Here is an 868566-nt window from a genome sequence, read left to right on the forward strand (position 1 = left end):
CTATTTCATAAACAGCGCCAAAGCCGACATTGGGCTGGAAAATCTGCGAGGAATGTGCGGCATTTCCGGTGGCGGTCAGAAACCACTCGGACAGGCCGCGTCTGGAGACGACCAGTTCATCGGGGGCAAGTGCAAATTCAAACCCCAGCGCGATATCGCTTTGTTTCGCGGCGTCCATCAGAACTTTCCGGGAGAGGCTCGTCGGTCGCGCCGCCAGTTCCTCGTCGCCGGTCATGACGATTGTGATATTCGCATTTTTGAGCGCATCGGCGTTTTTAAGCGCCTTCATCGTATAGAGAATGGTGACCAGCCCGCCCTTGTCATCGATGACGCCGGGGCCGCTTGCCTGTTTTCCGTCATGAGAAAGGGTGAAGTGCTGGAACTTGCTTGTTGGCGGAAACACCGTATCCAGATGCGCGATCAGGAGAATGCGCGTCTTCGCGTTTCCGGTATGTCGGGCGACCAGTGTGCCCGCATGTTTCAAGTCTGCCGGAAGATCATGCCATCGAACATCAAAGCCAAGCGCTTCGAATTCCGGTTTCAGAAGATTCCCGATCTGTTTCACGCCGTCGGCGTTTGCGGTTCCACTGTTGATATTGACCAGTTTTTCAAGGAGCAACAGCTGCTCATTTTTATGATCTTGAATATAACCCGCAATATCTTTCTGCGAAATGTCCGCTGATGCCGAATAGGCATGAGCTGGATAAAGAAAAATATGCAATGCAGTGATAATAGATAAGGATCGAAACATAATAAAACCTGTCGTAAAATTGGAAGTAGATTTCAAATTTTTATCAAATAGGCGTTATATGCGTGAAGAAATTTTTATACCGAGATTATGTTAAGTTAGATTTTGTTCTTTGCAGGGCAAAAGCTCATTCTCATGGGTTGTTTCTCATAATTGCCGTTGACAGCTTGCTCTCACTGGTCAATCTTGGTCGCATATATATTGGAAAGGCTGGAGTTTTCTTCCGGTCTATCCGGAATTGCGGTTTAGACTGGGCGGTGTGCCCCACTGAAGGAGAGCCGATATATGAGTGAATACCTCGCAGATGTCCGTCGCTACGATGCCGCCGCCGATGAAGCGGTTGTCGAGAAGATCGTCAAGCATCTGGGCATTGCGCTACGCAATCGCGACTCCTCGCTCGTTTCGGCGACCGATCCGGAAGAACTGAAGCGTGTGCGCGACAGCTGGGTTGGCAAGAAGCTCGGCGTGACCGATGCCGCCAAGGCAGAAGAAGTGGTGAACCACGTCGCCGAAGTCATGAAGGGCGACCGCAACAAGCACCGCGTGACCTTCTATTATCTGGTGGCAAAGCAGCTCGGCAAACTCGGCGATCTCTGATCGGTGCATATTGCCTGTGGAATTCGAACCCCGGTGCCCCGCGCCGGGGTTTTTCCTTATAGTAGGGTCGAAACGAATCGATCTCGAAAAACCCTATCCGGGAACATCCCATGCGCACCTATCTCGATCTTCTCCAGCATGTGCTCGACAACGGCACCGATCGCGGCGACCGCACGGGAACGGGCACGCGCTCGGTTTTCGGCTATCAGATGCGCTTCAATCTGGAGGAGGGCTTTCCGGTCCTGACCACCAAGAAGCTGCATCTGCGCTCGATCATCTATGAGCTGTTGTGGTTTCTGAAGGGCGATACCAATATTGCCTATCTCAAGGAAAACGGCGTTTCGATCTGGGATGAATGGGCGGATGATAAGGGCGATCTCGGCCCAGTTTACGGCTATCAGTGGCGCTCCTGGCCAGCGCCGGATGGTCGCCATATCGACCAGATCGCCAATCTCATGAAGATGTTGCATGGCAATCCGAATTCCCGCCGCCTGATCGTATCAGCCTGGAACCCGGCGCTGGTCGATGAAATGGCGCTGCCGCCATGCCATTGCCTGTTCCAGTTCTATGTCGCAGACGGAAAACTGTCCTGCCAGCTCTATCAGCGCTCGGCGGATATTTTCCTTGGCGTGCCGTTCAACATCGCTTCCTACGCGCTTTTGACCATGATGATCGCGCAGGTGGCGGGCCTCAAGCCCGGCGAATTCATCCATACGCTGGGTGACGCGCATATTTATTCCAACCATTTCGAGCAGGCGCGGCTGCAATTGACGCGCACGCCGAAAAAGCTGCCGGTCATGCGCATCAATCCGGATGTGAAGGACCTGTTTGCCTTCCGTTACGAGGATTTTGCGCTGGAAGGCTATGAAGCCGATCCGACGATCAAGGCGCCGATTGCGGTATGAGTGAGAGCGTGAACACGGATAAGCCGGTCGTTTCGATTATCGTGGCTGCAGCCGAGAATGGCGTGATCGGGCGCGACAACGATATGCCATGGCGGCTTTCGACGGATTTGAAGCGCTTCAAGGCGCTGACGCTCGGCAAGCCGGTCATCATGGGGCGTCGCACATGGGAGTCGATCGGGCGACCCTTGCCGGGACGACCGAACATCGTCGTGACCCGCGATGCGAATTTTCAGGCTAAAGGCGTACATATCGTCGGCTCGCTGGAAGAGGGCATTGCGCTTGGGCGCAAGCTTGCCGAAGAGCTCGGCGCTGGCGAGGTCTGCATCATTGGCGGCGGCAAGATTTATGCGCAGGCTTTGCCACTGGCGGACCGCGTGCATCTGACGCGGGTTCTGGCGGCAATCGATGGGGACACACATTTCCCGGAGATTAAGTCTGATGGGTGGCGTCTGGTCTCGTCGGAAGACGTGCCAGCCGGCGATAAAGACAGCCATCCGACCCGCTATATGGTTTACGAAAAGCGTGTTGCGTAAAGCATAACATAGGAATTTTATTGCGCTTCCGTTGAAAGCGCGCCTCCCGATGCCTATAAAACGGTAACATTAGTTGATGACGGGGGTTTGCGCCTTGCTTTCCCGTCTTCCGGGAGCATCTCCGTTAAAAGCGCTGAGGCGTTTTTTGCCGGAGATGCGGGAAACAGAAGCTTAGAGGTGAGGATGCCCTGGAGCAATCAGAATGGCGGCGGCGGCCCATGGGGTGGCGGCGGCGGTGACAACAATAATAACAACAATAATAATGGCCCCTGGGGACAGGGCCCGAAGGGCCCGCGCGGGGGCGGCCAGAATACGCCACCTGATCTCGAGGATATTTTGCGCAAAGGCCAGGATCGCCTGAAGCAGGTGTTCCCCGGCGGCGGTGGTCGCAGCGGCGGCAATCGCCCGATCTATTTCCTGATCGGCGCGGCCTTGCTCGGCTTCTGGGTTTTCCAGTCCGTCTATACAGTACAGCCGGATGAACTGGCGGTTGAACTTCGTTTCGGCAAGCCGAAGGCTGAAGTTTCCGAACCTGGCTTGCATTTCCATTGGTGGCCGATTGAAACCTATGAAAAGGCGCAAATCGTCGAAAAGCAGATCAATATCGGCGCTCAGGGTTCCCGTACTGCGACGCAGGGTCTGATGCTGACCGGCGACCAGAACATCGTGAATGTCCAGTTCTCGGTTCTCTATCGCGTTTCTGATCCGCGCGCTTACCTGTTCAATGTCGACAGCCCGGATGCGATGGTGCAGCAGGTTTCGGAAAGCGCGATGCGTGAAATCGTCGGTCGCCGCCCGGCGCAGGACGTTTTCCGCGACAATCGTGCCGAGATTGCGCAAAGCGTGCGCGCTATCGTGCAGCAGACACTCGACACCTACCAGGCCGGTATTCAGGTCAATGCCGTGTCGATTGAAGACGCATCGCCGCCGCGTGAAGTGGCCGACGCCTTCGACGAAGTGCAGCGCGCCGAACAGGACGAGGATCGATTCATCGAGGAATCGAACCAGTATTCCAACCAGAAACTCGGTCAGGCCCGCGGTGAAGCCGCTCAGCTTCGCGAAGAAGCGGCAGCCTATAAGAACCGCGTCGTTCAGGACGCCGAAGGTGAAGCGCAGCGTTTCAGCTCGGTTCTCGGCCAGTATGAAAAAGCCCCGGAAGTGACCCGTAACCGTCTCTTCCTCGAAACCATGGAACAGGTGCTTAAAAGCACCAAGAAAGTCATTGTGGAACCAGGAAAGGACGTCGTGCCCTATCTGCCGCTGAACGAATTGATGCGCCAGCAACCGCGCGCAGGCGCAACTCCGGGTGCAACCGTGACCACGACCCCCTCGACCGGCGGAGGTGCACAGTAATGGCTCAGAACAGACTTCCGATCATTGCCGGCATTATCGCTGTCCTCGCCTTCCTGCTTTATTCCGCGACGTTCATCGTTTCGGAGCGCCAGCAGGCAATCGTTCTTCGTTTCGGTCAGATCGTCAGCGTGAAGACCGAGCCTGGCATCTACTTCAAGTTGCCATTCGGCTTCCTTGACGCCGATACGGTGCAGATGATCGATGACCGTTTGCTGCGTTTCGATCTGGACGACATCCGCGTTCAGGTTTCGGGCGGCAAGTTCTATGACGTCGATGCGTTCCTCGTCTATCGCATCACCGATGCCCGCAAGTTCCGTGAAACGGTTTCGGGCAGCACGCTCCTTGCCGAACAGCGCTTGCGCACCCGTCTCGATGCATCGCTGCGTGGTGTCTATGGTCAGCGTGGTTTTGAAGCCGCTCTTTCTGAAGAGCGCGGCGACATGATGCGTGAAGTGCGCGATCAGCTTCGTCCTGATGCGACTTCGCTCGGCCTGACCATCCAGGACGTGCGTATCCGCCGTACCGATCTGACGGCAGAAGTCTCGCAGCAGACCTATGAGCGCATGAAGGCGGAACGTCTGGCGGAAGCCGAGCGTCTGCGTGCCCGTGGCCGTGAAGCCGCCCAGCGTATCCGCGCCGTGGCCGACCGTCAGGTTGTGGAAACGATTGCCGAAGCGCGCAAGGAATCGGAAATCCTTCGCGGTGAGGGCGATGCGCAGCGCAGTGAAATCTACGCAGCCTCCGCATCGAAGGATCCGGGCTTCTTCGCCTTCTATCGTTCGATGGCCGCTTATCGCGAAGCGCTCGAAACGCCGGATACGACGCTGGTTCTCTCGCCGGATTCGGAGTTCTTCAAGTTCTTCCGTGATGCTGGCGGCAAGCTGGCAACGCCTTCGCAGTAAAGTGCGGGAACAGCTCTCATGAGCGATTTTCTAGCCGCCGTAGGACTTCTCTTCGTTATCGAGGGGCTGCTCTACGGCGGCTTTCCTTTTTTCGCCAAGAAGCTCGCCCGGGAGGCGAGCGAAGCACCGGAAGGCATGTTGCGCATTGCCGGTATAGCGGCGCTTGCCATCGGCGTCGGCATCGTCTGGCTTGTCAGGGGATAAGCACCTCTGGTTCCGTTATTTATGGCCCTCTGCCTATACGGGGCCGTAAACAGGCCTTAATTTGCGGCGATCTAACCTTTAGGTTATTTGCGTAGATATTCAGGATCGGAGCAGAGCTTTATGGCAATCGTACCGAAGGCGGGATTCGCTCGCACCCTATTCGCAACCGTGGCAATGGGCGCGCTGGCTGTCACCGGAACGCTGACGGTCGCAACGCCGCCTGCCTTTGCTCAGGACGCTCCCGTGAAAGGCATTCAGGGGCCGGGTTCTGTCGCTGATCTCGCAGAAGGGCTGCTGGATGCGGTGGTGAATATCTCCACCTCGCAGACCGTGAAAGACGATGGCGGCGAGGGCGATGGCCCCGTTCCGATGCCGAAAGTGCCGGAAGGCTCACCGTTTCAGGAATATTTCAAAGACTTCTTCAACAACAAGGACGGCGAACAGAGCGACGAGTCGCGCAAGGTGCAGTCGCTTGGATCGGGCTTCGTCATCGATGCCGAAAAGGGCTTCATCGTCACCAACAATCACGTCATTGCGGATGCCGACGAGATTGAAGTCAATTTCAACGACGGCACCAAGCTGAAAGCCGAGCTGGTCGGCAAGGATATCAAGACCGATCTGGCTGTCCTGAAAGTCGATCCGGCCAAGCACAAGCTCAAGGCCGTGCAGTTTGGCAATTCCGACAAGGCGCGTATTGGCGACTGGGTTCTGGCCATCGGCAATCCGTTCGGGCTTGGCGGAACCGTGACCGCCGGGATCATTTCGGCGCGCAAGCGCGATATCAATTCCGGCCCCTATGACGATTTCATCCAGACGGATGCTGCCATCAATCGCGGCAATTCGGGCGGCCCGCTATTCGACATGAGCGGCCAGGTGATCGGCATCAACACGGCGATTATTTCGCCGTCCGGCGGCTCCATCGGCATCGGCTTTGCCATTCCGGCTGAAATGGCAGTCGGCGTGATCAACCAGCTGAAGGAATTCGGCGAGGTCAAGCGCGGCTGGCTCGGCGTTCGCATCCAGCCGGTGACGCAGGATATTGCCGACAGTCTTGGTTTGAAAGAACCGAAGGGCGCGCTGATTGCCGGGCTGATCGAGAATTCCGGCGTGGACAATACGGCGCTGAAGGCTGGCGATGTGGTTATCCGCTATGAAGGCAAGCCAGTGGATACCGCCCGCGATCTGCCCCGCCTCGTGGCCGAAAGCGCGGTCGGCAAGGATGTGGAAATCGTCGTTGTCCGTGACGGTGCGGAACAGACCGTCAAGGTGAAGCTCGGTCGTCTTGTTGAAGACGACAAGAGCACTGAAGCTGCTACCGAAGATCAGGCGCCGGTTCCGGATGGAGCGGAGGGTGAGGATGGTGAGGAAGCGCCAGCTACCCCGAAGCAGGAGCAGAAGAGCGAAGCCACCGGCCCGTCCGTGCTCGGCATGAGGCTTTCTGCGCTCAACGACGATGTGCGTGGCGAGTTCGGGATTGCCGAAGACGTGCAGGGCGTGGCGATCCTCTATGTCGCTCCGGGTTCGGCTGCGGGCGACAAGCGCGTTGAAACCGGCGATGTCATCGTCGATATCAACCAGGTCACGGTCAAGGCGCCCGAAGACGTAAAGAAGCGCATTGATGCGCTGCGACGGGAAGGGCGCAAGAATGCGCTGTTCATGCTGGCGTCGCGCTCTGGCGAACTGCGTTTTGTGACGGTTCGGATCGACTGAACGCCTGTGCGAAATGAACCTGGAACGGCGCTGCGGATCATCCCGCAGTGCCGTTTTCATTTGCGATTTGAATCAAATAGCGGCAAGTGCTGAGAACGAGATTCAATGCCCGATTGGGTGGTGGAGTGGTGCGGGTTTGGAAACTGTCGATATTGTCGTGATAGGCGCGGGCGCAGCCGGGATGATGTGCGCCATCGAAGCAGCCAAGCGCGGTCGTTCCGTGCTGGTTGTCGATCATGCCAGGACGGCAGGTGAGAAAATCCGTATCTCCGGGGGCGGGCGGTGCAACTTCACCAATATCCACGCCAGCCCGAAAAACTATCTGTCGCGCAATCCGCATTTCTGCATCTCCGCTTTGAGCCGCTATACGCAGCGCGATTTCATCGCATTGGTCGAGAGGCATCGCATTGCCTATCATGAAAAGACGCTTGGCCAGCTTTTCTGCGATGGGTCGGCAACGCAGATCATCGACATGCTGCTTGGCGAGATGAAGCGCCACGGCGCGCGGTTGAAAACCTCCTGCGGTGTCGAGAGTATAGCCAGAATACTAGGAGAAGGGTTTGAGCTGCGGCTGATGGAAGGCGGCATCCGCACGACAGTCAGATGCCGTTCCGTGGTGGTCGCCTGCGGTGGCAAATCTATCCCCAAGATGGGCGCAACCGGCTTCGGCTACGACATCGCCGAGCAGTTCGGCTTGCGGCTGGTCGAGACACGCCCGGCGCTGGTCCCGCTGACTTTTGAACCGAATACGCTGGAACGGTTGAAGCCGCTGGCCGGTATCGCCGTCGATGCGGTGGTGGCCTGCGGCAAGACGAGTTTTGCCGAGGCCATGCTGTTCACGCATCGCGGCATCAGTGGTCCATCGATTTTGCAGATATCGTCCTACTGGAAAGAGGGCGATGAAATCCGCATCAGCATGTTGCCCGGTACGGATCTGTTCGAAGCCTTGCGTGCGCAGCGCACGACAAATGGAAAGCAGGCCCTGCAGACAGCACTCGGCCTGTACCTTCCGAAGAAACTTGCACAGACAATCGCCGAGGAAAACGGTGCCAGCGGGCATCTCGCCGATATGTCCGACAAGCTTTTTCGGCGTGTGGAAGCTGCCGTCAACGACTGGCGCATCAAGCCCGCCGGATCGGAAGGCTATCGCACGGCGGAAGTGACGCTGGGCGGTGTCGATACACGCGATCTCGATTCGCGCACCATGGAGGCCAAGTCGGTGCCCGGCCTCTATTTCATTGGCGAAGTGGTCGATGTCACCGGCTGGCTCGGTGGCTATAATTTCCAGTGGGCATGGTCTTCTGGCTGGTGCGCCGGTCAGGTCGCATGAGCGCGATAAACGACGTGGCGTTTCAGTTGGGGCGTTTCGTCCGGTACGCGCGGATGATCGAAATCACTTGAAGGATCGCGCACCATGCCAATGCGCTGCATGACGTTCGTGGAGCGATCATTGTTGTGTACGGCGAAAGAAACCACCTCAGACAGGCCCAGAGAACCGAAGGCGTAGTCAAGAAGAGCTTTGGCGGCTTCGGTCACAAAGCCCTTTCCCCAGAAAGGGCGGGCTAGTCGCCAGCCGATTTCCACTGTTCCATCCGGCAAATGCGGCTCAAGATTGGTGCGGGCAAGACCGGCAAAGCCGATGCATTCACCGCTTGTCTTTTCTTCGAGAGCATAGAAACCAAGGCCGGTTTTCGAAATCATGGTGCGCAGCCGGGTGAAAAGTTCGTCCGACTGTTGCCGGTCGTGCCGGAACGGGAAGAAATGCATGACATCTTCGTCGGAATTGATCGTGTGAAAGAGGTCGCGGTCGCGATCCTCCCAATTTCGAATGATGAGCCTTGGCGTTTCCAGAATGATCATTCGACGAAATCCGTTATCCTGTAACCCTGAATGTAGAGAAGTGCAGTCAGGTCGCCATGGTCGATGCGAACCTTGGCTTGCGCTGCCACCGCCGGTTTGGCGTGCAGGGCAACGCCGGTTCCCGCCAGCTGGATCATGCCGAGATCGTTGGCGCCGTCGCCGACCGCAATCGCATCCTCGGGCGTCAGCCCAAGACGGTCTGCAATTTCTTCCAGCCGTTCCACCTTGGCTTCGCGACCAAGAATCGGTTCCGCGACAACGCCGGTCAGCTTGGCGCCATCATCCAGAAGGAGATTGGCGCGGTCTTCATTGAAGCCGATCATTTCGGCAATACGGTGGGTGAAAGACGTGAAACCGCCCGAGACGAGCGCGGTATAGGCGCCATGCTTGCGCATGGTGCGCACCAGTTCCGGCCCGCCGGGGGTGAGTGTGATGCGGGTGGCGATCACCTTGTCGATAACCTGAAGCGGCAAGCCTTTCAGAAGGGCAACGCGCTCGCGCAAGGCTGGTTCAAAGGCGATTTCACCATTCATAGCTCGGGCGGTGATAGCGGCCACATGGTCGCGCAAGCCTGCCTCTTCGGCCAGTTCATCAATGCATTCCTGCTGGATCATGGTGGAATCCATGTCGGCGATCAGGATTTTCTTGCGGCGACGATCCTGCTCCTGCACAACCACGTCGACGGGTGCGCCATCCAGCGTAGCGCGCAGCGCAGCGTCAGCTTCTTCGGCGCTCAAGCCGATTGGCAGGGGGATATCGCAGGCAATACCATCTGCAAGCCAGTAAAGTCCTGTTGCATTCACTGCCGCTGACGCTTTAATCCCGAGCGACGGAACAAGAGCGGCCTTGGCCGGGTTGGCGATCAAAGTGGCAATGAGCGAAGCGGATGCGGACATGAGGGAGCGATTCCTGCGATGAGTGAGGAGGCGATCAAGAATGCCATCCTGATAGCTGGCCCGACGGCCAGCGGCAAGTCGGCACTTGCTGTTCATATGGCAAGGGAGACTGGCGGCTTTATCGTAAACACCGATTCCATGCAGGTTTATGACGTGCTCGATCTGCTGACGGCGCGTCCCGGCGCAGACGATCTGGCTTCCGCCGAGCATCATCTCTACGGTCATGTTTCGCCGTCTGTGTCCTATTCCACCGGCAAATGGTTTGCCGATGTGGCATCCCTTCTGGCGCAGCCCAAGCTTGAAGGACGGACGCCGATTTTCGTCGGCGGAACCGGGCTTTATTTTCGCGCTCTGCTGGGCGGCTTGTCACAAATGCCGGAAGTTGCGCCCGATGTGCGCAATCATTGGCGCGCCCGCATGGAAACAGAAGGTGCTGAAACCCTGCATCGGGCGCTGTCGGAACGCGATCCGCAAATGGCCGCGACGCTTCAGGCGACCGATAGCCAGCGCATCGTACGGGCGCTGGAGGTGATCGAAAGCACCGGAAAATCCTTGAGCGAGTGGCAGCAAAACAAGGGCCATGTGCTGGTGGATGACCAGTCGGCTCGGAAAATTGTGCTTTTGCCGGAACGGGGCTGGCTTTCCGAACGTATCGCGCGGCGCTTCGCACTGATGTGGAACAATGGCGCAATTGACGAAGTGAAGGCGCTGCTGTCTTTGCAGCTTGATCCGGCGCTGCCCGCGATGAAGGCCATCGGCGTTCGGGAAATCACCGCTTTTCTTGATGGCGCCATGACCGAAGACGAGGCCATTGAACGATCCGTCATTGCAACGCGGCAATATGCCAAGCGCCAGTCGACCTGGTTTCGCAATCAGCTGGATGCAAGCTGGAATTTTTTAAGTAATTCTGATGAAGCACTACTTCAATTAACGTCACCGAAATAACTAGCAGGCTATCTTCTGACAGGAGAGGAGGGCGCGAAACATGCGGTTTCATAAATCGGAGCGGGCATTTTTCATTCTGATTATTTTAATGTGCGGGATAGGCATTTTGCTTTATCGCGTGCATGTCGATTTGGGCTTGCTTGAAGCGACCTCTCTTGATGCCTCCGCTGCCGAAATCGCAACTTCTCTCGGGCGGCTCAATCATGCGGCGATCTGGGTTCTCATTGCCTCCATCGTCTGCGGGCTTTTGCTGATCTATCCGCAAATCCGCACCGAGGCGCTGGATCGCGGCAAATTGCAGATCATCACGCAGGATTTGTCCGAACGGTCGCAGACGCTCGAACATGCCGCGCTCACCGACAGCCTCACCGGCATGCAGAACCGTCGTTATTTCGACGAAGCGTTGAAGGAATATCTAGTCCAGTTCGACCGTATCCAGCGGCCCGTCGGCCTGATGATTATCGATCTGGATCACTTCAAGGCGGTCAACGACAACCACGGACACGATATTGGCGACGTGGTGTTGCAGGAAGTCGCGCGCTGCCTGCGTGATTATACGCGATATCACGATGTGGTTGCGCGGCTTGGCGGCGAAGAATTTGCAGTACTCGCTCCCAATATGGATGCAGAGTTGATGATCAAGCTCGCCAATCGTATCCGAAAGGCCATTGCCGGGCTGGAAATCGATCTCGGCGATGTGAAGCTGACGGTCACCGTCAGTATCGGGCTTGCGGTCTGGGACCGGCGCGAAACGTCAAAGGACCTTTATCGTCGCGCTGACAAGATGCTCTATGCCGCCAAGAATATGGGGCGCAATCGCGTCTGCGCCTGATGCCGGGTGGTTAAAGGCGTCCCGTCAGCTCTCATAATCCTTGCGGAAATTGCGCACCAGATCGCCTAGCTTCTTCATGCTTTGGGCTGTCTCGCTGTTATGCGAGACGATGGGAGCAGGTCTTTCCGTTGCAAGTGGCGCTGCCGCGACGGTTGTAAGCCTGCTGATCGTCGAAGGCTTTTTCAATAGATCGCTGTCGTCGGTCGGCTTTTCCGGCGCGCCGGGATGCGCGTTGTTTTCGAACGAACGCAGCCGGTCCACGATACGATCCAGCGCGATTCTGTCATCGACCTGCAAGGATGATGTCAAGCTTTCGGCTTTGCGCCGCCCGGGCAGCTGATGCGCTGGAACCGTTTCGAAGGTCAGCCGCATCGGTGTCGAAAACGCTTCGCCGAAGGCAATGGCTTCGCGATTGGCAATCGACGAGAGGAAACCGGCCATGCTGCGCGCACCGCCGCGCAGCGCGCCCTTGATGATTTCCTGATCGCGCTCATTGCCGAGACGCATCGCGAAGATCGAATTGCACTGCGAAAGAATGGTGGCGTCCAGCTCGCCGGGGCGCTGGCTGATCACGCCGAGATAAGAGCCGTATTTGCGCCCTTCCTTGGCGATGCGGGCAATCGCCTGCCGCGTCGGCCAGAAGCCAGCATCCTTGTCGGCTGGAATATAACGGTGCGCTTCCTCGCAGATGACGAGGGTTTGCAGGCTGCCTTCGCTCGACATGGCGATGTCGAAGGAGAGGCGGCACAGAACCGAAGCAACGGCATTCACCACTTCGGACGGGAGGCCCGCAAGCTGGAAGGTGCAGATCGGCTTGCCATTATGCGGAATGCGGAAAATGCGCGCGATAGCCTGACGCATGGTTTCCGGCCCGCCGGTGACGGCAAACATGAAGCGGAAACGCGGATCGCTGGCGATCGACTCCAGTCTTGCTTTCAGGTTGCGCAGATAGGGGCGCTCCGCCTTGCTGTCGAGAAGGCCGATCCTGTCATCGATCAGCGTCAGGAGATCACGCAGGCGATAGGCAATCGGCGTATCGACGCTGACCGTCCTGTCCGAAAGCTTGCGCCGCAGGCTGTGGCGTCCGCCGGTTTCGCTGTCACTGGTTTTTTCGCGCGCAAGCTGCACGAGGTCGCGCAATATGTCGTATTCCGTCGGCTCCGGCGTGCGGCCGCGAAAAATAACATCGGCAAATTCGTCCAGTCGCAGCATCCAGAACGGCAATTCGATATTGGTCTGGTCCACTGCAATGGCGAGGTCTGGAAACGCGCCCGCAAATTCATTGTGCGGGTCGAGGATCAGGATGCGCAAATCGGGCCGTTGCAAGACGATGCGGCGCAAGAGCAGCATGACGGCGCTGGATTTGCCCACGCCCGTGGTGCCGACAACGGCAAAGTGGCGCGAGATGAGGTCTTCAACCGAAACATAGGCCGGGACGGAGGCGTCCTGGGTCAGCGCGCCGATGGGTACGCTTGTCTGGCCCATCTGGGCATAGACTGCGGAAAGGTCGGAGGCGCGGATACGGTGGGCGATGGCGCCGGGATAGGGATATCTGGAAATGCCGCCGCTGAACGACATATGGCCATCGGGTTCGCCGCGCACTTCGCCCAAAAATTCGACATGGACATGGACGATGTTGTCGCCGCCGCGCGTCCAGGCATTATCGGGCACGGTGACATTGTGGACGAGGCCAACCAGGCGGTTGCCGCCCGACTGGATGGAGATCAACTGACCGACGGTCCAGTAGTCATCGGACGCAGTGGAGGAGGGGCCGGACAAAGCCGCAATGATGGCGCGCTCGCCGTCGCACTGGATGACATGACCTTCCGTGCGGTTGCGCTGTACAAAGCCGCGGCCCTTCATCTCGGCACTGCCGTCAATATCCCCGCCCGTGTTCATTTCGCCAACTTTCATAAGAGCTATCTGATGAAGCTAGCAAATCCGGGTTGAAATAAAGTTATCGAGAGGGTGGGGTGAATCTTAAGAAAATATCACAGGGCTCGTATTTATGCGTTGACGGCTTCTTTTCAGGCGATTAGTGTCCCGCCCCATGAACACGTTTATTATTCTTGTGGTACGGGCGCGCATGGGCAGGATGGTGTAACCATCCGGCGAAAGCTCCCATGCGCGAAAGACAGGCTCCCTCGGGGGCCTTTTTTATTATCCAAAAAAGCCCGATGCGGCTAAATCTGACACCGAAATACAGACTAGACGGGAAGAGAACGATGACTGCAGGTAAACAAGAGGCGGAAGCGACCGCCGCAGGATCTCAGGAAACAAGCCATCCACGCGAGATGACCGGCGCGGAAATGGTTATTCAGGCCATGATCGATCAGGGCGTGGAGAGCATTTTCGGTTATCCGGGCGGCGCAGTGCTTCCGATCTATGACGAACTGTTCCAGCAGGACAAGATTCAGCACATTCTCGTGCGTCACGAACAGGGCGCAGGCCATGCCGCCGAAGGCTATGCCCGCTCCACCGGCAAGGTCGGTGTGCTGCTGGTGACATCCGGCCCCGGCGCAACCAATGCGGTCACCCCGCTTCAGGATGCGCTGATGGATTCCATCCCGCTCGTCTGCATTTCTGGTCAGGTCCCGACCTCGTTGATCGGTTCCGATGCCTTTCAGGAAGCCGATACGGTTGGCATCACACGCCCCTGCACCAAGCACAACTGGCTGGTGAAGGACGTCAACGACCTGTCGCGCATTCTGCATGAAGCCTTCCATGTTGCATCCACGGGCCGTCCGGGTCCGGTTCTGGTCGATATTCCGAAGGATATCCAGTTTGCCAAGGGCATATACACGCCGCCGCAGACCACGCCGCGCACCACCTACCGTCCGGTTCTCGACGGCAATGCGCAGGCAATCTCCGACGCCGTCCGTCTGCTCGCCACGGCCAAGAAGCCCGTCATCTATTCCGGCGGTGGCGTGATCAATTCCGGCCCGGCAGCTTCCCGTCTGCTGCGCGAGCTGGTTGAACTCGGCAACTTCCCGATCACCTCGACCCTGATGGGCCTCGGCGCCTATCCGGCATCGGGCAAGAACTGGCTCGGCATGCTGGGCATGCACGGCACTTACGAAGCGAACATGACCATGCATGATTGCGATGTCATGCTGTGCGTTGGCGCGCGCTTCGACGACCGTATCACCGGTCGCCTCAATGCCTTCTCGCCGAATTCGAAGAAGATTCATATCGATATCGATCCGTCTTCGATCAACAAGAATGTCCGCGTGGATGTGCCGATCATCGGCGATGTTGCGCATGTTCTGGAAGATATGGTTCGCCAGTTCCGCGCTTCCGAAAAGAAGCCGGAAAAGAAGGCCATCGCCGCCTGGTGGGAGCAGATCGACCGCTGGCGCGCCCGCAATTCGCTGGCCTATACGCCGAACAAGGACGTCATCATGCCGCAATATGCCATTGAGCGGCTGTATGAACTGACCAAGGATCGCAAAACCTACATCACCACCGAAGTCGGCCAGCACCAGATGTGGGCGGCACAGTTCTATGGCTTCGAAGAACCGAACCGCTGGCTGACCTCGGGTGGCCTCGGCACGATGGGCTATGGCCTGCCTGCCGCGCTCGGTGTGCAGATTGCGCATCCGGATGCGCTGGTTATAGACATTGCCGGGGACGCATCGATCCAGATGTGCATTCAGGAAATGTCGGCAGCGATCCAGCACAATGCGCCGATCAAGATCTTCATCCTGAACAACCAGTATATGGGCATGGTGCGCCAGTGGCAGCAATTGCTGCATGGCAACCGCCTGTCGCATTCCTATACGGAGGCGATGCCGGATTTCGTCAAGCTGGCAGAAGCCTATGGCGCGCACGGCATTCGCTGCGAAAAGCCGGGCGATCTCGACGCCGCCATTCAGGAAATGATCGACATCGACAAGCCGGTCATCTTCGACTGCCGCGTTGCCAATCTGGCGAACTGCTTCCCGATGATTCCGTCCGGCAAGGCGCATAATGAAATGCTGTTGCCCGACGAAGCCACCGACGAAGCCGTCGCCAATGCCATCGACGCCAAGGGCCGCGCGCTCGTCTGATCCGGAGGATTTGAAATCATGAATGCACAGAACCTAGCTTCCGGATCGGCCTACTTCATCGCAGCCGAAACCCAGACCCCGGAAACCCATACGCTTGCCGTCCTCGTCGATAACGAGCCAGGTGTCCTTGCCCGCGTGATCGGATTGTTTTCCGGTCGCGGCTATAACATTGAAAGCCTGACGGTTTCGGAAACCGAGCACGAAAAGCACCTTTCGCGTATTACCATTGTGACGCGTGGTACACCGCACGTGCTTGACCAGATCCGCCACCAGCTGGCGCGCATCGTTCCGGTTCACCGCGTGGTTGATCTCAGCCACCGTGCGAGCGAACTCGGGCATGATCGCCCGATCGAGCGCGAGCTGGCGCTGGTGAAAGTGGCTGGCAAGGGTGAAGCCCGCGCCGAAACGCTGCGTCTCGCCGATGCGTTCAAGGCCAAGGTGGTCGATGCGACGACCGATCACTTCATTCTGGAAATCACCGGCAAGACCGCGAAGATCGACCAGTTCATCTCGATTATGAAGCCGCTTGGCCTCGTGGAAATCTGCCGCACCGGCGTGGCGGCGATGAACCGGGGTCCTGAAGGCATGTAAGTCGTGTTTCTCTGCCAAGAGCAGGGATCGATACAATAAGGCTCCAAACCGGCACAATGTTTCGATTGTGCCGGTTTTTTATTGAGCTAATTTGTGCGGGTAAGAGCCTCACTCAAAAAGCGGCATGTGGGGGCGAAAATGGCGATTTTCGAGTACCGGAGCGGAGCGTACTTTTGGGTACGTGAGCACCGGAATGGAGAAAATTGCCATTTGCAGCCACACAGGGCGACTTTTGGAGCAGGCTCTAAATCGGGTTCATCACATGTCTGTCGAAGTATTTTTGGCGCTGATCGCCTTCGCTTTTGTGTCTTCCATCACACCGGGGCCGAACAATCTAATGCTGCTGGCATCGGGGGTTAATTTTGGCTTTCGGCGCACGATCCCGCATATGCTGGGTATCGGTGTCGGGTTTTTCGGCCTGCTTCTGGCAGTTGGCTTCGGTCTTGGCGTGCTGCTTGAAACGGTGCCTGCCTTCTACACCAGCCTGAAATTCGCGGGCGGCGCTTACATGCTCTATCTGGCATGGAAAATCGCAATGTCGCGTTCGATCGGTGAAGCGAAGGGTACTGGTGATGGCAAGCCGATGACGTTCATGCAGGCGGCAGCCTTCCAGTGGGTCAATCCCAAGGCGTGGGTGATGGCCGTCACCGGCATTGCCACCTATGCCACGCATGACAATTACTATCTGGCCGTTTCGCTGGTGAGCGTTGCCTTCGCGCTGGTCAACCTGCCGAGCGTTTCGGTCTGGGCAGGCTTTGGCATGTTGCTGCGCAACTGGCTGGATGATCCGGTGCATCTCAAATGGTTCAATATCTTTATGGCCTTGCTGCTGATCGCGAGCCTCTGGCCGATGCTGAAGTAGCTCAATCGGAGCATCAAAATGCGTGCACTTCCTACCTATGACGATGTGGTTTCCGCCGCCGGACAGATCGAGGGCCATGCGCTTCGCACGCCGGTTCTGACCTCTGCGGCGCTCGATGCCGAGACCGGCGCACAATTCTTTTTCAAGGCCGAAAATCTTCAGCGCATCGGTGCGTTCAAGTTTCGCGGCGCGTTCAATGCGCTTACCCGTTTCAGCGATGAGCAAAAGAAGCGCGGCGTGATTGCATTTTCATCGGGCAATCATGCGCAGGCGGTGGCCTTGTCGGCAAAGCTGCTTGGCATTTCCGCCACCATATTGATGCCGGAAGATGCGCCGCAGTCGAAGCTGGAAGCAACGCGCGGCTATGGCGCCAATGTCATCACCTTCAATCGGTATAAGGATGACCGTGACGCCCTGACGAACCGTCTGGCGGAGGAGGGCGGTCTCACCCTGATTCCACCCTATAACCACCCGCATATCATTGCCGGGCAGGGCACGGCGACCAAGGAGTTGATCGAGGAAGTGGGGCCGCTTGACGCGCTGTTCGTCTGCGTCGGCGGCGGCGGGTTGATTGCCGGATCGGCGCTGGCCGCCAAGGCGCTTTCGCCCGATTGCGCCGTTTATGGCGTCGAGCCGGAAGCAGGGAATGATGTCCAGCAATCCTTGCGGGCGGGCAAAATTGTGCGCATCGACACGCCGCAGACGCTGGCCGATGGCGCGCAGACGCAGGCGCCGGGCGACCTGACCTTTGCCATCATCCGCGAGAAGGTCACGGATGTTCTGGCCGTTAGCGATCAGGCCCTTGTCGACGGCATGAAGTTCTTTGCTCGTCAGATGAAATTGGTGGTCGAGCCGACGGGTTGTCTGGCTTTCGCCGGTGCCCGCCAGATGGCGGATCAACTGCGCGGAAAGCGCGTCGGTGTCATCGTCAGCGGCGGCAATGTCGACCTCTCCCGCTATACGGCTCTGCTTAATACGGCTGTTTGATCACGGTTTGATCTTGTTTTCAGGTCGCGAATCCTGTCTGAAAGAGCCATGCAGTTTTCACCGGAACAGGATCAGGCGCTCAAGGCCGTCGGACAATGGCTGAAAGAGGGGCGTAGTCCCATTTTCAGGCTGTTCGGTTATGCCGGAACGGGCAAGACGACACTGGCGCGCTATTTCGCGGAACATGTCGATGGCGATGTGCAGTTTGCCGCCTTTACCGGCAAGGCCGCGCAGGTTTTGCGGTCCAAGGGCGCCAGCAATGCGCGCACGCTGCATTCGCTGATCTATCGTCCGCGTGGCGAGGAAGCCGTTGAGGACGAGACGACAGGCAAGACGTCCATCGCGCCGACATTCTCGCTCAATCGGCAAAGCCCGGTCGCCAAGGCGGCGATGATCGTGGTGGATGAGTGTTCGATGGTGGACGAGGCGCTTGGGCGCGATCTCATGAGCTTCGGAACGCCAATCCTCGTGTTGGGCGATCCGGGCCAGTTGCCGCCGATTTCCGGCGGTGGGTTCTTTACCGAGCATGAGCCGAACTATCTGCTCACCGAAATTCACCGTCAGGCGCAGGACAATCCGATTATCCGCATGGCGCTTGACGTGCGCGAAGGGCGCGAGCTGCCCTATGGTGATCACGGTGCGGCAAAGGTCATCAGCAAGAACGAAGTCAATCAGGACATGGTTCTGAAGGCCGATCAGGTGCTTGTCGGCACCAATCGCACGCGGCGGCGTTATAACCAGCGCCTGCGCGAGCTGAAGGGCTTTACGGCGGATTATCCGCAGGCGGGTGACAAGCTGGTCTGCCTGCGCAACGATCCGGCCAAGGGCCTGCTCAACGGGTCGCTTTGGAAGGTCATGACCTCCTCCAAGGAAACCGTGAAGCCCGGGATCAATCTGCTGGTTGCGCCGGAAGACGATGATCGCGGCGTTGCCAAGATCAAGCTTTTGAAGGCGCAGTTCGAGGACCCGGATAGCGAAATTCCGTGGCAGACCAAGAAGCGTTACGACGACTTCGACTATGGCTATGCCCTGACGGTGCACAAGGCTCAAGGTTCGCAGTGGGATGATGTGGTATTGTTCGATGAAAGCTATGCTTTTCGCGATACGCGCGAGCGCTGGCTCTATACGGCCATTACCCGTGCAGCAGAACGCCTGACGATTGTAAAATAATCAGCTTTCAATTGGTTTGGCGCTCAGCCACTCCCATGCGTCCTGTTCTTCGTCGGCTTCGAAGGAGCGCATTTCTATCGAGAGGAAGGGCTGCATCAGGGTGATGCTGGCCTGTATCCATAATGGACCGCCTACAATCGCATAGCGGCGCAGATGCTTGAGCGATTTTGAGCGCATTGAAAGCATGCTTTCGGAAAAAGCCGCGGTCCAGTCCACGCCCTCATAGCCGGTCAGGCGGATCAGCAGATCAATCTCGTCATATTGCTCATAGGCTGCGTCGAGCAGCCCATAAAGGTTCTCCAGCGATGAATCGTCCAAATGCCCTTCAATGGCAAAGGCGAATACATCATTCCGGTCCGTGGGAATGCGGCGGACGACGGGGATGTCCTCATTGCGCATCATCGGTCTCCAAGCGTCTTCTATGACCAATCGTCAATTCGTGCCCCTGTCAGGACAGGATTCAAACGTCCAAACCGGGCGAAAGGTTGCGGATTGTTGTTCCAAATTCGGCAAGGAATAGCTTGGCCTATGCTCCAAAGACGGGAAACGGCAACATTTGGGGATGGGTCATCAGGTGCGACGGGAAAACACTCACACTTTCCTGCGGCGGGCGATATAAGAGCCTGACTCAAAAAGCGGCATGTGTGTGCGAAAATGGAGAAAATCGGCATTTGCGGCCACACAGGACGGCTTTTGGAACAGGCTCTAAAGCGAAAACCGATCATGGGAGAAATGCCTCCATGCCTGCGAAATTATCTGTCAATCTCAATGCCATCGCCATGCTACGTAACCGTCGCGATCTGCCCTGGCCGAGCGTCACCGGTCTCGGGCGAATTGCACTCGCGGCGGGGGCGGCAGGATTGACGGTGCATCCGCGCCCGGACCAGCGCCACATCCGCTTTTCCGATCTTGGCGATATTCGTGCATTGATCGATGATGAATTTCCGCAGGCCGAATTCAATATTGAAGGCTTTCCAAGCGAGGCCTTCCTCGATCTGGTAGAAAAGCACCAGCCGGAACAGGTGACGCTGGTGCCGGATGATCCGACACAGGCCACTTCCGACCACGGCTGGGATTTCCTGTCCAAGGCCGATTATCTGGCGCCCATCGTGGCGCGGTTGAAGAAGGGCGGCATGCGCGTTTCGCTGTTCGCCGATCCCGATCCGCTGGGTTATGAAAAGGCCAAGGCCATCGGCGCTGACCGGTTGGAATTCTATACCGGTCCTTATGGCGCGACCTATGACGATCCGGCAGCGGCAGCGCGCGAGCTGGACCGTGTTGGCAAGGCCTCGGATGCCGCAACGGCGCTCGGTCTTGAAATCAATGCCGGTCACGATCTGACGGTCGAAAATCTCCCGGCACTGGTCAAACGCATTCCACAATTGAAAGAAGTTTCCATCGGACATGGATTGACGGCGGACGCTTTGACGTATGGTATGGCGGCGACAGTGGGACGTTTTAACGCTGCTTTGGCTGGGTAATTGGCACGTTCAATGCGCAAAATGCATAGCTTTGACCTGAGCTTTGCGAAAAGCGCATTTGTGCCAAAGCTCAACAAGCTATAGGCGTCCGCGGCTGGTTCATCCGCGTCAGGAGCGCGCAGGGACGTATGAGGGAAGCATTGATACGGTTTTCCGAAATCCGCATTCCACATCGAAGTGCCCCGGCGTGCTTTGCCTTCGGGGCATCATCGGAGCAGCGCGTATGCACCGCTCGGTTCGGTGATGATGTTTGAACCGGATTGGGGCAAAGATGCGGCACGGTTGTTGCAATCCGCAATCTTTTGCGGGTGTACCTGTGAGTGGACTCCACACAATATGATTTCCAGCCAGAATGATTTCAGGATGTTGCGAGGTGTCGGCAAATGAGCGACGAGCTGAACGGCCAGAACGCGCAATCGCAATCCTCCGCGCCGGATGCGGCGGTCACGCCGCTTGTTGGCAGTGTTGGCGCTGAAACCGGATATATCGGCGAAGAAAACGATCATCATAGCGACAGCATGAAGACGCTGGTCTTGGGCGCGCTCGGTGTGGTCTATGGCGATATCGGCACCAGCCCGATCTACGCTTTTCGTGAGGCGCTGCACACGGCTGCCTCTGACGGCGTCCTGTCGCGCCCGGACATTCTTGGCGTCGTCTCGCTGATATTCTGGGCGCTGACGCTGGTTGTCACGATCAAATATGTTCTGTTCGTGCTGCGGGCCGATAATAACGGCGAAGGCGGCATCCTATCGCTGATGGCGCTGGTGCGCGGCGCTCTGAAAGGACGTCCCAATCTCATTCTGGCCGTCGGTATATGCGGCGCAGCGCTGTTCTTTGGCGATGCCGTGATTACGCCTGCCATTTCCGTGCTTTCCGCGATGGAAGGCCTGGAAATCGTCGCGCCCAGCCTCACGCCTTTCGTGGTGCCCATTACGGTCGTCATCCTTGTGACGCTGTTTTCGGTACAAAAGCTCGGCACCGGCAAGGTTGCCATCGTATTCGGGCCGATCATGGCGATCTGGTTTCTGGCGCTGGGCGCGTCGGGCCTCTGGCACATATTCGACGATCCAACCGTCATTTATGCGCTCAATCCCTATTATGCAGTGCGCTTTCTGGCCATTAGCCCCGGTATTGCCTTCATCACCGTTGGCGCGGTTTTCCTCGCCATGACGGGTGCCGAAGCGCTCTATGCCGATCTTGGCCATTTCGGGCGCAAGCCCATCGTGCGCGCCTGGCTGTGGATCGTGTTTCCATGTCTGGTGCTGAATTATTTTGGACAGGCCGCCTTCATCCTGTCGCATGGCGAAGCAGCGGCATTGCCGTTCTTCCAGATGCTGCCGAATTTCGCGCTGCTGCCGATGGTGCTGCTGGCGACGGCAGCAACAGTGATCGCCAGTCAGGCCGTTATCACCGGTGCCTTTTCCGTGGCGCGGCAGGCGGTGCAGCTCAACATTCTGCCACGCCTTGAAATTCAGCACACGTCGGAGAAGCTGCACGGGCAGATCTATATCCCGCGTGTCAATCTGCTGCTCGGCCTGACCGTGGTCATTCTGGTGCTGGGCTTTGAGAAGTCGACCAATCTGGCCGCAGCCTATGGTATCGCAGTGACCGGCAACATGCTGGTGACGACCGTGCTGCTCTATATTGTCATGACGCGGATCTGGAATTGGCAGGTCAGTCGTGCGCTGCCTTTGATGCTCGGTTTCCTGCTGATCGACATCATGTTCTTCAGCGCCAACATCATCAAGGTGCATGAAGGCGGTTGGGCTTCTATCGGCATTGCCGCAGTGCTTGTGCTCATCATGTGGACATGGGTGCGCGGCACCCGGCACCTGTTCCTCAAGACACGCAAGGGCGAAGTGCCGCTCGATCTCATCGTCGAGCAGATGGCCAAGCGCCCGCCAACGATTGTGCCGGGAACGGCTGTCTTCCTGACGGGCGACCCGAAAAGTGCGCCAACCGCGCTGATGCACAGTCTGAAGCATTATAAGGTGCTCCATCAGAACAATGTCATCCTGACCGTCGTGACCGCTTCGAAGCCGTGGGTCTCCAGCGCAGACCGCGCGCGTGTCTCGCAATATAACGAGCGCTTTATGCAGGTGACGCTGAAGTTCGGCTATATGCAGCAGCCGAATATTCCGCGCGCGCTTGGCCTTTGCCGCAAGCTTGGCTGGAAGTTCGACATCATGACGACCTCGTTCTTCCTGTCGCGCCGTTCGCTCAAGGCTTCGGTGCATTCCGGCATGCCTCTGTGGCAGGACAAGCTGTTTATCCTGTTGGCGCGCACGGCGTCGGACGCGACCGAATATTTCCAGATCCCAACCGGACGCGTGGTAGAAATCGGTACGCAGGTGAATATCTGATCGGGAATTCGCTTTAACAGACCGTGTTTTATCAGGGCGTTATCTGAGAATTTGATTCCGGATGGCGCCCTAATTGTTTGTTTTTCCTACTATTTTTGCGCAAGTACATAGTTCAATCGCGCTATCGGCAAAGGCATCTTTAGTACACGCCTTACCATCCGAATTTTTCAAAAATCTCGCTTGACCGCCTATGCGGCAAGGGCTAATAGAATGGGAACCGTACCGTACGGTACAAGAGGAGGAAGTGCCCCGTGACTGATGGTAGCGACGAATTGCAGGCTCAAAAGCAGCAGGCTCTTTCGCCGCGTCAGAACGATGTTCTGGAGCAGGCGTTGCGCCTTCTTGTCGAAGGCGGAGACCGCGCTTTGACGACGGCGAGCATTGCGCGTGCCGCCAATTGCTCCAAGGAAAGCCTCTATAAATGGTTTGGCGACCGTGACGGTCTTCTGACGGCGATGGTTCGCTGGCAGGCCTCCAAGGTTCGCGTTGTGCCGCTGGCGCGCGAGAAGCTTGACGCGGAATCGCTGTTTTCAAGCCTGGAACACTTTGCCCGCGACTGGCTGCTGGTGCTTTCGGGCCGCACGTCGATCGCGCTTAACCGTCTGGCTGTCAGCCATGCGGCATCGGGCAAGTCGGCGCTGGGCGATATCGTTCTCTCCAACGGGCCGGTGGCCATGGCCAAGCGCCTGAAGCCGATCCTTGAAATGGGGATGGAAGCCAAGCTGCTGGCTTTCGACGATATCGATGAAGCATTTCGCACGTTCTTCGGGCTCGTCGTCCGGGACATGCAAATCCGGTTGCTGTTGGGCGACCGGCTGGAACTGACTGACGACGTGGTCATCCGGGACGCCCGGCGCGCCACAAAGCAGTTTTTCGCTCTGTACGGGGCTTAGTCACATCGGCTGACGCAAGAAGGCCAGAGAATAAACTGAAACGAAGGGAATAGGAAATGCGCGTTTATTACGACCGGGATGCAGACGTTAACCTGATCAAGTCGAAGAATGTGGTTATCGTCGGCTACGGCAGCCAGGGCCGAGCCCATGCGCTGAACCTGAAGGATTCCGGTGCTGCCAATGTGCGCGTCGCCCTTCGAGAAGGTTCCGCAACCGTCAAGAAGGCGGAAGCAGACGGCTTTCAGGTGATGAACGTTGCTGATGCCGCCAAGTGGGCCGACCTCATGATGATGGCGACTCCGGATGAACTCCAGGCCGACATCTACCGCGACCACATCCACAGCAACCTGCGCGACGGCGCTGCGATTGCTTTCGCACACGGCCTCAATGTTCATTTCGGCCTCATCGAGCCGAAGAAGTCGGTCGACGTCGTCATGATCGCACCGAAGGGCCCAGGCCACACGGTTCGCGGCGAATACCAGAAGGGCGGCGGCGTGCCTTGCCTGATCGCCATCCATCAGGATGCATCGGGCAATGCCCATGACCTCGCTCTGTCCTACGCTTCGGGCGTTGGCGGCGGCCGTTCGGGCGTCATCGAAACCACCTTCAAGGAAGAGTGCGAAACCGATCTGTTCGGTGAGCAGGCTGTTCTCTGCGGCGGCGTGGTTGAGCTGATCCGCACCGGTTTCGAAGTTCTGGTTGAAGCCGGTTATGCGCCGGAAATGGCCTATTTCGAATGCCTGCACGAAATGAAGCTCATCGTGGATCTGATCTACGAAGGCGGCATCGCCAACATGAACTACTCGATCTCGAACACCGCTGAATGGGGCGAATACGTCACCGGTCCGCGCATCATCACTGCCGAAACCAAGGAAGAAATGAAGCGCGTTCTGAAAGACATTCAGACCGGCAAGTTCACTTCCGATTGGATGCAAGAATATCGTGCAGGCGCTGCTCGCTTCAAGGGCATCCGCCGCAACAACGATGCGCACCAGATCGAAGAAGTTGGCGAAAAGCTCCGCGCCATGATGCCATGGATTGCCGCCAACAAGCTGGTGGATAAGGCTCGCAACTAAAAATCAGCGATATTTAGGTTCTGGCTGTCTGCAAATGGCACTTCCTTCCGCTTCCGGTGCTCATGTACCTTTAAGTACATTCCGCTCCGGTTCTCAGAAAGCACCAGTTTCGACGGACCAGAACCAAAATCTCATCTGATTTTGGGAGCTTCCACGACGAGCAAAAAAGGGGGCGTTTCATACGCCCCCTTCATTACTTGGCGCTGGATGGTGGGATTGATCGCGATTAAGCCGCGAACGAAAAGAACCAAAACTCTGCGTCAGCTTTCCGTTTCATGCACTTCGACGGCCAAAAGAATTTCGAATAGCTTTATTCCATAGAAGCATGGGAAAAGCTGTTCTCGTTGGTCTAAAATTGCGCTAGAGCTTCGCCCTATTAGCTGGGGTTTGAGGAGATCTGGCTAATACGAATTCCATCAGATGGATGGTTAAGTCTAATTGAGGAGATTTCCCGTGTTGGACTGGGAAAATGTTTTTGCAACGCGCTCCAAACGCATGCGCGCATCGGAAATCCGCGAACTTTTGAAGCTTCTGGAACGTCCGGACATCATTTCATTTGCCGGTGGCATTCCCGATCCGGCGCTGTTTCCGCATGACGCCTTTCAGGCTGCCTACAAGGAAACCCTGACGGGTGCGGAAGCCAATGCCGCGCTGCAATATTCGGTATCGGAAGGCTATAAGCCGCTGCGCACCTGGCTTGTCGGCGAACTGGCCAAGATCGGCATTCCCTGCACCGAGGACAATGTTTTCATCACCTCCGGTTCGCAGCAGGCGCTCGATTATCTCGGCAAGCTGTTCATTTCGCCCAATGATACCGCGCTGGTGACTGCGCCGACCTATCTCGGCGCCTTGCAGGCATTCAATGCCTATGAGCCGACCTATGACACGCTGGCGATCAAGGGCAACCGCACGCCTGAATCCTATGTGCAGGCCGCTGAAAAGGCTGGCGGCAAGGTGAAGTTCAGCTATCTTTCTGCCGATTTCGCCAATCCGACCGGCGAGACCGTCGATCTGGCTGGCCGTCAAAAGCTTCTGGCAGAAGCCGATGAGCTGAATATCCCGATCATTGAAGACGCAGCCTATCAGTATCTGCGCTACAATGGCGAAGCCATCCCGCCGATCCTTTCGCTCGACATCGCCCGCAATGGCGGCGACATCGAAAAGACCCGCACCATCTATTGCGGCTCGTTCTCGAAGACCCTCGCACCGGGGCTGCGCGTCGGCTACGTGGTTGCCTCGAAGGATGTTATCCGCAAGCTCGTTCTCATGAAGCAGGCGGCGGACCTTCATTCCTCGACCATCAACCAGATCGCGATCTATCATGTCGCGACGCATGGCTTCGATGCACAGGTCGCCAAGGTCGCCAAGGTCTACAAGCATCGCCGTGACCGCATGCTGGAAGCCCTTGCCAAATATATGCCGGAAGGCACCAGCTGGACCAAGCCTGAAGGCGGCATGTTCATCTGGGTCACGGTGCCGGAAGGCATGGATGGCGCGCAGCTGCTTGCATCGTCCATTGAGACTGAAAAGGTCGCTTTCGTTCCCGGCAAGGCGTTCTTTGCCGATGCCACCGGCGCGAACACGCTGCGCCTTAGCTATTCTTGCGCCAATGACGAAATGATCGATGAAGGCATCATGCGGCTTGGCCGCCTGATCCGCACGCACAGCAAGTCTGCTGCTGCATAAGAACTGGGAACAAAAAGCAAAGGCCGGGAAATTTCCCGGCCTTTCTTTATTGAAATGGCGAGTTGCAGCTGGTGCGCGGCCCGGCGAGGGGCTGATAGGTATCATCGGAGCTGCGATAGCTGCGATAGCGGTTTGAGCACCACTGCATGTGATTGACGCTCGGCCCGAAGCGCTTAACCTGCGGGCGGGTGGATGGGCGCACGTCCAACGGCTCGCCGTTCTTGTAACGCAACACACCCTGACCGGAGATATAGTTTTCGCTGTTGCGGCAGGTGACGGAGCCGTAGCATCCCGGCGAATTCGGGCCGGGTCGATTGGTATTCGAATTGGGATTGACGACTGGCGGTCTGGTCGGCTGCAACGATGGCAGATAGGGCGTTTTGCGCAGTTCGACCGCCACGGCGGGCGCAGCGAAGCCAACGGCAAACAGACTGGAAATCATCGCTGCGCACAGGGTTTTCTTGAGCATTACGACTATTGCCTTTCATGTATGGGAGGCGGGCATTCGCTGTCGTCATACACTTAATATGGGTGTTTCATCTTCCAAAATCATCCGTTCGGGGAAAATTCCCGGCGCGGCCAAGAAGTCCTTGCCAATCGCGATGCAACTGGCGAGATTGCTCGCACATGTTTACGATAGCCACATTCAATGTCGAGAATCTGATGCGCCGGTTCGATTTTTCGGGCTTCCGCAATGAATTGCATCAGGACCGCAGCCTGCAATTGTTCGAAATCGGTGACGAGGCGCAATACCGTCTGCTGGAGCAGGCGCGTGCTGTCGCCCATGCCGACGACACAAGGCAGATGACGGCGCTCGCAATCGCCGAAACGCGCGCCGACATACTGTGCCTGCAGGAAGTCGATAATCTGGCCGCGCTCAACGCCTTCGAATATGGCTATCTTTTCAAGATGATCGGCCATGGCTACCGGCACAAACATCTGATCGACGGCAATGACAGCCGGGGCATCGACGTGGCCGTCATGATCCGGGACACGACCCGCGACGGCCAGCCTATAGAGGTGGACGAGGTCACGAGCCACGCGCATCTGACCTATAATGATTTCGGCCTGTACGAGCCTGTTCTGGCAGAACTTGGCATTGAGCCGCATGACCGCATTTTCAAGCGGGATTGTTTGAATGTGGATTTGCGTATTGCGGGCAAGCCGCTCTCGCTTTTCGTGACGCATCTCAAATCCATGACCGGCGCGCGCAACGGCTTTGACGGGCGCACCGCTTCATCCCCGGTTCGCAAAGCCGAGGCGAAGGCGATCCGCCGCATCATCGAAGACAAGTTCGGACCGGCCAAGGCTGCCAATCGGCGCTGGCTGATCTGTGGCGATTTCAACGATTATCGCGAGCGCATCGTCATTGGTGGCGATGAATGGAACGGCTATGACTTCACGCCCGTTCAGGAAGAGGACAGCGCGCTCGATGTGCTGCTTGGCGATGGTTTTGCCGTCAATCTCGTGGAGCGCCGCCCGATCATGGATCGCTGGACGTTGTATCATACGCGCGGACCACAGGAGCGACATCTTTGTCAGCTTGATTACATCCTGGCGTCACCATCATTTGCTTTGAAAAACGAAAGCGCGGTGCCGCAGATTGTCCGGCGCGGCCAGCCATGGCGCACGGTGTTTCCACGGGATCAGCAGGTGGAGCGCTATCCGCGCACGGGCTGGGATCGGCCCAAGGCCAGTGATCATTGCCCGGTCGCCGTGACGCTGAATATTGTCTGAGAGGCAGGATAGAACCACGATGGATCATGTGCGGGAAAATACGGTTCATGTCATCGATGATGCCGATGTCCGTGTCGTTCCAGGGCCGCTTGAATATACGCAGCAGCATCAGCAGATAATTGCGCTGAACTGGAAGCGTGAGCAGGCCGCAAAGCCAGCTTTGTTCGATGGCGAAATCTTTTTGGCGCCGGAAGCGCGGCTGGCCGATGGTGTCTTGAAGGCGGGTTTCAAGCGCAGCAGCTTTGCGACGCTGATGCATTGGCGCAACGACCCGGAGCCAGTTCGTCCATGGCATATCTTCGGCGTGGGCGTCATTGTTTCATGCGAGGGACATCTGATTGCGGCCCGTATGGGCATGCAGAATGCCGGTGGGGGGCGCATCTATTTTCCGGCAGGCTCAATCGACGATAACGACATTGTAGACGGGCGGGTGGACTACGTCGCCAATATGCAGCGCGAGGTGCGTGAAGAAACCGGTCTCAATCTGGCCGACGCTGAGGGCGAGGTGCAGCTCAATCTGGTGACTGGCAATCGCAGCATCGCGCTGTTCCGCCGCTATCGCTTCGATGCGCCGTCGCGGGAGCTGGTTTCCGGCATCGAAAATTTCGTATCTGCGCAGGCTGAGCCGGAACTGGCCGAGATTATCCCGATCAAGGCAGCGGGCATGAGGGGCGATGCCACACCGTCTTATGTTCGTGCTTTTGCCGACTGGCATTTCAGACAGTGAACAAATAAGCCAGACTGGCAGTGACAGGGCCGATAAATTGGCTATGCTCGCACAGAATTCTATTAAGATGATGGTTGAATATAAAGACACTGATCATAGTTTCCAGAAAAGTGTCGAGGGGAGATTGAGGGATGAGCGAAGCCGCTGTTTCCGGCCGTTTCTATGAGGTTTTCGACGTTTTTGCCGAGAAAGCTCTGGCCGGAAATCCTTTGGCCGTCGTCCATGACTGCGAAGGGCTGAACGATGCCCGCATGCAGGCCATCGCCCGCGAGTTCAATCTTTCCGAGACGGTTTTCATTTTTCCGCCTTCCAATCCCGCCCATGAGGCTGCGGTTCGGATTTTCACGCCCGATTACGAATTGCCTTTTGCCGGTCATCCGACGGTGGGCGCCGCCGTTTCGCTGGCGCGCCGTCGCAACACCGGCGATGAGGCCGACCGGCTTGTCGCGCTGGAAGAAAAGGTGGGCATTGTGCGCTGTGGCGTCATTCTGGGTGACAACAGCGCCTTTGCCGAATTCGATCTTCCGCGCTTGCCGGAAAAGATCGACATACGCATCGAGAAAGAAGAAGCAGCCGCCGCCATCGGGCTTGGAACGCATGAGATAGGCTTCGAGAATCATGTGCCCGGCATCTGGAGCGCGGGAACGCCTTATCTTCTCGTGCCGGTTCACAATCTCATCGCTGCGGCCAAGGTGTCGATCGATCCGGTCTATGTCACGGAGAACCTGCCACATGTCGATGGGCGTCCGCTGCCGATCTATGTCTATTGCCGCGAGACGATTCTGTTCAACAGCAATTATCATGCCCGTATGTTCGTGACCGGGGCGAATGTCTATGAAGACCCGGCGACGGGTTCGGCGGCTGCAGCCTTTGCCGGAATGATCCAGCAGAACGATAAGCCGATGGACGGCAGTTCGCAATGGTGGATCGAGCAGGGCATGGAAATGGGGCGTCCGTCGCTCATCCGTCTTGAACTCGACGTCAACGGGCAGAAGCTGACCGGCGCGCGCATTGGTGGAACGGCGGTCAAGATCGCCGAGGGGCGGCTTTTCATCTGACGCAAATCCTTTCGTCTCCTTGATCTCTGTCAAGGCAAGCTCACCGCCCTATGTATTAGGAGTATGGGGAAGCTTTTTCAGGAGACGATACGCCATGTTGATCAAGGAAATGTCGGACTACGATCTTCGGGACATGATTCAGAATTCGCATATGGGGCGGCTGGCTTATATTCTGGATGACCGCCCGGTTATTGTGCCGATGAGTTTCCGCTTCAATGGCGGGTCGCTTTATTCCTTCACGACCGATGGGCAGAAGACCGAAGCGATGCGCAAGAACAATGCTGTCTGCATCCTCTTCGACCACATTCTATCCCGCACCGAATGGAAAACCGTGGTGCTGCACGGTCGCTATCGTGAGATCGCGCGGGAAGACGAGAAGGCGGCCATCGTCAGTATCATGTCTGCTGAGCCGACTTGGTGGGAACCGGCCTATACCAAGACCATCACCAAGGAAGGCGACACCCGCAAGCTGGAGCCGGTTTTCTTCCGGGTGGATATTGAGAGCGCCAGCGGTCATCAAACAAGCTGATCGCCGCGACTTCGATCATCCTTCACTTATCGAACGACAAGCACCGGAATCGTGCTGCGGGTAACGACTTCATAGGTCTGGCTGCCGAGCAGCAGGCCCTTGAAACCGCGCCGTCCGTTGGATGCCATGACGATCAAATCGCTGCCCAGTTCGGTCGCGGATTCGATGATGGCTGTTGCCGGGTGCTGCTCGACCACATGCAGCGTGTGGACTTCGCAGCCAGCCTCGACTGCCAGTTCGCGCGCGCGTATCAGTGTCGTATCGGCGAAATCCTTCCATTCCTGTTCGAAACGTTCGATGAAAGCCGGACTGTCGGTCCAACCGCCGGGCAGGCCGGACACGGAATAAGGTGCGGTGACCGTCACAACCGTAACCTTGGCCCCAACGGCCTTGGCCAGCTGGAATGCATGCACGAGACCACGCTCGGCGAATTCCGATCCATCGGTCGTGGCGATAATATTCTTGTACATGTTTCCTCGCTTCTCCAGATTCTGCTTTAAGCTAACGCCTATAAGAACCATATCCAAGCCTTGGCCGCATTGTTTGCGGCTGGAAATGCAAAATCAAAAGCGGAATGCCCATGCCTCTCGACATATCGCCGCCCATATCACCCCATTGCGATGCGTTTCAGGCAAGCTGGATCGCCACGGTTCTCAATCTCGACTGGCCATCGCGGGCGTCAACGAAAATCGAAAATGACGATGAACGCATCCGGCGGCAAAAACAGGAGCTGGCGAACCTCTTCAACGAGGCGTCGGAACACGGAATCAATGCGGTGGTGTTTCAGGTGTCGCCAGCAGCGGATGCATTCTATGCGTCATCCTATCTGCCGTGGTCGTCCTATCTGACCGGGACGCTCGGCAAAAACCCCGGCTTTGATCCGTTGCAGTTTGCCATTGAGCAGGCGCACAAGCGCGGCATCGAACTGCATGCCTGGCTCAATCCCTATCGGGTTTCGATGGACGTCAAGGCATCCACGCGCAAGGAATTGAAGAACTCGTCCAAGGATTCGCCGCCGAGCGTCTACAAGACGCATCCAAGCTGGGTCGGCGTGTCGGCGGATCGCTATGTTCTCGATCCCGGCATTCCCGCCGTTCGCCAATGGGTGACGAACATCACCGCCGAGGTCGTGCAGAAATACAATGTCGATGGAATCCAGTTCGACGATTATTTCTATTATGAAACCGCGTCCTCGCCTCTCGATGACGACAAGACCTATGCGCGTTTCGGTACACGCTTTGCCAGCAAATATGACTGGCGACGTTACAATACCTATACTTTGGTTCAGGAAATTTCCGACAAGATCAAGTCGATCAAGCCGAATGTGCGCTTTGGCATCAGCCCCGGTGGGGTCTGGCGCAACAAGGCCGACGATCCGCTAGGGTCTGCCACGCGCGCGGGCAAGACGAATTATGACGGCGATTTCGCCGATACGAGACGCTGGGTCAAGGACGGCCTGATCGATTATATCGCGCCGCAGGTTTACTGGTCGTTCGGACGCAAGGCCGTGTCCTACGACACGATCGTCAAATGGTGGGCGGATACGGTGCGCGGCACCAAGACTGATCTTTACATCGGCATGGCGCTTTATCGCGCCGGAACCGCAACCGCGTCGGAGCCGGGCTGGCAGGCAGGTGGCGGCTTAAGCGAGATCAAGCGCCAGCTGGAACTGAACCAGTGGCTGCCGGAAGTGAAGGGCAGCATCCTGTTTCGACAGGGATTTCTGTCCGACCCAAAACTGAAGAACGTATCGGATTATTTGAAGAAGACGTGGGGCAAGTGCGGCCAGAAATAGCGCGTTTCACCGCGCATCTTTGATCCTGATCAAAGTGCGCTTCCCGCAGAGTTGCTAATGCTTCTGCCGTTGCTGGTTTCCACCAGAATCGGCGACCGGGATGTCCGGCCCTAAATGGCATCCCGGCCTTCATCAAATCTGTCGAGCGCATACCAGCGCGATCTTTCGTAACGCCGTTTTCGACAGCCAGCGGGTGCTGTCGGCGTTGCCCCTCTATTTCACCAAATCGGCACCCGCGCTTCTCGTCGGTCGAGTATTTTGAAGAAATTGCCAGTATTTTAGCGTCTATTGATCAAGGTCAAAGCGATTGAAATTCGCGGCCTATAAGCAGGGCCGCAACGGCATTTACTTTATCCCGCGTTTATTAGCATTCGCTGGTTGTCAACCTGTGCAGTTGTTCCATATCCTCAACCATATGGTTCTCCGATGACTATCGAGCGGGGCGGTGGGATTGCGAACAGCCCGACAATGGGGATCGCCTGCCAATGCCTTGAACTAACTCGGGAATAATGCCGGCATTGTCGTAGATATTGCAAAAAGGGTGTTTCGCATGAGTTCCAACCGCAAGCAATGGATTGTGGCTGCAGTGGTGGTGGCGCTGGCTGCTGGTGGTTACTATGCCTGGAAGGCGCTGAACGGCAGCGGATTGCCCGATGGGATTGCCTCGGGCAATGGCCGTATCGAAGCAACCGAGATCGATATTTCGACCAAGAGCCCCGGTCGTATCCGCGAAATACTTGCCAATGAGGGTTCATTCGTCAAACAGGGCGATATCCTTGCGCGCATGGATACCGATCAGCTGGAAAGCCAGCGCGCACAGGCGGAAGCGCAATTGCGCCGGGCGCAGATCGGCATCGAGACGGCGCAGAGCCTCGTCATACAGCGACAGGCGGAATTTGCCGCCAATCAGGCGACGGTCGCCCAGCGCAATGCGCAACTCGATGCGGCACAGCGGCGTCTGGCACGTTCGCAGGCGTTGACCCAATCGCGAACCGTCTCCGAACAGGTTCTCGATGATGACCGCGCCAGTGCGCAAGGCGCGCAGGCAGCGGTCGAGGCTGCCAAGGCGCAGCTTGCGGCAAGCGACGCGGCCATCAATGCCGCCAAGGCGCAGGTTGTCGATGCCGAGGCATCGGTGGAAGCCGCCAAGGCGGCGATTGCCAGCATCATGGCGGATATCAACGACGCAACGCTGGTCGCGCCAACGGCGGGGCGGGTGCAATATCGTGTTGCCCAGCCCGGCGAAGTCCTTTCGGCTGGCGGTCGCGTTCTCAACCTCGTTGACCTTGGCGATGTCTATATGACGTTTTTCCTGCCGACCGCGCAGGCCGGTCGTGTCGCAATCGGCGCCGAAGCCCGCATCGTGCTGGATGCTGCGCCGCAATATGTCATTCCAGCCACGATTTCCTTCGTGGCCGATGTGGCGCAGTTCACGCCGAAGACGGTTGAAACCGAGGAGGAACGCCAGAAGCTGATGTTCCGCGTCAAGGCAAAGATTTCGCCGGAACTGCTTCAGAAATATATCCAGCAGGTGAAGACCGGGCTACCGGGCATGGCCTATGTGAAGCTTGACCCCGCTGCTGAATGGCCGAAGAACCTCGCGGAAACCGTAAAATGAGTGACGCTTCGGTCCAGTCTGAGGCGGGAGGCGACAGTTTTGTCGTTCGCGCAAAGGGCGTAAAATTGTCCTATGGCGCTGCGCAGGCGCTGCGCGATGTTGATCTCGATATCCCCGCAGGGCGCATGATCGGCCTGATCGGTCCCGACGGCGTCGGCAAATCGAGCCTGCTGTCGCTGGTTTCAGGCGCGCGCAGCATGCAGGAAGGCCACATTGAGGTGCTGGGCGGCGATATTGCCGATCGGAAGCATCGCGAATCTGCCTATCCGCGCATCGCCTATATGCCGCAAGGTCTTGGCAAGAACCTTTATCCGACGCTCTCGGTTTTCGAGAATATTGATTTTTTCGGACGGTTGTTCGGCCATGACAGGCAGGAGCGGGAGCGACGCATTGCCGATCTTCTGGCGCGCACTGGCATGTCACCCTTTGCGGATCGCCCGGCAGGCAAGCTCTCGGGCGGCATGAAACAGAAGACGAGCCTCTGCTGTTCGCTGATCCACGATCCTGATCTGCTGATCCTCGATGAACCGACCACTGGCGTCGATCCCCTGTCGCGCCGGCAGTTCTGGGAACTGATCGACGATATCCGCAAGGACCGTCCGGGGATGAGTGTCATCGTCGCGACCGCCTATATGGAGGAAGCGGAGCGTTTTGACTGGCTTGTCGCGATGAATGACGGGCAGATATTGGCAACGGGCACGCCGCGGGAGCTTCTCGAACGCACTAAAACGCCCAATCTCGATGCGGCCTTCATCGCTTTGCTGCCGGAGGAATTGCGGCAGGGGCACAAGGAAATCGTCATTCCGCCGCGCGCGCCGGGTGCCGATGCCGAGATCGCCATTGAAGCCGAACATGTCACGGTTCGGTTCGGCAATTTCACGGCGGTCGATAATGTGAGCTTCCGCATTCCACGCGGCGAAATTTTCGGGTTCCTCGGTTCGAATGGCTGCGGCAAATCCACCACCATGAAGGTGCTGACCGGCCTTCTGCCCGCCAGCGACGGCATTGCACGGTTGTTCGGGCGCGAGGTCGATCCGAAGGATATCGATATCAGGCGGCGCGTCGGCTACATGTCGCAGGCCTTTTCGCTTTATTCCGAGCTGACGGTTCTCCAGAATCTGGAACTGCATGCCAAGCTTTTCGGCATGGAGCCGGAACTGACCGCGCGGCGCATCAAGGAACTTTCCGAGCGTTTCGATCTGTCCGGAGTGATGGACGAATTGCCGGATTCCATGCCGCTTGGTATTCGCCAGCGCCTGTCTTTGGCGGTGGCGCTGATTCATTCGCCGGATATTCTCATTCTCGATGAGCCGACTTCCGGTGTGGACCCGGTGGCGCGTGATGCTTTCTGGGAAATTCTGGCCGACCTGTCGCGCAAGGATAATGTGACGATTTTCGTCTCGACCCACTTCATGAATGAAGCGGAGTTGTGCGACCGCATTTCATTGATGCATGCGGGCAAGGTGCTGATCAGCGACACGCCGAAAGCGATCACGGCAAGCCGCAATGCGGCGACCTTGGAAGAAGCCTTTATCGCCTATCTGACCGAAGCCATCGGCGAGACGCCGCAACCGGCAGCACCTGTTACGGAAGAGGCACCAGCGCCGGTTCAGGCTGCCGTCAGTCCTCCCAAGCCTCAACCGAGTTGGCTTCCCAATCCGCGCCGCATGCTGGCTTATACACGGCGCGAGGCGCTGGAATTGAAGCGCGATCCAATCCGCGCGACACTCGCCATTCTTGGTACGGTGATTTTGATGTTTGTGATCGGTTACGGCATCAATCTCAATGTCGAAAACCTGACATTTGCGGTTCTGGACCGCGACGATACGACGGTCAGCCGCGATTATACGCAGCAGATTGCCGGGTCGCGCTATTTCACTGAAATGCCGCCGATTACCGATTATGACGATCTCGACCGGCGGATGCGCAACGGCGAGATTAGCCTTGCCATCGAGATACCGCCACGTTTCGGCGCAAATATCGCGCATGGGCGGCCTGTCGAGGTGGCGGCCTGGATCGACGGTGCCATGCCCACCCGCGCTGAAACGGTGCGCGGCTATGTGCAAGGCATGCATGCCAACTGGCTGACGCAAAAGGCGCGCGAGCTTTATGGCAATGCGGCGACGGTCGGCAATTTCAATCTGGAAATTCGCTATCGCTACAATCCCGATGTCCAGAGTCTGGTGGCGATGGTTCCAGCAGTCATTCCAATGCTGCTTTTGATGATCCCGGCCATGCTCGCGGTTTTGAGCGTGGTGCGCGAAAAGGAGCTGGGCTCTATCATCAATTTCTATGTGACGCCGGTGACCAAATTCGAGTTCCTGTTCGGCAAGCAATTGCCCTATATCGCACTCGCCTTCCTCAACTTCCTGATGCTGACAGCCTTTGCTGTCTTCATCTTCCGGGTGCCGTTTACCGGCAGTTTCCTCACCTATGCAGCGGCGGCGCTGCTCTATGTCATCATCGCGACCGGCATGGGTCTGGTGCTTTCCACCTTCATGAGCAGCCAGATTGCCGCCATTTTCGGGACGGCCTTGCTGACACTCATTCCGGCGGTGCAATATTCCGGCATCATCGATCCGGTTTCGTCATTGCAGGGTGCGGGCGCATTCATCGGCAAGATTTACCCGACGACCTATTTCGTGACCATCTCGCGCGGGGTTTTCTCCAAGGCGCTTGATTTTGGCGATCTTGCCGGGTCGTTCATACCCTTGCTGATCGCCATTCCGGTGCTGATGGTGCTGGCCATTCTCCTTCTCAAGAAACAGGCGGGCTGAGATGCGGATAGCCAATATATTCCAGCTCGGTATCAAGGAATTGCGCGGTCTCGCCCGCGATCCTATGCTTCTGCTGCTGATCGTCTATGCGTTTACGCTTGCGGTCTATACCTCTGCCCGGGCCCAGCCCGAAAATCTCAGCAATGCGGCTATCGCGATTGTCGATGAAGACCAATCGCCGGTCTCAAACCGTATCACCTCGGCTTTCTACCCGCCTTATTTCGTGCCGCCCAAACTCATTTCTTCCTACGAGATGGACAGCCGCATGGATGAAGGGCTCGACACTTTCGCGCTGAACATTCCGCCGAATTTTCAGCGCGATCTGCTGGCCGGGCGCTCGCCGACCATCCAGCTCAATGTGGATGCAACTCGCATGAGTCAGGCCTTTACGGGCGGTGGCTATGTTCAGTCCATCGTCTCCAGTGAGGTGAACGAGTTCCTGAACCGTTATCGCGGCACGGCGGATACGAAGGTCGATCTCAATTTGCGATCCCGCTTCAATCAGGATCTGAACAAGAGCTGGTTTGGCGCGATCAACAATGTCATTTCGTCGGTCACCATGCTGTCGATCATCCTGACGGGTGCTGCGCTGATCCGCGAGCGCGAGCATGGCACCATCGAGCATTTGCTCGTCATGCCGGTGACGCCGGTTGAAATCATGGTCAGCAAGGTCTGGTCCATGGGGCTGGTCGTGCTGGTCGCTTCGGCCTTTGCGCTGATCTTTGTAGTGCAAGGTCTGCTAGCGGTGCCGATTTATGGATCGGTTCTGCTGTTTCTGGCTGGCGCCGCATTGCAGCTTTTCGCAACCACCAGCCTCGGCATTTTTCTGGCAACGGTTGCAGGCTCCATGCCGCAGTTCGGCATGTTGCTGATGCTGGTGCTAATGCCGTTGCAGGTGCTTTCCGGCGGCATGACGCCACGGGAAAGCATGCCGGACATCATCCAGAACATCATGCTGGTAGCTCCAAACACGCATTTCGTCATATTGGCGCAGGCGATCCTGTTCCGAGGGGCAGGGATCGGCGTGGTATGGCCGCAATTTCTGGCCCTGATCGTCATCGGTTCGGTGCTGTTTTACTTCGCGCTGCAACGCTTCCGGGCATTCCTGCGATAGAGCGGTGGGAACCGCTCTATCCATTCGTTTTGACGCATTATCCTGCGCATCGGAGCGGGATCAGAAATCAGTCCATTGAACCGATTTCCCCGCGTAGGCGCTGCGCACTTTGGCTGGAAATGCTCTAACCAAAGATGTTTGAAAACAATGCCCTGAATCGCTTCGTTGAGAATGCGATTCAGGGGAGCGCGCTTTTTGGCGCATTGCGAATCCGCCTCGGCCTTGCTAGGGCTCGTTTCAGGAAACGGTTTCGCTGTAAAAGGCGGATGAAAAGGGAACGCGGTGAGGCCATCTGGCCAATTCTGCGACTGCCCCCGCAACTGTAACCGGAGAGCTATCTTCCACAATCGCTCAGGCGATCAAGCCACTGAGAGCAGTTTTTGCACTCGGGAAGGCGGAAGAACAGCGGCGACCCGGAAGTCAGGAGACCTGCCGCATCCGGTCACCTAGTTTCGACGCGGGGCGTGTCGGGGCGCGGCTTTCCGTAGCGGTGACATTGGACAAATGTTGCCGCCGGAACGGGAAAAGGGTATCCCCCATTTCTTCGACCTGCGGTCAGGCGATATCGCCTTGCAGGAGACGATACAGGTGCATATTCCAAAATTATCCATTTTGCTGACGGCTGCTTTTGCGGCTGCAAATCCGCTTGCCGCATCGGCCCAAACCGCCAGCGGCGCGGGCGATGCCAATGCAAGCGTGGTTCTCGATACGATTGTTGTCACGCCGCTTCGTCGCGCAACGTCGTTGCAGCGATCCACCTCGTCGGTAACGGTCATCGACACGGCTGAAATCGAGCGTTCGGCGGCCCCCGATCTGCAATCACTGCTGAAATCCTATAGCGGGGTTTCGATCAAGGCGAATGGCGGGCAGGGGTCGAAGTCGGACATCTATATGCGCGGCATGTCGTCCAAGCAGACGGTCGTACTAGTCAATGGCGTCCGCACGGCATCGGCTACGGACGGAACCACGGCGCTGGCCAATATACCGCTGACGTCCATCGAGCGCATCGAGATCGCCAAGGGCGGCCATTCGGCCCAATATGGTGCGGATGCGATGGGCGGCGTCATCAACATCATCACCAAGCAGGGCGGGGCTTGTGGCGAGCGCTCATGGTGCGGCAGCCTGTCCACGGGCGTCACCCATCCCTGGGGCGGCTATGCTTCCGGTTCGGTGCAAGGGCAGAGCGCTGCGGGTGTCGATTATGCCTTTGGTGCGGCGATCACCGGCACCGAGGGCTATGATTTCACCAGCCCCGATGCGTGGGGACACGAACCGGACCGGGATGGTTTCCTGCAAGGCTCGCTCAACTTCTCGCTCGGAAAAGATTTTGACTGGGGCAGGATCTATGCGGACGGGCTTTTGAGCCGGGGCCGCAATCAGTATGATTCCGAATATCCGTCCGCCGATCAGGGCTACAGCACAGCCTTTTCTGGCAAGATCGGCACGCGGATCGATCACGCGGATGACTGGTCTTCGACAGTCGAGTTCAGCTCGGGCATCGATAGCAGCCGTGATTTCCGCAAGGGCGTCTCCGGCTCCGACCGTTATGAAACCAAGCGCTACGGCGTTTTCGCGTCCACCGAGAAAAGTTTCGAAACGGGCAAGGCAAAGCATGTCGTGACCGGCGGTGTCGAAGCCTATCGCGAGACGATCGATTCCACCGTCGCCTATGACGAGACGGGGCGCAATCTGGCGGCGGTGTTCGGGCAGTATTCGCTGGAATATGAAGCGCTGCGCGTCGATGGCGGTGTGCGTTACGACCACAACCAGCAATTCGGCGACGTGACGACATACAATATTGGTGCGAGCTATGAGATTGTACCCGACCTCGTTGTGCGGTCGTCCTATGCGACCGGATTTCGTGCGCCGACATTCAACGAGCTTTATTATCCCGGTTTCGCCAATCCCGATCTGCAGCCGGAAAAGTCACGCTCCTATGAAGTGGGGCTGAACTGGCAGATTTCGGCGGCGACCAGCCTTGATCTTGCGCTTTATCGCAATGAATTGCGCGATGCGATCATGAGTACCGCGCCTTCTTATCTGCCCTATAATGTGGCGCGCGCTCAGGTGACAGGTTTCGAGGCGACGCTGGCGCATCGCTTCGATGACCAATGGGGCGTGAAGGGGGTGCTGGACTTCAAGCGACCCATCGATGAAGAAAACGACACCGATCTTGCCTATCGCGAACGTTTCAAGGCGACCGCCGAAGTGAACTATACGCCGTTCGAAGGTCTCGACCTGACGGGCCGCGTCTTCTATGGCGGTTCGCGCTATGCCGATGCCGCAAATACGCGGAAGCTCGGCAGCTATGTGACCGCCGATTTCGTGGCGCTTTATGCCGTCGACAAGCAGTCAAAGCTGAAGTTCTCGGTCGAGAACATCTTTGACAAGGACTACCAGACGACCTCCGGTTATATTGCGCCGGGCCGTACCTTCAACATCGGTCTGACGCGGAATTTCTGAGGGTTTATCGACGGATGACGAGAGCGACGATCCTTGGCGCAAACTGGCTTATGGCGCTGGCAGCCATGGTTTCGGTCGCTCTTTCTTCTGCCAAGGCTGCACCGCCACAGCGCGTGGTGTCGATCAATGTCTGCACCGATCAACTGGCCATGCTTCTGGCCGCGCCGGGACAGTTGCGGTCGGTTTCCCGTCTGTCGCGCGATCCGCAGCTTTCCGTGCTGGCTGTGCAGGCGGCGACAATACCGGTTAATCGGGCTGAAGCAGAGGAGATTTTCCTCATGAAGCCCGATCTGGTGCTGGCGGGCACATTTTCATCGCAGGTGACGGTCGATCTTCTGCGCAGGCTTGGCCTGCATGTGGAACAGTTCACGCCTGCGCGCTCGTTTGACGATATCGAAGCGCATCTAAGGCGGATGGGCGCGTTGCTTGGACGCGAAGAACAGGCGGAAGCGCTGGTCGCCTCCATGCGATCTAGACTTGCGGCAATAGAAAAGCCGCAGCAACGCAAGACCGTCGCGCTTTATTTCGCCAATAGTTACACATCCGGGCGCGGCACATTGATTGACGAGGCGGTCAAGCGGGCAGGGCTGGACAATATCGCCGACCGCGCTGGCGTGAACGGACCTGCGGCGCTACCTCTCGAAATGCTGGTGATGGAAAAGCCAGATATGCTGGTCCTCAGTGCAAGCGAGCGCGCACCGGGGCTGGCTTTCCAGAATTTCCGGCATCCGGCTTTGCAGGCGCTGGAGCGCGAGGCGAAAGCAATGACGCTTCCCGATAATCTGACCGTTTGCGGCGGGCCGTTCAGTGTTGAGGCGGTGGAAAAACTTGGCGAGGCGGCGCGTGACTGAAAACACTCGTTTCGTGCTTTTGCTCGTCAGCCTTACCGTGCTTGTGGCGGTCCTTTTCGCGTGGTCGCTGCTGACCGGGCCAGCCAATATTGCGGTGAGCGACAGTCTCCGGGCGCTGTTCAGCGGCGAGGGCGATGCCATCGTGCTGGTGATGCGTGAGATCCGCCTGCCGCGCGCCTTGCTGGCTTTGCTGATCGGCGCGTCGCTGGGGCTTTCTGGGGCGGCCCTGCAAGGCTATCTGCGAAACCCGCTGGCAGAACCCGGATTGCTCGGCGTCAGCGCTTCGGCTTCGCTTGGCGCAGTCATCGCCATTTATACCGGGCTGTCGCTGCTGTTTCCCTTGGCCCTGCCTTTGCTGGCGCTGGCCGGTGCATTCGCATCGGTCTTTCTCGTCAAGCTTCTGGCCGGGCGCAATGCCGGAACATTGGCGGTCATTCTGGCCGGTGTCGCGGTGACCAGCCTAGCCGGAGCGCTGACTGCTCTGGCGCTCAACCTTTCGCCCAACCCCTTCGCAGCGATGGAAATCGTGTTCTGGATGCTCGGCTCGCTGGCAGACCGCTCGATGACCCATGTGATGCTGGTGGTTCCGTTCATCATCATTGGCTGGATCATGCTTCTGTCGCTGGGGCGGGCGCTCGACAGCCTGACGCTCGGTGCCGATGCAGCGGCCAGCATGGGTGTCAGTCTGGCCCGCGCGCAGCTTCTGGCCGTGTTGGGCACAGCGCTTTGTGTCGGTGCTTCGACGGCAGTGGCGGGCGCTATCGGATTTGTCGGTCTTGTGGTGCCGCATCTGCTGCGACCGCTGGTCGGGGCGCGACCATCGCGGCTGCTTGTCGCGAGTAGCTTGGGCGGTGCGGCTTTGCTGCTTGCTGCCGATATAGTGGTGCGGGTCGCCATGCCGGGACGGGAACTGAAGCTCGGCGTCGTCACGGCCCTGATCGGCGCGCCATTCTTCCTGTGGCTGGTGTTCAAATATCGCAGGCAACTCGTATGACGGTGCTCTCGGTTCAAAATATCAGCGTGTCGCTGGGCGGGAAAACCGTGCTGGATCGCGTCAGCTTCGATGCAGGCCCCGGCGAGTTCATCGGCCTGATCGGACCCAATGGCGCAGGCAAAACCACGCTTTTGAAAGCAATGCTCGGCCTTGTTCGGGCAGATGGCGCGGTTTCACTCGATGGACGAGGAATAGCCAATTTCAACGCCCGCGACAAAGCTGGTGCGGTTGCCTATCTGCCGCAGGAGCGCGATGTCGCCTGGCCGGTTTCCGCGCATATGCTGGTGTCATTGGGACGGTCGGCGCTGAAGCCAAGCTTTGCTTCGCTGGACGCTGGCGATGAAGCGCTGATCCGTTCGGCGATGCAGCGCATGGATGTGGAAGCCTTTGCCGAGCGGCCAGCCAACGCGCTTTCCGGCGGTGAACTGGCGCGGGTGCTGATCGCCCGCGTTCTGGCGCAGGATACGCCTGTGATCCTCGCCGACGAGCCGGTCGCCGGGCTTGATCCGTCGCATCAACTGGCCTTGATGGAAAACTTTGCCGCAATTGCGCAGGAAGGCCGAACGGTGATCGCCTCGCTGCATGAGCTTGGCCTTGCGGCACAATATTGCACGCGGCTGATCATTCTCGAGAACGGGCGTCTTGCGGCGGATGGCCCGCCGCAGGACGTGCTGACGCCGGAGCGGCTGCGGCAGGTTTACGGGATCGAGGCGCATATCCTGCATATCGACGGGCAGTTCATCGTGCAGCCGAAGTCCCGCGCTTAAACTCTGCGCCACTGGCGTTCCCGCGCCGAACCGTAGATCGTTTCCAGCGTCTTTTGCACTTCATAACCTTCACGGAAATCGGCATGTCCGGTTTTATGGCCAGCAATAGCCAGCAGGAAGTCGCGCACTTCGATGGTCTTGAGGTCGTTGAAACCGATCTGGTGTCCCGCCGCCACGCAGAACGAACCATAGGGTTCGTGGTCGGGACCGGCAAAAATCTTGCGAAAACCCTGCTGGCCTTTTTTGTCGGCATGAAGAAACAGGTCCAACTCGTTGAACCGCTCCTGCGTGAAAAAGATCGCGCCTTTCGAGCCGGAGATTTCGAAGTCATGCTGCATTTTGCGCCCGCTGGCGATCCAGCTTGCTTCCAGCGTCCCGGTCGCCCCATTGGAAAAACTGATCATGGCATGGCAGACATCGTCCACTTCAACCGGCTTGCTTTGTGAAGGATCGGCGCTGTCCGGGCGCTCGCGAATGGCGGTGACGGTCTTGCCCATGACTTCGGCAATCGGGCCGACCAGATAGCGCGCGGCAGCGATGATGTGGCTACCTATATCGGCAAGGGCACCGCCGCCGCCAGCCGGGTCCAGTCGCCATGTCCATGGAATGCGCGCATCGGCCATGAAATCTTCCGCATGGATGCCGCGAAAGTTCCGGACCTCTCCAATTTCACCGCTGTCTATAATGTCTTTCGCCAGCCGGATCATCGGGTTCTTGAGATAGTTGAAACCAACGGCTGTCTGGACACCTTTCTTCTCCGCCGCGAGCGTCATTTCCAGACAATTGGCTGCGCTGGGGGCAAGTGGCTTTTCGCAATAAACATGCTTGCCTGCTTCAATCGCCGCCAGCGCCATTTCCTTGTGAAATCGGTTGGGCGTGGTGATATCGATAAGGTTGATTGTCGGATCGGCAATCAGGTCGCACCAGTTGCCGGTCGCATGGGCAAAGCCCAGTTGTCTTGCGGCTTTCTCAGCGGTTGTTTCATCGATATCGGCCAGCGTGTGCAACTCGACCTGCAAAGGCAGGTCGAAGATGCGATTGACGTTGGCAAGCGCCAGCGCATGGGTCTTGCCCATAAAGCCGGACCCGATCAGACCTGTAACGACTGCCATGCCTTCCTCCCAAGCGCTGACACCATACATGCTGGCAAAGTTCTGCCCGCAATACGCATCATCCAGTCGGAAAATATGCGTTTCGGGGAGAGCTTATCCGATTGACATGGGCTAGCAGAAATGGAATTATAATTCCACAAGAATTTTCTAATGATTGTTTCATTCTATTGAATAGCCGAAGTCGCTTTATTTGCGGGTCATGACTTGGAGGAAGTCACCGTGATGATACCGACAAGGCTGAAAATCGAGAAAACCGGCGGGGAGCGTCGGACAATGGGAGGAGTGAACATGAAATCTCTTTTGAAATCGGCAGTCGCTGGCGCGGCCCTCATGGCTGCGTCATTCGCTGCACATGCGGCTGACATCAATATCGTTGTCGTCAGCCATGGTCAGGCATCGGACCCGTTCTGGTCCGTGGTGAAGAATGGTGTGGCGGAAGCTGCCAAGGATACGGGTGCCAAGGTTGACTATCGCGCGCCGGAAACCTTCGACATGGTGCAAATGGGCCAGCTTATCGATGCGGCCATCAACCAGAAGCCGCAAGGTATCGTCGTATCGATCCCGGATGCCGATGCGCTCGGGCCGTCGATCCAGCGCGCCGTCGCCGCTGGTATTCCGGTCATATCGATGAACTCCGGTTCCGATGCTTCCAAGAAACTCGGCGCGCTGCTGCATGTCGGTCAGGATGAATTCGATGCGGGCAAGGTCGCCGGCGAAGCCTTGAAAGAGGCCGGCGGCAAGAAAGGTATCTGTGTCAATCAGGAAGTGGGCAATGTCTCGCTTGACCAGCGTTGCGCCGGTTTCAAGGAAGGCTTCGGTGACGTGACCGTTCTGCCGACCTCCACTGATCCGGCGGAAAATGAAGCCAAGGTGCGCGCGGCGCTCGCCTCCGACACAGCGGTCGATACGATCCTGACCCTTAACGCGACGCTTGCCGGTGAGCCTGCCGTGAAGGCGGCAGCAGAAAGTGGCCGCAGCGGCATTCATGTTGCAACCTTCGATATGTCGGCAGGCTTCCTTGAAGCCGTCGAGAAGGGGCAGGCAGACTTCGCCATCGACCAGCAGCAGTTCCTGCAAGGTTATCTGCCGGTTTCGTTCCTGGCGCTCAATGCGAAATATGGCCTGATGCCCGGCGGCAATGTGCCTTCCGGCCCGAACCTGATCACCAAGGACAAGGCTGCCCAAGTAGTCGAGCTTTCCGCCAAGGGCATCCGTTAGAACCGGCAATATTTCGGCTCTGGCGGCCTGCAAATGGCACTGTTTTGCGCTTCCGGTGCTCATGTACCCAAAAGTACACTGCGCTCCGGTTCTCAAACCGCACCATTTTCGGCTCGTCAGAGCCAAAATTTCCTCCGGTTCTAAAAACACTTTCCATGACCCGCCCATAGCGATGGGCGGGAACGGGTGGTTGCACCCGAAGCTCGACAGCTGGGCATGAAGCAGCTGCGATGAGGCCTCAGGAGAAAATCATGAGCGAACCCATGTCCGAACCGAAGCCCGCGACGATTGCGGAGCAGCGAGACGAACGGCTGAAAACGGCAAGTCCGATCCAGCGGCTGCTCAGTCGCCCCGAACTTGGTGCGGTTTCCGGGCTCATTCTCATCACGGCTTTCTTCCTGACTACGGCCAACCCGGCAATGTTCACGGCGGCGGGCATCATGAATTTCATGGCGCCTGCATCGCAACTTGGTATTCTCGCGGTCGCCGCCGCGTTGCTGATGATCGGCGGTGAATTCGACCTTTCCATCGGCTCGATGGTGGCGTTTGCCGGTCTGATTTTTGCTGCGGCGCTTGTCGTCTGGCAATTGCCGCTTGGAGTGGCGATCATTATCACGCTTGTCTTTGCGGCGCTCGTCGGAACGGTCAATGCGCAGATCGTGATCAGGAGCGGCTTGCCGTCCTTCATCGTGACGCTGGCTTTTCTGTTTATCCTGCGTGGCCTGTCGCTTGTCGGCCTCAAATGGGCAACCGGCGGCGCGACGCAGCTTCGCGGCGTCAAGGAAGCAGTCGGCAACAGCGCGCTTGCGGGCTTGTTTTCAGGCGATGCGTTTCAGGGGCTGTTCGCCTGGATGGCCGAGCGCGACCTGATTGCCAAGTTCCCGAATGGCGAACCGACCGTAAAAGGCGTTCCCGTCGAGGTGCTATGGTTTGTCGGTGTGGCGCTGATCGCCACCTATGTTCTGGTGCGCACCCGCTTCGGCAACTGGATTTTCGCAGCGGGCGGCGATGCGCTGGCGGCGCGAAATTCCGGCGTTCCCGTGCGCCGCGTCAAGACCACACTCTTCATATGCACGGCCATGGCCGCAGCGCTGGTCGCCATTCTCACCGTGCTCGATGCCGGATCGACCGATGCGCGGCGCGGTTTCCAGAAGGAGTTTGAAGCGATCATCGCGGCTGTCATCGGCGGGTGCCTGCTGACAGGCGGTTATGGTTCGGCCATTGGTGCTTTCTTTGGCGCAATCATTTTCGGCATGGTGCTGATCGGCCTGACCTACACGCAGATCGATCAGGACTGGTATCTCGTCTTCCTCGGCGGAATGCTGCTGATCGCCGTTCTCTTCAATAATTTCATTCGCAAGCGCGCCACGGGCGAGCGCTGAGCCGGGAGGTTGCCATGACAATGACAACGACGATGCCGACGATTGAAATCCGTAATCTTGTCAAACATTTCGGGCCGGTTATTGCACTGAATGGCGTTTCGTTGAGCGTCGAGCCGGGGCAGGTTCATTGCCTGCTGGGCGACAATGGCGCGGGCAAATCAACGCTGATCAAGACGCTGTCCGGCGTGCACAAGCCGACGAGCGGTGACTTCCTTGTTGAAGGCAAACAGGTTGCGTTCAATAGCCCGCGCGATGCACTCGACCACGGGATCGCGACCGTCTATCAGGATCTGGCGATGATCCCGCTCATGTCGGTGATGCGGAACTTCTTTCTGGGTCGCGAGCCGACCAAGGGGGTTGGCCCGCTGCGCTGGTTCGACACGCAGTTTGCTGAAGACGTGACCCGTGAGGAAATGCGCCGGATCGGCATCGATGTGCGCGATCCACAGCAGGCCGTGGGCACGCTGTCCGGTGGCGAACGACAATGTGTGGCCATTGCCCGCGCTGTTTATTTCGGGGCGAAGATATTGATCCTCGATGAGCCGACCTCCGCGCTCGGTGTTCGCCAGACCGCGATGGTTCTCAAATATATCAATCAGGTGCGCGCGCGGGGTCTGGGTGTGATCTTCATCACGCACAATGTTCGCCATGCCCATGCGGTGGGCGACAAATTCACCGTGCTTAATCGCGGTGTGACGCTTGGCACCCGCACCAAGAGCGAAGTCGATATGGATGAATTGCAGAGCCTGATGGCTGGCGGTCAGGAATTGTCCGACCTGTCAGCCGAATTGGGCGGCAGGGTTTGATCGGGTCTCGGAGTTTGCGATGAGCGAGCAATTGAAAGGCAAGGTTGCTGTCATTACCGGCAGTACACAAGGGCTGGGTGCGGCCACGGCAAAGCTGTTTGCAGAACGTGGCGCCGCCGGTCTGGTTATCTGCGGACGGTCCGTGGAAAAGGGACGGGCGCAGGTCGATCTGCTGGAGAAGATCGACGCGCGCGCGGTCTTCGTTCAGGCCGATCTGGAAAATGTCGAGGATTGCAGAAAGATTTTAGCCGAGGCTGACCGGGCTTTCGGACGTCTCGATATTCTGGTCAATGCGGCGGGACTAACCGACCGCGGAACTATACTGGATACCTCGCCGGAGCTTTTCGATCGGCTGTTTGCTGTCAATACCAGAGCGCCTTTCTTTCTTATTCAGGAGGCCATCAAGCTTTTCCGGCGCGATGGCGTGGAGGGCGCGATTGTCAACATTTCCTCTATGTCGTCGATGGGGGGGCAACCATTCATCGCCGCTTATTGCGCCTCCAAGGGCGCGCTCGACACGTTGACCCGCAATGTTGCCTATTCGGTGCTGCGCAACCGTATCCGCGTCAACTGCCTGAATATCGGCTGGATGGCGACGGACGGTGAAGATCGCATCCAGCGCGAATTTCATGGTGCGCCTGCCAACTGGCTCGATGACGCCGCCAGAGCGCAACCCTTTGGGCGCTTGATCGATCCTGCGGAAGTTGCGCGCGCAATTGCGTTCCTGGCTTCGGAAGAATCGGGGCTGATGACCGGAGCAATCGTCAATTTCGATCAGTCGATCTGGGGCGCCTACGATGGTTCTCCGCACCCACAAGCACCGCTCTGAGTTGCATTACTGTGGCGTTTCTAACGCGATCTACTGAAAAACCACCTGTTTTATTGGGAGTATGCCGAAAAATCAGGCAGCAATCGCCATTCCTGCTTGCGCGCACAATTACAGGTAGTTAGAGCACCTTATTGCCTGTTTGATTCAGGCAGGGTGCTCTAAGCTGTTGTTTTAGCCGTGTTTCTGTAGACCATGATTTTCCGTTTGGTTGCATGATCCTTAGGCTGCGACGGCGGGCACCGACAACCGTTTCAATTGCGCTGAAAGGACGAATATCGTGGAGCAGGCAAAGAACGGGACCGGCAAGGGTGGACGCAAGGCGCTTTGGGCCGCCGTTGCGGTCATCGCGATAGCTGCCGCTGGTCTGACCGGATACAAGATCACGCTTCAGAACACCATCACGTCACAACTGGAAAAGCGTGGCGGCAAGGCTGCTTCCGTCGAAGCCGATTTCCTTGGGCGCATTCATCTGCGCGACGTGACGCTGCCGCTCAAGAACGGTTCTGATGTGCGCATAGGCTCGATCGAAGGCCGTCCGAAATTCCTGTTTCTGACCGGTATGCTAGATGCATCCGACATCAACACGCAGGTCGCCAATTACAAGATCTCCATTCCCCATGTGAAGATCGACGATGCGAGCTTTGATATTTCCACATTGCGCGAAACCTTTGGCAACAGCCAGCTGACCTTGCCGGAGCGCGTCGGTCGCTTCTCGGCCAAGAGCGTCGTCGCACCGGAAATCAATCTGGTTCAGACCATTGCGGGCAACGAGCAGAAAATCGTCTACAAGGACGTGAAGCTCAATGACATCCAGCAAGGCCACGTCGCCAGTTTTTCCGCCGCAAATACGACCTTTGAGTTTGCGTTCGACGCGCCCAAAGAGGACGGCGAAACAGTCCGCGACCAGATGCAGGGCTCAATCGGCCAGACGGAAGGCAAGGACATTGACGGTGTTTATCTGACGCGCCTTTATACGGAAAAGGCCGGACCGGACGACAAGGACGCCAAGCCGGTTTATGGCCCGTTCTCTGCCAAGAATATCGTCATGAAAAGCAGCGAAGCGAGCTTCGGCTACGACGAAATTCGCAGCAATGGTTTCAGCATGCGCATGCCTGCCGAACCGCTTCTGGAAACGGTTCAGAAACTCGAGGCGGTGAAGAACCCCGACGACCTGACGCCCGCAGAACAGCGCGAATTCTTCCTGCGCGTGCTGTCGATCGTCGATATGATTGGCAAGGGCGACATGGAGATGCTCGGCCTCAAGATCGAGCCCGCCGACGGCACCAAGGGCAAGGGCGACATTGCTCAGATTTCGATTGCGTTCGACACCAGCAAGGTGGACGCCACCGTGAAGGGCGTCAATATCGGCAACGGCACCGACTATATGAAAGTCGATGAAGTTTCCATGCAGGGCTTTTCCTGGGCACCGACTATGGAAGCCTTGAAGAAGTTCGCCGCGCTTAGCGATGAAGAGGCCGAAAACTTCCCCTTTACAACGCTTTTGCCTGAATTCGGCACCACGCGCGTTTCCGGTGTCGATGCTGATCTGCCTTATGAACCGGAAGCGGTTGATGATGTGACCGGCGCTGACGAAACCACAGACGATGCGACCGATCAGGAAACCGTCGATGCGGCGGGCGATGATGCAGCCGCCGCGACGGACGATCAGGGTGTCGATATCGCGGGTCCGGCACAGGATTCCACGGAAGAGCCTGCGACCGAAGGCGAAGAGGCGCAGCCGGAAGCTGCTGAAGAAGCAACGGTTCCAGCAGTTCCAGAGCGCATAAAATTCTCCATGAAGAATTACGAAGTCGCGCTCACCAAGCCGCAGAACGGTATCCCGTCCGATATTCGCGTAAGCTATGAGGATATGACGCTTCCGGTTCCGCATGGCAGTGACCAGATTTACGATCACCTGCGCAAGCTTGGCTATGACACGGTGACGATCTCCTCCAACATGGCGATGAACTGGGATGAAGCGAACCAGAATCTCGTCATTTCGGATATTTCCGTCAGCGGCAAGGACATGGGCCGCGTTTCGGTCAATGGCCTGATGGGCGGCTTCACCAAGGAGTTCTTCTCGGGCGACAAGGTGATGACGCAGGTTGCCGCTCTTGGCCTCAAGGCGCGTGAAGTGAAGGTGAAGGTTGAGGAAAAGGGCCTGCTCGCCAAGGCGCTCAAGCTTTATGGGGAAGAAAACGGCATGACGGAGGACGAAGTACGCAGCAACTTCTCCCTGATCGCCGCCGCCTTCCTGCAGGAACTGGCGACTGATCAGCCGAAGCTACAGGACGCGGTTACCGCATTCTCAAACTTCCTCGCCAAGCCGAATATTTTCGAGCTGACGGTCACGTCGAAGGCGGAGAAGGGCATTGGCGCGCTGGATATGATCGCGGCGTCGCAGGACCCGCTGTCGCTGCTCGACAAGGTGAATATCGAAGCCAAGGCCGAGTAAGCCATCTCTCCGGAACCATCGAGAAAAACGCCGGCTGCATCGCAGCCGGCGTTTGCATATGGACCGCCGTTTGAATAGATTTTCGCATCGAAAACGCCTCCAATCTGGAATCAGACACTATGCTGAAAAATATCAATCCGTTGCTGACCGGCTCGCTCCTCTCCATTCTCGCAGATATGGGGCATGGAGACGATCTCGTCATCGTGGACGCAAACTACCCGGCGCAGGCTTCCGGCGTGCCCGTGCTGGATTTTCCGGGCATCAGCGCCACGGCCATGGCCGAAGCCGTGTTGTCGGTTCTGCCGCTCGATGATTTTGTCGACATGCCAGCGGCTGTCATGCAGGCGCCGAACGAGACGCCAGCCATCTATGGCGAGTTTGAAGAGGTCATCGCTGTGGCCGAGGGGCGCAAGATCGCCGTCGATCCGGTGGAACGCTTTGCGTTCTACGCCCGCGCCACCGAAGCTTTCGCTGTGATCCGCACCGGCGAGCGCCGGCTTTACGGCAATATCATTTTCAAGAAGGGCGTTATCCGCTCCTGATCGTCGAAGACGAACCAATAAAAAGCCCGGGCCGTTGCGCCCGGGCTTTTGTTTCAGGAATTATTCCTGCGGCTTTTCATTCTGGCCCTTCATTGGACCGTGGGAGCCTTTTTCGCCGCCCTTATGGTGCTGTCCCATGCCGTGACGGCCTCCATGTGGACCTTTGCCACGGCGGTCCATATGGGCAGCGCGCATTTCGCTGCGGTCGAGCTTGCCGTCTTCGTTACGATCCAGCGCGGCGAATTCCTTCTTGCGCTGGTTTTCGATGGCCGTCAGGGTGATGTTACCGTCGCCCTTGACGTCGAGACGACGTTCCAGGCGGTCGGCTTCGCGCTTCACGAAACGCTTGAGCGCCAGCGCTTCAATTTCATCGCGAGACAGGGTGCCGTCGCCATTGGTGTCGGCGGCCTTGAGCTCTTCCATGCGGGAAAACTTTTCCAGATCGATTGGCCCGCGCTTGGTCTTGACGTCCTTATCCTGTGTAGCAGCCGCTTCCGTTGCTGGCTTTGGTGTATTCGCGTTGCTGCTTTCTTGTGCCAGTACAGGACCAGCAAGCATAGTCGATGCGATTACAGCGAGAAGTGCGGTTCTATATTTCATGGTTGCTTGACTCCATTACTCTTTACAGGGCGCCGTCAATTGGCGTGTGAGTAATGTGTGTCTTTTTAGATGAACCGCATATGAATGGGCCAATTAATTATATTTAATGAAACTGTAATGTACTCGCGACACGGTGTACGAGGTTGCAGCGAATGCGGACATATCCAGATGAACGATGAGGTTTATGAGGGGAAGATAATCGAAATTTTGATGCGATCGCAGGATCACTTCGTCGCCGTTCGTTACGGTGTCAATCAGCGGAAGCGTTTGTTTTCAAAAGAGAAAATGGTGGGTGATGTAGGGATCGAACCTACGACCCGCTGATTAAGAGTCAGCTGCTCTACCAACTGAGCTAATCACCCACTCGCTTTGCCGAGGCAGCGGCCCCGGTGAAGTGAGCGGGTGTATACCGGTCGATTTTCCAGCTGTCTACCCTCCAATAGAAAAATTTCGAAAAAAACTTGCGTCTTTGTGCAAAAGCCCGGAAATGCGGTGTTTTGGAAAATCCGGCTTTGCACCTTTTCCGGGAATATCGATCATTCATCCGCCAAAGTTGCGATTGCTTGAGCGAATCCCGAAGAATCGAATGCAAAAAGAATCTTGTTTTGATTCATTTTTTTGCTCTTCCAGCGTTGTAAGCGCGCCTGGCCGACTCCATATTCGCGAAATACTGGATTCGTGCTTGCGGATGTGTCCGCGCGGGAGGCGAAACAGGTTACGGCATCGGGGCGTATGCAAACGCTTCAAATGTCGCAGCCATGTCATCATTTTTTGATGCTTGTCTGAGAAGTTAGAGCATATAAATGTCTTGATCAGCGGATATTAAGTCCTCGATCAAAAATCTTCGCTGATCGATCAGCAAAACAAGCTCGAGCAAGGCGCGTCATGCACCGGATAGCCTTTGCGGAGAAAACCGAGGCGGGTAAACCGCTTCAAGATCCGGTTCGCGGCATTTGAGGAAAGCATGGAAAGCATTATCAGCGATCTCGGGCAGTTCATTTCCGATCATCGGGCATGGGCCGGACCTATTGTTGGTATCATTGCCTTCGGCGAATCTCTCGCGATCATTGGAATGTTCATTCCCGCCACCCCGATAATGATTGCCATTGGCGGCCTTGTCGGCGCTGGAATCATCGAGCCGCTGCCGGTTATTATCGGCGCCATCATCGGCGCGGTAATCGGCGATATCATCTCCTATTTCCTCGGCTGGTGGCTGGGCCGTAACATCATTCACAAATGGCCTCTCAATAAACATCGCAGCGGTGTGGCGCGTGCGCGCCTGCTGTTCCGCCGCTATGGCTTTTCTGCCGTCTTCCTCGGTCGTTTTTTCGGGCCGGTTCGCTGCACGGTGCCAATGGTCGCGGGCATGATGTCGATGGACCAGACGCGCTTCCAGACTGCAAACGTGCTGTCGGCACTGGTTTGGGCGCCGCTGATGTTCCTGCCCGGCTGGCTGGCTGGACGTGGCGCGGGCATCTTCGCCAAGATGGATGGCGACCATATGTTCTGGTTCGCCATCGGAATCACCGTGCTGACTCTGATCGTCACGGTCATCGGTGTGCGTTTCTTCAAGGCGCGTCCGCGCCGCGAGCGCAAATCGCGTCGGGTGCAAGTGTCGCCCGCCGAATAGGAATGAGGCAGACGCACTTGCCTGACCGGCGATCGTCTGCATAATAAGAGTGAAGCTGGCAGCGGATCGAAGCTTTTGCCTGCCAGCCTTTTGAATATATTGCGAACAACAACCGTATGTTTCGTATGCCAATTGGTGCCCGAGGTCGGCGAGAAAGCCGATACAGCGCCCTATAAAAGGTTCATCGCGCTTAATGCCCGACGACAGTTCTGACGATTCGTCTTACCGAAGTACCGGTTCCCTCGCGGGAACCTTTCACTTCATAGGCCTGAAGCCTCTCTCCGCCGCTTGTGGATTTTTTCGGCTGGATCGCGATTTTGCGTTCCGGCCCGAAAGCGTTTGCGCCGGTATCTCTGAATTCCGCTTTTTCTGACCCGTTTGGACGCTGTCTTTTTGATTCAGGTCAGCGATCTAAACATTTGTTTGTACTCACATATTGCCCGAAAATAGTCTTCGGGTTGTGTTCTAAAGGAGCCGACATATCATGGACTGGTCCATGGACTGGATTGCCGACCCCAATGCCTGGATAGGTTTGGTGACATTGGTGGTGCTTGAGATCGTTCTCGGCATCGACAATCTCGTCTTTATCGCCATTCTGGCCGATAAATTGCCCCCGCATCAGCGCAATCGCGCCCGCGTCATCGGTCTCGCTCTGGCGCTTCTCATGCGCCTTGTCCTGCTTGCATCGATTTCGTGGATTGTGACGCTGCGCGAACCGCTGATCGAAGTGATGGATATGTCGTTCTCCGGACGTGACATCATCATGTTGATCGGTGGTCTGTTCCTGCTGGCCAAGGGCACGATGGAACTGCACGAACGCCTGGAAGGCGCGCATGGTGCGAAAACCTCCCGTGTCGTCCATGCCGTGTTCTGGCAGGTCATTGTCCAGATTGTCGTCCTCGATGCGGTGTTCTCGCTGGATAGCGTGATTACGGCTGTCGGCATGGTGCAGCATCTGCCGGTGATGATGATCGCCGTCATTATCGCAATCGGCGTCATGATGCTGGCTTCCAAGCCGCTGATGGACTTCGTCAACAAGCATCCGACGGTGGTTATCCTCTGCCTTGGCTTCCTGATGATGATCGGTTTCAGCCTCGTGGTGGAAGGCTTTGGTTTTCACATTCCGAAGGGCTATCTCTATGCGGCCATCGGCTTCTCGGTGTTGATCGAAGCGGCCAATCAGGTCTCGCGCCGCAATCGTGAAAAGCTGGTGACGACCAACGATCTGCGTGAGCGGACGGCGGGCGCGGTTCTGCGCCTGCTCGGCGGCGGGCGCGGCGAGAATCCGCTTTCCGATACTGTTGACGTGATCGCCCAGCAGACAGCTGCCAATGACGTCTTCCTTCCGGAAGAAAAGGAAATGATCCGTGGCGTTCTGGATCTGGCGGATCGCCCGGTGCGTTCGATCATGTCACCGCGCAATGAAATCGAATGGCTCGACATCGATGAAAGCGAAGAGGATTTGCATGAAGCGATTCGCAAGCTTTCGCACTCGCGCGTTGTTGTTGCCCGCCGTCAGGTCGATGAATTTGTCGGCGTCGCTTCGGTTCGCGATCTGCTGCTCGACATGACGGACAAAAAGTCCATCGATTGGGATCAGGTCGTCAAGCAGCCGCTTGTCGTACACGAAAGCGCCAATGTGTTGCGTGTGATGGAGCAGCTGCGTGTCTCACCGGTGCAGCTTGCCGTCGTGGTCGATGAGCATGGCTCATTCGAAGGCGTCGTTACGCCGACCGACGTGCTGGAAGCGATTGCCGGGGAATTTCCCGATGAAGACGAGGAAGCATCTGTTGCCGAATCGGACGGGCAGGGCGGTTATATCGTCGACGGCTTTGTTGATATTCGCCGCCTGAGTGGTCTTCTGGAGCGCGATCTGGTGGATGACAGCGACCGCTATACGACGCTGGCTGGCTACGTGCTCTGGCACCTTGGCCACCTGCCGCTGGGCGGTGAAAGCTTCGTCGCGGATGGCTTCGAATTCAGGATCGACGCCATGAAGGGGCGCAATGTGGACAAGGTCCATATCAAGCCCGTCAATGACTACGAGGTGTAAGCTGGTATGATTTTGCGGGCGGCGGCTTGTCGCTCGCAAAATATTTCACTCTGTTAACTCCGATAAAATAAGTCGGTTATTGACATCTGCGCGGAAGCCTTCAAAATTAACCCATCGTTCATTGTTACGGCGAAAGCGTGTCTGGATTGAAGACGTGCTTTAAGGTCGGAAGCTTTGAGATGGGGACGCGACAACGCGGATAGGAGGCCTGGTTTAATGCAGAACTTGCAGGTGCTGACCACCGGAGTGAAAAACGCCTTCTTGGGCATTCCTGCGTTTTTGGCGCAGCCATGGCGGGAAATGAAATTGAGCGCTGAAGAAATCGCAGCGCGTCGGCGCAGCCGGTTGGAGCGCAGTGAGCATAATTTTCTGTGGTGCTGGCAGCATCGCGGTTTCTGGTAAGATTTTACGCAGAATAAAATATGGGCCGGGGGCGAAAGTCTCCGGCTTTTTTGTTGTGCTGTTTCTGATTTTTGACGCTTGAAGGAATAATTTTCTAACGCGCTTAGGCCGCTTGGGCGCATGTTCCAAGGACTCCGCAGAAAGTAGTTTATTGATTTAAATCAATGATTTAGGTTGATTTTGAATCACCTTTCGGTAGATTTTCTTTCCAAGTTCAATCGTCTGTATGAACGCTTTGCAGGTGCAGGGCGGTGGGGATGGGTCTAATGCGAAAAATTTTTCTCTATGCGGCTGTCGCGCTCGGTCTGGGCGCAGCGCCGGTCAAGGCTGAAGAGCCGAAGGAAATCCTGAACGTTTCCTACGATATCGCCCGCGAGCTTTATGAGCAGGTCAACAAGGCGTTCATCGCCGACTGGAAGACGAAGACCGGTGATGAGCTGACCGTCAACCAGTCGCATGCCGGTTCGTCCAAGCAGGCCCGCTCCATTCTGGAAGGCCTTGAAGCCGATGTGGTGACTTTCAATCAGGTGACCGATGTGCAGGTTCTGCACGACAAGGGCGATCTGATTCCGGCGGACTGGCAGAAGCGCCTGCCGAACAATTCGTCGCCTTATTACTCGTTTCCGGCGTTTCTGGTGCGTGCGGGCAACCCGAAAAACATCAAGAACTGGGATGATCTGGCCCGCGACGATGTGAAGGTGGTTTTCCCGAATCCGAAGACCTCGGGCAATGCGCGCTATACCTATCTGGCGGCGACCGCCTATGCGAAGGAAGCCTTCAACAACGATGACGCCAAGGTGCGTGAATTCGTCGGCAAGATCTTCAAGAATGTACCGGTTTTCGACACGGGCGGTCGTGGCGCGACGACGACCTTTGCCGAGCGCGGTATCGGCGATGTGCTTGTTACATTTGAAGCGGAAACCCGTGGCACGCAAAAGCAGCTCGGTGCGGATAAATACGACGTTGTCGTTCCGCAAGTCAGCCTTTTGGCCGAATTCCCGGTCACGGTCGTAGACAAGGTGGTGGACAAGCGCGGCTCGCGCAAGATCGCGCAAGCCTATCTGAACTATCTCTATGCGCCGGAAGGTCAGGAGATTCTCGCGCAGAACTTCAACCGCGTGCATGACAAGGCGGTCATCGAAAAGCATAAGGATATCTATCCCGATGTGCGTCTCGTGACGGTCGAGGATGTCTTCGGCGGCTGGGACAAGTTGCAGAAAGAGCATTTTGCCGAAGGCGGCGTGCTTGATCAGCTCTTCACCAAGAAGTAAGCGGTTATTTAGCTCATATGCAGGAGCGTGCGGCGACGTGCGCTCCTGCCGTCATATGGAATGATTCAGTGTCGCTTCTCAGCATGAAACGCAATTCGGTGTTGCCGGGGTTCGGTCTGACCCTCGGCTGCACTTTGTTTTATCTGACGGTTATCGTGGCTCTGCCATTGCTTGCCATGATCATGAAGACTGCGAGCCTCGGCTGGAGCGATTTCTGGTCCATCGTCACCTCCGACCGCGCGCTGGCCACCTATCGCATCACGCTCGGCACTGCGGCACTGGCAACCGTGTTCAATGGTCTGTTCGGGCTGCTGCTGGCATGGGTTCTGACGCGATATGAGTTTCCCGGCAAGCGTCTGATGGATGCGGCCGTCGATCTGCCTTTTGCGCTGCCCACGGCAATTGCGGGTCTGGCACTGGTGACGGTCTTTGCACAGAACGGCTGGTTCGGCCAGTTTCTGGAACCGCTCGGCATCAAGGTCGCCTATGCGCCGCTCGGTATTTCCATCGCCATGGCGTTCACCAGCATTCCCTTTGTCATCCGCACGGTGCAGCCGGTGCTGGAAGATATGAGCGCCGATGTCGAGGAAGCCGCGCGCAGCCTCGGCGCAAAGCCATGGCAGATTTTCGCCCATATCATCTGGCCGACGATCTTCCCGGCCTTTCTAGCGGGCGCATCGCTGTCGTTTGCGCGCAGCCTCGGCGAGTTCGGTTCCATTGTTTTCATTTCCGGCAATCTGCCATTCGAAACGGAAGTGACATCGCTTCTGATCTTCATCCGGCTCGACGAATATGATTATCCAGCAGCGGCAGCGCTGGCCTTCGTCATGCTGGTTACAGCATTCCTGATGCTGCTCATCACCAATCTCATTCAGGCAAGGCAGCTTCGTTATGCAGAGCGCTAGTGTGGCGCGCAACGCGCCGGGGGCCGTTCGCAGCCTGTTGATCTGGCTGGCCAGCATTCTGTCCATCCTGTGCATCGGCGCGCCGCTGGCGGTCATTTTCGCTTATGCGTTCAGCAAGGGCGCGGGCGCGTTCTTTGGCGAAATCCTGAAGCCCGATACGCTGCATGCGATCTGGCTGACTGTGCTGGTCGCCATCGTGGTCGTGCCGATCAATATGGCGTTCGGCGTCTGTGTCGCCTGGCTGGTGACGAAGTTTCGTTTTCCGGGACGCAGGCTGCTGATTACCTTTGTCGAGATTCCCTTCTCCGTCTCGCCGATTGTGGCGGGCGTGACCTATCTCTTCCTCTATGGCTCGCAGGGCCTGCTCGGACCTTTGCTTGAAAGCTATGATCTGAAGATCATGTTCACGGTCCCGGCGATCTTTCTGGTTAGTCTGTTCGTGACCTCGCCCTTCGTGGCGCGGGAATTGATACCGCTGATGGAAGTGCAAGGCAGCGACGAGGAAGAAGCGGCGATGACGCTCGGCGCCAATGGCTGGCAGACATTCTTCTATGTCACGCTTCCCAATATCAAATGGGCGCTGCTCTATGGTGCGGTGTTGTGCAATGCGCGTGTGATGGGCGAATTTGGCGCGACCTCGGTGGTTTCCGGCGCTATTCGCGGCAAGACGAACACTTTGCCGTTGCAGGTGGAGCTACTGTTCAATGACTATAATGTCGCCGGCGCCTTTGCTGCGGCTTCCACACTCGCATTGATTGCCGTTCTGACGCTGGTTTTGAAATTCCTGCTGGAGCGCAAGCAACACGCTTGATGCCGTGCGTCCGAAAGGACGCACGGCGCGCGAGCGGTCAGGCGGCCAGTTGGGCAGCTTGGGAGGATGCTGCTGTTTGTGGCTCCCTTTGCAGGGAAGAGGCGAGAATGACGCCTTCCGGCCAGCGGCTGAACCCGCTCGCGACATTGATGTGACCGGCATGGCCAAGGTCGACGAAGCCCGAACCCCAGACATTCGCCAATGCCTCTGCCTTGGCAAAGCGCATATAATCGTCATTGCGGCTGGCGACGACGATGGACGGGAAACCCAGCTCATGGCGCGGCAACGGCGCGAAGCTCTGGAAGCGGTTGTCCCTGGAGGCCATGGTTTCCGCATCAGCCGGGGCGACCAGAAGTGCGCCTGCTACGTGGGCAGCAGCCGGACGGCTTGCCAGATGGGCAACCAGCACACAGCCGAGGCTATGGGCAACCAGAACCGCGCCGGGATTTTCGGCCAGTTTTGCTTCGAGCGCATGCATCCAGTCGGATAGCACTGGATAATGCCAGTCGTCCTGTTCAACCAGTAATGCTGACGGATCGTTATGCAACCATTGGCGCTGCCAGTGGCCTGCTTCCGATCCCTTGTAGCCGGGGATGATAAGTGTCGCAGGCATGCGTTGTTTCCTTTTCAAGCAATTGCAGCAAAAGTGCAAAGCGGTTTTGCGTTCGCAATTGCGATAGAGATCAGAGCCTTGGGAGGGCTTTTCTGTTTCGCTTTTCGTCCCGATATCGAGGCGACTTGCGAAGCAGTTTCCAAAATAGACCCTGAAACCCGCAACTTTAAGGAAAAGGAATTCAAATTCAGGCGGATAAGTGAAAATTATTCTCCGCCTGAATGGGGTCTCACTTATTATGCTTTTCGTTCCAGCGCAGCAGGAACTGCGATTTCTCGAAAACCAGCACCACCACCAGCGACATGGCGAAGGGGATCAGGAGATAGAGCAGGCGGAACACAATCAGTGCTGCCAGCACATCCGCCTGATGCATATCCGGCAGGCCGGTCAGGAAAACCAGTTCAAGCACGCCAAGGCCGCCCGGCGCGTGCGAGATAAGCGCTGCCGAGAAGGAGACGAGGAAAATGCCGAGCACGATCAGGAAGCCCGGATTGCCCGCTTCCGGCAGCGCGAAATAGATGATGCCCGCAGCGCCGATCAGCTCCAGCGGGGCCACGATCAATTGCTGCACGACAACCGACATGCGCGGATATTCCAGTCGGAACTTGCCGATCTGTAGCGGACGCAGCTGCATCCAGCTGCCGAAGACATAGAGCAGCACGAAGGCCAGCATGATCACGGCAATGACCATGGCCACGGTGGGTGTCAGATCTTCGTTGAAGCGCATGAGGACATGCGGCTCAAGCAGCAGCACGACACTTGATGTGATGATGACACCGAGAATGAATGTGAATGAGCAAAACGCGATGAGAACAGCAATCTCGCTGCCGGGCATGCCTTGCGAGGAATAGGCGCGGTAGCGAACAACAGCGCCGGAGACGACCGATGCGCCGATATTGTGCGACAGGGCATAGGTGGTGAAGGAGCAGAGCGCGATGAAAAGCCAGGAAATCTTGCGTCGCAAATGGAGAAGCGCGATACGGTCGTAACCGGCAAGCGAGCTATAGGCGAGAAGGGCTGCCGCCGCTGCCAGTACCCAGTGATGTGCGCGAATGGCGTAGAGGCTGTCCAGAACATCGTCGAGCGATATGCTGCGAAGTTCCCGATAGAGAAGCCAGACTGAAACGCCCACAGCACAGACACCGATGACTGGCCAGATATAATCCTTTGCTTTCATTAACCGATTACCGCCCCTTCAATTTTCATCTGTGTTCCCCCTTATATAGCCTGTGCTTCGCCATCAGCGGCAGTCACAGAACTGTCGTCCTGTGCCTGAATATGCCGCTGTGGCTGCCGGGCAGAAGCATTGCCGCCCGTATTCGAAACGTCTGCGCCGATTGCCTTGGCCATTGCCTTTGCAATTTCCTCTTCGCCAAGAATGACGGCGGTTGCACCAAGATCGGTCAGATATTGTGCTTCGGCCTGCGAACTGGCCTGCGCGACGATGTGAATATCCGAGTTGGCCGCATGGGCCAGAGCGGTTGCGCGTCCTGCCTCGAAGGCATTCGGAATCGCAATGACCAGATTTTTGGCAAGCCCCGGATTCGCCGCATTCAATATTTCGGTATCGGAGGCATTGCCCGCAATAGCTTCGATGCCTTTTTCCCGCAAAGCGGTGCAGATTTTCGGCGAGTCATCGATGACGAGGAACGGCATCGCATGTTCCTGCAAACTGGTGGCCAGCCTGCTGCCGATATGTCCGTAGCCAGCAATGATCGTGTGGCCGGTCAGAAGCGTGTGAGGCAATGGTTCCGGTTCGGAAACATCGATGGCTGCGCTGCCCGTTGGTTCGTTTGCTGCTTCGCTTGCGCTGCGCTTTTCGATCCAGGGCCGCATCCGTTCCGCGACGATGAACATCACCGGATTGAGGAAGATGGAAAGGATTGCGCCAGCGAGAATCAGATCGCGTCCGGCGGGTGGCAATAGATTGAGGCTGACGCCAAGCCCGGCGAGAATGAACGAGAATTCGCCGATCTGCGCCAGACTTGCCGAAATCGTTAGCGCCGTGCTGACCGGGCGGCGGAAGGCCCGGACGATAAAGAAGGCCGCTACGGATTTGCCGATCAGGATGATCGCAAGCGTGGCCAGAAGGGGCAAGGGGTCTTTCAAAAGGCTCATCGGGTCGAACAACATGCCGACCGAAATGAAGAACAGCACTGCGAAGGCGTCGCGCAAGGGCAGGGATTCTTCAGCTGCGCGGTGACTAAGCTCGGATTCGCTCATCACCATACCGGCGAAGAATGCGCCGAGTGCGAAGGACACGCCGAAGAGATGCGCCGCGCCGAAAGCCACACCGAGCGCAATGGCCAGAACGCCAAGACGAAACAATTCGCGCGAGCCGGTCTGTGCGACGACGTTGAGAAGCCAGGGAATGACCTTGCGCCCGACCACCAGCATCAGGGCGACGAACAGAACCACCTTGGCGATGGTCAGGAGAATGATGCCGCCAATGCCGAGGCCAAGCCAGGCCGCAAGCGGGTCGCTTGCTGCGGCACTGGTCGCGCGTCCCGTGACACTGGCGACGGCGGGCAGCAGGACCAGCGCCATCACCATGGCGAGATCTTCAACGATCAGCCAGCCGACGGCAATGCGGCCGCGTTCGGTGTCGATCAGGCGGCGCTCCTGCATGGCACGCAACAGAACGACGGTACTGGCGGTGGATAGCGCAAGGCCGAAGACCATGCCTGCTTCAACGTCCCAACCGAGCGCAAGGCCAAGGCCGGTGCCAAGGGCGGCCGCGGTGGCGATTTGCGCCAACGCGCCCGGAACGGCGATGGCTTTAACGGATAGCAGGTCTTTCAGGGAAAAATGCAGACCGACGCCGAACATCAGCAGGATGACGCCGATTTCGGCGAGCTGCAAAATGAGGTCCTGATCGGCAACGAAACCGGGTGTGTGCGGACCGGCAATAACGCCAGCCAGAAGATAGCCAACCAGTGGAGAGATTTTGAGGCGGGTGGCTACAGCACCGAAGATGAAGGCAAGGCATAACCCGATGACGATTGTCGCTATCAAAGGCGTGTCATGGGGCATAGGGTGCCGTTTCCCTCTGTTTTAGCATGTCCTTGTCCCAAAATCGGTTTCCACTTTCGGGGAACATGCTTCTGTCAATTCATTGTGGGAGCCGGGCAAGACGGAAATCCTGCCCGGCGATTGGATTACTTCTGCGCGATGGCCTTTTCTTCAGCAGGCTTGTGAGCCTCCTTGTGGTGCTGCCACCAGTCGCCCAGCAGAAGCAGGATCGGCGCTGCGATGAAGATCGACGACGACGTCGCAATGACGATACCGAACAGCATCGGCACGGCGAAATTATGGACGGCGCTGCCGCCCCAGATCGCCATCGGGAACATACAGAGGAATGTCACCAGCGATGTGTAGATACAGCGCACGAGCACCTGATTGATACTCATGTCGATGATCTCGCGCAGCGGCTTCGACTTGTAGAGGCGCATGTTTTCACGCATGCGGTCATAGACAACCACCTTGTCGTTCACCGAATAGCCGATGATCGTCAGGAGAGCAGCGATTGCCGTCAGGTTGAAATCGAGCTGCATCAGCGCGAAGAAGCCGACGATCTTGGTCGTATCCAGCACAAGGGTTATGATCGCGCCGAGCGCGAAGAACCACTCGAACCGCCACCAGAGATAGACCAGCATGCCGAGTGCGGAGAGCACGACCGCTATGAAGCCGGAACGCGCCAGTTCGCCGGAGACTTTCGGTCCCACGACTTCTGTTCGTTCGATCTTCACGCCCGGATCAAGCTCGGTAACGGCTTCGCGCATCTTGTTGACAGCAACCGTCTGCGCTTCCTCGCCACCATCCTGACGCTGGATGCGGATGAGCACTTCATTCGGGCTGCCTGCGCTCTGGAGCGCCACTTCACCCAGTTCCAGCGAACCGAGCTTGGCGCGAAGCTGCGCAAGGTCGGCGGGCTGCGACGTGGTGATTTCGGCCTGGATACCGCCCTTGAAGTCGATGCCGTAATTGAGGCCCGGCTTGAAGAACAGCACAATCGAGGCAATCGACAGCACGATGGACACGCCGATACCGGCGAAGCGCGCGTTCATGAAGCGGTAGTTGGTGCCTTCCGGCGCAAACTTCAGGATCGGCTCGATATGCAGAACCTTCAGCTTGCGACGACGCACGAACCAGCCCATCGCCATGCGCACGAGCGTCACGTCGGTGAACATCGAAATCGCGATGCCGAGCATCATGGTGATGGCGAAGCCGCGAACCGGGCCTGTGCCGAACATGAACAGAAGCAGCGTCGAGATCAGCGAGGTGACGTTAGAGTCGACGATGGTTGCAAAGGCGCTGTGGAAGCCCTTGTCGAGCGCCGCCATCGCGCCGAGGCCTTTACGCGTTTCTTCGCGGATACGTTCGTTGATGAGAATATTCGCATCGACCGCGATACCGATACCTAGAATAATACCGGCGATACCGGGCAGGGTCAGCGTGGCCCCGATGAGGCTCAACGCGGAGAAGGTCAGCAATGTGTGCAGAAGAAGCGCCACATTGGCGATCATGCCCCAGAGGCCGTAAAGCAGAACGATGAACACGGCCACCAGCGCGAAGCCGATGATGCCGGTGACAAGGCCCATCTTGATGGCGTCGCCGCCAAGGTCGGGACCGACGGTGCGTTCTTCAATGACAGTCAGCGGCGCGGGCAGGGCGCCTGCGCGCAGCAGGGCGGACAGAACGACAGTGTCCTGAACGGTGAAGCTGCCGCTGATCTGGCCCGAACCGCCGGTGATCGGCTCACGAATAACCGGTGCGCTCAAGACCTTGCCGTCGAGAACGATGGCGAAAGGACGGTTCACGTTCTTCGTGGTGATATCGGCGAACTGACGTGCGCCAAGGCTGTCGAAACGGAAGGAAACGATCGGCTCATTGGTGCGCTGGTCGAAACCGGCGCGGGCATCGGTCAGGCGTTCACCCGAGAGCGCGATCTGGTCTTCGATCGGATATTTGATATTCGCATCCTTGGAATCCGGCATGATCGTCACGCCCGGAGGCGGCGTATCGTTCGGATTGACATCGGCGACCATGTGGAAGCTCATCTTCGCCGTGCTTCCGAGAAGCTGGCGAAGCTGAGCCGGGTCCTGGAGGCCCGGAAGCTGAACCACGATACGGTCGGAACCGACGCGCTGGATCGACGGTTCGGCAACGCCGACCTGGTCAACGCGCTGGCGGATGATTTCGAGGCTCTGCTGCAGTGCTGCGTCGAGGCGGTAATTGAAGCCCGCTTCGGTCAGCGTCAGGCGGACCTGATTATCGGTCGAGTTGACGTCGATATCATTGATCGCCGTGCCGAAACCGCTGGTGTTGACCTGCGAGATGAGCGTGCGAAGCGCCGTTTCCGCCTTGGCGCGCTGGTCGGCATCGGGAATTGCCACGATGACGGCATCGCCCACGGCGCGGATCGACTGCGGCTGGATGCGCTCAGCGCGCAGCTTGCTGCGGGCATCGTCCAGCAGCGCACGCAGGCGGTCCTTTTTAAGGCCGGCTGCGTCCACTTCCAGCACGAGATAGGAGCCGCCGCGCAGGTCGAGACCGAGCGTCACCTGACGCTTCGGGAACCAGGATGGCATCGCATCCAGCTGTTTTTGTGTGAAGAAGTTGGGCAAGGCGATGATAAGCCCGATCACGACGATCAGGCTGTACAGCGCTACGACCCATTTCGAAGTACGCATGGATTGTGGTTCCGAGTCTGCGCGTCATCTCAAAATCCCGACAGGCTGACCGGAATGGAAAGCCACAATCTGTGTGGGGGCGGATGACGCTGTTTTACGTAAAAGTGTTGGGGACTGGAGAAAGCCAGTCTTCCGATGGTGCCTATTATGCGCTTACAGGAGGTGCGCGGGCAAAACCAAAATATTGCTGGGCAGCCGTAAAATGCTGAAAATCGCGCCCGGCCTCTGCAGATTTCGCATTGGCAAAGGGATGACCGGCTCGGGCAACGGCGAGTGCCGTGTCACCACCCAGCGGAAAAGCTGCTTTGATTTTCGCGGCCATGGCTTCGACGAGAATGGCGCGCATGGGCTGCGGTGCGGGTGCCGATTGCTGCCGGACAGGAGCTGTCGGCGTGCTTTCAGCCTGTCTGGCGGCAAGCATTTTATGAAGGCTGCGAGATGTATCGCCGCCAGTCTTGTCGTTCAGTGCAGAGAAGTCCACGGCGAACAATAGTGCTGCAAAAGACAGCACGCATGCCATCAACAGCATGAAACCATGCTGTCTATGCTGCCCTGTGCTGTTCATGCCTATCATAAAACTGCCCAGACTTTCGTTAGAGTCTCGCTCAGGATTCGAGCCAGTTTCTGCACTGTTCACGAATCCTCATTAGCCATTTGTGCCGGTGCGAACAAGGAAATACTGGCGTTTTGCCGTGGTTTCATTGTCGCCTCGCAACAAGTGGCGGGCGAAAAGCACCGTTCATGCCATTGGGGAGCACGTGGGATTCTCTCTTGCAACCTGCCTTGCTTCCGTTCTACGGCGCTTTATGTTGAAACAGTGATCTTCATAACGGCAGATTTGAAATTGGCCCATTTATCGACGTTTCGGTTCGTTGCATTTTCTCTTTTGATTGGCGCGCTTTCGTTGGGCAGCATAGCGCCCGCCAGCGCACAGGATAACAAGCCGCAAGCGCAGCAGGCTCCTGCCAGTCAAGCGCCTGCCAGCCAGTCGAACGATGGTGCTCAGGCAGCGCCGGAAGATGGCGACCAATCTCAGCCGCCGGTATCGGCCATCGTGCAGCAGCAAAAGCCGATCATTGACGATCTGAAGCAGCAGGCCGACAAGCTCAAAGAACAGCTGCAGAAAGCTGAAAACAGCGACGAAGCGCTGGCAAACCTGAAGCTTCAGTTCGACGCACTGTCCAAAAAGCTTCTTGATGCGGGTGTCGCCTTTCGTCCACGACTGACCGAGATCAATACGCGTCTGGAGCAGCTTGGCCCCGCGCCATCGGGCGATGCGACAGAGCCGGGTATCGTGACGGATGAGCGCAAGCGCCTCACCGCCGAAAAGGCGCTGATTAACGCGATGATCGGCGACACGGAAGATACCTCGCTCAGCGTCAACCAGATGTCGGCGAAGATCGGCGATCTGCGTCGCGACCTTTTTGGGAAGACGCTGTCGCAACGCGTCAATCTCGATACCGCGCTCGGCACGGAGGTCGCTTCAGCGGCGAATAATCAGGTCATATCGCTGTGGCGCATCATCCAGTCCTGGTGGCGCTTCGTCGTCACCTTCAAGCTAAACTCGTTCCTGGCAGCAGCATTTTTCGCATTCGTCGGTGCGCTGGTGATCCAGCTCGGTGCGCGGCGTTTGCTTGGTACGCTATATCAACGAGACCCGACCATCGAGTCGCCGTCCTACCTTAGCCGCCTTCTGGTCGCCTTCTGGTCCACGGTCATTCCGTCTGCAGCACTCGGCGTCTTTCTGGCGACGACCTATTTTTTCCTGAACTATTTCAATGTTCTAAGAACGGACGTTGCGTCGATATTGGAATCGCTGTTCATCGTCCTCGGTCTCGTCTTCTTCATTCATCGTCTGGCCGCTGCCTGTATCAGTCCCGACATGCCGCAATGGCGCCTCGTACCGGTCGCGCCGCGTCCGGGGCGGATTCTGGGCTTGCTGATAACCGCGACAGCGCTGACGACGGGCGTCGATTCTTTTATCGGTACCGTCAACAAGCTACTGTCGTCGCCCTTGTCGCTCACCATGGCCCAAAGCCTGCTGGCGACTGTCATGGTGGGCATTCTCATTCTGGCAATCGCCTTCCTGAAACCCGTAGTGCGGCGGGATGACGAGCGCGTGCGGTCATGGCCGCGTCTCTTCAAGATATTTCTGATCATATTGGGATTGCTGCCCATTCTGGCCGCCCTCTTCGGCTATATCGGCATGGCGCGCTTTCTGTCACAGCAGATCGTCGTGACCGGCGCTTTTCTGGTGACGATGTATCTGGGCTTCCTGACGGGGCGCGCCATTTCCGAAGAACAGGCATTTGCGTCAAGCAAGGTCGGCGCGAGCTTGCGCGAGCGTTTCCACTTTGACGATGCGACGCTCGACCAGCTGGGGCTTGTCGCAGGCATTCTCATCAATCTAGTCGTAGCACTGATCGGCATTCCGCTGGTGCTGATGCAGCTCGGCTTCCAGTGGGCCGAGCTGAAAAATGCATTCTTCAAACTGATGACCGGCTTTGAAATCGGCAATATGTCGGTTTCGCTGATGGGGCTGCTCACCGGCATTTTGCTGTTCGTCATCGGCTATCTGCTGACGCGCTGGTTCCAGAACTGGCTCGACAACAGCGTCATGGCGAGGGGCCGCGTCGATTCCGGCGTGCGCAATTCCATCCGCACGGTGATCGGTTATGTCGGTCTCTGTCTCGCCGCCCTGATGGGCGTCTCGGCGGCCGGGTTCAATATGTCCAATCTGGCGCTGATCGCCGGTGGTCTTTCACTTGGTATCGGTTTTGGTCTCCAGAACATCGTCCAGAATTTCGTTTCCGGTCTCATTCTTCTGGCGGAACGCCCGTTCAAGGTCGGTGACTGGGTGGAAGCAGGCACGGTCAGCGGCATCGTCAAGAAGATCAGTGTGCGCGCAACGGAAGTGGAAACCTTCCAAAAGCAATCGATCATTGTGCCGAATTCGACGCTCATCAACGGCAATGTCGGCAACTGGACGCATCGCAACAAGCTTGGCCGCATCGATATCAATGTTCAGGCTTCCTATACGGAAGACCCGCGCCGTGTGCACACGCTGTTGCTGGATATCGTGCGCGGCCATCCGTCCATTCTCAAGAATCCAGAACCGTTCGTCGCTTTCCAGAGCATGACCGATTCACTGATGGTGTTCGACATCTATGCGCATGTCGCAGACATCACTGCGACCGGCGGCATCAAGAACGAGTTGCGGTTCCAGATCGTGGAGCGCTTCCACGAAGAGGGGCTGCATCTGTCGTCGTCTTCGACCGATCTCGTGCTGGGGCTGCCGGAAATCGAAAAACTTTCCGAGATCATGCAAAAGGCGCCGACAGCGTCGCCAAAGAAGAAGGTGCGCGAAGAGAAGGCAAAGGCAACGGACGACAACGACGATAAAGCGTGATCACGCCTCGTTCAGTTGCAGTTCAGTTTTGTCCTTTTATAAAAGAGCTACGAACGGCGGGTCGTTCATCGAGGATGGAAGCAAGGCTTGCTTCCATCAGGGTTGTAGAAGCGGGAGCGGTGGAAACACCGAAACGATATGAACGTAATTCAGATCAACAAGTTTGCTACGATCGGTCTTGGCGCAGTCGTCATGCTTGCCGCTTCCATGGGCGGTTCTTACGCCGCCAAGATTTCCAACAAGGACAGCGCCGCGCAGACAATCGTGGTCACCGAAGGTGCTTCAAAGCGCGAGATGGTTGTGGCGCCGGGCGACACTGTCGATTTCTGCGCCGCAGGCTGCTTCGTCACTTTTCCGAACGGCGACCGCGAAGCGCTGACCGGTGATGAGACGATCACCATCACCGGCGGCAAGGCGACGCTGAAATAAGTCTGCCGCATTATTGAATTGAAAAAGCCGGGCGTTGTGCCCGGCTTTTTGTTGGCCTCACCGCTGGCTCAACTGCGCGGCTTGAGGTTTTCCGGGTCGTAAAGCGGCTTATAGCCAACAGACGCTACCTCGACCGGATAGGTTTCGCCGAAATATTCGACGGTCAGCTTGCGGCCTTCCTGACAATGGCTCCATGGCAGATAAGCAAGCGCGATATTCTTGCCGATGGTCGGGCCGAAAGCGACCGACGAGGTGAACGAGCGGCGGCCCAGTTCATCGACCAGCGTTTCGCCGGTTTCCGGCTCCATGACCGGCATGATGCCGACCGGGAAACGGGCGACGCCCTTCGAATCGATATTGTCGGTCATGACCAGCGTGCAGAGCATAGCGGGCTGATGTTCCCGGGCGCGATATTCGACATGTTTGGCCTTGCCCCGGAAATCGGCCTCCTTGACCTTCGGGCGCGCCAGATCTGCTTCAAGGAGATTATACTCGGTCAGCAGGTCGGCGTTCTGAAGGCGCAGGCTTTTCTCCATGCGGCGGGTATTGGCATAGGTTTCGACACCCACGGCAATCGTGCCGGTGGAGCGCAGCGCATCCCAGACGGCGAGGCCATCTTCATAGCGCATATGCAATTCCCAGCCCTGTTCACCAACATAGGAAATGCGGAAGGCGGTCACGTCCTTGCCCGCAATCCTGATCGGCTTGATCGCCGCAAACGGGAAGTTTTCGGCATTGAGACCGTCAGGATTCTCAACGACTTTCTTGAGATTTTCGCGGGCATTCGGGCCCCAGATGCCGATGGTGACATATTTCTCCGTCACATCGGTGATGGTGACGTCAAAGCCCTTATCCTCGGCCACGCGGCGCATGTAATGGAAATCGCGGGGGCCAGCATCGGCACCGTTGATCATGCGGATGCGGTCCGCCATGCGTATTGCCGTGAAATCGGCGCGCACCATGCCTTCATCGTCGAGGAAATGCGTATAGATGCCCTTGCCGATATTGGCGTCGCCGCCGATCTTGGCCGCACAAAGCCATTCCATCAGCTCGACATGGTCCGGGCCTTCAATGTCAACAATCGCGAAATGTGAAAGATTGATGATGCCGCAATTTTCGGTCAGTTCGAGATGCTCGGCATTGGAAACGCGCCAGAAATGGCGGTTGTCCCATTCATTTTCACGCACGGGTACGCGGTCGCCGTATTTTTCCAGCAGGTGTTCATTGGCGGCATAGCCATGCGCACGCTCCCAGCCGCCGAGTTCCATGAAATAGCCGCCAAGCTCCACTTCGCGTTCATAGAAGGGTGAACGGCGGATATTGCGGCCCTTGGAGAAAGGCTCACGGGGATGCACCGCCGGGTTATAAACCTTCATTGCCGTTTCGGTGCAGCGATCCCAGATGAACTGTTCGGTCATCTGGTGCGGATAGAAACGGGAATAGTCGATGGCGTGATGGTCGATGGATGTGCGGCCATCGGTCATCCAGTCGGCAATAAGCTTGCCCATGCCGGGGCCGTCCTTGACCCAGATGGCCACCGCATACCAGAGGCCGCGCACCTTCTGGCTTTCACCCATGGATGGGCCGCCATCGGTGGTGACTTGCAGGAAACCGTTGAAGGAATGGCTTTCATTATAGCCAAGCTCGCCGAGGATCGGGGTCAACTCGATGGCGCGTTCGAGCGGTTCCAGAACCTGTTCCATATCGAGGTCGCGCTGCGATGGCGAAAGGCGCGCTTCGTGCTTTTCCAGAAGATCACGCGGGTGGCAGAGGCGCGGATTGGTCTCTTCGTAATAGCCCCATTCGATCTGGCCACCTTCGGCGGTCTTCGGATCGCCGGTGTCGCGCATATAGGCCGAATTGCCCTGATCGCGCATCAACGGCCAGCCGATTTCCTTGCCGGTGCCTTCGAATTCATTATAAGGACCAAAGAATGTCAGCGGATGGTCAATCGGCATGACAGGCAGATCTTCACCGACCATTTCGGCAATCAAACGTCCCCAGAGGCCAGCGCAGATCACCACATAATCGGCTTCAATCGTGCCGCGATGGGTGACAACACCCTTGATGCGACCGTTTTCGACCAGCAGCGACTGGGCGGGTGTATTGGCAAAGCTCTTCAACTTGCCAGCGGCTTCCGCCTGATCGATCAGTTTGCCAGCAACCGTCTGCGAACGTGGGATGACCAGACCGGCATCCGGGTCCCACAGGCCGCCCTGAACCATGCTTTCTTCGATCAGCGGAAATTTTTCCTTGATCTCTGCCGGTTCCATCAGGCGGGCGCGGGTGCCAAACGCCTTGCCCGATGCGACCTTGCGCTTGATTTCATCCATGCGGCCATCGTCGCCCACACGCGCAACTTCAATTCCGCCGACGCGGGCGTAGTGCCCCATCTTCTCGTAGAAATCGATGGAATAAAGCGTGGTCCAGCAGGAGAGGAAATCGTGGCTGGTTGCATAGCAGAAATCCGACGCGTGGGCTGTCGAGCCGATATCGGTCGGAATGCCCGACTTGTCGATGCCGACGATGTCGTCCCAGCCCCGTTCGATCAGGTGGTGCACGACGGATGCCCCGACGATGCCGCCGAGCCCGACGATTACGACCTTCGCCTTCTTAGGAAACTCTGCCATTTTATGTGACCCTGGTTGGTATTTGACAGAACCATAATCGCTGACGGGGCAGGATATTTGCCTTTATACGACATATTCGCTGCCTGACACGACTGCGTCTGCCACCGGGCAAAGCCGGGGTTATTCGCAACAAGCCTGTTCTGCAAGCGACATGCCGGTACGAGCGTCACCCGATCTTGCGAAACTGATTCCGAAAGACGCTTTACGATACTGATTTTCTTAGTCTTTTACACGAGGATCGGACTGCTTCATCCAGCGGGCATTCGATCTGTCGCAATGATCCAGCCTATGCTGCGATGAGCATTTTGCGATCTGCGCGTTCCTGCTGCGGCGAGCGTCCATAGAGTTCGCGATAGCATTTGGAAAAATGCGACGCGGAAACGAAGCCACAGGCCACCGCCACTTCCACCACCGGCATGGACGATTGCAAAAGCAGGTGCCGTGCTCGGTCGAGGCGGATTTCCAGATAATAGCGGGCGGGAGAGCGCCCCATTTCCTGCCGGAACAGACGCTCGACCTGACGGCGCGACAGGCCGATGGTATGGGCGACATTGATCAGCGCCTGCGGCTCGGAGAGGTTGGCCTCCATCATCTCGATGATCGTTAGAACTTTCGAGTTCTGGATGCCAAGGCGCGCGCGCAGCGGCAGACGCTGCCGGTCTTGCGGGCTGCGGACGCGGTCGGTCAGCGCCTGCTCGCAGATTTTGTTGACCAGATTGGCGTCGAAATCATCGCCGATGAGCTTCAGCATCATGTCGAGCGAGGCTGTTCCGCCTGCGCAGGTGTAGATATTGCTGTCGAACTCGAACAGGTCGGCATAGACTTCCGCCTTCGGAAACGCCTCGGCAAAGCCCGGCAGGTTTTCCCAATGAATGGCGCAACGCTTGCCGGAAAGGAGGCCGGCTGCCGCAAGGATATGCGCGCCGGTGCACAGGCCGCCGACCGCGACGCCGCGGTTATATTCTTCGCGCAGCCAGGCGAAGACCGACTTGTTGCGGAATTCCTCGACATAGACGCCGGAACAGACGAACACCATGGACGGGCGCTGCTCGCGTTGCAGATAGCGTCGTTCGTCTTCCAGCGAGGCATTGGCGGCGCAAACCACGCCGTTCGATGCCGTTACTGGCTGGCCATCCGCCGACGTCAGACGCCAGCGATAGGCTTCGTAACCGAGCATGCGATTGGCGATGCGTAACGGCTCGATGGCGGTCGCAAACGCGATCATCGAGAAGTTCGGCACCAGAAAAAAGACAATAGACCGCTTAACCGATGAAGCCTGGTTCATAACCGGACCGTTCCCACTTTATGAAGCACGCGCTGCGGTTCCCGACGCGGCGATGCTTCCGTCTCCGTCACGACTGCGGGGCCTGTTTTTGCCCCGCTTTTTGCCGGTCGCTATCAGACCGGCGATCCCGGCATCATTGCCCGCAAACACTAGGGGAGAGCAATGACGCAAACGGGACAGTGCTTTATTGAGACACAGAACGGTTAGGTTGCAAAGTGCGGCTAAATGCCTGCCGCGAGAAGGTATTTTCATGTCGTGAAAATGAGGGCGAGACAGGCTCGCCCTCATTGGAAAAGAGATGTTTGTCGCAAATCAACCGTTGTGGAGCGTGTTGGCACGCGTGGGTTGGCTCGGTCGGGTCATCGGAAGGCGGTCATCGATTGCGGGCCAGCCGATGTCCTGCCGAATATGTTCCGGCAAATTCTGGATCGAGAGGCGCGTGCGTGCAATTTTGCGGTCGAGCATCCACTGTTCGATCTGGCTTCTTATTTCAGAGTGGGCCTGACGCAGCCATGTAAAGATCGAAGGCGATTCCGACGTCGCTGAACGACGGTCGCGGGCTGCTGTCTGGCTTAGGGCTTGGCCCATAGTTTGGCATTGTGCGGTCATTTTCGGTCTCCTCGGGGCGAGAATGGATTGGTTTGAATGCCTGCTGCAGCGGGATGGGTGTTTTCGATGTGCTTAATGTGCGCTGTGCTTGACGTTCAATCAAACGAAATATAAAAAGGCTTAAGATCAGAAAATTTGATTTATCATCACCGGAGTTCCGTCATGACAGCGCCCGTCCAGCATCCTTTGCCAATGCTCGATATCGATGTCCTTCGCACCTTTGTGGCGATTGCGGACACCGGCAGTTTTTCATCCGCAGCCAATGCGGTGTTTCGCACGCCATCGGCCGTATCGATGCAGATCAAGAAACTTGAAGAGCAGATCGGCGTCGCCGTGTTTGACCGCGATGCCCGTTCGGTGACACTCACCAGCGATGGCGAAGTTCTGCTCGGTTTTGCGCGTCGCCTTCTGGCGCTCAACCGTGAAGCGGTTTCGAAATTTGTCGCGCCGACTGTCACCGGCGTGGTGCGGCTGGGCTCGCCCGACGATATCGGCGAATGTGTTTTGCCGCTCGTCTTGAAGCGTTTTGCCGAAACCCATCCCGGTGTGACCGTCGATGTGGTGATCGATCAGAGCAGCAATCTGCGCAAGCGCCTGGATGAACGGCGTCTCGATGTAACGCTGGTGAACATGTCGCATACGGTGCCCGGCAAGGGGGACACGGAAGTTCTGCTCGATGAGGAACTCGTCTGGGCCGGGGCGAAATGTGGAACGGCTTATCGTCGCGATCCGCTGCCGCTTTCCATCTGGGAAGAGGGCTGCGCCTGGCGCGGCAATGCTCTGGAAGCGCTTGAAAGCTCGGGGCGTCCCTATCGCATCGCTTATATGAGTTCGCATTCTACCGGGCAGCGCGCCGCCATCATGGCCGATCTCGCCATCGCGCCTTTCGCGAAGACCTTGCTTGGCGAAGGCATTGTCGCGCTGGGTTCGGAACATGGCCTGCCGGAACTGGGGCGCTATCAGCTTGGCATGATCATAAAGCCGGAAGCCGGACCACATATCCATGCAGTGGCGGAGAACTTGCGCAATGTGTTCGAAGCTTATCGTCGGACGGGCCGCTTCGAGACTTTTCGTTCTTGCTGATACATCTCACAAGAACTTGTGGGTCTAAGTAATCCCGTCTCTTGTCAGGCCGAAATGTTGCGCTAGATTTCCTCTATGACAGCCGGATGAAACGGCTTCATCGCCAGCTGACAGAGGCGGGGTCCGGGGTGGGCCGATGGAATGCTGGCACGATACAAGCATGTGTGCCCATTGGTTTGGGCTGTAACGACATCCTTATTCGGAGAGACCGCTATGAAACTGACCCGCCTTGTCCCGGTTGCTATTGTTCTCTGTGCCTTCACACTGGCTTCTTGCGCCAATACGGTTCGCGGCGTCGGACGCGATGTAAAAGGCACTGCAAATGCCGTTCAGGAAACGGTTGAATAAGGTTTTAAGCAAAAGGCCCGGGATATGCTCCCGGGCCTTTTTCGCGACGCGCATTATTGCGCGTTGACCAGAAAATAACCCACCTGCATCTGCATATCCGGGCGTGTTTTATAAGCGATGCTCGTCGTGAAGATGCCCGTCGTCGGCAGCGCGATATCGGCATTCGCCAGAAGATTCGCAATGTGGGCGTTGGGCGTAGCGTCGCCAAACCACATGACCAGAATTGGCGCTGTGATTTGCTTGGCCCCATCGGGCGTTTCCGGGTGGACAACTTTCAGCGACGGATCGAAGAGCCGGAAATTGCCCGGTATCTGCGCATTATCGGCCACGATGGTCCTGAAATGTCCGTGGCTGCTGATTTCCGTATAAAGCTGACGATAATCCAGCTGACCGTAGGGCGGCATGCTGGAGCCGTAGACCAGATAATAGGACAGGACCGGCGGAACCAGCAGCGCAACCAGCGCGCCCATTGCTGCATATTCGATGACTGGGCGCTTGCCGATACGGAAGCGCTCCAGACGAAATGCCAGCACAGCCGGCAACAGAAACAGCACTGGCTGAAGCCAGCGGTCCTTGACGTCATTGGCGCCGGTAGCAACGACGCCGACGAAAACCACGAGCAAGCCGACAAGCACGAGGCGACGCATGAATGTCTCGCCGGGCGTGTAGGGCGTGGTTGGCTTTGTGCGCTTTTTGTAATGGATCAGCGCGATGATAGCCGCGATTGCCAGGGCGAGCACAGAGAACAGGAAGGCCGCTTCCACGAAGCTTTCAATGCCGTTCAGCCGGTCGAAGATCGGATTGCCCGATGCGCCCATCTGCAACTTGCCGGAACGGGCGATGACGCTCGATTTGTGCGCGAACATCCATGTTGCCGTCGGGCCGACACAGATCGCGAAGGCAAGCAGGGTGACAGCCGAAAGTTTCGACAGCAGCACAGTTCGATATTCGGGCACTGAAAGCCCAGTTATGATCACCATGATGAGGAAGAACGACGCGTTGAACTTGCCCAGAAGTGCAGCGGTCATGGCAACGCCAAGAAGGGCAGCCGAAATAACGCTGCGCTTGCGCATATGCCAGGCAAAGGCAAGGAAGGTCCATCCGCAACCCGCCGTGCCAGCCACCGAATGGGTCAAGGCGCGCTGCGATTCCCAGCCGATTTGCGGAATGAGAAACAGGCCGAGCATGCTGGCCGAGGCCACGGCGCGCGAAAACCCTAAAAGCCGCATCGCGCCAAAGACGCTGAGGAACAGGCTTGCCAGCATGCCGAACTTCACGATTTGAAGCGTCAGCATCGACGTGCCCAGCACGGAGGCGGCAAGATTGGTCGTCCAGGTATAGAGTGGTGGCTGCGAACCGCCATAACCCCAGTCGAGATAGCCTATATTGGCGAGCTGTTCCGCGTCATCGAGCCCGGCACCGTTGGAGATATAAGTCACCAGAACGGCCTGAAGCACGAAATAGCACACTATAAAAAGAACGGCCCAAGGCAGTCCCAATATTTCTTTGTCTGCGGTAGACGCGGTTTGTCTTAATGCGGTCAAGCTTGAAGTCCCGATGCTGAACGAAATGCCCGGATGGGCGCAAACAGGCTGCTACATGTCACAGGATTATGTTCGGATTTCAATCCGGGTAGCGCCAATCAATCGAAATATGAGGACAATATTTGATAAAATTTTCGTTTACGGCAAAAACCGCGCTGCCTTTCGGCGCACGGTTTTGCCAACTACGCATGGCAATCTCACCGGACTAAACGCTGGTGAGAGATACATAAAGCTCCGGTACGCAATACCAGATCCGGAGCATCGAGAGAGGCTCAGCCTGTCTCGAGCTCCTTTTTATCCGAACATCGTTACCGTACGGTTAGCAGACGATTAAGCAAATCTAAACATTGCCTTTTTTGGGCAAGTTTTTCACGGATGTGATGTTTTTTTACTTGGCGTCGGATTTTGCCCGCAAATGATTGATGATGCCGGAGAAATCTTCGCCACCATGACCTTCACCGTCGAAAAGCGCGTAAATCGCTTCGGCATGGGCACCAAGCGGCGTTTCCGCGCCCGCACTTTTCGCCGCTTCCTGCGATAGCTTGAGGTCTTTCAACATGAGTGCTGCGGCAAAGCCCGGTTTGTAGTCGCGATTGGCGGGGGAGGTCGGCACCGGCCCCGGGACAGGGCAATAAGTGGTGAGCGACCAGCATTGGCCCGACGAGGTTGAGGCCACGTCGAAAAGCGCCTGATGCGAAAGGCCGAGCTTTTCGGCCAGCACGAAGGCCTCGCTGACGCCGATCATCGAAATGCCGAGAATCATATTGTTGCAGATCTTGGCGGCCTGTCCGGCTCCATCGCCGCCGCAATGCACAATCTTGCCAGCCATTGGCTTGAGGATCGGTTCGCCACGCTCGAAGGCCTTGTCGCTGCCGCCCGCCATGAAAGTGAGTGTGCCTGCGGCTGCACCGCCGGTGCCGCCCGAAACCGGCGCATCGATGGAGAGGTGACCGTGGCTGGCAGCGAGAGCATGCGCCTTGCGTGCTGAATCGACGTCAATCGTGGAGCAATCAATGAAAAGCGAGTCTTTACGGGCCGTAGGCGCGATTTCCTCATAAACGGCGAGAACATGCTTGCCTGCGGGCAGCATGGTTATAACTGCGTCTACGTCGGCCACGGCTTCCACCGCGCTCGCGGCGATCTGCAATCCATTGGCGCGGGCTTCTTCAAGATGCTGCGGCAACAGATCGAAGCCGCGCACCGTATGTCCGGCCTTGACCAGATTTGCCGCCATCGGGCCGCCCATATTGCCGAGGCCGATGAATGCGATAGTGGCCATGATAAACTCCTCCGTATAAGTGCTGTTCAGCGCCCGATCATATGCCTTGCAATGATCACGCGCATGATTTCGTTGGTGCCTTCCAGAATCTGGTGCACGCGCAGGTCGCGAACCAGCTTTTCGATCCCATAATCGTGAAGGTAACCATAACCGCCAAAAAGCTGCAGCGCTTCATTGGCGACATTGAAGCCCGTGTCGGTCACAAACCGCTTGGCCATCGCCGACCATTTGCCAGCATCGTGGGTTTTGCGGTCGAGCTTGCTGGCGGCGGCATAAAGCAGCAGGCGCGCTGCCGAAAGTTCCGTCTCCATGTCCGCAAGGCGAAACTGCAGGGCCTGAAAACGGTCGATCGTTTGTCCGAAGGCTCTGCGTTCACCGCAATATTCCAGCGCCTTGTCGAGCGCGGATTGCGCGCCACCAAGCGAACAGGCACCTATATTCAGACGCCCGCCGTCAAGACCCGCCATGGCGATCTTGAAGCCGGTGCCTTCATTGCCAAGCCGATTTTCCACCGGCACGCGGCAGTTGTCGAAAATGACGGTTCGCGTCGGCTGACAGTTCCAGCCCATCTTGTATTCATTGGCGCCAAACGACAGGCCGGGTGCATCTTTCGGCACAATGAGGGTGGAAATACCCTTCGGACCGTCCTCGCCGGTACGCACCATGGTGACGTAGATGTCAGTCTCTCCGGCGCCGGAAATAAACTGCTTGGCGCCGTTGATGACATATTGATCGCCGTCCCGCGTCGCACGGGTGCGAAGGGCGGCGGCGTCCGAGCCGGACCCCGGTTCGGTCAGGCAGTAGCTGGCAAGCCAGTCCATCGCTGTCAGCTTGGGCAGAAACTGCTGTCGTTGCGCTTCGTTGCCGAATGTGTCGATCATCCACGCAGCCATGTTGTGGATTGAAACAAAGGCCGAGAATGACGGGCAGGCCGCTGCGAGCGCTTCGAAAATAAGCACTGCATCCATGCGTTTCAGCGCTGATCCGCCAACATCTTCGCGGACGTAAATGCCGCCCATGCCGAGCGATCCGGTCTCGCGGAGTGCATCAACCGGGAAATGCTTGTCGCGGTCCCATTGCAGCGCGTGGGGTGCAATCCGGTCGCTGGCGAAGCCGCGCGCCATTTCCTGAATGGCAAGCTGTTCTTCATTCAGCTCGAACTGGTTTTGTTCGGCAGCATCCATGGTTTCCTCCCTCAGCTTTGAAAGTTGAGTACCGCTCCTCTGTTGTGGACTAGAGCATAAGACCGGATGGCTGCCAACGCTCTATTGGAATAATCTTGCTCACATTTGTAATAAACTGATGCGCATTTTTGCATAGAAGGTGTGTCGTTGAACGCTTCGGATGTGCTGTAAAGCATAGGCTGCGACCCAGATTGCCATGGCTTGCCGTTTCGGCTACGCAGGTCCTATGGTACGGGCAATTATGTTTCAGGGAACGGGGTCTGATGTCGGCAAGAGCGTGCTTGTCGCTGGGCTCTGTCGTGTGGCGCGCAATCGCGGATTGAAGGTCCGCCCGTTCAAGCCTCAGAACATGTCGAACAACGCTGCTGTCAGTGACGACGGCGGCGAAATCGGTCGTGCCCAATGGTTGCAGGCACTGGCGTCGGGCGTGCCATCCTCGGTGCATATGAACCCGGTTTTGCTTAAACCTCAGACAGATATGGGCAGCCAGATCGTGGTGCAGGGTCAGGTGCGTGGCGAGGCACGCGGGCGCTATTATCAGGAATTGAAGCCGCAGTTGATGGCGTCGGTGATGGAGTCCTTTTCCATCGTCAGTGAAGGCGCTGATCTCGTGCTGATCGAAGGTGCGGGGTCGCCCGCGGAAATCAACCTTCGGGCGGGCGACATTGCGAATATGGGTTTCGCAACGCAGGCAGATGTGCCGGTGGTGCTGGTCGGCGACATTGATCGGGGCGGGGTGATCGCCTCTCTGGTCGGAACCCATACAATTTTGTCGGACGAAGACCGCGCCATGGTGCGCGGTTTCATCATCAACAAGTTTCGTGGTGATATTTCTCTGTTCGATGACGGGCTGGAAGCAATCGAACGCTTCACCGGCTGGCGCTCGTTCGGTGTGGTTCCGTGGCTAAAGGCGGTTTCCAGATTGCCTGCCGAGGATTCGGTGGTTCTGGAGCGCGCCGTGCGCAGTGCTGACAAGGCGCTAAAAGTTGCGGTGCCGATGTTGCCGCGCATCGCCAATTTTGACGATCTGGACCCGCTGAAAGCCGAGCCTGCGGTGGAGGTGGTCATGGTGCCGCCCGGTACGTCTCTTCCGCCCGATGCCGGGCTGGTTGTACTGCCGGGAACGAAATCCACGATCACCGATCTGCTGGCTTTCCGTGAAAACGGTTGGGATCGCGATCTGGTACAGCACGTGAAGCGGGGCGGACATGTGCTGGGTATCTGCGGCGGGTTTCAGATGCTGGGGCGCAGCATCCATGACCCGCACGGTATCGAAGGGCAGGTGCGCGAAGCAGAAGGGCTGGGGCTGCTCGACATCGAGACGGTCATGGAGCCGGAAAAAGTCGTCCGCAATGTGAAGGCGACTTCGCTGCTCTATGATGCGCCGCTCGAGGGATATGAAATTCATGTTGGCCGCACGACAGGTGCGGATATGTTCAGGCCTTTCGCGCGCATCGAAAATCATGATGACGGTGCGATATCTGCCGATGGCCGCATCATGGGCACTTATTTACATGGTGTTTTCGGTGCGGATCGTTTTCGGCAGCAATTTCTCGCAGCGCTAGGTGTTGAGGGCGGAATAGGCAATTACCGCCTGAGCGTCGAAGCGGCGCTGGATGAACTGGCGGAAGGGCTGGAAGCCTGTCTCGATATCGATGCGTTGTTTTCGCTGATCTGACACAACTGTACTCGTTCAGTCTCGATAGTTTCACGTATCAGGGCTATTTTTTGGTCTGATATGACAATAAATCTTAATTATATATAAATTTCAGATAATTCTAATATACTGTATCGTATAAAAATTTATACTGGCATTTTTACCATCTCGTTTCATTCAAAATATATTTAAAATTATAATGAGGCTATTTTGATATTGAGGTTTTTATATCAAAATCCTCATATTGTTTTTCGCCGTCATCTCTACGTATATTCACTCTTGGCGGTCAATGCATTGTTCATTGTTTCGCCTCAGGTCGATTTGATTACCAGCCGATATTTTTTCAAACACGGGGATTTTTCCGCGTCGAATTCACCGGCTTGGGTCGCCCTTAGGGATTTCCACCGTGTCAGTCAGTGTTGGTTGCTGGCTGCAATGCTGGTTTTGATCGGTTTCTACGCGTTGTGGCGGCGCCCCATCCTTTCTATCGCCCCTCACAAGGTGCTTTATGTGCTTCTGACCTTTGCGCTTGGCCCAGGCATCGTAACGCAAAGCCTGAAGTTGCTGATCGGAAGAGCGCGGCCACGACATCTGCTGGAATTTGGCGGCTCAATGAATTTTACACCGGCCTGGCAGATGGCTGCGACATGTAGCAAAAACTGCTCATTTCCGTCGGGAGAGGGCGCTGCTGCGGCTGCGATGCTGTCGCTTTTAATATTCGTTCCTGAACGCTGGCGCGTTATGTCCGCCGCGATTTTCATTCCAATCCTCATGCTGATTTCCATGAACCGTGTTTTCATGGGCGCGCATTTTCTATCGGATGTGGTGATCGCATGGAGTTTGGTGGTGGGCGTGATGTTGTGGCTCTGGCCCAGGATCAATGCCAAGGCGGAGACCATCGACCGCTGGGTTCGGCGCAAGGGGCAATTTCTGCGCCCTCGCGCTGATTGACGGCCTATCAGCAAAGGCTTAATGTCCGCGCATGTGACAGGTTTTCGCCGGACGAATCTGGTGAAACCAAGAGGGAATGCGAAGGACGGACCCAATCAGGGCGTTTCTATCGCAGCCGACCCCGCGACTGTAGAGCGGAGAGGAATGAAGCCAAGCCGGGCAACCGGCAGCCACTGGAACATCACGTTCCGGGAAGGCGGTGACATTACCGACGACCCGCGAGCCAGGAGACCTGCCTGTTGCAGAAGGGTATTTTACCCGCGCCCCATGGGAGGTTTTTCCCTGCTGCCTGCACGGAGGTTGTCATGGCTGCACGTATGAATAATTCTGTCTCCGCTACTATTCCCCTGCCTTTGGCTGCGCGCCTCGGTACGGCGGTGGTCTCCCTGCTTCTCGGCGCGTTTCTTATCTATGGCGTTGGCATTGCGCATTCGGATGCGCTGCACGATTCAGCGCATGATACCCGCCATTCTTACGGTTTTCCCTGCCATTGATGCTTTGCATCGACATTGTGAGCCGCGCCCTTGGCCGGTTTGCATGGGGAAATGACCATATGTCTGTTTTTCTAGGAAGCTGACATTGCAGAGCGTCGGATAGCGTTTGCTACCGACGGGCTTTGCAGCTGGGGAATTGAAATGTTGATCCGTTATCTCTTGGCCACGCTTGCTGCGGGCCTTCTGGCAGGGCTTCTGGTGACGCCTGCCATGTATCTCAAAACCGTGCCGCTGATCATTCAGGCGGAAGTTTACGAAGAGGCGGGCGGCGGCCATAGCCACGGACCGGCGGAAGCCGCGCCGCATGAACACGCCGCTGAGACGCCTGCCCATGACCATGCGACAACTGCCGCGCCGGAGGAAGAAGGAGCCGGAGCAGAACTGCCTTTCGGTCGCCTTGGCAATACAATCCTCGCCAATCTTGTTGCGGGTGCCGGTTTTGCACTGCTGCTTGGCGGTATCGCGCTGCTGATTGGTCGCCCGATCACCGTGCAGAACGGGCTTTACTGGGGCATGGCCGGTTTCTTTGCGGTGGCATTCTTGCCTGCGCTCGGTCTGTCGCCGGAACTGCCAGCCATGCCTGCCGACGATCTTGCAGAGCGCCAGCTTTGGTGGATTTCGACGGTTGTTCTCAGCGGCGTCGGCCTTTATCTCATCGTGCTGCGCGGAGAAATCTGGGCAAAACTGCTCGGCCTCATCGCCATTATTGCGCCGCATCTCTATGGCGCGCCGCATCCTGAGGATATTGCGTCGCCTATTCCGTCGCTGCTTGCGTCGCAATATGCGGTCGCCTCGCTGGCGACGAACCTGTTCATGTGGGCGGTGATTGGTCTGGCGCTTGGCTGGTTCATCCAGCATTACGCCTCATCGGAACTGGAAGGCTGAAAGCATGGCTCTGCCCGGAAAAATAACCTTTGTTCTTGGCGGAGCCCGTTCAGGCAAATCGTCCTATGCCGAAAAACTGGTTGAAGCCTCCGGGCTTCAGCCGGTCTATCTGGCGACTGGTCGGGCCTTCGACGGAGAAATGGAAAGTCGCATCGCGGTGCATCGCGACCGGCGCGGCACGCAATGGCAAACAGTCGAAGAGCCGTTCGAGCTGAAGGGCGCGCTTTTGCAACAGGCACAATCGTCCAGATTTGTGCTGGTTGACTGCCTGACCTTGTGGGTCACCAATCTCATGATGGCCGAACGCGACATTGCTGCGGAAGGGCGTGATCTGGTGACCGCGCTTTCTGAGCTGGGCGGGCCGGTTGTTTTCGTCTCCAACGAGGTGGGTCTTGGCATCGTGCCGGAAAACCGCATGGCGCGGGAATTTCGCGATCATGCAGGCTTTTTGCATCAGGCCATCGCTGCGGCGGCAGACGAAGTTTATTTCATGGCGGCGGGCTTGCCGCTCAAGATGAAGGGATAATTTTATGCAGGGCCAAAAGATACCGGCGACCGTGATTACCGGGTTTCTCGGATCGGGGAAGACCACGATGATCCGCAATCTGCTTGAAAACGCCAATGGCAAGCGCATTGCGCTGATCATCAATGAATTTGGCGATCTTGGTGTCGATGGCGGTATTCTGAAAGGTTGCGGCATCGAAACCTGCCGCGAGGAAGATGTGATCGAACTCAACAATGGCTGCATTTGCTGCACCGTTGCGGACGATTTCATCCCGACCATGACCAAGCTGCTCGACCGCGCGGATCGCCCGGATCACATCGTCATCGAGACCTCCGGCCTCGCTTTGCCACAGCCGCTTGTGGCTGCCTTCAACTGGCCGGAAATCAAGACGCAGGTGACTGTGGATGGTGTGGTCACGGTGATCGATGCCGCCGCTGTCGCCGAAGGCCGCTTCGCTGATGATCATGACAAGGTGGATGCGCAGCGCGCCGCCGATGAATCACTGGACCATGAAAGCCCGCTGGAAGAGCTGTTTGAAGATCAGATTCATGCGGCCGACTTGATCGTGCTCAACAAGGCCGACCTGATCGATGCCTCAAGCCTCGATAGCGTGAAGGCGGATGTTGCCGAGCGCTCGTCGCGCCGCGTCAACATGGTGCCTGCAAGCTTCGGCAAGCTTGGCGCTGATGTGCTGCTTGGTCTTGGCGTTGGTACGGAAGACGATATCGCCAACCGCAAGTCGCATCATGAAATTCATCATGCCGATGGTCACGAGCATGATCATGATGAATTCGAGAGCTTTGTGGTCGAGGCCGGTTCCGTGTCGGACCCGAAGGCTTTTGCCGAAGAGCTGAAGACCATCATCGCCGACCATGATGTTCTGCGCCTCAAGGGCTTTGTCGATGTGCCCGGCAAGCCGATGCGTCTAGTGGTGCAGGCTGTCGGCCCGCGTATCGAGCATTACTTCGACCGCCCATGGGGCAAGGATGAAGCCCGTTCGACGCGTCTCGTTGTCATCGGCCTGCATGAGATCGATGAAACCGCCATTACCAAGGCCGTGAAAGACGCAGTTTTGTAATGCATCTTCTGCTTGCCCAGAAAGGAACGATCAGCGACGGCAATGAGGCCGTCGATCTCGGCCAGACGCCCGGTGACATTCTGTTCCTTTCCGCCGCCGACACGGAGCTGGCCAGTCTTGCGCAGGCGCACCGCGCTGAGCCAAACGGGCCAAGCCTGCGGCTCGCCAGTTTTCTGAGCCTGACGCATCCTATGTCCGTCGATGCTTATGTCGAGCGGACGGTGCGTCATGCAAAGCTGATTGTCGTGCGCATTATCGGCGGTGAAACCTACTGGCCCTATGGGCTGGAAGCACTTCATGCCTGCGCTGTGAACAACGGCGTCAAGATCGCGGTGCTTCCGGGCGACGACAAGCCGGATCATGGGTTGGATCGCTTTTCGACGGTTGCAAACGCTGACCGTGACGCGTTGTGGCGCTATCTGATTGAGGGCGGCGCTTCCAACATGCGCGCTTTCCTCGATTATTGCGCCGCGCTGATCCACGGCGGCGAAAAGCCAGCCGAAGCCGCGCCACTGCTCAAGGCGGGGCTTTGGTGGCCGGGCGAGGCGGTGGTTTCGCTCGATCTCATCAGCAGTCGTTGGATCGAGAATGCACCCGTTGCGGCAATCGTCTTCTATCGCGCGCTGGTGCAAAGCGGCCAGACTCAGCCGGTTGAAGCACTAATTACGGGTTTGCAGGCGGAAGGCATCAACCCGCTGCCTCTGTTCGTCTCCAGCCTCAAGGACCGGCTGTCCGCTGCCGTGGTGGACGGTGTTTTCGAAGATTGCGCGCCGGATATCGTGCTGAACGCGACCGGCTTTGCCATTTCGTCGCCAGGTGCTGAGCGCAAGCCGACGGTACTCGACAAGCGCGGCAACATGGTTTTGCAGGTGATTTTTTCGGGCACGCCAAAGGCGGTCTGGCAGGCATCGCAGCAGGGACTGCTGGCCCGCGATCTCGCCATGAATGTTGCCTTGCCGGAAGTGGACGGGCGCGTCCTGTCGCGTGCGGTTTCGTTCAAATCGGCGCGGCAGTTCGATGCGGCGGTGGAGGCGAATATCGTCACCCATGAGCCCGATGAAAACCGCGTGACTTTTGTTGCGAAACTCGCGGCGAACTGGGTCCGACTGAAGCGGAAGAAGGCCGGGGAACGCCGTGTGGCGTTAATCCTCGCCAACTATCCCAACCGTGACGGGCGGCTTGGCAACGGTGTCGGTCTGGATACGCCTGCCGGAACGGTTGAGACGCTCAGGGCCATGGCCGATGCGGGCTATCAGACTGGCGAAGTGCCTGCTGATGGCGATGCGCTGATGCAGCTTTTGATGGCAGGGCCGACCAATGCCGCGCGCGATGGGCGCGAGATTCGCGAAACCATTTCGCTCAATCAATACAACGACTTTTTCAAAAAGCTTCCCAATGCGATTCAGGCGGAAATCACCGCCCGCTGGGGCGAGCCGGAAAGCGATCCATTCTACGACCGGGAACGCATTGCTTTTGCGCTGCCGCTGATGCGGCTTGGCGAAACGCTGACCGGCATTCAGCCCGCCCGCGGCTACAATATCGATCCGAAGGAAAGCTATCATTCGCCGGATCTGGTGCCGCCACATGGCTATATCGCATTCTATGCTTATTTGCGCGCCGTGGCGAATGTCGATGCCATTGTTCATATGGGCAAGCACGGCAATCTCGAATGGCTTCCGGGCAAGGCGCTGGCGCTGTCGGAACACTGCTATCCGGAAGCTGTGTTCGGGCCCACGCCGCATATCTATCCGTTTATCGTCAACGATCCGGGCGAGGGCACACAAGCGAAGCGCCGTGCGGGTGCGGTGATTATCGATCACCTGACGCCGCCTTTGACCCGCGCCGAAAGCTACGGCCCGCTGAAAGATCTCGAAGCGCTGGTCGATGAATATTACGAAGCCTCGGGCGTCGATCCACGCCGTTTGTTGCGGCTCAAGGGGCAGATTCTCGATCTGGTGCGCGATATCGGCCTCGACCGCGATGCGGGCATTCACGACCATGACGATGAAGATATGGCGCTGCAAAAGCTCGACGCCTATCTCTGCGATTTGAAGGAAATGCAGATCCGCGACGGGCTGCATATTTTCGGGCAAGCGCCTCAAGCGCGGCTTTTGACCGATCTTCTGGTGGCGCTGGCCCGTGTTCCGCGTGGTGTGCCGGTTTCGCTTGGCGGGAGTGCCGGTGACCAGAGCTTGCAGCGCGCCATTGCGGCTGATGCGGGGCTGGATGAAGGTTTCGATCCGCTGGATTGCAACATGGCCGATCCGTGGACAGGGCCGAAGCCGGAATTGCTGGCCGAGGTTAGTCCGGCGACTTGGCGCATCACGGGCGATACGGTGGAACGTATTGAACTTCTGGCAGCAAAGCTTGTCTCGGGCGAGCAGGCTTGTCCGCAAGACTGGCAACAGACGGGTGCCGTGTTGCAAGCGATCGTCGATCATCTGCGCCCCAGCGTTCTTGCCTGTGGCCCCGCAGAAATCGAAGGACTGTTGGCTGCGCTCGATGGGTGCTTCGTGCCGCCGGGACCATCCGGCGCGCCAACGCGCGGACGGCCCGATGTCTTGCCAACAGGGCGTAATTTCTTCTCGACTGACAGTCGTGCGGTGCCAACACCTGCCGCGTGGGAACTCGGACGCAAATCGGCGGAACTGTTGGTTACCCGCTATACGCAAGACCATGGCGAATGGCCGACCTCCTTCGGTCTCACGGCTTGGGGCACATCCAATATGCGCACTGGCGGCGACGACATTGCGCAGGCGCTGGCGCTGATCGGCGTCAAGCCGGTCTGGGATATGGCCTCGCGGCGCGTCACCGGCTACGAAATCGTGCCGCCCGCTATGCTTGGGCGTCCGCGTGTGGACGTGACCTTGCGCATATCGGGCTTTTTCCGTGATGCGTTTCCCGAACAGATCGCCTTGTTCGACAAGGCCGTGCGTGCGGTGGGAGCGCTCGCCGAAGACGCGGAAGACAATCCGATTGCGGCGCGCATGGCGGCAGAGCAGGTGCGTCTTGTGGCCAGTGGAGTCGATGAAAAGACGGCGCAACGCCGTGCAGGCTATCGCGTGTTCGGCTCGAAGCCCGGTGCCTATGGCGCTGGATTGCAGGCGCTGATCGACGAAAACGGTTGGGTTGGGCGCAACGATCTGGCGGAAGCCTGGCTTGTCTGGGGCGGCTATGCCTATGGCGCGGGCGAGGAGGGGCAGGCAGAGCGTGGCCTTCTCGAAGAGCGCCTGCGTTCGGTGCAGGCCGTCGTGCAGAATCAGGACAATCGCGAGCATGATCTTCTCGACAGCGACGACTATTACCAGTTCGAAGGCGGTATGGCCGCGACGGTGGAAAACCTGACCGGTGCCATGCCAACGGTTTATCACAACGATCATTCGCGACCGGAAAAGCCGGTGATCCGCACGCTTGAGGAAGAGCTTTCGCGGGTGGTGCGCGGACGCGCCTCAAACCCGAAATGGATCGCGGGCGTGATGCGCCACGGCTATAAGGGGGCGGCGGAAATCGCAGCGACGGTCGATTATCTGTTCGCCTTTGCGGCGACCACCGGAAAAGTCGGGAACCATCATTTCGAGGCGGTCTATCAGGCCTATATCGCCGACAAGGCGGTGCATGATTTCATGGCTGAAAAGAACCCGGCAGCGCTGGCGGAAACCGCCGCGAAGCTGAACGATGCCATCGAGCGCGGTTTCTGGACGCCGCGTTCGAATTCAGCGCGGTTCATATTGGAAAATCTTCAGAAGTTGAATCCGGAAAGGGCGACAAATGGCTGAGAAATCTGAAAAACTTCTGTCGATGACGGAAGAAGAGCTGAATGCGCGCCATGCCGACAAGATGCGCAAGAAGAAGGCCGCGCGCGACAAGATACAAGCCACCAAGACCGAGGAAAAGGGTCTTGTGATTGTCCATACCGGCAAGGGCAAGGGCAAATCCACTGCCGGTTTTGGCATGGTGTTCCGCGCGCTCGGTCACGGTATGAAGATCGGCGTTGTGCAGTTCGTCAAAGGATCGTGGGACACCGGCGAACGCTGGGTTCTGGAAAAATTTCCCGATCAGGTGACGATTTCGGCACTGGGCGAAGGCTTTACCTGGGAGACGCAGGATCGCAGCCGCGATATTGCCATGGCGCGTGGCGCATGGGAGCAGGCCAAGGCCATGATCATGGACGAAGAGATCGACATGGTGCTTTGCGACGAACTGAATATTGTTCTGCGCTATGATTATCTGCCCGTGGAAGAGATCATCGAAGTGCTGAAAGCCAAGCCGGAAATGAAGCACGTCATCGTGACTGGTCGGAACGCAAAAGATGAGCTGATAGAGGTGGCCGACCTTGTCACGGAGATGGAAATGATCAAGCATCCGTTCCGTTCGGGCGTGAAAGCCCAGAAGGGGATAGAGTTCTGATCATGTTAGCAAGCTGGCAGTTCTGGGCGTTGATGTCGGCGGTATTCGCCGCGCTGACCGCGATTTTCGCAAAGGTCGGCATTCAGGGCATCAATTCGGACTTTGCAACACTGGTCCGCACCTTTGTTATTATCGGCGCGCTGTGCCTGTTTCTGACGATCACCGGCCAATGGCAAAGGCCGGGTGAGATTTCTGCCAGGTCGTGGCTGTTTCTCGTCCTGTCCGGTCTGGCGACTGGCGCGTCCTGGCTTGCCTATTTCCGCGCCTTGCAAATTGGCGATGCGGCGCGCGTCGCGCCGGTCGACAAGCTTTCGGTGGTGCTTGTTGCGCTGTTCGGCGCTGTGTTTCTCGGTGAGCGCATGTCGACTATCAACTGGTTCGGCATCGTGCTGATCGGCTGTGGCGTGGTGCTGGTGGCGCTACGGGTTTAGAACCCAACCCATTGCCGGAGCGGATTGGTCGGGTCCATCAGAAGGCGCACAGCCAGAGCGAGGCTGACCACGATCAACAGCGGCTTGATCATGCGCGATCCAACCTTCATCGCCAGACTTGCGCCAATCTGCGCGCCGATGAACTGCGCAATGCCCATGCAGATACCGATTTTCCAGTTGATGACGCCGACAGCCGCAAAAGTCGCAAAGCCGCCGACATTGGAGGCGCAGTTCAAAAGCTTCGTATGGGCTGTCGCTTTCAGCACGCCGTAGCCCGCCAGCGCCACGAAAGCCAGCATGAAAAACGATCCGGTGCCCGGACCGAACACGCCGTCATAAAAGCCGATCAGCGGCACGATGGTCATGCCGAACAGGAACGGGCCGATGCGGCGGGAACGGTCGATATCGCCGATATTTGGTTTCAGCGCGAAATAAAGGGCGATTGCCATCAACAGCAGCGGCAGCGCGGCGCGCATGATTGCGACCGGCAGAACTGTTGCGAGCAGTGCGCCGAAAACCGAACCGACGAGTGAAGCAAGCGCTTCCTGCCATTGCTCGCGAATGTTCACGTAACCCTTGCGGGCATAGGCGATTGTCGCCGAAGACGAGCCGAACAGGCCCTGCAACTTGTTGGTGCCAAGCGCTTCCACCGGAGGAATGCCCGCAAGCAGCAAGGCGGGAATGGTAATCATGCCGCCACCGCCGGCAATGGAATCGATGATGCCAGCGATGAACGCGGCAGCCGTCAGGAGCAGGGTGAGTGTATCGAAGAATTCTAGCATGGAGAGGGTCCGGGAACTGATGTCGCAACATAACGTTGTTTTCCCGATCCGCCAGCATTAATGATGTGCTTCTAACCACGAACCCGGAGGGGCGCCTATGAGCGAAAGCATCTTCGACCGCATTAGCGCATTTTTGAACAAGAAGAGTGCCGTGCAGCGTGTTGCCGATGATCCGGCGCTGGCTTCCGAATTGCTCCTGCTTCTGCACGTTGTGTTCGCCGATGGCGACCAGCATCCGGCGGAAATTGCTGCCTTCAAGGAAATCGCCTTCAAGAATTTCGGCATCGCGGCGGAAGATATTCCGGAAGTGGCCGAATATCTGAAGGATTTCGCTTACGAAACCACCACCAAGCAGGCCGCCAACATGCTGGCCGAAATGGCGCCCGAACGGCGTCTGTCGTTGTTGCGCGATCTGATGACGATTGCCTGCGCCGATAATCGCATCGATAAATCGGAAACGGTGCTGATCCAGCGTGTTGCCGATGTGCTGGGCATCAAGCGCGAGGAATTGCAGCAGGCGCAACGGGGCTCGCCCTGTGGGGCGTGAGGCGCGGCTTGCCGTTCTGGGGATGGGCAGTTCTTCAGGGGCGACGCTTGGCGAACTGATGGCGCTTGCGGGCACTGTCCTATCCCAGTGTGGTCTGCGCAAACCCGATATGATCGCGACACTGGCATCGAAAGCCGGTGATTCCGTTTGGGCGGAACTTGCCGCTCATTACGATTGTGCTTTGCGCTTCTTCGAGGCGGGGCGTCTGGAAGAAGAAACGCCGCGTCTCGTCAATCCTTCCGAAGCAGTGTTCCGGACTGTCGGATGCCATGGCGTGGCGGAAGCTGCCGCGCTTGCCGGGGCGGGGCCGACGGCAAAGCTCGTCGTTCACAAGACCGGCCTGCTGCACGCCACCGCTGCGCTGGCTGTGGCGGGACAAGAAAACAGGTAAGACAAGTGACCGTTCATTTCATTGGCGCCGGTCCGGGCGCGGCAGATCTCATCACTGTGCGCGGCCTGCGGCTGATCGAAAAATGCCCTGTGTGTATTTATGCAGGATCGCTGGTGCCAAAAGATGTGGTTGCTTCCGCTCCCGCCGATGCGCGCCTCGTCGACAGCTCATCCATGACGCTCGATGAAATCATCGCGGAAATGGCGGCAGCCCACGCGAAGGGGCAGGATGTCGCCCGCGTTCATTCCGGTGATCCGTCAATTTACGGCGCGGTCGCCGAACAGATGCGCAGGCTCGACGCGCTGGGCATTCCATATGATGTGACACCGGGCGTTCCCGCTTTTGTCGCCGCCGCCGCCGCGATGAAACAAGAACTGACGATCCCGGAAGTCAACCAGACGATCATTCTCACCCGCACGTCGATGAAATCCTCGGCGATGCCGGAGGGGGAAGACCTCGCCACGCTTGGTCGTTCCGGGGCCACCTTGGTCATTCATCTGTCGATCCGCAATCTTGGCAAGATCGAACGCGAACTGACGCCGCTTTATGGTGCGGATTGCCCGGTTGTGGTGGCTTATCGCGTCGGTTGGCCGGATGAACTCATCCTGCGCGGCACGCTGTCGGATATTGCCGGAAAGATCGAAGCAGCCGATTTGAAGCGGACCGCGATGATTTTTGTCGGGCGCGGGCTCGATCCGAAGAATTTTCGGGATTCGGCGCTCTATCACGAAGCGCACAGCCATGCGGCGCGCTCAAAATCCGAAGTGTAAGCGAATAAGCCGGATTGTTTCTTCCACTGTCTCCGTGACATGTTCAGCCATGACCGGAGGGCGGGCGATCATCATGACGGGCAAAGCGAGATCGCGCGCGGCCCTGATCTTGGCATAAGATGTGTCGCCACCGGAATTGCGACAGACAATCAGCCCGATGCGCTTTTCCGTCAGAAATTGCGTTTCCTGCGCGTGAGTGCCCGGTCTGGCCAGAACAATTTCACACGTCTTTGGTAAGGGCGCGTCGGTCGGGTCGATCATGCGCATGATGAAATGCGCGTCGGCACGGGTTGCGAAAGGCGCGATATGCTGACGCCCGAGCGCGAGGAACACGCGTTCGCCCGCCGGGATCAGTCTTGCAGCTTCTTCTTCATTGGCCACAGTGATCCACTGGTCGCCATTCTGCTGCACCCATTGCGAGCGCTCAAGCCGGAGCAGGGACGTGCCGGTCAATGCGGTTGCCGTCACCGCATTTTGAGAAATGCGCGCGGCATAGGGATGCGTGGCATCAATGACGTAGTCGATTTTCTCAGCCGTGATATAGGCGGCAAGACCGTCAGCGCCGCCGAAACCGCCGCTGCGCACCGGACCGGGCAGAGGTGCCGGATTGGCGGTGCGCCCCGCAAGAGAGGTCATGACTGCAACCGGCCAGGTCGAAAGCTCCTGCGCCAGCTGTGCAGCTTCCGTTGTGCCGCCCAGAATGAGAACCTTGGGTTTAGACACGGGCAAGGATTGTTCCCGCCCGGTCAGTCACGATGATTTCCACATCGACAGGTGCGCCACGGAGAGTCGCGAGCGCGGTTTCCTTCGCCTTGACGGCAATCGGCGTGGCGATATCGATGCCGATTGCCTTTGTCATATCAAGCACTTCCTTGGCGGTGTTCGCAAAGAGAATCCGGTCCTTGAGGTTTCCCGGTGCGCCAGCCTGTTCGGCGATCTCTGCCAGAAAGCTCATGTCCACCTGACTGCGTGCCGAATGCAGGTCGAGCGCACCCTGCGCCAGCTTGGTGAGCTTGGCGAAGCCGCCTGCGATCGTCAGCCTGTCGATCGGGTGATCGCGCAGATATTTAAGCACGCCGCCTGCAAAATCTCCCATATCGAGAATGGCGAAATCCGGCAGATCGTAGATCGCCTGCGCGGCATCTTCCGATGTCGATCCCGTCGCGCCAAGCACATGCCTTTGGCCTGCCGCCCGCGCCACATCGATACCGCGATGAATGGAGTGAATCCAGGCAGAGCATGAGAAGGGATGCACGACGCCGGTGGTGCCGAGGATGGAAATGCCGCCGACAATGCCAAGACGCGGGTTCCACGTCTTCTTGGCGATTTCCTCGCCGTCGGGCACAGAAATGGTGATGACGAGATCGGCAGGGAGGCCGTATTCGGCGCAGATTTCCTCGCAGATTTCGGTCATCATGCGGCGCGGAACGGGGTTGATCGCGGCTTCGCCCGGTGGAATGGGCAGTCCGGCCCGCGTCACGGTGCCAACACCTTCGCCAGCGCGAAAGACCACGCCGGTTCCGGGTGGAGCGGGAAAGACGGTGGAAATGATCGTCGCGCCATGGGTGACATCGGGGTCGTCGCCCGCATCCTTGACGATACCCGCCATGGCGTAACCTTCGCCAAGTCCTTCATAGGCCAGCTGGAAATAGGGCACTTCCCCCTTCGGCAGGATGATTCCAACCGGGTCGGGAAATTCGCCGGTAATAAGCGCCGTCAGCGCCGCCTTGGTGGCAGCGGTTGCGCACGCGCCCGTGGTCCAGCCACGTCTAAGCTCGCTTTTTCCAAGCTTTTTATTGGGGTCTGCGGTTTCGTCACTCATGGATGCCTTATAAAGTATCTGATAGCAGTGCCGCCAGATTTATTAATGGTTGAAGCGAATGAGCGGAATCGGATCGACGACAGAACGGGGCATTGCCCTGCCAGCGATGGAGCCGGGCCATGTCTGGCTGGTTGGCGCCGGGCCGGGCGACCCGGGTTTGCTGACGCTCCATGCCGTCAATGCGCTGCAACAGGCGGATGTCATCGTCTATGACGCGCTGGTGGACGAAGCCTGTTTGTCTCTGAAAAACGAACAGGCGGTGCTGGAATATGCGGGCAAGCGGGGCGGCAAGCCGTCGCCCAAGCAGCGCGATATTTCACTTCGGCTTGTGGAACTGGCGCGGCAGGGCAAGAAAGTCCTGCGCCTCAAGGGCGGCGATCCTTTTGTTTTCGGTCGTGGAGCGGAAGAAGCGCTGACGCTGGTGGAACATGGCGTGCCGTTTCGCATCGTTCCCGGTATCACGGCGGGGATCGGCGGACTGGCCTATGCGGGCATTGCCGCCACGCATCGCGATATCAACCAGTCGGTGACGTTCCTGACCGGACACGATGCGACGGGATTGCTGCCCGACCGCATTAATTGGAATGGCATCGCAAAATCGTCACCGGTTATTGTCATGTATATGGCGATGAAACATATCGATCTCATCACGGCGCGGCTGATCGCTGCCGGACGTTCGCCAGACGAACCGGTCGCTTTTGTCTGCAATGCCAGCCTGCCAGAACAGACCGTTCTCGAAACGACGCTGGCGCGCGCGGCCAGCGATGTTGAGGCTGCGGGGCTCAAGCCGCCTGCCATCGTGGTGGTGGGAGAGGTGGTCCGGTTGCGCGGTGGTCTCGATTGGATCGCCGCCGCACAAGGCCGCCAGCTCGTCAGCGATCCCTTGGATATCAGACGCGGAGGCGAAAGCGCATGAAGGGTTTTATGATCGCCGCGCCCTCGTCCGGTTCGGGCAAGACGACGGTAACGCTTGGTTTGTTGCGCGCCCTGAAGCGGGCCGATGTGGCGCTTGCGCCAGTCAAGACGGGACCAGATTATATCGATCCCGCCTATCACAAGGCGGCAAGTGGCGTGGAATGCTTCAATCTCGATCCATGGGCGATGCGCATGGAACTGATCAGCGCCCTGTCGGCACGGATGACCGAAGGTGGAAAGGTGCTGATCGCCGAGGGCATGATGGGTCTCTTCGATGGCGCGCTGGACGGGCAGGGCTCTTCCGCCGATCTGGCAAGGCTGCTCGATTTGCCGGTGGTGCTGGTGGTGGATTGCGCGAAACAGTCCCATTCCATCGCAGCTTTGGTTTCCGGTTTCAGCCGGTTCCGCAAGGATGTTTTCGTTGCGGGAGTTCTGCTTAATCGTGTCGGCAGTGCGCGCCATGAGGCCATGTTGCGTGATGCCCTGAAGCCGCTCGGCATTCCCGTTTTGGGTGCATTGCCGCGCGATGCAGCGCTGGCTTTGCCGGAACGCCATCTGGGGCTTGTGCAGGCGGGCGAACATGCCGATCTCGAACGCTTTCTCGATCACGCCGCCGATAGGATTGAGGCGCATGTCGATCTTGCTGCTCTGCAGCGCATCTGGTCGGCACCGAAACGCTTCGATCCGATGGCCAACGTGCCGCGTCTTCTGCCGCTCGGCAGTCGCATTGCGGTTGCGTGTGATGATGCTTTCGCCTTTGCCTATACGCATCTTTTCGAGGGCTGGCGCAGGCGCGGGGCGGAAATTTCCTTCTTCTCGCCTCTGGCTGATGAAACCCCGTCGCCAGACGCCGATGCGGTCTATCTGCCGGGCGGCTATCCTGAACTCCATGCGGAACGGCTTGTCGCCGCGCAGAATTTCCAGAACGGTATCAGGGCTGCGGCAGCGCGCGGCGTGACGATCTATGGCGAGTGCGGCGGCTATATGGTGCTGGGCGAGACGCTGGAAGATGCCAGCGGCAAACAGCATCCAATGCTGGGTCTTTTGCCGCTGGAAACCAGTTTTTCCAAACGCAAGCTGCATCTGGGCTATCGCGTTCTGGAGCCATTGAGCGGGTCGCCCTGGCAGGTGCCGCTGAAAGGCCACGAATTTCATTATGCCAGCACCACGCACGAAGGCGCGGCGGACAGGCTGTTTAAAGTCCGCGATGCAGCGGGGGTTGATGTGGGCGATGCCGGGCTGCGGGTCGGATCGGTCGCTGGTTCCTTCATGCATGTCATCGATTTTTCCGGAGACCGTGCGTGACATCCAGCATTGAACATGGCGGCGCGCTCGACAAGGCGATTGCGCGTTTTGGCGGCACATCGGGCGATTGGCTCGACCTTTCGACCGGGATCAATCCCGAGCACTATCCCTTGCCGTTCATTTCAGCCGAGGTCTGGAACCGCTTGCCGGATGAAGGTCTGCTGCGCCAGACGCTTGAACTTGCACGAAACTATTATCGCATACCGGCAGGCGCACCTATCGTTGCCGCACCCGGCACGCAAGCGCTGATCCAGATTATTCCGACTCTGGCGCAACCTGCGACGGTCGCCGTTTTGACGCCGACTTATCAGGAACATGCGGCTTCATTCGCCGCCTCTGGCTGGCAGGTCGCGGAATGTGCTGGCATTGCCGATATTCCCGACAGTGCGACGGTTGCGGTCATCGTCAATCCCAACAATCCCGACGGAAGGGTAATTGCTGCAGATGAGCTGCGCGCTCTGGCCCGGACTTTGGGCGCGAGAGGTGGTTTTCTGGTGGTGGATGAGGCTTTTGCCGATCCGCATCCCGAAGTCAGCGTCGCGGCGCTGGCCTCCGACGAGCCTCTGATCGTACTGAAATCCTTCGGCAAGTTTTTCGGCCTGGCTGGCGTGCGTCTGGGGTTTGCCGTCGCGCAGGCTCGAATCGTCGACACGATCACGCGGCGCTTGGGTCCTTGGGCCGTGCCGGGACCGGCGCTTGTCATCGCTTCCGACGCTTTCGCGGGTGGCGAGACATTGCAGGCGTTTCGCAGGCGGATAGACATTCGGCGTCGGGAACTTTCCGATGTGCTTGCGCGATGCGGATTGTGGGAAGTCGGCGGCACCGCGCTGTTCTCGTTGGTCGCGCACGACAATGCGCACGGATTGCACGGGGCATTGTGCGAAAACCATATTCTCGTCCGCAAATTCGCCTATGCTCCGCATTGGTTGCGCATCGGCCTTGCCAATGACGATGAAGATCTTGCGCGTCTGGAACATGCGCTCATTCAATGTCTCGGAAAAGCAGCTTGAAAAAGTGATTCATGAATCTCGGTTAAATCCATGGAAATAAAGCTGATTATCCTGTCGCTGGCGCTCATCCTCGACCGCGTCGTCGGTGATCCGCCGCAGCTGTGGCACAGGCTGCCGCATCCGGTGGTGCTGTTCGGCAAGGCAATTTCCTGGGGTGAGAAGCGTTTCAACGACCGCACGCTGCCGGACGCGGTCCTGCGCCGGAACGGTATGTGGCTGACCATCGCGCTGGTCGCGGCCTGTATTCTGCTGGGGCTGGCGATCGAAAGCCTGCTGCCCTTTGCGGGCTCTGCCGGGGCCGTGGCGGAAATTCTCATCGTGGCGGTGCTTCTGGCGCAAAAGAGCCTCGCCGATCATGTCGGGGCGGTTGCGCGCGGGCTGCGCGACGCGGGCATCGACGGCGGGCGCAAGGCGGTTTCGATGATCGTCGGGCGCAATCCCGAGCAGCTGAGCGAAGGCGGTGTCAGTCGAGCGGCCATTGAAAGTCTGGCGGAAAACGCCTCGGACGGCATTGTTGCTCCGGCATTCTGGTTTCTTGTTGGCGGTCTGCCGGGACTGTTCGCCTACAAGATGATCAATACCGCCGATTCGATGATCGGCCATCTCAATGATCGCTATCGACACTTCGGGCGTTTCGCTGCAAAGCTGGACGATGTTGCCAATTATATTCCGGCGCGCTTGACTGGCCTTCTGGCCGCGCTTGCAACTGCACCGACCCGGAGCAGGGGAGCAGCAAAGGCAGCGTTTTCGGTCATGCGCAGCGATGCGCGCCTGCATCGTTCGCCCAATGCGGGCTGGCCGGAATCCGCTTTTGCCGGTGCGCTTGATCTGGCGCTCGCCGGTCCGCGTCAATATGGCGAAGAGAAAGTGGAAGGGCCGATGCTCAATGCATCGGGCAAGCGCGAAGCCAACGCGGCCGATATCGACGCGGCGCTGGACCTTTTCTGGGCGACGATGAGCCTGCTGACTAGCCTCGTTATCGTCGCAAGCCTCGCCGGACTTATCTATCGGCTGGTATGAAGCGCGAACCCTCGTAGCGCTGCAAGCGGTTCGGATTGTCTGTCCGCATGCCGTTGCCGTCGAACTTGATCGTGCCAAGCACCGTTTCGAAGGATGTATGGCGCAGCGTGTCGAGCACTGGCTGCTTTTGCTCATCGGCTTTGCTGACGGCATCGGCGGCGATCTGCACCGTTGCATAGCCGGTGATCGCATAGGCTTCGACAAAACGACCCGCCTGATGAAGCGCGTCGATTGCCGGTTTCGCGGTTGGCAAATCCTGCGGCTTCAGCGGCGCGGTCATCAATGTGCCTTCGCTCAAGCGTTGTGCGCCGGGTGCGGCGTCCAGCAGGCTGCTGCCTGCAATGACCAGCGGATAATTGAGCGAAGCAGCACTTGCGCCAATCGCGGCAATGTCGTCGCGTTCGCCGCCGACGTAGACATGGGTGGCGCCAGCGCGCTTAAGGCGGGCAACCAGCGCGTTTTGGTTTTCCAACCCGGGGCGATAGGTATCGGTGAAAACCGGCTGTAGCTGCTGCTCTTTCAAGCTGGCAAGAACCCGGCTTGCGCGCTCACGGCCTTCAATGGTGCCATCATCGATCACCGCGAAGGGCTGGGCGCGCCACAGACTGCCGAGAAAACTCGCCGTCGCCTGCGTTTCCTTTTCCAGTCCCGTGCTCAGGCGGAACACCGGCAGGGGCGTTGCGGCGCGGCGCTCGACAAGGGTTTGTTCGCTGACGCCGGATATGATCACCGGAATGTTGCGTTCGGCCAGAAGCGGGGCTGCGGCTTCGAGAGATTCGGCGCAGAGAAAGCCCGATGCGATGCGGACATTTTGCGCAATGAAGCGTTCTGCCGCCTCCTTGCCACCTTCCGCGTCGCAACGGTCATCGAAAATGACCAAGTCTGTGCTTCGTGTTTCGGCAGCCGCACGCGCGCCCTGCGCAAGCTGGTTGCCCAAGGGGGCGAAAGTGCCCGTCAAAGGTGCCGCCAGACCGATCCGGATGTTATCCGCATACGCCAATCCCGATCCTGCCAGCAACAGCATGGCAAGGCTTGTCAGAGTGGCAATGGGAAGCTTCCCAGACTCAATCACGTTATCGGTCTTCTTTATACAATTCGTGGCAATGTGATCGAAAAGTGGGTAGCGGTTTCCGCGCCTTTGTGCAATGCCCGTAATCTATGCCAGTATTTCGGCTAAATATTACGGTCGGCAACGGATCGATTCTGACGTGCAAACGATAAATAACATCATCTCCAGTGCGGCATCTGTGGAGCCCAAGGCTTACCGCGATGCCATGAGCCACTATGCAGGCGCGGTGCAAATCGTGACGACCGATGGCCCGGCAGGACGGCGCGGCCTGACATTGACGGCGGCCTGTTCGGTATCCGACGCTCCCGCGACAGTTCTGATCTGCCTTCAGAAGGTTCATGAAGACAATCGCCTGTTCATCGAAAACGGTGTCTTCGCAATCAACACGCTGGCTGGAACACATCAGCAACTGGCCGATGCCTTTTCCGGGCGCATCGGGTTGACACAGGATGAGCGCTTCGAACTGGCGACGTGGGACAGGCTTGCCACCGGCGCGCCGGTGCTGAGCGATGCGCTGGCGGCTTTCGACTGCCGGGTTGTCAGCATTCAGGATCATTCGACGCATCATGTGCTGTTTGGCGAAGTGATCGGCCTGCGGTCCAATGCCGATGCATCTGCGCTCATCTATCTGAACCGGCGCTATCACACGCTCGAATTGTGATCGGCTGACTGGAGGGGAGGAGGCAGAATGAAAATGCGATTGAACGCAACAGCGCAGGCTGGACTTGGGGGCATGGCAGCGCTGCTGTTGTCGGTGTCCGTAGCTTGGGCACAAGGGCCACTGCCGCCTTTCAAGGATGATGCCTTCGCCTATCCCGGCGTGTTGAGCAGCGCCGATGGCGGCGACTATAAAATCATTGATTACAACGAGATGCGCGACATCAATGGTCGCGATAGCGTGCCGGAAAAGCGCGTCAAGGACAGCTATGTCTCGCTGAAAGCGCGCGCCTATCAAAAGGATGTCACCTTTCAGACCGCGGCGGGGCCTGTGAAGGCCATGGTCGCTGGCAAGCAGCAGGGGGCATCCTTCATCGTAATCTATCTGCACGGTCGCGGCGGTAATCGCTTGCAGGGGATGAATGATTTCACCTTTGGCGGCAATTTCAACCGCGTCAAGAATTTGGCCGCGCTGAATGGCGGTCTCTATGTCACGCCGGATTTCAAGGATTTCGCGACTACGGGCGAAGCGCAGATTGCGGGGCTGATCGAGGCCTTGAAGGCGTCGTCGCCTTCCGCACCGCTGATCCTGTCCTGCGGTTCGCAGGGTGGTTCGCTTTGCTGGCGCATCGCGTCCAATGAAAAGGCTGGCGGAGAGCTTGCCGGGCTCATTCTGTTGGGTTCGCTGTGGGACGACGGTTTCTTCACATCGGCGACATTCAAGCGGCGTGTGCCGGTCTTCTTCGGACATGGCAGCCGCGATCCGGTTTTCGCTATTGACCGGCAGGAAGCTTTCTATGGGGAAATTCGCAAACGCGCGCCGGGCTATCCGGTACAGTTCCGGCGGTTCGAGTCCGGCAATCACGGTACGCCCATCCGCATGACCGACTGGCGGGAGATGGTAAACTGGATTCTCGCAAAACAGTGACGACAGTTTTGTGGATGCGAATCGAAATTCCGGCTCTGTGGCGTTCCTGCCACTCGACAATCGGCTAAAACCGAATAGTTATCGAAATTAAAATTTTACCTATCCAGCAGACCTAATGAGGAAGACCATTATGTACGGACGAGTCCGCACCGGAGCCCGTTTCCTTGCAATCGCCATGTTGGCCCCGCTTGCTGCCGCCTGTACGACGACCGCGCCGGTTGCCATCACCCCCGGCAAGACCGATTCCCCGGTGCCAGCGGCCAGCTCCTCGCTGCCAAGCTTCATTCCGACTCCGGTTAAGACGGTCGACTATTCCCTGGCGCAGCCTTGCATCACTGCCGCCGCCAACAAGTATTTCCTGCCGGAACGCGTGATCAGCGCTGTCGATTCCCGTCCGGGCGCCAATGGCGGTACGGATGTGGACCTGAAGGTCGATCTGCGCACCGCAGTCTGCCAGCTGACCGCCAAGGGCGGCGTGCGCGCGGTTATCGACACTTCGCCGAAGAGCGCCGATCAGGTTGCCGCTGAAGCTGCTGCCGCCAAGGCCGACGCAGCCGCAGCTGTCGCGCCGAAGAAGGCCAAGGCAAAGAAGAACTGATTCATTAAACTTAAATAAGTTACGAAAAAGGCAGGGATTTCCCTGCCTTTTTGTTTGATCATTTGTCCGGCTTTACGCCGTACCAGCGTGGCGTATAGACCCATTCGCCGCCTGTTGCGCGGTCAAACCGTTGCGTATGAGACGAGCCGACGATCACCACCGTGCGCATATCCACATCGTCGGGCGTCAATTGCCCAAGCGTGGTGACGCGCATTGTCTCCGCCGGTCTGCCGATATCGCGGCCTAGCACAACCGGCGTTTGCGGTGCGCGATGCTGGCGCAGAATTTCCAGCGCACGGCCCAGCTGATGCGGGCGGGCTTTGGAAATAGGATTGTAAAAAGCCATGGCGAGATCAGCTTCTGCGGCCAGCGCCAGCCGCTTTTCGATCACGTCCCATGGTTTCAGATTATCGGACAGCGAGAGAATGCAGAAATCATGGCCGAGCGGTGCACCGCTGCGGGACGCTGCTGCCATCGCAGCCGAGATGCCCGGCTGAATGACCAGTTCCACACCATGCCATGCAGGGTTGTCGGTTTCGTGCAGCGCCTCGACCACGGCAGCCGCCATGGCGAAAACGCCGGGATCGCCAGACGAAACCATCGCCACCGTGCGGCCTGAGGCGGCCAGTTCGAAGGCATGGCGCGCGCGCTGCATTTCCTCGCGATTATCGGTCATATGCACGGTCTGACCGGCATGAAACGGCCCGGCCATGTGCACATAAGTCTCGTAGCCGAGAATATCTTCGGCCTGTTCGAGTTCGCGCTGCACGGCGGGCGTCATCAGATCCCGTGATCCGGGGCCAAGCCCGACCACGACCAGCTTTCCGCGTTTGCGCCCAATCCGCAGCACGTCAGCAGGGGCAGGAGCGACGGCCAGCACGAGGCCGCCCGCTTCGATCAACCGCAGCGGCTGCTCGACTGAAAGATGAGCAAGTGAAAGCGCAGTGTCAGCCGACGGCACAAAGCGTAGCTCTGCGCCGAGTGCGCCTGCCGCTTCATGGATTTGCTGCACAGCGCAGTGACGTTCATGGGCCAGCAGCAGCGCGAGCGATGATCGTGCGAGGCCCGTTTCGTCGAACGCCCGTGTCATTGCTTCCGCAAGATCGTCGGTCGGCTGGTCGATGGCGACGGCCACGACCTGCGGATGATAGATGAGTTCATCCGGCAGCGGCGTGCGCTTTTCTGGCGTGATGCTGACGGTGAGCCTGCCATCGTCGGCGAAAGGCAGCTTCGACGTCTGTAGCCAGCGGGAACGTCCGTTGAGGCGCAGTTTCGCACCTGCCAGAAGATCGGACGTGAAGGCTTTCGCCGCATCCGGATTGGCGAGCGTCAGTTCCGCTGGCGGGTGCAGGAGATTGATTCCGAAGCGCAATTCGCCGGAGGTAGTGATCGCCGGGGCGATTTCAAGTGCGGCGGCGATGGTTCGCGCCATGTCATTGACGCCGGACAGCCCGCCAAGAAGCGGCACTACGGCGCTGCCGTCTTCGGCAATCACCAGAACGGGCGGCTCTATGCGCTTGTTCTGCAAAAGAGGCGCCAGTGCGCGGATGACAATACCGGCGGCGCAGAGCGCTACGACCGGTCGGCCTTCTTCATAGAGGGCGCGTATGGTGTCGCCGAAATGGGCAAATGTCCTGTCGGCACCCGTGACGCGATCCTGAAGTCCAAGCACCTCGGCCTGATCGAGCACGGCGGCAATGCGGCGTGCTGTTACGGTCGCCGCTTCCGCCAACACAACGATAGCCGGCTTCATGCGCCGTTCCATTTCTGGCCGGGAACAAGGATGATCGAGAAATAGGGGCAATCGCTGCCGCTGACGTCCGACAGCGGCACGATGCGCTGATTGGCCATGGTGGCGCGCTCGACATAAAGCGCGCGGTCCATCAGGCTAAGATCGGTCAGCACATCGCGAACCTTGTCGAGATTCTTGCCGAGTTTCATGATGGCGGCGGCACCAGTATCGGCCAGCCTGCGCTTCAATTCGCCGGCTTCCATGACGCCGGAAAGGATCGACAATGTCTGGTTGCGATAGACAAGCGGCGCGCCAAGCACAGCCGAAGCGCCGAGCACCGAACAGACGCCCGGAACCACTGTGGTTTCATAGCTTTCAGCCAACCGGTCATGAATATACATGAACGAGCCATAGAAGAACGGGTCGCCTTCCGCGATCACGGCCACATCCTGTCCCTGATCGAGATATCCGGCGATTGTCGTGGTGATCTCGCCGTAAAAATCGCTGACGATCTGCTCATAATCCATGTGCGCGGGCAGTTTTTCCGTAGTCACCGGATAGATGAGCGGCACCAGAACCTGTTCCGGCGAGAGATAGTCCTCAACAATGGTAAGGGCATTGCCCTTCTTGCCCTTGGCAGCGTGATAGGCCACCACCGGCGCTGATTTTAGCAGCCGAAGCGCCTTCAGTGTGATGAGTTCAGGATCGCCGGGGCCGACACCCAGACCGAAAAGCTTGCCTTTTGTCGTCATTATTCGCGCTCCGAAGCCAGAGCATTGACCGCCGCCGCGGTCATGGCACTGCCGCCGCGTCGTCCGCGCACGATGACATAGGGCACGCCGCGACTATTGGCGGCGAGTTCGTCCTTCGATTCCGCCGCACCGACAAAGCCGACCGGCATGCCGATGATAAGCGCTGGCTTTGGCGCACCGGCATCCAGCATTTCGAAAAGCCGGAAGAGGGCGGTTGGGGCATTGCCGATGGCGACGATGCTTCCTTCGAGATGCGGCAACCACAAATCGAGCGCGGCGGCAGAACGGGTGTTGCCGATTTTCTTCGCCAGTTCAGGAACGGAAGGGTCGTTCAGCGTGCAGATGACCGGGTTGTCGGCAGGCAGGCGCGAGCGGGTGATACCTTCGGCAACCATGCGTGCATCGCAGAGAATCGGTGCGCCTTTGGCAAGCGCCTGTTTGCCAGCCAGACCTGCACCTTCCGAAAAAGCGATGTCGCTCACTACATCCACCATGCCTGAAGCATGGATGACGCGCACGGCGAGTTTTTCGAGATCGGCAGGGATGCGGCTCAGATCCGCCTCGGCGCGGATGATGGCGAAGGAGCGGTCATAGATGGCCTGCCCGTCGCGAATGTAATCAATCATGGTTTCCGCTCTGGTGAGTTGAGAAGGCGCGCGGCAGCGTCAATAGTCACGTCAGTCGCCAATAGCCGCCCGAAACGGGATGGTCCAGCCTTGTCTGCAAAAAAGACATCGTAGCGGCCCGGAGCGCGCGCCAGAAGCGTGTGCGGAAGCGGCGCAAGCGCGGCGCAGGACTTGGCGCAGCCAGTGAGATGGACCGCGTCCGGGCTATCGACGTCAAGGAGCGAGGCCAGTTCTCTCGCGTCGGTCTGTGTGTCGGAGAGGGCAGAGGCGCAACCCTTTGACCCGGTACAACTGCGCAGTCGTGATTGCGGTGCCTGCGCATCGGTCGCAAGGCCGAGCGTATGCAATTGCCGGAGAACTTTGTCGCAATGTGCTGCATCGACATTTGGCAGGATCACGCCCAGCCAAGGCGTCAGGCGGATTTCCCCGCCGCTGACCTTTTGTGAAAGGGCACCGAGTGCCCGCAGTTGCGTCGTATCGAGCCGCCCCAGAAGCGGCATGGCGCCGATGTAGAGCCGTCCGTCAACCTGAACGTGGGCTCCCAGATGGGCGCATGGGCGGGGTTGCCGCCGTTGCCAATTGGCAGCGGAAACGACCGGAAACGGAAGGCTGGCAATCAGTTCTTTCAAAAACTCTTCGACAGCAAGGGTTTCGAAGAGTTGCTTCATTCGCGCCGCGCCTTTGGAGTGGGCAAGAAATAATCGCAGCGCTGCTTCTATAAAGGGCAGCGCATCATCGATTTCCACGCTTCCCAATGCGGTTCCATCGGGCGACGAAGCAAAGCCGAAAGCAAAAATACGACCGTCATCTGTTGCGGATAGCCAAATGTCACCCGGATGAGCAATCATGGCGCAAGCTTCGCCGCCATCGATCTGGAACGAGAATTTTGGCGACAGCGCATGATGGTCGGCGTTGTTCTCAAGCGCTGCCAGCAATTGCCGCGCTAGCGGCGTGACATCGCAAGCTTGATCGCGGTCTATACCGGATGTGGGGCTGACCATGACGTTGCGAATGTCATCCGCAGCGGGGTTATCGGCACCAAAACCTGCTTGATAAAGTGCTGTGACTGCTTGTTCCCAGTTCTCAGGCGCGATGGCGCGCAGCTGGATATTGGAGCGAATCGAAAGTTCCACAGCGCCGGGACCGAATTTTTCGGCAATCTCGGCCAGCGCAAAAGCCTGATCGGCGGTGAGCCGTCCGAGCGGCAGTTTGATGCGCGCAATGGCACCGTCGAGCGCCATAACCATGCGCGACAGGCCCGGACAGGCATTTCGCCTGTCAAACGGTTCGATCTTTGTCGCGGTGGTCTGCTGGTTCAACATGATTGCCTTATACGCCGCCCGTGCCGGGCCGGAAAGTAGGAACCGCCTTTGGGACTTGCGCTTGTCACCGTCGCACCCTACGAACGAAGAAAACGGAGCAAAGAGCATGGCTTGCTGGCTGACGGTCATCGGCATCGGCGAAGACGGTTTGAATGGGCTTGGCGAGACTGCGCGGCAGGCCCTTGCTTCGGCTGATTTGATTTTTGGTGGCAAGCGGCATTTGGGGCTCATCGGTGAAACACCCGGTGCCCGGCAGATTGCATGGCCTTCGCCCTTCGATGATGCTTTTCCGATGATTGCTGCCGAGCGCGGCAAGTCAGTCGTGGTTCTGGCCAGCGGCGATCCGATGCATTACGGCATGGGCGCTTCGCTGACCCGGCATTTTTCTCCGGATGAAATGCTTGTCTTGCCTTATCCGTCGTCATTTTCGCTGGCTGCGGCGCGTATGGGCTGGTCGCTGCAGGACGTGTGTTGCCTCAGCGTGCACGGGCGTCCGCTGGACGTGCTGGCAAAGCATATTCTGCCCGGCATCAAATTGCTGATCCTCAGCAATGACGGCACCACGCCTGAAAAAATCGCAACGATGCTGGCGGCACGCGGTTTTGGATCAAGCCGCATCGATGTGCTGGAACATCTGGGTGGCCCCAAAGAAACGCATAAGCGCGGTATTGCAGGTGCATGGACAGTTCCCGCCGGTGCCGATCTGAATGTCGTCGCCGTGGAATGCATTGCAGAGCCGGATGCGAAAATTCTTCCCAGCGTGATAGGCCTGCCTGATGAAGCCTTCGAAAATGATGGTCAACTGACGAAGCGCGATATTCGCGCCGTGACACTGTCGCGGCTGGCGCCGCTGCCTGGCGAAATTCTGTGGGATGTCGGCGCGGGGTGCGGCTCCATCGGTATCGAGTGGATGCGCACCCATGCTTCCTGTCGTGCCATCGCCATCGAGGCGCATGAAGAGCGGCAAGGCATGATCGCCCGCAATCGCGATGCGCTGGGCGTACCCGGTTTGCAGATCGTTTCCGGTGAAGCGCCGGGCGCTCTCGCAGGACTGGAAACGCCGGACGCGATTTTCATCGGTGGCGGCGTCACGGATGAAGGCGTGTTGCAAGCCTGTTGGGATGCACTGAAACCCGGCGGACGGCTGGTTGCGAATGCCGTGACCTTGCAAAGCGAAATGCAGCTTTTCGGCTGGCGGCAGCGCTTTGGCGGAGAACTCGTGCGGCTTTCCGTGGCACAAGCCGGTGCGCTTGGCTCGTTCGATGTATGGCGGCAGGCACTGCCTGTCACGCTATATTGCGCGATCAAAGACAAATGATGACTTGAATTGTCATCTTATATTCGGGTAAGGCTGACGCATCATTTCATCCGATGGAGGATGGGTCGTGTCCGAACTCAACGCCAATACCCGTTTCACGCTGACCAATGCTGGTCACATCGTCAATCAACTGCTCGATCATTTCGTCGAACATGCTGATGTGCAGCGTGACGAGACGCATGCGAAACTCGTTTTGAGCTTCGGTCAGGCCGATGTTCAATGGGATAACGAGACGGTCAGCGTCGATGTCAAAAGCGATGATGAGACCGGCCTTGCCTATATGAAATATTCCATCGCTGAGCATGTGCTGGAATTTCTGGAGAAGGGCAGCCCCACGCCGAAAATCATCTGGCAGGGCGATGGCGCGGCGGGACTGCCGCTGCCTTACTTCCGCGAAATGCAGGTGGTGGCGGTGTCCAATGTCACGCCGCATATGCGTCGCGTGCGCCTGAAAGGCGACAACCTCCAGCGGTTTTCGCATACCGGGCTGCATATCCGCCTTCTGTTCCCGCCAAAGGGGCTGGCAAAGCCACAATGGCCGGTGACGGGTGAGGACGGGCGTCCGGCATGGCCGGAAGGCGATGCCAAGCTTGCAACCCGTGTCTATACCATCCGCAATATCGATCCTGAAGCGGGCTGGGTCGATATCGACATGGTTGTGCATGGTGATGATTGCGACGCTCCGGGTTCGGGTTGGGCGCTTAACGCCAAGCCGGGCGATATTGTCGGCATGACTGGTCCGGGCGGTGGCGATGCAGGCGATGCCAAATGGTATCTGCTCGCAGGCGACGAAACCGCGCTGCCCGCCATCGGGCGCATTCTCGAACGACTGCCTGAAGATGCAAAGGCCGTTGTGCGCATTGAAATCGGCGATCAGGCCGAGGAACAGAAGCTTGTCTCGCGTGCGAATCTCGATGTGCAATGGCTGAACCGCAATGGCGCCGAAGCTGGCACCACCACGCTGTTGCAGGATGCGGTGCGCGCGGTCGAACTGCCGGAAGGCGAGGAAGACATTTATGTCTGGGCGGGTTGCGAGTTCAATGCCTTCCGCAATATTCGCAGCTATATGCGCAAGGAGCGTAACGTTCCGAAGAATCGCCAGCTGATTGTCGCCTATTGGCGGCGCGGCCAGGACGGGGACAATGCCCGCAAAGCTTCTGAGGAATAAAAAAGGGGACCGAAAGGTCCCCTTTTTGTTGTGTCATGCGGCTGGTTTCAGCGCCGGAAACCTTCACTCGCGCGCATCAGGTTTTTGGTATAGTCGGCGTGAATATTGCCGGTGACGAGATCGCCAGCCTGTAATTGTTCAACCACTTCGCCGTTGCGCATCACTGCAAGGCGGTCGCACATATGGGTGACGACACCAAGATCGTGGCTCACCATGATGAAGGTGAGGTTGCGGTCACGGCGAACCTGTTCAAGCAGGTTCAGCACTTCCGCCTGTACCGATGCGTCGAGCGCCGAAGTTGGTTCGTCGAGCAGCAGAATGCTCGGTTCCACGATCAATGCGCGGGCAATGGCGATGCGCTGGCGCTGACCGCCCGAAAGCTGGTGCGGATAGCGGAAGCGGAAGCCCGAGCCGAGCCCCACTTCATCCAATGCGCGCACGATGCGCTGTTCGGCATCGCCGACACCATGAATGGCGAGCGGTTCCAGCAAAAGCCGGTCCACCGTCTGGCGCGGATGCAGGGAGCCATAAGGGTCCTGAAACACCATCTGCACCTTGCGATAGAAGGCCTTGTCGCGTGGTGTCTTGAGAGGTGCGCCGTCGATACGGATTTCGCCATCGTCAATCGGCGCAAGCCCCGCGACTGCGCGCAGAAGTGTGGACTTGCCCGAACCGGATTCGCCGACGAGACCATAGGATTCGCCCTGCGCCACATGGACGCTGACCGACTTCAACGCATGGAAATGGTCGAAATAGACATCAATATTGTCGACGCTCAGTGCTGGTGCCGTACTCATAGCTTCCAGGCCTCCTCACGCTGCAAGGTGGGCAGAGGATGGCGGTCGGCTCCGATTTTCGGCATGCAGTTCAGCAATCCTTGCGTATAGGGATGTTTCGCATTGGCAAGATCCTTGGCCGCGATCTCTTCGACGATGCGGCCCGCATACATCACGATGACGCGGTCGCAGAAGGACGAAACAAGGCGCAGGTCATGGCTGACGAAGATCAGCCCCATGCCGCGTTCGGCCACCAGCTTGTCGAGAATGCCCAGCACTTCGAGCTGCACCGTCACGTCGAGCGCCGAAGTCGGTTCGTCGGCAATCAGCAGTTCCGGCTCGGCCACGAGCATCATGGCGATCATCACGCGCTGGCCCATCCCGCCCGAAACCTCGTGCGGATAGAGTTTCATGACGCGTTCCGGATCGCGAATCTGCACCGCTTCCAGCATGGCCATCGAGCGCGTGCGAATTTCTCCGCTGCTGTATTTGCCGTGCGCTTTCAGCGTTTCGGCAATCTGCTTGCCGATGGTCATCACAGGATTGAGCGAATATTTCGGGTCCTGCAACACCATGGCGATGCGGCCGCCGCGTAAGGAGCGGCGTTCACGGGCCGAAATGTTGAGGAGATCGATGCCGTCGAAATTAAGCGTCTTGGCCGTAATCTGCGCGTGGAGTGGCGTCAGACCCATGATGGCGCGCCCGGTCTGGGACTTGCCTGAACCGGATTCGCCAACGATGCCAAGGCGTTCGCGGCCCAGCTCAAAGCTGACACCACGGACAGCCTCGATGGCCCCCGTGCGCGTCGGGAAGGTGACGCGCAGGTCTTCTACTGTCAGAAGCGGCTTCATTGGTTGTTACCCCGCGGATCAAGCGCATCGCGCAGACCATCGCCCAGCAGGTTGAAGCCGAGGCTGACGATCAGGATCGCAATGCCGGGCATGGCGGCAACCCACCATTGGTCGAGGATGAAACGGCGACCCGATGCGATCATCGCGCCCCATTCCGGCAGTGGCGGCTGTGCGCCGAGGCCGAGGAAGCCCAGGCCCGCTGCCGTTAGAATGATGCCCGCCATGTCGAGTGTCACACGGACGATCAGCGACGAGGTGCAAAGCGGCATGATGTGGCGCACGACAATGCGGATCGGCGAAGCACCCATCAGGCGGACCGCCGAAATATAGTCGGAATTGCGCACCGTCAGCGTTTCGGCGCGCGCGATGCGCGCATAAGGCGGCCATGAGGTGATCGCGATGGCGATGATGGCGTTTTCGATGCCCGGTCCCAGCGCCGCCACGAAGGCAAGCGCCAGAATGAGTTTCGGGAAGGCCAGGAAGATGTCGGTGATGCGCATCAGCACGGCATCGACCCAGCCGCCCGCATAACCGGCCACTGTGCCGACCAGCAGGCCGATTGGGGCCGCAATGATCGCAACCAGCAGCACGACATAGAGCGTCAGGCGGGAACCGTGAATGAGGCGCGAAAGAATATCGCGACCCTGATCGTCGGTGCCGAGCAGATAGCCGGGGCTTCCCGGCGGCAGCAGGCGGGCATTGGCCAGATCGCCGACAACCGGCGAATGCGGCGCCAGCACATCGGCGAGCGCTGCAACGACCAGCAGTCCGATGATGATCAGGAGGCCGAGAACGGCCAGCTTGTTGGCGGTGAACCGCCGCCAGACCATATAGGCGCGACCGAGGCGGGCCTGCGTACGTGACTGGGGCCGCTCGGTAAGCAGCCATTCACGCCAAGAGAGGTTGGAATTATCTGTCATTTGGCTCATCGTGCGCGCGTCCTTGGATCGAGAAGCCGATAGAGAAGATCGGACACGAGGTTGAGCGCGATAAAGACCGACCCGATAACAATGGTGCCACCGAGAACGGCATTCATATCAGCGTTTTGTAGCGAATTGGTGATGTAGAGACCAAGGCCCGGCCAGGAGAAGATGGTTTCGGTCAGAACCGAACCTTCCAGAAGCCCGGCATAGGAAAGCGCAATCACGGTCACCAGCGGCACGGCGGCATTGCGCAAAGCGTGGCCCCAGATGATGCGGGTTTCCGAAATGCCCTTGGCGCGCGCCGCGACGATATATTCCTGATCAAGCTCGTTGAGCATGAAGGAACGCGTCATGCGGCTGATATAGGCAAGCGAGAAATAGCCAAGCAGTGCCGATGGCAGGATAAGGTGGGAGACAATATCCTTGAGGGCTGGCCAGTCGCGCTGAAGGATCGCGTCGATCAGGTAGAAGCCGGTGATCGGCGTGAACGTGTATTCGAATGTAATGTCGATGCGTCCGGGACCGGAGGTCCAGCCGAGACGGGCATAGAAGATCAGCAGCGCAAGCATGCCGAGCCAGAAGATCGGCACGGAGTAACCGACAAGGCCGATAACGCGCACGATCTGGTCAATGATGCTGCCGCGTTTGACGGCTGCGAGCACGCCGAGCGGAATGCCGAACACGGCGCCGATGATCGTGCCGAGTGTGGCCAGTTCCATCGTGGCCGGGAATACGCGGCGAATGTCGGTCATGACCGGATTGGTCGTGAGCACCGAAGTGCCGAAATCGCCTTGCAGCACGCCTTTCACGTAAAGAAAGAACTGCTGGTAATAGGGCAAATTGAAGCCCATTTCCTCGCGCACGCGGGCGACGACATGCGCAGGCGCGCGGTCGCCGACGATGGCCAGCACAGGGTCAATCGGCACGACGCGACCGATGAAGAATGTTACGGCCAAAAGGCCCAGATAGGTCGTGACGACGATGACCAGAAAACTGGCTATCGACGCGGCAAGGGCCGATGAACGCCGCGGCGCTCGCCTAACCTTTTTGGTGGTTTCAGTGTTACTCAATGTTTTGACCGCTTCCGATGATGAGTGCGTTCAGAACAGGGTCCGGTCTGACGCTCGATCATCTTTGCTTGAAAAAAGCTCTGGAGCGGCTTTCCTTTTTGATTCAGAAAACCGCTCCATCTCCTTGTTTTAAAGCCGGTTAGGCACATTCATGCGCCGAGGCTTGGCCGACTATTCCTTGGTGATGTTTACCAGCGGATTGGAGTCGAAGGTCGGGCCGAGCTTGTAACCCTTCACATTGCCCGCGATACCGGCTGTTTCGATCTGCTGGAACAGCATCACGAACGGGCTCTGGTCGAGCGCTTCCTGCTGAAGCTTCTTGTAGATCTCGGCGCGCTTTTCGTTGTCGCGTTCCAGAAGAGCAGACTGCGTCTGCTTGGTCAGCTCAGGAATGTCCCAGGCGTTGCGCCACGCAAGCGTCTTGTTGGCGGCGTCGTCCTTATTATCCGGATTGCTCGTGAAAGCTTCGGCATTGGAATTCGGATCCCAATAGTCCATGCCCCACTGGCCGATATACATGTCGTGGTTACGCGCACGATATTTGGTCAGGGTCTGCTTGCCATCGCCCGGGATGATTTCGATCTTCACGCCAGCCTGAGCAGCGCTCTGCTGGAAGGATTCGGCAATGCCGGTCACCGGCTGCGTGTTGCGCACGTCGAAGGTCACGGAAAGACCGTCCTTCAGACCTGCCTTGGCGAGAAGTTCCTTCGCCTTTGCAACGTCGTATTTGTAGGGTGCAGCATCGAGCGCGCCCAGAACGCCCTTAGCCTGATAGGTCTGGCGGATTTCGCCAATGCCTTTGATGAGGGTCGAACCGATTGCATCATAATCGACCAGATATTTGAACGCTTCGCGAACTTCCGGCTTGGCTAGGTTCTCGTTCTTCTGGTTGAGGCTGATATAGTAGACCGTACCCTTCGCGGCGCTGGTCGTCGTCAGCTTGTCGTTTTTCTGAACGGCTTCGTAGTCGCCGGGTTCCAGATTACGCGCCACATCGACGTCACCCGATTCAAGCATCAGGCGCTGTGTCGCGCTTTCCTTGACGTGACGATAGAAAACGCGCTTCAGCTTGGCCTTTTCGCCGTAATAATTGTCGTTGCGTTCCAGAATGACGACTTCATTGGCGCGCCATTCACGGATCGCGAACGGACCGGAGCCTGCCGACTTGGTCTTCAGCCATGCATTGGCATAGTCGGTGTCGTATTTGTAGTCGTCGGTCGGTGTGACCTTTGCGGCATGCTCTTCGAGAAGCTTCTTGTCGACGACTGCGGCGACGGTCGCGGTCAGGCAGTTCAGCACGAAGCTTGGTGCGTATGGCTTGTCCACGGTGAAGACGAAAGTCGTGTCGTCTACGGCTTTCGCCTTTTCGTTGACATTATCCTTGGTCAGGCCGAACTGGGTCAGGATGAAGGCCGGGCTCTTGTCCAGACGCACGGCGCGTTCGAAGGAATAAGCCACGTCAGCAGAGGTAATCGGGTTGCCGGAAGCGAACTTGATGTCCTTTTTCAGCTTGAACGTGTAGGTCAGGCCGTCGTCGGAAACGGTCCAGCTTTCCGCCACGCCCGGCACGACTTTCGACGTGTCGTTGATGTCGAGGCGAACGAGCATGTCATAGGCATTACCGATGAATTCAGCCGGGCTGAGTTCGAAGGATTCTGCCGGGTCGAGCGTGATGGTGTCATCAATCGCCCATGCCTGGACGAGCGTGTCGGCTGGCGTGGCCGACAGGGCCGGATTGGCAGCCATAACGGCAGCAAGTGCTGCACCAGCGGCGAGGATGCGAAAACGTCCGAAATGCATCATGATTGAGTTCCCTTTCTGTATTTTTGTTGGGATTTTGTTGAATTGTATTTGTATCTCAGGCTTCGTGCCATGCCTGTTTCAGAACCCTGATCCAGTTGTCCCGGCAAAGCTTCGCCAGTTCCTCATCGTTATATCCGGCCTCTCGCAAGGCCGTGACGAGGTTCTGCGTTCCGGCGGCATCGGAGATTTCGGCTGGGATGGTCGCGCCGTCATAATCGGAACCGAGCGCCACGCAGTCGATCCCCATGCGGTCAACCATGTAATCGATGTGGCGAACCATATCGGACATCGGCGTGTTGGCATCTTCCTTGCCATCGGCGCGCAGCATGGTGGTGGCGTAGTTGAGACCCGCAAGCCCCTTGCTTTCGCGGATGGCATCCAGCTGCTTGTCCGTCAGATTCCGGGCCACGGGCGTCAGGGCATGGGCATTGGAGTGGCTGGCGATCAGCGGCTGGTCGCTGAGTTCAGCCACATCCCAGAAGCCTTGCTCGGTGATATGGGCGAGATCGATCAGAATACCCTTGCGGTTGCACGCCTTGACGAGACGCTTGCCCGCTTCCGTGAGACCGGGACCGGTATCCGGGTTCATCGGGTAAGAGAAGGGCACGCCGTGACCGAAAATATTGTTGCGGCTCCACACAGGGCCAAGCGAACGCAGGCCAAGCGCGTAGAAGACATCGAGCGCGGCAAGATCGGCGTCAATCGCCTCGCAGCCTTCCATGTGCAGAACGGCGGCAAAGGTGTCGCTGTTCAGCGTTTCATCGAGCTCGCGGCCATTGCGGCACAGTTTCCACGCGCCAGCTTCTTCAAGGCGGAGTGCGATGGATGCGATTTCGATGGCGATGTCGAGGGAAGGAGGGCGCTTGAGCGGCGGAGAAAGCGGCGTGTCGTAATGGCCATTGGCGTCGGGTTTGCCAAGTTCGATATGATGGCCGGACGGCACATAGATGGCGCAAATGCCGCCAGCGAGACCGCCTTTGCGGGAGCGCGGCGCATCAATGTGGCCGGTTTGCGTTCCGTCGATGAATTCCCGGATGGGATCGTCGCCGTTTCTGGAGTTTTCCCAGAGCCTCAGAAGGACATCGTTATGCCCATCGAAAACACGCTGCATGCTATCTTCCTGGCTGAGTGATAAAGCGTTGTTTTAGCACTCGATTAAATAAAATCACGCAACGGGAAGAATTTGTATCGGCATATTTGCATAAAATTTAAACACAATAGCCACGCGCCTAATCCCCAATCGCACATCCCTATAAGATAGGAGCCGGTGCCGGAGTCAAGAGATACGAAAGCGGACGAACTCTTTTGAAAGCAAAGAAATCGGTGCAAAAAGAAAGGGCTACGGTTGACCCGCAGCCCTTGTGCAAAAATGGAATTGCCTTATGCAGAAACGGTATAGGGCTTATATCGCTTTAGAAGCGATAGTTCAGACCGGCCTTGATGGCGTGGTTCTTGAGGTTGTTGCGCTGCGAAACGCCGTTGACCTCAGACTTCACGTCGCCGAAACGCTGGAAGTCGTATTCAGCCTTCACCGAAAGCGGGCCGGTCAGGGCCTGTTCGACGCCAGCACCAACCAGCGCGCCGCCTTCCCAGCCTGGACCTGACGTGGTGTTGTCCTTCGCCTTGAAGCGCGTTGCGCCATAGCCGAGAGTGCCATAAACCAGCGTCTTGTCGAAGGCGTAACCGGCTTTGACCTTGGCATTGGTGTTCCAAGACTGCTGGAGGCTGCCGCCATTACCGATGCGGTGTTCGGCTTCCGCGAAATTGGCTTCGACTTCACCGCCAACGACGAAATTGCCGCTCTGGATGTTCTTACCGGCGACAACGCCACCGAGCACACCAGCGCGATTCGTAAACGGGCCGGGGATCTTCGAGGACGATGCACCGACCTGTGCGCCGACATAATTGCCGGACCAGTCGTGCGGGCCTTCGGCAACCGGCTCGTTGTAGGAATAATCGTTCGAACCCATCATATCGGCAGCGAATGCCGGGGCTGCGATGGCCATGATGCTGGCGCTGAGCGCCACTGCGGTAAAGGTACGCTTCAACATTTTATACTCCGTTTTCCCATCCGGAACGCTGATGGAAAATATGCAAGATCTGTTTGGCAAAGACGGGCCTTCCCGTCTTCGGTTCGGTTGCCTTCTGTTGGGTGATTGTGACTAAATTTAAGAAAATTCGAGCGAATTCCACCCGTCGCACAGCCATTCTTCGCACTATGCTTAACAAGTGGTAACGATCTCCAACAGGCCAGCCCTGACGGCTTCACATCAGGTTCTGCTTTCTGAAGCTGATGCATTTTTCCTTGCCGACAATGATGTGGTCGTGCACCGCGATTTTCAAAGGTTTGGCAGCCGCAATCAACGCATGTGTCATCTCGATGTCGGGTCGCGACGGCGATGGATCGCCTGAAGGGTGATTGTGGACGAGAATGATCGCCGTTGCCGCAAGCTCCAGCGCCCGGTGAACCACTTCCCGTATATAGACCGGCGTATGGTCGACCGTGCCTCGCTGCTGTACCTCATCGGCAATGAGCCGATTCTTCTTGTCCAGAAACAGAATGCGGAATTGTTCGCGTGTCTCATGCGCCATGGCGGCAGCGCAGTAGTCGATCACCTTTTCCCAGACTGTGAAAACCTCGCGCTTCATAACCTTGCTGCGCGCACTGCGTTTGTAAACGGCTTCTATGATCTTGAGGTCGCGCGCCACGGAGGGGCCCGCGCCCGGTACTTCGGCGATGAGCGTTTCGGAAGCGCCGAGCACTTCCGCAAGCGTGCCGAAGCGGGTCAGCAAGGCCTTTGCGATGGGTTTGGTATCCGCACGCGGGATAACGCGAAAGAGCAGGAGTTCAAGCAGTTCATAATCGGCAAGCGCATCGGGCGCGGTCTGAAAGCGTTGCTTCAGGCGATCCCGGTGGCCGACGTGATGCGGCTGCTTCGCCACTTTCGGCGTCAGCTGGAGCGTGTCGCTGAAACCGGGAATGTTGTAGCTCCCCGGTCTATCCGTCTTCCTTGTCATTCTGTTTAAACCCCCGCAAAAACAGATGAGACTATAGTTTCAGTTTTATCGCATTGATGCCGGGCCAAACATATTGGCCGGTGACAATGTGAATATTTCGCAGCCGTCCTTGGTAACGCCAACCGTATGTTCATACTGGGCGGTCAGCGAGCGGTCACGCGTCACGGCAGTCCAGCCGTCCGCCAGCACTTTTACATGCGGCTTGCCGAGATTGATCATCGGCTCAATGGTGAAGATCATGCCTTCCTTGATTTCCACGCCTTCGTTCGGCGTGCCGTAATGAAGGATATTCGGCGCGTCGTGGAAAAGCTGACCAACGCCATGGCCGCAGAAATCACGCACCACGGAGCAGCGCTCGCCTTCGGCATAGGTCTGGATTGCAGCGCCGATAGCGCCGGTCTTCACGCCCGGCTTGACGACCGCAATGCCGCGCAACAGGCTTTCATAGGTGACTTCCAACAGACGTTCGGCAGCGCGCTTGATCTCGCCCACCGCATACATACGGCTGGAATCGCCATGCCAGCCGTCGAGCAGATAGGTCACGTCGATATTGACGATATCGCCTTCGCGCAGTGGCTTGTCGTTCGGGATGCCATGGCAGACAACGTGGTTGATCGACGTGCAGGTCGATTTGGTATAGCCACGATAGTTGAGCGTCGCCGGGAAGGCGCCTTGATCCATGCCGAATTCGAAAACGAAGCGGTCGATTTCATTGGTGGTCACGCCGGGCTTCACGATGTCGTTCAGCGCATCGAGGCAGCGTGCGGTCAGGTTGCACACCTTGCGCATCGCCTCGAAGGCGTCCGGGCCATAAAGCCTGATCTGGCCGGTATATTTCATGGGGGCGCTTGTCGCTTCGATATAAGTTACCATTACTAGATCCGTCTTTGTCTATTCAATTGGCACCAGCTCGGTGGCGACAATGCTTTTGTCCGTTATGTGGCATCGAACGGCCCATGCCTCAACCCCGGATGCGACGGCGCGCTCAAAAGCGCGTGCATATACAGGGTCGAGATCGCCGGAAATGCTGAATTTGCTGCAATCGCTTCGCTGGATAATAAACAACATCACACCACGATGACCAGCGGCAACACTGTCGGCCAGCTCATTGAGATGTTTTGTCCCGCGCGCGGTCACCGTATCGGGAAATTCCGCAAGGCCAGCCGTGCGGGTGAAGTGCACGTTTTTGACTTCCACGTAGGCGCGGGGCAGGGCACCTTCGTCGAGCAGAATGTCGATGCGGGAATTCTGTCCGTATTTCTGCTCACGCTTGAGGCTGGCATAGCCGCCGAGGCTCGGAATGAGACCGGCGAGTATCGCCTCTTCGGCGATTCTGTTCGGCAACCCGGTGTTGACGCCGACCAAAGTGCCGTCAGCTTCGATGATCTGCAGCGTGTGGGCATATTTGCGGTGGGGCGCATCGGAAACGCTGAGCCAGGCGCGAGAGCCGGGCGTCGTCAGGCCGAGCATGGAGCCGGTATTGGGCACTGCCGCCGTAATGAAGCGGCCATCGTCGAGCGTTACGTCTGCGAGAAATCTTTTATAGCGGCGTTCGAGCCTGCCGGAGACAAGGGGTGTTGGGAATAACATAAAGCTTTCTGAACAGTTTGGACGGAATGGCGAAATGTTTGTCCGCCTAACGCCGCAAAAAGTCAAAAGCACAATCGTTGCTTGTTATCGCTCGTTTCAGAAAAGAGCCTTGATAACATCTGCCCAGCTCAGATCCGCACCAAGCGCCATTGCTGCGGCGACAAAGCCTGCACCGAGAAAGGTGAGGGTGGTTCTGGTTTCGCTGGTCATCATATCTTTCCCCATCAAATCGGTCGCTTGAAGTTGTGAGGAATGTCGCGGGTGAATGAGCCCGGAATGTGATGCGATAATGGCTATTCCGGGCATTTTGCAGGCAATTTGCGGATAAGGTAAATGGCGGCTCTTAGGCCTGCGTCTGCTGCCAGTTGAACACCAGTTCCTCGCGGAAGGCAAAGCGGACGATGTGATTGACCACGACGTCCTGAAGCCGGTCGAGATTTTCGGCTGAGGTCTTCACGGTGGTGGTCAGTTTTTCCGCATCGGCGTCGAGAATCACCAGCCGGTCGTCGCCGAGATCGATCTGGCCGTGTTCGGGTGTGAATTCGACGGCAAACTTATGCGCCCAGTGTTTGCAGAGCTGCTGCAGATAACGGCTGGCATGGGCGGTGGGAACGATGGCTGTAGCTTGCGACATACGCAGTAATTTCCCTTTGAATTGCGAAATGGGTGCAGCTGCGCGTAGCAACATACTGGGAGAACGACCAGTATTAATTCCATCAATTTTTCGGGAAAAGAAAACCCAGCAAGTGGTACGCCCAAGGGGAATCGAACCCCTGTCTGCGCCGTGAAAGGGCGCTGTCCTAACCGCTAGACGATGGGCGCCTGCTGGTGTGGGGCGCTTATAGTCAGGATAATTCAGACATGCAAGCCCCTTTTTTCAGCATCTGTGAAATAAATTCAGATGGTGCAAAACGGCGCGCGAAGGACCGCTCTCGGAGCGCTAAAGCTTTGATATGTCGGGAAAAAGAAAAACCAGCAAGTGGTACGCCCAAGGGGAATCGAACCCCTGTCTGCGCCGTGAAAGGGCGCTGTCCTAACCGCTAGACGATGGGCGCCTGTTGCTGGTGTGAGTGGGCTTATATTCAGGTCGATGCTGACTCGCAACCCCCTAAAATCAGTTTTCTGAAAAAAGTCGCATAAGCACCTATTCCGTAGGACGCAGCCTGTGGATTTCCAGGCTATGGCTTTGAAATCGATGACAAAAAGAAAGGCTGGCTCCAATGGGGCCAGCCTGTTCATTCAAGAGAATTGGGGCGCAGAGGTTCAGATCAGCCCTTGCATTTCCAGTTCCAGTCGCGTTCCGGCCCGATATCCACATGGACGGATGACGTATGGCAATAGGTGCCGACGCCGCCGCGTCCCGGCATTGATCGCGCAAAGCGGGCCATTTCCCACTTGGAAACACCATCGATCTGAATATCGGCTGCGGCACAGATCATATGGAGCGATTTGCGTGCGCCGTTGACCTTGCGGTTATAGGACGGGCTGCGATAGCCAGACGTCACCATGACCGGGCGGCGGAAGTGCCGTTCCATGGTCTTCAGCATGGCGACGAGCTGTGGCTTGAGGCAGGCAACATCCACGGTCTGGCGCTGCACCTTCAGGCCGTTCGGCGCGAGCCGGGCGAGGCCGGGCGCCGAAGCAAGCGTGACATTGGGAGAATCATCATATTCGTTCGCATCAATGTCGGTGTCGTCATAGAGACTATTGCGATGCTTGATCTCGATGCCGCCATTCGCGCGCACACCTGGCAATGTATAATTATACTCATGCTTCACGGCAGGCGAGACAGGCTTTGCCATCGCCAGCTTCTTGTTCTCGGTACGGTCGGAACGTGAATTGGCCGATTCGTCGGAGAAAAGCCGCGAGATGCTGCCCTGCGATGCGGTCGGGCGCTGAGGTGTCGCATAGGCATTGGCATTCTTCGGTGTGCCGAAAAGCGAAGCGACCTGAACCGGCTTTTCCGGCTGGGCCGGTTTGGCGGCTTCCGGCTCGTTCGCCTTCGCGACTTCAACGGCAGGCGCTTCGGCCTCGGTTGCAGGCTTTGCTTCAGCGGTCTCAGCCTTGGGCTTCTCGGCGCTGGCCGTTGCGGCTGGCTGTTCGGTCGCTTCGGCTGGCTTCGATTCGCTGGAACCACTTCCGCCAAACAAGCCGAACAGCGAATTGCTCTTCTTTTCCGGTGCCGCCGCTGCCACTTGGGTTGGCTGCGCTTCGGTTGCCGCGTTTTCCGCAGTTGCGGTCGCGGCTGCATTTTTCGCATTCTCTTTGGCCGGGGAGGCGGCAGATGTAGCGCTAGGATTGGCCGCCGTTGCAGCGGCTGCGACCTGTTTGGCCTCGCCGGGCTTTTCTTCCGTCTTTGTCTCTGCGGTCTTTGCTTCTGCGCCAGCTTCGGCGGCGACAGTCTGGTCGGCAGCACTTTGCAGCGTCTCGGTCAGCATCGAGCCATTGGCCGTCATCTGCAGTGGCTTGCCGTCAGGACCGGTCCCCGTCGATGTACAGGACGACACCAGAAGCGCGAGCAAAGCCACGCTGCCTGAAAGTAGTCGGCCGGTTGTCCGGTGCGCAGAAGGTACAAATTTCAATAGTCCGCTCCAGCTCGATTTCCCTGACCAGTTTGGCGAACCGGACGTGTCCGAACCCACCTGGTTTCGGGAGATCGGCTCTCCCGTGTGGGTGGAACCAATCACAAAAGTGATTTCTCCCACAGTCCCCTGTCAAAGCCCAATAGAAGCTTAGGGAAACAAACTCCATTATATCAATGCGTTAAAGTGGCTTTCCCAGTTTCTCAGTGAGCCAATTTTAGCAGTGTGCAAATCACCTGATCTGCAATTGTTGCCAATTTTTAAGTTTTTTATGCCGTGAAGGCAACTATCGAAGTGCATTTTATACGACAGGCACTATGCATTATTCCGTGGGGTTAAGGATTAACCCGTTAGTAACGAAATATTACTTTGTGTAATCTTTTGAGGATCAGAGCGCTGCTCCTATCGAAATAAGCGGCTTCGGCAGGCCAAATGTCGGAATTGGGCCAATCGCTTGTTGACATAATGCATCGACTTGGTGCTATCCCTTCGGAAGTATATTCTGTCGCGACTTGTGCGGCAGCCTCAACGGCAGAACCGGGATCAGACATATGACCAAGAGCACGCGGCAGATCGCCCATCTCATGCTGGCATTAACCGCCGCAGCGATGCTCACTGCCTGTGCCGGTGGGAAGGAATTTCAGGGCGTTCCGCAGGAAGGCGCATTGCGCACCGGCGTCTATCCGACATTCGGTCGTATGCCGAAGGCTGCAACCGAGCAGATCACACCGGAAGAAAAGCAGCAGATGACTGCAAAACTCGATTCCGATCGCACGCGTCTTGCGGCATCGAGAACGTCTGGCGGCGGTTTTACCCCCGCACAGGCTGAGGCCATGCGCAAGCAAGCGCAGGCTGAATCGGAAGCTACCCTGAAGCAGATCGAATCCGGGGAAGAATAAGCCCTTCATCGGCACGGAAGGCCACGTTCGAAACGGCGCGGCAAGAAGTCTCGACCCGATTCGATAACAGGTGTATAGCTCCACCCACGGCGCAATAATGCGTCCTATCGTTAACTCTCCTTTTGGAACAGGATCATGTCGGAAGAATTCCATAAAGTCCGTCGCTTGCCCCCTTATGTCTTTGAACAGGTCAATCGCCTGAAGGCATCGGCGCGAGCGGGCGGGGCCGACATCATCGATCTTGGGATGGGAAATCCCGATCTGCCGACGCCGCAGAATATCGTCGACAAGCTGTGCGAGGCTGTTCAGGACCCGCGCGCGCATCGTTATTCCTCGTCGAAGGGCATTCCGGGGCTGCGCCGTGCGCAGGCGCAATATTATGCCCGCCGTTTCGGCGTGAAGCTCAACCCGGACACGCAGGTTGTCGCCACGCTTGGCTCCAAGGAAGGCTTCGCCAACATGGCGCAGGCCATCACGGCGCCGGGCGATGTGGTGCTTTGCCCGGACCCGACCTATCCGATCCATTCCTTCGGCTTCATCATGTCGGGCGGCGTGATCCGTTCAATTCAGGCCAAGCCGGATGACAACTTCATCCCGGCACTGGAGCGGGGCGTGAAGCACTCGATTCCAAAGCCGATTGCGCTGATCCTCAATTTCCCGTCCAATCCGACGGCTTATGTGGCAACGCTCGACTTCTATAAGGATGTCGTGGCCTTTGCGCGCAAGCATGACATCGTCATCCTGTCGGATCTGGCCTATTCGGAAATCTATTTTGACGGCAATCCGCCCCCGTCCGTACTCGAAGTGCCGGGCGCCATGGATGTTGCGGTCGAGTTCACCTCCATGTCGAAGACATTCTCGATGCCGGGCTGGCGCATGGGCTTTGCGGTCGGCAATGAACGCCTGATTGCTGCTCTGACGCGTGTGAAATCCTACCTCGATTACGGCGCATTCACGCCGATCCAGGTGGCGGCAACCGCTGCGCTTAACGGCGACGGTTCCGACATTGCCTATGTTCGCGATGTGTATAAGCAGCGCCGCGATGTGCTGGTTGAAAGCTTCAGCCGTGCAGGCTGGGATGTTCCGCCACCAGCAGCGACGATGTTCGCCTGGGTGCCGATCCCGGAACGCTTCCGCGCTCTTGGCTCGCTCGAATTCTCCAAGCTACTGGTGGAAATGGCCGATGTGGCCGTTGCTCCGGGCATTGGCTTTGGCGAGCACGGCGATGATTATGTGCGTATCGCTCTGGTCGAAAACGAACATCGCATTCGTCAGGCAGCGCGCAACATCAAGCGTTTCCTCGCCACCAAGGACGAAAACCTGCACAATGTGATCCCGCTGGAAGGCCGCCGCTAAGCGCCATTCCGGGTTCTTCCTTTCTGGCCGTGACAAGCGCGCGGCCAGAACTCCCACCTACCAAAAATCCACTACATCCACACAATCAGAGTCAGAAGGTCGATATAATGAGTGATGCATTGCGGATCGGCGTTGCGGGGCTTGGCACCGTTGGCGCTTCAGTGTTGCGTATCCTGCGTGACAAGTCCGAAATGCTCACCCGCCAATGCGGTAAGCCGGTGACTATTACCGCCGTCAGCGCCCGAGATCGCTCGCGTGACCGTGGCGTTGACCTGAACGGTATCGACTGGTTCGACGATCCAGTTGAACTGGCCAAGTCTGCCGATATCGACGTTTATGTCGAGCTTATCGGTGGTGATGATGGCCCGGCCAAGGCTTCTGTTGAAGCCGCTTTGCGCGCTGGTCGTCATGTCGTGACCGCCAACAAGGCGCTTCTGGCACGCCATGGCGTCGCTCTGGCGAAAATCGCCGAAGACAAGGGCGTTCTTCTCAACTTCGAAGCGGCGGTCGCCGGTGGCATTCCGGTCATCAAGGCGATGCGTGAGTCGCTGACCGGTAATACGGTTTCGCGCGTCTATGGCATCATGAACGGCACTTGCAACTACATCCTGACCCGGATGTGGGAAGAGGGCATTTCGTTCGAGGCCTGCCTGAAAGACGCGCAGCGTTTGGGCTATGCCGAAGCCGACCCGACTTTCGATATCGAAGGCAACGACACGGCGCACAAGCTTGCGCTGTTGACCAGCCTTGCCTTTGGTACGCAGATTGCTGCCGACGATATTTATCTTGAAGGCATCAGCAATATTTCGCTCGCCGATATTCGCGCCGCCGATGAACTGGGTTACCGCATCAAGCTTCTGGGGGTGGCGCAGAAGACCGATACCGGCATTGAGCAGCGCGTGCATCCGACCATGGTTCCAACCTCGTCGGTGATTGCGCAGGTGCATGGCGTGACCAATGCGGTTGCCATCGAGACCGATCTTCTGGGCGAGCTTCTTCTGTCTGGTCCGGGTGCGGGCGGCAATGCGACGGCGTCCGCAGTCATCGGCGATATCGCGGATATCGCCAAGAGCCGTCCGGGCTTCCAGCATGGTCCTGTTTTCGGCACGCCTGCCAAGGCCTTGCAGCCTTATAAGCGCGCCAAGATGCGCAAGCATGCGGGCGGTTATTTTATTCGTCTGACGGTTCTTGACCGCATCGGCGCCTTTGCCGGTATCGCCAAGCGCATGGCCGAAAACGACATTTCGCTTGAGTCGATCGTGCAGCGTCCGCCGATGGGCGACATGCAGCAGGAAGGCATCAAGACTGTCATCCTCGTCACGCATGAGACGACGGAAGCAGCCGTCAAGAAAGCGCTGGAAGCGATCCTCAAGGACGACCATCTGGTGGATAAGCCGCAGATGATACGTATCGAGCGCGCAGGCTAAATCGAGTGTCGCGCTGTGCGATCTGCCATGATTATTCGTGGCCGATTGCACCATGATGTTGCGCAGGCCAGTTCACGCCCGGCCATGACATGCAACGAAGCGTGTAGTCCTTAAATCGATTAAGCAATTGAGCGCACATAGTTTTTAGCTTTCGGGCTCTTGCAGGGCACCGGGGACTTTGACAAAAGGTTCGCATACTGTCGCTATAAACGCGGCACGGCGCCCCTTGTGGCGCATCAACGCAATTCGAATTCAGGACTTGTTCAAATGGCCAACACCGCAGAGCAGCACCCCCACGGACTGGATCGCATTCTCACACTGGAACTGGTCCGTGTAGCCGAACGCGCAGCAGTGGCAGCAGCGCGGCTGCGGGGGCGTGGTGACGAGATGGCTGCCGATCAGGCTGCTGTTGACGCCATGCGTCAGGAACTGAACCGTCTGCCGATTTCCGGCACTGTGGTGATCGGCGAAGGCGAGCGCGACGAAGCGCCAATGCTCTATATCGGTGAAGAAGTCGGCACCAAGCAGGGGCCGGATGTCGATATCGCGCTCGATCCGCTGGAAGGCACGACGATCTGCGCGAAGAACCTGCCGAACTCGCTGGCGGTCATCGCCATCGCCGAGAAGGGCAATCTGCTTTATGCGCCCGACGTCTACATGGAAAAGATCGCCGTTGGCCCGGGCTATCCGAAGGGCGTTGTCGATCTCGACGCCAGCGCAACGGAAAACATCAACTCCATCGCCAAGGCGAAGGGTGTAAAGCCGCATGAAATCACGGCTTGCATCATGGACCGCCCGCGCCACGCACGCCTGATCGAAGAAGTGCGCGCGACAGGCGCTGCAATCCGCCTGATTGGCGACGGCGACGTTGCAGGCGTGATGCACACGACCAATCCGGATGAAACCGGCATCGACATTTATATCGGCATCGGCGGCGCACCGGAAGGCGTGCTGGCTGCGGCAGCTCTGCGCTGCATCGGCGGCCAGATGCAGGGCCGTCTCCAGTTGAACACGGACGAGAAAGTCGCCCGTGCGCTGAAGATGGGCATCTCGGATCCCAAAAAGGTCTACACGATGGAAGAAATGGCCAAAGGCGACGTGCTCTTCGCCGCCACCGGCGTGACGGACGGCAACATGCTTTCTGGCGTGAAATTCGCCCGTGATTACATCCAAACGCATACTATCGTGATGCGCTCGAGCTCGCAGACCGTGCGCGAAATCAAGGCTCGCCATCAGGATCTGTCGAAGTTCTAGAGCATTTCCAGCAAAAGTGCGAAGCGGTTTTGCGTCGGATAATGCGATAAAATAAAGAACCCAATCGCGTCGAACATCACGACGAACCGGCAAATCCCGAAAAGCCCCGCGCTTTTCGGGATTTCTGTTTATGGAGCCTTGCGCAGATGCTTTGGCCAAAGATTTGTCATTTTGATCGCGACTGTGTTCAATCACCTTTGATGAAAAAATGGAGTGGGCATGACCGAAACGCCGAACAAGCTACGGATCGCGGTACTCTTTGGCGGGCGTTCCGCCGAGCATGAGGTGTCGGTTCTTTCCGCAACAAATGTCATGACTGCGTTGGATCCCGCGAAATATGAAGCCATTCCGATCTATGTCACCCATGAGGGGCAATGGCTTTTGGCGAGTTTTGCAGGCGGCAAGCTGGAACGGCCCGAACACGGTACTGAAGTGTCATTGCTGCCGGGCGGCAAGGGACGCGCTGTTGCGCTGCCCGAAAACGGTTTGCCTTATGAACTGGCGCGGATCGATATCGTCTTCCCGGTCTTACACGGGCTTCACGGCGAGGATGGCAGCGTGCAGGGGCTGACCGAAGTGGCGCGTGTGCCGATGGCGGGTTGCGGTATCTGTGGTTCAGCCAATGCGCTCGACAAGGATATTGCCAAGCGCCTGCTGTCCGAAGCGGGCATCCCGGTGGCGCGCCCCATGACGATTACGCGCGACACGGTTCCATCCTTCGATGTGCTGATCGAAGCACTCGGCCTGCCGATCTTCATCAAGCCCGCGCGCCAGGGGTCATCTGTCGGTGTCAGTAAGGTTCAGACAGAAGCCGATTATCAAAAGGCGCTGGCGGAAGGTTTCAGGCACGACGCCAAGCTTCTGGCGGAAGAGTTCATACAAGGCCGCGAAATCGAATGCGCAGTGCTGGAGGACGAGAATCACGGCCTGTTCGTGTCGCGAACGGGCGAGATAGTCCCGGCAGAAAGCCACGGTTTTTATAGCTATGATGCCAAATATATTGATGAAGACGGTGCGGCGCTGAAAGTCCCGGCAGAGTTGCCGGCGGATATCGAGACCGAACTTCAGGCGGTCGCGGCGCGGGCGTTTCGAGCGCTCGGTTGTGACAGCATGGCGCGTGTCGATTTCTTCGTGACGCCGGACATGCGGTATTTGATCAATGAGCTGAATACCATACCGGGCTTCACCAATATCAGCATGTATTCGAAAGTCATGGCGGTGAGTGGCGTCAGCTATCCCGAGGTCATTGACCGGCTCGTGGCGCACGGACTGGCCCGGGCAGCGCGCGACAATTAAGGTTGGGCACGGCTGATAAATTGCGGGCGGCATTGCAAAGATGCCGCCTTTTGTGTCTTTAAGAGTTTATGACGACAGAGCGCCTTTTCCTTGGAATAAAACAATCTGCAACCGGCCAGAAATGGGTGGATCGACTGGGCTTGCGCGAATCCAACACCGCGCTTGCCATTGCCCAGCATCACGGCATTTCCGATCTGGTGGCGCGGGTTCTGGCGGGGCGGGGCGTAACGGTGGAAGGCGCGCCGGAATTCGTTGATCCCACACTGCGCAATCTCATGCCCGACCCGGCCACGTTGACCGATATGGAGAGCGCGGCAGGCCGCATTGCCGATGCCATCGAGCGCCGCGAGACCGTTGCGATCTTCGGCGACTATGACGTGGATGGTGCCTGTTCATCGGCGCTGATGGCGCGTTTTCTGAAGCATTACGGCATCCAGCATTCGATCTATATTCCTGACCGGATTTTCGAGGGTTACGGCCCAAATCCCGATGCCATGCGCGAGTTGGTTTCCAAAGGCGCGAGCCTGATCGTCACCGTGGACTGCGGCACGAACAGCGCGCCCTCAATCAGTGCAGCCAAACAGGCTGGGGCGGATGTGGTCGTGCTCGATCACCATCAGGTGGGCGGCGATCTGCCGGAAGATGCGGTGGCCATCGTCAACCCGAACCGCGAAGACGATATTTCGCAACAGGGCCATCTTTGCGCTGCGGGCGTTGTGTTCCTGACGCTGGTACAGGTCACCAAGATATTGCGCGAGCGCGGCAAAGGTGCTGCACCTGATCTGTTGTCGCTGCTTGATCTCGTCGCGCTGGCAACGATCTGCGATGTGGTGCCGCTGCAAGGCGTCAATCGCGCCTTCGTCGTCAAAGGTTTGCTGGTTGCGCGAGCGCAGAGCAATGCCGGATTGGCGGCGCTTGCGCGGGTGTCCCGTATCGGCGAGCCGATCAATGTCTTCCATCTTGGCTATCTCATCGGTCCGCGCATCAATGCGGGCGGTCGCATTGGCGATGCCGGACTGGGCGCAAGGCTGTTGACGCTCGACGATCCATCGATGGCAGATCGCATCGCCATCGAACTCGACCGGCTCAATCAGGAACGTCAGGCGATGGAAGCGGAAATGCTTCTGGAAGCCGAAGCGGAAGCATCGCTTGAGATTTCCGGCGGTGCAGGCGCTTCGGTGATCGTGACGGCCAGTGAACGCTGGCACCCGGGCATCGTTGGCCTGCTGGCATCGCGATTGAAGGAAAAGGCACGGCGACCTGCCTTCGCTATCGCTTTCAATGCCAATGGCGTCGGCTCCGGTTCGGGGCGCTCGATCAGCGGTCTGGACCTTGGCAGACTGGTGCGCGGCGCGATGGAGCGCGGGCTGCTTGTCAAGGGCGGTGGCCACGCCATGGCGGCCGGCATCACCATTGAACGGGCCAAGCTTGGCGCGCTTCGTGCCTATCTGGAAGACGAATCCGCCCATATCGTTGCGCGTCTCCGTGAAAATCAGAGCCTTTCCATCGATGGCGCGCTTGCCGCTTCCGGCGCGACTGTTTCGCTTTATGAAGCCTTGCAGAAGGCCGGACCTTACGGTTCCGCCCATCCGCAGCCAACTTTGGCCCTACCGCATCATGTGCTGGCCGATGTGCGTGGTGTCGGTCGCGACCATGTGCGCGTCGTCTTACGCGGCGCCGATGGCAAGCGGGTCAATGCCATTGCGTTTCGTGTGGCGGAAGGCGATCTCGGGCGCTTTCTGTTCAACAATATCGGGCAGAGCGTTCATGTGGTCGGCAACCTGTCGCTCAACCATTGGAACGGTTCGGTCTCGCCGCAAATCCAGATTCTGGATGCGGCAAAGCCGCTTTGACCGCATTTGAAATTTCTCGATTTTTTTGAGTTCACGCCCTTGTGAAGAACGGGGGGCAATTCCCATATGTGCAATGATTTAAACATTCAGTCATGTCTCTAAATGGGAGTAAACAATGCCGGGTTTCGGAAACCGCCTGACAAAACTGACCGCCGCGATGGTTCTGGGCCTGATCGCCTCATTCGCCGCTGTCGATTTCGCCGAGGCTCGCCGTGCAGGCGGAGGCGGTTTTGGCAGCCGTGGGGCGCGTACCTATCAGGCGCCTGCGCCGACGCGCACCGCACCGAATAATGCAGCACCAATTGAACGTTCAATGACGCCGAATACCGGCGCAACGCAGACGACCCGTCCTGCCGCCGCTGGCGCGCAGAATGCGGCTCCGGCACGTGCGGGTGGCATGTTTGGCAATTTCGGTCGCTCCATGTTGGGCGGCCTGCTCGTTGGCGGTCTGATCGGTATGATGCTCGGTAACGGCCTCGGTGGTCTCGCTGGCATGTTCGGTCTTCTGTTGCAGGTGGGCGTGATTGCGCTGATCGCAATGTTCGTCATGCGCATGTTTGCCAATCGTCGTCAGGGCGCGACCGCAACGGCAGGCGCTGGCAATGCCAACGCTCAGCCTTTTGGTTCAGCGCAGCCTTTCGGCGCAGCCAAGAGCGCCGCGCCACAGCAGGCTGGCAACTTCGGCGGTCGCACGCCTTCGGTCAATCCATTCGGCGCGGGCGCCAAGCAGGCTGAAGAGCCGGTGGCTCAGGCTGTTGAAGATGAACCGATGGATGTCGGACAGGAAGAGCTTGATCGTTTCGAGCAGATGCTTTCGGAAATCCAGAGTGCCTATGGCCGCGAGGATTACGCAGCGCTCCGCAAGCTGACCACGCCGGAAGCCATGTCCTATCTGGCGGAAGAACTGGGTGAAATTGCTTCCAGCGGTATGCGCAACGAAGTGAAGGACGTGAAGCTGCTTCAGGGCGATGTTTCGGAAGCCTGGCGTGAAGGCAATGTCGAATATGCCACCGTGGCGATCCGCTACTCCGCAATCGACCTCATGCTTGACCGCAACACGGGCGCGGTTGTCGAAGGCAACCCGAACGAGCCGGTCGAAAGCACCGAAATCTGGACCTTCACCCGCGTTGACGGCGGAGATTGGCTGCTCGCAGCCATTCAGGGAACGGAATAAGCGTTCTAATCAAAAAAAAGCCCGGTCGCGAGACCGGGCTTTTTTCGTTTAAGCATTTCTCGCGAAACTGCGAAGCGGTTTTCGCGCAGGATAATGCGTGCAAGCAGAGTGTTTTACCAGCTGCCGACATTCTCGGCGGAAGCCCATGGCTCCTGCGGTGCGAGGCGCTCGCCCTTCTGGATCAGTTCGATGGATATGCCATCCGGCGACTTGATGAAAGCCATGTGGCCGTCGCGTGGTGGGCGGTTGATGGTGATTCCGGCATCCTGCAGCTTCTGACAGGTGGCGTAGATATCGTCCACTTCATAGGCGAGGTGGCCGAAATTGCGCCCGCCCGTATAGGCTTCCTGATCCCAGTTATAGGTCAGTTCGATGGTCGGTGCGCGCTCTGACTTGGCGCGTTCAGCATCGCCCGGAGCGGCAAGAAAGATCAGCGTGTAGCGCCCTTTTTCGTTTTCGATGCGACGGGTTTCTTCAAGGCCGAATTTATTCACGTAGAAATCGAGTGATTCGTCGATGTCGCGGATTCGAACCATCGTGTGCAAATAGCGCATTTTATTCTCCTGAAGCATTTCCAGCATGTGGCGAAGCGTTTGGGGCTCGCGAAGGGATATAGCAAATAGCGGGCGCTTTTCCACTTTCCTCTTTGGGTTTTGATTTCTGGTAAGGTGCAGTCACGCGCAATGTCGGCAAAAAACATCAATTGGGGAATTGCCCTCGAGCGTCGTTGCCATATGTCCCGAAATGAAGCCGGTTTCGAGGCTTTGCGGCAGGTGCGCTAACCATGGAAACACAAAGTCTGTGATGATCTCGGGGGAGAACAAAAGTTTAGGCTTGCCGCCTCCGGTTAAGGAAGTGTTATTCTTTGGACAAGAATCAGCTTTGAATCGCAACGGAAGAATAGAGGAGGGGCGAACGCATGGCGGACAAGTCTGTGTCGAATGACCAGTTTCACAGCCAGCACGCCTCGGAAGAGCTGGGCGATATCATTGAAATATCGGGCCATATCAAATGGTTCGACGTGGCCAAGGGCTACGGTTTCATTGTGCCGGATCAGCCGGGCCTGAACGATATCCTGCTTCATGTGACGTCGCTTCGTCGCGATGGCTTCCAGACGGCGCTGGAAGGCGCACGTATCGTCTGCGAAGTTCGCAATGGCGATCGCGGCCTGCAATGTTTCCGTGTTCTCTCGATGGACACATCCACAGCGGTTCATCCGGCGCAGATGCCGCCGCAGCGCACCCATGTGACGGTTACCCCGTCGAGCGGCCTTGAGCGTGTCATCGTCAAGTGGTTCAACCGTACCAAGGGCTTCGGCTTTCTCACCCGCGGTGAGGGCACCGAGGATATTTTCATCCATATGGAAACGCTGCGCCGTTTCGGCATGATGGAACTGCGCCCGGGTCAGGTTGTGCTTATTCGCTTCGGCACGGGCGACAAGGGCCTGATGGCTGCTGAAATTCACCCAGATATCGGCACGGCTATCCCGGTTTCGCACTGATTTACATCAAATTGAGCATGTCATCCCACAGTGAAATCCTTTGGGAGCGGCTATGTGTGGAGACAATCCACATCGCCCTGTGAACTGCCCTTGACGTTCTCGGTCAAAAGGCGGTGAGGGGTGGGTCTTCGTCTCTTGTCCCCATTATACCGCGTTGATAATCTCCCCGCCCGAATTGCAGGTTTTTGGCGTGGGTTGAGTATGGCTCGATTATTTTTTGTTATCGCATTTTTATTTGGAGCTTTTGGCGCGCAGGCGCAGGAAAAGCAGCCGATGCGGCTGCCGGTGGATGCCGCGCCGCTGACCTTCATTACGGCCAAGGGCAATAAACTCCCCTTCGCACTGGAAGTGGCGGATTCTGACGATGCGCGTGTGCGCGGGCTGATGTGGCGCACCGATTTTCCCAAGGACCGCGCGATGATCTTCATCTTCGGTGAGATGCGCCGCGTCATGATGTGGATGCAGAACACCCCGCTGCCGCTCGACATGGTTTTCCTTGACGAGAAGGGCCGTGTCACGGCAATCCATGAAAATGCGGTGCCCTATTCGGAAGATATCATTTCATCCGAGGTTCCCGCAGCCTTTGTTGTCGAGCTTCTGGCCGGTACGGTAAAGCGCACGGGCATCAAGAAGGGCGACAGAGCTGTCCATCGCGTGATATGCGGCGCGTGTCGATCCTGAAATCGCGCCGAACACCGCCGACGGAACAATCATAAGGAATAAACAGTTGAGTGCCCTCGATATCGAATATTTCGACCATGACGGCTTGCGTCTTGCATATCGTCAGGATGGAGAAGGCGATCCGATCCTGCTGATCCACGGCTTTGCGTCGTCGAGCCTTGTCAATTGGGTTTCGCCCGGCTGGTTCCGGACTCTGACCGAGGCAGGCTATCGCGTTATCGCCATCGACGATCGCGGACATGGGTTTTCGGCCAAAAGCCACAACGCGGATGATTATACGCCGACCAAGATGGCAGGCGATGCAGCAGCGCTGCTCGATCATCTGGGCATCGAAAAGGCGCATGTGATGGGCTATTCGATGGGCGCGCGGATCACCGCTTTTCTGGCTATCGAGCATCCCGAGCGGGTTCACAGCGCAATCTTTGGCGGATTGGGCATCGGCATGGTCACCGGCGCTGGCGACTGGGAGCCGATCGGCGAGGCGCTTCTGGCCGAAGATCCGACGACGATCACCCATCCGCGCGGGCAGATGTTCCGCAAATTCGCCGACCAGACCAAGAGCGACCGCATCGCGCTGGCCGCCTGTGTGATCACCTCGAAGGAACTGGTTCCGGCGGAAGCCATTGCGCGCATCATGCAGCCGGTGCTGGTTGCCGTCGGCACGACCGACGACATTGCCGGTAATCCGCAGGAACTGGCGGATTTGCTGCCGAACGGTCAGGCGCTCGATATTCCGGGGCGCGACCACATGCTGGCTGTCGGCGACAAGGTCTACAAGAAGGCGGTTCTGGAGTTTCTCGCGGAAAATCCGCTCTGATCTTCCTTTGAGGCCTGTGTCAATTTCTGCGGTGTCAAGGCAAAGCATTTTCAGTTATGCTGCGCGCCGAACTCGTATTGCGGCGCGGAGCCATGCCGGAAATTCGGCTTTCGTCTGGCCTGCGCGGTGCAAAACCGGAGTATATCTATGTCTATTCGCTCAACTGCTAAAGTGAATGCCAGCCTTGGGCAAGTTGATCCAATCTGGCACTCGGTCCGCGCTGAAGCGGAGGAAGCCGCCAAGTCCGATCCCGTGCTTGGAGCCTTTCTTTACGCGACTATCCTTAATCAGCCGAGCCTTGAAGATGCGGTCATGCACCGCATCGCGGAACGCCTCGGTCATGCCGATTTGAGCGCCGATATTCTGCGCCAGACATTCGATGTGATGCTGGACGCCAATCCGGAATGGTCGCAGACTGTTCGCGTGGATATTCAGGCCGTTTACGACCGCGACCCGGCCTATAGCCGTTTCATGGACCCGATCCTCTACCTGAAAGGCTTTCATGCAATCCAGACGCACCGTCTGGCGCATTGGCTCTATCATCAGGGCCGCCGGGATTTTGCCTTTTATCTCCAGAGCCGTTCGTCTTCGATCTTCCAGACCGACATTCACCCGGCAGCGCAATTGGGCAGCGGGCTTTTCCTCGATCACGCGACCGGGCTGGTCGTCGGCGAGACCGCGGTGATCGAAGACAATGTGTCGATCCTGCATGGCGTCACGCTCGGCGGCACCGGCAAGTCGAGCGGTGATCGTCATCCCAAGATTCGCCATGGCGTTCTAATCGGCGCGGGCGCGAAGATTCTCGGCAATATCGAAGTGGGGCATTGCTCGAAGGTCGCGGCGGGTTCTGTCGTCGTCAAGCCTGTACCGAATAATGTCACGGTTGCCGGTGTTCCTGCCAAGATCATCGGTGATACGGGCTGCGCTGAACCGTCCCGCGTCATGGACCAGTTGCTGGGCGACGGCGTGCTGGGTGACGGCATTTAATCGCGCAAACGCCGAATGCACAGAATCCGGGCCGCTTGCTGGTTTTTCTCCGCGAGCGGCCTATATTTTGTCGAAAGCGGTGGTTAGGCGCTAAAACCCCGAGGGACTACTCCCCCAGGGGTTTACATCACAAAAGCCCGGGTGCAATAAACCGGCTTGAATTCAATATCAGGAGAAGCCGGTTGAAACCCGAAGAACTAAAAAAACTGGACGCCTATTTCAAACGGACCTTCAACAATCAGGGCCTTCAGGTGAAGGCGCGCCCGCGCAAGAACGACTCGGCCGAGCTTTATATTGACGACGAGTTTTTGGGCCTGATCTACAAGGATGAGGACGAAGGCGAACTGTCCTACAATTTCTCGATGGCTATTCTCGACGTCGATCTCTAAGGCGCGGCTTGGGAAAAATCGCGAGATTTTTCGAGAGTTGTCCATGATGATCCGTCACAGCCCGACGATCTGACGCCCTTTCCGCTTTGCGGAGAGGGCGTTTTGTTTAGTCATTCCCCAACAAGTGCCCGGTTGCGAACTGTCGCATGGCTTCATCGAGTGTTTTCCACTCGGCCAGCATATCGCGGGGAAAACGATAGAGAATCTGCAGCCCTTTTCCAAACTGGATATCGCGCTCGCAGGCGTTGAAATTTTCCGCTGATGCATCGCTCATGCAACGGGCGACGAAGGCCGGATTACCGCTTGCGATATCGGAGAGGACCAGTTCTTCTCCGGTATAACCACTGCCTTCCAGAAACCGGTGGACCATCAGTCCTCCCGGGAGAGATTCACCCTCCGGATCGATCAGCGCAGCATAGATCGGCAGATAGCGTCCGCTCATGTCGCGGGACATGGTGCGCTCTTCAATCGACATGAATAGCAATTGGCGCTTCGGCGTGAGCAGATTGAAGATTGCCCGGTCTGCTTCCGTATAGCCGGTCAGTCCGGGCCAGCGCGCGTAGAGATCGAGGCGCGTTGTCAGACCGTCCCGCCGCTGATTGGAAAAGCGGATCATATTGGCTGGCATTGACAGGACATTGTTGCCGATCAGCACTTTATAGAGATGCGTGCTGTCGGAATGGCCGCCGCGCGCGATCATTGGGCCAAGCAGGCGACCACCAATATTGATCGCAACGGAAGCCACAACAAGCACGACAACAACCAGCAAGATGCGGACGAAGAGCCGATTGCCATCTTTTGTCGTGGTAGTTTCGATTGCGCTGTCCATTGGCGGGAAGGCCATGCTGATGATATTGCAGCGATTATTGGTCTTTTATGGTTAACGGAGGGTGAAGCCGCGCTTGTCCCTCATCCAAAAAAAGCTTAGCTCTTTTCATGAAGACATTCTGATGGAGGAGCCCACATGCCGATATATGCTTATAACGGACACAAGCCGCAATTCGCAGACCGCGCCAGCAACTGGATTGCACCGGATGCGACACTGATCGGCAAGGTCGTCGTGGGCGAAAATGTGGGCTTCTGGTTCGGCGCCGTCCTGCGCGGCGATAATGAGGTGATTGCCATCGGCGACGACACCAATGTGCAGGAACTTTGCGTCATGCATACCGATATCGGCTATCCGCTGACGATTGGCGCGGGCTGCACCATCGGCCATCGGGCGATCCTGCATGGCTGCACCATCGGTGAGAACACCCTGATCGGCATGGGAGCCATTGTGCTCAATGGCGCGAAGATCGGCAAGAACTGCCTTATCGGAGCCGGGGCTCTGGTGACGGAGGGCAAGGAAATTCCGGACAACTCGCTGGTTGTCGGCTCGCCAGCGCGCGTTTTGCGTGGACTGGACGAGGTTGCGGTGGAAAAGCTGAAGCAATCCGCCAAGCATTATGTGGAGAAGGGGCATTCCTTCATGCGCGGCATGGAACCGGCCTGACGGTTTGATATTTAAAAAGGACGGGGCCAGAGGGAGACTGGCGACCCGTCCTTTGAACTTCATCGGTGTCTGATCAGTTTTTGATGCTGCCGACGAGAATGTCGCGGTCATCCTTGATCGAAACCCAACTGCCGCTGTTCGCGGTCGACTGACGCTTCAGGTAGGTGTAGTCGGTCTTGTTCCAGGCCAGAACGCGCTCATCGAGATTGTCGAGAATGAAATCGCCGCGGTCGGTGCGAAGCGTCAGGACGGCGTGGCCATCGCCATTCGGCTGGCGAACGACGGTGAACAGAAGCGTGTTGGCAGGAATGCCAAGCGCCATCAGTTCGCGCTGCTTTTCCAGCATGTAGTCGTCGCAGTCGCCGGCGGTTACCGGATATTCCCAATATTCTTCGCGACCCCAGACTTCCATGTCGGTGGCTGGCTTGATTCGCGTGTTCACGCTGTCATTGACGGCAATGATCTGCTGCCAGAGCTTCGGCGTCAGCTTGAGAGCATTGGTGTTGCGGCTGACGATCTTGCACTCAGCCGGGTAGCGCTCGCAAAATTCATAATGCCCGATTGGCTGCGAGGTGCGTTCGCCGGTGCTCATCCATGGCGATTTTGATGCCGGGTTCGCTGCTTGCGCCAGTCCGACGCCGAGCAGCAGAAGGATCGCTGCGATGATGGTTTGCTTGGTCATTCTTTTATCTCCCTGTTGGAGATCAAAATGACCGGGACAATTTGAAGGCGCGCAAATTTGAGCGCGAAAATGCGAGTCAAATTCGATTAAAACTGCGCGGAATATTGAAAGTTTTTGTAAAGAAAGCGGCCAATTCAGCCCGAAAACGCGGGTTTTCGCGATATTTTACTGTTTATACCCGCGCGGGCGGTTTGCCAATCCGTAACCTTGACGCGCGTTCATCTTTTCAGCCGTACAAAGTTTAGCTGAAAAGACTGTCGAGCGTCGTGCTGGTCTGGATTGTGGCGAACTCGATGGCGAAACCGTCTGCGAAATGGCGCACGACCCGTCCGCGGATCGGCCCAAGCAGGACGCCGCTCTTGATCGCCGGTTTGACATCGCATTCGATAGCCGCGCCCGAAAGCGACAAGTCGGCGATGCGGCAGAGCAATTGGGTGCCATCCGGGAAGGTGACATTCTGATGCGACTTGCGCGGAACGACACGCTCATGGCGGCGATCTTCCGGCAGCGAGAGTTCATGCCGATTGGCAAGCCATGTCAGCTGCGCCGAAAGCTTGTCCTTCTTGGTCGCGGTATTGGTGAGGAGAAGATGAAAGCCTTCCGCCGAAATCTGGTAGGCCGTACCTTCGATGCGCCCGACATGATCGATATAGGCAATGATACGCTCGCCATTACGCGGCGTGGCGATACCGGTCATCAAGGCAGTGCCGGGCGACATGCGCTTCAGGACACAAGGATACTCGTTGCGATTTTCGAGCATATAGCGACCGTTGAGATCAACGTTCACGGCATTGAAATTATCCTGCCGCCCGCTGTTTGCAGGTGATGCCGCCGCGAATCCCCTCATTGAAGCTGGCCCATCTCAGTCTTTCGCCAATAAGCTGTTATTTATATTATACTTAAAGCAGTTCGGCGCAAAAGAGAAACGCGATTTCAAGCTTTGCCGCCATTGATGACGCGCAGATGCGGCGCCTTGCGCATGGGTGGTGTTGCCAATCGGGTTTCCGTCCACTGACGGGTGCGATTCGATGCATTGACCGTAAAGATCGCCGCCTTTACCGCTTCGTCGGCAAGCGCCACATCCGGTGCAATCGGCTCGATGTGATTGAGATGGCCGAGCACCAGAGGGTCGGCACCCGCCCAGGTCACATTGTCCAGAACGGCGATGCTGCCCATCAGGCCCAAGCGACCGTTGCTCGCTTCTAAGGGCGCGAGCAGCATTTCAAAGCTGAGACTGCGGCCCGAAAGGCTGATTCCATCATGCAGGCTAAGTGCGGGGATCTGCATTGCGCTGACATTCTGCGCCAGTTCGCTGAGGGCAGGGCGGTCGCGCTCCGGCCACAGGGATAAAAGGCGCACACCTTTCAACTCGCGACCGAACAGGGTGCAGATTCGTGTACCGCCAAGACGAAAGACAAGTTCGCCATTTTCATCGGCTTCTACGAAAAAAAGATCGGACAAATGCCGTCCAAGCCGACGCGGTTCGATATCGGTCCGCTGCGGCGCTTGAAAGCCGTGCTCCAGATCGTCATTGCGATCAAAGGCCAGTCGCTGCCATTCGCTGAATATCGCGATCGTGCTGCGGTGTTTCATCGTGCGCCGTTCGTTTGATTCTGGGTGAATTGGGACTGTTGATCGATTTCGAAGCGCCGTGGCTCCGTCTCACGACCATTAAAATAGTATTAACGGCGCGGATGCCAGCTTAACCCTTTCTTCATCCACGGCGCTCAGCTGTTAAGGTTAACGGCAAGTAACTGTTGCAATGGCAAGAGCACAGGCGTTTGATGAACACATCAGATGAAGCCGTTGTCTTGATTTGTGTTTTTCTGAGATCCAGTCGTTAATTTTGCGAATCTCGCTGGTTCGCATCAGGGCCGGTGGTTGACCTCCACTGGCCTTTATTTTTAACGATTTCTATCTTATCAAATGCTGGTTTCGCCACGCGAACGGTCCGACCGGGCCGATTTTCGTTTCCGGGCCTCATTGGCCCCATCGCGGTTTCGCAATCTGGAAAGCAGTGTTCATGGTCCTTCCGCAACCGGAAATGCAGGATAATCGCGGTCGTTCCGGCGGAAGTGAGCCGATCTTCAATATTCCAGGCGTGGTGATCGCGCTGATCGGCATCTGCGTGGCGGTCTATGTTTATGAGAACTACCTGATCAGCGAGCAGCAGAACTATGAGTTCATGCTGAACTTCTCACTGATCCCGGCGCGGTTCTCAATGGCTGGCGGTTTTTCTGACCCGGCAGGCCTGTTCACTTTGATCAGCTATTCCTTCATGCATGGCGGTATCGAGCATATCGTGGTCAATATGATCTGGCTCGCCGCCTTCGGCTCTCCGCTCGCCGGGCGAATCGGAACCGCGCGCATGATCATTTTCTGGATTTTCACGGCGATCATCGCCGGATTGACCCATTACGCGATTTATCCGGATAGCGTGACGCCGCTGGTTGGAGCATCGGGCGCGATTTCCGGCATGATGGGTGCTTCGGCGCGCTATGGGTTCAGGCGCGTGAATGCTGGACGACGCGCGGAATTTGCCGGTCCTGTGCTGCCGGTCGGCTTAACGCTGACGCTGAAACCGGTCATCACCTTCGTTGGCGTCTGGTTCGTGATCAATATCATCACCGGCATTTACACGACCGGCGGGGCTGATCTGTCGGGCATCGCCTGGGAAGCACATATTGGCGGTTTTATCGCCGGTTTCTTCGGGATTTCGCTGCTGGATCGTCCGCGCAGCTATGACGCGGTTCTAAGGCGTTAGAAGAGTTACCTCCCAGTTTTATGGTACTTGCTAATCGGGCAATCAAAGCGCACCATCATGGAACGCGGCGGGAGGAGCTGCGTTCTGTTTTCAGGTGTTTGAGCGCCTGAAACAGCGAATGCTAAATCTTTGGAGGGACTTGGCATGACAGTAAGATCGATTCTCGAACATAAGGGCAGAGACGTTGTCGTCATCGCACCTGCCGACACGCTTTCCCACGCCGTCGCCATGTTGAACCAACACAAGATCGGCGCTCTGGTGGTTTGCGACGAGGCCGGTCATATCAAAGGCATTCTTTCCGAACGCGACGTGGTCCGGGCGCTGTCCCTCAAGGAAAGCGGCGCGATGGCCATGCCGGTTGCCGAGGTCATGACCGCAAAAGTGCAGGTCTGCCGGGAACATCACACGATCAATCAGGTCATGGAAATCATGACGCGTAGCCGTTTCAGACATATGCCGGTTGAAGAACACGGCAAGCTTGTCGGAATCATCTCCATCGGTGACGTCGTGAAACGGCGAATCGAAGATGTGGAACGCGAAGCCGAAGAAATTCGCACCTATATTGCGACCGCTTGAATCAGTTCGTTCGCAAACTCCATGCGCCGGTCGGGATTGCCGATACGGCGCATGAAAACCGAATCAACGATTGCGCAGATAACGCTCCGCCGCATAAAGCGAAATCGCTGCGGCGTTTGAGACGTTCAGCGATTTGATTTCGCCGGGCATGTCGAGGCGGGCAAGCGCGGTCACTGTTTCCCGCGTCTTCTGGCGCAGGCCTTTGCCTTCCGCGCCGAGAACCAGTGCGATTCGTCCACCGGCAAGCGCTGCTTCCATTTCCTGCGGGCCTTCCGAATCAAGGCCGATGGTCTGGAAACCCAGAGCGTGTAGCTCTTCAATCGCTTCGGCGAGGTTTCTGACCTCAATATGTGGAATCATTTCCAGCGCGCCGGAGGCAGCCTTGGCCAGAACGCCAGTTTCCTGCGGACTGTGGCGGCTGGTTGTGATCAGCGCACCCGCGCCAAAAGCCACAGCAGAGCGCATGATGGCGCCGACATTATGCGGATCGGTTACCTGATCGAGCACCAGCAAAAGCGGGCTTTCCCGCAATTCAGAGAGTTTCTTGGCGCGCAGCGGCTCGGCTTCGATCATCACGCCCTGATGCACGGCGTCGGAACCGGTTTCCTTGTCGATATCCTTCGGGTCGACAATCTCGACCGGGAAGGGGAGCGAATCGGCTTCTCCGATTTCAAGCCGCGCAAAACCATTGCGCGTCGCGCGCATACGCAGAATCCTGCGGGCAGGGTTTTCAACGGCTGCGCGCACCGTATGCAGCCCGTAAAGGCGCACGGTGCCATCCGCGACGGCGCTGGCTGAAATAGACGGGCGCTGTGGTCTGTGCGGTGCCTTGCCTTCTGCGAGGGCCTTCTGGTCGCGATGCTGGCGGCGCAGGCGCGCATAATGTGTATCTTTAGGGGTGCGGGGCGTGTTTTGATCGGTCATGGCGCGCTTATAACTCTTATAGGAGAGGGAAGATAGCTGTTTGCCCTGTAAATGCTATCAGGCTGTTATGGCTGCCTATTAAGAGGCGAAAGCCCGCATATCCCGATTTTTCCGCATGTCGGAATGCATGGGCGAGCCCGGTCTTCCGGAATGCTTTGGCCAAACTGTGGATAGGCATGCATTCTTTTCGCTTTTACCCTGTTGACAGGGGAAGCGCTTATCGTCATAAGGCCCCCCGTGGAGCGACGGCGCGGCCAACAGCCAACCGACTGCTTCACGAAAATGCCTAGTTACTCGACTCTGCTGATAGTGATATTAGGAGGAATGCCCGAGCGGTTAAAGGGGACGGACTGTAAATCCGTTGGCTAAGCCTACGTTGGTTCAAATCCAACTTCCTCCACCACTGTCGGATCAGAGTTTAGAGTATGCGGGTATAGCTCAATGGTAGAGCAGCAGCCTTCCAAGCTGAATACACGGGTTCGATTCCCGTTACCCGCTCCAGTTTTCAAGAGCGGATAGGCGTGTAAGGAATCATCGACGGGCGGTTCGCCGTTCCGTTTTGGCATAAATGCTGGCCCCGAAGCCGATCGGCTTTTGCGCTGGCGCTTGAGCGGTTCTAGAACGAAGAGAACAACGGCGATGGCTAAGAGCAAATTCGAACGTACGAAGCCCCACGTTAACATCGGCACCATCGGTCACGTTGACCATGGCAAGACCTCGCTGACTGCAGCGATCACGAAGTTCTTCGGTGAATTCAAGGCGTATGACCAGATCGACGCTGCACCGGAAGAACGCGCCCGCGGTATCACGATCTCGACGGCTCACGTTGAGTACGAAACTGCCAACCGTCACTACGCACACGTCGATTGCCCAGGCCACGCTGACTATGTGAAGAACATGATCACCGGCGCTGCACAGATGGACGGCGCGATCCTGGTTGTTTCGGCAGCTGACGGCCCGATGCCGCAGACCCGTGAGCACATCCTGCTCGCTCGTCAGGTTGGCGTTCCGGCAATCGTTGTGTTCCTGAACAAGTGCGACCAGGTTGACGACGCAGAACTGCTCGAACTGGTTGAACTGGAAGTGCGCGAACTTCTCTCGAAGTACGACTTCCCGGGCGACGAAGTTCCGATCATCAAGGGCTCGGCTCTTGCAGCTCTCGAAGATTCCTCGAAGGAACTCGGCGAAGACGCAATCCGCAACCTGATGGACGCTGTCGACAACTACATCCCGACCCCGGAACGTCCGGTTGACCAGCCGTTCCTGATGCCGATCGAAGACGTGTTCTCGATCTCGGGTCGCGGTACGGTTGTGACGGGTCGCGTTGAGCGCGGTATCGTCAAGGTCGGCGAAGAAGTTGAAATCGTCGGCATTAAGGCAACCTCGAAGACGACGGTTACCGGCGTTGAAATGTTCCGCAAGCTGCTCGATCAGGGCCAGGCTGGCGACAACATCGGTGCACTGGTTCGCGGCGTTGGCCGTGACGACGTTGAACGCGGTCAGGTTCTCTGCAAGCCGGGTTCGGTCAAGCCGCACACCAAGTTCAAGGCAGAAGCTTACATTCTGACCAAGGACGAAGGTGGTCGTCATACGCCGTTCTTCACCAACTACCGCCCGCAGTTCTACTTCCGTACGACTGACGTGACCGGTATTGTGACCCTGCCGGAAGGCACGGAAATGGTTATGCCTGGCGACAACGTTACCGTTGACGTTTCGCTGATCGTCCCGATCGCCATGGAAGAGAAGCTCCGCTTCGCTATCCGTGAAGGTGGCCGCACCGTCGGTGCAGGCATCGTCGCTTCGATCATCGAGTAATGAATTATCATTGATCGGCGGTTCGCCGCCGGTCATTATGACGCCTAGCGTCATATAGGGGTATAGCTCAGTTGGTAGAGCGACGGTCTCCAAAACCGTAGGTCGCGGGTTCGAGCCCTGCTGCCCCTGCCATTTTTGATACGGGTGTATGCGGCTTGACTGCATGCGCCCGTTTTCTATATAAAGAAAAGTCTGGCGGCGTTTGCGCTGCCTTAACTTTTTCAGTTTTGTTCGTGTCGAGCGCTTTATGAGCGGTCCATGACATTGCTGGAAAACGATAATTCCCTGGCGGATATGTTGGCCGGGCAGGGAAGGCCGTAATCACACGATTGAATGGTGTGATAGAGCGGTGTGTGCAAGGGTCGGGTTTCCGACAAGCCTGTATGGTATTCTTTTAACCTTTGGGCTTGTGTTTTGTGGGAATCGATTCTATGTAACGTCAACAGACACGCGGTGCGTGGGGCTGATAATTCAGCTTTGCGCGCCGTATACGCGTGGGTTCCGGCTTCTGATTCGCTGATTGATATGATTGGCAGTTCAAAGTTTGGAGGTCGCGCTCGATCAATGACAGAGCGGCAGATGGCATCCAAAACGAATCCGATCACCTTTCTTCAGCAGGTCCGCGCCGAAACGGCAAAGGTAACCTGGCCGACCCGGCGTGAAACGGTCATCTCCACTATTATGGTGGTGATTATGGCGTTTCTGGCTGCTGCGTTCTTTTTCCTTGCCGACCAGCTTATGGCCTATGGCGTAGAATTTATTCTCGGCCTTGGTCGATAAGTCAGGATTGGGGAGTTTTTAGATGACGGCGCGCTGGTACATCGTTCACGCCTATTCAAATTTCGAAAAGAAGGTAGCTGAGGATATCGAAGCCAAAGCTGCGCAGAAGGGTCTGTCCAATCTGATTGAACAGATCGTTGTGCCGACCGAAAAGATCGTTGAAGTGCGCCGCGGCCGCAAGGTCGATGCCGAGCGCAAGTTTTTCCCGGGTTACGTGCTCGTGCGTGCCACGCTGACCGACGCTGTCTTTTCGCTGATCAAGAATACGCCGCGCGTCACCGGTTTCCTCGGTGACTCCAAACCGGTCCCGGTTTCCCAGAAGGAAGTCGATCAGATTCTGAACCAGGTTCAGGATGGCGTTGATCGTCCGAAGACTTCGGTCTCCTTCGAAATCGGTGAGCAGGTTCGCGTTTCCGATGGTCCGTTTGCATCGTTCAACGGTATCGTTCAGGAAGTCGACGAAGAGCGCGCGCGTCTCAAGGTCGAAGTTTCCATCTTTGGGCGCGCGACGCCTGTGGATCTGGAATACGGTCAGGTCGATAAGCTCTGATCGTTTGCCCATAAGGGCATTTCACTCCGGAGCGAGATCCTGAATTGAGCCTGAGGGCATAAGCGGGATCAAAATTCCAACCGGAGTGGAAGTGGTGGAAGGGAAGGTGGCTTAGCCGGTCGTCGATCTCCGCACCACCGAACTGCCCGCCAGTCCGACATTTGTCTGGTTGGCGTCAGTCGAAAGCCGGGTTTCCCGGCGTCAATCGAGAAGCCGGTTTTCCGGCATTGTAAAAAAGGCAGAAAGTAATGGCTAAGAAAATTGCAGGCCAGCTCAAGCTGCAGGTAGCAGCCGGTGCGGCCAATCCGTCGCCTCCGATCGGCCCGGCTCTGGGTCAGCGCGGCATCAACATCATGGAATTCTGCAAGGCGTTCAACGCTGCCTCGCAGGAAATGGAAAAGGGTTCGCCGATTCCAGTCGTGATTACCTATTACCAGGACAAGTCTTTCACTTTTGTGATGAAGACCCCTCCGGTGACCTACTTCCTCAAGAAGGCCGCTAACCTGAAGTCCGGTTCGAAGACCCCGGGCAAGGCAAGCGCCGGCACGATCTCCCGCGACAAGGTTCGCACGATCGCTGAAGCGAAGATGAAAGATCTGAACGCCGCTGACATTGAAGCAGCGATGCGCATGATCGAAGGTTCTGCCCGTTCGATGGGCCTGGAAGTGGTGGGCTGAGACGATGGCGAAGATTTCCAAGCGCATTAACAAGATCCGCGAAGGCGTTGATCGTAACAAGCTGTACGATCTGTCGGCTGCTATCGGTCTCGTCAAGGAACGTGCTGTCGCAAAGTTCGATGAAACCATCGAAATCGCGATGAACCTCGGCGTTGATCCGCGTCACGCTGACCAGATGGTTCGCGGCGTTGTCAACCTGCCGAACGGCACTGGCCGTACGGTTCGCGTTGCTGTTTTCGCACGTGGCGACAAGGCTGAAGAAGCCAAGAAGGCTGGCGCCGACATCGTCGGTGCGGAAGAACTGTTCGAAATCGTCAATGGCGGCAAGATCGATTTCGATCGCTGCATTGCAACCCCGGACATGATGCCGCTCGTCGGTCGTCTCGGTAAGGTGCTCGGCCCGCGTGGCATGATGCCGAACCCGAAGGTTGGCACCGTCACCACTGACGTTGCTGCTGCTGTTGCTGCTTCCAAGGGCGGTGCAGTCGAATTCCGCGTCGAAAAGGCTGGTATCATCCATGCCGGTATCGGCAAGGTTTCGTTCGACTCGCAGAAGCTCGAAGAAAACATCAAGGCTTTCGCTGACGCCGTCATCAAGGCAAAGCCGTCGGCTGCCAAGGGCGAATACGTCAAGCGCGTTTCGCTTTCCTCGACCATGGGCGTTGGCGTCAAGGTCGATCCGGCAACCGTCAAGGTCGTCGCTTAATTTATCTGGGCTCCGGTTCGCCGGAGCCTAAGCCTTTCCTTCGGGGGAGGTGAAACGGTGGCACGCCGGGGATGCGAAGGCAGACCGAAGTGCAAGAATTCCGGATCGCAAGATCCGGATAGCCGGACGAAAGTCCGGTTATCCTGTCCGAGATTGCAGGCGGATCATCATCTTCGGGTGATAATCCTTAAACATACGGCCTGCATGAGACGTGGAATAACCCTGTTTCGCACGAATGTGCATGCAAGGTTTGAACCGTAGTTGCCTTTGAGTGATGCCTGGTTTCCAGGATAGCTGAAGGGGACAGGATCCTCGAGCGCCGGACCAACTGTGAAGTTTGTTCGGCAAAGGCAACCGGCAGGGCCATGTGGTCCTGCCTACTGGAGAGAGACAGTGGATAGAGCGGAAAAACGCGAATTTGTCTCGTGGCTGAACGGCGCTTTTAAAGAGTCCGGTTCGGTCGTCGTGGCCCACTATACCGGTCTCACCGTTGCGCAGATGAGCGATCTTCGCTCGAAGATGCGTGATGCAGGTGGGTCCGTTAAAGTCGCGAAAAACCGCCTTGCCAAAATCGCTCTTCAGGGCACGGAATCGGAAGGCATTTCTGATCTGTTTACAGGTCAGACGGTTGTTGCTTATGCAAACGACCCGATTGCTGCTCCGAAAGTAGCCGTCGAATTCGCCAAGGCTAACGACAAGCTCGTTATCCTCGGTGGTGCAATGGGTGCAACGACGCTTAACGCCGATGGCGTCAAGTCGCTTGCTTCGCTCCCATCGCTCGACGAACTGCGCGCAAAGCTGGTTGGAATGATCCAGACCCCGGCTCAGCGTCTCGCAGTACTTACCAGCGCACCAGCGGGCCAGATCGCTCGCGTTATTGGCGCGCACGCCCGGAAGAACGAGGCGGCGTAAGGCCGTTTTTCGCTGTCAATTGTTCAAACCTTGAAACTAAGGAAATACCAAAATGGCTGATCTCGCAAAGATCGTTGACGACCTGTCGGCACTGACCGTTCTCGAAGCTGCTGAGCTTTCGAAGCTTCTCGAAGAGAAGTGGGGCGTTTCGGCTGCTGCTCCTGTAGCAGTTGCTGCTGCTGGTGGCGCTGCTCCGGCTGCTGCTGCTGAAGAAAAGACCGAATTCGACGTCGTTCTCGCTGACGGCGGCGCTAACAAGATCAACGTGATCAAGGAAGTGCGCGCAATCACCGGTCTCGGCCTCAAGGAAGCCAAGGACCTGGTCGAAGGCGCTCCGAAGGCTGTCAAGGAAGGCGCTTCGAAGGACGAAGCTGAGAAGATCAAGGCACAGCTCGAAGCTGCTGGCGCCAAGGTCGAACTCAAGTAAGTTCGGACTATTCTGGCGGATGGTTTCCATCCGCCAGTTTCCGCCCGTGAAACGGTGGATCGACTGACTGGAAACCCTTTTTCTGAACGCCAGAACGGCTTTCAGAAAACGGGTTTTAGCCCATTAGAGCGCCACGCGTCGGTACGACGCGTAAAGGCCGCTCTAATTTGAGAGTTTGCGCATGATCCTTTCTTCAAATCTATCCGATTTGAAGGGTTATGCGCTTGAAGGACCGCCGAAAGGCGGCGCACGATAAAGGCCGCAAGGCGTGAGCAAGCCGCAAGGCTATAGAACGAGGAGCGACGATGGCTCAGACCCATTCATTCAATGGTCGCAAGCGCGTACGCAAATTTTTCGGCAAGATCCCAGAGGTCGCCGAGATGCCGAACCTTATCGAGGTTCAGAAGGCATCTTACGACCAGTTCCTAATGGTTGAAGAACCATCCGGTGGGCGTCCTGACGAGGGTTTGCAGGCGGTTTTCAAGTCTGTTTTCCCTATCCAGGATTTCTCCGGCGCTTCCATGCTCGAATTCGTCCGTTACGAATTCGATCCACCGAAGTTCGACGTTGACGAATGCCGTCAGCGCGACCTGACCTATTCCGCGCCGCTCAAGGTGACGCTGCGTCTTATCGTATTCGATATTGACGAAGATACCGGCGCGAAGTCCATCAAGGACATCAAGGAGCAGGACGTGTACATGGGCGATATGCCGCTCATGACCGACAACGGCACCTTCATCGTCAACGGTACGGAGCGCGTGATCGTTTCGCAGATGCACCGTTCGCCGGGCGTCTTCTTCGATCATGACAAGGGCAAGACCCATTCTTCGGGCAAGCTCCTGTTCGCTGCTCGCGTCATTCCTTACCGTGGTTCCTGGCTCGACATCGAGTTCGATTCCAAGGACATCGTCTACGCGCGTATCGACCGTCGCCGCAAGCTGCCGGCAACGACGCTGCTCATGGCGCTCGGCATGGACGGCGAAGAGATTCTGTCGACCTTCTACAAGACCGTCACCTATTCGCGTGATGGCGACAACTGGCGCATTCCGTATTCGGCCGAACGCTTCAAGGGCATGAAGATCATTTCTGATCTCATCGACGCGGATACGGGCGAAGTTGTTCTGGAAGCCGGCAAGAAGCTCACGGCCCGTTCGGCCAAGCAGCTCGCTGAAAAGGGTCTGAAGGCCATCAAGGCCACTGAAGACGACCTGTTCGGCGCTTATCTGGCGGAAGACGTCGTCAATTACGCAACCGGCGAGATCTATCTCGAAGCTGGCGACGAAATCGACGAGAAGGTCCTCAAGACGCTGCTCGACACCGGTGAAACCGAGATCAACATCCTGGACATCGATCATATCAACATCGGCGGTTACATCCGTAACACGCTGGCTGTCGATAAGAACGAAAGCCGTCAGGATGCACTGTTCGACATCTATCGCGTGATGCGTCCGGGCGAACCGCCTACGATGGATTCCGCCGAAGCGATGTTCAACTCGCTGTTCTTCGATGCAGAACGTTACGACCTTTCGGCCGTCGGTCGCGTCAAGATGAACATGCGTCTGGACCTTGATGCGGAAGACACCGTGCGCGTGCTGCGCAAGGAAGACATCCTGGCCGTGGTCAAGATGCTGGTCGAACTGCGTGACGGTCGTGGCGAAATCGACGACATCGACAATCTCGGCAACCGCCGCGTGCGTTCGGTCGGCGAGCTGATGGAAAATCAGTACCGCGTCGGTCTGCTCCGCATGGAGCGCGCGATCAAGGAACGTATGTCCTCGATCGAAATCGACACGGTCATGCCGCAGGATCTCATCAACGCGAAGCCCGCAGCGGCTGCCGTTCGTGAATTCTTCGGTTCGTCGCAGCTGTCGCAGTTCATGGATCAGACCAATCCGCTTTCGGAAATCACCCACAAGCGCCGTCTTTCGGCTCTTGGACCGGGCGGTTTGACCCGTGAGCGCGCTGGCTTCGAAGTCCGCGACGTGCATCCGACCCACTATGGCCGTATCTGCCCGATTGAAACGCCGGAAGGCCCGAATATTGGTCTGATCAACTCGCTTGCAACCTTTGCCCGCGTCAACAAGTACGGTTTCATCGAGAGCCCGTACCGTAAGGTGATCGACGGCAAGGTAACGAACGACGTTGTCTATCTGTCGGCCATGGAAGAAGCCAAGCACTCGGTTGCCCAGGCAAACGTGGAGCTGGACGAGCAGGGCGGTTTTGTTGACGAATTCGTCATCTGCCGTCATGCCGGCGAAGTGATGATGGCCCCACGTGAAAACGTGGACCTGATGGACGTTTCGCCGAAGCAGCTCGTTTCGGTTGCAGCAGCGCTCATTCCGTTCCTTGAAAACGACGACGCCAACCGTGCTCTCATGGGCTCGAACATGCAGCGTCAGGCTGTGCCGCTCGTTCGCGCTGAAGCGCCGTTCGTCGGTACGGGTATGGAACCGATTGTGGCTCGCGACTCTGGTGCAGCAATTGCAGCGCGTCGTGGCGGTATTGTCGATCAGGTCGATGCGACCCGTATCGTTATCCGCGCTACGGAAGATCTCGATCCGTCCAAGTCGGGCGTCGATATCTATCGTCTGCAGAAGTTCCAGCGTTCGAACCAGTCGACCTGTATCAACCAGCGTCCGCTCGTTCGCGTCGGCGATCCGATCGGCAAGGGCGACATCATCGCTGACGGTCCGTCGACCGATCTCGGCGATCTGGCTCTCGGCCGTAACGTGCTCGTCGCGTTCATGCCGTGGAATGGTTACAACTACGAAGATTCGATCCTTCTCTCGGAAAAGATCGTTTCGGACGACGTGTTCACCTCGATCCATATCGAGGAATTCGAAGTTGCCGCCCGTGACACCAAGCTTGGACCTGAGGAAATCACCCGCGATATTCCGAACGTTTCGGAAGAAGCGCTGAAGAACCTCGACGAAGCCGGTATCGTCTACATCGGTGCTGAAGTGCATCCTGGCGACATTCTTGTCGGCAAGATCACGCCGAAGGGCGAAAGCCCGATGACGCCGGAAGAAAAGCTTCTGCGCGCCATCTTCGGTGAAAAGGCGTCCGACGTTCGTGACACCTCCATGCGTATGCCGCCCGGAACCTACGGTACGGTTGTGGAAGTTCGCGTTTTCAATCGCCACGGCGTTGAAAAGGACGAACGCGCCATGGCTATCGAGCGCGAGGAAATCGAGCGTCTCGCCAAGGACCGTGACGACGAACAGGCTATCCTGGACCGTAACGTCTATGGCCGTCTGGCCGACATGATCGATGGCAAGGTTGCCGCTGCCGGCCCGAAGGGCTTCAAGAAGGGCACGACGATCAGCCGCGAGCTCATGACCGAGTATCCGCGTTCGCAGTGGTGGCAGTTTGCCGTTGAAGACGAAAAGCTTCAGGGCGAGTTGGAAGCGCTGCGTGGCCAGTACGACGAATCCAAGAAGCTGCTCGAAGCACGCTTCATGGACAAGGTCGAAAAGGTACAGCGCGGCGACGAGATGCCTCCAGGCGTCATGAAGATGGTCAAGGTCTTTGTCGCTGTGAAGCGCAAGATCCAGCCAGGCGACAAGATGGCTGGCCGTCACGGCAACAAGGGCGTGGTTTCGCGCATTCTGCCAGTCGAGGACATGCCGTTCCTCGAAGATGGTACGCATGCCGACATCGTGTTGAACCCGCTTGGCGTTCCGAGCCGTATGAATGTGGGCCAGATTCTGGAAACCCACCTCGGCTGGGCATGCGCTGGCATGGGCAAGAAGATCGGTGAGCTTCTCGACGTTTACCGCAAGACGGCCAATATTGAGCCGCTGCGCGAGACGCTGGAGCACATCTATCCGGACAACGACCGCAACGAACCGATCCGGTCTTATGACAACGATTCCGTTGTCATGCTGGCTAATCAGGTGAAGCGCGGCGTGTCGATCGCAACCCCGGTCTTCGACGGTGCCGTCGAAGCCGACATCAATGCGATGCTGACGGATGCCGGTCTTGCGACCTCGGGTCAGTCGACGCTTTACGATGGACGTACGGGTGAGCCGTTCGACCGTCAGGTGACCATGGGCTACATCTATATGTTGAAGCTCCACCACCTGGTCGACGACAAGATCCACGCACGTTCGATCGGACCTTACTCGCTCGTTACGCAGCAGCCTCTGGGCGGCAAGGCCCAGTTCGGTGGCCAGCGCTTCGGCGAAATGGAGGTCTGGGCACTGGAAGCATATGGTGCGGCTTACACGCTGCAGGAAATGCTTACGGTCAAGTCGGACGACGTGGCAGGCCGTACCAAGGTCTACGAAGCCATCGTGCGCGGAGACGACACGTTCGAAGCGGGCATTCCAGAGAGCTTCAACGTTCTCGTCAAGGAAATGCGCTCGCTCGGCCTCAATGTCGAACTCGACGACACGCGTGATGCTGAACAGCCGGCCCTGCCGGACGCTGCAGAGTAAAAATATCGAGGCGCGCCATGGTCTTGCCGTGGCGCGCTCGTATATTCGTTTCATCAGAGTGGTTTTCTGAGCCGCTGGAGGGAACGAGACTACGGCAAGCCAGTTCAAAAACTGAGTAGTACCGCGATTTCTTTTCCAGATGGCAGGGATTTTCAGCCTGTCATCGACGACACACAGGGCGGCGGATCGCCCTTAAGGAGAACGGCATGAACCAAGAGGTCATGAATCTTTTCAATCCTCAGGCTCCAGCGCAAACGTTCGATTCCATCAGAATCTCGATCGCCAGCCCTGAGAAGATTCTGTCCTGGTCATACGGCGAGATCAAGAAGCCGGAGACGATCAACTACCGCACGTTCAAGCCAGAACGCGATGGTCTCTTCTGCGCGCGCATCTTCGGCCCGATCAAGGACTATGAATGCTTGTGCGGCAAGTACAAGCGTATGAAATACAAAGGCATCATCTGCGAAAAATGCGGTGTGGAAGTCACGCTCTCTCGCGTTCGTCGCGAGCGTATGGGCCATATCGAACTCGCAGCTCCGGTTGCTCACATCTGGTTTTTGAAGTCGCTGCCGAGCCGTATCGGCACGCTGCTGGACATGACGCTCAAGGATATCGAGCGCGTCCTGTATTTCGAAAACTACATCGTGACCGAACCGGGCCTGACCTCGCTGAAGGAGCATCAGCTTCTTTCGGAAGAGGAATACATGATCGCCGTCGATGAATTCGGCGAAGATCAGTTCACGGCTCTTATTGGTGCAGAAGCTATCTACGAGCTTCTGGCTTCGATGGAACTCGAAAAGATTGCCGCCGATCTGCGCGTCGATCTGGCCGAGACCACCTCGGACCTGAAGCAGAAGAAGCTGATGAAGCGTCTGAAGATCGTCGAAAACTTTCTGGAGTCGGGAAACCGTCCGGAATGGATGATCATGAAGATCGTGCCGGTCATCCCGCCGGATCTGCGTCCGCTCGTGCCGCTGGACGGCGGTCGTTTCGCGACGTCGGATCTGAACGATCTGTACCGCCGCGTCATCAACCGTAACAACCGTCTGAAGCGTCTGATCGAACTGCGCGCACCGGGCATCATCATCCGTAACGAAAAGCGCATGCTGCAGGAAGCTGTGGACGCGCTGTTCGACAACGGTCGTCGTGGCCGCGTGATTACGGGCGCCAATAAGCGTCCGCTGAAGTCGCTGTCCGACATGCTCAAGGGCAAGCAGGGTCGCTTCCGTCAGAACCTGCTCGGCAAGCGCGTCGACTATTCTGGCCGTTCGGTTATCGTGACCGGTCCAGAACTGAAGCTGCACCAGTGCGGTCTGCCGAAGAAGATGGCGCTCGAACTGTTCAAGCCGTTCATCTACGCTCGCCTTGACGCCAAGGGCTATTCGTCCACCGTCAAGCAGGCGAAGAAGCTGGTTGAAAAGGAACGTCCGGAAGTCTGGGATATCCTTGACGAAGTGATCCGTGAGCATCCGGTTCTTTTGAACCGCGCTCCGACGCTGCACCGTCTCGGCATCCAGGCCTTCGAACCCACTCTGATCGAAGGCAAGGCAATCCAGCTGCATCCGCTCGTTTGTACGGCTTTCAACGCCGACTTCGACGGTGACCAGATGGCTGTTCACGTGCCGCTGTCGCTTGAAGCCCAGCTTGAAGCACGCGTGCTGATGATGTCGACCAACAACATCCTGCACCCGGCCAACGGCGCGCCGATCATCGTTCCTTCGCAGGACATGGTTCTCGGCCTCTATTATCTGTCCATCGTGGCAGACAAGGAGCCGGGCGAGGGCATGATGTTTGCCGATATGGGCGAACTTCAGCACGCTCTGGAAACCAAGGTCGTCACGCTGCACACCAAGATCAAGGGTCGTTTCAAGACGGTCGATGCCGAAGGCAAGCCTGTGTCGAAGATTTACGACACGACGCCTGGCCGCATGATCACGGGTGAACTGCTGCCGAAGAACGCCAATGTGCCGTTCGATATCTGCAATCAGGAGATGACCAAGAAGAACATCTCCAAGATGATCGACCACGTCTACCGCCATTGCGGTCAGAAAGAGACGGTTATCTTCTGCGATCGCATCATGCAGCTCGGCTTTGCCCATGCCTGCCGTGCGGGTATCTCGTTCGGTAAGGATGACATGGTCATTCCGGACACCAAGGCGAAGATCGTTGCGGACACCGAAGCGCTCACGACCGAATACGAACAGCAGTACAATGACGGCCTGATCACTCAGGGCGAAAAGTACAACAAGGTCGTCGACGCCTGGGGCAAGGCAACCGATAAGATCACCGAAGAGATGATGGCGCGCCTGAAGGCCGTCGAATTCGATCCGGTGACCGGTCGCCAGAAGCAGATGAACTCGGTCTACATGATGTCGCATTCGGGTGCCCGTGGTTCGGTCAACCAGATGCGTCAGCTTGGCGGTATGCGCGGCCTGATGGCCAAGCCGTCAGGTGAAATCATCGAAACCCCGATCATCTCGAACTTCAAGGAAGGCCTTACCGTTAACGAGTACTTCAACTCGACCCACGGTGCCCGTAAGGGTCTGGCAGACACCGCCTTGAAGACGGCTAACTCGGGCTACCTGACCCGTCGTCTCGTTGACGTTGCACAGGATGCGATCATTTCGGAAGTCGATTGCGGCGCCGAAATCGGTCTCACCATGCAGCCGATCGTCGATGCCGGCCAGATCGTGGCTTCGATTGGTCAGCGCGTTCTGGGCCGAACGGCTCTTGATCCGATCCTGCATCCGGCAACCGGCGAAGTCATCGTCGAAGCTGGCCGCATGATCGAGGAAAAGGACGTCGAGATCATCGAGAAGGCTGGTATCCAGTCGATCCGCATCCGTTCGGCACTGACCTGCGAAACCCGTAACGGCGTTTGCGCCAAGTGCTACGGTCGCGACCTCGCACGCGGTACTCCGGTCAACCAGGGCGAAGCTGTCGGCGTTATCGCCGCTCAGTCGATTGGCGAGCCGGGCACCCAGCTCACCATGCGTACCTTCCACTTGGGCGGCACGGCACAGGTTGTCGACTCGTCCTATCTGGAAGCTTCGTATGAAGGCACCGTCAAGCTGCGCAACCGCAATGTGGTTCGCAACTCCGATGGCAACCTCGTAGTGATGGGCCGTAACATGGCTGTGCTGATCCTCGACAACACGGGCAAGGAACGTGCGGTCCATCGCGTGACCTACGGTTCGCGTCTGTTCGTTGACGAGGCCGACACGGTCAAGCGCGGTCAGCGTATTGCCGAGTGGGATCCGTATACCCGTCCGATCATGACCGAAGTTGAAGGCTACGTTGAGTTCGAAGATCTCGTCGATGGTCTTTCGGTTTCGGAATCGGCTGACGAGTCGACCGGTATCACCAAGCGCGTCGTTATCGACTGGCGTTCGACCCCGCGCGGTTCGGATCTCAAGCCTGCCATGGTCATCAAGGACAAGGCCGGCAAGATCCTCAAGCTGTCGAAGGGTGGTGATGCCCGCTTCATGCTCTCGGTGGAATCGATCCTTTCGGTCGAACCGGGCGCGCATGTGAAGGCTGGTGACGTTATCGCCCGTCTGCCGATGGAAAGCGCCAAGACCAAGGACATCACCGGTGGTCTGCCGCGCGTTGCCGAACTGTTCGAAGCACGTCGTCCGAAGGACCATGCCGTCATCGCAGAGATCGATGGTACTGTTCGTTTCGGTCGCGACTACAAGAACAAGCGTCGCATCATCATCGAGCCGAACGACGACACGGTCGAGCCGGTCGAGTACCTCATTCCGAAGGGCAAGCCGTTCCATCTTCAGGACGGTGACGTCATCGAAAAGGGTGAGTACATCCTCGACGGCAACCCGGCACCGCATGACATTCTGGCGATCAAGGGCGTCGAAGCTCTGGCTTCGTACCTCGTGAACGAAATCCAGGAAGTCTATCGTTTGCAGGGCGTTTTGATCAACGACAAGCACATCGAAGTGATTGTCCGTCAGATGCTGCAGAAGGTCGAGATCACCGAATCCGGCGATACCGGTTACATCACCGGCGATCACGTGGATCGTATCGAACTCGACGAGATCAACGAACGTCTGGTCGAAGAAGGCAAGAAGCCGGGTTACGGCAATCCTGTCCTCCTCGGCATCACCAAGGCTTCGTTGCAGACTCCGTCCTTCATCTCGGCTGCGTCGTTCCAGGAAACGACCCGCGTGCTTACCGAAGCTGCGGTTGCCGGCAAGATGGACACGCTGCAGGGGCTCAAGGAAAACGTCATCGTCGGCCGTCTTATCCCGGCCGGTACTGGCGGCATGACCAACCAGATCCGTCGTATCGCGACAGCTCGCGACGAGCTGATCATCGACGAGCGCCGCAAGTCTTCCGGTTCGTCGGAAGCCAATGCGATGCTGGTGGACATGACCAACAACGCTGCCGAGTAATCGGTAGATACAAAACTGAAAAGGCCGCCCTTCGAGGCGGCCTTTTTGTTTGTCCCTTTGAGCAGGAGATGGGGCGCTATGAAAGCAAAAGAAAAAGGCGCATCCGGTTTTCGGAATGCGCCTTGTTCACGGAAGCATTTTCCGCGGAGTGCTTCGCACCCGTACCGGAAACGCTTTCGCTAAATCTTACTCTTCTTCTTCGTCGTCGCCGTCAAATTCGATCAGCGCGACTTCACCGCTCAGAGCGGTTGCCCATGCACTTTTGTGCGGCTCTTCAGCAGGCTCTTCGGTGAGGGTGCCCATCTCAAGAAGTTCGGCTTCATGATAACCTTCCTCAGCGAGAATGCCGAGAACGGTCTGAACCAGATCTTCGTCTTCGTCCGCCTTCAAGAGCAGATGCACTTCGACGGGGGATTCTTCACCCTCGTTCCAGACGTCGGCGATGACCAGGTGGACGGTTGGCGAATCGTCGCCGGTGGATGCAGTGGTGGAAGACATTGAGAATCTCTTAATATTGGGTTGCGTTTCGACTCGGATGTGTTTCAATAACGGCTCACGGGCGCCAACACCATGGTGCCACGTGAAAATGACGGTTTTGATCGCGAAATAAGTGCGATTTCGCGCCGATTACAGCGCAATAACCTGTCCGGCGAAGGCCGAAACGCCGGTTTCCTGCCCTTTGGCGAAGAAACTTGGCCCAACTCCCTTGACGAAACGTCGCTAAAGACGTATCAGCAGCCCATCTGAGCCGATGTGAGGCAGGCTTGTTCGGGACGACGCGTCCTGAAGTTCGTCTCAAACAGGGTTCGTTTTACGATCGAAATGCAATTTGCCGTTCGCATGAAGCGTCAGCTTCCTCTGCTTTTGTTCGGGGTGGTCACCGGTTGTCGTGACTTGTCCCGAATTCGTGCATCAGCATGGCGGTGAAACGGCCCATATGGGCGTGGATACGAGATTTTTTATAGAGGAAGGTTGTATGCCAACCGTAAACCAGCTTATCCGCAAGCCGCGCATTGCGCCGGTAAAGCGCAATAAGGTTCCTGCACTGCAGGCAAACCCTCAAAAGCGCGGCGTTTGCACCCGCGTGTATACGACGACCCCGAAGAAGCCGAACTCGGCTCTCCGTAAGGTTGCCAAGGTTCGTCTGACGAACGGCTTCGAAGTTATCGGTTATATCCCTGGTGAAGGGCATAACCTGCAGGAGCACTCGGTCGTCATGATCCGCGGCGGTCGTGTAAAGGACTTGCCGGGTGTGCGTTACCACATCATCCGCGGCGTTCTCGATACCCAGGGTGTCAAGAACCGCAAGCAGCGCCGTTCGAAGTACGGTGCAAAGCGTCCGAAGTAAGATTTTCCGGGGATACCGGCCGCCAGAAGGCGAGCTGAGCCCGATGTAATTGAAAGAAGAGACGAAATGTCCAGACGCCATAAGGCTGAGAAGCGTGAGATTAATCCGGATCCAAAGTTCGGCGATCTCGTTATCACGAAGTTTATGAATGCAGTCATGCTGCATGGCAAGAAGTCGGTTGCTGAAAGCATCGTTTACGGTGCGCTCGATTCAATCGAAGCCAAGGCGAAGTCCGAGCCGGTCGCGCTGTTCCATCAGGCGCTCGACAACGTAGCTCCGCACATCGAAGTCCGTTCGCGCCGCGTTGGTGGTGCAACCTATCAGGTTCCGGTCGATGTGCGTCCAGAACGCCGCCAGGCGCTTGCCATCCGTTGGCTCATTAATGCTGCTCGTGGCCGTAACGAGACGACAATGATTGATCGTCTGTCCGGTGAGCTGCTTGATGCTGCTAACAACCGTGGTTCTGCTGTGAAGAAGCGTGAAGACACGCATCGCATGGCTGAAGCCAACCGCGCCTTCTCGCATTACCGCTGGTAATCGTCGAAACCTATTCAAAGAGCGACTATCATGGCCCGCGAATACAAAATCGAAGACTACCGCAATTTCGGTATCATGGCTCACATCGACGCCGGTAAGACGACGATGACCGAGCGCATCCTGTTCTATACCGGTAAGAACCATAAGATCGGCGAAACCCACGATGGTGCGTCGACCATGGACTGGATGGAGCAGGAACAGGAACGCGGTATCACCATCACGTCCGCTGCTACGACCACGTTCTGGCAGGGCCGGGATGGCAAGAAGCGCCGCTTCAACATCATCGACACTCCGGGCCACGTCGACTTCACGATTGAAGTTGAACGTTCGCTCCGCGTTCTCGACGGCGCGATCGCGCTGCTCGACGCCAACGCTGGCGTTGAGCCTCAGACGGAAACCGTGTGGCGTCAGGCTGAAAAGTACCACGTCCCCCGTATGGTCTTCGTCAACAAGATGGACAAGATCGGTGCTGACTTCTACCGTTGCGTAGAAATGGTTGGCTCGCGTCTTGGCGCTGTTGCACTTCCGGTTCAGCTGCCGATCGGCGCTGAAAACGAGTTCACCGGCGTTATCGACCTGATCGAAATGAAGGCCCTGACCTGGGATGGCACCATCGGCGCAGCTGCCGAAGTTGGCGAAATTCCTGCAGACCTCAAGGACAAGGCTGAAGAATACCGCGAAAAGCTCATCGAGCTGGCCGTGGAAATCGACGAAGCCGCGATGGAAGCATATCTGGAAGGCACCATGCCGACCAATGATGAGCTGCGCGCGCTGATCCGCAAGGGCACGATCGACGTCAAGTTCCATCCGATCCTCTGCGGTACCGCATTCAAGAACCGTGGCGTTCAGCCGCTTCTTGACGCTGTTGTCGAGTTCCTGCCGGCTCCGACCGACGTTCCTGCCATCAAGGGCATTGACGTCAAGACGGAAACCGAAACGACCCGCGAATCTTCGGATGAAGCTCCGCTGTCGATGCTTGCGTTCAAGATCATGAACGACCCGTTCGTCGGTTCGCTCACCTTTGCTCGTATCTACTCTGGCAAGCTGACCAAGGGCGTTTCGCTGGAAAACACCGTCAAGGGCAAGCGTGAGCGTATCGGCCGTATGCTGCAGATGCACTCGAACAGCCGTGAAGACATCGAAGAAGCCTTTGCTGGCGACATCGTTGCTCTGGCTGGCCTCAAGGAAACCACCACTGGCGATACGCTCTGCGATCCGCTGAAGCCGGTTATCCTTGAACGCATGGAATTCCCGGATCCGGTTATCGAAATCGCGATCGAGCCGAAGACCAAGGCCGACCAGGAAAAGATGGGCATCGCGCTCAATCGTCTGGCAGCTGAAGATCCTTCGTTCCGCGTAAAGTCGGATGAAGAATCCGGTCAGACCATCATCGCCGGCATGGGCGAACTTCACCTCGACATTCTCGTCGATCGCATGAAGCGCGAATTCAAGGTTGAAGCCAACGTCGGTGCTCCGCAGGTTGCTTACCGTGAATCGATCACCCGTCAGGCTGAAATCGATTACACCCACAAGAAGCAGTCGGGTGGTTCGGGTCAGTTCGCTCGCGTGAAGATCATCTTCGAACCGCATGATGGCGACGATTTCATCTTCGAATCGAAGATCGTCGGCGGATCGGTTCCGAAGGAATACATTCCGGGTGTCCAGAAGGGTATCGAAAGCGTCATGGGTGCGGGTCCGCTCGCCGGCTTCCCGATGCTCGGCGTGAAGGCCACCCTGATCGACGGCGCGTACCATGACGTTGACTCGTCTGTTCTCGCCTTCGAAATCGCGTCCCGTGCAGCGTTCCGTGAAGGTGCGCAGAAGGCTGGCGCTCAACTCCTCGAGCCGATCATGAAGGTCGAGGTTGTTACGCCGGAAGATTACGTTGGTGACGTTATCGGCGATCTGAACTCGCGTCGCGGTCAGATTTCCGGCACCGAAGCCCGCGGCATCGCCACGGTCGTCAATGCAAACGTTCCGCTGGCCAACATGTTTGGCTACGTGAATTCGCTGCGTTCGATGTCCCAGGGCCGTGCACAGTACACGATGCAGTTCGACCATTATGAGCCGGTTCCGACGGCGGTCGCACAGGAAATCCAAAAGAAGTTTGCGTAATCGGAGCGCATGTCTCCCGGAAGTGGATACCGGTTCCGGGAGAAAGACATGCGTAATCTGAAGGTTACGCTCCCAATCAAAAGAATGCCTGAGCAGGCTAAATTTACGGAGAGCTCAAATGGCAAAGAGTAAGTTTGAACGTACGAAGCCCCACGTTAACATCGGCACCATCGGTCACGTTGACCATGGCAAGACCTCGCTGACTGCAGCGATCACGAAGTTCTTCGGTGAATTCAAGGCGTATGACCAGATCGACGCTGCACCGGAAGAACGCGCCCGCGGTATCACGATCTCGACGGCTCACGTTGAGTACGAAACTGCCAACCGTCACTACGCACACGTCGATTGCCCAGGCCACGCTGACTATGTGAAGAACATGATCACCGGCGCTGCACAGATGGACGGCGCGATCCTGGTTGTTTCGGCAGCTGACGGCCCGATGCCGCAGACCCGTGAGCACATCCTGCTCGCTCGTCAGGTTGGCGTTCCGGCAATCGTTGTGTTCCTGAACAAGTGCGACCAGGTTGACGACGCAGAACTGCTCGAACTGGTTGAACTGGAAGTGCGCGAACTTCTCTCGAAGTACGACTTCCCGGGCGACGAAGTTCCGATCATCAAGGGCTCGGCTCTTGCAGCTCTCGAAGATTCCTCGAAGGAACTCGGCGAAGACGCAATCCGCAACCTGATGGACGCTGTCGACAACTACATCCCGACCCCGGAACGTCCGGTTGACCAGCCGTTCCTGATGCCGATCGAAGACGTGTTCTCGATCTCGGGTCGCGGTACGGTTGTGACGGGTCGCGTTGAGCGCGGTATCGTCAAGGTCGGCGAAGAAGTTGAAATCGTCGGCATTAAGGCAACCTCGAAGACGACGGTTACCGGCGTTGAAATGTTCCGCAAGCTGCTCGATCAGGGCCAGGCTGGCGACAACATCGGTGCACTGGTTCGCGGCGTTGGCCGTGACGACGTTGAACGCGGTCAGGTTCTCTGCAAGCCGGGTTCGGTCAAGCCGCACACCAAGTTCAAGGCAGAAGCTTACATTCTGACCAAGGACGAAGGTGGTCGTCATACGCCGTTCTTCACCAACTACCGCCCGCAGTTCTACTTCCGTACGACTGACGTGACCGGTATTGTGACCCTGCCGGAAGGCACGGAAATGGTTATGCCTGGCGACAACGTTACCGTTGACGTTTCGCTGATCGTCCCGATCGCCATGGAAGAGAAGCTCCGCTTCGCTATCCGTGAAGGTGGCCGCACCGTCGGTGCAGGCATCGTCGCTTCGATCATCGAGTAATTAAGGTTTGTGCAGGAGCGTCTCTCCGGAGACGCTCCGCGTAACAAGGAACAGATGAAATGAACGGTCAAAATATCCGCATTCGCCTTAAGGCGTTTGATCATCGGATCCTTGACGCTTCGACGCGGGAAATCGTGTCGACTGCCAAGCGTACCGGTGCAAATGTGCGCGGACCGATCCCGCTTCCAACACGGATCGAGAAGTTCACGGTAAACCGGTCGCCGCACATCGACAAGAAGAGCCGCGAGCAGTTCGAGATGCGCACGCACAAGCGTCTTCTCGATATCGTTGACCCGACCCCGCAGACTGTTGACGCGCTGATGAAGCTCGATCTGTCCGCCGGTGTCGATGTCGAGATCAAGCTTTAATCGGCTTGAGGACGGAAGGAACGAACCCGATGCGTTCAGGTGTTATTGCACAGAAGCTGGGCATGACCCGCGTCTATAACGACGCCGGCGAGCATGTGCCGGTGACGGTTCTCCGCATGGAGAATTGCCACGTGGTAGCTCAGCGTACAGTTGAAAAGAATGGTTACACGGCTGTTCAGCTTGGCGTTGGTATCGCCAAGGTAAAGAACACGTCCAAGGCTATGCGCGGTCATTTCGCGAAGGCCGAGGTCGAGCCCAAGGCGAAGCTTGCGGAATTCCGCGTTTCTCCGGACAACCTCCTCGAAGTCGGCGCGGAAATCACCGCCGAACACTTCGTCGCCGGCCAGAAGGTCGACGTGACGGGTACTTCGATCGGTAAAGGTTTTGCCGGTGTTATGAAGCGTCACAATTTTGCTGGTCATCGCGCCTCCCACGGTAACTCCATTACCCACCGCGCTCACGGCTCGACCGGTCAGCGTCAAGACCCGGGTAAGGTGTTCAAGGGCAAGAAGATGGCTGGTCATATGGGCCAGACCCGCGTGACCACGCAGAATATTGAAGTTGTCTCGACGGACACTGATCGTGGCCTCATTCTGGTCCGCGGTGCGGTTCCGGGCTCCAAGGGCGCCTGGATCATCGTCCGCGACGCAGTCAAGGTCTCGCTGCCTGAGAACGCGCCGAAGCCGGCCGCTCTGCGTGCAGGTGCCGCCAAGGCTGAAGCCGCCGCGACTGAGGGAGCCGAATAATGGATCTCACGATTACAACTCTTGAAGGCAAGGATGCCGGCAAGGTCAAGCTGAACGAAGATATCTTCGGCCTCGACCCGCGTGACGACATTCTTCAGCGCGTTGTGCGCTGGCAGCTGGCTCGCCGCCAGCAGGGCTCCCATCAGGCTCAGGGCCGTGGCGACGTAAGCCGCACCGGCGCGAAGATGTACAAGCAGAAGGGTACGGGTCGCGCTCGTCACCATTCGGCTCGTGCTCCGCAGTTCCGCGGTGGTGGTCAGGCTCACGGACCAGTTGTCCGTAGCCATGAACACGACCTGCCGAAGAAGGTTCGCGCTCTTGGCCTGCGTCATGCTCTTTCCGCCAAGGCAAAGGCATCCGACCTGATCATCATCGATGATCTGGCGGCTTCCGAAGCCAAGACGAAGCAGCTTGTTTCTCAGTTCGCCAAGCTCGGTCTTGAAAATGCACTGCTCATCGGCGGCGCAGAGATCGACGTGAACTTCCAGCGTGCGGCTTCGAACATCCCGAACATCGACGTTCTGCCAGTGCAGGGCATCAATGTTTACGACATTCTTCGCCGTGGCAAGCTCGTGCTTTCCAAGGCGGCTGTCGAAGCCCTCGAGGAGCGTTTCAAATGACTGATCTTCGCCATTACGACGTGATCGTCAGCCCGGTTATCACCGAGAAGTCTACTCTGGTTTCTGAACACAACCAGGTCGTCTTCAACGTAGCCCGCAAGGCAACGAAGCCGGAAATCAAGGCTGCAGTCGAAGCGCTGTTCGGCGTCAAGGTTACCGCAGTCAACACTGCAGTGCGCAAGGGTAAGGTCAAGCGGTTCCGCGGCATTATCGGGCGCCAGAGCGACGTCAAGAAAGCGATCGTTACTTTGGCTGAAGGCCAGAGCATCGACGTTTCGACCGGTCTCTGAGAGGCCTTGGAGTAAGAAACAATGGCACTCAAGCATTTTAATCCGACCACGCCGAGCCAGCGTCAGCTGGTCATCGTGGATCGCTCGGAACTCTACAAGGGCAAGCCGGTCAAGTCCCTGACCGAAGGTCTGTCCAAGAAGGGTGGCCGTAACAACACCGGTCGTATCACTGTTCGCTTTCAGGGCGGTGGTCACAAGCGTTCGTACCGCTTCATCGATTTCAAGCGTCGCAAGCTTGACGTCGTGGGCACCGTCGAACGCCTGGAATACGATCCGAACCGCACCGCGTTCATCGCGCTGATCCGTTACGAAGACGGCGAACTCGCATACATCCTGGCTCCGCAGCGTCTTGCTGTCGGCGACAAGGTGATTGCTGGTAATTCCGTCGACGTTAAGCCGGGCAACGCAATGCCGCTTGCTTCGATGCCAGTTGGCACGATCGTCCACAACGTCGAACTGAAGCCTGGTAAGGGCGGTCAGATCGCACGTTCGGCTGGCACCTACGCCCAGCTCGTCGGTCGCGACCAGGGCATGGCGATCCTGCGCCTCAACTCTGGTGAACAGCGTCTGGTTTCCGGCGCCTGCTTCGCTTCGGTTGGTGCAGTTTCGAACCCGGATCACGGCAATATCAACGACGGCAAGGCCGGTCGTTCGGTATGGCGTGGCAAGCGTCCGCACGTTCGCGGTGTTGCAATGAACCCGGTCGATCACCCGCATGGTGGTGGTGAAGGTCGTACCTCGGGTGGTCGTCACCCTGTCACTCCGTGGGGCAAGCCTACGAAGGGCAAGAAGACGCGCTCGAACAAGGCGACTGACAAGTTCATCATGCGTTCGCGCCATCAGCGCAAGAAGTAAGAGAGGTAGTCTAAAGTGGCTCGTTCAGTTTGGAAAGGTCCGTTTGTCGACGGCTATCTTCTCAACAAGGCTGAGAAGGTACGCGAAGGCGGTCGTAACGAAGTTATCAAGATGTGGAGCCGCCGCTCCACCATCCTGCCGCAGTTTGTCGGTCTGACTTTCGGCGTCTACAACGGCAACAAGCATGTGCCGGTGTCGATTTCGGAAGAAATGGTCGGACACAAGTTCGGTGAATTCGCGCCTACGCGTACCTACTACGGTCACGGCGCGGACAAGAAGGCAAAGAGGAAGTAACGATGGGCAAGGCCAAGGCTCCCCGCCAGCTTAAGGATAACGAGGCGAAAGCCGTCGCCCGTACGCTCCGCGTCAGCCCGCAGAAGCTTAACCTTGTCGCGAGCATGATTCGCGGCAAGAAAGTGAATGCGGCACTTGCCGATCTGACGTTCTCGCGCAAGCGGATCGCCGATACGGTTAAGAAGACGCTAGAGTCGGCGATTGCAAACGCTGAAAATAATCACGACCTCGACGTCGATGCTTTGATCGTCGCCGAAGCCTATGTGGGCAAGTCGATCGTCATGAAGCGCTTCCACGTCCGTGGCCGTGGCCGCGCGAGCCGTATCGAGAAGCCGTTTTCGCATCTCACCATTGTTGTCCGCGAAGTCGCGGAAAAAGGGGAGGCCGCATAATGGGTCAGAAGATTAATCCGATCGGTCTTCGTCTCGGCATCAACCGCACCTGGGATTCGCGTTGGTACGCAAATACCGGTGAGTACGGCAAGCTGCTGCATGAAGATGTGAAGATCCGCGAGTTCCTCACCGAGGAACTCAAGCAGGCTGCGATTTCGAAGATCGTAATTGAGCGTCCGCACAAGAAGTGCCGCGTGACGATCCACTCGGCTCGTCCGGGCATCATCATCGGCAAGAAGGGTGCAGACATCGAAAAGCTCCGCAAGAAGCTTTCCGAGATGACCAATGCCGATACTTCGCTCAACATCGTTGAAGTTCGCAAGCCGGAAATCGACGCTACGCTGATCGCTCAGTCGATCGCTCAGCAGCTCGAACGCCGTGTGGCATTCCGTCGCGCCATGAAGCGTGCCGTTCAGTCGGCAATGCGTCTTGGAGCCGAAGGTATCCGTATCAACTGCTCGGGTCGTCTGGGTGGTGCGGAAATCGCTCGCATGGAATGGTACCGTGAAGGTCGCGTTCCGCTTCATACTCTGCGCGCCGATATTGACTACGGTACAGCAGAAGCGAAGACCGCTTATGGTATCTGCGGCGTGAAGGTCTGGGTCTTCAAGGGCGAGATCCTTGAACACGATCCGATGGCTTCCGAACGTCGTGCGGTCGAGGGTGACAATCAGGGTTCCTCGTCGAACCGCCGCCGCGAAAACGCTTAAAAAGCGGGCCGCGGGCGAGAAATTTGGAGTAGAGAACAATGATGCAGCCTAAGCGCACCAAGTTCCGCAAGCAGTTCAAGGGCCGTATCCACGGCAACTCGAAAGGCGGCACGGATCTGAATTTCGGTGCTTTCGGTCTGAAGGCTCTCGAGCCGGAACGCGTCACCGCACGTCAGATCGAAGCGGCTCGCCGCGCGATCACCCGTCACATGAAACGTGCCGGTCGCGTGTGGATCCGCATCTTCCCTGACCTGCCGGTAACTTCGAAGCCTACCGAAGTCCGTATGGGTAAAGGTAAGGGTTCGGTTGACTTCTGGGCATGCCGTGTGGCACCAGGTCGCGTGATGTTTGAGCTTGACGGCGTACCCGAAGATGTGGCACGCGAAGCCCTCAGACTCGGCGCAGCAAAGTTGCCGATCAAGACGCGCTTTATCCAGCGCATTGCTGAATAAGGAGAGGCAACGATGAAAGCCGCAGACGTTCGGGCGAAAAGCACCGATCAGATGAACGACGAGTTGGCCGCACTGAAGAAAGAACAGTTCAATCTGCGCTTTCAGAAGGCTACCGGCCAGCTCGAAAAGACCGCGCGCGTGAAGCAGGTTCGCCGCGACATCGCGCGTATTAAGACTATTGCCCGCCAGAAGGCGGCCGAAAGCAAGGCATAAGGAAAAAATATCATGCCTAAACGCGTTCTGCAGGGCGTTGTCGTCAGCGATAAGAACGACAAGACTGTTGTGGTTAAGGTTGAGCGTCGCTATTCGCATCCGCTCCTCCAGAAGACCGTGCGTCAGTCGAAGAAGTACAAGGCGCATGACGAAAACAACCAGTTCAAGGTTGGTGATTCCGTTTCCATTCAGGAATCGGCTCCGATCTCGAAGGACAAACGCTGGGTCGTTCTGACGAACGAAGCAGCGGGCTAAATTACAAACACGCAGCTTAGGTAGGGCAGGAGCCCTTAACCAGCTGAAGGAAAAGAAGGCGGCCAGTCATGATTCAGATGCAAACAAACCTCGACGTGGCGGATAACTCCGGCGCACGTCGTGTCATGTGCATCAAGGTGCTGGGCGGCTCGAAGCGGCGTTATGCTTCCGTTGGCGACATCATTGTGGTGTCGATCAAGGAAGCTATTCCGCGCGGCCGCGTCAAGAAGGGTGACGTGATGAAGGCGGTTGTTGTACGCACCGCCAAGGACATCCGTCGTCCGGACGGCAGCGTAATTCGTTTTGATAACAACGCAGCTGTTCTCATCGATAACAAGAAAGAGCCTATCGGCACGCGTATCTTCGGACCGGTTCCGCGCGAACTTCGCGCAAAGAACCACATGAAGATCATCTCGCTGGCTCCGGAAGTTCTGTAAGGAAGCACAACGATGCAAAAGATTCGCAAAGGCGACAGCGTTGTCGTGCTGTCCGGTAAGGACAAGGGCCGTAAGGGCGAGGTTCTTAAGGTTATGCCTAAGGACGAGCAGGCGCTCGTTCGTGGCATTAATATTGTGAAGCGTCATCAGCGCCAGACCCAGACCCAGGAAGCCGGCATTATCTCCAAGGAAGCGCCGATCCACCTGTCCAACCTGGCAATTGCTGATCCCAAGGATGGCAAGCCGACCCGCGTCGGTTTCCGCGTTGAGGACGGCAAGAAGGTTCGTGTCGCAAAACGTTCTGGAGCGCTGATCGATGGCTGAAGCTAAGGCACTTCCACGCTTCAAGAAGCTTTATCAGGATAATATCCGTAAAGCGCTCCTTGAAGAGTTCAAATACGACAACGAGATGCAGATTCCACGCATCACGAAGGTTGTCCTCAATATGGGCGTTGGCGAAGCCACCGGCGATTCGAAGAAGCCTTCGGTTGCCGCTGAAGACCTCAGCCAGATTGCCGGCCAGAAGGCCGTCATCACACGCGCCCGTAACTCGATCGCAACCTTCAAGTTGCGTGAAGGCATGCCGATTGGCACGAAGGTTACCCTTCGCCAGGACCGCATGTATGAATTCCTTGATCGTCTGGTGACGATCGCTCTTCCTCGCGTTCGCGACTTCCGCGGCCTGAACCCGAAGAGCTTCGACGGACGTGGCAACTACGCCATGGGCATCAAGGAGCACATCGTGTTCCCCGAAATCAACTACGATAAGGTTGATCAGATCTGGGGCATGGACATCATCGTTTGCACGACCGCCAAGACGGATGATGAAGCGCGCTCTCTTCTGCGTGCATTCAACTTCCCGTTTCGGCAGTAACGGCAAGCGTAGCGAGGTATAGATAACATGGCCAAGACTAGCGCAGTCGAAAAAAACAAGCGCCGCGAAAAGTTGGTTAAGCGTCATGCTGAAAAGCGTGCACGTCTGAAGGCGATCGTAATGGATCAGGGCCTTCCGCTGGAGGAGCGCTTCCGCGCCACTATCCGGCTTGCCGAACTGCCGCGCAATTCGTCGAAGGTTCGTATTCGCAATCGTTGCGAAGTATCGGGCCGTCCGCGTGGTTATTACCGTAAACTGAAGATGTCGCGTATTGCGCTGCGTCAGTTGGGTTCGCTCGGACAGATTCCGGGCGTCGTCAAGTCGAGCTGGTAAGGAGTAGCATATGTCTGTGTCAGATCCTCTCGGCGATATGCTGACCCGTATCCGCAACGCAGTAGGCCGCAAGAAGACCAAGGTTACGACCCCGGCTTCGAAGCTGCGCGCTCGCGTTCTCGATGTTCTTCAGTCTGAAGGTTACATCCGCGGATACTCGCAGAGCGAATTCGTGAACGGCAAGGCCGAGATCGAAATCGAGCTGAAGTATTATGAAGGTGTTCCGGTTATCCGTGAGATCAGCCGCGTATCGAAGCCTGGCCGTCGCGTTTATGTGTCGGTCAAGTCGATCCCGCAGGTTGCAAACGGCCTCGGCATCTCGATCCTCTCCACGCCGAAGGGCGTAATGGCGGATCATGAAGCCCGTGAACAAAACGTTGGTGGTGAGCTGCTCTGCCGCATCTTCTGATGCGGTTGACAGCGAACAGATAAAAGACAGGTATTAAAATGTCTCGTATCGGTAAAAAACCCGTGCCGGTCCCGGCAGGCGTGACCGCCAGTGTTGATGGGCAGATCGTCAAGGCCAAGGGCGCGAAGGGTGAACTCTCCTTCGTCGTGCACGATGAAGTTCTGGTCAAGATGGAAGACGGCGCTATCAGCGTCGATCCGCGCGACCAGTCGAAGGAAGCTCGTTCGAAGTGGGGCATGTCCCGCACGATGATCTCCAACATTTTTGTTGGCGTGAAGGACGGCTTCGAGAAGAAGCTCGAAATCAGCGGCGTCGGTTACCGCGCTGCCATGCAGGGCAAGAACCTGCAGCTCTCTCTCGGCTTCAGCCATGAAGTGGTCTATGACGTGCCTGCTGGCATCACTGTTGCCGTGCCGAAGCCGACGGAAATCGTCGTCACCGGTATCGACAAGCAGCAGGTCGGTCAGGTCGCGGCTGAGATCCGCGAATATCGCGGCCCCGAGCCTTACAAGGGCAAGGGCGTCAAGTATGCTGGCGAGAAGATCGTCCGCAAAGAAGGCAAGAAGAAGTAAGGGAAGCGCGTCATGGCATCGCCAAAAGAAACTTTGCAGCGTCGCGCTGCTCGCGTGCGCCGTCAGCTCAAGTCTGCCGCCAACGGCCGACCACGCCTCAGCGTACACCGCTCTTCGAAGAACATCTACGCCCAGATCATCGACGACGTCCGCGGCGTTACGCTTGCGGCCGCTTCGACCCTCGATGGCGACCTCAAGGGCAAGCTCAAGACCGGCGCAGACCAGGCAGCAGCAGCTGCCGTTGGCAAGCTGGTTGCTGAGCGCGCCGTCAAGGCTGGCGTTAAGGACGTAGTGTTCGACCGTGGTGCATTTATTTTCCACGGCCGCGTGAAGGCTCTCGCCGAAGCTGCCCGCGAAAGCGGCCTCAGCTTCTAATAGAAGTTTGTGCTTCCGGAAAAGAAAAAAGGAAATCAGGATATGGCACAGAGAGAACGTAACCGCGAAGACCGCGGTCGCGAGGAGCGCGACAGCGAGTTCGTTGACAAGCTCGTTCACATCAATCGCGTAGCCAAGGTCGTCAAGGGCGGCCGTCGCTTCGGTTTTGCTGCTCTCGTCGTCGTTGGCGATCAGAAGGGCCGCGTAGGCTTCGGTCATGGCAAGGCACGTGAAGTGCCGGAAGCTATCCGTAAGGCTACCGAAGCTGCCAAGCGCGACATGATCTTCGTTCCGCTGCGTTCGGGTCGTACTCTGCATCATGACGTCGAAGGCCGTCACGGTGCTGGCAAGGTTCTGCTCCGTGCAGCTCCTGCCGGTAAGGGTATCATCGCCGGTGGTCCGATGCGTGCAGTGTTCGAAACGCTCGGCGTTCAGGACGTTGTCGCCAAGTCGCTCGGTTCGTCGAACCCATACAACATGGTTCGCGCGACGTTTGATGCTCTCAAGCATCAGATGCATCCGAAGGATATCGCGGCACAGCGCGGCATCAAGTACTCGACCCTTCAGGCTCGCCGCCATGATGTGGTCGGTTCGGAAGAATAGCCGATAGTTTGTGTTAGTCCGGGGTCTGACAGTTTCTGCAAGAATTTGCATTCGACACTGAAACAGGCCACCGGATACGCCATAGACAAAGGATTTGAGTGATGGCTGAGAAGAAGGGTAAGACGGTTACGGTCGAACAGATCGGAAGCCCTATCCGTCGTCCAGCCGAACAGCGTGCAACGCTGATCGGCCTCGGACTTAATAAAATGCACCGCCGCCGCACGCTGGAGGATACTCCTTCGGTTCGTGGCATGATCGCCAAGGTTCAGCATCTCGTCCGCATCGTGGACGAGGCCTGATAACGCAGGGGATAGAGACATGAAACTCAACGATCTGCGTGACAAGCCAGGTTCCGTCAAGGCGCGCAAGCGCGTTGGCCGTGGTATCGGCTCGGGCACAGGTAAAACCGCTGGCCGCGGCGTCAAGGGTCAGAAGTCCCGTTCGGGCGTCTCGATCAATGGCTTCGAAGGCGGCCAGATGCCAATCTACCGTCGTCTGCCGAAGCGCGGCTTCACCAACATCTTTGCAAAGAGCTTCAACGTTGTGTCGCTCGGCCGTGTTCAGGCCGCTATCGACGCCGGCAAGCTGGACGCCAAGGCTGTTGTGAACCTCGAAGCGCTGAAGGCTGCTGGTGTGATTCGTCGCGCCAAGGACGGCGTTCGCATTCTTTCGGATGGCGAACTGAAGGCAAAGGTAACCTTTGAGGTTGCTGGCGCTTCCAAGTCGGCAGTCGAGAAGATCGAAAAGGCTGGCGGTAGCATTAAGCTTCCTGAAGTAGCAGCTGCCGAATAAGGCTTCTGCATCAAAATTATAAGCGGCGGCCCAGGGCAATTCCGGGAAAGATGCAGTGCATTTTTCCATTTGGAACTGCGATAAAAACTGGGCCGCCGCTTGCACATTTATGCCAATGCGCATATCTGGGTTGGGTCTTCTTGTCCGGAAGGACGCGGGTTGATTAAACGCGTGTCGATGGGAGTAGGGGACCGGAGACTTTTCACCGGAGAAATTTAATGGCATCGGCTGCTGAACAGCTAGTTTCCAATCTCAATTTCTCGGCTTTCTCGAAAGCTGATGAACTCAAGAAGCGCATCTGGTTCACACTGGGCGCTTTGCTCGTATATCGGTTCGGCACCTATATTCCGCTTCCGGGAATCAATCCTGACGCTCTTGCGCAGGCTTTCCAGCAGCATAGTCAGGGTGTACTCGGACTTTTCAACATGTTCGCCGGTGGCGCCGTTGGTCGTATGGCCATTTTCGCGCTCGGCATCATGCCTTACATCTCGGCTTCCATCATCGTGCAGCTCATGACGTCGGTTGTTCCGTCGCTTGAAGCGCTGAAGAAGGAAGGCGAGGCGGGTCGCAAGATCATCAATCAGTATACGCGTTACGGCACCGTGCTTCTGGCGCTTGTGCAGGCCTATGCCATTTCGGTGGGCTTGCAGTCGGGTAACGGCATTGTCATGAATCCGGGGCCGTTCTTCATCGTTTCATCGGTGATTACGCTCGTTGGCGGCACCATGTTCCTGATGTGGCTCGGTGAGCAGATCACGGCACGCGGTATCGGCAACGGTATCTCGCTCATCATCTTCTCCGGTATCGTCGCGAACCTTCCGCATGCCATTTCCGGCACGCTGGAACTGGGCCGTACCGGCGCTCTGTCGACGGGCCTCATTCTGGGCGTCATCGTGCTCGCAATCGCCTTGATTGCGGTCATCGTGTTCGTCGAGCGCGCTCAGCGCCGTCTTCTGATCCAGTATCCGAAGCGTCAGGTTGGCAACCGTATGTTCCAGGGCGACACGTCGCATCTGCCGCTGAAGCTCAATACTGCAGGCGTCATTCCGCCGATCTTCGCATCGTCGCTGTTGCTTCTGCCCGCGACCGTTGCTGGCTTTGCCAACACGACGGAAATGCCTGCCTGGGCTACCACGGTTCTCAACGCATTGGGCCATGGACAGCCGCTTTACATGCTGTTCTACGCTGGCTTGATGGCGTTCTTCTGCTTCTTCTACACGGCCATCGTGTTCAATCCCAAGGACACGGCTGACCAGCTCAAGAAGCATTCCGGCTTCATCCCGGGCATTCGCCCCGGTGAGCGGACTGCGGAATATATAGACTATGTGTTGACCCGCATCACGGTTGTCGGCGCCATCTATATTATGCTTGTCTGTCTTCTGCCGGAATTCCTGATTTCCGCGACCGGCGTGCCGTTCTATCTTGGCGGTACATCGCTGCTAATTGTCGTGAGCGTTACGCTCGATACGGTTGCGCAAGTTCAGGGACATCTTATCGCCCATCAGTATGAAGGGCTGATCAAGAAGTCCAAACTCAGAGGTGGGAAACGCAATAAATGAGACTGATACTTCTTGGGCCGCCCGGAGCAGGTAAGGGGACGCAGGCTGGACTTCTTACCAAGAAGCATGGAATTCCGCAGCTTTCGACTGGCGATATGCTGCGTTCGGCAGTCGCTCAGCAGAGCGAAGTCGGAAAGCGCGCCAAGGCGGTCATGGATGCCGGTCAGCTGGTTTCCGACGAGATCGTCAACCAGATCGTGTCGGAGCGCATCGACGCTCCGGATTGCGCGAACGGTTTCATTCTCGACGGCTACCCGCGTACGGTTCCGCAAGCTGAAGCTCTCGGCGGAATGCTCGCAAACAAAGGCCTGAAGCTCGATGCAGTCATCGAGTTGAAGGTTGATGAGAATGCCCTGGTCAAGCGGATGGAGAGCCGCGTGGCCGAAACGATCGCCAAGGGCGGTCAGGTGCGTTCGGACGACAATCCGGAAGCTTTCCGCAAGCGTCTGATCGAGTATCGCGAAAAGACCGCGCCGCTTTCGAGCTATTACGCCGGAACCGGTGAACTGCGTGTCCTCAACGGCATGGCGCCGGTTGAAGAAGTGACTGCCGAAATCGAGAGAATTCTCGTTCCGGCGTGAAGGCTTGGACGAACGCATCGGCCCAAAAATCGGGATCGTTTTTTGGAAAGCACGATGCGCAGATTCAAACACGGGCAGAAAAGCGGTTAGCGTTTTCTGCCCGTTTATTGCTTCCAGAAGTCGATTCGATTGTCTGTAAGGCCGGTTTAACGGCTTTACGAACGTTTAAGAGTTGACTTTTTCGGGCGATTCCGTCAAAGACTGCGCCACTTCATTTGGTTTTGAATGGCAGGTAGCGGCGGAAATCGAAAAGAGGCCGATACCGGTCATTTTATGCTGTCTGGGGGATTAGTCTTTCAGGCGGAAGTGATTAACATTAAGGAGAACAGACGTGGCACGTATCGCTGGCGTCAACATCCCGACGAACAAGCGCGTTGTTATTGCGCTTCAGTACATCCACGGGATTGGACCGAAATTTGCTCGGGAAATCGTAACGAAGGTTGGCATTGCCGACGAACGTCGCGTTAACCAGCTGACGGATGCTGAAGTCCTTCAGATCCGCGAAGCAATCGATGCTGACTACCAGGTCGAAGGTGACCTGCGTCGTGAAGTTTCGATGAACATCAAGCGCCTGATGGACCTGGGTTGCTACCGCGGCCTGCGTCATCGTCGTTCGCTGCCGGTTCGCGGCCAGCGCACGCATACCAACGCACGCACCCGTAAGGGTCCGGCGAAGGCTATCGCAGGCAAGAAGAAGTAATTTCGACGGAACGTTTCGTTCCGTCGGGCCTTTCCGGTGCGCCGGTTGGGTTTGATACTGGTCCTTTCGTGAGGACCGGTGTAGCCGCTGGAATTACGGCGGTGTAGAGATCGATTGAAAGGACTATCATGGCCAAGGAAGCCACGCGCGTTCGCCGTCGCGAGCGTAAAAACATCTCGTCGGGCGTTGCCCACGTAAATTCGACGTTCAACAACACCATGATCACCATCACGGACGCTCAGGGCAATGCGATTGCCTGGTCTTCCGCAGGTGCTCAGGGTTTCAAGGGTTCGCGTAAGTCGACCCCGTTTGCCGCACAGATCGCTGCCGAAGATTGCGCCAAGAAGGCTCAGGAACACGGCATGCGCTCCCTCGAAGTCGAGGTTTGCGGACCGGGTTCTGGCCGTGAATCCGCGCTGCGCGCCCTTCAGGCTGCCGGCTTTGTGATCACGTCGATCCGCGATGTTACGCCGATCCCGCACAACGGTTGCCGTCCGCGCAAGAAGCGCCGGGTCTAATCCTCGTTCACATGCCGCACGAACCCTGGAGCAATTCAGGGTTCCTCTGCGGTTTCTACACTTGATCGCTACGATAGGATGGTAGCGACGATTGATAGAGGGATACTTACATGATCCAGAAGAACTGGCAGGAACTGATCAAGCCGAACAAGGTGGAATTTATCACCCACGGCTCCCGCACGCATGCAACCGTCGTTGCTGAACCGCTAGAACGCGGTTTCGGTCTGACGCTCGGCAATGCTCTGCGTCGCGTGCTTCTGTCGTCGCTGCGCGGCGCTGCCGTGACCGCCGTACAGATCGACGGCGTTCTGCATGAATTCTCTTCTATTCCGGGCGTCCGCGAAGACGTTACGGATATCGTTCTGAACGTCAAGGAAATCGCCATCCGTATGGAAGGTGAGGGCCCGAAGCGCATGGTCGTCCGCAAGGAAGGCCCAGGCGTCGTTACGGCTGGCGACATTCAGACTGTCGGCGATGTCGAAATCCTGAACCCGGATCACGTCATCTGCACGCTGGATGAAGGCGCTGAAATCCGCATGGAATTCACTGTCAACACCGGCAAGGGCTATGTGCCTGCCGACCGCAACCGTGCGGAAGATGCTCCGATTGGGCTTATCCCGGTCGACAGCCTGTATTCCCCGGTTCGCAAGGTGTCGTACAAGATCGAGAACACCCGTGAAGGCCAGGTTCTCGATTATGACAAGCTGACGCTGAACATCGAGACCAACGGTTCGGTCACGGGTGAAGACGCAGTGGCTTATGCTGCTCGTATTCTCCAGGACCAGCTGGCGATCTTCGTCAACTTCGAAGAGCCTCAGAAGGAAGCTCCGCAGGAACAGGTTGCGGAACTCGCTTTCAACCCGGCTCTGCTCAAGAAGGTGGACGAGCTCGAGCTGTCTGTCCGTTCGGCAAACTGCCTGAAGAACGACAACATCGTCTACATCGGCGATCTGATCCAGAAGACGGAAGCCGAGATGCTGCGGACTCCGAATTTCGGCCGCAAGTCGCTCAACGAGATCAAGGAAGTTCTCGCGTCGATGGGTCTCCATCTTGGTATGGAAATCCCGTCCTGGCCGCCTGAAAATATCGAAGATCTCGCAAAGCGCTACGAAGACCAATACTAAGCATTTCCAGCGAAAGTGCGAAGCGGTTTCGCGCGGGATAATGCTTGAATTAAAGACCAGCATTTCCAGCGAAAGTGCGAAGCGGTTTCGCGTCGGACAATGCGTTAATCGAAAATAAGACCGGCATATCCCGGTACGTTACGAATTAAAGGAGAAGGCCATGCGCCACGGTAATGGACAGCGTAAGCTGAACCGCACTGCCTCGCATCGCAAGGCAATGTTCGCCAACATGGCGGCTTCGCTCATCGAGCACGAACAGATTGTGACCACGCTTCCGAAAGCCAAGGAAATCCGTCCAATCGTTGAAAAGCTTGTCACGCTCGGCAAGCGCGGCGATCTGCATGCACGCCGTCAGGCTATCTCGGCTATCCGCGACGTTAAGGTCGTGGCTAAGCTGTTCGATACGCTGGCTACGCGCTATGCAACCCGCAACGGCGGCTACATCCGCATCATGAAGGCTGGCTTCCGCGCTGGCGACAACGCGCCTCTGGCCGTTGTTGAATTCGTGGAACGCGATGTCGATGCAAAGGGCAAGGCTGACCGCGCCCGCGTCGAAGCTCAAGCTGCTGCTGAAGCCGACGCTGCGTAATTCACGCTGATAAAGATTTAAAAAGGGCCGCCTTGTGCGGCCCTTTTTATTTGCGCTGCTGCTTGCATATGCGGCCACACGTTGATGTGACGGAAAATTGCACCGGCTTTTTGCATGTGGTCACAATGTGGCCCTTTATCCTTGGCCTCACTTCATTACATATGGACAACGAGCCCCGTATTCCTCCATTGGGAGTTGAACGGGAAGGCTGGGAAAGCGCGGAGTTTGTGCATGAATTGGCGACGTTTCGGAATCACGGGCATCATTCTGGCATCGATTGGCATGGCAGGACTGCCAGCCATAGCGCAGGATGCGCCAGCACCGGCAAAGCAGATACCGCTCAGCCGGGCTGATATGCAGCTTTCCTTCGCCCCTTTGGTCAAGGAAACCACACCCGCCGTTGTCAATGTCTACGCTGCGCGACAGGTGCAGGCTCAGGCGCAGTCGCCATTTGCGGGCGATCCCTTCTTTGAGCAGTTCTTCGGCAGGCAGTTTCGCGACACCAAGCCCCGCATCCAGCAGTCACTCGGCTCCGGCGTTATTGTCGATGCGTCGGGCATCGTCGTGACCAATAATCACGTCATCAAGGACGCGGACGAAATCAAGGTCGCGCTGTCCGATGGCCGGGAATTCGAAAGCAAGCTTCTGCTGCGCGATGAGACCACAGATCTGGCCGTCTTGAAAATCGAATCCAAGGAGAAATTTCCGGTCCTGTCGTTGGGTAATTCCGACGAAGTGGAAGTGGGCGATCTTGTGCTTGCTGTCGGCAACCCGTTTGGCGTCGGTCAGACCGTGACGAGCGGCATCGTCTCGGCGCAATCGCGCACGCAGGTCGGTATTTCCGACTTCGATTTCTTTATTCAGACAGATGCTGCGATCAATCCCGGCAATTCCGGCGGTGCTCTGGTGGATATGCGCGGGCGGCTGATCGGGATCAATACGGCGATCTATTCGCGTTCCGGCGGTTCTGTCGGCATTGGCTTCGCCATTCCGTCTAATATGGTGCGCGCTGTGATTCAGGCCGCGCAAAGCGGCAGCAGCAGCTTCGAACGCCCTTATATCGGTGCGACCTTTCAGGGCGTGACGGCGGATATAGCCGAAGGCCTCGGCATGGAGAAGCCTTATGGCGCCCTGATTACGGCGGTTGCCAAAGGCGGACCGGCTGAAGCCGCAGGCTTGAAGGTTGGCGATGTGGTGCTTTCCGTGCAGGGTACGCGCATCGATAATCAGGATGTGCTCGGCTATCGTCTTTCGACCGCCGGCATCGACAGCACGGTGTCCATTGCGATCCTGCGTGGTGGCGAAAATCTGACCCTGCCGGTCAAGCTGACCAAAGCACCCGAGGTGAAGCAAACCGCGCCTTTGGTTATTGAGGGTGATAACCCATTTGCCGGTGCCGCTGTGCAGGAGCTGACGCCGTCCACTGCCGCAAAATTGCGCCTGAAGCGCGATGCAAACGGCGTGGCGGTGATGGATGTTTATTCCGGCTCGCCAGCCGCACGGCTGGGCTTACGCCCCGGCGATATCATTCGCAACCTGAATGGCAATGTGATCCGCAGCGTAACCGATCTTTCTTCGGTCCTGAATGCGGGCCGCGGTCTGGCATGGCGTATGGAAATCGAACGCAACGGCACGCTCCTGCGCCAGTTCGTTCGATAAACCGGCTACAGAAAGTTGCATGCCGCTTCAGGTAAGCTTATGCCTTCATGTCTGATCCAAAAGTCGCCATGCCGGGCTGCAAATGGCAATTTCTGCGCTTACCTAGGCTCACGTACCCTAATGTACGCTGCGCTCCGGTTCTCGAAATCACCATTTTCCCCACGGCCTGCCGCTTTTTGATTTAGACACTGAAGCGGCATTTATTTTTCGACAGAGTCATCGAATGAGCGATCTTTTTTCATCGGCGTCAGACCCGAATGCGGACCGTAATCGTCCGCTGGCCGACCGTCTGCGTCCGAAGCATCTGTCTGAGGTCACCGGTCAGGAACATCTGACCGGGCCGGAAGGCGTGTTGACGCGCATGATCGCATCCGGTTCGCTCGGTTCGATGATTTTCTGGGGGCCGCCCGGAACCGGTAAAACCACCGTTGCCCGACTGCTGGCTGGCGAAACCGATCTTGCCTTCGAGCAGATTTCTGCAATCTTTTCCGGTGTTGCCGATCTCAAGAAAGTTTTTGAGACGGCCCGCGCGCGGCGCATGTCCGGGCGGCAGACCTTGCTGTTTGTCGACGAAATTCATCGCTTCAATCGTGCGCAGCAAGATTCCTTCCTGCCGGTGATGGAAGACGGCACCGTCATCCTGATTGGCGCGACCACCGAAAATCCATCATTCGAACTCAATGCCGCTCTTTTGTCGCGCGCGCGGGTGCTGACCTTTCATCCGCATGACGCGGAGAGTATTGCGACGCTGCTGATCCGCGCCGAAGAGCAGGAAGGCCGTCCGCTGCCGCTGGATGAGGAGGCGAGGGCGAGCCTTATCCGTATGGCCGACGGGGATGGCCGTGCTGCATTGACGCTGGCCGAGGAAATCTGGCGTGCCGCAAGGCCAGACGAGGTCTTTACGGTAGAAAAACTTCAGGACGTGGTGCAGCGTCGTGCGCCGGTCTACGACAAGAGCCAGGACGGGCATTTCAATCTGATCTCGGCGCTGCATAAATCGGTGCGCGGGTCTGATCCCGACGCGGCGCTTTATTATCTGTCGCGCATGTTCGATGCAGGGGAAGACCCGCTTTATCTCGGGCGGCGCCTGGTGCGTATGGCGGTTGAAGATATCGGGCTGGCAGATCCGCAGGCGCTCGTCATCTGCAACGCGGCCAAGGATGCCTATGACTATCTGGGTTCGCCGGAAGGTGAACTGGCGCTGGCGCAGGCCTGCGTTTATCTGGCAACCGCACCAAAGTCGAATGCCGTTTACTTGGCTTATAAAGCTGCGATGCGCGCAGCCAAGGAAAATGGCTCTCTGGTGCCGCCAAAGCATATTTTGAACGCTCCTACCAAGCTGATGAAGAACGAGGGCTATGGCGACGGTTACGCCTATGACCACGATCAGCCTGATGCTTTTTCGGGTCAGGATTATTTCCCCGAAAGTCTCGGACGGCAGAAATTCTATGATCCGCCGGAGCGCGGCTTTGAACGCGATATCCGCAAACGGCTCGACTATTGGGCACGTCTGCGCCAGGAGCGTCAGGGCAGGAACCGATAGGCCTGCCCGCTTGTCGCTCAATGCAATAGTGCAGCATGCCGTACAGGATTGCCGTGATCGTAATCGCAAAGGCTGGGTGCCAGCCCCGATAGTACGAATAGGCAAGCAGGCGCCCCTGATCATGCCGCGAAACAACACTTCTCCCGCAAAGGCGACGAAGACGAGATTGTTGACGGCCCAGATCCCCAAATAGGGCATGATCTTCGGGTCGAACTTCATATAGCCGATCGCCAAGGCGAGAGGAATCACGGTTATAAGGCAACCACTCAACATCATTCCGATGATGTTGAGTGTTCTGGCCGTTCCCGCCGCGCAGTCCGGTTAATAGGACGTTTACTTTTACATTTTATCAATCTTTATAATTTGACGAGGTTTCCCATGATGCGCGTTTTGTGTCTCGTAGCGCTCGTGATCCTTGGAGGCTGTGCGACCGCCCCGCGGCAGGTCAGCAATGTATGCGCAGTCTTCGATCAGCGTGACGGTTGGTTTAACAATTGGCAGAGTGCCGCCACGCGCGTTTCGCGTGAATTCGGCGTGCCGGTTCCGGTTTTGATGGCGACGATCTATACGGAATCGGGCTTCCAGCCCTATGCACGACCGCCCCGCACGAAGATTCTCTGGATCATTCCATGGAAGCGCGCATCCAGCGCCTATGGCTATTCGCAAGCGCTCGACGGGACCTGGGATCGCTACAAGCGGGAGACTGGGCGCTGGACCGCTTCGCGCACCAATTTTGCCGACGCTATCCATTTCATCGGCTGGTATCACTATCAAAGCTATCAGAAGAACGGCATCAACCGCGCGGATGCGTATAGCCTCTATCTGGCTTATTACAGCGGCCATGGCGGCTATGCGCGTGGGGCCTGGCGTGGGAATGCGACGGCGCTCAATGGCGCGAAGAGGGCCCAGGCCATGGCCAATCGTTATGCGGCACAGTTGCGTTCCTGTGGCGGGATTAGCTAAAAGGTGAGGACGGGGGATTCAAATACGAAATTTGGAACACCGTCCGGCCTTAATCGCAACTATCATGCGCGCGGAATCGCAAATTGAGGATGACCTTTGCATGTTGAAAAAAATCGGTATCGGCCTGATTGGAGCCACCTTGCTGGCGGGCTGCACCACTGACCCTTATACGGGCGAACAGAAGATGTCGAACACGGCGGGCGGTGCTGCTATCGGCGCTGCCGTCGGCGCTTTGGGTGGCCTCATGGTTGGCGGTTCCAGCCGTGCACAGCGCAACGCCGTGCTGATCGGCGCAGGTATTGGCGCGCTCGGTGGCGGCGCTATCGGCAACTATATGGATCGCCAGGAAAATGAGCTGCGCGCGCAGCTTCAGGGCACCGGCGTATCCGTGACGCGTAACGGCGATCAGATCATCCTGAACATGCCGTCGAGCATCACCTTCGATACGGATCAGGATCAGGTGAAGAGCCAGTTCTATCCGACGCTGAACTCGGTGGCCATCGTGCTGCGCAAGTTCAACCAGACCCTGGTTGACGTCCTGGGTCACACCGACTCGACGGGTAGCGCCAGCCATAATCAGGATTTGTCGCAGCGTCGTGCCGGATCGGTGGCAAGCTATCTCGGTTCGCAGGGCATCGACCCACGCCGCTTTGCGATCATCGGTTATGGCGCAAGCCAGCCGGTCGCGACCAATGCGACGCCTGAAGGTCGTGCTCAGAACCGTCGCGTTGAAATTCAAATTTCACCGCTGCGGGGCGCAAGCTAACCCTTGGGCAGACAGAATCGGGCCGCTGTGGTCCCATCTAACGAACGCAGTTCCTCGCGAGAGGGCTGCGTTTTTCTATGTTCGGGCCGAATCGTTGCTCCGCCGAAAGTGGCGGAGCTGCTTAAAGCGTGGATAGGCTTTTTATTTTACGTCTCTCTAATTATAGAGAACAATAATGGAACAAAATAGTAATATTGTTTTATTTCAGACTGTTAGCCTTATTGCCAAACGAGAACAAAACAGATACAAATAGATATTGGCGATGAGCCTGCCGGGCTTCTAGCGGGACAAGAGGATGGTGTAAGATGTCTCAGAATTCATTGCGACTTGTTGAGGATAATTCAGTGGACAAGACTAAGGCACTTGATGCGGCGCTGTCACAGATCGAAAGAGCGTTCGGCAAAGGCTCGATCATGCGCCTGGGTCAGAACGACAAGGTGGTCGAGATCGAAACCGTATCGACCGGCTCGCTCTCTCTGGACATCGCGCTGGGTGTAGGCGGCTTGCCCAAGGGCCGCATCGTCGAAATTTACGGGCCGGAAAGCTCCGGTAAGACCACGCTCGCGCTACACACCATTGCTGAAGCGCAGAAGAAGGGCGGCATCTGCGCATTCGTTGACGCTGAACATGCGCTCGACCCTGTCTATGCACGTAAGCTTGGCGTGGATTTGGAAAACCTGCTGATCTCGCAGCCGGACACCGGCGAGCAGGCGCTTGAAATTACCGACACGCTCGTGCGTTCCGGTGCCATTGATGTTCTCGTCGTGGACTCCGTTGCAGCGCTGACGCCGCGTGCGGAAATCGAAGGCGAGATGGGCGATTCGCTCCCCGGTCTCCAGGCCCGTCTGATGAGCCAGGCGCTGCGCAAGCTCACCGCTTCGATCTCGCGTTCGAATTGCATGGTCATCTTCATCAACCAGATCCGTATGAAGATCGGCGTCATGTTCGGTTCGCCTGAAACGACTACCGGCGGTAATGCACTGAAGTTCTACGCTTCGGTTCGTCTCGATATCCGTCGCATCGGTTCCATCAAGGAGCGCGATGAGGTTGTCGGCAACCAGACCCGCGTGAAGGTTGTGAAGAACAAGCTTGCTCCTCCCTTCAAGCAGGTTGAGTTCGACATCATGTATGGCGCCGGTGTTTCCAAGACGGGCGAACTGGTCGATCTTGGCGTGAAAGCCGGTGTGGTCGAAAAGTCCGGCGCTTGGTTCTCCTATAATTCGCAGCGTCTCGGTCAGGGCCGTGAAAACGCGAAGCTTTACCTCAAGGAGAATCCTGAAGTAGCGCGCGAAATCGAAACGACGCTTCGCCAGAATGCCGGTTTGATCGCGGAACAGTTCCTTGAAGATGGCGGCCCGGAAGAAGATAGCGGGTCCGACGCTGCGGAGATGTAATCTCCGCTGTTGGTTCGGTTCGAACCTCAAGTTCCGCTTGAAAGTTGGAGGCCCTGTGCTGTTGCGCAGGGCTTCACTTTTTTCAGTCGCAGCTTGATAGGGATTCAACCGCACCGGCAAAAGCTGGTTTCAGGTGCTGAATTTGCCTTTATGGCGCACGCTGCTTATCTGGACAGAAAAGCAGCACATCGTTAAAAGCGGTCAACCGAAGAACTCCACTTCACGTCTTTGTAACGCGGGGAGGGAGTAATGCCTGCGGTTTCCGTTATTTAATGCGGTTTGCAGGTGCAAAAGACAATCGATGCTGCCTGTTAACAGGCTGCATCAATGCAGGGCAGGAAAAGCCCAAGGGTGAATTATGGCTGGCGTCAACGAGATTAGGTCCACATTCCTCGATTACTTCCGCAAGAACGGACATGAAATCGTTCCGTCGAGTCCGCTCGTGCCGCGCAACGATCCGACGCTCATGTTCACCAATGCGGGCATGGTGCAGTTCAAGAACGTTTTTACCGGGCTGGAACATCGCGCCTATAATCGCGCAACCACCTCGCAGAAATGCGTGCGCGCCGGCGGCAAGCATAACGATCTCGACAATGTCGGCTACACTGCGCGTCACCACACTTTCTTTGAAATGCTGGGCAATTTCTCGTTCGGCGATTATTTCAAGGAAGACGCTATCAGCTTCGCCTGGAACCTGATCACCAAGGAATTCGGTCTGCCGAAGGACAAGCTCCTCGTCACCGTCTATCATACGGATGAGGATGCGGCGAATTACTGGAAGAAGATCGCCGGCCTGAGCGATGACCGTATCATCCGTATTGCCACCAGCGACAATTTCTGGGCGATGGGCGATACCGGCCCGTGTGGCCCTTGCTCGGAAATCTTCTTTGATCACGGCGATCATATCTGGGGTGGACCTCCCGGATCGCCAGACGAAGACGGCGACCGTTTCATCGAAATCTGGAATCTCGTTTTCATGCAGTTCGAGCAGGTGACGCCCGAGCAGCGCATCGATTTGCCGCGTCCTTCGATCGATACCGGCATGGGTCTGGAACGCGTAGCCGCCGTGCTACAGGGCGTGCATGACAATTACGACATCGACCTGTTCAAGGCGCTGATCCGCGCATCGGAAGAAGCGACAGGCGTCAAGGCTGAGGGGGATTTCCGTGCCAGCCATCGCGTTATTGCTGACCATCTGCGCGCTTCGAGCTTCCTGATTGCCGATGGTGTTTTGCCGTCGAATGAAGGTCGCGGCTACGTGCTGCGCCGCATCATGCGCCGCGCCATGCGTCATGCCCAGCTTCTGGGTGCCAAGGAACCGTTGATGTGGCGTCTGCTGCCTGCGCTCATTCGGGAAATGGGTCAGGCCTATCCGGAACTGATCCGCGCCGAAGCGCTTATTTCCGAAACATTGAAGCTGGAAGAAACCCGTTTCCGCAAGACACTGGAACGCGGTCTCGGCCTCTTGTCCGACGCCTCCGAAAAGCTGGTCGAAGGCGACCGCCTCGACGGTGAAACGGCTTTCAAGCTTTACGACACTTATGGCTTTCCGCTCGATCTGACACAGGATGCACTGCGCCAGCGTGGTATTACTGTCGATACCGACGGCTTCTCCACTGCCATGGAACGCCAGAAGGCAGAAGCGCGCGCCAATTGGGCCGGTTCGGGCGAAGCCGCAACCGAAACGATCTGGTTCGGTATCAAGGACAAGGTCGGCGCGACAGAGTTCCTGGGTTATGAAACCGAAAGCGCTGAGGGCGTTATCGCCGCCCTGGTGCGCGACGGCTCGGAAGTGCAGTCGGCGTCCGAAGGCGAGACCGTATCGGTCGTGGTCAACCAGACGCCGTTCTATGGTGAATCCGGCGGCCAGCAGGGCGATACCGGAACGATTTCCGGCGAAGGTTTTGTCATTACCATCAAGGACACGCAGAAAAAGGGCGAAGGCGTCTTCGTTCATATCGGCGAAGTGACCAAGGGCACTGCGAAAACCGGCGAAGCCGTCGAATTGAAGGTCGATTCGGATCGTCGCACGCGCATTCGCTCTAATCACTCGGCAACCCATCTTCTGCATGAAGCGCTGCGCGAAACGCTGGGCAGCCATGTGGCGCAGAAGGGTTCGCTCGTTGCGCCTGATCGCCTGCGCTTTGACTTCTCGCATCCGAAGCCGATTTCGGCTGAGGAGCTGGCCAAGGTTGAAAACATGGCCAATGAGATCATTCTCCAGAACGCGCCGGTTTCCACCCGCCTGATGGCTGTGGACGATGCAATTGCTGAGGGCGCGATGGCGCTGTTCGGTGAAAAATATGGTGATGAAGTGCGCGTCGTGTCGATGGGCATGGCCAAGCATGGTCCGAAGGCTGGCAAGTCCTATTCGGTCGAACTTTGCGGCGGCACGCATGTGCGCCAGACAGGCGATATCGGTCTGGTCCGCATCGTTTCGGAAGGTGCGGTTGCAGCCGGTGTTCGTCGTATGGAAGCGCTGACGGGCGAGGCTGCGCGCCTTTATCTCGAAGAGCAGGACGAACGCGTGAAAGCAATCGCCAGCGCGCTGAAGACCACGCCTGCCGAAGCGCTTGAACGCGTCAACGCCCTGATGGACGAGCGCAAGAAGCTTGAGCGCGAATTGTCGGATGCACGCAAGAAGCTCGCGCTCGGCGGCGGTTCATCGGAGGGCGGCAGCGCGGTTGAAGCTGTGAATGGCGTCAACTTCCTCGGCAAGGTTGTGACTGGTGTATCGCCGCGCGATCTGAAGCCATTGGCCGACGAAGGCAAGAAGCAGGTTGGTTCCGGCGTGGTGCTGTTCATCGGCGTCGGGGAAGATGGCAAGGCCAGTGCCGTTGCTGCCGTGACGGAAGATCTGGTCGGTCGTTTCAGTGCCGTGGATCTGGTGCGCGCTGCTTCGGCAGCACTTGGCGGCGCCGGTGGCGGCGGCCGCCCGGACATGGCGCAGGCCGGCGGGCCGGATGGCGACAAGGCGGATGCTGCGATTGCAGCGGTCAAGGCGCTGATCGCCTGATTTAATAGCAATAAGGCCGGGGAAACCCGGCCTCAGCCTGCTGACAAACCCCTGGCTATGCCGGGGGGGTGTGATTCTCTGGGTCATGTTGAAGAAACCAGCCGCAGAACAGACCGCGCTCGAGATGGTGACGCTCGATCAACTGGTCCCGAAAGATCATCTGCTTCGCAAGATCGATGCGGTGATCGACTTCTCTTTCATCCATGACCGGGTTGCCGGGCTTTATTGCCCCGACAACGGCCGTCCTCCGCTCGATCCGACCTTGATGTTCAAGGCGCTGTTCATCGACTACCTGTTCGGCGTGCGCTCGGAGCGTCAGCTGGTGCGCGAGATCGAGGTCAATGTCGCCTATCGCTGGTTCCTGCGCCTGAAGCTGAGCGATGCGGTGTTCGACGCCTCGACACTGAGCCAGAACCGGCGGCGGCGCTTTAACGACACCTCGGTCGCCCAGGACATTTTCGACCATATCGTCGAACAGGCGATCCGGCACGGACTGGTCGATGGGACAGTGCTTTATACCGACAGCACACATCTGAAAGCCAATGCCAACAAGGGCAAATACGACCTTGAGATGATCGCCAGATCCCGGGCCGACTATTGGGCTGATCTTGATCGGGCCATTGATGCGGAACGGGCACTGCACGGCCAGAAGCCGATGAGGGACAAGCCGCGTGAGCGGGAGGTGAAGGAAACCAAGGTCAGCCGCACCGATCCGGAAAGCGGCTATATGGTGCGCGACGGCAAGCCGAAGGGCTTCTACTATCTCGACCACCGCACGGTGGATGGAAAGCTGGCCATCATCACCGATATCCACGTCACGCCGGCCAATGTGCATGACAGTCGCGTCTATCTCGACCGTCTGGATCGGCAACGCCGGCGCTTTGACTTCGAGGTTGGCGCGGTCGGGCTGGATGCTGGCTATGCGACAGCGGCCATTGCCCGGGGTTTGGAAGATCGCCATATCCTCGGCGTTACCAGCTACCGCACTCCAACGCCGCCCAGGGACGGCATGATGCGCAAGTCGAAGTTCGCATTCGAAGCGGATGCCGATGGCTATCGCTGCCCTGAGGGCCAATTGCTCCCCTATGCCACGACCGACCGCAACGGTTACAAGCATTATGTATCTGATCCGGCCATCTGCCGGACCTGCCCGCTGCTCGCATCCTGCACGGCCAACGCCAAGTCCATCCGTACCATCACCCGCCATGTCTGGCAGGACGCCCGCGAACGCACTGACGACCACCGGCTCACAGCTTGGGGAAAAGCGATCTACAAGCGGCGCAAGGAAACGGTGGAATGCTCCTTTGCCGACGCCAAGCAGCTGCACGGCCACCGCTACGCCCGCTTTCGAGGCCTTGTCCGCGTCGCCTGCCAATGCCTGCTGCAAGCCGCCGCACAGAACATCAAGAAGATCGCCATGGTCCTGACAAAGACCCCAAAGGCAGCCAGCGTATGAGCGGCTGCAGCCGCTTGCAACTCCTTACTAATGCAGTCACAAAACGCGCCCCTCTCAAAAACAAAACCCGCCGAAAAATATCGGCGGGTTTGTCAGCAGCCTGAGGCCGGGGAAACCCGGCCTTATCATTTTAAGCGGCGTGTGCTTTGCGGCTGTCATCGGGCGCTTCGGCCCGTTCATCAAGACCGTAGTCGCGAACCACGCTGGCGACCCGCAAGCGGTAGTTTTCAAAGACACCGCCACGACCCTGTGCCTGTGCAATGCGATGCGAGGGCAGGTTGCGCCATGCGCGGACGGCGTCTTCATCGCGCCAAAATGAGAGCGACAGCAGCTTGTCCGGCTCCACGAGGCTCTGGAAACGCTCGATTGAGATGAATCCATCGATGCGGCTGAGATCGTCCCGTAGGCCCGCCGCTATATCGAGATATTGTCCGCGCCGCTCATCATCGGCGGGCCAGACTTCAAAGATCACCGCGATCATGGTTTTACCAGCTCCGCATGAGGTCCCGATTGCGGCTTGAGGAACATGCGATCCTCAGATCGAATGAATTGCTCTCGGCGCGCAAATTCATAATTCTCGCGTCCGAGCGGATCGGCGGCAAGTCGCGCGCGATAGGCTTCATATGCGGCGAGGTTTTCCAGCGAATAAACGCCATAGGCCGTGGTAGCAGAGCCTTCATGCGGGCCGAAATAGCCGATCAGTTGCGCGCCGCAACGCGGAATGGCTTGGCCCCAATTGCGCGCATATTCGGCAAAAGCATCCGCTTTGAACGGGTCGATCTGGTAGCGGATGAAACAGGTGATCATGCGGGGTCTCCTTGATATGTATGCTTTCGATGGAAACACTGTAGCGGTTGAAATGCAGGCATAGTTCGGTTAGCATCGAAGTATGAAAGATGGACCGATCATAGCATCCGTCGCTGCTCTTCTCGGCGATCCGGCACGTGCAAACATGTTGACGGCGCTGATGGATGGACGCGCCTTGACCGTCAGCGAGCTGGCGTCTGCGGCGGGCGTCACCTTGCAGACTGCCAGCGGGCATCTGGCCAAGCTCGATGCGGCCAATCTGTTGATTGCTGAAAAGCAGGGGCGTCACCGTTATTTCCGCCTATCGGGCGCGGATGTGGCGCAGGTGCTGGAAGGGCTGATGGGCCTTGCCCAGCGAACGGGAGCGGTGCGCGTGCGCACGGGGCCGAAGGAGGAGGCATTGCGCAAGGCGCGCATCTGCTACGATCATCTGGCGGGCGAGCGCGGTGTTGAGATGCTCGATGCCGCGCACAGGCTTCGCCTCATCGATAATGCCGAAGAACCCGTGCTGACGGATGAGGGCAAATCGTTTTTCACCTGCCTGGGTGTGGACGTGGCAGGACTCGAACACGGCAAGAGACCGGTGTGCCGCCATTGTCTCGACTGGAGCGAACGGCGCAATCATCTGGGTGGTGCGCTTGGCGCGGCGCTTCTGAAGAATTTTATCGCGCGTGGTTGGGCCAGACGCGCCGAGGGGCGGGTGATCGCCTTTTCACCCACCGGCGCGCAAGCCTTCAAAAACGCGTTCTCAATTGAAGCGCAGCCGACTTGAAGTCGACACCTTAGCTCGCGGCCTTGACGGCAGCGTCATCCAGTTCAGCTGCACGTTTTGCGGCAGGACGGGCTTGCAGCCGTTCCCAATAGGCATCAAATGCCGGGCGGTGCGGCAAGCTTCCGAACATCATGCCCCAGCCTATATGAGAACCGACATAGACATCGGCTGCCGTGAAGCGATTGCCGGTAATATAGGGATGGCGCGATACCGCCTTTTCCAGCGTGGCGACGACGCTGTCGTAATTGCCATAGCCCATCATGCGCTCGCGCTCTGGCGGCACTTCAAAGCCCATGGAGCGATTTGATAGCGCCGCTTCCAGCGGCCCTGCGGCAAAAAACATCCAGCGATAGAAATCGGCGCGCTCGTCGGGATGGGGCGCAAGTCCTGCTTCCGGAAAGGTGACAGCCAGATAAGCGCAGACAGCTGCGGCTTCGGTGACGATAGCTTCGCCGTGGCGCAATGCGGGCACTTTGCCCATGGGGTTGACGGCACAAAATTCAGGGCCTTTCATCGGAGGGCCAAAATCGAGAATTTGAACGTCGTAGGGCTTGCCCGTCTCCTCCAGCATCCAGCGGGCGATACGTCCACGCGACATGGGATTGGTGAAAAGCGTCAGGTCAGCCATTTTATCCTCCTTGAATGGATGGATGCAGAATGCGCGTTTTCCCATATGAAGCAAATCAAAAAGAAAACGGCGGGAAAACCCGCCGTTTCGCATTCTTATGAAAGCTGCTGCTGATTAAGCAGCCATTGCCTTCTTGAGGTTTTCGTCGATCTTGTCGAGGAAGCCGGTGGTGGAGAGCCACGGCTGATCCGGACCGATCAGCAGCGCCAGATCCTTCGTCATGAAGCCGCTTTCCACGGTGTCCACGCAGACCTTTTCCAGCGTATCGGCAAAGCGCTTCAGCTCGGCATTGTCGTCGAGCTTGGCGCGATGTGCGAGACCACGGGTCCATGCGAAGATCGAAGCGATCGAGTTGGTCGAGGTTTCCTCGCCCTTCTGATGCTGGCGATAGTGACGGGTCACGGTGCCGTGTGCAGCTTCAGCTTCGACGGTCTTGCCATCCGGCGTCATCAGAACCGAGGTCATCAGGCCGAGCGAGCCAAAACCCTGAGCCACGATATCCGACTGAACGTCGCCGTCGTAGTTCTTACAAGCCCAGACATAACCGCCCGACCATTTGAGCGCCGAAGCGACCATGTCGTCGATAAGGCGATGTTCGTACCAGATCTTCGCTTCCTTGAACTTTTCGGCGAATTCGGTCTGGTAGACTTCTTCGAAGATGTCCTTGAAGCGACCGTCATAGGCCTTGAGAATGGTGTTCTTGGTCGAGAGATAGACCGGGTAGTTGCGCTGCAAGCCGTAGTTCAGCGAGGCGCGTGCGAATTCGCGGATCGATTCGTCGAGGTTGTACATGGCCATTGCCACGCCAGCCGCCGGAGCCTGATAGACTTCGTGTTCGATGGTTTCGCCGTCTTCACCGACGAACTTGATCGAAAGCGTGCCCTTGCCCGGGAACTTGAAATCGGTCGCGCGGTACTGGTCGCCGAATGCATGACGGCCAACAATGATCGGCTGGGTCCAGCCCGGCACGAGGCGCGGAACGTTCTTGCAGATGATCGGCTCGCGGAAGATCACGCCGCCGAGAATGTTGCGGATGGTGCCGTTTGGCGACTTCCACATCTTCTTGAGCTTGAATTCTTCAACGCGCGCTTCATCGGGGGTGATGGTTGCGCACTTTACGCCGACGCCGTGTTCCTTGATGGCGTTTGCTGCATCGATGGTGACCTGGTCATTGGTCGCATCGCGGTTTTCAACCGACAGATCGTAATATTTCAGATCGACGTCGAGATAGGGATGGATCAGCTTGTCCTTGATGAACTGCCAGATGATGCGGGTCATCTCGTCGCCGTCGAGTTCAACGACTGGGTTCGCAACCTTGATTTTTGCCATGGATGAAGCCTCTTTTTAAATGCGTCTTGAATGCGTTGGGCCCCTATAGCACCCGCAGGGAATAAGGCAAAGCTCTCAGGCCTCATTCTTTGGCCTATAGGTGAAATTGGCAGTCAAAAAATCGCGAAGGGCGGGGTCAGGCTGCGTGGTGCGTTGCCGGCTCGCTGTTGCGTGGCTTCTTCCAGCTCTCCTGCTGCTGGCGGTAATTTTCCTGTTCGCGCGCCAGAATGGCATCGGCGTCGAGCGCGGAAATGGCGGCTGCCTTGTCGGTCGGCACGAGGCCGTTCAGTTGCAGGGAAAGATAGCGCCCGCAGCAGACGCGCAGGAAAGAGGCGAAATTGTCGAGGTCGTGGCCTTCTTCGCGGGATTCGCCATAAAGCTTGCTGATCAGTCGGCTCACGCTGAGACCGTCGCGGGAAGCAACATCTTCCAGTGTCCACCAGAAGAAGTTTTCAAGCCTAACGCTGGTGACGACGCCATCAATGCGCAGTGAGCGTGTTACGCTCTGCCAGAGTTCTGGATTGGCACCGATGAACAATCTGCACATGATTTTCTCCCGGATAAAGCTCCGTGGATAGTGTTGCGCAATATGAAGCTGCCTGCAACCGGATGATGATTGCAGGCAATATCCATTATGCTCAAGCGTGCGTGATCTTGGTGCCGAGCACGGCGAGGAACTGCGATAGCCATGCCGGATGAGCGGGCCATGCGGGCGCGGTGACGAGGTTTCCGTCTGTTACGGCTTTATCGACGGGAATATCGGCATAGGTGCCACCGGCGAGTTCGACTTCCGGGCGGCAAGCCGGATAGGCTGAACAGGTGCGGCCTTCCAGCACGCGGGCGGCTGCAAGCAGCTGGGCGCCGTGGCAGACGGCGGCGACGGGTTTGTTTGCTTCGAAGAAGTGTTTTACGATCGCAATCACCTTGTCATCGAGCCGCAAATATTCCGGCCCGCGACCACCAGGAATGACCAGCGCGTCATAATTTTCAGCCTTCACATCGGCGAAACTGGCATTCAGCGTGAAATTATGGCCGGGCTTTTCCGAATAGGTCTGGTGACCTTCGAAATCGTGGATGGCGGTCGCGACCTGATCTCCCGCTTTCTTGCCGGGGCAAACCGCGTGAACCGTGTGGCCGACCGCAAGCAAGGTCTGGAACGGGACCATGGTTTCATAGTCTTCGCCGAAATCACCGCACAGCATGAGAATTTTTTTACCGGACATGGCTTCCTCCCTGAATCCTGATTTTCCGTACGGTTAATCTGGCATGGATGCGGCGAGGGCAGGTGTTATTCAGATACTACACCTGTTTTTTGCGGACGAACGTAAGGGGAATCTTTGCGAATTTACCTCAATTATGTCAGGGAAACGCCACGATTATATATATGACGGAAAGCATCATGGCAGGAACAGACAAGCAGCGCCCCTTTATCGCGGAAGGACCGGCAATCGTGCTGGTGGAGCCGCAATTGCCGGAGAACATCGGCATGGTGGCGCGTGCCATGGCGAATTTCGGTCTGGCTGAATTGCGGCTCGTCAATCCGCGTGAGGAGTTTCCCAGCGAAAAGGCGAGGGCCGCCGCCAGCAAGGCCGATCATGTCATCGACAATGCGGTGGTTTATGACGACCTGCCGTCGGCGATTGCCGATCTCAATTTCGTCTATGCCACCACGGCGCGTGAACGCGATGGCTTCAAGCAGGTGCGCAGCGCCGTCGAGGCCGGTAATGAATTGCGCACGCGTTTTCGAAGCGGCGAAAAGACGGGCATCCTCTTCGGTCGTGAACGCTTTGGTCTCAGCAATGAAGAGGTCGGGCTTGCCGATGAGTTGGTGACTTTTCCGGTCAATCCGGCCTTCGCCTCGCTCAATATCGCACAGGCCGTGCTGCTCATGTCCTATGAGTGGATGAAGTCCGGTCTCGAGACCGAGACGGAAACGGTTTTCCGTGGACCAGAGATGGAGCTTGCGCCGAAGCACGAATTGCAGGGCCTGTTCAACCATCTGGAAGAAGCCCTTGATGTCAGAGGCTATTTCCGGCCCGAAGCGCGCAAGGAAATTATGGTCAATAATCTGCGCGCCGTGCTGACGCGGGCCGGTTTCGCCTCAGCGGAATTGAAGCTCCTGCGCGGGGTTGTCACCTCGCTTGATGTGTTTACGCCCAAGAAGCCGCGTGGCTCCGGCGCGCCGGAAGGTCGCGCCCGCAAGCCCGCTCCAGAGGATAAGGCAGAATGAAAGACGCGCCCGTCGCCAGCTTTTCCGCTTCCGCAACAACCGACAACGAAAGACCTATATTGGTCTTCGACAGCGGTATCGGCGGTTTGACGGTGTTGCGCGAGGCGCGGGTGCTGATGCCGGACCGGCGTTTCGTCTATATCGCCGACGATGCCGGTTTTCCCTATGGCGGCTGGGAAGAAGAGGCGCTTCGGGCGCGTATCGTTGAACTGTTCGGCGGTTTCATCGCAACGCACAATCCTGAAATCGCGGTCATCGCCTGCAATACGGCCTCGACATTGGTGCTGGACGATTTGCGCCGCGCCTATCCATCGGTGCCTTTTGTGGGGACCGTGCCTGCGATCAAGCCCGCCGCCGAGCGCACATCGTCCGGGCTGGTTTCCGTGCTGGCGACGCCCGGCACGGTGAAGCGCGCTTATACCCGCGATCTCATCCAGTCTTTCGCCTCGCAATGCCATGTGCGGCTGGTCGGCGCTGATCGGCTGGCGAGCATTGCCGAGTCGCATATTCGCGGCGAGGAGATCGATGAAGCGCTGGTCGTGGAACAGATCGCGCCGTGCTTTATCGAGAAGGATGGCAACCGCACGGATATCGTGGTGCTTGCCTGCACCCACTATCCGTTTCTCGCCAATGTGTTCCGCCGTCTGGCACCATGGCCGGTGGATTGGCTCGATCCGGCGGAAGCGATTGCGCGCCGCACCGTATCGCTGCTGACGCCGCGCAAGGGCGATGTTGAATTGCATCACCACGACGATCTTGCGGTCTTCACCTCACAGAAGCCGGATTATGCCATCCGCAGGCTGATGCAGGGATTTGGGCTGCAATTCGCATAAGATATCATGCTTAAGGCCTTGTATTTTCCTGATCTTACGTGATCATGCTTGTGATCCGTCGATAAGGAAAAAGAGATGACCGGCACGATACCGCAGATCAAGCTTCCGTCAGGTCAGAACGTTCCAGCGCTGGGACAAGGCACCTGGTATATGGGTGAGAACGCCGGAGAGCGTCACCATGAGGTTGAGGCGCTTCGATACGGTATCGAGCTTGGCATGACGCTGATCGACACGGCGGAAATGTATGCCGATGGCGAAGCTGAGGAAGTTGTCGGCGAAGCCATAACAGGTCGCCGCGACGACGTGTTTCTGGTGAGCAAGGTTCTGCCCTATAACGCATCTCGGACTGGCACGATCGAGGCTTGCGAGCGCAGTCTGGAACGTTTCGGTACGGATCGCATCGATCTTTATCTCCTGCACTGGCGCGGGCGTCATCCGCTGGCTGAAACAATTGCTGCTTTCGAGGAATTGCAGCAGGCAGGCAAGATCGTCGCTTGGGGTGTCAGCAATTTTGATGCAGGCGATATGCAAGAGCTGTTCAGCGTCACGGGCGGTCAGGCTGTCGCGAGCAATCAGATTCTCTATAATCTCACACGGCGCGGGCCAGAATTCGACCTCATGCCCTGGTGCGGTCAGCATGGCATTCCGCTGATGGCCTATTCGCCTATCGAACAGGGCCGTTTGCTCGGCAATCGCGCTTTGGCGGAGATCGCTGCGGAATATAGCGTGACGCCTGCGGCGGTGGCGCTGGCATGGATCATGCGCAAGGGCAACGTGGTTGCTATTCCAAAATCATCGAACCTGCATCATGTTCGCGACAACAGAAAAGCCGCAGATTTGCGGCTTTCCGAAGAGCAATTGGCGCGTCTTGACCGCGCCTTTGCGCCGCCTTCGCGAAAAGTGGCGCTGGAGATGCTTTGAAATGGCTCTGTGATTGAATCAAAGAGCCGTTTTAAGCTGTTGTTTATAATCAATTTTCACAGGGTGTGGCTAGCGGGCGTCTTTCTTCGCCTGTTTGACACTTGCGGTCTTGCGGTTACGCCCGCGATCGGCAAGCCGCGTGAAAGTGCTGTACTTTTCATTTGGAACATTTCGCATACCGAAATGGGCATGACGCGTATTGAAGGTTTTGGCAGCCTTTTCGCTGGCGAGCTTTGCTGCAAGCGCTTTCTGGGCGTTGGCGATCAGATCGCTGGCAGCTGCCATCTGTTCACGGCGCTCGACTTCGCCATTGATGCGCGCCACGGCAGTCGCGAGAACGGCAACCTTCAGGTGAGAGCCTTCATCGGCCTTTGAAGCCGTCGCGCCACGGGCCGCCGATTTGCCGCGCATTTCACGGCGGCGCTGGTTGGCTTGATCGCGCGCCTTCTTGCGGCGCTCGCGGATCAGCTTTGCCAGTTGGGTGAGTTCCTCGTCGGACACTTCCTGCAAATGCGGATGCTGGGTCTTTTCCACCAGCTCCTTCTCTTCTGCATTAAGCGCGCGCGCCTGGTCCTTTCTGCTGACGGCCATGGGACATCCTTTCCTTGAAAAGCAATTTCCGCAAAAATCCCTATAGGGATATAGGCTCGGCTTTTGTCCGGGGAAGAGCGTAGTTGAAGTTTTCGTGTCACGCTTTTTATAGCGGTGTTCCTGCGGGCCGGCATGGAACTATTACGACCGATTTCCGTTATCCCGCAGTCGGAAAAAGCGCGGAGATCAGCATATGGAAATCGTCGAAACCCGCATCGGCTCGATAGGCGGCTTCAAGCTCTATACGGTCGAGTTTATTGCCGAGGGTGATGAAAAGGTATCCGTGATTTTTGAAAACGAAACCGGGGTGGAGTTGAATCGCGACGATGCCATTCGGCGTGCAGCAGCCAAGCTTGGTGCGGCGCTCGGCGTTGCGTCCATGGAATGTGGAATTGAACCCGACACCTTGCTGACGCGCCCCAGCGCAAGGCGGGCAGGTGACCGGGCCGAACTGGAACGTCAGCTGGAGGAAGGGCTGGAAGATACCTTTCCCGCGAGCGATCCGGTTTCGGTGACGAGTTCCGCGATACCGGCATCCGCGGACCCGAAGTCGTAAGGCGATACAAAGAGAAAAGCCGAAGCGTATGCTCCGGCTTTTCATGTTCATAAAATGAATCGCTTTTTTGATTTAACCCTTTGATAAATCAAAGATTGCGGCGTTTCCCTTCCAGAATGTCCAGAACGGCGCGTGCACAATCCAACACATTCGAGCCGGGGCCGAATACCGCTGCGACGCCGTGGTCGAACAGATATTGATAGTCCTGACGCGGCACCACTCCACCGCAAACCACGACGATGTTTTCCGCGCCTTTTGCTTTCAGCGTATCAACGAGCTGCGGCAGCAGGGTCTTGTGACCGGCAGCCAGCGACGACACCCCAATGACGTGCACTTTCGACTTGATGGCCATATCAGCCGCTTCGTCGGGTGTCTGGAATAATGGTCCGGCCAGAACTTCGAACCCGATATCGCCGAAAGCTGACGCGATGATCTTGGCGCCGCGGTCATGCCCGTCCTGTCCAAGCTTGGCGACCATTACCTTTGGCGTTTCGCCGCTCTGCTTGGAAAACTCCTCCAGCCGCGACACCAGCGTCTGATATTCAGGCTCGTGATGATAGGCATCGCCATAGACCTTGCGGATGACTTTCGGTTCTGCGGCGTGGTCGCCAAAAGCGCGGCGCATGGCGTCGGAAATTTCGCCGACCGTGGCGCGAGCGCGGGATGCCTCGACGGCTGCGGCAAGAAGATTGCCTTCCCCGCTGGTCGCCACTTCTTCGAGAGCGGCGAGGGCGGCTTCGACCTTTGCCTTGTCGCGGGTCTGGCGAATGCGCTCGATGCGCGCGATCTGCGACTGACGCACGGCGGTATTGTCGATTTCGAGAATGTCGATCTCGTCTTCCTGTTCCAGCCGGAACTTGTTGACGCCGACAATGACTTCCTCGCCCTTGTCGATGGCAGCCTGACGCTTGGTGGCGGCTTCCTCGATCAGCCGCTTCGGCAGGCCGCTTTCGACGGCCTTGGTCATGCCGCCCAGTTCTTCCACTTCCTCGATCAACGCCCAGGCCTTCTCGGCCAGTTCGTTGGTCAGGCTTTCGATGTAATAGGAGCCGGCCAGCGGATCGACCACCTTGGTCACGCCGGTCTCGTTCTGGAGAATGAGCTGCGTGTTGCGGGCGATGCGAGCGGAAAATTCCGTCGGCAAAGCAATGGCTTCGTCGAAAGCGTTCGTGTGCAGCGATTGCGTGCCGCCAAGGGCGGCCGACATGGCCTCGAATGCCGTGCGCACGACATTGTTGTAGGGGTCCTGTTCCTGCAAAGACACGCCAGAGGTCTGGCAGTGGGTGCGCAGCATCAGGGAACCCGGCTTTTTCGGCTCGAATTCCTTCATGATGCGCGTCCAGAGAAGACGGGCTGCGCGCAGCTTGGCGATTTCCATGAAGAAATTCATGCCGATGGCGAAGAAGAACGATAGGCGACCGGCAAAGTCATCGACATTGAGGCCTTTTTGCAGGGCCGCACGCACATATTCGCGCCCGTCGGCCAGCGTGAAGGCCAGTTCCTGCACCAGCGTCGCGCCAGCTTCCTGCATGTGATAGCCGGAAATGGAAATCGAGTTGAACTTCGGCATTTCCGTCGCCGTATAGGCGATGATATCCGCAATGATCCGCATGGAGGGTTCGGGCGGATAAATATAGGTGTTGCGGACCATGAACTCCTTGAGAATGTCGTTCTGGATGGTGCCGGAAAGCAGGTCGCGAGAGACACCTTGTTCTTCGCCTGCAACGATGAAATTGGCGAGGATCGGGATCACCGCGCCATTCATGGTCATCGACACGGAAACCTTCTCAAGCGGGATACCATCGAAGAGGATTTTCATGTCTTCGACGGAGTCGATGGCCACGCCCGCCTTGCCGACATCGCCGACGACACGCGGATGGTCGCTGTCATAGCCGCGATGGGTGGCAAGGTCGAAGGCGACGGACACGCCCTGCTGTCCGGCGGCCAGCGCCTTGCGGTAGAAGGCGTTGGATGCCTCGGCGGTGGAGAAACCAGCATATTGGCGGATGGTCCACGGACGTCCGGCATACATGGTCGCGCGCGGGCCGCGCACGAACGGTTCGAAACCCGGCAGGCTGTCGAGATGGCCGACATTTTGCAGGTCGTCCGCCGTATAAAGCGGCTTCACGTCGATGCCTTCCGGCGTATGCCAGACAAGGCTATCCGCAGGGCGCTTCAGTTCCTTTTCGGCCAACGCTTCCCAATCCGCGCGGGTTTTCTGCGTCATTGGCTTATTCTCCATCCCATATCGTCCTCATGCCCAGCTTCCCCGTCCTTCGAGACGCACCCTGCGGGCGCTCCTCAGGATGAGGAAAGCTTGCACCTGCACCTTGAGCCGGTGCAAAGCACCGCGTTGCAGGCTTATTCGAATTCCATAATCAGTTCGTCGACGGCAAGGCTTTCTCCGGCCTTGACGGCAACGCGCTTGACGGTGGCGCGACGTTCGGCGCGCAGCACGTTTTCCATCTTCATGGCCTCGACCGTCGCAAGTGGTTGTCCGGCTTCCACCGTAACGCCTTCCTCTGCCAGAATCGAGGTGATGACGCCCGGCATCGGGCAGAGCAACATTTTCGATGTATCCGGCGGCAGCTTGACCGGCATCAGCTTTGCCAGTTCCGCGATGCGGGGTTTTCGCACATGCACGGTCAGGTCCATGCCGCGCCAGCGCAGACGCCAGCCGGAGCCCGCGCGGGCGACCTTCACGCTCAGCGGCTTGCCGCCGACGGTGAATGTGGCGAGTTCGCGTCCTGGATGCCAGTCGCTGGCAATGGTGAGGCTGCCGCCATCGACGAAATTCACCGTTGCGCCGCCTTCGCCGTCGGCAAGGCGAACCGGCAGAAGATGGTCGCCGATCTTGACCACCCAGTCGTTGCCGGGCTTGAGGTCCTGCCCGGAAAGACGACCGGAAATTTGTCCGTCGCGGGTGACAACGGTGAGATTGATATGGGCAGCGACTGCAGCCAGAAGGCGCGCATCATCTTCCGATGGCGCAACACCCGAGAAACCATCCGGATATTCCTCTGCGATGAAGGCCGTGGTCAATGCACCGGCTCTGAAGCGCTGGTGGTCCATGACGGCGGACAGGAATGGCAGATTGTGGCCGATGCCTTCCACTTCGAAGGCGTCGAGCGCGTTGCCCATCGCGTCGATTGCGGCAAGGCGATCCGGCCCCCAGGAGCAAAGCTTGGCGATCATCGGATCGTAATACATCGAGATTTCGCCGCCCTCGAACACGCCGGTATCGTTGCGGATGACCGTTCCGTCGTCGCGACGACCTTCCACCGGAGGCCGGTAGCGGGTCAGGCGACCAATGGAGGGCAGGAAGTTGCGATAAGGGTCTTCGGCATAGAGACGGCTTTCCATGGCCCAGCCATTGAGCTTCACATCGGCCTGACCAAAGCGCAGCTTTTCACCGGCGGCAACGCGGATCATTTCTTCCACCAGATCGATCCCGGTGATGAGTTCCGTCACCGGATGCTCCACCTGCAAGCGCGTATTCATTTCGAGGAAATAGAAATTGCGGCTGCCATCGACGATGAACTCAACCGTACCGGCGGAAAAATACCCAACCGCCCTGGCAAGTGCGACGGCCTGTTCGCCCATGGCCTTGCGGGTCGCTTCGTCGAGGAAGGGTGAGGGCGCTTCCTCGATCACCTTCTGGTTTCGGCGCTGGATGGAACATTCGCGTTCGCCGAGATAGACGACATTGCCATGCTGGTCGCCAAGCACCTGAATTTCGATATGGCGCGGCTGCGTGACGAATTTTTCAATGAAAATGCGGTCGTCGCCGAAGGAGGATTTTGCCTCGTTGCGCGACAGTTGAAAGCCTTCGCGGGCTTCGTCGTCGTTCCACGCAATACGCATGCCCTTGCCGCCACCACCGGCAGACGCCTTGATCATCACCGGATAGCCGATGGAACCAGCGATCTTCACCGCTTCGTCAGCGTCTTCGATCAGGCCCATATGGCCGGGCACGGTGGAAACGCACGCTTCCGCCGCCAGCTTCTTGGAGGTGATCTTGTCGCCCATCGCATCAATGGCGTTCACCGGCGGTCCGATGAAAGTGACATTGGCCGCCTTCAGCGCTTCGGCGAAACGGGCATTCTCCGACAGGAAGCCATAGCCCGGATGCACGGCGTCCGCCCCGGTCTGCCTGATGGCATCCAGAATCTTGTCGATGACGATGTAGGACTGGTTGGAAGGTGCAGGCCCGATATGCACGGCCTCGTCGGCCATTTTCACATGCAGCGCATTGCGGTCGGCATCGGAATAAACCGCAACCGTGGCAATGCCCATCTTCTTTGCGGTCTTGATCACACGGCAGGCGATTTCGCCGCGATTGGCAATGAGGATTTTCTTGATCATCTTTATCTACTCAACTGAACCGGATCACAGCGGAATGGTGTCGTGCTTTTTCCAGGGCGCGCTTTGTTGCTTGTTGCGCAGGCTGGCAAAAGCGCGCGCAATGCGGCGGCGCGAGGAATGCGGCATGATCACCTCGTCGATGAAGCCACGCTCGGCGGCGACGAACGGATTGGCGAAGCGTTCTTCATATTCGCTCTGGCGGGCGGCAATCTTTTCGGGGTCGCCCAGTTCCGAGCGATAGAGGATTTCCGTTGCGCCCTTGGCACCCATCACGGCGATTTCCGCCGTTGGCCAGGCATAGTTGATGTCCGCGCCGATATGCTTGGAGGCCATCACGTCATAAGCGCCGCCATAGGCCTTGCGCGTGATGAGCGTGACCATAGGCACTGTCGCCTGACTATAGGCGAACAGCAGCTTTGCGCCGTGCTTGATGACGCCGCCATATTCCTGCGCCGTGCCCGGCAGAAAGCCCGGTACGTCCACAAGGGTCAGAAGCGGGATCGAAAAAGCATCGCAGAAGCGTACGAAACGTGCGGCCTTGCGCGAGGAATCGATATCGAGGCAGCCTGCAAGCACCATGGGCTGGTTAGCGACGACGCCGACTGTCTGGCCTTCGATACGAAGGAATCCGGTAATGATGTTCTTGGCGAAGGCTTCCTGAATTTCGAAGAACTCGCCTTCGTCTGCCAGCGCGTGGATCAGTTCCTTCATGTCGTAGGGCTTGGTTGCGCTGTCGGGGATCAGCGTATCGAGCCGCATTTCCAGCCGGGACGGGTCGTCATGCACCGGACGGACCGGTGGCTTGTCGCGATTGTTGAGTGGTAGGAAATCGAACAGAATGCGCACCTGTTCCAGCGCTTCGATGTCGTTTTCGTAAGCGCCATCAGCGACCGACGACTTGGCGGTATGCGTGCGTGCGCCGCCCAGTTCTTCCGCCGTGACGATCTCATTCGTCACGGTCTTCACCACATCCGGGCCGGTAACGAACATGTAAGAACTGTCGCGCACCATGAAGATGAAGTCGGTCATCGCCGGGGAATAGACCGCGCCGCCCGCGCAGGGGCCCATGATGACGGAAATCTGCGGAATGACGCCGGAGGCATCGGCATTGCGCTTGAACACGTCGGCATAACCCGCCAGCGAGGCGACGCCTTCCTGAATGCGCGCGCCGCCCGAATCGTTGAGGCCAATGACGGGCGCGCCGTTCTTCATCGCCATATCCATGATCTTGCAGATCTTCTGGGCATGGGTTTCCGACAGCGAGCCGCCGAGCACAGTGAAATCCTGACTGAACACATAGACCTGACGGCCATTGATCGTGCCCCAGCCGGTGACGACGCCATCGCCTGCCACTTTCTGCTCCGCCATGCCGAAATCGGTGCAGCGATGCGTGACATACATATCGAACTCCTCGAACGATCCTTCGTCGAGAAGCACTTCGATACGTTCGCGGGCGGTCAGTTTGCCTTTGGCGTGCTGGGCATCGATACGGCGTTGGCCACCGCCGATACGCGCTTCGGCGCGGCGGGCTTCGAGCTGTTCTAGGAGTTCCTGCATTATTGCGGCCTTCGAAAGTCGGTTATGAAACTGAAATGATAGGCATTTTTAGATGCGTTTTCTAAAATGCTTAAAGCGCTTGTGAGCCGTGTAGAAAAGCTTGAAAAGGTGCGATTGTGTAAGTTATAAATTTGCAAATAGCAAAATGCGAAATTGCGAAAATGGCACCTAAAAAACTCTATGTCGGCAGGAAGATACGTCAAATCCGCGAGCAGCATAAGGCCACGCAGTCGGCCTTTGCTGAACGTCTCGGTATTTCAACGAGTTATCTGAACCAGATCGAGAACAACCAGCGCCCCGTTTCGGCAGCCGTCCTGTTGGCGCTGGCCGAGAATTACCAGATCGATATTGGCGCGATCTCGCTCGGGGATGATGACCGGTTGTTATCGGCGGTTTCCGAGGCGCTGGCCGATCCTGTATTCGACAATTACAAGCCGAACCTCCAGGAGTTGAAACTCATCACCCAGAATGCGCCGGGACTGGCGCATGCCCTGATCGCCTGCCATCAGGCTTATCGGCGCAACAGCGAGCAGCTTGCCAGTCTCGATAACCAGCTGGGGCGCGCGCCTTCGATAGCCGAGCCTGCGCCTTATGAGGAAGTTCGCGACTTCTTTCATTTTATCGACAATTATGTGCATGAGATTGATGTTGCAGCAGAAAAGCTTGCCGAGAAGCTGGATATTCCCGGTCGGGATATCGGTGTCGCCCTGCCGCAATATATGGAAGACCGCCACCGCGTGCGGCTGGCAAGGTCCGGTTCAGACGAGGCGGTTCTGCGTCGCTTCGATGCGCAAGCACGGGTTCTCTATCTCAATCCCTATTCGCCTGCTTCGACGCGCCATTTCCAGATCGCATTTCAAATCGCCGAACTTGAAATGGAAGAACTGGTCAATGCGATAGCAAGGCGGGCCGATTTCAGGTCGGTCGAAGCAGTCGAGATTTGCAAGATCGGCCTGCGCAATTATTTTGCCGGCGCGCTGGTCATGCCGTACCAGACTTTTCTGTCGGCGGCGAAAGAACTGCGCCATGATCTTGAACTTTTGGCTTCGCGGTTCGGGGCCAGTCTGGAACAGGTTGCGCATCGTCTCAGCACTTTGCAGCGTTCGGGCCAGCGCGGCATCCCGGTTTTTTTCGCGCGTATCGACCGGGCAGGCAATATCACCAAGCGACACAGTGCCGCCAAGCTGCAATTTGCGCGTTATGGCGCCGCCTGTCCGCTCTGGAATGTGCATCAGGCTTTCGAAATGCCAGGAAGGATTATCCGTCAGTTGGCAGAAACGCCTGACGGTGCCCGCTATCTCTGTGTGGCCACGGAACTGACGAAAAGCGAGGGTGGTTTCAACGCCCCGCAGCGGCGCTATGCCATCGCCCTTGGCTGTGAAGTGGGCTACGCCCATGATTTCGTCTATGCGGATGGTCTCGATATCACGGCGCGGTCAGCCTTCGATCCCATTGGCGTTTCATGCCGGATTTGCGACCGTGCGGAATGTGTGCAGCGTGCCGTGCCGCCGCTCAAAAGCAGGCTGGCGGTCGATCACGACCGCCGTGGCATCCTGCCTTACAGGTTGATGTAGTCAGAAACCTGCATGTTCCTTGAGGAAGTCGGCTTCGTCTTCCGTGGTTGCGCGGCCCAGCACCTTGTTGCGATGCGGGAAACGGCCGAACTGCTCGATGATGTTGTGGTGCTCGCGGGCAAAGCCGAGCGAATATGGGTCGCCGAGCCTTTCATAAAGCTCGACGCAGCGGCGCTGGTGGTCCAGATTTTCGCTGTGCATGAAGGGCAGGTAGAAGAACTGCCGCTCATCGGCGGAAAGCTGCCGGTCGAAATCGTGGTCGAGCGCCTGCATGGCCACATCCAGTGCCAGGCCGTCGCTCTCGAAGGAACGCGGCGAGCCGCGGAACATATTGCGCGGGAACTGATCGAACAGGATCGTTAAGGCCAGCGCGCTTTCCGGCTGTTGCTTCCACGATTCCAGCTTGCCGGCGCGTGCATCGGCATAGGCGACAGCGAATTTCTCGCGAATCTCATTGTCGATATCGTCGCTTTTCGTGAACCAGTTTTCACGCATCTTGGGCGAAAACCAGAATTTGAGCACATCTTGCGGTTCGATAGCCATCTGGGGCCTCCCTTTATCGTTTCAGGCTCAACACCTATTGGGTCTTGGGTGGAGCCTGATCCGGCTGCGGGCAGGGCGGCTCTCCCTTGAAGTTGCGGGACATACAGCCGAATCGGTCAAAACTCTTGCCTGTATCCATGGCAGCCTTTCCCGCGCCACCGCAGCCTGTGAGGATGATGCCGGATAACAGGGCGAGCGAGACAAATATACCGCGTCGTTTCATGATGTTTTTCCCGAAAATGGACAGGCGCTGTCGGTTGAACAGATAATAGGGACGGGGTGAAGGCAGGACAATAGAGGTGCTGGATTTGCCGTGTGTTCACAAAGTTTCACATTCTTGCCCGATACTTGTGGTTCAGTTGAGGCCATTAACCGGTCAGCAAGTTCTGCGATCTAGGAACGATCGGCAATGGCCTCGTGGCGGAATGCAACGCAGGGAGCCTGCAAACTCCCCTGTCCTTGGTTCAAACCCAGGGCGAGGCCTCCATCATCCTCTTCCGCGATAATTCTGCACGCCCTGTTCAGGAATCCAGACATCCTGCGGCGCTGCACCGGTCTGGTAAAAAACGTCGATCGGGATGCCTCCACGCGGATACCAGTAACCGCCGATGCGCAGCCATTCCGGTTGCAGCAGATCGACCAGACGCTTGCCGATAGTCACAGTACAATCTTCGTGGAAAGCGCCGTGATTGCGGAATGAAAACAGGAAAAGCTTGAGCGATTTGCTTTCCACCAGCCAGCGGTCCGGAACATAGTCAATCACCAGATGCGCGAAATCCGGCTGCCCGGTCATGGGGCAGAGCGATGTAAATTCCGGTGCCGTAAAGCGCACGCAATAGCGCGTGCCATGCTGCGGATTGGCGACCTTTTCGAGAACGGCTTCTTCCGGCGAGGTGGGAACACCTGTGGTCGATCCCAGTTGGGTAAGGCCGGAATATATTGTATTTTCTGACATTTAAGCGCCTTTCGTCAAGTTACGGCGCAGCCAGTTTCGCGCTTATGCGCGCAGCACAAGCATTGCTGCTTGGCTCTTGTCCTTGTTTTGACCGGGTAGGCTGCGACCGGTGGCAAAATTGCCGATGCAGCTGCACTATCAGGCAGCTGAGCAGGCGTAAAGGGAAATAGATACAGGAAGGCCCGCGCGAGGGGGCGACGCGGGCCTTCCTTAAACCGGCTTCAATCGGCTTGCTACAAAGCAAATCCCGAAAACCGTACCAGACGTTTCAGGATGTACTCTAGCGGCGATCCGAAATCGCGCATCCGATGGCAACGCCGATCAGAATGCCGAGAATGCCGGCGGTCCCGAACAGCGTGGTCGCCGTTCCGGGATTTTCACGTATCGTCTCCGCCACCACTTGTCCGCGATCGCGCACAGCCTGTGCCGTGTGCCGCAGCCGACCCGATACGTCATCCATTGCGTCTTCCGCACGCTCCCGGAATTCTCCAGACTGGGAGGCAAGCGAGCGGGAAAGACGTTTCAGCTCACCGCGCATATCGGCGATCTGCTTTTCCAAAGCCTGCTGGATATCGTTGGTGGTCTTGTCTTCGGCCATTTGTCGTCTCCGTTGATTGATGCAAGGAAAACGTGCGGAACGCCGTTCGGTTCCATTCGATTTCAGAGCCGGGTGGAGCTTATGGTAAACGGATCATAAACCATTTTAATTTACCAATTTTGAATACAAAGAACTGTCTGGAGCGGGGCCAGAATGTATATCGAAAATGGTGCGCCAATCAGCCGAACCGAACCGGTTTCGGCCCGTATCGTCAAAGCCGCAGCGCTTGCGCAATGCTGCATTGACCAGCAGGAGCCGCAGCAATCTCGTGCCTTCGCTGAAGCAAGCCTGACACTGATGCTCGACGATCCGTCGCCCAAAGTGCGCATTGCCATGGCCGATGTTTTGTCCACCAGCGCGCATTCTCCCTTGCATATCGTTACGGCGCTTGCAGCCGATCAGCCGGAAGTGGCTGGCTATATCATCGCGCGCTCGCCGCTGTTGAGCGAGGCGGACCTTATCGACCGCGTTTCCTTCGGCGCGCCGTTGATCCAGTTGCTGGTCGCGGCCCGTCCGCATGTTTCCATCGCATTGGCCGCTGCCATTGCAGAAGTCGGCTCATTCGAATCGGTGGCCGAACTTCTCCGCAACAGTTGCGCGCGGATTGCGCCGCTGTCATTCCGCCGGATTGCAGAGCGTTGTGGACATGAGCCACAAGTGCGTGAGGCACTGTTGGCGCATCCGCAACTGCCTGCCGATTGCCGTCATTTGCTTGTGGTGAAGGTCGGCGACGCCCTGCGCCAAATGCCGCTGGTCAATCGTCTCCTTGGCGAGAGACGCGCCGCGAAGCTCGTCGGCGATGCGTTCGTGCGGGCGTCCATCGACATAGCCGAAGCTTGCACGCAGCAGGAATTGCCCGCAGTAGTCGAACATCTGCGACTGCGCGGGGAGGTGACGACCGCTTTCATCATCCGTGTTGTCGCGGGCGGTCGCATTGATCTGTTCGCGGCCCTGATGGCGTCGCTGTCCGATCTCGATGAAGAACGCATTTGCTCGATCATTTCGCACGGACGCCCGGCGGCAATGGTCGCTTTGCTGCGATCCGCCGGATTGAGTGATGCTACCCACGCCGCATTGATTGCGGCCATCGAGGCATGGCGCGCTGTTGCCAACGGACGCAGCAAGTTCGGCCCGGTCGAAGTCTCCGCTCTGATGCTTGAAACCACTGGCAAAAGCAGACAACTGGCTGCAAACGACGATCTCTTCGCGTTGCTGCGTTCAATCCATCAGGAATTCATGCGACAGACCGCCCGCGACAGGCTGAGCCTGATGTCGGTGGCCTGATTTGATTTAGGACTGCCGAAAGATGGGCAGTCTGCTCAAAAGATAGCCCGCGGTCGTTCCACAGACAGCACCCACGGCCTTGAAAAGAAAATCCGCCATTTCCCCGTGACGTCCGGGCGCAAGACGCTGCAACAACTCGAATGCACCCGCGCAGCCGACTGTCAGCAGCAAAACAGATAGCCAGTGGCGGGGATAAGCGAGGGCAAACAGCGTGCCCACCAGAAAGAACGCGCCGAAGCGCTCCACATCCGCAGGTTCGCCGCTGATCGGGCGCAGGCTGATCGGGCCGACTGTGACGATGAGAATGGAGGCGAGGACCAGCCACGCAAAAATGCGTAAAAAACGCTTCATGGAAGTATGTCCTCTGTTCGGCTCTATTCTTCGCTGTGATCGCCCTCAGCTTCGTCCTGCCGGGGATCTCCGCATCGCGCATACATACGGTCTGTGACGGATTTTTTCAGATTATTGCCGAACGGCAATTCGTAATGCGAGATGACATCGACGCCCATACACCATTTAACATCGTGCGGCGAGAGGCCGTAATTGGTTTCCAGAAAAGCAGTCACATATTCAACGCCGTCCTCGCAGGTGTCCGTTTTGCAGAACTTGCCGTCGCGCGCGAGCTGGCGAATCGATCCTTCGCCGAGCTTGACCACGAGTGGCTCGATTGCAAATGGAAGCGCACCGCCGATTGCGATGACGATAAGGCCTGCCAATGTGTATTTTATCGAGCGCCGCATAAATTGCCATCATGCTGGTTTCAGGATGGGCTATAACGCACGATCGGCAATATCATGGCAAGAGAGCGCAGCCGCTAATAACTCTATATCGCTGTTTTAATGCGCTTTTCCCATAACGTATCGTACATTTTTCGTGTTCTTCGACTGTTATAAGCCCAAGTTTGCGGCTCCTAAAAGAGTGTCAATATTTTAGGATGTGACGGATTGATATTGACTTTTACGTAAATGCGGTTGCACAATATTCAATCACTCAAGGTGAGGTGCAATGCCGTGGTGCGCGAATATTATACGATTACGGAACTGACGCGGGAATTCGGGATATCAACCCGTACCTTGCGTTTTTACGAGGATGAAGGACTGATCGCGCCTGTGCGGCGTGGCCGGACCCGCTTGTTCCGCCCGTCGGACCGCCACCTTCTCAAGCAGATTCTGCGCGGCAAGCGACTGGGCTTTTCCATCGCCGAGATTCACGAGATCATCCAGATGTATCGCGAGCCGCCCGGCGAGACCGGTCAGCTCAAGCTTTTGATGAAGCGCGTCGAAGAAAAACGTGACGATCTGCGCCAGAAGCGCCGCGATATCGATGAAACCGTCGGCGAACTGGATCAGATCGAAGAAGCTTGCATTGAGCGGTTGGCGGAGCTTGGCGTCAGCACCTGACGCCATCTATTCCGGTTGTGTATCGGGAACAGGCGAACACATATTCGCGATTTCCCGCACCGTACTGTTGTTCTGTTGATCAGCCTTGCCGGTAAAGACGTCATCGAACAGTTGCGCCTTGTCGAGCTCGGTCACGACACAGCCGCAGAACGCCTTGCAAAGCGCTTCGCTGCCGGTTTGCGAACAGGCGGCCACGCAGGACTGCGTGAAGGCTTCTCTTGGCGCTGGTCGCGCAGGCGGCGCGATTTGCGCGAAGACATACACCAGAGAAATAAGTACCGGCTGGTGAATGAGGTAGAAGGCAAGGCTGTGCCTGCCGATAAAAGTGAGCGGCTTTTGCAGAAAGCGGGGCTTGATGCCTCCGGAAAGCAGCGGGAGCAAATTGTAGCGCTCGGCGATGCGCGACGCGGCAATTCCCAACAGAACAGCGCCAAACCATGGAAATAGCGGCACAAAGTCGTTGGACCGTATTGTGACGGTCGAAAGACCGAGGAAAGCCAGTGCCGGATGGTTGAAAATATCGGCTCTGGCAAAATGGGGCGCAGCAATGACCAGGATGGCCGCGCAAAGGGTCACGATCCATGGCAGTCGCAAGAAAAGCAGGCCCAGAACGCTTGCGAGCGCAATTTGATGCAGGATGCCGAAAAAGATGAAGCTTTCCGGTGACATCAAATAGGTGACGCCGGTGATGGCCGCAGCCGCAACGACGATCTGGACAAGACGTATGCCCATTGAACGCCAGCGTATGCCGCGACCATGGGCTAGAACCAGGCTGAACCCAACGAGAAACAGGAAGCTGGAAGCAATGCAGCGCGCGAACAGTTTCCAGCCGCCTTGTGCCGTCGTTGCCGGGGCCATATAGCCGAAAAACTCCAGATCCCAGCCAAAATGATAGATCGCCATGGCGATTAGCGCGATTCCGCGCGCAATATCGATGCGTCCGAGACGAGGACGCGAGGCAGCGGGTGACAGTTCCGTTTCAGCGGTGTTCTGCATGATGCTTTCCGGTTTCGATTCCCCGCAAATCTCTAACACAGGCTGATCCAAGGCTATAGTATCGAGATGCGTGGGATTCGGCCCCGTGTGGATCGGTTCGCTAGGGGTTTCAGAGTGTTCTACAGTTTTTCAAAGCTTTTCTGGCTGTTCTTTCAGCCGCTTACGATCATTTTCCTGTTCGTTTTGCTCGGAATTGTGGCCATATGGGCCGGTTTTCGCAAAACAGGCCTGTCGGTATTGGGACTGGCCGCGCTTATCGTTTTCGTCAGCGCTTTCACAACGCTCGGCGCTCTGTTTCTGGCCCCACTGGAAGACCGCTTTCCGAGAGCTGCTTTGCCGGATAAGGTCGACGGCATTGTCGTTCTGGGCGGTTACATGAATGGCGACATCAATGCGGGACGGCCCGGTTTTGAATTGAACAGCGCGGCTGACCGCATTGTCGAGACGATGCGGCTTGCGCGGCTTTATCCCAATGCGAAGATTATCGTTTCCGGCGGCGAGGGTGCTTTTTTCGAGCAATCCACCAGCGAAGCCGACACAACGCGCGCGCTTCTGGACGATCTCGGCTTTTCCGGAGACCGCTATATCTACGAGAACAAGTCGCGCAATACGGTTGAGAATGCGGTTTTCTCGAAGGAACTGGCTCAGCCCAAAGCGGGAGAAAAGTGGCTGTTGGTGACCTCCGCCTATCACATGCCACGCGCGGTCGGCTGTTTTCGCAAGGCGGGTTTCGACGTGATCGCCTGGCCAGTCGATTACAAGACGCGATTGAACGAAGAATTCTCCATCTATCTGGAGTCGCCCAACGATGCCCTTTCGCGCTTCAGCGTCGCCATGCGCGAGTGGGTGGGACTTGCGGCTTACCGGATTACCGGCAAGACAGATATGTTCCTCCCACAACCCTGATGCCGCATTTTCGCCGCCACTGTAAAGCTTTTGTTAATGAAAAAATTTTGTAAGCTTTTGATACGGAATGGATTTTTAAAGTGCGGTGCTTGCAGTTTTGACAGGTTGCCGCATTTCAGCCGCTTTTCACCGTTGCATTTCGCACTTCACGGGGCTATATGAGCGGTAACAGTGACGTGATCAAAACCACTGTTTGTCAGACCGATACACAATAGGGTTATGAAAAGTTCCATGGACGAAACAGTTCAAAAATCCTGCTGGGGCGTTACGCTCTGGGCAGTCATTGGGCTCGCCGCTATTATTCTCATGGCCTACCTCTTCTCTGTTTGATCGATCAGGCGCTGGGGTCTGAACGATCCGGCAGCAGCGCAGAAACAGAGCTACGCATTCCGGAAAATTGATGCCGCATTTCGGCAATCCGTTTGCGTTATTCCTTTCTTACACTATCTGATATGAATGTACCGCAACGCGTGTTGTATTCGCTCGCGTATACAACCGTCTGGATAGGACGGGCGTTAGGTCAAAGCTTGGTCAGCTCCGTTTAGTCGAAGCTGCAGAAGGTGTGGAATGTTTCTGTCGGTTTTCGATCTCTTCAAGATTGGTATTGGGCCCTCCAGCTCCCATACGATGGGTCCCATGACGGCTGCGCGGATGTTTCTCAATGAGATCATCAGCGGCAACTGGCCACGGCCTGCGCATTCCAAAATCGTTCGCCTGAAGGCGAGCCTGCATGGCTCGCTGGCTTATACCGGCGTCGGTCATGCGACGGACCGCGCCGTCATTCTCGGCCTTTGCGGTTTTCTGCCCGACACGATCGATCCCGATATCATGGATTCGGAAGTAGAAAAGGTTCTGGCGGCCAAGAAAGTGCAGCCGGGAGGCCATCCCGCCTATCAGTTTGATCCGGCGGTCGATCTTGTTCTCGACCGCAAGACGCCGCTCCCCGGCCATGCCAACGGTATGGCGTTTTCCGCTTACGATCACGACGACAATCTTTTGTTGCGTCGTGCTTATTTTTCCATTGGCGGCGGTTTCGTCGTCACAGAGGAAGAATTGAGCCGCGTCCAGCGCAGCGGTGCGAAGCCGGATGACAAGGCCGACGTGCCTTATCCTTTCCGCAATGCCGCTGAAATGCTGGTCATGGCCCATGATAGCGGGCTGTCGATTGCCGAAATGAAGCGCGCCAATGAAGAAGTGCATATGTCGCGTGAGGAACTCGACGCGGGGCTGGATCGCGTCTGGGGCGCCATGCGCGGCTGCATCGAACGCGGATTGAGCCGCGAGGGCATCATGCCCGGCGGGCTGGGCGTTCGTCGTCGGGCACGGCACATTCACGACAAGCTTCAGGATGACTGGCGCAACAATCGCAGCAATCCGTTGCTCGCCAATGACTGGCTGTCGGTCTATGCCATGGCGGTCAACGAGGAAAACGCTTCGGGCGGCAGGGTGGTTACCGCGCCGACCAATGGCGCCGCGGGCGTGGTGCCTGCGGTGCTACGCTATTATCTGCATTTCCACGATGATGCCGACCAGAAGGGCATTCGCGATTTTCTGCTGACGTCGGCAGCCATTGGTGGCGTCATCAAGCACAATGCGTCGATTTCCGGCGCAGAGGTTGGCTGTCAGGGCGAGGTGGGTTCCGCTTCGGCAATGGCGGCAGCGGGGCTTGCCGCTGTTCTCGGCGGTTCGCCGGAGCAGATCGAAAATGCCGCTGAAATCGCGCTCGAGCATCATTTGGGCATGACGTGCGACCCTGTTGCCGGATTGGTTCAGGTGCCTTGCATCGAACGCAATGCGCTGGGTGCGGTGAAGGCGGTGACAGCTGCATCGCTGGCCGTGAAGGGCGATGGCAAACATTTCGTGCCGCTCGATGCCTGTATCGAAACCATGCGTCAGACTGGCCACGATATGAGCGAACGCTACAAGGAAACCAGTCAGGGCGGTCTTGCGGTGAATGTCGTAGCCTGCTGAGTTCTCAACTTTAGGAGAACGCGATTCTTCTTGCTTGAAGCGGTCGCATCCCTTGGTTAAACCGCTTCCATGGCTCTCAATCTCGTCAAGCTTTGTGTCGGTTGCGATAGTATCGAAGATCTCGCAGCCTGGATCGATTTCCGCCTCGCTGAACAGCGGGGCGCGGGGCTTGTGCCCGAACAAACCCACACGACGCGGATGGTGCCGAAACGCATCGACGAGCTTCTGGAGGGCGGTTCGCTCTACTGGGTCATCAAGGGCAATATCCAGTGCCGCCAGCGTTTGCTTGATGTGCGGCCCTTTACGGATGAAGTCGGCATCAGCCGTTGCCATTTCGTGCTGGAACCGAAGATCGTTCCGACGGAATGGCAGCCGCGCCGCGCTTTTCAGGGATGGCGTTATCTGAGCGAGAACGAAGTGCCGCGTGATGAAGCGGCTGGAAAGTCGGGCAGGGCAGCGCTCCCTGCGGAACTGCGTCAGGAGTTGGCAGCACTCGGCCTGCTCTGAGCAATTTTCCCGGAATCAAAAAGGCCCACCAAAAATCGGCGGGCCTTTATTTTATTCAGCTAATTGCCGCTCAGTTTTCAATCGTCACACGAACGGTGATCGTGTTGGAATTGACTGGCAGCGTCATGCGCATCCGGGCACGTGGCTGGGCGATGCGTTTGTTACGAGCGGCATGGCTGACCAGCAGGCCGACGAGATCACGGGTTTGAAACCCCGTGCCGCGACGCACATCGGCAATCCGCAATGCAGCCTGCTTGAGCGTCTGTACCGAGAACAGACCGCCCAGCGAAGGCACACGGTTTTCTTCATGAGACCAAATGGTGGTCTTCAGCGGCGGTACGAATGTGTCTTTCATATTGGACATCTCGAAACCCTCTACGCTTTACAAAATTCGGGTTTGAAGCTGTTGCGAGGAGAAAAAATCCCCTCGCGATTGATCAGTTGGCGACGGCATAGCAGCCGAAGCTCTTCTTCTTGAGAGAAGCACAAGCATCCCATGCAGCCTGCTTCGAGGTGAAGCCGACGAAGCGGGCGCGGTAGAATGTGGCGTTACCCTTGTTGAAGGTTTCCGTGTAGGGCGATGCGCTGCGCAGCGCGCCACCGACAGACGAGGACGCCTTGGCAAGCATGTCGCGGGCCTGACCTTCGCTCGGCAGAGAACCGATCTGGATCGCCCAGCCGCCAGCAGACGGGGCCGATGCGGTGGTGACCGGGTCTACCTCCTGTGCCTGCGCTTGGGCCTGAGCCTGCAGGGTGCCGGATGGGATTTTGGCCTTCGGTGTCGGGCGAATGGCGGCCTGTGCAGCGAGCGCAGCCGGACGGGCTGTTGGAGCGGCCAGTGCAAGCACCTGCGGCTGTTCCGCGTCACCTTCACCGGATTCGTTGTTGATGACTTCGTTGACCGATTCGACACGGGCAACCGGCACAGGCGCTTGTCTCGCCTTCGGCAGATCGACGGCGGCGACAGTCTGCGGAACGTCATTGGTTGCGGCAATGAGAGCGTCGGTACTGCGACCGCGCTTGGCCTGCGGGAGATATTTGTTGATCAGCTGCGCCATATGGGCGTCGCGGCTTGCGCCTGTATTGCCGCCCATGACCACGGCAACGATGCGGCGGCCATCGAGATTGACCGACGAAACGAGGTTGTAGCCGGAAGCATTGGTATAGCCGGTCTTGATGCCGTCGACGCCTTCGATGCGGCCCAGCAGGCGGTTGTGACCGTTGATGGTCTGACCACGATAAACAAAGCTGCGGCGCGAGAAATAGGAGAATTCACGCGGGAAATGCTGACGAAGCGCCATGCCGAGGATAGCCATGTCGCGCGCGGTGGAATGCTGCGCCATGTTCGGCAGGCCTGATGCGTTGCGGAACGTGGTGTTGCGCATGCCGAGACGGCGCGCCTTGGCGGTCATCATCTGGGCAAAGCGCTCTTCCGAACCGCCGATATATTCGCCGACCGCCGCCGCAACGTCATTGGCGGACTTGGTGATCATGGCGAGCGCCGCATCTTCGGCGCGGATGGTCTGGCCCGGGCGGAAGCCGATCTTTGTCGGTGGACGCGAACGGGCATAGGCTGACACGGGGATGGGCGTATCCCTGCTGATCCGTCCGGCCTGCATGGCTTCGAAGAGCATATAGAGCGTCATCATCTTGGTCAGCGAAGCGGGATAGCGCTGCGCGTCGGCGTTTGAAGCAAAAAGCGTCTTGCCCGTATTCGCATCGACCACGATCGCAGCATATCTGTCGCTGGCGGCAATCGCCGGTATCGTGGTGGATGCTGTCGAACAGCCTGTAACGGTCGCGAGAAGAAGTGTAGCTTGCGCCGCTTTTTTCAGGGCATATGCGACTTTACTGAATGCCATACGCACGATGATGACCCTACCTGTATTCCGGAATTTTTAAGCTGCGGCGCAAAAGGCACACAGCAATCTAATTCCACCACCCTAATGTCATCAGCGTTACCAATCCGTTTATGGTAAGCGCGTCGTTCATAATTTTCTGAAAATTTTTGCGGTCACTCGGCCTTGGTCGCAGCTTTGATCACGCATTTATGAAGTTTTTTCGCAGCTGCGCGATGCCCGTTCCGTCAAAAAACAAACGCCACTTTTGGCAGAAAGCTTTAGCAAACGGGGGCTTGACCTATATTAGTTGTGTCAAGGGGCTCGCTGGTAATAAGTCTCGGTTGCAAGTGCCACTGAAGGGCTTAAAATCAGAACGAAAAGACCTACATATTGAGGCAGGGCGGGGTCGGCAGATGGGCATTTGGGTACAGGTTTCATGAGGCATTTCAATACAGTCATGCAAAGCAAGACCGATGGCGGGAACGGGCCGGAAAACGGCACCGTTGTGGTCACGCGCACGCAGCCCAAAACCAAGAAGCCCAGCCTCTACCGTGTCCTGCTACTAAACGACGACTACACCCCCATGGAGTTCGTCGTACATGTCCTGCAGCGTTTTTTCCAAAAAAGCCTTGATGATGCCACGCGCATCATGCTGCATGTTCACAATCACGGTGTCGGTGAATGCGGAGTATTTACATACGAAGTCGCCGAGACCAAAGTGAGCCAGGTCATGGATTTTGCCCGCCAGAATCAGCATCCGCTGCAATGCGTGATGGAGAAAAAGTGAGGTCTTATGCCATCGTTCTCTCCCAGCCTTGAAAGGGCACTGCATCAAGCCCTGACCATCGCAAACGAGCGGCATCACGAATATGCTACGCTCGAACATCTTTTGCTTGCCCTGATCGACGATCAGGATGCCGGCGCAGTGATGCGCGCCTGCAACGTCGATCTGGAGCACCTCAAGCGCGTCGTTACCGATTATATCGACCGCGAACTGGACAATCTCGTCACCGGCTATGACGAGGATTCCAAACCGACGGCCGCTTTCCAACGTGTGATCCAGCGCGCCGTCATTCACGTTCAATCTTCGAATCGCGAGGAAGTTACGGGTGCCAATGTGCTCGTCGCCATCTTTGCGGAACGGGAAAGCCATGCTGCCTATTTCCTTCAGGAGCAGCAGATGACCCGTTACGATGCCGTGAACTATATTTCACACGGCATTTCCAAGCGTCCTCAAAGCGGCGAAACCCGTTCGCCGCGCGGTGCCGAAAGCCCGAGCGAGGAGCAGCGCCCCGGTGGGGAGCAGGAAGAGGGACCGAAGAAGAAGCAGGACGCCCTGTCTGCTTACTGCGTCAACCTCAATGACAAAGCCAAAGCCGGTCGTATCGATCCACTGATTGGTCGCGACAGCGAAATCAGCCGGACGATTCAGGTTCTGTGCCGCCGCTCCAAGAACAACCCGCTTTATGTGGGTGATCCCGGCGTCGGCAAGACGGCCATTGCCGAGGGTCTCGCGAAACGCATTGTGGAAGGACAGGTTCCTGAAGCGCTTGCCGACGCGACGATCTTCTCGCTCGACATGGGCACACTTCTGGCGGGAACGCGCTATCGCGGTGACTTTGAAGAGCGTCTGAAGCAGGTCGTGAAGGAACTCGAAGAGTTTCCGGGTGCGGTTCTGTTCATCGACGAAATCCACACGGTCATCGGTGCCGGTGCGACTTCGGGCGGTGCGATGGATGCATCGAACCTGCTCAAGCCAGCACTGTCGTCCGGCGCAATCCGTTGCATCGGATCGACGACCTATAAGGAATATCGCCAGTTCTTCGAGAAGGACCGCGCGCTTGTGCGTCGTTTCCAGAAGATCGACGTCAATGAGCCGTCGATCCCGGATGCGATTGAAATCATGAAGGGGCTGAAGCCTTACTTCGAGGATTTCCACAAGGTCAAATACACGGTCGACGCCATCAAGTCGGCGGTGGAGCTATCCGCGCGCTATATTTCCGACCGAAAGCTGCCCGATAAGGCGATCGACGTGATCGACGAAACCGGCGCCAGCCAGATGCTGCTGCCGGAAAACAAGCGCAAGAAGACCATCGGCGTGAAGGAAATCGAAGCGACCATCGCGACGATGGCCCGTATCCCGCCGAAGTCCGTCTCGAAGGATGATGAACTCGTCCTGTCGCATCTCGATGCGGAACTGAAGCGTGTCGTCTATGGCCAGGATCTGGCTATCGAAGCGCTGTCGGCCTCGATCAAGCTGGCCCGTGCGGGTCTGCGTGAACCGGACAAGCCAATCGGCTCCTATCTGTTCTCCGGCCCAACCGGCGTCGGCAAGACGGAAGTTGCCAAGCAGCTTGCCGCCTCGCTTGGTGTGGAACTCCTGCGTTTCGACATGTCGGAATATATGGAGCGCCATACGGTTTCGCGGCTTATCGGCGCGCCTCCCGGCTATGTCGGCTTCGATCAGGGCGGTCTTTTGACCGATGGCGTGGACCAGCATCCGCATTGCGTGCTGCTGCTCGACGAAATCGAGAAAGCCCATCCGGACCTTTACAACATTCTGTTGCAGGTCATGGATCATGGCTCGCTGACCGACCATAACGGCAAGAAGATCGATTTCCGCAATGTGATCCTGATCATGACCACCAATGCCGGTGCGTCGGATATGGCCAGAGCGGCAATCGGCTTCGGTTCCACGCGGCGTGAAGGCGACGATATGGAAGCGATCAACCGGCTATTCACGCCGGAGTTCCGCAACCGTCTCGATGCGATCATTCCGTTCGGTCCTCTGCCGGTTCCGGTTATTCATCAGGTTGTGCAGAAGTTCGTTCTTCAACTCGAAGCCCAGCTTGCCGAACGCGGCGTTACCTTCGAACTGACCGAAGGCGCAATCGCATGGCTGGCCGACAAGGGCTATGATGAGCGCATGGGCGCGCGTCCGCTCGGACGTGTCATTCAGGAACACATCAAGAAGCCGCTGGCCGATGAAGTGCTGTTCGGAAAGCTCAAGCATGGCGGTACGGTACGCGTCGATGTGATCACCAAGGCAGACGGCAAGACCGATCTGTCGCTGGAATCCGTCGCCGAGCAGCCGGTGAAGCCGAAGAAGGATATTCCGGCCGAGAAGAAGATTTCTCCGCGCCGGAAGGCCGCGCCGAAGAAGGCTGAAAAGGAAAAGGTTCTGGCCGGTAAGGACGAACCAGCTCCGAAGCCAGCTGCAAAAGCGGCGCCGAAAGCTTCAAGCGCCAAATCGTCGGTGCCGAAAGTGCCGCGCAAGAAATAAATGCATGAACAGACGGCCCCTCTTCGGAGGGGCCGTTTTCGTTTGAAGTTTAAACTTATCGATCCTCGGTCAATTCTATTCTAACGTGGCTTCATGCCAGCGACTCATCTTCCAGATAAGCCTCCACATCAGGACATTGCGCCAGCGCAAAGCGGCCAGCATTTTCGCTGGTTTCTGCGTGGTTGCAGCCGCATTTTCAGCATTCCGGCCATCTTGCTGATGAGTTCGTTTGTCGGCTTTGCCGGGCTTGCGATTGAAAGCGGCATTTCGGTCGGGCAGGCGGTGTTCATGACGCTGACCATCTGGGCACTGCCCGCCAAGGTCGTGCTGATCGGTGCCGTCAGTGCAGGCGCAACACTGCCTGCCGCTGCGCTCGCTGTCGGACTGTCCTCGGTGCGCCTCATGCCGATGGTAGTGGCGCTTCTGCCGGAACTCAAAGGGCCAAAAACGCGTAAGCTGACGCTAGCGGTGCTCTGCCATTTCGTGGCGGTGACGGCCTGGGTCATGGCGATGGAGGAGTTGCGCAATATTCCGCGTGACATGCGCACCAGCTATTTTGCCGGGATCGGCTCGGTTCTGGTTGGAACCAATGCGCTGGTGGTGGCGATTGTCTATATGCTGTCGTCTTCGTTCCCGCCGGTTGTGTTTGCAGCCCTTTTCCTGCTGACGCCAATGTATTTTCTGACCTCGCTCTGGCGGTCGGCGCGCGAACTGGCAGGGCAGGTCGCGATGGCGTCCGGCTTGCTGTTGTTTCCGCTCTTTCACCAGTTCATGCCGGGATATGACCTGCTCTGCACGGGCATTGTGGGTGGCCTGATCGCCTTTGGATTCCACAGAAAGCGCAGCATGACGAAGGAGAAGGCGCTATGAACTGGGACAGTTTTGACAGCCAGTGGTGGCCGTTCGTCTTCATCATTCTGGCGGGATCGCTGCCGACCTATATTTTTCGCGTCATGGGCGTAATCGTCGGCGGGCGAGTCCGCGAGGATTCCGAGTTTCTTGTGCTGGTGCGCTGTGTGGCAACCGCGCTGGTCGCGGGCGTGATTGCACAGCTTATTCTTTATCCGAACGGCGCACTTGCCGATTCGCCGATATGGCTTCGGGTCGGAGCCGCCGGTGCAGGATTTGCCGCCTATCTGATGGCTGGCAAGCGTTTGCTTGTCGGTATCGCGGTTGCGGAAATCCTGCTGATTGCCGGTCTGTTGACGCTCTAAGAGTGAGTCTTATCAGAGCGCTGCGCGGATTTTTTCAGCATTTGCTGAAAGAACGGCTGCGTCTTCCATCTGGCCAGTATGCGGCTTGAGAGCGACGCCTTCAAAACGCGGAATGACGTGGAAATGCAGATGATAGACGGTCTGGCCGGAAGCCGGTTCGTTGAACTGCATGACGGTGACGCCATCGGCATTGAAAGCCTTCTTCACGGCCTGCGCGATTTTCTGCACGGCGGCGATGACGACGGCCAGCTTTTCCGGCTTGGCGTCGAGCAGATTGCGCGACGGCGCCTTCGGCACAACCAGCGTGTGGCCGGTGCCCTGCGGCATGACATCCATGAAAGCGACGACATCGTCGGTTTCGTAGACGCGGGTGGACGGAATTTCACCCCGCAGGATTTTCGCGAAGATGTTGTTGTCGTCATAGGTGGCAGACATGCGATTCTCTCCAATGCTGGACTTTGCCAAATTTGACCGCATAGAGAAGCGTTAGGCAAGCTTCGTGGGGGCAGCTTCGTGGCGGTAGGGTGTGTGTTCCTCCAGTGCCTCATGAATTTGCTCGACCTCGCGCCGTTCCTGAACGAGATAGTCGCTCACCGCATTTCGGAAACTTTCATTGACGATGTAATGCGCGGAATGGGTCGTTACTGGCACATAACCGCGTGCAAGCTTATGTTCGCCCTGCGCGCCTGCCTCCACCACGCGCAGCTTGCGCTCGATGGCGAAGTCGATGGCCTGATGGTAGCAGACCTCGAAATGCAGATAGGGGTGGTCCTCGATGCAACCCCAGTGTCTGCCGAACAGCCTGTCCCCACCGATGAAATTGATGGCACCGGCAATATAGCGTCCGGCGCGTTTTGCCATGACCAGCAGAATATCCTCGGCCATGGTCTGGCCGATCAGCGAATAGAACTTGCGGTTGAGATAAGGGCGGCCCCATTTGCGGCTGCCCGTATCCATATAGAAAGCAAAGAAATCGTCCCAGACCGCTTCCGTCAGGTCGCTGCCGGTCAGCCAGACGATTTCAATGCCATCGGACAGCGCTTCGCGGCGTTCCTTTTTGAGCGCCTTGCGTTTGCGCGAAACAAGTTCACTCAGAAAGTCATCATAATTGGAAAAGCCGTTGTTTATAAAATGAAACTGCTGGTCCGTCCGGTGCAGAAAGCCCGCGCGTTCCAGCGCATTTATTTCGTCGGGCAGGGCAAATGTCACATGCGCCGAGGATACGCCTGCCTGATCGGTTAGCTCGCGCAAACCGCCTGCCAGTGCCAGCCGCACGGCTTCGCCATCATAGGCAATATGGTTGAGAAGGCGCGGCCCGGTTGCGGGCGTGAAGGGAATAGCCGCCTGAAATTTCGGGTAGTAACGCCCGCCAGCCCGCTCGAAAGCATCGGCCCAACCGTGGTCGAACACATATTCGCCCTGGCTGTGTCCTTTCAGATAGTTCGGTACAACGCCGAGCAATTCGCCACGATTGTTTTCAAGACGCAGATGGCGCGGCAACCAACCTGCTTTTCGGGAAACGGAACCCGATTCCTCCAGCGCGGACAGGAAAGCGCGGGTCGTGAAAGGATTATAGTTCGCGTCCTGCCGGGAGGCCCCGGCAAGACTGCCCCATTCGTCTTCCGTAAACTCGCTGATATTTTCAACGATGCGAAGAACGAATCTTTCTTCACTGTGCGGATCTTCGTCGTTCACCGCAAATCCTTTGCTCTCAGGCGACCAGTGAGCGAGGGTCGAACCCTTCGAACGTGATCTGTTCGACATTGAGTTCGCTGTGCTTCTGCATTTCCCGGTCGCGCACTGTCCAGCTGATGACCGGCATATGCAGCTTTTCCCGCACGAAGGTGACGAACGGGTTCGGCAGATGATGCACATTATAGGATACGAAGGAAATGCCATGCGCGAGCATGGAGAAATGCGCTTCGAAATCCTGCGTGCGGGTGCCTTCCGCCGTCAGCCCGCCCGGAATGCCAGGCGCGTCGCTTGCAAAGCGGCGGATCAGGTGATGATCGAACGACATGATGGCCGCTTCGCCCTTATATTCGCCAAGCTCGCGGGCAACGGCTGCGACCAGCCCGTCATCGCGACCTTCGATGCCCTTGAGTTCGATCACCAGCGGAACTCGTCCATCGACCAGATCAAGCATCTGGCGAAGCGTCGGGACGCGCTCGGCAGTGCCGCCGACGTTAAGCGCGGTTGCTTCGGAGAGCGTGAGGTCGCTGATGCGACCCTCGCGACCGGCAAGACGTTGCAGGTCGTCATCATGGAAAACGACCACGCCGCCGTCTTTCGTCAGATGCACGTCGCACTCGATAGCAAAGCCCGCCTTGGCGGCTGCCTCAAACGCAGCGAGCGTGTTTTCCCAGCGGGTTTTGTTCAGATCGTGCAATCCGCGATGCGCCACCGGGCGCTTTGCGAGCCAGTCGATGGAGGACATTATGCAACCTCGATAATCGCTTCGACTTCAACCGGCGCGTTGAGCGGCAGGCTGGCGACGCCGACGGCGGAACGCGCATGTTTGCCAGCATCGCCCAAAACGGCGACGAGCAGATCGGACGCGCCATTGGCAACGAGATGCTGTTCAACGAAATCAGCGGTCGAGGACACAAAAACGGTGATCTTCACGATGCGCTTGATTTTTTCAAGATCGCCGAGCGCAGCCTTGGCCTGTGCCAGAATGTTCACGGCGCAGGCGCGCGCCGCAACCTGGCCATGGGCAACCGTCAATTTGTCGCCAACCTGGCCAGTGTGCACAAGTTTGCCATTTTCCAGCGGCAGCTGGCCCGAAGTGAGCAAAAGCGAGCCTGTTTCAGCAAAGGGGACATAGTTTGCAGCCGGTGCCGCGGCTACGGGCAGGGATATACCCAGGTTTTTCAAGCGGCTTTCGATCGTGTCGGTCATTGCATTAATCCTTGCTTGCAAAGGGACTTCTCCGTCACCCTATAGGCAGAATCGGTGAAGCTTTTTGGGAAGGGTGCGTTTTTTGCCTCGCTTCCGCCACGAGTTTTTTTATCATGCTTGTCAACTCATCGGGAGATTCATGTATGCGTTTTTTGAAGCCGGGTTTTAAAGTGGTTGTTGCTGCAAGTGGAACCGCCGCCTGTGTGTGGGCAGGACTTGCGAGCGTGGCCCAAGCGGCTTCGACGGTAACGCTGGTGCCGCATCGCGCCGTTTACGATTTGACGCTGGACCGCGCCGATGAAAAGTCAGGCATCAGCGGTCTGACTGGGCGCATGGTCTATGAGTTCAACGGATCTGCCTGCGAAGGCTATACGACGAACTTCCGTTTCGTGACCCGCATCGACATGGAAGAGCAGCCGCAGCGCGTCACCGATCAGCAGACGACGACCTTCGAAGGCAGCGACGGCAAGAGCTTCCGCTTCGTCAACAAGACCTTTGTCGACAAGGAACTTGTCAAGGAAGTGCGCGGCGATGCCAAACTTGAAGGTGGCAAGACGGTGGTGGAACTGTCGAAGCCGAAGGAAAACAAGATTGATCTGCGCGGGACGCAATTTCCGACCCAGCATATGGAAGAGCTGATCGGCAAGGCTGAAGCGGGTCAGAAGTTCTATCAGACGTCGCTGTTCGATGCGTCGGAAGACGCCGACCGCGTGGTCGCCACCACAGTCGTTGTCGGCAAGGGGCAGACCCCGTCGGATGATGAAACCAAGTTCATGGGCCCTTTTTCCAAAGACCCGGTCTGGCCGGTGACGATTGCTTATTTCGATGACAAGGAAAAGCAGGACGGGCTGCCGATCTATCGCATCAACTTCAAACTTTACCGCAATGGTATCACGCGCGATCTCACCATGGACTATGGTGACTTCGCCATGCGTGGCAAGCTCGTGAAGCTGGACGTATTCGATGCGGCCAAGGAAAAGGCCAAATCCTGCAATTGAGGATGCCCAGATACGCCGTTTGGCGTTATATTGGCTGGATGACTTGCAATTCATGGCGCGATCGGTTAACAGCGCGCCTATTCCACACACGGGATTGGGCTTTTGCCGGGAGAAATCCGGCAAGAACCTCCGGTGGCGAGCAATCGCCTCAGCCCGTGGAGGTTAAACCGGAAAAGGAAAATAAAGATGGCATTGCCTGATTTCAGCATGCGCCAGCTTCTGGAAGCTGGTGTTCACTTCGGCCACCAGACCCACCGCTGGAACCCGAAGATGGCGCCTTTCATCTATGGCGCTCGTAACAACATCCACATCATGGACCTGTCCCAGACCGTTCCTCTGCTGCACAACGCGCTGAAGATCGTTTCGGACACCGTTGCTCGCGGCGGTCGCGTCCTGTTCGTCGGCACGAAGCGTCAGGCTTCGGACATCATTGCCGATGCAGCAAACCGTTCGGCTCAGTACTACGTCAACGCCCGCTGGCTCGGCGGCATGATGACCAACTGGAAGACGATCTCCAACTCGATCCAGCGTCTGCGCAAGCTCGACGAACTTCTGGCTGGCGAAGGCCAAGGCTTCACCAAGAAGGAACTTCTGAACCTTCAGCGTGAGCGTGAAAAGCTTGACCGCGCACTCGGTGGCATCAAGGACATGGGTTCGGTTCCTGACCTGATCTTCATCATCGACACCAACAAGGAAGCAATTGCTATCCAGGAAGCCAAGCGTCTTGGCATTCCGGTTGTTGCCGTGATCGATTCGAACTGCAATCCGGACCAGATCGACTACCCGATCCCGGGCAACGACGACGCTGCACGCGCTATCTCGCTCTATTGCGATCTGGTTGCACGCGCTGCTCTCGACGGTATTGCTCGCCAGCAGGGCGCAATGGGCATCGACATCGGTGCGCAGGCTGAAGCTCCGGTTGAGCCAGCTCTCGAAGCTCCGGCTGAAGGCGCTTAATCAGCGTTTGATTTCATCCATCCGTCATATCTCTGATAGAGGCGGATGGATAATCTCGTTTCATTCCGGCGCGGACGCGTGATTCCGAAGCACGTTTGACGGTTTTCGGGCAAATTCACGCTTCGTCAAAATGGCGCCGGTTCAAAGTTGGCACACCCATTCGGTGTGCCTTCGCTTTCGTGAAAGGCGACACAATGAGCATTTCCGCATCTCAGGTTAAAGAACTCCGCGAACTGACCGGCGCTGGCATGATGGACTGCAAGGCTGCTCTTGCAGAAACCAACGGCGACATCGAAGCTGCTGTCGATTGGCTGCGCGCCAAGGGCATTGCAAAGGCTGACAAGAAGGCTGGCCGCACGGCTGCTGAAGGTCTGGTTGGCGTTGCATCTTCCGGCAACAAGGCTGTTGTCGTTGAAGTCAACTCCGAAACCGACTTCGTTGCCCGCAACGACGCTTTCCAGGATCTGGTCCGCAAGATCGCTCAGGCTGCCCTGACCACCGACGGTTCGGCTGAAGCTGTGGCCAACGCCAACATCGACGGCAAGACCGTTACCGAAACTGCGAAGGACGCAGTTGCAACCATTGGCGAAAACATTGGTTTCCGTCGTTCGGCTGCTCTGTCCGTTCCGCAGGGTGCAGTTGCAACCTACATCCACAACGGCGTTGCTGACGGTCTCGGCAAGCTCGGCGTTCTGGTTGCTATCGAAACCGCAGGTGACGCAGAAGCTGCAAACGCATTCGGCCGTCAGGTCGCCATGCACGTTGCCGCTATCAACCCGCTCGCTCTGACCGCTGAAGAACTCGACCCGGCTGCTGCCGAGCGCGAAAAGGCGATCTTCATTGAGCAGGCTCGCGAATCCGGCAAGCCGGACAACATCATCGAAAAGATGATCGAAGGCCGTATGCGCAAGTTCTACGAAGAAGTTGTTCTTCTTTCGCAGGCTTTCGTCATCAATCCTGACCTGACGGTTGCAGCTGCCCTCAAGGAAGCTGAAAAGGCCATCGGCGCTCCGGCTAAGATCACCGGCTTTGCCCGTATCGCACTTGGTGAAGGCATCGAAAAGGAAGAAAGCGATTTCGCTGCTGAAGTCGCTGCTGCAGCCAAGGGTTAATCGGCTCTGGTCTTCCTCTGAAAGCGTATTTGCGCTTTCAGAACATGCTTTAGCCTGAAAAGGCTTTTGATTATGAAGGGCATCGCGTGACAACGCGGTGCCCTTCGTGTATCGGAACGCAACACAATCACTTTATTACGATCAGTGGAGAGCATTCCATGTCCGGCAAGCCCGCCTATAAACGCGTCCTTTTGAAAGCCTCGGGCGAGGCATTGATGGGCAGTCAGGGTTTCGGCATCGATGTCTCCGTTGCAGATCGTATCGCCAACGATATCAAACAGGCCCGGCTGCTCGGCGTCGAAGTCGGCGTGGTGATCGGCGGCGGCAATATTTTCCGTGGTGTCGCGGTGGCGTCCAAGGGCGGCGACCGCGTGACGGGTGACCATATGGGTATGCTGGCGACGGTGATCAATTCGCTGGCGCTGCGCACCTCGCTGCACAAGATCGGCGTGGACGCCGTTGTTCTCTCCGCCATAGCAATGCCGGAAATCTGCGAGAGTTTCTCGCAGCGTCAGGCGACGGCCTATATGGACGAGGGCAAAGTGGTGATTTTTGCAGGCGGTACGGGCAATCCGTTCTTCACGACCGATTCAGCGGCAGCGTTGCGCGCCGCAGAAATCGGCGCGGATGCGCTTTTGAAGGGCACGCAGGTGGACGGCATCTATTCGGCTGATCCCAAGAAAGACCCGACCGCGACCCGGTTCGACACGCTCACCCACAAGGAAGTTCTCGATCGCGGACTGGCTGTCATGGATACGGCAGCTGTTGCCCTTGCGCGTGAGAACAACATTCCGATAATAGTCTATTCCATCCATGAAAACGGCGGCTTGGCCGAAATTCTGCAAGGCAAGGGACGTTGCACGATCGTTTCCGATAATTGATCGACACTGATCGTTCACATGCCTTGCTGCGTATCGAAGGAGAATATGCATGAGTGATGCTTTTGACATCAACGACCTGAAACGCCGCATGGAAGGCGCAGTCAATTCTTTGAAGCACGATCTGAACGGTCTTCGTACCGGTCGCGCTTCCGCCAGCCTGCTTGAGCCAATCACCATCGAAGCCTATGGCGCGACGATGCCGATCAATCAGGTTGCCAATATCACGGTTCCGGAATCGCGCATGCTTTCGGTTTCCGTTTGGGACAAGAGCATGGTTGGCGCCGTCGAGCGCGCTATCCGTGATTCCGGTCTGGGCCTCAACCCGATCACCGACGGCATGACACTGCGTATTCCGCTGCCGGAACTGAACGAACAGCGCCGCAAGGAACTGGTCAAGATTGCGCATCAATATGCGGAGCAGGGCCGTATTGCCGCTCGCCATGTGCGTCGCGACGGTATGGATACGCTGAAAAAGCTGGAGAAGGACGGCGACATCAGTCAGGATGACAGCCGCGTTCTGTCCGAAAAGGTGCAGAAGCTGACCGACGACACCATCGCCGAGATGGACAAGGTCGTTGCTGTCAAGGAAGGCGAAATCATGCAGGTCTAGGACCTGTATGACGTTCGTAAAAGGAGAGCCAGGAATGTCCGATCCGCGCCACATCGCCATTATTATGGATGGCAATGGCCGTTGGGCGAAGGCGCGCGGCTTGCCGCGTAGCGCCGGGCATCGTGCTGGCGTGGAAGCGCTGCGCGAAACGGTGCGGGCGGCGGGTGATCGCGGTCTTGGCTTTCTCACGCTTTTTGCGTTTTCTTCCGAAAACTGGTCGCGACCGAGCGGTGAGGTCAATGACCTGCTCGGTCTGCTCAAACTGTTTATCCGTCGCGATCTTGCCGATCTTCATCGTAACAATGTGAAGGTCAGCATCATCGGCGAGCGCGAAGGGCTGACCGACGATATTCGTGGGCTGCTCACCGAAGCAGAAGCGCTGACCCGCCGCAATACCGGTCTCAATCTGGTGATTGCCTTCAATTACGGGTCTCGCGACGAGATCGTCCGTGCAGTCAAGAGCCTGGCGCGCGACGTCGCTGCCGGTCGTCTCGACCCGTCGTCAATTTCCGCCGAGCTGCTCTCGGCAAATCTCGATACCGCTTCCATGCCCGACCCGGACCTCATCATCCGCACCAGTGGCGAGATGCGTCTGTCGAATTTTCTGCTTTGGCAGGCCGCTTATGCGGAATTTCTGTTTCTGCCCGGTCACTGGCCGGATTTCCGTCCGGCCGATCTCGATGCTGCCTATGAAGTGTTCCGTCAGCGTGAGCGCCGCTTTGGTGGTGTGGAGGCGCGGAGCAGTCTTGAAGACGGCCTCGTCGAATGCGAAGAGGGCAGCCGGGCAATGGGGCAATAGGTGCGGCATGACAGATCGTTTCGCAGCCGTGCTTCGTCATTGCTCTGTTCCATCGCATCGCATGCTCTGACGTAGTGCAAGCCGAAAGGTGTCAATGTCCAATCTGCAAACCCGTATTCTCACCGCCATCGTGCTCGGCGCATTGGCCTTGTGGCTGACCTGGGTAGGCGGGTTGGGTTTCACGCTTTTCGCTATCGCTATCGGTCTGGCGATGTTCTACGAATGGACGGCGCTGAGCGCTCCACGTCAAACATCGTTTTCGCGGGTTTTCGGCTGGCTCTGGCTGGTCCTGACAGCCATCCTTCTTATTCTGGACCGCAGCGCGTTGCTGACCATCGGCACGCTTTTGCTGGGAACGCTGATTCTTCTCGCCACGCAGTGGAAAACCGGGCGTGGCTGGCCTGCCGCCGGACTTTTCTATGCCGGGTTCTCGGCGATATCGCTTTCGCTCCTGCGCGGTGACGAGCCCTTCGGCTTTACGGCCATCGTTTTTCTGTTCGCCGTCGTCTGGTCCACTGACATCGCAGCCTATTTCAATGGTCGCGCTTTGGGCGGGCCAAAGCTTGCGCCGCGTTTTTCGCCCAACAAGACATGGTCTGGCGCTATTGGCGGTGCTGCGGCGGCGGTCGCTGGCGGCATTCTGGTCGCTTCGCTGGTGGCGACACCGGGTAGCCTGATCGTGCCGTTGCTGGCGCTTCTGCTCTCTATCGTTTCGCAGATCGGCGATCTGGCGGAATCCTGGGTGAAGCGCCAGTTCGGCGCCAAGGATTCTGGCCGTCTTCTGCCGGGGCATGGTGGCGTGCTGGACCGTGTGGATGGGCTTGTCGCCGCCGCTGCACTTCTATACCTCTTTGGTGCCGTGATTGCGGAGCCGGATGTGCCATCTGCTATCTTTTTCAGTTTCTAAGCGGCAGACGATTCGTAGAGTACGAGGGTCGATGCCGTGCTGTGGCCGCTGTCGATCACTGGGTGATTTGTAAGGAGTAGTCATTTGCAGGAGGCTCTGGCCTTTTTCTTCGGCGGTGAAAGCCTGCTTGTCGGGACAATCGTACCGTTCCTTTTCGTTCTCACAATCGTCGTATTCGTGCATGAGATGGGGCATTATCTGGTGGCGCGATGGTGCGGCATCGGTGCGCAGGCATTTTCAATTGGCTTCGGCCCCGAACTTCTCGGCTTCACCGACCGTCGTGGAACCCGCTGGAAGCTCTCTGCAATCCCGCTTGGCGGCTATGTGAAGTTCATTGGCGATGAAAGCGAAACCAGTTCGCCCGTCGGTGTGGCTAACAATGCACTGAGCGAGGAGGATCGCAAGCGCGCGTTCCACACTCAGCCGGTCTGGAAACGTGCGGCAACGGTTTTTGCCGGTCCTGCTTTCAATATCATCCTGACCATCGTGATTTTCAGCGTCTTCTTTGCGCTTTATGGGCGGCAGATCGCCGATCCCCTGATTGCGGGCGTTCAGCCGAACAGCCCGGCTGCGGCTGCCGGTTTTGAACCCGGTGATCGCTTTATCAGCGTTGAGGGCGAGAAGATCACCACTTTTGCCGATGTACAGCGCATCGTTTCGGGCCGTGCAGGCGATACGCTCGACTTCACGGTGGAGCGCGGCGGCAAGATGGTTGATCTCAAGGCGACGCCCGCAACCGTCGAGAGAACCGATCCGCTCGGCAACAAGGTGAAGCTTGGCGCCATCGGTGTCGAGACCACGGAAGCGGTCGGCAATTTCCGCCGTATTGAATATGGTCCGCTCGAATCAGTCGGGCAGGCGGTGATGGAAACGGGCTTCATCATCAGCCGCACAGGTGAGTTTTTCACACGTTTCGCCTTTGGCCGTGAGGACAAGTGTCAGCTCGGTGGGCCGGTCAAGATCGCCAATATGGCGAGCAAGGCGGCGAGCGCCGGCTTTGACTGGTTGATACAATTGACGGCTATGCTCTCCATCGGGATCGGGCTTTTGAACCTGTTTCCCCTGCCGCCGCTGGATGGCGGGCATCTGGTTTTCTACGCGGTCGAAGCGGTCAAGGGCAGCCCGGTTTCACCGGCGGCGCAGGAAATTTTCTACCGCATCGGATTCCTTCTTGTGATGGGATTTATGGGGTTCGTACTTTTCAACGACCTCTTTGCCTGCTAGATCAAATGCCGACTGTCTCAGGCAGCGGTCCTAGGAATTGAAATCTTGGGGGATGACGATCTTGGGGATTATTGGCCAGACCGGCTTGTCCGGTTAAGCTGACTGCAGTGAGGCGACGCTTTGACCGACGGAGGCCGGGCAAGGTGTTAAACAGAAGTGAACATTGGGAGCGACGACCAGAAAAGCTAAGCAATCTGTTTACCATAACTCACAATTCGCGTGGCATGGATGCCACGCTTGTTGCCTAAGTAAACAGAATTTAACCGCAACGCTTGCTTGTATGGAAAAACCGGCTAATACGGTTGTATCTGTACGCATTTTTCTGGGTTAATCGTCCCGGGGACAGAAACGAAGGTTCGGAAAGCCTATGACGGCAAGTTCTAAATTCTTTGGCGCCGCGTCCGCGCTCGCCATGTCGGTGGCTCTAGTGGCTTCGGGTACTGCTGCGCTCTCGCTCGCATCCGTGAATGTCGCGGAAGCTGCCGTTGTGAGCCGTATCGATGTTCGCGGTAATACGCGCGTTGATGCTCAGACCATTCGCGACAATATCGACATTCGTCCGGGTAAAGCCTTCACCAGCGCCGATATCGATGCCGCTGTGAAGCGTCTTTTCGGCATGGGCCTGTTTTCCGATGTTCGCATCAACCAGTCTGGCAGCACGCTTGTCGTGACCGTCAGTGAGCGTTCCGTGGTCAACAACGTCCTGTTCCAGGGTAATAAGAAGATCAAGGATCCTGACCTGACGCGCGCCGTGCAGCTGAAGCCGCGTTCGCCTTTCGATGCGGCGACGATGGAATCGGACAAGGAAACGATCAAGGCTGCCTATGCACGTATCGGACGCAGCGATGCGACGGTTAATGCGCGCACTGTCGATCTCGGTCAGGGTCGCGTCAACGTTGTCTATGAAGTCAATGAAGGCTCGCGCACCAAGATCGAAAATATCGAATTCGTCGGCAATCAGGCCTATAGCGGTCGCCGTCTGCGCGACGTCATCTCCACCAAGCGTTCGAACCCGCTGTCGTGGCTGACCCGTAATGACGTTTATGACGAAGGCCGTTTGCAGGCTGATGAAGAAACGCTGCGTCGCTTCTATTACAATCGTGGTTATGCCGATTTCCGCGTTGTTTCGTCGAATGCGGTTCTCGATCCGGCTACCAATGAATACACGATTACGATCACCGTCGATGAAGGTCAGCGTTACACCTTCGGCGATGTGAGTGTTGAAAGCACCGTTGATGGCGTCAATACAGACGCTTTGTCCGGTCTCGTGAAGACCCGTTCGGGTCGCGCCTATAGCGCCAAGGAAGTTGAAGATTCCGTTCTGGCTGTAACTGAAAGTGTTGCCGGCAGCGGTTATGCCTTCGCCAAGGTTGAGCCACGCGGTGACCGCAACTTCGAGAATCGCACGATCTCGGTTGTCTATAGCGTTGATCAGGGTCCGCGCGCTTATATCCAGCGCATCGAAATCCGCGGCAACGACAAGACGCGCGATTACGTGATTCGTCGTGAGTTCGACATGAACGAAGGCGATGCCTTCAATCAGGTCATGGTGCAGCGCGCCAAGCGTCGCCTTGAGGCTCTGGACTTCTTCCAGACCGTCAACATCTCGACCGCTCCGGGTTCCGAGCCGGACCAGGTGATTCTGGTTGTGGATGTTGTCGAAAAGTCGACGGGTGAATTCTCCATCGGTGGCGGTTACACCACCGGCGGCGAAACGCCGGGTGCGTCTGTCGAAGGTGCAATCACTGAGCGTAACTTCCTCGGTCGCGGCCAGTATATCCGTCTCAGCGCCGGTGCCGGTCAGGACGATATGCGCAATTACGGCCTGTCCTTCACGGAACCGTATTTCCTTGGCTATCGCATTTCGGCTGGCTTCGACGTATTCCGTCGCAGCTATCGCGTGAACGATGACTACGACGTCGAGCAGACTGGCGGTACGATTCGCTTCGGTCTTCCGGTCACGGAAAACTTCTCGGTCGGTCTCGCTTACAACCTGGTTCAGGAAAAGTATGACCTGTTCCGCGACAATATTGCTGATTACTATGCGCCTGCTCTGCAGGAAGCTGCAGAAAACAGCCCATGGCTTCGCTCGTCGGTCAGCTATTCGCTGACGTATAACACCATCGATGACATGAAGAATCCGCATGAAGGCCTCTTTGGCAAGTTCACGCAGGAATTTGCAGGTCTTGGTGGCGATGCGAAGTTCCTGAAGACGACTTTCAAGGGTAACTACTATAAGACGCTGGCGCAGGAAGCCGACATTGTCGGTATGCTGGGTGTCGGTGGTGGTTACATCCACGAATTCGGCGACGACGGCGTTCGTATCTTCGACTTGTTCAAGAACAATTCGGATATCATTCGCGGCTTCAAGTTCAACGGCATTGGTCGTTACCAGGATTCTGCCAGCGGCCAGCGTTACTGGATGGGCGGCACGACCTACATCAACGGTACGGCTGAAGTGCAGTTCCCGATGCCTGTCGTACCGGAAAGCCTCGGTATCCGTGGGGCATTCTTCGCTGATGCGGCCATGCTCTATGGCGGTGACGACGTGTTGGGTAATCAGCCGGTTCTCGGCGACGACAAGAAGCTTCGCGCTTCGGTCGGTCTCAGCCTGATGTGGGCTTCGCCGTTCGGTCCGTTGCGCTTCGACTACGCATTCCCGGTCGCGAAGGCTGATACTGATAAGGTTCAGAACTTCAACTTCGGTGTTTCGACCAAGTTCTAACCGATTTGCCTTTCCCCGGGGCGGCTACGCCCCGGGAGAGAAAGTGTACTGATGGCAGATCCCGTCTTTTTCTCGCCTTCTCGTGAACTCACGATTGGCGATGTTGCTGATTTCACCGGTGCAAGACTTCGTGACCCGAAGCTTGCACCGCGTTCTGTTGAGCGTCTGGCTTCCATGAAGGATGCCGGAGAGGGTTCGCTTATCTTCGTGGAAGGTAAGAAAAATGCCGAAGCGCTGGCCGGTATCAAAGCCGCTGGCGTTCTCTGCAAGGAAGATGTCGCTCCAAGCGTTCCTTCGCATATGGCAGCCCTGATTACCCGCAATCCGCATCGCGATTTTTCCGCCGTTGGGCGCATGCTGTTTCCGACCTCGGCCAAGATGGAAAGCTGGCTTGGCGAAACCGGCATTTCCCCGCAGGCTTTTATCCACCCTTCAGCGCATGTCGAAGATGGCGCGACCGTTGAAGCGGGCGCGGTGATCGGCAAGGGCGTCACCATCGGTTCAGGCACGTTGATTGCTGCAACGGCGGTGATCGGCGAGAATTGCCAGATTGGACGCGACAGCTATGTCGGGCCTGGTGTGACGATCCAGTGCGCTTTTATCGGCAATCGTGTTTTGTTGCATCCCGGCGTGCGTATCGGTCAGGACGGTTTCGGCTATGTCCCCGGCGCTGCAGGACTTGATAAAGTTCCACAGATCGGTCGGGTTGTTATTCAGGACAATGTCGAGATCGGAGCCAATACGACGGTTGATCGCGGGTCGCTGAGCGACACGGTGATCGGTGAGGGCTCCAAAATCGATAATCTCGTCCAGATTGCGCATAATGTGCGCATCGGTCGTTTTTGTCTCATTGCCGCGCATTGCGGTATTTCCGGAAGTTGCGTGATCGGCGACGGGACCATGCTTGGCGGTCGCGTCGGTCTTGCGGATCACCTGATTATCGGCTCGGGCGTGCAGATTGCCGCTGCGAGCGGTGTTATGAACGATATACCCGATGGAGAACGTTGGGGAGGTCTTCCCGCACGTCCTATCAAGCAATGGTTCCGCGATATCGCGAACATTCGCAGCATCGGGCAATCAAGAAAGGAGCAATCCTCAGATGAGTGATACGGAACAGACGAAACTCGAAGCGGCGGATATTCAGGATCTTCTGGCAGTGTTGCCGCACCGATATCCCTTTCTGCTGATTGACCGGATCGTGGATATTGATGGCGATCGTTCGGCAACCGGCATAAAGAATGTCACGATCAATGAGCCGCATTTTACCGGGCATTTCCCGGAAAAGCCGATCATGCCGGGTGTTCTGATTATCGAAGCCATGGCGCAGACCGCTGGTGCCATCTCGCTGCTGCAGCGCAAGACCGGTCGCCCGGGCGTGGTCTATTTTATGACGATCGACAATGCGAAGTTCCGCCGTCCGGTTGTTCCGGGCGATCGCCTGCTTCTGCATGTCAAGAAAACCAAACAGCGCGCCAATATTTCCAAATATGAGTGCGTGGCTGAGGTTGATGGTGTGAAAGTTGCTGAAGCGGAAGTCGCGGCGATGATCAACGCCGGTGAAGAAAGCCAGTGAGCATTATAATGAACGAAACAATCATTCACCCCACCGCTCTTGTCGAGCCGGGTGTGGAACTGGGCCAGGGTGTGTCTGTAGGCCCCTTCTGTCATATTCAATCGGGCGCTGTCATCGGCGACAATTCCGTCCTGATGAGCCATGTGGTGATCACAGACGCGACCACGCTTGGCGCGGGCGCGAAGGTCTATCCGCATGCCGTTCTCGGCTGCGATCCGCAGAACAACAAGCATAAAGGCGGCCCGACCACGCTGAAGATCGGCGCGAATTGCATGATCCGCGAAGGCGTCACCATGCACCGTGGCTCCGACAGTGCGCGCGGCTATACTTCGGTCGGCGACGACTGCTCCTTCCTCGCTTATGCCCATGTGGCGCATGATTGCGATATCGGCGATCATGTCACTTTCTCGAACAATGTGATGATCGGCGGTCATACGACCATCGAACACCATGCCATTTTGGGCGGCGGTGCGGCTGTGCACCAGTTCGTGCGCGTCGGACACCATGCGTTCATCGGCGGCATGGCTGCCGTGGTAGGCGATGTCATCCCTTATGGCATGGCCATCGGCAATCATGCGCATCTGGGCGGGCTCAACATCGTCGGCATGAAGCGTTCCGGCATGGAGCGCAAGGAAATTCACAATCTGCGCCATGCCGTGCGTATGCTGTTCGACCGTACCAAGCCGGTGCGCGACCGTACCATCGACGTACTCGCAGCTTTCCCGGATTCTCAGGCGGTCGCCGATATGATTGCCTTTATCAGTGCCGATACGAAACGCGCCTATACCACGCCACCGCTCGATGCGGCTCATGGTGGACTCGGGCATGACAGCGACGAAAGCTGAAAACTTGGCGCGTCAGTCCGTCGATGGCGGGCGTGTCGGTATTATTGCGGGCAACGGCCTGTTGCCCATTGCCGTGGCTGAGGCGCTTCAAAACGCTGACACACCGCCCTTTCTCGTTCCCTTGCGTGAAGAAGCCGACCGGGTGCTCTATAATTATGAGCATCAGGAAGTATCGGTTGTCGAATTTGCAAAGCTTGTTCGCTCCATGAAAGCGGCTGGCGTTTCGCGAGTTGTCCTGGCAGGAGGCGTGCGCAGCAGGCCGCATCTCAGTGACCTCAAGCTCGACTGGCCGACGTTGCGGGCTGTGCCGCATGTGTTTCGCGCGCTTGGGCAAGGCGACGACGCTTTGCTGCGGGCCTTTATCGGCCTGTTGGAATCATTCGGCTTCAAGGTGGTTGGTGCCCATGAAGTCGTGCCCGATCTTCTGTCTCCGTCGCCCGCTCGCATTCTTACCAAGGTTGCGCCGGATGCGCGTGAAGCGGGAAATATTAAGCTGGCTATGGAATCGGCTTTGCGGCTCGGCGATCTCGATGTCGGGCAGGGCGCTGTCGCTGTCGGCGGACGGGTGGTGGCGCTGGAAGGCGCGGAGGGCACCGATCTAATGATTGAGCGCGTCCGTGAACTGCGTGAAGCCGGGCGTATTCCCAAGCGCGGAGGAGTGCTTGTGAAAATGGCCAAACCCCGTCAGGATGAACGCGCGGATTTGCCTGCCATTGGTATTTCCACTGTGCTTAATGCTAAACGCGCCGGTCTCGCCGGGATTGCAGTTGAGGCCCGGCGTACATTTATTCTAGGCTTCGGCGACACCATTGCGGCGGCCAATGAAGGCGGCCTCTTCATAGAGACGATCAGTCGACACGAGAAGGACAGTTAAGGGTGAGCAACACCAGCCGGCCATTGAAAATAGCAATCGTGGCCGGTGAAGAATCCGGCGATCTTCTTGGTGCTGACCTGATTGACGCCTTGCGTCTTCAGACCGACAGGCTAGTGGATCTGGTCGGTGTCGGTGGCGATCATCTGGCCGCGCGGGGTCTGAAAACCTTTTTCGACCCGCATGAAATCGCTTTGATGGGGCTTGGTGCCATCATCAAAAACTTGCCGGGACTGGTGTTGCGCATTCGGCAGACTGCACGGCAGATCGTGGCGGAAAAGCCGGATTGTGTTCTGCTGATCGATAGTCCGGATTTTACGCATCGCGTCGCAAAAAAGATCAGAGCCGCCGATCCCTCCATTCCAATCGTCAAGTATATCGCGCCCAGTGTCTGGGCGTGGCGTCCGCAGCGCGCACGTGCGATGCGCGCCTATATCGATCATGTGCTGACGGTTTTGCCGTTCGAGGTCGATGTGATGGAGCGGCTGAATGGACCGCAGGCAACCTATGTCGGGCATCGCCTGTCGAGTTATGCGCCGATCATTGAGACGCGCGCGGCGCAGCTTGCGCTGGAGCCGCAACGATCGGAAGCCGGCAAACATACGCTATTGCTTCTGCCCGGTTCTCGCCGCACGGAAATCCAGATGTTGATGGAGCCTTTCGGCAGAGCGGTCGAAGAGCTGTCGCAGCGCGTGGAAAAACTCGAAGTCATTCTGCCTACCTTGCCGCGCATCGAAGCGATGGTGCGCGATCTGTCGCGGGACTGGGCGGTGAAGCCGCTGATCGTCGTGGGTGACGAGGAGAAGTGGAAGGCTTTTGCGCGGGCCGATGCAGCACTTGCCGCGTCAGGCACCGTATCGCTGGAACTGGCGCTGTCGCGCATTCCGAGCGTGCTTTCCTACAAGGCAGACTGGTTTGCGCGCAAATTCCTGATGCCGAAGATCACAATCTGGAGCGCGGCATTGCCCAATATCATTGCCGATGAACCGGTGGTGCCGGAGTTTTTCAATGAATTTGTGCGTCCGGGCATGCTGGCGCGCAATCTGGAGCGCCTCATGCGGCCCGGTTCAGCGCGTCAGGCGCAGCTGGATGGCTTCGACGCGGTCGCTTCGGTCATGGCGACGGAGCGGCCTTCTGGGGAAATCGGGGCGCGGGTTCTGCTGGACGCGATCGAAAAAGGTCGCAAGGGTTGAACAACTCAAATTTGGATCAAAAAGAAACCCCGGTTGCCATTGGCAGCCGGGGTTTTGTTTTCAGCGTTTGCCGCGCTTATTTGCGCTTTGCAACCGGCACGTAGTCGCGTTCCGTTGCGCCCGTGTAGAGCTGACGAGGGCGACCGATCTTCTGCTGCGGGTCTTCGATCATTTCCTTCCACTGAGCGACCCAGCCGACGGTGCGGGCGAGTGCAAAGAGAACCGTGAACATTTCGGTCGGGAAGCCGAGAGCCTTCAGCGTAATGCCGGAATAGAAGTCGATATTCGGATAGAGCTTCTTCTCGATGAAGTATTCATCCGTCAGAGCGATCTTTTCCAGTTCCATTGCAACGTCGAGCAACGGATCGTCCTTGATGCCCAGTTCGCCCAGAACTTCATGGCAGGTCTTCTGCATGATCTTGGCGCGCGGATCGTAGTTCTTGTAGACGCGGTGACCGAAGCCCATCAGACGGAACGGATCGTTCTTGTCCTTGGCGCGGGCGACGAATTCCGGAATGCGATCCACCGAGCCGATTTCGGCCAGCATGTTGAGCGCTGCTTCGTTTGCGCCGCCATGGGCAGGGCCCCAGAGGCATGCAACGCCAGCTGCGATGCAGGCGAACGGGTTGGCGCCCGACGAACCGGCAAGGCGCACGGTCGAGGTCGAAGCATTCTGTTCGTGATCGGCATGCAGGATGAAGATGCGGTCCATGGCGCGGGCCAGAACCGGATTGACCTTGTAATCCTCGCAAGGAACGCCAAAGCACATGTGCAGGAAGTTCGAAGCGAAATCGAGGTCGTTCTTCGGATACATGAACGGCTGGCCGATATGGTACTTATAGGCCATTGCGGCGAGCGTCGGCACCTTAGCGATCAGGCGGATGGAAGCGACCATGCGCTGATGCGGATCGGTGATGTCGGTCGAGTCGTGGTAGAAGGCGGACATGGCGCCCACACAACCGACCATCACGGCCATCGGATGCGCATCGCGGCGGAAGCCGGTGAAGAAGCGCGTCATCTGTTCATGGATCATCGTGTGACGGGTCACGCGATAATCGAAATCCGCCTTCTGGGTTGCCGTCGGCAGTTCACCGTAAAGCAGCAGGTAGCAGGTTTCGAGGAAGTCGCCATGTTCGGCGAGCTGGTCGATCGGATAGCCGCGATAGAGCAGGGTGCCTTCGTCGCCATCGATATAGGTGATCTTGGATTCGCAGGAAGCGGTCGAGGTGAAACCCGGATCGTAGGTAAAGGCATGCGAATTCTTGTAAAGTGGACCGATGTCGACGACGTCCGGCCCGACAGTGCCTTGTCGCACAGGCAGATCGAACGTATTGCCGTCGAGAGTAAAGCTGGCTGTCTTAGCTGACATCATGTTTCCTTTCATGTCCACTTTGCCGCCGCAGGCGGCAGTATTGCATTCGCTGCTATAACTTGTCTCGTATCTCTTGGCGGGCCCCGAAAGACTGCGGGATGCCCGATTTTTAACGCATTACGGCTACGATTTTGACCGCCAAACTATCCCAAACCGTCCGCGATGCAATGCGAAATTTGAACTATTTATATGCCGTTCGTCACGTCAGCGTGAATGATAGCACCTTAACCGATTTGATCGCGAATACGGCCCAAGGACTCGTCGCGACCCAGCACGAAAAGCACATCGAACACACCCGGTGAAGTAGCGCGCCCGGTAAGGGCGGCACGCAACGGTTGCGCAATCTTGCCGAGTTTCAGTCCGGTTTTTTCTGCATGGGCGCGAACCACAGCGTCCAGTGATTCAATGGTCCACTCGCCGGCAACTTCCAGATCCGGCAGCACCGATTTCAGAACGGCGCGACCTTCTTCATTGAGAAGTGAGGCGGCCTTTTCATCGAGATCGAGCGGGCGCGCTGCGAAAATGAATTTTGCACCGTCGGCAAGTTCAACGAGCGTCTTGGCGCGGTCCTTCAGGCCGGACATGGCCGTGAGCAGCTGCGCGCTGCGCTTGTCATCGAGCGCTGCGGCCAGCTCTTTACCACCTTCGATTTCCGGCAGAACGGCAACAAGGGCATCAAACAGCGCCTTGTCGTCGCTGCCGCGCATATAAAGACCGTTGATCGCTTCGAGCTTCTGGAAGTCGAAACGGGCAGCGCCCTTGTTGATGTCCTTCACGTCGAACCATTCGATCATCTGTTCGGTCGACATGATTTCGTCATCGCCGTGGCTCCAGCCGAGACGGACGAGATAATTGCGCAATGCTGCGGGCAGATAGCCCATGGCGCGATAAGCATCGACGCCAAGAGCGCCATGACGCTTGGAAAGCTTTGCACCGTCCGCACCGTGGATCAGCGGAATATGCGACATTTGCGGCACGTCCCAGCCCATGGCGTCATAGATGACAGTCTGGCGGGCTGCATTGGTCAAATGATCGTCGCCGCGAATGATATGGGTGACGCCCATGTCGTGGTCGTCAACGACAACCGCGTGCATATAGGTCGGTGTGCCATCGGAACGCAGAATGATGAAATCATCGAGATCCTTGTTGGGGAAGCGAATATCGCCCTGCACGGCGTCGCGCACGAGCGTTTCGCCTTCCTGCGGCGCCTTAATGCGAATGACAGGCTTTACACCTGCAGGCGCTTCGGACGGGTCGCGGTCACGCCAGCGGCCATCATAACGCGGCGGGCGGCCTTCGGCACGCGCTTTTTCGCGCATTTCTTCCAGCTCTTCCGGCGTCGTGTAGCAGTAATAGGCTTTGCCGAGAGCAACCAGTTCCTCGGCGACTTCGCGGTGGCGCGGCGCGCGCTCGAACTGCGAGATCGCGTCACCTTCCCAGTCGAGGCCGAGCCAGGTCAGGCCGTCGAGAATGGCGGCGGTGGCGGCATCAGTGGAACGTTCACGGTCGGTGTCTTCGATACGCAGCAGCATCTTGCCGCCGGTATGCTTGGCATAGAGCCAGTTGAACAGGGCCGTGCGGGCACCGCCGATATGAAGATAACCCGTGGGCGAAGGGGCAAAACGGGTGACGACCGGTTTCGACATGGTAGCTCCACTTTATCGCGCGCCCGTCAAGACAGCGGCAATTGCCGGGGCAGGGGCGCAAACTGAATTCTGATGCTCGCCGCCAAAGAGCGAGGGCGAGGATTTCTATAACGAAACCCTCTCGATTTCGACTGGCGTTCATGTAGCATAGGCAGCATTGTGCGCAAGGGCTTCGCGTTTGTTTCGGCTCCTTGCGACATTGTTCTTTTGGGGTATTTCGACAAAAAGACCTTTTTTTGCAGTCAGGCGGGGGCATGACGCGCATAGGTGATATGGCGGAAGCAAATGAGCGGGCGCTTGTCAAAAGCCTGCCTGACGGCTTGACGCGCTCATATCTTCCCGAGCCGTGGCCTGACCCTGCAATTGCGCCTGCCGAACGCCGCGACCGCGATCCGTCGCAAATCCCGACGCCGGATGATGGCCGCAGCGCCGTCAAAAGCCTTGCGCGCAGGGCTCCCGCCGCCTTTGCGGAAGCTGTCAGTCTGGAAGCGGCGCGCGGGATTTTCTTTCTGCTGATTCCGATTTTCAGCGGCCTTGGCGCGATTGCCTATTTCACCGTGTCATTTGAACCGGATTGGACGCCGGTGCTGGCGCTTCTCACCGGACTGGCTGTCATCCGGCTCCTCGCGCGGAAGCATTTCCTTGTTGCGCAGATACTGACGCTGGCGCTGGCTTTCCAGCTGGGTCTTGTCAGCGGAAAATGGGAAACCGAACGCAGGGCGACGCCGATGCTCGGTTCCGATGTTTCAACACGCATAACAGGCCGTGTCGTTGCGCTGGAAGCGCAGGATAATGGCAGCTGGCGTATTACCCTTGATTTGCTGGCAACAGAACGCCCGAAACTGCGCTTTGCACCGGAACGTATCCGTATCAATGCGCGCGATATACCTGCTGAAACAACGATTGGCGGCGGCTTGACCGGTTTTGCGCGGCTGCGGGTGCCGTCAGGCCCGGTCCGCCCCGGCAATTATGATTTTTCTTTTCACGCCTATTTCAACGGTATTGGTGCAAACGGCTTCTTTCTGGGGAACCCAAAGACGGCGCATGTCCCGCCGCAAACAAGCCTGATCGCTGCGATCAGTGAGTGGGTCGCCTTGCTGCGCGTGCGCGTTTCGGAGCGGGTGGAGGAGGTGATTGGCGGCGAGGACGGCAATGTCACAGCCGCATTGATCGCTGGAACGCGCGGCGGCATCAGTGAGGAAACCAACGAAAATCTGCGCAAGGCGGGTCTCGCGCATATTCTTTCCATATCGGGGCTGCACATGGCACTGGCGGCGGGGGTCGTCATGTTTGTCCTCCGGTCTGGTTTTGCGCTCTTTCCCGCGTTCAGTGTGCGCCATCCGGTCAAAAAATACGCGGCATTCCTGTCCCTGCTGAGCTGTACGTTCTATCTCGCCATGTCTGGAGCGGATGTGGCCGCACAGCGCAGCTATGTGATGATCGCCGTGATGCTCAGCGCGTTATTGTTCGACCGGGCTGCGATCAGCATGCGCAATCTGGCAATCGCCGGAATGGTGACCATCGCGATTTCACCGCATGAAATATTGGGGCCTAGTTTTCAAATGTCCTATTCGGCGACAGCTGCCCTGATCGCCGGTTATGCCTGGTGGAGCGCGCGCAAGGCCAAGAAGCTGCAGGATATGGAAAGGCGCGTTGCAGCGCCAGTCGGCGGATTGGCAGCCAAGGCGTTGAATTTTGTCTTTGCCGCTGCAGGAACGTCGTTATTGGCTGGGCTTGCAAGCGGTATTTTCGCTGCCTACCACTTCAACAATACCGCACCGTTGGGGCTGATTGGCAATGTGCTGGCTGATCCGGTGATTGCCGTTCTGGTCATGCCCTTTGCTGTTTTCGGTTTGGTGTTGATGCCGCTCGGTCTCGACTGGATACCATTGTCCCTTGCTGGTTCCGGTGTGTGGATCGTGCGCGAGATTGCAAGTTTCGTGGCGTCCTGGTCCCCGGAAGGCAATCCGGGCGCGATGCCGCTCACAGCGCTTGCTTTCTGGACCATAGCGCTTGTGATTGCGGTCCTGTTCACAACCAGATTCAAGATTCTCGCTTTACCATTTGTTTTATTGGGATTTATCGCCTTTGTACGCGAGCCGTTTCCAGATGTCGTGATCTCGGAAGATGCTAAGCTGGTTGGGGTTCGACTGTCCGATGGGCGTTTTGCCGTGAACCGCGACAGACCATCCAAGTTCACGGTCGATAATTGGCAAACTGCCTATCTCGCATCGCAATTTCTGATACCGCAACACGCAAAGGACCGGCTCAGAGGAATCCCGACGGACGGCTTTATCTGCGAGGATGGATTGTGCACGATCACGCTGCGCGACGGGCGCGTGCTTGTATATACGGCTGATCCGACAGTTCAGGATATCGCCTGTGACATTGGCGATGTGATTATTCTGGCTGTAGCTGGCGAAATGCCAGGATGCACGCGCACGAATAAGCTCGTTCTCAACCGGCGTGATCTGGCCTTGCGCGGGACGGTTGAAATCAAATTGGGTGACAAGAAAGACGCCGCCAATGTTCCCACCGTGAAGCTTTCAAGCACCTCGCCCGACGAAAGCGGCGCTCCACCGCAACAGCCCAGATTTGCTGATCCGCGTTACGACGACACGCTGGCCTTCGCCATCGATGAGCCACGGCGTCCGTGGCATCTATTTCGGCTCTATTCCCGCGCAGCGCGGGGACTGCCAGATTGGGAATATAAAAAGAAAAGGACTGCGCAGGTGGTGGTGTCAAATTGTCCGGCTGATGACAATCAGGAGCCGGGCAAATGTGAATGACCGCATGGCGGCTATGAGATCAGTTATTCCGGCAGTCCGGTAAACTACCATTGCGACCCAAATCGCCCAAAACGGACAACCTCTGATCAATACCGGCGGATCAGACCGACCAGCTTGCCCTGTACGCGCACGCGGTCGGGACCGAAGATGCGCGTTTCGTAAGCGGGGTTTGCCGCTTCAAGCGCAATCGACGCACCCTTGCGGCGGAAGCGCTTCAAGGTCGCTTCTTCATCATCGACCAGAGCCACGACAATCTCGCCCGGATTGGCCATGTCACCGCGCTTGATGATCACCGTGTCACCGTCGAAAATTCCGGCATCGATCATCGAGTCACCTTTGACCTCCAGCGCATAATGTTCGCCCGCGCCGATCATTTCCGGCGGAAGGCTGAGCGAATGCGTCTGGTTCTGAATGGCGGAGATCGGCACACCGGCAGCGATGCGTCCCATGACAGGCACCGACACGGTTGCCGACACATCGTCATTGATCGCAACCGGGGCAGGGCGCAATGGTTGCGCGGGCGCAGGCGGCGCCTTGCCCAGACTGCCTTCAATGACGCTCGGTGCGAATTTCTTCTGCGCGTTCAGCCCCGGTGCAATCGAATCCGGTAGCCGCAGCACCTCAAGGGCACGCGCTCGGTTCGGCAGTCTGCGAATAAAACCGCGTTCTTCCAGAGCGGTGATCAGCCGATGTATGCCCGACTTGGAAGCAAGATCGAGCGCCTCCTTCATTTCGTCAAAAGATGGCGGAATGCCCGTTTCTTTCAGACGGTCATGAATGAACAGCAGAAGCTCGTGCTGCTTACGGGTCAACATGCGCGACACCCTCCGGCCAGATAAGAATCGAGAAAAACAAAACCAGAACGAACACTATATGTTCCAGTCTTGTTCTGCAATGGTTTTAAAATGATTAACGGGTGCGCGCCTTGTTGCGGTTCTGTTCACGGAAGGGTGTGAGGTGGGGCTCGGTGTTTGATGAAACGGTTTGTTTTCAAACAATTACGTTTGTTACTTCGTGTTCATTCGAGGTTGTGAAAGCGCGGCTTTTCACACCTATCAGCGCAACATCAGAACACGGCACGGTGTGCCCGCAGCGGCTGCCGGGGCATTTTCATCACGAATGAGCAGTGCATTGCAACCGACAAGGGCCGTCAGCATGGACGAGTCCTGTACTGGAAACGGTGTCACCAGCAGTGTTCCATCGCTTTGTGATTCGACCGTTGCGCGCACAAAATCGCGGCGATGGTCATTGGCGGGCATCGCCTGACCGAGTTTCGCCGGGCGGATATCCGCCGTCAAATCGGTGCCTGCAAGTTTCGCGATAAGCGGACGGAGAAAAACCAGACTGCAAACAAGACTTGAAACCGGATTGCCTGGCAGGCCGATTATGTGAACGGTTTTGCCATTGACGGTCTTGCGTCCATACATCAGCGGCTTTCCGGGGCGCATGGCGATTTTCCAGAAGTCCAGTTCGACACCGCAATTGCGTAATGCGCCATGGACGTAATCGCGGTCACCGACCGAGGCGCCGCCGATGGTCACCAGTACGTCGATGCCGCTGTCGAGAGCGGAGGCGATAGCCGCTTCGATCTGAGCCGGATCGTCCGGAATGATTCCCATATCTTCAGGCTTGCCACCGGCGCGGCGCACGATTTCGGCAATGCCGACGCTGTTTGACGCGACAATCTGGTCCGGGCCGGGGTCGGCTCCCGGCGGCACAAGTTCGTCGCCGGTGGCCAAAATAGAAATGCGAGGTTTGCGAAACACATCAAGCGTTGGATTGCCGCTGGCCGCAGCCAGTGACAAAGCGGGTGCGTCCAGTTCGCGGCCAACGGACAGAACAGTCTTGCCCGGCGCAAAATCGAGACCAGCCCGGCGGATATGACGCCCCGTGGCTATGCCTTCGAGTATGGTTAGCTGATCGCCAGATCGCTCGGTATGTTCCTGGATGACAATCGTATCGGCAGCTTCCGGCATCGGTGCGCCAGTGAAAATACGCACAGCCTGTCCGGGGAGGAGTGAACCGTCGAAGCGCTTGCCAGCAGCGGATTCGCCGATAACCTTCAGTTGAAGCGGATAGGTGGTATCTGCTGGCGCAATCAAAGCATAGCCGTCCATGGCTGAGCAGTCGAAAGGCGGTTGCAGGAAATGCGCCTCAACGGCGCGGGCAACAACGCGCCCGCCCGCTTCGTTCAACGCAACGGTTTCGAGGCCATGCGGTTCTGCGGAGGAGAGTATACGCGCCAGAGCATCTTCGACCGGGAGAAGGGACATCGTATTTCCTCTCGAACTCAAACTTGTCGGAACGTTTCACGCCTTCCAGTCGCCGGACTTGCCACCAGACTTTTCCACAACGCGGATATTGCCGATTTCCATATGGCGATCGACAGCCTTGGCCATGTCATAGATCGTCAGGCACGTCACGGATACAGCGGTCAGAGCTTCCATTTCCACGCCGGTGCGGCCCTTGAGCTTTGCAAGTGCGCGAACGCGCAAGCCCGGCAGCGCATGGTCCGGTACAATATCCACCGCGACCTTGGTCAGCATCAGCGGGTGGCAAAGCGGAATGAGGTCGGCGGTCTTTTTCGCGGCCATGATGCCCGCAAGCCGCGCGGTTCCGATCACATCGCCCTTGGCTGCGTCGCCCGCCAATATGAGCGCCAGCGTTTCCGGCTTCATGGTCACGCTGCCTTCGGCGACGGCCTGACGCTCGGTCTCGTCCTTGGAGCCGACATCCACCATATTGGCGGCGCCTTTCTGGTCGAGATGCGTGAGCCTGGCCGTGTCCGAGGTCATGACATCAGGCCTTGCCGGTCAGGAGTTCGCGTGTGGCGGCGGCAACATCGTCCTTGCGCATCAGGCTTTCGCCGATGAGGAACGTGCCGATGCCGGATTTTTCCAATCGCAGGCAATCGTCATGGGTGAAAATGCCGCTTTCGCCAACCAGCAGGCGGTCGGCAGGAGCCATTTTCGACAGCCGTTCCGAAACGGTCAGGCTTACTTCGAATGTACGCAGGTTGCGATTGTTGACGCCCAGAAGGCGCGAGGAAAGCTTGAGGGCGCGTTCCATTTCGGCTTCGTCGTGCACTTCGATGAGCGCATCCATGCCGAGTTCGAAAGCGGTTTCTTCCAGCGCCTTGGCCAGATCGTCATCGACGCTCGCGAGAATGATCAGGATGCAATCCGCACCCCAGCTGCGCGCCTCATAGACCTGATAGGTGTCGAACAGGAAATCCTTGCGCAGGGCAGGCAGGTTGCACGCGGCGCGCGCTGCCATCAGGAATTCCGGCGCTCCCTGAAAGGACGGCGTATCGGTCAGAACCGAAAGGCAGGCAGCGCCGCCATCTTCATAGGCCTTTGCCAATGCTGGCGGATCGAAATCCGGACGGATCAAACCTTTGGAAGGGCTGGCCTTCTTGATTTCCGCGATCAGGGCGAATTTATCGGCTGCGCGCTTGGCTTCGAGCGCCTTGAGAAAGCCGCGTGGTGCGGCCTGATCCTGTGCACGGGCCTTCAGGTCTTCAATCGTATGACGCGCCTTGGCAGCCGCGATTTCCTCGCGCTTGTAGACTTCGATCTTACGGAGAATGTCGGTAGACATGGTGCGCTTCCTCTCGTCAGACTGTCTTGTCGTTGGAGACAGCGATTACCTTTTGCAGAACGGCCAAAGCCGCGCCGCTGTCGATGGAATGGGCAGCCTGTGCTATGCCATCCTTCAAATCCGTGGCCGTACCCGCGATCACGAGGGCGGCAGCCGAGTTGAGCAGAACAATGTCGCGATAAGCGTTCTTCGCGCCTTCCAGAACGGCGAGCAGAGCCTTGGCATTCTCGGCAGCGTCGCCGCCTTTCAGTTCTTCCGGCTTGCAACGGCGCAAACCGACGTCTTCAGGCGTAATCTCGAATGTGCGGACGGTACCGTTTTCCAGCGCCGCGACCTGGGTCGTGCCAGCGGTGGTCATCTCATCCAGACCGTCGCCATAGACGACCCAAACGGCTTCCATGCCGAGTTCATTCAGCACATGCGCCAGAGGCTCAACCCATTGTGCCGCGAAAACGCCCAGGAGCTGGCGCTTCACGCTGGCCGGATTGGCGAGCGGACCCAGTATGTTGAAGATCGTGCGGGTTCCAAGCTCGACGCGAGAAGGGCCGACATGGCGCATAGCGGAATGGTGCATCGGCGCGAACATGAAGCCGAGACCGGCTTCCCGGGCGCTGCGGCCAATGGTTTCCGCGTCGGCTTCAATATTGACGCCCAGTGCTGCAAGCGTGTCTGCCGCGCCTGAGCGGGACGACAGGGCACGGTTGCCGTGCTTGGCGACGGGAACGCCAGCGCCCGCCACGACAAAGGCCGAGCAGGACGACACATTATACGAACCGGACTGATCGCCGCCGGTGCCGACAATGTCGATGGCGTTTGAAGGGGCGACGACCGGCAGCATGCGTGACCGCATGGAAGCGACCGCGCCGACGATTTCCGGCACGGTTTCGCCACGCACGCGCAAAGCCATCAGAAAACCGCCGATCTGCGAAGGCGTTGCCTGACCGGACATCATGATATCGAACGCGGCCTTGGAATCCTCTTGGCTCAGTGGTTCGCCGGAGGCCGCTTTCGCGATGTATGGTTTCAGATCAGCCATTGTCTTTCTGCCGTTTGTTTCTGTGAATTCTCGCGTTCGGCTGCTCAGCAGAACCTAGAATGCGAGAGCATTATTGATGACAGTCTGGTTGATCTTCACCGGATACTGCTTCTGCAATTCGCCAACCATCTGTTCCAGCACATCGTCGGAAAGGGCGGTTGCGAGATAGTTGCGCTGTTGTTCAGGAATGGTGTCCGGGCCAGCACTTGCAGGCTCGGTCACTTCCGTCACCTTGAAGAGAATCTGCGCGTCGTCGGAAGGCGCTGCCGCCGTGCCGGTGAAACCGTCCGGGCCACGGAAAATCTGCGCTGCCGCAGCCGAGCCGATATCGGCATCGTTCGTGGAGCGGGTGATGCCGCGCTTGGTCTGCTTTTCAAGGCCAAGTTCCGAAGCAATCGCATCGAGCGTCGCGCCGCCATCGAGGCGCTTCTTCAGGTCTTCCAGACGCTGATTGAGACGCTTGACGGCTTCCTCACCCTTCCATGCCGCCACAACCTTGTCCTTGACTTCATCAAGGGTGCGGTCGCGGGCAGGGGTGACGCCATCGATCTGATACCAGAGATAGCCGACATTGCCCATGGTCAGCGCGTCATTGTCAAAGCCCTGTTCGGCCTGGAAAGCAGCGGCCAGAAGCGCCTGTCCGTTCGGAAGTTCAACCGGCTTGCCGGACGGGTCGTTGCCCTCGGCATCGACCGCATCGACGGTGACGGTCTTGAGGCTCAGGCTCTTGGCGACATCGGCCATCGATGCGCCATCGGAGCGCTGCTGCTCATAGGAATCATGAATGCCGCTGATGCTGCTCGCCGCAATGTTGTTGGCGAGCGTCGTGCGGATTTCGGCTTCGACTTCCGAGAGTGGCTTGACATGCGCCGGGTCGATCTTGGTAACGCGCAGAATGGCCGGGCCGAAACCGCCCTTGACGACAGGGCTTACGCCGTTTTCAGCGAGTGCAAAGGCTGCATCGGCGATGGTCTGGTCAGGAATAGCGCTTTTCTCGAAGGTGCCGAGCTTGAGATCGTCTTCGGTCTTGCCCTGTTCCTTGCCTATGTCGAGGAAGCTGGCGCCAGCGGCAATCTTTTCCTGCGCGGCGTTGGCCGCAGCTTCGTCGGTAAAGCTCAGCTGTTCGATGGTACGCTGTTCGACAGTGCCGTAGCGCGACTTGTTCTTTTCGTAATATTCGTTGATTTCGTCCTGCGTCACCGCAGAAGGGTCTGCGATGTCTGCTGGCTCCAGCTTGACATAGGTTACCTTGCGGTATTCAGGCGCCTTGTACTCATCCTTCTGCGCATCGAAATAGGTCTTGAGGACCTCATCCGACGGGGCAGGGATCGCGTCTGCTTTTTCCACAGGAATGGTGATGTAGTCCGCGCTGCGGCTTTCGCCCTGATAAAGCGCCAGAGCTTTCAGCATGGCGTCGGGCATCTTGATGCCGTCGGTCGCCGCTTCGACCATCTGCTGGCGACGGGCAACCTTGGCGCGATTATCAAGATAATCCTGCGCGCGAATGCCGGACTGGCGCAAAACCGCATCGAACTGCGCGCGGTTGAAGTTACCGCTGGCGTCCTGGAAGGCCGGATCTTCCGCCGTCAGGCGGGCAATGCCGTCCTTCGAAAGACCAAGCTGCATGTTGCGCGCGCCTTCGTCGAGAACCACACCGGCTGCAAGCTGCGCCAGAACCTGATTTTCAACGCCGATCGATTTTGCCTGTTCGCGCGTCAGACGCTGGCGGAACTGCTGCGACAGGCGCATCACCTGCTGTTCATAAGCGAAGCGGTAGTCAGTCGCGCTGACTTCGGAGTCGCCCGCAGTCAGCGCGGCATTGCCGGTTATGCCACCGCGGAAAACATCCGCAATACCCCAAACGCCGAAGCTCAGGACGAGCACACCAAGCAGAAGCTTGGAGATCCAGGAGCGAGAGGCAGAGCGCAGGCTGTCGAGCATGGGAAACCCTTCGATTATGAAATAAAGCTCGGCTTTGGTTGATTTGAGCCAGTCATTGAATTGATCCGTTCAGGGGATAACCCCAAGCAAGCCCCATATGCAAGGTCTCATTGAGGCTCTGCAACCAAGAACATTTGCATTGCGACACGAATATGCTTAGTCAGTGGCAAAATTCGGCGCGGTCATGCGTTATTCGCAGGAGGCGCCTGCCGTTTAGAGCGTGTTTCGATCCGAATGAATCGGATCGACGCTCTGAATGTTCAGTTCGACGCATAATCTTATCGATCCTCGTTTCACTCCGGTCGGATTATGCTCTTGAAAGGCGAGGAGAACACAATGACTCCGGGTATCCGTCCGTTGGTCGCTGGCAACTGGAAGATGAATGGTACGGGAGAATCTCTCACCGAACTGCGCGCGATTGCAGCCGGTCTGAGCTCCGATTTCGGTAGAAAATTGGATGCAGTGATCTGCGTACCGGCCACGCTGCTTTCACGCGCTGCCGAAACGCTCTCTGGCGAAACGACGGTCGGCCTTGGCGGGCAGGACAGCCATTTCAAGACTTCCGGCGCGCATACCGGCGATATTTCGGCTGAAATGCTGAAAGAAGCAGGCGCAAGCCACGTCATCATTGGACATTCAGAGCGCCGCACTGATCACCACGAAACCAACGATACGGTGAAGGCAAAGACCGAAGCCGCCTGGGCCTCTGGTCTTGTTGCCATCGTTTGCGTGGGTGAAACGGCTGATGAGCGTCAGGCAGAACGCACGCTGGACGTCATCGGCTCGCAGCTTGCGGGCTCCCTGCCGGATGGCGTGAATGCCGAAAACACCATCATCGCCTATGAGCCTGTCTGGGCCATTGGAACGGGTCTGACGCCGACGGTGCAGGATGTTCGTGCGGCGCACGCCTTCATGCGTGAGCAGCTGACCGAGCGCTTTGGAGCCAAGGGCGCGCATCTGCGTCTTCTCTATGGCGGTTCGGTCAAGCCGTCCAACTCTACCGAACTGCTCGGCATCGCCGATGTCGATGGTGCGCTTGTTGGTGGTGCGAGCTTGAAGGCGACAGACTTCCTCGCCATATGCGAGACCTATCGCAACCTTTGAGCGGCGCCTTGCCTCGCCATGCTCTAACTTGGGCGGCGGGGCTTGGATTATCACGCAATAGCGTGTAAAGAGCCGCATCTATTCTATCGTGCAGTCTGGACATGGTCATGTGATGTGTCCTGGAACTGCTTTAGTTCAGGGACGTAAAGACCGTTACCCATGCAAACCGTACTCATTGTCATTCATTTGTTGATCGTGCTGGCGCTTGTCGGCGTTGTGCTTATCCAGCGCTCTGAAGGCGGCGGCCTTGGCATTGGCGGCGGTTCTGGCTTCATGACGGCGCGGGGTGCCGCCAATGCGCTCACCCGTACGACTGCCATTCTGGCTATCGGCTTTTTCGCGACGTCGCTGGTTCTCGGCATCATGGCGCGTTATGGCGAACGCCCGACCGATATTCTGAACCGTATCCCGGCAGCATCCGGCAGTCAGACGGCTCCGGCAGGCGGCAACGGCGCTGGTGGTGGCATCCTCAATCAGCTCGGCGGCGAGTCTTCGCGCACCGACACGAATGGGACCGCACCGGCTGCACCGGGCGCCGCTCCGACGGGAACGACTGCACCGCAGGCGCCGGCGACGCCGGAAGCTCCGGCCAATCCGGTTCCAAGCTCACAGTAAAAAGAGCTTTCCATTCAAGCGATTGTGAAGCCGGCCCAATGGGCCGGTTTTCTTTTTGTTAACCACCGAATTGCAAAGTGTTGCAAGCAGGCAATAGGCTTTTACGAATCGCATTGCACAACTGTTGCAACGAATTGAGTCGTTCCTGCGTTTACAGTAAGGAAAGCGAAAGCTTGGCCGTAAAGTTGCGGCAGCTATTTTCCGCTTGTGCTTGGATTTCGGGAACTGATCATGTTTTCACGTCGTATTCTTATGGCTGGCATTGCGAGCCTTTGCGTTGGAGTTTCCGCGCCGGCTTTTGCCGCATCGCCGGTCAGTGCTGAAGCGCAGCTGAACGAAGCCGCTGCCGCTAACGTGCAAAAGGTTGCGCTTTCGAGCGACGCCAAGGCCAATCCGGACAAGCCGAAGAAGAAGAAAAAGAGCGCTTCCAACGGCAATGCCGGTGTGAAGGCCAACAAGTACAATATCGATCCCAAGTTCCGCGCACAGGAAGTTGCCTTTACGGGCTACAAGCCGGGCACGATCGTGATCGATCCGAAGCAGCGCTTCCTCTATCTGGTTGAAACCTCGACCACGGCGCGCCGCTATGGCATCGCAGTGGGCAAGCAGGGTCTGGAATTCAAGGGTTCTGCGACCGTCAATGCCAAGCGCGAATGGCCTCGCTGGATCCCGACCAAGGAAATGGTCGAGCGTGATCCCGGCCATTATGGTCGCTTCAAGAACGGCATGGATGGCGGTCCGGGCAACCCGCTCGGTTCGCGCGCCATGTATCTGTTCCAGGGCAACAAGGATACCTATATCCGTATTCACGGTACGGTTCAGCCATGGACCATCGGCAGCTCCGCTTCGAACGGCTGCTTCCGCATGATCAATGAAGATGTGATGGATCTCTACGAGCGCGTCGGTCTCGGCACCGAAGTCATCGTTCTTTGATCACAAATGACGATCTGAAAATGGCCGGGCTTTCGGGCCCGGCTTTTCTTTTGGCCGATTTTACGAATGCGTGAAGCTAAGCTGTGGATTGCGGGCTTCGGCATGGAAAAGTCGGGCAGGGGCCGTTAAGACGGTTCCATGTATTCGTCCGGAGATCATGCTTCCGTCATCTTCAGACGTATAGCGTTCGCATTCGTGCAATAGGGTTTCAGGGGTGCGTGTCACTCACCAAACGGTCCGTTTTGGGGTGACGTGTCTGTGTTCAACAACGATTACCGCATCGCTTCGGTGAAAAATCACTCCGAAGCGCATTTTTTTGTGGCGGAATCAATTAAGAAAGTCTAACGAGATAAGCCCATGGCGCGATATGTTTTCATCACTGGCGGCGTGGTTTCTTCCCTTGGAAAAGGCATAGCTGCTGCAGCACTGGCTGCACTCCTTCAGGCACGCGGTTACCGCGTGCGTATCCGTAAACTCGACCCTTATCTGAACGTCGATCCCGGCACGATGTCGCCTTACCAGCACGGTGAGGTGTTCGTCACTGACGATGGTGCCGAAACTGACCTCGATCTCGGTCATTACGAGCGGTTCACCGGTCGTCCTGCCAACAAGCAGGATAATATCACCACCGGTCGCATCTACCGTAACATCATCGAAAAGGAACGCCGCGGCGACTATCTCGGCGCGACGGTTCAGGTCATTCCGCACGTCACCGACGAGATCAAGAATTTTGTTCTCGAAGGCAACGAGGATTACGATTTTGTCCTGTGCGAAATCGGCGGCACTGTTGGCGACATTGAAGCCATGCCGTTCCTTGAGGCGATCCGTCAGCTTGGCAATGAATTGCCGCGCGGCGCAGCCGTTTACATCCATCTGACGCTGATGCCGTATATTCCGGCGGCGGGCGAGCTCAAGACCAAGCCGACGCAGCATTCGGTCAAGGAACTGCGTTCCATCGGTATTGCGCCGGATATTCTTCTGGTGCGTGCGGATCGCGAAATTCCGGAATCCGAACGCCGCAAGCTGTCGCTGTTCTGTAACGTGCGTGAAAGCGCCGTTATTCAGGCGCTCGACGTGGCAACGATCTACGATGTGCCAATTGCCTATCACAAGGAAGGCCTGGATTCGGAAGTTCTTTCGGCTTTCGGTATCGACCCGGCTCCGAAACCGCGCATGGATCGCTGGGAAGAAGTTTCCCATCGTCTGCACAATCCGGAAGGCGAAGTCACCATCGCAATCGTCGGCAAATATACGGGTCTGAAGGACGCGTATAAGTCGCTGATCGAAGCGCTCTATCACGGTGGTCTCGCCAACAAGGTTAAGGTCAATCTCGACTGGATTGAAGCGGAAGTCTTCGAAAGCGAAGATCCGGCTCCGCATCTGGAAAAGGTACACGGCATTCTGGTGCCGGGCGGTTTCGGCGAGCGTGGCGCAGAGGGCAAGATTCTTGCGGCGAAATTCGCGCGTGAGCGGAAAGTGCCGTATTTCGGCATTTGCTTTGGCATGCAGATGGCCTGCATCGAGGCAGCGCGTAATCTGGTTGGCATCGAAAACGCGTCTTCGACCGAGTTTGGCCCGACCAAGGAACCAGTAGTTGGTCTGATGACCGAATGGCTCAAGGGCAACATGCTCGAGAAGCGCGCAGCAGCTGGCGATCTCGGCGGCACGATGCGTCTTGGCGCTTATGAAGCAGCCCTTGCTCCGGGTTCCAAGATCGCGGAAATCTACGGTTCGACCGATATTTCCGAGCGTCACCGCCATCGCTACGAAGTCAATATCGACTATAAGAACCGTCTCGAAGAGGCGGGTCTGAATTTCGCGGGCATGTCGCCGGATGGCGTTCTGCCGGAAACGGTCGAATATCCAGACCATCCATGGTTCATCGGCGTACAGTACCATCCGGAACTGAAGTCGCGCCCGTTCGAACCGCATCCGCTCTTCGCTTCGTTCATCGAAGCGGCGATTGAACAAAGCCGTCTGGTTTGATGCATGAATAATGATCTCGCGCGCAATGCTCGTTCGGTGGACCATTTTGTTCTGCCGGTTGGACGACTGGACGAAGCGCGCGCGAGACTTTCTCTCTTGGGATTTACAGTGGCCCCGAATGCCCAGCATCCATTCGGCACCGCCAATGTGTGCAGCTTTTTTGCTGACGACACCTATCTGGAAATGCTGGCAGTCGACCGCGAGCCGCTTTATGTGGCTGCCGCCCGTCGCTCGAACAGTTTCATTCTCCGCGATCAGGCCTACCGCTTCCGTAACGGGCAGGATGGCTTTTCAGGCATAGCCTTCAAAACGGACGATGCACGCGCCGATCACGCCGCGTTCAAACGGCGCGGTGTTGCCGGTGGCCGCATGGTTGAGTTTTCACGGGCGTTCGTGAGCAAGGAAGGCAAGCGCGAAATTGCGAGTTTCCGCCTTGCTTTTGCGGCGGATCTGCGCGCGCCCGATGCGTTTTTCTTCACCTGCCAGCGTCTGGCTTATCCCAAGACGGATCGTTCGCATCTGATTGCGCATGAAAATGGCGTCAGCGGATTGCGCAAAATCCTGATCTGCGAGGATAATCCGGCGGCATTTTCGGAATTGCTGCAAGGCGTGTTTCATGCGCCAGCGCGCAAGCAGAACGGTGGTTCTCTGGAAATCACCGCAGGCAATGCCGATATAGATATCCTTCCTTCCAAACAGTTTGAACAAAGCTTTGGATGGTTGCCAGAGCTTCATGGCCGTGGCTTGCGGCTTGCAGGGCTGGTTTTCACGGTTGCTTCGCTTTTGACAATCGAGCAGCTTCTTGACCGCAACGGTGTCACGTTTCTGAAAAGAGATGGCCGTATCATCGTTTCTCCGGCTAAAGGCCAGGGTACGTTGTTCGTATTTGAAGGTGTTGAGTAAATGACGACCGCCAATTCCTCCGTCAAAGTCGGTAATGTTACCTTCTCCAACAGCGCGCGCTTCGCGCTGATCGCTGGCCCATGCCAGATGGAAACGCGGGACCATGCCTTCGACATGGCGGGACGCCTGAAGGAAATCACCGACAAGCTGGGTATAGGTCTGGTCTACAAGTCGAGTTTCGACAAGGCCAATCGCACGTCGCTGAAGGCAGAGCGCGGTATCGGTCTCGAAAAGGCGCTGGAAGTCTTTACCGATCTGAAAAAGGAATTCGGCTTTCCGGTTCTGACCGATATCCACACCGAAGAACAATGCGCCGCAGTCGCACCCGTCGTCGATGTGCTTCAGATTCCGGCCTTCCTCTGCCGCCAGACCGATCTGCTGATCGCCGCCGCGAAGACTGGCCGGGTGGTCAATGTCAAGAAGGGCCAGTTTCTGGCACCCTGGGACATGAAGAATGTTCTGGCCAAGATCACCGAAAGCGGCAACCCGAATGTGCTTGCAACCGAGCGCGGCGTGTCCTTCGGCTATAATACGCTGGTTTCGGATATGCGCTCGCTGCCGATCATGGCCGGCCTTGGCGCGCCGGTGGTTTTCGACGCGACCCATTCGGTGCAGCAGCCGGGCGGGCAGGGCGGTTCGTCGGGCGGACAGCGCGAATTTGTGGAAACACTGGCGCGCGCAGCGGTGGCTGTCGGTGTGGCCGGTCTTTTCATTGAAACCCATCAGGACCCCGACAATGCGCCGTCGGACGGACCCAATATGGTGCCGATCGACAAGATGCCTGCACTGCTGGAAAAGCTTGTGGCGTTCGACAGGATTTCCAAGGGTCTATAAAACACTGAGCGAATTGTGAAAGGCGGGGGATTTTCCTCCGCCTTTTGTTTCGCTAAGGATGTGCCCACATCGGATTTGTTCAGCAGCTCTGCATATAAGCGGAGCGATCTATAGGGAAGGACTGGCTCCTATGACTGCAATTATCGACATCGTCGGCCGCGAAATTCTTGACAGCCGCGGCAACCCGACCGTCGAAGTGGACGTAGTGCTTGAAGATGGCTCTTTTGGCCGTGCCGCTGTTCCATCCGGCGCATCGACCGGTGCCCATGAAGCCGTTGAGCTTCGCGATGGCGGCAGCCGCTATCTCGGCAAGGGCGTGGAAAAGGCCGTTGAAGCGGTGAATGGCAAGATTTTCGACGCCATTGCAGGCCTCGATGCCGAAAGCCAGCTGCTCATCGACCAGACTCTGATTGACCTCGACGGCTCTGCCAACAAGGGCAATCTTGGCGCCAATGCTATTCTCGGCGTGTCGCTGGCCGTTGCCAAGGCTGCCGCTCAGGCAACTGGCCTGCCGCTTTATCGCTATGTCGGCGGCGCGAATGCGCATGTTCTGCCCGTGCCGATGATGAACATCATCAATGGCGGCGCACATGCCGACAATCCAATCGACTTTCAGGAATTCATGATTCTGCCGGTTGGCGCATCGTCGATCCGCGAAGCCGTGCGTTATGGCTCGGAGGTTTTCCACACGCTGAAGAAGCGCCTCAAGGACGCTGGCCACAACACCAATGTCGGCGATGAAGGCGGTTTTGCTCCAAATCTCAAGAGCGCGCAGGCTGCCCTCGATTTCGTGATGGAATCGATCGAAAAGGCCGGTTTCAAGCCGGGTGAAGATATCGCTATCGGTCTCGATTGCGCATCGACCGAATTCTTCAAGGACGGCAATTACGTCTATGAAGGCGAGCGCAAGACCCGTGATCCAAAGGCGCAGGCCAAGTATCTGGCCAAGCTCGTCGCTGATTATCCAATCGTCAGCATTGAAGACGGCATGGCCGAAGACGACTGGGAAGGCTGGAAGTACCTGACCGACCTCGTTGGCAACAAGTGCCAGTTGGTTGGCGACGATCTGTTCGTCACCAATTCGGCCCGTCTGCGCGATGGCATCCGCATGGGCGTCGCCAATTCGATCCTCGTGAAGGTCAACCAGATCGGTTCCCTGTCGGAAACGCTCGATGCCGTCGAAACCGCACACAAGGCCGGTTACACCGCCGTCATGTCGCACCGTTCGGGCGAAACCGAAGATTCGACCATTGCCGATCTGGCAGTTGCCACGAATTGCGGTCAGATCAAGACCGGCTCGTTGGCCCGTTCGGACCGTACGGCGAAGTACAACCAGCTTATCCGCATTGAAGAAGAACTCGGCAAGCAGGCTCGCTATGCAGGCCGCAGCGCGCTGAAGTTCCTTTAATCGGAACCCCAAGGCTTTTGATGAAAGGCGGGCTCTGTGCCCGCCTTTTTCGTTGTCTTTGAGAACCATACCGCCATCTTGGTCGGTCCCGCTTTTGACTCCGTCCATATATATTGATATCAATGTTATTGTTCTGCCATGCGCTGGCCCTGAATGGGGAGCAATATGGCGGACATGGAGCGGCTCAATCCCGTATTGACCCGAGCCGTAAGGGGGGAATCGAAAGGGAGAGAGAAAATGGCTTATATTGAAGGCTTCGTCGTTGCGGTTCCAAAAGCGAACAAGGAAATCTATCGCAAACATGCCGCGACTGCTGCCGAACTGTTCAAGGAGTTTGGCGTTACGCGCATGGTTGAGGCATGGGGTGACGATGTGCCCGATGGCAAGGTGACCGATTTCCGCCGAGCCGTGCAGGCAACCGACGATGAGGAGGTGGTTTTCTCCTGGTTCGAATATCCCGACAAGGCCACCCGCGATGCGGCCAATCAGAAAATGATGAGCGATCCGCGCATGGCGGCGATGGGCAGCGAGATGCCCTTTGACGGCAAGCGGATGATCATGGGCGGGTTCTCAACGATTCTCGATGTGTGATCGTCTGAACGGTCGATAATGAACAGATCGGCAATCAAGAATTGATCCTGGTTGCCGATTTCCCCCCTGCGAGTGAATTACTCACAAGAGGTCACCGTCTTTTGATTATCCGAACTGTTTCACAAAAATAGGGTTAATCCTTCCCTGACATATGGCTGCGGTAAAGCTCTGTTAAGCAAAATAATGCTTCATGGTGGAATTCGGATTGGCGGCTACAGCTTGAGATTCGCTGCCGTCAAAAACATCCGGGAAGGAAGCCGCAATGTGGACCAAGCAGAAACGTAAATCGATCCGTGGGCGCTTTATTCTGCCTATTCTGACGGCTGCGTTTCTCAGCTATTTCGGCTTCCACGCCTATCATGGCGAATTCGGTCTTTACGCCCGTATCCGGCTCGAAGAGCAAAAAGCCATCCTTACCAAGCAGCTTGAAAAAATCAGCGGCGAGCGTTCCGCGCTTGAAAAGCGTGTCGCGCTTTTGCGTGATGGTTCCATCGAAAAGGATATGCTTGACGAGCAGGCGCGCAGGGCGCTTAATCTCTCCCATCCCGATGAAGTGACAATTATTACCTCTCGGGAAGACAGGTCGAATTAACTGAATTCCGGTTAATTGTCTTTTTGTGATATGTTTTTAAGGGCTTGGCAGCATAGCAGCTATGCTCTGGGTGCATATTGTATCTTGTAATATGCGCGTATAACGTCACAATATAACGACAATCTAAGGGAGCGAGATATGGCACCGAGGGCTAAAAAGACGCCTGCTGGCAAAACGCAGACGTCTTCTGTCACTACCCCCAAGGCACCTGCGCCTGTGGAATTTACCAAGGAGCAGGAACTGCACGCCTATCGCGAGATGCTGATGATCCGGCGTTTCGAAGAAAAAGCCGGCCAGCTTTATGGCATGGGCTTCATTGGTGGCTTCTGCCATCTTTATATCGGACAGGAAGCTGTCGTCGTTGGTATGCAGACCGCGCTGAAGGAAGGTGACCAGATCATCACTTCCTATCGCGATCACGGTCATATGCTGGCAACGGGCATGGAAGCGCGCGGTGTCATGGCCGAGCTGACCGGACGCCGTGGAGGCTACTCCAAGGGCAAGGGCGGCTCCATGCATATGTTCTCCAAGGAAAAGGGCTTCTTCGGCGGTCACGGTATCGTCGGCGCTCAGGTTCCGCTCGGCACCGGTCTTGCCTTTGCGAACAAGTATCGTGGCAATGACAATCTGTCGGTCACCTATTTCGGCGATGGCGCTGCCAATCAGGGCCAGGTTTATGAAAGCTTCAACATGGCCTCGCTGTGGAAGCTTCCGGTGATCTACGTCATCGAAAACAACCGTTACGCCATGGGCACCTCGGTATCGCGTTCTTCCGCTGAAACCGATTTCTCCAAGCGCGGTGTTTCGTTCAATCTTCCGGGCATCAAGGTCGATGGCATGGACGTTCGCGCCGTTGCCGCTGCCGCCAAGTTCGCTGCCGATTGGGCGCGTTCCGGCAAGGGTCCGTTGATTCTCGAAATGGAAACCTATCGCTATCGCGGTCACTCCATGTCCGATCCTGCGAAATATCGCTCGAAGGACGAAGTGCAAAAGATGCGTTCCGAGCATGATCCGATCGAACAGGTCAAACAGCGCCTGATCGACAAGGGCTGGGCAACCGAAGAAGAGCTGAAGGAAATCGACAAGGAAGTCCGCGACATCGTCGCTGATTCGGCCGATTTCGCTCAAAACGATCCGGAGCCGGATGTTTCCGAGCTCTATACGGATATTCTGCTCTAATTCGGGAAAGGTGTTGTCATGCCCGTAGAAATTCTCATGCCCGCCCTTTCTCCGACCATGGAAGAAGGCACGCTTTCCAAGTGGGTGAAAAAGGAAGGCGACAAGGTTACGTCCGGCGATGTGATTGCCGAGATCGAAACCGACAAGGCGACGATGGAAGTCGAAGCCGTCGATGAAGGCGTTATCGGCAAGATCCTCATCGCTGAAGGCACAGAAGGCGTGAAGGTCAATACGCCGATTGCCGTGTTGCTCGGCGACGGCGAAAGCGTTTCCGATATCGGTTCGGCCCCGGCTGCCAAGGCTGAAGCCCCGAAGCAGGAAGCCAAGGAAGAAGCAAAGGAAGCGCCGAAGGCTGAAGACAAGCCTGCTGCCAGCGTTCCGGCTGCTCCGAAGGTTGAAGTCGCTTCCGATCCGGATATTCCGGCAGGCACGGAAATGGTTTCGATGACCGTGCGTGAAGCGCTGCGCGATGCCATGGCCGAAGAAATGCGCCGTGACGAAAACGTCTTCATCATGGGTGAAGAAGTTGCCGAATATCAGGGCGCTTACAAGATCACGCAGGGTCTTCTCGATGAGTTCGGCGCGCGCCGCGTCGTCGATACGCCGATCACCGAGCATGGTTTTGCCGGTGTGGGCGTCGGTGCCGCAATGGCCGGTTTGAAGCCGATTGTCGAATTCATGACCTTCAACTTCGCCATGCAGGCAATCGACCAGATCGTCAATTCGGCTGCAAAGACGCTCTACATGTCGGGCGGTCAGATGGGTGCACCGATGGTGTTCCGTGGTCCTTCGGGCGCTGCTGCCCGCGTTGCCGCCCAGCACTCGCAGTGCTACGCCGCCTGGTACAGCCACATTCCGGGCCTGAAGGTCGTCATGCCTTACACGGCTGCCGACGCCAAGGGCTTGCTCAAGGCTGCCATCCGCGATCCGAACCCGGTCATTTTTCTCGAAAACGAAATTCTCTACGGTCATCATTTCGAAGTGCCGAAGCTGGATGATTTCGTCCTGCCGATTGGTAAGGCCCGCATTCACAAGCAGGGCAAGGACGCCACGCTGGTTTCGTTCGGTATAGGCATGACCTATGCGGTCAGGGCTGCGGAAGAACTGGCTGCACAGGGCATCGACGTTGAAGTCATCGATCTGCGCACCATTCGTCCGATGGACATTCCGACTGTCGTGGAATCGGTCAAGAAGACCGGTCGCCTCGTAACCGTCGAAGAAGGCTTCCCGCAGTCGTCGGTCGGCACGGAAATCGCCACCCGCGTGATGCAGCAGGCTTTCGACTATCTCGATGCGCCGATCCTGACCATTGCGGGCAAGGACGTTCCAATGCCTTACGCCGCAAATCTCGAAAAGCTGGCGCTGCCGAATGTGGCCGAAGTCGTGGAAGCGGTGAAAGCCGTGACCTACACCGCTTAACGAAAGGGTCTGGACATGCCGATCAATATCACCATGCCAGCGCTTTCTCCCACGATGGAAGAAGGCAACCTGTCGAAATGGCTGGTCAAGGAAGGCGACAAGGTTTCCTCCGGCGATGTGATTGCCGAGATCGAAACCGACAAGGCCACGATGGAAGTCGAGGCTGTTGACGAAGGCACCGTTGCCAAGCTGGTTGTTCCGGCTGGCACCGAAGGCGTCAAGGTCAATGCGCTGATCGCAATTCTCGCCGCTGACGGCGAAGATATCGCGGAAGCAGCAAAGGGCGGCGGCGCTGCCGCTCCCAAGGCGGAAGCAAAAGCCGAGGCTCCGAAGGAAGAGCCGAAGGTTGAAGCCAAGAAGGAAGCCGCGCCCGCCGCTGCTCCTGCTCCTGCTCCGGCACCTGCCGCTCCCGCACAGGCAAAGGGCGAACGCGTTTTCGCTTCTCCGCTTGCCCGCCGCATTGCCAAGGACGCTGGCGTCGATATCGCCGCCGTGAAGGGCACTGGTCCGCATGGCCGTGTCGTTCAGCGCGATGTGGAATCCGCGATCCAGTCCGGCGGCGCGAAAGCTGCTGCTGCACCGCAGGCTGCTGCGGCTGCTCCAGCGCCTAAGCCGATGTCGGACGATGCCGTTCTCAAGCTGTTCGAGGAAGGTTCTTACGAGATCGTGCCGCATGACGGCATGCGCAAGACCATTGCTCGCCGTCTGGTGGAATCGAAGCAGACCGTTCCGCATTTCTATCTGACGATCGATTGCGAACTGGATGCGCTTCTGGCGCTTCGCGCGCAGATCAACGCGGCGTCGCCGATGCTCAAGACCGAGAAGGGCGAGGTTCCGGCCTACAAACTCTCCGTCAACGACATGATCATCAAGGCGACCGCTCTGGCGCTGCGCGATATCCCGGAAGCCAATGTTTCCTGGACCGATGGCGGCATGATCAAGCACAAGCGTTCGGATGTCGGCGTTGCCGTTTCCATTCCGGGTGGCCTGATCACGCCAATCGTCCGCAATGCGGAAAGCAAGACGCTCTCCACCATCTCCAACGAGATGAAGGATTTGGCCAAGCGCGCGCGTGATCGCAAGCTGAAGCCGGAGGAATATCAGGGCGGTTCGACCTCCGTGTCCAATCTGGGCATGTTCGGCGTCAAGGATTTTGCAGCCATCATCAACCCGCCGCATGCGACCATTTTCGCAATCGGCGCCGGTGAAGAGCGCGTCGTGGTGAAGAAGGGCGAGATGAAAGTGGCGACGGTCATGTCGGTCACGCTTTCTACCGATCACCGCGCGGTGGACGGCGCACTTGCTGCCGAACTCGCGCAGGCCTTCAAGCGCCACATCGAAAACCCGATGGGCATGCTGGTCTGATGGAACTGACGCCGCGCTTGTCTTTGTAGATCATGCAGGGACAAGCGCGGCCTTTCCGCATTCAGGAATAAGGGCAAGAATTATGGCCGACATTTACGACGTTATTGTTATCGGATCTGGCCCCGGCGGCTATGTGACGGCAATCCGTGCGGCACAGCTGGGTCTCAAGACCGCTATTGTCGAGCGCGAGCATCTGGGTGGTATCTGCCTCAACTGGGGCTGCATTCCCACCAAGGCACTGCTGCGTTCGGCGGAAATCCTGCATTTCGGCGAACACGCCAAGGATTACGGTCTGAAACTCGAAGGCACCATCACGCCGGACGTGAAAGCCGTCGTGCAGCGTTCGCGCGGCGTTTCGGCCCGTCTTAATGGCGGCGTCGCCTTCCTCATGAAGAAGAACAAGATCGACGTCATCTGGGGCGAAGCCAAGCTCGTCAAAGGCGCTTCCGGTTCCAATCCTGCTGAAATCACGGTCGGCAAGACGTCGAAGCAGCCGATGCAGCCGCAGAACCCGGTGCCGAAGGGCGTGCTGGGCGAGGGCAGCTACAAGGCCAAGCACATCATCGTGGCCACCGGTGCGCGTCCGCGTGCGCTGCCTGGCATCGAACCGGACGGCAAGCTGATCTGGACATATTTCGAAGCCATGGTGCCGCAGGACCTGCCAAAGTCGATGCTGGTCATGGGTTCGGGCGCTATCGGCATCGAATTCGCGTCGTTCTATCACGACATGGGCGTCGATGTGACGGTTGTGGAAGTGATGCCGCAGATCATGCCGGTAGAAGATGCGGAAATTTCCGCCATCGCCCGCAAGCAGCTCGAAAAGCGCGGCCTCAAAATCATCACCGACGCCAAGGTTGCGAAAGTGGAGAAGGGCGCCAACAACGTCACTGCTTCCATCGAAACCAAGGATAGCAAGGTGCAGAAGCTGACGGTCGACCGGATGATTTCGGCTGTCGGCGTGCAGGGCAATATCGAGAATCTCGGCCTTGAAGCGCTTGGCGTGAAGACGGATCGTGGCTGCATCGTCATCGACGGTTATGGCAAGACCAATGTTGAAGGCATCTATGCCATTGGCGATGTCGCCGGTCCGCCGATGCTGGCGCACAAGGCCGAACATGAAGGCACGATCTGCGTTGAAAAGATCGCAGGCCTTCCGAATGTCCATTCGCTCGACAAGGGCAAGATTCCGGGCTGCACCTATTGCAATCCGCAGGTCGCGTCGGTCGGTCTGACGGAAGCCAAGGCCAAGGAACAGGGTTTCGACATTCGTGTCGGTCGCTATTCCTTCACGGCCAACGGCAAGGCGATTGCTCTGGGTGAAGATCAGGGTCTGGTAAAGACGATCTTCGACAAGAAGACCGGTCAGCTTCTGGGCGCACATATGGTTGGCGCGGAAGTCACCGAGCTTATCCAGGGTTTCGTGATTGCCATGAACCTTGAGACCACCGAAGAAGAGCTGATGCATTCGGTCTTCCCGCATCCGACCCTTTCGGAGATGATGAAGGAAAGCGTACTCGACGCATATGGCCGGGTGTTAAACGCCTAATCCCGAAAAGTTGCAGACTTTTCGGACCAGATTAGGCGTGTAAATAAAGCTTAAAGCAATAGGAGACGCCTATTCCGCTGATCGAAAATGGAGGGCCATGGCGGCGCGCCGCCTGGCCGATCATAAAATGGTGTACCGTCATCGGTCTGGCGCTCGGATTTGTAGCCGGCGTCTTGAGTCTGCTTGGCGGTAACACCATATCGGTCAACGGAATGGCGCTCTTGGGCTGGTATGGTGTCTGGACGCTGACTTTGGCGCTTGGCTTTGGCGGTCTGGTCTTTGGGCTCATCTGGGCTCTGGTTTTCAGGGCGCTCGGGCTGGCTGCGCGGCGATGAGTAGCAAATGGTCCAAGTTGACAGGTCTGTGGTCAGGGCTTAGGACCGGACCGAATTAAGGAGCGTTCCACATTTCTTTTGGAACATGCTCCGGATAGGCAGGAAACAGCATGGTTACAGTTCTCAATACGGTCAACCAGAGCGGACGTCTGCGGCACCCGGAAAAGGCGCACCGCCCGGACAATGAAGTCCAGAAGAAGCCTGACTGGATTCGCGTCAAGGCTCCGGTCTCGCGCGGCTATAGCGAAACGCGCGAAATCGTGCGTTCCAACAAGCTCGTGACCGTCTGTGAAGAAGCTGGCTGCCCGAATATCGGCGAGTGCTGGGAAAAGAAGCACGCCACGTTCATGATCATGGGCGAAATCTGCACACGCGCCTGCGCGTTCTGCAATGTTTCGACCGGTATTCCTACGCCGCTCGATCCCAATGAGCCGGAAAATGTCGCCAAGGCCGTCAAGCAGATGGGCCTGACCCATGTGGTCATCACCTCGGTAGACCGTGACGATCTGGCAGACGGCGGTGCGCAGCATTTTGCCGAGGTCATTCGCGCCATCCGCGCTGCAACGCCTGCGACCACCATCGAAATTCTGACGCCGGACTTCCTGCGCAAGGAAGGCGCGTTGGAAATCGTGGTCAAGGCGCGTCCCGACGTGTTCAACCACAATCTGGAAACCGTGCCGTCGCGTTATCTGAAGGTTCGCCCCGGCGCACGCTATTTCCATTCGATCCGCCTGTTGCAGCGCGTCAAGGAACTCGATCCGACCATCTTCACCAAGTCCGGCATCATGGTCGGTCTCGGCGAAGAGCGGAATGAAATCCTGCAGCTGATGGACGATCTTCGTTCGGCGGATGTGGATTTCATGACCATCGGCCAGTATCTGCAGCCGACCCGCAAGCACCATCCGGTCATCCGTTTCGTGACGCCGGACGAATTCAAGTCGTTCGAAACCATCGGCAAAACAAAGGGCTTCCTGCTCGTCGCCTCCAGCCCGCTGACGCGTTCTTCGCATCACGCTGGCGACGATTTTGCAAAGCTCAAGGCCGCCCGCGAAGCGCAGATTGCCAACCGGTCATAAGTAGACATGCCGCAGTTTACGACCGTCAGACGGGTGCATCACCGGGCCGATCAGATGTTCGCACTCGTGGCGGATGTCGAGAAATACCCGGAATTTCTGCCCATGTGCGAAGCCTTGTCGATCCGCTCCCGCAAGGAGCGCGACGGCAAGGCGCTGCTGATTGCCGATATGACGGTCGGCTACAAGCTCATCCGCGAAACCTTCACCAGTCAGGTCCTGCTGAAACCGGACGAGAATGTCATCGACGTCAAATATCTCGATGGCCCGTTCCGCTATCTCGACAATCGCTGGACGTTCAAACCTGCCGAGGATGCGGCTTATTGCGATGTCGAATTCTTCATCGACTATGAATTCAAGAGCCGCACACTCGGCTTGCTGATGGGGACGATGTTCGATCTGGCCTTCAAGAAATTCTCCGAAGCCTTCGAAAAGCGCGCCGACCAGATTTACGGCCTATAATCAAACAGCTTTTTACTGTGCCGTATAACCGCCATCGACCATTAGCGAAGACCCGGTGATGAATGAGGACTCGTCGCTGGCGAGGAAGAGCACAGCGCTTGCCACTTCCTCGGCCCGGCCAAGGCGACCCATCGGGTGCAGGGCAACCAGAGCGTCCTTCTTGTCGTCGGGAATATCTTTCAGAAGTGGTGTGTCGATATAGCCCGGGCAAACGGCATTTACGCGGATATTCTGCGTACCATAATCGATAGCCAGTGTCTGGGTCAGCAGTTTCACACCGCCTTTTGCCGCGGCATAGGCGGTCACGCCAGACTTGCCGACATGGCTGTGGATCGATCCGCAATTGACGATGACGCCGCCGCCTTGCGACCGCATCTGGTCGATTGCGTATTTATCACAGAGATAAACGCCGGTCAGATTGATATCGATGGTCTTCTGCCAGGCGCTTTCGTCAAGTTCGTCGATTGGTCCGTCCGCAGCAATACCGGCATTGGCGAACATGATGTCGAGACGACCGTAATTTTCCACTGTTCGGGCGATAAGCTCCTGAACAGCTTTGGTTTTTGTCACGTCTGTCTTGATGAAAATGGCCTGCTGGTGTTCACCGGCAAGTTCATCGGCCAGTTGCTGGCCGTGGTCGGCATAATCGGCAATGATAACGTTGGCGCCTTCGCGCACAAAAGCCCGGACCGTCGCTTCCCCAATACCGCTTGCCCCGCCCGTAACAATGGCCACTTTGCCTTTGAACCGCATTGCCTATGCTCCTCATCTTAAACTGATAAGTAGAGGATAGGGCGGCAGGGCGGAAAGTACATGCGTGAGCGTTATGCCTTGCGCAAATTTGTCAGCACCAGTTCCAGCGCGGCAAGAACCGTTGCATGGCGAATTTCAGCACGGCTTTTCGGGCCGAAACGGCATTCCCGATGCAGCGTTGGCTGGCCGTTGCGTGCGGAGGCGATATGGACGAGCCCGACGGGCTTTTCGTCTGAGCCACCGCCCGGACCGGCAACGCCGGTCACCGCGATGCTGATGCCCGCCCGCGAGTGCTTCAGCGCGCCTTCGGCCATGGCAATCGCCACTTCTTTTGAGACAGCGCCGACGCGGTTGATCAGCTCCATTGGCACGCCGATCATGTCGTGCTTGGCCTCATTGGAATAGGTGATGAAACCGCGATCCACCACATCGGACGAACCGGCAATATCGGTCAATGCACCGGCAATCAGGCCGCCGGTGCAGGATTCTGCGGTCGCAATCATCAGGCCGGCCTTGCGGCAGGCGTCCAGCAGCGCGATGGCTTCCTTCTCTGCGACGAGTTCGCTCATTCCGGCACCTCGCCGGGATAAATGACGGTGGCGGTGGCGATGGCTGCAATGCCTTCGCGGCGGCCGACGAAGCCAAGCTTTTCGTTGGTGGTTGCCTTGATGGAAACGCGGTCGGCGGCAATGCCGAGCATATCGCAGAGCGCTTCCGTCATGGCGGCGCGATGCGGTCCGATCTTCGGCGCTTCGCTGATCAGCGTCACATCGACATTGGCGATGCGCCCGCCAGCCTCACGAACGATTTTGGCGGCGTGCTCGATGAAGATGCGCGAGGCCGCGCCCTTCCATTGTGGATCCGATGGCGGAAAATGCGTGCCGATATCGCCTGCGCCGCGCGTGGCGAGCAGGGCGTCGGTCACGGCGTGGAGCGCCACATCGGCGTCAGAATGGCCGTTGAGCTTTGCTTCATGCGGAATTTTCACGCCGCATAGCGTGACATGGTCGCCCGGTTCGAAGGAATGGACGTCATAGCCATTGCCCGTGCGAATATCCGGAAAGGCGGCATGGTCTTGCCGCAGGCGCTTGTCTGCCATTTCAATGTCCTTTGCCCAGGTAAGCTTTGTATTGTCAGCCGAGCCTTCGATGATGCGCACGGCGAGGCCCTGCCATTCGGCGATGGCGGCGTCGTCGGTGAAATCGGTGCGACGAATGGCGAAGGCTTTTTCATGCGCTTCGAGAATAGGCGCATAGGGAAATGTCTGCGGGGTCTGTGCCGCGAACAGACCGGCGCGGGGAACGGTGGTCTTGACCGTGCCATCGATGGCGGATTGTTTCAGCGTGTCCGAAACGGCCAGCGCGGGGAGGACGCCTTCTTCCGGCGTCAGATTGCCGACGATGCGTTCGAGCAGTGCTTGCGTGATGAAGGGGCGCACGCCGTCATGGATCATCACATAATCCGGCGCGTGGTCCTTGAGGGCGAGGAGGCCCAGCCGTGTGGATTCCTGCCGTGTGGGGCCGCCGGTGACGACGATCGCATCTTTGTGGCTTTCTGGTATGGCGCGTTCATAAAGCGCGAGATCGTCTGGATGAATGACGACGACGATCTCGTCGACCAATGTGCAGTCGGTAAAGGCGCGCAAGGTGCGCGCGAGCACGGCTTCGCCGCCGATGCGCCGATATTGCTTCGGCCCTTCGACGCTTTGCCCCGCCCGTTCGCCCCGGCCGGCTGCCACAATGACCGCTGCTGTTTTCGAAATGATCTTTGCCTTTGCCAAAACGGATCGCTTTGAAGCCGAATAATGCCTTGCATCGACAAATGCCAGACTGCAATTGATTTATCGCTTAATCTATGCGCTTTTCCTTGCGTTCAAAAGATGAACTGATTAAAGTGTGTGCGTTATGCATCATGCACATGAAATAGGCATTTGTTGGTGACTTCTCTCGATCAGCCCTTGGATATCCGCGGCGTGGTGCTCAAGAATCGCGTTTTTCTGGCGCCGATGTCAGGCGTCTCCGATCTGCCGTTTCGCAAGCGTGCTGCCGCCGCCGGAGCGGGTATGGTCGTTTCGGAAATGGTGGCCAGCGCGGAACTCTGCAATCGTCACAAGGAAAGCCTGCTGCGCCTGTCGGGCGAAGGTTTGGGCACGCATGTGGTTCAGCTTGCCGGGCGTGAAGCGCATTGGATGGGCGAGGCGGCCAGGATTGCCGAAGGCGAGGGCGCCGATATCATCGATATCAATATGGGCTGTCCGGCCAAGAAGGTGACAGGCGGCTATTCCGGGTCGGCGCTGATGCGCGATCTGGATCACGCCATGACGCTTGTCGAAGCAACAGTGGCAGCGGTCAACGTGCCGGTCACATTGAAAATGCGGCTTGGCTGGGACGAAAACAGCATCAATGCTCCGGAACTGGCCAAACGGGCCGAGGATGCCGGTATTGCGATGGTGACGGTGCATGGCCGCACCCGCTGCCAGTTCTATGAAGGTCATGCCGACTGGGACGCCATTCGCGCCGTACGCGATGCGGTGAAAATTCCGCTCGTCGCCAATGGCGATGTGACGTCGCGTGAAGATGCGGAAGAGATTCGCCGCCGGTCGGGTGCCGACGCGGTGATGGTCGGGCGCGCTACCTATGGGCAGCCATGGTTGCCGGGCTCGATCGCGGGCAGTGCCTTGTCGTCTCAAGATGGAACAGGGATTATCGATTATATTATAATGCATTACGAAGATATGCTCGACCATTATGGTAGCAAAACGGGTATTCGCCATGCGCGCAAGCATCTTGGCTGGTATCTGGATCGTCACGCTGGAGAGTGTTCGACCTCAGCAGACAAGGCGGAAGTGATGACGCTGACCGATCCCGCAAAGGTGGTGGAAGTGCTGCGCCGGATTTTCGCGGCGCGGACGACGGATGCGCCAGAGTTGAAATCGGCGTTCAGAAAGGTCGCCTGATGCGCGAAAGAGATGAAAAGGGTAGCATCCCGTCGGTCATACTGGATGCGATCAGCCAGCCGGTCATTATGGTTGGGCCTGACAATCACATCGTTTATGCCAATCTGGACGGCGAGCAGTTCTTCCGCTCGGGTTCGTCCATATTGGCGCGCAACCGGCTGGAAAGTTTTCTGCCGTTTGGCAGCCCGCTTCTGGCGCTTATCGATCAGGTTCGCGCTAGCCAGATGCCGGTCAATGAATATCGCGTCGATATTTCTTCGCCGCGTCTTGGTGCGGAACGCATTGTCGATCTCTATGTCGCGCCCGTTGTTGAAATGCAGGGTGCCGTGGTCATTCTTTTCAAGGAAAAGACCATGGCGGAAAAGATCGACCGCCAGATGACCCATCGCGGCGCTGCGCGTTCAGTGACCGGGTTGGCCTCGATGCTGGCGCATGAAATCAAGAACCCGCTATCGGGCATTCGCGGTGCGGCGCAGTTGCTTGAACAGGTGGTGGGCGACGAGGATCGCGCGCTGGCGCGACTCATTACCGATGAAACCGACCGTATCGTATCGCTCGTGGACCGGATGGAGGTTTTCTCTGACGAACGCCCCATCGAGCGCACAGCTGTGAATATTCACGCGGTTCTGGACCATGTAAAGGCCGTGGCCCGCAACGGGTTTGCGCGGCATATTCGCTTCTCGGAAGATTACGATCCCTCACTGCCGCCGGTTTTCGCCAATCGCGACCAGCTTGTGCAGGTGTTTCTCAATCTGGTGAAGAACGCCTCTGAGGCCATTGGCGACCGCGACCACGGAGAAATCCTTCTCTCGACGGCGTACCGTCCCGGTATCCGGCTTCAGGTGCCGGGCGCACGCGACCGCGTTGCGCTGCCGCTGGAATTCTGCGTGCACGACAATGGGCCCGGAGTGCCGCAGGATATGCTGCCGCATCTCTTCGATCCGTTTGTGACGACCAAAACCAACGGGTCCGGCCTTGGACTGGCACTAGTGGCGAAAATCATCGGCGATCACGGCGGCATTATCGAATGCGACAGCCATCCCTCGCGCACCACTTTCCGCATTCTCATGCCTGCCTGGAAAAGCTCGGATATTGCTTCGCCAGCGCGCAAACTCACGACTGATTATACCGGAGACGACGCATGATAGCAGGACGCCCGACGGGAACCGTATTGGTGGCGGATGACGATGCGGCGATCCGCACTGTGCTCAATCAGGCGCTTTCCCGGGCCGGTTACGATGTGCGGGTCACTTCGAACGCCGCTTCGCTTTGGCGTTGGGTGGCGGCAGGCGACGGCGATCTGGTGATTACCGATGTCATGATGCCGGACGAAAACGCCTTCGACCTTCTGCCGCGCATCAAGAAGATGCGGCCGGAATTGCCGATTGTGGTGATGAGCGCCCAGAACACCTTCATGACGGCCATTCGCGCCTCGGAAGCGGGCGCTTATGAATATCTGCCAAAACCGTTCGACCTGACGGAACTGATCAATATTGTCGGACGCGCGCTGTCTGAACCAAAACATAAGCCGGCTTCGGTGATGCACGACGAGCCGGGCGAGAACATGCCTCTTGTCGGCCGTTCGCCCGCCATGCAAGAAATCTACCGCGTTCTGGCGCGTATGATGCAGACGGACCTCACCATGATGGTCACGGGCGAATCCGGCACCGGCAAGGAGCTGGTCGCAAGCGCCTTGCATGAATATGGCCGTCGCCGCAAAGGACCATTCGTTGCTATCAATATGGCGGCGATCCCGCGTGATCTGATCGAGTCCGAACTGTTCGGCCACGAGAAGGGCGCTTTCACCGGCGCGCAGAATCGGTCCAGTGGTCGCTTCGAGCAGGCCAATGGCGGTACGCTTTTTCTTGATGAAATTGGCGATATGCCGATGGAAGCCCAAACGCGTCTGCTTCGCGTGTTGCAGCAGGGCGAATACATGACCGTCGGCGGGCGTACGCCGATCAAGACCGATGTGCGCATCGTGGCAGCGACCAACAAGGATTTGCGCCAGCTGATCGCGCAGGGTCTTTTCCGCGAGGATCTTTATTACCGGCTTAATGTGGTGCCGCTGCGGCTGCCGCCGTTGCGTGAGCGCAGCGAGGACGTGCCTGATCTTGTGCGCCATTTCTTCAAGCGCGCCGCCGAAGAGGGCTTGCCTGAAAAGCGCATTACCAATGCCGGTCTCGACATGATGCGACGCTATCCATGGCCGGGCAATGTGCGCGAACTGGAAAATCTGGTGCGCAGGCTAGCCGCGCTCTATCCGCAGGAAGAGATTTCGCCGGAAATCATCGAAACCGAGCTGAAGGCGGAAATGTCGAAGCCCGACAGCATTCCGGCAGTGGCAGGTGATGCGGAAAACATCACGATTTCGCAAGCCGTCGAGCAAAACATGCAGCGTTATTTCGCTTCGTTCGGTGCCGATCTGCCGCCGCCGGGGCTTTATCACCGTGTGCTGGCCGAACTCGAATATCCCCTGATTCTGGCTTGCCTGACGGCAACGCGCGGCAACCAAATCAAGGCGGCGGACCTGCTCGGTCTCAACCGCAATACGCTGCGCAAGAAAATCCGCGAACTCGGCGTAAATATCTATCGCGGCGGGAAGGGAAACTGAGCCCGTCCGCCTGATCTTCGAGCCGCTATCTCTTTGTAACGGTAGCGGTCTCAGAGCCAAATCTTACCAATCGGGATGAAGATCGATAAGATTTGGCCGTGAAATAGATTTAAAACGCGAATTTCTGTTTGGTTTTAATGCCGTGTTGGCTTTTTGATGGGCTTCTTTACCGGCTTTTTCACATGCCTTTTGGGGGATGGCTTTTTCGCTTTCGCCTTTTTCTCCGCTTTGACTTGATGAACCAAGCCCGAGGAGATGTGGCTTGGAGCAGCAAATGCAGCCGGCGCGGAAATAAAGGAAAGCGCGATTGCCGCAGCAAAGATTTTTCTCATAATCAGTATCCTCAATGTTTTCAGTAATTCAAATATATATCTATAGATTGTCCTGTTTACGGCTGATTTGTAAACGAACGTTGCTGATATGAATTTTTATGAATATTCTGATCGGTGATAAATAAACTATTTATTGCTTTGAAAAAGTGGCAAGCGTCTCAATCGTCTGATTGAGATGACATTAGAGATATCAGTCTGCGGCGGTTCTGAATTTTGAGGAAAGTGTAATCTTGTCATTGTGAACGGCGAGCGTTTTGCTCCAACCGTGAAAATATTGGTGCCCCCAGAGAGACTCGAACTCCCGACCCCCTGATTACAAATCAGGTGCTCTACCAACTGAGCTATAAGGGCACTTCACAATACAGTGTTGTATCGAACCGGTTTTGGTCGCAAATCGCTTCCGCATCGCGGTTAGCGCTCGATTAGCACAAATGACGCGTCTGTAAAACGAAAATTCATCGCATTGAGGTCATGGCAACAGGGTTTTTCATGTGCTAGCCAGTAGACCGCGATGAGGACATGGCAAACTTATCAGGGTTGAACTGGGGAGCGAGACGGTAGACATGACAGACAAATCACTCGCGCTTCATTTTCTGTCGTCCGGGAGTGAAGAATCACTCGCGGCGCAGAAAGAACTCGTGAAACGCTATGGCCACGTGGCAGGCGAAGACGCCGATATCATCGTTGCGCTCGGCGGCGATGGCACCATGCTGCAGGCGCTGCGTGATTTCATGAATACCGGTACGCCGATCTATGGGATGAATCGCGGGTCCGTCGGCTTCCTGATGAATGAGTTTAGCGTCGATAATCTGTGCGAGCGCATTCTCGCCGCACAGATGGAAACGATCCGCCCGCTGGTCATGATCGCGGAGACCGAAAACTCAGCGCCGGTCGAAGCGCTTGCAATCAACGAAGTTTCGCTGTTTCGCCAATCCTATCAGGCAGCCAAGGTTCGCATATCGATTGACGGCAAGGTGCGGCTGGAAGAGCTGGTCTGTGACGGTGTGATGGTTGCAACGCCCGCCGGTTCGACGGCCTATAATCTGTCGGCGCAGGGGCCAATCCTCCCTCTGGAAGCACCGCTTCTGGCGCTGACGCCGGTGAGTCCGTTCCGGCCACGTCGCTGGGGGGGCGCATTGCTGCCAAAGCATGTAACGGTGCGCATGGATCTGCTTGAAACGGAAAAGCGCCCGGTTAATGCGGTAGCTGACAATAACGAAGTCAAATCGGTAACGTCGGTTACGGTGCGCGAGGCGCCGAACAGCCAGGTAGCCATTTTGTTCGATAAGAACCATTCCTGGGACGAGCGGATTTTGACGGAACAGTTCCGGCATTGATCTGAAAAGTCTATAGATTTCGGGTAAGATTATGCGCAAGCAAAGATGAAAAACTTCCGTGTGTGACAATCCTCTAATGTCATCAATTTGATTTAATTCGATTAGAAAAGGCGTTGATTGGCGTCGATTATCGTTTTGTGCAGAACTATCAAAGCAATTTGATATCGTATGATGGTATTTTGGTTGACTTTTGCACGCTGCGGACGTAGGCGATGCTGCAAGAAAACGCTAGATGCGTTGCAGACGCCTTTTCTGCTTTGGTCCTGCGCCCGATGACGCGGCTGCAATGACAGGATGGGCGGAACACGTTTCCGAACCAGAGAGCTGCGCCTCCATTGACGACATTTGCCGAACTCGGTCTTTCCCCGAAAGTGCTTGCTGCTGTAGAAGCGGCAGGATACACCGCGCCTACACCCATTCAGGCTGGCGCCATTCCGCCCGCGTTAGAGCGCAAGGATGTGCTTGGTATCGCCCAGACGGGGACGGGCAAGACGGCTTCTTTCGTTCTGCCGATGCTGACGCTCCTGGAAAAAGGCCGCGCTCGCGCGCGTATGCCGCGCACGCTCATTCTGGAGCCGACGCGTGAACTCGCAGCGCAGGTTGAAGAAAACTTCGTCAAATATGGCGTCAATCATCGCCTGAACGTCGCCCTGCTGATCGGCGGCGTTTCGTTCGACGAACAGGAGCGCAAGCTGGAGCGCGGCGCGGACGTGCTGATTGCAACGCCGGGCCGTCTTCTTGATCATTTCGAACGCGGCAAGCTTTTGCTGACCGGCGTTGAAATTCTGGTCATCGATGAAGCAGACCGTATGCTCGACATGGGCTTCATCCCGGACATCGAACGCATCTGCAAGCTGATCCCGTTCACGCGCCAGACGCTGTTCTTCTCCGCGACCATGCCGCCGGAAATCACCAAGCTCACCGAGCAGTTCCTGCATTCGCCATCCCGGATCGAAGTGGCCAAGGCTTCGTCCACGGCCAAGACCGTGACGCAGCGTCTGGTCAAGTCGAGCAAGAAGGATTGGGACAAGCGCGCCGCATTGCGCGATCTTATCCGCGCCGAAGGCGACACGCTCAAGAATGCGATCATCTTCTGCAACCGCAAGAAGGATGTGTCGGAGCTGTTCCGTTCGCTGGTGCGTCACGAGTTCAACGCCGGTGCCTTGCATGGCGATATGGACCAGCGCGCCCGCATGACGATGCTGTCCAACTTCAAGGACGGCAAGCTGCAGCTGCTGGTCGCTTCCGATGTGGCCGCACGTGGTCTCGACATTCCTGACGTCAGCCACGTTTTCAACTTCGATGTGCCGATTCACTCGGAAGACTATGTCCACCGCATTGGCCGTACAGGCCGCGCTGGTCGCTCCGGCAAGGCGTTCACCATCGTGACGCCGTCGGACACGAAATACCTTGCCGCGATTGAAAACATGATTGGCGAGAAGATTGAATGGGTCGATGGCGATCTGTCCACGCTTGCACCGTCCGACGAGGCCGATGATCAGCCGCGCAAGGGCCGGAATGCGCGTGGCAAGGGCAAGGACTCCCAGCGCGACAGCAAGGGCAAAGACAAGGGGCGGGACAAGAGCATGGATAAACCGAAGGAAAAGGTCGCTTCGATTGAAGCGCTCGATCCAGCGGAACAGCCGCAGCCCATTATCGAATCCCACGACCGCCGCGACGCGATCCGCGCTTCCAACGATGAACGTCGTGGCAGGCCGCAGCATGACCAGCATAAGCAGCGCCGTCGTGATCGCGATGATGATGGTCCGTCGCCGGTTGGTTTCGGCAACGATATCCCTGCTTTCATGCTCATTCCGACGGGCATGTAAGCAGACTGCAGTTTTGAGATTGTTATTCGGCCGTGAAGGAACGCTTCGCGGCCGATTTCTTTTGGGGTTTTGATGGACCGCTGCGCAGGGCGGCTTCATAGGCGAGGCGCGCCCACTCAGTCATGATTTCTGGATCATCGAAGGCTTCGCCCGGCACGCTCCAATAAGGCATGCCGATCGGATCGCCGCCTTTGCGCCCTTCATAGGTCCACTGCACCGATCCGGCATCGATGAAACGCGGACTGGTCAATGCGTCGGCTTTGAAAAGGAGTTCGTCGCGAACCACAAGCGCGAAGATCAACCCCTGATGATAAATGCCCTTGCCGCCGAACATGCGGCGGATGCTGATCGGGCCGAAATCCTGCAGCAGATCGCGGAGGGTTTCGTCATCCATTGGGGAGATTCCTTCGGAAGACCAGCCGCTTAAATCAGATCAGGCGGCGCCTTGCATCTGGCGGAGGCTTTCTGCCGAGGCGGGCGTCAGCTCAACCGATTCACCGCAGCCGCAGGCAGAGGTCTGGTTCGGGTTGTTGAACACGAAACCGGTGCGCAGCGTCGTCACTTCAAAATCCATCTGGGTTCCGAGCAGGAAAAGCACGGCTTCCGGGGCGATAAAGACCTTGGCGCCATCTTTCTCGGCAACATCGTCACCGGCTTTCGCTTCATTGGCGACATCGATGGTATATTCCATGCCTGCGCAGCCACCTTTTTTCACACCGACACGAATACCCAGCGCGCCTTCACGCGACTCAACAATCTCGCGAACGCGATTTGCTGCGGCTTCGGTTAGCGTCATGACTGCGAAACGGCCCATGGTTCATCTCTTCCGGTGTTATGCAGTGGCTTCGAAAGTGTGGCTTCATGCGCGAGAATCAACCAATCTCGTGTGAAACCCGCGAGTTTCGACCTCGCTGCCACGTTTTCACTATAGTTAGTGTTGTAACATCATTACCGCAAGACACCAAATCGAGAGCACAGGCCGGGTGCCCGGCTGGCGGGCTTTGGGAAAGAGGAGATGTGAATGTCGATCGATCGGATGAAATCTCTGAGACTGGCTGTTCTCGCGAGCGCGCTCGGCTTGTCTGTTGCTCTCCCGCAGGCCTATGCGCAGGAAGCGCCGAAACCTGCCGCGAAGGAAGCACAGAAGCCTGCGGCGAAGGAAAACGCCGAGCCGACAGCGCAGAAGAAGCCAGAGGCTGCGGAAACAAAGGCGCCCGTGGAAGAGACCAAGCCATCCGAACAGACACAGGATGCCGCCAATGGTGTTACAGTCCCGGAATATCGCGACGACCGGTCTTCGCCGCAGGCGCTAATCGAATCTTACTATAATGCGATCAACCGCAAGGAATATACGCGGGCTTATGGGTATTACTCGGAAGAGGGGCGGGAGCCCGACTTCAAGACCTTTGTGAAGGGCTACGAGAACACCAAAAGCGTCAAGGTCGCTTTGCGCAAGACCGAGCCCGATCCGGGTGCAGGCCAGATCTATTGGAGCCAGCCGCTGGCCATCGAAGCCGAGAGCAATGATGGCAAGAAGGAAGTCTTCGGCGGCTGCTACACAATTCATCTTACCAATCCCGCCATGCAGGAAGAGCCGCCCTTCAAGCCGATTGAAATCATGACCGGCTCGCTGAGCAAATCGGAACTGGAGCTTGAAAAAAGCGTGCCGGAAGCCTGTGAAGCCCCATAATTCTTTGATCCCGGCAACGGAATAGAAAGGTGAAATAAGCCCCGATCGCTGATGACGTTTTCACGCTTGACCTTACCACGATGGCAAGGTGCATAAGGTATGCATAACAAGTGTGGAGCGTTACCCGTGATGAAATTGACTATTCCCAAGATGAAATGTGGCGGCTGTGCCGATAGCGTGACTGCCGCCCTGCGCAAGCTCGATGCTACGGCGCCGATTGAAATCGATCTCGAAACCAAGGAAGTCGAGTATGGCGGCGATGCGTCCAGAGATGCCGTGGTTTCCGCGCTGGCCGCAGCGGGTTATCCGGCTGCAAACGCTCAATAATGTGATTTTGCCAGCGCTTGCGCCGGGACAAGACAGGATGTAGGTGCCGGGAAGCCTCGCTTTCCGGCATTTTCTTTCCGCAAGGAAAGTGGGGCTGAAAAGGTTCGTTATGGTGAGTTCAAGTGCCGCAAATGCGGGTGTTTCGCAGCTGTTTCATTGACTGCACCAGCGATTTTTGCCACATCAACGGCAAATCTCGTTTATGGTGCACTCGCAGCGGGGTTTGAACCAACGCTGCGGAGTGCTTTGTGATATGAAACATCGCGTTAGGCGATAATGAAGGGTTGAGGGCTATGGCAGCCGATTTCCAGGATCTTCGCACAAAGATGGTCGACAATCAGATCCGTACGACGGACGTAACCGATCTGGCGGTTATCGATGCATTCCTGGCGGTACCGCGGGAAGCTTTCGTACCGACTGTGCGTCAGGCTGTTGCCTATATTGACGAAGACCAGCGGCTTGAGACCGAAGGTTCTGCACCACGCTATCTGATGGAGCCGTCGCCTTTCGCCAAGCTCGTTCAGCTCGCCGACGTGAACAAGAACGATGTCGTGCTGGATATCGGATGTGGCACTGGTTATTCCTCGGCGATCCTGTCGCATCTGGCCGGTTCGGTTATCGGACTGGAGAGTGATTCTGCACTTTCTGCGGCTGCGACCGCGCGTCTTGCCGAACTCGGCTATGACAATGTTGTGATTGTGTCGGGCGACCTGCATGCCGGCTATCCTTCGGAAGCACCTTACGATGTGATCATGATCGAGGGCGGCGTGGATTTCGTTCCGGACGCCTTGTTCCAGCAGCTTAAGGAAGGCGGACGCCTCGTCGCCGTCGAAGGCCGCGGAAATGCCTCGGTTGCCCGGATTTACGTTAAAGAAAATGGTGTTGCATCGGGACGCATTGCGTTCAACACTGCGGTGCGCCCACTTCCGGGATTCGAGCGGATTCCACAGTTCGAATTTTAATTTCGGGGATTGGTACAATTCTGCAACGCTGCGGAATTTCTTTGTGCATGCTCTGGGCAGGGCGATGGAAATAACCGATTTTAAAGGTTATTTAAGGTTGCCCGAACTGATTGGTTCGATTTACTGAAATTGGCTGTTCTTAAGATGAGGTACCCGGTGTTTAAAACATACAAAGGACTGGTCGCAGCGGCAGCATTGTTGGCCGGCACCGTTTTATCGGGGCAGTCCGCCTTATCTGAAACCCTGCCTGGTGCACTGGTCAAGGCTTATAAGAATAACGCCACGCTCAACTCGTCCCGCGCAGGTGTGCGCATTCAGGACGAGAACGTGGCGATCGCCAAGTCCAATTATCGCCCGCAGATTACCGGTACTTATGATGCAAGCCGCAGTCGTTCGCCGACGAGCGGTTACCGCACCAGTGGCACGGTCGGCATTCAGCTGAACCAGATGCTGTTCGACGGTTTCCAGACCAAGAATAATGTCGCCGCAGCAGAAACGCAGGTTTTTGCCCAGCGCGAAAATATGCGCAATGACGAGCAGAACACGCTCTATAGCGCTGTCGTCGCCTATATGGACGTTTATCAGAATCGCCAGATCGCCGTGCTTCGCGAGAAGAATCTGGCTGCGATGAACGAACAGGTGCGTGCAGCTCGCGCACGTCTGGATGTTGGTGAAGGCACGCGCACGGACGTTGCGCAGGCTGAAGCCAGCCGTTCGACAGCAGTTGCCGAACTGAATAGTGCCCGCGCCAATATCAAGTCGGCTGAAGCAACCTATATCCGTATCGTTGGTGCGCAGCCGGGCAAGCTGTCTGCTGCTGCGGCAGCGAAGAACCTGCCCAAGTCGCCGAGCGAGGCTTTCGCAATCGCGCAGGCAGGCCATCCCGGCATTCTTGCAACGCAATATGCGGTGAATGCCGCTGGCTACAACGTGAAGGCCAAGGAAGGCGCAATGCTGCCAACCGTTGGTCTGTCGGCTGGCGCCAGCCGTCTCGATACTTATGCCGGTTCGACGGTGGGTGACGGCAATTCCGCTTCGGTCGGTATTGGCGTGACCATTCCAATTTATACGGGTGGCCGCACCTCGGCGCAGATTCGCCAGTCCAAGGAACAGCTTGGTCAGGCGCGCATCGAAGTTGACGTTGTGCGCGATCAGGTTCGTGAAGCCATTGGTTCGGCATGGTCGCAGCTAGAAGCTGCCCGCGCTTCGGTCAAGGCAAATCGCGATGGTATCGCCGCCGCCCAGCTCGCGCTGGACGGTGTGGTCGAAGAACGCAAGGTTGGTCAGCGCACCACGCTCGACGTGTTGAACGCGCAGAACGATTTGACTGCTGCCGAAATCAGCCTGGTCCAGTCGGAGCATGATGTGGTTGTCGCCAGCTATGCGCTTCTCAACGCGACCGGCCGCATGACCTCGAAGCAGATGGGCCTTCAGGTGGCTGAATATAAGCCGGAAGAACATTACGAGGCCGTCAAGGACAAGTGGTTCGGCCTGCGCACGCCGGACGGTCGCTGATCAGCGAGAATTCAGATCAAACGGCGCCTTCGGGCGCCGTTTTTGTTTGATGATGATTCGCGAGCGGCGGCGATCAATTCTTAACAAAATGATAAAGCTGTGGGTTCAATTGGCTGGCTCTCTTGCGGGGATTCTCAAATCGTCGAACGTCCGGTACCCTTAATTCATTGATTCTCTGTCCTTTGCAGGACGCGGCTTGCGAAGCTGCGGAACGGTTTTCCGCGCCGGAACGGCTGCTCCAAACAGAGAAGGAGAACCTTGCGTCGCTCACACGCGCGCATTGCTCTATTCTGAAATAGGGAAGATGGACAGCTATGGCACAGACATCCAGCGCATCACGCGAACCGTCCATGGAAGAGATTCTCGCTTCCATCCGGCGCATTATTGAAGACAGCGATGTGAGCCGCCACCCTGTGTCCACCACGGCGAATTTTCCGTTGCGCGGCGAGGTGGCAGAGTTCCGTCGCCCAGTGCCTGCGCAGGAACAGCCCGCTGCAGAACCTCCGGTTTCCAGAGCGGCAGAAAAGCCGGTCATGATGCGCGATATTCTAAAAGATGAGCCGGTGTTGCGCGGCTCGATTGATGCGCCGGTCAAAGCCGCGCCCGCACCGGAACCGGAAATCGAAGAGGAAGAAGAGGACATTGTTCTCGACGCCCAGAACGATGACCGGCGCGCCGCCGAACTGTCCCCGAACGCGCCTGCCGCAACTGCTCCGGAAGCTGCAAAAGAGGATGTTTCGATAGAGGCGCTTGATCGCTCATTGGAAGATGGCATCGCCGAAGCCATCGACGAACTGCTTGAACCTGACCTTGAAGAGCCTGTCGAGGCAAGCGCTGCGCCCGTCGAGGAACCAGTTTCAGAAACGCCGGTTGCTACCGCTGCTACGACCGCACCCGAACCACTGGCAAAGGCGGCTACGGCTTCCCATATTCTGTCACAAGTGGCAGAACGTCAGGTGGCCGCCGCCTTCCAGGATTTGAGCCACGTCGTGCGGTCGGAACCGCGTCGTTCGTTTGATGATATCGCTGCAGAGATTCTTCGTCCGATGTTGCAGGATTGGCTGGACAACAATCTGCCCACCCTTGTGGAGCGGCTTGTTCGTGAAGAAATCGAACGGGTGGTGCGCGGCGACCGATAATCGACGTGTTGCCTGTCTAAAACGGCCTTTGAGTTCAAAAGCCCGTCTGTCTCGCAGGCGGGTTTTCACTTTTAAAGTGATTTATCACCCGTTTGTTGTTATTGAGCGCTCAATCCTTTCATTGCGCAAAAAGACCGGATAATTCCATGCTTGAGAAGACTTATGACGCCGCGGCCATAGAGCCGAAAATTGCCGAACGCTGGGAAGAAGCTGGGGCATTTAAAGCGGGAGCAGGAGCGAAGCCAGGAGCCGATCCTTTTGCCGTGGTCATTCCTCCGCCGAATGTCACCGGATCGCTGCATATGGGCCACGCGCTCAACAACACGATTCAGGACATTCTGGTTCGTTTTGAGCGCATGCGCGGCAAGAACGTGCTGTGGCAGCCGGGCATGGATCATGCCGGTATCGCCACCCAGATGGTTGTCGAGCGTCAGTTGGCCGAGAGGCAGGAGCCGAACCGCCATGTCATGGGCCGCGAGAAGTTCATCGAGCGTATCTGGCAGTGGAAATCAGAATCCGGCGGCATGATCTCCAATCAGCTGCGTCGGCTTGGCGCGTCGTGCGACTGGTCGCGCGAGCGCTTCACCATGGATGAGGGCCTGTCGCGCGCTGTTCTGGAAGTCTTCGTCACGCTTCACAAGCAGGGCTTGATCTATCGTGACAAGCGACTGGTCAATTGGGACCCGAAGCTGCTGACGGCGATTTCCGACATTGAAGTCGAATCCCGTGAGACGAAAGGGCATCTCTGGCACTTCCGCTATCCGCTGGAAAATGTGCCGTTCGATTCAGAAAATCCGCATACTTACATTGTTGTCGCGACGACCCGTCCGGAAACCATGCTGGGCGATACCGGCGTTGCGGTCAATCCGAAGGATGAGCGCTATCACGCTCTGGTCGGCAATGATGTCGTTCTGCCGCTCGTTGGCCGTCATATTCCGATTGTCGCTGATGATTACGCTGATCCGGAAGCTGGTTCCGGCGCGGTCAAGATCACGCCTGCGCATGATTTCAACGACTTCGAAGTCGGCAAGCGCAATGATCTGCGCGCGATCAATATTCTGACGCCGGCAGCGGCTGTCACGCTGAAAGACAATAACGACTTCCTCGAAGGCCTGCAGCTCACGCCGGAACTGAAGGCGCTGATCGCCGAGCTGGACGGACAGGATCGCTTTGCGGTGCGCAAGCGTATCGTTGAGTTGATGGACGAGCGCGGCTATTTGGAAAAGGTTGAGGATCACACCCATGCCGTTCCGCATGGTGATCGCGGCGGCGTGCCGATCGAGCCTTATCTGACCGACCAGTGGTATGTGAACGCAGCCGAAATGGCCAAGCCTGCCATGGCCGCTGTTCGCGACGGTCGCACCCAGATCGTGCCTAAAAACTGGGAAAAGACCTATTTCGACTGGATGGAGAACATTCAGCCGTGGTGCGTTTCGCGTCAGCTATGGTGGGGACACCAGATTCCGGCGTGGTATGGCCCGGATGGCGCCTGTTTCGTTGAAAAGAGCGAAGCCGAAGCCAAAGCGGCTGCGAAGGCGCATTATGGCGAAGACGTTGCTCTGGAACGCGACACCGACGTTCTGGACACCTGGTTCTCATCGGGCTTGTGGCCTTTTTCGACGCTGGGCTGGCCCGACAAGACGCCGGAACTCGCGACCTATTACCCGACCAGCGTTCTGGTGACCGGCTTCGACATTCTGTTCTTCTGGGTTGCCCGCATGATGATGATGGGCCTCCATTTCATGGAGGAAATCCCGTTCCATACGGTCTATCTGCACGCGCTCGTTCGTGACAAGCACGGCGCGAAGATGTCGAAATCCAAGGGCAATGTCATCGACCCGCTGGAATTGATGGACGAATATGGCGCCGATGCACTGCGTTTCACGCTGGCCATCATGGCCGCGCAGGGCCGCGACGTTAAGCTCGATCCGGCGCGTATCGCGGGCTACCGCAATTTCGGCACCAAGCTCTGGAATGCGACGCGTTTTGCGCAGATGAATGGCGTTGAGCTCAACGCGGATTTCCATCCGGAAAACGCAAGGCTTGCGGTCAATCGCTGGATTCTGACCGAACTGACAAAGGCCACGCGTTCCGTGACCGAGGGCATTGCCAATTACCGTTTCAATGAAGCGGCTGGTGCGGCCTATCGCTTTGTCTGGAACCAGTTCTGCGACTGGTATCTGGAATTGCTCAAGCCGATCTTCATGGGCGACGATGAAGTGGCAAAGGCCGAAGCGCAGGCTACGGCTGCTTACTGTCTGGATCAGATCTATAAGTTGCTGCATCCGTTCATGCCGTTCATGACGGAAGAACTGTGGACGCTGACGGCTGGTGAAGGCAAGAAGCGCGATACGGTTCTGGCACTGGCCGACTGGCCGGAGCTTTCCTTCGCGGATGAAGACGCGGCTGCCGATATCAACTGGCTGGTCGATCTCGTCACCGGTATCCGCTCGGTGCGCGCGGAAATGAACGTCCCGGCAGGTGCTGTGGCACCAGTCGTCGTTCTTGACGCCAACGCAACGTCGACGGAACGTTTTGAACGTCACGACGCTGCGATCAAGCGTCTGGCCCGTGTTGAAAGCGTGACCTTCGAAGCGCAGGCTCCGAAGGGGGCAGCGCAGATGCTGCTCGGTGAAGCGACGATCTGCATTCCGCTCGGCAAGCTGATCGATCTCAAGGCTGAAGCTGCACGTCTGGCCAAGGAAGCAGGCAAGATTGCCGCTGATATCGACCGGATCGAGAAGAAGTTGTCGAACGAGAAGTTCGTGGCCAATGCCAAGGAAGAGGTCGTTGAAGCCGAACGCGAGCGTTTGGTCGAGCTGAAGGAAGCCGCGGAGCGGGTTGCGACAGCTGAGTCACGTATCCGTGACGCAGGTTGATTTGACGCGTTCCGCAACGTAAGACTTTCACGAATCAACACCCGGCAGCGAAAACTGCCGGGTGTTTTTTGTGCGGTATGTCGCGGAAAAGTTGCGTTTCAAGGGGCTTTGGACCGCATCGAACCGGCGTTTCGATTGTTTTTTGAAAATGTTGCCCTTTCGCAACAAGGCCGAAATATGGCCGAAAAAGGGGCAATTTGGGCGAATTTCTGGTCTACATTTGTCGGAATGTTTCCACCAAATGGAGAAACGCCCCGTATTTTAAGCGTTTTGAAAGAAGCGACTTCGAAGCCGCTCATAGCCCGCGAATGATTGGATATTGCAGGTCGAATCCTTCCTGTTTTACGTTTGCGTCAACGTTAATGCCGGTTGCTATCTGGGAGGACATAATGAGCGGACGCGGCTTAAAAATTGGGGGAATTGCAGCGGTACTGCTTGGGAGTGCGGTTGTCGCTCATGCAGGTGGTTTTGAACGCAGCTCGCAGGATTTTGATATCCTGTTTGAGCAGGGAAACGCCGTTGATGCGTCGGGAACTTTCGTAGCCCCGCAACGCAAGCTCAAGAATATTCGTGGTTCTGCAATCAGCACGATGAGCGGTGGCGTCAATCCATTGACGGGCCGAGCCTTCGAAACGGAAGTTGACGAGGCGGAGAGCTACTGGGTGCCGAAGTTTTCGGCCAAGTTCGACCTGACGAGCGATCTGGCCTGTGCGGCGCAATATCGTCAGCCCTGGGGTATCAGCACCGATGTCGGCATCGATACGGTCCGTGCTTATACGGCGATAGAACAGAAAATTTCGTCGCATGACTACGGCGTCAACTGCTCCTACCGCTTTACTGCGGGTGAAAAGGGCTATTTCCGCATTCTCGGTGGTGTGAGCTATCAGGAACTCCGCGGCGAACAGACAAAAGCCATTCCGGGTATGCCGCGAGGAAACCCATATAACATCCCCGCCGGCCCAACCCGTATCGGATCGCTGGATGTTGACGATCAGGCTGTAGGCTGGCGTCTCGGTGCAGCTTATGAAATTCCAGAATATGCGGTGCGGGCAAGTGTCGTTTACCAGTCCAAGGTCAAATACGACCTTGAAGGTACGGTCGATAATCTGGTTCTCAATCCGATCACCGGAAGAGGCATGTCCCTAAATGTGGACAGCGAAGTTTCCACGCCGCAGTCGCTCGAGTTCAAATTCCAGACCGGCATCGCGCCCGACTGGCTTGCATTTGGTTCTGTGAAGTGGACCGATTGGTCGTCGCTCACATCGGTCGATTTTGCCACATCTGACAGCAAGGTTCTGCCGAGCGGTACTAAGGTCACCAGCCTGAACCTTTATTATCAGGACGGCTGGACCGTGAGCGGCGGTGTCGGTCACAAGTTCAATGACCAGTGGTCGGTTGCAGGAACGGTGACATGGGATCGCGGCACCAGCACGGGTCTCACATCGCAGACCGATATCTGGCTGTTCGGTCTCGGCACCAATTACAAGCCGAACGACCAGTTCGAAGTTCGTCTCGCCGGTGCTGCTGGCTGGCTGTCTTCGGGTGAAGTTGATGACACGGTCGTCAATGGCACGCGGAACCTGCTGGGTTCCAAGGGTGAATTCGGCAACGACTTCGTCGGCGGTCTCTCGCTGACGGCGAAGGTCAAGTTCTGATCCATCGGATCAAATATAACTCAAGGGCCGGAGCATCCTAACAATGTTCCGGCCCTTTATGTATCAGCCCGGCAGTTCCCGCTGCCGGGCTTTTTGCGTGATCGGTCCGGGGAAATTTTAATTCCAGAAGCGTCTAAAGTAATCGAACCGGCGGTTCGGTTTCGCAAGCACGCCATTGCGCATTCGCAGCAGGCGGAAACAGGCCAAAAACGGCGGTTTTAGCGGAATTTGATTTGGGATTTGTTGGAACTCTGTCGCTGAGCCAATTTGCTCGGGGGGCGCTTTGGCCGCACAATTAACTCGCTATTGGTTGGATATTGCAGCTCCGTTTCTTCCCGTTTTACGTTTGCGTCCTCGTTAATGCCACAGCTTCTTGGGGGGAGATTTATGGGCGGACGCGGCTTTCAAATCAGTTGTATCGCGGCAGTGCTGTTTGGGAGAGCGGTCGTCGCTCACGCCGGAGCTTTCGAGACGAGTTCGCAGGATTTCGATATTCTGTTCGAACAGGGAAACGCGGTCGATACGTCGGCGATTTATGTGGCTCCCCAGCGTCGATTGACGAAAATCGGTGGCTCGGTCGCCAGCGACACGAATGGCGGTATCAACCCGGCGACAGGCCGCCCGTTCGAAAAAGGTATCGAAGAGGCGAAGGGCCTTTGGGTGCCGAAGATTTCGGCCAAGTTCGATCTGACCAGCGATATTGCCTGTGCTGCGCAATACCGTCAGCCTTGGGGCATCGACACCGATGCGGGCATTGAAACGGTTCACTCTTACACCTCGATCGAACAGAAGATCACGTCGAACGATTACGGTGTGAACTGTGCCTATCGTTTTGATGCGGGCGCGATGGGCTATTTCCGTATTTTGGGTGGCGTCAGCTATCAGGAACTGCGCGGCCAGCAGACCAGAATGATCCCGCATTTTTCCCGCAATCCTGACGGCATTCCCGGAAGCCCGTTTCGCGCCGCTTCTCTGGATGCAGATGACCAGTCGTTTGGCTGGCGAATTGGCGCTGCCTATGAAATTCCTGAATATGCGATCCGTGCGAGCATCGTTTATCAATCTGCGGTCAAGTACGGCCTTGAAGGCACTGTTGATAATCTGATTTTGAACCCAATCACCGGGCGCGGCGAACCGATTGATGTGAGCAGTGACGTTGCAACACCTCAATCCGTCGAATTCAAATTTCAGACGGGTATAACGCCCGGTTGGCTGGCTTTTGGCTCGGTAGAATGGATGGACTGGTCAAGCGTGACGTCGGTTGATTTTGTTGCGGCTGACAGTGCGGTTCTCCCTATCGGCACCAGAGTTACCAGCCTGAACCTCTATTATCAGGATGGCTGGACTTTGAGGGGTGGTGTTGCTCACACGTTCGACAACCACTGGTCTCTCGACGGGACTTTGACCTGGGATCGCGGCACCAGCACGGGCCTCACCACGCAGACGGACCTCTGGTTGTTCAGCCTTGGCGCCGGTTACAAGCCAAGTGACCAAGTCGAGTTTCGTCTGGCGGGCGCTGCGGGTTGGCTGGTCTCAGGAAAGGTTGACACGACGCTTGCCGACGGTGAGCGCAGTCTGCTGGGTTCCGAGGGCGTACTCGACGATGATTTTGTCAGCGGGCTGTCGCTCACGGCGATGGTCAAATTCTGATTGAACGCGGCTAATATAAAAAAGCCCGGCGGGAATGCCGGGCTTTTCTCCTGAACTGAACTCAGTTGATGTTCACTTCTGCTCCAGACGCGCCAGCAGAGAAGACGTATCCCAGCGATTTCCGCCGATCTTCTGCACTTCTTTGTAGAATTGATCGACAAGCGCAGTGACGGGCAGAAGCGCGCCATTGCGGTCTGCTTCGTCAAGGCAGATGCCCAAATCCTTCCGCATCCAGTCGACGGCAAAGCCGAAATCATATTTGCCCTGGTTCATCGTGGCGGAGCGGTTTTCCATCTGCCACGAACCGGCAGCGCCCTTGGAAATCACCGCGATGAGCTTTTCGATATCGAGACCGGCCTTCTTGCCAAAATGAATGCCCTCGGCCAGTCCCTGAACGAGACCGGCGATGCAAATCTGGTTCACCATCTTGGCCAACTGTCCCGAACCGACAGGACCCATGAGACCGACAGACCGGGCATAGGCGTCGATGATTGGCTTGGCGCGCTCGAAAACCGGCTCGCTGGAACCGACCATCACGGTCAACACGCCGTTTTCCGCGCCAGCCTGACCGCCGGAAACCGGCGCATCGATGAAATGAACGCCAAGCTTCTGCGCTTCTTCCGAAAGCTCGCGTGCGACTTCGGCAGAGGCAGTCGTGTTGTCGATGAAAATCGCGTCTTTCTTCATTGTCGAGAAAGCGCCGTCCGGGCCGATTGTTACCGAACGCAGATCGTCATCATTGCCGACGCAGGCGAATACATAATCGGCATCGCGCACGGCTTCTGCGGGCGTGGCGGCGAAACTGCCGCCGAATTCCTTCGCCCATTTTTCCGCTTTTGCCGTCGTACGGTTATAAACCGTAACGTCGTGGCCACCCTTGTTCCTGAGGTGTCCTGCCATTGGATAGCCCATCACGCCCAGCCCGAGAAAGGCTACTTTTGCAGTCGTCGTCATTCGTTCATTCCTCTGGATAGTTTGTGGACCGTTTGATCAGGTGAGGGGTGTCATCACAGCCGAACGGTAGGCAGGGCGCTCTTTCAGGCGCTCATACCAGCTTTCGAGCTGCGGAAGCGAGGGGCGTTCGATGGGGAACTCGAACCATGCATAGGCATAGCAGCCAATCGGAATGTCGCCGATGCCAAACGCGTCTCCGGAGAACCACGGCGCTTGGCCGAGACCGTCATTGGCAATCTTCATGGAACGGGCAAGGCCGTCGAGACCGCGTTGCAGGATTGCCGGATCGCGCTTGTCTTCCGGCAGGCGGATCATATGCTTCATCACATTGCTGAAATCGCTGTAGAGCGTGTTGGACGCCCAATCCATCCATTTTTCCGCTTGCGCCCGCTTGGCCGGGTTTTCGATCCACAGGCTGTTTTTGCCATAGGTTGCAGCCAGATAACGCGTGATGACATTCGATTCCCAGAGCACGGTTTCTCCGTCTTCGACAAGCGGAATGAGGCCATTGGGATTGCGCGCGAGGAAGGCCGGGTCGTCCAGGCCGCCAAACTGGCCGCCCACGTCGATCTGTTCGTAATCAAGGCCAAGCTCCTGCGCGATCCAGAGCGCTTTCTTGACATTGGTGGAATTGGTGCGACCCCAGATTTTCAGCATGATATTGCCCATTGCTATGCTTGAGAAATTGTCTGTGCGCTGCGTGGCAGCGAAGACATATTGTTGATTAAACAGATAGCCCCCGGAAGCTGCAAGGCTGCCGAGGGCTAAATTTAAGGTCTATCTGGTAAATCAACGAACAAGATGCCGTGTCAGCTTCCGTTCGAGATAATCCCAGATGTGGCGCAGCGCTTCGACGATCAGCAGATAGATCACGGCTGCCCAGAGATAGGTCTGGAAATCGAAAGTGCGGGAATAGGCGCGGCGCGTTTCACCCATCAGGTCGAGAACCGTAATGATGGCCACAATGGCCGAGCCCTTGATCATCAGGATGATTTCATTGCCGTATGGACGCAGCGCAACGATCAGCGCCTGTGGAAGAATGACCTTCCAGAACGTCACGCGCTTGGAAATGCCCAGCGCCGCGGCACCTTCCCACTGGCCCATGGCAACGCTCTGGATCGCGCCGCGCAGGATTTCAGCCTGATAGGCAGCCGTATTGAGCGAGAAGGCCAGAATGGCGCAATTCCATGCATCACGGAAAAACACCCACAGACCGATGCTTTCTAGGAAAGGCCGGAAAGTGCCGAAGCCGTAATAGATCAGGAAGGTTTGCGCCAGAAGCGGCGTGCCGCGGAAGAAATACACATAGCCGAAGGCGATGGCTTTCAGCCAGCGATTGTTCGACATGCGTGCGGCTGCGATCGGGATCGACAATGCAGCGCCGACAAGGATCGACACCACGACCAGTTTCAGGGTGATCAGCAGGCCGGACCAGTAGCGCGGTCCATAAGTTTCGAAGAGATCGATGCGCCAGACATTGTAGAGATAGATGGCGAGCCCAGCGAAGAGCAAAGCCCATATGCCGACGAAGATGTGGCCTGCAATGCGAGCGCGGGTCCATTCGCGGACGACGGGCGGCGGCGCCATGACGGCAGCACTGGTTTGAGTGACGGCTTCGCTCATGATCATGCACCCCGCGAACGATTGCTGCCCGCATCAGCCCATTGGGCAATGCGGTTGATGAAATAGGACGAGATGATCGCGAGAGCGAGATAGAGCAGGCAGGCGACGCCGAAGAACAGAAACGGCTCCTTGGTCACGCGCGCTGCGATGGATGTCTGACGCATGATGTCGGACAATGTGATCACGGACACCAGCGACGTGTCCTTCAGCAGCACCAGCCACAGATTGGCAAGGCCGGGCAGGGCGATGCGGATCAATTGCGGCAGGATGACCTTGCGCATGGTTTGCCAGTGCGACAGGCCGACAGCGTAACCGCCTTCATATTGGCCACGCGGAATGGCACGGAAAGCGGACAGGAAGACTTCACTCGAATAGGACGAGAAGACGAAACCGAGCGCCACCATACCGGCGGCAAAGGCGTTGATCTCGACATTCGCATTGATGCCGAAGAGCGCCAGCAGTTTCTGTAGGCCGAGCGAAGCGCCGAAATACACCAGAAACAGGGTCAGCAGTTCTGGAAGGCCGCGGAAAATGGTCGTGTAGATATTCGAGGCCAGTCGGATCGATGGTTCGCTCGATTGCTTCCCCAAAGCAACCAGAAATCCGAGAACGAGGCCAACGGGCAGAGTGGCGATTGCCAGAGTGACAGTGACCAATAGCCCCCAGGCGATGCTCCTCGACCAACCTTCGGGGCCGAAACTCAATAAAGTGGCGTAATGTTCCATCGCCTTTTTTCTTTTTTCTGGGCGGATACCAAATCCGGCGGTCTCTGTTTCGAGCGCTTCTACCGAATGGTCTGCCATAAATGATGTGCGCCGGTTTGTGTGACACAAACCGGCGCAAACTTCTTCAAAGCAACTTAGTTTTCGGCGCCGTAGGCGTCAAACTCAAAGTACTTATCGTTGATTTCCTTGTACTTTCCGTTGGCGCGGATCGCCTTGATGGCCGCGTTGAACTTTTCAATCAGTTCCGGGCGGCCTTTCTTGAAGGCAACGCCCGCACCGGGACCGTGAATTTCAACAACCGGCGGGAAGGTGCCGACCATCTTGCAGCAGGCGCCATCCGGCGTCTTCAGCCATTCGCCCAGCGTTACGCTGTCGTCATTGGCGGCGTCGAGACGGCCATTGGCCAGATCGAGGCGGTATTCCTCGGCAGTCGGGTAGGCCTTGATCGTGCTGTCGGTAAAGGTCTTTTCCGAGTAGTTGGCATGGGTGGTGGAAACCTGAACGCCGATCGTCTTGCCAGCGAGATCTTCCTTGGTCACGCCCTTGATGTCGCTATCTTTCGGAGCGACGATGCCCGGAGGCGTGTTGTAATATTTGTTCGAGAAATCGACCTGCTTCTTGCGCTCGTCGGTGATCGACATGGAAGCGATGAAAGCGTCGAACTTGCCAGCCTGAAGGGCCGGAATTGCGCCATCCCATTCCTGAGTGACGAACGTGCACTGAGCCTTCATCTCATCGCAAAGTGCTTTCGCGATATCGACGTCAAATCCCGAAAGGGTGCCGTCCGGCTTGATGAAATTGAAGGGGGGGTAGGCGCCTTCGGTGGCGATGGTGAGCTTCAAGGGCTCTTGGGCATTTGCGGCGCCAATGGCCAATCCGCCTGCCATGGTTGCAATGGTTGCAACCGAAGCTGCTGCTACGATACGCTTCAATACGCGCATATTTAGTCCTCTCGTTTACTCAGGCTGGTTCCCTGATTATTGTTCTGGTTCAGCCATCTGTAGTGCAATTGCAATTTAAAATTGAGGATTACCGATTGATAGTCATTCCTCCTGTGGCTACCAATAGATGGTTCAACGGAGGCTGCGCAATATTTTTTCGCATCTTCGCCGCCGCCCTCCAATCTGAGCACGATATTCCCACCACTTTTCACCCGAAGGCAAGATGGGTTGCGTAATAATTTTGCGTATAATTATTGTGGAATTCACAGGCTATTCCGCCGAAAGACGTGGCAAAATAGTGAATGCTGACGTTTTGGCGGAAAGCGATAGGGAATTGCTCAAAGTGCCATTTCATTTTGGATGAAATCGGCGATTTCATCGACCATATTGATATCGAAGACCGGCAGGCTCAAGCCCGACTGTGGATGATCGGTTGCAATGGCGACGATGCTTGGATCGTTTTCGGCGAGCGGCGGGCCATCATGGCTGCCCGTTCGGCGAAGCTCGATTTTCTTGTGCGGCTCGCGCTTATAGCCCTCGACGAGAATCAAATCGCACGGCGCAAGCTTGTCCGCGATGTCTTGCAGGGCGATTTCCGGACCGTCGAGATTTTCATGCATGATGGCGAAGCGGCGCTCCGAAACGATGGCCACTTCTGCGGCACCTGCTTGACGATGCCGCCAGGAATCGGTGCCTTCGTGATCGATGTCGAAATTATGATGCGCGTGCTTGATCGTGGCGATGCGATAGCCACGTTCGGTCAGGCAGCGCACGAGCTTTTCGGTCAGTGTGGTCTTGCCGGAATTCTTCCAGCCCGTAATGCCGAAAAGCTTATGTGTCATTCCGTATCTCCGTTCAGTCTATGCAATCGCCGGGCTTCGACAAGGTCGTCGGGCCGGTTGATATTGAAGAAGGGATCATAGTTCTCCGCGCCATCCTTGGTCGCCAAGAGCGGAAAGTCCACCGTTTCAAATTCAACATCGCGTGCGAAAGCGAGAACACTGGCTTTCTCTGCGGTTGAAAGCCAGTCTTTCAGACGATCCGCCAGCTGCGTGCGCCACAGGCCAAAGATCGGGTGAATATGCCCGGCGGAGCTTGCAAGAACGATGTCCTTGCCGGTCGCTCGTTGACGTTCGAAAAGCCGCTCTCCCAGATCGGCAGGCAGAAACGGCGTGTCCGCTGCTGCGGTCAGCAGCCATGTCGAATTTTTTGCGTGGATGAGCGCCGTGAGGATGCCGGGCAGCGGACCGCCATGTGATGCGGAAATGTCCGCTACAACCGGTAGGCCGAGGCTGAACAGTCGGGAGGCGTCGCCATTGGCATTGATGAAAAGCGCGCTCACCTGCGGTTTCAGCCGTGCGGCGACTTCACCAATGACGGAACCGGCACCCAAAACCTGCAGGAATTTGTCACCGTCTATTCCGCCTTCGCGCATACGGCTCGATAATCCGCCCGCGATGATCGCACCGGCTACATCCTTGATGGTCATCATTTTGGTCCGAGGCCGGTTGGAATAGACGCCAGAGTGCTTTTGTTCTTCTCACGCTTCTTGAGCGCGTTTTCGCGATAGACCATGTAAATGCCGCTTCCGACGACCAGAACAGATCCAGCAATTGTATACGCATCCGGCGCTTCACCAAAGATTGCAATGCTCAAGCCTATCGCCCAGAGCAGGCTGGAATAGCGGAACGGGGACACGAAGGACACTTCGCCCTCACGCATGGCGAGAATGATAAAGTGATATCCGATCAGCAAAAGCACGGCTGCGCCCAGCAAGGTCGCGATGGAAAGAAGGCCGACAGGCTGCCAACCGCCCATGGGGACGGTCAATACGCCGCCGGTAACCGCAATCGCACCGGCGGTAAGCGTGGAAAGGTAGAATGTCGGCACATGGGCGGGCACACGGCGCGTTGCAATATCGCGCATGGCCGCGCAAGCGACACTCGCCAGCAAAATGCCAACGGCACCGAGGCTTGCCGCACCGGCTGAACCGGGGCGAATGATGATGATTACACCGACGAAGCCCACCAGAATGGAGACCCAGCGCCGCCAGCCAACTTTTTCCTTGAGAAAGATTGCAGCGCCCAGCGTGACGACCAAAGGTGTGGCCTGAAACACGGCGGAACAGAACGCCTGGGAAAGATGACCCAGCGAGACAATGTAAGTGATTGTCGCAACGACTTCGCCCAGCACGCGCAGGACCGTCATCCACTCCAGAGAAAGATTGCGCAGCGCGCCATGACGCCAGGCCAAAAAACCAATCATCGAAGTGGCAAAAAAACCGCGGATCAGCATGTACTGCCCGCTGTTCATTTCCGTGAGAAGGAATTTGGTTATGCTGTCCCCGATGGTGAAGGTGCCCATGGCGAGAAGCATATAAATACTTGCGCGGAAATTATCTGACTGCAGCACGGTATAGAATCCAGTTTAGAATCCAATACCTTGTTAAAGTTTATTGCGCGACAATTATTTGTGATTATTTTCTCCTAAAAGTATAGCGCGGGGATTAACCACCCGTCAGGCTCATGTGGCGCGCCACAGCTGGGCGGTTATGATCGCGATCAATGATGAAATCATGGCCCTTGGGTTTGCGCGAGATTGCCTCATCGATAGCCCGGCTCAAAAACGTATCGCTGTCGTTTTCCCGCAGCACCTTGCGCAGATCGGCATCGTCATTCTGGCCGAGGCACATATAAAGCATGCCTGTGCAGGTGAGGCGGACGCGGTTGCAGCTTTCGCAGAAATTATGCGTCAGAGGTGTGATGAAGCCGAGGCGACCGCCAGTTTCCTCGATCGTGACATAGCGGGCAGGGCCGCCCGTCCGGTACGGAATATCGGTCAGCGTGAACTGACGTGACAGATCATTACGCACCTGCGACAGCGGCAGATACTGATCGGTGCGGTCGAATTCGATTTCGCCCATCGGCATGGTTTCGATGAGCGTCAGGTCCATATCGCGACCATGAGCCCAGCGGATCAGCTCGGGGATTTCGAGCTCGTTGAAATCTTTGAGCGCCACGGCATTGATCTTCACACGAATACCGGCCTTCTGGGCGGCATCGATGCCTTCTAGCACACGTGCGAGATCACCCCAGCGGGTTATTTCGTGAAACTTGTCAGGGTTCAGCGTATCGAGCGAGACATTGATGCGCTTCATGCCGCAATCGGCCAGTTCATGGGCAAAGCGCGCAAGCTGCGAGCCGTTGGTGGTCAGCGTCAGTTCATCCAGCGCTCCGGATGCCAGATGGCGCGAAAGCCCGCGGATCAGATGCATGATGTTCTTGCGCACCAGCGGTTCGCCGCCGGTGAGCCGCAGCTTGCGCACGCCCTTGTCGATGAACACGGTGCAAAGCCGTTCCAGCTCTTCAAGCGTCAGCAGATCCTTCTTGGGAAGAAAGGTCATATGTTCCGCCATGCAATAGGTGCAGCGGAAGTCGCAACGATCCGTCACCGAAACACGCAGATAGCTGACCATCCGCCCGAAAGGATCGATCATCGGTCCGGTTGGAGAAACAAGGGGCTGTGCCTGCAAGGTTTTCATCTGTGAAGCCATTGTTTCCATGAGGTGCGACGCAGTATCGACCCGTTCTTATGAGATAAGGCTTCCGCCACGCATTGTCCAGTTTTGCGCGGCTGAAGCAGTTTCAATACCCTTGCGGTAATTTGACATGCGGCCTATCACAAGCAAGCTTCGACGATGACGGAGCAAGCTCAATATGGAGAAAAGTGATGAGCGACGTTTGGCCGACCGAACTGCGCGTTTCCAGCGACCGCAAATTGCTGACGGTGGCTTTCGACAACGGAGAGCGATTTGAACTAACAGCCGAGCTGTTGCGCGTGCTTTCTCCGTCGGCAGAAGTGCAGGGCCATTCTCCCGAACAACGCATTACGGTTGGCGGCAAGCGCAACGTCGAAATCATCAAGGTCGAGCCGGTCGGCAATTATGCGGTGCGCATAACCTTTGACGACATGCACGACACCGGCCTGTTTTCCTGGACCTATCTGCATAAGCTCGGCACCGATAAGGAGACGCTGTGGCAGACTTATCTCGACGAGCTGGCCGAAAAAGGGCTCAAGCGCGACCGCTAATCGAGCTTAATCCTTTTCCAGCATATCCGCGATACGCCGCATCATGTTGCCCATCGCATTGCATTGCGCTGCGGTCGATTGCGCCATGACGCGGTCGATCAGATCGGTATAGACTAAAAGCGCTTCACCGAGCAGCTTTTCGCCGTCCGGCGTGAGAGTAAGGCGAATGATGCGTTTGTCTACCGGATCGCCGGTGCGCATTAGCAATCCCCGATTCTCCAGTTTCGGCAGCAACATCGTGATGTTCGAGCGTCCGACCAAAATCCGGCGCGCGAGATCGTGCTGCGATTCGCCGGGGTGGCGATAAATATTCATCAGCACATCGAGGTCGGCGATCTTGAGATCGAAGGGTGCCAGTCCCTGCGCCAGCGCGCGTTCAACCGCTTTGCCGGCTCTCGCAACCGCAATCCAGTTTTTAAAGCGCGGATTATCCCACGGCAGCTTTTGATTCTTGTCTTGCATTTTGTTCATTCTTGTACAATTATTTGTTCAGGATTGAACATGATTGAGGCCCCGTTATGGCGACGTTATCCCTACAGGTTACGCGATTCGGTCTGGGTGTGCTTGGGCGCATCGCACCGGAACGTGCTGGCCGCGCGGCATTCAGGATTTTCTGTCGCACACCGAGCCGTAAGCCCCAAACAAAAGCCTATGCGGAAAGGCTGCGTCAGACGAGCCGCGAGTTGCTCAAGGCAAAGCGGCTTGACCTGATTATCGATCGGGGCGTTGTCGCAACCTATCTTTTCGAGCCAGCAGGGATGGCTCGACAGAATGCCCGTACCTCGCTGGTAGTGCATGGCTGGGGTTCACGCAGCGCGGATATGATGGCCATTATCAGCGCGCTGGTCGCACGCGGCGAACGGGTTGTCGCTCTCGATCTGCCGGGGCATGGCGCTTCAGCGGGACGCGAACTGGATTTCATCCGGGCCATCGCGGCGGTGGATGCCGCGTGGCGTCAGTATGGGCCGTTCTACGCCATGGTCGGGCATTCCTTCGGCGGTGCGGTTGTCGTCAATGCAGCTGCGGGGCCGCTTGGTTGTTATCGTGAGCGGCGTCCCGCCAAGCTGGTCACGATTGCGTCACCGCATTCGATGGAGGGTGTTTTCGACGGATTCGGAAAGGTGCTTCGCCTGAACGCCGATGTGCGTCAGGCGATGAAGGACACGGTCCAGCAAATCGCCGCGCGCCCGATCCATGATTTCGATACCGATGCGCATCTGCGCCGATTGTTGATCCCGACGCTGGTTATTCACGCACGCGACGACAAGGAAGTGCCAGCGCGCTGTGCGGAAATGGCAGCGAAAGCGGGGCCGCATGTCCGTCTGCACTGGGCTGACGGTCTTGGCCACCGGCGGATCATCGCCAGCACGGATGTGGCCGACAAAATCGCGGATTACGTGAGCGGTCCAGTGCCCCTGCGCGCCGTGGCATAAGCGGCCCGTAACCAATCAGGCCGCGGTGAGCCTGTCCCACGCCGCCATCGCGCCATGCGCCGTGGCGACAAGACTTTCCACGCTGCCACCATCGCGCGCCAGGATGGACATACCGTTCTGTACCGTCGCGTAAAAGGTGGCGATAGCGTCCGTGTCGATGGTCGCGGGCAAGGAGCCTTCCTCGACACTGCGTTGAAGGCGGGCGCGCAGCACGTTGATATTCCCGTTGCGACGCGCCTTTAGTTCATTGCAGACATTCTGGCTGGACTGGGTGCGGTACAGCGCATCCAGCGCGATCAGGCATCCGCGCGGCTTGTCGGTGACCGAGAAAGTCTCGGCACTCACCAGCAAAAAGCGCTCGAATGCCTGCTTTACGTCCGATGTTTCTTCCAGTTGCGTCCAGATATCTGTGCCGACTTCGCTCGAATAGAGCGACAAGGCATGCATATAAAGCCCCTCCTTGCTGCCGAAGGCGGCATAGAGGCTCGGCGCATTGATGCCCATGGCGGCTGTCAGGTCTGACAGTGATGCGCCGTCAAAGCCCTTTTCCCAGAAAACATACATTGCTGCGCGCAATGCTTTTTCTCGGTCAAAGTTGCGAGGTCTTCCGCGTTCCGACACGGCTATCTCCTTTTTGTATTGATCGTTAAATAATCCACTTGACGTCATTCGACAAGCCTGACACCTTTTATGTATCAATCGTTACAGAAAGGATATTTCATGTCGGGAAAACCTTTGAATGGGAAGGTGGCCTTCGTAACCGGCGGCAGCCGCGGCATTGGTGCCGCGATTGCGCGACGGCTGGCCAAGGACGGTGCCATCGTCGCCATCACCTATGTGAGTTCCAGGGAAAAAGCCGAAGCGGTCGTGTCCGAGATTGCCGCCGAAGGCGGCCGGGCAGTCGCGTTCAAGGCGGATAATCGTCATGCGGATGAAATTGCCGCCGCGATTGCAGCGGCGGTCAAAGAGCTGGGACGGCTGGATATTCTGGTCAACAGCGCTGGCATCTGGCGCGCTGCTCCGCTGGGTGAGACGACGATTGCGGATTTCGATGAGGTGATGGCGGTCAATTTCCGAGCTGTTTTCGCCGCTGTTATAGCGGCTGCGCCGCATCTGGGCGAGGGCGGGCGTATCGTCACCATTGGCTCCAATCTGGCGGACCTTGTCGCATGGCCGGGGATCAGCCTCTATGCCGCCAGCAAGTCGGCGCTCATTGGTCTGACGAAGGGGCTTGCCCGCGATCTTGGCCCCAAGGGCGTTACGGTGAATGTCGTGCAGCCGGGGTCTACCAATACGGATATGAATCCTGCTGACGGCGATCACTCCGGTCCGCAGCTGGAGCGCATTGCGACCGGCAGCTATGGCTCGCCGGATGATATTGCAAGCTTGGTGGCATGGCTTGCCGGTCCAGAGTCGCGCTTCGTTACGGGTGCTACGCTAACTGCCGATGGCGGTGCGAATGCCTGATACAAAAAGGGCGGCTCTGGAAGCCGCCCTTATTCGTTTCGGAGATCAATCGGGCCAGATCAACCCAGGTTGAGTTCCTTGAAGAAATCATTGCCCTTGTCGTCGATGACGATGAAAGCTGGGAAATCTTCCACTTCGATGCGCCAGATGGCTTCCATGCCGAGTTCTGGATACTCGACCACTTCCACTTTCTTGATGCAGTCCTGCGCCAGACGGGCGGCGGGACCACCAATGGAGCCGAGATAGAAACCGCCATGGCTTCCGCAGGCTTCGCGCACCTGACGCGAACGGTTACCCTTGGCGAGCATCACCATGGAGCCGCCAAACGACTGGAACTGGTCGACATAGGAATCCATGCGCCCAGCCGTCGTCGGGCCGAACGAACCCGATGCATAACCAGCGGGAGTCTTGGCCGGACCGGCATAATAAATCGGGTGGTTCTTGAAATAATCCGGCATGGATTCGCCGTTTTCCAGCCGTTCGCGAATTTTCGCATGTGCCAGATCGCGGGCGACGATAATCGGGCCAGTCAGCGAAAGCTGTGTCTTGACGGGATGCTTGGACAGCTCCTTCAAGATTTCGGCCATCGGCTGGTTGAGGTCGATCTTCACCACATGCGAGGAGAGCTTTTCTTCGTCGATATCCGGCATGTATTGCGCGGGATTGGTCTCCAGCTGTTCCAGAAAGATGCCTTCCTTGGTGATCTTGCCTTTGGCCTGACGGTCTGCCGAGCAGGACACGCCGATACCGATCGGCAGCGATGCGCCATGGCGCGGCAGACGGATGACGCGCACGTCATGGCAGAAATATTTGCCGCCGAACTGCGCGCCGACGCCCAGTGACTGGGTCAGCTTGTGGATTTCGGCTTCCATTTCCAGATCGCGGAACGCATGGCCAGTTTCCGAACCCGCCGTCGGGAGGCTGTCGAGATAACGCGTCGAGGCGAGCTTGACCGTCTTGAGGTTCATCTCGGCTGACGTGCCGCCGATGACGATAGCGAGATGGTAAGGCGGGCAGGCCGCCGTGCCGAGGCTCAGGATCTTGTCCTTGAGGAAGTCGATCATCCGGTCATGGGTCAACAGCGAAGGCGTGCCCTGATAAAGGAACGTCTTGTTGGCTGAGCCGCCACCCTTTGCCACGAAGAGGAACTTGTAGGCGTCTTCGCCTTCTTCATAAATGTCGATCTGCGCAGGCAGGTTGTTCTTGGTGTTCTTCTCTTCGAACATCGACAGCGGCGCCAGCTGCGAATAACGCAGGTTCTTCTTGTTATAGGCGTCGAGCACGCCGCTGCCGAGCGCATCGGCATCGCCGCCTTCTGTCCAGACGCGACGGCCCTTCTTGCCCATGATGATCGCGGTGCCGGTATCCTGACACATCGGCAGGACGCCGCCTGCGGCGATATTCGCGTTTTTCAGAAGATCATAGGCGACGAAGCGATCATTGTCGGTCGCTTCCGGGTCTTCCATGATTTTGGCAAGCTGCTGCAAATGGCCGGGACGCAGCAGATGGTTGATGTCGGCAAATGCCGCCTCGGACAGAAGACGCAGACCTTCCGGGTCGACGGTCAGAATTTCCTGACCCTTGAACGTATCGACCGAAACATGGTCGGAGGTTAGTTTGCGGTAAGGGGTGGTGTCTTCGCCAAGAGGAAAGAGATCGGCGGCGCTTGCTTCTGCCATCGTGGTACCTCGCTTGCTTGCCTGCCGCACCGGCCAGAAATCGCGAGATCGCCAGCCTGCACGTATGTTGCTCAAAACCCGGATTACCGGGCAGCGTCCGGGGTTAATTCTGAGGGGCTTTTAGCGCGATGAGAGGCGGAATCCACTGCGGCACATTGCGCAATGAGGGGAATGGCGAGCGGCATCCCTTGCGGGACAGCTGTTGCGCGGATGCGCCTCCCTCAAAGTTTTGTGATTATTTTCGAGCAAGAAATTGAAAGAAGTGGCATTAGCGTTAAAACTTTCTATACGAGATTCATAAAATCTACGCGAAATGATTGAGACGGATTCGCCTTTCGGCGGACATGCTAACTTTGGCGGTTGAAATGCAGTTTTCTCGGCGCGCGCAGATGGATGCAAAGAAAAATCGCACCAGCGGGTCTTATATCCGCAATGCGATGGTACTGGCTCTTGCCGCATCGGCCTTGTTCCCGGTCACGCAGGCACAGGCAGCAAATTCACTTTTCGAGCTGTTTCAACAGCGCCGCCAACAGGCCGAGCAGCCCGTAGCACCGCTTCCACCCGCAGCGGCCGCGCCGCGCATAAAAGCAGCACCAGCTGCCGCCGCACCGGCAGCGCGCACGCGTATCGCTCCGCCCGCGCAGCGTGTGACGGTCAAGGGGCCGGAGATTTATGATTACAAGCCGGAAACGCTGATCAAGATCGATTTCAGCGCGCTCGATCTGCAGGTGACTGCGGCAACCTCTGCGCCAACTGTTGATCCACTGACATCCGGCATGTCGCCGATCCGTGTGGAAAAGGCGCCTGATACGACCGAAACGGCTGGCAACCGCGCTTTCGACGCCGCCATGGACTATCTGAAGTCGGTTGATGTGAAGGCTGAAAAGCCAATCGCTGAAGCGATTGTTTCCTATTATTCGACCAACCGTTCTTTCATGTGGTCTGCCGACGGCAAGGTGCTTGACCGCGCCAAGGCCGTAGCCGCTTTCTTCGCACGCGCTGGCGAAGACGGTCTCAATCCGGATGAATATGCAGTCACGATCCCTTCGGACAATTTCGATCCGTCGCAGAATGCGGAACGTCAGCAGAAGCTGGCAGAGTTTGAAGTTCGCATGTCGGCCCGGGCATTGCGCTATGCGATGGATGCAGGCGAGGGACGCGTGATCGCCGACCGCCTGAGCGGTTTCCACGACCTGCCGCGTGATCGCGTCGATCCCAAAACTGTGCTGGAAAGACTGGCCGGTGAAGCGGATGCATCCGCCTATTTGCACGGGTTCCAGCCGGATAATGCGCAATATGCGGCTTTGAAGCAGGCTTTGTCCCAGACAGATGCACCGACGGGCGAACCCATTCGCGTGTCGCTCGACGGCGTCATTCGTCCGGGCGACACGAGCGACCAGTTGAGCAAGGTGGTTGCCCTGATTACCAAACACGCGCCTGCTGATTATCTGGAAAAGCACCGCGATGTGTTGCAGGCCCATGCCGATACGAGCCTTTACGATCCGGAACTTGTTTCCGCGATCAAGGACTATCAGAAGCTTTCAGGCGGCGCGCCCGATGGGGTTATCGGACGAAACACGATTTCGGCGTTGCAGGGTGAGCAATCATCCGTCAAGCGCGACCGTATTCTCTATTCGATGGAACGTCTGCGCTGGCTGCCGCATGATTTCGGCACGCGCTATGTAATGGTCAACCAGCCCGCATACCGCGCTGAATATTTCGAAGGCGGCCAGGAAAAGCTGGGTATGAATGTGGTGATTGGCTCGCCGACCCATCAGACCTATTTCTTCTACAACAAGGTGCAAACCGTCGTCTTCAATCCGTCCTGGGGTGTGCCGCGTTCAATTATTCTGAACGAAATGCTGCCGAAGGTCATGCGCGACACGAGCTATCTCGACCGCAACGGCTATGAAGTCTATGTCGGCGGCAAGAAGGTTTCGGCGAGCGCCGTTAATTGGAGCGCGGTTGCTTCGGGAAAGGCGCATGTCGGTATTCGTCAGAAGCCGAGCCTCGACAATGCCTTGGGCGAACTGAAAATCCTGTTCCCGAACGAACATGATATCTACATGCATGATACGCCGGCAAAGTCCTATTTCGGCCGCGACATGCGTGCGCTGAGCCATGGCTGCATTCGTCTGGAACGCCCACGTGATATGGCTGCGGCAGTGCTCGGCAAGCCAGTCGGTGATTTGGAGAAATATTTCGGCAAGAACGAGCGCGGCATCAAGGTGCCGGAGCCGGTGCCGGTCTATATTTCCTATTTCACGGCATGGCCGGATGCGAATGGCCAGATTCGTTATTACAGTGACGTTTATGATCGCGACTCGGGCATGCAGAAGGCATCCGACAAGACGGTGGCTTCGCGTCTGGCAGCAATTTAATCGGCGTTACGCCGCTGGTATCTGTCAGAAGTAGGGATGTTTAATCCTTGGATATGGCGGCTATCGTTCGATAGTCGCCATTTTCGTTGGGTCTACCCGGACGGTTTTCGGTAGGGAAAATCATTTGGGAAATAAGTGTTGTCATGCTTGACTTTGCCCTGAGCGGGAACGTATATCCGCGTCACCTTGATTGAGCACATATGTGCCTCTAAGGGCGCGTAGCTCAGCGGTAGAGCACTCCCTTCACACGGGAGGGGTCACAGGTTCAATCCCTGTCGCGCCCACCATTTATTGCCACAAATCAAGCCCTAATGCGTCCGCAGCGTCCATCATGTGGTACGGGGCGCTTATTTTCTGCGTTCAGCCATGCCGAAATACGACAAGTGCCGTATACCATTTAAATGAAATCTAGCGTTTCGTGACACCGGATGGTGCGTCAACGCCCGCATGATCTCATCGTATTTTCGGCGTCAGCTGGCAGGGCCAGCAAAGGAGGAACCATGAAGACCATAGCTTTGTTAGCCGTTGGTGCATTCATGACGGCAGGAACTGCATTTGCAGCTGCACCGATCAACGGAAACATAGATACCCAGACAGTGAAGTCCGATAAATCGACCGCGACCATTGTTGCGAGCGGCAATAAAAAACCTACGTTGAGCTTTGGTTCGGCGAATCGCGGAGGGAAAACATCATCTTTCGGCGGTTGAGGGATTTGCCCCGTTACGCGGGGCAAACTCTCATTACGTCTTCCTGGACGCGCCCACCATTTTCCAACCGCCCAAATGCATTGCGAAAATCGTTCAGTTGCCGTTCGGCATCGTCGCGCCTGCAACGCCGGTATTCGTCACGATATTCCTGTCGTCGTCATATTTGGCGATAAGCATGAGGGCGGTGAGGGCGACAATAATCGGCACGATAAGACACAGCACCCTGACCGCCATCAGAGCGGTATGCCGTGTTCTTATTAGCGCCCTTGTTCTCATGGCCGATACTATCGCACGGATACGCTTAATCCGCCATATTGAGCGACATTAACAATAAGCAATCTCTTACAAACGCAGGCGCTTCAGAATGCGTTCTAGCGTGCGCAACGCTGCCGGTTGAGGCGGACCTTGATCTTGTCGCCTTTGTCCGACGCGGTGGGCTTGGAAGAGACGATATGCGCGCGCACGGTGCAGGTGCCGGCGAGAACCTCGAAATTATTCGCCCGGATATACATAACCGTATTGATCGGGTTCTTCGGCAGTTCGCGAGAGACCGCGTCGATGACGGCCTTGACTTCGGCGGCGCGCTGCTTGGGAGAGGTCGAGGCCTCAACGGAATTGATTGCGGCGAAGCTGCTGGCCGACAATGCCGCGATGCAGATGAGAACAGCTTTCTTCATTGGCGTAGCCTCCGATTGAGCCCAATGGATAAAAGTGCGGGCCTTTGTGAGAAAGGTCCGCTGAATCGGTTATGGCCCCGAACCTATCACAGATCGGGGCCATAGCTGCCATTTGGTCAGCTTTTATTGAGCCGGGGCAGGCGTTGCGGGTGTCGCCGGGGTAGTCGTCTCACCGCTGGCCGGAGCCTCGCTTTCCTTGGCTGCGTTTGGATCGGCCACGCCATTGGTGAAGACCTTGGAGCGGTCGAAAGCAGGCGCTGCGGTCAACTGGTCCTTCGTTGCGCTGAGAACCAGCCAGGTGTTTCCGTCGCTACGGGTCGCGAGCTGCAAGACATCCGGGCTTACGGCCACGTCCTTCTCACCGACGCCAAGGAAGCCGCCGACGCCGATCACGGCTGCTACAACCGAACCATCAGCACTGACTATCAGGTCATTCAGCTTACCGATGGATTTTGCATCATTGGCATCGCTTTCATAAACGCTGCGGCCAATGAAGCTTGAGACGAGAACTTCGCCTTCCTTAGGCTCGACAAAGCCGATCTTGTTGTTGTCGGGCGAGGGTGCTGTGCCGAACATGTTCTTGGTGGAAACAGGCAGATCCTGTTGTGCTGGCGCATCTGTGCCGGGCGTTGTCGCGGTGGGAGCCGCCGTCTGCGCAAGGGCTGGAGCACCAATCAAGAGTGCACACGCTGCCGTCAGAAGTGTCGTTCTAAACATAACTGCTCTCCTTTCTGCATTGAGTGTTCATAGTCCTAACGGTTTGATTTCAGGATCGTTCCGACATTTTTTCCTGTTTCATGAGGAAACCTGCGCCGGTCGTCGCCCGCATGCGATTTAGACCGGCGGAAAAATAGCACGCACGCTGCTGCGAAACTCCGAGCAAGCCCGGAATTCTCAACCGTGCAGCGGTGTCGTGCTGGCTATCTGTTATTGTACGACCGGAGAGGCCGGGGTGGGCTCGGATGGCGCAGGCGCCACAACAGGCGCAGAAGGGGCAGGCCCGCAACGGTTGGCCCGCGTGTGGCGCACGCCTTTCGACAGGAATACGATTTCCACTGCGTCACCAATCGGCGTGATGGTCACGTTTTCACTGGCCTGCTGTTGGTCGTTTTCGCAAACCAGATTGAGCGTGAACGTTCCTTTGTAATTGTCGAGCTTCATGACGGTACACTGCATGTCGCGGCTGTCGAAGCGCTCCTGCGAAATTGTGAAGCGCTTGTCATTATTGCTGCACCAGGTGCCGAGGATAGGTGTCGGATCGACTGGCGGCTTCGGCGGATTGACGCTGGCTGAAGGCGACGTGCAGGATGCCAGCGCAGGAAGCGCCAATGCACAAGCAGCAACATTCAGTTTATGCGACATTTAAAACCCCTGCGCAGCAGAACATCGAACAGTCTCAGCTCTTGGATACCGGGAAAGTCGGGCGGGCTCAAGACGGGCGCATGCAGAACAGTGTTGCGTCCGTGCGTGAAGCGTAGCCTAAGAAAAAACCCCGCCGTGGCGGGGTTTCATTCATGAAAGCCATTGCTGTCGATTATACCAGTCATCAATTTCGGATTTGGCGCGGTCTTTCGCGACTCCGTACCGCTCCTGAATCTTACCCTCAAGCTGTTCGCGGCGACCGCTGATCTGGTCGAGATCATCGTCTGTCAGCTTGCCCCATTGTTCCTGGATCTTACCTTTGACCTGTTTCCAGTTGCCTTCAACACGATTCCAGTCCATCGGGATTTCCTCCGTTTTACATTGGGAACAGGTGACTAACGCACGAGCGGCAGGATTGTTCATCGTTTTGATGCCAAGGCGCGTGATGACCTGATGTGCGGGGAGGGGAATCAGACAGGAGAAACCCCGACGTTTGTGTTTGGTGCATAATGACGCCGGGGTGCGCTTCAACGCTAATGCAACGAAGCGCCTGGCGACATGATTGCATAAAGACGGCAGAAAAATGAACCCGTAGAGGTTGCACCGAAGAGTGGAGCGGGAGACGCGCAACAAGGGCAGCGTGGCGTCTCCCGTGTCAATTGCGTGCTAATTGGGGGCAACACGCAAATTAACAGACTGGTATGTCTTCCAGCCGGCGGATGCTTGGACCGCCACGAAACAATTTACCGTGGTCTGATTTCATCTCAATCGAAGTTTTGTAACGTTTGGTTGCTGGAAATTTCACGGTTTTTCCGCTGCGATAACCAATTATTATCGGTGTAAAAAATTCTTGAAGAATAAATTGAACGGCTTTTAAGATCATCACAGATGTTTGAAAAGTTCAATCTGTTCATTTTGAGTTCATGCGCTAGGTTTCATGATGCTTCCCATCAAGAGGAGTACACAGAATGAAGCTCTTTAGTGGACTTATTGCAGGTATTGTTGGTGTTGGCTTGTTGGTGGGAGTTGGCGCGGCTTCCGCCGCACCAGTGGCAAATCTCGCTAAGCCCGGCGTAACCTCCAATGTGGAACAGGTTCGCGATCATCGCGGCTACCATTCGCGTAAGCACTGGAAGAAGCGGCATTACCACAGAAGAGACCATTGGCGGTCTGATCGTCGCCATTACCGCGATCATCGCTGGCGGTCGCACCGTCACTACAAGCGCGATTACTATCGCGGGCATTACCGGCATCACAGCAGCCGGTGGAATGGTCCGGCCAGTTCCAATCGATAGAATCAGGGGCGCAGCAGCGCCCCTTTTTAGTTGGTCTGTTGTCGGATGGTAATTGACTGCAATCGCGTTTCACAGAAACATACCGCAAGATTGAGATTTGGATATTGCCCTGCTCGGGCAGGTTTGCCCTGAAAGAAAACGGTATTTCATGTCGAAGTTTTTGAAGCGATTTCTCACGTTTCTCGTCGGTTTGGTTGTTCTACTGTTAGTCGGCGCGGCATCATGGCTCGGTTTCAACCCGCCGGAGCTTTTGCGGGTGGGCACGGGTTATGCGGCCAAGATCGTGTGTTCCAATGTCTTTATCGCCAAACGAGACGCCGATGCGGTACTCGCAGACGATGTTCAGGCACCGGGAAACCCGCTGCTGAAATTCCTCAATGTGGCCGTTGATGATGACACTGACACCGTAACTGTCCGGATTTTCGGCTTTTTTGCCCCCAGCAAGGCTGTGTTTCTCCCCGGTCAGGGTTGCGCCAACGTTCAATCGACAGATAGCCGCAGCGTCGGCAGCGATGAAGCTGCACAAGCGTCATCGCAACCGCTGAACGTGGCGATCTCAGATAAGGTGCAGAGCGTTATCGAGGATAAGGAACTGGCAGGCGCCGGCATGCGGGCCATCGCGGTCATTCACAACGGTCAACTCATCGCCGAAACCTATGGCGAGGGCTTCAATGCCGACACGCCGCTGCTTGGTTGGTCGATGACAAAATCGGTCATGGCGACGCTCATTGGGATGCGCATTGGGGAAAACCGCATGGATCTGGCCAAAAGCGATCTTCTACCGGAATGGCAGAACGATGAGCGCGCCAGAATCACCATCGCCAATCTGATGGCGATGGAAAGCGGGCTGCGCTTCAACGAGAATTATGGCGCAGTGGCAGATGTCACCCGCATGCTGTTTCTGGAAAAGGACATGGCGGGATTTGCCGCTTCGCTGCCACTGGAAGCAGCACCTGGAACGAAATTCAACTATTCGAGCGGGACCGCGAATATTCTGTCGAGGCTGTTCATGAATAGTTTCGACAGCCGGAATGCGGCTTTGGTCTATCCGCGCATCGCCTTGTTCGAACCACTCGGCATGAGCAGCGCCCTATTGGAAACCGACGCGTCGGGCGTCTTTGCCGGGTCGTCCTATATGTACGCGACCGCGCGCGATTGGGCCCGTCTCGGAGCGTTTCTGGCAGAGGGCGGGAAGCTCGATGGAAGGGAGGTACTGCCAGCTGATTTCGTGGCGTTCATGCGCAAACCGTCAGCGGCCTCGGATGGCCGTTACGGTTCTGCGCAGGTCTGGTTGCAGTCCGGCGGTGCCAAAGCGGGCGAGGATGGCATTCCCGATGATGCTTTCTGGATGTCCGGCCATGACGGACAAACCGTCATGATCGTACCGTCCTTGCATCTTTCTGTGGTGCGTCTGGGACTTACGCCATCCCGCTCCGGCTATAGCGTTCAGAACCTTGATGCGCAGATCATCGAAGCTCTTCGTTAGAACCTGGTTCAGCCACCACCAGCTTGCGGAAATCCTTGCCGCTTGGGTTCTGGAAAGCGCTCAAGCCGAATTCCGGCAGCACCGCGTAAAGGTGGTCGAAAATATCGGACTGTATCTGCTCGAATGAGGCCCAGACGGTGGTGTTGGTGAAGCAGTAGATTTCGAGTGGCAAGCCTGCCGGGGTTGGGTCCATCTGGCGCACCAGCAGCGTCATGCCTTTATGGATGCCGGGATGGTTGCGCAGATAGTTTTCCACATAGGCGCGGAAAGTGCCGATATTGGTGAAACGGCGCGTATTGACCGGGTTTTTGGCGCGGTCACCCAGCTTGTTGTTCCATTCGGCGATTTCCTTCGCCTTTTTTGGCAGATAGTCGGCCAGCCAGTCCACTGACGCCATTTTCGCGCGTTCGTCGTCGGTCAGGAAGCGGATTGAATTCTGGTCGATAAAGAGCGCGCGCTTGATGCGGCGGCCGCCCGATTCCTGCATGCCGCGATAGTTCTTCATCGGTTCGGTGATGAGCTTGCGGATCGGAATGGTGGTGATTGTTCTGTCGAAATTCTGCACCTTGACCGTATAAAGCGCGATTTCGGTCACATCGCCATTGGCGTCGAGATTTTTCATCTCGATCCAGTCGCCCACACGAACCATGTTGGAAGAGGCGATCTGCATACTGGCGACCAGTGAGAGCAATGTGTCCTGAAAAACGAGTATCAGTACCGCAGCCATGGCACCCACACCGGACAGCAGAATAACCGGCGACTTGTCGAGCAGGGTTGCAATGATGAGGACGGCAGCGATGATATAGACGACCAGCTTGCCGACCTGAATATAGCCCTTCATGGGCCGATAACGGGCCTCTGGGCGGCGATGATAAAGCGTGTCGACCACACCCAATGCTGAATTGACCGCGAGGGCGAGCGTCAGAATGATGAAGGCGATCGCGACATTGCGAATGACGGTGATTGCCGTATCCGGCAACCCCGGTATCGCCAGAATGCCGGAAGAAATGATCAGGGCTGGAACGATATTGGCCAGACGGCTGATGACGCTGTGGCGTTTCAGTTCTTCATCCTGACCGAATGAAGTCTTCTGAACGAGCCGGTCGAGCAGCTTGAGCAGGATCGCCTTGATCAGAAAATTTGCGATGAATGCGGAGAGAAACAATCCGCCGAGTGCCGTGAGCGTCTCCGCCCACGGATATTTAACAAAGAATTCCGACAATAGATTTTCCCGAAACGAGTTTTCGTGCGTTTTGATGGACGCCGTTCAAAGACTGATACAGTTTTGATGATTGTATCATCGAGATCTATTGCGAAATAATGCGGTGTGGCTCGTAAATCAACCGCAGAGAGTGTATTTAGCGGATGCCGATCCGGTTGAATTGTTCACAGATCGGTCATCCGGATGTGAATAGCTACAGTCTTTGACCTTCAAAGGGATGCGGTGATGCCGCCATCGACATAAAGCACATGGCCATTGACGAAAGAGGACGCGCCAGACGCAAGGAAAATGCAGGCGCCAACGAGTTCGTCAACCTTTCCCCAGCGGCCCGCAGGCGTGCGCTTTTCAAGCCAGCTTGAGAAAGCCGGGTCTGAAACGAGCGCGGCGTTGAGCGGCGTGTCGAAATATCCCGGAGCAATGGCGTTGCATTGCAAGCCATATCTCGCCCAGTCGGTGGCCATACCCTTGGTCAGATTGCCAACGGCACCTTTGGTCGCGGTATAAGGCGCGATGCCGGGCCTTGCGAGCGCGGTCTGAACGCTGGCAATGTTGATGATCTTGCCCGTTCCGCGCTTTATCATATGTCTGGCGACCGCCTGTCCGACATTGAACACGGTAGACACGTTGGCTTTCAGCAAGCGCTCAAAGGCATCGGCTGGAAAGTCTTCAAGCGGGGTGCGATGTTGCATGCCCGCATTGTTGACGAGAATGTCGATGGCGCCGACATCTGCTTCGAACCCGTCTATTGCCGCGCGGACGGTGTCGTGATCCGTCGCGTCGAAGGCCAGCATGTGCTTTACGCTGAGGCTGTCGGCAGCGACTTTCAACTTTGCCTCATCGCGACCGTTGAGGACGACGTCGGCACCGGCGGCGGCGAGACCTTTTGCCAGCGCATAGCCGATCCCCTGAGACGAGCCGGTCACAAGCGCGCGTTTGCCTGTCAGATCGAAGAGTTGGACGCTCATATCTTCTCCTGAAATTCTTTAGAGCGGTTCCGGTTAGTACGGAATCGAGGGGCCGTTCTATCTATTTGTTTTTACACATTATCCCACGCAAATCCGCTACGCACTTTTGCTGGAAATGCTCTAGCTGAATGCGATCTGGGTTTTCATCGACTTCGTTTTATCCGACGCAATGTCGAAGGCGCGCAGCGCATCGGAAAGGGGCAGCGTCTGCGTGATGAGGGGGTTGACGTCGATCAGCCCATCCTGCATGAGTTTGACCGCGATGGCGAATTCCTCGTGGAAGCGGAAGGAGCCGCGCAGATCGAGTTCTTTGGCTGTGATCGTCATGATCGGCAGGTTCATTTCGCCGCCCATGCCAAGCTGCACGATAACGCCGCGCGGCCTGATGGCATGTATGCCCGCCACAAGGGCGGATGCTGCACCGGAGCATTCGTACAAAATGTCGAATGAACCCTTGTTCTGAGCGTATTCCGCCAGACCATCCGGGTTCTCCGATAGGTTGACGGTGCGGTCCGCGCCGACCTTGCGGGCAAAATCAAGCGCTGGCCCGGAAATATCCGCTGCGACGATTTCAGCAGCGCCTGCGCGGCGGGCAGAGAGGATCGAAAGCGTGCCGATCGGGCCGCAACCTGTCACCAGCACGCGCTTGCCCAATATCTCGCCTGCACGGCGGGTGGCGTGCAGGGTGACCGAGAGCGGTTCTGCCATTGCTGCTTCACCGGCGCTGAGGCCGTCGGCTTTCACGCATTGGCTGGCTTTTGCGACAAGCCGTTCGCGGAACGCGCCTTGAATATGCGGGAAGGGCATAGCCGATCCGTAAAAGCGCATGTTGAAGCAATGATTGGGCAGCCCCTTGTGGCAATATTCGCAGTGGCCGCAGGGGCGGGACGGCGATATGGCGACCAGATCGCCAATGGCGAGCCCGGAAACCCCTTCGCCAAGTGCTGCAATATGGCCGGAAACCTCGTGTCCGAGGATCATCGGTTCCTTGACGCGCACGGTGCCGAAACCGCCGTGATTGTAATAATGCAGGTCCGAGCCGCATATGCCGCCAGCCGCGAGACGGATTTCAACCTCTCCCGGACCGGCCATCTCGAGCTCGCGCTCATCAATACGCAAGTCCTTTGCAGCGTGGATGACAATCGCTTTCATCGCGTCCTCACAGAACCGGATTGGGGATCAGTCGGCCCTGGAAATGAGCCGACAAATTATCGAAGATCATTTGTTTTCGAAACGGAATGTACGGCTTGTTTTCGCTCATCACAAATAGAAAGAGCGCCCCGAAGGGCGCTCTTTTATCTCAATAAAAATGCTCGCGGTTTCCCCCGTCGCTCGATCAGCTGCAGCCGCTCGTCGCGCCGCAGGTGTCGCACTTCAGGCAGGTGCCGTTACGCACCATGGTGAAGTTCTGGCACTCCGTGCAGCTGTCGCCGGTGTAACCCTGCATCATCGACTTGATGCGGCGGTCCGCTTCGAGCTTCTTTGCCGAGTTGGCGCTTTCAGCACGGGCCGAAGCAGCGTCGGCAGCAGCCTTGTCTGAGAACAGTTCCGTTGCAGCTGAGGTTTCCTGCTGCTGTACCGGAGCGGTCTGCTCTTCAAACTCACGCTTGAAAGCCGTTGCACCTTCCGTCACCAGACCGATGGTCGCCGGGCGACCAGCCGGGGTAGCACTCGACTTCAAAGTCGTGACATTCGAAGCCTGCGGCGCCGATGCAGTCGAACCCTTGGCTTCGCTGCCGCCCGGTGCCGTATTGGTCACCAGTGTCGGCTTGTAGCCGCGCGTCCAGCCGGTCGAGACCAGATTGGTCTTGCCTTCCTTGATGCCCTTGCCAAGCGCTGTGTTCGAGAAATCGCTCGTGTCAACATGGGCGAGATCGTTGCGGCCCAGATAGGACACGGCCAGTTCGCGGAACACATAGTCGATGATCGACGTTGCGGTCTTGATCGCGTCATTGCCGATGACGATGCCAGCCGGTTCGAACTTGGTGAAGGTGAATGCCTCCACATATTCTTCCAGCGGCACGCCATATTGCAGGCCGAGCGACACGGCGATGGCGAAGTTGTTCATCATCGCACGGAAAGCAGCGCCTTCCTTGTGCATATCGATGAAGATTTCGCCGAGGCGCCCGTCACCGAACTCGCCGGTGCGCAGATAGACCTTGTGTCCGCCGACGACGGCCTTCTGGGTATAGCCCTGACGACGGTTCGGAAGCTTTTCGCGCTCATGCACGATCTTCTCGATCACCTTCTCGACGATGCGCTCCGTCACCTGAACGGCACGAGCGGCTGCCGGTGCTTCGATCAGCGCTTCGACTGCATCATCTTCGTCTTCATCATCCGAGATCAGCGCTGCGTTGAGCGGCTGCGAGAGCTTGGAACCGTCGCGATAAAGCGCATTGGCCTTCAGAGCCAGCTTCCAGGACAGCATGTAAGCGTTCTTGCAGTCCTCGACGGTCGCGTCATTCGGCATGTTGATCGTTTTGGAGATCGCGCCCGAAATGAACGGCTGCGCGGCAGCCATCATGCGGATGTGGCTATCGACCGACAGATAGCGCTTGCCGATCTTGCCGCATGGATTGGCGCAATCGAAAACCGCGTAATGCTCTTCCTTGAGGAACGGTGCGCCTTCGAGGGTCATCGCGCCGCAAACGTGAATGTTGGCGGCTTCGATGTCCTTCTTGGAGAAACCGAGCGCTGGCAGCATTTCGAACGAGAAGTCGTTCAGCTGTTCGTCGGTGAGTTTCAGCACGTCCTTGCAGAAGTCTTCGCCAAGCGTCCACTTGTTGAAAGCGAACTTGATGTCGAAGGCGCTCTTGAGCGCTGCATTCAGGGCTTCGATCTTCTCATCGGTGAAGCCTTTGCCGCGCAGCGACGAAGGATTGACGCCCGGTGCCTGATTGATGTTGCCGTGACCGACAGCATAGGCTTCGATTTCGGCGATCTGGCTTTCCGAATAACCGAGCGTGCGGAGTGCTTCCGGCACGGCGCGGTTGATGATCTTGAAGTAGCCGCCACCGGCCAGCTTCTTGAACTTCACCAGTGCAAAGTCAGGCTCGATGCCGGTCGTGTCGCAGTCCATGACGAGGCCGATCGTGCCTGTTGGCGCGATAACGGTGGACTGGGCGTTGCGGTAGCCATGCTTTTCGCCAAGTTCCAGCGCCTTGTCCCAGGCCGCGCGGGCATGGGTGATCAGATCCTGATCCGGGCAGTCTTCGGCAATTAGCGCCACCGGGTTGACGGCGAGGCCTTCATAACCTTCCGTCTTGCCATGAGCGGCCAGACGATGGTTGCGCATGACACGCAGCATATGTTCGGCGTTTGGTTCGTAGCTTGGGAAGGTGCCCAGTTCCTTCGCCATTTCAGCGGAGGTTGCATAGGCAATACCGGTCATGATCGCGGTCAGCGCACCGCAGATGGCGCGGCCTTCATCGGAGTCATAAGGAATACCGGAGGTCATCAGCAGGCCGCCAATATTGGCATAGCCGAGGCCGAGCGTGCGGTATTCGTAGGAGAGGCGGGCAATTTCCTTGGACGGGAACTGCGCCATCATCACCGAGATTTCGAGAACGATGGTCCACAGGCGGGCCGTGTGCTCGTAAGCTGCAATGTCGAACGAACCGTCCTTGTTGCGATAGGTGAGCAGGTTGATCGACGCCAGATTACAGGCCGTATCGTCAAGGAACATATATTCCGAGCACGGATTGGAGGCGCGGATCGGACCTGCGACCGGGCAGGTGTGCCAGTCGTTCATGGTGGTGTTGTAGTGCAGACCCGGATCAGCGGACGCCCATGCGGCATAACCGATCTTTTCCCAAAGATCGCGCGCCTTGAGCGTCTTCATGACCTTGCCGTCCTTGCGTGCGGTCAGGTTCCAGTCGCTGTCGTTTTCGACGGCGCGCAGGAATTCATCCTTCAGCGAGACGGAGTTGTTCGAGTTCTGGCCTGAAACGGTGAGATAGGCTTCCGAGTCCCAGTCCGTGTCGTAGGTCTTGAACTGAATGTCCGTATAGCCCTGACGCGCGAACTGGATCACGCGCTTGACGTAGTTTTCCGGCACCTGGTTCTTCTTCGCGGCCTTGATTTCGCGCTTCAGGGCAGGGTTCTTCGACGGATCGAAGCAATCGTCATTATCTGCTTCGCAGTTGACGCAGGCTTTCATGATTGCAGCCAGATGCTGCTTGACGATCTTGGAACCGGTGACGAGCGAAGCAACCTTCTGCTCTTCCTTCACCTTCCAGTCGATATATTCCTCGATATCCGGATGGTCGATGTCGACAACGACCATCTTTGCAGCGCGGCGCGTGGTGCCGCCCGACTTGATGGCGCCCGCAGCGCGGTCACCGATCTTGAGGAAGCTCATCAGGCCCGACGACTTGCCGCCGCCGGAAAGCTTTTCGCCTTCGCCACGCAGATGGCTGAAGTTGGAGCCTGTGCCGGAGCCATATTTGAACAGGCGCGCTTCACGCACCCACAGATCCATGATGCCGCCTTCATTGACCAGATCGTCAGCGACGGACTGGATGAAGCAGGCATGCGGCTGCGGGTGTTCATAGGATGACTTGGATTTGGTCAGCTTGCCGGTCTGCCAGTCGACATAGAAATGGCCCTGGCCGGGGCCGTCAATGCCATAAGCCCAATGCAGGCCGGTGTTGAACCATTGCGGGCTGTTCGGCGCGACGCGTTGTGTGGCGAGCATATAGGCAAGCTCATCGCGGAAGGCGAGAGCGTCTTCTTCCGAACCGAAATAGCCGCCCTTCCAGCCCCAATAGGTCCAGGTGCCAGCGAGACGGTCGAAAACCTGACAGGCATCCATTTCGGAGCCATAACGCTCGTTCTGCGGCAGCGACGCCAGCGCATCCTCATCGGCGACCGAGCGCCACAGCCACGACGGAACGTCGTTTTCTTCGACTTTCTTCAATTGGGCAGGCACGCCAGCCTTGCGGAAATATTTCTGCGCAAGGATATCGGCCGCAACCTGACTGAACTGAGCCGGTACATTTATGTTTTCCAGGCGGAATACGATGGATCCATCGGGATTCTTGATCTCGCTGGTCGCAGTCCGAAACGCGATGTCCGCATAGGCCGACTGATTCTCTTTCGTGAAACGGCGTTCGATCTTCATCTTTTCCATCCAAACGTTCTATATATAGTAGCCCCAAGGGTGAGTTTCCACCATGGCCTGCCACGTGCTGTCTGTACCGCGTCTCTGTTTCGAAAGCCCAACTGCGGGGAAGGGCTTCTTGGTGAGGACACCGGCAGATATCCGGGGCCCCAAAATCCTGCTTCTGCCGTATCCGGCGCGCAACAAAACACCCCAAGGCAGTCGAAACCATCCTCGTCAGGGCATTGCAAACCAACAAATCAGCAGATCGAAAAATACTCTATCTTGTAAGAAGCATGAGCGCAAATACTAAATCTAGTGTTAACGCTCTTTCGTCATGTGGCTGCATCTGCTTCTCCAAAGGCGGTCCGACCCGGAATTCGGGCACGACGAAGTCCGGAGCGACAACTACGCTGAATAAGCGCAACGCCCGTTCCAGAACTTGACTAACCTGAAAGAAAGACCGGCTATTCAGACGCCCGGCCACGCCACTTACGCAACGATAAGTTCATAAAAAACGACTCGGCTGCGAGCGTCAAGCATTGGTTTGTTGTAAGGCGTCTAACGCTAGATATTGTGCGTCAGTCGCTGGGGGCGAATGTGGATAACGGGGAGAAGAGAAGCTTTTGTGAACGAAGCCGGCTAAAACGCTTTTACCTCTTTTTAACCAAATATGGAGGGCAATTATTTTGCAAAAACAGCAGGATCAAGCCGCTTGCTAATGCAAGCTTTGAGCAAAATGCCTCTTCCGGCCCCGCCATTCACGCTGCAATTGCCGAAAAATGCCGCCGTTGGACGCTCGCGATTTTCACCGTCAGCGTGATGCCCACGGGGATCACACGGCCCTATGGCTGGAATAGCCGCAGGAAACGCCGCATCAAAGCCGAATGACGATGGATAAAAAGCGTTGAGGGGGAAACGACGCTGCTATTCGGCGGCGACGACCATACCCGAATCACCGAAACGGAGAAGAATCTGCTTCAACTCTGTCTCTTCGACGCGCCGGGCGGCTTCGTGCGGGCAAACCCATTCGCAGATGCGCTGATCCCGTTCCGGCCAGCTTTTTTCCTGGCCGGTGAAACGGACGGCGTAAACGGCCACCGAAAACTGGTTGATCCGCTCGGGCGGCATATCCATCTTGCAGTAATTATAGCTGCCAATGGGTTCCGGGGAGACATCGCCGCGTATGCCTGCTTCTTCGAAGGCTTCGCGCAAGGCTGTTTCCGCAAGCGTGCGACCGACTTGCGGCCAACCTTTGGGGATGATCCAGCGGCCCGTGCCACGGCTTGTGATAACGAGAACCTGAAGGGCATCCATTTCGCGGCGGTAGACAAGGGCTGCAACCTGCTGCAAACGGCCAGAAGGCGTAAGAATACGCTTTTCCGTTGCGATAAGTTGTTTGGCTGCCGTCTTCACTGCTGGTTTCCCTCTTTTCCTTAAAATGGAACGATTCGCCAAAATAACAACTGATCAAATACGCAACAGTTCTTACAAAGGGGAAAAAAGCCCTTTATTTTAAAGCTACTATTAAAATACAGGAGAGGCGTATCGTTTTCGAACGCCGAACCTGAGCGCGATCAGCGTCATTTCATGTGCTTTCTATAGCACGTGAATACGGCAAAAATATCATTTTTTTGTTTTCGCTTTTTTTCGTTTTCGCACATCCTTGAAAACTTTCGTGGTTTTTTGAGAAATCCCTCCATTCTGAATGGTCTTGGGGCGATAACAGTGACGGACAATAAAAAATGCCAGCCGGTAAGGCTGGCATTTAGAATTTACTATCGGGCGTTAGAGCGCGTTTCAATCTGATTGGATCAGATCGGCACTCTAACAGTTTGTCATAACGCGCCTTATGTCCGAAATCCGTTTCACACTTTTCGGGGCGCGCGCTAAGCGAAAACTATCCGCGCTTGTCGCCTGCAATCGGTTCCAGATAGGTGTAGCCCATATCCCACGGGAAATAGATCCAAGTGTCCTGCGATACCTCGGTCACGAATGTATCGACCAGCGGACGGCCTTTCGGCTTGGCATAAACCGTTGCAAAATGCGCCTTCGGCATCATCTCGCGCACGATTGCGGCCGTCTTGCCGGTATCGGTGAGGTCGTCGACGACGATCACGCCTTCACCGCCATTTTCCAGAAGCTGGTCGCCGATACCCTTCAGAATTTGCATTTCGCCCTGCGACGTGTAGTCGTGATAGGAGGCAATGCAGACGGTTTCAATCAGGCGGATGCCGAGTTCACGGCAGATAATGGCCGCAGGCACCAGACCGCCGCGCGTAATGGCGACGATCGCACGCCAATCGTGCCCCATGCCGGAAATGCGCCAGGCAAGCGCGCGGGCATCGCGATGGAACTGATCCCAGGATACGGGAAAGGCTTTATCGGGCAAGGACATCGAAACGCTCCATCGAACAGTCCGTGGGCTGTGGCCACAGACTGGCTAAACCAAAAATGCGCGATGACCACCGTCAAGCGCGCTGAACTGTGTAGACCTTCGCTTTCGCCATCTGCGCCCACCATAATAGGGGCTGCAATACTATGAAAAGGTTTCTTCAACCCGGCACAGTCAGCGCCGGGTAGTGCTGATAACCGCAAAAACACCGATCTTGCAAGTCTGTTATGGCTTGAAGGCGTTCATTGCCACCAATTGGGGATAATTGCCCGCTCTGAATGAGCGGACATGTCACCGAGAAAACAGTGTCAGGACGGGGAGGTCATTCAGCATGGATCGCGTCACTCCACCGAAAACAAGCTCGCGCAGGCGCGAATGGCTATAGGCGCCCATGACGAGCAGATCGGCACGTTCCGCAACGATGTGCTCCCGCAGCGCATCCTGCGCATAGCGCCCATGCGAGGCGAGCGGCGTCACGTTGACCTCAATGCCATGGCGGGCGATGGATTCGGCCAATTCGGTTCCGGCGAGCGCTTCGTCCTCGCCCTCGGCTTCCGGCGGATCGACCCAGACGATTTCCGTCCGTCCAGCCTGTTTCATCAAGGGCAGCGCATCGAAAGCGGCGCGCGCGGCCTCTCTTTTGCCGTTGAAGGCAACGACGATCCGGTCAAGGGACAATTGCGGCAAGACGGGTGCGTAGGGCACGAGCAGCACAGGGCAGCTCGCATTGAAGACAATCGTGTCGGCGGTTTCGTCATTGGTAGCCGGATCATCGGGGTCCGGCTGGCCCGCGACCAGCAATTCCGCGCCGAGACAGGAGGTCAACACGCCATCAGCGGCGGTGCCGGTTTCCGAGCGGGTGATACGAAATTCGAAATGCGCATCCTGACGGCGCATTTCTTCTTCAAAGACGTGTTTCAGCCGCTCGGAGAGTTCCTTGTGCTGCTTGTCGTGCAGCTCGAACATGCCTGGATCGATAAAGCCGTTGGGATCGGCATAGACGATGGGAGAGGGGATGGAATAGAGGCCGATGACATGAAGGTCGGGCACTTTTCGCATCAAAAGCGCGACGGCGGACAGAACCCGCTTCAGTTCAGCCTCGCTCCGGGAATAGGCAACCACCGTTTTGTAGGTCATGACCGATCTCCTTCCAGCTGTGTTTCCATTTTAGCATAGAAAGCAACGCGTTGCGTAGGCAAAAGGTTGCAAGGCATAAAGAGTTGTCAGCTTGCGCCAGAAGCCACCAGCCCGGCAATCATGGCTTCAATTTCGACAACTGCCGCATCAATCTTTTGCGGATCGCTGCCGCGCACCACGAGTTCGGTGCTGAAGCGCCCGCCTTCGAATTTCGGATAGGAACCGATGATCGTATCAGGGTTCTGCTTCTGGATTTCGGCCAGTGGCGCGCCGATGACGCCTTCGCCGAACGGGCAATGCACCGCGCGCGACAACAGCTTGCGCCCGGTCCGCAGCGTAGGGAGAACATTGTCGAGCATGGCCTGAAACACGGACGGCACGCCCGCCATCACATAAACATTGCCGATATGAAAGCCCGGTGCAGCAGAAACCGGATTGTCGATATGTTCCGAACCCTCTGGCATGCGGGCCATGCGCTTGCGGGAATCGGTGAATTCCAGACCCCGCCGCGCATAATTGTCGCCGAGAAGCTTCATGGCTTTTTCATCATAGATGCAGGGCACGCCAAAGGCTTTCGATACAGCGTCGGCGGTGATGTCGTCATGGGTGGGGCCGATGCCGCCAGACGTAAAGACATAATCATAGTTCGAACGCAGGGCATTGAGGGCGGCAACGATGGCGTCTTCCTCGTCCGGCACGATCCGCACTTCCTTGAGGTCAATGCCCGCAGCCGTCAGCAGATCGGCGAGATGCCCGATATTCTTATCCTTGGTGCGCCCGGAAAGAAGTTCGTCGCCAATGGCGAGCATTGCAGCCCTGACGGCCTGCTGCGAAGTGTCGGTCATACCCAGACTCCATTTCAATCTGGCGACAGTTAAGCCTCAGCCGCACCCAGCCGCAACCGGTTTTCGCAAAAGGCAAAATGTTCCTCCCTTGGTCCACCTTTCCAAAATGAAAATGCTCTCTAGTTGAGTGAATGCGGAAAAGGGGTTCCGTAAAATCGAAAACGGAGACGTCAGATGGTAAAGGTTCTGGTGCTGTACTATTCGTCCTATGGACATATGGAGCAGATGGCCAAGGCTGCGGCAGAAGGTGCGCGCGAAGGCGGCGCAGAGGTCACGATCAAGCGGGTGCCCGAACTGGTGCCGCTCGAAGTCGCCAAGGCCTCGCATTACAAGGTCGATCAGGACGCACCCATCGCATCGCCGAACGATCTGGTCGAATATGACGCCATTATATTGGGCACGGCGACCCGCTATGGCATGATGGCCTCGCAGATGAAGAATTTTCTCGATCAGACCGGTGGTCTGTGGGCAAAGGGCGCGCTGCTCAACAAGGTTGGCTCGGTGATGGTTTCAACGGCGACGCAACATGGCGGCGCGGAACTCGCGCTGATTTCGGCGCAGTGGCAGTTGCAGCATCATGGCATGATCATCGTGCCGCTTTCCTATGCCTATCAGGGGCAGATGGGCAATGATGTCGTGCGCGGCGGGGCGCCCTATGGCATGACGACGACGGCAGATGGCGACGGCTCGCGCCAACCATCCGAACAGGAACTGGAAGGCGCGCGTTTTCAGGGCAAGCGTGTTGCAGAAATCACCGCCAAGCTGCACGGCTGAGATATCTGATTAAAACAAAAGCCGCCGAGAAAACACGGCGGCTTTTGCGTATGAAAAATTGTGGTGCGGTCGGCGGGACTTGAACCCGCAAGCCTAAAAGGCGACGGATTTTAAGTCCGTTGCGTATACCAATTTCGCCACGACCGCAGCGACTGGATTTCTATGTCATGATTTGCGCGATGATTTCAAGACAGAAAGCTTGTCAGCAATAACAGCGAATTTCCGAATATCTGCATGTTCTAAAATAGAAAAGAGACGCCATCGCTTTAATTATTGCAGTTGCATCCAAGCTTATAGCTTCATCCTTGTTTGCATGGGCAAACCCGTATAGCGATAAGCCCTATCGAGTAGGAATGAAGAAAGTTTAAGTATGACCGCCTTCGTCAAATCCGTGGCTCAGGCCGAAAAGGCAATGCGTGCGCTTTTCCCCGAGACACAATTGCAGCTCAACGATTATCTCTCCCGCAAATATGGTGCGGAGATTTGGTTGAAGCGCGAAGATCTGACGCCGGTGCGCTCCTACAAGATTCGTGGCGCTTTCAATTTCATTTCCAAGGCAGTGAAAACGACTGATGAGAACGCGGTGTTCGTCTGCGCTTCGGCAGGCAATCACGCGCAGGGTTTCGCTTTCGTTTGCCGCCATTTCGGTCGCAAGGGTGTTGTTTTCATGCCGGTGACCACGCCGCAGCAGAAAATCGACAAGACCCGCGCTTTCGGTGCTGAATTCATTGAAATCAAGCTGGTCGGCGATATTTTCGACGTTTGTTATGCCGCTTCGCAGGAATTTGCGGCCAGCAACAACGGTGTCATGGTGCCGCCATTCGACCATCCGGGTATCGTGGAAGGACAGGCAACCGTCGCTTTGGAAATCGAAAGGCAGCTACCGGAGGGCAAAAAGCCCGATCTGGTTCTGCTGCCGGTGGGCGGCGGCGGGCTTTCCGGTGGCGTGACGCAGTATATTTCCGATCTCGGCTGGAAAACCGCGTTTCGCTTTGTCGAACCGAAGGGCGCCGCAAGCCTGAAAGGCAGCCTTGAGGCCGGCAAGCGCATCAAGCTTGCCCATGTCGATAATTTTGTTGACGGGGCGGCGGTTGCCGAGATCGGCAAAGAAAACTTCAAGCTTCTCAAAGGCTTCGACGCAAAGTCTGTCATAACGGTTCCGGAAAACCGTCTCTGCGCGACCATCATTGAAATGCTCAATATTGAGGGCGTGGTGCTGGAGCCAGCGGGCGCTTTGGGCATAGACGCGCTGAAGGATTTCAAGAAAAGCGAAATCAAGGGCAAGCGCATCGTGATTGTCGTTTCGGGCGGGAATTTTGATTTCGAACGCCTGCCGGATGTGCGCGAAAGGGCGCTTCGCTTTGAAGGTTTGAAGAAATACTTCATTTTCCGCTTCCCGCAGCGTCCGGGCGCATTGCGCTCGTTCCTCGATCTGCTGGGGCCGGAAGATGATATTGCCCGCTTCGAATATCTGAAGAAATCGGCGCGCAATTTCGGCTCGGTGCTGATCGGCATCGAAACGAAGGATGCCGCGAATTTCAAGCTCCTGGAAAAGAAATTCGGTGAAGCCGGTTGGGCTTATCAGGACATTACGGATAATCAGGTTCTAGCTGATTTCATCATTTGAACCGGAGCTAAGCGTCTGAATCAAAAAGGCGACAGGCCATGGCGAAAATGGTGATTTCGAGAACCGGAGCGCAGCGTACTTGAACGTACGTGAGCACCGGAAGCGCAGAAATTGCCATTTGCAGACCGGCATGATGGCTTTTGGATCAGACGCGAAAACGAAATCATTTGCTTTTTTGCTCAAACCACCCCATATGGGCGGCAGGCGCATGGGCCGACGTTAGTTGTCGGCTTTCCCGGCATTGGACTTGTTGCGTCACACCTTTGTCTTCCGGAATGGTCTGGAAACGGAGGGGACCTGAGATTTGCTCGGGCACGGCTGCGCAAGTCGCCAGGGGTTTTCCCGGCGTCCCGTCGTTATCATAAAAACAGATTTGGCTCGGGCAAGTTGCGCTTTCCCGGCATTGAAAGCGGATCGCAGATGTGCGGTGCCGCCGAAAGAGATTGAATTGACAAATGAAAATACGAGCGGCTTTGCCGCTCTTGGCGTCACCGGCGTTTTGCTTAAAGGTGTCGAAGCTGCTGGCATGACCGAACCGAAGCCGATCCAGACGCAGGCCATCCCGCCGCAGCTGGAAGGCAAGGACATTCTCGGCATTGCGCAGACCGGCTCGGGCAAGACCGCGGCTTTCAGCCTGCCGATCCTGCAAAAGATCATCGGTCTGGGCGATAAGCGCCGCCCGAAGACGGCGCGTGCGCTTGTCCTCGCACCGACCCGCGAGCTGGCCGTCCAGATTGAACAGACGATCCGCAATGTTTCCAAGAGTGCGCATATCTCGACTGCGCTCGTGCTCGGTGGCGTATCGAAGCTGACGCAGATCAAGCGTATCGCGCCCGGCATTGACGTGCTGATCGCAACGCCGGGCCGTCTGACGGATCTGATGCGCGAAGGTCTGGTTGACCTTTCGCAGACCCGCTGGCTGGTGCTCGATGAAGCCGATCGCATGCTCGATATGGGCTTCATCAACGATGTGAAGCGTATTGCCAAGGCAACTCATGCCGACCGCCAGACCGCGCTTTTTTCGGCAACCATGCCGAAGGAAATCGCGGCGCTTGCGGGTAGCCTGCTTCGTGATCCGGTTCGTGTGGAAGTTGCGCCGCAGGGCACGACGGCTGCCGAAATCACCCAGGTTGTGCATCCTGTGCCGACCAAGGAAAAGCGCCGTCTTCTGTCGGCTCTGCTGGCCGACAAGAACATGCGCTCGGTCATCGTCTTCACCCGCACCAAGCATGGTGCGGATGCGGTTGTGCGCCACCTTGAGCGCGACAAGTTCGACGTTGCGGCCATTCACGGCAACAAGTCGCAGAATGCCCGCCAGCGCGCGCTGAACGGTTTCCGCGATGGCACATTACGCATTCTGGTTGCGACCGACATCGCCGCGCGCGGTATTGATGTTCCCGGCATCAGCCATGTCGTCAACTACGACCTTCCTGACGAGCCGGAAACTTACGTGCATCGTATCGGTCGCACCGGGCGCAATGGCGCAAGCGGCGCTTCGATCACCCTGTACGATCAGGCGACCGAGGATTCGAAGCTGCGTGCAGTAGAACGTGTGACCCGCACCAAGCTTCCGATCAAGGAGGCTCCGGTCAAGCTTGCTCCGGCGCCAACGGCAGCGCCGCGCATTTCGATTGTGGGCGAAGACAAACCGCAGAAGACGCAGCACCGCAAGGGCCCGTCGCCGCAGCAGCATCGTCGCCCAGCGCAGAAGCCGGGCGAACATCGTGGGGGCAACCACGCTTCCGCAGGTGGTCATGCCAATGCGACTGGCGAAGCTGCACCGAAGGCAAAGCGCCCATTCCGCCGCAAGCGCCGCACAGGCAATGGCGGCGGTGGTCAGCGCGCTGCGTAACCGTCTTTCGGAACATCTTTTACAAAAGCCGCCCATTTCGGGCGGCTTTTTCTTTTGGGATGGCCTTTTGTGGATTGAGTTTGCCAGTTGGTGTGGAAAATTATTCCATCCTTCCTTGAAGGGCAGGGCAGTTCCTCATACTTTCCGGGCAAACAATTCGGCCCAAGATGAAGGATGGAAGCTATGCTCCAATCGGTTCTAGACGCAATCGGTAACACGCCATTGATTCGTCTCAAGAAGGCTTCCGAAATCACCGGTTGCGAGATTTACGGCAAGGCTGAATTCCTCAATCCGGGACAGTCGGTCAAGGACCGCGCGGCGCTTTACATTATCCGTGACGCCGAAAAGCGCGGCCTGCTTCGCCCCGGCGGTGTCATTGTTGAGGGCACGGCAGGCAATACCGGCATTGGCCTGACGCTCGTTGCCAAGGCGCTCGGCTATCGCACGGTCATCGTCATTCCGGAAACGCAGAGCCAGGAAAAGAAGGATGCGCTGCGTCTGCTCGGAGCGGAACTCATCGAAGTTCCGGCAGCGCCTTATCGCAATCCCAACAATTATGTACGACTGTCGGGGCGGCTGGCCGAACAGCTCGCCAAAACCGAACCGAATGGCGCGATCTGGGCCAACCAGTTCGATAATCCAATCAATCGTCAGGCGCATATCGAGACCACTGCGCCGGAGATCTGGCGCGATACCAATGGCAAGGTCGACGGTTTCGTGGCGGCGGTCGGATCGGGCGGTACGCTTGTCGGGACGGCCTTTGGTTTGAAGGAACACAATCGCGACATCAAGATCGCGCTCGCCGATCCTTATGGCGCGGCACTTTACTCCTATTACACGACCGGCGAATTGAAAGCCGAGGGCGATTCGATCACCGAAGGCATCGGGCAGGGGCGTATCACGGCCAATCTGGAAGGGTTCACACCTGATTTCTCCTATCGCGTTGCGGATGCCGACGCGCTCGACGTTGTGTTCGATCTCGTGGAGAATGAGGGGCTTTGCCTTGGCGGTTCTTCTGGCATCAACATCGCCGGTGCGATCCGGCTTGCAAAAGATCTCGGTCCGGGCCACACAATTGTGACGGTGCTTTGCGACTATGGTAATCGTTACCAGTCGAAAATGTTCAATCCATCCTTCCTGCGCGGCAAGAACCTGCCGGTGCCGGGCTGGCTGGAAACGAAAACCGAGATAGACATACCGTTCGAGGAATAAAACAATGGCCTATGAGACCGATGCGCTTTTCCGTGAAGATTCCTATCTTTCAACGGCGGAGGGCAAGGTTCTCGCCATTACCGACACCGGCGGCATTATTCTCGACCAGACGAATTTCTATGCGACCTCCGGCGGACAGCCGGGGGATATCGGCTTTTTCGAGCGCGCCGATGGATCGCGGATCGAGATTACCGCGACCGTTACCGGCGAAAACAAGAATGAAATCGTCCACGTGCCCGGCGAAGGTCAGGCCGTGCCGACAGTCGGTGAAACACTCGTCCTGCATATCGACTGGCCGCGCCGCTATAAGCTGATGCGCATGCACACTGCCTGCCATCTGTTGTCAGTCGCCTGTCCGTTTCCGATCACCGGTGCTGCGGTGGGCGAGGATGAAAGCCGTGTCGATTTCGATCTGCCCGATCCGACCTACACGAAGGAATTCGTGACCGAAAAGATCATGGAACTGGTCAAGGCCAACGATCCGGTTTCGATCAACTGGATCAGCGATGAAGAATTTCTCGCCAATCCTGATATTGTGAAATCGAAGAATGTCCGCCCGCCTGTCGGGCTCGGACGCATCCGGCTTGTCGCCATTGGTGAAAATGGCGCGGTGGATTCCCAGCCATGCGGCGGCACCCATGTGTCCGAAACGCAGGAAGTGGGCGAAATCCATATCGGCAAGATCGAGAAAAAGGGCAAGGAAAACCGCCGTTTTCGTATCCGCTTCGGTGCTTTGCCGGACGCGTGAGCATACAGGAGTTTTGACTATGGCTGAGAAAAGCGCATTTGTCGTTTCACGTGACTGGTTGAAGGAGCGGCTGGAAAAGCCGGGCATCGCCATTGTGGATGCATCCTGGTATCTGCCTGCGGCGGGACGCAATGGCCTTGAAGAGTATCATGGGGCGCATATTCCGGGCGCAGTGTTCTTCGATCAGGACGTGATCGCCGACAAGGATTCTGGCCTGCCGCACACTTTGCCATCGCCCGAACTCTTCGCGCAGCATGTCGGCGCCATGGGCATCATGGCAGATGAAACCGTGGTGGTCTATGATGGGCCCGGCATGTTTGCAGCACCGCGTGTCTGGTGGATGTTCCGCATCATGGGCGTTAAAAACGTCTTCGTTCTCGATGGCGGTTTCGATGGCTGGAAGGCAGCAGGATATCCCGTGACCGACGAACCGACGAAGATTGCGGCGACGCTGTTCACGCCTGCTTTCGATCCGGCTGGCGTCGTCGATTTTGCCGAAATGCGGGAACTCGTCGATGAACGCCGTACTCAGATTGCCGATGCGCGCGCTGCCGGACGTTTTACCGGTCGCGACGCCGAACCGCGCGCGGGCATGCGCTCCGGTCATATGCCGGGCGCACGTAATGTTCCAGTCGGTACGCTGTCGGAGAACGGCGAGCTGAAGGATCTGGATAGTCTGCGCGCAATTTTCGACAAGGCTGGCGTCGATCTCACCAAGCCTGTCGTCACAAGCTGCGGCTCTGGTGTCACGGCGGCGGTCATCATGCTGGCGCTGGCCTCGCTCGGCCATAAGGATAACCGGCTTTATGACGGTTCCTGGAGCGAATGGGGTAGCAGGCAGGATACCCCGGTAGTGACGGGCGAAGCCGACTGATCATGGTCGAAAAGCTGAAAGCCCGCATTACGCATCTGGAAATGCAGTCGCGACCGGCGATTTCCGTGCCGGTTCCCTCTGGTTTGCGGCTCGCCATCATGCGGGCGAGCGGCATGCCGGTGCATTTCTATCGCTATCTTTACGAGCAGGTGGGGCGGCAGCATCACTGGATGATGCGCCGCGTGCAGAGCGATGCGGAAGTGGCCGACATTATCCACGCCGATACGAGTGAAATTCACGTGCTTTATGCCGATGGCAATCCAGCCGGTTTTGTGGAACTCGATCTGACAGCCATGCCGGAAACGGCAGAAATCCTCTATTTTGGCCTGATGCCCGATTTTCAGGGGCGGGGGCTTGGCAAGTTCTTTCTCAGTGAAGCAATCTCGGCGGCCTGGGCGCACGGGCCGCAGAAAATTGCGATCCATACCAATACGCTCGACAGCCCGCGCGCTTTGCAGCTCTATCAGAAGATGGGTTTTGTTCCGGTCGGCTGGTCGGAGGAAGAAGTTATCCCTTGGGTTGAATAGCTCACCGAATATCAGCTGCGCGCTATTTCGCGACCACTGTTGATAGAGACAACTGAAGCGCTCGCCAGTCGAGCGCTTTCTTCATCCAGCACCACGCAATTGCGTCCGCGTTGCTTGGCCATATACAGGCAGCGGTCGGCGCGGCTCATCACTTGCGAATTGGTTTCGGTTTTTGGAGCGGAAGCCACGCCGATGCTGATCGTCAGCGGATAGACCTGATATTCGGTCGAGTGAAAGGGCGTACCTTCCACTTCCGTGCGGATGCGCTGCGCTACGCGCACGCCGGTTTCGCTGCTGGCGCCCGGCAGGAAGACGCAGAATTCCTCGCCGCCGATGCGCCCGACCAGATCGCCTTTACGCGTCACGTTTTGCAGGGCAAAAGCAATCAGCTTTAAAGCACGGTCGCCGGCGCTGTGGCCGAACGTATCGTTGATGGCTTTGAAGTGGTCGGCATCGATCACCATCAGTACACCTGTTTCAATACGCGACCGGCTGACTTTCATGGCGTCGAAAAGCGCTTCGCGATTGAGCAATCCCGTCATGTGATCGACGCGCGCGCGCCTGCAATTCAACATGCGCTCTCTCAAGCTGGGTATAGGCGTCTTTCAGCCTGTTATGCTGCCGGAAAATATAAGCGAGTGACGGAAAAGCCGTGGCAAAGGGAATTCCAGAGCTGAGCGCCAGCGCCACAATCCCAGGTCTTTCACCAGACAGGGCGGCAGCAGTCCAGGTCAGCGTGACAGAAAACAGCACGACAGAAAGGGTTATCACTCCTGCTTTCCATAAAGCTGCCTTCATTTCCTTACTCCCCGTCCCCGGATCAGGATTATCTGTTTGCCACTCGAAACCTTACGTTAAGGGAGCAATTGATTGAACGGCTTATAAGAGCAACTGCTCGTAAGGAAAAGATACCAAAAAGCCCGGATGCAACTTTTCCAAGAAGCGTACCCCGAAAGACACAATTTAAGGTTTTAGTTGTCCTCGTGCGGGCAAGCAAAAAGACAACAAGAGCGGGGGAGGTATCGGGATTTTCGAAGGATATATTCGCTTTGAAATGGCTAACATAAGCAAGGGACGGAAACAACCGCCCGGAGCAGTTTCAGCGAAAGTTGAATCACCGTAATCCCTATAATCTTTGGCTTTTGCGCACATCTTATCCGAAACAGCTTCGTGCTTTTCGAACCATGCTCAAGCGACGAAGACGAGCCTTCCGAGGCGTACAGATGGCAAGGACGCTTCGAAAGAACTCGTCTTATCCGGGCAGTGCATAACGTTTGGAGATTTCCGGTTGTGAACCGGTAAGGCGGTGGTCGTCAGAAGACAGCGAGGTATTTCAGCAGCGAGATGATGCCGATGATGATCACGATAACTTGAGCGATCTGTTTCACCTTCGCATCCAGTGGCAGCATGTTGATGAGATAAAGCACGAGGAAGATAACAAGAATTGTTATCAGAAGGCCGATGAGGATGGACATAGCTGTTCTGACCCTTACTGGAACGGCGCATTGTTCTTACCGTCTGACCGCCGCTCCTCCAGAACGTCAGACTGAACGTTAAGCGAAAAGGCTGGTGCAAGAGCCCAAGTCCTTTCGCAGCATTCTCGTTTCCCGTTGGAAAACGATATGCCGGATAACGTTTCGACGTGGAGAAAGTTCCGCTGGAACTGCGAGCGGGAAGGGCGAAGGGTGGCTGGATTTGAACTCCCGCCACCCGCAGAAGAATATTATCCCTGCTTCATGGTGCCGCTTTCGCGACGGCGTGTGTGCCAGCTGAAAGCTTCCTCCAGAAGGTGTGGCGTGTGGCCGCCACGCGCGCAGGCGCGCTCGAAATAATCATTGAGCTGGTCGCGATAATCCGGATGCGCGCAATTGTGGATGATCACACGGGCGCGCTCACGCGGGGCGAGGCCGCGCAAATCGGCAAGGCCCTGTTCGGTCACCAGAATATCGACGTCATGTTCCGTATGGTCCACATGGGTGACCATCGGAACGATGGATGAAATGGCGCCATTCTTGGCTTCGGACTTGCTGACGAAGATCGAGATATAAGCATTGCGCGCAAAATCGCCCGAGCCGCCAATACCGTTCATCATATGTGTGCCATCGACATGGGTGGAATTCACATTGCCATAAATATCGAACTCAAGCGCGGTGTTGATGCCGATAATGCCGAGGCGGCGAATGACTTCCGGGTGGTTGCTGATTTCCTGCGGGCGCAGGATCAGCTTGTCGCGATAGCGGTCGATATTGTTGAAGACGCGCTCGCCGACGGCGGGGCTGAGCGTGATCGATGCACCGGAGGCGTAGTCCAGCTTTCCAGCATCGAAAAGCTCGAAGGTGCTGTCCTGCAGCACTTCGCTATACATACGCAGATTGTGGAAAGGGCTATCGGCAAAACCGTTGAGCACAGCGTTTGCAATGGTGCCAATGCCGGCCTGAAGCGGGTTCAGTGTCAGATCGAGACGGCCATGCTCCACTTCCTGCTTAAGAAAATTGATCAGGTGGGTGGCAATGGCAACGGTTTCGCTGTCGGCAGGTTCGACCGTCGAGGCGCTGTCGTTTTCCTGCGTAATGACGATACCGGCAATTTTCTCGACCGGAATCGGAATATAGGGCAGGCCGACGCGGCTGTCGCAGGCCGTGACCGGGATGGGGTCGCGGGTAGGGCGCTTCGTCGGAATATAGATGTCGTGCAGGCCTTCAAGCGCCATAGGCTGATTGAGATTGACCTCGACGATCACCTTCTCAGCCAGGATGGCAAAGCTTGCCGAATTGCCGACCGACGTGGTCGGAATGATGCCACCGCTTTCGGTGATCGCCAGCGCCTCGACAACAGCATAATCGATCGGACCGATCTGGTTGGAACGCAACTGCTCGACCGTCTCAGACAGATGCTGGTCGATGAACATGACCTCACCGCGATTGATCGCGGAACGCAGGGTACGGTCGACCTGAAACGGCATACGACGCGCAAGCACATGGGCTTCGGTCAGGATCTTGTCGACGTCATGTCCAAGCGAAGCACCGGTAATCAGCGTGATCTGAAAAGGATCGGTTGCCGCACGCGCTGCCATGGCAACCGGAACTGCCTTGGCGTCACCGGCGCGGGTAAAGCCGCTCATGCCGACGATCATGCCATCCTTAATGAGGCTGGCCGCCTGCTCCGGCGTGATGATCTTTTCTCGCAGCGAAGCGTTTCGAATACGTGCTTCCAACATCTATAACTCTACCTTCTATCCCATCCAGCCAGCGGGCCGGGAATGCCCGTTCAATATGCGCCATGACCGCAAATGCCGGTCAGGAACGCGAGCGCTGGAACCCGCGTCGGGTCATACAACATGTACACGAATACATGCTGCTTTGGTCTTAGATCGTTCGAGGCTCCATACACTTTTCAGTCATTCTCATGCTGCAAGCAGTAAGGGAATGATTTTAATCAACCGCCGAATTTGTCAATCACAGATGAGATGAAACGCCCGGCCAGTCGCGTTTTAAGCGCCGGGCTGAACCGGTTTTTCGTGATCATAATCTTAATATAATTAGATATTACTTATATTGATTTGATAATAATACAAATAAATTTGCAATATAGATTGCGATCCATCATATTAAATTGATAATGGGGTGGCGGATATGAATTTATTATTATTACGTAATTTATATTATAGAATTATATATATTCTTTCTTTCATTGCGTCCCTGGTGACGATTTGCGGAACTGCTTATGCGCAGGGGCCGACACAAGCCCCAAAGCCTGTGCAAGTTGGCGTTTATGTCAGCGAACCTTTCGTCAACAATGAGGGCAATAGTTACTCCGGCATGGCGATCGACATCTGGCAGAACATCGCTGAACGCCTGAATATTGCATCGCATTATGTGGAATTTCAAAACTACGGCGCGTTGATGAGGGCCGTTTCCGAGGGCAAAGTCGATGCAGCCGTTACCAATCTGACCATCACCGAAAGCCGGGCTGAGATCGCCGATTTTACCTATCCATGGTTCGATGCTGGTCTGCGTATCATGGTGCACACCCAGGCCGGAACCGGCTGGGATGACCTTGTCGGACACCTCGGCCGCGCTGGCCATCTGACCACCTATGTCTGGATTTTGGGCATTCTCCTTGCGGCGACGGTGCTTCTGACGCTGTTCGACAGGCGTTTTGATGAAAGCTTTCCGAAACGGTGGCGGGAAGGGCTGGCGGAGAGCTTCCATCATGTGGTTTCGATTGCCACTTCCGGCAAAACCTCACGCAAAAATCTGTTCGGCTGGATTGGGCGTATCTGGCAAACCTTCTGGATGGTCTTCGGCATCGCCATTATCGCCTATGTCACATCATCGATCACTAGCGTGATGACCGTGGCGCATATCGACAACAGGATATCGAACCTGAGCGACCTGCAGAGAAAATCCGTTGGTGTGCGAACTGGCAGCGTTGCAGAACAGTTTCTGAAATCCCGGTCCATCGCCACGGTTACGTTCGATCATTTGCCGGAAGCCGTTACCGCGCTCGTCAATGACGAGATAGCGGCAATCGTCGCAGACGGTCCCGTGCTGGAATATTATATGCATCAGCATACCGATCAGCCGCTCGATCTTGTCGGCGGTGCATTCAGCCCGGACAAATACGGATTTGCATTTCCGCGTCACAGCGAACTCGTCCAACCAGCCAGCGTAGCCATCATCAGCCTGCATGAAAGCGAGGAGATCGCAAAGCTGAGGGCCAAATATCTCGGCGCGGCGAAGTGAGTGAGGGTACGAGCACTGATGGTTTCTCGCGTTTCGAAGGGAACGATATGCCGTTGGTGTCAGGCCCATATCGCAGGTCAGATCGGTATGGCCATCGTAGGTCAGTCGCACTTCAAGCTAGAACCCACCCCCTGTTATATATGTTGTTTTGGCAAGTTAGGGATGCGCTATCTCCAGCAAGATAGAGATGCGACAGGTGCTGACGTTCAGCCCCCATTCCGAGAGGCTGGTCAGGGTTGCAAGCGAGGAATGGGGGCGGGTCGATAGGTGCCCTTCGGCTTTAGCTTTCTTAGTAACAATCATTCCGTCGCTTTGGGTCATGCACGACATCACCCGCCAGCTGAAGCTTCTTCGCCGCTCTGGGCAGCTTGCCTGCAGCTGGAATCGGATACCCAAAGCGACATTGAGGTGCATTGACGATCATTATTCGGCTGCTGTCCGCCTCATCAGTGCCTTCTCCCGGCGCGCGATAACGTCAGGATCGTTCATGTAAGCGGCGCGCGATTTGCGCTCGCGCTTCTGATACCCGTTCCCGACACTGCCATCAGGCACGCCAAACAAATGGTTCGTCTGACCTGTGCGACGGGGACCGCTCTGGCTGCGTTGCAGTTCCCGGCCTGCCTGCATCTCGGCCACAATCGAAAGCATGTCATCCAGTCGCTTGTTCTCGACAACAGGCGAGCGATGAACAGAACGAAGCTTGTCGAATGTTCTGTAGGGCAGGGTGTCCGTACCATACATGATCTCCAGACGGCCATCCGGATAGTCGCAGACAATCACCTTTTGTCGAGCCAGCCGCTTTGCAAACTCCGTCGGCTCCAGGATGAACAGCACCTTGTCGTAACGCAGTGTCAGTGTTTGCGACAGTGTCCGTACTTCCTTCCGGCACATCGCACCATCGATGTTCTCATGCGCGGCCAGCGGTCGATGCATATCCTTAGGATTGCGCGGCTCCTTGCCAAAACGAGCATTGAAGTCTGCAATATATTCCGGCGCATAAGCATTGGCTGCTTCGATCGTATCAATGCCGCGCAGTCGCAATTCCTTGACCAAACGATCCTGCAAAGTTCTGTTTGCCCGCTCGACACGGCCTTTGGCCTGCGGGGTATTGGCGCAGATAATGTCGATGTTGAGTTCATAAAGCGCCCGGCCAAACTGGGTCAGACCGCTCGTGCGATCCTGCTGCGAACCATGGGTCGTGCGAAACACACCATGCTTGTCACTGTAAAAGGCCAGCGGCTTGCCCCATTGCTGCAGGTAGGCCTTCGTCGCATGAAAATAATCAAACGTGTTCTCTGATCCAGCGAAGCGCAAATGCAGGAGCTTGCCCGTGGCATCGTCAATATAAACGAGGAGGGCGCATTTGGGACCCCGCTCCTCAAACCACCAATGATGCGAACCATCGATCTGTACCAGCTCACCAAAGCAATCACGCCGACCGCGCGGCTGATGCAGTTGTCGCTTGCGTTCGCGCCGTAACGTCCACAAACCCGCCGCCGTCATCCATTGCCGCAGCGTCTCCTTGCTGACCGAAAGCTGGTGGCGTTCGACAAGCTTCTCACAGGCCAGTGTCGGCCCAAAATCCCGATAATAAGCCCGGATCAAATCAAGCACCGCATTCCGGAAATCCTCGCTGTAACGACGATTGCTCGGGCGTCCGCGTCGTCCCGACATCAGACCCGAATGCCCAAGCTTGTCGTAAGCCTGTAAAAGACGATGGATCTGGCTGCGGCTGAGATCCAGCAATGCAGTCGCCTGGATAACCGTCAGACGACGATCTCGAATCTTCTGAATGACTTCCAATCTATTGAGTTCTTTCTGCGACATCGTAATCAAACAAGACATGGCAACTCTCTAAACGGATACGTGTGAAGAGCCGCCCAGTCTTCCTTTCCTCGTTCGATCTGAACAGGGCACGCGACCTAAAAATGTCGCATCTCTATCTTGCCCATCTGTCGCATCTGTATATTGCTGTTATATATGTCGATCACATAACCTATGTTATGGAACTTACGTATCCTTAAGTTTGCGGCACATGAGCAAAACCCAACCGTGCATTATTTTTGGGGACAGTAATTTTCGAAATGCAAGCATTCTGGCTTGTCGTCCGGCCTACGGCTTCACCCAGACAATCCAGTTGCAGCCTTGCGGTTGAACGTTATCCCCAGCCAACCCCCGAGTGAAAATTCATCCGAATCGAGTTTGAATTTCTGTCCCTTCAGCTGACAAACGGAAGCCTCAAACCCTAGAAATTACGGAGATTTTTGCCAAAATCTGATGTAAAACAGAGCGGCAAAATTGTACGGAAACTCGTTTTTCCGTACCCGTTTTCGCCCACAAAAATCGCTCCCAATTTTTTGATTATTTGTATTAATTCAATGTGTTGCTAAGTTCGCTTGCATGTGGTTCGCTTATCCATAAGATGCAGGACATTTCATAAATTTCAAAAGAGGGGTTCTTAAATGTATCGGAAATTTCTACTGACAGGCGTATGTCTTCTGGCGCTGGCAGGTGCGGCATCTGCCGAAACCGTACTCAATCGCGGTAATGACACAGATCCGGCCACTCTCGACCATCACCGCACCTCCAGTGTTGCCGAGGGTAACGTGCTGCGCGATCTCTATGACGGTCTGACCATTCAGGATGCTGACGGCAAGGCAATTCCCGGCGTCGCCAAGTCCTGGGATGTTTCCGAAGACGGCACGGTCTACACCTTCCATCTGCGTGACAATGCGAAATGGTCGAATGGCGATCCGGTCACCGCAGGTGATTTTCAGTTCACGTTCCGTCGTCTGATGGACCCGAAGACAGCTGCCGGTTATGCCAGCATGCTGTTTGTCATCAAGAACGCAGAAGATATTGCAGGCGGTAAAAAGCCTGTCGACCAGCTTGGCGTTGAAGCTCTCGACGACCATACGCTGAAGATCACGTTGAACGCCCCTGCTCCGTATTTTCTCGAGCTTCTGACACACCAAACCGGCTTTCCGCTGAATCAGAAAAGCGTTGAGGCCAATGGCGATAAGTTCACCACGCCCGGCAAGATGGTGACCAACGGCGCCTATATGCTTGAGAGCTTCACGCCGAACGACAAGATCGTCATGAAGAAGAACCCGTATTATTATGAAGCCGATCAGGTGAAGATCGATACGGTGAACTGGATTCCCTTTGAAGACCGCGCCAGCTGTATGCGCCGCTTCGAGGCCAAGGAAGTGCAAATCTGTTCCGACGTTCCCGCCGAGCAGATGGATTATGTGAAGAAAAATCTCGCCAAGGAATTCCGCATGGCGCCTTATCTCGGCGTCTATTATCTTCCGGTCAAAGGCAAATCGGCGGACAGCAAGCTGAAGGACGTCAAAGTGCGTCAGGCGATCTCGCTGGCCATCGACCGTGAATTTCTGGCCGATCAGGTCTGGCAGGGAACGATGCTGCCCGGCTATTCCATGGTGCCGCCCGGTATCGCCAATTACCTGAAAGACGCGCCAAAGCTCGATTATTCCGACGATATGCTGGAGCGTGAGGACAAGGCCAAGGAGCTTCTGAAAGAAGCAGGCGTAGAGCCGAATACGCTTTCCATCGAGCTGCTTTACAACACCTCCGAAAACAACAAGAACACCATGGCGGCCATTGCCGACATGCTGGGCAATATCGGCGTGAAGGCCTCACTGAACGAGACCGAAGGCGCAACTTATTTCAATTTCATGCGCGATGACGGCCCGTTTGATATCGCACGTGCTGGCTGGATCGGCGATTACAACGACCCGCAGAACTTCCTGTTCATCAGCCAGGGCAATGTCAGCTTCAACTATTCCAAGTGGAAGAACGCCGACTATGACGCGCTGATGGCCAAGGCGGAAAAGACGACCGATCTCGGTGAACGCGCCAAGGTGCTGGGCGAAGCCGAAAAAATCCAGCTTGATGAAGTGGGCAATATTCCGATCCTCTATTACTCGTCGCGCGCGCTCGTTTCTGACAAGGTCGCCGGATGGAACGACAATCTTATGGATAGCCACAAGACCCGCTGGCTTTCCCTCAAACAGTAATTTCAGACAGGGCTGCGCTTGGTGGCGCGGCCCTATTTTTTGACGGAAAAGGGACGAGATACCCCCTCTCCCGCCAGCGTTTCCGTTTTCGCCTTACGATGGGCGAAAGCAGAGAAAATACCAGAAAAACAATAATCTAAAGCCCTTAGTGGGATTTGCCGGACAGGTTTTGACCATCCGGCAAAGAAGGGACAACGACATGCTGGGCTATACGCTCCGACGATTGGGTAGTGCGATACCCACGGTCTTCATTATCGTCACGCTGACATTTTTTCTGATCCGGCTCGCGCCGGGCGGCCCATTCGACCTTGAGCGCCCGATTGATCCGCTGATCCTCGAAAACCTCAAGCGCGCCTATAATATGGACGCGCCGCTCTGGCAGCAGTATCTGATTTATCTTGGTAATCTCTTGCAGGGCGATCTCGGCCCGAGCTTTACGCGGCGCGATTTTTCCGTGAATGACCTGTTCGCGTCAGGTTTGCCGGTGTCGATCATGCTTGGCACTTTGGGCCTGACGCTGGCGGCGATCATCGGCACTTTTCTCGGCACGCTTGCCGCGCTGAAGCAGAATTCCGCCGTCGATTATTTCGTGGTGGCTCTGGCGACCTTCGGCATCACAACGCCCAATTTTGTTGTAGCCCCCCTTCTCAGCCTGCTCTTCGGCGTCATTCTGGGCTGGGTTCCGGCAGGCGGTTGGTCATCGGCCAATGTCACCTACTGGATATTGCCGGTGCTGACGCTTGCTCTGCCGCAAGTGGGGGTTATTGCCCGTCTGGTGCGTGGCGCAACCATTGAAGCGTTGCGCGCCAATCATGTGCGCACCGCCCGCGCCTATGGCTTGCCGACCCGTGTTGTGGTTGGCGTTCATGCTTTGCGTGCTGCCATGCTGCCCGCCGTTTCCTATCTTGGGCCGACTGCCGCCGCCCTCCTCACAGGTTCGGTTGTGGTCGAGACGATTTTCGGCATTCCGGGCATCGGACGCTATTTCGTGCAGGGCGCGCTCAGCCGTGATTACACGCTCGTCATGGGAACGGTTGTGGTGATCTCGATCTTCGTCGTGGTGTTCAATCTGATTGTCGATCTTCTCTATGCATGGCTTGATCCGAGGGTTCGCTATGACTGATCTGACCGTACCAACGGAAACCGCCGAATTGAGCATGCCAAGCCGCTCGCTCTGGCAGGATGCATGGCTGCGCCTGCGTAAGAACAAGGCCGCCGTCGCCAGCGCTATCGTGCTTGCCGTTTTGGCTCTTGCGGGCATTTTCGGGCCGATGCTGAGCCCGCATCCTTATGACAAGATTTATCCGCAGTTCGTGCGTGTTGCGCCAAGCCTCGAAGCCTATCCGCGCGCGGATACGATCCTGCCCGGCCTTGAACGCGAACTCGCCCGTGCGCGATTGAAGGCCTCCGCCGAACCGGAACTGACCGGCAACAACATCATTGTCGACTTTACGGCGCAACGCCCAACCGACGACCGTGTTCTGCGTTATTTCCAGCGCTCCGATCTGTTCAGCAATCCGAAGGTGGAACTGGCCGCCGACGGCCTGAGCGGCAAGCTGACGCTCAACGTAAGCCGCAATTATTTCCTGCTTGGCACGGATAATCTCGGTCGCGATCTGATGACGCGCATCTTCATCGGCGTGCGCATGTCGCTGGCCATCGGCCTGCTGGCCTCGGCCATGTCGCTGGTGCTGGGCGTCTCCTTCGGTGCGATTTCCGGCTATCTCGGCGGGCGCATCGACAATGTCATGATGCGTGTTGTCGATATCCTTTATTCGCTGCCGTTTATCTTCTTTGTGATCCTGATGCTCGTCTTCTTCGGGCGCTCAATCTTCATCATCTTCATTGCCATCGGCGCGACGGAATGGCTGGATATGGCACGCATCGTGCGCGGTCAGACATTAAGCCTCAAGCGGCAGGAATTCGTGCAGGCGGCGGAAGCGCTCGGCGCAACACGGCGCGGGGTCATCACGCGGCATATCATTCCAAACGCGCTCGGCCCGGTGATCGTCTTCGTCACATTGCTTGTGCCGAAAGCGATCCTGCTGGAAAGCCTGCTCTCGTTCCTCGGCCTTGGTGTGCAAGACCCCCTCACCTCGCTTGGTCTTCTCATCGCGGAGGGCTCAAATAACGTCAGCGGTGCAAGCTGGCAATTGATCTGGCCCGCCGCAACATTGACCATCATCCTGTTTGCGCTGAACTTTTTGGGCGACGGCCTGCGTGACAGTCTTGACCCGAAGGACCGCTGAGATGACGAAGGAAACCATTCTGAGCGTTCGCGATCTTCGCGTGACCTTCGACACCCATGATGGCCCGGTTCCGGCAGTGCGTGGTATCGACCTCGACGTCAAGGCCGGGGAAACGGTAGCCATTGTGGGGGAATCGGGTTCCGGCAAAAGCCAGACAACAATGGCGCTGATGGGGCTGTTGGCGCGCAACGGCAAGGCAACAGGACAGGCGCTCTATCGCGGTCAGGACCTGATCGGCATGTCCGACAAGGCGCTGAACACCATTCGCGGCGCCAAGATCACCATGATCTTTCAGGAGCCGATGACGTCGCTCGATCCGCTCTATCGCATTGGCGACCAGCTTGCCGAACCGTTGCGCTATCACCGCGGCATGAGCAAGAAACAGGCGCGCCCGCGCATTCTGGAACTGCTGAAACTCGTTGGCATTCCGGAGCCGGAACGCCGCATCGACAGCTATCCGTACGAACTGTCCGGTGGCCAGCGTCAGCGCGTGATGATCGCCATGGCACTCGCCAACGAGCCCGATATTCTGATTGCCGATGAGCCGACCACGGCGCTCGATGTCACCATTCAGGCGCAGATACTGGACCTTCTGGCCGATCTGCAACAGCGCCTTGGCATGGCGGTTGTGTTCATCACCCATGACCTCGGCATCGTGCGCCGTTTTGCCGACCGGGTTTATGTGATGCGCTCCGGCGAGGTGGTCGAGACCAACCAAACGGAGGCGCTTTTTACCGCGCCGCAGCACGCTTACACCCGGATGTTGCTCGATGCCGAACCGGAAGGCGAAAAGCTGCCACCGCCGGATGAAGCGCCTGTCTTGGTCCGCGCCGATAATGTCAAGGTGAACTTCCTGATCCACAAACCTTGGCTCGGCGCTGCCAATTTCATGACTGCGGTGAACAATGTCTCGCTCACGCTCAAGGAAGGTCAGACCATTGGCATCGTTGGCGAGTCCGGTTCGGGCAAATCCACGCTCGGCCGTGCTATCCTCCGGCTTCTCGATTCCGAAGGCCGCATTGCCTACCTCGGCAAGGAGTTGCCGCGCGACCCGCAAGCCATGCGCCCGAAACGCCGGGAACTGCAACTGGTTTTTCAGGACCCGTTTGGTTCGCTCAGCCCGCGCATGACGGTAGGGCGCATCATCACCGAAGGGCTGCTGATCCACGAGCCACAGCTTTCAGCCAGGGAGCGTGACCGTTGGGCGCAGGAAGCGCTGAAAGAGGTCGGGCTGGACCCCGCCATGCGCAATCGCTACCCGCATGAATTTTCAGGCGGACAGCGCCAGCGTATCGCCATTGCCCGCACCATGATCCTGAAACCGCGCGTCATCGTTCTGGACGAGCCGACAAGCGCGCTCGACCGCTCGGTGCAGAAGCAGATTGTGGCACTGCTGCGTGATCTGCAAAAGGAGCACGGCCTTTCCTATCTATTCATCAGCCATGATATGGCCGTGGTTCGCGCCGTGTCGGATTATGTGATCGTGATGCGCAATGGCAGGATCGTTGAACAAGGCGACACCGAACAAATCTTCGATCATCCTCGCGAAGACTATACCAAGGCGCTGATGGCGGCCGCGCTCAGCGAGGAACGTTTCGGTTCGGCAAGCTGACACAACCGATATTTTGCAATACAGACGATGAAAACGGGGCTTCGGCCCCGTTTTTTATTGCCCGGTTTAGAACTGCGAAGAAACGATGTGTCCGGCTGGAATTTCAAAATAGGTATCAATAAAACAAAGGCAACTAATAGGCGTTGTAAAACAGATATTAAAATGACCACACTGTCATATTCCTTATATTATTGCAGAAATATTGCAAAATTAAATATTTGGAATGAAAATATTCTCAATAAAATAAGGAACGAAATCTGAAATAATTTTATTTAAAATCGGGAGATATATATGCGAAGTTCTCGTCGACTTGTTCGATTATTAGCTGCGACTATTTATCTGTTTCCTTCTTATTCCAACGCGCAACAGGCCGAACCATCTCGAGCATTCACGTCCGACGCGGAATATCTGGCAAGCTGGGGCCTCCCCATGATCAACCCCATCCCCGCATACCGACGCGGTTTTACAGGAAAAGGCATCACGGTCGCCGTGCTCGACACTGGCATTGATATCTACCATCCGGAATTTGCCGGGAAAGTGCATCCCTGGTCGAGAAACTTCGGCACTTTCATGCACGAACGCGATGTTCGGGACCTCCAGCGAAACGGGACGCCCATCGGGCACGGATCCCATGTCAGCGGCACCATCGCCGCAGCCCGCAATGGAACCGGCATGCATGGCGTTGCCTATGATGCACAAATCCTCGCCTTGCGGGCCATCGTGCCGGACCGGCAATATGACGCGATCAACAGGGCACTGCGCTATGCATCAACGACAGGGGTGAAGGTGCTGAACGGCAGCTATGGCCCCTATGCGTTTCCTACCCCTTACAACAACCGCAATTATCAACGGTTGAGCTATCAGCCGATTCTGTATGGCAACTATCTTCGTAATGATTATGAAGCCCTGAAAGTCGCCGCCAAAGCCGATATCGTCATGGTCTTCGCTGCCGGCAATAATTACAAGGTTCAGCCATATTCGTCAGCGCAGCCGAGCGGCAGCGCCCTGTTTCCTGCAATCACACCGCAGAACACGGCGCTCGGCAAATATAAATTTGTCGATGGTCGCCGCCGCGATCTCGACATGAACAATCCCAACACATTCCGCCTTTTGGCACCGAATGATCCTGCCGTCGCCAATCTCGACTTTTCGGATTTGAGAGGCTCGATCATTGCCGTTGTTTCCGTTGGTCCGAACCGGCAAATTGCGAGTTACAGCAATCGCTGCGGTATCGCGGCAGAATGGTGCATGGCGGCCCCAGGCGGTGATACGGGCGGCGCTGTTTACTCGACCTATCCCGGTGGCGGTTATTCCTACATGCAGGGCACATCCATGGCGACGCCGCATGTTGCCGGTGCCGCCGCCGTTGTGCGTCAGGCCTTTCCCTATATGAATGCGCGGCAGACCATTGAAACCCTGCTGACCACCGCCACCAATATCGGCCCGACCGAAACCTACGGCCAAGGCCTCCTGAATCTTGGCGCTGCAATCAACGGGCCGATGAAATTCCGCCATGCCGAAGGTTTCGACGTCGATACGCAGGGCTATTCTTCAACCTGGTCCAATGCCATCTCCGGCATCGGCGGTCTGACAAAACGTGGCGCAGGCATTCTGCGTCTGACCGGTGATAATAGCTTTACCGGCAATTCCGCAGTCGTCGGCGGAACGCTGATCTTCGACGGCGACAACTACACATCCGTCCGGGTTGCAAGAGCCGGGCGACTAAGCGGCATCGGCAGCGTCCAATCCGTGACCAACGAAACCGGCGGTGTTGTCGCTCCCGGTGATAATGGTGTCGGCACACTGACCGTCAAAGGCGATTACATCGGCAAAGGCGGCACGGTCGAGATTGCCACCGGTATCGGTGCCGATAATAGAGAGACCAGCCGTCTGGTCATAGCTGGCGACAGTTCCGGCAACAGCCAGCTTCGCCTTGTTTCCTATGGCCAGTCCAGCCAGCAGATTGCCGATGATACCAAGATCATCGAGGTTGCAGGCAATCCGGCGGGTACATTCGCGCTCGCAGGCGATTATACGACGGAAGACGGCGAAGCGGCGGTTGTCAGCGGCGTCTATGCCTACGAAATCACCGCAACACCTGACCAGCCGACCGAAGCCCCCTCGCCTGCGGCGTCAGAACCCGCTGCTTCTGCGGCAACCGCGAACAGCGTGGCGCTGACTGGTGACGGCGGATTTTATCTCCGCAATACATCCGCCAATGGCGAAAAGCGCTACAATCCGTCCATGCCGATCTATGAAGGCTATGCCCGCAATATGCAGGCGTTGAACCAGATGCCAAGTTTGCAGCAGCGCGTCGGCAATCGATACTGGACCGGTGATATATTGCCGAGTGAGGATATCAAGGACGGCCATGCGACGGCAGGACCGGATATCGCCATCGACAAATATGGCGTCTGGGGCCGTATCGAAGGAACCCACAGCAAATTTGCGGCGGGCGGCTCCACCGCCGATGTGACGCAGGATATCGGCGTATTCGTCATGCAGGCCGGTATCGACGCGATGTTTCACGAGAGCGAATCCGGTCGCCTGATCGGCAGTCTGACGGCGCAATATGGCAAAGCCAGCAGTGATATCTCGTCGTTTAGTGGCGATGGCACCATCGACACCGACGGCTGGGGATTAGGCGGCGCACTCACCTGGTATGGCAATAATGGCTATTATCTCGATGGACAGCTCCAGTTGACCTGGTATGACAGCAAGCTCGTGTCCGATACACTTAAAAAGTCATTGGCCGATGGCAATAAGGGCTTTGGCTATGGTCTCAGCCTTGAAGGTGGACGACGTATCGAAGTCAACGAACATTGGTCGATCACACCGCAGGCGCAGCTTGTCTGGTCTTCGGTGGATTTCGACAGTTTCCACGATGTCGCGGGCGTACCTGTCGATCTGCGCAACGGCGACAGCCTCAATGCCCGCATTGGGCTGGCGGCGGAATACCATAATGCATGGCATGACGAAAATAACAGGCTGACCCAGACCAAACTCTATGTCGCCGCCAATCTCTATCAGGAGTTCATGAACGACTATAAGATCAGAGCGGGTGGTGTTGATTTCAAAAGCGAAAACGACAAAACCTGGGGCGGTATCGGCGCCGGTGGAACCTATGCCTGGGCCGATGGCAAATATGCGCTGTTCGGCGAAGGCATGGTCAAGACCAGCTTCGAGGATTTCGGCGATAATTATAGCCTCAAGGGAACGCTCGGTTTCAAGGTAAACTGGTAATCTCACTTCATAACAACCAGAGGACCCCGACAGGGGTCTTCAATTAGAAAGCAGATTTCGGGACGTTTCAGCAGCGGCCTATGCTAAAAAGCCTTATGAGAGATTTGTTTGATCAGCTTGAACCCGTGGAGATTCTTGCGCCCGGCGCAGTACTTCTGCACGGCTTCGCATTGCCGGAGGAAGAAGCTATTTTGAAATCAGTCGCGGATGTCAGCGCCGCCGCGCCATTTCGGCATATGGTGACGCCCGGTGGCTATCGCATGTCGGTCGCCATGACCAATTGCGGGCAAGCGGGCTGGGTAACCGACAAAACTGGCTATCGATATAGCGCCAATGACCCTGAAACCGGGAAGCCATGGCCAGCCATGCCGGACGCCCTTCGGTCTCTCGCTGAAAATGCCGCCCGACAGGCCGGATATCCCGATTTTTCGCCCGATGCCTGCCTGATCAACCGATACGAGCCCGGCGCAAAGCTGTCCTTGCATCAGGACAAGGACGAGCGTGATTTCGCCAATCCGATTGTATCCGTTTCGCTTGGTCTTCCCGCTACCTTCCAGTTTGGCGGTCTTAAACGCAACGACCCGATCACCAAATACCCCTTGCACCATGGCGATGTGGTTGTCTGGGGTGGCCCGTCACGCCTTTATCACCATGGCATATTGGCGCTGAAAGATGGCGAACACGACAAGGTTGGTCGTGTTCGCCTCAATCTGACTTTCCGAAAAGCGTTTTAAACGCCTAGTTCAAAGCCTGCTGGCGTGTTTCGACATTGATCAGGAACGCAATCACACCTGCCAGCGCCAAAAGGCCAGCAAACATTGCCACAGCCACGTTGAAACTTTGGCTGATAACGATGGCCAAAGCCGACGGCGCCAGAAGGCCACCAAGGCGCGCCATGGCACCCGCCGCGCCCATGCCGCTGGCGCGCAGGGCTGTCGGATAAAGCTCCGGCGTGAAGGCATAGAGCGCGCCCCATGTGCCGAGCAGCGCGAAGCTCATGATCAGGATCGATGCGCCGACTACAGCCGAACTATCGGCAATCGTGAACAAGGCACAGGCCGCAGCGCTGATGAACAGGAAGCTGATCAGCGTCTTGCGACGACCCCACCTCTCGACACCATAGGCGGCGAGCGCATAGCCCGGCAATTGCGCCAGCGCCACCACGACAAGAAACCCATAGCCGCGCACGAAGCCAAAACCGTCACCGGCGAGCTTGGCCGGTATCCAGGTGAAAATGCCGTAATAGGACACCGAGACGAGGAACCAGATCGCGAGCGTTGCGAGCGTGCGCTGACGCAGCTTTGGCGACAAAAGCCGTTCATTCGTTACAAGAAGCGGCGCTTCAAGTCGCGCCTTTGGCGGCAGTTCCTGCTTTCCGTTGCGGCGCAGCACGCGGTTCATCACTGATTTTGCCTCATCCGCGCGACCGGATTTCAAAAGATGCATTGGCGATTCAGGCACCCAGAGGCGCAGCCAGATACCGATAAGCGCAGGCGCTGCGGTGACGACGAAAATATAGCGCCATGCATCCTCGACACCGGCAAGGCTCGCGGCCCATGCGGCAAGGGCGATCACCACGGTGCCCACGGCCCAGAAACCTTCCAGCATTACCAGCCAGCGACCACGGTTCTTGGAGGGCAAAAACTCAGCCATCATGGCATAATCGACAGGCAGCGTTCCACCGACGGCCACGCCGGTCAGGAAACGCAGTGCAAGCAGAACTTCGAAACCAGGTGCGAAGGCTGACAGCAGACCAAACACGGCATCGCACGCGACGGTGATCAGCAGCACACGGCGACGGCCATATTTATCGGCGAGTCTGCCGAACACGGCTGCACCGACCAACATGCCGAAGAAGAAAAGCGTTCCGGTTTGCAATGCCTGCGGCACGGTCAGCCCGAATGTTTTTGCAATGGACGCTGCGGTGAAGCCGACAGCCAGAACCTGCATCGCGTCCGCTGCCCAGACGAGGCCGAAAACCCCGAGCAAGCCTCGCTGGAATGCGCCCGTCCCCGCCTGATCGAGCGATTGTTCGATGGTGATCTTCATGCCGTCTATGTCCCTCTCCGGCCGAATAAAGTGCGAGCATTTACAGCGCTGCGCATACCGTCCTGTCAATCGCTGTTTTCTGAAACTGCACCGCCTTTTGCCTGCAAAAAGGTCCACAGGCTTTCAGCACGTGGCGAAAGCGGTGCATCATGGCGGAAGATGCGAATTTCCGTCGTCAGATCCCAATAGGGATCGACCGAAGCGGGCACCATATCGCCACGACGGATTTCTTCCAGAACCAGACTTTCCGGCAGCCATGCCATGCCCCACCCGGCCTGAACCATCGCTTTGAGACCGATGGACATGGTGTTCTCATGCACGACCTTGCGCGAAAAATTAGGGCCGGACGCAAATTTCTGCGCCAGAGCCGCGCCGAAGAATGAAAAGTCGCCATAGCTGAGATAGGGCAGTGGCGCGCCGGTCTCGATAGCGCGATCCAGCACAGGCCCTTCCCCGGACGGCAACGACACCGGGATCAGCCTTTCTGTGCCCAGAATGATCGACGGAAACCGTTCCCTGTCGATCAGGATCGGCACTGACGGATGCGCATAAGTCAGAAAGAAATCGACTTCGCCTTCGGTCAGGGTCGCGATATTGTCTTCAAACCCGCCGCGATCCGGCGCCAGATGCGAATGAATATTGCCGATGGTCGCATCAATCCCCTTCAGCCATTGCGGAAAGAACGTGACGGTCAAAGTATGCAAGGCAGAAAATTTCAGCGCAGGGTTTTGTCCTTGCCGGCTTGGCTGAAGGCTTCTGCGCGTGGCGTAAAACTGCCGGACCGCATCTTCCGCGACGTGAAGAAAGGTCTTCCCTTCATGGGTCAACTGAGCCGGAAAGGTGGCGCGATTGACGAGCGTTACCCCCAGCCAGACCTCAAGCTGCTTGATCCGCCGCGAAAAGGCCGACTGCGTCACATGGCGCGCCTCTGCTGCCCGGGAGAAGCTCGACGTTGACGCAAGCGCGATGAAGTCTTCCAGCCATTTCAGTTCCATAGGCGTTCCTTAGGGGAGTAGGGGAATAAGGGAGTAAGGGAATAGGGCAGTAAGGCAGTAAGGCAGTAAGGCAGTATGTTCGCGTCTCGGAGAGGCGATAACAACAGCTATTCACCTATTCCCTTACTCCCTTATTCCCCTACTCCCTTCCCTTTATGCAATTTCTGCATAGTGATTGCAAAACATAGCATTGGCCAGCCAAATTCTTTTTTCCTACCGTCCTTTCAATCGAGAAATGCAGATGCCGAGGACGTATTTTGGCCAGAGTAATTTATGTGAACGGAACCTTCGTCGACGAAAGCGACGCAAAGGTTTCGGTTTTTGATCGCGGCTTTCTGTTTGGCGACGGAATCTACGAAGTGAGCGCTGTGATCGATGGACGTCTGGTTGATAATGATCTTCATCTCTCCCGGCTGGAACGCTCGGTCAAAGAAATCGACATCGCCCTGCCCGTCTCGCTTGACGATATTCGCAAGGCGCAGATTGAACTCATCCGCCGCAACACGCTTCACGAAGGCGTGGTCTACATGCAGGTGACGCGCGGCGAAGCCGATCGCGATTTTGTCTATGCAGACGATATCAAGCCCAATCTGGTGATGTTCACGCAGGCCAAAAATCTGGCCAATGCACCGTCGGTGCTAAATGGGGTTCGTGTCGATGTCACACCGGATACGCGCTGGGCACGCCGCGATATCAAGACCGTCATGCTGCTGGCGCAGGTCATGGCCAAGAAGCAGGCCAAGAGCAAAGGCTTTCATGAAGTCTGGCTGGTTGAAGACGGTTTTGTCACCGAAGGCGCTTCATCGACCGCCTTCATCATTTCGCACGACAATGTGCTGGTGACGCGTCCCAATTCGCATTCCATCCTGCCCGGCTGCACGCGCCGGGCCGTTCTGAAAATCGCCGAGGAACAGAACCTCACCATCGAGGAGCGGCTGTTCACGGTCGATGAAGCCAAGGCCGCCAAAGAGGCCTTTCTCACGAGCGCATCGAGCTTCGTGACGCCGATTATCGGCATTCAGGACCACACCATCGGCGATGGCAAGCCGGGTCCGCATACGCGTCGTCTGCAGGAAATCTACATGGATCTGGCCCGCACGGGTGCAGAAGCCGTTCTCTAACCCAAAAGAAAGCAAGAGGGGAATATGACAATAAAAAACCTATTTAAGTCAGCAGCTTATAGCGCATTGTTCGCAAGCGTCGCCGCAGTGGCAAGTGTAAGCAGTGCATCTGCCGCCACCGAAGGTTACGGCGATTGCCCGCTGATCGGCGACAAGGGGTTGGCCTCGATCACCCCGGCAGTGCCCGGTCAGTTCACGGTCATCATCAACCTGCCCGCCATCGGCCAGTTCAATGGCGACACGCCGGACACGATCAAGGATGGCTATGAATTCTGCATGGCCGTCAATATCGCGCATCGCCTTGGCCTTGAGAAAGTAAAGCTGGTCAACGCCTCGTTTGACTCCATCGTTGCAGGCCAGAACAAGGATTATGACATCGCGCTGGCGCTGATCTCCGTCACCGAACCGCGCAAGAAGGTCGTTGATTTCTCCACGCCTTACATGAACTCCGATTATGGTGTAGCGGCCCGCGCCGACAAGCCGGTGACGGAAGCCGAAATGAAGACGGTGAAGGTCGGCACGCAGGCTGGCACGACGCTGGTTCCTTTCGCGCAGGAAACGCTGAAAGTTGCAAGCCTCGATGTCTTCGACGACACCGCGTCGATGTTCACCGCGCTTGCCGCTGGCAAGGTCAATGCCGTGATGACCGATCTGTCGATCATTCTCGGTCAGGTGAAGAATTCCAACGGCAAGCTGGCAGTGGTCGGCAAATATGAATCCAGCGGCGAAACCGCCGGTATTTATCCGAAGGGCACGGAAAACAAGAAAGTCATCGATCAGCTGATCGCCGACATGGGAAAAGACGGAACCCTCAAGAAGCTGGAAGCAGCCTATTTGCTGCCGTCATGGGGCATGTCTCCGTCCGACGTTCCACTTTGGAAGCCTTGATCTGACGGTTGGCCGGGCTGCGCCTGCGATGGCAGCCGCGGCCCGGTCTTCCGATTTTGACACCGTGGCAGCACCTTTCCCAAACGGGCGCGCGACCACCTTGCCTCAGCGAGAATATCTATGTCCCATCCGGCACCGGAAGCCAGCGCGGAGCGCGCGCGGCAATGGCGCAGCCGAAACAAAGTCCGCACCCATAGCGGTCGGTCCTTGTTCGCGTTCGCCTTTTCGTTCATCACCCTTCTGGCTTCGGCGCAGACCGTCCACAGCGTGACCAGTTATACGATCTCGCAGGGATGGCCTGCGACGCCCGTTCTCACCATCGGCTGGGCGCTGCTTTTGGCTCCGCTCGCCGTATTGTGGTTCGCCTGGCGTGCTGTACAGCTTTCAATGCAGGCCGGGAAAAGCGCCGATATCTACAAGGGCCGGGAACTGGGTGCACGTGCTTCGGATATGTCCTGGCAGGTCATCTCCTATGCCGTTGCCGTGCTAATCCTCTGCGCTGGCGCATGGTTCATGATCGTTAATGACGCTGCGGTGAGCCGCACTTTCTTCGATGTCAGCCTGATTGCCAAGTCGGCGGGCACCGTACTCAAGGCCTTTGGCACCAACATTGTCATCTTCTTCATTTCAGCCATTCTGATCCTGGTCTGGGCGCTGGTCATTGCGATTGCCCGCACGCTTCCCGGAAAGGCTGGCAGGCCGATCCGCCTGCTCGCCACCTTCTACAGCGACCTGTTTCGCGGCCTGCCCGCCATCATCACGATCTATCTTATCGGTTTTGGGCTGCCCTTGACGGGCCTGCCGATCCTGAAAGACCTGTCGTCCAATGCCTATGCGATCATCGCGCTGACGCTGACCTATGGTGCCTACACGTCCGAAGTCTATCGCGCCGGCATCGAAAGCGTCCACCCAAGCCAGATTGCGGCTGCGCGCTCACTTGGCCTCTCGTATGTCCGCACCATGCGCTATGTCGTGGTTCCGCTGGCCGTGCGCGGCATCATTCCGCCGCTGATGAACAACTGCATCAGCTTGCAGAAAGATACGGCGCTGGTCGCGATCATCGGCACCATCGACGCCTTCAACCAGTCGAAAATCATCGCCAGCAACTATTTCAACCTGTCGGCTGTCACCACTGTCGCCATTCTGTTCATCCTGATCACCATTCCGCAGGCCCGTTTTGTCGATCGTCTGATCGAACGGGATCGCCGGAAAATGCGTTCGAGTATGTGAGGAATACGGATATGGCACTCGTTGAAATCGACAAGGCAATCAAGCGTTATGGATCGCTGGAGGTTCTGTCCGGCATCAGCCTCGACATCGAAGAGCATCAGGTCGTTTGTCTGATCGGCCCTTCGGGCTGCGGCAAGTCCACGCTTCTGCGCTGCATCAACCGGCTCGAGACCATTGATGAAGGCGAAATCCGCCTGCATGGCGACCGTGTGACCGGACCGGGCGTTGATCTCGATGTCCTGCGCCGCGAAATCGGCATCGTGTTTCAGGGCTATAACCTGTTTCCGCATATGACCGTGATGGAAAACGTCACGCTCGGCCCGACAAAGGTGCTGGGCATGCCGGTCAAACAGGCGCAGGAAAAAGGGCTTGCCCTCCTTGCCCGTATCGGCCTTGACCACAAGGCGAAGGAATATCCGGACCGGCTTTCCGGCGGACAACAGCAGCGCGTCGCCATCGTGCGGGCTCTGATGATGGACCCGACATTGCTGCTTCTGGATGAGATCACCTCGGCGCTCGATCCGGAACTGGTATCGGAAGTGCTTGATATCGTGCGCGATCTGGCGACCAAGGGCATGACCATGGTGCTGGCCACCCATGAAATGGGTTTTGCACGCGAGGTTGCAGACAAGGTCTGTTTCCTGCAAAACGGTAAGGTCTATGAAGAAGGTCCGCCGTCGCAAATCTTCGGCAATCCGCAGGGTGAGCGCACACAAGCCTTTCTCAAGCGTATTATCGAAGCCGGGCGTCTCTGACCCACAGGTCTTTTAAAAACGGAACTATGACATGACTGCAACCGCACGTGACTTCGGCATCATCTGTGGCACCATGCCAACCGGCGCAAAAAATGCCATCACTGATGTGCCGGGCGTGCGGGTCGGCCACCACACTCTGCGCTATGGCGATATCAATACCGGCGTGACGGCCATTTTGCCTCATGATGGCAATCTGTATCGGCGCAAGGTTCTGGCTGCCTGCGATATCATCAACGGGTTCGGCAAGAGTACGGGGCTGGTTCAGATTGAGGAACTCGGCACGCTGGAAACGCCGATCCTGCTGACCAACACTTTTGGCGTCGGCACCTGCGCCAACGCCCTTATCCGCGACGCAATTGCCGCCAATCCCGATATCGGACGCACCACCGCCACCGTCAATCCGGTCGTTCTGGAATGCAATGACGGCCCGCTCAGCGACATTCAGGCCATGGCCGTAACCGAGGAACACGCGCGCCTTGCCTTGCAAGCAGCAAGCGACGACGTGGCCCAGGGTAATGTCGGAGCTGGAACCGGCATGAGCTGCTTTGGCTTTAAAGGCGGTATTGGTTCATCGTCCCGGCAATTCGTGCTGGATAGCTCGACCCATCATCTTGGTATTCTGGCGCTAACCAATTTCGGACGCGCGGGCGACCTCGTGCTTCCCGATGGACGCCGCCCCTCGCCCAAGACGGAAGCGCAACCGGAAAAAGGCTCGGTCATACTCGTGCTCGCAACCGATGTGCCCATGGAGCACCGGCAGCTGAAACGTGTCACGCGTCGTTGTGGTGCGGGGCTGGCGCGGCTCGGCGCGTTCTGGGGCCACGGCAGCGGTGATATTGCTGTCGGCTTTTCAACCGCCGTGACTTTCGACCACGACGAGCCGAGTGACTTCACCCGGATATCGGTCCTCAATGAAAACCGGATCGACACGCTGTTTCGCGCCGCGGCGGAGGCAACGCAGGAAGCGGTGTTGAATTCCATGTGCGCGGCGGAAGCCATGCGTGGACGTGCCGCAAACCGCCGTTCATTGGCCGATTGGCTTGCCGCAAGCGCCGCATAGGCCACTGCCCCCCAATATTTCAGTCCCCGTTCCGGCAACTGAACGGGGGCACATAGTTGGCGTTGTAACCACAACGCGAATATCATATTCCTCGCGCATCCGTCACTGTAATCGGAAGTCTGATCGCAGCTCTTTCAAGCATTATAAACAATATAGCCAATTTTATTGCTAGCAATTTAAAAATATGTTGCTTCGATGTACATACTCTCCAATCCATATTAAAAACAATGCGAATTTTTTATTGATTACTTTGAGGAAATATCAAAATTTCGAAAGTCCCCCTTTGCGCGATTTTGTTGTTTTTTCCGTTCAGCGCGGGCTGTGTTGCAGTTGGGCCGGATTATCGCGCCCCTGTCATCAATACGCCCCCCGCGTGGAACAGTAAGGCCAGCACCGTTGCTCCCAATCTCGCAGACTGGTGGAAAAACCTGCGCGATCCAATTCTGGACCAGCTCATTGCTGACGGCATTGAGGGCAGTCCTAACGTTGCGATAGCAAAAGCAAAAGTACGCCAGGCGCGCGCCAGCTACGCGTCGGCGGGTGGCACACTTTATCCGTCCGTGGATGGAAAAGGCAGTTTCACGCGTTCTGGTGGTGGTGGCAGCGCCGCCACTAGCACGTCGAGTTTCGGGTTAGATCCTGCATGGGATATCGATTTGTTCGGCGCGAACCGGCGCGGTGTCGAAGCGGCGTATTACGCAAAAGAGTCAGCGAGCGAACAGTTGCGTGCGGCGCTCGTCAGTCTGATCGGTGATATCGCAACCAATTATGTCCAGTTGCGCGGCGCGCAGGCGCAGATCGCAATCGCCGAGCGCAATGCTAGTTCACAGCGCCGAACTGTTGCCCTCACCCGCACGCAGCTGGAAGCTGGCAACATATCACAGGTTGATCTGCTGAGCGCACAAACGCAGGCCGACACCACAGAGGCCGGAATTCCTTCACTGCGCATCAGCTATGCCAGTTCTCTGAACAAGCTATCTACACTCACGGGACGTTCGTCGCTTGCGCTGGCCGCGATATTGGACAAGCCCCGGCCCTTGCCTTCCGCACCGCGCAGAATAGCTGCCGGATTACCTGCAAATCTCTTGCTCAGCCGCCCCGACATCCGCGCTGCAGAACGAGATTATGCTGCCGCAACAGCCAAGATTGGCCAGAGTCAGGCGGCACTTTATCCAAGCGTCTCCCTTACCGGTAAAATCGATACCGGCGGTGCAAACTTTGGCGATCTTGCCCGGTTGTCGACCATAGGCTGGTCATTCGGCCCCAACCTCACGATACCTGTTTTCCAGGGCGGCAAGCTGCTTGCTGATGTTGATGCGGCCCGGGCAACGCGGGACGAGGCTTTCATCAAATACCGCCAAACTATTCTGGACAGTTTGAGCGAAGTGGAAAACGCCAGTGTCCAATTCAACCAGAACCGTGTGCGCATCGCTCAGCTCGAGAAGATTGTGGGTAACAACCGTAAGATCACTGCGTTGACGCTCGACCAGTTCAAGGCCGGATCCAAAAATTTCCTCGACGTCCTCAACGCCCAACGCAGTTTGCTCGATCAGGAAAACGCGTTGGCGCAAGCGCGCGTGGAGATCATCACCAACTACGTCGCTTTGCAGAAGGCACTCGGCGGAGGTTGGAACGGTCGGATCGACATCGACAGGTCGGAAGTCGTGGACGGCTATACTGGTCCGCATCTCGTGAAACCTCCCATGGCAACCGCGCCTGATCATCCTGCGAGGCCGCAATGAACTCCCCGAACTCTGTATCGAAGCGACGTTTTCGCAAACGTTGGGGCGCGGCCCTCCTTGTCTTGATGCTGGCCGCCGGTCTGTCGTTCGAACATTGGTCCGCTCACGAGCCGCTACCCGAGATGACAACCGTAGAACGCGGTGACCTTGAAAGTTCCGTGGTTGCGTCGGGTACACTGCGCCCAAAAAATCTGGTTGCCATCGGCACGCAGGCCACGGGGCGGATACTCTCGCTCAAAGTGAAAACCGGACAGCATGTAAAACAGGGCGAGGTCGTCGCGCTCATCGATGCCGCGAGCCAGCAGAACGATCTGGACAAAGCCCAGGCGACACTGCGTCAGAACGAGGCCACTCGTGAGCAGAACCTCGCCGATCTGGAACTGGCGAAGCTGGATCTTGCCCGCAATCAGGCGATGATCGGAAAAAATGCTGTCGCGCGATCTGAATATGACAAAGCGGTAGCCGGATTGAAAAAGCAAAAAGCGGCCTTGGCCAATACGGAAGCCTTGATCGCGGCGTCGAAGGTTGGAGTCCGTATCGCGGAAACCAAGCTTGCCTACACTCGCATCACCGCTCCCATTGATGGCACCATACTTTCAACGGTGGCGCAGGAGGGCCAGAACGTCAACGCGCAGCAAACCGTCCCGACAATCGCGATCCTCGGTCAGCTCGACACGATGACGGTGGAAGCCGATATTTCTGAAGCGGATATTACGCAGGTGCATGATGGCCTGCCGATCTACTTCACCATTTCCGGAAGAAATTCAAAACGTTACGATGCAAAGCTCGAAACAATCGAGCCTGCGCCGGATTCCGTTGTGAGCGACAAGAGCTTCGGCACAAGCAACGGCCTGTCGGCTTCAAGCGGCGTGACGGCCTCTGCCGTTTATTACAAAGGCAAGTTCAGCATTCCCAACACCGATGGTCTGCTTCGCACCTATATGACGGCGGAGATCCATATCGTTCTGGCGAAGGTCAAAAATGTCCTGCTCGCTCCTGTGTCGGCGCTGAAACCGCTCGGTAATGACGACCCGGATAGTCCGGGTAAAGCAACCGTCCGCGTGCTGAATGCCTATGGAACGCTGGAGGAGCGCACCGTGGAAACCGGAATCACCGACAAGATCAACACGGAAATCCGCTCAGGCTTGCAGGAAGGTGACAAGATCGTCACCGACAATCAGGAAATCACTGTAACGACTGACGGTGCCTGACATGAGCGATATGCCGTTGATTTTGTTGAAGGCTGTTTCGCGCCATTACCCATCCGGCGACGGTTTCACCACGGTCCTGCGCGATATCGACCTCACCATCCAGTGCGGCGAGATGGTGGCGATTGTCGGTGCGTCCGGTTCTGGAAAATCCACGCTGATGAATATTCTGGGCTGTCTGGATCGTCCCTCGGAAGGGCAATATCTGATTTCAGGACGTTCAACGGCGAAACTGGAACCGGATGAACTGGCTCAGCTACGGCGGGAGCATTTTGGCTTTATCTTTCAGCGCTATCACCTGCTGAATGAGCTGGATGCGGTCGGCAATGTCGAAATACCCGCGATTTATGCGGGACAGGCGCGCGGAGCACGGCGCGAACGCGCCCATGAAATCCTGCGGCGGCTTGGCATGAGCGGTCGGACGCACCACCGGCCCAACCAGCTTTCCGGCGGCCAGCAACAGCGTGTGTCGATAGCCCGCGCGCTCATCAACAATGCCGATGTCATACTTGCAGACGAACCGACTGGAGCGCTCGATAGCCGGAGTGGCGAAGAGGTGCTCGGCATTCTTCAGGAACTGAACCGTGAAGGCCGCACGATCATCATTGTCACGCATGACAGGGCTGTCGCGGCGCGCGCAAACCGCATCATCGAAATCCACGATGGAGAAATCACAGCCGACACGTCGAAGGCCGACGATTGCTGTAGCATTCGGACCAACGATCCCCTTGCTGCATCGGAGTCGGAAAAACCTAATTTTTTCCGCGGCATGCGTGATCGCTTTAAAGAAGCATTTGCGATGGCCTTGCGTTCCATGAACGCGCATCACATGCGAACATTCCTCACCATGCTGGGGATCATTATCGGAACGGCCTCCGTCGTCTGCGTCACGGCACTAGGGCAAGGTTCACAACAGCGCATCCTCGAACAGATCAGCAGCCTCGGCACCAACACGCTCTATATCGGCCCCGGAACCGGCTATGGCGATCTGAAAGCGGCGCTTGTCACCACATTGAACGTTGACGACGCAAACGAACTGGCCAAGCTGCCCTATGTCGTCGCGGCAACACCTGAAAGTTCCACGATGGGAACGGTCCGCGTTGGCAACAAGGAAGTCAGCATCACGGTCAATGGTGTCAGCGAACGTTATTTTGCGACCCGTAAAAGCAAGCTGGTTGAGGGGCGTTTCTTCGACAAAAGAAGTCTCGATAATCTCGCGCAGGACGCGGTGATCGACACGAACACCAAAAAGGAATTGTTCCCCAATGAGCAGGGAACCGTCGTCGGCAGGATCGTTTTTCTGAAACAGATTCCTGTACGGATCGTCGGAGTTACCAAAGCCGATGAACAAGGCATGACCGGCTCGAGCAAGTTGGAATTGTTTCTGCCCTATACAACTGTTCAGACGCGCATGACCGGCTCGCGCGCTTTGCAGTCGATAGCCGTTCGCATTCGCGACACCATGGACCCGGCGATCGCCGAAAAGATGGTGACGGCGTTTCTGGAAAGGCGTCATGGCAAAAAGGACTTTTTCATCTTCAACAGCGACACATTGCAGAAAACCATTCAGGCCACGACGGCAATGCTGGCCCTCCTTGTGGCGAGCATCGCGGGCATTTCCCTTTTTGTCGGGGGAATTGGCGTGATGAACATCATGCTGGTCGCAGTTTCGGAAAGAATCAACGAGATCGGCGTGCGCATGGCAGTTGGGGCGCGGCAAAGCGATATCCTGCAACAATTCCTCATCGAATCTATCTTGGTCTGTCTGATCGGCGGCATTGTCGGGGTGCTTGTCGCTGGCGGTTTCGGTCTGCTGTTCGCGCAGTTCAGCACAATGTTCAAACTGATCTACTCGCCGACGTCCATTGTAGCGGCGCTGTTGTGCTCCAGCCTTATCGGAATCGGATTCGGTTTCATGCCCGCCCGCAATGCCTCCCGACTCGATCCCGTCGTAGCGCTTGCCCGTGACTGAGCCGCGCACCGGCAGCGTTTCGGGTAACGCGCTTTAAGGGAGTAATTTATATTCACAACCCATGCGGGTTTTCATATTTCTAATAAAATTCATTAACTTATAATACTTACTATTTGATTTTGTTGACTATTCTTGTTCTTTGGAATGAATTTCCCCACAGAAAACCAGCTGTCAACCGCGGCGACCCTGTCAGAATTTTCTGGGCGACGGCGAATTTATGAAGGGGGTTGTTAACCTTCATTTTTTATTACTTGGGCTCATTCAGGCGACAGTATCTATGGTTCAGGTATCATGCGTAATTTGAGAGAAAATTTCCCCCATTCGAATGGAAATCATACAGAGAACGCCTCGGACCCGAAGCCCCAGCGTGGCCAGACGGAGGCGCGTAATCCGACAGATGACGGCGCCTGGAAAATCCATTTTTCTCTGGGCGAGAATGTCCGTTTCACCCGCACGCCGGAAGTGGAACTGATGCGTCGTCGCGGCGAGGACCTGCCGGATGTCAACGCTCGCCCGCAGGTTCAGCCTGTTGCGGAAGCGCAGGAAGCCGTTGTTGAAAAAGCAGCCGAAGTCCAACCAATGGCGGTCGCCGCATTGCAGCAGAGCGTTTCGCTCGGCATGGTGCAGCCGCCCGTCGTACCTGTTCCGCCTGCCCTGCCGGTCATGCCAGCTGCCGTCGCGGCACCTGTCGTTCAGGCTATACCAGAACCTGTGGTAGCGCAGGCTCCTATCGCGCCCGCAACTGACATCACAACGTCTGCCTTCGCCTATATTTCCGACTTCGCCTTCTGGGAAGGATGCGATGTTGAGGCAAGCCTTGCGCCGACCGTGCCGCTTGTTGCTGCAGCACCCGCCGCTCCCAAAAAGCCAGCGCCGACTGTTGAATCCATTCTGGCACAGTTCCGCATTCGTGAATGGAACAGCCAGCCGGAAGAAACGCCGGTTGCGGCAGTTGTTGCTGAACCACAGCCAGTGGCAGAAGTTCCGGCTCCTGAACCCATTGTAGCGTCAGAACCTGTCGCCGTGGCTCCAGTCATTGCTCTGGTTGCAAAGGCAAAGGGAATCGCTCCGAAGAAGGTCGAAGCTGCACCGCAGATTGCGGAAGTTGCCGAGGTTTCAGGTGAAGCGACCGAAGACGATGTGGTGCTTGCCGTCGCAGAAGCCGAAGAGCACAGCGTTGAAGAAATCGAAGCGCCTGCACCAGTCGCAGCCACGCCTGCTCTGGCAAAGGCTGCGCCGTCGATTGCCCTCTATCAGCCCCAGCCCCTCCCCCGTGCGGAAGCACCGGTTATTCACGGCGAGTACGAGTTCCCGCCACGCGAGTTGCTGCAAATGCCGCCCACGCTGGATGGCAATGTGATCACGCAGGAAATGCTGGAGCGCAGCGCAGGCTTGCTTGAAAGCGTACTGGAAGATTTCGGCGTGCGTGGCGAGATCATCCATGTCCGGCCCGGTCCGGTCGTCACGCTTTATGAATTCGAGCCTGCCCCGGGTGTGAAATCCTCGCGCGTCATCGGCCTTGCCGACGATATCGCTCGCTCCATGTCGGCGCTTTCCGCTCGCGTTGCCGTCGTTCCCGGTCGCAATGTCATCGGCATTGAGCTGCCGAATGCCAATCGCGAGACTGTCTATCTCCGCGAGATGATCGACTCCCGCACTTTCGAAGCATCGAATTATCGCCTGCCGCTTTGCCTTGGCAAAGGCATTGGTGGCGAGCCGATCATTGCTGAACTCGCCAAGATGCCTCACCTGCTGGTGGCTGGCACCACGGGTTCGGGCAAGTCGGTTGCGATCAACACCATGATCCTGTCGCTGCTCTATCGGTTCAAGCCGGAAGAATGCCGCCTGATCATGGTCGATCCGAAGATGCTGGAACTGTCGATCTATGACGGTATTCCGCACCTGCTTACCCCTGTCGTGACCGATCCGAAAAAGGCCGTCGTGGCGCTCAAATGGGCCGTGCGCGAGATGGAAGAGCGCTATCGCAAGATGGCTCGCCTCGGCGTCCGCAACATCGAAGGTTTCAACGCCCGTGCGGCTTCGGCCAAGGGCAAGGGCGAAACCGTCATGTGCACCGTGCAGGCTGGTTTCGACAAGGAAACAGGCGAGCCGACCTATATTCAGGAAGAACTCGACCTGACGCCCATGCCGTATATCGTGGTCATCATCGATGAAATGGCCGACCTGATGATGGTTGCGGGCAAGGATATCGAAGGCGCGGTGCAGCGTCTGGCGCAGATGGCCCGTGCCGCTGGTATTCACCTGATCATGGCGACCCAGCGTCCAAGCGTCGATGTCATCACCGGCACGATCAAGGCCAACTTCCCGACCCGCATTTCGTTCCAGGTTACGTCGAAGATCGACAGCCGCACCATTCTCGGTGAAATGGGCGCCGAACAGCTTCTCGGCCAGGGCGACATGCTGCATATGGCTGGTGGCGGTCGTATCGTCCGCGTCCATGGACCGTTCGTTTCGGACGAGGAAGTGGAACAGGTCGTCAATCACCTGAAGGAACAGGGTCGCCCGGATTATCTGGCAACCGTGACGGAAGATGAGGACGCCGAAGAAGAAACCGCAGATGCCGCCGTCTTCGATGCGACGTCGATGGGTTCCGAAGATGGCGACGACGTCTACGATCAGGCGGTCAAAGTGGTGCTGCGCGACAAGAAGTGCTCAACCTCCTACATCCAGCGCCGTCTCGGCATTGGCTACAACCGTGCAGCCTCGCTCGTCGAGCGCATGGAAAAGGAAGGTCTGGTCGGACCCGCGAACCATGTCGGCAAGCGCGAGATTCTCACCGGCAATCGCGACTGATTTAATCGATATAATCACTTTAAAAGGCCGGTTTGCGAATGCGAATCGGCCTTTTCTCATCCAATCTCAAGCGCTTGCGCGATGTTGCAAGAATGCCCTTGTCAATATGTAAATTATGATTAATACTTTGGATATTCGTACATTCTTGATGACCGGCCGGGGTAGCCCGGATGCTACTCTGTGCCCAAAAAAACAGGGAGAATGGTTGATGAAAAGCATAATCATTGGGCCTACCGACAAGGATCGTACAGTTACGCAGCAGATACTGCATCGCATTCATGAGCAGATGCCAAAGCCGTCTGAAGACAAGACGCAGGTTTGCAATGTTTTGCGCCGTTCGAAGGGCGGTTATTCGCACCGGCGGCACAAGGTTCACAAGCTTGCCTGATTTTACCCCATGAATTGAATATCATGTCGGTTCGTTATCAGCGCCACATGCCATTCTGGGCTTGCTGGCGCTGTTATTTTATCCGCTCCAAACTATCTAAATCCGCATGGCTGGTTTATGAGGGAGCATTGCTCCAGTTTCAGTAAATTCAGGAATGTGCGATGACGACCGAAGCCGATGGAAACGACGTGAAGAAGAAATCCGGTTTCTTTCTCGGTTTCATGGCCGTTTTGGCTGGCCTGTTTTTCCTGCTTTTTATGGGTCTTGGCGTCTGGCAGATCGAACGTTTGCAGTGGAAACTCGATCTGATCTCGCGCGTGGATGCTCGCGTCCACGCCGAGCCCGTTGCAGCGCCGGGCAAAGATGACTGGGCCAATGTCAATCAGAAGGACGATGAATATCGTCATGTCACCATCACCGGCACTTATCTGAACGATAAGGAAGTGCTGGTGCGTGCGTTGACGGAACGCGGCGCCGGCTATTGGATACTCACGCCGTTGCGCACTGCTGATGGATCACTGACCTATATCAATCGCGGCTTTGTGCCGGGCGACAAGCGTGATCTGTCAACCCGCCCGGAAACGCAGATTGCCGGTGAAACGACCGTGACCGGTCTTCTGCGCATGCCGGAGCCGGATGGGTTCTTCCTGCGGCCCAACGATCCAGAAAAAAACAGCTGGAACTCTCGCGATGTTGCGGCTTTCGCCGCGAAAGAGAAACTTGGCACCGTCGCACCCTATTTCATCGATGCGGACGCCAAGTCCAATCCCGGCAACCAGCCGATCGGCGGACTGACGGTCGTATCCTTCCGCAACAGCCATCTGTCCTATGCAATCACCTGGTTTGCGCTCGCAGCCATGGTCGCCGGGGCTGCGGTGTTCGTCTGGCGTTACGAGCACAGTTGAATGCAACTGACATCCTTTCCAACTTTCCCTGTATTATATTCCAGCTAATATAAATTATCTTACCATCTTCAGAGGCTAAAATATGGAACGCCCAACATCTTTATTTCAGGAATTGAATATTCCTCAAGCGACTTTTAATGACTTTGGCTCTACGAGCTTTCACGGATCTAAATCAGGAAGCTTACTCGCTTTTACTTCATATATGGAAAAAGAACATCGTGGAAAGCTGCTCCCGATGGGGAGGCTACTTGAGATTGGCAAACCTCCATTCACTGGCGAATCCGGAAATTCTTTATTGAGGTCCGCAATTGGTCATAACAATATAAGTGTTACAACAAAAAATTATATCAATACTGCACTAAGTTACACGGCTCATAATGATGGAAATGCTAGTGTGTGGAGTATTAAGTCTGCCATAGTTCAAAAAACAGAAATGGAAAAAAAGATTGGAAATTTCATTAGCAGCGGGTCAGGTGACTCTAGTGGTTTTTTCGCCGAGGCAAGCAAGCTTTTGACTAGAAAAAGGGACCTTCTAGATATGCAAATATCCGCATGGGATACGTTGAGTGAAGAACACCGAGATATGGTTGAAAAATCCTTTCCTGTTTTGTATGGATTACGCGGTGTTAATACTACGAATATCGGAAGCAAAGGCTTACCTGGCGAGGCTTATGTTAGAGGATCTGTAAAATCTGAAAATATAGCTGCCATCTACGTAAAAGCAGATGAAATTGAGAATGTTAAACGATTGCTCAGTACCTCAACGGAATTTGCGCACATAGCTGTATCGCCAATTGAACCGCTTTATAAATTATAACCCTAAAAATCATTTTTATTAATATTGTACTTATAATCCAAGGACTTTTCCTTTTTTACAACTATTTTGCATCTTTTAAACCTTCACTTAATAACTAAACATGCAGTGCGTGGCCAAGCGCCTTCATGCTGGCCTCGGCAAAGCCTTCGCCTAAGGTCGGATGTGCATGGATTGTCCCTGCAATATCTTCAAGGCGCGCCCCCATTTCAACGGCTTGCGCAAAGGCAGACGACAGTTCAGAAATACCGACACCGACCGCCTGAATGCCCAGAATGACATGATTGTCTGCCCGCGCCACCACGCGGATAAAACCGTCTTCCCTCTCAACCGTCATGGCGCGGCCATTTGCCTGAAACGGAAAAATACCGATCTGCGTATTGTGGCCTGCCTTGCGCGCCTCATCGGGCAGCAGTCCCACCGTTACGATTTCCGGGTCGGTGAAGCAGACGGCGGGGATGCATCGCTTGTCCCAGGCCTGCTTGCCGCCCGCGATGATCTCGGCAACCATTTCGCCCTGCGCCATGGCGCGATGCGCCAGCATCGGCTCTCCCGTGACATCGCCAATTGCGTAAACGCCGCGCATCGACGTGCGGCAGCGATCATCAATGCGGATGAAACGCCCATCCATATCGAGCCGGATTTCGCTCAGACCCCAGCCGTCAGTCTGCGGCTTGCGCCCGACCGTCACCAGCACCTTATCGGCCTCGATGCGTTTCGCTGAACCATCAGCCGCCAACACTTCCAGCGCCTTGCCGTCGGCGGTCAGTCCCTTGGCCGATGTGCTGGTCAACACCTCCACGCCAAGCGCTTTCAATCGTGCCATGACGGGACGCGTCAGTTCGGCATCATATTGCGGCAGGATGCGGTCGGTGGCTTCCACCACGGTGACTTTGGAACCCAGCTTGGCGTAAGCCGTGCCGATTTCGAGCCCGATATAACCACCGCCCACAACAGCTAACTTCTCCGGTATCGCTCCCAGAGACAAGGCTTCCGTTGACGAAATGATATTGCCACCGAAGGGCAACGCCTCGATTTCAACCGGCACGGAGCCGGTGGCAATCACGATATTTTCCGCATGAATGGTCTGGCGGCCCGTATCGGTGTCAACCAGCACGGTCTTGCCGTCCATGAACCGCGCCTGCCCCTGAAACATGCGCACGCGCGACCGTTTCAACAGCCCGGCGACGCCGCTATTCAGCCGATTGACGATGCCGTCCTTCCATTCAAGCGTTTTGCCAAAATCGATAGCCGGATTTTGCGCGGTAATACCGAGTGCGCCTTTCGATGCGAAATGCGTCACGCGGTGGAATTCATCCGCCGCATGGATCAGTGCTTTCGACGGAATACAGCCGACATTGAGGCAGGTGCCGCCGAGGCGCTTTCGCTCGACCAGCACGGTGTCGATGCCGAGTTGCCCTGCCCGGATGCCACAGACATAGCCGCCGGGACCGCCACCGATGATCAGAAGTTTGCAGTTAATCTCACTCATAAGCTCAGCCTTCCACAAAGATCATCGCAGGCGTTTCGATGAGGCTTTTCAGCTTCTGCACAAAGACAGCCGCATCCCATCCATCGATCACCCGATGATCGAAGCTGCATGAAAGGTTAATCATCTTGCGCGGCACGAACTGGGTTCCGTCCCACATCGGACGCACGGCAATCTTGTTGATGCCGACAATCGCGACTTCCGGTCGATTGATGATCGGTGTCGTGGCAATCGCCCCGAGCGGTCCAAGCGACGTGATGGTGATGGTGGAGCCGCTCAGTTCTTCCCGCTTTGCCGTGCCGTTGCGGGCGGCGTCGGTCACACGCGACAGCTCGGAAGCTGCTGCGAAAACGGTCATGCTCTCGGCATGACGCACCACGGGGACGATCAGGCCATTTGGTGTCTGTGTGGCAATGCCCACATGCACACCGCCAAACTGGCGGATAATATCGGCTTCATCATCGAAATGCGCATTGAGACCCGGCTGTTCTTTCGCCGCCTTGACGATGGCGCGGATGACGAATGGCAACAACGTCAGGCGCGGACGCCCTTCCTTCTTCTCATTGTTGAGACTGGTGCGTAGCTCTTCAAGCTGCGTGACATCGACTTCCTCAACAATGGTAATATGGGGAATATGGCGTTTTGCATCCGCCATTCGTTCGGCGATCTTGCGCCGAAGCCCGATCACTTTGATTTCGTTGACGGATGTATCGGCGGCATAGCCGGACAAAGCCGTTGCAGCCCCGCTTTCGGCCTCAAAAAACGCGTCCAGATCTTCATGAGTGATACGCCCTGCCGGGCCTGTTCCACGCACACGCCTGAGATCGACACCCGCGTCGCGCGCGCGCAACCGAACCGATGGCGTGGCCAGCGGCTTTTCGCCTTCTGCCCGGACAGGGCCAGCGCCCGCAAAAGTGCGGCTCGAGGTTTCACGCTTTGGTGCTGCCGGCTTTGGCGGAACGGGCGTCTGCAACAAGACCGGCCCTTCCGGAGTCTGCGGCTTTGGCGTTTCAGCCTCTATCGGACTATGCGCTGGCTCTTCCGCCTTCGGTTCCGCGCTTGCACCGGAAGCACCTTCGATTTCAAGCCGCACCAGTTCAGAACCGACGGCTATCTTTTCCCCCACCTCGCCATTGATCGCGATGACTTTGCCAGCGCGTGATGACGGGATTTCCACCGTCGCCTTGTCAGTCATGACAGCGGCCAGAAGATCATCCTCACGAATGATATCGCCAACATTCACATGCCATTCGACAAGTTCTGCCTCGGCAACGCCTTCGCCAACATCGGGGAGTTTGATTGTAAAATGAGCCATGGTCTCTCCCCTCACGCATCCATGATAGACACAAGTGCGCGACCGACACGATCAGGACCGGGGAAATATGCCCATTCCTGCGCATGCGGATAAGGCGTGTCCCAACCGGTCACGCGAATGACAGGCGCTTCGAGGTGATAGAAGCAATCGCGTTGCACGAGTGCCGCGAGTTCGGCGCCATAGCCACAGGTCAGCGTTGCTTCATGCACGATGACGCAACGGCCCGTCTTGCGCACCGATGCCATGATCGTCTCCGTATCGAGCGGCAGAAGCGTGCGCAGATCGATGATCTCGGCATCGACGCCGGTTTCCTCGGCGGCGGCCAGCGCCACATGCACCATGGTGCCGTAGGCCAGCACCGTAACCGCGCTGCCCTCGCGGCGAATGGCGGCCTTGCCGAGTGGAACCGTATAATAACCTTCCGGCACTTCGCCCAGATCGTGCTTCTTCCACGACGTCACCGGCTTGTCGTGATGGCCGTCGAAGGGGCCGTTATAAAGCCGTTTCGGCTCAAACATGATCACCGGATCGGGATCTTCAATGGCTGCAAGCAGCAGGCCTTTGGCGTCGGCTGGCGTTGACGGCATCACCGTCTTCAAGCCCGACACATGGGTGAAAAGCGCTTCCGGGCTTTGGCTGTGGGTTTGCCCGCCATAAATACCGCCACCGGATGGCATGCGGATCACGATGGGGCATGTGAACTCCCCCGCCGAGCGATAGCGCAGACGGGCGGCTTCGGAAACAATCTGGTCATAGGCCGGATAGACATAATCCGCGAACTGCACCTCGATGCATGGGCGCAAGCCGTAAGCCGCCATGCCAATTGCCGTGCCGACAATGCCAAGCTCGCTGATCGGCGCATCGAAACAGCGCTCCTTGCCGTATTTCTTCTGCAAACCGGCGGTGCAGCGAAACACGCCGCCGAAATAGCCGACATCCTCACCGAACACGACCACGTTCTTGTCGCGCTCCATGGCAATGTCGTGGGCATTTTGGATCGCCTCGATCATTGTCATTCTGGGCATAGTCATCTTGGTCATTGATCAGAACCCCGCTTCCTGACGCTGGCGAACAAGATGCGGCGGCGTTTCTGCGTAAACATCCTCGAACATGTCGCGCATGGACGGTTTGCGCCCGTCATGCAGGGTGCCAATGGCTTCCGCCTCGCGCTGCGCGCTGACGACAAGGTCCATCACTTCCGCTTCCGCTTGCTTGTGGCGGTCTTCCGACCAGACGCCCCGCAAGATCAGATAGTTCTTCAGTCGCAAGATCGGATCGCCAAGCGGCCATGCATCGCTTTCCGCCTTGGGGCGATAAGCGGACGGGTCGTCCGAAGTGGAATGGCCGCCAGCGCGATAGGTGACATATTCAATGATCGTTGGGCCAAGATTGCGCCGCGCGCGCTCGACCGCCCATTTGGCAACAGCGTGAACGGCCAGATAGTCATTGCCGTCAACGCGCAGCGCCGGAATGCCGAAACCATGCCCGCGCGCCGCGAAAGTACCGGAGCCACCGCGTGCAATCCCCTGGAATGTCGAAATCGCCCACTGGTTGTTGACGATGTTCATCACCACCGGCGCCTTGTAGGTCGAGGCGAATACCAGTGCCGCGTGGAAATCGCTTTCAGCCGTCGAGCCGTCGCCGATCCATGCGGCGGCGATTTTGGTGTCGTGGCTGATTGCCGAGGCCATCGCCCAGCCGACAGCCTGCGTATATTGCGTCGCGAGATTGCCGGAAATGGTGAAGAAGCCGTGTTCCTTGGAGGAATACATCACCGGAAGCTGGCGGCCTTTCAGCGGGTCCTGCTCATTGGAGAAAATCTGGTTCATCATTGTGACGAGCGGATAATCATCAGCGATCAGAAGGCCCGCCTGCCGATAGGTGGGGAAATTCATGTCGCCCTTGCGCAGCGCCTTGCGAAAGGCGCAGCTGACTGCCTCCTCGCCCAGATGCTGCATGTAGAACGACGTCTTGCCCTGACGTTGCGCCATCATCATACGCGCATCATAGGCACGCAGGATCATCATGTGGCGCAGACCGTCTTTCAGCTCGTCATCGGTGAGCGTCCCGGCCCACGGACCAACCGCCTCGCCTTCGCGATTGAGCACGCGAATGATGCTGAAAGCCAGATCGCGCATCGCTTCCGGCTTTTCGTCTATTTCCGGTCTTCTGACACTGCCAGCACGAGGAATTTTGACATGGGAGAAATCCGGCGCATCGCCGGGCCGCCATTCCGGTTCGGGAACATGCAGGGATAGTACGACATCGTCGCTCATGCGGGCATACCTCGCAATGGGCCAAGAACTGGCCTCGCAAAACTGGCACTGAATGTCGAACGGGTGGAATTCTGTTTGGTTCCGGCGAACAGGCTTCTTCAAAACCCGGTTTCCGGGTGGCCTTTCAAACACAGATTGACCGCATTCCTCCCATGCGACGTGAAGCCGGTTTTCCTCCTCCGATTTCACTGTCATTCAGGGTGATACGGGTTACAAAATAAAGCAAGATTATTTTCATGGCCTCGAGAGGTGATCCTGAAGTTTAGTTCTCCTACCTGAAAATGCATCGCTTCATGAGGTCAATGAAATAAGTGTATTTCCATGTTTTATATAGGATTTGATATGGAATGTTTCGGCGGTCATGCGCGCAATTTTCTTACGCAGCATTGACGAATGCGTCAGTACCATCTGGTACTCTATCGAGCGATATCCGCTTCATCCGATAGTGCCTGAGGCACTTTGTCCACCGCGTCGCGATGATAAAACTCATAGAAAATGCGATCCGGGAACCTGATTCTCGCGGGCACAAAAAACCGCGCTTGAAACAAGCGCGGTTCAATTTCATCGAATGTCGAATGGTTTAGCGGACAGCCTTGCCGTCATCGTCAAAGCGATGCGTCTTGTCCGCTTCCGGCGACACGAAGATGATGTCATCTTCCGTATAATGGTGTTCACCAAACAGGCGAACGGTGATGAGTCCCGCCGCTTCGGTTTCCACATAAAGAATGGTATCCGCACCAAGATGTTCGGCGTGAATGACCTTGCCCTTCCATTTGCCGCTTTCGCGGCTGACGCCGAGATGTTCCGGACGGATGCCGATGGTCTTCGCGCCCGTTTCACCGATACGGCCCGCTTCGACGAAATTCATCTGCGGCGACCCGATGAAGCCTGCCACGAACAGATTGTCAGGCTTGTTATAAAGCTCCATCGGCGAGCCGATCTGTTCAATCCGACCCGCATTCAGCACCACGATGCGGTCAGCAAGCGTCATCGCCTCGACCTGATCGTGGGTGACATAGATCATCGTCGCCTTCAACTCACGATGCAGCTTGGCAATTTCCAGACGCGTCTGGACACGCAAGGCGGCGTCGAGGTTGGACAAAGGCTCGTCAAACAGGAACAGTTCCGGGTCACGCACAAGTGCGCGACCGATGGCGACGCGCTGGCGCTGGCCGCCCGACAGTTCCGCCGGACGTCTCGCCAGATAAGGATCAAGCGACAGCATGGACGAAGCGCGCGTGACGCGGCTTTCAATCTGCTCCTTCGGCGCGCCGGACTGTTTCAGGCCAAGGCCCATATTGTCCTTCACCGTCAGATGCGGATAAAGCGCATAAGACTGGAATACCATCGCGATGCCGCGCTTCGAAGGCGGAATGACGGTCACGTCCTTGTCGTTGATCAGCACCTGACCCGACGAAACATCTTCAAGGCCTGCAATCGAGCGCAACAGCGTGGATTTTCCGCAACCGGAAGGCCCTACGAAAATGATGAACTCGCCGTCGCGAACTTCCAGATTGATATCCTTCAGAACAGCCTGCGCACCGTAGTTCTTATGTATCGACTTGAGTAGCAGCGATCCCACAGTCAAAAATCCCTTACAGTTTTACCGGCTGGCCAAGACGCACGCTTTCGTCAGCGGCGAGACAGATGCGCAGCGATTGCAGCACGTCATCCATATGGCGGTTGAGATCGATATCCTCACGAATGGCTTTCAGCATGTAAGCCTGTTCGCGTTCGCACAATTCCTGATGGCCCGGCTCGTCGGACATGGAAAGATCCGTATCGGGTTTGAGGAATTTGCCGTCCGCCCCGCGTTCGGCACGATGGATGCGGATGGTCGAGGTTTTTGTGTGTGCATCCACATCGTCGGACTTGGTGACGGCCTCGTTCATGACGATGGAGACGCAGCCATTCGGCGATATGACATCCTTCACGAAGAAGGCCGTTTCCGACATCATCGGCCCCCAGCCCGCTTCGTACCAGCCAATCGTGCCGTCATCGAACAGCACCTGCAGATGGCCGTAATTATACATATCCGGTTTGATTTCGTTGGAAAGACGCAGGCCCATACCGCGCACTTCCACCGGTTTGGCATCAGTGATCTGGCACATGACGTCCACATAATGCACACCGCAATCGACGATTGGCGACGTGGTGTTCATCAGGTTTTTATGCGTTTCCCAGGTTGCGCCGCTGGATTGCTGATTGAGGTTCATACGGAAAACGTAAGGACCACCGAGCTGCCGCGCTTCCGAAATCAGCCGCATCCATGACGGGTGATGGCGCAGGATATAGCCGATGACGAGCTTGCGTCCGTTGGCCCGAGCGCAATCGATCACGCGGCGCGCATCTTCCACGGTTGTCGCCAGCGGCTTCTCGACAAAGACATGCGCGCCCTGCTCCATCGCGGCCACGGCATAATCGGCATGGCTTTCCGAATAGGTGGCGATGCAGGCCATATCCGGTTTCAGTTCGGCCAGGGCCTCCTGAAAGGATGGATGAATTTCATAACCGGCAAGCTCGTCCGGGACAGCAACCTTAGTCCGGTTGACCAGACCGACGATTTCAAACCCCGGATTGCGATGGTAGGCCAGCGCATGGCTGCGGCCCATATTGCCGAGACCGGCTGAAAGAACGCGAATTGGGGCGACTTGGGCCGGGGCGGTTGTTGTATGTGCACTCATTTTACAGCTCCGGCTGTGATGCCGCGGATCAGTTGCCGCGAGAAAATGACGTAGAGGACGAGGATCGGGAACATTGCCAGCGACAGCGCCGCCAGAACCGCGTTCCAGTTGGTGACGAACTGACCGATGAACAGCTGCGAGCCGAGCGTCACCGTCTTGGTGGCTTCGCTTGGCGCGAGAATCAGCGGGAACCAGAGGTCGTTCCAGATTGGGATCATGGTGAAGACGGCGACCGTCGCCATGGCAGGCCGGATCAGCGGCAGCACCAGCTTGAAGAAGATCGCATATTCCGACATGCCGTCTATTCGCCCGGCATTTTTCAGGTCGTCGGACACGGTTCGCATAAATTCGGACAGGATGAAGATGGCAAGCGGCAAGCCTTGAGCCGTATAGACGAGGATCAGCGATGTCAGGCTGTTGACAAGCCCCACCGCGACCATGCCCTGCAACAATGCAACCGTACCGAGCCGGATCGGGATCATGATGCCGATGGCCAGATAAAGCCCCATCAGCGTGTTGCCCTTGAACCGATATTCCGACAGGGCAAAGGCGGCCATGGCGCCAAACAGAATGACGAAGAAGATGCTCGCCACCGTGACAATGGTGCTGTTCTGGAAATAGGTCAGGAACGAGCCCTGTTTCAGCACCGTCTCATAGCCGATCAGGCTAAAGCTTTCCGGTGTCGGAAACTGCAGCGGCGTGCGAAAAATCGCGTTGCGGTCCTTGAAGGAATTGATCAGCGTCAGCGCCACCGGAAAGACGGCGACAAGCATATAGATGATCAATGCCGCATGAACGAACGTTGTGCGAAGGGGCGAAGTGCGTGCTTTCGACATGATTTCTCGCTCCTCAGAATTGATAGCGGCGCATGCGACGCTGGATGCCGAACAGATAGAGCGACACACCGGCGAGGATGATGAGGAACATCACGGCGGCGATGGTGGCGCCCATGGACGGATTGCCAAGCTGCAACTGGAAGCCAAAGAAGGTGCGGTACAGGAAGGTGCCCAGAATGTCGGTCGCCTTGTCCGGCCCCGCGAGTGCGCCCTGCATCGAATAGACCAGGTCGAACGCATTGAAATTGGCAACGAAGGTCATGACCGAGATCAGGCCAATCGACGGCAGAATGAGCGGCAGCTTGATCTTCCAGAACTGGCTCCAGCCGGTAATGCCATCGCATTCGGCAGCTTCGATGATTTCATCGGGAATATTGAGCAACGCCGCGTAGATCAACATCATTGGAATACCGACGAACTGCCAGACGGAAACAAGCGACACCGTGACCAGTGCTGTTTCGGCCTTGCCGAGCCATGGCCCAAAGGCCCATTTCATGCCCACCAGATCCATCATCCATGGCGCAACGCCCCAGATCGGCGACAGGATAAGCTTCCAGATAAAGCCGACAATCACGAAGGAGAGTAGCGTCGGCAGAAAGATCGCCGTGCGATAGAAGGCGGCAAAACGCAATCTCGGCAGCGACAGCATGGCTGCCAGCAAAATGCCGATCGGGTTTTGAACCAGCATATGAATACAGAAGAATATGACATTGTTTTTCAACGCATTCCAGAAATCGCGCGACCAGTTTGCATCGCCGAAAAGCGTCTGGAAATTGGCAAAGCCGACAAAGACGCGCTGCCCGTCCACGACATTGAAGAACGCTTGCCGCAATGTCTCGATCAGTGGCAGCACCATGACGAGCGTATAAACCAGCACGCAAGGCAACAGGAACACAAGAATGTGCCATCGCCTCGGGCGTTTTTGCTCAATGATTGGCAGGTCGGCAGACTGGCTCATCAACACTCGCTGTTCTTCGGCTTATACGGTTCTTGCGAACATTCTTTTGCCGTGAGACTGACATGGATCGCGCAATGCGCGAAAGAAAAACTGCCTGTTAGGCGCCTTGCAAGTCTGTTCGGCATCGAAAATGCACACGGGCGGCCTGCCCTCAAGCAAAGCCGCCCGTGAATGATCATATTACTTCGCAGGCTTGTACCAGCTGTCGAGGCCTTCCTGCAGCTTCTTGGCGGCATCTTCCGGCGTTACAGTGCCGTTGATGACGTTAGCCGACTGAACCCAGGTTTCGTTTTCCAGGTTCGGCGTGCCGCGCGACAGGATCTGGTAGGTCGAACGGATCGTCGGCTTGCACTTTTCGCGCCAGGACACGAATTCCTGTGCCAGCGGATCGGACATCTTCACAGCCGTCGAATTCAGGCTGAAGAAGCCCGGCAGCGCGTTTGCGTAGATTTCCGCGAATTCCGGCGAAGCCACCCAGTTCAGGAACACCTTGGCCTGTTCGGCATTCTTGCTCGAAGCATTCAGGCCGAGACCGATATCGTTGTGATCCGAGATGTAGCAGCTGTCGCCTGCATTCTTAACCGGCGGCGGGAATGCGCCCATCTTGAACTGCGCCTGCGTGTTGAACAGGCCGATTTCCCACGAACCTGCCGGATAAATCGCGGCACGGCCCAGCGTGAAGAGGTTCTGGCTGTCCGGATAGGTCTGGGCTTCAAAACCGTCGCCCAGATAATCCTTCCACTTGGCAAGAACCTTGAACGGCTCAACCCATGGCTCGTCGGTCAGCTTCTGCTCGCCAGCGATCAACGCCTTGCGGCCTTCCTCACCCTTCCAGTAGGTCGGACCGATATTCTGGTAGCCCATGGTCGCGGCTTCCCACATATCCTTCGTGCCCATGGCCATCGGGATATAAGTGCCGTCCGCCTTGATCTTCTCAAGCACGTCGAAGAACTCGGCTTCGGTCGCCGGAGCCTTCAGGCCGAGCTTGTCAAAGGCTTCCTGATTATAGATGAAGCCGTGAATGACCGAAGCCATCGGCACGCAGAAAGCTTTCTTGCCATCGTCGGTGGTCCATGCGGACTTGGCGACGTCGGAAAAATTCTTCATGCCTTCCAGATCGGTGAGATCGGCAAGCTTGCCCTTGTTGAACAGCTCCAACGAAGTGTCGAACGGACGGCATGAAATCAGATCGCCGCCCGAGCCAGCATCCAGCTTGGCATTCAGAGCGGCGTTATATTCCGTCGGCGCGCTTGGCGCGAAATTGATTTTGATGCCCGGATTCTTTGCTTCAAAGGCCGGAATGATCTTTTCCTGCCAGATTTGCAGATCGTCGTTACGCCAGCTTTCAACCGTCAGCGTGACGTCCTGAGCCAATGCGGCAGAACCCGACGCCAGCAGCGTCGAACCCAGCAGCATGAATTTCAAGGTATTGCGAACCATTTGACCTTCTCCCGTTTTTTTGAACGCAGACGCACAAAAGAGGCGAGATACGCCTGTCCATTGCGATACACCACGTTAATGACGATAGCTCATCACGGTATGGGATAAGTGCCGGCTCCGCCGGTCTTCGCTCCATCCCATTTCCGCGCGACCCTCGCCTGTTAACAACCTTTGGCGACCCCTGGCGGCATTGCGCTCCCCTTTGATTGAATTTAATGCCAAAAACGTACCAATTGTCCAGCGAAGTTTACGAAATTCTCGCATAAAAATTGGAGGCAAGATAATTTATCTCAATTTATCAATGCATTAATCAAATTTGCTCGTCTCCGATGAATCTGCTTGGTTAATGGTATTTTTTTGGTATCTTCAAGTTGGAGGTATCTCATGGCAGAGTTTTTCATTGGCGTGGATGGGGGCGGCACCGGATGCCGCGCTGTGGTGGCAGATGGCAGCGGTGCGATTCTCGGAACGGGACGCAGCGGATCGGCCAATATTGTCACTGATCCGCAGACTTCGCTCGTCAATGTACGTGCAGCCATAGACAATGCCTTCGCCCATGCGGGGCTCGACCAGAGCCACTATGCCGAAAGCCATGCGGTACTCGGACTTGCTGGCGGCAATGTCCAAGGCGCGGGCCTGCCTATTGAACGCGGCCTCCCCTTTGCTCATGCCAATGTCGAGTTCGACGGTCTTATCGCATTGCAGGGTGCGCTTGGCGATCAGGACGGAATTGTCGCCATACTTGGCACCGGAACGGCCTATATCGTTCGGCAGCACGAACGAATTCATTCGGTCGGTGGCTGGGGGTTTCCGCTCAGCGATCTTGGCAGCGGCGCGCGGCTCGGCCAAAGCCTGTTGCAGGAATGCCTGCTCGTACATGATGGTATCCACCCCCGCAGCCGTTTGACAACGGATGTGCTCGATGAGTTCGGCAATAATCCCGACAATCTGGTTGAATTTGCCTGGACGGCAAAGCCGGGCGATTTCGGCAAATATGCTCCGCGTATTTTCCAATATGCTGCTAATGGCGATGAGACCGCGCGCATGCTTCTGCAACGCTCGGCAGGCTATGTCAGCGAAACGCTGGACATGTTGATTGCTCAGGGCGCGGAACGGATCAGTTTGTTGGGCGGGATGGCGCCGCTTTATGTGGAGTGGCTCCCCGCAAGCCAGCAGAAGCTCATTGTTCAACCGGCAGCGGACGCTTTGACCGGAGCTTTGCAGCTCGCGCTCAAGCGCTATGGGCACAAGATGGATGAGGCGCGTGCATGAGCGGCAATTTCAGCGCCTTTCTCCCCAAAAACCTTCAGGGCACTGCGCCAACTTCTGGCGCGGGACCGCTTTACATGCAGCTGCGTCAGTCGCTGGAGGCAGCGATTCGTGCCGGACATCTTGCCGATGGCGAGGCGCTGCCGCCCGAACGTGACATTGCGGAATATGCCAATATCAGCCGCGTAACTGTGCGCAAGGCGGTGGACGATCTCGTCAAATCGGGACTTCTGGTGCGTCGTCACGGCTCCGGCACTTTTGTTGTGCGCCCGAGCGAGCGTGTGCAGCAGTCGCTTTCCATGCTCACATCTTTTACCGAAGACATGGCGCGGCGCGGCATCGCCACCCAATCCAAATGGCTGGAACGCGGCCTCTATTATCCGTCGCCCGAAGAAATGATGAAGCTTGGCGTTTCATCCGAAACCCGGGTTGCGCGACTTGGCCGTTTGCGCATGGCAAGCGATCTTCCGCTGGCTATCGAGCGCGCCAGCTTGTCGAGCGAGGTTCTGCCCGATCCCGATGCGGTCAAGGGATCGCTCTATGCCGAGCTCGGGCGTACCGGCTTTCGTCCGGTACGCGCCGTGCAGCGCATCTCCGCCTGCAATATTAAGGACCCCGATGCCCGGATACTCGGCGTCAAGACCGGCGATGCCGGTTTGTCCATCGAGCGTATTTCCTATCTCGCATCAGGCCGCGCGGTCGAGTTCACCAAATCGCTCTATCGTGGCGATGCCTATGATTTCGTAGCGGAACTCTCGATACCATCGGCCTAAGACCAACATCAGCCCATAAAGAAAACGGCCCGTTTCCGGGCCGCTCCGTTTGTTAGTGATGCTTCGTACCTTGGCGTGCCAGTTCCGAAGTCGGATCTGCCGCTAGACGCTTGCGGGCGCGGTCGTCCATCAGCTCGTACCACATGGCATTGAGCACAGCGAAAGCTGCGGCGAGCGGCAAGCCCAGAAGCCAGGAAAAATACCACATATTGCTTTCCTTTCTTGGATTGAAAGGCGCGGGCGGCTAAGTCGCCCGCTGCCCGATCAATAAGCGTGGTTGCTCTCGTCTTCGATCATATCCTTGTCCACCTTGCCCCACAGCACCCGGTAAACCCAGGACGTGTAGGCAACGATGATCGGCAGGAAGATCAGCGTCACGACCAGCATGATGAACAAGGTCATATGGCTGGAAGACGAATCCCAAACCGTCAGGCTTGCCCGGGGATCGAGCGAAGACGGCAGAATGAACGGGAACATAGACACACCGACCGACGAGATGATGCCGAAGATCGTGAGCTTGCCCAGCAGAAGCGGCGCAACTTCACGTCCGCCACGCAGTGTCAGAAACACTGCGATTGCACCCAGAATGCCAAGCGCCGGAGCAATCAGCAGGATTGGATAATTCGCATAGTTGGCAAACCATGCGCTGTGATCCAGCTCCACCGTCTTGCGCAGCGGATTGGAAGGTCCATCGGTAACGACGGCGCTTGTGATCCGGTAGCCCGACACCCAGAACCAGCTGGCAACACCGGCCAGAGCATAAAGAACGAGCGTGAGAAGTGCGGCGATGCTGCCATAGCGCCGCGCTCGTTGCTGAATTTCTCCGGTAGTTTTGAGGACCAGCCACGAGGCGCCATGCATCGACAGCATGGTGACCGACAACACGCCGCACACAAGTGCAAACGGGTTGAGCAGACCGAAGAACGAACCCTCATAGAATATCTGGAGATCATCGTTGAGACGGAACGGTACGCCCTGCAACACATTGCCGACTGCGACGCCGAAGATCAGAGCCGGTACAAACCCGCCGATGAACAGGGCAATGTCCCAGCCGCGACGCCATGCCTTGCCCTCACGCTTCGAGCGGTATTTGAAACCAACCGGGCGCAGGATGAGGGCAAACAGGATAACGAACATCGCCAGATAGAAGCCCGAGAAGGACACCGCATAGAGCGGTGGCCAGGCGGCGAAGATTGCGCCGCCGCCGAGGATCAGCCAGACCTGATTGCCTTCCCAGACTGGGCCAATCGTGTTGATGATGACGCGACGCTCGACATCCGTTTTGCCGACGAGCGGCATCAGAATATCCACGCCCAAATCAAACCCGTCCATCGCGGCAAAGCCGATCAGCAGCACGCCGAGCAGGACCCACCAGATGATGCGAAGGGTTTCATAGTCCAACAATTCGCTGAGTATCATGGTCCTTACTCCGCTGGCGCAATGCTGGCAGGTGCAAGCATGGCTTCAGGTTTGCTGTCGGGTTCTGGTCCCGCTTTGATCGCGCGTATCATCAGGCCCATTTCGATGATGAACAGCACCGTATAGATGGCGCAGAACCCGATGAGGGTGAGCAGAACCGTCGACGCGCCGAGATTGGAGACGGCAACTGCTGTCGGCAGAATGCCTTCGATAATCCATGGCTGACGTCCGAATTCGGCGACGATCCAGCCCATTTCGGCAGCGATCCACGGCAGCGGAATTGCAAAGACCGCCACTTTCAAAAGGAAGCGATGCTGATCAAGCTTGCGCCGCGCCGACAGCACAAAGAACGTGCCAGTCAGCAGGATCAGGAAGAACCCGATGGCGACCATGATGCGGAATGCCCAGAACAGCGGCAGAACACCCGGAACCGTGTCGTTTGCGGCCTTGGCGATCTGCTCGTCGGTAGCCGTGCGCGGATCGTCCACATAACGCTTCAGAAGAAGCGCATAGCCCAGCCATTGGCTGTTGTCGGCGAAAACGTCCTTCACATCCTGTGGCACGGCACTGGTGTCGCCAGCGGCACGGATTTTCTGCAACGCATCATAGGCGACGATACCGTTGCGGATATGGTTCTCCGCATTCTGAACCAGTTCGTTGATGCCCTGGATCGGCGTAGTTAGCGAACGCGTGCCGATCAACCCCATGACCCAGGGAATTTGCACCGCGAAATGGGTTTCGCGCGCCTGCTGGTCCGGGATGCCGAAAGCGGTAAACGGCGCGGGTGCCGGTTCCGTTTCCCACATAGCTTCGATGGCGGCGATCTTCATCTTCTGGTGTTCGTTGGCCAGATATCCGCTTTCATCGCCCAGAACGACGACGGAAAGCGAAGCGGCCAAACCGAACGAAGCGGCAACCGTCATCGAACGCTTGGCGAGCTCAACCGAGCGTCCTTTCAGGAGATACCAGGCGGAAATGCCCAGAACAAACACCGATGCAGTCGCATAACCGGCTGAAACCGTATGTACGAATTTGGCCTGCGCCACCGGGTTCATCAAAACCGCGAAGAAATCGGTGATTTCCATGCGCATGGTTTCGGGATTGAAGGCCGATCCGACCGGGTTCTGCATCCAGCCATTGGCGATGAGAATCCACAAGGCGGAGAAATTCGATCCCGCCGCGACGGCATAGGTCGCGATCAGGTGGCCGACCTTGGAAAGACGGTCCCAACCAAAGAAGAACAGACCCACAAAGGTTGCTTCGAGGAAGAAGGCCATCAGGCCTTCAATGGCCAGCGGGGCGCCGAAAATATCGCCCACATAATGGCTGTAATAGCTCCAGTTCATGCCGAACTGGAACTCCATCACAATGCCTGTCGCGACACCGATCGCGAAGTTGATGCCAAACAGAGTACCCCAGAATTTCGTCATCTGTCGCCAGATGAGTCGCCCCGTCATCACATAAACGGTTTCCATGATGGCCAGCAGCACGGAAAGACCCAACGTCAGAGGTACGAAGAGGAAGTGATAAAGTGCCGTGATTGCAAACTGCAATCGCGACAGGGAGACAATATCGAGTTCCATCTTTTTCAGCCGGTAATCCCCGGCCCTCCTAGAGCATTTGCAGCCGGAAAAATCTCCGGCATCGCAGAATGCGACCAAAACGAGTTCATTTTGCACGTCGCATTAATTGGCAGACGCGACGCGCTTTCGCGTAACGGGCGTGGTCATGACATTGCCCGTTTGAAACGAAGATCGGATAAAGACCGCCCGCCGTTTCCATTCTCATGTGTTGGCAAAGCCCCTGATAGATGGACCTTCGCCCGCCCGGCTTACCTCATGGTATTGAGTATCTCACCGAAACGCTGGTCACTCATGCGCACAGACTCAACTAGAGCGCCTTGATTCAAAACAATGATCCGGTCGCAAATCCGCGCTTCGCGCTGGATATGTGTGGCGACAAGCAAGGTTTGTCCGCCCGACTGCGCCCGCAACCGCGCCAGCACATCTTCGGCCGTCGCCCCGTCGAGCCCCTCGGTCGGTTCGTCGAGAAGCCATAAGGACGATTCGCTTAAAAACAGGCGCGCCAGAGCAAGACGCCGCGCCTGCCCGCCGGATAATCCCAGACCGCCCTCGCCCAGCATCGTGTCGAGACCGCTCGGCAGGGTTTCGACGAATTCTCCGAGACCAGCGGTCTGCAAAGCCTGCATCAGCGCCGCATCATCGGCGTCCGGTTTGGCGAGCCGCAGATTATCGCGAAGGCTATCCTGAAAAAGCTCTGTGCGCTGGGTCAGCAAACAACTGGCCAGCACTCTAGCGCTGCCGTCCTTCACCGCGATTTCACCTGCGAGCACGTTGAACAGCGTCGATTTCCCTGCACCGCTGGTGCCAACGATGGCGACGCGCTCGCCCTCTTCGACGGTAAGATTGATGGATTTCAGGGCATCGACGGCTGCATCGTCATGGCGAACAGACAGGTTTTGAAGCTGTATTGCCAAACCATCCGGCGGCGTAGGTAGACCGGCAACCACCTTCTCATCACGCAATTGCGGGCCAACGCGCCGGGCAGCCAGAATGGTGCGGCCAAGTTCCATCGCGCCGCGCCGTAGCGCCGCGAAAGGCTCCATTGCGCCAAGAATAACCAGCATCGCCAAAGCTGCAACCGGAGCGCCGATTGTCCCCGCCTGCACCAGCCAGCCAGCGCCAATAAGGCCGCCAGCCAAAAGTGCGGCATGGGCCACCCCAAGCCCCGCGCCGGTTCTGATCTCGACGCGGTTCAGTGTGCGGTCAGACGCCGCCACATAACTGTCAGCCCGGATAAGCGCTTCATTTTGTCCCTGCATCCGCCCGGCCATCAGCAGTTCCGTCTGGCCCGCAACAAGATCGACCGTGCGGGCGCGCAATGCTTCCGTGCCCTTGGCGCGCCTGCGCATCGGCTTTTCCGAACGTCGTGCAGCCAATAACGGCAGGCTCAATCCGACGAGAAGAAGGGGAAGTGCAACAGCAAGTCCGAACAGCGGGTGCATCAGTGCAAGCGCTATGCCAGCCACAAGCGCGGTTGCGAGCGCGGCGCCAATCGGCACGACGACACGCAGATAAAGCGAATCCAGCGCATCGATATCCGCAGTCAAGCGGAACAGAAGCCGTGCCGGGCGCTTCAACAGCGCATTGGCCGCTGCCGGTTTTGCCCAGCTGCGAAACAGCGTTTCGCGCAACGCCGCCAGAATGGCGAGTGTTGCGTCGTGGGTGACAAGGCGTTCGAGGTAACGCGCGCCTGTGCGCACGATCGCGAGAAACCGGATACCGGCAGCTGGTGCGAAAACGTCGAACACGATGGCGGTTGCAAGGCTGAGGCCCGCAATGGCTGTCGCCGTAATGAACCAACCGGAAAGACCGAGCAGCGCGATGCCAGCCAACACCGTGACCGTAGCCGCGGCAATGCCTGCATAAAGGGCGGAACCTTTGGTTCTGAAAAACAGGCGCAGGATCGGGCGGAGTGCTTGCAGACCGTTCATTCGGCTGCCCTCCTCTGCCACAACGGATCAATATCTTGATTGTCAGCCAAGCGTATGATGCGGTTCATCTTGCGCGCCAGTCCCTCATCATGGGTAGCGACAATCAGGGTCTTGCCCTTGGCCAATCGCAACAGGCTGTCCGCAATATGCTCGGCCGTCTCTTGGTCGAGATGGGCCGTCGGCTCGTCGGCAAGGATGATATCGGCCTTAGGATCGACCGCGATGCGCGCCAGTGCAAGCCGCAACGCCTCGCCGCCAGAAAGCCCGGCACCGTTCTCGCCGATAACACCATTGCCGGTGATGCCCACAACATGCGCCAGCGCCATATCTTCGATGATCGAGGCGGTGGGGCTGACAGTGGTTTCGCGTCCGAGCGTGATATTGTGGCGCGCGGATCCCGCGAATATATGCGGCTTTTGGCCGATCCAGCTCATGCGTTGGCGCTGGGACATTGCATTTTCAGGAGCCATGGCGATTCCGCCAATTCTGATCGCGCCGGTCTGTGGCGCAGCCAGTCCGGCAATCAACGCCAGAATGGTAGACTTGCCGTAACCACTTGGCGCGAGCAGAGCGACGTGTTCGCCCGCTTCGATTGCCAGGTTGAAGCCTGTTAAAACCGCGGGCCCTGCCGGATATTGAAAACCGACATCGTGTAGTTGAACGGTCGGGTCTGTTTCCGTCGGTTCGTTCGCCGCGACACCGCTGCCGCCAACAACCGGCATGGCATGACGGCTCAGATTCTCCAATGCATCAATGGCCGCTTCGCCCGACGCACGGTCGTGCCAGACGGCGGAAAGGTCACGCAGCGGTTCGAAGAAAGCGGGAGACAGCAACAGGATGAACAGGCCTTCGCCCAGCGTCAGCTTCTGTCCCCATGCGCCGAACTGCAAGGTGCCGAGCAGGTGAAATCCGATATAGACGGCGACCATGGCAACGCCAAGCGCCGCAAAAAGCTCCAGCACGGCGGACGACAGGAAAGCAATCCGTAGAACTTTCATGGTTTTGGTGCGCAGGGTCTCGGCATTATCACGCAGCCGCGTGGCGGTCGCATCCACGGCATGAAAACTGCGGATGGTCGTCAGGCCGCGCAGCCGATCCAGCAGAAAACCATTCATGCCGCCAAGCGCCACCAGCTGCTTTTCGCTGGCAGCTTTTGCCCGCCAGCCAATGAGCGCCATGAAGATCGGAATCAGCGGCGCTGCAATCAGGAGAACAAGCGCCGCCGCCCACGAAAACCAGAAGACGGCCAGCAGGATCGCCAGCGGCACCAGCATGACCCGAATGCGCACCGGCACAAAACGCGACAGATAAGGCACGACCATTTCCGCCTGTTCGGCGAGAATACTTGCAGCTTCACCCGACGATGGCCGGGCTGTGTCGAGCGGCGACCGGCTGGAAAGCGCTGCAAAAGCGCGCTCGCGCAAGGCTGTCAGTTCAGCACGGGCAGAGTCAAACGCCTTGGCCGCACCAGCACCGTCAATCAGACTGCGCAGGCAACCCAGCACGAATATGCCAAGTGCCGCATAGTAAATCCGATTGTCGAAACCGGTATCGGCGAGCCGCCCGATGGCATAGGCTATCAGCCCGGCCTGCGGCAGCCACAAAAGCGCTGCCAGTGCCTGAAGATTTGCCCCCCGCCGAAGCATGGCCGGAACCGTCCGGCGCTCAGAACGACGCTTGGAAGACCGTGGGCGGCCTTTGCCGCTTTGCGCCTTTCCGTCGTCTGGCGTCAGATTTTCCGCCAGTTGCTCCGTTTGGGGGACATCAGATGTCAATCTCGCTTTGGCTCCTTCTTGGCCGATGTTCGTCCGCGCCCCAAAGCCACAATCCTGTCGGTGGTTTCGAGGAAGCGGGTCACCTTCGCGCCCAGCGCCAGAAGGCTTGTAAGACGGTCGGTATCGAGCTTCTTCACGTCGTCGTACCAATTGGTCAGCCGCTCGATCAGGCTGTACATGTCTTTCATGCGCTCCTGGGCGTAGCGGTCGCTGTCATCCTGCGGCGCTTCCATCAGCACTTCGCGCAGAACCGACAGTGTCGGATCGATCTCGCGCTTCTTGCGCTCTTCGGCAAGCGTACGCAGAATCTGCCAGACGTCATCCGGCGTCGTGAAGAAATCGCGACGGTCGCCGGGAATGTGCTTCAGCAGCACAAGATTCCAGCCTTGCAGTTCGCGTATGCCCATGGAGACATTCGAGCGTGACACACCGAGCGCGTCGACGATCTCGTCGGCGCACATCGGCTGGGGCGACAGATAGAGCAGCGCGTAAATCTGCCCCACCGTGCGATTGATGCCCCAACGGCTGCCCATCTCTCCAAAGTGGAGCACGAACGACTGAACGATTGGCGACAATTCCAAAATTCTCTCTCCCGTATTTTCTGAATTTTCAGAAATTACTGAAATCCAGATAATCTAAATGATGAAAACCTTCAATCCGTCTGACCATCGATGCGCCGCATCCGGACAATTGGCCGCAGCCAGTAAGCACTCCTCCAAATGCCACCAGCCGCTCCTTCCGAACCCAACAGGCCGCAGGCAATATGCTTCAGATTCGGGAAAGAGCGAATATCGTGACCGAACAAGGGGATATAAGTCTTTAAGCGAACCCGAAAAAGCTCAATCCGTCCGTCCGAAAAACGATGGCGGCCCTTCTGGAAAGAAGCCGCTGAATTTCCCCGTTCTGCACTGCGGAAAAGCCGAAAACGCCCTTTCCGCACCCTCAAGCATGATGTCTGCCGGCCTCAATCGGGGTCGGAAGATGAAGGCAGCTCCTTGCTGTCCTGCGTCGTGTCGCGATGGATCACGGCGCGGCTGAGCAGCATGAGCGTCACCGGCGTTGTGATGACCACAAAGACGGTAATCAACACTTCATGCAGAATCGGCTTCGATTGCAAGATGGAGAAAAATATGATTGAAGCAATCAAGATTCCCCCAGCCCCAAAAGACGAGCCGATGGTCGGCGCGTGGATGCGTTCATAAAAGGTCTTGAAACGCACAAGGCCAATGCATCCGACAAGCGTCAGGAAAGCACCGGCGACGAGAAAAAACGAAATGAGGATGGCGGCCCAGAGCGGGATTTCGGCTGCATGGATCATTCGATCACCTCCCCGCGCATCAGGAATTTGGCGAGCGCGACAGTGGCGACGAAGCCGAGCAACGCGATAATCAGTGCTGCTTCGAAATAAAGAACACTGCCGGTGCGAATGCCGAAAGTAATCAGCAGCAGCAGTGCATTGAGATAAAGCGCATCGGTGGCAAGCACGCGGTCCTGCGCGCGGGGTCCGATAAGCAGACGGTAGACCGCGCAGCCAATAGCGCCGATCAGCATCAATTGTGCAGCGAGCAGAGCCCAGAAGATGATAACGGCGCTCATGCGGATTTCTCCTTCTCGACGATGTCTGCTGCGCCGAAAATCGCGATCAGCGGCTTTTCGTATTTTTGTTTGATCAGATCGCGCCAGACCTGCGCTTCCTCAAGGTCGAGCACGTGAATGGTCAGTTCTCGGCGCGCGCTATGATGATCCACCCAGGCTGTGCCGGGGGTGGCCGTCACCACGCAGGCGAGAACCGCCAGCGCTGTACGGTTTTCCAGCTCCAGTGGGATAACCACGAAGCCGGGACGCCGTTTGCGGTTGGACAGGATAATGCGCGTGACGGTAATATTCGATTGCAGAATATCGAGGCTGAACGTGACGAAAAGCCGGAACATCGTCGGGATCGAGCGCAGATGGTTTTTCTGCGGCTGAAGCGCCGTCATGATCTGGCAGGCGAACAGCGCGATAATCGCGCCAAGGATAAGCTGCGCGCGGGTGAAACCGTTCAGCAGCAGCCAGAACAGGACAAGCGCCGCAAACATCAGCGGATATGGCAGGATCTTTTTCATTCTACCCCCGCCGCTTGCGCGTCCATTGCCTTGGACGGTCCATATTCGACCTTGGGTGCTTTCAGGACACTGTTGATATAGTCGGACGGATTGTGTAGCGAGCGCGCCGTTTCATCCATATAGCGCATGGCGGGACCGGCTGCGATTGTCAGCGCAAGGCAGAGCCCCAGAAGCCCTGCAATCGGCACGACTTCTCGCACCAGAACACGTGGCACATTGCCTTCGAGCGAGGCCCAGAAGGTGCGGATGCCGGTACGCGTCATGGCGATGAGCGCCGAAAGGCCGGACAGGAGAATCAGCGCAATCAGCGCCCAGCTTGCCGGACTGACCGGCATGGCGAGTTGCGGCGCCGCCCCGTCACCGTTGAAGACTGCAGCAAGGATGAGGAACTTGGCGATGAAACCCGAGAATGGCGGTAGGCCGATCAGCAAAATGGCGCAGATCGCGAAGAACGTGCCAAGGATGGCAAGGGTCGCGGGCAAGACCGCGCCGACCTCTTCTTCCTCTTCTTCTTCCTCGTCATCGCCATAGGCTTCCATCGTGACCGCGAGAACGTTGGCGGCGGCGTCCTGTCCACGTTCGACCAGTTCGATCAGCAGGAAGAATGCGGCAATCGTCAGCGTGGAACTGACCATATAAAACAGTGCAGCCCCGGCCATGGCGGTGTTACCGCTGCCGATGGCAGCCAGAAGCGTGCCCGACGAAACAAGAATGCTGTAGCTTGCGAGCCTGCCCATTGCCTGCGACGCAACCACGCCGATCAGGCCGAAGGCCAGTGTGACCATGCCGCCGAAATAGAGCCAGTCATTACCGAAACCGTAAGACGAGCCAGCATCCAGCCCGAACATCAACGGCGACAGGCGCAGCAGCACATAAATGCCGACCTTGCTCATGATCGCGAAGATCGCGGCAACCGGCGCTGCGGCTGCCGTATAGGTCGGCGCCAACCAGAAATTAAGCGGCCACATGCCAGCCTTGATCAGGAAGGCGACACCCAGAACCGCCGCACCGGCTTCCAGCAGCATACGGTCCTCGGGCGCAACCTGCGTGATCCGCTGTGCAAGGTCCGCCATATTCAGCGTGCCGGTAACACCGTAGATGAGGCTCACGCCGATCAGGAACAGCGACGACGCCACCAGATTGACCGCGATATAATGCAACCCCGCCTTGACGCGGGCCGGGCCTGAGCCATGCAGCGCCAGACCGTAGGATGCGGCCAGCATAACCTCGAAGAAAACGAACAGGTTGAACAGATCGCCGGTAAGGAACGCGCCGTTCAGCCCCATCAGCAAAAGCTGGAAAATCGTGTGGAAATGCGGGCTTGCCTTGTGCCAATGCGCCAGCGCGAAGCTGAGCGCGGCCATTCCGAGCAGACTTGCCAGCAACAGCATCAACGCCGCCAGCCTGTCGAGCACCAGCACGATGCCGAACGGTGCGGGCCAATTGCCGATCAGATAGACGATGGCTTCCGGCGCTTTTTCGCTGGCCATGCCGACAAGCATGCAGGCAATGCCGATCAGGCCGAGCGTCGAGAGCGAGTTGATCGCCATCTTCAGCTTGCGGCTGCGCTCGTCGATCAACAGCAGCACAGCCGCCGTTACCAGCGGCAGAAGGATCGGAGCAACGATGAGGTGTGATTTCCAATCCATCATCAGTTCTCCTTGCCGTCGACATGGTCGGTGCGTGTCAGGCCGCGCGAGGCGAGCAACACGACAAGGAAGAGCGCCGTCATGGCGAAGCCGATAACGATTGCCGTCAGCACAAGCGCCTGCGGCACCGGATCGGTATATTGGGCCGCCTGTACGTCCACTCCGGAGTCCAGCACCGGCGCAGCGTTGGAACGCAGCCGCCCCATCGAGAAGATGAACAAATTGACCGCATAGGAGATCAGCGACAGGCCAATCGCCACCTGAAACGTGCGCGGACGCAGCACCAGCCAGACGCCGGAAGCCATCAGCACCCCGATTGCGAGAGCAAGAACCAGCTCCATCAGTTCTCCTCCTTCGCAGTCGCTGCGGCGAGTTTCTCGACGCGATGTTTACGGATCGATTGGTGCGCCAGCGCGATCAAGACAATAACCGTCGCGCCCACAACAAGCGCGAAAACGCCGAAATCGAACAGCAACGCGCTTGCCACCGGCAATTTTCCAACCTGGGGTATGTCCACATACTGGAAGAACGAGGTCAGGAACGGATAACCGAACAGCCATGCACCCGAACCGGTTGCCGCAGCGCTGAGCAGACCCACACCGATCCAGCGCAAAGGCAGAATGCGCAGCCGGTCTTCAACCCAGCGCGTTCCGGCAGCGAGATATTGCAGGATGAAGGCAATCGCCAGCGCAACACCGGCCGCAAAACCGCCGCCCGGCAGATCATGTCCACGCAGGAACAGATGCACGGCCAGCACGATGATGACCGGAAACAGCCATTGCATGATGACCGACGGCACGGCCAGATAATCGTTCAGCGTCTCGCCCGCTTTGCGGTCGGGCATGGCCTCGTCATAGGCGTCCTGAATCTTCTGCTGCGCGGTCGAGCCGGTAGAATCCGGCGCGGGACGGAAACGACGCAGCAACGCAAAGACCGTCAGGCCGACAATGCCGAGGACGGCGATCTCACCGAATGTATCGAAAGCGCGGAAATCGACCAGAATGACATTGACGACATTCTTGCCGCCGCCACCCGTATAGGCGTTTTGCAGGAAATAATCGCCGATGCTGTTGGGCGACGGGCGCGTCATCATCGCATAGGCAATGATCGAAACGCCGACCCCACTAGCAACAGCCAGCACAAGATCGCGATAGCGACGGATACGTGGGCCGATCTTCACCGGAACCGGATCGGGATCTTCCCAACGCTTCGGCAGCCAGCGCAGACCGAGCAAAAGCAGAACCGTCGTGACGATTTCCACCAGAAGCTGCGTGACGGCAAGATCGGGCGCGGAAAGCCAGACAAAGGTGATGCAGGTCATGAGCCCCGCCCCGCCAAGCAGGATCAAGGCGGCGAGACGATGGAATTTAGCCTGATAGGCAGCGCCCACGGCGCAGGCACAGCCAAGAAGCCAGAGGCCGGCGAAAATCGGATCAACCGGCTGCGGCCCCAATAGACCCAAGCGCAGACCATCCTCAATCAGCGGCCATGCAGCAACCACAACGGCCACCGCCACGATGATGCGCAATTGCGGCTGCAAGCGGCGCGTGCTGAGGAAATTTTCAGCCTTACGCGCCCAGTTCCATGACAACGTCACCAGTACGCGCTCGAAAATGCGCTGACCTTGCAGGTGCCGGAACAGCGGCGGTCCATCCTCGCTGGTTGTCAGATAGTTTTTCAAGCACCAGTGCAGAAGTACGCCACCGATCATCGCGGCGATACTCATCATCAGGGGCAGATTGAAACCATGCCAGACTGCGAGACTATATTCCGGCGTCGCATCGCCAAGCACCGAGCGCACCGCCGAATGCAAGAATGGACCAATGGACAGGCCAGGAACGATGCCAATCAGAAGGCAGAGCAGAACGAGAAGTTCGATAGGGCGGCGCATCCAGTGCGGCGGTTCATGCGGCTCTCGCGGCAGATCATGCGGCGGCGGGCCGAAGAAGGTCGAGTAAATGAAGCGGATCGAATAGGCCACTGTGAAGATGCTGGCGAGCGTCGCCACGTAAGGGGTGATCGTGTCGAGCCAGGACGCAAGATGCGTTTCAACCGCCTCGGCAAAGAACATTTCCTTGGAAATGAAGCCATTAAGCAGCGGAACGCCAGCCATCGCCGCGCTCGCCACCATGGCAAGTGTCGCCGTATAGGGCATTAATCGGAACAGTCCGCTCAGGCGACGCATATCGCGCGTTCCGGTTTCATGGTCGATGATGCCTGCCGCCATGAAGAGCGACGCCTTGAAAATGGCATGGTTGACCATGTGGAAGATCGCGGCCACCGCAGCAAGCGGACTACCGAGGCTCAACAGCGCCGTAATCAGACCCAGATTGCTGATCGTCGAATAGGCGAGCAGCCCTTTGAGATCCTGCTGGAACACAGCAAAGAAGCTTGCAAGCAAAAGCGTGATCAGGCCCGCAGAGCCCAATATCCAGAACCATTCCTCGGTTCCGGCGAGCACCGGCCACAGGCGGGCCAGCAGGAACACGCCTGCCTTCACCATGGTCGCCGAATGGAGATAGGCCGAAACGGGCGTTGGCGCGGCCATGGCGTTCGGCAGCCAGAAATGGAACGGAAACTGCGCGCTTTTGGTGAAAGCCGCAAGCAGGATCAAGATGAGCGCGACGGTATATAGCGGATGAGTGCGAACCTCGTTGCCCGCTGCCAGCACGACATCGAGATCATAACTGCCGACGATATGACCGAGCAGCAGCATGCCCGCCAGCAGACAGAAGCCGCCAATGCCCGTGACCGTCAGCGCCATACGCGCGCCATCGCGCGCACTGGCATTATGATACCAGTAGCCGATGAGCAGGAACGAGAAGATACTCGTCAGCTCCCAAAAAACGGCAAGCAGGATGATATTGCCGGACAGAACGACGCCCAGCATGGATCCCATGAAGGATAGCAGGAACGAGAAGAAACGCGGCACCGGATCGTCGGGCGACATGTAATAGCGCGCATAAATCACGACCAGAAGGCCGATGCCGGTAATCAGCATGGCAAACAGCCAAGCGAAACCGTCCATGCGCAATGTCACATTGAGACCGTAGGCGGGCAGCCAATCGACTGTGCCGCGCAAAACTTTCCCGTCCGAGACGATGGGATAAAGACTGGCTGTGACAATGAAGGCGACGAGAGCGATGGCTGCCGTGAACCAGGCGGAACCGCTTCGGTCCGCGCCCCTGAAAAGACCCGTGATGACGCTGCCAATAAAAGGAAGAAGGACAAGCAGGAAAAGCATTCTGCCGTCCATCGTCATGCGCCCAAGGCCTCCAATCCGCTCTTACTGTCTATAATCACACACATCTGGTCCGAAAGCTGTTCACACTTTTGGAGATGCGCTCCACTTTGTCGTAATTTCCGGGCGCAAAACCGTCAGGCACTTTTGCAGGAAACGCTTTTCAACTGATCCGGCGCATGCGCGGCTCAGGCGAGCAGCAACTGAAATGCCCCGATCAGATGTTGTGAGGAATCATATATTCCGATGTCGTTATTATGACCGGCCAGCCAATATATTGGCAATAGCTTTCGATAGTTTATATGGGACAAATCAGAGGCTTATCGCAATTTTCTGACTTTTTGGCCGCCAATTCCACGCGAATCTCTTTCTTTCGCCGCATATCAGCCCCTGCAACCTTGCCTTGAAGGGCAACTTGCCACGAAAATCTTGTCGGTGAACGATCAGCAGCACGGCATCGCTGGCCGAAAGATTCGTTTCAGGCTTCCCCTTCAAACAAGGTCTCGACCAGTTTGGCCGCCTGAACGCGAATATCCGGAACGGCTGTCGATTCCCAGAAGACGCCCTTCGTCACCGGACCGATCGCAAAGAACGAGCCCGACGGTTCCCCCCGCGCATTGATCAGCTGGAAATCCTTGGTGACATCCAGACCGAGATCAAGCGCATCGGGCTTTGCCAGCCCATGCTCCATAAGGCCAAGCAAGGCGGAATTGCGTGTCGTTGAAAACCTTGGGTTTCCGCCACGGCAATCGATGATCGTCGCGATTTTCAGCCGCTGGAACGAACCCGTCTGGCGCTCGCGATAGCGGATCGTCATATCCGTTTCGTTTTCCTGCACGGAAAGAAGCCGACCTGCTGCAATTTCAAGCTGCCCCGAGGCACGCGCTGCGTCGATCCGATCAGCGACAGCGGGCGCCATACGATGACGGTGCGTGTCCCACCAGGGCCGCAGATGACGCAGAAAACTTCCACGTTGCGCCAGCGGCAACCGCGTCCAGATCTGCTGCGTGTGCGGTCGCAGCGCATCCATGACAGCGCGCCAGTTCGAACCCGCAGTCTCGGCCTCCTGCATCAAAGCGCGAACGCGACGCAACAGACCGACAATACCGGAAGCGACGAATAACGAATCGGTATCAACGTCAAACGGCTCCACCGCTGCATGGCGCGCAGGCACCAGTCCGCGCCGGGAGATCGCATGGATGGTTCCCTGATGCCCACGATCAAGTAGCGATAGCACGCTGTCGACCATCGAAAGCCCCGTCCCGAAGATCGCTACCGGCGCATCAGCCGGAATGTCGAAATAGCCGCTACTGGACCAGTATTCGGCAACATTCGCGCCAGAAACGGCAATCGCCGTTTCGTTGCCCGTCGCGACAATCACCGCATCTGCGGAAACAATCTCGCCTGTTTCAGTGACCACGGCAGGCTTGCGGCCGTCGAGTACGACATCGACAATCTCGCGCTGATCGACAACCAGTCTCGGTGTGTCGCCTGCACGGTATTGTTCGACGAGATCGTTCAGGTAATCGCGATAAAGCCTGCGAGGTGCGAATGACTGCGGTTGCCATTCATTGGCGATTTTAGCGCCTGCCGTCGTTTGCCGCGTGTGAAGCCAGTTCAGGAAATGATCGGGATTGCCGGGAAAAGCGCTCATATTGCTGGCGCGAACATTGAGAAGGTGGCCGGGATTTTCCGTCGAATAGGCGATTCCCCTGCCGATCTGGCCGGATCGCTCAAAAATGCGAACCATCGCATCACGCGAGCGCTCCAGCACTTGCGCCGCAAGAATGACGCCGCTCGCGCCGCCACCGATAATGACAAAAGACTTCAAACTATCGTGACCTATCCCATATCGCGACGGTTTCGCCCTCTGAAAAGGTTCCGTCGTCCTTCCCATAATCCCACCAATTTAATAAGATTCCAACATCGTGCCCAAGATGTAAAGCCCGGTTTGGCTGGGAATTTCCCCACAACGCACAGGCTCCGCCCCGCTATCTCTGATCAATATGGAAACAATGGCGGCTTCACCATCCCAATTTGTTGACAGTGTGTCTCTGAAAAGCGGGCTGGCGTTGAACGGTTTGACCCCAATATCTTGGGGCACGTCATGAATGTAACTTCTGGACATTCTGCATCAATAGATGTGTCGGGAAGTTCGCAATCTACTGCAACATCAGGATTAGAACGAATGAACAACAGCCATCTCGCATCCATCAAGAAGCGTCGCACCCAGTATGCTCTTGGCAAGAACCTCCCGCTCGCCAAGGAGCAGGTTGCGGAACTGATCCGCGAAGCCGTCAAGCACACGCCTTCGTCGTTCAACTCCCAGAGCTCGCGTGCAGTCATCCTGTTTGGCGCTGAAAGCGACAAGCTGTGGAACATTGCCAAGGAAGAACTGCGCAAGATCGTTCCTGCCGATGCCTTTGCGCAGACGGAAGGCAAGCTCAACAGCTTCGCAGCCGGTGCTGGCACGGTTCTCTTCTTCGAAGACCAGAACGTCGTGAAGGGCCTGCAGGAGCAGTTCGCACTTTATGCTGACAACTTCCCGGTCTGGTCGGAACAGTCGGGTGGCATGGCGCAGCATTCGGTCTGGACTGCCCTCTCCGACGCCGGTATTGGCGCCAGCCTTCAGCACTACAACCCGCTGATTGACGCAGAAGTCGCCAAGACCTGGGATATTCCGTCCTCATGGAAGCTGCGCGCCCAGATGCCGTTTGGTTCCAACGAACAGCCTTTCGGCGAAAAGACCTTCATGGATGACGGCGAGCGCTTCAAGGTATTCGGCTGATTCCGAATTTCTGAATATGAGCAAAGGCCGGGCATCTCACGATGTCCGGCTTTTTTCTGGAAGATTTCCATTATTTACTTTTTATCGTCGAAGCTGAAGGGCGGCAACTGTACGAGCGCCGATTTCAGCGCTTCGGACCAGCTTTCGGATACCGTCTGGTAATAAGGGTCCGTTGCCTCGAAGCGCCGTTGCACGCCGGTCTTGAGGCTATCAGTTTCGTAAATCTGCATATCCAGCGGAAGGCCGACAGAGAGATTGGCTTTCAGCGTGGAATCGAACGAGACGAGCAGCAGCTTCACTGCATCCTCGAAGCTCATATCCGGCTGATAAGCGCGCACCAGAATGGGCTTGCCATATTTGTTCTCGCCGATCTGGAAAAACGGAGTATCGACCGAGCTTTCGATGAAATTGCCTTCGGGATAAATATAGAACAGTCGCGGCTGGCCGCCTTTGATCTGCCCGCCCAGAATGAACGAAGCGCCGAACGCATCCGCTGCCTTCTGGCCGCCGGTAGCAGAACTCTGAATCACTTCCTTGACCGTATCACCAACCAGCCGTGCAACCTGAAACATGGATGGCGCGTCGAACACGGACGGGTGACGGTCAGCGGGCGCCTTCATCCGTTCTTCCAGCAAACTGGCGACTGATTGCGTCGTGGCAAGATTGCCAGCCGAGAGCAGGACGATGACGCGGTCGCCGGGCTTCGACCAGCTCCGCATCTTTGAAAATTTCGAAATATTGTCGAGCCCCGCATTCGTCCGGGTGTCGGACATGAACACAAGGCCACGATCGATTTTCATTCCAACGCAATAGGTCATCGGCAGTATCCGGCAGGCGATATCATCGTTCTCGTCCGATCACTGCCCTACATTGATGTGAACCGCAAGGCTTTCGACCGTTCCACCAAGCCGAACGCCTGAAATTGGAGCCGCATCGCGATAATCGAGCCCGGTCGCCAGACGCACATAGCGATCATTCGGGCAAATATTATTCGCCGCATCGAAACCAACCCAGCCGAGCCCGTCGATATGCGCTTCCGCCCAGGCGTGACTTGCGGTCTGGTCTTCCACACCCTCCATCATGAGATAGCCGGAGACATACCGCGCCGGAATGCCGAGCAGCCGCGCGACAGACAGGAAGATGTGGCTATGGTCCTGACAGACGCCCTTGCCCGCGCCGAGCGCCGTTTCCGCATCGGTGAAAACGCTGGTTGTGCCGGGCATATAGGCGACAGAACCATGGACGCGGTTCATCAACTCGTGAAGCAGGGCAAGCCGCTCCTGCCCGGTTGAAACTTCGCCAGCGAGCGCGCGAATGCCCTCGCCCGGCAGCGTCAGTTCGGTTTCGCGCTCGAACAGCCACAAGGGCGCATAGCCATAGACCGGACCGAGTACGCCGACACGGTCTTCCACATCGACAGTGCCGCTGGCGGTGATGATAATCTCGCTGGTATTGCGCTGGTGCTGCACCAGGTCGGTTTTGTTTCCAAAACCGTCGATATAGGAGACTTCCGGTTCGCCGCCTTCGATTGTCAGCTCCCAGTGCTTCACCATCTGTCCCGGCACGGTCGGCGGGCGCAAACGCAAACGCTGCACCGCATAGGGCACCGGATGTTCATAAACATAATGCGAAACGTGCCGGATATTGAGCTGCAAGCGAGGACCTCAATTGAAATTATAGGTTTCAGCGATCTCGTTGCCGAGCCGGTTGTTGCATTTGATGAAGTCCGTCAGGAATTCATGCAGACCAACATCGAAGATTGCACTTATGTCCTGATTTTGCAGTGTCGAAAAGATTTTCTCCCCTGTTTCATGACAGGTAGCATGGCTGTCATAGTCCTTGGACAGAAAATCCAGATGCTCGTTGATGCTGCGATAGCAATAATTGAGCGAGCGCGGCATGCGTCCGTTCAGGATCAGATAATCCGCGACATGCGCCGGACGATAATCCCCGTCATAGACCCAGCGATAGGAGCGATGCGCCGAGACCGAGCGCAGAATCGACTCCCACTGATAATTATCGAGCGTCGTTCCGACATAGGAAATGGCCGGCAGCAGCACATAATATTTCACGTCCAGGATGCGCGCGGTGTTGTCGGCGCGTTCAATGAATGTGCCCAGGCCCGCAAAATCGAAAATCTCGTTGCGCAGCATGGTCCCGTGAAAGGCTCCGCGGATCAGTGCCGTTTCGCGCTTGATCTGGTCGAGAAGCGGCGGCAGGTCGCTTTCCTTGAGCGGCTTGCTCAGCGACTTCTTCAAAAGCATCCACGCTTCATTGACGCTTTCCCACGCCTCGCGCGTCAAAGCGGTGCGCACCATGCGCGCATTGGAACGCGCCGTCTCAAAACAGGACATCACGCTTGACGGATTGCTGGTATCACGCAGCAGGAAATCGGCTACATTCGCCGCATTATACGCATCGTATCTTGCGGAAAAGGCCTGACTGGCGCCCGCCGACACCACCACGGAAGACCATTCTTCCGGCGCGTCGGACGTCTTGGTCAGAGCCATACGCAATCCGGCATCCACCAGGCGAGCCATATTTTCCGCCCGCTCAATGTAGCGGAACATCCAGAAAAGCCCGTTTGCCGTGCGGCCTAAAAGCATGAATTCATTCCCCTTATCGAGCCTTTAAGGCTCCATCTTCACGCGCCGGTCTTGATGCCGGATTTTGCGTACAAATTCGTTTCTGCTTCAGTTCTAGTCGTCCAGAACCCAGGTGTCCTTGGTGCCACCGCCCTGACTGGAATTCACGACCAGCGATCCTTCCTTCAGCGCCACGCGGGTCAAACCGCCGGGCGTGATGCGGATACGGTCGGAAACCAGCACGAACGGGCGTAAATCGACATGGCGCGGCGCGAGACCCTTTTCGGTAAAGATCGGGGTGGTGGAAAGCGCCAGTGTCGGCTGCGCGATATAATTGCGCGGACGCGCCTTCAGCTTTTTCGCAAAGGCTTCGCGTTCAGCCTTGGTGGATGCAGGCCCCACCAGCATGCCGTAACCGCCGGAACCGTGCACTTCCTTGACGACAAGATCGGCCAGATTGTCGAGCACATAGGCCAGACTGTCCGGTTCCGAGCAGCGCCATGTCGGCACGTTTTCGAGGATCGCCTTGCGGCCCGTATAGAACTCTACGATTTCCGGCATATAGGAATAGATCGCCTTGTCGTCGGCAATGCCGGTGCCCGGTGCATTGGCAATGGTGATATTGCCCGCGCGGTAGACATCCATGATACCTGCGACGCCAAGTGTCGAATCCGGACGGAAGGTCAGAGGATCGAGATAGGCGTCGTCCACGCGACGGTAAAGCACGTCGATGGCGCGATAGCCCTGCGTGGTTCGCATGGCGACGCGCCCATCAACCACCCGCAGATCGCTGCCCTCCACCAGTTCAACGCCCATCTGGTCGGCCAAAAACGCGTGTTCGAAATAGGCGGAATTATAAATGCCGGGCGTCAGAACCGCGACGGTCGGCACGCCCTGCGTACCGGGAGGCGCGACGCTCGCCAGCGACTGGCGCAGCAATTGCGGATAGTTCTCAACCGGGCGAACCTTGACGTTCTGGAACAGCTCCGGGAAAAGCTGCATCATCGTTTCGCGGTTTTCCAGCATATAGGAAACACCGGACGGCGTGCGGGCATTGTCTTCCAGCACGTAGAACTGGTTCTCTGCGGTGCGCACGATATCGACGCCGATAATATGCGTATAGACGTTGCCGGGCGGACGAAAGCCGATCATCTCGGGCAGAAATGCCTCGTTCCTGGTGATCAGTTCTTTCGGGATGCGCCCTGCCCTGACAATTTCCTGCCGATGATAAATATCGTCGAGAAACGCGTTAAGCGCCATGACGCGCTGTTCGATGCCTTGCGAAAGACGCCGCCATTCCTGACCGGAAATGATGCGCGGGATGATATCGAAAGGGATAAGCCGTTCGGCTGCTTCCTGATCACCGTAAACCGCGAAAGTAATACCCGTCTTGCGAAAGACGCTTTCTGCATCCTGAGATTTCTGCAGAAGCTTGCCAGAATCCTGGCCGTCGAGCCATTGTTTGAGAAATTCGTAAGGTGGCCGGACATTCCCGCCATGGTTGAGCATTTCATCAAATGGCTTCACTGAGTACCCCTTTTTCCGCTATTATTCAGCGCGACTTTGGGGAAATGCAAGCATTGAAATCATATAAAAGTGCAAAGCAGGGTTGCGCAATTCGTCGTGATGACAACGGACGAATTGAAATGTAGACTCCCGGCCAAATCGGGAATCGCTTGGCCCGTTTCTATCCCGGACGATGTGCCTTGACGACCGCCGGGTCGGTTTCGATACGGCCAGCACCGATCAAATCAAGACAATATGGGATAGCCGGAAAGACCGCCTGCAAGGTCATTGCGATGGATGCAGGCTTGCCCGGCAGGTTGAGAATAAAGCTCTTGCCGCGGCTGCCCGCCGTCTGGCGCGAGAGAATGGCTGTCGGCGTTTGTTCGAGGCTGACGCGGCGCATCAACTCGCCAAAACCCGGCAATTCCTTGTGCAGAACAGCATGCATGGCTTCTGTTGTCTCGTCGCGCGGGCTTGGCCCCGTGCCGCCCGTCGTCAGGATCAGATCGCAAGCCTCATCATCGCAAAGCGCGATCAGCGTGTCGCGTACCGACGCCATCCCGTCGGGAATGACGCGCTGCACCGTTTCGTAAGGCGTGACGATGGCGTTCTTCAGCCATGCTTCGATGGCCGGGCCGCTCAAATCCTCATATTCGCCGCGACTTGCACGGTCGGACACGGTAACAACGCCGATTTTCAAAACTGCATCCCCAAATCCTCTGAACGACGGCACTCATATCGTCCACCCGCGACAATGTGAAGACACCGTGTTCCGTTCCATGCTTGACGCGGGTGCAAAACCGCTATCAACGTCAATCGTAGCCCGCGCGTCGAAGGATGCGCAATATCACCGCCAAAAGCTTCTTCCGGTCATCATGATCATCAAGCGCAACGATCTCATTTTTGCGGTACGGACCACCGCCGCATCGCTGATCGCGCTTTATATTGCCTTCCTGATGAATATGGATGACCCGAAATGGGCCGCCATGACGGTCTGGATTGTCGCTCAAAGCAGCCGTGCAATGAGCGTTTCCAAGAGCATCTATCGCCTCATGGGCACGGCAATCGGCGTCGTGGTCGCGGTGTTGCTCACGGCAATCTTCATCCAGACACCCACTCTGTTTCTGCTGGTGCTCGCAGGCTGGATCGGCCTTTGTACTGCGCTTTCGACGGGCCTGCGCAACTTCCGCTCCTATGGCGCGGTGCTTGCCGGCTATACGGCTGCCATCGTCGCCATCGACTCTTTGTCCGACCCGGAAAATGTGTTTGAAATCGCTGTATCGCGGTTGATCTACATTGCATTGGGCATCGTGACCGAAGCCATCATCACCTGGCTGTTCAGCACCGATAATCCCTTCGAGGAAGCACGTGCGCAGCTTGGAAAATTCATGCGGCAGACGGCCAAGCTCTGCGCAGAAATGCTGGGCGGGGAAGCCGGAACCGGCGCGCTGCAAACCGCCTATCGCAATGCCATCGCCTTCGATACGGCCATTGAATACAAGGCCGCGAGTTCCGTCACGGTCAGGCGCAGCGTTGGCTATCTCAGGCAGGCGATGGTGGTCACGCTGCAACAGGCATCGGCTGTGCGCGCCATATTGGAAATGCCATCACAAACCACGAGCGGCGATCCATTGTTGCTGGAAGCCAAAGACGCCATGGCGCGGATCGCCGATGGCGACGAAACCGTTGATCTCGAAGCTCTGCGCGAAAAGATCATGCGCACGGCGGAAGAAGAAACGAGCGGCAATACCGATCTCACTTCCGGGCGGCTGATGTTTTTGTATCGCCTAAGAAACATGCTCGGTTTTCAGGAACAGGCACTCGCCATCGAAGCCGAACTCGACACCGCGCATCCGAAAGCGAACCGTGTACGGCTTTCCTACCATGTCGATCACACGGCAGCGTTTATCAACGGTATTCGCGCATTTGTGGCGCTGGCTGCAGCATCGGCGATCTGGATCTTCACCGCATGGCCATCCGGTCCCGGTTTCGTCATCGTGGTTGGTGTGGTCAACGCGCTTTTCGCAACCCGGCCAAACCCGGTTGCCAGCGGAACGGAATTTTTGAAAGGCTCAGCGATTGCCGCAATCGTGGCGGCCATCATGAATTTTGGCGTTTTGCCCGTCATTTGGGGGTTCCTCCCCTTCACCATCGTCATAGCGCCCGTTCTGATCTGCGCCGGGCTTGCCATGCGCAATCCGTCTACCATCGCCAAAGGATCGGCATTCGCCATTTTTTTCTGGGATTTGATTGGCCCTGACAATTTCACGCGACCCGACGCCACGTCCTTTCTGAATGGCGTGCTTGCACTGCTTCTCGGCATTGGCATTGGCACGCTTGTCTTCTCGCTGCTTTTTCCACCGAACGACTATGCCGCGCAGCGCCGCATGAAGCGCGCCATGCGCGACAGCCTGAAGAAGATCGGTGCGGCGCCACGTTCCATCTCCATCGAGGCGTGGATCAGCCAAAGTGCTGACCGTATCTCGCGTCTGCTCATAACCGAGACCTCTGCCGCATCACCTGAGGCGCATCAGGATTTGCGCGGTATGCTGGCCGTCCTGAACCTCGGCTCTGCGGCACTGGAACTGGCACAATTCACCGACCATCCCCAGCCGGATGTCCGCCTAGCAGTCCGCAACATGCTGCGGACATTGGCGGTTTTCGAGCCTGTAATGCTGATTGAAACCACCACGGCTGGCGCAGGCCAGATTCTGGCCGCATCGGAAGCTGCCAGAGCTGCGGAAAAAGACCGGTTGTTGCACGCGGCTGCACTCATGCAAGCCATGGCCATGACGACGGAAGCGAATGCTGCATTCCTGCGTTGACGTCTATTGCATAAAAGCAGGCATCAGTAAGAGATGCATTATTGAGTAAAACAATACTTATTTCCGAAACAATTATTCCAAAAAAATTCAAATATTTTAGAAGACGTAAACGATTGCCGGTTACTGTCTATGGTCATATGCTATAGTGAGCTTTAGCAAACTGGAAAGTTTTCGAACACAGACTTGCGGTGGCAAGCCCCCACCGGTCACATTGCGGAATGCATGGAAATGCCATTTTCGAGGGATTATTACTTCGGACGTTTCAAGGCCGACGAACTGGCAAGGTTGCAACAGGCCTATATTCAGTCCTGCGCAGCCATCGGTTGCTGCCCGATCACCTCGCCTTTGAAGGACGAGCTGGTCCGCGAAATCATCCAGATTTATGAGTGCGGCGTTTCCCAGCCTGAGAAGATCGCCGAACTCATGAAGCAGATCGAAAGCGTCAAACACCGTGCCGATCAGGCCCAGACGCTCGACCAATTTGCCGTTATACACTCCAAGACTGCATAAGCCCTGTTAGAGTTCCGGGACTTATTCCGCCGCATCCGCCAGATAGCCGAATTGCAGCACATTTTGCGGCGCTTTTACGCCCGGCAACAGACGCTCATCGTCAATCGGTTCGCCCAGTTGTGTCGTCACCGGAATGACGCCCGCCCAGATCGGTAGCGCATAATCCCGCTCGTCATCCTTGGGTGGACCGGAGCGGACTTTCGCTGACGCTTCATTCAGTTCCAGTTCCAGCAGCATGGTCGCCTTCAGCTCCTTGGCCATCATCGGGCGTAGCCCTTCCCAGCGATCAGGAAAAAGCCCATTCACGAAGTTGCGCAAATGTCGCTCCTTCGCCACAACATCGGTAATTTTCTTCGCCGTGCCGAAAGCCATCACAGAACGATAATTGCAGGAATGGTGAAAGGCAGAACGCGCCAGCACCAACCCGTCCAATGTTGCGAAGCTGACGCAGACTTCCGCTTCATCACAAGCTTCCAACATGCGGCTTGCCGAGGATCCGTGCCAGTAAATGAAATTGCCTTCCCGCCATACGAGCGTCGGCGACACATAGGGCGCGCCGTTGAAAACATAGGCTACATGGGCGAGCGGCTGAGCATCAATGATCGCGTGAACACTGTCCGCATCATAGCGGCCGCGATCATGCAGGCGCTTCACTCTGGTTCTTTCTGTTGGGGCATTCGTCATGCTGGTCGGTCCTGTTTGCATTTGCATTTTCAATGCATGCAAAATGCCGCCATAGTGGTATGTTGAAAATAACCACTTATAAGATACTGAACCATGCCACTTATCGCATCGATACCGGAATTCGGGATTGACCGTACGAGCGCTACGCCTCTCGCCGTTCAGCTTGCAGAACAGATAAGGCAGGCCGTTCTGACCGGAAGGCTGAAGCCTGAAAGTCGACTTCCCTCGACCCGCGCTTTTGCGGAAGAACTGGGCGTCTCGCGCGCCACAGCGCTTGCGGCTTATGACCAGCTGATCGCGGAAGGTTATCTGGAAGGCAGGCACGGTTCAGGGACGCGCATTGCCGCTCAATTGCCGGATGTAACGTTGAAAACCGGGCCAACGGGCAGCGCCCCGACAGCGAAGACGACCACCAAGGCAACACTTACACCGCAGCCCTTTCAGCAAGGTGTATTCGACAGCGATCACTTTCCACATGCGGAATGGGGCAAATTGCTTGGGCGCATCTGGCGCAAGCCTGACACCAACCTGCTGAACGGCAACGATCCATTCGGCTATTTTCCGCTGCGTGTCGCGCTTGCCCGCCATCTGCATGAATGGCGCGGCATGGCGGTGGATGCAGGGCAAATTCTGATTACCGGCGGCAGTACCGACGCATTTTCGCTTCTCCGGGCAGCCATCTTCGAACCAGGCGACAAAATCTGGATGGAGGAGCCCGGCTATTCGCCTGCCCGTAACATTCTCGGCGGTCAGGGAATCGATGTTGTTTCCGTGCCGGTCGATGACAACGGTCTTGATGTGGCCGCCGGGCGACAAAGCGCGATGCAGGCACGTGCGGCTTTTGTAACACCGGCCCGCCATCATCCGACGGGTGTAACCATGCCGCTGGCGCGACGGCTCGATCTCATTGCCTGGGCGCGCGAAAGCGACGCATTCATCATCGAAGACGACTATGACAGCGAGCATCGCTATATCGGTCAGCCGCTTCCGGCCCTTATGTCGCTCGACCGCGACCGCATTCTTTATATCGGCAGTTTCTCGAAGGTATTTTCACCCGTCTTGCGGCTCGGCTTCCTGATCGTGCCTCTGCATTTGACGGAAAAGTATCGCACACTCCGGCGCGAACTTTTGCCGCCGCCGTCGATGCTTGCGCAACCGGCACTGGCACAATTCATCGAAACTGGCGCTTTTGCCCAGCACATCAGGCGAATGCGCCGTCTCTACGCGGCGCGTCGTAACAAGCTTATTGCGGCACTATCCCCCGGTGAACCGTCGCTTTTCAGCATTGAAGCGCCCCCCGCCGGGCTGACGCTATTGCTGGCGCTTTCAGACGCGCAAAACGATGTGATGCTTGCAAATAAACTCGCCGACAGCGGTATAAAGGTTCAGCCTCTGTCGCCACTCTATGGCTTTTTCCAACCAAGACAGGGACTTATCCTCGGTTTCTCAGGCTTTGAAGAAGCTTCTCTGGAGAAATCTGCAACAGCGCTGATAAAAATCCTCGAAAGCTCAATTTGAACCGCGTGCGTTAGCACTTTCGTAAACTTTGGATTCAGTTTTTGCCGGTAATCTGACCTGAGCAATGACTCGGGAGAGCGTTGCAGCCCATTTGTTCTGAGTACGGGTGCCCATGCGTTCTTCGCCTTCGCGTTCTTTGGTCGTGTCTGCCATTGCGCTCGCTTGCGCCGCCCTGACGGGCTGCACATCGAGTTCCGGCATCGACAGCATCATGCTCCAGCCGAAACCCTCGGCGGAGATGACCAGTTCTGTTGTGAGGCCGGTTCCGCCCGCAGCCGTAACCGAAACAGCAAGCGCGCCACGCGCGCAGCCACTCCCCCCGCAAGAAGAGGTGCTTGCCTGGGCCGGACCTGTTCCAGACGGCGGACAGTTCAAGGTGCAGCCGCCTGCGCCAGTTGCGCCGCAACCGCGCGCGCCATTGCAGGAGCGCCCCGTCGCGCAGATACCTACACCCGTGCCGCAAACCGAAGCACCGCGCATGCCTGCACCGCAGGTGGCGGCCTATCCGGCAGTGCGTCTGGAACCGCAAGCGCGCACGGCACAGGATCGCTCCAGAATCTACAGCCATCGCTTCCGCGATGCGAAGCCGATCAATTTTGGCCGTGCATCGCCGCGCAAACTCGCCGTGCATGGCGTAGACGTGTCGCGCTGGCAGGGTGATATCGACTGGCCGAAGCTGCGCACGCAAGGCGCGAACTTCGCCTATATCAAGGCCACAGACGGCGGTGATCATCTCGACCCGATGTTCCGCAAGAACTGGCGCGAGGCCAAGGCCGCCGGTATCAAGCGCGGCGCTTATCACTTCTTCTATTGGTGCCGTGTCGCCAGCGAACAGGCTGACTGGTTCATCCGCAACGTGCCGAAAGACCCCGACGCACTGCCGCCGGTGATCGACGTGGAATGGAATGGCGATTCCGCCTGCCGCCGCCGCCCGTCGCCGCAACAGGTGCGTGAAAAGATGCAGGTCTTCATGGACAAGCTGGAGCGCCATTACGGCAAGCGCCCGGTCATCTATACCGCTCCGGATTTCTACGATGACAATCTGAAAGGTGCGTTCACCAACTATCCGTTCTGGTTGCGCGCTGTGGCACAACACCCATCGAAGGTCTATCCGGGCCGTCCATGGCTGTTCTGGCAATATTCTGGATCGGGCCTGTCTCAGGGCGTGAGCAACAAGATCGATCTCAATGTTTTCCATGGCTCCGAAGCAGAATGGCATCGCTGGCTGGAACGGGTCGGCAGCTGATAGAGCTTCATCCCAAACAAAACCCCGGAATTTCCATTCCGGGGTTTTGTTTATTCAGCGGCAGTCACTTCTTGCCGATATTTTCCAGATCGTACGGCGTCGACTGGTAAATTTCATTGATCCAGTTGCCGAACAGCAGATGCGCGTGGCCACGCCAGCGGTTTTGCGGCGGGCGGGTCGCGTCATCGTCCGGGAAATAATTTGCGGGCACCTTGGTTTCAGGCTCAGCCTGAATATCGCGGAAATATTCGTCGGCCAGCGAAGTCGTGTCATATTCGACGTGGTTGAACATGTGCAGCGCCCGATGGCGTGGGTCTTCCAGCAGACAAAGGCCGGATTCAGCGCTATCGACGAGAACATTCAGGCCGCTATCCTGCGGAATGTCTTCCTTGCGCACTTCCGTCCAGCGCGAAACCGGAATGGTGAAATCGTCCGAAAATCCGCGCAGATAGGGCGAGGCCGGAGCAAGGTTCTGCTGGCTGTAGACACCGGAGGCCTTGGCCGGAAGTTCATACTTGCCCATGCCATGAAAATGATGGACGGCGGCTTGCGCCGACCAGCAGATGTTCAAAGAGCGGTGCACATGGGTCTGCGTCCAGTCGAAAACGCGCTGCAATTCATCCCAATAGGTCACTTCTTCGAAGTTCAACCGTTCCACTGGCGCACCGGTGATTACGAAGCCATCGAAGCGTTCGTCACGCACATCTTCCCATGGGCGATAGAAGGAGAGCATGTGATCGGCGGAGGTGTGGCGCGCGACGTGATTGGTAATGCGCACGAGCGTCAGTTCCACCTGAAGCGGTGTCGCGCCTAAAAGGCGGGCGATCTGCGTTTCCGTGGTCGCCTTGTTGGGCATGAGATTGAGCAGGCCGATGCGCAAGGGCCGAATGTCCTGACGCACGGCATCCGCCTCGCGCATGACCATAACGCCCTCGGCCTGGAGAACACTGGTTGCTGGCAGATCGTCAGGAATTTTTATCGGCATGATCGCGTCGGTCCCTAGTTCTGTCAGGTCGACGCGAGTGGCTTTATCCGCATAGTTGCCGGTTTGGCCACATCCTCCTTTTTCAGGGAGTACCACCTTGCCCGGAGCGGCAGGTTGGCGTTGGGCGTCTCCCCAACTCTTGATGTATTCGCACTTCTACTCAAACGCAGGCATAATGGCAATAGCTTTACGCAACGACAGCCGTGGCTGGAACAAATGTCCGCTTTCCACGTTGTTAGAAGTGCCCGCATACTGTCTCAGGCTCTTGTTTCGGTTTGAGGGCATCAGGGAGGGAGAAAATGAGCAACATCATATTTTGGACGGGCATTTTGCTTCTGCCGATCCTGGTGGGAACAGCGTTCGCCTATCTGCGTCACTATCATCACGAAGACGACTTCTGACGTAAAACCAGAAGCCGCCCATGGATTTAGAAGTTTCATGCGCTTTCGCGCATACCTTTTATTGCGTCGCTGAAACCAGCGAGAAGGCCACGCCCTTCGGGTCAAGACACTGGATGATCCACTCGCCATTCGGCACTTCTGTTGGCCCGAATGTTACTGTACCGCCCAGCGATTTCACACGTTCGGCAGCAGCGTTCGTTCCATCCACCATGAAATAAAAGCCCCAGCCATTTGGCACATTCGGCGGTGCGGTCATAATGCCGCCCGTATCTGCGCCGTTTACACTGAAGATCTTATATTTGCCCATTGCGCCCATATCGAAGTCGCGCGCCAGCTTCCAGCCAAACACTTTCTCATAGAAACCAAAGGCTTCTTCGCCATTCTTGGCATAAAGCTCATGCCAGCTCGGATGGCCCACCTTGCGCGAACCGAAATCAGCCGGAGGCTCCGGCCGGTCTTTCGGCTCGAACAGCGCAAAGACCGAGCCTTGCGGGTCTGCCACGACAGCAAATCGCCCGACACTTGGGATATCATGAGCCGGTTGCAGGATTTTGCCGCCTGCGGCCGTGACCTTCTCGGACATGGCGTCTACGTCGGCCACGCCGATATAGCCAAGCCAGCCGGGCTTTGTGTCACAATTTTCGCTCGGCATATCGGAAAGCGCCATCATACCGGCAACGGCACAACCCGGCGTTTCAAACAGCGTGTAATTCACGCCGGGGACACCTGAGTCTTTCGTGTTCCAGCCGACGACCTTGCCGTAAAAATTTGCGGCCTCGGCGGCATCTTCAGTCATCAGTTCGTACCAGACGAACGGTGATGCACCCTTGTTCATCGTCATTCCTCCCAGAATTTGAATTCAGCGTTCAGCTGCAGCAGCTGTGGTTTGCTGCAGGCGCGGCATATTCATCGTGGCGCCTCACGAAATGCATGGTGCTGTCTTCGTTGCGTCCTTTGGGTGCGCGGTCGAGGATCATGAGTGTGCTGATCCACTCCTCAATGCCGCGCGCATAGCTGGAATAGGTATGGTAGATCGTGCCGTCGTCGGCCTTGATGAAGGCGCTCATACCGGGCAGTTCATCATGCGCCTGTTCCGGCGGCAGCTTGTCGAAATTGTAGAAGACGCGCCCTTCTTCGATCTCGGCCTTGTCGAACGATACATGGAAATCGAAGTTGAAATCACCGCCATAGGACGACACCCATGGAAAGTGCCAGCCCATGCGGCGCTTATAGTCTTCAAGCTTCGCAAGCGGCCCACGCGAAACGGCAATGAGCGTGACATCGTGATTGTTGAGATGGGGCAGCGCGCCGTCGAGATTGTCGGCCAGGAATGAACAGCCGACGCAGCCCTGCTCCCATTCCGGCCCGAACATGAAGTGATAGACGACCAGCTGGCTGCGTCCGTCAAAAAGCTCTGCCAGCGTTCGGCGTCCTGTCGGGGTGTCGAAGACATAGTCTTTCTCCACCTTGACCCAGGGCAGCGCCTGTCTTTCCTGATTGACGCGATCGCGAAGATGCGTCGCTTCCTTTTCTCTGGCCAAAAGCGCGCGCCGCGCCTCCAGCCAGACTTCGCGGGATACGACTTCATTCATGATGCAAGTCCTCCTCCGCCCCCGGATGATAAAACGCCCAGTTTTTATAGGATATTTGCTTGACGATTTACATTGATATCAATATTAATGGATCATGTCAAACGCTGCCGAAGTTCCTTTTGAAACGACCCTATTGGTCAGAGACACCTGCCTTTGTCTGCATGTTCAGCGCGCGGCCCGCGCGCTTGCACGGCGTTTTGACGAAGCACTTCGTCCGGCTGGCATGACGAATGGGCAATTCTCCCTGATGATGTCGCTCAATCGACCCACCCCACCGCCAATGAAGCCGGTTGCCGAATTGCTGGCAATGGATCAGACTACCCTCACCGCCGCTTTAAAGCCGCTGCAAAGGCAGGGCTGGGTGGAAATACTGGTCAATCCCGCTGACCGGCGCGAGCGCCTGCTGCAACTGACACCGGAAGGCAAAGCGGCACTGGCGGCCGCTGTCCCCATCTGGACCTCCACGCATGCGGAAATCGAAAAGAACCTGTCGCAAGGCAATGGCGACCAGATCCGTAGCGATCTGATTGCGCTGTCGTTCTAAAATTTCAAAACTCGGCCTCAGATTGTCTGCAAGAATTCATGCAGCACGACGGCCTGATTGTGTTCCTCGTCCTTCGCGCCATAGAGTAAAGTCAGCGGCGTATCACCGGCCTTGGCAACCAGCGCTGTGAGATCCGGCAATTTATTTTGCAACTCGCGGTGATAGCGTTTCTGAAACTCGCCCCACTTCGCGGGATCATGATCGAACCATTTGCGAAGGTCTGTAGATGGAGCAACATCTTTTGCCCAGAGATCGATGGCGGCCTTCTCCTTGGTCATGCCACGTGGCCAGACACGATCTACCAGAACCCGGTAGCCATCGGCAGCTGATGGCGCTTCATAGATCCGTTTGAGGCGAATATCGGTCATGTTGAAATCTCCGCATCGTCGCTACTGTCACTTGTTTAGCGTAGCTGCGCGGAATAGGCGACAACAGAAGCGCCACGCGGGGGCACAGCGCTTCTGTGTCTCGCAGGATCACGCGGCTTTGCCGAGCAAACCGTGCGGATCAAGGACGAACTTTTTCGCCACACCCTGATCGAAGCTTTCATAACCGGCTGCCGCATCTTCAAGCGAAATGACTTCCGCATTGACAATTTCGGCAATATTCAAACGCCCGTGCAGGATCGCCTGCATCAGTTGCCGGTTATATTTCAGAACCGGCGTCTGCCCGGTGTGGAACGATTGCGCCTTGGCCCAGCCAAGCCCGAAACGAAGCGACAGGCTTCCCTGTTTGGCCGCGCCGTCCACCGCGCCCGGATCTTCCGTCACGTAAAGTCCCGGAATACCAACGGACCCGGCGGGACGGGTGATTTCCATCATCTGGTTCAGCACGATGGCAGGCTGCTCACCACCGCTATGGCCTCTGGCTTCGAAGCCCACCGCGTCAATGGCGCTGTCAACCTCGTTGCTGCCGGTGACTTCCGCAATCATGTCGCCCAGACGGTCGCTGGCGGAAAGGTCGATCGGCTCGAACCCGACCTTGCGGGCATGTTCCAGACGTTCCTTGTTGAAGTCTCCGACCATCACGACGGCAGCGCCAAGAATGCGCGCGGAAGCCGCCGCCGCCAGCCCGACAGGTCCGGCACCGGCCACATAGACCACCGAACCGACACCGACACCCGCCTTGACCGCGCCGTGAAAGCCCGTTGGCAGAATATCCGACAACATGGTCAGATCGCGAATTTTCTCCATCGCCCGGTCGCGATCCGGGAATTTCAGCAGATTGAAATCGGCGTAAGGCACCATGACATAGCGGGCCTGCCCGCCGATCCAGCCACCCATATCGACGTAGCCATAGGCGCCGCCAGCGCGTGACGGATTGACGGTCAGGCAGACGCCTGTGTCCTGCTCCTTGCAGCAACGGCAGCGACCACAGGCAACATTGAACGGCACGGATACGATATCGCCGACATCAAGCATCTCGACATCTGCGCCCTTTTCGATGATCTCGCCGGTAATCTCATGACCAAGCACAAGTCCGGGCATCGCCGTCGTGCGACCGCGCACCATATGCTGGTCCGACCCGCATATATTGGTCGAGATGACTTTGAGAATGACACCGTGACCGAGTTTCCTCCCATCAGGTGCAGACAGCACCGGGTCTTCGATATCACGGACTTCGACTTTTCCGGGTCGCATATAGACGACGCCACGGTTCCTGCTCATGTCTACCTCCTCCAGGTTGGACAACAAACGAAGATGTCAGAAGTGAAAACGTAACGGCGATGGGAGCAATGCTCAGTCTCAATCGCGACACGTCTCATTCAATTTGCACGCCGCAGAACAGCCGTCATAATTGCGAGTGATGATAATAGAACATTGTATATATTAGCGAAGCAGCTTGACTCTGGGTTGTGCGCAAGCTTCACATGACGCGGATTCTTTCCGCTCTTCCAGGGGACATTGGTCGGGCATGAAATCGCAAGGAGAGGCAGATGCTTAACGGTTTCAAACGGCAACTCGGGCGTGCGCTATCGGCACAGATTTTCCTGACGCTGGCTGCAATCACCGGTTTGACCGCAGGGCTTGCGATTGCGCCTGCGCCTTCGAACGCCGCTGAAACGCGCCGTATCGAGATAACTGAAGATAGCGATTATTTCGGCTTCGACCTGCGCACCCAGAAGAACCTCACGCTGGACCAGTGCAAGAGCACCTGCCTCGGTGACAATGCCTGCCGTGCCTTCACCTATAATCCGAAGGTGAAGTGGTGCTTCCTCAAGACGGATTTCAACAAGCTCAATCCCTCTGTCGGTTCCATTGCGGGTAAGGTTGTATCGGGCGCGGCCAAGGACACCGCCAAAGCTGACATTGGTGCCCCACCGGCCATCACCTTCTTCGCTGACAATCTTGTCGACGAAGCGCGCCGTTTCCGTACCTCTATCCTGGCTGCCGACAGCAGCGAGGGCCTCAGCACCCTGAAGGCCGATGCAGCCACGGCGCTCGCCAACAGCGACCCGCGCACGGCGATGGAAAAGTTTGCAGCCGCAGCGGGTGCTGCTCCTGACGACAGCGCGCTCTGGACCGGGCTTGCTCTCGCCACTTTGGCGACCGAGCCTTCCAACAGCGAAGAGACGGCCAAGTTCAAACGCGACGCCACATCAGCAGCCTGGAACGGCTATCAGACCTCGCGCAGCAAGACCGCGCGCGCCGACGCGCTGAACGCGATGGCGCAGGCGCTTGACCGTCGCGAGCTGTCCCGCCCTGCGCTTCAGGCCTATGATGCGAGCCTCAATCTCGTCAATTCAGCTTCCGTTCGCGCTGCCTATGAAGACCTCAAGGCCCGCAAGGGTTTCCGCATCGTTGACCACAGCGTCGATAATGACAATGCGTCGCCGCGCATCTGCGCCCAGTTTTCCGAAGAACTGGTCAAGAGCGGTGCCGACTATTCCAGTTTCGTGACGCTGGATAGCGCTGCGCCCAAGGCGATTGAAGCCAAGGATCGCCAGATTTGTGTCGAAGGTCTGGAACACGGCCGCACCTATAGCGTGACGTTCCGCGCCGGCTTGCCTGCCGCCATTGGCGAAACGCTGCCAGCGCCGGTAACCCTGTCTGTCTATGTGCAGGACCGCGCACCCTCGGTACGCTTTACTGGCGACAGCTTTGTGCTGCCTGCCAAGGCGCGTCGTGGCATTCCGCTGGTCAGCGTGAATATGGATGCGGCCAAGGTGAAGCTCTATCGCATCGGCGACCGCTCCTTGGCGCAGCTTCTGTCTGGTTATCATTTTCTGCGTCAGCTCGACGGCTATGATGTCAGTACGGTTTCCGACCAGATGGGCGCGCCCGTCTGGGAAGGTGAGATCGAAACGGCTGGCGGCGAGCTGAACAAGGAAGCCACCACCAGTTTCCCCATCGATGAAGCACTGCCGCAGCGCAAACCGGGCGTTTATGTGCTAACGGCAGAACCGATCAAGGCAAGCGGTGAAAGCTATGACACCAAGGCAACGCAATGGTTCGTCGTATCGGATATCGGCCTTTCGACCTATGCCGGTCAGGATGGCATCAATGTCTTCGCGCGATCACTTGAAACGGCTGAGCCCCTTTCCGGCGTCAAGCTGACGCTGCTGGCCCGCAACAATGAAGTGCTGGGTGAAGCGACAACCGATAGCGATGGTCGCGCCACCTTTACCGCCGGTCTCACCCGCGGCTCCGGCGGCTTGGTTCCCGCCGTCATGATGGCCAATCAGGGCGAAGACGATTTCGTCTTCCTCGATATGGCGCGTGCTGGCTTCGATCTCTCAGATCGCGGCGTCACCGGTCGTGCAGCGCCCAAGGCGCTCGACGTCTATGCCTGGACCGAACGCGGCATCTATCGTGCAGGCGAAGTGGTTCATGCCGCTGCCCTTGCCCGGGACGATGCGTCGCTCGCCGTGGACAATCTGCCGCTGACCTTCATCTTCACGCGCCCAGACGGCGTGGAAGACCGCCGCCTCGTCTCGGACAGCAGCAAGGCTGGTGGACATTCCGTCGACCTGACACTGCCCGCCAATGCCATGCGTGGCACATGGAACCTGAATATCTACACCGACCCCAAGCAACCGGCGGTCGCATCGCAGATGTTCCTGGTTGAAGATTTCGTGCCAGACCGCATCGAGTTCGACCTGACATCGGACAAGCCGGAAATTGCGAGCGGCGAAGCTGCCAACGTGACCGTCGATGGACGTTTCCTTTATGGTGCGCCCGCAGCCGGTCTGGCGCTGGAAGGCGAAGTCACGCTTTCAACCAAGCGCGACTGGGACCGTTTCAAGGGCTATTATTTCGGTTTGGCCGATGAAGGTCAGGGCGAAGCTACCCGTCTGCCACTCGACCAACTGCCCAAGGTTGGCGACGATGGCAAGGCGACATTCCCGGTCGTGATTGATGACCTGCCATCCACCACCCGTCTGATCAATGCAGCCGTCACCGTTCGCATGCGCGAAAGCGGCGGTCGTGCTGTGGAACGCAAGCTTGACCTTGCCGTTCGTCCGCAAGGATCGATGATCGGCATCCGGCCAGATTTTTCCGGCGATGAAGTACCGCAAGGCGGCACCGCAAAATTCAGCTTCATCGCTTCCGACGCCAAGGGCAACCGCACCAACATTGACGGCGCGGTCTGGTCCCTGGTGAAAGTCGAGCGCAATTACCAGTGGTATCGCAGCGGCAATAGCTGGAACTACGAGCCGGTCACATTCACCAAGTCGGTTGCAACCGGCAAGATCGACCTCAAGGCCGATGCTGAAGCCAGCATCACCCAGCCGGTCGATTGGGGCCGCTATCGCCTTGAAATCGAGACTGGCGATGCTTCGGGTCCGGCTTCAAGCTACGAATTCGACGCGGGCTGGTATGTGGCCGCAACCTCGACGGAAACGCCCGACGGCCTCGAAATCGCGCTCGACAAGGATCATTATGCAGCCGGTGAAACCGCCAAGCTGAAGGTCAGCCCACGTTTTGCCGGTGAACTGCTGATCACCATCGGCGCAGAAAAGCTGCTGACGACCATCAGCGAAAGCGTTTCGGCGGATGGCGCAACCATCGACATTCCAGTCGGCGAAGACTGGGGTGCTGGCGCTTACGTCACTGCAACGCTGTTCCGTCCGGGCAGCGCGCAGGAAAGCCGCATGCCCGCCCGTGCTATTGGCCTCAAATGGCTGAAGGTTGATCCTGCCGACAGGCAACTGGCAGTCAAGCTGACGCCACCGGAGAAAGCCACTCCGCGCGGCACGCTCTCGGTTCCCGTTTCTGTGGAAAATGCAGGCGGCGAGCAGGCCTATGTCATGGTCGCCGCTGTCGATGTCGGCATTCTGAACCTGACACGCTATCAGCCGCCTAATCCGGACAACTGGTTCTTCGGCCAGCGCCAGCTCGGTCTTGAACTGCGCGATATGTATGGACGCCTTATCGATGGTTCGCTGGGCACCACCGGCAAGCTGCGCACCGGCGGCGACGGCGGCAACATGGCAGCTGAAGGCAGCCCGCCGACTGAAAAGCTGGTCGCGCTTTTCTCCGGCCCGGTCGAGCTGGATAGCGATGGCAAGGCAACCATTGATTTCGATATTCCGCAATTCAACGGCACCGTCCGCGTCATGGCCGTAGCTTGGACAGTCAAGGCCGTGGGTCACGCTTCCAGCGATGTGATCGTGCGCGATCCGGTGGTCATTACGGCTGGTCTGCCGCGCTTCATGGCGCCGGGAGATCAGGCGACACTGCGCCTCGATATCGCCAATACGGACGCGCCCGATGGAAATTACCGTCTTAGCGTCGAAACGAGCGACAATCTCGGCACGGAAATCGGCTCTTATCCCGACACGCTTGCGCTGGCCGGTGGCAAACGCCATTCCGTCGCTGTGCCGCTCAACGCGCAGAAGACCGGACAGGGCAATATTACGATACGCCTTGCCAATGATGCCGGACTGGCCATCGAACAGAAGCTTTCGCTGCCGGTGCGTCCCGTCGATCTGCCAGTCACGACACGTCAGGTGGTCAGCCTTCCGGCCAATGGCGGTAGTCTCAAGATCGATGGCGGCCTGCTTTCCGAAAGCCTGCTCGACGGTGCTTTCGTGAGCGTCGGCGTCACCCGCAGCGCGGCGTTCGACGTGCCGTCGCTTCTGATGGCGCTTGATCGCTATCCTTATGGGTGTGCTGAGCAGACCACGAGCCGCGCCCTGCCCTTGCTTTATCTGAGCGAGATGGCGGCAGGCTCCGAAGCAAGTGCTGGCCTTGGCGATCAGGATGAACTGAAAAAGCGCGTGCAGGACGCCATCTATCGCGTGCTGAGCTATCAGTCTTCGTCCGGTTCGTTCGGCCTGTGGGGACCGGGTTCCGGCGACCTGTGGCTTGACGCCTATGTCACCGACTTCCTCACCCGTGCCCGCGAGAAGGGCTATGTGGTTCCGCAGGAAGCCCTGCTCTCGTCGCTGTCGAACCTGCAAAATGCGCTCGGCTATACGACCGACGCCAAGGAAAAAGGCAACGAAATCGCCTACTCGCTCTATGTGCTGGCGCGCAACAAGAAGGCTTCGGTCGGCGATCTGCGTTATTACGCGGATACGCAGCTCGACAATTTTGCAAGCCCGATGGCGATTGCGCAACTGGCCGCCGGTCTGGCGCTTTATGGCGACCAGCAGCGTTCGGACCGGGTGTTCAACGTCGCTCTCGACCGGGCAAGCACCAATACGGCATTTGACTATAATCGCTCCGATTATGGTTCGCGGCTGCGTGATGGCGCGGCCATGCTGGCGCTGGCCGCCGAAAGCAAGCCTGCGCCGAAAGTGCTGCCTTCGCTTGTCACGCTGGTCGGTTACGAACGCGACCAGGCGAAATATCTCAGCACGCAGGATCAGGCGTGGATGCTGCTCGCAGCCCGTGGTCTCAAGGAGAACAATGCAGCGATCAATCTCGATATCAACGGCACGGCCCATGAAGGCGCTTTCTCCGAACGCGTCAATGGCAACGCGCTGGAAGCTGAACCGCTTGTTCTGACAAACAGGGGCAGTGATGCAGTGGACGCGGTTGTAACAGCCGTTGCGCCGCCCGCGCAATCGCTGCCTGCCGGTGGCGAAGGCTTCAACATCGAGCGTGCCTATTACACGCTCGATGGACAGGAAGCCAACATCACCAGCATCAATCAGAACGAGCGTTTCGTCGTGGTGTTGAAGATCGACGATCTGCAACAATGGCAGTCGCGCCTGCTGGTCACCGATCTTCTGCCAGCCGGTCTGGAACTCGACAATCCGGGCCTCGTTTCGAGTGCCGATCTCGGCAACTTCCCATGGCTCGAAAGCACGCAGGCCGCGCATCTCGAATTCCGCGATGATCGCTTCGTCGCTGCGTTTGACCGCTCGGCAGGTGAGAAAAAGCAGATTGTTCTTGCCTATGTCGTACGTGCAGTGACGCCGGGGCTTTACACCCATCCGGCGGCGACCGTCGAGGACATGTATCGCCCGCAATATGCTGCGCGCACGGCGACTGGTATGATGGAGGTCACTGCGCCGTAGGACGGGCTTTCGGATAAGATATGAAACGGCGTTGGAAAATAGCAATTGGCGGTGCCGCACTTCTCGGCATCGCCGCCGTTGCGACGATCGGCCTCGACTGGCTTGACCGCGCTTTTCCACCCCCTTTGCCTGAACGCCTGACCATATCCACCGAAGTCATGGATCGCGACGGCGAGCTGTTGCGCGCCTATGCGACACCGGACGGCTATTGGCGTCTCAATACACGCATTGAAGATGTCGATCCGAAATTCGTGAAAATGCTGATCGCCTATGAGGATAAGCGCTTTTACGATCATAGCGGTATCGATCTCTGGGCCTTGGCGCGCGCAGCGGTGCAGCTTGCAGGCAACCAACGCATCGTATCCGGCGGCTCCACCCTCTCCATGCAACTGGCCCGGCTCATCGAACCACGCGAAAGCCGCAGCTTCGGCTCCAAATTCCGCCAGCTTGCCCGCGCCATGCAAATCGAGCGCCGTTTGAGCAAGGACCAGATATTAGAGCGTTATCTGACACTTGCCCCCTATGGCGGCAATCTGGAAGGCGTGCGCTCAGCATCGCTTGCCTATTTCGGCAAGGAGCCACTGCGGCTCACCACATCGGAAGCCGCAATGCTCGTCGCGCTGCCGCAATTGCCGGAACGTCGTCGTCCGGACCGCGCCGCCAGCACCGCACGCATGGCGCGTGATCGCGTGTTGACGCGAATGGTTCAGGCCGATGTTCTGACCAACGACGAAGCCGAACGCGGCAAGCGCGAGGCGATCTCCACCACCCGTCATGCTCTGCCTGCCCTCGCCGCACACTTTGCCGATCTGGCGCTCAAGAAAGCGCCGACAGAAGCCCGCCACGCACTGACGCTGAAGAAATCCGTCCAACGGGGTCTCGAAGCATCGGCCCGCGAGGCGGCATCAAAACTTGGACCCAAAGTGTCAGTGGCCATGGTGCTGGCCGATAGCCGCAACGGCAATATTCTCGGCGAAGTCGGGTCCGCGGATTATTTCGATGGCAGACGGCAAGGCTGGATCGACATGACGCGCGCCGTGCGTTCGCCTGGATCGACGCTCAAGCCATTCATCTATGGGCTTGCCTTCGAACAGGGCATGATTGCGCAGGAAACCATCATCGAAGACCGCCCGCAGGACTTTGCCGGTTATCGCCCGCGCAATTTTGACATGAGCTATCAGGGCGATGTCAGTATCCGGCAGGCGCTGCAAATGTCGCTGAACGTCCCGACCGTCAGCCTGCTGGACGCTATCGGTCCTGCCCGGTTGACCACGCGGTTTCGGCAGGCGGGTGTCAGCCTGCAACTGCCTAAGAACGAACCACCCGGTCTCGCCATCGGGCTTGGCGGCGCCGGGATCAGCCTGCGCGATCTTGTGCAGCTTTATACCGGCCTTGCCAATGGCGGACGTGGAGCCGCCTTGCGCGACGGAACCGAAACGGCGGAGCCGACGCAGCCATCCGGCCCTATTCTCACCGAACAGGCCTCATGGCAGATCGGCGATATTCTGGCCGGTGTCGTGCCTCCTCAAGGGGCACCCCGCCGTGGCCTCGCTTACAAGACCGGCACATCCTATGGTTATCGCGATGCATGGTCGGTCGGCTATGACGGGCGTTATGTTCTCGGCGTCTGGGTCGGGCGCGCCGATGGCGGTTCCGTGCCAGGGCTTGCCGGTTATGCATCCGCCGCGCCAATTTTGTTCGATGCTTTCGTCAAGTCGGGCGTGGTTTCCGTGCCGTTGCCGCGCGCGCCAGCCGGAACATTCCGCACGGCCCGTGCCGATTTGCCTGTTACGCAGACACGGTTTTCGTCGGCGAGCGATCCGCTCCCTGTGCTGAAAGCCGCAACCGAACCCGCACCGCGCATCATTTTTCCGCCCGATGGCGCGCATGTGGAGTTGAAAGCACTGACTGAAACCGCATCGCCGCTCGTGCTGAAATTGCAGGGCGGGCGCGCACCGTTTCGCTGGCTCGCCAACGGCAAGCCGGTAGCAGAGCCGGAACGCCGCCGGACCGCCACATGGCAACCGGACGGCACGGGCTACTCGACCCTGACCGTGATCGACGCCGCAGGCCGCGCGGCAAGCGTGAAGATTTTCGTGGAATAGCGCTTATTGCGCCGCTTCCGCGACGACCTCGCGAACCTCGGTCTTTTTCTCCAGCGACATGACTTTCAGATTGCCGGAAAACAATATGCCGGTGATCGGCAGAACCGGTTCGGCTGGTAGTTCATCCTGACGAACGCTATCCTTCGGCACATGCAGCTTGTGTTCGACATCGCTATCCGCACCGGAAAGCGTCAACGCGACATTGCCCCGCGCGTCGAGAAGATTGGTGCCGTAGAGAAATTCGAAGCTCAGCATGGAGACGAGAAACTTGTACGTTCCGTCGCGCACACCACCCTTCATCATCGCTGCGCGGTGCACCTCGTCGCCGATCCTGACGTCGAGCGGCGGAATGCGTGGATCGCAGACATAGCCGACCGCCAGCAACTGGCCGTTGTCCACTTCAAAGCGCATACGCTCATTGCCGAGGTTCAGGGCGAAAATGGAAAAGCGGCGGTTGCTATATTCCACCGGAACCCGTCCCAGCCGCTTGCATAGCTGCTCGCCACTTAAGGCACGTGCATTGGCAAAGTGGTCGGGATCGATTGCAAAAGGAAGCGCCTTCGGGCGATGGGCCGCGGACAGCGCCGGTTCCAGCACATCAGCAATCAGGTTGGCGACAATGGTGGTGGCGATGGGCCGCGAATAATGCCCCTGATCGAGATAGAAAGACGGGTTGGTCACGGCATCGCGACCATATTGCTGCATCAGCATGCGCGAGACATCGGCGCAGATCGTGCCATACCATTGCGAGATGTAATTGATGCCCGCATCGATAGACGGAACCGAATTGAGGAATGACCCGTTGCGCGCACCGAAGACGAGCGTTGCGATACGCAGGTTCGGATTGCGCTCCAATGCGTAGCGGATAATCCCTTCATAGAACCGCGCCCAGTGACGGAAGGGCCTGCGCTCGTCGCCATAGACGAAAGCGTCGTTGATCGCATATTCGATCAGCAGCAATTCGCAGTCTTCCAGTTGCTCGAAAATCTTCAGCTGATAAAGACCGAGCGCGCTCGTCGTACCGCCGACCGCCAGATCGGCAACGATATCCAACTCCACCCCGCGTCGCGCCATGGTTGAAAGCAGGGTCGGCAGATAGCCGGGCAGCATGACGGTGTTGGAACCGCCAATGATTACAGTCTTGAGTTTCATTTCGTCACCGTTGCGGCCTGACCTGCAGGGGTCAGAGCCCCGCAGCGCCAGACGCCGTAATTTCCCTCATCCCAATCGAAATAATAAGCAGCCGCGATCTGGCCGCTATCCATCATCTGGCGAAAGCGTTCCCGCGCTTTCTCGACCAGTTGCTGGCGGTTATTGTCATTTGCCGGGCAGGCCTTGGATTTGTTGGCAAAGCCCCATTCCGTGATCCAGCACGGCTTTCCATCGGCACCGCCGCAGAAGGAAAGCGCCTTATCGACATGCTTAGCGCGCGCGGCCCGCGTTCCGCTGCTGCCGGGATAAATGTGAATCCCGTAGCCATCGGCCACCGTATCGAGGCCGTGCTTTTTCAGAAGATCGGTGAACGTCGTCGGATCGATCGTATCGATCCCGCGCCGATCTGCATCGGCAAAGGGGATATCCGAAAGTCCCGCTGAAACCACCTTTGCGCCCGCATTGTGTCTGGTTTTCGCCAGTTCGGTACGAACGACGCGCAGCAGTTCGACATATTTCTCCGCGCCCTTCTCCACGAGGGGCAGTTCTTCCATTTCGCTCAGCGAGCGAGCGGTCTTTGTTTTTTCCTTCGGCAGAATGACCAGATCGCCATTATAGGCGCCCCAGTTGATTTCGTTGCCGGTCTCGACACCCATCAGCTTCACGCCAAGCGCGTCGATTTTCTGCAACGCATCACCAATCGCTGTCTGAAACCGTTTCGGATCAATATCCGATAGCCGGTACATATCCCAGATACGGCCTCGCCCTGAACGCGGCTTCGTGCCTTCCGGATAGAAGTCCACATTGTTCAGCGAAACTTCCAGCAGGACTGCGAGCTTTTTCTCGTGCGCAAGCCGCACTGCATCGATGCTCTGGTCGATTGGCCGCGTCAGCGAAAGCCGCACGGCGACCACACCGTTCTTCACCATCTGGTCGAAGATCTGTTCGCGCTCTGCGGCGGGCAACCAGGCCATATTAACCCGGTTGACGCCGAAGCGCGTATCGGCAAGAGCACCGTTCGGCATGACGCCGAGCAGGACAGCACCCAAAAGCGCTGCAATTGCCCGTTTGCTGCCCCCGGTGCTCCTGACCGTCAGTTTCATCGGATACCGATATCCTTCAGCGCGCCGTTGAAATTGGCTTCGCATTCCGAATAACGATTGATGGCGGCGGGCACATCGATCTTCGAAAGGAAGTCGCGCAGGTAAGCCTTTTTCTGCGGTTCACGGTTCCACACGCTGGCATCAATATGCGGAAAACCGACAAAACCCAGCATTTCGCGCATTCGGTCATCGACGGCGATCATCAGCCCCGGAATGCCGGACTGCATGCCGATGATCGTGCCATGGAAGCGGCGGCTCAAGCCGAAATCCTGACTGGAAATCCAGCTGCGCCATTTGTGCGTATCGAAAAACACCAGCAGCTCATTCTTGCGCTGCCATTTTTCCATATGCTTGTATTCGACAGGCGCCGTGATGCGGCTTGCCGCCTGATCATAGGCTTCGGAGTGGTCTTCACCCGCCATGTTCATGTTGTAGACGATCACTTCGTCCTGAAGGACGTAGCTTGCGACACTGTCCTTTTCGAGCAGCGCATGCGCGTCCACAATCGTATCAGCAACGCTGCCGAGATAGCCGCCGAAAGAGATTTTCTGCGCGTCCGCAAGGCTTGGATCAGCCAGACGGCTCAGCGAGCGCTTCATCTGGTCCGGTGCATAATAAAGCGATGGACAGCCGGTCGGACGGACATATTTCATGCCCGCATCCTTCAGGAATTCCGCCGTGAAATGGCCACGGGTCAGAAAGAAGCTTTCCTTGCGGCGCAGAATTTCAAGGAAGCGGCGCGTGCCTTCCGGCAGCTCTTCCTTCAGATTTTCCTTCTTCTGAATACCGATACCCATGACGACAATCGGCATGTTCAGCTTTTCAAAGACGAAGGATTCGGTCGTTGCCGCATAGCCCGGGCGCAAGAGATTCGCCGAGGCGAACAGGCAAAGATCAAAGCTCTCATTGAGCTTTGCATAGGTGTCCGGTGAATTGAGGCTGTTGGCGAGATGCCAGAACGGAACATAGGTCACGTCGTGGCCGCGCACGGCGTTGGCTGCGCCCTCACCGATAAGATAATTACCTGTATTGGCAATCTTCTTGACCTGATCGATCACATCCTTCTTCGTGCGGATAGGTTCGAAATAGGGGCGATGCTTCACGCTCGCCCCGGAAACACTTTCGACGGTCCGCATCAAATATGACGGAATGCCGGTAATCATTATGCGCATGATGATCCATCTTCGCTGGAGTTATAAAACGGCTCGTGGATTGGGAGCTATCCAATGCCGATTTCTGAAAGGGCGCTTCGGAAGTTGCGTTCGCGGTCCGAATATTTTTCGATCACGTCGGGGATGTTCATCGCCGCAATATGATCGCTCACGAATGCGCGCCGGTCGTTGGCGGCGTTGAGATCGCGGGCGTCGATCTTCGGCAGGCCGGAGAAATTCAGCATTTCGCGCATGCGATCATCGACAGCCACCATCAGGCTCGGCACGCCAGCCTGCATGGAAATGACATTGCCGTGGAAACGGCGACCGAAGGAGAAATCCATGGTCGAGCACCAGGCACGCCACTGATTGGTGTCGAGAAAAGCGTGAACGCTGATCTTCTTCTTGAGATCGCCGGAGCCCTTATAGGTGAGCGGGCCGACCAGTTCGCCTGTGGTCGAATCGTAGGCGCGGCCATTGGCGTCTGGCTCAAGCTGCATGTCGAAATGCAAAAGCTCATCCTGCACGACATAGGCCGAACGACCATCATCGGAACTAAGTGCATTCATGTCTCCGATGGTTTCCAGTTCCGCGCCCATATAGCCGGTGAAGACGGTGCGACCCTCGCCCACTTTCACATCCGGCAAGCGGCTGATTGCCTTGCGCATATTGTCGGGACGGAAATAGAGCGACGGACAGCCAACCGGGCGAACATAGGAAAAGCCCTGATCGCGCAGATAACCGGCGGCATTCTCGCCGCGCGTGAGGAAATAATGCTCACGGGATTTCAGGACTTCGAGAAGCTTCTTCGTGCCTGCTGGCAGACCGTCTTCACCTTCAATGTCCGGACGATTCTGAATGCCGATACCGAGCATCACCACCGGCATGTCCAGCTTGGATAGGACCAGAGCTTCTGCATCAGCCGACAGGCCCTTGCGCAAAAGATTGGCGCAGGTAAAGACGCAGATGTCGAATTCCTTGTTGATCTCTTCGAGACCAGTCCCGTTATTGATGCAGTTATAAAGATGCCAGAAGGGAACATGTTTTGCAGATGGCAGAAGGGCGGTCATGGCGCCCTCTCCAATCAGATAATTACCCGTGTTGCTGATGTTCTTCAGTTCCTGGATAAAGTTATCCTTGGATTCCGAATCCCGCTGCTTTTCCGAATAATAAACCTGCGCTTTGTCCGCGCGCTGGATGAGGCGGGTCAAATGGCTCGGAATGCCGGTGACGAGAATTCGTGGGTTGGCTGGGCGGCTCATAGGTCGACCTTTCTGGTATGATCAGGCAACTGCGCGGCCGGGGAGAACGGCAATCGCGCTGGCATCATCTGCAACGTCCGGCTGGGAAGACCGGGATTTCGGATAGACAGGGCTGATTTCATTGGCCCAGTCCGTGAAGTCGGAAAACGCAGCGCTCCATGTGCGGTGCGCCGCCGAGGCAAGCGCGCCTTCAGCCGTGCGCATCAAGGCGTCACTGTCCTGCGCAAGAATGGTCAGGATACGCGTCATGTCGGAGACGATCTGCGCATCATTGCCATTGCGGATCAGGATGCCGTCACGGCCATGATTAATGAGCTCGTCAACCGCACCGACCGCTGTTGCAACCGGCACACAGCCAAGCTGTTGCGCTTCCGCGATCATCAATGGCGCGCCCTCCCAACGGGAAGGCATCAGAAGCACATCGGCCCAGGCAAGATGGTTTGCGATGTCCTTGCCGTCGAAGACCGGCGGCGACACGCGGACACCCGCCTCTTGCAGCTTCGTCATCCAGGATGCGCTCGGATCGTCGGACAAAATCTCTCCACCAATTGCCTGTGCGTCGAAGGAAATGCCCTGCTCTCGCAGCTTCATGATCGCGTCGTGCAGCCGGTCGATGCCCTTCTGGCGGTCAAGGCGGCCCATATAGAGGATGCGCATAGGTCGGCCTTTTCGGCCTTCCTTGCGGGCTGCTGTCACCTGCGCGCGCTGCTTCGCATCGATTGAGAAGCTGGCGCCATTGGGCACCGAGAACACTTTCTCGAACGGCACGCCAAAACTGTGCAGGTAGATTTTCAGCTGATCCGAACAGGTGAGAAACGCATCATAGGCATGTTCGAAGGCGATGGCCGCATAAGGCTGTCCAGCCTGACGTCGGAAGACCGTTTCGTCCACCACATGGAGATAACAGGCCGTGCGCGTTCCCTCGGATCGAAGCTTGCCCATCAGCGGATGCGCGGCCATCACGTGGTTGTTCACGACCAGATCAAAGCCTGAAAGCTGACCACGGAGAATGCTCCAGTCGAGCGGATGATCCTCGGTGATGAAATCCTGCCCCAGAAAACGGTTCGTATCGCCCCAGGCCGGAATACCATCCTTCCAGAAATGGAGATAATCGAAGGACTGGTCGAACTCGTCCAGCACGTCCATGCGTTCATTGCCGAGGACGAAGAGATGGGTTTCAAAGCCCTGATTCTTCAATTCGCGGCCTGCGGCATAGGCCACCTTTTCCGCGCCGCCAAACGATGCGTTCGGAACCAGAACGGCAGCCGTCTTTTTCTTCGCTGGATTATGGCCGAGCGGCAGGACAGGCCCGCCGCCCAGCTCGTCACGCAGCACCTGATACATGTCCGACAAAGCGGGCAGACGGCGCGGACGCCACGTCCAGCGCATTGCCGCGCTCTGCTTGAGCGGGCTTGTGGCAATCGACGTGACCAGATTGAGCATGGATTGTTCCGGTCGCGACAAAGCGCGACGCTGGCGCACCCGCGGGAATGGAAAGCGCACTTTCATACGCGCCGATGTGGGCCATAATTGCTGCGTGCCAAGTGAGGCGAACCAGTTCAGCGCATCGTTCTCGATGATCTCGCGGATCAGTCGGGTCGAAACGAAAATCAGATCAGCATGCGGCTGTCGCGTACCGGATGGCATGATTTCCGTATCGATCCGCCGCTCGTTTTCGACATTCGTCAGTTCCACGAAAACGATATTGGCCTGCTCGGCGAGCTTCTCCAATCGCGACAGAATATTCGGGAACAAACGCGAGCGTGCCAGCAGTTTCAGCGTCTCGGTATTGGATGAGGCGAGAAATGGCGGAAAATGGAAATTATCGGGTTCCGACACACTGCCCCAGAAGGCCCGGATCGCATCATCGAATTTGAGATCGGTCGCACCGAGGCTCGGATCGGTGAAGAAACTGACCGTTCCCTCGCCTGCGCGAATGACGCCATAGCGCGGGCATTCCTCATGCTCGAAACCAACCAGAGTAGGACGACGGAACAGCGCCTTATGTCGCTTGCGCAGGAAATTGATCGAACCGGAACGGTCGCGATTGGCTTCCTTGAAGCGGCTTTCTGCGCGCAAACGATATTCGAAGCCGGTGTCATGGCACGGCGTACCGACAAAACCTGCCTCAATCGCCGAAAGCCAGAATTCCCAGTCTTCAAACCCATTCTGACGGTCATCGTCGAAGCGCACGCCGCTGCGGAACACATCCGCCGAAATCATCGAACCCGTATCGCAGATATTGTCCGTGATGCAGTGGATGAGCCGCGAATAGCTGTCGCCGTAATGGGCACGCCAGTTGACCGAAAACGTATCGATATTCGTGTAGACCCAGCCCGCATTCGACGCGAGAAGCTTGCGGTAAAGCGTATCGATGGTGTGCGGCTGCACACGATTGTCGGCATCGACGAAATAGACCGCCTTGACGTCCGGCATCTCGTCGAGAATGTATTCAACAGCGCGATTGCGCGCGCCGCCCGGGCCGGCGTTTTCGCCGAATATCACATGGATATTCGGATGGGCTGCGGAATAAAGCGCCAGACTGTCGAACACCTCGCGGCGCGGATCGCCATCGACCGACACAACAATCTGCGTGCGGAACACGGTCTGTGACGCGAGGATCGATTCCAGTGCCTCAAGCGCCAGCGCCGCATGGCCGTAGAGCGGCATGGCGATGACGATCAAATCCTTCGATCTATCGTACATTCGCGGCCTCTTTCAGCACCTCTTGGGCGGGACTGGCTTCGATGTGCTTGACCAGCCGGAAGTTGAACACTTTCAGCCATGAGAAATCGACGGAATCGCCTGCCGCCTTGCTCAGCACGATGAGGTCCATCGTGCGGTCGATGGGTTCTTCCAGCATGAAATTGATGTCGATGGGACGATTGGGCGCCACTTCCGACCAGCCACTGAACAGCACCTGCGAACGCCGCCGGTCCATGGAAGCCAGCGCACCGATTTCTTCCTGCGCATCCGATGCCAGATTGACGAGCAGCAGACCGACAGCGCAAGCTTGGCCCTCGGGGTGATCGATCACAGCACGGGCCGAAATCCGCACGGTCCCCGGCGCGACCACGCGGCGGATGGCGGCGGCGGTGATCCCCTCTGCAAGCGGGTGGCAACCGATAGCGTCTTCGTGTTCCAGAAAACGTACCGTCGGGAAATCCGGCGTAAGCGGTGTCACCGAAACATTGGTGACGTTACGCAGCAATTCAATCGGCAGACGGTAATCATCCACCTTGCGACCGTTGATCATCGATGTCGGCACAATAGCGTTTGGCAGCGATGCCGGACGCACACCCGGCAGGCCGGTGAAAATCCGCAGCGCCAGTGGGCGCATGTCGAGATCGGCATGCGGAATGCGCGCACGCGCGGCATAGCGCTCATTGGCGATCACATTGCCCAGCGAGATTTCTGGCGGCACGCCGCCCGTCGCCGCGATGCGAAGCCGCAACGTTCGATGGCTGCCGTCACAGGCTTTCGGGAGCGAGAAGAAGTTCCACTCCGAATGCAGCGTGCCATAAGGCACCAGCCATTCGGCGATACCCTCGCCGTTTTCGAGATAGTCCAGGGTAACAATCAGCTGACCGTTGCGGTTGGCGGGCAGATCGCGAAAATGCAGCGCAAAGCCCGACACGGCATAGCTCGACACCGGGAAAAGCTGTTCGATTTCAGATTCGCGCAGCAGGCGCGCAAAGCCTTCATCCTTGGGATCGACCAAAGGCGCGTGGCTGAATATCTCGGTGGAAGAATCCCAGTTGCGCGCATGAAACGCGTCTTCGATGGCGCGATAATTCTCGAACATCGTTTCGCGTTCACGTCGCAGCATGGCAAGTTCTGCATGCACCTTGCTGACATGCCCGACAAGTCGATCCAGACTGCTTTCAAGCAGCTGGGTCACGAGCATGGGCACGGTTTCAGGCCCTGCCTCATCGACGCGCACAACCGGCACTTCCGGTATGGTGCGCATGCGATAAAGCTGCTGCAGTATAGCGTTCAGTTCGTGTGCGCCTTCATCGGAAGCGGCAACCGCGATGAGTGGAAATGTATTCGCCAGACGCAGACGCTTGCCGTCGCCTTCGACGAAAGCAGTCACGTCGCCCAGAGAAGTCGCCTCCAGCGCTTCACGATCACGCATCGAAGCAATGGCATAGCGGCGGTTCTTCCGCCCCGAGATCGCAGGAAGTGGTGTGCTCAACATAGTCGTCCATTGTCTGGTGGCCGATTGGGAGGTTCGGCCTACAAGTACAATGAGAAAATACAGACCATGTATTGTCAACAGGGTTATAGCATCAACTATATGATAATATTGCGAATAATTGGAAGCGGTTTAATTCAAAATTTGAAATAATATGCATCTATATTCATTATGCGTCGTAAATACGCAGAAATGCGGGCTATTATATTATAAAACAAACCCTTGAATGCCCGATTGTCGCCACATATTGCTCATCGAACATTCAATACTGCGTCGATCAACGTTTTTTGCTGACGTAAACATTCCGACAACCGAAAGCGATTTTCGACGGTTCGGCGTGCCGCCGCGCGCATTTGAAGGCAAGCATCGGGGTCGGCGAGGATATCCAGCACCGTTTGAGCCAGCACATCCGTGTCATAAAATGGAACAAGCAGACCATTTTGACCGGCACGGATTACCTCGCGCACCGGCGGCGTGTCGGACCCGATGATGAGGGCGCCGCACGCCATGGCCTCGATCACCGACCAGGACAGCACGAACGGATAGGTCAGATAAATATGCGCTGTCGATATCTGGTAGAGCTTGCGCAGATCGGCATGGGGGATGGCCCCCAGAAACACTACCCTGTCGGACGGCAAGTCGTGATTGCGCACAAGATGTTCGCGCCATGATCCTCCACCCGGCGGCGGCGTTCCATAGCTGACCCCGTCACCGCCGACGAAGACGAAGATGGCGTCCTTGTTCTGGCGAATGACTTTCGTCGCCGCCTCCAGCGCCTGCGGGAAGCCCCGATAGGGTTCGAGATCGCGCGACACGAAGGTGATGACGCGCGATTCTCCGGCCTTCAAAACGCGACCGTCGGGCAGCTGCAAAGATGCATGGCGGTCGGGATAGAAAACCTTGGTATCGACGCCCTCATGCACGACGGCGATGCGATTTTGCACAGCCTTCGGATAAAGGCTCTTCTGCCAGTGTGTCGGGCTGAAACCGCCATCCATGCTTTCAAGCGTGACGAGCTGCGCCATATTTCTAAGCCGCAGCCGCTTCCGCATCTCCACTTCAGGCTTGTCGTCGGGCGCAAAGCCGACATCCGCACCATGCGCCCGATAGAAAAATTCGCAATAGCCAAGCGCCGGCGTCGAGGGCAGCACGTCCTTGACGAACATCATGCTGCCCCAGCCGATATGACCGATGACTATGTCCGGCGGTTGACCGTGTCGCGCCATCGCTTCAAGCGTTTCGGCGACACGGTAACCGATCCGGGTATGATGATCCGGAACCTCGAGATATCTGGCCATCGCACCATCGGTGCGAGGACCAGATTCAACTCTGTGGCGAATGACGCGGACCGCAGGGAGGCGACGGTCCACCGTTTCGCAAATCAGGCTTACATCATGTCCGCTCTCGGCCAGATGTCCGGCTAAAGCAGCGAACTGACCAAATCCACGTCTGTGCACAAAAGCTATATGCATGTCACAAAACGTGTACGATTTTTGGTCGTTTTTCGTCGATCAACATCAAATGCCATACCGTGCGGCGTTGCCCCACAGCAATTCCAGCCTGTGTAAAGTCTGGTATGCGATTTCGAGATTTCTAAGATCATCGTCATCGCGAGCAAGGATATGATGATAGTCCCTGCTGGCGTTTCTCAGGTTCATGCAAAGGCGTTCGCCCTTGTCTGTCAGACGAATGCGCGCCGACCTTTTGTCTCGCTGGGAGGCGACACGATCGACATAACCACCATCGGTAAGCTGCTTTAAATAATAGGAAATGTTGGACCCGACATAGTGCCCGCGATCCAGTAGTTCACCCACAGTGAGCTCGACATCGCCGATCGCCATCAGAACAAGCGTCTGTGCCGGGCCAATGTCCTCTACCCCCAGCTTGGTAAGCTCCGTCTTCAGAAGGCTCACAAAGCGGCGGTTCACTCTTTCAATCATCCGGGCCAGTTCGAAATGTGTAATAACGACTGTATGCACCGGATTTCTGCGTTCCTGTTTCTCGGCGGTTACTTCAGGAAAATCGACGGCTGAGTATCCGTCAATTGATGTTTCGACTTCCACTCCCTCGTGCAGAAGTTTTTGCATCTCTTACTCTCCATTTTCAATTTTACTTCAAATTTTGAAGAAATTTTCAATTAGATTTTCTTGTCTCCTTTCGCATTTCCCCGCCGTAATAACTTTTTTCCGTCACATTCTGAGCGGTATTACTTGAATAATACTGATAGAAGGGTGACTCTCTTTAGGGATATCCACGACCTGTGACCATACCAAGGCAGACCGCGTATGAACGATACTGGCCAAAAGAACCCAAATGGCAAGAGCTCCGTCGGCAAAAAAGCCACCGATGAAGTGGGGATTTCGCCGAAAAGCCTAATTTACCGGGCCCGGCGCGTGTTCCTGTCAGGGCTGCTTTATGCGGTGCTTTTAAGTGCCTGTATCAATTTGCTACAACTCACCGTACCGCTCTACATGTTGCAGGTTCATGACCGCGTCCTGAACAGCCGCAGTCTCGATACGCTGACCATGCTGACGATTCTCGCGGTCGGCGCGATGATCGTATTCGGCGTTCTGGAGTTTATCCGGGCGTTGTCGTTTCAGGCCATGGGCACCGCGCTTGTGCGCCGTCTCAACCTGGCCGTGTTGACCGCCGCCGTTCAGGCCTCGGTCGATCAGGGGCTGCCGAAAGCGACGCAGACCCTGCGCGACCTGACCGAATTGCGTGGCTTCCTGACCTCGCCCGCCATCAATGCCCCGCTCGACGCGGCATGGTCGCCGATCTTCCTCGGCGTCCTGTTTCTGCTCCATCCGATGCTCGGCGTGATCGGCGTGATAGCGGTCGTCATTCTGGTTGCCTGCGGTCTGTTGACCGATCTCCTGACGCGTAATCTCATTCAGGAGGCCAATCAGGCCAATATCGAAGCCGTGACGAAAATCGGTAGCAGCCTGCGCCACGCGGAAGTCATCGAGGCTATGGGCATGCTGCCTGCTCTCGCCCGTCGCTGGCGCACTGTGCAGATGCAGGCGCTCGAAGTGCTCGACCTCGGCGGCACCCGCGTGAAAGCCCTGTCGTCTATTGCACGTACAGCGCGCTTCATCATCCAGATTGCTTCGCTCGGCATCGGTACGCTGCTTGCCATGCAGCAGGAAATCACCCCCGGCGCGATGATCGCGACCAGCATCATCATCGGTCGCCTGCTGATGCCTTTCGACCGCATCGTTGAGAACTGGCGTCAGTGGGTCAGCGCCATAGCAAGCTGGAAGCGCGTTCAGTCGCTCCTGTCTGAAAACCTCGCCGTGCGCCAGACCATGCCGACGCCGCGCCCCAATGGCGATCTGGTGATCGACAAGCTGATTTATGCCGCGCCCGGCGTTGAAGTTCCGATCATCAAGGGCATCTCGTTTTCAATTTCGCCCGGTGAAGTGCTGGGCGTCGTCGGCCCCTCGGCTGCAGGTAAATCCACACTTGCGCGCCTGCTGATCGGCATCGTTAAACCCACCTCGGGCGGTGTCTTCCTCGACGGCAACAATGTCTATCTTTGGGAGCGCGGTTCGTTCGGAGAGATCGCCGGTTACCTGCCGCAGTCGGTTTCGCTTTTGGACGGCACAATCAAGGACAACATTGCGCGCATGGGCGACAGCGATCCACATCGTGTGCTGGAAGCCGCCCGTCTTGCCGATGTGCACGAGATGATTGGGCGCATGCCGCTCGGCTACGACACGCCGGTCGGTGATGGGCGGCTGACGCTTTCGGGCGGCCAGCGCCAGCGCATCGGCCTTGCGCGCTGCCTCTATAATCGCCCGCGTCTGATCGTGCTTGATGAACCCAATTCCAATCTCGACGCCATCGGCGAACGCGCCCTGATGCGCGCCATCGAACATGCGCGCGACGACGGTGCCATTGTCATCATGATCGCCCATCGCCCGACCATCATGCAGGTTGCCGACAAGCTGCTGGTGCTGGAAAACGGCCGTATCACCCAGTTCGGCCCGCGCACCGACGTTGTGGCGTCGCTGACGCCCGGCAACAATAATCCGCAGGCAGGAGCCGTAAACTCATGACCGGAAAATCCGTCATTCCGCGCCGTGTTTCGAATTTGCTCGCGCCGCGTGCAGAATCGTCAGACCACACGGCACTTACCCGCTTCGGCAGCGTCAAACCCGAATGGGTCTATGATCTGGAACGCGAGGACAACCAGTCTCCGCTGCGCCGCCTGATCATCGCGGGCCTCGCCACTATCGGCGTCGCTTTTGGCGGCTTCTTCGCCTGGGCCTATTCTGCCGAGCTCGGCAGTGCCGCTGTCGCCAACGGAACCGTCATCGTCGATTCCAAGCGCAAGACGATCAGCCATCTGGAAGGTGGCATTCTCGACCGGTTGCTGGTGCAGGAAGGCGATCTGGTCAAGGCTGGCCAACCACTGCTTCGTCTCGACGCCACCAAGGCCCGCTCACAGCTGAAATCGCTGGAAAGCCGTCGGATCGGCCTCATCGCCAAACTGGCGCGCCTGCGGGCCGAGCAGGCCGGTGAAACCGAAATCACCTTCCCCGATAAATTCGCGGAAGGTGGCGAGAACGCAGAAAATGCCATGCGCGCCGAGCAGATCTTCTTCGAAAAGCGGAAGACTCAGAAGCGTAGCAAGATCGATATTCAGCAGAAAACCATCGAGCAATATACCGAACAGGCCAAGGCATCGACGGCGCAGATCGCCGCCACCGACCGCCAGATCGCGTTGATCGAAGAGCAACGCAAGGCAATCGCCAGCCTGGTCGAAAAAGGCTTTGCGCAGAAATCCAAGCTGACCGAAATCGAGACCCGGTTGAGCCAGCTTGCGGGCGACCGGGGTGAATATACCGGCGACAAGGCCAAAGCCGAACAAGCCAAGGCAGGCGCAGAATTCGCCCTTTCCGGCATTGAAAGCGACCTGCAATCGGAGATTGCCGGTGAAATCACGACCAGTCAGGTCGAACTTTCTGACGCGGAAGAGCAGATCATCGCGGCGAAAGACGTGATGCGTCGCGTTGAGGTGCTCGCCCCGCAGGACGGCATCGTCGCCAATATTCGCCTGCGCACACCGGGCGGGGTCATCTCTCCCGCCGAAGCGATCATGGATATCGTTCCTGAAAATGAACCGCTTCTGGTGGAAATGAAAGTCAGCCCCAACGATATCGACAGCGTTGCGGTGGGTTCAAAGGCGCAGATCAAGCTGACTGCCTATAATCAGCGGTCCATGGCGCCCTTCGATGGCAAACTGACCTATATCGCCGCCGACCAGACGATCGACGACAAAACCAACACGGCCTATTTCGTGGCCCGCGCTGAGATTAATCCGGATTCTTTGTCCGCCAATCCGACAGCCCGTATGTATCCGGGCATGCCCGCCGAAGTCATCATCGTGCACAAGGAACGCCGCGCAATCGACTATATTGTTTCGCCGATCACCGACAGTCTGAACCGCGCATTCCGCGAGGATTAAGGTCGAGACTGCACGTTTTACCCGGATAATTAGAAAATGCGTTCTACAGTATAGTTTGAATTAAGTACGCAATTTCAGATTCTATCGCCGCCGCGCATTGGAAACGATGCGCGGCGGCATCGTTTTGAAAAACGGGCATTTTCTTGACAATTCCGTGACGTTTCAAATTTTGAAGCAATTTGCGCTTAAATATAATCCAAATACAAATTATAATTGATACAAAAGTAATTTTAAAAGAAGTTCACAATTCTGGAATATAAATTTTTCGTAATAAATTGTTACACGGCATTTCTATAATTATACCATTTTCCGATGTTGTATTTATCAAAGATACGTATCAGACTACTACGAGCATAATGGTCGGAGCATTCCGGCTTGTGAAACCCAACGGAACACAAGGAGAAGCAGATGGCCACTCTAGAAGGCGGCGCCTACGACGACGTGTTGTTCGGCTCCCGCTTTGACGATTTCATCCGTGCCCATGGCGGTGATGATCTCGTTTTCGGAGGGGATGGCAATGACACCATCTTCGGTGGGAATGGCAGCGACATTCTTTTCGGCGGTACGGGGAACGACACCCTATTCGGCGAGAATGGCAATGACATTCTTTACGGCAATGAAGGAAACGATGTCCTGAGCGGCGGCAATGGCAGCGACGTGCTGTTTGGCGGCAATGGAGATGACATTCTCCAGGGCGGCAACGGCAGTGACCTGCTCTATGGCGGCGCGCACAACGATATCCTGTATGGCGGCAACGGCAACGACATCCTTGATGGCGGCGCCGGAAACGACATCCTTATCGGGGGCAACGGGAGCGACACGTTCCTGTTCAATGGTGGCGGCGGAAACGACGTCATTCTCGACTTCAATCCTGGCGAGGACATCCTTCAGATTCAGAAGGGTATCAATGGCCTCGACATTTCGTCCGCGGACGATCTTGCCGATCGCGTCACGCAGGTTGGTGGCAATGTCGTTGTCGATCTCGGCAATGGCGACAGCGTTACCCTCGTGAACACCAGTGCCGACGACGTACAGTCGCATCCCGACCAGTACTTCACCGTTCACTGATTGAACCAATAATGGCGTGCCCGGCAGCCTCCCGCCGGGCACGTTTTCTTTTGAAGCGAATTCCGAAAAGTGACTGCCAGTTTTCGGATCAGAATGCGGGCTTGTTGTTGAATTCCTGCATCCGACAAGAATGAAAGGGTATTCGCATTGAACCTCGACCATTCGGCGGAATTTGCAAGCGGCATCGGGGCAAGCGATATCGGCTCGCGCGACCTCCGGGAAAGCAAACCCGAAAACCTTTCGATTTGCCGTCTTTGCGCCGATATTGCAATGATTGCCTGGGATATTCCAAGCCCGGCACGCCAGTCGACCAAATGCGCGCTCGAAATGCCTGTTCAGCCGGTGCCTCTGCTGAGCGTCGGCATTCCGCTGGAAAGCGGCGGCACGCGTATGTTCTGGGCCATGCGCACCGGCAGCGAGCCGGTCGAGTTTGCGCTTTCTGCGGGTTCCCTCGGCCCCACTGTTCAGACCGTTCTCTACCCCGCCAACGAACTTGCATCCTTTGATAGCGAGCGCATCCTTTCGGACCTGACGCTGCCCGGGCATATCAAGCTGCTCTCGACCATTCTCTCCACGTGGCGCAGCGCGTTTCGCCTGTCGCGCAATCAGACTTTTGCAGCCCTCGTCCGTGACATCACGCTGGCGCTGACCCCGGAACCGCGCGATATCCAGAACTGTGGCCAGCCGGTTGCGGGGCATCATCTGCTGGAAACCGCCGTTGACCCGATGCTGGGCGAAATTTCTGCCATCTATGGCGTCAGTAATGGAAGCGTCATCGTCATCCCGCCGCGCTTCACGGTCGGACAGCAATCACGCAAGGCGTGGCAACCCTGCCATCTTCTGGTCGAATCGCCACAGGATCTGCCATCATCCTTTCTGTTCGTCCTAACAGGACAAAAAGGTGTTGCGATCCGCAAACTCGCCGATGGCCCGTCAGAGCCGATGGATTTCGGCAAATGGTGGTCCAAATGGCAAGGCAATGCCGATCTGCGCGAATTTCTGGTTGGCGAACTCGCCAAACTCGGCACAAGCGGCCCTGCGGTCGCCATCGATCTGCAAAGCCGTTCGCCTCTTCCGGTGCGCCAGATCACGCAATCCGCAAGCCATAACCCGGCAGCGGAAATCGATCTCGCGCTTGCACTGGATAACGGGCTGATCGTTGGCGGGTGGTATCACGATCCCTCCGCCATGCTGGGCGATATCGAATATCTGCCGGCCAATGGCAGTGCGATTTCGCTGAAAGCCCATTTCCACAAATTCCCCGGCAAGATCGCCAAGCGTGAAGATGCCCCGCAGGCCGATGTGACGGGTTTCGTCGCGTGGCTGCCTGCGGCCAAGCACCTTGGCCCACTTCTGCAACCGCGTTTCCAGATGCGGCTTACATCCGGTGCAACCGCGCCGCTTGTTCCTGCCCCGCAGCCATTCGAACCGGCGGAGCAGCGCAAGCGCATCTTGCGCGCCGTGCCGCCGCAACATGCCCGCCCGAAGGTGTTCGAGACCATTCTCGCCCCGGCCTTGACCGAAGTGGAAAAGAAGCTCGGCGCAACCGTGCGCATTTCGGAGGTCAAGGATTTCGGCACGATACCCGCCAATCCGGTCGCGTCAATCGTCATTCCGCTTTATCGCAATCTCGATTTTCTGCGCTTCCAGTTTTCGGCCATGGCGACCGATCCATGGATCGTCCGCAATGCCGAACTGATTTTCGTTCTCGATTCGCCGGAAATACACGACGACACCGAGCATATGCTGGGCGGCCTGCATATATTGCACGATCTGCCGTTTCGCCTTGTCATCATGAACCGCAATGGCGGTTATGCCCGCGCCTGCAATGCCGGTGCAAGCGTGGCAACGGGCACCGCCATCGTGATGCTGAATTCTGATGTTGTGCCGGAAAAGCACGGCTGGCTGCAACAGCTTCTGCGACCGCTCTTCGATAACAAGCGGCTCGGGGCTATCGGCCCCCGCCTGCTATTCGAGGACGGCTCGCTCCAGCATGCAGGCCTCTATTTCGCCCGTGACCGCCACGGCGTCTGGCTCAACCATCATTACTACAAGGGCATGCCCGGCAGCTATGCACCCGCCCTTGTCGGACGCGATGTTCCTGGCGTTACTGGCGCCTGCCTTATAACGCGCAAGGATATCTTCGATCTCGTCGGCGGATATACTGAAGACTATGTGATCGGCGACTATGAAGACAGCGATCTCTGCCTGAAAATCCGCCAACTCGGCTTTCAGGTCTACTACGACCCCGCCGTGGCGCTCTACCATTTCGAGCGCCGCTCGATCCGCCGCAGCGCCGATTATATGCGTGGTCTCGCCAGCCAATATAATTCCTGGCTGCATACCCAGCGCTGGGATGAAGACATCACCGACCTGATGGCTCCGCCTGAAGACGAAGCGCAGACCGCGCCGTCGTCCAATGTGATCGTTGCCAAATATGAAAGGAGCGTCGCTTGACCGACGTGGTAGCGCTGAAACAGCCTGAAACCAAACTTCCAATCCCCGAAGAACAGATCGGCTGGCTGACGCACGCCGTCTTGAAGAACCGCTTCCTGCCCTCGCCCGACCCCAACAGCGTGTTTGTCGGCGACGGCGATTTCCGGGCTGTCGGTGCTGAATTTCTCGGACATTTCATCCGCAAAGGCGGCCTCAAGCCTGACGCGCGCGTTCTCGATATCGGCTCGGGCATCGGGCGCATGGCGGTGCCGTTGACGCAATATCTCGACCCTGCAAAGGGACGATATGCAGGCATCGACCCGGTTGCAGGCGGGACAAGCTGGTGTCGCCAGCATATCAGCGCGCTTTATCCGAACTTCCAGTTCCAGCATATCGACATTGCCCACGCGCTCTATAATCCGCGTGGCGCTGTCGATGGCCTTCACCTCGTTCTGCCGTTTCCCGACAAGAGCGTCGATTTCGTCATCATGACATCGGTGGTGACACATCTCGACGCTGACGAAGTCAAAGTCTATCTGCGGGAGATCGCGCGCGTGCTGGCGCCCGGCGGAAAACTGTTCGTGACGGCTTTTGTCGTGGATGATATTGCCGCGCGCGATCGCCATGGCAAACGCGATCCGCGCCTCAGTTTCGAACGCAGCGGTGCGGGGCCCTGCTGGTATGTGCCGGAACTTCCGCCGCTTGCCGCCGTCGGCTTCGAGAACGGCTTTCTGGATCGCGCCCTTGCAGGTGTCGGCCTGTCGTTGGAACTGAAATCCTTCGGTCACTGGCGCGGGATCGCATCCGACCATTATCAGGACCTCTTCATCGCAACACGCGGAGGCGCTGCCTGATGGCCGAACGCGTACTCGTTGCTGCCCATAATCACCCCTCGCTGCATCCCGGCGGGACGGAAATCTTCGCGCATGACCTGTTCCGCGCCTATCAGCGCGCCGGTTGCGAAGCATTGTTTCTGGGAGCCACCAACAAGGTTCACCGTCAGGAACGCCCGGGAACCAGCTTTCAGAGCATAGGTAACGGCGGCGATGAAATCCTGCTCTGGTCGGGTCATTTTGACCGTTTCAACCTGAGCCAGGTCGATCTCTACGGCATCGTGCCGGACATTGTGGAACTGCTGAAGGATTTTCGCCCGGATGTGGTGCATCTTCACCATCTGTTGCTGCTGGGCGCAGAATTTCCGCATATCGTCCGCCGCACATTGCCGGATTGCCGTATCGTCCTGACATTGCATGACTATTACCCGATCTGTCACCATGACGGGCTGATGGTGCGTACGACCGGCAAGGAACTCTGCTACGGCGCCAGCCCGGATCGCTGTCATGCCTGTTTCAAGGACATAGCGCTCGACAAATTCGTACTGCGCGAGCGCCATATCAAATCATTGTTGAGCGCTGTCGACGCCTTCGTGTCTCCCAGCGAATTCCTGAAACAGCGTTATGTTGACTGGGGCCTGTCGGAAGAGCTGATCAGCGTCATTCCCAACGGCCAGCCGGAGCGCCCTGCTATCGACACCCCGCGCCGCGAAAGAACCAAGCCTGTCTTCGGCTATTTCGGCAATCTGAACCCATGGAAGGGCGCGACGGTTCTGCTCCGGGCCGCGCAGCAGCTGATCAACGAAGGTTTCGACTTCGAATTGCGCGTGCATGGTGCGGCACCATTTCAAAGCGAGAGCTTCGTCAGCGAAATCGACCAGCTTTTCTCTGACACGGCACCCTTCGTGCAACGGCGTGGTGCCTATCGGCGTGAAGATATCGCGCAGCTGATCCGCACCGTCGATTGCGCCATCATGCCGTCGATCTGGTGGGAAAATGCGCCTCTCGTCATTCAGGAAGCGCAGGGACAGGATTGCCCGGTCATCTGCTCCAATATCGGCGGCATGGCTGAAATGATTACGGACGGCGTAAACGGCCTAACCGTTCCGCCCAATGATCCGCAGGCGCTGGCGGAAGCCATGCGTCGTATGGCGGAAAACCCGGAGCTGCGTCAGTCGCTGAGCCACAATGCACGCCATCCGGACACTATCGACACGACGGCATCGCGCTATCTCGATCTGATCGGAACACTGCGAACGACCCGTGTCGAGGCAGCATAAGAGGTACACTATGAACATCGCGACCAAAGTTCCAGCCGAAGGGGCAGCAAATCCGGCAGCAGCACAGACTGCATCTGCCGCACCTCAGAGGACAGAAGCCATGAAAGGACGCGTTGACGCCATCGAGGAAGGCCGCCTTTACGGCTGGGCGTTTGATCCCGGAGCGCCCACGGAACGGCTTTTGATCCGCGTTCTTCTTGATGACAAACCCATCGCGGAAGCACCGGCGGACAAGGAACGTCCCGACCTGAAGCGCAACGGCATTGGCGACGGCCTGCATGCTTTCGAAGTGATGCTGCCGCAATTCGCGGCTGCCCGCGCCGGTGAACTTGTTGTCGTCGCAGCCAATGCGGCAGGCAATGAGCAGAAACTGCGTGTGCCGAAGCCCGACGAACAGGCCGCCGAAGCGCTAATTGCAGCGCCGATGACGCGCATTCTCGACAAGCTCGACATGCTGATGGCCGCGCAGCGCCAATTGCAGGTCAACCAGCGTTCACTGCAACGCGTAGCCCCGGTGCTCGATAGTTCGGGCAACGCTGCGCCTGCCGAAATGGCGGACATAGCCACATCCGTCGACGGATTGCGCACCGATCTGCATCAGCGCATGACCGAGCTCGACGTGCATATCATGCGCATGGATGGTGTGGTCGCTGGGCTCGAAAAGCGCATTGACGACGTGCGCAAACGCGCCGGTGGCGACGTGAAGCTGCTGTTCATGCTGATGTATGTGATGGCGGGCTTCGTCGCGGGTGCTATCCTGACGCTTTTCGTGATGCGCTGAGGGGAAACCCATGACGCAAGACGAACGACCCGCCACGCAGCAACCGGCAGTAAAACCTGCCCGACCATCGGAACGCCCGCCCATGATGATGGAAGGCGAGATGGTTGTCGGCTGTGTGATCGAGGATACGCTTCTGCTCGTGCTTGGGATCGGCAATGCGACCGGCGATCAGGTCACTGCCTTTCTGAATGGCGATCCGGCATTGAGCGTCAAGGTGAACCTCGTCACCTGGCCGCTGAAGGAGCCGTCGCCCGCCGGAACCCATGGATTCGTCGCGATTGTGCCGACCGGCATTTTGCGCCGGGGCATCTTGAAGACGATCATGTTCCAGCACAAGGCGAAGGTCGCGCGTTACAATTTCGCCTCGCGCGCAGCACCTGTGGCCGATTTCGTCGCCATGATCGGCGATCTGGCCGGGCCGAGCCTGCCAACGGTCATCGATGAACTGGTGGAAGGGCTGATCTCCGGTCCTATCGGACGCAAGAAACTTGCCGCCATCACCGTTCTTTTGCAGGTGGGTGCGCGCTCCGATGGCTGTATCGAGCTGATTGGCGGCAGCGATGAAGGCGAGATTTTCGTTCAGGGCTGGGCGCAGGATTTGACGCCCGCCGTCACACGACTGCTCATCAGCGGCAAAAACTCTTCACTGGCAGAATGTTCGATCAGCGTTTTCGCGCGCCCCGATCTCAACGATCAGGCGTCGGGCTTTGCCGGATTGCTGCTTGCCAATGAGCCGGTAGAACCCAACGACATTGAACGGCTGTTGTTTCGCGGGCGGCGCGGCTGGCGCTTCACGGAAGTCTATGATCGCAGGCTGCTGGCCGGATCGCGCGAGACGCCAAGCCATATTCGCGCCATCCTGCCGCGTGTGCGCAGTTCGACGGATATTTTGCTCCGGCTGCGCTCCGCCGCCAACCGCTTTGACGGCGGCGAGACCGTTTCCGGCCTGCCTTTCCCGGTGCGGCTTGGCATCGACAATGTGTTCCGTGTTGAGGGCAGCGGCATACTGGTTTCCGGCTGGCTACTCGACCCCGACAGCCATGTGGAAAGCGTCAAGCTGCGCCGCCATCGCGGCGAGATACAGATCGACGGCACATGGACCCGTTATGACCGGCCTGACGTCACCCGCGAATTCGACAACCAGCCGCCCTTCAATGCCGGTCTCGACCCGAACCGCCATGCGCATGGTTTCGTGGCCTTTGCACCTGAACTCGCGGGCGATAGCACATCACCCTTCTATATCGAGCTTGCCATCAGCGATGGACGCCGCGCCTTTCATCCGCTGACGCCGACCCGTGTCACATCACGCGATGCGATTGTCCGGCAGATACGCGCGACGGACCCGAATGCCTGGGCGCTGCGCCACATTGTCGATCAGCAGCTTGTTCCGCTGCTCAGCGGCGTCAGCCGCCCGGCGCCAGAAGTGTTTGGCGTGGTCGATCTCGGCCCGTTCGAAGACGCGGTCAATCACGCCGCCAATCTGGCGATCATCATCGGCGTCGATGAACGAGTAGAAGAGATCGAGCCTTTGCTGGCCCTGCTCGCACTCGATCCCGAAACCCGCATCGCGCCGATTGTCATTTCGGCGGCGACGGAAATCATCGACCGCATCGGCGTGCAGGTTCGAAGGCTCGCCGACTTCTATCGTCTGTGCATCCGCCTTGTTTCTGCCAGCGGCTCGGAAGACCTCTACGATGCGCTGGAAGTGGGCGCGCGCGCCGTTACAACCGACAAGGTGGTCTTTTTGGCAGGTTCGCTGTTGCCGCGACGCGCAGGCTGGTTGAACAAGCTCGTCACGGCCTATGACGCGCATCACGACTGCGTACTGTCGCCGACACTCGTTTACGAAGACGATTCCATCCGCTGGGCCGGAACCTGGGTTGCCGGCCCGCAATCGGATCGCGCCCTCATCAGCCGTTATGCCGGTTATCCGATGGATTCCGTTTCCGGCATGTCTCTTACCGAAGTCGCCACCGCGACCTTCGAATGCTGCATCCTGCCCCGTGACGCGCTGTTTTCGGTCGGCGGATTCACGCGCGGCTATCTCGGCACGCATGAAAAAGGCCTCGACCTTGGCTTGAAACTCAAACAATCCGGCCTGCGCTCCTATTGGCTGCCATCAGCGCAAATGCTTGGCTCCGACGATGTGTCTGTCACCGACCGGGCATCAACCATCGCATTGATCGAGCGGATCGACCGTCAGGTCTTTGATGCGCGCTGGTCGACTATTCTTGCTGGCAGGCGCAGCGCACCGATTGAGGAACCCGCATGAGCGACAAACTCCGCGTTCTGGTTATATCGCACGCCCACCCGTCGATTTCCCTCGGCGGCGGTGAAATCGCATCTTATAATTTGCACAAGGGCCTGAACGCCATTCCCGGCGTGCAGTCGGTCTATTTGGCCCGCGCCGGGCACCCGATTCCGCGTCATGGCACGACAGCATTGATGAGCATGCGCCGCGCCAGCGACGAAATCCTGTTTCATGCCGACGAATACGATCACTTCTACCTGTCGAACAAGAACACGGACGAAATCCGTCGCGATCTCCTGCGTTTCGTGCGCGATTTCGATCCGGATATCGTGCATTTCCATCATGTGATGGGCCTCGGACTGGAAACGCTTTATGCAATCCGCGAGGCCTTGCCGGATCGCATTATTCTGGTCACGTTCCATGAATTCCTGTCGATCTGCAACAATGACGGCCAGATGGTGAAAGCCGGAACCTCGAAGCTTTGCAACGAGGCCTCGCCCATCGATTGCCACGCCTGCTTTCCGCAGGTTCCGCCAGCGCGGTTTCTCAAGCGCGAGCGCTTTGTGCGCGGGATGCTGGAACTGGCCGATGCCTTCATTTCGCCAAGCCAGTTTCTGGCAAACCGCTATCATGAATGGGGGCTGAGCCCCGACAAGATGGCCGTCATCGAAAATGGGATTGCCATCCGCGAAGTTACGCCGCCACGCGAACTGACCGGCCCAAACCCGCGCCGCAGCCGCTTCGCCTTTTTCGGCCAGATCAATCCGTTCAAAGGCATAGATGTGCTGGTTGATGCGGTATCGCGTGTGCCGGAACAGGTGTGGGGCGAAGATTCCCGCCTGATGATTTTCGGCGGCAATCTGGAAAAGCAGCCGCCCGCCTTTCAGGAGCGCATGCAGAAACTGATCGAAGAGGCTGGTCCCCGCGTGCGCTTTTATGGTGCTTACCAGAATTCGGAAATGCCGCGTCTCATGCAATCGGTCGATTGGGTGGTGATGCCGTCGATCTGGTGGGAAAATTCACCCATCGTCATTCAGGAAGCCTTGCATCATCGTCGCCCGGTTATCTGCTCCAATATTGGCGGCATGGCCGAGAAAATCCGCGACGGTGAAGACGGTCTGCATTTCCGCGTCCGCAGCGCTGAAGATCTGGCTGACCGTTTCACGGAAGTTCTAAGCGAGCCGAGCATATGGGATCGACTTCACAATTCCATCCGTCGTCCTGTACACTATGTGGATTGCGCCAAGGAACATCTCGACCTTTATAACCGATTGCGCGAGGCCAAGCCTCGCAAACCGAAGCCGACAGTGAGTGAAACTGTCCTCTCTCAGGCAAGCTGAGCCTGGCTCGTCTGAACTTAAACTCAACTAAAGGAAAACCGAATGGCCCGTGCCCCCCGCGCCCTCGTGATGATTCCCGCTGGAGAAGTGTATGACCACGACAATGTGCGCTGGTATCGTCACACCGACGTGCAGGGCAGCATCAACCACTATCACAATATCGGCGATGCTTTCGTGTTCGAGTCATCGCTCAAGCTGATGAATTATGAAAAGGCGTCCGAGCTTCCCATAACCGCTTATTCGCCGGAAAAAATCGATCAGCTGCGCGAGGAATATGACTATGTCATCCTGCGCGGGTCGAACTATGTCAACAAGGACATGAACTGGCGCGAGAGTATCGCCGTCCTGCAACGGTTGAAGCTGCCCGTCATCGCTTTTGGCATTGGCGCGCAGGCCCCCTCCAAGGGTGCGCTGGAACTTTCCGAAGAAACCAAGGCCGTGCTACGCATCATCGCGGATTCGACCGTTTCCATTGGCGTGCGCGGCGCTTATACGGCGCAGGTCCTGAACGATATCGGCATTCGCAATGTGCGCATCATAGGTTGCCCCACGGCCTTCCGCCGCAACAACCAGCATTTGCGCATCAAGCTGCCGCCGCTCGACAGCGTGCAAAAGGTTGGCGTCACCGTACGCCGCGAGGTTTCACCTGCCTATGCACAGGACATTGAGCAATATCTCACCCGCCACCGCGATCTCATCAAGACAATGGCGCGGCGCTTCGACGTTACCCTGATGGCGCAAGGCGAGATTGACGAGAAAAAGATGGTATTCGGCACGCCCGAGCAGAAGGAAGAGGCCATCGCCGCACTGAAAGGCCATCGCTGGACCGCCGACTGGTATTTCGATGATGAAATCGAAAACCTCTACCGGAACAAGATGTTCTATTCCGATGTTGTGGCCGACTATGAGAACCTCGTGCGTCAGCAGCAGCTTGTACTTGGTTATCGCCTGCACGGAAACCTGATGGCGCTCGCCAATGGCGTGCCGTCGATCTATTTCACCTATGACAGCCGTACCGCCGAATTTGCCGAGACCTACAAGATTCCGAGCTATGACGTGTTCAGCGACAAGCCGTTCCGTCTGGAAGACTATTGGGATCAGTCGCTTTTCGACAAATACAACCGCGCATGGTTTGAAACCTATGCGGAGATGAAGCAGTTTCTCGACGAAAACGGCATCGACAACAAGATGACCGATACCGGCTTGCCGGTGGAAACGCTCAAAGTCGCTTGATCTTTCTGCGACCTTATTTCGAGCGTCTTGCCTTCGCCGCTGCTGGTTTGGGACTGTCGGCGGCAATGGGCTTGTCCTTCTGTTCTTCGGCCAGCAGCGACCATGCGGCAATGAACATGGCGGCGATCAACGGCCCGATGACAAAGCCGTTAATGCCGACCAGCGAAATGCCGCCGACCGTCGAGATCAGCACCACATAGTCCGGCATGCGCGTGCCCTTGCCGACCAGCGGCGGGCGCAGCAGATTATCCACGAGACCGATAACCAGCGTTCCGATCAGGACAAGGATGACGCCCTTGACCCAGTCGCCGCTGACGAAGAACCATACGGCGGCAGGCACCCAGACCAGAGCTGCGCCAACCGCTGGTAGCATGGAAAAGAAGGTCATCATCACGCCCCACAACAGGGCGGCTTCGATGCCCAGCAGCCAGAAAGCGACGCCGCCGATCAAACCCTGAATGATCGCGATGATGATATTGCCTTTGACCGTCGCACGGATAACAGCGGTGAATTTCTCCAAAAACTGGCGCGTATAGTCATCGCTCAGCGGGATTGCCTGCCGGATTCTGCGTCCAAGATCCGCACCGTCGCGAAACAGGAAGAACAGCAGATAGAGCATTATGCCGAAGCCGATAAAAAATTGCAGCGTGTTCTGGCCAAAGCTGACCAGACGCCCAGCGAATAGCTGGCTGCCTTGTAGGATCGTCGATGAAATTCGCGAGCGCCATTCGGCGAAACTGCCAAGCTCAAAGCGCTTGAGCCAGTCTTCCAGCGAATCCGGCAGTACGGAAAGAATGCTGGTGATATAGCTGTTCAGGTCAAATTCCCGGCTGCTCAGTCGTTGGTAAAGCGAGTTTCCCTCCTGCACCAGCGAGCTGAAAATGATCAGCATCGGAATGATGACCAGACAGATACACATCAGCACCGACATGAAAGCCGCTAGATTGCGCCGTCCGCGCAGAACCCGCACGAGATATTGCTGAACCGGATAGAAGATAACGGCGAGAATGACCGCCCACAGGACTGCGGTGTAATAAGGGATGAGCAGCCAGGCGAAGGCGATCGTGACGAGCGCCAGTAGAATATAGAAGCTTACGCGCTGGACGGACATATTCACTCACCGACATTGTCTTGGGAGTAAACCCTGCCCAAAATCCGCTTTTTATTCAATAGGGTATTTCCGGCGGGGACTAGGAGACGCCAGCTGAAATGTCAAGCTGCGGCCCGGATGGAAACCGGGGCAGTTTGGGGCAGAACGCGCGCAATGGCACTGAGAAGGTCGCTTTTCGACACGACGCCGACCACGAACCTGTTCTCGTCCACGATCACCGCCACATGCGCCAGACCATCGGTCAGGACCGGAAGCAGGCCCATTGCCGCATCATCCGGGGCAGCTGTGATCGCCGGGACCACATGATCCTTGAGGCTTTCACCGGGCTGAACCAGCTCACGCAGGCCCACCATGCCAGTCAGTCGCCCATCCGCGCCCGTCACCGGCAAGGTCAGGATGCGATGGCGCAGGAGAAGATGACGGGCCTGATCGGCGGTATCGTTTTCCCCAATGCTGATGACGTCACGCGACATGATATCGGCGCAGGTCAGATCGCCATGCGCGCGGATCGATGCCTGCAACTCAACCTGCCGCAACAACCGGCCAAGATCGTTGCGATCAATGTCAAAACTTTCGTCCAGCGTGTTCAGCGCTTCGTCGATATCCTCTTCGCGGATGCCTGCCCGCACGGAAGGGGGCAAGTCCTTGGTCGCGTGCATGCTCACCGGCGCAGCCGCCACATTATGCGGATATTTGCGCCGGGAAAGCTTGTGGAACAGGATGCCCAGCCCCACCAGCAGACATGAATTGAAGCCGACCGGCACAAGCGGGAACCACAGTCCCCAGCTGGCGACCGCCTGACCACCCAGCACAGCCGTCAGCGCAGCAGCGCCGCCGGGCGGATGCAGGCTGCGGGTGACCGACATGGCTGCGATTGCCAGCGAAACGCCAAGACCGATGGCGAGCGCCGGATCGCTGACATACTGGGCCACAATCACACCCACTAGCGCCGAAATCGTATTGCCGCCGATGATCGACCATGGCTGCGCAAGCGGACTGTTCGGCACGGCGAACAGCAGCACCGCCGAAGCGCCGATGGGTGCAACGATCAGCGGCAGATGTGGCCCCTTACCCAACAAAAGCCCCGAGACGAAACCGGTGAGAGCAATGCCCACCAGCGCACCGACACAGGCAATGGCGCGTTCACGCAGCGTTGCGCCAGCAAGCATCGGATTAAACAGCCGGAATCGCCACGAAGGCGCTCCGTTATGGTCAGGAGGATTATGTCGTGTCATGTCACACTACAGCCAGAGGCGGCCTGTCTATTCCGAGCTTTCCCGGGAACTGCAACAGATCCCGCAATTCATGGAGCGTGAGTATCCTGTCTCCGGCATATGCGAACAAGAAAGCAAATCCGCATGTCTCGGATGAGAAAAGAAAATTCTTCCGCTATTGAAAGCTTAATAAGAAAATCGGCCTCACCAGCATTTCCGCTCCCAATAGCATAAGCCCGACAAGAAACCAGAGGCGAAACCGTTCTGGACTTATTTTCTGGCGGAAAAGCTGCCCAAGCCCCATGCCAGCCAGCGCAGGCAGGACAGCAGCGAGCGAAATCAGAAGGATATCACCGCTATAGGCCTGATGTGAGGAGAGCCCGATCGCCAGCGCAATCGTCGATACCGTGAAGGACAATCCCAGCGCCTGCACGAGATCGTCTTTCTTCAAGCCCAGTGCCTGAAGATAGGGAACGGCTGGAATCACAAACACACCGGTCGCACCGGCAATCAGGCCAGTCAATAACCCGATCAGCGGAGACAGCCAGACTTCATGCCGCCGCGATACCTGCCACTGTCGGGCGAAAAGGGTGTATCCGGCATAAATGACCAGACTTGCGCCGAGCAGCGACGCCGTCAGGATCGTTTCACCGCCCACCAGCAGGAAGGAGCCGATCCACGTTCCAGCGATGATTGCGACCATCATCGCCCACAGGCGCAGAGCCAGCGCACGAAAACTTGGCCCGGCCAGCAGCTGCCAGACATTGGTAATGAATGACGGAACAATCAGCAGGCTCGCGGCAGTGAGCGGCGAGATCAACGCCCCCAATACACCCATGGCGACAGTCGGCAACCCCATGCCGGTCAGGCCTTTGACGAAGCCTGCGCCGAGGAAAGTAAGCGTAATCGTGACGAGAAGTGCGACGGATTGGGTCATGCTTCCGCTATAGAGAATTCCCCATTTTGCGAAATGCGGAAGTTCCATATTCTGCCTTCGGCTTTACCGAAGGCAGAATATAAGCGATAAATATGCATGCGTTTTGACCTCACAGACCTTCGCCTTTTCATCGCCGTTGCCGACGCCGGAAGCATTACGCATGGCGCAACGGAAGTGGGGCTCGCCCTGCCCTCGGCCAGCGAACGCCTGCGTGACATGGAAGCCATTGGCGAGGTCAAGCTTCTCGAACGCGGCAGACGCGGCATCACCCTCACTGCGGCGGGTGAAGCGCTTGCCCATCATGCGCGCCTCGTGCTGCGCCAGATGACTGACATGCATGCGGACCTCATCACCCACGCCAGGGGCATGCGCTCAACCGTGCGCGTGGCAGCCAACACAGCCGCTGTGACCGAATATCTTCCCATGCGGCTCGCGCAGTTCATGGCAGACAATCCACAGATCGACGTCGAGCTGAAAGAACGGCAGAGCGCGGAAATCGCAAGGTCCGTTGCGAGCGGCTTTGTCGAGATTGGCATATTGTCCGACGCCGTCGATACCGGTGGATTGGTTCTCATCCCCTTCACCATCGACCGGCTGGTTCTCATCACCGGGCAGCAGCACTCCCTTGCCGCCAGAAAATCGACGTGTCTTGCCGATGTCCTGCATGAACCGTTCATTGGCCTCTATTCCGGCGCGCTCTACGATCACATCGAAGCGCATGCGGCACGCCTTGGCGTCAAGCTGAAGATGCGTACGCGACTGCGCACATTCGAGAGCATTTGCCCGATGGTCGCCGCTGGCGTCGGCCTGGCGATCATCCCGGAACTGGTCGCTCATCGCATGATGACAACGACCAGCATCGTGCCGATCCCGCTGACGGACACTTGGGCCACACGGCATTTGTCGCTTTGCATACGCGCGCCGGACGAACTGACGTCATCAGCCCGCGCGCTGATCGAACACCTCTCGGCAGAAACTCCGGTAGCACTTCCAATGATTCAATCTTAACCGGAACGCTCTAGAAAACTTGCGGAGGCCCATCCTCTTGTCTATCACACGGCATCGAAGAACATGTTGTTTGGAAGCCGATGGCCACGCAGGACGAAGCAATCATCAGAACGGTTGGCGTTTCCGTCAGTTTTGACGGCGCGATGGCTCTGAATTCGGTCGATGCCTCGGTTCAATCCGGGCGGATAACCGTCATTTGCGGGGCCAATGGTTCGGGCAAAAGCACACTGTTGCGCAGCATGGCGCGGCTTCAGACGCCAACGAGCGGACAGGTTCTGTTTGACAGTGAAGACATAAACCGCATGAAACGGATTGATCTGGCCCGCAAGATCGCCGTGCTGGGGCAGATGCCGGAAATTCCCGCTGGCCTGACCGTCGAAGAACTGGTCGAAAACGGACGTCACCCGCATCGAGGTCTGTTTTCCCGACTGGGCAATCATGACCGAAAGGCAATCGAACGCGCCATCACGCAAACCGGCCTGCAAGCCCTGCGTCATCGTCAGGTGGCTTCGCTATCTGGCGGCGAACGTCAGCGCGCATGGGTTGCGCTGGCGCTTGCGCAGGAACCATCCGTCCTGTTTCTCGATGAGCCGACGAATTTTCTCGATATCCGGCATCAGGCCGAGTTGCTGACGTTGCTCAAGCAGTTGAACCGCGATCATGGCCTGACCATCGTTGCTGTTCTGCACGATCTCAATCAGGTGCTGGAACTGGCCGACGACGTTATCCTGATGCGTAAAGGCCGCTTGATGGCTTCTGGCTCTCCTGAAGAGGTATTCACAACGGAACGCCTCCGAGAAGCTTTCGACTTCGATATCGAAGTGTCCGCGCACCCGGTTCTGCCGATTCCGTTCTGCATGCCACGCTGGGTCAACCATGCATCCATCAAGCCATCTGCCGGAAATCAGCAGAGCGAGCGGAGCGCGGAATGACCGCGCAGCCTCTGACCACAAGCCAAACTAAACCGGCAGGTTTCACGATTGGAATTATCGTTCTGGTAATCCTGCTGCTGGTCGCGCTGACGGCCGCCGAACTCGTCATCGGCAGTGGAAATGTCACGCTACAGGATGTTTTGCAGTCGCCGTCGCGGCCGCAAACGCTGGCGCAGATTATCATCGAAACCATTCGCCTGCCCCGTGCAATAGCGGCTATATTGGTCGGCGCAGCGCTTGCCGCCGCTGGCACGGTGATGCAGACCATTTTGCGTAACCTGCTTGCAGCACCGGACATTCTGGCCGTCACCAGCGGCGCGCAACTGGCCCTGGTTGTTTCCAGTCTGCTGCTTCCATTTGCCTTTCCGGGCTTCCTCGCTACGATCATCGGCTGCGCACTGGGCGGAACATTATGCCTGCTGGTCGGCGGCGGATTGCGCGCCCAAGCGGTTCGGCTGGCACTGGCGGGCGTGGCGGTATCCCTTGCCTTCTCGGCGCTTTCTTCCGCGATTATCCTAATTGCAGATGATCGCGCATCCGGCATCATCCTGTGGTCTTCCGGCATGCTGGAACAAACAGGCTGGGCTAAAATTGCACCGCTCGCCCCCTTTATTGTCGGAGCCATCCTGCTGCTGGTCGCCCTTGCCCGCCAGTTCGACGTCATGGCGCTCGGCAGCGACATGGCGGCAAGCCTTGGGCTTGGCAAAGCGACCGCGCTGATCGGCCTTCTCGCCACGATCGTACTATCGGGTGCCGCCGTTACCATTGCCGGGCCTATCGGCTTCATTGGTCTCGCGGTGCCCAACCTGCTCCGCGCCACTGGCATGGTTCGGCACAAAGCGCTTGTGCCCGCAGCCTGCCTGTGGGGAGCGGTTGCGCTGCTTTCAGCCGACATTGCCGCTCAATGGCTAAGCAGTGCCGGCACCATCATCCCGACCGGAATCCTCGCTGCCTGTTTCGCAGCACCGGCGCTGATCTTCGTCTTGCGTCGTATGAAAGCGGAGGCACCCGCCCACAACGCGCAGATCCTCGGGAAAACCATATTCAAGCGACCGGTCGCACTTTATGCGAGCCTTGGCATGGTTCTGTTAGCAGCTCTTCTGGCCGGGCTTCTGTTCGGCGACGGCATCGCAGGACGCGACATTGACTGGCAGGCGATACAGGCACTGCGCGCGCCACGCGTGTTGGTGGCCATGGGCGCAGGCGCTTTACTCGCAATGGCTGGATTGTTGTTGCAGGCCGTGACGCGCAACCCGCTATCCGGCCCGGAAACTCTGGGCCTCGCACAAGGCGCAGCACTCGCAAGCCTCGTCGCACTGCTCGGCGGCATCATTCCGGGAAGCGCGCTTTTTGCGCTCTGCTCGGCAGGCGGCGCCTGTCTTGTGGTCTTGCTTTTAAGCCTGCTCGGCAAAAACCTGTCACCGACCCGCACGGCGCTGACCGGACTTGCAGTGGCAGCCAGCCTTTCAGCGTTGAGCACGATTGTGGTGATTGAGGCAAAGCTTCAGATTGCCGAAGCACTTGCCTGGCTCGCAGGCTCCACCCATGGGCGCAACTGGCAGGATGTGGCGGCGCTTGCCCCCTGGCTTCTGCTGATCGCTATCGCACTTGCATTCGCGAAACGTCTCGACATTCTGGCGCTCGGTCGCGATGCGGCGGAATCGCTTGGCGTGGATACGGCCACGACGCGCTTATGGCTACTACTACTGTCAGCCCTTTCTGTGGCAGGCGCGGTGTCCGCCGTGGGCGCAATTGGCTTCGTGGGATTGATCGCGCCGCATGCAGCGCGCCTTTGTTGCGGGGCGCGCTATCGGCATCTGCTGCCAGTGACAGCGTTGATCGGCGCAATATTGACCGTTCTGGCTGATACGCTGGGCCGCGCGATCTTCGCTCCGCAGGAAATCCCGGCAGGCATCGTGACGGCCTTCATTGGTACGCCACTCTTCATTCTGCTGATGCGCAGACAATCGCGCTGATTGCCAATCTCACAATAAAACCTCGATGAGAAGCGCCGGATTCGAGGGAGAACCAACACTGCTCACCGAGTGAGGACGGCGCTAACCGTCCTGTTTGACGCATCCGCGAATTACCGAGCGGCCATCACACCAGCGATAAGACCGGTTGCCGCGGTAATCAGAAGATACTGATTATCGACCTTCACCCAACGCTGCCCCTTGCCCGGTGCACGAAGCCCATAACGCTTGTAATCCTTGACTTCGCTTTGACGCGAACCATTGAAGCGCTGCCCTTTAGACCAGCCCTTTGCGGACTGTTTCTTGTTCTGCACCTGGTGCACTGCTGGTTTGCGCTGCGGCTGGTTGTCACGAGCTTGCGCCAACGGCGCACCAATGAACGAAAGAGCAATCGCCGCGAGTAGGATTTTCTTGAACATGATATTCTCCTTTCGTGATGAACTCACGCTACCCAACCCGCGATGAACAATAAATGAATACTTTCAAAAATAATCATTAAATAAAATCAATGTTATTATTGATTTTCCAATTCCATATTATTTCTTAGTATTCGCAATTTAATAGGTATAAACTTGATAAGTTAAATTATAAATTCAAACTATTTAAATGATTTTCTTATTATTGTATATTTAATAAAGTATAATATTCTATATATTGAGAACGATCGATCACGCCAAGCGCAGGCTTGGAAAGCCAAAACCGTCGCCGGTTTTGACGGCACCATCGAAAACAAAAAGGAAAATAATGGCGGAGGGGGTGTCTGTCATTCGAACTTATGAGTAATTCCGAGTAATTCCGATAACTCAATAAAATCAATAATTTCGTATCATTTTCGTGCCGGTCATCTGCGCTTAGTTCCGATGGTTCCGACATGCATTTGTGGGTAGGTATGTGGGTACCAAAGTATACTTTTGGTTCTACTCTCATAAACTCAAAAATGGTGTACGTGAAATTCTTTCATTTTCAATAGACTCAAGCATCTCAACAGCTTAATATCGCTACTTCTAATCCCATTTTTTGAGGTCTGAAATGGCCAGCGTCATCAACAGATTAAGCGCCGCAATGGTCGCCAAAGCACTTCCCGCAGGCATGTATAATGATGGCGGCGGGCTGTATTTGCAGGTCGCCAAGGGCGGCACCAAGTCTTGGATTTTCCGCTTCATGCTTGCTGGCCGTGCCCGCGAAATGGGACTTGGCTCCATCCACGATTTTTCACTTCGGGAAGCCCGGGAACGGGCGCGAGAAGCTCGGCAACTTACGGCGGATGGAATAGACCCAATTGAGGCACGCCGAGAACGCCAAGCCACCACGCGAGCGAAGGCCGCGAACGAAATCTCCTTCGCGGATGCCGCCGAACGCTACATCAAGGCGCACGCGGCAGGCTGGAAAAATGCCAAGCACGCGGACCAGTGGCGCAACACCCTCAAAACCTACGCCTACCCCGTCATCGGCTCCCTATCAGTCGCCAGCATCGACACCGCCCATATCACTAAAATCATCGAGCCGATCTGGGCAGAAAAAACCGAAACCGCGAGCCGTGTACGCGGACGTATTGAGTTGGTGTTGGATTGGGCCAAAGCGCGCCATTATCGGAACGGCGAAAACCCTGCTCGTTGGCGCGGCCACCTAGACAAGCTGCTTCCCGCCCGGTCCAAGGTTTCCAAAGTTCGGCATCACCCAGCCATGACGTACACCGACCTCCCCTCCTTCATGCCCCGGCTCCGAGAGGTATCGGGCATAGCCGCCCGCGCCCTTGAGTTCACAATCCTCACCGCTGTCCGCACGTCCGAAGCCATCGGCGCAACCGACGCCGAGTTCGACTTAGTCGAGAAGGTCTGGACGATCCCGGCAGAGCGCATGAAAGCGGATAAGCCGCACCGCGTCCCTCTTTGCGACCGCGCCGTAGAAATCCTGCAATCAACGCCGAGGGAAGCCCACAGCCCTTACGTGTTCCCCGGCGCGAAACGAGGTAAGCCGTTGAGCAACATGGCAATGCTAGAAGTTCTTCGAGGAATGGACGGCACTGAGGGACTAACCGTTCATGGCTTTCGCTCCACATTCAGGGATTGGGCGGCGGAGCGTTCCAGCTTCCCTCGCGAGATTGCCGAAGCCGCGCTCGCCCACACCGTCCGCGACAAAACCGAGGCGGCATATCAGCGTGGCGACATGCTGGAAAAGCGACGCAGGCTCATGAGCGCGTGGGCTGACTACGTTTCCACGACTCCTGCATCCGGCAACAATGTATTGGCGATTGGTAAATTATAGCGAGTAAAAAACGACGCAAGAACTGCACTGTCAGAAATTAACGATAGTAGGCGAAACAAGCAGCGGTAGCCGCCATTTCGTTGAACGTAACCTGTCGTTGCGATAAATTTGAATGGGTAATGCCTATGGGGGGGCACCATGCAACAGGCACAAACACACCTCTATTTCAGTATTCGCCCATCTTTGATTGCGTGGATTTCCGCTGGAATAATCGCTTTACTAGTATTTCTGCACTCCGTGGTCATGGTGTGCTGGTACACAAAAGCTTGTGGCATTGCGATGGAGCCGATTAATCGCGTCGGCCATATGTTTGACCTCAACCGAGAAATGAACGTTCCGACGTGGTTTTCTGTACTTCAGCTATTTGCAACCGCCTGCGCGCTCGCATTGGTCGCGTGGGTCCAGCGCCTCAAATCACTTCCTTCGACTGCGTGGTGGGGCTTGTCAGCGATCTTCTTCTATATGTCGCTCGACGAGGGAACGGACATGCACGGCTTATGGCGAGCGGATAATTACGCCATCCCCGGCACCGCCCATCCATTTTTCTCATGGATCATTCCGGCTGCTTTCGTTGTGATCGTTGTCGGAGTTATTTTCGTCCGCTGGTTATTCGCACTGCCCCGACGCACAGCAAGCCTGTTCGTCCTTGCAGGAGCGGTTTTTGTGACCGGCGCTCTGGTCTTCGAGGGTATTGGAGCGTTCTTGGCTGACGAAACCTTTTTCAATGCGTCCTACCTCGTCGTTTCAACAATCGAAGAGACGCTGGAAATGTCGGGCGTTCTAATTATGCTTTTCGCAGTGCTCGAATATCTGGAAGACCAAGGCGTTAGGCTTGCGCTCGCCCCCGAGCCATACGACTGAAAAATTCACACAAAATTTGCGAGGGACATGGTCAGGCAGATGGGGGGTGGCATCCGGCGAAGTAGCCCTCGCCGTTTGCACAATGCAAAGGGGGGATGGGGCCTCGGCCTACCCAGCTTTTTGGTCGTTGAGTCGATAGCGTCCCTTGGCGACGCGAACGAATAGCGCAACATCGGGCGACTGCTTGTCGGTGCAATGGTCAGCGAGGAACTCGAAATAGCGAGGATAGGCCCAGCCGGGTGCAACCCGTCGCACATCTAAGGCGCGAAACGGCTCCGCCAGTTCCCCCTTCCGCACGGCCATGCAGACTGCCGAATAAATGTCAGTCCCACCCAGTCCCATAATAGAACACAATAAGCAATGAAACTCGGTGGGGCAAGGCTGGACCATACCGATCTTCGCCCCGCATTCGGCGCTTGGCGCGATATTTCATTCGATGGATAGAACTACCGGCAATCATTGCCGCGCTTGATGGCGGCACCATTCCGTCCCGTTTCCCGATACATTCTATCCGTGGCTAGCCATGCCATGCGACGCCCGCCCACATGCATATGGCTCAACCTCACAGCACCGTATTCCCGCGCAGTATCAATAGGGCAAGCCCTAGCGATTCTCAGAAAAAAGCCAACTGATGGTATCACACACATTGGAGTTGACTTTTTGATACACCAGTATCACAGTATTAGAGAGTTATGTGAGACAATCGGAGTCCATCATGTCCACCGCCGCAATCGTTGGCTACGCCCGCACATCAACCACCGACCAGAAAGCTGGACTTGAAGCCCAGCTCCGCGATCTGTCAACCGCAGGTGCTTCGCGCATATTCCAAGAAGAATTATCGTCTGTGGCTACTAAGCGCCCGGAACTAGAGCGGACGCTGGACTACGTACGCGAGGGCGACACGCTTATCGTCACCAAGCTGGACCGCCTTGCACGATCCGTCGCAGACCTCGTGGCGATCACAGAGACGCTTCGCACGAAGGGCGTCGCGCTTCGCATCCTATCGATGAACCTCGACACCGCCACACCGACCGGCAAGCTGATGCTGAATTTGCTGGGGTCGATTGCGGAGTTTGAACGGGAGTTGATGCTAGAACGGCAACGAGAGGGGATCGCGAAGGCCAAAGCCGAGGGCAAATACAAGGGACGAGCGCCGACTGCGCGGGCAAAAGCGGAAGATGTACTCCGGTTGAAGGCCGGAGGGATGACGGCGGACGCTATCGCGACGAAGCTGGGGATCGGGCGAGCGAGTGTGTTTAGGATTCTGAAAAACGCCAAGTAGATTTTTTGGTGTGCAGAGCGATCCGCTCCGCACACCGCATGTTTACTATTCTGCCGCGTCCTTTTCCTTTTCACGCAGACGCTTGCTCAATGGACGCGAGCTTGGAAAACACTCTGACAAAATCTTCAGTTGCGCTGCGTCTAATTGATCTAGAACTTTCTTATCGCGCTCGAGGTATCCGCTCGCGCCAAACTTCTCGATTACCGAGCCGACAATTCGAAGATGCTTTGTCGATATTTTGGGTATAATACTAATGAGAACCCTAGATATTTTTGATTGCTGCTCGCCATCCGCAGCGACGTCCGAAATAATGGTAAGTCTGTCCGCGAGAAACTGCTTTGTTTTTTCTCTATTTGTGTCCACAAGAAAATCCCTTACGATTTCAGTTATGAAATCGAAGCTGAATTTCTTACGGCACTGAACGACATAATTTAACAATCGACAGCATTGTTCGTCAGTCAGTCCTTCGTCACTGAGAAGTGTTTGAACAACGCTTGTTTGCTCATCCAATGCCGATAACCACATGAAAAGAACTCCATCGGCTTCCTCACCTAGTTCCTGAGGTTCAGCCGACAGTATCTCTTTAGTGACAGCAATGATCTCAGCATTATCCGAAACTTTGGCCATTTTTCCGGCGATGAAACTCACGTCGTCTGACCTTTGTTGCCCTTTAAGCAAACTAACAACATGTGTGGGCGATAGCATGGGCGCTATTTGGTCAATCGTAGCAAGCACCGTTTCTGCATTATGCGGCCACAAAGCAATAGAAGCATTTGCAATTTCTGAATCCAAGTCTTCGACGAGGAGCTCTTTATCTGCCAACTCAACGACGGACCTGAAGATATATCCGGCACCCGCAAATGATGGATTACCTTTGATTATATGAAGCGCACTCTTGGCAATACCTGTCGGATCATAATCGCCAATCTGATCACTTTCCTCAGGCCAGAAACCTATCATGTGTTTATGGAGGACGGAGTTTTGATCTATAGAATTTGCTGTTTGACTGAACAGCTGGTGTAACAAATCTCCGGCTTCTCCAACAGGTGTTGCAACCAGAATATCGCGACTTACTGGAAATAACCCATCAAGGTACTTCGTATCGTTTCTCATCGCCACAAGGCGGCTACTGAGGTTCTTCCAATGGGATTCAAAAGGCGAAAGCGACCATTCCGACTTGGAGATTCCACGGGCAAAACCGGCATATGCTTTCAATGTATTTTCGCTGAGTTGCGTCTTGTTTACGAAAGCGTCCATCTGTTGAACTAATTCTGTGCGCTCTGATTCAGTTAGTTCCCCAACTTGTGAAGAAAGATACGTCAGCGTTTGTTCAGGTAGAGTAAATAATTCATCGTCAACTACACCATCAACAAACTCATGCCACACATCGTTATGATTTTCTCTCAGAATTTCAGCCGCCCTGACCATGTAATCTGCTGTATCAGAGCCCAAGGCCCACGAATACACTAACGGACTTATTGCAGATGCCGTCTTTGAATCGATGTGTTCTCTCCAACTTACCATCAGGTCTAGGAATTTTGCTCCGCCAGCCTTCCAGTCGAGTGGCCAAGCCCCTTCGGCAAGCATGTCTTTGTCTAGGCGTGTTGCGAAAGCACTTAGAAACTCCCGCGACTGAATCGCCGAACTCAAATTGGCAATACGGTTTGCCTCAATCCATGCCACTGAAACTGCTTCAGCATCTTCGACGCTGACGAGCTTCGAAAGTTGTTGCCACAAAAGCTTCCGATCTTCCTCACCATTTTTTGCAAGATCGTGGAAAACGATATTCAATTTCGCGAAAACTTGAGACTTATCAGCAATGGAATTTGCATCCTTATCAATTGTATCGATGGCAAGACGACTGTATTCACTATTGAGCAGTGGCAGTAGTTGGTCCGGGTACTCATTCACCCACTTTTCGAGTTCGCTAAACGGCAGAGCTTTTTCAGCGTTTGCCGACTGAATTTCGCGAACGATGAGCCACTCTTTCAAAAGAACAGCCGTATTTTGATTTAGTCCATCACGTTTAAGAACCGATAAAACAAGATCAATAGCTGCTTTAACACTAACGGTAAGCTCGTCAATGTTAGGAGTTTGCCTGTTGGGCAATTGCCAATCCAACTTTTGCTTGATCAGCAGATCACCAGCAAATGCCGCGACCACATCTTGTCGGTCGATTGAAGGAATGGATTCGATGATTTCCTGCGCCGCCTCTGGTCCGACGTTCATTCTGGTTATTTTCGAGGTGCTCATTTGACGGGCCAAAGGCACCATTAAACCTCGCCGTAATTGCGAAGGAATTCGGGGGGCTAAGTCAGCTAATACTCTTGCCGCATTGATACGGCGAGCCTCAGTCTCATCAGATAGCTCCTTAGCGAGTTGCTCAAGAAGCTTTATCTGGTCCACCTCTAAATCACTTCGGTCGAGATGATGACCGAATATTTCAAGGACGCCTTGCGTATCACCGGACACAAACGCATCATGAAGTTCCGGCGCGCTGTCACCAAACCTACGGGAAATCGTGTCTTGCGCCAACAGGAGCAAAGGTTGCAAAGATTTTGGCCATCGCAAATCTTGTAGGCTAGATAAGTACTGACGAAGCCCCCTATATTCTTGTCTTACTTGATTTGACGAATTATCTGCATCATTCGATGTAATTATAAAATCCTTCAGGGCATATTTCGCACCCGGAGCGAGACTTTCTAAAGATTCATTCTTGAAAATTAATCGGTCAAACTCGCGAATAAGTTCTGGTCTCTTCTGTAATTCATTGTAAAAGTCTGGGAAATCCACTTTTAATGCACACAACGCAGCCAAAGCGAACGGATGATTCGTCACCGCTCCCTCGTACAGTACGCCGGGCACAACGGAACCGGCTCCATCGCGCTCCCTCAGTACCGCAACCCACCACGACTGAACGAATGAATTTACTATTTGGACCGCGTTTCTAGGGCTTTCGACTCCGACGTGAATAAGGCGTTCGATCAAATCTTGAACTCGGACCCCTCTGCTCTCCAAATCGGCAACGATGCTGCCTGCTTCACGTAGTTTATTTTCAGCGAACAGACGCATGTCCAACTTCGGAAATGGCGGGATTTCCAAACGGAATTGAAACAGGCGATCAAGGTAGCGTCTTGCGTCATATCGCGTGAACACCGATCCCGGTAACTCCGGTTTCAGTATTCCACGCCCACGGGACAACGCTTCTGCTACTCTATCCTCATCGCACGATATAACGAATACTACACCAAAGTCGTCAGAGGCATTAGCAAGTGGAAGTTCCAAAAAAGTTCTGACTGCATCCAGACCTGCAACCATTTCAGAAGCTGAAAGACGGTCCAAATCATCTACGAAAATGACCAGTCTTTCTATCGTCTTCCCACTTTTGGTCTTCCTGAACGCGTGAATTTGCTCAACCAGAAGCCTTTCATATTCCTCAGAGCTTGTTGTCGGAAACGATATGACAGTCTGGTTATTGAAAAGCGTTGGAGATTTTAGTCTTATATCAACAACACACTTTGCAAGAAATCCGGCAACTGCTGTTCCGAAGGCGATACTGGTGGCCACGCTCCAACCGCCATCTATTCCGAGCGATTTTGCAGTAACGTAAATTGTTGTCATTACGACGATAAAGAGTACGCAAAACAACAACAAAGAGGCAAAGTTCTGAGCCAGCGCTTCTTTGCCCCAATCGCTCAAAGACCGCTTTTTCTGGGCCGTGTCGGTGACTTGCTGATATAAACAGCGTCTAAGTTCTACGTCGTCTCCGCCTAGTTCGATAAAGACATGCCTAAGGAGCGCGCGCTTAATATCTTCTCCACCCCCATATCTCCACGCATTGAAGGTTACCGGCTTGAATCGATCTCTCCGTTGTTTTCCTTTGGGTGCGGAAGAACCTGAGGCCAATGACGAGAGGTAAAGCTCCTTAATGGAGCTTTTACCTGTCCCCCACGAGCCAAGCAGACCGATACTAAATGGAGGCTTATGCGGCCCTTCAATCAGGCTCTCTAATGCTTTTGCAAAGTATTGATGCCCGAAGGCATCTTTGGAAAAATCAGAAATTTCTTTGTCTAAGACGCTCGGCATCGCGACTCTGCTAATCGCGTCTGTAGTCGATTGCTCCATTTCAAGCCCTCAGTGAAACCCACTTACCCATTTGTAGCGTAGCAGTTTATGTTGGGGCTTCGCTATTGTGAGCTTGTTTTTCCACAGGTTCGGTCGTCGCGCTTGGCCAAACATCCTTCCGAAACCTTTCCACCCGCTCTCGCGCTGCTTCCAGCCTTTGCGCTAGCCGCTTCGCCTTTTCCGTATCTTCACCTTTCGCCACTCCCGGAACAACCCGGCGCGCCTCCACCTTCCGCAGCAGCTTCAACGCCTCCAGCCGCAAATCCGTTGATTGTTCGTCGTCCTCGGCCACCCCGATCAAATATCGGTGGGTGAGGTCGTAGACCCCTTGCGGCGCTTCATACTCAATAATCGCTTTCGCGGCCTCGACGCACTTGGCCTCTGCCACCTCGGTAGAGGTCATGATTTGCAACAGCGCGGCGAGCGCGGGGCTTAGGATTTCACCGGCTTCGCCGTTATCCTTTGTCATGGGGCATACCCTTTCTTTTTGTGTTCGAGCGAAGTTGGGCGGCGCGAGCACCTCATTTTCGGCAAACTGGTGCGCTCGCGCCGCAAACAGCCCTATTTTTTGAACCATACCTAGCTGACGCCAAGGGCGATTTCGTGCGCTACCCGGTTAGAGCAAATCGGTCGGGTTGGTAAAAAATATAATATTTTCAATGATATAGAACACAATCCTAACCCCTAACCGCTCTAACTTCAGTTGATTAATGGTATTGTGTTTTGCGATAGACTTTTTAGAACTATGGGTCTAACGGGTAATGTGCGGTTATACGGTTAGGATTTATTAAAACATTGATTTAATTGTCTTTTTCATATCCCTTTACCGCCGTCCCCCCGATCCAAAGCGGCTTCGGCCCATCCCACCCCAGCCTGCGCATACATGCCGCCACCCGCTTATTCTCCCGCATCGCCACCTCACGCATATCCTTCATGAGGATTTGCCCGAAGATTGCCTGCGTCGTGATCCGCTGCTTGCCCTCGGCAACCTTGGCGAACCTCGGCAGGAGCGCAGCGAGCGTATCTTCCCACGGGTCAGCTTCAACTCGCGCCTTCGCCCGCTCGGCAGCGACCGCCCAAAGATGCGCGGGGATAGTTACCGGATCAGCTTCGCCGGGTTCCGCTGCTGCCGCCTCGGCCCAAAGCAGATCACGCACTTTGCGCAACGCGGGGAGGTCAATTTTCCCGGCGCGCACTGGCCAGAACCTCCGGTTTCCGGTCGGGTCTTTCAGATATGTCGCGTCATTCGTCGTTCCGATTAGGATACAACGGCGCGGTACCTCTTCCGTTGACTTACCATAGGCTTTCCGGCCCCGATCGTGGGTTTTGGAGATAAATTGCTTTGCATACTGGACGGCTGCTTGACTTAGCCCGCTCATTTCCGGCGCTTCCACGATCCATTTCCCCCCAAGTATCTCCATGTGCTCCTTGTAGCTTTGGCGGAAATCCAGCGCGTCGGTGAAATTATCATCTCCGCCCGCCAGAACCTTTACTACCGCAGACTTCCCCAGCCCTTGATCCCCTTCCAGCACGAGCATCGCGTCAAACTTGCAACCCGGACGCCGCACACGACGCACCCCGGCAATCAAAACCGCGCGACCAATCGCCCTTGTCAGTTCATCATCCTCTGCACCGAGATATACCGAAAGCCAAGTATTTAGCCTCGGCGTCCCATCCCACGTCAGCCCATCGAGATATTCCCGCACCGGATCGAACGAATTCTCCAGTGCCAGAACTCGAGTTGCATCCTCGATGAAGCCCTGCCTCGGATCGAACCCGAACCGCTCCACCACGGCATTCCGCATCTTCAGCGCGGTGTCGGAAAACGGCTCTCCGCTCGGTTTCCCATACCCCTCGAATTCTATACGGTCGTGAAATACATCATATTTCGGGCGAACGCCGAGGGAAGTGATCGCGATCTTTGCATTTGCGAGCGACGGCTCGTAATCCTCTGCATTGCCCCTGCGAATAAAACCCGGACCGTTTTTCGCGCCCGGCGTCTGTTTCCGGGTCAGTTGCGTAGCAAACGCGTCAACCGCCCTCGGCTTCGCTGGTGCAGGCGGAAGAATTTCGCCCAACCCCAAATCCTCCAAGCGCAGCGGCTTTTCACTCTTCCCTTCGTCACCCATGACGCGCACCTTTCTCACGGCTCAACAATATCCGAAGTCCCTCATAGAGCTTGTCGTACGCGCTCTGGGCGCGAGCCGTTGGTATGTCCTCGACCAATTCCAACGCATCGAAAATCAGCATCCATGCTTGGGCGAATGCATCATCGACCGGCTGCGAGCCACTGCGTCGCGCCCGAGCTTCATCCAGTGAAACAATATTATTCATCACTCACCTCCGGGGCTTCTACCTCGCTTGAGAAAAGTAAAGGGGCCGAACCAATCCGGCACTCATTGGTTCGGCCCCGGCGCGCACCCACGGACTAGGGGCGCAGCCTCAATTCGCTCGCCGTTTCCGCAGGGCTTCTTCCGCCTTCGCCACCAAGTCCGACACATCCGGCGTCGGCTCGCCCAGCACCCGCAGCGTGGTCATTGTCGCGACAAGCCGCTCAACCAACGGTAACGCCTTGCATTCCGCCAGCCAGTCCTCAGCCCGCGCCAGCACCAGCCCACGGAAAGCGACTTCGGCATCCGTCCATCCTGCGGAAGCCAGCATTTCTAGCGCTCGCATCACCTCGGTCCAGTTTGTATCGTCAAGATGGCGGAGAACCTGTCGCGCCACAGCATCCGGCTCACCCCGGCTAAACCGCAGTTCCCGGAGCATTTCTTCGGCGGTCGCGGCCATCACCTATCTCCCTCATCCGGTTTCACGGTGCTGGTGAACAGGCGGCTCGCTGCCGACTCCACACCGCCATAGGTCTCCAGCCCATGCGTCGGCGCACCCCTTTCCGCGCCTCGGTCATATGCGCCCGTAGCGGTGGAGTCGGCAAAAGCGTTGATGACATTGAGGGAATGCTCGGACATGGGCAGATTGCTACGCAGGTAGTGCTCAAGCACTTCCCGGTGCCCGACCAGTTTATGATCCTGAATGTACCGGGCAACGCGCTCATGCTCTTCTGGGTAAAGCGCAGCCGACTGCTGATAGCGGTACGCAATCTGGTCCAGTTGTTGGCGGGTGAAGAGGCGGGCGCTGGCGGCGTGATAAAAGTCTTCGGATTTCATCGGGCTTGCTCCTTTTGAGCGAACGCTGCGAGCCACGCCTCGACCTTGGGATGGCTGTACATAATTGACTGGAGTTCCTGCGGGGCATCGGGGAAAGCAGCAAAGACCGACGCCCGCACAGCTTCGCGAGCCTTCGTCCGTTCCATCTCCCGCTTGTGCATTGCAGCGCAATCGCTGATGCCCAGCGCCACCGTGTCCGAGGACTTGTCGTACTCCGGCACCGACTGGCCGTTCAAATGATCGGTCGCTGAAATGCCGGGGCCGGATCGAAAACTTCCGAGCTTGGCCTCCAGCCGAGCGCTTTCGATCTTGTCGTCTGAAATGTAGTTCATGGCTTTCGCCTCCTAAAGTTATGCGCTCGCCGCGCCGCTTCGTTCGATGCAATTCTCCTGCCATGCCGCAATCACATCCTCGTCCCAGCCAACAGCGCGGGGGCCGAGCCGGACGGGCTTGGGGAACCAGCCATCCCGCATCCCCTCGTAAATGGTGGATGTGGAAAGGCCGGTGGCGCGGCGCACGTCAGGTAGTCGAATAAAAGTTTTCATGTTGGCGTCTCCGCATTTACTTGCACTATTCTTTCGGTGCGATCCGATAATACATAGTAAATGTTGAAACGTTCCGGTTGTCAAAAGCGCATCCCCAGACTTTCCCAGAGAAACCCATGCGAAATTGACAATATATTCCTATTTACTATTGTAAAAAGAATAATGTTCTAAAGTAATTTAACTAATAACAATATTAAAAGAACATACTTTGTTTATTAGTGGAGCTAAACCTGCGGTACGTAATCCAAACCCGAGCAAAGGAGACGCTGACCTACGTAGAACTGAAAGACTTTATCGACGATTGAGTCTGATATGGCTTATTCGCCCGGCGTATAGACCATACCTAAAACCTCATTAAGACAGTTAAATGGCGGAGCCATAACCATCTATACTTTCTATTTTATTTACGTTGACCTATCCTTGCTCGCTTGTCAAACGTCTTAATGAGTCATAATGCGGCGATGGCGTTGGGAGTCATAACGTTAGAAGCGGAGGAAAAGACTCCCCCGGGCAACCGGCGGCACTCGACTCGCCAGCCGACGCATATTTGCGGTACGGATGCGGTATGGATGCGGATTTGGTTTTGTGGGTAAATCTGTGGGTCAACTTCGCCCGCACTTTATTTTATCAATGATTTCAATGACTTATAAAGGAAAATGGCGGAGGGGGTGGGATTCGAACCCACGGTACAGTCTCCTGCACGCCGGTTTTCAAGACCGGTGCCTTAAACCGCTCGGCCACCCCTCCAAGTGATTGTAATGTCTTCTTTTCCCTCAGCGGGAAAAGCAGCAAATCACCGATTTGCCAACCAATCACTCAACGGGTGACTTCTTAGCAGCTTTTATCGCCGCGTCAACTTGATCGCGACCGTTCTGTACGATCTCTCAGGGGGACAGCAACTTCGCCGGAAAACAAAAAAGGCCGGGGCGAAAACGCACCGACCTTCCTGATCCATCGCTTTCCTACCAGTGCCAGTACATCCGTGGTCAAAAGCATTAAACGATGGCGGCAATAGCGAGCAACAGACGCGTCCAGCGCTCTTAAGCTTTGCCGATGACAGCGATATAGGTGGCCAATGTGTTCAAAACAAGTCCGTGCGGAAAAAATAGCATCTGGGCCACATCATGCTGTCCAACCGGTCGGCATTTCGCCGTTTATTGGTAATTATTATTCAATTGACCAATTCCACCAAAATTATAACAGTTCTAGGGTTGCTCTCATCGTTAATGAGACGTAAACTTGAGTTTAATTATCATCATAAAGGGAAACCATGAGTCTGGAATCCGTAAAGGCATTTTTTGCTGACAAGGCGCCCGAAGTCGAAGTCATCGAATTGCCGACCAGCACCGCGACCGTAGCTTTGGCTGCAGAAGCGCACGGCGTGGAACCCGGCCAGATTGCAAAGACGCTTTCCTTCTCGACCAAGGACCAGACAATTCTCGTTGTCACACGCGGCGATGCGCGTATCGACAATCGCAAGTTCAAGGATCGCTTCGGCACCAAGCCACGTATGCTGGACGCCGACACCGTGCTGGCCGAAACCAGCCATCCCGTCGGCGGCGTGTGCCCCTTCGGCTTGCCGAGCGCGCTTCCCGTTTATTGCGATGTCTCGCTGAAAGCATTCGAGGAAGTGGTTCCGGCAGCGGGAGCAACAAACAGTGCGGTTCGTATTGCGCCGGACAGGATGGCCGCATTGGTAACCGCCGAGTGGATCGACGTTTGCCAGTGAAATGCAAGCTGGGCACGGGAGGGCTCGTAAACAGAAAAAATACGACTCGTTTTTTCCACTTTAAATGTGGAGAAAGACCTCGTATATATTAAGAACGATTCTAAACTGGACCATCGAGAAAATCCGGTTTCCATGAAAAAGCCATGAGCGGAGAGTGTTCTCGGCGCAGCTTTGTGGAGTTCAAACCGGAATTTCGGTCCAGATTTTGGAACCAGGATACAAAGAGCGAGGGCATTTTCCGACCTGACTTGGTCGGGTTTGAAAATGCTCTGGACGTGCTGAAAGGAACTGTCATGCGCCTTACTCGCCAGACGAATTATGCCGTTCGGATACTCATGTACTGTGCCGCGAATGAAGGCAAGCTGAGCCGCATTCCGGAAATCGCTCGCGCTTATAGCGTTTCGGAGCTGTTTCTTTTCAAGATCCTGCAGCCGCTGGTGGAAAACGGGCTGGTTGAAACCGTGCGCGGTCGTAATGGCGGCGTGCGTCTTGGCCGTGCGGCCAACGATATCAGCCTGTTCGATGTCGTGCGCGTTACCGAAGAAAACTTCGCCATGGCGGAGTGTTTCGAAAACGATGCGACCGAGTGCCCATTGGTCGATAGCTGCGCCCTCAACTCGGCGCTGCGTGAAGCGCTGAACGCCTTCTTCGGCGTCTTGATGAAATACAGCATTTCAGACCTCGTAAAAGCCCGTCCGAATGTACGCGCCCTGCTCGGTCTCGATGAAATGGAAGAACAGCGCGTCGCGAGCTAATCCTGCGACAGCGAGAGAAGCAAAAGGTCCGGTGAAAACCGGACCTTTTGTAATGCGTTGAGGTTACTCAGCGGCGGCGCGATAGGCCGATTGCGGCAGCACGAAAGGCACACCACGCGCAGGCGGCACCCCTACCCGCAGCGCGCATTCATAAACCCGTTCCAGCCGTTCATCGGTCAGCGCCTCCTGTGGGGAGCCGATTGTGTCGAGCCTGCCCTGACACATCACCGCGATCCGGTCGGCGAACATGGCCGTCAGATTGAGATCGTGCAGAATGGCGATCACGCCGCCGCCTTCAGCGGCAAAATCCCGCGCGATTTCCATCACAACGATCTGGTGCCGGATATCGAGGCTCGAAATAGGCTCATCCAGAAAAAGATAGCGCGCAGAGCCATCGACCACGGGCCTCCAGACCTGGCAAAGCACGCGGGCGAGTTGCACCCTTTGTTGCTCGCCGCCGGAAAGTTCCTGATAGAGCCTGCCGCCGAAGCCGCCAAGGTCAACTCGCTGCAAGGCGAGGTCGGGCAAGCCGGTCTCAAGATCGCGCGACAGGCCGCTGTAACCGCCGGTCAAACCGATCCCGACGATCTCGCGCACCGTGAACGGAAAGGACAAGGCGCTCGCCTGCGGTAGCACCGCACGACGCGCTGCCATTTCCCAAGGCTTGATATCCGCAAATGACCGCCCGTCCAGAAAGGCACCACCCGTAAAGGGCACATCGCCGGAAAGAGCGCGCAAAAGCGTTGTCTTGCCCGATCCGTTGGGACCGACAATTGCCGTCACCTCTCCAGCGCGCGCCGTAAAATCGATGTTTTCGATGATCGACTTACCCGAGAGACGAACACTGAGGGCCTTGGTTTCAATCATGGCAGTTTCACAGATCAAGAAGGCCGCGCTGGCGCAGCAATATCCAGAGGAAGAACGGCGCGCCGCACATGGCGGTGATGATGCCGATGGGCAATTCCGCCGGTGCAACGATGGTGCGGCTGACTGCATCGGCCAGCAAAAGCAGAATGGCACCCAGCAGAGCCGACGCAGGCAGAAGATAACGGTGATCCGGGCCGATGCTGAGACGCAGCATATGCGGCACCACGATACCGATAAAGCCAATGCCGCCCGCTACCGCCACGGTCGCGCCAGTGGCCGCAGCCACGGTAACGATGGCGATATTCTTGATGCGCTGCACCTGAATGCCGAGATGTCCGGCGGCGGCTTCGCCCAATGCCAGAGCGTTGAGACCGCGCGCCAGCATTGGCGCCGCAATCAGCACCACGGCGATAATGGGTCCGGCAGCGACGATCTTGCTCCAGGTCGCACCCGCAAGCGAACCAAGCCCCCAGAAGGTCAGATCGCGCAACTGCCGGTCGTCGGCCATGTAGACCAGAACGCCGGTCGCAGCCCCCGCCAGCGCGCCAAGCGCAATGCCCGCCAAAAGCATGGTGGCCACAGAGGTGCGCCCGCGTCGAGTCGCAACCCGGTAGAGCAACAAGGTTGTGGCAAGTCCGCCGAAGAAGGCCGCCAATGGCAGTGCGTAGATGCCGACAACGGCGATAACCGGCGCCAGAACGGTGCCGCCCAGTACGATCATCGACACCGCACCAAGACTGGCGCCCGAGGCCACGCCCACCAGACCCGGATCGGCAAGCGGATTGCGGAACAGGCCCTGCATGACGGCACCAGACACGGCAAGCCCCGCACCGATCAACATGCCGAGGATAATGCGCGGCAGGCGGATTTCCATGATAATCAGGTGATCACGCTGGAAGGTTTCCGCGCCCTCGCCGCCAGCAAACCCGCGCAGCAGCGTGAGAAGTGAAGCATCCGAAGCCCCTGCCGTGAGGCTGAACAAAGCTGTCAGGCAGAGGACAACCGCCAGCACGACCAGCACAATGCGCGCGCGTTGCGTGCGATCCCCGACCTTTGTGCCGGTTGCACAAGCGTTCTTCCGATTGTCTCCGGCTCGATGACGCATGGTGAAGGGCTCTCCGCCTGCCACACGGCCTTGGCTGGTCATTTGCTTATTCCTCATGTCGGATGCGTGATCCGATTATTGCGCTGCTGGCGCACCATAGAGTTTTGCCGACAATTCACGAATGGCAGCACCGGTGCGCGGGCCAAAGCCCAGCAGATAAAGCGCGTCCATGGCGACGACATTTTTGTTGCGGCCCGCAGGTGTGCTTGCAATGGCCGGGTTCTTCAAAAGTTCATCCGGACCGACACCGTCACCACCGTTGTTCATCATCAAAACCATATCCGGTGCGGCCTTGCCGATGGCTTCATCGGTCAGCTGCTTGTAACCGGGATATTCAGTGATGACGTTCACACCACCTGCAAGCTTGATCATGCCGTCAGCCGCCGTACCCGTTCCAGACGCCATCAGACGCCCACTAGCGCCGTTCAAAACGAACAGCACGCGCTTGCGTTGCTCATGCGCAGCGGCGGCCTTTTCGGCAGCCTGAATATCGCTCGCAACGCTATCCGCCAGCGCCCTGGCTTTGTCTTCGAGGCCAAGCGCCTTGCCGACAGCTTCGATCTTCGCAATGACGCTTTCGCCGGTATAATCTTCCGGCACGATGACCATCGGCACCGAGGCCTTCTTCAAGACCTCCAGCGTGTCTTGTGGCCCGCTGCCCTGAATGAGCAAGATGCCGGTCGGGTTGACCGACAGCACCCCTTCGGGCGCCAGCTGGCGCATGTAGCCGACATCTGGCAGAGCCTTCGATTCCGCTGGGTAGGTGCTGGTCTGGTCGCGTGCGACAAGCATCTTTTCCGCGCCAAGCGCATAGATGATCTCCGTCAGCGGCCCGCCGACGGAAACAATGCGTGACGTGTCGGCAAAACGCTCGACGGTATCGGCACCGGCAATGCCGGTTGCCAGTGACCATGCCAAAGCGGCGACAGCCCCAACGCGCATGAAACGTGCTGAAATGACAGACATGATGCGCGTCCTATGCAGCGGTCGACCGGGGAAGACGCGGCAGGTTTTCAGCAATCATGCGCCAGTCGGCCAATTCCGCCTCACCCTCGTGACGCTCACCGAAGAACTGCGCGATCAGTTCGCCATTGGCGTCGTAAGCTTCCAGCGAAGTCACATGACCGTCCTTGGTCGGCTTGCGCACGACCCACGCGTCGGCAATGTGATCGAGACGCAGATGCATGTGGAAGGTCGGATCAAGCACATTGAGCCATGGGCCCATCATCTTGATTTCATGGATCGGGCCGGTATGGATCTGGATGCAGCCGCGATTGCCGACAAAGCACATGATCGGCAGCTGTTGCTGCACAGCGTGGTTCATCATCGCTTCCACGGATGAAAGATCAACACGCCATGCGAAATCCTGTCCGGCGAGATGCACGGCCTGATGGCGGTCAACGCCAAAATCCTTCAGCAGCCCCATGAACTGATGCACATCGGTCAAAGCGCTCCAGCGCTCGCGAAAGGCATCGGTATCGACAAGCGCGACATTGGCCTTTGCACCTTTCGGCGCAATCGCGGTCGTTTCGATCGAACCCGACTGATCATCAAGCAGAAGTTCGGTGACAAGCGCCTCATAGGCTTCAACATCGGATGCCGGACGCAGGTGAATCTTGTGCACGGCCTCACCGGAGGCATCGAAGAATTGGAGGCTGCGGCGCAGTTCCTCGCCGTCCTTCTTGCGAACCGCGAAACCATGCACCCAATGCTTCGGGAAAATACGCAGATCAATCTGCTTGCCCAGCACGATTGAGGCATGCGGGCCCCAAACGGCCTTTTCGAACGGTCCGATCTTTTCGTGCACGACACTTTCGTTGCGCGTCAGCGCCATCACTTCGCCAAGGGTCGAAGCGCGCTTAAGCAATGTCTCAACATCCGCGCGAATGCGGCGGGCCGAAATGGCGGCATCGTCGCCGAGGCCACAATGGGCAGCAACGAAATCAGCTTCTGAAATACCGAGGCTCTGCGCGAAATCGCGTTCGCGCGCCTTCGGGTTGCCCGCCCGTGCCTGGAGAATCTGCTCTGGGGAGGGCTTGGAATGTTGCGTCATGTGTGTCGTGCCTACTTGTTCAAAATGAGCTTGCCTTGGCGGGTAATCTTGAGGCGATAGAGCGATCCGCCATGCTCTATCCCTACCTCGCGGGAGCCGTCGAAAAGTTCGCGGCTGCCATAAGTTTTGATCTGCGCTTCTTTCAGGGTCGCGCGAATCGGCGGCGCGGTGCGCTCAACCGAACGCCCCGTTCGGTCGCCAGTGTTGTCGCCTGCCGGACCGTCGATCACGCGATTGGCAGAACGGTCGGCGGCGTGCCCGCGGGGCAAACGCACTTGCATGTCGATATGAATACGCCTGTTCATTTTATCGCCCTGACGTTGACTTGAAAGCTCCGCTCGAAAGCCCCGTTTTCACAAAATCATATCCGCCTGTTCATCGCGAAATTGATTTGTTGACATCATTAGTCATGTTTACTAATCACTGCATTACTGGATTAATCGAGTCAAGTTTAAATCTCGCCCTTCCAGCGCAAGCCACGAAGAATTCGTCTTCGCCAGCCAGCAGAGCTGCCTCCATATTGGAAGCATTCTAAACAATTGAATTCTGAGGGCTTCCTGCCGTGTCTCAGGTCGGCGGGGGAGCACACTTGCGCAGAGGAAATACAGCAATGCGGGCGACTGGTGGGGTACACAAGCGTTCATTCCTGGCGAGCAGCGGGCTCGCCGTCATTCTTGTCGCAATGGCGTCGCAGTCATGGGCGCAGGAGCAAAAAGCAGCCGAAGGCGAAAACGACGTCAAGCTGAAGACAATCACCATCCGGGGCGCTGGCGCCAGGGGTGATGCGACCTACAACACGCCCGCCGCCGTCAGCACTGTTTCCAGCGAAGAGCTTCGCCGCAACGGCGATGTGAAGCTGGATGATGTGTTGCGCGACAAGCCGGGCGTCTTCACCCGCATGAACGGCTCCCAGCCGGGCGTGGCGGTCAATATTCGCGGCTTTGAAGGTTCCGGACGCGTCAACATGATGGTCGATGGCGTTCGTCAGAACTTCCGGTTCACCGGCCATGAGGCGCAGGGCTTCACCTATGTCGATCCGAACCTTCTCGCCGATATCGACATTTCGCGCGGCGCAGTGACCGGCACCGGCGGCGGCGCACTTGCAGGCAGCGTCAATTTCCGCACGCTCGGCGTGGATGACATCGTCCGTCAGGGCCAGCAATATGGTGTTCTCGGACGCGCCTCGTGGGGCAGCAACGGCGTCGGTTTCTCTGAAATGCTGGCCGCCGGTGCGCGCGTCAATTCGATGGGCGTTGCCGCAGCCATCAGCCGCCGCGATTCCAACAATTACAAGAATGGTGATGGCGCTGAACAGCCGGATACCGGTCAGGAACTGACCTCCGGGCTCGTCAAAACCGAGTTCGGCTTCGGCGAAGATCACAAGCTGGCGCTTGGCGGTGTTTTTTACAACAACGATTTTGGTGCCAATTCCTACGATCAGAACGTCAAGAACAAGACGTTCACGGCGAATTACACCTACAATCCGTCGGATAACGACCTGATCGACCTGCATGTCAACGCTTATTACAATCGTCTCGACATGACCTATTACAACAGTCTGTCCACGGGCCGTCCGGGCAGCGCGACTGGCCGCACCATCACCGACAAGGGCTATGGCTTCGATATTTCGAACACATCGCGTTTCAACCTCGGTGAAGTGGGCGTCAAGTGGAACTACGGCGTCGAATATTTCCGCGACAACATTTCGGGCGACAATTCCGGCGTCAATCCAGTCGACGGACGCAGCAGCAACGGCGCAGTCTTCTCCGAAACCACCTTGAGCTACGGCATTGTCGACCTGATCGCCGGCCTGCGCTACGACTTCTTCAAAACCTCGGGCAGCGCCGATACTGGACTGGCTGGCTTTGGCGAAAACGGCGTCTATGACGTCGATATTTCCAAGCAGCGTCTCGATCCGAAAATCACGCTGGCGATCAACGCCACCGACTGGTTGCAGCCATACGTGACCTATTCCCAGAGCATGCGTTCGCCAACGCTGCAGGAAACCATGTTGGGCGGCAACCATCCCGGCTCGACAAGCGTCAGCTTCTTGCCGAATCCGACCCTATCGCCTGAAACCCAGAAGGGTTGGGAAATCGGCGTCAACCTCAAGAAAGACGATCTGTTTCTTGCCGGAGACTCGCTGCGTCTGAAGGCCGATTATTACGACATGGATGTCGAGGACTACATCACGTCCACGTTCAACCCGACCTATCGCAAGTACCAGTTCGTCAATGTCGACGGCACTTCGCAGGTGCGCGGCTTCGAACTCGAAGCGATGTATGACGCAGGCATGGCCTTCGGCGGCATTACATATACCCACTCGAAGTCGGATCTTCCGGCGCAGACCCCAGGTCTCGGTGCAGGTCAGTACATGCCGGATGATGTCTTCTCCGTCAGCGGCGGCGCACGCTTCTTCGAGCGCAAGCTGACGGTTGGCGGTCGCTACTCCTATGTTTCGGGTGGCGATACCGTCGGTTATACCGGCGTTACCCAGTCGGACAGCTATGGCCTCGTGGATGTGTTCGCCAATTACAAGTTCACCGAGAACGTCGATCTGACTTTGAAGGTCAATAACCTGTTCGACAAGAGCTATACGCCATTCCTGAGCACATCGGGCTCCGGTCAGGGTCGTACGTTCCTCGTGGCGACACAGTTCCAGTTCTGACCATGGCGGGCGCCTGATCGCCCGTTTTAACCGTCGCATCTGTGAAGACCGGCCCACCTTCTGACCGCGGCTGTGGCCTTCTGATCCCGAGATGCGACGCGGCGCGTGCGGTCTTGACCCCGCACGCGCCTGAAATTCGAATTCAGTTTTCTGGCCATGCCGGCCCGAAAACCCATATAGTCGATCTAAAGCCAGTCCAAACCTAGTGGAAAAGGATGAGCCATGTTCATAGCCATGAATCGCTTCAAGGTGCGCGTCGGCAGCGAAGCAGATTTCGAAGCCGTCTGGAAAAACCGCGATTCCACGCTTTCCGAGCTGCCGGGCTTTGAAACGTTCCACCTGCTGCGCGGCGCAACCAATGAGGAAGAAGGCTATACGCTCTATGCTTCCCATACGGTCTGGCGCAGCCGCGAAGACTTTGTCTTCTGGACCAAGTCGGAACAGTTCCGCGAAGCGCATCGCAATGCCGGAACCAACAAGCCTCTCTATCTTGGCCCACCGCAGTTTGAAGGCTTCAGCGCCGTCGAAGGCGCCTAGTGGATTGAATTTGGCGTTTTAATCCCGGCTGACACATAAGCTGTTTCAAACGTCAAATTCGAAAAAGCCATCGGATTACGCTTCAAGCCATTGCCACGCCCACCTTTTCCACATGGGTGCGGCGAAATGGCACAGCCTCTATCGGTATAGCTTCAACGCCGTTGCAGATAGAGCATTTTAACAGATAATTAGTGTTTAAACATGGGTAGTTAACTCATATTTAGAATGATTCTAAGTTATTGTTTTTTAGAACATTTCAAAAACATAGAATTTGACAGACACCCCGCTCGCCAGCCATAACCTGACCTAGTTTGGCGAGTTTAACAGACCGTCGAAATAGACCTTTAATGTTCGGGCCTTTAACCCTTGCAATTGGAGGAACCATTGTCCGGTTCATCTTGGCCTTGCGCCACCAGTAAAATAACGCTGCGCGTTTCCAGCAGCGATCTTGAAGTAGAAGTACCGGGCAATCAGGTAAACTTCCTCCGTTTTTCGCATTCCGCGTCGGGTTTTTACTGCCAAAACGGCATGGGAGTATCCATCTCATGCTAGTTTGTAGCTGTAACGTCATCACAGATAAAGATATCGAAGCAGTTGTGATCGAACTTCTCGATCAGGACTGCTGGCAGCTTATCGTCCCCGGCACCGTCTATAATGCCATGTCCAAGCGCGGCCGCTGCTGCGGCTGCTTCCCAAACGTCGTAGAAACGATCATAAGGGTGACTGAAGAGTATCATCTTCGTCACAACCAAATGGACGAAAACGTTATCCAGTTCATGGATCGTGTACGTTCTCTACGCGACAAATTCGGGAGTTCATGGAATGAAAGGCGAACCAAAGGTCATCGAGCGGCTTAACGAGGCTCTGTTTCTCGAGCTCGGCGCCGTCAACCAGTATTGGCTGCACTACCGCCTGCTGAACGACTGGGGTTTCACGCGTCTTGCCAAGAAAGAGCGTGAAGAATCCATCGAAGAGATGCATCACGCTGACAAGATCATTGACCGCATCATCTTCCTCGAAGGTCACCCAAACCTGCAGACTCTCGCACCGCTGCGCATCGGCCAGAACGTAAAGGAAGTTCTGGAAGCCGATCTTGCTGGTGAATATGATGCCCGCGCTTCCTACAAGAAGTCGCGCGAAATCTGCGACGAGCTCGGTGATTACGTTTCCAAGCAGCTTTTTGACGAGCTTTTGGCAGACGAGGAAGGCCACATCGACTTCCTCGAAACCCAGCTCGACCTGCTGGCGAAAATCGGCGAAGAGCGCTACGGCCAGCTGAACGCCGCTCCTGCGGACGCAGCCGAATAAGCCTGTTTTTCCAGGTGCTCCGAAGCCGGGACCTCCAGTCCCGGCTTTTTTATTGCTGAGCCAGCCCACTGGTCATGACGATACACAGCCTTGCTGCGGCAACCGCGCCCGGCATCCAAGCTTTACCTCGCCCCCTTTGTCGTGGTATTGCGCGCGCAATTTCCGAAATTTGCAAGGTTCCCCCAATGAGCGCACCGCGCGTCAGTTTCGTTTCACTTGGCTGCCCGAAGGCGCTAGTTGATTCCGAACGCATCATCACAAGCCTCCGCTCGGAAGGCTATGAAATCTCCCGCAAGCATGACGGCGCCGATCTGGTGATCGTCAATACATGCGGCTTTCTCGATTCCGCACGCGACGAGTCGCTTGATGCCATCGGCCTCGCTCTCAACGAAAACGGCAAGGTGATCGTCACCGGCTGCCTGGGTGCCGAACCGGAGGTCATTCGCGAACGTCACCCGAATGTTCTCGCTATCACTGGCCCACAGGCCTATGAAAGCGTCATGAGTGCCGTGCACGAAGCTGCCCCGCCCGCGCATGATCCGTTCGTTGATCTGGTGCCGCCGCAGGGTGTGAAGCTCACGCCGCGCCATTATGCCTATCTGAAAATTTCGGAAGGCTGCTCTAACCGCTGCTCTTTCTGCATCATTCCGGCGCTGCGGGGCGATCTCGTCTCGCGCCCGATCGATCAGGTGCTGCGCGAGGCCGAGAAGCTGGTGAGCGCCGGGGTCAAGGAAATCCTTGTTATCTCTCAGGATACGAGCGCCTACGGCCTCGACATCAAGTATCAGGAAGCCATGTGGCAGGACCGTACGGTCCGCACAAAATTCCTCGACCTTTCGCGCGAACTGGGCGACATGGGCGTCTGGGTGCGCATGCACTATGTCTACCCCTACCCGCATGTCGACGAAGTCATTCCGCTGATGGCGGAGGGCAAAATCCTGCCTTACCTCGATATTCCGTTCCAGCATGCTTCACCTGCGGTTCTGAAAAACATGCGCCGCCCGGCCCATCAGGAAAAGACCTCACGCCGCATTCAGGCATGGCGTGAAACCTGCCCCGATCTGGCGGTGCGCTCAACCTTTATCGTCGGCTATCCGGGTGAAACCGAAGAGGATTTCCAGCTGCTGCTCGACTGGCTCGACGAAGCCAAGATCGAACGCGCGGGCTGCTTCAAATATGAGCCGGTCAAGGGTGCAAAGGCCAATGATCTTGGTCTTGAGCAGGTGCCGGAAGAAATCAAGGAAGCCCGCTGGCATCGTTTCATGGCTAAGCAACAGCAGATATCCACCAATCTTCTCAAGAAGAAGGTCGGCAAGCGCCTGCCTGTCATTATTGACGAGGCAAACGGCACCGTTGCCAAGGGCCGCACCCGCTATGACGCACCCGAAATCGACGGCAGCGTGCATATCCAGTCGCGCCGACCGCTGCGCGTCGGCGATATTGTGACTGTAAAGATCGAAGCGAGCGACGCCTACGATCTGCACGGCATCGCTGTCTGATGGTGGCTCCGGCTGCCATTGTCATCAGAAAAGCAACATCGGCAGATGTGGCGGCTATCGTCGCCATGCTTGCCGATGACGGGCTTGGCGCAAAGCGCGAAGACGCCAGTCTGCCATTGCGCGACGAATATCTGAATGCCTTCGCAGCCATCGATGCCGATCCGAACCAGTTTCTGGCCGTGGTCGAGCATGACGGGCGGATCATTGGCTGCATGCAGCTGAGCTTCATTCCAGGCCTGTCCCGCATGGGTCAATGGCGCGGCCAGATCGAAAGTGTGCGTATAGCGAGCGATATTCGCGGCGGCGGCATTGGTCGTCAGATGATCGAATGGGCTATCGAGAAATGCCGCGAACGGGGCTGCGGGCTGGTGCAGCTCACCACGGACAAATCCCGTTCCGATGCGCTGCGTTTTTATCAGTCGCTTGGTTTCACCGACAGTCATGAAGGCCTTAAACTGTCGCTTTAAGAAAGCTCTGTAAAAAGCTTATAAAAAAGAAAAAGGGCGCTTGAGGCGCCCTTCTTTTTTGCCTGTGAACTATGCTTACTGCGGGAGCTTGTCGTCAACGCCAGCGACGTAGAAATTCAGGCCAAGCAGGGTCTTGTCGTCGGCCTGTTCGCCAGCCTTCAGCCATTCCGAACCGTCCTGCTTCTTGATCGGGCCGGTAAAAGGCTTCAGTTCGCCAGACTTGATCTTGGCTTCGGTTTCCTCGGCCAGTTTCTTCACGTCATCTGGCATATTGGTGTAAGGCGCCATCTTGACGAGGCCTTCCTTCATGCCCCACCAGACATTCTGGCTCTTCCAGCTGCCGTCGAGAACAGCCTTGGTGCGGTCGATATAGTATGGACCCCATTCGTCCACGACTGCGGTAAGCTGTGTGTCGGGGGCGAACTTGATCATGTCCGAAGCCTGACCAAAAGCCTTGATGCCGCGATCATGCGCCACCTGAATGGCGGCGGTGGAATCGGTGTGCTGGGTGATGATGTCCACGCCCTGATCGATCAGAGCCTTGGCGGCATCAGCTTCCTTGCCCGGATCGAACCAGGAATTGACCCAGATTACCTTGACCTTGAATTCAGGATTGATCGACTGTGCGCCGAGCATAAAGGCATTGATGCCCTGCACGACTTCCGGAACCGGCACTGAGGCGATGTAACCGGCAACGCCCTTGGTCGACATCTTGGCGGCGATCACGCCCTGCACATAACGGCCTTCATAGAAGCGCGCATTATAGGCTGACATGTTGTCGGCGGTCTTATAGCCGGTCGCATGCTCGAACTTCACCTTCGGGAACTTCTTGGCGACCTTGACGGTCGGGTCCATATAGCCGAACGAGGTCGTGAAAATCAGCTGATTGCCAGCGCGTGCCAGACGTTCGATGGAACGCTCGGCGTCAGCACCTTCCGGCACGTTTTCAAGAAAGGTGGTCTCGATCTTGTCGCCCAGCGCTTCGACCAGTTCCTTGCGCGCCTGATCATGCTGATAGGTCCAGCCGAAGTCGCCCGGAGGTCCGATATAGATGAAGCCGACTTTGAGTTTGTCTTCTGCATGCGCCGCGCCGCCGAGCATAAAGCTGGCAGCGGTGGCGATGGCCATAAGCGTCTTTTTCATGGTCCCTGCACTCCTTGTTTGCACCCTATAAAAACGAAACCGTCCTGTCGTGGGAACCGGTTCGCGTTTAACCCCTATCTGTCCGGAACGAACGGCTTACCGAGCGACGCAGGCGTGTTCATCATCGTCAGGCGCTTGTTGCGCGAGATGATGACCAGCACCACGATGGTCGCGATATAGGGCAACGCCGAAAGCAATTGCGACGGTAGGCCGAAACCAAGCGCCTGCGCATGCAGCTGGCCGATGGTCACGGCGCCAAAAAGATAAGCTCCGATCAACACCCGCCATGGTCGCCACGACGCAAAAACGACGAGCGCCAAAGCGATCCAGCCGCGACCGGCGGTCATGTTTTCCACCCATTGCGGCACATAGACGAGCGAGAGTTGCGCGCCCGCAAGGCCTGCGCAGGCACCGCCGAACAGCACCGCCAGATAGCGTGTGCGCACCACATGCACGCCAAGCGCATGGGCGGAACCGTGGCTGTCGCCAATGGCGCGCAAGGTGAGCCCCGCGCGCGTGCGAAACAGGAACCACGTCACTGCTGCAACCAGCATGAGCGAGAAGTAAAAGATCGGGTCTTGCCCGAACAGGAACCGCCCAACCAGAGGAATATCCGTGAAATAGGGAATATAGATAGCATCGAGCCGGACACCCGGAACACCAACAAAGCTTTCGCCCAAGAGTGCTGAAGCGCCGATACCCAGAATGGTGAGAGCAAGACCAGTTGCCACCTGATTGGTGACCAGAGTAAGCGTCAGGAAGCCGAAAATGGCCGAGAACAGGGTTCCAACGGCTATGCCCGCCAATAGGCCGAGCCATGCCGAGCCGGTGAGCTGCGCTGCTGCGAAGCCGGAAACAGCGCCCATCAGCATCATGCCTTCGACGCCCAGATTGAGAACGCCCGAACGTTCAACCACCAATTCTCCAATGGCTGCGATCAGCAGCGGTGTTGCGGCGGTGGCGATGGTGAGAAGAATGGCCTGTGTCAGTTCCATCGGATCAGGCCTTTCCCGTTTTGTGTGCGCTGACAAAACGAATGCGGTAGAGAATGAGCGTATCACAGGCCAGCACAAAGAACAGGATCATGCCCTGAAACACGCGCGCCGATTTTTCTGAAATGCCGATGGCAACCTGCGCCGCCTCGCCGCCGAGATAGGACAGCGCCAACACAAGGCCTGCAGCGATAGCGCCGAGTGGGTTCAGACGCCCGAGAAACGCGACGATGATTGCGGTGAAGCCGTAGCCGGGTGAAATGACCGGACGAAGCTGCCCGATAGCGCCAGATGTTTCCGCAATACCGGCAAGGCCGGCCAGCGCGCCTGAAACGGCAAAGACGAAAAACACTAGTTTGCCGGAACTGAAGCCCGCGAAGCGCCCTGCCCTCGGGCTTTGGCCGATGACCTTGACCTCGAAGCCCTTCAGCGTGTGCTTGAGCAGGAACCAGACCAATAGCGCGGCAATCAGCGCCAGAATGAAGCCCCAATGGGCGCGTCCCGATTCACTCCATATTTCCGGCAGAATAGCGCTGTCATTAAACTGGCGCGTTTCCGGGAAGTTATAGCCTTCCGGGTTACGCCACGGTCCGCGCACCAGCCAGTCGAGGAAGAGTTGCGCCACATAGACCAGCATCAGGCTGGTGAGAATCTCGTTCGTATTGAAGCGGACCTTGAGAAAGGCCGGAACCGACGCATAGGCAGCACCGCCCGCCATGCCCATCAGCATCATCAGCGGCAGCACGAGCCACGACTGAAAGTCGGGAAACATCACCGGCAGAATAGAACCGGTGACGGCCCCCATGATGAATTGCCCTTCAGCACCGATATTCCAGTTGTTCGACAGGAAGCAGACGCACAGACCCACCGCGATCAGGATCAGCGGCGCGGCCTTGACCAGCAATTCATGCCACGACCAGATATCGAACAAAGGTTCGGCGAAGAACACATAAAGCGCATTGAACGGGTCCTTGCCCATCAATGCGAAGGCGAGCCCGCCGAATATGAAGGTCAGCGCAAGAGCCAGCAAAGGCGACAAGGCGCTGAAAAGTCTGGACGGCTGGGGGCGTTTGACGAGTTCGATCCGCATCAGGCCGCACCCATCTCTGCTTCACCGGAAATGCCGCCCATCAGCAGGCCGATCTTTTCAAGAGTCAATTCGGCAACAGGCATAGGCTCGGAAAGCTGGCCGTGATTCATGACCGCTATCCGGTCACTGATTTCGAAGAGTTCATCGAGATCCTGGCTAATGACGAGAACGGCAGAGCCCGATCGCGCAAGGTCCACAAGGGCCTGCCGGATATGAGCCGCAGCACCCGCATCGACGCCCCATGTCGGCTGGTTGACGACCATGACCGATGGCGAACGATCAAGTTCGCGACCAATGATGAATTTTTGCAGATTGCCGCCGGACAGTGCCGAAGCTGGCGGGTTTTCTGCGCTTTTGCGCACATCCATCCGCTCAATAATGCGTCGCGCAGCGGAATGCAGTGCGCTTTCGGCGATCAACTTTAACGCGCCGCCGCGCAGGAACGCTTTCGCATCGGTCTTGTAGCGCGACAGAAACAGATTGTCGGTCAGTGACAATGACGGCACCGCACCGTGGCCAAGCCGCTCTTCTGGCACAAAGGCCGCCCCCATCATGCGCCGTTCGCTGATGCCGAGCCTGCCTGCATCCTTGCCTCGAATACGCACAGTCGATGCAGCCGATTGCAGCACCTCGCCGGAAATGGCTTCGAAGAATTCGCCCTGCCCGTTGCCCGCAACGCCCGCAATGCCGACAACTTCGCCAGCCGCCACCGAAAGCGAGATATTGTTCAGCGCCGTGGAAAACGGTCCCCGTGGCGGCTGCGACAAAGACTTGATCTCAAACAGCGCTTCAGCGCGCGTCGCCGGAGCATCCATCGGGCTGCGCGCCACCACCTTGATGTCGTTGCCAACCATCATGCGGGCGAGCGACGCCGCCGTTTCCTTGCGTGGATCGCAATGCCCAACCACCTTGCCGTGGCGCAACACCGTTGCGCGGTCGCAGAGGCGCTTCACCTCTTCCAGACGATGACTGATATAGAGAATGGATTTGCCTTCAGCCTTCAGCCGTTCCAGTGTTTCAAACAGGCGGTCGGCTTCCTGCGGCGTCAGAACCGAGGTCGGTTCGTCCAGAATGATCAGGTCCGGTTCCTGCAACAGACAACGCACGATTTCGATGCGCTGGCGCTCGCCGACCGAAAGGTCGCCGACATGGGCCTGCGGATCGACCGGCAAGCCATAGGTCTTGCCCACTTCGCTGGCCCGTTTTGCCACATCGGACAGCGACAGAGCGCTATCCAGCGAGAGAGCGATATTCTCAGCGGCAGTCAGCGAGTCGAAAAGCGAAAAATGCTGAAAAACCATGCCGATGCCGAGCTTTCTTGCAGCGGCAGGTTCGCCAATGACGACGCTCTGGCCCTTCCAGACGATTTCGCCCTCAAGCGGTTGCAGCGCACCGAACAGCATCTTAACGAAAGTGGATTTTCCAGCGCCGTTCTCGCCCAGAAGCGCGTGAATTTCGCCCTTGGCAATGGTGAGATCAACCCCATCGCAAGCTCTGAGCTGCCCAAATAGTTTCGTGAGCCGGCGGACATCCAGAAGAGGCCGGTCGGATAAATTGGCTGACATTATTCCCCAAATGTATTTTTGAAAGACCTTAGCAGCAATTTTGCACTTGAAAAGAGCAAAAGCAGGCTCTGCCTAACATATGCACATCGGCGATAGGTTACCCCTCACTCGCGCCGCGAAAACAAGGTCAATCAGACGACATTACGGGAGTAAAATACTGGTTCCGGTGGTCTTGCGCGCTTCCAGTTCCTCATGCGCCTTGTGGGCGTCTTTGAGCGCATAGGTCTGGTTGATCTCGATCTTCACCGCACCGCTGCCCACCACGTCGAAAAGCTCGGCTGCGGTCTTTTCGAGGTCGGAACGCTTGGCGACATAGTTGAACAATGTCGGACGGGTTGCGAAGAGCGACCCTTTCTGCGCCAGAAGCCCAAGATCAAACGGCGGAATGACGCCCGATGACTGGCCGAAACAGGCGAACATGCCGAGCGGCTTCAGGACATCCAGCGATCCCATATAGGTATCGCGACCGACAGAGTCGTAAACCACGTCCACGCCTGCGCCATTGGTCAGTTCACGCACTCTTTCGGCGAAATTTTCCGTGCGGTAATTAATGACATGGTCATAGCCATGCTGCTTGGCAAGCGCGATCTTGTCTGGCGATCCGGCTGTGCCGATAACCGTTGCGCCAAGATGCTTGGCCCACTGCCCTGCGATCAGGCCGACACCGCCAGCCGCCGCATGAAAAAGGATCGTCTGTCCGGCTTCAACCCGGAAGGTGCGCCGCAACAGATATTGCGCCGTCATGCCCTTCAGCATCATGGAAGCGGCAGTTTTGAGATCAATGCTTTCCGGCACGATCACCAGACGGTCGGCAGGCAAAATGCGCTCGTCGGCATAGGAACCCGGCGTTGCCACATAAGCGACGCGGTCACCCACCTTCACATTGTCAACACCGGCACCAACGGCAATAACCGTGCCAGCACCTTCATTGCCGGGCGTGAACGGCATTTGCGCTGCCTTGTAGAGACCCGTGCGGAAATAAACGTCGATGAAATTGAGGCCGACGGCTTCATGGCGAACCTTCGCTTCACCCGGCCCCGGCTCACCGATTTCGATCTGCTCATAGTTCAGAACTTCAGGCCCGCCGGTCTGATGAACGCGAATGGCATTGATCATCATACGTCTCCGCTCTTTTTTGCAGCTGCAACTTTCTCGGCCTCAATAACGGCGGCGGTGCGCCCAAGGCCGGGGAAGAACTGCATCACTGCGCCAATGAAATAGATATAGAGCCCGGTCACGGAAATGCCCACGCGCACCCAGAGCGGCGCATCCAGCGTATAATAAAGCGCGATCGCACCAAAGGCGCACCAGAGCAGAAACACCGTGAGATTGATCGGGCGCAGGCGCACAACGCGCACCGGATGCAGGAAGTTGATCGGCAGGAAGGACAGGATCGCCGATGCAACCACGGTGCCGAACGCCACCCATTCTCCCGGCCTGACGATGAAGAGGGTGAAGACCACCATGTTCCACACCACAGGGAAGCCCTTGAAGAAGTTCTCCTTCGTCTTCATGCCGGTATCGGCATAATAGATCGCGCTCGACACGACGATGATCGCGCCGGATATGAAGGAGAGGTTCGTCCCCATAAAGCCGCTCTGATACAAGGCAAAAGCAGGGATCAGGACGTAGGTGACATAGTCGATGATGTTGTCGAGCAGTTCACCCGACCAGTTGGGCAACACATATTTGACTTCGAGCTTGCGCGCGATTGGCCCGTCGATGCCATCTACGAACAGCGCGAGGCCAAGCCACCACCACATCGCCGTATATCGCCCGTCGCTGGCCGCGACGATGGACAGAAAAGCCAGAAACGACCCCGATGCCGTCAGCAAATGGACAGAAAACGCCTTGGCTTGCGGCGCGGTGACTTTCTTGGCTTTGAGTTTTCCGGTCAGTTTGGTTTTCACGCTGTTCGCCATTCCGTTTTGTCGCCGCGCAGTTTCCGCAGAAGATACAGCGATTTTATTTCAAATCTCGCCTTGGCTCACCTTGGGCTTACCTTAGGCTCATCGTGGGCGTTTACACCAAACAAACTGACGCCCCAACCGTTCTGTTGGATCATGACGTAATCTATCCCAGAAAAGCCGTGTTCTTAGTTGAAGCTTTCCCCGAATAAGCTCAAAAGAGCAAGTAAGGCATGAGGCAAATCAGCCTTAATTCCACGGAAGAATGGCCTTTGCCGGCATTTCGGTCTAAGTGCTGCTTGAGAACGGCACGGAAGAATCATCTTCATAGCTGCACTTCTGGCCGACACGTCCCGACGAAGGATGAAGCGAATGAACGATCTGGTTGCGAACAAGCCAATGACTGACATCGTGATCAGCGGCGGCGGCCCTGCTGGCATGATGGCCGCGCTGGCGCTTGGCGCGAAGGGCTATCGCACCATCCTTCTGGGACCCGAAACGGACAAGGGCGACCGCCGCACGACGGCGCTGATGATGCCCGCCATCCGTTTTCTCGAACAGATCGGCGTCTGGTCGTCCATCCAGCCGGAAGCCGCACCGCTCGCCTCCATGCGCATTGTCGATGCGACCCAGCGCCTTGTCCGCAGCCCGACAGTCACCTTCCGCGCCGGTGAAATCGGCGAAGAGGCATTTGGCTATAATATCCCCAATGCCGTTCTCAACGCGAAGCTTGCCGAAGCTGTGGCCGAGAGCGCCAATATCGAGCGCAACACGGCGTCGGCTATCGAATATCGCCCCAATGGCGACCATGTAACGGTGACATTGGCGGGTGGCGACACCCTTCATGCCCGCCTGCTGGTAGCCGCTGATGGGCGCAATTCCGGGGCACGCGAAGCCGCAGGCATCCGCGCGCGCCGCTGGAACTATCCACAAACCGCTGTTGTCTTATCCTTCGCCCACAGCATCAGCCACGAAAACATCTCGACAGAATTTCATACCGAGCACGGCCCGTTCACGCAGGTTCCACTGAAAGGCAAGCGTTCGAGCCTTGTGTGGGTGGTGAACCCGGAACGCGCCGAAACCTTGCTCACGCTGGACGATCAGGCTCTGGCCGCACAGGTCGAAGAGATGATGCAGTCGATGCTCGGCCGGATCGAAATCGACGTGCGCCCGCAGGGCTGGCCTCTGTCCGGGCTGGTGCCAAACGCATTTGCAGCCAAGCGAACCATCCTGATTGGCGAAGCAGCCCATGTTTTCCCACCCATCGGTGCACAAGGGCTTAATCTCGGCACACGCGACGTGGAAACGCTGGTAAAGGCCATCGAAAGCGACCCTGTCGATCCAGGTTCTGGTCGTGTGATCCGCGCTTATGACCGCGCACGCCGTCCAGATATTCTGGCCCGAACCGGCTCGGTCGATGCGCTCAACCGCTCGCTTCTGTCGCCCATGCTACCCGCGCAGATCGCGCGCGGCGTCGGGTTGGAAATGCTGCGATCCTTCGCGCCGTTGCGGTCATTCTTCATGCGGGAAGGCCTGCGCCCCGGCAGCGGCTTTACGCATTTTCTCCCCAAACTTCCCAAGCTGGCAGACCGTCAACGCGACAACGCCAGCAAATAAAGGCTTCCCTCAAAAACTTCATGTTTCACGACCGCTTTAATTTGGCGGACGGTGAACTACATAACGTCTCATGGGTATGACACAGATAAAACACGCGAAATTCCAAATCGGCCAGGTGGTGAAACACCGGCTGTTCCCGTTCAGAGGCGTTATCTTCGACGTGGACCCCGAATTCGCAAATACGGAAGAATGGTATGAGTCCATACCGGAGGACGCACGTCCTCAGCGCGACCAGCCCTTCTATCATCTCTTCGCGGAAAACGCTGAATCTGAATATGTGGCCTATGTGTCCGAGCAGAATCTGCTGCCCGACGTCAGTGGCGAGCCTTTGCGCCATCCGCAGATCGACGAGATTTTCGACCGACTCGACAACGGCACCTATCGGGTGAAATCGCAGCACGCGAACTAAGTTGTCCTCACCTTTTAAAGCGATAGTTCAAAGAAAAAGGGCGCTGAAAAGCGCCCTTTTATTATGACCATGGTTTTGCCGATTAGTTGGCAGCGCCCTTGGCTTTTTCCTGTTCAGCCTTCATCTTGGCTTCGAAATCTTTCTGCTTCTTCTGGACGGCGTCCTGAAGTTCCTTCTGGCGGTCTTCCAGTTCCGACTGCTTCAGAGCCGGGCCGGTGAGAGCCTGCGAGAAGCCGGTCAGGGCAACCGGGATCGGGTTCGGCTTGTTCTGATAATTGACCGAGGTCAGCGTCAGCTTGCCGCCCTTCTGGAGAGCCTTGATCAGATCATCGTTCAGCGGTGCTTCTGCGATGCAGCGATCAGGGAAGCAGATGCCGTATTCAAGCTTTACCGCTTTGTTGTTGTCGATCTGCATGCCAACGCCAGCCGGAATCAGGCGGCCAATCGGCACGGTGACCTGGAAAATCTTGCGATTGATCTTGCCCTTGATCTCGATGAGGTTAACGGCGGTCAGCAACTGGCCGGAATCGGCAGTGATGATGTTCTGCGTGTTGCAGATGTCGTTATCTTCCTGCTTCGAGCAGACCTTGAACCAACCCTGCGGCGGCTGCTGCGCCGATGCAGGCATCGTTGCGGAGGCAAGCAAGGCGAACGCGCCAGCGATGGCCGATGTGGCAGCGATTGTCTTCGTGCTGGACATGATCAACAGGTTCCTTTCAACGCTCTGATCTGTAGTTCCCGTATTCTGGTTAGTCAGCGATAGACCGTCACTGGTTTGAAAATGCGGCAACAGCGTGACCTTTAGGACTCTTCAATCCTATTCCGGGGCGGTGTTACAACGACTGCGGGCGCGAATCCAGACCAGTTTCCATCTGGAAGGCTCGGAATCCCGTAAAATCACCATTTTCATTTGTACTGTAACGCGCGGAACACGCCCAAAATACCTATATATTATAGGATCATGATAATTTCGCCTAACGAATCAATGCTATTTCGTATTTCCTGAAAAACAAGCGCCTCACGCTTACTTACAATGGACGAATGAAGTTGAACGGATCGATCGCTCATTTGCGCAGAAAATTCCTGCTGGCAATCACGCGGGGGCTCAGATTAGGGCTTCCGGCGGCTATGGTCGTCTCGATGACGGGAATCGGTGCGCGTATGGCGCAGGCCGAAACAGCAGCTGCGCCCGATTATGCTCTCTCCATGCATGGAGACGTGGCGCTTCCTGCCGACTTTACGCATTTTCGCTATGCCAATCCTGATGCGCCCAAGGGCGGCAAGCTGACCATCGGTGTTGTCGGCACGTTCGACAGCCTCAATCCATTCGTGCTGAAAAGCATGCGCACGACTGCGCGCGGCCTGTTCAGCGATGGTGAGTTCGGCAATCTCGTTTTTGAGACATTGATGCAGCGCTCACGCGATGAACCTTTCACGCTCTACCCGCTGCTTGCGGAAAAAGTCGCCATAGACCCCGAACGGAAATGGGTGGAATTCACGCTGAACCCGAAGGCCAAATGGTCGGACGGGCAGCCAGTGACGGTGGATGATATTATCTTCACCTATCAAATTCTCACCGAAAAGGGCCGTCCCCCTTTCAACAACCGAATGAGCCGGATCGACAAGATCGAGAAGACTGGCGAGCGCTCGGTGCGTTTCAACTTCAACGACAAGTCGGACCGCGAGTTTCCGATGCTGATCGCGTCAGTGATGCCGGTTCTTCCGAAACACGCAACCGAGCCGGCGACCTTCGGTAATTCCACACTGAAGCCGCCGCTCGGCAGCGGTCCCTATCTGGTATCTGGTGTCCAACCCGGCCAGCGCATCATCTATAAGCGCAACCCGGATTATTGGGCCAAGGACATTCCGTCAAAGCGCGGCACGGACAATTTCGACACGCTGACGATCGAATATTATCGCAACGAAACCTCACTGTTTGAATCCTTCAAAAAAGGACTGCTCGATGTTTTCATCGAGGGCAACCCGACGCGCTGGGAAAAATCCTATGATTTTCCGGCTGTGCAGCAAGGCAAGGTCATCAAGGAAAGCTTGGAAAAGGGTACGCCCGCGAACATGCTGGGCTTCGTGTTCAACACGCGTCGTCCGATCTTCGCCGACCGTCGCGTGCGGCAGGCGCTGGGATTGCTGTTCGACTTTGAATGGGCGAACCGCAATTTGTTTGCAGGGCAGTACAAGCGCACCCAGAGTTTTTGGGAAGGCTCCGAGCTTTCTTCCGTCGGCAAACCCGCCGATGCGCGGGAGAAGGAACTTCTGGCTCCCTACCCCAATGCGGTGCGTGGAGATGTGATGAACGGCACATGGCATGTGCCCGTCACCGACGGCACCGGCCATGACCGGACGCCCGCCAAACAGGCCTATGATCTTCTGATGGACGCCGGTTTCCAGTTCCACAACGGACTGGCCGTCGATTCCACCGGCAAGCCGCTGCAATTTGAAATCATGACGCGCTCGGCGGATGAAGAGAAGATCGGGCTTGCCTATAAGCGCAATCTGGCCCGGCTCGGCATTACGGTGGATATCCGCACTGCTGATGACGCACAATATCAGCAACGGCTCCAGACCTTCGATTACGACATGATCCTCGGCGCGCTTTCCAGTTCGCTGTCGCCCGGCAATGAGCAGTGGATGCGCTGGGGCGCGGCGTCGCGTGATGCGCAAGGCAGCTTCAATTATCCAGGCGTGGCCGATCCCGCCGTCGATGCGATGATTGATGCGCTGCTCGCCGCGCGCACGCGTGCTGATTTCGTCAGTGCGGTGCGTGCGCTCGACCGGATATTGCTATCGGGCGATTATTATATTCCTCTGTATCACCTCCCTTATCAGTGGGTGGCACGGTGGGACCGGATCGAACATCCTGCAAAAACAGCGCTCTATGGCTTTCAGCTACCGACATGGTGGCGCGCTCAGCCTTGAGTTCTCGTTGATAAGGCCGTAATTCGCCCTAAATCCATTTCCTATAATATGCATATCGATGCGGGAGGCGTGCCTCCCGCAACCACACGGAGCATCCCGCATGAGCGAAAAGAAAATCACCATCGATGTCGTATCGGATGTCGTCTGTCCGTGGTGTTTCCTCGGACGCAAGCGGCTTGAAAATGCGCTCGCCATGCTGCCCGATGTGGAAGCTGAAATTCGCTGGCGTCCGTTTCAGCTCGATCCGACACTGCCGCCGCAAGGCAAGGACCGTCAGGCCTATATGCGCGAGAAATTCGGCAACGGCTCTAAGATCGATGACATCCATAAGCAACTGACCGAGCTTGGCGAAGAAAACGGCATTGTCTTCGATTTTGAAGCTATCACTCGTGCGCCCAACACGCTCGATGCGCATCGTTTGATCCACTGGGCGGCACAGGCCGCACCCGACACGCAGAACAAGCTGGTCGGTACGCTGTTCTCGCTTTATTTTGAGCAGGGACAGGATATTGGCGACCATGAAGTGCTGGTCGATGCTGCGGCAAGCGTTGGGATGGACGCAGCCGTTGTCGCCCGCCTTCTGGAAAGCGACGCCGACAAGGTCACAATCCGCGAGGAAATCGACACCGCCAACCGTATCGGCGTGCGCGGCGTGCCCTGCTTCATCATCGATCAGAAATATGCCGTCATGGGCGCACAAAACGCCGATGTTCTGGCCGATGCCATTCGCCAGACGGCGGAAGGCTTTGAGCCGGGGATTTCGGAAGATCGGTAGACCAATTATGGCGGCGGGTTAACCCGCCGCGATTTTCGCCAGCTGCGTCATGATGACAGCCGAGCCGTTGAGACGTTTTTCTGGTGTCGCCCAGTCGCGGATGAACACGATGCTTTGATCTGGCCTGATCTTGGCCATGGAACCCTGTTCGCCGATCATCTTCACCAGACCGACCGGATTGTTGAACGTCGCGTGGCGGAACTGGATGACGACGCCCTTCGGACCGGCATCCAGCTTTTCAACATTAGCGCGACGGCACAGCGCCTTGATATAGACGATCTTGAGCAGATGCTGCACTTCTTCCGGCATCGGACCGAAGCGGTCGATGAGTTCCGCACCGAAGGCGTCGATATCCTGCGGCTCTTCCAGATCGGCAAGACGGCGATAAAGGCCAAGGCGCAACTGCAGATCGGGCACATAGGATTCGGGGATCATGACCGCCGTGCCAATGGCGATCTGTGGCGACCATTGGCTGTCTTCCACCTCGCCGGAACCCTTGAGCGTCGCAACGGCTTCTTCCAGCATCTGCTGGTAAAGCTCGAAACCGACTTCCTTGATGTGGCCAGACTGTTCCTCGCCCAGCAGATTGCCCGCGCCGCGAATATCCATGTCGTGGCTGGCAAGCTGGAAGCCTGCGCCAAGCGTATCCAGCGATTGCAGCACCTTGAGGCGACGTTCCGCCATCTGTGTCAGCATCTTGCCCGCCGGAAGCGTGAACAGTGCAAAGGCGCGCTGCTTGGAGCGTCCGACACGACCACGCAGCTGATAAAGCTGCGCCAGACCGAACATATCGGCGCGATGCACGATCATGGTGTTCGCGGTCGGAATATCGAGGCCGGATTCCACAATGGTCGTGGAAAGAAGCACGTCGTACTGACCGTCATAAAAGGCGTTCATGATATCGTCGAGCACGCCCGGCGCCATCTGGCCATGCGCCACGGCGACTTTTAGTTCCGGCACATGCTCTTTCAGGAATTCTTCGATATCGCCCAGGTCGGAAATACGCGGACAGACATAGAAACTCTGACCGCCGCGATAACGCTCGCGCAGCAACGTTTCGCGAATAACGAGTGGATCGAATGGCGAAACAAAGGTGCGGACCGCCATGCGATCCACCGGCGGTGTGGTGATGAGCGAGAGTTCGCGCACACCGGTCAGCGCAAGCTGCAAGGTGCGCGGGATCGGCGTTGCCGAAAGCGTCAGCACATGCACGTCGGATTTCAGTTCTTTCAGCCGTTCCTTATGCTTGACACCGAAATGCTGCTCCTCATCGATGATGAGCAGGCCGAGATTCTTGAACTTGATCGAGTTGCCGAGCAGCGCATGGGTGCCAACGACAATATCGACCCTGCCTTCTTCCAGACCTTTCTTGGTGGCGGCCAGTTCCTTGGTGCCAACCAACCGCGAGGCATGGGCAACGGTGATCGGCAGGCCGTGGAAACGCTTGGAGAAAGTCTTGAAATGCTGGCGCGACAAAAGCGTGGTCGGCACCACGACAGCCACCTGAACTCCGTTCAGCGCTGCGATAAAGGCGGCGCGCAACGCCACTTCCGTCTTGCCGAAACCGACATCGCCGCAGATCAGGCGATCCATCGGCTTGCCTGCGGCCAGATCATCCGCCACCGCTTCGATGGCCGTCATCTGGTCTTCGGTCTCATCATAAGGGAAGCGAGCGGAGAATTCCGCATAAAGCCCATCGGGCGGCGTCATCACCGGCGCACCGCGCATCTGGCGTTCGGCGGCGATCTGGATCAGATGGCCCGCAATCTCAAGCAGTCGCTTCTTGAGCTTGGCCTTGCGCATCTGCCATGCGCCGCCGCCAAGCTTGTCGAGAACCGCGTCGGAGCCTTCCGAGCCGTAGCGCGAGAGAAGCTCGATATTTTCGACCGGCAGGAACAGCCGGTCATCGCCTGCATAGTGAAGTTCAAGACAATCATGCGGTGCGCCCGCTGCGGTAATCGTCTTGAGGCCGATGAAACGTCCGATGCCGTGATCGACATGGACGACAATATCGCCTGCCGTCAGCGACGCCACTTCCGAGATGAAATCCTGATCACGCTTGCGGCGCTTGGAACGGCGGATAAGACGGTCGCCGAGAATATCCTGTTCGGCAACGACGACTAGGTCACCGGCATCAAAGCCGCTTTCCACGGCAAGAACTGCCGCCGTCACCTTATCGCGAGACAGCGCCTTGACGGTTGAAAGCCGATCAACCGTCTCGATCTTTTCCAGCCCGTGCTCATCGAGAACCTGCAACAGACGGTCAAGCGAACCTTCCGTCCAGGCGGCAACCAGAACTTTCTTGCCGGAGGCGCGCAGATCGGCAATGTGCTTCACCGCGGCCTCGAACAGGTTGACGTCGGTGGCGGCCCGTTCCTCGGCGAAGTTGCGGCCCTTATGGGCGTCCGCGTGAACAATGGTGCGGTTCGATACGTCCGGTGTGCCGAAGGGCGTAAGGTCGATGCGAAGTCCGCTCGCCTGCACCGCATCTTCGACCGCTTGCGGCGTGAGATAGAGGGTTTCCGGCTTGACCGGCTTATAGGGTACCGCGTCGCTGCCTGCTTCCTTGCCTTCAGCCTGACGCAGCCGCGCTTCATAATGGTCCACCACCATGGTGTGGCGCTCGGTCAGCGCTTCGTGCACCAAATGATCGAACACCACAGGCATGCCGCCCGCATGGTCGAAAACCGTTTCCAGATGATCGTAGAACAGCGGCAGCCAATGTTCCATGCCCGCAAAGCGACGGCCTTCGCTGACTGCCTGATAAAGCGCATCGTCACGCTGCGGCGCGCCGAACATCGCCACGTAATTCTTGCGGAACCGGCTGATCATGTCGGGCGAGAGCGTGATTTCGCTCATCGGCTGCAGCACGAATTCCTTGCGCGTTCCGGTCGTGCGCTGCGATGCGGGATCGAAGGCACGGATCGTTTCCAGCGTATCGCCGAAGAAGTCGAGCCGCAAAGGCTCTTCCGCGCCCGGCGCGTAAAGATCAAGGATGCCGCCACGCACGGCAAATTCGCCAATATCGCGCACGGTAGAAACGCGCTCGAAACCGTTGCGCTCAAGCCTTGAAGCCAGACTGTTCATGTCGAGCTGATTGCCGGGACGCGCCGAAATCACCTGTTCGGCAATGGCGGCCTGCGGCGGCAGCTTTTGCAACACGGCATTGGCAGTGGTCAGCACGATGGCCGGATGCGGCGTCTTCTTGAGCGCTGCCAGAGCACCGAGCGCGGTCAGCCTGCGCGCCGATGCATCGGCACCGGGCGATACGCGGTCATAAGGCAGGCAGTCCCAGGCGGGCAGATGCAGCACCGGTAGATCCGGCGCGACGAAGCCCAACACCTGCTCCAGATCGGCAATGCGCTGCCCGTCGCGCACGATATACATAATTGGCCCGCGTTCGCCGATCTCGTCCACCAGACGCGCGAGGCAGAACGCCTCGAAGCCATCGGCAACACCGTCAATGACGATGTGGCGTCCGGCTTTCGTATCCGTATTGGGCTTGAGACCAAATTTGCTGAAAACGGGCATGGATTTCTTAAAACTCTATGCGGTCACGGAAGGCGACAATATCGCGGAACAGCGGCGTATCATGTTCTGCGGGGATAGGGCTTTCGCCCGTCACCCATTTGAGAAGATCACGATCCAGCACTTCCAGAATCTGCTCGAATTCATCCAGCTGGGCATCGGTGAAACTGACAATATACGCATCAGCATATTGGCCAAGAATCAAATCCATCTCGCGCATGCCGCGATGCCAGGCGCGAAACAAAAGCTTGCGACGCCGTACATCCAGATTTTCCGCCGCAAGTGTGCTGCCAGTCATGTCGGAACTGCTCCATTTATCAAAATCGCTGCCGGTATATAGCATCTGCGACCGAACAGGGAACCTGTTTATCAGACAAGAACAAAAAGAGCACGAAAAGATGATGGCGCACACTTGCACCTGACCGCGAAGCAGTTAATGGTCTGAGCCATGCGCCCATCCATGCTCGATCCGTTTTTCGCTTCCGTCCGCTCGCTTTCCGGCATTGGCCCGAAGGTAGCGGTTTTACTTGGCAAACTTCTCGGCACCGATGTGCCCGGTGCGGAACCGAAAGTCGGCCAGCTTCTGTTTCTGCCGCCGAACAGCGTGATCGACCGGCGCAACCGCCCCGGCATTGCGCTGGCGCAGGAAGGCGCCATCGTCACGTTGGAAGTGGTCGTTGATCAGCACCAGCCTGCACCGCCTGGAAGGGGCAATGTTCCTCATCGCGTCTTTGCCCATGACGAAACCGGCGAAATTGCGCTGACTTTCTTCCATGCGCAACTGCCATGGCTGCAAAAGATGCTGCCCGAAGGCGAAACCGTCATCGTTTCCGGCAAGGTGGAATGGTTCAACGGGCGCGCCTCCATGGTGCATCCGGACTATATTGCCAGCCTCGAAGACGCCGCCAATCTGCCCATGGTCGAGCCGGTCTATCCGCTGACAGCGGGCCTGTCGCCCAAAACCCTCGGACGCGCCGTCAAGGAAGCGCTGACGCGTGTTCCGCCGCTGCCGGAATGGATCGACGGCCCCCTGCTGGCGCGCGAGCGTTTTCCAAGCTTTCAGGACGCGCTTAATACCCTGCACCAGCCGGAAGACCCGTCCGACATTGCGCTGGAAGGCATTACGCGGCGCAGGCTGGCTTATGACGAGTTTCTGGCCGGGCAATTGGCGCTGGCCCTCGTCCGTGCCAAGACACGCAGGCTTTCCGGTCGACCACTGGAAGGCACCGGGCGCATCGTCACGGAAATCATGCGGCACCTGCCCTATCGCCTGACCAAGGGGCAGGATCAGGCCGTGCGCGAGATCATCACAGACCTCAAGTCGCCGGAGCGCATGTTGCGGCTTCTGCAAGGCGATGTCGGCTCCGGCAAAACCGTGGTGGGCCTGCTTTCCATGGCTCATGCTGCGGAATCCGGAGGTCAGTCGGCGCTGATGGCACCAACCGAAGTGCTGGCGCGTCAGCATTTCGCAACCATCGCGCCGCTCGCCGAAAAAGCCGGGCTGAAAGCAGCACTTCTCACGGGCCGCGAAAAAGGCCGCGAGCGCAATGCCGTGCTGGAGGGCCTGAAAAGCGGTGAGATCGATATCATTATCGGCACACACGCGCTGTTTCAGGAAAAGGTCGAGTATCACGATCTCGTTCTGGTCATCATCGATGAGCAGCATCGCTTTGGCGTGCATCAGCGCCTGATGCTGACCGCCAAAGGCTCGGCACCCGATATGCTGGTGATGACGGCAACGCCGATCCCGCGCACGCTGGTTCTGACCGCTTTCGGCGATATGGATGTGTCTAAACTGACGGAAAAGCCCGCCGGACGCCAGCCTATCACAACCGCCATTCTGCCGATGGAGCGTATGGGTGAGTTGGTGGAGCGCATCCGCAAAGCGGTTCAGGAAGGGCAGAAGATCTACTGGATCTGCCCGTTGGTGGAGGAATCCGAAGTCGTTGAACTGACCTCGGCGGAAGAGCGTTTCGAAAGCCTCAAATCCGTGTTTGGTGACCGGATCGGCCTGATCCATGGCCGCATGAACGGGGCTGAAAAAGACGAAGCGATGCGCGCCTTCAAGCAAGGTGAGACACGGCTTCTCGTTGCCACCACCGTTATTGAAGTCGGCGTGGACGTGCCCGACGCCACCATCATCGTCATTGAGCACGCCGAACGGTTCGGCCTATCGCAATTGCACCAGTTGCGCGGGCGTGTGGGGCGTGGCGATAAGCCATCGACCTGTCTCCTTCTCTACAAGGGGCCGCTGGGCGAAATCGGTCAGGCGCGACTGAAGGTGATGCGCGAGACGGAAGACGGTTTCCGCATTGCTGAAGAAGATCTGAAACTGCGCGGCGAAGGCGAGTTGCTCGGCACGCGCCAGTCTGGCACGCCGGGCTTCCGCCTCGCCTCCATCGAAGCGCATGGCGATCTTCTGGAAATCGCCCGCAAGGATGCCCGCTATGTTTTGACCAGCGATCCCGATCTGGAATCGGAACGCGGACAGGCACTGCGTGTGCTGCTCTATCTCTTCGGACGCGATGAAGCGATAAGGCTGCTCAGGGCCGGATAACAGAACGAATAAAGGACGCACTGCCGCTCCCCTCACCCCGAGCTTGTCGAAGGGTGGGGTTGACCAGTAACGCCTCGTCCTTCGAGACAGTGCTTCGCACTTCCTCAGGATGAGGCGTTATGAGACGTCGAGGCATAGATCGACGTCTTCTATCACTTCATTAAGATAACTATATAACAGACTGATTTTATTCAACCGTAACCGATTTTGCCAGATTGCGCGGCTGATCGACGTCCGTGCCCATCAGGACAGCGGTGTGATAGGCCAGCATCTGGATCGGCAGCGCATAGACGAGCGGCGTGATGAATTCCGGCACGTCCGGCAGAACGATGGTTGCCATCGTATCGACGCTGGCGCTTGCAGCACCCTTTTTATCAGTGATCAGAATGATGCGACCGCCACGGGCCGCCACTTCCTGCATGTTCGATACCGTCTTTTCATAGAGACGGTCGGACGGCGCGATCACGATGACCGGCATGGTTTCGTCGATCAGCGCAATCGGCCCATGCTTCAGCTCGCCGGCAGCATAGCCTTCGGCGTGGATATAGGAAATTTCCTTGAGCTTCAGCGCGCCTTCCATGGCGAGCGGGAAGGACGTGCCGCGACCGAGATAAAGAACATGGTTGACCTTGGCGAGATCGGTACACACGGCAGCGATCTCATCTTCCAGCTTCAACACCTGATTGAGGAAACGCGGCGCTTCGGAAAGCTGGCGCACCAGTTCCTGCTCGCGCTTTTCGTCGATGGTGCCGCGTGCCTTTGCAGCCGCAATCACCAGCGACGCCATGGCGGAAAGCTGGCAGGTGAAAGCCTTGGTGGAGGCGACGCCGATTTCCGGACCGGCGAGCGTCGGGAACACGGCATCGGATTCACGCGCGATGGTCGAACCGATGACGTTGACGACGGAGGCGATCTTCAGCCCTTGCGACTTGCAATAGCGCAGCGATGCCAGCGTATCCGCCGTTTCACCGGATTGCGACACGAAGACCGCAAGCGAATCCTTCGACAGCGGCATTTCGCGATAGCGGAATTCCGATGCGATATCGCTATCGACCGGTAGACGCGCAATCTGTTCGAACCAGTATTTGCCGACCGATGCAGCATAGAAGGCCGTGCCGCAGGCTGAAATCGTAAGGCGGTCGATCTTGCTGAAATCGAGGCCAATCGCTTCCTGACGCACCTTGCCGGTGGTGAAGTCGAGATAATTGGCGAGCGTATGCGAAATCACTTCCGGCTGTTCGAACATCTCCTTCTGCATGAAGTGACGGTGATTGCCCTTGGAAACGAGCATATTGGCCGTCTGCGTCTTCTGGATCGGACGCTCGACCTGACTGTTGCTCTCGTCATAGATGGTGACGCCCTTCCGGGTGAGCACGGCCCAGTCGCCGTCTTCGAGATAGGCAATCGTGTCGGTGAACGGCGACAGCGCAATCGCGTCCGAGCCGAGGAACATCTCGCCATCGCCATAACCGACAGCCAGCGGCGGACCCTGACGGGCGCCGATGAGCAGTTCTTCATCGCCTTCAAACAGGAATGCGAGAGCGAAGGCACCATGCAGCAACGGCAGGCAATCGCGCACGGCCTCAACCGGCGACTTGCCCTTTTCCAGCTCACGGGTCACCAGATGCGCAACGGCTTCGGTGTCGGTTTCGGTCTGGAACTTGCGGCCTTCGGCTTCCAGCATGGTGCGCAGTTCGGCAAAGTTCTCGATAATGCCGTTATGAACCACCGCAAGGCGCTCGGTGATGTGCGGATGCGCATTGCGCTCCACCGGCTTGCCATGGGTGGCCCAGCGCGTATGACCGATGCCGATCACGCCCGGAAGCGGCTCACCGGCAAGGCGCTTTTCCAGATTGACGAGCTTGCCTTCCGCACGACGGCGGTCAAGCTTGCCGCCCTGCAAGGTGGCGATACCGGCGGAGTCATAACCGCGATATTCCAGTCGTTTCAGAGCATCGACCAGAAGCGGCGCGACTTCATCCTTGCCGATAATACCGATAATTCCACACATGCATCTGCTCCAGATCTGGGTCGCTTGCTTTTGCCAGCCGGTTTAAAGACTCTAAAGCGGAACGGCAAGCCAAGCCATCCGCCCTGGGGTCGTCTGATAGTCGATTTATTTCGATGAGGTTTTAGCCGCTTTGATGGCGGCATACTTCTCCCGCAGGATCTTGCCCCGGCCTTCCTTGGTTTCCTGCCGCGCACGGCCAAAGGCCAGCGCATCGGTGGGCACATTGTCGGTGATCGTGCTGCCGGATGCGATATAGGCGTTGTCGCCGATTTCCACCGGCGCCACCAAAGAGGAATTGGAGCCGATAAAGGCATTTTCGCCGATAATCGTCTTATATTTGTTGTAGCCGTCGTAATTGCAGGTGATCGTCCCTGCCCCGATATTGCTGGATGCGCCGACGGTCGCATCGCCGATATAGGTCAGGTGGTTGATCTTAGCGCCCTTGCGCACATCGGCGTTCTTCACTTCGCAGAAATTGCCGACCTTGGTTTTCTCGCCGAGCTTTGCACCGGGACGCAACCGTGCAAAAGGCCCGATTTCCGCGCTCGGACCGACATTCGCGCCTTCCATATGCGAGAAGGAATGAATGAGCGCACCCGTTGCAACATGTACGCCCGGACCGAAGAATACGTTCGGCTCGATGATGACGTCAGCTTCAACCAGCGTGTCATGGCTGAAGAACACCGTTTCCGGCGCGATCAGCGTCACACCGGCCAGCATCATCTCGCGGCGCTTGCGGTTCTGCCAGATGGCCTCGGCTTCCGCGAGTTCTGCGCGGTTGTTGATGCCGATGACATTATCAACCGGCACTTCGATGGCGGTTACGTTGAGGCCCTTGTCATGCGCGATGGCTACAATGTCGGTAAGATAATATTCGCCCTTGGCATTGTCGTTGCCGACTGCATCCAGCAGTGCAAGAGCATGACTGCCGCGCACGGCCATCAAGCCGCCATTGCAGAAACCGATCTGCTTCTGGGCGTCCGTCGCTTCCTTTTCTTCGACAATGGCGACCAGTTGGTCACCGTCTTCGATTAGGCGGCCATAGCCATGTGGGCTGGCCGGACGGAAGCCGATTACAACGATATCGGCACCATCGGCCAGACGCGCACGCGCGGCCTGCAGAGACTGCGCTTCGATCAGCGGCGTATCGCCGAAGACGATCAGCAGATCATCATAGCCATTTGCAATCGCCTCACGCGCGGCAAGCACGGCATGGGCCGTACCGAGGCGTTCCGTCTGTTCGAAAGAGGACACTGGACCCGCGATTTTCTCAACCGCGCCGCACACGTCTTCCGCTCCGCGTCCGACGACCAGCGCGACATCGCTTTTGCCTGTGCCCTGCACGGCCTTGACTACATGGCAGACCAGCGGCAGGCCCGCGACTGCATGCAGCACTTTCGGCAGGCTTGATTTCATGCGTGTGCCTTCGCCGGCAGCAAGCACGATGGAAAGGCAAGTACGGTCTGTCATGACATTATCCAGAAAATCGTGATGTTCATCCGCTTTAGCATGAAAGCGTATATGGAAGCTTACGGATTTAGCCAAGCCTCCCGAGGACCGGGAACGTCTCCAGTAGCCAGAACGAGAAGGATTGCATGCCGCCGGTCAGGAACAGGACCCCGGCCACGACGAGCAGTGCGCCCATTGCCTTTTCCACCTTGCCGAGATGCACACGGAAGCGGGACAGGAAGCGCATGAAGGCGCCGGAGAAAAGCGCAGCGACCAGAAAAGGAATACCAAGCCCCAGCGAATAGATTGCGAGCAGAAGCGCCCCCTCGCCGACGGTGCTGCTGCCACCGGCCAGTGTCAGGATCGGCCCCAACACAGGGCCGATGCAGGGCGTCCAGCCGAATGCGAAGGCCAGCCCCATGACATAAGCGCCGAGCGGCGAAGCAGGCGCATTGCGTGCCTGAAAGCGCGCCTCGCGCGACAGGAAGGACAAGCGCAGCAGGCCCAGAAAATTGAGGCCCATAAGTATGATGACCACACCGGCGACAATGGCGATCTCCTGCTGCCATGCGCGCAAAAATGCACCGATAGACGATGCGCCAGCACCCAGCGCCACGAAAACTGTGGTGAAGCCGAGGACGAAGCAGATAGCGGCAAAGGCAAGCGAGCGACGCGCGGACGGTTCAGCCGCAACGCGGGCGGCTTTATCAGCGCGGAAATCTTCAACGCTCACGCCAGCCATATAGCAAAGATAAGGGGGCACCAGCGGAAGAACGCAGGGCGATAAAAAGGACAGCGCTCCCGCACCAGCCGCCGTCATGTAGGAAACATCGAGCACGATTACCTCATTCGTTCATGAAATTGCTTGCTGCCCGGGCGAACCGCAGGCTTATATAGACCAAGTTTTGTGCAACTCTGAATATTTTTGATACAACAGGACATTAGAACACAAGTTTGCCCAAAATCGGGATCACTCCCCGCCTTTACTATAATTTGTTAATTGCTCCAACTGGACGACGCTCCGATGAGCTTGATTGATGATGAAGTGCCTTCTCAACATAACGCTGCGTCTTCCGGGCCTTTAGGCTGGCTGAGGCGATATCAGCATTTTCTGTTTCCGGTTGCGGGCATCGCCATCGCGCTGCTGGCGATCTATGTTCTGGAAACAATGCTCCAGCACACGTCGCGTTCGGAAACGCTTGCAGCACTGCATAGCATTTCCTGGACGACGCTGTCGCTCGCCGTCTTCTTTACGGTGTTGAGCTATGCCGCTGTCGCTCTTTACGATGTCGTGGCCGTAGACACCATCGCGCCAAACCAGATTCCGCGCCGTATCGCGGCGGTTGCAGGCGCTGCGGGCTATGCGATTTCCAATGCGCTCGGCTTTTCGCTTTTGACCGGCGGCGCGCTGCGCTATCGCATCTATGCCGCCGAAGGCGTCAGCCTCGCCGATATCGGCAAGATCGTCGGCACATCGTGGTTCGCAATCTGGTTTGCGCTGATCATCATGGTCGGGGCTGCACTCCTCATCGATCCCCAGGATGTGCCTTGGCTATCCGCCATCGATTCGCGCATCGATATCGTGGCGGGTGTGGTTATCCTCGGCGGCATCGGCTGGCTTATCTACTGGCTGTCGCATGGCGAGCGCAGCGTCAGGATCGGTTCGTTCAGCCTGCGCCTTCCCAATTCCAAAGGCGCACTAATCCAGATTTGCGCCGGATTGGTCGATGTCGGCGCTGCCGCGGCCACACTCTACGTCCTGATGCCCGCTGATGCAGTGCCAAGTTTCGCCGTCTTCGCACTCGTCTATGTGATCGCCATTGTTCTCGGCATCGCCAGCCACGCGCCCGGCGGCCTCGGCGCCTTCGAAGCAACGATCATCGCCGGGTTGGGCCTCGGCGGAAAACCGGACGCCATCGCAGCACTTCTCGCCTATCGCATCATCTACACGGTCATGCCGCTCGTCGTGGCAACGGCTGGCATTCTCGTCTGGGAAGCGATGCGGCGGCGTCAGATGCTGGGCAAACAGGCCGCCTTCGCCAAACGCCTGTTCGAGCCTCTGGTGCCAAGCCTTTCCGCTGGCATCATCTTTCTGGGCGGCATCATCCTGCTCATTTCGGGCGCGACACCCAATTTGCGCTATCGCGTTGAGCTTTTGTCCGACATCGTGCCTGAATTCCTGATGGAAATGTCGCATCTGGCGGCAAGCCTCGTGGGCGTCGCGCTGCTCATCGTTGCGCGCGGCCTTTCCAAGCGGCTGGAGCGAGCGTGGGTTGCGGCGATGACATTGCTCCTCAGCGGAGCGGTGTTTTCACTCGCCAAGGGCCTCGACTGGGAAGAAGCCGTCATTCTGTGCATCTTCGCTTTAACGCTCTGGAATTTTCGTGATTCCTTCTATCGCCGCCCGATATCCGGACCTTTCGAACTGAGCTGGAACTGGATCACCACAGTCGGCACCACGGTGCTTGTTTCCACATGGCTTGGCTTCTTCGTTTACCGGCACGTCGAATATTCGAGCGATCTGTGGTGGGATTTCGCATGGAGCGGTAATGCGCCACGCTTCCTGCGGGCGACCGTGCTGGTTTTTGCAGTGGTCGCCGCTGTCGGCCTGCATTCGATCATCAACCGCAACAGCCATCGCAGGCGAAAGGTCGATTATTCGATCCCCGAAGCAGTGCCTCCTCTGGTGGCGGAATGTCCGCATACGGACGCGGCGCTGGCCATGTTGGGCGACAAGCAGTTTCTGCTCGCACCGGATAACAGCGCCTTCATCATGTATGCCCAATCCGGTGGCAGCCTGATCGCGCTCGGCGAGCCGATCGGCAACCCCGAAACCGGCAAGGAAACGGCCTGGTCGTTTCACGCGCTTGCGGACAGATTAGCGCTGCGCACGGTTTTCTACGGCGTTGGCCCGCAAAGCCTGCCGCTGTTTCTCGACATGGGGCTTGTCGCGCTGAAACTGGGCGAAGTGGCCCGCGTGAACCTGACGGACTTTTCACTGGAAGGGCCGCGTCGCCAGCCATTCCGCTATGCCGACCGCAAGGTCGACAAGGACGGCCTCACCTTCGAAATTATTCGGGCGGCTGACATTCCACCGATCCTCCCGCGCCTGCGTGAAATTTCCGACGCCTGGCTCGATTTCAAATCCGGCAGCGAAAAGGGATTCTCGCTCGGCTATTTCGATGACGACTATATGCAGCGCTTCGATGTCGCCGTGCTGAAAAGCGAAGGCGAGATCGTGGCCTTTGCCAATCTGTGGCGCGGCGCAAACAAATACGAGATCACCGTGGACCTGATGCGCTATATGCCCAATGTGCACAAGCTGCTGATGGATGCGCTTTTCGCCAAGCTGCTCATGTATAGCAAAAACGAAGGCTACCAGTGGTTCAATCTCGGCGCGGCCCCGCTTGCCGGACTGAGCGGCAGCAGGCTTGCGTCGCGCTGGAACCGGCTCGGCTCCTTCATCTACAAGCGCGGTGCGGACCTCTATCATTTCGACGGATTGAAGGCCTTCAAGGAAAAATTCGATCCTGTCTGGACCCCGCATTATATGGTCTGCCCCGGCGGACTGGAAACACCGCGCGCCCTTCTCGACGCCACAACCCTGATCAACGGCAGCCCACTGGAGTTCATCCGTAAATGAAGAAAGAACGCGTCCTCTTTACCGTGGTCGGGCTTGTGCTGCTTGGAGCGGCGGGCGTTTACGCGTCGCTGCATACTGGCAAGATCGCCCGCATGTGGACCAAACTTACAGGCTCCGAGGAGCCGGTCGTTCATGCAAGCGCCGAACGGCTGTCGAACATCCCGGTCTATATGCCGAACGGTGACCCGGTCGGACTTACCATCCTTCTCAGCGACGAGGCGGGCATCGGCGAGAAGGAGCGCGCCTATATGGACGCGTTGCTTGCGAAAAACATGATCGTTTTGCCGGTTGAACTCGGCCCATGGCGGGCTTCGCTCGATAAGGAAGACGGCGAGTGCAACTATCTCGACTCCGATTTTGAGGCCATCGCCAAGGAAGCGCTGCGCGGGCTTGATCTCGATGTCTATTTCCATCCGGTGCTGACCGGCATCGGCCAGGGTGCGACGATTGCCTATGCCGCGGCGTCGGATTCGCCCGATGCGACCATTGCGGGCGCTGTCTCGCTCGACCCTGCCCCGGCGAAAACCCGCCTGCCCTCCTGTACAGAAAAGGCGGCTGCGACGAAAACACCGGATGGTGCATTTACCTATGCTTTTGGCGCCCAGATACCAGCACCTGCTCTGGTGGTCGCCCCTCCCGGAACGGAGACCAACAACCCGGTCGAAGCACGGCAACAAAATATCGCCGTTCTCCAGAGCGCCAAGGATTTCCCGGCGCGCATGAAAATGGCGGTTGATAACATTGTCGCCATGGCTGATCAGGACGCCAAGAATGAAGCCCTGCCGATTGTCGATCTTCCCGCCAAGGGCGGCAATGCGGAGATGGTCGCGGTCTTCTATTCAGGTGACGGCGGCTGGCGCGATCTCGACAAATCCATCGGCGAATGGCTGCAAGCGCATGGCGTGCATGTCATCGGCGTCGATTCTCTGCGCTATTTCTGGTCGGAGCGCACACCGGAAGAAATCGCCAAAGACACCACGGCAATGATCAGGAAGGCCGATCCGGCAGGGAAATTGCCTGTTACGGTGCTTGGCTATTCCTTCGGGGCCGATACTTTCCCCTTCGCGTGGAAATATCTCGATCCAGCCATTCAGGACCGCACAAAAATGATCGGGCTGCTTGGTGTCGAAACCACGACAACCTTTCAGGTCTCTATCGAAGGCTGGCTTGGCATGGATGGCGACAAGGATGTCGTTCCGGCAATTTCCAGCATTCCGCTCGACCGCGTCGTCTGCGTCTATGGCGAGGAGGAAGACGACACCGCCTGCACGGCAAGCGAGTTGAAGGGCATGGACGTCATGAAACTGGCGGGTGGCCACCACTTCGACGAAAACTACGAGCCGATTGCAGCCGCCCTGCTCGACAAAATGCGCGCACGCGCCGGTCTGCCGCCGCGCCCGTCAAGCTGACGGGCCACTTCCGGTAAAGGCGCTAACCCTTTATCGCGCCTGACGGATTTTGCGCGCCAAGCGCGCGCTGCACCGCCACGCGGGCCGAGGCGAGATCGGGCATGACCCAGTTCGGCTCGCCACCCAGAAACTTGTCGAGGAAGGCTATCGCATAGCCCGGCATGTCGGCCACGTTTTCCCGGTAAGACCACCAGGTTCGCAAATCGTCCGCACAGGCGTCGATATCCTGTGCCACGCCGAATTCCTGCTCCTGCACGGCGGCAATCGCGCAAATGCAGTAATTGGTATAGAGGAACCCCTCCGGCCAGAAGGCGATAATGTCGTGTTGCGGCGTATTCTCGCCCTCGTTCGCCTTCGGGATCGATAACGCCCGGGCAGGCGACAGGCGGATCAGTTCACGCAGAACCAGCCCGGCGGCAAAGGTGATGAAATCCTTGCGGTCCACCTTGGCATATCGCTTGTTCTGCTCGACCAGTTCTACCCAGTTCAGAAAAGCTTCCGTCAGTTTCTGCTCGTCGATCTCATAATCGACACCATAGACATCATGGAGAAGACTGGCGTGTTTGCGAAACGTCGCCCTGAACCAGCGCAACTGCCGCAAGCGACGCCGCAAGTCCGGCATCGATGCCATCTGGTTCTTCAAAAGCAAATCCATATTCCACGCCTCCAATGCCGAAAGACCATATGCGAAACCGCTACCGTTGTCAGCTTGTCCTTCCCGCAATCTTCACCTCATAATTATACATATTGACATTTCAGAAAACAAATGTTCTGTGAAGAGACGGAGACTGGCGGCGCTCAAAGACGCACGAAGCCTCCGGTGGAGGAGGAGAAAATGGCTATCTGGCAATGGGCTTTACTGGCTTTGGCTCTTTTATGGGGAGTGCAGTCGCTGGGCGTCTGGTTTCAGATGCGCCATTACTCCGACGTGCTGAAAGGCGTCACATCCCGCTACTCTGACGGATTCGTGGGTGCAGGCCATGTGCGCGGGCGCTTCGGCAAAGGCGTCATTGTCATGATCGTGGTTGACCGCGACCTGAAGGTCCGGCGCTTTCTCGAAATGAGCGGACGAACCGTGTTCGCAAAGTTCAAGCGGCAGGAAGCCTATGAGGGCATGCCGCTCAATGCCTTGCGGCGTGAACAGGAAGCGCTCGAAAAGTCGCCTGTCAATGTTGCCGCAAAGCAGGCGATGGACCAGATCGATCGCATCCGCGAACAATCCGACGGCACGTCTCTCGACGGACTGAAGCTGGCGCACGCCTGAGCGTGTATCCAACCGTGAACTGGGTGGCAATGTTCAAGGGGTATCGCCCGACGAGGACGGGCGTGGAGGAGGAGAAATGTCTATAGCTGCAATGCTGGCGCAAGGCGCCGATACGACCTTACAGTCCTTGCATGTGGCGAGCCAGATGGCCGCCAACATAGCAACGGACGCGGTGTTTCACGGCAAGCTAGCCGTCGAACACGGTAGCGATAACCTTGTGCAGCTTGCACAGGCAACCGGCACGGACAATCTGACTGTCGATCAGTTCAAGGAACGACTGCAAAACGTCACTCAAGAAGAACAGCTGGGCTGGCTGGCCTCGATCGGCAAGCACTTCATCGGTATTTTCCAAAAGGGTGGCGAAGTGTTTTCCGGTTTCGTGACCGGCATCATTCCGACCCTGGTGGTTCTGATGACCGCCTTCTACGCGATCACCGAACTCGTCGGCGAAAAGCGCGTGCACGGTTTGGCACAGGGGGCGGGCCGCATCGCGCTAACCCGTTATACGGTTCTGCCGGTGCTGTCGGTGTTCTTCCTGACCAATCCGATGGCCTATACCTTCGGTTCGTTCCTTGAGGAAAAGCACAAGCCTGCCTTTTACGACGCGGCAGTGTCCTATGTGCATCCGCCACTTGGCCTCTTCCCGCATATCAATCCCGGCGAATATTTCGTCTGGGGTGGCGTACTCGTGGCGCTGCTTGAACTGGAAAAGAAAGGCGCTGTCGCCAATGGCTATCATATCAATGTGGCCATCTGGTACGCCATCGTCGGCCTCGTCGTGATCCTGCTCAAAGGCATGCTCACCGAACGCATCACCGCCATCATGGCGCGCCGTCAGGGCATCGAGCTTTAAGGCGCGGGAGGACATCATGGCCAAAACCTACAAATCCGTTAGAATTTCCCATGGCTCCGGTGGCTGGGGCGGACCGCTTGTCATCCAGCCCACCGAACAGCGTAGCAAGATCGTATCCGTGACCGGCGGCGGCATTCATCCGCTCGCCAGACAGATCGCGGAAATGACCGGAGGCGAAGCCGTAGACGGTTTCCGCGCTCCGCCCATTGAAAGCGAAATGGCTGTCGTCGTGGTCGATTGCGGCGGCACCGCCCGTTGCGGCGTCTATCCGCGCAAGCGCATCCCGACCGTCAACCTGACGCCAGTCGGCCAGTCAGGTCCCCTGGCGCAGTTTATCACCGAAGACATTTATGTCTCCGGCGTAAAGCCAGAAAATGTCGTTCCTGCTGATGGCTCCGAGGCTCCTGCCGCCGCCGCTTCCTTTGGGGCTGCCGGCGCCAAGGCCGACGAAAAGCCGGCAGCGCCGATCGATACTTCGAATGATGGCGGCCTTGTCGGACTGATCAGCCGGATCGGCCGCGTCATGGGCCGTGTCGTCGGCATTTTCTTCAATGCCGGTCGTCGCACCATCGATCAGGTCATCCGCAACGTTCTGCCATTCATGGCTTTCGTGACGATGCTGATCGGTCTCATTCTTTACACCGGCATCGGCGATATTCTTGCCCAGCCGATGGGACCACTCGCCAACAATATCATTGGCCTGCTTGTGCTGTCGGCTATCTGCGGCTTGCCGTTCCTGTCTCCGATCCTTGGGCCGGGCGCAGTCATCGCGCAGGTAGTGGGTGTGGCCATTATCGGCCCGCAGATTGCCAATGGCACCATCGCTCCGGCAATGGCCCTGCCCGCGCTCTTCGCCTACAACACGCAGGTCGGTTGCGACTTCGTGCCGGTGGGTCTGGCGCTCGGCGAAGCCAAACCGAAGACGATTGAAATCGGCGTGCCTGCGATCCTGATCAGCCGCCAGATCATGGGCCCTGTCTCGGTGCTCATCGCCTGGCTCGTCAGCCTCGCCGTGCTTTGACGCAAACTGGCTCGTCGCATCAAAGCGGCGGGCCGCTCCTCCCAATCTCTGCCCTTAATTTTCGGCATCCTCATCTCCCCAATTTTTGGAGGATGTCGGTTGAGTGAAATTGAAAAGGACTGCCGCCATGCCGATACATCTCAAGACACGGATCACCGCAATTGGTCCCGAAGTGGCTGATCTCGCCGAAGGCGGCGTTCTGATCCTGTTTGCAGAGGGCTCCCCGCCCGAACTGGCGGAAGTCTCGGTGATGCACGCAGTCGAAGATGGTCCGCAGGAAGCTGCGCCGCCGGTTGGCGCGCTGATCACCATTGGCGACATTACGGCGAACATAACGGCTGTTGGAACAAGCGCCTGGCAGAAAGTGCGCGACATCGGTCATGTGGTGATATCGTTTACCGGGGCCGACTCGACCGACCGTCCGGGCGAAATCTGTGCCAGCGAAGTTGACGGCGCCGCTCTGGTTGCCGTTCTGCGCGAAGGACATATGATCGTCATCAGCGACTGATCTCAAGAAGCATTCATGATCCAAGGCTCTCAAATGGAACGCTCCACCATCGTCCGGGTGCATGAAGGGCTGCATGCGCGCCCCGCCACCCGTTTCGTCAAGCTCGCCAAGGGGTTCGAGTGCAATATCGAGATCGCAAAGAGCGGCAAAAGCGTCAGCGCGAAAAGCTCCGTTAAGCTCATGCTGCTTGGCGTGAAGGAAAATGACGAAGTCACCGTCAGCGCCGAAGGGGCTGACGCGATTGAAGCACTGGAAGCGCTGATCGGCTATCTCGAAAACCCGCGCGCGGGGCTTGAGGAAAATGACGGCGCAGCCGTTGCTGCGGTGGTGGAGACTGCGCCCGTCGTCGTCCCGGTCGCGAGTGTTGCGATTGCAGCGTTGCCGGAAGGCCAGATCAAGGGCGTTGCCGCCAGTGAAGGTCTTTCGCTTGGCGAGGCGTTTCCGTTTTTCCCTGCCGAAATCACGCCCGGCACCGGCAAGCTGGCACCTCACGAAATCGCACCGGAAATCAGCCGTTATGAGGCCGCTGTTGCAACTGTTCAAGAGCGGATGGAACATTCGCTCGCGCGCGGCGATCTCGCCGAAAGTGATCGCGGCATCGTTGCTGCATTGAAGGATATTGCCTCCGACGACAGCCTGCGAGACGAAGCACTCGCCCTTATTCGCGGCGGCATGGATGCGGTCTCGGCCACGCTCGGCGCTGCCTCGACGGTCGCGCAGCAATTCGCAAATCTCGACGATCCCTATCTCAATGCCCGCGCCGACGATGTGCACGCAATCAGCCGCCAGATTTGTCTCGCCTTACTCGGTCAGGAAGACCTCAATCTCGACGGACTACCGGATGGAGCCATTCTAATCGCCGAAGACATCGGCGCTTGGGACTTGGCCCGCGCACCCCTGAAGCGCATTCGCGGCGTGGTTTGCGGCCATGGCGGCGCGACCTCGCATGTCGCGATCATCGCGCGCACGCACGGAATCCCGGCAGTGCTTGGCCTTGGCGACGCTGTTCATAGACTGAAGACAGCGCGACAGGTTGCCGTCGATGGCAGTGCGGGCATTGTCCATCACGACCCGGATGCCACCGTTCTGGCCGAAATCGAAAGCCGCATTGCCAAGGCCACTGAAGAACAACGTGCGCTGGACAAGTATCGTGACTATACGCCGCGCCGCGCCGATGGCGTGGTGATTGAGGTTGCGGCCAATCTCGGCGCTTTGGAGGAAATCGAAGCGGCCCAGACCGCAGGCGCGATGGGCGTCGGCCTGTTCCGCACCGAGCTTCTGTTCATGAAGCATATCCATTTGCCGTCCGAAGACATGCAGATGGAAACCTATGCATCACTTCTGCGCGCTTTCGCCCCCCAGTCTGTCATTGTCCGCACACTCGATATCGGCGGTGACAAGCCCGTCGCCGGCATCGAGTTTCCCGAGGAGGAAAACCCGTTCCTCGGCTGGCGCGGCATCCGCATGTGCCTTGACCGCCCGGAGGTATTTAAGCCGCAATTGCGCGCCCTGCTTCGCGCCTCAGTGCACGGCAAACTGAAGGTCATGTTGCCGATGGTTTCCGATATCGAGGAGATCCGGGCGACAAAAAGCCTGATTGCCGAATGCGAGCGCGAGTTGACAGCAGAAGGCAAGCCTTACGGCACGTTTGAACTGGGTGTTATGATCGAAACACCGGCAGCGGTTTTTGCAGCCGATCAGTTGGCCAGGGAATCCGCCTTCTTCTCCATCGGCACCAATGATCTGACGCAATATGTCATGGCGGCAGACCGTCTCAACCCGACGATCGCGAGGCTCAACGACGTGCATCATCCAGCTGTAATGGCGGCCATTGAAATGACCGCGAAAGCAGCCACGACAGCGGGCATCATGGTTGGCATGTGCGGGGAAGCGGCAGGCAAGACGGATTTGATACCGGAATTTATCCGCATGGGACTGACCGAGCTCAGCATGAGCCCGGCTTCCATTCCCCGCGCCAAGAAAATCATCGCCGATCTGTTCGGCGACTTAAGGTAGGTGGGCAATCAGCGTCGCGAAGAGGGTTTCGAGCTTCTTCGCGTCGTGGGTTTCTGCCGCATCCACCAGCCGCTCATAGCGTGCCTCCAGCACCATGAATACACTTTCCAGCGGATCGATATCGGCGAGATCAGCAGGTTTTACGGTCGCCAGCCCGCAAGCGAGGCAAGCTGCCGCAAGCCCGACCACTTCCGCCTTGCGCAGATTTTCCGGGTCGCACGAGACTTCCAACGACGTCAAGCGGACAGGGCTTTCAGCCAGCGCTTCCAGATAAAGCGCGGCCAGCGCCTGTGCAACCTTTAGAGGATCGCGCAGAAGTTCCGCATGCTTGCGCAACAGACGCCCGTGGATGACCGAAAAAGCCGCTTCGTGGATAAGTGCGTTTTCAAGTCCGTAGCGCCGCATCGTTCCCTTGAGGAAATAATACATATCGCTGCGGAAACCGCGCACACCTTCCGCGCCGGTGCCGAAATAAAAGGATAGGCTGCGCATCTGTGGCGCGCCATGATGTTTGGCCGGTTCAGACGAAATAATCGAGATTGAGATCGCTTCGGCGGCGGTCAGCGCCGTATCCATCACGCCTGCGGCATGGCCCAGAAGCGCTTCCGGCGCAGGCAGGCTGGTTTCGGGCGCACGCGAACTTTGCCGGGCGCGCCTGATCACATAGCGCACGTCACGCAGACGGTCTTTCAGATTGACGGCGATTTCATCGGAAAGTGTGCGCAGCATGCCGGTCGTCCCTCCCTGCGAGGCCAACAATCGTATCTTAACCGATACAAAAGAAGTATTGTTTTCCTCGTCCCGGAAAAGCAATAGGGTCCATATCACAAAGACGCAAACTGTAAGAATTTTGGGGAATCGATTTGAGAAAGACCGCCAATGGGAAACGGAACGCAGCTGAAACCAACGACCTTCTGGTGGGATCCGAAGGCGTTGCAGCGGAAAACCGCACCAGCCGCCTCAGAACCCGTGCGGCGTGGATGTATTATGTCGAGCAGATGACCCAGAGCGATATTGCGGATGCGTTGGGCGTTGGCCGTGTGACCATTGTCCGTCTTCTTGCCGATGCCCGCGCCCGCAACGAGGTGAAGATCACCATCGAAGGCAAGCTTTCGGCTTTGACCGCGCTGGAAGCGGCGCTTGAAAAGGCTTTCGGGCTGGAGCAGGCCATTGTCGCGCCCCTCTCCTCTGCCGAGACCGATCCGATTCCTCCGATCAGCGCGGCGACCGGCGCTTATCTGTCGGAAAAAATCCAGCACGGCATGCGCATTGGTGTCGGCTGGGGCCGCACTTTGTCCAGCACCTTGCAGCATATCGGCTCGCGTCCGGTGAACGATCTCAAGGTCATTTCGCTTCTCGGCGGCATTGTGCAGCCACGACGCTCCAACCCGCCCGAATTTGCCTGGCAGTTCGCGCAGATGCTGCAAGGCGAAGGCTACCTTATCCCCGCGCCCGCCCTTGTGGACAGCAAGGAGACTCGCACAGCCCTGATTGAGCGCTGTGGCCTGAACACGGTGCTGAACATGGCGGAAGATCTCGACATGGTGTTGCTCAGCATTGGCGGCATTGAGACCGCCAGCAGCACGTCCTACCGCGTGGGGCTCGTCGATGAAGAGCAGAAACAATCCCTGCGCGCCAATGGCGCGGTCGGCGACGTTCTGTTCCATTTCTACGACGCCGATGGCCGCATCGTCGATGATCCGGTGCATGAGCGCGTCATGTCGGCCAGCATCGAAAGCTTGCAGAACACACCGCAACGCATCCTGACCTCCGGCGGCAAGGAAAAGATCGAAGCGCTTCTTGGCGCGATGAAACTTCTGCGTCCAACGGTGTTCATCACCGACGAGGAAAGTGCCGCCGAAATGCTCCGGCGCATCGGACATTCCGTTCCGAACTGAACCGCTCAGTAATGAGAATACAAATAGTTAGGGCGCTTTCGTGATCCTTCACGAAAGCGCCCTTTGAAATGGGCCGAAATTACTTGCGCAATTCGGCTTCGATTTCGTCCAGAACCTTGTCCTTGCCGATGCCGGTCAGGAATGCGAGGCCCTTGATGACCCGCTTCTCGACTGCAGCGGAAATAGGCGTCGTGGAAACGATGAAATCCACATTGTCAGCCAGAGACGGCACTTCGGTCGCCTTGGCCTGCTGGGCGTTGAAGGTCAGCCCGCGCTTTTTCATCTCTTCGGTGACGGCAGCATTCACGGCAGTGGATGTTGCGACGCCGGTGCCGCAGGCAAAGAGAATCGTTTTCATTTTGGCCATTTTGGTTCCTCCGATTAACCGAGCGCGGCTTCCACGTCACTCAATGTGCGCGATTTCTTGAGATGCTCGAGCGCGTCCTCATTTTGAATGGTCGCCATCACCTGTTGCAAGGTCTCGATCTGTTTGTCCTTGTCATTGATGGCAAGCAGGAAAACAAACCCGACCGGAACGTCCTCTTCCGGATCTTCCATATTGGAGAAGATGACAGGAGATTTCAGCGTCGCAAAAGCGATGCCCGCTTTCAGGACATGCTCAGGATCGGTATGCGGAACGGCAACGTTTTCTTCGCGCTCCAGCGGCAGACCGGTTGGCATGGTCTGTTCCCGCTTCACGACCGCATCCGCATAGCTGGGCTTTACATAGCCGAGCCGTTCCAGCTTCGCCGCCAGAATACGGATAATTTCCTCATTGGTTTTGGCCTCGCTCTGCAGCTCAATCGCTTCGGGGTCGAGAAAAGCCATCAGGCCGTTCGCCATTCCATCCTCCATTGCAGATAGCCGCATACCTCTCCGGTATGCGGCCAATATTGCTTTTGCGCCTTACCAGTTGTTCTGCTCGGCTGGTTCGTCTTCCGCACCGGCAGCGCGTTCCCAACCGTCGGTGTTGCGACGATAGAGAATGAACGCTGCGGCGATGACGACTGCAAGAACCGCGATTCCAACAACGCCCAACCACTGGATTGCGGCGATGATGACATAAGGCACCCACAGGAAGCCGTCGACCACAGAAGTAATCTGCAACGCGTTTTCCGGCAGCTTGAAGCCAGACGACACGGCAGCGCTCGTGAAGAGCGGAGCCAGCGCATTGGCCACATAGAAGCCGATGGCGAGCGTCACCGTGCCGACGACAACCATGCGGAACACGTTGCCCTTCAACAGCGGCGCAGTCATGGCGACGATGAACGGAATAACCGCAAGATCGGCGAACAGGATGACGCGGTTGCCCGGCAGAATCACCGACAGGATGATCGCAATCGGCACAAGGATCAGCGACGACGAGATCGCAGCCGGATGGCCGATCAGGATTGCCGAATCGAGACCGACCAGCAATTCGCGATCGCCGGTGCGCTTGCGCACGAATTCCTGTGCGGCATCAGAAACCGGCAGCAGGCCTTCCATCAGGATTTTGACCATGCGCGGCAGAAGCAGCATCACGGCGGCAAGCGTCATGCCGGTGCCCAGCACCTTGGCCAGCACATGGCCGAAATCGCCTGAATTGTAGAAAGCGATGAGACCAAGCACGAGACCGATAATCAGGCCCAGAACCACCGGCTCGCCGAAGACGCCGAAACGGCGTTCGATGGTTTCGGTGCTGATGTGGATCTTGTTGATGCCCGGAATGCGATCCATGATCCAGTTGAGCACGATGGCAATCGGCAGAATCTGCGCCGATGCCAGGTGTGGAACGGAAACGCCCGGAACGCCATAGAACTGCTGTACGGCGCGTGCCGACCAGTCAGCGAACAGCAGCGACAGAGCCGCAACAAGAGCTGCAACGATAATGCCATAGGCGAGATTGTCCGTTGCGGCGACGACAAGCGAGCCGACAAAGGCAAAGTGCCAGAAGTTCCAAACATCGACATTGAGCGTGCGGGTCCAGCGCATCAAAAGCAGCGCGATGTTGACCAGAATGCCGACCGGAATGACCCAAAGCCCCACGGACGAACCGAAAGCGATGGCCGCAGCCGAAGGCCAGCCCACATCGACGATATCGCGCTTGATGCCCGTATTGGTAACAATCGCCTGAGCCACCTCGCCAATGGAGGTGAACATCAGCCCCAATACGAGGTTGATACCGATGAAGGCGACGCCGATGGTCACGGCAGCGCGGAAGGCTTTGCCCACCTTTGCGCCAAGAACCACGGCTATAATGAAAATGACGATAGGGAGCAGGACCGTCGCTCCCAACGTATCGATGGCCGATTTCAGGCCGCTTAGAAATGCGTCCATAGTTTTCTCCTCCCCCCGGCCATCCTCCAACGAATGCCAGGCCGTTCGAACGCTTGTATCAAGTTCCGCGCCGCATGCCCCCACAAGATTTTGTTGTGTTGCATTTTGAAACACCGGGCAGAACATTTGTTTTTTATAGCAGACCAATGTTTGTTCACAAGCGATAAAGCACGGTAAGGAATAACAGGTCTGTGGCGCGTGATAAATGTACACTCGTATTGACTTGGAAACAAATGTTCATTATCGGGTAAAGGAAGAGAGGCGCGAAGGCGTCTGGAGGAACATCAGGAGGAAAAGATGGCGACGAATGTGGCGTTGACGGGCTTGGCACGTGATATGCAAGCGCGTGCGGACAGCGGACGGCCGATCCGTATCGGGCTGATCGGCTCCGGCGAAATGGGCACCGACATCGTGACCCGCGTGGCGCATATGCCCGGCATCGAAATCGGCGCCATTTCCGAACTGCGTGTTCCGAACGCTTTGAAAGCGGTTGATATCGCCTATCAGGAAGAAGGCCACGGCAGGCAAGTTTCAAACGCTTCCGACCTGACCTCGGCCATGGAAGGCGGCAAGGTCGCCGTTACGGACAATGCCAGTCTGATCCTCGAAAATGATTTGATCGATGTGGTCATCGACGCCACCGGCGTTCCGGCTGTCGGCGCGGAAATCGGCCTGCGCGCCATGGAACATGGCAAGCATCTCGTCATGATGAATGTCGAAGCCGATGTCACCATCGGTGCCTACCTCAAGGCAGAAGCCGACCGTCTGGGCGTCACCTATTCGCTGGGTGCCGGCGACGAACCATCGTCCTGCATGGAACTGATCGAGTTCGTTTCAGCCATGGGGCATCCCATCGTTGCCGCTGGCAAGGGCAAGAACAACCCGCTCAATATCGACGCCATTCCCGACGATTATCTGGAAGAAGCCAAACGCCGCAACATGAATGTGCGTATGCTGGTGGAGTTCGTCGATGGCTCCAAGACCATGGTGGAAATGGCAGCCATCGCCAATGCCACGGGCCTTGTGCCCGACAAGCCGGGTATGCACGGCCCAGCCGCAACGCTCGACCAGCTCAACAAGACGCTGATTCCTGAAAAGGACGGCGGTGTGCTTTCGAAAGTCGGCGTCGTGGATTACTCCATCGGCAAGGGTGTTGCGCCCGGCGTCTTCGTTGTGGCCGACATGTCGCATCCGCGTGTTTCGGAACGCATGGAAGATCTGAAAATGGGCAAAGGCCCTTACTTCACCTTCCACCGCCCTTATCACCTGACCTCGCTCGAAGTTCCCCTCACCTGCGCCCGTGTCGTGCTTTACGGCAAGCCGGACATGGTGCCCCTGGCAAAGCCGGTGGCCGAAGTCTGCGCTGTGGCCAAGAAGGATATGCAGCCGGGCGAAAAGCTCGATGCCATTGGCGAATATTGCTACCGCGCCTGGATCATGACGTCTGGCGAAGCGCGTACAGCGCATGCCATCCCCTGCGGTCTTCTTCAGGGCGGCAGCGTGACAAAGCCGATCAGGAAGGGCGAACTCATCACCTATGACAATGCTGCCGTCGCGCCGGGATCGAAGATCGCCGAACTGCGCGCCCGCCAGGACAAGCTCGTTTACGGAGCATAAGGAGCCGCACCATGGTTCAGGCCAGAAAGATTGACGCGCAGGCCGCAGATCGCCACAACCTGCCCTTCGCTTTCCGCACCTATTCTCCGGAACAGCTGAAGGAAGCGCTGCACAAGATGTATCTCATCCGCCGCTTCGAAGAAGGCGCGGAAGAAAGTTACACGCGGGGGTTGATTCACGGCACGATGCACCTGTCCATCGGACAGGAAGCAAGCGCCATGGGTTCATGCCTGCCTTTGACCGAAGATGACATGATCACCTCGACCCATCGCGGCCATGGTCATTGCATCGCCAAGGGCGCCGATGTGAAGCGCATGTTTGCCGAGTTCTTCGGCAAGGAAACCGGCTATTGCAAGGGTCGCGGCGGCTCCATGCACATTGCTGATGTATCCAAAGGCAATCTCGGCGCAAATGGCATTGTCGGCGGTGGCATTCCGATTGCAGTGGGTGCTGCGCTTTCCGCCAAGAAGCAGAAGAGCAACAAGGTTGTTGTGTCCTTCTTCGGCGATGGCGCCAACAATGAAGGCGCTTTCCATGAAGCGCTCAACATGGCTTCCGTCTGGAAGTTGCCGGTCGTTTTCGTTTGCGAAAACAATGGCTATGGCATGTCTACTTCAACCAAGCGTTCAACGGCGGTGGTGAATGTCGCGGACCGCGCATCGGCCTATGCCATGCCGGGCAAGGTCGTGGACGGCAACAACCTTTCCGACGTTGCCGAAGCCATCAACGAGGCCGTGGAGCGTGCGCGGCGCGGGGAAGGCCCGTCGCTGATCGAGAACAAGACGTACCGTCTGCGTGGTCATTCGAAGAGCGACCGCAACCGCTATCGCACCAAGGAAGAGATCGAGGATTGGGCCAATAATCGCGATCCAATCGCGCATTTCGAAGCCGATCTGAAGGCTTATGGCGTGATCGACGACAAGGAGATCGAAGCCATTCGGGCCAATGTCGAGAAGGAAATCGCTGACGCGATTGAATATGCCCGCAACAGCCCTTCTCCCGACCTCACCAACCTGACCCGCGACGTATATACGGACGAAATCTGATCATGGACACCACCATCCGCGAGTTGAGCTATTCGCAAGCCATTCAGGAAGCCATGGCGATTGCCATGGAGCGCGACGACCGTGTTTTCCTGATGGGCGAGGACATCGGCGTCTATGGCGGCGCGTTTCAGGTAACCGGCGATCTCGTGCATCGCTTCGGCGAAGACCGCGTCATGGATACCCCGATTTCCGAACTGGGCGGTGCGGGCGTCGCCGTCGGTGCAGCGCTGACCGGCATGCGCCCAATTTTCGAATTCCAGTTCTCCGACTTTGCCGCGCTCGCCATGGAGCAGATCGTCAATCAGGCCGCAAAAATCCGCTATATGCTGGGTGGCGCGGTTTCGGTGCCGCTGGTCATGCGTTTTCCCGCCGGTTCCGGCACGGGCGCCGCCGCACAGCACAGCCAGAGCCTCGAAGCCTGGCTCGGCCACGTGCCCGGCCTGAAGGTTCTGCAGCCTTCCACCCCGCATGACGCCAAGGGCATGTTGCTTGCAGCTGTCGAAGACCCCGACCCGGTGATGATTTTTGAGCACAAGCTGCTCTACAAGATGAAGGGGCCGGTGCCGGAAGGCTATTATACCGTTCCCATCGGCAAGGCCGAAGTGGTGCGCGAGGGCCGCGATCTCACCATCGTCGCGACCGCAATTATGGTGCACAAGGCGCTGGATGCGGCGGCAGAACTGGCCAAGGAAGGCATCGACGTCGAAGTCATCGATCTGCGCACCGTGCGCCCGATTGATCGCGACACGATCATCAGAAGCGTCAAGAAAACCTCGAAGCTGCTTTGCGTCTATGAAGCCGTGAAAACGCTTGGCATCGGCGCGGAAATCTCTGCAATCGTCGCCGAAAGCGATGCTTTCGATTATCTCGACGCCCCGATTGTCCGCCTTGGCGGCGCCGAGACGCCGATCCCTTACAATCCCGATCTTGAACGCGCGACCGTGCCGCAGGTGCCGGACATTCTCAAAAGCGCCCGCGATCTTGCCAGGGGAGTGCGCTGACCATGGCAGTGGAAGTCATCCTGCCGAAAGTCGACATGGATATGGAGACCGGCCAGATTTCGCGCTGGTACGCCAAGGATGGCGATACCGTCACCAAAGGCCAGCTCCTGTTCGAAATCGAAACCGACAAGGCGGCCATGGAAGTGGACGCACCGGCCAGCGGCATTCTTGCAGATGTGAGTGTTGCCGAAGGCACTGTTGTGCCGGTCGGACAGGCTGTCGCGTGGATTTACGAAGAAGGCGAAGAGCGCAAAGCACCACCATCCGTTGAGCGCCCCGCCGATGCGCAGCCTGCTCCCTCGCAGAGCGCGCCAGTACCGGTTCGGGAGGATGGCCCCCCACCTGTCGAACCGGTCGTTTCTGCCTCCCAAGGTGCTACCGCTCAGGACACAGCCGTGCGTGCAACGCCGCTTGCACGCCGGCTGGCCCGGGAGGCTGGTATCGATCTTGAGGCGATTGCAGGTTCCGGCCCCAAGGGACGCGTCCAGAAAAAGGATGTCGAGGCGAAGATTGGCTCTGCCCAAGCTGCGGTTGCGGCTGGCGCTGTAAGCCAACCGGCTGCCCCCCCCGGACGAAGACCTACCGCCGGTTCCGCTGCACCGCTCAATGCAGTCTGGCTGCGTGAGGGTGAAGCCGGAAAACTGCCTGTTGTCCTGATCCACGGTTTCGCCGCCGACCTCAATTCGTGGCGCGGCCTGTTCGCGGGCGCAACGCTCGGCCATCCGGTTCTGGCGCTTGACCTTCCCGGACACGGCGCTTCCACGCGCGCAGTGCCGGACAGCATCGATGCGATCGCGGAGGCCGTTGAAGCCACACTTGCCGCCTTTGGCGTGAACGCCTGCCTGCTTGGCGGTCATTCCTTTGGTGGTGGCGTTGCGGCGACCGTTGCCGCACGCGGCATCGTGGATGTGCGCTCGCTGGTGCTGATTTCGTCCGCCGGTCTCGGCCCTGAAATCAACGGCGCCTTCACCAAGGGCCTGATCGCCGCCAAAAGCGAAGCGAGCATCATCCCTTGGCTGAAACTGCTGGTCAGCGACGAAAGCCTGCTCACGCGGCCTTTCATCAATGCAACAGTCGCTCAGGCCGCTGATACCGAATTGCGCGCCGCGCAAAGCGCGATTGCGGAACGGTTCTTCACCGATGGCACGCAGACCTTCGATCTGCGGTCAACCATAGCCGGATTGCCGATCCCTGTGCGGCTGATCTTCGGTGCGGAAGATCGGGTCATTCCCGTCAGCCACGCCCATGGGCTGCCCGGAAAAGTCGGCGTGCATATCTTCCAGCGTTGCGGACATATGCCGCAAATCGAGGAACGCGCCGAAGTACTGCGTATTCTTGGCGAATGCGCCCGCGCCGTTGCCTGAAACAACAAAGCCCCGGTTGAACCGGGGCTTTTCTCATATATCAGGCAGTTAACGCCGCTAACGTCCGCTCAACCAGCCGCGTCATGGAGCGTGTCGAGCCAAAAGGCCAAATATCGCCGCCGAGATGATAAATATGACCGGCGCTGACCGCAGGCAGGACCGGCCAGATCGCGCTTTCCGTCAGTTCCTTCGGCGTCGCGTCATCCAACAGGCAAAGCCGTGTCTCCGGCGCTAGCGTGGCAAGCTCTTCCAACCCGAATGTCGTAAAACCAAAGGGCTGCACGCCGCGATCAACTGCTTCCGAGAAGCCAGCTTGCACCAGCGTTTTTATCACTGCTGAATTGGTCGTGAATATTCTCAATCGCGCCACACCGGGCAAAGGCTGTGCAATCACGACAGGCAATGGGCCGGATAGTTTCGCCCGCGCTGCCGACAGGCCATCTTCGAAAGATTGCCATTCGGCCCTGCCTTCCGCCTGGCGTTGCAGCGCACTTGCGGCAACGCCGAGATTTGATTTCATATCCTGCAAGAGATCGGTACTGTCGGATGCGCCGTCGAGCAGCACCGTCGGCGCAATCGCGTTGAGGCGCTCGGCAATCGCCTTATGGCGCAACGCCGATGTGAGGATCAGGTCTGGTTTCAGCCGTGTTAGCGCTTCAAGGCTCGGCTGCTGCCGTCCACCCACATCGGCCGCATCGGCAAGCCCGTCATTCTCGATATTGACCCACTGGCGATAGCCCGCCAGATCAGCAACGCCCAGAGGGCGAATGCCGAGCGACAGCGCAATTTCCGTTTCCGCCCATTCGAGCGTGACAACCTTGCGCGGCGTCTCGGCCCGAACAGAAGACGTAAGGGCGGCCAAAGCCGCCCCCACAAGAAATTCACGTCGTGAGAAACTCACTACCATTTCACACTCGTTGTCGCCACGATGGAGCGGCCCTGACCGTAATAGCACTGGCTGGTCGAATTGCAGCCCGCCACATATTTCTTGTCACCGAGATTATAGGCATTCACCTGCAGGCGATAGTTGCCAAGATCGTAGCGCAGGAAAGCATCAACCAGCGTGTAGGACGGCACGAAGAAGGTGTTCAGCGTATCGCCAGCGGTCTTGCCGATGCGTCGTACACCGCCGCCGAGAACGAGATCGCCCTTGAGGTTATCCGGCAGCGGCACATTATAGCTGACGAACAGCGACTGCTGATCCTTCGGCACGGTGTAAGGCAGCTTGCCAATCTGGGCAGGCGTCTGGCTTTCGCTGACTTCCGAGTCCTGGAAGCTCATGGCAGCCGTCAGGTTCAGGCGATCCCACAATTGGGCCGTGCCTTCCAGCTCGACGCCGCGTACGCGCACTTCGTCCGTCTGATAGTAGACGCCGGAAATACGATTGACGACATTCTGCTGTTCGGCTTCGAAGGCCGAAAGTGTAACGCTGTAATTCGCGCCTTCCGGGGCGTATTTAATGCCCACTTCCTTCAACGTGCCCGTGGTCGGCTTGAGCGGCGTATCCGCTAGCGTCAGCGTCGGCAGGAAGGACGTCGAATAGAGCGCATAAGGCACAAAGCCACTGTCGAAGACATAGGCTATGCCCGCACGGCCCGTGAACTTTTCAGGGTCCTGCTCATAGTCGACGCTACGGCCTGTTGAGAGCGTCGTCTGTTCGGAATCGACCTTCACAAAGTCCTTGCGACCGCCGAGCGTCACGCGCAGATTGCCTGCTTCGATCTGATCCTGCACATAAATGCCGGTCTGATACTGGTTTTGCAGAAGACGCGTCGTCGCCTTCACCGGCGTCAGCGGCTGATTGAAGGTCGGGTTGAACAGGTCCTGCGACGGACCAGCCGCCGAGCCAGTATAATTGTCGAGGCGCTGCCATTGCTGATCAACGCCGACCAGCAAAGTGTGCTCCAGAGGGCCGGTATCGAAGCGCGATTCAAGCTGCGTGTCGAAGGCAATTGAATCGAGTTCGGGCTGTGCCAGATAATTGGTGCGCGGCAGCGTTCTGCCATTCCAGCCACTGGTCGGCAGCACGCCCGCAAACAGGTTGCGATAATCGGTCTTCAGATGCGAATAGCGGAAGTTCTGGCGCAGCGTGAACGTGTCGTTGAAGCGATGCTCGAACTGATAGCCAACGTAACCGATTTCCTTCTTATAGGTCGCGATGCGCGGATCGCCATCGGTGAAATCACGCGGAATACTCTGGCCGGTCGGGTTCGGCAGCACGCTGCCATAGGCCGGAACGATCACGCCCGCCTGTCCCAGATCATCCTTGAGATAACCGCCCGAAACAATCAGGCTGGTATCCGCATCCGGACGCCAGGCGAAGCTCGGATTGATGGCAATACGGTTGTTCTTGCCCAGATCGTAGGACGTGTCGGCATCGCGGATCATGCCGTTCAGGCGATAGGTGAAACGCGGGTCGTTGTTGATCGGCCCCGTCAGATCGAAGCCGAATTCCTTGCGCTGGAAACTGCCGCCACGCAGATAGACCTCATTGGATGCCTCGGCCTGCGGCTGCTTGCTGACCATGTTGACGATACCGCCGACATTGCTCTGGCCAAACAGCGCGGAACTTGGACCGCGCAGAACTTCCACGCTTTCGAGCGAATAGGGTTCGACCACGAAGCCCGAATAACCGCCGGTCTGGTTGGCTATCTGCGGAATACGGATGCCATCAAGATAGAGATCAGCCGGGAAACCACGAATGGTGTAATAATCCGAGCGCACATCCGCGCCATAACGCTGACCGTTCACATTGGCACTGTACAACAGTGCTTCACTCACCGACGAGACGGCGCGATCATTCATATTGTCGCGCGTGACAACGGAAATCGACTGCGGTGTTTCGCGGATCGGCGTGTCGCTCTTGGTGGCGGCGCGGCTATATTCAGCAATATAGCCCTCGACGGGAACGCGTGGCCCTTTGTCACCGGAGGTCTGCACCTCGATGGTGTTGAGCTGAATGACGCCCGTGTCCTGGGCCAATGCCGGAACGGCCACAACGCCAAGCGCCACGCTAGCGAGAAGCACGGTTTTGAGCAGCGATCCGGCGCGTCTGCTGTTGTGAATGCGATCTGTATTGCGCACGGTGTCCCTGCTGGTCTTCAACTCTGTTCTCCTGCCGTTCCTGCAAAACGGCTACTGCCCGCGGCCCATCAAAGTAGCGGCTATAGCGATTATTTTTTATTGTTGCGCAAGTTCAGAATTCAGAATAATTCTAATTTACTCACACATATCAATGCGTTGCGCGAGCGAATATATTCGGGACAGTTTGGTGAGTCAGGCCAATCTTGGTTGCATTCGGGTCAAAATTTTGCAATTCCATTTAAATATGACAATTTCAGTCAAATTGGGCCAAAATGGAAATTCGCACGCGACCGAAACACGCCATCGACTATCAGGACATCGCACGCCCTCTGGCGGTGATGCGGCGCGACTATGAGAAAAGTGCCTCGTCCGGCTGGCATAGTCACCGGCGCGGCGAGCTTCTCTATAGCAATAGTGGCTATATGACGGCGCAAACCGAAGATGGCGCTTTCATGCTGCCGAGCGGTTATGCCGTGCTTCTGCCGCCCGATGTGCCGCACAGCGTCGATATTTATGGCTCGGTCGAAATGCATGCCGTTTTTATCGAAGAATCGGTCCTGCGCGATCATTGGGAGCCGACGCGCGTTTTGAAAGTTTCCCCCCTGTTGGACGCCAGCGTGCAGGCTCTGGCCGAAGAACCGGTGCTCTATGATGAGCGCGGGCGCGGCCAGCATCTGACAGCGCTTATTCTGGACGAAGTTCGCTCGGCGAAAGAACAGCCCTATGTCGTTTCGCTGCCGACCGATAAACCGTTGCGCAAGCTTTGTCGCAGCCTTCTGGATAATCCCGGTCTCGATCTCACGATTGACGACTGGGCGGATGAAGTCGGCATGAGCCGCCGCACCATGACGCGCAAGTTCCGTCTCCAGACCGGCATGAGTTTTGTCGAATGGCGGCAGCGCCTGCGGGTATCGCATGTCATGCGTAAACGTGCGGAGGGCATACCGCTTGCCATTGCCAGTGTCGAAGCGGGATATCAAAGCATTTCGACCTTGAAGAAAACGATGAAACGGTTGGGCGGGCAATAATGGCGTGCCTCACTGGTAGCGTGATTATATCCGCCGTACAGGCAAATTGATTTCAGCTGCCGCGAATAGTCCCAATTGGGAGACCAGACTGGTGCCGTTAAACGAGATGGAGAAACGACATGAGAGTGTCGGTACTTTCTTTAGCTGCGGCACTGGCGGTGTTCGCCTTTAATGCCGAAGCCAACCCGGTCGGCAATCTGCAAGCGCCCGCGCAATCGGGGCTGGTGCAGAAAGCGGATTACTGGTGCGGCCCCGGCTGGCGCATGTCACGTCGCGGCGTATGTGTTCCCCGATATCGCCGTCCGCCACCACCGCCTCCCGGTTGGGGATGGGGCCCGCCACCACCACGCTGGGGCTGGGGTCCGCCGCCAAGAGACTGGCGCCGCGATCACTGGCGCGACGGATATCGGGACCGGCCAAGGCATTACAGACCGCGCCCCTATTGGGATTGATTCCAAGAGACCGGATCGGGCGGCTGAAGCCGCCCTTTCCTTTGGCATCTGCGTCATCACGTTACGTCATATCTGCTTCGCCCAACGCGAATTTACCGCCAGACCCTGTTGATATCTCAACAAAAATCGAAATTAAAATTTTTTGATTTACGTACCTCATTTTTGCTCCTATGGTTTGCGCGGAGGAGCAGGAATGAAACCCACCGTTCATGATATTGCGCGCACTGCAGGCGTCAGCCTTGCCACGGTTGATCGCGTTTTGAACGACCGTCCCGGCGTCCGGTCCAAAACCCGTGAACGGGTGATGGAGGCGATGAATACGCTTGGCTATGTCCGCGATGTGGGGGCCGCCAATCTGGCCCGCAGCCGACTCTATCATTTCGATTTCATTGTGCCCGACAATGACAACACCTTCATGCTCAGCCTTCGCGAAGAGATCGCTGTTGCGAGCGAACGCGCGCTGACCGAGCGTGTCTCGATCAATCTCGTTCTGGTTCCGGCGTTTGACGAGCTTGCGCTGGTCGCAGCACTTGACGCCAGCGCCCTTGGTAAGCCGGATGGTGTGGCTTTTGTCGCGCTCGATACGGATCCGGTTCGCGCAGCCTGTGACCGGCTGCGCGCAAGCGGCGTGCATGCCGTGACGCTGGTTTCTGACCTCGGCCACTCCGGCCGTGAACATTATGTCGGCGTGGACAATGTTGCAGCGGGACGTACGGCGGCCCGTCTTCTCGGCCTGTTTGCGAATGGGACAGACGGTGTCATCGCCATTCTCACCGGCTCGTTGAAAGTGCGCGATCATCGCGAACGTTTCGATGGCTTCACCTCCGCCATGCGAAGCGATTTTCCGGAACGCTCCATCCTCCCCGCCCTTGAAGGCCTCGACGAAGATGTGCGCGTGGAAAATCTGGTGCGCACCCTCCTTCGCGAGCGCAGCGATATTGCAGGCATCTACAGCCTCGGCGCTGGCAATGGCGGCCTGCTTCGCGCGCTCGCCACCCATGACGGAAAACGCCCTCTGGTGATTGCCCATGAACGCGACGAAGCCACCTCGCAGGCGCTGGAACAGGGGCTGGTGCATGGCGTTCTGGCACAGGATGCCGGGCATGAAATCCGCAGCGCCATTCGTATCCTGAAAGCGTCCGCAGATCGTCTGCCGATCATTGCGGGGCAGGAACATATCCGCATCGAAATCTTTCTCAAAGATAACTTGCCGCAGTTCTGCTGAACCATCGGCCATCGTGAAATTCCGACAGGAGCCACCATGTATCTCGGCCTCGATCTTGGAACATCCGGCGTCAAAGCGCTTCTGATCGACGACAATCAGCGACTTGTTGGTTCCGCCCATGGCGAGTTGGACGTTTCGCGCCCGCATGCAGGCTGGAGCGAGCAGAACCCTGCCCAATGGATCAGCGCGACTGAAACTGCCATCGACGCCCTGCGGCAAGCTCATCCGAAAGAATTCGCAGCCATCAAGGGCATCGGCCTTTCCGGCCAGATGCATGGTGCGACATTGCTGGACGATACGGATCAGGTGCTGCGCCCCTGCATTCTCTGGAACGACACGCGGAGCTATCGCGAAGCCGCGGAGCTTGATGCAGATCCGGCCTTCCGCACTATTACCGGCAATATCGTCTTTCCGGGCTTTACAGCACCGAAACTGGTCTGGGTCGCCCGCAACGAATCCGAAACCTTCGCCAAGACGCGTAAGATCCTGTTGCCCAAGGATTATCTGCGCCTCTGGCTAACCGGCGAACACGTATCAGACATGTCGGATTCCGCCGGGACAAGCTGGCTCGACACGGGCGGGCGTCACTGGTCGTCCGAATTGCTTGCAAAGACGGGGCTGACCGAAAGCCACATGCCGCGGCTTGCAGAAGGCAGCGACGCGACGGGACAACTGCGTGCCGAACTCGCCGCGCGCTGGGGTATCGGCGGTCGCCCTGTGGTCGCTGGCGGTGCGGGTGACAACGCCGCTTCGGCCTGCGGCATGGGGACTGTAAAGCCCGGCCATGCTTTCGTGTCGCTTGGCACATCCGGCGTCCTGTTTGCCGCCAATGGCGCTTATCAGCCAAAGCCGGAAAGCGCTGTCCATGCCTTTTGCCACGCGCTGCCGGGCACATGGCACCAGATGGGTGTCATCCTTTCGGCGGCAAGCGCGCTTGACTGGTTCGCGCGTGTCGTCGGCACGACCCCGCACGCGCTTGATCAGGAACTGGGTGACACCGTCCAGGCGCCCGGCAGTGTAACTTTCCTGCCTTATCTCTCCGGCGAACGCACCCCTTATAATGACGCCAAAATTCGCGGCAGCTTCAATGGTCTGGAACATGAGACCGACCGCAACGCCATGACACAGGCCGTTCTGGAAGGCGTCGCCTTCGCCATTCGCGACAGTCTCGTCGCGCTCCAATCGGCGGGCACCGAAATTCATTCGCTCATCGCAGTTGGCGGCGGTTCTCGCTCGGCCTATTGGCTAAAATCGATCGCAACGGCGCTGAACACGCCCATCTCGCTGCCGGAAGAAGGCGACTTTGGCGCGGCTTTTGGCGCAGCACGTCTGGGGTTGATTGCGGCCAGCGGCGCCGATCCGTTTTCGATCTGCACGCCGCCGCGCACCGCCCGTACTGTCGTGCCGGAACAGGCGCTGCTCTCCGCTTATGACGAAGCCTATCAGCGCTATCGCGCGCTCTACCCGGCCCTGCACTCGTTGGCTGGCTGAAGATCAAAACAAATGGGAGGATAACAATGGCGACCGGATTTTTCGGGGACATCGAGAAAGTTCGTTTTGAAGGCGCAGACAGCGATAATCCGCTGGCATTTCGACACTACAATCCTGACGAGATCGTGCTTGGCAAACGCATGGAAGATCACCTGCGTTTCGCGGTTGCCTATTGGCACACATTCGCCTGGGAAGGTGGCGACCCGTTTGGCGGGCGTACATTTGAGCGGCCCTGGTATTCCAACGATATGGAAGCAGCAAAGCTGAAGGCCGATGTCGCCTTCGAGTTCTTTTCGCTGCTTGGCGCACCGTACTACTGCTTTCACGATGCCGATGTGCGTCCGGAAGGCGCGAACTTCGCGGAAAACACCAAAAACCTTAACGAAATTGTTGATATTTTTGAGAAAAAGCAGGCTGAAACCGGCATAAATCTGCTCTGGGGGACCGCCAATCTCTTCTCTCATCGCCGCTATATGGCGGGCGCGGCAACCAATCCCGACCCGGAAGCTTTTGCCTTCGCGGCGGCCACGGTCAAAACCTGTCTTGACGCCACGATGCGGCTTGGCGGCCAGAATTACGTGCTTTGGGGTGGTCGTGAGGGCTATGAAACGCTGCTCAACACCGATCTATCGCGCGAACTCGACCATATGGGACGTTTCCTCAGTCTGGTTGTCGAGTACAAGCACAAGATCGGCTTCAAAGGCACGATCCTCATCGAACCGAAGCCCCAGGAACCGACAAAACACCAATATGATTACGATGTGGCCACCGTTTATGGCTTCCTGAAACGCTATGGCCTCGAAAACGAAGTGAAGCTGAACATCGAACAGGGCCACGCCATTCTTGCCGGGCACTCGTTCGAGCATGAACTGGCGCTGGCGCGCACGCTCGGCATCCTCGGTTCCATCGATATGAACCGCAATGATTACCAGTCCGGCTGGGACACGGACCAGTTTCCCAACAATGTGCCGGAAATGGCGCTCGCTTATTATCAGGTGCTTCTTGGTGGCGGTTTCAAAACGGGCGGCACGAATTTCGACGCCAAGCTACGCCGCCAGTCGCTCGACCCGCAGGATCTGCTGATCGGACATATCGGCGGCATGGACTGCTGTGCGCGCGGCCTCAAGGCTGCGGCGCGCATGCTGGAGGATGGCGCGCTTTCAAAGCCGCTGGAGGAACGCTATGCGGGCTGGGGCGGCGACTTCGGCAAGAAGCTTCTGGGGGATATGTCCCTTGAACAGATCACCACTGCCGTTGAAACGCAGGATATCAATCCGCATCCGAAATCAGGCCGTCAGGAATATCTGGAGAACGTGGTCAATCGCTACGTCTGACCTAGCGCATTTCCAGCAAAAGTGCGAAGCGCCTACGCAGGGAAATCAGTCCACTGGACTGATTTCTGTTCCCGCTTCGATACGTAGGATAATGCGTAAGAACAAGTAGATAGAGCGGTTTCCCGATTCCGTTTTAACCGGAACCGCTCTGGATGCTATCAAACCCCGCCTTTCGGCGGGGTTTCAGCTTAATTCAACGCCACCGTGTGCGGCTTGCGGCACACGGCAAAACGGTCGAGCTTTTGATCGTAAACCGTTGTTTTGATTTGCATCATGCCAAGCACCGTATGAAAAAGATTGTCATGCGATGACGGTTCGGCAACCGTCTTCTTCAGGCAATCGACATCAAGGCCCGTATCGGACGCATAGTCCGGTGCAAACCATGTGATGAACGGCACATGGGTCTGCTGCGATGGCGCAATGAAATAAGGCGCGGCATGAAGATAGAGACCATCTTCGCCGAGAGACTCGCCGTGGTCGGACATGTAGATCATCGACGAAGCGAATTTATCTTCATGCGCTTTCAGCATATCAATGACTTCAGACAGGATGTGATCCGTATAAAGGATTGAATTGTCGTAGGCATTGACGATCTCGTCATGCGAGCACTTGGCGAAATCGTTGGAGCGGCAATCAGGCTTGAACTTCGCAAATTCTTCCGGGTAACGGCGGTAATAGGCCGGGCCGTGGCTGCCCGTCATATGCAGCACGATGGTGGCATTGCCCGAAAGCGCGTTCAGTTCCTTGCCCAGACTATCGACCAGAATCTGGTCGATACATTCGCCGCCCTCGCAGTAACGCGCGTCCTTGACGGCTTGCAGTTCGATCGTCTTGATCCGGTCGGCAACACCTTTGCTGCCAGTATTGTTTTCATACCAGGCCACTTGGACACCTGCATGTTGCAGCACGTCCATCAGATTTTCCGATCCACGAAACTTGGTATTGGAAAACTCCTCGCGTGTAAAAGGCGAGAACATGCAGGGCACCGAAACCGAGGTTTCCGTCCCGCAACTCGTCGTGTCGGTGAAGGCGACAACATTGCGCTGCTTCAATTCCGGGTTGGTTTCCCGCGAATAGCCGTTGAGGCTGAAATTCTGTGCGCGTGCAGTCTCACCCACGACAACAACCGTCAGCAGCTTCTTATCTGCAGGCAGCTTCGTCATCGCCTGTTTGGCATCAAGCCCCAGCGACTCCATCGGAATGTCGCGATTCTTGATCGTATGCGCTACATATTGCACCGTGCTGGTGATCGGCGTTCCTGGCATCAGCTTTTGCATAATGTCAGCATTGTGCTCGCGGAACATTGAAGAATAGGCCGCGTAATTCACACCCAATATGGCAATCGACGCCGCGAGGCAGGCGAAGATTATCCCCGTATTGACGGCCACCTTGCCGAGCAAGGGCCGATGCTTGACCCGCACCCATACGATCAACAAGGACGGCACAACACCGAACAACATCATGTGCCAAACGAAGCTTGGCGTCAGCAACGCGCCGGATTCAGCCTGCGTGGTCGTCAGCGCGGCCTCAACCACGAATTTGTCGATGATCGTCCCGAATGTATCGGTAAAATAGGAGCCGCCAGCCGCGATCAGGACAAACAGGATCAGGATCGGCTTGATGACGTATTTCGCCGAAAACACCAGAAGCAGCGCGGTATGGAGTAGCACGAGTGCCGCCGCAATGCCCGCCAGTTTCCACGGCGCATCAGCGTAATAAGCGCCGAGTGCATGCCAGAAAGAAGCGTTGGTGAAGATGAAAACGTAGAGCACCGTCAGAAGGCACAATGGGCCGCTGGCGATTGTGGGACGGAATTTCTGCATGGCGTATGTCTCAAGCGGCTCTGTGCGAGACCTGCCCTAAAAGCGGGCAGATCAGAATGACCAACACGCCTTCGCAAGCGTTTGCTTAGAAACATGCAATTAAAATGGTTTTTTAACGGCAGAGCGGCCACAAGGTGGCCGCTCAACTTAATTATTCGCTTCCGATCAGAGATTGACCCAGGCGCCGTTTCTCTTCGACGAGCGGACGCAAGCGTCGATAAAGCTCACACCTAGCAACCCATCGTCAACGGTTGGATAAATCACCGCACCGTCCGGCTTTTTGCCTTCACGATGCGCCTCGATAGCATTGGCTGCTTCGGTATAGATCGTCGCAAAAGCTTCGAGATAGCCTTCTGGATGACCAGCAGGCACACGCGTTACCCGTGCAGCTTCAGGTCCGGCACCCGCACCGCCGCGCGTGATAAGCCGTTTTTCGCCCCCGAACGGGGTAAACAACAGCCGGTTCGGGTCTTCCTGCGCCCATTCAATGCCGCCTTTGGTGCCGTAGACACGCAGGCGAAGCGCATTTTCGTTGCCGGGCGCAACCTGGCTGCACCAGAGCATGCCCTTGGCGCCGCCCGCAAAGCGCAGCATCACATGCGCATTGTCATCAAGCCGACGCCCCTCGACAAAACTGTCGAGATCGGCAGCCAGACTGTCCAATGTCAGCCCGGTGACGAAGGATGCAAGATTGAAGGCATGGGTGCCGATATCACCCGTGGCACCACCAAGGCCGGACTGCGCCGGATCGGTGCGCCAGACAGCGCCCTTCGCGCCCGTGGCTTCGACGGCTTCGGTCAGCCAGTCCTGCGCATATTCCACCTGCACAACACGCAGATCGCCCAACTCACCGCTCGTCACCATGGCGCGGGCCTGCCGCACCATCGGGTAACCGGTATAGTTGTGGGTCAGCACGAACAGCGCGCCGCTCTCATCAGCCGCTTTCTTCAGCTTTTTGGCATCGGCCAGCGTGGAGGTCAGCGGCTTGTCGCAAATGACATGGATGCCGCGCTTCAGGAATTCTTTCGCGGCTTCATAGTGAACGTGGTTCGGCGTCACAATGGAAACGGCTTCAATGCCGTTTTTCAACCGCGCTTCGCGGATCGCCATTTCGCGGAAATCCGAATAGATGCGGTCCGACGCCAGTCCCAGTTCACGTCCTGACGCTTGCGCCTTTTCCGGCGAGGACGACAGTGCGCCCGCAACCAGTTCGAAGCGGTTGTCGAGCCGTGACGCCATGCGGTGCACGCCGCCAATGAAGGCCCCTGCGCCGCCGCCAACCATGCCGAGACGGATGCGCGGCGTTGCTGTTTCCTTGGTTTTGGCTTCAATCGTCATGAGTTCCTCATTTCGTCTCAAAGACCCAGCATACGGCGGTTGGCAGCGTCATCGGTGCCGCCGGATGCAAAATCGTCGAACGCCTTGTCGGTGACGCGAATAATATGCGCCTTTACGAATTCCGCGCCCTCGCGCGCGCCGTCTTCCGGGTGCTTCAAGGCGCATTCCCATTCGACCACGGCCCAGCCGTCAAAATTATTCGCGGCCATTTTGGAGAAGACCGCACCAAAATCAACCTGCCCGTCGCCAAGCGAGCGGAAACGACCGGCGCGATTGACCCAGCCCTGATAGCCGCCATAAACGCCCTGCCGCCCGGTCGGGTTGAACTCCGCATCCTTGACGTGGAACATCCTGATCCGGTCTTTGTAGATGTCGATATTGTCGAGATAATCGAGACATTGCAGGACATAATGCGACGGATCGTAGAGCATATTGGCGCGCGAATGGCTTTTCACGCGCTCCAGAAACATCTCGAAGGTGATGCCGTCATGCAGGTCTTCGCCCGGATGAATTTCGTAGCAGATATCCACGCCATGCTCCTCGGCATGATCGAGGATCGGCGTCCAGCGGCGCGCGAGTTCATCAAATGCCGTTTCGACCAGACCGGCTGGCCGCTGCGGCCATGGATAGATAAACGGCCAGGCGAGCGCGCCGGAAAAGGTCGCATGTGCGCCAATACCGAGATTGCGCGACGCCTTGATCGCCATCTTCACCTGTTCGACGGCCCAGGCCTGTCGGGCTTTGGGATTGCCACGCACTTCCGGCACGGCAAAGCCGTCAAAGGCTTCATCATAGGCCGGATGAACAGCGACAAGCTGGCCTTGCAGATGGGTGGAAAGCTCGGTGACAACCACCCCGTTTTCCTTCGCCACCCCGGCGAACTCGTCGCAATAATCCTTGGATTCGGAGGCTTTTTTGAGATCGATCAGCTGTCTGGCCCACGTGGGTACCTGAACGCCGAGATAGCCTTTTTCGGCGGCCCATTTGGTGATGCCGTCCCATGTGTTGAACGGCGCTGCATCGCCCGCAAACTGCCCGAGAAAAATCCCCGGCCCCTTGATCGTCTTCATCGAAACTCCTCCAGAATAAAATGAAAATGCGCCCGCCAAACCGGCGGGCGCATACAAACGGATCAGAATGGCGAATCCGGGAAGTAGAACTGCTCGGCATTGTCTTTCGTGACGAGCGTTGCATCGAGGATGTAGTTGCCGCTGACCGGGGTCTGGTCATAGAAATGACCAGCCGTGAGCTGCATTGCCGTGCCCACCATCGCTGGCGGATAGAGCACATCGACCGGCACAAGCTTGTCGCCGTCCATGACCTTCTTGATCATGTCCTTGGAACCGGCACCGGCAACGATATACTGGATGTCGCTGCGGTTGGCCTGCTTGATGGCTTCGAGAACGCCAACGGCCATGTCGTCATCCTGACACCAGACCACGTCGATCTTCGGATATTTGGTCAGGAAGTCCTGCATCACGCGGAAAGCATCGTCGCGGTTCCAGTTGCCGTACTGGCGGTCGAGAACCTTGACGTTCGAGCCTTCAATGCCCTTGTCGAAGCCGTCCTGACGCTGCTGGTCGATCGGGATCGGCATGCCGCGAATAACCACGACCTGCGCATCCGGCGTGGTCTTTTTGATATATTCGCCTGCAACCTGACCGAGCGCCGGATTGTTACCGGCGACATAGAGATCGCGGATCGAATTGTCATTGTTGCTCGGCGCACGGTCGACCAGCGCGACGAATGTGCCCTTGTCCTTGATTTCCTTGATTGCGTTGACCAGCGGATCAGGATCGGATGGCAGCACGACCAGAGCGTCAAGCCCCTGCACCGCCAGATCCTGCAACGCATTGGCCTGATTGGCCGCATCCGGCGAGGTCTTGACGATGACGTTCAGGCCCGGATGCTCCTGCATCAGAAGCTTGGCCACGCGCTCGGCGTGATAGACGACACCAGCCGTCCAGCCATGGTCGGCAGCCGGAATTGAAACGCCTATGGTGACTTTCTTGTCCTGTGCACTGGCGACACCGGTAAATGCCATGGCACTTGCAGCCAAAGCGGCGAAAGCAACGCCCAAAAATTTCCTTCGCATGTTTTCCTCCCAAAAAAACGGGGCTTGTCTCTTTCAGTGGACGCATGCCTACTTCCCAGCACCGTATCCGGTTTCGGGAGACATACCCCTTTTTGCCGGGATCGCCCCTGCAATCCCGCCAATTCCTGCATGTCATCGTCGCGACAGTGACCGCTGCACCAGCATGGCGATGATGATGATCGCGCCCTGAATGGCCCCGATCAGATATTCGCTGATGAAGTTCGACAGCAGCATGATGTTGCCGACGATCTCCAAAATGAATGCGCCGCAGATGGTGCCCCAGACGCGGGCAACACCGCCGCGCAACGCAGTTCCGCCAACCACAACCGCCGTGATGGCCTGCAATTCCCAAAGAATACCGGTCGTGGCCGAGGTGGAGCCAAGGCGCGGCACGTAAAGCAGCACGGCAACGGCCACACAAAGCCCCTGCACCACATAGGCAATGGTCCGCACGCGCTTGACTGAAATGCCGGAATAGCGCGCCACATCCTCGCTGGAGCCAACCGCAATCACATGCCGCCCATAGCGCGTTCTATAGAGGACGAAGGCAGCAATTGCCGCCGTGACGAAGATGGCGATCACCGGCACAGGCACGCCGAAAACCGTGCCAAAATAGGCCGGGCGATAAAGCGACTGTATCTCGGGATTGCGGAGCGTAATCGCGCCGCCCTGCGACAGCCATGTCGTAAGACCGCGATAGATGCCCATGGTGCCAAGCGTCGCGATGAAGGGTTCGATTCCCCCGACCGTCGTGATCAGTCCGTTGAGGAGGCCGCAGGCCGCACCCACCACGACCGCCAGCATGACGGCGGCAATCAGCATCATCACCGGATCGGCGATGACGCCACTATTCATGAACAGGATCATGATACTGGCGACAAAGGCCACCATTGCCCCGACGGAAAGATCGAGACCGCCCGACGAGATCACATAGGTCGCGCCGAGCGCGATGATGGCAATGAAGGCGCTGCGCGTTGCGACATTCAGCAGATTGTCAATGCTGATGAAGTTGGGATTGGCGATTGCCCCAAGAACCAGCAGGAGAGCGAGCGCGATGAATGGCGCGATGGCTCTCAGGTCCCAGTCGTTGGAAGTCTTCGGTACCCGGCTTTTATCAGTCGCAACCTGTGTCATTGAATTCCCACTCATTGTCTTTTTCTGTTTATTGCCGTTCAGGCCGCTTCTGCATTAACACCGGTCGCCAGAACGACGATGTCATGTTCCGTCATTCGCTCGCCCGTAACCTCGCCCGCGATGCGTCCTTCGCGCATCACGATGATACGGTCGCAAATACCGATCAGCTCCGGCATTTCCGATGACACGACAATGATCGAACGCCCCTCGTCAGCCAGACTGGCGATAAACTGATAAATCTGCTCCTTGGTCCCGACATCGATGCCGCGGGTCGGCTCGTCGATGATGACAATAGATGGATCGAGCATCATCATCTTGGCCAGAAGCAGTTTCTGCTGGTTACCCCCGGACAATTGCCCGGCCAGAATGTCCTTGTTCCCCGTGCGAATGTCGAAATCGCGGATTGCATCATCCAGCGCCACGCGCTCCTTGTTGCGGTCGATCTGGAAGCGGCTGACGAATTTCGTGAGTGAAGCGAGCGTCAGATTGATGCCAAGATCCTTGGTCAGCAACAGTCCCTTGCCTTTGCGATCTTCGCTCAGATAGGCGATGCCCGCCGTCAGACTGTCATGGGCATCGCGGAAATGCGCGGGTTTGCCATTGTGGCGCACATCGCCCTTACCGGGCCGCAGGCCCACGACGCCTTCCATCAGTTCCGTGCGGCCAGCGCCGACCAGCCCTGCAAAACCCAGTATCTCGCCTCTATTCAGGCGGAAACTCGCTTCCTTTACATGGCCCGCCACCGAAAAGCCGCGGACCTCCAGAACGGCTTCACCGCCATGCTGCGTTGCGCGGTCGGGATAAAGCTTCGCCACATCGCGCCCGACCATCAGACGCGCCATGTCGGCTGGCTGCAGCTGCGACGCCATATGCGCAGCAACAAGCGTTCCGTCCCGCAGCACTGTTACCCGGTCGGAGATTTCCTTCACTTCCGGCAAGCGATGCGAAATGTAGAGGACCGCCACGCCCTTGGCACGGATATCGCGAATGACCTTCAACAGAGCTTCGGTCTCAACCGGCGTCAGCGAAGCTGTCGGTTCGTCGAAAATCACCACGCGGTGCGGCACCAACAGAACCCGCGCAATCTGCACCAGCTGGCGTTGCGCTATCGACAGGCTGCCGACCACCGCATCGGGATTAATATCGGCACCGAGGTCCCGTATCGCCTTGCGTGCGCCCTCGCGCATGGAGCGGTCGTTGACCGTAATGCCGTTTAACAGCTCCCGACCGAGATAAATATTTTGCGCAACTGTCAGATCGGGTGCGAGCAATATTTCCTGATGCACAAGGACGATGCCCTGTGCTTCGGCCTCAACCGGATTTGCAAAGGCGATTGGCTTGCCGTCAATAAGGATTTCACCGGCTGTCGGGCGTTCATTGCCTGCAAGAAGCTTCATCAGCGTCGATTTACCGGCGCCGTTCTCGCCGATGATCGCGTGAACCTCACCACCGTAAATTTGCAGATTGATATTTTTCAGCACCTGCACAGGGCCGAAAGATTTCGACAGGGATCGGGCTTCAAGAAGCGCAGTTTTGTCAGGAGTTTCAGCCGAAGTCATAAGCGTGCACCGTTCGGTGCGCTACGCTTGCAGCCGTAACCTCCCCGCCATTGATCCTGATAATTAGATCGCACGTGAACTCCTCCCAAAGCCTCACAATTGCGAGCTTAACTTTCGTTTTGAGGTACGTAAAGCAAAATTGTGCAAACGTTGTCATTTCAGGGTTACCGAAAGCTGCGATGAACCAGCCGCGACCCTTGCGATCAAACCGGAGATCGCTATATGTATAGCACACCCATATTTTAGATTGCTAAGTAATGTATGACCCGAAACAGGAACTGCACGCCGCGTTCACGATGGGCCTATCCACTGCGGCCCGAAAAATGCGCAACCTATTTGACTCTCGCGTGCGGGCGCTTGGCCTGACGCTATCACGCGCCCGCGTGATGCTGCTGCTTGCGCAGGATCGCGACTGGAACCAGCGCGAACTGGCCGATGCATTGGAAATCGAGCATCCATCGGTTGTCCGCCTGCTGGATGGGCTGGAAAAACAGGAGCTTATCCGCCGTGTTCCGGTGGAAGGTGACCGTCGCGCCAAGCGCATCGAGTTGACGCCTGAAGGACAGGAACAGGTTCGCGAACTTCAGGAAGTGACGCATCATATCCGCGCCGAGCTTCTCGAAAAGATCGACCGTCAATCGCTGGAAAATGCGCTTTTCGTGTTGCAGGAAGTGACCCGCACAGCTGAAACCGCACTGGTCCCGCAGGACAGTTGAAACCCATCAAATTCCCGTGCCGTCCTCTGGAATTGTTGCGACAGACGGCCTAGATTCAAGTGGAATGACAGGGAGTTTTACCCATGAGCTACAGCAAGAATCCAGAGGCCATCGCCAAACTGTCACCGGAGCAATATCGCGTTACGCAGGAAAGCGGCACCGAGCGCCCGGGAACGGGCGAATATCTCTATAATAAGGAAGCCGGTATTTACGTCGATATCGTTTCCGGCGAGCCGCTCTTTGCATCCAGCGACAAATACGATTCCCATTGCGGCTGGCCAAGCTTCACCAAGCCGATTGAACCGGCCAATGTCAGCGAGTTGAATGACATCTCGCATGGTATGGTTCGCACCGAAGTACGGTCCGCCCATGGCGACAGCCATCTTGGCCATGTCTTCCCGGACGGCCCGGTTGATCGCGGCGGCCTGCGTTATTGCATCAACTCCGCCTCCCTGCGCTTTGTGCCGAAGGCAGAGATGGAAGCCGAAGGCTATGGCGACTATCTCGATCAGGTCGAAGACATCGCGTAAAAGACAAAGACCGCCTTTTCGCCCCCGCGAAAAGGCGGTCGGTCCTTCAGCACTCACGCCGATGGCGTAACCAGTCTTTTCAGAAGCGCTTTCAGCTCTTCAATCGAGCGGTCGATTTCGCCCTTCTTCTTCTCAAGTTCAGCAAGCTTTCCGGAAAGCGTTGCGCGCAAATCATCGACCTGACCGAGATCGCTTGCGCCCTCTTTCCAGAGATCGATGAGTTGTTTCGTCTCCGCCAGCGTAAAGCCGATCTGGCGACCAAACAGAATGAGACGCAGACGGGTATGGTCCTCACGGTCATAAAGCCGCGTGACCCCGGCCCGTCGCGGACTCAACAATCCTTTATCCTCGTAGAAACGCAATGCGCGCAGCGACAGACCAAACTCATGCGCCAGGTCGCCAATCCGGAACAATTGGCCGCGTTGCTGGTAATCTTCTCTGACCTTCAAGCTGCTCCCGGTCAGGAGCTCCGCTATCGTTACAGGCTCTGTGGCCTTTTCACTCATATTAATCCCTGTTTCCGCCCCCGGAAACGCCCGTCCACCGCACCAAGGCGCGATGGAACCTCATTGAGAAAACGACTCAAGGTAAAAGCTTCGGTCACACAATGACCGGCCTGCCCGTCGATTCTGGTTGTTCGTACTGCCATGATGGACCCGGCCAGTTCCGAACCCGCAATTTGGTGCCTACCACACCTGCGCGAGCCGTCAGACCGGACAATTTTCGTTCAAAAACAAGCTGAAAACCCGCATATTAACGACTTGTTTACTACGTTTGTACAAATGTAGGTGCAGCAAGTTTCTAAGGTTCTGCGTTCCCGAATTTGCGTCCGGCGACCCTTATCATTTGGAAAAGTGAATTTCTCATGGCAAATCCAGAGCTAGCTTCCGGTTCGCGTTCCAGGATTGATGATTTGAACGCGCATCGCGAGCGTCGCCCCGCATCCGCAGCCATGCAGGAGCTCGACCGCACGCTTGCCGGTCTTGAGCGCCGCCTGATGGAGTTGGAACAGGACGCTCCCGCAGCACCGCATCCCAACGCCCCCTCCTTTGCCGCTCACCAGCCTACCGCCGCGCGCTATACGGATGAGACCGCAGCCGGCCTCGCAGAAATCGCCGACAATCTGCGCCGCCGTCGGGACAGCCAGGAACAGGCGAAGGCGCGCTTTGCATCGAGCACCGAGATCAGCGATGCCAGCCGTGAAATGTCGCGCATGCAGCGCGCTGCCAGCGAAGAAGGGTTTTCGCAGCGCATGAGCGACGATTTCGATCGCCTCAGCGAAAGCGTGCGCCTGCTTGCCGAGCGCAGCAGCGAGGCCAATGCGCAGGCGCTGCGTCGCCAGTTCGATGAATTGAACCGCACCGTCCATACGCTTGCCCGCGAGGAAACCCTGCGCCGTATCGACAATCGCTGGGACCGCTTCGACGCGCAGATGCAGGCTTTCGAAAAGCGTCATGACGCCGTTAATCCGGCGCTCAACGCCATTGGCTCGCGCCTTGAGCAGATGCGCGAAGCCATCGGCACCCTGCCGCAGTCCCATGCTTTCAGCGCCATTGAAGAGCGGATCGGTAGGCTGACCCACTCCATCGAAGACGCGCTGAACCCGCAGAACGCAGCGCCTTTCGAACAGGATATGCTGAACCAGATCGACACCCGGCTTGACGAAATCAGCCGTGCGATCATCGCGACCAGCCGCGCGCAACGTCCCGATCATGAAGATGCGCGCCGTTTGGAGCGCATCGAGAAGCGCCTTGCCGAGCTTGCAGACCAGATCGACGGTTCGGCTTCCCGACAGAACTCGGATGTCTTGTTCCAGAAGCTGAGCGAGCTATCGCAGCGCATCGATGTGCTGTCCAGCGGACAGGCTCTGCCCGATCGCATCGCCGAACAGCTCGCACACCAGATCAGCCTTCTGGCCAATCAGGTCGCCAAGGTCACGGAAAATCTGAGCCAGTCCGATTATCGCAGCGTTGAAGCCCGCCTCGAAGCCATTGGCCAGAAGCTGGAAAACGCCGAACGGCGCAGCCATGAGCCGGACCCTGCGGTTCTCGACACCATCGACCGCCGTTTCGCGGAACTGACCGAACGGCTGGATGCGCAATATGGCGGCCGCTCCATCGACAGCGACGCGATCCATACGCTCGAAGGTCGTCTTGACGACATTTCGCAGCAGATCTCGCTCGGCTTGCTGCAAGCGCCGCATTATGAAATGCCAAATCTGGCCGACAGCGAAGCCATCCGCAATCTGGAAGATCAGATTGCCAATATCGCCCACCATCTGGCCCAGCCGGTTGCCGAACTCGCCCAGATCAAGCCGCGCCTCGATTCCATCGAACGTTCGCTCGAAACGAACCGAGAGACCGTTCTCGACGCGGCGCGTGAAGCGGCGGAAAGCGCCGTTGCGCGTGTTCTCCAGCACGGTAGCCAGGGCGACACAGCCATTGCCCGTCAGCTCGCGGACGATATGAAGTCGCTGGAAATGCTGGCCCGCAATACGGACGAGCGCAACAGCAAGACCTTTGAAGCCGTGCACGACACGCTGGTCAAGATCGTGGATCGCCTGTCCCGGCTTGAACAGGATATGGGCGGTCAGGGCAGTGAAAGCCTTGCCAATCGCAATCCGGACAAGCGTGAAGACGATGCGCGCCCGGCCATGGCTTTGGCGGGCGACCCGGCACCGCGCTTTTCCGCTCCGGAAACCGGTGCCCCGCGCCTGAACACGCCTCGTTCGCCTGCAGCCGCTGCCGCCGAAGCTGCCTTTGCCACCATTCAGGGCGAAACCGCTGTCGTTGCTGCGCCCGTTGGCGAAGCTTCCGGCAAGCCGTCGCTGTTCGGCGGTCTTGCCAAGGCAATGCGCGGACGTCGCGCTGACAAGAACGGCGCCAATACCGATGGCGATCTCAAGGCCGAAAGCTTCGACAAAAGCGACGCCCCGGCTTTCGAAAGTGAAATGGCCACTGTCGAACCCATCGTGGAGAGCGAACCGGATGCCCGGTTCGGCGGCGATCATATGCCCGACCTCAACTCCATCATGAAGCGCGTGCGCGAAGAACGCCGCCAGCGCGAAGATGCAGCCGACGCCGCTCTGGCAGCCAATGGCAAGGTCGATTTTATCACTGCCGCCCGCCGCGCCGCACAGCTTGCAGCCGCCGAATCCGAACAACTCCAGAAGGGTTCGGTCAAGGGCGCAGGCAAGAAGAAAAAGTCCGTTGGCGATGTCATGCAGCGTCAGCGCAAGCCGATCCTGATGGCAATCGGTGCCGTCATGATCGCCATGGCGGGTCTGCAAGTCGGCAGTGCCTTCTTCACCCGCGATGAACCGACCGACGCGACCGTTGATGTTGCTCCGCAGCCGGATGCGCCCGTCGCTGAGACACCAGCAGCAGCACCGCAGGCTCCGGTTCAGGCTGAGGCACCACAAATTATCGAGCCGCGTCAGGAAAAGGCCGAAGCGCCCGCTGCATCGGAACCATCGTCCACCATTGAAACGGTCATCGCCAGCGCGCCGACCACTCCGGTCGAAGCCTCTGCGCCTGCAGAGACCACGTCACCTTCCGCACCGGCTCAAGTCGCTATTCCGGCCATCCCGGAAGAAGCGGGTCCGGCTGCCTTGCGCGAAGCCGCCGCCAAGGGCGATGCCCGCGCCTTGTTCGAAATCGGCAATCGCTACATGGAAGGTCGCGGCGTCACCGCCGACTTTACCAAAGCCGCACAATGGTATGACATTTCCGCTGGTCAGGGTTTTGCACCGGCACAGTATCGCCTTGGCAATTTCAATGAAAAAGGCCTCGGCATGCCCCGCGATCTGGACAAGGCCAAGACCTGGTATCAGCTTTCGGCGCAACAGGGCAATGCAAGCGCGATGCACAATCTCGCCGTTCTGTTCGCAACCGGCGCAAACGGCGCTCCGGACAATGCGTCGGCCGCCCGCTGGTTTACCGAAGCTGCCAACCTCGGCGTGAAGGACAGCCAGTTCAATCTCGGCATTCTTGCGGCCAAGGGCCTCGGTGTCCCGGTTAATCTGGAAGAGAGCTACAAATGGTTCGCGCTTGCCGCCAATTCCGGTGACAAGGACGCCGCCCAGAAGCGCGACCAGATCGCCGAAGCGCTGAAGCCGGAACAGCTGGAACAGGCGAAGACCACCGTCCAGTCTTGGAAGGCAAAGCCGCTTAACGAGGCCACCAATTCCATTGACGTGCCTGATGCCTGGACGGAAGCCAAACCGACCACCACCGGCTCGGTGGATATGAAGAAGGCAGTTCGCAACATCCAGCTTATTCTCAAGAAGAACGGCTATGATGTCGGCACGGCAGACGGCGTGATGGGCGGCAAGACCCGCACGGCCATTGCCTCGTTCCAGAAGGCCAACGGGCTGCAGCCAACCGGCAATGTCGATCAGAAGCTGGTGCAATTGTTGCTGCAGAAAAACACCTAGAAAATGCGGCTAACCATTGCAGGAAAGTAACACGTCCCCCGCAAGGTAACCGTAATATCAATCGGCGTTTGACTTCGCGGATCGGGCAGCGCAAGACGGTTAGGTGAACAGGCCTCGCGGAATTGCGCGACCGCAGCGGGCCCGAGAAGCGTATGCGTCCGTGAGAGCCGGGTTCGGAATTGGGTATTTATCTTCCCATTGCAGAATTATCGGTCAACATGCTGGTTCTGCTCAGCATGGGCGCTGCGGTTGGCTTTCTTTCCGGGTTGTTCGGTGTCGGCGGCGGATTTCTGATCACACCACTCTTGATCTTCTACAACATTCCACCTGCCATTGCAGTTGCGACCGGTGCCAATCAGGTTATCGCTTCGTCTGTTTCCGGTGCGCTCGTTCATTTCAAGCGGCGCACGCTGGATATCAAGCTTGGCCTGTTTCTCGTGGCCGGCGGTATTGTCGGTTCACTGCTCGGCATTTTCGTCTTCTCCTGGCTGCGCGAGCTGGGCCAGCTCGATCTGATCGTATCGATCCTCTACGTATTCTTCCTCGGTAGTGTTGGCGGGCTGATGCTAGTGGAAAGCCTGCGCGCTTTGCGGCGCGTCAAGAAAGGCGGCGCCATACGTCGCCCCGGCCAGCACACATGGATACACAGGCTGCCGTTCAAAATGCGGTTTCGCGCCTCGACCATCTATGTCAGCATCATTCCGGTTCTCGGCATCGGCTTCTTCATCGGTCTGTTGTCATCGATCATGGGCGTCGGCGGCGGCTTCATCATGGTGCCCGCGCTGATCTATCTTTTGCATGTGCCGACCAATGTGGTTGTGGGCACTTCGCTCTTCCAGATTACATTCGTGACCGCTTTCACCACGGTCATGCAGGCGACCACCAACCAGTCTATCGATATCGTACTGGCTTTCCTGCTGATGATTGGCGGCGTGATCGGCGCGCAATATGGTGCGCGCGCTGGCCAAAAACTGCGCGGCGAACAATTGCGCCTTTTGCTGGCCCTGCTTGTGCTGGCCGTTGCATTGCGTCTTGCCTTTGGCCTCTTTGTGCGGCCAGATAATCTGTTCTCGATCACGATAGCGGATTTTTGAGATGCGGAGCGCCGCCCTCGTCTCAGCACTCACCCTATCGCTTCTCGCGAGCGCCGCATTCGCGCAAATTAATGCCAGTGGCGACGGCAATACGGTCCCACAGTTGCAGACGCCTGCGGAAGAAACGATCGATATCGGCCTTTCGACCGAAACCATCGCCATCACCTCCAACTTCGGCGGCACGGATCTGACGATTTTCGGCGCGCTGGACAATGCCGATCCGATGATCCAACGGCAGGGGCGTTACGATATTATCGTAGTTTTGCAGGGGCCGGAACGCAACCTGGTGGTGCGCAAGAAGGAGCGTTATCTGGGCGTCTGGATCAACGCCGATTCAGAGACTTTTCTCGGCGTTCCGCTATCGTATTCGCTCGCCTCGACGCGCAATCTTCAGGATATTGCGGATGAAAAAGTCTACCGTCAGCTTTCGGTCGGCGTGCGCAATTTCTATCTGAACCCGGAAGACCCTTCGAGCCTGTCGGGCAACATTCCGAAATTCGGAACCGAGCTTCGCGAGATGAAAATCCGGCAGGGCCTCTACAATCAGCGCATTGGTGGCGTGGAATTCGTGTCACGCACCTTGTTTCGCGCGACGCTCAACCTGCCAGCCAATGTGCCGGTTGGACGACACAAGGCGCGTGCACTTTTGTTTCGCAACGGCGTCTTTCTGCGCGAAGCCAATGCCGGTCTGGAAATCGTCAAGGCCGGTCTGGAGCAAAGCGTTTATAACGCCGCCCACCAATATAGCCTGCTCTATGGCCTGTTCGCGGTTTTTCTGGCGGTCTTCACCGGCTGGTTCGGACGTATTCTGTTCAGGAAAGACTAGAGCATTTCCAGCAAAAGTGCGAAGCGCCTCCGCGGGGAAATCAGTTCACTGGACTGATTTCTAATCCCGCTTCGATGCGTCGGATAATGCGTAAATGCAAAGGTTCAACCGCCATGCAGCGCGCCGCGGGCAATCGGATAGACCTTGCCTTGCCCCAGCATATAGGCGCGTAACGTTTCATCGACAAAAAGGCCGCGAAAGGCGCGGTCCAGCACGTTGAGCGCGCCGGTATATGCACCGAAAGCGGGCATGATCAGCCTTTCGCCATCGCTGACGAAACAGGGACGACGCACGGAGCGCCCACGCCGCACGATGCGCGCCGCCGGATGCAGATGGCCCGCAATCTCGCCCTGCCCAAGCATGCGCGAGGGTTCGTGCCGGAACACAAGCGGTCCCACCGCCAGTTCCTCCACACAATCGCCCGGCAGATCGACCGGGCGTTCGGGATCGTGATTGCCGGTGATCCAGAACCAGTCGCGATTTTCCATCAGCGATTTCAGTCGGATGGCGTAAAGCGACGGCAGGCGTTCGCTGGCTTTCGGATCATGAAAACTATCGCCAAGGCTGATGATCACCTTCGGCTGATAACGGGCGACCGCCGCAGCGAGCATATCGAGCGTTGCCGCCGTATCATAAGGTGGGATCAGTTGCCCACGCCGGGCGAAGGATGAGCCTTTTTCCAGATGCAGATCAGACACGACCAGCATGGCGAGATCGGGCAGAAACAGTGCGCCGGAAGGATCGCAAACGGCGGCAATGCCGCGCACTTGCGTGTGCGCGAGACTATAGGCCTCGCCATTGCTCCAGACAGCCGCTCTCATTCCGAAACCCTCATTCTCATTTCTTATTCCATCGCCTCGCGGATGAGATCGTCAGCTGTTTCCTCAAGCAGCATTTCATCGCTCTCGCCTGCCACACGTTCGCGCCCGATTTCCAGCATCACCGGCAGGGCCAGCGGCGAAATATGCTCAAGCGGCTTGTGCAAGATATGACCTTTCACGCGCGCCAGCATGTCGCCGAGGCGCTTGATATCGAGAAGCCCTGTCGCGGCATCCGCCCGCGTTGCCTGCAAGAGGATATGGTCGGGTTCATGGCCGCGTAGCACGTCATAGATCAGATCGGTAGAAACAGTCACCTGCCGCCCGGTCTTTTCCAACCCCGGATGACGGCGCTCGATCAAACCGGAAATCACGGCACAATTGCGGAAAGTCCGCTTCAAAAGATAGCTTTCGTCAAGCCATGCTTCGAGATCGTCGCCCAGCATGTCCTCATCGAACAGGCGGGTGAGGTTTAGCGAACCGGAGCGGATCATCGCGCCCATGTCCTTCAGCCCCCACAGGCCCAGTGAATAATCGGTGGCGACGAAGCCCAACGGATGGGCGCCCATCCGTTCCAGCCGGCGCGTCAGCAACATGCCGAGCGTCTGATGGGCCAGCCTGCCCTCAAACGGATAGGCCACCATGTAGAACCGACCACCCCGCGGAAAAGTTTCGATCAGCAATTCATCGGTGCGCGGCAGCACGGATTTGAATTCCTGCACCTCCAGCCACTCGCGCACCTGTTCGGGCAGAAACTGCCAGCGTGTGCGATCGGCCAGCATAGCGCGCACCTGAGAGGCAAGATAAGTCGAAAGCGGGAACTTCCCGCCCGCATAGACCGGTATTTTTGCATCCTGACCGGCAGCACTCGTGGCGATGCATTCGTTTTCGCGAATACCTTCGAAGCGCAACACCTTGCCCGCAAACAGGAAAGTGTCGCCGGGCGTCAGCGTTTCCAGAAAATATTCTTCGATCCGGCCCAGAACACGCCCGCCATAGGCGCTGGCTTTCTTGCCGCCACGTGTGAGCCGCACGTTCAACTCCGGCGCTTCGACAATCGTGCCGATGTTCAGGCGATATTGCTGCGCAATGCGTGGATTGGAAACGCGCCACGTGCCGTCAGCCGTCTTGCGGATTTTGGCAAAGCGCTCATAGGTTTTCAGCGCATAACCACCCGTTGCGACAAAATCCAGAATGCGATCAAAGCTTTGGCGGGAAAGGTTCATGTAGGGTGCAGCACTGCGCACTTCGGCAAAAAGCTGATCGGCATTAAACGGTTCGGCGCAGGCCATGCCGAGCACATGCTGCGCCAGCACATCGAGCGCGCCGTCGATCAGCGGCGGCGTATCCTGCGCGCCGAGATAATTGGCGTCGAGTGCGGCGCGACATTCCATCACCTCAAAACGATTGGCAGGCACGAGAATGGCGCGGCTCGGCTCGTCCATGCGGTGATTGGCGCGACCGATACGCTGTGCCAGACGGCTCGCCCCCTTTGGCGCGCCGACATGGATGACCAGATCGACATCGCCCCAGTCAATACCGAGATCAAGCGTGGAAGTGGCGACAACCGCCCGCAATGTATTGGCGGCCATGGCCTGTTCGACCTTGCGGCGCTGGCTGGCATCGAGCGAACCGTGATGCAAGGCAATCGGCAGTGTATCCTCATTGATGCGCCACAGCTCCTGAAACAGCATTTCCGCCTGACTGCGCGTATTGACGAAAAGCAGCGTGGTGCGATGCGCCCGGATCGCCTCATAGACATCGGCAATGGCATAGCGTGCGGAATGCCCGGCCCACGGCACTCGTTCCTCGGAATCGAGGATGGATATTTCCGGTTTCGCGCCACCATCCACCGTCACCAGTCCGGCTTTGGGATCGGTGCCGTCCTGCTCCACAAGCCACTGGCGCAATTGGTCCGGCTCGGCCACGGTCGCGGACAGCCCGATGGTCTGCAATTGCGGTTGCAGACGGCGCAGCCGCGCCAGCCCCAGCGCCAGCAAATGGCCGCGCTTGGAAATCACCAGCGAATGCAACTCGTCCAGCACCACATAGCGCAATCCCTTGAAGAACTGGTCCGCCCCCTTGGACGCGATCAGCAAGGCCAGCTGTTCCGGTGTGGTTAGCAGAATATCCGGCGGTGCCAGTTTCTGCCGCTGGCGCTTATGCGCAGGCGTATCGCCGGTGCGGGTCTCGATGGTGATATCAAGCCCCATTTCCTCGACCGGCACTGTGAGGTTGCGATGGATATCGACCGCCAGCGCCTTCAGCGGCGAGATATACAACGTATGAACGCCGCGCTTCGCCATACCCGGCTTTTTACGGCCTTTCCGCTCAAGATCCACCAGCGCGGGTAAAAACCCGGCTAGCGTCTTGCCAGCGCCGGTCGGCGCAATCAGCAAGGTCGATTGCCCGTCTTCTGCCCGCGCCAGCAATTCAAGCTGATGGGCGCGCGGGGACCAGCCCTTGGAAACGAACCATTCAACAAAACGGTCCGGCAGGGCAAAAGCGGCTGATGCGGCAGCGGGTTTCAAATTCAGTGTCACACGCCCAATCTAATAGCCACGCCGCATCACGCCAAGATGTTTGTTCACTTTTGTTCTCATTTTGTCAGCAATGACGCCACCCTTCTCTTTTCAGCCGAAAGGTGCTGACCTATCTTTGGCTTATGCGCTTCAATCAGCTCTTATGTTCCTCTCCGAAAGGTCTTTATTGCCCGCCCGGCGATTTTTACATTGATCCGGTACGCCCGGTGGAGCGCGCGCTGATCACCCATGGCCATTCCGATCATGCCCGCGCAGGGCACACCCATGTTCTGGCCACGCAGGAAACGCTCGATATCATGCGACTTCGCTATGGCGAAGGTTTTGCCGAAACCGTGCAGCCAGTCGCCTTGGGTGAAACGCTGACGATCAACGGCGTTCGCGTCAGTTTTCACGGCGCTGGCCATGTGCTCGGTTCGGCGCAAATCGCCGTCGAGAAGGATGCGACCCGCATCGTCGCGTCGGGCGACTATAAGCGCGCTGCAGACCCGACCTGCGCGCCATTCGAGCCGATCAAATGCGATGTCTTCATCACCGAAGCGACATTTGCGCTACCGGTCTTCCGTCACCCGGATGCATCGCATGAAATCGCAAAGCTTTTGAAATCACTCACGCTCTTTCCGGAGCGCGCGCATCTGGTCGGCGCTTATTCGCTCGGCAAGGCGCAGCGCGTGATCAAGCTCATTCGCAATGCGGGCTACAGCGATCCGATCTATATTCACGGCGCTTTGGAAACATTGTGCGACTATTACCAAATGCGCGGCATCGACCTCGGCCCGCTTGAACCCGCAACGCTGGAGCGTGGCGAGAAGCAGCCTGATTTTGCGGGCAAGATCATCGTCGGGCCGCCGACCGCCTTTTCCGACCGCTGGGCGCGACGTTTTCCCGATCCTGTTCCGGCCTTCGCCTCCGGCTGGATGCGCATCCGCCAGCGCGCCAAGCAACAGGGCATCGAACTGCCGCTGATCATCTCCGACCATTGCGACTGGGATGAGCTGACGGAAACGATATCGGAAATTGCGCCCGCCGAAGTCTGGGTCACGCACGGGCGGGAGGAGGCTCTGGTTCGGTGGTGCGAATTGCAGAACATTCCGGCGAAGCCGCTGCATCTTATCGGCTACGAAGATGAGGGCGATTGATGCGCGCTTTCGCCGAACTTCTCGACCGTCTGGTTCTCACTCCGCAGCGTAATGGCAAGCTGCGCCTGCTTGCCGATTATTTCCGCACCACACCCGATCCCGACCGTGGGCTGGCGCTGGCCGCCATCACGCGCGATCTGGAATTGCAAAGCGTGAAACCCGCCATGCTGCGCGCCCTGATCGCGGAACGGACGGACCCGACGCTTTTCGCTTATTCCTATGATTATGTCGGCGATCTGGCCGAAACCATTTCGCTGATCTGGCCCGGCCCCAGCGAGACCTCGCCGGGCACCAATCTTTCGCTCGGCGTTGTGGTGCACGAACTGCAACATGCCTCGCGCCGTGAAGGCCCGATACTGGTTGCAGGCTGGCTCGATCTTCTCGGCATATCGGAGCGTTATGCCCTGCTGAAACTTGTAACCGGCGGCTTGCGCATCGGCGTTTCAGCGCGTCTTGCCAAACAGGCGCTCGCCGATTTCGGCGGCGTGGACGTGACGGAGATCGAAGAACTCTGGCATGGCCAGTCACCGCCCTATACGGCGCTGTTTGCCTGGCTGGAAGGCCTTGCTCCCAAACCAGCCGCAACTGCCGATGCGCCCTTTCGCCCTGTCATGCTGGCCACCGCACTGGATGAAGCAGAGATTTCCTCGCTCGATCCAGCCGCATTCAGCGCGGAATGGAAATGGGACGGGATTCGTGTGCAAGCCGTCTCGGAAAACGGGGTGCGCAAGCTTTATTCACGCACCGGCGATGATATTTCCGGCGCATTTCCGGATGTGCTGGAGGCAATGGACTTTGAAGGCGCCATTGATGGCGAACTTCTCGTCGGACATCACGGTGAAACCGGCATTGAAACCGCCACTTTCTCCGACCTGCAGCAGCGATTGAACCGCAAGACCGTCAGCGCCAAACAATTGCGCGACTATCCGGCTTTCATCCGCGCTTATGATCTATTGCAAGACGGCAACCAGCAATCCGGTGAGGATTTGCGCGCCCTGCCCTTTGCCGAGCGCCGCAGGCGGCTTCAAACCTTCGTCGCCACACTCGACCCGCGCCGGTTCGATCTGTCGCCCATGCTGCCTTTCACCGATTTCAGCGAACTGGCCGCCTTGCGCGTCAATCCTCCGCACCCGGTTATCGAGGGCGTGATGTTGAAACGGCATGATAGTGCCTATCTTCCCGGTCGCCCCAAAGGACCGTGGTTCAAATGGAAGCGCGATCCGTTCACCGTCGATGCGGTGGTTGTCTATGCGCAGCGCGGCCACGGCAAACGCTCCAGCTACTATTCCGACTTCACCTTCGCGGTCTGGACAGGACCGGAAGACGAGCCGGTTCTGGTGCCGGTCGGCAAGGCCTATTTCGGCTTCACCGATGAGGAACTGAAACTGCTGGACAAATTTGTTCGCGAAAACACCATCGAGCGTTTCGGCCCGGTGCGTTCGGTCCGCGCAGAACCCGATCACGGTCTGGTCGTGGAGGTAGCCTTTGAGGGATTGAACCGCTCAACACGACATAAATCCGGTGTCGCCATGCGTTTTCCGCGCTTCTCGCGCCTGCGCTGGGATAAACCGCCCCGCGAAGCGGATCGGCTTGAAACGCTGGAAAAGCTGCTCAGCTAAATCTCCTCCAAACCCAGAGAAGAAAAGCCAGCAACTCTCTGTTTTTCAATGATTATTGTGCATTCGCCGAAACGCGAATTTCGTAGATATCGACCGGCTTTCCGGTTCCGGTCAGATCGGAGTTGATCGTGATGACACCGGCGCGGCCTGCCTTCTTGTCACCTGCAAAATCCAGATCGAACAGAAAATCGTTGCGCGATTCACCCACGTCATACCGTCTGCGCCCGCAATCGCCAAAGCCTGCGAAATCGCAACTGACAGACATTTGGGTTATCTTGCCGCCATCGGCCTTGGCGATGATATCGAATGTGGCCGTCTTGCCAGCGAGCTGGTCCAGAATGCCTTCGCCAACATCGAAGGTAACCGTATCGCCTTCACCGGAAGATTTCACGCGTGCAAAGCTGCTCGGGCCATCACGCAGAATTTCTGCGGTGGCGCGCCCTTGCACCGACATGCGTGTCGCTTCAGACGGCTGGAAAATGGTAATCCACTTTGCCCCGCCCGGCTCTTCACCATCCTTCAGCGGTGCGCCGCTTCCCTCGCTGTGCAGCGGACTGCTGGACGGACCACGGCTCAAATCGATGAAGCTGCTATAAAGCGAATAGCCAATCATGACGGCGACAAACAGCACCAGCGCCGGAATGCCATAGCTGTAGAAGGGCGAATGCCGCTTCTTCTTGCCGCGCTTTTCCTTGCGCGAGACACCGCCTTCATAGCCGAGATCGGCGCTTCCGCCCTTTTTCTTCGTGGAGCGGGAACGTATATCGCCGGTATCGAGCGCCGGAGCGCTGCCCACAGCAGCACCCAGGACAGGATCATCGCGATGCGGCGCATCCAGCGATGGCTCTGCCTTGTCTTCATTCTGGCGCGGGGCGGAGAATTCCTGCTCGATGCTGGAAATGGCATCCTTCAGCTTCTGGCGGCGCTGTTCTTTTTGGACATCGCTCAGCGCAGTGTTGGCCGTAAGCGCGCGCTCATGGGCACCCCATGCGGATTCGTAGATACGCTGACGGGTCGCAGGGTTATAGGCATCCGCTTTGGCAAATGCGTTTCTGATGGCGCGTTCTATACTATCCAAAGGCCACTCGTCCCCGTGTTCGCGTTTCCCGCCCTGTGCTCATTCCTAAAGTTCCAAACCGACTTTCAGAAAGCGGCTTTTTCCAAGCCTCAGCGAATTTAACGTCTGAATCAAGGCATTTAGCCGTTCAATAACTGATTTGGCTACCTGATAAGACCCGCCTTGTTGCCAAATATCGACTTTCAACGTGCTTTTCCCCGAACCTTTGGTGCCGTCGCCTCACCCTAGCAGATTGAATCTGATGCAGAAACCTCATCCGACATGTGATTCAGCGACCGTTCAAGAGCATGATTTATCGGTCAGTTTCCTAATCTTCGCGGCAAATTCCTAGCCTAGCCATCTTCATGTTTTATCTCAGCTTTGTAACCCACCGGCCTAAATCGAACCGCAAAACCATCGCTATTGCGACAGAATCATCATCCGAGCATGGAAGCCGAAGCTAAACCGAAGGCCTGACCATTCTTCGCCCGCGCGTTTTGTGCTGGCACCAGAGATGCTTACGCTTGGTTCCGAGGCCGAATCTCATTTAATCTTTCGTATTGCCGTTCTGTACAGGCGTGGTAGAGATATTACGTTTACGCAAACGTCAATTTTTGAGGAGAATAATATGGCCTTGCCGGATAGTTTGAAGAACAGATTGCGCATTCCTGTTGTCGGCGCGCCCCTATTCATCATTTCGCATCCGGCGCTTGTGATGGCGCAATGCAAGGCTGGCGTCGTTGGTTCGTTCCCTGCACTTAACGCGCGCCCTGAAGCGCAGTTGGATGAGTGGCTGGCTGAGATCACCGAAGGCCTCGCCGCTCACGACAAGGCCAATCCGGACCGTCCGGCAGCACCATTCGCGGTCAACCAGATCGTTCACCGTTCCAACAAGCGGCTGGAACATGATCTCGGCCTCTGTGTGAAATACAAAGTGCCGATTGTCATTTCTTCACTCGGCGCAGTGCCCGAGGTGAACGCAGCGATCCATTCCTACGGCGGCATTGTGCTGCACGACGTCATCAATAATCGCCACGCCAATTCGGCCATCCGCAAGGGTGCAGATGGCCTGATCGCTGTCGCAGCCGGTGCGGGCGGCCATGCCGGACCGCTATCCCCTTTCGCATTGATGCAGGAAATCCGCGCCTGGTTTGATGGCCCACTGCTTCTTTCCGGTGCCATCGCCAATGGCCGTTCGATTCTGGCTGCACAGGCCATGGGCGCAGACCTCGCCTATATCGGCTCACCCTTCATCGCGACGACGGAAGCCCGCGCGGTCGATGCCTACAAGCAGATGATCGTCGATTCGACGGCGGCAGATATCGTCTATTCGAACTATTTTACCGGCATCGCAGGCAATTATCTGAAGCCCTCCATCGCCCAGTCCGGCCTCGACCCGGACAATCTGCCGGAAGCCGATGCATCGAAGATGGATTTTGATCAGGCGCATAAGGAAGGCGCGAAAGCGTGGAAGGATATCTGGGGCTGCGGACAGGGCATCGGCGCCATTCATGAAGTTGCACCGGCGGCCACGCTGATCGACCGCCTGGAGCGGGAATATAAGGAAGCGCGCAGTCAACTCTGCGCTGGCGCATAAGGCACATTGCCAGCGCGTTTCGAACAGGGCCTCTCCGATGGAAGGCCCTGTTTTCACAAGGTTTGAAACAATTTGACCGTTTTTCGATTTCGGTCTTGCTTTCCGTTCTGCTTTTGGTTATCAGCGCACCGTCCAGACGGAAACGAATGGAATCTCTTAACGGAGTTGGAACGAAGGTTCCCGGGCCGCTTTAGCTCAGTCGGTAGAGCACATCATTCGTAATGATGGGGTCAGGTGTTCGAGTCACCTAAGCGGCACCAGCTATTCAATAAATTAGCTTCCACTAACATTCTCAACGAAAATTCTGCTCTCCCAGAACGGCGTCGCCTTCACTACAAAAAACGCTCACTCCATAGCTGAAAGCGCTCTTGTCGCCTCTTTCAGCCCGCCGCGCCATTTGAATTGCTTCGGAACGTAATCAAAACACGTTCGTTTACTGAGGCCTTCACCTCTAAGCGACGAGAAACATGGATCAGCTTCAAACCGCGCTTCAAGAGGCGCTAAAGTCCGACAATTTCAACGTTTGGCCACACGTCATCGCCTTGGCAGCCGCATACATTCTGGCACTGCCGATAGGTTGGCATCGAGAACGAGAAGAACGAAGCGCTGGCCTTCGAACATTTCCGCTCGTGGCGGTGGCCAGTTGCGGCTTTATCCAGGCAACAGAAGGGATTACGACCGACAATCCCGAAGCGCTCGCCCGCATTATTGAGGGCGTCATCACAGGAATGGGCTTTATCGGTGGAGGTGCCATCCTTCGTTTAAGCTCGTCGGTGAAAGGTACCGCCACCGCCGCCAGCCTGTGGGCGACAGGTGCCATTGGCATTGCGTGCGCTGTAAATGCCTTTGACGTTGCAGTTATTGTGATGGCCTTTGCGCTGCTTACGCTCGTTCTTTTCTCGAATGGAAAATCGACCGCCCCACAGGGCGACACCGGGGATGAGCAATAACAACAAGGCCGTCTTCCCGTCATTTTACCTCAGATTTTCACCGCGCAGGGTTCCATGAGGGCGTTCATATAATGTCCGTTCGAGAGAAACAATTTGGCGCCAGCGGTGTTGTAACACCAACCGCATATAAGCGTGGTGGAACATGCGGGAGCGGACAGTGGCTCAAAACAGCAGGGATCCGGAGGGAAGAATGACGACCACCTATAAAACATTGAGATGCGGGAACGGCACCTGGTCAGTGGTGGATGGGGCAACCCAGCGCCCCATCACATTCAAAGGTCGGCTGCAAATCGCGTTGACAGAGGATGCCGCCCAAGCTGCCTTTACGATCCTTGAACGTGTTCAACAAGAAAGAGAGTTACAGGCACAGGACGGGCGGCAGATGTAGCGAATGGAGGCCCCTATGATTGAAAACGGATTTGATGTTCGGCGGGAGCACGACGGCACTTGGTCCGTTTTTGATAAGTTCAGCAGTGAAGTTGTTTCAATCGAGGGTCACGTTCAAGCGCGTTTGACGGAGACAGAAGCCAGAGATGCGCTCGATCTGCTCATTCGCAAATATATGGTTCGCCATCACGAAGATGGCAGCGGGCGACTACCCTGAACGTCATTTTGCAGCGGGAGAGAGACATGAGTGGCGAACTTGAAAAGCAGCTTGAGATTGAAGAACTTGCGAAGCAATTGTTTGATCACGAAAACCCGGACCCCGATCTGGACTGGGATTCAACCGTTGGCAAAATCGTCAGCGGTGCCAGTGTGAGCGGCGGGGTCTCCGACGAAGTGAAAGACAACTACAGAGCAAGAGCTGCGCAGATACTCAGAGATCAGCCAGAGCACAAAGACAGCTAGGTTTACCGAACGATTAATGCTCATTTCGATGACCGACCGGTTATCCATTACTCTCTGCCATGGCCAAACGGCAAAGGTGCACTAGTTTAGGAACGGCAATCGCATTGGCAATTTGCTGAATTCATATGAAGCTAAAGCAGAGGAAATCGCTATGCAGCACAGAATTCACGAGAATATGGAAGTGATCGGCGCAGACGGTGTGCATGTCGGAACAGTGGATCGGCTGGAAGGAAACCGGATCAAGCTGAAGAAGTCCGATAATTCCGGACAGCACGCCGACCATCATCACTATATCGAGTTGGGCTTCGTCGCCGATATCGAAAGCGACAAAGTCAGGCTTTCGGCAAATGCCGATGTCGCTGTCACGCTTGAGGAAGAAGCCTCAGGCCGCCCGGTCGATCTGTAAACGCGATAACAGGAGAAGCCGGACGAGACGCCCGGCTTCGACCTGATGCTAGCCGCGTGGAAAACGCTGGTTATCCTCCAGCACGTTCAGGTCCATGTGGTTTCGCATATAGCGTTCGGATGCCTTTTGCAGCGGCTGGTAATCCCACGGGTAATAAGCGCCGTTGCGCAGGGCCGGATAGACCACATGGCGGCGGGCCTGACTTGCACGGACATTTGCATTATAGAGATCAAGATTCCAGCGCCCCAGTGCCTTGTCCATCAGTTGTTCGAGCATCGCGCGATGCTCCGGGCACTTTGCCAAATTTTGCAGTTCATCCGGGTCGTCAGCGAGATTGTACAATTGCGGTGGATCGACATGACAGAGATTGAGCTTCCATGGCCCGTCACGCAGTGAAACCATCGGCGCGACCGTACCTTCAGCCGCATATTCACACGGCACCGCGCCGCGTTCCTTTGCACCCGAAGCGACTTCCAGCAGTGAAACGCCATCCGTCCACGGCATGATGCCATTGAGGTCGATGCCGGCCAGATCGGCAAGGGTGGGCAGCACATCAAGCGTTGACGCAGGCGTATCGATCAACCCTACCGGCATCTGCGGAGCGGCGATCATCAAGGGCACCCGTGCGGAGCCTTCGAAGAAGCTCATCTTGAACCACATGCCGCGTTCACCAAGCATATCGCCATGGTCCGAGGTGAAGATGACAATCGTATCATCCGCCATGTTGCACCGCTCGATCACGTCCAGAAGTCCGCCGATCTTCTCATCAACATAGGAAATATTGGCAAAATAAGCCTGTCGCGCCGCCCTGATCTGCTCGCGCGTCAGCTCATAATCCTCAGCCTTGCAGGCACGAAGCAGCCGCTCGCTATGGGGATCAATTTCGCCCTCCGACAGAGGTCCGATCTTCGGATCGAGTTGCGGAATATTCGCATAGAGGTCGAAGAAGCGCTTGCGCGCAACATAGGGATCGTGCGGGTGAGTGAAGCTGACCGTCAGGCACCACGGACGCTTATCATGACCGCGCGCCAGATCGTAAAGCTTTGCTTCGGCCTGATAGGCAACTTCGTCATCATATTCGAGCTGGTTGGTGATTTCCGCAGAACCGGCCCCGGTGATGGAACCCAGATTGTGATACCACCAGTCGATGCGCTCTCCGGGCTTGCGATAATCGGGCGTCCAGCCAAAATCGGCGGGGTAAATATCCGTCGTCAGGCGCTGCTCGAAGCCGTGCAGCTGATCCGGGCCGACAAAATGCATCTTGCCGGAAAGCGCTGTCTGATAACCGGCATTGCGCAAATGATGCGCATAGGTTGGAATTTCGGACGAGAATTCGGCTGCATTATCATAAACGCCGGTGCGGAACGGCAATTGGCCCGACATCAACGAGGCACGAGCCGGAGCGCAAAGCGGGCTCGCCGTGTAGCAATTGGCAAAACGGGTCGAGCGTTTGGCAAGCTTGCGCAAATGCGGAACATGCAGAAAATCGGCGGGGCCATCCGGAAAGAACGTCCCGTTCAACTGGTCGACCATGAGAATGAGAATATTCGGCTTTTTCATTTGTGCAGAACCATTTGGCATAAGTGAAACGCGAAATGGCGGGCATAGAAATGCCCGCCTTATAGTCTTTTGCGTCTGACGATCAGAGGCCGATGCTTGCCTTGACGGCAGCAGCGCCGGGTTCGCCCTTCAGCGTCGTTACGCCTGCCAGCCACTTGTCGATCTGCTCAGGATTAGCTTTCAACCATTCCTTCGCAGCCGCAGGGCCTTCCGCACCGTCGTCCAGAATCTTGCCCATCAGCTCGTTTTCAATGTCGACGGTGAAGGTAAGGTTCTTGAAAAAGGTTGCAGCGTTCGGGCAATTCGCCGACCAGCCGGTGCGGGCCAGCGTGTAAACTTCGGCGCCACCATAGTTCGGACCGAAATAATCATCGCCGCCCGATAAATATTCAATCTTCAGTTTGGTGTTCATCGGATGCGGCGCCCAGGCGAGAAACACCACCCAGCCCTTGTCCTTGTTCTTGCGGTCTACCTGCGCCAGCATGGCCTGCTCGCTGGATTCCACGATCTTCCAGCCGTCGAGCTTGAATTTCGGGTCTTCAATGATCTTCTGGATATTCTGGTTGGCGGGAGCGCCGGGCTCAATACCGTAAATCTCCTTGCCGAATTTATCGCCCTGCGCGGCAAGATCGGCAAAATCCTTGATGCCTTCGCTTGCGACATAATCCGGCACTGCGAGCGTGAACTTCGCACCTTCAAGATTCTTGACGATCACCTCGGCTGCTTTGGCCTTGTCGAGATCGTCGCGGAATTTCTGCTGAGCGGGCATCCAGTTGCCGAGGAAGACGTCGAGATTGCCAGTCTTCAGGGCCTCATAGCCAATCGGCACAGACATCGTCTTCACATCGGGCTTATAGCCAAGCCCCGTCAGCAGCACGCTCGCGATGGAATTGGTCGAGGTGATATCTGTCCAGCCCGGATCGGACAGGCGGATGGTTTCGCATGCAGCCGGATCGGCAGCATAAGCCGTTCCCGCCAGCCCGGTGAACGCCGCAAACGCCAGCGCAGTCGTCTTCAAATAGCGCATCGGTGACCCCTCCTTGATGGATGCGTTCCGCATCTCGTACAATCAAAAGCCGTTATGGCTTGCATTTCGACTTTCAGGAAAACACCATTTACGCTAAGGAAAAACCCATTCATTTTTTATTGGAGATATAAAGGTTCTTTATGGTTTCTCCGTCCTGGGATCTTGGCAGCCTTGGCGTTTTCGAAGCGGTCGGACGTTTGGAAAATCTGACCCTTGCGGCGCGTGAACTCGGCATGACGCAACCTGCCGTCAGCTATCAAATAAAACGCATGGAAGACCGTTTGGGTGTTGCGCTGTTTGCAAGGCGGGCGCGTGGCGTTGAAATTTTGCCCGATGGGCGAATCCTTTATGAAGCGGTGCGCGCCGGTCTGGATGGGATAGAAGACGCCGTGCAGCAGATCAGGCGCAGGCAGCGCTCGCCCGGTTTGCGGATCGCAACCGATTACGGCTTTGCCACTTTCTGGCTGATGCCGCGGGTGGCGCAATTCAGGCCGAAACATCCCGAGGTGGATGTGCGGATCACGGCATCCTCCATGCTGCAGCCGCTCGACTATCGCGAGGCAGACATCGCAATCCTGTTTGGCGCGCGCAATGATTTTCCCAAAGGCTCCGTCCCCTTCATCGGCGAAAAGGTGGTGCCGGTCTGCTCGCCCGCTTTTCTCGAAAAATCCGGCGGCTTTCCCTCCGGTAAGGGGCTTGGTGCTGCCTCGCTTCTGCATCTCGACACCTTGCAGGGCGATCGCTGGTTCACCTGGCAATCGTGGCTGAATGCCATCGGCGAGGAGATCGATGACGGCAATTACGGCCTCGTCTTCAATACCTATAATCTGGTGATTGAGGCGGCGATTGCCGATCAGGGCGTCGCGCTTGGCTGGGCCGGGCTGATTGATGGCGCAGTGCAACGCGGGCAACTCGTCCACGCCTGCGACCGATCGCTAACGAGCGAAAACGGCTATTGGCTGGTTTTCAATCCCGATATTTCCGACACGGCGCGGGCGCTTGCCATGGAACTGATCGAGACACCCGACAACGGCTGATGCGGCGGCAAGCGCTATTCCACCAAGCCGACAATCGGGCCAAAACCGCCATGCCAGGATATGTCGTTGCGGCCCATAGCGGGATCATAAATGCCTGTCCCGTTTCCACCATCGAGAAACAGCGCATTCGGGCATTTCAAATGGTCGCGAAACATGCGCGCGAAATCATGAAAATTCACCGGGTCTTCGCTGATGGCTAAGCGCACAGCGCCATTTTCGCAAACACCGACGCCGCTGCGGCGTGTGCGGTCCGTCGAGCCGGCAATAAAGGCCGGGTGCAATTTGTTGCGGATGACCAGCATGGGGCCTGACTGGGTGGCAAAACTGACCTTTGGCCGGCGTTTCAAAAACGTGTCGGTCGGAAGAATTCCCGCCGCCTTGTCGTCCCAGAAGAAAACACCATTCGGCCTCTTGTAGAAATTTGGCACAGGACCACCTGCACTTTCGCCTTTCTGCCTGTTGGCGGGACGCTGTTCCTGTCCGTTCTCAACATAAAGGCCTATCGGCGCAAAATCCTGCCCGTACATTCCGGCATTCATCGCGAAAACCAGTCTGCGGCCATCGTCGCTGACGGCCTTGGCAGCGCTGGAGAATGTCCGATAGGGCTTGTCGTCGGCCCCTTTCCAGAACAGCCGCAGCCCGGCGACACCGTTTTCCGGCTTGCAGATGATATATTTCGTATTCTCGAAACTATCCGCCTCGCAAATGCCGGGCTTGCCCGGTTCCTGTGCCTGAGCAGGACAGGACATCGCCGCCACGAGCATCATGGCCACAGTGGATAATCCGCGCTTCAGATAGATCGCCAATGCCGTTGCTTCTTTCTTCATCTCGCCACTATGCAGAAATTGGGAGATTCGAAGAAGCCTTTGTTATCAAGCGATCTCCGATGCCTCGTTTCGTGCCGCCTTGCGGGTCGCATAGATGAAAGCTGCGGCGAAAGTCATTGAAAGCAAAAGCACAATTGTGGGTGCCGGAGCGCTGTCGATGAAGAACGACAGATAAGCGCCGATGAACGAACCCGCCGCCGCGATGACCGCAGCCAGAACCAGCATGGTGCTGAACTTACGCGTCAGGAGAAATGCAATGGCCCCCGGCGCGATCAGCATCGCGATGGCAAGGATGATACCGACAGCCTGCAACGCACCCACAATCGTCAGCGAGATGAGGCTCAGCAGGCCGTAATGCAGGAGATTGACCCGAAGGCCCACCGCCCTCGCCTGCGCGGGATCGAAGGCATGCAAAAGGAAGTCTTTCCATTTTACGCCGATGATCGCGGAGGTGAACAGCGCAATCAGCCCCGTCTGTCCAATATCGAACCACGAAACACCCAGCATATCGCCGAACAAAATATGGTCGAGATGCACATCCGGCCTGACCTTGACATAGAGCACCAGTCCCAGCCCGAACATGCCGGAAAACACCACGCCCATGACCGTATCCTGCTTTATGCGGCTGTTATCCTTCAGAAAGCCGGTCGCGAGGGCGCAAAACATGCCCGCAACGAAAGCGCCGACCGCATAGGGAAAGCCCACGACATAGGCGATCACCACACCGGGAAACACCGCGTGGCTGATTGCATCGCCCATCAGCGACCAACCTTTTAGAACGAGAAAGCAGGATAACAGCGCCATGGGAACAGCGACAGTGACGGAAATCACCAGTGCATTGACCATGAATGGAAATTCGAATGGCGAAAGAAGCGTGTCGATAATGTTCACTGCGACGCCTCCATGGCCTGCGTCCTGGCGGCGCGGCGTCGGCTGGCAATCATGCCATGCTTGGGTGCGAAGAAAAATGCGCTAAGGAAAATCGCCGTCTGCAACACGACAATGATGCCACCCGTCGCGCCATCGAGAAAATAACTCGCATAGGCGCCGACGAAACTGGTGGCAGCGCCGATTATCACGGCGATGACCAGCAGTCGCGGAAACCGATCCGTCAGCAGATAGGCCGTGGCTCCCGGTGTCACCACCATGCAGATGACGAGGAAGGCGCCTACCGTCTGGAGCGCCGCCACCGTCGATGCAGAGAGAAGCGTGAAGAACATGATCTTCAGCGCGGTCGGATTAAGGCCAATTGAACGTGCGTGGGTCTCGTCGAAGAATGTGACCATGAGGTCTTTCCATTTGACGAGCAGAAGGGCGAGCGACACGAAGCCGATAATCCCGAGCTGCAGCTTGTCGCCAGGCGTAATCGCCAGAATATTGCCGAGCACGATGGTCTGGATGTTTACCGAGGTCGGCGAGATCGACACCATGAACAAGCCGAGACCGAAAAAGCCTGAGAAGATAAGGCCGATAATGGCGTCTTCCTTCAACTTGGTTCGCTGGTTCAAAAACAGCATGGCGCCTGCCGCCAGCCCGCCGGAAAAGAAGGCGCCAATGGAAAACGGCAGCCCCAGCATATAGGCTCCAGCGACGCCGGGAACGATGGAATGGGACAGGGCATCGCCGATCAGCGACCAGCCCTTCAGCATCAGATAACAGGACAGGAAAGCGCAGACGCCGCCGACCAGCGCCGACACCCACATGGCATCCAGCATATAGCTATAGGTGAATGGCTGCAGGAGTGTTTCCATCATTCCTGCCCTCCTTCTCCATCGCCGCTGTTGCGAATGGCAGTCTTGCCGCCCTGCAAGATCAGCGGGCGTTCATCGTCGCTGATAACGCCTATCGAGGCGGAAGCCTCGCCTTGCGGTCCGTTCAATACGAAATGCCGCAGAACGCCACCAAAGGTCTTTTCCAGATTTTTTTGGGTGAATGTCTCAGCCGTCATCCCATAGGCCAGCACCGTCCCTTTGATCAGGATGGTGCGGTCGCAGAACTCCGGCACGGAACCCAAATTATGCGTTGAGACCAGCATCACGCGGCCTTCATCGCGCAACTCGCGCAACAGCGTGATGATCTGCTCTTCCGTCTTGACGTCGACCCCCGTAAACGGCTCGTCCAGCAGGATCACGCGACCGTCCTGCGCCAGCGCACGGGCAAGGAAAACGCGCTTTTTCTGTCCGCCCGAAAGCTCGCCGATCTGCCGCTTGCGAAACTCGCTCATATTGACGCGGGCAAGCGCATTGGCCACCGCTTCATGATCGACAGCCTTTGGTCTCCGCATCATGCCCATATGGCCATAGCGACCCATCATCACCACATCCTCAACCAGAACCGGAAAATTCCAGTCCACCTCTTCCGATTGCGGCACATAGGCGACGAGGTTCTTGCGCAAGGCTTCGTCAACCGTCATGCCCAGCACCCGGATCGAGCCGCGCGCAAGACGCACAAACCCCATGATCGCCTTGAACAAGGTGGATTTGCCTGACCCATTGACGCCGACAAGAGCGGCAATCGTGCCGGTCGGGATGCGAAAACTCGCGTCGCGCAAGGCAGTCAGACCGTTGCGATAAGTGACGGTAGCGCCATCGACGGAAATGCCGCCATCTTCAGAACCGGAACCGAAATGGCTCTGCCAGTCGGGTTGAGCATTCATCGGATATCTCTTTCATCAGGATCGAATGCGTGCCCGCCACGATGGCGGGCACCAGATTTGTAGAGATCAGGACGGATCAGCCAGTCCCTTGACGATTGTGTCGGAGGTGACGCGTAAGAGGTCGATATAGGTCGGCACCGGGCCGTCCTTGTCGGTCAGGGAATCCACGTAAAGCACGCCGCCATAGCGAGCCCCGGTTTCGCGGGCCACCTGCTGGGCTGGCGCTGGCGAAATCGTGCTTTCGGAAAAGACAACGGTGATGCCGTTCTTGCGCACCGCATCGATGACCTTGCGCACCTGTTGCGGCGTGCCTTGCTGGTCGGCATTGATCGGCCACAGATAGAGTTCCTTCAGACCAAAATCGCGTGCGAGATAGGAAAACGCCCCTTCGCTTGAAACGAGCCAGCGCTTGTCCTCGGGAACAGCGGCAAGTTTCGCCTTGATCGGCTCGATTGCGGCGCGGATCTTCTGCTTATAGGCGTCTGCATTGGCCTTGTAGATGGCGGCATTCGCCGGATCATATTTGACGAAGGCGTCACGGATGTTATCGACATAGATCAGCGCGGCGGTTGGCGACATCCAGGCATGCGGGTTCGGTTTGCCGCTATACGGCCCCTCCGTAATGCCCATCGGAGCGACGCCGTCAGACACCACAACGCTCGGCACGTCCTTCAGGTGCCGAAAGAACTTTTCGAACCAGAGTTCGAGGTTAAGCCCGTTCCACAGAACAAGCTGCGCACCTTGCGCCCGCTTTATGTCACCGGGTGTCGGCTGATAATTATGGATTTCCGCGCCCGGCTTGGTGATCGATTCAACAATTGCCGCATCGCCCGCCACGTTGCGCGCAATGTCGGCAATGACGGTGAAGGTCGTGACCGCCTTGAATTTCTCCTGTGCGCCAGCCGGAGCTATTGCAAACATCGCGATCAATATTGCCGCCAATGCTGCTCCGGTCGCTGCCTTCAGGAAAGTTCGTCTCACCTTGTTCAGCATTTCGCATCCTTCTGCTATTAAGACTTATTTGCAACTGAAAATTGGACTGTCCACCGCAGTTCGAACCGGCCTGCAATTTTGGGTATAGCCCTGTTGACTGCTTATATTCTGCAATTGCAAATTATTTGCAATAAGAAATTGCAAAAATGCCGAATTTCATCACGGGCCTGGTTGGATTCGGAGCTGGCAAATCATGGAAAATCCGACTGAGGGAATGCTGCGGCGCAGGCCACAGAGCCGCGATAATTATTTAAAATCAATAATCTAAACCAATTACCTCATAAAACAGGACTGCCGGCGATTACATCACCGGCAGTCCTTCAATATCGTGACCTACCATTTCACGCGGAAGCCGACCGTTCCCTTATAGGCGTAGCTGTCGCCGAAATTGGCCAGACTAGTGTTGATCGAACCTTCGCCATAGAGCGAATATTTATCGTTGTTCCAGTTATAGCTGCCACCGAGACCGATACCGCCCCAGAAGCGATCATTGCGACTGGTAAAGCTGGTGCCCGAAACGTCAACTTTCGTCCCATCCAGAAACTCGTAGTAAAGATTGGCAATACCGTACACATAGGTCCGGTCGATCAATCCCCTGTCATTGTACCACGAATTCTGGCGGTCGAGGCTCAAGCCGAGACGGCCTTGCAGGCTGTCACCCCGGTTGAGACTGACTTCAGCATCGAAGACATCATTGAAGCTGTCGAAATCGACATTCGAATAAACCAGTTGCGCCTGCGGCGTCACCGACCATTGCTCGTTCAGCATGATGCGCTTGCCGCTTTCGAGCGACAGGGCATAACCGAAGCCGTTATTACCGCTGGTCAGGTCGAAACCCGCGAGCGTGGACTCCAGATCGCTATCATACCACGTTGCCTGCGCCTGTCCGTCGAGATAGAAGCCGTTCTCACCATACCAGGTCAGCGTGCCCCCGAAACCGTAACCATCGGTCGATATTTCACCGTCGCCATAGATCGAGTGCGTCCTGGCCTTGCCGTGCACGTAATGCACGGTCAGCCCGCCGATCAGCTTGCCGTTTTCATTCTCTACGAAAAGACCATCAAGCCCTGCCTGCATGCGGAACGTATTGAAATCGTAATCCGTGCGGGAGGTGGAGAAGCGCGGCGCCATGCTGGTATGCACGCCTTCGACACGCCCCCAGATCCCGTTGTTTTCGATCAGGACACCTGCCTCCTGCGGCGACGCATAAGGCGAGCCGACCGGGTCTGCCCCCTCGGCAACCATGACATTGCCGGCATGGCTCCAGTAGCGGTTGCCCACGCGCTGCTGCAAGGTTGGAAGACCGTTCAGGCCGAGCAGCAATTGCGGATAGGCTTCATAGACAGGAACGCCCGGCTGGTAGAGTGGCAATTCCTCGCCCGGCTCTTCTGGCTCCGGCTCCGGGTTGCCCGGTTCGGGTTCCGGCTCGGGTTCTGGTTCCACCGCACTCACGGTCGAGCGGAGATACCAGTCGCCATCGTTCGGCGTCGAAACACCGCCCTTGTAAAGCCGATAAGCATAGGCCCCGCCGACGACCGCAGGGTCGCCCTCGAACTCGTAATCGCCCAGAAGCGTAAACGAACCATCCGAAGCGCCATCGACGCTGATGATCCTGATGCCTTCGGTCGTCACGGCGCCAGTCCCGTTGACATTGACGACATCGACTAGCGTGCTGCCTGCGGTGTCGCCGGTCACAACCAGCATATCGGTTGCGGAACTGTCATTACCCAAGGTCGTGTTGAGGCGCAGTTCGCCATCCGAACCGATATAGTTTCCGTTGATGGTGAGCCTGTCGCCGACTGAAGTGCCACCGGCGTCCAGATCGATCAGGCCTGCATTGGTCACGCCTACGGCCGTCCCCGCCACACTCGGCGAGATGGCATAGCTTCCCCCGCTGGCGACAACCGAGCTGGTGCTGTCGATGGTCAATGTGCCGGTTTCCGTCGCCGAGTCACCCAATGTCAGGTCGCCGCCCATGGTGAGCTGCGAGCCGGACAGCAGGGAGATGCTTTCCCAATTGATGAAACGCTCCGGCTGTGCAGTCTGCACATTGGTCAGCGTGAGCGCGTCCGTGCCGAGACCGCCATCAAGTAGCGTGGTCGGCTGCACAGTCGTTTTGGTCAGATTTGTTAGATTGGCAACGTCATCGCCGTCATTGAGATGAATTTCACCGGCAATCGTCCCGGCGCCGGTCCAGTTCAGCGTGTCGACCCCGGCTCCCGTCAGCACGTCGCCCGTTATGGTACCGCCCGTCACGTTGATGGTGTTGACACCACCCGCCAGACTGATCGCCGTGCCATTGCCGCCGGTAATGATACCGGCGTTGCTCACGGTATAGCGGCTGCCGGCGCCGAGAACACCGGTGGCCAAAGTGCTGGTGATCACGCCCGTTTCGGTGTTCGTTAGGACTGTGCCGCCGAGCATATAGACGCCATTGCCGCCATCGCCGGTGGCCGAAATCGTGCCGGAGTTGACGACGGTTTCATTGACGCCCGCCAGGACGCCATAGGCATTCAGGCCGCTGACGCTGACTGTGCCCGTATTGGTCAGAAACCCGAAGCCGCCCAACGAGCGCATACCATGCGCCGTCTGGCCGGACGTCTCAATCGTACCGTTATTGGTCAGTTCCCCCATATACTGCTTCGACATGCCGAATCCGTTCAGCGAGGTCGTCGTGATGGTTCCGTTGTTGACGGCATTGGCGTAGTCGTCGAGCAAAACGCCGGAACCCAGCGCATTGATGATCGCGCCCGCACCGATCGTCACAGTGATGTAGTCTTGTCCCGTGGTCGCGATAACGCCATAAGTGAAAGGGTTGGGCGCAGTCGCATCGCAGGTAATGGTTTCGCCCTCGTCCGGCTGGCCTTCCGCCGTGCTGGAACCGGTGATCGCTATTGCGCGCGTGACATTGAAGCACGCTGCTTCGGCAATATCCGGAAAGGCTGTTCCGGCGAGTGTCGTCAATCCCGCAAGCGCCAGCGATGGAAAAGCCCGGCTCAATACGCCTTGCACAGTCACGGATTTCATATGGTTAGCGGGAGTACGGTCATATTTCCAACTGGCCATCCGGAAACTCCAACGAGAACGAACATCTCTAGGACTGTGCATGTACGAAAGAGCGGAAAAGCCCGAGAACAAATATCACCCAAAATGAATTGCTACAGAATACAGCAAGTCATTCTGGTGTAACGATATCCGCCGTTGAAAAGAAACACGCCCCTCAACGCGCAAATCAGTTCTTTCTAATTAAGAGAATTATTTCGAACCATTCGCCTGTCAAGGGCGCTCGCAGCAGATTTGACGCATAGGTCAATCATAGATTGTGAAACGTTGCCTGATTGCATCGGCAAGTGCTAAAATTCCCTCACTGAAAAAATAAGACCCGCTGCACAAACCCAATTGTGCAGCGGGCCCATAGAAACTCTTGGTTCTGACAATGCGTTCAGCGCATTCAGAAAATCCGCCTATTCCTTCACCGCTCCCGTCATCGACGACACGTAGTAGTCAACGAAGAACGAATAGAGGATCACCACCGGCAGCGAACCGAACAGCGCCCCCGCCATCAGCGCGCCCCATTCGAAAATATCGCCGCGCACCAGTTCGGTCAGCACGCCCACGGGAACAGTCTTGTTCTCGGAAGACTGAATGAATGTCAGCGCATAGATGAATTCGTTCCAGGAAAGCGTGAAGGCGAAGATGCCTGCCGAAATCAACCCCGGCACGGCCAGCGGCAGGATGATCTTGAGCAGAATCTGCCACCGGTTGGCGCCATCCACCAGAGCACTTTCCTCAAGCTCGAAGGGTATTGAGCGAAAATATCCCATCAGCAGCCATGTACAGAAAGGAATGAGGAAGGTGGGATAGGTGAAGATCAGCGCCAGACGTGAATCATAGATGCCGAGCTTGAAGACGATGAACGCCAGCGGAATGAACAGGATCGACGGTGGCACCAGATAGGCCAGAAAGATGAACAGGCCAACCGAGCGCGAGCCGGTGAAGCGGATGCGTTCGATCGCATAAGCGCCCAACACGGAAGCAATCAGCGACAGGAAAGTCGAAGCCGTCGCCACCAGCATCGTGTTCCACAACCAGCCCGGATAGGAGGTCTCGAACAGCAGATATTTGATATGGTCAAGCGTCGGCCCCACCACCCAGAAGGGGCTGAAATTATCATAATCCGTCAGCTGCGAGTTCGGTTTTACTGCGGTGATCGCCATCCAGTAAAACGGAAACAGCAGCACGAAGACGAACAGCGCTATGGGTATGTAGATCGTCACCACCCGCCGCGGCAGGCGATTGAGATAGGACATGCCCTGGCTGTCGTCCTTCAAAGCGGCTTCATTGGAAGGTGCCTTGGAATTCATGGTCATCTCCATTGTCAGTCGCTTCCGCCCTGCTGCCATTTGCGACGCTGCAAGCCGAAGAAAGAAAACATGATGGCGGCAAGGAGGAACGGGATCATCGCGACCGCAATCGCTGCACCCTCACCCAATTGGCCGCCGGGAATGGCGCGCTGGAAAGACAGGGTCGCCATCAGGTGGGTTGCGTTGACCGGGCCGCCCTTGGTCAGAACGTAGATCAACTGGAAATCCGTGAAGGTGAACAACACGGAGAACGTCATCACCACCGCGATGATCGGCGTCAGCATCGGCAATGTCACATGCCGGAACCGCTGCCAGCTTGAGGCACCATCCAGCGATGCTGCTTCCTGCAATGAGGCGGGAATGGTCTGCAAGCCAGCGAGAAGCGAAATCGCCACGAAAGGAATGCCGCGCCAGACATTGGCTGCAATCACCGAAAGACGCGCATTGGTTGGATCGCCAAGGAAATTGATGGGTTGATCGATGAGGCCCATTTTGATCAGCGACCACGAAATGATCGAGAACTGGGAATCGTAGATCCACCAGAATGCCAGTGCTGAAAGCACGGTCGGCACCACCCATGGCAACAGCACGATGGCGCGGAAGAACGATTTGCACGGCAGGTTTTCGTTCAACAGCAGCGCGAGCCAGAGGCCGAGACCGAATTTCAACACCGACGCCACGGTTGTGTAGAGTACGGTGTTGAACACCGACAGCCAGAAGACACTGTCATCCCACAGAAACTCGTAATTTTCCAAGCCGATGAAAATGCCATCGCGGCCAATCTTCGTGTCGGTAAAGCCGAGCCAGACGCCGAGACCAAGCGGATAGGTCAGGAAGCAGACCAGAAAAACCGCTGCGGGCAGCATGAACAGAAAGCCCAGCATGTTGTGATTATTCGCAAGGCGAGACATGAAAGGCCGTTTTATCGCACCGGGATCGCCGGATACTCCGGCTCCGGGTGAATTGGTCATCGTCATGGATACAAATCTCCAGAACCCAAAAAGAAACGAGGCGCGAAGTTAGGCTTCGCGCCTCCGCTCCAGCGACTAGACGCGATAATAGCGGTTGGCGCGTTTTTCGGCGCTCGCCACAGCTTCTTCCGGCGTGGAAGCACCGGTAACGGCGGAGGCGAACATGTCGACCAGAACATAGTCGGCCATGACGGCTGCCGAAGCATAGCCGAGCGGACCGGCATAGCCGTTCGGACGCAGCGTTTCCGAAGCGCGGGCATAAGGCGTATGGATCGGATTTGCCTTCCACACCGGATTATCCGCGAAAGCCTTGAGCGGCTGGCAGCAATAGGCGCTGGAACCTTCAAGCCAGGCGTTCATCTGATCGGCTTCCATCATGAATTTGATGTAGGCCTTGGCTGCTTCCGGATATTTCGAATGCTTGAACAGCAGAAGCGAGCTGGTCTGGTGCAGTTCTACGCTCTTGCCGACCGGGCCAATGGGGAAGTTCGTGCTGCGCATGTCAGCGGCGAATTCGCTAAGTTTCGGATCATTCTTCGCCGCATAGTAGATGGAAACGCCATTGGCCGTCAGCGACACCTGACCGGCGAGGAACGCACGGTTGTTGTTGATGTCGAGCCAGCTTTCCGTGCCCGGAATGAAGGTCGCATAAAGCTCCTTGGCATAGTTGATGGCGGCAATCGTTTCCGGCGAGTTGATCGTCACCTTGCCGCTTTCATCGACCATCTGCGCGCCGTGGCTCCAGAGCAGCCAATGCGCATAGTTGTTGCCGTCACCGACAGCCTTGCCATGCGGGAAGCCAGCAGGCGTTCCCTTGGCTTTCATGGCCTTGCAAAGCTCAAGGAAGCCCTTGGTGTCCTGCGGGAATTCGCTGAAGCCAGCTGCTTTCATATGGCTGTCGCGATAGACAATCGCGTTGCCGATTGCTGTCAGCGGCATGGCGATGAACTTGCCTTCGCGGGTCGCATAACCCTTGAGGCCGTCATAGAAACCGCCATATTTCCCGTCGAGATAAGTGCCAAGCTCCGTCAGATCGACCAACTTGTCAGGATACTGGTGGGCATCGTCGAACCAGCACATCACGATATCGGGGCCAGAGCCCACATTGGCGGCAACCGCAGCCTTTGGACGAATATCTTCCCAGCTTTCCTTGTCGATGCGCACTTCGACGCCGGTGGCTTCGGTAAACTTCTTGGTGTTGGCGAGCCAGCTTTCCTCATCGCCCTTCACAAAAGGCGTCCAGCGCAACACGCGCAGGCTGGCGCCCGCTTCCGGCTTATAGTCCGGTTCGGCTGCAAAAGACGGACGAATGCCGAGGCCCGACAAACCCGCCGCGCCAACAAGACTTGCCGTTCCTGTCAGGAATGTTCTTCTTCTGATAGTCATTATGCTCCTCCTCCAAAAATGGGACTTGGTTACGCCGTGTTCGCTGTCCCTGCAGGCGAAAACGGCTATCTGGTGAAATGCACTTTCCCAGAAAAGACACGGCCTCCGGCTCTCCCCTCCTTCAGCGTGCCTTGTATAAATTCATCCAATAAGGCGCATGCCGCTCTCTTCGTCGAAGAGGTGAACATTGCCGGGGTCGATGGAAATATTGATCGCCTCGCCGGGGCGCACATCGACGCGTTCGCGGAAAACACAGGTGACTTCCGTGCCGCCGAAATTCACGACCATCTGCGTTTCATAGCCGGTCGGTTCGATCACCACCACGGGCGCGGCCAGACCCGCACCGTCAAGCCGGATATATTCCGGGCGCAGACCGTAAACGAGGTCTCGCCCCACAGCCTGCGGATAGCTGCGCGACAAGGGCAACCTTGTGCCATCGGTAGCCACGAACACCTGCGGATTTTGCGGATCAAGCTTGCCCTTGATCATGTTCATAGCCGGAGAACCGATAAAGCCAGCCACAAACAGATTGTTGGGATTGTCATAGAGTTCCAGCGGCGAACCCACCTGCTCAACAATGCCGTCATGCATGACGACGATCTTGTCGGCCATGGTCATGGCTTCGATCTGGTCGTGCGTCACATAAACGGTCGTCGTTTTCAGGCGGTGATGCAGTTCCTTGATCTCGGCGCGCATCGCAACACGCAGCTTGGCGTCGAGATTGGACAAAGGCTCATCGAACAGGAAAACCTGCGGATCGCGAACAATGGCGCGTCCCATAGCCACGCGCTGGCGCTGACCACCGGAAAGCTGGCGCGGATAGCGGTCGAGCAGATTGGTTAGGCCCAGAATGCCAGCGGCATAATTCACACGCTTGTCGATTTCCGCCTGCGGCGCTGAATTCAGCATCAGCGAGAACGCCATGTTCTTGGCGACCGTCATATGCGGATAGAGCGCATAATTCTGGAACACCATGGCGATATCGCGTTCCTTGGGCGGCAGGTTGTTGACCGGCCTGCCGCCGATGCGAATTTCGCCGCCGGAAATATTCTCCAGACCGGCCAGCATGCGCAGCAGGGTCGATTTTCCACAACCCGAGGGGCCGACGAGAATGACGAACTCGCCGTCTTCAATATCGATATTAACGCCTTTGATGACGGGGAAATTGCCGAAAGACTTTTTCACTTCGGCGAACTGAACAGTGGCCATGCATCTCCTCCCAGACTGCATTCTGTATTTTCAGAAGATGTGAATGTCGGCTCCTCACTTCCGACGCTCAGATCTTTCGCGAATATTCTCCTTGCTTTTCATGCTCTCCGCGCCGAATTCCTCTTTCGGTGCGCATTCCCGTTTTTATTTAACCCCGGCCCACAAAGGGCATCTTGGTTGCCATGACGGTCATGGTCAGCACATTGGCGTCGAGCGGCAGGCTTGCCATATAGACAACCGCATTGGCGACATGTGCCGGATCAATGGTCGGCTCCGCCGCCATTGTTCCATTGGCCTGAATGACGCCGGTGGAAATCTTCTGCGTCATATCGCTGGCGGCATTACCGATATCGATCTGGCCGCAGGCAATATCGAAATTGCGCCCGTCGAGGGCGGTCGATTTGGTCAGCCCGGCAATGGCATGTTTCGTCGCCGTATAAGGCGCTGAATTGGGGCGCGGCGTGGTGGCGGAAATGGACCCATTATTGATAATCCGCCCGCCGCGCGGGCTTTGCGCCTTCATCACGCGGAAAGCCTGCTGCGTGCACAGAAAAGCGCCCGTGAGATTGGCGCCGACAATCGCGCTCCAGTCTTCGAACGTAACCTCTTCAAGCGGCACACCCGGAACGAGAACGCCCGCATTGTTGACCAGAAGGTCGAGCCGTCCGAACTTTTCAACAATCGCATCAAACAGTTTGCGAACGGCGACCGGGTCGCCCACATCAGCTGCGATTGGGTGAAAGCTTCCCCCCGTTTGCGAGGCGAGATCGGATGCTGCCTTTTCCAGCACATCGATGCGACGACCGGAAATCACGACGTGATAACCTTGTGCTCCGAGGGCTTTGGCGATAGCGCGGCCCACACCTGTACCGCCGCCGGTGACAAGCGCAATGGCCCCACTTTTCGCACCCGTTGCCTCACTCATCCCAGCATTCCTCCGTGTTGCGCCCCCGGCCTCAGAGCGCGTTTTCAATTTGAATTTTCTATTGAAGCAAGATCCTGACGATCCTCGAAACCCGGAGGGCGGATATGCTTCGGCCTGCATGCATTATCGAATTTCAATAGTGGGTCGATGCTGCGCAGCTGATAGTCAGGCGCGCTTATTGCGTATGCCGTCAATTCCCTGCCGGGACCGTTTCACCCTTAACTGGTAAGGTGAACGGACCACTTGTCCATTGTTGGCCGGTCGAAGGCCGCGAGTCAATCTCGTTTTGCCGCAATCCCGAAACATTAGCTAAAGAGATTGTGCGAGCCATTGCCCTCATCGCGAAGCCTTCATCCCGACCAGCCATGACAGCCCGGCATCGGTCGTCGTTTTCGGACGATATTCGGCACCGAGCGGCATTTCATAGCCGAGAGCATCGAGCAACTGTACAATATGCCGGTAATCCAGTTCGCCGTGGTCGGGCTCGGCTCTATCCGGCACAGCCGCAATCTGGACATGCCCGATATGCGGCTGCAACGCTTCCAGCCGTTTGCTGATATCGCCTTCCATGATTTGAAGATGGTAGCAATCGAACATCAGCTTCAGATTGCTTGCCGCCACTTCTTGAATGATTGCAATGGCTTGTTCCGATGTCTTCAGAAAATAACCCGGCGCATCACGGTGATTGAGCGGCTCGATCAGGATCGTTATGCCGTGGGTGGCGGCCAGTTCGCAGGCATAAGTAAGATTTGCAATGAATGTGCGATGCGCCGCTTCGCCTTCTGCTTTTCCGGCCATCACATGGATATTCAGGGCACCGATGGCGACGGCATAATCCACAGCCTGACGAATCGCTGCCTGCGCCTCATCTTCCCGTCCGGCAAGCGCCGCCAGACCGTTCTCGCCAGCCTCGACATTGCCGCGAATTGTATTGAGGCCAAGCATCGTCAATCCGGTATCGCGCAAGGCGGCAGCGACATCGCCAGGCTCGAATCTATAGGGCCAATGGCATTCCACAGCATCGAAACCGGCGGCCTTTGCAGCGCGGATGGCGTCAGGCAGCGGCAATTCTTGCCAGAGAAAGCCGAGATTGGCTGAAAAACGCGCCATATCAATCCCACTCCACATCAAATTTATCGACGATCTGGCGAATTTGCGCCTCCGTCAGCATGTTCGGTTTCAAACCGCGCGTGAGTATGGCGAGCTTCGCGGTTTCCTCAAGCTCTTCAACGGCATAGACCGCCGCTTCCAGATCCTTGGCGGCAACGACCGGACCGTGATTAGCCAGCATTACGGCGCTTCGCTTGCCTGCCAGACCACGAATCGCATCGCCCATCGCGGGATCGCCGGGGATGAAATAGGGCAGCAGCTTTACCTTACCGAGTTTCATAATCGAATAGGCGGTCAGCGGCGGGAGCATATTGTCCGGGTCCACATCCGGCAGCATGGATAGCGCGACGGAATGGCAGGAATGCAGATGCACCACAGCGCCCGTTTTGGCTGCCCGCGTTTCGTAAAAGGCGGCGTGCAGTGGCATTTCCTTGGTCGGCTTGTCGCCGCCGACAAAATTGCCTTCGCTGTCGAACAAAGACAGCCTTGCCGGATCGAGATTGCCGAAAGAACTGCCGGTCGGGGTCAAAAGCAGCCGCCCATCCGACAGGCGCGCCGAAATATTGCCCGACGAACCGCCGGTCAGCCCTCGGTCGAACATGGATTTCGCCATCAGGCATATGCTTTCGCGTAGCCGCGCTTCTTCGCTCATGCGACCTCCAGCTTGCGCAGCGCCGTTTCAAAAAAGCTCTCGAAACCGAAATTACCTGATTTGAGCGCCAGCGCCGCTGTCTCGCCCTTGATCGTGGCAAAGGTCCACGGAACACCGGGGGCGATTTCCCTGCCGACCATCACGCGCGAGACGCCAAGCGCCTGCGCCACTGCGCCGGATGTTTCACCACCCGCCACCACGAAACGACGAATGCCAAGACTGAAAGCCTCGCGCGCCAGAGCGGCAAGAGCCTCTTCGACAATCTGGCCTGCCCGCTCCACGCCAAGCTTTTCCTGCGCTGCACGAACCGATGCGGGTTCTGCGCTGGCATAGATCAGCTTCGGTTCATTCAATGAGCGCTGCCGGAGCCACGCGAAAGCCTCGCCTGCGCCACGTTCCGCCAGTTCCAGCGGGTCGAGCCGGTAGCTCGCGGCTCTTTGCGCATAATGCGCAACCTGTTTGAGTGTCATCGCCGAACAACTGCCGGAAAGCACGATTTGGCCTTCACCAACGGCAGGCTCCTGCGCCTCTTGCCTGTCTTGCTGCAACTGCCCTGCCTCAGCCAACAGACGCGGCAATGGCATGGCAAGCGCGCTACCCCCGGTGAGCAAGGGCAGATTAAGCGTAGCCTCGGCAATGGTTCCAAGGTCCTCATCGGCGACCGCATCAACGATGACATGTGCCACACCCTGGCTAGCCAGTTCCGCGAGCCGCGCTTTCAGGGCATCGGCACCGCATGCCACAATGAGGCGATTGGCCAATCCGACCTTGCCTTTGACCTGCGGTTGCAGCAAACGCACCAAGCTGGAATCCCGCATCGGCGTCAGCGGATGATCCTTCATCGGGCTTTCGTCTAGCGGCTGTTCACCGACAAAAAGATGCCCCATGAAAATGCTGCGGCCGTTTTCAGGAAAAGCCGGACAATAGATCGTCTGCGACGCGCCAATATCGGCCATCAAAGCTTCCGCGACCGGCCCTATATTGCCTGCGGCAGTGCTGTCGAATGTCGAGCAATATTTCCAGTAGAACCGCTGCGCACTGGCAGCTTTCAGCCACGCATATGCCGCGCGCACCTGAGCGACGGCCTCATCAACGGGAACTGTCCGGCATTTCAGCGCGATGATTTCGAACGGCGCTGTCGTTTCCGCCGCGTCAGTTTCACTGGGCAATCCGAAGCGCAGCGAAACCGGATAGCCGCTGCGGGCCAATAGTCCGGCAAGGTCCGTGGCTCCGGTGAAGTCATCAGCAATGGCGCCCAATACGATAGCCATCGATTATTTCTCCATGCCCGGCAGGGCAATGCCGCTGCGCGCGGCCAAAATCTTGGCAACGGCGGCATCGTCTTCGAGGCCGAAACCGGCCTCGGATGCTTGCTTGAACAAGGCCAGCGCGGCTTCGCTAAGCGGCGTGGAGCCGCCTGCATCAGACGCTTCGCCAGCCACAATCCCCATATCCTTGACGAAAATATTGACCGCAGAACGCGGCGTATAATCACCATCGACGATATGCGGTCCGCGATTTTCGAACATCCAGGACGAACCAGCAGAAACGCGGATAACATCGAACACAGTTTGCAAGTCGAGACCCACTTTGGCGGCGAGCGTCAACGCTTCCGCAGCCGCTGCAATGTGAACACCTGCCAGTAACTGATTGATCATCTTGACTTTTGAGCCAAGGCCCAACTCTTCCCCAAGCCGGAACACTTTGGCCGCAACGGCGTCTAGAGCTGGGGCGGCTTTCGCGAAAGCTGCATCCGCGCCGGAACCCATGACCGTTATTTCGCCGGTCAGCGCCTTTTGAAAACCGCCAGAAACCGGTGCATCGATAACCGCCATTCCCGCAGCTTCAAGCTTGGCAGCGATCTCGACCGTCACGCTTGGCGCCATTGTCACGCATAGAAGAAATACCGTGCCGGGCGCGGCGGTCTGCACCGCGCCTTTTGGGCCAAACAGCACTTCCTTGGCCTGATCGGAATTGACCACAAAGACAAAGACAACATCACTTGTGCCCGCATCCGCAGGTGCGGAAAAAGCCTCGCCGCCTTCCGCCGCGAACCGCTTCAGCACTTCGTCACGAATATCCACGCCCTTGACGTGAAAGCCCGCGCGCAGCAGGGACAGGGCTGCGCCCCACCCCATCGAGCCAAGACCAATCACGGTTGCCGTATTGCCCGGCGCCATGCAAACCTCCCGTTCTTTCTTTGGTTATCGCTCGTGGATATCGATGCCGTTCAGGCTTTTTCGAGTTCATCCTCGATATGGATACGGATGATTTCATCGAAGGATTTGTCGCCGATAAAACCGAGAGCGATGGCGCGGCTCGCATCGAAGTCCTGCGCCCAACCGGCGACGATGCCTTCAATCAGCGGGTCGGACTCCCGGCGGATAAGCGCCACGGCCTTGTCACCAGCGACACGGCGCAGTGCTTCAATCTGCTCGCCAACGGTGGCAGACAAACCCGGCATATTGAGGATGCAGCGATGCCCGACTTTAGCCAGATCGATGGTTGCAGCGTGCAGCAGGAAGCCAACCGCGCGGCGCGGGCTCACATGCCAATGGCGTACCGATTCATCGACCGGCAGGATCGCTTCCTGCCCGACCAGCGGTTCGCGCAGAATATTGGAGAAGAAGCCCGATGCCGCCTTGTTTGGCTTGCCGGGACGAATGCAGACGGTGGGCAGGCGAATGCCGATCCCATCCAGAAAGCCTTTGCGGGCATAGTCTGCCAGCAGCAGTTCGCCAATTGCCTTTTGCGCGCCATAGCTGGTGCGCGGCGTCAGGAAAAACTCGTCGTCGATCTTTTCCGGGAACGGCGCGCCGAACACGGCAATGGACGAGGTGAAAACAACACGCGGTTTGTAGGGCGCCTTTTCGCCTTCCTTGCGGATTGCCTCGAGCAGATAGCGCGTACCGTCGAGATTGATCGCATAGCCCTTGTCGAAATCAAGTTCCGCTTCACCGGAAACGATGGCCGCCAAATGAAAGATTAGGTCCGGTCGCTTGGCAATCAGCGCGCGTGTGACGGCTGGATCAGAAATATCCCCCGCGCTCGCATGGACCGTACCAGTAAAGCCCTCCGGCGGGGTCGGCGCAACCACATCAACCAGCGTCAACTGCTCGACGGGCTTTCCGTCAATGCCGCCATCACGGGCGATTGCTTCGGAAAGCTTGCGGCCAACCATTCCTGCTGCGCCGATAATCAAAACATGCATGCGATTTCGCCTTTCCCATTCACGGATGCTGACCGCATCCAACTCCCTCAGCCGCGCTTGTCGCGCACCTTGGCAAGTAAGTTCTTGGTTGAAACATAAATGCGTTCTTCATGCGCGGCGAAGGCCGCCATGGCCGCCTCGCGGTCGCGCTTTTCAAGCGCTTGCAAGATCGCCTGATGGTCGGAAAAACTGCCATCAATTGCGCCCGGCTGCGCAACGGCGCGGCGGCGATGCTCCAGCATATAGGTGTAAAGATCGGTAACGATGTCGGCGAGCAGCGGGTTTCCGCATTCACGATAGATCGTGACGTGAAACTCGCGGTCGCAGATCAGAAAGCGAACCGGATCATTCAGGCAATCAATCTGCGCCTTGAGCGAGCGACGCAATATATCCAGCGCTTCGTCGGAAATGCGCTCGGCGGCATCGCCGACGATCTGCTGCTCGACCAGCAGTCTCGCCGCATGTACGGCATGGACATCGTAAAGATCGACATTGAGCCTTGATGTTATGCCGACCGCCATACCGGTGAGATCGGCTTTGGCGACGCGCGTGCGCGATCCGTGCGAAACTTCCAGCACACCGCGCGCCGCAAGCGTCTGGATGGCGCTGCGCACCGTCTGGCGACTGACCGAAAGCGCTGCGGACAATTCGCGTTCGCCCGGCAGCTCATCGCCCTCCGCCAGCAAACCGGACGCAATAAGCGCTGCGATCTTGTCGGCGATCACATCCTTGATGGTACGCCGTTCCAGGTTTCGCCCCAGGCCCGTGTTCTTATCGAGCAGAAAATTATGTGCGACGATCAACGCTGCTCCCACTGACCCACTGGTCTTTCCACTAGTCCAGTTGGAATTTATCGATATCGCAATGGCTGTCAAGGGTGGGCACGGGTTCGCGCCGCGATCAATTCAGATCGCAGCGTTTTTCATATCGTGTTTTTGGGAGATCGCTTAGAGCCTGAACCAAAAAGCAGCATGTGTGCGTGAAAATGGTGATTTTCGTGTACCGGAGCGGAGCGTACTTAAGGTACGTGAGCACCGGAACGTAGAAAATTGCCATTTGCAGCCGCACAGGGCGACTTTTGGAACAGGCTCTTACACCGCGTCCAGAATCCGCTTTTGCAGGTCAATCGCGCGGGCATCGGCAAGTTCGCGGCGCGGGCGCTCCAGATCAATGTCGATATCGAGCGCAATCGACCCCTCGCGCAAAACGATGACCCGATCAGCGAGTGCGACAGCTTCGGCCACATCGTGGGTGATCAGGACCGTCGTAAAGCCACGCTTCGTCCAGATGCGTTCCAGAAGGCGGTGCATCTCGATACGCGTCAACGCATCGAGCGCGCCAAAGGGCTCGTCCAAAAGCAGGATTTTCGGATCGCTGACCAGCGCCCTCGCCAACGCCACACGCTGCCGCTGGCCGCCGGACAGGACGGAAGGCCAGTCATTGCCGCGCCCTTCAAGCCCCACATCCGACAGGACGGAGAGTGCGGCCTCGCGCCAGTTTTCGCCACGCGCTATGCCGACATTGTCGGTCACGCGCTGCCACGGCACCAGCCGTGCTTCCTGAAACAGCAGACGCACCGATGGGCTGATGCCAGCCAGCGCTTCTCCACCCACCGTAACGCGCCCGCCATCGGGCAGGTCGAGCCCCGAAATCAGGCGCAGAAGCGTGGACTTGCCACCGCCAGAGCGCCCGACAACGGCCAGAAACTGCCCGGACGGCACCTCCAGATTGAAGTGCCGCAGAACCTTGAGGCTACCGAAGGTACGGTCGACACGGGAAAGCGAAATGGGCAATCCACCATCCACTTCCGCACCGCGAGCGGTCGTTGCGACATCATATGTGTCTTGAACCGCAGCCATCAGTTTTTGCCTTTCTCCGGCTGATAGGCCGGATGCCAGACAAGCACGCGCTTTTCGATGAGACGGGTTGCCGTGTCGGCCACTTTGCCGAGAAGCGCATAGATGATGATGCCGAGCAACACCACATCGGTCATCAGAAACTCACGCGCATTCATGGTCATATAGCCAATGCCGCTGGTGGCCGAAATGGTCTCGGCAACGATCAGCGTCAGCCACATGAAGCCCAGAGCATAGCGCAGGCCGACAAGGATCGACGGCAGAGCACCCGGCAAGATAATGCGCTGGATCAGCGCCTTCCGATCCAATCCATAGACATGCGCCATCTCGATCAATTGGGGATCGATGGTGCGCACGCCGTAAAACGTGTTGATATAGATCGGAAAGAAAACGCCGATGGAAACGAGAAAAATCTTGGCGGTTTCATCAATCCCGAACCACAGGATGACGAGCGGAATAAGCGCCAGGTGCGGGATGTTGCGCAGCATTTGCAAGGTGCTGTCGAGCAGCGTTTCGGCTGGTTTCCAGAGACCGTTGACGATCCCGGCGACGAAACCCAAGCCACCACCGATGACGAGACCGATCAAGGCGCGCTGTGTGGAAATATAGGTATGATAGATCAGCGTTCCGTCCAGCAGCGACTTCCAGAATGTCGCCGCCACCGTGCTGGGAGCCGGCATCAATCGCGCCGTGATCAGGCCGGTACGCGCGGCGATCTCCCAGACGATCAAAAGAACAATCGGCAGCGCCCATGGTGCAAGCACTTTGCCGAGCGATTTGAAACGCGGGACATTGCCTGTGCTGCTCTTTCCGGCAAAGCCGGAAATGCCCGAAATGCTTGAATCCGCCATCAAGCCGCTCCCTTGCGCGTCACCTCGGCAATGGAAATTTCCTTGGGAATGAGGCCGAGTTTGAAGAAGGTGTCTGCAATTTCCTGCTGCTGGGCGATGACCGCTGCATCGAGCGGCTTGACACCATAGGACTGACGCTCGACGGCACGAACAAGAACATTTTCCGGAATGCCGACCGAAGGCGCAAGTTCTGCCGCGACTGTCGCCGTATTGTCCTTGATCCATGTATCGATCTCGGCAATCGCATCGATAACGATATCGATGGCTTGCGGGTTCGCATCCACAAATGGCTTTGCGCCAAGATAGAACTGATGGTTGGGCACAAGCCCTTCGCCGTTGCGCAACTCGCGCGCTTCAATGGCGATTTCCGCTGCGGCCTGAAAAGGATCCCAGATCACCCAGGCATCAACTGCGCCACGCTCAAAAGCGGCGCGCGCATCGGCAGGTGGCAGGAAGGTGGTTTTGATGTCGGTATAGGCAAGGCCTGCATCTTCAAGCGCCTTGACCAGAAGGTAGTGAACATTCGAACCCTTGTTGAGCGCGACGTTCTTGCCTTTCAGCTCTGCAACCGTCTTGATGGGGCTGTCCTTCGGCACCAGAATGGCCTCGCCGGTAGGCGCCGGAGGCTCATGCGCAATATAGACAAGCGGCGCACCCGCTGCCTGCGCGAAGATCGGCGGCGTTTCGCCGGTGGTGCCAAAATCAACCGCGCCGACATTCAACGCTTCGAGAAGCTGTGGCCCTGCCGGAAACTCGGTCCAGCGCACGTCAAAGCCGATCTTCTGCAACTTCTCTTCGAGAATGCCGCGCGCCTTGAGCAGAACCAGCGTGCCATATTTCTGGTAACCGATGCGCAGCACGTTTTCCTGCGCGAAAGCAGGCACACTGCCGATCAATGGTAATGCAGCCGAACCGGCGAGAAGTCCTGCAAATTTACGTCTTGTAATGCGCATCAATACTGCTCCTGAAACACCGGCTTCTTCTTGTTCTTATGTTAGAGACAAATAAGCGCAGCCACAGGAACGAACGTCTAACCTCACGGGGTTCAGGGGAAATTCTTTACTTCTCGAACGCTATCGCCGCGCAAGACAGTGCACGACATATTGTAAAGCCTGCTGCCTCAATCGCGCCCCGCCCAGGGCACCAGCACGGATTCAAGCTTGCGCAGCGACAGTTCAAACGCAAAAGCGATCAGCGCAATGACGATAATGCCCATGATCACCACATCGGTCACAAGGAACTGCGCGGCCGACTGCATCATGAAACCAAGGCCTCTGGTCGCTGCAACCAGTTCTGCGGCTACCAGCGTGGTCCAGCCTGCGCCCAGCGCAATGCGCACCCCGGTAAAGATCGAGGGCAGCGTATGCGGCAGCACAACGAAACGCACCAGTTGCCGACGACTTGCATCGAAGGCGCGCGCAGCATTCAAACGCTCCTGCGAAACGCTGCGCACGCCAGATGCCGTGGAAAGCGCAATCGGCGCCAGCATCGCCAAAAAGATGACCAGCACTTTCGACGTTTCGCCGATGCCGAACCAGATCACCACCAGCGGCAGATAAGCAAGTGGCGGGATCGGGCGCAGAAATTCCAGAATGGGGTCGAGAATACCCCGCCCGACGGGACTAAGGCCAATGGCAAGGCCGACCGGCACGGCAATGACGATCGAAATGACCAGCGCCGCAAAAACGCGGGCAAGACTCGCGATCAGATGCTGCGCCAGCGTCGCATCGACGAAACCGTTTTGCGCCACGCTGAAAAACTTGGCCAGAACCTGTGCGGGCGACGGCAAAAAGACCGGCGAGACCAGTTTCAGGCTTGCCGCCAACCACCAGACAAGGATGAGAGCAACAATCGTCGCCGCGCTGATCGCACGCGTGCCGGAAAATAACGACAGCCATGGCCGTGAACCCAGCCGGGGCAGATCAGTGGAACTCTCCGATTTGCTAGGCGCAATATCGTCATAGCTGCGCGTTTCTGTCGAAACACTCATGCCGTTTCTCCCTCGAATATGGCATCCGCCAGTTCGCCCCGCGCTTGCAGGAACGCCGGGTCCGTCTTGATGGACCGCACTGGCTCGCCCGCCAGATAACGCCTGCCGAAATTCACATCGAACACCCGCTCGATCCGCCCCGGATGCGGCAGCATCACGACAATTCTGGTTGCGAGCAGCAATGCTTCCTCAATGCCATGCGTGACCATCAGGACGCCCGCCGCGCTTTTGCCCCATATGTCGAGCAACAGCGTCTGCATGCGTTCACGCGTCAGCGCGTCGAGTGCGCCCAGCGGCTCGTCCATCAATAGAAAATCTGGCTTTGAGGCCAGCGCCCGCGCCAGTCCGACACGCTGGCGCATGCCGCCCGACAATTCCCAGATCGCCTTGTCGCCCGCGCCTTCCAACCGGACCTGCGCCAGCAATTCATCGGCGATGCGGCGTCGCTCGCTCTGGGGAATGGCTTTCAGTCGCAAGGCAAAGGCGACATTGTCGCGCGTGTTGAACCATGGAAACAGCGCATCGTGTTGGAACACCACCGCCCGCCCTTGTCCTGCACCTTGCAGACGAACACCGTTTCGCGTCACCGCGCCGCTTTGCGGCTGCAACAATCCGGCAGCGACATTGAGCAACGACGTTTTTCCGCAACCTGAACGCCCGGTGAGTACAACGAATTCGCCCGCCGAGAGGTCAAGCGATACATTGTCGAGCGCCGGTGTCGCAGTGCCGCCATAGTGCACGCTGATCTGACTGAGTTTGAGCTGGCTCATATGCCCTACCTGTTACCGCAAATGCCCCTGCCCGCCGGAATGGTCGGCGGACAGGGGTTTGTTCGATCTGAAACGCGCAGGATCAGTTGCTGGCGAGCGCGTCCGTCACGAATTTCGTGGTGACGTAAGGCGCATAATCCGGCAGCGCGTTGTCGATCTTGCCTTGCTCCTTGAGGAAAGCCGAAGTGTCTGCGATCGCCTTCACGGTTGCGCCGCCCAGATAGTCGGCAGAGGCCTGATCCTTCAGCGACGGATAGACATAGCCTTTCAGGAGCGCTGGAATTTCTTCCTGCTTGGCGCCGGTCAGGCGGGCAATCTTTTCCGCCTGCGTTGATTTGGCATCCCAGGCTTCCGGCTTGGAATTATAGGCATCATAGGCCTTGCCGGTTACCTTCACGAAATCCCGTACCGCTGCCGGATTCTCGCTGGCGAAATCCTTGCGGACGATCCATGCGTCAAAGGTTGGCGCACCCCATTCGGCAACCTTGGCCGAATCCAGAATGACTTTGCCCTTGGTCTTGATCTGGCCCAATGCCGGGTCCCATACATAAGCGGCGTCAATGTCGCCGCGCTCGAAAGCGGCGGCAATTTCCGGCGGACGCAGATTGAGGATTTCCACCGACTTGCTGTCCACGCCCTCATGCTTGAGCGCGGCAAGCAGGCTGTAATGCGTAGTCGAGACAAACGGCACGGCAACCTTCTTGCCCGCAAGGTCCTTGACGGAGGCGGCATTCTGCGCGACCAGCGCCTCGGAGTCACCGATCAGCCCCACGACGAAAAACGCCTCAATCGGCAGTTCGCGGCTGGCGGCAGCAGCCAGCGGGCTGGAGCCTACATAGCCGATGTCGATATCGCCGGAAGCCACAGCCGCAATCACATCCGCGCCTGAATCGAACTTGCGCCAATTGATGTCGGCATTGGCCGCCTTTTCATATTCGCCGTCGGCCTGCGGAACCTTCGATGGCTCAACCACCGTTTGATAACCGATATTGATTTTTACATCGGCGGCGAAGCTTGCGCCCGCAGCCACCACCCCAATAACAGCCGTGGAAGCGGCCAGAAAAATACGTCTTGTCAGTATTGTCATCCTACGCCCTCGTTCAAGCTGTCGATTACCCCGAAAGCGCCAGCCTGAAGCCCCGGCCTCAAGCGCTTCCAATACCAACAATGATCGAACAACGCGCAACGGTTGTAGAGGAACGGGATACCAATTTTACATGCAAAGGAAAAATATTCGCACCACCGGCAACGTGTGGATATGCACCCAAAAGAGGACTATCCGTCCGCGCGGCAGAAGCTACATTCCTGTTATAGGACGTTGACGCTTGTGCTACTTTATGGAAGGTAATTTTGATGCATCATACAGCAAATATCGGGCATCATCATGTATGACTATTGTCTCGTTGGTGGCGGTATTGTCGGCCTTGCCACGGCGCTTACCATTGTCAGACGAGAGCCTTCAGCCCGCATTCTGGTGCTGGAAAAGGAAAACGCCGTTGCGATGCATCAGACCGGCCATAATAGCGGTGTGATCCATGCGGGCATCTATTATCAGCCCGGCAGCTTCAAGGCAGAGCTTTGCCGCGCTGGCGAGCGCATGACGAAGCAGTTTTGTGACGAGAACAACATAGCCTATCGCGTTCCGGGCAAGCTTGTCGTGGCGACCAACGATGTGGAAGTGCAGCGCCTTGCAGCCCTTGAAACCAATGCCGCCGCAAACGGCATCACCTGCCGCCGTCTCAGTGGCGGTGAATTACGCGAATTCGAACCCGCTGTGACCGGACTTGCCGCTTTGTTGGTCGAGCAAAGCGGTATTGTTGATTATCGCGCGGTCTGCCGCGCCATGGCCGATCTCATTCGCGCCGCGGGCGGCGATATCGAATTCAATATCAGTGTGGACCGCATTGAAGAACGGGCGGATAATGCGCGCGTTCATGCGGGCGACAAGGTTTGGGAAAGCAGGCAGGTTATCGCCTGCGCCGGTCTGCAGGCCGACCGCCTTGCCCGCCGGTCGGGTGTCGATATCGATTTCCAGATCGTGCCTTTTCGCGGCGAATACTATGCCTTGCGGCCCGAATTGAACAAACTCGTTGAACGCATGATCTATCCGGTGCCCGATCCTTCAATGCCGTTTCTCGGCATACATCTGACGCCAATGATCGATGGTAGCCTGACCGTCGGTCCCAATGCCGTTTTGGGTCTTTCCCGCGAGGGTTATCCCAAATTCTCGGCCAGTCTGCGTGACATGGCGACTTATGCCGCATTTCCGGGCTTCTGGAAGGTGATTACTGCCCATCTTTCGTCCGGGTTCGAAGAAATGAAGGATAGCCTCTTCAAGACGAGCTATCTGGAAAAATGCCGGAAATATTGCCCTTCCCTGCAGGAAAGCGACCTGCGTCCTTATGGTGCGGGGATAAGGGCGCAAGCCGTTTCGCGAGACGGCAAGCTCATTCACGACTTCAAATTCCACCAGACCAAACGTGTGCTGCATGTGTGCAATGCACCGTCCCCAGCTGCAACATCGGCCATACCGATCGGAAATCTGATCTTTCAACGCTTGCAAACAGGCAATTGAACAGGCGTTTTTCTCCATCATAAAATGAAAACCCGCATCATCGCTGATGCGGGTTTTGTTTGTCCCTTGAAGGCGTTTTCAGATCAACTGCGACCGAGCGAGGCCGCGACCTCATCCAGCGACTTCTTCGTTGCCGCAACAACATCATCGACCTGCGCAGGCGTGATGATCATCGGCGGGCAAAACGCAATTGCGTCGCCCATATTGCGGGTGATGACGCCATTGCCGAACATCGCCGCATTGGCAAGACCGCCCAGCGCGCCAACCTTCTCATGCGGTGCCTTGGTGGCCTTGTCGCCAACCAGCTCAAGTGCCGCAATGAGACCAACGCCGCGCACTTCGCCGACCAGCGGATGATCGGCCAGTTCGCGCAGGCGCTTTTGCATATAGGCACCCGTTTCACGCGCATTGGTCACCAGATCACGCTCTTCGATAATCTTGAGATTCTCAACCGCAACGGCGGCTGCGACCGGATGGCCCGATCCCGTATAGCCGTGACCGAACACGCCAAGACGCGCGCTTTCATCGGCCACCGGCTGATAGACGCGGTCGTTGAACATGAAAGCCGAGATCGGCAGATAAGACGACGAAATCTGCTTCGACAGCGTCATGATATCCGGCTTCATGTTGAAGGTCTGCGAACCGAACATGTTGCCGGTACGACCAAAACCGCAGATCACTTCGTCGGCGATCAGCAGAATATCGTATTTCTGCAGCACGGCCTGAATCTTTTCCCAATAACCTTCCGGCGGAACGACAACGCCACCTGCGCCCATCACCGGCTCGCCGATGAAAGCTGCAACCGTTTCCGGTCCTTCCGCGAGGATCATGTCCTCCAGTTCCTTGGCAAGACGCGTGGTGAATTCATCCACCGTCTCGCCCGGCAGCGCATCGCGGTAATAATGCGGACACGTCGTGTGCAGGAAGCCCGGCAGGGGCAGATTGAACGAGTTGTGATTGACCGGCAGGCCGGTGGCGCTGGCGGAAGCAATCGTCACACCATGATAACCGCGCTTGCGACCGATAATCTTGGTACGCTGCGGCTGGCCCATGGCATTAGCGCGGAACCACAACATCTTGATAATCGTGTCGTTGGCTTCGGAGCCGGAATTGGTGAAATAAACCTTGCTCATCGGCACCGGCGCAATGCTGATCAGCTTTTCAGCCAGTTCGATAACCGGCGGATGCGAGCGATGCGTGAAAGTATGCGAATAAGGCAACTTCAGCATCTGCTTATGCGCTGCATCGGCCAGACGCTTTTCCGAAAAGCCGACGCCGACGCTCCAAAGCCCAGCCATCGCCTCAATGTAGCGCTTGCCGTTATTGTCTTCGACGTAGATGCCATCGCCCTTTTCAATCACCACCGGGCCGATTTCTTCATGACGGCGCGCATTGGTGTTTGAATGGAAATGATAAGCGATATCGCGAGCTTCAACGGAATTGGGCTGTCTGGTCATTCGAATTCCCCTTTTAAATCCGATCAGAGCAGCTTTCACGTCACTCATCTATAGCCGCTTCAACGGCAATATTATCCTGCCAGCGCCCGAGATGCGGAAAACCACTTGTCGTTAGGATCGAAGCTATAAACAAATAATCTTTGGCGCAACGAGAACGAAAACCGTTTTCGAGAAAATCTGGACCGCCGAGGAATAATGCAGTCACTCGCCAGCTTCTTCCATCTGCGGACGCTTCTTCTTCCGCGATGACAGAACCGAATCGCTCTGCCGGATCACAAGGTCAGCGCCCACAAGCACCTTGACCGCAGGCTGTTTGTCAGCCGCATTGATCAGATCGTCCAGTATCGACACGGCCAGATTGCCGATCTTGCGCTTGGAGACATCCACCGTCGTCAGCATCGGCTCCATGGTGGCGCTCTGCGGCAGATTGTCGAAGCCGATCACCGAAACATCTTCCGGTATGCGCACGCCGCTTTCCTTCAGGGCCCGGATGAAGCCATAGGCAATAATGTCATTGGTGCAGAAATAGCATTCGGCAAGCTCATGCCCCGATTGCAGCAATTCGCGCGTGTCGCGATAAGCGCCTTCATAGGTCGATTCGACCGACAGGATATCCTCGGGCTGAACCTTAAGGTTCAACCGCTGCATGTTCTTTACATAGGCTTCACGACGCAACCGGAAGTTCATCGTCTCGGTGGGGCTCGCAACAAAGCCTATGCGGGAGAAGCCGGACTGCTTGAAATGCGACAGCACCTTGAAGACGGCGTCTTCATTGTTCATGTCGACAAAATTGGCCTCAACGACATCGTAAAACGTATCGATGAAAACCGTGGGCAAGCCCATGCCCTGTATCATGTGGATATCAACCGCCGACAATTCGGTGCCAAGCGCGATGACGCCACGAACCGGCGCACCCGCCAGCGACTCGGCCACGGCGCTGACCGGCTGCCCCTCGAAGCTCGCCACCTCCAGCGTGTAATTGCGGCGGGACGCTTCCGACGACATGCCGTCGATATAGTCCGAAACGAATACGCTGTGATCGCGATTGACCGTGCCGCCGTGCTTGGAAATTTTCAGGAAGCGAATCGTCTCGCCCGGCCCTGTGGTGCCATTGCCGGTCTTGGCCACACGCGGCACGTAATTCAACCGCGACACGGCTTCAAGAACACGCGTGCGAGTCTCGCCAGAGATTTCTCCCTTACCGTTCAACACAAGCGAAACCGTGGCGGGGGAAACACCCGCATTCTCGGCAATATCTCTGATCGTAAAAGATTTCTTCTTTTTCATACGCTCCGCACGGCTGCCGTCATCAGCACGTCATTCCCCTCTTGGCCCCATTCGGCCCCACCGCCCGCTCAGGCAAAGCCAGAAGGATGGGCTGGAATCCTCTTCAATGCGCATCTTATTCGGAAATCCGCATCATGCTACTGAGAAAGCACCACGATAAAACACAATTTGTTTAGTAAACACAACAGCCGTGTTTTTAAAACGATTAAGCTGAAAACCTGCGCGAATCAACGGAATTTTCAGCAGCATCCGCTTGACATCGCCGTTAGCTAGGCAATAGGTTTAGTGAAATAAGTTTTTGTTTAGTAAACGCTGTAGGAGGAGACCATGCAGAGGACAAGCAACCCGCTTGCCATGCTTGTTGTCATTAATGTGGGATTGCTCGCGCTTGGCGCGTACATCTCCGGCGGGTCTTTTCTCTCCCTGTTCAACTTGCAGTCTATGGCTGGTCAGGTGCCTGAAATCGGCCTTCTCGCCATCGGCGTGATGCTGGCCATGTGCGCCGGCAATGGCGGCATCGACCTTTCGGGTATCGCGCTTGCCAATCTCGCAGGCGTGGTTGCAGCGGTTATTGCATCGTCTTTCGTGTCGGCCTCGGTCAATCCGCTCGGTTTCAGCATTGCATTCATCGTGCTTGCGCTGATCGTCGGCCTTGCAGGCGGCATTATCAATGGCATCCTGATTGCGCGTTTCAACATCACGCCCATTCTCTGCACGCTCGGCACGCAGATGGCCTTCATGGGTCTGGCCGTCGTGGTCTCGGAAGGCCGCGCCGTGATGGTCGGCAGCCCTGACCTGTTGTCGCGCATCGGCAATGACATGTTCCTCGCCGTCCCGATCAGCTTTCTGATTTTCCTTGCGGTCGCCATTCTGATCGGCGCCGTGGTTCGCTTCACGCCTTTCGGCGCATGGCTGATGCTGATGGGCACCAACCCGAAGGCAGCCGTCTTCGCCGGTTTTCCCCGCGCCCGCGTTCTGATTGCGACCTATGCAACAAGCGGCCTTCTGGCAGGCATTGCAGGCATCATCATCGCCGCACGCAACGTCAACGTGAAATATGATTACGGCAGCTCTTATCTGCTGGTCGCCATTCTCATCGTCGTGATGGCAGGCGTGAAGCCCGAAGGTGGTTACGGTCGTATCATCTGCGTGGTGCTGAGCGCCATCGCCTTGCAGCTCATGTCGAGCCTGCTCAACTTCGGTGGACTGTCCAACTTCGTCCGCGACTTTGCCTGGGGCCTGCTGCTGCTCGCATTCCTCGCTGTCGGACGCTACGACGTCGCCAGTTTCTTTACCTTGGGCAATCGCTCCAAGGCACCCATTGGTGCTCAACCCTCAAGCACCAAACCGTAATACTGAGGGACTCTTAACGAGGAGGAAGTCATGAAAGCAAAGACAAAGAAGCTGCTCACTGGTGCGCTCATTGCTGCCACTGCACTCGCAGGCGGCGCAGGCACGCTGGTCGCGCAGGAAAAGCCGGTCATCGCAACCGTCGTCAAGATCAGCGGTATTCCGTGGTTCGACCGCATGAACACCGGCGTTGAAGCCTATCAGAAGGCCAACCCGGATGTGGTTGCAACCCAGAGCGGCCCGGCAACTGCCGACGCGGCACAGCAGCTTCAGATCGTTCAGGATCTGGTTGCCAAGGGCGTTAACGCTCTGGCCGTCGTTCCGATGGATCCGGCTGTTCTCGAAGGCACCTTCAAGCGCGCCATCGAACGCGGCATTGTTGTCGTGACCCACGAAGCCGACAACCAGGTCAACACCATGGCTGACGTCGAAGCATTCGACAATGCCGACTATGGCAAAGCCCTGAACGAACGTCTTGCACAGTGCATGGGCAAGAGCGGCAAGTGGACGACCTTCGTTGGTTCGCTCGGCAGCCGCACGCATATGCAGTGGGTTGGCTCGGCTGAAGAAAACGCCAAGCAGTACCCGGATATGCAGCTGGTCGATCCGAACAATGAATCCTTCGACGATGCCAACGGCACCTACGAGAAGGCCAAGGAAATCCTGCGCAAGCATCCTGACCTGAAGGGCTTCCAGAGTTCGGCTGGCAACGACGTTCTCGGCATTGGCCGCGCGATCGATGAAGCGGGCTTAAGCGGCAAGGTCTGCCTCGTCGGCACCGGCCTTCCGAACCCTTCGGCTGACCTTCTGGAATCCGGCGCCATCACGGCTATCGGCTTCTGGGACCCGCAGAAGGCTGGCATGGCGATGAATGCTGTCGCCAAGCTTCTGCTGGAAAAGAAGGAAGTCAAGGACGGCATCGACCTCGGCGTTGAAGGCTACAACAAGGTTTCGGTGAAGAAGGGTGCAGGCGAAGGCCTCCTCGTTATCGGTAACGGCATGGTTATCGCCGACAAGGATTCCTACAAGGAACACCTGTTCTAAGAAGTCTCAGAAGATCCGACTGCGGGTGGCGACCGTTCCGTTCACCATCGCCACTTAGCGTCAAGGCCTCGGATGCTTTCCGCGAATGGAAAGCATCCGGGCAACTAACCCCGGTTGATTTTGCCGCCAACCAGCCGACAGCGGAACCGTTGCGCGCAAGCGCAATGATGCACTGTGGCAGAGGAATTAACGTGTCAACTACGATGAACAATGAGTCGGAAAATGGCCGGACACCGGAACGTTTTCTCGAATTGCGCAACATCCACAAGCGGTTCGGCGGCGTGCATGCATTGCGCGGCATCGACCTCACGCTCGATCTAGGAGAGGCTTATCACCTTCTCGGCGAGAATGGATGCGGCAAGAGCACCGTTATCAAGATCATGTCCGGCGCGCATGGTCCGAGCGAGGGTGAAATTGTTCTCAACGGCAAGACCTATAAAGAACTCGATCCGATTCAGTCACTGGCTGCAGGCATCGAGACCGTCTATCAGGACCTTTCACTGATCCCTAACCTCACGGTTGCCGAAAACGTAGCGCTTAATCAGCAGCTCGTTGAAGGCAATGGCAAGTTGTTGCGCCGTTTCGACCGCACCAAGCTGCGCCAGACGGCGGAACGTGCGCTCGCCACTGTCGGGCTGCCGACGGACCGCGCTTTCCTGAACACCATCGTTTCCGAACTGCCGCTTGCCATGCGCCAGCTGGTCGCCATTTCCCGTGCGATCGCCACGAGCGCCAAGCTGGTCATCATGGACGAGCCGACCACGTCGCTGACGCGCCGCGAAGTCGACAACCTCATCGAAGTCGTCAATCGCCTGCGCGCAGACAATGTCGCCGTCCTCTTCGTGACCCACAAGCTCGACGAATGCTATCGCATTGGCGGTAACGCCGTCGTGTTTCGCGACGGCCAGTGCGTGGCGCAAGGCCCGATTGAAAATTACACCAAGAAGCAGTTGTCCGAACTGATGATCGGTCGGGAAATCGACGCCGAACGTTACCGCACCGGCACGCCGGGCGAAGAAGAACTGCTGAAGCTGGACGGCCTGTCGTCGCCGGATTTCAAGAATATCAACCTGACGCTTCGCAAAGGCGAGGTTCTCGGCATTACGGGTCTCGCCGATTCTGGCCGTAACGAGCTGGCAATGGCAATCACCGGCGTTGATCCGGCATCCAACGGTGCGATTACGCTCGAAGGCCGCAAGATCAACGTCAAGAACCCTGCCGAAGCCATAGACCTCGGTATCGGCTATGTGCCGGAGGATCGTCTGGCCGAGGGGCTTTTCCTCGACAAGTCGATTTTCGAAAACGAAATCGCGCTGATCCTGACCCGCCTCAGCAACAAGATCGGCATCGTGGACCAGAAGAAAGGCCGCGAAATCGCAGCCTCGCTGATGGAGCAGATGCGCCTCAATACCAAAAATATGGACCTGCCGGTCGGCGCTCTTTCGGGCGGCAATCAGCAGCGCGTTCTCATCGGTCGCTGGCTCAGCATCGGTCCGAAGCTGCTTGTGCTGCACGGCCCGACTGTCGGCGTCGATGTCGGATCGAAGGATACAATCTACCGCGCAATCCAGACACTGGCCGAAGCAGGCATGGGTCTCATCATCGTCAGCGATGACCTGCCCGAACTGCTGCAAAACGCCGACCGCATTCTCGTCATGAACGCGGGAAGCATCGTCAAGGAATTTGACGCCGCCGAGGCGACGGAAGACCAGCTCTACCAAGCCATGATGTCGTCGCAAAAGGAGCTACCGCAATGAGCGCGTCGCAATATCAGCAGGAACTGGGCCAGACCCGGTCCTTCAAGCTGGGTGACTTCATTCGCAGGCGCCCTGAATCCATCACCTTCTTCCTTCTGGTCGCGATCTGCGTGATCGTGTCGATCGTCAATCCTGCATTCCTGCAGGCTTCGACCCTGATCGATATCGGTCGCGCCAGCGTCGTGATGGGCCTGTTTGCACTTGGCGTCTTCATCATTCTTGCCGCGGGCGGCATCGATGTTTCGTTTACGGCCATTGCCGCCTGTACAGTCTATTCACTGACGCTTCTGGTGCAGGCCTATATGCCGACGCTGCCCATCGTCTTCGTCATCCTGATGGCGATTGCGGGTGGCGTCATTCTCGGCCTTATCAACGGCGTTTTGGTACACAGTCTGAAAGTTCCGTCGCTGATCGTCACCATCGGCACGCAATATCTGTTCCGTGGCTTTTTGCTCGCGTTCGTCGGCACGGTCTGGATCATGTCGCTGCCGCCGACGATGGGCGCGTTTGGCCGCCTGCCTTTGTTCCAGTTCGAATCCGCCAACGGCGCCACCATCACCATGCCGTTCTACTTCCTGATACTGCCAGCCGCGGCGATCCTGACCTGGTGGATCTTAAACCGCACCTTGATGGGCCGTGCCATTTTCGCCATGGGCGGCAACAGCCAGATCGCCAGCCGCCTCGGCTATAATCTGCGCACCATCCACCTATTCCTGTTCGGATATGCCGGTGGTCTCGCGGGTCTTGCAGGCATCATCCATGTTTGCGCCAACCGTCAGTCCAGCCCGTTCGACTTTGTCGGAACCGAAATCAGCGTCATCGCCGCTGTGGTTCTGGGCGGCGCACGGATTACCGGCGGCACGGGCAGCGTTTTCGGCACCATTCTGGGCGTTTTGCTCATCACCGTCATCAACAGCGTTCTGGTGCTCGTCGGCATTCCCAGCACATGGCAGCGTCTCGTCGTCGGCTGCTTCATTCTTCTGGCCGCCGCCTTCTTCGTCACCCAGCAGCGCAAGAAATAACCCGATAATCTCAAGAGGAAATCATGAAGAAATTCCTGAACGATCCAGTCAATTTCGTTGATGAGATGCTGGAAGGCATCTATCGGGCGCATCCCGAACTCACCTTCGTCAATGACGACAAGCGCTGCATGGTCACCGCCACGCCGAAGACTGGCAAGGTTGGCATCGCAACCGGCGGCGGCTCGGGCCATTTGCCGACCTTCCTCGGCTATATCGGCGAAAACATGATCGACGGTGCAGCTGTCGGTGGCGTGTTCCAGTCGCCAAGCGCTGAACAGATGTATCAGGTCACCAAGGCCATCGATCAGGGCGCGGGCGTGCTCTACATCTATGGCAACTACACGGGCGACATCATCAATTTCGACATGGCTGCGGAATTGGCCGACCTCGACGGCATCACCGTCAAGCAGGTTGTCGGCAATGACGACGTTGCCTCGTCGGTCGTCGGTGAAGAACACAAGCGCCGTGGCGTTGCAGGCATTTTCTTCATCTACAAGGCAGCCGGTGCGGCAGCCGCCAACGGCCTGTCGCTCGATGAAGTAACGCGCCTCGCCGACAAGGCTCGTCTGCGCACCCGCACGATGGGCGTTGCACTGTCGAGCTGCGTTGTGCCGGAAATCGGCCATGCCACTTTCTCCATCGGCGACGATGAAATGGAAATCGGCATGGGCATCCATGGCGAACCGGGCATCAGCCGCACCAAGCTTGCACCGGCCGACTCCGTTGTCGACCAGCTTTTGGGCCGCATCTTCGCCGAACAGGACTATGCCAAGGGCGATGAAGTTGCCGTTCTGCTGAACGGTCTCGGCGGCACCCCGCTGGAAGAACTTTACATCATGTTCCGTCGCGTAGCCCAGCTTTTCGACGAGCGCGGCGTCAAGGTGAAGCACATCTGGATCGGCGAATTCGCCACCGCCATGGAAATGGCTGGCGCTTCGATCTCGGTGCTGCATCTGGACGACGAACTGGAGCCGCTTATCGCTGCTTCGGCGAACACGCCGTTCTTCAAGCACATTGCCGGTTGAGGTAACGCCATGAACTCCATCAAGGCTTCCGATCTCATCAACCTCTTCGACAGCTGGAAGCAGCTTTTCGCAGAACAGCGCGAATTCCTGATCGCGCTTGACGGCAAGGTCGGCGACAGCGATCTCGGCATCACCATGAGCAAGGCTTTCGCAGCCGCTGCCGAAGCAACCGCCGCAGAAGGCGAAGCGGCTGGTATCTCCAAGCTGCTGCGTCTGGCGGGTGCCACCATGGCCCGCGTCGCCCCGTCCACCATGGGCACGCTGACGGCAACCGGTTTCCTGCGCGCAAGCAAGGCGACCGAAGGCGTCGAAGAACTGGGCACTGCGGAAGTTGCCGCCTTCTGGCGCGCTTATCGTGACGGTATTGCCGAACGTGGCAAGGCCAAGGTCGGCGACAAGACCCTGCTCGACGTGCTCGATCCGATTGCCGTTACGCTTGAAGCACAGGCTGCCGCCGGTGCTTCCCTGCCCGACGCACTGGCTGCGACAGCCAAGGCCGCTGAAGACGCGCTGGAAGCAACCAAGTCTCTGGTGGCCCAGCATGGCAAGGCAGCAGCCTTCCAGGAAAAGACCATCGGTCTTCAGGATGCCGGTGCGACCGTCGGCACCTTCCTGATCGTCAGAATGTCGGAGTTCGTATCAGCTCATTCCTGATACGTCTCCACACATGTCGAAGGCCGGGAACCCGCCAGATTCCGGCCTTCGATGCTTTTTAGAGATAGGCCAGCATTATAATTTTCGGCGCACGGCAAAAGACGACCCGAACCGTTCTGCCTGTCGTCGTATGCGCATATCCCTGCTGAAGATCGACAATGATGTCGTCATAGTTCAGCACCACGCGGTCCAGCGGATAGACGGCCTTATAAACCGCCTCTTTGGCGCAAAAAAGAATACGATCTGCATCGGCTGCACCTTCAGGCAAGCGGTCGCCTGGCTGCTTCACCAGCGCGGTAATGTCCTCCGGCAGCGCAATAGCCGGCTCCACATCGATCCCGACCGAAAGAAAATCGGCGCTGCTTGCAACAGCAGCAACAGCCATATCGTCATCATGGGCGAGCGACCCGACAATGCCCGATGGCCAGATTGGTACGCCCGAGCTGCCCCGCAAAATCGCAAAACCGCCTCTGCCATGCTTTATGAGCAATTCCCGCGCCGCAAGGCGGGCGGCCCCGCTGGCGCGACGGCGAACCGGATTTCGCACGGTAAGCGTCGCACTCTCATCGGCCAGCAATCGGGTTTCATCCCCGTCCCGAATGACCCGGCAAGCGGTTGAAATGCCCGCCGCGGCGACAGCCTGCATGGCTTGGTTCAGCGCAATTTCCAATGGATCGAAGCGCGCCATATCCGTTTCATCAGTCCCGAAGATCGAGGTGGGCGATCATCTCGCCATCTTCATCGAGACCATCTTCGACAAAGCCCGCTTTAGCATAAAGCTGGCGCGCGCCTTCGTTTTCCGGTTCGTAGCAGATCGAGATGCGACGAATATGATCGAGCGCCCTGATATCAGCCAAGACCAGCTGCAACGCGGCCTTTCCGTAACCCCGCCCCTGAAAAGCGCGGTCGATCATGAAGCGGTAGATCTGGGCATTGTCGCCGTCGCTGGTCGCGTCATACATGAGAAACCCGACCAGATCGTCGCCGGCGAACACGGCGCGCGGACGCGCATCCTCATCTTCGTCCGCCTCTTCCAGCGAGCTTGCATTATCCGCAACAAGATTTTCTTGTCCCGGCGCAAGCTCCAGCGCCGCGATCCGTGACCGCAATTCTGCCGTCACGGCTGCGAGCCGGATTTCGCTCGTGTCGGAGACGGCTTTGCTCAAGCGGCAGCCTCCGTCGGGCGATGCGCTATCGAAGCGCCCGCCTGTTTGACATTGGCCAGCACCGTGCCGTCTTCCGTAACCGGAATGACGAAGCGGTTGAGCTTGGCCGGATTGCCACGCCAGACGGAATAAGGCTCAAGCACCTCACCCTTCATGACAAAGGAATCCACATCAACGATAGAGCCGTCGCCCATGACGACGCCATAATGGACGAATGCCGATGGTCCGAGCGTGCAGCCATTGCCGATGCGGATGAAGTCGGACTTGAAAGCACCCTCCTCCAGCGAATGCGGCTGGATCACACAACCTTCATTCAAGGTTGCATCGTCGCCGATTTCCACCAGCGAACGTTCGGTCAGATTGGCGCCGCCGTCATAGACGCGGCGACCGACCTTCACGCCAAGGCAGCGCAGAATCATCGGACGGAACGGCGTTCCGGCGAAAAGCTGCGTAATCGGCGAATCCGACAGTTTCCAATGGCGCTCATGCCGCCAGAAAGCTTCATCATAGATCGTCGTCATACGCGGTTTCAGTCTGCCGAAGCCGAGCGAGAGCCTTTCGATGAAGATATAGAACGGTATTGCAATGCCCGCCGTCAGAACCACGGCCACAAACAGCGCGTTGTACTTCCAGTCGTCATAATAGTTCAGCGCACGGTCCCAGATCGCCAGCGTTGCAAACAGCATCAGCCATTGCTCCGCCAGGAACATCAGTCCGGTGCGGAAATTGTGGAAGTTCTTGCGGCGCAAGCGGCGCAGGCGGTCCTCTTCCTCAATATTGGCGATCAGTTCCTTGTCGCGATTGACCATGCGCGGAATTTCAAAGCAGGGCGAACCCAGAAGCCCGACATTCTCGCGCATAGGCCCCTCGATCGGCACCATAACCTTGGTGCCGAGCAGACAGTTATCCCCGGTCCGTCCGTCGGACGGATAGAAGATATTATTGCCGAAATAGTTCCGCTCGCCGACCTTGGTATGCTCCAGCCGGAATGTCGCCGCCGACTTGTGCGTGTTGATCATAAACAGACCATCCGACACCATTGTCTGACTGCCGATTTCGCACAGAAGCGGGTTTTCATGCTGCTGGTTGGTGCCGAAATTGGACCCGGTCTGGACCACCTTGTTGAGCTTCCAGCCGATGGCCCGGATATAGTGCACGACGGCAGAACTATCGCCGAACAGCAGATTGAGAAGACGCGAATTGCTGGCCAGTTCCACCATCGACTGCAGCCAGTAATGGAAGCCGTAAAGCGTATAGGTGCGGTTTGGCTTCAGGAACAGGCTGGCCAGTCGCGGCACGGCAACCGCAGCAATAAACGAGGTTGCCAGCACGCCGAATAGCGTAACGGTCGTGCCGATGGCCACGATGCCGATGGTTTCCTGATAATCGTCGCTGACATTTTGCCAGTAGCTATGGAACAGTAAAGGGAACGGCGTGACCAGCATGAACAGCCCGACAAGCTGCACAATCTCGAACATGATACGGCGGGTTTTCGACAGCGTAATGCTGCGCACCTTGCAATAATCCGCAGTAGTGGGCGCTGCGGGCGACCCATGCCAATGTTCACCATCGGGGATGCTCTGGCCACGCTGCAACGACGACGCATGGCCAAGCTGCGCGCCATTGCCGATTTTGGTGTCGATATCGATGGTCGAACCAACGCCCACAAAAGCGCCGTCACCAATGGTAATCGTGCCCGTATGGATATAGCCGCTTTCAGCCGTAAAGCCGAGAATGTTGGATTCGCGGCGCAAAATGGAATTCTCGCCGATGGAAATCAGATCGGTACAGACCGGAATTGCCCGGCATTCGATGGCCGTGTTGCGGCCAAGCTTTGCACCGAGCAGCCGCAGATAGAGGCTATAGAGCGGATTGCCGCGGAACAGCACCACAGGCGCGGTGCGGATCAACGTCTTCACCACCCAGAAGCGGTAATAGCGCAGCCCCCAGATTGGAAAGTTTTCTGTCTTCCAGCGCCCGATCAGCAGCCATTTCGCAGCGATGGCAAAGCCCGTCATCGCGAAGAAGCTTGCCCCAGCGAGAACAACGCATCGGAAATAGAGCTGAAGCGGGTTGTCGAGCGCGTCATAGACCCAGTCGAGACCGCCATCGAAGAAAACCAGCCCGATATAGGCATAGACCGCATAGAAGGCGAGCTGTGCAGCGCCGCAGGTCCAGTAAGCAAAATTCGATGCCTTGTGGGTGAGCTGACGTTCAACCGTGGCCGCCGTTTTCTGCTGCGGTGCGTGCAGATGCGTCGCCAGACTTGCGATGGTCGGATGCAGGTAGATATCCCGCATCGACGCCGTTTCCCAACCCTGCGCTGTACGCACGCGGGCGCAGAACCGCGCCATCAGCAGCGAATTGGCGCCCAGATCATCGAAGAAATGATCCTCGACCGAAACTTCATCCAGATTAAGCACTGCGGCCAGCGCGTCCGCCATGAAGCGCTGATCGTCATTGCTCGGCGGGACGATGTCCCGTTCCGCTGACAGACGCACATTGGTCGGCTTCGGCAGACGCTTCAGATCGGCCTTGTTGGAGACCGTCATTGGAATGGCGTCCAGCTCTTCGAGATAGGTCGGGACCATATAGGACGGCAAACGTCGCTTCAGCTCGCGCGCAATATCGGCACGCTGCAGCGGTGGCACGCCCGACTTCGGCGCATAATAGGCGACCAGTTCGACACGACCCGGCTCGATTTCCCAGGTGGTGACGGCAGCCTGCGCAACTCCGGGCTGATCGAGCAGAACGGCTTCGATCTCACCAAGCTCGATGCGGTAGCCGCGAATCTTCACCTGCGTGTCGATACGCCCATGATACTCGATCTCGCCCGCAGCATTAATGCGCCCCAGATCGCCGGTGCGATAGATGCGTGCTGACGGATTGTTCGGCAGACCGATGAAATCAGGAATGAATTTCTGGTCGGTCAAATCCTGCCGGTTGAGATAACCGACCGCGAGGCCGATACCGGCGATGCCGATTTCGCCCAGTTGATCCGGGTCGGTCAGCTTCGGCTCGGTCGGTTCGATGATGACTATCGAATAGGTCGGCAACGGCGCACCGATGGTCACTGGCTTGTCGGGCGTCAGAACGCCCATGGTTGCCGTGACGGTCGCTTCCGTGGGCCCGTAAGTATTGAGAAGCAGGCGTCCCGGCTTTGTCCAGCGCGCCACCAAATTGAGCGGACAGGCTTCGCCGCCCACCATCAGCAAGCGCAGCTTCGGCACATCGGTTTCGATGGAAGACAAAAGCGTTGGGCTGCACGCCATGCAGTTGATGTCATTCTTCCGCAGGAAATCCGCGAGTTCTTCGCCCACCAGCGTCATCGGCCCCGGGGCAGGCACCACGGTCGCGCCTGCCGTAAACGGCACCCAATATTCTTCCGCCGAAAAATCGAAGGCGATGGTCATGCCGTGGTAAACACGGTCACCCGGCCTGTAGCCATAGGACATCGCCGCGACACGCAGGAAGTTGCAGAAGCTCTGATGCAGGATGGCGACGCCTTTTGGCCTGCCGGTCGTGCCAGACGTATAGAGAATATAGCAAATCTGATCCGGATTTGCGGCCCTTGCAGCCTTGTCGAGCGTGGCGTCCGACTGCTTTGAAATTTCAGCGCCCGCCCCGTCGATCAGCACATGCGGCACGGGCATCTGTTCGACGCGGGCCGCATAGGCCTCAAGCGAAATGACGAGCTTTACATTGGCATCCCCGATGATAAGGGCCATGCGATCTTCCGGAAATGCGGTCGCCAGTGGCACATAGGCCGCGCCCGCCTTCATGACGGCGAGCAGCGCGATATACGTGTCGGCAGAACGGTCGAGCAGCAGGCCGATGCGGTTACCAGGACGAACACCGCGTTCGATCAGCAGACGCGCAAACTGGTTGGCGCGGTTGTCGAGTTCCCGATAGGTCCAGTTGCGCCCGTCCGAAACAACGGCAACCGAATCCGAAAACTTGTCGGCCAGTTCTTCGAAGAAGAGGTCCAGCCGTTCGCCCGGTTTTCCGGGGTCAGCGAAATCAGCACCTGTCAGGATCTGCTCGCGAGCAGCCCCAAGACCCGCCTTACCCAGCGCCTTTTTTCCCTGCGCATCGTCGATGGGCAGACCATTTACGCCTGTCGTCGCTGCGGCTTCGCCGTGTCCAGCGCCACGATTTTCATAATTCATTTTTCAACACTCACTGACCAAAGGTCGAGCATCAACGGGCAATTATACGCGTTAGGCGGCACGCTTTGCCTGCAATGAGGCATTATCTGTCGTCGAACCGTTCACTGCGGGTGAAGAAGACCGCTATTGGCGCAGGCCACTACTCAAACTGGTTGAAATAAGAAAGTGAATTTATTTTTATCTTAGATGTTCGTCTCTCAGTGTTGCAAAACTAGCATACAACGCCGTTCAGATCATCCGCTTTTAGTTCCTATCCACCACTCTTGCAATCCTTCGCCGGTCACGGTTAACTGCCGAAATGGCGTTTACATTAAGGCAGTTACAGTATTTCGTTGCAGTTGCGGAGCAAGGGTCGATCACCCGTGCGGCGCAAAAATTGTCAATTTCGCAGTCTTCTGTCACGGAGGCGATCAAGGAGCTGGAAACCGACCTGAATGTCGAGCTTTTCGAGCGCCATCCCCGCGGCCTGACAGTGACACATAACGGCCATCAGTTTCTGCGCCACGCCACCAAGATTCTGACCGGCGTTTCGGATGCCCGTCGCTCTTTCGTCGACCAGCGCATTCAGGAAAAGGGCAAGCTCAATCTTGGCGTAACATCGCTGGTCGCTGGCTACGTCCTGTCCGACCTGCTCGCCCGCTATCGCCGTGCCTTTCCGGGCGTCGAAATCAGCGCCATCGAAGACAATGGTTCCTATCTGGAACATCTGCTGGTCGGCGGTGAGCTGGACGTAGCGGTGATGGTGATTTCCAACCTGCGTGACCGCATGGCGCTACATGCGGAAATTCTCGAAACCTCGCCCTATCGGTTGTGGCTGCCGCTCGGGCACGAGCTCGTCTCCATCGACAGCATTTCAGTCAGTGATATCGCGAAGGAACCGCTGATCATGCTGACGGTTGATGAAATCGAGGAAAATACCGGCAAACTTCTGGCCGCCCTCGGTGCCCGTCCGCATGTGGCTTTCCGCACGCGATCGGTGGAAGCCGTGCGCAGTTTGGTGGCCACGGGCGCGGGCATAGCCCTCCTCCCCGATCTCGTCTATCGCCCCTGGTCGCTGGAAGGCGACCGGATCGAAAGCCGCGATGTTTCGGGATCGCTGCCCGTCGTGCAGATTGGTATGGCATGGCGAAAAGGATCGAGCCTGCCGCAATCCGCACGCGACTTCATCGGCATTGCCGAGGCTGCGCGTTCTGGCCGACTGCGTTAGCACACCAGGTCCGATATCGGAAAAATCGATACCAGCTTTCCGATAAATGAATTTGCGAAAGGCAGGGTTTAAGCACACCATCTGCTCCGGGAACAAAATCACTGAATGTGAATAAAACGGGAGTGGTCGATGAGAAAATTTCTGCAATCCTGTACCGCTTTAATGGCCGTCGCGAGCTTTGCCACGCAGGCCATTGCCGCCGAACCGCTGAAAGCAATTGGCGAAGGTGAAGGCGCGCTGAGCATCGTGGCCTGGGCGGGCTATATCGAACGCGGCGAAACCGATAAGAACTACGACTGGGTCACCGATTTCGAAAAGGAAACCGGCTGCAAGGTCAGTGTGAAGACTGCCGCCACCTCCGACGAAATGGTGGCGCTGATGAATGAAGGCGGCTTCGATCTCGTCACCGCCTCTGGTGACGCCTCATTGCGCCTCGTGGCGGGTAAGCGCGTGCAGCCGATCAATACGGACCTCATCCCAAGCTGGAAAACGGTGGACGAACGGCTGCAAAATGCGCCGTGGTTCACCGTCAAAGGCGTGCATTACGGCGTGCCCTATCTTTGGGGTCCGAATGTGCTGATGTACAACACCGAGGTCTTCAAGGGCGAAGCGCCGAAGAGCTGGAACGTGGTGTTCGAAGAACAGACCCTGCCGGACGGCAAGTCCAACAAGGGCCGCGTACAGGCCTATGACGGGCCGATCTATATCGCCGACGCCGCGCTTTATCTCATGAAGCACAAGCCGGAACTCGGCATCAAGAATCCGTACGAACTCAACGAAGACCAGTATAAGGCAGCGCTCGATCTCCTGCGCGGGCAGCGTAAGCTGGTCAGCCGTTATTGGCACGACGCCATGATCCAGATCGATGACTTCAAGAATGAGGGCGTCGTGGCTTCCGGTTCATGGCCGTTTCAGGTCAATCTCCTGAAGTCGGAAAATGCCAAGGTCGGCTCGACCTTCCCGGAGGAAGGCGCGACCGGCTGGGCTGACACCACCATGCTGCACGTGGATAGCGAGCACCCCAATTGTGCCTATAAGTGGTTCGAGCATTCGCTAAAACCGAAGGTTCAGGGCGACGCCGCAGCATGGTTCGGTGCCGTACCGTCCGTTCCAGCAGCCTGTAAGGGCAATGCGCTTCTGACCGACGAAGGCTGCGCGACCAACGGCTTCGATAATTTTGCCAAGATCAGCTTCTGGCGCACACCGACGGCCAAATGCGAAAGCCAGGGCGAATGCGTCCCCTACCATCGCTGGGTGTCGGATTATATCGGCGTCATTGGCGGTCGCTGACATCGACCATCACAATTACAAACATTGCCCTTCCTTCAGCTGAAGGAAGGGAACGGACAGACGCGCCCGCCAACGGAGGCTGGCGTTCTCGATGATGGGTAGAGCCATGACAGCAGCAGTTCGTTTTGAAAATGTGAGCCGGCACTTCGGCGAAGTGCGGGCCGTCGATCACGTCAACCTGACCATCGCGCCCGGCGAGTTCTTTGCCATGCTCGGCCCTTCCGGTTCCGGCAAGACGACCTGCCTACGGTTGATCGCGGGCTTCGAACAGCCGACCGACGGAACAATAGAGATTTTTGGCGAAAGCGCCGGTGGCGTGCCGCCCTATCGGCGCAACGTCAACACGGTTTTTCAGGATTATGCGCTGTTTCCGCATCTTAGCATTCTGGACAATGTGGCCTATGGGCTGATGGTGCGGGGTGCCGGAAAGGCTGAACGCCACCGCGCCGCCGAGGAAATGCTCGAACTGGTCAAGCTGCCCGGCTATGGCGCCCGCAAGCCGAGCCAGCTTTCCGGCGGGCAGCGGCAGCGTGTCGCGCTGGCGCGCGCCCTCGTCAACAAGCCGAAAGTGCTACTTCTCGATGAGCCGCTCGGCGCGCTTGACCTCAAACTGCGCGAACAGATGCAGGAAGAGCTCAAGAGCCTGCAAAAGGCGCTGGGCATCACCTTCGTCTTCGTGACCCACGATCAAGGCGAAGCACTGTCCATGGCCGACCGTATCGCAGTCTTCAACAATGGCCGTATCGTTCAAGCCGGCACACCGCAGGAAATTTATAATCGTCCCCAGACCCGTTTCGTTGCGGATTTTGTCGGCTCTTCCAATGTCGTCGCACCGGAAATCATGGCCGCATTTGGCGGCGAGCGCCGCTGGGCCAGCCTCCGGCCGGAATCCATTCGCCTTGCAGATAAAGGCGACAAGGTCGGCGTTGCAGCGCGGATCGAAACCGCCAGCTTTCTCGGCTCCGCCACACGTCTCGGTGTTGAAGCCGAAGGTGCCAGATTGCATGTCATGCTGCCCGCAGGTGCAAGTGTTCCCGAGACGGGATCGGATATCCGCATCGTCTGGAATCCGGGTGACGTTCATTACATGGATCAGGCAGCATGAGCGGCGCGCAGGCTTCCACACTCGGAAACTCCGGAGCAAATTCCGGGGCCAATCCGACCTCCATCCTGCCGCAGCACGGCGGGATACTTGGTCGTCTCTCCGACCTTTTCTGGCGTCGTCCGGGGATGCTGCTGTTTCTCATGCTCACGCCGCCGCTTTTGTGGCTGGGCATTATCTATATCGGCTCGCTGATCGCGCTTCTGTTACAGAGCTTCTTCTCGGTCGACGATTTTTCCGGGCTGATCGACTATAATTTCACGCTCGCGACCTACGCGCAGCTTTTAAACTCCGCCAATCTCGACATCATCATCCGCACCGTATCAATGGCCGCACTGGTGACGGTTGCGTCTGCTTTCGTCGCCTTTCCAATCGCCTATTATGCCGCCCGCTATGCGCACGGCCGCTGGAAGGCATTGTTTTATCTCGGCATCATGCTGCCGCTTTGGTCTAGCTATCTGGTTAAGGTCTATGCGTGGAAGCTGATCCTTGCCAAGGAAGGCATCCTGACCTGGATATTCGCGAAACTGCACCTGTCCTGGCTGCTCGACGGCATCCTGTCTCTGCCGGTCATCGGCGGCAATTCACTGTCGGTCAGTTATCTCGGCACCTTCATCGTCTTTGTCTATATCTGGCTGCCCTATATGATCCTGCCGACACAGGCGGCGCTGGAGCGTGTGCCGGGCAATCTGGTGGAAGCCTCGTCCGACCTCGGAGCAACGCCTGCGCAAACCTTCCGAACCGTGCTGATGCCGCTCGCCATGCCCGGCATCATCGCGGGGTCGATCTTCACCTTTTCGCTGACACTCGGCGATTACATCATTCCGCAGATCATCGGCTCGTCGCGCCTGTTCATCGGACAGGCCGTCTATACCCAGCAGGGAACGGCAGGTAATGTGCCACTCGCTGCTGCCTTCTCCGTCGTGCCGATCGTCATCATGGCCATCTATCTGTGGATCGCCAAGAAACAGGGGGCTTTCGATGCGCTCTGATCGCAACAACCGCGCTACCTTCGGATTGAAGCTTGCTGCCGGACTGGGCCTCGCCTTCCTGCATCTGCCGATCCTGCTGATCTTCATCTATGCCTTCACGACGGAAGAGAAGAGCTATCAATGGCCGCCGCCGGGCTTCACACTGCAATGGTTCGCCGTGACATGGAACCGTGCCGATGTGTGGTCGTCGCTTGCGCTCTCCGTGCAGGTGGCCACGATTGCTACCCTGATTGCGCTCGTGCTTGGTACGCTCTGTGCCGCTGCTGTTAGCCGAACCCATTTTTTCGGACGTGAAAGCATTTCGCTGCTGGTCATCCTGCCCATCGCATTGCCCGGCGTTGTCACCGGCATTGCCTTGCGCTCGGCCTTCTCGCTGTTCGACATTCCGTTTTCGATGTGGACCATTGTGCTTGGTCACGCCACCTTCTGCGTGGTGGTCGTCTACAACAATGCCGTGGCCCGCTTTCGACGCACTTCCGGTTCGCTGATCGAAGCCTCAATGGATCTTGGCGCAAACGGGTTCCAGACCTTCCGCTATGTGATCCTGCCGAATATCGGAACGGCCTTGCTCGCAGGCGGCATGCTCGCCTTTGCACTGTCTTTCGACGAAGTGATCGTCACCACATTTACCGGCGGCCAGCAGATGACCCTGCCAATCTGGATGCTTCAGGAACTGATCCGGCCACGCCAGCGCCCCGTCACCAATGTGGTGGCCATGGTGGTGGTTCTGGTGACCTTCCTGCCCATCCTCGCCGCCTACTATCTCACCCGCGATGGCGATCAGGTCGCCGGTCACGGGAAATGACACAAGGGAGAACGATATGAACACCGAAATGCTGATTGGCTCGCGCTTTGAAGCTGGCACGGAAACCGATCAACGCCGTCATCAATGACGAGATTCCGGCCATTGTCGATTGTTACCGCTTCTTTGCTGGCGCGGTGCGCAATCTCCACGGACCGATTGCCGCCGAATATTTGCCGAACCACACGTCGATGATCCGCCGCGATCCGGTCGGCATCATCGGCTCCATCGCCCCGTGGAACTATCCGCTGATGATGATGGCGTGGAAACTGGCGCCAGCCATTGCGGGCGGTAATACGGTGGTTTTCAAACCATCCGAACAGACGCCGCTGACCGCGCTGAAAATGGCCAGACTGCTGGCGGATATTCTGCCGGAGGGTGTCGTCAATATCGTGTTGGGACGTGGTGAAACGGTCGGCAACGCGCTGATCAATCATCCGCGTGTCGATATGGTGTCGATCACTGGGGACGTCGCAACCGGCAAGAAGGTCTTGCAGGCGGCAGCCAAGAGCGTGAAGCGCACCCATCTGGAGCTTGGCGGCAAAGCCCCTGTCATTGTCTTTGACGATGCGGATGTGGAAGCCGTCGTCAACGGCATTCGCACCTTCGGCTATTACAATGCCGGTCAGGACTGCACCGCCGCCTGCCGCATCTATGCCGATGCGCGCATCTATGATCGTTTCGTCGCTGACTTGTCATCCGCCGTTTCCAGCATCCGCTACAATCTGGAAGATGACAGCCAGAACGAGATCGGACCACTCATTTCCCGCCGTCAGCGGGATCGTGTCGAGAGTTTTGTCGCCCGCGCCCGCGAGCATAAGCATATCGAGGTGACGACCGGCGGCAAGACATCGGGCGCCAACGGCTTCTTCTTCGAGCCGACCGTGATTGCCGGAGCAACGCAGGATGATGAAATCGTACGCCGCGAAGTCTTCGGTCCGGTTGTTTCGGTCACGCGCTTCAGCGATGTCGATGAAGCCGTGCAATGGGCCAATGACAGCGATTACGGTCTTGCCTCGTCGGTGTGGACCAAGGATGTCAGCAAGGGCATGCAGACCGCAGCCCGCCTGCAATATGGCTGCACCTGGATCAACACCCATTTCATGCTGACCAATGAAATGCCGCATGGCGGGTTGAAACAATCCGGCTATGGCAAGGACATGTCGATCTATGCGCTTGAGGACTATACTGCCGTGCGCCATGTCATGATCGCGCAATGAGCGATCACAGATAGATCGACCGAGACGGCTTGCATGGCGGCAGATTTGCCGCCATTTCCATTTGATCTCAAGGCCTTATCTTTTAATAGCCAGCTAAATTAGCTTGAGCATCGGGACGACTTGACCTATTCGGTTCTCAAATTCAATCTCAGGGTGAGCGGGATTTTGAGAATTGACACGCATTAACTGCATTCCCCCAGCAGAGCTGACCGGGCCGCATCTTGTTGCGGAATACCGGGAATTGCCGCGTGTTTTCGCCCTTGTGAAAGCAGCCATCCAGCGCGGCGAAACCACCACGGATCGGAGAAACCCGCCCGCCTACACGCTTGGAACCGGGCATGTCCGGTTTTTCTATACGCGCCTCGGCTATCTGGCGAAGCGTCAGGCCTCGCTTGTGGCCGAAATGCAGGCCAGAGGTTACGCGCCCCAGTTCACCGCAACCCATGAATTGCTGATCGGCATCCCGCCTGAATGGTGTTGCGACTGGGACCCTTCCGACGAAGCAATGGCGATCAACCGAGCCCGTATTGCCGAACGGCTGCGGAAATAGGCCCGGCAGGACGCCAGCACAAAAACAACCATACCTAGAAGAAACCAGGAAATACAATTGACTATCGTAGGCTGAATATGAGTTTAAATAAATCAAGGATACTTATGTAATTTTCAAATTATTCACTAGATTGTATATTTCTAAACAATAATACTATATTCTGGAAAGTACGGATAAAATTTGATATGATTAAGCAGCAACATCCCCCATGCTGAGACATACCGCATGACAGAGAAAAAAGCGGCGCCGGAAAAGAAGCACGCTCTGGACCAGCAGACATCGTCTTTTACCGACGCTGTTGAAGAGATTGCGCGGAAGCTGCAAAGGCCCTTGCAGCCCGATCTTGAAGACGACTTCATTCGCTATGCGCTCGACAGCGCTGCGATTGTCGCTCACACGGATGTGCGCGGCACCATCACCTATGTCAATCGTAAGTTCTGTGAGATCAGCGGCTATACGGCGCGCGAACTGATCGGCGCGAACCACCGCATCCTGCATTCGGGCGTCCACAGCAAGGACTTCTTTCGCGACATGTATCGCGAGATCGCCCATGGCAAAATCTGGCACGGCGAAATCTGCAACCGGCGCAAGGACGGCTCGCATTACTGGGTCGATACCACCATCGTCCCGCATCTGTCACCTGCTGGAAAGGTGGATAGCTACACGGCCATCCGCTTTGATATTTCCGACCGCAAGAAACTTGAAAGCGCCTTGCGGACCAGCAAGGAACATCTCGACCGGCTGGCCAATCTCGACCCGCTGACCGGACTACCGAACCGCCGCCGTTTTCAGGAATATCTGGAAATGCAGGTGCAGGACCACGAAAGGTCCAACGGCATATTCCATCTGGCGCTGCTCGATGTGGACTCCTTCAAGGAGGTCAATGACACGTTCGGGCATCACGCAGGCGATGTTCTGCTCCAGAATATCGGCAAGCGTCTGCGGTCCTTCGAGGACAGTCAGTTGTTCATGTCGCGCATGGGCGGCGACGAGTTCAGCCTCATTCTCGTCGGCGCGACGGACTGCGAAGCCGATGAGCTTTTCGAAGAAATTCTCGAAGCCATTCGTCAGCCCATGGTGATTGGCACGACTCCACGGCGCATATCGTCCAGCCTCGGCATTGCACGCTTTCCGCGCGATGGCAAGGATGTCGGCAATCTGTTCAAGGCGGCTGACCTTGCGCTGTACAAAGCCAAGGCGCTGGGCCGGGACCGCGTGGAAGTGTTCCAGCCGCAGTTGCGTGAAGTCGCCCGCCGCAAATCCGCGCTCTATGAAGAGATCGAGGGCGGGCTGGAACATGGCGAATTCGAACTGCATTATCAGCCGATCATTCCGCTCCTTTCCGGTCAGGCAATTTCGTTGGAAGCGCTGATGCGCTGGCGTCATCCCGAACGGGGATTGCTCACGCCTGCCTATTTCGGCGAAGGCTTTGAAGACCCGGCCATACGGGCGGCGCTCGGCATGTTCATGCTGGAGCGGATTTTTGCGGATGCTCAATCGCTGCGTCAGGCGGACGCGCCCTTGCATCGCATTGCGATGAACTTGACCAATTCCGATTTCCGCTCGGATATCTTTCTCGACCGCTTCTTTGAATTATGCGCCGAAACCGGTATCGGACCGGAGAGCTTCAGCGCGGAGATGACGGAAGGCATGTTGCTCGGCCTTGCGCAAAAGCGCGTCGAACAGGGTCTCAAACGGCTTCACATGGCAGGCGTGGAAGTCGCCCTTGATGATTTTGGAACCGGCTTCGCCTCGCTCACGCATTTGCGCCGCCTGCCGATTGATCGCCTGAAGATCGACCGCAGCTTTGTAGCCAATATCGCGGCTTCACCGGAAGATCGGGCTATCGTGCGCGGCGTCATTCAGATTGCCCATAGTCTCGGCAAGACGGTGACCGCCGAAGGCGTCGAAACCATCGAACAGATCGACCTTTTGAGTGACATGAAATGCGATCATTTGCAGGGCTGGTATTTCAGTCCCGCCTGTGAGGTGCGCGAGTTGCCGCAGGTTCTGGCCATGATGCCCAAACTGGACGCCGAAAAGCTGCATTAAATAGCCCGCACTTTCCAAGGAGATAGGCCGATGCGCACTGCGCACCGGAATTGTTGCCGTTTTGACATAGTGCGCTTCTTTTTGTCATCGAAGGCCCTTGACAACGTTTACCAGGGCGCGACTCGTGCTATTAATCTTGCATCTCGCCATTGGGGGCTTTGGCGGAGATTCACCGCCCTAGCGCGTTTATTCGCGGCTGGGGCGGTTTCGTTTTGGGGCGCGTTTTAACGCCTTGCAAAATACGCATATCTCGGTTGCAGGATCGGTTGTTGTAAGGCCCGGCTCACGGCTCTATTTTGCAGTTGTTCGGTTTTACTCCTCCTCCCAAAAACCGAACCTGAAGCGCGATACTCCTCCTCCCAATCGCGCTTTACCAATCCGCCCGCAGCAACTCTCCTCCTCCCAAATTGCTGCGGGCGTTTTGCTATCCAGATTTCCCTTAAAAAGATAAATCCTTGATGCGGACCTTTCAGCCCGCGATCTTTCCGCCTGTCATGGGCGCAGGTACGCCTGTTGTGCTTGGAAAACTGATCGGCAAGCCACGCAAGGCGCGCACGGCGAGAAACGCGAAGCACTCAGCCTCAACCGCATCGCCCCGCCAACCTAAGGTCTCGACCGGCACAAGCTCGACGCCAGCACGCTCGACCAGCATACGCATCATCGTCGGGTTGTGACGCCCGCCACCGGAGACGGCCAGCCGGTTCGGGCGCTGTGGCAGAATATCGAGCGCCTTTGCCACAGCCGATGTGGTGAAAGCGGTAAGCGTTGCAGCCCCGTCTTCATCGCTGAGACCATCAGCCATAGCAGCGGTAAAGTCAAAGCGGTCCAGCGATTTCGGAAAAGGCGCGGTCATATAAGGATGTTCAAGTAGTTTGGCGAGGCGCGCTTCGTCAACCTTGCCATGCGCCGCCAGCGCGCCGTCGCGGTCCATCTCGCCCAAACCACGCGCTTTCATGAAATCATTGATCGGCGCATTGGCCGGGCCGGTATCGAAGGCGACCAGCGTGTCGCCGCCATCCCACCATGTAATATTGCCGACACCGCCGAGATTGAGAATTGCCGTATCGCCGCTGGCATCGGCACTGCGCAGCAAAGCCGCGTGATAGATCGCAGCCAGCGGCGCACCCTGTCCGCCTGCACGAATGTCGGCGGTGCGGAAATCGTAGACAACCTTGGTGCCAAGCAAGTCTCTCATCAGCGCACCGTCGCCAAGCTGGCGCGTATCGCCAAGCCGTCCGGGCTGTGGCGCACGATGCAGCACGGTCTGGCCATGAAAACCGACAACGCCGATGTCGGCCATAATCAGGCCGCTTTCTTCAACCAGCTCGCGCACGGCAGCCGATTGCGCTCGGGTCAGGGCATCTTCCGCCTCGGCAAAAATCGCCGGTTCCGGGCCTTCAAAATTCCAAACGCGGGCTTCGGCCTGCGCCTGCTGCAACAGTTCCAGAATACCGTCCGGATAAGGCTTCAGCGCATAGGTGCCGAATATATCGACCGTCTCGCCATCCGTTTTCAAAAGCGCGACGTCGATATTTCCATCGAGAACGGTGCCGGTCATCAGACCCACGGCCCAGATTGGCTGCATAGAATTCTCCAGACTCTCACATTACCGAGAGTCTGAGTATTAAAGGAGTTCGACGTTCAATGGAAATGTCTCAACACTACAGTTGTGCTCTTCGTGTCATGCGCTCACGCGCCCACCCTTTTCCGGCTCGAAGACGTGGCTCGTTGCCGGATCAATGGCGATTGGCAGCACATCGCCTGGACGCACGGTCAAACGCTCACGGAACAGGCAGGTGATCGGCTGCGTGCCGAGCTTGCCCATGACCATGATTTCCGAACCGGTCGGCTCGACAATTTCCACCGTGACCGGGACGCCGCCTTCTGCGATCTTCATATGCTCGGGGCGTACGCCATAGACGGCTTTGGCCGAAAGGCTGGAATAATCCCCTAGCGGGAGCGGCAGGCGGAAGCCGCCCTCAGCGACAAACGTTCCTTCCTCGATCTTGCCATTGATGAAATTCATCGACGGCGAGCCGATGAAGCCCGCAACGAACATATTGGCCGGGCGATCATAAAGGTCGAGCGGCGCGCCGATCTGCTCGACCAGACCATCGCGCATCACCACAATCTTGTCGGCCATGGTCATGGCTTCGATCTGGTCGTGGGTCACATAGATGGTGGTGGTCTTCAGGCGCTGATGCAGGCCCTTGATCTCGCCGCGCATCTGCACGCGCAGCTTGGCATCAAGGTTGGAGAGCGGTTCGTCGAACAGGAACACCTGCGGATCGCGCACAATGGCGCGGCCCATGGCCACGCGCTGGCGCTGACCTCCGGAAAGCTGGCGCGGAAAGCGGTCGAGCAGCTTGTTGAGGCCGAGAATTTCGGCTGCACGCGCAACGCGGTTGTCGCGCTCTTCCTTGGGCGCGTTCTTGAGCATGAGCGCGAAGCCCATATTGTCGGCAACCGTCATATGCGGATAAAGCGCATAGTTCTGGAATACCATGGCGATGTCGCGTTCCTTGGCGCGCAGGTCGTTGACCACGCGCGGACCGATGGCGATTTCGCCGTCGCTGATTTCCTCAAGCCCTGCGATCATACGCAGAAGCGTGGACTTTCCACAGCCCGAAGGGCCAACGAGCACGACGAACTCGCCGTCCTCGATGCTGACTGACACGCCGTGCAGAACACCGACATTGCCATATTTCTTGACTGCATTACGGATGGATACAGATGCCATCTTGAACCTCAACTCTTATTTGACGGCGCCTGCGGTTAGACCTGCAACGATCTGGCGCTGTGCGAAGACGGTAAGCAACAGAACAGGCAGAGTGACCACAAGTGCTGCGGCAGCAAGCGGCCCCCAGCTCACCTGTTCGAAGGAAAGCATGTTATAGACAGCGACCGGCAGCGTGCGCGTTTCGCGGCTTGCGAGCACGATCCCGAACACGAAATTGTTCCAGGAGAAGATCACTGCAAGAATAAGCGACACCACGATGCCGGGCTTGGCAATGGGCAGCGCTACTTTGAGAAACACCTGCAACGAGGACGCGCCGTCGATTATCGCCGCCTCTTCCAGTTCCATCGGCGTCGTTTCGAAATAACCGATCATGATCCAGATCACGATTGGAACAGTGACGACCAGATGGATGATGATCTGCGGCCACAACGTGCCGAGCAGACCCAGTGTTTGGAACAGAAGGAACAGCGGGATCAGATAGGACAGACCCGGCGTCATGCGGGCGATCATGATGACAATCGCCGATTTATGCGCCTTGAGTCGCGCGATGCCGTAGCCCGCTGGAACCCCGACCAGAAGGGCGAGCAGTGTCGCCATGCCGGTCACCAGAAGGCTGTTCCAGAAATAGAGCAGAAAATCATTGGCTTCGAAAATCTGCGTATAGTTCGACCAGGCGAAACGTTCCGGGATCAGGATCGGCGGATAGGCACCGTTGTCGATTTCGTATTTGAGCGAAAGCGACAGCATCCAGATGAAAAAGAAAAGCGCCGGCGAAACGATAACGAAAACAAGAAGCGCAGTGCCGAGCTTCGACAGAATTGACTTGCGTGCCATGAGCCGGTCCTCAAGCGTTCCATTTGGTCCGCTGGCGAAGCGCCAGCAGGATCATGGACATGGCGATGATCACGATGAAAAACACAACGGCAATCGCCGAAGCATATCCGATGTCGTAATAGGAAAACGCCACGTTATAGAGATAGATGTTGATGGTTTCCGAGGCCGTGCCGGGGCCGCCCTGCGTCATCGCATAGATGATGTCGAAGCTTTTCAGCGCATCGATCGAGCGGATGATGACGGCCACCATGATGAAAGGCAGGATCATCGGAAGCGTGATGTAACGGAATTTCTGCCAGCCATTCGCGCCGTCGATTTCAGCGCTTTCGAACGGATCGCGCGGCATGGAAGCAAGACCACCCAGCACGATCAGCATGACCAGCGGTGTCCATTGCCAGGTCTCGACCGCGACCAGCGACGGAATGACGGTGTTCTGGTTGAAAATCCATTCCTGCGGACCGATCCCGATCAGCGACAGGAGATAGTTCAGCACACCAAGCTGCGGGTGATACATCATTGTCCAGACCAGCGCGACGGCAACAGGTGTCGCCATCATCGGCATGACGAAGATACCGCGCAACAGGCCCCGCATCGGCAGCTTGCTGTCGAAAATCAGCGCGGCAATCGTGCCCAGCACCATCGGCGCCACCACGGACAGAACCGTATAGACGGCCGTGTGCCACATGGAATCCCAGAAGCGCGCATCGGCTGCCAGACGGATATAATTGTCGAAGCCGACGAAGCTGATGCCTCCGCCGAGCTGCCATTGATTGGTGCTCATCCAGAGGGTGAACAGCCAAGGGAAGACGATCACCGCCCCGACGGTGATCAAGGCGGGAAGCACAAACGGCCAGTAACTCGGCTTCAGATGGCTTTTGCCAGACTTGCCACCGGTTCTGGTTGCGGAAGCCGCCTTTGTGGCGGCCTCCCCATTCATGCTCTTTGTTGCTCCTGTCGGGGCGGCAGATGTCATTTTCCTTCGCTCCGTGCGAGGACCGGACGGAATTCTTCCGTCGCGCGCTTCATTTCAGCTTCTGCTTCGGCACCATTCAGAAGATTGGTGAGGCCAACGCCCATGATGTCGCGGAATTCCGTGACCGGGACGATAACCGGCAGGCAGAGCTGGCTGATTGGTGCGGATTTCGACAGGGCTTCGACCCAGCCTTCCGGCATGGTCACGCCCTTGCGCACTTCCGCATCGTCGATGATCGACTTGCGGAACGGAACGCCCGAACCCGTCTGCAGCAGACGAGCGCCCATTTCTTTCGAAATGGCCCACTGGCAGTAGAGATAGGCGGCTTCCTTCTTGGTCGAAGCTTCGGTCACGCCGATGCCGTCGCCGGTGGTCGGTGCAGCCTGGGCCTTCGGTCCAGCCGGGATGACGCCATAGCCGACCTTGCCGACAACGCGCGACTTGTTCGGATCTTCGAGCGGCGGCGCAAAGCCGATACCGTCGAGCCACATGCCGACTTTGCCTTGCAGGAAGCTCGACTGGCATTCGGCCCAGTTGAAACCGGCAACACCGGGAGGTGCCGCTTTGGTCATCAGGCGCTGATAGAGCTTGGCGGCTTCGATGGCTTCTGCCGAATCCGTCTTCAGATTGCCGTCGGCATCGACCGAGCTCTGGCCATAGCCGAGCATCAGGCTCGTCCAGACCGGAACATTGGCGTTCTTCATGCCGCGGGCCACGAAGCCGTAGGTGTTCGAAGACGGATCGGTCAGCGCTTCCGCAGCCTTCACCAGTTCTTCGAAGGTCTTCGGATATTCGATACCCTTGGCTGCGAACAGGTCCTTGTTCCAGTAGATGATCCAGTAATCGACCGAGAACGGCAATGCGCCGAAGCGGCCATTGGCGTCCTTGGCGAAGGTCAGACCAGCGCTTGCGAAATCGTTTTCCGTCAGCGACGCATCGGTCAGCGTCGGGTCTTTCAGGAACGGGTTGAGATCGGCAAGCCAGCCGCCCTTTTCGAACTGGCGCTTCTGCACGTGATAGCTGATGTGAATGACGTCGAAGCTCGGGCGACCGGAGGTCAGTTCGATGACCGCCTTCTGGCGCTGCTGCTGTTCCGGCATCTGTTCGGAATGAACCTTGATGCCCGTCAGCTCTTCGAATTCCTTCTCATGCTTCTGAAGGATTTCGCCGCGCGGGCTCTTGATGAGATTCACCTCAAGCGTGGTGCCCGCATATTTCTTCCAGTCAACCGTGGAAGCGGCGAAAGACGGGCTGATGCCTGTCACGCCGGATGCGGCGATGGCCGCTGAACCCGCCAGAAACTGGCGACGTGTCGGATGAAATAGTTTCATTCTGCTCCTCCCCTATGTTTCAAACCCGGCAACTCCTCTTGCTGGGCCTTTGTTTGATCTAGATGTGTAAAGCCAGCTTCCGCGCATTGTTGATATGAACGGCGATGGCATCCATGGCGATTTGCGGGTCGCGGGTTTCAATCGCCAACAACACCGCAAGATGTTCCTGCATGACCGGAATGACGCGCCCGGTGATCCGGAAACGCTCCTGATTGATCAGGCGCATCTTGATCGTATTCGTCTGGTAAGCGCGCCAGATGATTTCATTGTCGAGCGAGGCGACAATGGTGTCGTGCAGGCTCCAGTCGATATTCTGCGCCCGCTCCTCAAGCTCCGGCGTTTCGCCTTCGCTCATGGCGCGGTTCAGCGTGTCTTCGTGCTCGGCCCGCAGCGAACGCAGCACCTCGTCGGAAGCCGACTGGCAGAAAATCGCCACCGACTCCTTCTCGATAAACAGGCGAAACTGGAAAGCCTCACGGATGAGATTGAGATCAATATGGGCGATCTGAAGCCCGCGCTGGGGCACGGTCTTGATCAGACCTTCCGCCTCGAGCCGGGGGATCAGTTCGCGGATCGCGCCGAGCGGCAGGCCGGTCATGGTCACGAGCTGGCGTTGTGAGACGAACTGGCCCGGATGGAAATCACGCGCCAGCAAATGCTGGGTAAAGCTCTGATAGGCCTTGTCCCGCAACTTCACCGGCTCGTTCTGATCTTCCGCCAAGGCTTTGTCCTCTCCCAACCGCTTTGGTTATACTGCGGAAACGTCTCCCACATTTCCGCAGCATGTCTGCACGCTTATGCCCGGCTCAGGCCGCCTTTGCCATATGCAATCCGGCAAATACACTGCCAATTGCATCGAAATCCGCATCATTCAGCGCGACCAGCGGTGCACGGACACGGCGCCATTCCTGGTCGCCGGTATGCCGCGCCACCAGCGCCTTCACCGCAGGCGTCACCGGATAGTTGAGAAGCTTGCGCACAGCATCGACCAGTTCGGCATCGTCCTGCCCGTCATTGATCATGCGTAGCAGGCGGTCCGGGAACAGATTGGCCATGCCGGAAATCGCGCCCTGCCCGCCGAGACGAACACCGGCGGCGAGATCACGCTCGTCGCCGATCAGGATTGCAATGTCCTTATGCGCAGCCAGAAGCTTCTCGGTATAAGCCCAGTTGCCCGATGAATCCTTCACGCCAGAGATAATCGCGCCGAAAGCAACGCGCAGGCGGCCGACCAGATCGACCGAAAGTTCAACCGCCGTCACCGAGGGGATGTTGTAAAGGATGATATCGCGCGCATCCGAACCGAGACCCTTCAGCACGGCGGAGAACCAGTTGAAAAGGCCATCGTCGGAAAGGTTCTTGAAATAGGACGGCGGCGCCAGAAGAATGGCCTTGCAGCCGCGACGCAGCGCATCGCCCGACTGAAGCACCGCATCGGCAATGGAGTTCTCCATCACGCCGACAACGATATTGGCTGCTGGAAATCCCTGCGCGATGAATGCGTCGAGAAGCGCTGCGCGCTCCGCATCGCCAACCGAAGATCCTTCGCCGGTGGTGCCGAACAGCGTGACGCTGGAACAGCCATGATCGAGGCGCGCACGCGCGTGCTTGAGTGCACGGTTGACGTCGATCTTGCCATCCGCATCGAATGGCGTGGTGAGCGCTGCAGAAAGCCCGAAGCGCTTCTGCGCAGAATTGTTTTGCGGCCCAGAATCTGTTGGCAAAGCCGTCTCCTCCCAAGATTGAACTGTAAGTTGGCACATACTAACATGTTAGTAAATAGTCAATTCGAGTTCACTGTGCATTTATGTAAATTTTGGGGATTGGAGATTTAAACCGGAAACAGTCCGCTTTCCATAAATGCCTGCACTTCTGCCCGGCTTGGCGAACCGGAGCGTCCGCCGAATCGTGCGCATTTGATGGCGGCGGCGGCATTGGCAAAGCGGATAATGTCATGCATCGCGCCGCCTTCGACCAACCCGAGCGCGAAAGCGCCATGAAAGACATCGCCCGCAGCGAGCGTGTCGACCGCCTTTACGGGAAACCCGGCGACATGCTGCACCGAATGCCCGGCCCGTTCAGTCCAGTAGCACCCCTGCGCGCCAGCGGTAACGGCTGTGAAAACATCATAGCGGCTGGCCAGTATCGCGACGCATTCGCTCAAATTCGCCGTTCCCGTCAGGCTGATGGCGGCGGGTTCTGACGCGACAATATGCGTTGCAAGCGGCAACAGTCGTTCAAGGCGTTCGACCGGGGCCGTGTCTGCATCAAGAATGGCGGGTATACCGGCGCGACGCGCGGCCTTGAGGCCGGTTTCTGCGGCCCAAGCCCAACGGACATCGGCCATGACCGCTGCAAATGCACCTGTTTCGACAGGCGGCACGCTTGAAGCCGGGCTACCCAGTTGCGGATCATAGAACGGCACGATCACGCGCTCGCCGGACGGATCAACCAGAATCGACGAAAACGCGGTGCGCGCGCCTGGAAGCCTGCGAATATGAGAGCAGTCGATGCCTTCGGCCCGCAATTCAGCAATCACCCGCTCGCCGGTGGCGTCGTCGCCGGTCGATGCCCAAAGCGCCACATCGCCCCCAAGACGGGCGATGGCGGCTGCGGCACTCGATGCCATACCGGCTGCGATCTGCACCGCTTCTCTGGGCAGATATTTCCCGGCTTTTTCCGGCAATGCGTCAAGGCGGAGGATTGTGTCGAGCGTAAGGGCGCCCAGGCAGAGAATAGTGCGGCTCATAATATGCGATCCAGAACTTGCAAGAATCTGACAGCGTCCTCCCCGGATCGCGCCGCTCTCGCCATATCACGTTTTCGCCAGTTGCAAAGCGTCCGTCGCACCAAGCCAGAAGGCGCGCAGGCTGTTGCGCCAAACAGCAAAAGCCCTGCTATCCATTTGTTTCGACAAAGCTTCCGTCATAAAGCCATCATGCAAAATTGCTGAAATGGACCGGAAATTTTTTCTCGCTGAAAGCTCATGCTTGAGAAAGAAAGGCCAAAGAATTTCAATATTATGCGATGCGGTTTAATCTCGACAATGCATAAGATGCAAATTACGCTTTCGGCATGAATCAGTCGGTCCAGCGGCGTGCCGTATTCTTTATTGGCGGGTATGATCCGAAAACGCCAGACGCGTTTTTCAAGCGGCTGCGTAAGGAAATTGCTCGTTTCGACACGCTGTGGGGCTACCAGTCAGCGGTCTCTTCCGTGGATCAGGCACCCGATCACGAGATCGGGCTTGCAACCATCGAAACCCGTGCTGCGCACGAAGATTGGTCAACGACGACCGATTTCAATTTTCTCGCACTCGACAGCATCGTATTGGCAGATTTCGCCCGGCCCCTGCCTGTTCGGCTCGGCAAATATCTGCGCGCTTTTGCCGACTTCGTCTTTTCCGGCACGGCTTTCCAATTCTTTGCCAAAGCTTGGCGCTTCGGGCTTTATTTCCTCTATCCTTTCCTCGCAATCGTCCTGTTCGCGCTGTTGGGATATGCCGCCGTTCGTCTCACGGCGCATTGGCTTGGCGCACTTGGCTGGATCATCGGGCTTGCCGTGTTCTCGGTCGCATTGATGGTGCTGGGCAAACGCTGGTCCACCAATCATCTGATGGATCTCTGGTCCTTCTCGTTGAGCTTCTTTCGCGGCAGGCGACCGGATGCCGAAGCGCTGATGCAGCGTTTTGCGGAAAGCATTGTCCAGCGCGTCAGAGCGGGCAGATATGACGAGGTCATCCTGATCGGCCACAGCACCGGCGGCATGCTGATGCTGGATGTCGCCGCCCGTTGTCTGGCCATAGACCAAGCCTTTTCAACGCGCGCGCCGAAGGTTACCATTCTGACGCTTGGTTCCACGGCGCTCAAGGCGGGCTACCATCCGGCAGCCAAGAGATTTCGTGAAGACGTGCAAAGACTTACCGATGATGGTAAGCTTGAGTGGGTGGAAATCCAGTGCCTCACCGACGCTATCAACTTCTATAAAACCGACCCGGTGGCGGAAATGAAGCTCAAGCGTGCGGAGGGCAGAAGGTTTCCGTTCGTGCGTCAGGTGCGCACCAAGGATATGCTGCTGGCCGAGACTTACACGCGGGTGAGGCGCAATCTCTTTCGCGTGCATTATCAATATGTATTCGGCAATACGAAGCCCTATTGGTACGATTTCTTTCAGGTCTGCTGCGGCCCGATTTTCCTCGCAGACCGTGTGCGTGACCATATTGTGGGCGGCTCGTCGCCAGAAAAGGATATTTCCGAATGACGCCCACCTTGGCAATGATCGTTTGGGCCGTTGGCCTCGTTGCGTGGGTGGTCATCCGGGTGCCGCACCAGCGGCGCGCCCGCAAGATCAAAGTTACGACCAATGCCAAGACACTGCCCGACCGGGCGGCGCTGGCTGCCGCGACCGTCGGCCTGTCGCTGATCCCGATTATCTATGTTGCAACGGGCTTTCCAGCATTTGCTGATTATACCTTTCAGCCGTGGCTCGGCTGGATCGGCCTTGTCGTGGAACTCGCCTTTCTATGGCTGTTTCATGCAAGTCATCGCCAGCTCGGCAAGAACTGGTCGGTGTCGCTGGAAATCCGCAAGGAACACAAACTCGTGACGGATGGGCTCTATAAATATGTCCGCCATCCGATGTATTTATCGTTCTGGCTTTGGGCGATAGCGCAGTTTTGCCTGCTCCCCAACTGGTTCGCCGGACTGGCGGGCATTGTTGGTGTCGGCATTCTCTATTTTTACCGCGTAGGCCATGAAGAAGCGATGATGCGCAACGCATTCGGCGCTTCATATGACGAATATGCCAGGCGCACCGGACGTATTATTCCGAGACCTTGGCCATAACCCCGGTATTTTTACATGACGAACAAATCAGGCAATTCGGCGAAAAATTTCATCAGCCGCCGCTTTCTGCTGCTTTCTGGCCTTGTGCTAGCCGCGATGCCGGTCGCAGCACACGCCAAATCGGCGAAACCTGCCGGACAGGTGCCCGCTACGAATGACAAGACGGGAAACGCCGCCCAGCCGGGACGCCCCGACGTCTATCTCCTGCGCGGTTTCGCCAATATCTTTTCCGCCGGCATCGATGAAATCGGTGCAGAATTGCAGGCCGCAGGTGTAGATGCGCATGTCGATGGCAACGCCGCCTGGCGGCTCGTCGCCAACCGGATTATTGCCGACCGGCAGAAATATGGCCCGCAGCCGGTCATTCTCGTCGGCCATTCATTGGGTGCCAATGCCATTATTTCCATCGCCGAAGTCCTTGAGAAAAAAGGCATTCGCGTGGATTACATGGCCTCGTTTGCCGCCACGGCACCCGATCCCTTGCCAGGAAATATCCGCCGCGTTGTGAATTTCTATTTCTCGCAGCACGGTTGGGGGCTTCCGCTGGTGCCCGGCCCCCGTTTCAAGGGGAAGCTGGACAACCGCGATTTCTCCGGCGTGAAGGAAGTCGGCCATTTCAACATCGAAAAACAACGCCCGCTGCAGGCGGAAGTCGTCCGCGATATTCTCCGTATTCTTCAATAACGGCCAGCAACAACACGCGTTTCTGCTAATAATGGCATCACTCATTATCACGAAGTGAACAACTGCCGCTCTCAATCAATTTAATTGCCGGGCGGCACCGTTGTGTTAGCGTTCGGACAGCCGGTATTACGGCGTATCCCTTCGTTGACAGGAGCGTTGAGTGAAGCGTTGGGTTGTTTGGGGTGTCCCGATCCTATTGGTTGCCGGTGCCGGTTTTGTCGGCTGGCAACATACCACGAAACAGAACGGCACCAGTGCTCCAAACGCAGTTCAGACAGACAGTCGAAAAGGCGGTAGCCGCTCGGCCAGTGCCGAGCATGCCGTCAAGGTCGCGGTTGCAACCGCTGGATCGCTGCCGATCCAGCGCAGCACCATCGGCACGGTGGTTGCCGTCGCCTCCACCGCAGTCAACAGTCCCGAGCCCGGCAATGTGGCCATCCTCAAGGTCAAGGACGGGGCCATCGTCAGAAAGGGCGACCTGATCGCTCAACTTGATGACCGAGCCATCCGCGCCACCGTCGTGAAAGATCAGGCTTCCGTCGCCAAATCGCAGGCCACGCTGAACAATGCGCAAATCCTGCTGAAGCGGATGCAAGACCTTGTCAACAAGGGCGTCAGTACATCGCAGGCGGGCGATGATGCGCTGGCCGCTCTCAAAGTGGCTGAAGCCCAGTTGCAAGTCGATCAGGCACAGCTGGCGGCTGATCAGGTGACCCTCGACAACACCCGGATTATAGCGCCTTTCGACGGCCAGCTTGGCGCCGTGCTTGTATCCGCTGGCGCCTATCTTTCCGCCGGTTCGCCGGTCGCGACCATCACGCAGATGAAGCCGATTTACGCAGATTTTACACTAGCGGAAACGGATATCGCGCTGATCCGCGAAACGCTCGCCACCGGCACACTAAAAGCCACAGCTTCCGCAGTATCGGCTGACGGCAGGGATATTTCGGAAAGCGGCCCGGTCAGTTTCCTTGACAACACAATCGACGAGGCCAGCGGCACCGTGCGTCTGCGCGCCACGCTGGACAATCAATCCGGCAATTTCTGGCCAGGCCAATCGCTGCGTGTACTGGTGGAAGCCGGACAGGCAGACAATCTGGTGCTTGTGCCCGGCGTTGCCGTGCAGCCGCAGGAAAGCGGTTCGATCAGCTATGTCGTGAAGACGGATAACAGCATCGAAGTGCGCCCGGTCACGGTTGCGCTTCGCGCCAATGGCATGGCCGGTCTCAGCGCTGGCCTGCAACCCGGTGAAAAGGTCGTGACCGAAGGTCAGGCCTCGCTTGCCAATGGCAGCAAGGTCAAACTGGCCAGCAACGACGCAGAGACAAAAGTCTCGTCCAACTGAATGAAGGCACCAGGGCGATGAACATTTCCGAAGTCTTCATTCGCCGCCCGGTTGCGACGATCCTCCTTGTCATCGGCGGATTGATCGGCGGCATCGCGGCTTATCTCCAGCTTCCAGTCGCGGCTCTACCCGAGGCGGATTTTCCGACCGTCAACGTGTCGGCACAGCTGGCAGGCGCGTCGCCGGATACCATGGCATCGTCTGTCGCAACCCCGCTTATCAAGCAATTCGAGACGATTGCGGGTATCGATACGATCAGCGCCACCTCGTCGCTCGGCAACACGTCGATCACGCTTCAGTTCAACCTGTCGCGCAATATCGACGCGGCAGCTGCCGACGTGCAGGCGGCGATTACCCGCGCCCAGCGTCAGTTGCCCGACAATCTGACCACGCCGCCAAGCTACCGCAAGGCCAATCCAGCCGATGCGCCGGTCATCATTCTGGCGCTCACCGGCGACGGCGCACGCCTGACGCAGATGGACGACATCGCGCAGAACATCATATCGCCAGCGCTTTCCACCATTTCAGGCGTTGCGCAGGCGCAGGTCTACGGCTCCAAAACCTATGCCGTGCGCGTCGAGGTCGATCCCGACAAACTCGACAGTCGCAGCCTGTCGCTGTCTGGCCTTGGCGATACCATCGCCGCCGCGAACAGCCAGACGCCAGTCGGCACATTGCAGAACGGGTCGCAGGCGCTGACTGTCAATGCCAAAACCCAGCGCACCAATGCTGAAGAGTTCAAAAGCCTGATCATCTCCGGCAGCGGCAATCGCATCGTCCGCCTCTCGGATGTAGCCAATGTTCTCGACAGCGTGGAAAACATCAATCAGGGCAGCTGGCTGGACGGCAAACAGTCAATCGCGCTTGCCGTTCAGCGCCAGCCGGGATCGAACACGGTTGCCGTTGTCGATGCGATCAAGGCCAAGCTGCCGGAGATCGAAGCCGCCCTGCCCGCGCAGATGCATATTTCTGTCGTCAACGACGTCTCCCGGTCGATCCGCGATGCGGTGGCCGATGTTCAAAAGACGCTTGGCATTACGATTGCGCTCGTCGTGCTGGTTATCTTTTTGTTTCTCGGCCAGTTCTGGGCGACGATGATCCCCGGCCTTGCCGTGCCGCTTTCGCTGGTTGCGACATTTGCCGCCATGTATGCGTTCGGCTTTTCCATCGACAATATCTCGTTGCTTGCCCTCACACTGGCGGTCGGCCTTGTGGTGGACGATGCCATCGTGATGCTTGAAAATATCGTGCGCTATACCGAACAGGGGATGCAGCCTTTTGAGGCTGCCATCAAGGGCAGTCAGGAAGTGACCGGCACGATCATTTCCATGTCGCTGTCGCTTGTGGCGGTGTTTCTGCCCATTCTCCTGATGGGCGGCATCGTCGGGCGTGTGCTGAACGAATTCGGCATGGTGGTGACACTCGCCATTCTCTCCTCGGCGCTCGTGTCGCTGACCGTGACGCCGATGCTCGCCGCACGCCTGCCGCACAAGGAAATCAAACCGGGCCGGATCGCTCGCCTGTTCGATCAGGTGACAGAAAGCTATGGGCGCGCTGTCGGCTGGTGCCTCAGGCATCGGGCGCTGGTGCTGCTGGTGTTCGGCCTCAGTTTCCTTGGCTCGATCTGGTCGTTCACGACGCTGCCGCGCAGCTTCTTCCCGCAGGAAGACATTGGCCTTCTCACCATTTCCACGCAAGCGCGGCAGGATATTTCCTATCAAGCGATGCGCAATCTCCAACAGCAGGCGGCGGCGATCGTCTCCGACAACCCAGCGGTTCAGCACGTTACGGCGTCACTCGGCAGCGGCCCCGGCGGCTCGACCTTCAACACCGGTTCGCTGATGGTGCAGCTGAAAGCGCGAGACACCCGCCCTCCGCTCGACCAGACCTTGAGCGCGTTGCGCAAATCGCTCGCCGCCCTTCCCGGTATCACCGCCTATATAACGCCGGTGCAAAATCTCCGTTTCGGCGGACGCAGCACGCAGAGCCAGTATCAGATTGTGCTGCAATCGCTCGATGCCGACGAAGCCCGGTCCTGGTCGGTGAAACTGGCCGACGCCATGAAGGCCGAACCGCAAACCTTTGTCGATGTGGCGTCCGACCTGCAAAACAACGCGCTGCAAGCGAGTATCGAAATCGATCACGACAAGGCGGGAAGTCTTGGCATCAGCTCGCAGGCGATCCGCAGCACACTGGAAGCCGCCTATGGAACGCTGACGGTTTCGCAAATCCAGACCACCGGCAACAGCTATGATGTCATTCTGGAACTCGATCAGAACCGCCAGTGGGACGAAACGCAACTCGGCGCGCTGCGTGTGCCCTCATCGTCGGGCGCTCTGGTTCCGCTGGCCAGTTTTGCCAGCATCAAGCGGACCAACGGGCCGGTGACCGTCAACCAGTCGGGACAGCTCGCATCGGTCACGCTGTCCTTCAACCTGCCCGCAGGTGTTTCGCTTGGCACCGCAACCGACCGCGTGACGGCACTGCGCAGTGAAATCGGCATGCCGGCCTCGGTATCGGCGCGGCCTTCGGGCGCGGCGCAGATTTTTGCCCAATCGACCGGCAATATGGGTCTGCTGATCCTCGCCGCCGTTGCGACGATCTATATCGTACTCGGCGTTCTCTACGAGAGTTTCGCGCATCCGCTGACCATCCTGTCCGGCCTGCCATCCGCCGCGTTCGGTGCGCTGATCACGCTCCAGCTATCCGGTTTCGACCTGTCGATCATTGCGCTGATCGGGCTTTTGATGCTGATCGGCATCGTCAAGAAGAACGCGATCATGATGGTCGATGTCGCGCTCTACCTGAAGCGTGATGAAAACCATGCGCCGGAAGAAGCAATCCATCAGGCAGCCATTCGCCGTTTTCGCCCCATCATGATGACGACCTTCTGCGCGCTTCTGGCAGCGGTTCCTGTCGCGCTTGGCGGCGGTCAAGGGTCAGAGCTGCGCCAGCCGCTTGGTGTGGCGGTGGTGGGCGGCCTTCTACTCAGTCAGGTGCTGACACTGTTCATCACACCGGTGATTTTTGTGGAAATTGACCGTCTGGCAAGTGCACGCTGGTTCCGCAGCCACAAGGTCGAATCCTCCTAGAGCCTGAATATCTCTAGATAGACCCACCTTTTGAAAGGGGAGGAAACCCTACCAACCATGAAAACAACGAAACAACTTTGGAATGGAATTATTTACTTTGAGCCATTGTATTTTTCAGGAGACGTATTTCTCTCTGCCATCACCAAACCAGATAAAAACTACTTTGAAACTGTGAAAGTGTTTCAGTTCGTAGTGCATTGTATGCAACGGCGCATTACGCGATTCTGACGATATATATATTTAGTCAACATTGTCCACAGAGCCCGTTATTGGAGCTTGCCTCCGACCTTGAAGGCGTTTCTCAAACACAACTATACTGTCATAAGTCGTGATGGATCGTGTGGTTTTTGTGAACGGGGAAACTGGCAAAGCTCCACGAGCATGAAAAGCATTTATATCGTCGAGACGATCTTTAACAAACTCCATGAAGCTATCGGAGCGTTTCAAACCACCTTCATATTCCTCCCAATAGCAGGTATGTGTATCTTCGACAAAGTAGCAGCCATTTTCTGAAATACGAGGGTAGAGATATTCAAATGATGCAATCATGTGTCGCATCATGTGACTTCCATCGTCCAAAATAATATCTATATTCGGATACTTTTTGAGAACAGAATCTAGAAGCACCTGGTCATCTTGGCTGCCAATAAATATCTCTATACCCACTTCTTCATGCATTTTGCAGGACGGGTTGATATCTATACCAACAATTTTTGCCCCTGGTCCGAAATATTCCTTCCACATTGCTAGCGAGCCTCCACCAAACACGCCAATCTCGACGATGGTGGGCGACTTCCCTCTAAAACGCTCAAAATGATGTTCATAAATATCAAAGTAGTGCGTCCACTTATGGAGGCGCCGACCGCCATTTGCTAAAAAATATTTATGTAAAAACCCGTCTGACATTTTCACCTCAGGTAAAGCGATTTTTGGAGCATCTCACAGACCAACTGAAGCCGCAATCGTGATCCGGGTTCAGCTTTCGCATTTTAATTCTATAACAGAAGCGGCCGCCAGCTTAGTGATATCCGACTTTATTAAACCATTTACTTCGCCAGAACTGAAATGTCCTGCGAGGATTTGATTTCGTCGGCGGATGCACAAAACTCTGGCTTGCTGTCATCACTGCCTTCGGCGAGAAACAGGCCAAAACGCGCGCCGAAGGCCACAAGAACAGCTGCTTCGCGCAGATCGGCCTGCTCGTCGCTCAGCTTTTTGTCTGTATCTTTGATGACGTCTTCGATTTTCCTGCGGAATGCTTCATGATCGAGCTCATGCCCATCACAGAGCCTGACGATGGCCGCCTGATAGGCGAGATTGTTCAGGCTTGCGAATTGCTTCGTCGTCAGAAATTCGCCTTCGCCCTTGGCCAAAGCGTCCCATGCGGAATGAAGCCGATGACTGGTCGAGTCTTCAGCCATAGCCACTTTTGGGAAGGCCGCAAGCAATGCAGCGCCCATTAAAAAATGATAAAATTTCATAATATGTCCTAATTGCCGAACTGCGAATGGGTCGTGAGGCCCGCATAATGTCCGTTTGCAAGGTAACAGGCCCGCTGCGCAGGATAACAGGTGATGCCGTTGCTCAGGCGGTAAGGTGGCGGCGCATAATAAGGTTGTGGCGGCGGAGCATAAACATCGTGAGGACGGTTGTTGCCATTGTCGGCAATGGCGGCGGCAATCGCCAGTCCGAGAATCCCTGCGGCAACGGCAGCACCAGCATGATCGTGATGATGAAAACCATGGTCATGACCGAAAGGCGGAAAATCATGGTCATGATGGCCCCAGTGGTCATGATCCCAGTCATGACCGAACGCGACCTGCACGGGCAACGCCAGTGCAAGCACCATCATGCTGGCAAGCAGCTGCGTTCTTCGCTTCACGATCATAATCGATCCTTTCTGATAAAGCGGTTTGTTCCAGTGAAAGGTTTTCGTTCTGTCGAGCGCCCCCTGCTCAAGCGACGGCCAGCGTCTATATCGGTGAGGGATAGCGACGTCTGGTGGGGATAATTCCGCCAAAACCTTCGCATATGCGACTTTTTTCCGTCGTAAACAGAATGACGGTCTGGCAACCCTGAATTGCGCCCGCTGTATAATTTCACCGCCTCCGCCAGATTTTTCTTTCAATATAAGAATTGTTTAATCCAACGATTTAATTGATCTGGAATACCCGTTTCAACGAGACAGCTTTACTTCGAACGTCGGTCAGGCGGTTATCGCGTTAGACCCTGATTTAATTCCGCAATTCGATATTTCACCAAGATCTAACAATAAAGAATTCGACTTAATAGAGATAGCTGAGGCAATCGCACTGACAATACATGTATGTCCCTAATATGCGGTATTTTTGTCCCATCTTGCGTTTTGAGGGACAAATTTGATAGAATAGGTCCGCGCTTGGGAGTAGTAGGAAACAGTTGGATGCTTAAAAAGTGCGTAAGCTTATGCGCATGCAAAGTTGCCAGCTGATAATTGTCGCAGTTGGGGGCACATGAAGAGCGGCCATTACATATCGGCGGATATGGTTGACGAGAAAATCCGCAATGATTTCTGGCGGGACACGTCATCCATCATCTATGAGGTTTCGCCAACGCTCGAAAAAGGCGACAAAGTCATGAGCGGCTCCGTCCGCTCGCGTCTGTTCGGCGACATGGTGGTCGGCAATACCACATTCAGCAGCCAGTTCTGTGATCGAACGCCGAAAATCATCGCGAGAACGGATCTCGACCTTTATCTGCTGCAACTGGTTCTGGCTGGCGACTACCGGGGCGACTTCAACGGCAAGAATGTCGATGTGAAGCCGGGCGACATATTCATTCTCGATCTGACGCAGGTGTTGACCAGCAAGAAAGAGGCTGGCGCACGCGTGACGCTGGCCATTCCGCGCAAGGAACTCAACAAGGCCTTTCCGGGCAAGAACCTGCACGGTCTCGTGCTGCCTTCCAACATTGCAACCAACAAGATCCTGTTCAATTTCATTCTGACACTCGACCGGATCATCGATACGATCGACCAGAATGATTATCCTGAAATTCAGGAATCCCTGATGGTTCTGCTGAAAGCGGCGATCAACAGGCAGGCTTTCACATTGGAAGAATATCTTGCCGTCAGCCAACCGCTGCGTCAGCGCGTGCTCGACCATATCGACGCGAACCTGGCTGATCCGAACCTTTCGCCAAAGAGCATTATGCAACAGTTCAAGCTGTCGCACTCTCATCTCTATCGCGCGTTTGAACCTGACAACGGTGTCACAAAGCTGATCCGCAACAAGCGGCTCGACCTTGCTTATCGACGCCTCATCAATGATGGCGGACGACGGCTAAGCATGAAGGAAGTCGCCTATGCCTGCGGCTTTTCAGACCGCGCGCAATTTACCAAATTCTTCAAGGAGCGGTTCGGTATAGCGCCGCAGGATTTGAAAGGTTTTCCAAAATCACCGGATCACAATCCGGCTACGTCGTTCACATTGCACACCTTTGTTTCCGAGCGGATTCGGCAGCAGGGTTCGGAAGAATAAACCGGATAGAGAGCGAACCGGCGCTTATGCACCGATCAGCAGCTTCCATGCGATTGCCCACATTACAAAAGCAATCAAGCCCTCCAGCATACGCCAGGCGGACGGCTTGGCGAAAACCGGGCGTAGCCAGCGCGCACCAAATCCCAGCGAAAAGAAAAATACGAACGAAGCCGTGATCGCGCCCATAGCGAATGCGCTTTCGAGGCCCGGAAACTGGGTAGAGATCGTGCCCAGCAAGACAACCGTGTCCAGATAGACATGCGGATTGAGCCAGGTCAGAGCGAGGCAGGTGGCAATGGTTTTCCCCAAGCCTGTTGCCTGACCGTTGCCGGTCGAAAGCGCCGTTGACGATGTGATTGCCGAATAAAGGCTTCGCGCTCCATACCAAATCAGAAAAGCGGCACCGCCATAGCGCATGACCGGATCGATTGACGGCAGCGCCGCCGCGATCTTCTGAAAGCTGGTGATCCCTAGCGTGATCAGCACCGCATCCGAAACGGCGCAGACAAGACTGACCGCGAAGACATGCTCGTCGCGCAGCCCCTGCCGCAGAACAAAAGCGTTCTGCGCGCCGATGGCTACAATCAGGCTGAGGCCCATGGTCAGGCCCGTCAGATAAACGGAGAAATTCATTTCGGCTCGCTACGGAGTATGGCGCCAGATGCCACGCAAATTGGAATGGTTGATAGCGCTTGGATACAGACCTCGTCTGGATTAGTATAGTTAAAGATACTAACTATAATTAAGATAAACTAATGATCGATTATTCCGCACTTCGTGCCGTTGCGATGGTCGTGCAAACCGGCAGCTTCGAGAAAGCGGCCCGCGCGCTGAATGTGACACCGTCTGCCATATCGCAACGGGTGAAACATCTGGAGGAGCGGCTTGGCACGGTGCTTATTTCGCGCGGGACGCCTTGCACCGCGACCGAAAAAGGCGACTGGCTTTGTCGCCACATCGAACAGGTGGGTATGCTGGAACGCGAGTTGCTGGAAGAACTGCCCGCCCTTGCCGGGCCGGACGACCTGAAGCAGCGCGTCACGCTGAACATCGCCACCAATGCCGACAGTCTGGGAACATGGTTTTTGAAAGCCATTTCCGCTTTTACTAAAGGTTCCGAGCATCTTCTTAACATCGCCGTGGATGATCAGGATCACACAGCCGAATGGCTTCAGCGTGGGCGTGTTCTGGCGGCTGTGACCTCTCACGCGAAACTGGTGCAAGGCTGCCGTATCGTTCCGCTCGGCACGCTGCGGTATCACGCAACCGCATCGCCGGATTTCATGGAACGATATTTCAAAAATGGCGTGACGCCGGATGCGCTTGCCACTGCGCCAGCCTTGACTTTCAACCAGAAAGACCGGCTACAGGAGCGCTGGATCAAGGACAACCTGAAGGCGGATGTCAATTGCCCGACGCATTGGTTACCTTCTACGCAAGGATTTGTCGAAGCGAGCCTTGACGGCATGGGCTGGGGTGTAAACCCAAACGTGCTGGTGAAGGACCACCTTGCATCCGGCCAGCTGGTCGAACTTGTAGCCGACACACCGCTCGACGTACCGCTCTATTGGCAGGTCAATCGGCTTGCGGCTGATCGGCTCTCCGATTTGACGCAGCAGGTTGTCGCAACAGCGCGGCGCGAACTGCTGCAGAACACCGCCTGATCCGTTACCAGCCTCCGCACGTCGATCACCATCAGTTTTATTGAACGTGAGCGGAGATTGAGCGAATGCTGTTTTATGAAAATTCTGGCTCTCATAGCGGCTGCGGTCGTGCTTTTGTTTCTCGGCTGCTATTTGCAGACGCATTTTGCCGTGCCGTAAAAGACGCATGAGCCAGCGAAAAAGGCAGGATCAATGATCCTGCCCCGTTTGCGCTACGCCTGCGGCCTCCTCGCAGACCCTGACATGTTCTGCCAGAGCGTCGAGAGGTAGAAAGGCGCTTACCGTACAGATATCGCGCTTCTGAAACTTTGGCAGTTCCTGAAGCTCCTTCAGACGGATAAGAAGTGTGCCGCGGTTCATGGAAATATCCCTCCATTATCGCCCCCGCACGTTATAGTAAGCACTTCCAGACACGATTTGCCGGAAATGCTTTGAAGATCAGGCTGCCCGCACCTTTTTCTTCAAGGGAAGCTCGATATCGACTTCCAGTGTCGACATCTGATCTCCCCGATCCATCTTCACGCTGACCTTGTCGCGATCGATCTGGATATGTTTGGCGATCACCGCCAGAATTTCTTCCCTCAGCACAGCCACAAGATCGGAATGTCCCTCGGACGCTCGCTCATGCGCCAGCAGAACTTGCAGACGTTCGCGCGCCAAGGGCGCCGATGCCTGCTTGGTGAAGAAACGAAATAGGCTCATGCCGCTCTCCTTCCGAAAATTTTGCCCAGAAGGCTGCGCTTTTCGGATGGAACAGTCATCGGCACTTCTTCGCCCGCCAGACGGCGTGCTGCATCCAGATAGGCCAGAGCCGGCGCACTGCGCTGGTCGGCAAGCGTCACTGGAGAGCCGATATTGGATGCGCGCAGCACATCCTGGCTTTCAGGGATGATGCCCAGAAGCGGGATAGACAGGATTTCAAGAACGTCTTCAACTTTCAGCATGTCGCCGCGTTCGGCGCGGATCGGGTCGTAGCGGGTCAGCAAAAGATGCTTTTCCACCCGTTCGCCGCGCTCGGCCTTGAGAGTCTTGGCGTCGAGAAGGCCGATAATACGGTCGGAATCGCGCACCGACGACACTTCCGGATTGGTCACCACAACGGCCATGTCGGCATGGCGCATGGCAAGCGTCGCGCCGCGCTCGATCCCGGCCGGGCTGTCGCAGATGATCCAGTCGAATTCCTTCTTGAGGTCTTCGATCACACGATCAACGCCCTCGGTGGTGAGGTTGTCCTTGTCGCGGGTCTGGGAGGCGGGCAGCAGATAAAGCGTGTCGAGACGCTTGTCGCGGATAAGCGCCTGCGGCAGCTTCGCATCGCCCTGAATCACATTTACCAGATCGAACACCACGCGGCGTTCGGCACCCATCACCAGATCGAGATTGCGCAAGCCGACATCGAAGTCGATAACGACAGTCTTTTCACCACGCTGCGCAAGAGCGGCGCCGATGGCTGCGGTGGATGTCGTTTTGCCAACGCCACCCTTGCCGGAAGTTACAACAATTACTTTTGCCATATTGGTCTCCTGTAGCTCCCGCACGCCTTATGAGAGTATTGCCCGCCCAACCGGACATGATTTCTTTTCAATAAATTCGATCAACCGAGCGTTTCGGCCATCATGTAATCGCCATCGAGCCAGAGCTGCACCGCCTGACCGCGCAACCGGGCTTCCATGTCTTCAGCCGTCTTGTAGAGGCCGTCGATTGCAACCAATTCCGCTTCCATCTTGCGGCAGAAAATGCGCGCGTTGGAATTGCCTGCCGTCCCGGCCATCGCACGACCGCGCAGCGCGCCATAGACATGGATCGAACCGCCCGCCACCACTTCCGCACCAGAAGCCACCGAACCGACAACGGTAACGTCGCCATCCGGGAAATAGATGGACTGGCCGGAGCGCACAGGCTCCGTTACCACCATCGAAGGGACGGCCTTCACCAGTTGCACATTGGCGGGTGCTGCGGTTGCAGCCGGCTTTGCCGGGGCCGCAGGCTCGCTCACCTCGGGATTGAAATCCGCGGCCACCTGCCCGCCACGCAGCGCTGGCGGCATGCCAGGACCGAGAAGCGAAGGACGCGCATTTTCAAACCCCGTGATCCAGACACCGCGACCTGCAAGATCTTCCAGTAGCTGAACCAGCTGCATCCGTTCGATAACCAGATTCTCAAGATCAAGCACGACTGGCCGGTTCAGAAAGAACCCCGCCGAACGCGCGGCAAGATCGTCTAGCCTATCCAGCCAGCCATCCAGCGGCAGTTCAGGCGAGAGCACCAGCGCAAGAAAGGAGCGCCCTTTCAAACGGATCGGACGGGATTGTGTTAGCACTTGATTCATCTTGGTTAAAAAACGGTTTACTCGGTCTATATGCGGAATGGTTAACAGATGGTTAATTTTTGGCTGACGTCCTGACATGTAACCCCTCCGACGAAGCGAAGGCGCGCTAGCATGAAGCCGGACCCGCTGCTGCATGCATTCCAAGACGTGGCCAAGCTGCGGTGCACCTCGCGCACCAATCGACTCAACTGGCTTAAACGTACCCGAAGAATAGGGCAACAGCCGGGCTTTTCGGCGTCTTCCACAGAAGAAAGCGCTTCAGATTTACGATTAAATCCCAATCAAATGTGACGCTGCGTAACGTCTTAAAACGTGACTGCGATTTTTATACGAACTGAAGGGTAACGCGCGTTGCAACTCAAAATGCGCGGACCGAAGCCAGCATATTCGATTGTTACGATTCTTGGGAAAAACTGATGGTTCCTGGATAAGGAACCGCCTCGCGTTTGGGCGGGGGGCTTAGGGGCGCGAGGCGGGCGAGCTCTCAGGAGTGCACGCAGGGAAAAAATGGCGACTAAAGACCGATTCTAAAACCAACAAAGGGTTCCAGTCTGAAAGATTACGTGATCAGAACGGATAATTATCCCACTTAATTGGGAGGGCGATCTGGTTAAACATCCGAGATCATAAGGCTTTTTTTGAAACTCTTATTGAGTCAGAGTTTTTATAGTCCTGTCTAAATTTCCACCGCGCAAGCCTATCGCATCAGTGAAATTTGAAGACTGATTCCTTAAATCCGTCGGCGCGAACCTAATCACACCTGTTCCAAAATGGAAATAGCAATCTCGGAGAATTGCGGGGTACAACTGCGAAGCGCACTCAAATGACAGCTTCACACAGGTGCCGTGGTTCCACTCCGCCTCACGGCAATTAGATAGTCCATAAAATATATCAAATATTAGCCAAAGTTTTGTTCGGCTGGGAGCCACACAGTGTGGGCGAGTACGACCCGAGATCAGTCGAGACCCAACCGCTCATCAGCAGGAGACCCGGCAACTACTCAATTAGCTTCATGGATTTCAGTATTTTCTGAAATTTATAGAGTTTTGTCGGGGGCTTGCTTTTAGAAACTCCCACATTATTGTGTGCTCCACTTGGAGGAGGGAGTGACCGCCCCAGCGCGCTAGACCGCTGCGGGGCGGTTTCTTTTTTAGCCCTTTAAAAAATGCATAGCTGCCCTGCAGCATGTCCTCTTGTAAACCTCTGACCGCGCACCTATTTTCACGTTGTTCGGTTTCACTCCTCCTCCCAGAAACCGGACACGAAGCGCGATACTCCTCCTCCCAATCGCGCTTTACCAATCAGCCCGTTGCGCACTCCTCCTCCCAGCGCGACGGGCTTTTTTGTATCTCCAGACAAAGCTAAAACAGTCGCAGCTTGCGCATATGAAACGCTTCGGCATAGGTTTCCGGCGCGCGACATTCCATACCGCGCAATCGCGCCAATCCGCGAAATGTTTCGGGGTCGAACCAGTCCTTCGAACGTTGTGTGCCGAAATGCTTCATCAAAAGCTCGACCTTGTGTTCCATGATCGCCGCCGAAAGGGCCGAATAGGCATTGGGCTGGCCGAGGTCGCCATCCCATTTCGGGATTTCATATTCGAGGATCAGCTGGTCGCGGAAGAGGTTCCAGGTCAGTTCGTTGACTGTGCGGTGATCCTGATGCGCGTCGCCGTGGCGGTGGGTGAAAACAATATCCGGCGTCTGGCGGCTGCGTTGTTCGATCAGCCACGCCTTGATCTCGCGGATCTGCGCCGGGAAATAACTGTCCTCAAACGCCGCAAGCCGGATGCCGGGATTTTCCGTACCGCGCAGAAAATCGCGCGCTGAAGCCTCCGCCTCGGCGCGTCGTTCTCCACTGCCCGACAACACACACCATTCGATGTGCATCGGCGTTCCCGCTTCGATCAGACTGAGGAGCGTTCCCCCGCAACCGATTTCGATATCGTCCGAATGCGCGCCCAGACATAAGAGCTGAAGCGGCCTGCCCGGATTGGCGAGAGAACGCAGGTCGATCATAACGCTATGGCGATGTTGGCTGCGCGCTGCTCCGCCTTGTGTTTCTTCCAGGGCATATCGCCCTTCTCGACCATGTCTTCCAGCGTCTGCCAGTCGCGCAGCGTATCCATTGAACGCCAGAAGCCCTCATATTTATAGGCCATCAGTTGATTGTCGGCGATAAGACGGCTGAACGGTTCCAGCACCAGCTCTTCGCCCTCTCGCATGTAATCGAAGATTTCCTTGCGGAAGAGGAAATAACCGCCATTGATCCAGATATCAGAGGTGTTTGACGTCCGAAAAGCCCGCACGTCCCCGCCTTCGGCGATATCCGCCAGATGATAGGTCAGCGGCGGACGCACGGCGAGGAAGCAGGCTATCTTGCCGCTCGCCTCGAAACGCCGCGTCATGTCGTCGAGATCGACATCGCTCAGACCATCGCTGTAATTGGCGAGGAACATGTCCTCCTTCTCGACATGGGCACGCGCGCTCCACAGGCGCTCGCCGATATTGCGCCAGATGCCGGTGTCGAGCAGGGTCACGCTCCAGTCGCGGTCCACTTCCTCCAGCAATTCGACATTGCGCCCGCCATTGGAGACGACGCAATCGGCGAAAGTCTGCGGGCGGATCGTCAGAAAGAAATCCTTCACGACATTGGCCTTGTAACCGAGACAGAGGACAAAGTCGTTGTGGCCGTAATCGCTGTAATATTCCATGACATGATGCAGGATCGGCTGGTGGCCGAGCGGGATCATTGGCTTGGGCACATTTTCCGAATATTCACGGATTCTGGTTCCAAGACCGCCGCAAAACAGAACGACTTTCATGACTAACGCTCCTCTGCAATCAGAGCTGGATCGATCAATCGGACATGAGGAATGGGGATAATGAATTTCGCGCCCCATTCGACCACGTGCTGCATCTGCCGGATGATCTCATCCTTGAAATTCCATGGCAGGATGAGGATGTAGTCCGGCTTGTATTTGTCTATCGCCGATACGTCATAGATCGGGATATGCATGCCGGGCGTATAGCGCCCGTGCTTGTAGGGATTGCGGTCCACGGTGAAATCCAAAAAATCCGTGCCGATGCCGCAATAGTTCAGAAGCGTGTTGCCCTTGCCCGGCGCGCCATAACCGCTGATGCGCTTGCCCGAATTCTTGGCTGCAATCAGGAAGGACAGGAGATCACGCTTGGCGTGACGGGTCTTTTCCGCAAACTGTTCATAGGTCGCGATATCGGTGAGACCGAAGCTCTCTTCCTTCTTGAGAAGGGCCGCCACCCGGGGCGACGCCTTGCGCTTGCTGCCGGTGCGCGCCAGATAGACCCGCAGCGATCCGCCATGGGTCGGCACTTCCTCGACATCGATGATCTTGAGGTGGTGCCTGTGCGCCATGAAGCGGATGGTCAGCAGCGAGAAATACGAGAAATGCTCGTGATAGATCGTGTCGAACTGGTTGAGCTCGATCAGATTGGCAAGATGCGGAAATTCCAGCGTGATGACACCTTCGGGTTTCAGCAGAAGCTGCATACCGCGCACGAAATCATTCAGATCGGGCACCTGCGCCAGAACATTGTTGCCGATAATGAGATCGGCGCTTTGATTAGCACCGAGCATTTCCAGCGCCAGTTTCGCGCCGAAGAAATCAACCCGGGTTGGCACGCCCTTGGCGATTGCGGCTTCCGCCACATTGGCCGCAGGTTCTATGCCCAGAGCCGGAATGCCCTTTGGCAGGAAATGCTGCAGCAGATAGCCGTCATTGCTGGCGACTTCCACCACGAAACTGTTCTCGTCCAGTTCCAGCCGTTCGGTGATCGCGTCGCAATAGGCTCTGGCGTGATCCACCCAGCTTGTCGCAAAGGACGAGAAATAGGCATATTCCGTGAAAATCTCGGCGGGCGAAAAATACTCCTTCAGTTGCACGAGATAGCAATGATCGCAGACCAGCGCGTAGAGCGGGTAATAAGGCTCCATGCGGTCCAGCTGATCGGCGGCAACGAAACTTTCGCAGGGCGGCGACATGCCCAGATCCACAAATGTGTGTTTAAGCCGCTTACCGCACAGGCGACAGCCGGTCCGCTCTTGCGTCATGCTTTTGCTCCGCGAAATATCCGGTGTCTGGATGGTCATACACACCCCCTCGGCTCTGGCCCTCACAATGGCCGCCACTACTCTGGTCCCCAAACTACTAAGCGGTCTAAAGATTGCCGAGACTGCCATCTGGAGCGCGGCGCACATACCATTGGGCGCAGCCATCACCGAACGAATACTGCCAATCCTCACCCGGCTTGCGTCATAGGGCGGGCAAGGGTGTAGGCCGCTCGCCCATCCGGGGGAAAGCCCTACGTCGGAAGGTGAAGATCGTCCCTCCAAGAAGGCTCTACCGGGCGCTGACCACGCTGTCAGAATGTCGGCAGGCGGAAACGGGGCGCTCCATATGCGGTTTACTTCTCTGAACATTGATGGCGCATGGTCTATCGAGCCGGAACGGATGGAGGACGAGCGTGGCTGGTTTGCGCGGGTTTATTCCGAAACAGCTTTTGCCGAACGGCAGATGGAAACGCACTATCCGCAACACAGCCTTTCCTTCTCGCGTGAGAAAGGCACGCTGCGCGGCTTGCACTACCAGCATGACCCGCATTCGGAGACAAAACTCGTCACCTGCCTGCAAGGCACGGTCTGGGATGTGCTGGTCGATATACGCCCCAAATCGCCCACCTATATGCGCTGGGTTGGTCTGGAGCTTTCGGCGGAAAATGGCGTGCAGCTTTATATACCGGAAGGCTGCGCCCATGGATTTCAGGCGCTTACCGATAATGTCCTCATTCGCTACATGATCTCACATCCCTACACGCCGGATCATGCAACGGGCCTGCGCTATGATGATCCGGCGCTCGGCATACCGTGGCCGAACCAGCCGAGCGTGATTTCGGACAAGGACCGCTCCTGGCCACTGATCTAGGCCCACTACTTCAACTCGATCAGCAATCCGGCATCGCGCAATCTCTCCGCAGCCCCGGCGAGCGTTGCGAAAGGCAATTTCGACCGTTCGGCCATGTCGAGAAGTGACGCGCCGCCGTCGGCCAGATTAAGAACCCAGAGCATGGCCATCGCTTCCTGCGCGGCACGGCTGTCACCGCCGGTCTTGCCGTACAGCCCACGGCGACCCAGTTGCGGCTCGCCCTTGGGCGAGGTGTTGAGCGGAATCCAATTTCGCTCCGCTATATCAATGACCTGCATGATGAGATTGAAGGATTGCTCAAGACATTCCGGCTTGATGAAATCCAGATTATCCGCTGAGGTATGATATTCCGAGAAAGTGCCATAAAGGCTGCGTTGAAACATGCCGACCGGCAGGTTGAACCCCGGCGAGCAGAACTGCCTTTCATCATATCCATAGGGCCAGAAATCATGCATTGTCGCCCCGGCCAGACCGGACTGCGCGAGCACCTGCCCCATGATCCGGTCGATCGCCGCGTTGCCACGACGGCTGCGCTTGTAATTCGGCCCCCCATCATCGCCAACGCAGGACAGGACCAGACCGTGACTGACACGGTCAAGGTGCGGTTCGTTCTCTCTCAACCAGGCAAGCGCGCCGAATGTCGCCGGGCCGAACAGGAAGCGATAGGTCAGCCGCGTGGAGCGCGCTTTAAGCGCCGTCCCCAGAAGCGTCAGCAATGCCAGACCTGAGCAATTGTCATTGGCAAGCGATGGGTGACAAAGATGCGCGGAGATCAGAAACGTCTCGTCCGTTGTTCCGCGATGCGTGAACTCCCCGAACACGAGCGCACCATCGCGCCGCTCGGCGTCGATAACCACGTCATAGTCTCCCTCGGCCATTGCCAGAAAGTCGGCATGCGCCATGCAGAAACCCCAGTCCTCCGCATGATAACAGGTGCGGTAGGGAATGAGGTCCGGCTGATCGGGCAGCGTGTGAATGTGGCCTCTCAAGGCTTCGAGCGAAAGCCTTGTTCGTACAGGAATGCTGAAGTTCACCACATGCAGATTGTGCCGTGCAAAATCGACAATCCGCTGGCCGTTGCTGTTCGCAATATAGGCTTCGCGGATCACCCATTCCTGCGGCGCTTTCCAGTCGAAAAGCGGGGTGCCGGTCGGCACCTCGTGAATCTCCAGCGGCAGATGCCTGCCAATAATGGCGAGCGTGTCCCGCACGCCCTCACCCGTCAGACTGCGGCAGATAGGATAAAGCTGCGCGGCCAGATCATAGATCGCCTGCCCGTCTGGAGACCGGTGCATGTCCGTGATTGCTGGCCGCGCATCCATCATGCGATCGCTCTGAGCGGCGGCTGCATAAGCTCCACGCGCCGCAGATCGCTGTCGAGAACACCTTCCTCCAGAAGCTTGCGAATATGGGCGATGCGCTGGAACCGAGGCCCTTCGAATTCTTCAAGCGTCAGGGTCGAGCGGCTATAGGCTGCCAGAAGCTCTTCCGCCCCCGCCGCCGCATCCCATTGCGGCTTTGCGTTGGGCAGAACCCGCGCCAGCTTCTCGAAGCTGACACGGTAGGACCGTGTATCCGGGCCGGCATCTTCGGCAAATTCGATCCGGCAATCGGGCACCGTCTCGGCGACAATGCCCGCAATGTCACGTATACGGTAATTGTGTTCGGTGGAGCCGACATTGAAGGCTTCATTGAAGACCTTTTCGCGCGGCGCTTCCATGGCCGCCATGAAGGCTCGGGAAATATCGCGAATATGCACGATAGGCCGCCATGGCGTGCCATCTGATTTCAGATAGATCAGCCCCTTGGTCACGGCCCAGGCGACAAGATTGTTCAACACGATATCGAAGCGCAGGAAAGGCGACACGCCATAGGCCGTTGCGGGTCGCAGATAAACCGGGCAGAAATTCGCATCGGCCAGCTCACGGATTTCCTGCTCGGCGCGCACTTTCGAGCGGCCATAGGCCGTCACCGGCTTCAACTCGCCGGTTTCGTCGATCAGATCGGCATCGCTGATGCCATAATTGCTGCATGACGAGGCAAAGAGAAAACGCCCCACGCCCGCACGCTTGGCGGCTTTCGCCATTGCCACGCTGGCGCGGTGGTTGATGTCATAAGTCAGTTCTTCATTGAGGTTGCCCAGCGGATCGTTCGACAGCGCGGCCAGATGAATGACTGCATCGAAACCTTCCAGATCACGCGGCGACACATCGCGCACGTCCTTGCGCAGCGTCGGTACATGAACAACCGCACCACCTTCTTCGAACAGGCAATGTTCGTAAAGACCGATATCGTAGCCCGACACCTCATGGCCCGCATGAACGAGGATCGGCACCATGACCGATCCGATGTAACCCTGACTTCCGGTAACCAGCACTTTCATAGTCGTTTCCTCTGCATCCCCAATAATCCAAGTTAATCACGCAGCAGTGGGGGTAGCGATTTGACCGAAGGCATATCCGGTTAAAGACAAGCGGGGTGCACGGCAGCGGAAGGGCGTAGCGCTTACCCCTTTCGGTTAAGCGCAAATCGGCCCGGCTTACCGATCAGCAATATCCAGTCTCCGTCCCCGCCCGCATTCTTTTCCGATGGGGTGCGAAAGGTCAGCGTCTGGCCATCTTCCTGCGGCGTGGCCGCTTGTATCCCTACCCCGGAAGATGGGTCGATCCAGACGACATCATTTCCTGTTTTCACTGCGGCCTTGCGGACGGAAAAGCTGTCCCCTTCGCCGTAGATCACCGCTCCGGCCCCACCGGCAAACGATGCGGCATAGAGGTTTCGCGCATTGGTAATCTGCCCGCTGCGGTCAGGCTCAAGATCGGTCCATGGCAGCACCGCAAACAGCTTTCGCAGAACCGTCATCGACCGCGCACCCGGACTGTTCAGCTCTTGCCGCCAGTCCCGATCGGAGTCGAACACGCCCGGCCCGCCAAAATGCCAGATCGGACTATTGCCGAAGAACTGCCCGACCGCTCCAGCCAGCAGCGCGCCATAAGCATTCAGGCGTATCATTTGCGCAGTCGTTCCATGCTCATTCTCGTAGAGCGTCTCAATCAGAATGACCGGCATTCGATTGGCTTTGGTCTGCGCAAGCACGGAACTATGAACATCGTCATAGTCATAGACGGTGTCGATAGAGAGCCATTTGGCGTCGGACCAGATTTCGGCGGTGTTGGTGTTGCGGCGCGTATGAACGGTTTGCAGGGCATCCGGCAAAACGGCCGCGATGCCGTCGGCCACGCGGGACACCAGCCTTTTATCCGGCGCATCAAAATCGCCGCCCAACACCCAGACAATATTGGTATATTTGGCGAAGCGGCGCGCCACCGCCTCGCCATAGGCGCGCATCCGTGCCGGTCCTGCGGCTTCGATTTCCAGATACCAGCCCTGCCCACCACCATTTGCGCCGAGATAGGCCGGGGCCAGCAGAACCACAAAACCAAGCGCCTGCGCCCGCTCGATGACCCATGCGGCATGGTCGAAGTAGCGCGGATTGATCGCGCCAAAAGCTGCATCTTTAAACGGCTTGTCGCCATAGGCACTGGCAGGCGGATTGCTGGAAAACTGATGCTCCAGTAGATTGACCAACAGGGTGTTGAAGCCGCGTTTGCGACGGTCTTTCAGGTAGAGCTCAACGTCATCGCGTTTCAGCTGGACGATCAATGACCATGCGGTGTCGCCCTGCATCAGAAATGGCTTGCCGGATGCATCTTCAAAATAGCGGTGGTTTTCGCTGACATGGATCGGCAGCTTGACCTCGGGTGCGGCTTGTGCCGGCCCATTCAGCATCACAAATGCGAGCAGACCTGCCAGCATCCCTCTCATAGCGTCGAGGGCGGACATATATTCGCGCTTTCATTGAAGCGGCGATAGACCACCTGCGATGGGCGTCCGATCAGATAGGCCCCGACACCGTCATTCAGCGCCCGCGCATAGATAGAAAGAGCGCCGTCAATCGCGTCGACAGTCTTCGCTATATCGTCATCGCTATGGGTATAGCTGACCACCAGCGAAGGCATCAGGACGCCGCGCCGGATGGTCTCCTGGAGAAACAGCGAGCGGAACGCCTGCGACGGCGCGCCGTTTTCGTCAAGCGTTGCATAGGCAAGACAGCTGGCGCGTCCAACGGTGCTGACATAGTTGCTCAAGCCATGACGGGTGATCGCCTCGTTCATTCCATTCGCGAGCTTGGAACCCTGTTCATACAGGTGCTCGATAACCGGTTCATCGCGATAAACGGCCATGGTCGCCATGGCAGCGGCCATAGCGTGGGTCTCGGCACCATGCGTGGTCGACAGCAGAAACACACGCGGAAACTCGGTCTGACTGAGGCCGCCGAGCTGCATATATTCCGCCTTGCCTGCAAGCGCCGAAATGGCGAAACCATTGCCGAGCGCCTTACCAAAACAGGAAAGGTCCGGAACAATGTCATAGAGTTTCTGCGCGCCCTGTCTGTGCCAGCGGAAGCCGGTGATCATTTCATCGAGCACGAATAGCGCACCATTTTCATGGGCAATGCGCATTGCCTCATGCAGAAAATTGTCCTTTGGATCTTCGGCACGCGCTGGCTCCAGAATGATGGCCGCAATACGCCCCGGATAATCCTCAAACAGAGCCTTTACGCTGGCATGGTCATTATAGCGGAAGGTCGCTGTCAGGGCCGAAACGGATGCCGGAATGCCCGCGTTCATCTTCGTTGTCCCGATGAACCAGTCATCGGTGGAAAAGAACGGGTGGTCCGCACAGCAGGCGATCATGTCGCGCCCGGTATAGGCCCGCGCCAGACGCATTGCGCCCGATGTAGCGTCAGAACCATCCTTGCAGAACTTGACCATCTCGGCATTGTCGATCAATTCGAGAAAACGCTCCGCGCAATCCACTTCCATCGCGCTCGGGCGGGTGAAATTGCACCCATCCTCCAGCGCATCGCGCACGGCCTTCAAGACCGGCGGATAGGCGTGACCCAGCCCCACCGCCCGGTTGCCCATGCCATATTCGATATATTCATTGCCATCGACATCGAAGACATGCGAGCCGCAACCGCGTTGGATAAAGCCCGGGGCGAGGACCGGATACTGGTCGTCGCCCTTGGCATAGGTGTGGCAGCCGCCGGGTATAAGCGCATGGGCTTTGCTACCCAGCAATTGAGAATTGCGAAACTGCGATGTGAACAGATTCATGGCGAATACCTTCGTTTGCTCGGCAGCCGGTCAGGCTGCGGACCATCCCGCATACATTCGTTCCCTTATCCGGCGCAGCCAGTTCTTGACCGGCTGCGGCAGGCGGCTGCGCAAATTCTTGTGCAGCGCATTCGGCATGGACCATTGCGACAGCGCCAGCGGCGGCGCGATTTCCGGACGGTCCCGGTGCAGCTTATGCAGCAGGTCTACGTAAGCGCGCCCAACAATATCGCTGTCGAAAGTCGAAGTGACTTTCTGCACTGCCGCTTCCGCCATGCGATTGCGCAATGGCAGATCACCTGCAAGCCGGTCGATCTGCTGTGCCGCCCGCCCGCAATCGCCAATGGGAAAAAGCATCCCGTCTTCGCCATCAGTGATAATCATGTCAGTGACACCCGCAATGCGCGATACGATGGCCGGACACCCCTGGCTCATCGCTTCCATAAGCGTCATCGGGCACCCCTCATAACGCGAAGGCATGACCAGCGCATCGTGCTGGCTAACCAGCCATGACACATCGGAGGGCGCGACCCATCCGGTAAAGCTGACCTTGTCGCCAAAGGGCTCAAGCTTGTGGCGCAGCGCTTCCAGGTCTGGCCCATCGCCTGCAACCGTCAGATGATAATCGCAGCTGAGCCGCCGCAAAATGCCCGGCAGCCAGAACACACCCTTCGAACTGTCGTCTATACGACCCAGATGCAAAAGCCGGATCGGCTTTCCATCTGCATTACGCGATGGGGCGCGCCCGATATGCGGATCGCGGCTCAACCCGTTCGGGATGACCAGCGTTCGCGACGCATCGAAACCGTAGCCGCGAACAAGATCGTCGCGGCAGCGGTTGGAGACGCCGACCGTCGCATGAACATGATCGCGGATTGCGCGTGCCGCCTCGTAAGTGCCGGGCGTGATGCTGTGGACGATCATGATGCGCAGAATATCGGCAGGCAGATAGCGGACGAGATTGGTTTCGAAACGCTGCGACAGCACATTGACGAAGACAGCATCGAACCGATTATCGCGCAGAAAATCCACAATGCGCTTTGCGCGGGTTTCTTCATCGAGAACACCCATCCGGTCAATGGCGTCGCCCTGCCGCTCGGCATCCTCCAGCCCCTGCCCTTCCGGCACGTTGACGGTATCGCCCGCAGCCCCCGTTGCAAGCCAGCGCAGTTCAATGTCCGAGCGCGCCAGTGACGCACGCATCCGCGTGAAAACCGAATAGGTCCCGCCTATGTGCGGGCGCACGAAGTAGGCACATTTCATCGTAAACACCCCCTTTAGAGCGGCTCCATGTCACTTGAATAGGGGTGCCGCTCTAAATGTCTTTTCGTCCGCATTTCCAACGCAAAACCGCTTCGCACTTTTGCTGGAAATGCTGGTTTTCCGTCGCATTATCCCGCGCAAAACCGCTTCGCACTTTTGCTGGAAATGCTCGGACCCCGGAAACCAGACTTCGAGGGAAAATGTCCCTCGAAGCCTTGTTCCGGTATATCGAGGGGGCAAGTTGATATACCGCTGCCAGTGTATCGAATTTGCAGGCGGGCGCATTCTGGCCATGAGGGGTAAGAGAGGTATGCTCCATCCTACATTAGACGATGGGCTTCCCCCTTCTGCCAGTTTTCCCGCGCGGTGATCCCAGAGTACCGTGCAACAGGCGCTTCGGGGGCGCTTCTGGAGACACCAGTATGAGAATAGGCCTTTTCGGACAGTTCGGTTCCGGCAATGCAGGCAATGACGGCTCTCTGGAAGCCATGCTGCAATTACTGAAACGCAACTGTCCCGATGCGGATCTGCTATGCATCTGCGCGCGCCCCGATATCATCTCGGAAAAATACAATGTCGCGACAGTGCCGGTGGGAAACCCCGCGCTAGAAAGCGACCTCTTTCGCCTGCTCGACAAGGTGCTGCTTCAGCTGCCACGACGGCTCGCCGGATTTCTCACCGCAATTTCCGTCGCACACGGCCTCGACATCATCATCGTGCCCGGCACGGGCATTCTCGACGACTTCAACGAAGGTCCGTTCGGCTGGCCGTTCGTCATCCTGCGCTGGTGTCTGGCGGCACGCCTTGGCCGCGCCAAGCTTGCCTTCGTGTCCGTTGGCGCTGGGCCTGCCGATCATCCGGTCAGCCGCTTTTTCTTCCGCAAAGCGGCGCTCTCCGCTGTGTTCCGCTCTTACCGCGACGAAATCTCCCACGATTTCATGAAATCGCTCGGGGTTCATGCGCACAGCGATACGGTGAGCGCAGATATTGCCTTCGCGCTGCCACCGGCCAGCAACACAACCCACGACAACGTTGGCGGGCGTGTGGGCCTTGGCGTGATGACCTATCGCGGCTGGAAAAGGCGAGCGGCCAACGCCTCGGACATTTATGATACCTATCTCGGCAAAATCGCAGAACTGGCGAAAACACTTCTGGCCAGCGGGCGCGAGGTGCGGCTGCTCACCGGCGACAAGGGCGACGTTCAGGCCATCGGCGATCTGATGGCGCGGATCGATTCACCGGACGCCGCGAAGATTATTATCGAGCCTGTCGCGTCTCTGCACGAGCTAATGCAGCAGATCGCGCAAACCGATATCGTGGTGGCCAGCCGTTATCACAACATTGTTTGCGCACTTGCCATGGGACGCCCTGCAATCTCGCTCGGCTATGCCGCGAAAAACGAGGCGCTGCTGCACGATACCGGCCTTGACGGCTTTGGCCATCATATCGAACGGTTCGACCCGCAAACCATTCTGGCGCAAATCGATGATATGTTCGCCCGGCGTCAACAACTGGCCGAAAGTGTTGAGGCCGGGGTGGCCCAATATCGGCTGAAACTCGCGCAGCAGGAAGAGACCTTGCGCGTACAACTGCTGACGAAACGGAAAAGCGTTCGTCTATTGTCGCCCGGTCGCCGCCAGAGGGCGAGCTAGCATCGTATCGACGTAGCTGCGCAAGCGCCGCTTCGTATCGGGCCGGTGCAGGAGATAATTGACCGGCGGGATAAAAGCCGTCTGTGTCCGCTGCGACACTGCGAATTTCAGAAGCTGCCGCCAGGCCGGATCACCACGCAGCAGGTGGGATATGGCTGACCAATAGGCCCGTTCCGCGATGCCCCGGCGCGCCATGCGATGCAAAGCATCGCAATCGGGCAAGACACGCCCCTCACGGGTAAAAAAATACTCGCCCGCATCCGCCGTATGCTGAATATGCAGCAGATGGGTGTCGCGCAATTGCTGCGAACGGTTCTGCCCATGCGAGCGCGTACCGCCCTGAACACAGTCCAGTTCGGCAATCCTTCCCTGCAATCCAAGCCGCAGCCACATGTGATAATCGTCGCTATGCGGTAGGGCCTCGACATAGTGTCCCGCCGCTTTCTGCGCCGCAGTGCGAACCACCATCGCCGAACCCGGCAACTGGAACACGCCGAGCCGGCAAAAGCGCTCGATGAAGGCCGTGCCTGTCTCGACACGGCAGGGCACATCGTCCGGCTGGGGCGGGATGGGGGGAATCGGCGCGTCGCCATTCACCGCAACGTCGCGCCCGTAGGAGAATGCGATTGTTGGATCGGTTTCCATGATCGCCAATGCGCGTCGAAGCGCGCCGGGAACGATAAAGTCGTCGGAACACAACAAAACGAAATAGTCGCCGCTGGCCCAGTCGATACCATCGTTGAACGAGGCATGCTGGCCCTTATTGACTGGCCGCAGCAGCAGTTCCACCCGCGCATCTTCGGCAGCGAGCGCACGCGCCACATCGGCGCTGTCATCGGTAGAGGCGTTATCGATGATCAGCACCCGCAGGTTTTCAATATCCTGCGACAGCACGCTGCGAACACAGATGCCGAGATAGCGTCCGTAATTGTAATTCGGAATGACGACATCGACACTTGGCTGTCTCATCCTCGATCTCCTCATTCGGCTGGCGTGGAGGTGGAGAAACGCCCGCGTCCCAACCGGCCAAGACGACCCGCAATTCTACTGAGCGCCCATCCAAGGACCGGGGTGATTTCCGATGCAAAAGGATGGCGCGTGATCAGCACGGCTCCGATCCAGCTGGCGACACCAGCAAGGCCGATGGCAAAACCCAAGCCCCAATGAACTTCCAATGTGCCAGCAGCGGCAATCATTGCAACCGGAATGGCAAGCGTCAGCAGCGTTACGAACCCGCTGCGCAACAATTCGAGGCCCAGCATCCGGTAGGAAAAAGCCACGTGCTTGCGCACATAGACCACGGAAACAACCATCTGGAACGGTGTACTGATGAACAGGCTGAGCGCTACCGCCATCAGGCCATGGTAAGCGGCGACGCAAAGAATGATCGCCGTCACCACGCGTGAAATCAGGTTGGATATGAAGGCATCGCGATTGGCGCCGAGCGCCATCAAAAGCGGATAGGTCAACACGACCGAAAACCAGAACATGCTGGACAGGCACATGATGACGACAATCGACGTTGCGCCATACCAGTCTGGTCCGAGCACCAGATGGACCGCCGGAAAAGCGAGCAACGCCAGCAGCGCCTGCGCAGGCCAGTAAACAACCGAAATATAGGACAGCGCGCGCACATAGGATTGCGCTATATCCACACCCGCCCGAACCTGATCGGAGAGCATCGGAAAGGCGACCGTAAAGATCGCCGACAGAAACACCCGGTCGGGCAAACCGCTCAATGTGCTGGCGCGATTATAGATCCCGACGGATGCGGCGGGCATGAAACGCCCCAGCATAAGCTGCGGAAAAGTCTCGCAAATCTTGCTCAACCCCGCGCTGCTCCCGAGATACATGCTGAATTGCCATGCTGTGCCGATACTGGCGAGCGATGGGCGCAGCAGTCGACCCAATGGATAAAGCGCTGCCGCAAAAGCGGTTGTGACTGCCGCCGCAGCCAGCGATCCGAAGGCGAAGCACATATGCCCCACGCCCCACCAGGCCATTGCGATGGTTATGGCTGCGCCGCAAACGGAACCGGCGGTGCGAATGCGCGCCAGAGCGCCAAAAGCCATGTCGCGCCGCAACAGGGCGACAACCGGCAATGAAACGCTTTCGATCACCGCCGCGATGATGGTGACGGTGAGAAAAAGCGACAGCAGAGGATCATGATAGGTGACGGCAAAATAATCGCGCGCCAGAAAGAGCGCTGCGGCCAGCACCAGCGTCACGCTCATCAAAAACGTGAATGCCGTCTGGATATCGCGATCCTCGACCTTCTCGATCCGGATCAGGAATTCGGCGCTTGCGAATTCACGCAGCGAAAAGACAATCGCCGCGACACTGAGGCCGACAACGCCCATGCCGGTCTCGGACGGCCCCAGAAAACGCGAAACCGCAACGACAGTCAGAAAATTGCACAGCAATCCGGCATATTGCTCCAGCGTGGCAATCACGAAGCCCCGGCGATGATTTTTCATGATCGGCTCCGTGTAACGAAGAACAGCGGGAGCGCCGACATTTCCGGCAGACAATTTTCCAAGATGCGATACCCCCTCGCAACCGTGCCGGGCGGAAAAGTCCACCCGGCTTCCCGGCGCCTTCAGAATAGCCTTTCGCCCGCCGCGGGGAATGTCACCGATGGTATTAGCGCCTGACCTGAAAGGGGTATGCCGCTCGCTCTAAAGCCAAGTCGTGGGACATCAGCTGACTGGGTAAAAATTCCAGAACGTTCCCAATGGAATCGCGACGCGGTTCGGTTGGGAAATGCAGCAAGGAAAAAGAACAATAGACCTTCTTTCGCGCCTCGGAGGAGACATGAGCAATCTTTCCTGGATCACGCTTCTGGCCTTCGTCCTCTCGGTCGCCTTTTGCATCGGCTTCCGTGAACTGGCCCGCGAATGGTATCTCATCGACATTCCGGACGACCGGAAACGGCATGAGGGTGCGGTGCCGCTTTGTGGTGGCATTGCGATTTTTCTGGCCTTCGCCATCGCCGCTTCGATTGTGCATGGGGCTTCCCAGCAAGCCAATATGCTGCAGCTGCTGCCCGGTCTGGCGGTTGTGCTTGTCACAGGCGTGCTGGACGACCGTTTCAACCTGCCGGTCATGCCGCGTCTGACCATCCAGCTTTTGGCCGCGGCCCTGATCATCGGCATGGCCGATATTGAGCGGCTTAGTCTCGGCATGACTATCGGCTGGCCTTCCGGCCTGACCGCAGACGGCGGCAGCGTTTATCTCATGGGGCCTCTTTCGCTGCTGCTTGCACTGGCATTCATCGTCGGCCTTATCAACGCGGTCAATATGAGTGACGGCGTGGATGGACTGGCAGGCGCATCCAGTGCCGCTGCCTTTTTCTGGCTTGCCGTGATCGGCTTCGACTTTGGACAGCATCGGCTCGGCCTTCAGACGCTGGCGCTCGCGGCGGCGTGCCTGGGCTTTCTCGTCTTCAATATGCGTCACCGCTGGCGCATGAAGGCCAGCCTCTTCCTAGGCGATGGCGGGAGCACCCTTCTGGGTGCGGCCCTTGCGGGCACATCCCTCATCCTCGCAAGTGGAGAACCCGCCATCGCCTTCCCTGTTCTGCTGTGGGTCGTCGCCGTTCCCGTCATTGATACGCTGAGCCTCATCATCCGCAGGCTTGGCGCGCGACGCAGCCCGTTTTCCGCCGACCGACAGCACCTGCACCACCTGTTGATGGATGCTGGCCTGAGCTGCGGGCAAACGGCCATGGCTGTGATGGCGCTCAACCTGCTTGCTGGCGGGATCGCCTATATCGCGATCCGGGCCGGTGTGCCCGCATGGATCATGCTGGCTTTGCTCCTGCTGCCAGCCACGCTGCACACGCTTTTCGTGCTGCGCATGACCAGAGGCACACGTCCCGCTGTCGTCGTTGCCGCGACAATCTCCGAGACAGCCAAGACGGCAAAACCCAATCTCACATTTCCGGGGACCACTTCATGACCGTTTCCGCGCTCATCATGACATTCAACGAGGAAATGAACCTGCCCGCCTGTCTGGAATCGCTTGCCTGGTGCGACGATATCGTGGTGCTCGATTCATTCAGCACCGACCGCACCGTGGAAATCGCCAAGGCTGCGGGCGCGCGGGTCTATAGCCATGCTTATGACACCGAGGACCGCCAGCGCATGTATGGACTTACGGAAATCAAGTTCAAGCATGACTGGGTTTATACGCCTGACGCCGATGAAATCACGCCGCCGGACCTGCGCGACGAAATGCTGGCCATTGCCGCCGATCCGGATCGACCGGAAGTGTTCTTCAAGGCGCGCTACAAGAATATGTTCATGGGGCGCTGGATACGCCATGCGAGCCTTTACCCGACATGGATAACCCGCCTTGTCAGACCCGACCGTGTCCGCTTCGAACGCTCGGTGCATTCCCGTGCCAGTGGTGGACCGGGCGGCGAATTGCAGGCGCATTTTATCCATTACAGTTTCAATAAGGGGCTGGAAGCCTGGTACGCGAAACACAACCGCTATTCCTCGGTAGAAGCCGACCTTTCAGCAGCGCGCCTTCTGGAACGGCACATCGACTGGGGTGGTATTTTCTCCACCGAGCCTGAGAGACGGCGGCGTGCGCTGAAATCGTTGTCCTACAATATGCCCTTCCGTCCAAGCCTGCGCTTTTTCTACATGTATGTGCTGCGGCGCGGTTTTCTCGATGGCAAGCCCGGCTATCTTTATTGCCGCCTGCTTGCAGCCTATGAGTTCATGATCGTCGTCAAGATGGAAGAGCAGCGCAGCCGTCAGAGCGCGCAGCCTTCCCGCTCTTCTGTCCTGCAGCGACCGCTGGACGCCAAAAAACCGGAGCGACACATGGTATGATGTTGCTCGCCATTCTGCCCTGCGCCGTGTTCTTCGGACTGGCCGCCATGTTCTTCTCTGAACCCTTGCTGGCACTGCCGGACGACGGCAGCCGGGCCGATGTGATCGTCGTGCCGGGCGGCGACGGTCAGCCGCGTGCGGAACAGGCGGCACGGTTGTGGAAGGAAGGGCGCTCGCCCTATATTCTCGTCACCGGGGATGGCGACTGCCTGTTCAACAAGCAGATCATCGTGCGCGAAGGTGTGCCGCCATCGGCTATTTTCGTCGAATGCTATTCGGGCAGCACCTGGCAGAATGCGCGCTATTCCGCCCCGATGATGCGCAAAATCAATGCGAAGAGCGCGCTTATCGTCACCAACTGGTATCACTCGCGCCGCGCTGTTGCGAGCTTTCGCGCCGTTTGCCCGCAGATGCATTTCGTGTCCGCGCCTGTCAATGACAGCGACGAACATATCGGCTTTCCCACCACACGCACCGATGTGGAGGTGATCGCCAAGGAATATGTCAAGCTTGGCTGGTATCTGCTGTCCGGCCGCATCTTCCCGCAGGATCTGACCGGGCACGGCCCAGCGCTCAACCTGTCCTCAATCTGCAAATCGACGGAGGACGGGCTGTGAACCTCTCGCTGACATGGATGTTCGTTCTTCTGGTTGTGGCGTTTCTGGCCACCGGCTTTCTGGGGCGGCCTGAGCGCATGTATCAGTTTCCGTTTCTGGCCGGTGTAATGACCTTCGGTTTCATCCTGCCGCAGGTTCCAGCCCTGGTATATGACCAGTTCATACCCGCGGGCGCCTATGCGAAAACCATGGTGATGGGCATATTGGCTCTGCTTGCTCTGGCGCTCGGCTGGCAGTTGGGTAACCGCCCGATAAAATTCCTCACCATTAGCTTCAGCGAAAGGCGGCTTTTATGGGCTGCTGCCGGGCTATCGGTTTTCGGCGCGTCCTTCTATTTCCTTTTGAGCCGCCTGCCCGGCGAAGTATCCATCGGCGTGCAGATGACCGGCATGCCCGTCATCTGGCTCTTCTTCGCGCAGCTCATGCCCTATGGTCTCGCGATTGCGCTGCTTTGCTTTGCCCGGCGCAGCTCGTGGCTCGCACTGGGCATCATCCTGTTTGATCTGGTGTTCTATCTCGACCGCATCGTCGTTACCGGCAAACGCGCCGAGGCCATCCAGCTTCTGTTGATGTTCCTGCTTGCTTTCTGGTTCTACCGGCGCTGGGTAGTGCCGCGCACACTGATGTTCATCGGCATTATTGCAGGCACGTTCCTGATGACCAGCATGGGCGATTACCGTCAGGTGACGCGTGCTGCCTCGGGGTTCGTCCTCGACCAGATTCTCGATATCGACTATGCGGCCAATTTCGAGGAAACGCTGGAACGCGGCGGCCCCGAAATGCGCAACGCCGTATTGCGAATGGATGAGATCGACCGGCGACTGGAGTTCGATTACGGCAAGTTCCACTGGAACCGGATCGTCTTCACCTATGTGCCCGCCCAACTCGTCGGCAGCCAGATCAAGGACAGTCTCTATCTGTCCACACCGAAGCCCGACCGCAATTACAACCCGCTGACCGGCACGACCGAAACCGGGCTGATCGATGCCTTTTCATCATTCTGGTATTTCGGCGCGCTGAAATTCTTGGCTTTGGCCTGGGTCATTCGACGCCTCTGGGAAACGGCCATGGCAGGTGAGATGCTCGGGCAGCTCGTCTATATGTTTTCTATCGTGCCCGCCATGCATGCCATCTCGCATCAGACAGACTGGGTGATCACAGTCTGGATACACATGGCCCTGTTTCTCATTCCGATCCTGTCCGTCTGCGTCATTCGCAACCGCTCCGTCCACTTGCCGGTATCGCCTTCCGGGTCGATACCGCAACTCATCCGGGGATGACCCATCATGACCGCCATGCCCAATCACCCCCGTCCCCGATCCGCAGCGTCCATTGCGGGACGAAAAGATGCTTCGCGTCCGCTGGAAGGCGGGGCGACATTCACCTTGCAGCACCGGCTGCAGCGTCTTGGCTGGCAAATGACATGGCTGGTGCTCGCCGCCTGGACGCCCTCGTTTTTCTGGCGCTGGCGCGGCATGGTGCTGCGGTTGTTCGGCGCAAAAATCCACAAGACTGCCATCGTGCGCGGCAGCGCGCGCATCTGGTGGCCGGGCAATCTCATCATGGGCGCACATTCCTCGCTCGGTCCCGGCGCACATTGCTACAATGTCGCCAATGTCACGCTGGCGCCCTTTGCCATCGTCTCGCAAGGCGCGCATCTCTGCACGGCGGGCCACGATATCGACCGCGCCGATTTTCCGCTCACGGCATCGCCCATTCATATAGGCCCGCATGGCTGGATCGCCGCTGAAGCGTTTGTCGGTCCCGGTGTGAATGTGGGTGAAGGCGCAGTGCTTGGCGCGCGCGGTGTCAGTTTCCGCGATATGGAACCATGGACGGTTTATGCCGGAAACCCGGCAAAAGCCGTGCGGCAAAGACGAAAAGCCGTGTGATTGGGCTGGTTAAACCGGTCCCATCCGGCGCTCGCGGATAAGGCTATAGCCATTTCCGCCCATGATCGAGCCTGTCTTGCGCTTTTGATAGGACTGATAGGCATCGATGGTTTGCAGCGCGATGCGCGGCCAGGTGTAATTGTCCCGAACCAGCTTATGGCCCGCCTCGCCCATCCAGACCGCACGCGTCGGGTCGTCCAGAATCTGCATCAGCCCAGCCGCAACAGCTTCGGCATCCACAGCGCAGACCACGCCCGCTCCCGCCTCGGCGACTTCAGGAAAATGGCAGGCATCGGTGATCACCACCGGCACGCCGCAGGCAAGCGCCTCGGTTATGGCGACGCTGAAACCTTCCTGCCGGCTTGGCAGGCAAAAACAGGCTGACCGTTTCAGCGCAACGATCTTGTCGGAACCATAAAGCCCGCCAACCAGATGCACACGCTTTTCCAGCCCATATTGGCGGATCTGCTCGCGAAAATCATGTTCAGCACCGCCATCCGGCCCCGCAACGACGAGATCGACATCTGGCAGGATCGGTGCAATCCGGCGATAGGCATCAGCCAGAATGTCGAGACCCTTCTTGTAATGCAGGCGCGACAGAAACAGCACAAAGCGCCGGTTCGGCAGTTTTGCCAGTGCTGCGCTGTCGTCAGCGCCAGCGTCACCTTCGACTTCATCGAGGAAAATGCCATTTGGAATGATCAGGCTTGGCGGCTTCAGCCCCAAGGGTCGCATCAGCTCGATTTCATCACGATTGAGCGCCTGAATGAAGGCCGCGCCATCGAGCATCCGGCGAAAGGCCAGCGCCAGCGCCAGTTTCTTCTTCCACGACCGCTGTTGCATGCTCCACATATCGAGCATGCCGCAACAACAGATGCAGTATGGCACGCCGAAGCGACGGCACAGTATGGAAGCCCGCAGCAGATTGGTTTCCCAGACACCGTGCAGATGCACAAAATCCGCCGCACGGATTAGCGGCGCCATAGCCTTTGCCGCCCGGCTTCCGAACAGCATTTCCCGCAGATCGGGCATCGGAAGCAATAACGTCTGCACCTTGTCGAAATCCGGTATGGTTTCGGCGGCCTTGGCCGCGCGGCGGTTCACGTCTTCATCGCTGTAGCTGACGATCGTCACGCTATGTCCAAGTGCTGCCTGCGCCGCCGCCAGCCTGACAATGACCGCCTGCGGGCCGCCTTTGGCGGGATCGTAGGAACCGATGACGTGAACAATCTTCATGCCGCCAATCTCCGTGTGTGCTGCGAAAGGGCTGCGACAAGACGCTCGCCATAACGCGCCACCGTATAATCGGCGGCGCGCTCACGTGCGCTGTCGCTCATCCGTGCCAGCATGGCCGGATTGCCAGTCAGTTGTTTGAGAATTTCCGCCGTCTCGTCGACGTCGCGTATCGGCACAATGTAGCCATCAATGCCATGCCGCACCACGCTGCCGGTATTGTCCGTGCAAATGACCGGCAAGCCTGCCGCGAGCGCTTCATAGACGGCGGTGGCCGACCCTTCGCAAAGCGATGGCAACAGGAACACATCCGCCCATTCGAACTGCGCCTGCATTTCGTTGCGCGGGATCGGGCCGGTCAGCTCCACGCTGGCCGACAGGGTCGCAACAGCTTCCGGCTGCACGTCAATCGGCCCGACCATGCGAAACTGCGCGATATCCCGCACCGTCTTCGCAACCGCGCCGACATAGGGCGAGCCCTTGCGCAGCCCGACTGCGCCGACCGTCAGCACCCGCAACGGCCCCGGCGCGCGTGGCGACGGATCGAGTGGAAAGCGTTTGTCGACGCCGTAAGGCACGACCACCACCTTATCCGGCTGGCATCCGGCCTCGATTACATGGCGCGCCACAAAGTCCGACGGGCAGACCACCGCGTCAGCAATGGCCCATTCGGCCCTTTCGCGTGCTGCAAAATCATCGGCATGCACATCGTCGGCGGCGGACATATGCCAGCCGGGATTGAGCACTTCTTCTTCGCAGGCCAATTGATCGACCACCGTGCGCGGCGCGATCATCTGCTCCACAGCGGTCCATAATCCCGCCTGTCGCGCAGCGGTCAGCTGCTCCAGCGCCTCACCGCTGAACGCGTAAACCCCGCTTGCCCCGTGAAAACCGCTGTCCGCCACCAATTGCCCAAATCGCTGTCCGGCCCAGATGGCGTTGGCGGTCGATTTCGGCCCGGTCTGGTTGGCAAGCCTGCGCACGGCGGAATGCAGGCCGAAGCCCGGAAAAGTCGTCATCCGCTCCTGCGGGATGCCCCGCGGCGCACGCCCGATCAACCGCCGCACGGCGGTTGGAAGCATGGTGGGCGGCAGACCGTTCAAAAGACGCGGCCAGCCCTGCAAGGCGCAAATGTCGGTATAAAAATGCGCAAGCCTTTGCCGGTCGGCGAAAATGCGCGGTACGGCATAATGCATACGCGCCCCAAGCTGGCTGACGACAACCGAGCCATCCATCATCGAAGCTCTCCCGACTGGAATTTACGATCCAGAACCGGCATTGCTGCCGGCGCGCTTTTCTCTTCCAGACGCCCCACCGCCGATTGCCACATGGCCGCGCCATATTCACGGGAATAGGCGGTTTCCATCAGATAGCGTGCATTGTTACCCATGGTCATGCGGCCAACCGCCGAATGGCGCATATGCAAAACGGCCTCGACCAGACAGTCCACCTCGCCCGGGCGCAATGCTGCGCCGCATTCGAAATCACGAACGATGGAGCCTATCTCGCCATCGGGGTCGCCAATGAAGATTGTCGGACGCCCCGCTGCCAGCACCCCGTAGAACTTGCTCGGCACGATGCAATGTTCCAGTTCTGGCTTAAGCGACACCAGATGGACATTGGCGGCGCCAAGACTTTCGGACAGTTTTTCGACCGGCTGAAACGGCTTCATCACCACATTGGTCAAGCCGCGTCGCTTGACTTCGCTTTCGACAAAACCTCGCTGCTGCCCCTCGCCGATCATCAGGAAAACAACGCTTTTCATATGTTTCAGCCGCTCGGCTGCATCGAGGACGGTCTGGAATTCGTGCGCCCGACCGAAATTACCGGAATAGCCGATGACGAATTTTCGCCCCAGCCCCCAGGCGCGGCGCAGCGGATTTTCCGAAGGGGCTACCGGCATGATCTCGTTGCGATCCGCCCAGTGATGCACAACGCTCAAATTCTCGCGCGCTATGCCCGTTGAAGCAAGATAGCGCGACATGCGCTCAATGGGGCAGATGGTCAGTGCCGACTGGCGCATGGACCAGTTGCGCAGCGCCAGCGTCAGCCTTGCCGATGCGCTGCCCGATTTGACCAGTCCAAGCTCGATTGCCGTTTCCGGGAATAGGTCCATCACCCAGTTGACGAGCTTTGCCCGCCGAAGCCGGATCGGCAATGCAGCCGAAACCGATAGCAAGGGCGGATCGGTGCAGATCACGCAGATATCGTCCTTGCGGGCATGGGTCGCGAACCAGGCCGCAGCGGAAAGATGGAAGGTGGCATAATCGATCGCCCGCCCGGCCAGTTTTCCGCGACCGAAGCCTGATGTCCAGATGCGATGCACATCGACACCATCAATCGTCTCACGCGCAGGCAAGGTTTCCCTGCGGTTGTCATGGAAACTTCGGCTGGTCAGAATCGCCGTTTCAATGCCCTCACCCACAAGCGTCTGCGCCAGACTGGTGACCATGCGACTTGTCGCGGACTGGTCCGGATAAAAATAGCGATTGGCAAGCACAACGCGCATGAGCCCCGTCTCCCGTCTTTTCGACCTCATGGAAGCAGCATCGCAACAGCGGGTCGTTCATCGCAAGGAACCCAAAGGCATGGGCGGCACGCCAAGCGGGCGAAGTGCCTACCTCTTTGGGTGCATCGGGCCATGGCGGACACCATCACCGCTTCACCCGAAGAGGGTTAGGCACAGCCGTCCTTGCCGTTTTGGAGCCGTTCTGCCGCGACACGAAATCGGTAACATGGTCTCATGGATATTCAGGACGGAGGGCAGTCCCTTGAACGATAGATTGCACGATAGCTTGCATGATAATCAGCGTGAGAAAACCGCGCTCATCATCGGTGTTACCGGCCAGGATGGCGCCTATCTGAGTGAGCTTCTGCTCAAGAAGGGCTATCGCGTTCATGGTCTGAAGCGGCGTTCGTCCTCGTTCAACACCGGGCGTATCGACCATCTCTATCAGGATCCGCACGAGGAAGACGTGCGCTTTCGCCTGCATTTCGGCGACTTGACCGACGCCACCAATCTATGCCGCGTCATACAGGAAGTGCGCCCCGACGAGATTTACAATCTCGGCGCGCAAAGCCATGTGCAGGTGAGTTTCGAAACGCCGGAATACACCGCTAATACAGATGCGCTCGGCACGCTGCGCCTCTTGGAATCCATCCGTATTCTCGGCCTTGGCAAGACCAGCCGCTTCTATCAGGCTTCAACCTCCGAGCTTTTCGGCAATTCCTCGCCACACGCGCAGAACGAGCATACGCCGTTCATGCCCCAGAGCCCTTATGCAACGGCCAAGCTCTATGCCTATTGGACCACGGTGAATTATCGCGAGGCCTATGGTTTCCACGCCTCGAACGGCATCCTGTTCAACCATGAAAGCCCGCTGCGCGGTGAGACTTTCGTTACCCGCAAGATCACCCGCGCCGTTGCGGCCATCGAGCGCGGTTTGCAGGACAAGCTGCGTCTTGGCAATCTGAATGCCCGCCGCGACTGGGGCCATGCCCGCGATTATGTGGAGGGCATGTGGCGCATCCTGCAGGAAGAGACACCGGATGATTATGTGCTCGCCACTGGCGAGACCCATACGGTGCGTGAATTTGTCGAACATGCCTTCAAGGCCGTCGACAAGCAGATCGAATGGAAGGGCGATGGCGTGGAGGAAATTGGCATCGACCGGAAGACCGGCAATTGCCTGATCGAGATCGACCCGCGCTATTTCCGTCCGAATGAGGTGGATTTCCTGTTGGGCGACGCATCGAAAGCCCATAGCCGCCTTGGCTGGCAGCACACGACCGGCTTCGACAGCCTTGTTGCCGAGATGGTGGATTGGGATTTGCGCAATATCATGCGGGAGGCTGGGCGCAATGACTTCTATGGACATTAACGGGACCGCAGAACCGGTCTATTCGCTGGCAGGCAAGAAGATTTTCGTCGCCGGGCATACCGGCATGGTCGGTTCGGCCATCCTGCGCCGCCTGCACGGCACGGATTGCGACATCATCACTGCCGCGCACAGCGCGCTGGACCTGACCCGTCAGGGACCAACCGAGAACTTCATTACCGGGCGCAAACCTGATGTCATCATCATTGCGGCGGCCCATGTCGGCGGCATTCTTGCCAATGCGCAATCCCCCGCCGATTTTCTCTATGACAATCTCGCCATCGGCATGAATGTCATCCACGCCGCGCACCAGACCGGCGTGGAACGCCTACTCTGGCTGGGGTCCAGTTGCATCTACCCGCGCGACGCGGCGCAACCGCTGACCGAAGACGCCCTGATGACGGGGCCGCTTGAAGCGACCAACGAGGCCTATGCCATCGCCAAGATTGCCGGGCTGAAATATGCCGAGGCCTGCGCGCGCCAGTTCGGTGAGTGCTTCATGACGGCAATGCCGACCAATCTCTACGGTCCGAATGATAATTTCGACCTGAAAACGTCGCATGTGTTGCCAGCGTTGATGCGCCGAATCCATGAAGCGAAAATCATGGGTGCAGAGCAGGTGACCCTATGGGGCAGCGGCACCCCGCTGCGCGAATTCCTGCATGTGGACGATCTGGCCGATGCCTGCCTGCATCTCTTGCAGTTTCACCATGGGTTCGAGCCGGTCAATATCGGCTCCGGCGAGGAAATATCGATCAAGGATCTGGCGCTGCTGATTGCCCGCGTCGTGGGCTATGAGGGCCGGTTCGAGCATGACCTGAGCAAGCCGGATGGCACGCCGCGCAAGTTCCTCGATACATCCCGCATGGCCGCACTCGGCTGGAGGCCACGCATCAGCCTCGAAGATGGCCTGCGCGCCGTCTATTCCGCATGGGTGGAAGAAAGCGCTGAAGCCGTCGCGGCATAGAGGAACTGTTTCACCCATTATCGCCCACACCCTCATGCTGAGGAGCCGCGCAGCGCCGTCTCGAAGCACGAGGGTTCCAGATGGAAATTGATATGTTTGCCAGCCGTTTCCCGTCCTTCGAGACACCGCATGCGGCGGCTCCTCAGGATGAGGGAAACGGCTCACTACGACGGCGACGTGTTGATTTTGCTCATATCGAGTTCGATACGCAGAATATCGCCCGGTTTGATTTCCGTCCGCTCGTTGCCGACGATGTCCTGAAACGAGCCATTGACGTTGCGGCTGATCGTGAAGATCAGCTTCTTGCGCATATCGGATGATGAGATATTGCCGGAAGACTTGGCGATTTCCGCCATGGTCTGGATTTGCGCGCCGCTGCGCCGCTCCATCCGCGCCAGATTGAGATCGACCTCCTGCAAGCTGGTTGCCGCATCGCTGCGCCGGACCTCTTCCAGATTGGCGATACGCTGCTGCACGGCGAGCTGGTTTTGCCGCGCCCGCGCCAGAAATGACGCCAGCTCCAGCGCATCGCGGCGGGTCGCCGACAGGTCACGTTCCTGATCACGCAGGTTCGATTTGGCGGCAAGGCCGCGATCGACCAACGACCGGCTGGAATCTACATTTTCCTGCAACAGCTGGATTTCGGAATCATGCAGCTTGATGCTTTCCTGCAATGTGCGGATTTCATCGCCATAACTTGCGACCTGCGCTTCCAGCGCCTGCCGCTCGGCTTTCATATTGGTGCGGCGCACGTCGAACAGCGTGCGTTCGCCTTCCAGCATATGCTGGACCATCACCTGATCGTCTTTCGATACGTTGGATTGCTGCGATGGCGTGTAGTCGAACTCGCCCCCCTGCAATTCGGCAGCAAGGCGCGCACGGCGGATTGTCTGGGCGGCAATCTGCAATTGCAGATCGGAATATTCCTGCTGCGCAGCGATCAGCTGCATCCCTGCGGTCATGGCGGGCGCTTCGCCCTTGCCCGCGCCACCGCCGAGCGCCATCAGTTCCAGCGCGACCATACCCGGCCTGTACTCATATTTGCCGGGCGACTTGATATCGCCGACAACAAAGACCGGCGCATATTGATTGATCGTCGCTGTCACCGTCAGACCCGGAATATGCTGCGACAGGGATGCGGCGATCCTCTCACTGATTTCAATCGTCGTCAGTCCGCGCACGGAAACGTTGCCGACAACCGGGTAACCGATATTGCCATCCACATCGACGGGATAGAGCCCGGTGAGGGAAGGTTGGCCATAAACCGTGACTTGCAGCACGTCATTCGCTCCGACGCGGTAAATCTGCCCCTCGGCCAGCGCCAGATTGCCCGCGCCGAACAACAGCGCGGCGGAAAACACCGATGCCTGCAAATGACGGGCGAAGCGGTGCCTATCTATGATCTTTGGCATGGCTCCCCCTCCTATACCTGTCTCTGGGTCTGGTCCGGCGCGGAACGACCGCGCTTGAATAGCGCCGACAGCAGGGCGCGGCCTGTCGCCAACGTGTCGGCCATCCTTCCTGTGTAGATCGCCGGGGCCTGACTGACGACGGCAAGCGCGGGCTTGCGGCCAAAAGAGGCCAGCGTCTGCACCAGCGCATTGGTTGCACCGGAATCGCGCCGGTCATCGCTGACCACAAGAAGTGCTGTATCCGTGGCGCGGGACATCAGAACCGACCGCTTGTCTTCCTTGAAGGGCGGCAAATCCACCAGGATGATCTTGTGATCGGCGCGCAGCTGCGCAATGAGCCCGCCCAGCCAGTCGCCTTCCGGGGCTGGTCGATGCGGCCTGATGATATCGATGCCCGAGCCATGATCGTGAATCAGTGCCGCACCACTCAGCTTTTTGGCTGTAGCGGGTGGCTGCAAATCACCAACAGGCAGACCGAAAGCCGCACAAAGGCCGGACTGGCCATTGGTCGCATCAATCACCGCTATCGAAACACCGCTCGCGGCAAATTGCTGTGCCAGCGCCGTGATTACCAGACTTTTGCCGTCGGTATCGGACAGGGAAATGACGGATAGAGCGAGTGAATCGCGTCCTCGCGTCAACGCCCGCAGACGATCGTGCACGGACTTGATGGCGCGCCCGAAAGCGCTGGCCGGGTCCAGCCCGCCATTGATCAGCAAAGGTACGGTCAGGCGCGGCGTTTTAGGCAGCAAGGTTGCCGCCGGAATTCCCGGCAAAGCGAGCGATGAAGTCTGCGCCGGTCTGATCCGATCGAAGGTCTCCTTCAGCATCGCACCCGCAACGGCAAAAAGCCCGCCCAAGCCGATGCCGAGCAGCAGCCAGTTGATCAGTTTCGGGCTTGCCTTGGCCATCGCCGGTTCGGCGCTGGAAATAAGCTGCGCTTCTGCCGAGGCGATACCGTCCTGCTCGATCAGCTGCTTGTACCGCGTCAGATAACTTTCATAGACAACGCGGCTGGCATTGGCTTCGCGGTCGAGCTGCGCCGCCGTTACCTGCGCCTGATTGGCGCTGGCAAGGTCCGCTTCAGCGGCTTTCAGCGCCTCTTCGAGACTTGACCGCCTTTGCCGGGCGATCTGGATTTCATTGCCAAGGCTCTGCACGATCTGATCGACCTGCCCGACAATCTGTTGTCGCAGCGCATCCCGCTCTGCCGTCAAAACCGGAATCTCGGCGCTTTTCAAAGCACCGTTCGATTGCAGCTCGCCCAGCTGGCGTTCAACACGCGCCTCTTCATTACGCAATTGCTGGATGGCCGGCGAGGCCAGAACTTCAGCCAAGGCCGGTGCATCGCTGCTGCCTTTCAGAGCTTGCGCAGTCTGCAACCGGGCTTCTGCAGACGACACAGCCCCGGTTGCCGCGACAATCTCCGTATTCAGGGCCGCAACGCGCTGCGCCTGAAAGGTCATCTGCCCCTGATCGCCTGCCAGACCGGATTTCTGCCGGAAATCTTCCGCCGCCCGTTCGGCGGTTTCAAGATCGTTGCGCAATGTGACCAGCTTTTCGCCAAGCCACTCGCTGACGCGCTTGGCCGCCGATTGCTGCACATCCACCTGATGATCGAGATAGGCGGTCGCGAATGCATTGGCGACCTTGGCCGCATAGATAGGATCGGATGCACGATAGGAAATGAAGATCGTATAGGAACGACCGTCATTGGTAACCTGCAACCGCGACAGCAGAAGATCGATCTGCTGCCGCTCCTGCGTCGCCGGATCGCTATCCTGCGTGGCCGCTGGCGGCACCGTGAAGCCGTCCGCCTTCAGGATATCGATGACCTTGCGCGCCATCATCCGCGAATTGATGATATCAAGCTCGGAGCGCAAAACCGGGCTATCTTGCGGCAGCGGCGTGATGGCGCTTTCGCTTGGAAGCGCCTGCAGACGGCGCATGTCCAGCACAACCACGGCCTCCGAAACATAAGAGACCGGGGCATTCATATAGCCAAGGAAACCGGCCCCTATGCCCACGAGAATGGGCACGGTCAGCATCAGTCTTCTGCGCTTGACAGTATCCAGAAGGTCGGCAACCGGCTGCCGCGCGCTTCCTGATGAAACGTCGGAGATAATCACAACAATGCTCCTTCACGGGAGGATCAGCTTGGATTGGACGGCTATTGCAGGTCGGAAAATGAAGTTTCCGAAGGGAAAAGCTCATTAATGATGCAGGCTACTTCCGTGCGGTTGGTGACCTTGAGCTTCTTCATGATATTCCGGATATGCACTTTCACCGTGCTTTCGCGCAGCTTCAGCTCATAGGCGATGATCTTGTTGGCCTTGCCGCGACGCAACGCATTGACGACTTCGGCCTGCCGCTGCGTGAACATGCCGCCGAGGGGCTGAATACGCTGCGCGCCCGTGTCGGTTGCATGGCGCAGCGCCAGAACACTGCTTGCCGGGACGAAAGTGCCGCCCGCCATGGCGAGGCGCAGCGCTTCGATACAGACATTGAGATTGACCGAGGTGGGGATATAGCCCTTCACGCCATGCTCCAGCGCGCGGACGACTTGCGATATTTCTTCCTTGTCGGCAAGGATGATCACCGGCGCAGGCGCGCATTCGGAAACGAGTGATTTCAGATAATTGCCGACCGCCGGATCGGATACTTTCTGCCCGCCCACATTGAAGAGAACAGCGGCAGCGGTCCGGCTGCGACGCTGATGTTGCCATTGCTCGAAGGAACTGAAGGTTGCAATGGCCATATCGGCGCAATTATTGGTCAGTCCATGCGCCAGACATTCGCGATCCAAGGCGCGGCTGTCTATGATGACGATCAGGGACTGTTCCCTTTCCTTGGTAAAGTCACGCTGATCAGCAACGCGGCCCCCATACACATTGCGAGAGTTGAGGCTCTCGTCCTTATCCTTGAACTGTGCAGAAATATTCATTTTAACGCCCTCTGAATCTTTTAAGAACGCAACCCTCTTCCATGTTTAATCGCAATTAAACACAAGGATTACATCGTGTTCTATTTTATGATTGTATTCAGTCGCCCTAAGATCTTGTATATTTCTTATTTTTCTAAATTATTGCCGAACTCCCCCGGGCTGTCATTAACCTAGATTAACGGGCGAATAGAAATATGGTTTAGGGTGTATCCGTTATTCTACCCAATTAGTGGTAGAAAATGCCCTCTTGCAAAATCATTGCCCCTCACGGAAGCTTGGTCATCGAATATGACGCTTTTCGTGCAGGACGAGCCGGGCAATCATCCTGATATCCAAACCACGCACCGGGTAACGCCGATGGGGCTGAATAACGAAGACAACACGCTGCTCAATCTTCTCAAGAACCCACCCATCGATGCGACCTTCGAGGCGAATGACCTGAATGTTCTGCGATCGATGCCGGTTTCGACCAGGCACTATGCGCCACATACGATCATATCCAGACAGGGTGACTGGACGAATTCGGTGCTCATCATCAACAGCGGATGGTGCTGCATCTATCGCGACCTGCCGAATGGCGACAGGCAGATCCTCGACTTTCCGATGAAGGGCGACCTTTTGGGGTTCCGCACGGGATTGGGCTTCAACTATTACACGCTGTTTTCAATCACTGACATTTCGGTGCTGGAAATCAACCTCGATACGCTGGTTGAAAACATGCTGAAATCGGCGCGTCTGGCCATGGCTTTCATGGAGATGACGGCGCGCCAGCGCACCATCCTGCTGGAACATCTGATCAGTCTGGGACGACGCGCATCAGTTTCGCGCGTTGCACATCTTCTGCTTGAACTGGGCTATCGCGCGCGGGCCAATGGCACCGGCGACGAGAACGGCTTCTATTGCCCCATCACCCAGAGCGAACTGGCCGATGCGCTCGGCCTGACGCCGATCCACACCAACCGGATGCTCCGCGAACTGCGGGAGGACAATCTCTTGACCTTCCGGAACAATGAGGTGAAATTCCTCAACCGGACGGCGCTCATGCAGATTTGCAGCTTCGATGAAAGCTATCTCGCGGCCAATATTTTTGCGAGCATCCACAAATCCAACCGTTGAAGCTTTACTAGCCCTCACGGCATCCGCTCCGTTAGTCAGCATTATCGGCTTTGTTTATCAAATCTTATCCGTATAGAGGCCAATACTGCGCCTGAGCAATCAGACGAGGAAAAACGTATGGGCGGCGCGGCAAGCGAAGAACTCATTCACGTGCTCTATATCACGGCCATTGTCGCCGAAGCCATGACAGCAGCGCTGGCCGCCGGGCGTCGGGAAATGGACTGGATTGGCGTGTTCCTGCTTGGCTGTGTAACCGCCCTTGGCGGCGGGTCGGTACGCGATGTTCTGCTTGATCATCATCCGCTGTCATGGGTGCAGCATCCGAGCTATCTGGTGATCACCGGTTTTGCTGCTTTGGCCACCATCCTCATCGCGCGCCATATGCATCGCCTGCGGCAGATGTTCCTTTTCCTCGACGCTATCGGCCTGGTGGTGTTCACGGTGATTGGCTGCGGCGTGGCGCTTGGCATGAATATGCCGATCATCGTCGTGATTGCAGCAGGCATGATTACCGGCTGCGTCGGCGGCGTGTTGCGGGATGTGCTGTGCAACGATGTGCCACTGCTGTTCCGCTCGGAGCTCTACGCCACCGTGTCAGTCGTCACCGGCGGCATTTTTCTCGGCGGCCTATATCTGAATGTGCCGCACGGTCCCGCCGCCTTCGTGGCGATGGCGGCCGGGCTTGTTCTGCGACTTCTGGCGCTGCGCTTCAACTGGAGCATGCCCAAATTCGTCTATACAAAGGACCTGCACTGACTGGAGTTGGGTCTATCGTTGCTTTTTCTGGCGGCGTGAGCGCAGCCAGAAAATGGCGAAGAAACCCAGCACAAATACAATCGCGAATATTGCGGCGGCCACATGCGAGCGCGCGCCCAGTGCCAGCATGATGCTCGGCACAAAATAAGCGAGTACCCCGAAACCAATCAGGATGACGGCGGCGGCGATGGCCGGATGGCTTTTCTGCGGTTCAGCCAAGATTTCGGAACTCCTCAAATCTCTTTATCTGCTGGCCGTCACTATCAAAGTTTTCCGGTGCAAGCCATGCCTGATAGGCTTTCTTGAGCGCAGGCCATTCACTGTCGAGGATCGAATACCAGGCCGTGTCGCGGTTCTTGCCCTTGGCCACCATATGCTGGCGGAAAATCCCCTCGAAGGTGAAGCCGAAACGCTCCGCTGCGCGCTTGGACGGCGCATTGTCGTTGTTGCACTTCCATTCATAACGACGATAGCCAAGCTCATCGAAGATATATTGCATGAACAGAAACTGCGCCTCCGTTGCCGCGGGCTTGCGCGAAATCAGCGGCCCCCAATAGATATTGCCGATCTCGATCACGCCATGCACAGGATCAATGCGCATCAGGGTCTGGCGACCGGCCACCTTGCCACTGGCCTTGTCGATGACGGCGAAGAACAACGGGTCCTCGCTTTTTGACACCTTGTCCAGCCAAGGCTCGAATTCCGCGCGGGTTGCGGGTGGAAATTCGAACAACCAGGTGAAACGCTGGTCGGCGTCAGTCACCGACGACGCTGCAAAAAGCTCGTCGCCATGCTTTTGCGGTTCGAGCGGTTCAAGGCGCACATAGCGCCCTTCCAGCACTTTGCGTTCAGGTTTCGGGCGTGGCGTCCAGTTCTGCAAATCAGTCATGTTGTTCTCCCAGTCAGCCGACAGGAGCATAAAAGCGGTGCCACGCAAACCAGATTATTGTAGCCGTTTCATTTTTACCGAATGGCAGCCCGGTCCACCGAGACAGCCTTCACCAAGGCAACCACCCGTTCGCCTGCCCGCAAGCCAAGATCGTCCACCGAGCGGCGCGTCAGACGCGCCTCCAGATGCCGCCCGTGAAAGTCGAGGGAGACCTGCGCGTTCGGCCCCTCGCCTGCTTCGATGCCCGTAATGATGACCGGCAGCACATTGCGAATGCTGATTGCGTCTGGCGCCTGACGCGCCAGAGAAACGTCCCGCGCCCGCACGCGCAGTCGCACATGCATGCCGTGCTTTAGACCCGCATCCGTCAACTGGAACAACGCGCCACCAAGGTCGATTTCCGCCAGCTTGTAACTCTGGTCATAAGAGGCGACCGTGCCTTCCAGCAGCACGCCTGCTCCATCGCCTTCATCGATCAGCGGAAATATTTCTGCCGCCTCGCCGCTCGCCGTCACCTTGCCGCCGGAAAGAAGCACGATCTCATCGGCAAGCCGCGCCACTTCGTCTATTTCGTGACTGACATAGACAACCGGCACACGGCTTTCGTCACGCAACCGCTCGATAAAGGGCAATATCTCCTGTCGGCGCGCATGATCCAGCGAGGAAAGCGGCTCGTCCAGCAGCAGTAGTGCCGGATCTGACAACAGCGCCCGGCCAATAGCGACACGCTGGCGCTCGCCGCCCGATAACGTCGTTGGGCGACGGTCGAGAAGCTGTTCGATGCCGAGAAGCGTTACCACCTCATCGAAGTTGCGCGTGGCCTGCCGGTGTCCCGCCCAGCGCGCATAGGTCAGGTTGCGCTTGACGCTCATATGCGGAAACAGGCGGGCTTCCTGAAAGACATAGCCGATGCGCCGCTTCTCCGGTGGCAGATCAATGCCTTTATCGGCGTCGAACAGCGCAAAATCGCCAACCGCGATGCGACCGCTTTCCGGGCGCAACGTTCCGGCAATCATCTTCAAAAGCGTGGTTTTGCCCGCCCCCGAATGGCCGAACAAAGCAGTGACGCCACCACCCGCTGCAAAATCGGCTTCAACGGCGAATTTGCCATTGCGGCCCTTGATGGAAACAAAGAGCCCACTCATTTGGCATCTCCGGCAAGCCTGCGCTGCAACCATTCGGACAGCGCGACGGCTATGATGGAAATCGCAGCCGATATGGCAATCAGTCGGAAGGCTTCAGCGTCGCCCGATGGCGTCTGCATCAAAGCATAAATCGCAAGCGAGAGGGTTTGCGTCTCGCCGGGAATATTGGAAACAAAGGTGATGGTCGCGCCGAATTCACCCAGCGCCTTGGCAAAACCAAGCACGGCACCCGCCAGAACGCCCGGCAAAAGCGGCGGCAGGATCACGGTGAAAAAGGCCACAAGCCTGCTGGCGCCCAATGTCCGCGCCGCTTCTTCAAGCCCACGATCCAGCCCTTCAATCGACAGGCGGATCGGACGGACGAGCAGCGGAAACGCCATGACACCGGCGGCAAGAGCAGCACCGGTCCACCGAAAGGAAAAGCACAGGCCGAACCATTCCTGCATGGGTGCGCCGAACGCCCCTCTTGCACCGAACAGGATCAACAGCAGATAGCCTGTGACCACCGGCGGCAGAACCAGCGGCATGGTCACAAGCGCCTGCGCCAGAGATTTGCCCGGAAAATCGAACCGTGCAAGAATCCATGCGACAAGGAACGCGACTGGCAAAGCGACGAGGATGGCAATTCCGGCAACCCGGAGTGACAGCAGCACAATCGGCCAGACGCCAACTTCCATCATCACTTGCCCGCCTCCGCAGCGCCGACAAAGCCCTTGTCCTTGATGATCGCCTGACCGGCATCGCTTTCAAGGAAAGCAAGGAAGGCCTTGGCGGCATCGTTTTCATTCTTTTCAATGAGAGCCGCCGGATAGAGGATCGGCGCGTGACTGGTTGCCGGGAACCGGTAGGCTTCCACCAGATCCGGCGCTGCAGCGCGGTCGGAAGCATAGACAATGGCCGCCTTAACTTCGCCACGGCTGACATACTGCAGTGCCACGCGCACATTCTCCGCGAAGACGCCATTCTTCTCGACATCTTTCCAGATATCGAGCTTTTCCAGCGCAGCCTTGCCGTATTTACCGGCAGGCACGTTGGACGGATCGCCCATGGAGAAACGGCCAGCGCTCAACAGTTCCTTGGCATCGGCCTTCGCCGTATCCTTCTGCGTGGCGATAACCAGCGCATTGCCCGCGATTACCTTGCGCGACGCCTTGTCGATGGCATTGGCCTTCTCGACATAGTCCATCCAGTCGAGATCGGCGGAAATGAAAATCTGCGCCGGCGCGCCCTGTTCGATCTGCTTGGCCAGCACTGACGAAGACGCGAAGGAAGCGACCACTTCCGTGCCGTCCTTGGCCTTGATCTGCTTGGCGGCTTCTTCGATCACATCCTTCATGCTCGCGGCGGCAAAGACCGTTACCGTTTCGGCGGCATGCGCGACCGAAGCGGTGCCAGCGGCAATTGTGATAAGAAATGCGGCGATAAGTTTTTTCATGACTACCCTCCATATTGCCCGTTTGAACGGACAAACACCATCATCCGCCGGAATGAACCGGCGCGCTTTTTTGCGATGATGGGTGTGATGGAGGCAAACGCGACCCGGATGCCGTCAGACCCTTGATGCACGGGCGTCCATGCAAAAGCCGCCCAAAATTCCGTAACGAATTCAGTTCGTTCCGAAATCGGCGTCACCATAATGCGGTGCAACTTGTTTGGCTAGTGGCTAAAGAAGGCTCAACTGCCGATATGCTTGTGTTGTCCACGCGCTTTGGCGAGACCGATCTGCTTTTGACGCTCGGCATAACGGGCGCGATCTTCCGGCGTGCGCTCATCATAGCAACCGGCGCAGGAAATACCTTCCTCGAAGAACTTCGACAGCTTGTCCTCTGGCGTGATCGGACGACGGCAGGCGCGGCAAAGCTCCACGTCGCTTTCGGTCAGGCCATGGCCAACGGCTACGCGCTCGTCGAACACGAAGCACTCGCCGTTCCACATGCTCTCTTCCTGCGGGACTTCTTCCAGATATTTGAGAATGCCGCCCTTCAGATGGAAGACATCGTCAAAGCCGAGGCCTTTCACAAAGGCGGTCGCCTTTTCGCAGCGAATACCGCCGGTGCAGAACATGGCAATCTTCTTGCCTTCCAGCTTATCGCGGTTCTGTTCTACCCAGTTCGGAAATTCACGAAAAGTCTTGGTCTGCGGATCGAGAGCGCCCTCGAACGTACCGATCGCATATTCATAGTCGTTGCGCGTATCGACAACGACCGTATTTTCGTCGGCAATCAGGGCGTTCCAGTCTTGCGGGGCAATATAGGTGCCGACGCTTTTCAGCGGATCGATACCATCGACGCCCATCGTGACGATTTCCCGCTTCAGCCGCACCTTCATGCGATTGAACGGCATTGCGCTTGCATGGGAATATTTTAGTTCCGGCTGGCTGAGTCCCGGAATGGCGGTGATATGCTGCACAAGCTTTTCAATCGCCTCGGCTGTGCCAGCCACAGTTCCGTTGATCCCTTCGGCGGCCAGAAGCAGCGTTCCCTTGATGCCGTTTCCACAGCAAAGCTGGGCCAGCGGCTCGCGCAGGCTTTCATATTGCGGCAGCGGCGCAAAGCAATAAAGGGCGGCGACGGTGAAAGGCAAATTGCTCATCGTTTGTGTCTTCTTTGAAAATCTACCCCGCAACTAATCCCCGGACACCGATAATTCAAGACAACTTTATCCTCACGGCCCCGGATGCGGCGAAAATCGCCACGAACACCACCGTCCAAGAGGAGAAATGCATGTTCGACAAACAGACCATCGATGCGATGACCGTCATGGCAAAACAGGCCGAGATCAATCCGGCGGCCTTGCTGGCAGTTGCGGAAGTGGAAAGCGGCGGTCGCGCGCTTTACGATGTGGATGGACAAAAGGAACCGGCAATCCGTTTCGAAGGGCATTATTTCGACCGCAGGCTTTCCGGGCGTATCCGCGACTATGCCCGCAAGAACGGCCTGTCCGCGCCGGAAGCTGGCAAGATCGCCAATCCGAAATCGCAAGGCGGCCGTTGGCTTTTGCTGGAACGCGCCATGGGTCTCGACAAGAAAGCCGCGCTGGAATCCACCTCCTGGGGTTTGGGTCAGGTCATGGGCGCGCATTGGGAATGGCTCGATTTTGCTTCGGTCGATGCGCTGGTGGCGGAAGCGCGCGGGTCGGTCGCCGGTCAGGTGCGGCTAATGCTGCGCTTCATCGAAAAGGCGGGGCTGGTGGAAGTCATGCGCGCCTGCGACTGGCGCAACTTCGCCAGACGCTATAATGGCCCCGCTTTCGCCCGCAACAATTACGACACGCGCATGGCCGCCGCCTATCAGCGCTGGCTAAAACAGCTTGGTACTTTCAAGTCTGCGGCCTGAAAACAACCTTGTCCCGGCTGTGGACAAGTGGGCCTCTTATATTTAAATCGATTTATCACATTGCGTGCATGTCCATTTTTGCGGAATCGTTGCACGTTCCGCAGAATATGCCGAAATACTCCAACAGCCGAGCGAGCCGATGCCCCAGAAAACCGATCTTCTCGTCCCCGTCATGAAAGGCCAGCCGGTTATTCCGGTGCTGCTGATCGACAAGGTAGAACACGCCGTGCCGCTGGCGCGCGCACTGGCCAAAGGCGGGCTTCCTGCCATCGAGATTACCTTGCGCACGGCAGCGGCGCTGGAAGCCATTCGCACTGTGGCTGATGAAGTGCCTGAAGCCATCGTCGGCGCCGGTACGATCCTCAACGCAAAGCAATATGAACAGGCGGCAAAGGCCGGTTCGCGCTTCATCGTCAGCCCCGGCGCGACGAGACAGATTGTCGACGCGGCCAATGACAGCGACGTGCCGCTGCTGCCCGCCGCCATCACGCCCAGCGAAATGCTGACGCTGCGCGAAGAAGGCTACACGCATCTGAAATTCTTCCCGGCGGAACAGGCCGGTGGCGCATCTTTCCTGAAGGCGCTTTCGTCTCCTCTGGCTGGCACATTCTTCTGCCCAACGGGCGGCATCAGCCTCGCCAATGCAAAAACCTATCTCTCGCTGCCAAACGTCATTTGCGTCGGCGGATCGTGGGTTGCCCCGAAGGAACTCGTGGAAGCGGGCGATTGGGACGCCATCACCACGCTTGCACGTGATGCAGCCAGCCTGAAAGGCTGAGGTTCCTAGAGCATTTCCAGCAAAAGTGCGTAGCGCCTACGCAGGGAAATCAGTCCACTGGACTGATTTCTGATCCTGCTTCGATGTGTCGGATAATGCGTCAAAACAAATAGATAGAGCGGTTCCACGATTCCGTTTTAACCGGAACCGCTCTAAAACCGACCATAAAAAAGGGGCCTCCGTGGCCCCTTTTTCTTTGATGCCTTTGCGGCAATCAGTTCGTTGCGGTGAATTTTGCGACCGTCAGGAAGGTCACAGCATTGCCGCTGAACTTGTTTGCGCGTTCGCTGGGCAGATCGCCTTGTTGGAAGCCAGCCGTATAGACCATTGCTGGGGCACTGCGCAGCGCATCGTTACGCAGAACCGGATTGGTGACCGGAGCCTTCTGCGCCATGGATTCCGACGACATTGCCATTTCTGCATTATGCACGGCTGCCGGCTGAACCACGGCCCGCGGCTTTGCCGAAGACGCTTTGGCAACACGACGAGCGCCCTTGGCCGTGGTGCGAACACCCGTATCAACCGCCTTGCCAACTGAGGCAGGCTGCTTGGCGCGGGCTGCCGGTTGAACCGGTGCCGCGACAGGCGCCAAAGAAGCCGTCTGAACCGGAGCTGGTTTCATCTCCACTTTGGCGACCGGTTCGGAGTCGTAATCGTCGCTCGGCGGGGCGATCAGCTCACCGATTTCGTCCTTTTTGGACAGCATTGCGAGCTGGGTGTTGGGCTCGGCGCGCGGTGCCTGCTGCGGCAGGGGCAAAGCACCAGCTTCACCCGGATTCGTTGGCGAAGAACCCGCACCGGCCACAGCCACGGCATCATTGTCGTGATTATTGACCAGCGCTGCAATTGCATCCTGACCGGTGGCGACAGGGTGCTCACCCGGACGTTCCGGACGCTGCGACGGGACAACCGCTGCAATAAGCTGCGCCTGCGCATCGTCGCCTTCAAGCTGCGGACGGGCCGACGGGATCGGCACGAAGCCGGTCATGAGCGGCGAAGCATCCGCCACCTGGGCCGCCGCATCAGGATCGGCGGCGGCAAGCGCCACGGCATCCTGCGGCGCCATTTCAGGCTTGCGCGCCGGGATCGGCACATTCATGGCGACGACAGCGGCACCTTGCTCGGCAACAGTGCCGGTCTGCGCCTGCGATTCGAGTGTTTGAGCGTTCAAACCAGTCTCAGGACGCGGAGCCTGCATCGGAACCGGCGCTTCACGCGCTGGCAATGCGGCAATCATCGTTTCGCGCGGCTGAGCCGGAGCTTCTTCCACCGGCGCTGCGGCTGGAGCCTGCTTGGCCGGAGCCGTGGCGCGCGCCGGACGCGCAGTCGCTGGCGCCGCGACATCGCCATTATCTTCTTCTTCATCCGCACCACCGCCGAAGAGCGCGCCAAACAGCGTCTTGCTCTTGCGCGTGGATGACGAATTGCTGGCCACCATGACCTCGCCGCCGCCACCGGCCTTGCGCTTCTCGATCATGGCCAGCGCCTGCTCATAGCCCGGCAATGGCTTGCCATCAGCCGGAAGGTGGGCCGTCTTGCCATCCGGGAACAGTGCCAGAAGCTCGCGACGGCTCATGCGCGGCCAGGAGCGGACATTGCCGACATCCATGTGCACGAATGGCGAGCCCGAGCGCGGATAATAACCGACGCCGCCGATCTGGTAGCGCATGCCGATGCCGCGCAACTTGGCCAGATTGACGCCCGGAATGTAATAATCCATCGCGCGACCCAGCATATGCTGGCTCTTCTTGGCGACGCCGCGCGTGCTGGAACGCAGCATCGCGTTGGTCGCAGGCGAGCGATAGGCCGACACCACATTGATATATTCGCGCGAGCCGGTGGACTGATAGACCTGCCAGACCAGATCGAACAGGCGCGGGTCCATCTTGGTCGGCTCATTGCGGCGCCAGTCGCGCAGGAAAACGTTGAGGCGCTTCAGCCCTTCGGGCACATAGCGGCCATTCTTCTTGAAGACGATTTCCGCCTTCTCGCCGGTATGGACGTAATAAAGTTTGAGGGCGCGGGTTTCAGCCGAAGCCTGCGTGGGAGAAGCCACAAAGGCGATTGCCGCCGCAACAAGGGAAAACGAGAGAGACAGACGCGTCGTCGCACCGATCCGGGTTTTATTCCAGACATTCGCGAAACGCGCTTTCATGGTCGATATGCTGTTCATCGAATCGTATCGCCTTACCGTTTTGTCCGCCCCCAGAGGCTACAAGTCTGAAACTCGCGGCAACTGTCAGTCACGACAGTTGCAATTGGTCTCGCCCGCAGCTCTCTTTCCAAGTGACCTTTTCTGAGCGCCGCACGAAATCCGCTTCGTTCCGCCATAGATCCAATTGTCGGATTTAATGGTTAATGGACGCTTAGTGAACAACAAATGCGGAAACACCATGGCAAAAAAGACACAGGAGCGCATCTATTTTCGCTATGGTAAAAAAACTATTAACAGTCTTTAATTGGCAACAGCCTATCCATCCGCCAAAAAGCGAATATTAGAAACTATTGAAATTCAAATATTTAGGCTGATTTCACTATCCTGCGGAGCGTCGGAAAGGGGTACTGTCACCATCCTGACCGTCATCGAATCCCCTGCCGGATATGGAGGTCACATCAATGCCATATTCCTTGAGCTTCCGATAAAGCGTGGTCCTTCCGATGCCCAAACGACGCGCGACCTCACTGATTTGCCCGTCGTAATGTGCCAGCGCGAAGCGGATCATCTCTTCTTCGGCGGCGGCAAGGGTCCGCACTTCGCCATCGGCATTTGTGCCGCTGATGACACCGGGCGCGACCCTGCCGGATGCGATACCGGCATGAGTCGCCACCCTCGCGCCTGTCTGGGGCGCACCCGTCCAGCCGTCAACATTGCTCATCAGTTCGGCAAAATCCGCCATGGTCAGCTCGGAGGTCTCGCACAGCAAAACGGCGCGGAAAACCGCATTCTTCAACTCGCGCACATTGCCCGGCCAATCATAGACCCGCAACCGTTCCAGCACATGCGGCGCAATGCCGGTGATATGGCCGCGCCGCTCCTCGCTGGCAAAACGCATCGTGAAATGGTGCAGCAGGACCGGAATATCTTCCGAACGGTTGCGCAAGGCGGGAACCGGCAACATGAAAGACCCCAGCAACTGGCCAAGGCCCGGATGGAACCGCCCCGTATGCACCAGATCGCTCAACGGCTGCGTCGTGGAAGCCATGACGCGCGCATTGAACGGGTATTGAACGCCCGCCGCCTCGAACTGCCCCGTTTGCATGGCCGAATAGAGCCGCATCTGGGCATGACGCGGCAGGAACCCGACCTCATCCAGATAAAGCGTGCCGCCATCGGCACTCGCCAGCTTGCCGAAAACCCCCTCCGGCCCCGTGATCGCGGAACCGCCCATGCGTGGCTTTTCCGGCGCGCCGAACAGGATCTGGTCCACATTGTCCGTTGTCAGTGTGCGGCAATCGACGGTGATGAAAGTTTCGCGCCATCTCGCGCCAGCGCTGCAAATGGCGCGGGCCAGCGTTTCCTTGCCGCTGCCTGGTTCCCCATCGAGAAGAAGCGGCGCATCCAATGCGGCAGCGCGTCGTGCGGCGACCATCGCCCGCTCCATATCGGGGCTTCTGGCAATGATGTCGGAAAGCGGAAAATGTGTTCTGAGCGAACGGTTGCGCCGCACCTCGTGGGCGAGCGCATCAAGTTTCAGCGCATTTGAAATCGAAAGCTGGACGCGCTCAGGAACCACCGGCGTGGTCACGAAATCCACTGCACCAAGCTTCACCGCCTGCAAGGCCCTGTTCAGGTCTTCGCCCTGAACCAGCACGATCACCGGTATGGTCACGCCCACATCGCGCATTTTGGCGAGAACGCTGAGACCATCCATGTCCGGCATGGCCATGTCGAGCAGGATCAGCGCAATATCCTTGCGCTGCGTCGCGAAACCAAGCGCGCCATTGCCCCCGTCAGCCAGGATCGTGCGATACCCCATGCGCTGGACCATCGCTTCAATATTGCGTCGGTGAATCGGATCATCATCCGCTATGAGAATGCGCGTGCCCATTAAAGCTTTAATCAACCTGTGGAGTTCCCGCGCCCGGACACATTAAACTGTTAAAAAATCAACAAAAGTTTACTGCTCCAGGCGCGCTATTTGGAGCCAAACCGCCAACAATTGCAAGACCTTAAAACAGTATCTGACGCTAGTTTCACAAAATTTTCGTCTAAAAAACACTCAATGCTTGAAGCGCCCAAAAAGTAATCGCGGAAGTTACTGACAATTTATTGGCTGCTTACATAACACCGGTTGTACCGCTGTGTTGCCCCTCTTGGCGATCCCGGCAAGACATGCGAGAAGAAGGCCAATAGGAGAATGCTTATGACCCGTTTTTCAGACTCTGCTTCGTTCAACGCACTTCTTCCCGTACCGGTTCTGGCCCCATCCGGCGATAGCGCCGCTACCGCAAAGGCCGATCTCGGCACACTGCCGGAATGGAACCTTGCCGATCTTTATCCCGCAGCCGACAGCCCGCAGCTCAAGGGCGATATCGAGAAAGCGATGAAGGATTCAGCCTCCTTCGAAGAACGCTGGAAGGGCAAGCTGGGTGCTGAAGCGGCCAAGGCCGATGGCGGCAATTTTGCCGATGCGATCAAGGAATTCGAAGCGCTGGACGAACTGATGGGGCGCATCGCCTCCTATGCCGGGCTCTATTATTACGGCGACACGACCGATCCGAAGCGCATGAAGCTTTTTGGCGATGTGCAGCAGAAGCTGACCGACGCCAGCACGCATCTCATTTTCTTCAGTCTCGAACTGAACCGCATCGATGATGCAATTCTCGACAAGGCCATGGATGCCAATGCGGCAATCGGCCATTATCGCCCGTGGCTGACCGATCTGCGTAAGGACAAGCCCTATCAGCTCGACGACAAGCTGGAACAGCTTTTCCACGAAAAGTCGATCACCGGTTTCGGCGCATGGAACCGCCTGTTTGATGAAACCATGTCGGGCCTGCGCTTCGAGATCGACGGCCAGGAACTCGCCATCGAACCGACGCTGAACATGTTGCAGGACGCTGATGGCGCGGTGCGCAAAAAGGCGTCCGAAGCGCTCGCCAAGACATTCGGCGCCAATCTGCGCACCTTCACGCTGATCACCAACACGCTGGCCAAGGACAAGGAAATTTCCGACCGCTGGCGCGGTTTTCAGGACATTGCCGACAGTCGCCACCTTGCAAACCGCGTGGAACGCGAGGTTGTGGATGCGCTCGCCAAGGCAGTCGAAGACGCCTATCCACGCCTTTCGCACCGCTATTATGCGCTGAAGGCCAAGTGGCTCGGCCTAGACAAGCTGGAAAACTGGGACCGCAACGCACCACTGCCGGAAACCCCGCAGGCCCTGATTTCGTGGGATGAAGCGCGCGATACCGTGCTTTCGGCCTATGGCAATTTTGCGCCGGAAATGGCCGCGATTGCCAAGGATTTCTTCGACAAGAACTGGATCGACGCGCCAGTGCGTCCCGGCAAGGCTCCGGGCGCTTTCGCCCATCCGACCGTGCCATCTGCGCATCCTTATGTTCTGCTCAACTATATGGGCAAGCCGCGCGATGTGATGACGCTTGCCCATGAACTGGGCCATGGCGTGCATCAGGTTTTGGCTGGTGGCCAGGGCGCGCTGATGGCCTCCACCCCGCTGACGCTGGCCGAAACCGCTTCGGTCTTCGGCGAAATGCTGACCTTCCGTTCGCTGCTGGAGCGGACGAAGGACAAGCGCGAACGCAAGGCCATGCTGGCCCAGAAGGCCGAAGACATGATCAATACGGTCGTGCGCCAGATCGCCTTCTACCAGTTCGAGCGCCGCATCCACACCGAGCGCCGCGAAGGCGAATTGACGTCGGAGCGCATCGGTGAAATCTGGATGGATGTGCAGCGCGAAAGCCTCGGCGAAGCGGTGCGGCTCAATCCGGGCTACGAGACCTTCTGGACCTATATCCCGCATTTCATCCACTCGCCATTCTATGTCTATGCCTATGCTTTCGGCGATTGTCTGGTGAACTCGCTCTATGCCGTCTACCAGAATTCCGAAAAGGGCTTTCAGCAGAAATATTTCGACATACTGAAAGCGGGCGGCACCAAGCATCACACGGAACTTCTGGCTCCGTTTGGTCTCGATGCCACCGACCCGAACTTCTGGAGCAAAGGTCTGTCGGTGATCGAAGGCATCATCGACGAACTCGAAGCCATGGAAGACTGAGGCGACAGTGACCCGAACGGGTAACAAACCGCTGATCCTGTTTCGGGACGATAAGGCGGGCCGCGACGTGCTTTTCGCGGCCCCATCGTCAATCATCCGTGCCGACGAGCCGGATGAATTCGATGCCGCATGGGATGCCATGCAACACGCCCATGCGGATGGGAAATGGCTTGCGGGCTATCTTTCCTATGAGGCCGGCTATCTTCTTGAACCGAAGCTGAAGCCCCTCCTGCCGACCGGGCGCAAGGCCCCTATGCTGTGCTTCGGCGTCTTCGACGGGCCATCTGACGAAGTTTTGCATCATCGTGGCAATGATAATGCGACCTATCTGCGCGATCCTGTCGCCGAATGGACGCTAGCCGAATATAAAACGCGGTTCGACCGCCTGCACCGACACTTGCGCGAAGGTGACTGCTATCAGGGCAACCTGACCTTTCCGGTTCATGCGGAATGGGGCGGTGATCCGCTGGTGCTGTTCAACGCGCTCGCCGCACGTCAGCCGGTTCGCTACGCGACCTATTGCGATCTCGGCGGTCCGACAGTCCTGTCGCGTTCGCCAGAGCTTTTCTTCGAGGTGGATGCCGATGGGTGGATCGAAACCCATCCCATGAAAGGCACCATGCCGCGCGGAGCGACGCCTGAGGAAGACGAGGCTAATCGCACCTTTCTGATGAACGATCCAAAAAACCAGGCGGAAAATCGCATGATCGTTGATCTGCTGCGCAACGACATATCGCTCATCAGCGAAGTCGGCACGCTGGAGGTGCCAGAACTTTTCCGGGTTGAAACTTACCCTACGGTTTACCAAATGATCAGTCGGGTACGAGCAAGGCTGAAAAGCGATATTCCCCTGCGGTCGCTATTTGCAGCCCTTTTCCCCTGCGGTTCGATTACCGGCGCGCCGAAAATCAGCGCCATGGAAATCCTGCGCAAGCTGGAACCCAACCCACGTGACATTTATTGCGGTTCGCTCGGCTGGATTGAGCCAAGCGGACGCATGCGTTTCAATGTCGCCATCCGCACGATCTCGCTTCTCGACGAAAATCGTGCAATCTTCAATGTCGGGGGCGGCGTGGTTTTCGATTCCACGGCGCAAGCGGAGTATGAGGAATGCCTTCTGAAAGCACGGTTCGCGACGGGGCAAAAACCGTCTGTGCGGAACCAGAATATCAGCTGATTGAAACCATGCGATGGGAGCCTCTGTCCGGGGTTCTGCGGCTGCAATTGCATCTGGCGCGACTGGAACAGTCCGCGCGCGAACTTGGTTTCTCCTGCAATATGGACGCCATCCGCCAGCAGATTGAAAATGCAGGCTCCGGCGACCACGCCCTGAAACTGCGTCTCACGCTGGCGCCGGATGGCGTCGCCAATGTTGCTGCCTTTAATTATGCGCCGCTGCCGCAGCAGACGACATGGCGCATAGCGATTGCACGCACCCGCCTCAAACATGACGACCCGCTGCTTCGGTACAAGACCACGTGCCGTCAGGCCTATATCGCCGCGCGTGAGGAATATTCTTCCGCGGAAGTGGACGAGGTCATCCTGCTGAATGACCGCGATGAGGTCTGCGAAGGCACCATCACGTCGATTTTCCTCGATATTGGCGGTACGACCTGTGTGACGCCTGCTCTATCCTGCGGGCTGCTGGATGGCGTTCTGCGCCGCGAGCTTTTGAACAACAGCGTGGTCTCTGAGGGGATAGTTTCCGTAGACGATCTCAAAAACGCGCGTAATATTCTCGTCGGCAATTCACTGCGCGGCATGATCCGCGCCAAGCTGATTGAAGGCTAAAATCCTAAAATGCGTTAAACACGTCTGCATGTCATAGGGGTGTGACGTTTCTTTCTTTGTATGAAGTTGTGCTATCGTTCCGGTTTCAATCCTGCCGTCGAACGGTTACAGAGCGCAACGCCGCAATTTCTGCGGCTCACACAGAGGAAGAAAATGGCGAAAGCGAAATGGCAAGTCTATAGCGAGATCACCGGCCCCGTAATCATGATCGGCTTTGGGTCGATCGGGCGCGGTACCCTGCCGCTGATAGAACGCCATTTCAAATTCGACAAATCGCGGATGGTCGTGATCGACCCGAGCGAGAAAAACCGCAAGATCCTTGACGACAAGGGCATTCGTTTCGTCAAGCAGGCGATCACCAAGGATAATTACGCAGAAGTGCTGGACCCGTTCCTGAAAGGTGCGGAAGGACAGGCTTTCGTCGTCAATCTGTCGGTCGATACCGGATCGGTCGATCTGATGCACTATAGCCGCAAGAACGGCGCGCTTTATATCGACACCGTGGTCGAGCCTTGGCTCGGCTTCTATTTCGATGACAAGATGGACAATGCCGCGCGCACCAATTATGCGCTGCGCGAAACCCTCCTGGCAGAAAAGCGCAAGAACCCCGGCGGCCCGACCGCCGTGTCGTGCTGCGGTGCCAATCCGGGCATGGTGTCGTGGTTCGTCAAGAAGGCGCTGGTCGATCTGGCGACGGAACTCAAGCTCGACTTCACCGAACCGGCGGCCAATGACCGCAATGGCTGGGCCAAGCTGATGAAAAAGGCTGGCGTGAAGGGCGTTCACATCGCCGAACGCGACACGCAGCGCGCAAAGGAACCGAAACCGTTCAACACGTTCTGGAATACGTGGTCCGTCGAAGGCTTCATTTCCGAAGGCTTACAGCCTGCCGAACTCGGCTGGGGCAGCCACGAAAAGTGGAAGCCGAAAAATGCACGCAAGCAGAAGAAGGGCACGAAGGCGGCAATTTTCCTCGAACAGCCCGGCGGCAATACGCGCATTCGCACCTGGTGCCCGACCCTCGGCGCGCAATTCGGCCTGCTCGTCACCCACAACGAGGCGATCTCCATCTCCGATTACTTCACCGTGCGGGATAAGAAGGGCAAACTCGATTACCGTCCGACCTGTCATTATGCCTATCATCCGAGCAATGACGCCATTCTCTCGCTCGACGAAATGTTCGGCGCGGGCGGCAAGGCCCAGCCCGTCCAGCATGTGCTGGAAGAAGCGGAAATTCTCGACGGTTCCGACGAACTGGGCGTCCTGCTCTATGGTCATGACAGGAACGCCTACTGGTATGGCTCGCAGCTGACCGTCGAGGAAGCGCGCAAGCTTGCGCCCTATCAAAATGCGACGGGCCTGCAGGTTTCGTCCGCCGTGCTGGCTGGAATGGTCTGGGCGCTGGAAAACCCGACAAGCGGCATCGTTGAAACTGACGAAATCGACTATCGCCGCTGCCTCGAAGTCCAGATGCAGTATCTTGGCCCCGTGAAAGGCTATTATACCGACTGGACGCCACTGGAAGGTCGCGGGCATCTGTTCGAGGAAGACCTCGACACCAAGGACCCATGGCAGTTCCGCAACGTGCTGGTGCGTTGATGCAATGAAGCCAAGGCCCGGCATCGACCGGGCCTTGGCACCTCAGCGCATCCGAACGAAACTGATGTGATTTTCCAGACATGTCCGGTCAATTAAGGCGCATAGTGGCAGACCGCTTTCCCGATCTCGTAGCCCTGCTCAGCGGACTGCTGATCCTGCCGTGGATTCTGGGCGTGCCGGGGCATCCGAGCCAGCTTGTGCAGACGGGATGGACAATCGGACTGGTCTCGATGGTTGTTTATCTGGCCCTCTACCAGACGGCCAAGTCCCTCGCAGCACGTCGCTCCGTCAAGAACAATCCCTCCCGGATCGCCCCCCTTATCAGTCGCGTTTTGAAGTGGTCGGCGGGTCTGCTTGTCTTGCTGATGCTTATATCCTTCGGGCTGATATTCACGGCATAAAGCCGGCATCTGCGCGGCGATTTTGCATCATTACCAATAAATTAACACATCTGGCGGCCAATCCTCACATTGGGGACTTGTTTTCGTGTAAATTTCGATTCATCACACGTCATTATCCCCATTTTGGAGAAAGCATGGACATGAAAAGCTTCCGCATCGTTGCCCCACTTGCCGTCATGTCGCTTGTGCTGGCGGCTTGCGAAACGACCGGACCGGTCGGCGGCAATGTTCCAACTGTCTCCCGCGCACCGAGTGGCATCGAAGGCAGCTGGGTCGATCCAAACGGCATTGTATCGTCGTTCAATGGCGGTATCTTCGAAACCCGCACCACCGACACCAACGAACGGCTCGCCGAAGGCAATTATCGCTATCAGTCGCCGCAGCTCGTTGAAATCGACATGCGCTCGATCGTGCGCGGCACCTCGTCCAAGGTCAATTGTGCTCTGGTTTCGCAAAACCAGCTCAACTGCACCTCGTCGGCAGGCTCGCGCTTCTCACTGTCCCGTCGCGCAACCAGCTAAAGCATTTCCAGCAAAAGTGCGTAGCGGTTTTGCGCAGGATAATGCGTAAAAACAAACAGATATAGCGGTTCCGAGATTCTGTTTTAACCGGAACCGCTTTAAAGCGAAACATAACATCTCTTCCCCTTCAAGCGGCGCGGGCTATGCTCGCTTCGCTTGAATTTTTTGTTGTCTGCAATTGTCAGGATTGTAATTTGTCGCTTTTTCTGGCCTTTGCTTACTGCGCGTTTCCCGCGTAAAACCGTTTCAAACTTTTGCTGGAAATGCTCTATTTTCCAGCGGGATAGGAGTCGGCTCATGAGTAAGATGGACACCGTGCAACAGAACCCAACTCAGCCCGCGCAGGCCAAACTGCCCAAAGTTGGGGTTCTGCTGGTCAATCTGGGGACGCCGGACGGCACGAGTTACGCCCCGATGCGGCGCTATCTTGCAGAGTTTCTGTCCGACCGCCGCGTGATCGAATGGTCGCGCCTGTTCTGGTATCCGATCCTTTACGGCATCGTGCTCAATACGCGCCCCAAGCGTTCCGGCAAGCTCTATGACCGCATCTGGAACCACGAGAAGAACGAGTCGCCATTGCGCACCTATACGCGCGCGCAAGGTGAAAAGCTGGCAACCGCGCTCACCGACATTCCGAACGTCATCGTGGACTGGGCGATGCGCTATGGCCAGCCATCCATTGAAAGCGTGACCGACCGCCTGCTGCAACAAGGCTGCGAGCGTATCGTCGTGTTCCCGCTCTATCCGCAATATTCGGCCACCACGACCGCGACGGTGAACGACAAGTTTTTCGAAGCGCTGATGAAAAAGCGCTTCATGCCAGCAATCCGCACCATTCCGTCTTATGAAACGGAACCGGTCTATATCGAAGCGCTGGCGCGCTCCATCGAAAGCCATCTTGCAACACTGTCCTTCGCGCCGGAAGTGATCCTCGCGTCCTATCACGGCATTCCGAAAAGCTATTCCGACAAGGGCGACCCTTATCGCGAACAATGTCTGGAAACCTCGCGCCTGTTGCGCATCCGGCTCGGCATGGATGAAAATCAGTTTCGTTCCACCTTCCAGTCCCGTTTTGGACCGGAGGAATGGCTGCAGCCCTACACGGATGAAACCGTGGAAAATCTGGCGAAACAGGGCGTGAAATCCGTGGCGGTTCTCAATCCGGGCTTCGTCGTGGACTGCCTCGAAACGGTTGACGAGATCGGCAATGAAGCCGCACACCTTTTCCATGAAAACGGCGGCGAAAATTTCAGCCACATCCCTTGCCTCAACGACAGCGCAGAGGGCATGAAAGTCATCGAAACGATGGTACGGCGCGAATTGCTGGGATGGGTATAATATAAGGGATTAGGGGAATAAGGCAGTAAGGGAATAGGTTTTCATACTCCCTTATTCCCTTACTCACCTACTCCCCTAACGGACGAGGGTTAGACAATGACAGGTTTCGACATCACGCTGCTCATTCTGGCTGCGCTGGTTCTGGCGACACTCTTCGCGGGCATCAAGACGGTGCCGCAGGGTTTCAACTATACGGTGGAACGGTTCGGTCGCTATACGCGCACGCTCAATCCGGGCCTCAATCTGATTGTCCCGTTCTTCGACCGCATCGGTGCGCGTCTCAATATGATGGAGCAGGTGCTGGACGTGCCCACGCAGGAAGTCATCACTCGTGACAACGCCATTGTCGGCGTCGACGGCGTTGCCTTCTATCAGGTGCTGAACGCCGCGCAGGCCGCCTATCAGGTGGCCAACCTGCAATATGCGATCCTCAATCTCACCATGACCAACATTCGTACCGTTATGGGCTCAATGGATCTAGACGAATTGCTTTCCAACCGCGATGCGATCAATGATCGCCTGCTGCGTGTGGTGGACGAAGCAGCCCATCCGTGGGGCATCAAGATGACCCGCGTGGAAATCAAGGATATCAATCCACCCGCAGATATCGTCACCTCGATGGCCCGTCAGATGAAGGCGGAGCGTGACAAGCGCGCACAGGTTCTGGAAGCCGAAGGCGACCGCAATGCCCAGATTCTGCGCGCTGAGGGACAGAAGCAGTCGCAAATTCTCGAAGCCGAGGGCAAGCTGGAAGCAGCCAAGCGCGAAGCGGAAGCCCGCGAGCGTCTCGCCGAAGCCGAAGCTAAGGCCACGACGCTGGTGTCGGACGCTGTCGCCAACGGCAATGTGCAGGCGCTCAATTACTTCGTGGCGCAGAAATACACCGAAGCGCTCAGCAATATCGCCAGCGCCAAGAACCAGAAGGTCGTGCTGATGCCGCTGGAAGCAAGCTCGCTGATTGGTTCGCTCGGCGGGATCGGGGCCATTGCGCGGGAAGTGTTCGGCGACGGCAACAAGCCCGTTGACCCGACACCGCCATCGCCGGGCATTTCGCGCGCGCGCAGCGTTCCGCCGACCGGTCGCGGCTAAATCAGGGGTGGAGCGCCATGATTATCGAATTTCTGTCCGAACTTGGCATCTGGAGCTGGCTGGTCCTCGGGCTGGTCCTGCTCATTCTCGAAATTCTGGCGCCCGGCATTTTCTTCATCTGGTTCGGCCTCGCCGCACTGGTGACAGGGGGGATGGCTTTTCTCCTGTCATCGACCAGCGCTTTTGGCTGGCAGGTCCAACTGGTCGTCTTTCTTGTTTTGGCCGTGGTCTTCGCGCTGGCAGGACGCCGTTTCTTTGGCTCGAAGAGCGAAAATCTGGACGAGCCTCTGCTCAACCGGCGCGGCGAACAGCTGGTTGGTCAGCGCACCACACTGACCGAGCCCATCATCAATGGGCGCGGACGCATTCGCATCAACGATACGACATGGCGTGTGAAAGGGCCGGACCTGCCCGCAGGTACTGAAGTTCGCGTCGTGGCCTTCGATGCAGTGACGCTGGAGATAGAGGTAGCTGTTTAGGGGAATAGGGGAATAGGGGAATAGGGGAATAGGGGAATAGGGGAATAGGGGAATAGGGGAATAGGTCAGTATGTTATGCGCTGGTCGTCAACCTACTCCCTTACTCCCCTACTCCCTTAATCAGACAGCCCCAATCCGCAGCAGATCGTGGAAATGCACGAGACCGACCGGGCGGTTGTCCTCGACCACGATCAGTGCGCCGATGTGGTTTTCGTTGATCGTGTTGAGTGCAGCAGTGGCCAGCATGTTCTGATCGACCGTCTTCGGCTTGCGGGTCATGATGTCATCGACCGCCAGTTCCGACAGATTGCGGTGCAGATTGCGCGAAATATCGCCGTCCGTGACGATACCGGCCAGTTCGCCGCTCTCATCGACCACAACCACGCAACCGAAACTCTTTTGCGCCAGCACTTTCATCGCGGCTGGCATGGCCGTTCCAGCGGCTACCAGCGGAATGCGCTCTCCGCGATGCATGATATCGCGGATATGGATGAGGCTCGCACCCAGCGAACCACCCGGATGGAAGGTTTTGAAATCGCTCGGTGTAAACCCGCGTGCTTCCAGAAGCGCAATCGCCAGCGCATCGCCGATGGCGAGCTGCATAATGGTTGAAGTGGTTGGCGCCAGCCCGTGCGGGCAGGCTTCTGCCGTCTTGGGCAGCTGGAGCACGACAGTTGCAGCGCGACCGAGTGCGGAATCCTCACGCGAGGTGATTGCAATCAGCGGAATGCGGAAACGCTGCGAATAATTGACGATGCCCTTAAGTTCTGCCGTTTCGCCGGACCAAGAAATCGCAAGGATCACATCGTCACGACCAATCATGCCGAGATCGCCGTGATTGGCCTCCGCCGAATGCACGAAGAAAGCAGCCGTGCCCGTCGAGGCAAAAGAGGCGGCAAGCTTGACGCCGATATGGCCGCTCTTGCCGACGCCGGTAACGACCAGACGCCCCTTGGCGGTGGCGATCTGTTTTACCGCTTGTGCGAAGGGACCGGACAAACCATTGCGCAGCGCTTCTTCAAGCGCGGCAAGTCCTTCGTTTTCGGTGCGAATGGTCCGGAGCGCCGAAGCGATGGCCGCTTCCGCACCCGTCGAAATCTGGGTTTGATCGAGCTTTTCCATGGCGCAAAGCGTTAGCCTCTTCGCTGCCCGTTGTCCAAGCTTTTATTACCCACAAATGATTGCTTTCGTTGCGCAACATCGCCGATGGCAACCAAGAATTAACCATGTGCCTTTACCGTTCATCCACCACGTTGCAACGGTTTGAAATCACATATGCCATTTGCCATGCCTCTATCCGGCGGTTCGACGCCCATTGCCCGCAGGCTGAGAAGCCTGTTTCTGGCGGGCGCGGCGATGGCTATCGTCCCTTCCCTCTCGCATGCTCAGGATGCCTATCTGCGCGGCAGTGTGCCGGAAGACGTGCTTTCCGCCTCGTCGCCGGATACGCTCGCCGCGCGCGGGCTGGCAGCCCCCGGCCGTTCCGATAGCGCCAACGGTGGCGGGAGCGATGATGGTTCCGACACCTTTTTCGCGCCGATGCAGGATAATGCGGTTGCAGCGGACGCCCAGCCACAGCCTGCCCCGGCGGCGCCGCTCGATGATCAACCGCTTGACGCCATGCGGGTTGGCGCGATCACAAACGAAGCGGATAGCGATAGCGGGCGTGTGCAGCGCGAAAATATGCGCCAGTCACCCGAACAGGGGCGCGGGCCGGCACAGGAGGCAGACCCCTTCGCGCCGGTTGGCCTCCGCGCCGGATCGTTCGTTCTGCGCCCTTCGCTTGAGCAAGGCATTCGCGCGACATCGAACGGCGACAATAGTGCGTCCGGTTCGAGTGCAGTGCTATCGGAAACCACGCTGCGCCTCAATGCGCAATCCGACTGGGCGCGGCATCAGGCGACGCTCGATGCATCGGGCACGCTGAGCAAATCCATTTCCGGTCAGGATGTGAGCGAACCGCAGCTCGACATTCAGGGCAATCTGCGCCTCGATCTGACCGACCAAACCACGGTCAATACGGGCGCGGGTTATCGGCTGCGGCGTGAAAGCGCCTCCAATCCGAATGGCGTGGTTGGCGCCTTGCAGCGCCCGCTGGTTCACACCTTCAATGGCAGCCTCGGCGTCGAGCACGATACGGGGCTGATTTTCGGTCGCGCCACGGGCCGCGTCGAACACGATATGTATGGCGATGCGGAACTGCCTTCCGGCGGCACTGTCAGCCAGAAGGATCGCGACAACACCTATGCCAGCATCACGCTGCGCGGCGGTTTCTCCATGTCGCAGGCCATCAAGCCATTCGCCGAAGTGGAACTCGGCAAGCGCATTTTCGACGAGCGCGTGGATAGCAACGGCTTTGAACGCAGCGGTTCGCAATTCGCCCTGCGCGGCGGCCTGATGGTCGATATGGGCGAAAAGCTGAACGGCGAGTTCGCCGCAGGCTATATGCGCGCCAACAGCGATGATGACCGGCTTGGAGCAGTCAGCGGACCGTCGATCAATGCCGCGCTCAACTGGTCGCCATTGCGTGGCACCGATGTGCGGCTTTATTCACAAACCACCGTGGATATGTCCACCACGCCGGGCATTGCCGGTTCGCTGCTGCAATTTGCGAGCCTCGACGTCACGCATCGCATCCGGTCGGACCTCAGCCTCAATGGCAGGGTCGACACGCTCATCCGCGCGAACAAGGATGGCACCGGCACGGACTATACGCTGGGTGCACAGATCGGCGCGACTTACTGGATCAACCGCTTCGTCGGGCTTGATGCGCGCTTGCGCCATGAATTCCTGACGAGCCAGGTTTCTACACGAGAATATAACTCCAACAGCATTTATCTCGGCGTGAAAGTGCAGCGCTAGTGGTCTGATTCCAACATTTGCATCCCTCGGTTCACGCGCTGAGCAAATGTTGGAATCAAAAAGACCACTAGCAAGTATATGTATCTAGTGGATTTTTCGAATTTGACGTTTGAAACAGCATCTATGTCAGCCCGGATTCAAACGTCAAATTCAATCCACTAGAAGCGGGCAACAAAAAAAACCGCCTTCAAGACTGAAGGCGGTTTTCGATTTTCAGGCACCCAACTCAGGCTGGCTTGATCGTTTCCAGCAATTCGCTGATCGACACTTCCACCGAGGGGCGGATGTCCTTGCGCCACAGCGCAAACGCGACATTGGCTTCGATGAAGCCTGCCTTGGAACCGCAGTCGAAGGTGCGGCCCTGATAGTCGAAGCCATAGAATTTCTGCGCATCGGCCAGCTTCAGCATGGCATCGGTGAGCTGGATTTCGTTGCCAGCGCCTTTTTCCTGCTTGCTCAGAAGCTCAAAAATTTCCGGCTGCAGAATGTAACGGCCATTGATGTAGAGATTGGACGGTGCAGTGCCCTTGGCGGGCTTTTCAACCATCTGGGTAATCTCGAAACCGGAGCCGATTGCACTGCCCTTGCCGACGATGCCGTATTTATGCGCCTCTTCCGGGTCGCATTCCTGCACCGCGATGACATTGCCGCCGGTCTTTTCGTACAGCTCGACCATTTCGGCGAGGCAGCCCTTCTTCGACTGCATCACCATATCCGGCAGCAGAAGCGCGAACGGCTCATCGCCGACCAGCTCACGTGCACACCAGACCGCGTGACCAAGGCCCAGCGGAACCTGCTGACGGGTAAAACTCGTCGTGCCCGGCTGCGGCTGCAAATCCTGAAGATGATCGAGTTCGGCCTTTTTGCCGCGTTCGGCAAGTGTGGCATACAACTCGACCTGCGCATCGAAATAATCTTCGATGACCGCCTTGTTGCGCCCGGTGACGAAAATCAGATGTTCGATACCAGCCTCACGCGCTTCATCGACCACATACTGAATGACGGGCTTGTCCACGACCGTCAGCATTTCCTTGGGGATCGATTTGGTGGCGGGAAGGAACCGGGTGCCGAGACCGGCAACGGGGAAAACGGCTTTGCGGATTTTGCGGATCGAACTCATTCGTCTCCTCGATTTTCACTAATGCAATCTTGCTATCAAAGCATTGAAGCAACTGAATTTCAAATAAGGCTATTTCATTAAAGAACGACGAAATTACATGGATCATACCATCACATTAAATGAACCATTCTTAATGTTGCTTGATTCAAAAATTTTTCCAATTTTCCGGCAAATTTTACCGCAGCGCCGCCCATGGTAAACCAAATGCTAACCGACAGACTATAATTTGAACATTCAACTGGTCGATGCCAATTTTACACTGCCAAATTGCAACAGTGGATGGTATTAGTTAGCGCATGCAATCTGAACCGAGCGGCATCGACATTCTTAAGAAACACGCCGGAAAACAAGACGTTCCGGCATGAAGATTGCAGAAGGGAAACACAGAATGCTGCGATTTCCATTCACACTGGGACAGACGCTGAAGCTCAAGGCGACCGCTACGGTTGCCGTTGTGGTGCTGGCATCCACCCTTTCGACCGGTTCGGCTTTTGCCGATGCGAAATTTCGCCAGTGGGTGGCGAATTTCCGTCCGGTTGCCATCAACGCCGGCGTTTCGCCTTCCACCTTCGACCGCGCCTTCCGCGGTGTCGATGCTGCCGATCCCGTCGTGCTGGAGAAGGCGCGGTATCAGCCGGAATTCACCGAGCCTGTCTGGAATTACATCGACAATCGTGTGAACGAAGATTCCACCGGCGTCGGCCAGAGCATGGCGCGCAAATGGGGCCCGTGGCTGCAGCGCATCGAACAGCGCTTTTCGGTTGATCGGAATATTCTGCTCGCCATCTGGTCAATGGAAAGCAATTACGGCGAGATTCTCAAGCGCGACGACGTGATGCGCGATGCGGTTCGTTCGCTCGCGACGCTGGCCTATGCCGATCCGAAGCGCGCCAAATATGGCCGCACACAGCTGATCGCCGCGATGAAAATTCTCCAGACCGGCGATATCGACCGCGGGCATCTGTCTGGTTCGTGGGCAGGCGCCCTTGGCCACACGCAGTTCATCCCGACCAGCTATCAGGCCTATGCAGTCGATATGGATGGCAATGGCAAGCGCGACATCTGGAATTCCATTCCCGATGCGCTGGGCACTGCCGCCAATCTGCTGCACCGCAATGGCTGGCAGCCGGGCCGGACATGGGGTTACGAAGTGGTGCTTCCGGCGGGCGGCAAGTTCCCATCCGGTTCGCTGACTGTCGCCGAATGGCAAAAGCGCGGCGTCGTGCGCGCCAATGGGCGTGCATTCCCCGACCCGAGCGAAAAGGTGACGCTGAAGGTGCCGGATGGCCGCAAGGGCCCGGCATTCCTGATGACCAAGAACTTCTTCGTCATCAAGCGCTACAACAATGCTGACAAATATGCGCTGGCTGTCGGCCTTCTGGCAGACCGCATCAGTGGCTATCAGGGGCTGCGTCAGGACTGGAATCGTCCGTTCACCCCGATCACCATGAACGAGCGTCAGGAATTGCAGACGCATCTCAAGGCGCTCGGCTATTACGACGGTAATATCGACGGCAAGATCGGCTCCACCTCGCGTAAAGCCATCGAAGCCTTCCAGCAGCGCAACGGCTTGCAGCCGGATGGACATCCGAGCAAGGAAGTGCTGTCAGTCCTGCGTCGCCGTTAAGACGAACCGCAGATTTATCGGAGCGCGTTTCCCACGAAGCGCGCTCCGTTTCATTTTTGCGCCATGCCGTATTATGATGGCTTTGCAACGAAAGCGGAACTGATGCGCAAATCTCGGATTGCAGTCGAAATGTTGAAGGCGGCCAGTGTCATGCTGGCAGCGCTGACGCTGCTGCTTTCCGGTCTTGCCAGTGCATCAGCGCAGGAACGGCCACGGACGCTTTTCGACTTGCTGTTTGGTTCGCGACAACCGCAACGCCAATATGAGCAGCCCCGGCCCCAGCAGAGCCGACCAAAGCCGAAACGCGCACCCAAGGCGACGTCTCCCGTCACCCGTAAAGCCGCGCCACAGGTGGCAGTGCCCACCGTGCCTGTCATCGAGAAAAACCCGGATGCAAAAAAGGTGCTGGTGGTCGGTGATTTCATCAGCAGCGGCCTTGCCGAAGGGCTCGATGTGGCCTTTGCGTCCGATCCGGATCTGACGGTCACAACCCGCATCAACGGTTCGTCGGGCTTTGTGCGTGAGGACTATTTCAACTGGCCGGAAAATATCGGCAAGATACTGGATGAGGAAAAGCCTGCCGCCGTCGTCGTGATGATCGGCTCCAATGATCGTCAGGCGATCACGGCCAATGGCGCCAGCCTCGCCGCACGTTCGCCGGAATGGACTGCGGAATATCAAAAGCGCGTGGACCAGTTCGTCAAGGCGATCAATGACCGCCATTATCCGCTGGTCTGGGTCGGGCAGCCCGCCTTCCGTCCGAAAGGCATGTCACAGGACATGCTGGCGCTGAATGAAATCTACCGCACCACCACGGAAAAGGCGGGCGGCAAGTTTGCCGATGTCTGGGACGGCTTTATCGATGAAGACGGCAATTTCACCCAGACCGGCTTCGACATTAACGGCCAGACCGCGCGCCTGCGCGGCAATGATGGCATCAACATCACTTCGGCTGGCAAGCGCAAGCTCGCCTTCTATGCGGAAAAGCCGCTGCGCGCCTATCTTGGCGGCGGCAAGGAAGAGGGCCAGCCTCTCCCGGCTGCCGGTGCGCAAGACCCGTCCAAACCCGTGGACCGGGTCGCACCCGTCAGCCTGCGCGACATCAATAAGGACGAGAGCGGCGTTTTGCTCGGCGGCAATCTTGGCGTACGCCCCCAAAATACCCGCCCGGCACCTGTCGAGAAGAAACCCGCGCCCGGTCGCGCCGATGATTTTTCATGGCCGCGCCCAAGCACAAATCCCTAATAGATAGCCTACTACTCGTTATATCAATAGTATATTAGCGCTTTGAATGGAGCTTTCCGCGTCAAATCTTAGCCTAATTATTATATTCCGCGCTGTTTCCATCATCGTTCTCATCGTTTATCAGAAAGCACCGTTCGTCCAATTGGGCGCACAATTGCGGATGCGGTCTATCTGGCATCTGCTCGATAAAAAGAGGCGTTTGAATGAACATCGCATCCAAACCTTCTGTCGATTCCGATCGGGAGGAGGATACCCACCTTGCGCGCAATCTATCCAACAGACACCTGCAACTGATCGCCATTGGCGGCGCGATTGGCACCGGCCTTTTCATGGGCTCGGGCAAGACCATTTCGCTGGCTGGCCCTTCGATCCTGCTCGTCTATGCGGTGATCGGCTTCATGCTGTTCTTCGTGATGCGCGCATTGGGTGAAATCCTGCTGTCCAATCTCGAATATCGCTCATTCGCAGATTTCGCGGGCGATTATCTCGGCCCATGGGCGCAGTTCTTCACCGGCTGGACCTACTGGCTCTGCTGGATCGTGACGGGCGTGGCAGACGTGGTGGCCGTATCGGGTTATGTCTCGTTCTGGTTTCCCGAACTGGCGCTCTGGATACCGGCACTTGGGCTGATCTTCACGCTTCTGGCGCTCAATCTGCCCACCGTTCGCAATTTCGGTGAAATCGAATTCTGGTTCGCGCTGATCAAGATCGTCGCCATCGTCGCACTGATCATCGCCGGCGTGTACATGCTCTCGACCGGCTTTACCCTGCCGAACGGCAGCCGGGCCTCGGTCGCGCATTTGTGGAACCATGGCGGCTTCTTCCCCAACGGTTTCCTCGGCTTTGTCGCCGGTTTCCAGATCGCGGTCTTCGCCTTTGTCGGCATCGAACTCGTCGGCACCGCCGCAGCGGAAACCAAAGACCCGGTGCGCAATTTGCCAAAAGCCATCAACTCGATCCCGATCCGCGTGGTGCTGTTCTATCTCGGTGCGCTGTTTGTGATCATCACCGTGATCCCCTGGGATCAGGTCGATCCAAGCTCCAGCCCGTTCGTCGCCATGTTCTCGCTCGCCGGTCTAGGCATTGCCGCGCATGTGGTGAATTTCGTGGTGCTCACCTCGGCAACGTCGAGCGCGAATTCGGGCATCTACTCGACCTCGCGCATGATCTACGGCCTCGCCACTTCGAAGCTGGCGCCAAAGGCGCTCGGCAAGTTGAACAACCGCAAGGTGCCGGTCAACGCGCTATTCTTCTCGTGCATCTTCTTGCTGGCAGGCGTGGTTCTGCTCTATGCGGGCCAGAGCATCATCGAAGCTTTCACCATCGTTACCACGATCTCGGCGCTGCTCTTCATCTTCATCTGGTCGATCATTCTTGCGTCCTATCTGCAATATCGCCGCAAGCGCCCTGATCTGCATGAGAAGTCCACGTTCAAAATGCCGGGCGGACGCGCCGCCGTGGTCATGGTCTTCGCCTTCTTCGCCTTCATTTTGTGGGCGCTGGCGCAGGAACCAGATACCGCAGCAGCCCTGAAGGTCACGCCATTCTGGTTCGTGTTTCTCGCCATCGCCTATCTGGTGATGAAGGCACGGCGCAGCCAAAGCTAGTCTCAATCAAAATGTATAAAGGGCCGGAGAATTCCGGCCCCAATATGCTGTCGTTCAGAACCGATAGGTCACACCCAGAACCGGGCCATTCAGGCGAGAATCGAACACATAGCCATCGCGGTCATAATCGACATGCAGCGCCTTGTAGCCCGCCGAGACCGACAGGTGATCGGTGAGCAGATAATTGACCGTGCCAAGCACTGACCAGGTCAGCTCAGATCCGGCACCGAAGCCGCCAATATCCGCCTGTGCCTGCAAGGAGAGATTGTCCGTGAGTCGCAGAAGCGCTCGCGTGCCGACCACCGGATCGACCCAGTTGAAGCTTTCGCCATAACTCCGCGAAAGGCCAAGCGCGCTCACCGTCACATCGTTGGAAATATGCCAGAAGCGTATGCCGCCCAGCGCATCAAGCGTGAATTTGGGCGTATCGACCACGCGATAACCGGCTTGCAGCGTGGCCATGAACTGCTTGCTGTCCACATCGCCCTTGACGACCGTGCCCGATGGAATGGCAATCGGCAGTGGCGGCAGGTTGCCGTAGGCGTGGCTTTCGGTCGTATCGACATACATCATGTCGCCCGAGACGACGAAACGGTCGTAGCGGCCCCAGATATTGACGAAGCCGCTGAAATTGAGATCGCTCAACACATCGGAAAAGGACTTTTCGATGCCGATGGTCGGTGCGCGCTGGAAAGGCGAAATATCGCCCTTGAGACCCGCAGCCCAGACATAGGGTGTGATTTGCAGGGCCCAGCGCTGGCTTTCCACGACGGGCGGCGCCTCCGGCGGAACGGTAACCGCATCGGCGGCACTGGCAGCCTGTGCGCCGCAAAGGGACAGGACAATGGCAACGGCGTAGTGACCTGGTCTATTCAAAATGCGCCCCTTCAAGCCGAAAGCGTGTTTTTGTGAATGCGCCCATCCTTCATGATGAGCTTCATCGTGCGGTCTGGATCGGCAATCAATGAAATATCATCGAGCGGATTGCCATCCAGCACGAGAATATCCGCATAGGCTCCCGCTTCGATGCGGCCCAGTTTTGCCGGATAAGGATTGCGCGGCCCCGAAAGCGCGACCAGATCGGCATTGCCGCTGGTCAGCATGCGCAGCACGTCTGCATTGTCATACCAGCGCGCAAATTTCGCCAACTGCCTGCCTTGGGTCGCAGTGCCCTTCGGGTTGAACAAAATGTCGGTCCCGAGCGCCATCTTGACCTTGTACTTCCGCCCAAGCTCGATTGCCCTGACCGTGCCGTCGGAAATCTGCTGCTGTTGCTGGCGCTGCACCGGGTCGGATTTCGGATTGGCATCCTCGTCGGAAAGAAACGGCTGAATGCTCCACCACGCATCGGCATCGGCCATGCGCTTGACGGTTTCCTCATCGGCAAGCTGGCCATGCTCGATGGATTTCACGCCGCAATCCAGCGCCCGCTGAATGCCGGCGGATGTATAGGTGTGAATGCAAACATAGGTGCCCCAGTCGGAGGCGGCAGCAACAGCCGCCTTGGTCTCGGCTTCGGTGAACTGTATACCGTCGATCGGGTCGTAAGATGAGGAAACACCGCCGCCGCCCATGATCTTGATCTGGCTTGCGCCGAGCATCAACTGCTCGCGCACGCGGCGCAGCACTTCGGCCTCGCCGTCGGCAATGGCCGATATGCCCGCCCGTTCCGCCACGCTCAGATCGCTCTGCGCGCTTCGCGGCAGATCGGTGCGCATACGAAAATCGCCGTGACCGGAGGTCTGCGAAATCATGGCGCCGGATGGGTAAATGCGCGGGCCCACCACGCCGCCCTCGTCAATGACGCGCTTGAGCGCGAAAGACGGCCCACCAACATCGCGCACCGTCGTGAATCCGCGCAGCACCGTGCGCTCGGCTTCCTGCGCGGCCACCAGATGCACATAGGGAATATCGGCTGTCATGGCCGCCATTTGCGATATTCCGGCCAGAATGGAGTGCCAGTGGGCTTCGATCATGCCCGGCATCAGTGTGCGACCACCGCAATCTATAACGTCCGCGTCTGCGACCGTTTCCTGCGCGTCGACCAGCGCCTTGATGAGATTTCCTTCCACCAGAACGTTCTGGCCTTCCATGAGCTTGGCGCTGGTGCCGTCGAAAATCTTCACATTGGTCAGGAGAAACGGCTTTGCCGGGGCTTTGGTCTGCGCCATCGCCGTGCCGGTCAGGCCCAGTGCCGATACGGTAAGCGTTGCGGCGGCAGCCTTGAGCAGATTGCGGCGCGACAGCTTCTTTTCCATTCGTGCCATCAGTTGCAGGGCTTGCGGGCTATGGCAGGCGCAGCTCCATCCGTGAATGAGGTGCCCGTATTTTTGGCCAATCCGTATCGACAAGACACACCCCTTCTTTTCGTTTGCGAACGACAGCGCGCAGGAAAGCTTCAGGAAGCCGAAGCGATGAATTTCATGTTAGAGGATTCTTCAATAAAAACATCTCGAATTTGCCGGTTTCCTTCCTTCGATGTATATATTTTCCATCGCACGCAACGCGAATAAAGCGGCGAATGACCTTTCAAGCCATATTGCCGATTTGATTTTTAAATTTGGAGTAAAAATTGCGCGGTGAACAAACGGTTCTTCAAGTCTCGATAGGCGTTACTCTGCTGGTCGCCGGTTTCGGCGTCGTATTCGGTCTTTTGTCCGGTTCATTCTCCATTGTCTTCGACGGTGTCTATATGCTGGCCGACGCAGCCATGAGCGGGCTCGCGCTGATCGTATCGCGCCTCATCGCGCTCTCCGCATCCCCGGAGCAGCCCAACCGCAAATTGCGCGAGCGTTTCACCATGGGGTTCTGGCATCTGGAACCGATGGTGCTTGGCCTGAACGGCATCATGCTGACCGGCGTTGCGATCTACGCACTCATCAATGCGATTGCCATTATCATGCAGGGCGGTCGCCATCTCGAATTCACCTATGCCATCTTCTATGCGGTGGTTGCGCTGGTTGCATGCCTCGGCATGGCGTGGTTCGAAATGCGCGCCAACCGCGTCATAAAATCGGAGTTCGTGGCGCTGGATGCCAAGGCGTGGATCATGTCGGGCGGCATTACCGCCGCGCTGTTGATCGCCTTCCTGATCGGCTATCTCGTGGAGGACACCGAGCTTGGTTGGATAGCGCCCTATATCGACCCGACCGCGCTGGCCGTGGTCTGTCTCGCCATCATCCCTATGCCTATCGGCACGATAAAACAGGCGCTGGCCGACATATTTCTGGTTACGCCCGCCGATCTCAAGCAACATGTCGACAGCGTGGCGCAAGACATTGTGAAGCGTCATGGCTTCATGTCCTATCGCGCTTATGTCGCCAAAGTCGGTCGCGGCAAACAGATCGAACTTTACTTTATCGTTCCGCCCAACCTACCACCCCGGCGGCTGGAAGAATGGGACGCTTTGCGCGATGAAATCGGCAATGCGCTGGGTGAAGAAAGCCCCGACCGCTGGCTCACCATCGCCTTCACCACCGATGTCGAATGGGCGGTGTAACAAATGCCTTATCCCGACAGCTTCTTCGCCTGAATTTTCTGCGAGAGTGCCTCGACCGTCACATCGTAGTGGTCGCCCTGCACAACATCGAGAATACGGCTCGGACGAAAAGCGGCGATGTTGACGCCGCCCTCATGGCGGAGGCTATCGAACAGGATGCCGTTTTCTCCGGCAGCGCGCATTTCCTCGCCGAAAAGCTGCGACGCGCGATAGTCGTCGGATGCGTAGATTTCAGGTCTTGCCACCTGTTCGCCGCTGATATCGATGAAATCGCCTTCAAGGCGCGCGCTATAAACGCGGAATGTCCGGGAAAGCGTCGCCTGCCCCGTGGCCACCGCCTCACGGCGCATATGATGCGCGACTTCCACTACGGAGGTGGTGATGCTGGCGGCGGCATACCATGCGCCAAGCTCCGGCCCGTTGAACCGCATGCCGCCGGGCGCGACATGCAGGAATGTCGCCATGACGATGCTGGAATTCGGCCTGCCGAACACCCATTCCTCATGCGGTAGCCTTTGCAGACGTTCGACCAGTAGCCGGTCATTGGTCCAGCCGGCCAGTTCCATCACCGCTTCCAGATCGGCAGCGGTCGCCACCGTGTCGAAAAGTCCGACCGGAGGAAAACGCGACGGAATAAGCCGGTAACTCGGATGCGGCGCGGGATTGCGCCTCACGAGAACACCACGTCGGAATCGCGATAAGGCGTGAAGGCGCTGTCGATCTCGTTTGGTTCCATGAAGTGGCCGCCACGGGCCGCATCGAGAAACCGCCGCACAGTCAGCAATCCGTCCTGTGTACCACCGGTCACCAGCCTCAGCGGCGGATGCCCGCCAAACACCGTTGCGCGATTGGGCGTCGTCAGCCAGCGCACGCCCGCCGTCTCATCCGGATAAAGAACACCCAGCGCCTGATGAATGCCGAGCACGGCAGACAGGCGCGTCAGCACATCGACATCCAGCGTGATATCGCGATGTTCGCGCACGGCTTTCACCCAGTTGTAATAGGTCGAGCGCGACGGAAGACCCAGAACCAGCAGACGCTGCTGCTCGTCCAGCCCCCAGAGATCGGCAATGGCCAGAAAGGTACGCAGCCCGGGCGCACTCAATCGCTTGCGCGATAATGGGCCGAAACGGCGCGGATCAAGAACGTCCGGTCCTTTTTCAATCCCTGTCTTTAACGCCACATTGCCACGAGCCATGATCGTCTCCATTCGTCCAGGATGGAATATAGTCCAAATTTGGACTTTTACAACCCTGCGTTATAGACAGCGATTATTCAGCCGCGATGAGCGGGACGTTGGCAGCACCCGGAAGATCGAAGTGGACTGGACGCAACGATACATAGCCATTGCGGATATCCAGCACATGGGAATAGACCTGCGCGCCGTTTTCCAGCACCGGAAGCTTTTCCTCATGCATGATGCTGATGACGATGGCATCAGGGCAGCGGCTCTTCAGGGCGGCATGGAAGCGCGCCTTTGAAGTCGGGTCGAGCGCGCCTGTGGCTTCATCAAGGAAGATGATCGAGGGCTTGTGCAGGAGAATGCGCGCCAGCACGATCTTCTGCTTTTGCCCGCCAGATAGAACCATATCCCACGGTGCACCACCGGCATCGCTATCGTTCATCTTTTCGATGAATTCGCCGAGACCCGCTTCATGCAGGACCGCAGCGACGGCAAGATCGCTGAAGCTTCCGGCATCGCCCGGCAGGCTGACAAGCTGCTTCAGCGAGACGGACGGGAACTTCGCATCCTGCGTGGCATAGAGCGTGGTTGCATTCTGCGGATAGATGATATCGCCGGTGCCATAGGGCCAGAGGCCGTTCAGCGCCTTGACGAAAGAGGTTTTGCCCGAGCCGGATTCACCGCGCATATAGACCCAGTCGCCCGCGCGGATATTGATGACGCCGGAACGCAGGAACGGCGCTTCGCTGCCCGGCCCCTGCATCAGCGTGAGGTTGCGGACGGACAGGCCGAAGCGCGGATGCTGACGGCCAAAGGCAAAGCGGTTGACGCCCGAGCGCGCATAGAAATCCGTCGGGTCCTGCACATTTTCCATGGCGCGTGCCAGCCCAGTCACGCGACCGGCATTGGCCCGCAGATTGGCGATGGCAGGCATGACCTGAATGAACCAGGAGCAATCATTGATCATGGCGGCGACCAGTTCCGCGCCCGTGACATAATTCCGGAAGCTCACCGACCCGCCCATATAGGGCAGAAGGCCCGGAATATAGGCGACGATGCGATTGGACAGGAAGCCATAGGCTTGCTGGAAGGCAAGATAGGCCGCGTCAAAACGATTGAACTTATTCCACGTTCCGTCCACATCCTTGTAGAGACGTTCGTTCACCGAACGCTGCACGGCCTCGCCATTGGAGGCGGAAATCTGGAAACTGCGGCGCAGAAGGGTCGTCCACTCGCCACGATAGGAACCTTCCGCCTGCTGAATGCCGAGATTGAGGCGTTCCAGACGACGACCGATTTTGACGGCGACGAATGTGCCAAGCGGCACGTAAATCAGGATGGCGGCGAAGGCGAGAACCGCGCTGCCATAGGAGCCGAAGACTTCCAGCCCTTCCACATCCGTGGACATTTCAATCAGCTTCTGCCCGATGAAGAAGGCCGACAGAACGACGCCGACAATACCCATTACGAGGCCGATGGCGCCGCCGGTCATGCCTTTGATCGACTCCTGCAAGCGCTGATCGACATTGTCGATCTGGTCCTTGCCGCGGCCCTGCTGCAAATGGAAATGCGTGTGCCTGCTATTAAGAAGCGCTGCGGAAAACTGGTCGTTCAGCCATTTGCGCCACTTGCGGTGCAAGGTGGTTGAAAGGAAATGCCGTGAGCCGACCAGCATCACATCCTTCGCCAGCATCAGCAGAATGAGAATGCCTGCATTGATGGAGATCGTCGCCAGCGGGTTTTGAACCGGTGCGGTATTGGCGTTGACGATGGAGTTCATCAGATGACCGGAGGCTTCCGCCACCCACACCGTCGTCTTGCTGACGAAAGCCGTCAGAAGAAAGATCGCGGCGGTGAGCGCCCAGGCTTCTCTCCAGCGGTCCGAGACCCAATAGGCGCGCATCAGGCCCCAGAATGAGGTCATGCTGGCCACGGCAGACTTATCCCCTTGTGGCAGGCTTGCCTGCCGGGATTGTCGTTTTATCTGCCGTACACCTTTCAATCCGCACCTCGCTTCCAGTTCACCAATTGTAACACTGCGTAACACATTGCAACAAACTGTGGTTAACGCGATGTTAACAGTCAATACAAAACGAGAGCACGGATTCTTGAAAAGCCGAACGCGCCGTCTCAAGGACCTGAAATTATTGAGCTATTAGATGTGCTAAATTTTATCGGAAAGCGCCGTTTTGTGCGGAAAACCGGCACTTAGAAGCAAATATGCAACATGATTCGGCATGATTCCACTTCACTTGGCGAGAAACGCCTGCAAACGCGGCACAACGAAATCGAGGAAAACCTTCACACGCTGGGGCAGGCGCGCGCCACCCAGATAGACAGCGTTCACCTCTTCCTCGTCGCTCTCGATCACATCGGCCAGCACCTCGACGAGCCGACCGGCAGCTATATCGTCGCGGGCGTGATAGTCACCAAGGCGGGCAAGCCCCAGACCGGCGACGGCCATGCGACGGACCGTTTCACCATTATTGGCGAGCAACGAGCCATAGACGGCGCGGTCGACAATGCGACCACTTTCCTTGAGCGGCCAGACGGGCGCCATACGGCGGAAATTGAACCCGATGCAATTATGGTCCGCAAGGTCGTCTACCGTCAGCGGCGTGCCGCACCGCTCCAGATAGGCCGGAGCCGCCACAATCTTGCGCCGGGCCAGTCCGATCCGGCGCGCCATCATGCTGGAGTTCGGCAACCGACCGGTGCGAAGCGCCACATCGGTTCGATCACGATAGAGATCGATAATCTCGTCGCCGAGTGACAGGTCCACCACAATATTGGGATAGGCGGCAAGAAACTCCGGCAGTATCGGTTCCAGTCCCAGCGTGCCCAGCGCGACCGATGTGTTGACGCGCACCGTGCCGCCCGTGCTGGCCGAGCCTTGCGACAGTTCGCGCTCGATCTCATCGAAGTCGTGCAGCAGCCCCTGGCTGCGCTCATAATAGATGCGCCCCTCGGCGGTCAGCGACAGGCGGCGCGACGACCGTTCCAGAAGCCGCACGCCCAGCCGCGTCTCGATACGGGAAATCAGCTTGCTGATCGTGGACGGGTTCATGCGCAGCAATCGTGCCGCCTCAGAGAAGCTGCCCGCCTCCACGACCCGCAGAAAAACCTGCATCTCACCGGCGCGATTATCCATTCATGACCTCATCTGTGAAATCGTTTCATAGATAATGTGGAACGCCAGCGCATTTTCAAGTGAGAATGTTGGGCCTATTTCTTGGGACATCACAGGTTTCTAATAGATTCCTGACTGGAAGCGTCTGCCTCCCAAGCTTCGTGCGCCTCCGCGCGAAACGCGTCCAGCCAGTCAACAGGAGTTACCATGAAGTTCATCAACGCACATGGCGCGGCCATTCCCGCGCTTGGTTTCGGCGTTTTCCGCATGTCGGATGCCGAAGTGGAAGCCATCATTCCAGCCGCACTGGAAGCAGGTTTCCGCCATTTCGACACCGCCCAGATTTATCAGAACGAAGCAGCCCTTGGCCAAGCCTTGCAAAAGGCAGGCGCGCGTCGTGACGATCTGTTCCTGACCACCAAGGTCTGGGTCGATAATTATAGCGAAGAGAAATTCGCCTCTTCCGTAACCGAAAGCCTGGACAAGCTGCAAGTCGATCAGGTCGATCTGCTGCTTCTGCACTGGCCAGCCCATAAAGTATCGATTGCCGAACAGGTTGACCTGCTGAGCGCAGTTCAGGCTTCCGGCAAGACGCGCTTTATCGGCGTCAGCAACCAGAATATCGCGCAGATGAAAGAATCGATTGAACGCAGCCCCGCGCCGATCGTGACCAACCAGATCGAGGTTCATCCTTATCTCGACCAGAACGCGATTGCCGCAGCCGCTAAGGAAGCAGGCGTTGCCATCACCGCCTATTTCGGCATGGCCGATGGGGCGGTTCCGCGTGATCCGGCGTTGCAGGCCATTGGCGCGAAATACGGCAAGACCGCCGCACAGGTTGCGCTGCGCTGGCTCATCGAACGCGGCTTCATCACGCTTTCGAAGACCGCCAAGCCGGAACGTGTCGCGGAAAACTTCGACCTGTTCGACTTTGAACTCAATTCTGAAGACATGGCAGCGATTGCAAAGCTCGCCCGCCCCGATGGACGTCTGGTCAGCCCTCCCGAGCTGGCGCCTGTCTGGGACAAGTAATACGGAGATTTCGCTATGAGTGCTTCAACCGCTCAGACAAGCGCAACCAGCGCGGCAGGTTTCAACTGGCCGCTCCTTGCGCTTGCAATCGGTGCCTTCGGCATCGGTACCACCGAATTCGCGCCGATGGGCCTGCTGCCTGTCATCGCCGATGGTGTGAACGTATCGATCCCGACCGCTGGTCTTCTGGTCAGCGCCTATGCCATTGGCGTGATGATCGGCGCGCCGATCATGACTTTGGCCTTTGGTCGCTTCGGCAAGCGCACCGCGCTGATGCTGCTGATGGCGATCTTCACCATCGGCAACATTCTCTCGGCAATGGCGCCCGATTACTGGACGCTTCTCGCCGCACGTCTGGTGACAAGCCTTAACCACGGCGCGTTCTTCGGTCTCGGCGCAGTTGTTGCGGCCAGCGTCGTGCCGCCGGAAAAGCGGGCCAGCGCGGTTGCGACCATGTTCATGGGTCTCACCATTGCCAATATCGGCGGCGTCCCGGCAGCCACCTGGATCGGACAGCAGATCGGCTGGCGCATGTCGTTTGCGGGAACTGCGGTTCTCGGCCTCGTCGCCATTGTCGCGCTCTGGCTTTCGCTGCCGCGCGGTGAAGCGGGCAAGATGCCCAATATCCGTCAGGAACTGGGCGTTCTGATGCGGCCAACCGTGTTGAAGTCGCTGGCGACAACCGTGATGGGCGCAGGCGCGATGTTCACGCTCTACACCTATGTTGCCGCCGTTCTGGCTGATCGCACCGGCGCTTCGGAAGGTTTCGTGACGCTGGCGCTCGTCATTATCGGCGTGGGCTTTACCATCGGCAATGCGCTGGGTGGCCGTCTGGCCGACTGGTCGCTCAATGGCGCAACGCGGATCTTCCTCGCCATGCTCGCAGCCGTCAGCTTCGTGCTGCCGTTCGCGCTTAACAGCCATGTCGGCGCGCTCATCAGTCTGCTGGCCTGGGGTGCTGCGGCATTTGCCATCGTGCCGCCGGTTCAGATGCGCGTTATGCAGGCCGCAGCCGAAGCACCGGGGCTCGCTTCGTCGATCAATATCGGCGCATTCAACCTTGGCAATGCAGTGGGCGCTGCTCTGGGTGGCGCGGTGCTGAGCGCTGGCTACGGTTATGCCGCTATCCCGGTGGCCGGTGGCCTTCTGGCCGGGGCTGGCCTGCTCTTCACGTTGTCACGCCGCCCGAAAGTGGAGCTAGCCGCTTCGGCTTGCTGATAAAACCTGGCTCCGGCGCGCGTCTCGTTAATCGAGCGTGCGCCGGAATTAAACTATGCGGCCACACTTTTTGACCGCGTTTTCAGCGGCCTTAAAACTACGCGCCGACGGGCATGACCATTTCATTGAGTATCTGGACAGGATGCCGGATGGCGCGGCTGTCAATCGCCTTCACCTGCGAGCGGCAGGAATAGCCGGTCGCCATGACGATATCCCCCTCGCCGGATGATGCGAGAATGCCGTTCCAGCTTGCAGCGTACAGCTTTTCTGAAATCGGGCGATTGCGGACCTCATGGCCGAACGTGCCCGCCATGCCGCAACAGCCTGTTTCCGGCACATCCAGCTCCACGCCGATCTGCTGGAACACGGATTTCCACTGCTTCATCGAGGATGGAACATTGCTGCGCTCGGTGCAGTGTCCAAGCAGACGCAGCCGCTTTTCACGCGCCATAGTGTCAGCGCTACGCAGGCGGTCGCGATGGGCGTCCAGCCATTCCTGCATCAGATTGACCTCCGCCTTGATCCGCGCCGCCTCGACCCCCTTATATTCGCTACGATAGGTCAGCGTCATGGAAGGGTCGAGACCGACCAGCGCAATGCCCATCTCGGCGAGTTCGTTGAGATAGCGGATGGATTTCGACGCGGTTTTCTCGAAAGCGCCGAGATAGCCGTGAACGTGCAGGGCCTTGCCGTTCTGGTTGGGTGCCGCGAGATAAGGCGTGAAGCCCATCTTGCGCGCCAATTGCAGCGCGGCCAGCCCGACAGCCGGGTCGAAATGGGCCGTGAAGGCATCCAGCACGAACACCACCGCTTGTTGCCGCTGCGCCTCCGATAGTTTGCGCATCCGCTCCGGTGTTGCCACCGCCACGCCCATGCGTCGCGCTTCACGCGCCAGTGACAAAGCAGGCATTTCCGGCAGCGCCGTCAGCCCGGCCCGACGCATCAGCGCCTGCCCCAGAGATGACCCAACCCATACATTATAGGCGGGCTTGAGCCGCGCAAACAAAGGCAAGGTGTTCTCGATACTCGCCACCATCATATCCTTGATCGGGCGGGCATAGCGTCCATAGTAGATTTCGAGAAATTTAGCCCGGAAGGCCGGAACGCTGACCTTGACCGGACATTGTCCGGCACAGGCCTTGCAGGCGAGGCAGCTATCCATCGCCTCACGCACTTCATGCGAGAAATCGTTGCGATTGGCGGGGTTGATCGAGTTCCACAGCCGCGCGGGCAGTGTGCGGATTGCACCGGCGCTGCGGGCTTTTCCTGCTTCCTTGCGCGGGTCTTTCCCGCTCTCCGCCATCAGGCGCAGCCATTCACGCATCAGCGAGGCGCGGCCCTTGGGCGAATAGCGACGGTCGCGCGTCGCCTTGTAGGAAGGGCACATCAGGCTCGCATCGTCGAAATCGAAACAGGCGCCATTGCCGTTGCAATAGGCGGCGTTGTCGAAAGCTTCGCGGATTTCCAGACCGATGATCCGGTCGAACTGGCCGCGCAGCGGCACCTCATCGATCTTCAGCAGTGCCTGCGAGGCGGGCGCTGCGATCTTGCCGGGATTGAGCCGATTGCGCGGGTCGAACAGGCCCTTGATTTCCTGCAGGCTTGGATAAAGCGCGCCGAAAAATTCCGGCACATATTCCGACCGCACGCCCTTGCCATGTTCGCCCCACAGCACACCGCCATATTTGCGCGTCAGCGCAACCACGCCATCGCTGATCTTGCGCACCAGTGGCTCGTGATCAGTCCGCGTCAGATCGAGCGCCGGGCGCACATGCAACACGCCCGCATCGACATGGCCGAACATGCCATAGCTTAAACCCTCGCCGTCGAGCAGCGCCCGAAACTCGCGAATATAGGCGGCAAGATTCTCCGGCGGCACTGCCGTATCCTCAACAAACGGCACCGGACGCACCGGCCCATCGACATTGCCGAGCAGACCGACCGAGCGCTTGCGCATGGTCCAGATCGCCTCGATATCCTTTGGATCACGCGCAATGGTGTAAGGCTTGCCGCCATCGGACTGATCGGCATCAAGCGCAGCAATCACTTCGCGGAACTTGCTCTCCAGCTCTACCGCGCTGTCGGCCACCAGTTCCACAATGTTGATGCCATTGGTTGGGCTGCCGCCATCATCCGGGAAAAAGCGCGCAATGCCCGGCCAGACAATGTCCTTCTTGGCAAGACCCAGCACCTTTTCGTCGATGGTTTCGACGGAAGCGACCTTCAGCGCCACTAGCGCGCGGGCATGTTCCAGCGCGGTGTTGAAACTGTCATAGCGGATATTGACCAAGAGTGCATGGGCCGGGATCGGCAGAAGATTGACCTCGACCTCCGCGATCATCGCCAGCGTGCCTTCCGATCCGCACAGAATGGCGTTGAGATCGAAACGCCCATCCTCGCGCCACAGATGCTTCAGATCATAACCCGTCATATAACGGTTGAGGTTCGGGAAAATCTCGTCGATCAGCGCCCGTTTTTCGGTCGCGATGCGCGCAACAGCGCGATAAATTTCACCGATACTACCGGGCTTCTGCTGCGCTTGCGCCAGCGCCGGGCCGTCGAGCGGGCGTGACCACAGTTCCTCGCCATTGGTCAGGACGACATTGAGCCCCAGAATGTGATTGCTGGTCTTGCCATAAAGACACGACCCCTGCCCGCAGGCATCCGTGCTGACCATGCCGCCGATGGTGGCACGGTTGGAGGTGGAAAGCTCCGGCGCGAAGAACAGGCCATGCGGTTTCAGCGCCTTGTTGAGCTGGTCTTTCACCACGCCCGACTGGACGCGGGCCACGCGCCGTTCCGTGTCGATTTCCAGAATGCGGTTCATGTGGCGCGAGCAATCGACCACAATGCCGGAGGTGAGCGACTGGCCATTGGTGCCGGTGCCGCCGCCGCGTGGCGAAATCACCACGTCGCGAAATGCCGGTTGTTCCAGAACCGATGCAAGGATTTTCAGATCGTCCGTGCCTTTGGGAAACACGATGCCGGTCGGCTCTACCTGATAGATCGAATTATCGGTGGAATAGACGGCACGCGAGCTGTCGCCGACTTCCACGTCACCTTGAAAGCCCGCCTGGGCCAGGTGCTGCGAGAGTTCGAGTGTGAGGCCGTTGAGGGGCTGTTTCCTGATCAGGGACGGTATCATGCGGGACTCAAAAAATCTGCATCGCCATGGGCGGCACGCCGCATGCCGGAGTGGTCCCACTACGCTATATGAAAAGCAATGTCGAGGCTCTCCGATGCCGCGATTGCCGCAGGCTTCGTCTAACACTATAGTTGCAAATTCGTCAGGCTGTGGCGAAACGAGTGATTTTCGAGTACCGGAGCGGAGCGTACCTTTGGGTACGTGAGCACCGGCGCACAGGAAATTGCTCGTTGCAGACCGGCATGGCGAAGAATGCAGCTGTAGTGTTAAACGCGCTCAAGCTTTACGTGAGGCAGCGGCGGCAACTCGACTTCAATCGGATCGTCAGCGCGCACATGCCCACCAGCGAGAACGATGGCCATGACACCAGTTTTGCGGATCACTTCGCCATCCGGCATCTTGTCGAGCACTGCCGAAAGAAGGCCTTTCTGGAAGTTTTCAATCTGCGGGCATGGATTACGCAAGCCCGTCACCCGCAACACCACATCCTTGCCGATTTTAAGCAAAGCGTCTCTCGGCAAGCCGAGCAAATCGACACCCCGCGTGGTGACGTTCTCGCCAAGATCAGCAGGCGCAATCTGAAAACCTTTTTCCGACAGTTCGTCGAAAAGTTCGGCCTGAATGAGATGCACCTGTCGCAGATTGGGCTGGGTCGGATCCACCTTCACGCGTGAACGGTGTTTCACCGTTGTGCCCTGATGCGCATCGCCCTCGACACCAAGCCCGGTCAGGATATTGATTTCCGGTACGGGCTGCTTGGAAAAACGATGTTCACCATCGCGTGCAACGGCCACGACAAATCCACCACCCATGATTCCCATCCCATCGTTGCTCCGGCCATTTTGTGTAGCGACCAAATTATTGTTGCAGAGAAGGTTTCTCGCAAAGGAAAAAACACTCCCGGCCTGCTATCATAGGTTATAAGACATTTATTTGAATGCAGGCAGGACGAGGCGCAGATTGCAACAGAAAAACGCGCATAGCGAGTTTCGCTGGGGGATATGGGGAACTGGCGCCATTGCCAGCGCCTTCGCAGCCGATATCGCTGCCGTTGAAGGCATGCGCGTTTCCGCCGTCTGTTCGCGTACACTGGAAGCGGCGGAAGCTTTCGGCAACCGTATCGGTGCCGACAAGACCTTCAACACGGTCGGCACATTCCTTGCAGACCCGGATATTGATGCGGTCTATATCGCAACGCCCAGCGCCATGCATGTCGCGCAGACCTTGCAGGTCATTGCCGCAGGCAAGCCCTGCCTGACCGAGAAACCGCTGGCGCTTGATGCCGCTGGCGCGGGGCGTCTTTCGGCAGCCAGCGAAATCAGCGGGACTTTCGTGATGGAGGCGATGTGGTCAAGGTTTCTTCCCGCCATACAAGCAGCGAAGCGCCACATCGAGACCGGCACCATCGGCAAGGTCACGCGCATCGAAGCGGACCTCTCCTATCTGCGCGCCTATGACCGGCAAAGCCGCTTCTTCGACCCGGAACTGGGCGGCGGAGCGGCCTTCGACCTCGGCGTCTATCCGGTCTCGCTGGCGCTGTTCTTCATGGGACCGCCGGAGCGCTCGCAGGGCCGCTGCAAACGCGCCGATAACGGCGTCGACCTGCGCACGGAGATCGAACTGTTCTGGCCCGGCGCGGAAGCCCGGCTGTCCTGCGGCTTCGACCGGGACGGCGACAACCGCATGCTGATCACGGGAACCAAGGGCGCGCTGTTGTTGCACGGCCCTTTCCTGAAGGCCCAGCGACTGACTGTCTATTCCGCTGGTGCATTGAAATCGCCCTTCGGACCGGGCAAAGGCTCCGGCCTGTTTGGCAAAATCATCAACCGCCTGCCCCTGCCGGGTCGCAAAATCGAAAACCATACCTTTTCCGGCAACGGGCTTCAGTTTCAGGCGCTTGCCGTGCGCGATGCCGTGCGCAATGGCGCGATTTCAAGTCCGGTCATGCCTCTGACAGACAGTACAGCCGTGGCGGACATCCTGCATCGGATCGTATCGAGCGATTAGAAACTGCTCTTCATCGGATACGGCACCGCGCTGTCGCCAGCATTGTTGAGCGCCAGCGCGATTTCGGTAATGTGCAGCGCCACATCACCGGAAAAGAACGCCGTCGCGCCCGTTTCGATGGCGCGCGCCTGATCGGCGATACCGCGTGCAAAATCGATCTGCGACGGGTAAGCAGGCAGAGCGGATTTGCCGTCCTTTGGATAGGAGAGCTTCTTTCCGGCAACCGGCTTCCACGACAGGAATTTGCCGATCCGCACTTCGAGGATGATGAAGAGCCGCGCCCAGAACCGCGTCTTTTCATCTGCCTTTTCAAGCCGCACGGCAGAGCGGTTGTCCCACAGATCGTCCACGCTGATCGAGCCCTTGTCGCCCACCACCGTCAGGCTGCGGTCGCGCGGCATGGCGAGACCCGATGTCAGCCGCGCCACAAGGCCCGACTTGAAACGCAGGCAACCGACCGAAAAATCGGCGGCCATGTGGAGATGCTCCGTACCCGGCCCCTTGTCGGGAAAGGTGATCGCAGAAAACGCCGTGACGCTTTCCACCGGGCCGAACAGCGAAACCAGCCATGACAGCGCATAGCCTGCATGTTCGAGCGTGCAGCCGATTTCAAATTCGTGCAGGCCGGGCCAGGCCGCGCCGGAGGCTGAGCGCCATGTGGACCATCTGTCGCGAAAAACCGGGCCATCTTCCATCTGCGCATAGACGAGACGCGGCGTGCCGATAGTGCCAATAGCCGAGGAAACCAGCCGCTGCGCATCGCTGAGACCATTGGCGGGTGCAGCTGCCAGCGTCAGGCCGCGGCTCGCGGCAAAATCGACCAGCGCGCGCGCCTCATCGAAACTCATGGCGAGCGGCTTTTCGGAATAGACATGCTTGCCTGCGGCGAGCGCCACCCGCGAAATCTCATAATGGCTTTCCGGCGTCGTCAGATTGACCACGATCTGCACGTCCGGGTCTGCCAGCACGGCATCGAAACTGTCATAGACCTGCACGCCATAATGCGCCGCAAATGCCTTGAGCCGCTCCGGCGACCGATCATAGACGCCGCGCAGCACCAGTTCGGGATAATTGCGTAGGGTGGTCATGTAGTAATCGGCGACGAAACCCGTGCCGACAATTGCAATATTCATGAATGATCTCCGGTAGAAGCGGCCAGCCTTTTCGGTATGCTGATTCTGGATGTCAGTCGCAGCCCGAAAATCCCCAACAAAGTGGTGAGCCAGACCGGGTCCACGCGTCGGAAGAAGAAGCTTTCCATCATCGCGTTCAACGTGCAGAAGAACACGATCATCAGAAAGTAATCGGCCAGAAGCAGGTTTTCGCGCTGCGGCCTGCACCGCATATAATTGACCAGCGGCATCACGATGATCACCGCCACGCCGCAAATCAACCCCGGAATGCCCATGGCGATGACCAGATCGAGATAGCCATTATGGGCATGGACCATGTTGCGCACATCCCAGCCGAGATAATAAGGATTGGCCGCCTCCAGCGCGATGGGCGATTTCCAGAAGCTTTCATAGCCATAGCCGGTCCACAATCGGCCCGGCAGATTTTCGATTGCAAATTGCCAGATCGACACGCGCCCGGTGAAAGTCGCGTCAATGCCGAGGCTCTCGACAAATTGGCGGACCGGATCGAACAGCACCGTCCCGAAAGTAAGGAACGCGAACAGAAACTGAATGGAAAAAATCGCCGCAACGGTCAGAAATCGCAGGCCGAATGCACCCGGCACCATTACCAGCAACATGGCCATCGGCACCAGCGCCATGGTGGTTTTCGAGCCGGTCTGCGCGACGAAGAACAAGGCCGACAGGCCAATCAGCACGCCGCTGACGCGCCAGCCCCGCCGCCAGAGATAAAGCCCAGAAAAGGCGAAGGCGGCCATGACGGGACCGGCCACATTCTTGTGGCTGAAGACACCGCGCCAGAGATAGGAGTTCTGCGGTTCGATCGGGTCTGCACCATGGGTTGCCCCCGCGGGCAACAGCACCACACCCGCATAGGAAATAACCAGCACGACAGATGCTACCGTCATCAAAAGCCGTGCATAGCCATCGCCGTCCTGCGGCAGCGCGAGGACCGCGACGACACAGCAAACGCCGATCATCGTGAAAATAGCGCCGCGCATGACCACAGCCGGATAGATGCTCTGCATGAGCGACGCGAATAGCAGGAGAAACATCAGAGACCAGCCGAAGCCGACAATCCGCGCCACCTTTCGCGGGTCGGCCAGCGTGGCAAGCGCCAGCATGGCCATGACACCCAGAAGGCTGAAACCGAGCTGGTTGATGATATCGCCGCCGCCACCGCCATCGGTTTCCGGCTCGGGCATGAATGGGCGAAACGAAATCATCAAAATGCACATGATGATCATGGCGGCAGCGAGCGCCACCTTCCGCATTTGCGCACGGTGCGCCCCCGCAACCCCGGCTGCGACAGCACTGGGTGCGCCGCTGTCAGTTTTTGTCCGGGTTGCGATACTGCTCATGCTCATATCCAAAATGCGCCATGACCCGGCCCAATCCGACATGGATATAATAGGCGCCGACGGAAACCCAACGCGCCTGAACCGCCTTGTAGACCGCCTTGAACGGCGAAAAGCCCAGCAGAAGCGCGCTCTTGAGAAAGACCCGCGCCGCGCTGAACGGTTCGTCCTTGCGCTTGCGCCGCTCCATCATGGTGGAAATCATGCCATTGCGCAAACCGCGCGCCCGAATCCAGTCGGCTTCCAGCCGCCGCGCCGGGACGGTTTCACGCACCGGGGCTTCCGCGCACCAGCCTGTCTTGAAACCCTTGGCGACGGAACGGCTGATGAAATCCGAATCGCCGCCGCCGGTGAAGTTGAACATCGGATCGAGAAACGGAAAACCCGCCGCTTCCAGCACAGGCCGCGCCACAGCCAGATTGCCGGATGAATAGAGCGTCGGCACCGGTCCGCTCTGCTGATAGGTCGGCAGGAAAACCGGATGCCGCGCCCACGCCTCCGAGCCCGGGCGGTCGAAAACCGGCACCTGCGGGCCACCGACCAGATCGACGCAATAGCGTTCCGCCGCAGCGATCATATTTTCCAGCCATGACGGGTCGGCCAGTTCGTCGTCATCGATCACCAGCACATGCTTCATGGCGGGGAAATAGCCAAGCGCTGTCAGCCAGGCCGCATTATAGGCGTTGCAATTGCCGCGCTGCGTTTCCACAATCACCAGACCGCGATAAGTGCCCGCCGCAAAAAGCGGTGCCGCGACCGCCGCGCCCGCGCGTTCCTCCGCCTCGTTTTCCACCACGATGATCGCGAATTGCCGTACGGTCACCTGCCCCTTCACGCTTTCCAGCGTGCGCAGGAGATGTTCGGGGCGGCGAAATGTCGGCAGCGTCACGACCACCTCGACATTTGCAAAATCCAAATGGGGTGTTTCAGCAATGACTTGAATATGATCGGGAAGCTTCGGCGTTCTGTTGTCCATTATATTTTCAACCGCCGCCCTATTTCCCAATGCAAAACCAATTGGCACTTTTGCCGGAAATGCCCTATTTTTGACACGTAAACTTCTCTATGCCACATCAATTCTTAGATCGGTGCGGTTGTACTGAAAAACAGCGCTCCATCCGATTCAACAAATTGTTTTCAAGCCCTTATTACCAGCCGAGCGTTTAAGGATCATTTACACCGCGCGGCTATGAATCGGGGAATAAGAAATACGGCATATCCGCAGGAGTCGAATTGCAACCGTTGCGTCTTGTCTTCGTGACATCCCTCGTACCCCACGAAGATGCTTCGACTGGATATGAAGTCGCTAATGCCGCTGTCATCGACGGGCTGCGCCGGGCGGGTGCACAGGTCACGGTCATCGGCTTCACATGGCCCGGGCGCAAGGCTGCAACCGACCGTGATGTCGTCGTGCTGGGCGAAGTGGAAGTGCGCACCGAAGGCGCAAGTGCGGCGCAGAAAATCGGCTGGGTGGTCAAATCCTTCCTGACCGGGCTGACGGTTTCTTCCGCCAAGCTGCGCGTCATTTCCCCGATGAAATTGCATGACGCCATCGCGGCTTGCGGCGATTTCGACGCCTATGTGCTGAATGGTGTTGCCCTGCCGGGCGCGTTCGAAACGGTATTTCGCGACAAGCCATCGCTTTTTGTCGCCCATAATGTGGAACACCGCTCAGCGCGCGAAAACGCCGAAGACGCCAAGGGCATCATCCAGAAACTTCTGTTCGCCCGCGAAGCCCGCATTCTCAAGCGGCTGGAAAAGCGGCTCTGCGACAATGCAGATTTCGTCTTCACCTTTGCCGAGGATGATGCGCCGGCGCTGGGCCTGTCGCAGACAAAAGCCGCGACCTTCCCGCTGGTCATGCCAGCCGGGCGCGTATCGGCCAAACGCGATATCGCCTATGACCTCGCCTTGATCGGCACCTGGACATGGCACCCGAACCGGATTGGCCTTGAATGGTTCCTCAAAGAAGTGAGACCTTTGCTGCCCGCAAATATATCCATCGCGATCGCCGGCAGCACGCCAGCCGATCTGATTGCCGCATGGCCGGGCGTGAATTTCGTCGGCAAAGTACCGGACGCTACCGCCTTCGTTGAAAGCTGCGCCGTCGTGCCACTGATCAGCCGCGCAGGCACGGGCGTTCAGCTCAAGACCATCGAAACCTTCGAGCTTGGCATGCCAAGCGTCGCCACCGCGCATTCTGTGCGCGGCATCGCCCGCATTCCTGAAAACTGCACCCTTGCCGACACGCCAGCGGCATTTGCAGCGGCGATCCAGACGCGCATTGCCAAAGCCCGCGCAGGTGACCGTCAGATGCTCGACGGCAAGGCGTTTACCCGCTCGCAGATCGACGGCATGGATCAGGCGCTTTCACGCGGGCTGGATGCGCTCCGTCTCGCGTCAAAGCGTACGGACGGAGCGCAATGATGCCGGAACCAAGCCCCGTTCACGCCCGCAATATTCTCGGCATCAAGGTCACCGGTTTCAACTGGGACCAAGCGCTCGACTTTTTCGACAAGGCGCTCGAAGACGGACAATTCCTGCGCGTGGCATGGCTCAATGCCCATTGCGCCAATGTTGCCCATGCGGATGCGACCTATAGGCAGGCCTTGCAGAGTTTTCTCGTGCTGCCGGATGGGGTCGGCGTCGATATTGCAAGCAAGATTGCCTATGGGCAGAAATTCCCCGCCAATCTCAACGGAACGGATTTCGTGCCGCGCCTTCTCGGCCATATCAAGCGGCCCCTGCGCATCGGGCTGATCGGCGGGCGGCCCGGCATCCCCGAACAGGCTGCCGAAGCTTTTCGCGCCCGCGCGCCGCAGCACGACTATCGGGTCTTTGCGGACGGATTTTTCGGAAGCCACCAGACAATCGCCATCCTCGACCGGCTGGCGGAATATCGCCCGGACATCGTGCTGGTCGCCATGGGGGTGCCCTTGCAGGAATTGTTCATCCGAACCCATATCACGGCAGCGCATTGCACCATGGCCTGCGCGGTTGGCGCCTTGTTCGATTTTCAGGCAGGCGCCACCGAACGCGCGCCGCAATGGGTGCGTGACATGCGCCTCGAATGGGCCTACCGGCTGATGCGTGAGCCGGGCCGGCTGGCCGGGCGCTATCTCGTCGGCAATCCGCTTTTCCTGTGGCGGGTCGTGCAGCATGCAGTTTCGGGATACTTCAGGCAGGACAAGCGATGAAAACGGCACTGGTAACGGCAAGCTACCACAAGGATTTCGAGCGTTGCAAATTGCTGTGCGAGACCGTGGACCGTCATGTCAGCGGCTTCACCAATCACTATATCCTTGTCGAACCGCGCGATGTCCCGCTTTTCCGGCAGCTGGCCGGGCCGCGCCGCATCATTATCGACGAGCGCGAGTTACTGCCGTCCTGGCTGCGCGTGTTTCCCGATCCGACATCGTTCGGCAAGCGCCGCATCTGGCTGTCGCCCAAAACAAAACCGCTGCGCGGCTGGCATGTGCAGCAATTGCGCCGCATCGCAGTGGCGCAAGTGCTGGAGGAAGACAGCTTTCTCTACATGGATTCCGATACGGTTTTCCTGCATCCATTCGATTGCGACAGCCTGTGGCATGGCGAACGGCTGCGCCTCTTCGTGCGCCCAAATGCGCTGGCCGATCCGAAATGGACGGAGCATCCGTTCTGGTCCGCCAATGCGGCAAAAATTCTCGGCATTCCCGAGACGAAAACCTCGCTCAATGATTATGTCGGCCAGCTGATCGCATGGCGGCGCGACACGATGCTTTCCATGTGCGAGCGCATCGAACAGCAGACCGGACGCCACTGGGTGGCGGGCATTGGGATGAACCGTCGTTTCTCGGAATGTTTCATCTATGGCCGCTATGTAGAAGACGTGCTGAACGGTTCCGGTCACTTTACCGACACGCATGATCTGTGCCGGGTGATGTGGTTCGAGCCGCCGCCGACCGAAGCGGAATTCCGCGCTTTCATCACCGAAATGGAACCCTATCAGGTTGCCATTTGCATGCAGTCGTTTCTGGGGCTTTCAGCCGACGATATTCGCCGCATCACCAGCGGCTGAACTTAAATTCGTTTGGCTGGGAGCTTCAAGCTCGTATAGGTGAAGACCAGCGACAGGATATAAAGCGCGCCGAAGACAAGATTGAGGCCCGCAATCCAGTCATTGCCGCCCGCGGCATGCCTGAGCAGAAGCCAGACAAACAAAGCCTTGGCTGCCGTCATGATAACGAGGCTGAGCGTCCGCAGGCCCGACTGGCCGCGCGCATAAAGAAGCTCGGTCTGGTATTCGATCAGGTTGCGGAACCCCGGCACCAGCAGAACCAGCGGCAGCAGGCTGACGATGGCTGCGACATTGGCGCCGAGCGCATTGGGAAACACCCAGAGGAAGATCGCAAGCGCCGCAAGCCCGCCCGTTGAGACGGCAAACACCGCCGCCTCCAGCCCGGCGCGCAGACGCAGGCTCGACAGCATGTCGGGCTTGCGCATCAGCTTTTGCACCAGCATCATGTTGAAGGAGCGTACTGGCAGCGCCGTCAGATCGACCAGCCGCATGACGATGGCATAAAGCCCGGCTATTTGCGGCCCGCCGACACTCAGCACCAGCAACTTGTCCAGCTCGCTTTGCACATAGAAAAGCAGTTCCGCCCCGGCGACCGCAACCGAATCCGCGATGCGACGCATATAGAGTTTTGGCCGGAAACGGATTTTCCGTCGCGGATAGAAGCAGATCGACACGGCAAGCGCCGCGGCATTGGCCGCAAGATACCACCATGCCCAGTGGGCGACATCATGCACCGTCGCCATCCAGGTGAACAGCACCGCCGCAACCGCGCGCGTGACCGTGCCGAAAATGACGAGGCTTGCCGAAATGCCGAAACGGTTGAGGCCGTTATTGACGATGATGATGACTTCCGCCGACCGCCAGAACAGGGCTTCCGCCGCGATGATAATGGCGAAAGGCAAAAGCGTGATATCCCGGCTGAAGAAGACCAGATAGACGAGCCAGGAGCAGAGCGCGAAAAGCGGCAGCGATCCCACCACCGCCATGAGATAACCCGCGCTATAGGTACCGAGAAGATGCGGCTTGACGGTGGCGATGCGATAAAGCGGCGAGGTAAAGCCTAACGACACAATGCGGGACAGCATGACGCCCGTGCCCGATGCGGTTGCGAAAATGCCGAAATCGCCGGTCGGCAGCGTATTGGCAAGCGCGATGAAATAGACCAGCGAAACCACGAGCCGCCCGACCGAACCAGAGACGAGCGACAGATAATCCCTGAACAGGCCGGACTTGAGACCAGATTTCAGGCGATCCATTTTTTGAAATGCTTTCGCTATCACCAACGAACCTTTGTCTTCGTCGCATCGCTCATGATCTGGCATGTTTCACGGGCCGAAGCGAAAAGCCAGCGCAAAACCCGGCATACGATATTGAATGGTTAACCGGTTGCATTTTCCATCGGGAGAATTGCAATAACATTAACCAATTTTTTCCCGTAGGCACTTACAGTCTCAACCCAAACGGGTTTTCAGAGTTCGGATATTTCAGGCAATGAGCAGCGATGATAAGCGTCATAAAGAGGGGAGCGGGAAACCCCTTCTCTCATTCTCCGACGCGCCAGCTGCCGTAAGCCGGACATCGAACGCTCCGACGCCACCCCAGGCACCTCCCCAAACACCCCCGTGGACTCCCCCCGCTTCGAAAGAGGAGCGCGAGGATTTCACCCGCACGCACGATCTCAACCCGGAGCGGCTGACCGAGGAGGAACTCGAAGCCTTGCAGGAACGGCTTGCGGCCATCGAGACCGAGCTTGACCGCAAGCTGGTCGAGCGCGCGCGGCGCAAGCAGGTGCTGCGCGAAAGCGAGCCGCCGCTTGCTGATGAAACAAACCATCACGAACCGGAGGCCGCGACCCCACCCGCCACCACGCAACCCGCCCCACAGGCCGGAAACGTTGATTCCGGCGATGGCTGGCGTCCGCTGATCGACCCTTATGCGGCAATCGACGTCATCAAGGGATCGCGCAAGCTACTGCTTGTCACCACCGTTCTCGGCGGCATTGCCGGTGTGCTGATCGCACTTTCCATGCCGACCATGTATGTGGCGACGACCGATGTTCTGGTCGATCCGCGCAACATCAAAACGGTGGGCACCGAACTGACCCCCGGCCAGCTGCCCACCGACGCCTCGCTGGCGGTGGCGGAAAGCCAGGCGCGTATCATCGGTTCCAGCAGCGTGCTTTTGAAGGTGATCGACCAGACCAAGCTGACTGAAGACCCGGAATTTAACGGGACGCTGGTGCCAACCGGCGTGGCCGGTTTCTTCGCGCAGATCCGCGACATGCTGTCCACTAAGAAGACAAGCGACAGTCAGGCGCTGGAAACGCGGGTTCTCTACAATCTCTACAAGGCGATGACCATCGCTCGCGATGCCAAGACCTTCATCTATTCGATTTCGGTCAAAACCCGCGATGCGCAAAAATCGGCCTCACTGGCCAATACGATCAGCACGGTGTTTCAGAACGAGCTTGCCTCGATGCAATCCGATGCGACGCGCCGCACATCGGAAGAATTATCCACCCGGCTGGCCAGCCTGCGCGCAAGCGTCGAGCAGGCGGAAACAGCGGCTGCCGATTTCCGCGCCGCGCATGATCTCGTGGATGTTGACGGCAAGCTGATCAGCGATAGCGATTTGAGCTACCTCAACCAGCAGCTTTCCAACCAGCGCGCCGAAACGATGCGGTTGCAGGCCCGCACGCAGGTGATGAACAGCGCCACATCGGACAATGTGGTGGCCGGTACATTGCCGGAGGAGTTGCGTTCCAACACACTGACCACTTTGCGCGCGCAATATGCGCAGGCAAGACAGGCGGCCAACGGCATGTCCTCGCAATTGGGGCCCCGCCATCCGCAATTGATACAGGCGCAATCGCAGGCAGGCGCAATCCTCGGCGATATCGACGCCGAACTGCGCCGCGTGCGTTCCTCGCTTCAGGTCGAGGTGCAACGTTCGGTTCAGCAGGAGAAGGAATTGTCGGCTCGTCTGGCGCAATTGAAAGCCCAACAGGCCAACAATAATGGCGATCTGGTCAAGCTGCGCGAACTGGAGCGGGAAGCGGCAGCGCGCCGCTCCGTCTATGAAGCCTTCCTCCTGCGCTCGCGCGAAACCGGCGAACAGGAAGGCCTCAACACGGTCAATATCCGTGTGCTTTCGGAAGCGCGTCCGCCGCTCGATCCTTCGGGAAAATCGCGCAAGCTGGTGGTGATTGCAGGATTGATCGCCGGTCTTCTGGCGGGGTTTGCCATCACAGCCGTCCGCAATTTCGGACGGCTGCTGCGGCTTTCAAGATAGTCTCAGGCGGCGCGCGGCACCTTGCGGCCACTTGCCCGCAGAACGCCGTGGGCACCGTCGAGGTGGCCGGGCTTCAGTTCAAGCGCCAGAAAACGACGCTTTTCATAAGGGCCGGGCATGGCCAGTTCGCCGGTCTTTTCTGCCGTGAAGCCGAAACGCTCGTAATATTCCGGATCCCCCACCAGCAGGATCGCGCCATGGCCAAGCGTGCTTGCTTCGGCAATCGCATGACGCATCAGGGCCGAACCCATGCCGCAACCGGCAGCCAACGGATCCACAGCCAGCGGCCCAAGCAGCAGCGCGGCAACCGGAAAGCCGAAGGCGTCGATGCCAGCCTGCACATTCCACAGGCGAACGGTGCCAGAAAGAGCGCCATCGGCGCTCTCGGCAGCAAAGGCCAGCCCTGCGGCGGGAAGACGACCGCGACGCAGCTTTTCCGAAGACTTTCTGCGGCGACCTTCGCCCATGGCACGGTCGAGCAGCGCCTCGCGCGCCAGCACATGCTCTACCGTCTCGCCCGCTATCGCAAAAGCAGGCGCAGCAACGGGGGCAAAGCCCGGCACGAAGCCAGCGGCATCATTGTCCTGAAAATCGAGAATTGCATTCATCACATCTATCCCCGCAAAGCGGCAGCAGCACACCCTGTCCAGTGCCTTACGGCACCAGACAGATTGAGAGGATCCTCAGGGTTAAACCTGAAAGATCAGATGACGTAGGATCGGAGCGGTTCGAAGCCGTTGAACGCCACTGCCGAATAGGTGGTGGTGTAGGCGCCCGTGCCTTCAATGAGGATTTCGTCACCGATGGTCAGCGAGACCGGCAGCGGATACGGCGTCTTTTCGTAAAGAACATCCGCACTGTCGCAGGTCGGGCCAGCCAGTACGCAAGGCTCGGTTTCGCTACCGTCATGCGGGGTCACGATCTGATAGCGGATCGCCTCGTCCATGGTTTCGGCGAGACCGCCAAACTTGCCAATGTCGAGATAGACCCAGCGCACATTGTCGTTGTCCGCCTTGCGGGAGACCAGAACCACTTCGGTCTTGATCACGCCTGCATTGCCGACCATGCCGCGGCCCGGTTCGATGATGGTTTCCGGGATGCGGTTGCCGAAATGCTTGGACAGCGCGTCGAAGATCGCCATGCCGTAAGCCTGAGCGGTCGGCACGTCCTTGAGGTAACGGGTCGGGAAACCGCCGCCCATATTGACCATGCGCAACACGATGCCTTCATCGGCAAGGGTGCGGAACACCGATGCCGCATCGCCAAGCGCGCGGTCCCAGGCGGAAAGGTCCGTCTGTTGCGAGCCGACATGGAACGACACGCCATAAGCGTCGAGACCGAACACCTTGGCATGACGCAGCACGTCCACGGCCATTGCAGGCACGCAGCCGAACTTGCGCGACAGCGGCCATTCGGCGCCTTCACCGTCGGTCAGAACGCGGCAGAACACGCGGCTGCCGGGAGCGGCGCGCGCGACCTTCTCGACTTCCTCCACGCAATCGACCGCGTAGAGACGGATGCCCAGCTCGAAAGCGCGCGCAATATCGCGCTCTTTCTTGATGGTGTTGCCGTAGGAAATACGGTTCGGCGTTGCGCCAGCTTCCAGCGCCATCTCAATCTCGGCAACCGAAGCGGTATCGAAGCAGGAACCGAGCGAAGCGAGCAGGCGCAGGATTTCCGGCGCAGGATTGGCCTTCACCGCATAGAAAATGCGGGAATAGGGCAATGCCTTCTCAAAGCTCTGATAGTTCTCGCGGACAACATCAGTGTCGACGACGAGGCAGGGACCGTCCGGGCGACGGGTGTTGAGGAAATCAATAATGCGCTGTGTAGCCATGGTCGTTCTCCTGCGGCGACCCTAACCGGGCCGTTTTTGGTGCGCAATCGCGAAAAGTTGCTGCCTTTTCTGACAAACGCGCATAAAAACAAATACTTAGATCATCGACCCACCCCCAAGGGGCAGGCAATTCTCTAAGAGACAAAGGTGCATGAGACCCTCGCCGCGAAGTCAGCCTTTGGAGGCGCTGATATCACACGAAAGAGCATGCGGCGTTGGAACAACGCTAGATCCGCGTTATTCCGCTTTGTCTGCCTTGGATTGGAATTGGAGAACCGCATCCGCACTACCGGCAATGAAGGTGTGCCTCTTCAGTAATTTCGGCTTTTGGACAGCCGAAAGACACCAGAAAGGCCCGCACCGTCGTTGCTTCAAGATGTCCTCGATCTGGCGGTTGGCCAACAGATCGACTGGAGCGGTTAGGTCCAGGTACCGTACCGAATTCCTCACCATTCGAGGATCGGCGGACACCCACAGGCACGTGCGACTTTGGGCAAGGGCGATATAAGCGCAAAGCCGTGACCATTCAATGACAAATCTTTGTCGAAACGAATTTATTTTTCGACCGTTTTGGAGGCAAAGCGCGCTTGCCATTGTTCAGCAAGAGTGAAACATTCCATCGGAAATTTTCACTTTCTATTCAGCATAACGGCAGATTCCTGCCCCTAATGGTGAACAATGACCACCTTCGATCCTTTCAATGCGATCATCGCGAAGCCCGAAAATCCCCTTCCCCACGCGGAAAATGGACCGCTTTTCGGCGAGCGGCTGGCGGTCAAGGACATCTATGATCTGGCTGGAATGGTCACCGGATGCGGCAATCCGCAGATTCTGGTCGAATCACCCCCCGCTCAAAAATCCGCTCCCGTGGTCGAAAAGCTGCTTGGCGCTGGTGCCGAAGTCGTCGGCAAGGCCCAGACGGACGAGCTTGCCTTTTCGCTGATGGGGCAGAATTCGCATTATCCCCATCCCATCAATCCTGCCGCGCCGGACCGCGTGACGGGCGGGTCGTCGTCGGGCTCCGCGGCGGCAGTCGCAGGCGGGATCGCCGATATTGCGCTCGGTTCCGATACGGGCGGGTCGATCCGCGCGCCTGCCAGTTTCTGTGGCCTTGTTGGCCTGCGCACCACCCACGGCCGCATCCCGCTTGAAGGCATCATGCCGCTCGCACCGTCACTCGATACGATCGGCTGGTTTGCACGCGACGTCTCGCTTTATGAAAAGGTGGGCGCGGTTCTGCTGGGTGGAGACGAACAGTCGTTTCAGCTGACCCAGCTTCTCTATATGCCGGTTCTGGAGCAGCTTCTGCTCGGACAGGCGGAAACCGACGCCTATCGCGCCATGTTCGGGGCAATTCGCCCGCATTTTTCGGGCCTGAAGGCGGCGAGCCAGCCAACCCTGTCCATCGACGAACTTTATCTCGCCTTCCGGCAGATACAGGGCGCCGAAGCTTGGGCAAGCCACGGCGCATGGATATCCTCCGGCGAACGCCAGCTCGGCCCGGGTGTCGTTGATCGCTTTACCTATGGATCGCAGATGACGCCCGAGATCGTGGCCCAACAGCGGACGAGGCGCGCGCGTTTCACGCAGGAGCTTGAGGCGATCATCGGCGATCATGCCGTGCTTGCTTTGCCCACGGTCCCCGGAGCGGCACCGCTCGCAAACGAACCTTTCGAGGCCTTGCAGGCCTATCGTGAACAGGCATTGCGCTTGCTTTGTCTTTCGGTGCTTTCGGGCCTGCCGCAAATCACGTTACCACTTGGGCCGCTGGGCGAAGTGCACGGCGCGCCCTTCGGCATATCTCTCATCGGGCCACGTGGCAGCGACCGGGCGCTGATCGCGCTTGGCAAAACCATTCTTGAAACGCGGGGCTAAAACAGATGGACACGCTGACACGTATGCGCGCCTTTATCGACGTGGTGGAGGCGGAAGGGTTTTCTGCCGCAGCGCGAAAAATCGGGCGCTCCAAAGCCCTTTTGTCCAAATATGTGCGCGAGCTGGAAGACGAGCTGGGTGCGCGCCTTCTCAACCGCACCACGCGCCAGTTTTCGCTGACCGAGGCGGGGCACACCTATTACCACCGGGCCGTGGAAATCATCCGCGAAATCGACGCGCTTCAGGATGCCGTCAGTGAAACCAGTTCCGATGCGCGCGGACGCATAAAACTGTCCGCGCCACGCACCTTTGCCGATGCGGTGATCGGCCAGTCGCTGATTGATTTCTGCCTTGCGCATCCTGAAATCGTGCTCGACGTGCGGCTGGACGACCGCTTTGTCGATCTGGTCGAGGAAGGTTTCGACCTCGCGATCCGCATCACGCGCTTGCAGGATTCTTCCCTCATCGCGAAGAGGCTTTCGCCTTTCCATTCCATCCTGTGCGGTGCACCGGCGCTGATCGCCCGCGTCGGCAAGCCCGAACGACCGGAAGACCTGACCGACAGGCCCTGCATCATCGACACCAATGCCCGCTCACGCAACAACTGGCACTTTCGCAACACGGATGGCTCGATGATGACCGTGCCGGTCAATGGCCCCATCGAGGTCAACAGCCCGGTCGCCACCAAAAACGCCGCTCTGGCGGGGCTCGGCTTCTGTTCGCTGCCCGCCTTCATCGCCGAAGAAGAAATCGAGCGCGGCAGGCTGGTCGCCTGTCTCGACGAATTTATCGTGCGGGACGGCGGCATCTATGCGGTCTATCCGCATCGTCGCTATCTGCCGGCGAAAATCCGCGCGCTTGTGGATTTTCTCACACAATGGTTCAAGGAACGGGAGCAAGGCGGAGCCGCGAAAAGCCCGACTTCATAAAACTATCGGCGTTTTGGGCTATGTGTCCCACTTTCGCCGTCTTCGGCTTCGAGCATTAGGTAGTACTTACGGAAAGACTATATGCAGGTTTCGTCATCGCGGTTCAAAGCCCGGTTCGCCCGGACCACCACAGCGGCCCTTCTGGCTGCTGGCCTCGTGCCGACGGCGGCGCTTGCCCACCCGCATGTCTTTGCCGAAGCGCGTCTGGAACTCACCATTGCGCCGGACGGCACGGTTCAGCAGCTCGCCCATGTCTGGCGCTTCGACGATGTGTTTTCGTCAACCGTGCTGATGGAATTCGACAAGAATGGCGATCTCAAGCTCGACCATAAAGAGCTGATCGATCTCGGCCATGTCATCAATGAATCCATTGCAGAGTTCAAATATTTCCAGACCGTTCAGGAGGATGGCAAGGATGTCGCGATGGTGAGACCCAACGATCTTGCCGCGACCTTTACCGACAACCGCCTGCTGATCGTCTTCACCAGCAAGCCCGCCAAGCCGCTCAAGCTGCAGCCCGGCCACAAGGTGAGTTTCGGCGTCTATGACCCGACATTCTATACCGCGATTGACTATGTGGACGACAAGGAACTTGTGGTGAAGGGTTTGCCGCAGGGCTGCAAATCGACCGTCGTGCGCCCCGATCCCGATCAGGCCATCGCGCAAAATCAGGCAACGCTGACCGAGGCCTTCTTCAACGATCCGGCGGGCACCGACATGTCGAAGATTTTCGCCACCCGCCTTGAAATCGACTGCGCCGCGAAAGGATAGACGAGCCGATGAAGAAAACGGCAACGCTCATACTCACCTTTGGTCTGACGATCCTCGCCGCGCAGGCGCTTGCGCAATCGTCGCTTGGCATCGGTGCGAATGAAGTGGCCATGACGCCGACCGGACCGTTCGCGCATATCATTCTCTGGATGAACGAGCAGCAGCGCGCATTCTATCTGGCCATGACCACCGCGCTGAAAGCCATGCGCGAAGACCCGTGGCAGGCGTCCATCCTCATCGGTCTTTCCTTCATCTATGGCATATTTCATGCCGCCGGTCCCGGCCACGGCAAGGCGGTGATCTCCTCCTATATGATCGCCAATGAAACAGCGCTGCGGCGCGGCATTTTCCTGTCTTTCATCTCGTCGCTGTTGCAGGCCATTATGGCGATTGTCGTTGTTGGCCTCGCATGGCTCGTGCTGCGCGGCACCGGCATTTCTATGAACCAGACGGCGCGCTATATGGAGATTGCCAGCTTCGCGCTGGTCCTGTTCTTCGGCCTGTGGCTTCTGGCCCGCAAGCTGCCGCTTCTGTTCCGCAAACCCAAAAACGCAGCACCGCTTTTTGCGAGTGCACCGCAACCGGCCATGGCAAGCGGCCCGGCATGGCAGGGCAGCATTTCGCAGGCCACGCGCGCGGCAGCAGGCGGCAGCACGGTCAAGCTCAACTACAAGCCAGCCGCAGCGGCGGCGACTGCGACGGACCACGCCTTCATCGGGGATAGCGATGTCTGCGCCGCCTGTGGCAATGCCCATATCGCCGATCCCTCGACACTTGGCGACAACTTCAACTGGACAACGGCCTGGTCGGCGATTTTTTCGGTCGGTCTTCGCCCCTGTTCCGGGGCCCTGATCGTGCTGACCTTCGCGCTGCTCAACGGCCTGATGCTGGGCGGATTACTCTCCGTTTTCGCCATGGCCTTCGGCACGTTTCTCACCGTGGCTTTTCTCGCCACACTGGCGGTCACAGCCAAGAATGTCGCCCTGCGTTTTGCGGGCAACAACGCCATGTCCGGGCGATTGAAGGCAGCAATCGAGGTCTGCGCCGCCCTTTTCATCGCGCTTACCGGCGCGTTGCTGCTGAGCGCCGCCTTGGCCGGCTAAATGCGGTTCGCTTGCTGCGGCTGAATCGACCTGTCGCGTCGGCGAAATTAAATCCGATAAGGGTGGTTTTGCACGTATTCCCCCAGAAAAGGCCGCTATAAATATCGGAAAATTATACCGTATTGCCGATTTCTCTAAAATAATATTCTAATATTACTATCGGATCGGCTCTCTCGGAAACCATTCAAATGAACCGTTTCGATGGCTATTCATTTCAAGAGGAAGTTCCTCAACATTAATTCATTTCAACGTGTATGCCCTCATTTTTCATAATCCTCCTGTCAATCAAAACAGAAGGGATTCTTGGTTATGAAAACGAACGGGCAGCGCATTTTCTCTGCAGTCATCGCTCTGGGAATGCTCGGCGCAACAACGGGCGTTTCCTTCGCCCAATCGGCGGCAAGCGAGGCAACGGCACCGGCTGGGACCTACAAGCTTGATCCGACACATGCAGCCTTGCTGTGGTCCCTGAGGCATAACCAGATTTCCAACTATACCGCCCGCTTCAACAAGTTCGAGGCTACGTTGAAGCTCGACCCGGCCAAAATCGAAAATTCCTCGATCGAAGTGACCATCGATCCCACTTCCGTCGCCACTGCCTATCCGGCGGACTACAAGGCCACGCATGCCTCTTCCGGTTATGCAACCTGGGACGAAGATGTCAGCCGCTCGCCCAACTTCCTGAACAGTGACGCCCACCCGACAATCACCTTCAAGTCCACCAAGGTTACGTCGACCGGCGCAACAACGGCTGACGTCACAGGCGACCTCACGTTTCTGGGGGTGACCAAGCCCGTCACACTGAAGGCGACGCTCCAAGGCGCAATCGACAGCCATCCCTATGAAGGCGTGCCTGCGGTCGGATTTGCCGCTGAAGGCACTTTCAACCGCACCGAATTCGGTCAGCCGCTTGGCCCGGTCGGCCCGGAAATCACCATTCGTTTCGATGGGGAGTTCATTCAGGAAGCGAGCTGACGCGCGCTTGACTGAAACCCACCGGCTGCGCCTCCTCCCAAGCCGGGCCGGTGGGCTTGCGACATTTCAATCACGAAATTTTTGCCCGGTGTCGCAATGGCGGCATCTGGGCCCCGACCCGTCAGGATGACCATGAACACTCATCCCCGCTCAACGTCCTCCCGCTACAGCGCGATTGCCATTCTGTTGCATTGGGCGATTGCCATTCTCGTCATTTCCATGATCCCGATGGGCTGGTGGATGGTAAGGGCCATCAACAAGCCGGACACGCAGCAGCTCGCCTATCAGCTGTTCCAGCTGCATAAATCCATCGGCTTCGCAATTCTGGCCCTGACCCTGCTTCGCGTGATCTGGCGTCTGACCCACCCGGTTCCGGCACTGCCATCGGACATGAAGGACTGGGAACGCGTGCTGGCGCGCGCAACCCATATTGCCTTTTATGCACTGCTGCTGGCCATTCCACTGACCGGCTGGGTCTATGTCTCGACCGGCTGGGCGATCAGCACGGATCGCCCGCTGATGGTATCGACCTCGTGGTTCGGTCTGTTCGACGTTCCACCAATTCCAGCCATGGACGGCATGCGCAATGTTGCCTTCGGTGCCATGGGCGCCCATGCTTATATGGCCTATGGGGGTGCCGCTCTCATTGTCCTGCATGTTGCCGCTGCGCTGAAACACCAGCTGATTGACCGCGACGGCGTGCTGGCCCAGATGCTGCCTTTCCTGCGCGCGAAGGATCATGGGGACACGGCGCTTCCCGGAAGGGCGATGTTGCCACGCGGTCTCGGGATCGCCTTCATCGTCATGATCGGGCTTGCGGGTTTTACCGTGCATCTGCCCACAACCCCTCCGCCAGCACAGCTGACCGTCGCAGAAGCGACGCCGGTGGCGGCCTCCCCAGCCGCAGAAGCCACAACGGCAGACGCCAATGCCACCAGCTGGGCTATTGATCCGGCTGTATCGGCCATCCGCTTCACCGGCACCCATGCAGGCAAGGACTTCGCCGGGCATTTCAGCGAGTGGACCGGCAATATTCGCTTCGATCCCGACAATCTTGCCGGATCGAAAGCCGTGATCACAGTCAATACCGGCTCGGCCACAACCGGCGATGCCACGCAGGAAAGTTCGCTCAAGAATGGGGAATGGTTCAATCCCCGGCGCTTTCCAGAAGCGCATTTCGAAACCAAGAGCTTCCGCTCGCTCGGCGGCGAGCGCTATGAAGCCGACGCTATCCTGACGATCAAGAACAAGGCCGTGCCGGTCGTTCTGCCCTTTACCTACAAACCGGAAGGTAACATCGCCACCGTGGACGGCAATATCGAGCTTGATCGCGCAGCGCTTAATCTCGGGATGTTTTCCGATCCGGCTGCGGAATGGGTGTCCAAGACGATTGCCGTCACGATCAATGTCACGGCAGCAAAAAGCTGATGCCGAAAACAAAAATCCCGGCACTTGTGCCGGGATTTTCTGTCTGTCTATGCAAATTGCCTATTCTGGCCGAAACTGTTCTGGAGCAGCAGCCTCAAACGCCGGTAGCTCTCCGCAGGCCTTTGCCACCGCCGCAATACGCGGAAGGTTCTCCCATTCGACGCCCCAACGGCTTGCATTGTAAAGCTGGGGAACCAGCACACAATCGGCCATGCCCGGCGTGTCGCCATAGCAGAAGCGACCTTCAAAACCCCGATGGTCGAGCAGCTTTTCGAAAGCAGCCAGACCACGAGCAATATTATCCTTGTTCCACGCTGCGCGGGCTTCCTTGCCCGCGAGCGCTTCGACCTGCGCCAAGACCCGAAGGTTGGAAACCGGATGGATTTCGCAGGCGATTGCGTCAGCCAATGCGCGGACATGCGCCCTGCCCGCTGCATCGCGCGGCAGCAGGGCCGGGTCTGGCCGCGTCTCGTCCAGATATTCGATGATCGCCAGCGACTGCACCAGCACCAACCCGTCAATTTTCAAAACGGGCACAAGACCCTGCGGATGCAGCGCCAGATGCTCGGGCGAAAACTGCGCACCCGCAGTGAGGTCTACCGGCACCCGATCATAGGCAATCCCCTTCAAGGCCAGCGCGAGACGAACGCGATAGGCCGAAGACGAGCGCCAGTAATCATATAAAGTCACCGTCATGGCTGTGCCGGAAGAATCTGGCCGACGCAGGGTCCAAAACCGATGCGATAACCATCGCCTCTCGCTTCCGCAAACAAGGCAATCTCGTCGCCATCCTCGATGAAGGTGCGGCTTTCGCCATTCACCGTAACCGGGTTCTTGCCGTTCTGCGTCATTTCCAGAAGCGCGCCGGTCTGTTCAAGGCTCGGCCCGGAAATCGTGCCGGAACCAAGCAGATCGCCAACCCGCATCGGGCAGCCGGTTTCGGTATGGTGCGCCAGTTGCTGCGCGCTCGAATAATACATGACATTGTAATTTGTCTCTGCCATGCGTTGGCCGTTCATGGTCCAGCCGATGGCGAGATCGTACAATCCCGGCCGGTCTTGCTGCAGATAAGGCAGAAGCGGATTGACGCGCTCCGGGCCTGCGCTGCGGAACGGCTCAAGTGCGGCCTGCGTCACAACCCATGCACCAATGGTCGTCCCCAGAGCCTTTGACTGGAAAGGCCCCAGCGGCTGATATTCCCAAGCCTGGATATCGCGGGCGGACCAGTCATTGAGCAGCACATAGCCGAAGATCATGTCCTCCGCCTGCTCGACGCTAACGCGTTCGCCCATCGTGCTGTCGATGCCGACGATAGCGCCCAACTCCAGTTCCAGATCGAGCTTTTTACAGCGGTCCCATACCGGCCCCTGTTCGCCTTTGGTCTGTCCCATGGGGCGGCGGATCGGCGTGCCCGTCACCACCACAGAGGAGGCGCGGCCATTATACCCGATCGGCATATGGGTCCATTGCGGCGGCAAAGCGTTTTCCGGCCCGCGAAACAGCACGCCCACGTTGAAGGCATGATTTTTCGATGCGTAGAAATCGGTAAATTCCGTCACGCGGATCGGCAGATGTAACCGCGCATCGGCCATTGGCACCAAGGGCAGGCTGGTGTCGCCGCCTTCGCGCAAAAGCTCCGTCAGCGCTGCCCGCACCTCGTCCCATCTGGCGCGGCCCAACGCCATGAAGCCATTGAGCTGCGGCTGGGCGAAAGTGCCATCGGCATCGATGAGGCCCGCCGCTTCGCATTTATCGAGATCGAGTATCATATCGCCAATGGCAACGCCGCAACGCGGTGCATCACCGTCTACCGAAAACACACCATAGGGCAGATTGTTCAGGGGAAAGGGGCAATCTGCATGATTGGCGCTCTCCACCCAGGACCGGATCAAAGCCAATGTCCATCTCCTCATTTCAAAATCATCGTCTTCGAGTGCCGGGAATTGGAAACCGCAGCACCCGATGCATCGCGCATCACTTCACGCCGGGCGTGCCGTCGAACTTCTTTTCGAGATGGTCCCAGACCTCGATATATTCTTCCTGCATGGGGGCCTCGTGCGCGGCGAATTCCGTCAGATGCTGCGGGAAGCGGGTCTCGAACATGAAGCTCATCGTATTGTCGAGCTTTTCCGGGCGCAGTTCCGCATTCGACGCGCCTTCAAATGCGTCGCGGTCCGGCCCGTGCGGCAACATGCAATTGTGCAGGCTGATGCCGCCCGGCGCGAAGCCCTGCGGCTTGGCATCGTAGACGCCATAAATATTGCCCATAAGCTCGGACATGATGTTCTTGTGATACCATGGCGGGCGGAATGAATGTTCCGCCACCAGCCAGCGTTCGCGAAACAGCACGAAGTCGATATTGGCCGTGCCTTCCTGACCCGACGGTGCTGTCAGTACTGTGAAGATCGACGGATCGGGATGGTCGAACAGAATCGCCCCGACCGGAGAATAGGTGCGCAGGTCATATTTATAGGCGCAGTAATTGCCATGCCACGCCACAATGTCGAGCGGCGAATGGTCGATCCATGTCTCGTGGAACTGGCCGCACCATTTGATGACAACACGCGAGCGCGCCTGTTTGTCCTCATAGGCTGCAACCGGCGATTTGAAATCGCGCGGGTTGGCAAGGCAGTTGGCGCCGATAGGACCACGACCCGGCATATCGAATTTCTGACCGTAATTCTCGCAGACGAAACCGCGGCATGGTCCCTCAAGCACCTCGACGCGATAGACAAGACCGCGCGGGATAATGGCGATTTCCTTGGGCTCAAGATCGATGATGCCAAGCTCCGTGCAGAAACGCAGACGTCCTTCCTGCGGTACGATCAGCAATTCACTGTCGGCGGAGTAAAAATATTCGTCCTCCATCGAGCGGGTGATCAGATAGACATGGCTTGCCATGCCGATCTGGATGTTCACATCGCCCGCCGTGGTCATGGTGCGCATACCGGTGATCCACGTCAGGTCTTCGTCCGGCCCCGGCAACGGGATGGGGTCCCAGCGATACTGGCCAAGACTGGTGATATTGCGCCGCTGCGGATCGCCGACCGGCAGATTGGGCGCAGTCTTCCAGTAGGGCACGTCAATCAGCTTGAAACGGCCCGTATGATGAACGGACGGGCGAATGCGATAGCACCAGGTCCGCTCGTTCTGACCGCGGGGCGCGGTGAAAGCGGTGCCGGACAGCTGCTCGGCATAAAGCCCGTAATTGCATTTCTGCGGTGAATTCTGGCCTTGCGGCAATGCGCCCGGCAGCGCTTCGGTTTCAAAGTCGTTGCCGAAACCGGGCATATAGCCCTCTACGGTTCCGGTCGTTACCGATGCGCGGACCATGCCCTGCGGGATCGCTTGAATGGTCATGATTATTCCTCCCGGCAAATTCGTTGCACTAACAACGATAATAACGTTGCGAATGCAACGAAGTCAACGCTTCTTGTGCAGAGCTTGTTTTTCCGTTGTATTTGCAATGAAACTCTGCTCCTTTCCTGCAAAAAGGAGACGTGCATGGCGTTCGAACTCGACAGTTTCCTGCCCTATCAGCTGAGTGTCGTGGCCCAGCGGATCAGCGAGCGGTTTTCAAGACGCTACGCCGCCGAGGCAGGGCTGACCATTCCCGAATGGCGCGTGCTGGCGCATCTCTATCGTAGCGGCGAAGTCAGCATTCGCGACATCAACACCCGCGTCAATCTCGACAAGTCGATTGTCAGCCGGGCTGCAACGCGTTTGGAAAGTGCTGGCCTGCTGCACAAGTCGGATAACAATATCGACCGCAGATTGATTGTACTCGCCCTCACCCCCAAGGGGGAAGCGCTGATGCATCGCCTTGGCAAGATCGCCGACGAATTTCAGGCGGAGATCCTGAAAGAGCTGGGCCCGGACGCCGGGCATTTTCTCGACGGGCTTGCGCGCCTCTCCGGCGCGCACCCCGCGCGATAGGGTTCGTCTTATTCTGCCGCAGTCACCTGCCTTACGGCGTTGTGCAGCGCGGCAATGCCGGTTTCCAGCGCCTGCCTGTCCGACTCGGACATGGCGCCCAATATGGCATTGGCCCTGGCATCGACCTCGCCAAAGACTTGTTGAAACAGGGCCTGTCCCGCATTCGTGATGGCATAGTGCCGCAAACGCCGGTCTTCTTCGGATACGGCACGGACAATCAGACCTTTTGCCTCAAGCCGACTGGCGGCGCGGCTGACCTGCACCTTGTCGAGCGATGTGCGCTGGGCTAGCTGCACCGAATCGATGGACCCTGCCTCCGCAAGCAGAAACAAGAAACGCCATTCTTCTCGCATCAGCCCATATTTATGGCCATAGACTGCAACGAGTTGCCGGGAAAATGCTTCCGCGACAATCGCAAGCCGATAGGGAAAGAACGTTTCCATACGCATTACATACCCCCTCACAAAGTCTTTGCATTTCAAACAGTTTCACGGAATGGACGAACAATTTCAAAGGCTTTTTCACAAACACGGCCCATCCGAAGACCGTAAAGATTGCTGTTCACGGAAGACCTCAAACCTCGACTGCTCCCCAGACGGTTCACACCACTATTAAACGTTGCCCGCCGCTCCTGCGGTCTGCATATCTCCTAAAAACGCCACTCCAGTTCCTTGCATATGTAACGTTGCTATTGCAATGAACTTGACATCGTTGCAAATGATACGATTATAGGGGGCCGGTATCGAGGAACCGGCTTTTAAAATTCTGTGCAGCGGAGGAGCACCCATGAGCACATCAGCACCGGCGGGGACAGTGGACGCCGCGCAGACGCAAAAATCGTCGATACGACTTCTTTTCGCGGCCAGCACCGGCACGATCATCGAGTGGTATGATTTCGCGGTTTTCGCCTTTTGCGCCGCGCTTGTTTTCAACACCGCATTTTTTCCGGCTGTCGATCCGATCACCGGATTGATCGCAGCCCTGTCCACCCAGGCCGTGGGCTTCATTGCCCGCCCGGCGGGTGGCTGGTTCTTCGGCGTTCTGGGTGACAGGATCGGCCGCAAACAGGCGCTCGTCATCAGCCTATTCCTGATGGGCGGCGCGACGGTCGCCATGGGCCTGCTCCCAACCTACCAGCAGATCGGTGTGTTCGCACCGCTCCTGCTTCTTCTCATGCGCCTGCTGCAAGGCTTTGCCATTGGTGGTGAATCCACTGGCGCACTGGTGCTGATTGCGGAAAGCCTTCCAGCCAAACAACGTGGGCTTTGGACCGGCTTTCCGATGATCGGCGGACCGGCTGGCAATGTGATCGCCACAGCCGTTATCGGTGCCGTCATCGGTCATTTCGGATCGGAAGCCTTTGTCGAATGGGCATGGCGTATCCCGTTCATTGCTTCCATCCTGCTGATCGGTCTTGGCCTTTGGGTCCGTCGCAAGGTCGAAGAATCGCCCGCCTTCGTCCAACTTCAGGAACAGAAAAATGAACCGGTCAAAGCCCCGCTGCGCGAAGCAATTTCGACCCAGGGCGGAAACATGCTGCGCGTCCTGTTCGTCAAGGCTGGCGAAAGCGCACTGTTCTACCTCTTCTCCACATTCTTCATCGTATTGGCCACTGTGTTTCTCAAGGTGCCACGTGAGGCAGCGCTGGGCGCATTGTTCGTCGGCTCGATTGCCGAAGTCGCGGTCATCCTCGCCGCTGGCGCGACCGCTGACCGGATCGGACGCCGGGCAGTCACGCTGGTAGGGCTCGTCGGCGGTATCGGCGCTGGCTTCTGGCTTTTCAGCTTGCCTCCGGGCGCAGACACTGCGACGCTTACATGGGCAACGGTGCTGACCCTCTCTTTCCACGGCATTATCGTGGGCGGCATGTCGGCCTATTTCACCGAACTCTTCCCTGCACGTGTTCGCTATACAGCTATGTCGACATCCTATTCGGTCGCCACAGTCCTCGGCGGAGCGCTCGCCCCCATCATCGGCACATGGTTGCTCGAAATATTCGGTACACCCTTCGCAGTTGCGGTCTATGCAACACTGATGGCCATTCCCGCAATCTATGTGATGATCACCACACCTGAAACCAAAGGCCGGGATCTTGTGAACTGAAACTGTTCCCGTTTCTAACGAAAAGCCGCATTTTGATGCGGCTTTTTGTTTTCGGTGCACTTTATAGGTCGAAATATCGTAGCTTTAGCGAGGTAAAACCGAACTTCCCATCAGATCAGCATCGATGGCGTGTGCGGCCTGACGGCCTTCGCGGATCGCCCAGACGACCAGCGACTGGCCGCGGCGAACGTCGCCTGCCGCATAGAGCTTGTCGACATTGGTGCGATAGTCGTGCTCATTGGCCTTGACCGACTTGGAGCCGCGACGATCGGTTGCGACATCAAGCTTATCGCCCAGTTCCTTGATCACGCTGTCCTCACCCGGACCGGCAAAGCCGATGGCAATGAATGCAAGATCGGCCTTGATGAAGAATTCCGAACCGGCAATCGGCTTGCGTTTTTCGTCCACCTGGCAGCACTTCACATGGGTCAGGCGGCCTTCTTCGCCGATGAATTCCAGCGTCGCGACCTGAAATTCGCGCGAAGCACCCTCAGCCTGACTGGAAGAGGTGCGCATCTTGGTCGCCCAATAAGGCCAGACGCTGAGCTTGTCTTCCTTTTCCGGCGGCTGCGGACGAATATCGAGCTGCGTAACGTTTACTGCGCCCTGACGGAAGGCCGTGCCGACGCAGTCCGAAGCGGTATCGCCACCGCCGACCACGACGACGTGCTTGCCACCAGCGAGGATAGGCGCCGAAGCCCATGCAACGGATTCGATGTTCTCGCGACCGACGCGGCGGTTCTGCTGGACCAGATAAGGCATGGCGTCGAAAACGCCTTCCAGATCGGCACCGGGAATGCCTGCGGGGCGCGGGGTTTCGGAGCCGCCGCTGTAAAGCACGGCATCATAGGTATCGAGAAGACCGCGCAGCGGCTTGTCGACGCCGATATTCACGCCGCACAGGAAGCGGACGCCCTCACCTTCCATCTGCGCCACGCGGCGGTCGATGTGGTGCTTTTCCATCTTGAAATCCGGAATGCCGTAACGCAGCAGACCGCCGGGGCGGCTTTCGCGCTCATAGACATCCACCATGTGACCGGCACGGGCAAGCTGCTGTGCGGCAGCAAGCCCAGCCGGGCCGGAACCGATGATGGCAACCGACTTGCCGGTCTTGTTGGCGGCAGGCTGCGGCACGATATAGCCAAGCTCATAGGCCTTGTCGCCCAGCGCCTGCTCGACCGTCTTGATCGCAACCGGCGTGTCTTCGAGGTTCAGCGTGCAGGCTTCCTCGCAAGGTGCGGGGCAGACGCGACCGGTGAATTCCGGGAAATTATTGGTCAGATGCAGGTTGCGGATCGCCTGATCCCAATTGTTGTTATAGACCAGATCATTCCAGTCCGGGATCTGGTTGTGCACCGGGCAGCCCGTTGGCCCATGGCAGAACGGAATGCCGCAATCCATGCAGCGCGCAGCCTGCTTCTGCACTTCACCATCCGTCATCGGAATGGTGAACTCGCGGAAGTGGCGGATACGATCCGACGCTGGCTGGTACTTTGCCACCTGACGGTCGATCTCTAGAAAACCAGTTACCTTACCCATTCTTCTACTCCCCTCGGCCTGAGACCAGCGCATGGTCTGCTTTGCCGGAAGTTGCCCTGTCCGCCGCGTTATCTTTAACGCGCAGGCATGTCAGGACGTTGTTATCTCTTCATATGGCGAAGGGCGCCCGACCCGAAGGTCGGGCTCCGCTTGTCAGGATCACTCAGCCGCGACACCGATCTGCGCACGCTCCATCTCTTCCAGAGCGCGACGGTATTCGACCGGCATGACCTTCACGAATTTGGGACGATAGCTCTCCCAATTGTCGAGAATGTCCTTCGCCCGCGTCGAGCCTGTGTAATGCAGATGGTTGGCGATCAGCTGCACCAGACGTTCCTCATCATGATGGGTCATATTGGCCGAAACGTCCACACGGCCCTTATGCATGAGGTCACCGCCATGGTGATGCAGCTTTTCGAGGATGTCGTCTTCTTCCGGCACCGGTTCCAGCTCGACCATCGCCATATTGCAGCGCTGGGCGAAATCACCTTCCTCGTCGAGCACATAGGCGACACCGCCCGACATGCCCGCCGCGAAATTGCGACCCGTCTGACCGATAACCACGACGACACCGCCGGTCATGTACTCGCAACCGTGATCACCCACGCCTTCGACAACCGTGACTGCACCGGAGTTACGGACGGCGAAACGCTCGCCTGCAACGCCGCGGAAATAGCACTCGCCTTCAAGCGCACCGTAAAGCACCGTATTGCCGACGATGATGGAATCTTCGGCGACGATACGCGTATCTTCCGGCGGACGGATGACGATGCGGCCACCCGAAAGGCCCTTGCCGACATAATCGTTGCCATCGCCGATCAGCTCGAACGAGATGCCGCGCGCCAGGAACGCACCAAAGGACTGGCCAGCCGTACCGCGAAGCGTGACGGCGATGGTGTCGTCCGGCAGGCCCTTGTGACGGAACCGCTTGGCAACTTCGCCCGACAGCATGGCACCGGCAGAACGGTCAACGTTCTTGATGCCAATGTCGATCTTGACGGGCTTGCGGTCTTCAAGCGCAGGCAGGGCCTGCTCGATCAGCTTACGGTCGAGAACATCTTCAATCGGATGATGCTGACGCTCGGTCCAGTAGATCTCGTGCTTTTCGGCCTCAGGCTTGTAGAAGATGCGGCTGAAATCGAGACCCTTGGCCTTCCAATGATCGATCATCGCCTGCTTTTCCAGAAGCTCGGTCTCGCCGATGATCTGTTCCAGCTTGGTGAAGCCCATCGAGGCCAGCAGCGCACGCACTTCTTCCGCCAGATAGAAGAAGAAGTTGATGACATGTTCCGGCGTGCCCTTGAAGCGCTTGCGCAGAACCGGGTCCTGCGTCGCCACGCCGACGGGACAAGTGTTCAGATGGCACTTACGCATCATGATGCAGCCAGCAGCAATCAGCGGAGCTGTCGAGAAACCGAACTCGTCGGCACCGAGCAGCGCGCCAATGACCACGTCGCGACCGGTCCGCAAGCCGCCATCGACCTGAAGCGCCACGCGAGAGCGAAGCCCGTTCAGCACCAGCGTCTGGTGAGTTTCAGCAAGGCCGATTTCCCATGGGCTACCGGCATGCTTCAGCGAGGTGAGCGGCGAAGCGCCCGTGCCACCATCATAACCCGACACCGTGATGTGGTCGGCGCGTGCCTTGGCAACACCGGCGGCAACCGTGCCGACACCCACTTCCGAGACCAGCTTGACCGAAATATCGGCAGCCGGGTTGACGTTCTTCAGGTCGTAGATCAGCTGCGCCAGATCTTCGATCGAGTAGATGTCATGGTGGGGCGGCGGCGAAATGAGGCCAACGCCCGGCGTCGAGTGACGGGTCTTGGCGATGGTCGCATCGACCTTGTGACCCGGCAGCTGACCGCCTTCGCCCGGCTTTGCACCCTGCGCAACCTTGATCTGGATCAGATCGGAGTTGACCAGATATTCCGTCGTCACACCGAAACGGCCCGACGCCACCTGCTTGATCGCAGAGCGTTCCGGGTTCGGCTTGCCGTCCGGCAGCGGATAGAAACGATCTGGCTCTTCGCCACCTTCACCCGTGTTCGACTTGCCGCCAATGGCGTTCATCGCGCGCGCCAGCGTGGTATGCGCCTCTCTGGAGATCGAGCCGAAGGACATGGCACCGGTCGAGAAGCGCTTGACGATTTCAGCCGCAGGTTCGACTTCGTCGATGGAAACCGGCTTGAGGCCGCGTTCTTCGGCAAAGCGAATATCGAACAGACCACGAATGGTCTTGGCCTGCGCCGACTTGGAGTCGAGCATGCTGGTATATTCGGTGAAGGTGTCCGGGTTCGAAGTGCGCACTGCATGTTGCAGCTTGGCAACCGCATCCGGCGACCACAAATGTGCCTCGCCGCGCATGCGGTAGGCATATTCGCCGCCGACTTCGAGCGAGGTCAACAGAACCGGGTCGTTACCGAAGGCATCGGTGTGACGGCGCACGGTCTCTTCCGCGATTTCGTCCAGACCAACACCTTCGATGCTGGTGGCCGTGCCGAAAAAGAACTTGTCGACGAAGCTCGACTGCAAGCCGACCGCATCGAAAATCTGCGCGCCACAATAGGACTGGTAAGTCGAGATGCCCATCTTGGACATGACCTTGAGAATGCCCTTGCCGATCGACTTGATGTAGCGCTTGACCACTTCATATTCATCGACTTCCGGCGGGAATTCGCGACGGCGATGCATGTCGAGTAGCGTGTCGAAGGCGAGATACGGGTTGATCGCTTCCGCACCATAACCGGCAAGGCAGGCGAAGTGATGCACTTCGCGCGGCTCGCCCGATTCGACCACGAGGCCGACTGAGGTACGCAGACCCTTGCGGATCAGATGATGATGCACGGCAGCCGTCGCCAGCAGAGCCGGGATCGGAATGCGGTCCGGACCGACCTGACGGTCGGACAGGATGACGATGTTGTAGCCGCCATGAACAGCCGCTTCGGCGCGGTCGCACAGACGCTCAATGGCGCCATGCATACCGGCAGCACCCTCACCCGTATTATAGGTGATGTCGAGCGTCTTGGTGTCGAAGCGATCTTCCGTATGACCAATGGAGCGGATCTTTTCCAGATCGCCATTGGTCAGGATCGGCTGGCGCACTTCCAGACGCTTGCGACGCGAATTGCCGATCAGGTCGAAAATGTTCGGGCGCGGACCGATGAAGGAGACGAGGCTCATCACCAGTTCTTCACGGATCGGATCAATCGGCGGGTTGGTGACCTGCGCGAAGTTCTGCTTGAAATAGGTGAACAGCAACTTCGACTTGTCGGACATGGCCGAAATCGGCGTATCCGTGCCCATCGAGCCGATAGCTTCCTGACCGGTGGTCGCCATCGGCGACATCAGGATTTTGGTGTCTTCCTGGCTGTAGCCGAAGGCCTGCTGGCGGTCGAGCAGGCTCACATCCTTGCGCAACGCACGCGGTTCGACCGGGTTGAGGTCTTCCAGAATGAGCTGGGTGTTGCCAAGCCACTGCTTGTAGGGATGCTTCTGCGCGATCTGCGACTTGATTTCATCGTCGGAAACGATGCGGCCCTCTTCCATATCAATGAGCAGCATACGGCCCGGCTGAAGACGCCACTTCTTGACGACCTTCTTTTCGTCCACCGGCAGAACGCCAGCTTCGGAAGCCAGAATGACGAAATCGTCGTCGGTCACGATGTAACGGGCCGGACGCAGGCCGTTACGGTCCAGCGTCGCGCCGATCTGGCGACCGTCGGTGAAGGCCACGGCAGCAGGACCGTCCCATGGCTCCATCAGGGCAGCGTGATATTCGTAGAAGGCGCGGCGGTCATCCGACATCAGCTTGTTGCCGGACCATGCTTCCGGGATCAGCATCATCATCGCATGGGCGAGGCTGTAGCCGCCCTGATGCAGAAATTCGAGCGCATTGTCGAAGCAAGCCGTATCCGACTGGCCTTCGTAGGAAATCGGCCAGAGCTTGGAAATGTCGTTGCCGAACAGTTCGCTATCGACCGAAGCCTGACGCGCCGCCATCCAGTTCACATTGCCGCGCAGCGTGTTGATTTCACCGTTATGCGCAACCATGCGGTAAGGGTGAGCCAGACGCCAGGAGGGGAAGGTGTTGGTCGAGAAACGCTGATGAACCAGCGCCACCGCGCTTTCGAAGCGGGGATCGCGCAGATCGTTATAATAGGCGCCGACCTGATAAGCCAGGAACATGCCCTTATAGACGACCGTGCGCGCCGACATGGACACGACATAAAAGCCGTTATCGTCGCCGTCATTTTCCTGATAGATGCGGTTGGAAATGACCTTGCGCAGCACGAACAGGCGACGTTCGAACTCGTCGTCGGTTTCGAGCATCGGGTTGCGCCCGATGAAAACCTGAACATGGAATGGTTCGGTCGCGGCAATATCCGGCGCCTTCGACAGCGACGAGTTATCGACCGGCACTTCACGGAAACCGATGAACTGCTGGCCTTCGGCAGCGATCACTTCCTTGACGATTTCTTCCGCATGGGCGCGCAGCTGGGCGTCGCGCGGCATGAATAGGTAACCCACGCCATAATGGCCCGGCTGCGGCAGGTCGATGCCCTGCCGCGCCATTTCCTCGCGGAAAAAGCGATCTGGAATCTGTACGAGAATGCCAGCGCCGTCGCCCATCAGCGGATCAGCGCCCACGGCGCCGCGATGAGTGAGGTTTTCCAGCATCTTGAGGCCGTTTTCCACGACCTCATGCGACTTTTTGCCCTTCATATGGGCAATGAAGCCAACGCCGCACGCATCATGTTCGTTGCGCGGATCGTAAAGACCTTGAGCAGGTGGGACGCCTGCCGCTTTCGTTTTTCGCGTCGTTCGGGTGGAAGCCGTCGTCGCAGCTTTGACGTTTTCGTTCTGCACGTTGTGAGAAACCACATTCGTTACAGATGGCGTCAAATGCGTCATCGTCATTCCCTCCGTTTGGCCCTCTTCATGAGGCGCGCGATCAGTATATACCGAGATGGTGACAACCATCTCGCTGGTGTATTCATTCTATGGAAAGCCTTATCGACAAGGCGTTGGACGAGGTTCCGGGCAAATGGCAGAGCCAAGCGGGCAAAGCCGGTGCGAGGAACGATGTTTAGCGCCTTATTCTCATCAGGCTCGGACAGACGACACCCAGCCCGCCAAATAAAGGCGCACTCGAATCTCCCCTGTCACAGTCGGAGCGCCGGTGACCGTCAGGCCATTGGCCTGGCAGCACAGCGCTTTTATTTCTGAAACCGGCGGCGCGGGGTTCAACCCATGTTTTCCGTCTGCCTCAGCTTCTAATTGGACAGCATTGCTGTCCTAATTACGTATGACAGAATTCAAATTGCCTCACAAGATGGAAACGCAATTTTTCTCAGCCACTTCCGTAATAAAATGTCGCATGTGCATATCTTTGAGAATTTTAATTGCGCATACGGCTTATTGCGTCAGTTTGGCGCGGCTTAAGGTGAACGCACAAAGCATGGAAAAGTGACAGGCCGCGTCCGTTTTTTCATCATTTTCAGTATTATCGCCTTTCTCAAGTCCCGTTATAGACAGTCGGCAGCAGCTGTCGCTGACACACTGGAATCGTTGCGAGTGGAGACAACCGTGCATTTTGCTTCAGACAACTGGGCGGGCGCCCATCCGAAAATCGCCGAAAGCCTTTCGCTGCATGCAGCCGGTTTTGCCGCCGCCTATGGCGCGAGCGAACTCGACAAGCGCGTTGAACAACGTTTCAACGAGGTGTTCGAGCGCGAAGTGGCCGTCTTTTTCGTCGGAACCGGAACGGCCGCCAACTCGCTGGCGCTGGCCAGCGTCAACCGTCCGGGCGGCGTTTCGCTGGTGCACCGCGAAGCGCATGTCATCGAGGATGAATGCGGCGCGCCTGAATATTTCACCGGCGGCGCGCGGCTGCATCCGATCGATGGCGCATTGGGCCGTATCGACCCCGAGCTTCTCAAGCGCGAACTGAAGCGCTTCAACCCGGCTTTCGTCCATGCCGGACAGCCGATGGCCGTCAGCATCACGCAGGCTACGGAAGTCGGCACGCTCTATCAACCGCAACAAATCGCCACCATTTCCAAAATCTGCCGCGATGCCGGTCTGCCGCTGCATATGGATGGCGCCCGCTTCGCCAATGCGCTGGTTACACTGGGCCTGACCCCGGCTGAAATGACCTGGAAACAGGGCGTCGATATCGTCTCCTTCGGCGGCACCAAGAATGGCTGCTGGTGTGCGGAAGCGCTGGTGTTCATGGACCCGGCCCGCGCAAAGGATCTGCCTTTCATCCGCAAGCGCGCCGCGCAGCTCTTTTCGAAGACCCGCTTTGTGGCGGCCCAGTTCGACGCCTATCTGCAGGACGACCTCTGGCTGGAACTGGCGCGTCATTCGAACGCGCTGGCGGCCCGTCTCGCGGGGCACGTCAATGCATCGAGCCAGATGCGGCTTGCCTGGAAGCCGGAAGCCAATGAAGTCTTCGCCATCATGAAACAGTCGGTCTATGACCGTCTGCGCAATGCGGGAGCCATCTTCTATGACTGGAACCCGCCGCATTCGGAAGAAAACCGCATCAGCGAGGGCGAAATTTTCGCCCGCTTCGTGACCAGCTTCGCCAATACGGAAGAAGATGTGGATCGGTTCGGCGACATGATCGCTTAAACAAAAAAGGCGGCGCTTTGCAGCGCCGCCTTTCTCATATCTATAGGCTTATCCGCGATTAATGCGCGGTTTTCGCTTCGATCTGCTGAGCGCTGTCGGAACCAGCCTTGGCGACTTCGATCTTGCGCGGTTTCATCTGTTCAGGAATCTCGCGCTTGAGGTCGATGTGCAGAAGGCCATTCTTGAGGCTTGCACCAGCGACTTCGACAAAATCGGCAAGCTGGAAGCGGCGCTCGAAAGCACGCGAAGCAATACCGCGATAAAGCACTTCACCGATATCGGACGCCTTTTCGTCAGCCTTCTGGCCCTTCACGGTCAGCTGGTTGCGATGGGCTTCGATTTCGAGTTCGCTTTCGGAAAAGCCCGCAACGGCCATGGTGATACGATAGGTGTTCTCACCGGTGCGCTCGATATTATACGGCGGATAGGACTGGCTACCTTCCGGCGAAGCGAGCGAATCAAGCATGGTGAAGAGCCGGTCGAAACCAACCGTGGAACGATAAAGCGGGGAAAAATCTACGTGACGCATGTGTTAGCCCTCCTTTAGAGCGACATGATGCATGGTTCGGTATGATCCTTGTCTAAAAACCGCTTTGCGGTGTCCGGGATCATACATGGCGGCGAAACTCCCTTATTGGCGAATTCCTTGATGCCGGCGGCCCCTTTGTGGCGACCGCAAAACTCATTTGGGAATGGCTGTTTTGCTTTTCAAGGCCGTTTTCAAACAAGAGCCGATCCGGCATTGCCTACACGGCATGTCACTTCGCGTAACAACTCCTGATCCGTAGCGGGCTACATTTTTGGGGGCAACGCACGACGTGAACCCAAAATGAACATCATCTTCCACGAGCCTTCATTTGCTTGGGGCTAATGTCCCGTCATGCCTGTCACTCGACAGGTTCTATTAAGGATCACGGTTATGAAAAAAGCTGTTCTCGCTTTTGCCGCACTTGCCACCGTCGCTACCGGCTTTGCGACCCCTTCCCTTGCAGACAGCTCGGGCTTGCGCGTCCAGGTTCAGTATTACGACAATGATGGTTATCGCCCACGCCCGCCGCGCCCGGATGCACCGCCTCCCGGCTATGGACGCCCGGACCGCCGCCCCGACTGGGGTGATCGCGACACGATGCGCCCGCGTGAAGTGACCCGTATGCTGGAACGCCGCGGCTATGCGGTCGGTGACATGCGCAGGGATCGCGACACCTATTTTGTCCGCGCCACACGCCCGAACGGTCGTCGTGTGATCGTCATGGTCGACGCCTTCTCTGGACGTATCGTCGGCGAACGCCGTCCCGACCGTTACTAACCATCTCAAAATACGGAACGTCTGGCGGCAACGTCCCTTGCCGCTGACGGTCCTTTGGCCGGAAGTTCGCAAGCGAACTTCCGGTTACTTTTTGTCATCATTTCGCGCATAATAACGGAAACGATCAGGGCATTATCATTCGGGAAAGGCTGCGCAACGGATGTCGGAACTGCTGTTCGAAACCGATGCGAATCCAATTCCGCATGGAATACGGTCGGGCTTTTTCACAAGCCATTCCGACTATCCCGACAGGACACTGCGTTATAGCATCCTGAAGCCGGAAACTGGCCCTGTGCGCGGCACGGTGATTGTGCTGCAAGGCCGAAACGAATTCATCGAAAAATATTTCGAGACGATGACTGAGCTTGCGGCGCGCGGCTTTGTCGCCGCCACCTTCGACTGGCGCGGACAGGGCGGCTCGCATCGGCTGCTGCCGGACAGGCTTCGCGGTTATGTTCGCAGTTTCGACGATTATCAGGAAGATCTCGATCATTTTCTGATCGACATCGTTTTGCCCGACTGCCCGCCGCCCTTCTATATTCTCGGCCATTCTTCCGGCGCCATGGTGGCCCTGGCCTCGATGGGTAGCCTGTCGTCCCGCATTACGCGCATGGTGCTGTGTGCGCCCTTCATGGGCCTTGCTGCGCAGAAATTGAGCGACGACGTTGTGCGCCGCATGGCCGCCACGCTGCGGCGCATCGGGCTTGGCACGCTCTATGCGTCCGGCAAAAAAAGGCTGACAGCACGGCCATTTGCGGGAAATCCGCTGACCAGCGACCCCGCGCGTTTTATGCGCAACACGGAAATCACGCGGCTCTTTCCCGATCTGGCGCTGGGCGGCCCAACCGTGCGCTGGGTATGGGGCGCGCTTGAAACGGCACGCCGCATCAATCAGCCGGACTTCTATGAGGAAAGCCCCAGTTTGCCCGTGCTGATCATTGCCGCAGGCGATGACCGCGTCGTCTCGACGCCGGTGCTGGAGCGCTTTGCTGCGCGCACGCGCAATGTCTCACTGATCACCATCGATGGCGGGCGTCACGAACTGTTGCAGGAAGCCGATTTCTATCGCGAACAGCTCTGGGCCGCGTTCGACGCCTTCATTCCCGGTTCGTCGGATGTAGAAACCATGCCGGAAACCATCGAGCCTGAATTTTCCGGCATCTGACAAGACGGTTTGGGGAATTAGCCCAACGCGCCGATTCCCCGCACCAGAATTTAGCCGTTCAGCAGTTCAAGCGCGGCCTTGTGCAGTTCCGGCGTGGCGGCTGCGACGATATCGCCAGCCTCTTCCGCCGGGCCGCCATCGCGGCGCGTAACCACGCCGCCCGCCTGTTCGATTATCGGGATCAGCGCCACGATATCGTAAGGCTGCAAGCCGGACTCGACAACGATATCGACATAGCCGCCCGCAAGCATGGCAAAGGCGTAGCAATCGACACCATAGCGCGACAGGCGCACAGCGCTTTCAAGCCGGTCGAACCCCTTGCGGTTTTCGCCTTTGAACAGGGCAGGCGTTGTGGTGAACAGCGTCGCATCCGCCAGTGTCGCGCCCTTGCGCACGGAAAGACGGCGCGGCGCGGCGCCATCGCCTTCACGCAGCAGATAGGCGCCCTCGCCGTCGCTATAAAAAAGCTCGCCCGTGAAAGGCTGCGACATCATCCCGGCGCGCGCATCGCCATCCACCGTCAGCCCGACCAGCGTACCCCAGACCGGCAAACCCGATATGAAGGCCCGCGTGCCATCGATAGGGTCGATGACCCAGACGTGGCTGCGGTCGGTATTTTCGGGGCCATATTCCTCGCCCAGAATGCCGTGCTCCGGATAACGGTGGCCGATGACGGCACGAATCGCCCTCTCCGCAGCACGGTCCGCTTCGGTAACAGGGTCGAAACCGACGCTGTATTTGTTGTCCACCGCGTTCAACTGACGAAAGCGCGGCAAAGTTTCAGCCGCCGCTGCCGCTGCCACTTCGGAAAAAAATGCCTTGTCGATGAGCAACCCCATCCTCCTGTTTCCATGACATGGCTGCAACTTGTGCATCCATGCTAATTTTGCTCAATTATTGAGCAAGAAAAAATTCGCCCAAAAAAGATGCGCATTTTCTTGACGCAACCAGCTTTAGCGCGTAGCTTAAAGACTAGACAGGTCTTCCTGTCGATGCCTTTCGGGGCATTTCCTCCCTAGTCTTTGGCCGCGTTCGTATTGCTCGAGCGCGGCTCTTTTTATCGGCATGAGACCCGGACTGGTTGCGGCCTTACCTATTCGGCAGCCAGCGGCGGCGCGATGAACAAATCATCCGGAAGCGATGTAAGATAGCTCAGAAACTGATGCAGATCGCCACATAACGTTTCGAAGCCCGCAAGTTTGTGCAGCGACTGCTCGTTCACATAGAGACTGCGATTGATCTCAATCTGCAAGGCATGGCACGCAACGGCTGGCCGACCATAATGCTCGGTGATGAAACCGCCCGCATAGGGTTTGTTATGCGCAACCGAATAGCCCAGTTCACGCAGCAGCTCGATGGCCGCCTGCGTGAGGCGCTCGCTGCAGGAGCGTCCGAATCGGTCGCCAATGATGAAATCCGGGCGGGAGCCCACCTCCCCCGGACGCACACCCCCCGGCATGGAATGACAATCGATCAGAACCGCATAGCCGAACCGTTCGCGGGTCGACTGCAACAGACCTTCCAACGTGCGGTGATAGGGCTTGTAGAGGCTTTCGATGCGGTAAAAGGCTTCGGCAAGGGGGATTCTCCCCGGATAGATCAATTGCCCCTCGCCCACCAGACGCGGCACCGTGCCCAGACCACCGGCGACACGCGCCGACTGGCTGTTGATGAAGGGCGGCAAGGTTTCGGTGAACATGCGCGGATCAAGCTCATAGGCTTCGCGATTCACATCGAGAAATGCGCGCGGGAAATGTGCTTTCAGCAGCGGTGCGCCGAGCCGCACGGCAGACGCGAACAACTCATCCACATAACAATCTTCCGAATGGCGGATGCTGAGACTGTCGAGGCGGGATAATTCCAGAAAGGATTGCGGATAATAACGACCGCTATGCGGCGAGTTGAATACGAACGGAATTCGCTGCTCTGCCGGAGCATTCACCTCGAAAGGCGGTATCAGGCTGAAATCACGCTCCAAACTCATATTTTGATCCGTCTATGCATGTCTTGTTTGCGGCGGCTGAACACAGCACACCGGCAGGCTCGACAAATTACGTCAACCGCTGCGCGGGTGCAAATACCAACAGGGTACGCCGAATTCGATCACGAACTGAAAACTGCGGCAATCCCGTCACAAATGACAGGTTGTTGCCAAATGCATGCCATAACAATTAACATTCGCGCGAGCATTCATTTCATATTTACCAAAGAAGCGTTTTCTAGAGTGGAAAATTGAATCGTTCACGCTGTCCAAGCACTGGAGCGAACGATGGGAAATTCGGACGGACCAATGAAAAGAATTCTTCTTGCTGAAGACGACAACGATATGCGGCGCTTTCTCGTGAAAGCACTGGAAAAGGCCGGCTATCACGTGACTCACTTCGATAATGGCGCCAGCGCCTATGAACGACTGCAGGAAGAGCCGTTCTCACTGCTGCTGACCGACATCGTGATGCCGGAAATGGACGGGATTGAACTGGCGCGTCGTGCGACGGAAATCGATCCAGACCTGAAAATAATGTTCATTACGGGATTCGCAGCCGTCGCCCTGAATCCTGATTCTGACGCCCCGCGCGACGCGAAAGTGCTTTCCAAGCCGTTCCATCTGCGTGACCTGGTGAACGAAATCGAAAAAATGTTGATCGCCGCCTGAGGCGATCACTGGCCAAGGCGCGGTTTTCCGGGCTTTTGAAAAGTCTTCAACAAAAAGACAAAAAAACTTCATAAAAGGGCATTGACGAGCGCAACGCGATATGGTGTATGCGCCACATCGAATGGGCGTATAGCTCAGCGGGAGAGCACTACATTGACATTGTAGGGGTCACAGGTTCAATCCCTGTTACGCCCACCATTCGATCTCCGAAAGCCTTGTGTTTTCAATCAGTTTCTTCCCCATTACAAATAGTATGTCTGCCGCGCTTGTGTGCATCTTGAATGCAAATAACCGGCCTCGAATATGTGTTTATCCTGCCCACACCCTTCGAGCGCGAGCAGGACTTGCCGTTAAAGATTATATTGTTGGCGCGCGATATCCCCGAGACCGGCTTTATCAAGGTTCGTCAAAGGCGCTAAAAAAGTCACCTGAATTACGCCCGGATCGCGTCCGATTTCGATAGCGCCGTTGATCGTAGCCCGGTTGCGCACTTCCGAAACGGTCATATCCAGCAGCTTTGCCGCTCTTTCCAGGCCATTGACAATAGCCGCGTTCATATTGGCCGCCGTGCCGATGACGGAAATCGGCGCCACTTCCTCAACGACTTTGACGCCCCACTGTTGAGCCAATTTTGTACCGCGTTTCTTTTCTTCCTCCGTGAAGGGCCTTGCCAATGGCGGCAGATCCTCAAGCAGCGGAAACAGCACGGGACCGTCATTATTATAGCTCTTCAGCACCTCGACCTGCAGGGTGACGCTTCCGGCCACATCCATTGTGTGCCCTGCGATTTCGCCATCCCCCTGGGCAGCGTGCATGTCACCCATATAGACGCCAGCGCCTGGAACCTTGACGGGGCAAACCAGAACGGCGCCGGCGCGCACCGCATCAATGTCCATGTGCCCATCGGTCTTGTGCTTCTGCAATTCCTCCTGGCTCAAGGCATAAGGGTGCGGCGCGCCGACAAGGAACGCGCCGAAGTCGCCAGCGTTATGGGAATCCGGCATAGCCTTCGAAGGGGTTGTGCCCAACTGCCCGAGGAATGGCCGCATGCGCACAATGGCGCCGACGAGATCAGCCGGAGCGTAGTTCAACACGGAGTGCTGTACCGATTGATCGGGCAGCGACGCATAGTGATTGGCATTCTTGGCGATGCGTTCCGCAGCGTCCTTGTCGACTGTCAGGCCAACATCCTGCGCTTCGTCGAACACCACCGTGTAACCATGCACAATCTCGAATGGCTTGATCGCCGTCCCGCATTTGTTGCAGCGCACGGAATCCTGTCCCACACCTTCAATATGCGTTTCGGGCCAAACTTCTTCACAGACAGGGCAGCGCGCCGCAACAAACGGATCGCCGAGACAATATTTGTTCGAAACGGCGTCGTGACCGGACGCTGTTGCCAATGAGGTTACGGAAATATCGCGAATGCGGATGACAACACCGTCGCCAACCTCTGCGCCCTCAATATAGACTGGCTTGGTCACTTCGTGTCCACCGCGGAGACGCGGCGTAATCATCGGCCCCCAGCAACCTGGCGCGGTATTGGCGATGATCGTGCCGCCATTCTGCAATGGACCCAACATCGGTTCGGACGGGTCCAGAACACTATTGGTAAAACCGTCGACAACGACGCTCCGCTTCGCAATATTGGATGGTGAATCTGCCATGGTCGCTCTCCCGCTGGTTTGTATCGAAGCCCGATCATAGCTCCGATAGCCTCGACCACAAGGAAAGAACGCCGAGACCTTGCCGGACCGTGCATGAAATGCCCCCTCTCCGGCTGCTCGCGACCGTAACGGGCGTGGCGCAATTAGCGCTCACCTCCCGTTTCAGCCATCAGCGTCTTCTCTGGACAAGCGGCCTGCTGAAGCCGCTATTTGGGCGAGGTAATGACCTTTGCGAATCCTCCAAGGGCACGATCATTCAACTCCAAAATTTCGATCGCTAACCACTGATAAATTATCCGCAGCATGGCCATTCATGAAGTAGGTTGTAGCAGCTTTGATTCTGCTATTAACATTCAACTTTACAAGAATAGATTCTATATGTGACTTTACCGTTCCGGGACTAATATTCAAAATCTTAGCAATTTGCTTATTCGTGCAACCGTCCAATACGAGCCTAAGTATCTCTTCTTTCCTATTGCTCAACAAGCCGGAGTTCCTACGCCGGCTCCCTATGGAATTTATCTCATTCGAGTAACACGTGAACCCGGAATTAATAACGGATATTACATCGTGCAAACCGTCGATTGAGGTACTCCTCTTGATAACTGATTTTATATTGTAACTATCAAATCCACCGCGGCGAAAGCTACCGTCATCGCCAACCATCAATATTATTGGAACGAGTGGCAGTTTTTCTTTAATCTTTTCAAGTGACCCCGTCAGGATTGATGGGGAACAGTCACCGGCAATTAACACCGCTGACAATATCAAGTTTTCGATGTCTTCAGACCAATCTGAAATCGAATTACACCCGTAAATACAATAATTTTTGTCGATGTTCTTTAAGCCATGCATTGTCCCTCGTAAATATATATCATGGCTGTCTATAATTAGTAAATTCATTTTATTATCCACTTAAAATAGACGAATCAATTAATAAAGTATATATATGCAGTAATTTATATTAAATATCATTAAGTCAGAATTATTTCTAAAAATTACGCCCCATAGATTAAACATTGTTTATTCCGCATAGTTTAAATTATATAAAAATATCTCGATTAATTTCTTCCCTATTTTTAAGAGCCTGAATCAAAAAACGGCATGTGTGTGCGAAAATGGTGATTTTCGAGTACCGGAGCGGAGCGTATTCAAGGTACGTGAGCACCGGAACGCAGAAAATTGCCATTTGCAGCCACACAGGGCGACTTTTGGAACAGGCTCTAAGGCGCTCTCAAGAACAGATCGCGCTCAGCGGCCCGTCTCCGCGTTAAACCGGGCAACGCCATTCCACCCGCCTTGTTCCATCGCAAAAATTGTTCTGCAGCTTCTGTATATTGACCGTGGTTAAGGAGGCGAAGCAGCGTTGAGCCTTTCAGATTGGCCAGCCCTAGATTGAATGCGAATGATACGAGAGCATCGAATTGATTCTGGTTCATACTGACGGCGACATACTGGATGACGCCCCCTTCGAATTTCCTCAAATCACTTTGAAGTAAATCCTCTGCCTCCAATTCCGTTAAAGGCCGGTCAAATCGCTCTGAAGGCAGTATTAAATGGCCATAGCCGATAGTCCATTTTCCTACAGCATCTTTGTATTTCTCGAGCCTCAAACCTTCAAACTCTTTAATCAAATTTAGACCAGATTGACCTATTCTTCGTTGTTGCTCCATAACAATAACCTCACGATTGACGAACGGGCTGTATGTGACGTGTGTACTCGTCGATCAAACGCATCACGCTTTCCGGCGGCTCAAACGATGCAAACTCCATCTCGATATCTACATGGCTGGGGCAGCGCCCATTTTTGTCATGCGCAGTTGGAGAGAGGCTTACAATAAAGCGGTTCGTCGTTTCTTCCCCGGAAAGAGCAGAGGCGTCCATTGGCTCGATGGCTTCTGTACAGACGGTCAAGAATACTTTCATCTTTTCCAGAAGAAGCCCGCGAGGCGTAGACATCGCCACTAGAGGGATTTTGATTTGATGGTCGTCATCCAGCTCGATATCAACGACTTTAGGCTTAAGGCGCCCATCGCCAATGTCGTCAAAGAAAGGCTCCATAGCCTGCAAGTATTGACGCGCGACCAATCGGTTTGCTGCCATGGCTGCGTGCTGCATACCGAGTGCAATTTCATCTATTGATAATACCGGTCGATTACTTTGAAAAAAATTAGATCCATGATCTTTTGAAGAAGTATCCGATTCTTCAATTCCGGTCTTTTTATAGAACCAATCTTTTATAGACATAAGACTACCTTTTGGGTGAGAAGACCGCCCAGCGATCTTCTCACCTCGATTCAATTTTATTAATTAATACTATTTAATATTAATATTTGTAATTAATTTTTTTATTATTGGCTTAATTTGTGTCGCCTCCATTATTATTTTCGCCAGGAGTGAGCATCAGGTTCTTTGGATCCGTCTTAGGGAAATCCACGGCTTTGACATCCTTGTGCATCACAGGCTTGGTGGCAGCGTCTGTCAGGAAGTCAATGACTCGCAGCAGCGCTTCCGGCGCAGGCTGACGCTTTACCTGGGTATGAATGCTATACTTCGCCCGGGTGTCCGTTGATCGCGTTTGTTCGGACTTATGCGATACGCGACCTGCTAGTTTAACGCTGAAAGGCCCCCAGCCGATGCTGCCTTCGGCCGTTGCATCAGCCTTAGTCGTGCTCTGGGATTTTTCTGCCTGCGTAACTTCCAGCTCAAAATCAATAGTACCCTCTTCAATGCAAATATTGGGGTGAGCAATAGTTGCAAGCAAAGGAATACGCATAGTCTTCTTGAGCGTAGATGGAGTTCCATCTTGCTCGTTGATTACGGTCTCGTCGTAATCGAACTGAACGGCAATAGCGACGCCGTCCTTAATACATACCTTTAACAGAAATTCTGCATAGCTGTGGCTCGCCTGTAGCTGAGCCTTAATCATGGCCTGCAGCGGCCCGCCGATCATATCTTCGACGGGCAGTGCGTGAATGACAGAACCAATAAAATTCGTATCCATTTTTCAAATCCTTAATTAAATATATTGATGTGGACCACATGAGACACAGTAATGAAATTGATGAAGCGCCGAAATCCGCTGCATAGCCGTGAGCGTCGTGGCCTAGTTTCACTGCCATCAGACATATGTGGAACAGCATAGTATGTAGTTGTGGGGGTGGACGCGTCAGATCGGTGACTGCGCCCCATGTCTGAACCAGACCGTGTGTCGAGACCGCACTATTCCTCTGCCGCGCGTTGCTTGTCGCTTGATGTATCCGACAAGCGAAGCTTCGGAGGCTCTCCATCCGCAAGACAGTTGATCACAACGTCAACGATCCCGGAGGCAACAAAATCCGCCCGAATTCTATTTTGGAGTTCAGCGCCTTCCTTGCCGTCTCTGGTCTGCCCAAGGGACCATATGGCAACACCGATCAACGCATCTGGATTAAGACGCTTCAAACGGCGGATAGAGAACCTTCCGCGTGTCGCGTACTCCACATTGAGATAGCAGACCACGATAGCGGACGCCTCGGCGACAGCCTCTTTTTTCAACTGGCTTGGCAACAAGCCCGCATGGCCGATGACAGTGGCGCGCGCACCCTGTACGGACAGCACCTGAGCCACCATTTCGGCGCTAATGTCATCCAGCGCATCATGGCCGCCGATACAGACGACAGTTCTCCCCTCACCGGATGGAAGTTCGACCTTGGCCTTTTCCTTGGTGGTCGCATCGACCGTCACATCTTCATCGTTGTCCAGTTCTTCATTTGCAATCATGCGAAGATTGGCAACAAGCATATCTGCGCTGCTGGTGACGTCCTTCAACTGCTTTTCATTCAGCGCGCCGCGCGCCCTGTCCTGCTCCGCAAGGAGAAGTGCCGGGATGGCAACGGCGCCGTAATATTCAACCAGAAACTTCTCTTCGAGGATTTCTTCCGCATTATCCGTGGCTTCGATCGGGTCTCCCGCAAGCAGGCGTTGATAGAGTCTCTCTTCCGGGTCGAGGACCGGCTCATCGCCAAACAATATCTCGAAGAACTCAAACTGCGGCACATGCCGCCCCAGCACCACGAGACAAACCGTCAGCGGGGTTGAGAGCACCAGCCCAACAGGTCCCCAGAGCCATGCCCAGAAGATCGCGGATACAATGATTGCAAGGGGGGACAGTCCTGTTCGCGAGCCGTATAGCCACGGCTCGATGACGTTATTGCTGATGAGTTCCACAATGATGAAAAGCGCGATGGTGCAGATGAGCAATGTCCAGCCGGGCGAAACCGCAAATGCCAGAAATATCGGCATCACCGCAGCAATCACCGGCCCGATATAGGGCACAAATCTCAGCACTATAGCGAGCATGCCCCACAACAGCGCATTGGGTATGCCAAGCAGCCACAGGCCGATGCCCAATGGCACGCCATAGGCGATATTGACCATGAGTTGGGTCAGCAGATATTGACCGACGCGACTACCAGCTTCCTGAAGGGCTTCGGTGGTCCGATGCAAGTCGCCATAACCGACAAGCCGGATAAACCTGTCGCGCAGTTCCTCCCTTTCAAGCAGCATGAAAACCACGACCACGATGACAAGGCCGGTTGTCGCCAGCGGGCTGATCAGCGGCCCCAGAATGTTTTCCAGCGTTTCGATGGGGCTGCGGCGCGAGAAGACTTCAACCAGCACCGGTTTTCTCTCCGGCTCCGGATTGATCCCGGGAACATCCGGCTTTTCTTCCGGACTGTTGATCTCGGCCCCTACCCGTTCGGCGAAGCGGTTCAAGCGGTCGATGATCCCGCCTTCCGTGCCTGCCTTCTTCAAATTCCGTATTTTCTCAATGATGTTGTACTGGTAGGTCGCGATGTTCTGCCCAACCTCCGTCACCTGAAAGGCCAGGATCGCGCTGAAAATCGCGATGATCAGGAAGCCCCCGGCAACACTGGTGATGATCGCCACCAGCCTCGGCAGCCGCAGCCGGCGGAGGAAGGCCACAATCGGCGCCAGCATGAAAGTGAGCAAAATCGCTATGGCCAGCGGCAGGAAAACATCTTTGGCGAAATAGAATATGGCAATGACCCCGGCCATCGCGGCCAAAGTCGGCAACCTGGTGTTGGCTGAGTTCAACGGCAGATTTCGATTAGGAACCCCACCATAACGGTCCATAGTGCATCCGGCTAATAATTGGTCACCTTATTAATGGAGATGCTCCGCTTTTGTTCCGCGAAATGAACCCGCAAAGCGCGCGATAAGATAAAAGCGGCCCTCCCGTCCGCCTTTTGTCAGAACTTCGCACCGACCCGCAGTGCGAATGCGTGGTCTCGCGCGCCAGAGCCGCCGAAGCCGGTCTGATATTCTACGCCGGTGGTCCAGGCATTTTCGAAACTGAAATCAAGCGACAGACCGACATTTCCGCTATCGCTGCTCTCGCCTTCGATGTCGAGCGCATAAGGAAGCCCACCGAGTGCGCTGTAGCCCATTGCGGCCCGGCTCGCCCCTTGAAAATCATGCGCGTATTCTGCCCGCACACCCGGCGTCAAACGGCCCCATGTGTAGTCGATGGCGTAATTGGCGCGCAGACCAACCACACCCGTGACGGTGTCCACGGTTTGATCGCCATAGGTCAGCCGATAGATGCTGTCTCCGCCTTCGGCATAGCCATCGAGCCAGGAACGCGACATTTCCAACCGGCCATAGGGTGAAACCAGCCACGTTTCCTGACGAAATTCGTAGGCCGCCGTCAGAGACCCGAACATCTGGCTGCCGTCGCGTTTGCCGTCGGTCAAACTTCCGTCTGTCGTGATGAAACGGATGGAATCAAAATCCAGAATGCTGCCGCCCACCAGCGCATCGATAAAGAAATTGTCGAGCGGCTTGAAACTGCCATAGACGGCGGCGCTGTAAGCATTGGCACGGCTTTCCGTGCCGTTGTCGCCAACGTCGGTCCGATCCCGCCCATAGCCTACGCCAAAACCGGCCACGAACCGTTCCGAAAACCGATAGTCGATACCGCCACTCACGCCCACAAGCGTATAGTCCAGATCGAGCTTGCCACTATCGCGCTCACCAAAATTGACGAAGCCGCTGCTCCAGAATGCGAATGGTCCAAGGTCAGGGTCCAAAGCTGGTGCGGGCTGTTCCGGGTCCTTCAGGCCGATCACCTTGCCCGGAAAAGCATTGCGCTTTTCCGGCGCATAGCCAAGGGCCGCATTGGGCGTTGCAGACGCTGAAGAAGACCGGTCGGACGGGTCCACCGGTGCCGCGTTGGACGCCTGCCCGCCGAGCCGTACACCGAGACTGGACTTTCTGCGGTCGCCTTCATCATGCAATTGCTCAAGCCGGTTTTGAAAATTCCGGGTTTGAACTTGCGCAAAACGTCGTGCCGCACTTGTCTGCGCGTTCAACAGGCCGATCACTTCGGGATCAAGCGTCGGGTCCGGGAAGACCAGCGCCGCACGGCTGACAACCACCGTGTAGCTGCGATTGGCGCCGCTTGCCGCCGTTACAACAATCGAAACCGTATTCGCACCAACCCCCAACCCCACCGGAGTGCTTGAACTTCCCGACGCAACATTGCTTCCTGCAACACTTACCCGGGCGGAAGGCTCGGAAACGGTTGGCACGAATGAAATGCTCTCGACACCATTCTCGACATTGACAGAATAGCTGAGCGTCTCCTTGTCAAATGCCGGGTCCAGCGATCCGACGCTCGGAACAAGGCTCGCAAGCGTTGCATCCGCCGACACGGCGCGCGTGACATTCACCGTATAGCTGCGTGTCGTTCCATTTTGCGCAATGACGACAACCGTTAGGGTCGTATTGCCGATGCCCAACGGTAACGCACTGCTCGCGCTACCGGACGCAACGGCTGCTCCGTTGACCGTGATGGTTGCCGTCGGATCAGCGGCAGTGGGCGTCAGTTGTAACGACGATGTTTCGGTTGGAACCGCCAGCGCGTAAGTCGTCGCGCTCGGCGAAAATGCCGGGTCAAGAGATCCAGCGCTCGGAACAAGGCCCACCAGATCGGCATTGCCGGACTGCGCGCGAATGACATTGACCGTATAGCTCTTCGTGGTGGTTCCATCCTGCGCGGTAACAGTCGTGGTAACCGTGTTGCTCCCCACCACCAATGGGATTGAAGCGCTGGACGTTCCATTGGGCGTTGGCGCCCCATTGACGACAGCCGTTGCGTTGATATCTGCAAGCGATGGGATGAATGAAATGCTCTCCACATCGTTTGCGACATTCAACGTGTATGAGTTTGTGTTGGGAGCAAAGGCGGGCGTTAAAGCACCGGTACTAGGTATGAGGCTCTGCAAATCTGCGTTTGACGATTGCAGTATAGATACCATCAATGTTAGAGACGGATTGTTTGGATTTCCATACTTACTTTCGACAACTCCAACTGGCAAGCGCACGCTCAGAGAACCGCTACCAGTTACATGAACGTCAAAGGCATAGACTACATTGTCGCTTGTTACCAAATTGCTAGCGGTTGCCGCAACAGTTCCCGTTAGGCTAAGAACAAAATCATTTAGCGTCAGCCCCGTGACTGCTTCGGAAAACGTCACAGTGAAGCGTTGAACCGTATCGGATGGTAGCGATGAGGTCGAAATTACCGCGGTGGGCCCAATGGTGCTGACCAACACTCCAGACGTGACACCAACATTGTTGAGTGTAAGATCGGCTGGCTGACCCGCGCCGGTCTCAATTGTCCCGCCGTTCAAAACTATCGCAGGCCCAATGCTAATCCCGTCTGTGTCAATGTCGCCAGGCTGGATAGTATACGAGAAAGTTAGGGTATTGGTGCTTACATTACCTGATGCATGAACCGCATGTCTTACGGTTGCGCCTATAAAGATTGGAAGAACCGGAGCCCCTGTTACGGAAAAGAAATCATCAAAATTCACGACGAAGTTCAACTCGTCGCCTGCTTTGTAGTAACCTGGCCTCGGAACGGTCACTGACGTTACCCTCGGAGTTTGCCCCAATACGGTGATATTTACCGTATTTGAAGCACTTCCAGTATCATCCGTTACTTGATACGTAAATGTATCCGTGCCGGTGAAATTCGCTACAGGAGTATATAGAAAGGTTCCGCTATCAGGATCCAAAGTAACGGTGCCATGCATCGGGTTTGACGCAATGGAATAAGTCAGCTTTCCGCTACCAGTCGCCCAAAACAACCCGACGATAGGCATATCTTCATATATAACGTGGTTTATCAGGTTGGCCGTAGGGGTTGAATGAGCGGTCAACGAACCGGATATCAAGGCAAAAAGCCCGACCATCATCGCACAAAGATAGCGCCATCCCGGCGCGCCACGCATCCCCGCTAGTGTCCCCGACCGCACGATGTCCCCCTTGCCCCGAACAGCTTATTTTCTGTCACTAAAATGCATTGGCGACAAGAGAACATTGAATAGACAAACAGAAACATTTAAAAAAATACGGCATATGTCGTATTTTACATTGTCTTTAGAAAACAACTTTCAACACTGCATGGAATGCCTGAATATCGCTGCGCGCATGAGTAGAAGATGGCTTGTGGTCGCGTCCTGTCACAAACGCTGATCAATCAATCATTATTTTTGACATGACATTGCCTAGCGGCAGCGGTAATTGCTCGTTTTAAAATAACGGTTTGGCGGGTTATTATGTCGACGGGCATGCAGGAAACAAAGCCGCTGGTCGGAATTGCGCTGGCATCGGCTGGCTATGCCTGCTTTGCCTTGCAGGATGCACTGGTGAAATGGCTCGTCGCCAGTTATGCCGTGCCCCAAATCCTCTTCATGCGCAGTCTGGTCATTGTCGTGATTACCGGCGCTTTGGTGCGCTATTACCGCCACCCGTCGATCATGCACAGCCCCTATCGCGGCACGCTTGTCCTGCGTGCCGGGCTGATGCTGTTTGCATGGCTTTTGTTCTATAATGCCGCCAAGTTTCTTGGCCTTGCCGAACTGACCACGCTTTATTTCTCCGCACCGATCATGGTCATGTTTCTGTCCATTCTCGTTTTGAAGGAGCGGATTGGAACCGGACGCTGGATTGCCTGTTTCGGCGGCTTTGTGGGTGTTGTCATCGCGGCCAATCCGGGCCATTCGCCAAACCTGATACCCGCCATCATGTGCGTAGTGGCTGGCTTTTGCTGGGCATGGAGCACGATCCTGATCCGTCTCGTCAGCCGCAGTGAAACAACTCTGACGCAGATGTTCGCAACCAGCCTGATCTTCGGCATTGCCTGCGCGGTTTCCTTCCCATGGCTATGGCAATGGCCGGATGCGATGGGCTGGGCGCTCATGTTCGGCCTCGGTCTCATCGCAACGCTTGGCCAGTTTCTCCTCTACGAAGGGTTTCGCCACGCGCCCGCATCGGCGCTTGCCCCGGTCGAATATACCGGTCTCATCTGGGCCTTTGTCTATGGCTATGCGATCTGGGCGGAAATTCCGGCAACAAACGTCTTCGTTGGCGCCTTGCTGATCGTCGCTTCCAGCTTTGTTCTCGTCGGGTGGGAACGCTACGAAATCTCCGCGAAGCGCAGGCGCGCCGTCTGAGACGGGCGCGTTCGCTAGACGGCGAGAATATATAGCCAGAACGACATGGTGACCGCTGAAAGCAGCGTGCCGATGAGAATGGCATTGGCCGCCACACCAGAGGCGCGGTTATAATAAGTTGCGAATATATAGACGTTCACACCGGCGGGCATGGCCGCAAGCAGCACGCCATATCGCGCAGTTTCCATCGGAACTTTCAGTACGCCGATCATCAGCGCATAGGCAAGTGCTGGATGCACCATCAGCTTGATGATCGATGCGATCAGAGCCTGTTTCCAGTTTTCCGACAGCTTGAACTGAGTCAGCGCGCCGCCGATACCAAACAGCGAAACCGGCACGACCGCCTGCGCCATCATCGAGAAAAACGCATCCGCAGGCTCGATGAGTTTGATCCCGAGGCTGGAGCCGATGATGCCGGTGGCAATACCCCAGATCAGCGGATTGGAACCGATGCGGCGCAAGGCGACGATAATCGTCTTGCTCAAGACCTGACCATCACGACGCACAAGCTCCATCGTCATCATGCCGACCGTCAGCAGGATCGCACCATGCAGACCGATGATCGACAAAGTAACCGGCAGCGCCTGATCGCCATAGGCGCGCGTCATGATCGGCAGGCCGATCAGCACCGTGTTGGTGAATGTGCCGGAGAAACCGACAGACACGCTCTCGCCCGGGCGGTTTCCATAGACTTTGCGGGCGATGGTAATGCCAAGCACAAAGCAGATGATCGCCGCGACATAAAACGGGCCGATGATCTTGAGATCGAAGGCGGAACGAAAGTCGCTCGTCGTAATCGAGTAGAACAGCAGGCAGGGCGTCGCAAAATTATTCACGAAAGAAATGAGACTGCCGACACCAGAAGCGGGAAAGAACCCCGTTTTCACAGCAATAAAACCAAATGCCATGAGCGCGAATATCGGCGTTATAACGTAAATGATATCGATCATTTCAAGACTTCATGGAGATTCAACTTTCGCAATTCTCTTTTTATTATCAAATAATATTATTCGATCAATAAGAGAATACGAATATCCACGTCATAAATATCGATAAATTTAAATCCAGCTTCCACATAAACTCAATTAATGCTTCGAAGCCACCTTTATGTTCCGACATTAACCGCGAAGATCATTAATATTTAACTATATGCGACGCTTTGCATATTTGACCGGGAACCACCCTGTCCTGTCAACATAATATAAAGGCTTGCTGGTGCTAATATCGCCTCAAGCAGGGGTTGCAGACCCTCAAGAGCTTTTAGGCAAAGGTGCGCCGGATAAAAACGCTTGCGTCGACGCGCACCAAGAGCGGGGAAATGAATCATGAATGAATCCATTCGGGAAATTCTGGCCAAGGTCGGCGGATTGCCCATAGCCGTGACCGACATTGCAGACGATGCCGATCTTTATACGGCGGGCCTGTCGTCCTTCGCCTCGGTGCAGCTGATGCTGGGCCTTGAAGACAAATTCGACATCGAATTTCCGGATCAGTTTCTGAACCGCAAATCCTTTGCGAGCATCAGCGCGATTGAACAGACGATCACCAGCATCCTCAAGGATAACGAGGCCGCATAATGAATGCAGGCGGGGGGAACAGCCTTTCCGAGCGTGCCGGTCGCGTAGCAGCCATCGCCGGAAAATTCGCTGATCAAGTCGATAAGGAAGGGCGCTTTCCGCGCGAAGCCATCGATGCGATGAAGGCCGAACGATTGCTGGGCATTCAGGTGTCGCGCGATCTGGGCGGCGAAAGCGCGGAGATCGACCAGATTGCAGAACTCTGCTGCATTCTGGGGCAATCCTGCGCTGCAAGCGCGATGATCTTCGCCATGCACCACATCAAGCTATCGAGCCTTGTGGAGCATGGGCAATCGGTCGAATGGCATCGCGGCTTCATGCGCGACGTTGCGGACCAGCAGTTGCTGCTTGCTTCCGCCACCACGGAAGGCGGCATTGGCGGCGACCTGCGCAATTCTATCTGCGCAATCGAAATCGACGGCGACACCTGCCGTCTGGAAAAGAACGCCACGGTTATTTCCTATGGCGTCTATGCCGATGCAATCCTGATCACGTCGCGTTCGCACAAAGATGCGGCCTCGTCCGATCAGGTCATGACCGTTTTCCGCAAAGACCAGTACACGCTGGAAAAGACCAATGAATGGGACACGCTGGGCATGCGCGGCACCTGTTCGGAAGGCTTTGTATTTCGCGGCGAAGCGGACAAGGTGCAGATCCTGCCGCATCCATTTGCCGAGATTGCCGCGCAATCGATGCTGGCGCAGTCGCATACATTGTGGAGTTCGCTCTGGTACGGCATCGCTGTGGACGCAGTGAACCGCGCGCAGGCTTTTGTGCGTGCCGCAGCGCGCCGCAATCCGGGCGCACCGCAGCCGGGCGCTTTGCGCGTCGCGGAAGCCTCCAACATGCTGCAAATGCTGAAATCGGAAATCGTCGCCTGCCTCAAGACTTATAAGGACGCGAAGCACGACGCCGACAAGCTCGCTTCCATGGGCTTTGCCATAGCGATGAACAATCTGAAGATTGCCGCATCGCAGACCATTCTGCAGGTCATCAACCACGCCATGCTGGTGTGCGGCATCATGGGCTACAAGAATGGCACGCCCTATAGCCTTGGCCGCCATTTGCGCGATGCGCATTCGGCGCAATTGATGATTTCCAACGAGCGCATCCTCGGCAATACGGCGACCATGCTGCTCATTCACAAACAGAACACAAGCCTCTTGGGATAACGCCATGGACGCGCAAAGATCTTTTCTCAACCGGCTTTTCGATGCCGGACTGCTGATTGAAACCGGCGTGGACGGCCTCTACGGACGTTCCGGCCAGTTTGAAGATGTCATCGTGGCCTTCGAGCGCCTCATTGACCGCACCGGCGGCGGCGATGGTGCCGAAGCGATCCGCTTTCCGCCCGGACTCAATCGCGCTTACTTCGAAAAAAGCGGCTATATGAAGAGCTTCCCGCAGCTGGCCGGCACGGTGCACAGCTTCTGCGGTTGCGAGCTGGATCATATCAACCTCATCAAATGCATGGATGAGGGGCAAGACTGGACGCTGGAGCAGAAGGCAACGGACATCGTCCTGACGCCCGCCGCCTGCTACCCGCTTTATCCGACCATTGCCAAGCGCGGTCCGCTGCCGCAGGGCGGCGGCCTCTATGACCTGCAATCCTATTGCTTCCGCCATGAACCTTCGGTGGACCCTGCCCGCCAGCAGTTGTTCCGCATGCGCGAATATGTGCGCATGGGCACGGAAGCCGATGTGATGGAGTTCCGCCAGCTCTGGATAGAGCGCGGCACGGACATGATGAAGAAAGTCGGCCTGCCAGTTGAAATCGACGTGGCGAACGATCCTTTCTTTGGACGCGCGGGTCGTTTGCTGGTCAACAACCAGCGCGACCAGAACCTGAAATTCGAATTGCTGATCCCGATCACCAGCGTCGAAAAGCCAACCGCCTGCATGAGCTTCAACTATCATCAGGACCAGTTCGGCGTGAAATGGGGCCTGTCGCAACATGACGGTGAAGTCGCGCACACGGCTTGCGTCGGTTTCGGACTGGAGCGCATCGCATTGGCGCTGTTCCATCATCACGGCCTCGACGTCAAAGCCTGGCCAGAAAGCGTACGCAACGAATTGTGGGGTTAAAGCATAATCCGACCGGAGTGAAACGAGGATCGATCAAGGTTATGCAGGCAGTCTTTCCGCATATCTCGCCAGAAACCTACGCGCCGCATGCGCTGCATGCGCAGACACGCATCTGGCCCGAAACCAATTGCTATGTCGATCTCTGGATCGAAGTGCTGGCATCGCTTCGGGTCGTGCCCGAAGCGATGCTGGGCTTTACCCTGACGCAGGATTTCGAGGGCGACCAGTTCACCTTCTTCAAGGTGCCGCTGGAAGACCTCGAAGCGCTCTATGGTGTGCGGGCAACGGAACTTGCGATCTTCGACAGTGTGGAAGGCCATATCGCGGAACAGATCGGGCGCGGACGGCTGTGCATGGTGGAGATGGACAGCTATTTCATGCCTGACACGCAGGGCGTGAGCTATCGCACCGAACATGGCAAGACCACCATCGCGATCAATCGCATGGATGTTGCGAACCGCTCGCTCGATTATTTCCACAATGGCGGCTTCTACCATCTGGAGGGCGAGGATTTTGACGGTGTCTTTCAGCGCCATCTGACAGAAGCAGACCTGCCCTTCCTGCCCTATACGGAATTTGCGAAGTTCCCGAAGGAAATGCCCGGTGAAGCGCATCAGCGGCGCGTGGCAGAAATTCTGCTGCCACGCCATTTTGCGCGCAGGCCCAAGGCCAATCCGATCCGCGCTTTCGCCGCTGTGTTTCCGGCGCAGGTAGAAGCCATCGCCGAACGCCCCTTCGGCTTCTTTCACAAATATGCGTTCAACACGCTGCGCCAACTCGGCGCAAATTTCGAACTGGCTGCAAGCCATCTGCAATGGCTGGGCGAAGGCAAGCGTTTCACCGCTGCTGCCGCCGATGCGATCCAGATCGCCGAAACGGCCAAGGCCGTGCAATTCCAGCTTGCGCGTGCCGTGATGCGCAAGAAATTCGACGCACTGGCAAGCGCGCTGACACCTGCCGCCGAAGCATGGGATCGCATGACGGGGGCGCTTGCAACAGAACTTGGCCGCGATGCTGCCTGAACAAGCTGCATCAAGCCGCCCGCTTGCCGAAGGCTGGCGGCTTTTCCTGACCGCAGACAATGAGGCCGCGTCGCCCGCTGATGTGCCGCGCAACGGCGCGTATCTCGATGCGCCGGTTCCGGGCACGGTGGCGGAAGCGCTGGAAAAAGCAGGGCGTTTCAGCCGCACTGCTCCGACACCGCTGCACAATCAGGATGCGTGGTATTTTCTCGACCTTACCGAAACAGCCGGTGAGGCGGTGTTGCATTTTGCGGGCCTTGCCACGATCTGCGAAGTCTATCTGAACGGCGCTTTGGTTCACAACAGCGACAGCATGTTCCTCTACCACGACCTGCCCGTCACGCTGACCGGCGCGGATGAGCTTGCGCTTTGTTTCCGCGCTCTTGGCCCCCGCCTGGAGCAGAAAGGCCCGCGCGCGCGCTGGCGCACGCAATTGATGAATATGCAAGGCTTGCGCCTGATCCGCACTACCGCGCTCGGCCATATGCCGGGCTGGTGCCCGGACGTTCATGCCGTCGGCCCTTGGCGGCCAGTGACGATCAGCCGACCCGACGCGGAAACGGTGAGAAGTATTTCCATCCAATCCACGCTTCATGAAAATGGCAACGGAGGGCTTGCAGTCAGCTTCACCTATCACGGCAAGGCTGAAAATCTGACGTTGCATTGCGCGGGTTCGCAGATCGCCTGTGAAAGAGGTGCCGATGGTCTCTGGCAGGCACAGCTGACCATCCCCGCCGTGAAATCGTGGTGGCCGCATACCCATGGCACGCCGACACTCCATGAAGTGGAATTGTCGCTCGGCAACGAAAAGCAGAAGCTTGGCCGAACCGGCTTCCGCCGCATCGGCGTTGATCGCGGACCAGACGGAAAATCATTCGCGCTGGTGGTCAACGGCGAGACAATCTTTTGTCGCGGCGCTGTCTGGAGTTCTGCCGACATTGTCCGATTGCCGGGCGCACGCGCCGACTATCAACCATGGCTGCAGCTTGCGCAGGACGCTGGCATGAACATGCTGCGCGTCAGCGGCATTACGGCTTATGAAACGCCTGACTTTTATGCCCTTTGCGACGAGCTCGGCATCATGGTCTGGCAGGACTTCATGTTCGCCAATTTCGACTATCCGGTGAAAGACGAAGGCTTCGTCGCCAAGGTACAGGCGGAGACGCAACAACTTCTTTCCGCCATTCGCCATGCTCCTTCGCTCACCGTGTTGTGCGGCGGCAGTGAGATTTATCAGCAAGGCGCCATGATGGGCCTGCCCGAGACAATCTGGAAAGGCGCGCTGACCGAAGAGATTTTGCCCGCCGTTGCGCGCAAACTCTGTCCCGGCATTCCCTATGTGCCGAACTCGCCCTGTGATGGCGCTCTGCCCTTCATCAGCAACGAAGGCGTCAGCCATTATTATGGCGTCAGCGCCTATTGCAGGCCGCTGGACGATGCGCGCCGCGCCGAAGTGCGCTTTGCGACCGAAAGCCTTGCTTTTTCCAATGTCCCGGAGGCACGCACGCTCAAGGCGCATCTCGACGTGCCCGCCGTCCATGATCCGCGCTGGAAAGCGCGTGTTCCGCGTGATCGCGGCGTGTCATGGGATTTCGAGGACGTGCGCGATACCTATCTGGAAATGCTCTATGGCTATGATCCGGCCCGCTTGCGGCGGGAGGATATGGAGCAATATCTACACCTTTCCCGCGCCGTCACGGCGGAAGTGATGGAGGCGACTTTCGCCGAGTGGCGACGACCGGCAAGCACCTGCTTCGGTGCCTTGGTCTGGACGTTTCAGGATGTGTTGCCCGGTGCCGGCTGGGGCGTGGTCGATGCGACCTGTGAACCCAAACCCTCGTGGTATGGGCTGAAACGCGCTTTTCGCCCGGTGCAGGTTGGCCTGACCGACGAAGGCGTCAACGGGCTTGCCATTCACGTGCTGAACGAACAGCCCCATGATGCCGATCTGACACTGGAACTCACCTGCCTGCGCACCGGTGCCCAGTCGGTTGTAAGCGGTCGCCGCGATCTTTCGCTGACAGCGCGTTCCGGTGTCACAATACCGGCAACCGAATTGTTCGGCGCATTTTTCGATACGACTTATGCCTATCGCTTCGGGCCTCCGGCCCATGACGTGACGGTCGCCCGGTTGAAACGCAGCGAAGCCACTATCGCCGAGGCCTTTCATTTTCCGCAGGGGCGCACCAAAGCCTTTCACGACGCGACAATTGAATGCAGTGTCGTGGAAGAGAGCGGCAACTGGTTTCTTGATCTCAGCACAGCCGTGCTGGCGCAATCGGTCAGCATTGACGCCGAAGGCTGGCGGGCAACGGAAAACTGGTTCCATCTCGCTCCCGGGGAGACGAAGCGCGTCGCGCTTCTTCCCCGCCATGATGGCGAAGGCAAACCGTCCGGCGAAATTCGCATTGCCGGATCGTCGCGAAGCGTCTGGTTTTAACGCGTTTTGAAAGCCAGCGCGCGGATGGCGTCGATATAGACGTTGCGCGCATGTTCGGGCGTCAGATTGTGATCGGCGTCCGGAATGACCGCGACTTTCATATTATCGAAGCCCTGCACCTTGTCGCCTGCCTGATCGAAATAGTAATTGAAATGCTCGCGGCCGCTGTCCTTCTCGGCATAGACCAGCGTCAGCGGCACCTGCCGCAGCTTCAGTTCATCGAAAGCCGAATAGATCGCCCGGCCTTCAACCGTGCGGCTGCGCAAAAGCTTGCGCGCCAATCCGCGAATACGTCCGCTGACGCCGCGTGCAAGGTTGCGCAGGATAGCGCGAATATCGAGTTCTCCGCGAAACAGGCGCTTGAACGTATCGAGTCGCATGGCGCGGCTGCCATAATCTTCCAGCGTCCGATTGCCTTCCCGTACCACATCTTCGACCGAAAGCTCCGGCGCCCAATAGAATGTCACCGGATTGACCAGCACGGCACCCGAAATCCGCTCGTCCAGCACCGCGCAATGCAGCCCGAGGAAAGCGCCGCTGCACCGCCCCGCCACAACCGGACGCCCCAGCCCGATGACATCCAGATAATCCAGCGCGTCAGCGACATCCATTTCCGGCGCATGGGTATAAAGCACCTGTTCCGGCATGCCCGGAATGGGCGGGCTGTCACCGGCATTAGCGATATCAAAGCGCAGCGACGAAACACCGTCCCGCGCCAATCTGCGCGCCATATCGACCGTGGTGCGGCCCCATCCAACGCGCCGATCATAAGAGGACGAGAGGAAGAGGACCGTATGCCCCTTGCTGTCGCCCAAGGGTTTGCACAGCACACCCGACAGACGATTGTTCGGGCCGAAGGCCACCGGCGTTTCGACGAAGCCGTCGCCCCTGATCTGTCCGCCGAGGTTGGTTTCATCGGCACTTTTTTGGGCCGGTCTACCATCCGCAAGCGCCACTGACCAATCGACCAGTCTGTCGGCAACATTCAACGGCAGGTGCGAAATAACCGGGTTGGAAATCAGCTTGTCGTAATCGGTGAAGGCTTCCACCGTGACTGCCACGCCGAGCTTTTCCAGATGCCCGGCCAGTTCCGCATCGTTCGGGCGGTCGGCCCTTGCTAGCAGAAGGCACGTGTCCGCAGGCTTTTCAGAGAGCGACAGGAGATTTATCTTCTTCACATCTGCGGCAATTTCGGGCGTCATCGTCAGGGATGCAATGGAAACCGCCCCCTTGATCCGCTGCGCATCAGGAAGGCCGAGATCGGCATCGACCATGCTCGACCACACCGCCAGCTCGCGGGTGTAAAACCGACCGGAAATCACCGGTGCCAGCAGCGCCAGCGCCGCCAGACCTTCAATACGTGGAGCCGTTTCAGCAGCAACCGCCGCGCCAAGGCTCTGCCCGATGATGACAACACGGCTCGCGCCCGACAAAAGCCGCGCCTTGTCCGCCGCTTCGATCAGCGCCTTTCGCCAGCGTTCCAGACCGGAAGAAAAATCAATGTCATCGCGCCCGTCGCCGGTGCCCGGCCAGTCGAAGCGCAAGGATGCAATCCCATGCTGAGACAGCCTGTCGGCAATGATACGCCAGAATTTCCGCGTCGTGCAAAGTTCTTCCAGCCCCCATGGGCTGGCGAAGACGACGACCGTATCGAGCCCCGTACCATAAGCACGCTGAAACAGGCCCAGAGTGTCGGAAAAGACAATCGGACTGGCCGCCGCCGTGCCCTCCAGAGGCTTGGAAGATGGTATAGTTTCCACGCCGTCGCCCATGCCCGGTATCCCCACCATATTAACAACGCCTGCAATAACGGAATTTAACCACAGAACCAAGAGGCCCTATTCAACATCTGAAGATGCGATCATTTAAAGATGTAGACCATATACTCTTATTACCGGGCAGTATGACACTTCATCCACCAGGCAATGCCGGTTCATTTTCGAAAACGCTGTAACAGCAGATGCTTTCTTATAACATTCTTGTGAAAATGATCTCCCAATCACAATCTTGATATTCGCGTTAACCGCTAATCAGGAAATACTATGCAACCAAGGCCCATCGAAATTGAGCCGGATTTGGCTGGGGGGCCAGGATGGGTAACGCGATCATGACATGCCGCCGTGCGGTGACAAGGCCTGCGCCTGTCGGCTGCGCGATCCCGGTCCAGTTTCTGCATTTGTAAAGACCGACCTTGCACAGCCAGGTTTATCTGTCGGATCACCACTGACCGCCATTGAGACCAAGCCAATCACTTTGGGCAGTCCAGTGCCCTGACCTCGCTTCTACAGGCTATCGGGGCTATTTCATTCCATGATGACCGTTCTCAATTGCATTGCCACGCAGCATGACGCGTGGCTGACAACGTTGGCAGCGCTGATCTGCCTCGTGGGTTCCGCGATCACGCTCAATCTCGTCCGCAAGGCCGCCAGATGTCATGGCTTCGTGCGCTATGGCTGGCATTTTCTGGTGGCGATCGCATCTGGCTCAACCGCCTGGTGCACGCATTTCGTCGCCATGCTGGCCTATGAGCCGAGCGCGCCCGTGGTGCTTCTGCCAGACCTTACCATCCTGTCGCTGGCGATTGCCGTTGTCGGCACGGGAATCGGCTTCGTGGTCATGACCGGCGGCTTTCCCCGCTTTGCCCCCGTCATCGGCGGCGCCATGGTGGGCGCATCAATTGCCACCATGCACTATATCGGCATGCTCGCCTATCGCGTGGACGGGCTGATCGAATGGAACATGGATTATTTCTATGCATCCATCGTGTTTGCCGTGTTGTTTGGCTCGCTCTCCGGCCAGTTTTTGATGCGGTGTCGCTACCCGACCTCCTACCGTCTGGCGGTTCTGGCCTTTACCGCAGCCGTCGTCAGCCTGCATTTCACCGGCATGGCGGCGCTGACCGTGACGCCGATGAACTATCTGCAAGAAGCGGAGCTTGCCGACAAGTTCACCCTTGCCGCTTCTGTCGGCGGAGTCGGCCTGATTGTGCTTGGCACTGCCCTTGCCAGTTACCTGATCGACAGCCACGTCCAGTCTTCCAACCTGCGGCAGTTGCAACACATTGCCCGTCACGACTCGCTGACCGGATTGCCCAACCGCACCCAGTTCGTCGAACGCCTCAGCCGCGAAAAGGTCAATGCCGATAATGGCGACCACCGCATTGCGCTGATCGGCATCGATCTGGATCGCTTCAAGGAGGTCAACGACCTCTATGGCCACGCCGCGGGTGACAGGCTGCTTTGCGAGATTTCGGCCCGCATGACCGAACATCTGGAAAGCGGCGAGCTGATCGGTCGCTTCGGCGGCGATGAATTTGCAGCCCTGAAGACATTTCAGGATGAGGACGATCTGCGCAGCTTCGTCTCACGACTTAACATAGCGCTTAGCGATCTTGTGGACCTTGGCAATGCCGTTGTGCGCCCCGGCGCAAGCCTCGGCATCGCAATCTATCCAACCGACGCCGAGGATGTGGAAAAGCTTCTGTCCAATGCGGATATGGCCATGTATCGCGCCAAACAGAACATTGAGAACAAGATTTGCTACTATGAAAGCAGCATGGATGAAGCGGCGCGCAAGCGTGCTGCGCTGGCACGCGATGTCTGGACGGCGATTGACGAAAACCAGTTCTTCCTGAATTTTCAGGTCCAGCGCAGCATCAAGGATGGCGGCATATCGGGCTATGAAGTTCTGCTGCGCTGGCGTCACCCCGTGCAGGGTCTGGTGCCGCCAACCCTGTTCATTCCGATAGCCGAAGAATCGGGCGTCATCACGCAGCTCGGCGAATGGGTATTGCGTGCAGCCTGCAAAGAAGCGGCAAGCTGGCCCGTTTCCCGCAGGATAGCGGTCAATATTTCCCCGTTACAGCTCAGCCATACCGGCCTCGTGGACACAGTTCAAAATATTTTGAACGAAACCGGCCTACCGGCAAAACTGCTGGAGCTTGAAGTGACCGAAGGCGCGATCATCCGCGACAAGGCGCGCGCGCTGCATATCCTGCGTGAACTCAAGGCGCTTGGCGTCAGCATCGCCATCGATGATTTCGGCACCGGCTATTCGTCGCTGGCGACATTGCGTTCCTTCCCATTCGACAAGATCAAGCTCGACCGCAGCTTCGTCACAGATCTGGACCAGAACGTGCAGTCGAAGGCTTTCGTGCGGGCGATTCTGGCGCTCGGTCAGAGCCTCGATATTCCGGTGCTGGCCGAAGGTGTGGAAACGCAGACGCAGATGGATATTTTGCAGGAAGAAGGCTGCAATCAGGTGCAGGGCTTCCTGCTTGGGCGGCCCGCGCCCGCCATTCACCTCGGCCTCGACAAGAAGGGCGAGGCGCAAGCCGCCTGAAGCCAGTCCACAGTGGGCCGGGACGCGGCGCGCGGCGCTATTACCGCCGCGTGCGAATCTACCTATAATCGCTTCATGCCCATTCGACATTTAAGCGAAACCATCATCAATCAGATCGCAGCAGGCGAGGTCATCGAGCGCCCCGCCAGCGTGATCAAGGAATTGGTCGAGAATGCCATCGACGCTGGCGCGACCCGCATCGAGGTTGTGACCGGCGGCGGCGGCAAGACGCTGCTGCGCGTCACCGACAACGGCTCCGGCATTCCCGTCGACGAGTTGCCGCTCGCGGTTTCGCGCCATTGCACGTCCAAGCTCTCGGATGACGTGCATGATATTCGTGCGCTGGGTTTTCGTGGCGAAGCCCTGCCCTCCATCGGCTCGGTCGCCAAACTGACCTTGAAATCACGTCCGCAGGATGCGGATGCCGGATTTGAGGTTTCCGTTTCCGGCGGTCATCTCGAAGGCCCGCGCCCCACGGCGCTCAATCGCGGCACGATAGCCGAAGTGCGCGATCTCTTTTACGCCACGCCCGCCCGTCTCAAATTCATGAAGACGGACCGTGCCGAAGCCTCCGCCATCACCGATGTGCTGAAGCGCATTGCCATTGCCTTCCCGCATGTGCGCTTTTCGCTGTCCGGCACCGACCGCACGCCGTTGGAAATGCCCGCGACTGGCGCGGGCACCGATGCCACGCTGGAGCGGATCGGGCAGGTTCTCGGTCAGGATTTCGGCGAAAACGCGCTTTCCATCGATGCCGAGCGTGACGGTGTGCGGCTTGCCGGTTTTGTCGGCATACCATCCCATAATCGCGGCAATGCACAGCACCAGTTTGCTTATGTGAATGGCCGTCCGGTGCGCGACAAGCAGATTTTCGGCGCGCTGCGCGGCGCTTATGCCGATGTCATTGCGCGTGACCGCCATCCGGTCGCCGTGCTGTTTTTGACGCTCGATCCGGCGCTCGTCGATGTGAATGTGCACCCGGCCAAGGCCGATGTCCGTTTTCGCGATCCCGGCCTTGTGCGCGGCCTGATCGTGGGCGCGATCAAGCAGGCGCTGTCCCAATCCGGCATCCGTCCGGCAACCGGCGGCGCAGAAGCCATGTTGCAGGCTTTCCGCGCCGAAGGGTTTCAACCAAAGCAGTCTTCGAACAATTATGCCTCGACAAGCTGGCGGCCTGAGCGCCCAAGCCCGCGCAGCGAGTGGTCGCCGCAGACTGCACATCCGGCGCATAGACCGCTTGATTTCGGCAACGCGCCTGCCTTCCACGAAAGCGAGCAGGCGACAATCGATGTCGTGAATATTCCGACAGCCGATGCGCGTGCGACCATGAGCGAAGCCCCGGTCGAATTGCAGCAAAAACCGCTGGGTGCTGCCCGCGCGCAAATCCATGCCAATTATATCGTCTCGCAAACCGAAGACAGCCTCGTCATTGTGGACCAGCATGCGGCCCATGAACGGCTGGTCTATGAAGCGCTTAAAAACGCGCTGCATTCGCGCCCGATACCGGGGCAGATGCTGCTGATCCCGGAAGTGGTCGATCTGGCGGAGGAAGACGCCGAGCGGCTGGCAAGTCATGCGGAAACGCTGGCCCGGTTCGGGCTGGGCGTGGAGCAGTTTGGTCCCGGCGCTATCGCTGTGCGCGAGACACCCGCCATACTTGGCGAAATGAACGTGCAACAGTTGATCCGCGATCTGGCCGACGAGATTGCCGAGCATGAAACCGCCGACGGATTGCAGGCCATGCTCAACCATGTTGCGGCCACCATGGCCTGCCATGGATCGGTACGTTCAGGACGCCGTCTGAAGCCCGAGGAAATGAACGCATTGTTGCGCGAAATGGAGGCAACGCCCGGTTCCGGCACATGCAATCACGGACGCCCGACCTATATCGAGCTGAAGCTGAGCGATATTGAGCGGCTTTTCGGCAGACGTTGACAGGATTTGGTATAAGCACCTTCAGCGCCGCTGGACGCCAAGGTTCGCACTTGCTAGAGTTCAGTGCAAAGGTTTTACACACATGAACAGATTTGAATCGCCCCGCTCATCCTCCGAAGCTGTCCTGCGTTATCTCGACGGCGACTATGAAATCGTCAAGCACGGTTCCTATGTGCTCTGTGCCGTTACCGGCGCGCAGATTCCGCTGGACGAATTGAAATATTGGAGCGTTGCGCGGCAGGAAGCCTATGCGACCGGCCTCATTTCCTTCGAGCGTGAGCTTGAGTTCAACCCGGAAATGCGCAGCCGCAAGAAGGCTTAGTTTCCTTATAAAGACCGGCTTTTAAAGCGCTCGATCACCGTATCAAGGATATGATGGAGCGCATCCGTGCGCTCGAATTTCAGATCGATATCGAGAACCGCCAGTTTCGACAAAAATTCAGCCGGCACACCGACCATTGTGGCGAGACGCACATGGTCCTTTGCCGTGGTGATCAGCCCCAGCCCCTGCCTGCGGGCCGTATCGATCAGGTCGCGGATTTCATCGGGTTCAAAGCTGTGATGATCGGGAAACGAGCGCGTTTCCGCGATGACGCCGCCAGCCTGTGCAAGACTTGCATAAAACTTGTCGGGATTGCCGATACCGGCAAAGGCCAGCCAGCGCTGCCCAGCAACCGTTACCGACGATGAAGGTATAAGCGCGGCCTCATAGATCGGCCGTCCGGCGCGGGCCGCCTGACGGATCACGAAATCCGCCGCATCGCCTTTGCCGATCCGCAACAGCGCGTCGGTCTTGCGCATCTGGTCGGTCAGCGGCGCGCGCAATGGACCCGCCGGGATGACGCGGCCATTGCCGATGCCCCGCCCCGCATCCACCACCAAAAGCGCGAAATCGGCATGGAGCCGCGCGCTCTGGAACCCGTCATCCATGATGATGAAATCGCAACCAAGCGATTGCAGATGCTGCGCGGCCTTCACCCGGTCGGGCGAAAGCGCCACCGGCGCATGGCGCGCCAGCAAAAGCGGTTCATCACCGACATAGCGGGCGCTGTCATGGCCGGGGTCAACGACATGCAACCCTTTATAGCTCCCGCCATAGCCGCGCGAGACGATGCCGGGCTTCAGCCCGCGCGCCTTCGCGACCTTGGCAAAGGCAATCGCCGTGGGCGTCTTGCCTGCCCCACCGACGGTGAAATTGCCGATACAGAGAACGGGCAAAGCGATTTTGGGTGGTTCGGAGCGGATCAGGCGTCGCCCGGCGATAGACCCGTAAATCCAGGCGGCAGGGGCCAGTGATCTTGCGCGCCAGTCGAGCTTTTCCCACCAGAATGGCGGCGCTTCGCTCGCCATATCAGATGCCGCCGTGGACGTAGGCAACCTCGTTGCGATTGCCGGGGAACTGCGCCTGCAGCACAAGCGGCTGGATGAACGGCTCCAGCGCGACAAGCGTGCGATCAAGCGCGCCGCGCATATCCTTCACGGTGTTGACGCCCGCATTGATCATGCCGCGCAGATGCTGCGGATTGTTGAACAGGAAATTGATCGCCCCGGCGAGCATGTTCCTGTCCTTCACGATGCGCGCGCCGCCATTCTTGATCAGGCGCTGGAAGGACTCGCGGAAGTTCTGCACATTCTTGCCAGTCAGCACAGCTGTACCCATCATCGCCGGTTCCAGCGGATTGTGCCCGCCTTCTTTGGTCAGCGAATTGCCGATGAAGGCAATCTCGGTCAATTGCAGATAAAGCCCCATTTCGCCAATTGTATCGCCGAGCAGAATATCGGTATCCGCTTCAACGGCCAAGCCACTGCTGCGTCTGGTGACTTTCAGCCCCTTTTCCGCCAGCATCGCTTCGATGGCAGGCGTGCGATCCGGATGACGCGGCACGATGATCGTCACGAGATGCGGATAGCGCACCTTCAGCATCTGATGCACTTCGGCGGCGATTGCCTCTTCTCCATCATGGGTAGAGATCGCAGCCCAGCTGCGCCGTCCGGCGATCTGCCGCTGCAACATGGAGAGCGCTTGCGGATCAGCAGGCGGCGGCGTGGTATCGACTTTCAGATTGCCCGACACGCTGACCGGGCGCGCGCCAAGCGTGCGGAAACGGTCGCCGTCGAGTTCCGACTGGGCCACGACATGAGCGAAATTTTCGAACAGGGCTTCTGCCAGCGCGGGCCGCTTTTGCCATCTGGCAAAGGAACGATCCGACATGCGGGCATTGACCAGCACTTGCGGAATATGACGACCGCCCAGCGACAGCACCGTCGCGGGCCAGATTTCGGATTCGCAGCCGATGGCGAGGTCCGGCTTCCAGTGATTGAGGAATTTGTTGACCGCCGGTTGCAGGTCGAGCGGCGCATATTGATGAATGACCTTGGAGCCCAGCTGATCGGCCACAAGCTTTGCAGATGTCACCGTGCCAGTGGTCATCACGACATGAATGCCGGTGGAGGCAATGCTTTCGATCAGCGGCGTGATGGCAACACTTTCGCCGACACTTGCCGCATGGGCCCAGATGACCGGACCTTGTGGGCGGGCGACGGCTGACTTGCCATAACGCTCACCACGGCGCTGCCGCTCTTCCTTGCCGCGCGACGCGCGATAGGCAATGTAAGGCCCCATGAAGGGATAGGCGGCGGAGCCGAACATGCGATAGGCTGACAATATATTGCGCGCCCAGCGTTCGCTCATTTCGCTTTCTCCAATGCCGCATAGGCGCGCACCGTGGCGTCATTCAGCAGGCGCGTCAGTTCCATGCGTTTTTCTTCCAGTTGCGTTTCATCGGCGTCGGCATCTACCCAGACATTGTCGGCGCGCACAACAACGGACCGTCCAAAAGGCAGTGGAATCGTCGTCTTGTCCCATGACTTCTCCAAAACATGATTTCTCGAGAAGGCATAAGCAACCGGAATGATCGGTCGCCCGGACAATTTCGCCAACAAAATGATCCCCTCGCCGGCCTCACGCGGCGTGCCGTGGGGAATGTCGGCGATGATCGATGCCGACTGTCCTTTTTTCAGCGCATTCTTCAAGGTGAGAAGCGCACGCGCACCGCCTTTTTCTGGCTGTGCCCGCGAGCTGCGCCCGCCGGACCCGCGCACGGTCATGAGACCGAGCTTTTCCGCGACGCGGGCGTTCAGCTCCGCATCGGCGCTGCGCGAAAACATGGCGACCAGTTCGATCCCCTTGGGGCAGATGAACGGCCCCATCAGATGCTGGCCATGCCAGAAGGTCACGATGAAAGGATCGTCCTTGCCGACCAGCGCTTGCGGATCAGCCGAGCCCTTCAGCCGCGTGTTGGTATAATAGACAAGCTTGAAATAGCTCGTGATGAGCCAGACCAATATCGACTTGACGACAGCCGACTGCGCCAGCGGCCCGCGCACGCGCTTCCAAAGACGCTTGGCGAGGCCGTCTTTTTTCTTGCGCCTGTCGGGCTGGGCCGCGGGCTGAACGGACCGCTCTTCGCCTTCCGTCATATGCTGGTCTGGACCGGGCAAACTGCTCAGTCCGCCTGCAGGGTCACACCTTCGGGATCGAGCAACCGATGCAGGTGCACGATGAAATAACGCATATGAGCGTTGTCGACAGTCGCTTGAGCCTTGGCCTTCCAGGCGGCTTTTGCGGATTCGTAGTTGGGATAGATGCCGACGATATCGAGGTTTTCGAGATCGCGGAATTGTACGGTTCCAAGCTTGGACAGCTCGCCGCCGAATACCAGATGAAGAAGCTGCTTTTTGTCGCCTTCGACACTCATGACAATAATCCCTGAACAATTTTGGTTCGCGGCATGATTAACCCAACGGTCACTCCGCGACAACACTCAACATTTCACGCAGCAAATTCCCGCTGGCCGCGACAAGAGCGCCGTGGCTCCGCGTCGGACCGCCATAAATGAGCGGAAGAGCATCGTTTGTCAGAATAGCCCCGCCCGACTCACTCAAGATGAGATCGGCTGCAGCCAGATCCCAATCATGCGAATTTGGCCGAATGAAGGTGCCCGCAATATCGCCCCGTGCCACCATCGCAATACGATAGGCAAGCGACGGCACATAGGCATGCAGCTTGACCCTGTCGCGCCATGTTTCCGGAAATATGGTCGTCGCGCTACGCGCCGAAGCGATGGTGAGCGTCCCGCCTTCAGGCGGTAGTTTGACATGGATCGGCGCATCGTTTTGCACCGCACCAAGTCCCTGCCCGGCCTCGATCAGTTCTTTACGAACCGGACATTCCAAAACACCGGCAATCGGCCTGCCATCCTCCACAATCGCGATGCTCACGCACCACTGGTCCTGACCGGCAATATAGGCACGGGTGCCGTCGATGGGATCGACGACGAAAGCGCGCCGCCGCTTTGCCTTGGCGCGGTCATCGGTGGTTTCTTCGGAAATCCAGCCATAATCGGGGCGCTCCGTCAAAAGCACGTCTTTCAGATAGCGGTCCACCGCAAGGTCGGCCTCGCTCACCGGCGAGTGACCGTCCTTCAACCAGACTTCCGGCGAGCGCCCGAAATAACGCATGGCGATGCGTCCGGCCTCGCGGGCGGCATCGCGCAACAGCGCCAGTTCTGCACGGGCTTCGCTCTGTTTGTCAGTTTCCGGCAAGGGTCATGCCTTCGATCACGAGGGTAGGCGCGGTCATCCCGAAATTGCGGTCGATATCCGATGCAGGTGTCAGATTGAGGAACATGTCCTTGAGGTTCGACGCGATGGTGACTTCGCTGACCGGATAGGCCAGCTCGCCATTTTCGATCCAGAAACCCGAAGCGCCACGGCTATATTGGCCGGTGATCATATCGACGCCCTGCCCGAACACTTCCGTCACATAAAAGCCCGTGCCGACAGCGCGGATAAGGTCTTCCGGCGACTGCGTGCCCGGCTCGATGGCAAAATTGGTCGAGGCAGGTGAAACACCGGACCCCGAGCGCACGCCGCGTCCGTTGCCCGTCAGGCCCAGTTCGCGGGCGCTGGAACCGGACAGCAGCCAGTGTTGCAGCACGCCATCCTCAATCATGGTCAGCGGCTGGCCCTCAATGCCTTCACCGTCGAACGGACGGGACGACGAGCCGCGCATGCGCAGCGGATTATCGGTGACGTTGATGCCCTGCTTCAATATCTGCTTACCCAGGCTGTCGCGCAGAAAGCTCGTCTTGCGCGCAACCGACGCGCCATTAATGGCGCTGGCCAAATGCCCGGCAATACCGCGTGCGAGGCGCGGATCAAAGACTACCGTGACCGGGCCGGTCTTCGCCTGTCGCGCGCCAAGCCTGCGCACTGCGCGCTCACCGGCACGACGACCGATAGCGTCCGGCGTATCGAGATCGGCGAAATGCAGCCGCGAACTGAAATCATAATCGCGCTCCATCCTGGTGCCTTCGCCCGCAATGGCCGAAACCGAGCGACCGAAGCGCGTGGCGGCATAATGGCCAGCAAAGCCGGTGGAGGTGACAAGCACCAGCCCGCCGAGGCTGCGCGATGCGCCCGCGCCGCCGGAATTGGTCACGCCTTTGACTTCAAGCGCTGCTGCTTCCGTCGCCAGCGCATCCTGCGTCAGACGGTCGGTGTCGATTTCGGTCGTGTCGTAAAGATCGAGATCGCGCGGCGACTTCACCAGCAGCGCCGGATCGGCAAGCGCTTCATAGGGATCTTCCGGCGCAACACGCGCCATGGCGACGGCGCGTTCGGCCAGACGGTCTGGATCAGCACCCGCATTGGCCGAAACGCTGGCGATCCGCCGACCGACAAAGACGCGCAGCGCAAAATCGTCGCTCTCCGACGATTCGGTTCCCTCAACCTTGCCAAGCCTTACCGAGACGCTGACAGAGCGGGCGCGCATCACCACGGCATCGGCATGATCGGCGCCAGCACGTTCGGCAGCCTTCACCAACTGGGCCGCGCGCTCGACCAGCTTTTCCGCTGAATTATCTGAAATCATTGCATAATCCCGCTTTGGCAAGCTCGCCTCCGTCTGACCGGACATTGCAATGTGCAACGGGTCGTGACCGGGACTTGCTAAAAAAATATCGTCAATTTGGTCGACATTGGGCTGATTGCAGCCATATCTTGTTTCTATATTGCCGAAATCGGGGGGCATCAAGGCAAGCCCGTCCACATTTCTCCAAATCCTCACGTCGCGAGACCCGTCCGTCTCCGAACCACAAGAGCGCACAGCATGATTCCGACCGGTGGAAATCTCTACCTACAGGCCCTGATGATCCTTGGCGGCGCCATCATCGCCGCGCCGCTGTTCAAGCGTCTGGGGCTTGGCACAGTGCTGGGCTATCTGGCCGCTGGCATCACGATTGGCCCCGTCGCGCGCCTCATCGCCGATGGCGAGGAATTTCTGCACTTTTCCGAGCTTGGCGTGGTTTTCCTGCTGTTCATCATCGGCCTCGAACTGAAGCCGTCGCGGCTCTGGGCGCTGCGCCACGCCATCTTCGGGCTTGGCGCGGCACAGGTTCTGCTATGTGGCGCGGTTCTCACCGCGCTCGGGATTTATCTGGCTGGCCTCAACCCGGAGGCCGCGATCATCATCGGCTTCGGTCTTGCACTTTCCTCGACGGCCTTCGCCATGCAGGTGCTGGAGGATCGCGCCGAGACCAACCAGAAGCATGGACAGCGCGCCTTTGCGATCCTGTTGTTTCAGGACCTCGCTATCGTTCCAATTCTGGCGATCATTCCGGCTCTGTCGCCCAATGAACCCTCGCAGGCAAGCGCGGGCTTTCATCTGGCAACGGCGGTTGCGGCCATCGCCGCGCTCGTCATTGCCGGGCGCTATCTGATCAACCCGATGTTCCGCATCATCGCCAATACCGGCGCGCGCGAGGTTATGATTGCCGCCGCCCTCTTCGTCGTGCTGGGATCGGCAGGATTGTTGCAGGCCGCCGGTCTGTCGATGGCCATGGGCGCATTCATCGCTGGCGTATTGCTGGCGGAATCCTCCTATCGTCACGAACTGGAAGCCGACATCGAACCGTTCCGCGGTATTTTCCTCGGCCTGTTCTTCGTCGCGGTGGGCCTGTCGCTCAATCTCAGCGTAATTCTGGAATATTGGAAGACGATCCTTCTGGCCGTGCCGGTGTTCATGGTCGCGAAGATCGCCGTCATCTATGTTCTGTGCCGCATCTTCCGCTCCAGCCATAACGACGCCGTGCGCATCGCTTTCCTGCTGCCGCAGGGCGGCGAGTTTGCCTTCGTCCTGTTCTCCGCTGCTTCGGCTGCGGCGATCATCTCCAGCGCGCTTGGCTCTGAACTGGTGGCGGCTGTCACCGTATCCATGGCGCTGACCCCGCTTTCGGTGGCCATCGGCTCGAAGCTTCTCATCAAGGACAAACCGGTCGATGAAATCGAAGAGGATTTCGAAGGCGCCGGTTCCGACGTGTTGATGATCGGCTTCTCGCGTTATGGCCAGATCGCATCGCAGATCCTGCTGGCTGGCGGTATCGACGTGACGGTGATCGACAAATCGCCCAACCGCGTACGCGCAGCAGGCAAGTTCGGTTTCCGCATCTATTTCGGCGATGGCACCCGCAAGGATGTGCTGGAAGCTTCCGGTATCCGCAAGGCCAAGATCGTCGCGGTGTGCACACACAATAAGGAAACGACCAACCATATCGTCAGCCTGATCCAGTCGGATTATCCGGATGTGCGCCTGTTCGTACGCTCCTATGACCGCGAGCATACGTTGCAGTTGCGGGCGCAGGGCGTGGAATACGAGTTGCGCGAAACTTTCGAATCCGGTCTGCTTTTTGGGCAGCGCACGCTGGAAGGTCTCGGCATGGCCGAGAACAACGCCTATGCCATCCGCGAGGATGTGCGCCAGCGCGACGAGGACCGGCTGCATGTTCAGGCGTCGGAAGGCATCATGGCCGGGCGGCATTTGCTGTTCAACAAGCCCGTTACGCCTGAACCTCTGGTCAAGCCGACGCGTGAAGGCCAGCGCATCGACAAGACGGTGGATGCGCCTTCGCCTGCCGCCAATGACGATACGATGGAAGATGCAATTCCCGCCGAATAGAGCGGGAGCTAGGACAGTGTCGGAAGATTATCGCCCTCGATAATGCGGTCGAGGGCCTGTTTCAGTTCCTCGCGAACCCCGGCGCTCTGGTCGAGAATCTGATCGAATTTCAGGAAATCGAGCAGCCCGATGCGGCCGACATCCGGTCGCAGAAAAATATGCGGCGGGCGAATGCGGAATTTGTTCTCGATGATCGAACACATGGTCAGCTGATTACCGCCGATGACCGCTTCGAATGTCGTCGGCATATAGTCGTCATCACCGGGCGGCGCCCCAACGACATCGATGCCGATGACGATATCGGCCTTGTCGAACAGAAGATCGAACGGCACCGGATTGAAGAGACCGCCATCGACAAGAATGCGGCCATTGCGGCGCACCGGCGCGAAAACCGGCGGAATGGCGCAGGAAGCCGCAATAGCGGAACGCAAATCCCCATCGACAATCTGAACCTCCTTGGCGGCGTGGAAGTCCGCCGCCGTGATGCTCATGGGAATCTTGAGATCTTCCACATTGGCGGGCAGCGATGCCGGAAGAAAGGCATCGATAATTTTCTCGATGTTGAACTGGCTGACGCGAAAGCCGCCTTTCAGCAGTTCAACCCAGCGGGATGGACGCGTCTGCCACATGCGGCGCGCAACTTCCGAACGGCGATTGAAGATCGCCGCCATATAGTCGTGTATTTCCGTGCCGCGCATGCCGTTCGCCATGCCCGCGCCGACAATCGATCCGATGGATGAGCCAGCGATGGCCACGGGCCTGATGCCCAGCTCGTCCAGCGTTTCGATGATATGCAGATGCGCAATGCCGCGCGCGCCGCCGCCGCCGAAAGCGACGGCAATGCGGGGCGATGACGGCATGGCGTTATCCAACACTCTATCCCCTTGAGAGGAATCTTCGGTTTTTAGGCGCCCAAGGCTCTGATGAGATTCGGGCTATGGGAAGCCGAAAATGGTGGGGTTTGAGAACCGGAGCGGAGTGTACTTAAAGTACATGAGCACCGGAAGTCGTATGATCCCGAAAAGTTGCAGACTTTTCGGATGAGATCACGCGCATAAACTCAAACCAGGCCATTTGCAGGCCGCCATTGCCCGAATATCGCAGAGCCTCAACTCTTAGCAGGTCCGTAAATCAGTATCGCCGGTTCGGCATCGAGCAGCTTCTTGGCAATAGCCTTGATCTGATCGAGCGTCACCGCCTCGATAAGCGCCGAGCGCTTGTCGATATAATCGCGCGGCAGTCCCGCATCCTGCAAGCTGACCAGTGTTTCGGCAATCGCGCCCGAAGAATCAAGATTGTTCACCGCGTAAGACCCCTTGAGGAAGCTTTTCGCGGCGGCAAGTTCGGCTTCCGTCGGACCGTCGCTCGCCATGGCTGCCACCTGCTCGCGAATGATCTTGAGCGAATCCTGTGCCTTTTCCGGGCGTGTCGCGGTGGAGATCACCAAGGCCGTGACATGGTCATGCAACACCAGCTGCGACGAAACCGAATAGGCGAGACCGCGCTTTTCACGCACTTCGGCATAAAGCCGCGAGGTGAAGCCGCCGCCCAGAATGTGGTTCATCAGATAGGCCGCGAAGAAGTCCGGGTCTTTGCGCGGGATTGCCGGATAGACAAACCGGATCGACGTCTGCGGCACATCGAAGGAGAGGCTGGTAGTGGTGCCGAGCGCCAGCTTGACGTCAGGCACCGGCACAAGCTCAGCCGCTGCGGGCAGATCGCCGAACACCTTGTCGAGCATCACGCCAAGGTCCTTGGCATTGATCGCGCCGACCACACCGATGGTCAGCCGGTCGCGGGCGAAATTCTTGCGATGGAACGTCACCAGATCGTCGCGGGTGATCGTCTGGAGCGATTTCGCCGTACCTTCGTCGGGACGCGCATAGGGATGGTTGCCATAAAGCACTTCCGCGAAACGGCGAGCGGCAATGGTGCCGGGGCTGCGCTGTGAAGCCTCGATGCTGGCCACGACCTGACTGCGAATGCGATCAATGGCGGGCTGGTCGAAGCGCGGCTTGTTGACCGCCAGCGCCACGAGGTCCATCACCGCATCGCGATTTTCCGCCAGCATGCGAACGCCGCCGGAAACGGCGTCCTGCGTGGCGGTGAAGCTCATTTCGGCGCCCAGATTATCGATCCGTTCCTGAAACGCATCGGAATCGAGATCGCCAGCGCCTTCATCGAACAGCCCGGTCATCAGATTGGCGAGGCCTTCCTTGCCTGCGGGGTCCTGCGACGTGCCGCCCTTGAACGAGAAGCGCATGGATACCAGTGGCACCGAACTGTCCTCCACCAGCCAGGCATGAATGCCCTTCGGCGAGACGACTTCCTGAATTTCGATGGCGCGCGCAGGCAATGCGCAAATCACGAGAAGCGTCATGGATGCGACCAGAACGCTTGCGAACGAGCGAGCGCGAGAAGCAAAGACGCGTTTGAAGTTCAGCATGATTATGGTCTTCACTGGATCGCTCCCTCTGCACCATTGCCGCTGGCACCGCTTGCGGGCGCGTTGGGGTTCTCACGGGCATTTTCCGGTTCGGCATCGGGTGGCAGGAGGTAGCTGGTCACCGACTGGTCCTTGACGAGATACCGCTCGGCCACATCACGAATCTGATCCACCGTGACGGATTTGATAAGGTCTGGCCATTTCTGGATATCTTCCACGGACTGGCCAACAGAAAGCGTCGAACCATAAATCCGCGCCATACCGGCCTGACTGTCACGCGCGAAAATAACCGCCTTCAGGAAGCGATTGCGCGCCTGATCCAGTTCTGTCTGGGTCACGCCGTCCTTGACGATGCGCGCAAGCTCGGCTTCCACCGCCTTCTCGACATCGCCCAGCGTTGCGCCGTCGCGCGGTGAGCCATAGACCGAGAACGTGCCGTCATCCAGCGCATCACCGCCATAGGCTGCGCCCGTGTTGGCCGCGATGCCGTTTTTGACGATCAGCGTCTGATAAAGGCGCGAACGGGTCGAGCCGCCGAGAATTTCGCTCAAGAGATCGAGCGCCGGCGCATCACCTGGCTTCACACCGGGAAAGCGCTTTTCATTGGCATAGGAAGGAACCAGCCATGACATGCGGAAGGAAGGCGTGCTGATGCGCGCATCATGCAGCGTCACCACGCGTGCGGCATGTTTTTCAGGCTCCTGCGGGCGGTCGCGCGGCAGAACTTCAGCGCGCTTCGGTACGCGGGCCCAGGTCTTGAGCGTCAATTCACGCACGCGTTCCGGCGTCACGTCACCGGCGATGACCAGCGTGGCATTGTTCGGCGTGTAATATTGCTGATAGAAATCGATGGCGTTCTTGAGGCTCAGCTTTTCCATTTCCTGCCGCCAGCCGATCACCGGCTTGCGGTAGGGGTGGTTATAGAACAGCACCGCATCGGTGTTTTCATTGAGCATGGCCGCCGGGGTGGAATCGACGCGCATGCGGCGTTCTTCCAGAATGACTTCGCGCTCGGTCGTCACGGCTTCATCGTTCAGCACCAGATTTTCCATCCGGTCCGACTCGAAATCCATGATCATTTCCAGCGCTTCCGGCGAAACCCGCTGATAATAGGCTGTGTAATCATAGGAGGTGAACGCGTTTTCTTCGCCGCCGATCGACGCGACCTTGGCCGAAAATTCCCCTGCCGGATGGGTTTTCGTACCCTTGAACATCAGATGTTCGAGAAAATGCGCAATGCCGGAAACGCCCGGCACTTCGTCTGCCGATCCGACATGATACCAGATCATCTGCGTCACCACCGGCGCGCGATGATCGGGAATGACCACGACTTTCAGGCCATTGGGCAAGGTGAAATTGCTGACGCCATCCGACTGGGTGATTTCCGGCAGAGCCGCCTGATCAGCCTGATCGCCTTGCGCCTGTGGCGCGGGCGCTGGCTCGGCGGCATCGGTTTGGGCAGGGGGTTGATTTTGAGCTTCAACGGAGCCGGTTGCGAGCGGCAAAGCCAGCGCGAAACCAAGAGCGGTCGATAAAAACAGGCGTCGGAGGGAGGTGTTATTCACCAAGCGACATCTCCAATCGGTTTCATTTCCGCCCGACCTTTCCGGGCGGCATGCTTCAAATCAATATCGGCGACACCGTCGCCGCACAAAAAGAACGCGACGGCAAACACCGCTGCAAATCATCTCAATCGGCTTTGATTTGGATGAGCCGAATGATTGTGCCGCCATAGTTCCGCTCGTCAAGCACAACAAATTGTTCGTCAAGCTCGAGCGAAGCTTCGGCAGCCTCTTCAAGCACCAAAAGTGCGTCAGGATTAAGCCAGCCGCCCTGAAGTGCCGATAAAAATGCTTTTTCGCCCATGCGCCGCCCATAGGGTGGATCTGCGAAGATCAGATCGAACGGTTCCATCGTGCCGACAATGCCAAGCTGGCAGGCGTCACGGCGGAGAATCTTCGTGTGGCCCTGCAAGCCGAGCGCCTCGACATTTTGGCGCAACAGCCCCCGGCCCTCCGCGGATTCCTCCACGAAGGTCGCGTATCGCGCGCCGCGCGAAAGGGCTTCAAGACCAAGCGCGCCGGTGCCTGCGAAGAGATCAAGCACACGCGCGCCTTCCACCTTGTCGGGAAAGCTGTGCGCGAGAACATTGAACAGGCTCTCGCGCGTGCGGTCCGTAGTGGGGCGAATGGCGTTGGTGGACGGTGTTACCAGCGGGCGACCGCGAAACTTACCGCCGACGATCCGCACCGCCGCCTCCCGATCTGCCACCGCCGCCTGGTTTTCCGCCGGTGGGCTTGCCACCGGTCGGCTTTCCACCCGGGCGTCCACCAGGCTTGCCGCCCGATTTGCCAGCTGGCTTTCCACCTTCAGGACCGCGACGCGGGCCGTCGCTGAAACCGCGTGGAGCGCCACCGCTGCGCGCGCCTGAACGCGTGTCGCGATCGGAACCGCCGAAACGGCCCTCACCGCGCGCACCGCCCGGCTTGTCGGACTTATATGGCTTGTCAGACTTGAACGTCTTGCGACCCTCAAAACCGCCCTGCGAGCGCTCGCCGGAAGCTGCATCGCGCAGTTCGGCGCGCTCACGCTTGCCGGGGCGACGCTCCTTGTGCCCATCCTCGCGCTTTTCGCGCGTTTCCGCACGACCACCTTCAAAACGAGAGCCTTCGGCGCGAGGGCCGTAAGAGCGACCTTCCGCCCCCGGCTTGCCGCCGGCGCGCGGACCGCTTGAACGCTGGCCTTCCGGACGCTTGTTGTAACGGCGCTCGCCGCCCTCTTCGCGACCTTGCTCCGCATCGTCCGAACGGCGCGGACGCACCTGCATGTCGCCGCTGAACTTCGCGCCGCGATGCGGCATCTGATGTTCGACGCGAGCAGGCTTGGCAGCGGCCTTCTCGCCCTTTGGACGTGCGCCGGGCGCCATCCACACATTGGCATTGCCGCGACGGCGCGGCTCGACCTTTTCGGTCTTTTCCTCACGTCCGCGACGGCGTTCCGGGCGGCTGGAAATCCACTCGCGCTCACGCGGTGCGCGGCGGGTTTCGCCTTCCTGTTCCGGTTGAGCTTCTTCCATCTCGCGACGGGTGCGGCCCTGCACAGCGGCATTGGAGAACTCGTTGAAGATCGGCGCGTCGAAATCGGCACCGGAATCTTCAACCAGCTTGTCGCCCAGCTGGTCGCGCAGCGTGCGGCCCTTGATTTCGCGCACAGCGCCTTCTTCAAGATCGCCAAGCTGGAACGGGCCGAAGGACACGCGGATCAGGCGACCGACCGTCAGACCGAGCGCGCCAAGAATGTTCTTCACTTCCCGGTTCTTGCCTTCGCGCAGACCAATATTGATCCAGACATTCGCGCCCTGAACACGCTCAAGCTCGGCTTCGATGCTGCCATAGAACACGCCATCGACAGCGATACCGTTCTTCAATTCGTCGAGCTGCGGCTGCGTGACCTTGCCATGGGCGCGCACGCGATAGCGGCGCAGCCAGCCGGTAGACGGCAATTCCAGAACCCGCGACAACCCGCCATCATTGGTGAGCAGCAGAAGCCCTTCAGTGTTGATGTCGAGACGGCCAACCGACAGCACGCGCGGCATTTCAGCTGGCAGTGCGTCGAACACGGTCGGGCGACCTTCCGGATCGCGATTGGTGGTCACGAGACCCGCAGGCTTGTGGTAGAGCCACAGGCGGGTGCGCTCGGCCTGTTTCAGCGGCTTGCCGTCAACCGTGATCACGTCGGTGCGCTTCACATTGACCGCAGGACTGTCCAGCACCTTGCCGTTGACCGCGATCCGCCCGGCGGCGATCATCGTTTCGGCTTCGCGGCGCGAAGCGATGCCAACACGCGCCAGACGCTTGGCGATGCGTTCGCTGGTATCTTCTTCGGTTTCCACATCGCGCGGGGCACCCCGGCGCGGACCGGCGCGGCGCGCGTCATCCCGGTCGCCTTCATCGCGGCGCGGTCGGCTGTCACGACCGGGGCGGTCGCCGCCGCGTCCAGCCGGGCGTCCGCCCGAACGTCCCTCGGGGCGTCCGCTACGGCCATGAGGCGGCTTGCCGCCCTTGTTATCGTCGTCTTTAGTCATCTGGTATTGGCCTCTCAGCAGCGTTTCCGTATCGCCTTGCACCGTCGAAAGCAGGCAAAGGAATGTCTGGAACGAAAACGCCGTATAAATCTGTTCGCAAATCGGTTTCGATTTCGAGAATTATGCAGTAACAAATCGCTCCAGTGCTTGCGAGCGAAATTTCCCGATCAATGCACGAAATGGAGTGCGCATGAAAGAGCGGGCACCCGCAACCGTTACCGACATGGCAACACCGATGGGCGCCGCGCTGGATGAAGCACGTGCTGCAGGCGCGCGCGGCGAAGTGCCGATTGGCGCTGTTGTCGTTCATGAAGGGCAGATCATCGCCCGCGCGGGAAACCGCACGCGGGAGCTGAACGACGTGACCGCCCATGCCGAAGTGCTGGTCATTCGCCAGGCTGGTGAGGCCCTGCAATCGGAACGGCTTGTCGATTGCGACCTCTACGTGACGCTGGAACCCTGCGCCATGTGCGCGGCTGCAATTTCCTTTGCGCGCATCCGCCGCCTCTATTACGGCGCATCCGACCCCAAGGGCGGCGGAGTCGAACACGGCCCACGCTTCTACACCCAGCCGACCTGTCATCATGTACCGGAAATCTATGCGGGGTTTTCGGAAGGCGAAGCGCAGAAAATCCTCAAGGATTTTTTTCGCGAGAAACGCTGACCGGCATGTCCGAGCCCACTATCAGCCGCCGACAGAATATTCTGGTATTTGCGCTTCTCATGCCGCTGATCGCTGTCGTGCTTCTCATCTGGCTGGGCGCGGTCATTGTTATCAATCGATATTTTCCCGCACTGGCAATCTCGGCGGAAGATGTGCTGAATTATATTCTGGTCGGCGTCATTGCGATTTTTTACATGCCCTGGATTCAGGCGCGAAGCTTTCGCCGCCAGTTGGCAGAGTTTGAAAGCCAGCCACCAGCGCCCGTCAGCATTAGGTGCAAACGCTTTGGTCTCTATTGTATCGCCGCTTTCTCCCTGCTGCTGGCGTTCGGGCCATTATCTTTTCAGAGGCAAATATACAGCTGGGCCTATGGAACAGGGCTGGTGACCCGGTCCATATATCTTATTGAACTGCTATTTCTGGCGGGGGCTTTGCTGGTTGTTGGCGTCGCAGCAGGTCTTGCAAAGATCATCACACGCATTCGCGCAAAAACGGCGGCGTCCAAACCGGACCATAAGGATCAAGCCGAAGTGGCCAGAATCTGGCGCGATTGCTTTGGCTTTACCTATTGCCTCTGCGCCGCCTTATGTCTTCTTCCGGGGTTCTTTATCCTCAAATTCCTGTAAGGCACGGGGGCTTATCAGCCGCGAGCCTTATGCCCCGTCATATGGCGCAGTGTGTCGTCACGCAGCGCGAAATGGTGGAAAAGCGCCATGAAGACATGGCAGCCGATGACCGCCAGCAGAACCCAGCCGAGCAAGCCGTGAAAAGCATTGCCCGGAGATGTCAGCGCGTCATCTTTCACGCCTGTCTCCGCGAAAATTTGCAGACCGAGAAACGAAAAGCCACGCCCATTGCCATAAGAGCGCAACAAGCCGAGCGCCGGGACGGCAAACATCAGCCCATAAATCGCCAGATGCCCGAGCGATGCCATCTTGCCGACAAGACCGTCCGTCTGCGGACGGCGACCGAGATTCAAAATACCCCAGACGCCACGCAACAAAACCAGCACCAGCAATGCGAAACCAAGCTGGTGATGCATCGACCAGAAGAAACTATATATCGCGCTGTCCTTGGCGAAGACGCGCAGAATGGCCGACATGAACTGCCAGAGAAACAAGAGGGCCATCAACCAGTGAAAGCTTCGGGAGACAACGCCATAACCATTGCGGCTGTCCCAGATCGTGTTTGCGTTGGCCATTGAATTGTATCCTAGAACTGAAAGTGGCACGGTGCCTTATGCCAGCGATGATGTCCTTGATTGAAATCAAATAGATGTCATCTCGAACAATATTAAAAAAATTAATGTATTACGAAACAATACCTTTATTCATCTTGAACGAGTATATCTCTATTATGTCCGAAACAAAACAGCCACGGCGGATATTCGCGCCATGGCTGCTCAAACTGTTACGGAATAATTCCGGATTAGTTCCAGGGAAGATAATCGCGCCAGCCCTTGGACTTGCCAGCGGCCTTCTTGCGCTCGCGTTCCTTTTGCGCCTCATCCTGACCCAGTTCGCCGGTAGCGGCGGTGGACGCCGGTTGGCGATAGGCAAGCGGCGGCTCGCTCAGATATTTGCGGTTGGTAGCCGACCCCTGCGTCTGCGCCGCACGCTCTGCCTTCAGCGCGGCGATCTTCTTGGGATCGGCGTTCGGCAAACGGGAATCATATTCTTCGCGGCGGCTGTTGCCGCCCGGCAGCGCCGTCTGCAAATTGCTTGCAACCGGGCCGTCAGCTTCGATCGGAGAGACGAAATTCGGATTGTCACGGTTGGCCGTGATTTCATCGCGCAGGCGCTTACGGCGCTGTTCCGGCGATTCTGGCCAGTTTGCACCACCCGCACTTGCAACATTGTCCTGCGGCGCAGGAAGCTGACCCTTGTCGCCCGGAGCCGGACGTACAAGATCGGGACGCGGCTTGTAGTCGATGCGTTCTTTCTTGTTCTTGCCCTGACCGAAGCTCGCCATATTGGAAACGTCGTCAAGGAGCTGTGCGCCCGACGTCTTGTCCGTTCCGTAGGTTGGCGATGACATGCAGCCTGACAGCGAAAGACCCGCTACAGCCGTCATAAGTATCAGAACTCGTCCGTCAATCTTCATTAGCGCCACTTCTTTTACGCCTGTCGATTCTTTGTTCGCGAGGCTTGCTCCAGCGTGCCTTGCCTCAAAAAACCGGCAACTCCAAGGCAGATCGTAAATTTTCCGAGGACTGCCTTGTACATGAGAGCAACCCATGCGGCAATCCGGCATTAACCGCTATTTCACCATGTTCACGCGCAAGGCTGCAACCCCTGTCACGCAAACAAACAATCCGCCCCGGATGAAACCGGAGCGGATTGCGATCTCTGCAATCAGGCGTCGAGCTTGCCGAGCGCCTTCAATTCGCGCAGTGCCTCGGCATCGCGCGCCGACACTTCCGGGAATTCCGGGTCGGAACCCACATCGGTGGTGTAGCGCCACGACCGCGCGCATTTTTCGCCTTCGGCACGCGCTGGCACAACGGCCACGCCCTTCACATCGCCAAGCATGAAAGCGCCTTCCGGTGCCGCTGCATCGCTGAACGAGATGCCGCTGGTGATGCAGATCTCCGCAAAATCGAGACCATCGAGCGAATCGCTCAGGCTCTTGTCGGAGATATGGACCACCGGCGAAGCTTCCAGCGACGAACCGATGCGCTTGTCGGCGCGTTCCAGTTCGAGAGCGCCGGTCACGACGCGGCGAACCGCGCGCACCTTGCGCCACTTTTCAGCCAGCACGTCGTCGCGCCATTCGGCCAGCGTCGGGCGGAACTGCTCGGCATGAACCGAAACCGACTGCGGATAACGGTCGAGCCATGCTTCTTCCATGGTGAAAGGCAGCATGGGCGCCAGCCAGGTCGTCAGGCGGTCGAAGATTTCGCGCACCGTCTGCAACGCGGCCTTGCGGCGCACGCTCGACGGCGCATCGCAGTAAAGCGCGTCCTTGCGGATATCGAAATAGAAGGCCGAAAGCTCGACGTTCATGAAATCGATCAGCGAGCGCGCAATGCGTTTGAAATCGAAGGCATCATAGCCGGAGCGGACGACTTCATCCAGTTCGGTCAGACGATGCAGCATCAGGCGTTCAAGTTCCGGCAGATCGGCATAAGCGACGTTTTCGCCTTCATCATGCGCCAGCGTGCCCAGCATCCACCGGATGGTGTTGCGCAGCTTGCGATAGGCGTCAATATTGGTCTGGATGATGCTCTTGCCGAGACGCTGATCTTCCCAATAATCGGTCGTCATGACCCAGAGACGCAGGATATCCGCGCCGGATTCCTTAATGACGTCCTGCGGCGTTACCGTATTGCCGAGCGACTTCGACATTTTTTTGCCGTGCTCGTCCATGGTGAAGCCATGGGTCACGACGGCATTATATGGCGCGCGACCGCGCGTGCCGCAGCTTTCGAGAAGCGACGAATGGAACCAGCCGCGATGCTGGTCCGAGCCTTCGAGATAGACGTCTGCGGGCCACTTCATGTCCGGGCGGTCTTCCAGCGTGAAGGTGTGGGTCGAACCGGAATCGAACCACACGTCCAGAATGTCGCGCACCTGCACCCAAGGCTCATTGGCGCGGTTGCCGAGGAACCGCTCGCGCGCGCCTTCGGCAAACCATGCATCGGCACCTTCGGCTTCAAAAGCATCGAGAACACGCTTGTTGACCGCATCATCCTGAAGGATGGTGCCTTCCTCATCCACGAAAACGCAGATCGGCACGCCCCATGCGCGCTGGCGCGAAAGCACCCAGTCCGGGCGGCCTTCAATCATGGAACGCAGGCGCGTCTGACCGGCAGCCGGGACGAAACGCGTATCGTCGATGGCCTTCAGCGCGCGCGAACGCAGTGTGGTGCCGTCGCCAAGGTTCTTGTCCATATAGACGAACCATTGCGGCGTGTTGCGGAAGATGACCTGCTTCTTGGAACGCCAGGAATGCGGATAGGAGTGCTTCAGGCGACCACGGGCGAAGAGCTTGTCACGCGCGATGAGCTGATCCATCACCGACTTGTTGGCGTCGCCCTTCTTACCGTTGTCATCGATGACGCGTGCGGGACCGCCTTCGCGGTCCGGGCCAAAGCCCGGCGCGTCCTTGGTATAGTAGCCGCCATCGTCGACCGGGAACGGGATGCTCGGATCGATACCGCGCGCTTCCAGCTCGCGAACATTGTTCATCCAGGCTTCAAAGTCTTCGCGGCCATGGCTTGGCGCGGTGTGGACGAAGCCCGTGCCCGCATCGTCGGTCACATGGTCACCGTCGAGCATCGGAACTGCGAACTCATAGCCGCCGCCAAAGCCCTTCAGCGGATGATCGAGCACGACCTTGCCAAGCTCATCGGACGAAACACTGCGCAGGCGCTTGAATTGAAGCTTTGCCTTGGCGAAGCTTTCTTCGGCCAGCTTGTCGGCGAAGATGAGCTTTTCGCCAGGACGCGGGCCAAAATCATTCTCGGCTTCCGTGACTTCATAAAGCCCGTAGGCGATACGCGACGAATAGGACACGGCGCGGTTGCCGGGGATGGTCCATGGGGTGGTCGTCCAGATCACCACATCGCTGCCAGAAAGTTCGTTCTGACCAGCGACCGGGAACTTGACCCAGATCATATCCGACTCGACATCATGATATTCGACTTCGGCCTCGGCGAGCGCGGTGCGTTCGACAACCGACCACATCACCGGCTTGGAACCGCGATAAAGCTGACCGGAAGCCGCGAACTTGAGAAGCTCGCCAGCGATACGCGATTCAGCATGAAAGTTCATCGTGGTATAGGGGTTTTCGAAATCGCCGAGGATAGCAAGGCGCTTGAACTCATCCGTCTGGACCTTGATCCAGTTGGCGGCGAATTCCCGGCATTCCCTGCGGAATTCGTTGATCGGCACTTCGTCCTTGTTCTTGCCTTCGGCGCGATATTTTTCCTCGATCTTCCACTCGATCGGCAAGCCGTGGCAATCCCAGCCCGGAACATAGTTCGAGTTGAAGCCGCGCATCTGGAACGAGCGGGTGATGACGTCCTTAAGGATCTTGTTCAGCGCATGGCCGATATGGATATTGCCGTTGGCATAGGGCGGGCCATCGTGCAGCACATAGAGCGGGCGGTCTTTCGCCTGCTCGCGCAGCTTCTTGTAAAGGTTCATCCCCTCCCAGCGCTCGACGAACAGCGGTTCGCGCTGCGGCAGGCCCGCGCGCATCGGAAATTCTGTCTGCGGCAGATTGAGGGTTTTTGAGTAATCGATCTTGGTCGTCTCGGTCATGATGGGTATTCGCCTGTGGAGCCTCGGCCAGAAATGGCGGGCATGTGGATCAACGATAACAGGGGGACTGTAAGAGCACAGCCGGTCGTTCCCGGACCTCCGCACCAGTTATTGCCTGGCAAAACAGCCATTCAGGCAAAGCGGGAGGCCGGGCCAATAATTCGTATGGCCGTCATGATAAGCCGAAAATCCGTCATCATGGGCACGCTTTTAGCAATGAGCTTTGCAGGAATAAAGAGGCCAGGGGAACAAAGACGCAATAAAACTGCATCTCTGCCCCTGAATATCTTCACAGTAGCATCGGCATTGGCTGCCGAATGGTCTTAGTCAAGCGAGAAGTCGAAGCGATAGGTCGCCGACACGCCAACCATGAACTGGTCGCGCGAGCCGCGCTCCTTGACGATGCTCGAATCCTTCGCCGGGCCCTGCAGGCGGGTATATTCACCGAAAAGGCTGGTATCGATCTTGTCGGTCGCCTTCCAGTTGATGGCGCCGCCGAAACCGGCCGATTTGAAACCGCCGCCGGGATTATATTCCGACAGGCCGGAAGCAGCGGATTCCTCGGCATCGACGCCATAATAGGTCTTGAAATAGTCCTTCGACGCGAAGGTTGCGCGCGGACCCGCCGAAACGCGGATGACTGGCGTGACATCATAAAAGGCGTCAGCGGAAATGTCGGCAACCACGCCCTTATGGGCGCGAATGCCCTGGCGCACCTCGCCGCGCACGCGCATCCAGTCGGTCGGATAGACTTCGGCAAAGCCGCCCACTTCGCCGCCGAACTTGGTGTCTTTCAGTCCGTGAATGTCGTCGTCGCGTTCGAACAGCAGCTTGCCTGCCAGACCGGCGCGGATGCGGTTGTTGTCGATCAGTGCGAAAGAGACATTGTCATTACGCGAGGAAAACCGCGTCGACTCGCCCTGACGGCCGAGCGAAATCAGCGGCTGCGCGGAAAAGCGATATTTGTTCGAGCCTTCAAACTTGGGCGCAACCAGCCCGGCGGCGCCGACCTTGAGATACCAGTCACCAGACCAGAAATGCTTGCGGGTCGGCTGAACCGTCTCCGCGGCATAGATATCGGTCTGCTGCACATCGGCGGCATAAGCGATGGAACCGAAGGGAATGAGAGTGCCTGCAACGAGGGCCAGTGAGAGAATACGCAAAACAAGATCTCCGACAAACAGCACCTCGAAAGTGCGCAAGGTGTTTAACACTCTCTGACCGAAATACGTAAAATTTAACTTAAATCTTAGGTAGAAAAATAGCTCTTTACAATTCACCTGAAAGAAAGAGCGCGATCCAGCTCCGAAAGCGGGCGCGCGCCGGCCAGCAAGGCGCGGGCCTCTTCTTCATCGCGCTTCATCTGCACGATCAGCGCGTCCAGCCCGTCGAACTTCACTTCACCGCGCAAAAAGCCGAAGAACGAAACGCAGGCGTCTTCGCCGTAGAGATCGCCGGAGAAGTCGAACAGGAATGTTTCAAGAAGCGGTTTACCGTCGCTATCCACCGTCGGGCGGCGACCAAAACTGGCGACGCCGTCATGCAGACTGCCATCCTGCCTGCGGAAGCGGACGGCATAGATGCCATGTTTCAAGCTGGTCTGGGCGCTGACCTGCATATTGGCCGTGGGGAAGCCCAGCGTGCGTCCAAGCTTCTTGCCGTGGATGACTTCGCCGCAAACGGCATAGCGATAGCCGAGCAAACCTGCCGCTCCGGCAACATCGCCGTCGCAAAGCAGATTGCGAACCCGCGTGGACGAAACGAGATTGTCGCCCTCATCGGTAAAGGCATCGACCAGCGTGACGTGGAAACCAGCGCCCTCGCCTGCCTGCAGGAGAAATTCCGGCGTGCCGCGCCGACCTTTTCCGAAATGGAAATCATAGCCAGTCACGACACGGCTGGCATGAAGCTTTTCGACCAGAATATGCTGTACGAAATCCTCCGCCGACTGGCTGGAGAATTCAGCGGTAAAAGGCTGTTCCACCACCGCATGGAAGCCCATATGCCGCAGGATCGATGCCTTTTCACGCGCATCGGTGAGGCGGTCGATCGGCTCGTCCGGCTTGAAGAAGCTGCGCGGATGCGGCTCGAATGTCAGCACGACCGCAGGCAGATTTTCCTTGGCCGCGATTTCCAGCGCCCGCTCGAGCACGGCCTGATGTCCGCGATGAACGCCATCGAAATTGCCGATGGCCACCACGCAATTGCGCAGGCGCTCCGGCAGGGTGTCGGTTCCCGAAAGGCGTTGAAAATCAGAGTTCGTCATGGTGTGCCTGAGTCTTGACTGGCTTATATCGGGGCTTGCTGATCAGACGAGTGCATAAAGCGAGGCGACCGGGCGATGACCGTGTTTCTCCAGAAACGCTTCCATCTTCTCAAGATCGACAGCCCCGTTATCCGCATAATCGGCGGCGTGTACGCCGCCCGAAATATAGAGCACATCGAGACCGAAACCGGCAGCGCCCTTCACATCGGTCAGCACACCGTCGCCAATGCCGAGAATACGGCTTTTGTCGACGGCGCCGCCGCGAATTTCTTCCGCCGCATGGAGCGCCGCCTCGTAGATCGGGCGATGCGGCTTGCCGGCGATCAGCGTGCGACCGCCCAGCTGGCCGTAATCGCGCGCAAGAGCGCCTGCACACCAGACAAGACGCGGACCGCGCTCAACCATGATATCGGGATTGGCGCAGATGAAAGGCAGATTGCGCGAACGCAGACGCTGCAGCAAATCGGCGTAATCGGCAGGCGTTTCCACATCGTCATCGGCAAGACCGGTGCAAACGACACCATCGGCCTCGAATTCTTCCACCAGCTCCACATCCAGCCCGTCATAGATCGACAATTCGTTCTCACGACCGATATGCAGAACTTTGCGCGGACCTTCGGCGATCAGATCGCGGGTCACGTCGCCGGAGGTGACGACACGGTCATAGGTATCCGCAGGCACGTCCAGCATTTCCAGCTGCGCTTCGACACCCGGATGCGGGCGCGGAGAATTGGTGACGAGAATGACCGTGACGCCTCTGGCGCGGGCGCGCTTCAGCGCATCGACAGCAGCCGGATGTGCAGCAACGCCATTATGCACCACGCCCCAGACGTCGCAGAAGAACACGTCATACTGGCCGGCCAGGTCATCGAGGCTTTCAAGCTGCTTCATAGTCTTCCTCTTGATATTCCATTTCTGAGGCGAGCAATGCCCGCTTATCTGCGCTGCATGGGCTCCATCTAACGCAGCCGATCAAAACTGTCACGAGCTTTACCGCCAATAAGCCGAGAAAGCGCCGCGTCTAAACACCCCATCAGGAAAGACTTAATAAGCTTACTGGCAGATTCACCGATCATTTACCGCGCTTCGTGACCGACTGTTAGAAAGATGCTGCTAGGAACAGCGCACAACCTTTCGGTTCAACCAAAAGCAACACAACCTTTCGGGCGGGCGTGGATTTGAATAACTGGAGCGGACCAGCAAGGCGGCTATGCGCTGCCTGTGTGACCGGCTTTGCGCGCAAGGCCAATTGCGGACGCCTTGCCGAAAGAGCAAACCGGTTTCGCGGGGATGAGCGTGGCAATTTCGCGATGATCACCGCCATATTGCTGGTACCGCTGCTCCTTGTCGGTATGGTCGCGATCGATGCGACCAATCTCATGCGCACCCGCAACAATGTGCAGGCCGCGCTCGACGCGGCGGCGCTGGCGGTCGGCAAGCGCTTTTCGACCGGCGCGAGCGAGGCCGACATGCAGGCCTATGGCGGCAAGGTCTTCAATGTGAACCTGACCGCCCTTGCCGCAGACCGCGTCGCCTTTGCCATCAATTTTCCGCGAACATCGAACGATGACCAGCAGATCGAGGCCACCGCAAGCTTCCGATATCCATCGCTGTTTGGTTCCATCGCAGCCCAGCTGACCAATTCGGCTGACGATTGGGACAACAAGCAATATGCGATGAGTTCCTTCGTGCGGTTGAAGAACACCGTCGAAGTGGCGCTTGTGCTCGATAATTCAGGCTCGATGAATGACACCGGCGCAGGTTCGAACAAGCAACGTCTGCAGTTGCTTAAAGATGCCGCAACGCAGCTTGTCGACACCATGGCTGCACAATCGGCGCTGATTACGCGTGTTGAAAAGCCGATACAGTTTTCGCTCGTACCTTTTGCCGGATCGGTCAATGTCGGGCCGAACTATCTTAAAGAAACATGGATGGACCCAAGCGGGACCTCCCCGGTCAACCTCGAAAACTTCACCCTGCCTGTTGAGATCGATAATACGCGCAGCATCATCGAAAACCCGAAAGGCAGCGGCCTTTACTTCAAATCGGGCAGCGGCTGGGGCACGGACAACAACAAGGCATTTTCCCGCGCCGCGCTCTATGCCGATCTTGCAAAGCGTTCGTCCGCCTCCTGGATTCCATGGGCGGGATGTGTCGAGGCGCGTCCCGGAGCATTGGCGCTGGACGTGACGCCCCCAACCGAGAGCAAACCGGAAACCCTGTTTGTGCCGATGTTTGGTCCGGCGGAGTATTACGATGTCGATTCGAAAAACAACCCGACGAATCTTACGCTGAACAGCTGGTGGACGGACGATTTGAAATTGAGCGGCGCGGCCCGCCAGAAGGACCTCAAGAAATATTATCTGAACAACGTGCTGTCGAAGCGTTCTGATGGCGGTGGCCCGAATTACAGCTGTACTACTACAGCCATCACGCGCCTGACTGATATCACCAACGATGCGGGTAAGGCCACGATCAAGACGGCCATCAAGGCCATGCAACCGAATGGCGGTACGAATGTGCCCGAAGGCATGGCTTGGGGCTGGCGCACGCTCGTCCAGGGTGCACCCTTTACGGAGGGTCGCCCGTCGACCGACCGCGGCAACGACAAGGTCGTCATCGTGCTCACCGACGGCGCTAATACCTACTACACCTATAATTCGCTAGCAGGATCGAACAGGGATAAGGCCAGCAATCTGTCCTACTATTCGGCGCATGGCTATACGAGCCGCACCACGAAGGGCTACAGCCAGACCCGGCTATTTCAGGAAAGCGGCGTGTCCGTTTCGCAAGATAACGGCGTCTACACCAAAGCGATGAATGCCCGCTTTGCCACGCTTTGCAACAACGCGAAAAATGCCAACATCATCATTATGACCGTCGCGGTGGACCTGAACAGCAGCAAGACGGACGAAAAAGCCCAGATGGAGCTGCTAAAAACCTGCTCGTCCGATTCCCGTGTTCGCCTCGACGGCGGCAAGCCAGCGAAACTGTTCTGGAACACCACGGGCGGCGAACTGGCCGAAACCTTCCGTCAGATCGGCGATGAGCTGTCAAACCTGCGCATCGCGGGTTGATCCTGCAATCCGAACCACCATATGCGGAGCGGGCCACCCGGCCCTCCGCATGTTGGGCCGCCTGATCCCTTCGCGAACGGTGCAAATTAACCATCATTCGCCTGTCAAATTTTTCAGGCAATCTTGACAAGAAAAGATACGGCCTCTATCTCAAAGGCACGTTAGCACTCTGGAAGAGAGAGTGCTAACAGCGCGGATCGGCTTGATCCGCATAACAGGGTTCAACGTCTATAACACCAAGGGTTATACCATGGCTGATATCAAGTTCCGCCCGCTTCATGACCGCGTCGTCGTTCGTCGCGTTGAATCGGAAGCAAAGACCGCTGGCGGGATCATTATCCCTGATTCCGCTAAGGAAAAGCCGCAGGAAGGCGAAGTCGTCGCTGCTGGCGCCGGCGCTCGTGACGAAGCTGGCAAGCTCGTTCCGCTGGACGTCAAGGCTGGCGACCGCGTTCTGTTCGGCAAGTGGTCGGGCACGGAAGTCAAGATTGGCGGCGAAGACCTGCTGATCATGAAGGAATCCGACATTTTGGGTATCGTCGGCTAATTCATTTAGCCCGGAGCATTTCCAGCAAAAGTGCTAAGCGGTTTTGCGTAGGATAATGCTTAAAAACAAAGAGACAGAGCGGTTTCGCTCCTGCCTCAAAACCAATTCACCATACCTGACCGGGATATTCCCAGGAGAGTAAAATGGCTGCAAAAGACGTAAAATTCGGTCGCACTGCGCGCGAAAAGATGCTGCGCGGCGTCGATATCCTCGCTGACGCTGTTAAGGTCACGCTCGGCCCGAAAGGCCGCAACGTCGTGATCGACAAGTCCTTCGGCGCTCCGCGCATCACCAAGGACGGCGTTTCGGTCGCCAAGGAAGTCGAACTGGAAGACAAGTTCGAAAACATGGGCGCACAGATGCTGCGTGAAGTGGCTTCCAAGACCAACGACACTGCCGGTGACGGCACCACCACCGCGACCGTTCTCGGTCAGGCCATCGTTCAGGAAGGCGCCAAGGCTGTTGCCGCTGGCATGAACCCGATGGACCTGAAGCGCGGTATCGACCTCGCAGTTTCGGAAGTTGTTGCAAACCTTCTCGGCAAGGCCAAGAAGATCAACACCTCGGAAGAAGTTGCACAGGTTGGCACGATCTCCGCTAACGGCGAAGCCGAAATCGGCAAGATGATCGCTGAAGCGATGCAGAAAGTCGGCAACGAAGGCGTCATCACGGTTGAAGAAGCCAAGACCGCTGAAACCGAACTCGAAGTCGTTGAAGGCATGCAGTTCGACCGCGGCTACCTGTCGCCGTACTTCGTCACCAACCCTGAAAAGATGGTTGCTGACCTCGAAGACGCTTACATCCTTCTGCACGAAAAGAAGCTCTCGAACCTCCAGGCTCTTCTGCCGGTTCTCGAAGCTGTCGTTCAGACCTCCAAGCCGCTCCTCATCATCGCTGAAGACGTTGAAGGCGAAGCTCTTGCTACCCTCGTCGTCAACAAGCTGCGTGGCGGCCTGAAGATTGCTGCCGTCAAGGCTCCTGGCTTCGGCGACCGCCGCAAGGCCATGCTCGAAGACATCGCGATCCTCACCGGTGGTCAGGTTATCTCCGAAGATCTCGGCATCAAGCTCGAAAGCGTTACGCTCGACATGCTCGGCCGCGCCAAGAAGGTGTCGATCTCCAAGGAAAACACCACCATCGTCGACGGTGCAGGCCAGAAGGCCGAAATCGACGCGCGCGTTGGCCAGATCAAGCAGCAGATCGACGAAACCTCTTCGGACTACGACCGTGAAAAGCTTCAGGAACGCCTGGCCAAGCTCGCTGGCGGCGTTGCCGTGATCCGCGTCGGCGGTGCAACGGAAGTTGAAGTGAAGGAAAAGAAGGACCGCGTTGACGACGCCCTGAACGCAACCCGCGCTGCGGTTGAAGAAGGTATCGTTGCTGGCGGCGGCACCGCTCTGCTCCGCGCTTCGGTTCAGATCAAGGCCAAGGGCATCAATGCTGACCAGGAAGCTGGCATCAACATCGTTCGTCGTGCGATCCAGGCTCCGGCCCGTCAGATCACGACCAACGCTGGTGAAGAAGCTTCGGTCATCGTCGGCAAGATCCTCGAAAACGGCTCCGACACCTTTGGCTACAACACTGCCAACGGCGAATATGGCGATCTCATCGCTCTCGGCATCGTTGACCCGGTCAAGGTTGTCCGTACGGCCCTGCAGAATGCAGCTTCGGTTGCTGGCCTGCTGATCACCACGGAAGCCATGATCGCTGAACTGCCGAAGAAGGATGCAGCTCCGGCTGGCATGCCTGGCGGCATGGGCGGCATGGGCGGCATGGATTTCTAAGAAATCCATAAAGCACGCCCATGAGTGGATAAGCCTGCGCCGCAAAGCGGCGCGGGTGGCGGCATGGACTTCAAGCAAGTCCATAAAGCACTACTTTAAAGAGAACCTCCGGTTTCGACCGGAGGTTTTTTTATGCCTAAAGGACTGATGCAACGCCCAATTATGCACCCGCTCCGATGCGGGATCGCGACCACTGAGCGCCTTTCTATTACGCAGCGTAACCATCTGTGATTTATAAAAAATTTACCCTTCGCCCCCTTTGCCCAAGATAAAATTCTATTTTAGAAAGTTCTCATTGACTTGAGGCAACCATTCGTGGTCAATCCGGTTGAAATGAGATGGACTTCCAGTTTGCCCCCGCACCCCGGAAGTCCTGTCTCAGGCGACAGGAAAGGCAGGCTTCGGCCTGCCTTTCCACTTTCAGACGCTTCTTTCACAAATTTCCGACGACCACATTTTTGTGCGTATTTGCGAATGCAGGCCCGTCCGTACTCTTGCCCGACGCGCTTCAACTTGCCTCCCGCCGATTTTGCCCTATCGTTATCGCAACGGAAAGAGGACGGAAAATCTCATGCGCAAAGAATTGCCTATCGACACTGCCCCCAAGGATGGTCGCAAGATTACGGTCGTCTGGACCGACGAAGACGACCAGCGCAATGAATCCATCGCGCAATATCGTTCACTGGCGCAATTGAACGCTGGCGGGGGTCAGTGGGACGAGACCGATACCGGCTGGTGGACCTTCACCGACAGCAAGACCCAGCGCAAGATCGAACCGACCGCGTGGATCTCCGAAACCGAGGGCGGCGACGACGATAGTGAAGACAACTGAAGAACGCGGAAATTTTCCGCTCAAATAAAGTTGAATTTCATAATCATATTTTGTCAAATAGCGACGTAAGGGAAATACGGAGCTACCAATCCCTCGGTAGTGCTATATTCATTGCCATAGACGCCCGGTTGCGGGCTGAAAGCTAGCCGGAGACATGAAATGACCGCCACGCGTACCGAAACAGATACTTTCGGACCGATCGATGTTCCCGCCGACCGCTATTGGGGCGCGCAGACGCAGCGCTCCTTGCAGAATTTCAAGATCGGCGGCGAGCGCATGCCCCTGCCGCTCGTCCATGCTCTGGGCGTTGTGAAACGCGCCGCAGCGGAAACCAATATTGCGCTCGGCAAGCTTGATCCGGTTCTCGGTCAGGTCATCGCGGTTGCAGCTTCCGAAGTAATCGAAGGCAAGCTTGACGATCATTTTCCCCTCGTCGTCTGGCAGACCGGTTCCGGCACGCAGTCGAACATGAACGCCAATGAAGTGATCTCCAATCGCGCCATCGAACTGCTTGGCGGCGAAAAAGGTTCCAAGAAGCCCGTTCATCCGAACGACCACGTCAATATGAGCCAGTCGTCCAATGACAGTTTCCCGACAGCGATCCACATCGCCACGGCGATCGAAGCGGTCAACCGCCTTTACCCGGCGCTGGAGCATCTGACCAAGGCGCTCAAGGCCAAGGAAAACGCTTTCAAGAACATCATCAAAATCGGACGCACCCATACGCAGGATGCAACACCGGTCACGCTCGGACAGGAATTTTCGGGCTATCGCGCAGCGCTTGAATATGCGCGTCATCGTATCGAGCAATCGTTGACCGATGTTTTCCTGCTTGCGCAGGGCGGCACGGCGGTGGGCACCGGTCTCAATGCGCCGATTGGCTTCGACACCGGTTTTGCCGATGCGGTCAGCGAAATCACCGGGCTCTCCTTCAAGACCGCGCCGAACAAGTTTGAAGCGCTGGCGAGCCATGGCGCGGTTCTCAACTTCCATGGCAGCCTGAACGCGCTGGCGGCTGATCTGTTCAAGATCGCCAATGATATCCGCTTCCTGGGTTCCGGCCCGCGCTCCGGCCTTGGCGAATTGTCCTTGCCGGAAAACGAGCCGGGCTCGTCCATCATGCCGGGCAAGGTGAACCCCACACAGGCGGAAGCCATGACCATGGTGGCAACGCAGGTCTTTGGCAACCAGACCGCCGTGACTGTCGCCGCAAGCCAGGGCCATTTCGAGCTGAACGTGTTCAAGCCGGTCATCGCCTATAACGTCCTGCAATCGATCCGCCTGCTCAGCGATGCGATGGTTTCCTTCGCCGATCATTGCGTGGACGGCATCGAAGCCAATGAAACCCGCATCAAGGAATTGCTGGACCGTTCGCTGATGCTGGTGACCGCGCTGGCGCCGGCCATCGGCTATGACGGTGCAGCGAAGATCGCCAAAACCGCGCATAAGAACGGCACGACCCTGCGCGAAGAAGCGCTGGCGAGCGGGCTTGTGAGCGCCGAAGACTACGACCGGCTCGTCCGGGCGGAGCGCATGATTGCGCCTGAGTAATCAGGCGCAAATGATCGTCTACATGCAGTGAACGAACTGTCGAGAATTATACGTCTTTTCTTGACAGTAGTTAGTCGATAATTGGTGGCTTAGTTCAACAGGAGATAGCTCCCCCATGTCCTCGATTACCCCACAGTCCAACGGCGCTGTAACACTCATCGCCCGCGTTTTTCTTTCGATCCTCTTCATCATTGCCGGTTTCGGCAAGCTGACGGCTATTTCCGGCACGGCTGGTTATTTCTCCAGCATCGGCCTCCCGCTTCCAACGGTTACGGCTGTGGTCGTCGGCCTCGTTGAGTTTGTTGGCGGCATCGCCATCCTCGTTGGCTTCCAGACCCGTATCGCAGCCGCCATCGTTGGCCTGTTCACCATTGGTGCAACGCTCGTTGCGCACATGGACTTTTCTCAAGGCATGAACGCCCTGATGGCGCAGAAGAACCTTGCCATCGCTGGCGGTCTCTTCCTGCTCGCTCTGCATGGCGCAGGCTCGCTGTCGATCGACGCCAAGCGCGGCTGATCGAGTCTGAATCATAACGCACCGCCTTCAATACTATTGGGCGGTGCGCACGAAATGAATAAAGCCGCGTCCGCATGAAACATCGGGCGCGGCTTTTTTGTTCTGCTCTCGACCGCTTTCGCACCACCAGCGCGAACACGCAATTTTTATCGAAACAACCTTTTCAGAATCTTCTTCCGATATAGTTTGTGCGGGCAGAGCACCCCGATGATTAAGCCTCCCATTTCAGCATTTAATGACGACCGCTCCGCAAACGATCCATTGCATGCCCAAATTCCTCCCCAAGCATAGATTGTAGAGAAAAATGTCTGTTTCCACCGCAACCCGCAGTCAGTCTCCCACTGGCTCAACCCCTGTTGGAAATTTCGGTTTCGCGCTGACCAGCCTGACCGTTCTGTTCTTCATGTGGGGCTTCATCACCAGCCTCAACGACATTCTGATCCCGCATCTGAAGAACGTCTTCCAGCTCAACTATACCCAGTCGATGCTGATCCAGTTCTGCTTCTTCGGCGCATACTTCATCGTATCCCTGCCCGCCGGAGCATTGGTCAAACGCATCTCCTATAAACGCGCCATCGTCGTCGGCCTTGTGGTCGCTGCGATTGGCTGCGCGCTGTTCATCCCGGCGGCGTCATACCGGGTCTATGGGCTGTTTCTCGGTGCGCTTTTCGTGCTGGCTTCCGGCGTGACGATCCTGCAAGTATCGGCAAACCCCTATGTGACGATCCTCGGCAAGCCGGAAACAGCCGCCAGCCGCCTGACGCTGACACAGGCGTTCAACTCGCTCGGCACCACGATTGCACCGCTTTTCGGCGCAATGCTGATCCTGTCTGCCGCAACCACCGACGCTACCGTCGCGTCCGAAGCGGATGCAGTCAAATTTCCCTATCTCCTGCTGGCACTGGCCTTCGTCGTCCTCGCCATCGTCTTCGCCATCCTGAAACTGCCGGATGTGGAAGCGGAAGAAAGCGCGGTCGCGGATGAAGGCTCTGCCTGGCAGTACCGGCATCTGGTGCTGGGGGCCATCGGCATTTTCGTCTATGTGGGCGCGGAAGTCAGCGTCGGCAGCTTCCTCGTCAACTTCCTGAGTGACCCGAGCGTGGTCGGACTGTCGGAAACCGAAGCTGCGCATCACGTCGCCTACTTCTGGGGTGGCGCTATGGTTGGCCGCTTCATCGGTTCGGCAGCCATGCGCTATATCGATGACGGCAAGGCGCTGGCCTTTAATGCCGTCGTGGCCATTCTGTTGCTGCTCCTCACGGTCGCGACAACCGGCAATGTCTCCATGTGGGCGGTTCTGGCCATCGGCCTGTTCAACTCGATCATGTTCCCGACCATCTTCAGTCTGGCGCTGCATGGACTTGGCAAACATACCAGCCAGGGTTCGGCAATTCTCAATCTCGCCATTGTCGGCGGCGCGATCATTCCGCTGATCCAGGGCGCGCTGGCGGATACGGTCGGCCTTCATTACGCCTTCCTGATGCCGATCATCTGCTATGTCTATATCGCCTTTTATGGCCTCGTTGGCAGCAGACCGAAACGCTAATCCAAAACACAAAAGCCGGTCTGAACTCAGACCGGCTTTTCATTGAACGTCATAGCATAACGAAAGCGTCAGGCCGCGAGACCCTTGCGGATGCGCTCGGCAATTTCCGTGATACGGGCATTGCCATGGCTGCGGCGCGCCGAGACGAGGCAGGCCTGCGAGCGCAGGATGATGCCATCTTCCAACACCTTGAGACGATTGGCGCGCAAGGTGGAACCGGTGGACGTAATATCGACAATCATGTCGGCGGACCCTGCCGCCGGAGCGCCTTCGGTCGCGCCGAGGCTTTCCACGATGCGATAGACTTGAATGCCATGCTTTTGCGAGAAGAACTGCTGCGTCAGACGCCAATATTTAGTGGCGATGCGCAAACGGCGACCATGACGCTGGCGAAAATCGGCAGCCACGTCATCAAGGTCGGCCATGCTGGTCACATCGCGCCAGACTTCCGGCACGGCGACAACAACATCGGCGTGGCCGAAACCCAGTTCCGCCTCGATGGCCACGCGCTCATCGGCATGGGCCAGCGTTTCGCGCACGAGGTCTTCGCCTGTGACGCCCATATCAACGCTGCCATAGCCGAGCTCGCGGGCAATCTCGGAAGCCGACAGGAACAAGATATCGAGATCGTCTTCGCCTTCGACGCGCGCACGATAATTACGGTCGTCATCCGGCAGGATCACCTTGTAACCGGCCTTTTCGAGAACGGCGAGCGTCTGTTCCTTCAGCCGCCCCTTGGACGGCAATGCCAATGTGACGCTCATTTCGTTGCTCCCGCCAGCACTTGCAGCCGGTCCAGCCAGATCGAGAAGCCGACGCCGGGAATGTTTTCGGAAGCGCCGAGCATGGTCAAAAGCCGGTCGTAACGACCGCCGCCTGCCAGAACCGCATCCTTTTCCACGCCAACGGCGCGGATTTCGTAAACGAGGCCGGTATAATAATCGAGCGGACGCCCGAACGACGCGTCATAGACGATATCGCTGGTCTTGATGCCAGCCGCGGCAATCGCCTCGGCACGGGCTTCGAATTTCTGAAGCACAGCGCCAAGATCGAGCGCATTTTCGGATGCGAAGGCCCGCAATGTCACCGCTGCGGAATCGAGCGTGACATGGGTTTCCAGAAACTGCTTGAGCAGATCGAGCGCCGAAGCGGGGAACCGCGTGGCGGCCAGATCTTCCTTTTCGATCAGGCGGCGGGCGATTTCCGCAGGCGAACGGCCAGCGCCCGGCGAAATGCCAGCTTCCAGCATCTCCGCTTCCAGCGTGCGCGCAAGGCCGGTTTCGTCACCTTCTGCAACGAGAACGGCCAGCGTTTCTGGCAGCGAATCGCGCAGCTTGTCGCCCGTCAGTTCGGCCAGAGCCAGTTGCATGGAATGCGCATCACCGAAGGAACGCAGCAGCTTCTTTCGCCAGCCCTGCGGCAAACCAAGCGCTTTCAGCATGCCTGCGAAAACCGACTGGTCACCCAGCACGATTTCGAGCTTGGCTTGAGGGACAACGGAACGCACACAGGACAGCGCATCGGCAATCGAGCGCGCATCCGAAGCCGCTTCATCGGCAGCACCCAGATCCTCGATGCCTGCCTGAAGAAACTCAGCCGCGCCGTCACGGCGCTGGCGAAACACTTCGCCGAGATAAGCGTAACGCTTCGGCGTTGCGGCATTGAGCGCAATATGGTTGCGGCAGACCGGAATGGTGAATTCCGGCCGCAGGCACAGGCTGTCGCCATTCTCGTTTTCGGTGAGGAAAATGCGACGGCGCAGATCCTCGCCCGCCATATCCAGAAATGGATCGGCAGGCTGGATCAGCGGTATTTCCACCAGATCGGCATCGCGCGCATCAAGCTCAGTGCGAAGCGCGTTGAAAACCGGCGATGTGCGCGTTGCAACCATGATTCCGATCACTTTGCGGCTTGAGCGCGGTCCTGCGCCTGACTGCTGAGAATTTCCCGAACCGCTTCGACCAGTCCGTCTTCCTTGACGGTGATCTGCGCCGGACGGCTCTCGCGCCAGGTCACATTGTCCTCGATCTCGGCGGAAAGGCGCTTGCCTTCGACCAGATCCTTGATCTGCACTTCACCGGCTTCGCGCTCCTGCGAGCCCTGAATGATCACGCATGGCGCATCGCGACGGTCGGCATATTTCATCTGCGCCTTCATGCCGGAACCGCCGACATACATTTCAGCGCGGATGCCCTGCTGCCGCAGATCAGAGACCATCTTCTGATAACGACCGAGGCTTTCCGTGTCCTTATCCATCACCAGCACGACGACCGGGCCGCCGACATCCGACACATCCAGCTTGCCGAGGTTTTTCAGCGCCGTCATCAGGCGCGAAACGCCGATGGAGAAGCCCGTCGCCGGAACCGGCTCGCCACGGAAACGCGACACGAGGCCGTCATAACGACCACCGCCGCCAACCGAACCGAACACGACCTTCTGGCCGTCTTCATTGGTCACGTCGAACAGAAGCTCGGCTTCGAAAACCGGGCCGGTGTAATATTCAAGACCGCGCACCACGGACGGGTCGATCTTCACGCGGCCATCATAGCCGCCTGCCGAGAACAGCGCCTGCATGTCGGAGAGTTCGGTGACACCTTCTTCGCCCTTGGCATTGCCTGCAACGACGGCGCGCAGATTGGCAATCGTATCGGCTCCGGTCGTACCACCGGCGGCGGTAAAGGCCAGCACCTTTTCAATTGCAGCAGGGCTAAGTTCAGCGCCCTTGGTAAAATCGCCGCTTTCGTCGAGACGACCCTTGCCGAGCAGAAGGCGCACGCCCTCCGGGCCGAACTTGTCGAGCTTGTCGATGGCGCGCAGCACATTCAGGCGTTTGGCGGCATTGCCCTCGCCTTCAAGGCCGATGGCATCCAGCACACCGTCCAGAACCTTGCGGTTGTTGACGCGGATCGCATAATCACCACGACGAATGCCAAGACGCTCCAGCGTATCGGCCATCATCATGCACATTTCCGCATCGGCGGAGACATTCGGCGCACCGACCGTATCGGCGTCGAACTGCATGAACTGACGGAAGCGGCCCGGGCCCGGCTTCTCATTGCGGAACACCCAGCCATTGCGATAGCTGCGATAAGGCTTCGGCAACTGCTCGAAATTTTCGGCGACATAGCGCGCCAGCGGCGCGGTCAGATCGTAGCGCAGCGACAGCCACTGCTCATCGTCATCCTGAAAGGAAAACACACCTTCATTCGGACGGTCCTGATCCGGAAGAAACTTGCCCAGCGCGTCGGTATATTCCACCAGCGGCGTTTCCACCGGCTCAAAGCCATAGAGGTCATAGACTTCGCGGATCGTCGCCATCATCTTTTCGGCGGCGCGCAAGTCGTCCGGAACCCGATCGACAAACCCGCGCGGCAGCCGCGCCTTCATCTTGTCCGCTTTATCGGCCATTTTTCCTGCCTGATCGCTAAATATATACAATACATGCCGGAAAAAACCGGCAGCAAACCCGTTGCCGGTTTCCTAACCGATCAAGCCCGTTGCGGCAAGTGCAGGAAGCGTGTTCAGCGTGCGGCAATGGCGACGGCAGCGCCCGCCATCACGCCAGCGCTGGTTCTATTGGCGATGCGCATCATGCGCGGGCTGCGCAAAACGCGCCGGGCCTGGGCGGCCAGCACCACCCATGCGGTGTCCACTGCCGCCAGCACGACAAACATGACAGCCAGCAGTTCTGCCCAGCCGACAAGCGAAACATGGTTGATATTCACGACCGTCGGCAGAATGGCGATGTAGAAGACCATGATCTTCGGATTGCCGAGCGTGACGGCAAGTGCACTGAGGAAAAGCTTGCGCCCTTCTCCCTCGCGCGGAATGGCGTTTTCATCCGCTTCTTCATTGACCGGGGCGGTCCACATTTTCCACGACAGATAGATCAGATAGGCCACGCCCGCATATTTCAGCACCAGAAACGCGTTGTGAAAGCTGTTGGCGAGAGCGGACAGGCCCCAGACGGCAAGCGACAGCCACACGGCATCGCCGAGCCAGAGGCCAAACATGAATGGAAAGACGCCCTTATGCCCACGGCTGATGACACGCGCAACCAATGCGCCGACATTCGGCCCCGGCGTGCCCGCAGCAACGACCAGAATACCCGCGAAAGCAATGAGCGATGTCAAATCCATAGCATATCTCCGAACAAGCGCGTTTTTCTGGCAGAAAGACTGACCCTTAGCAATCCCTGTTTCTTGGCCCGCAGCTTATTGGGGCCGCTTGAATGCCTGCCGCAGTTTTTCTATTTGGGCACGGCAGTGGCAGCCTTCGATGTGGTCGTTGACCAGCCCCATGGCCTGCATGAAGGCATAAACCGTTGTCGGCCCGACGAAGGACCAGCCACGCTTTTTCAAATCCTTGGAGATGCGAATAGATGTATCGGTTTTCGGATTGGCCACCAGCGTCGGATAATCGACCACGGCGGGGCGGTCCGCCGCACCCGGCTCGAACGACCAGAAATAGGCCGCTAGCGAGCCCTTTTCCGCGGCCAGTTCAATGGCGCGGTTTGCATTGTTGATGGTCGATTCGATCTTGCCGCGATGGCGCACGATACCCTTGTCGGCGAGCAGGCGTTCCACGTCTTTTTCGTCATATTGTGCAACGCGGTGGAAATCGAAGCCGTCGAATGCCGTGCGGAAATTTTCGCGCTTGCGCAAAATCGTCAGCCACGACAGCCCCGACTGGAAACCTTCAAGGCATATCTTCTCGAACAACCGGAAATCGTCGGAGACCGGCACGCCCCATTCATTATCATGATAGGCGAGATAATCCGGCAATACGCCCGGCCAGAAGCAGCGGGTCTTGCCATCCTCGCTGACGATCAAACCTGTCTTGACCTCGGCAACATCACTCATTTTCCCGCCTCCATTTTCTTAGCTCACGACACTATCCGAAAACTGTTTCCCACTTTTCGGGGACATGCGCAAAGCTTCATCGATCATTAAACATGTGACGCAACCCGACGCTAACCACAACTCTACTTAGAGCTTCAGGCAGGCAGAACACGCGACCGAAATTTACCTTTACGATTCCATTGGGGCGCACAATCCCGTCATGAAATTGAACGTTGTTCTCCTGACAGGGCATGTCAGGAGGTGCAACCAGGCAACCGCGCCAATGAACCCAGACAGGTGAAGCAACCGGGATGATGGCGCAAAGAGGGACGGATCTGGACCATGAAACCACGTCATCTTCTTTTGATCGGATCGCTCGCGGCGATTGCCGTTTCCGTCGTCAGCACCGGCATGGCCTTCGCCAGTGAACGTTATGCAACCCTGCCGCCGGTCGCAGTCAGTCCCGATCTATCCGCGCCCTGGGTAGCGCAGCTTCATGGCCAGCCTGCCCGCGTGCGCCAAATGCCAGACGGTACCGTCCAGCAGCCCATGCGCCGCACAACGGTCAAGCAACACCAGAAGCAGAAATCGAGCTATCGTCAGGTTTCGTACCAGCGCCCGGCGCAAAACCCGGCCACAGCACCAGCCAAACGCCAGATCGACCCGATCTATCTGCCGCAGAGCGTTTCTTATTCTGGCAAGGAAAAGCCCGGCACCATCGTCATCGATACCGGCAAGCGCTTTCTCTATCTCGTGCAATCCGATGGCAGGGCCATGCGTTACGGCGTCGGCGTCGGCAAGCAGGGTTTCAGCTGGAAAGGTTCGCAGCGCATCAGCCGCAAGGCCGAATGGCCAAGCTGGACGCCGCCGAAGGAAATGATCGCCCGCGAGCGCAAGAAGGGACGCATCCTGCCTGCGCGCATGGATGGCGGTGTCAACAATCCGCTTGGCGCACGCGCGCTTTATCTCGGCTCCACGCTTTACCGCATTCACGGCACCAACCAGCCATGGACCATCGGCAAGGCCATGTCTTCCGGCTGCATCCGCATGCGCAACGAGGATGTGACCGATCTCTACGAACGGGTCCCCATCGGCGCCCGCGTCGTGGTTCGCTGACCCGTTACGGAACAGTTTTACAGTTGAACAAAGCCGCCCTGTCCGCAGGGCGGCTTTTTCCATTCATAATCCTGAAACATTGGATTATTTGATGAAAAGAGCCCGCAACAAGTCGCAAAACGACCTGAAAAGGCTTTTGCTTTTCCCGCGAACACCCATATGCTGCCAGTGATGATTTGAGAAAATATGGACGGAGCCGCCAGAAGGCGGCCAAAAATGCGGTTGTACCGGATATGAGCCGGTGCCGCATTTTGATGGAGGGAAAGGATAGTTCATGACCGTACCGACCGTAAAACTGAATGACGGCAACCATATTCCGCAGCTCGGTTACGGTGTCTGGCAGGTGGGCAATGATGAAGCGGTTACAGCGGTCAGCGAAGCGCTGAAAGCGGGCTACCGGCACATCGACACTGCCGCGATCTATGGCAATGAAGAAGGTGTTGGCAAAGCCATCAACACTTCGGGCATTGCACGCGACGACATCTTCCTGACGACCAAACTCTGGAACAGCGAGCAGGGCTATGAGTCAACGCTGAAAGCCTTCGCTACCAGCCTGAAAAAACTCGGCACCGATTATGTGGATCTCTATCTGATCCATTGGCCGATGCCTTCCAAAGACCTGTTCATGGAAACATGGCGCGCCTTCATCAAGCTGAAGGAAGAGGGCCTCGTGAAGTCCATCGGCGTGTCGAACTTCCGCACCGCCGATCTTGAACGCATTCTCAAGGAAAGCGGCGTCACGCCGGTTCTCAACCAGATCGAGCTGCATCCGCAGTTCCAGCAGGACGAGCTGCGCCTGTTCCATGGCAAGCACAACATCGCCACGGAAGCCTGGAGCCCGCTTGGGCAGGGCAAGATTCTGGAGGACGAAAAGCTGAAGGCGATTGCCGCGAAACACGGCAAGTCTGTCGCGCAGGTTATCCTGCGCTGGCATATCGAGACCGGCAATATCGTCATTCCGAAGTCGGTCACGCCCGCGCGCATCAAGGAAAATTTCGAGGTCTTCGATTTCAGCCTCAATGGCACCGATCACGATGCCATCACCAAGCTGGACAAGACCGATGGCCGTATCGGCCCGAACCCGGCCACATTCTCTGCGGGCTGATCCAAAGCATTCGAACAAAAAGCCGGGCACCTGCCCGGCTTTTTCTATCGCAATAATTTCAGACTACCGGTCAGTGAGCGGACCCATTTGGCGGGACCGGCGATCCCCACCCCATCAATGACCTCGGCGGCAAGATCGCGGTTAGGAATCGTGGTTTCATATTCCGCATAGACATGCATTGCCCGCGCGAAGGCCGGAAAGGCCACAACCGCTTCCCTGTCTTCATGTGCAGCCGATTTCAACAGGATCGCCCGGATCGTTTCCGCGTCCGCTTGCAGGATCGGCACGGGCCGGTCGGAGCTGATATCGATGGCGACGCCTGAGCGATCAACCAGTTGCCGCGCCGCAGCTTGCGGCAGCCGCGTACCAAGTCCGATTGAGATGGCCGCGACCGTATTTGCTAAAAGGCCCCGCGCCAGATCAGGGTTGACGATAACGGCGAAACGCAGATCTTCCTGCATGATGGCTCCAGAATTTTGGTGTTTCTGTCTGAGAAATACACCGCATCTCCGGGGCGATCCTGCCTTTCTTACCTGATTATGATCATGATAAGGTAGCTTCTACCCAAACTTACTATCATTCAGGTAGATTTTATGAGCACGCTGGAACCGTCCGATATTCGCATTCTCGAAGCTTTGCAGGAAGACGGTCGCCTGACCAATCAGGCGCTGGCCGATCAGGTCGGCATGTCCACCTCCCCCAGTTGGCGGAAGATGCGCAAGCTGGAAGACGATGGCGTGATCGACGGCTATCGCGCCAATCTCAATCGCAAGGCAATCGGTCTTGGCGTCATGGCCTTCGTGCGGATCAAGATCGACAGTCACAGCGAGTTGGAGGCGGAACAGTTCGCCGCCGAGCTGATGGACCTCGACGACGTGATCACCTGCTACAGCATCGCTGGCGATGCCGACTTTCTGCTGCAGGTGGTCTCACGCGATCTTGACACCTATGCTGATTTCGCCATGTCCACACTCCGCCGCCTGCCGCGTATCAAGGAAATGCAGACGACCTTCGTTCTGAAAGAAACGAAAAGCTTCAAGGGCTTTCCGTTGCACTATGCCGCGTCAGTGAAGACGGGAGCCTGAGAGAGCGACCGGCTTCGGCCCGCCATATGCCCAGTCGATCAGCTCCACCGTGTGGACAATCGGCAACTTGCTGCCGGTGGCGATCTGGGTCATGCAGCCGATATTGCCGGTTGCGATCAGAGCCGCACCCGTTGCCTCGATATTCTTCACCTTGCGGTCGCGCAGCTTGGCGGCAATCTCCGGCTGCATGATGTTGTAGGTGCCAGCCGATCCGCAGCACAGATGCCCTTCCAGCGGCTCCTTCACCGTAAAGCCCGCTTTTGAGAGCAGGTCTTTAGGCTGCCGCACAATTTTCTGCCCATGCTGCATGGAGCAGGCCGAGTGATAGGCGACCGTCAGTGCCTGCGGCGCATCGGGTTCCGGCAGGTCGATGAGGGTCAGATATTCGGTGATATCCTTTGCCAGCGCCGAAACCCGCGCAGCCTTGTCCTGATAGGCCGGATCGAGCCGCAACATGTACCCATAATCCTTGATCGTTGTGCCGCAGCCGGACGCCGTGACGATGATCGCATCAAGACCGCCCGCCTCGATCTCACGCGTCCAGACATCGACATTGTGCCGCGCCTGTTCCAACGCCTGCTCCTCGCGGCCCATATGGTGAACCAGCGAACCGCAGCACCCTTCGCCCTTCGGAGTCACCACTTCGATGCCGAAGCGGTTGAGAAGTCGCAAGGTGGCGGCATTGATACCCGGATTGAGCACAGGCTGCGCACAGCCGTTGAGAATTGCCACGCGACCGCGCTTTTCGCCCTTGGCGGCGCTGATGGTTTCGACGGGAACCGCCGCTGGCAGGCTTTGCGGCGCGAGATCAAGCATGGCCGCCATGGGTTTCAGGGCGTCGCTCTTGCACAAAAGTGGTGCAAAGGGCTTGCCGAGCTTTGCCAGTTTCAGCGCTGCGCGGAACCGGCCCGGATAGGGTAGAACCTGCGCCAGAACACCGCGCAGAAAGCGATTCATGAAGGGGCGCTTGTAGGTTTTCTCGATATGCGCGCGGGCATGATCGACCAGATGCATATAATTGACGCCTGAAGGACAGGTCGTCATGCAGGAAAGGCACGACAGGCAGCGGTCGACATGGCGCACGACTTCCTCATCCGCAGGACGCCCGTTTTCCAGCATGTCCTTTATCAGATAAATGCGCCCTCGTGGGCTGTCGAGTTCATTGCCCAGCGTCACATAGGTCGGGCATGTGGCCGTGCAGAAGCCGCAATGCACGCATTTGCGCAGGATTTTTTCCGATTCCTGAACACCGGGATCGCGCAGCTGGTCGGGGCTGAAATGGGTTTGCATCGTGTCACGCTCCAACCTGATGAGAATGCATGCGGCCCGGATTGAGAATATTTTCCGGATCGAATTGCTGCTTCAACCGCTGCGACAAGGCCGCAAGTGCTGTTGGCTGCGGTTCGAAAACGTCAACACCGGCGCGGATCGCCTCCGGCGCGCGCACCAGCGTCGCATGCCCGCCGCCATGTCTGGCGATCAGCTTGCGCAAGATTTGTGCTTCCGGGTCGGCCTCCATCCGCATCCAGATCAAGCCGCCTTGCCAGTCATAATAGGCATCGACGCCTGCATGACGACGGAACTCGTCCACCATCTGCCAGCCCTGCATCGGCGTCATCGAAACGCGCCATACAGCACGATTGTCGCCCGCATTGGCATAAGGCAGGACATCGCGCACTTCGCGCCAGAGCTGCTGCGATTGCGCCCCGTCGAGCGCTTCCACCATGCCGGACTGGCGGAGCAATGCCTGCAATTGGCGGCTGCGATGCTCGACCGAAGGCGCAAAGCCCTCAAGCCGCAACACGGTCGCCGCTTCCCAGCCGAGCTTTCCATCAAGGAAGCGATTGGCAACCGTCGGCGGCAAATGTGCTGCCGAAGCGACCTCCTCGCGCGATCCCATAGCCATGGCCATGACACGCGCCGCCTGTTCGTCGGTCAGCCCGCGCACGACAAGCGTGGCCGCCGTTTCCGGCTTCGGCAGAACCTTGAACGTCACCTCGGTGGCGACGCCCAGCGTGCCCCAGGAATTGGCCATGCCCTTGGACAGATCATAACCCGTCACATTCTTGACCACGCGACCGCCGGACTTGAACAATTCGCCCCGTCCCGACACAACGCGCACGCCAAGCACATGATCGCGCGCAGCACCCGCCTTGAGACGGCGCGGACCAGACAGATTGGCAGCCAGCGCGCCGCCGATCGTGCCGCGACCGCGCTCGCCCGACAGCAAAGGACCGTAATCCATCGGTTCAAAATGGAAGCACTGATTGTTGTCGGCCAGAAGCTTTTCAATCTCGACCATCGGCGTTCCGGCCTTTGCCGAGAGCACCAGTTCGTCCGGCTCGTACAGGGTCACGCCCGTAAGCTGCGACACGTCGAGCACGCGGCCCGCATCGACCCTGTGTCCAATGCCGCGCTTGGAGCCATGGCCGATAATTTCCAGCGGGGTGGAGCTGGCCAGCGCGTCCTGCACCGCATCCAGAACGCCCGCCTCATCCTGCGGCTTTAGAATATTTGCATCGCTCATGATCAAAACCACAACTCAGAATCGGGGAACATCCGGGAAGGCCAGCTCGCCGCGATGCACATGCATGCGACCAAGCTCGGCGCAGCGGCGCAATTGCGGAAACACCTTGCCCGGATTGAGCAGATGCTTGGCGTCGAAAGCACATTTGACGCGCATCTGCTGGTCGAGATCGATGTCATTGAACATTTCCGGCATCAGATCGCGTTTTTCAATGCCGACGCCATGTTCTCCGGTGAGAACACCGCCAACTTTCACGCAGAGCCGCAAAATATCTGCGCCGAAATTTTCGGCTGCTTCCAGTTCACCCGGAATATTCGCATCATAGAGGATCAGCGGATGCAGATTGCCGTCGCCCGCATGGAACACATTGGCCACCCGCAATCCGTATTTCTCGGACAAGTCGCGCATGCCCGACAGGACACGCGGCAGTTCCTTGCGCGGAATGGTTCCATCCATGCATAGATAGTCGGGCGAAATGCGCCCTACCGCCGGGAAAGCTGCCTTGCGCCCGGCCCAGAAAGCCAGACGCTGCTCTTCCGACTGCGACAGAATGCAGGTCGTGGAACCATTGCGCAGTGCGAGCGCCTCAACCCGTCCGATCAGGTGATCGACCTCGACCGGCGGGCCGTCGAGTTCGACGATCAACAGCGCTTCCACGTCGAGCGGATAGCCAACGCGCACAAAATCCTCCGCCGCCTTGATGGCGGGTCGGTCCATCATTTCCATGCCGCCGGGAATTATGCCTGCGCCGATAATATCGGCCACACACTGGCCGGCCTGCTCGCTGGATGGAAAGCCGACCATGACGGCGCGCGCCGTTTCCGGCTTTTGCAGGATACGCACGGTGATTTCCGTCACCACGCCCAGCAGTCCTTCCGAGCCGGTCATCAGACCCAAAAGATCATAGCCCTCGCTGTCGAGATGCTTGCCGCCGAGGCGCAACACCTCGCCGGTGATCAGCACCATCTCGATGCCCAGAACATTATTCGCTGTCAGGCCATATTTCAGGCAATGCACGCCACCGGCGTTTTCCGCCACGTTGCCGCCAATCGAGCAGGCAATCTGCGACGACGGATCGGGCGCATAATAAAAGCCCTCATGCTCAACGGCTTTGGTAATGCCGAGATTGGTCACGCCCGGCTGCACCACGGCGACACGGTTGGGATAATCGATTTCGAGAATGCGGTTGAAGCGCGACATGCCGAGCAGCACCGCATCCTGCAAGGGCATGGAACCGCCCGACAGCGATGTGCCCGCACCGCGCGGCACGACGCGAATGCCATTCTCGTGGCAATAACGCAGAACTTGTGAGACCTGATCGACCGTTTCCGGCAGCACAACCACCAGCGGCAGCGAACGATGCGCCGTCAGGCCGTCGCTCTCGAACACACGCATCGCATTGACCGTATCGACCACGCCCTCGCCCGGTACGATATCGCGCAGATCATCCACGATCTGCCCGCGCCGCTGCATGACGGACGCATCCGGCTCCGGCATAATCAATCCGCTCATTTGCTCCTCCGCCGCTGGGCAGACCCTCTTCGTCAAGGTGCCGCCAGCCTTCAAATGCCGCCCCGGTTTTCATCCTCGCTTGAGAACCGGAACGGTCGTAACGCGCTGTTTTAACGCCACGCCAACCGAGATGGACAGACCCGATCTTTTCTGGAATAGCTCTAACATGCACAGTGCACCCTGCGCCGCATTCGTCAAGTGGTAAATCATTTTTACCACTTGCACCTTTCGCATAACAGTTTTCACGCTGTGGCATAATTGCTTGCGGAGCCTTGCAACGCTGGGCTAGATGCAATTGAAGCGCAGGGCAATTCGGGGGATCAGACGATCATGATGAGCAGCAGTCTGGCCGATATGGAAATCTTTGCCCGCGTGGTCGCAACCGGCAGCATGTCGGCGGCGGCTCGCGATCTCGGCCTGTCGCCTGCCGTGGTTTCCAAGCGTCTCGGTCGTCTGGAGGAGCGCCTCGGCACCCGGCTCCTGCAACGCACAACGCGGCAAATCGCGCTGACCGAGGCTGGTCAGGGCTATCATGAGCGCGTGCTGGCCATTCTTTCCAATATCGAGGAAGCGGAAGCTTTCGTTGCGCGCCGCTCGGCGGATGCGCGCGGCACGCTGAAAATCTCGGCTCCCACGACCTTCGGGCGCATGCATATCGCCCCCTATCTGGTGCCTTTCATGCGCGCCAATGCCGACCTGACCGTCAATATGCAATTGACCGACGAAATGGTCGATATTGTCGGCGACGGTTATGATCTCGCCATCCGCATCGGTGAATTGTCGGATTCGACCCTTGTGGCCCGCAGGCTGGCGCCGGTCCGCCGATTGCTCGTCGCATCGCCCGGTTATATCGCGGAACGCGGCACGCCTGAGACCATCGAAGATTTGCAGGCCCATATCTGCCTTGCGCCGCACAACAATGATCCTTGGCGGCTGGAAGGGCCGAAAGGCCCGATTGTCATTCGCCCGGTCGGACCACTCCAGACCAATTCCAGCGAAATGGTGCGCGAGGCCGTGCTGGCCGGTCTCGGCATCGCCCAGCGCTCCACCTGGGATATCGGCCCGGAACTGGCTGCAGGCAAGCTTGTGCAGGTGCTGCCCGACTATACCGCGTCGCGCAATCTGGCCATTCACGCGGTCTATCCGTCGAAACAGTTCCTGCCTGCCAAGGTGCGCCTGTTCATCGACTATCTTGCCGACCTTTACGGGCCCGTTCCCTATTGGGAGAGCGGCAGTTCTCCACAGGGCGCATCTCAAAAATAGACATCAAGTCTTTTGCCGACTATGAAACGCTGCGCATTAGAAAGCGTGCATATAAATACGGTGCGGCATGAACTCCCATCATGCCGGCCGTGTCGTTCCGACTTTTGAGGAAAGATAATGAACACTCCGATCCGATTCATTCTCGCTATCATCGTTGCCGTTGTCGTCGGCTGCGGCTTCATGTTCTACGACAAGTCCCGCGGTGCGGAATGGGTCGTGTCCCCGCAGCAGATCGAACAGGCCAAGGCCGAAGGTAAATCCGGCGTCGAAAGCCGCCCCGGCACTGTAACCGTGCTGCCGATCCGCAGCGAAACGGCTGATGCGCTGCCGTTCAAATGGGCGATGTATGGCGTTGTCGCCGGTCTGTTTGTGCTGGTTGCGACGCGCAAGCGCAAAAAGGCTTAAAACCCCTTTTCCAAGCGTCATAAAGCCCGGCTGGATCACCAGTCGGGCTTTATTTTCAATAGAGCGGTTCCTGTTATGACGGAATCGTCGGAACCGCTCTAAGTATTTATTTTTACGCATTTCCAGACGCAAACCGCTTCGCACTTTTGCTGGAAAAGCTCTATATTCCGTTGCCGGGTCCGTCCCTTGCGGCTACCTTGCCGCCGATACGCAGAGGGCTTGAACGGCATGGCCGAAACGATTTTTTCCCGCATACAGGCGAGCCGCACAGCGGACGACGTCGTATACCAGATCGAGACGCTCATTCTGGAGGGCGTTCTGCGCGGCGGCGACCGTCTGCCCGGCGAACGGGAGCTGGCGCGCCAGTTCGACATTTCCCGGCCCATCCTGCGCGATGCCCTGAAGCGCCTTGAAACGGCTGGCCTTTTGACCTCCCGCCATGGTGGCGGCACATTCGTCGCCGATGTGATCGGGCAGGTCTTCAGCGCGCCCGTGGTCAAGCTTTTTGCCGACCACCGCAAGGCGACCGCAGACTATCTCGAATATCGCCGCGAGATCGAAAGCATCGCCGCCGAATATGCGGCGTTGCGCGCCACACCCGCCGACAAGGCGCTTTTGACGGAAATCATGCATGCGATGGAGACGGCCCATGGCGCGAGCGATTTCGACACCGAAGCGCGGCTTGATGTCGAGCTGCACAATGCGGTCGGCGAAGCCGCCCACAACATCGTGCTGCTGCACACTTTGCGCTCCTGCTACCAGCTATTGAAGGATGGCGTGTTTTACAACCGCAGCCTCATCTACAGCTATCCGGGCGTCGCCGACATGTTCCTTTCGCAGCATCGCGCTATCTATGACGCGGTGATGGCTGGCAACCCGCAGGCCGCCCGTGAGGCGGTGCAGAAGCATATCCGCTTCGTCGAGCAGGCCACCCATGACCGCGAACTGAACGAAGAACGCGAGCGCGTGTCGCAGCTGCGCTTCCGCCAGCGGGCGGGCACCAATGCGGTGAAGGAAGTGAAGGACGACGGCGAATGACTGGTGTGGTTTTCAAGGATGCATGCGGCCCGCAGAACATTCGCCTTTATGCCATTGGCGACGTGCATGGGCGCTTCGATCTGTTGCAGGATATGCACGGATTAATCCGCGCCGATCTCGACCATCGCCCCGTCCATGACTGGCGCATCATCCATCTCGGTGATTACATCGACCGGGGACCGCAATCCAAGGAAGTGCTCGATTTTCTCATCGAGGCGGCTGCGCACGATCCGCGCATCCTGTCTCTTCTCGGCAATCACGACGAAGGCTTTCTCAATTATCTCGCCACCGGCGACACGGCAGGCATCTTCGCTCTGCATGGCGGCGTGGAGACCGGGCGCTCCTATGGCGTGGAACTCGATTTTTCCGATCCGGACAAAGCCCGGCGCGGACACGAGGCTCTGGTGAAAGCCGTACCGCAAGCGCATGTCGATTTCATACGCTCGATGCCGCGCTGGCTGTCGTTCGGGGACTTCTTTTTCTGCCACGCAGGCGTCAACCCCGTTGTCCCGCTTGAAGAGCAGGACCCGGACGACCTCATCTGGATACGCACTTTGTTTTTGAAATGGACCGATCCCCTCGCAAAGGTGATCATCCATGGGCATACGCCGCAAGGCGCGGTCGATGTTCAGCCCAACCGCGTCAATCTCGACACCTATGCCTGGAAGAGCGGCCTGCTATCGGCAATCGCAATCGATGGCGCGGAAAAGCGCTTCATCGAAGCGAATTAATGAGCGCTGGAAATTCCGTAACCGTCGCTCGAAACCATGGTGTTACCGGCGTCGACGGTGAAGATGCCGACAGCCATGAACACGATCGCGGAGACCATCAGGACGGTAAGAAGGGCGGCATGCTTGGCGGTCATATTCGGAAACTCTTTCGACGGTTGCCGGATGAAATTCGATAAAACGAGCCGCCGTTGCGAGCATGGCGTGAAGCCCTGCCCGACCGATCATTGCCCGGGAGACGGCGTTCAGTTACACCCGATAAAAGTTACCTGCAACTGAACGGCGGCGTCGTTCACCGCGCTTTTTTCACAAAACAACGCATTGCTCACAGCATGTGGCAAAGCAGCAACGCGAAGTCTATCCGCAAGGTTAATGTTGGGTTTAAATCTGGTCGATCCAGGCTTTGGCGAGTGCCGCGCCCGCTCTGTCTGAGGAGCGGCCAACGCTCTCGGCAAGTTGCGCAAACGCCTTGTCCCAGCCCGGCGCAAAATCTTCGATTTCGTGGGCGAGTTGGGCATTCCACTGTTTGACGAGCGTGGTATCGGCTTCGAAATGGAACTGGGTTCCATAGACCGCTCGTCCGATCCGGTAGGCCTGATTCTGCGTCATGTCGCTTTGCGCCATATGCACGGCACCTTTTGGCAGCGTGAACGTATCGCGGTGCCAATGGAAGATCGGAAACGCTCTGCCTGCTGTCGATAAGACCGGATCGTTCAGGCCCTCTTCGGTCAGGCGCACTTCCTGCCAGCCGAACTCCATCGGACGGTCGAGGATATTGTCGCCGCCATAGGCGCGCGCCACAAGCTGGCTGCCGAGGCAGATGCCAAGCACCGCCTTGTCCCTGTCACCAAAGCCACGAATGAGATCGAGCAGATGCGGGAAATAGGCAAATTCGGCATCGGCCAGCGCATTCTGCTCGCCGCCCAGCACAATAAGCGCCTTGTGGTCGGTATCATCAGCGGGCAGCGCATCGCCATTGTAGGGAAGGCGCAAATCAATCGCATAACCGGCTTCTTTCAGGACGGGCTCAATCTGTCCGAGCCCCGCACCATCATAATTCTGGACGACCAATACCCGCATAACCAAGCCTCGAAAATTCTTTGCCATTGGCTAACACGAAAAAGGCCCGGACAACAGCCGGGCCTTTGATCGATTGGACGCCGATTATTCGACGACCGACACGCTGACGGTCCGGCCCGCCACGAGGTGCACGCCATCCGGCACGTCCTCAAGCTTGACTCGCACCGGCACACGCTGCGCAAGACGCACCCAGTTGAAAGTCGGCGTGACATTGGCAAGCAGGCTTGTCGTTGCGGTGCGCTCGCGATCCTCGATGCCACCGGCAATGCCTTCGACCTTGCCCTTGAGCTGCACGTGGCTGCCCATGATATCGACCACCACCGGATCGCCGAGCTTGATACGCTCAAGCTTGTTTTCTTCGAAATAGCCCGAGACATAATAGGAATCCGTATCCACCAGCGCCGTTACGGCAGAACCTGCGGTGACATAGTCGCCCGGCTGCAGCGAAAAGTTGGTGATGACGCCATTGACCGTCGCCTTGACCGAAGACCGATCCAGATTGAGCGCGGCCAGATCACGGTCCAGACCGGCCTGACGGTAAGCCGCCTCGGCTTGCATGGCTGTCGTCTCAACCTGTTCCAGCTTCTGGCGGGTCACAGTCGTGTCGTTGAGCTGGCGATAACGGACGAGATCGCGATTGGCCATGTCGAGCGCAGCCTTGCTGCTGTCGACCTTGGCCTCCGCCGTTTGCAGCGCCAGCTTGTAACGCGCCTGATCGATGCGGAAAATCACATCGCCTTTTTTGACGGTCTGGTTGTCGCGAACGAGAACTTCGCTCACCAGACCCGACACGTCCGGTGCAACGCGCACCACATCGGCAAGGATCTTGCCATCGCGTGTCCACGGCGCATTCATGTAATAATCCCAGAGATGCCAGCCCAGCAGCCCCGCCATTGTGACCATGACGAGGGTGAGAAAAACCCGGCCAGTATGTGCGAAGAGCTTTTTCATCAGTCTATTCCGTTCAAGATAATGGCGGCAGCGCCAAGAATGCAGAAATACATGGCGGCATCGAACAAGGGCCGGTGCCACACAAAACGGTAGAAACGCACGCGCGCCAAAAGGCGTTGCATGATCGTATTGAGGACATAGGCGCCAAGCGCCAGCACGCCCAGGGTCGGGATATAAATCCCGTATATATCGAGTTCAGGTCTCATGATCGTTCACATTCAGTCTTCAAGCTCCTGTTGGTCAGGCGGCTTGCGGCAGCTCCAATTGCGGGCGCGGTGGCAAAGCAAAAGGCGGCGCCTTGGGAAACAGGTTGAAACGCAGCGCCACCAGTGCGAGCCGCGGACGGCGGGCAACGGCTGGCGAGCCGCTTTCGATGATCGCCGCTATCGCCTTGTCGATGGCGGCGAGCAATTGTTCGTCGATGCCCTGACGCGACAGGCCGTTCGGCCCGCCTTTGGACAAGGCCCGATAATGCGCGCCGACACCGTCCAGCACCGCATCCACCGCCTCGCGGCAAGGCTCGGGCAACTTGGCGCGATATTGTTGCAGGTCGATGGTATTCATCCCGTTGCGCAGGTCGCGCAGCAGATCGACCTTGGCGACATCCGCCGATGGGATCAGCGCCAGACGCGGCGTCATCATGCCGATGCGGTCAATCATGCGCAGCAACAGGCGGTTCATATGCTGGCGGCGATGACGGCTTGGTCCGCGTTCGGTTGCCGCCACAATATCGCGCCAGCCAGCCTCGACCAGACGCCGCACGCTCCATTCGGCACCGACCGAGCGCACGATAGACGTGATCACCGCAGCAATGACGATACCGACAACCGTTGCCAGATTGGCATTGGCAAAAGTGACGAAATCCGACGTGGCGTGGCTTTGCAGCATGAGCATGTTCGGCAGGTTCACACAGAGCACCATGCCCAGCAGAAACTGCGACGGAATTGCCAGAAGCACACCGGCAGGCACCAGAAACAGACCCAGCACCAAAGCCAGCGGGAAGAAACCGTCCACCAGCGGCAGCAGCGCGAATTCGAAGATGAAAGCGGCTGCGATCACGATCATCAACAGCCAGTTGAACTTCCGCATCACCGGCACGGGGTCGTCCATCGTCGCAAAGATACAGCAGAAGATGCCTGCCATCATTGCGGCTGCACTGCCCTGTGACCAGCCGGTGGCGATCCAGAAAGCCGTTGCAACACTGGTTGCGAGAAAGGCAGAGAAGCCCGACAGAAACGCCATGCCATAATCGCGGTGCGCGGGACGCCCTTTTAGATGGGCGTCGTAACGGCGCCAGCGCAGCGCATGGCCGCGCTTCGCACCGGATACGATATCCTGACGCAGCGTGATGCAATCGCTCCATATCTGGACCAGATCGCGGACACGCGCAGCCACATTGAACGGCAGAAGCTCGCCCCAGCTGGAGGCGTCCTTGCCGTGACGCTCGATCTCGTCGATCAGCTTCAACAGAACGGCGCGGCGCTCTTCGCTCAGGCTTTCGCCGCTTTCGAGCCAGTCGCAGGCTTCATCGAGAAGCTGCTGGACAGCCGGATGCCAAGGCTTTTCGCCTTCACCCGGCTTCAGCACGATAACATCATGCAGGCTCGATATGATCGGCAGCACGGCCACCATGCGCTGTTGCAGCACATGCAGCATGGTTCCAACGCCGCGAATGGACGAGGTGTCATAGGCCACATGAGTGGTCAGGTTGCGCAGTTCCAGCGCGTCGGATGCCAGACGCTGACGGTCGCGCAGGAATTGCGGGCTGGCGCCCTCGCCGCGCATTGTGGCGACGGCGAGCCGCGAGCCCTCCCGCAGCCAGTTGTCGATACGACCGACCAGCACCGGCCCGCTGTGGCGCGGAAAGACGAGGCGATTGACCAGCGCCGCGCAGACAATGCCAATGGCAATTTCCTCGACGCGGCCAAGCGCATAATCAAAGGTGGTTTCGGGAACGGAAACCACGGCAAAACTTGCGATCGCCACCGTATAACCGGCGAGCATGAAGAGATAGCTGCGCGGCGTGCCGTCAAGCAGGCTGATCGCCAGACAGACGCCCATCCATACGCCGATGGCGACGGTCAGGATTTCCGGCGAATTGATCAGATGTGGCACGAAAAGAATCGTCACCGCACCGCCGATGATCGTGCCGATCAGACGATAGATGCCCTTGGATGTGGTGGCCCCCGAAAGCGGATGCGCGACGATATAAACGGCGGCAATCGACCAGTATGGGTTCGGCAGATTGGCCATCAGCGCAATCCACAAGGCAAGCATACCGGCGGCGAACGTCTTTAGGGAAAAGACGACGTCCCAGAATTTCGGGGTTGTTTCGGCAAGCTTGGTCATTGTTTTTCGAAGGCAGCGTGGTTGGTTCAGATGTTCAGGAATTTCTCGTTCAGCCTGCGCAAGACTTCCATGGCGACATCGACCTGTTCAGCGTCGAAATCACTTAAGAACTGCGTCCGAAGACGGGCCGCAGACTTTTCCACCTTGGTGGCAAGGGCGCGGCCGTCTTCGGTCAACTGGATGAGTTTGACGCGACGGTCAGCATCGTCGGCGACGCGCAGGATCAGGCCATCCTTCTCCAGCTCATCGACGACACGAACGATCGTCGCCCCCTCGATGCCGACCCGTTCGGCCAGCACCCCCTGGGGGATCAGATCGCCATGCCGCAAGAGGGTCATCAGAGGAACAGCTTTCGCATCGGAAAGTCCATGCTCCGCCATGGCCGCATCAAAGGCTTTCCGCCATCCTCTGGCGGTGCTTGCGAGAAGCGGCGCGAATTCGACCCAGGCTTGTTTCATCACTTCAATTCCATTCAAATAGATAGCTTCATACCTATATGGATACAATCTAATTAGATTCAACCGCCAGCCATTTCCCATCAATTGTTTGTGTAAGCCATTTGTTATGTGAGAGCGGTTTTCAATCGGCAGGCTGGCAGAACTGCCACACAAAGCGCTTGACCGGCAGGCTTGCCCTCTGCCATCGATGCGATCATGCGCGCAAATTACAGAATGCAACGACTTTACATCGAGGACGACTTCGCCCCGGAAACGCCGGTGGAGGCTGCGCCGCAGGCTGCCCATTATCTCATTCACGTGCTGCGCCTGAAAGAAGGCGATGAAGTTCTCGTCTTCAACGGGCGCGACGGTGAATGGAAGGCCTGGCTAAAGCCGGAAGGCAAGAAGCGTGTTCTGCTCGTACCTGTTGAGGAGACCCGCCCGCAGCCAGCGCCAAGCGATCTCGTCTATTGTTTCGCGCCGCTGAAACAGGGCCGCCTTGATTATATGGTGCAGAAGGCCGTTGAAATGGGCGCTGGCGTCTTGCAGCCGGTCGTCACCCAGCACACACAAGTGCCGAAACTCAGCACCGACAAGATAAAGGCCAATGCCATTGAGGCTGCCGAGCAATGCGGTGTGCTTGCCATACCCGAATGCCGCGACGCGGTGCGCTTCGACCGCTTTATCGACCAGTGGGACCCGTCGCGCCGTCTGATCTTTTGCGATGAAGGCCACGAATCGGACGATCCGTTGAGCATTCTGCAAGGTTTGAAGACCGGACCAACGGGGCTTCTGATCGGCCCGGAAGGCGGATTTTCGGAAGAAGAGCGGCAAGTGCTGCACCGCCAGCCCTTCGTGACGGCCATTCCGCTCGGCCCTCGCATTTTGCGGGCGGATACCGCAGCCGTTGCCGCCATGGCTCTGGTACAGGCCATTCTCGGCGACTGGAGAAATGCGGCATGATGTTCTCTAAATCGATCGTTCAATGAAATTGACTTGCGTGATTTGACAAATTTGTCCAATCACGCTGACAAGCTGAAATACGACCAGGGATAGACTGTATGGCGCGCGATACGACTGACGAAACGGCACTGACGGGCGTTGAAGAACTTGCGATCTATCTTGCCGGGGGAAACAAGCCCAAGGATGCCTGGCGCATCGGCACCGAGCACGAGAAATTCCCTTTCTATACCGCTGACAACAGCCCTGTTCCCTATGCGGGACCGCGCGGCATCAAGGCGATTCTGGAAGGCATGCAGGCCATGCTCGGCTGGGAGCCGATCATGGACGAAGGCAACATTATCGGCCTTGTCGAGCCGACCGGACAGGGCGCAATTTCTCTGGAGCCGGGCGGCCAGTTCGAGCTTTCCGGCGCACCGCTTACGACCATTCACCAGACCTGCCGCGAAATGAACGCGCATCTGAGCCAGGTGCGTGAAATCGCCGAGCCTCTGGGCATTCGTTTTCTCGGCGTCGGCGGCAGCCCGAAATGGACGCTGGCCGAAACGCCGGTCATGCCGAAGTCGCGCTACAAGATCATGACCAACTACATGCCGAAGGTTGGCCATGAAGGTCTGGACATGATGTACCGGACCTCGACCATTCAGGTTAATCTCGATTTCAGCTCCGAACGCGACATGCGCCGCAAGATGCAGGTTTCGATGAAACTGCAATCGGTCGCCACGGCGCTGTTTTCCAGTTCGCCCTTCACCGAGGGCAAGCCGAACGGTCTCCTGTCATGGCGCTCGAACATCTGGCGTGATACCGACAACCAGCGCGCCGGTGTGCTACCCTTTGTCTTCTCGGAAAATTTCGGCTTTGCCGATTATGTCGACTGGGCGCTCGATATTCCGATGTATTTCATCCTGCGCGATGGCCGTTATCACGATTGCACCCATGTCACGTTCCGCCAGTTCATGAACGGCGCGTTGAAGGGTGAAGTCAGCGATCCGGTCCCGAATATGGGCGACTGGACCAATCATCTCTCGACGCTGTTCCCGGAAGTTCGCCTCAAGCGCTTCCTCGAAATGCGCGGTGCGGACGGCGGCCCATGGCGGCGCATCTGCGCCCTGCCCGCCTATTGGGTCGGCCTTCTCTATGACGAAGAAGCGCTGACGGCAGCGGAAATGCTGACCAAGGACTGGACCTATGAAGAGGTTCTGGCGCTGCGCAACGAAGTGCCCACCAAGGCGCTCACCGCAACATTCCGTGGCAAGCCGCTGGAAGGCATCGCCCGCGAAACGCTGAAGATTTCGCGTCTTGGTCTGAAGAACCGCAACAAGCTCAACCCGGAAGGTTTTGACGAAACCCACTTCCTGGCGCCACTGGAAGAAATCGTCGCCGCTGGCATTACCGATGCCGAGCGTATGCTGAAAGCCTATAACAGCATCTGGGCCGGTTCCGTCGAGCCGATCTTCCTGGAATATGCCTATTGAGCTTCAATCCGGCAGAAAACCACCCATGAAAAAGAGCGCGTTTTTCGCGCCCTTTTCATTTTCGGGATGTGCTCCGAGGTTAGCTCGTGACCTGCTGACCCTTTGTCGGATCGGGGATCACAACAATCGTGCTGCCATCGCGCACATTGTTATAAAGATCGATCACGTCCTGATTGAGCATACGGATACAGCCGGAGGAAACGGCCTTGCCGATGCTCCATGCTTCGGGCGACCCGTGGATACGATATAGTGTATCGCGGCCATCCTTATGGATATACATGGCGCGCGCGCCCAGCGGGTTCTTGAGGCCGGGGGGCATACCGCCATTGGCAATGCTGTAAGGCTGGAGTGCTGGCTGGCGGGCAACCATCTCATCCGGCGGCGTCCAGCGCGGCCACTGGCGCTTGTAAGCGATGACGGCACGACCCGCCCAGGCAAAACCGTCACGACCGACGCCGATGCCATAGCGCATCGCCCGCCCATTGCCGAGCACGTGATAGAGATATTTGTTCGGCGTATCGACGATGACGGTGCCCTTAGTCTCGCTCGTCGGATAATCAACTTCCTGCCGCCAGAATTTCTGATCGACCTTACTGATATCGACGGCAGGCAGTGGAAACTGCTCTTCCGGCATGGCCTGATACATGAGCGGCACGGGCTGCGACGGCGCAACGGGCTTGTTGACCGGCTTTGCCGGCAGCGGCGGCTGGGCAGTCGAAACACAGCCTGACAGCGCAACAGCGCTTGCACCAATCAGAAAGCTGCGGCGGTTGAACACCGCCGCCTTCAAGCCGGAAAATGCGGCGTCCTGGGAGTTTTTACGCGACATCCTTGAACTCTTCGTTTGACACGCATCACGGCAGAAACGCGGTTCGCCCTGCCCGAATTGTGCTCATCATTTCGGATGTGCGAGAAAGAAAAGGCCAAGCTTAAGCCAGCCTTAAGAGAACAGTGGAGCTTGCACTCGGCTTCCCAATTCGGCGTTCAAGACATTGCGAGTGTTGCTAAAATAGCGATCCCTGCCCGCCGGAGCGAGCCGATGCAGGCTTTTTCGGTGCGCCCGGTTTGGCTGCCGATTCGTCCTCTGCACCGCCATCAGCAACCACCGCCACATCACCGTCACGGAAACGAACCGACAGCGCATCGCCCGCCGCCACGCCAGCCGCCTGCTTGACCGGATGACCGTCCGCATCGAACACGATGGCAAAGCCACGGTCCAGCACACTTTCGTAAGACAGGGTGCGCATCAGGCGTTCCAGTTCCTGTCCGCGCCGTTTGGCGCGCTCGATCAAAAGGCGCACCGCCTGATCGCGTCTGCGATCCAGTTGCTCGACGGTCGATGTGGCAAGGCGGGTGCGCCGCAAGATCGGTTCCGGGACCAGCCGGTCGCCACGATGCGAGAGCGCCGTGCGGCGTTCCCGCAAAAAGGCTTCCAGCGCACGCGGCAGTCGCTGACCGAGCAGCGACATGGTGCGTTGCTGTTCCACGAAACGGCGCTGCAACAGGCGCGGCGACAATTGACGGGCGCGCCCTTCGAAATGCACCCGCTTCTTCTGCGTGTTGACGAACAGCGCCCGCGTCAGGCGCGAGGCGGATTCGTCAAAGCGCCGGCGGGGCAAGGCCAGCAACTGATCGGCGGAAGGCAGAGCGCGCGCAGCCGCGCGATGCGCCTGCCGCTTGAGATCGATGAAGCGCGACATGGCCGAGGCCAACCGCGCCGATTGTCCGGCAAGCGTTGCCTGCAAATCGGCCCTGACCGGCACGGCCATTTCGGCAGCGCCTGTTGGGGTCGGTGCGCGCACATCGGCGGCTAGATCGATCAGCGTCCAGTCGGTTTCGTGGCCGACTGCAGAAATCACCGGAATATGCGACGCCGCCACGGCGCGCACGACAATTTCGTCATTGAAGCCCCAGAGGTCTTCCAGACTACCGCCGCCACGCGCCACGATCAGCACATCGGGACGCGGAATCGCGCCATCTTCCGGCAAGGCATTGAAGCCCTCCACGGCAGCAGCCACTTCCAGACCGCTCGTCTCGCCCTGCACGCGCACCGGCCAGACGATGACATGCAGCGGATAGCGATCTGAAATGCGGTGAATAATATCGCGGATGACGGCGCCTGTCGGCGATGTCACCACACCGATCACACGCGGCATGAAGGGCAGGAGCTGCTTGACCGCCGGATCGAACAGGCCTTCCGCCGCAAGGCGGCGCTTGCGTTCTTCCAGAAGCGCCATCAGCGCACCGGCGCCCGCCGGTTCCATCTGCTCGATGACAATCTGATATTTCGACGATCCCGGATAGGTGGTCAGCTTGCCGGTGGCGATAACCTCCATGCCTTCTTCGGGACGAAAACGCAGGCGGCCCATGGAACCGCGCCAGATCACGGCTTCCAGCCGCGAGCGGTCGTCCTTCAAGGCGAAATAGGCATGACCGGACGAATGCGGTCCGCGGTAACCGGAGATTTCTCCCCGCACGCGCACATGGCCGAACACATCCTCGACCGTGCGCTTCAAAGCGCCGGAAATCTCGGAAACGCTATACTCGGCGACATTCGACGATGCGCCGGTAAAACTCGAATCGGAACCCATGCTCATCCCATCATAGGCCATCAGCCGATACGGCTGGTCAAGAAGTCGCGTAGAAAATCATCTCATGCTTATCAACGGACCTCACCAGCCCGGCAACAACTCATTGGCCCGCACCCTGCGCGTGCGGACCGCCGGAAACGACGAGATTTCCGGCGAACTCATCGCGCCAACAATGCCTCCCGGCTGGGGCGATGAAATATTGTCAAGACTTTCGATGATGTGCTGCGCCAGCGCATCCACCACCGCATTCTGCTTGTTGTGGCCGCGCATGATGCCAATGCCGAATTCCGGCAATCGCCCAAAACCATCGGCCTCACCCAGCACCCGCATGCCGGGGCGCAACGCACATTCCGGCAGCACCGAAACGGCAAGGCCGGAGAGAACCGCAGCGGCAGAAACCGTCGCCGACCAGCTCGTGATGATGATGCGATAATCGCGTTTCGCCGCTTCCAGCACTTCGATTGCCGCATGACGCCAGATGCAGGTCGGTCGCCCCACCGCAAGCGGCAGCACGGCTTCCTCATGCACAGCATGATTGGCCGACGTGACCCAAAGAAGCGGCTCGGTGCGCACCACTTCCGAGCGGCGCTTGTCGTCGCACTGGGTGACCAGCGCAATATCCAGCGTGCCGCGACGAATCATTTCGTCCAGATTGACGGTCGGCTCGCAGACGACGGAAAGCTCAACACGCGGATTGGAGCGCGCAAAACGCGCCATGATTTCCGGCAGGAAGCGGTCGGCATAATCATCAGGCGTCCCGATACGCACATGGCCCTCCAGTTGCGTATCGTCAAAGGCCGCAATGGTCTCCCCATTCAGCTGCATCATACGCCGCGCATAGAGAAGCAGCCGGTCGCCATCCTCGGTCAGGCGATTGGAGCGCCCGTCCCGCTCGAAGAGCGGCTTTCCGATCCGTTCCTCAAGCCGCCGCATCTGCATGGAAACCGCCGATTGCGTCTTGAAAATCGCATCGGCAGCGCGTGTGAAACTGCCCGTATCGGCTATCGCGATGAAGGTTTGTAACTGATCGAGATCCAGAGGCGTGCTCATGGGCGCTATCCATCACTATTATTGAAGAGTGACATTAGAAACATTCGTTGGAACAATCAATTTGATTGTTGGATAAAGCAGCCGTCGTAAAGGAAAGGAGCCGCGAAAGCGCATGAGCCTGACGATGAGAACCCCTTAGCACCGCTGATTTAAAGGAGAGCGGACATGACAGCGATAAGCAAGACAACGACGACCTATTTACCGGCAACGCGCGCAGAGACCTCCACGCTCGTGCAAACGGTGAAAGCTGTGTTTACGTCGGCTCTGCGTCGCTGGATGATGTCCCGCAATCGACGGCAGCTGATGCGAATTTCCGAGCTTGATGATTATCTTCTGCGTGACATCGGCCTGCATCGTGGTGACGTCTATACGGCGACCCACTACCGCGGCCGCGAAAACCCGACACGTGTTCTGCGCTCGCTGGCTGATGCGCAGCGCCGTATCGAGGCGACACGCCACATCTGCTGAGGCCACGGCCTCAGCAGCCTTTTGAATCTCAAGCAGTTCGCACGAAACCCCTTCGCCGAACTGCCCACGGAACATCTGGCAGGCGCCACCTTCACAAGCCGGGTCCCCTCTCGGCCAGCCTGCCCTTTGCCCGGCCCGCTCCTCCGCTGGCCGGGCCTTTTTATTCCGGCGTCGCGCAAACAACCCGCCTTCTGGCAAAAGACCATGCTTGGCGGTTGTTTGCGGCGATTGCGGCGCGAGAAATTGGGGATGGCGAAATTTGCTATTCTTTTTTCAAAGAAAGGGGTTGCGTTCGGGGTTTGAGTTCGCTAGATGGAAGCCGTCGCGAACGAGCTTCACGCTTCTGTCGCAATTGCAAACGCTCGATAAGAGCATGATTTGCAATCCTTGCTGGGGAATAGTTTAAGGGTAGAACAACGGACTCTGACTCCGTTAGTCTTGGTTCGAATCCAGGTTCCCCAGCCATTATTTTCTTCAAAGAAATCAAGTTGATAAATATCAAGCCGGTACTTCCACAGGCTGGTCTTTTTGCATTCTTCCTCCAAGCGGATTCCCGATAGATTCAGTCGTTTAACCAGACTAGCGGAAAATCCACACCGCATGAAACGCAACATGCTTGACTCTTAAATAAGCAGCGAACAAAATAGGAACATCGACGGCGAAAAGCCGATGGAATCCGAAATGGCTGGAAATGTGATGTCTGCTTATGAGGAGCACGGCAAATGAATGCGCTTGTGCAAAAAGAAGGTTATGAGGACGAGATTGATCTGGTTCTCGCTTACCACGATGGCGATGTGCGAGCTGCTATCGAAGCCTTGCTGAAAGATCGCGATTTTCTGGTGAAGGAAATCGAATATGCGAGCCTCGCAATGTCCATGGGCTTTGCCCGCGGATGGAAGCCAACCGTCTTTACAAAATGATCCATCGCCGGTGCACAGCACACACGTGTCCGATCACACCATGGGAACCATCCAACATCCCTTATTGTTAAGCAGGTGCTTGGATTTGATCGCGATCAATGCTGGGTCCGGCGGGCTCTGCGAAGCTCAGCCAAAGCAAAGGAAGGAAACGTCATGTCGAACACACCGCACACGCTTGGAGAAGAATTCCCCGGCCAAATCGACGCTATTCACGCCCTCAAGGCGAAAGATGCCCGCTTTGCGCGTATTCTGGAAGAATATGACGCAATCAATGATCGCATTCATCTGGCGGAAACAAAGATCACGCCCTTGAGTCAGGACGAAGAGACGCTTTTGCGCAAGCAGCGTCTGGCGATAAAAGATACAATCGCTGAGACGCTTGCCTCGGCATAATAGCGCGCAACCAAGGCGCCGCAATAAAACCGGCGAGTGAAAGAGACAGCACGTTCCCTCACCCGCCGGACGCCCCCGCGTCAACTGGCAAACCGCGCAAAGGTGGGTCTGCTTATCCACCGAAAGTGTTGCGCCCGCCCAACAAGACGCGCCCATTGGTGCGCTTGCCTCCGACTGCGATGATAGTCGAGTTTGTATGGGGCTTTGAGGCCGACGTCTCGACAGGTTCCTTGATCGTCACCGGCACCGATGCTGCGGCACCGGTTACGAAAGCAGCCGATGCTGCCGCTGCAATGAGAATGTGCTTCATTTTATCCTCCAATTGGCTGGCATCCCAGCATACCAACCCAATATTATGTCATCGGATAACTACTCTTAGCGTCCGACCGGAAACAATACGGCAGATGTCGTATATCGTAACGTAAGAACACCTGCCTGAAACCGTCGGATATCTCCTGTCGAAGCACAGCTGAACCAGCCAAGGGCCCGGATTATTGCCGTCTTCTAAGCGGGTTCGACACCTCGCAACGGGCCAACGTATCGATACTATAAGCTTCCATATTGTTGGCCAGCCAAGACTGCACACCGCGTGCGGCCTCGACAATCATAAGTTGTTTTATTCTGTGATTTACCCAACGATCCGCAGTTCGCATTATTCATTACTTAACAATGCCGTTTTTCCGCCGCACAGATGGTATAAGAAAGCTGAAAAACTGGAAAATAATGAAAATATTATACGCGACATGGTGCTCGGCACTTGACGAATTCCATGGGCAAGCGTCTACTATGCTATTGTTTTCATTTGTTATAAGCGCAGACGAAAGATCACAGGCGTGAATCCGATTAAATCCGCATATGTTCCCAGTATTCACGCCGATTTAGGTAATTTGCTTTATTGACCGGCTATATCAGGGAGAAATGCAATGAACCTCGGTCGTCTTTTTGTCTGTCTGGCCGTTTGTGTGACAGCGATTTCCGGCGCATTTGCCGCTTCGCTGCCCAAACCGCAGGACAAGCCCATTCTCACAATATCGGGCAATATCCAGAATAAGAACAACGGGGACACCGCGCAGTTCGACCGCGCGGGTCTGGAAGCCCTTGGCCTCAAAACCGTGGAAACCGCCAATCCATGGTATGACGGCAAGGTCCGCTTCGAAGGCGTGTCCATCGACCAGCTGATGAAACTGGTCGGCGCAGAAGGCAAAACCGTCACGGCGGTGGCGCTGAACGATTATGTAACCACCATTCCGCTTGAGGATTTCAAGAAGTTCAACGTAATTCTTGCTTTAAAGCGGGACGGAAAGTACATGGCGGTGCGGGACAAAGGACCGTTGTTTATTATCTACCCGTATGACAGCGACCCTCAACTCCAGAATCAAACATATTACACGCGCTCCGCCTGGCAGGTTGCCAAGCTGATCGTTGAATAGAGGCGCGCTTGAGACGCATACTGGGTGTCATTATCTGCTGCTTTGTGGTGGCAACGGGCTATATCGCCTATGTCATCGCAGAGCGTCAGACGGCTTTGCAAAAATTTTCCCGGTATAATGACTCCTGGTCCATCGGGCAGACTGTTTCTGAATATTTGCGGCTTGAACATCGGCTGAGCGCGCTGGCGCTTGGCCTGCCTGATGTTGATCGCGATGAAGTGCGGCTGCGGCTGGACTTCATGGTCGGACGCCTTGAAATGTTCCAGCAGGGCAATCTGCGCGCCTTCATTCAGGACGATCCGGGACGCCGCCAGCTCTATATGAAGTTGAGCAACATCATCCACGAGATGGATATGAAGCTCGACACGATGAGCACGGACGACATGAAAGCCATGCTCGTCGCGATGAGCGAGCTGGATGCACCGCTGACGTCGCTCGCATCCACATCGGTCGAACACGATGTCGATCTGATCGACGCCGCCCAGAGTGACGTCAAGCAGCTCCATTTCATCTATACGGCGCTTGCCGCAGGCCTTATTCTCTGCGGCGTCGTTCTGGTTATCCTGCTTATTCGCCATAACAATCTTCTGGATCGCGCCCATGGCCGCATGCAGCGCCTTACCGCGGATCTGCGCGAGGCCACGGCAGAACTGCAATCGCAAAACTTTCGTCTCGAACATGACGCGCATCACGATGCGCTGACCGGCCTCCCGAACCGGGTCCTGTTCCGGCAGGATCTGGAAACGCGGCTAACGGCGGCGCTGTCCGGCGGGCCGTCTGCCGTCATCCTTCTGCTCGACCTCGACGGCTTCAAGGATGTGAACGATACGCTCGGACACGATGTCGGCGATATATTGCTGCAGGGCGTTTCGCGGCGGCTGACGCGGCTGAGTCGGAAGGGTGATATTGTCTGCCGCCTTGGCGGCGACGAATTTGCCGTGCTGTCAACCGGCATGACCGAAGAAGAGTCGCTCGAATTCGCCGCGCGTTTGATGGATGAGATCAGCCGCCCCTACCGGGTGGGCGAATTGGAAATCAAGATCGGAACCTGCGTCGGCGTTGCCATTTCGGAAGGCGAGCCCGACACGGAAGAAATGTTCAAACATGCCGATCTGGCGCTTTATGAAGCCAAGGCTGTTGGCCATGGCCATATCAGCGTCTTCAAATCGGACATGCTGACGCGGCTGCGCGAGAAGAAATCCTTCGAAGCGGATTTGCAAACCGCGCTTCAGAACAACGAAATGGAAGTCTATTACCAGCCGCAGGCAACGACTGAAACGCGGGAAATCTGCGGTTACGAAGCGCTGCTGCGCTGGACCCATCCGGTGCGTGGACCAGTATCGCCGATGGAATTCATTCCGGTGGCCGAGAAGATCGGCACGATCATGCCGCTTGGTGAATGGGTGCTGAAGACGGCCTGTCAGGAAGCCGTGCGCTGGAACAAGCCGCTGCGAATTGCAGTCAATCTTTCGCCGGTGCAGTTCCGCGACAAAGACCTCGTCCAGTCAGTGATGGCGGCGCTGGAAGAAACCGGACTTGACCCTCGGAGGCTGGAGCTTGAAATCACCGAATCCGTGCTGCTCGACAAGAACGAGCAGACGCTGGAAACACTGCGCGGCCTGAAAGCGCTCGGCATCCAGATCGCCATGGATGATTTCGGCACGGGCTATTCGTCGCTCGGCAGCCTGAGCGGCTTTCCGTTCGACAAGATCAAGATCGACCGTTCCTTTGTCAGTGATGTCACGACGCGCAGCGATGCGCTTGCCATTGTCGAGCTGGTCACCGGCGTTGGCCGCAGCCTGCGCATGACCACCATCGCCGAAGGCATCGAGACGGAAGAGCAATATGAATGCCTTAAGGGGCTGGGCTGCGATCAGGTGCAGGGCTATCTGATCGGCAGGCCGATGCCTGCAACAGAGCTCGCTTATCTGCATACCAAAAAAGAAGGGGGAAGGACTGTTTCCGGTCGGAGCTAACTGATACGAATACACCCGTGGTAGCAATCAATTGGGTGTGGAAGTGTTGAATGTGCATGGGGTCGTCGTACCCATCGAGCCGGGAGAGGTTTCGCCCGTCATCTGGCAGGCGCTGAGCAGCGGCAGCTATGAAGCCAAGGAAGCGCGTACGATCAAAAAGGCCGTAAAGGCCAGCGACCGGGTCCTGGAACTCGGGTCCGGCATCGGCATTATTACTTCGCTGATCGCTCGAATCAGCAACGTGGCCGTCTGGGCCTTCGAAGCCAATCCGGCAACCGCCTCGCTGGCGCGGCGTGTGCTTGACGCCAACGGCCATGACAATGTGGTTCTGTCGCAGGGCATTTTGAGCGCCGGTGAAACCGGCACCTTCCGTTTTTATGTGCGCAAGGATCTCTGGATGTCGTCCATGGACGAAAATCAGGGGCCTTATGAAAGCACCATTTCGATCACCTCGACCAATATCGACCAGTTCATCGCCGACCACGGCATCAATGTGCTGGTGATGGATATCGAAGGCGCAGAGCGCGATCTGCTCAAGCAGGCCGAGCTGCCGGGTGTGGAACGTATTTTCCTCGAGCTGCACGACCATCTTTATGGTCTGGCCGGCATTCGTGACATTACCCATGCGCTGGCCGAAAAGGGCTTTGCCTACGACCCACGCGGCTCGCACGGTCCGTGTGTGCTGTTCGCCAAGGACGACGGCGCCCGCGAATATGAACCGGAACCCGATGCGCCGGTGATGTAAGACCATCGCTAGAGCGGTTCCTGTTTTGACGGAATCGTCGGAACCGCTCTATCTATTTGTTTTTACGCATTATCCCACGCAAAACCGCTTCGCACTTTTGCTGGAAATGCTCTATCGATAAAAACAGCCCCGGTTCGGTGACGAGTCGGGGCTGTTTTTATTTTCATCGCTGCTGATCGCGATCAGAAATCGCGCAGCTTGCGCGCCGTGTCCTGCAACAGCGTGAATGCCTCAAAACGGCGATCATGCCATTTTGCCCGGTCGGGATCAGGCTGATTGACCTCGCCAAGCTCCGACATGGCAGCCATCGCCATTGCGAGGTCCGGATAGGCGCCGCCCGCAACCGCGCCCAGCATGGCCGAGCCGAGCAGAACCGGTTCCGGCGATGTGGAAGCCGCAATAACGAGACCCGTCGTATCGGCCAGCACCTGACGCACGAGATGCGAACGGGCCGCACCGCCGCTGACGACGATGGTATCCGTCGTTATACCCTTTGCTTTCTGCGCTTCGACGATCTGGCGCGCGCCATAGCCAAGCCCGCAAAGACCGGCCAGATAAAGCGCTGTCAGGCTGTCGATACCTGCATCGAGATCAAGCCCGGCAATGATCGCCCGGGCGTCGGGGTCTGCGAAAGGTGCGCGATTGCCGAGAAACTCCGGCACGACGTGAATGTCGCCGATGATCTCAGCTGTCTTTGCAGCGCCGCCGCGTGCGTCCACTTCCAATGCAAGACGGTCCGCGAGGCCCTTGCCTTCAGCCGCCGCCTGCTTTTCCGCCTCGGCGGCAAAGGGGTGCATGTGGATGAGATGATCGATGGCGGCACCTGCCGCCGACTGACCGCCCTCATTCAACCACAGCCCCGGCACCATGGCCGAAAAATACGGGCCCCAGACGCCATCCACGAAAACCGGCTGTTCCGTGGTGGTCATTGTGCAGGCGGATGTGCCAAACACATAGGCCATGCGCGACAGCACCTTGCCAGCCTCGCCACGCGCGCCCACCGTGCCAATACCGCCTGCGTGCGCGTCGATCAGACCGGCGGCAATCGCGATGCCCGGCTTGAGGCCAAGTTCCGCTGCGGCTTCCTCGCTCAGAACACCGAGCTTCTCGCCACCCGCACGAACCTCCGTGCCGATGCGCACAAAACCCTCATCGGCTAGTTCGCCGAGGCCAACTTCGCGGAAATAGGCGTCGTCCCAGCGATTTTCATGGCTGAGATAGGTCCATTTGCAGGTGACCGTGCAGGCCGAACGCGCGAGGCTGCCACAAGATTTCCAGGTGAGAAAATCGGTAAGGTCGAAAAACTGCCACGCAGACGCAAAACTTTCCGGCTTGTTTTCCTTCAGCCAGAGGAGCTTCGGCGTTTCCATTTCCGGCGAAATGGTGCCGCCGACATAATCCAGCACCTTGGCCTTGGTGGCATTGATACGCTCAGCCTGTTCGACCGCGCGATGATCCATCCAGACGATGATGTCACGCGCCGGATCATTCGACGGGCCAACGGCGAGCGGCTTGCCCCCCTCGCCCAGCACCACCAGCGAACAGGTGGCGTCATATCCGATACCGGCAACGCTGGCTGGATCGATCCCGGCGATCTTCACCGCCTCGCGCACGCTTTCGCAGACGGCCTGCCAGATATTGGCGCTCGACTGTTCAACAATGCTGCCAGCCTCGCGCCAAATGGTAATGTCGCGCTTGGCGGAAGCAAGCATTGAACCTCTGGTGTCGAACACACCGGCGCGTGCGCTTCCGGTGCCGACATCGACGCCCAAATAATAGTGAATCATGGTCTCCGACCCGTTCTTGAAGGGATTACAGATCGAGGCTCTGCGGCACGATCACCAGATCCCGAATGGTGATGTTGCGCGGACGTGTCAGCATGAACATCACCGATTCCGCCACTTCCTTCGGCTCCATCAAGCTGCCATTGGCCAGCGCTTCCTCTAGCTTGGCCTTTGGCCAGTCGCTGATGAGCGCAGTCACGACCGGGCCGGGCAGAACACCGCCGACGCGAATGCCATGCGGCGCAACCTGACGGCGAACCGTATGCACGAAAGCCTGCACGGCATGTTTGGACGCCGTATAGATCGGCTCCCAGATCACCGGCACAACGCCCGCCACCGAGCTGGTCATGATGATGTCGCCTGTCTTGCGTTCCATCATATGCGGCAGCACGGCATGAACCGTGCGGAACGCTGCATTGATGTTGAGGTCCAACATGCGATCCCAGGCATCCGGGTTACCTTCCCAGAGCGGACCGCCGATATAAGCGCCCGCATTGGCATGAAACACGTCGAGCTGACCGGCCTGTTCGAGAATCTGCGGCACCATGGTGGCAACCGATTCCGGGCTGAGCAGGTCGATGACCAGCGGCTTTGCCTTGTCGCCAAGTTCGGCGCATTTTTCGGCCAGCGCGTTCTCGTCGCGATCAACGAGAAACACCGTCATACCTGCTTCGACCATGTGCTTTGCACATTCGAAGCCGATGCCGGAGGCAGCACCAGTGACCGCTGCAACTTGTCCTTTGAGATCCTGAGCCATTTGGAGAATCCTTTTATGTTAAGCGCGACCGTGCGACTGGCGCGAGCGGCGTGCAAGAGAATCGACAATCACGGCAATTGCCAGCACGGCACCGGTGATCATGTAGCGAAGCGACGACGACAGATCGAGCAAGGTCAGACCGCTGGCAATCGACTGGATGACGATGATGCCAAGCAAGGCGGACCAGGCGCTGCCGCGACCGCCGAACAGACTTGTGCCACCGATGACCGCTGCTGCAATGGCGTTGAGGTTGACGTCGCCCGTACCGGCCTGCTGGCTGGACGATGCCAAACGCGAAGCGGCGAGAATGCCGCCCGCCGCAGCCAATACCGAACAGGTGACGAAGGCGGAAATATAGATGAAGGTGACGTTGATACCGGCACGGCGCGCAGCTTCACGATTGCCGCCGACAGCCTGCATGGCGCGGCCCCAGCGGGTGCGGGTCAGCGCATAGTTCATGGCAACCACCAGCGCCACAAACAAGCCGAACATCCACGGCACGCCACGCGACTGGTTGAGATAGAACACGGCACCGCCGACGATCAGCGTGATGACAATGGCCTTCAGCGCGATACCAGCGACGGAAGGTGCCGAAAGCCCAGCCTCGCGACGACGCTGCGCCGAGCGGAAACCCGTGAAGAAGATCGCAAGACCGGCAATCAGCGCCAGCGCATAAGAAAGCGGACGCGGCATCACCAGAAGCTGGCCGAAGCTGACAAGCCACGAGCCATAGGGCAGGTTGATCGAGCCGGTATTGCCGAGGAGATAAAGCTGGAGACCAAGTGCCGCGAGCAGGCCCGCCAGCGTCGAAACGAAGCTTGGCATGCTGAAGCGGTTATAAAGGAAGGCGTAGAGCAGGCCGATCAGCGCTCCCGCGCAAAGGGCTGCGACAATCGCCAACGCCACCGGCCAGCCATTGTTGACCCACAGCACGCCGACGATGGCGGAGGCCAGACCGCTGACGGAGCCGACTGAAAGATCGATTTCGCCAAGCATCAAAATGCAGACGATGCCAAGCGAAATGACGCCGATGGTCGAGCAATCGAACAACAGGTTCACGAGGTTGTTGCTCGACAGGAAAACCGGGTTCAGCGTCTGGAACACAGTCCAGATGATGACAAGGCCGACAATAACCGGCAGCGAGCCAAGATCGCCCGAGCGAACGCGGTCGAAGAAGCCACGCAGCGCGCCCGAAACGCCTTCATCATGGCGCACGCGGGCATCCTGCCGGTCGAGCGGGGTATTTCCGGTTGTCTGGTTCATCGTGCTTCTCCCCGGTCATGAGCGTCATCGTGCTGTGCCTGACGTCGTTCGGCACGGCGGGAAACGGAATTGCTGGTTGCGCCAGTGATGGCGGCGACCAGTTCCTCATTCGATGAATCCGGATAGAAAACACCGTTATTGCGACCAAGACGCAGCACCACGATGCGGTCTGCGACAGCGCGCACATCTTCCATATTATGGCTGATCATCAGCACGCCCAGACCGCGATCACGCACGCGCTCGATCAGATCGAGCACTTCCGCCGTCTGCGCGACACCAAGCGCTGCGGTCGGTTCATCGAGCATGATAAGCTTTGGATCGAGCAGCAGCGAGCGCGAAATCGCAACGGTCTGCCGCTGACCGCCCGAAAGCGAGGCGACCGGTTCGCGGACGCTGGGGATACGGGCGGAAAGCTCGTTCAAAAGCTTCCATGCCTTGATTTCCATCGACACTTCATCGAGGCGAAAGGGGCTAAGCTCCCGACCAAGGAAAATATTGGCCACGACATCGAGATTTTCGCACAGCGCCAGATCCTGAAAGACCGTCGCTATGCCAAGGTCGAGCGCATCGCCCGGCGAGGACAGCACAACCTTCTCGCCATTGAATTCCATCGTACCCGAACTCGGCTGATGCACACCGGCGAGTGTCTTGATGAGCGTCGATTTTCCGGCGCCATTGTCGCCCACCAGCGCCACGACTTCCCCCGGATAGACTTCCAGATCGATATCGGTCAGCGCGGAAACAGCGCCGAAATTCTTGGAAATGCCGCTGAGACGCAGCACGGGCTGCGACGATGACGTCGCCGCTTTGTTTTCCTGGGACATTTTTCACTTTCCCCGGCACATCTCACGATATGCCTTTGCGCACGAAACACAGCACATCCCGAAAAATGTGAAACGGCTTTCGGATTGGATGTGCGTAAAAAAGACGCCCGACCGGAAAACCGACCGGGCGCATCGTTGAATTACTGCGTGATGCCAAGCTTCTTGCAGCCATCGGCATAGCGATCGACGCACAGCGTTGCTGCGGGCACGATGTTCTTGTCGATGATTTCAGCCTTGAGGTTTTCGGCCGTCACAACCGCCGGGACGAAGAGCTTCGACGGCGTGTTGTAAAGCGTGGTTTCAGCCTTCGGCGTTTCGCCGTTCAGCAACTGAGCGGCAACGCGCGCAGCTTCCGAAGCAACGATTTCCGATGGCTTGTTGATGGTGTTGTACTGATCGCCGGAAATGATGAGCTGAAGCGCCGCAATGGTCGCGTCATTGCCGGTAATCGGCGGCAGCGGATCGATACCCGCAGCCTTCATGGCAGCAATCGCACCGCCTGCGGTGCCGTCATTGGCAGCCACGATGCCGACGATCTGGTCGTTGAAGCGGGTAATCTGACCGCTCGCCCATTGCTGCGCCTTGCTTGGCGCCCATTCCGGCGTGTCATATTCAGCCAGCGTCTTGTAGCCGCTGTCCTTCAGACCGGCATGAATACCGTTCTTGATGAGACCAGCAGCCGCATCGGTCGGCGAACCGTTGATCTGGAGAACGCCGCCCTTGTCGGCCGGAACGTTCTTGGCCTTCAGCTGCTTGACGAGCGATTCGGCAATCGACTTGCCGATGGCTTCATTGTCGAACGAGACATAGAAATCCGACGTCGCATCCGGGATCGGGCGGTCATAGGCGATGACTTTGATGTCCTGCGACTGGGCGAGCTTCACCAGCGAGGCTGCGGCTGCAGTATCAACGGCATCGAGAACGATCACCTTTGCGCCCTGCGAAATGACCGAATTGAACTGCTGCTGCTGCTTGGTCGCATCGCCATCGGCGTTGAGATAAAGCACCTTGCAGCTTTCGCAGAGCTTCTTCATTTCTGCTGCAAAACCTGGGAAATCGCGCTCTTCATAGCGCGTGGATGCCTGATCCGGCATCAAAAAGCCGACCACCGCGTCCTTGACTTCCGCATGCGCCGTCGTAGCGGCCATCATCAGCACGCCAGCCAGCGCGCCTGTCATCTTCGATACCTTCATGACACTCTCCTCCTGATTGTCTGTTCTTCTGGCATTCGACCGGGAATTTGCCCGCAAGAGACGGCTTTACATGCGCTGAAGCCAAGGGCTCACCTCCAAGGTTACATGCCGAAAGCGTGAAACGCCTTTCGGACGAAGTATCCTCGCATGACCAACTAGAGCGCCGATCCGATTCAAACAGATCGGAACACACGCCAACCAGCCATTTTCAGAAACGCGCTTCGTATTGCCTCCACCTGCCAGCGCCGCCATCTCCCATTAGGCGGCGGCATCTCGTCCCGGGCCTCTTCCCGGTTGGAGATGCTGTAACTCTGCACAACAATTTGCACAATCGATTGTGCAAGGTGATAATGCGCCAGCCCCTGAAATCTGTCAACACGATTCAGCGAGGGATGGGTTGCTGGCGTCTGTAAGACTTCGACAAATCGGGAACAAAGTCCTCGGACATCGCTCCGGTTAGTGCAGAGCCGAGATCGCTCAATTATTTGATATCTTTAAGACTATCCACCGGCAGCGGGATCGCTGAACGCGGCGCGATTAATCTGGGCATAACGAGGTGTAGTTCCGGCGCCGTGACGTGCTTTTCCATCAGTTCGAAGGCTTTGGCGATCATGCCTTCCACATCCTGCTGGATTGAAATCACCGGAAACGACAGGAAAGAGGCAAAGGGGTCATAGTCGTAACAGCCGACCACAAGATCATCGAGCTGCTCGTGCGGGTGCTCGACCATATAGCGCAGCAGGCCCTCAAGATTGATCGACGAATTGACGAACAGACCGCGCGGCAACCGACCGTGACGCTCGCGATATTCATCCAGCGCCCGCACAGTATTTGACGGCGAATAGCCGGTGCGGAAAACACAATCTTCCGGATCAGACCCGAGAACGGTCTGCTTGGCGTCATGAAAGCCGCGAATACGCTGGCGCGTGGATTCGTCATTGCGACCGCCAAACAGACAAAGCTCCATCGGCTGCAACGGTTCACGATCGGCAAAATGCGCGATGATCGCTTCCGTCAGCATGCGGCCACCGGCGAAATTATCGGTAGTCACCGATGGAGCCTTCGCTCCCGGCAGATCGATATTCACATGCGGGAGTGCTGCCTGTTCGCAGAGTTCATGCAGGCTGTCCGGGTCTGTCGCGCCGCAGATGAACAACTCGTCGATGGAATAGGAAATCAGCGTTTCCGCCGTTTCGCGTTCCTCAGCCGGATCGCGCCCCGCGCTGACCACGACCGGGCAAAGACCACGTGCGCGCACATGCGCTTCGAATGTCTGCGCCATGGACGAGAAAAAGCGGTTGTCATGCAAAGGCAAAAGCAACCCGACAAGGCCGGAGCGGGAATGGCGCAACCCCTGCGCCTGACGGTTGGCAGTATATTGGTGCTGTTCGGCAAGACCCAGAATGGATTCCGCGGTCGCCTGACTGATCCTGCGCTTGCGCCACGTGCCGTTCAGCACTGCGCTGACCGTGGAAGGCGAGCTGCCCGACAGAACGGAAAGGTCGTATATCGTCGCCTTCTTCTTGTCGCGGCGCATTCTGGCTCCTTCTTTTGACTGTATAGAAATAGCGCTCAGAAGCAGAAACTGGAACACGTTTCTCCGATTGCTGGCGCAACACCCACAGAGTTGACGCTTTGCTGTTTATCCCAGCCCACCGGAGACAACAGCAATCAAGTTTCGCAATAAAGCGGTCAAGCGCACCGATAAACTTCACGCAGGGCGCAGTTTTTAGCATCGCATTCCTTAAGCGGGCGATCTGCTCAGGTACAATATTCCCCGAACACGCTCCGCTGCTGCGAGCGCCCGATGGCATTAATCGGGCAATGCGCGGGCATACGGAACACAGGAAGAAAGGTCTCTCATGTCCGCCAATGGAAAGCCGCTCGATTTTCTCTGGTTCATCCCGTCTTCGGGTGACGGCACCTATCTGGGAACCGAAGCGCTGAGCCGCCCTTCCGATCCCGCCTATTTCCGGGAAATCGCGCAGGCGGCAGACCGCCTCGGCTATTCCGGCGTTCTGATCCCGACAGGGGTTGCCTGCGAAGAATCCTTCGTTCTGGCCGCCAATCTTGCCGCTTACACGGAAAAGCTGAAATTCCTTGTCGCAATCCGACCCGGCGTGGCTTCGCCCGCCTATTATGCCCGCCTTGCCTCGACGCTCGACCGCGTGTCTCAGGGCAGGCTGCTTCTCAATATCGTCGTTGGCGGCAGTCAGCAGGAACTGGCTGGCGATGGCATTTTCCTGCCGCATGACGAACGCTACGACCATGCCGACGAATTCTTCCAGGTGTTCAACGATCTGATCGAAACGGGCCATGGCAATCTCGACGGCAAATACATCAAAGCCCATGACGCTGCCCTTGGCCTGCCGCCCGTGCAGGCCCGCCCGCCGATCTATTTCGGCGGTTCGTCGCAGGCAGGCATCGATTTTTCTGTCGGTCTCGTCGATAAATACCTGACCTGGGGCGAACCCCCGGCACAAGTCGGCGAAAAGATCGCCGCCGTTCGCAAGGCCGCAAGAGCCAAGGGCCGCGACGACCAGATTTCGTTCGGCATCCGCCTGCACTTCATCGTGCGCGAAACCGACGAGGAAGCGTGGGAAGCCGCCGACCGCCTCATTGCGCATCTCGACGACGAAACCATCGCCGCCGCCCAGCAGGTTTTCCTGAAGAATTCCGATTCTGTCGGTCAGGCTCGTATGGTCGCCTTGCACAATGGTCGCCGCGACAAGCTGGAAGTCTCGCCCAATCTCTGGGCGGGCATCGGCCTTGTGCGCTCCGGCGCCGGGACCGCGCTGGTCGGTTCGCCCAAGACCGTTGCCGCCCGCCTGCGCGAATATCAGGAACTGGGCATCGATACGGTGATCGCCTCCGGCTATCCGCACCTGGAAGAAGCCTATCGCGTTTCCGAGCTGCTGTTCCCCGAATTGGGGCTGGAAGGACCGCGCAACCAGATCCGCTCGTCCTTCGGCAAAAAACAGGTCTTTGGCGGCGGCGGACATGGGGGTAATGTAAAGGTCGCTTCCGGCTCGTGAGATTTGAAATGCCGATGAACGCCCACAGCAGCACCGTCGCCATTATCGGCGGCGGTTTTACAGGCGCGGCTGTTGCGCTGCATCTGATGCGCCAGCTGTCCCAACAAGGGCATGACGCCAACTGGCGGATCGTGGTGATTGAACCGCGCGAAAAGCTTGGGCGCGGTCTGGCCTATGATACGCTCGAACCCGTGCACCGCATCAACGTGCCTGCCGACCGGATGTCCATCCTGCCCGACGAACCACAAGATTTCAGCAACTGGCTTGCGGAAACCGGAATATTGGAAGGCGACCCGGATGCGTTCAGCATAGACGGTGCGCCCTTCCCCGCCCGCACGGTTTTCGGGCTTTATGCCTCATCGAGACTGGCGCCGCTGATTGAAGCCGGACGTGTGGAACACCGCCGCACCCGCGCCGTGAAGGCAACTAAAAACAGTGGCCTCTGGACCATCGACACCGAAGATGGTGAGCCGGTCATTGCCGATATCGCCGTCCTGGCGGTCAGCCATCCCGCCCCTTCGCTGCCCGGCGTACTCGCGCCGATCAGGGACCATGCCGGTCTGATTGCCGACGCAACCAGCCCCGGCGCGTTGGATAATGTCCAGCCGGACGACCGCGTGCTGGTGGTCGGCAACGGACTGACCGCCGCCGACGTCATCGCCACGCTGAAAGCGCATGGCCACAGGGGGCAGATTGTTTCGATTTCGCGCCGTGGTCTCCGCTCGCGCGGGCATCCCCATGTCACCCACGAGCCTTATGGCGATTTTCTCAACCCGCCCTCGCTCAGCGCTTCACAATTGCTGCAACGGGTCCGTGAAACCGTCAAAGCCGCAGTCGCAGAGGGGTTGAGCTGGCATCCGGTTCTTGATGCGGTCCGCCTTCAGGGGCAGAATATCTGGCGGGCTTTGCCTGTTTCGGAGCGCAGACGCATCGCGCGACATGTGCGTCCATTCTGGGACGTGCATCGTTTCCGCATCGCGCCTCAGGTGGAAAATGCGCTGGACTGCGCCATCGCCGAGGGCACCCTTTCGGTGCGCGCTGCCTCCGTCCGTAGCGCGGAATCCTCCGGCGACACTTTGCGCATCAGCCTCAAGGATCGCCGGACAGGCCAACTCGATATCCTCGACGTGGACAAGGTGGTTGTCACCACCGGTCCCGGCCATGGCGGCATTCTCGGATCGCAACCCTTGCTGGCGGCGCTTGCCGAAGCAGGCCATCTGGCGCTTTGCCCGACGGGGCTTGGCCTTCTCTGCGACCGGCAAAGTTATGCAATCTCCACGTCGGGCGTCGCTGACGAGACATTGCTGATTGCCGGACCGCTGGCGCGGGGGACATTCGGCGAACTGATGGGATTGCCGCAGGTCAGCGAACACGCCGTTCTCGTGGCTGGCATCATTACCGTGCTGATCGCGGAACAAGACCGTGCCCACCAAAAGGCTGCGGTATGATCCTTCACGGTTTGGCGGGCTGTATGCGCGTCAGGTGATCCTCAATATGCTGGTGCAGATTGGAAGCCGACATCGGATCGTGCCCCGGCAATCGCTTCAATTCGCGTAAATCGTGCGGTGAAACATCGTAACGTTCCTTGAACAGCCGGGTAAACTGCGCGCGATCTGAAAAGCCGCATTTATAGGCGATCTCTTTCAGCGTTTCCGCCTTACCTTTGCTGTGGATCAGATAGCGATAGGCCAAATCCAGACGCTTTTGCCGGATCAATTTGGTGATGCCGTCATCCTGCTCGAACTGCCGGTACAGATGCGAGTGGGAGAGTTTGAAATGCGCCATGATCGTCTTGGGGCTCAAACGCCGGTCGCGAATATTCAGATCGATATAGTCGATCACCCTTTGCCGCATCGTCTGGTCAATGGCGCTCGATTGTGCCGGCGAGAGCGCAACACCATTCACCGCCGCCACCAGCAACAGCACAAGCGCCTCCTTGATCGCCGGTATTTCAGTCTCCTGAATGAAATCCAGCGCGCCATCCAGGCTCAAGATGAAATCGAACAACACCTGATTGATATTCACATTCCGCGGCAGGATAAGCCCGTGCAGATCCTTCGCAGGAAACCACTTATTGATCTCGAACCGGGGGATCGCCAGGGTCACTCGCGCACCCGCTTCCTTGTAGCTGTCCAGAACTTTCGTCAGGTCCACGAAAAACATATCGCCCGGCTGCACCTGAACATAGGTGCCATCGAAGTCACCGGTATATTCTCCCGACAGCACAAGCTGCAGCAGGCAGATATCCAGATTCGAGCGCGCAATGATCTCCGGCGTTCGCCGACAAATCTGCTCGTTGAATGTCGTGTCGCCCAGCACCATGCTGTCAAAAATCCGTGAGCGAATGGTGCCAATCAGTTCAGCATGACCATCCTCGTCCACCGGAGAGACTTCGTATATAAGCTTCGATACTTCCTGCCAGAAGGCAGTGCGATATCTTTCATCCACCATGTCGGTTGAGAGAAAAAATTCCGACACTATTTACCAGCCTTTCGTCTAGCCACGCAGAATATTGTGGGCAAAAATTATTTTCTGAGACTATCTGGAGATCGAAAAGTGTTCCTCCGAAGCCTCGACAATCCAGCAGGTTTTAAGGTTTTTACGCAAAAGGAACTACCACGCTTTAAACAGTGACCCACTCATACGCAGACCATCTTTTTTATATTTCTTTTTAAATATAGACCTACATTTTTATATTTCCAAATAAAATCTAATATCTATCGATATTTATTAGATTGAGATAATATTGCACAGAATATGGGATGAAAACGTATTGCTCGACTTTGATTTTTACATATAGCTCATTCCGAGGAGAATAAAACACCCTGTTTCATTATGAAACAGGTCCGCCCCCCCTAGGTATGCATAAGATCAAGTTCTTCTAAGGCCAGTTATCGCAACAACGGGAAAGCTCGTTCTTTCCGAGACGGCAGATATTTGCCTCTTGAGAACTGGTCACTCAATCCTTTCAAACACAGGATCTCGCGAATGGACCACGAACTGACAAGCCGGCTTAGCTTCTCACGACGTTCGTTTCTTAAGGTGGCGGCAGCCTCGGCGGCAACTGCCCTTGCGCCAGAAATTGCCTTCGCTGAAGACAAGACTTTTCCAGCCGGTTTCAAGTGGGGCGTCGCTTCCGCCGCCGCGCAGGCAGAGAGCCGCGCCGGGCGCGGGCGCAGCAACTGGGACGTTTTTGCCGATATTTCAGGTCGAATTCGCGACGGCTCAACCAACGTGAAGAACACGCAATTCGAGACTCGTTACGGCGAAGAGTTTGCCCTGTTGTCTCAAGCGGGTTTGAATACCTTTCGCTTTTCTTTCTACTGGTCACGCATCCAGCCCGAAGGACCGGGTGCGCCAAGTGCCGCTGCGTTGGACTTATATGACCGTATGATCGACGAGATGCTTCGGCTCGGTCTTGATCCCATGGCCACCATCCTGCATTTCGAAAACCCCATTTGGGCCGGTGATTTCCGCAATCGTGAAATCATCCAATATGCAACCGACTATACCGAAATTATAACGCGCAGGTTTGGCGATCGTATCAAGCTTTGGATTGCCATGAACGAGCCTGGCACCGTTTCCACCTTCGGCTATGGTTCGGGACGCTTCGCGCCAGGTTACATATCCTTGAGGGCAATGGGGGATGCGATCCATCATCAAAATGTCGCGCAGGGCCTTATCATCGCGGCCGCCCGGGCGAATCTGCCAAAAGACGCAAAGGTCGGCACCACGCTCAATCTCCAGACTGTCCGATCCAAATCCAACTACCCGGAAGATGAAAAAATCGTCCGAACCATGGATGCTTACTGGAACACGGCCTATCTCGATCCGCTGTTCGGGCAGGAATATCCAGCAGAGGTGCACGCATTGGTCGCTCCAGTCGTCCAGCCCGGCGACATGGAAATCATCGCCGCGAAACCAGATTTTCTCGGCGTGAATTATTACTCACGCTTTTATGTCAAGGCCGAGCCGCACACGCCACTCGGCTTCGTGCAGGACACGCCTCCAGCTAATCTCAAGCTCACCAAATATCTGCCCTACGAGCCGGATGGATTTTCGGAAACGCTGCTGCGTGTCCACAATGGTTACGGCGCCCCCGACATCTACGTCACCGAATTTGGCTTCCCCGTCGACGAGCCCAATACGGTCGTCAATGGCGTTGTCGAGGACACCACGCGGATTGAATTCATCAAGGGCTATGTTGAGGAAGCCTATAAAGCGATGCAGAAGGGCGTCAACCTGAAGGGGCTGGTCTACTGGTCTTCCACGGACAATTGGGAATGGAACGAAGGATTTGCAAAGAACTTCGGCCTGATAAAAGTTGACCCCACAACAGAGAAGAGATGGCCGAAGCGTAGCCTCGAATATTTCGGAAAATGCTGCAAAACCAATAGCATTGTTTAAGCGCCCTCCCTTTGAGAGCGGTCCCGACACTCGCCCACAACAATGTTGTTGAACAGCGAATGCCGGGATCAAACTACCGGCTTTCTTCGAAAGAATAGTGTTGCGTTTTCATCCAGCATAACGCTGTCGGCCAGCCTAAAATCAGACAACGAATTCAATCTGCGGGCACAAGCGTTAGCGTTCCGACCTTTATACATTGGAGGGCAAATGGCTCGCGTGGGGTATTTTCTGGTTGCCGTAGCAATCCTTGCTTCGTCTTTGACTTTTGAAGCGCGCGCCGAAGCTACCAGCGGCAAAATCGAGCTGCAGCATGGATGGCGTCTCATCCGGGACGACGACGCGAAAGCAGCACAGATCGACGTGCCCAATGCAGCTCTTGGCGACAGCGGCTACGCTATCCAGATTATGCCTTCCACCGTTTTGAACACGCTCAGCAAGGCTGGTGTCTACAAGGATATCTACTATGGGGACAATCTTACCAAGGTAGACAACACCCTGTGGAAACACCAATGGTGGTATCAGACCAAGCTCGATGTTCCAGAAGGGCACGACCGTTACACGCTCATCTTCAACGGGCTAAACTATCGCGGCGAAATCTGGCTGAACGGCCAAAATATCGCAGGTCCCGACACCGTTGTCGGCATGAGCCGCAAGTACGAGTTTGACGTCACCAAGCTGGTCCATCCCGGCGCAAATAATTTGCTGGCGGTTAAAATCACCCCGGAACAGCGCACCCCAAGCCTGACATTGGGTGACAGCCTTAATCCGGGGAAAGGCGAAGGTGTCGATCTGACCGACACCTGGATGGACTGGATCAACCTGAAATATCTCGGCGATTATGCGACAAAAACCTCCTTTATCCCCGATAAGGGCGCAGGTATCTGGCGCAAGGTCTATCTCACCTATGGCGGCGACGTTGCCTTGCGCAATCCTTATGTCAAAGCCGACCTGTCGGTGCCAGATCTGAAGACGGCGAAGCTCGATGTCTATGCCAATCTGATCAACCGCTCTTCAGAACCCGTTACGGGGGTGCTGCGCGGCGAGATCAGCCGGGAGGGCAAGCCCAGCATTCACCTCGAAAAGACCGTCACGCTCAAAGCCAACGAAACTCGCGAAGAAAGCTTTACCCCGGAACAAGTCAAGACGCTGAAGGTGAATAAGCCCGATGTCTGGTGGCCCTATATCTGGGGCAAGCCAAACCTCTACAATCTGAAACTCACCTTTAGCATCGGCGACAAGGTTTCCGATACAGCAACAACGGATTTCGGCATACGCAAGATCACGCAGCACATCGACAACTCCAAGCTGTTTCCGAAGTTCAAGAATCCCGGCAGCTTCTATATCAAGGTCAATGGCCGTGATTATCTGATTCGTGGCGCGGCCTATACGCCCGACCTGTTGTTCGACAACAATCCGCAGCGCGATCGCGACATCATCCGCTATGCGAAAGACCTTGGCGTCAACATGCTGCGCTGGGAGGGCAAGTTCGCCGATGATGACATGCTGGAGCTGGCCGACAAGGAAGGCATCCCGGTCATGCGCGGCCTCATGTGTTGCGGATCGTGGGAACTGTGGAGCCATTGGGACAAGGAAGACTACGCCGTCGCTTATGCCACAGTTCATGACATGATCGCGGATTTTCGCTCGCATGCCTCGGCCTTCATCTGGGCGAATGGCAGCGATGGACTGCCCCCGGCTCCCGTCCTTCAGGAATACCATGCCATTCTGAAAAAGATGCATTGGCAAAATGCGGTGGTCGATACGGTGTCCGCCCGCAACGGTGACTGGAGCGGCATCCATATGGCGGCGCCCTATTCATGGCGCGCGCCCGCCTTCTGGTTCAAGGGCGACATCATCGGCGCGATGGGCTCCATCGCTGAATCGGGCAATGACGAGACTATTCTGCCGCTGGACAGTCTGAAGAAATTCCTGCCAGCGGACAAGCTCTGGCCCATCAATGATTTCTGGTATATGCGCGCCGGTTCCGCACCCGGCAACAGCACGCTTGAAAGCGCCAAGGCGGCCATTGCCAATCGATATGGTCCTGCAGATAGCGTTGAAGATCTTGCGCGCAAGGCTCAGCTCACGACCTATGAAAATGTCCGCGCGCAGAACGAAGCCTATGGCGCGCTGGGTGGGGACGCCCACAAGATGACGATTTTCTGGATGCTTAACAGCCATTGGCCATCCTTCTTCGGTCATCTCTTCGATTATTATATGAAACAGGGCGGCGGCTATTTCGGAGCCAAGAAAGCCCTGCAGCCTTTAAGCGTTGTTTTTGACGGCTATGCGACCGGCAACCATTCCAAAGCCAAAATTTATCTCGTCAACCAGACTCTGGGGGGCTTGAAAAACCTAACAGTCAACGCCCGGCTCTACGACATAAACGGCAAGCTCAAGCACGAGAAGAATGTGACCGTCAAAACCACCGGTCCTACCACCTCGACAGTCGCCATGACGCTTCCGCGTTATGACGACATGGGCAAGGTTTATTTCGTCCGCCTGCAACTCCGCGATGCCAAGAACAAAGTGCTTGCGGAGAACACATATTGGCAATCGGCAAAGGACGACATTCCCGAAAACATGAGTCCTGACTCCATGATGGACGCGATGATACTCAAACAAAAGCAATGGGCGGATTTCACCCCGCTCAACACGATGCCGAAGGTGGAACTCAAAGCCACACTTGAAGAAATCGCCTTCCAAGACGACTTCCGCCGCTTCAAGATTTCGCTGAACAACCCGACCGACCACATCGCTTTCTTTGTCCGGGCGGAGCTTCGGCAAGACAATACCGCCGGTGAAATTCTGCCCATCACCTATGACGACAATTACGTCACGGTTTATCCCCGTGAGACGCGCGAAATCGTGGCGGAAGTCTCAAAAGCACAGATCAACGGGCAGAACCCGGTTGTCGCCATCGAAGGCTACAACACCCACTGATTGCAGTCGAAAAAACCAACGTCACTGAACCTCTTGATCAGAGCAGGCTCATGAAACCACTAGTCCAAACCCTAAAGCCTTTCCTCTGGTCCATTCCGGCGACGCTCCTCTGCTTTGGCGCACAGGCCGCTGAAAACGGTCTCGGCTTCTATCTGCTGGGGTCCAAGGGGCCGATGGCTGCGATCCTGCCCGCGCCCGGGCTCTATCTGCAGAACGACACCTACTTCTATCGCGCAAGTGCCGGTGCGTCCGCGCCGCTGCCGCTGGGCGGCGTGGTTGGTTTCGGTGTCGATGCCAAGGCCGTTGTCGACCTCCCAACCTTCATATGGTCCACGCCCTATGAACTTCTGGGAGGACGGCTGGCCTTTGGCTTGACCACACCCTTCGGCCATCAGAGTGTCGATGCTGATCTGGTCTATGGACCCTATTCGGGCGATATCGACAACAGCGTTACCAGGATCGGTGATCCGGTTGTCACCACTACAATCGGCTGGAACAGCGGCGACTTCCATTGGAGCCTCAATGGTATGGTCAATGTTCCCATTGGGGACTACCAGAAGGACTCGCTCGCCAATATTGCCTTCCACCGTTGGGGTGGCGATCTTTCCGCTGCGGGAACCTGGTTCGACCCGGCGCGCGGCCTCGACATATCCGGCGTAGTCGGCTTCACCTTCAACGGGAAAAACCACGAAACCGATTACCGCACCGGAACCGAATTCCATGTGGAAGGCGCGGTTTCGCAATATTTCTCGAAACAGTTCTCGCTCGGTGCCATCGGCTATTATTACCAGCAGATCAGCGACGACAGCGGCAGCGGAGCCGTGCTCGGCGGCTATCGCGGGCGCGTGGCGGCACTCGGTGTAACCGCGAGCTACAATTTCGAATTCGATAAAACACCGGTTCAGGCGCGGGTGAAATTGCTGCGTGAGTTTCACACCGAAAACCGGGTCGAGGGCACCGCAGCGTTTCTTACGCTTTCGGTTCCGCTTTACGTGAGCAAATGACCCGGCAATTTGGTCACGTCGAAAGCCCAGCGTGAATGGATCAGGATGTTAAAATGTTGTTAATATTTACTATTCTATTATATTAGCAATATATAATTTGATGACGACTTAATTAAAGAAAACACTTTCGGAAACTTCTTTTACTGTTTCAAATATAATTTATATAATTTATCCTAATAAGCGATTCTATACCTACCGAAAGAACCGCTATGCCTTTATCCGCCTCAGCGCAACTTACGATTGTGCAGCCATGACACATTTAAACATGCAGTCTTGCGCAAGGCACTTCACCCCATAGCACCCTGCGTCGCAGGATCAGCGTTGAAGCCCCAGCACGACGCAAGCTCCCAAACAATCTGAACAGACACAGCCGACCGTGCCCCCACGAAAGTCGGCGGGCCAAGACAACCGACGTTGGTTGTCCCTTGAACTATGCAGGATAATTTGATGCGGACCTACCCATTGCACAAACTGGCAGCCGTCCTTTCTGCGAGCACGGCGCTGCTTGCATTTCCTCTTACCGCAAATGCAGCGGACGTCGAATACATAGGCCCATCAGCTGGCGGCCTTTGGAGCACAGCAGGCAACTGGAGCAACAATGCTGTTCCAACAGCCGCTGACACTGTGATCATCAACCCGGGCACCCAAAGCATATCAATCAGCTCCGGACAAACCTATGCCGTTGGCAGGATCGACGTTCTTGACGGCTCCACTCTAAATGGCAACGGTATTGGAGGCTCGAACTCTGGCGGTACGTTAGTTATTTACGGCGTCGACGGGATTGGCTTCCATTCCTCCGCCAGCGGGTCGGGTGGTCAAGGCCCCAGAAGATTTCAACTTGTCAATGATGTAGCGTTCGTTGTCGACAATCCGAATGGCAGCACTGTCACACTTGCATATTTCGGCGCTATTGGCTTGACCGACAAGACACTCACTATCAACGCAACCCATGCCAATAATACGGTCGTCATCAGTGGGGCGATTTCCGGAACGGGCGGCATAGTCAAAACGGGCGACGGTCTGCTATGGACGGGCGCAGGAACCCACAGCTATACCGGCATCACGGATATTCAATCGGGCACGATTGAGCTCCGTGCCGCAGGAAGCTTGAAAACATCCAGCCTCATCAACGTAGATGGATTGTTTGACGTTACGGCCATCAACGCCGCTTCTACATCGATCCAGACCTTGACTGGCACGGGCGAGGTTCGGCTTGGAACCAAGACACTCGAGATCACAAACGCAAGCACAACATATGCCGGCGATATCAGCGGCACGGGCGGCGTCACGATCAGCAGCGGTGTTCTCACTCTGGCTGGCGCGACCAGCTATAGCGGCGCAACGTCGATTGCAGCCAGTGCGCGCCTTCAGCTCGGTGCGGGCGGCGCGACGGGCAGTCTGGCCAGCCAGCAAATCTCCAATGAGGGCGAACTGGCATTCAACCGCAACAATGCGTTTGATTTCAGCGCGGACATTTCTGGAAACGGTGCCGTGTTCCAGAGCGGAACGGGCACCACCACCCTGACGGGCAATAACACCTATAGCGGCGACACCAATATCGAAGCCGGAACCCTGAAAGCGGGTGCGACCAACGCCTTCAGCACGTCATCGGCTTTTACAGTTTCGTCCGGCGCGACGCTCGATCTCAACGACATGGATCAGACACTGGTGACGCTCGCCAATGCGGGTAATGTCAATTTCGGCACATCGACCAGCAACAATCTCCACATTACCGGCGATTATGTCGGCAATAACGGCATGCTGACGATCAATGCCGTTCTTGGCGACGACACGTCGAACACGAACACGATCGTGATTGATGGCAATACGTCGGGCACCAGCTTCCTCCATGTCAATAATCGCGGTGGAACGGGCGACAGCACGACGCTGGGCATCGAAGTCATCAAGGTCAACGGCAGTTCTGACGGTGATTTCATACTGGACGCGCAATATCGTGCAGGCGGCAGACCCGCTGTGGTGATCGGCGCGTATGAGTACGGCCTTTATAAAGGCAATGCTGAAGGTCAGAACACCAATGACTGGTATCTGATTTCCAAGAAGACGCCAGTGATCCCCACGCCAGATCCTGACCCCAATCCGGAAAACCCCAACACTGAAAATCCAGTTCCAGAGAAGCCGGAACCACAACCGGAAGGCAAGCTGCAAGCCGGTGCGCCGGTCTATGAGGCCTATTCGCAGCATCTGCTTGGGATGAACGGCGTCTCTTCGCTGCGCCAGCGCACGGGCAACCGCGTCTGGGTAGGGCAAACCACGTCTTCCGACAAGGAAACCGCAACCTCCATGGGCAATGGCGTCTGGGGCCGCATTGAAGGCGCGCATAATCGTCTTGAAGCCGACTACAGCACCACCGGAACCCAAATCCGTCAGAACATCTTCAAGATGCAGGCGGGTATTGACGGCGCATTTCTGGAAAATGAGCAGGGTCGCCTCATTGGCGGCATCTTCGGCCAATATATGCATGGCAAAACCAGAACATCGTCCAGCGACTTCGTGTCCGGCGATATTTCCACGGATGGTTATGGCCTCGGTGGAACCCTGACCTGGTATGGCGAGAACGGCTTTTATGCAGACGGGCTGGCGCAGGCGACATGGTATGACAGCGACCTGACCACATCGGCAGAAGGCGCATCGGCGCTCGCCACCGGAAGCCATGCTTTCGGCTATGCGCTGTCGCTGGAAAGCGGGCAGAAACTCGCCATCGACAACGATTTGTCGGTCACACCACAAGGCCAGCTGGTCTGTTCGTCGGTGGACGCCGACAACTTCATCGACGGTTTCGGCAGTGCCGTGCGGTTTGATCGTGGCGAGAGCCTGCAAGGCCGTCTCGGCCTCAATCTCGATTACGCATCTTCCTGGCAGAACGCCAAGGGCACAACCGACCGCGCCAGCCTCTACGGCATCGCCAACCTTTATTACGAATTCCGCGACGGCACCCGTGCCGATCTCGCAGGCGTCAGCCTGGCAAGCCGTCAGGATCGTCTGTGGGGCGGTCTCGGCGTCGGCGGCAGCTATGATTTCGACAATCAGCGCTATTCCGTGTTCGGCGAAGGACTGGTCAACACAAGCCTGAATAATTTCGGCGACAGCTACACGCTGAAGGGCAATGTCGGCCTGCGCGTCAACTGGTAAAGGCACGGCAGAGCGGCTTCGCATCACGAAGCCGCTCTCAATTATGTTACAGGGCCGATTGAACCAAATCGCCAGAGCCGCGTTTATTAAGCATTCGTTAACCATAACGGAGGCTGTCATGCTCTGGTACTACCGACTGGAAAGCAGTTTTGCCGCCGCATTCGTGATCGCTGCGGCAGTCACACTCTGGTTGATGTGAGGCGGAGGCCAACACCGCCCACTTTCTCCAACAACACAACAACGGAGGACCACACTATGCAGTGGCTCCATTGGATCGCGTTTGGAATGATTGCCGCCATGCCACTTGTCGTGTTCGGCATTACTTATCTTGAACTGGGTCGCAAATGATCTGAAATGATCGGGCTCGGCATCATCCGTCAGGGGACAGATGATGCCTTGCCTGCATAATGTCGTTCTCTTTCATGAGAGGCAAAACCACAATTTCGGATGACTTCTGTGTATGCAGCCCTTATGCACAGGAGAACGATTTTTCCCGGTTTTGCTGCATGAAAGGACATCACGATGAGCGACGCCATCCTGATTACGGTCGATGAACTGTTCGAACTCGTGAAGGACACACTCCGCAACGCCACATTCAGCGATGACCATGCAGCCGCAATCGCGCGCACCATCGTCGCCGCAGAACGCGACGGCTGCAAATCGCATGGCATTTACCGCATCGAAGGCTGCCTGCGCACCGTGAAGAGCGGCAAGGTGGCGACCGATGCCGTGCCCGTGCTGACCGTGGATGACAGCGCCGTGGTGCGCGTCGAAGCTCACGGCGGCTTTGCCAATCTCGCATTCGAAACCGGCAAATCGGCGCTGATCGAACGGGCGCGCAAGCTCGGTCTGGCCGCCCTCGTCATCAATGATTGCACCCATTTCGCAGCCCTCTGGCCGGAAGTGGAAGCGCTGGCCGACGAAGGCCTCGCAGCCATGGCCATGTGCCCGAGTTATGCGACCGTTGCGCCTGCGGGCGGCAGCAAGCCGCTTCTTGGCACCAATCCATTTGCGTTTGGCTGGCCGCGCACTGGCGAAAACCCCTATGTGTTCGATTTTGCAACCAGTGTCGCGGCACGCGGCGAACTGGAACTTTACCGCCGCGCCGGCAAGCAATTGCCGGAAGGCTGGGCGGTCGACGCCGAAGGCAATCCGACCACCAATCCGGAAGCAGCCCTAGCAGGCGCCATGCTGCCCTTCGGCCAGCACAAGGGTTCGGCCATTTCGACCATGATCGAGCTTCTGGCCGGCTCCATGATCGGCGATTTCAGCAGCCCGGAAGCGCTCGCCTATCTCGGCACCACGACGATTGCCCCGCGCCACGGCGAACTGATCCTCGCTTTCGACCCGACACGCATGGCCGGTGGGCGTCTCAATCCGATTCAGCACGGCGAAATCCTGCTGGAAGCCATTGCCGGTCAGGGTGCGCGCCTGCCTTCGCAGCGCCGTTTCGCGGCCCGACGTGAATCGCTCTCCAAGGGCATTTCGCTGACGCAGGCGGAAATGGAACAGCTCGAAATGCTGCGCCAGAAGGGCCTCGACGCCGTCGCGTAGGTCGGACCGCAACCAAATAAAAAAACCCCGCCAATTGGCGGGGTTTTTTATTTGCGAATTTTATAAAATTCAGGCTGCGTATTTCGCGACCGCGCCGCCCTGCTTGTTCCACTCTGCATACCAGGTCTGGAACAGCTTCAGCTGTGCTTCGCAATAACCGCGCTGGGCATCGGACAGCTTGTCCGTCTCGTTGAAATGCAGTTCGTATTCCGGGTTTCCGGTCACGACCATCATATGCTTGTAGAACAGGACGAGGTCCGGGCCTTCATCGAAGGAGGACAGCACGCCAAGTGCGGCTTCCAGTTCAAGCGCGGCAACGCGGGCCTCAACATCGCCCGCAGCAGCGGCCTTGGAAAGCGATACCAGATGCTGCACTTCTTTCGGCAGCACATTGCCGATGCCGGTGATGGCACCCTTTGCGCCGCAATTGACGAAGCCGTGGAACACGCCCGTATCGACACCGACCATCAGGGTCACATCGTCATCGGCGCTGGTGATGTTTTCTGCCGCATAACGCATGGCTTCCGCCCCGCCAAATTCCTTGAAGCCGATCAGGTTCGGATGCTCAGCGCGCAGCGCGAAGAAAAGATCGGCGCGGGTGGCAAAGCCGTAATAGGGGCTGTTGTAGATGACCGCCGGAAGATCGGGCGCAGCCGCCAAAATGGCCTTGAAGTGCGCCTTCTGGGCGGAAATCGACGAACCACGCGACAGAACGCGCGGGATGACCATCAGGCCCTTTGCGCCAACTTTCTGGGCATGAGCAGCGTGAGCGACAGCGGAAGCCGTGTTGACCGCGCCGGTGCCGACGACGACAGGCACGCCAGCCTTGGCCAGCGCTTCAACGCCCGCCATGCGCTGTTCGTCGGTGAGAAGCGGCCAGTCGCCCATCGAACCGCAATAGACGACGGCAGACATGCCAGCGGCGATCAGTTCCTTGCCCTTGCGCACCAGCGCATCGAAGTCCGGCGTACGGTCTGGCTTGCATGGCGTCATGAGTGCGGGAATGCAGCCGGAAAAAATATCAGAAGTCATGGTCCTGTCCTTGAATCTCTTCAACGCGTTTTTCAATCAACCAGAGTCTACTACCGGCTTGAGCAAGCCTTGTATGAAATCAAATATACACAATGTATTTTTCTTGTCGACTAAAATTTCAATTGCAACTACGATCTAATCACCATCACAAAGGTTATTGCGGATAACGGCGTGAAAGCATGCCTCCCGGCTCTTCCCGCCCGCCCCTTTCAATAAAGGACACGCCATGAGCAATGCACCATCCAGCCAATCGGCAAACCGGTCTGAGGGCCAATCTGCCGACCGCAAGAAGGGCTCGGGCGTCAAGATGGTCTATGATGTGCTGCGCGATGAAATCATCGATCTTTCGCTCGCGCCCGGCAGCCCCATTGATGAAAACCAGCTGGCCGAACGCTTTGCCATGTCGCGCACGCCGATCCGCGAGGCGCTTGTGAGGCTTGCCAGCGACGGGCTGGTGACGACGCTCCCCAACCGCTCGACGGTGGTTTCGAATATCGACTTTCTGAGCCTGCCTGCCTTTTTCGACGCGATCACCCTGATGTACCGCGTCACGACGCGGCTTGCCGCACGCCACCGCACCAAAGCGGACCTCAAGATCATCCGCGCCCATCAGGAAGATTTTGCCAGGGCCGTGCGCGCACAAAACGCGCTGGACATGATTTCGACCAATCACGATTTTCATGCGGCGATTGCCGAGGCCGGGCGCAATCCGTTCTATACGAGTTTTTTCGCACGCCTTCTTGATGAAGGCCGTCGTTTGCTGCGCCTTTATTATTCGTCCTTCTCGGACCAGCTGCCGGAACAATATGTGACGGAGCACGAAGACATGATCCGCGCTATTGAGGAGCAGGATGTCGAAACGGCAGACCGGCTCGGCAAGGCGCATGGCGACCAGATCGTACAGCAGATCCGCAAGCTGATCGCCGAAGACCGGCGTGACGTGATGGAACTCTGATCAGCCGCCATTCACCAGCGCGAGGACAAGCTGCTGCACATTGCCGCCATTGCCCATTTCGACCCGGTCGAAATCGCGGCCTTGCGCGCGTTGCACGGCAACCAGATCGGTGATTTCCTTGATCAGCACCTTGCGCATTTTCTGGCATTTCGGATCGTTGGGCACGGAAAGTCCAACCGTACGGCGCACGATTTCCCGCGTCATGTCCTTGGCGCTGTCGCCATGCACCAGCTCGTGCTTGCGGATGCCTTCGATGAAGACGTCCCAGTTTTCGCGCACCGGCGACGGCAGCTTTTGTGACGGCTTCGGCAGCGTATAGGTGATCTTCAGCTTCGGTTTTGCCGACAGAATCGTGCAGCCATTGTTGCTTTTATCGAATTTGCGGTCCCAGGTCAGCACATAGCTCGTATGGGCGATCACCCGTCCAATCCCGATCTTCGGCCCGCGCTGGCCAATGGATCGATAGAGATCAATGCCGGTCTGCCCGGTAATGGCGTAAGGCTTGACCTCTTCGACGGCCTTCCAGTCGTCTTCAGCATAAGCGGGCACCGCCAAGAGCAGTGCAAGAATTGCCAGTCCAACGATTTTCTTCACGACCACCCCATCAACAACAAGATGCCGGGCAACTTACAGGAGCGGATTGCATTGCAGAAGCCATGCTTTTCGTTTGCCGAAAACTATTGTCCACAGTGACGGGAATCGAAGGAGATTGACTCCCGCCACCCATCATCGTTTGATCGCATCATGCATGGGGGTTCTGCGGGGTGGCATTTTTGCCGGAGCAAGGAAAAACCATCTCATTCAAACAAGAAAATGGAGTTGCGTTGTGCTCAAATCCACCAGACGGGGAATAATTCATCTTGCCTTAGCTCTTGCCGCCACCACGGCGATCGGCACTTTCGCTACCGCAGCGGAAGCCAAGGACAAGATCCTCCTAATCATCAACGGCGCGCTCGGCGACAAATCATTCTTTGATTCCGCCGCCAAGGGCATGAAGATGATCAAGGACAAATATGGCGACGAGGTAGAGACCAAGATTCTCGAAATCGGCGACGATCCGACCAAGTGGGAGCCGGTCTTCCTCGACGCGTCCGAACAGGACTGGGACCTGATCATCGGCGGCACCTACCAGATGTCGGAAACCGTCGGTTCGGTCGCCAAGCAGTATCCGGACAAGAAATACGTGCTTTACGATGCGAGCGTGCCTTATGAAGAAGGCGGCTATGACAACGTCTATTCCATCCAGTACAAGCAGAACGAGGGCTCCTATCTCGGCGGCATGCTGGCGGCTTCGCTGCTGAAAGACGGCAAGCTTGGCGATACGGGCAAGAATCTCGGCTTCCTCGGCGGCATGGATATTCCGGTCATCAACGACTTCCTCGCTGGCTATATTGCAGGCGCACAGTCGGTCACGCCGGATGTGAAGATCGCCATTTCCTATGCCGGTTCATTCATGGATGCCGCCAAGGGCAAGGAACTCGGCCTCGCGCAATATCGCTCCGATGTGGCGCTTGGCTTTGTGGTCGCGTCGCAGACCGGCCTCGGCCAGCTTTCGGCTGCCAAGGAAACCGGCAAATATGTGCTCGGCGTCGATTCCGATCAGGAAGCGATCTTCAAGGACAGCGACCCGGCCATTGCCAAGCAGGTTGTCAGCTCCGTGCTGAAAAACGTCGATGTCAGCCTGTTGCAGGCCTATGATCGCTTCAAGGCAGGCGACCTGCCTTTCGGCAAGGCGGAAGCGCTTGGCCTGAAGGAAGGCGCAGTTGGCATCGTGATGGATGGCAACATGGCCACCATGGCCAGCGAGGAAACCAAGGATGCCATCAAGAAGGCCTCCGACGAAATTTCCGAAGGAAAGATCACGGTTCCGACCGGCTTTGGGCTCAGCACTGAAGACCTCAATGCCATGCGCAACAAGGTTCGTCCCTGATCGTGGCAAATCAAGCTGAAACACATGAAGGCGGCGATGCCATCGTCGCCTTCCGCGATGTGAGCAAGGTCTATCCGAACGGCACCGTCGCGCTGCGCGACGTGTCGTTTACGATCCGCGCCGGATCGATCCACGCCATCTGCGGCGAGAACGGTGCCGGTAAATCGACGCTCATGAAAATCCTGTTCGGCATCGAGAATGCCACGGCGGGCGAAATCGTCGTCGATGGCCAGCACATTACCGCATGGTCGCCCGAAGATGCCGCAGCCAAGGGCATCGGCATGGTGCACCAGCATTTTTCGCTGGTGCCGACGCTGACCGTGACCGAAAACATCATTCTCGGCCATGAACCGGTGAAGGCCGGGCTGATCGACCGCGTTGCCGCGCGCAAAATGGTCGATGAACTGATGCAGCATTATGACCTGCATGCCGACCCGGATGCGATCACGGGCACACTATCCGTCGCAGCCCAGCAAAAGGTCGAAATCCTGAAGGCGCTGGCGCGCCGCACACGCCTGCTGATCCTCGATGAACCGACTGCCGTTCTCTCTCCGCCGGAGATCGAGGAACTGATGCGACGGCTGAAAAGCCTGCGCGACGACGGCATCACCATTCTTTTCATTTCGCACAAGCTGAACGAAGTGCGCGAACTGGCGGAAAGCGTCACCGTGCTGCGCGCCGGTGCTGTCACCGGCACGGAAAAGCTTGCCGATGTGCCCGACGATGCCATCATGCAGATGGTGATGGGCCACGCGGTGGATATTCCAAAACGCGCCCACAAGACCGGTCCGACCAGAACTGTTCTCACCATGAATGGCGTGACGACCATGGCGCCCGATCCTGCCGACCGCATCAACGATATCACCCTCACCATTGGCGCAGGCGAAATCGTCGGCGTTGCGGGTGTGGATGGCAGCGGCCAGCGCGGCCTCGTCTCCGTCCTGTCCGGTCTGGCGGAAGCCGCGACCGGCACTATCAGCTTCAACGACGCAAACATGCTGCGCGCCGATACGGCCAGCTGGCGCAAAAAGGGCCTTGCCTATCTTCCTGCCGACCGCTTTTCGCAAGGCGGCGCGCCGGGCCTGTCGCTGGCGGAAAATGCCATCGCTGGAACCGACCGCAACCCGGACACCGATCAGGGGCCGTTCCTGCGCTGGAATGCGATCAAGACGCGCGTGCAGGATATGATCAGGCGCTATTCCGTGCGCGCCGGCGCGATTACGGAGCGGCTCGATTCCCTTTCCGGCGGCAATGCGCAAAAGCTGATTGCAGCGCGCGAGCTGGCGACCAATCCGAAATTTCTCATCGCCGATCAGCCGACGCGCGGCATCGACGTTTCGGCGGCGGCTTTCCTGCATCGCCGCATCGATGAAGTGGCGCAGGGCGGCTGCGCGGTTCTGCTGGTCAGCGCCGATCTCGACGAATTGCTGCGCCTCAGCGACCGTGTCGTTGTGCTTTTCAACGGGCGCATCGTTGCCCATCTTGAAAACGGGCCCGACATCACACCTGCGACGCTCGGCCCCTATATGCTCGGAACCAAGGTGGCTGCCTGATGCGCAAAATTCTGGCTTCCCTCGTTCCGTTCTTCCTGACCGTGCTGGTCATTGCCGTCATTATGGCCGTGCTGCTGGTGCCGCTGGCACTGATGCAGGATGACCCGGCGGCGATTCTGAAGACGTTTTTCCTCGGCCCCTTCGGCAGCATCCGCCATATGGGCAATATGGTGGAAGCGGCAACACCGATCATGCTGACCGGGCTTGCCATCACCATCATGTTCCGCTCCGGCTTGTTCAATCTCGGTGCCGAAAGCGGCTTCTTTCTGGGCGCGCTCGGCGCGGTGACGGGTGCCGTGCTGATCCCGTCGCTCGGCTGGTTCTCGCTGCCTGTCGCCATTCTGTGCGGCGCGGTTGCGGGCAGCTTTGCCTGCACCATTCCGGCGGCTTTGCGCCTGCGCTACGGCGCATCGGAAATGGTGACCTCGCTGGTGCTGAACTATGCCTTCCTGTTCCTCGGCCTGTTCGTGCTGAATTATGTCATCCGCGATCCGGCTGCGGGCGGCATGATGTCCTACAGAATTCCCGCCGAGGCCAAGCTCGACCGGCTTCTGGCGGGCACACGCCTCAACAGCGGCTCGATCATCGCCATTCTGGCCTGTATCGCGGGCGGCATCTGGCTTTACTGGACGCGCTCCGGCCTTGATATCCGCATTGCGGGCTCCAGCCCCGGCTTCGCCAATCATCTCGGCCTACCGCTGAAACGTATCATCATGCGGGCGCAGATTGTCGGCGGTCTGGTGGCGGGCATGGCAGGGGCGCTCGAAGTGCTCGGGCTTCATGCGCGCTTTTCCTGGCTGGACCTGCCCGGCTATGGCTGGACCGGCCTTGTCGTCGCCATTCTGGCGCGGGAAAACCCGTTCATGCTCATCCCGGCTGCCCTGTTCCTCGGCTTTGTTCAGGTGGGCGGCGATCTTCTCGCCCGCAACATGAATATTCCGACCGAGGTGGTCGGGCTGGTGACCGCCGCCATCATGGTGGGTGCCACGGCCAGCGTCATCCATAACCATCCGACCGTGCTGCGGCTGATCCGAAGCCTGCGCAATCGTGAAGGCGAACAAGCCGGAGTGCAGCCATGAGCACCGTTCTCGCACAAATTCTCGATCCGTCCTTCATCGGCACGATCCTGCGTGTGGCGACGCCGCTTCTGCTGGCAGCGCTTGGCGTGATGATTTCCGACCGCGCCGGTGTTCTGAACATCGGCATGGAAGGCATGATGCTTGTGGCGGCGCTCATCGCCGTTCTGGCCAGTGCCGCAACGGGAAGCCCGGCCATCGGCCTTTTGGCCGCGCTGATTGCGGGCGCGCTTCTCGGCTGGATCATGTCGGTTTCGGTCAACCGTCTCGGCACCGACCTCATCATGACCGGCATTGCGCTCAACATTGCGGCGGCGGCGGCAACCACGCTCGGCCTTTATCTCGCCACCGGCGACAAGGGCATGTCGGGCGCGCTGAAAAGCGGCGCATTGCCAAGCCTGCCAGTGCCTTTCATCGGCAATATTCATGTGCTGACCTTCGCCGCCCTTCTGGCCGTCCCGGCGGTCAGCCTGTTGATGATGCGCACCCGTTTCGGCCTGCATCTGCGCGCCACCGGCGTCGATCCCAAATCGGCGCGCGCCGCAGGCATTCAGGTCCGGCGTGTGCAGATGCAGGCGCTTGTCCTGTCCGGCCTCTTCGGCGGTGCGGCGGGCGCCTATCTTTCACTGGGCTATGTGACCTGGTTTGCCCAGAACATGACTGCCGGTCGCGGCTTTATCGCGATTGCAGCCGAAGTGATGGGACAGGGAACGGCATGGGGCACGCTTGCCGCGAGCCTTGTACTGGCGGCTGCGGAATCGCTTGCCATCACGCTGCAAAGTCTCGGACTGCCGTTCGAACTGATGCAGATGATCCCCTATCTCGTTCCGGTGGTCGTGCTGACGATCCATGCCGCCCGCAAGCAGCGGCGCGCACGGCAATTGAAGAACTCCTGACATGCATGAAAATGAGAAGAACATGAAGGCTTGGGAACTGACCCGCGATCTGCTGCGCGACACCAAACCCGTGGTGCGGACGGCGGAAGAACAGACATGGGATGCGAGCGCCGTCATGAAGGCGCAGGACGATCTCATGGCCATGTTCTGGAAAAGCAATGTGCCCGGATCGGCAGCACCCGAATGCCTGATGGCAGGCGCGCTGCAATCGCTCGAAAACAAGGGCTATGTGCTGGAACCCTATGCAGAGCTTCTCAGCGATGGGCTGGCAGCGCTTGAGCGTGGCGATTTCGAAACGCTCTACCGGATCGACATGCGCCTGCGCGTGCTGATGCGGGCAGCAACGCCCGACCCGAACCACATTTCGCAGAAGACAGTGCGATATGGGTCGTGGGAGGAGTTCGACGCCGCCGTCCAATGGCCGGATGATGTGCTCTACGCTGTGCATGCAGACGATTTCCGCGACCGCACCGCAGCCGCATGGATGGCGCAACTCGTGGGCGCGGCGGCGGGAACGGCACTGGAAGGCTATACGGCTGAAAACATCATGGAGGTTTTCGGGCCGATCCGCGATTATGTGCGCGAGCCCAACACCTATAATGACGATATCACCTTCGAAATCGCCTTTCTGGAAGCCTTTGGCGACAAGGGTTCCGCTGTCACCAGCCGCGATATTGCCGAGCGCTGGACCGCGCTGATCCCGCTTGGCTGGTCGGCGGAAGCCATCGCGCTTTCCAATATGCGCCGTGGCCTGACGCCGCCGGAAACCGGCACATCAGACAATCCATTCGATGAATGGATCGGCGCGCAGATGCGTGGCACCATTTGCGGCATGGTTGTGCCCGGTCGCGCCCGCGAAGCGGCACGGCTTGCATGGATGGACGCCGAAATCTCCCATGCCGGCAACGGCATTCTGGGCGAGGTGTTCAACGCCGTCATGGCCGCCTGCGCTTTTGTGGTGAAAGACACGCGCGAACTGCTTGTCTCAACGATTGGGCTGTTTTCAACCGAAACGGAATATGGCGCTGTTCTGGCCTTCGCGCTTGATGCCTGCCATTCCGCAGCCAGCTGGCAGGACGCATGGGCGAAATGCGATGCGGAATATGCCGAATATAACTGGATCCACGTCTATCCGAATGCGGCGGCTCAGGTTATCGCCTTGTGGTTCGGCGAAGGCGATTTCGACCGCACGCTCGAAATCGTGTGCGGCATTGGTCACGACGTCGACTGCAACGCCGCGCAGATCCTGAGCATGATCGCCATCCAGCACGGCTCCGGTATCATCGCGGAACGTTGGTCGAAGCCGCTTTTGGCCGACGACATCGTCACCTATATGCGCCGCCCGGCGAAAATCTCTTTCGAAGCGCTTGTCGACCAGACGGTCGATGCAGCGCGCAACGCTCTTTAATTCCCCTATTAGGAACCCTAACATGGCCCGTAAAATCATTATCGATACCGATCCCGGTCAGGACGACGCCGTTGCCATTCTGCTGGCGCTCGCAAGCCCGGAGCTGGACATTCTCGGCATTACCGCTGTTGCGGGCAACGGCCCGCTGGCGCGCACGGAAATCAATGCGCGCACCATCTGCGAAGTGGCGAAGAAGCCGGACACCAAGGTGTTTGCAGGTTCCATCCGCCCGCTGGTACGCCCGCTTGTGACGGCTGAAAACGTGCATGGCAAAACCGGTCTCGACGGCTATGACCTGCCCAAGCCGACAATGCCGCTGCAGGCGCAGCACGGCGTCGATTTCATCATCGAAACGCTGATGAAAGAGGAACCCGGCACCGTCACGCTTTGCCCGCTGGGACCGCTCACCAACATCGCCTCCGCGCTGATCCGCGAACCGAAGATCGCCGAACGCGTCAAGGAAATCGTGCTGATGGGCGGCGGCTATTTCGAAGGCGGCAACATCACGCCTTCGGCGGAATTCAACATCTATGTCGACCCGCATGCCGCAGCGGTTGTGTTCAAATCCGGCATCCAGATCACCATGCTGCCGCTCGATGTGACGCACAAAGTGCTGACCACCGAAAAACGCATCGCCGCCATTCGCGGTCTCGGCACCCATGTCGGTGAAGTCGTCGCGGCATGGCTCGAATTCTTCGAGCGCTATGACGAGGCGAAATACGGCACCGATGGCGGCCCGCTGCATGATCCAAACGTGATCGCCTATCTGTTGAAGCCGGAGCTTTACTCCGGTCGCCATTGCAATGTGGAAATCGAAATCAATTCGGAGCTGACCATCGGTGAAACCGTCGTCGACTGGTGGGAAGTGACCGACCGCCCGAAGAACGCGCTCTTCATCAAGGATGTCGATGCGGATGGTTTCTTCGCGCTTTTGACGGAACGTCTGGCGACGCTCTGATCCCTCGTCAAAACGAAAAAGCCGCGCTGGTCCAGCCAGCGCGGCTTGCTGTTTGACGACTGAAATTCAGGCGCTGGCGATCAGCGCTTCCACTTCGCGCGCGGTCGGTGCTGCCGCACCAGCACCTGCCCGCGTGACTGCTATCGCGCCCGAGGCGGACGCGAAACGCACGCAATCATGCAGCGATTTTCCATCCGCATAGGCAACCGCAAAGCCGCCATTGAAACTGTCACCGGCAGCGACCGTATCCACGACTTTGACCTTGAATGGCTCGAAATGCCTGACCTCATCCGCCGTGACCAGCAGTGCCCCACGACTGCCAAGCTTGAGGATGACAGTCTTGGGGCCGCGTTCCAGAAGGTTGCGGCCTGCCGCTTCTGCCGAGGCCAGATCGGTTGGCTCAATGCCGGTGATTTCGGCGGCTTCCGTCTCGTTTGGTGAGATGATATCGCAAAGTGCGATCAGGTCCGCCATGCGGCTGGCATCGCCAACCGGCGCCGGATCGAACAGCACCTGACCGCCGGAAGCCCTTACCGCCCCTGCAACAGCCAGATTAACCTCATGCGGCACTTCGCGCTGCAAGAGGGTGATCTTCGCCTTGGCAATATCGGCAGCATAAGCGTCGATATCGGCTGCCGACCAATGCGCATTGGCACCCGCACAAACCGCAATCGTGTTCTGGCCGGCCTCGTCAACCTGAATGATCGCCATGCCCGTATCGACACCATCGGTCACACGCACGCCAACCGTATTGAGCCCGAATTCCTGCATCTGCTTGACGGCCAGATCACCGAAAGCATCGTTGCCCACCGCGCCGACAAAACGCACATCGCCGCCAAGCTTGGCGACAGCCACAGCCTGATTGGCGCCCTTGCCGCCGAGACCGATGCCATAGCCCGATGCATTCACCGTCTGCCCCGGACGAGGCAGCGCCGCCATGCGGGCGCTGACATCCACATTCACACTGCCGAAAATAAAAATCTTCAACGGCTTCCTCCATAGAACTTTAGGGCACCATAGAGCATTTCCAGCAAAAGTGCGAAGCGGTTTTGCGTAGGATAATGCGCAAAAACAAATAGATAGAGCGAAGAAAACTTCCATGTCGGCAGTTCTGTCGTGCACAGACAGAAAAGCCGCGAGACGATCCCGCGGCTTTTCTTCAATCATGGCACAAGCGGCTTATTCGGCTTTCAGGAAATCGCCGACTTCCAGCAGCACGAATTCATTGTCGTCAACCTTGTCGAGCGAACGGCCAGCCGAGAACGGCAGATTGTTGTCGTTACCGACGATGATATGGGTATCGTCTACGCGGTCGACATTTTCGATGGTCAGGAAGGGCATGTCGTAAATGGCGTCATGACCGCCCTGACGGCGCTTGTTGTCCGGGTCGGCAATGGCCAGCAGGTCGATATAGCCGATCTTGCGCACTTCCTTGCCGACATTGCTGTCGTCGAAGGAAATCTTGTAAATGCGCTTCACCTGGGACGGCACGTCGAAGCAATCGGCTTGCGGCTTCTTCGGATCGGCACAGGCCTTTTCCGCAACACCAACGCCGTTGTCACGCTCGATCACCAGACCCGTGCTGGCGTCCAGCATGTTGAAATCGCCAATTGCTTCGCCGCCATCGGCCAGAGGATAGAGCCACGAACGACCCGTCCATTTCTTGTCGGCCACGCTGAACTCGATAATACGCAGGCCGGTCTTGCCGCTTTCGGTCTTTTCCGGCGCGCCATCGACGAAAAGCGGGCCTTCGAGAAGACCATAAAGCTTCGAACCATCCTTCGACATGGCAAGGCCTTCGAAGCCACCCGAACGCTTCAGATTGTATGCCGGAAGTTTGAGGCTCGGATTGGCAGGCAAAGCGAGCTTCGGATTGTCCGGCGAAACGACCGGCGTTTCACCCACCTGCGTCGCGAATACGTCGGTCAGTTTGCCTTCAGTATCGAATTTCAAAAGGAAGGGACCGAATTCCTCGCCCACCCAGAAACCATCCGCCACCGGCTGGATCGATTCCACGTCGAAATCGGCCCCGGTCAGATAGCGCTTTTCCGCGCCTTCCATGACAATCGGAAACGGCGCCTTCTTGTCCGGGTCTGTGAGGAACAGGGTTTTTACCCGCTCGACCTTGCCATTGTCCCAGTCGAATTTCACATTGTGCAGCATCAGCATGGCATCGGGCGAGTTGAGCTTCGACCCAAAACCATTGTCCGACAGCGTCCAGAAGCTGCCATCTTCCATCGTCTTGATGCCGGAAAAGCCCTGCACCGGCTGGCCGTCGAAAGGAAGCGAAAGGCCGGTCTTGCGCACGCCATCCTTGCCCTCGATCGTGCCGATGCCCTCGGCGCGTTTGCGGTCGGCGGTGGTGAACTTGCCGGAGGTCTTCAAATGGTCTGCCGCATCATCCGGTGCCGCGATAACCGTGTTGGCTGGCAGGATCGCATGAGCCTTGAGCGTTGCCGGAAAGGCTTTTTCCTCAGCCGAGGCCGGTGCGATGGTGAAAGCCAGCAGGCTAGCGAGAAGGGTCGAAGTGCCTAAAGAGCGATGCATGGAATGTCCCCGTTCCGATTGAGCAATGCGCATTGGGTAAGCAAGCTTCGTGACACGTGCTTGACTGTCCAATGAAGCTTTGAAGACTTCCGTGCCGGCGAGAGGAAAAACCAACTTCGTCAGTATGGAATATTTTTCCTCTATTCGGCGGGCAACTATGACGTTAATTTCCTGCGTCGCTGCATGAGGGAAAATATGACCGACAATTCGTCCGTTCGCCGCAATATTCTTATCCTGACGATGGCACAGGCGCTCGGCGCGTCGAGCCCGCCCATCGTCATCTCGCTTGGCGGTCTTGTCGGGCAGAAATTGTCGTCTGATCCAGCCCTTGTCACCCTGCCCGTCAGCCTGTTCAATCTGGGGCTCGCGCTTGGCACATTGCCTGCCGCATTTTTCATGCGCCAACTCGGACGGCGCAATGCCTATATGCTCGGCGCACTTGTCGGCGTGGCGGCGGGGTTGATCGCAGCCGCCGGCATTTTCTCGGCATCGTTCCTGATCTTCTGCCTTGGCACGCTGGCGGCGGGTCTCTATGCCGCCTATGTGCAAAGCTATCGCTTTGCCGCAGCAGACGCCGCCAGCGGCGACATGAAGGCCAAAGCAATTTCCTATGTGATGGTCGGCGGTCTTATCGCCGCAATCGTCGGCCCGCAATTGGTGATCTGGACGCGCGATACCATCCCCGACGCCATGTTCGCGGGCAGTTTTCTGAGCCAGGCGGTGCTTGGCCTCCTGGCATTGCCGGTGCTGTTCATGCTGCGCGCGCCCAAGGCCGTCAAAGCAGCCAATGCCAACAACGACACCGGCAGACCCCTGATCGAAATTCTGAAAATGCCGCGCTTCATCCTGTCGGTCGCGGCGGGTGTCTGTTCCTATGCCCTGATGACCTTCGTGATGACGGCGGCGCCTATCGCCATGGTCGGCCATGGCCATTCGGTGGACCATGCGGCGCTTGGCATTCAGTGGCACGTGCTGGCCATGTTTGGACCGAGCTTCTTCACCGGCAAACTGATTGCCCGTTATGGCAAGGAAAAGATCACCGCGCTCGGGCTTATCCTGATCGCCGGGGCTGCAGCCGTCGCGCTCGGCGGCTTCGATGTCGGCCATTTCTGGTTTGCGCTGATCCTGCTTGGCATCGGCTGGAATTTCGGCTTCATCGGTGCCACCGCGATGGTCACCGACTGCCACACGCCCGCCGAACGCGGCAAGGCACAAGGCGCCAATGATTTCATCATGTTCGGCACGGTTGCCTGCGCTTCGTTCTTCGCGGGATCGCTGCTGCACGCTTCCGGTTGGGAAACCATCAACTGGCTGGTTTTCCCCGCTGTCGCGCTGGTGTTTGTGCCGCTGATCCTGCGCCTGAAACCCAAGGTCGTGACACAATAATCAGCTTGGCAAATAAGCACACTATCGTGACTTGGACTTAGTTTCGCCAGAAGCTATCTCTACTGAAATGCACCGATCCGATTCCGTCAGGCCGGTGTTCTATTTCAATTTCCTAATCATTGATGCACGCCGCATACTCAAGTTTTTGAACGTCGGGCGAACCGCTGGAATGAGACTATGATCAACGATCTTACCGACGAAATGTTCTGGCTGTTCACCATCGGTGTCTGCATCCTGTTCTTCATCCGCCTGCTGTCGCCGCCCCCGGCAATGCGCAGCAAAACATCCGCGCAGACGCTTCCGCGCCCGCGTTGGCGTTCACGGCGCAGGGCTTTCCGCGAGCGCTGGATGGCGCGCAGCAAGGACGCGCAGCGTCCTAACGCATAAAGATCAGCGCCATGCCGACCACGGCAAAGGCGGCCCCGAGCCATGCGCCCGCTGCCGGGCGCTCGCCTGTTCGCAGCCAGAGCAGCGGCAATATGATGACGGGCGTTGTGGCCGAAATGGTCGAGACAATGCCCGCTTTCCCGCCCGACAAAGCAAAAAGCAGCAAGGTCATGCCGACGCCAAGCGACAGGAAGCCGGTCAGGGCCGTCATCGCTCCAACCCGCCAGTTGAGCGGATTGCGGGGCTTGACGGCTGCGAAGGGCAGCTGCATCAAAACCGACAGACAGGTGGCGGCAATACCGACCCGCAACATGGAGCCGACAAACGGGTCGATGCCCGTTTCCATCACCGGACGTGCGATGATCGAGCCGATGGCCTGACCAAGCGCCGACAAAAGCCCGAGGCCGACACCTGCCCACAGCGACCCTTTGATCGTTTCCCATGGATGCTGCTGATTGGCGCGCTTGCCAAAGAAGATCGCCAGCGAAACACCGAAAACCGTGATGACAATACCGAGCACGGCGGTCAGGGAAAGCGTTTCACCTAGCACCAGCCAGCCCAGCAATGCGGTCATTGGCGCATTCATGGCGAACAAAATGCCGGAGCGGCGGGGCCCAAGCCTGTTCAGCGTGATGAAAAGCAGGGTGTCGCCCAGAAAAATGCCGATGAAACCTGAAAGCAGCAACGGCAGAACGACATCGCCGGTCAATTGCTGCCATTTTCCGGTGGCAATCACGTAGATGGCGAGCAGGCTCGACACGAACACCTGGCGCACACGATTGAAGGCAAGCGCGCCCAGATGACCGGCTGGCCAGGCGGAAATGAGGCCCGTCAGTGCCCAGCACGTTGCTGCCCCCGCCGCAGCCAGCTCATAGATCGGCATGTTATTCCTGCAATAAACGTTATGCCGCTTTCTATCGGGGCAGGAAAATGCCGTCTATTTCATTCTCGTGAACTGGCTATCACCGAAATCGAACAATAAACGAAACAGCTCTATCGGTAACCCATGTTGCTCATAAGAGGCGCCTTGCTTTTAGATCGTTTCAGACCAGAAGTCGCAAATTGGCTGCTGTGGAACCAAGCACCGGGTCATATACCCATGAAATAGTTTTCGGTTTGAGTGGTTTGTGATTCACTGTCTCCATTCATTTGAAGGCAATGATGGCCCGTTTTGATTTAACTGATTTCGAATGGTCCGCAATTGAACCGCTTCATCCGACCAAAGTGCATGGTAAGGCCCACGTTGACGCTCGACGTGTTTTGAACCGTATATTCTGGCGGCTGAGAACAGGTGCGCCATGGGCAGATATTCCAGCCCGCTCCGGTCTGTACGACTGTAAATCGCTTCAACAGATGGCGCCATTCAGGGCACCGGGCGCGCATTCTCAACGCGATATTAGATGCTTACGACGGCGATATACAGTTGATCGACTGCTCGTCAATTCGCATCCTGAAGAGGTGAGACCTCAAAAAATAGATCCCGTGAATCGATTGCAGGTCGAACGGGTTGCTCCTTGAAGCGTGCACAAGCCGTACCCGCATACGACCTGGATGGTGCATGGACCGAAGCTTATAGTATTTTCAGGGAAGTTTGGTTGCGGGGGCAGGATTTGAACCTGCGGCCTTCAGGTTATGAGCCTGACGAGCTACCGGGCTGCTCCACCCCGCGCCAGGGTGTTTTATTTTAGAACCGGTTGGGTATTTTTAGCGATTATCGCATGTTTGGAGTGTTTTGTATGATTTGAGAAGATGTTTTAATTTGTGTGCTTAGCAGACCTGGCAGCGACCTACTCTCCCGCATCTTAAGATGAAGTACCATTGGCGCTGGAGCGTTTCACGGCCGAGTTCGGAATGGGATCGGGTGCAGCCGCTCCGCCATAACCACCAGGTCGGCGAAGAACACAAATTGAGAAGCTGGATTAGGGGAGTAGGGGAATAGGGCAGTAAGGGAGTATGTTAGCTCACTGTTTCCTCTGCTCTTATTTTCTTTCTGCACTGATAAACAATAAGCACGCGACTGCGTGCCGCCGGTTGTCCGGCGCCCTGTCCGGAGCGAAGCGGCTTTAGCCGCGACAGCGTGAGGACAGAAGTTAAAGCTGGTATTCGTCAAGCGAAGCTTGATGGATATTGTAAATGGGAGTGATCAAGTCGATCGAGCTATTAGTACCGGTAAGCTGCATGCGTTGCCGCACTTCCACACCCGGCCTATCAACGTGGTGGTCTTCCACGGCTCTGATAGGGAATACTCGTTTTTAGGTGGGTTTCCCGCTTAGATGCCTTCAGCGGTTATCCCGTCCGTATATAGCTACCCTGCTATGCCGTTGGCACGACAACAGGTCCACCAGAGATACGTCCATCCCGGTCCTCTCGTACTAGGGACAGATCCTATCAATATTCCTACACCCACGGCAGATAGGGACCGAACTGTCTCACGACGTTCTGAACCCAACTCACGTACCGCTTTAAATGGCGAACAGCCATACCCTTGGGACCTGCTCCAGCCCCAGGATGCGATGAGTCGACATCGAGGTGCCAAACAACCCCGTCGATATGGACTCTTGGGGGTCATCAGCCTGTTATCCCCGGCGTACCTTTTATCCGTTGAGCGATGGCCCTTCCACGCGGGACCACCGGATCACTATGACCGACTTTCGTCTCTGCTCGACTTGTCAGTCTTGCAGTCAGGCAGGCTTATGCCATTGCACTCGACGAACGATTTCCGACCGTTCTGAGCCTACCATCGCGC

At 57.5% G+C, this 868566-nt stretch carries 767 protein-coding genes, 15 tRNA genes, 2 rRNA genes, 5 pseudogenes and 3 riboswitches (2 of these 792 cut by a window edge); of the genes and pseudogenes, 423 read left to right on the forward strand and 366 right to left on the reverse strand.

Annotated elements, in window-relative coordinates; genetic code table 11:
* Positions 1-619 carry the 5' portion of a M20 family metallopeptidase gene (locus tag WIX40_RS00845; protein WP_209445957.1) on the reverse strand. It extends 557 nt beyond the left edge of the window, so the window shows 619 of its 1176 coding nt (coding positions 1-619); the start codon lies at positions 617-619; its stop codon lies beyond the left edge, outside the window.
* 414 nt (positions 620-1033) lie between these two features.
* On the opposite strand from WIX40_RS00845, the gene WIX40_RS00850 reads away from it, so the two are divergent.
* The 8 genes from WIX40_RS00850 (at position 1034) to WIX40_RS00885 (ending at position 8282) form a co-directional block, all read left to right on the forward strand.
* Complete coding sequence (locus WIX40_RS00850; RefSeq protein ID WP_109369383.1) at positions 1034-1345, forward strand: DUF2853 family protein; 312 nt, start codon at positions 1034-1036, stop codon at positions 1343-1345.
* A 110-nt stretch (positions 1346-1455) separates the two neighbouring features.
* Positions 1456-2250, forward strand: a complete 795-nt coding sequence (locus tag WIX40_RS00855; protein ID WP_109369382.1) for a thymidylate synthase — start codon at positions 1456-1458, stop codon at positions 2248-2250.
* Positions 2251-2333: 83 nt separating this feature from the next.
* Positions 2334-2783, forward strand: a complete 450-nt coding sequence (locus WIX40_RS00860) for a dihydrofolate reductase (protein WP_371834137.1) — start codon at positions 2334-2336, stop codon at positions 2781-2783.
* Positions 2784-2966: 183 nt separating this feature from the next.
* On the forward strand, positions 2967-4136 hold the full coding sequence (gene hflK / locus WIX40_RS00865; protein WP_235891956.1) for an FtsH protease activity modulator HflK: 1170 nt from the start codon (positions 2967-2969) through the stop codon (positions 4134-4136).
* Positions 4136-5038 carry a protease modulator HflC gene (gene hflC / locus WIX40_RS00870; protein ID WP_109369381.1) on the forward strand — a complete coding sequence of 301 codons (903 nt, stop codon included), beginning with the start codon at positions 4136-4138 and terminating at the stop codon, positions 5036-5038. The genes hflK and hflC overlap by 1 nt, the downstream gene beginning before the upstream one ends.
* Positions 5039-5056: 18 nt before the next feature.
* Positions 5057-5242, forward strand: coding sequence for a DUF2065 domain-containing protein (locus WIX40_RS00875; protein WP_109369380.1), 186 nt, complete (start codon positions 5057-5059; stop codon positions 5240-5242).
* Positions 5243-5362: 120 nt separating this feature from the next.
* Entirely contained in the window at positions 5363-6952 is a 1590-nt protein-coding gene (locus WIX40_RS00880; RefSeq protein ID WP_109369379.1) for a Do family serine endopeptidase, read from the forward strand.
* Between the two features lie 136 nt (positions 6953-7088).
* Positions 7089-8282, forward strand: coding sequence for a BaiN/RdsA family NAD(P)/FAD-dependent oxidoreductase (locus WIX40_RS00885; RefSeq protein ID WP_109369378.1), 1194 nt, complete (start codon positions 7089-7091; stop codon positions 8280-8282).
* Here the strand turns inward: WIX40_RS00885 and WIX40_RS00890 are convergent.
* Entirely contained in the window at positions 8270-8812 is a 543-nt protein-coding gene (locus WIX40_RS00890) for a GNAT family N-acetyltransferase (protein WP_109369377.1), read from the reverse strand. The two genes, WIX40_RS00885 and WIX40_RS00890, sit on opposite strands and share 13 nt — an antisense overlap.
* Positions 8809-9708 carry a phosphoserine phosphatase SerB gene (gene serB / locus WIX40_RS00895; RefSeq protein WP_109369376.1) on the reverse strand — a complete coding sequence of 300 codons (900 nt, stop codon included), beginning with the start codon at positions 9706-9708 and terminating at the stop codon, positions 8809-8811. The genes WIX40_RS00890 and serB overlap by 4 nt, the downstream gene beginning before the upstream one ends.
* Before the next feature lie 18 nt (positions 9709-9726).
* On the opposite strand from serB, the gene miaA reads away from it, so the two are divergent.
* Positions 9727-10653, forward strand: a complete 927-nt coding sequence (miaA, locus tag WIX40_RS00900; RefSeq protein WP_109369375.1) for a tRNA (adenosine(37)-N6)-dimethylallyltransferase MiaA — start codon at positions 9727-9729, stop codon at positions 10651-10653.
* A gap of 40 nt (positions 10654-10693) precedes the next feature.
* On the forward strand, positions 10694-11485 hold the full coding sequence (locus WIX40_RS00905) for a GGDEF domain-containing protein (RefSeq protein ID WP_109369374.1): 792 nt from the start codon (positions 10694-10696) through the stop codon (positions 11483-11485).
* Positions 11486-11509: 24 nt separating this feature from the next.
* Here WIX40_RS00905 and WIX40_RS00910 read toward each other — a convergent pair whose 3' ends face one another.
* Positions 11510-13399, reverse strand: coding sequence for an ATP-binding protein (locus WIX40_RS00910; RefSeq protein ID WP_235858886.1), 1890 nt, complete (start codon positions 13397-13399; stop codon positions 11510-11512).
* Between the two features lie 311 nt (positions 13400-13710).
* On the opposite strand from WIX40_RS00910, the gene WIX40_RS00915 reads away from it, so the two are divergent.
* The 5 genes from WIX40_RS00915 (at position 13711) to WIX40_RS00935 (ending at position 19144) form a co-directional block, all read left to right on the forward strand.
* A complete protein-coding gene (locus WIX40_RS00915; RefSeq protein ID WP_121536362.1) occupies positions 13711-15534 on the forward strand; it encodes an acetolactate synthase 3 large subunit in 1824 nt (607 codons plus the stop codon).
* A gap of 18 nt (positions 15535-15552) precedes the next feature.
* Positions 15553-16125, forward strand: a complete 573-nt coding sequence (gene ilvN / locus WIX40_RS00920) for an acetolactate synthase small subunit (protein ID WP_078339370.1) — start codon at positions 15553-15555, stop codon at positions 16123-16125.
* A gap of 262 nt (positions 16126-16387) precedes the next feature.
* Positions 16388-16987: a LysE family translocator gene (locus WIX40_RS00925; protein ID WP_121536360.1), complete on the forward strand. Its 600-nt coding sequence runs from the start codon at positions 16388-16390 to the stop codon at positions 16985-16987.
* Between the two features lie 18 nt (positions 16988-17005).
* Positions 17006-17974: a threo-3-hydroxy-L-aspartate ammonia-lyase gene (locus WIX40_RS00930; RefSeq protein ID WP_109369371.1), complete on the forward strand. Its 969-nt coding sequence runs from the start codon at positions 17006-17008 to the stop codon at positions 17972-17974.
* 48 nt (positions 17975-18022) lie between these two features.
* Positions 18023-19144 carry an ATP-dependent DNA helicase gene (locus tag WIX40_RS00935; protein ID WP_109369370.1) on the forward strand — a complete coding sequence of 374 codons (1122 nt, stop codon included), beginning with the start codon at positions 18023-18025 and terminating at the stop codon, positions 19142-19144.
* Here WIX40_RS00935 and WIX40_RS00940 read toward each other — a convergent pair whose 3' ends face one another.
* Positions 19145-19543, reverse strand: coding sequence for a SpoIIAA family protein (locus WIX40_RS00940; RefSeq protein ID WP_171318318.1), 399 nt, complete (start codon positions 19541-19543; stop codon positions 19145-19147).
* Positions 19544-19884: 341 nt separating this feature from the next.
* Between WIX40_RS00940 and WIX40_RS00945 the strand changes: the two genes are divergently transcribed.
* The 5 genes from WIX40_RS00945 (at position 19885) to WIX40_RS00965 (ending at position 26643) form a co-directional block, all read left to right on the forward strand.
* A complete protein-coding gene (locus WIX40_RS00945) occupies positions 19885-20625 on the forward strand; it encodes a pyridoxine 5'-phosphate synthase (RefSeq protein WP_109369368.1) in 741 nt (246 codons plus the stop codon).
* A gap of 383 nt (positions 20626-21008) precedes the next feature.
* Positions 21009-22988, forward strand: coding sequence for a potassium transporter Kup (locus WIX40_RS00950; RefSeq protein WP_109369367.1), 1980 nt, complete (start codon positions 21009-21011; stop codon positions 22986-22988).
* A 251-nt stretch (positions 22989-23239) separates the two neighbouring features.
* A complete protein-coding gene (locus WIX40_RS00955; protein ID WP_078339363.1) occupies positions 23240-23881 on the forward strand; it encodes a TetR/AcrR family transcriptional regulator in 642 nt (213 codons plus the stop codon).
* Between the two features lie 56 nt (positions 23882-23937).
* On the forward strand, positions 23938-24957 hold the full coding sequence (gene ilvC / locus WIX40_RS00960; protein ID WP_109369366.1) for a ketol-acid reductoisomerase: 1020 nt from the start codon (positions 23938-23940) through the stop codon (positions 24955-24957).
* A 453-nt stretch (positions 24958-25410) separates the two neighbouring features.
* Positions 25411-26643, forward strand: coding sequence for an aminotransferase-like domain-containing protein (locus WIX40_RS00965; RefSeq protein ID WP_109369365.1), 1233 nt, complete (start codon positions 25411-25413; stop codon positions 26641-26643).
* A gap of 46 nt (positions 26644-26689) precedes the next feature.
* Here the strand turns inward: WIX40_RS00965 and WIX40_RS00970 are convergent, their stop codons facing one another.
* Positions 26690-27112: a BA14K family protein gene (locus tag WIX40_RS00970; protein WP_109369364.1), complete on the reverse strand. Its 423-nt coding sequence runs from the start codon at positions 27110-27112 to the stop codon at positions 26690-26692.
* Positions 27113-27270: 158 nt separating this feature from the next.
* Here WIX40_RS00970 and WIX40_RS00975 point away from each other — a divergent pair, with 158 nt between their 5' ends.
* The 4 genes from WIX40_RS00975 (at position 27271) to WIX40_RS00990 (ending at position 30694) form a co-directional block, all read left to right on the forward strand.
* A complete protein-coding gene (locus WIX40_RS00975; RefSeq protein WP_109369363.1) occupies positions 27271-28380 on the forward strand; it encodes an endonuclease/exonuclease/phosphatase family protein in 1110 nt (369 codons plus the stop codon).
* A gap of 19 nt (positions 28381-28399) precedes the next feature.
* Positions 28400-29107, forward strand: a complete 708-nt coding sequence (locus WIX40_RS00980; protein WP_339438020.1) for an NUDIX hydrolase — start codon at positions 28400-28402, stop codon at positions 29105-29107.
* Between the two features lie 131 nt (positions 29108-29238).
* A complete protein-coding gene (locus tag WIX40_RS00985) occupies positions 29239-30165 on the forward strand; it encodes a PhzF family protein (RefSeq protein WP_109369361.1) in 927 nt (308 codons plus the stop codon).
* A 94-nt stretch (positions 30166-30259) separates the two neighbouring features.
* Entirely contained in the window at positions 30260-30694 is a 435-nt protein-coding gene (locus tag WIX40_RS00990; RefSeq protein WP_109369360.1) for a pyridoxamine 5'-phosphate oxidase family protein, read from the forward strand.
* Positions 30695-30720: 26 nt separating this feature from the next.
* Here the strand turns inward: WIX40_RS00990 and WIX40_RS00995 are convergent, their stop codons facing one another.
* Positions 30721-31164 carry a universal stress protein gene (locus tag WIX40_RS00995; RefSeq protein WP_109369359.1) on the reverse strand — a complete coding sequence of 148 codons (444 nt, stop codon included), beginning with the start codon at positions 31162-31164 and terminating at the stop codon, positions 30721-30723.
* A gap of 110 nt (positions 31165-31274) precedes the next feature.
* Here WIX40_RS00995 and WIX40_RS01000 point away from each other — a divergent pair, with 110 nt between their 5' ends.
* From WIX40_RS01000 to WIX40_RS01035, 8 genes are all read left to right on the forward strand, one after another.
* A complete protein-coding gene (locus WIX40_RS01000; protein ID WP_339438023.1) occupies positions 31275-32489 on the forward strand; it encodes a glycoside hydrolase family 10-like protein in 1215 nt (404 codons plus the stop codon).
* Positions 32490-33039: 550 nt separating this feature from the next.
* Positions 33040-34107 (forward strand): HlyD family secretion protein, encoded by a 1068-nt coding sequence (locus WIX40_RS01005; RefSeq protein ID WP_109369357.1) that lies wholly within the window; start codon positions 33040-33042, stop codon positions 34105-34107.
* The gene (gene rbbA, locus WIX40_RS01010; RefSeq protein ID WP_371830790.1) at positions 34074-36884 is read left to right on the forward strand and encodes a ribosome-associated ATPase/putative transporter RbbA; all 2811 of its coding nucleotides are present in this window, start codon (positions 34074-34076) and stop codon (positions 36882-36884) included. The genes WIX40_RS01005 and rbbA overlap by 34 nt, the downstream gene beginning before the upstream one ends.
* Position 36885: 1 nt before the next feature.
* Entirely contained in the window at positions 36886-37998 is a 1113-nt protein-coding gene (locus WIX40_RS01015; protein WP_109369355.1) for an ABC transporter permease, read from the forward strand.
* A gap of 228 nt (positions 37999-38226) precedes the next feature.
* A riboswitch (cobalamin riboswitch) is annotated at positions 38227-38449 on the forward strand.
* A gap of 137 nt (positions 38450-38586) precedes the next feature.
* A complete protein-coding gene (locus tag WIX40_RS01020; RefSeq protein WP_109370259.1) occupies positions 38587-40461 on the forward strand; it encodes a TonB-dependent receptor domain-containing protein in 1875 nt (624 codons plus the stop codon).
* A gap of 14 nt (positions 40462-40475) precedes the next feature.
* Positions 40476-41312, forward strand: coding sequence for an ABC transporter substrate-binding protein (locus WIX40_RS01025; protein ID WP_109369354.1), 837 nt, complete (start codon positions 40476-40478; stop codon positions 41310-41312).
* Positions 41305-42306, forward strand: a complete 1002-nt coding sequence (locus WIX40_RS01030; RefSeq protein ID WP_109369353.1) for a FecCD family ABC transporter permease — start codon at positions 41305-41307, stop codon at positions 42304-42306. The genes WIX40_RS01025 and WIX40_RS01030 overlap by 8 nt, the downstream gene beginning before the upstream one ends.
* Positions 42303-43073, forward strand: a complete 771-nt coding sequence (locus WIX40_RS01035; RefSeq protein WP_121536352.1) for an ABC transporter ATP-binding protein — start codon at positions 42303-42305, stop codon at positions 43071-43073. Before WIX40_RS01030 ends, WIX40_RS01035 begins: the two co-directional genes overlap by 4 nt.
* Here the strand turns inward: WIX40_RS01035 and WIX40_RS01040 are convergent.
* Positions 43070-44185, reverse strand: a complete 1116-nt coding sequence (locus WIX40_RS01040; protein WP_339438027.1) for a Gfo/Idh/MocA family protein — start codon at positions 44183-44185, stop codon at positions 43070-43072. The two genes, WIX40_RS01035 and WIX40_RS01040, sit on opposite strands and share 4 nt — an antisense overlap.
* Positions 44186-44473: 288 nt before the next feature.
* Between WIX40_RS01040 and WIX40_RS01045 the strand changes: the two genes are divergently transcribed.
* From WIX40_RS01045 to WIX40_RS01070, 6 genes are all read left to right on the forward strand, one after another.
* Entirely contained in the window at positions 44474-45403 is a 930-nt protein-coding gene (locus WIX40_RS01045; RefSeq protein WP_109369351.1) for a sugar ABC transporter substrate-binding protein, read from the forward strand.
* Positions 45404-45654: 251 nt separating this feature from the next.
* Positions 45655-46785 (forward strand): ABC transporter permease, encoded by a 1131-nt coding sequence (locus WIX40_RS01050; protein ID WP_109369350.1) that lies wholly within the window; start codon positions 45655-45657, stop codon positions 46783-46785.
* A 20-nt stretch (positions 46786-46805) separates the two neighbouring features.
* A complete protein-coding gene (locus tag WIX40_RS01055; protein WP_371830792.1) occupies positions 46806-47591 on the forward strand; it encodes an ATP-binding cassette domain-containing protein in 786 nt (261 codons plus the stop codon).
* Between the two features lie 19 nt (positions 47592-47610).
* A complete protein-coding gene (locus WIX40_RS01060; protein ID WP_109369348.1) occupies positions 47611-48420 on the forward strand; it encodes an SDR family oxidoreductase in 810 nt (269 codons plus the stop codon).
* A gap of 277 nt (positions 48421-48697) precedes the next feature.
* On the forward strand, positions 48698-50875 hold the full coding sequence (locus WIX40_RS01065) for an aq_1923 C-terminal domain (protein ID WP_109369347.1): 2178 nt from the start codon (positions 48698-48700) through the stop codon (positions 50873-50875).
* 119 nt (positions 50876-50994) lie between these two features.
* Positions 50995-51417 carry an RbsD/FucU family protein gene (locus WIX40_RS01070; protein ID WP_109369346.1) on the forward strand — a complete coding sequence of 141 codons (423 nt, stop codon included), beginning with the start codon at positions 50995-50997 and terminating at the stop codon, positions 51415-51417.
* 60 nt (positions 51418-51477) lie between these two features.
* Here WIX40_RS01070 and WIX40_RS01075 read toward each other — a convergent pair whose 3' ends face one another.
* Both WIX40_RS01075 and WIX40_RS01080 read right to left on the reverse strand, forming a co-directional pair.
* Entirely contained in the window at positions 51478-52017 is a 540-nt protein-coding gene (locus WIX40_RS01075; RefSeq protein WP_109369345.1) for an EF-hand domain-containing protein, read from the reverse strand.
* Positions 52018-52303: 286 nt separating this feature from the next.
* A tRNA-Lys gene (locus tag WIX40_RS01080) sits at positions 52304-52379 on the reverse strand.
* 602 nt (positions 52380-52981) lie between these two features.
* On the opposite strand from WIX40_RS01080, the gene WIX40_RS01085 reads away from it, so the two are divergent.
* The 6 genes from WIX40_RS01085 (at position 52982) to cysW (ending at position 59089) form a co-directional block, all read left to right on the forward strand.
* Positions 52982-53647: a DedA family protein gene (locus WIX40_RS01085; RefSeq protein ID WP_109369313.1), complete on the forward strand. Its 666-nt coding sequence runs from the start codon at positions 52982-52984 to the stop codon at positions 53645-53647.
* A gap of 484 nt (positions 53648-54131) precedes the next feature.
* Positions 54132-55700, forward strand: a complete 1569-nt coding sequence (locus WIX40_RS01090; RefSeq protein ID WP_109369312.1) for a TerC family protein — start codon at positions 54132-54134, stop codon at positions 55698-55700.
* A 216-nt stretch (positions 55701-55916) separates the two neighbouring features.
* Positions 55917-56102 (forward strand): hypothetical protein, encoded by a 186-nt coding sequence (locus tag WIX40_RS01095; RefSeq protein ID WP_109369311.1) that lies wholly within the window; start codon positions 55917-55919, stop codon positions 56100-56102.
* A 266-nt stretch (positions 56103-56368) separates the two neighbouring features.
* The gene (locus tag WIX40_RS01100; RefSeq protein ID WP_109369310.1) at positions 56369-57373 is read left to right on the forward strand and encodes a sulfate ABC transporter substrate-binding protein; all 1005 of its coding nucleotides are present in this window, start codon (positions 56369-56371) and stop codon (positions 57371-57373) included.
* An 83-nt stretch (positions 57374-57456) separates the two neighbouring features.
* Positions 57457-58278, forward strand: coding sequence for a sulfate ABC transporter permease subunit CysT (cysT, locus tag WIX40_RS01105; RefSeq protein ID WP_109370257.1), 822 nt, complete (start codon positions 57457-57459; stop codon positions 58276-58278).
* Positions 58265-59089 carry a sulfate ABC transporter permease subunit CysW gene (gene cysW, locus WIX40_RS01110; RefSeq protein WP_109369309.1) on the forward strand — a complete coding sequence of 275 codons (825 nt, stop codon included), beginning with the start codon at positions 58265-58267 and terminating at the stop codon, positions 59087-59089. Before cysT ends, cysW begins: the two co-directional genes overlap by 14 nt.
* Positions 59090-59126: 37 nt before the next feature.
* Here cysW and WIX40_RS01115 read toward each other — a convergent pair whose 3' ends face one another.
* From WIX40_RS01115 to WIX40_RS01135, 5 genes are all read right to left on the reverse strand, one after another.
* On the reverse strand, positions 59127-59702 hold the full coding sequence (locus tag WIX40_RS01115) for an alpha/beta hydrolase (protein WP_339438034.1): 576 nt from the start codon (positions 59700-59702) through the stop codon (positions 59127-59129).
* Between the two features lie 229 nt (positions 59703-59931).
* Positions 59932-60879, reverse strand: a complete 948-nt coding sequence (locus WIX40_RS01120; protein WP_109369307.1) for a lysylphosphatidylglycerol synthase domain-containing protein — start codon at positions 60877-60879, stop codon at positions 59932-59934.
* A 41-nt stretch (positions 60880-60920) separates the two neighbouring features.
* The gene (ybaL, locus tag WIX40_RS01125; protein ID WP_109369306.1) at positions 60921-62735 is read right to left on the reverse strand and encodes a YbaL family putative K(+) efflux transporter; all 1815 of its coding nucleotides are present in this window, start codon (positions 62733-62735) and stop codon (positions 60921-60923) included.
* Positions 62736-62860: 125 nt separating this feature from the next.
* Positions 62861-65395 carry a protein translocase subunit SecD gene (secD, locus tag WIX40_RS01130; RefSeq protein WP_109369305.1) on the reverse strand — a complete coding sequence of 845 codons (2535 nt, stop codon included), beginning with the start codon at positions 65393-65395 and terminating at the stop codon, positions 62861-62863.
* Between the two features lie 145 nt (positions 65396-65540).
* Complete coding sequence (locus WIX40_RS01135) at positions 65541-65969, reverse strand: hypothetical protein (protein ID WP_339440902.1); 429 nt, start codon at positions 65967-65969, stop codon at positions 65541-65543.
* A gap of 270 nt (positions 65970-66239) precedes the next feature.
* Between WIX40_RS01135 and WIX40_RS01140 the strand changes: the two are divergent.
* Both WIX40_RS01140 and WIX40_RS01145 read left to right on the forward strand, forming a co-directional pair.
* Positions 66240-68727, forward strand: a pseudogene (locus WIX40_RS01140) (mechanosensitive ion channel domain-containing protein); the annotation flags it as partial.
* 215 nt (positions 68728-68942) lie between these two features.
* Positions 68943-69233: a hypothetical protein gene (locus tag WIX40_RS01145; RefSeq protein WP_109369303.1), complete on the forward strand. Its 291-nt coding sequence runs from the start codon at positions 68943-68945 to the stop codon at positions 69231-69233.
* 68 nt (positions 69234-69301) lie between these two features.
* Here WIX40_RS01145 and WIX40_RS01150 read toward each other — a convergent pair whose 3' ends face one another.
* From WIX40_RS01150 to WIX40_RS01160, 3 genes are all read right to left on the reverse strand, one after another.
* Positions 69302-71863, reverse strand: a complete 2562-nt coding sequence (locus tag WIX40_RS01150; protein ID WP_109369302.1) for a GcvT family protein — start codon at positions 71861-71863, stop codon at positions 69302-69304.
* Positions 71864-72149: 286 nt separating this feature from the next.
* Entirely contained in the window at positions 72150-73148 is a 999-nt protein-coding gene (locus tag WIX40_RS01155) for a GlxA family transcriptional regulator (protein WP_109369301.1), read from the reverse strand.
* A 312-nt stretch (positions 73149-73460) separates the two neighbouring features.
* Positions 73461-73757, reverse strand: coding sequence for a DUF1127 domain-containing protein (locus WIX40_RS01160; protein ID WP_124916210.1), 297 nt, complete (start codon positions 73755-73757; stop codon positions 73461-73463).
* A gap of 162 nt (positions 73758-73919) precedes the next feature.
* Here WIX40_RS01160 and WIX40_RS01165 point away from each other — a divergent pair, with 162 nt between their 5' ends.
* Positions 73920-74840 carry a LysR family transcriptional regulator gene (locus WIX40_RS01165; protein ID WP_109369299.1) on the forward strand — a complete coding sequence of 307 codons (921 nt, stop codon included), beginning with the start codon at positions 73920-73922 and terminating at the stop codon, positions 74838-74840.
* 213 nt (positions 74841-75053) lie between these two features.
* Complete coding sequence (locus WIX40_RS01170; protein WP_010659830.1) at positions 75054-75188, forward strand: entericidin A/B family lipoprotein; 135 nt, start codon at positions 75054-75056, stop codon at positions 75186-75188.
* A gap of 53 nt (positions 75189-75241) precedes the next feature.
* Here WIX40_RS01170 and WIX40_RS01175 read toward each other — a convergent pair whose 3' ends face one another.
* The 3 genes from WIX40_RS01175 to WIX40_RS01185 form a co-directional block, all read right to left on the reverse strand.
* Complete coding sequence (locus WIX40_RS01175; protein WP_235858884.1) at positions 75242-76627, reverse strand: ArnT family glycosyltransferase; 1386 nt, start codon at positions 76625-76627, stop codon at positions 75242-75244.
* 493 nt (positions 76628-77120) lie between these two features.
* Complete coding sequence (gene mmsB, locus WIX40_RS01180; protein WP_109369297.1) at positions 77121-78011, reverse strand: 3-hydroxyisobutyrate dehydrogenase; 891 nt, start codon at positions 78009-78011, stop codon at positions 77121-77123.
* Between the two features lie 26 nt (positions 78012-78037).
* Positions 78038-79195 carry an isobutyryl-CoA dehydrogenase gene (locus tag WIX40_RS01185; protein WP_109369296.1) on the reverse strand — a complete coding sequence of 386 codons (1158 nt, stop codon included), beginning with the start codon at positions 79193-79195 and terminating at the stop codon, positions 78038-78040.
* 226 nt (positions 79196-79421) lie between these two features.
* Here WIX40_RS01185 and WIX40_RS01190 point away from each other — a divergent pair, with 226 nt between their 5' ends.
* From WIX40_RS01190 to WIX40_RS01230, 9 genes are all read left to right on the forward strand, one after another.
* Positions 79422-80873: a cobyric acid synthase gene (locus WIX40_RS01190; RefSeq protein WP_121536348.1), complete on the forward strand. Its 1452-nt coding sequence runs from the start codon at positions 79422-79424 to the stop codon at positions 80871-80873.
* Positions 80874-81062: 189 nt separating this feature from the next.
* Positions 81063-81803 (forward strand): phosphatase PAP2 family protein, encoded by a 741-nt coding sequence (locus WIX40_RS01195; protein WP_339438056.1) that lies wholly within the window; start codon positions 81063-81065, stop codon positions 81801-81803.
* A 21-nt stretch (positions 81804-81824) separates the two neighbouring features.
* Positions 81825-82057, forward strand: a riboswitch (cobalamin riboswitch).
* A gap of 51 nt (positions 82058-82108) precedes the next feature.
* On the forward strand, positions 82109-82297 hold the full coding sequence (locus WIX40_RS01200; protein ID WP_109369293.1) for a CbtB domain-containing protein: 189 nt from the start codon (positions 82109-82111) through the stop codon (positions 82295-82297).
* 141 nt (positions 82298-82438) lie between these two features.
* Positions 82439-83182, forward strand: a complete 744-nt coding sequence (locus WIX40_RS01205; protein WP_339438059.1) for a CbtA family protein — start codon at positions 82439-82441, stop codon at positions 83180-83182.
* A 4-nt stretch (positions 83183-83186) separates the two neighbouring features.
* A complete protein-coding gene (cobU, locus tag WIX40_RS01210; protein WP_109369291.1) occupies positions 83187-83708 on the forward strand; it encodes a bifunctional adenosylcobinamide kinase/adenosylcobinamide-phosphate guanylyltransferase in 522 nt (173 codons plus the stop codon).
* 4 nt (positions 83709-83712) lie between these two features.
* Complete coding sequence (cobW, locus tag WIX40_RS01215) at positions 83713-84765, forward strand: cobalamin biosynthesis protein CobW (RefSeq protein WP_121536344.1); 1053 nt, start codon at positions 83713-83715, stop codon at positions 84763-84765.
* Positions 84765-88541 (forward strand): cobaltochelatase subunit CobN, encoded by a 3777-nt coding sequence (gene cobN, locus WIX40_RS01220; RefSeq protein WP_109369289.1) that lies wholly within the window; start codon positions 84765-84767, stop codon positions 88539-88541. The genes cobW and cobN overlap by 1 nt, the downstream gene beginning before the upstream one ends.
* Positions 88534-89172: a cob(I)yrinic acid a,c-diamide adenosyltransferase gene (gene cobO / locus WIX40_RS01225; protein WP_109369288.1), complete on the forward strand. Its 639-nt coding sequence runs from the start codon at positions 88534-88536 to the stop codon at positions 89170-89172. The genes cobN and cobO overlap by 8 nt, the downstream gene beginning before the upstream one ends.
* A gap of 2 nt (positions 89173-89174) precedes the next feature.
* Positions 89175-89603 carry an EamA family transporter gene (locus WIX40_RS01230; protein ID WP_109369287.1) on the forward strand — a complete coding sequence of 143 codons (429 nt, stop codon included), beginning with the start codon at positions 89175-89177 and terminating at the stop codon, positions 89601-89603.
* Here WIX40_RS01230 and WIX40_RS01235 read toward each other — a convergent pair.
* On the reverse strand, positions 89600-90385 hold the full coding sequence (locus WIX40_RS01235) for a TSUP family transporter (protein ID WP_109369286.1): 786 nt from the start codon (positions 90383-90385) through the stop codon (positions 89600-89602). The two genes, WIX40_RS01230 and WIX40_RS01235, sit on opposite strands and share 4 nt — an antisense overlap.
* Before the next feature lie 97 nt (positions 90386-90482).
* On the opposite strand from WIX40_RS01235, the gene WIX40_RS01240 reads away from it, so the two are divergent.
* The 3 genes from WIX40_RS01240 to cobM are packed head-to-tail and all read left to right on the forward strand — an operon-like array spanning position 90483 to position 92093.
* Positions 90483-90932 (forward strand): tellurite resistance TerB family protein, encoded by a 450-nt coding sequence (locus tag WIX40_RS01240; RefSeq protein ID WP_109369285.1) that lies wholly within the window; start codon positions 90483-90485, stop codon positions 90930-90932.
* 22 nt (positions 90933-90954) lie between these two features.
* Positions 90955-91323 (forward strand): cobalamin biosynthesis protein, encoded by a 369-nt coding sequence (locus tag WIX40_RS01245; protein WP_109369284.1) that lies wholly within the window; start codon positions 90955-90957, stop codon positions 91321-91323.
* 5 nt (positions 91324-91328) lie between these two features.
* A complete protein-coding gene (gene cobM, locus WIX40_RS01250) occupies positions 91329-92093 on the forward strand; it encodes a precorrin-4 C(11)-methyltransferase (protein WP_109369283.1) in 765 nt (254 codons plus the stop codon).
* Here cobM and WIX40_RS01255 read toward each other — a convergent pair.
* Together WIX40_RS01255 and WIX40_RS01260 are read right to left on the reverse strand one after the other, a co-directional pair.
* On the reverse strand, positions 92076-92822 hold the full coding sequence (locus tag WIX40_RS01255) for a cobalt-precorrin-6A reductase (protein ID WP_109369282.1): 747 nt from the start codon (positions 92820-92822) through the stop codon (positions 92076-92078). The two genes, cobM and WIX40_RS01255, sit on opposite strands and share 18 nt — an antisense overlap.
* Complete coding sequence (locus tag WIX40_RS01260; RefSeq protein ID WP_109369281.1) at positions 92809-93915, reverse strand: cobalt-precorrin-5B (C(1))-methyltransferase; 1107 nt, start codon at positions 93913-93915, stop codon at positions 92809-92811. The genes WIX40_RS01255 and WIX40_RS01260 overlap by 14 nt, the downstream gene beginning before the upstream one ends.
* A gap of 58 nt (positions 93916-93973) precedes the next feature.
* Between WIX40_RS01260 and cobA the strand changes: the two genes are divergently transcribed.
* The 4 genes from cobA to cbiB are packed head-to-tail and all read left to right on the forward strand — an operon-like array spanning position 93974 to position 98165.
* Positions 93974-94831, forward strand: a complete 858-nt coding sequence (cobA, locus tag WIX40_RS01265) for a uroporphyrinogen-III C-methyltransferase (protein WP_109369280.1) — start codon at positions 93974-93976, stop codon at positions 94829-94831.
* The gene (locus WIX40_RS01270) at positions 94828-96135 is read left to right on the forward strand and encodes a cobyrinic acid a,c-diamide synthase CobB (protein ID WP_109369279.1); all 1308 of its coding nucleotides are present in this window, start codon (positions 94828-94830) and stop codon (positions 96133-96135) included. Before cobA ends, WIX40_RS01270 begins: the two co-directional genes overlap by 4 nt.
* A complete protein-coding gene (gene cobD, locus WIX40_RS01275; protein ID WP_339438066.1) occupies positions 96132-97145 on the forward strand; it encodes a threonine-phosphate decarboxylase CobD in 1014 nt (337 codons plus the stop codon). Before WIX40_RS01270 ends, cobD begins: the two co-directional genes overlap by 4 nt.
* A 30-nt stretch (positions 97146-97175) precedes the next feature.
* Entirely contained in the window at positions 97176-98165 is a 990-nt protein-coding gene (gene cbiB / locus WIX40_RS01280) for an adenosylcobinamide-phosphate synthase CbiB (protein ID WP_109369277.1), read from the forward strand.
* Here cbiB and WIX40_RS01285 read toward each other — a convergent pair.
* On the reverse strand, positions 98146-99237 hold the full coding sequence (locus WIX40_RS01285; protein ID WP_371830789.1) for a branched-chain amino acid ABC transporter substrate-binding protein: 1092 nt from the start codon (positions 99235-99237) through the stop codon (positions 98146-98148). The two genes, cbiB and WIX40_RS01285, sit on opposite strands and share 20 nt — an antisense overlap.
* Before the next feature lie 136 nt (positions 99238-99373).
* On the opposite strand from WIX40_RS01285, the gene WIX40_RS01290 reads away from it, so the two are divergent.
* The 3 genes from WIX40_RS01290 to WIX40_RS01300 all read left to right on the forward strand — a co-directional run bounded on the left by WIX40_RS01290 (position 99374) and on the right by WIX40_RS01300 (position 101417).
* Entirely contained in the window at positions 99374-99895 is a 522-nt protein-coding gene (locus WIX40_RS01290; protein ID WP_109370255.1) for a flavin reductase family protein, read from the forward strand.
* A 33-nt stretch (positions 99896-99928) separates the two neighbouring features.
* Positions 99929-100819 (forward strand): alpha/beta hydrolase, encoded by an 891-nt coding sequence (locus WIX40_RS01295; RefSeq protein WP_109370254.1) that lies wholly within the window; start codon positions 99929-99931, stop codon positions 100817-100819.
* A gap of 130 nt (positions 100820-100949) precedes the next feature.
* Entirely contained in the window at positions 100950-101417 is a 468-nt protein-coding gene (locus tag WIX40_RS01300; RefSeq protein ID WP_109369275.1) for a hypothetical protein, read from the forward strand.
* A gap of 58 nt (positions 101418-101475) precedes the next feature.
* On the opposite strand, the gene cobJ is transcribed toward WIX40_RS01300, so the two are convergent.
* The 4 genes from cobJ to cobG are packed head-to-tail and all read right to left on the reverse strand — an operon-like array spanning position 101476 to position 105849.
* Entirely contained in the window at positions 101476-103170 is a 1695-nt protein-coding gene (gene cobJ / locus WIX40_RS01305; protein WP_181376096.1) for a precorrin-3B C(17)-methyltransferase, read from the reverse strand.
* On the reverse strand, positions 103167-103901 hold the full coding sequence (locus WIX40_RS01310) for a precorrin-2 C(20)-methyltransferase (protein ID WP_109369273.1): 735 nt from the start codon (positions 103899-103901) through the stop codon (positions 103167-103169). The genes cobJ and WIX40_RS01310 overlap by 4 nt, the downstream gene beginning before the upstream one ends.
* Entirely contained in the window at positions 103901-104527 is a 627-nt protein-coding gene (locus WIX40_RS01315) for a precorrin-8X methylmutase (RefSeq protein ID WP_109369272.1), read from the reverse strand. The genes WIX40_RS01310 and WIX40_RS01315 overlap by 1 nt, the downstream gene beginning before the upstream one ends.
* Positions 104524-105849 (reverse strand): precorrin-3B synthase, encoded by a 1326-nt coding sequence (cobG, locus tag WIX40_RS01320; RefSeq protein ID WP_339438072.1) that lies wholly within the window; start codon positions 105847-105849, stop codon positions 104524-104526. The genes WIX40_RS01315 and cobG overlap by 4 nt, the downstream gene beginning before the upstream one ends.
* 106 nt (positions 105850-105955) lie before the next feature.
* Between cobG and cbiE the strand changes: the two genes are divergently transcribed.
* Together cbiE and WIX40_RS01330 are read left to right on the forward strand one after the other, a co-directional pair.
* Positions 105956-107167, forward strand: coding sequence for a precorrin-6y C5,15-methyltransferase (decarboxylating) subunit CbiE (gene cbiE, locus WIX40_RS01325; RefSeq protein ID WP_109369270.1), 1212 nt, complete (start codon positions 105956-105958; stop codon positions 107165-107167).
* Between the two features lie 67 nt (positions 107168-107234).
* Complete coding sequence (locus tag WIX40_RS01330) at positions 107235-108335, forward strand: siderophore-interacting protein (RefSeq protein ID WP_109369269.1); 1101 nt, start codon at positions 107235-107237, stop codon at positions 108333-108335.
* A gap of 47 nt (positions 108336-108382) precedes the next feature.
* On the opposite strand, the gene WIX40_RS01335 is transcribed toward WIX40_RS01330, so the two are convergent.
* The 14 genes from WIX40_RS01335 to WIX40_RS01400 all read right to left on the reverse strand — a co-directional run bounded on the left by WIX40_RS01335 (position 108383) and on the right by WIX40_RS01400 (position 120948).
* A complete protein-coding gene (locus WIX40_RS01335; protein WP_121536338.1) occupies positions 108383-109132 on the reverse strand; it encodes an ABC transporter ATP-binding protein in 750 nt (249 codons plus the stop codon).
* Complete coding sequence (locus WIX40_RS01340) at positions 109129-109962, reverse strand: ABC transporter ATP-binding protein (protein ID WP_109369267.1); 834 nt, start codon at positions 109960-109962, stop codon at positions 109129-109131. The genes WIX40_RS01335 and WIX40_RS01340 overlap by 4 nt, the downstream gene beginning before the upstream one ends.
* Entirely contained in the window at positions 109959-110891 is a 933-nt protein-coding gene (locus WIX40_RS01345) for an ABC transporter permease (RefSeq protein ID WP_121536336.1), read from the reverse strand. Before WIX40_RS01345 ends, WIX40_RS01340 begins: the two co-directional genes overlap by 4 nt.
* Positions 110888-111955: an ABC transporter permease gene (locus tag WIX40_RS01350; protein WP_109369265.1), complete on the reverse strand. Its 1068-nt coding sequence runs from the start codon at positions 111953-111955 to the stop codon at positions 110888-110890. The genes WIX40_RS01345 and WIX40_RS01350 overlap by 4 nt, the downstream gene beginning before the upstream one ends.
* Before the next feature lie 171 nt (positions 111956-112126).
* Positions 112127-113758: an ABC transporter substrate-binding protein gene (locus WIX40_RS01355; RefSeq protein ID WP_109369264.1), complete on the reverse strand. Its 1632-nt coding sequence runs from the start codon at positions 113756-113758 to the stop codon at positions 112127-112129.
* A 55-nt stretch (positions 113759-113813) separates the two neighbouring features.
* Positions 113814-114869 (reverse strand): dipeptidase, encoded by a 1056-nt coding sequence (locus WIX40_RS01360; protein WP_121536334.1) that lies wholly within the window; start codon positions 114867-114869, stop codon positions 113814-113816.
* 301 nt (positions 114870-115170) lie between these two features.
* Complete coding sequence (locus tag WIX40_RS01365; protein ID WP_109369262.1) at positions 115171-115809, reverse strand: outer membrane protein; 639 nt, start codon at positions 115807-115809, stop codon at positions 115171-115173.
* A 214-nt stretch (positions 115810-116023) separates the two neighbouring features.
* Positions 116024-116776, reverse strand: a complete 753-nt coding sequence (gene radC / locus WIX40_RS01370; RefSeq protein ID WP_121536332.1) for a RadC family protein — start codon at positions 116774-116776, stop codon at positions 116024-116026.
* Positions 116777-116821: 45 nt separating this feature from the next.
* Entirely contained in the window at positions 116822-117649 is an 828-nt protein-coding gene (gene map, locus WIX40_RS01375) for a type I methionyl aminopeptidase (RefSeq protein WP_109369260.1), read from the reverse strand.
* A gap of 18 nt (positions 117650-117667) precedes the next feature.
* A complete protein-coding gene (sfsA, locus tag WIX40_RS01380) occupies positions 117668-118366 on the reverse strand; it encodes a DNA/RNA nuclease SfsA (protein WP_109369259.1) in 699 nt (232 codons plus the stop codon).
* A gap of 343 nt (positions 118367-118709) precedes the next feature.
* Entirely contained in the window at positions 118710-119000 is a 291-nt protein-coding gene (locus WIX40_RS01385) for a DUF2218 domain-containing protein (protein ID WP_109369258.1), read from the reverse strand.
* A 113-nt stretch (positions 119001-119113) separates the two neighbouring features.
* Positions 119114-119188, reverse strand: a tRNA-Glu gene (locus tag WIX40_RS01390).
* A 158-nt stretch (positions 119189-119346) separates the two neighbouring features.
* Positions 119347-119421: transfer RNA gene (locus WIX40_RS01395), tRNA-Glu, on the reverse strand.
* Positions 119422-119634: 213 nt separating this feature from the next.
* The gene (locus WIX40_RS01400; RefSeq protein ID WP_109369257.1) at positions 119635-120948 is read right to left on the reverse strand and encodes a D-Ala-D-Ala carboxypeptidase family metallohydrolase; all 1314 of its coding nucleotides are present in this window, start codon (positions 120946-120948) and stop codon (positions 119635-119637) included.
* A 551-nt stretch (positions 120949-121499) separates the two neighbouring features.
* On the opposite strand from WIX40_RS01400, the gene WIX40_RS01405 reads away from it, so the two are divergent.
* From WIX40_RS01405 to WIX40_RS01435, 7 genes are all read left to right on the forward strand, one after another.
* Positions 121500-121847, forward strand: coding sequence for a hypothetical protein (locus WIX40_RS01405; protein WP_109369256.1), 348 nt, complete (start codon positions 121500-121502; stop codon positions 121845-121847).
* A gap of 135 nt (positions 121848-121982) precedes the next feature.
* Positions 121983-123203, forward strand: a complete 1221-nt coding sequence (locus tag WIX40_RS01410) for an LL-diaminopimelate aminotransferase (RefSeq protein WP_109369255.1) — start codon at positions 121983-121985, stop codon at positions 123201-123203.
* Between the two features lie 107 nt (positions 123204-123310).
* A complete protein-coding gene (locus WIX40_RS01415) occupies positions 123311-124630 on the forward strand; it encodes a homoserine dehydrogenase (protein WP_109369254.1) in 1320 nt (439 codons plus the stop codon).
* Between the two features lie 267 nt (positions 124631-124897).
* Positions 124898-125884 carry a class II fructose-bisphosphatase gene (gene glpX, locus WIX40_RS01420; protein ID WP_109369253.1) on the forward strand — a complete coding sequence of 329 codons (987 nt, stop codon included), beginning with the start codon at positions 124898-124900 and terminating at the stop codon, positions 125882-125884.
* 219 nt (positions 125885-126103) lie between these two features.
* Entirely contained in the window at positions 126104-127180 is a 1077-nt protein-coding gene (locus WIX40_RS01425; protein ID WP_339438096.1) for a D-alanine--D-alanine ligase family protein, read from the forward strand.
* Positions 127181-127248: 68 nt separating this feature from the next.
* Complete coding sequence (gene recJ / locus WIX40_RS01430; RefSeq protein WP_121536329.1) at positions 127249-129033, forward strand: single-stranded-DNA-specific exonuclease RecJ; 1785 nt, start codon at positions 127249-127251, stop codon at positions 129031-129033.
* 115 nt (positions 129034-129148) lie between these two features.
* Positions 129149-130207, forward strand: coding sequence for a Tim44 domain-containing protein (locus WIX40_RS01435; RefSeq protein WP_109369250.1), 1059 nt, complete (start codon positions 129149-129151; stop codon positions 130205-130207).
* Between the two features lie 113 nt (positions 130208-130320).
* Here the strand turns inward: WIX40_RS01435 and gloA are convergent, their stop codons facing one another.
* Positions 130321-130761, reverse strand: a complete 441-nt coding sequence (gloA, locus tag WIX40_RS01440) for a lactoylglutathione lyase (RefSeq protein ID WP_109369249.1) — start codon at positions 130759-130761, stop codon at positions 130321-130323.
* Positions 130762-131126: 365 nt separating this feature from the next.
* On the opposite strand from gloA, the gene WIX40_RS01445 reads away from it, so the two are divergent.
* From WIX40_RS01445 to WIX40_RS01465, 5 genes are all read left to right on the forward strand, one after another.
* A complete protein-coding gene (locus tag WIX40_RS01445) occupies positions 131127-131708 on the forward strand; it encodes a cold-shock protein (RefSeq protein ID WP_109369248.1) in 582 nt (193 codons plus the stop codon).
* 201 nt (positions 131709-131909) lie between these two features.
* Positions 131910-132389: a DUF192 domain-containing protein gene (locus WIX40_RS01450; protein WP_109369247.1), complete on the forward strand. Its 480-nt coding sequence runs from the start codon at positions 131910-131912 to the stop codon at positions 132387-132389.
* A gap of 46 nt (positions 132390-132435) precedes the next feature.
* On the forward strand, positions 132436-133206 hold the full coding sequence (locus WIX40_RS01455; protein WP_109369246.1) for an alpha/beta fold hydrolase: 771 nt from the start codon (positions 132436-132438) through the stop codon (positions 133204-133206).
* A 147-nt stretch (positions 133207-133353) separates the two neighbouring features.
* On the forward strand, positions 133354-134193 hold the full coding sequence (gene cysE / locus WIX40_RS01460; protein ID WP_109369245.1) for a serine O-acetyltransferase: 840 nt from the start codon (positions 133354-133356) through the stop codon (positions 134191-134193).
* Positions 134194-134375: 182 nt separating this feature from the next.
* On the forward strand, positions 134376-134582 hold the full coding sequence (locus WIX40_RS01465; protein ID WP_078339271.1) for a DUF3126 family protein: 207 nt from the start codon (positions 134376-134378) through the stop codon (positions 134580-134582).
* A 106-nt stretch (positions 134583-134688) separates the two neighbouring features.
* On the opposite strand, the gene WIX40_RS01470 is transcribed toward WIX40_RS01465, so the two are convergent.
* A complete protein-coding gene (locus WIX40_RS01470; protein ID WP_109370253.1) occupies positions 134689-135411 on the reverse strand; it encodes a hypothetical protein in 723 nt (240 codons plus the stop codon).
* 135 nt (positions 135412-135546) lie between these two features.
* Between WIX40_RS01470 and WIX40_RS01475 the strand changes: the two genes are divergently transcribed.
* Positions 135547-136074 (forward strand): gamma carbonic anhydrase family protein, encoded by a 528-nt coding sequence (locus tag WIX40_RS01475; protein WP_109369244.1) that lies wholly within the window; start codon positions 135547-135549, stop codon positions 136072-136074.
* Positions 136075-136147: 73 nt separating this feature from the next.
* Here the strand turns inward: WIX40_RS01475 and WIX40_RS01480 are convergent, their stop codons facing one another.
* The 3 genes from WIX40_RS01480 to WIX40_RS01490 all read right to left on the reverse strand — a co-directional run bounded on the left by WIX40_RS01480 (position 136148) and on the right by WIX40_RS01490 (position 138349).
* Positions 136148-136756 carry a transglutaminase-like cysteine peptidase gene (locus WIX40_RS01480; RefSeq protein WP_109369243.1) on the reverse strand — a complete coding sequence of 203 codons (609 nt, stop codon included), beginning with the start codon at positions 136754-136756 and terminating at the stop codon, positions 136148-136150.
* A 241-nt stretch (positions 136757-136997) separates the two neighbouring features.
* Positions 136998-137603 (reverse strand): PilZ domain-containing protein, encoded by a 606-nt coding sequence (locus WIX40_RS01485; RefSeq protein ID WP_109369242.1) that lies wholly within the window; start codon positions 137601-137603, stop codon positions 136998-137000.
* Positions 137604-137689: 86 nt separating this feature from the next.
* Positions 137690-138349 carry a PAS domain-containing protein gene (locus WIX40_RS01490; protein ID WP_109369241.1) on the reverse strand — a complete coding sequence of 220 codons (660 nt, stop codon included), beginning with the start codon at positions 138347-138349 and terminating at the stop codon, positions 137690-137692.
* Between the two features lie 430 nt (positions 138350-138779).
* Here WIX40_RS01490 and WIX40_RS01495 point away from each other — a divergent pair, with 430 nt between their 5' ends.
* The gene (locus WIX40_RS01495) at positions 138780-139520 is read left to right on the forward strand and encodes a rhomboid family intramembrane serine protease (RefSeq protein ID WP_109369240.1); all 741 of its coding nucleotides are present in this window, start codon (positions 138780-138782) and stop codon (positions 139518-139520) included.
* Between the two features lie 144 nt (positions 139521-139664).
* The gene (locus tag WIX40_RS01500; RefSeq protein ID WP_109369239.1) at positions 139665-140096 is read left to right on the forward strand and encodes a CBS domain-containing protein; all 432 of its coding nucleotides are present in this window, start codon (positions 139665-139667) and stop codon (positions 140094-140096) included.
* A gap of 63 nt (positions 140097-140159) precedes the next feature.
* Here the strand turns inward: WIX40_RS01500 and rlmB are convergent, their stop codons facing one another.
* On the reverse strand, positions 140160-141020 hold the full coding sequence (gene rlmB / locus WIX40_RS01505; protein WP_109369238.1) for a 23S rRNA (guanosine(2251)-2'-O)-methyltransferase RlmB: 861 nt from the start codon (positions 141018-141020) through the stop codon (positions 140160-140162).
* A 318-nt stretch (positions 141021-141338) separates the two neighbouring features.
* On the opposite strand from rlmB, the gene WIX40_RS01510 reads away from it, so the two are divergent.
* From WIX40_RS01510 to rpoC, 12 genes are all read left to right on the forward strand, one after another.
* Positions 141339-141423, forward strand: a tRNA-Tyr gene (locus tag WIX40_RS01510).
* A gap of 24 nt (positions 141424-141447) precedes the next feature.
* Positions 141448-141521, forward strand: a tRNA-Gly gene (locus tag WIX40_RS01515).
* Between the two features lie 138 nt (positions 141522-141659).
* Positions 141660-142835 carry an elongation factor Tu gene (gene tuf, locus WIX40_RS01520; protein ID WP_109369229.1) on the forward strand — a complete coding sequence of 392 codons (1176 nt, stop codon included), beginning with the start codon at positions 141660-141662 and terminating at the stop codon, positions 142833-142835.
* A 56-nt stretch (positions 142836-142891) separates the two neighbouring features.
* Positions 142892-142967: transfer RNA gene (locus WIX40_RS01525), tRNA-Trp, on the forward strand.
* Positions 142968-143414: 447 nt separating this feature from the next.
* Positions 143415-143615 (forward strand): preprotein translocase subunit SecE, encoded by a 201-nt coding sequence (secE, locus tag WIX40_RS01530; RefSeq protein WP_109370252.1) that lies wholly within the window; start codon positions 143415-143417, stop codon positions 143613-143615.
* A 22-nt stretch (positions 143616-143637) separates the two neighbouring features.
* On the forward strand, positions 143638-144165 hold the full coding sequence (nusG, locus tag WIX40_RS01535) for a transcription termination/antitermination protein NusG (protein WP_109369237.1): 528 nt from the start codon (positions 143638-143640) through the stop codon (positions 144163-144165).
* 248 nt (positions 144166-144413) lie between these two features.
* Positions 144414-144842: a 50S ribosomal protein L11 gene (rplK, locus tag WIX40_RS01540; protein ID WP_010659903.1), complete on the forward strand. Its 429-nt coding sequence runs from the start codon at positions 144414-144416 to the stop codon at positions 144840-144842.
* A 4-nt stretch (positions 144843-144846) separates the two neighbouring features.
* Positions 144847-145548 carry a 50S ribosomal protein L1 gene (rplA, locus tag WIX40_RS01545; protein WP_109369236.1) on the forward strand — a complete coding sequence of 234 codons (702 nt, stop codon included), beginning with the start codon at positions 144847-144849 and terminating at the stop codon, positions 145546-145548.
* Positions 145549-145941: 393 nt separating this feature from the next.
* Positions 145942-146460, forward strand: coding sequence for a 50S ribosomal protein L10 (gene rplJ / locus WIX40_RS01550; RefSeq protein WP_010659905.1), 519 nt, complete (start codon positions 145942-145944; stop codon positions 146458-146460).
* Between the two features lie 52 nt (positions 146461-146512).
* A complete protein-coding gene (gene rplL, locus WIX40_RS01555) occupies positions 146513-146887 on the forward strand; it encodes a 50S ribosomal protein L7/L12 (RefSeq protein ID WP_010659906.1) in 375 nt (124 codons plus the stop codon).
* Between the two features lie 305 nt (positions 146888-147192).
* On the forward strand, positions 147193-151326 hold the full coding sequence (gene rpoB, locus WIX40_RS01560; RefSeq protein WP_109369234.1) for a DNA-directed RNA polymerase subunit beta: 4134 nt from the start codon (positions 147193-147195) through the stop codon (positions 151324-151326).
* 206 nt (positions 151327-151532) lie between these two features.
* Positions 151533-155735 (forward strand): DNA-directed RNA polymerase subunit beta', encoded by a 4203-nt coding sequence (gene rpoC / locus WIX40_RS01565; RefSeq protein WP_109369233.1) that lies wholly within the window; start codon positions 151533-151535, stop codon positions 155733-155735.
* Between the two features lie 186 nt (positions 155736-155921).
* Here rpoC and WIX40_RS01570 read toward each other — a convergent pair whose 3' ends face one another.
* Positions 155922-156233, reverse strand: coding sequence for a hypothetical protein (locus tag WIX40_RS01570; protein WP_109369232.1), 312 nt, complete (start codon positions 156231-156233; stop codon positions 155922-155924).
* 72 nt (positions 156234-156305) lie between these two features.
* Between WIX40_RS01570 and WIX40_RS01575 the strand changes: the two genes are divergently transcribed.
* From WIX40_RS01575 to WIX40_RS01765, 39 genes are all read left to right on the forward strand, one after another.
* A complete protein-coding gene (locus tag WIX40_RS01575; protein ID WP_167836016.1) occupies positions 156306-156482 on the forward strand; it encodes a hypothetical protein in 177 nt (58 codons plus the stop codon).
* Between the two features lie 229 nt (positions 156483-156711).
* Entirely contained in the window at positions 156712-157083 is a 372-nt protein-coding gene (gene rpsL, locus WIX40_RS01580) for a 30S ribosomal protein S12 (RefSeq protein ID WP_006471111.1), read from the forward strand.
* A gap of 66 nt (positions 157084-157149) precedes the next feature.
* Entirely contained in the window at positions 157150-157620 is a 471-nt protein-coding gene (gene rpsG / locus WIX40_RS01585; RefSeq protein ID WP_109369231.1) for a 30S ribosomal protein S7, read from the forward strand.
* A 30-nt stretch (positions 157621-157650) separates the two neighbouring features.
* Complete coding sequence (gene fusA, locus WIX40_RS01590) at positions 157651-159735, forward strand: elongation factor G (RefSeq protein ID WP_109369230.1); 2085 nt, start codon at positions 157651-157653, stop codon at positions 159733-159735.
* Positions 159736-159853: 118 nt separating this feature from the next.
* Entirely contained in the window at positions 159854-161029 is a 1176-nt protein-coding gene (gene tuf, locus WIX40_RS01595; RefSeq protein ID WP_109369229.1) for an elongation factor Tu, read from the forward strand.
* Between the two features lie 59 nt (positions 161030-161088).
* Positions 161089-161397, forward strand: a complete 309-nt coding sequence (gene rpsJ, locus WIX40_RS01600) for a 30S ribosomal protein S10 (RefSeq protein WP_002964363.1) — start codon at positions 161089-161091, stop codon at positions 161395-161397.
* 29 nt (positions 161398-161426) lie between these two features.
* Positions 161427-162143: a 50S ribosomal protein L3 gene (gene rplC / locus WIX40_RS01605; RefSeq protein ID WP_109369228.1), complete on the forward strand. Its 717-nt coding sequence runs from the start codon at positions 161427-161429 to the stop codon at positions 162141-162143.
* Positions 162143-162763, forward strand: a complete 621-nt coding sequence (gene rplD / locus WIX40_RS01610; protein ID WP_078340772.1) for a 50S ribosomal protein L4 — start codon at positions 162143-162145, stop codon at positions 162761-162763. The genes rplC and rplD overlap by 1 nt, the downstream gene beginning before the upstream one ends.
* A complete protein-coding gene (locus WIX40_RS01615; protein WP_078340773.1) occupies positions 162760-163053 on the forward strand; it encodes a 50S ribosomal protein L23 in 294 nt (97 codons plus the stop codon). Before rplD ends, WIX40_RS01615 begins: the two co-directional genes overlap by 4 nt.
* Positions 163054-163074: 21 nt before the next feature.
* The gene (gene rplB / locus WIX40_RS01620; RefSeq protein ID WP_109369227.1) at positions 163075-163908 is read left to right on the forward strand and encodes a 50S ribosomal protein L2; all 834 of its coding nucleotides are present in this window, start codon (positions 163075-163077) and stop codon (positions 163906-163908) included.
* A gap of 15 nt (positions 163909-163923) precedes the next feature.
* On the forward strand, positions 163924-164202 hold the full coding sequence (rpsS, locus tag WIX40_RS01625) for a 30S ribosomal protein S19 (RefSeq protein ID WP_109369226.1): 279 nt from the start codon (positions 163924-163926) through the stop codon (positions 164200-164202).
* A gap of 2 nt (positions 164203-164204) precedes the next feature.
* Positions 164205-164594, forward strand: coding sequence for a 50S ribosomal protein L22 (rplV, locus tag WIX40_RS01630; protein ID WP_109369225.1), 390 nt, complete (start codon positions 164205-164207; stop codon positions 164592-164594).
* Positions 164594-165304 carry a 30S ribosomal protein S3 gene (gene rpsC, locus WIX40_RS01635; RefSeq protein ID WP_006467024.1) on the forward strand — a complete coding sequence of 237 codons (711 nt, stop codon included), beginning with the start codon at positions 164594-164596 and terminating at the stop codon, positions 165302-165304. Before rplV ends, rpsC begins: the two co-directional genes overlap by 1 nt.
* 38 nt (positions 165305-165342) lie before the next feature.
* Positions 165343-165756, forward strand: coding sequence for a 50S ribosomal protein L16 (rplP, locus tag WIX40_RS01640; RefSeq protein ID WP_109369224.1), 414 nt, complete (start codon positions 165343-165345; stop codon positions 165754-165756).
* Between the two features lie 12 nt (positions 165757-165768).
* Complete coding sequence (rpmC, locus tag WIX40_RS01645) at positions 165769-165969, forward strand: 50S ribosomal protein L29 (RefSeq protein WP_078340776.1); 201 nt, start codon at positions 165769-165771, stop codon at positions 165967-165969.
* Between the two features lie 12 nt (positions 165970-165981).
* The gene (gene rpsQ, locus WIX40_RS01650; RefSeq protein WP_109369223.1) at positions 165982-166224 is read left to right on the forward strand and encodes a 30S ribosomal protein S17; all 243 of its coding nucleotides are present in this window, start codon (positions 165982-165984) and stop codon (positions 166222-166224) included.
* Positions 166225-166292: 68 nt separating this feature from the next.
* A complete protein-coding gene (rplN, locus tag WIX40_RS01655) occupies positions 166293-166661 on the forward strand; it encodes a 50S ribosomal protein L14 (RefSeq protein ID WP_004683923.1) in 369 nt (122 codons plus the stop codon).
* Between the two features lie 12 nt (positions 166662-166673).
* Positions 166674-166985: a 50S ribosomal protein L24 gene (gene rplX / locus WIX40_RS01660; RefSeq protein ID WP_006467020.1), complete on the forward strand. Its 312-nt coding sequence runs from the start codon at positions 166674-166676 to the stop codon at positions 166983-166985.
* Positions 166978-167535 carry a 50S ribosomal protein L5 gene (rplE, locus tag WIX40_RS01665; protein WP_109369222.1) on the forward strand — a complete coding sequence of 186 codons (558 nt, stop codon included), beginning with the start codon at positions 166978-166980 and terminating at the stop codon, positions 167533-167535. Before rplX ends, rplE begins: the two co-directional genes overlap by 8 nt.
* 27 nt (positions 167536-167562) lie before the next feature.
* Positions 167563-167868: a 30S ribosomal protein S14 gene (gene rpsN, locus WIX40_RS01670; protein WP_109369221.1), complete on the forward strand. Its 306-nt coding sequence runs from the start codon at positions 167563-167565 to the stop codon at positions 167866-167868.
* Between the two features lie 10 nt (positions 167869-167878).
* Positions 167879-168277 carry a 30S ribosomal protein S8 gene (gene rpsH / locus WIX40_RS01675; protein WP_078340781.1) on the forward strand — a complete coding sequence of 133 codons (399 nt, stop codon included), beginning with the start codon at positions 167879-167881 and terminating at the stop codon, positions 168275-168277.
* A 38-nt stretch (positions 168278-168315) separates the two neighbouring features.
* Positions 168316-168849: a 50S ribosomal protein L6 gene (rplF, locus tag WIX40_RS01680; protein ID WP_109369220.1), complete on the forward strand. Its 534-nt coding sequence runs from the start codon at positions 168316-168318 to the stop codon at positions 168847-168849.
* 12 nt (positions 168850-168861) lie between these two features.
* Positions 168862-169224, forward strand: coding sequence for a 50S ribosomal protein L18 (gene rplR / locus WIX40_RS01685; protein WP_078340783.1), 363 nt, complete (start codon positions 168862-168864; stop codon positions 169222-169224).
* Between the two features lie 42 nt (positions 169225-169266).
* Positions 169267-169827 carry a 30S ribosomal protein S5 gene (gene rpsE / locus WIX40_RS01690; protein WP_006467009.1) on the forward strand — a complete coding sequence of 187 codons (561 nt, stop codon included), beginning with the start codon at positions 169267-169269 and terminating at the stop codon, positions 169825-169827.
* 101 nt (positions 169828-169928) lie between these two features.
* Entirely contained in the window at positions 169929-170126 is a 198-nt protein-coding gene (rpmD, locus tag WIX40_RS01695) for a 50S ribosomal protein L30 (RefSeq protein WP_078340784.1), read from the forward strand.
* A gap of 19 nt (positions 170127-170145) precedes the next feature.
* Positions 170146-170619: a 50S ribosomal protein L15 gene (gene rplO, locus WIX40_RS01700; protein WP_109369219.1), complete on the forward strand. Its 474-nt coding sequence runs from the start codon at positions 170146-170148 to the stop codon at positions 170617-170619.
* 218 nt (positions 170620-170837) lie between these two features.
* Entirely contained in the window at positions 170838-172178 is a 1341-nt protein-coding gene (secY, locus tag WIX40_RS01705; RefSeq protein ID WP_109369218.1) for a preprotein translocase subunit SecY, read from the forward strand.
* On the forward strand, positions 172175-172759 hold the full coding sequence (locus tag WIX40_RS01710) for an adenylate kinase (RefSeq protein ID WP_109369217.1): 585 nt from the start codon (positions 172175-172177) through the stop codon (positions 172757-172759). The genes secY and WIX40_RS01710 overlap by 4 nt, the downstream gene beginning before the upstream one ends.
* Before the next feature lie 331 nt (positions 172760-173090).
* A complete protein-coding gene (rpsM, locus tag WIX40_RS01715) occupies positions 173091-173459 on the forward strand; it encodes a 30S ribosomal protein S13 (protein WP_109369216.1) in 369 nt (122 codons plus the stop codon).
* A 128-nt stretch (positions 173460-173587) separates the two neighbouring features.
* Entirely contained in the window at positions 173588-173977 is a 390-nt protein-coding gene (gene rpsK, locus WIX40_RS01720) for a 30S ribosomal protein S11 (RefSeq protein WP_002964339.1), read from the forward strand.
* Between the two features lie 110 nt (positions 173978-174087).
* Positions 174088-175101 (forward strand): DNA-directed RNA polymerase subunit alpha, encoded by a 1014-nt coding sequence (locus WIX40_RS01725; protein WP_109369215.1) that lies wholly within the window; start codon positions 174088-174090, stop codon positions 175099-175101.
* Positions 175102-175261: 160 nt separating this feature from the next.
* On the forward strand, positions 175262-175690 hold the full coding sequence (gene rplQ, locus WIX40_RS01730; protein WP_109369214.1) for a 50S ribosomal protein L17: 429 nt from the start codon (positions 175262-175264) through the stop codon (positions 175688-175690).
* Between the two features lie 231 nt (positions 175691-175921).
* On the forward strand, positions 175922-177349 hold the full coding sequence (locus tag WIX40_RS01735) for a DegQ family serine endoprotease (RefSeq protein WP_109369213.1): 1428 nt from the start codon (positions 175922-175924) through the stop codon (positions 177347-177349).
* 223 nt (positions 177350-177572) lie between these two features.
* Positions 177573-178892 (forward strand): replication-associated recombination protein A, encoded by a 1320-nt coding sequence (locus WIX40_RS01740; protein ID WP_339438140.1) that lies wholly within the window; start codon positions 177573-177575, stop codon positions 178890-178892.
* A 378-nt stretch (positions 178893-179270) separates the two neighbouring features.
* Positions 179271-179855: a transglycosylase SLT domain-containing protein gene (locus tag WIX40_RS01745; protein ID WP_121536272.1), complete on the forward strand. Its 585-nt coding sequence runs from the start codon at positions 179271-179273 to the stop codon at positions 179853-179855.
* A gap of 100 nt (positions 179856-179955) precedes the next feature.
* Positions 179956-180621, forward strand: coding sequence for a YiaD family glycine zipper/OmpA-like lipoprotein (locus tag WIX40_RS01750; protein WP_109370251.1), 666 nt, complete (start codon positions 179956-179958; stop codon positions 180619-180621).
* Positions 180622-180926: 305 nt separating this feature from the next.
* Positions 180927-182015 carry a recombinase RecA gene (gene recA / locus WIX40_RS01755; protein WP_109369210.1) on the forward strand — a complete coding sequence of 363 codons (1089 nt, stop codon included), beginning with the start codon at positions 180927-180929 and terminating at the stop codon, positions 182013-182015.
* Between the two features lie 358 nt (positions 182016-182373).
* Positions 182374-185031 (forward strand): alanine--tRNA ligase, encoded by a 2658-nt coding sequence (alaS, locus tag WIX40_RS01760; protein WP_109369209.1) that lies wholly within the window; start codon positions 182374-182376, stop codon positions 185029-185031.
* Between the two features lie 85 nt (positions 185032-185116).
* Positions 185117-186487, forward strand: coding sequence for an IS1182 family transposase (locus WIX40_RS01765; RefSeq protein ID WP_339438144.1), 1371 nt, complete (start codon positions 185117-185119; stop codon positions 186485-186487).
* 130 nt (positions 186488-186617) lie between these two features.
* On the opposite strand, the gene WIX40_RS01770 is transcribed toward WIX40_RS01765, so the two are convergent.
* Both WIX40_RS01770 and WIX40_RS01775 read right to left on the reverse strand, forming a co-directional pair.
* Entirely contained in the window at positions 186618-186968 is a 351-nt protein-coding gene (locus WIX40_RS01770) for an antibiotic biosynthesis monooxygenase family protein (protein ID WP_109369208.1), read from the reverse strand.
* Entirely contained in the window at positions 186965-187294 is a 330-nt protein-coding gene (locus WIX40_RS01775; RefSeq protein ID WP_109369207.1) for an NIPSNAP family protein, read from the reverse strand. Before WIX40_RS01775 ends, WIX40_RS01770 begins: the two co-directional genes overlap by 4 nt.
* A gap of 82 nt (positions 187295-187376) precedes the next feature.
* Here WIX40_RS01775 and WIX40_RS01780 point away from each other — a divergent pair, with 82 nt between their 5' ends.
* Positions 187377-188066 (forward strand): ArsR/SmtB family transcription factor, encoded by a 690-nt coding sequence (locus WIX40_RS01780; RefSeq protein WP_109369206.1) that lies wholly within the window; start codon positions 187377-187379, stop codon positions 188064-188066.
* Positions 188067-188076: 10 nt separating this feature from the next.
* Here the strand turns inward: WIX40_RS01780 and WIX40_RS01785 are convergent, their stop codons facing one another.
* The 4 genes from WIX40_RS01785 to WIX40_RS01800 all read right to left on the reverse strand — a co-directional run bounded on the left by WIX40_RS01785 (position 188077) and on the right by WIX40_RS01800 (position 191246).
* A complete protein-coding gene (locus WIX40_RS01785) occupies positions 188077-188694 on the reverse strand; it encodes a glutathione S-transferase family protein (protein ID WP_109369205.1) in 618 nt (205 codons plus the stop codon).
* A 114-nt stretch (positions 188695-188808) separates the two neighbouring features.
* The gene (locus WIX40_RS01790) at positions 188809-190023 is read right to left on the reverse strand and encodes an NADP-dependent isocitrate dehydrogenase (protein ID WP_109369204.1); all 1215 of its coding nucleotides are present in this window, start codon (positions 190021-190023) and stop codon (positions 188809-188811) included.
* 136 nt (positions 190024-190159) lie between these two features.
* On the reverse strand, positions 190160-190570 hold the full coding sequence (locus WIX40_RS01795) for a ribbon-helix-helix domain-containing protein (protein WP_109369203.1): 411 nt from the start codon (positions 190568-190570) through the stop codon (positions 190160-190162).
* Between the two features lie 91 nt (positions 190571-190661).
* On the reverse strand, positions 190662-191246 hold the full coding sequence (locus tag WIX40_RS01800; RefSeq protein ID WP_109369202.1) for a DJ-1/PfpI family protein: 585 nt from the start codon (positions 191244-191246) through the stop codon (positions 190662-190664).
* A 176-nt stretch (positions 191247-191422) separates the two neighbouring features.
* Here WIX40_RS01800 and WIX40_RS01805 point away from each other — a divergent pair, with 176 nt between their 5' ends.
* The 3 genes from WIX40_RS01805 to WIX40_RS01815 all read left to right on the forward strand — a co-directional run bounded on the left by WIX40_RS01805 (position 191423) and on the right by WIX40_RS01815 (position 194007).
* Positions 191423-192253: an RNA methyltransferase gene (locus tag WIX40_RS01805; protein ID WP_109370249.1), complete on the forward strand. Its 831-nt coding sequence runs from the start codon at positions 191423-191425 to the stop codon at positions 192251-192253.
* The gene (gene murI / locus WIX40_RS01810) at positions 192250-193086 is read left to right on the forward strand and encodes a glutamate racemase (protein WP_109369201.1); all 837 of its coding nucleotides are present in this window, start codon (positions 192250-192252) and stop codon (positions 193084-193086) included. Before WIX40_RS01805 ends, murI begins: the two co-directional genes overlap by 4 nt.
* 75 nt (positions 193087-193161) lie before the next feature.
* Entirely contained in the window at positions 193162-194007 is an 846-nt protein-coding gene (locus WIX40_RS01815) for an aldo/keto reductase (RefSeq protein WP_109369200.1), read from the forward strand.
* 69 nt (positions 194008-194076) lie between these two features.
* Here the strand turns inward: WIX40_RS01815 and WIX40_RS01820 are convergent, their stop codons facing one another.
* Entirely contained in the window at positions 194077-194598 is a 522-nt protein-coding gene (locus WIX40_RS01820; protein ID WP_109369199.1) for a hypothetical protein, read from the reverse strand.
* 193 nt (positions 194599-194791) lie between these two features.
* Here WIX40_RS01820 and WIX40_RS01825 point away from each other — a divergent pair, with 193 nt between their 5' ends.
* Positions 194792-195154 carry a hypothetical protein gene (locus tag WIX40_RS01825; RefSeq protein ID WP_109369198.1) on the forward strand — a complete coding sequence of 121 codons (363 nt, stop codon included), beginning with the start codon at positions 194792-194794 and terminating at the stop codon, positions 195152-195154.
* 88 nt (positions 195155-195242) lie between these two features.
* Here the strand turns inward: WIX40_RS01825 and scpA are convergent, their stop codons facing one another.
* From scpA to WIX40_RS01840, 3 genes are all read right to left on the reverse strand, one after another.
* Positions 195243-197381: a methylmalonyl-CoA mutase gene (gene scpA / locus WIX40_RS01830; protein WP_339438151.1), complete on the reverse strand. Its 2139-nt coding sequence runs from the start codon at positions 197379-197381 to the stop codon at positions 195243-195245.
* A 134-nt stretch (positions 197382-197515) separates the two neighbouring features.
* Positions 197516-199519 carry an acetyl-CoA carboxylase biotin carboxylase subunit gene (locus tag WIX40_RS01835; RefSeq protein ID WP_109369196.1) on the reverse strand — a complete coding sequence of 668 codons (2004 nt, stop codon included), beginning with the start codon at positions 199517-199519 and terminating at the stop codon, positions 197516-197518.
* A gap of 24 nt (positions 199520-199543) precedes the next feature.
* Positions 199544-201076: an acyl-CoA carboxylase subunit beta gene (locus tag WIX40_RS01840; protein ID WP_109369195.1), complete on the reverse strand. Its 1533-nt coding sequence runs from the start codon at positions 201074-201076 to the stop codon at positions 199544-199546.
* 161 nt (positions 201077-201237) lie between these two features.
* Here WIX40_RS01840 and WIX40_RS01845 point away from each other — a divergent pair, with 161 nt between their 5' ends.
* Positions 201238-202650 carry a helix-turn-helix domain-containing protein gene (locus tag WIX40_RS01845; protein ID WP_121536264.1) on the forward strand — a complete coding sequence of 471 codons (1413 nt, stop codon included), beginning with the start codon at positions 201238-201240 and terminating at the stop codon, positions 202648-202650.
* Here the strand turns inward: WIX40_RS01845 and WIX40_RS01850 are convergent, their stop codons facing one another.
* Both WIX40_RS01850 and WIX40_RS01855 read right to left on the reverse strand, forming a co-directional pair.
* The gene (locus WIX40_RS01850) at positions 202651-203193 is read right to left on the reverse strand and encodes a DUF924 family protein (RefSeq protein ID WP_109369193.1); all 543 of its coding nucleotides are present in this window, start codon (positions 203191-203193) and stop codon (positions 202651-202653) included. It abuts the gene before it with no gap.
* Positions 203194-203227: 34 nt separating this feature from the next.
* On the reverse strand, positions 203228-203416 hold the full coding sequence (locus WIX40_RS01855) for a hypothetical protein (protein WP_109369192.1): 189 nt from the start codon (positions 203414-203416) through the stop codon (positions 203228-203230).
* A gap of 188 nt (positions 203417-203604) precedes the next feature.
* Between WIX40_RS01855 and WIX40_RS01860 the strand changes: the two genes are divergently transcribed.
* Positions 203605-203680 (forward strand) — tRNA-Cys (locus WIX40_RS01860).
* Here WIX40_RS01860 and queF read toward each other — a convergent pair.
* Both queF and WIX40_RS01870 read right to left on the reverse strand, forming a co-directional pair.
* Positions 203681-204148: a preQ(1) synthase gene (queF, locus tag WIX40_RS01865; protein WP_109369191.1), complete on the reverse strand. Its 468-nt coding sequence runs from the start codon at positions 204146-204148 to the stop codon at positions 203681-203683.
* A 280-nt stretch (positions 204149-204428) separates the two neighbouring features.
* On the reverse strand, positions 204429-204746 hold the full coding sequence (locus WIX40_RS01870) for an ElaB/YgaM/YqjD family protein (protein ID WP_109369190.1): 318 nt from the start codon (positions 204744-204746) through the stop codon (positions 204429-204431).
* Between the two features lie 153 nt (positions 204747-204899).
* Here WIX40_RS01870 and WIX40_RS01875 point away from each other — a divergent pair, with 153 nt between their 5' ends.
* Positions 204900-206030 carry a DUF2336 domain-containing protein gene (locus WIX40_RS01875; protein WP_109369189.1) on the forward strand — a complete coding sequence of 377 codons (1131 nt, stop codon included), beginning with the start codon at positions 204900-204902 and terminating at the stop codon, positions 206028-206030.
* Between the two features lie 6 nt (positions 206031-206036).
* On the opposite strand, the gene WIX40_RS01880 is transcribed toward WIX40_RS01875, so the two are convergent.
* Positions 206037-206381 (reverse strand): VanZ family protein, encoded by a 345-nt coding sequence (locus tag WIX40_RS01880; RefSeq protein ID WP_121536260.1) that lies wholly within the window; start codon positions 206379-206381, stop codon positions 206037-206039.
* A gap of 23 nt (positions 206382-206404) precedes the next feature.
* On the reverse strand, positions 206405-206770 hold the full coding sequence (locus tag WIX40_RS01885) for a hypothetical protein (RefSeq protein WP_109369187.1): 366 nt from the start codon (positions 206768-206770) through the stop codon (positions 206405-206407).
* 273 nt (positions 206771-207043) lie between these two features.
* On the opposite strand from WIX40_RS01885, the gene WIX40_RS01890 reads away from it, so the two are divergent.
* Positions 207044-207430 (forward strand): MerR family transcriptional regulator, encoded by a 387-nt coding sequence (locus WIX40_RS01890; RefSeq protein WP_078340841.1) that lies wholly within the window; start codon positions 207044-207046, stop codon positions 207428-207430.
* A gap of 6 nt (positions 207431-207436) precedes the next feature.
* Here the strand turns inward: WIX40_RS01890 and WIX40_RS01895 are convergent, their stop codons facing one another.
* Complete coding sequence (locus tag WIX40_RS01895; RefSeq protein ID WP_109369186.1) at positions 207437-208426, reverse strand: heparan-alpha-glucosaminide N-acetyltransferase; 990 nt, start codon at positions 208424-208426, stop codon at positions 207437-207439.
* A gap of 114 nt (positions 208427-208540) precedes the next feature.
* Between WIX40_RS01895 and WIX40_RS01900 the strand changes: the two genes are divergently transcribed.
* The 3 genes from WIX40_RS01900 to WIX40_RS01910 all read left to right on the forward strand — a co-directional run bounded on the left by WIX40_RS01900 (position 208541) and on the right by WIX40_RS01910 (position 211810).
* A complete protein-coding gene (locus WIX40_RS01900; protein WP_109369185.1) occupies positions 208541-209332 on the forward strand; it encodes a YdcF family protein in 792 nt (263 codons plus the stop codon).
* 567 nt (positions 209333-209899) lie between these two features.
* Positions 209900-211303 (forward strand): L-serine ammonia-lyase, encoded by a 1404-nt coding sequence (locus tag WIX40_RS01905; protein ID WP_109369184.1) that lies wholly within the window; start codon positions 209900-209902, stop codon positions 211301-211303.
* Positions 211304-211372: 69 nt separating this feature from the next.
* Positions 211373-211810 (forward strand): DUF1489 family protein, encoded by a 438-nt coding sequence (locus WIX40_RS01910; protein WP_109369183.1) that lies wholly within the window; start codon positions 211373-211375, stop codon positions 211808-211810.
* A gap of 70 nt (positions 211811-211880) precedes the next feature.
* Here WIX40_RS01910 and WIX40_RS01915 read toward each other — a convergent pair whose 3' ends face one another.
* Together WIX40_RS01915 and WIX40_RS01920 are read right to left on the reverse strand one after the other, a co-directional pair.
* Positions 211881-212174: a hypothetical protein gene (locus WIX40_RS01915; protein ID WP_109369182.1), complete on the reverse strand. Its 294-nt coding sequence runs from the start codon at positions 212172-212174 to the stop codon at positions 211881-211883.
* A gap of 73 nt (positions 212175-212247) precedes the next feature.
* A complete protein-coding gene (locus WIX40_RS01920; protein ID WP_109369181.1) occupies positions 212248-213678 on the reverse strand; it encodes a D-alanyl-D-alanine carboxypeptidase in 1431 nt (476 codons plus the stop codon).
* Positions 213679-214087: 409 nt separating this feature from the next.
* Between WIX40_RS01920 and clpS the strand changes: the two genes are divergently transcribed.
* The 4 genes from clpS to WIX40_RS01940 all read left to right on the forward strand — a co-directional run bounded on the left by clpS (position 214088) and on the right by WIX40_RS01940 (position 218148).
* Positions 214088-214438, forward strand: a complete 351-nt coding sequence (gene clpS / locus WIX40_RS01925) for an ATP-dependent Clp protease adapter ClpS (RefSeq protein ID WP_109369180.1) — start codon at positions 214088-214090, stop codon at positions 214436-214438.
* A 6-nt stretch (positions 214439-214444) separates the two neighbouring features.
* Positions 214445-216934: an ATP-dependent Clp protease ATP-binding subunit ClpA gene (gene clpA / locus WIX40_RS01930; RefSeq protein ID WP_124916003.1), complete on the forward strand. Its 2490-nt coding sequence runs from the start codon at positions 214445-214447 to the stop codon at positions 216932-216934.
* Between the two features lie 219 nt (positions 216935-217153).
* Positions 217154-217804: an AzlC family ABC transporter permease gene (locus WIX40_RS01935; protein WP_109370248.1), complete on the forward strand. Its 651-nt coding sequence runs from the start codon at positions 217154-217156 to the stop codon at positions 217802-217804.
* A complete protein-coding gene (locus tag WIX40_RS01940; RefSeq protein WP_109369178.1) occupies positions 217801-218148 on the forward strand; it encodes a branched-chain amino acid transport AzlD family protein in 348 nt (115 codons plus the stop codon). Before WIX40_RS01935 ends, WIX40_RS01940 begins: the two co-directional genes overlap by 4 nt.
* Before the next feature lie 12 nt (positions 218149-218160).
* Here WIX40_RS01940 and WIX40_RS01945 read toward each other — a convergent pair whose 3' ends face one another.
* From WIX40_RS01945 to WIX40_RS01960, 4 genes are read right to left on the reverse strand one after another with little or no spacing between them, the layout of a single operon-like run.
* Complete coding sequence (locus WIX40_RS01945) at positions 218161-218583, reverse strand: HIT family protein (RefSeq protein WP_109369177.1); 423 nt, start codon at positions 218581-218583, stop codon at positions 218161-218163.
* Positions 218584-218634: 51 nt separating this feature from the next.
* Positions 218635-219843, reverse strand: coding sequence for a GNAT family N-acetyltransferase (locus WIX40_RS01950; protein WP_109369176.1), 1209 nt, complete (start codon positions 219841-219843; stop codon positions 218635-218637).
* A 16-nt stretch (positions 219844-219859) separates the two neighbouring features.
* Complete coding sequence (locus WIX40_RS01955) at positions 219860-220585, reverse strand: glycerophosphodiester phosphodiesterase (RefSeq protein ID WP_109369175.1); 726 nt, start codon at positions 220583-220585, stop codon at positions 219860-219862.
* Positions 220585-221049, reverse strand: coding sequence for a RidA family protein (locus WIX40_RS01960; RefSeq protein ID WP_109369174.1), 465 nt, complete (start codon positions 221047-221049; stop codon positions 220585-220587). The genes WIX40_RS01955 and WIX40_RS01960 overlap by 1 nt, the downstream gene beginning before the upstream one ends.
* Positions 221050-221192: 143 nt before the next feature.
* Between WIX40_RS01960 and eipB the strand changes: the two genes are divergently transcribed.
* From eipB to lpxB, 14 genes are all read left to right on the forward strand, one after another.
* Positions 221193-222047 (forward strand): cell envelope integrity protein EipB, encoded by an 855-nt coding sequence (gene eipB, locus WIX40_RS01965; protein WP_109369173.1) that lies wholly within the window; start codon positions 221193-221195, stop codon positions 222045-222047.
* A 186-nt stretch (positions 222048-222233) separates the two neighbouring features.
* The gene (rpsB, locus tag WIX40_RS01970; protein ID WP_339438161.1) at positions 222234-223004 is read left to right on the forward strand and encodes a 30S ribosomal protein S2; all 771 of its coding nucleotides are present in this window, start codon (positions 222234-222236) and stop codon (positions 223002-223004) included.
* A 194-nt stretch (positions 223005-223198) separates the two neighbouring features.
* Positions 223199-224116 carry a translation elongation factor Ts gene (tsf, locus tag WIX40_RS01975; RefSeq protein WP_109369171.1) on the forward strand — a complete coding sequence of 306 codons (918 nt, stop codon included), beginning with the start codon at positions 223199-223201 and terminating at the stop codon, positions 224114-224116.
* 158 nt (positions 224117-224274) lie between these two features.
* Positions 224275-224997 (forward strand): UMP kinase, encoded by a 723-nt coding sequence (gene pyrH, locus WIX40_RS01980; RefSeq protein WP_109369170.1) that lies wholly within the window; start codon positions 224275-224277, stop codon positions 224995-224997.
* A gap of 49 nt (positions 224998-225046) precedes the next feature.
* Positions 225047-225607, forward strand: a complete 561-nt coding sequence (frr, locus tag WIX40_RS01985) for a ribosome recycling factor (protein WP_078340836.1) — start codon at positions 225047-225049, stop codon at positions 225605-225607.
* 34 nt (positions 225608-225641) lie between these two features.
* Positions 225642-226406 (forward strand): isoprenyl transferase, encoded by a 765-nt coding sequence (locus WIX40_RS01990; protein WP_109369169.1) that lies wholly within the window; start codon positions 225642-225644, stop codon positions 226404-226406.
* Between the two features lie 94 nt (positions 226407-226500).
* Positions 226501-227313 (forward strand): phosphatidate cytidylyltransferase, encoded by an 813-nt coding sequence (locus WIX40_RS01995; protein ID WP_109369168.1) that lies wholly within the window; start codon positions 226501-226503, stop codon positions 227311-227313.
* Between the two features lie 84 nt (positions 227314-227397).
* On the forward strand, positions 227398-228537 hold the full coding sequence (rseP, locus tag WIX40_RS02000) for an RIP metalloprotease RseP (RefSeq protein ID WP_109369167.1): 1140 nt from the start codon (positions 227398-227400) through the stop codon (positions 228535-228537).
* Between the two features lie 367 nt (positions 228538-228904).
* Entirely contained in the window at positions 228905-231262 is a 2358-nt protein-coding gene (gene bamA, locus WIX40_RS02005; protein ID WP_235858874.1) for an outer membrane protein assembly factor BamA, read from the forward strand.
* 51 nt (positions 231263-231313) lie between these two features.
* Positions 231314-232369: a UDP-3-O-(3-hydroxymyristoyl)glucosamine N-acyltransferase gene (lpxD, locus tag WIX40_RS02010; RefSeq protein ID WP_109369166.1), complete on the forward strand. Its 1056-nt coding sequence runs from the start codon at positions 231314-231316 to the stop codon at positions 232367-232369.
* A complete protein-coding gene (gene fabZ / locus WIX40_RS02015; protein ID WP_109369165.1) occupies positions 232362-232835 on the forward strand; it encodes a 3-hydroxyacyl-ACP dehydratase FabZ in 474 nt (157 codons plus the stop codon). The genes lpxD and fabZ overlap by 8 nt, the downstream gene beginning before the upstream one ends.
* Positions 232836-232843: 8 nt before the next feature.
* The gene (gene lpxA / locus WIX40_RS02020; RefSeq protein ID WP_109369164.1) at positions 232844-233680 is read left to right on the forward strand and encodes an acyl-ACP--UDP-N-acetylglucosamine O-acyltransferase; all 837 of its coding nucleotides are present in this window, start codon (positions 232844-232846) and stop codon (positions 233678-233680) included.
* Positions 233661-234554, forward strand: a complete 894-nt coding sequence (locus WIX40_RS02025) for an LpxI family protein (protein WP_109370246.1) — start codon at positions 233661-233663, stop codon at positions 234552-234554. The genes lpxA and WIX40_RS02025 overlap by 20 nt, the downstream gene beginning before the upstream one ends.
* Before the next feature lie 2 nt (positions 234555-234556).
* On the forward strand, positions 234557-235744 hold the full coding sequence (gene lpxB / locus WIX40_RS02030) for a lipid-A-disaccharide synthase (RefSeq protein ID WP_109369163.1): 1188 nt from the start codon (positions 234557-234559) through the stop codon (positions 235742-235744).
* 76 nt (positions 235745-235820) lie between these two features.
* Here the strand turns inward: lpxB and gltA are convergent, their stop codons facing one another.
* Positions 235821-237113, reverse strand: coding sequence for a citrate synthase (gene gltA / locus WIX40_RS02035; protein ID WP_078340455.1), 1293 nt, complete (start codon positions 237111-237113; stop codon positions 235821-235823).
* A gap of 227 nt (positions 237114-237340) precedes the next feature.
* A complete protein-coding gene (gltX, locus tag WIX40_RS02040) occupies positions 237341-238762 on the reverse strand; it encodes a glutamate--tRNA ligase (RefSeq protein ID WP_109369162.1) in 1422 nt (473 codons plus the stop codon).
* A gap of 254 nt (positions 238763-239016) precedes the next feature.
* On the opposite strand from gltX, the gene WIX40_RS02045 reads away from it, so the two are divergent.
* A complete protein-coding gene (locus WIX40_RS02045; protein ID WP_121536252.1) occupies positions 239017-241551 on the forward strand; it encodes a ComEC/Rec2 family competence protein in 2535 nt (844 codons plus the stop codon).
* 86 nt (positions 241552-241637) lie between these two features.
* Here the strand turns inward: WIX40_RS02045 and lexA are convergent, their stop codons facing one another.
* The 6 genes from lexA to WIX40_RS02075 form a co-directional block, all read right to left on the reverse strand.
* The gene (gene lexA / locus WIX40_RS02050) at positions 241638-242366 is read right to left on the reverse strand and encodes a transcriptional repressor LexA (protein WP_109369161.1); all 729 of its coding nucleotides are present in this window, start codon (positions 242364-242366) and stop codon (positions 241638-241640) included.
* Positions 242367-242606: 240 nt separating this feature from the next.
* A complete protein-coding gene (locus tag WIX40_RS02055; RefSeq protein ID WP_109369160.1) occupies positions 242607-243824 on the reverse strand; it encodes a molybdopterin molybdotransferase MoeA in 1218 nt (405 codons plus the stop codon).
* A 36-nt stretch (positions 243825-243860) separates the two neighbouring features.
* Positions 243861-244346: a cyclic pyranopterin monophosphate synthase MoaC gene (gene moaC, locus WIX40_RS02060; RefSeq protein ID WP_109369159.1), complete on the reverse strand. Its 486-nt coding sequence runs from the start codon at positions 244344-244346 to the stop codon at positions 243861-243863.
* Between the two features lie 4 nt (positions 244347-244350).
* Entirely contained in the window at positions 244351-245151 is an 801-nt protein-coding gene (gene trpC, locus WIX40_RS02065) for an indole-3-glycerol phosphate synthase TrpC (protein ID WP_109369158.1), read from the reverse strand.
* Positions 245152-245167: 16 nt separating this feature from the next.
* Positions 245168-246187: an anthranilate phosphoribosyltransferase gene (gene trpD, locus WIX40_RS02070; protein WP_109369157.1), complete on the reverse strand. Its 1020-nt coding sequence runs from the start codon at positions 246185-246187 to the stop codon at positions 245168-245170.
* 54 nt (positions 246188-246241) lie between these two features.
* Positions 246242-248128: a peptidyl-prolyl cis-trans isomerase gene (locus WIX40_RS02075; RefSeq protein WP_339438173.1), complete on the reverse strand. Its 1887-nt coding sequence runs from the start codon at positions 248126-248128 to the stop codon at positions 246242-246244.
* 336 nt (positions 248129-248464) lie between these two features.
* On the opposite strand from WIX40_RS02075, the gene tpiA reads away from it, so the two are divergent.
* The 16 genes from tpiA (at position 248465) to WIX40_RS02155 (ending at position 264473) form a co-directional block, all read left to right on the forward strand.
* A complete protein-coding gene (gene tpiA / locus WIX40_RS02080) occupies positions 248465-249232 on the forward strand; it encodes a triose-phosphate isomerase (RefSeq protein ID WP_109369155.1) in 768 nt (255 codons plus the stop codon).
* A 159-nt stretch (positions 249233-249391) separates the two neighbouring features.
* Entirely contained in the window at positions 249392-249847 is a 456-nt protein-coding gene (gene secG / locus WIX40_RS02085; protein ID WP_109369154.1) for a preprotein translocase subunit SecG, read from the forward strand.
* Positions 249848-250078: 231 nt separating this feature from the next.
* Positions 250079-250780: a L,D-transpeptidase gene (locus tag WIX40_RS02090; RefSeq protein WP_109369153.1), complete on the forward strand. Its 702-nt coding sequence runs from the start codon at positions 250079-250081 to the stop codon at positions 250778-250780.
* 357 nt (positions 250781-251137) lie between these two features.
* Positions 251138-252766 carry a CTP synthase gene (gene pyrG / locus WIX40_RS02095; RefSeq protein ID WP_109369152.1) on the forward strand — a complete coding sequence of 543 codons (1629 nt, stop codon included), beginning with the start codon at positions 251138-251140 and terminating at the stop codon, positions 252764-252766.
* A gap of 3 nt (positions 252767-252769) precedes the next feature.
* Positions 252770-253669: a VOC family protein gene (locus WIX40_RS02100; RefSeq protein WP_339438176.1), complete on the forward strand. Its 900-nt coding sequence runs from the start codon at positions 252770-252772 to the stop codon at positions 253667-253669.
* A complete protein-coding gene (kdsA, locus tag WIX40_RS02105) occupies positions 253670-254503 on the forward strand; it encodes a 3-deoxy-8-phosphooctulonate synthase (protein WP_121536244.1) in 834 nt (277 codons plus the stop codon).
* 130 nt (positions 254504-254633) lie between these two features.
* The gene (gene eno / locus WIX40_RS02110; RefSeq protein ID WP_109369149.1) at positions 254634-255911 is read left to right on the forward strand and encodes a phosphopyruvate hydratase; all 1278 of its coding nucleotides are present in this window, start codon (positions 254634-254636) and stop codon (positions 255909-255911) included.
* Positions 255912-256148: 237 nt separating this feature from the next.
* Positions 256149-256502 carry a DUF1428 domain-containing protein gene (locus tag WIX40_RS02115; protein ID WP_078340401.1) on the forward strand — a complete coding sequence of 118 codons (354 nt, stop codon included), beginning with the start codon at positions 256149-256151 and terminating at the stop codon, positions 256500-256502.
* Positions 256503-256764: 262 nt separating this feature from the next.
* The gene (locus WIX40_RS02120) at positions 256765-257094 is read left to right on the forward strand and encodes an FtsB family cell division protein (protein WP_109369147.1); all 330 of its coding nucleotides are present in this window, start codon (positions 256765-256767) and stop codon (positions 257092-257094) included.
* A 138-nt stretch (positions 257095-257232) separates the two neighbouring features.
* Entirely contained in the window at positions 257233-258273 is a 1041-nt protein-coding gene (pdhA, locus tag WIX40_RS02125; RefSeq protein ID WP_109369146.1) for a pyruvate dehydrogenase (acetyl-transferring) E1 component subunit alpha, read from the forward strand.
* An 18-nt stretch (positions 258274-258291) separates the two neighbouring features.
* Positions 258292-259692, forward strand: a complete 1401-nt coding sequence (locus tag WIX40_RS02130) for a pyruvate dehydrogenase complex E1 component subunit beta (protein ID WP_109369145.1) — start codon at positions 258292-258294, stop codon at positions 259690-259692.
* A 15-nt stretch (positions 259693-259707) separates the two neighbouring features.
* Entirely contained in the window at positions 259708-261057 is a 1350-nt protein-coding gene (locus WIX40_RS02135; RefSeq protein ID WP_109369144.1) for a pyruvate dehydrogenase complex dihydrolipoamide acetyltransferase, read from the forward strand.
* Between the two features lie 82 nt (positions 261058-261139).
* Entirely contained in the window at positions 261140-262603 is a 1464-nt protein-coding gene (lpdA, locus tag WIX40_RS02140; RefSeq protein WP_121536236.1) for a dihydrolipoyl dehydrogenase, read from the forward strand.
* Positions 262604-262776: 173 nt separating this feature from the next.
* Positions 262777-262938 (forward strand): hypothetical protein, encoded by a 162-nt coding sequence (locus tag WIX40_RS02145; protein ID WP_167836034.1) that lies wholly within the window; start codon positions 262777-262779, stop codon positions 262936-262938.
* 110 nt (positions 262939-263048) lie between these two features.
* A complete protein-coding gene (gene lipA / locus WIX40_RS02150) occupies positions 263049-264014 on the forward strand; it encodes a lipoyl synthase (protein ID WP_109369142.1) in 966 nt (321 codons plus the stop codon).
* Between the two features lie 6 nt (positions 264015-264020).
* Positions 264021-264473, forward strand: coding sequence for a type II toxin-antitoxin system RatA family toxin (locus tag WIX40_RS02155; protein ID WP_109369141.1), 453 nt, complete (start codon positions 264021-264023; stop codon positions 264471-264473).
* Positions 264474-264485: 12 nt separating this feature from the next.
* Here the strand turns inward: WIX40_RS02155 and WIX40_RS02160 are convergent, their stop codons facing one another.
* From WIX40_RS02160 to WIX40_RS02170, 3 genes are all read right to left on the reverse strand, one after another.
* Positions 264486-265226, reverse strand: coding sequence for an SDR family NAD(P)-dependent oxidoreductase (locus tag WIX40_RS02160; RefSeq protein ID WP_109369140.1), 741 nt, complete (start codon positions 265224-265226; stop codon positions 264486-264488).
* Between the two features lie 71 nt (positions 265227-265297).
* Positions 265298-265795 (reverse strand): CinA family protein, encoded by a 498-nt coding sequence (locus WIX40_RS02165; RefSeq protein ID WP_109369139.1) that lies wholly within the window; start codon positions 265793-265795, stop codon positions 265298-265300.
* On the reverse strand, positions 265792-267006 hold the full coding sequence (locus WIX40_RS02170; RefSeq protein WP_109369138.1) for a bifunctional 2-C-methyl-D-erythritol 4-phosphate cytidylyltransferase/2-C-methyl-D-erythritol 2,4-cyclodiphosphate synthase: 1215 nt from the start codon (positions 267004-267006) through the stop codon (positions 265792-265794). The genes WIX40_RS02165 and WIX40_RS02170 overlap by 4 nt, the downstream gene beginning before the upstream one ends.
* Before the next feature lie 156 nt (positions 267007-267162).
* On the opposite strand from WIX40_RS02170, the gene dusB reads away from it, so the two are divergent.
* The 3 genes from dusB to ntrC are packed head-to-tail and all read left to right on the forward strand — an operon-like array spanning position 267163 to position 270796.
* Entirely contained in the window at positions 267163-268182 is a 1020-nt protein-coding gene (dusB, locus tag WIX40_RS02175; protein ID WP_181376095.1) for a tRNA dihydrouridine synthase DusB, read from the forward strand.
* A complete protein-coding gene (locus WIX40_RS02180; RefSeq protein ID WP_121536234.1) occupies positions 268182-269327 on the forward strand; it encodes a two-component system sensor histidine kinase NtrB in 1146 nt (381 codons plus the stop codon). Before dusB ends, WIX40_RS02180 begins: the two co-directional genes overlap by 1 nt.
* A complete protein-coding gene (gene ntrC, locus WIX40_RS02185) occupies positions 269324-270796 on the forward strand; it encodes a nitrogen regulation protein NR(I) (RefSeq protein ID WP_109369136.1) in 1473 nt (490 codons plus the stop codon). Before WIX40_RS02180 ends, ntrC begins: the two co-directional genes overlap by 4 nt.
* A 134-nt stretch (positions 270797-270930) precedes the next feature.
* On the opposite strand, the gene WIX40_RS02190 is transcribed toward ntrC, so the two are convergent.
* The gene (locus WIX40_RS02190) at positions 270931-271128 is read right to left on the reverse strand and encodes a hypothetical protein (protein ID WP_109369135.1); all 198 of its coding nucleotides are present in this window, start codon (positions 271126-271128) and stop codon (positions 270931-270933) included.
* Between the two features lie 275 nt (positions 271129-271403).
* Positions 271404-271479: transfer RNA gene (locus tag WIX40_RS02195), tRNA-Thr, on the reverse strand.
* Positions 271480-271691: 212 nt separating this feature from the next.
* Here WIX40_RS02195 and WIX40_RS02200 point away from each other — a divergent pair.
* A complete protein-coding gene (locus WIX40_RS02200) occupies positions 271692-272465 on the forward strand; it encodes an NAD kinase (protein WP_109369134.1) in 774 nt (257 codons plus the stop codon).
* Positions 272466-272800: 335 nt separating this feature from the next.
* Complete coding sequence (locus WIX40_RS02205) at positions 272801-274294, forward strand: DEAD/DEAH box helicase (RefSeq protein WP_121536232.1); 1494 nt, start codon at positions 272801-272803, stop codon at positions 274292-274294.
* Positions 274295-274316: 22 nt separating this feature from the next.
* Here the strand turns inward: WIX40_RS02205 and WIX40_RS02210 are convergent, their stop codons facing one another.
* The gene (locus WIX40_RS02210; RefSeq protein WP_109369132.1) at positions 274317-274688 is read right to left on the reverse strand and encodes a TfoX/Sxy family protein; all 372 of its coding nucleotides are present in this window, start codon (positions 274686-274688) and stop codon (positions 274317-274319) included.
* A gap of 39 nt (positions 274689-274727) precedes the next feature.
* On the reverse strand, positions 274728-275108 hold the full coding sequence (gene sufA / locus WIX40_RS02215) for a Fe-S cluster assembly scaffold SufA (RefSeq protein ID WP_109369131.1): 381 nt from the start codon (positions 275106-275108) through the stop codon (positions 274728-274730).
* Positions 275109-275315: 207 nt separating this feature from the next.
* On the opposite strand from sufA, the gene WIX40_RS02220 reads away from it, so the two are divergent.
* The 9 genes from WIX40_RS02220 (at position 275316) to WIX40_RS02260 (ending at position 286111) form a co-directional block, all read left to right on the forward strand.
* Entirely contained in the window at positions 275316-275984 is a 669-nt protein-coding gene (locus tag WIX40_RS02220; protein ID WP_109369130.1) for a hypothetical protein, read from the forward strand.
* Between the two features lie 126 nt (positions 275985-276110).
* Positions 276111-276311: a heavy-metal-associated domain-containing protein gene (locus WIX40_RS02225; RefSeq protein WP_109369129.1), complete on the forward strand. Its 201-nt coding sequence runs from the start codon at positions 276111-276113 to the stop codon at positions 276309-276311.
* 293 nt (positions 276312-276604) lie between these two features.
* The gene (locus WIX40_RS02230) at positions 276605-277273 is read left to right on the forward strand and encodes a protein-L-isoaspartate O-methyltransferase family protein (protein ID WP_109369128.1); all 669 of its coding nucleotides are present in this window, start codon (positions 276605-276607) and stop codon (positions 277271-277273) included.
* 144 nt (positions 277274-277417) lie between these two features.
* Positions 277418-278788, forward strand: coding sequence for a TolC family outer membrane protein (locus WIX40_RS02235; protein ID WP_109369127.1), 1371 nt, complete (start codon positions 277418-277420; stop codon positions 278786-278788).
* A 314-nt stretch (positions 278789-279102) separates the two neighbouring features.
* On the forward strand, positions 279103-279927 hold the full coding sequence (locus WIX40_RS02240) for a PopZ family protein (protein WP_109369126.1): 825 nt from the start codon (positions 279103-279105) through the stop codon (positions 279925-279927).
* A 146-nt stretch (positions 279928-280073) separates the two neighbouring features.
* The gene (locus tag WIX40_RS02245; RefSeq protein ID WP_109369124.1) at positions 280074-282806 is read left to right on the forward strand and encodes a valine--tRNA ligase; all 2733 of its coding nucleotides are present in this window, start codon (positions 280074-280076) and stop codon (positions 282804-282806) included.
* A gap of 108 nt (positions 282807-282914) precedes the next feature.
* Entirely contained in the window at positions 282915-283118 is a 204-nt protein-coding gene (locus WIX40_RS02250) for a hypothetical protein (RefSeq protein WP_109369123.1), read from the forward strand.
* Between the two features lie 350 nt (positions 283119-283468).
* Positions 283469-284461, forward strand: a complete 993-nt coding sequence (locus WIX40_RS02255) for an OmpP1/FadL family transporter (RefSeq protein WP_235858883.1) — start codon at positions 283469-283471, stop codon at positions 284459-284461.
* A gap of 387 nt (positions 284462-284848) precedes the next feature.
* The gene (locus WIX40_RS02260; protein ID WP_121536228.1) at positions 284849-286111 is read left to right on the forward strand and encodes an OmpP1/FadL family transporter; all 1263 of its coding nucleotides are present in this window, start codon (positions 284849-284851) and stop codon (positions 286109-286111) included.
* A gap of 72 nt (positions 286112-286183) precedes the next feature.
* Here WIX40_RS02260 and WIX40_RS02265 read toward each other — a convergent pair whose 3' ends face one another.
* From WIX40_RS02265 to moaA, 9 genes are all read right to left on the reverse strand, one after another.
* Entirely contained in the window at positions 286184-287065 is an 882-nt protein-coding gene (locus tag WIX40_RS02265; protein WP_109369120.1) for an NAD(P)-dependent oxidoreductase, read from the reverse strand.
* A gap of 36 nt (positions 287066-287101) precedes the next feature.
* Positions 287102-287722 carry a glutathione S-transferase family protein gene (locus tag WIX40_RS02270; RefSeq protein ID WP_109370243.1) on the reverse strand — a complete coding sequence of 207 codons (621 nt, stop codon included), beginning with the start codon at positions 287720-287722 and terminating at the stop codon, positions 287102-287104.
* Between the two features lie 132 nt (positions 287723-287854).
* Positions 287855-288688, reverse strand: coding sequence for an ABC transporter permease (locus tag WIX40_RS02275; protein ID WP_109370242.1), 834 nt, complete (start codon positions 288686-288688; stop codon positions 287855-287857).
* 2 nt (positions 288689-288690) lie between these two features.
* The gene (locus tag WIX40_RS02280) at positions 288691-289413 is read right to left on the reverse strand and encodes an ABC transporter permease (protein ID WP_109370241.1); all 723 of its coding nucleotides are present in this window, start codon (positions 289411-289413) and stop codon (positions 288691-288693) included.
* A gap of 134 nt (positions 289414-289547) precedes the next feature.
* Positions 289548-290354 carry an ABC transporter substrate-binding protein gene (locus tag WIX40_RS02285; protein WP_109369119.1) on the reverse strand — a complete coding sequence of 269 codons (807 nt, stop codon included), beginning with the start codon at positions 290352-290354 and terminating at the stop codon, positions 289548-289550.
* A gap of 338 nt (positions 290355-290692) precedes the next feature.
* Entirely contained in the window at positions 290693-291196 is a 504-nt protein-coding gene (gene mobB, locus WIX40_RS02290; protein WP_109369118.1) for a molybdopterin-guanine dinucleotide biosynthesis protein B, read from the reverse strand.
* Entirely contained in the window at positions 291193-291846 is a 654-nt protein-coding gene (gene mobA, locus WIX40_RS02295) for a molybdenum cofactor guanylyltransferase MobA (protein WP_371830785.1), read from the reverse strand. The genes mobB and mobA overlap by 4 nt, the downstream gene beginning before the upstream one ends.
* Positions 291843-292730, reverse strand: a complete 888-nt coding sequence (locus WIX40_RS02300) for a DMT family transporter (RefSeq protein WP_109369116.1) — start codon at positions 292728-292730, stop codon at positions 291843-291845. Before WIX40_RS02300 ends, mobA begins: the two co-directional genes overlap by 4 nt.
* A 130-nt stretch (positions 292731-292860) precedes the next feature.
* Positions 292861-293895 carry a GTP 3',8-cyclase MoaA gene (moaA, locus tag WIX40_RS02305; protein ID WP_109370240.1) on the reverse strand — a complete coding sequence of 345 codons (1035 nt, stop codon included), beginning with the start codon at positions 293893-293895 and terminating at the stop codon, positions 292861-292863.
* A gap of 188 nt (positions 293896-294083) precedes the next feature.
* Between moaA and WIX40_RS02310 the strand changes: the two genes are divergently transcribed.
* Positions 294084-294443: a gamma-butyrobetaine hydroxylase family protein gene (locus WIX40_RS02310; RefSeq protein ID WP_109369115.1), complete on the forward strand. Its 360-nt coding sequence runs from the start codon at positions 294084-294086 to the stop codon at positions 294441-294443.
* Positions 294444-294449: 6 nt separating this feature from the next.
* Here WIX40_RS02310 and WIX40_RS02315 read toward each other — a convergent pair whose 3' ends face one another.
* Positions 294450-294914 carry a MarR family winged helix-turn-helix transcriptional regulator gene (locus tag WIX40_RS02315; protein ID WP_121536226.1) on the reverse strand — a complete coding sequence of 155 codons (465 nt, stop codon included), beginning with the start codon at positions 294912-294914 and terminating at the stop codon, positions 294450-294452.
* Positions 294915-294961: 47 nt separating this feature from the next.
* Between WIX40_RS02315 and WIX40_RS02320 the strand changes: the two genes are divergently transcribed.
* Entirely contained in the window at positions 294962-295876 is a 915-nt protein-coding gene (locus WIX40_RS02320; RefSeq protein ID WP_121536224.1) for an alpha/beta fold hydrolase, read from the forward strand.
* Positions 295877-295891: 15 nt separating this feature from the next.
* Here WIX40_RS02320 and WIX40_RS02325 read toward each other — a convergent pair whose 3' ends face one another.
* Positions 295892-296497 carry a TetR/AcrR family transcriptional regulator gene (locus tag WIX40_RS02325; RefSeq protein WP_109369112.1) on the reverse strand — a complete coding sequence of 202 codons (606 nt, stop codon included), beginning with the start codon at positions 296495-296497 and terminating at the stop codon, positions 295892-295894.
* Between the two features lie 99 nt (positions 296498-296596).
* Here WIX40_RS02325 and WIX40_RS02330 point away from each other — a divergent pair, with 99 nt between their 5' ends.
* A complete protein-coding gene (locus tag WIX40_RS02330; RefSeq protein ID WP_109369111.1) occupies positions 296597-297343 on the forward strand; it encodes an SDR family oxidoreductase in 747 nt (248 codons plus the stop codon).
* A 59-nt stretch (positions 297344-297402) separates the two neighbouring features.
* Here the strand turns inward: WIX40_RS02330 and WIX40_RS02335 are convergent, their stop codons facing one another.
* Positions 297403-299022, reverse strand: coding sequence for a fumarate hydratase (locus tag WIX40_RS02335; protein WP_109369110.1), 1620 nt, complete (start codon positions 299020-299022; stop codon positions 297403-297405).
* Between the two features lie 389 nt (positions 299023-299411).
* Between WIX40_RS02335 and WIX40_RS02340 the strand changes: the two genes are divergently transcribed.
* The 3 genes from WIX40_RS02340 to WIX40_RS02350 all read left to right on the forward strand — a co-directional run bounded on the left by WIX40_RS02340 (position 299412) and on the right by WIX40_RS02350 (position 302110).
* Complete coding sequence (locus tag WIX40_RS02340; RefSeq protein WP_371830784.1) at positions 299412-301403, forward strand: L,D-transpeptidase family protein; 1992 nt, start codon at positions 299412-299414, stop codon at positions 301401-301403.
* 212 nt (positions 301404-301615) lie between these two features.
* Positions 301616-301690: transfer RNA gene (locus WIX40_RS02345), tRNA-Val, on the forward strand.
* A gap of 213 nt (positions 301691-301903) precedes the next feature.
* Positions 301904-302110: a hypothetical protein gene (locus tag WIX40_RS02350; protein ID WP_109369109.1), complete on the forward strand. Its 207-nt coding sequence runs from the start codon at positions 301904-301906 to the stop codon at positions 302108-302110.
* Between the two features lie 93 nt (positions 302111-302203).
* Here the strand turns inward: WIX40_RS02350 and WIX40_RS02355 are convergent, their stop codons facing one another.
* The 5 genes from WIX40_RS02355 to WIX40_RS02375 all read right to left on the reverse strand — a co-directional run bounded on the left by WIX40_RS02355 (position 302204) and on the right by WIX40_RS02375 (position 304509).
* On the reverse strand, positions 302204-302344 hold the full coding sequence (locus WIX40_RS02355) for a hypothetical protein (protein ID WP_167836033.1): 141 nt from the start codon (positions 302342-302344) through the stop codon (positions 302204-302206).
* A 137-nt stretch (positions 302345-302481) separates the two neighbouring features.
* Complete coding sequence (locus WIX40_RS02360) at positions 302482-302787, reverse strand: hypothetical protein (protein ID WP_109369108.1); 306 nt, start codon at positions 302785-302787, stop codon at positions 302482-302484.
* A 123-nt stretch (positions 302788-302910) separates the two neighbouring features.
* Positions 302911-303504, reverse strand: a complete 594-nt coding sequence (locus WIX40_RS02365; protein WP_109369107.1) for a PRC-barrel domain-containing protein — start codon at positions 303502-303504, stop codon at positions 302911-302913.
* A 210-nt stretch (positions 303505-303714) separates the two neighbouring features.
* Positions 303715-304149 (reverse strand): hypothetical protein, encoded by a 435-nt coding sequence (locus WIX40_RS02370; protein ID WP_181376094.1) that lies wholly within the window; start codon positions 304147-304149, stop codon positions 303715-303717.
* Positions 304150-304299: 150 nt separating this feature from the next.
* Complete coding sequence (locus tag WIX40_RS02375) at positions 304300-304509, reverse strand: CsbD family protein (RefSeq protein WP_109369106.1); 210 nt, start codon at positions 304507-304509, stop codon at positions 304300-304302.
* Positions 304510-305117: 608 nt separating this feature from the next.
* Here WIX40_RS02375 and WIX40_RS02380 point away from each other — a divergent pair.
* Both WIX40_RS02380 and WIX40_RS02385 read left to right on the forward strand, forming a co-directional pair.
* Positions 305118-305444, forward strand: coding sequence for a hypothetical protein (locus tag WIX40_RS02380; protein ID WP_109369105.1), 327 nt, complete (start codon positions 305118-305120; stop codon positions 305442-305444).
* A 148-nt stretch (positions 305445-305592) separates the two neighbouring features.
* Complete coding sequence (locus tag WIX40_RS02385) at positions 305593-306930, forward strand: serine hydrolase domain-containing protein (protein WP_181376093.1); 1338 nt, start codon at positions 305593-305595, stop codon at positions 306928-306930.
* On the opposite strand, the gene WIX40_RS02390 is transcribed toward WIX40_RS02385, so the two are convergent.
* The 4 genes from WIX40_RS02390 to WIX40_RS02405 all read right to left on the reverse strand — a co-directional run bounded on the left by WIX40_RS02390 (position 306911) and on the right by WIX40_RS02405 (position 314239).
* A complete protein-coding gene (locus tag WIX40_RS02390) occupies positions 306911-308152 on the reverse strand; it encodes a mechanosensitive ion channel family protein (RefSeq protein ID WP_109369104.1) in 1242 nt (413 codons plus the stop codon). The two genes, WIX40_RS02385 and WIX40_RS02390, sit on opposite strands and share 20 nt — an antisense overlap.
* 209 nt (positions 308153-308361) lie before the next feature.
* Positions 308362-309117, reverse strand: a complete 756-nt coding sequence (locus tag WIX40_RS02395) for an SDR family oxidoreductase (protein ID WP_109369103.1) — start codon at positions 309115-309117, stop codon at positions 308362-308364.
* Between the two features lie 120 nt (positions 309118-309237).
* Positions 309238-310269 carry an L-idonate 5-dehydrogenase gene (locus tag WIX40_RS02400; protein ID WP_109369102.1) on the reverse strand — a complete coding sequence of 344 codons (1032 nt, stop codon included), beginning with the start codon at positions 310267-310269 and terminating at the stop codon, positions 309238-309240.
* Positions 310270-310453: 184 nt separating this feature from the next.
* Positions 310454-314239, reverse strand: a complete 3786-nt coding sequence (locus WIX40_RS02405) for a vitamin B12-dependent ribonucleotide reductase (protein WP_121536316.1) — start codon at positions 314237-314239, stop codon at positions 310454-310456.
* Between the two features lie 555 nt (positions 314240-314794).
* On the opposite strand from WIX40_RS02405, the gene WIX40_RS02410 reads away from it, so the two are divergent.
* The gene (locus tag WIX40_RS02410; protein ID WP_339438198.1) at positions 314795-315109 is read left to right on the forward strand and encodes a hypothetical protein; all 315 of its coding nucleotides are present in this window, start codon (positions 314795-314797) and stop codon (positions 315107-315109) included.
* 36 nt (positions 315110-315145) lie between these two features.
* On the opposite strand, the gene WIX40_RS02415 is transcribed toward WIX40_RS02410, so the two are convergent.
* The 4 genes from WIX40_RS02415 to WIX40_RS02430 form a co-directional block, all read right to left on the reverse strand.
* Positions 315146-315634, reverse strand: coding sequence for an NUDIX hydrolase (locus WIX40_RS02415; protein WP_109369101.1), 489 nt, complete (start codon positions 315632-315634; stop codon positions 315146-315148).
* Between the two features lie 484 nt (positions 315635-316118).
* Positions 316119-316616, reverse strand: a complete 498-nt coding sequence (gene gpt / locus WIX40_RS02420; protein WP_109369100.1) for a xanthine phosphoribosyltransferase — start codon at positions 316614-316616, stop codon at positions 316119-316121.
* 288 nt (positions 316617-316904) lie between these two features.
* The gene (locus tag WIX40_RS02425; RefSeq protein ID WP_109369099.1) at positions 316905-317750 is read right to left on the reverse strand and encodes a universal stress protein; all 846 of its coding nucleotides are present in this window, start codon (positions 317748-317750) and stop codon (positions 316905-316907) included.
* A gap of 86 nt (positions 317751-317836) precedes the next feature.
* Entirely contained in the window at positions 317837-318595 is a 759-nt protein-coding gene (locus WIX40_RS02430) for a competence/damage-inducible protein A (protein ID WP_109369098.1), read from the reverse strand.
* Positions 318596-318769: 174 nt separating this feature from the next.
* Between WIX40_RS02430 and wrbA the strand changes: the two genes are divergently transcribed.
* Positions 318770-319369 carry an NAD(P)H:quinone oxidoreductase type IV gene (gene wrbA / locus WIX40_RS02435; RefSeq protein ID WP_109369097.1) on the forward strand — a complete coding sequence of 200 codons (600 nt, stop codon included), beginning with the start codon at positions 318770-318772 and terminating at the stop codon, positions 319367-319369.
* Between the two features lie 61 nt (positions 319370-319430).
* Here the strand turns inward: wrbA and WIX40_RS02440 are convergent.
* Positions 319431-319516: transfer RNA gene (locus WIX40_RS02440), tRNA-Leu, on the reverse strand.
* A gap of 223 nt (positions 319517-319739) precedes the next feature.
* On the opposite strand from WIX40_RS02440, the gene ilvA reads away from it, so the two are divergent.
* The 6 genes from ilvA to WIX40_RS02470 all read left to right on the forward strand — a co-directional run bounded on the left by ilvA (position 319740) and on the right by WIX40_RS02470 (position 326209).
* Positions 319740-320996, forward strand: a complete 1257-nt coding sequence (gene ilvA, locus WIX40_RS02445) for a threonine ammonia-lyase IlvA (RefSeq protein WP_109369096.1) — start codon at positions 319740-319742, stop codon at positions 320994-320996.
* 448 nt (positions 320997-321444) lie between these two features.
* Complete coding sequence (locus WIX40_RS02450) at positions 321445-322848, forward strand: DEAD/DEAH box helicase (RefSeq protein ID WP_371830783.1); 1404 nt, start codon at positions 321445-321447, stop codon at positions 322846-322848.
* Between the two features lie 183 nt (positions 322849-323031).
* Positions 323032-324060 (forward strand): cysteine synthase A, encoded by a 1029-nt coding sequence (locus WIX40_RS02455; RefSeq protein ID WP_109370236.1) that lies wholly within the window; start codon positions 323032-323034, stop codon positions 324058-324060.
* A 4-nt stretch (positions 324061-324064) separates the two neighbouring features.
* Positions 324065-324808, forward strand: coding sequence for an alanyl-tRNA editing protein (locus WIX40_RS02460; RefSeq protein WP_109369094.1), 744 nt, complete (start codon positions 324065-324067; stop codon positions 324806-324808).
* 19 nt (positions 324809-324827) lie between these two features.
* Positions 324828-325682 (forward strand): 3-mercaptopyruvate sulfurtransferase, encoded by an 855-nt coding sequence (gene sseA, locus WIX40_RS02465; protein WP_109369093.1) that lies wholly within the window; start codon positions 324828-324830, stop codon positions 325680-325682.
* A gap of 2 nt (positions 325683-325684) precedes the next feature.
* Positions 325685-326209 (forward strand): GNAT family N-acetyltransferase, encoded by a 525-nt coding sequence (locus WIX40_RS02470; RefSeq protein ID WP_109369092.1) that lies wholly within the window; start codon positions 325685-325687, stop codon positions 326207-326209.
* An 11-nt stretch (positions 326210-326220) separates the two neighbouring features.
* On the opposite strand, the pseudogene WIX40_RS02475 reads toward WIX40_RS02470, so the two are convergent.
* The 3 genes and pseudogenes from WIX40_RS02475 to scpC form a co-directional block, all read right to left on the reverse strand.
* A pseudogene (locus WIX40_RS02475) lies at positions 326221-327007 on the reverse strand (GGDEF domain-containing protein).
* A 515-nt stretch (positions 327008-327522) separates the two neighbouring features.
* Positions 327523-327684, reverse strand: coding sequence for a Thivi_2564 family membrane protein (locus WIX40_RS02480; RefSeq protein WP_167836030.1), 162 nt, complete (start codon positions 327682-327684; stop codon positions 327523-327525).
* A gap of 248 nt (positions 327685-327932) precedes the next feature.
* Complete coding sequence (gene scpC, locus WIX40_RS02485; protein ID WP_109369090.1) at positions 327933-329426, reverse strand: succinyl-CoA:acetate CoA-transferase ScpC; 1494 nt, start codon at positions 329424-329426, stop codon at positions 327933-327935.
* 484 nt (positions 329427-329910) lie between these two features.
* Here scpC and WIX40_RS02490 point away from each other — a divergent pair, with 484 nt between their 5' ends.
* Entirely contained in the window at positions 329911-330954 is a 1044-nt protein-coding gene (locus tag WIX40_RS02490; protein ID WP_339438204.1) for a transporter substrate-binding domain-containing protein, read from the forward strand.
* A 423-nt stretch (positions 330955-331377) separates the two neighbouring features.
* Here WIX40_RS02490 and WIX40_RS02495 read toward each other — a convergent pair whose 3' ends face one another.
* On the reverse strand, positions 331378-332799 hold the full coding sequence (locus WIX40_RS02495) for an ISNCY family transposase (RefSeq protein WP_339438206.1): 1422 nt from the start codon (positions 332797-332799) through the stop codon (positions 331378-331380).
* Positions 332800-333416: 617 nt separating this feature from the next.
* On the opposite strand from WIX40_RS02495, the gene WIX40_RS02500 reads away from it, so the two are divergent.
* From WIX40_RS02500 to alkB, 6 genes are all read left to right on the forward strand, one after another.
* The gene (locus WIX40_RS02500) at positions 333417-334994 is read left to right on the forward strand and encodes a peptide ABC transporter substrate-binding protein (protein ID WP_140023782.1); all 1578 of its coding nucleotides are present in this window, start codon (positions 333417-333419) and stop codon (positions 334992-334994) included.
* 199 nt (positions 334995-335193) lie between these two features.
* Positions 335194-336117: an ABC transporter permease gene (locus WIX40_RS02505; RefSeq protein WP_109367385.1), complete on the forward strand. Its 924-nt coding sequence runs from the start codon at positions 335194-335196 to the stop codon at positions 336115-336117.
* Complete coding sequence (locus WIX40_RS02510; protein WP_339438214.1) at positions 336110-337243, forward strand: ABC transporter permease; 1134 nt, start codon at positions 336110-336112, stop codon at positions 337241-337243. Before WIX40_RS02505 ends, WIX40_RS02510 begins: the two co-directional genes overlap by 8 nt.
* Position 337244: 1 nt before the next feature.
* Positions 337245-338855, forward strand: coding sequence for an ABC transporter ATP-binding protein (locus WIX40_RS02515; protein WP_339438216.1), 1611 nt, complete (start codon positions 337245-337247; stop codon positions 338853-338855).
* A 429-nt stretch (positions 338856-339284) separates the two neighbouring features.
* Positions 339285-342098, forward strand: a complete 2814-nt coding sequence (locus tag WIX40_RS02520) for an autotransporter outer membrane beta-barrel domain-containing protein (RefSeq protein WP_339438218.1) — start codon at positions 339285-339287, stop codon at positions 342096-342098.
* 95 nt (positions 342099-342193) lie between these two features.
* Entirely contained in the window at positions 342194-342832 is a 639-nt protein-coding gene (alkB, locus tag WIX40_RS02525; RefSeq protein ID WP_339438219.1) for a DNA oxidative demethylase AlkB, read from the forward strand.
* 4 nt (positions 342833-342836) lie between these two features.
* On the opposite strand, the gene WIX40_RS02530 is transcribed toward alkB, so the two are convergent.
* A complete protein-coding gene (locus tag WIX40_RS02530; RefSeq protein WP_339438221.1) occupies positions 342837-344147 on the reverse strand; it encodes an MFS transporter in 1311 nt (436 codons plus the stop codon).
* 65 nt (positions 344148-344212) lie between these two features.
* The gene (locus WIX40_RS02535) at positions 344213-345142 is read right to left on the reverse strand and encodes a LysR family transcriptional regulator (RefSeq protein ID WP_339438222.1); all 930 of its coding nucleotides are present in this window, start codon (positions 345140-345142) and stop codon (positions 344213-344215) included.
* A 257-nt stretch (positions 345143-345399) separates the two neighbouring features.
* Here WIX40_RS02535 and WIX40_RS02540 point away from each other — a divergent pair, with 257 nt between their 5' ends.
* The 12 genes from WIX40_RS02540 (at position 345400) to WIX40_RS02595 (ending at position 360042) form a co-directional block, all read left to right on the forward strand.
* On the forward strand, positions 345400-346263 hold the full coding sequence (locus tag WIX40_RS02540) for a D-amino-acid transaminase (RefSeq protein ID WP_339438223.1): 864 nt from the start codon (positions 345400-345402) through the stop codon (positions 346261-346263).
* Between the two features lie 87 nt (positions 346264-346350).
* Positions 346351-347151, forward strand: coding sequence for an ABC transporter substrate-binding protein (locus WIX40_RS02545; protein ID WP_339438225.1), 801 nt, complete (start codon positions 346351-346353; stop codon positions 347149-347151).
* Positions 347152-347271: 120 nt separating this feature from the next.
* The gene (locus WIX40_RS02550) at positions 347272-348381 is read left to right on the forward strand and encodes an amino acid ABC transporter permease (RefSeq protein WP_339438227.1); all 1110 of its coding nucleotides are present in this window, start codon (positions 347272-347274) and stop codon (positions 348379-348381) included.
* Positions 348382-348392: 11 nt separating this feature from the next.
* The gene (locus WIX40_RS02555; protein ID WP_109367395.1) at positions 348393-349136 is read left to right on the forward strand and encodes an amino acid ABC transporter ATP-binding protein; all 744 of its coding nucleotides are present in this window, start codon (positions 348393-348395) and stop codon (positions 349134-349136) included.
* A gap of 31 nt (positions 349137-349167) precedes the next feature.
* Positions 349168-350196, forward strand: coding sequence for a DmpA family aminopeptidase (locus WIX40_RS02560; protein WP_339438231.1), 1029 nt, complete (start codon positions 349168-349170; stop codon positions 350194-350196).
* Positions 350197-350492: 296 nt separating this feature from the next.
* Positions 350493-351938, forward strand: coding sequence for an efflux transporter outer membrane subunit (locus WIX40_RS02565; RefSeq protein ID WP_339438233.1), 1446 nt, complete (start codon positions 350493-350495; stop codon positions 351936-351938).
* On the forward strand, positions 351935-353149 hold the full coding sequence (locus WIX40_RS02570) for an efflux RND transporter periplasmic adaptor subunit (RefSeq protein ID WP_339438235.1): 1215 nt from the start codon (positions 351935-351937) through the stop codon (positions 353147-353149). The genes WIX40_RS02565 and WIX40_RS02570 overlap by 4 nt, the downstream gene beginning before the upstream one ends.
* 1 nt (position 353150) lies before the next feature.
* The gene (locus WIX40_RS02575) at positions 353151-355118 is read left to right on the forward strand and encodes a MacB family efflux pump subunit (RefSeq protein WP_339438236.1); all 1968 of its coding nucleotides are present in this window, start codon (positions 353151-353153) and stop codon (positions 355116-355118) included.
* A gap of 291 nt (positions 355119-355409) precedes the next feature.
* Positions 355410-357932: a DNA translocase FtsK gene (locus WIX40_RS02580; protein WP_339438238.1), complete on the forward strand. Its 2523-nt coding sequence runs from the start codon at positions 355410-355412 to the stop codon at positions 357930-357932.
* Positions 357933-358140: 208 nt separating this feature from the next.
* Positions 358141-358320, forward strand: a complete 180-nt coding sequence (locus tag WIX40_RS02585) for a hypothetical protein (RefSeq protein WP_109367401.1) — start codon at positions 358141-358143, stop codon at positions 358318-358320.
* Between the two features lie 161 nt (positions 358321-358481).
* Positions 358482-359225, forward strand: coding sequence for an SURF1 family protein (locus tag WIX40_RS02590; RefSeq protein ID WP_371834112.1), 744 nt, complete (start codon positions 358482-358484; stop codon positions 359223-359225).
* 82 nt (positions 359226-359307) lie between these two features.
* Positions 359308-360042, forward strand: coding sequence for a hypothetical protein (locus tag WIX40_RS02595; protein WP_339438241.1), 735 nt, complete (start codon positions 359308-359310; stop codon positions 360040-360042).
* A 94-nt stretch (positions 360043-360136) separates the two neighbouring features.
* On the opposite strand, the gene lpdA (WIX40_RS02600) is transcribed toward WIX40_RS02595, so the two are convergent.
* From lpdA (WIX40_RS02600) to WIX40_RS02640, 9 genes are all read right to left on the reverse strand, one after another.
* Positions 360137-361531: a dihydrolipoyl dehydrogenase gene (gene lpdA, locus WIX40_RS02600; RefSeq protein ID WP_109367402.1), complete on the reverse strand. Its 1395-nt coding sequence runs from the start codon at positions 361529-361531 to the stop codon at positions 360137-360139.
* Between the two features lie 4 nt (positions 361532-361535).
* On the reverse strand, positions 361536-362843 hold the full coding sequence (locus WIX40_RS02605; protein WP_339438244.1) for a dihydrolipoamide acetyltransferase family protein: 1308 nt from the start codon (positions 362841-362843) through the stop codon (positions 361536-361538).
* Between the two features lie 11 nt (positions 362844-362854).
* Positions 362855-363868, reverse strand: coding sequence for an alpha-ketoacid dehydrogenase subunit beta (locus WIX40_RS02610; RefSeq protein ID WP_339440907.1), 1014 nt, complete (start codon positions 363866-363868; stop codon positions 362855-362857).
* An 18-nt stretch (positions 363869-363886) separates the two neighbouring features.
* Positions 363887-365119, reverse strand: a complete 1233-nt coding sequence (locus WIX40_RS02615; protein ID WP_109367404.1) for a 3-methyl-2-oxobutanoate dehydrogenase (2-methylpropanoyl-transferring) subunit alpha — start codon at positions 365117-365119, stop codon at positions 363887-363889.
* 580 nt (positions 365120-365699) lie between these two features.
* Positions 365700-366701 carry an ABC transporter ATP-binding protein gene (locus WIX40_RS02620; RefSeq protein WP_339438246.1) on the reverse strand — a complete coding sequence of 334 codons (1002 nt, stop codon included), beginning with the start codon at positions 366699-366701 and terminating at the stop codon, positions 365700-365702.
* A 13-nt stretch (positions 366702-366714) separates the two neighbouring features.
* Positions 366715-367803 carry a Gfo/Idh/MocA family protein gene (locus WIX40_RS02625; protein ID WP_339438248.1) on the reverse strand — a complete coding sequence of 363 codons (1089 nt, stop codon included), beginning with the start codon at positions 367801-367803 and terminating at the stop codon, positions 366715-366717.
* Positions 367800-368639, reverse strand: a complete 840-nt coding sequence (locus tag WIX40_RS02630; RefSeq protein WP_339438250.1) for a carbohydrate ABC transporter permease — start codon at positions 368637-368639, stop codon at positions 367800-367802. Before WIX40_RS02630 ends, WIX40_RS02625 begins: the two co-directional genes overlap by 4 nt.
* Before the next feature lie 13 nt (positions 368640-368652).
* Entirely contained in the window at positions 368653-369597 is a 945-nt protein-coding gene (locus WIX40_RS02635) for a carbohydrate ABC transporter permease (protein WP_109367408.1), read from the reverse strand.
* Between the two features lie 180 nt (positions 369598-369777).
* Positions 369778-371037, reverse strand: a complete 1260-nt coding sequence (locus WIX40_RS02640) for an ABC transporter substrate-binding protein (protein WP_109367409.1) — start codon at positions 371035-371037, stop codon at positions 369778-369780.
* A gap of 384 nt (positions 371038-371421) precedes the next feature.
* On the opposite strand from WIX40_RS02640, the gene WIX40_RS02645 reads away from it, so the two are divergent.
* Together WIX40_RS02645 and WIX40_RS02650 are read left to right on the forward strand one after the other, a co-directional pair.
* Positions 371422-372309, forward strand: a complete 888-nt coding sequence (locus WIX40_RS02645) for a glucosamine kinase nucleotide-binding domain-containing protein (protein WP_339438253.1) — start codon at positions 371422-371424, stop codon at positions 372307-372309.
* Complete coding sequence (locus WIX40_RS02650; protein ID WP_109367411.1) at positions 372306-373079, forward strand: GntR family transcriptional regulator; 774 nt, start codon at positions 372306-372308, stop codon at positions 373077-373079. Before WIX40_RS02645 ends, WIX40_RS02650 begins: the two co-directional genes overlap by 4 nt.
* 52 nt (positions 373080-373131) lie before the next feature.
* On the opposite strand, the gene cydX is transcribed toward WIX40_RS02650, so the two are convergent.
* From cydX to WIX40_RS02715, 13 genes are all read right to left on the reverse strand, one after another.
* A complete protein-coding gene (gene cydX, locus WIX40_RS02655; RefSeq protein WP_339438255.1) occupies positions 373132-373287 on the reverse strand; it encodes a cytochrome bd-I oxidase subunit CydX in 156 nt (51 codons plus the stop codon).
* Between the two features lie 56 nt (positions 373288-373343).
* Complete coding sequence (cydB, locus tag WIX40_RS02660; protein ID WP_109367413.1) at positions 373344-374498, reverse strand: cytochrome d ubiquinol oxidase subunit II; 1155 nt, start codon at positions 374496-374498, stop codon at positions 373344-373346.
* A 5-nt stretch (positions 374499-374503) separates the two neighbouring features.
* Positions 374504-376081, reverse strand: coding sequence for a cytochrome ubiquinol oxidase subunit I (locus WIX40_RS02665; RefSeq protein WP_339438260.1), 1578 nt, complete (start codon positions 376079-376081; stop codon positions 374504-374506).
* 248 nt (positions 376082-376329) lie between these two features.
* Positions 376330-378012: a thiol reductant ABC exporter subunit CydC gene (gene cydC, locus WIX40_RS02670; RefSeq protein ID WP_339438262.1), complete on the reverse strand. Its 1683-nt coding sequence runs from the start codon at positions 378010-378012 to the stop codon at positions 376330-376332.
* Complete coding sequence (gene cydD, locus WIX40_RS02675; RefSeq protein WP_371834138.1) at positions 378009-379658, reverse strand: thiol reductant ABC exporter subunit CydD; 1650 nt, start codon at positions 379656-379658, stop codon at positions 378009-378011. The genes cydC and cydD overlap by 4 nt, the downstream gene beginning before the upstream one ends.
* 125 nt (positions 379659-379783) lie before the next feature.
* Positions 379784-380368, reverse strand: coding sequence for a GbsR/MarR family transcriptional regulator (locus WIX40_RS02680; RefSeq protein WP_171317289.1), 585 nt, complete (start codon positions 380366-380368; stop codon positions 379784-379786).
* A gap of 383 nt (positions 380369-380751) precedes the next feature.
* Positions 380752-381105 carry a monovalent cation/H(+) antiporter subunit G gene (mnhG, locus tag WIX40_RS02685; protein ID WP_078337010.1) on the reverse strand — a complete coding sequence of 118 codons (354 nt, stop codon included), beginning with the start codon at positions 381103-381105 and terminating at the stop codon, positions 380752-380754.
* Positions 381102-381383, reverse strand: coding sequence for a K+/H+ antiporter subunit F (locus WIX40_RS02690; RefSeq protein ID WP_109367418.1), 282 nt, complete (start codon positions 381381-381383; stop codon positions 381102-381104). Before WIX40_RS02690 ends, mnhG begins: the two co-directional genes overlap by 4 nt.
* The gene (locus tag WIX40_RS02695; protein WP_109367419.1) at positions 381380-381892 is read right to left on the reverse strand and encodes a Na+/H+ antiporter subunit E; all 513 of its coding nucleotides are present in this window, start codon (positions 381890-381892) and stop codon (positions 381380-381382) included. The genes WIX40_RS02690 and WIX40_RS02695 overlap by 4 nt, the downstream gene beginning before the upstream one ends.
* Positions 381889-383541: a monovalent cation/H+ antiporter subunit D gene (locus WIX40_RS02700; protein ID WP_339440908.1), complete on the reverse strand. Its 1653-nt coding sequence runs from the start codon at positions 383539-383541 to the stop codon at positions 381889-381891. Before WIX40_RS02700 ends, WIX40_RS02695 begins: the two co-directional genes overlap by 4 nt.
* A 2-nt stretch (positions 383542-383543) precedes the next feature.
* Positions 383544-383882, reverse strand: coding sequence for a Na+/H+ antiporter subunit C (locus tag WIX40_RS02705; protein WP_121538830.1), 339 nt, complete (start codon positions 383880-383882; stop codon positions 383544-383546).
* Positions 383882-386803, reverse strand: a complete 2922-nt coding sequence (locus tag WIX40_RS02710; protein WP_171317293.1) for a monovalent cation/H+ antiporter subunit A — start codon at positions 386801-386803, stop codon at positions 383882-383884. The genes WIX40_RS02705 and WIX40_RS02710 overlap by 1 nt, the downstream gene beginning before the upstream one ends.
* A 457-nt stretch (positions 386804-387260) precedes the next feature.
* Positions 387261-388613 carry an FAD/NAD(P)-binding protein gene (locus tag WIX40_RS02715; RefSeq protein ID WP_339438275.1) on the reverse strand — a complete coding sequence of 451 codons (1353 nt, stop codon included), beginning with the start codon at positions 388611-388613 and terminating at the stop codon, positions 387261-387263.
* A 357-nt stretch (positions 388614-388970) separates the two neighbouring features.
* Here WIX40_RS02715 and WIX40_RS02720 point away from each other — a divergent pair, with 357 nt between their 5' ends.
* Positions 388971-389570: a nitroreductase family protein gene (locus WIX40_RS02720; protein WP_109367424.1), complete on the forward strand. Its 600-nt coding sequence runs from the start codon at positions 388971-388973 to the stop codon at positions 389568-389570.
* Positions 389571-389644: 74 nt separating this feature from the next.
* Here WIX40_RS02720 and WIX40_RS02725 read toward each other — a convergent pair whose 3' ends face one another.
* The 5 genes from WIX40_RS02725 to mog form a co-directional block, all read right to left on the reverse strand.
* Entirely contained in the window at positions 389645-390388 is a 744-nt protein-coding gene (locus tag WIX40_RS02725) for a proteasome-type protease (protein WP_339438277.1), read from the reverse strand.
* Between the two features lie 39 nt (positions 390389-390427).
* Complete coding sequence (locus WIX40_RS02730; protein ID WP_171317301.1) at positions 390428-391225, reverse strand: transglutaminase family protein; 798 nt, start codon at positions 391223-391225, stop codon at positions 390428-390430.
* 9 nt (positions 391226-391234) lie between these two features.
* Positions 391235-392176 carry an alpha-E domain-containing protein gene (locus WIX40_RS02735; RefSeq protein ID WP_109367427.1) on the reverse strand — a complete coding sequence of 314 codons (942 nt, stop codon included), beginning with the start codon at positions 392174-392176 and terminating at the stop codon, positions 391235-391237.
* A 93-nt stretch (positions 392177-392269) separates the two neighbouring features.
* Positions 392270-393682 carry a circularly permuted type 2 ATP-grasp protein gene (locus WIX40_RS02740; RefSeq protein WP_109367428.1) on the reverse strand — a complete coding sequence of 471 codons (1413 nt, stop codon included), beginning with the start codon at positions 393680-393682 and terminating at the stop codon, positions 392270-392272.
* A gap of 160 nt (positions 393683-393842) precedes the next feature.
* The gene (gene mog, locus WIX40_RS02745; protein WP_339438281.1) at positions 393843-394361 is read right to left on the reverse strand and encodes a molybdopterin adenylyltransferase; all 519 of its coding nucleotides are present in this window, start codon (positions 394359-394361) and stop codon (positions 393843-393845) included.
* Between the two features lie 67 nt (positions 394362-394428).
* Between mog and WIX40_RS02750 the strand changes: the two genes are divergently transcribed.
* Together WIX40_RS02750 and WIX40_RS02755 are read left to right on the forward strand one after the other, a co-directional pair.
* Positions 394429-396486 carry an FUSC family protein gene (locus WIX40_RS02750; RefSeq protein ID WP_339438283.1) on the forward strand — a complete coding sequence of 686 codons (2058 nt, stop codon included), beginning with the start codon at positions 394429-394431 and terminating at the stop codon, positions 396484-396486.
* A 228-nt stretch (positions 396487-396714) separates the two neighbouring features.
* Complete coding sequence (locus WIX40_RS02755) at positions 396715-396996, forward strand: hypothetical protein (RefSeq protein WP_109367992.1); 282 nt, start codon at positions 396715-396717, stop codon at positions 396994-396996.
* A gap of 21 nt (positions 396997-397017) precedes the next feature.
* Here the strand turns inward: WIX40_RS02755 and WIX40_RS02760 are convergent, their stop codons facing one another.
* Entirely contained in the window at positions 397018-397680 is a 663-nt protein-coding gene (locus tag WIX40_RS02760; protein ID WP_339438286.1) for a pyridoxamine 5'-phosphate oxidase family protein, read from the reverse strand.
* Positions 397681-397773: 93 nt separating this feature from the next.
* On the opposite strand from WIX40_RS02760, the gene pdxR reads away from it, so the two are divergent.
* Complete coding sequence (gene pdxR / locus WIX40_RS02765) at positions 397774-399198, forward strand: MocR-like pyridoxine biosynthesis transcription factor PdxR (RefSeq protein ID WP_339438288.1); 1425 nt, start codon at positions 397774-397776, stop codon at positions 399196-399198.
* Between the two features lie 112 nt (positions 399199-399310).
* Positions 399311-400444 (forward strand): glycoside hydrolase family 25 protein, encoded by a 1134-nt coding sequence (locus WIX40_RS02770; RefSeq protein ID WP_339438290.1) that lies wholly within the window; start codon positions 399311-399313, stop codon positions 400442-400444.
* A gap of 64 nt (positions 400445-400508) precedes the next feature.
* On the opposite strand, the gene metA is transcribed toward WIX40_RS02770, so the two are convergent.
* The 3 genes from metA to WIX40_RS02785 all read right to left on the reverse strand — a co-directional run bounded on the left by metA (position 400509) and on the right by WIX40_RS02785 (position 403425).
* Positions 400509-401429 (reverse strand): homoserine O-acetyltransferase MetA, encoded by a 921-nt coding sequence (gene metA, locus WIX40_RS02775; protein WP_109367994.1) that lies wholly within the window; start codon positions 401427-401429, stop codon positions 400509-400511.
* Positions 401430-401470: 41 nt separating this feature from the next.
* Positions 401471-401580, reverse strand: a riboswitch (SAM-I-IV-variant riboswitch).
* Between the two features lie 308 nt (positions 401581-401888).
* The gene (locus tag WIX40_RS02780; protein ID WP_339438293.1) at positions 401889-402665 is read right to left on the reverse strand and encodes a VOC family protein; all 777 of its coding nucleotides are present in this window, start codon (positions 402663-402665) and stop codon (positions 401889-401891) included.
* 31 nt (positions 402666-402696) lie between these two features.
* Positions 402697-403425: a DUF899 domain-containing protein gene (locus WIX40_RS02785; RefSeq protein WP_180917898.1), complete on the reverse strand. Its 729-nt coding sequence runs from the start codon at positions 403423-403425 to the stop codon at positions 402697-402699.
* 91 nt (positions 403426-403516) lie between these two features.
* Between WIX40_RS02785 and WIX40_RS02790 the strand changes: the two genes are divergently transcribed.
* A complete protein-coding gene (locus WIX40_RS02790; protein ID WP_171317313.1) occupies positions 403517-403966 on the forward strand; it encodes a MarR family winged helix-turn-helix transcriptional regulator in 450 nt (149 codons plus the stop codon).
* A 17-nt stretch (positions 403967-403983) separates the two neighbouring features.
* Here WIX40_RS02790 and WIX40_RS02795 read toward each other — a convergent pair whose 3' ends face one another.
* Together WIX40_RS02795 and fdhA are read right to left on the reverse strand one after the other, a co-directional pair.
* Positions 403984-404334, reverse strand: a complete 351-nt coding sequence (locus WIX40_RS02795) for a DUF488 domain-containing protein (RefSeq protein ID WP_339438295.1) — start codon at positions 404332-404334, stop codon at positions 403984-403986.
* 108 nt (positions 404335-404442) lie between these two features.
* A complete protein-coding gene (gene fdhA / locus WIX40_RS02800) occupies positions 404443-405633 on the reverse strand; it encodes a formaldehyde dehydrogenase, glutathione-independent (protein WP_109367436.1) in 1191 nt (396 codons plus the stop codon).
* A gap of 269 nt (positions 405634-405902) precedes the next feature.
* Here fdhA and WIX40_RS02805 point away from each other — a divergent pair, with 269 nt between their 5' ends.
* Both WIX40_RS02805 and pbpC read left to right on the forward strand, forming a co-directional pair.
* Positions 405903-411437, forward strand: a complete 5535-nt coding sequence (locus WIX40_RS02805; RefSeq protein ID WP_339438297.1) for an alpha-2-macroglobulin family protein — start codon at positions 405903-405905, stop codon at positions 411435-411437.
* 20 nt (positions 411438-411457) lie between these two features.
* Positions 411458-413542 carry a penicillin-binding protein 1C gene (gene pbpC, locus WIX40_RS02810; protein ID WP_339438299.1) on the forward strand — a complete coding sequence of 695 codons (2085 nt, stop codon included), beginning with the start codon at positions 411458-411460 and terminating at the stop codon, positions 413540-413542.
* Positions 413543-413545: 3 nt separating this feature from the next.
* On the opposite strand, the gene WIX40_RS02815 is transcribed toward pbpC, so the two are convergent.
* From WIX40_RS02815 to WIX40_RS02850, 8 genes are all read right to left on the reverse strand, one after another.
* Positions 413546-414694 carry an SGNH/GDSL hydrolase family protein gene (locus tag WIX40_RS02815; RefSeq protein WP_339438301.1) on the reverse strand — a complete coding sequence of 383 codons (1149 nt, stop codon included), beginning with the start codon at positions 414692-414694 and terminating at the stop codon, positions 413546-413548.
* Positions 414691-415797 (reverse strand): glycosyl hydrolase, encoded by a 1107-nt coding sequence (locus tag WIX40_RS02820; protein ID WP_339438303.1) that lies wholly within the window; start codon positions 415795-415797, stop codon positions 414691-414693. The genes WIX40_RS02815 and WIX40_RS02820 overlap by 4 nt, the downstream gene beginning before the upstream one ends.
* Positions 415794-416969 carry a polysaccharide pyruvyl transferase family protein gene (locus tag WIX40_RS02825; RefSeq protein ID WP_109367440.1) on the reverse strand — a complete coding sequence of 392 codons (1176 nt, stop codon included), beginning with the start codon at positions 416967-416969 and terminating at the stop codon, positions 415794-415796. The genes WIX40_RS02820 and WIX40_RS02825 overlap by 4 nt, the downstream gene beginning before the upstream one ends.
* 47 nt (positions 416970-417016) lie before the next feature.
* The gene (locus tag WIX40_RS02830) at positions 417017-418210 is read right to left on the reverse strand and encodes a polysaccharide pyruvyl transferase family protein (protein ID WP_109367441.1); all 1194 of its coding nucleotides are present in this window, start codon (positions 418208-418210) and stop codon (positions 417017-417019) included.
* 21 nt (positions 418211-418231) lie between these two features.
* Positions 418232-420916: a glycosyltransferase gene (locus tag WIX40_RS02835; RefSeq protein WP_339438307.1), complete on the reverse strand. Its 2685-nt coding sequence runs from the start codon at positions 420914-420916 to the stop codon at positions 418232-418234.
* Positions 420906-422411, reverse strand: coding sequence for a DUF6212 domain-containing protein (locus WIX40_RS02840; RefSeq protein WP_109367443.1), 1506 nt, complete (start codon positions 422409-422411; stop codon positions 420906-420908). The genes WIX40_RS02835 and WIX40_RS02840 overlap by 11 nt, the downstream gene beginning before the upstream one ends.
* A gap of 248 nt (positions 422412-422659) precedes the next feature.
* Complete coding sequence (locus tag WIX40_RS02845; RefSeq protein ID WP_339438309.1) at positions 422660-423880, reverse strand: glycosyltransferase family 4 protein; 1221 nt, start codon at positions 423878-423880, stop codon at positions 422660-422662.
* A gap of 45 nt (positions 423881-423925) precedes the next feature.
* Complete coding sequence (locus tag WIX40_RS02850; protein WP_109367445.1) at positions 423926-424495, reverse strand: MarR family winged helix-turn-helix transcriptional regulator; 570 nt, start codon at positions 424493-424495, stop codon at positions 423926-423928.
* A gap of 198 nt (positions 424496-424693) precedes the next feature.
* Here WIX40_RS02850 and WIX40_RS02855 point away from each other — a divergent pair, with 198 nt between their 5' ends.
* The 10 genes from WIX40_RS02855 to WIX40_RS02900 all read left to right on the forward strand — a co-directional run bounded on the left by WIX40_RS02855 (position 424694) and on the right by WIX40_RS02900 (position 439103).
* Positions 424694-426469 (forward strand): type I secretion system permease/ATPase, encoded by a 1776-nt coding sequence (locus WIX40_RS02855; protein WP_109367446.1) that lies wholly within the window; start codon positions 424694-424696, stop codon positions 426467-426469.
* Complete coding sequence (locus WIX40_RS02860) at positions 426466-427881, forward strand: HlyD family type I secretion periplasmic adaptor subunit (protein ID WP_339438313.1); 1416 nt, start codon at positions 426466-426468, stop codon at positions 427879-427881. Before WIX40_RS02855 ends, WIX40_RS02860 begins: the two co-directional genes overlap by 4 nt.
* Positions 427882-428289: 408 nt before the next feature.
* Positions 428290-428949, forward strand: a complete 660-nt coding sequence (locus WIX40_RS02865) for a calcium-binding protein (protein ID WP_109367448.1) — start codon at positions 428290-428292, stop codon at positions 428947-428949.
* 147 nt (positions 428950-429096) lie between these two features.
* Positions 429097-431406: a glycosyltransferase gene (locus tag WIX40_RS02870; protein ID WP_339438316.1), complete on the forward strand. Its 2310-nt coding sequence runs from the start codon at positions 429097-429099 to the stop codon at positions 431404-431406.
* Positions 431403-432239: a class I SAM-dependent methyltransferase gene (locus WIX40_RS02875; RefSeq protein WP_339438318.1), complete on the forward strand. Its 837-nt coding sequence runs from the start codon at positions 431403-431405 to the stop codon at positions 432237-432239. Before WIX40_RS02870 ends, WIX40_RS02875 begins: the two co-directional genes overlap by 4 nt.
* Positions 432239-433498 (forward strand): glycosyltransferase family 4 protein, encoded by a 1260-nt coding sequence (locus tag WIX40_RS02880; protein ID WP_339438320.1) that lies wholly within the window; start codon positions 432239-432241, stop codon positions 433496-433498. Before WIX40_RS02875 ends, WIX40_RS02880 begins: the two co-directional genes overlap by 1 nt.
* Positions 433499-433508: 10 nt before the next feature.
* Positions 433509-434279, forward strand: coding sequence for a hypothetical protein (locus tag WIX40_RS02885; RefSeq protein ID WP_109367451.1), 771 nt, complete (start codon positions 433509-433511; stop codon positions 434277-434279).
* A gap of 10 nt (positions 434280-434289) precedes the next feature.
* The gene (locus WIX40_RS02890; protein ID WP_140023741.1) at positions 434290-436551 is read left to right on the forward strand and encodes a glycosyltransferase family 2 protein; all 2262 of its coding nucleotides are present in this window, start codon (positions 434290-434292) and stop codon (positions 436549-436551) included.
* Complete coding sequence (locus WIX40_RS02895) at positions 436548-437870, forward strand: glycosyltransferase family 4 protein (RefSeq protein WP_339438324.1); 1323 nt, start codon at positions 436548-436550, stop codon at positions 437868-437870. Before WIX40_RS02890 ends, WIX40_RS02895 begins: the two co-directional genes overlap by 4 nt.
* Positions 437871-437912: 42 nt before the next feature.
* Entirely contained in the window at positions 437913-439103 is a 1191-nt protein-coding gene (locus WIX40_RS02900; protein WP_339438326.1) for a polysaccharide pyruvyl transferase family protein, read from the forward strand.
* Positions 439104-439116: 13 nt separating this feature from the next.
* Here the strand turns inward: WIX40_RS02900 and WIX40_RS02905 are convergent, their stop codons facing one another.
* The 3 genes from WIX40_RS02905 to WIX40_RS02915 all read right to left on the reverse strand — a co-directional run bounded on the left by WIX40_RS02905 (position 439117) and on the right by WIX40_RS02915 (position 442365).
* Positions 439117-440214 carry an AI-2E family transporter gene (locus WIX40_RS02905; protein ID WP_140023738.1) on the reverse strand — a complete coding sequence of 366 codons (1098 nt, stop codon included), beginning with the start codon at positions 440212-440214 and terminating at the stop codon, positions 439117-439119.
* 101 nt (positions 440215-440315) lie between these two features.
* Positions 440316-441449, reverse strand: coding sequence for an HPP family protein (locus WIX40_RS02910; protein WP_339438329.1), 1134 nt, complete (start codon positions 441447-441449; stop codon positions 440316-440318).
* 154 nt (positions 441450-441603) lie between these two features.
* On the reverse strand, positions 441604-442365 hold the full coding sequence (locus WIX40_RS02915) for a sulfite exporter TauE/SafE family protein (RefSeq protein ID WP_339438331.1): 762 nt from the start codon (positions 442363-442365) through the stop codon (positions 441604-441606).
* A 96-nt stretch (positions 442366-442461) separates the two neighbouring features.
* Here WIX40_RS02915 and WIX40_RS02920 point away from each other — a divergent pair, with 96 nt between their 5' ends.
* The 3 genes from WIX40_RS02920 (at position 442462) to WIX40_RS02930 (ending at position 446281) form a co-directional block, all read left to right on the forward strand.
* Positions 442462-443373: a LysR family transcriptional regulator gene (locus WIX40_RS02920; RefSeq protein ID WP_339438333.1), complete on the forward strand. Its 912-nt coding sequence runs from the start codon at positions 442462-442464 to the stop codon at positions 443371-443373.
* A gap of 80 nt (positions 443374-443453) precedes the next feature.
* Entirely contained in the window at positions 443454-444305 is an 852-nt protein-coding gene (locus tag WIX40_RS02925; RefSeq protein WP_339438334.1) for an ABC transporter ATP-binding protein, read from the forward strand.
* Positions 444302-446281 (forward strand): iron ABC transporter permease, encoded by a 1980-nt coding sequence (locus WIX40_RS02930; protein WP_339438335.1) that lies wholly within the window; start codon positions 444302-444304, stop codon positions 446279-446281. Before WIX40_RS02925 ends, WIX40_RS02930 begins: the two co-directional genes overlap by 4 nt.
* A gap of 110 nt (positions 446282-446391) precedes the next feature.
* Here WIX40_RS02930 and WIX40_RS02935 read toward each other — a convergent pair whose 3' ends face one another.
* Positions 446392-446697, reverse strand: a complete 306-nt coding sequence (locus tag WIX40_RS02935) for an RcnB family protein (protein ID WP_109367460.1) — start codon at positions 446695-446697, stop codon at positions 446392-446394.
* A gap of 610 nt (positions 446698-447307) precedes the next feature.
* Here WIX40_RS02935 and WIX40_RS02940 point away from each other — a divergent pair.
* Both WIX40_RS02940 and WIX40_RS02945 read left to right on the forward strand, forming a co-directional pair.
* Positions 447308-448543 carry a tyrosine-type recombinase/integrase gene (locus WIX40_RS02940; RefSeq protein ID WP_151612320.1) on the forward strand — a complete coding sequence of 412 codons (1236 nt, stop codon included), beginning with the start codon at positions 447308-447310 and terminating at the stop codon, positions 448541-448543.
* A 138-nt stretch (positions 448544-448681) separates the two neighbouring features.
* Entirely contained in the window at positions 448682-449404 is a 723-nt protein-coding gene (locus WIX40_RS02945; RefSeq protein ID WP_264358696.1) for a DUF8692 domain-containing protein, read from the forward strand.
* A 108-nt stretch (positions 449405-449512) separates the two neighbouring features.
* On the opposite strand, the gene WIX40_RS02950 is transcribed toward WIX40_RS02945, so the two are convergent.
* Complete coding sequence (locus WIX40_RS02950) at positions 449513-449707, reverse strand: hypothetical protein (protein ID WP_313733548.1); 195 nt, start codon at positions 449705-449707, stop codon at positions 449513-449515.
* Positions 449708-450119: 412 nt separating this feature from the next.
* Here WIX40_RS02950 and WIX40_RS02955 point away from each other — a divergent pair, with 412 nt between their 5' ends.
* Positions 450120-450686 (forward strand): recombinase family protein, encoded by a 567-nt coding sequence (locus WIX40_RS02955; protein WP_187963093.1) that lies wholly within the window; start codon positions 450120-450122, stop codon positions 450684-450686.
* A 45-nt stretch (positions 450687-450731) separates the two neighbouring features.
* On the opposite strand, the gene WIX40_RS02960 is transcribed toward WIX40_RS02955, so the two are convergent.
* From WIX40_RS02960 to WIX40_RS03000, 9 genes are all read right to left on the reverse strand, one after another.
* The gene (locus WIX40_RS02960) at positions 450732-454811 is read right to left on the reverse strand and encodes a KAP family P-loop NTPase fold protein (protein ID WP_339438345.1); all 4080 of its coding nucleotides are present in this window, start codon (positions 454809-454811) and stop codon (positions 450732-450734) included.
* Between the two features lie 46 nt (positions 454812-454857).
* Positions 454858-455388, reverse strand: coding sequence for a hypothetical protein (locus WIX40_RS02965; protein ID WP_339438347.1), 531 nt, complete (start codon positions 455386-455388; stop codon positions 454858-454860).
* Between the two features lie 223 nt (positions 455389-455611).
* The gene (locus WIX40_RS02970; RefSeq protein ID WP_339438349.1) at positions 455612-456940 is read right to left on the reverse strand and encodes a virulence-associated E family protein; all 1329 of its coding nucleotides are present in this window, start codon (positions 456938-456940) and stop codon (positions 455612-455614) included.
* Positions 456933-457145: a hypothetical protein gene (locus WIX40_RS02975; RefSeq protein WP_043061704.1), complete on the reverse strand. Its 213-nt coding sequence runs from the start codon at positions 457143-457145 to the stop codon at positions 456933-456935. The genes WIX40_RS02970 and WIX40_RS02975 overlap by 8 nt, the downstream gene beginning before the upstream one ends.
* Before the next feature lie 108 nt (positions 457146-457253).
* A complete protein-coding gene (locus tag WIX40_RS02980) occupies positions 457254-457601 on the reverse strand; it encodes a hypothetical protein (protein WP_264358689.1) in 348 nt (115 codons plus the stop codon).
* Entirely contained in the window at positions 457601-457978 is a 378-nt protein-coding gene (locus WIX40_RS02985) for a hypothetical protein (RefSeq protein WP_151612340.1), read from the reverse strand. The genes WIX40_RS02980 and WIX40_RS02985 overlap by 1 nt, the downstream gene beginning before the upstream one ends.
* Positions 457975-458310 carry a hypothetical protein gene (locus WIX40_RS02990; RefSeq protein ID WP_151612342.1) on the reverse strand — a complete coding sequence of 112 codons (336 nt, stop codon included), beginning with the start codon at positions 458308-458310 and terminating at the stop codon, positions 457975-457977. The genes WIX40_RS02985 and WIX40_RS02990 overlap by 4 nt, the downstream gene beginning before the upstream one ends.
* A gap of 18 nt (positions 458311-458328) precedes the next feature.
* Entirely contained in the window at positions 458329-458523 is a 195-nt protein-coding gene (locus WIX40_RS02995; protein ID WP_121994584.1) for a helix-turn-helix transcriptional regulator, read from the reverse strand.
* 657 nt (positions 458524-459180) lie between these two features.
* Positions 459181-459270 (reverse strand) — tRNA-Ser (locus WIX40_RS03000).
* A gap of 523 nt (positions 459271-459793) precedes the next feature.
* Here WIX40_RS03000 and WIX40_RS03005 point away from each other — a divergent pair.
* Positions 459794-460252 (forward strand): YbaK/EbsC family protein, encoded by a 459-nt coding sequence (locus tag WIX40_RS03005; RefSeq protein ID WP_121538813.1) that lies wholly within the window; start codon positions 459794-459796, stop codon positions 460250-460252.
* Between the two features lie 293 nt (positions 460253-460545).
* Complete coding sequence (gene rirA, locus WIX40_RS03010; protein WP_109367509.1) at positions 460546-461007, forward strand: iron-responsive transcriptional regulator RirA; 462 nt, start codon at positions 460546-460548, stop codon at positions 461005-461007.
* A 63-nt stretch (positions 461008-461070) separates the two neighbouring features.
* Here the strand turns inward: rirA and WIX40_RS03015 are convergent, their stop codons facing one another.
* The 5 genes from WIX40_RS03015 to hemP are packed head-to-tail and all read right to left on the reverse strand — an operon-like array spanning position 461071 to position 465190.
* Positions 461071-461874, reverse strand: coding sequence for a heme ABC transporter ATP-binding protein (locus WIX40_RS03015; protein ID WP_339438361.1), 804 nt, complete (start codon positions 461872-461874; stop codon positions 461071-461073).
* Between the two features lie 7 nt (positions 461875-461881).
* Positions 461882-463021, reverse strand: a complete 1140-nt coding sequence (locus WIX40_RS03020) for a FecCD family ABC transporter permease (RefSeq protein ID WP_371834113.1) — start codon at positions 463019-463021, stop codon at positions 461882-461884.
* Positions 463022-463054: 33 nt separating this feature from the next.
* A complete protein-coding gene (locus WIX40_RS03025; protein WP_339438363.1) occupies positions 463055-463945 on the reverse strand; it encodes a heme/hemin ABC transporter substrate-binding protein in 891 nt (296 codons plus the stop codon).
* Positions 463946-463955: 10 nt separating this feature from the next.
* Positions 463956-465032: a hemin-degrading factor gene (locus WIX40_RS03030; protein ID WP_339438365.1), complete on the reverse strand. Its 1077-nt coding sequence runs from the start codon at positions 465030-465032 to the stop codon at positions 463956-463958.
* A gap of 11 nt (positions 465033-465043) precedes the next feature.
* A complete protein-coding gene (gene hemP / locus WIX40_RS23650; protein ID WP_371834139.1) occupies positions 465044-465190 on the reverse strand; it encodes a hemin uptake protein HemP in 147 nt (48 codons plus the stop codon).
* A gap of 452 nt (positions 465191-465642) precedes the next feature.
* On the opposite strand from hemP, the gene WIX40_RS03040 reads away from it, so the two are divergent.
* From WIX40_RS03040 to WIX40_RS03065, 6 genes are all read left to right on the forward strand, one after another.
* Positions 465643-467700: a TonB-dependent receptor domain-containing protein gene (locus tag WIX40_RS03040; protein ID WP_339438367.1), complete on the forward strand. Its 2058-nt coding sequence runs from the start codon at positions 465643-465645 to the stop codon at positions 467698-467700.
* A gap of 222 nt (positions 467701-467922) precedes the next feature.
* Positions 467923-468237 carry a heme-degrading protein HmuQ gene (hmuQ, locus tag WIX40_RS03045; RefSeq protein ID WP_140023714.1) on the forward strand — a complete coding sequence of 105 codons (315 nt, stop codon included), beginning with the start codon at positions 467923-467925 and terminating at the stop codon, positions 468235-468237.
* A gap of 545 nt (positions 468238-468782) precedes the next feature.
* The gene (locus WIX40_RS03050) at positions 468783-469094 is read left to right on the forward strand and encodes a (2Fe-2S)-binding protein (RefSeq protein WP_109367516.1); all 312 of its coding nucleotides are present in this window, start codon (positions 468783-468785) and stop codon (positions 469092-469094) included.
* Entirely contained in the window at positions 469060-469545 is a 486-nt protein-coding gene (gene bfr / locus WIX40_RS03055) for a bacterioferritin (RefSeq protein ID WP_171317361.1), read from the forward strand. The genes WIX40_RS03050 and bfr overlap by 35 nt, the downstream gene beginning before the upstream one ends.
* Before the next feature lie 185 nt (positions 469546-469730).
* Positions 469731-471044, forward strand: a complete 1314-nt coding sequence (gene rimO / locus WIX40_RS03060) for a 30S ribosomal protein S12 methylthiotransferase RimO (protein WP_121538809.1) — start codon at positions 469731-469733, stop codon at positions 471042-471044.
* The gene (locus tag WIX40_RS03065) at positions 471044-471511 is read left to right on the forward strand and encodes a GNAT family N-acetyltransferase (RefSeq protein ID WP_339438373.1); all 468 of its coding nucleotides are present in this window, start codon (positions 471044-471046) and stop codon (positions 471509-471511) included. The genes rimO and WIX40_RS03065 overlap by 1 nt, the downstream gene beginning before the upstream one ends.
* 75 nt (positions 471512-471586) lie before the next feature.
* Here WIX40_RS03065 and WIX40_RS03070 read toward each other — a convergent pair whose 3' ends face one another.
* From WIX40_RS03070 to pcsA, 6 genes are all read right to left on the reverse strand, one after another.
* A complete protein-coding gene (locus tag WIX40_RS03070; RefSeq protein WP_121539622.1) occupies positions 471587-472654 on the reverse strand; it encodes a BMP family ABC transporter substrate-binding protein in 1068 nt (355 codons plus the stop codon).
* Between the two features lie 74 nt (positions 472655-472728).
* A complete protein-coding gene (locus tag WIX40_RS03075; RefSeq protein ID WP_109367521.1) occupies positions 472729-473649 on the reverse strand; it encodes an ABC transporter permease in 921 nt (306 codons plus the stop codon).
* A 4-nt stretch (positions 473650-473653) separates the two neighbouring features.
* Positions 473654-474736, reverse strand: coding sequence for an ABC transporter permease (locus tag WIX40_RS03080; protein WP_339438377.1), 1083 nt, complete (start codon positions 474734-474736; stop codon positions 473654-473656).
* Positions 474736-476301 (reverse strand): ABC transporter ATP-binding protein, encoded by a 1566-nt coding sequence (locus WIX40_RS03085; RefSeq protein WP_339438379.1) that lies wholly within the window; start codon positions 476299-476301, stop codon positions 474736-474738. The genes WIX40_RS03080 and WIX40_RS03085 overlap by 1 nt, the downstream gene beginning before the upstream one ends.
* A 141-nt stretch (positions 476302-476442) precedes the next feature.
* Positions 476443-477417, reverse strand: coding sequence for a quinone oxidoreductase family protein (locus WIX40_RS03090; protein WP_339440913.1), 975 nt, complete (start codon positions 477415-477417; stop codon positions 476443-476445).
* Positions 477417-478223, reverse strand: a complete 807-nt coding sequence (gene pcsA, locus WIX40_RS03095) for a phosphatidylcholine synthase (RefSeq protein WP_109367525.1) — start codon at positions 478221-478223, stop codon at positions 477417-477419. Before pcsA ends, WIX40_RS03090 begins: the two co-directional genes overlap by 1 nt.
* A gap of 357 nt (positions 478224-478580) precedes the next feature.
* On the opposite strand from pcsA, the gene WIX40_RS03100 reads away from it, so the two are divergent.
* Positions 478581-479825, forward strand: coding sequence for a UbiH/UbiF family hydroxylase (locus tag WIX40_RS03100; protein WP_140023709.1), 1245 nt, complete (start codon positions 478581-478583; stop codon positions 479823-479825).
* 70 nt (positions 479826-479895) lie between these two features.
* Positions 479896-480234, forward strand: coding sequence for a heat shock protein HspQ (gene hspQ, locus WIX40_RS03105; protein ID WP_171318811.1), 339 nt, complete (start codon positions 479896-479898; stop codon positions 480232-480234).
* 82 nt (positions 480235-480316) lie between these two features.
* Here hspQ and WIX40_RS03110 read toward each other — a convergent pair whose 3' ends face one another.
* On the reverse strand, positions 480317-480934 hold the full coding sequence (locus WIX40_RS03110) for an invasion associated locus B family protein (protein WP_109367528.1): 618 nt from the start codon (positions 480932-480934) through the stop codon (positions 480317-480319).
* Between the two features lie 341 nt (positions 480935-481275).
* Between WIX40_RS03110 and WIX40_RS03115 the strand changes: the two genes are divergently transcribed.
* Together WIX40_RS03115 and WIX40_RS03120 are read left to right on the forward strand one after the other, a co-directional pair.
* Complete coding sequence (locus WIX40_RS03115; RefSeq protein WP_371834114.1) at positions 481276-483168, forward strand: extracellular solute-binding protein; 1893 nt, start codon at positions 481276-481278, stop codon at positions 483166-483168.
* Positions 483169-483268: 100 nt separating this feature from the next.
* Entirely contained in the window at positions 483269-483943 is a 675-nt protein-coding gene (locus tag WIX40_RS03120) for a DsbA family oxidoreductase (RefSeq protein ID WP_339438387.1), read from the forward strand.
* An 18-nt stretch (positions 483944-483961) separates the two neighbouring features.
* On the opposite strand, the gene mfd is transcribed toward WIX40_RS03120, so the two are convergent.
* Complete coding sequence (gene mfd, locus WIX40_RS03125; RefSeq protein ID WP_339438389.1) at positions 483962-487474, reverse strand: transcription-repair coupling factor; 3513 nt, start codon at positions 487472-487474, stop codon at positions 483962-483964.
* A gap of 7 nt (positions 487475-487481) precedes the next feature.
* Complete coding sequence (locus WIX40_RS03130) at positions 487482-487769, reverse strand: FAD assembly factor SdhE (RefSeq protein ID WP_109367532.1); 288 nt, start codon at positions 487767-487769, stop codon at positions 487482-487484.
* A 150-nt stretch (positions 487770-487919) separates the two neighbouring features.
* On the opposite strand from WIX40_RS03130, the gene recG reads away from it, so the two are divergent.
* Positions 487920-490028 (forward strand): ATP-dependent DNA helicase RecG, encoded by a 2109-nt coding sequence (recG, locus tag WIX40_RS03135; RefSeq protein WP_339438391.1) that lies wholly within the window; start codon positions 487920-487922, stop codon positions 490026-490028.
* A 187-nt stretch (positions 490029-490215) separates the two neighbouring features.
* Here recG and glmS read toward each other — a convergent pair whose 3' ends face one another.
* The 3 genes from glmS to WIX40_RS03150 form a co-directional block, all read right to left on the reverse strand.
* Complete coding sequence (gene glmS, locus WIX40_RS03140) at positions 490216-492039, reverse strand: glutamine--fructose-6-phosphate transaminase (isomerizing) (RefSeq protein WP_339438393.1); 1824 nt, start codon at positions 492037-492039, stop codon at positions 490216-490218.
* Positions 492040-492144: 105 nt separating this feature from the next.
* On the reverse strand, positions 492145-493509 hold the full coding sequence (gene glmU / locus WIX40_RS03145) for a bifunctional UDP-N-acetylglucosamine diphosphorylase/glucosamine-1-phosphate N-acetyltransferase GlmU (RefSeq protein ID WP_339438394.1): 1365 nt from the start codon (positions 493507-493509) through the stop codon (positions 492145-492147).
* Between the two features lie 67 nt (positions 493510-493576).
* On the reverse strand, positions 493577-494326 hold the full coding sequence (locus tag WIX40_RS03150) for a cytochrome c biogenesis CcdA family protein (RefSeq protein WP_339438395.1): 750 nt from the start codon (positions 494324-494326) through the stop codon (positions 493577-493579).
* A 186-nt stretch (positions 494327-494512) separates the two neighbouring features.
* On the opposite strand from WIX40_RS03150, the gene mprF reads away from it, so the two are divergent.
* Both mprF and WIX40_RS03160 read left to right on the forward strand, forming a co-directional pair.
* Positions 494513-497131, forward strand: a complete 2619-nt coding sequence (gene mprF, locus WIX40_RS03155) for a bifunctional lysylphosphatidylglycerol flippase/synthetase MprF (RefSeq protein ID WP_339438396.1) — start codon at positions 494513-494515, stop codon at positions 497129-497131.
* Complete coding sequence (locus WIX40_RS03160; RefSeq protein ID WP_339438398.1) at positions 497128-498540, forward strand: AcvB/VirJ family lysyl-phosphatidylglycerol hydrolase; 1413 nt, start codon at positions 497128-497130, stop codon at positions 498538-498540. Before mprF ends, WIX40_RS03160 begins: the two co-directional genes overlap by 4 nt.
* A gap of 22 nt (positions 498541-498562) precedes the next feature.
* Here the strand turns inward: WIX40_RS03160 and WIX40_RS03165 are convergent, their stop codons facing one another.
* On the reverse strand, positions 498563-499195 hold the full coding sequence (locus WIX40_RS03165; RefSeq protein WP_109367538.1) for a hypothetical protein: 633 nt from the start codon (positions 499193-499195) through the stop codon (positions 498563-498565).
* 180 nt (positions 499196-499375) lie between these two features.
* Here WIX40_RS03165 and WIX40_RS03170 point away from each other — a divergent pair, with 180 nt between their 5' ends.
* The 5 genes from WIX40_RS03170 (at position 499376) to ptsP (ending at position 504202) form a co-directional block, all read left to right on the forward strand.
* On the forward strand, positions 499376-499804 hold the full coding sequence (locus WIX40_RS03170; protein WP_339438401.1) for a transcriptional regulator GutM: 429 nt from the start codon (positions 499376-499378) through the stop codon (positions 499802-499804).
* Between the two features lie 76 nt (positions 499805-499880).
* Complete coding sequence (srlA, locus tag WIX40_RS03175) at positions 499881-500657, forward strand: PTS glucitol/sorbitol transporter subunit IIC (protein WP_109367540.1); 777 nt, start codon at positions 499881-499883, stop codon at positions 500655-500657.
* 16 nt (positions 500658-500673) lie between these two features.
* On the forward strand, positions 500674-501678 hold the full coding sequence (srlE, locus tag WIX40_RS03180) for a PTS glucitol/sorbitol transporter subunit IIB (protein ID WP_339438404.1): 1005 nt from the start codon (positions 500674-500676) through the stop codon (positions 501676-501678).
* 127 nt (positions 501679-501805) lie between these two features.
* Complete coding sequence (locus WIX40_RS03185; protein ID WP_109367542.1) at positions 501806-502186, forward strand: PTS glucitol/sorbitol transporter subunit IIA; 381 nt, start codon at positions 501806-501808, stop codon at positions 502184-502186.
* A gap of 33 nt (positions 502187-502219) precedes the next feature.
* Positions 502220-504202 carry a phosphoenolpyruvate--protein phosphotransferase gene (gene ptsP / locus WIX40_RS03190; protein ID WP_339440915.1) on the forward strand — a complete coding sequence of 661 codons (1983 nt, stop codon included), beginning with the start codon at positions 502220-502222 and terminating at the stop codon, positions 504200-504202.
* Here the strand turns inward: ptsP and WIX40_RS03195 are convergent.
* Positions 504194-504931, reverse strand: coding sequence for a hypothetical protein (locus WIX40_RS03195; RefSeq protein ID WP_339438407.1), 738 nt, complete (start codon positions 504929-504931; stop codon positions 504194-504196). The two genes, ptsP and WIX40_RS03195, sit on opposite strands and share 9 nt — an antisense overlap.
* Positions 504932-505065: 134 nt before the next feature.
* On the opposite strand from WIX40_RS03195, the gene WIX40_RS03200 reads away from it, so the two are divergent.
* Positions 505066-506100 carry a sugar-binding transcriptional regulator gene (locus WIX40_RS03200; protein ID WP_339438409.1) on the forward strand — a complete coding sequence of 345 codons (1035 nt, stop codon included), beginning with the start codon at positions 505066-505068 and terminating at the stop codon, positions 506098-506100.
* Positions 506101-506179: 79 nt separating this feature from the next.
* On the opposite strand, the gene WIX40_RS03205 is transcribed toward WIX40_RS03200, so the two are convergent.
* From WIX40_RS03205 to WIX40_RS03215, 3 genes are all read right to left on the reverse strand, one after another.
* Entirely contained in the window at positions 506180-506467 is a 288-nt protein-coding gene (locus WIX40_RS03205; protein WP_078340332.1) for a PTS sugar transporter subunit IIB, read from the reverse strand.
* A 14-nt stretch (positions 506468-506481) separates the two neighbouring features.
* Positions 506482-506943 (reverse strand): PTS sugar transporter subunit IIA, encoded by a 462-nt coding sequence (locus tag WIX40_RS03210; RefSeq protein ID WP_124915969.1) that lies wholly within the window; start codon positions 506941-506943, stop codon positions 506482-506484.
* A 63-nt stretch (positions 506944-507006) separates the two neighbouring features.
* Entirely contained in the window at positions 507007-508416 is a 1410-nt protein-coding gene (locus WIX40_RS03215) for a PTS galactitol transporter subunit IIC (RefSeq protein ID WP_109367547.1), read from the reverse strand.
* A 297-nt stretch (positions 508417-508713) separates the two neighbouring features.
* Between WIX40_RS03215 and WIX40_RS03220 the strand changes: the two genes are divergently transcribed.
* Genes WIX40_RS03220 through WIX40_RS03235 form a run of 4 tightly spaced genes read left to right on the forward strand, consistent with a single transcriptional unit; the run spans position 508714 to position 513444 of the window.
* Positions 508714-510033 (forward strand): NAD(P)H-dependent oxidoreductase, encoded by a 1320-nt coding sequence (locus tag WIX40_RS03220; RefSeq protein ID WP_140023694.1) that lies wholly within the window; start codon positions 508714-508716, stop codon positions 510031-510033.
* An 11-nt stretch (positions 510034-510044) separates the two neighbouring features.
* Entirely contained in the window at positions 510045-511079 is a 1035-nt protein-coding gene (locus tag WIX40_RS03225; RefSeq protein WP_339438416.1) for a thiamine pyrophosphate-dependent dehydrogenase E1 component subunit alpha, read from the forward strand.
* 2 nt (positions 511080-511081) lie between these two features.
* Positions 511082-512080 carry an alpha-ketoacid dehydrogenase subunit beta gene (locus tag WIX40_RS03230; RefSeq protein ID WP_171318796.1) on the forward strand — a complete coding sequence of 333 codons (999 nt, stop codon included), beginning with the start codon at positions 511082-511084 and terminating at the stop codon, positions 512078-512080.
* Between the two features lie 2 nt (positions 512081-512082).
* Entirely contained in the window at positions 512083-513444 is a 1362-nt protein-coding gene (locus WIX40_RS03235; RefSeq protein WP_339438418.1) for an acetoin dehydrogenase dihydrolipoyllysine-residue acetyltransferase subunit, read from the forward strand.
* Between the two features lie 40 nt (positions 513445-513484).
* Here WIX40_RS03235 and WIX40_RS03240 read toward each other — a convergent pair whose 3' ends face one another.
* Entirely contained in the window at positions 513485-514351 is an 867-nt protein-coding gene (locus WIX40_RS03240; protein ID WP_339438420.1) for an iron-siderophore ABC transporter substrate-binding protein, read from the reverse strand.
* Complete coding sequence (locus WIX40_RS03245) at positions 514345-516549, reverse strand: TonB-dependent siderophore receptor (RefSeq protein ID WP_339438422.1); 2205 nt, start codon at positions 516547-516549, stop codon at positions 514345-514347. The genes WIX40_RS03240 and WIX40_RS03245 overlap by 7 nt, the downstream gene beginning before the upstream one ends.
* Before the next feature lie 251 nt (positions 516550-516800).
* Between WIX40_RS03245 and WIX40_RS03250 the strand changes: the two genes are divergently transcribed.
* The 5 genes from WIX40_RS03250 to xylA all read left to right on the forward strand — a co-directional run bounded on the left by WIX40_RS03250 (position 516801) and on the right by xylA (position 522058).
* Positions 516801-517556, forward strand: a complete 756-nt coding sequence (locus WIX40_RS03250) for an AraC family transcriptional regulator (protein WP_109367554.1) — start codon at positions 516801-516803, stop codon at positions 517554-517556.
* 119 nt (positions 517557-517675) lie between these two features.
* Positions 517676-518008, forward strand: a complete 333-nt coding sequence (locus tag WIX40_RS03255; protein ID WP_140023688.1) for a hypothetical protein — start codon at positions 517676-517678, stop codon at positions 518006-518008.
* A gap of 193 nt (positions 518009-518201) precedes the next feature.
* Positions 518202-519233: a LacI family DNA-binding transcriptional regulator gene (locus WIX40_RS03260; protein WP_339438426.1), complete on the forward strand. Its 1032-nt coding sequence runs from the start codon at positions 518202-518204 to the stop codon at positions 519231-519233.
* Between the two features lie 36 nt (positions 519234-519269).
* Positions 519270-520724: a xylulokinase gene (gene xylB / locus WIX40_RS03265; protein ID WP_339438428.1), complete on the forward strand. Its 1455-nt coding sequence runs from the start codon at positions 519270-519272 to the stop codon at positions 520722-520724.
* A gap of 26 nt (positions 520725-520750) precedes the next feature.
* The gene (gene xylA / locus WIX40_RS03270; protein WP_339438430.1) at positions 520751-522058 is read left to right on the forward strand and encodes a xylose isomerase; all 1308 of its coding nucleotides are present in this window, start codon (positions 520751-520753) and stop codon (positions 522056-522058) included.
* Positions 522059-522246: 188 nt separating this feature from the next.
* On the opposite strand, the gene WIX40_RS03275 is transcribed toward xylA, so the two are convergent.
* The 6 genes from WIX40_RS03275 to WIX40_RS03300 all read right to left on the reverse strand — a co-directional run bounded on the left by WIX40_RS03275 (position 522247) and on the right by WIX40_RS03300 (position 530007).
* Positions 522247-523881, reverse strand: a complete 1635-nt coding sequence (locus WIX40_RS03275; RefSeq protein ID WP_339438432.1) for a phosphoethanolamine transferase — start codon at positions 523879-523881, stop codon at positions 522247-522249.
* Positions 523882-524046: 165 nt separating this feature from the next.
* Positions 524047-525219: a Gfo/Idh/MocA family protein gene (locus tag WIX40_RS03280; RefSeq protein ID WP_339438434.1), complete on the reverse strand. Its 1173-nt coding sequence runs from the start codon at positions 525217-525219 to the stop codon at positions 524047-524049.
* 17 nt (positions 525220-525236) lie between these two features.
* Entirely contained in the window at positions 525237-526289 is a 1053-nt protein-coding gene (locus WIX40_RS03285) for a sugar phosphate isomerase/epimerase family protein (protein ID WP_339438436.1), read from the reverse strand.
* 62 nt (positions 526290-526351) lie between these two features.
* Positions 526352-527314, reverse strand: coding sequence for a substrate-binding domain-containing protein (locus WIX40_RS03290; protein ID WP_109367562.1), 963 nt, complete (start codon positions 527312-527314; stop codon positions 526352-526354).
* A 132-nt stretch (positions 527315-527446) separates the two neighbouring features.
* On the reverse strand, positions 527447-528448 hold the full coding sequence (locus tag WIX40_RS03295; RefSeq protein ID WP_171318861.1) for an ABC transporter permease: 1002 nt from the start codon (positions 528446-528448) through the stop codon (positions 527447-527449).
* 38 nt (positions 528449-528486) lie between these two features.
* Positions 528487-530007 carry a sugar ABC transporter ATP-binding protein gene (locus WIX40_RS03300; RefSeq protein ID WP_339438440.1) on the reverse strand — a complete coding sequence of 507 codons (1521 nt, stop codon included), beginning with the start codon at positions 530005-530007 and terminating at the stop codon, positions 528487-528489.
* 257 nt (positions 530008-530264) lie between these two features.
* Here WIX40_RS03300 and WIX40_RS03305 point away from each other — a divergent pair, with 257 nt between their 5' ends.
* Positions 530265-530723 carry a MarR family winged helix-turn-helix transcriptional regulator gene (locus WIX40_RS03305; RefSeq protein WP_171318786.1) on the forward strand — a complete coding sequence of 153 codons (459 nt, stop codon included), beginning with the start codon at positions 530265-530267 and terminating at the stop codon, positions 530721-530723.
* Between the two features lie 83 nt (positions 530724-530806).
* Entirely contained in the window at positions 530807-531253 is a 447-nt protein-coding gene (msrB, locus tag WIX40_RS03310; protein WP_109367566.1) for a peptide-methionine (R)-S-oxide reductase MsrB, read from the forward strand.
* A gap of 53 nt (positions 531254-531306) precedes the next feature.
* On the opposite strand, the gene WIX40_RS03315 is transcribed toward msrB, so the two are convergent.
* Positions 531307-531759, reverse strand: coding sequence for a MerR family transcriptional regulator (locus WIX40_RS03315; RefSeq protein ID WP_339438446.1), 453 nt, complete (start codon positions 531757-531759; stop codon positions 531307-531309).
* A gap of 707 nt (positions 531760-532466) precedes the next feature.
* Between WIX40_RS03315 and WIX40_RS03320 the strand changes: the two genes are divergently transcribed.
* The 3 genes from WIX40_RS03320 (at position 532467) to WIX40_RS03330 (ending at position 537608) form a co-directional block, all read left to right on the forward strand.
* Positions 532467-535688 (forward strand): peptidoglycan-binding protein, encoded by a 3222-nt coding sequence (locus WIX40_RS03320; RefSeq protein ID WP_371834140.1) that lies wholly within the window; start codon positions 532467-532469, stop codon positions 535686-535688.
* A 218-nt stretch (positions 535689-535906) separates the two neighbouring features.
* Positions 535907-536782: a sulfite exporter TauE/SafE family protein gene (locus WIX40_RS03325; protein ID WP_235858985.1), complete on the forward strand. Its 876-nt coding sequence runs from the start codon at positions 535907-535909 to the stop codon at positions 536780-536782.
* Position 536783: 1 nt separating this feature from the next.
* Positions 536784-537608 (forward strand): TIGR02186 family protein, encoded by an 825-nt coding sequence (locus WIX40_RS03330; protein WP_109367570.1) that lies wholly within the window; start codon positions 536784-536786, stop codon positions 537606-537608.
* A gap of 104 nt (positions 537609-537712) precedes the next feature.
* Here WIX40_RS03330 and pdeM read toward each other — a convergent pair whose 3' ends face one another.
* On the reverse strand, positions 537713-538429 hold the full coding sequence (pdeM, locus tag WIX40_RS03335) for a ligase-associated DNA damage response endonuclease PdeM (protein ID WP_339438451.1): 717 nt from the start codon (positions 538427-538429) through the stop codon (positions 537713-537715).
* A 23-nt stretch (positions 538430-538452) separates the two neighbouring features.
* Positions 538453-540969: a ligase-associated DNA damage response DEXH box helicase gene (locus WIX40_RS03340; RefSeq protein ID WP_339438453.1), complete on the reverse strand. Its 2517-nt coding sequence runs from the start codon at positions 540967-540969 to the stop codon at positions 538453-538455.
* A gap of 122 nt (positions 540970-541091) precedes the next feature.
* Between WIX40_RS03340 and WIX40_RS03345 the strand changes: the two genes are divergently transcribed.
* On the forward strand, positions 541092-542105 hold the full coding sequence (locus WIX40_RS03345) for a ligase-associated DNA damage response exonuclease (protein WP_339440918.1): 1014 nt from the start codon (positions 541092-541094) through the stop codon (positions 542103-542105).
* Positions 542105-543724, forward strand: coding sequence for a cisplatin damage response ATP-dependent DNA ligase (locus WIX40_RS03350; protein WP_339438455.1), 1620 nt, complete (start codon positions 542105-542107; stop codon positions 543722-543724). The genes WIX40_RS03345 and WIX40_RS03350 overlap by 1 nt, the downstream gene beginning before the upstream one ends.
* A gap of 52 nt (positions 543725-543776) precedes the next feature.
* Here the strand turns inward: WIX40_RS03350 and WIX40_RS03355 are convergent, their stop codons facing one another.
* The gene (locus WIX40_RS03355; RefSeq protein ID WP_339438457.1) at positions 543777-544802 is read right to left on the reverse strand and encodes a hypothetical protein; all 1026 of its coding nucleotides are present in this window, start codon (positions 544800-544802) and stop codon (positions 543777-543779) included.
* Between the two features lie 607 nt (positions 544803-545409).
* Here WIX40_RS03355 and WIX40_RS03360 point away from each other — a divergent pair.
* The 7 genes from WIX40_RS03360 to WIX40_RS03390 all read left to right on the forward strand — a co-directional run bounded on the left by WIX40_RS03360 (position 545410) and on the right by WIX40_RS03390 (position 548583).
* Positions 545410-546378 carry an NAD(P)H-dependent flavin oxidoreductase gene (locus WIX40_RS03360; RefSeq protein WP_171318780.1) on the forward strand — a complete coding sequence of 323 codons (969 nt, stop codon included), beginning with the start codon at positions 545410-545412 and terminating at the stop codon, positions 546376-546378.
* A 184-nt stretch (positions 546379-546562) separates the two neighbouring features.
* Positions 546563-546638: transfer RNA gene (locus WIX40_RS03365), tRNA-Thr, on the forward strand.
* Between the two features lie 207 nt (positions 546639-546845).
* Positions 546846-547328 (forward strand): MgtC/SapB family protein, encoded by a 483-nt coding sequence (locus WIX40_RS03370; RefSeq protein WP_109367617.1) that lies wholly within the window; start codon positions 546846-546848, stop codon positions 547326-547328.
* Between the two features lie 190 nt (positions 547329-547518).
* Positions 547519-547716 (forward strand): hypothetical protein, encoded by a 198-nt coding sequence (locus tag WIX40_RS03375; RefSeq protein WP_140023671.1) that lies wholly within the window; start codon positions 547519-547521, stop codon positions 547714-547716.
* A gap of 15 nt (positions 547717-547731) precedes the next feature.
* Complete coding sequence (locus WIX40_RS03380; RefSeq protein ID WP_235891931.1) at positions 547732-547932, forward strand: hypothetical protein; 201 nt, start codon at positions 547732-547734, stop codon at positions 547930-547932.
* A gap of 26 nt (positions 547933-547958) precedes the next feature.
* Positions 547959-548177 (forward strand): hypothetical protein, encoded by a 219-nt coding sequence (locus WIX40_RS03385; RefSeq protein WP_140023669.1) that lies wholly within the window; start codon positions 547959-547961, stop codon positions 548175-548177.
* 151 nt (positions 548178-548328) lie between these two features.
* Positions 548329-548583 carry a DUF2171 domain-containing protein gene (locus WIX40_RS03390; protein ID WP_109367621.1) on the forward strand — a complete coding sequence of 85 codons (255 nt, stop codon included), beginning with the start codon at positions 548329-548331 and terminating at the stop codon, positions 548581-548583.
* A 48-nt stretch (positions 548584-548631) separates the two neighbouring features.
* On the opposite strand, the gene betC is transcribed toward WIX40_RS03390, so the two are convergent.
* Both betC and choX read right to left on the reverse strand, forming a co-directional pair.
* Entirely contained in the window at positions 548632-550143 is a 1512-nt protein-coding gene (gene betC / locus WIX40_RS03395; protein ID WP_339438465.1) for a choline-sulfatase, read from the reverse strand.
* Positions 550144-550225: 82 nt separating this feature from the next.
* Positions 550226-551170: a choline ABC transporter substrate-binding protein gene (gene choX, locus WIX40_RS03400; protein WP_140023667.1), complete on the reverse strand. Its 945-nt coding sequence runs from the start codon at positions 551168-551170 to the stop codon at positions 550226-550228.
* 140 nt (positions 551171-551310) lie between these two features.
* Between choX and WIX40_RS03405 the strand changes: the two genes are divergently transcribed.
* Positions 551311-552207: a LysR substrate-binding domain-containing protein gene (locus tag WIX40_RS03405; RefSeq protein ID WP_339438467.1), complete on the forward strand. Its 897-nt coding sequence runs from the start codon at positions 551311-551313 to the stop codon at positions 552205-552207.
* 14 nt (positions 552208-552221) lie between these two features.
* Here the strand turns inward: WIX40_RS03405 and WIX40_RS03410 are convergent, their stop codons facing one another.
* The 23 genes from WIX40_RS03410 to tauA form a co-directional block, all read right to left on the reverse strand.
* The gene (locus WIX40_RS03410; RefSeq protein WP_371834115.1) at positions 552222-553034 is read right to left on the reverse strand and encodes a phosphodiester glycosidase family protein; all 813 of its coding nucleotides are present in this window, start codon (positions 553032-553034) and stop codon (positions 552222-552224) included.
* A 45-nt stretch (positions 553035-553079) separates the two neighbouring features.
* Complete coding sequence (locus WIX40_RS03415; RefSeq protein WP_339438468.1) at positions 553080-553925, reverse strand: metal ABC transporter permease; 846 nt, start codon at positions 553923-553925, stop codon at positions 553080-553082.
* Entirely contained in the window at positions 553922-554788 is an 867-nt protein-coding gene (locus WIX40_RS03420) for a metal ABC transporter permease (protein WP_109367626.1), read from the reverse strand. Before WIX40_RS03420 ends, WIX40_RS03415 begins: the two co-directional genes overlap by 4 nt.
* A complete protein-coding gene (locus tag WIX40_RS03425) occupies positions 554785-555690 on the reverse strand; it encodes a manganese/iron ABC transporter ATP-binding protein (protein WP_140023663.1) in 906 nt (301 codons plus the stop codon). Before WIX40_RS03425 ends, WIX40_RS03420 begins: the two co-directional genes overlap by 4 nt.
* A 66-nt stretch (positions 555691-555756) precedes the next feature.
* Positions 555757-556683: a metal ABC transporter substrate-binding protein gene (locus WIX40_RS03430; RefSeq protein ID WP_339438471.1), complete on the reverse strand. Its 927-nt coding sequence runs from the start codon at positions 556681-556683 to the stop codon at positions 555757-555759.
* 333 nt (positions 556684-557016) lie between these two features.
* Complete coding sequence (locus tag WIX40_RS03435) at positions 557017-559749, reverse strand: autotransporter family protein (RefSeq protein ID WP_339438472.1); 2733 nt, start codon at positions 559747-559749, stop codon at positions 557017-557019.
* Positions 559750-560147: 398 nt separating this feature from the next.
* Positions 560148-561053 (reverse strand): carbohydrate ABC transporter permease, encoded by a 906-nt coding sequence (locus WIX40_RS03440; protein WP_171319087.1) that lies wholly within the window; start codon positions 561051-561053, stop codon positions 560148-560150.
* Between the two features lie 8 nt (positions 561054-561061).
* A complete protein-coding gene (locus tag WIX40_RS03445) occupies positions 561062-562024 on the reverse strand; it encodes a carbohydrate ABC transporter permease (protein ID WP_371830832.1) in 963 nt (320 codons plus the stop codon).
* Positions 562025-562093: 69 nt separating this feature from the next.
* On the reverse strand, positions 562094-563404 hold the full coding sequence (locus WIX40_RS03450; protein WP_109367629.1) for an ABC transporter substrate-binding protein: 1311 nt from the start codon (positions 563402-563404) through the stop codon (positions 562094-562096).
* Between the two features lie 141 nt (positions 563405-563545).
* Positions 563546-564613, reverse strand: a complete 1068-nt coding sequence (locus tag WIX40_RS03455) for an ABC transporter ATP-binding protein (RefSeq protein ID WP_121538773.1) — start codon at positions 564611-564613, stop codon at positions 563546-563548.
* A 148-nt stretch (positions 564614-564761) separates the two neighbouring features.
* Positions 564762-565538 (reverse strand): SDR family oxidoreductase, encoded by a 777-nt coding sequence (locus tag WIX40_RS03460; RefSeq protein ID WP_140023659.1) that lies wholly within the window; start codon positions 565536-565538, stop codon positions 564762-564764.
* Between the two features lie 336 nt (positions 565539-565874).
* The gene (locus WIX40_RS03465; RefSeq protein ID WP_339438477.1) at positions 565875-566648 is read right to left on the reverse strand and encodes a hydroxypyruvate isomerase family protein; all 774 of its coding nucleotides are present in this window, start codon (positions 566646-566648) and stop codon (positions 565875-565877) included.
* Between the two features lies 1 nt (position 566649).
* On the reverse strand, positions 566650-567300 hold the full coding sequence (otnC, locus tag WIX40_RS03470) for a 3-oxo-tetronate 4-phosphate decarboxylase (RefSeq protein WP_339438479.1): 651 nt from the start codon (positions 567298-567300) through the stop codon (positions 566650-566652).
* Positions 567297-568571, reverse strand: a complete 1275-nt coding sequence (gene otnK / locus WIX40_RS03475; RefSeq protein ID WP_339438481.1) for a 3-oxo-tetronate kinase — start codon at positions 568569-568571, stop codon at positions 567297-567299. The genes otnC and otnK overlap by 4 nt, the downstream gene beginning before the upstream one ends.
* A gap of 3 nt (positions 568572-568574) precedes the next feature.
* The gene (gene ltnD, locus WIX40_RS03480; protein ID WP_339438483.1) at positions 568575-569480 is read right to left on the reverse strand and encodes an L-threonate dehydrogenase; all 906 of its coding nucleotides are present in this window, start codon (positions 569478-569480) and stop codon (positions 568575-568577) included.
* A gap of 50 nt (positions 569481-569530) precedes the next feature.
* The gene (gene denD, locus WIX40_RS03485; protein WP_339438486.1) at positions 569531-570511 is read right to left on the reverse strand and encodes a D-erythronate dehydrogenase; all 981 of its coding nucleotides are present in this window, start codon (positions 570509-570511) and stop codon (positions 569531-569533) included.
* Positions 570512-570558: 47 nt separating this feature from the next.
* Positions 570559-571314, reverse strand: a complete 756-nt coding sequence (locus WIX40_RS03490; protein ID WP_339438488.1) for a FadR/GntR family transcriptional regulator — start codon at positions 571312-571314, stop codon at positions 570559-570561.
* A gap of 288 nt (positions 571315-571602) precedes the next feature.
* A complete protein-coding gene (locus WIX40_RS03495) occupies positions 571603-572370 on the reverse strand; it encodes an ABC transporter ATP-binding protein (RefSeq protein WP_339438490.1) in 768 nt (255 codons plus the stop codon).
* The gene (locus WIX40_RS03500) at positions 572370-573218 is read right to left on the reverse strand and encodes an ABC transporter permease subunit (RefSeq protein ID WP_339438492.1); all 849 of its coding nucleotides are present in this window, start codon (positions 573216-573218) and stop codon (positions 572370-572372) included. Before WIX40_RS03500 ends, WIX40_RS03495 begins: the two co-directional genes overlap by 1 nt.
* A complete protein-coding gene (locus tag WIX40_RS03505; protein WP_121538758.1) occupies positions 573218-574171 on the reverse strand; it encodes a sulfonate ABC transporter substrate-binding protein in 954 nt (317 codons plus the stop codon). The genes WIX40_RS03500 and WIX40_RS03505 overlap by 1 nt, the downstream gene beginning before the upstream one ends.
* 167 nt (positions 574172-574338) lie before the next feature.
* Complete coding sequence (gene tauC / locus WIX40_RS03510; RefSeq protein WP_339438495.1) at positions 574339-575208, reverse strand: taurine ABC transporter permease TauC; 870 nt, start codon at positions 575206-575208, stop codon at positions 574339-574341.
* Positions 575205-575978 (reverse strand): taurine ABC transporter ATP-binding protein, encoded by a 774-nt coding sequence (locus tag WIX40_RS03515; protein WP_339438497.1) that lies wholly within the window; start codon positions 575976-575978, stop codon positions 575205-575207. The genes tauC and WIX40_RS03515 overlap by 4 nt, the downstream gene beginning before the upstream one ends.
* A gap of 82 nt (positions 575979-576060) precedes the next feature.
* A complete protein-coding gene (tauA, locus tag WIX40_RS03520) occupies positions 576061-577065 on the reverse strand; it encodes a taurine ABC transporter substrate-binding protein (RefSeq protein ID WP_339438499.1) in 1005 nt (334 codons plus the stop codon).
* A gap of 297 nt (positions 577066-577362) precedes the next feature.
* Here tauA and lhgD point away from each other — a divergent pair, with 297 nt between their 5' ends.
* Entirely contained in the window at positions 577363-578553 is a 1191-nt protein-coding gene (lhgD, locus tag WIX40_RS03525) for an L-2-hydroxyglutarate dehydrogenase (protein WP_339438501.1), read from the forward strand.
* 83 nt (positions 578554-578636) lie between these two features.
* On the opposite strand, the gene WIX40_RS03530 is transcribed toward lhgD, so the two are convergent.
* From WIX40_RS03530 to WIX40_RS03540, 3 genes are read right to left on the reverse strand one after another with little or no spacing between them, the layout of a single operon-like run.
* Positions 578637-580010, reverse strand: coding sequence for an aspartate aminotransferase family protein (locus WIX40_RS03530; RefSeq protein ID WP_109367644.1), 1374 nt, complete (start codon positions 580008-580010; stop codon positions 578637-578639).
* 40 nt (positions 580011-580050) lie between these two features.
* Entirely contained in the window at positions 580051-580215 is a 165-nt protein-coding gene (locus WIX40_RS03535; protein WP_167836100.1) for a hypothetical protein, read from the reverse strand.
* Positions 580212-581297 (reverse strand): LacI family DNA-binding transcriptional regulator, encoded by a 1086-nt coding sequence (locus tag WIX40_RS03540; protein ID WP_339438505.1) that lies wholly within the window; start codon positions 581295-581297, stop codon positions 580212-580214. Before WIX40_RS03540 ends, WIX40_RS03535 begins: the two co-directional genes overlap by 4 nt.
* Positions 581298-581624: 327 nt before the next feature.
* Here WIX40_RS03540 and WIX40_RS03545 point away from each other — a divergent pair, with 327 nt between their 5' ends.
* The 6 genes from WIX40_RS03545 to WIX40_RS03570 all read left to right on the forward strand — a co-directional run bounded on the left by WIX40_RS03545 (position 581625) and on the right by WIX40_RS03570 (position 588149).
* Positions 581625-582650 (forward strand): ABC transporter permease, encoded by a 1026-nt coding sequence (locus WIX40_RS03545; protein WP_109367646.1) that lies wholly within the window; start codon positions 581625-581627, stop codon positions 582648-582650.
* A gap of 30 nt (positions 582651-582680) precedes the next feature.
* Positions 582681-583691, forward strand: coding sequence for a substrate-binding domain-containing protein (locus WIX40_RS03550; protein WP_109367647.1), 1011 nt, complete (start codon positions 582681-582683; stop codon positions 583689-583691).
* A 203-nt stretch (positions 583692-583894) separates the two neighbouring features.
* Complete coding sequence (locus WIX40_RS03555; protein WP_339440920.1) at positions 583895-585448, forward strand: sugar ABC transporter ATP-binding protein; 1554 nt, start codon at positions 583895-583897, stop codon at positions 585446-585448.
* On the forward strand, positions 585445-586470 hold the full coding sequence (locus WIX40_RS03560; RefSeq protein WP_109367649.1) for an ABC transporter permease: 1026 nt from the start codon (positions 585445-585447) through the stop codon (positions 586468-586470). The genes WIX40_RS03555 and WIX40_RS03560 overlap by 4 nt, the downstream gene beginning before the upstream one ends.
* Before the next feature lie 23 nt (positions 586471-586493).
* A complete protein-coding gene (locus WIX40_RS03565) occupies positions 586494-587495 on the forward strand; it encodes a dihydroxyacetone kinase subunit DhaK (RefSeq protein ID WP_339438510.1) in 1002 nt (333 codons plus the stop codon).
* A gap of 9 nt (positions 587496-587504) precedes the next feature.
* Positions 587505-588149, forward strand: a complete 645-nt coding sequence (locus WIX40_RS03570; protein WP_339438512.1) for a dihydroxyacetone kinase family protein — start codon at positions 587505-587507, stop codon at positions 588147-588149.
* A 58-nt stretch (positions 588150-588207) separates the two neighbouring features.
* Here the strand turns inward: WIX40_RS03570 and WIX40_RS03575 are convergent, their stop codons facing one another.
* The 3 genes from WIX40_RS03575 to WIX40_RS03585 are packed head-to-tail and all read right to left on the reverse strand — an operon-like array spanning position 588208 to position 593484.
* A complete protein-coding gene (locus WIX40_RS03575; protein WP_339438514.1) occupies positions 588208-588837 on the reverse strand; it encodes a 4'-phosphopantetheinyl transferase family protein in 630 nt (209 codons plus the stop codon).
* A gap of 10 nt (positions 588838-588847) precedes the next feature.
* The gene (locus WIX40_RS03580; RefSeq protein WP_339438516.1) at positions 588848-589315 is read right to left on the reverse strand and encodes a GNAT family N-acetyltransferase; all 468 of its coding nucleotides are present in this window, start codon (positions 589313-589315) and stop codon (positions 588848-588850) included.
* Positions 589312-593484: a Pls/PosA family non-ribosomal peptide synthetase gene (locus WIX40_RS03585; protein WP_339438518.1), complete on the reverse strand. Its 4173-nt coding sequence runs from the start codon at positions 593482-593484 to the stop codon at positions 589312-589314. Before WIX40_RS03585 ends, WIX40_RS03580 begins: the two co-directional genes overlap by 4 nt.
* A gap of 298 nt (positions 593485-593782) precedes the next feature.
* Between WIX40_RS03585 and WIX40_RS03590 the strand changes: the two genes are divergently transcribed.
* The 8 genes and pseudogenes from WIX40_RS03590 to WIX40_RS03625 all read left to right on the forward strand — a co-directional run bounded on the left by WIX40_RS03590 (position 593783) and on the right by WIX40_RS03625 (position 602699).
* Positions 593783-594691, forward strand: coding sequence for a LysR family transcriptional regulator (locus WIX40_RS03590; protein ID WP_109367654.1), 909 nt, complete (start codon positions 593783-593785; stop codon positions 594689-594691).
* Between the two features lie 129 nt (positions 594692-594820).
* Positions 594821-595981, forward strand: coding sequence for an ABC transporter substrate-binding protein (locus tag WIX40_RS03595; protein WP_339438520.1), 1161 nt, complete (start codon positions 594821-594823; stop codon positions 595979-595981).
* Positions 595982-596087: 106 nt separating this feature from the next.
* Complete coding sequence (locus tag WIX40_RS03600) at positions 596088-597086, forward strand: ABC transporter ATP-binding protein (protein WP_339438522.1); 999 nt, start codon at positions 596088-596090, stop codon at positions 597084-597086.
* On the forward strand, positions 597083-598075 hold the full coding sequence (locus WIX40_RS03605; RefSeq protein WP_339438524.1) for an ABC transporter permease: 993 nt from the start codon (positions 597083-597085) through the stop codon (positions 598073-598075). The genes WIX40_RS03600 and WIX40_RS03605 overlap by 4 nt, the downstream gene beginning before the upstream one ends.
* Positions 598065-598880: an ABC transporter permease gene (locus WIX40_RS03610; protein WP_339438526.1), complete on the forward strand. Its 816-nt coding sequence runs from the start codon at positions 598065-598067 to the stop codon at positions 598878-598880. The genes WIX40_RS03605 and WIX40_RS03610 overlap by 11 nt, the downstream gene beginning before the upstream one ends.
* Positions 598881-598942: 62 nt before the next feature.
* A pseudogene (locus WIX40_RS03615) lies at positions 598943-600097 on the forward strand (gamma-aminobutyraldehyde dehydrogenase); the annotation flags it as partial.
* A gap of 172 nt (positions 600098-600269) precedes the next feature.
* Positions 600270-600647 carry a pyrimidine dimer DNA glycosylase/endonuclease V gene (locus WIX40_RS03620; RefSeq protein ID WP_339438528.1) on the forward strand — a complete coding sequence of 126 codons (378 nt, stop codon included), beginning with the start codon at positions 600270-600272 and terminating at the stop codon, positions 600645-600647.
* Positions 600648-600872: 225 nt separating this feature from the next.
* Positions 600873-602699 carry a putative bifunctional diguanylate cyclase/phosphodiesterase gene (locus WIX40_RS03625; protein ID WP_339438530.1) on the forward strand — a complete coding sequence of 609 codons (1827 nt, stop codon included), beginning with the start codon at positions 600873-600875 and terminating at the stop codon, positions 602697-602699.
* A gap of 469 nt (positions 602700-603168) precedes the next feature.
* Here WIX40_RS03625 and WIX40_RS03630 read toward each other — a convergent pair whose 3' ends face one another.
* The 8 genes from WIX40_RS03630 to WIX40_RS03665 form a co-directional block, all read right to left on the reverse strand.
* The gene (locus tag WIX40_RS03630) at positions 603169-604284 is read right to left on the reverse strand and encodes an anhydro-N-acetylmuramic acid kinase (RefSeq protein WP_339438532.1); all 1116 of its coding nucleotides are present in this window, start codon (positions 604282-604284) and stop codon (positions 603169-603171) included.
* 96 nt (positions 604285-604380) lie between these two features.
* Positions 604381-605439, reverse strand: a complete 1059-nt coding sequence (locus tag WIX40_RS03635) for an ABC transporter ATP-binding protein (RefSeq protein ID WP_339438534.1) — start codon at positions 605437-605439, stop codon at positions 604381-604383.
* Between the two features lie 15 nt (positions 605440-605454).
* Positions 605455-606273 (reverse strand): carbohydrate ABC transporter permease, encoded by an 819-nt coding sequence (locus WIX40_RS03640; protein ID WP_140023634.1) that lies wholly within the window; start codon positions 606271-606273, stop codon positions 605455-605457.
* Between the two features lie 10 nt (positions 606274-606283).
* A complete protein-coding gene (locus WIX40_RS03645; protein WP_339438537.1) occupies positions 606284-607246 on the reverse strand; it encodes a carbohydrate ABC transporter permease in 963 nt (320 codons plus the stop codon).
* Positions 607243-608577 carry an ABC transporter substrate-binding protein gene (locus WIX40_RS03650; protein WP_339438539.1) on the reverse strand — a complete coding sequence of 445 codons (1335 nt, stop codon included), beginning with the start codon at positions 608575-608577 and terminating at the stop codon, positions 607243-607245. The genes WIX40_RS03645 and WIX40_RS03650 overlap by 4 nt, the downstream gene beginning before the upstream one ends.
* Positions 608578-608635: 58 nt before the next feature.
* A complete protein-coding gene (locus WIX40_RS03655; protein WP_339438541.1) occupies positions 608636-609298 on the reverse strand; it encodes a GntR family transcriptional regulator in 663 nt (220 codons plus the stop codon).
* Between the two features lie 85 nt (positions 609299-609383).
* Positions 609384-610340, reverse strand: a complete 957-nt coding sequence (locus WIX40_RS03660; protein ID WP_339438543.1) for a dihydrodipicolinate synthase family protein — start codon at positions 610338-610340, stop codon at positions 609384-609386.
* Between the two features lie 68 nt (positions 610341-610408).
* Positions 610409-611326 carry a PfkB family carbohydrate kinase gene (locus WIX40_RS03665; RefSeq protein ID WP_109367669.1) on the reverse strand — a complete coding sequence of 306 codons (918 nt, stop codon included), beginning with the start codon at positions 611324-611326 and terminating at the stop codon, positions 610409-610411.
* A 326-nt stretch (positions 611327-611652) separates the two neighbouring features.
* On the opposite strand from WIX40_RS03665, the gene WIX40_RS03670 reads away from it, so the two are divergent.
* The 5 genes from WIX40_RS03670 (at position 611653) to WIX40_RS03690 (ending at position 618542) form a co-directional block, all read left to right on the forward strand.
* Positions 611653-612837 carry a lipase gene (locus WIX40_RS03670; RefSeq protein ID WP_339438545.1) on the forward strand — a complete coding sequence of 395 codons (1185 nt, stop codon included), beginning with the start codon at positions 611653-611655 and terminating at the stop codon, positions 612835-612837.
* Complete coding sequence (locus WIX40_RS03675; RefSeq protein WP_339438547.1) at positions 612834-613421, forward strand: protein-S-isoprenylcysteine O-methyltransferase; 588 nt, start codon at positions 612834-612836, stop codon at positions 613419-613421. The genes WIX40_RS03670 and WIX40_RS03675 overlap by 4 nt, the downstream gene beginning before the upstream one ends.
* 51 nt (positions 613422-613472) lie before the next feature.
* Complete coding sequence (locus tag WIX40_RS03680) at positions 613473-614105, forward strand: lipase (RefSeq protein ID WP_140024011.1); 633 nt, start codon at positions 613473-613475, stop codon at positions 614103-614105.
* A 358-nt stretch (positions 614106-614463) separates the two neighbouring features.
* Positions 614464-615450 carry an efflux RND transporter periplasmic adaptor subunit gene (locus WIX40_RS03685; RefSeq protein ID WP_235858982.1) on the forward strand — a complete coding sequence of 329 codons (987 nt, stop codon included), beginning with the start codon at positions 614464-614466 and terminating at the stop codon, positions 615448-615450.
* A gap of 17 nt (positions 615451-615467) precedes the next feature.
* Positions 615468-618542 carry an efflux RND transporter permease subunit gene (locus tag WIX40_RS03690; protein WP_339438549.1) on the forward strand — a complete coding sequence of 1025 codons (3075 nt, stop codon included), beginning with the start codon at positions 615468-615470 and terminating at the stop codon, positions 618540-618542.
* A 240-nt stretch (positions 618543-618782) separates the two neighbouring features.
* Here WIX40_RS03690 and WIX40_RS03695 read toward each other — a convergent pair whose 3' ends face one another.
* From WIX40_RS03695 to WIX40_RS03705, 3 genes are all read right to left on the reverse strand, one after another.
* On the reverse strand, positions 618783-619448 hold the full coding sequence (locus WIX40_RS03695; RefSeq protein WP_339438551.1) for a class I SAM-dependent methyltransferase: 666 nt from the start codon (positions 619446-619448) through the stop codon (positions 618783-618785).
* A 140-nt stretch (positions 619449-619588) separates the two neighbouring features.
* Positions 619589-620023, reverse strand: coding sequence for a hypothetical protein (locus WIX40_RS03700; protein ID WP_339438553.1), 435 nt, complete (start codon positions 620021-620023; stop codon positions 619589-619591).
* Positions 620024-620031: 8 nt separating this feature from the next.
* Entirely contained in the window at positions 620032-620430 is a 399-nt protein-coding gene (locus WIX40_RS03705) for a hypothetical protein (protein ID WP_339438555.1), read from the reverse strand.
* Between the two features lie 604 nt (positions 620431-621034).
* On the opposite strand from WIX40_RS03705, the gene WIX40_RS03710 reads away from it, so the two are divergent.
* Entirely contained in the window at positions 621035-622060 is a 1026-nt protein-coding gene (locus WIX40_RS03710) for a helix-turn-helix domain-containing protein (RefSeq protein WP_140023625.1), read from the forward strand.
* Between the two features lie 24 nt (positions 622061-622084).
* Here the strand turns inward: WIX40_RS03710 and WIX40_RS03715 are convergent, their stop codons facing one another.
* On the reverse strand, positions 622085-622693 hold the full coding sequence (locus WIX40_RS03715) for a LysE/ArgO family amino acid transporter (RefSeq protein ID WP_339438558.1): 609 nt from the start codon (positions 622691-622693) through the stop codon (positions 622085-622087).
* A gap of 122 nt (positions 622694-622815) precedes the next feature.
* On the opposite strand from WIX40_RS03715, the gene WIX40_RS03720 reads away from it, so the two are divergent.
* On the forward strand, positions 622816-623724 hold the full coding sequence (locus tag WIX40_RS03720; RefSeq protein ID WP_339438560.1) for a LysR family transcriptional regulator ArgP: 909 nt from the start codon (positions 622816-622818) through the stop codon (positions 623722-623724).
* 189 nt (positions 623725-623913) lie between these two features.
* Here WIX40_RS03720 and WIX40_RS03725 read toward each other — a convergent pair whose 3' ends face one another.
* The 7 genes from WIX40_RS03725 to WIX40_RS03755 all read right to left on the reverse strand — a co-directional run bounded on the left by WIX40_RS03725 (position 623914) and on the right by WIX40_RS03755 (position 630181).
* The gene (locus tag WIX40_RS03725) at positions 623914-624084 is read right to left on the reverse strand and encodes a hypothetical protein (protein WP_167836099.1); all 171 of its coding nucleotides are present in this window, start codon (positions 624082-624084) and stop codon (positions 623914-623916) included.
* 78 nt (positions 624085-624162) lie between these two features.
* Positions 624163-624426 (reverse strand): cell division topological specificity factor MinE, encoded by a 264-nt coding sequence (gene minE / locus WIX40_RS03730; RefSeq protein ID WP_109367679.1) that lies wholly within the window; start codon positions 624424-624426, stop codon positions 624163-624165.
* Positions 624423-625238, reverse strand: coding sequence for a septum site-determining protein MinD (minD, locus tag WIX40_RS03735; RefSeq protein ID WP_109367680.1), 816 nt, complete (start codon positions 625236-625238; stop codon positions 624423-624425). Before minD ends, minE begins: the two co-directional genes overlap by 4 nt.
* A gap of 80 nt (positions 625239-625318) precedes the next feature.
* Positions 625319-626053 carry a septum site-determining protein MinC gene (minC, locus tag WIX40_RS03740; RefSeq protein ID WP_109367681.1) on the reverse strand — a complete coding sequence of 245 codons (735 nt, stop codon included), beginning with the start codon at positions 626051-626053 and terminating at the stop codon, positions 625319-625321.
* 1361 nt (positions 626054-627414) lie between these two features.
* Complete coding sequence (locus tag WIX40_RS03745) at positions 627415-628071, reverse strand: PIG-L deacetylase family protein (protein ID WP_121538748.1); 657 nt, start codon at positions 628069-628071, stop codon at positions 627415-627417.
* Complete coding sequence (locus WIX40_RS03750; RefSeq protein ID WP_121538746.1) at positions 628068-628877, reverse strand: sugar phosphate nucleotidyltransferase; 810 nt, start codon at positions 628875-628877, stop codon at positions 628068-628070. The genes WIX40_RS03745 and WIX40_RS03750 overlap by 4 nt, the downstream gene beginning before the upstream one ends.
* Before the next feature lie 2 nt (positions 628878-628879).
* Positions 628880-630181, reverse strand: a complete 1302-nt coding sequence (locus tag WIX40_RS03755) for a class I SAM-dependent methyltransferase (protein ID WP_339438567.1) — start codon at positions 630179-630181, stop codon at positions 628880-628882.
* A 307-nt stretch (positions 630182-630488) separates the two neighbouring features.
* Between WIX40_RS03755 and rfbC the strand changes: the two genes are divergently transcribed.
* Positions 630489-631013 carry a dTDP-4-dehydrorhamnose 3,5-epimerase gene (gene rfbC / locus WIX40_RS03760; RefSeq protein WP_171319014.1) on the forward strand — a complete coding sequence of 175 codons (525 nt, stop codon included), beginning with the start codon at positions 630489-630491 and terminating at the stop codon, positions 631011-631013.
* A gap of 5 nt (positions 631014-631018) precedes the next feature.
* Here rfbC and WIX40_RS03765 read toward each other — a convergent pair whose 3' ends face one another.
* From WIX40_RS03765 to WIX40_RS03785, 5 genes are all read right to left on the reverse strand, one after another.
* Complete coding sequence (locus tag WIX40_RS03765; protein ID WP_339438570.1) at positions 631019-632338, reverse strand: DUF4910 domain-containing protein; 1320 nt, start codon at positions 632336-632338, stop codon at positions 631019-631021.
* Positions 632335-633396: an NAD-dependent epimerase/dehydratase family protein gene (locus tag WIX40_RS03770; RefSeq protein ID WP_109367687.1), complete on the reverse strand. Its 1062-nt coding sequence runs from the start codon at positions 633394-633396 to the stop codon at positions 632335-632337. The genes WIX40_RS03765 and WIX40_RS03770 overlap by 4 nt, the downstream gene beginning before the upstream one ends.
* 122 nt (positions 633397-633518) lie before the next feature.
* Positions 633519-634856: a glycoside hydrolase family 140 protein gene (locus WIX40_RS03775; RefSeq protein ID WP_371834116.1), complete on the reverse strand. Its 1338-nt coding sequence runs from the start codon at positions 634854-634856 to the stop codon at positions 633519-633521.
* Positions 634835-636193 carry a glutamate-1-semialdehyde 2,1-aminomutase gene (locus tag WIX40_RS03780; protein WP_339438574.1) on the reverse strand — a complete coding sequence of 453 codons (1359 nt, stop codon included), beginning with the start codon at positions 636191-636193 and terminating at the stop codon, positions 634835-634837. Before WIX40_RS03780 ends, WIX40_RS03775 begins: the two co-directional genes overlap by 22 nt.
* Positions 636194-636223: 30 nt before the next feature.
* Positions 636224-637456 (reverse strand): glycosyltransferase family 4 protein, encoded by a 1233-nt coding sequence (locus tag WIX40_RS03785; protein WP_339438576.1) that lies wholly within the window; start codon positions 637454-637456, stop codon positions 636224-636226.
* Positions 637457-637878: 422 nt separating this feature from the next.
* Between WIX40_RS03785 and WIX40_RS03790 the strand changes: the two genes are divergently transcribed.
* Complete coding sequence (locus tag WIX40_RS03790; protein ID WP_171319010.1) at positions 637879-639108, forward strand: polysaccharide pyruvyl transferase family protein; 1230 nt, start codon at positions 637879-637881, stop codon at positions 639106-639108.
* Here the strand turns inward: WIX40_RS03790 and WIX40_RS03795 are convergent.
* Positions 639073-640077: a glycosyltransferase family 2 protein gene (locus tag WIX40_RS03795; RefSeq protein WP_339438579.1), complete on the reverse strand. Its 1005-nt coding sequence runs from the start codon at positions 640075-640077 to the stop codon at positions 639073-639075. The two genes, WIX40_RS03790 and WIX40_RS03795, sit on opposite strands and share 36 nt — an antisense overlap.
* 11 nt (positions 640078-640088) lie before the next feature.
* On the reverse strand, positions 640089-641585 hold the full coding sequence (locus tag WIX40_RS03800) for an oligosaccharide flippase family protein (RefSeq protein WP_339438581.1): 1497 nt from the start codon (positions 641583-641585) through the stop codon (positions 640089-640091).
* Positions 641586-641922: 337 nt separating this feature from the next.
* Between WIX40_RS03800 and WIX40_RS03805 the strand changes: the two genes are divergently transcribed.
* The 5 genes from WIX40_RS03805 to WIX40_RS03825 are packed head-to-tail and all read left to right on the forward strand — an operon-like array spanning position 641923 to position 646461.
* On the forward strand, positions 641923-643068 hold the full coding sequence (locus tag WIX40_RS03805; protein ID WP_140023611.1) for an MraY family glycosyltransferase: 1146 nt from the start codon (positions 641923-641925) through the stop codon (positions 643066-643068).
* The gene (locus WIX40_RS03810; protein WP_171319007.1) at positions 643065-643952 is read left to right on the forward strand and encodes a glycosyltransferase family 2 protein; all 888 of its coding nucleotides are present in this window, start codon (positions 643065-643067) and stop codon (positions 643950-643952) included. The genes WIX40_RS03805 and WIX40_RS03810 overlap by 4 nt, the downstream gene beginning before the upstream one ends.
* Complete coding sequence (locus WIX40_RS03815) at positions 643952-644569, forward strand: YdcF family protein (RefSeq protein WP_371834141.1); 618 nt, start codon at positions 643952-643954, stop codon at positions 644567-644569. Before WIX40_RS03810 ends, WIX40_RS03815 begins: the two co-directional genes overlap by 1 nt.
* Entirely contained in the window at positions 644566-645849 is a 1284-nt protein-coding gene (locus WIX40_RS03820; RefSeq protein ID WP_339438587.1) for a hypothetical protein, read from the forward strand. Before WIX40_RS03815 ends, WIX40_RS03820 begins: the two co-directional genes overlap by 4 nt.
* A 15-nt stretch (positions 645850-645864) precedes the next feature.
* Complete coding sequence (locus WIX40_RS03825; protein WP_339440924.1) at positions 645865-646461, forward strand: LbetaH domain-containing protein; 597 nt, start codon at positions 645865-645867, stop codon at positions 646459-646461.
* 9 nt (positions 646462-646470) lie between these two features.
* On the opposite strand, the gene WIX40_RS03830 is transcribed toward WIX40_RS03825, so the two are convergent.
* Genes WIX40_RS03830 through WIX40_RS03840 form a run of 3 tightly spaced genes read right to left on the reverse strand, consistent with a single transcriptional unit; the run spans position 646471 to position 650203 of the window.
* Positions 646471-647697, reverse strand: a complete 1227-nt coding sequence (locus WIX40_RS03830) for a glycosyltransferase (protein ID WP_339438589.1) — start codon at positions 647695-647697, stop codon at positions 646471-646473.
* Positions 647694-648929: a glycosyltransferase family 4 protein gene (locus WIX40_RS03835; RefSeq protein WP_339440926.1), complete on the reverse strand. Its 1236-nt coding sequence runs from the start codon at positions 648927-648929 to the stop codon at positions 647694-647696. Before WIX40_RS03835 ends, WIX40_RS03830 begins: the two co-directional genes overlap by 4 nt.
* Positions 648929-650203: a glycosyltransferase family 4 protein gene (locus WIX40_RS03840; RefSeq protein ID WP_339438591.1), complete on the reverse strand. Its 1275-nt coding sequence runs from the start codon at positions 650201-650203 to the stop codon at positions 648929-648931. Before WIX40_RS03840 ends, WIX40_RS03835 begins: the two co-directional genes overlap by 1 nt.
* Before the next feature lie 286 nt (positions 650204-650489).
* Between WIX40_RS03840 and gmd the strand changes: the two genes are divergently transcribed.
* Entirely contained in the window at positions 650490-651575 is a 1086-nt protein-coding gene (gmd, locus tag WIX40_RS03845; RefSeq protein ID WP_371834142.1) for a GDP-mannose 4,6-dehydratase, read from the forward strand.
* Positions 651565-652539 (forward strand): GDP-L-fucose synthase family protein, encoded by a 975-nt coding sequence (locus WIX40_RS03850; protein ID WP_339440928.1) that lies wholly within the window; start codon positions 651565-651567, stop codon positions 652537-652539. Before gmd ends, WIX40_RS03850 begins: the two co-directional genes overlap by 11 nt.
* Positions 652540-652703: 164 nt before the next feature.
* On the opposite strand, the gene WIX40_RS03855 is transcribed toward WIX40_RS03850, so the two are convergent.
* Genes WIX40_RS03855 through WIX40_RS03865 form a run of 3 tightly spaced genes read right to left on the reverse strand, consistent with a single transcriptional unit; the run spans position 652704 to position 656895 of the window.
* On the reverse strand, positions 652704-653951 hold the full coding sequence (locus WIX40_RS03855) for a polysaccharide biosynthesis/export family protein (RefSeq protein WP_339438593.1): 1248 nt from the start codon (positions 653949-653951) through the stop codon (positions 652704-652706).
* Between the two features lie 11 nt (positions 653952-653962).
* Positions 653963-656080, reverse strand: a complete 2118-nt coding sequence (locus tag WIX40_RS03860) for a GumC family protein (RefSeq protein WP_339438595.1) — start codon at positions 656078-656080, stop codon at positions 653963-653965.
* 41 nt (positions 656081-656121) lie between these two features.
* Positions 656122-656895 carry a response regulator transcription factor gene (locus WIX40_RS03865; RefSeq protein WP_109367703.1) on the reverse strand — a complete coding sequence of 258 codons (774 nt, stop codon included), beginning with the start codon at positions 656893-656895 and terminating at the stop codon, positions 656122-656124.
* 357 nt (positions 656896-657252) lie between these two features.
* On the opposite strand from WIX40_RS03865, the gene WIX40_RS03870 reads away from it, so the two are divergent.
* Both WIX40_RS03870 and WIX40_RS03875 read left to right on the forward strand, forming a co-directional pair.
* Complete coding sequence (locus tag WIX40_RS03870) at positions 657253-658011, forward strand: Crp/Fnr family transcriptional regulator (protein ID WP_109368019.1); 759 nt, start codon at positions 657253-657255, stop codon at positions 658009-658011.
* A gap of 117 nt (positions 658012-658128) precedes the next feature.
* Entirely contained in the window at positions 658129-658767 is a 639-nt protein-coding gene (locus WIX40_RS03875; RefSeq protein ID WP_171318664.1) for a trimeric intracellular cation channel family protein, read from the forward strand.
* Positions 658768-658779: 12 nt separating this feature from the next.
* Here WIX40_RS03875 and WIX40_RS03880 read toward each other — a convergent pair whose 3' ends face one another.
* The 6 genes from WIX40_RS03880 to trhO form a co-directional block, all read right to left on the reverse strand.
* Entirely contained in the window at positions 658780-658986 is a 207-nt protein-coding gene (locus WIX40_RS03880; RefSeq protein ID WP_109367705.1) for a hypothetical protein, read from the reverse strand.
* Complete coding sequence (locus WIX40_RS03885; RefSeq protein WP_339438600.1) at positions 658979-659656, reverse strand: GNAT family N-acetyltransferase; 678 nt, start codon at positions 659654-659656, stop codon at positions 658979-658981. The genes WIX40_RS03880 and WIX40_RS03885 overlap by 8 nt, the downstream gene beginning before the upstream one ends.
* Positions 659657-659730: 74 nt before the next feature.
* Positions 659731-660801, reverse strand: coding sequence for a molybdenum ABC transporter ATP-binding protein (gene modC, locus WIX40_RS03890; RefSeq protein WP_339438602.1), 1071 nt, complete (start codon positions 660799-660801; stop codon positions 659731-659733).
* Positions 660798-661481 carry a molybdate ABC transporter permease subunit gene (modB, locus tag WIX40_RS03895; RefSeq protein WP_371834117.1) on the reverse strand — a complete coding sequence of 228 codons (684 nt, stop codon included), beginning with the start codon at positions 661479-661481 and terminating at the stop codon, positions 660798-660800. Before modB ends, modC begins: the two co-directional genes overlap by 4 nt.
* Entirely contained in the window at positions 661481-662236 is a 756-nt protein-coding gene (gene modA / locus WIX40_RS03900; RefSeq protein ID WP_339438606.1) for a molybdate ABC transporter substrate-binding protein, read from the reverse strand. The genes modB and modA overlap by 1 nt, the downstream gene beginning before the upstream one ends.
* Positions 662237-662475: 239 nt before the next feature.
* The gene (gene trhO, locus WIX40_RS03905; protein WP_121538738.1) at positions 662476-663393 is read right to left on the reverse strand and encodes an oxygen-dependent tRNA uridine(34) hydroxylase TrhO; all 918 of its coding nucleotides are present in this window, start codon (positions 663391-663393) and stop codon (positions 662476-662478) included.
* 131 nt (positions 663394-663524) lie between these two features.
* On the opposite strand from trhO, the gene WIX40_RS03910 reads away from it, so the two are divergent.
* The gene (locus WIX40_RS03910) at positions 663525-664136 is read left to right on the forward strand and encodes an N-acetylmuramidase family protein (RefSeq protein WP_339438610.1); all 612 of its coding nucleotides are present in this window, start codon (positions 663525-663527) and stop codon (positions 664134-664136) included.
* Between the two features lie 139 nt (positions 664137-664275).
* Positions 664276-664914, forward strand: coding sequence for a 2-dehydro-3-deoxy-phosphogluconate aldolase (locus WIX40_RS03915; RefSeq protein WP_109367712.1), 639 nt, complete (start codon positions 664276-664278; stop codon positions 664912-664914).
* Between the two features lie 214 nt (positions 664915-665128).
* Here WIX40_RS03915 and WIX40_RS03920 read toward each other — a convergent pair whose 3' ends face one another.
* Together WIX40_RS03920 and WIX40_RS03925 are read right to left on the reverse strand one after the other, a co-directional pair.
* Positions 665129-667069 (reverse strand): peptidoglycan L,D-endopeptidase MepK, encoded by a 1941-nt coding sequence (locus tag WIX40_RS03920; protein ID WP_371830833.1) that lies wholly within the window; start codon positions 667067-667069, stop codon positions 665129-665131.
* 379 nt (positions 667070-667448) lie between these two features.
* Positions 667449-668963: a sigma-54-dependent transcriptional regulator gene (locus WIX40_RS03925; RefSeq protein ID WP_171318677.1), complete on the reverse strand. Its 1515-nt coding sequence runs from the start codon at positions 668961-668963 to the stop codon at positions 667449-667451.
* A 315-nt stretch (positions 668964-669278) separates the two neighbouring features.
* Between WIX40_RS03925 and WIX40_RS03930 the strand changes: the two genes are divergently transcribed.
* The 9 genes from WIX40_RS03930 (at position 669279) to WIX40_RS03970 (ending at position 678371) form a co-directional block, all read left to right on the forward strand.
* Positions 669279-671153 carry a M3 family oligoendopeptidase gene (locus WIX40_RS03930; RefSeq protein ID WP_339438613.1) on the forward strand — a complete coding sequence of 625 codons (1875 nt, stop codon included), beginning with the start codon at positions 669279-669281 and terminating at the stop codon, positions 671151-671153.
* Between the two features lie 7 nt (positions 671154-671160).
* Positions 671161-672330 carry an aminodeoxychorismate synthase component I gene (locus WIX40_RS03935; RefSeq protein ID WP_339438615.1) on the forward strand — a complete coding sequence of 390 codons (1170 nt, stop codon included), beginning with the start codon at positions 671161-671163 and terminating at the stop codon, positions 672328-672330.
* Complete coding sequence (locus WIX40_RS03940) at positions 672264-672944, forward strand: aminotransferase class IV family protein (RefSeq protein ID WP_339438617.1); 681 nt, start codon at positions 672264-672266, stop codon at positions 672942-672944. The genes WIX40_RS03935 and WIX40_RS03940 overlap by 67 nt, the downstream gene beginning before the upstream one ends.
* Before the next feature lie 153 nt (positions 672945-673097).
* Positions 673098-674543: a homospermidine synthase gene (locus WIX40_RS03945; RefSeq protein WP_339438619.1), complete on the forward strand. Its 1446-nt coding sequence runs from the start codon at positions 673098-673100 to the stop codon at positions 674541-674543.
* A 104-nt stretch (positions 674544-674647) separates the two neighbouring features.
* Complete coding sequence (locus tag WIX40_RS03950; protein ID WP_339438621.1) at positions 674648-674944, forward strand: hypothetical protein; 297 nt, start codon at positions 674648-674650, stop codon at positions 674942-674944.
* A 140-nt stretch (positions 674945-675084) separates the two neighbouring features.
* The gene (gene omp10, locus WIX40_RS03955; RefSeq protein ID WP_109368022.1) at positions 675085-675465 is read left to right on the forward strand and encodes an outer membrane lipoprotein Omp10; all 381 of its coding nucleotides are present in this window, start codon (positions 675085-675087) and stop codon (positions 675463-675465) included.
* Positions 675466-675762: 297 nt separating this feature from the next.
* On the forward strand, positions 675763-676803 hold the full coding sequence (hemH, locus tag WIX40_RS03960; RefSeq protein ID WP_339438622.1) for a ferrochelatase: 1041 nt from the start codon (positions 675763-675765) through the stop codon (positions 676801-676803).
* 96 nt (positions 676804-676899) lie between these two features.
* On the forward strand, positions 676900-677892 hold the full coding sequence (locus WIX40_RS03965) for an SPFH domain-containing protein (protein ID WP_109367719.1): 993 nt from the start codon (positions 676900-676902) through the stop codon (positions 677890-677892).
* Between the two features lie 17 nt (positions 677893-677909).
* Entirely contained in the window at positions 677910-678371 is a 462-nt protein-coding gene (locus tag WIX40_RS03970; RefSeq protein ID WP_109367720.1) for an NfeD family protein, read from the forward strand.
* A gap of 120 nt (positions 678372-678491) precedes the next feature.
* On the opposite strand, the gene WIX40_RS03975 is transcribed toward WIX40_RS03970, so the two are convergent.
* On the reverse strand, positions 678492-679493 hold the full coding sequence (locus WIX40_RS03975) for a KpsF/GutQ family sugar-phosphate isomerase (protein WP_171318649.1): 1002 nt from the start codon (positions 679491-679493) through the stop codon (positions 678492-678494).
* A 153-nt stretch (positions 679494-679646) separates the two neighbouring features.
* On the opposite strand from WIX40_RS03975, the gene WIX40_RS03980 reads away from it, so the two are divergent.
* Entirely contained in the window at positions 679647-681233 is a 1587-nt protein-coding gene (locus WIX40_RS03980; protein ID WP_339438627.1) for an outer membrane beta-barrel protein, read from the forward strand.
* A gap of 226 nt (positions 681234-681459) precedes the next feature.
* Here WIX40_RS03980 and galU read toward each other — a convergent pair whose 3' ends face one another.
* Positions 681460-682353: a UTP--glucose-1-phosphate uridylyltransferase GalU gene (gene galU, locus WIX40_RS03985; RefSeq protein ID WP_140023587.1), complete on the reverse strand. Its 894-nt coding sequence runs from the start codon at positions 682351-682353 to the stop codon at positions 681460-681462.
* A 388-nt stretch (positions 682354-682741) separates the two neighbouring features.
* Between galU and WIX40_RS03990 the strand changes: the two genes are divergently transcribed.
* The 3 genes from WIX40_RS03990 to WIX40_RS04000 all read left to right on the forward strand — a co-directional run bounded on the left by WIX40_RS03990 (position 682742) and on the right by WIX40_RS04000 (position 686832).
* On the forward strand, positions 682742-683980 hold the full coding sequence (locus WIX40_RS03990) for a lytic murein transglycosylase (protein ID WP_109367724.1): 1239 nt from the start codon (positions 682742-682744) through the stop codon (positions 683978-683980).
* A 102-nt stretch (positions 683981-684082) separates the two neighbouring features.
* Positions 684083-685225: an SGNH/GDSL hydrolase family protein gene (locus WIX40_RS03995; RefSeq protein WP_339438633.1), complete on the forward strand. Its 1143-nt coding sequence runs from the start codon at positions 684083-684085 to the stop codon at positions 685223-685225.
* A 203-nt stretch (positions 685226-685428) separates the two neighbouring features.
* Positions 685429-686832 (forward strand): amino acid permease, encoded by a 1404-nt coding sequence (locus WIX40_RS04000; protein ID WP_339438634.1) that lies wholly within the window; start codon positions 685429-685431, stop codon positions 686830-686832.
* A 54-nt stretch (positions 686833-686886) separates the two neighbouring features.
* On the opposite strand, the gene WIX40_RS04005 is transcribed toward WIX40_RS04000, so the two are convergent.
* Together WIX40_RS04005 and WIX40_RS04010 are read right to left on the reverse strand one after the other, a co-directional pair.
* Positions 686887-687672 carry a porin family protein gene (locus WIX40_RS04005; protein WP_371834143.1) on the reverse strand — a complete coding sequence of 262 codons (786 nt, stop codon included), beginning with the start codon at positions 687670-687672 and terminating at the stop codon, positions 686887-686889.
* A gap of 47 nt (positions 687673-687719) precedes the next feature.
* Positions 687720-689090, reverse strand: coding sequence for a metal-dependent hydrolase family protein (locus tag WIX40_RS04010; RefSeq protein WP_339438635.1), 1371 nt, complete (start codon positions 689088-689090; stop codon positions 687720-687722).
* 314 nt (positions 689091-689404) lie between these two features.
* On the opposite strand from WIX40_RS04010, the gene WIX40_RS04015 reads away from it, so the two are divergent.
* On the forward strand, positions 689405-690331 hold the full coding sequence (locus tag WIX40_RS04015) for a cation diffusion facilitator family transporter (RefSeq protein WP_339438636.1): 927 nt from the start codon (positions 689405-689407) through the stop codon (positions 690329-690331).
* 8 nt (positions 690332-690339) lie between these two features.
* Here the strand turns inward: WIX40_RS04015 and WIX40_RS04020 are convergent, their stop codons facing one another.
* The 4 genes from WIX40_RS04020 to WIX40_RS04035 form a co-directional block, all read right to left on the reverse strand.
* Positions 690340-691005, reverse strand: coding sequence for an RES family NAD+ phosphorylase (locus WIX40_RS04020; RefSeq protein ID WP_339438637.1), 666 nt, complete (start codon positions 691003-691005; stop codon positions 690340-690342).
* Positions 691002-691529: an MbcA/ParS/Xre antitoxin family protein gene (locus WIX40_RS04025; protein WP_140023514.1), complete on the reverse strand. Its 528-nt coding sequence runs from the start codon at positions 691527-691529 to the stop codon at positions 691002-691004. Before WIX40_RS04025 ends, WIX40_RS04020 begins: the two co-directional genes overlap by 4 nt.
* Before the next feature lie 73 nt (positions 691530-691602).
* Positions 691603-693447 carry an ABC transporter ATP-binding protein/permease gene (locus tag WIX40_RS04030; protein ID WP_339438641.1) on the reverse strand — a complete coding sequence of 615 codons (1845 nt, stop codon included), beginning with the start codon at positions 693445-693447 and terminating at the stop codon, positions 691603-691605.
* Between the two features lie 315 nt (positions 693448-693762).
* A complete protein-coding gene (locus WIX40_RS04035) occupies positions 693763-694665 on the reverse strand; it encodes a LysR family transcriptional regulator (RefSeq protein ID WP_109367731.1) in 903 nt (300 codons plus the stop codon).
* 186 nt (positions 694666-694851) lie between these two features.
* On the opposite strand from WIX40_RS04035, the gene WIX40_RS04040 reads away from it, so the two are divergent.
* Positions 694852-695676 (forward strand): aldo/keto reductase, encoded by an 825-nt coding sequence (locus WIX40_RS04040; protein WP_339438643.1) that lies wholly within the window; start codon positions 694852-694854, stop codon positions 695674-695676.
* 15 nt (positions 695677-695691) lie between these two features.
* On the forward strand, positions 695692-696894 hold the full coding sequence (locus WIX40_RS04045) for an MFS transporter (RefSeq protein ID WP_339438645.1): 1203 nt from the start codon (positions 695692-695694) through the stop codon (positions 696892-696894).
* 97 nt (positions 696895-696991) lie between these two features.
* On the opposite strand, the gene ydiJ is transcribed toward WIX40_RS04045, so the two are convergent.
* Both ydiJ and WIX40_RS04055 read right to left on the reverse strand, forming a co-directional pair.
* Positions 696992-700039: a D-2-hydroxyglutarate dehydrogenase YdiJ gene (ydiJ, locus tag WIX40_RS04050; RefSeq protein WP_339438647.1), complete on the reverse strand. Its 3048-nt coding sequence runs from the start codon at positions 700037-700039 to the stop codon at positions 696992-696994.
* Between the two features lie 266 nt (positions 700040-700305).
* A complete protein-coding gene (locus tag WIX40_RS04055; protein WP_339438649.1) occupies positions 700306-700851 on the reverse strand; it encodes an MOSC domain-containing protein in 546 nt (181 codons plus the stop codon).
* A gap of 148 nt (positions 700852-700999) precedes the next feature.
* Here WIX40_RS04055 and WIX40_RS04060 point away from each other — a divergent pair, with 148 nt between their 5' ends.
* Positions 701000-702046, forward strand: coding sequence for a Gfo/Idh/MocA family protein (locus WIX40_RS04060; protein WP_339438651.1), 1047 nt, complete (start codon positions 701000-701002; stop codon positions 702044-702046).
* On the opposite strand, the gene WIX40_RS04065 is transcribed toward WIX40_RS04060, so the two are convergent.
* From WIX40_RS04065 to WIX40_RS04075, 3 genes are read right to left on the reverse strand one after another with little or no spacing between them, the layout of a single operon-like run.
* Positions 702043-703179: a Gfo/Idh/MocA family protein gene (locus WIX40_RS04065; protein ID WP_339438654.1), complete on the reverse strand. Its 1137-nt coding sequence runs from the start codon at positions 703177-703179 to the stop codon at positions 702043-702045. The genes WIX40_RS04060 and WIX40_RS04065 overlap by 4 nt on opposite strands.
* Positions 703176-704540 (reverse strand): O-antigen ligase family protein, encoded by a 1365-nt coding sequence (locus WIX40_RS04070; RefSeq protein WP_109367742.1) that lies wholly within the window; start codon positions 704538-704540, stop codon positions 703176-703178. The genes WIX40_RS04065 and WIX40_RS04070 overlap by 4 nt, the downstream gene beginning before the upstream one ends.
* A complete protein-coding gene (locus WIX40_RS04075) occupies positions 704509-705513 on the reverse strand; it encodes a glycosyltransferase family 2 protein (RefSeq protein ID WP_339438656.1) in 1005 nt (334 codons plus the stop codon). Before WIX40_RS04075 ends, WIX40_RS04070 begins: the two co-directional genes overlap by 32 nt.
* A gap of 257 nt (positions 705514-705770) precedes the next feature.
* On the opposite strand from WIX40_RS04075, the gene WIX40_RS04080 reads away from it, so the two are divergent.
* Genes WIX40_RS04080 through WIX40_RS04090 form a run of 3 tightly spaced genes read left to right on the forward strand, consistent with a single transcriptional unit; the run spans position 705771 to position 708594 of the window.
* Positions 705771-706964 carry a glycosyltransferase family 4 protein gene (locus WIX40_RS04080; protein WP_339438658.1) on the forward strand — a complete coding sequence of 398 codons (1194 nt, stop codon included), beginning with the start codon at positions 705771-705773 and terminating at the stop codon, positions 706962-706964.
* Positions 706964-707734 (forward strand): WecB/TagA/CpsF family glycosyltransferase, encoded by a 771-nt coding sequence (locus WIX40_RS04085; protein ID WP_339440930.1) that lies wholly within the window; start codon positions 706964-706966, stop codon positions 707732-707734. Before WIX40_RS04080 ends, WIX40_RS04085 begins: the two co-directional genes overlap by 1 nt.
* Positions 707731-708594: a DUF6492 family protein gene (locus tag WIX40_RS04090; protein ID WP_339438660.1), complete on the forward strand. Its 864-nt coding sequence runs from the start codon at positions 707731-707733 to the stop codon at positions 708592-708594. The genes WIX40_RS04085 and WIX40_RS04090 overlap by 4 nt, the downstream gene beginning before the upstream one ends.
* Positions 708595-708596: 2 nt before the next feature.
* Here WIX40_RS04090 and WIX40_RS04095 read toward each other — a convergent pair whose 3' ends face one another.
* The gene (locus WIX40_RS04095; RefSeq protein WP_140023499.1) at positions 708597-709874 is read right to left on the reverse strand and encodes a lipopolysaccharide biosynthesis protein; all 1278 of its coding nucleotides are present in this window, start codon (positions 709872-709874) and stop codon (positions 708597-708599) included.
* A 211-nt stretch (positions 709875-710085) separates the two neighbouring features.
* Between WIX40_RS04095 and WIX40_RS04100 the strand changes: the two genes are divergently transcribed.
* Complete coding sequence (locus tag WIX40_RS04100) at positions 710086-711885, forward strand: GumC family protein (RefSeq protein ID WP_339438663.1); 1800 nt, start codon at positions 710086-710088, stop codon at positions 711883-711885.
* Positions 711886-711887: 2 nt separating this feature from the next.
* Here WIX40_RS04100 and WIX40_RS04105 read toward each other — a convergent pair whose 3' ends face one another.
* Both WIX40_RS04105 and odc2 read right to left on the reverse strand, forming a co-directional pair.
* Positions 711888-712493, reverse strand: coding sequence for a GNAT family N-acetyltransferase (locus WIX40_RS04105; protein ID WP_339438665.1), 606 nt, complete (start codon positions 712491-712493; stop codon positions 711888-711890).
* Positions 712494-712588: 95 nt separating this feature from the next.
* The gene (gene odc2, locus WIX40_RS04110; protein WP_109367749.1) at positions 712589-713722 is read right to left on the reverse strand and encodes an ornithine/lysine decarboxylase; all 1134 of its coding nucleotides are present in this window, start codon (positions 713720-713722) and stop codon (positions 712589-712591) included.
* 678 nt (positions 713723-714400) lie between these two features.
* Here odc2 and WIX40_RS04115 point away from each other — a divergent pair.
* From WIX40_RS04115 to WIX40_RS04140, 6 genes are all read left to right on the forward strand, one after another.
* Positions 714401-715597, forward strand: a complete 1197-nt coding sequence (locus WIX40_RS04115) for an amidase (RefSeq protein WP_339438668.1) — start codon at positions 714401-714403, stop codon at positions 715595-715597.
* 5 nt (positions 715598-715602) lie between these two features.
* On the forward strand, positions 715603-716526 hold the full coding sequence (locus tag WIX40_RS04120) for a LysR family transcriptional regulator (protein WP_109367752.1): 924 nt from the start codon (positions 715603-715605) through the stop codon (positions 716524-716526).
* Positions 716527-716607: 81 nt separating this feature from the next.
* Positions 716608-717297: a DUF1007 family protein gene (locus WIX40_RS04125; protein ID WP_140023495.1), complete on the forward strand. Its 690-nt coding sequence runs from the start codon at positions 716608-716610 to the stop codon at positions 717295-717297.
* 8 nt (positions 717298-717305) lie between these two features.
* Entirely contained in the window at positions 717306-718400 is a 1095-nt protein-coding gene (locus WIX40_RS04130) for a nickel/cobalt transporter (protein WP_339438671.1), read from the forward strand.
* 309 nt (positions 718401-718709) lie between these two features.
* The gene (locus tag WIX40_RS04135; protein ID WP_140023493.1) at positions 718710-719375 is read left to right on the forward strand and encodes a YceI family protein; all 666 of its coding nucleotides are present in this window, start codon (positions 718710-718712) and stop codon (positions 719373-719375) included.
* A 132-nt stretch (positions 719376-719507) separates the two neighbouring features.
* Positions 719508-720803, forward strand: a complete 1296-nt coding sequence (locus WIX40_RS04140) for a cytochrome b/b6 domain-containing protein (protein WP_339438675.1) — start codon at positions 719508-719510, stop codon at positions 720801-720803.
* Between the two features lie 60 nt (positions 720804-720863).
* On the opposite strand, the gene maiA is transcribed toward WIX40_RS04140, so the two are convergent.
* The 3 genes from maiA to hmgA all read right to left on the reverse strand — a co-directional run bounded on the left by maiA (position 720864) and on the right by hmgA (position 724163).
* Positions 720864-721499: a maleylacetoacetate isomerase gene (gene maiA, locus WIX40_RS04145; RefSeq protein ID WP_339438677.1), complete on the reverse strand. Its 636-nt coding sequence runs from the start codon at positions 721497-721499 to the stop codon at positions 720864-720866.
* Positions 721496-722716, reverse strand: a complete 1221-nt coding sequence (gene fahA / locus WIX40_RS04150) for a fumarylacetoacetase (RefSeq protein ID WP_371834118.1) — start codon at positions 722714-722716, stop codon at positions 721496-721498. Before fahA ends, maiA begins: the two co-directional genes overlap by 4 nt.
* Before the next feature lie 61 nt (positions 722717-722777).
* Complete coding sequence (gene hmgA, locus WIX40_RS04155) at positions 722778-724163, reverse strand: homogentisate 1,2-dioxygenase (RefSeq protein WP_109367759.1); 1386 nt, start codon at positions 724161-724163, stop codon at positions 722778-722780.
* 144 nt (positions 724164-724307) lie between these two features.
* On the opposite strand from hmgA, the gene WIX40_RS04160 reads away from it, so the two are divergent.
* The gene (locus tag WIX40_RS04160; RefSeq protein ID WP_109367760.1) at positions 724308-724739 is read left to right on the forward strand and encodes a MarR family winged helix-turn-helix transcriptional regulator; all 432 of its coding nucleotides are present in this window, start codon (positions 724308-724310) and stop codon (positions 724737-724739) included.
* A gap of 8 nt (positions 724740-724747) precedes the next feature.
* Here the strand turns inward: WIX40_RS04160 and WIX40_RS04165 are convergent, their stop codons facing one another.
* Complete coding sequence (locus WIX40_RS04165) at positions 724748-725188, reverse strand: MarR family winged helix-turn-helix transcriptional regulator (RefSeq protein ID WP_339438682.1); 441 nt, start codon at positions 725186-725188, stop codon at positions 724748-724750.
* 337 nt (positions 725189-725525) lie between these two features.
* On the opposite strand from WIX40_RS04165, the gene WIX40_RS04170 reads away from it, so the two are divergent.
* The gene (locus tag WIX40_RS04170) at positions 725526-726842 is read left to right on the forward strand and encodes an MFS transporter (RefSeq protein WP_339438684.1); all 1317 of its coding nucleotides are present in this window, start codon (positions 725526-725528) and stop codon (positions 726840-726842) included.
* Positions 726843-726926: 84 nt separating this feature from the next.
* On the opposite strand, the gene WIX40_RS04175 is transcribed toward WIX40_RS04170, so the two are convergent.
* Positions 726927-728381, reverse strand: coding sequence for a glutamate synthase subunit beta (locus WIX40_RS04175; RefSeq protein ID WP_121539232.1), 1455 nt, complete (start codon positions 728379-728381; stop codon positions 726927-726929).
* A gap of 159 nt (positions 728382-728540) precedes the next feature.
* A complete protein-coding gene (gene gltB, locus WIX40_RS04180; RefSeq protein WP_339438687.1) occupies positions 728541-733292 on the reverse strand; it encodes a glutamate synthase large subunit in 4752 nt (1583 codons plus the stop codon).
* A gap of 675 nt (positions 733293-733967) precedes the next feature.
* On the opposite strand from gltB, the gene WIX40_RS04185 reads away from it, so the two are divergent.
* Positions 733968-735017: a threonine aldolase family protein gene (locus WIX40_RS04185; protein WP_171318642.1), complete on the forward strand. Its 1050-nt coding sequence runs from the start codon at positions 733968-733970 to the stop codon at positions 735015-735017.
* 58 nt (positions 735018-735075) lie between these two features.
* On the opposite strand, the gene WIX40_RS04190 is transcribed toward WIX40_RS04185, so the two are convergent.
* Positions 735076-735546, reverse strand: a complete 471-nt coding sequence (locus tag WIX40_RS04190; RefSeq protein ID WP_109367764.1) for an Hsp20 family protein — start codon at positions 735544-735546, stop codon at positions 735076-735078.
* Positions 735547-735936: 390 nt separating this feature from the next.
* Between WIX40_RS04190 and WIX40_RS04195 the strand changes: the two genes are divergently transcribed.
* Together WIX40_RS04195 and WIX40_RS04200 are read left to right on the forward strand one after the other, a co-directional pair.
* Positions 735937-736323, forward strand: coding sequence for a PepSY domain-containing protein (locus tag WIX40_RS04195; RefSeq protein ID WP_109367765.1), 387 nt, complete (start codon positions 735937-735939; stop codon positions 736321-736323).
* A 160-nt stretch (positions 736324-736483) separates the two neighbouring features.
* Positions 736484-737488, forward strand: a complete 1005-nt coding sequence (locus WIX40_RS04200; protein WP_339438691.1) for an alpha/beta fold hydrolase — start codon at positions 736484-736486, stop codon at positions 737486-737488.
* Positions 737489-737538: 50 nt separating this feature from the next.
* Here WIX40_RS04200 and hisN read toward each other — a convergent pair whose 3' ends face one another.
* Positions 737539-738321, reverse strand: a complete 783-nt coding sequence (gene hisN / locus WIX40_RS04205; RefSeq protein WP_339440932.1) for a histidinol-phosphatase — start codon at positions 738319-738321, stop codon at positions 737539-737541.
* A gap of 260 nt (positions 738322-738581) precedes the next feature.
* Complete coding sequence (locus WIX40_RS04210; protein ID WP_109367767.1) at positions 738582-739472, reverse strand: N-formylglutamate amidohydrolase; 891 nt, start codon at positions 739470-739472, stop codon at positions 738582-738584.
* Between the two features lie 306 nt (positions 739473-739778).
* On the opposite strand from WIX40_RS04210, the gene cpdR reads away from it, so the two are divergent.
* Positions 739779-740141: a cell cycle two-component system response regulator CpdR gene (cpdR, locus tag WIX40_RS04215; RefSeq protein ID WP_002966536.1), complete on the forward strand. Its 363-nt coding sequence runs from the start codon at positions 739779-739781 to the stop codon at positions 740139-740141.
* A gap of 123 nt (positions 740142-740264) precedes the next feature.
* Positions 740265-740339 (forward strand) — tRNA-Val (locus tag WIX40_RS04220).
* A 152-nt stretch (positions 740340-740491) separates the two neighbouring features.
* Here WIX40_RS04220 and WIX40_RS04225 read toward each other — a convergent pair.
* The 8 genes and pseudogenes from WIX40_RS04225 to WIX40_RS04250 all read right to left on the reverse strand — a co-directional run bounded on the left by WIX40_RS04225 (position 740492) and on the right by WIX40_RS04250 (position 750111).
* The gene (locus tag WIX40_RS04225) at positions 740492-741808 is read right to left on the reverse strand and encodes an acetamidase/formamidase family protein (RefSeq protein ID WP_339438694.1); all 1317 of its coding nucleotides are present in this window, start codon (positions 741806-741808) and stop codon (positions 740492-740494) included.
* A 252-nt stretch (positions 741809-742060) separates the two neighbouring features.
* Positions 742061-742711, reverse strand: a complete 651-nt coding sequence (locus WIX40_RS23655; protein WP_371834119.1) for a response regulator transcription factor — start codon at positions 742709-742711, stop codon at positions 742061-742063.
* Positions 742712-742886: 175 nt separating this feature from the next.
* Positions 742887-742997, reverse strand: a pseudogene (locus tag WIX40_RS23660) (flagellar basal body P-ring protein FlgI); the annotation flags it as partial.
* Between the two features lie 34 nt (positions 742998-743031).
* Positions 743032-743481 carry a lysozyme gene (locus WIX40_RS04230; protein ID WP_109367770.1) on the reverse strand — a complete coding sequence of 150 codons (450 nt, stop codon included), beginning with the start codon at positions 743479-743481 and terminating at the stop codon, positions 743032-743034.
* Between the two features lie 10 nt (positions 743482-743491).
* Positions 743492-744055: a DUF2589 domain-containing protein gene (locus tag WIX40_RS04235; protein WP_140023579.1), complete on the reverse strand. Its 564-nt coding sequence runs from the start codon at positions 744053-744055 to the stop codon at positions 743492-743494.
* A 112-nt stretch (positions 744056-744167) separates the two neighbouring features.
* Positions 744168-744812, reverse strand: coding sequence for a DUF2589 domain-containing protein (locus tag WIX40_RS04240; RefSeq protein ID WP_140023578.1), 645 nt, complete (start codon positions 744810-744812; stop codon positions 744168-744170).
* 218 nt (positions 744813-745030) lie between these two features.
* On the reverse strand, positions 745031-746947 hold the full coding sequence (locus WIX40_RS04245) for an AI-2E family transporter (RefSeq protein WP_339438698.1): 1917 nt from the start codon (positions 746945-746947) through the stop codon (positions 745031-745033).
* 116 nt (positions 746948-747063) lie between these two features.
* Complete coding sequence (locus tag WIX40_RS04250; RefSeq protein WP_339438700.1) at positions 747064-750111, reverse strand: cadherin-like beta sandwich domain-containing protein; 3048 nt, start codon at positions 750109-750111, stop codon at positions 747064-747066.
* A 327-nt stretch (positions 750112-750438) separates the two neighbouring features.
* Here WIX40_RS04250 and WIX40_RS04255 point away from each other — a divergent pair, with 327 nt between their 5' ends.
* Complete coding sequence (locus tag WIX40_RS04255) at positions 750439-751335, forward strand: DMT family transporter (RefSeq protein ID WP_339438702.1); 897 nt, start codon at positions 750439-750441, stop codon at positions 751333-751335.
* 14 nt (positions 751336-751349) lie between these two features.
* Here the strand turns inward: WIX40_RS04255 and WIX40_RS04260 are convergent, their stop codons facing one another.
* Positions 751350-752285 (reverse strand): AEC family transporter, encoded by a 936-nt coding sequence (locus tag WIX40_RS04260; protein ID WP_109367776.1) that lies wholly within the window; start codon positions 752283-752285, stop codon positions 751350-751352.
* 375 nt (positions 752286-752660) lie between these two features.
* Between WIX40_RS04260 and WIX40_RS04265 the strand changes: the two genes are divergently transcribed.
* From WIX40_RS04265 to WIX40_RS04285, 5 genes are read left to right on the forward strand one after another with little or no spacing between them, the layout of a single operon-like run.
* Entirely contained in the window at positions 752661-752912 is a 252-nt protein-coding gene (locus WIX40_RS04265; RefSeq protein WP_109367777.1) for an acyl carrier protein, read from the forward strand.
* Complete coding sequence (locus WIX40_RS04270; protein WP_339438704.1) at positions 752912-754084, forward strand: acyl-CoA dehydrogenase family protein; 1173 nt, start codon at positions 752912-752914, stop codon at positions 754082-754084. The genes WIX40_RS04265 and WIX40_RS04270 overlap by 1 nt, the downstream gene beginning before the upstream one ends.
* Positions 754085-754088: 4 nt before the next feature.
* Positions 754089-754997, forward strand: coding sequence for an amino acid--[acyl-carrier-protein] ligase (locus WIX40_RS04275; RefSeq protein WP_109367779.1), 909 nt, complete (start codon positions 754089-754091; stop codon positions 754995-754997).
* Positions 754998-755038: 41 nt separating this feature from the next.
* Positions 755039-756019, forward strand: coding sequence for a DUF1839 family protein (locus WIX40_RS04280; RefSeq protein ID WP_121538906.1), 981 nt, complete (start codon positions 755039-755041; stop codon positions 756017-756019).
* Positions 756009-758459, forward strand: coding sequence for a glycoside hydrolase family 2 protein (locus tag WIX40_RS04285; RefSeq protein ID WP_339438708.1), 2451 nt, complete (start codon positions 756009-756011; stop codon positions 758457-758459). The genes WIX40_RS04280 and WIX40_RS04285 overlap by 11 nt, the downstream gene beginning before the upstream one ends.
* On the opposite strand, the gene WIX40_RS04290 is transcribed toward WIX40_RS04285, so the two are convergent.
* Positions 758456-760249 carry an alpha/beta fold hydrolase gene (locus WIX40_RS04290; RefSeq protein ID WP_339438710.1) on the reverse strand — a complete coding sequence of 598 codons (1794 nt, stop codon included), beginning with the start codon at positions 760247-760249 and terminating at the stop codon, positions 758456-758458. The two genes, WIX40_RS04285 and WIX40_RS04290, sit on opposite strands and share 4 nt — an antisense overlap.
* Positions 760250-760769: 520 nt before the next feature.
* Here WIX40_RS04290 and WIX40_RS04295 point away from each other — a divergent pair.
* The 3 genes from WIX40_RS04295 to WIX40_RS04305 all read left to right on the forward strand — a co-directional run bounded on the left by WIX40_RS04295 (position 760770) and on the right by WIX40_RS04305 (position 765057).
* On the forward strand, positions 760770-762800 hold the full coding sequence (locus tag WIX40_RS04295) for a putative bifunctional diguanylate cyclase/phosphodiesterase (protein ID WP_140023570.1): 2031 nt from the start codon (positions 760770-760772) through the stop codon (positions 762798-762800).
* Positions 762801-762875: 75 nt separating this feature from the next.
* A complete protein-coding gene (gene mutL, locus WIX40_RS04300) occupies positions 762876-764735 on the forward strand; it encodes a DNA mismatch repair endonuclease MutL (protein WP_339438713.1) in 1860 nt (619 codons plus the stop codon).
* Between the two features lie 82 nt (positions 764736-764817).
* Complete coding sequence (locus WIX40_RS04305; protein ID WP_140023568.1) at positions 764818-765057, forward strand: DUF2093 domain-containing protein; 240 nt, start codon at positions 764818-764820, stop codon at positions 765055-765057.
* A 5-nt stretch (positions 765058-765062) separates the two neighbouring features.
* On the opposite strand, the gene lpxK is transcribed toward WIX40_RS04305, so the two are convergent.
* The 6 genes from lpxK to WIX40_RS04335 are packed head-to-tail and all read right to left on the reverse strand — an operon-like array spanning position 765063 to position 770670.
* A complete protein-coding gene (gene lpxK / locus WIX40_RS04310) occupies positions 765063-766085 on the reverse strand; it encodes a tetraacyldisaccharide 4'-kinase (protein WP_339438716.1) in 1023 nt (340 codons plus the stop codon).
* Between the two features lies 1 nt (position 766086).
* Entirely contained in the window at positions 766087-767427 is a 1341-nt protein-coding gene (waaA, locus tag WIX40_RS04315; protein ID WP_109367785.1) for a lipid IV(A) 3-deoxy-D-manno-octulosonic acid transferase, read from the reverse strand.
* The gene (locus tag WIX40_RS04320; protein ID WP_109367786.1) at positions 767424-768215 is read right to left on the reverse strand and encodes a lysophospholipid acyltransferase family protein; all 792 of its coding nucleotides are present in this window, start codon (positions 768213-768215) and stop codon (positions 767424-767426) included. Before WIX40_RS04320 ends, waaA begins: the two co-directional genes overlap by 4 nt.
* A 26-nt stretch (positions 768216-768241) precedes the next feature.
* The gene (locus tag WIX40_RS04325) at positions 768242-768493 is read right to left on the reverse strand and encodes a DUF4170 domain-containing protein (protein ID WP_109367787.1); all 252 of its coding nucleotides are present in this window, start codon (positions 768491-768493) and stop codon (positions 768242-768244) included.
* A gap of 49 nt (positions 768494-768542) precedes the next feature.
* Positions 768543-769340: a 3'(2'),5'-bisphosphate nucleotidase CysQ gene (locus WIX40_RS04330; protein ID WP_339438720.1), complete on the reverse strand. Its 798-nt coding sequence runs from the start codon at positions 769338-769340 to the stop codon at positions 768543-768545.
* Positions 769327-770670: a TldD/PmbA family protein gene (locus WIX40_RS04335; protein WP_339438722.1), complete on the reverse strand. Its 1344-nt coding sequence runs from the start codon at positions 770668-770670 to the stop codon at positions 769327-769329. The genes WIX40_RS04330 and WIX40_RS04335 overlap by 14 nt, the downstream gene beginning before the upstream one ends.
* 237 nt (positions 770671-770907) lie before the next feature.
* On the opposite strand from WIX40_RS04335, the gene WIX40_RS04340 reads away from it, so the two are divergent.
* Positions 770908-772752, forward strand: a complete 1845-nt coding sequence (locus tag WIX40_RS04340; protein WP_109367789.1) for a monovalent cation:proton antiporter-2 (CPA2) family protein — start codon at positions 770908-770910, stop codon at positions 772750-772752.
* An 8-nt stretch (positions 772753-772760) separates the two neighbouring features.
* Here the strand turns inward: WIX40_RS04340 and WIX40_RS04345 are convergent, their stop codons facing one another.
* From WIX40_RS04345 to WIX40_RS04365, 5 genes are all read right to left on the reverse strand, one after another.
* Positions 772761-773624 carry a patatin-like phospholipase family protein gene (locus WIX40_RS04345; RefSeq protein WP_109367790.1) on the reverse strand — a complete coding sequence of 288 codons (864 nt, stop codon included), beginning with the start codon at positions 773622-773624 and terminating at the stop codon, positions 772761-772763.
* A 236-nt stretch (positions 773625-773860) separates the two neighbouring features.
* The gene (locus tag WIX40_RS04350) at positions 773861-775198 is read right to left on the reverse strand and encodes a M16 family metallopeptidase (protein ID WP_171318674.1); all 1338 of its coding nucleotides are present in this window, start codon (positions 775196-775198) and stop codon (positions 773861-773863) included.
* 11 nt (positions 775199-775209) lie between these two features.
* Positions 775210-776763: a M16 family metallopeptidase gene (locus WIX40_RS04355; protein WP_109368033.1), complete on the reverse strand. Its 1554-nt coding sequence runs from the start codon at positions 776761-776763 to the stop codon at positions 775210-775212.
* 124 nt (positions 776764-776887) lie between these two features.
* Positions 776888-777448: a 16S rRNA (guanine(966)-N(2))-methyltransferase RsmD gene (gene rsmD, locus WIX40_RS04360; RefSeq protein ID WP_109368034.1), complete on the reverse strand. Its 561-nt coding sequence runs from the start codon at positions 777446-777448 to the stop codon at positions 776888-776890.
* Complete coding sequence (locus WIX40_RS04365; protein WP_339438728.1) at positions 777429-779282, reverse strand: pseudouridine synthase; 1854 nt, start codon at positions 779280-779282, stop codon at positions 777429-777431. The genes rsmD and WIX40_RS04365 overlap by 20 nt, the downstream gene beginning before the upstream one ends.
* Positions 779283-779472: 190 nt before the next feature.
* Here WIX40_RS04365 and WIX40_RS04370 point away from each other — a divergent pair, with 190 nt between their 5' ends.
* Both WIX40_RS04370 and WIX40_RS04375 read left to right on the forward strand, forming a co-directional pair.
* On the forward strand, positions 779473-779946 hold the full coding sequence (locus WIX40_RS04370; protein ID WP_140023562.1) for a nucleoside deaminase: 474 nt from the start codon (positions 779473-779475) through the stop codon (positions 779944-779946).
* 59 nt (positions 779947-780005) lie between these two features.
* Positions 780006-780572: a hypothetical protein gene (locus tag WIX40_RS04375; protein ID WP_339438733.1), complete on the forward strand. Its 567-nt coding sequence runs from the start codon at positions 780006-780008 to the stop codon at positions 780570-780572.
* 14 nt (positions 780573-780586) lie between these two features.
* Here the strand turns inward: WIX40_RS04375 and WIX40_RS04380 are convergent, their stop codons facing one another.
* The 6 genes from WIX40_RS04380 to WIX40_RS04405 form a co-directional block, all read right to left on the reverse strand.
* On the reverse strand, positions 780587-781147 hold the full coding sequence (locus WIX40_RS04380; RefSeq protein ID WP_339438735.1) for a cytochrome b: 561 nt from the start codon (positions 781145-781147) through the stop codon (positions 780587-780589).
* Between the two features lie 227 nt (positions 781148-781374).
* On the reverse strand, positions 781375-782049 hold the full coding sequence (locus WIX40_RS04385; RefSeq protein ID WP_109367796.1) for a hypothetical protein: 675 nt from the start codon (positions 782047-782049) through the stop codon (positions 781375-781377).
* A 251-nt stretch (positions 782050-782300) separates the two neighbouring features.
* Positions 782301-785213 (reverse strand): isoleucine--tRNA ligase, encoded by a 2913-nt coding sequence (gene ileS / locus WIX40_RS04390; RefSeq protein ID WP_339438738.1) that lies wholly within the window; start codon positions 785211-785213, stop codon positions 782301-782303.
* Positions 785214-785536: 323 nt separating this feature from the next.
* Positions 785537-786376, reverse strand: coding sequence for a MipA/OmpV family protein (locus WIX40_RS04395; protein WP_109367799.1), 840 nt, complete (start codon positions 786374-786376; stop codon positions 785537-785539).
* Positions 786377-786489: 113 nt separating this feature from the next.
* On the reverse strand, positions 786490-787479 hold the full coding sequence (locus tag WIX40_RS04400) for a bifunctional riboflavin kinase/FAD synthetase (protein ID WP_109367800.1): 990 nt from the start codon (positions 787477-787479) through the stop codon (positions 786490-786492).
* A gap of 42 nt (positions 787480-787521) precedes the next feature.
* On the reverse strand, positions 787522-788370 hold the full coding sequence (locus tag WIX40_RS04405; RefSeq protein WP_339438741.1) for a TIGR01459 family HAD-type hydrolase: 849 nt from the start codon (positions 788368-788370) through the stop codon (positions 787522-787524).
* A 281-nt stretch (positions 788371-788651) separates the two neighbouring features.
* On the opposite strand from WIX40_RS04405, the gene WIX40_RS04410 reads away from it, so the two are divergent.
* The 7 genes from WIX40_RS04410 (at position 788652) to WIX40_RS04440 (ending at position 797333) form a co-directional block, all read left to right on the forward strand.
* The gene (locus WIX40_RS04410) at positions 788652-790556 is read left to right on the forward strand and encodes a TadE/TadG family type IV pilus assembly protein (RefSeq protein WP_235891927.1); all 1905 of its coding nucleotides are present in this window, start codon (positions 788652-788654) and stop codon (positions 790554-790556) included.
* Between the two features lie 250 nt (positions 790557-790806).
* Entirely contained in the window at positions 790807-791103 is a 297-nt protein-coding gene (groES, locus tag WIX40_RS04415) for a co-chaperone GroES (protein WP_109368036.1), read from the forward strand.
* Between the two features lie 143 nt (positions 791104-791246).
* Positions 791247-792887 (forward strand): chaperonin GroEL, encoded by a 1641-nt coding sequence (gene groL / locus WIX40_RS04420; protein ID WP_109367802.1) that lies wholly within the window; start codon positions 791247-791249, stop codon positions 792885-792887.
* Between the two features lie 571 nt (positions 792888-793458).
* Entirely contained in the window at positions 793459-793719 is a 261-nt protein-coding gene (locus WIX40_RS04425; RefSeq protein WP_339438745.1) for a hypothetical protein, read from the forward strand.
* Positions 793720-793878: 159 nt separating this feature from the next.
* On the forward strand, positions 793879-795270 hold the full coding sequence (fumC, locus tag WIX40_RS04430) for a class II fumarate hydratase (RefSeq protein ID WP_339438747.1): 1392 nt from the start codon (positions 793879-793881) through the stop codon (positions 795268-795270).
* A 115-nt stretch (positions 795271-795385) separates the two neighbouring features.
* Positions 795386-795787 (forward strand): DoxX family protein, encoded by a 402-nt coding sequence (locus WIX40_RS04435; RefSeq protein WP_109367805.1) that lies wholly within the window; start codon positions 795386-795388, stop codon positions 795785-795787.
* A 304-nt stretch (positions 795788-796091) separates the two neighbouring features.
* On the forward strand, positions 796092-797333 hold the full coding sequence (locus tag WIX40_RS04440; RefSeq protein WP_339438750.1) for a sugar MFS transporter: 1242 nt from the start codon (positions 796092-796094) through the stop codon (positions 797331-797333).
* A gap of 68 nt (positions 797334-797401) precedes the next feature.
* Here the strand turns inward: WIX40_RS04440 and hisG are convergent, their stop codons facing one another.
* From hisG to WIX40_RS04465, 5 genes are all read right to left on the reverse strand, one after another.
* Positions 797402-798097, reverse strand: a complete 696-nt coding sequence (gene hisG, locus WIX40_RS04445) for an ATP phosphoribosyltransferase (protein WP_339438752.1) — start codon at positions 798095-798097, stop codon at positions 797402-797404.
* Positions 798094-799224 carry an ATP phosphoribosyltransferase regulatory subunit gene (locus WIX40_RS04450; protein WP_339438754.1) on the reverse strand — a complete coding sequence of 377 codons (1131 nt, stop codon included), beginning with the start codon at positions 799222-799224 and terminating at the stop codon, positions 798094-798096. The genes hisG and WIX40_RS04450 overlap by 4 nt, the downstream gene beginning before the upstream one ends.
* An 8-nt stretch (positions 799225-799232) precedes the next feature.
* The gene (hisS, locus tag WIX40_RS04455) at positions 799233-800741 is read right to left on the reverse strand and encodes a histidine--tRNA ligase (protein ID WP_339438756.1); all 1509 of its coding nucleotides are present in this window, start codon (positions 800739-800741) and stop codon (positions 799233-799235) included.
* 113 nt (positions 800742-800854) lie between these two features.
* Positions 800855-801472, reverse strand: coding sequence for a LysE family translocator (locus WIX40_RS04460; protein WP_339438758.1), 618 nt, complete (start codon positions 801470-801472; stop codon positions 800855-800857).
* A gap of 75 nt (positions 801473-801547) precedes the next feature.
* Positions 801548-802195: a DNA-3-methyladenine glycosylase I gene (locus WIX40_RS04465; RefSeq protein ID WP_339438760.1), complete on the reverse strand. Its 648-nt coding sequence runs from the start codon at positions 802193-802195 to the stop codon at positions 801548-801550.
* Between the two features lie 321 nt (positions 802196-802516).
* On the opposite strand from WIX40_RS04465, the gene WIX40_RS04470 reads away from it, so the two are divergent.
* Both WIX40_RS04470 and WIX40_RS04475 read left to right on the forward strand, forming a co-directional pair.
* Positions 802517-803290, forward strand: coding sequence for a L,D-transpeptidase (locus WIX40_RS04470; protein ID WP_339438762.1), 774 nt, complete (start codon positions 802517-802519; stop codon positions 803288-803290).
* A 274-nt stretch (positions 803291-803564) separates the two neighbouring features.
* Positions 803565-804395 (forward strand): aldo/keto reductase, encoded by an 831-nt coding sequence (locus WIX40_RS04475; RefSeq protein ID WP_339438764.1) that lies wholly within the window; start codon positions 803565-803567, stop codon positions 804393-804395.
* 44 nt (positions 804396-804439) lie between these two features.
* Here WIX40_RS04475 and WIX40_RS04480 read toward each other — a convergent pair whose 3' ends face one another.
* Positions 804440-804856 carry a PTH2-like family protein gene (locus WIX40_RS04480; RefSeq protein ID WP_339438766.1) on the reverse strand — a complete coding sequence of 139 codons (417 nt, stop codon included), beginning with the start codon at positions 804854-804856 and terminating at the stop codon, positions 804440-804442.
* A 132-nt stretch (positions 804857-804988) separates the two neighbouring features.
* Between WIX40_RS04480 and WIX40_RS04485 the strand changes: the two genes are divergently transcribed.
* Positions 804989-805480 carry an Lrp/AsnC family transcriptional regulator gene (locus WIX40_RS04485; protein WP_140023549.1) on the forward strand — a complete coding sequence of 164 codons (492 nt, stop codon included), beginning with the start codon at positions 804989-804991 and terminating at the stop codon, positions 805478-805480.
* On the opposite strand, the gene glcF is transcribed toward WIX40_RS04485, so the two are convergent.
* The 3 genes from glcF to WIX40_RS04500 are packed head-to-tail and all read right to left on the reverse strand — an operon-like array spanning position 805460 to position 809519.
* Positions 805460-806770 carry a glycolate oxidase subunit GlcF gene (glcF, locus tag WIX40_RS04490; RefSeq protein ID WP_339438768.1) on the reverse strand — a complete coding sequence of 437 codons (1311 nt, stop codon included), beginning with the start codon at positions 806768-806770 and terminating at the stop codon, positions 805460-805462. The two genes, WIX40_RS04485 and glcF, sit on opposite strands and share 21 nt — an antisense overlap.
* A 4-nt stretch (positions 806771-806774) precedes the next feature.
* Positions 806775-808007: a glycolate oxidase subunit GlcE gene (gene glcE, locus WIX40_RS04495; protein WP_109367816.1), complete on the reverse strand. Its 1233-nt coding sequence runs from the start codon at positions 808005-808007 to the stop codon at positions 806775-806777.
* A gap of 15 nt (positions 808008-808022) precedes the next feature.
* On the reverse strand, positions 808023-809519 hold the full coding sequence (locus WIX40_RS04500; RefSeq protein ID WP_109367817.1) for an FAD-linked oxidase C-terminal domain-containing protein: 1497 nt from the start codon (positions 809517-809519) through the stop codon (positions 808023-808025).
* A gap of 333 nt (positions 809520-809852) precedes the next feature.
* Here WIX40_RS04500 and WIX40_RS04505 point away from each other — a divergent pair, with 333 nt between their 5' ends.
* The 4 genes from WIX40_RS04505 to WIX40_RS04520 all read left to right on the forward strand — a co-directional run bounded on the left by WIX40_RS04505 (position 809853) and on the right by WIX40_RS04520 (position 812956).
* Complete coding sequence (locus WIX40_RS04505; RefSeq protein WP_339440936.1) at positions 809853-810782, forward strand: LysR family transcriptional regulator; 930 nt, start codon at positions 809853-809855, stop codon at positions 810780-810782.
* A 117-nt stretch (positions 810783-810899) separates the two neighbouring features.
* The gene (locus WIX40_RS04510; protein ID WP_109367818.1) at positions 810900-811187 is read left to right on the forward strand and encodes a hypothetical protein; all 288 of its coding nucleotides are present in this window, start codon (positions 810900-810902) and stop codon (positions 811185-811187) included.
* Positions 811188-811415: 228 nt separating this feature from the next.
* The gene (locus WIX40_RS04515) at positions 811416-812225 is read left to right on the forward strand and encodes an FCD domain-containing protein (protein WP_109367819.1); all 810 of its coding nucleotides are present in this window, start codon (positions 811416-811418) and stop codon (positions 812223-812225) included.
* Complete coding sequence (locus WIX40_RS04520; protein WP_140023545.1) at positions 812222-812956, forward strand: metallophosphoesterase; 735 nt, start codon at positions 812222-812224, stop codon at positions 812954-812956. Before WIX40_RS04515 ends, WIX40_RS04520 begins: the two co-directional genes overlap by 4 nt.
* Here the strand turns inward: WIX40_RS04520 and WIX40_RS04525 are convergent.
* From WIX40_RS04525 to WIX40_RS04550, 6 genes are all read right to left on the reverse strand, one after another.
* Complete coding sequence (locus WIX40_RS04525; RefSeq protein ID WP_167836115.1) at positions 812953-813090, reverse strand: hypothetical protein; 138 nt, start codon at positions 813088-813090, stop codon at positions 812953-812955. The genes WIX40_RS04520 and WIX40_RS04525 overlap by 4 nt on opposite strands.
* A 244-nt stretch (positions 813091-813334) precedes the next feature.
* Positions 813335-814033 (reverse strand): type 1 glutamine amidotransferase, encoded by a 699-nt coding sequence (locus WIX40_RS04530; protein WP_339438775.1) that lies wholly within the window; start codon positions 814031-814033, stop codon positions 813335-813337.
* Between the two features lie 84 nt (positions 814034-814117).
* Complete coding sequence (locus WIX40_RS04535) at positions 814118-814984, reverse strand: efflux RND transporter periplasmic adaptor subunit (RefSeq protein WP_109367822.1); 867 nt, start codon at positions 814982-814984, stop codon at positions 814118-814120.
* Positions 814984-815190 carry a DUF1656 domain-containing protein gene (locus WIX40_RS04540; protein ID WP_078338977.1) on the reverse strand — a complete coding sequence of 69 codons (207 nt, stop codon included), beginning with the start codon at positions 815188-815190 and terminating at the stop codon, positions 814984-814986. Before WIX40_RS04540 ends, WIX40_RS04535 begins: the two co-directional genes overlap by 1 nt.
* Before the next feature lie 34 nt (positions 815191-815224).
* Positions 815225-817333: an FUSC family protein gene (locus WIX40_RS04545; protein ID WP_339438781.1), complete on the reverse strand. Its 2109-nt coding sequence runs from the start codon at positions 817331-817333 to the stop codon at positions 815225-815227.
* A gap of 26 nt (positions 817334-817359) precedes the next feature.
* On the reverse strand, positions 817360-817791 hold the full coding sequence (locus WIX40_RS04550) for a MarR family winged helix-turn-helix transcriptional regulator (RefSeq protein WP_109367824.1): 432 nt from the start codon (positions 817789-817791) through the stop codon (positions 817360-817362).
* A 195-nt stretch (positions 817792-817986) separates the two neighbouring features.
* On the opposite strand from WIX40_RS04550, the gene WIX40_RS04555 reads away from it, so the two are divergent.
* Both WIX40_RS04555 and WIX40_RS04560 read left to right on the forward strand, forming a co-directional pair.
* On the forward strand, positions 817987-818733 hold the full coding sequence (locus tag WIX40_RS04555; protein ID WP_339438785.1) for a 16S rRNA (uracil(1498)-N(3))-methyltransferase: 747 nt from the start codon (positions 817987-817989) through the stop codon (positions 818731-818733).
* Positions 818734-818831: 98 nt separating this feature from the next.
* Entirely contained in the window at positions 818832-820205 is a 1374-nt protein-coding gene (locus tag WIX40_RS04560) for a glutamate--cysteine ligase (RefSeq protein ID WP_339438787.1), read from the forward strand.
* Positions 820206-820284: 79 nt separating this feature from the next.
* On the opposite strand, the gene WIX40_RS04565 is transcribed toward WIX40_RS04560, so the two are convergent.
* From WIX40_RS04565 to WIX40_RS04575, 3 genes are all read right to left on the reverse strand, one after another.
* Positions 820285-821034: a L,D-transpeptidase gene (locus WIX40_RS04565; protein WP_109367826.1), complete on the reverse strand. Its 750-nt coding sequence runs from the start codon at positions 821032-821034 to the stop codon at positions 820285-820287.
* Positions 821035-821209: 175 nt separating this feature from the next.
* A complete protein-coding gene (gene xseA, locus WIX40_RS04570) occupies positions 821210-822796 on the reverse strand; it encodes an exodeoxyribonuclease VII large subunit (protein WP_339438788.1) in 1587 nt (528 codons plus the stop codon).
* Positions 822797-822877: 81 nt separating this feature from the next.
* Positions 822878-823846: a LysR substrate-binding domain-containing protein gene (locus WIX40_RS04575; RefSeq protein WP_140023539.1), complete on the reverse strand. Its 969-nt coding sequence runs from the start codon at positions 823844-823846 to the stop codon at positions 822878-822880.
* A gap of 165 nt (positions 823847-824011) precedes the next feature.
* Here WIX40_RS04575 and WIX40_RS04580 point away from each other — a divergent pair, with 165 nt between their 5' ends.
* The 4 genes from WIX40_RS04580 to WIX40_RS04595 all read left to right on the forward strand — a co-directional run bounded on the left by WIX40_RS04580 (position 824012) and on the right by WIX40_RS04595 (position 825627).
* Positions 824012-824314: a DUF1127 domain-containing protein gene (locus WIX40_RS04580; RefSeq protein ID WP_140023538.1), complete on the forward strand. Its 303-nt coding sequence runs from the start codon at positions 824012-824014 to the stop codon at positions 824312-824314.
* Positions 824315-824705: 391 nt separating this feature from the next.
* A tRNA-Gln gene (locus WIX40_RS04585) sits at positions 824706-824779 on the forward strand.
* Between the two features lie 257 nt (positions 824780-825036).
* Positions 825037-825234, forward strand: a complete 198-nt coding sequence (locus WIX40_RS04590; RefSeq protein WP_109367830.1) for a CUE domain-containing protein — start codon at positions 825037-825039, stop codon at positions 825232-825234.
* A 153-nt stretch (positions 825235-825387) separates the two neighbouring features.
* A complete protein-coding gene (locus WIX40_RS04595; protein WP_339438793.1) occupies positions 825388-825627 on the forward strand; it encodes an HP1242/YdcH family protein in 240 nt (79 codons plus the stop codon).
* A gap of 112 nt (positions 825628-825739) precedes the next feature.
* On the opposite strand, the gene WIX40_RS04600 is transcribed toward WIX40_RS04595, so the two are convergent.
* Positions 825740-825937 (reverse strand): hypothetical protein, encoded by a 198-nt coding sequence (locus WIX40_RS04600; protein ID WP_171318605.1) that lies wholly within the window; start codon positions 825935-825937, stop codon positions 825740-825742.
* 613 nt (positions 825938-826550) lie between these two features.
* Here WIX40_RS04600 and WIX40_RS04605 point away from each other — a divergent pair.
* The 3 genes from WIX40_RS04605 to WIX40_RS04615 are packed head-to-tail and all read left to right on the forward strand — an operon-like array spanning position 826551 to position 829778.
* A complete protein-coding gene (locus WIX40_RS04605; RefSeq protein ID WP_109367833.1) occupies positions 826551-827057 on the forward strand; it encodes a putative pterin-binding protein in 507 nt (168 codons plus the stop codon).
* Between the two features lie 8 nt (positions 827058-827065).
* A complete protein-coding gene (locus WIX40_RS04610; RefSeq protein WP_339438795.1) occupies positions 827066-829033 on the forward strand; it encodes a putative bifunctional diguanylate cyclase/phosphodiesterase in 1968 nt (655 codons plus the stop codon).
* A 37-nt stretch (positions 829034-829070) separates the two neighbouring features.
* Complete coding sequence (locus tag WIX40_RS04615; RefSeq protein WP_339440937.1) at positions 829071-829778, forward strand: FkbM family methyltransferase; 708 nt, start codon at positions 829071-829073, stop codon at positions 829776-829778.
* Positions 829779-829960: 182 nt separating this feature from the next.
* On the opposite strand, the gene WIX40_RS04620 is transcribed toward WIX40_RS04615, so the two are convergent.
* From WIX40_RS04620 to WIX40_RS04645, 6 genes are all read right to left on the reverse strand, one after another.
* On the reverse strand, positions 829961-831565 hold the full coding sequence (locus tag WIX40_RS04620; protein WP_339438797.1) for an FGGY-family carbohydrate kinase: 1605 nt from the start codon (positions 831563-831565) through the stop codon (positions 829961-829963).
* A gap of 25 nt (positions 831566-831590) precedes the next feature.
* Entirely contained in the window at positions 831591-832319 is a 729-nt protein-coding gene (locus WIX40_RS04625) for an SDR family oxidoreductase (RefSeq protein WP_339438799.1), read from the reverse strand.
* Positions 832320-832337: 18 nt separating this feature from the next.
* A complete protein-coding gene (locus WIX40_RS04630) occupies positions 832338-833582 on the reverse strand; it encodes a sugar ABC transporter permease (protein WP_121538900.1) in 1245 nt (414 codons plus the stop codon).
* On the reverse strand, positions 833579-834406 hold the full coding sequence (locus tag WIX40_RS04635) for an ATP-binding cassette domain-containing protein (protein WP_339438801.1): 828 nt from the start codon (positions 834404-834406) through the stop codon (positions 833579-833581). The genes WIX40_RS04630 and WIX40_RS04635 overlap by 4 nt, the downstream gene beginning before the upstream one ends.
* A gap of 140 nt (positions 834407-834546) precedes the next feature.
* A complete protein-coding gene (locus WIX40_RS04640; protein ID WP_109367838.1) occupies positions 834547-835599 on the reverse strand; it encodes an ABC transporter substrate-binding protein in 1053 nt (350 codons plus the stop codon).
* A 481-nt stretch (positions 835600-836080) separates the two neighbouring features.
* On the reverse strand, positions 836081-837136 hold the full coding sequence (locus tag WIX40_RS04645; RefSeq protein WP_140023530.1) for a LacI family DNA-binding transcriptional regulator: 1056 nt from the start codon (positions 837134-837136) through the stop codon (positions 836081-836083).
* Positions 837137-837461: 325 nt separating this feature from the next.
* On the opposite strand from WIX40_RS04645, the gene ssuD reads away from it, so the two are divergent.
* Both ssuD and WIX40_RS04655 read left to right on the forward strand, forming a co-directional pair.
* Positions 837462-838634, forward strand: a complete 1173-nt coding sequence (gene ssuD, locus WIX40_RS04650; RefSeq protein WP_109367840.1) for an FMNH2-dependent alkanesulfonate monooxygenase — start codon at positions 837462-837464, stop codon at positions 838632-838634.
* Positions 838635-838642: 8 nt separating this feature from the next.
* Entirely contained in the window at positions 838643-840082 is a 1440-nt protein-coding gene (locus tag WIX40_RS04655; protein WP_339438803.1) for an FAD/NAD(P)-binding protein, read from the forward strand.
* 4 nt (positions 840083-840086) lie between these two features.
* On the opposite strand, the gene WIX40_RS04660 is transcribed toward WIX40_RS04655, so the two are convergent.
* Complete coding sequence (locus tag WIX40_RS04660) at positions 840087-841112, reverse strand: helix-turn-helix domain-containing protein (RefSeq protein ID WP_339438804.1); 1026 nt, start codon at positions 841110-841112, stop codon at positions 840087-840089.
* 510 nt (positions 841113-841622) lie between these two features.
* Here WIX40_RS04660 and WIX40_RS04665 point away from each other — a divergent pair.
* From WIX40_RS04665 to WIX40_RS04685, 5 genes are all read left to right on the forward strand, one after another.
* Positions 841623-843041 (forward strand): glycoside hydrolase family 1 protein, encoded by a 1419-nt coding sequence (locus WIX40_RS04665; protein ID WP_339438805.1) that lies wholly within the window; start codon positions 841623-841625, stop codon positions 843039-843041.
* Between the two features lie 207 nt (positions 843042-843248).
* Entirely contained in the window at positions 843249-845984 is a 2736-nt protein-coding gene (locus tag WIX40_RS04670) for a glycosyl hydrolase 2 galactose-binding domain-containing protein (RefSeq protein ID WP_339438807.1), read from the forward strand.
* Between the two features lie 50 nt (positions 845985-846034).
* The gene (locus tag WIX40_RS04675; protein ID WP_339438809.1) at positions 846035-846988 is read left to right on the forward strand and encodes a SphA family protein; all 954 of its coding nucleotides are present in this window, start codon (positions 846035-846037) and stop codon (positions 846986-846988) included.
* A gap of 915 nt (positions 846989-847903) precedes the next feature.
* A complete protein-coding gene (locus WIX40_RS04680; RefSeq protein ID WP_339438811.1) occupies positions 847904-850138 on the forward strand; it encodes an autotransporter family protein in 2235 nt (744 codons plus the stop codon).
* A gap of 522 nt (positions 850139-850660) precedes the next feature.
* Complete coding sequence (locus WIX40_RS04685; RefSeq protein WP_339438813.1) at positions 850661-851692, forward strand: Ldh family oxidoreductase; 1032 nt, start codon at positions 850661-850663, stop codon at positions 851690-851692.
* A 69-nt stretch (positions 851693-851761) separates the two neighbouring features.
* Here WIX40_RS04685 and WIX40_RS04690 read toward each other — a convergent pair whose 3' ends face one another.
* A complete protein-coding gene (locus WIX40_RS04690; protein WP_109367848.1) occupies positions 851762-852724 on the reverse strand; it encodes a dihydrodipicolinate synthase family protein in 963 nt (320 codons plus the stop codon).
* Positions 852725-852950: 226 nt separating this feature from the next.
* Here WIX40_RS04690 and WIX40_RS04695 point away from each other — a divergent pair, with 226 nt between their 5' ends.
* On the forward strand, positions 852951-853679 hold the full coding sequence (locus WIX40_RS04695; RefSeq protein WP_339438815.1) for a GntR family transcriptional regulator: 729 nt from the start codon (positions 852951-852953) through the stop codon (positions 853677-853679).
* Here WIX40_RS04695 and WIX40_RS04700 read toward each other — a convergent pair whose 3' ends face one another.
* Positions 853680-854273 (reverse strand): DUF922 domain-containing Zn-dependent protease, encoded by a 594-nt coding sequence (locus WIX40_RS04700; RefSeq protein ID WP_371834120.1) that lies wholly within the window; start codon positions 854271-854273, stop codon positions 853680-853682. It lies immediately after the preceding gene.
* Positions 854274-854505: 232 nt separating this feature from the next.
* On the opposite strand from WIX40_RS04700, the gene WIX40_RS04705 reads away from it, so the two are divergent.
* From WIX40_RS04705 to WIX40_RS04730, 6 genes are read left to right on the forward strand one after another with little or no spacing between them, the layout of a single operon-like run.
* Positions 854506-855609, forward strand: a complete 1104-nt coding sequence (locus WIX40_RS04705) for a BMP family ABC transporter substrate-binding protein (protein ID WP_339438816.1) — start codon at positions 854506-854508, stop codon at positions 855607-855609.
* 2 nt (positions 855610-855611) lie between these two features.
* Positions 855612-857162 (forward strand): ABC transporter ATP-binding protein, encoded by a 1551-nt coding sequence (locus tag WIX40_RS04710; protein ID WP_339438817.1) that lies wholly within the window; start codon positions 855612-855614, stop codon positions 857160-857162.
* Positions 857162-858241, forward strand: coding sequence for an ABC transporter permease (locus WIX40_RS04715; protein WP_339438818.1), 1080 nt, complete (start codon positions 857162-857164; stop codon positions 858239-858241). The genes WIX40_RS04710 and WIX40_RS04715 overlap by 1 nt, the downstream gene beginning before the upstream one ends.
* Entirely contained in the window at positions 858238-859134 is an 897-nt protein-coding gene (locus WIX40_RS04720; protein WP_140023519.1) for an ABC transporter permease, read from the forward strand. The genes WIX40_RS04715 and WIX40_RS04720 overlap by 4 nt, the downstream gene beginning before the upstream one ends.
* 22 nt (positions 859135-859156) lie before the next feature.
* Positions 859157-860542: an ADP-ribosylglycohydrolase family protein gene (locus WIX40_RS04725; protein ID WP_339438823.1), complete on the forward strand. Its 1386-nt coding sequence runs from the start codon at positions 859157-859159 to the stop codon at positions 860540-860542.
* Positions 860543-860564: 22 nt separating this feature from the next.
* Positions 860565-861500: a nucleoside hydrolase gene (locus WIX40_RS04730; RefSeq protein WP_078339011.1), complete on the forward strand. Its 936-nt coding sequence runs from the start codon at positions 860565-860567 to the stop codon at positions 861498-861500.
* A 66-nt stretch (positions 861501-861566) separates the two neighbouring features.
* Here WIX40_RS04730 and rbsK read toward each other — a convergent pair whose 3' ends face one another.
* Together rbsK and WIX40_RS04740 are read right to left on the reverse strand one after the other, a co-directional pair.
* A complete protein-coding gene (gene rbsK / locus WIX40_RS04735) occupies positions 861567-862439 on the reverse strand; it encodes a ribokinase (protein ID WP_339440939.1) in 873 nt (290 codons plus the stop codon).
* Positions 862440-862679: 240 nt separating this feature from the next.
* Positions 862680-864047 (reverse strand): esterase-like activity of phytase family protein, encoded by a 1368-nt coding sequence (locus WIX40_RS04740; protein ID WP_339438828.1) that lies wholly within the window; start codon positions 864045-864047, stop codon positions 862680-862682.
* Between the two features lie 195 nt (positions 864048-864242).
* Between WIX40_RS04740 and WIX40_RS04745 the strand changes: the two genes are divergently transcribed.
* On the forward strand, positions 864243-865433 hold the full coding sequence (locus WIX40_RS04745) for an MFS transporter (protein WP_339438830.1): 1191 nt from the start codon (positions 864243-864245) through the stop codon (positions 865431-865433).
* Positions 865434-865610: 177 nt separating this feature from the next.
* Positions 865611-865820: a hypothetical protein gene (locus WIX40_RS04750; protein ID WP_109367858.1), complete on the forward strand. Its 210-nt coding sequence runs from the start codon at positions 865611-865613 to the stop codon at positions 865818-865820.
* Here the strand turns inward: WIX40_RS04750 and WIX40_RS04755 are convergent.
* Positions 865810-866703 (reverse strand): DMT family transporter, encoded by an 894-nt coding sequence (locus WIX40_RS04755; RefSeq protein WP_339438832.1) that lies wholly within the window; start codon positions 866701-866703, stop codon positions 865810-865812. The two genes, WIX40_RS04750 and WIX40_RS04755, sit on opposite strands and share 11 nt — an antisense overlap.
* A gap of 278 nt (positions 866704-866981) precedes the next feature.
* Between WIX40_RS04755 and WIX40_RS04760 the strand changes: the two are divergent.
* Positions 866982-867270, forward strand: a pseudogene (locus WIX40_RS04760) (transposase); the annotation flags it as partial.
* 142 nt (positions 867271-867412) lie between these two features.
* On the opposite strand, the gene WIX40_RS04765 reads toward WIX40_RS04760, so the two are convergent.
* The 3 genes from WIX40_RS04765 to WIX40_RS04775 all read right to left on the reverse strand — a co-directional run.
* Positions 867413-867489: transfer RNA gene (locus tag WIX40_RS04765), tRNA-Met, on the reverse strand.
* Positions 867490-867594: 105 nt separating this feature from the next.
* Positions 867595-867709 (reverse strand): 5S ribosomal RNA (rrf, locus tag WIX40_RS04770).
* Positions 867710-867959: 250 nt separating this feature from the next.
* Positions 867960-868566 (reverse strand): 23S ribosomal RNA (locus WIX40_RS04775) (it continues 2206 nt past the right edge of the window).

Source organism: Ochrobactrum teleogrylli (genome assembly GCF_037482325.1).
GTDB lineage: Bacteria > Pseudomonadota > Alphaproteobacteria > Rhizobiales > Rhizobiaceae > Brucella > Brucella teleogrylli.

Excerpts from the sequence above, each read along its gene's own strand:
- WIX40_RS03170 (WP_339438401.1), top strand. The coding sequence starts at position 499,376 with ATGGCTATCTGGCAATGGGCTTTACTGGCTTTGGCTCTTTTATGGGGA.
- lexA (WP_109369161.1), bottom strand. The coding sequence starts at position 242,366 with ATGTTGACCCGTAAGCAGCACGAGCTTCTGCTGTTCATTCATGACCGT.
- WIX40_RS02905 (WP_140023738.1), bottom strand. The coding sequence starts at position 440,214 with ATGTCCGTCCAGCGCGTAAGCTTCTATATTCTACTGGCGCTCGTCACG.
- pyrG (WP_109369152.1), top strand. The coding sequence starts at position 251,138 with ATGGCGCGATATGTTTTCATCACTGGCGGCGTGGTTTCTTCCCTTGGA.
- fusA (WP_109369230.1), top strand. The coding sequence starts at position 157,651 with ATGGCCCGCGAATACAAAATCGAAGACTACCGCAATTTCGGTATCATG.
- WIX40_RS02960 (WP_339438345.1), bottom strand. The coding sequence starts at position 454,811 with ATGGAGCAATCGACTACAGACGCGATTAGCAGAGTCGCGATGCCGAGC.
- WIX40_RS04565 (WP_109367826.1), bottom strand. The coding sequence starts at position 821,034 with ATGTCGCGTAAAAACTCCCAGGACGCCGCATTTTCCGGCTTGAAGGCG.
- WIX40_RS01150 (WP_109369302.1), bottom strand. The coding sequence starts at position 71,863 with ATGGCAGAGTTTCCTAAGAAGGCGAAGGTCGTAATCGTCGGGCTCGGC.
- WIX40_RS01120 (WP_109369307.1), bottom strand. The coding sequence starts at position 60,879 with ATGAAAGCAAAGGATTATATCTGGCCAGTCATCGGTGTCTGTGCTGTG.
- WIX40_RS01805 (WP_109370249.1), top strand. The coding sequence starts at position 191,423 with ATGGCAGGAACAGACAAGCAGCGCCCCTTTATCGCGGAAGGACCGGCA.
- WIX40_RS02585 (WP_109367401.1), top strand. The coding sequence starts at position 358,141 with ATGAAAAGCATAATCATTGGGCCTACCGACAAGGATCGTACAGTTACG.
- WIX40_RS04245 (WP_339438698.1), bottom strand. The coding sequence starts at position 746,947 with ATGGACCGTTATGGTGGGGTTCCTAATCGAAATCTGCCGTTGAACTCA.
- WIX40_RS03100 (WP_140023709.1), top strand. The coding sequence starts at position 478,581 with ATGAACGATCTGGTTGCGAACAAGCCAATGACTGACATCGTGATCAGC.
- WIX40_RS03965 (WP_109367719.1), top strand. The coding sequence starts at position 676,900 with ATGACAGGTTTCGACATCACGCTGCTCATTCTGGCTGCGCTGGTTCTG.
- hflC (WP_109369381.1), top strand. The coding sequence starts at position 4,136 with ATGGCTCAGAACAGACTTCCGATCATTGCCGGCATTATCGCTGTCCTC.
- WIX40_RS01770 (WP_109369208.1), bottom strand. The coding sequence starts at position 186,968 with ATGATCGCGGTGATCTTTGAAGTCTGGCCCGCCGATGATGAGCGGCGC.
- WIX40_RS04630 (WP_121538900.1), bottom strand. The coding sequence starts at position 833,582 with ATGAACCAGACAACCGGAAATACCCCGCTCGACCGGCAGGATGCCCGC.
- rpsJ (WP_002964363.1), top strand. The coding sequence starts at position 161,089 with ATGAACGGTCAAAATATCCGCATTCGCCTTAAGGCGTTTGATCATCGG.
- WIX40_RS03275 (WP_339438432.1), bottom strand. The coding sequence starts at position 523,881 with ATGCAGAAATTCCGTCCCACAATCGCCAGCGGCCCATTGTGCCTTCTG.
- WIX40_RS02735 (WP_109367427.1), bottom strand. The coding sequence starts at position 392,176 with ATGCTTTTAGGCCGCACGGCAAACGGGCTTTTCTGGATGTTCCGCTAC.
- rplP (WP_109369224.1), top strand. The coding sequence starts at position 165,343 with ATGATGCAGCCTAAGCGCACCAAGTTCCGCAAGCAGTTCAAGGGCCGT.
- WIX40_RS03385 (WP_140023669.1), top strand. The coding sequence starts at position 547,959 with ATGAGTGGCGAACTTGAAAAGCAGCTTGAGATTGAAGAACTTGCGAAG.
- WIX40_RS02690 (WP_109367418.1), bottom strand. The coding sequence starts at position 381,383 with ATGAGCGCCGTTATCATCTTCTGGGCTCTGCTCGCTGCACAATTGATG.
- WIX40_RS01450 (WP_109369247.1), top strand. The coding sequence starts at position 131,910 with ATGGCTCGATTATTTTTTGTTATCGCATTTTTATTTGGAGCTTTTGGC.
- WIX40_RS03295 (WP_171318861.1), bottom strand. The coding sequence starts at position 528,448 with ATGACACAGGTTGCGACTGATAAAAGCCGGGTACCGAAGACTTCCAAC.
- wrbA (WP_109369097.1), top strand. The coding sequence starts at position 318,770 with ATGGTAAAGGTTCTGGTGCTGTACTATTCGTCCTATGGACATATGGAG.
- WIX40_RS02935 (WP_109367460.1), bottom strand. The coding sequence starts at position 446,697 with ATGTTCAAGAAAATCCTACTCGCGGCGATTGCTCTTTCGTTCATTGGT.
- WIX40_RS03280 (WP_339438434.1), bottom strand. The coding sequence starts at position 525,219 with ATGACGATTGAAGCCAAAACCAAGGAAACAGCAACGCCGCGCATCCGT.
- WIX40_RS02990 (WP_151612342.1), bottom strand. The coding sequence starts at position 458,310 with ATGAACTACATTTCAGACGACAAGATCGAAAGCGCTCGGCTGGAGGCC.
- WIX40_RS02220 (WP_109369130.1), top strand. The coding sequence starts at position 275,316 with ATGTCGATCGATCGGATGAAATCTCTGAGACTGGCTGTTCTCGCGAGC.
- WIX40_RS02900 (WP_339438326.1), top strand. The coding sequence starts at position 437,913 with ATGGCCCGTGCCCCCCGCGCCCTCGTGATGATTCCCGCTGGAGAAGTG.
- WIX40_RS04635 (WP_339438801.1), bottom strand. The coding sequence starts at position 834,406 with ATGTCCCAGGAAAACAAAGCGGCGACGTCATCGTCGCAGCCCGTGCTG.
- WIX40_RS01500 (WP_109369239.1), top strand. The coding sequence starts at position 139,665 with ATGACAGTAAGATCGATTCTCGAACATAAGGGCAGAGACGTTGTCGTC.
- WIX40_RS01800 (WP_109369202.1), bottom strand. The coding sequence starts at position 191,246 with ATGTCCGGTAAAAAAATTCTCATGCTGTGCGGTGATTTCGGCGAAGAC.
- mnhG (WP_078337010.1), bottom strand. The coding sequence starts at position 381,105 with ATGATCCATGCAGCCGAAATCCCGCTCTGGGCCGCCATCCTCATTTCG.
- WIX40_RS01710 (WP_109369217.1), top strand. The coding sequence starts at position 172,175 with ATGAGACTGATACTTCTTGGGCCGCCCGGAGCAGGTAAGGGGACGCAG.
- WIX40_RS02210 (WP_109369132.1), bottom strand. The coding sequence starts at position 274,688 with ATGGATGACGAAACCCTCCGCGATCTGCTGCAGGATTTCGGCCCGATC.
- WIX40_RS02950 (WP_313733548.1), bottom strand. The coding sequence starts at position 449,707 with ATGGCCGTGCGGAAGGGGGAACTGGCGGAGCCGTTTCGCGCCTTAGAT.
- WIX40_RS01615 (WP_078340773.1), top strand. The coding sequence starts at position 162,760 with ATGACTGATCTTCGCCATTACGACGTGATCGTCAGCCCGGTTATCACC.
- WIX40_RS01775 (WP_109369207.1), bottom strand. The coding sequence starts at position 187,294 with ATGATCACCTGTTTCATCCGCTACCAGATCGACCCGTTCAAAGCGGAT.
- WIX40_RS03025 (WP_339438363.1), bottom strand. The coding sequence starts at position 463,945 with ATGTCTGTCATTTCAGCACGTTTCATGCGCGTTGGGGCTGTCGCCGCT.
- WIX40_RS04075 (WP_339438656.1), bottom strand. The coding sequence starts at position 705,513 with ATGGACAACAGAACGCCGAAGCTTCCCGATCATATTCAAGTCATTGCT.
- WIX40_RS04750 (WP_109367858.1), top strand. The coding sequence starts at position 865,611 with ATGATCAACGATCTTACCGACGAAATGTTCTGGCTGTTCACCATCGGT.
- WIX40_RS02605 (WP_339438244.1), bottom strand. The coding sequence starts at position 362,843 with ATGGCTCATTTTACAATCAAACTCCCCGATGTTGGCGAAGGCGTTGCC.
- WIX40_RS04165 (WP_339438682.1), bottom strand. The coding sequence starts at position 725,188 with ATGCGTATGGAAACGTTCTTTCCCTATCGGCTTGCGATTGTCGCGGAA.
- WIX40_RS04450 (WP_339438754.1), bottom strand. The coding sequence starts at position 799,224 with ATGGTTGCAACGCGCACATCGCCGGTTTTCAACGCGCTTCGCACTGAG.
- WIX40_RS03630 (WP_339438532.1), bottom strand. The coding sequence starts at position 604,284 with ATGCAGCCAATCTGGGCCGTGGGTCTGATGACCGGCACCGTTCTCGAT.
- WIX40_RS01300 (WP_109369275.1), top strand. The coding sequence starts at position 100,950 with ATGTACGGACGAGTCCGCACCGGAGCCCGTTTCCTTGCAATCGCCATG.
- WIX40_RS02700 (WP_339440908.1), bottom strand. The coding sequence starts at position 383,541 with ATGGATTGGAAATCACACCTCATCGTTGCTCCGATCCTTCTGCCGCTG.
- WIX40_RS04525 (WP_167836115.1), bottom strand. The coding sequence starts at position 813,090 with ATGACCGCCAAGCATGCCGCCCTTCTTACCGTCCTGATGGTCTCCGCG.
- WIX40_RS04035 (WP_109367731.1), bottom strand. The coding sequence starts at position 694,665 with ATGGATAATCGCGCCGGTGAGATGCAGGTTTTTCTGCGGGTCGTGGAG.
- WIX40_RS02280 (WP_109370241.1), bottom strand. The coding sequence starts at position 289,413 with ATGGAACATTACGCCACTTTATTGAGTTTCGGCCCCGAAGGTTGGTCG.
- fahA (WP_371834118.1), bottom strand. The coding sequence starts at position 722,716 with ATGAGGAGATGGACATTGGCTTTGATCCGGTCCTGGGTGGAGAGCGCC.
- WIX40_RS03440 (WP_171319087.1), bottom strand. The coding sequence starts at position 561,053 with ATGACCATGAATTCCAAGGCACCTTCCAATGAAGCCGCTTTGAAGGAC.
- WIX40_RS02045 (WP_121536252.1), top strand. The coding sequence starts at position 239,017 with ATGACGCGCATAGGTGATATGGCGGAAGCAAATGAGCGGGCGCTTGTC.
- WIX40_RS04275 (WP_109367779.1), top strand. The coding sequence starts at position 754,089 with ATGGACGCGCAAAGATCTTTTCTCAACCGGCTTTTCGATGCCGGACTG.
- queF (WP_109369191.1), bottom strand. The coding sequence starts at position 204,148 with ATGTCAGAAAATACAATATATTCCGGCCTTACCCAACTGGGATCGACC.
- WIX40_RS02115 (WP_078340401.1), top strand. The coding sequence starts at position 256,149 with ATGGCTTATATTGAAGGCTTCGTCGTTGCGGTTCCAAAAGCGAACAAG.
- WIX40_RS03430 (WP_339438471.1), bottom strand. The coding sequence starts at position 556,683 with ATGCTGAACAAGGTGAGACGAACTTTCCTGAAGGCAGCGACCGGAGCA.
- WIX40_RS04500 (WP_109367817.1), bottom strand. The coding sequence starts at position 809,519 with ATGAGCGGATTGATTATGCCGGAGCCGGATGCGTCCGTCATGCAGCGG.
- WIX40_RS03165 (WP_109367538.1), bottom strand. The coding sequence starts at position 499,195 with ATGGATTTGCTTTTGAAGAACCAGATGGCATCGATGCCGGACTTGCGG.
- WIX40_RS03005 (WP_121538813.1), top strand. The coding sequence starts at position 459,794 with ATGAGTCTGGAATCCGTAAAGGCATTTTTTGCTGACAAGGCGCCCGAA.
- WIX40_RS02845 (WP_339438309.1), bottom strand. The coding sequence starts at position 423,880 with ATGCATATAGCTTTTGTGCACAGACGTGGATTTGGTCAGTTCGCTGCT.
- WIX40_RS01495 (WP_109369240.1), top strand. The coding sequence starts at position 138,780 with ATGGTCCTTCCGCAACCGGAAATGCAGGATAATCGCGGTCGTTCCGGC.
- WIX40_RS00910 (WP_235858886.1), bottom strand. The coding sequence starts at position 13,399 with ATGAAAGTTGGCGAAATGAACACGGGCGGGGATATTGACGGCAGTGCC.
- WIX40_RS03110 (WP_109367528.1), bottom strand. The coding sequence starts at position 480,934 with ATGTCCAGCACGAAGACAATCGCTGCCACATCGGCCATCGCTGGCGCG.
- WIX40_RS02320 (WP_121536224.1), top strand. The coding sequence starts at position 294,962 with ATGGCGACGTTATCCCTACAGGTTACGCGATTCGGTCTGGGTGTGCTT.
- WIX40_RS02405 (WP_121536316.1), bottom strand. The coding sequence starts at position 314,239 with ATGAAGATCGAACGCCGTTTCACGAAAGAGAATCAGTCGGCCTATGCG.
- WIX40_RS00945 (WP_109369368.1), top strand. The coding sequence starts at position 19,885 with ATGCCTGCGAAATTATCTGTCAATCTCAATGCCATCGCCATGCTACGT.
- WIX40_RS01490 (WP_109369241.1), bottom strand. The coding sequence starts at position 138,349 with ATGAAACACCGCAGCACGATCGCGATATTCAGCGAATGGCAGCGACTG.
- WIX40_RS04280 (WP_121538906.1), top strand. The coding sequence starts at position 755,039 with ATGCAGGCAGTCTTTCCGCATATCTCGCCAGAAACCTACGCGCCGCAT.
- WIX40_RS02555 (WP_109367395.1), top strand. The coding sequence starts at position 348,393 with ATGGCACTCGTTGAAATCGACAAGGCAATCAAGCGTTATGGATCGCTG.
- WIX40_RS02720 (WP_109367424.1), top strand. The coding sequence starts at position 388,971 with ATGAACAACAGCCATCTCGCATCCATCAAGAAGCGTCGCACCCAGTAT.
- eipB (WP_109369173.1), top strand. The coding sequence starts at position 221,193 with ATGCGTTTTTTGAAGCCGGGTTTTAAAGTGGTTGTTGCTGCAAGTGGA.
- WIX40_RS02630 (WP_339438250.1), bottom strand. The coding sequence starts at position 368,639 with ATGTCGAAAGCACGCACTTCGCCCCTTCGCACAACGTTCGTTCATGCG.
- WIX40_RS03870 (WP_109368019.1), top strand. The coding sequence starts at position 657,253 with ATGGGGCTGAATAACGAAGACAACACGCTGCTCAATCTTCTCAAGAAC.
- WIX40_RS01240 (WP_109369285.1), top strand. The coding sequence starts at position 90,483 with ATGAGCGAAAGCATCTTCGACCGCATTAGCGCATTTTTGAACAAGAAG.
- modB (WP_371834117.1), bottom strand. The coding sequence starts at position 661,481 with ATGATGGAAGTTGGCGTCTGGCCGATTGTGCTGCTGTCACTCCGGGTT.
- WIX40_RS04000 (WP_339438634.1), top strand. The coding sequence starts at position 685,429 with ATGAACATCGCATCCAAACCTTCTGTCGATTCCGATCGGGAGGAGGAT.
- WIX40_RS01425 (WP_339438096.1), top strand. The coding sequence starts at position 126,104 with ATGACCGAAACGCCGAACAAGCTACGGATCGCGGTACTCTTTGGCGGG.
- WIX40_RS04270 (WP_339438704.1), top strand. The coding sequence starts at position 752,912 with ATGAATGCAGGCGGGGGGAACAGCCTTTCCGAGCGTGCCGGTCGCGTA.
- WIX40_RS02780 (WP_339438293.1), bottom strand. The coding sequence starts at position 402,665 with ATGAACAAGGGTGCATCACCGTTCGTCTGGTACGAACTGATGACTGAA.
- rpmC (WP_078340776.1), top strand. The coding sequence starts at position 165,769 with ATGAAAGCCGCAGACGTTCGGGCGAAAAGCACCGATCAGATGAACGAC.
- WIX40_RS03810 (WP_171319007.1), top strand. The coding sequence starts at position 643,065 with ATGACCGTTTCCGCGCTCATCATGACATTCAACGAGGAAATGAACCTG.
- rpsK (WP_002964339.1), top strand. The coding sequence starts at position 173,588 with ATGGCCAAGGAAGCCACGCGCGTTCGCCGTCGCGAGCGTAAAAACATC.
- WIX40_RS03545 (WP_109367646.1), top strand. The coding sequence starts at position 581,625 with ATGCAGAGGACAAGCAACCCGCTTGCCATGCTTGTTGTCATTAATGTG.
- WIX40_RS04105 (WP_339438665.1), bottom strand. The coding sequence starts at position 712,493 with ATGAATGCAATTCTCGATTTTCAGGACAATGATGCCGCTGGCTTCGTG.
- WIX40_RS01885 (WP_109369187.1), bottom strand. The coding sequence starts at position 206,770 with ATGCGGCGCTCGATAAAATACACATTGGCAGGCCTTATCGTCATCGCA.
- WIX40_RS02835 (WP_339438307.1), bottom strand. The coding sequence starts at position 420,916 with ATGTACGATAGATCGAAGGATTTGATCGTCATCGCCATGCCGCTCTAC.
- WIX40_RS01915 (WP_109369182.1), bottom strand. The coding sequence starts at position 212,174 with ATGTCCAATATGAAAGACACATTCGTACCGCCGCTGAAGACCACCATT.
- WIX40_RS03625 (WP_339438530.1), top strand. The coding sequence starts at position 600,873 with ATGACAGAGAAAAAAGCGGCGCCGGAAAAGAAGCACGCTCTGGACCAG.
- WIX40_RS03605 (WP_339438524.1), top strand. The coding sequence starts at position 597,083 with ATGAGCGGCGCGCAGGCTTCCACACTCGGAAACTCCGGAGCAAATTCC.
- WIX40_RS02985 (WP_151612340.1), bottom strand. The coding sequence starts at position 457,978 with ATGAAATCCGAAGACTTTTATCACGCCGCCAGCGCCCGCCTCTTCACC.
- recA (WP_109369210.1), top strand. The coding sequence starts at position 180,927 with ATGTCTCAGAATTCATTGCGACTTGTTGAGGATAATTCAGTGGACAAG.
- WIX40_RS03910 (WP_339438610.1), top strand. The coding sequence starts at position 663,525 with ATGTTCGACAAACAGACCATCGATGCGATGACCGTCATGGCAAAACAG.
- WIX40_RS02360 (WP_109369108.1), bottom strand. The coding sequence starts at position 302,787 with ATGAAGAAAGCTGTTCTCATCTGCATCGCGGCATTGTCGGCCAGCAGC.
- WIX40_RS03840 (WP_339438591.1), bottom strand. The coding sequence starts at position 650,203 with ATGCGCGTTGTGCTTGCCAATCGCTATTTTTATCCGGACCAGTCCGCG.
- WIX40_RS03130 (WP_109367532.1), bottom strand. The coding sequence starts at position 487,769 with ATGACTGGCAGCACACTTGCGGCGGAAAATCTGGATGTACGGCGTCGC.
- WIX40_RS02580 (WP_339438238.1), top strand. The coding sequence starts at position 355,410 with ATGCGTAATTTGAGAGAAAATTTCCCCCATTCGAATGGAAATCATACA.
- WIX40_RS04655 (WP_339438803.1), top strand. The coding sequence starts at position 838,643 with ATGCCGATGAACGCCCACAGCAGCACCGTCGCCATTATCGGCGGCGGT.
- WIX40_RS02395 (WP_109369103.1), bottom strand. The coding sequence starts at position 309,117 with ATGAGCGTCCAACTCTTCGATCTGACAGGCAAACGCGCGCTTGTGACC.
- gpt (WP_109369100.1), bottom strand. The coding sequence starts at position 316,616 with ATGTCCTTGCCCGATAAAGCCTTTCCCGTATCCTGGGATCAGTTCCAT.
- WIX40_RS01040 (WP_339438027.1), bottom strand. The coding sequence starts at position 44,185 with ATGGCAGTCGTTACAGGTCTGATCGGGTCCGGCTTTATGGGCAAGACC.
- tpiA (WP_109369155.1), top strand. The coding sequence starts at position 248,465 with ATGACTCCGGGTATCCGTCCGTTGGTCGCTGGCAACTGGAAGATGAAT.
- WIX40_RS01935 (WP_109370248.1), top strand. The coding sequence starts at position 217,154 with ATGAGTTCGTTTGTCGGCTTTGCCGGGCTTGCGATTGAAAGCGGCATT.
- WIX40_RS03755 (WP_339438567.1), bottom strand. The coding sequence starts at position 630,181 with ATGACCATCCAGACACCGGATATTTCGCGGAGCAAAAGCATGACGCAA.
- WIX40_RS03505 (WP_121538758.1), bottom strand. The coding sequence starts at position 574,171 with ATGCGCATTACAAGACGTAAATTTGCAGGACTTCTCGCCGGTTCGGCT.
- scpC (WP_109369090.1), bottom strand. The coding sequence starts at position 329,426 with ATGTTGGAAGCACGTATTCGAAACGCTTCGCTGCGAGAAAAGATCATC.
- WIX40_RS01085 (WP_109369313.1), top strand. The coding sequence starts at position 52,982 with ATGGAAAGCATTATCAGCGATCTCGGGCAGTTCATTTCCGATCATCGG.
- WIX40_RS04725 (WP_339438823.1), top strand. The coding sequence starts at position 859,157 with ATGAAGGCTTGGGAACTGACCCGCGATCTGCTGCGCGACACCAAACCC.
- WIX40_RS01025 (WP_109369354.1), top strand. The coding sequence starts at position 40,476 with ATGACGAGAGCGACGATCCTTGGCGCAAACTGGCTTATGGCGCTGGCA.
- WIX40_RS03405 (WP_339438467.1), top strand. The coding sequence starts at position 551,311 with ATGGTTTCTCCGTCCTGGGATCTTGGCAGCCTTGGCGTTTTCGAAGCG.
- WIX40_RS04540 (WP_078338977.1), bottom strand. The coding sequence starts at position 815,190 with ATGAGACCTGAACTCGATATATACGGGATTTATATCCCGACCCTGGGC.
- WIX40_RS03995 (WP_339438633.1), top strand. The coding sequence starts at position 684,083 with ATGCGCAAATCTCGGATTGCAGTCGAAATGTTGAAGGCGGCCAGTGTC.
- WIX40_RS01340 (WP_109369267.1), bottom strand. The coding sequence starts at position 109,962 with ATGAAGCCGCTTCTGACAGTAGAAGACCTGCGCGTCACCTTCCCGACG.
- WIX40_RS01785 (WP_109369205.1), bottom strand. The coding sequence starts at position 188,694 with ATGGCTGACCTGACGCTTTTCACCAATCCCATGTCGCGTGGACGTATC.
- WIX40_RS02625 (WP_339438248.1), bottom strand. The coding sequence starts at position 367,803 with ATGAGTGCACATACAACAACCGCCCCGGCCCAAGTCGCCCCAATTCGC.
- WIX40_RS02335 (WP_109369110.1), bottom strand. The coding sequence starts at position 299,022 with ATGGCAGAAGCAAGCGCCGCCGATCTCTTTCCTCTTGGCGAAGACACC.
- cobW (WP_121536344.1), top strand. The coding sequence starts at position 83,713 with ATGCAGGGCCAAAAGATACCGGCGACCGTGATTACCGGGTTTCTCGGA.
- WIX40_RS01945 (WP_109369177.1), bottom strand. The coding sequence starts at position 218,583 with ATGTCTGCCACCTATGACGACAACAACATCTTCGCGAAAATCCTGCGG.
- kdsA (WP_121536244.1), top strand. The coding sequence starts at position 253,670 with ATGACGACCGCCAATTCCTCCGTCAAAGTCGGTAATGTTACCTTCTCC.
- rpoB (WP_109369234.1), top strand. The coding sequence starts at position 147,193 with ATGGCTCAGACCCATTCATTCAATGGTCGCAAGCGCGTACGCAAATTT.
- WIX40_RS00930 (WP_109369371.1), top strand. The coding sequence starts at position 17,006 with ATGCGTGCACTTCCTACCTATGACGATGTGGTTTCCGCCGCCGGACAG.
- WIX40_RS03945 (WP_339438619.1), top strand. The coding sequence starts at position 673,098 with ATGGCGAAAGCGAAATGGCAAGTCTATAGCGAGATCACCGGCCCCGTA.
- WIX40_RS00980 (WP_339438020.1), top strand. The coding sequence starts at position 28,400 with ATGGATCATGTGCGGGAAAATACGGTTCATGTCATCGATGATGCCGAT.
- WIX40_RS01360 (WP_121536334.1), bottom strand. The coding sequence starts at position 114,869 with ATGCAGCGTGTTTTCGATGGGCATAACGATGTCCTTCTGAGGCTCTGG.
- WIX40_RS02910 (WP_339438329.1), bottom strand. The coding sequence starts at position 441,449 with ATGACACGACATAATCCTCCTGACCATAACGGAGCGCCTTCGTGGCGA.
- WIX40_RS01820 (WP_109369199.1), bottom strand. The coding sequence starts at position 194,598 with ATGGCCGTCAGCAGAAAGGACCAGGCGCGCGCGCTTAATGCAGAAGAG.
- WIX40_RS03650 (WP_339438539.1), bottom strand. The coding sequence starts at position 608,577 with ATGAAACTATTTCATCCGACACGTCGCCAGTTTCTGGCGGGTTCAGCG.
- WIX40_RS04460 (WP_339438758.1), bottom strand. The coding sequence starts at position 801,472 with ATGGATTTGACATCGCTCATTGCTTTCGCGGGTATTCTGGTCGTTGCT.
- WIX40_RS04715 (WP_339438818.1), top strand. The coding sequence starts at position 857,162 with ATGCGCAAAATTCTGGCTTCCCTCGTTCCGTTCTTCCTGACCGTGCTG.
- WIX40_RS02920 (WP_339438333.1), top strand. The coding sequence starts at position 442,462 with ATGCGTTTTGACCTCACAGACCTTCGCCTTTTCATCGCCGTTGCCGAC.
- WIX40_RS02815 (WP_339438301.1), bottom strand. The coding sequence starts at position 414,694 with ATGAAACTCAAGACTGTAATCATTGGCGGTTCCAACACCGTCATGCTG.
- WIX40_RS03975 (WP_171318649.1), bottom strand. The coding sequence starts at position 679,493 with ATGGAAAAGCTCGATCAAACCCAGATTTCGACGGGTGCGGAAGCGGCC.
- WIX40_RS03260 (WP_339438426.1), top strand. The coding sequence starts at position 518,202 with ATGAAACCCACCGTTCATGATATTGCGCGCACTGCAGGCGTCAGCCTT.
- WIX40_RS03350 (WP_339438455.1), top strand. The coding sequence starts at position 542,105 with ATGCGCGCTTTCGCCGAACTTCTCGACCGTCTGGTTCTCACTCCGCAG.
- WIX40_RS03015 (WP_339438361.1), bottom strand. The coding sequence starts at position 461,874 with ATGATTGAAACCAAGGCCCTCAGTGTTCGTCTCTCGGGTAAGTCGATC.
- WIX40_RS01840 (WP_109369195.1), bottom strand. The coding sequence starts at position 201,076 with ATGCAGGAACTCCTAGAACAGCTCGAAGCCCGCCGCGCCGAAGCGCGT.
- WIX40_RS03670 (WP_339438545.1), top strand. The coding sequence starts at position 611,653 with ATGAATCAGTCGGTCCAGCGGCGTGCCGTATTCTTTATTGGCGGGTAT.
- WIX40_RS01075 (WP_109369345.1), bottom strand. The coding sequence starts at position 52,017 with ATGAAATATAGAACCGCACTTCTCGCTGTAATCGCATCGACTATGCTT.
- WIX40_RS04645 (WP_140023530.1), bottom strand. The coding sequence starts at position 837,136 with ATGCGCCGCGACAAGAAGAAGGCGACGATATACGACCTTTCCGTTCTG.
- WIX40_RS01335 (WP_121536338.1), bottom strand. The coding sequence starts at position 109,132 with ATGAGTACGGCACCAGCACTGAGCGTCGACAATATTGATGTCTATTTC.
- WIX40_RS04740 (WP_339438828.1), bottom strand. The coding sequence starts at position 864,047 with ATGCATCGCTCTTTAGGCACTTCGACCCTTCTCGCTAGCCTGCTGGCT.
- metA (WP_109367994.1), bottom strand. The coding sequence starts at position 401,429 with ATGCCGATAAAAATTCCTGACGATCTGCCAGCAACCAGTGTTCTCCAG.
- ilvA (WP_109369096.1), top strand. The coding sequence starts at position 319,740 with ATGACCGCCTTCGTCAAATCCGTGGCTCAGGCCGAAAAGGCAATGCGT.
- WIX40_RS02770 (WP_339438290.1), top strand. The coding sequence starts at position 399,311 with ATGCGTTCTTCGCCTTCGCGTTCTTTGGTCGTGTCTGCCATTGCGCTC.
- WIX40_RS04435 (WP_109367805.1), top strand. The coding sequence starts at position 795,386 with ATGTCCTCGATTACCCCACAGTCCAACGGCGCTGTAACACTCATCGCC.
- WIX40_RS02760 (WP_339438286.1), bottom strand. The coding sequence starts at position 397,680 with ATGACGAATGCCCCAACAGAAAGAACCAGAGTGAAGCGCCTGCATGAT.
- WIX40_RS01165 (WP_109369299.1), top strand. The coding sequence starts at position 73,920 with ATGACAGCGCCCGTCCAGCATCCTTTGCCAATGCTCGATATCGATGTC.
- frr (WP_078340836.1), top strand. The coding sequence starts at position 225,047 with ATGAGTGATGCTTTTGACATCAACGACCTGAAACGCCGCATGGAAGGC.
- WIX40_RS04465 (WP_339438760.1), bottom strand. The coding sequence starts at position 802,195 with ATGAGTGATGTTGCCGAGGTCAAGACAGGTTTGATCGTCAGCGAGGAT.
- cpdR (WP_002966536.1), top strand. The coding sequence starts at position 739,779 with ATGAAAAGAATTCTTCTTGCTGAAGACGACAACGATATGCGGCGCTTT.
- WIX40_RS04225 (WP_339438694.1), bottom strand. The coding sequence starts at position 741,808 with ATGGCAGATTCACCATCCAATATTGCGAAGCGGAGCGTCGTTGTCGAC.
- secG (WP_109369154.1), top strand. The coding sequence starts at position 249,392 with ATGCAAACCGTACTCATTGTCATTCATTTGTTGATCGTGCTGGCGCTT.
- WIX40_RS03770 (WP_109367687.1), bottom strand. The coding sequence starts at position 633,396 with ATGAAAGTGCTGGTTACCGGAAGTCAGGGTTACATCGGATCGGTCATG.
- WIX40_RS03805 (WP_140023611.1), top strand. The coding sequence starts at position 641,923 with ATGAGCAATCTTTCCTGGATCACGCTTCTGGCCTTCGTCCTCTCGGTC.
- cobJ (WP_181376096.1), bottom strand. The coding sequence starts at position 103,170 with ATGAAGCCGGCTATCGTTGTGTTGGCGGAAGCGGCGACCGTAACAGCA.
- WIX40_RS04140 (WP_339438675.1), top strand. The coding sequence starts at position 719,508 with ATGAACACTCATCCCCGCTCAACGTCCTCCCGCTACAGCGCGATTGCC.
- WIX40_RS02850 (WP_109367445.1), bottom strand. The coding sequence starts at position 424,495 with ATGCAAAAACTTCTGCACGAGGGAGTGGAAGTCGAAACATCAATTGAC.
- WIX40_RS04730 (WP_078339011.1), top strand. The coding sequence starts at position 860,565 with ATGGCCCGTAAAATCATTATCGATACCGATCCCGGTCAGGACGACGCC.
- WIX40_RS03720 (WP_339438560.1), top strand. The coding sequence starts at position 622,816 with ATGATCGATTATTCCGCACTTCGTGCCGTTGCGATGGTCGTGCAAACC.
- WIX40_RS02790 (WP_171317313.1), top strand. The coding sequence starts at position 403,517 with ATGTCAAACGCTGCCGAAGTTCCTTTTGAAACGACCCTATTGGTCAGA.
- WIX40_RS03070 (WP_121539622.1), bottom strand. The coding sequence starts at position 472,654 with ATGAAAAAGACGCTTATGGCCATCGCCACCGCTGCCAGCTTTATGCTC.
- WIX40_RS01995 (WP_109369168.1), top strand. The coding sequence starts at position 226,501 with ATGTCCAATCTGCAAACCCGTATTCTCACCGCCATCGTGCTCGGCGCA.
- WIX40_RS04505 (WP_339440936.1), top strand. The coding sequence starts at position 809,853 with ATGAGCAGCAGTCTGGCCGATATGGAAATCTTTGCCCGCGTGGTCGCA.
- WIX40_RS03065 (WP_339438373.1), top strand. The coding sequence starts at position 471,044 with ATGGTGGCTCCGGCTGCCATTGTCATCAGAAAAGCAACATCGGCAGAT.
- WIX40_RS02650 (WP_109367411.1), top strand. The coding sequence starts at position 372,306 with ATGAGCGGCAATTTCAGCGCCTTTCTCCCCAAAAACCTTCAGGGCACT.
- WIX40_RS01135 (WP_339440902.1), bottom strand. The coding sequence starts at position 65,969 with ATGATAGGCATGAACAGCACAGGGCAGCATAGACAGCATGGTTTCATG.
- WIX40_RS01835 (WP_109369196.1), bottom strand. The coding sequence starts at position 199,519 with ATGATCAAGAAAATCCTCATTGCCAATCGCGGCGAAATCGCCTGCCGT.
- waaA (WP_109367785.1), bottom strand. The coding sequence starts at position 767,427 with ATGAGCGAACGCTGGGCGCGCAATATATTGTCAGCCTATCGCATGTTC.
- WIX40_RS02610 (WP_339440907.1), bottom strand. The coding sequence starts at position 363,868 with ATGCCCAGAATGACAATGATCGAGGCGATCCAAAATGCCCACGACATT.
- WIX40_RS01845 (WP_121536264.1), top strand. The coding sequence starts at position 201,238 with ATGGCACCTAAAAAACTCTATGTCGGCAGGAAGATACGTCAAATCCGC.
- WIX40_RS04210 (WP_109367767.1), bottom strand. The coding sequence starts at position 739,472 with ATGAGTTTGGAGCGTGATTTCAGCCTGATACCGCCTTTCGAGGTGAAT.
- WIX40_RS01470 (WP_109370253.1), bottom strand. The coding sequence starts at position 135,411 with ATGGACAGCGCAATCGAAACTACCACGACAAAAGATGGCAATCGGCTC.
- WIX40_RS01015 (WP_109369355.1), top strand. The coding sequence starts at position 36,886 with ATGCGGATAGCCAATATATTCCAGCTCGGTATCAAGGAATTGCGCGGT.
- alaS (WP_109369209.1), top strand. The coding sequence starts at position 182,374 with ATGGCTGGCGTCAACGAGATTAGGTCCACATTCCTCGATTACTTCCGC.
- miaA (WP_109369375.1), top strand. The coding sequence starts at position 9,727 with ATGAGTGAGGAGGCGATCAAGAATGCCATCCTGATAGCTGGCCCGACG.
- rplN (WP_004683923.1), top strand. The coding sequence starts at position 166,293 with ATGATTCAGATGCAAACAAACCTCGACGTGGCGGATAACTCCGGCGCA.
- WIX40_RS02930 (WP_339438335.1), top strand. The coding sequence starts at position 444,302 with ATGACCGCGCAGCCTCTGACCACAAGCCAAACTAAACCGGCAGGTTTC.
- WIX40_RS02330 (WP_109369111.1), top strand. The coding sequence starts at position 296,597 with ATGTCGGGAAAACCTTTGAATGGGAAGGTGGCCTTCGTAACCGGCGGC.
- WIX40_RS04010 (WP_339438635.1), bottom strand. The coding sequence starts at position 689,090 with ATGGAAAAGAAGCTGTCGCGCCGCAATCTGCTCAAGGCTGCCGCCGCA.
- WIX40_RS04130 (WP_339438671.1), top strand. The coding sequence starts at position 717,306 with ATGAAGAAAACGGCAACGCTCATACTCACCTTTGGTCTGACGATCCTC.
- WIX40_RS04160 (WP_109367760.1), top strand. The coding sequence starts at position 724,308 with ATGGCGTTCGAACTCGACAGTTTCCTGCCCTATCAGCTGAGTGTCGTG.
- WIX40_RS03715 (WP_339438558.1), bottom strand. The coding sequence starts at position 622,693 with ATGAATTTCTCCGTTTATCTGACGGGCCTGACCATGGGCCTCAGCCTG.
- WIX40_RS02155 (WP_109369141.1), top strand. The coding sequence starts at position 264,021 with ATGCCGCAGTTTACGACCGTCAGACGGGTGCATCACCGGGCCGATCAG.
- WIX40_RS04090 (WP_339438660.1), top strand. The coding sequence starts at position 707,731 with ATGAAAACGGCACTGGTAACGGCAAGCTACCACAAGGATTTCGAGCGT.
- WIX40_RS01480 (WP_109369243.1), bottom strand. The coding sequence starts at position 136,756 with ATGACCAAGCAAACCATCATCGCAGCGATCCTTCTGCTGCTCGGCGTC.
- WIX40_RS01145 (WP_109369303.1), top strand. The coding sequence starts at position 68,943 with ATGAACGTAATTCAGATCAACAAGTTTGCTACGATCGGTCTTGGCGCA.
- WIX40_RS02560 (WP_339438231.1), top strand. The coding sequence starts at position 349,168 with ATGACTGCAACCGCACGTGACTTCGGCATCATCTGTGGCACCATGCCA.
- WIX40_RS04055 (WP_339438649.1), bottom strand. The coding sequence starts at position 700,851 with ATGGGTGGTGGATTTGTCGTGGCCGTTGCACGCGATGGTGAACATCGT.
- WIX40_RS01155 (WP_109369301.1), bottom strand. The coding sequence starts at position 73,148 with ATGAACCAGGCTTCATCGGTTAAGCGGTCTATTGTCTTTTTTCTGGTG.
- ptsP (WP_339440915.1), top strand. The coding sequence starts at position 502,220 with ATGGAACGCTCCACCATCGTCCGGGTGCATGAAGGGCTGCATGCGCGC.
- cobN (WP_109369289.1), top strand. The coding sequence starts at position 84,765 with ATGCATCTTCTGCTTGCCCAGAAAGGAACGATCAGCGACGGCAATGAG.
- omp10 (WP_109368022.1), top strand. The coding sequence starts at position 675,085 with ATGAAAAGCTTCCGCATCGTTGCCCCACTTGCCGTCATGTCGCTTGTG.
- radC (WP_121536332.1), bottom strand. The coding sequence starts at position 116,776 with ATGACAAGGAAGACGGATAGACCGGGGAGCTACAACATTCCCGGTTTC.
- rplF (WP_109369220.1), top strand. The coding sequence starts at position 168,316 with ATGTCTCGTATCGGTAAAAAACCCGTGCCGGTCCCGGCAGGCGTGACC.
- WIX40_RS04755 (WP_339438832.1), bottom strand. The coding sequence starts at position 866,703 with ATGCCGATCTATGAGCTGGCTGCGGCGGGGGCAGCAACGTGCTGGGCA.
- secY (WP_109369218.1), top strand. The coding sequence starts at position 170,838 with ATGGCATCGGCTGCTGAACAGCTAGTTTCCAATCTCAATTTCTCGGCT.
- WIX40_RS02350 (WP_109369109.1), top strand. The coding sequence starts at position 301,904 with ATGAAGACCATAGCTTTGTTAGCCGTTGGTGCATTCATGACGGCAGGA.
- odc2 (WP_109367749.1), bottom strand. The coding sequence starts at position 713,722 with ATGGCTACACAGCGCATTATTGATTTCCTCAACACCCGTCGCCCGGAC.
- WIX40_RS04070 (WP_109367742.1), bottom strand. The coding sequence starts at position 704,540 with ATGAGCAGTATCGCAACCCGGACAAAAACTGACAGCGGCGCACCCAGT.
- rbsK (WP_339440939.1), bottom strand. The coding sequence starts at position 862,439 with ATGGCGGCGCTGCCTCGTCCGGGGCAGACGGTGAATGCATCGGGCTAT.
- WIX40_RS04335 (WP_339438722.1), bottom strand. The coding sequence starts at position 770,670 with ATGATTTCAGATAATTCAGCGGAAAAGCTGGTCGAGCGCGCGGCCCAG.
- WIX40_RS03390 (WP_109367621.1), top strand. The coding sequence starts at position 548,329 with ATGCAGCACAGAATTCACGAGAATATGGAAGTGATCGGCGCAGACGGT.
- sufA (WP_109369131.1), bottom strand. The coding sequence starts at position 275,108 with ATGGGCCGTTTCGCAGTCATGACGCTAACCGAAGCCGCAGCAAATCGC.
- WIX40_RS04250 (WP_339438700.1), bottom strand. The coding sequence starts at position 750,111 with ATGCGTGGCGCGCCGGGATGGCGCTATCTTTGTGCGATGATGGTCGGG.
- WIX40_RS03885 (WP_339438600.1), bottom strand. The coding sequence starts at position 659,656 with ATGACTGATTTGCAGAACTGGACGCCACGCCCGAAACCTGAACGCAAA.
- WIX40_RS03020 (WP_371834113.1), bottom strand. The coding sequence starts at position 463,021 with ATGACCAGCCAAGGCCGTGTGGCAGGCGGAGAGCCCTTCACCATGCGT.
- gloA (WP_109369249.1), bottom strand. The coding sequence starts at position 130,761 with ATGCGCTATTTGCACACGATGGTTCGAATCCGCGACATCGACGAATCA.
- WIX40_RS03345 (WP_339440918.1), top strand. The coding sequence starts at position 541,092 with ATGCGCTTCAATCAGCTCTTATGTTCCTCTCCGAAAGGTCTTTATTGC.
- WIX40_RS01170 (WP_010659830.1), top strand. The coding sequence starts at position 75,054 with ATGAAACTGACCCGCCTTGTCCCGGTTGCTATTGTTCTCTGTGCCTTC.
- WIX40_RS03875 (WP_171318664.1), top strand. The coding sequence starts at position 658,129 with ATGGGCGGCGCGGCAAGCGAAGAACTCATTCACGTGCTCTATATCACG.
- lhgD (WP_339438501.1), top strand. The coding sequence starts at position 577,363 with ATGTATGACTATTGTCTCGTTGGTGGCGGTATTGTCGGCCTTGCCACG.
- WIX40_RS02570 (WP_339438235.1), top strand. The coding sequence starts at position 351,935 with ATGAACTCCCCGAACTCTGTATCGAAGCGACGTTTTCGCAAACGTTGG.
- glmU (WP_339438394.1), bottom strand. The coding sequence starts at position 493,509 with ATGACAGACCGTACTTGCCTTTCCATCGTGCTTGCTGCCGGCGAAGGC.
- WIX40_RS03375 (WP_140023671.1), top strand. The coding sequence starts at position 547,519 with ATGACGACCACCTATAAAACATTGAGATGCGGGAACGGCACCTGGTCA.
- WIX40_RS04475 (WP_339438764.1), top strand. The coding sequence starts at position 803,565 with ATGACCGTACCGACCGTAAAACTGAATGACGGCAACCATATTCCGCAG.
- WIX40_RS04745 (WP_339438830.1), top strand. The coding sequence starts at position 864,243 with ATGACCGACAATTCGTCCGTTCGCCGCAATATTCTTATCCTGACGATG.
- WIX40_RS02590 (WP_371834112.1), top strand. The coding sequence starts at position 358,482 with ATGACGACCGAAGCCGATGGAAACGACGTGAAGAAGAAATCCGGTTTC.
- cydX (WP_339438255.1), bottom strand. The coding sequence starts at position 373,287 with ATGTGGTATTTTTCCTGGCTTCTGGGCTTGCCGCTCGCCGCAGCTTTC.
- rlmB (WP_109369238.1), bottom strand. The coding sequence starts at position 141,020 with ATGACCGATCAAAACACGCCCCGCACCCCTAAAGATACACATTATGCG.
- WIX40_RS02090 (WP_109369153.1), top strand. The coding sequence starts at position 250,079 with ATGTTTTCACGTCGTATTCTTATGGCTGGCATTGCGAGCCTTTGCGTT.
- rplO (WP_109369219.1), top strand. The coding sequence starts at position 170,146 with ATGAAACTCAACGATCTGCGTGACAAGCCAGGTTCCGTCAAGGCGCGC.
- WIX40_RS02500 (WP_140023782.1), top strand. The coding sequence starts at position 333,417 with ATGTATCGGAAATTTCTACTGACAGGCGTATGTCTTCTGGCGCTGGCA.
- WIX40_RS02245 (WP_109369124.1), top strand. The coding sequence starts at position 280,074 with ATGCTTGAGAAGACTTATGACGCCGCGGCCATAGAGCCGAAAATTGCC.
- WIX40_RS02940 (WP_151612320.1), top strand. The coding sequence starts at position 447,308 with ATGGCCAGCGTCATCAACAGATTAAGCGCCGCAATGGTCGCCAAAGCA.
- clpA (WP_124916003.1), top strand. The coding sequence starts at position 214,445 with ATGCCATCGTTCTCTCCCAGCCTTGAAAGGGCACTGCATCAAGCCCTG.
- WIX40_RS03195 (WP_339438407.1), bottom strand. The coding sequence starts at position 504,931 with ATGCTGCGCACACTTTCCGATGAAATCGCCGTCAATCTGAAAGACCGT.
- trhO (WP_121538738.1), bottom strand. The coding sequence starts at position 663,393 with ATGAGCAATTTGCCTTTCACCGTCGCCGCCCTTTATTGCTTTGCGCCG.
- trpC (WP_109369158.1), bottom strand. The coding sequence starts at position 245,151 with ATGTCTACCGACATTCTCCGTAAGATCGAAGTCTACAAGCGCGAGGAA.
- WIX40_RS04365 (WP_339438728.1), bottom strand. The coding sequence starts at position 779,282 with ATGACTAAAGACGACGATAACAAGGGCGGCAAGCCGCCTCATGGCCGT.
- WIX40_RS02980 (WP_264358689.1), bottom strand. The coding sequence starts at position 457,601 with ATGGCCGCGACCGCCGAAGAAATGCTCCGGGAACTGCGGTTTAGCCGG.
- WIX40_RS01570 (WP_109369232.1), bottom strand. The coding sequence starts at position 156,233 with ATGTCTTCCACCACTGCATCCACCGGCGACGATTCGCCAACCGTCCAC.
- WIX40_RS01875 (WP_109369189.1), top strand. The coding sequence starts at position 204,900 with ATGTATATCGAAAATGGTGCGCCAATCAGCCGAACCGAACCGGTTTCG.
- WIX40_RS01960 (WP_109369174.1), bottom strand. The coding sequence starts at position 221,049 with ATGACCGACACGATCGAAAGCCGCTTGAAAAACCTGGGTATATCCCTG.
- WIX40_RS04695 (WP_339438815.1), top strand. The coding sequence starts at position 852,951 with ATGAGCAATGCACCATCCAGCCAATCGGCAAACCGGTCTGAGGGCCAA.
- cysT (WP_109370257.1), top strand. The coding sequence starts at position 57,457 with ATGAAACGCAATTCGGTGTTGCCGGGGTTCGGTCTGACCCTCGGCTGC.
- WIX40_RS03305 (WP_171318786.1), top strand. The coding sequence starts at position 530,265 with ATGTATGACCCGAAACAGGAACTGCACGCCGCGTTCACGATGGGCCTA.
- WIX40_RS03780 (WP_339438574.1), bottom strand. The coding sequence starts at position 636,193 with ATGAATCTGTTCACATCGCAGTTTCGCAATTCTCAATTGCTGGGTAGC.
- alkB (WP_339438219.1), top strand. The coding sequence starts at position 342,194 with ATGAGAGATTTGTTTGATCAGCTTGAACCCGTGGAGATTCTTGCGCCC.
- WIX40_RS03775 (WP_371834116.1), bottom strand. The coding sequence starts at position 634,856 with ATGTCCGCCCTCGACGCTATGAGAGGGATGCTGGCAGGTCTGCTCGCA.
- rplK (WP_010659903.1), top strand. The coding sequence starts at position 144,414 with ATGGCTAAGAAAATTGCAGGCCAGCTCAAGCTGCAGGTAGCAGCCGGT.
- WIX40_RS01055 (WP_371830792.1), top strand. The coding sequence starts at position 46,806 with ATGACAACGACGATGCCGACGATTGAAATCCGTAATCTTGTCAAACAT.
- WIX40_RS01880 (WP_121536260.1), bottom strand. The coding sequence starts at position 206,381 with ATGAAGCGTTTTTTACGCATTTTTGCGTGGCTGGTCCTCGCCTCCATT.
- ybaL (WP_109369306.1), bottom strand. The coding sequence starts at position 62,735 with ATGCCCCATGACACGCCTTTGATAGCGACAATCGTCATCGGGTTATGC.
- WIX40_RS01310 (WP_109369273.1), bottom strand. The coding sequence starts at position 103,901 with ATGACGACAAAAGGCAAGCTTTTCGGTCTGGGTGTCGGCCCCGGCGAT.
- WIX40_RS02965 (WP_339438347.1), bottom strand. The coding sequence starts at position 455,388 with ATGGTTCAAAAAATAGGGCTGTTTGCGGCGCGAGCGCACCAGTTTGCC.
- WIX40_RS03610 (WP_339438526.1), top strand. The coding sequence starts at position 598,065 with ATGCGCTCTGATCGCAACAACCGCGCTACCTTCGGATTGAAGCTTGCT.
- WIX40_RS02865 (WP_109367448.1), top strand. The coding sequence starts at position 428,290 with ATGGCCACTCTAGAAGGCGGCGCCTACGACGACGTGTTGTTCGGCTCC.
- hemH (WP_339438622.1), top strand. The coding sequence starts at position 675,763 with ATGAGTAAGATGGACACCGTGCAACAGAACCCAACTCAGCCCGCGCAG.
- tuf (WP_109369229.1), top strand. The coding sequence starts at position 141,660 with ATGGCTAAGAGCAAATTCGAACGTACGAAGCCCCACGTTAACATCGGC.
- WIX40_RS03560 (WP_109367649.1), top strand. The coding sequence starts at position 585,445 with ATGAGCGCGTCGCAATATCAGCAGGAACTGGGCCAGACCCGGTCCTTC.
- WIX40_RS02190 (WP_109369135.1), bottom strand. The coding sequence starts at position 271,128 with ATGAGAAAAATCTTTGCTGCGGCAATCGCGCTTTCCTTTATTTCCGCG.
- WIX40_RS02260 (WP_121536228.1), top strand. The coding sequence starts at position 284,849 with ATGGGCGGACGCGGCTTTCAAATCAGTTGTATCGCGGCAGTGCTGTTT.
- WIX40_RS01575 (WP_167836016.1), top strand. The coding sequence starts at position 156,306 with ATGGTGCCACGTGAAAATGACGGTTTTGATCGCGAAATAAGTGCGATT.
- WIX40_RS03465 (WP_339438477.1), bottom strand. The coding sequence starts at position 566,648 with ATGGCGCGTTTTTCAGCCAATCTCGGCTTTCTCTGGCAAGAATTGCCG.
- cydB (WP_109367413.1), bottom strand. The coding sequence starts at position 374,498 with ATGATACTCAGCGAATTGTTGGACTATGAAACCCTTCGCATCATCTGG.
- rplB (WP_109369227.1), top strand. The coding sequence starts at position 163,075 with ATGGCACTCAAGCATTTTAATCCGACCACGCCGAGCCAGCGTCAGCTG.
- WIX40_RS03255 (WP_140023688.1), top strand. The coding sequence starts at position 517,676 with ATGAGAGTGTCGGTACTTTCTTTAGCTGCGGCACTGGCGGTGTTCGCC.
- minC (WP_109367681.1), bottom strand. The coding sequence starts at position 626,053 with ATGAATCAAGTGCTAACACAATCCCGTCCGATCCGTTTGAAAGGGCGC.
- WIX40_RS04325 (WP_109367787.1), bottom strand. The coding sequence starts at position 768,493 with ATGAGTGTCGAAGGCGACAAAAAGCAGCTTCTTCATCTGGTATTCGGC.
- WIX40_RS02885 (WP_109367451.1), top strand. The coding sequence starts at position 433,509 with ATGAACATCGCGACCAAAGTTCCAGCCGAAGGGGCAGCAAATCCGGCA.
- ltnD (WP_339438483.1), bottom strand. The coding sequence starts at position 569,480 with ATGGCGCCGGGCAATACGGCAACCGTGATTGGTCTTGGCTCGATGGGG.
- rpsL (WP_006471111.1), top strand. The coding sequence starts at position 156,712 with ATGCCAACCGTAAACCAGCTTATCCGCAAGCCGCGCATTGCGCCGGTA.
- moaA (WP_109370240.1), bottom strand. The coding sequence starts at position 293,895 with ATGAAAACCTTGCAGGCACAGCCCCTTGTTTCTCCAACCGGACCGATG.
- WIX40_RS02400 (WP_109369102.1), bottom strand. The coding sequence starts at position 310,269 with ATGAAAGCGATTGTCATCCACGCTGCAAAGGACTTGCGTATTGATGAG.
- WIX40_RS01245 (WP_109369284.1), top strand. The coding sequence starts at position 90,955 with ATGGGCAGTTCTTCAGGGGCGACGCTTGGCGAACTGATGGCGCTTGCG.
- WIX40_RS01230 (WP_109369287.1), top strand. The coding sequence starts at position 89,175 with ATGTTAGCAAGCTGGCAGTTCTGGGCGTTGATGTCGGCGGTATTCGCC.
- WIX40_RS04235 (WP_140023579.1), bottom strand. The coding sequence starts at position 744,055 with ATGTCTATAAAAGATTGGTTCTATAAAAAGACCGGAATTGAAGAATCG.
- WIX40_RS02455 (WP_109370236.1), top strand. The coding sequence starts at position 323,032 with ATGCTCCAATCGGTTCTAGACGCAATCGGTAACACGCCATTGATTCGT.
- WIX40_RS01955 (WP_109369175.1), bottom strand. The coding sequence starts at position 220,585 with ATGTCCTCCATCGACTGGCTCGCAAAGCGCCCGGTGGCGCATCGCGGA.
- WIX40_RS02820 (WP_339438303.1), bottom strand. The coding sequence starts at position 415,797 with ATGAAACTGACGGTCAGGAGCACCGGGGGCAGCAAACGGGCAATTGCA.
- WIX40_RS01745 (WP_121536272.1), top strand. The coding sequence starts at position 179,271 with ATGATGCGCGTTTTGTGTCTCGTAGCGCTCGTGATCCTTGGAGGCTGT.
- WIX40_RS02310 (WP_109369115.1), top strand. The coding sequence starts at position 294,084 with ATGAGCGACGTTTGGCCGACCGAACTGCGCGTTTCCAGCGACCGCAAA.
- xylB (WP_339438428.1), top strand. The coding sequence starts at position 519,270 with ATGTATCTCGGCCTCGATCTTGGAACATCCGGCGTCAAAGCGCTTCTG.
- ydiJ (WP_339438647.1), bottom strand. The coding sequence starts at position 700,039 with ATGATACCGTCCCTGATCAGGAAACAGCCCCTCAACGGCCTCACACTC.
- pcsA (WP_109367525.1), bottom strand. The coding sequence starts at position 478,223 with ATGGCGAACAGCGTGAAAACCAAACTGACCGGAAAACTCAAAGCCAAG.
- WIX40_RS04175 (WP_121539232.1), bottom strand. The coding sequence starts at position 728,381 with ATGGGTAAGGTAACTGGTTTTCTAGAGATCGACCGTCAGGTGGCAAAG.
- WIX40_RS03930 (WP_339438613.1), top strand. The coding sequence starts at position 669,279 with ATGACCCGTTTTTCAGACTCTGCTTCGTTCAACGCACTTCTTCCCGTA.
- WIX40_RS00915 (WP_121536362.1), top strand. The coding sequence starts at position 13,711 with ATGACTGCAGGTAAACAAGAGGCGGAAGCGACCGCCGCAGGATCTCAG.
- WIX40_RS01315 (WP_109369272.1), bottom strand. The coding sequence starts at position 104,527 with ATGATTGATTACATTCGCGACGGGCAGGCCATCTATGACCGCTCCTTC.
- WIX40_RS02975 (WP_043061704.1), bottom strand. The coding sequence starts at position 457,145 with ATGAATAATATTGTTTCACTGGATGAAGCTCGGGCGCGACGCAGTGGC.
- WIX40_RS04470 (WP_339438762.1), top strand. The coding sequence starts at position 802,517 with ATGAAACCACGTCATCTTCTTTTGATCGGATCGCTCGCGGCGATTGCC.
- WIX40_RS00950 (WP_109369367.1), top strand. The coding sequence starts at position 21,009 with ATGAGCGACGAGCTGAACGGCCAGAACGCGCAATCGCAATCCTCCGCG.
- WIX40_RS00925 (WP_121536360.1), top strand. The coding sequence starts at position 16,388 with ATGTCTGTCGAAGTATTTTTGGCGCTGATCGCCTTCGCTTTTGTGTCT.
- WIX40_RS04595 (WP_339438793.1), top strand. The coding sequence starts at position 825,388 with ATGTCGAACACACCGCACACGCTTGGAGAAGAATTCCCCGGCCAAATC.
- lipA (WP_109369142.1), top strand. The coding sequence starts at position 263,049 with ATGGTTACAGTTCTCAATACGGTCAACCAGAGCGGACGTCTGCGGCAC.
- modA (WP_339438606.1), bottom strand. The coding sequence starts at position 662,236 with ATGAAAAAACTTATCGCCGCATTTCTTATCACAATTGCCGCTGGCACC.
- WIX40_RS01815 (WP_109369200.1), top strand. The coding sequence starts at position 193,162 with ATGACCGGCACGATACCGCAGATCAAGCTTCCGTCAGGTCAGAACGTT.
- WIX40_RS03830 (WP_339438589.1), bottom strand. The coding sequence starts at position 647,697 with ATGAAGATTGTTCACGTCATCGGTTCCTACGATCCCGCCAAAGGCGGC.
- rplD (WP_078340772.1), top strand. The coding sequence starts at position 162,143 with ATGGATCTCACGATTACAACTCTTGAAGGCAAGGATGCCGGCAAGGTC.
- WIX40_RS03080 (WP_339438377.1), bottom strand. The coding sequence starts at position 474,736 with ATGCGGATCGAACTCGTCAAACGCCCCCAGCCGTCCAGACTTTTCAGC.
- cysW (WP_109369309.1), top strand. The coding sequence starts at position 58,265 with ATGCAGAGCGCTAGTGTGGCGCGCAACGCGCCGGGGGCCGTTCGCAGC.
- WIX40_RS04485 (WP_140023549.1), top strand. The coding sequence starts at position 804,989 with ATGAGCACGCTGGAACCGTCCGATATTCGCATTCTCGAAGCTTTGCAG.
- WIX40_RS04720 (WP_140023519.1), top strand. The coding sequence starts at position 858,238 with ATGAGCACCGTTCTCGCACAAATTCTCGATCCGTCCTTCATCGGCACG.
- rimO (WP_121538809.1), top strand. The coding sequence starts at position 469,731 with ATGAGCGCACCGCGCGTCAGTTTCGTTTCACTTGGCTGCCCGAAGGCG.
- tsf (WP_109369171.1), top strand. The coding sequence starts at position 223,199 with ATGAGCATTTCCGCATCTCAGGTTAAAGAACTCCGCGAACTGACCGGC.
- WIX40_RS03075 (WP_109367521.1), bottom strand. The coding sequence starts at position 473,649 with ATGGAACTGACACAGGCCATTCTTCTCACCATCGCCACCGCCGCAACA.
- lpxD (WP_109369166.1), top strand. The coding sequence starts at position 231,314 with ATGGCAGATCCCGTCTTTTTCTCGCCTTCTCGTGAACTCACGATTGGC.
- WIX40_RS01795 (WP_109369203.1), bottom strand. The coding sequence starts at position 190,570 with ATGTGCAGATTGTTCATCGGTGCCAATCCAGAACTCTGGCAGAGCGTA.
- WIX40_RS04120 (WP_109367752.1), top strand. The coding sequence starts at position 715,603 with ATGGACACGCTGACACGTATGCGCGCCTTTATCGACGTGGTGGAGGCG.
- WIX40_RS02055 (WP_109369160.1), bottom strand. The coding sequence starts at position 243,824 with ATGTCCCTTCTCCCGGTCGAAGATGCTCTGGCGCGTATACTCTCCTCC.
- WIX40_RS02315 (WP_121536226.1), bottom strand. The coding sequence starts at position 294,914 with ATGAACAAAATGCAAGACAAGAATCAAAAGCTGCCGTGGGATAATCCG.
- lpxA (WP_109369164.1), top strand. The coding sequence starts at position 232,844 with ATGAACGAAACAATCATTCACCCCACCGCTCTTGTCGAGCCGGGTGTG.
- WIX40_RS03300 (WP_339438440.1), bottom strand. The coding sequence starts at position 530,007 with ATGACTTCGGCTGAAACTCCTGACAAAACTGCGCTTCTTGAAGCCCGA.
- nusG (WP_109369237.1), top strand. The coding sequence starts at position 143,638 with ATGACGGCGCGCTGGTACATCGTTCACGCCTATTCAAATTTCGAAAAG.
- rplL (WP_010659906.1), top strand. The coding sequence starts at position 146,513 with ATGGCTGATCTCGCAAAGATCGTTGACGACCTGTCGGCACTGACCGTT.
- WIX40_RS04170 (WP_339438684.1), top strand. The coding sequence starts at position 725,526 with ATGAGCACATCAGCACCGGCGGGGACAGTGGACGCCGCGCAGACGCAA.
- WIX40_RS03835 (WP_339440926.1), bottom strand. The coding sequence starts at position 648,929 with ATGGATGGCTCGGTTGTCGTCAGCCAGCTTGGGGCGCGTATGCATTAT.
- WIX40_RS04375 (WP_339438733.1), top strand. The coding sequence starts at position 780,006 with ATGCCGCTGATCGCTGTCGTGCTTCTCATCTGGCTGGGCGCGGTCATT.
- scpA (WP_339438151.1), bottom strand. The coding sequence starts at position 197,381 with ATGACGCAGAAAACCCGCGCGGATTGGGAAGCGTTGGCCGAAAAGGAA.
- WIX40_RS01905 (WP_109369184.1), top strand. The coding sequence starts at position 209,900 with ATGTTTCTGTCGGTTTTCGATCTCTTCAAGATTGGTATTGGGCCCTCC.
- WIX40_RS02595 (WP_339438241.1), top strand. The coding sequence starts at position 359,308 with ATGGAACGCCCAACATCTTTATTTCAGGAATTGAATATTCCTCAAGCG.
- cobO (WP_109369288.1), top strand. The coding sequence starts at position 88,534 with ATGGCTGAGAAATCTGAAAAACTTCTGTCGATGACGGAAGAAGAGCTG.
- WIX40_RS03940 (WP_339438617.1), top strand. The coding sequence starts at position 672,264 with ATGCCTTCTGAAAGCACGGTTCGCGACGGGGCAAAAACCGTCTGTGCG.
- eno (WP_109369149.1), top strand. The coding sequence starts at position 254,634 with ATGACTGCAATTATCGACATCGTCGGCCGCGAAATTCTTGACAGCCGC.
- WIX40_RS01725 (WP_109369215.1), top strand. The coding sequence starts at position 174,088 with ATGATCCAGAAGAACTGGCAGGAACTGATCAAGCCGAACAAGGTGGAA.
- WIX40_RS02355 (WP_167836033.1), bottom strand. The coding sequence starts at position 302,344 with ATGGCGGTCAGGGTGCTGTGTCTTATCGTGCCGATTATTGTCGCCCTC.
- WIX40_RS04555 (WP_339438785.1), top strand. The coding sequence starts at position 817,987 with ATGCGCGCAAATTACAGAATGCAACGACTTTACATCGAGGACGACTTC.
- WIX40_RS03380 (WP_235891931.1), top strand. The coding sequence starts at position 547,732 with ATGATTGAAAACGGATTTGATGTTCGGCGGGAGCACGACGGCACTTGG.
- WIX40_RS03725 (WP_167836099.1), bottom strand. The coding sequence starts at position 624,084 with ATGAACCGCGGCACACTTCTTATCCGTCTGAAGGAGCTTCAGGAACTG.
- WIX40_RS03540 (WP_339438505.1), bottom strand. The coding sequence starts at position 581,297 with ATGAAAAAGAAGAAATCTTTTACGATCAGAGATATTGCCGAGAATGCG.
- cydC (WP_339438262.1), bottom strand. The coding sequence starts at position 378,012 with ATGAACGGTCTGCAAGCACTCCGCCCGATCCTGCGCCTGTTTTTCAGA.
- glcE (WP_109367816.1), bottom strand. The coding sequence starts at position 808,007 with ATGAGCGATGCAAATATTCTAAAGCCGCAGGATGAGGCGGGCGTTCTG.
- WIX40_RS02880 (WP_339438320.1), top strand. The coding sequence starts at position 432,239 with ATGGCCGAACGCGTACTCGTTGCTGCCCATAATCACCCCTCGCTGCAT.
- WIX40_RS02380 (WP_109369105.1), top strand. The coding sequence starts at position 305,118 with ATGAAGCTCTTTAGTGGACTTATTGCAGGTATTGTTGGTGTTGGCTTG.
- cysE (WP_109369245.1), top strand. The coding sequence starts at position 133,354 with ATGTCTATTCGCTCAACTGCTAAAGTGAATGCCAGCCTTGGGCAAGTT.
- WIX40_RS04440 (WP_339438750.1), top strand. The coding sequence starts at position 796,092 with ATGTCTGTTTCCACCGCAACCCGCAGTCAGTCTCCCACTGGCTCAACC.
- WIX40_RS04025 (WP_140023514.1), bottom strand. The coding sequence starts at position 691,529 with ATGGCTCGTGGCAATGTGGCGTTAAAGACAGGGATTGAAAAAGGACCG.
- pdhA (WP_109369146.1), top strand. The coding sequence starts at position 257,233 with ATGGCACCGAGGGCTAAAAAGACGCCTGCTGGCAAAACGCAGACGTCT.
- WIX40_RS01790 (WP_109369204.1), bottom strand. The coding sequence starts at position 190,023 with ATGGCAAAAATCAAGGTTGCGAACCCAGTCGTTGAACTCGACGGCGAC.
- tuf (WP_109369229.1), top strand. The coding sequence starts at position 159,854 with ATGGCAAAGAGTAAGTTTGAACGTACGAAGCCCCACGTTAACATCGGC.
- WIX40_RS04085 (WP_339440930.1), top strand. The coding sequence starts at position 706,964 with ATGCCGGAACCAAGCCCCGTTCACGCCCGCAATATTCTCGGCATCAAG.
- rplQ (WP_109369214.1), top strand. The coding sequence starts at position 175,262 with ATGCGCCACGGTAATGGACAGCGTAAGCTGAACCGCACTGCCTCGCAT.
- WIX40_RS03990 (WP_109367724.1), top strand. The coding sequence starts at position 682,742 with ATGCTGCGATTTCCATTCACACTGGGACAGACGCTGAAGCTCAAGGCG.
- WIX40_RS01385 (WP_109369258.1), bottom strand. The coding sequence starts at position 119,000 with ATGTCGCAAGCTACAGCCATCGTTCCCACCGCCCATGCCAGCCGTTAT.
- hisS (WP_339438756.1), bottom strand. The coding sequence starts at position 800,741 with ATGGCCGATAAAGCGGACAAGATGAAGGCGCGGCTGCCGCGCGGGTTT.
- bfr (WP_171317361.1), top strand. The coding sequence starts at position 469,060 with ATGAAAGGCGAACCAAAGGTCATCGAGCGGCTTAACGAGGCTCTGTTT.
- WIX40_RS02165 (WP_109369139.1), bottom strand. The coding sequence starts at position 265,795 with ATGAGCGAACTCGTCGCAGAGAAGGAAGCCATCGCGCTGCTGGACGCC.
- minD (WP_109367680.1), bottom strand. The coding sequence starts at position 625,238 with ATGGCAAAAGTAATTGTTGTAACTTCCGGCAAGGGTGGCGTTGGCAAA.
- WIX40_RS03980 (WP_339438627.1), top strand. The coding sequence starts at position 679,647 with ATGCCATTTGCCATGCCTCTATCCGGCGGTTCGACGCCCATTGCCCGC.
- WIX40_RS01765 (WP_339438144.1), top strand. The coding sequence starts at position 185,117 with ATGTTGAAGAAACCAGCCGCAGAACAGACCGCGCTCGAGATGGTGACG.
- mfd (WP_339438389.1), bottom strand. The coding sequence starts at position 487,474 with ATGCCCGTTTTCAGCAAATTTGGTCTCAAGCCCAATACGGATACGAAA.
- WIX40_RS04665 (WP_339438805.1), top strand. The coding sequence starts at position 841,623 with ATGGACCACGAACTGACAAGCCGGCTTAGCTTCTCACGACGTTCGTTT.
- WIX40_RS02840 (WP_109367443.1), bottom strand. The coding sequence starts at position 422,411 with ATGTTGAGCACACCACTTCCTGCGATCTCGGGGCGGAAGAACCGCCGC.
- WIX40_RS01070 (WP_109369346.1), top strand. The coding sequence starts at position 50,995 with ATGCTGAAAAATATCAATCCGTTGCTGACCGGCTCGCTCCTCTCCATT.
- WIX40_RS03585 (WP_339438518.1), bottom strand. The coding sequence starts at position 593,484 with ATGAATTATGAAAATCGTGGCGCTGGACACGGCGAAGCCGCAGCGACG.
- WIX40_RS00880 (WP_109369379.1), top strand. The coding sequence starts at position 5,363 with ATGGCAATCGTACCGAAGGCGGGATTCGCTCGCACCCTATTCGCAACC.
- WIX40_RS01365 (WP_109369262.1), bottom strand. The coding sequence starts at position 115,809 with ATGTTGAAGCGTACCTTTACCGCAGTGGCGCTCAGCGCCAGCATCATG.
- rplR (WP_078340783.1), top strand. The coding sequence starts at position 168,862 with ATGGCATCGCCAAAAGAAACTTTGCAGCGTCGCGCTGCTCGCGTGCGC.
- WIX40_RS02890 (WP_140023741.1), top strand. The coding sequence starts at position 434,290 with ATGACGCAAGACGAACGACCCGCCACGCAGCAACCGGCAGTAAAACCT.
- WIX40_RS04605 (WP_109367833.1), top strand. The coding sequence starts at position 826,551 with ATGAACCTCGGTCGTCTTTTTGTCTGTCTGGCCGTTTGTGTGACAGCG.
- mutL (WP_339438713.1), top strand. The coding sequence starts at position 762,876 with ATGCCCATTCGACATTTAAGCGAAACCATCATCAATCAGATCGCAGCA.
- WIX40_RS02515 (WP_339438216.1), top strand. The coding sequence starts at position 337,245 with ATGACGAAGGAAACCATTCTGAGCGTTCGCGATCTTCGCGTGACCTTC.
- lpxK (WP_339438716.1), bottom strand. The coding sequence starts at position 766,085 with ATGGCGAGCGAAGCGCCGCCATTCTGGTGGGAAAAGCTCGACTGGCGC.
- WIX40_RS02825 (WP_109367440.1), bottom strand. The coding sequence starts at position 416,969 with ATGCGCATAATGATTACCGGCATTCCGTCATATTTGATGCGGACCGTC.
- WIX40_RS01355 (WP_109369264.1), bottom strand. The coding sequence starts at position 113,758 with ATGATGCATTTCGGACGTTTTCGCATCCTCGCCGCTGGTGCAGCACTT.
- WIX40_RS04260 (WP_109367776.1), bottom strand. The coding sequence starts at position 752,285 with ATGATCGATATCATTTACGTTATAACGCCGATATTCGCGCTCATGGCA.
- WIX40_RS01260 (WP_109369281.1), bottom strand. The coding sequence starts at position 93,915 with ATGAGTGACGAAACCGCAGACCCCAATAAAAAGCTTGGAAAAAGCGAG.
- WIX40_RS02240 (WP_109369126.1), top strand. The coding sequence starts at position 279,103 with ATGGCACAGACATCCAGCGCATCACGCGAACCGTCCATGGAAGAGATT.
- WIX40_RS04535 (WP_109367822.1), bottom strand. The coding sequence starts at position 814,984 with ATGAAAAAGCTCTTCGCACATACTGGCCGGGTTTTTCTCACCCTCGTC.
- WIX40_RS02180 (WP_121536234.1), top strand. The coding sequence starts at position 268,182 with ATGCGCGAAAGAGATGAAAAGGGTAGCATCCCGTCGGTCATACTGGAT.
- WIX40_RS02430 (WP_109369098.1), bottom strand. The coding sequence starts at position 318,595 with ATGACCGACACTTCGCAGCAGGCCGTCAGGGCTGCAATGCTCGCCATT.
- WIX40_RS04125 (WP_140023495.1), top strand. The coding sequence starts at position 716,608 with ATGCAGGTTTCGTCATCGCGGTTCAAAGCCCGGTTCGCCCGGACCACC.
- WIX40_RS03225 (WP_339438416.1), top strand. The coding sequence starts at position 510,045 with ATGGTTCAGGCCAGAAAGATTGACGCGCAGGCCGCAGATCGCCACAAC.
- rpsG (WP_109369231.1), top strand. The coding sequence starts at position 157,150 with ATGTCCAGACGCCATAAGGCTGAGAAGCGTGAGATTAATCCGGATCCA.
- WIX40_RS03205 (WP_078340332.1), bottom strand. The coding sequence starts at position 506,467 with ATGGCCAAAATGAAAACGATTCTCTTTGCCTGCGGCACCGGCGTCGCA.
- sseA (WP_109369093.1), top strand. The coding sequence starts at position 324,828 with ATGGCTGAGAAAAGCGCATTTGTCGTTTCACGTGACTGGTTGAAGGAG.
- WIX40_RS02830 (WP_109367441.1), bottom strand. The coding sequence starts at position 418,210 with ATGAGCCGCCCAGCCAACCCACGAATTCTCGTCACCGGCATTCCGAGC.
- fumC (WP_339438747.1), top strand. The coding sequence starts at position 793,879 with ATGACCGCCACGCGTACCGAAACAGATACTTTCGGACCGATCGATGTT.
- WIX40_RS01160 (WP_124916210.1), bottom strand. The coding sequence starts at position 73,757 with ATGACCGCACAATGCCAAACTATGGGCCAAGCCCTAAGCCAGACAGCA.
- gltA (WP_078340455.1), bottom strand. The coding sequence starts at position 237,113 with ATGTCAGCTAAGACAGCCAGCTTTACTCTCGACGGCAATACGTTCGAT.
- WIX40_RS01435 (WP_109369250.1), top strand. The coding sequence starts at position 129,149 with ATGCCGGGTTTCGGAAACCGCCTGACAAAACTGACCGCCGCGATGGTT.
- WIX40_RS01855 (WP_109369192.1), bottom strand. The coding sequence starts at position 203,416 with ATGAAACGACGCGGTATATTTGTCTCGCTCGCCCTGTTATCCGGCATC.
- WIX40_RS03220 (WP_140023694.1), top strand. The coding sequence starts at position 508,714 with ATGGCGACGAATGTGGCGTTGACGGGCTTGGCACGTGATATGCAAGCG.
- WIX40_RS02425 (WP_109369099.1), bottom strand. The coding sequence starts at position 317,750 with ATGACCTACAAAACGGTGGTTGCCTATTCCCGGAGCGAGGCTGAACTG.
- WIX40_RS00905 (WP_109369374.1), top strand. The coding sequence starts at position 10,694 with ATGCGGTTTCATAAATCGGAGCGGGCATTTTTCATTCTGATTATTTTA.
- pdeM (WP_339438451.1), bottom strand. The coding sequence starts at position 538,429 with ATGAGAGCGGCTGTCTGGAGCAATGGCGAGGCCTATAGTCTCGCGCAC.
- rpsC (WP_006467024.1), top strand. The coding sequence starts at position 164,594 with ATGGGTCAGAAGATTAATCCGATCGGTCTTCGTCTCGGCATCAACCGC.
- WIX40_RS02100 (WP_339438176.1), top strand. The coding sequence starts at position 252,770 with ATGAATAATGATCTCGCGCGCAATGCTCGTTCGGTGGACCATTTTGTT.
- hmuQ (WP_140023714.1), top strand. The coding sequence starts at position 467,923 with ATGTTCATAGCCATGAATCGCTTCAAGGTGCGCGTCGGCAGCGAAGCA.
- WIX40_RS03115 (WP_371834114.1), top strand. The coding sequence starts at position 481,276 with ATGAAGTTGAACGGATCGATCGCTCATTTGCGCAGAAAATTCCTGCTG.
- WIX40_RS01205 (WP_339438059.1), top strand. The coding sequence starts at position 82,439 with ATGTTGATCCGTTATCTCTTGGCCACGCTTGCTGCGGGCCTTCTGGCA.
- WIX40_RS02520 (WP_339438218.1), top strand. The coding sequence starts at position 339,285 with ATGATCAACCCCATCCCCGCATACCGACGCGGTTTTACAGGAAAAGGC.
- WIX40_RS04255 (WP_339438702.1), top strand. The coding sequence starts at position 750,439 with ATGTCGACGGGCATGCAGGAAACAAAGCCGCTGGTCGGAATTGCGCTG.
- WIX40_RS03795 (WP_339438579.1), bottom strand. The coding sequence starts at position 640,077 with ATGAGACAGCCAAGTGTCGATGTCGTCATTCCGAATTACAATTACGGA.
- WIX40_RS04230 (WP_109367770.1), bottom strand. The coding sequence starts at position 743,481 with ATGGAGCAACAACGAAGAATAGGTCAATCTGGTCTAAATTTGATTAAA.
- WIX40_RS04515 (WP_109367819.1), top strand. The coding sequence starts at position 811,416 with ATGGCCGAAACGATTTTTTCCCGCATACAGGCGAGCCGCACAGCGGAC.
- lpdA (WP_121536236.1), top strand. The coding sequence starts at position 261,140 with ATGGCCGACATTTACGACGTTATTGTTATCGGATCTGGCCCCGGCGGC.
- WIX40_RS03570 (WP_339438512.1), top strand. The coding sequence starts at position 587,505 with ATGAACTCCATCAAGGCTTCCGATCTCATCAACCTCTTCGACAGCTGG.
- WIX40_RS00935 (WP_109369370.1), top strand. The coding sequence starts at position 18,023 with ATGCAGTTTTCACCGGAACAGGATCAGGCGCTCAAGGCCGTCGGACAA.
- murI (WP_109369201.1), top strand. The coding sequence starts at position 192,250 with ATGAAAGACGCGCCCGTCGCCAGCTTTTCCGCTTCCGCAACAACCGAC.
- glcF (WP_339438768.1), bottom strand. The coding sequence starts at position 806,770 with ATGCAAACCCATTTCAGCCCCGACCAGCTGCGCGATCCCGGTGTTCAG.
- WIX40_RS03660 (WP_339438543.1), bottom strand. The coding sequence starts at position 610,340 with ATGTGCCAACTTACAGTTCAATCTTGGGAGGAGACGGCTTTGCCAACA.
- gltB (WP_339438687.1), bottom strand. The coding sequence starts at position 733,292 with ATGACGCATTTGACGCCATCTGTAACGAATGTGGTTTCTCACAACGTG.
- WIX40_RS02265 (WP_109369120.1), bottom strand. The coding sequence starts at position 287,065 with ATGACGACGACTGCAAAAGTAGCCTTTCTCGGGCTGGGCGTGATGGGC.
- WIX40_RS04425 (WP_339438745.1), top strand. The coding sequence starts at position 793,459 with ATGCGCAAAGAATTGCCTATCGACACTGCCCCCAAGGATGGTCGCAAG.
- WIX40_RS02530 (WP_339438221.1), bottom strand. The coding sequence starts at position 344,147 with ATGAAGATCACCATCGAACAATCGCTCGATCAGGCGGGGACGGGCGCA.
- WIX40_RS04045 (WP_339438645.1), top strand. The coding sequence starts at position 695,692 with ATGAGTGCTTCAACCGCTCAGACAAGCGCAACCAGCGCGGCAGGTTTC.
- WIX40_RS04625 (WP_339438799.1), bottom strand. The coding sequence starts at position 832,319 with ATGGCTCAGGATCTCAAAGGACAAGTTGCAGCGGTCACTGGTGCTGCC.
- fdhA (WP_109367436.1), bottom strand. The coding sequence starts at position 405,633 with ATGAGCAGGAACCGTGGCGTCGTCTATATGCGACCCGGAAAAGTCGAA.
- WIX40_RS02635 (WP_109367408.1), bottom strand. The coding sequence starts at position 369,597 with ATGAGCCAGTCTGCCGACCTGCCAATCATTGAGCAAAAACGCCCGAGG.
- WIX40_RS04480 (WP_339438766.1), bottom strand. The coding sequence starts at position 804,856 with ATGCAGGAAGATCTGCGTTTCGCCGTTATCGTCAACCCTGATCTGGCG.
- msrB (WP_109367566.1), top strand. The coding sequence starts at position 530,807 with ATGAGCTACAGCAAGAATCCAGAGGCCATCGCCAAACTGTCACCGGAG.
- gltX (WP_109369162.1), bottom strand. The coding sequence starts at position 238,762 with ATGTCGAAACCGGTCGTCACCCGTTTTGCCCCTTCGCCCACGGGTTAT.
- betC (WP_339438465.1), bottom strand. The coding sequence starts at position 550,143 with ATGAAAAAGCCGAATATTCTCATTCTCATGGTCGACCAGTTGAACGGG.
- WIX40_RS00890 (WP_109369377.1), bottom strand. The coding sequence starts at position 8,812 with ATGATCATTCTGGAAACGCCAAGGCTCATCATTCGAAATTGGGAGGAT.
- WIX40_RS04065 (WP_339438654.1), bottom strand. The coding sequence starts at position 703,179 with ATGAATATTGCAATTGTCGGCACGGGTTTCGTCGCCGATTACTACATG.
- WIX40_RS03425 (WP_140023663.1), bottom strand. The coding sequence starts at position 555,690 with ATGAATGCTCAACCCGACTGGCAGAGCCATTTCGGTTCCGGTTCTGAA.
- WIX40_RS02640 (WP_109367409.1), bottom strand. The coding sequence starts at position 371,037 with ATGGTTCGCAATACCTTGAAATTCATGCTGCTGGGTTCGACGCTGCTG.
- WIX40_RS04560 (WP_339438787.1), top strand. The coding sequence starts at position 818,832 with ATGGCGCGCGATACGACTGACGAAACGGCACTGACGGGCGTTGAAGAA.
- WIX40_RS00990 (WP_109369360.1), top strand. The coding sequence starts at position 30,260 with ATGTTGATCAAGGAAATGTCGGACTACGATCTTCGGGACATGATTCAG.
- WIX40_RS03515 (WP_339438497.1), bottom strand. The coding sequence starts at position 575,978 with ATGAGCCAGCTCAAACTCAGTCAGATCAGCGTGCACTATGGCGGCACT.
- WIX40_RS04135 (WP_140023493.1), top strand. The coding sequence starts at position 718,710 with ATGAAAACGAACGGGCAGCGCATTTTCTCTGCAGTCATCGCTCTGGGA.
- WIX40_RS03460 (WP_140023659.1), bottom strand. The coding sequence starts at position 565,538 with ATGAGTGAGGCAACGGGTGCGAAAAGTGGGGCCATTGCGCTTGTCACC.
- WIX40_RS02075 (WP_339438173.1), bottom strand. The coding sequence starts at position 248,128 with ATGCTCGACAGCCTGCGCTCTGCCTCTCGCTCCTGGATCTCCAAGCTT.
- WIX40_RS00975 (WP_109369363.1), top strand. The coding sequence starts at position 27,271 with ATGTTTACGATAGCCACATTCAATGTCGAGAATCTGATGCGCCGGTTC.
- WIX40_RS04240 (WP_140023578.1), bottom strand. The coding sequence starts at position 744,812 with ATGGATACGAATTTTATTGGTTCTGTCATTCACGCACTGCCCGTCGAA.
- WIX40_RS03815 (WP_371834141.1), top strand. The coding sequence starts at position 643,952 with ATGTTGCTCGCCATTCTGCCCTGCGCCGTGTTCTTCGGACTGGCCGCC.
- WIX40_RS02235 (WP_109369127.1), top strand. The coding sequence starts at position 277,418 with ATGAGGTACCCGGTGTTTAAAACATACAAAGGACTGGTCGCAGCGGCA.
- WIX40_RS01850 (WP_109369193.1), bottom strand. The coding sequence starts at position 203,193 with ATGGCTATCGAACCGCAAGATGTGCTCAAATTCTGGTTTTCGCCCAAG.
- otnK (WP_339438481.1), bottom strand. The coding sequence starts at position 568,571 with ATGGCTATCGTATTGGGCGCCATTGCTGATGACTTCACCGGAGCCACG.
- WIX40_RS04320 (WP_109367786.1), bottom strand. The coding sequence starts at position 768,215 with ATGACGGAAGGCGAAGAGCGGTCCGTTCAGCCCGCGGCCCAGCCCGAC.
- WIX40_RS02705 (WP_121538830.1), bottom strand. The coding sequence starts at position 383,882 with ATGGAGCTGGTTCTTGCTCTCGCAATCGGGGTGCTGATGGCTTCCGGC.
- ileS (WP_339438738.1), bottom strand. The coding sequence starts at position 785,213 with ATGACCGAGACGACCAAGATCGATTACTCAAAAACCCTCAATCTGCCG.
- WIX40_RS02495 (WP_339438206.1), bottom strand. The coding sequence starts at position 332,799 with ATGTCTTGTTTGATTACGATGTCGCAGAAAGAACTCAATAGATTGGAA.
- groES (WP_109368036.1), top strand. The coding sequence starts at position 790,807 with ATGGCTGATATCAAGTTCCGCCCGCTTCATGACCGCGTCGTCGTTCGT.
- rfbC (WP_171319014.1), top strand. The coding sequence starts at position 630,489 with ATGCGGTTTACTTCTCTGAACATTGATGGCGCATGGTCTATCGAGCCG.
- WIX40_RS02710 (WP_171317293.1), bottom strand. The coding sequence starts at position 386,803 with ATGACGATGGACGGCAGAATGCTTTTCCTGCTTGTCCTTCTTCCTTTT.
- WIX40_RS02955 (WP_187963093.1), top strand. The coding sequence starts at position 450,120 with ATGTCCACCGCCGCAATCGTTGGCTACGCCCGCACATCAACCACCGAC.
- recJ (WP_121536329.1), top strand. The coding sequence starts at position 127,249 with ATGACGACAGAGCGCCTTTTCCTTGGAATAAAACAATCTGCAACCGGC.
- WIX40_RS02285 (WP_109369119.1), bottom strand. The coding sequence starts at position 290,354 with ATGCGCGTATTGAAGCGTATCGTAGCAGCAGCTTCGGTTGCAACCATT.
- mmsB (WP_109369297.1), bottom strand. The coding sequence starts at position 78,011 with ATGGCCACTATCGCATTCATCGGCCTCGGCAATATGGGCGGCCCGATG.
- WIX40_RS04405 (WP_339438741.1), bottom strand. The coding sequence starts at position 788,370 with ATGAAGCAGCTTGAAAGCCTCGATGACCTGGCCGGCCAGTATGACGTG.
- WIX40_RS03320 (WP_371834140.1), top strand. The coding sequence starts at position 532,467 with ATGCAGCGCGCTGCCAGCGAAGAAGGGTTTTCGCAGCGCATGAGCGAC.
- ilvN (WP_078339370.1), top strand. The coding sequence starts at position 15,553 with ATGAATGCACAGAACCTAGCTTCCGGATCGGCCTACTTCATCGCAGCC.
- WIX40_RS02510 (WP_339438214.1), top strand. The coding sequence starts at position 336,110 with ATGACTGATCTGACCGTACCAACGGAAACCGCCGAATTGAGCATGCCA.
- WIX40_RS04510 (WP_109367818.1), top strand. The coding sequence starts at position 810,900 with ATGAACACTCCGATCCGATTCATTCTCGCTATCATCGTTGCCGTTGTC.
- WIX40_RS03705 (WP_339438555.1), bottom strand. The coding sequence starts at position 620,430 with ATGATCGTGAAGCGAAGAACGCAGCTGCTTGCCAGCATGATGGTGCTT.
- WIX40_RS03210 (WP_124915969.1), bottom strand. The coding sequence starts at position 506,943 with ATGGCGAACGGCCTGATGGCTTTTCTCGACCCCGAAGCGATTGAGCTG.
- rpmD (WP_078340784.1), top strand. The coding sequence starts at position 169,929 with ATGGCTGAGAAGAAGGGTAAGACGGTTACGGTCGAACAGATCGGAAGC.
- WIX40_RS02945 (WP_264358696.1), top strand. The coding sequence starts at position 448,682 with ATGCAACAGGCACAAACACACCTCTATTTCAGTATTCGCCCATCTTTG.
- WIX40_RS03050 (WP_109367516.1), top strand. The coding sequence starts at position 468,783 with ATGCTAGTTTGTAGCTGTAACGTCATCACAGATAAAGATATCGAAGCA.
- maiA (WP_339438677.1), bottom strand. The coding sequence starts at position 721,499 with ATGACGGTGACTTTATATGATTACTGGCGCTCGTCTTCGGCCTATCGC.
- cobU (WP_109369291.1), top strand. The coding sequence starts at position 83,187 with ATGGCTCTGCCCGGAAAAATAACCTTTGTTCTTGGCGGAGCCCGTTCA.
- WIX40_RS01475 (WP_109369244.1), top strand. The coding sequence starts at position 135,547 with ATGCCGATATATGCTTATAACGGACACAAGCCGCAATTCGCAGACCGC.
- WIX40_RS04370 (WP_140023562.1), top strand. The coding sequence starts at position 779,473 with ATGAAAGAGCGGGCACCCGCAACCGTTACCGACATGGCAACACCGATG.
- lpdA (WP_109367402.1), bottom strand. The coding sequence starts at position 361,531 with ATGAGTGAGATTAACTGCAAACTTCTGATCATCGGTGGCGGTCCCGGC.
- WIX40_RS02695 (WP_109367419.1), bottom strand. The coding sequence starts at position 381,892 with ATGAAAAAGATCCTGCCATATCCGCTGATGTTTGCGGCGCTTGTCCTG.
- WIX40_RS03290 (WP_109367562.1), bottom strand. The coding sequence starts at position 527,314 with ATGCGAAGGAAATTTTTGGGCGTTGCTTTCGCCGCTTTGGCTGCAAGT.
- WIX40_RS02970 (WP_339438349.1), bottom strand. The coding sequence starts at position 456,940 with ATGGGTGACGAAGGGAAGAGTGAAAAGCCGCTGCGCTTGGAGGATTTG.
- WIX40_RS02300 (WP_109369116.1), bottom strand. The coding sequence starts at position 292,730 with ATGCTTCTCGCCATGGGCACCTTCACCATCGGGGACAGCATAACCAAA.
- WIX40_RS00850 (WP_109369383.1), top strand. The coding sequence starts at position 1,034 with ATGAGTGAATACCTCGCAGATGTCCGTCGCTACGATGCCGCCGCCGAT.
- WIX40_RS01825 (WP_109369198.1), top strand. The coding sequence starts at position 194,792 with ATGGAAATCGTCGAAACCCGCATCGGCTCGATAGGCGGCTTCAAGCTC.
- WIX40_RS03085 (WP_339438379.1), bottom strand. The coding sequence starts at position 476,301 with ATGTCAGCCAATTTATCCGACCGGCCTCTTCTGGATGTCCGCCGGCTC.
- WIX40_RS04305 (WP_140023568.1), top strand. The coding sequence starts at position 764,818 with ATGAACAGATTTGAATCGCCCCGCTCATCCTCCGAAGCTGTCCTGCGT.
- WIX40_RS01735 (WP_109369213.1), top strand. The coding sequence starts at position 175,922 with ATGAATTGGCGACGTTTCGGAATCACGGGCATCATTCTGGCATCGATT.
- WIX40_RS01740 (WP_339438140.1), top strand. The coding sequence starts at position 177,573 with ATGAGCGATCTTTTTTCATCGGCGTCAGACCCGAATGCGGACCGTAAT.
- glmS (WP_339438393.1), bottom strand. The coding sequence starts at position 492,039 with ATGTGTGGAATTATCGGTATTATCGGCAAGGATGAAGTCGCGCCGCTT.
- WIX40_RS03700 (WP_339438553.1), bottom strand. The coding sequence starts at position 620,023 with ATGAAATTTTATCATTTTTTAATGGGCGCTGCATTGCTTGCGGCCTTC.
- WIX40_RS03455 (WP_121538773.1), bottom strand. The coding sequence starts at position 564,613 with ATGGCCACTGTTCAGTTCGCCGAAGTGAAAAAGTCTTTCGGCAATTTC.
- WIX40_RS03230 (WP_171318796.1), top strand. The coding sequence starts at position 511,082 with ATGGACACCACCATCCGCGAGTTGAGCTATTCGCAAGCCATTCAGGAA.
- WIX40_RS01990 (WP_109369169.1), top strand. The coding sequence starts at position 225,642 with ATGTCCGATCCGCGCCACATCGCCATTATTATGGATGGCAATGGCCGT.
- otnC (WP_339438479.1), bottom strand. The coding sequence starts at position 567,300 with ATGAGCGAAGAAGCGCGGCTACGCGAAAGCATATGCCTGATGGCGAAA.
- xseA (WP_339438788.1), bottom strand. The coding sequence starts at position 822,796 with ATGGGTTCCGATTCGAGTTTTACCGGCGCATCGTCGAATGTCGCCGAG.
- WIX40_RS02480 (WP_167836030.1), bottom strand. The coding sequence starts at position 327,684 with ATGTCCATCCTCATCGGCCTTCTGATAACAATTCTTGTTATCTTCCTC.
- WIX40_RS04290 (WP_339438710.1), bottom strand. The coding sequence starts at position 760,249 with ATGGTGGGGATACCGGGCATGGGCGACGGCGTGGAAACTATACCATCT.
- WIX40_RS02270 (WP_109370243.1), bottom strand. The coding sequence starts at position 287,722 with ATGCTGAAAATCTGGGGTCGCACCAATTCCACCAATGTCAAGAAAGCG.
- WIX40_RS03450 (WP_109367629.1), bottom strand. The coding sequence starts at position 563,404 with ATGACTATCAGAAGAAGAACATTCCTGACAGGAACGGCAAGTCTTGTT.
- WIX40_RS03710 (WP_140023625.1), top strand. The coding sequence starts at position 621,035 with ATGAAGAGCGGCCATTACATATCGGCGGATATGGTTGACGAGAAAATC.
- WIX40_RS03555 (WP_339440920.1), top strand. The coding sequence starts at position 583,895 with ATGAACAATGAGTCGGAAAATGGCCGGACACCGGAACGTTTTCTCGAA.
- WIX40_RS04340 (WP_109367789.1), top strand. The coding sequence starts at position 770,908 with ATGATTCCGACCGGTGGAAATCTCTACCTACAGGCCCTGATGATCCTT.
- WIX40_RS02550 (WP_339438227.1), top strand. The coding sequence starts at position 347,272 with ATGTCCCATCCGGCACCGGAAGCCAGCGCGGAGCGCGCGCGGCAATGG.
- srlA (WP_109367540.1), top strand. The coding sequence starts at position 499,881 with ATGTCTATAGCTGCAATGCTGGCGCAAGGCGCCGATACGACCTTACAG.
- WIX40_RS04670 (WP_339438807.1), top strand. The coding sequence starts at position 843,249 with ATGGCTCGCGTGGGGTATTTTCTGGTTGCCGTAGCAATCCTTGCTTCG.
- WIX40_RS03925 (WP_171318677.1), bottom strand. The coding sequence starts at position 668,963 with ATGGGCACGCGCATTCTCATAGCGGATGATGATCCGATTCACCGACGC.
- WIX40_RS04100 (WP_339438663.1), top strand. The coding sequence starts at position 710,086 with ATGAGCAGCGATGATAAGCGTCATAAAGAGGGGAGCGGGAAACCCCTT.
- rpsH (WP_078340781.1), top strand. The coding sequence starts at position 167,879 with ATGTCTGTGTCAGATCCTCTCGGCGATATGCTGACCCGTATCCGCAAC.
- WIX40_RS02460 (WP_109369094.1), top strand. The coding sequence starts at position 324,065 with ATGGCCTATGAGACCGATGCGCTTTTCCGTGAAGATTCCTATCTTTCA.
- rpsN (WP_109369221.1), top strand. The coding sequence starts at position 167,563 with ATGGCCAAGACTAGCGCAGTCGAAAAAAACAAGCGCCGCGAAAAGTTG.
- WIX40_RS03865 (WP_109367703.1), bottom strand. The coding sequence starts at position 656,895 with ATGAATATTTCTGCACAGTTCAAGGATAAGGACGAGAGCCTCAACTCT.
- WIX40_RS03370 (WP_109367617.1), top strand. The coding sequence starts at position 546,846 with ATGGATCAGCTTCAAACCGCGCTTCAAGAGGCGCTAAAGTCCGACAAT.
- WIX40_RS00940 (WP_171318318.1), bottom strand. The coding sequence starts at position 19,543 with ATGCGCAATGAGGACATCCCCGTCGTCCGCCGCATTCCCACGGACCGG.
- WIX40_RS04380 (WP_339438735.1), bottom strand. The coding sequence starts at position 781,147 with ATGGCCAACGCAAACACGATCTGGGACAGCCGCAATGGTTATGGCGTT.
- WIX40_RS01345 (WP_121536336.1), bottom strand. The coding sequence starts at position 110,891 with ATGAGCCAAATGACAGATAATTCCAACCTCTCTTGGCGTGAATGGCTG.
- WIX40_RS03090 (WP_339440913.1), bottom strand. The coding sequence starts at position 477,417 with ATGATCAATGCCATTCGCGTTCATCAGACCGGCGGGCCTGAAGTTCTG.
- WIX40_RS03330 (WP_109367570.1), top strand. The coding sequence starts at position 536,784 with ATGCGGAGCGCCGCCCTCGTCTCAGCACTCACCCTATCGCTTCTCGCG.
- WIX40_RS01005 (WP_109369357.1), top strand. The coding sequence starts at position 33,040 with ATGAGTTCCAACCGCAAGCAATGGATTGTGGCTGCAGTGGTGGTGGCG.
- cobA (WP_109369280.1), top strand. The coding sequence starts at position 93,974 with ATGAGCGGAATCGGATCGACGACAGAACGGGGCATTGCCCTGCCAGCG.
- hmgA (WP_109367759.1), bottom strand. The coding sequence starts at position 724,163 with ATGACCATTCAAGCGATCCCGCAGGGCATGGTCCGCGCATCGGTAACG.
- WIX40_RS00860 (WP_371834137.1), top strand. The coding sequence starts at position 2,334 with ATGCCATGGCGGCTTTCGACGGATTTGAAGCGCTTCAAGGCGCTGACG.
- WIX40_RS03495 (WP_339438490.1), bottom strand. The coding sequence starts at position 572,370 with ATGGCTGCGGTTCAAGACACATATGATGTCGCAACGACCGCTCGCGGT.
- WIX40_RS03235 (WP_339438418.1), top strand. The coding sequence starts at position 512,083 with ATGGCAGTGGAAGTCATCCTGCCGAAAGTCGACATGGATATGGAGACC.
- choX (WP_140023667.1), bottom strand. The coding sequence starts at position 551,170 with ATGCGCTATTTGAAGACGACTGCGCTGGCGTTTGCGGCGTTCACCGGG.
- WIX40_RS02645 (WP_339438253.1), top strand. The coding sequence starts at position 371,422 with ATGGCAGAGTTTTTCATTGGCGTGGATGGGGGCGGCACCGGATGCCGC.
- WIX40_RS04620 (WP_339438797.1), bottom strand. The coding sequence starts at position 831,565 with ATGATTCACTATTATTTGGGCGTCGATGTCGGCACCGGAAGCGCACGC.
- WIX40_RS03120 (WP_339438387.1), top strand. The coding sequence starts at position 483,269 with ATGAGCGAAAAGAAAATCACCATCGATGTCGTATCGGATGTCGTCTGT.
- WIX40_RS02275 (WP_109370242.1), bottom strand. The coding sequence starts at position 288,688 with ATGAGCGAAGCCGTCACTCAAACCAGTGCTGCCGTCATGGCGCCGCCG.
- WIX40_RS01895 (WP_109369186.1), bottom strand. The coding sequence starts at position 208,426 with ATGCAGAACACCGCTGAAACGGAACTGTCACCCGCTGCCTCGCGTCCT.
- WIX40_RS02855 (WP_109367446.1), top strand. The coding sequence starts at position 424,694 with ATGAACGATACTGGCCAAAAGAACCCAAATGGCAAGAGCTCCGTCGGC.
- WIX40_RS03445 (WP_371830832.1), bottom strand. The coding sequence starts at position 562,024 with ATGACGATGACCAATTCACCCGGAGCCGGAGTATCCGGCGATCCCGGT.
- WIX40_RS03765 (WP_339438570.1), bottom strand. The coding sequence starts at position 632,338 with ATGATGGATGCGCGGCCAGCAATCACGGACATGCACCGGTCTCCAGAC.
- WIX40_RS03315 (WP_339438446.1), bottom strand. The coding sequence starts at position 531,759 with ATGAGTGAAAAGGCCACAGAGCCTGTAACGATAGCGGAGCTCCTGACC.
- WIX40_RS04600 (WP_171318605.1), bottom strand. The coding sequence starts at position 825,937 with ATGAAGCACATTCTCATTGCAGCGGCAGCATCGGCTGCTTTCGTAACC.
- WIX40_RS01095 (WP_109369311.1), top strand. The coding sequence starts at position 55,917 with ATGCAGAACTTGCAGGTGCTGACCACCGGAGTGAAAAACGCCTTCTTG.
- glpX (WP_109369253.1), top strand. The coding sequence starts at position 124,898 with ATGGCCAACACCGCAGAGCAGCACCCCCACGGACTGGATCGCATTCTC.
- WIX40_RS03030 (WP_339438365.1), bottom strand. The coding sequence starts at position 465,032 with ATGACGCAACATTCCAAGCCCTCCCCAGAGCAGATTCTCCAGGCACGG.
- rbbA (WP_371830790.1), top strand. The coding sequence starts at position 34,074 with ATGGCCGAAGAACCTCGCGGAAACCGTAAAATGAGTGACGCTTCGGTC.
- WIX40_RS03215 (WP_109367547.1), bottom strand. The coding sequence starts at position 508,416 with ATGGACGCATTTCTAAGCGGCCTGAAATCGGCCATCGATACGTTGGGA.
- mobA (WP_371830785.1), bottom strand. The coding sequence starts at position 291,846 with ATGATGACCATCAAGGATGTAGCCGGTGCGATCATCGCGGGCGGATTA.
- WIX40_RS03785 (WP_339438576.1), bottom strand. The coding sequence starts at position 637,456 with ATGAAATGTGCCTACTTCGTGCGCCCGCACATAGGCGGGACCTATTCG.
- WIX40_RS04285 (WP_339438708.1), top strand. The coding sequence starts at position 756,009 with ATGCTGCCTGAACAAGCTGCATCAAGCCGCCCGCTTGCCGAAGGCTGG.
- fabZ (WP_109369165.1), top strand. The coding sequence starts at position 232,362 with ATGAGTGATACGGAACAGACGAAACTCGAAGCGGCGGATATTCAGGAT.
- WIX40_RS02805 (WP_339438297.1), top strand. The coding sequence starts at position 405,903 with ATGCTTAACGGTTTCAAACGGCAACTCGGGCGTGCGCTATCGGCACAG.
- WIX40_RS01000 (WP_339438023.1), top strand. The coding sequence starts at position 31,275 with ATGCCTCTCGACATATCGCCGCCCATATCACCCCATTGCGATGCGTTT.
- WIX40_RS04675 (WP_339438809.1), top strand. The coding sequence starts at position 846,035 with ATGAAACCACTAGTCCAAACCCTAAAGCCTTTCCTCTGGTCCATTCCG.
- WIX40_RS03825 (WP_339440924.1), top strand. The coding sequence starts at position 645,865 with ATGCCCAATCACCCCCGTCCCCGATCCGCAGCGTCCATTGCGGGACGA.
- rplX (WP_006467020.1), top strand. The coding sequence starts at position 166,674 with ATGCAAAAGATTCGCAAAGGCGACAGCGTTGTCGTGCTGTCCGGTAAG.
- WIX40_RS02470 (WP_109369092.1), top strand. The coding sequence starts at position 325,685 with ATGGTCGAAAAGCTGAAAGCCCGCATTACGCATCTGGAAATGCAGTCG.
- WIX40_RS04550 (WP_109367824.1), bottom strand. The coding sequence starts at position 817,791 with ATGAAACAAGCCTGGGTCGAATTCGCGCCGCTTCTCGCAAGCACCGCC.
- WIX40_RS03675 (WP_339438547.1), top strand. The coding sequence starts at position 612,834 with ATGACGCCCACCTTGGCAATGATCGTTTGGGCCGTTGGCCTCGTTGCG.
- WIX40_RS02575 (WP_339438236.1), top strand. The coding sequence starts at position 353,151 with ATGAGCGATATGCCGTTGATTTTGTTGAAGGCTGTTTCGCGCCATTAC.
- WIX40_RS04400 (WP_109367800.1), bottom strand. The coding sequence starts at position 787,479 with ATGACGAACTCTGATTTTCAACGCCTTTCGGGAACCGACACCCTGCCG.
- WIX40_RS04265 (WP_109367777.1), top strand. The coding sequence starts at position 752,661 with ATGAATGAATCCATTCGGGAAATTCTGGCCAAGGTCGGCGGATTGCCC.
- WIX40_RS03790 (WP_171319010.1), top strand. The coding sequence starts at position 637,879 with ATGAGAATAGGCCTTTTCGGACAGTTCGGTTCCGGCAATGCAGGCAAT.
- WIX40_RS03435 (WP_339438472.1), bottom strand. The coding sequence starts at position 559,749 with ATGGCCAGTTGGAAATATGACCGTACTCCCGCTAACCATATGAAATCC.
- cydD (WP_371834138.1), bottom strand. The coding sequence starts at position 379,658 with ATGCTTCGGCGGGGGGCAAATCTTCAGGCACTGGCAGCGCTTTTGTGG.
- WIX40_RS00855 (WP_109369382.1), top strand. The coding sequence starts at position 1,456 with ATGCGCACCTATCTCGATCTTCTCCAGCATGTGCTCGACAACGGCACC.
- WIX40_RS02340 (WP_371830784.1), top strand. The coding sequence starts at position 299,412 with ATGGATGCAAAGAAAAATCGCACCAGCGGGTCTTATATCCGCAATGCG.
- WIX40_RS03970 (WP_109367720.1), top strand. The coding sequence starts at position 677,910 with ATGATTATCGAATTTCTGTCCGAACTTGGCATCTGGAGCTGGCTGGTC.
- WIX40_RS03360 (WP_171318780.1), top strand. The coding sequence starts at position 545,410 with ATGGCCTTGCCGGATAGTTTGAAGAACAGATTGCGCATTCCTGTTGTC.
- WIX40_RS03420 (WP_109367626.1), bottom strand. The coding sequence starts at position 554,788 with ATGATGGAAACACTCCTGCAGCCATTCACCTATAGCTATATGCTGGAT.
- WIX40_RS02130 (WP_109369145.1), top strand. The coding sequence starts at position 258,292 with ATGCCCGTAGAAATTCTCATGCCCGCCCTTTCTCCGACCATGGAAGAA.
- WIX40_RS01115 (WP_339438034.1), bottom strand. The coding sequence starts at position 59,702 with ATGCCTGCGACACTTATCATCCCCGGCTACAAGGGATCGGAAGCAGGC.
- rpsB (WP_339438161.1), top strand. The coding sequence starts at position 222,234 with ATGGCATTGCCTGATTTCAGCATGCGCCAGCTTCTGGAAGCTGGTGTT.
- rplE (WP_109369222.1), top strand. The coding sequence starts at position 166,978 with ATGGCTGAAGCTAAGGCACTTCCACGCTTCAAGAAGCTTTATCAGGAT.
- WIX40_RS00875 (WP_109369380.1), top strand. The coding sequence starts at position 5,057 with ATGAGCGATTTTCTAGCCGCCGTAGGACTTCTCTTCGTTATCGAGGGG.
- WIX40_RS04690 (WP_109367848.1), bottom strand. The coding sequence starts at position 852,724 with ATGACTTCTGATATTTTTTCCGGCTGCATTCCCGCACTCATGACGCCA.
- tauA (WP_339438499.1), bottom strand. The coding sequence starts at position 577,065 with ATGACAATACTGACAAGACGTATTTTTCTGGCCGCTTCCACGGCTGTT.
- WIX40_RS01870 (WP_109369190.1), bottom strand. The coding sequence starts at position 204,746 with ATGGCCGAAGACAAGACCACCAACGATATCCAGCAGGCTTTGGAAAAG.
- recG (WP_339438391.1), top strand. The coding sequence starts at position 487,920 with ATGCGCCCATCCATGCTCGATCCGTTTTTCGCTTCCGTCCGCTCGCTT.
- WIX40_RS03410 (WP_371834115.1), bottom strand. The coding sequence starts at position 553,034 with ATGAAGAAAGAAGCAACGGCATTGGCGATCTATCTGAAGCGCGGATTA.
- rplV (WP_109369225.1), top strand. The coding sequence starts at position 164,205 with ATGGGCAAGGCCAAGGCTCCCCGCCAGCTTAAGGATAACGAGGCGAAA.
- WIX40_RS03855 (WP_339438593.1), bottom strand. The coding sequence starts at position 653,951 with ATGCCAAAGATCATAGATAGGCACCGCTTCGCCCGTCATTTGCAGGCA.
- cbiB (WP_109369277.1), top strand. The coding sequence starts at position 97,176 with ATGGAAATAAAGCTGATTATCCTGTCGCTGGCGCTCATCCTCGACCGC.
- WIX40_RS03285 (WP_339438436.1), bottom strand. The coding sequence starts at position 526,289 with ATGAAGACGATCAAGGGGCCGGGGATTTTTCTCGGGCAGTTTGCGGGC.
- ntrC (WP_109369136.1), top strand. The coding sequence starts at position 269,324 with ATGATAGCAGGACGCCCGACGGGAACCGTATTGGTGGCGGATGACGAT.
- WIX40_RS03915 (WP_109367712.1), top strand. The coding sequence starts at position 664,276 with ATGCCCCAGAAAACCGATCTTCTCGTCCCCGTCATGAAAGGCCAGCCG.
- WIX40_RS02505 (WP_109367385.1), top strand. The coding sequence starts at position 335,194 with ATGCTGGGCTATACGCTCCGACGATTGGGTAGTGCGATACCCACGGTC.
- rirA (WP_109367509.1), top strand. The coding sequence starts at position 460,546 with ATGCGCCTTACTCGCCAGACGAATTATGCCGTTCGGATACTCATGTAC.
- WIX40_RS01415 (WP_109369254.1), top strand. The coding sequence starts at position 123,311 with ATGAGTGATGCATTGCGGATCGGCGTTGCGGGGCTTGGCACCGTTGGC.
- trpD (WP_109369157.1), bottom strand. The coding sequence starts at position 246,187 with ATGGCTGATCTGAAACCATACATCGCGAAAGCGGCCTCCGGCGAACCA.
- hspQ (WP_171318811.1), top strand. The coding sequence starts at position 479,896 with ATGGGTATGACACAGATAAAACACGCGAAATTCCAAATCGGCCAGGTG.
- WIX40_RS03745 (WP_121538748.1), bottom strand. The coding sequence starts at position 628,071 with ATGATCGACCTGCGTTCTCTCGCCAATCCGGGCAGGCCGCTTCAGCTC.
- WIX40_RS01045 (WP_109369351.1), top strand. The coding sequence starts at position 44,474 with ATGAAATCTCTTTTGAAATCGGCAGTCGCTGGCGCGGCCCTCATGGCT.
- WIX40_RS04575 (WP_140023539.1), bottom strand. The coding sequence starts at position 823,846 with ATGAGCACGCCTCTGGATCTCGATCAGTTACAAACCTTCATCGCGATA.
- bamA (WP_235858874.1), top strand. The coding sequence starts at position 228,905 with ATGACGGCAAGTTCTAAATTCTTTGGCGCCGCGTCCGCGCTCGCCATG.
- WIX40_RS01190 (WP_121536348.1), top strand. The coding sequence starts at position 79,422 with ATGGTACGGGCAATTATGTTTCAGGGAACGGGGTCTGATGTCGGCAAG.
- WIX40_RS03600 (WP_339438522.1), top strand. The coding sequence starts at position 596,088 with ATGACAGCAGCAGTTCGTTTTGAAAATGTGAGCCGGCACTTCGGCGAA.
- WIX40_RS01270 (WP_109369279.1), top strand. The coding sequence starts at position 94,828 with ATGAAGGGTTTTATGATCGCCGCGCCCTCGTCCGGTTCGGGCAAGACG.
- rpoC (WP_109369233.1), top strand. The coding sequence starts at position 151,533 with ATGAACCAAGAGGTCATGAATCTTTTCAATCCTCAGGCTCCAGCGCAA.
- WIX40_RS01235 (WP_109369286.1), bottom strand. The coding sequence starts at position 90,385 with ATGCTAGAATTCTTCGATACACTCACCCTGCTCCTGACGGCTGCCGCG.
- WIX40_RS03800 (WP_339438581.1), bottom strand. The coding sequence starts at position 641,585 with ATGAAAAATCATCGCCGGGGCTTCGTGATTGCCACGCTGGAGCAATAT.
- cbiE (WP_109369270.1), top strand. The coding sequence starts at position 105,956 with ATGGCTTGCTGGCTGACGGTCATCGGCATCGGCGAAGACGGTTTGAAT.
- WIX40_RS02385 (WP_181376093.1), top strand. The coding sequence starts at position 305,593 with ATGTCGAAGTTTTTGAAGCGATTTCTCACGTTTCTCGTCGGTTTGGTT.
- WIX40_RS03250 (WP_109367554.1), top strand. The coding sequence starts at position 516,801 with ATGGAAATTCGCACGCGACCGAAACACGCCATCGACTATCAGGACATC.
- WIX40_RS04040 (WP_339438643.1), top strand. The coding sequence starts at position 694,852 with ATGAAGTTCATCAACGCACATGGCGCGGCCATTCCCGCGCTTGGTTTC.
- WIX40_RS03565 (WP_339438510.1), top strand. The coding sequence starts at position 586,494 with ATGAAGAAATTCCTGAACGATCCAGTCAATTTCGTTGATGAGATGCTG.
- WIX40_RS04640 (WP_109367838.1), bottom strand. The coding sequence starts at position 835,599 with ATGAAGGTATCGAAGATGACAGGCGCGCTGGCTGGCGTGCTGATGATG.
- WIX40_RS02370 (WP_181376094.1), bottom strand. The coding sequence starts at position 304,149 with ATGTCGCATAAACTGAATGTTGCTGCTTGTGCATTGGCGCTTCCTGCG.
- WIX40_RS03550 (WP_109367647.1), top strand. The coding sequence starts at position 582,681 with ATGAAAGCAAAGACAAAGAAGCTGCTCACTGGTGCGCTCATTGCTGCC.
- WIX40_RS03185 (WP_109367542.1), top strand. The coding sequence starts at position 501,806 with ATGCCGATACATCTCAAGACACGGATCACCGCAATTGGTCCCGAAGTG.
- WIX40_RS04200 (WP_339438691.1), top strand. The coding sequence starts at position 736,484 with ATGTCGGAACTGCTGTTCGAAACCGATGCGAATCCAATTCCGCATGGA.
- tauC (WP_339438495.1), bottom strand. The coding sequence starts at position 575,208 with ATGAGTGTTTCGACAGAAACGCGCAGCTATGACGATATTGCGCCTAGC.
- WIX40_RS03665 (WP_109367669.1), bottom strand. The coding sequence starts at position 611,326 with ATGAGCCGCACTATTCTCTGCCTGGGCGCCCTTACGCTCGACACAATC.
- moaC (WP_109369159.1), bottom strand. The coding sequence starts at position 244,346 with ATGACCTCGGACACGGCCAGGCTCACGCATCTCGACCAGAAAGGCGCC.
- serB (WP_109369376.1), bottom strand. The coding sequence starts at position 9,708 with ATGTCCGCATCCGCTTCGCTCATTGCCACTTTGATCGCCAACCCGGCC.
- denD (WP_339438486.1), bottom strand. The coding sequence starts at position 570,511 with ATGCATGTTTTGATTATCGGCGCAGCAGGAATGGTTGGCCGCAAGCTT.
- WIX40_RS01405 (WP_109369256.1), top strand. The coding sequence starts at position 121,500 with ATGACCAAGAGCACGCGGCAGATCGCCCATCTCATGCTGGCATTAACC.
- WIX40_RS02860 (WP_339438313.1), top strand. The coding sequence starts at position 426,466 with ATGACCGGAAAATCCGTCATTCCGCGCCGTGTTTCGAATTTGCTCGCG.
- WIX40_RS04545 (WP_339438781.1), bottom strand. The coding sequence starts at position 817,333 with ATGACCAAGCTTGCCGAAACAACCCCGAAATTCTGGGACGTCGTCTTT.
- WIX40_RS03640 (WP_140023634.1), bottom strand. The coding sequence starts at position 606,273 with ATGGCACGCAAGTCAATTCTGTCGAAGCTCGGCACTGCGCTTCTTGTT.
- WIX40_RS02925 (WP_339438334.1), top strand. The coding sequence starts at position 443,454 with ATGGCCACGCAGGACGAAGCAATCATCAGAACGGTTGGCGTTTCCGTC.
- WIX40_RS01445 (WP_109369248.1), top strand. The coding sequence starts at position 131,127 with ATGGCGGACAAGTCTGTGTCGAATGACCAGTTTCACAGCCAGCACGCC.
- WIX40_RS04190 (WP_109367764.1), bottom strand. The coding sequence starts at position 735,546 with ATGCGTCACGTAGATTTTTCCCCGCTTTATCGTTCCACGGTTGGTTTC.
- ilvC (WP_109369366.1), top strand. The coding sequence starts at position 23,938 with ATGCGCGTTTATTACGACCGGGATGCAGACGTTAACCTGATCAAGTCG.
- WIX40_RS04685 (WP_339438813.1), top strand. The coding sequence starts at position 850,661 with ATGAGCGACGCCATCCTGATTACGGTCGATGAACTGTTCGAACTCGTG.
- WIX40_RS03695 (WP_339438551.1), bottom strand. The coding sequence starts at position 619,448 with ATGTCAGACGGGTTTTTACATAAATATTTTTTAGCAAATGGCGGTCGG.
- WIX40_RS02755 (WP_109367992.1), top strand. The coding sequence starts at position 396,715 with ATGCCATTTTCGAGGGATTATTACTTCGGACGTTTCAAGGCCGACGAA.
- WIX40_RS04115 (WP_339438668.1), top strand. The coding sequence starts at position 714,401 with ATGACCACCTTCGATCCTTTCAATGCGATCATCGCGAAGCCCGAAAAT.
- srlE (WP_339438404.1), top strand. The coding sequence starts at position 500,674 with ATGGCCAAAACCTACAAATCCGTTAGAATTTCCCATGGCTCCGGTGGC.
- WIX40_RS03040 (WP_339438367.1), top strand. The coding sequence starts at position 465,643 with ATGCGGGCGACTGGTGGGGTACACAAGCGTTCATTCCTGGCGAGCAGC.
- WIX40_RS02120 (WP_109369147.1), top strand. The coding sequence starts at position 256,765 with ATGTGGACCAAGCAGAAACGTAAATCGATCCGTGGGCGCTTTATTCTG.
- WIX40_RS02915 (WP_339438331.1), bottom strand. The coding sequence starts at position 442,365 with ATGACCCAATCCGTCGCACTTCTCGTCACGATTACGCTTACTTTCCTC.
- WIX40_RS04295 (WP_140023570.1), top strand. The coding sequence starts at position 760,770 with ATGATGACCGTTCTCAATTGCATTGCCACGCAGCATGACGCGTGGCTG.
- WIX40_RS02200 (WP_109369134.1), top strand. The coding sequence starts at position 271,692 with ATGACAGACAAATCACTCGCGCTTCATTTTCTGTCGTCCGGGAGTGAA.
- map (WP_109369260.1), bottom strand. The coding sequence starts at position 117,649 with ATGGTAACTTATATCGAAGCGACAAGCGCCCCCATGAAATATACCGGC.
- WIX40_RS01910 (WP_109369183.1), top strand. The coding sequence starts at position 211,373 with ATGGCTCTCAATCTCGTCAAGCTTTGTGTCGGTTGCGATAGTATCGAA.
- WIX40_RS03850 (WP_339440928.1), top strand. The coding sequence starts at position 651,565 with ATGGACATTAACGGGACCGCAGAACCGGTCTATTCGCTGGCAGGCAAG.
- WIX40_RS02365 (WP_109369107.1), bottom strand. The coding sequence starts at position 303,504 with ATGTTTAGAACGACACTTCTGACGGCAGCGTGTGCACTCTTGATTGGT.
- WIX40_RS00970 (WP_109369364.1), bottom strand. The coding sequence starts at position 27,112 with ATGCTCAAGAAAACCCTGTGCGCAGCGATGATTTCCAGTCTGTTTGCC.
- WIX40_RS02535 (WP_339438222.1), bottom strand. The coding sequence starts at position 345,142 with ATGGAACTGAAATGGCTGGAAGACTTCATCGCGCTTGCGTCAACGTCG.
- WIX40_RS01485 (WP_109369242.1), bottom strand. The coding sequence starts at position 137,603 with ATGAGGGGATTCGCGGCGGCATCACCTGCAAACAGCGGGCGGCAGGAT.
- WIX40_RS02725 (WP_339438277.1), bottom strand. The coding sequence starts at position 390,388 with ATGACCTATTGCGTTGGAATGAAAATCGATCGTGGCCTTGTGTTCATG.
- secD (WP_109369305.1), bottom strand. The coding sequence starts at position 65,395 with ATGCGTACTTCGAAATGGGTCGTAGCGCTGTACAGCCTGATCGTCGTG.
- WIX40_RS01100 (WP_109369310.1), top strand. The coding sequence starts at position 56,369 with ATGCGAAAAATTTTTCTCTATGCGGCTGTCGCGCTCGGTCTGGGCGCA.
- WIX40_RS02615 (WP_109367404.1), bottom strand. The coding sequence starts at position 365,119 with ATGAGCGACGATGTCGTACTATCCCTGCATGTTCCCGAACCGGAATGG.
- WIX40_RS03645 (WP_339438537.1), bottom strand. The coding sequence starts at position 607,246 with ATGACATCTGCCGCCCCGACAGGAGCAACAAAGAGCATGAATGGGGAG.
- WIX40_RS01035 (WP_121536352.1), top strand. The coding sequence starts at position 42,303 with ATGACGGTGCTCTCGGTTCAAAATATCAGCGTGTCGCTGGGCGGGAAA.
- WIX40_RS01410 (WP_109369255.1), top strand. The coding sequence starts at position 121,983 with ATGTCGGAAGAATTCCATAAAGTCCGTCGCTTGCCCCCTTATGTCTTT.
- rpsQ (WP_109369223.1), top strand. The coding sequence starts at position 165,982 with ATGCCTAAACGCGTTCTGCAGGGCGTTGTCGTCAGCGATAAGAACGAC.
- WIX40_RS03595 (WP_339438520.1), top strand. The coding sequence starts at position 594,821 with ATGAGAAAATTTCTGCAATCCTGTACCGCTTTAATGGCCGTCGCGAGC.
- WIX40_RS04530 (WP_339438775.1), bottom strand. The coding sequence starts at position 814,033 with ATGCGGGTATTGGTCGTCCAGAATTATGATGGTGCGGGGCTCGGACAG.
- sfsA (WP_109369259.1), bottom strand. The coding sequence starts at position 118,366 with ATGTTATTCCCAACACCCCTTGTCTCCGGCAGGCTCGAACGCCGCTAT.
- WIX40_RS02230 (WP_109369128.1), top strand. The coding sequence starts at position 276,605 with ATGGCAGCCGATTTCCAGGATCTTCGCACAAAGATGGTCGACAATCAG.
- WIX40_RS03325 (WP_235858985.1), top strand. The coding sequence starts at position 535,907 with ATGCTGGTTCTGCTCAGCATGGGCGCTGCGGTTGGCTTTCTTTCCGGG.
- rplC (WP_109369228.1), top strand. The coding sequence starts at position 161,427 with ATGCGTTCAGGTGTTATTGCACAGAAGCTGGGCATGACCCGCGTCTAT.
- minE (WP_109367679.1), bottom strand. The coding sequence starts at position 624,426 with ATGAGCCTATTTCGTTTCTTCACCAAGCAGGCATCGGCGCCCTTGGCG.
- WIX40_RS01750 (WP_109370251.1), top strand. The coding sequence starts at position 179,956 with ATGTTGAAAAAAATCGGTATCGGCCTGATTGGAGCCACCTTGCTGGCG.
- WIX40_RS02160 (WP_109369140.1), bottom strand. The coding sequence starts at position 265,226 with ATGCGGTTCAAAGGCAAAGTGGCCATTGTTACGGGCGGGGCAAGCGGT.
- WIX40_RS02375 (WP_109369106.1), bottom strand. The coding sequence starts at position 304,509 with ATGGACTGGAATCGTGTTGAAGGCAACTGGAAACAGGTCAAAGGTAAG.
- WIX40_RS02795 (WP_339438295.1), bottom strand. The coding sequence starts at position 404,334 with ATGACCGATATTCGCCTCAAACGGATCTATGAAGCGCCATCAGCTGCC.
- WIX40_RS02135 (WP_109369144.1), top strand. The coding sequence starts at position 259,708 with ATGCCGATCAATATCACCATGCCAGCGCTTTCTCCCACGATGGAAGAA.
- rpsE (WP_006467009.1), top strand. The coding sequence starts at position 169,267 with ATGGCACAGAGAGAACGTAACCGCGAAGACCGCGGTCGCGAGGAGCGC.
- galU (WP_140023587.1), bottom strand. The coding sequence starts at position 682,353 with ATGAGTTCGATCCGCAAAATCCGCAAAGCCGTTTTCCCCGTTGCCGGT.
- WIX40_RS01295 (WP_109370254.1), top strand. The coding sequence starts at position 99,929 with ATGCGATTGAACGCAACAGCGCAGGCTGGACTTGGGGGCATGGCAGCG.
- WIX40_RS01185 (WP_109369296.1), bottom strand. The coding sequence starts at position 79,195 with ATGGATGCTGCCGAACAAAACCAGTTCGAGCTGAATGAAGAACAGCTT.
- WIX40_RS01940 (WP_109369178.1), top strand. The coding sequence starts at position 217,801 with ATGAACTGGGACAGTTTTGACAGCCAGTGGTGGCCGTTCGTCTTCATC.
- WIX40_RS01090 (WP_109369312.1), top strand. The coding sequence starts at position 54,132 with ATGGACTGGTCCATGGACTGGATTGCCGACCCCAATGCCTGGATAGGT.
- pdxR (WP_339438288.1), top strand. The coding sequence starts at position 397,774 with ATGCCACTTATCGCATCGATACCGGAATTCGGGATTGACCGTACGAGC.
- WIX40_RS00985 (WP_109369361.1), top strand. The coding sequence starts at position 29,239 with ATGAGCGAAGCCGCTGTTTCCGGCCGTTTCTATGAGGTTTTCGACGTT.
- clpS (WP_109369180.1), top strand. The coding sequence starts at position 214,088 with ATGAGGCATTTCAATACAGTCATGCAAAGCAAGACCGATGGCGGGAAC.
- WIX40_RS02025 (WP_109370246.1), top strand. The coding sequence starts at position 233,661 with ATGACAGCGACGAAAGCTGAAAACTTGGCGCGTCAGTCCGTCGATGGC.
- mprF (WP_339438396.1), top strand. The coding sequence starts at position 494,513 with ATGAGCTTGATTGATGATGAAGTGCCTTCTCAACATAACGCTGCGTCT.
- hflK (WP_235891956.1), top strand. The coding sequence starts at position 2,967 with ATGCCCTGGAGCAATCAGAATGGCGGCGGCGGCCCATGGGGTGGCGGC.
- WIX40_RS04350 (WP_171318674.1), bottom strand. The coding sequence starts at position 775,198 with ATGCTGAACTTCAAACGCGTCTTTGCTTCTCGCGCTCGCTCGTTCGCA.
- WIX40_RS04385 (WP_109367796.1), bottom strand. The coding sequence starts at position 782,049 with ATGAAGATTGACGGACGAGTTCTGATACTTATGACGGCTGTAGCGGGT.
- WIX40_RS01050 (WP_109369350.1), top strand. The coding sequence starts at position 45,655 with ATGAGCGAACCCATGTCCGAACCGAAGCCCGCGACGATTGCGGAGCAG.
- pbpC (WP_339438299.1), top strand. The coding sequence starts at position 411,458 with ATGAAACGGCGTTGGAAAATAGCAATTGGCGGTGCCGCACTTCTCGGC.
- ssuD (WP_109367840.1), top strand. The coding sequence starts at position 837,462 with ATGTCCGCCAATGGAAAGCCGCTCGATTTTCTCTGGTTCATCCCGTCT.
- hisG (WP_339438752.1), bottom strand. The coding sequence starts at position 798,097 with ATGAGCGTCACATTGGCATTGCCGTCCAAGGGGCGGCTGAAGGAACAG.
- WIX40_RS04195 (WP_109367765.1), top strand. The coding sequence starts at position 735,937 with ATGAAAAAAGCTGTTCTCGCTTTTGCCGCACTTGCCACCGTCGCTACC.
- WIX40_RS03590 (WP_109367654.1), top strand. The coding sequence starts at position 593,783 with ATGGCGTTTACATTAAGGCAGTTACAGTATTTCGTTGCAGTTGCGGAG.
- WIX40_RS02895 (WP_339438324.1), top strand. The coding sequence starts at position 436,548 with ATGAGCGACAAACTCCGCGTTCTGGTTATATCGCACGCCCACCCGTCG.
- mobB (WP_109369118.1), bottom strand. The coding sequence starts at position 291,196 with ATGACACATAAGCTTTTCGGCATTACGGGCTGGAAGAATTCCGGCAAG.
- WIX40_RS03500 (WP_339438492.1), bottom strand. The coding sequence starts at position 573,218 with ATGGCGGATTCAAGCATTTCGGGCATTTCCGGCTTTGCCGGAAAGAGC.
- pyrH (WP_109369170.1), top strand. The coding sequence starts at position 224,275 with ATGTCCGGCAAGCCCGCCTATAAACGCGTCCTTTTGAAAGCCTCGGGC.
- WIX40_RS02995 (WP_121994584.1), bottom strand. The coding sequence starts at position 458,523 with ATGAAAACTTTTATTCGACTACCTGACGTGCGCCGCGCCACCGGCCTT.
- groL (WP_109367802.1), top strand. The coding sequence starts at position 791,247 with ATGGCTGCAAAAGACGTAAAATTCGGTCGCACTGCGCGCGAAAAGATG.
- modC (WP_339438602.1), bottom strand. The coding sequence starts at position 660,801 with ATGAGTGGGCTCTTTGTTTCCATCAAGGGCCGCAATGGCAAATTCGCC.
- rplA (WP_109369236.1), top strand. The coding sequence starts at position 144,847 with ATGGCGAAGATTTCCAAGCGCATTAACAAGATCCGCGAAGGCGTTGAT.
- WIX40_RS04520 (WP_140023545.1), top strand. The coding sequence starts at position 812,222 with ATGACTGGTGTGGTTTTCAAGGATGCATGCGGCCCGCAGAACATTCGC.
- WIX40_RS02665 (WP_339438260.1), bottom strand. The coding sequence starts at position 376,081 with ATGGAACTCGATATTGTCTCCCTGTCGCGATTGCAGTTTGCAATCACG.
- secE (WP_109370252.1), top strand. The coding sequence starts at position 143,415 with ATGGCATCCAAAACGAATCCGATCACCTTTCTTCAGCAGGTCCGCGCC.
- WIX40_RS03240 (WP_339438420.1), bottom strand. The coding sequence starts at position 514,351 with ATGGTAGTGAGTTTCTCACGACGTGAATTTCTTGTGGGGGCGGCTTTG.
- WIX40_RS03575 (WP_339438514.1), bottom strand. The coding sequence starts at position 588,837 with ATGGCGCGCTTCGATCCATTGGAAATTGCGCTGAACCAAGCCATGCAG.
- WIX40_RS03530 (WP_109367644.1), bottom strand. The coding sequence starts at position 580,010 with ATGACCAGACAGCCCAATTCCGTTGAAGCTCGCGATATCGCTTATCAT.
- WIX40_RS01200 (WP_109369293.1), top strand. The coding sequence starts at position 82,109 with ATGGCTGCACGTATGAATAATTCTGTCTCCGCTACTATTCCCCTGCCT.
- xylA (WP_339438430.1), top strand. The coding sequence starts at position 520,751 with ATGGCGACCGGATTTTTCGGGGACATCGAGAAAGTTCGTTTTGAAGGC.
- WIX40_RS03750 (WP_121538746.1), bottom strand. The coding sequence starts at position 628,877 with ATGAAAGTCGTTCTGTTTTGCGGCGGTCTTGGAACCAGAATCCGTGAA.
- WIX40_RS01060 (WP_109369348.1), top strand. The coding sequence starts at position 47,611 with ATGAGCGAGCAATTGAAAGGCAAGGTTGCTGTCATTACCGGCAGTACA.
- WIX40_RS00995 (WP_109369359.1), bottom strand. The coding sequence starts at position 31,164 with ATGTACAAGAATATTATCGCCACGACCGATGGATCGGAATTCGCCGAG.
- WIX40_RS04580 (WP_140023538.1), top strand. The coding sequence starts at position 824,012 with ATGACAGCGATAAGCAAGACAACGACGACCTATTTACCGGCAACGCGC.
- WIX40_RS23655 (WP_371834119.1), bottom strand. The coding sequence starts at position 742,711 with ATGAATTTACTAATTATAGACAGCCATGATATATATTTACGAGGGACA.
- WIX40_RS03635 (WP_339438534.1), bottom strand. The coding sequence starts at position 605,439 with ATGGCATCTGTATCCATCCGTAATGCAGTCAAGAAATATGGCAATGTC.
- WIX40_RS03160 (WP_339438398.1), top strand. The coding sequence starts at position 497,128 with ATGAAGAAAGAACGCGTCCTCTTTACCGTGGTCGGGCTTGTGCTGCTT.
- WIX40_RS01780 (WP_109369206.1), top strand. The coding sequence starts at position 187,377 with ATGAAAGATGGACCGATCATAGCATCCGTCGCTGCTCTTCTCGGCGAT.
- WIX40_RS03690 (WP_339438549.1), top strand. The coding sequence starts at position 615,468 with ATGAACATTTCCGAAGTCTTCATTCGCCGCCCGGTTGCGACGATCCTC.
- cobG (WP_339438072.1), bottom strand. The coding sequence starts at position 105,849 with ATGTTGAACCAGCAGACCACCGCGACAAAGATCGAACCGTTTGACAGG.
- WIX40_RS04590 (WP_109367830.1), top strand. The coding sequence starts at position 825,037 with ATGAATGCGCTTGTGCAAAAAGAAGGTTATGAGGACGAGATTGATCTG.
- WIX40_RS03920 (WP_371830833.1), bottom strand. The coding sequence starts at position 667,069 with ATGAAAGCGCGTTTCGCGAATGTCTGGAATAAAACCCGGATCGGTGCG.